Genomic DNA, 914,242 nt, shown 5'->3' on the forward strand with positions numbered 1-914,242 from the left:
CCGTGTTCAGGCTGCGCTCGAACTTGCCGTAGATGGGCGCGGTCAGCAGCCAGGCATGCCAGCGCCGCTTCACGGCAGGATTTTGCAGCGTGCGGCGCCAGGCCACAAACGCTGCGATCAGGGCGATACCGACCACGATGCCGTAACTGCGCACAAAGTTGGACACGCCCAGCATCATCACCGTCAGGAACGGCAGCTTCTGCTTGGTGTTGGCAAACACCGACACGATCTGCGGCACCACATAGGTCAGCAGGAAGATCACAATCGCAAACGCGACCACGGTGACGATGGCCGGATAGGTAAACGCCAGACGCACCTTCTGCACCAGCGCGTTGCGCCGTTCGATGTAGTCGGCCAGGCGCGAGAGCACGCGCGCCAGGTGGCCAATCTGTTCGCCCGAGGCCACCAGGGCGCGGAAAATTTCGGCAAAGTCGCGCGGGTGGCGCGACAGCGCGTCAGAGAACGACGCGCCGCCCATCACTTCGGAGCGGATCGAGGCGATCAGGTCGCGCACATACGGGCGTTCGGCCTGCTCCAGCAAGGCGGTAAAGGCCTGCTCCAGCGGCAGTCCCGCTTCCAGCAGGCTGGCCAGCTGGCGCGTGAAGAGCGCCAGTTCCACCTGCGACAGACGCTCGCGAAAGCCGCGGCTTTTCGCCACGCCCTGCGCATCGACCTGCAGCTCGATGGCTTCCACCGCCAGCGGCGTGAGCCCCTGCACGCGCAGGTCGGCGCGCGCCGAACGGGCGCTATCGGCATTGACCACGCCCTTGTGGGTGGCACCGCCCGCATCGACGGCTTCGTAGCGAAATGCTGGCATTGTCCTTAGTCTTTCGTCACGCGCAGCAGTTCGGCCGGCGTGGTCACGCCTTCACGCAGCCAGCGCTCGCCATCTTCACGCATGGTTTTCATGCCGGTGCGCTGGGCCGCCACGCGAATATCCGCTTCCGAGGCCTGGTTATGGATCTGGGCGCGGATTTCGTCGGTGGTCTGGAGCAGCTCGTAGACGCCCACGCGGCCGTGGTAGCCGGTGTGGCCGCACTTGTCGCAGCCCACTGCTTTCCACGTGGCGCCTTCGTTGACCTTGCAGTGCACGCACAGCTTGCGCACCAGACGCTGCGCCATCACGCCCAGCAGTGATGACGACAGCAGGAATGGCTCGATGCCCATGTCCAGCAAACGCGTGACCGCAGCGGCGGCATCATTGGTGTGCAGGGTGGCCAGTACCAGGTGGCCGGTGAGCGAGGCCTGCACCGCGATCTGCGCCGTTTCCAGGTCGCGGATCTCGCCGATCATGATCACGTCCGGGTCCTGGCGCAAGATCGCGCGCAGGGCCTTGGCAAAGCTCATGTCGATCCGGGCGTTGACCTGGGTCTGCCCGACGCCAATCAGGTCGTACTCGATCGGGTCTTCCACGGTCAGGATGTTGGTGGTCGAGGCGTTCAGGCGCGACAGCGCCGCGTACAGCGTGGTGGTCTTGCCCGAGCCGGTTGGCCCGGTGACGAGCACAATACCGTGCGGCTGGTTGATAAGCGCATCGAACTGCGGCAGCAAGCCTTCACTCATGCCAAGGTGCGACAGATCGAGCTTGCCCGCTTCCTTGTCCAGCAGACGCAATACGGCGCGTTCGCCGTGGCCGGTAGGCAGGGTCGAGACGCGCACGTCCACGCCCTTGCCGCCCACCCGCAGGGTGATGCGGCCGTCCTGCGGCAGGCGTTTTTCGGCAATGTCGAGCTGCGCCATGATCTTGATCCGCGAGATCAACGATGCGTGGATCGCCTTGCGCGGCCGTACGATGTCGCGCAGCGCGCCGTCGATCCGAAAGCGGACGGTAGACGTCTGCTCGAACGGTTCGATGTGAATGTCGGAGGCGCCTTCGCGCAGTGCCTGGGTGAGCAGCGCGTTGATCATGCGGATGACAGGCGCGTCGTCGGACGACTCCAGCAAGTCCTCGATGGCCGGGACGTCCTGCAGCAGCTTGGTCAGGTCAAGGTCGGCGTCGAATTCATCGGCCACCTGCGAGGCGTCGCCGCCTGCACCGGCATAGGCGCTGGCAATGGCCGCTTCCAGGTCGGCCCGCTCCATGCGGCGCAGGGCGATGCGCCCAAAGCGGCGCGACACTTCCGCAATCGCCGCCGGCGCCGTGGCGCCCGAGATCCACACCTCGACGGTCTGCTCGGCTTCGTCGCTGGGACGCGCCAGCACGCCGAAGTCGCGCGCAAAAGCGTAGGGTAAAAGGTTACTCATGATTTGCCGTTACTTGTTCACCGGCGCCATTGGCTGCACCGGTACGAAAAGAGGCTGCGCAGCGGAAGGCGTGACCGGCTTGGCCGAACCCGGGCGCACCAGGGTGCCGGGGGCCGGAACCGGTGCCGTCTTCGGTGGCACCGCTGCCATCGCGCCGCCCTTGGCCGGCTGGCCGTCGACCAGCTGCGGCAGCACCGGCGTGCCGTAGTCCGGCATGACCACCGAGTCCTGCGGCGTGGCGGCGCGCGTGCCGGCCGAGCGCATGTAGTCGTAGCGGTCGGCAGCGATGCTGTTGCTGTCTTCCTTGCTGCGCACGATGACCGGGCGCAGGAACACCATCAGGTTGGTCTTCTTGCGGGTCCGACTGCGGTACTTGAACAAGTTGCCCACCAGCGGCAGGTCGCCCAGGCCGCGCACTTTTTCTTCGCCGCTGCCGGTATCGTCGCGAATCAGGCCGCCGATCACGATCACCTGGCCATCATCGGCAATGACGTTGTTTTCAATGACGCGGATGTTGGTCGTCACGCCCGATGGCGACGAGCGGGTGCTCTCGTCCACGTTCGAAGTCTCGTGGTAGATCGCCATCTTGATGGTGCCGCCTTCGGAAATTTGCGGGCGCACCTTGAGCGTCAGGCCCACGTCGCGGCGGTCAATGGTCTGGAACGGATTGGCGTTGGCGCCGCCGGTCGGGGTGGTGAACTGGCCGCTGATGATCGGCACGTTCTGGCCCACCTTGATGGTCGACAGTTCGTTGTCGAGCGTGAGCATGTTCGGTGTCGACAGGATGTTGGCGTTACCGCCCGTCTCCAGTGCCGACGCCACAGCGCCCAGTCCCAGCTCACCATTGATCATCTTGAACAGGCCGATGGTCAGACCGGGCGCGGGAACCGGGGTGGCAGCTGCAGCCAGGGCTGCCAGGTTGCTGGTGCCGGCGCCGGCGAAATTAGTCAGCGCGCCCACACGGTACTTGCTGCTGTTGGTGCCCGACAGGCCGGCCCACTGCACGCCGAATTGCGCCGCGTTTTCGGCGTTCACTTCCACGATCAGCGACTCGATGTAGACCTGGGCACGGCGCACGTCGAGCTGGTCGATCACGCCGCGCAGGTTGCGGTAGATCGCGTCCGGCGCGGTGATGATGAGGGTGTTGGTGGAAGCGTCAGCCTGGATGAAGCCGGCGCCGGTCGAGGTGCCGCCTCCCTGCTGCAGGGGCGCCTGTTGGCTCATGCTGGAAGGTCCCGGGCCCAGACCCTGGCCGCCACCCTGGGTATTGCTGCCCTGCTGGCCCACCTGCACGCTGCCGCCCGCCGTTCCCTGCTGATTCGGCTGAAGCGCTGATGGATCGGACGAAACCACCGCGCGCAGCGTGGCTGCCAGCTTGGTGGCGTCCGCGTTTTTCAGATACACCACGTGCACGTTGCCGGCCACCGAGGTTGGCTGGTCAAGCTTGGCGATCAGCGACTTGGCCAGGTTGGCGCGGGCGCGCGAAGGCGCGCGCACCACCAGCGAATTGGTGCGCGGATCAGCCACCACGGTGACGCGGCCCGAGTCGCCGCCCGGCGCCGGCTGCAGCAGCTTTTCGATCAGCGCCGCCATGTCGGAGGCGATGCCGTAGCGGACCGGCACGATGTCGACGTCGGCATTGACCGGCGAATCGAGCGCCGCGATGATCTTGGACAGGCGCCGCAGGTTGTCGGCGTAATCGGTGATGACCAGGGTATTGTTGCCCGGGTTGGCCATGATCGAATTGTTGGGCGAAATCAGGGGCCGCAGCACGGCGGTGAGGTTGGCCGCCGACTCGTAATTGAGCTGGTAGATCTGGGTGGCCACCTGGTCGCCGGTGGCGCCGCGCGCATTGATGCCGACCTGGGTGGGCGAGGCCTGCAGCTTCGCTTCGGCTTCCGGCACCACCTTGGCAAAGCCGTCGGAGGTCACCACTGCGTAACCCTGCAGACGCAGGGCGGACGTGAGCAGCGAAAAGGTGTCGGCCTTGCTGAGCGGCTTTTCGGACACCAGCGTGAGCGTGCCCTTGACGCGCGGGTCGATGATGAAGGTCATGCCCGTGTAATGGCCGACTGCCTTGATGACCGATTCAATGTCGGCGCCGACGAAGTTGAGCGCGGCCTGGTCTTCCGGCGCGGCGGCTACCTGGACCGGTGCGCCGGCAACGGCGCAGCACAGCATGACGGCGGCAGCGGCACGGCGCAGCGAAGGGGTGTGGAGTGTGCTTACAGACTGTTTTTTCATCATTTAAACTCTAACGCGATAATGTTCTTGCCGCCCACCATTCGGCGCTGGCCCAGGAGACTTAAGAGATTGCCCAGCGTTTCTTCATATCCGTCCGCAGCTTCTGCCTGTCCGGCAAACTGGAAGCGCCCTTTGTCGAGCGACCCGGTTCCCGATAACAGCAGCGCACCGCGCACTGTCCTCAAATTCAACTGCGCCTGCTGTCCGTTCCAGTCCATGGCCAGTTCATAACTGCCCAGGGGCTTGACCGGCGCCATGCGCGAGCCCATATCATTCATCGCCAGCATCGTGCGTCCCTTGACGTCAAGCGCATTGCCGGCGCGCGCCAGGCCAAGGGTGCTCCATGACAGCTGCATGGCGCCACTGGGCGCCAGCGTGTTCAGTGGCGCGCCCAGTCCCGCCAGCCGCTCGGCCGGCACATTGACCGTGGCCGGGCTGACCTGCCACTCGGACCAGGTGCCGCTGACCGTCACCGGCTGCGACAGCGCATCCGGATTTTCCAGCTGCAGGTCGACCTGGCCAAGCAGCGCCAGGGGCGACAGGCGCCAGCTGAAGCGTCCCGGCAGCAGCGGGGTGACCGCGCCGTTGCTCGCTGCCGCACCGCCGATATAGGCCGAACCGCGCCACAGCGTACCCTGCGCGTCGCCCAGCGTCAAACGTCCCTGGGTACGCTGTTCGACAATCTCGCCCAGCCAGGTGGCGGGCAAAAATATCAGCACGGTCAGGGCGACAGTCGCGGCGACAGCCGACAACCATAGCACAGCGCGCTTCATCGGGCCGCTTCGGCTGTGGCCTGGCGCAGCGTCAGCGTGGCATCCACCTGGCCGAGGGGCGTACCTGCCGTCACGGCCAGGTCCTGCACTTCGATCCGGTGGTCGCGCCGCTGGGCGTCGAGCCAGCTGTACAAACCGGCAAACGGCACGTTGGTGAACTGCAGCTTGGCATAGTCGCCCGTCATGGCCAGCGAGGTGGGCGACAGCGAGCGCGCCGCCAGACTGGCACTGAGTGCTTCCTTGGTCATGGGCGTGACCTGGGGCGGCGCCTGGCGCGCCAGGTCACCGGCCTCGCGCGCCAGCGCTTCCACGCGCGCGGCCTGCTCGCGCATCTCGGGCAGCTTCTTGTTCAGCGTGGCGATGCCCGTGACGGCCGGGTCGATCAACAGCATGTAGACCAGGGCGCCGGCCACCGTGGCCCCGCCCACGGTCAGATAAGTACGTTCTTTTTCGGTGCGGGCCAGCCAGTACAGGGCAGCGCGTTCACGCACATTGGCAATTGCAGTGACGGGATTCATTTGCTCTCTCCTGCGCTGCGCACGATCCAGACGCCGCCGCCGGTGTCGTCCAGGGTCAGCTTGCGGGTGGCAAGCGAGGTTTTCAACAGGCCCGCTGCAGCAGGGTCCAGCGTCTCGGGCTTGACCTTGACGGTCAGGGCGCGGTCGCGAAAGCCCAGCGAGGCCAGTTCCACAGGCCGCGGCAGCGCGCGCGCGGCCTCGCCAAAGGCGGCCGCCAGGTACTGGAATTCGCTTGACGTGATCTGGCCCATGCCGGACTTGGCACGGTCGATATTCTGGCGCATCTGCTCAACCGGAAAAGCGCTGACCACGGCCGTGGGATACACGGCCGTGAAGGTCTTCTTGATATTGGCGTTGATGGCGTCGGCCTCGCGCTTGAGGCGCATGTGCTGCACGTTCAGGCCCACCAGGTTGACGATCACGGCCAGCAGCGCCAGGCGCAGCGGCCAGCGCCATTTTTTCCAGTCGCGGGCGGGGGCGCCGGCCGAACCAAGTCCGGGGACCAGGTCCAGCGTGGAGCTCCTGGCGCCGGCAATCCAGTGCGCCCAATTTTCCGCTTCCAGCGATATGCCGGGACCCGCTTCGGCCACCAGCGCCTGGTATTCGCCGAGCCGCTCGGCATCCACGTACAGGTGCAATGGCGCCTCGCCCGCCAGCGCGCGCGCCGTCTGCAGGGCGACCGCGGGTGAGCCTTCCAGCGCCAGCCCCATGCCGTGGTATACGCCATGACGCAGGGTGATGCCGTCGCTGTCGATGACGCACGAGACATTGCCGGGCACGATGGGCAGGCACAGTTGCGCCGGCACGGCCGACACTGTGCGCGCACCCTGCGCCAGCAGCGACTTGACCAGTTGTTCGAGCCACTCGCGGCGGGCCACGGCGACGGTGCGGGTGCCGTCGTCCACCAGGGCCGGGGCGGCCACCAGCACGCAGTCTTCCGGGTCACCCAGAATCTGCTCTTCGACCAGGTTGGGCAGCGCGGCCTTGAGGCGCGCCGGTGACAGCGGCGGCGCTTTCACATCCAGCAGCGATACGTCGGCAGCGGCCAGGATCAGTACCACGTGGCGGCTGGCGGCAATGGCGTCGCCCATGCCGCGCAAGGCGCCCTCACCCTGCTGTACCAGCGAACCACCGTCGGCCACGAGGGCAAAGCGCGCCAGGGCGCCTTCGCTGTCGGCGCGGGCTGGCAGGCGGATAAATAAAGTAGTCAAACAGTCTCGCTTTCGTTCTAGTTTTGCCTTACCCACACCGTGTAGGCCTTCTGGGCCATGCCCGGCGCAGCCATCGCCGGACGCTGCACCAGGGCCTCGGAGTCCAGCGCCGCGCGGTCAAGCCGCACCCGCGCCTGCACCAGGAACCACTCGCTGGTGATCGAATACACATGCTGCGCCGGATGCCGCTCGCGCGGGACGCCATGCAGCTGGCTCAAAAAATCAGCCTCAAAATTCCAGTCGGCGCGCTTGCGCTGCGCCACCAGCGCCTGCCCCTGCGCCAGCGAAAAGCCCGGGATCAGGGCCGAGATCACCTCCGCGCTGGCCGTGTTCACGTTGACGCGGGTCTGCCCCACGGGCTGGCCATTGACCATCGACGGCAGCACGATCACGTACTCGCGCAGCTTGTTGATGATTTCCGGCGTATAGCCAGGGATGATCAACAGGTCCTCGAGCTGCGTGAGCGCCATCGGCGCCGTGGTGCGAATCTGCCCCTGCGACACCGGTTGCTGCTGTTGCTGTTGCTGCTGTTGCTGCGGCGGCTGGCCTTCGCCCGGAATCGGCGGCATGGCTTCGCCCCCGCCCAGCGGTTTGGGGGGCAGGGGCGAACCCAGTGCCACCGCATCGGCCGTCTTCTTGGCCAGCGCCGGATCGATCTGCAGGTTGACCAGCAAACGCTTGTAAATCTCCAGGTGCAGAGGATCGACCTGCGGCCCCAGCGCCAAATTTGTTAGATTGTAACGCGAGGTGGCGTCCACAATCCGTCCCGACAGCGTCGCATCGAAAGTTTCTCCTTCCACGCGCTCGCGGTCAACAAATTGATCGAGCCGCGTTTCGGCCAGCGGCGTGTTCCATACGTCGTGCAGCGAGGTCTTGCTGGCCTTGTTGAAGCGCACCAGCGCGAACTTGGACCAGTCGATACCGCCGCGCAGCATCCACTTGGTCTGCAGGTGCAGGCGCTGGTTTTCCATTGACCGCACCTGGACCTGCTGGGTCCAGAACAGGCTGGCCACGATCGTCACGGCCAGGGTGGTCAACAGGAGTGCCGTAATGACGGCCACGCCGCGCTGGCGGACAGGCAAAGTGTTCATCGTGGCGTGAGCAGGAAGGATTTGATCAGCGCGGCCGGCACGTCCTTGATCTGCAGGGCGATCTGCAAGCCCTCCGGCGTGGTGATGACCTGGGAGGCCTGCGGCGAATTGGGATCGACGGCCATGACCATGGCCGGCGCGCCCCAGGCGTTGTTTTGCCAGGTCTGCACCGTCATGCCCAGCACGCCGGACTGCAGTGCCACCGGGGGCGTGGTGTCGGTGCCGCTGGTGGCGGCCTTCCACATAGCGTCGAGCTGCATCAGGTCGCGCGTGGCTACCGATTCGCGCCGCTGCAGCACGCCGTCGGCCACGCGGTAGGCAATCACCTGCACCCGGGCCGGTTCATTCTCGTGATAGACATTGCGCACCATGATCAGGCTGTCGTTGGCGGCCAGCAGATTGGGGCGGCTCTGGATGGTGGCGGTGTCGGTGAGGTGTTCGGCGTCGCTCTGCATCTGGGCAAAGGCCAGCTGCATGCCGCGCGTGGCTTCAATCTGGCTGGTGAGTGTGATGCGCGCCCGCACCACGCCATCGAGGCCGCGCCAGCCCAGCACCGCCACAATGGCCAGGATGCTGATGGCAACGAGCAGCTCCACCAGCGTGAAGCCGTGGCTGCGCCAATGCGCGTACGCCAGCATCACTGCAGCACCAGCTGCGCGAGCTTGATGATGCGGCGGTCCATGGCGCCGTCGTCATACACGCTGACTTCCACCCGGCGGAAAGCAGGGTTGGGGGTGGCCAGCACTTCTTCCTGGCACACCAGTTTCAGTTCGCCCTGCGGGCACTCGAACGTACGCTTGCCCACGGGAGGAAACTGGTTTTCAAGCCGGATCTGCACCAGCCGGTTTTCGGCCGCCCAGGTGGCCATCATGGCCGCGCGCAGGCCGGCGCTGTTGGCCGACAGGCTGCCCACCGCGCGCATGGATGCGCCCAGCGCGGTGCCGACGATGACCAGCGCCACCAGCACTTCGAGCAGGGTAAAACCGCGGGACCGGCGTGGAGTAGGCATCATCTCGCTCATTCAACGACAAAGTGGCCGATGCCGTCGGCGCGCACGGCAACGCTGTCGTCGCCAATGGCCAGCGTCAGCACGAAGGGCTTGTCTACCGGCTCGCGGCCGAACGTGATGCGCATGGGCGTGCCGCTGCCGGCCGAAGGTGGATCGATCATCAGTTTCATGGGCCCGCCCTTGAACTCGCGCTCGCGCAGCAGCTCTTCCTTGGTGACCGGCTCCCAGCCCGACTCGTTGCGCACCAAGAAACGATAGCGTTCGGAGTCGGCCTCAAAGGCGACCAGCTTGTTGCGGACAATCGCTTCATCACGCGCCAGCTGCAGGAGCAGTGCGATGCGGCTGGCCTCATTTTGCAGCCGCTGGCGCGGGCTTGGCAGCGCGTTGAAGGAAACCATGCCGAGCGTGATCCCGATGATGACCAGGACGACCATCACCTCAACCAGCGTGAAGCCGCGCATGGCGCGGCCGTTCGCCTTGCGGCCCTGCAGGCTTCCAGTCAAACGAGACTCCTCAGATGTCCCAGTTGCCGATGTCGGCATCATCGCCGGTGCCGCCCGGCTGGCCGTCGGCGCCCAGCGAGAACACGTCGACTTCACCCTTTACGCCAGGATGCATGTACTGGTACGGGTTGCCCCATGGGTCGTTGCGCAGCTTGTCCATGTAGCCGCCGCTCTTCCAGCCGCGCGCTTCGGGGCCGGAGGTGGGCTTTTCGACCAGGGCTTTCAGGCCTTGTTCGGTGCTGGGGAAGCGCTGGTTATCAAGCTTGTACAGGTTCAGTGCGGTCATGGTGGAGCTGATGTCGCTCTTGGCCGCGGTAATGCGCGCTTCGACCGTGCGGCCGAGCAGCTTGGGCACGACCAGCGCGCCCAGAACACCAATGATCACCACCACCACCATGATTTCGACAAGGGTGAAACCGCGCTGGGCGCGGCCGGTGCGGCGATTGAAGACTTTTTGCATAGTTTCTCAGTCGGTCGAAAAAGAGGGTTGACGAAGTATATAGGTGGAGCGGGCCAGCCTATGAAAAATCCATTGTAAGCCAATTGTAAGGCCATGCGGATTCTGCGCGCGAAGGTTGTCGAGTGGACCAGCATGCGACGGCACCATCCGGAATGTGCTCAAAATATTATATGTGGCGGAATGCTAACACCTATCCTTGCCAAAGTCTGCCTGACAAGGCCGATCGGCTTCTATTTGATCGGCAGTTCCGGCATGATTTGCATTGTTATCAACTCTTCATGCCACCATGTTCCTCATCCTGCTTAACTATAAAAAGCCCTTGTCCGAAGTCGACCGCTTCGTCGCCGAACACCGTGAGTTTTTGGCAGAACAGTACGCCGCCGGCGTTTTCAAGCTATCCGGCCGCAGGGAACCGAGAACGGGCGGTGTCATTCTCGCCCGTGCTGCCAGCTTGCCCGAGATCGAAGCCGTCATCAGCCGCGACCCCTTCCATCGCGAGCAGATTGCCGACTACGAGATCGTCGAATTTTGCCCCACCATGAGCAGCGCCGATCTCGCGCACCTGACCGAAGCGTGAGCCTAGTGGTGATGGCCGCCCGCTGATCCAGACGAGGCGGGCGACGGCGCCAGTGCCCTCAATTGCGGCGCATTCTCCACAAACGGCACGATGCCGAGCTCCGTGTGGATCTCGTGCGGGTAGAGCAGCTGCCCGCGCGTGATGACTGCAGCTACCTTGCGGATGTCCGCGATGTTTTTGGTCGGCTCGCCATCGATCAGCAGCAGGTCGGCCAGCTGGCCCGGCACCACGGCGCCACGCTCGCCGCTGGTGCGGGTGTACTTGGCGCCATTTTTGGTGGCGACCTGGATTGCCTGCGCGGGCGTCAGACCTGCCTGCACCAGCAGTTCAAGCTCGCCCTGCAGCGTGAATCCCGCCATTTCATCGGTCCCCGCCACGATCGGCACGCCAGCCTTGTACAGCAGACCGACGAAATCAACCATCTTCGCGTACGACTTTTCATAGCGCTTGAGCGCGGCGTCGTCGGCGATCTTCATGGTGCCCAGGAACAGGCCGCGCTTGATATCGGGCGGCATATGGTCGGCCACGGCGGCAAAAGGCGTATTCAGCTCGCCATCTTTTTGCTTGAGGAAGGCAAAGGTAGCCAGGGTGGGATCGATGACAGTTCCTTTCATCTTAAGCCTCGAAATGAAATTTTTCACCACCGGCGAGGTGAAGTCCAACGTGCCCGTTTTTTCGGAGGGCAGGATGAAGCGATCCAGGCTGCGCGTTTCGGTCTGCGGCGTGGCCAAAAAGTTGAGCATGACCTGGTTGATGTGATTGAGTTCATCAAAGCCCGCGTCCAGCGCCTCGTGCGCGCGCAAGCCAACCGGCACGTGGCCGGACACATGCAGCCCGCGCTGGTGGGCGTAGGCGACCGTCTGCTTCAGGATCTCCTTGGGGAAGGAATTGTAGATCTTGAGCTGCGGGTAGCCGTGGCCCGCATACCAGTCGATGGCCTTTTTGGCCGCGTCCAGGTCACTGACCACAAAGCCGTTATTGGCCGAGTACTTGCTTTTCCCTTCCAGGAAACCGGCCGGCACCACGCGCGGCGACAGCAAGCGTCCACTGGCCGCTTCATCGAGCATTTCCTGCAGCGAGGCGTTGTCGTTGCCCATGTCGCGCACGGTGGTCACGCCCGCCGCCAGGTGCAGGCCGCCATCCCAGCGGCCCACGTGGCCGTGCATGTCGAATAGCCCTGGCAGCATGACGCGCCCGCCGGCGTCGATCTCGGCATCGGCGCCCGCGCCGTGCGAGCCGGCCGGCACCACTGCCGTGATGCGGCCGCGCAGAACATACACGTCGGACGGCGCCCCAAGCGTCGCCTTGTCGCTGTTAAATACGCGCGCGTTGCGTACTACGGTCAGCCCGGGCATGGGATGCTGCAGGCGGCTGGCCAGGTCGGCCAGCATGGCCGCTTCCGCCTTTTTCTGGCGCTCGGTCAAAACCGGGGCGACATCCTTCCACCCTGCTTCCGTCATGGCGCGGTAGCCGGGAACGATGCGTGCAAACAGCCGCGGCGAGGCGCCAGTGGTGGCCCAGTAAAAGGTGGGTGACAGGCCAACGCCGGTCGCCGCCAGCAGCTGGACGGTCTGCTTGTGCTCACCATTGGACACTTCCACCTGGTCCAGCACACGCATGCTCAAGGCACCGGAGGGCAGCAGTGGCATCTTCGTGCCCGGCCTGTTGGCCAGTGCGGTAATGGCGTATGAATCGAGGGCGGACGAGGAATTGAGCGGCAGGTACATGGCCGCGCCGGACACCGGCATCGATCCTTGCTCCGTGGTCGAACGCCAGGTGGCAACGCCATCCTTGCGCTCGAACGTATCGTCCACCACCGCGCCGAATGTGGAGTTGCCCTTGACCGAGTAGTGCAGCACACTGCCGTCGGGCGCCATGCGCAGGCGCTCGGTCAGTTCCGGCCCGCGCCCGTTGTCCTTGAAGATGTAGCGCACGGTGGTCACGCCATCGTCGCCCGTCTCCACCACCTGCTCCCCGGCGCGGGTGCCGTTGGCCAGGTGGATGTCGTAGCGCAGCGTGGTGGGCGCTGCGTTTGCGCCAAAGGAGAGCGCCAGCAGCAGCGCCAGTGCGGCATTGTTCTTCATTCAAAACTCCGGGACAGGTTCGCCAAATGGCAGTGCGGCTATCTTAGCGGACGACTGAATCGCCGCGCCATCAAATGCCACTGGCAGCGCACACCGCGCAGCTGTCATTGCGCGCCACGCCAATGCTGGTCCACTCCATGGCGCGTCCGTCGAGCAGCAGCAGGCGGCCGGCCAGCGGGGTGCCAACGGCCATGATGATCTTGAGCGCCTCGGCCGCCTGCATGGCGCCGATCACGCCGACCAGGGGCGCGAACACGCCCATGGTGCTGCAGGCGGCATCCTGGAATGACTGGTCGTCCGGGAACAGGCAGTTGTAGCAGGGCGCACCGGGCAGGCGCGGATCGAACACGCTGATCTGGCCATCGAAGCGGATCGCGGCGCCCGACACCAGCGGCACGCCGGCCGCCACGCAGGCGCGGTTGACAGCGTGGCGCGTGGCGAAATTGTCGCAGCAGTCCAGCACCACCGTGGCTTCGGCCACCAGCTGCGCCAGGCGCTCGCCCGCCACCCGCTCGCGCAGTGCAAGCACCTCGATGTCCGGATTGATTTGCAGGAGTGCCTCGCGCCCCGACTCCACCTTGGGCTGGCCCACGCGCGCGCTGGTATGCATGATCTGGCGCTGCAGATTGGTGAGGTCAACCTCGTCATCGTCGACCAGCACAATGCGCCCCACGCCGGCCGACGCCAGGTACATGGCGGCCGGGGACCCCAGCCCGCCGGCGCCGATGATGAGCGCACTGGCGGCAAGCAGGCGCTCCTGCCCTTCGATGCCGATCTCGTCGAGCAGGATATGGCGCGAGTAGCGCAGCAGCTGCGCGTCGTTCACGAAGCGGCCACTTTATTTGGTGGTGCCGTTTTTGAGTTCCGGCGGCGTGCTCACATCCGGCTTGGCCAGCGGTTCGGCTTCCGCCTTCGCTTCGCGCGGTTCCGCCTTGGACAGCAGCACCGGCTTGCCCTTGAGGTGATTGATGGCCTGGGCCAGCTGGAAGTCGTCGGCGCTGCCAAACTCCAGCGGCTTGCGCGACTTGGCCATGGCCAGCGCGCGCTGGTCTTCTGCGAGCTGCTCGCGGCGCAGCTTGAGGGCGGCGTCTTCCGGCTTGCCGCTGCCGTCCGAGAGGTGCTTTTCCAGGTCCGCTTCGCGCACGCGCACGCTGTTCATGCCGTCGCCTTCGGCCGTTTCATCAACCATCAGGTCCGGCACGATGCCCTTGGCCTGGATGGAGCGGCCCTTGGGGGTGAAGTAGCGGGCGGTGGTGAGCTTGACGGCGGTGTCGGGCGAGAGCTGGCGCAGCGTCTGCACCGATCCCTTGCCAAAGGTTTGCGTGCCCATGATGATGGCGCGCTTGTAATCCTGCAGCGCGCCGGCCACGATTTCGGACGCCGAGGCCGAGCCGCCATTGACCAGCACCACCATGGGCACCTTCTTGAGCGCCGCCGGCAGCCTGGCCAGCGGGTCGCCCTCGCCGGGGCTGGCGTAGAATTCGCGCCGGCCGTAGAACTTCTGGTTGGAGTCGCGCAGCTGGCCGGTGGTGGACACGATTTCCTGGTTGGGCGGCAGGAATGCGGCCGATACGCCCACGGCGCCCGGCAGCAGGCCGCCCGGATCGTTGCGCAGGTCCAGCACCAGGCCTTTCATCTGAGGATTTTGCGCGTACAAGGCGTTGACCTTCTTTGCCATGTCATCGAGCGTCTTTTCCTGGAACTGGCTGATGCGCAGCCAGCCGTAGCCAGGTTCGATAATCTTGCCCTTGACGCTGACGACCTTGATCTGTTCGCGCGTGAGCGGCACGATCCAGGGCTTGTCCTCGCCCCTGCGCGCGATGGTGAGGACCACCTTCGATTTGGGCTCGCCGCGCATTTTCTTGATGGCTTCGTCCAGCGTCAATCCCTTGACGGGCGTGCTGTCGATGCGGGTGATCAGGTCGCCGCTCTTGATCCCGGCGCGAAAGGCGGGCGAATCCTCGATGGGGCTGACAATCTTGACGTAGCCGTCTTCCATGGCCACCTCGATACCCAGGCCAACGAAGCGGCCCTGCATGCTGTCGCGCATTTCGGCGTAGGCTTTTTTATCGAGATAGACCGAGTGCGGGTCGAGCGAACCGACCATGCCGGAAATGGCCTGGGTGAGCAGCTTCTTGTCCTCGACCTTTTCCACGTAGTCGGACTTGATGAGGCCATACACATCGGCCAGCTGGCGCAGTTCGTCCAGCGGCAGCGGCGCGGCGCCGCCCTTTTGCGCGAACGCGGAAAACTGCACCGAGGCGGCAAAGCCGGCCACCATGCCAATGCCGACCAGGCCGAGATGTTTGACTTTCATGCGTGCGTACCCTTAGAAGCTGATCCAGGACGCTGGATTGAAGGCCGCGCCCCTGTGCCTTAGCTCAAAGTATAGCCCCGATTCTTCGCCACCGCCGGTGTTTCCGGCGCTGGCAATCGGGTCGCCGCCCTTGACGGCGTCGCCCACGCGCTTGAGCAGCGACTGGTTGCTGCCGTAGATGGACAGGTACTCGCTGCCATGGTCGACAATGATGAGGTTGCCGAAGCCGCGCATCCAGGACGCAAACACGACGCGCCCGGCGGCAATCGACCTCACTTCGCTGCCTTCGGGCGCCTTGATGAACACGCCCTTCCAGCTTGGCCCGCCGTCACGCTTGCTGCCAAAGCTGGCGGCCAGCTGGCCGGCCACGGGCGAGCGCAGCTTGCCCTTGAGGCTGGCAAAGGCGCCGTCCGGCGCGGCAGGCGCCAGGGCAATGTCGGCCGGACGCGCGGGCGGTTCGGCCGGCTCCACGGGCCGCTGCACCACCTTGGGCGGCTCGGCCTCGACCGGGTTGGCCGGCTTGGCGCCGGGGTTGGCAGCTTCGCGCGCCAGCCTTTCCTGCTCGGCCTGGGCGCGCGCGCGGGCCAGCGCGGCCGCTTCCGCCTGGGCCCGGGCGCGGGCGGCGGCCACGGCTTCCTGGCGCCGCTTTTCGGCGGCGGCCGCCTCGGCCTGCTGTTTGATGAGGCGTGACAGGCGGTCCACCAGGCTCGTCATGCGCTGCTGGTCTTTTTCCAGCGAACCAATCTGGCGGCGCTGGGTCACCGCTTTCTTGGACAGCGTGCCCAGCACGGCAGCCCGCTTGGCCTTTTCCCGCTCCAGCAGCGCTTTCTGGTCGCGCTCTTCCTGCGCGATTTCATCGAGCTCGGCCTTGGCGTTCTGTTCTTTTTGCTGGTTGGTCTGCACCTGCGCCAGGTTGTTGCGCAGCGATGTGAGCAGCTGGGCCTTGGCGCGCGACACGTAGGCCATCAGCTGCATGTCGCGGTTGATGCGGTTGGGGTTGTCGCCCGAGAGCAAGAGCTTGATGCGGTCCTCGTTGCCGGCGATATATTGTTCGCGCATGAGGTCGGCCAGCTGCTTTCTTTGCGCCTCCACCACGGCGGCCAGGCGGGCCTGTTCCTCGGCCAGGGTTTCCAGGCGCTGGCCTGTTTCCACCTGCTCCTGCGCCAGTTCCTTGAGCTGGCGGTTGGCGTTGGAAATGGCCTCTTCGGACTCGGCCAGGGTATCGGCCGCGTCCTCCTTCTGGTCTTCGATCTTGGCCAGCTCGCTTTTCATGCGCGCCAGCTTTTGCGCAATCTCAGCGCGCGTGGCTTCGGCAGCAGCCTTTTGCTTGCTGCGTTCCGTGACCTTTTTCTGGGCCGCGCCGGCCGGGCCGATGGCAGCGGCCAGGGCCACGCACAGCATGGCCCAGCCGCCCAGTTTCTTCAAGTGCTTCAATTGGCGATACAAAACTTATTTGGCCTTCCCTTGATTGGCCACGGCAGCCACGGCGGCGGCAATGGCTTCCTGGTCGCCCAGGTAATAGTGGCGGATCGGTTTCAGATCGGCGTCGAGCTCGTACACCAGCGGCTGGCCATTGGGGATGTTGAGGCTGACGATATCTTCATCGCTGATGCCGTCGAGCATCTTGATCAGGGCGCGCAGGCTGTTGCCGTGGGCCGAGATCAGGATTTTCTTGCCGGCGCGGATGGCCGGCGCGATCTCATCATCCCACACGGGCATCACGCGCGCGACGGTGTCTTTCAGGCATTCGGTCAGGGGAATGCTGTCTTTCGGCACGCCGGCGTAGCGCGGATCGGCAAACGAGGTGCGCTCGTCGGACGCTTCCAGGGCCGGCGGCGGGGTGTCGTAGCTGCGGCGCCATACCAGTACTTGCGCGTCGCCATACTTGGCGGCCGTTTCGCCCTTGTCCAGGCCTTGCAGGGCGCCGTAGTGGCGCTCGTTGAGGCGCCAGTCATTCTTGATCGGCAGCCACATCATGTCCATGTCGTCCAGCGCCAGCCACAGCGTGCGGATGGCGCGCTTGAGGACCGAGGTGTAGGCCAGGTCAAAGGTAAACCCGGCTTCCTTGAGCACCTGGCCGGCCTGCTTCGCTTCCTTGACGCCCTTTTCCGTCAGGTCCACATCGGTCCAGCCGGTGAAGCGGTTTTCGAGATTCCAGGTCGATTCGCCATGGCGCATGAAGACAATTTTGTACATGTGTGTAGTTCCAGGAGTGGGTAGGATGGGTGGGATTTTATTCGCAATCGGCTTCTATTTTATAATGCGCGCATTGCATTGTCCTAAACCATTGACTTACCACTCATTATTGGAACCCCGTGAACTTTATTATCGACAATATTTTCCTCGTCATCATCGTGGTGGCCTCCGGTGTGGGCCTGCTGCTGCCCGCCCTGTCGCCCCGTGGTGCGCGCGTGTCGCCCCAGGATGTGGTGATCCGCATGAACCGCGGCAAGAACGTGGTGGTGGATATCCGTACGGCAGAAGAATTTGCCAAAGGGCATTTGCGCGACGCGAAAAACATTCCGCTGGCAGACTTCTCCTCACGTATCGGCGAACTGGAAAAATCCAAGGGCAAGAGTATCGTCGTCGTGTGCCAGACTGGCGCGCGCGCGGACAAGGCTGTAAGGCAGCTCCAGGCCGCCGGATTTGATGATGTGGTCGCCCTCGATGGCGGCCTTGTCGCGTGGCAGGCAGCCAGCCTGCCCCTCGCCAAATAAGAAAGGAATGACCATGCCAGCCCAAGTTGTGATGTACACCACCGCCGTCTGCCCCTACTGCGTGCGGGCCGAGCGCCTGCTCGATGCCAAGGGCGTCAAGATTGACAAGATCCGCGTCGACCTCGACCCGGAACAGAAAACCATCATGATGCAGAAGACGGGCCGCCGCACGGTGCCGCAAATCTATGTGGGCGATACCCACGTGGGTGGCTTCGACGACCTGTACGCGCTCGACCAGGCCGGGCGCCTGGACCCCTTGTTAAACGGGGCTTGAACCCCACATGGGGCGAGGACGGCGGGCCGGCCCGATGCCAGCCTCGCTGTCACGCTCGCGCAAAACTATGTGTAAGCCGTATTGGTTTTGATACAATTACCGTCGCCCCAGGCACACTCTGAACGGCCATTGCCGTTCTTTTTATTTCATAACGAAAGCGTTCCATGTCTGACGAAAACCAGCAACCAGTATTCCAAATCCAACGCGTCTATCTGAAAGACATGTCGCTGGAGCAACCGAATTCCCCGGCCATCTTCCTCGAGCAGGAAGCGCCAGCGATCGAAGTGTCGCTTGACGTGGGCGCCGAAGCCATTGCCGACGGCATCTACGAGTCGACCGTCACCATCACCGTGACCGCCAAGGTCAAGGACAAGGTCGCATTCCTGGTGGAAGGCAAGCAGGCCGGCATTTTCGAGGCACGCAATATTCCTGCCGACCAGATGGACCCGCTGCTGGGCATCGGCTGCCCGAACATCGTGTACCCTTACCTGCGCGCCAATATCGCCGACGTGATCACCCGTGCCGGCTTCCCGCCCGTGCACCTGGCTGAAATCAATTTCGAAGTGTTCTACCAGCAGCGCCGCCAGGCACTGGCCGAAGCAGCAGGCTCGGCACCGGCTCCTACTGCAGCCGTCTAAGCTTCACCAGCAGTCGCAGCACCAGGGTGGGATGTGCTCCCCACCCTGCCATCCTCGGCGAAGGCCATCATGACAATCCCACGTTTCATTGCCGGCGCGGCGCTGTTGCTCGCTTCGGTATCGGCACAGGCATTCGATTTCAAATCGGTCGGCAATACGCCCGCCATTTTGTATGACGCCCCTTCCGTGCGCGGCGGCAAACTGTATATCGCGCCGCGCGGCATGCCGGTCGAAGTCGTGCTCAGCTACGGCGACTGGGTCAAGGTGCGCGACATGAGCGGCGACATGGCGTGGACGGAAGCGAAGATGCTCACGCCCAAGCGCAATGTGATCGTGCGCGTCAATGGCGCCAAGGTCAGGCCCACGCCGGACGAGAGCGGCATTGCGCTCATGACGGCCGACAAGGGCGTGCTGCTGGAACTGGCCGACCCGACTTCCAACGTCTGGATCAAGGTGCGTCACCGCGACGGCATCATTGGCTTTGTCAAATCCAGCGATATCTGGGGCATCTGATTTTGCCCCCATTGGACCCCATGCATACACCACCTGGCAATCACATTACTGTCCTCGGCGCCGGCGCCTGGGGCACCGCCGTGGCGCTGGCCCTGTCGGCCCGCCACAATGTCCTGATCTGGGGCCGCGACCCGCTCGCCATGGCAGCCATGGACACGGCCCGCGAAAACACCCACTACCTGCCCGGCTTTGCATTGCCGCCGCAGCTGCAGGTCACCGGCAACCTGGAATCTGCGCTGGCGCACCTGGATGACCCGGCGCCGCTGCTCATTGCCGCCTGCCCCGTAGCCGGCCTGCGGCCCCTGCTGCAGCAGCTCAAACCCCATGCCATTCCCAACATCGTGTGGCTGTGCAAGGGCTTTGAGGGCGGCAGCGGCATGCTGCCGCACCAGGTGGTGCAGGACGTGCTGGGCGAGGCGGTGCCGGCTGCGGCCCTCTCGGGCCCATCGTTTGCCCAGGAAGTGGCGCGCAGCCTGCCGTGCGCCCTGACGGTTGCGTCCTCCTCGCTGGCCCTGCGCGAATCCGTGGTGGCCAGCGTTCATGGCGGCACTATGCGCGTCTATGCCTGCGACGACATGGTGGGCGTGGAAGTCGGTGGCGCCGTCAAGAACGTGCTGGCCATTGCCACCGGCGTGGCCGATGGCCTGGGCCTGGGCTTGAATGCGCGCGCCGCCCTGATCACGCGCGGGCTGGCGGAAATCACGCGCCTGGGCACGGCCCTGGGTGCCAATCCCGGCACCTTCATGGGCCTGACCGGCATGGGCGACCTGATCCTGACCTGCACCGGCGACCTGTCGCGCAACCGCAAGGTCGGCCTGGAGCTGGCCAAGGGCAAGGCGCTCGATACCATTGTGGCCGAACTGGGCCACGTGGCCGAAGGCGTGCCCTGCGCCAGGGCCGTGCGCGCACTGGCAGCGAGCATGGATGTGGACATGCCGATCACCAATGCCATTGCCGGCGTCTTGTTTGACGGGGACACCCCGCAGGACATGCTGGCCCAGCTGCTGGCACGCGATCCGCGCGACGAAGTCGCGTGAAGCAGTGGCTTGAGGCAGACCCGGTGGCCTGACGGCGCCGCTTGCGGCCCGGCCCAGCGCCCGATCAGCGCTGCAGCACTTGCGCGTGTTCTTCCCCTTTTGGATTGAGCAGGATGGTCAGCAGGCCCACCGCGTCTTCGTTGGCGCGGATGGCATGCGGCACGCCGCCCAGCAGGTACACCATCTCGCCCGGGCGCAGGATGGTGGAAGTGCCATGGGCGTCGCACACCAGTTCGCCGTGCAGGCAGAGCAAGGTGATTTCCCCATCGACCTTGTGCAGCGGCATGTCCCGCTCCTTGGGCAGCACCAGGCGGATCAGTTCCATGTGCTCGGTCTTGGCCAGCGCGATGGAAGTGAAATGGGCAATATCGTCTTCGGTGCGCTGCAAGCGAATCAGTTCGCCTGAGGCGGCGTGGGGCAAGGCCATAGCATCTCCTGTCAGTCTTGTGTGGGGGCAACCTCCACGCCGCGCAGCCAGGCGACCAGCGTGTAGGCATCCTTGAACGCGCGCGCCAAATCAGGTACGAGCTGGTCGGGTTCGTTCAGCTTGAGCTTGACTTCGGTCCACACGAAAAAACTCTTGAGCTTGATGTACTCGATGTGCGGATGGCCGGGGTCGTAACCTTTGGGCGGGCGCTGCAGTTTGTCTTCGTGCAGCATGCTGTCGCCAAAGGTGCTCCGCATGGCCTTATTCTTGATCACTTTGGCAAATCCTGGCGCATCGTTGACGAGCGCGGCGCGGATCGCCTTCAGGCGTGGCGGCGGCGGCAGGTATTCGCCGGCCCCGATGCCGAGCGTGCCATCGCCATCGATGTGGAAATAATAGGTGGGCCCACCGCCGGCGCTGGGTCGGCGCAAATCCCTGGGCGTGATGCCGGCCGAAAAGCGCGTCTTGTAGGGCCGCTTGTCGGCGGCAAAGCGGATATCGCGGTTGATGCGGAACATGGCCTTTTTCGGATTGCAGGCCACCACTTCACGGTCAAATGTGCCCAGCTGCGCAATCAGTTGCGTCACCACGGCTAAAAATTCTTCGCGCAGGATATCGTAGCGCGGCTTGTTCATGATGAACCAGGGACGGTTGTTGTTGTCGGCCAGCTCGGTCAGGTATTGCGTCAGGTCGCGCAGATGCATGGGTTCATGTCGTTAAGGTAGTGAAAATGCCGCGCACAGCGCGGCCACCGAGGAAAGTGGGGGCGCTCAGCTGGAGGACAAGGTGCTGGCCGCGCCGTTGCGCAAGCCCCAGAACTGCGGGGCCAGGCCGGTGTGGCGGCCCCTGACCTGCTGCGCCAGGCGCGCCAGCTCGGCCGCGGCGCCGCCCTCGGCCTCGCCGTTTCCCAGGGCGCGGAAGGTGGTCAGGGGAGTCTGTTGGGCGAGCCAGTCAAACAGCTTCTGGTACTGGTCCAGGTTGTCCATCGCGTATTCAAAGGCCGCCTGCACCTGGTCGCCGCTGGTCGCCACCGGGATGCGGGCGCCCGAGGCTGCGATCAAGCCTTCGATCTTGCGCGTATTCGATGGCAGCGCAACGAAGGGCTTGCCCGCGCGCGCGGCCAGGTAGATGCCATGATGGCGGGCCGTGATGATGATGCTGGCTGCCGACCAGTCCGCGACCGCGCCGCGCCAGAGGTGGGTATGCATGCCGTGCTGCAGCGGATAGTAAAAGCTGCCTTCCACATTGTCGAGGATCTGGCGCAGGGTGGCGCCCACGTCGGCGTCGCGGAAAGGATGCCAGTCGGTCACCACGATCTGGCCGGACAGGTCTACCGCGGCGTCGGCCGAAAAGACGGCCGCCATGAAGGAGTCCGGCACCAGGCGCGCGGGCAGGCCCAGGCTTTCCGCATGGCGCAGCGATTCGGCATCGCGAATGCAAAAGTCATCCAGCCGGCCCAGGATGTCGAGCCAGCCCGTGTGCGCTTCGAACACGGCATTGACGATCAAGGTCTTCTTGCCCAGCTGCTGGGCCGCGCCCAGGCAGGCAAAGTATTCGCTGCCAAAGCCATGGTGCAGGGTGCCTTCGCCATTGATGACCATGGCATCGCAGGCTTCGATGCGGCGCCGCAGGGCGGGATCGGCCAGCACGGCGGCGATGGCAGCGTCCTCGTCGCTCCCGGCAAAGCTGCGCAGCTCGCCAAGGAAGGCGCGGTCGCTGACAATGTGGCCGGCGTCACCGAGCAGGCGCGCATGGGCGTCGGACACGGCCTGGCAGCCGACGTGGGGAATGGTGGCGGTATCGTTGAGCAGGAAGACGTTCATGGCAGCCTACGGGCCAGTCGAAAGTCCCATGATAACCGTGCAGCCAAGAAAAAGCCCGCGCGATGGCGGGCTGCATGCCGGGCCGATGGCGTCAGCGAATGATGATCTGCAGGGCGCGGATGTCGCTGTAGCCGGCACTGGTGGTCACGCGCAGCGAAGCATTGTAGGTGCCGGGCGCGGTATAGGCATGGCTGGCGCTGGCACCGTAGACCACCGGCGAGCCGTCGGCAAAATTCCATTCATAGACCGTGATGGCGCCGTTGGAGGCCGTGCCCGAGAACGTGATGGTGGCCGACGCCGTGGCGCTGGTGGCGCTGGCGCTCACGATGGCCTGGGGAATGCCGCTGGCCGTGGGCACGGGCGCGGTCACCCTGAGCGAATAGCGGCCGAGGCTGCCATAACTGCTGTAGCCGGTCGTGGCCGGGTCGCCCTTGCCGGTTCCCTGCACGCTGACCCAGTAGGTGCCGGCCGGACGGTTCAGGCTGATGACCCCATTGAGGAAATCGGCGGGATTGGCGCTGGCCACGATGGCATGGGCCGCGTCGCGCACCAGGACCAGCAGATCGGCATTGGGCGACTTGTTAAATGGCCGGGCATCGATATTGATCGTGCCGGCGCCGGCATGCAGCTTGAATGAATCGATGTCGGTCGGCGAATTGATGACGCCCTGGGCATCGTGGACATTGATGCCGTTTTCCAGCGTCGGGGCCAGCACGGCGGCGCTGGCCTTGGTATTGCCGAAATCGTCGGGCGCGACCAGCACGCCATTGCTGGCCATGACGGCGTAGTCATCTTCCTGGTTGTTGGCGCCGGCATACTCGCCCTTGCTGAACTGTACCAGCCAGCGGTAGTATCCCACGCCCATGATCGGCGCCCAGCCAGTATCGAGCGAGCCGTGTCCGCCATAGTAGCCGGTGCCGGCGGCGCCATCGTGCCCCAGGCCCAGGTTGTGGCCGACTTCATGCGAGGTGGCTTCGGCGATGTTTTTCTCGCCGCCCAGCATGTCATAAAACACAAAGGCCGGCTTGTGATAATTGCCCACATTGTCGAACACGCCCACATAGGCAAAGCCGCCGCAGCCGCAATCGCCGCCCAGGGCGGCCGTGAAATTGCGGGTGATCAGGGCGCGGGTGCCGAAGGTGTCATCGGCGCCGCTCGAACGGGTCATCAAGTCTGCCGCCGGTTCCTGCGTGGTGACGTCGACGTCGAAGGCGGCGAAGTCTTCCGACACCCGGCGCCAGATATTCTGGATGGCCGTGAGCTCGGCGGCGCTGAAGGTGCCGGGCACGCCGTCGGTATCGTAGGGCACGGCAATGATGGGGTCGGTACCGTAGGCACTGTTCCAGGCCGTGCCGGTCACGGTGTGGCCATTAAAGTCGAGATAGATCTTGCGCTTGGAAAAGGGGCGTGAATGGAGGCTGAAGGTCTGGTCGAAACCATAGACGGCATTGACCTGGGCGGTATCGCCGCTGGCCTTGACCAGCGCCTCGTCAAAGTAGCCGGGCGGCGGCGGGCCGGCCGGCTCTTCCATGTGAAACAGGCGCCCATGCTTGTCCAGACGGGTGGACTTGTCTTCGCGCATTTGACGGGCAAATTCGGCAGGCGTCTTGCCATAGTAAGCGGCCACTTGCGGCAGGCGGCCGCCCAGGCGGCTGAGCGCCTCCTGGCCGTGGCTGGCGGAACCGAGGTTTAGTACCGGGAAGGCTGGCTTGACGCGCACGGGCGAGCCGTCATAATTCTTGTGCGACTGCGCCACTGCACTGGCCGGCATGAGCGAAGCGGCCGTAATCGCAGCCAGCATGAGTGCGAGAGACATTGTTTTGAACGATAGCGCCATACGCCCCCCGTTAATATTCCAAAGATAATAAACAGTACTTTGGAGAAACTTTAACAGGGATTGTGCCGCTTGCGGCAATGGAGCTCGAGATATGTTTTGCTTGTATCCTCGCAGCAACAAATACCCGGTGTCTACCGAACCCGGGGTGGTGGCGGCCGCACCCCCACCTCAATATTGACGGCGTGCGCACGGTTGCGGCGCATGAGCGTCATGCGGGCCTGCTTTCCTGGCGGCAGTTCGGCCACGGCATTGAGCATGTCGGCGGTGTTGGTGATGCGCTTGCCCGCCACGGTGAGCAGAATGTCGCCCGGCAGCAAACCGGCCCGATGGGCTGGGCCGCCCTCGACCACGCCGGCGATGAGGGCGCCCTCCTCGACAGGCAAGCCAAAACTTTGCGCCAGTTCCGGCGTGATGTCCTGGCTTTCGATGCCGATCCAGCCGCGCACCACGCGCCCCTGCCTGATGATCGCTTCCATCACGGTCTTGGCCGTGCTGACGGGGATGGCAAAACCGATGCCAACCGAGCCGCCCGTTTGCGAGTAGATGGCGGTATTGATACCGAGCAGGTTGCCATTGGTATCGATCAGTGCGCCACCGGAATTGCCAAAGTTGATGGCGGCATCGGTCTGGATAAAGTTTTCAAACTGGTTGATGCGCAAGTTGGTGCGGCCCAGGGCGGAAATAATGCCCATGGTGACTGTTTGCCCGACCCCGAACGGATTGCCGATGGCCAACACCACGTCGCCCACGCGGGCCTGTTCCGCGCGCCCGAGCACAATGGCGGGCAAGTTCGCCAGCTTGATGCGGATGACGGCCAGGTCGGTTTCGGGGTCGGTGCCCACCAGCACGGCCGGGGCCTTGCGGCCATCGGCCAGCACCACTTCGATTTCGTCAGCCGCTTCCACCACGTGATTGTTGGTCAGGATATAGCCGTCAGGACTGACGATGACGCCCGAACCCAGGCTGGACTGGTCTTGCTGGGGAATGCGGTCGCCAAAAAACCGGCGAAAGAAAGGGTCGCGCAGCAAGGGATGGTTCTTGCCCATCGATTTGCTGGTGAGGATGTTGACCACGGAAGGAATGGCGCGCCCGGCTGCATCGCGGTAGCTGCCGGCCGTGGGCGCGAGCAGCGGGGCCTGGCGCACCTGCACCGAATCGGCCACGGTGGCGCCCTGGGCAGGCACGCGCAAGGCGCGCACCCAGTCCGGGCGCACGGCTGTGACGACCATGAACAGCGCCAGGGCCACTGTGACCGCCTGGGCGAACAATAACCAGTAGCGCCGCATGCAATCTCCTATTTCTTTAAAGAATCGCGTATTTCACGCAACAGGACAATATCTTCCGGAATGGCGGCCACCGGAACCGGCGCCGGATCAGCGCGCCGCAGGCGGTTCATGAGCCGGATCATTTGAAATATGACGAAGGCAAGAATGATAAAGTTCAGCAGCACCGTAAAAAAATGGCCGTAGGCAATCACAGCGCCGAGTTTCTTCGCCTCCACCAGGGCCAGGCCCGTGGCCTGGCCGTTGAGCGGCACATAGTAATTGGCAAAATCGAGTCCCCCGAACAGGCGCCCGAGCGGCGGCATGATGATGTCATTGACGAGGGCATCGACAATCTTGCCAAATGCACCACCAATAATCACGCCCACGGCAAGGTCCACCACATTGCCCCGCATGGCAAACTGCCGGAATTCACCCATCATTGTCATGCTGTTCTCCATCGTTTGAAAAGATAATGTCCTGATCATACCGCGAAGTGGCGCAAAACCCAATTGCGCCCTGGGCGCGGCGGTGGCCGATAGCGCGGCCGGGCCGCATGCCGGCGCCTGCAATCGCCACCCCGGACCCGAATATGCGCAAAAAGGCTTGCTTCGGGTGCGCATGGCAACATTTTTTCTTCATTTCGCATGCCGCTTCCCTTATAATTTAAGGTTGCTAGAAGCTCTAAGTGGCTTTTTAAGATTTCGCATTTTGACTGATTGGGGTTGGTATGAGTAACGATAAGCAGGTCGATTCAGGCCGACGCGTTTTGCTCGGCGCCACGTGCGTGGCGGGCGGCGCGGTGGGTTTGGGCACGGCGGGAGTACTGGTAAGCACCTTCCAGCCGTCGGAAAAGGCGAAAGCCGCCGGCGCGCCAGTGGAAGTAAGTGTCGCCGGCATGGCGCCGGGCGAGATGAAGACGGTGGAGTGGCGCGGCAAGCCCGTGTGGATCCTGAAGCGCTCGCCAGAAATGCTGGCATCGCTCAAGAGCACGACGGACGACGTGGCCGACCCCAATTCGGAGCGCAATCCCGGCGAACTGACGCCGGATTACGCCCGTAACGAGTACCGCTCCATCAAGCCGGAATACCTGGTGGCCGTGGGCATCTGCTCGCACCTGGGCTGCTCGCCAACCAGCAAGTTCACTGCCGGTCCCCAGCCGAACCTGCCGGATGACTGGGCAGGCGGCTTCATCTGCCCATGCCATGGCTCGACCTTCGACCTGGCCGGCCGCGTGTTCAAGAACGTGCCTGCCCCGGACAACCTGCAAGTGCCGCGCCACATGTTTGTCGGCGACAACCTGATCGTCGGTAAAGACGAGAAAGGCGAGGCGTAAATCATGGCCGCATTCAAAGAAACCAAGCTGCCGGCCAACGCGCCGGTGGCCGAAAAAGGCCTGGCCTGGGTCGATGACCGCTTCCCCCTGAGCAAGCTGTGGAACGACCAGTGGGGCAAGTACTACGCTCCGAAAAACTTCAACTTCTGGTACATCTTCGGCTCGCTGGCAATGCTGATCCTGGTATTGCAAATCGTCACCGGCATTTTCCTGACCATGCACTACAAGCCGGACGCCAACCTGGCGTTTGCCTCGGTCGAATACATCATGCGCGAAGTGCCGTGGGGCTGGCTGGTACGCTATATGCACTCGACCGGCGCCTCGGCCTTCTTCATCGTGGTCTACCTGCACATGACGCGCGGCCTCATGTACGGCTCTTACCGCAAGCCACGCGAACTGATCTGGCTGTTCGGTTTTGCCATCTTCCTGGCCCTGATGGCCGAAGCCTTCTTTGGCTACCTGCTGCCATGGGGCCAGATGTCGTACTGGGGCGCCCAGGTGATTGTCAACCTGTTCAGCGCCATTCCCCTGATCGGCCCGGACCTGTCGCTGCTCATCCGTGGTGACTATGTGGTGTCGGACGCCACCCTGAACCGCTTCTTCGCCTTCCACGTGATCGCCCTGCCGCTGGTTCTGCTGGGTCTGGTAGCTGCCCACCTGATCGCCCTGCACGAAGTGGGCTCGAACAATCCTGACGGTATCGAAGTGAAGGAAAATCTGGGCCCGGACGGCCACCCGGTGGACGCCATTCCTTCGCATCCTTACTACACGGTGCACGACCTGTTTGGCGTGTCGGTCTTCCTGCTGATTTTCTCGGCGGTCGTGTTCTTTGCCCCGGAAATGGGCGGCTACTTCCTGGAGTACAACAACTTCATCCCGGCCGATTCACTCAAGACCCCGGCGCACATTGCCCCGACCTGGTACTTCACGCCGTTCTACTCGGTGCTGCGTGCCACCACGGCCAACTTCATGTATGTGCTGATGGGTGCCACCGCCCTGTATGTCGCCTTTATCTGGCTCAAGTCGCGCCTGTCGTTCATGACCAAGGTCGCCATTGCCGTGGTCGCCCTGGTGCTGATCATCGGCATGCTGCCAGCGGTGCTGGACGCCAAGTTCTGGGGTGTCGTGCTGTTCGGTTCGTCGGTGATGATCATTGCCGCCCTGCCATGGCTGGATCACTCGCCGGTGCGTTCGATCCGCTATCGTCCTGACTGGCACAAGTATGTGTACGGCGTGTTCTTTGCTTCGTTCCTGATCCTGGGCTACCTCGGTACCCAGCTTCCGACGGACATCTTTACGCTGATCTCGCAGGTCTGCACCTTGCTGTACTTCAGCTTTTTCCTGCTGATGCCGTGGTGGAGCGCTGCCGGCACCTTCAAGCCAGTGCCAAAACGTGTGACGTTTGAACCGCACTAATTGACGACATCACACGCTAAAGGACATTACATGAATTTATCTAAGAAACTGATCGCCATCCTGGCCCTGGTGCCAGGGCTGGTATTTGCGGCCTCGGGCGGTCATCCGCTCGACAAGGTGCCCCAGCAGCAAACCATGGCTTCCCTGCAAAATGGCGCCAAGCTGTTCGTCAACTACTGCCTGAACTGCCACGCTGCTTCGTCGATGCGCTACAACCGCCTCATGGACCTGGGCCTGACGGAAGACCAGATCAAGACCAATCTGCTGTTCTCGGCAGACAAGGTCGGTGAAATGATGACGACCGCCATGCGCCCGGCCGACGCCAAGGAATGGTTCGGCGTGGTGCCGCCGGACCTGTCGGTCATTGCCCGTGCCAAATCATCGTCGGCCGGCACCGGCGGCGACTATCTGTACACTTACCTGCGCACTTTTTACCAGGATGAAACCCGCCCCACCGGCTGGAACAACCTGGTGGTGCCCAACGTCGCCATGCCCCATGTCATGTGGCAGCAGCAGGGCATCCGCACCATCAAGATGGTGGAAGAAGTCGACCCGCATGACGCCAGCAAGAAGATCCAGAAGTTCGCCGGCTTCGAGCAGGTGACCAAGGGCAGCATGACCCCGCTGGAGTTTGACGCCGCCACCGCGGACCTGGTCAACTTCATGCAGTGGATGGCAGAACCGGCCGCCGAAACACGCAAGAAAATGGGCGTGTGGGTGTTGTTCCTGATGTCGATCTTCGTTCTGTTTGCCTGGCTCCTGAGCAAGTCTTACTGGAAAGAAGTAAAGTAAGCCATACAGATCTTGCTGTTTATTCATTACCCGCTGCGGCGGGTGATCATTCCGGGGTGAGCCGCTAGTCGTTTCACCCCCTTTGTTTCTAAGGAACTATAAAAAATGATGGTTCTCTACTCCGGCACCACGTGCCCATTTTCCCAACGCTGCCGCCTGGTCCTGTTTGAAAAAGGCATGGACTTTGAAGTGCGCGATGTGGACCTGTTCAACAAGCCAGAAGATATTTCCACGATGAACCCGTACGGCCAGGTACCGATCCTGGTCGAGCGCGAATTGATTTTGTACGAATCGAACATCATCAATGAATACATCGACGAGCGCTTCCCGCACCCGCAGCTGATGCCGGCCGACCCGCTCATGCGTGCCCGCGCCCGCCTGATGCTGTTCAACTTCGAGAAAGAACTGTTTGTCCACGTCCACGTGCTCGAGAGCGAGCGCGCCAAGGCCAACGACAAGAGCCACGACAAGGCCCGCGCCGAAATCCGCGACCGCCTGACCACGCTCGCGCCGCTGTTCCTGAAGAACAAGTACATGCTGGGCGATGAATTCTCGATGCTGGACGTGGCCGTGGCCCCGCTGTTGTGGCGCCTGGATCACTACGGCATTGAATTGTCCAAGACAGCGGCCCCGCTGATGAAGTATGCCGAGCGTATTTTCTCGCGCCCTGCCTATATCGAAGCGCTGACGCCGTCCGAAAAGGTCATGCGCCGCTGACCCCGGGCAGCCGGCGCCTTTGCGGCGCCGGCCGCATACGTTTCTTGCCGCTTCCTGCCGCCGCGTCCAAATGGCAGTAGACTGGCGTACGACGCGCACCCCACACGAAAAGAACATGTCCGAGATCTCAACCAAGCCCTACATGCTGCGTGCCATTTACGAATGGTGTACCGATAGCGGCTATACGCCTTACCTGGCGGTCAAGGTCGATGCCGCCACGACGGTTCCGATGGAATACGTCAAGAAGGGCGAAATCGTGCTCAACATCAGTTTCGGCGCCACGTCCGGCCTCAAGATGGACAATGACGCGATTCACTTCCACGCCCGCTTCGGCGGCGTGTCGCGCGAGATTTACGTACCGGTGCACAATGTGCTGGCCATTTACGCCAACGAAAATGGCCAGGGCATGGCCTTCGAGGTAAGCGCGACGGCCACAGAGATGCCGGCGCCGGCACCGTCGGACGCCCCGGCCAGCAGCGCGGCGCCCTCGCTGTCGTCGGTGCCCAATTCGCCGCCGGAAGCGGCCGCGCAGGGGCCGGACGACAACAACGACCCGCCGAAAAAAGGCGGGCGCCCGACGCTCACGCGCATCAAATAGCGTATAATCCGGGGCAGTAAAAGTTTCGCCGACTTAGCTCATTTGGTAGAGCAGTTGATTTGTAATCATCAGGTGGCCAGTTCGAAACCGGCAGTCGGCACCAGAATTTAGCAGCAAGATCAGGGGCTACAGCGCATCGCTGTAGCCCTTTTTGCTGGTCGCAGCTTTATGGCAGTCATGTAAGCTCTGTATAACCGGGATGAAGCTACGTTCTCAAATCTGCGTGTTGCCCGCAAGAGGAGCAGAGATGAAACCTTGCTGCGTTAGCGAGTGAATAACGCCTCGTAACAAATAATTGCTTGTAAAGCAAATGGTGTACTGACGGGCTCCCTTACTGATCGGCTCCAGCATTTTACGTTCTACGAGCTTTTTTACCTGATAGGTAACTTGGGTAGTGGTCATACCGACCATCGCTGCGGCTAGGTCGCTTGACTTAGCGACCTTTACTCTGATTGCTTCTGAGAGCACGGCCACTTCCTGAGTCGAGATGAGACCTCTTTGTTTCGAGTATGTAAGGGCCGGCAACAGGATTTTTCCTGTCAGATATTCATAGTTAGTAAGCTTGTCAACTTTCTGCAACTCACTCAAAACCCCCTTCAGCACATACACGCACCAAGCTTCAAGGTTTGGGTTTGTTCCCACATCTGCGCAGGAAAGCATCTTGTAGTAAAGTTCACGATCATTGCAAAATACTGCGGTAGGATTAAGCACCCGGCCATTATCAGCGACGTTAAACCCATACTTGATAAGCAAAGCGTACGTCAGAAGCCTTACTACGCGCCCATTCCCATTGCTGAATGGATGCACCCACCCAAAACGATGATGCGCAAGAGCAATTTTAATGAGATCATATTTCGGCGGGTCGGCGCGATTCACGAACGCGACAAGCTCTTCCATGTATTGAGGCACTTGCACAGCCTCCGGCGGGCAGTGACTAGATTGCGCAATTGAAACTGGAGCGGTGCGGTACGCACCTGGCGTCCGATCTCCCTCGCGCTGCAATCCTGCTGTGGTCTAATTTGCCCGGACACCTCAATAGGTGGAAAATCCATCTAACGAGGAGTATTACATGGCTAGAAAGCGCAAGACGTTCGACCCCAGCCTAAAACTGGAAGTTGTTCGCATGATCAAAGAACAGGGCCTGAGCGTGCAGCACGTCAGCCAGACAATGGACATCGGTCCGACGGCGATTCGTCGCTGGTTAGAGCAGTACGGAGCAGAGCAGAATGGCCAGCCAGGCATTGGCAAGCCATTGACACCGGAGCAGCAGCGTATCCGACAACTGGAGCAGGAAAACCGCCAGCTGAAAGGAGATGTTGAGATATTAAAAAAGGCGTCGGCCTTCTTTGATCGCGAACTGAAATGAGCTACCAGCTTATTCAGCAGCTGCAAAAGGAGGCCTTCACCGTCACGCAGTGCTGCCGCGTCCTGTCCGTCAGCCGTTCCGGTTATTACGAAGCACAGCGTCGGGCTGCTAAACCGGTTTTATGCAAGGCCAGCGTTCACCTAAAGGCGGCATTCATGGCTAGTCATCAGAGCTACGGCAGCCGGCGCCTGGTTACGGCGATGAAAAATCAAGGCATCGAGATCGGGCGCTACAAGGTTCGCAGTTTGATGAGCAAGGCCTCGTTGAAGGCTGTCTGGAAGCGCAAGTTCATCCACACGACGGATAGCAAGCACGGCTTGCCCGTGGCCGCTAACGTGCTCAACAGGCAGTTTAATCCGAGCGCGCCTAACATGGCATACGTGTCGGACATCACGTACATCCGCACCGGCGCCGGGTGGCTATACCTGGCCATCGTAATGGACCTGTACGCGCGTCGTGTCGTTGGATGGGCGATGGCGCCGAGCATGCCCGCCAAGCTGGTCTGTGACGCCCTGAACATGGCAATCCAACAGCGGCGGCCCGCCCCAGGATTGATCGTGCACTCGGATCGGGGTAGCCAATATGCCAGTGAGCTCTACCAAGATCTGCTCGCCGAGCATGGCTTCGTTTGCAGCATGAGCAGGAAAGGCAACTGTTGGGACAATGCCGTTGCTGAGCGCTTCTTCCTGAACCTCAAGATGGAGCGGGTTTGGCAGCGCCAGTACGCTAACCACACCGAGGCCAGAAATGACGTTGCCGACTACATCGTCAGCTTCTACAACTGCGAACGATTGAATTCAGCATTGGGCAATCTGCCGCCCACCGTCTACGAACGGAAAATGGCAGTGCAAGAACCTATTGTTGTGTCCGAATTTACTTGACCACCGCATCCTTCCACCGCAATGGAATGCAATTCCCGTATGAAATGTTCAGACAGCGCTGCGCCAGGGCGTACTGTCTCCTCCAAGTAACTCATTGCCACTTCAATATTTGTAATTTCGCGAATCTGTTCGCTGGAGGTGGTGCCCCCCTCTACCGACGTATCAATGTAGTCTGCGAGCGTTGTATGATTACCTTCTATCCGCGCCGAGCCAAGGCTTTCCAACATATGGAAAATGTGTTTCAGTTGCAAAAAAATAGGCGATGGAGTCGTACCGCTCAACTGAAGACGTCGCAAGTACTCTAACTCATTGAGCACGTCGACCAGCGGTGAGTCAAAAGCTGGGTTTAACAAGTCGAGATCGAAGTGCTTAAATGAGGCCATAGTTTAATTTCAATAAAGCGTTAGCGGTACTATCTACAACAATAAGCCAAACCTCGTTATCTTTCAACGACTTAGTGTATCAATGTGAGATAGAACATCTAGAAAGCAAGCTATAAGTATGTTTAAACGTGTTAAAGACTATGTTTAACTCGGTAAGCGCTACAATAGTTGGCTAGAATAGCGTTACGGTCGATCCCAACTGAGTCTGCATGCTCTGAGCTGCTTTCACAAAAGATGCACGGCGCCTTCAAAAACGACCGTCATATGAACATCTACGCGCATCAAGACCAATGTACACCCCCGCGTGTCTGCGGCGCTACAAAAGGCCAGCAAAGCCGTTCCAGCCTGAAAATATTTGTCAACATTGCGCGATTGAAACCCTATAATAGGTGAACAAAACACAATAACTCCACCTAGGGAATCCATATGTCGTTAGATCCGTACGCCCCGCCGCTCGCGCCCATGCAAGGGCTGACTCCGGCTGAAGCTGCCAACACCGGCCTCAAATATTCTACGTTCTGGGGCCGGGTCGGCGCCGGTCTGCTGGACTGTCTCTTCATTTCGCCCATCCTGGCGATGCATTTCCTGTTCGGCGACAGCGTGCAGTTCTACACGCTGTCCATGTGGATCTTTCCGCTCGTGTCGCTGTTCTACTATGTGTTCCTGGTTGCCAAATTTGGCGCCACGCCTGGCAAGCTGGTGCTTGGGCAACGCATTTCCATGCTCGACGGTTCGCCCGTGACAGCCAAGGCGGCTTTCATGCGCTACAGCCTGTGGTGGATCCTGGCCATCGTTTCCGCCATCGGTTCCACCGTTGCCGTCGGCGCCCTGTCGCCGGAAGCCATGGCGGGCGGCTATATGGAGCGCTCGCTGGCACTCACCGCCACGACGCCTTCCTGGGCGATGGCAGCCGGCTATGCCACCCAGGCACTGTTGCTGGCTTCGTTGGTGGTCGTCCTGATCAATAAACAGCGCCGGACCGTGCACGACTACCTGGCAGGTACCGTCGTGGTACGCAAGAAGTAAAACGTCAAGGCCACCTTCGGGTGGCTTTTTCATGTGGCAGTGCCGCGTGTGGCGGCACGCGCCATAATGCCGCCATGGCCAACAAACTTCCTACCTTCCCCGGTCCCCTGACCGCCCGCGGCGCCGTCCTGGCCGTGCTGCTGTCAAACGCCGACCAGACCGGCGCCGAACCGCTGCAAGGGCGCACCTCGCTGGCAGCCATCGTGCGCGCCCTCAAGCGCAAGTACCACTGGCCTATTGAAACGACCAGCTTTCCCGGCAATGCCGCCGATGGCCGCGCCACCTGGGCAACCGTCTACAGCCTGGCGCCGGAGGTCATCAGTGCCGCCCTCGCCTGCGGCGGCGCCGACTGGCTGGCAGCACGCGCCAGCGCAAGACGGCGCCGTTAGGCAAGATCCCCTTCTCTGCGCGCGTCGTGCCTCCTTGCGGGCGTGCGGCCTCGGGGCGGCGCGAGGGCCGCGTTCACACCCGAACGCCGGCGTTCTTCGCCGCTTTTCGCATCCCAGCATGCCAAAAACGCATTCCGTCGCAATCCGGTAGTTGACGCGGTGGCCCTTGTCTATAGTTCACTCAAGCCAACGCACATCACACAAGGATCACATCATGAACATCGCTAAAAACATGGAACTCATCTTCGTCGCCGCCCTCGCCGTGGTGTCAATGACGGGCTTTGCCACCGCTTCCGACGACACCCGCAAGGCCGCCGCGCCGGAAGTCGTCAAGGTTGGCGCCGTGAGCGACGTGATGGTCATTACCGTGACCGGCAAACGCCTTTCCGCCGCCGAAAAAGCGCAGCTGGCCGACTAATCCAACCACAACCACAGGGGAACGACGATGAACACATTTTTCAGGATGACCATCATGGCAGCCGCGCTGTCGAGCGCAGCGTCCGCCGCGTTGGCCGAGCAGATCGCCCAGCCGCGTACCATTGACGCGCGCATCATGAAGGTCAACCTGGGGGGCGTCGTCAACCTGCATGTGAAACAGGGACCAGTCGCCGCCCTCACCATCATTGGCGAACGCGACGATGTCGCCAAGGTCAAGGTCACACGCACGGGCGACACGCTCAACATCAATACGGAAGGCCGCAGCTGGCGCTTTGGCAAAAGCCAGAGCAGGGACATCCGCGCTGAACTGACGGTGCCGAACTTTTCCGAGCTGAACTCGCATGGGGTGGGCGCGAGCGACATCCAGGGCTTCACGGGCGACGCTTTCAAGCTGTCGCTGGAAGGGGCGGGCGCCGTCACCGTGAACAGCAATTACCGCAACGTCGTGGCAAATCTCGGCGGCGTGGGCAGCATGAAGCTCAACTCGGGCAACTCCGACCAGGTTGACCTGAAGCTGCGCGGTGCGGGACATATCGAAGTGAGCGGCACCAGCCGCCTGCTGCGCGCCGACCTTGGCGGCGTGGGCAGCCTGGATGCGCAAAAGCTGCAGGCCGACACGGTGGAACTGGACATGTCCGGCCTCGGGGGCGCCACCGTGTATGCCAAGTCGGCGGCCAACGTCAAGCTGAGCGGCATGGGGTCGGCCACCATTCACGGCAACCCGGCACGGCGAACGGCCGACGCCCGCGGCATGGGCAGCGTCAACTGGGAATAGGCACCGCGGAAAACCTTTCCGAACGCCGTCACCGGCAAAGCCGCCCTGCAAGGCGGCTTTGTTGCCTTCGGGCGGCGCTTTAGCGCTTGACGGCAATATCGTTCTTGACGTCCTTGACCCCGTCGATGCGGCGCACCAGCTGCGCGGCCTTGGGAATGTGCTCAGGCGCACTGACAAAGCCGCTGAGCTGGACCGTTCCCTTGTAGGTGTCGACATTGATTTCGGTGGCCTTCAATTCCGGGTCGGCCACCAGCGCGGCCTTGACCTTGCCGGTGATGAGCGTGTCGTCGATCACCTGGCCTGCGCTGGCGCGCTGCTCCGCCGGGGCGCAGGCCACCAGCGAAACAAGGAGCAGGCTGGAAAAGAGGGTAGTGAGGCGCGTTGCAATAGTCATGTCGGTGCTCCCGTGGCTGTGAATGTGCCTTATTCTCCGGCGCGTGGGATGCCCGCATTTGACATGGCACAAAGGTGCCAGCCTGCTAACCGCCGGGACCCCGCTTGCTGGCGCTGGCCAGCAACACCCGGCTCTCTAGCGGCAACATCAGGTCGCGTCCGATCACGAGCCGCATGTCGGCCGGCCCGGCGCTCGCCACAGGAACCAGCTGCGATGCGCCCACCCGATGCGCCAGCCGTTCGGCCGCCGGCTTGAAGCTGGGCCGGTATTCGACCCGGGTGTGCTTGACATCGAAGGCCTTGTAATTGCTGACCCGCACCACCTGCTCTTCCCACATCAGGCGCGTCAAGCTGCGCGCCATGCCGCGCACGCCGTTGCCATTGGCAATCTCGAGCATGGGGCGCGGCTGGCCGGCAGCCACCACTGCCCTGCCCTTGCCTTCCAGCCGGCGCAGGATGAACACGCCACCATCATCGCGCGTGATCTCGGTGCGGCCAAAGCCATCCTCGCTGTCCTGGCTTTCTGCGCTGGCCAGCTGCACCGCCGCGTCGATGGCCGGTATCCCGGCTTTCGATACCAGCGCATAGTCGGACTTGAAATCATGGCCGAGCAGCGCTGCCGCCTGCCGGTACATGGCTTCGGCCCGGTCGCGCTGGCCCAGTTTTCCCAGCACATTGCCCAGGTGGTGCCAGGCACGGTGGTTCAGCGGGTCCATCAGGCAAGCCTGTTCCAGTGCGCTCCTGGCGTTGACGAGGTCGCCGTCGAGGAAGCGCGCATAGCCGAGATTGCTCAGCACATAGCCGCTGGCCGGACCTGCCACCGCGCCGGCCAGGCCTTCCCACAGTGCGATGGCCTGCTTGATGTCGCCATGCTCGGCATGCCAGGCCGCGAGCGCATTGCGCGCATCGAGGTGGCCGGGCGCGGCCATCAGCGCCGCCTCGTAATGGCGGCGCGCCTCTTCGGGGCGCCTGGCCAGGTGGTCGGCACGCCCGGCCTGGTAGGCCTCTTCGGCGCCGGAGGCCGTCAAAAGGGGCGTTCCGATGCTGGTGCAGGCCAGCAGCATGCCGCTGGCGCACAGGAGGGACAAACGCTGGAAGGAGGGTGTCATGGTCGATCCTCGGTTGGTCATTGGGCGCCGGTCATGCGGCCGATATTGCGCGCGATCTGGATCCCGGCCGGGCCGACCAGCACGATCAGCAAGGTCGGGAAGATAAAGAAGATCAGCGGGAACAGCAGTTTGAGCGCGATCTTGGCCGCCGCCTCTTCGGCCATCAGGCGCCGCTTGGAGCGCAGGTTGTCGGAGTGGACCCGCAGCGAGGTACCCATGCTGGTACCGAAGCGCTCGGACTGGATCAGCATGGCCACCAGCGTGTCCACGTCTTCCACGCCGCTGCGCAGGGCGAAATTGCGCAGCGCCCGTTCCTTGGTGAAGCCGGCCCGCATTTCCATGAGCACCAGCTGCAATTCCTGAGCCAGCACCATGCTCTTGACATGGATTTCGCCGGCCACCTTGACCAGGGCGCGTTCAAGCGACAGGCCCGCTTCCACGCACACCGTCAGCAGGTCGAGCGCATCGGGGATGTTCTCGAAAATGGCGCGCTGGCGGCGCCGCGCCGTCTTCTCCAGCACGATATTGGGAATGTAGTAGCCGAACGCCGCGCTCACCAGCAGCATGAGCATGAACCGCTGTCCCGGCATGGCGGGCCAGTAGTGCGAGGCGACCAGCGCCGCCGCGCATGGCATGAGCAGCGCCAGCACGGTCTTGGCGGCGAAGTACAGCGTGGCCGCGTGCGGGCCGCGCCAGCCGGCATTCATGAAGCGGGTCCGCAGGGCCGAGCGCTCCCAGCCCTCTTCCGGCAGCGACAGCTTGGAAAAGGGTTGCGCCACCTTGACCACCTTTTCCACCCAGCCGTCGCCTTCGAGGGCGCTCGGCTCGGTCTTGGCACGGAAGCTGGCCAGGCGGCCGCGCACATACCCGGGCGAGAACAGGCCGATGGCAAACATGGCCAGGCCGCACACGACGCCGAAAACGATCAGCAGAAAAACGATATTGGCAGCATTCATGGCAGTTCCCTTATACGCGGATGTGGATCAAGCGGCGGATCCACAGGACGCCAATGAGAATCATGCCGGCGCCGTACCACAGCATGGTCTGGCCGGCCGGATCGGTCCACAGCACGCTCACGTAGCGCGGATTGAAGGCCGCCATGAAGGCCATTACGCAAAACGGCATCAGGCCCAGGATCCAGGCTGACATGCGCCCTTCGGCCGACAGCACCCGCACCTTGCCGATCAGTTTCAGGCGCTCGCGGATGATGTGACTGATGTTGCCCAGGATTTCAGCCAGGTTGCCACCCGATTCGCGCTGGATGACTACCGCAATGACCAGGTAGCGCAGGTCGGTCAGGGGAATGCGGTCGGCCAGGTTGTACAGCGCTTCGTTCATCGGCACGCCATAGTTGATCTCCTCGTGGGCGGCGCGAAATTCGCCCGACAGCGGCTCCGGCAGCTCGGTGCCCACCATCTGCAGCACGTTGGAAAACGAGTGGCCGGCGCGCATGGCACGGGCCAGGAAGTCGGCCGCCTCGGGCAGCTGTTCCTCGATCTTGATCAGGCGCGCGGTGCGGGCCCGGCGTACCAGCACCAGCGGCACGCACATGAACATCAACGCCACCGCCACCCTGGCCGCCGGGGGCACGGGCCGGGTCTGCATCAGCATCAGTGCCAGCAGCAGGCCGCCCAGCGAAGCGCCGATGAACTGCGTGACCGACCAGCGCAGGCCGGACTGCACCAGCAGGCGGTCGATTGCATTGCACAGCCAGCGCCGGTGCAGAAAGGCGTCCAGCCAGTCGCCGCTGGCGTAGCGCCGCTGCTTGAGGATGGAGACCTTTTCGCGGCCGGCATCGAGCCCGCCGGACATCAGGCGCAGGCGCCGCGAAATGCGCTGCGCGCCTCCGCCGTGGGTGCCCGACCACCACAGGTAGGCACCCTCGACCAGCAGGATGACCGCCGCAAACAGCAGCACTGAAAAACCGTAGAACACTGCGTCCATCATGGTCTCCTGGTTACTCGTAGATGCGGGACGGATCGAACGCCGAATCGGGCACCGGCATGCCGAACAGGCGCAGGCGGTCGGCAAAGCGCGGGCGCACGCCGGTGGCGCAGAAGTGGCCAAGCACCTTGCCGTCCGGGCCCACGCCGGTCTGGTCGAAACGGAAGATCTCCTGCATGGCGATCACCTCCCCTTCCATGCCCGTGATTTCCTGCAGGCTGACCAGCTTGCGCGCGCCGTCGGTCAGGCGCGTTACCTGCAGCACCACCGTCACCGCCGATGAAATCTGCTGGCGCGTGGCGCGTGGCGTCAGCGTCACGCCGGCCATGCCGACCATGTTCTCGAGCCGCGCCAGGGCGTCGCGCGGGGTGTTGGAGTGGATGGTGGCGAGCGAGCCTTCGTGGCCGGTGTTCATGGCCTGCAGCATGTCCAGTGCCTCGGCCCCGCGCACCTCGCCGAGGATGATGCGGTCCGGCCGCATTCGCAGCGCATTGCGCACCAGCGCGCGCTGCGACACTTCGCCCTTGCCTTCGATGTTGGCCGGGCGCGTTTCGAGCCGTACCACGTGCGGCTGGCGCATCTGCAGCTCGGCCGCGTCTTCGATGGTGATGATGCGTTCATTCGCGGGAATAAAGCCGGACAGCAGGTTGAGCAGCGTGGTCTTGCCGCTGCCGGTGCCGCCGGAGATCAGGATATTGATCTTGGAGTGACCCAGCGCCTGCAGCACCTGCACCATGGGCGGGGTCATGCTCTTGTAGGCCAGCAGGTTCTCGACCGTCAGCGGGGTGGCGGAAAAGCGCCGGATCGACAGGATCGGCCCGTCGACCGCCAGCGGCGGGATGATGGCATTGACGCGCGAGCCGTCCGGCAGCCGGGCGTCGACCATGGGACTCGATTCATCGACCCGGCGCCCGACGCGCGAGACGATCTTTTCAATGATCTTCATCAGGTGCGCATTGTCGTGGAACGTGATGTCGGTCAGATCCAGCTTGCCGCGCCGCTCGACATAGACGCGCGCATAGGTGTTGACCAGGATGTCAGACACGGTGGGGTCGTTCAGGAGCGGTTCGAGCGGGCCGAAACCGAGCATTTCGTGCTGGATGTCGAGCACCAGGTTGTGGCGCTCGTGCTGGTTCAGCACAATGCGTTCTTCTTCGATGATGCGCGCGATCAGCAGCGCCAGCTCGTGCTTGAACTGTTCCGTGGTCAGGCGCTTCAGGCGTTCCAGGTCGATCCGGTCAAGGATCATCTGGTGCATGTTCTTTTTCAGCTCCTGGTAGGCGTGATTGGCCACTTCGGTGGCCGGCACCGCGGCGCGGGCATCGTCGGCGGCGCTCAAACGTTCACGTAAGGTCATGCGGATTCTCCAGTGTCTATTGGTCGCCGTCGCCGCGCCCGAACAGGCGGTCGAACAGTCCTTTGTTTTCGGGAAGGCGGTGGGCGGTGATCGACTCCACCAGTTCGGCCAGGCTGCGCGAGACCGGCGCATTGCGCGACAGCCGCAATACCGGCACGCCCTGGTTGACCGAGTCCGTCACCGCCAGGTAATCATTGGGCATGGTGTGCAAAATGTCGGCACCGAGCGCGCTTCGCAGGTCCTGCAGGCGCAGCTTGCCGCCCTTTTCATAGCGGTTTACGATCAGGCGCGTATTGTCGAGCGGGTAGCCGAGCGAGCGGAAGATGTCGAGCAGGCGGCGCCCGTCGCGGATGTCCGGCAGGCCAAGCTGGAGCACCGGATAAATGGCGTCGGCGCTGTCGAGCGCGCGCAGCGAAATGGCGTCGATCTGGCGCCCCACGTCGAGCAGGATGTAGTCGTAGTGCTTGCGCGCCACGCGCAGGATGGCGTCCATGTGTTCGGCCTTGAGTTCGACCTTGTGGCCCGGGTCGTCGGCCGCGGCCAGGATCCCGAAGCCGCCCGTCACGTGCACCAGGCACGATTCAAGGAATGGACCGTCAATGCGCGCGATCTGACTGCACACGTCCGACAGCGTCATTGCCGGGCGCTGGTCCGACACGTACAGGGTGGCGTCGCCGAACTGGCCATGCAGGTCGATCAGCAGCACCTTCTTTTCCGCCAGCGTGGCCAGTCCATAGCCAAAATTGGTGGAAATGAAGGTGGCGCCGCTGCCGCCCTTGCACGAAATGAAGGCCAGCACCTTCCCTTCGCGCATGCTGGTCACGCCCGCGCTGGCGGCAATGCGGTCGATCGCTTCGTGAAAGGCGCGGTGGTTCAGTGGCAGCTGCAGCACTTCGCGCACGCCGGCGCGCATGGCGCGGATCAAGAGATCCTGCTGGTGCTCGCGCGTGAGCAGCATGAAGTTCGCTTCCGGATAATGCTTGGCAAGGCGCTCCAGCATGTCGGCGTCGCTTGGCTCAAAATCGTGGGCGTCCACGATGACCAGGGCCGGCGCGTCGGGCACCAGGCGGTCGAGCGCATCACGCATGCCGGTGCGGGTAGCCACCAGTGTCAGCGGTGGCACGCGCGCGGCGCCCTGCGACGCAATTTCGGCGTGCAGCGCACTGTCGCGGGTGATCAGTAAAGCTTTCATTGGCTGTCCTTGAATGAAGAAGGTCACATGCAGTTGCCGCCGGCCCCGGGCTGGAAGCCGAGCGAACCGGCCGGGGTGACGGTGGCGAAAGTGGGAAATTGCAGGCGCATGCCGGGGAAAAAGCCGGCGCCGATGATCGGCAAGTACTCCACCCGTTCGCAGGCCGTGCCTTCGGCGCACAGGCGCACGCGCACAAAGCGGATGCAGGTGGCGCCTTCGGGATCGGCATTGCAGTTCATGTAGTTCTGGGCCGGGCACGATGGCGGGGCAATGGCGACCAGGCTGGCGTTCAGGTAGTCCACCTTCAGGTTGGCGGAGCTGACGTTGCCGCGCAGGGGCAGGCCGCCGCTGATGTGTTCCAGCATGGCGCGCCGGCGCACCTCGTCCATCTGGGCCGCGTTGCTGAAGTCCGAATAGGCGGCGCCGCGGCCGGCACGGCGCGTCACTTCCACCATCGAGCTCCACATGTACAGGGCGCGCGCCAGTTCGATCACCCCGCATACAAAGGCAAAGAACACGATGGCGCAAAACGAGAATTCAACGGCGGCCACGCCGCGCTGGGATGCGCTGGTGGCCGGGGAGCGGGATCGTTGCATGGCAGCTCCTGGTTATTTGCGCGACAGGGGCATGGCGGAACGGCTCATCACGCGCCACTTGTGCTGGCCATCGTCGGTCCAGCTGCCGGTGTAGTAGCTAAAGCTCAGGTCTTCGATCGTGAATGACGACAGCACTTCGACCGATCGCGGCAGCACGTCGTCGCACGGACTGCCGTCGCAGGTGACCGAGGTGGGCTGCACCCGGGTCAGGCCGGTCATGCCCGCTGCCAGCGCCGTTTCCTCCACCATGCGCTGGGCCACGCCGATGGCGCGGTTGCGCTCGACGGGGTCGATCAGCGCGGCCGGCGGCATCGACGCCAGGTACAGGGCGGCGTCGCGGGTGGCGTCCTTCATGACGCTGTACTGGAAGAACACCATCGCAAACAGGGCCACGGCCGGCAGCAGCACGATGGTGGCCGAGAGGATGACGGCAAGTTCCACGGCAACCGTGCCGCGCTGGGAAAGGGTTTTCATTGGATCAGGACTGCCGACGCAGTCATGGCAGCGTAATTGGTCAACCCCCCGAACTCGGCATGGATGCCTGCCGGAGCCTGGGTGGCGGGAGTGGTCATGAGGAAGCGGCCGATGCCCAGCACCCTGGCGCTGGAACCGTTGACCGGGCACTCGAGCAGCGGCACGTTCAATACGCGGCGCTGGGGCGAGCCGACCCGGGCCGCCGGCTTTTCAAAGTGCGGCAGCCGGTACCTGTCGTAGGGCGAGTCATCGTCGCTGTAGGACGAGGCAGGCGGGTTGCCGGAGGCGACCGGATACAGATGCTTCCAGTGGACGCGCTGGAATTCGGTGCCGAGAGCGCCATTGACATAGCGGCGCGGGCGCCCGAAGGACCACAGGGTGCCGTAGCTGGCGGCGGTGGTACCGGCCGCCGGGCCTTCGGCGTCGGCCACCGTCACCAGGCGGTTGCCGTCATCGAGTTCGGCGGCGCTGGCGCGCACCGGCACGGCGATGCCGGTCATCCAGAAGCCGGTATAGCCGCCGCGAAAGTCGCGCACATTGGCGTCGGGCGGGGCGATGTAGGGGGTGCAGGTGGAGCCGTCCGTGTACAGGTCAAAGCGCGAATTGAGTTCGGCCACCATCGACAGCGGAAAGCCCTGGCGCACATACAGGGTGGAGCCGTGGCCGATGGCGGGGGCCGGCATGTTGCCGCTGCAGACGAAGGGGCGCACCGCGGCGTCGGTGTGATGCGCGGGCAGCGGCGGCGCGGGCGCGAAGTCGAGCGGGTTGACCAGGAAGTGGCGCGGGGTGCTGCCGTTGGGATTGAGGCGCAGCAGGTTGTAGGTCACCCCGCGCCGAAAGCCGTATTCCACCGCCTCGTAGGCGCCCAGGATCGACACCCCGCCGCGGGCCGAGATTTCCTGCGCATTGAGGGCGCACACGGCCAGCGGACTGAGGATGGTTTCCTTGCGCCCGGCCACGGCCACGCGCGCCATGTGCTGGCTGGCGCTCACTCCCACCACCCTGAGGAAGGCCACCGCCACTTCGCCGTAGCGCGCATCGAGCGACGCGGTGTCGACGCGGGCGAACAGCATCGTGGGCGCCTCCATGGCGCTGACGGCGCCGGCCGGGATCCAGGGGCCGGCGGCACTGGCGGCAAAACTGAGCGCGCCGCCGCTCCAGTTGATGCGGCGCGGATTGAGGAAGCGGTACTCGGCCTTCGAGGCCTGCTCCTCGGCGCTGTTGCGGGCCCGTTCCAGGCCGGCCGGGGTGCCATCGAGGGCGCGCGCCGCCGCCAGTGCCGCACCGTCAGCCACGGCCTGCAGCTCGCGGCCGCGGGCGTACACCATCGACAGGTCGATGGCCAGTCCGATCATGCCCAGCATCAGCGGCAGGATCATGGCGTACAGGATGCCCAGCGCGCCGTCCTGGCGGCGCGCCGGCTGGAAGCGGCGCGCGGTGCTCATCTTCCGCTACCCGAGAGCATGGCCGGCTGGTGCATTTGCGGCTGGGCGAACGACTTTTCATACTGGCGCTGGGCCCCCATGGCCGCCTGGGCATCGATGCCGGCCACGGGATTGGTGCTGGCCGCGGCCGCCGGATTGATCACCTGGGAAGCGAGCGAGGTGCGCACGGTCTGGCCGAAACTGCCCTCGAAGGCAGGACTGGTGGCGGCGCAGCCCGATACAGCCAGGGCCAGCGTGAGCGCGGCAGCGCCCAGGGTTACAGATCTCATCATGGCAATTCTCCTGTTCATTTGACTTCAAAGCCGCCCGGCGTTTCCTGGGTGGGCGCGGCCGCCGGGTTCCGGCTGGCGGCCGGGGCCATGGGGGCGCCACTGCCTTCATGCTTGCCGCCCAGGAGGAATTCGGCGCGGGTCGGCGCATTGACCTTGTCGGTTGGCAGCGCGTAGTTCGGCGGCAGCGGCTTGACCAGGTGAACCGTGACCACGAACACCAGCTCGCTGCGGTCGTGCTGGTAATCGGCACTGCGGAACAGGGCGCCGAGCACCGGCATTTCACCGAGCCCCGGCAGGCCCTTGAGGCTGGTCACCAGGTTGTTCTTGATCAAGCCGCCGATGGCAAAGCTCTGGCCGTCATACAGCTGGACCGTGGTGCTGGCGCGGCGCGTGGTGATCAGGGGCAGCACGGCGCCGGCGGCAAAGCCGGCGGCCGAAATGCCGATGCCTTCGCGCGACACTTCCGATACTTCCGGGGCCACCCGCAGGTTGATGCGTCCACCGGCCAGCACGGTGGGGGTGAAGCGCAGGCCGACACCGAATTCCTTTTCTTCCAGCGTGACCTTGTTGTTGTCCTGGGCCACGGGAATAAAGATGCGCCCGCCCGCCAGGAAGCTGCCTTCCTGGCCGCTGACGGCCATCACGTTCGGCTCGGCCAGGATGCGCACCAGGCCATCGGTCTTCTGGGCATCGGCCCGGACCCGGTTGCCGTTATCCTTGACATTGCTGACCATGCCGCCGGTGGTGCCGGTGAGGAAATTGGCCAGCAAGGTGGTGGCCCAGCTGCCGGAATTGAAGCGCCAGGTCACGCCGCCTTCGAGGCGCTCGAGCAGCGTTTTCGATACTTCGGCAATCTTCACTTCCAGCATCACCTGCTGGGGCGCGCTCACGGCCAGCATGTTGATCACGCGCAGTTCGGGCGGGGCGCTCTTGTCGGTGGTGGCGCCGCCACGGGCGGCGGTGCCGGAGTCGTCATCCTTGCGCGCCAGCGAACGCGAGGTTTCGCGCACAAAGGCCAGCGCTATTTCGCCGGCCCGCTGCACGGCAAAGGCGTCGGCCACGGTGCCGGTCAGCACGATGGTTTCATTGGCGCTGGTGACCTTGATGTCTTTTTCGTCCGGCAGCGCGGTCGCCATGGCCGCCTGGATCGCGGCCGGATCCATCATGACCTGGATTTCCACGATGCTGCAGCTGCCGCTCTTGCCCTGGATGATCATGTTGGTGGTGCCCACATCCACGCCCAGCAGGTACAGGGTGTCGGGCGCCACCAGCATGGCCTGGGCCACGGAGGAATTGCCGATGCTGCGGTGGCGTACCGGCTCGGGCAGGCGCATCAGGTGCGACTTGCCCATCATCAGCGTCATGCTGCCCGGACGGGCCGCCTCGCCCGTGCAGCGCGGTCCGCTGTCGGCGCGCTCGAGCTGCGGCTTGACCGCCGGTGCCGGTGCGGCTGTTGCTGCGCCGCATGCGAGGGCCAGCACCAGGCCGCTGGCGTGCTTGTTGTGAAGGTTCATAGCACTCATCCCGAAAAATGTGGTGGAAAATCAGAAGCACTCTTGCGACGTTTGCAGGCCATTGAGCACGCTGACGCAGTCGCGCCGGCTGGCCGTATTGACTGCCAGCCTGGGCGCAGCAGGCCGGGGCCGGGCAGCGACCCGCTTGACGGGGGCCGGGGCCGCGACCGGCTTGGCCCTGGCGGCAATGGCGTCCAGGTCGTCGAGCAGCGTGCTCTTGGTGGCGCCGGCGGTGGCCGGCAGGGTGCGGTCGATCTGGTTGCGCAGCGCCAGCGACAGGGTGCCCACGCCGCGCGCCAGGTCCAGGTTCTCGGCCTGCTCCGGCGTCACTTCCAGGGTCACGGCATTGACCACCTTGGGCTTGGTTTCATCGCGGTTCACCTCCTGGGCCACGGCCAGCACCAGGATGCGTTCGAGCACGATCTTCGATACGTGCAGGGCGCCGCGCTGGGCCCGCTCGCCTTCGACCGGATCGCGCTCGGTGTGGACAATGATGTCGACGTAGTTGCCGGGCAGGGCAAAGCCGGCCACGCCGATCACGTCATTGACGCGCACCGTGATGGCGCGCTTGCCTTCACTGATCAAGGCCGACAGGCCGCCCATGGTGCCGGCCGGGGCCAGCTTGGTCTCGGCCAGGATTTCGCCCTTGACGATATTGGCCTTGAGCACGCGTTCATTGAGCAGGGCCGGATCGGTAAAGGCATCCTTGGGCACATCCTTCGAGGGACGCTCGACCAGCCGGAGCATTTCCGGTGCCAGGCGCTGGCCCCGGTGGACATCGGTGGTGGCCACCACCACCCGATTGGAGTTTGCACTGGCCTGGCCTTGCAGCCACTTCCATGCCAGCGCCACTGCGGCGATCCCGAACAGGACCGCGACGGCCAACATTACAATTGCACGCTTGTTTTTCATGAGATTCTCTCAAGCAAGGGGTCACCGCACACGGCGAGGGGAGTAAAGGACGGCTGGGATGGCGCCGCAGCGCCACTGATACATCCTGCAAACATGCTGCTCCAGGCCTGGTCGAGCGCGGGCACCGACAGGCGCGCCTGGGCGCCTGCGAAACTCGCGAAATCGGCAATCCTGCTCAGCAGTTCACGGGGATAGCTGGCCAGCAGCGCGCGTCCATGGGACGGGTGCAGGCAGGTGATCAGGTAATCGAAGGCACACTCGTCAAACGCGACGCGGGTCAGGCGGCACTGGCGCTTGAACAGGGAGCGGTAATTGCTTTCCGACAGGGCGCCGACCGGGATCTTGTAACCGATGCGGCGCATTAGCGATTCGTCGAGCAGGCTGTGGGGCGGCAGGTTGGTGGCCAGCACCAGGGTCACGTCGAAGGGCACGCCCACCTTGTGGCCGCCTTCCAGGGTCAGCTGGTCGGCGCCGCCGTCGAGCGGCGCACTGAAGCGGTTCATGAGGTCGGCCGTGGCCAGGCGCTGGCGCCCCAGGTCGTCGATCAGCAGCATGCCATTGTTGGCCATCAGGTGCGGCGGCGCGTAGTACACCCCGCCCGTGTCGTCATAGCGCAGGTCGAGCATGGCGGCCGACAGTTCGGCCCCGACCCGGATCTGGGGCCGCTGGCACAGGGCCCAGCGCGCGTCCACGCTGCGCCGGTCTTCGCCCTGGCGCTGGGGCAGCTGGGGGGGCAGGTGCAGCAGCGGGTCGTAGACCAGGACGATGTCGTGGTCGACCAGGATGGCATGCGGCACGCCAATGGCGCCGGGCAGGAGCTGGCCCAGCTTGCGTGCCAGGGTGCTCTTGCCGCTGCCCGAGGGCCCGTGCAGCAGCAGCGAGCGGCTCGACTGCAAGGCAGCCCCGATCATGTCGCGCACGGCAGGCTCGAGAATGTCTTCGCCAAAGGCGGCGGCCAGGCCGGCACTGGACACGCGCGGCTGGGCCGCGTGGCGCGCGGCCTGGCGCTGCACCATGTCGCGGTAAGCCTGCAGGGTGACGGGGGCGGGGCCCGTGTAGCGGCAGCGGGCCAGGAACTCGGCCGCGCGCAGCTTGCCGTTGCCCGTCAGCTGGTAATTCACATCCAGGTCGGAGTCGCCGCGGGAAGCGACTTCCACCAGCTGCTCGGCCAGCATGAAGCCGAGTACTTCGCGCAAGACATTGATCGACAGGCGAAGCTTGCCGGTGAGCACGGGCAGATGGATGCGCCCGGTCGTGAACATGGCCTTGGCGACCAGCTCGACCAGCAGCGCCTGCTCCAAGCCCGTCTCGCGCACGCTCTTGGGCTGGGGCGGCAGCCGGGTGGCGTCGTCCGTAGTGGCCGATGATTCAACGTCAGTCATGAACTACCTCGCACTATTTCTGAAAGTCATAATTGATTGTAGGGTTTGGTTCCCGCCAAGCTTTTGACCGGGAGCAAGCAATGCAAAGCCGCAAGCTCAGCTGTGGCGCAGCCACAGCACGGCGCAGGTGCCCAGCGTGATGGCCACCGCGTACGGCATGCCGCCGACACTGGCGGCCGGGGCATGCTCCCTGGGCAGGCGCGCGCCGTGCAGACGCAGCAGCATGGGATGGAGGATCGCGCCCACATTGGCCAGGGCGGCGCGGCCGCGGCGGCGGCACAGCACGATGGCGAGCGCCAGCAAGCCGCCGGCGCAATAAGTCGCCAGGCTGGACTGAAATGCAAGGGAAGGCCCGAGGAAGGCGCCCACGGTGGCCATCAGCTTGACGTCGCCGGCGGCCATGCCGCCCAGCAGGTAAAGGGGGAGGAACATCAGCAAGCCGACCCCAAAGCCGGCCAGGTACACGGTCAGCACATGGGATGGATTGCCGGAGCACAAATGCACGGTGAGGGCAGCGAGCAGGCCGAGAGCGAGCAAACGGTTCGGTATTTTGCGGTGATGCAGGTCAAACGCGCTGGCGGCCAGCAGCAGGACAATCAGGATCAGGTCGGGAAGCGGCGCAGTGGGCATGACGGTCATCCTGAAGTGGGCCAGTAAAGAGCCGCCCGGGCGGAGTCCCGGCCGGGCGGCTTGCCGGATTACTGCAGTGCGTCGGAGATTTTGGTGAACGCGGCGTTCACCTCGTCGCCCAGCACGCCGACAGTGGTGACGATCACGGCAGCGATGAGGGCGGCGATCATGCCGTACTCCAGCGCGGTCACGCCGTCTTCGTCAGCAATGAAGGTACGAACTGCCGAGATAAAATTGCTCATGACAAACTCCTTAAATGTGAAAGAGAGACAAACCCTGACGCGATCCGGAACCCCGCCTGCGGCTCCTGCCTCCTGAAAGCTCCTGCTTGTTTTCCGGAGTGCCGCGCCATTGAATTCACTATAAATATATTGCGCACCACGGATATTGACAGTGCGCAACTTTGCCTGTGGGAGCGCGCCGGCCTTGATCTGGCGCTAAGGGAAATAGTTTTCCTACCGTGTCCCGTGGTATCGTGGTCAACGGTAGAATCGGAAAGCAGGTGCCCACTGGGGCAAGATAATTGCCTGGTTTGCAAAAAAGCTTTATCCTGCACGGCGCCCCGATGGATTCAGCCGCAGGCTATGGGCAGACGAGATTAAGAGTGACATGGATTCCCTTCTGAAACACATGGTGGATATGACTGGCCACCGCGATCACACGATGCTCGACATCTCCGTGATCTCGGCAGTCCAGGAACTGGCAGGCGCCTTGCAGACGCGCGTGCTCACCATCGTGCCGGCCAAGGGAACGCAGTACGTACGCGCCCGCGCCATCATTGCCGATGGCGAAGCGGCGCGCATGGAAGACCACCCCGATCCCAGCTACCTGGGCGAGCCCATTGCCCAGTTTCCCGCCCTGGAAGCCTGCCTGCGCGAGCATGACTCAAGCGCCGAATCCGTGTCCGCCGACGGCAGGCATACCCTGTGGCTGCCCATCTGGATTGGCGACAAGGCCCTCACCTGCCTGGAAATTGTGCGCCCCACGGCCTACAGCCCGGACACCGTACACGTCATCGGCGGCATCGTCAGTGTCTACCGCAATTTCCAGAACCTGCTCGACTACAGCGAGCGCGATTCACTCACGGGTTTGCTCAATCGCAAAACCTTCGATGACCAGCTGGCCAAGATGCTGCACGCCTCGGCCAGCGACCAGGATGCGCCCCTGCCGGGCCAGCCCGAGCGGCGCCAGGCAACGGAAGAGCAAAAACAATGGCTGGCGGTGGTCGATGTTGACCATTTCAAGGCCGTCAACGACAAGTTTGGCCACCTGTACGGTGATGAAGTCCTGATTCTGATCGCCAATCTCATGACATCCTCCTTCCGCTCGCAAGACCGGGTGTTTCGCTTCGGGGGCGAGGAATTTGTCGTGCTGCTGCGTTCAAGCACGCTGGAAAACGCGCAAAAGATCATCGACCGCTTCCGCACCAATGTCGAGGCGCACGTCTTTCCCCAGGTCGGCACCGTCACCGTCAGCGTCGGTTACGTGGCCATCAGCCCGTATGAGTCGCCCGTCAATATCCTCGGCCGCGCCGACCAGGCCCTGTATTACGCCAAGAGCCATGGCCGCAACCAGGCCTGCCACTACGACCAGCTGGTGTCGGGCGGCCTGCTGGCAGCGGCGGCCTCCAACGACACTGCCGAATTCTTCTGATCCGTCCCGCCCGGATGGAACTGCGCCAGCTCCGCTATTTTGTCGCCATCGTCGACCACGGTTCGCTCTCGAAAGCGGCGCTGGTCCTGCACGTGGCCCAGCCCGCCCTCACCCAGCAACTGCGCCAGCTGGAAGAAGAACTCGGGGCCCAGCTGCTGCACCGCTCGGCCCAGGGCGTGCTCTCCACCGATGCGGGCAAGGTGTTTTACCAGCACGCGCAAGCCATCCTCAAGCAGGTAAGCGACGCCCGCTCGGCGGTCACCCAGTCGACCACGCGCCCGTCCGGCAGCGTCACGCTGGGCTTGCCGCACAGCATTTCCGGCGCGCTCGCCCTGCCCCTCCTGATGGCCTCGCGCGCCAGCTATCCGGAAATTACCCTGCAGCTGACGGAAGAATTGTCCGGCAACCTGGCCGAGCAGCTGCGCGCCGGGCGCATCAACCTGGCCGTGCTGTTCGACGATGGCCAGCTGGCCGGCTTTGCCAATACGCCGCTGGTGGAAGAAGACTTGATGTTCATCTGCCGCGCCGGCTCTGCCTTCGTGCCGCCGGCAGAGCGCCTCACGCTCGAAGAAGCCCTGGCCATGCCCCTGATCCTGCCGGCCCAGCAGCAAGGCGTGCGCCCCCGCATTGAAAACGTGGCCCGCGGGGCCGGCCTGGTGCTGCCCAAGGTTACCGAAATCAATTCCATCGCCATCCTGCGCTCGGCCCTGCTGGCCGACATGGGCGCCACCATCCTGCCGGTGGCGCCATTGCTGGCCGATGTGGCCAGCGGCACCCTGCGCGCATTTCCCATTGAACGCCCGGCGCTGTCGCGCCTGGTCACCTTGTGCGCCTCACGCAACATTCCACTGACCAATGCCGCCGCCGCCGTCAGCCGCCTGGTGGAACAGGTCACGCGCGAACTGTGCGCGGACCAGGCCTGGCTGGGCGCGCGCCTGATCAAATAATGGGCAGCCAGGCCGGGCCATCGTTTTTTCTTATACCCCCATCGGCAAACCCTATTTCCCCTGTGGCCGCGAAGGTTCTACACTCCCAAGGTTAGTCGTACCCGCGACGCCCTCCCCCACCGCCTGCGCCTACCCGGCGCTTCCGTGGCGGGGACACCACCCGAATACCCTTTGGAGCCTCACATGCCAGACACCACGGCAAGCGCGCCTGCCCAGCAGGACGTGGCCGACCGCCTCAGCACGGTCACCCTCGACGACAAGTACACCGCTACCTCCGGCAACATCTTCCTGTCCGGCATCCAGGCCCTGGTGCGCCTGCCCATGATGCAGCGCGAGCGCGACCTTGCCGCCGGCCTGAACACGGCAGGCTTCATTTCCGGCTACCGCGGCTCGCCCCTTGGCGGCCTCGATGAAACGCTGTGGAAAGCCAAGAAACACCTGGAAGCGCACCATGTGCAGTTTGTCCCCGGCGTGAATGAAGACCTGGCGGCCACGGCGGTGTGGGGTTCGCAGACGGTCGACCTGATCGGCCCTGCCAAGTACGATGGCGTGTTTGCCATGTGGTATGGCAAGGGCCCGGGCGTGGACCGCTGCGGCGACGTTTTCAAGCACATGAACCACGCCGGTACGGCCAAGCATGGCGGCGTGCTGTTGGTGGCCGGCGACGACCATGGCGCCTATTCCTCGACCCTGCCGCACCAGTCCGACCACATTTTCTCGGCCTGCATGGTGCCGCTGCTATACCCCTGCAATGTGCAGGAATACCTGGACCTGGGCGTGCACGGCTGGGCCATGTCCCGTTTTTCCGGCTGCACGGTGGCGTTCAAGGCGCTGGCCGACACGGTCGAGTCGAGCGCGTCGGTCGATGCCAACCCGCACCGCGTCCAAGTGAAGATTCCGCAAGACTTCGTCATGCCGGAGGGCGGCCTGAACACGCGCCTGTCGAGCGATCCTCTGGGCATGCAGGCGCGCAAGCAGGAAGCGCTGATGCAGGACTACAAGATCTACGCGGCGCTGGCCTACGCCCGCGAAAACAAGCTCAACCATACCACCATCGACAGCCCGGATGCCAAGCTGGGCATCATCGCCTCCGGCAAGTCTTACCTGGACGTGCTCGAAGCGCTGGAAGAACTGGGGATTGATGAAACGATGGCTGCGCAAGTGGGCCTGCGCCTGTTCAAGGTGGCCATGCCATGGCCGCTGGAGCCGGACAGCGTGCGCGAGTTTGCCCAGGGCCTGGACGAGATCCTGGTGGTGGAAGAAAAGCGCCAGATCGTCGAATACCAGCTCAAGGAACAGCTCTACAACTGGCGCGACGACGTGCGGCCGCGCGTGATCGGCAAGTTCGATGAAAAAGGCGAATGGGTGGCGCCGCGCGGCGAGTGGCTGCTCACCTCCAAGGCCGACTTTTCGGTCTCGCAGGTGGCGCGCGTGATTGCCTCGCGCGTGGGCCGCCTGATCAAGGATGAAAACACCTGCGACCTGATCAAGGCGCGCTTGACCTTTCTGGATGCGAAAGACGCCGTCCTGAAAAAGGCCATCAACACGCCATTTCGCCCCGCCTTTTACTGCTCCGGCTGCCCGCACAACACCTCCACCAAGGTTCCGGACGGCAGTTTCGCGCTGGCCGGTATCGGCTGCCACGTGATGGCCACCGCGATCTACCCGGAGATGAACAAGCTCACCACCCACATGGGCGGCGAAGGCGCGCCCTGGATTGGCCAGCAAGCCTTTTCCAAGGTCCCGCACGTATTCCAGAACCTCGGCGACGGCACCTACTTCCACTCGGGCTACCTGGCCATCCGCGCCACCGTGGCGGCCAAGGTCAACATGACCTACAAGATCCTCTACAACGACGCGGTGGCCATGACCGGCGGCCAGCCGGTGGACGGCCAGACCTCGGTGCCCATGATCGCGCAGCAAATGGCCGCCGAAGGCATCAAGCGCGTGGCGCTGGTGACGGAAGACCTGTCGCGCTACGACGATCGCAGCAACCTGCCGGACCTCGTGACCCTGCACGACCGCAAGGACATGGACGCGGTGCAGCGCGAGCTGCGCGAAATCCCCGGCGTGACGGTGCTGATCTACGACCAGACCTGCGCGGCCGAAAAGCGGCGCCGCCGCAAGAAGGGCGAGTTCCCCGACCCCAACAAGCGCATGGTGATCAACGACGCCGTGTGCGAAGGCTGCGGCGACTGCGGCATCCAGTCCAACTGCGTCTCGATCCTGCCCAAGGAAACCGAGTTTGGCCGCAAGCGCACCATCGACCAGTCATCCTGCAACAAGGACTACTCGTGCGTGAAAGGCTTTTGCCCGAGCTTTGTGACGGTGGAAGGCGGCGCGCTCAAAAAGACCAGGACCGGGGTGACCAGGAATAACGCGGACGATGGCTTTGGTCCGCTGCCCGAGCCGACGCTGCCTGGCATCGAGCAGCCTTACAACATCCTGATCAACGGCATCGGCGGCACCGGCGTGATCACCGTGGGCGCCCTGATGGGCATGGCCGCCCACCTCGAAGGCAAGGGCGCCTCGGTGCTGGACATGACGGGCATGTCGCAAAAAAAACGGCTCGGTCACCTCGCACGTTAAAATCGCGCGCACCCCGGCCCACCTGCGCGCCCAGCGCATCGCCACCGGCGAAGCAGACCTGGTGCTGGGCTGCGACATGCTCACCGCCGGCGCCGCCGACGCCATCTCCAAGATGCGTCCCGGCCGTACCCTGGCCGTGATCAACCTGCACGAGCAGCCGCCCGGCACCTTTGCCCAGAACGCCGACTGGCAGTATCCGGCCGCCGAAGTGCGCGCCCTGATCCAGGAGTCGGTGGGCGCGCCGGCGATTGACGCGGCCGACTTCATCGACGCCACCAAGCTCGCTACGGCGCTGATGGGCGACTCGATCGCTGCCAACCTGTTCATGCTCGGTTACGCCTGGCAGCGTGGCCGCATTCCCCTGAACGAAGCGTCGCTGCTGCGCGCCATCGAATTGAATGGCGTGGGGATCGAGTCGAACAAGAAGAGCTTCTTGTGGGGCCGCCGCGCGGCGGTGGACTTCAAGCGCGTGGAAAAGGTGGCCACCCCTACCCAGGCCATCGTGGTGCAGATGCCGCAAAGCCTGGAAAACGTGATCAAGAAGCGGGTGGAGTTCTTGACCGCTTACCAGGACAGCGCGTACGCCGCGCGTTACGAAGAACTGGTGTCGCGCGTGCGCCAGGCGGAAGCGGCTGCGGGCCTGGGCACCAAGCTGTCCCTTGCTGTGGCCAAGTACTACTTCAAGCTCATGGTTTACAAGGACGAGTATGAAGTGGCGCGCCTGTACACGGACGGACGCTTTGTGGAGCAGCTCAAGTCCCAGTTCGAGGGCAATTTTTCGGTCAAGTTCAACCTGGCCCCGCCCCTGTTTTCCAAGAAGGATGCCAAGGGCCATCTGGTCAAGGCGGAATTCGGTTCCTGGATGTGGAGCGCCTTTAAGCTGCTCGCCAAATTCAAGGGCCTGCGCGGCGGCGCGCTCGACATTTTCGGCTACACGCAAGAGCGTAAGATGGAGCGTGCCCTGATCGTGGAATACCGCCAGATGATCGAAGGCTTGCTGGCCGGCCTGAATGCCGAGAACCACGCGACGGCAGTGGAACTGGCCAACCTGCCGGAACAGATCCGCGGCTTTGGCCACATCAAGGAAGGCAATGTGGCAGTGTTCCGCAAGGAGAAGTCGCGTTTGCTGGGCAAGGCCACGCAGCAGCACGCAGCGTAAGGGAATCTGGGGCTTGGCTGGCGTTGTCGATGACAGCGCAGCCGAGTCCTCGCTTGACGTTAACGTAAACGTCATATACCGTACAAAAGAATATCAGCAAGGATGACCATGAACGACATCACCCCCGCCGCCAAACTCAACGTGCCCGAGCAGCCCAAGCTGGCCAATAAGGTCCGCTTCGTGACCGCCGCTTCCCTGTTCGACGGCCATGACGCCTCGATCAACATCATGCGCCGCATCCTGCAGTCCAACGGCGTGGAAGTGGTCCACCTGGGCCACAACCGCTCGGTCGACGAAGTGGTGACCGCGGCCCTGGCCGAAGACGTGCAGGGCATCGCCATCTCCAGCTACCAGGGTGGGCACGTTGAATACTTCAAGTACATGATCGACCTGCTCAAGCAGCGCGGCGGCGCCCACATCAAGGTGTTTGGCGGCGGCGGCGGGGTGATCGTGCCGGATGAAATCGCGGACCTGCATGCCTATGGCGTGACGCGCATCTTCAGCCCGGAAGATGGCCAGCGCATGGGCCTGGTGGGCATGATCCAATCCATGATCCAGGCCTGCGACATTGACCTGTCGGCCTACTCGCCCACGTCGCTGGCGCCATTGCAGCAGGGCGACGTGGCATCGCGCCACCGCCCGCTGGCCCAGCTGATCACGGCGCTGGAAAATGACAAGGCGGCGCCGGAACTGCGCCGCGCCATCCACGAGGCGGCCGACGGCCTGGCCGTGCCCACGCTCGGCATCACCGGCACCGGCGGCGCCGGCAAGTCGTCGCTGACCGATGAACTGATTCGCCGCATCCGCCTGGACCAGGGCGACGCGCTCCATATCGCCATCATCTCGATCGACCCGTCGCGCCGCAAGTCGGGCGGCGCCCTGCTGGGTGACCGCATCCGCATGAACGCGATCAACCCGTGGAGCAATGGCGCGCGCGTGTTCATGCGCTCCCTGGCCACGCGCGAAGCCGGGTCTGAGATTTCGCAAGCCCTGCCGGACGTGATCGCGGCCTGCAAGGTGGCGGGCTTTGACCTGGTGATCGTCGAGACCTCGGGCATTGGCCAGGGCGACGCCGCCATCGTGCCGCACGTGGACGTGTCGATGTACGTGATGACGCCGGAATTTGGCGCTGCCTCCCAGCTGGAAAAGATCGACATGCTCGATTTTGCCGACTTCATCGCGATTAACAAGTTTGACCGCAAGGGTTCGCAGGATGCGCTGCGCGACGTCGCCAAGCAGTACCAGCGCAACCGCGAAATGTGGAGCCGCCGGCCGGAAGAGATGCCGGTGTACGGCACCCAGGCATCGCGCTTCAATGACGATGGCGTGACGGCCCTGTACCACGGCCTGCTGCCCAAACTGGCCGAATTCGGCCTCAAGCCGCAGCCGGGCAAACTGGCGCAGACGGACATTCGCCACTCGAGCGGCAAGCACGTGATCGTGCCGCCGGCGCGTGCGCGCTACCTGGCCGAGATCGCGGACACGGTGCGCGGCTATCACAAGAACACCGCCAGGCAGGTCAAGCTGGCACGCGAGCGTCAGCAGCTGCAGGAAGCGAAGCGCATGCTGGCCGCCGCTTCCAAACATGCCGACTTCGATGACCTGATCACCGAGCGCGATCAGGCCATGGACGCCAATGCCAGGAAGCTGCTGGCCATGTGGCCGGACATGCAGGCCGCGTATGCCGGCGACGATTACGTGGTCAAGATCCGCGACAAGGAAATCCGCACGCGCCTGATCCAGCACACCCTGTCGGGCACCAGGATCCGCAAGGTGGCGCTGCCGCGCTATGAAGACCACGGCGAAGTGCTGCGCTTCCTGATGCTGGAAAACGTGCCGGGTTCATTCCCCTTCACCGCCGGCGTATTTGCCTTCAAGCGCGAAGGCGAAGACCCGACCCGCATGTTCGCCGGCGAAGGCGACTCGTTCCGCACCAACCGCCGCTTCAAGCTGGTGTCCGAAGGGATGGACGCCAAGCGCCTGTCGACGGCGTTTGACTCCGTCACCCTGTACGGCGCCGACCCGGCCCTGCGTCCGGACATCTACGGCAAGGTGGGCAACTCGGGCGTGTCGATCGCCACCCTGGACGACATGAAGGTGCTGTACGACGGCTTCAACCTGTGCAGCCCGAGCACCTCGGTATCGATGACCATCAATGGCCCCGCGCCGACCATCCTGGCCATGTTCATGAATACGGCCATCGACCAGCAGATCGACAAGTTCGCGCAAGAGAACCAGCGCCAGCCAACCGCCGACGAAACGGCCAAGATCCGCGCCTGGGTGCTGCAGAACGTGCGCGGCACGGTGCAGGCGGACATCCTGAAGGAAGACCAGGGCCAGAACACCTGCATCTTCTCGACCGAGTTCTCGCTCAAGGTCATGGGCGATATCCAGGAGTATTTTGTGCACCACATGGTGCGCAACTTCTACTCGGTATCGATCTCGGGATACCACATTGCCGAAGCGGGCGCCAACCCGATTTCGCAGCTCGCCTTTACGCTCTCGAACGGCTTCACCTTCGTGGAAGCCTACCTGGCGCGCGGCATGCACATTGACGACTTTGCGCCCAACCTGTCGTTCTTCTTCAGTAACGGCATGGATCCGGAGTACACGGTGCTGGGCCGGGTGGCGCGCCGCCTGTGGGCCGTGGCCATGCGCGACAAATACGGGGCCAATGACCGCAGCCAGAAGCTCAAGTACCACATCCAGACCTCGGGCCGCTCGCTGCACGCGCAGGAAATCGACTTTAACGATATCCGCACCACGCTGCAGGCCTTGATTGCCATTTACGACAACTGCAACAGCCTGCACACCAACGCCTACGACGAGGCGATCACCACGCCGACCGATGAATCGGTGCGCCGCGCGCTGGCGATCCAGCTGATCATCAACCGCGAGTGGGGCCTGGCCAAGAACGAGAACCCGAACCAGGGCTCGTTCATCATCGAAGAACTGACCGACCTGGTGGAAGAAGCGGTGCTGCAGGAATTCGAGCGCATTGCCGAACGCGGTGGCGTGCTCGGAGCCATGGAAACCGGCTACCAGCGCGGCAAGATCCAGGAAGAGTCGATGCTGTACGAGCACCAGAAGCATGACGGCACGCTGCCGATCATCGGCGTCAACACCTTCCGCAATCCGCATGCGAGCGATACGCCGCAAAAGATCGAACTGGCGCGCTCCACGGACGATGAAAAGCAGTCGCAGCTGACCCGCCTGGCCGACTTCCACAGCCGCCACGCGGCCGAGGCGCCGCAGGCCCTGGCCGCGTTGCAGCAGGCTGCCATCGACAATGCGAATGTGTTTGAAAAGCTGATGGATGCGGTGCGGGTGTGCTCGCTGGGCCAGATCACCACGGCCCTGTTCGAGGTCGGTGGCCAGTACCGCCGCAATATGTAAGCTGCCGCGCGCAGGCGCGCCCCGGCCCCGGCATCTTGCCGGCGCCGGGTTTTTTTACGCCTGGAGCGGGCGCCCCACCGTGGCGCCGGCCACCAGCCTGGGCTGCCACAGCTCCTGCATGGGCGCGGCGCCGTTGACCACGGCAGAGAGCATCTCGATCATCTTTGCGCCCGCCTTGTCGGCGCCCGGCTGGTCGATGGTGGTGACCCTGGCGCCCACCAGGGAATCTTCTATGCTGCCCCAGACGATGACGGACACCTCGCGCCCGATCTCCACGCCGGCGTCGAGCAGGGCGCGCACGGCGCCGACCCCGGAAAGGTGATTATCGACAATGACGGCCGACGGCGGGGGACGGCATGCCAGGAGTTGTTGCATGGCCTGGTAGCCGGCGCGGCGGTCATGGCTGTTGTCGACCAGGTGGGCCGGATCGGTGGCCAGACCAGCCTCACCCATGCAGCGCAGGAAGCCGGTACGCCGCTGGCAGGCAAAATTCAGGCTCAGCGGGGCACTGATCATGCCGATGCGGCGGTGGCCGTGCTGCAGCAGGTGCTGGCACGCCATGACGATGCCGGCCTCGTTATCGAAATCAAACCAGGCATAGGGCTGGTCCAGTTCGGTGCGCCCGTGGGCAACAAAGGGGAAGCCCTTGCTGACCAGGTAGGCAATGCGCTGGTCGTGGACCAGGGTGCGGCTGACCACCAGGCCATCGACGCGCTTGCCGCGCACCATGTGCTCGTAGGAAGGCAACTCGTTACGGGCCGATACGGGGGCGATGATGAGATTGCGCTTGCTCGCTTCGAGCGCTGCCGACATGCCGCCCACCACTGCCAGGAACATGGGGTCGCCCAGATCCACGGGCGAAAGCGGATAGATGATGCCAAAGACATTGGTGCGGCCCACGGCCAGGCTGCGCGCCATGGGGTTGGCTTCGTAACCGGAGGCGCGCGCTGCTGCCAGCACCCGCGCGCGCGTGACTTCGTTCACTTCCGGATAACCGTTCAAGGCGCGGCTGACGGTGGTTTTCGATACGCCCAAATGGTCGGCAAGACTCTTAAGATTCATACATCCACAGGCTGGTCCTTGTACACAGCCTGCGATTATAGCAACGTCCTTCTCATGGACCGCTTGATGGCGCGCAGCGCCGGGCGGCGCCCTGGTGGGCGAAGCAGATGGCGTAAATGGGCGGCAAGGTGGTGGACACGGTCTCCCAGCTGTCGCCACCATTGGCGCTCGCCCACAGCCCGCCCGTGGTGGACCCCATCAGCAGGGTACGGCCATCGTCCGCCACGGCCAGGCCATGGCGGTACACGAGGTCATAACAATGCTCTTGCGGCAGACCGGCGCGCAGGGCCGTGAAGGTCTTGCCGCCGTCCGAGGTGCGGGTCACGGCCATGGCGCTGTCGACGGGGATGCGGCGCTGGTCCGCCTCGGCCGGCGCAAACCACGCCGTCTCCGGGTCCGAAGGATGAGCCGCCACGGCAAAGCCGAAGCGCGAGACGGGCGCCGTGACGATTTCAGCCCAGTGCCGCCCGCCATCGGCCGAGCGCCACATGCCGTTATGGTGCTGGCACCAGAACACGTCGGGATTGGCGGCGCACGGCACCACGCGGTGCGGATCCTGCACGGCTTCATTTTCGTTGAGCTCGGGCGGCATGTAGTCGGCGCGCATGCCGGTCGACGATACCGTCCAGCTGGCCCCGCCGTCTTGGCTGCGCCACACGCCGCCGCAGGATACGGCCACCAGCAGGTGGCCGCTGTTGCGGGGGTCGACACTGATGCTGTGGATGCCCGGCACATCGTAGCCGCCGCCGAACCACTCGCTGCGCTGCGGCACGTCCCACAGCGCGCGCACCAGTTCCCAGCTGCTGCCGCGGTCGCTGGACTTGAACAGGCCGCCCGGCAGGGTGCCGGCCCACAGCACCCCCGGCTCATCGTGGCCGCCCGCTTCCAGCGCCCAGATCAGCCTGTTTTTCCATTCGACGGGATCGGTGCTGTCGGCCGGCTTGGGCGGATAGGCAGGGGCGGCAACTTCGGTCCAGCTGTCGCTGCCGGGGTCGCGGCGGTGCAGCTTGACGCCAAAATGGCCCAGGTTAAGGGCGGCATACAGGGTGCCGTCGCGCCGGTCCGCCAGGGCCATCGATACCGGCTCGCCCAGGAAATGGCGGTGCGCGACCTGCCAGCGCCCGGCCTCCTGGCGCAGCTCGAACAGGCCCTTGCGGGTTGACAGGTAGGCAGTGTCGTACATGGTCATCCTCCGGATAGGGCCTGCAATATATAGACAGTCGACGCGGGTAAAAGTGCATCCTGCAGTCCGACACGGTCGGCCGCCCGGCGGCCATCGATGAACACCACCACATTCTCGCGCAGGTGGCCCTGCTCATCGACGATGTAGGAACGCAGCTGTGGATTGGCACTGAATGCGCGCTCGAGGGCAGCGTGCAGCGTGGGCGCATCGACAGCCACTTCCGGCACCGGCAGGAAGCGGGCCAGCTGCTGCGTAAAGATCAATCGGGCCATGCTGCCTCCACAAGTGAAGCCAGATTTTACTCCCGCCGCCCGTCGCGCGATCCGATAATTTTATTTGCCAAAAGGAATAAATAGATTCATTCGATTAATTAATGACTCTAATAAACATTCTGATTGCCAATTAAACCCTCGGATAAATTAATTAATATAAACATATTGCTTTCCTGCTGGAAAACTCTTTGTCGGATAACTTTACAGCATAATCCCGGTTCAGATCCGGGACAGCGCTAAGTCCCTGTTTACTAAGGAATCGTGATATTTGGCACGCTCTTTGCTAATATCCCCATGCAGGCAGTAGCCCCAAACAAATCAAATTCGAGGAACATATGAAACTTCTGAAAAAAATCACCGCAGCGGCAGCAGTAGCACTGGCAATGGCCGGCAATGCAAACGCAAACGTCGTACTGAACGACTGGGTCTTCAATCCTAACGGCGGCGGCTTCGCTTCCGGCCAGGTCATCAACGAATACCTGGACGTGAACGGCAATGCCTTCATCGAGCTGACCAACACCGGCGGCGGCACCTTCTCCTTCACGGAGCACGCAGCCTTCAACCTGGTGCAGGCAGACAGCAACGGTCAGCTGTTCCCAATCAACTACGCTGGTGGCAACATCACGGCAACGTTCGTGGCAACCGGCACCGGTAACTTCTCCGGCGCGTTCCAGTTCACCGGCGGCACCATCCGCATGTACCAGAACCCAACGAACAACCAGTACGCCACCACCGACGGCATGTACGGTGCTGACCTGGGCAACATGATTGCTGAGTTCGAAGTCCTGCCTGGCGGCGGCGGTCTGGTAGACGGTTCCGGCCTGCCAACCAACAACGGCCAGATCAGCGTATTCGCCAAGGCAGTTGCCGGCGGCCTGGATGCTGGTTACTTCTTCCGCGGCAACGGTGCCGACCTGTCGGGCGAAGACATCCTGTCGTTCGCGTTCACCAACGCTAACACCGTTGGCGCCCCAACCAACAACATGGTTGGCGAGATCGCTTGCCAGTTCGCCGGCTTTGGCGGCCCAGGCTGCGCCGGTGGTACGTACTCGAACGTTCCTGGCAGCCACTTCTTCGTCAGCAACAACGGTCAGTTCAAACTGGCTGAAGTACCAGAGCCAGGTTCGCTGGCCCTGCTGGGCATCGCCGTACTGGGTGCAGGCGTTGCTGCTCGCAAGCGCAAGCAAGCCTAAGCATTTCTCGGCATGACACTGAGCGGACTGCGGTCCGCTCTTTTTTTTGCCCATGTTTTCCCCGTATTTTGCCCGAGCCGGCGGCAAGGCCGGCAAGCGACGTAAAAACAGGCCGCATGCGGCCTGTCGGGATCTGCAGGGGTGTGCCCGGATGTGCCGGGGTTTGTGCCAATGTATCGCTACTTGAGCAATTCTTCCAGCGGCTTGCGTTCCGAACGCGAGGTGGGCGCCTTGCCCGCGCCCAGCCTTCCCATGTACACCGGGAAACCGGCATCATTGAAAATCAGGCGCGCCGTTTCCCGCTCCAGCTTTGCGGCCATGCCGTGCAAAGGCATGGTGTCGGTAAACTTGACATTCTCGCGCACGTACTTGGAAAAGATCAGCGGCGTCATTTCCGGCTGCATGTGCAAGCCCAGGTGGGTAAGGGTGAGCCAGAACCGCTGGACCGCGCGCCCGGCCTGCACATAGTCGTCAATCGACTGCGGCTGGCGCTTGGCCTTGAGCACGAAGTGCGCGGCGCAGGCCACGCCAGGGACAAAATCCATCTGCAGGCGGGGCGCCCAGGTGCCCATGACGCGGTTCATGGTGGACAGGCGGCCCCAGCGGACCATGGCCCACTTCATCATCTTGAGCGTCATGGCATCGACGCCCAGTGCCTGGTCCGGCACCCGGTCGGGACTGTGGGTCACGCCCCAGTGGATGATCTTGCGATGCGTTTCATATGCTTCCGGCATCGACAGGCGCAGCCGGGCGTTATTGAACATCAGGCGGGCGGTGCGCAGCTTGACGCGCGTGCCTTCCAGCCAGGTGACGCTGTAATGCTCGCCCACGGCCTCTTCCAGCGCCGCCTTTTCGGTGGCGGTCAGGGGCCGGGTGCGCAGGGGCCGGCGCTGCACGCTGCGCCGGGTGATGGCCGGAATCAGGGGGCTGGGAGTGATGGCCGGGTCGCGTTCCAGGCGCACGTCGAACACGGGTTTTTCTTCCGGCGTGCCGCTGCGGCGCACGATATCGGCGCGCATGCCGTGGCCGCTGGCAGCCAGGGCCAGCGTTTCCAGCAGGGCACCATAGGAAATCTGGCTCGGATGGCCATCAAGGTCGTACACGCAATGCTCGCGCGTATCGTAGCCATGCACGGCAACGTGGTCTGGGGCAATGATTTCAAAGCGCCAGCACTGGGTATTGTCGCCACTGGGCGCCCAGCGTGCCAGGTCCAGGATCTGGTGCATGACCGAGGGGCCGCTCATTGCCCCACCCCCGCCTTGGCCATCTGGCGCTTGCCGATCATGATGGCCAGCTTGTGCAGGGGGTGGCTGTTGCCACCGGGGCGCCAGGTATGGACCATCTTGTTGCGATAGGCATCAAATTGCATGCCGTGGGGCGCGGCCAGCACGTCTCCCCGGCCCAGCAATATCTTGAGCGCCTCGGTACCGGCAATGGCCGAGCACAGCTGGCAGGACATGAAGGTCGAGGGGCCGCGCTGCTGGGCAAAATTGACCGCTTCCGGCACCACCAGGTAAGGGCGGTGCAGGCCGGCCGGCGCCAGTCCGACCACGAAGCGGATGGCCTTTTCCAGGTCCGAACACTGGCCCCACTGGAAATACTCTTCAAACGTCATCTTGCCCGGCATGAAGTTGAGCAGGGCCGCGCCCATGCCGAGCGGCGCCACGGTGGTGGCGGGAATGCCGAGCCTGGCGCACAGGGCGAAGGTTTGCTGGCGAATTTTAAAAGCAAAAAAATCGAGGCCATCAACGTACAGGTCGACACCATCGAGAAAGGCCGGCAGGCTGTGCTCGTCGATACCTTCCGGGAACAGTTTGATCTCGACTTCGGGATTGATGTCGCGCGCCATCTGGGCCAGCACCTCGACCTTGGGCTGGCCCAGGGTGGTGACGTTGGCGCCGACCTGGCGGTTGAAGTTGACGATATCGAAATCGTCAAAATCGGCAATATGGAAGTGGGCCACGCCCAGGCGCACCAGGGTCAGGAGATGCCCGCCGCCCACCCCGCCGCCGCCGGCAATGGCCACGCGCTTGCCGCGCAGGATGGCCTGCTCGGCTGGCGTCACCCACCCGATATTGCGCGAGAAAGCCTGGTCGTACGAAAAGGCGCCGGTCGCTGCTGCGGCCGGTGCACCAGGCGCGCTTGAAGGTTGCGTGTGTTGTCCCATACGGAAAATAGTAACACGAACGATGCACAATCAGGCCCGGCCCGGTCAGGCCCGGCCGGGCTGCGGATAGGGCTCTCAGGCAGCCTGGCGCTCGTCGACGCGCAGCAGACGCTGCACGATACCCTGCTCTTCGCGCGGGGAAAAGAAATAGGCATAAAACGAGCGCTCCGAGCCTTCCTGGTCCCAGGTGCCGCCGTGCTTGGCAACCTGTTCGCTCACATAGTCCAGGCTGACCTTGAGCAGATGGGCCGGCGCGTTCACGCGCGGATTGGTTTTCATGGTCCCCAGGCGCTGGAAGCCCAGCATCTGTTCGTAGAAGCGGCGGTGGCGCGGATTCACTTCGATCACGATGTCGGTGCGGTGGTGAATGTCGCGTGCATAGATCACGGCCAGGTGAAACAGGTTGGCCATGGAAGTCTTGGAACTGGCGGCAGGATCGAACGCAAGCTTGGTAAATTCACACAGCCGGGCGCCGCTCGCGCGGAATTCGTCGAGTTCGTCCTTGAAAATGTCGTCGGCAAGCAGGCCCACTGGCGAATCGATCCCCAGTGTGAGTGTGCCAACCGTTTCGCCCTGATGGCTTGCCGACAGGGTGATGCGATTGGGGTCGTCCGTTAACTGGTGCGTTCCAGCGTAGCCGCGCCAAGCGTACATCTTGCTGACCAGCATACTTGCAGAGTTGCGGCCCTCTGCGGTATCGGTGAGGCGGATGCCGTAAAAGTCTTGGTTCACAATAACGTCCTCTAATTGTGTGGACGTTATAGTATCTTGTTCATCAATCCCGTGCGCAGTTTTTACCCGCTCAACAGTGCTCGGGGTAGTTTCGTTATCAACTTGATTGCTAAGCGATTCCACAAGAGGCCTCCTTTGTGTCCCGAATACGGTCCGGAATAGGCTGCCGCCAGGGCTGCCATCAGGCGGTCAAGCGGCTGGGACACTGCAGCACGCCTTGATCATTCACGACGAATGATCTGTATAGCTTATTTCCTAAAGGTATGTTTAGCAAGGGAAACACGGGCAACTGTCGTGAAAAAACCTTGGCCTGAAACAAAGCCGCGCCAGCTTTGTCTGCTTCCCTTGTCGCCCTGTCAAAACTAACGGGCTCAGCCTTTTCAGACGCGATCATGCGCCGATCGGACGCCCCGTGGCGCCGCCATCGCCTACAATTGCATCATTGCCACTGCGGAGAACAGCATGTCCATTTCGCCGGAACAGTTAGCAGCGCTGATGCAGGAAGTGGAAACGGAAGACCCCATCGATTTTGCCGACCTCCCCTTCGGCGAGCAGGAACTGCGCTCCCTGGTGGCGGCCCATCTGTGCGACATGGCCGCCGCCATGGAAAACTTCAGCACCGAAGACCGGCTCATGACGCTGCTGGCGGTGTCGGCCAAGCTGGTGCTGGAAAACCTGGTGCTGCACCTGCAGCTGCTGCGCCAGCACGGGCTGCCGGTCAGCGCCGGGGTCGAGGAATTGCTGGGCCGCCTGCGCCAGGGGCCGTGACACACTATCCTGTTGCCATGATCTGTTCTCCCATGTCACTATGCTGGCTCAGCGCCTGCCGGACAGGTGCTCCCCTATTTAGAATGCCATCGACAAGGATCTGACATGCCGCGCACTACCCCCAAGCTCCGCCTTACCGCCGCCCTGGTCGCCAGCGCCCTCCTTCTTGGCGCCGGACTCGGTGGCTGCAACCGCACCCAGGATGCCGCCACCCTGGTCGCGGAAGCGAAGTCGTACCAGCAAAAAGGGGATTACAAGGCGGCCCTGATCCAGCTTAAGAATGCCGTTGCCGCCAGTCCGGAAGATGCCGCCATCCGCCTGCAGCTGGCCACCCTGCATGCCGAGCTGGGCGACCCGGTATCGGCGGAAAAGGAATATCGCAAGGCGCTCAGCCTGGGCACCCCGCCGGCCCAGGTCATGCCTGGCCTGGCCGCCAGCCTGCTGGCCCAGGGTGAATTCAAAAAGCTGCTGGCCGATACCGAGCCCCATGTGGCCACCGGTGGCGCGCCGCTGCTGGTGCACCGCGGCCACGCCCTGCTGGCCTCGGGCCAGCCGGACCAGGCCAAGGCTGCCTTCGATGCCGCCCTGGCGGCCAAGCCGGACGACAGCGCCGCCCTGCTGGGCCTGGCCAGTCTGGCCTTTTCCCAGAACGATGTCGAAACCGGCAACCGCTACGCGGAAGAAGCGGCCGCCAAGGACCCCAAGAATCCGGAAGTGTGGATGCTCAAGGCCATGCTGTCGGCGCGCCAGGGCAAGAGTGACGCCGCGCTGGTCGCTTACGACCAGGTGCTCACCCTCAAGCCCAATCACCGCAGCGCCCACATAGAAAAGGCCTACCTGGAAATCGGCATGGGCCAGTTCGACAAGGCCAAGGCCGACCTGGCTGCCGCCAACAAGATCACCCCGGGCAGCATGATCGTGGTGTATACCCAGGCCCTGCTCGACTATACCCAGGGCAAGAACGATGTGGCGCTGGAGGGCACCCAGAAGGTCTTGCGCGCCGCCCCCGAGCACATGCCGAGCATCCTGCTGGCCGGCGCCATCCAGCTCAACATGGGCCAGCTGGAGCAGGCCGAGCAGAACCTGAAGAAATACCTGGAGAAAAATCCGGACAGCCTGTACGCGCGCAAGCTGCTGGCCTCGACCCAGCTGCGCGCCGCCCACCCGGCCGACGCCGCCGCGACCCTCGCGCCGGCGCTCAAGGGCCAGACCGAAGACGCCCAGCTGCTGGCGCTGGCCGGCGAATCGCACATGCAGACGCGCGAATTCGGCAAGGCCACGGAATACTTCCAGCAGGCGGCCACGCTCTCGCCCAAGACGGCTGCCCTGCGCACCTCGCTGGGCATGAGCAAGATGGGCCAGGGCGACCAGGACCAGGCCGTGGCCGAGCTGGAAATGGCGACCACGCTCGACCCCAAGTCGCAGCAGGCAGGGGTGGCCCTGACCCGCGCGGCGCTGGCCCTGAAGCAGTATGACAAGGCCCTCTCCGCCGTCCAGGCCCTGGAAAAGCAGCAGCCGGACAACGCCATGGTGCAAAACCTCAAGGGAGGCGTCCACATGGCCCGCAATGAAGCGGCCGCCGCGCGCGCCGCCTTCAACCGCGCCGTGGCCCTGCAAAAGGATTATTACCCTGCCGTGGTCAACCTGGCCGGCATGGACATGACGGAAAACAAGCCGGACGAGGCGAAAAAGCGCCTGGAAGCCTTCCTCCAGGTAGACAAGAAACACGTGGGCGCCATGACGGCGCTGGCCCAGCTGTCGGCCGCGCGCGGCGACGCGGCCGGCACCCGCTACTGGCTTGAAAAAGCCAGCAATGACAACCCGGACATGGTCGAACCGGGCATGCGCCTGGCCGAGTTCTACCTGCGCACCAACGACAAGACCAAGGCCCTGACCCTGGTGCGCAAGCTCAACGCTGCCAACCCGACCAATCCCGACCTGCTGGGCGCACTGGGCCAGGCCCAGATGGCCAACAATGATTTCAACGGCGCCCTCGAGTCGTACAGCAAGCTGGTCAACCTGGTGCCGAAGTCGGCCAAGGCCCAGCTGCGCCTGGCCTCTGCCCATCTGGCGCTCAAGAACGATGCCGCGGCCGAGGAAGACGTCAAGCGCGCCATTGCCCTCGAGCCGCAAAACGTGCAGGCCAAGCTGGCCCTGGTCGACCTCGCGGTTCGCCGCGGCAATACCGAGGAGGCGATTCGCCTGGCGAAAAATGTCCAGAAGGAGCATCCGTCGGCGGCCATCGGCTTTGCCGTGGAAGCGGACCTCCTGATGTCGCAAAAGAAGCCGGAACCGGCCTTGCGCGCCTTCCAGCAAGCCTATGCCCTGGAAAAGAATGCCAAGTACTTGCTCAAGACTAACCAGCTGCTGCGTATGACGGGCAAGACCAAGGAAGCAGAAGCGGAGCTGAACCAGTTCCTGAAGGCCCATCCGAACGATGCCGTGGCCACCATGTTTGCCGCCGAGATGCAGCTGGCAGCCAAGCAGTACAAGAATGCCATCGCCATCCTGGAAGGCGTGGTCAAGCGCAATCCAAACGCCGTGCCGGCCCTTAACAACCTGGCCTGGGCCTATCAGCAGGACCAGGATGCGCGCGCCCTGCCCACGGCCGAACAGGCCTACAAGCTGGCCGCCGACAATCCCGCCGTGATGGATACGCTGGGCTGGATCCTGGTGGAAAAGGGTGACGTGAAGCGCGGCCTGCCGATCCTGGAAAAAGCCGTCGCCGCCCAGCCGCAGTCCAACGATGTGCGCTACCACCTGGCCATGGCCCTGGACAAGGCCGGTGACAAGAAGCGCGCCCGCGCCGAAATGGAAAAGGCCCTGGCCAATGGCGGTCCGTTCGCCCAGGCCGCGCAAGCGCGCGCCTACCTCAAGCCAATGTAGCGTGACGCTGCTTGACCGGCTGCGCGGGAAGCGGGACATCCTGGTCCCCTACTTCGATTATTGCCGCGTCCTGCGCGGCAACCGCGAGTCGGTCATCCTGGGCGACACCTGCCGCCTGCGCCATGATGTGTACTGTGTCGAGCGGGCCCTCCTGCCGCAGGAAGGGGGCGCCCTGGAGACGGACGAGGCCGACAGCTGCGCCGTGCATGTCGGCGCCTACGACAGTCACGGGCAACTGGCCGCCTCGGTGCGCCTGGTGCAGCCGGGCCCCGGCCAGGACTATCCCTTCAGCCAGTACTGTGCCCCCTTTCCCGATGTGACACTGCCGCCGCGCGAGCAGGCCGGCGAACTGTCACGCCTGGTGGTGCACCAGCACTACCGGCGCCGCCGCGGCGACTCTGTGGAAGGCGTGCCGCACGGCTTCGCCGCGCACGGCCACACGCGCGCCATCCGGCCGGCCGTCGGTGGGCGGCGCAGCGGCAGCCCGCTGCTGCTGCTGGGCCTGTACCGCGAGCTGTACCGCCACAGCCGCGAACATGGGCTGCGCTACTGGTACGCCGCCATGGAGCGGCCGCTGGCGCGCGCGCTCGATCGCATGGGCCTGCCCTTTCGGCCGATCAGCGGGCCGGCCGAGGATGTCGGTCCCGTGGTCCTGCACATGCTGGAGCTCGATGCGCTGGAAGCGCGATTGCGCCGGGAGAACCGCTTCCTGGCAGCCTGGTTCCACGGCGAGCCGGTGGCATGGTGGGTCAGGCTGCGCCTGCTGCTGGAAGCGGCGCGTCTGGGACGCGCCAGGGACGACACCGATCCCCGGGACGGGCCCTGACGGCGCACCCTCCACGGCGCTACAATGGCAATTTTCCCTGCCCAGGAACCAGCACATGACAGAACGCGATCATCCCGCCGCCGTGGTCCAGCGCCAGCTCGATGCCTACAACGCCCGCGATATCGACGCCCTGGTGGGCATCTATGCAGACGACGCCCGCCAGTACGAATTACCCGGCACGCTGGTGGCAAGCGGCAGCGCCCAGATCCGTGAGCGCATGCAGGGCCGGCTGCAGGAGCCTAACCTGCATGCGCGGCTGGTGCAGCGTGCTGTCATGGGCAATATCGTCATCGACCAGGAAGTCGTTACCCGCACCTTTCCGGAAGGCCCCGGCAGTGTCGACATCGTGGCCATCTACGAAGTTGTCAACGGACGGATTCAATCGGCATCCGTGCAGGTGAGCAACAAGCGCCTGCACGGCTAGCGCAGCGGCTCGCGCGGCGAGATGAAGGCCTTGTGGAACAGGTGGCGCGCCAGCAGGAACGGCGGCATGCGCAACCAGTTGCCGCGCACGTACAGGCCAAAGCGCGCCAGCGCCGTGAAGCGGGTGTCGCAACTGGCGTGCATGGGCAGCAGCGCGCGGCCGAACAGGGCATCCATCAGCGCCAGCATGCGCCCTTGCGGCCCGGCAGGCGCCAGGGCTGCCAGCACGTGCTCCGGTACCGGCGTGCCCAGCAGGCCGCTGCAGTAGCGCAGGGCATAGAACAGGGGCCGTTCCAGCTGCAGCTCGCGCGCCCTGGCCGGCAGTGCCTGCCACAGGCGCTCTCCGCCCAGTTCGCCCAGCAGGCGGTGCAGGTCAAACAGGTCACGCAGGCCCTTGTCGAATTCGCCGTCGTAGAACAGGTGGGTGGCGCTGTGCAGCACCATGTCTTCATCGGCCAGCACCATGGCGCAGCCGCCGCGTACCGCGCGGGCGGCCGCGCGCAGCTTGTCCGGGTCGGGACGCACGCGCGCCGTCAGCGGCAAGATGGTGTGGTGGACATCGATCACGCTGCCGCGCTGGGCGTGCTGCATGGGCGGGATTTCATGCATCCAGACGCGGTAGTAGCGCTGGTCATAGGCGTCGTGATGGCCCGACATCCAGCCGCCCAGCATCAGGTCCGACTCCACTTCCCCGATCGCCTCGCGCGGCACCAGGATGTCGATATCGGAAAACAGGCGCCCGCGTCCGGCCGCCAGGCCCGCCATGGCATAGGCCGCCCCTTTGAGCAGGATCAGCGGCGTGCCGCTGCGCGCCAGTGCCGCCCCGATGCGCTGGACCTCCCAGCGCACCCCGTCGGCGTGGCGCCGCGCCAGCGGGATGGTCCACTCAAGGTGGCGCCGCGCCTGCGGCGGCACCTGGGCCAGCACCCCGGCTTCCTCGGCCAGGCAGTACAGGGTGGCGGTCAGGTTGGCCGCCAGCGCCTGGCGCAGGGCCAGGTCCCATTCGGCCAGCGACAGCGCCGCCATGCGCGCCGGCTCGCGCAGCAGCGTCACCAGCAGTGGCAAGGGCGGGCTCACCTGGACGGGGGCGGCAGGGCCGCGAAGGTGGCAATCGCATCATCGAGTTCGCTGTAGTGGAACTGGTAGCTGTCGGCAGAAGCCACGAGGCGTCCCAGGGCGTCGAACCCGGCCCGTCCCAGCAGGCTGTAATTGAAGCAGTTCTCGGCCACCTGCATGAAGGCCGGCCCGGGCGCCATCGGCGCCAGTGTGGCGGCGGCGCCGGCCTGGTAGCGGGGAAAGACAATCCAGGCGGCGCGCACCGCTTCGCCGGCCCGTGCCACGCTGTCGGCAGGCGGCTTCACATGGGCCACCGTGCCCTTGGTGGTGTCATGCACGCTGCGGCTGATGATGCTCTCCGGCGCAAAGGCGCGCAGCACGTCGATCGAGGCGTTTTTCAAGCTGATCGGACGCGGCAGCGGGGCGATCAGGCCATCGGACAGGCGCACCATGGTCAGCTCGTCCGACAACAGGCGCCAGCCGCGCGCCACCAGCGCCGCGCACAGCGTGCTCTTGCCCGAGCCGGGGGGCGCCGGCAGGATGGCCGCCAGGCCGCCGCGTTCGATCACGGCAGCGTGGATGATCAGGCAGTCGTGGGCGCGGCTTGACACGCACCAGTTCATCGACCACTCGAACATGGGGAAGGCCTGGTCCAGCGGCAGGGGCTTGAATGGCACGCGCCCGTCGTGCCGGAACACCACCTGGCGTCTGGCCAGGCGGCGCAGGCCGCCCACCTGCGCCATGTCGACGTAGAAGTCGGCAAAGGCGGGGGCATCGAGCAGGTCATAATCGGCGTACAGCAGGCCAATGCCGTCGGCCATATGGCCGATGGTCGAGCGCAGGTGGGTGACAAAGGCGCCGGTGCGCAAATGGATGCCCGGTCCTGCCAGCAGGCGGCGCAGGGCGCGCGGCGCCAGGCTCGCGACCTTGATGGCGGGGCCGCCGGCGGCGTGCGGGTTCACGCGGCGCGCTCGATGAGAAACAGGCCTGCCAGCTGGGACAGCAGGGCCGCGGTGTCGTCCACCAGGGCGGCATCATGCGCGCAGCCCAGGGCAGTGGCCAGCGCGGCCGACAGGCTGGAATCGTCCGCCGGGCCACAGCGCAGCACCTGGAGCAGGTGGACGGCCGCCTCGCCCAGCAGATGGGTAGCGCCGCTCAGGTCGTTGTACAGCACGAACTGGATGCCGTCAGGATGATTGAACTGGCGCAGGCGGAAAGCCTGGCCAGGCATGGTACGCCACATGCAAGACAGCCGTCAGCGCTTAATAGGCCTGGGTACCTGCCAGGTAGTCGGCCAGTTCCGCCCCACTCCATTCGCGCGCGCCGTCGGCCACCCGGTAGCTCCTGTGGCGGTCGTAGCGGGCAAACATGTCGAGCACGCTTTGCTGGGTCAGGAAGGAAATGCGGCCGGACAGCACGTTGAGGTAGGTGGCCATGATGTGCATGGCCACGCCATCCTTGTCGCTGCCGTGGCGCTTGAGCACATGCTCGACCGACAGGTTGGCCAGGGGCTGGCGCGCGCTGCGGAAGTGTTTCCAGAATACATCGTTGGGCTTGACCTCGCTTGGCCAGGCACTCTGGTTTTTCAGCCACCAGTCCGGCGAACGGCCGTCGCAGGTGGTTTTCGGCGAATGGCTGTTGAGATCGCCCGATAAGGCATTCGAGGGCGATTTGCACACCATGTCGGCCAGGGCATTGTTCGAGGCCACTGTCATGACCACGCCACCGACTCCGAGCCCGGCCAGGCGGCGGCGCGCAGCCCCTTGGGGCGACAGGGTAGCCGTCGCAACCGGGGTGGCGTCGTTTCCGTCTGGCTCGTGTTCGTTGACCATGAAAATTTTCCTAGAAATGCCGGGCCTTGCGGCCCGTTTGAGGGCGATGTTGCTGCCATCGAGCAGAACAACTAATAAAAACTACGTAGCAATAAGTGTTCCAAGCATACACCGTCTACCCCTGTTGTGAGCGAAATCAATCACTTATCGACAGGTTCAGGTATTTTCCGACAATATTGACCAGCCACGGCGCGCAGCCCACTGTAAAGTGGGCCGACAGGCAACGACCGGTGTTAGAAGAAGCTTTCCGGAATGACCAGTACGTCCCCGGGGCGCATGGTCACATTGGCCGAAATATCGCCATCCTTGAGCAAGTCATCCAGGCGCACGTTCAGGCGCTGATTCTTGCCATCGACCTTGCGGATCAGGACCGCGCGGTTGCCGGAAGCAAATTCGGTCGTGCCGCCGACGGCAATCAGGACATCCATCAGCGACATGTCGCGGCGGTAGGCCAGTGCCTGCGGACGGGCAGCCTGGCCGATCACGCGGATCTGTTCATCATAGGTGCCGGTAAAGCCGGTCACGATCACCGTCACGACCGGTTGCTGGATGAACTTGGCCAGCGCCTTTTCAATGTCGCGTGCGAGCTGGGTGGAGGTCTTGCCGGAGGCTTGCAAGTCTTCCACCAGCGGGGTGGTGATCTTGCCGTCGGGACGCACCGGCACCGACATCGATACTTCCGGATTGCGCCACACAATGATGTTGACACTGTCGCCGGGGCCAATCAGGTAATCATGGTGCGGCGCGGCCGTATTGTCGATCTTGCTTGCCGACGGCGCGCGCCAGGCGGCGCAGCCCGACAGGGTGACCGCGCACACGGTAAGGGCCAGCACAGCCAGGCGATGGATATAGCTCACATTGTTCTTGATCACGTCAGTTCCTCGAAACGACAGTGGCGCCATGGCCCTGTCTTGGTTGTCGATTGCGACAGTTTAGTTACTGCCATACAATTGTCTTTTAAATACTACATTGTGTCCTATTGTAAACCAAACTCTTCAAAAGATGCCGCTGCGCACGCTACTTATTCGCCTCCTGCAGCAAGGCGCGCGCGTGCACGGCGGGAATGGCATAGGTGATCCCGCTGGGCGCCGTGATGGCTGTCTCCTTGAGACCTTTGACAAACACCATATTAATGATGCCATGGACCACACCGGTGTGCGGGTCGTACACGGGACTGCCGCTGTTGCCCGGGTAGGCCGTGGCATCGAGCTGGTAGACGGGAAAACGCCCACGCTGCAGCTGAGCAATGGCCGCCGCCCCCAGCTTGCCGGAGTGTAGCGAAGGCATGACGATGGGCGTGATGGCCGACAGGAGCGCGCGATGGGTGACCGGGTGCAGGCCCAGCACCATCCCCAGCGGAAAACCGGTAAAGGCTAGCTCGCGTCCCTCGGCCATGGCGCCGTCGCCCAGCTGCAGGGCGGGCAGGGGCGCGCCCTCGATGCGCAGCAAGGCCAGGTCGTGCTGGCGGTCCACCGCGGCAATGGTGGCGCGGCGGAAGCTGAATTCGCTCCCCTGCCCCACCACAACACCCAGCGCTTCCATGGCTTGCTGGTCTAGCGTGGCCGGCAAGACATGGGCATTGGTAATGACGGACAAGCCATCGCCCGTGACAAAGCCGGTGCCGGAGAAGCGGACTGCCGGACTGCGCGTTTTCTGGAACGTACCGATACCGACCACCGATTTCTTGACCACGGCAATGGTGGCAGGCAGGTCGCCGGCGGTGGCGCCAGGACATGCGCCAGTCATGAATAGCAGGAATAATAATGGACGGGCTAGCACACCCGGCAGCTGACTCAGGCACATCTGTACTCTCCGGGGACGATAGTTTGTAACTTTTGCATTATATATAGCGTATCACCGGGCGCACCAATTACAATGCTTGGTTCCCGTAAGTACGCGCAAAACCGGGGCTGAGCACGATTCAATTGAATTAATGAAAAGCATTATTGTGTTGTATGATGCGACACTTGTGCTGCCATTTAAACAACGAGTTCGGTTCTGCCAAGGCAATCACGCAGGTCCGCCCCGCTGTGGCAAACCAAGTGTTGTAGCGCAGGCTACTTCTGGCCCCGTCTGTCAGCTTTTTCCAGAACGCAATTGCAATTGCTCCCCCTGCAAGCGATGATAGCCGGACAATCCAAAACGATCCGGAGCCCCTGCTCCGAGCTGCACCTAAGATGATGAGAACGACAAGATGGCAGAACTGACCGCCGTAATCCTAACTTTCCTCAAGGCGATTGGAAAGTACCGTTGGTACGCAATCATTATTTCCTGGACCGTGGCCGTGATCGGCTGGGTCGTGGTGTATGCGATGCCGAACGACTACCAGGCGTCGGCCCGGGTGTATGTCGATACCCAGAGCGTGCTCAAGCCGCTGCTGTCGGGCATGACCACCCTGCCCAACCTCGAACAGCAAGTCATGTTCATGCGCCGCACCCTGATCAGCCGTCCCAATGTGGAGCGCGTGATCCGCATGGTGGACCTGGACATCAAGGCCAAGACTCCCAAGGAACATGAAAAGCTGGTCGACGAGCTGATTGAAAACATCAAGATCAGCGGCACCGAGCGCGACGACATCTATACCATCTCGTACAACAGTCGCGATCCCAAGCTGGGCAAGGATGTTGTGCAGTCGCTGCTGACCATCTTCGTCGAAGGCAGCTTCGGCGGCAAGAAGCAGGATGCCAATAAGGCGGTTGCCTTTATCGAAGACCAGATCCGCACCTATGAAGAAAAGCTGAACGCGGCCGAAAATGAACTGAAGGAGTTCAAGATCAAGCACATGGGCAATCTGCCCCGCGGCAATACTGACTACAGCGCCAGTGTGATCGAGATGACTGACCGCCTGTCGCAGGCGCGCCTGGAATTGGCCGAGGCTGAACAAGCCCGCAACGCCATCGCGCGCCAGATCGGCGGCGGCGCCACGCCCGGCAAGCCAGGCATCGTTGCCGCCAATCCAGAACTGGACGAGCGCATTGCCCAGGTCAACAAGAGCCTGGACGCGGCCCGCTTGCAGTACACCGAAGCGCACCCGGACGTCATTTCCGCGCGCCGCCTGCTGGCCCAGCTGCAGCAGCAGAAAAAGGATGAAGCGAAGAACTTCAAGCCAAGCGCCGATCCCGGCGCCAGCTACAGCCCCATGCTGCAGCAGCTGAAGATTTCGCTGTCCGAAGCCGAAGCGCGCGTGGCCTCGCTGCGCGCCCGGGTGGGGGAGTACCAGAACCGGGTGGCGCGCCTGCAGGCCCAGAGCACGGCCGCGCCGGAAGTCGAAGCCCAGCTGTCACAGCTCAACCGCGACTACGCCGTCAACAAGGAAAATTACCAGAAGCTGGTGGAGCGGCGCGAATCGGCCAAGCTGTCGGGCGACCTGTCGTCGGCCACCGACATGCTGACCTTCCGCGTGATCGACCCGCCCACCGCCCCCACCACCCCGGTCGGCCCCAACCGGCCCCGCAATGCCTCGCTCGTGTTCGTGCTGGCGCTGGCGGCGGGCCTGGGCGTGGCGCTCCTGATGAGCCAGTTCCGTCCGACCTTCCTCAGCCAGTCGTCGCTGCGCGAAGTGACCGGCGTGCCGATCCTCGGTTCGATCAGCATGAACTGGACCGACGAACAAAAGTCGCTGCAAAAGAAGCGCATGTACGCCCTGGCAGCCTCGGTATTCATGTTGTTCGGCGCCTACGCCGTGGTCATGGCGGCCATTTTGATCAAACCGGCACTTTAAGCGGCGATCGCGGAGAAAATTGTGAGCATTATCGAAAAAGCAGCACAACGGATGGACAAGAAGCGCGACGCGGCAGCCAATGCTGCGGGCGCCGACAACGTGACCCCGGAGAACGTCACGGCCTTTTCGCCGGCCGCCTCGCCGGCCGCGGCGCCGCGGCCACTGGCGCCGGAGCCGGCCGGGCCGGCTGCCCCTGCGCCGCTGCCGCTGACGCCATCGGCCACCCCGGCATTTGCGCAAGCGGCTGCCGCTCCCTTGCCGCCCCAGCAGCCACAGCAGCCGCCAGAGCCGGCCGCCCGCGCGGCGCGCCGCCACGTGGAGCTGGACCTGAATCACATGCGCGATTCGGGCATGGTCACCGCCGCCGTCGGCCGCACGGCCCTGGTCGAAGACTTCCGTATCATCAAGCGGCCCTTGATCAAGAAAGCACTGGCCGAGCGCGCCCCGGGCGAGCGCCCTGGCAACCTGATCATGATCACCAGCTCGCTGCCGGGCGAAGGCAAGACTTACTGCGCGATCAACCTGGCCATGAGTATTGCCATGGAGCTGGACCACACGGTCCTGCTGGTCGATGCCGACGTGGCCCGGCCATCGGTCCTGCGCGTGCTGGGCCTGCCTGCCCAGCGCGGCCTGATGGACTTGCTGCTCGATGAAAAGCTCGACATGAGCGAAGTCATGCTGCGCACCAACGTCGACACCCTGAGCATCCTGTCGGCTGGCACCAGCAATGCCCGCGCCACGGAACTGCTGGCCAGTAAAACCATGAGCGACTTCGTCAATGAGATCGCCAACCGCTATCCGGACCGGATCGTCATTTTCGATTCGCCACCCCTGCTGCTCACCAGCGAAGCGCACGTGCTGGCCAGCCACATGGGCCAGATCGTGGTGGTGGTGGAAGCGGAAACGACGACCCAGCACGCGGTCCAGGAATCGCTGCGCCAGCTCGAAGGCTGCAGCAATGTCAACTTGATCTACAACAAAACCCGCGAGTTCCCGGGCGTTGAAGAGACTTATGATTATCACTACAGCTAAGCCGATGCAGCGGGTCGCGGGCCGCCAGGGCTTGCGCCTGGCACCGCTGGCCTTCGCTGCCCTGCTGTGCGCCAGCGCCCGGGCCCAGCTCATCGAGCAGCCAAAGCCGGCGCCTGAAGCCGACCAGCCGTCCACGGCGCGCTGGCGCTTCATACCCACGCTCGATCTGCGCACCATCCTGACCGACAATGTCGCGCTGGCGCCGGGCGCGCGTGCCCACGGCCAGCTGATCACGGAAATTTCCCCGGGCTTTCGCGCCAACTTCAATACCCCGCGCATCAAGGGCTACGCCAATTACAACCTGCGCATGTTTTCGGAACTGCGCGACAGGCGCGCCGGCGCCCGCCGCAATGCCCATTCCCTGAATGCGAACGGGCGCGCCGAGCTGGTCAACGACATGATCTTCGTCGATGGCTACGCCGCCATTACCCAGGTCGGCATCTCGCCCTTCGGCCAGACCCCGAACGGCTACAGCAGTGCCAACACGGCCGACGTCAAGACCTGGCGCATCAGCCCGTCCATGCTCAACCGCTTTGGCAATTTTGCCGTGTCGGAACTGCGCTATACCAAGGATGGCGTCAGCGCCGCCCGCACCGGGCTGGGCGACACCGTTGGCGATACGGCCTCGGTATCGGTACGCAACGGGCGCGGCTGGCAAGACCTGGGCTTTGACCTCAATGCCAGCAACCAGGTGATCCGGGACAAGCTGCGCAATGACACCCATGTCAAGACCGGCAACTTCAACCTCAATTACCAGCTGTTCGATACCCTTGCCATTACCGCCGGCCGCAATTACGACAGCTACGATTACGAGTCGCTGGGCGGCGCCAACAGTGGCAATGGCTGGAATGCCGGTTTCACCTGGACCCCGAGCCGCCGCACCAGCCTGACGGTCAACAACGGCCAGCGTTATTACGGCCCCAGCCGCGTGGTCAAGGCCTTCCACCGCAGCCGCCGTACCGTGTGGAGTGTCACCTACGACGATTCCGTCACCAGTACCCGTGGCAACTTCTTGCTGCCAAGCACGGTGGACACGGCCTTCCTGCTCAATAACCTGCTGCTGCCGACCTTCCCCGACCCGCTGGAGCGGGCCAATGCAATCGAGGAATACATGCGCGCCACGGGCCTGCCCCTGTCGCTGCCGGACAAGATCAATTTCTTCAGTAACCGTTTCAGCCTGCAAAAGCAGCTGCGCGCCAGCGTGGCCGTGCGCGGCGCCCGCACCAATGTGGTCTTGACCGCCTTCCGTTCCCGGCGCGAAGCGCTGTCGACCTCGGTTGTGGACAGCGTGCTCCAGGGCACCTCCACCAGCAACCAGCTCGACAACGTGGACCAGGCCGGCGTGTCGACCGCATTCAATTACCGGCTGACCCCGCTCACCAGCCTGAATGTGCGGGGCGAGGTCACGCACAATGAATCGCTGACGACCGCGCTCAAGACCAGCACCGGCTCGCTGCGCTTTGGCGCGCGTCACCGGCTCGACCGCAAGGCGCACGCCACCATCGAACTGCGCCATGTGCGGGGCAACGCCAGCTTTACGGAAAAAATTCCGTACACAGAAAATGCCATCACGGCTTATCTGACCATACAGCTTTAAGGAGTCGACCCGCGATGTATGAATCATTCTATGGCCTGTCGGCCAAACCGTTCCGGCTGCGTCCCGACCCGCATTTCTTCTATGGCAGCAAGGGCCACAAGCGGGCCATGGCTTACCTCGAGTACGGCTTGTCGCAGGGCGAAGGCTTCATCGTCATCACCGGGGAAGTAGGCGCCGGCAAGACCACGCTGGTGCGCAACCTGTTCAACAACCTGCCGTCCGAACAGATTGTCGCTGCCCACATCGTCAATACCCATCTCGATTCGGACGACACCTTGCGCATGGTGGTGTCGGCCTTTGGCCTGCCTTACGAAAACGTCAGCAAGGCGGACCTGCTCACGCGCCTGGAACAGTTCCTGCGCAGCGCCGACCAGCAAGGCAAGCGCGCCCTGCTGGTGGTGGACGAAGCCCAGAACCTCAAGCCCGGCACGGTCGAAGAGCTGCGCATGCTGTCGAACTTCCAGACCGACGACAAGTGCCTGCTGCAAACCTTCCTCGTGGGCCAGCCGGAATTTCGCACCACCTTGCACAGCCCCGGCATGCAGCAGCTGCGCCAGCGCGTCATTGCCAGCTACCACCTGGGCCCGATGGATGCCGAAGAAACCCGGCATTACATCGAGCACCGTCTGAGCACGGTCGGCTGGAAAGGCGATCCCGTGTTTTCGGCGGGGGCCTATGCCACCATTTTTGATCATACCGGCGGCATCCCGCGCAAGGTCAATACCCTGTGCGACCGCCTGCTGCTGATGGGCTTTCTGGAAGAAATGCATGCATTCGACACGGCCGATGTCGAAGAAGTCATCAAGGATATTGCCCAGGAATTTGAACTGCCGACCACGCCCGCCGACCTGGTCAACGAAGCCAATGCCGCCACGCCCTATGTCAACGAGGCGCCAGCCGCCAGCGCGCCGATGACCGCGGCCGGCCAGGCCCTGGCCGCCCCTGCCCAGCCGCACGAGGCCGGCAACGGCGCCGTGTACGCCACCAGCCCCATGACCGACGAGCGCCTGATGCGCCTGGAAAAGTCGGTGGTGTCGGTCCTGAACATTTTAAAGAAACTCGTGGCCACGCCGGCCGGGGCCAATACGCCCCTCAATCACAATAACGACTGATCAATTACCGCCATGATGCTCGCTCCACCCCGAACCCGCGCCCCCGGTTCGCCGATCCGCAACGCCATGACCTGCGACGTGGAAGATTACTTCCAGGTGTCGGCCTTTGCCCCCCATATCGACCGCGCCAGCTGGCCCACCCGCGAATGCCGGGTGGAAGCCAATATCGACCGCATCCTCAATCTGATGGCAGACGGCAACGTCAAGGCCACTTTTTTCACGCTGGGCTGGATTGCCGAGCGCTACCCGGCCATGGTGCGCCGCATTGTCGAGGGCGGCCATGAACTGGCCAGCCATGGCTACAGCCACTTGCGCGCTTCCGACCAGGACCTGGCGGAATTTACCAAGGACATCACCAGCGCCAAGAAGCTGCTGGAGGATATCGGCGGCCAGCAGGTGCGCGGCTACCGCGCCCCCAGCTTTTCGATCGGCACCCAGAACCTGTGGGCGCTCGACGCCCTGCTCGACGCCGGCTACCAGTACAGCTCCTCCATCTACCCGATCGCGCATGACCATTACGGCATGCCGGACGCGCCGCGCTTTGCCTTTTATCCCAGGGGCAGCGATGGCTTGCTGGAAGTGCCCATCACCACCGTCAAGATGGGCCAGCGCAACCTGCCCGCCGGCGGCGGCGGCTACTTCCGCCTGTTCCCCTACCAGCTGTCGCGCTACCTGATGCGCAAGGTGAACCAGGACGACCAGGAAGCGGCGATCTTTTACTTCCACCCATGGGAAATCGACCCGGGCCAGCCGCGTCCCGAAGGCGTGGACCTGAAGTCGCGCTTTCGCCACTACGTCAACCTGGGCCGCACCGAGCAGCGCCTCAAGGCCCTCACGCGCGACTTCGCGTGGGACCGGATGGACAACATCTTCCTGAATAATCCTACCCCGGCGCGGAGCGCCGCATGAACGCCATGACCGACGCCCTGACCAAACCTGCTGCCGCCATGACGCTGCAGCTGCTGCAAAAGCAGGACTACGCGCGCTGGGATGCGTTTGTCGATGCCTGCCCTGACGCGACCTTCTTCCACAAGGCCGGCTGGCAGACCATCATCGAACGCGTGTACGGCCACAAGACCTGGTTCTACTATGTCGAGCAGGATGGCCGCATCATCGGCATCTTGCCGCTGGCGCAGATGAAAAGCCGCCTGTTCGGGCACTGGCTCGGCTCCCTGCCCTTCTGTGTGCTCGGTGGCGTGGTGGCCACCGACGACGCCGCCCGTCCGCTGCTCGACGCCGCCGCCGACAAGCTGGCGCGTGAACTCAATGTGGGCCATCTCGAATACCGCAACCTGGTGCCGGCCCACCTGGATGACCCCAAGTGGATGCGCAAGGACCTGTACGTCACCTTCCGCAAGGAGATCAGCGCCGACGATGAAGCCAACCTCAATGCCATCCCGCGCAAGCAGCGCGCCATGGTCCGCAAGGGCATCAAGCTGGGCCTGACGGCGGAAATCGACCAGGGCGTGGACCGCTTCTTCACCTGCTACAGCACCTCGGTGCACCGGCTTGGCACGCCGGTCTTCCCCAAGTCCTATTTCAAGGTCATCAAGGAAGTGTTTGGCGAAGCCTGCGAAATCCGCGTCATCGTCCAGAAGGAAGGCGAGCGCACCAACCTGATCGCCGCCGTCATGAGCTTTTACTTCCGCGACGAAGTGCTGCCCTACTATGGCGGCGGCATGCCGGCCGCGCGCGAAGTGGCGGGCAATGACTACATGTACTGGAACCTGATGCAGGCCGCAGCGGCGCGCGGCGTGAAGATCTTCGACTTCGGCCGCAGCAAGCTCGGTACCGGTGCCTTTGACTTCAAGAAGAACTGGGGCTTTTCGCCCACCCCGCTCGAATACGAATACAAGCTGTATGCTGCCCCTTCGCTGCCGGACAATAATCCGCTCAATCCGAAGTACCAGCTGTTCATCAAGATGTGGAAAAAGATGCCGATCGGGCTGGCCAACTTCCTCGGTCCCTATATCGTCAGAAGCCTGGGCTGATCGTGGAAGACCTGTTATTGCTGATCCACCGGATCCCCTACCCGCCCAACAAGGGCGACAAGATCCGCTCCTACCATCTGCTCAAGCACCTGGCGCAGCACTACCGCGTCCATCTGGCGACCTTCGTGGACGACCCGGACGACTGGCAGCATGTGCCGACCGTGCAAGCCATGTGCACCAGCAGCCACTTTGGCAAGCTGGCGCCGCTGGCCGGCCGCGTGCGCAGCCTGGGCGGCCTGGTGGCCGGGCGCTCGCTCTCGTTCGACTACTACCGCAACAGCGCCATGCAGCACTGGGTTGACCAGACGATGCAGGCCAACGCGATTGGCCGCGTGATGGTGTTTTCCTCGCCCATGGCGCAGTATGCGGAAAAATATCCACAAGCGCGGCGCGTGGTGGACTTTTGCGACGTCGACTCCGACAAGTGGCGCCAGTATGCCGAGAAAAAGCCGTGGCCCATGAGCTGGCTGTACCGGCACGAAGCCAATGCCCTGCTGGCCTACGAGCGCCACGTGGCAAAAACCTGCAATGCATCGCTGTTCGTGTCGGCGCCGGAAGCGGACCTGTTCCGCAAGCTGGCCCCGGAAAGCGATGCGCGCATCGGCTACTTCAACAACGGCGTCGATACCGACTTCTTCTCGCCCGAGCGCGATTATCCAAGTCCCTACCAGGCGGGCGAGCGCGCCCTGGTGTTTACCGGCGCCATGGACTACTGGCCCAACATCGACGCCGTGCAGTGGTTCGCCACCGAGGTATTTCCCAGGCTGCTGGCGGCGCAGCCGAAGCTGCGCTTTTTCATCGTCGGCGCGCGCCCGGCACCGGCCGTGCTGGCCCTGGGCCAGCAGACCGGCGTCGTCGTCACCGGCACGGTGCCCGACGTGCGGCCCTACATCCACCATGGTGAAATCGCCGTGGCGCCGCTGCGCATTGCGCGCGGCATCCAGAACAAGGTGCTCGAAGCGATGGCCATGGGACGCCCGGTGGTCGTGTCGCCGCAGGCGCTGGAAGGCATCGAGGCCAAGCCAGGTACCGACCTGGTGCTGGCAGACGGCGCCGAGCAGTTCATCACGACCCTGTCGTCCATGCTCGCCCAGCCGCAGGACAATGCGCGCCTGGGTGCGGCCGCGCGCGCCACCGTCCAGACCCACTATAGCTGGCCGAGCAAGCTGGCGCGCATTGAAGAGAGGCTTGAATGCTCCTGAACGACCCTCCGGTAAATGCACCGGCAATGGCCAGGCCGCATGCGGCGCCGTCCACCACCACCCTGGTGCTGGTGGCGCTCGCGTTCCTGGCGCCTTTTCTGTTCTACTTCCCGACCGCGACCTCGTTTGTCGATATCTGGAACAGTTCCGAGACCTTCGCCCACGGCTACATCATTTTGCCCATCAGCCTGTGGCTGATCTGGCGCCGCCGCGCCAACTTCTCGGCCCTGCCGCCCACCCCGTGGTGGCCGGCGCTCGGCCTGCTGCTGCTGGTGGGCGCGGGCTGGATGCTGGCGCGCATGGGCGACGTGCAGGTGGTGATGCAGTATGCCTTTGCCGCCATGTTCCCCGTGATCGCACTGGCGGTGCTGGGCCGGCGCCTGGCCTGGTCGCTGGCTTTTCCGCTGCTGTTTTTGCTGTTTGCCGTGCCGTTCGGTGAAATCTTCATCCAGCCGCTGATCGAATACACGGCCGACTTCACCGTCTGGGCCGTACAGGCCACCGGCATTCCGGTCCTGCGCAACGGCACCCGCTTTGAGCTGCCCACCGGCAGCTGGTCGGTGGTGGAAGCCTGCAGCGGCGTGCGCTACCTGATTTCATCGGTCACCATCGGCTGCCTGTATGCCTACCTGACCTATCGCTCGCTCACCAAACGCCTGGTGTTCATCGCCATGTCGATCATTGTCCCGATCGTGGCCAACTGGCTGCGCGCCTACATGATTGTCATGATCGGCCACACCAGCGACATGGCACTGGCCACCGGCGTCGACCACCTGATCTATGGCTGGGTATTTTTCGGCATCGTCATGTTCGCCATGTTCTGGGTTGGCAGCTACTGGCGCGAGGATACCGACGTGGAATCGGAGTCGCTGGCAGCCGGACCCGTAGGCATCGTGCCCCCCCTGTCGCAAGTGCGCAACATGACGCTGGCCGTGTTCGCCGCCTGCGCCCTGTGGCCGGCCTTCGTCAAGTACAACGACATGGCCACCCACAATCCCAAGCCGGTGCAGCTGGCCACGGTGCCGGTCAGCTGGGCCCCGGCCCCCGCCTTTACCACCTGGACCCCGGACTTCATGAAGCCCGATGCCCGGTACAGCGGCGCCTTTGCCCAGCCGGGCCAGACGCCGGTTGCGCTCAATATCCTCTACTACCGCAACCAGCACCGCGACAAGGCCGTCATCAGCTCGGTCAACCGTCTGGCTGGCGAAGACAACGCCTACCACGAGCAGGGCGGCGCGCTGCGCACCGAGCAGATTGGCGGGCGCTCGGTGGCGCTGCGCGAAGCACGCATGCAGGGCCCGTCCGGTACCTTCCTGGTGTGGCACTGGAGCTGGATCGATGGCCAGCCGGTGGTCAACAACTACGTGGGCAAACTGCGCCAGGCCAAGGCCAAGCTGCTGTTTGGCGGCGACGATGGCGCCGCCGTCATGCTGGCCGCGCCGTATGGCGAAAGCCAGGACGAAGCGCGCAATGCCATGCGCGCCTTCCTCGAGTCCAACCTCAAAGCGCTGGAAGCATCGCTGGAACGCACCAGGAGCAACTGATGGTGTCCGCGCCGCCCCGCGTGGACAGCCAGGGCAGCCTGGTGGTCCATCTGATTTACCGGCTCGACTTCGGAGGGCTGGAGACGCTGCTGGTCGACTGCATCAACCGCATGCCTGCGCACTACCGGCACGCCGTGGTCTGCCTGTCCGGCTACACCGCGTTTGCGGACAAGATCACGCGTCCCGGCGTGCAGCTGTTTGACCTGGCCAAGGCCCCGGGCCTTGGCCTCGGCGCGCACGCCAGGCTGTTCAAGCTGCTGCGCAAACTGCGCCCGGACGTGCTTCACACGTATAATCTGTCTTCCATCGAATACAGCTTTACGGCGGCGCTGGCGGGCGTCCCGGTGCGCATTCACGCTGAGCACGGCCGCGATGTCAGCGACCCGCAGGGCCTGAACCCCAAACACAACATGCTGCGGCGCCTGATGGTGCCGTTCGTGGACCGCTACATCCCGGTGTCGCTCGACCTGCAAGCCTGGCTGCGCGACGTCGTGCGCATACCGCAGGCCAAGATCCTCCTGATTAACAACGGGGTGGACACCGAGCACTTCACGCCGGCGGCGCCACCAGCCCAATTCGTGATCGGCACCGTGGGCCGGGTCCAGGATGTGAAGCACCAGGCTGGCCTGATTGACGCCTTTATCGCCCTGCGTGCGCTGCTGCCGGGCCATCCCATGAAGCTGGTCATCGTGGGTGACGGACCGCTGCGCGCCCAGCTCGAAGCGCAGGTGGCGGCGGCCGGCATGGGCGAGCACATCGCGCTGTTGGGGGCGCGCTCGGATATTGCGGACCTGATGCGCGGCTTTTCCGTGTTTGCCCTGTCGTCGCTGACCGAGGGCACGCCGGTGACGCTGCTCGAAGCGATGGCCTGCCAGCTGCCGGTGGTGTCGACCGCAGTGGGCGGCATTCCGGCGCTGGTGCAGGACGGCGTATCCGGCACCCTGGTACCGGTGCGTGATGCCCAGGCCATGGCCCAGGCGCTGGCCGCGTACGCGCGCGACCCCGCGCTCGCTGCGCGCCACGGCAAGGCCGGGCGCGAGCGGGTGGAAAGTACGAACAGCATTGCAGCGATGATCCAGGCCTATGTGGGGCTGTACGACAGCTTGCGCAAGTCAAAATTGAAATTGAAAGAAAACATAACACCATGTGCGGAATAGTCGGAATTTTTGACATGCGCGGCGGACGCGAAATCGACCGCGCCATGCTTCACCGGATGAACGAGACCCAGTTCCACCGCGGCCCGGTGGAAGGCGGCCTGCATATCGAACCGGGCGTGGGCTTCGGCCATCGGCGCCTGTCGATCATCGACCTGTCGTCGGGCCAGCAGCCGCTGTTCAACGAAGACCACAGCGTGGTGGTCGTGTTCAACGGCGAGATCTACAACTTCCAGGAACTGATGGCAGAGCTGACGGGCCTGGGCCACACCTTCCGCACCCACTGCGACACGGAAGTGATCGTGCATGCCTGGGAACAGTGGGGCGAAGCGTGCGTGCCGCGCCTGCGCGGCATGTTCGCGTTTACCATCTGGGACCGCAACCAGCAGGTGCTGTTCATGGCACGCGACCGCCTCGGCATCAAGCCGATGCATTACGCCTTCCTGCCCGACGGCATGCTGGTATTCGGCTCCGAACTCAAGGCCTTGCTGTGCTTTCCGAACCTGCCGCGCGAAATCGACCCGTGCGCGGTCGAGGACTACTTCGCCTATGGCTACGTGCCGGAGCCGCGCACCATCTTCAAGCACGCCTTCAAGCTTTCGCCCGGCTTCACGCTGACCCTCAAGGTTGGCCAGAGCGCGCCCGAACCCAAGAAGTACTGGGATGTCCCGTTCACGCCGCACGCGCCAATGGCCGAAAAGGAAATGGAAGAAGAGCTCGTGGTGCGTCTGCGCGAAGCCGTCTCCAGCCACCTGATCGCTGACGTGCCGCTGGGCGCCTTTCTGTCCGGCGGGGTCGACTCGAGCGCCGTGGTGGCCATGATGGCCGGCCTGTCGTCGGAACCGGTCAACACCTGTTCCATCGCTTTTGACGACCCCAAGTTTGACGAATCCATCTACGCCCAGCAGGTGGCCGAGCAGTACAAGACCAACCACCAGCGCGAGACCGTGGACACGGACGACTACGGCCTGATCGACACCCTGGCCGGCCTGTATGACGAGCCGTATGCCGACAGCTCCGCCATTCCCACCTACCGCGTGTGCGAACTGGCACGCAAGCGCGTCACGGTCGCCCTGTCGGGCGACGGCGGCGACGAGAACTTTGCCGGCTACCGGCGCCACCGTTTCGCCATGGCCGAGCAGAAGGTACGCTCCATGCTGCCGCTGACCGTGCGCAAACCCCTGTTCGGCTTTCTGGGCAAGGCCTATCCCAAGGCCGACTGGGCGCCGCGCATGTTCCGCGCCAAGACCACGTTCGAAGCGATGGCGCGCGACTTGGTGGAAGGCTACTTCCACGGCGTGTCGATCCAGGCTGACCGCGTGCGCGACGAACTGTTCTCGGACAAATTCCGCAGCCGCCTGAATGGCTACCGCGCCATTGAAGTCATGCGCGGCCACGCGAAGAATGCGCCGACCGATGACCCGCTGTCGGTCATCCAGTACATCGACATGAAGACCTACCTGCCGGGCGACATCCTCACCAAGGTGGACCGCGCCAGCATGGCCCACGCACTCGAAGTGCGGGTGCCGCTGCTGGACCACAAGTTCGTGGAATGGGTCTCCGGACTGCCGTCGTCGTCCAAGCTGCGCAACGGCGAAGGCAAGCACATTTTCAAGAAGGCGCTCAAGCCCTTCCTGTCGGACGATATCCTGTACCGGAAAAAGATGGGCTTCTCGATCCCGCTCGGCGACTGGCTGCGCGGCCCGCTGCGCGAATCCATGCGCCGCGCAGTGCTCAATCCGGCGCTGCTCGACACCGGCATCTTTAACGAAAACTATCTGAAGCAAATGATCGACCAGCACCAGTCCGGCACCAAGGACCACACCGTCTCGCTGTGGTCCGTCCTCATGTTCGAAGCCTTCCTGCGCAAGAACGGCGCCGCACCGGAGAGCATCTGATCATGCGCATCCTGCACGTACTGGACCACTCCATTCCGCTCCACAGCGGCTACACCTTCCGCACCCGCTCCATCCTGCGCGAGCAGCAGGCGCTGGGCTGGGAGACCTTTCACCTGACCGGTTCCAAGCAAGGCGACAGCCCGGCGCCGGAAGAAGATGTGGACGGCCTGCACTTCTACCGCACGCCCAAAAGCACCAGCGCCCTGTCCAAGCTGCCGGTGCTGAACCAGATGGAAGTGATCGACGGCCTCACGCGCCGCCTGTCGGAGATCATCCCGCAGATCAAGCCGGACGTCATCCACGCCCACTCGCCCAGCCTGAACGCGGTCGCCGCGCTGCGCGCCGGTAAAAAGTTCGGCATTCCCGTGGTGTACGAAGTGCGCGCCTTCTGGGAAGACGCAGCCGTCGACCACGGCACCGCCACCGAACAGGGCCTGCGCTACCGCCTCACGCGCGCGCTGGAAACGTACGCCCTCAAGAACGCCAGTGCCGTCACCACCATTTGCGAAGGCCTGCGCAAGGACATCGTGGCGCGCGGGATTGCGGCCGACAAGGTGACCGTCATCCCGAACGCGGTCGACATCGACAAGTTCGCCGTCGGCGGCGTGGCCGACCAGGACTTGAAGCGCAAGCTGGGCCTGCAGGACATGCGCCTGATCGGCTTCATCGGCTCGTTCTATGCCTATGAAGGGCTGGACGTGCTGCTGCGCGCGGTGCCGGCCCTGATTGCGCGCCAGAGCGACCTGCGCGTGCTGCTGGTGGGGGGCGGTCCGCAGGACGCCCAGCTGCGCCAGCTGGCAAAGGAGCTCAAGATCGAAGACAAGGTCGTCTTCACCGGCCGCGTGCCGCATGAGCAGGTGGCCATGTACTACGACCTGCTCGACGTGCTGGTCTACCCGCGCCTGTCGATGCGCCTGACCGACCTGGTGACGCCCTTGAAGCCGCTCGAAGCGATGGCCCAGGGCCGCGTGCTGGCAGCGTCCGACGTGGGCGGCCACCTGGAACTGATCGAGCATGGCAAGACCGGCGTGCTGTTCAAGGCTAACGATCCGCAGTCGCTGGCCCAGAACGTGGGCGACCTGCTGGCCGCCCAGTCGCAATGGCCGGAGCTGCGCGCCAATGGCCGCCGCTATGTCGAGACCGAGCGCAACTGGCCCATCAGCGTGGCGCGCTACAAGAAGATCTACGGCGGGCTGACGGGACAAACGCTGGCATGAAAATCCTGACCTTCAGCACCCTGTTTCCGAATGCGGAGAAGCCGGGACACGGCATCTTCGTGGAGACGCGCCTGCGCCACCTGGTCGCCAGCGGCCAGGTTGAATCGCGCGTGGTGGCGCCGGTGCCCTGGTTCCCCCTGCATCATCCGCGCTTCGGCAACTATGCCCAGTATGCCAAGGTGCCGCGCCGCGAGGTACGCTGCGGCGTGGAGGTGCTGCACCCTCGCTATCCAGTCATTCCCAAGGTTGGCATGACGCTGGCTCCCGCACTGCTGGCTGCCGCCGCGCGGCCGGTACTGGCGCGCATGATCGACCAGGGCTTCGACTTCGACCTGATCGACGCCCACTACTTTTATCCCGACGGCGTGGCTGCGGCCATGCTGGGCAAGTACTTCAACAAGCCGGTCGTGATCACCGCGCGCGGCTCGGACATCACGCTCATTCCCAACTACCGCCTGCCGCGCAAAATGATCCAGTGGGCCGCGCGCCGCGCCGCCGGCGTCATCACCGTGTGCAACGCACTGCGCGATGAAGTGGTGGCGCTCGGGGTCGACCCGGCGCGCGTGACGTCGTTGCGCAATGGGGTGGACCTGAAACTGTTCCAGCCGGTCGACCGCGCAGCTGTGCGCGCCCGCCTGGGGCTGGACAAATTCACACTGCTCACGGTTGGCCATCTGGTGCCCGTCAAGGCGCAGGAACTTGCGGTGGCGGCGCTGGCCGAGCTGCCCGATGTGCAACTGCTCATGGCCGGCAATGGCCCCAATCGCGGCATGCTCGAACAGCTGGCGCGCGACAAAGGCGTGAGTGAGCGCGTGACGATGCTGGGCGCCGTGCCACAGGCGCAGCTGCGCGACTATTACGGCGCCGCCGATGCGCTGGTGCTGCCCTCCGAGCGCGAAGGCTGGGCCAATGTGCTGCTCGAAGCCATGGCATGCGGCACTCCCGTGATCGCCAGCCGGGTATGGGGCACGCCGGAAGTGGTGGCTGCGCCGGAAGCGGGCCTGTTGATGGCCGAACGCAGTGCCAAAGGCGTGGCCGACGCCGTGCGCGCCCTGCGCGCCAGCTACCCGGAGCGCGCCGCGACACGGCGCTACGCCGAGCGTTTCAGCTGGGACGACACCACCGCTGGCCAGCTATCCCTGTTCCGTGCCATTCTCTCCACCGGGGGCGCCGCCGCCTATGCTTAACCCACTACAGGCAAAACTGATCCGCACCGTGGGCGACCTGCTGGCCCCGAGCGGCGCCGGCAACGGGCGCCTGTGCGTGGTCAATTACCACCGCATCCTGGAAGCGAAGGATCCCCTGCTCGCATCCGAGCCGGATGTAGCCACCTTCCGCTGGCAGATGGAAGTGCTGGCAAGCTGCTTTAACGTGCTGCCGCTGCGCGACGCCATCGACATGCTTGGCACCGGCCGCATGCCGCCGCGCGCGGTCGCCATCACCTTTGACGATGGCTACCGTTCGGTGCATGACCTGGCGCTGCCGATCCTCAGGCAGTTCAAGCTGCCGGCCACGGTGTTCGTCACCAGCGGCTACGTCGGCGGCGGCAACATGTGGAACGACCGCATTATCGAAACCGTGCAAAGCCTGCCGGCCGGGCAGCTGGACCTGACCGACATGGGCCTGGGCGTGTATTCGCTGGCCAGCCTGGAGAAGCGCCAGCAGACCGTGGACCAGCTGACCGAAGCGACCAAGTACCTGCCACCCCAATCGCGCCTGGACCTGATCCGGCGCCTGGAACTGATGGTCGGGCAGGACCTCGACCATGGGCTGATGCTCACGCCCGAGATGGTGGTGAACCTGGACCGCGCCGGCATCGAAATTGGGGCCCATACCGTCTCGCACCCGATCCTCACCAGCCTGCACGACGACGCGGCGCGCCGCGAAATTGAAAACGGCAAGACCGAGCTGGAAGCGATCATCGGCAAGCCGGTGCGCCTGTTCGCCTACCCCAACGGCAAGGTGGGCAAGGACTACGACGAGCGCCACACGCGCATGGCGCGCGAGGCCGGCTTTCAGGCGGCATTTACCACCAGCGTGGGGGCCGTCACCAGTACCCAGGACCGTTTCCAGCTGCCGCGCAGCCGGCCATGGGACCGCAGCCCCTTCCTGTTCGCCGTGCGCCTTCTGCGCTGGCTGGGCGGCGAAGAAACCGCTGCCAGCACCCTCGATACCCACATCCATACGACGACCCGGCGCGCTGACGCGCAACAAGCCGGGCAGGCGGAGACACTGCCACATGGACCAGCACCAATGACCAACCGCGTATTACTGACCGCCTTCCATTTCCCGCCGCAGGCTGCCAGCAGCGGCATCCAGCGCACGCTGTCATTCTCGCGCCATCTGGGCTCCAACGGCTGGGAGCCGATGGTGCTGTCGGCCAGTCCGCGCGCCTACAGCCAGCAAAATCCCTCGCAGCTGGCCAGCGTGCCGGCCTCGCTGGTAGTGCGGCGTGCCTTTGCGCTCGACACCAAGCGCCACATCGGCATCAAGGGCCGCTATCCGGAAGCGCTGGCGCTGCCGGACCGCTGGATCTCGTGGTGGTTTGCCGGTGTGGCCACCGGCCTGTCGCTGATCCGCCAGTACAAACCGCGTGTGCTCTGGTCCACCTTCCCGATCGCGACCTCGCACTTAATTGGCCTGGCCCTGCATCGCACGACCGGCCTGCCCTGGGTGGCCGATTTCCGCGACCCCATGCTGCAGCCCTCGTACCCGGTGTCGAAGCCGCAGCGCGCCGTCTACGCCTGGATTGAGCGCCAGACGATCACGCGCTGCGCCGCTGCCGTGTTCACCACGCACAGCGCGATGGTGTCCTACCGCGAGCGCTTTCCGCAGCTGCCTCCGTCAAAATTCCACGTCATCGAAAATGGCTACGACGAAGACGGCTTTGGCGGCGAAGTGCCGGTGGCGACCGTTCCCGGTGAATGCATCACCCTTGTCCACAGCGGCGTACTGTATGACACGGGGCGCGACCCCACGCCGTTCCTGGCTGCCATCGCGGCGCTGAAAGCGGATGGTAAAGTGAGCAACGCGACCTTGCGTGTCATCCTGCGCGCTCCCGGCGAAATGGAAGCGGTGGCAGGAATGGTCCAGAAGCAGGGCCTGTGCGACATGGTCAAAGTGGAGCCGCCGGTACCGTACCGCGACGCGCTCAAGGAAATGCTGGCCGCCGATGGCCTCATCGTGTTCCAGGGTACGCCCTTCAACACCCAGATCCCGGCCAAGATTTACGAATACTTCCGCGCCCGCAAGCCGATCCTAGGGCTGGTGGATACGCGCGGCGAGACGGCGCGCGTGCTACGCGCCGCCGGCTTTGACAGCATTGCGCAGATGGACAGCACGCAAGCGATCACGCCGGTGCTGGAGCGCCTGCTCGGGCAGATCCGCGCGCGCAGCGCCTATGTCGCCACCGATGCGCTGATCGCCTCCTCCTCCCGCACCCACCGCGCCAGTCAGCTGGCCGTCATCTTCGACCAGGCAATCAAAGGTAACTCGTAACGTGGCCAGTATCGACTCAAAAATCGCGCGCGGGGCCGCGTGGATGCTCGCCTTTAAAATGCTGGATAAGGTAGTGGGCCTGCTCTCGACCATTGTGCTGGCGCGCATGCTGGTGCCGGCCGACTTCGGCCTGGTCGCCATGGCCATGGTCCTGATCGCGGCCATGAACGTGCTGGTGGCATTCGGCTTTGACGTCAGCCTGATCCAGAAGCAGAACGCCAATCGGGACGACTTCGACACCGCGTGGACGTTTACCGTCCTGTTCTCCGCGATCTGCGCCATCATCCTGGCGCTGGGCGCCGGACCGGCAGCGGCGTTCTACCGCGAGCCGCGCCTGGAGCTGGTGCTGTACATCCTGGCGTTCACGTTTTTCATCCAGGGCTGTGCCAATATCGGCCCGGTGATCTTCCGGCGCGAGATGCGCTTTGACCAGGAATTCAAGTATTTGATCAGCAAGCGACTGTCGACGTTTTTCGTCACCATTCCGCTGGCGGTCTACCTGCAAAATTACTGGGCGCTGGTGATTGGCCAGCTCGTGGGGCACAGTATTTCCGTGATCACCTCATACATCATCAGCGACTACCGGCCGCGCTTTTGCATGAAGGCCAAGCTCGAGCTCTTTCATAGCTCCAAGTGGCTGATGCTGGCCAATATCGTCTCGTTCGTGAGCAACTCGGGGGCGCAATTCATTATCGGCCGCGTCTCCGGACCGCAGGTGCTCGGTGTGTACACTATTGCCGCTGAAATTTCGACCATGCCGACGACCGAACTGGTGGCACCCATCAATCGCGCCGCCTTCCCCGGCTACGCCAAGTCAGCCGCCGATCCGGCCGCGCTGCGTGCGAGCTTTCTGAAAGTGATTTCATCGATTGCACTGTTTGCCATCCCTGCCGGTATCGGCATCATTGCCGTGGCTGACCTGATGGTCCCGTCAGTGCTGGGCTGGAAGTGGCTGGACGCGATTCCCGTGATCCAGGTGATGTCGGTATATGGCGTGATACAGGCGGTACAGACCAATATCGGCTATATCTATCTGGCGCAGGGCAATATGCGCCGCGTGACGCTGATCAATACCATGCAGGCTATGCTGCTCGTGATCATGCTGGTACCGGCGGTGCGTTACTGGGGCGTGATGGGGGCGGCTTTTGCGTCGCTGGCCGCGATTGTGCTCATGATTCCCGTAAACCAGACCCTGATCGCGCGCTCGCTGCAATTGTCGGGGACTGACTTCTTGCGAAAGATCATGCGACCGCTGGTCGCCGCGCTGCTGATGGGCGGTGCGATCATGCTACTCAAGAGCAGTTTCGCGCTGGACAAAGTAACGCATCAATACGTGCTGGCGCTGTTGCTGTGCGTGGCGGTGGGGGCGCTGGTGTATGGCGGGGCGGTCTACTTGCTGTGGCGGCTGGCGGGGGCACCGGAAGGGCCGGAAGAGTTCGTCGTGCAAAAGGTGGAACTGGTCTTGCGCAAGGCGGGCATCCGCGTCTCGTTAATGCCGAAGCGCTGACGCGCCCCGGCCGCCATTGCTCGTCACAAACCACCGCCCAATCAATTTCCCCAGGGCGGGGTCAGACCACTTAAACGCCCCAAAATCAATTTCCCTATGGCGGGGTCAGACCACTTGAAGCTGCCAAAATCAATTTCTCGCGATTAGGGAAAAGCAAAAAATCATGCCTTGGGACCAATTCAGCACGGTTTTCCGTCACGAGAAGTGCCTCGAATCAGTTAAATCGGGATGCCTCGCTGCACGGTTTTTTCTGACTTCATTTGCATAAGGAAAGCGCTAGCAAAAACTTTGCTGACAAGCGTTTTTCGTGCATGTTCGCTAACGAATCTTACCCAATGTTGGCTCAAACCCTTGTCGTCGAAACATTGATATTGGCTGTTTTAAGTGGTCTGACCCTGGCGGCAGGAAATTGATTTTGATGCGTTTAAGTGGTCTGACCCTGGTGGTGGGAAATTGATTTGCGTTTAAGCGGTCTGACCCTGGACGCGGGAAATGCAAAGAGCCCGCACGCGGCGGGCCCTTTGGGTAGGGGCTGTGGTGTGCTATTTCTCGGCGAACGCGCGCTCGATCACGAAGTCGCCCGGGGAGGTGGTGTTGCCTTCCTTGAAGCCGCGCTCTTCCAGAATAGTCTTGAGATCGCGCAGCATTTCGGCGCTGCCGCAGATCATCACGCGGTCCACCGCGGGATCAAACGGCGGCACGCCCAGGTCCTCAAACAGCTTGCCGGTCTGGATCAGCTCGGTCACGCGGCCCATGTTCTTGTACGCCTCGCGCGTCACCGTCGGGTAGTAGCGCAGCTTGCTGCTGACCAGGTCGCCCAGGAATTCATGGCTCGGCAGATGCTCCACCAGTAAGTCATGATAGGCCAGCTCGTCCACCTGACGCACGCCATGCACCAGTACCAGCTGATCGAACTTTTCGTAGACTTCCGGATCGCGCACAATGCTCATGAAGGGCGCCAGGCCCGTGCCGGTGGACAGCATGTACAGGCGGCGGCCCGGCAGCAGGTAGTCCGACAGCAAGGTGCCGGTCGGCTTGCGCCCCACGATGATCGTGTCGCCCACCTTGATGTGCTGCAGGCGCGATGTCAGCGGTCCTTCTTCCACCTTGATGCTCAGGAACTCCAGGTGGTCTTCGTAATTGGCACTGGCAATGCTGTAGGCACGCAGCAGTGGCTTGCCGTCCACCATCAGGCCAATCATGGTGAAGTGACCATTGCTGAACCGCAGCGCCTGGGACCGCGTGGTGGTGAACGAAAAGAGACGATCAGTCCAGTGGTGTACGCTCAGTACTGTTTCTTCGTTAAAGTTACTCATCATTTCCTAATGGCTGTGCCCGGCCCGGTCAGGGTCTGTCGAGCATGTTAAGACGTTCCTGTGTAGCAGGTCAACGCCCGTATTTTCATAAGCTTATGCGAGGATTTTGCCGTTCGCAATGCCGGCTGGATACCTGACGAATCTTGCGCCGCCCCTACACCAGCACTTCGGCCGCCGCCGGGTGGCTGAGGAAGGCAGCGGGACTGGCCGTGAGGCCATAGGCGCCCGACTGGAATACCACGATCAGATCGCCCACCTGCGCATGTCCGAGGTCCATCTTGTCGGCCAGCAGATCGAGCGGCGTGCACAGGGGCCCGACCACATAGGCGGGCGAATCCGGCTGCGCGGCCATGCGGTTACCCACGGCGACAGGGTAGTTCTTGCGGATCACCTGGCCAAAATTGCCGGATGCGGCCAGGTGATGGTGCAGGCCGCCGTCCGTCACCAGGAACACCTGGCCGCGCGAAACCTTGCGGTCGATTACCCGCGCCACGTACACGCCCGCTTCGCCCACCAGGTAGCGTCCGAGTTCGATCGCCAGCTGCGCCTGCGGCAGTTCCGTGCGCGCCTGCTCCACCAACTGCGCCAGGTGCTCGCCGATCGGCGCCAGCGCGAGGGCGCGCTCGCCCGGGAAGTAGGGAATACCGAAGCCGCCGCCGATGTTCAACTGGCGCACCGTCCGAGGCGCGCCCGCCGCCAGCCGCAGCGACAGCTCGAACGTGCGCGCCTGCGCTTCAATAATGGCCTCGGCCTTCAGGCTTTGCGAGCCGCTGTAGATATGAAAACCCAGCACGTCCAGGCTCTCGCGCTCCGCCAGCGCCAGCATCGCGGGCACGTCCTCGGCGTCGATACCGAATTGCTTGGCGCCGCCGCCCATCTTCATGCCGGACGAGCGCAATTCAAAATCCGGATTGACGCGCAGGACCACGCTGGCCGCCAGCCCCATGGACTGCGACAGCTGCGCCAGCACGCCAATCTCGCGCTCCGATTCCACGTTCACGCAGATGCCGGCAGCCACCGCCTGCGCCAGTTCACGGTCCGATTTGCCAGGTCCCGCAAAGCTGATGCGCGCCGGGTCCATGCCGGTGTCGAGCGCGACTTTCATTTCGCCGCCGGAGGCCACGTCCAGCCCATCGACCAGCCCTGCCATGTGCTGCACCAGCGCGGGCATGGGGTTGGCCTTCATGGAAAAGTGCAGCGCCAGCGCCGCCGGCAGGTGAGCGCGCAGCTCCTGCACCCGCGCACTCAGGGCCGCGCGGTCATAGGCGTAGAACGGCGTACTGCCCACCCGTTGCGCCAGGCGCGTGACGGGCATGCCGCCAATGTGCAGGCAGTCGTCGATGACGGGAAAGCGGGTTTGCGGCGCATGCACCGGCTTGAGGCCACTCATGTCGGAAAACTTTCAAACAGCGATAAATAGGTTTGGCGCAGCAGCGTGCGATCGATTTTTCCGTTCGGATTGCGCGGCAGCGCGTCGCTGCGAAGCGCGATATGCGCCGGCACCATGTAGGCGGGCAGCCGGCGCTGGCATTCCTTGAGCAGGGCCGCGACATCGACATCGACGCCGGCGGCCATGGCCACCACCACAATGGCGCTGCCCAGCTGCGGATGCGGCACGCCGAAGGCGGCAACTTCGGCCACCATGCCGGTGCCGTGCAGCGCTTCTTCGACCTCCGTCGGGCTGACCCGGTAGCCCGAGACCTTGATCATGTCGTCGCTGCGCCCGACAAAGTACAGGAATCCGTCTTCGTCGCGGCGCACGGTGTCGCCCGACCAGACGGCGATTTCAGCCAGCGGCAGCGCGCCGTCGCGCCCGGGCGCCGGGCGAAAGCGCTCGGCGGTCTTGGCCGGATCGTTCCAGTAGCCCATGGCCACCAGGGCGCCGCGGTGTACCAGCTCGCCCGGCTCGTTGGCGTCGCACAGCGTGCCGTCCGGACGCACCACGAGGATTTCGGCATTGGGTATGGCCCGGCCCATGGAATCGGGACGGCGCTCCAGTTCTTCCGGCGGCAGGTAGGTGGAGCGGAATGCTTCGGTCAGGCCGTACATCAGGTACAGGCGCGCCGATGGCAGCAGCTTGCGCAGCGTGTCGACGGTGGTGCGGGGCATGGCGCCGCCCGAATTGGTCAGGTAGCGCAGGGTGCAGTCGGCCGGCCATGGCAGCTGGGCCAGCTGGATCCACAGAGGAGGCACGGCGGCCAGGCCGGTGATGGCTTCGGCCGCCACGGCCTTGACGATATCGCGCGCGAACAGGTGATTGATCAGCACCACGCAGGCGCCCACGTGGAAGGCGGTAGTGAGCTGGCTGAGGCCGTAGTCAAAACTGAGCGGCAGCACGGCCAGCAGGCGATCCGAGGCCGTCAGCTCCAGGTATGAAGCCACGCTCAGGGCGCCGGCGACGATATTGCGGTGCGAGAGCACCACGCCCTTCGGCTTGCCGGTACTGCCGGAGGTGTACAGGATGGCGGCCATGTCGCTATCGATCACGCGCGGCGCAACATGGGCGGTCAGCGGCGCACTTTCATCCCATGCAAGGACGCTGACGCCTGACAGCTCGGGGAGTTGCACCGTTTCGCCGACGACGAAAACGGTTTTCAGGTGGGGACACTGGGCCAGCACCTCGCCAAGTCCACGCAGCCGTTCGATGGACGTGACCAGCGTGCTGACCTGGCAATCCTGCAGGATGTAGCCAACCTGGGCCGCCTTGAGCAGCGGGTTGACCGGCACGAACACGGCACCGGCGGCGGTGGCGCCGAAGCAGGCGCTGACATTTTCGATCCGCTTTTCAAGATACACGGCCACGCGCTGCGCCCGGCCAACGCCGGCGGCCAGGAAGGCCTGGGCCGCGGCGTCCACGCACGCTGAAAGCTGCGCGTAGCTCAGGCGCCGGGTGCCGTACACGAGGGCCTGGGCGGCGGGCGTGCGGGCAGCGGCGCGGTGAATAAATTCGTGTACCAGGTCGACCATGGGAATCGTGGGTGTACGGAGTGCCAGACAAGGCGCCATCTTAACAGTTCTTGCTCTCGACCGATCAGCCCCGCACCGCTTATACTGCCTGATGCTTTCGCCGAATGAACTCCACCCGCCAGGCCAGCCGCCTTCCCAGCCCCGGGTCCCGCTGGCGCCGCTGCTGTCGCTGTCCACCTTTGCGGCCCCGCGCCTGCCCCGCCCTGCCTGCGTGCTCGACGCCGGCGCCGTGCGGCTGGTAACAAGCGGGCGCATTGCCATTGCCCTGGCCCTGCGCGAAATGGGCGTGGGCGCCGGCGACGAAGTGCTGGTGCCGGCCTATCACAGCATGTCAATGATCCCGCCGGTCCTGTCGCTGGGCGCGCACCCGGTGTTTTACAAGGTGGGAGCTGATGCTGCGCTCGACCTGGACGATGTTGCCTCCAAATTGACGGCGGCCACCCGCGCCATCATGGTGACCAGCTACTTTGGCATTCCCCAGGACCTGGCGCGCATCCGCGCGTTTTGCGATTTGCACGGCTTGCTGATGCTGGAGGACTGTGCCCACTGCTTTTTCGGCGAGCATGGTGGAAGGCCAGTGGGATCGTGGGGCGACTATGCGATTGCCAGCAGCATGAAGTTTTTCCCGATCTACGAAGGCGGCGCACTGGTATCGGCCCGCCACGCCCTGACAACGGGCCGCTTATCTTCGGCCGGACGCGGTTTTGAAGCCAAAGCCGCGCTCAATGCGCTGGAAAGAAGCTTCGCCTACGGCCGCCTGCCGCTCGTCAAGGCCCTTCTGTGGCTGCCCCTGCGCCTCAAATCAGCGCTCTGGAACATGATCAAGCGCCGCGCGCCGGCAGGCGCACCGGCATTGACGCCATCGTCGTCCGACAGCAGTTACGACTTCGATCCGCGCTGGCTCGACAAGCAGTCTTCGCGTTTCTCGCGCTTTGTCGTCAGGCGCGCCTCGCATGCGCGCATCGTGGCCCAGCGCCGCGCCAACTACCGGTTCCTGGAGCTGGCTTGCGCCAGCCTGCCCCTCTGCCGCCCGCTGTTTGCCGCCCTTCCCCCCGGAGCCTGCCCCTGGCTGTTCCCGCTCGTGGTGGAGCAGCCGGAGAAGCTGTTCCGGCGCCTGCACAATGCCGGCGTGCCCATGACCCGCTTTGCCGAGGCGCTGTGGCCAGGCGTAGATGCGGGCGTATGCGCCAACAGCGTCCACCTGTCGCGCCATATCATCGCCTTTCCCTGCCATCAGGCGCTCTTGCCCGAGGAACTGGCCTGGATGAGCGGCGCCATCCGGGAAGCGCTGACCGCATGAAGTGGACCTTGCTTCCTGCTTGCGCGCTCGAGGACATGTCGACCGTGTGGAATGAGCTGCATGCGCGCAGCGATGCTACCCCGTTGCTGGCGCTGGACTTCGTCCAGCCCTTGCTCACGGAATTTGCGCGCGGCGACGAGCTGCTGGCTCGCTGCGACATGCATGGCCGCACCGTAGCCATGGCACTGGTGGTACGCACCGGTCGCGGACGCTGGAGCACCTTCCAGCCCTCGCAGGCACCGGTCGGACTGTGGCTGCAGGAGCGCGGCCTCGATGTAAATACCCTGCTCGCCTGCCTGATGCGCGCCCTGCCCGGCATGCCCCTGGTATTTGGCCTTACCCAGTGCGATCCGGACCTGCTCCCACGCCCGCCGGATGGGCCGCGCCTGCGCACGATGGATTATATTGACACGGCCAGGATCACCCTCGCGGGCAGCTTCGACGACTACTGGCAGGCGCGCGGCAAGAACCTGCGCAGCAACCTTAAAAAGCAGCGTGCCAAGCTGGCCAAGGATGGCGTGCCCCTTCGCATGCAGATCTGCCGCGACCCGGCCGATGTGGCGCAGGCGGTGGCCGACTACGGGCGCCTGGAAAGCGCCGGCTGGAAGGCCGGCGGCGGCACCGCGGTGGCGGCCGACAACGACCAGGGCCGCTACTACCGCGCCATGCTGGAGCGCTTCTGCGCACGCGGCGCCGGCAGTATTTACCGCTACTGGTTTGGCGAGCAGCTGGCCGCGATGGACTTGTGTGTGGAAGACGCACAACAGATCATCGTCCTCAAGACCACCTACGATGAAACCATTCCCAAGAGCCTTTCGCCCACGCTCCTCATGCGCGAGGAAGCATGCCGCGCCCTGTTCGAGGCGCGCGCATTCGAGCGTCTTGAGTTCTATGGCAAGGTGATGGAGTGGCACACGCGCTGGACGGACGAGGTGCGCACTCTTTACCATATCAATTTCTACCGCTGGCCGATCATCGCCAGCCTGCACGCGCGCCAGCAGGCGCGCCGCCCGGATTAGGACCCACTATGTACTTCAACGACGTAAAACAGATTTTGATCGATGTGCTGGCCCTGGGCCCGGAGGGCGAGGCCATCACGCCCGAATCGGGCCTGCTCGGCACCATTCCCGAACTCGATTCGATGGCGGTGGTGAACCTGATCGCCGCGCTGGAGTCACACTTCGGCATCGTGGTGGAGGACGACGAGATCAGCGCCAGCACTTTTGAAACCGCCGGCAGCCTGGCCGATTTCGTCGCCGCCAAACTGGCCTGAACATGACGCCGCGCCACCCCAGCGCCGAACCGTTCTTCCTGCCCACCGATGCGGGCACGCGCTTTTGCCTCTACCACGCTCCCCGGGCCACGGTGCGCGGCGCGCTGGTTTACCTGCATCCCTTTGCCGACGAAATGAACAAGTCGCGCCGCATGGCGGCAATGCAGGCGCGCGCGCTGTCGGCCCAGGGTATCGCGGTGCTGCAAATTGACCTGCACGGCTGCGGCGACAGCGATGGCGAATTTGCCGATGCGCGCTGGGACCAATGGAAGCGTGATGTGGAACACGCCTGCCGCTGGCTGCACCAGCGCGCCGGCGTGCAGCCGGGTCTCTGGGGCTTGCGCCTGGGCGCCCTGCTGGCGCTGGAGTATGCCCGCTCTGCGGCCGTGAAGCCCGCGCAGCTGCTGCTGTGGCAACCGGTGATGCAGGGCGCCGCTTTCCTGACCCAGTTCCTGCGCCTGCGCGTGGCCGGCGCCATGCTCGACGACAGCGTGCCAGCCACGGGCACCCGGGAACTGCGCGCCGCGCTGGCTTCCGGTGAAGTGCTGGAAGTGGCAGGCTACGAACTGGCGCCGCAACTGGCCGCGGCCATTGATGCGGCTGACGGCACGGCGCTGCCGCCCTGCCCTGTTATCTGGATCGAGGTGGTGGCCGCGCCCGATCGCCCCCTTCCGCCGGCAGCTTCCCGCATTGCCGCGACGTGGGGACAGCAAGTGTCGCTCCATGGCGCGGCAGGCCCGGCATTCTGGAGTACGCAGGAAATCGAGGATCACCCGGAACTGGTCGCCCTGACATGTTCGCTCATGGAGCAGCGCCATGAGTGAGCAGCGCGCGTTTTCATTTGCCTGCGGCGGCCAGTGGCTGTATGGCGTGGCCAGCGTGCCGGCCGAGCCGCATCAGCGGGGCGTGCTGATCGTCGTCGGTGGCCCGCAGTACCGCGCCGGCAGCCATCGCCAGTTCACACTGCTGGCACGCAGCCTGGCTGCACAGGGCATTGCGGCCATGCGCTTTGACTATCGCGGCATGGGCGACAGCGAAGGGACGCTGCGCAATTTTGAAGCAGTGGACGACGACCTGCGCGCCGCCATCGACACTTTCATGGTCCAGGTGCCGCAGCTGCGCGAAGTGGTGCTGTGGGGCCTGTGCGACGCCGCTTCCGCAGTCAGCCTGTACGCGGCGGGCGACGAGCGCGTGACCGGCCTGGCGCTGCTCAATCCCTGGGTCCGCACCGACAGCGGCGCGGCCCAGGCCACCCTCAAGCACTACTACCGCGCGCGCCTGTTTGACAAATCCCTGTGGAAGAAACTGTTCAGTGGCCGCTTCAACGCCAGGGCGGCCGTCAGATCCTTTACCGGTCTGCTCGGCAGTGCGCGCCAGGCGCCGGCCGCCGGCGCGCTGCCGGACCGCATGCATGACCGGCTGGGCCGCTTCACGGGCCGGGTATTGGTGATGCTCAGCGGCGCTGACCTCACGGCGCAGGAGTTCGATGGCTTGCCCCGGGCCTCGCCCAAGTGGTCCGCGCTGATGGCGGCGCCCCGCATTACGCGCAAGATGCTGCCACGGGCAGACCACACCTGCTCGCGCCGCGAATGGAAAGACCAGGTGGCGCTGTGGACTGCCGAATGGCTGCGCTCATGGTGAATGGCTGATCAGTCAGCCGCCATGCATGCGCTGATGTCTTCCACCGCGCCGTAGGCGGGATGGGCGGGACGGGTCACGCCGCACAGGTCCGGCGGGAGCTGGCCCGCATCCTGGCGCCGCGGCGCCTGTCCATTCCAGCGCAGGTCGAGCGCGTCGGCATCCATGTACAGGCGGCGCTGTGGGTGAATGCCCAGGTACTGCTGCGCGATCGGCGTGACCAGGTTGTCGTGCAGGCGCACCACGGCACCATTGCGGGCGCGGATCTGGCCGTCCACCAGATTGCCTTCGATGTCGGCGCTGCTGCCGGCAAAGCGCACGTGGATGCCGCCGGTATCGACGAGGGTATTGTGAATGACCCGGCTGGCGGCCGCGTTATTGAGGTAAATGCCGTCGTCCGAACAGCTGGCGATGATATTGGCGCGCACGATGCTGCGGTCCTGTTCTGTGATGCATTTGCCGTCGCGGCAGTATGCCTGCCCGGTGGCGCCGCCGCCGAGCGAGATGCCCACCCGCTGCCCTGGCGCGCCGCGCAGGCGCGCTTCGCACACCACCAGGTTCTGCTCGAATACATTGGCGCTGCCGCCCCCCTTGGTAAAGGCGGCATAGCTGATCCGGTCGCCCTGGCCCTTGATAAAGTCGGTAATCACGTTGCGCCGGATAAGCCAGTGGCTGGCGGCCACGATGTCGACCGGCGTCACCGATTTGACAGTGTGACGGATGCTGTCGTTGCGCAGGGTATTGTTCTCGATGCGCCCGTAGTCGGGATACTGGCGCTTGTTGCCATTGACCTTGAAGTGCGCGTTATAGTCGATGATGGCGTTGTTGATGGCAGTGAAGTGCGATGCCGCCCCCACCACATGGAATGCATGTTCGCAGTACAGCTGTGGCTTGCACACGCCGCGGATGGTCAGGTTTTCAAAGCGCCAGTGCGGTGCCAGCACCACGAAGCCTTCGCCGATCGCCAGTTCCAGCTCCACCGAACCGGCCTTTTCCGCCCGCACCACGATGTTGGCGGCTGCCGTACCCGCGCGGTTGGCGACGATGGGCGGACCGCCAATGCGGTAGCTGCCCGGCGCGATGGTGATGATGTCGCCCGGCGCCGCGTGGGCCATGGCGCGCCGCAGCTCGCCGCCACTGGTGACAATGCGCACGGTGCCGCTGGCCGGCGCGGGACTGCTCTGGGCACCGAGCACCGGCAGGTCAAGCTGGCGCGGTCCGGCAGGTCCGCGGTCGAGCCGCTCGAGCAGGGCCGCACTCCACTGTCCGGTGCCGACGATGATGTCGTTGTGCCCGGAGCTGCGCTTGGCCAGATACGGTGCCAGCGCACGGGGGGTGATGCCGCGCTCCTGCAGCAGCAGGACCACCGCGCCGGCTGCCAGCAATGACAGCACGGCGACGACGAGCGCGACCACCCGCCAGCGCGCCGGGCGTGCCCCGCGTACCATGTCAGGCGCCGGACTTGATGTTGTGACGGCTCATGAGGTCATACATGGTCGGCCGGCTGATGCCAAGCAGCTCGGACGCCTTGACGATGTTGCCATCGACCCGGGCCAGGGCCTTGACGATGGCCTTGTATTCGGCTTCGTCGCGCACCTGGCGCAGGTTGAGCGGCTCGTCTTCGGGCGCCGCCGCAGCCAGGCCCAGGTCGTCGGCACTGATCGACGGACCGTCGGTCATGATGACCGCACGCTTGATGCAGTTTTCCATCTCGCGCACATTGCCCGGCCAGCCGTAGGTTTCGATGGCCGTCATCGCTTCGCTGGAAAAGTGCAGGCCCGAACGCGATTCCTGGGCGCTGAACTTGTTCTTGAAGTGATGCGCCAGCAGCGCGGCGTCGCCCAGGCGCGCCCGCAGCGGCGGAATGGTAACCACGATCTCGGACAGGCGGTAGTACAAGTCTTCGCGGAAGCGGCCGGCGGTGGTCAGCTCCTTCAGGTTCTGGTGGGTTGCGCAGACAATCCGCACGTCCACCGGAATCTCTTCGTGCCCACCCACGCGTTCGATCACGCGCTCCTGCAAAAAGCGCAGCAGCTTGGCCTGCAGCGCCATGGGCAGGTCGCCCACTTCGTCGAGGAAGAAGGTGCCGCCGTTGGCCAGTTCGACCTTGCCCTTGGTCTGCTTGGCCGCCCCGGTGTAGGCGCCCTTTTCATAGCCAAACAGTTCGCTCTCGAGCAGATTCTCGGGAATCGCCGCGCAGTTGATGGCCATGAAGCGGTTGTTGGCGCGCGGGCTAAGCTGGTGCAGGGCACGGGCGAGGACTTCCTTACCGGTGCCGCTCTCGCCCAGCACCATGACCGAGGCCGTGGTGGGCGCGACTTTTTCGAGGTTGCGACACACCTTGAGCATGCCGGCGTCGCGCGTGATGAGACCAGCCATCGGCGAATCGGCCTGCATCTGCAGCATGCGCTGGTTTTCCTGCTGCAGCGCGTGCAGGAAAAAGGCGCGCTTGACCACCAGGTTGAGCACTTCGCTGTCGCACGGCTTCTGGTGAAAGTCGTAGGCGCCCAGGGCGATTGCCTTGACCGCGTTGGCGTGGTCCTGGTTTCCGGTCAGGACAATCACGCGCGTGGCCGGCGCCAGCGCCAGGATCTGCTGCAGCGTGGCCAGGCCCTCGGTGGCGCCGTCCGGGTCGGGCGGCAGGCCCAGGTCCATGGTGACGACGGCCGGCTCATGGCGGCGAATTTGCGCCAGTGCCGCTTCGCGGTCGCCGGCCACCACGACTTCGTAGGCGTCAAAGCTCCATTTGAGCTGCTTTTGCAGACCGGGATCGTCCTCGATAATGAGCAGTTTTGGTTTGTTCTGTGTCACGAAAATTCCTCAGGCCGACGGACGGCAGTGTCGCTATTGTGCGCCTCGGGGCGGTACAAGGGCAACATAACATGAATGGTGGTGCCGGCACCGGGCGCGCTGATGACATCGAGCCGGCCGCCAAGCTCGCCGATGTATTCGCGGCTTTCAAACACGCCGATGCCCATGCCGGCCGATTTGGTCGATTCAAAGGGTTTGAACAGGCGCTCCCGGATGAATTGCTCGCTCATGCCGGCGCCGGTGTCGGCCACGGTAATGACAACTTCGCCGTCACCGCGGCGCAGGGCAACCGAGACCGTGCCGTCGCGCGGCGTGGCTTCAATCGCATTCTGGATCAGGTGGCCCAGCACGCGCTCGAGCCGCTCGCGGTCGGCCAGTACTTTCAGGCCCGACTCGGCAATATCAAGCACCGGATGCGGCTCGAACGCGGCCTTGAGTGCCACCGCCTGGGTCAGCACCTTGTCGATGGCCAGCGGCGCCATGTGCTCGGGCGACTCGCTGCGCGAAAGCTTTTGCAGCAGCAGGCGCATTTTCTGCACCGAGTAGTCGACCGTGTCGAGCATGTCGCGCTGGAATTCGGGATTGTCGCGGTGCTTTTCAGCGTTCAGGATCATCAGCGACAATTGCGACACCAGGTTCTTGAGGTCGTGCACGACAAAGGTGGACATGCGGTTGAAGGACTCGAACTGGCGCGCCACCATCAACGCCGTGGCTGCTTCCTGCTGGGCCAGGTAGCTGGCGGCCTGGTTGCCGGCAATCTTGAGCAGGTCAATCACTTCCCAGTTGAACACGACGCGGCTGCGCGGCTGGGTCAGCAGCATGAAGCCGAACAGCTTGTTCTGCATGATCAGGGGCACGATCAGCCGGGCACGGGGAAATTGCTTGAGCCAGGCCGGCATGGGAACGTCATCGTAGAGCTGGGGCTGTTCCTGGCACTCGATCAGGTCCACCACCCATTGCTTGCTTTCCAGGAACTGACTGAAGGGTGAGTCGGCCGCTTCCGCCACGTCGACCGCCGGCACATGCCAGTAGGCGTCCGGCACGTATCTGCCGCTCTCGCGCTTGACGAACAAGACGCCGCCGGGACTCTCCACCAGTTCCGCCACGGCCTGGATGGTGCGCACGCCCAGCCCCGGCCCCGCTTCGGACAGGGTGCGGGTAAAACGCAGCCATTCTTCGCGATAGTCGTAGTTGTAGCGGTAAAAATGCTTGCTGATGAATACCTTGAGCCAGGAGCGGAAGGTGCCCGAAAACAGGATCACCACCAGCAGGATCAGGGCGCCGAACAGAAAAGCCATCTGCATGACCGTCCCCCAGCTGCCCCCGACAAAGCGCAGGTAGTAGCCGGCCGAGCCCATGGCCAGCAGGTAGATGGCCGAGCCGAACAGCGCGGCGGTATGGAACATGACGCGGCGCGACAGGGCCAGGCCCCCGGCCGACCAGGACGCGCTGCGGCCAATCGAAAAGGCAATCAAGGGGACCGTCAGCGCATTGATCAGTCCGCGCGCGGCCCAGATGTCCGGATCGACGGCCTGGAACAGCATGGCGTTGCTGTACAGGTAGAAGTCGTAGGCGAACATGGCGCCGATGCCCAGGCAGGCAAACTTGACGGCCCAGCGCTCCTGCATGCTCTTGTTGCGGTAGAGCTGCTCGACCAGCACAATCCCGAGCACGGCGATGGCAACGCGGGCCGTGACGCTGGGCATGAGGCCAATCGTGTGGACCATTTCCAGATGCCAGTAGCCGGCCACGGTGCCAAAGAAAAACACGAGGAAGAAGGTGGCCACGGCCAGCACCCAGACATTGAGCTTGAAGGGCAGTGTGCTGTCGGGATTGCGGTAATTGCCCAGCAAGATAAGCAGGAAGGCGCACCAGGCGGCGCTGCGCACGACCTCGAGGGCATCACTCCAGGCCGACCAGCCGACCAGCTGGGTCGATTGCCAGGCCAGCACCGCGCCCCACAGCATGGTGGCGAGCGAGGCCAGGGTGATGGCGCTGGCGTGGGTGCGGCTGCGCCAGCGCGTCATGAGCATGAAGCTCAGGATCAGGAAGGCGAAGGCAGCGATGCCATAGCTGTACGTTGCAATACTGGTCAAAGTAATCCATCCATCTTGGCAGCCATCATGTGCAGAGGATTGCCCGCAATACCCGCCGCTTATCGGCCGCTGCGGAACAGGACGACTTTGAGCGTGTCGATCAGGATCAGGATATCGAGGAACAAGCTATTGTTCTTCACATAGTACAGGTCATATTGCAACTTTTGCAATGAATCATCCGTGGAAGCGCCGTAACCATAGCGTACCTGCGCCCAGCCGGTGATGCCCGGCTTGATGCTGTGGCGGACATTGTAGTAGGGCAGCACTTCAATCAGTTGCTCGACGAAGTAAGGACGCTCGGGCCGGGGGCCGACAAAACTCATCTCGCCCTTGAACACGTTGAGGATCTGGGGCAGTTCGTCGATCCGGGTCTTGCGGATGAAGTTGCCGATGCGCGTCACGCGCGGGTCATTCTGGGCGGCCCACTGCGGCTTGCCACCTTTTTCTGCATCGTTGCGCATGCTGCGGAACTTGAGCACATTGAAGGAATGGCCATCCAGGCCCACGCGTTCTTGCTGATAAAAAATAGGCGAGCGGTCTTCCAGGTAGATCAGGATGCCGGTGATGACCATGATGGGGAAGGTGGCGGTGAGGATGATGCCGCTGCACACCAGGTCAAAGCCGCGCTTCATGAAGGAGCGGATGAAGCTCTGGTCGAAGCCGCCGCCAAAGACCAGCCAGCTTGGCTGCAGGGAATCGACCCGGATCTGGCAGGATTCCCGCTCGAAAAAATTGGCGGCGTCGGTGACCTTGATGCCTTGCAGCTTGCAGTCGAGCAGTTCCTTGATGGGAAAACCGCCGCCGCGGCGGTTTTGCACTGAGACCACGATCTCTTCCACGTTATGGGCCACGGCCAGCGAGGCAAGCGACTCGCCTTCGCGCAGTTTCAGCAGCTTCGACGGCGGGATGCACACTTCTTCTTCGGCCACGGCGCTGACAAAGCCGGCGATATCGTACTTGTGGTAGCTGGTGTTATGGATGGCCAGGTCGCTGCATTCCTTGGCCAGGGGCCCGCTGCCCAGGAAGATGATGCGCGACTCGAGGAACCGCAGCTCCGACGTCTTGAAGAAGATGATGCGGGCCACAAAGATACCCATGGCGGCAATCACAAACACGGCCGCCAGGATGCCGCGGCCAATTTGCAGCTCGGGCGCGACGTAGAAAATCAGGGTCAGGATCACGAAGCCCATGGCAAACGAGGGCATGAGCTTGAGGAAGAAGGGGTCGCGCAAGCCTTCGGTGAAATTGAGCTGGTACATGCCCATGGCGCTCATGGAAAAGATGATGGCGCAGGCAAAGGCAAGGGCGGACATGAAAAAGTGTTCGAACACGGGCGGCGCGGCGCCGTCCGGCAGGTGCATGACGCGCACGGCGGCGCCTGCGTAGGCCGAACCGACCAGCACCAGCACTTCGACGAACAATAGGAAAAACACTATTTTCGAAACGTAGTGATTAGAGATCTTTAACACTTTTTCCTCCGGTATTCTTTTTTTTCCTGCCTGGAGGCGGCAGGAGGCGCGGGCCTCCCGCGCTTCCCGGCCTGACGGCCTTAGCGCGTACGGTCAAGGTGGTCGATATACCATTCCATCGCCTGCTGCAAGCCTTCGCCAATGCGATGGGTGGGCGCAAACCCGAGCAGGGTCGCTGCCTTGGAAATATCGGCCTGGGAATGGCGTACGTCGCCGGCGCGGAAATCCTTAAACTGCGGCTGGTGCCCCTCGACATGGGGATAGCGCTGGCGCAGCAGGGCACACATCATCTGGTGCAGCTGGTTCAGGCTGGTACGCTCGTTGAGCGCCACGTTGTAGACCTGGTTGGCCGCTTCCGACGGCGCCATGGCCGACAAGATATTGGCCTGTACGACATTGTCGATAAAACAGAAATCGCGGCTGGTCTCGCCATCGCCATTGATGAACAGCGGCCGGTTTTCAATCAGGGCGGCAATCCATTGCGGAATCACGGCGGCATAGGCCCCGTGCGGGTCCTGGCGCGGACCGAACACATTAAAGTAGCGCAAGCCGATCGACTCGGTCTGGTAGCAGCGCGCAAAGACGTCGGCAAACAATTCGTTGACGTATTTGGTCACGGCGTAAGGCGAGAGCGGCTTGCCGATCTGCGACTCGATCTTGGGCAGGGCCGGATGATCGCCATAGGTGGAACTGGAAGCGGCGTACACAAAACGGCGCACCTTGGCATCGCGCGCGGCCGTGAGCATGTTCAAGAAGCCGGTGACGTTGACATCGTTACTGGTGATCGGATCGGCGATGGAGCGCGACACAGAACCGAGCGCGGCCTGGTGCAGCACAAAGTCCACGCCTTCGCAGGCGCGCGCGCAATCGGCCAGCTGGCGGATGTCGCCCTCCTGGAACGTAAAGCGCGACCAGGCGTCCTCGCCGACCTGCTCGCGCACTTCGTCGAGGTTGTAGCGGTGGCCCGTTGCAAAATTGTCGAGACCGGTGACCTTCTGGTTGAGCCGCAGCAGCGTCTCGACCAGATTGGACCCGATAAAGCCCGCGGCGCCGGTCACGAGCCAGTGGTAGCTGTTGTCGCGCAGATGCAGCTGTTGTTCGGCAAACTTATTCACTGGCTGGTGCTTTCCTGATCAAACGGTAAAAATGAAGAGACGTCAAATGCTTACAGGCGCCACACGCAGTAACCGGCATCCTTCAGGGCGTGCTGGTCGAACTGGGCCTTGACGTCGATGAAGCAGCCGTTGGGGTTCAGCTTGGACTGCAGGTCGGCCATGGAAATGGCCATGACTTCCTTGTGCGGCACGGCGGCAACAATGGCATCGGCCTGGGGCAGGTCTTCCCACTTGTCGAGCTTGATGCCGTATTCGTGCTGGGCTTCAGCGGCATCGGCAACCGGATCGAACACGCGCACATCCACGCCATAGGACTGCAATTCGTAGACAATGTCGGCCACCTTGGAGTTGCGCAGATCCGGGCAGTTTTCCTTGAAGGTCAAGCCAATCACGTTCACCTTGGCACCCTTGACGTGGAAACCGGCGCCAATGATGGACTTGACGGTTTTCTCGGCAACAAACTTGGCCATGCCGTCGTTGATGCGGCGGCCAGCCAGGATCACTTGCGGGTGGTAGCCGACCATCTCGGCCTTGTGGGTCAGGTAGTAAGGATCGACGCCGATGCAGTGGCCGCCCACCAGGCCCGGGCGGAATGGCAGGAAGTTCCACTTGGTGCCGGCAGCCTTGAGCACTTCCAGGGTGTCGATGCCGATCTTGTCGAAAATAATGGCCAGTTCGTTCATCAGGGCGATGTTCAGGTCGCGCTGGGTGTTTTCAATCACCTTGGCCGCTTCCGCCACCTTGATGCTGGAAGCGCGGTGCACGCCGGCAGTGATGATCGACTCATACAGGGCGGCAATCAGTTCCAGCGTCTCGGCGTCGTCGCCGGAAACCACTTTCAGGATCGTGGTGAGGGTATGTTCCTTGTCGCCCGGATTGATACGCTCTGGCGAAAAGCCCACATGGAAATCTTCCTTCCACTTCAGGCCGGAATGCTTTTCCAGGATAGGGATGCACACTTCTTCGGTCGCGCCCGGGTACACGGTGGACTCGAAAATGACGATGGCGCCCTTCTTCATGTGCATGCCAACAGTCTTGCTGGCACCGGCCAAAGGCGTGAAGTCGGGATTGTGGGCAATGTCGACCGGGGTAGGCACGGCCACGACAATGTACTTGGCATCGGCCAGCGCGGACGGGTCGGTACCGACCGTCAGCTGGGTGGCAGCGCGCAGCTGCTCGGTCGACAGTTCGCCGGTCGGGTCAATGAACTGGCGATAGCTCTGGATCTTTGGCTCTGACAGATCGAATCCGATCGTTGGCCGTTTTTTGCCGAACTCCACTGCCAACGGCATCCCAACATAGCCCAGTCCGACTACAGCAACGACATCATTTGAATTCATTATCAAGTTCCGTTTCAGAATTAATCTTTGCAATTAATGCAACGAGAATATATCACACCATGCCGGCCGTTCAATTGGCGGCAACTAATTTTGTTTTATAGAAACAACATCGTCAGCGCAATGTTGTCGAGCTACTACTATTACGGCCAGCATTCATCGCGACCACATCTTTTCTCAGTGAGAAGGACAATTTGGGTTGATGCGAATAACTGAAGCCGGCGTTGCGACGCCAGCGCGCAACACTCCTGGCAATTGGCGGTGTGGAGCAAGCCCTGAGGCGCCCTGCTTACGCAAGCGCAAACATTACAACGCCTGACCTTGGCCACGGGATGACAAAATTTTACGCCACCATGTCTCCGGGGCGAATCTTGAACATCTGTGCCGCGCCATCTGCTGACATTACAAGACAGCGGAAGAATGCCATTTTATCATTTCCGAAAATAAAATGTTTGCCCGTCAGCCAACCGTGCTCGCCCTGTGGGACCCCTATTCTACCCACACCGCATGACATCTGCGTGACGGCGTTGTAAAGACACCATCTCGCGAGCTGAACGATATTTTCTCTTCATTGCTCGCTGTCAGGCCTCGTTAAATGCACAGCGGTGTCAGCGTTGGCTGCCTGATCCCAATTGCCAAAAAAATTGCGTCGATCATCGGCTGCACCGATCAGTGTGAGTTGAACGACATCACATGCTGAGCCTTTCGCAACAGTTTCGACTATCTATTGCAATCGTGCGAGCGACGGCTTGTGTGATAATAAAAACATAATGTGTCCGGCATTCGTGCGCTCTCGCCCTTTCATTTTAAAGGAAAGTACAATGAGTTCTAGCAATCCAACATTTCTTGATGTCACGGTTATCATGCCGTCGTACAACCGTTCCCGACTGATTACGCGTGCGCTCGACAGCGTACGCAGCCAAAGTGCCTTGCCACGGGAAATTCTGGTAGTTGATGATGCCTCCACGGACGACACGGTAAGCCAAGTAGAAGCGTGGCGCGATCGCACGGGTTTTCCAGTGCGGATCGAACGCCTTGCCAAGAATGGCGGCGTTGCTGCCGCGCGCAACCGCGCCATGGAGCTGGCTACGACGCGTTATGTCTCCTTCCTCGACTCCGATGACGAGCATCTGCCCGGGACTTTGGCCCTGTTGGTAAGTGCCCTAGAAGAGTCGCCAGGTGCGGTGGTGGCATTCGGCGACGCGTGCAAAGTAAGTCCGGTCAAGCATATTCCGCATGCCATGTTTGGGGCCAAAGTCGACATTACGACGATCGCGGAGCCGATTGGCGAGCCTGAACAGGGCCGCTTCAAGTTGCACGATCCGAAGAGCACTTTTTTACAGGCTAGTTTGATCGCCACCTGCTCAGCTTGCTTTATCCGCGAGGATGCATTGGCTGTTGGCGGCATGCCCGTCGGCTATAAGATGGGTTCAGACTGGCTGTTTTGGTTGCGGCTGGCTCAACGCGGGGACTTTATTTTTGTGCGCGAAGATGTTTCACTTGTGCACCGTCATCCCGACAACCTCACCAAGCCAGGCGCAGCAGCCGATACCTCGATAGCCAAGCTGGCTGGTTACGCGGCTATCCTCAACGGTGACCTCGGGATAGCGGTCGATCCGGCGCAGCGCCGGCTGGTCGAAGAATTTGTCGATTCACGGATCGCCTTGCTGCGCTATCAGTCCTCCCTGCTTGGCTTTAACAGCTATCTCCGCTATGGAACTATGGTACCAGGTCGCGCCAGGAGGAACATTGTGGGACACCTGTTGTCCGATCCTAAGAGCGCGGTCCGTTCACTGGTCTATTCGTGGCGCTCGCCGCCTCAGCATACGTCTGACTGACTGCCGGGCTGACTACATCGAGCACTAGTCAGCCACCTCAAAACAATGTTTTGACGATAACGAGCGGCGCACCCACAACGATGAACGTCACAGCACAATAGCTGACTTCGACGCAAAAACGGGTAGTTACCCATCTGTCGAATTTCGCGTGTGCATATTTCGCGCGACCAAGTGTGGCATTTGACAAAATCTTGTCTTAACTGTTCTGCATCATTAGAAGCACGCTGCGTGCGGCTAGTGCTGAACGTCAGGATGCTCTTGCCCTTTACCGCCAATTTTGACGTGACACTGCAACGAAACTTCTGGCTCCACCCTACTGACTCAGACGCGCCGCCGCATTGGGAGAACAAGCTTCCTTGAATATAACAAGTAGCGCCATCCCCCGCGGCACAAAATGCTGGCTACGTGAAGTCGCCATGCATGCCACCAGTCACCGTTAGCGCTCTTTCTGGCGGCAATATTGTGAAGGCAGCGACCAAGCTTTTCTTGGACATCGCGCCGAACAGCTTTCGGAAGGTTTAGTGCCAGAATCTTGGGCAGCACTTCGCCCTCAGCCTCCGCATAGCCGTCCGACTTGGATAACGACCCGGCGGAATCATTGATTACGAACGTCGGGATATCGACAAATTCCGATCGATGGCTTAATGCAAGCTTATACGCGATGAACGTCCACTCCAGATGAGCGGTTCGGCCATCAAAATATTCTGATCCCACAGCGGACGTGCGAAACATTCCGCCACACGACGCCAGCCAGTTTTCCCGAGCTAGCGCCACCAAAGGGCTGCGCTGTGCCAAGCCAGTGTTTTTCACAACGGCTTGATCCATACCACCTAATCGACGCCAGCCGTTCGATGCCACGAAGGTAAGTGATGGATCTGAAAGTAGTGGAGCAAGCCTGTTTTTGATAGCGGACGGTAAATATTCATCGTCATCGTCCAAAAACGCGAAGAACGGTGTGTCCACATTGATGCGTCCAATTTGTAGCGCATAAGGGTAACTGCCAAGCACTTCTCGAACAACTTGCACACCTGGCCTGTTTTGAAGTTCAGACAGACAGTCTTCGTCCACCCGATCCCCGTTGACGACTGCAATCACTTTAACGCTGACACCCTCCTGAGCCAATACGCTGTCAACCGCATTCATGAGAGATTGACGGCGCCTCGCCTCGCAAGTTGTCGCTATCACAACACTAACAGAACTATTGTACATACTTGGTGCCGATGTAGATATAAATGGGAATCCATGGATTGGCCATGCCGGGAGATCACCTTCCAAGACCGAACGTTTCGAATTTGGCGGTCTAACACATGGAAGGGCACTCACCATCTAAAACATATTTGGAAAGTCACTGCGGCCAATGTACATCAACCATCATCTAAAACTTCGTCACAACCTTGATTCTACGACACAAATCAAACCATGTGGAAATTATTCGATCTAGGAAGAATGGTGTAAACGATGTTTCTTAACTTTGCGAGAAGCCTGCGAGAAGCCTGCGAGGGGTGGCGGCACTCACCGATAACTAACTCCGCTAAGAGGGCAAGATGTCGCCGCTCGGCCATGACCGTTTCGTACATTGTTGAAAAAGCTGCGCGTTGCCAAATCGGAAATAAAAAATTCCAATTTGGCTTAAATCCGATATAGAGCTACTTAACAAATGTCCCAGAGGCGGGCCTAGCCGAAGCATCTCTGATGTTGCCGCACGAGACGCGGCGTGCGCCCGGAACTGATTGCGTCGCGAGGCGAGTTAGCCGCCCGGACGGGCCAATCAAGGGGGCTTATGGCAGCCCCCGCATGGGCGGGAACAAAAACGAGCGCTACCATGGTCTACGCTAGGGCAGGCATGAGGAAATGAAGGCTACAGCCTCGATACATCGAAGTCTTTCACAATCGTCAGCGGAAGCATTCGACACTAGGCTACCGGTCACCGATCCAATGCCTCGAGCACTGGACCAATCACCTACATCGGGAAAGATAGGCTGCATAAAATCCACGTTATGGCAGACTACATATCTACGGAACCGCGTTGTCGGTTTGCATGAACACAGTCTGCAAACTCTCAACAACTCTAGGATTTCTAAGGAAAATTGGTGCGGCTGGCGGGGATCGAACCCACGACCCTTGGCTTCGGAGGCCAATACTCTATCCACTGAGCTACAGCCGCGTAGGGGATATCTGAAGAGATGCGAAGGATACCGCCTTTCGGCAGCGCCGTCCATGGCCTTTGTCCAAGGCCCCTTTTATTCCTTACAACTTTACCCATGCGCGCATTCCGCCACGGCCCAATCCAAAAGTGTGGCCTTGCCCATGAATTGCGTTCCAAAAGAGGGGGTTTGGGTCTATAATCGCGGGTTTGGCGGGTATTTGCATATCAACATGCGACTGCTGGCGTCAGGCAGGATTTTGAAAATAGTACTAAGGACATCATGAGCGACGCACACAACGAACACGAATCCGCGATCCGTACCCCGAAGCAGCTCGCCGCTGCCGTGGCCGGCTTCTTCCTGGTGGTTGTCATCGGCATCATCCTGCTGGTTGAATTCGTCACCACTACCCGCCTGACCGGCGCCGGTACCGACAGCCAGTCAGCGACAGCCATTGACGAGCGCCTGCGCCCGGTCGCCGAACAGGACTACGTGCTCAAGGATGCGAACGCACCAAAAGTGCTGCTCGCCGGTGACGCCGTCTACGCCGCCAACTGCGCCGCTTGCCACACGTCGGGCGCCGCCGGTGCACCCAAGATCGGTGATGCAGGCGGCTGGGCCGCTCGTATCGCACAAGGCTACGATACCCTGGTCAAGCATGCGGTAGAAGGCATCCGCGCCATGCCGGCCAAAGGCGGCAACCCGGACCTGGACGAAGTGGAAGTGGCCCGCGCGGTGGTGTACATGGCTAACCAGAGCGGCGCCAAGTTCAGCGAGCCATCGGTGCCTGCCATGGTCGTGGCTGCCCCGGCTGAAGCTGCTGCTGCTCCCGAGGCTGCTGCAGCCCCTGCTGCTGCCCCTGCTGCCCCTGCTGCCGCCACCGCCCCTGCCGCTGCGGCCCCAGCTGCTGCCGCGCCGGTCAAGTTGGCGGTCATCGATGGCCAGAAAGTCTATAATACTGCGTGCCTGGCTTGCCATGGCGCCGGCGTTGCTGGCGCGCCAAAGGTCGGCGACAAGGCCGCCTGGGCAGTCCGTATCAAGCAAGGCAACACCGTGCTGTACGACCATGCCATCAAGGGCTACATCGGCAAGGCTGGCGTGATGCCGGCCAAGGGCGGCTCTTCTGCTTCCGATGACGAGGTCAAGGCTGCCGTGGATTACATGTCCAACGCTTCCAAGTAAATTCCTCCAGCTCACAAAAAACCGCCTTCGGGCGGTTTTTTTTCGTTCATGCCACTGGCGCATGCGTTTGCGCCGGATCATGTTGCCCATTGACATATTTCCACATGGCATCAGTTTCGCAGCAGTAAGCTTTTTGAACGCCCCTCCGTTCAACCCTTAGCGCAAAAGGGAACCCCATGCCGAACCTGCCATCGCCCCACCTTCGCCGCTTCGTCGCCGCTGTTTGCCTGGCCAGCCTGGCGGCATGCGGCGTCAATGAAACCACCGCCCCGTCGACTGCGCCCAACCCGCTCAACGTGGATGCTACCCCGGCGCGCGCGCCCCGTCAGGCAGCCATGCTGGACAGTACAGTGGTTGGCGCCATCACCCGCGTCATCCTGGAAAATACCGGCGTTACCGACCAGACCGGCATGCCGCTGACCTTTGGCCAGGTGTTTGCCCAGGGTGACCTGGGCAGCGGGGAAACGCTCAAGGGCGTCCTCGACAATGGCACCGTCATCGCCCTGCAGCTTGACGTCAAGGCGCGCCATGACGACGGCTCGGTACGCCATGCTGTGATCTCCACGCGCGCGCCGCAGTTGTTGCCGGGGCAGCGGGTAAGCGTGGACTTGATCAAGGATGGCGCGGCCGCCCCGGCAGTCCCCACCACGCCGGACGACTTGCTGGCGCGCGGCTTCAGCGCCGGGGTGAGCATCATGCTGGGCGGCCAGCCCTACACGGCATCGGCCGATGCGCTGCTGCGCAGCGGCCACTACAAGACCTGGCTGAGCGGCCCGATGGCCAGCGAGTGGCTGGTGTCGGCGCCCCTGGTGAGCGCCAGCGGTGTGGCCCATCCCCACCTGACAGCGCGCTTTGCCGTGCGCGCCGCGCCGGGCGAAAGCCGGGCCCGGGTGGATGTAACACTGGAAAACAACTGGGCCTATGAAGCAGCGCCGCAAAACTTTACCTACGACGCCCAGATCATGGTGGGCGACCGGCTTGCCTACAGCAAGGCTGCCCTGACCCACTTTCACCACGCGCGTTGGCGCAAGGTGCTGTGGTGGGGCAGCGCTCCCCAGATTCACATTCGTCACCATAGCGGTTATCTGATCGCCACCCGGGCGCTGCCCAACTACGACACCAGCGTGGTCGTGAGCGAAACGGCGCTGGCGTCGCTCAAGTCCCAGTTCACCGGTGCCCGTACCGAGCCGATGGGGACCGGCATGGCGGTCACCTACATGCCCGCCACCGGCGGGCGGCCCGATATCGGCCTGTTGCCTGGCTGGGCCGCTAGCTATCTGCTGTCGATGGACAAGCGCGCCAAGGATGTCATGCTCGGCACGGCGGACCTGGCGGGCAGCTGGTCGGCCCACTACCGCGACCGCCTCACGGACAAACCGGTCAGCCTGCACGATTTTCCCTACATGACCCTGGCCGGCACCCGCGGCGACACCTTCAATCCCGCCACCCGCAAGTATGAAGCCTTCCCGCCTTGCGCCACGAGCAGCGCCTGCGCCGTCCCGTACACGGTGGACGCGTCCCATCAGCCCGGCTTTGCCTACCTGCCCTATCTCGTCACGGGTGACTATTATTATCTGGAAGAGCTGCAGTTCTGGGCAGTGTGGAACAGCTTCGTGGGCAACCCGCACTACCGTGAATTCGGTCGCGGACTGGTCAAGCCCGACCAGGTGCGCGGCCAGGCCTGGGCCTTGAGGACCATTGGCCAGGCGGCATACATCAGTCCCGACGATGATCCCCTGCGTGCCCAGCTGCGCTTTATCGTCGAGAGCAATATGGCCTGGTACAACAGCCAATACACGCACAATGCCGCGGCCAACAAGCTTGGCGTTCTCTCGCACGGCTATGCCATCGCTTATGGCAACGGCACCGGTGTTGCTCCCTGGATGGACGATTTTTTCACCTCGGCCGTAGGTCACCTCGCGGAACTGGGATTTCCCGACGCCCGTCCCTTGCTGGACTGGAAAGTCCAGTTTCCCATCATGCGCATGAATGGGCAGGGCGCATGCTGGATTACAGGCGCCATCTACACACTCAAAATTCGCGATACGGCGTCTGCCCCCCTGTACGCCAGCATGGAACAAGCATGGAAAGCCAGCCATAGCGCAAGTTTTGCCGACCTGCCGTGCGGCGGCCCGGAGATGGCTGCCGCGCTCAAGCTCAAGGTAGGGGAAATGACGGGCTACTCGAACTCGCCGGCCGGCTACCCGTCCAACATGCAGCCGGCGCTGGCTTATGCGGCAGACGTAGGCGGCGCCAATGGCGTGAACGCGTGGGCCATGCTGGAGCGACGAACAGTCAAGCCGGACTATGGCAACAGCCCGCAATTTGCCATCATTCCACGGCGCTAAGGTGACATCTTGCCATCTTTCTAGGTGGCAAGATTGCTTTAAGGTCCAAATTTTTTCTTTTTAAATGCGTCCAGAAGACCTATAATGCCCTTCCTGTATTGATCTTGTGCAACTACGCCGGTCAATACAAACAGCGTCGTCGGCATTCTGGAAAGATTTTTCCTGGTTGGTTTGGCAGTACAACCCTGATTCCGCACTTTGAATTTTCTGACGGCATTTTTATTCATGCATTGGTGCGCACTGTTGCCACCTCGCTGTTGCCTTGGAAAATTATGCGAACGCTCCCCACCCGTACCGTCCTCGCCTCCCTGTTAAGTATGACCGCATTGTCCGCCTGTAGTGGCGGTGATGCCGCCCAGGACGGACAACCGGTAGCCGCTGCCATTGTGATTGATTCCAACCGGCCTGCTGCCGCGCCGGGTCCCACGGTCGGCGCCGTCGCGGCGCCGGCCGCGCCGGTCGACACGCCTGCCGTTCCCATGCCCGCGGGCCCCGCTGCACCCCAGGAAGAGACCGTCCTGCCACCTCAGGCACCGGTGCAGCTGACCGTGGCGCACGAGGCGCCGGCCCAGGTAACGGCAGCGCCCGCGCCGCCGGCGTCGGCGCCGGCCCCTGTCTCCCTGCCCCCGGCCCCCCTTCCCGTTCCAGGTTCGCTGCTCGATACGCAGGGGTCGACGGTGCGGATGCCGGCAGCGGCACCGGCCCTGATCGACCCTGTGGCGCCGGCCCTGCCCGGTACCGTGATCGCCAGCCTGACACCGACCATCGTTCCTCCCAAGAGCGCCTTGCCGGCGCTGGTGGCGCCGCCAAAGGTGCTCACGCCGCCGAAAGTGGTTCTGCCGCGTCCGCCTGTGGTGGTCGCCCCACCAGCCGGCCTGGCCCCCTTGCCGCCGGCATTGCCGATCGATACCGCCAGCGGCGCGTTGATCGATATTCATGTCACTTCAAGGGCTTCGGCCGATCAGCTAGCCGTGCCGCTGACCTTTGGCCAGGTGTTTGCCCAGGGTGACCTGGGCGCTTCCCAGCAACTGCTGGGCAAGCTACCCGATGGCCGCACCGTACCGCTGCAGGTCGACGTCAAGGCGCGCCACGCGGATGGCTCGGTGCGCCATGCCGTCATGTCGGCCATGCTGCCCAAGCTGGCCGCGGCCCAGACCCAGCGCATCATCCTTGCCAAGGGAACGGCGCCGGGCGCCGGCAGCGCTCCCACGGCAGCTGCCTTGCTGGCGGCCGGCTTCAGCGCCGGGGTGCAGATCGACCTGGCCGGCGTGCGCTACAGCGCCTCGGCCGACAGTTTGCTGCGCAGTGGCAAGGTCACGCCCTGGCTGAACGGTCCCGTCACCGCCGAATGGCTGGTGAGTTCGCCCCTGGTCAAGTCCGACGGCACGCCCCACCCGCATCTGGCCGCCCGCTTCGCCATTCGCACCTACAGCGGTGTCAAGCAGGCACGGGTGGATGTCAGCATTGAAAACAACTGGGCTTTTGAACCGGCTCCGCGCAATTTCAAATACGACGCCCAGATCCTCGTTGGTGGCCGCACCGTCTATAAAAAGGCGGACCTGACCCATTACCACCACGCACGCTGGCGCAAGGTGCTGTGGTGGGGCGACGAGCCATCCCTGCACGTGGTGCATAACGTCCCCTATCTGCTGGCCACCCGTGCCCTGCCCAATTACGACCGCTCGGTGCGGGTGAGCCATGCCCGCCTGGACGAGATCAAGTCCCACTTCACCGCGCGCAGCGAGCCCATGGCCGTTGGCAATGCCTCCCCCTACATGCCGGCGACGGGCGGACGCGATGATATTGGTTTGCTCCCCGGCTGGGCCGCCACCTATCTGCTGACAATGGACGAGCGCGCCAAGGACGCGACGCTGGGGACCGCCGATCTGGCTGGCAGCTGGTCCATCCACTACCGCGACAAGGCGACCGGCCGTCCGGTCAGCCTGCACGACTACCCCTACATGACCGTCGCGGGCCAGAAAAACGATACGCTCAATCCCGTCACGAAAAACTACGAGAATTTCCCTGCCTGCGCGGCAGCGGGCGCGTGCACCAATCCGAATGCCCACGACATGTCGCACCAGCCGAGCTTTGCGTACCTGCCGTACATCGTCACCGGCGACCATTATTATTTGGAAGAGCTGCAATTCTGGGGCATGTTCGATGCGTTTTTCAGCAACCCGGGCTATCGCCAGGGCATCAGCGGCCTGGTCAAGCCGGATCAGGTGCGCGGCCAGGCCTGGGGCCTGCGCAGCATTGCCAACGCAGCTTATATCACCCCGGATAATGACCCGCTGAAAAAACCACTGGACAGCATCGTCAAGGCCAATCTGAAGTGGTACAACGATCACTACACCAACAATGCGCAGGCCAACAAGCTTGGTGTGCTGAGCCACGGTTACGCGATCGTCTACGCCAACAACACGGGACTGGCGCCGTGGATGGATGATTTTTTCACCTCGGCTGTCGGCCATGTGGCGGAACTGGGCTACCGTGACGCGCTGCCTCTGCTCAAGTGGAAGGCAAAATTCCCCATCGGCCGCATGACAGCGCCCGAGGCGTGCTGGGTCACCGCTGCCATGTATTCCATGAAAGTGCGGGACAAGGCCGAGGGCGAGGTCTACAACACGCTGGGCAAGGCGTGGAAGGCCAGCACCCCGCCCAATTTGCTCTCGGCCCCCTGCGGCAGCCGCCTGATGGCGTCGGTACTCGGCTTGTCGGTCGGCGAGATGACTGGCTACTCCAAATCGCCGGCAGGCTATCCGGCCAATATGCAGCCAGCTCTGGCATACGCTGCCGACGTGGGCGGTAGCGCCGGGGCCGAAGCCTGGCAACGCTTCATGGCGCGCTCGGTCAAGCCCAACTACGGCAACGGTCCCGCCTTTGCGATCATTCCGCGATAACAACTTAATTGCGGATTTTATATCAGTAAATACAGTTTGAGTTGGTCTGCAGGAAAGATTGAGGAGTAGAAAAAGTACTGGTAAGCTAGGCAATATCGCAGAAGAAGCCACCGTTTTAGCGTGATTTTCCGTCAATTTCACTGCTAATGCGCCAATACTATGTGGTTTTTGCGTTGAAATTTGCCGTACGGAACTAGAGTTTCCTTGTGGCATTTAGTTGATGGGCGTAAAGTTGACGTACTGCATTAGTGCATGCCAACTTTTTCCCAGGATACTTAAATGCGTACTCATACCTCTCCTTCCGCCCTCTTGATGGTGTTGCTCAGCGGGGCAATCCTGTCCGCCTGTGGCGGCGGTGGAGGCGGTAGTGACAGCGCCACGGCTGGTCCGGTGGCCGCCCCGGCCCCGGTCGCCACCCCCGCCCCCGCTGCAGACACGGCTGCGCCTGCGCCCGCTCCTTCGACCGTGGTGGCATTCACGACGGTCACCATGCCGGATGCCGAGAAGCCGGTCGTCGCTGATGCCGACACCCCGATGACCGCCGCCAATACCACTTCCAGCATGAACAAGGAAAAGGAAAAGGCAGCGCCACCGAAGACCATCGCCCCGACCACGGTCGCGCCTTCGGTGCCAACCGGTTCCGACGTGACCGATATCGTGTTCCAGAATCTTGGCACCACTGCCCAGACCAATGTCCCTGTCACCTTCGGCCATGTATTTGCCGAAGGCCACGTGAGCAATGTGCAAACCATCACCGGTCAGCTGCTCGATGGCAGCGCCGTCCCCCTGCAGGTCGATGTCAAGGCACGTCACCCGGACGGTTCGGTCCGCCACGCGATCATTTCCGCGCAGCTGTCCCAGCTCGCCACCGGCAGCACCACCATGAAGCTGATTGCCTCGGCCGCCACTGCTGCTGCCGGCGCCGTGTCGCCCGAATACCTGCTCAACGCCGGTTTTACCAGCAGTGTCAAGCTGGACCTGGCTGGGGTGAGCTATACGGCTTCCGCCGACAGCCTGCTGCGCAGCGGCAGCTACAAGACCTGGCTCTCGGGCGCGGTCAACAACGAGTGGCTGGTATCGGCGCCCCTGAAGACGGCCGCTGGCGTGGCCCACCCCCACCTGACCGCGCGCTTTGCCATCCGCGCGGCCACGGCGTCGCAGCGCGCCCGCGTGGACGTCACGATCGAGAACAACTGGGCCTTCGAGGCGGCGCCGCAAAACATTACTTACGATGCACAGGTGGAAGTGGGCGGCCAGACCGTCTATACCAAGCTGGGCATGGCCCATTATCACCACGCCCGCTGGCGCAAGGTGTTCTGGTGGGGCGGCGAGCCGCAGGTCCACGTCAAGCACAATGTGGCTTATCTGCTGGCGACCAAAGCGGTTCCCAACTATGACCGCAGCATTGCCTTCACCGAGACCAAGCTTGCTTCATGGAAGAACGCATGGACCGGGACCAAGGTCGAGCCGATGGGTGTTGGCCTCTTGAATCCCTACATGCCGGCCACGGGCGGGCGCGACGAACTGGGCCAGATGCCGGCCTGGACTGCAACCTACCTGCTGACCATGGACAAGCGCCTCAAGGATGTGGCATTGGGCACGGGCGACCTCGGTGGTAGCTGGTCCACGCACTACCGTGACCAGGTAACCGACCGCCCTGTCAGCATTCTGAACTACCCTTACATGACCGTGCTGGCACCGCGCACCGACACGCTCAACCCGGCCACCAAGAAGTATGAGGCATTCCCGGCCTGCGCCACCTCGACCTCGTGCAGTACGCCGTACAGCCATGACACCTCGCACCAGGCCAGCATGGCGTATGTGCCCTACCTCGTCACTGGGGACTACTACTATCTCGAGGAATTGCAGTTCTGGGCCATGTACAACGTCTTTTCCGGCAACCCGGCTTATCGTGAACATAGCAAAGGTCTGGTCAAGTCTGACCAGGTCCGCGGCCAGGCCTGGAGCCTGCGCAGCCTGGCCGAAGCGGCCTACATCACCCCGGACAGCGATGTGCTCAAGTCCCATTTCGCTTCCTTCGTGAAGACCAACCTGGACTGGTACGACGCCAACTACACCAACAACCCAGGCGCCACCACGCTGGGCGTGCTGACCCACGGCTACGCCATCGCCTATGACAGCGGCACCGGTATCGCTCCATGGCAAGATGACTTCTTTACTGCCTCCATCGGCCGTCTGGTGGAACTGGGATTTAGCCAGGCCAAGCCGCTGTTGCAGTGGAAATCGAAGTTTGCCATCAACCGCATGACGGAAGCCGGTGCCTGCTGGGTAACCGGGTCGATCTACTCGCTGAAGGTACGCAGCACGTCGACCGCCCCGTTCTACCCGACCGTCGCTCAGGCATGGAAGGCAAGCCACACGGCAGCATTCGCAGCCCTGCCTTGCGCTGGTACGGAAATGGCAGCGTCGCTCAAGCTGCGTGTTGGCGAAATGACGGGCTATTCGGGTGTGCACACGGGCTACCCGTCCAACATGCAGCCGGCCCTGGCCTACGCGGCCGACGCTATGGGAACCCATGGTGCAGCAGCCTGGAGCACGTTCATGAACCGCAGCGTCAAGCCCAATTATGGCCTGGGCCCGCAGTTCGCCATCGTGCCGCGCTAAGCGGACCGTGGCCCGGCAAGGGGAAGCGCAAGCTTCCCTTTTTTTCTGCCCAGCCAGCCCTGCTTGGGCGGAAGCGGCGTCAGATCCTTGGAGGCCGCCGGCAGAATGCGCAGCCTGAGGACAACGATCAAGCCGAACATTGCGTACAGCATCTCGAAGTAAGCAAAACTAAGTCCCGCGCCGCCGAGGCAGAATGCGAAAATCGACAGCTGCAGCATCGACGCCAGATGGGCGATCCACGCCGTTTCCGCAAAACGGCGCGCCTCCAGCGTGATCTTCCTGGCACCCATGAATGCCAGGGCCAGGAAGCTCAGATAAATTCCGAGTCCGACAAAGCCATGGTCGCCCATCACCTGGAAATACACGCTGTGCGCGGCCCGGGCCGTGGTCGGATTAGGCAGCGCATCACCTGTATAAAAGAAGGGATACATGAAGAAGTCCTGGGACAGGCTGGCCCATACCGGGAAATATTCAAGGGCCTTGAAGCCGCCGCCGAAGATCGGGTGGCGCATCGCCATGATGAAGCTGAGCTTCCATGCCGTCACGCGGCCCATGAAAGAGGCATCATCGCCAGCTTCACTGATGGTATCCATGCGCGAGGCCCAGTCGTCACTGACGATGTTCGACAGGGCGGCCACCAGGATGACGGTGAGGATCGCCAGCAAAATCTTGCGTTCGCTCTTGATGAACATATAGCCGGCAAGGCCCATCAAGGCCAGGAAGCCGCCCCGTGACTGGGTACCAATGATGGCCGCGACCAGCAAACCCATCAGGCCCAGCAGGCCCAGCCGGATCAGGTTGGAGCGCTGGCCATATTCACCCACCAGATAGCCGCACAGTGGGAGGATCATGACGAATGCCAGTGCCAGCTCGTTACGGTCGCCCAGGGCGTGGCCGTGGAACCCTGCAATCATGTGCCCGCCGCCACTGGCGACAAATTTGAGCGCTTCGAGCCCCCCGTAAAAGCCGATCGAGGCCACCGCACACCAGACAAAGAATTCCACATGCAGCTTTTTCTGGAGGACCAGCACAATGAAGACGAACAGCAGCATGACCTTGAAAAAGCGCACCCAGTATTCCCAGGCGATTTCCGGCAAGCCTTCCGTCATCACGGTCGATACCGTGGTCCAGAAAAAGAACAGAAAGATGACCCCGCCCAGCGCGCCAAACTGCACGCGCGGCTTGTCCTTCATCGCCAGGTAGCCAAGGATGGCGATGGCGGTAAAAATGAGGTTGTAGCGGATACCGACGCCCATGCCGTACAGCCAGGCGTTGGGAAAAAACATCGCGGTCCAGAACCACATGCCCACGGCAATAAAAGGCCGGCGGGCCATGGCATACAGGATCAATGGCAGCAACGCCAGAAAGTACACATCACGCATCGGGCGACTTTACCTTCTTCTTCTTTTTACTTGGCAAAGCGCCATCTTCGCGTAGTGCCCAGAAGCACAAGTACACGACGCCGAGCAGGTTGCCTGCCCACAGAATCGTTTCCATTGATTCATCCTTGCAATTTTGATGTGCAGGTATTGTACCGGAGTCGACCCGTGATTCTTTTGGACATTACATATGAAAATGGCCACTTTCGTGGCCATTAATCAATTAGTTACAATTTTGCTTGCAACCGTCCATTGTAAATACTTACCAGATGATTACGCGGTCCTGAGGCGCCAGATACATCTTGTCGCCCGGTTTGGTGCCGAAGGCTTCATGGAAGGCAGGCTGGTTCAGCATGGTGCCGTTGGCGCGGAATTTGCCCGGCGAGTGCGGATCGGTTTTGATCTGTACCACCTGGGCAGCTTCGCGCATCTTGATGCGCCACACCTGGCCAAACCCCATGAAGAAACGCTGGTCGCCCGTCAAGCCATCGATCACCGGTGCCGGCTTGCCGCCCAAGGACAGGCGGTAAGCCTTGTGCGCGATCGCCACGCCTGAATTGTCGCCAATGTTTTCGCCCAGCGTCAGCGCGCCATTGACGTTATACCCTGGCAGGGGCGAATAGGCATCGTACTGCTTGACCAGCAAGTCGGCCTTGGCCTTGAACTTGGCCCGGTCCTCTGCCGTCCACCAGTCGCGCAGGTTGCCGTCGCCATCGTACTGGCTGCCCTGGTCATCGAAACCATGGCTGATCTCGTGGCCGATCACGCCGCCGATGGCGCCATAGTTCACCGCGTCGTCAGCCTGCATGTCAAAGAACGGCGGCTGCAGGATCGAGGCCGGGAACACGATTTCGTTCATCGCCGGATTGTAGTAGGCGTTGACCGTCTGCGGCGTCATGCCCCACTCTTCGCGGTCGATTGGCTTGCCCAGCTTGGCCACTTCGCGCTTGGTGGTGAACTGGGCAGCGCGCATCATGTTGCCAACCAGGTCGCCGCGCGAAATGGCCAGCGGGCCGTAATCGATCCACTTGTTCGGGTAGCCAATCTTGGGCGTGAACTTGGCCAGCTTGGCCTGCGCCTGCTTCTTGGTCTCGGGGCTCATCCAGTCGAGCGTGTCAATGCTCTGGCGATAGGCTTCCAGCAGATTCTTGACCAGCACTTCCATGCGCGCCTTGCGCTCGGCCGGGAAGTGCTTTTGCACGTACTGCTTGCCCACTGCCTCGCCCATCGCGCCTTCCACCACATTCACACCGCGCTTCCACAGCGGCTGGTTCTCGGTCACGCCGCTCAGGGTCGTGCCGTAGAAGGCGAACTTGGCGTCCACGAATGGCTTGGACAGGTAGCCGGCGAATTCGCGCACCAGCTGGTACTCGAAATACGCCTTCCAGGTATCGAGGTCGGTGCTTTTCAGCGCGCTGTTGAACCCCGTCAGGTAGCCGGGCTGGTTGACGATGATGTAATCGACCTTGTTGCCGATGCCGCTGGCAGCCAGCGCCGACGTCCAGTCATAGCCTGGGGTCAGTTCGCCCAGCTTCGCGACCGGCACCTTGTTGTACATCTTGACCGGATCGCGGTTCTCGACCTTGGACCACTGGGCCTTGGCCAGCTCCGTCTCCAGCGCCAGGATCTTCGCTGCCGCCTTGACCGGGTCCTTGTGGCCGACCATGCCAAGCATCTGCGCCACGTGCTTTTCGTATGCTGCGCGCACGGCCGACAGCTTGGCGTCGTCCTTGTTCAGGTAATAGTCGCGGTCGGGCATGCCCAGGCCACTCTGGTAGATATTGGCGGCGTAGCGGGTCGAGTCGCGCCCGTCCTGGCTGATGTACAGCGCATACGGCACGCCCACGCCCATGCCCGACAGGTGCGAGATCAGGCCGGGGATCGCCTTCTTGTCGCGCATGGTGCGGATTCTGGTCAGCTCGCGTGCCAGCGGCTTGTAGCCCAGCTGCTCGCGCCGCGCTTCGTCCATGTAGCTGGCGTACAGGTCACCGATCTTGCGCGCTTCCGCGTCCGCCTTCTTGTCCTGCTGCGCGCCCTCGATGATGGCGCGGATCTGTGGCTGCACGTCGTCATACAGCTTGGCAAACGAACCCCAGCTCGATTTGTCGGCCGGGATCTCGGTGGTCTTGAGCCATTTGCCGGCCAGGTGATCAAAGAAATCATCTTGCGGGCGCACCGACGGGTCGATGTGCTGGATGTCGATGCCCGATAGTGGCGTCGCTGGCGCCGTGGTGGCGACGCCGGGTTTGGGCGCCGCCGGCGCGGCCGGCTGGGCCACGGCAAAGGCGGCCATCAGGCTCAGTGTCAGGGTGGAGAGCAGATAGCGTTTCATGGGGTGTTCCTCCTGTATTTGGCACAAATACTTTTATGGTTATATGTATGTCTCGTCTCAATGAAAAACGTCCCCGAGAACGGGGACGCTTCCATTGTCTCATGCTGGCTTACGGATGCTGCTTACCAGATGATGACGCGGTCTTTTGGATCGAGGTACATCTTGTCGCCCGGCTTGACGCCGAACGCCTCGTAGAACGCCGGCTGGTTCTTCATGGTGCCGTTGGCGCGGAATTTGCCGGGCGAGTGCGGATCGGTCTTGACCTGCACGATCTGCTGGTCCTCACGCATCTTCAGGCGCCATACCTGGCCAAAACCCATGAAGAAGCGCTGGTCGCCGGTCAGGCCATCGATCACCGGTGCCGGTTTGCCGTTCAGCGACAGGCGGTAAGCCTTGTGCGCAATCGCCACGCCAGAGTTGTCGCCGATGTTTTCACCCAGCGTCAGCGCGCCATTGACGTTATAACCGGGCAGCGGCGAGTAGCTGTTGTACTGCTTGACCAGCATGTCGGCCTTGGACTTGAACTTGGCACGGTCTTCCGCCGTCCACCAGTCGCGCAGGTTGCCGTCGCCGTCGTACTGGCTGCCGGAATCGTCAAAGCCGTGGCTGATCTCGTGGCCAATCACGCCGCCGATGGCGCCATAGTTCACCGCGTCGTCCGCGTTCATGTCAAAGAACGGCGGCTGCAGGATGGAGGCCGGGAACACGATCTCGTTCATGGTCGGGCTGTAGTAGGCGTTCACCGTCTGCGGCGTCATGCCCCACTCTTCCCGGTCAATCGGCTTGCCCAGCTTGTTGATGCCGCGCTGCACGCCAAACTGACTGGCGCGCATCATGTTGCCGACCAGGTCATCCGGTGCCACTTTCAGCGCCGAGTAATCGCGCCACTTGCTTGGGTAGCCGATCTTGGGGCGGAAGGTGGCCAGCTTGGCCTGCGCCTGCTTCTTGGTCTCCGGTCCCATCCAGTCAAGCGTGTCGATGCTCTGGCGGTACGCTTCCAAGAGGTTCTTGACCAGCACTTCCATGCGCGCCTTGCGCTCGGCCGGGAAGTGCTTTTGCACGTACTGTTTGCCCACCGCCTCGCCCATGGCGCCTTCCACCACGCCCACGCCGCGCTTCCACAGCGGCTGGTTCTCGGTCACACCGGTCAGGGTGGTGCCGTAAAAGTCGAAGTTCGCGTCCACGAAGTCCTTGGACAGGTACGGCGCGTAGCTGCGTACCAGCTGCCATTCAAAATACGACTTCCAGGTATCGAGATCGGTGTTTTTCAAGGCGTCGTTAAAGCCCGTGAGATAGCTTGGCTGGCCCACGATCACATAATCGACCTTGTTACCGATGCCCATGTCCTTGAGGGCGCGCGTCCAGTCGTAGCCGGGCGTCAGTTCACCGAGCTTGGCCACCGGTACCTTGTTGTAGCGCTTGACGGGGTCGCGCCGCTCGACGGCGGTCCAGTGGGCCTGCGCCAGTTCGGTCTCCAGGGCGACCACCGCCTTGGCAGCCTTGGCCGGATCCTTGTGGCCGGTCTTGGCCAGCATCTCCGCCACGTGCAGCTCGTACTTGGCCAGGGCGTTGGCCAGCTTGGCATCATCCTTTTTCAGGTAGTAATCGCGGTCCGGCAGACCCAGGCCGCTCTGGCTGACCGACACGGCATAGCGCTTGGAGTCGCGCGCGTCCTGGCTCACGTACAGGCCGTAAGGCGTGGTCACGCGGATGCGCGACAGATGCGAGATCAGGGCCGGCACCTCCTTCTTGTCCTTCAGGCCGCGGATCCTGGCCAGCTCGCCCTTCAATGGCGAGTAGCCCAGTTTTTCGCGGCGCTCTTCATCCATGAAGCTGGTGTACATGTCACCGATCTTGCGCGCCTCGGTACCGGCCTTCTGGGTCTTGTCCTTCTGCGCCTGCTCGATGATGGCGCGGATCTGCGGCGTGGTGTCGTCGCGCAGCTTGGCAAACGATCCCCAGCTCGACTTGTCGGCCGGGATCTCCGTCGTCTTGAGCCACTTGCCGTTCAGGTGCGTGAAAAAGTCGTCCTGCACGCGCACTTCGGGATCGATGTACTGGACATCGATGCCGGAAACGGGGGCGCCGGCAGCCGGCGCCGGCGTGTCGGCCGCGTGGGCAAACGCCGCCATCAAACTCAGGGTCAGGGTAGAGAGGAGATATCGTTTCACAATGCGTCCTTTTGGGTGCAGGGTTATGGCGGGTGGCCGGTCGATCAGGGTCGGAATGTACAGCATTTTTTCACAAGACTTCTACAATTTCATCTCCAGGCGCGCAGTCCAGACGGTAAAGGTGCGCGAACGGGTGTCGGCCAGCACGATGCGGTTGTCGCCCTCCACCAGCCGGCCATTCAGGTAATCGTCGGCGTGGATGTTGGCCGCGCCAACGCGCACCTGGGTGCCGCTCCTGAACTTCCACAGGCCGTAGGCGTCGAGCTGGCGTTTCAGGCCGGCGCTGGTGCGCTCGGTCAGGCTGGTCTGCACCACCGTAGCCGGGGTCCAGTTCATGCTGCCGCCAAGCGTGAGCGGCATCTTCTTGAAGCGGTAGTCGGCGCCCAGGTTGGCCGTGTATGGCGCCTGTTGTTCCAGCCGGTTGTCCGGTCCCGGAATGCCGTCCACGCTGGACCAGAAGCGGCTGTAGTTGGCGCGCAGGTCCATATTGGGGACATTGGGCGCGCCGCGCATCAGGTCAGCCAGCTGCAGTTTCGCTTCCAGTTCAATCCCGCTGGTGCGCGCGCTGCCGATGTTCGATGGCGACGACAGGAAGCGCTGTACGCCGCCGGCATCGGTGTAGGTGCTCAGTTCGCGCCGCATCAGGTTATCGATCTGGCGCACAAAACCGCTGGCGCTGACAATGCCGTTCTTGCCGATGTAATGTTCATAGGCCAGATCGAGGCCCTGCGCCAGCTCGGGCTTGAGGTCCGGGTTGCCGATGCGGTCCGGCCGCGTGGCGCTGTTCTGGCGCGAGAACACGGGCGCCGCAATCAGGTCATTGAGCGGCGGCGCGCGGTAGCTCTGCGTGTAGCTGGCGCGAATCTGGTCCTTTTCGCTGCCCGGCAGGCGCCACACCGAGTGCAGTACCGGACTCCACACGCTGGTGCTGCTTTCGGTGTGGCGATTCGCATTGTCGGCATTGGTGCGAATGCCTTCCCAGCGCAGGCCCAGGTACACGCCCCACTTGGGCGTGATGTCCCATTCGTCCTGGATGAACATGGCGGCGCGCCGGCTGTCGGCCTCGAAGCTGTCGCCGGAGGCGCCAAACTGCGCCGCGCCGTTGACCAGCGCCACCGTGCTCTGCGTGCGGCGGGTCGCTTCCAGGTCCCAGCCGGCGGCCAGCAGGTGGCCCTTGGCCAGCGACTTGGTATATTTGCCGCCGTAGCTGATGCCGTTCTGCCGCGCGCGGTCGCTGTCGAGCAGCAGCGCGGTCTGCGCGCCGGTGGCGCTGTATTCCGTGCGCTGGGTTTCCGAGCGGCTGCGGCCACCGCCAAAGCCGAACTTGACGTCGAGCCGCGCCCCTTCCGGCATGCGGTGCAGCCAGTTGCCGAAGGCGCGCATGAAGGTGCCGTTGGTTGTGGACTGGCCAAGCGACACCGCATACTCCGGTGTACTGAACAGCCCCGGCGTGGTGGTGGGCACGGGCAGGCGCTGGGTCAGCACGCTGTTGCTGTCGCCCTGGCTGCGGTTCGACACCAGCATCGGCTGGAAGTTGAGCGTGTCGCCATTGTCGAAGCGGTAAGTCATGCGCGGCATGAGGTGCAGCGAACGGGTGGTGCGGCTGTCGCGACCGGCGATGGTCTGCTCGCGCAGCAGCACGCCCTGGCCGTCGTAATCGGTGTACAAGGCCTCGCTCATATCGCGGCCGCGGTTGAGCGAGGCCGACCCGGTCAGCAGCCATGTCAGCTTGCCGCGCTTGCCGGGCATGGACAGCGATACGTTCGGGCTGTGCAAGCCGTCTTCGATGCTGTCGGCCAGTTTGAGCTGGATATCCTTTTGCTGGTAACCTTCCCGCAGCACGATGTTGATGGTGCCGGCAATGGCCTGGGTGCTGTGTTCGGCCACCGGCCCGCGCATGATTTCAATGCGCTCCACCTGGTCGGGCGCGAGCGACTCGATCGAAAAGCCCGCAGGCGGACGCTCGCCGTTGACCAGCATCTGCGTGTAGCCGTTGCCAAGGCCGCGCATGCGGGCCCCGCCGCTGCGTCCACCGCGGCCCGGGGGGCCGCCCATGGTCACGCCGGGCAGACGCTTGAGGATTTCACCGACATTGCTGTCGCCGTTGCGGTCCAGTTCTTCGCGCCCGAAAATCATCTTGGCCGCGGTGGCGTGCCGGCGCGTCTGGATCTCGTTGGGGCGCTCGCCGCTGACAGTGACCTGCTGCAGTTTCTCGCCTGCCTTGGGCACGGCCGGCGCCGGCTGCGCATCGGCCCCGGTGGCGGCAGGCGGTGCTTGCCGGGCGTGGGCGCTACTGGAAACGAGGGCGGACAACAACAGGCAGGCAAGCGGGGAGAGAGTGGTCATGAAAATCGCGGAGAGTACGGCAAGGGCGGAAAAGATGAAATCATTGTAGCTTCTGCACTGCGATAAATACTTTCTCCGACCACATTTTTACTTTTCGATACATGTGCTGCACTGCACACAAGCTGCGGTATCATCGCTGCACAGGGTGGCAGGCGAGGCAGGATGGACAGGCATTTTTCCCTTTATCTGGACCTATTGCGTTTCTGCGCGGCAGTGCTGGTGGTGCTCGCCCACTATGGACAGCAGCGGTTTTTTATTCCCTCGGGAAATCATCTCTACGACTTCGGGCGCGAAGCCGTCATCGTCTTCTTCGTGCTGTCCGGCCTGGTCATTGCCCACACCACCGCCGTCAAGAAAGCGTCGCTAAAAGAATACATTGCAGCGCGCTGCGCACGTATGTATGTCACCGTGATCCCGATGCTCGTGCTCTCGTTTTTGCTCGCCGCGCTGCTGCCGGCCCAGGCCGGCACCGCCGTTGCCGGCGCCTACCAGCTCGCCAAACTGTACATCTACATTCCCCTGCACCTGCTGTTCATGGGCGAACTGTGGCAGCTGGCCGAAGTGCCGCCCTTCCTGGCGCAGTACTGGTCGCTCAGCTATGAAGTCTGGTACTACGTGCTCTTCGGCATCGTGTTCTACCTGCGGGGCGCCCTGCGCACCGTGCTCGCGGCCGCCGTCCTGCTGCTGATCGGCCCCAAGCTGTGGCTGCTCTTGCCGGTGTGGCTGGCAGGGGTGTGGGTGTATCGCCACCAGCAATGCCTGCCCGTGGCGCCGCCCGTGGCACGGGCCGGCTGCGTTGCCACCGTGGCCCTGCTGGTGGCCTGGAAATGGTTTGCGCTCGACATTGCCCTGCGCGCGCTGGGGCGCGAACTGTGGCCCTTCCCCGGATTTTCGCTGGGCTCGGCAGACCGCTACCTGGCCGACTACGCCGTCTGCCTGCTCGTGTGCCTGCATTTCTTGTGCGCGCGCCAGGCGCAGTTCTCGTTCCCGCCCGCCGTGGCCGGCGTAATCCGCACGCTGGCCGGATACTCGTTCACGCTTTACCTGGTGCATGGCCTGGTACTGGGCGTGTGGCCGCGCCTGTTTGCCCACGATCCGGCCAGTGCCCTTGATATTGCCCTCCTGACCATATGCGTGGCCGGCGCCACGCTTGTTATCGGCAATGTCACGGAACAGCGCAAACCCGGCCTGCAGCGGCGCCTGAACGTTGTTTTTGGCACGCAGCGATCCTGATTCTCCGGGCCAAACGCGTGCGCCCGGGACGGTGCCGCCAGAACGGGTTTATACTCGATTTGCGCTACCCCGAGCGCAACACCCATATACCTTTTAGCAACGAACGAGCTCACCATGGGTCCTACCCTCAAAAATTCCGGCCTTGTCAGCGTGGGCCTCATCGCCGGCATGGCAATATCGATGCAATTTTCCGCGCTTGCGCAGCGGCCGGTGGCGGCCGACATGCCCATCGAAGAGCTGCGCCAGCTGGCCGATGTCTATGGCCTCATCAAGTCCGACTATGTGGAATCGGTGGAAGACAAGCAGCTGCTCACCAACGCCATGACCGGCATGGTGGCCGCGCTCGACCCGCATTCGGCCTACCTCGACCAGAAAGCGTTTCGCGAGCTGCGCGAAGGCACCGAAGGCAAGTTCGTGGGCCTGGGCATCGAAATCGGCGCCAGCGAGGAAGGCTACATCCGCATCGTTTCCCCGATCGAGGATTCGCCCGCCTACCGGGCCGGCATCAAGGCGGGCGACCTGATCACGCGCATCGACAGCGTGCCGGTGCAGGGACTGGCAATTGACGACGCCATCAAGCGCATGCGCGGCGAACCCAATACCAAGGTCACGCTGACGGTGGTGCGCAAGGAAGCGCCGGCGCCGCTGGCGTTTACCATCACGCGCCAGGAAATCATCCAGAAGAGCGTCAAGGCCAAGATCGTGGAACCGGGCTACGCCTGGCTGCGCATTTCCCAGTTCCAGGAGCCGACCCTGGACGACATGGCCGCGCGCATCAAGGCGCTGTACCAGCAAGACCCCAAGCTCAAGGGCATCGTGCTGGACCTGCGCAACGACCCCGGCGGGCTGCTGCAAGGCGCCATTGGCGTGTCTGCCGCCTTCCTGCCGCCCAAGGCGGAAATCGTGTCCACCAACGGCCAGCTGCCCGATTCGCGCCAGCGCTTTTACGGCGAGCCGGAAGATTACGCGCTCGAAGCGAACCGCGATTCGCTCGCCGGCCTGCCTGCCGCCCTCAAGACCGTGCCCCTGGCGGTACTGGTCAACACCGGTTCCGCGTCCGCGTCCGAAATCGTGGCCGGCGCGCTGCAGGACTACAAGCGCGCCGCCATCATCGGCAGCCAGACCTTCGGCAAGGGCTCGGTGCAGACCATCCGCCAGCTCACGGCCGACACCGCCGTCAAGCTGACCACCGCGCGCTACTACACGCCCAAGGGACGCTCCATCCAGGCGCGCGGCATCATGCCCGACTTCCTGGTCGACGAAAACGCCGACGGCGACGGCCTCAATGGCTTGCGCATGCGCGAATCGGACCTGGAAAAGCACCTGTCCAACGAGGGCGAACAGGCGGCGGCAGCGGCCACCAACGACGAGCTGGAAGAGCAGCTGCGCGTCATGGCCGCCGAGCGCAACCGCAAGCCGCTGGAATATGGCAGTAGCGAAGACTTCCAGCTGCAGCAGGCACTCAACCACCTGAAGGGCTTGCCAATGCAGCTGTCCAAGGGCAGCAAGAAAGCCACGCTGGCCCAGGGCGCGCTGCCGGCCAAACCGTAGCGACGTTCCCGGCACTGCCCGGCCCCCTGTTTTCCGACAGCCGGGCGGGCTTTTTTTGCTTGCGCCATTGCGGCCAAGTGTAGAATCACCGGCACGCGCCGGCCCTCCGGCTTCACCCTATTGAAAGTATGATATGAAACAAGTCGTCATCAGTGGCACTGGCCTCTTCACGCCGCCCCACTCCATCTCCAACGAAGAGCTGGTCGTTGCCTTCAACGCCTATGCGGAACAGTTCAACGCCGACAACGCCGAGGCCATCGCCAGCGGCGAAGTGGCCGCCATCGAAGGCTCGAGCGCAGCGTTTATCGAAAAGGCATCGGGCATCAAATCGCGCTACGTGATGGAAAAGAGCGGCATCATCGATCCCGGCCACATGACGGCGCGTATTGCCGAGCGCAGCGACGAAGAGCTGTCGCTGCAGGCCGAAATGTGCGTGGAAGCCGCGCGCCAGGCGCTCGACCGCGCGCAAAAATCAGCCTCCGACATTGACATGGTGCTGGTGGCCTGCTCCAACATGCAGCGCGCCTATCCGGCCATGGCGGTGGAGGTGCAGGAAGCGCTGGGCATCGACGGCTTTGGCTTTGACATGAACGTGGCCTGTTCCTCGGCCACTTTCGGCATCCAGACCGCGATGGCGGCGGTGCAAAGCGGCCAGGCGCGCGCGGTACTTGTGCTCAATCCCGAGATCACCAGCGGCCACCTGAACTTCCGTGACCGCGACAGCCACTTCATTTTTGGAGATGCCTGCACCGCCATCGTGGTGGAAGCGGCCGACACGGCACGCGGCGAGCACCAGTTCGAGATCCTCGAATCCAAGCTCAAGACCAAGTTTTCCAACAATATCCGCAACAACTTCGGCTTCATGAACCGGTTTGACGAATCGGGCGTGGGCAAGCCGGACAAGCTGTTCCGCCAGCAGGGCCGCAAGGTGTTCAAGGAAGTGTGCCCGATGGCTGCCGAGATGATCAAGGATACCGTGACAAAGGCCGGGCTGGAAGTGGAGCAGGTCAAGCGCTACTGGCTGCACCAGGCTAACCTGAACATGAACCTGCTGATCACGCGCATGCTGCTCGGCCGCGATGCCGAGCCGACCGAAGCACCCGTCATCCTCGATACCTACGCCAATACCTCGTCGGCCGGTTCCATCATCGCTTTCCACAAGTACCAGGACGACATGCCAGCCGGCTCGCACGGCGTGATCTGCTCGTTCGGGGCCGGCTACTCGATCGGCTGCGTGGTGGTGCGCAAGAAGTAAGCGCGGCCTGCAGCATGCAAGAAGGGGCGGATGATTGGTCCGCCCCTTTTTTATTTGTCACGCCTCCTTGGCTGCCGCGCCGGCTCAAGAACGCCTGCCACGATTCCCACACCTGGTTCGGATCCACGTCGGCATAGCCACGCTCGGCCTCCAGCGCCAGCTTCTGGGCCTGCGTCATCATCACGCAATGGCAATGGTCGCGCGCGATGATCACCTCGACCTTGGTCAAGGGCCGCTGCTTGCGCTCCTGGAGCGCAAGCAGGAGAACCGCCAGTGGTGGCACGGGGACAGGACTGAGGCTATCGGGCGAGTCGGGCGTGTCGGACATGTTCCCTCCCTTTGATTTAGCAGGCAAGTCTACAAGCTCACTGCCAGCTCGGCACCTTCCTTGATGGCGCGCTTGGCGTCCAGTTCAGCTGCCAGCGCCGCGCCGCCGATCTTGTGAAAGCGCGGGCCGCCGCTGCTGCCTTCCGGCGGCATCAATTCGGTCAGGCTGTCCTGGCCGGCGCAGATCACCACATTGTCAACCGGGATCAGGCGCGCCTCGCCGCCGATGGTAACGTGCAGGCCCTGGTCGTCGATGCGGTCGTACGTCACGCCTGCCATCATCACCACGCCATGGCGCGTGAGGGTGGCGCGGTGCACCCAGCCGGAGGTCTTGCCCAGGCCCGCGCCAAGTTTGCTGGTCTTGCGCTGCATGAGGAAGATCTGGCGCACCGGCTCCGGTGCCTCGGGCTTGACCAGGCCGCCGCTGGTGGTGGCATTCAGGTCCACGCCCCACTCTTCGCACCATTCCTGCACCGGCATCGGCAGCGGATGCTTTGTATCGTGCAGCAGATACTCGCCCACGTCAAAGCCAATGCCCCCCGCGCCAATGATGGCCACGCGCTTGCCTACCGGCGCCTTTTTCTGCAGCACGTCGATATACGACAGCACCTTGGGGTGATCAATGCCGGGAATCGGCGGCATGCGCACCTTGATGCCGGTGGCGACGATCACGTCGTCAAAGCCTGCAGCGACCAGTTCATCGCGCGTCACGCGGCGGTTCAGTTCCAGCTTCACGCCCGTGAGATCAATCTTGCGGCGGAAGTAGCGGATCGTTTCGTGGAATTCTTCCTTGCCGGGGATCTGGGCCGCGATCTTGAATTGACCACCCACGCTGTCGCTCGAATCGAAGAGCGTCACGTCGTGTCCGCATTCGGCCGCCACGGTGGCGGCGGACAGGCCCGCGGGACCGGCGCCCACCACTGCCACCTTGCGCGCCCTGGCTGTCTTCCGGTACACCAGCTCAGTCTCATGGCAGGCGCGCGGGTTGACCAGGCAGCTGGCGCGCTTGTTGGAAAAGGTATGGTCCAGGCAGGCCTGGTTGCAGCCGATGCAGGTGTTGATTTCGTCAGTGCGGCCACTGGCCGCCTTGATCACGAACTGCGAATCGGCCAGGAAGGGGCGCGCCATCGACACCATGTCGGCGTCGCCGCGGGCAATGATGTCATTGGCTTCAAACGGCATGTTGATGCGGTTCGATGCCACCACCGGGATCTTCACTTCGCGCCGCAAGCGTCCCGCCACGCTGGCAAAGGCTGCACGCGGCACCGAGGTGACGATGGTGGGCACGCGCGCCTCGTGCCAGCCGATACCGGTGTTGAGGATGGAGACACCGGCCTGCTCCAGCGCGTGCGCCACGGTGACCACTTCTTCCCAGGTGTTGCCGCCTTCGACCAGATCGAGCAGCGAGTGGCGGTACATGATGATGAAGTCCTTGCCCACCGCCTTGCGGATGCGCTTGATGATTTCCACCGGCAGGCGCATGCGGTTTTCAATGCTGCCGCCCCAGCGATCCTGGCGCTGGTTGGTGCGCGCGCACAGGAACTGGTTGAGCAGGTAGCCTTCGCTGCCCATCACCTCGATGCCGTCGTAGCCCGCCAGCTTGGCCAGCCTGGCGCAGCGCGCGTAGTCGCGGATGGTGGACTCGATGCCGCTTTCAGTCAGTGGTTTGGGCTTGAACCTGGAAATGGGCGACTTGACGCCGGACGCGGACACCACGAACGGCTGGTAGCCGTAGCGGCCCGCATGCAGGATCTGCATCAGGATCTTGCCTCCCTCTTCGTGCACGGCACGGGTGACGCGGCGGTGATTGAAGACGTCGCCCAAAAAGTTCATGGTGCCGCCGGCCGGCAGCAGCCAGCCGCGCCGGTTGGGCGAAATGCCGCCGGTGACGATCAGGCCGACGCCGCCCCTGGCCCGCTCGCGATAGAACTCGGCCAGTTTGCCGTAGTTGTAGAAGCGGTCTTCCAGGCCGGTATGCATCGAACCCATGATGACGCGGTTCTTCAGCGTCGTGAAACCAAGGTCCAGTGGCGCGAGCAGATGTGGGTATTGAGTGGTCATTGTAGTTATAGGTGTATACGACGATCCTGCATTAAAACCTACTTCTGTAGACACCGGGTTCTAATTTTTGGAAATGATGTCAGTACGGCCACGTCAATACAGATGTCCGGGGCGCGCACGACTGATGCGGGGCGCGCTTGTCATGGACGGGGCTTTACCGTAGGCTGGTCCCATGCACCCGCGCGCCCTCCTCTGCTGCCTGATGTTCGCGTGCGCCGCCCCGGTTCTGGCGGCGCCGCTTGACGTTGCGGCCAGGCGTGTCGAAGTCGACGGCGAACAGATTTTCGAAGTGGTCGCCAGCGGCACCGTCAAGGCATCGCAGGCTGCGGTGTGGAAGGTCCTCACCGATTACGAACGCATGCCCGAATTTGTGCCGGACCTGGAAAAGACGCGCCTGTTGTCCCGCAACGGCAACCGCGCCATCCTGGAGCAGGCCGGCGTGGCACGCTTCATGTTCCTGAGCCGGAACATCCACCTGGTGGTGCAGGCACACGAAACGCCGATGAGCGCCATCGACATTTCGCTCGTCACGGGCGACATGAAAATGTATGACTGCCGCTGGGAGATCACTCCACTTCCCGACGGCGGCACGCGCCTGGACTACACCGGCAGGATGGTCCCGAAGTTCTACGTGCCCGGCGTACTCGGGTCAAACATGATCCGGCGCGACATCACGCGCATGATGCAGGCGGTACTCGACCACCTGGACAAGACGTGAGCAAGACGTGAGCAAGCCTTACGCGGTGTAGCTGTCGCGGTCACGCAGCTCGGCAAAGCTTTCAATGCTGCCAATGCGGACCGTCACCGGATTGAGACTCATTTGCGGCGACATGGCGCGCCACGCGAACTGCCATTCCTGCTCGTCGGCTTCGGCAGCACTCTTGGTAAAGGCCGCGCCCAGCGCGGCGCGCACGCCGTACTCCACCGCCCCGTCAATGCCCGCCCAGCTGGGCAAGGTGCGCTGCACCGCGCGGTGCAGGCGTTCGCCGAATTCCTCGGTATTGTGGATGACCAGGCAGCTGTCGGCCGGAGCGTGCACTTCGAACAGCTCCTTGTCCCAGGCCTTGGAGAACGACAGGGTCAGGCAGCCATTGACCGGCTGCAGCCGGAACTGGCCACTCTTCAAGGCCAGTTCCAGTTCGGCGCGCGGGCCGTAGCGGTGCAGGGTCGGGGGGCGTTTGTAGTCTTGCATAACGATTCAGTCAGGTAGGCGCGGGGCGCTTGTGGCGCCGCCCGCGCGGGGTCTTGGAAGCGACGAAAATTTCGCGCAGCAGGTACACGAAGCTGCCGATCAGCGTGATCATGCCGACCACGAACAGCGCCGCGATATAGCGGTCCAGCGGCAGGTTGGTGGTGTCGCCTAAAAAGAGCATGGCAATGACCAGGCAGATGACCAGGCCGCAGGCAGTCGACAGCGCGATGGCGAAGTTGATCAGGTGCCAGCGCCGGTACAGCACGTCGAGTTCGTCCATGTAGGCTTCGTGATAAGCCACATCGAGCCGGTCTTCGAGCGTGCGGGTGCGGTCGATGATGCGCGCCAGGCGGTTGGTCAGCACCATCAGCATGGTACACACGCCCGTCAGCAGGAACACGGGCGCAATCGCCAGCTGGATCACATGGCCGATATCGCTGATCTGGATATTCATGAAGCGCTGTCACTGTAATAAGGTCTTGGCGCTAGTGTAGCAGCCGGACCGCTTGAACGGCCCGCTATTCGAATCGCCCGATGCGCCGGAACTGCTCGGTGGCGTCCACCAGCGCCTGCGCGATCCCGCTCTCCATGGCGCCATGGCCTGCATCCGGAATCATGCGCATGACCGAACCGGGCCAGGCGCGGTGCAGCCGGTGGGCCGTGAGCGGCGGACAAATGACGTCGTAGCGGCCCTGCACGATCACCGACGGCAGGTGGGCAATGCGGCCGAGGTCCGCGAGCAGCTGGCCTTCGCGCAGAAAGGCGCCATTGGCCATGTAATGCGACTCCAGGCGGCCCACGCCCAGGTCCAGCGTGTCGGAAGCGGCTTCCTCCGGCTGCGGCAGCAGGAATACGCGCCGGCCCTCGAACCGGCTCCAGGCCCGCGCTGCCGGCCAGTAGACGTCCGGGTCGTCCGACAGCATGCGGGTGGCGTAGGCCGTGAGCAGATCGCCGCGTTCGTCCAGCGGGATGGGCGCGACAAATTCCTCGTAGAGCTCGGGATAGAACCACTGGACGCCGTTGAGGAACCATTCCACTTCTTCGGCCGCGCACATGAAAATCCCGCGCAGGACAAAGCCGAGGCAGCGCTCGGGATGGGCCTGGCCATATGCCAGCGCCAGCGTGGAACCCCATGAGCCGCCAAACACCAGCCACTGATCGATACCAAATTTGAGGCGCAGGGTTTCCATGTCGCTGATGAGCAACTGGGTGGTGTTGTTGCGCCATTCTCCGAGCGGGGTCGACTTGCCGGCGCCGCGCTGGTCGAACAGGATGACGCGGTAATGCTCGGGATCGAAAAAGCGCCGGTGCTGTGGCGACAGCCCGGCCCCCGGTCCGCCGTGCAGGAACACCACGGGAATGCCGTTGGGGTTGCCCACTTCTTCCCAGTAGATCGTGTGCAGCGCGTCCACTTCCAGCATCCCGTGCTGGGCAGGAGCTATCGCAGGAAACAGCGCGGTCGGGATGGCAGGCATGGAGGCTCTCGGTGGGCGTCAGAGCGTAAATTGTAGCGCACGGGAGGGTCACGCGTGGGGCCGGCCAGGATGCCTGAAGGCACGAGATGCTGGCGCGATGCCGGCGTCGTGTTGCGTCAACGCTTTGTCTCCATGGCGCCATTGGAAAATGGACAGTGCTATCGTTCAATTCACTCTTGGGAGACTGCCATGACTGCGAAACTGGAAGTATCTTTATGCACCCCGGTGGATCTGGCCGGGCCGCCCTCCGCCCAGTATGTCAAGATCGATGAAGTCATGGACGTGTGTGCCCGGCTGGGCCGGCGCCTGGCCGCCGAATGCGCCGATGGCCTGCACACGCGCCAGATTGTGGTCAAGGCGCTGCTGGGCCTGGTTGACGAGGGCGCGCCGCTCGAGCGCATCATGCTCTACGAAATTGCGAATCAAATGCCCCGGCCGGACGAGGCGCCGGTGGACTCCGCCGCGCCGCCCATTCTCGACAGCGCCGCGTCCTAGAAAAAGGTGTTGAAGGCCTGCTGCACGCGGTAGTCGTCATCCACGCCAAGCAGTACAGGCCATTTGTCGAAGGTGGTGCAGGGGTGCGAAATGCCGCATCCAATCAAATCGCCCACCGCCAGTTCCTGGCATAGCACGTCGCCCTCCGGCAGCTGCAGGTAGGCATGCTGGTCGTTCATCTTCACGATGCGGCAGCCCGGCGGCAAGGGCCGGGGCGTGCCGGGACCGGGACGGTGCGACCACAGCGCGGCCGGCAGCGCGACGTCGTAGGAAGCGTCGCGCTTGCCCATGGTGAGGATCGCCAGGCCGGGTTCGGGGCGCGATTGCACCATGGACCACACCTCCAGCGCCGGCACCAGGCCACCGATGCCAGCGGCCTCGCGTGCATTGAGTTCGCCGGTCAGGCCCAGGTACATGCCATGGTCGCAGGTCAGGTAGCAGCCGCTGCGCAAAATCGGCACGAGCGGGCGGCTCAGGGCCGGCAGGTTTTCAAGGCCGCGTGCCACCAGGTCGAAGTAGGCCGAGCCGCCGGCGGTGGCCAGGATGTCGGCAGCGCCGAACAAGCCTTCGGCATCGCACTGGGCCACCAATGCGGCCAGCTGCGCCACAAAGGCATTCACGGCCTGCACGTCGTGCGCGCGGTCGTCGGAGACCAGCAGGCCTTCGTAGCCTTCAATGCCGGCCAGCTGCAGCCCCGGGGCGGCCGCGATGGCGCGTGCCACCTCCATTGCCTGCTGCGGGCTGCGGCACCCGGCGCGCTTGCCGCTGATGCCCAGCTCCACCAGCAGCGACAGCGGCCGCGGGAGGATGCTGGCCGCGGCGGACAGGCGCGCCACGCCTTCCAGCGAATCGGCCAGTGCGAAAAAGGCGAAGTCGGGATCGCCGCGCAGCAGTTCCATGATGCTGTTGATGTCCGCACGGGCGACCAGCTGATTGGCCAAGAGCACGCGGCGCACGCCAAAGCGGTGCGCCACCTGCACTTGCGGCACCGTGGCCAGCGTCATGCCCCATGCGCCATTGGCCAGCTGCGCGCCAAACAGCTGCGGGCACATGGTGGTCTTGCCGTGCGGCGCCAGCGCGGCGCCGTGGCGTGCGCAAAAGTCGCGCATCCAGTCCAGGTTATGCCGCAGCGCCGTCAGCTTGAGGACAGCGACCGGAAAGCTGGTGTCGGCATGCAGCACGTTCCAGCCCTGGGCGGCGATGGCACCCTGGCGCAATGGCTCGGTCAGCGGCACACCCTTGGTACCGGGAACGAGTAGTTGGTCTTCGAGCGCGCTCAGGGCCAGGCCATCTCGTGGCAGCAGCGACATGGCAAATCCTTTCATAGCTTCATTTAATTACAGGGCGGTACTGGTGGCGATATCCAGCAGCTCGGTGCGAGCACGTTGCGCTGGCGGGTGATCTCCAGCGCCAGGACGACCTTGGTCAGACGTTCAGACCGGACGTGCAGCAGCACACAGATGAAGAGTAACAGAAGAGCGAAATTTGTTGCACGGCACGTCAGTCATCCGCCAGCAGCCGTTCAAGGCGGCGCTGATAGTGATTGAGGAAGTCGCGCGTGACGGCGACATGCTCGGTATCCTCGTAAGCCACCTCGCTAATCCCCTCTCCATCGAACTGCAATATTTTGGCGCGCGGATACGACAAGAGAATCGGAGAATGCGTTGCGATGATGAACTGGCAGTCCTGCTGCACCAGCTGGTGGATGGCCGACAGGGCTGCCAGTTGCCGCGTGGGCGACAGCGCCGCTTCCGGTTCGTCCAGCAGGTAAAAGCCGCCCGGCTTGAAATCGAGCATCACGTCCATGAAGGCTTCGCCGTGCGAGCGCAAGTGCAGCGAAGGCCGGGAACCGGGGCCGAGACTGTCCAGATAGGTGAAGACATTGAACAGGCTTTCCGCGCGCAGGAAGTAGGCCATGCGGGGGCGCCGGAAACTTTTGACCAGTTTCAAATGGTCGCCCAGGGCCGAGACTTCCTGCTGCTGGCGCGATACATTGCTCGTGCCCCCTTCCGCCGGCAAGCCCATGGCGACCGCAATGGCTTCGAGCAGGGTTGACTTGCCGGCACCGTTCTCTCCAACAAAAAACGTCACATCGGCATGCGGGGCGACGACGTTCATGTTGCGCAAGGCGGGAATGCTGAAGGGATAGCGCGAAAAATCAAGCTGGGCATCCTGGTCCAGCGTGATCTCCCGCAGGTAAGGTTTCGCTTGAATCACCATGGGCGACTCCACATAAAAAAAAGCACCGCCGAAGCAGTGCTCTCTGTTGCCGCAATGGCGACTTACGACATGTGCTGGCCACCGTTAATGGCGATGTTGGCGCCCGTGACGAACGCGGCTTCATCCGACGACAGGTAGGCCACCAGGCCTGCCACTTCTTCCGGCTTGCCGAGGCGCGCCATGGGAATTTGCGGAATGATCTTGCTGTCCAACACATCCTTGGGAATTTCCATGACCATCTTAGTGCCGATATAGCCTGGCGAGATGGTGTTGACGGTCACGCCCTTGCGGGCCACTTCCAGCGCCAGCGCCTTGGTGAAACCATGCATGCCGGCCTTGGCGGCCGAATAGTTGGTCTGGCCGAAAGCACCCTTCTGCCCGTTGACCGAAGAGATATTGATGATGCGGCCCCAGCCACGCTCCACCATGCCGTCGCACACCGGCTTGGTCATGTTGAACACCGAATCCAGGTTGGTGGCCATGACGGCGTCCCAGTTCGGCTTGTCCATCTTCTTGAAGGTCATGTCGCGCGTGATACCGGCGTTATTGACCAGCACATCGATAGGACCGACTTCCTGCTGGATTTTGGCCACGCAAGCCTGCGCGGAATCGTAATCGGCAACGTCGCATGCATAGGCCTTGAAATCAAATCCCATTTCCCTGGTGGTTGCCAGCCAGTCTTCCACCTTCTTGTTACCAGGCGAATACGTGGTGACAACCCTGTAACCGAGCGCGGCCAGCTTGATGCACACCGCTTCGCCCAAACCGCCCATACCGCCGGTCACCAATGCAACTCTAGCCATTTGTCTTCTCCTGTTTTTATCTGACGACTACAAACACATCACGGGTTCAATCAATCAATCCCGCTCGACTGCTAATGCAACTCCCATGCCGCCGCCGATGCACAGGCTGGCAAGCCCTTTCTTGGCGTCACGACGCACCATTTCGTGCAGCAGCGTGACCAGCACGCGTGCGCCCGATGCACCAATCGGGTGCCCCAGGGCAATGGCGCCACCGTTGACGTTGATCTTGCTGATATCCCAGCCCATTTCCTTGTTCACTGCCAGCGCCTGGGCGGCGAATGCTTCGTTAATTTCCATCAGGTCCACTTCTTCGTGGGTCCAGCCCGCCTTTTTCAGGCACAGCTGGGTGGCCGAGACCGGCCCCATGCCCATGATGGTGGGGTCAAGACCGGCCGACGAGTACGCCTTGATACGGGCCAGCGGGGTCAGGCCCAGCTCTTTGGCCTTGGAGGCGGACATCATGATGACGGCTGCCGCACCATCGTTGAGGCCCGATGCATTGCCGGCGGTGACGGTGCCTTCCTTGTTGAAGGCAGGACGCAGTGACGACAGCGCCTCGAGCGTGCTGCCATGCTTTGGATACTCGTCGGTATCGAAAATGGTCACGCCCTTCTTGCCCGGGATTTCAATGGGAATGATTTCATCCTTGAACTTGCCTTCTTTCTGGGCAGCCTCGGCCTTGAGTTGGGATTGCAGTGCAAATTCATCCTGGGCGGCGCGCGAAATATCGAACTTCTTGGCGACGTTTTCCGCCGTGACACCCATGTGATACTGGTTGTAGACATCCCACAGACCATCGACAATCATGGTGTCGGTCAGCTTGGCGTCGCCCATGCGGAAGCCGTCGCGCGAGCCGTTGAGCACGTGCGGCGAAGCGCTCATGTTTTCCTGACCACCGGCAATGATGATGTCGGCATCGCCGCACTTGATGGCCTGGGCCGCCAGGTGAGTGGCCTTCAGGCCGCTGCCGCAGACTTTGCCGACAGTAAAGGCCGGCACCATATCGGGCAGGCCAGCCTTGATGACAGCCTGGCGTGCGGGACCCTGGCCAACACCGGCCGTGAGCACCTGGCCCATGATGACTTCGTTAATGCTGGCAGGATCGAGGCCAATCTTGGCGACCAGGGCCTTGATGACCTGGGCACCGAGTTCGGCGGCGGGGATTTTTGCCAGCGTGCCGCCAAATTTACCGACTGCGGTACGGCCAGCGGCCACGATTACGACGTCTTCCATGTAGTTCTCCGATGTACTGGCGCAGGGCCAGGGTGGTTTCAAGTGTGCAGCCGACTTCGGTGTATCACCGGCATGCGGCTGCCGTTACAGAAATAGGTGTTCGCCAGCAATAGCCGGTGCGCGGCAAAGGGTGACCCAAGCCGGTTTGCCGCTTGCACCCGTGCCCGATCGCGGCCACAAGCAAACAGGAACAGCCACACTGGAACGCCCGCGGGGCGATAAAGTCCGCCATGGTAAGGCAAGGGTCCCTGTCCGGGTTTGAGCAAAATCAATCTTATCAGCTTATTCACTGAAAACAAGTATGACAGTTGCGCGAACGGCTTGCATTGATTCAAGTGAGTAATTTGATGCCATCCAGCGTGCGCGCGCATTGCTCCCTGATCACGGTCACGAAGTCAGCGACGAAGGCTTTCGAGGCCAGCGCCGGCGGCACCGATACAAAGGCATCGCTCCACAGGCCGCCCGCACCCACCGGCTTGGCCAGCACATAGTCGTAATCGACATAGTTCTTGATGGCCCAGTTGGGCAGCGCCGCGACCCCGCGCCGGCTGGCCACGAGCTGCAGGATCGCTACCGTCAGCTCGGCCGTGCGGCGTTCGAACCTGACGCCTGCCGGCAGCAATACTTCGCGGATGAGATCGATGCGTTCCTGCGGCACGGGATACGTGATCAGGGTTTCGCCCGCAAAATCAGCCGCTTCCAGGCGACGCTGGGAAGCCAGGCGATGCTTTTGCGCCAGCACGACCAGAATCTCGAAACGGAACAGGGGAAACACGGTAAAGCCGGGCCCGCATGCCGAACCGATGACCAGGTCGGCCTGCCCCGCGCGCAGCAATTCCACCGGGTCGCTGTGGAAACCGGAGACCAGGTCGATTTCCACTTCCGGCCAGCGCTGGCGAAACTCGTCCATGACCGGCATCAGCCAGTCAAAGCAGGTATGGCATTCGAGCGCCACCCGCAGCTGGCCCGTATCGCCCTGCGACAGGCGGGCCACATCACGCTCGGCCTGCTCTACGGCGGGCAACACGGCGCCCGCCAGGTCCAGCAGGCGGGTGCCGGTGGCGGTAAAGGCAATGGGGACCGACTTGCGCTCGAACAGGGGGCCGCCGTAACGCTCTTCCATGAGCCGGATCTGGTGGGACAGCGCAGACTGCGTGAGGTTCAGTAATTGCGCCGCCCGCACCAGGCTGCCCGCCGATTGCAGCGCGCTCAGGGTACGCAGATGACGAAGCTCGAGCATCAGCGGCCCTCAGTATGAATAATTTTCATCTTAAACCACAAAAAGTTTCGTTTTTATTATAAGCGGACTTGCCCCAAACTTTAGCTATCGAATATTTCACAACAATGACATTCATGGCTTCCGTTCGCATTCATACCCCCGGCTTCCCGCGCCTAGGCGCCAATTGCGAGCTGATTCGCGCCCTGGACGCCTTTGCACGCGGTGACTGCAGCGCCGATGAGGTCGAGCAGACCGGGCGCCAGCTGCGCGCCCGCCACTGGGCCATGCAGGCCAGTGCCGGGCTCGACGTCGTTACCGTTGGCGACCTCACCCTGGGGGACCACGTTGCCGAGCATATTGCGCTGTTCGGCTGCGCGCCCCCGCGCTTTGGCCGCGAGGCCGGCGAGCCACCACTGGCGCGTAGCCTGGCGCTGGCGCGGGGCGACGCGCCGCTGGCCACCGCCCAATGGTTTGACACGGGCTACCACCACCTGGTGCCGGAATTTTCTGCCGCCACCGGCTTCACGCTGCACGCCGGGCGCCTGCTGGAACAGGTGGCGCAGGCGCGCGCGCTGGGCCATGCCGTCAAGGCCGCGCTGATCGGCCCCCTCACCTTCCTGTGGCTGGGCCGGGAAGACGCCGGGTTCGACCGCCTGTCCCTGCTTGAGCAGCTGCTGCCGGCTTACTGCGCCCTGCTTGCGCAGCTCAAGGCCGCCGGCGCCGAATGGGTGCAGCTTGATGAACCAATCCTCGGCCTGGACCTGGCGCCGGCGTGGCGCAACGCCTTTGAGCCTTGCTACTGGCAGCTGGGCCAGTCGGGCGCGCAGCTGATGCTGGCCACGTACTTCTCGCCGCTGGAAGAAAACCTGAGCCTTGCATGCCGCCTGCCGGTGGCGGGCCTGCACGTCGATGGCGTGAGCGCGCGCCAGGAACTGGTGAGCGTATGCGACTGGCTGCCGGTGCCGAAGGTGCTATCGGTAGGCATTGTCGACGGCCGCAATATCTGGCGCACTGACCTTGACGGCGCCATCTCGGTGCTGCAGCCGCTGCTGGCGCGCCGCAACGGCTGCCTGTGGCTGGCGCCCTCGTGCTCCCTGCTGCACGTCCCAATGAGCCTGGAGGGCGATGCCACGCTCGACCCGGAAGTACGCACCTGGATGGCCTGTGCCACCGAAAAACTCGCTGAACTCAATACTCTCAAGACGGCGCTCAATGGCGGCGACGCGGAGGATGCGCTGGCCGCCGGCCGCGCAGCAATCGCCAGCCGCGCGCGCAGCACCCGGGTACACAGCGACGCCGTCGCCCATGCCGTGAGCGCGCTGGCCAGCGCCCCGGACGGCCTCCCGCCTGCGTCGCTGGACAAGGGCGAAGCAGCCGGCCCTGGCCGGCATGGCATGCACGGTGGCGCGGTGGCAGGCCAAGCGTATGACGGGGCGCCTGGTGCAGCGGCACATGGCTTCAGCGCGCGGCTTGACGGCGTTACCTGCAGCAGCAATGGCTGGGTGCAGACATCCGGATGGTCCTGCGTCAAGCCGCCTGTGATTTTCGGGGACGTGTCACGCGCGCGCAGCCTCGCCGGCGAGCTGCCCACCGGCCTGTTGCCTGGGCCCGTGACGATCTTGCAGCAATCGTTCGTGCGCGACGACCAGCCCCGTTCACTGACCGCGCTGCAGATTGCGCTCGCGCTGCGCGAGGAAGTAGCACAACTGGCGCGTGATGCCGCGCCCACCATCGGCATTGGCGAGCCGGCGCTGCATGCAGCCTTGCCGCTTCGGCGCGCGCGGCGCGACGACTACCTCATGTGGTCCACCCGCGCCCTGCGCGTGGCCGCCGATCCAGTATCAGCCTGAGCGCACTGCCCCATCTCTGGCGGCGCGCCCGGCCATGACGGGTGCGCCATGCGGCCAGACCAATCGCCGCATGCCGCTGCCACCCCGGCAAAGGCACATTCCATTGCCTCGCGGAACATTACTTCCAATCCTCCCCATTCCTTTATTTTCACAGTAGAATGCACGAGTTCTACGCCACTTGGGCGACGTTAGACCCGATTTTCGCCCTGACCTTAGGCGGTACCTCACGACTCCCATATGCTCAAAAGCCCGTCCCTGCTACCCATCGAAATCAAGATCTCCACCGTCGTTGCGATCTCCACGATCCTGTACTCGGCGGACCCGCTCGCGATCGACGCGGCGCTCAAGCAAATGACCGGCGGCGCTGCGGATTTTTTCGAAGACGAATTCGCCGTCATCGATGTCACCACGATCGCTGACAGTACCCCTATCATTGACTGGGTCAAGCTGGTCGAGATCCTGAAAAAATACCGGCTCAACGCCGTCGCCGTGCGCGGCGCCAGCGCTGCCATGGCCGAGGCGATCCGCGCCAGCGGCCTGTCGCTGGACGATGGCGTGTCGGGCATCAAGCCGCGCGGGAGCCCGGACGCGGCGCCCGCTGCCACGGCCGCACCGGCTGCCGTGGCAGCGCCCGCGCCGGCCCCCTCAGCCCCGTCAGCCCCACCGGCGGCGGCTACCGCGGCCACCGCCGTCGTCACCCCGGGCACCATGATCATCGATCAGCCGGTGCGCGCCGGCCAGCGCGTGTATGCGCGCGGCTGCGACCTGATTATTACCGCTACCGTCAACAACGGCGCCGAAGTCATCGCCGACGGCAGCATCCACGTGTACGCGGCCCTCAACGGCCGCGCGCTCGCTGGCGCGTCGGGCAACGCCGAGGCGCGCATCTTCGCCCTGGCGATGCAGCCGGAGCTGGTCTCGATTGCAGGCGTGTACCGCGTGTTCGACGAAGGCTTCCCGCCGAATATGGCACGGCAGCCCGCGCAAATTCGGCTGGCCGGCGACCGGATCGATATACTATCGCTCAGTCCGGGTTCCCGCGCTTAAAAACAGATCTTCATAAAGGACCTACTAGTGGCACGAATTATTGTTGTGACGTCCGGTAAAGGCGGCGTCGGTAAAACCACTTCCAGCGCCAGCTTCTCCACTGGGCTGGCCCTGCGCGGCCATAAGACGGCCGTTCTCGACTTCGACGTCGGCCTGCGTAACCTCGACCTGATCATGGGCTGCGAGCGGCGCGTGGTGTATGACCTCATCAACGTCATCAACGGTGAAGCATCGCTGAACCAGGCGCTGATCAAGGACAAGCACTGCGAAAACCTGTTCATCCTGCCCGCCTCGCAGACGCGCGACAAGGACGCCCTGTCGGAAGAAGGCGTCGAGCGCGTGCTCAATGACCTGATCAACATGGGCTTCGAGTACATCATCTGCGATTCACCGGCCGGTATCGAGCATGGCGCGCTGATGGCGCTCACGTTTGCCGACGAAGCGGTCATTGTCACCAATCCGGAAGTGTCGTCGGTGCGCGATTCGGACCGCATCCTCGGCATCATCCAGGCCAAGTCGCGCCGCGCGCAGACCGGCGCCGAGCCGGTGAAGGAACACCTCCTGATCACCCGCTACTCGCCCAAGCGGGTCGAGAATGGCGAAATGCTGTCCTACCAGGACGTGCAGGAAATCCTGCGCATTCCCCTGATCGGCATCATTCCGGAATCGGAGACGGTGCTGCATGCATCGAACTCGGGCAACCCGGCTATTCACATGAAGGGCAGCGACGTGGCGGAAGCGTATGAAGACGTGATTTCGCGCTTCCTGGGCCAGGAACTGCCGCTGCGCTTTACCACCTACGAAAAGCCAGGCCTGCTGCAGCGAATTTTTGGAGCGAAGTGATATGGCCCTGCTCTCATTCCTGTTCCCCTCGAAAGGGAAAAGCGCATCGGCGGCCAAGGAACGGCTGCAGATCATCATCGCCCGCGAGCGCGGCCACCGCGCGGGACCGGATTTTCTGCCGGCCCTGCACCGTGAACTGATTGAAGTGATTTCCAAGTACACCAAGGTCAACGCCGACGACATCAAGCTGTCGCTGGACCGCCAGGGCAACCTGGAAGTACTGGAAGTGAACGTCGTCCTCCCGGACGCGTAAATGCTGGCCGCCGATGGAGACCTGGTCTCCCATCGGCTGGCAGCGGCGCTGCTACGACGCGCGGATGGTCGTCAACTCGCTCGCCACGCGGGCGCACGCTTCCACGTGTTCATATCCCAGTTTCTTGAACATCGCAAAACCGATGGCCGCCGCCGCCATCTGGCCGGCAATGGGCACAAAGCGCGACACCGATTTCGTGGTCCAGCGGATGCCCACGCGCTTGAACAGCTGCAGCAGCAGTTCGCGCGTGACCAGCTTGCCCACCATGACCCCACCCACACCGACAGCGACCTTGTAGACAATCAGCTTGTGATTGGGCTGGAGCTGATCGATCTGGGCCGGGGTCAGGCCGAAAGCGGCATTCACATCATCCACCAGCTTCTTGAACAAGCCAACATCGGACAAGACATCCAGACCGGGCAGCGGCACCGCCGACACGCCCGCGGAAAAGGCCGCGCGGCGGCGCACCAGCTGGCGGCAGCGCTCGCGGGTCGCCTCGATCTGCTTGGGGTTGTCCGGTACGAGATTCCATTCTGCGCTCATACATACTCCTTCTTGTTTTTGATGACAATTTCTACAGCCGGGAACACAAGCTGATTGAAAACATAGTGTTTAAAGTGTAACGTGTAATGCGGCCGCAGGCGTGTACGGCTGGTAAAGTGTTGCTGACCGTAAATAAAAATCGTGCATTTGGGTATCGGATAGTAAAAGTCTGTTATATTCTGAGTAACTTATTAGTTGTAACCGTAAGACTGTTCTTACGCGCAGCGTTTACTTTACCCATCGGCCCCCATGAGAATCGCCGTCCTAGACAATGACCGAAGCCAGGCAGATTTGATTTGCCAAGTGCTGTCAGCCGCCGGGCACAACTGTCTGACCTTCGAAAATGGCAAGGAGCTGCTTGCGCACCTGCGCAAGGAAAGCTTCGACATGCTGATCATGGACTGGCAAGTGGCCGACATGACCGGAGCCGAGCTGATGCGGCGGACCAAGGAAAAGATTGCCGCCGCCACGCCGGTCATGTTCATCACCACCAGCACGGCCGAGGACGACATCGTGGCCGGCATCACGGCCGGGGCGGACGACTACATGATCAAGCCGCTGCGGCGTGGCGAGTTGGTGGCGCGGGTGCAGGCACTCTTGCGGCGCGCCTATCCGAGTCAGAACGGCGCCGAGCAGCTGCAGTTCGGGCCCTACATCTTTGAGACGCGGCCCGGGCGGCTACTGATGGATGGCGTGGTGATCGACGTCACCCACAAGGAGTTCTACCTGGCGCTCCTATTCTTTCGCAACATTGGGCGGCCACTATCGCGCGCCTACATTCACGAAGCGGTATGGATCCGCGAGACCGACGTTCCCTCGCGCACCATGGACACCCACGTCTCGCGGGTGCGCAACAAGCTGCAGCTGCGTCCCGAAAACGGCTTCCGCCTGGTGCCCGTCTACAGCTACGGCTACCGCCTGGAAAAACTCGGCAGCTGACCCGGCTGGCCCATCCAGCTCCCCCAAAACAATTTCCTACCACCAGGGTCAGACCACTTAAACGCGCCAAAATCAATGTCCTGGCGCCATGAAAAACGGTCGCTCAAGCGTGGGATTTCAAGCGAGCTCCCGGGCCAGGCAGTCGGCTGCGACTTTTATTCTTGCCAATTTACATTGTTGCAAAACGCCTGTTTAAGTGGTCTGACCCTGGTCTGAGGAAAGGCCGTGGACATGCTATCAATTAATTTTAGCGGTGTGGGCAGGCACGCTTTATTGCATGACAGCACTGGATTCAGGCGAGCTCCCGGGCTACCGAGGTGTTCGAGAGCAATTGTTGTGGATGGACAGTGTTGCAAAAAGCGCGTTTAAGTGGTCTGACCCCGGGGTGGGGGAGAGACGTTGTTGTTGGGAATGGCCCTGTTTGGCGTAGGGCTTCTCACATCGCGGTATAATGACGCTACCCATCCGCACCCTTGTTCGCCATGCAACTGCTCGCCGTCGGCCTCAATCACACCACCGCTCCGGTCTCGCTTCGCGAGCAGCTGGCGTTTGGTCCTGAGCAGCTCGGTCAGGCCGTGCGCGCTGCACGCGGTTGGTTTGCAGGCATCGATCCCCGCGGCAGCGATGAGGCGGCAATTCTGTCGACCTGTAACCGCACCGAGATGTATGCGGCCAGCCATGTCGACAATCCCCTCGATGCGTCGGCCCATTTCCTGGCCGATTACCACAAGCTGAACTTCGCCGAGCTGCGTCCGCACCTGTACATGCTGCCGCAGGGACAGGCCGTGCGCCATGCCTTCCGCGTCGCTTCCGGCCTCGATTCCATGGTCATGGGCGAAACCCAGATCCTCGGCCAGATGAAGGATGCGGTGCGCGTGGCCGATGAAGCCGGCGGCCTCGGGACCTACCTGCACCAGCTGTTCCAGCGCAGCTTTTCCGTGGCCAAGGAGGTGCGCACCACCACCGAAATCGGCGCCCACAGCGTGTCGCTGGCCGCCGCCGCCGTGCGCCTGTCGCACCGCATTTTCGACAGCGTCGCCAAGCAGAACATCCTGTTCATCGGCGCCGGCGAAATGATCGAGCTGTGCGCCACCCACTTCGCGGCCCAAAACCCCAACAGCATCACCATCGCCAACCGCACCTTGGAGCGCGGCCAGGCACTGGCGCACCGCTTCAATGGCAAGGCCATCGGCCTGGCGTCGCTGCCGGAGCAGCTCTCGCACTACGACATCGTGATCTCCTGCACCGCCTCGACCCTGCCCCTGATCGGCCTTGGCCTGGTCGAGCGCGCGATCAAGGCGCGCCGCCACAAGCCAATGTTCATGGTCGACCTGGCGGTACCGCGCGATATCGAAACCGAGGTCGGTCGCCTCGACGACGTCTACCTGTACACGGTCGATGACCTGGGCCAGGTGGTCCAGACGGGCATGGAAAGCCGCCAGGCCGCCGTGGCCCAGGCCGAAGCAATCATCGAGACGCGCGTGCAGTCCTTCCTGCACTGGATCGATGACCGCGCCATGGTGCCGGTCATCCAGGATCTGCAGGAAAACAGCGAGGCAATGCGCCTGCTGGAACTGGAGCGCGCCAAGCGCATGCTGGCCCGCGGCGATGATGTCGATGCCGTGCTCGAGGCGCTCTCCAAGGGCTTGACGGCCAAGTTCTTGCATGGTCCCCAGCAGGCGCTGCACCGGGCCCAGGGTGACGAGCGCGCACGCCTGGCAACGCTGCTGCCCCAGTTGTTCCGCGGCCGCCGTTAGCGCCCCCTGCCTTGCCGGCCGCCGCGCGCGGCTTTCCTGTTTCGCTCCATCTTCTCTCCGGACCTCCCTATGAAACCATCCATGCTGGCCAAGCTGGACCAACTGTCCAACCGCCTCGTCGAACTCGATGAACTGCTCATGACCGAGGGCGCAACCTCGAACATGGACAGCTACCGCAAGATGACGCGCGAGCATGCCGAGATCGGGCCGCTGGTGGCCCTGTACAAGGAGTTCGAACGGGCCCAGGCCGATATCGAGGAAGCCCAGGCCATGCTGTCGGACCCGGACATGAAGGAATTCGCGCAGGAAGAGATCGAGGCCGGCAAGGCACGCGTGGCAGCGCTGGAACTGGACTTGCAAAAAATGCTGCTGCCGAAGGACGCCAACGACGAGCGCAATATCTTTCTGGAGATTCGCGCCGGCACCGGTGGCGATGAGTCGGCCCTGTTCGCGGGCGACCTGTTACGCATGTACACCCGCTTCGCCGAGCGCAATCGCTGGCAGGTGGAGATGGTGTCGGAATCTGCCTCGGACCTGGGCGGCTACCGCGAGGTGATCGTGCGCCTGGTCGGCAATGGCGTGTATTCAAAACTCAAGTTCGAGTCCGGCGGTCACCGCGTGCAGCGCGTGCCGGCCACGGAAACCCAGGGCCGCATCCACACCTCGGCCTGCACGGTGGCGGTGATGCCGGAGGCGGACGAGGTGGAAGATGTCAATATCAACCCTGCCGATCTGCGCATCGATACCTACCGCGCGTCAGGCGCGGGCGGCCAGCACATCAACAAGACCGATTCGGCGGTTCGCATCACTCACCTGCCCACCGGGATCGTGGTGGAGTGCCAGGACGACCGCAGCCAGCATAAGAACAAGGCCTCGGCCCTGAAGGTGCTGGCCGCGCGCATCAAGGACGTGCAGCTGCGCGAACAGCAGTCAAAGGAGGCAGCCACCCGCAAGAGCCTGATCGGCTCGGGCGACCGCAGCGAACGCATTCGCACCTATAACTTCCCGCAGGGCCGCATGACGGATCACCGCATCAACCTGACGCTCTACAAGCTCGATTTCATCATGGATGGCGATCTGACGGAGCTGACCTGCGCGCTGGCCGCCGAACACCAGGCCGAACTGCTGGCCCAGCTTGGAGATTAAGCCTGCATTAAGCCTTTGATCCGGGGCCCGAGTTCTACTACGATACCGGTATCATACGTTCAGCCCAGCCACCACGGACCCGCCATGCTCAAGAACCGCACGCTGTTGTTTGCCATTGCCTTTTCCTGCTTCTTCGTCATCGGGGTGGCGCTGTACTACCAGCACGTCAAGCTGATGCTGCCTTGCCCTTATTGCGTCATTCAGCGCTATGCCTTCCTGTTTGCCGGCCTGTTTGCGCTGGTGGCGGCGCTGGTAAAGCGCCGCACAGTGTGGATCGACCTGGCCCTGGCCAGCGCGATCGGTGGCGCCTTCACGGTCTATAAGCATCTCGAGGTCATTGCCAATCCTGGCTTTTCGTGCGGTATCGATCCCAAGACCACGTTCCTCAACAAGCTGCCAACGGCGCAGGTGCTGCCGCAGGTGTTCGAAGCCGATGGCTTTTGCTCGGGCGCGGGCGACCCTGTCATGGGACTGCCGATTCCCTACTGGTCGGCGGTATGGTTTGCCATCATTATCCTGGCGCTGATTGTGGCGCATGCGCGCCGCCGTTCATGATCGCTGCCGGCGCCACCCTCGGCTCGCTGCTGGCGGCGCTGCCCTTCGACGCGCTTGAAAACCGGATCCTGGTCTGCCATGCGCTCAAGGTCACGCGGGTGGGCCTGATCACCCAGTCGGAGCGCATCCTGACGCAGGCCGAGGCGCAGGCGCTGTCTTCCCTCGTGCAGCGCCGCAGCGCAGGCGAACCGATTGCCTACATTGTGGGCAGGCGCGAATTCTTCGGCCTCGATTTCCACGTCACCAGCGATGTGCTCATTCCCCGCCCGGACACCGAGCTGCTGGTGGAACTGGCGCTCGAGCGCCTGCCAACGGGCGCCCGGGTGCTTGACATGGGAACCGGCAGCGGTGCGATAGCGGTGGCGATCGCGCACAGCAGGCCGGATGCCCGGGTCACGGCGCTGGACGTGAGCGAACCGGCGCTGGCGGTGGCACGCGCCAATGCGCTGGCCAACCAGGTCCAGGTGCGCTTTGTGCTCAGTGACTGGTTTGCCGCTCTCGATGGCGAGCCGTTCGAGGTCATCGCCTCCAATCCACCCTACATCGCCAGCGGCGACAGCCACCTGGCCCAGGGCGACTTGCGCTTTGAACCAACGGGGGCGCTCACCGATCACGCCGATGGCCTGTCGGCCCTGCGCACCATCGCCGCCGGCGCGCCGCGCCACCTTGCCCCAGGCGGGTGGCTGCTGATGGAGCATGGATATGACCAGGCCGCGCAGGTGCGCACCATGCTGGAGCAACTGGGCTACAGCGAGGTACAGAGCTGGCGCGACCTGGCCGGGATCGAGCGCACCACCGGCGCTCGCGCTCCCTGAGCTGAGCGTGCGGCCCGCGCCAGGGCTTTTGCTAAAATGGCCATCCAGCCCGGAGCCAACCCATGCGCCCTCTGTTTGCCATTCCTGTCCTGCTTTGCCTGCCGCTGATGGCCCTGGCCGCGAGCGAGGCGGATCAGCAGGCCAGCGCCCTGTTCGACACGGACTGGCAGTGGCGCATGCGCAACCAGCCGGAATACGCCACCACGGTGGGCGACTACCGCTACAACCATCTGCTGTCCGATACCAGCCTGGCCGGCCTGCGCGCAGCCACCAGCCAGCACGCCCTCATGCTGGAGCAGGCACGCCAGCTGGACCGCAGCACGCTCTCGGCGGCCACTGCGCTGTCGCTTGACCTGTTCATCTTTGAAAAGGAACAGCTGCTGCAGATGGCGGCGCTCTACCCCTATCCGCCGCAGCCCCTCACCGGCCAGCACGGCGTCCATATCAGCTTTGCGCAGACGGTGGCGCAGATGCCTTTCGCCACCGAGATGGACTACCTCAATTACATCAGCCGCCTTGACCGGCTGCCACTGCACCTGGCCGGCATCACCGAGCAGCTGCGTGAGGGGATGCGCAGCGGCTGGGTAGCGCCCCGGGCCGCCATGCGCCGGGTGCCGGCCATGCTGCGCCAGCTGCGCGAAAACGCCGTCACCGGCCCACTCGGGCAGCCCTTCCGCCAGATCCCGGCCACCATCGACAAGACCATGCGCGACGCGATCGCAGAAGTCGGCCCGGCCACGCTGCGCAACAAGGTGGTGCCGGCCCTGCAGGAGCTCGAGGATTTCGTGCGCACCCAGTACCTGCCGCTGGCGCGAGAGAGCATCGCGGCCAGCGCCCTGCCCGGCGGGGCCCAGTATTACGCGCTGCTGGTGGCGCAGCACACCGGTTCCACGCTGTCGCCGGCCCAAGTGCATGCGCTGGGCCAGAAGGAAGTGGCGCGCATCCATGCCCGCATGCCGGCGGCCATTGCGCGCACGGGCTTCAAGGGTTCGTTCGCCCAGTTTGCCGCCTTTGCCACCAGCGACAAGCGCCTGTTCTACGACGATCCGGCCGCCATGCTGCGGCGCTACCGCAGCCTGCTGGCGCGCACCACGGCTGCCCTGCCGCGTTTGTTCGAGTCCGTCCCGGCCCAGGAACTGCTGGTCAAGCCGGCCAGCGACGCCGGCGCGGCCTACATGGCCGGCGCCTGGTATGAGGCCGGCACCGCCGACCGTCCGGCCGCCTTTGTCGTCAATACCACGCGCCTGCAGATCCGGCCGCGCTGGGAAATGGAAACGCTGGCCCTGCACGAAGGCGTGCCGGGCCATCATCTGCAGGCCGCGCGCGCACGCGAGCTGGCGGGCCTGCCGGCTTTCCGGCGCCACGCCTGGCACGGCGCATTCGGCGAAGGCTGGGCCATGTACGCTGAAACGCTGGGGCCCGAACTGGGTCTGTTCAGGGATGCGTTTTCCGCCTTTGGCCATCTGAACGCGGAGCTGTTCCGGGCCGTGCGGCTGGTGGTCGATACCGGCATCCATTCGCAGGGCTGGACCCGGCAGCAGGCCATCGACTACATGAATGCCAACACGGCCAACAGCCGCGCCGACAATGAGCTGGAAGTGGACCGTTATATCGCGTGGCCGGCCCAGGCCCTGGGCTACAAGATCGGCCAGCTCAAGTTCCGCCAGCTGCGCGAGAAATCGCAGGCCGCCCTCGGTGCGAATTTCGACGTGCGGCGCTTCCACAGCGTGCTGCTCGATAATGGCCCCCTGCCCCTGTATCTTCTTGAACAGCAGGTTGACCAGTGGCTGGCGGCGGCGCCCGCAAAAGCATCGGCCCCGGCCCGCAACTAGAAAACCCGGCGTGGTCGACGCGCTTCCCGTTTTTCGGTTAATCTCGCAGCAATTACCCCTTGCCGTGATACATATTGGCAGTACAAGAAAGGAATACCGTGTCGAACCAACTGACCCGCCGCCTGGCCCTGCTGGACGACGATGAGCATCGCTCCCTGCTGGGCCAGGGCTTGCGCGGCATCGAGCGTGAGACGCTGCGCGTGGACCGTCAGGGCCGCCTCGCGCGCACGCCCCATCCGATCGCACTCGGCTCGGCGCTCACCCATCCGCAGATCACGACCGACTATGCCGAGGCCCTGCTCGAATTCATCACGCCGGCCGAACACGATATCGGCATCACGCTCAACAAGCTCGATGCCATCCACCGCTTCGCATATGCCCACATGGGCGATGAGATGCTGTGGAGCGAATCGATGCCGTGCGAGCTGCCGCCGGAAGACGAGATCGACATCGCCTGGTACGGCACTTCCAACATCGGCATGCTCAAGCATGTGTACCGGCGTGGCCTGGCCCTGCGCTACGGCAAAGCCATGCAGTGCATCGCAGGCATCCATTACAACTACTCGCTGCCTGAAAAAATGTGGCAGCTGTTCCAGGTCGACCAGGGTATTGCCGAAGAGCGCCGCCGCGGCATCCGCGACTTCCAGTCCGAAAGCTATATCGCCACCATCCGCAACTTCCGCCGCTACAGCTGGCTGCTGATGTACCTGTTCGGCGCCTCGCCTGCGCTGTCGAAGGGCTTCCTGCGCGGGCGTGCGCACAGCCTCGAGACCCTGTCCGACGACACCCTGTACCTGCCGTATGCCACCAGCCTGCGCATGAGCGACCTCGGTTACCAGAACGATGCGCAGTCGGGCCTCACGCCGCACGAAAATTCGCTCGAAAGCTACGTGTGCACGCTGATGGATGCGGTCAACCGCCCATACAAGCCTTACGAGGAACTGGGTACCAGGCGCGATGGCGAATGGATCCAGCTTTCCACCAACGTGCTGCAGATCGAGAACGAATACTATTCCACCATCCGCCCCAAGCGCGTGATCCGCACCGGCGAGCGGCCGGTGCAGGCACTATGCAAGCGCGGGGTGCAGTACATCGAAGTGCGCTGCCTGGATGTGGACCCATACGAGCCGGTTGGCATCAGCGCCGAAACCGGCCGTTTCATGGATGCCTTCCTGCTGTTTTGCGCGCTCGATGACAGCCCGTCGATCAATGAGGCGGAAAGCGCGGTCCACGCCGCCAACTTCGCACGCACGGTCAAGGAAGGCCGCCGTCCCGGGCTCACGCTCACGCGCGATGGCGGGCAGGTGCTGCTGAAAGACTGGGCGCACCAGCTGCTCGAACGCATCGCGCCGGTGGCCGCACTGCTCGACGAACAGCACAACGAAAGCGATGTCCACGCCTCGTCCATGGCCGCCCAGCGCGCCAAGATCGACAACCCGCAGCTCACGCCCTCGGCGCGGGTGCTGGACGACATCCGCGAACTCGGCTCGGCAGCGGCGTTCGGCATGCGCCAAAGCGCGCTGCACGCAGCCTACTTCCTTGACAGCCCGCTCATGCCGGCCGAGGAAGCGATGTTTGAAGAGATGGCCGCGGCATCGCTGGAAGAGCAGCGCGTCATTGAAAACACCGACACCGGCAGCTTTGACGACTTTGTCGCGGCCTACAACAGCAGCACCCTGTGCTGCGACTGACAGGCCGGCCGTGCTGACCTTTTACAACGAACACCATGCGCAGCATGAAGGCCGCTTTGAACTCGACAACGGCGTGCCCGGACGCAGCAGCGAGCGCGCCGAACGGGCCGACCTGGTGCTGGCCGAATTCGAGCGCCGCGGCCTGGGCCGGGTGGTCACGCCGCAGGGCGTGGCACTGGCCTCGCTCGAACGCGTCCACACCCCGCGCTACCTGCACTTCCTGCGCAGCGCCTGGAGCGCGTGGACGGCGCTGGCCGATGGCAACAGCGGTCGCGATGCCTACCCCACGGTGTGGCCAATCCGCGGCATGCGCGCCGATATCGAGCCGGATGCATTCAAGGCGCGCATGGGCTTGTTTTCGATGGATGGCTTCACGCCGCTCACGCCCGGCACCTGGATCGCGGCCAAGACCGGCGCCGACTGCGCCATCAATGCCGCCCACGCGCTGCGCCTGGGCCAGCGCAGCACCTTTGCCCTCACCCGCCCGCCCGGCCACCACGCGGGCGCCGATTTCTACGGCGGCCACTGCTACCTCAACAACGCGGCCCTGGCGGCCCAGCACATGCTCGACGATGGCGCGGCGAGGGTGGCCATCCTGGACATCGACTACCACCATGGCAACGGCACCCAGGGCATTTTCTACCAGCGCGCCGATGTCCTGACCATCTCCCTGCACGGCGACCCGCGCAGCAATTATCCCTACTATCTCGGGCATGCCGACGAAACCGGCGAAGGCGCAGGCGCCGGCTGCAACATGAACATCTGCCTGCCCGCCGGCGCGGGCGCTGCGCAGTACCTGGCGGCGCTGGAATCGGCCTGCATCAAGCTGCAGATGTTTGCGCCCGACGCGCTGGTGGTGGCACTGGGCGTGGACACCTTTGCAGGCGATAGCCAGTCCAGCCTTGCGCTGGCCAGCGGCGACTACCTGCGCATTGGCGAACGCCTCGGCTTCCTCGGCCTGCCCACCACATTCGTGCTCGAAGGCGGCCAGGCGGTCAAGGAAATCGGCATCAATGTGGTCAATGTGCTGGAAGGCTTTGAAACCGCGCTGGACTCCTGAAAGCTTGAACATGACAGAACAAATTTCGATCGCGTGGCAGTGGCGCGCCTTTGCCGACCTCTCGCCGGCAGACCTGTATGCGGTCATGCAGCAGCGCCAGGATGTGTTCATCCTCGAACAAACCTGCCTGTACCCTGATCTCGATGGCCTGGACCAGGAAGCGCACCACCTGCTCGGCTGGCGCGTGGCAGACGGGCGGCGCCAGCTGGTGGCCTACCTGCGCTGCCTGGCGCCGGGCGCGAAGTACACCGAGATGTCGCTCGGGCGCATCCTCACCACCGGCGCCGCGCGCGGCAGCGGGATGGGGCGCGAACTGGTCGCGCGCGGCATCGCCCACGCCGAGCGCCAGCACCCGGGCCACCGCATCCGCATCGGCGCCCAGCAGCGGCTGGAGCGCTTCTATAACGAGTTTGGCTTTGTCACGTTGTCGGCCCCCTACGACGAAGACGGGATCATGCACATCGATATGCTGCGCTAGCGCGCCCGATGCCGCCAAGGCCAAGCAGGGCCAGGGCGCACAGCATGAGCATCAGGGTGGCCGGTTCGGCCACGGCGATGGCGGCCGGCTCCAGCAGCACGGCGCCGCACACCTCGCCCCGGCAGCCAAAGGCGGCGATCTGCTGGCGGTCGTTGATGCCGCGCGCTTCATGCAAGATCCAGCCGGAAGCCGGATCAATGAGCGTATTGAGGTCGAGCATGCTGCTGCCGTCGTACAGGAAGGCAAAGGCGGCTTCATCGCCCGGGGCATTCGACCAGCCCACGATCTGGCCGGCGCTGTTGATGTCGTAGGCGAAGCTGTAGCGGCCACCGAGCGTGCCCAGGTCGCGCATCACGCCCTGCTGGTACAGGAAGGCGTGATGGCTGCCCTGCACCCAGCCGTGCCCCGTGATCTGACCCCGGTCATTGATGGCAGTCGCTTCGCTCAGGCTGGCCCCGGCCATGGTGCCCAGGTCCGTCATCACGCCGTCGGCATACAGGAAGGCGTGCGCCAGCAGGGGCTGGCCATCGTCCAGTCCCGAAAAGCCGACCACGTGGCCTGCGCTGTTGATGCCGGTGGCCGTGGCGAACGAGTCGCCCAGGGTGCCCAGGTCGGTCGCCACGCCATTGCGGTAGACATAGGCGCGCAGATTGCCCTCGCGGACGTAGGCGCCGACCACGTCGCCACTGCTGCCGATGGCCTGGGCGTAGTGATCGCCGGCGCCGAAAATGTCCAGCTCAGTCAGCGCGCCACTGGCGTAGGTAAACGCGCGCCGCTCGCCGCTGGCAAGCACCGCATACCCGCTGACCGCGCCGCTGCCATTGACGGAGGTGGCAAGGCTGGCGTCGGTCTGATTGAGAACGGGAATGTCGAACAGGGCGCCGGCCGACCACAGGTAGGCGCGCGGGCCGTCGGGTGTGCCGACCGACCCGGCGATCTGGCCTTGTTCATTGATGGCGCTGACGGACGTGCCGGGAGGCAAAGCGGTGATGGTGTAGCGGGGGCCGGCCTGGGCCGGCATGGGCAGCAGGCCCAGCGCGGCGGCCGCGATCAGTGCGCAAAGGGATTGGTGCAGGGCAGGCATGGTTGCATCCTTATCGCTGGTGGAGCAATCAGGATGGACCAAAACCGGGCGCGCCTTATGCGCAAGATCAGGCGACCCGGGCGCGAACTCAGGCAGCGAACCAGGTCAGCGACGCATTACCGTACTTCAAGCAGTTCCAGATCAAACACGATTCCCGCATTCGGCGGTATCGGGCCCTGGCCGCTGCTGCCATAGGCGAGGCTGGCCGGAATCAGGACGGTGCGCTTGCCGCCCACGCGCATGCCGGTCACGCCCTGCGAAAAGCCGCTCACCACATTGGTCACGCCAAGGACCATGGAAAACGGCGTGCCGCCGACCGTGGTCTGGAATTGCGTACCCTTGTTGTCGGCTGCGGTGGCGCTGTACAGGTAGCCCGTGTAATGCAGGGTGAGCGACTTGCCCGGGGTGGCCTCGGCGCCGGTGCCGACCGTGTTGTCCTTGATACTCAAGGTGGCCGGGCTGGCAACGGGCGCGCCGTTCGATGGCGTATCGGCGCCGCCGCCGCCACCACAGCCGCCGAGGCTGGCAAGGGCGACCATGGCGGCAATCAGGGAAAGCTTGAATTTCATGGCATCTTTCGGATTAAAAACAGTTCCGCAGTGTAGCCGCTGTCCCGGCCATGCGCCTAGTTGCAAGTTGTAATCATCTGTATGGAAACTGCCAGCATGGGCTGCATCAGATGGCCACCTGGGTGCCCAGCTCGATCACGCGGTTGGGCGGAATCTGATAGTAGTCGGCCGCGCCGCGGGCATTGCGCGACATGGCCACGAACAGGTGCTCGCGCCATGGCTGCATGCCCGCGCCCGGCGTGGAAATGACGGTCTGGCGCGCAATGAAGAACGAGGTTTCCATCATTTCAAAGGCAAGGCCCTGGTCGGCGCACAAGGCCATCACCTGCGGAATGTCCGGCTCGTCCTTGAAACCGTAATAGACATTCACCTGGAAACAGTTGTGTCCCAGATCGACCACGCGCGCCTGTTCATGCTGGTCCACCCATGGTTCCTCCACCATGTGCACGGTCAGGAAGACCACGCGCTCATGCAGGACCTTGTTGTGCGACAGATTGTGCAGCAGCGCGTGCGGCACGCCATCGCTTTCGCCGCGCAGGAAAATGGCAGTGCCGTACACGCGCGTGGGCGGGGCCACAAACAGCGACTGCAAAAAGTCTTCCAGCGGGATGGCATGCTTTTGCAGGTTTTCAAACACCAGCTGGCGGCCCCGCTTCCAGGTCATCATGCCGGTAAACAGGATGGCGCCCAGCGCCAGCGGGAACCAGCCGCCATGGAACAGCTTGAGCGAGGTGGAGGCAAACAGTGCCACGTCCATGATCAGGAAGAAGCCGGTGGCGCCAAAGCACAGCACCAGCGGCAGGTTCCAGCGGTAGCGCGTCACGAAGAAGGTCAGCACCGTGGTGCACAGCATGGTGGCGGTCACCGCAATGCCGTAGGCGCCGGCCAGCTCGTGCGAGGACTGGAACATCAGCACGGCAATGAGCACCACCACCAGCTGCAGCCAGTTGACGGCGGGGATATAGATCTGGCCGATCTCGCTGGCCGAGGTATGCAGCACGCGCATGCGCGGCAGCAGGCCCAGGGCAATGGCTTGCTTGGTCATGGAAAAGGTGCCGGAAATGGTGGCCTGCGACGCGATCACCGCCGCCATGGTGGAAAGGATCACCAGCGGATAGATGTGCCAGCCATTGACCTGGTTGAAGAAGGGATTGTCGACGGTTTCGGGGTGGGCAATCAGCAGCGCGCCCTGGCCCAGGTAGTTCAGCGCCAGCGCGGGGAAGGCCACCATGAACCAGGCGCTGCGGATGGGCTTTTTGCCGAAGTGGCCCATGTCGGCATACAGCGCCTCGGCGCCGGTAATGGCCAGCACCACGGCGCCCAGGGCGACAAAGGCGGTGAAGCCGTTGGCCAGCATGAAGCGCACCGCGTGCATGGGATTCAGGGCGGCCATGATCTGGGGCGCTTCCATGATGTGATAGGCGCCCATCCCGGCCAGGGCCAGGAACCACACCAGCATGACGGGACCGAACCAGCGCCCGATGCCGGCCGTGCCGCGCCGCTGCAGGCAGTACAGCCCCACCAGCACCACGATGGTAATCGGCACCACGTAATTGCCCATGCCGGGAGCGGCCACTTCCAGGCCCTCGATCGCGCCCAGCACGGAAATGGCGGGCGTGATGACACTGTCGCCGTAAAACATGGTGGCGCCAAAGACGCCCAGCACCATCAGGGGCAGATACCAGCGCGAATGGCGGGTGACGGAATTGAGCGCCAGGGCCATCAGGGCCATGATGCCGCCCTCGCCCCGGTTGTCGGCCCGCAGCACCAGGGTGACGTACTTGAGCGACACGATCAGCGTCAGTGCCCAGAAAATCAGGGAGATGACGCCCAGCAGGTTGAAGGTATTGAGGTCCAGGCCATGTTCCTGGTCAAAGATGGCCTTGAGGGTGTACAGCGGGCTGGTACCGATGTCGCCGTAAACAATGCCGACGGCCGACAGGGTGAGCGCGGCAACGCTGCTCTTCTTGTGTTGCGGGGTCAAGGTTGCACCATATTTTTGTTTTGGTGCAATGCACAATATTCCGAAGATATGCAAAAAGCAAGGGTGATTTGATTCATCGTGCTGCTTTCGAGACAGTTGCCACGTTGCGAGACCGGCACTTTACCACCGCCCCCTGCAGGGCGCTCAGTTTCCCCGCAATTTGGGCCCCCGCCAGCGCAGCCTGGACAAACACGCGATAATGTTTGTTTAAGAAATTATCGATTGGCCTTCATGCGCACCGGCATTCTGTCCGCTGCCCTGGCGTTTCTGTGCTGGGGTTTGTTTCCTCTCTATTTCCGCGCCATCAGCGAAATACCCCCCATGCAGATCCTGGTCCACCGGGTCCTGTGGTCGCTCCTGTTCCTGGCCATCATTCTTACGGTCCGCGGCCAGTGGAAGTGGCTGATGCAGCTGCGCCGCCAGCCCAAGGTCATGGGCAGTTTTTTCGTCAGCGCCCTGCTCCTGAGCGGCAACTGGCTGCTGTACATCTGGGCCGTCAACAATGGCCATGTGATCGAAGCCAGCCTTGGTTACTTCATCAATCCGCTTGTCAATGTGATGCTGGGCTACCTGGTGCTCAAGGAACGCCTGCGCCCCGTGCAGTGGAGCGCCATCGGCCTGGCCGCGCTTGGCGTCATGTGGCTGACGTGGCAGGCCGGGCACATGCCGTGGATTGCACTGCTGCTGGCGGCGTCCTTCGGCGCCTATGGCCTCATGCGCAAGACGGCCGCCCTCGGCGCGCTGGAAGGGCTGTCCTTCGAGACCCTGATCCTGTTCCCGTTCGCCATGGCGTATCTGGCCTGGCTCACGCTGCAGGGCGATAACGCCTTCCTCACTGCCTCCGCCGGCACCCAGTGGCTGCTGGTGGCAGCCGGCCCGATCACCGCCATTCCCCTGCTGCTGTTTGCCTCGGGCGCGCGCAAGATTCCCCTGTCGGTCCTGGGACTGCTGCAGTATATCGGGCCCACCATCCAGCTGAGCCTTGGCATCTTCCTGTTCCAGGAAGTCTTTACCGTCGAGCGCCTGATCGGCTTTGTCATGATCTGGAGCGCGCTGGCCCTGTACGCCGGCGAAGGCTGGTACCGGCGCGCCTAGTGCTGCGTTTGGCGCAGGCTGGCCCGGGTGCCGCCCGCAGCGCCGGGGCCGAGGGCCAGCGTCATGCCGCTTAACAGGGCCAGGCGGCTGGCGATCGACAGGCCAAGGCCGGCACCGATGCTGTGCTCACCTTTGACGCCCGGCTGAAACAGGCGCTGGTCCAGCTCGGGCGCCAGGCCCGCTCCGCTGTCTTCCACCACCAGTGTATGGTGCGCAAAGCTGATCCGCACCGTGCCATGCAGGGTATGGATAAAGGCATTGCTGACCAGGTTAGCCAGCAGCATGGCGAGCGAGGCGCCGCGGCTGTTCATGACCGCCGATGGCGGCACCTGCACCACCACGTCCACCGGGCGCTCGCCCAGCAGGTGGGCATGGTCGAGAATGACCCGTTCCAGCAGCGGCAGCAGCGGCAGCGCCAGCACCGGGGTGTGGCCAAGTTCTTCGCGCGCCAGCGCCAGCAGCGTGTCCACGCATTGCGTCATGTGGCTGCAGGCCTGGCGGATGCGCTGCAGCTGGGCCTGCGCCTGGGACGGCAGGGGCTGGGCCGCCAACAGCTCCGCCGCGCCGTCGATGACGGTGAGCGGGGTGCGCAGTTCGTGGCTGGCGTCGCGCGTGAAGTGCTGTTCGCGTGTGATGAAGCCATCCAGGCGCGCCATGGCGTCATCGAGCGTGCGCGCCAGGGTGCCGATTTCATTGTCGGGGAACTGGTGCGCAAAGCCGCGCGGCAGCTGGCCCGGCAAGGCGCCCGATACCACACGGGTCAAGGCCAGCAGCGGGGCGCTGGCCCGCCGGGCCAGCCAGTAGCCAAGCGCCCCCGTCACCAGCAGCAGGATCAGGGTCGCCACCCCAAGAAAGCGCAGGATGTAGCCCACGCGCGGGCGCACCACCAGCTGGCGGCTCACTTCCGCCACCAGGTGGCGCGTGCTGCCGTCCGCCAGTGTCAGCGTGCGTACATGGTAGTGGCGGCCCTCGTCGCCGGCAAATTCGCCCACCAGCGCGCCCGGCGCCAGATCATCGGGATAGGCGGCGGTGTCGCGGTACACGGTCACGAAGGGGAGGATGGGTGGCGCGCCCGTTTGCTGCAGGTGGGCCATTTCCTGCTCCAGCATGTTGTCGATGAAGCTGTCCTCGATGACGTAGACGAACATCAGGCCCAGGGCGGAAAAGCACAGCGCCGCCACCAGGGCCACCAGAACGCACGCCAGCGCCATTTGCCGTCGCAGGCTGCCGTGGAACTTCATGCCTGCCCATCGAGCCGGAAGCCCACGCCGTGCAGCGTGAGCAGCATGGGCCGGGCGAAGGGCTTGTCGAGCCGCTGGCGCAGCTGGTACAGGTGGGTGCGCAGGGCGTCCGAATCGGGCGGCGCGTCGGCCCACAGCACGCGCGTGAGCTCCGAGCGCGTGAGGGCGCGCGGGTGCGCCTCGGCCAGCGCCAGCAGGATCTGGAAGCCGGCCGGGGCCAGTTCGAGCCGCACGCCGGCCCGCGCCGCGCTGCGGCTGGCGCGGTCGACGGTGAGGCTGCCGATCGTGATGCAGGGCGCTTGGTGCAGGGTGTGGCGGCGCGCCAGTACCGCGCAGCGCGCCAGCAATTCTTCCAGCGCAAACGGTTTGACCAGATAATCGTCGGCGCCGCTGTCGAAGCCGCACAGCTTGTCGGCCAGGGTGTCGCGCGCGGTCAGCATCAGCACGGGAAGACGCTTGCCGGCGCGCTGGCGCAGCTGGCGGCACACTGCCAGCCCGTCCATGCCCGGCAGCCCGAGGTCGAGCACGACCACGTCGTAGTCGCCGGCCAGCGCCAGCGCCAGGCCGTGGGTGCCGCTGGTGGCGAAATCGGCGCTGTGGCCGTGCTGCTCGACGCCATCGGCCAGGTTGTGGGCCAGCAGGGCATTGTCTTCCACCACCAGAATATGCATTCGACGTCCTAAGGGTTGGCCAGCCGCTGGATCTGGAACGCGTCGTCCAGGCGCCACTGCATGCCGGCGACCAGCGCGTGCATCAGCAGCAGCATCTTATCAAAGCCCTGCCCTTCGGCCTGCTGACGGCGGGCCGGCTCGAAGCCGTCGCGATAATACGTGGCCAGCAATTTGACGCTGCGCTCCTCATCGGTTGCCCGGCGCGCCACGGGCTGGTGGCCGAGCGCGCGGATCATGCCCTCGGCGGTGGACCAGCTAGCCCAGGGGTTCTGGCCCGTCACCAGGCGGCCATCGGTGACGGCATGGTCAAGAAACAGCAGGCCGCGCGACAAGCGGGCACCTTCGGCGAGCGCCTGGTCTTCGAGCAGGAAGGGAAATACCTGGCGCGCATCGTCACGCAGGAACAATTCCTCTTCATTGGTGACCATGGTGACCCGCTTGCCCGCCACGAAAGGCTTGCCATCCTCGCCCGTCAGCTTGAGCAGGGCGGCGGGGCCGTGGCAGATGGCGCCCACCACGCCGCGCTTGCCGATTGCCTTGACCAGGCGCGCCACGTCCGGGTTGCCGGGGAAGTCGAACATGGCGCCCTTGCCGCCCACGAAATAGATGGCGTCGTAGCGCGCCGCGTCCACATCTGCCAGGCGCAGCGATTGCTTCACCCTGGCCTGCGCGGCCGGATCGTTGAGAAAGGCGTAATCGAGATCGGTCATGTCGTCGAGCACTTCCGGGGGCCGGCCGCCGGCCGGGGAGGCAATATCGACGTCGTAGCCATTGACCTTGAAGACATAGTAGGCGCGCGACAGTTCGGTCAGCTCGTAGCCCGCTTTCTTTTTCCCGTCGGGCATGCGCGCAGCGCTGCTGACCACGGCCAGGATGCGTCCCCGCTGGTCGGGCACGGCCTGCCTGAGGTAAGCGATGTCGGCCGGGGTGGCATGGACGTTGGGCCGGGCAATCTTGTCAATGCCCAGGCTCAGGTAGTACAGGTAGGTGGCGCCGATCAGCAATGCCAGGACGGCGGCAAGCCAGGCGGCGCCGCGCAGGATGGTTCGTTTCATGTGATGTCTCCTTGATGAGAGACAGCAGCATGCGCCGGGGCGCGTGAAAGAAATGTGAAGGCTGCCTAATACAGGAAGGATTTCACCAGTTTCAGGTCGCCGATGCTACGCAGCGGCAGCACCATGGATTCGCGTTTTTCGCGCGGCGTGTTTTCATTGAACACCAGCGTGATGCGGGCGGTGATGATCTGCTTGCGCCGGCCCGTTTCATCGAAGTGGTAGCCGTTGTCACCGAGCTTGCCCCAGTAATTGATGTACACGTGATAGTTGCCGCGCATGGGTGAGGCCAGGGTGAACATTTCCGGGCCCGGGCCATCCACGCTGTCGGTGTCCAGGCCGCCGCCGGTCTTGAGTACCGGCCCGGCCCACCATGCATGCTGGCCATCGGGCGTGATGATGTGCATGTCGATTTCCGAGTCGGGGTCATCCCAGGAGCAGATCACGCGGATCACGGGCTGGGCGCTGCTGCGGTCGGCTTCGTAAAACTGGATCCGTCGCATGGATTTGCCCTGCGGCGTGCGCAGCTCCACACTGTTGCTGCCCGCGCCAAAACGGTAAGGCCGCGCATAGTAGCCGGACGAGTCGGTCAGCAGCGGCATGGGATTGCCGTTCACAATCAACTGGTGGCGTACCCGCTTGTCCCGGGACGCGGCAATTTTCCCCTTGATCATGCTGCGGTTCACCTGGGCCCCGCGGTCAATCGGCGAATAGGGATAGGCGACGCCAGCCTGGGCACTCTGATCGACCTGGCCCCTGCGGTTCCAGCCACCGGAGGGCGAGGCCAGTTCCTGCGCCAGCGCGGGCGCAGCGGCCAGGAGCAGCAGGGAAAACACATGGCGCAGTTGCATCGGCAAGCTCCGGCTGGATGGGAATGCCTGTATTCTAACTGTTGCCGCTTTGTCTACACCAGCATTTCCTGCGCCGGGGTCCCCGGGGCCCCGAAATGATGGCCAAACTCCAGCAAGAGCGGTCTTGTTTATTGTATCCTGTTGACCTTCTGTTTATTCCCCGAGAGTCCTTAATGGCCAATTACGTCTATACCATGAACCGCGTGGGCAAAATCGTCCCGCCAAAACGCCAGATCCTGAAGGACATTTCCCTGTCATTCTTCCCGGGAGCCAAGATTGGCGTGCTGGGCCTGAACGGCTCGGGCAAGTCGACGCTGCTCAAAATCATGGCCGGTATCGACACCGACATCCAGGGCGAAGCCGTGCCCATGCCTGGCCTGAACATTGGTTACCTGCCGCAGGAACCACAGCTCGATCCCGAGCAGACGGTGCGCCAGGTGGTCGAATCGGGCCTGGGCGAAGTGTTCGAGGCCCAGGCCAAGCTGGAAGCCGTGTACGCCGCCTACGCCGAGGAAGACGCCGACTTCGACGCCCTCGCCACCGAGCAGGCACGCCTGGAAGCGATCATCTCCACCTCCGACGGCGGCAACCTGAACCTGCAGCTGGAAATGGCGGCCGACGCCCTGCGCCTGCCACCCTGGGACGCCAAGATCGGCATCCTGTCGGGCGGTGAAAAGCGGCGCGTGGCGCTGTGCCGCCTGCTGCTGTCCAAGCCCGACATGCTGCTCCTTGACGAGCCGACCAACCACCTCGATGCGGAATCGGTGGACTGGCTCGAGCAATTCCTGCTGCGCTTTCCCGGCACCGTGGTCGGCATCACCCACGATCGCTACTTCCTCGACAATGCCGCCGAATGGATCCTGGAACTGGACCGCGGCCACGGCATTCCCTGGAAAGGCAACTACAGCTCGTGGCTGGAGCAAAAGAGCAACCGCCTCAAGCAGGAAGAAGCGACCGAATCGTCGCGCCAGAAGACCATTGCCAAGGAACTGGAGTGGGTGCGCCAGAATCCAAAGGGACGCCAGGCCAAGTCCAAGGCGCGCCTGGCCCGCTTCAACGAACTGTCCGAGCACGAATACCAGAAGCGCAACGAGACCAATGAAATCTTCATTCCCGTGGCCGAGCGCCTGGGCAATGACGTGATTGAATTTAAAAACGTCTCGAAAGCCTTTGGCGACCGCCTCCTGATCGACAACCTGTCGTTTACCGTGCCGCCGGGCGCCATTGTCGGCATCATCGGCCCCAACGGCGCCGGCAAGTCGACCCTGTTCAAGATGATCACCGGCAAGGAACAGCCGGACAGCGGTGAAGTGGCCATCGGCCAGACCGCCAGGGTATCCCTGGTGGACCAGAGTCGCGACGAGCTGGCCAACAGCAAAACCGTGTTCGACGATGTGTCGGGCGGCGCCGATACCCTGTCGGTGGGACGTTTCGAGATGCCGTCGCGCGCCTACCTGGGCCGCTTCAACTTCAAGGGATCGGACCAGCAAAAAATCGTGGGCAACCTCTCCGGCGGTGAGCGTGGCCGCCTGCACCTGGCCAAGACACTGCTGCAAGGCGGCAACGTCCTGCTGCTGGACGAACCGTCCAACGACCTGGACGTGGAAACCTTGCGGGCACTGGAAGACGCGCTGCTGGAATTTGCCGGCAGCGTGATGGTCATTTCCCACGATCGCTGGTTCCTGGACCGCATCGCGACCCATATCCTGGCGTTCGAGGGCAATTCGCAGGTCACTTTCTTTGACGGCAATTACCAGGAATACGAAGCGGACAAGAAGAAGCGCCTGGGCGAAGAAGGCGCCAAGCCCAAGCGGATCCGTTACAAGCCACTGACCGTGTAAGTAGTTGGGTCGAAAAAAAAGCCCTGCCGATCACTTGGCAGGGCTTTTTTACTTATAAGCGGCGCGATCAGAAGCTGTAGCGCGCGCCCACGGTGACAGCGTCAGTCTTGGCGCCGAAGTCGCGCTTCTTGCCGTTGCGCTCGTATTCCAGAACCAGCGCAACCTTTTCATTCATGTTGTACTGGCCGCCAATACCGGCATACACGCCGTTATCGCTCTCGCTGTAGTTCAGGCCCGGATAGACCGTGTTGATGCGGTCCTTGGTGTGGACCGCGCCCAGCTTGCCGTACACGGAGAACTGTTCGGTTACCGGCATGGTGGCCTTGGCCGCCAGGTAGCTGCGGCGGCTACGGGTTTCTGCATTGCCGGACAGGGTGCCCACCGTCACGCGATGGTCATCCGAGCTTTGCGAATGGCCTGCTTCCACGCCGAAGGTCGGGGTGATGTCGGCGCCAATAAAAATCTTGCCCGCGGCATTGCGGTCGCCACCTTCGGTGGTGGTCGCGCCGCTCACGTTCAGGTCGTGCTTGGTGGTGGTGACCCCCACGCCCACATAAGGCTTCGAGATCATCTGTGCCTGGGCAGCAGACATGGCAACGGTAGCGGCAACGGCGGCGAAAATAATTTTTTTCATGGCGAACTCCTTTGAGTGAAACAGTCTGGTTCGCGAGTCCCAATGATTCGCGAGTAGCCAAGATAGCATTCTCAAATCGGCAACAGTGCGCCAAAGCCGTAAGATACGTAAGCGAATGTAAGCAAAACCCCTATTTACTGACTCATCAGTCAGAAATATATGCATAACATTGCCTGAAATTACCAGCAGTTAGCGGATATAACGAAAAGTGAGGTTAACCCGGGGGCCGAGGACGCGCGTGGATTTATTGATGCCGTGGAGCCAGTGCGACTGGGTCGGCCCGCGCATGATCAGCAGGCTTCCTGAAGGCAATGCCAGCTTGACGGTTTGCCTGGACTGCTTGTGCCTGAGTATGAAATTGCGGCTGGCACCAAAACTGAGCGAAGCAATCGTGGGCGCGGGACCGAGTTCCACTTCGTCATCGCTGTGCATGCCCATGCTGTCGCGCTCGTTGCGGTAGTAGTTCAGGAGTACGCTGTTAAAGCGGTAGCCGCTGGCCGTTTCCACCGCGTCGCGCAGGGTGGCAACCAGGGGCGACCAGGCTTGCGCTTTCATGGTCAGCCCGGAATAGCGGTAATCGGCTTCGCCCTGCCAGCAGGTCAGGCGCGGCTGCAGGAATTGTTTGCCCCACAGGGTGATGGTATCGGCGCGCCACGCGGTTTCCTCCACCAGCCGGGCCAGCACGGTGGCGTTATCGATCGGCAATGGCAGCTGGGACAGCAAGGCAAGGTCCCCATCAGGCAGGGGAATCGGCTGCCATGCGGTGGCGGATGCGAACAGGTCCATGACAATGTAGTAACGAAAAACCGCTATGATGGGGGGTCATCCACGGTTTTTCATTGTCGCATGAATAAACGCCTCTTTCTCGGCACGGCGCTGGCAGCCGGCGCCGCTCCCATTCTTGGCGCCGCCGCCGTCCAGCGTGCCAGCGGCCCGGCCTTGCTGACCGTCACCGGTGACGTCAAGCCGAACCGACCTGCCTTTGATCCGGCACGCGATGTGATGATGAGCAAGCATCAGCTCACGTTTTCCAATGCGCATGCCTTTGATTTTGCCGCACTGCTGGCCATGCGCGCGCTGACAATCAAGCCGACGCTGGAATACGACGCCCGGGTCCATTCCCTGCGCGGTCCCTTGCTGGCCGAGGTGCTGGCCACCGCCGGTGCCAGGCTGACCGACACGACGCAACTGGTGCTGCGCGCGGTCGACGGTTACGCGGCCACCATCACGCTGGCGCAGGCGCGCTCAGAGCGCTTCATCGTGGCCACCCACATGGATGGTCAGCCAATGGCGCTTGGAGGCCTGGGGCCGCTATGGGCAGTAGTCGATGCAGACCGCTTGCCGGCCCTGGCGGCCAGGCCGCTGGCGGCGCGCTTTGCGCTCTGTCCGTGGGCCCTGTACCACATTGAGGTGCGCAATCAGGCGTAGGCTTCGGCCAGTGACATCACGCGCGGGGTCACCTTGATGCCAACCTTGCTGAAAATGTCGTCAATGGCGGCCAGGTTGGCTGCCCCTTCTTCCGCCTTCCAGCCATTGAAAAGGTCGGTACCGTTCTTCTGGAAATGCAGGTCCAGCACCTTGCCCTTGTCCTTGTGCGTGTAGGGCTGGCGCTTCGTGTTCTGGAACCCCAGCTGCTCGAGGGCGGCCAGCACTTGCGTTGGCGGATTGTCGGGATCGGTGGCCATGAAGATGCCAAAGGTCTTGCCCGGCGGCTTGGCGGCAACATCCACCTCGTATATGCCGGGCGCTTTGCTTACCGACGTCGTTTTCAAAAATAACATGTCCATCTCCTGGTTCCCGTGATCCCGGCGTCAACACTGCCCCATCGACAACGCCGCCTATCCCGTCATCGGTCAAGCTTATTGGGATTTTTTCTGTTTGTCGATGCATCTGTGCATCTTTTTATGCGGGCAGGATAGCGCCTGCTTGTCCCCGGGCCACACAGGCGCCTGCCAGTGCCCTCCTGTACCGCCGGCGCCACACGGGATTGCCTTGTACAAAATTTAATTGCTTGCCTTTGGGCATTAATGCAACACATAATGCAACTTCTGATTGCAGGTGTCCGTTCGCTGCCCGATACTCATGTGCTGTTCTGAAACTTTACGAGACATGCCGCGATGCGCCTGTTTGCAGCGAACTACCGCCTGCTGGGCTGGATCACGCTGATTCTGATCGGCGGCTTCATCACGACCACCGGGGCGGCCTTCGTCGCCTCGCGCGATGCCATCGAGCACAGCATCTCGCAGCAAGCCCTGCCCCTGACCGGCGACCTGATCCACGCAGGCTTGCAAAAAGATATACTTTATCCCGTCTTCATTTCTTCCATGATGGCCCAAGACCCGGTGGTGCGCGACTGGCTGGCCGATGTCCGCAGCGAGCCGGCACTGATCCAGAGCTATCTGGACAATATCAAGCTCAAATACGGGACCGTGGCCAGCTTCATCGGTTCCGAACAGCGCCGCATGCTGTATCACACCTATGGCAGGCCGAACCCCATCGAGGAGGGACGCCAGCAGGACGAATGGTTTTTCCGCATGCGCGCCATGGCCGGCAAGGCTTACGAAACCAATATTGAAATCGATGCCCAGTATTCGGGCCAGCCCACCCTGTTCCTCAACCACCGCGTCACCGACCGTACCGGCCTGTTCCTGGGCGTGGCGGGCGTGGCCATCACGCTCGACACCATGAACCAGGTGCTGGCGCGCTACCAGGCGCGCTACGAGCGCAAGATCTACTTCGTCAACGACAGTGGCAAGGTCATGCTTTCGGGGGTCATGCTGAACGAGGAGGAAAGTTCGCTCGAGCGGCGCTCCGGCATGAAGGCCATTGCGCCGGCCATCCTGAACCGCAGCACCACGCCGACCAGCCTGGCGTACCGCGACGGCCAGTCGGACGTGCTGGTCAACTCGCGTTATGTGCCGGAACTGAACTGGTACCTGGTGGTGGAACAGAGCGTGAGCGGCAACGGCGTGCCGCTGACCCGGCTGTTGACCATCAACTTCCTGATCAGCCTGGCCGTGACGCTGCTGGTGCTGGTGGTCACGCTGTTGACGGTCAACCGCTTCCAGCGGCGCCTGGAAAAGATGGCCACCACCGATGCCCTGACCGGCCTGCTGAACCGGCAGGCCTTGACGGTCCTGTTCCGCCAGAGCACCCTGGTGAGCAAGCGCAATGGCCAGCCGCTGTCAGCCATCCTGTTCGACATCGACCACTTCAAGAGTGTCAACGACCGCTTCGGCCACCTGGCCGGCGACTCGGTGATCCGCCAGGTGGCGGCCATTGCCCTGGAAGTGGTGCGCGAGAGCGACCTGGTGACACGCTGGGGCGGCGAGGAATACCTGGTGCTGCTGGGCGACTGCAAGCTGAGCAAGGCCATCACGATGGCCGAGAACCTGCGCCGCCGGGTGGCCGAACATGATTTCGGCCTGCCCGGCGCGCCGGTCATCACGATCAGCCTGGGGGTGGCCCAGCATCGCGACGATGAAAGCGAAAACGCCTTTTTCAAGCGCACCGACGACGCGCTGTACGGCGCCAAGCACGGCGGGCGCAATTACACCAACGCGTCCTACATTCACCCCCCGGCGCCGCAGCTGTTCTGACTAGCGGCGCGCCGCCAGCGCCACGGTGGCGCCGGCCAGGGCACGGTACAAGTCCCCGCTGGCGCCATCCCAGGCATCGAGCGCCTGCTGCTGGCGCGCCACCGTGGCCATGTCGCCGCGCGCAATGGGTCCCGTCAATGCCTGTTCCGGCCCCAGGCGCAGTACATTGTCCAGCGTTTCGGCGGCCAGCGGCGCGGCCAGTGCGCGTGCCACGTCCGGCGGCACCCCGGCTGCCTGCCAGGCGCGCAGCGCGGCGTCCAGCACCGTGACCAGGTAATTGGACGCAAACACCGAGGCCGCGTGGTATACCGTCTTGGCGGCGGCGTCGATCTGCACCGTACGTGCGCCAATGGCGGCCAGGGGTCCTGCCAGCAGCGCGAGCGCGGCGGCATCGCCCTCGATGCCGCAGAAGGTGGGGGCAAAGTGCGCTGCCACATGCGCCGGGTCGGCAAAACTGCGTACCGGATGCACGCTGGCCGTCAGTGCGCCGGCGCCAGCCGCCGCGGCCAGCTCGGCGGACGCTTTGGCGCCGCTGCAGTGGAACACCACGCTGCCGGCAATGTGGGGCAGCGCCGCCAGCCGGTCGCAGACAGGCGCGATCTGGTCATCGGCCACGGCCAGCATCCAGCACTGCGCCGGGCGCATGTGCGCCAGCGCCGACACTGCCAGTCCGGCCCCCATGAACCGGACCGCGTCCACGGCGCTGGCCGGGGAGCGGGTTAGCACATCCTGCACCGCCAAGGTGCCGCTGCCGGCAAACAGGCGCCCAAGCACACGCCCCACCTTGCCGGCGCCGATGATATTGAGGGTGGGCGCCATCAGAAACCGGCGCCGGGCAGTGCCAGGTATGCCAGTTCCTCGGCGCTGCTGGCCCGTCCCAGGATGGGATTTCGGTGGGGGAAGCGGCCAAAGCGCGCGATCACGCCGCGGTGGCGATGCGCGTAGTCGAGCGCCTGTTCGAAGCCGGGGTGCTCGGCCGCCAGGGCCGTAAACAGCGTCACCGACTGCTCCTGCATGTGGGCATCCTCCGCGTGCTCGAACGGCATGTAGGCAAACCAGCGCTGCATGGGACTCAATTGCAGGTGTTGGCCGGAATCGACCAGCTGGCGCGCGGCCGCCAGCGCCAGCGCATCGCCCGCAAATGCGGCCGGCTGGCCGCGCGCCGCATTGCGGGTGAACTGGTCGAGCACGAGGATGCGCGCCAGCGTGCCTTGCGGGCCCTCGGTATCCCACTCGCGCAGGCCGCCGGCCACGGCCTGCTGGATCAGGCCTGCGAATCGCTCTTCGATGGCGGCGTCAAAGGCGTCATCCTTCTTGAACCATTCCTGGCGCGGCTGGCCGTGGCCCGGGTCGGACGGCGGTAAAAACCAGAAATCGAGAATCTGCTGCGCTGTCATGGCGCGTCCTTTAGGTTGGTGGTGGTCTAGTTGCGCGCGTGCGACACCTGGAAGCTGTCGATGCCGGCGAACGCGGCCAGTTCGGAGGCCAGCTCGGGCAGCGGCGCGCCGCTTTTCTTGGACAGGGCCAGCGCCACGAAGCGCCATTCCTGCATGCCGTTGACGCTGCCGATGGTAAGCGAGCCGCCGGCAATGGTGTAGCCGCGCTGCAGGGCGATGCTGCGCAGCTTGTCCATGCGGGGCGCGAAATCGGGCTTGAAGCGCATCATGATGGCCACTGCATGGCGTGACGGCAGCCATGCTTCGATCTTGGACAGATAGATCATGATCATGGCCGCGAAAAACGCCAGTCCCATGGCCGCCAGGTAGAAGCCCACACCCACCAGCACCCCGATCACCGAGGACGTCCAGATCGAGGCGGCAGTTGTCAGGCCGCTGATGTTGAAGCCTTCGCGCATGATGACGCCCGCGCCCAGAAAGCCGATGCCAGTCACAATGCCCTGGATCACGCGGGTGGGGTCGACCGACATCATGAGCGAGTCGCTGCTGCCGCCGAACCAGAAACCCGGATAGCCGCTCACGATGGTCAGCGCGCACGACGCCATGCATACCAGGCCATAGGTACGCATGCCTGCCGCGCGCCCGTGGTAAGAACGCTCGTAGCCGACCAGCAGGCCAAGCAGGAGTGCCCCCGCCAGGTGCAGCAGGATGACGAGATTGGTGCCGATTTCCGGCGCCGACCAGTAGGAGGCAATCAGTTCGGACGTAAGCATGCTTTTCCCTTTCGTGGCGCCAGCGCACTGGCGCGCATCCTGCTGACCTTATTGTTGCGGTTTTTTCTTGACCAGCTGCTTTTCAAAAGCGACGTCATACTTGCTCACACGCCGCACTTCCTGCGGGCCGAGCTTTTTGACAAAGGCGACGAATGCGTCGAGCTCGAGCGGCTCGCACAACGGCGGACCGCCAGGTTCCTCGGACAGGAAAAACAGGCCGTCGCCGGTGCGCGCCATGGAGTAGCCGGGGTTGCCGGTGCGTTCCTTGAGGCGGTCGACCGCGCTGCTGGCGCGGGTGGAGCGTGCAGTTGACATCAGAATTCCCTCGTTCGTTCTTCGAGCCAGCGCGCGGCATCGCCGGCGACGTGTGGCGCCAGGCGGGCGCGCACCACGCCGTGATAATCGTTGATCCATGCCAGTTCGTCGGCGCGCAGCAGTGCGCGGTCCAGGCAGCGCGTGTCGATGGGACACAGCGTGAGCGTTTCAAAGCGCAGGAAGTCGCCAAACTCCGTGGTCCCGGCATGCCGGTTCAGTACCAGGTTCTCGATCCGGATACCCCAGCGTCCCGGCCGGTAAATGCCAGGCTCGATGGAAGTGATCATGCCGGCCTCCATGGCCGTATGGGGCTCGGGCATGGTGGACGGCGAGATCGATTGCGGGCCTTCGTGGACATTGAGGAAAAAGCCAACCCCGTGCCCGGTGCCGTGGCCATAGTCGATGCCGGCCGACCAGATCGGCGCGCGCGCAATCGCATCGAGCAGGGGCGAGCGCACCCCGCGCGGAAACTGGGCCGCCGACAGGGCAATGAGGCCCTTGAGCACCAGCGTGAAGTCGCGCCGGTGCGCCGCCGTGATGGTGCCCACCGGGACCACGCGCGTGATATCGGTGGTGCCGCCCAGGTACTGCCCGCCCGAGTCAATCAGCAGCAGGCCGTCGCCCTCGATGACGGCGTGCGACGGCGCCGTGGCGCGGTAGTGGATGATGGCGCCGTTGGCATTGAAGCCGGCAATGGTGCCAAAGCTCGGGCTGACAAAGCCCGGCCGGCGCGCACGCGCCGCCGTGATCCGCTCATCGATCGCCAGTTCCGTGAGAGGCGCGCGCGCCGGGTCGCCCAGCTGCGCCTCGAGCCAGGCAAAAAATTCGCACAGGGCTGCGCCATCTTGCTCCATGGTGGCGCGCACATGGGCCGCTTCCACCTCATCCTTGCGCGACTTGGCCAGGGTGGACGGATTGATCGATTCAATGACCGTGGCACCGGGGCCGACCGCTTCGCGCATGCCGGCCGTGACGCGGCGCGGGTCGATCAGCAATACCGTGCCCGCGCCCAGGCTGGAAAGGGTGGGCGCGGCGTCGCCGTAGGTGGCCACTTCCACGCCGTCGGCCATGAGGCGCTGGCGCAGCTCCGGGCCGATCTTGGATTCACCCACAAACACGGTGGCGCCCTGGGGACCTATGAGCGCGTGGGCCAGGAACACCGGGTTGTAGGTCACATCGGCACCGCGCAGGTTGAACAGCCACGCAACATCGTCGAGCGTGGAGATGAAGTGATGGGTCGCGCCCAAGGCAGCCATGGCGGCGCGAACTGCCGCCAGCTTGCCGGTACGGTTGATGGTGGCATACGGCGGCGCGTGCTCGATCACGGCGTCGGGCGGGAGGCCCGGACGCTCGTGCCAGAACGCGTCGAGCAGGTCGATGTCGGTGCGCAGGCCAATGCCCCGCGCTTCAAGCGCCGCCTGCAGCGCGCGCGCGGTGGCAAGGCCCAGCACGCGCGCGTCCACCGCCACCGTCTGGCGCGGCTGCAGCGTCTCGGCCAGCCAGTCGATATGCTGCAGGCTGTTCCCGGACGGGATTTTCATGAGCGCGATGCCGCTGCCCTCCAATTCTGTCTCGGCCTGGGTCCAGTAGCGATTATCGGTCCAGACGCCGGCAAAATCGGCGGTGGCAATGAAGGTGCCGACCGAGCCGGTGAAGCCGGACAGCCATTCGCGGCCCTTCCAGTGCGCCGGCAGATATTCGGACAAATGCGGGTCGCTCGAAGGCACGATCAGGGCGTCGATTCCTTCACGGCGCATGGCGTCGCGCAGCTGCTGCAGGCGGGCTGCGCGCGTGCTCGGGGTGGCAGATGTAGGCATGGGCAAAAACTCGGGTTGGTCAGTCTGGCTCGCTCAACATCCATCATAACTCCAAAGGGGAAAAAACCCTCACGCCTGGAAGTGGCGCAGCCCTTCCAGGTCCAGCACCCGGATGCCGCCGTAATCGAGCCGCAGCAGCCCTTCCCGCTCCAGCAGCTGCAAGGCCTGGTTGGCGCGCTGGCGCGAGGCGCCCGACAGGTAGCCGATTTCTTCCTGCGAGATCTGCACCACCTTTTCCAGGCCCGGGTACAGGTGCGAATTGAACATGGCGGCCAGGCAGCGCGCCACCCGGGTGTCGATATCGAGCGTGCGGTCGTTTTCGACCAGCCCGATGAACTGTCCGAGGCGCTCGTTGAGCTGCATGAGCAAAAAGCGGTTGAAGGGCAGCGACCCTTCGAGCAGCCACTCGAAGGTCGCACGCGGCATGCGGGCCACGCGGGTGTCGCGCAGGGCCATCACATCGTATTTGCGAAACTGGTCCTTGAGCAGCGAGCCCTCGCCGAACCAGCCACCGGGCGGCACGCCGGCAAAGGTGACGTTCTTGCCGTCGGGGGAAAAATTGTTGATCTTGACCAGGCCATCGATAATCCCCACCCAGTTTTCCAGCGCTTCACCCTTGCGGCATACGAAACCGCCCTTGGGCACGAACTGCTCGAAACAGTCGGCTTCCACCCGCGCCATCTCCGCTGCCGTGAGGGCGCGCGCCCAGATCGTGGAACGCAGGTGGTCAATCAAAGTCTGGGTCGGTAAGGTCATGGTCTTTTTTCATGGGGGCCGTGGTTTGTGCAACGCAGCATCGAAAGTGGCGCAATTGTCGTGCAAAAGACAACCTGCACATCAAACGCACGCTAATATCATCACACAAAAAAAACGAGGGGACGAACGGTGAACACAAGCGACGGCCTGGAACTGCATACTTTTCCGCGGCGCCTGATCGCGCACGGCCAGGTACGCGGCCAGCGCCCCGCCTTCCGCGAGAAATACCTCGGCATCTGGCAGACCTGGAACTGGAGCGAGGTCAATGCCCAAGTGCGCGCGCTCGCTTGCGGCCTGGCCTCGCTCGGCTTCAAGCGCGGCATGAACCTGGCCATTATCGGCGATAACCGCCCGCGCCTGTACTGGGCCATGCTCGCGGCCCAGTGCATCGGCGGCGTGCCGGTGCCTTTATACCAGGACGCCCCGGCGGGCGACATGGCGTACGTACTGACCGACGCCGACATCGCCTTTGCGGTCGTGGAAGACCAGGAACAGGTCGACAAAATGCTGGAACTGCAGGCCCAGTGCCCGCAGCTGCGCCATATCATTTATGAAGACGAACGCGGGATGCGTCATTACAAGGACGATGCTCTGCTGCCGCTGGCCAGGCTGCAGGAACTGGGGCGCGCCTGGGACAGCGCCAATCCCGGCGCCTTTGATGCCGCCGTCAAGGCCGGCCAGGGCAGCGACACGGCCATCATCCTGTACACCTCCGGCACCACCGGCAAACCGAAGGGCGTATGCCAGTCGCATGCATCCCTGATCGCGGCCGGTACCGGCGGCGTGGGCTTTGACAAGCTGACCGAGCGCGAAGACATCCTGTCCTACCTGCCCATGGCCTGGGTGGGCGACTGCCTGTTCTCCATGGCGCAGGCACTGGTGGCAGGCTTCACGGTCAACTGTCCCGAGTCGGGCGACACGGTACTAACAGACCTGCGTGAAATAGGACCCACGTATTATTTTGCGCCGCCGCGCGTGTTCGAGAACATGCTCACCACCGTCATGATCCGCATGGAAGACGCGGGCGCCATCAAGCGCCGCATGTTCCACTTTTTCATGGACGTGGCCAGGCGCTGCGGCGCCGCCATTTTGGATGGCAAGCCGGTGGCAGCGGGTGACCGCGCCCTGTACGCTGTGGGCAGGGTCCTGGTGTACGGACCGCTGAAAAATGTACTGGGTCTGTCGCGGGTGCGGGTGGCCTACACGGCCGGCGCCGCGATCGGCCCGGACCTGTTTCGCTTTTACCGCTCCATTGGCGTCAATCTCAAGCAGTTGTACGGCTCCACCGAAACCTGCGCCTACGTGTGCCTGCAGCCGGACGGGAACATCAAGTTTGACAGCGTGGGTCTGCCGGCGCCGGGCGTGGAGGTCAGGCTGGGCGACAATGGCGAAGTACTGGTAAAGTCGGCGGCCACCATGGACGGCTACTTCAGGCGCCCGGAAGCGACCGCCGAAGTCATTGACGCCGACGGCTACTTTCACACCGGCGACGCGGGCGTGTTCGATGCCGACGGCCACCTCAAGATCATCGACCGCGCCGCAGATGTGGGCAAGATGCGCTCCGGGACCATCTTCGCGCCCAACTACATCGAGAACAAGCTCAAATTTTTCCCGTTCATTAAAGAAGCCGTGGCCTTTGGCGACGGCCGCGAACAGGTGTGCGCATTCATCAATATCGACATGGAAGCCGTCGGCAACTGGGCCGAGCGGCGCAATATCGCCTATGCCGGCTACACCGACCTGGCCGCCCACGCCACCACCTATGAGCTGATCAAGGAATGCGTGGAAAAGGTCAACGCCGACCTGGCGGCCGAGGCGCTGATGGGCGAGACCCAGATTCACCGCTTCCTGGTGCTGCACAAGGAACTCGATCCGGACGACGATGAACTGACGCGCACGCGCAAGGTGCGGCGCAAGTTCATCGCCGAAAAATATGCGGTGCTGATCGATGCCCTGTACAGCGGCAAGCCGAGCCAGTTCATCAGCACCCAGGTCAAGTTCGAGGATGGCCGCAGCGGCATGGTCAGCGCCGACCTGCGCATCTGCGACGCTGTCACCTATCCCATCATCGCGAGGGCAGCGTGAACATGCATGATCTGAACCAGCCAGTGCCTGGCAATGGCGCGCTGCGCAAGGCGGGGCCGGTGATCCTGCAGCTGCAGGACATCTCGCTCTCGTTTGGCGGCGTCAAGGCGCTCACCAACATCTCGTTTGACGTGCGCCAGCACGAGATCCGCGCCATCATTGGTCCCAATGGCGCGGGCAAGAGCTCCATGCTCAACGTGATCAACGGCGTGTATCGCCCCCAGCATGGTGAAATCATCCTGCGCGGCGAACACCGGCGCAACATGAACTGCCACGCCGCGGCCAAGGCGGGCATTGCGCGCACCTTCCAGAATATCGCCCTGTTCAAGGGCATGACGGTCCTTGACAACATCATGACCGGCCGGAACCTGAAGATGAAGTCGAACTTCCTGATGCAGGCGCTGCACAGGGGACCGGCGCGGCGCGAGGAAATGGCGCACCGTGAAAAGGCCGAACAGGTGATCGACTTCCTCGAGATCCAGGCCATCCGCAAGACGCCCGTGGGGCGCCTGCCCTACGGGCTGCAAAAGCGGGTGGAGCTGGGACGGGCGCTGGCGGCAGAACCGGACATCTTGCTGCTCGACGAACCCATGGCCGGCATGAATGTCGAGGAAAAGCAGGACATGTGCCGCTTCATCCTGGATGTGAACGACCAGTTCGGGACCACCATCGTCCTGATCGAGCATGACATGGGGGTGGTGATGGATATATCGGACCGCGTGGTGGTCCTCGATTACGGCAAGAAGATCGGTGACGGCACGCCCGACGAAGTGCGGGCCAACCAGGACGTGATCAACGCCTACCTGGGCGTGGCGCATGGCGCCGCTGACATGGAAAACAAACAATGAGTTTTTTTCTCGAAGTGCTGATCGGCGGGCTGTTGTCGGGCGTGATGTACGCGCTGGTGGCCATCGGCTTTGTCCTCATCTACAAGGCCTCGGGCGTCTTCAATTTCGCGCAAGGGGCCATGGTGTTCTTCGCCGCCCTCACCTGCGTGGGGATGATCGACAAGTTCGGCATGTCGCTGTGGCTGGCCATTCCCGTCACCATGGCCGTGATGGTGGTGCTGGGCCTGGCCATCGAACGGGTGGTGCTGCGACCCCTCGTCAACCAGCCGGAAATCACCCTCTTCATGGCCACCATCGGACTGGCGTTCTTCATTGAAGGCCTGGCCCAGCTGATGTGGGGCTCGCAGGTGCACAAGCTGGACCTGCCGATTGAAGACGTGCCGATTCCCTACCTGATGGACAACTACAACATCATCGTTTCCCAGTTCGACGTGACGGCGGCCGGCATTTGCGCCCTGCTGGTCACCGCGCTGGCGCTGCTGTTCTCCCGGACCAGGATCGGACGTGCGCTGCGCGCCGTGGCGGACGACCACCAGGCCGCGCAGGCGGTGGGCATTCCGCTGCAGCAGATCTGGGCCGTGGTGTGGTCGGTGGCGGGCATGGTGGCGCTGGTGGCGGGCCTGCTGTGGGGCGCGCGCAACGGGGTGCAGTTCGCCCTCACCTTCATCGCCCTCAAGGCGCTGCCGGTGCTCATTCTCGGCGGCTTTACCTCGATACCGGGTGCCATCGTCGGGGGGCTGATCATCGGCGCGTCCGAAAAACTGGCGGAAGTCTATATCGGTCCCATGGTCGGTGGCGGCATCGAAGGCTGGTTCCCTTATGTGCTGGCGCTGCTGTTCTTGCTGGTGCGGCCCGAAGGGCTGTTCGGCGAAAAAATCATCCGGAGAATCTGACCCATGTTTTACCGCGAAGCCGGTCAATTCAAGACGACCTACGAGTCCGACAACCAGATTTTCCCGATCCGCCAGGACCGCTACGCCATGCTCGCCGTGCTGGCGCTGGCGCTGCTGGTGGTGCCGCTGTTTGCCTCGCCGTACATGCTGTCGGCCATCCTGATCCCGTTCCTGATTTTCTCGCTGGCGGCGCTGGGCCTCAATATCCTGACCGGGTACGCCGGCCAGCTTTCCCTCGGCACGGCCGCCTTCATGGCCGTGGGTGCGTTCGCCTCGTTCAACTTCGTCGCGCGCGTGCCGGGCATGCCCATGCTGCTCGCCTTTGTGCTCGGCGGGCTGTCGGCCGCGCTGGTGGGCATCGCCTTTGGCCTGCCGTCGCTGCGCATCCGCGGCTTTTACCTGGCTGCCGCCACGCTGGCAACCCAGTTTTTTGTGGTGTGGTGCCTGACCAAGATTCCGTACCTGACCAATTACAGCACCTCCGGCGTGATCACGGCCCAGAAAATCGTCATCCTTGGCTACGTGTTCGACACGCCGGCCACCAAGTATCTCCTGGTGCTGGCGATCGTGTCGCTGATGGCGCTCCTTGCCAAGAACATGGTGCGCTCCAACGTGGGGCGCTCCTGGATGGCAATCCGCGACATGGACATGGCCGCCGAAGTCATTGGCTTTCGGCCCATGCGCACCAAGCTGCTGGCCTTTGCCGTCAGCTCGTTTTACTGCGGCGTGGCCGGCGCCCTGTATGCCTACGCCTACCTGGGCACGGTGGAGCCGGAAGCGTACAACCTGGACCTGTCATTTCGCATTCTATTCATGATCATCATTGGCGGCGTCGGCTCCATACTGGGCTCCTTCCTGGGCGCAGCCTTCATCGTGCTGCTGCCGGTGTTCCTCAACATCGTCGCGCACGGGCTGTCGCTGCCCACATCGGTGGCATCGAACCTGGAGCTGATGGTATTTGGCGCCTTGATCATCTTTTTCCTGATCGTCGAACCGCACGGGCTGGCGCGCCTGTGGCAGATTGGTAAAGAGAAGCTGCGGCTCTGGCCGTTCCCGCATTGAACACATATTCAACCACACGCATCTATCATTTTGGAGACCAAGCACATGAACAAGATCAAGAAAATCATGCTGTGCGCAGCTTTGACGTGCGCCTTTGGACAGGCAGTGGCGGCCGACCAGTTCGTGGCGCTGCCGTCCTATCGCGTGGGGCCTTATGCGGCGGGCGGCTCGGGCTTTTACGGCGGCGCCATCGACTACTTCAACCTCGTCAACGCCAACGGCGGCGTCAATGGCGTGAAGATCAAGTGGGAAGAATGCGAGACCGAATACAACCCCTCGCGCGGCATCGAATGCTATGAGCGCTTGAAGACCAAGAATGGCGGCGCGACCCTGGTCGAACCTCTGTCCACCGGCATCGCCTACGGCATCCTGGACCGCGTGGCCACCGACAAGATCCCCATGACGACCCTGGGCTACGGCCGCTCGGACGCCGCCAACGGCAAGGTATTCCCGTACATTTTCCCGCTCGTGACCACCTACTGGAACCAGGCCGCAGCCATGGTCAAGTACCTGGCAGACAAGAACGGCGGCTACGCCAAGCTCAAAGGGAAGAAGATCGTCCATCTGTACCACGACTCGGCATTTGGCAAGGAGCCGCTGCCGGTGCTGGAAGCGCAGGCCAAACAGTACGGCTTTGAGCTGATCAAGATCGCGGTGGCGCCCCCGGGCAGCGAGCAGCAGTCGCAGTGGCTGCAGATTCGCCAGGCGCGGCCCGACCATGTGATCCTGTGGGGCTGGGGCGTGATGAATTCGGTGGCCATCAAGACCGCCCAGCGCAACGGCTTCCCGCGCGAGAAGATGCTGGGCGTGTGGTGGGCCGGTTCGGAAGAGGACACCATTCCGTCGGGTGAAGCGGCCAAGGGCTACACCTCCATGACCTTCAACACGCCCGGCAACTACCCGCTGATCGACGAGATCCGCAAGAAGGTCTACGCCGCCGGCAAGGGCAACCTGGCCGACCAGGGCAGGATCGGATCGGTGTACCACATGCGCGGCCTGACCATGGGCGTGCTGTGGGTGGAAGCCATCCGCACGGCGCAGGAAAAATTCGGCAAGGGCAAGGTCATGACGGGTGAACAGGTGCGCTGGGGCCTGGAGAACCTGAACGTGGATGCGGCGCGCCAGAAAGCGCTGGGCGTGCTGAACATGTTCCCGACCGTGAAAACCAGCTGCGAGGACCATGAGGGTTCGGGCGCGGTCAAGGTGCAGCAGTGGGATGGCAAGAAGTGGGTTGCCATCACCCCTAACTGGGTGGTGGGCGACAAGGCGCTCACGCGCCGCCTGCTGGAAGCGTCGTCCGCCGCCTATGCGGCCGAAAAGAAGATCACGCCGTCATGCATGAAGTGACGACAAGCGGGTCGGCAGCAGGCGCAGCCGCGCCCTACCTCTCGGTCAACAACGTCGAGGTGATTTACGATCACGTGATCCTGGTGCTCAAGGGTGTATCGCTGCAGGTACCCAAGGGGCAGATCGTGGCCCTGTTGGGCGCCAACGGTGCTGGCAAGTCGACCACGCTCAAGACCATCTCCACGCTGCTGCGTGGCGAGCGTGGCGACGTGACCAAGGGCGAGGTGCTGTTCAAGGGCGAGCGCGTGGACCAGATGACGCCCAGTGAGCTGGTACGGCGCGGCCTGTCGCAGGTGATGGAAGGGCGGCACTGTTTTGGCCACCTTACCATCGAAGAAAACCTGCTGACCGGGGCCTACACGCGCAAGATCTCGCGGGCCGAGATTCGCGAGGCGCTGGAAGGCGTGTACCACTATTTCCCGCGCCTGAAGACCCGGCGCTCAAGCCTGGCCGGCTACACCTCCGGCGGCGAGCAGCAGATGTGCGCCATCGGCCGCGCCCTGATGGCCAAGCCATCCATGATCCTGCTCGATGAACCATCGATGGGTATCGCGCCCCAGATCGTCGAAGAGATATTCGGCATCGTCAAGGACCTGAACCAGAAGGAGGAAGTATCGTTCCTGCTGGCCGAGCAGAATACCGCCGTGGCGCTGCGCTACGCCGACTTTGGCTACATCCTCGAAAATGGACGTGTGGTGATGGAAGGCGCAGCCAGTGACCTGGCCAGCAATGAAGACGTCAAGGAATTCTACCTGGGCGTTTCAGGCGCGGGGCGCACCAGCTTCCGGGACAATAAATTCTACCGCCGCCGCAAACGCTGGCTGGCATGAAAGACAAGCATGGATTTTGAAGCTGCCAAGGCCCTGTGCCGCACTTTCCCCGGCTGCACGGAAGACGTCAAATGGGGCGCCGACCTGGTGTTTTCGGTGGGCCTGAAAATGTTCGCGGTGACCGGGAGCGCCATCCCTGCCACCAGCATGAGCTTCAAGGTTGAGGACGAGCGCTTCCTCGAGTTCACGGACCGCCCCGGCATCATCCCCGCGCCCTACATGGCGCGCGCAAAATGGATCAGCATCCAGGACCCTGCCGCGCTGGGCGACGCCGAAGCGGCGCAGCTGCTGCGCCGCTCGTACGAGCTGGTTTTTGCCAAACTGACCAAAAAACTGCAGCGCGAAATCATGGATGCGCATGGAGGCGGCCAATGAGCGCCGATACACTGGACGCGCTGGAACGGCGCGACCCGCGCGAGCGCGAACGCGACCTGATGGGACGCCTGCCGCAGCTGCTTGAACGGGCCCGCAGTGCGCCCGGCTGGGCCGCCATTCTGAAAAATGTCGATCCCAGCCGGATCACCAGCCGCGCTGCGCTGGCCGACCTGCCGATCACGCGCAAGGCTCACCTCAAGGCGCTGCAGGGGGCCAGCATGCCCTTCGGCGGCCTGGTTCCCACACCTGTCGGACAGCTCGCGCGCGTATTCGTCTCGCCCGGGCCGATCTTCGATCCCGAGGGCCGCGGCAGCGACTGGTGGCGCTTCGCGCGTCCCATGTACGCGGCGGGCGTGCGGCCCGGTGGCCTGCTGCAGAACTGCTTTTCCTACCACTTCACACCGGCCGCCTTCATGGTCGAAGGCGGCGCCGCCAGGATAGGGTGCGCGGTGATCCCGGCCGGGATCGGGCAGACGGAGATGCAGGTACAGGCCATCGCCGACCTGCGGCCAGACACCTACGTCGGCACGCCCTCCTTCCTGCGCCTCATCATCCAGAAGGCACAGGAGATGAATGCGGACGTGAGCAGCATCCGCAATGCGCTCATGGGCGCGGAGGCGCTGCCCGAGACGCTGCGCAGCTGGTTCCATGAGAACGGCGTGCCCAATGTACTTCAGACCTATGCCTCGGCCGATATCGGCAGCGTGGCGTATGAAACGTCCACCGGCGGCGTGCTCAATCCCGGCATGACGCTGGACGAAGACGTGATCGTCGAAATCGTGCGGCCCGGCAGCGGCGATCCCGTGACGCCGGGCGACATCGGCGAAATCGTCGTCACCCTGTTCAACCAGGACTATCCACTGGTGCGCTTTGCCACCGGCGACATGTCCGCCATGCTGGTGGACGCACCGCCGTCGCGCTGCGGGCGCACCAACCTGCGGATTCGCGGCTGGATGGGCCGGGCCGACCAGACCACCAAGGTGCGCGCCATGTTCGTGCATCCCTCGCAGGTAAGCAACATCGCGCGCCGCCATCCGGAGATCGCGCGCGCGCGCCTGGTGGTGTCGGGGCAGATGGCCAACGACGTCATGACGCTGCGCTGCGAAGTGGAGGCCGAACCATCGGAGGAGAAGAAGGCGGCGATCGTCAGCTCGATCCGGGAAGTGACGCGGCTGCGCGGCGTAGTGGAATTTGTGGCGCGCGGCGCGCTGCCGGATGACGGGCTGCTGATCGAGGACATACGCGATTACAGCTAGTGGCGTGTCGCGTAAATCCAACTGTGCACGGTCATTGTGCGCTGCGATTTGCAGGATAATTGTGGCGTATCCCTTTCAAAGTCCACGACCATGCAAGCATTCCATGTAGACCGCGCCCGCACCCTGCTGCAAAACGCCACCGAGATTTTCAACGCCGACGCCGTCACATCTGCCGTCACCCAGGTGGCCGACACTCTCAATGCGCGCTTTGCGCAACCGGATGACGAGACCTTCCCGCTGGTCCTCGGCGTGATGGGCGGCGCGGTGGTGTTCGTAGGCCAGGTGCTGCCGCAGCTTCGCTTCCCGCTCGAATTCGACTACATCCATGTCAGCCGCTATGGCGACGAAGACCAGGGTGGCAAGGTCGTATGGAAGGTCATCCCGCGCTCGAACGTGCAGGGCCGCACCATCATCGTCCTGGACGATATTCTGGACGAAGGCGAGACACTGGCCCACGTCAAACAGCGGCTGCTCGACATGGGCGCAGCGGAAGTGATCATCGCGGTCTTCGCCGACAAGGACATCAAGCGCGACAAGCCGGTTAAGGCAGATATCGTGGGCCTGACCATTCCAGACAAGTTCGTGGTCGGCTTTGGCATGGACGTGTACGGGTACTGGCGCAACCTCCCCGGACTGTGGGCGATCCGCCCGGAAGACCTCAGTACCCGCGCATAAGCCGCACCGTGTTAATTTTTGCGATGATACCAGTTGCTGACCAGAATTAGATTGGTATGGTCCGGGCTTTTCGCTGTAGAGCTTGCTACGCCCCACAGCGGCGTCATGGCTGGGTAGCGATCGACTCAGGTGGCCCGTACTTATCGAAGTATGCATAAAACCACTTGACTACCAATTTAGGCCGTCACATTCTCCTCTTGCGTAAAGCGCATAATTAATCAGGAGATAAGATGAACTATTCAAGCAAGAACGGTTTGCTGTTAGCCCTGCTGGCCGGCGCTGTTGCCGGTTGCGGCGGCACCGGCGACAACGCGCAATCCGCGCAAGCCCAGCCCAGAATGCTCGCCACCACCACCAATGCCATTGCGTGCGCGGAGTGGAATTCGGCGCAGGCCTATTCGGCCGGGGCATGCGTGACCTATCAAGGCAAGAGCTACAAGGCCAAGTGGTGGACCCAGGGGAACGTGCCTGGCACCGAGCAGTATGGCCCGTGGGAGCTGAGCGCGGTGACGCCGACGCCAACGCCGACGCCCACCCCGACACCGACTCCAACCCCGAGCTGTCCGGCATGGGTGGCATCGCAGGTCTACACCGCGGGGAACTGCGTCACGTATCAGAACAAGGTATACAAGGCGAAGTGGTGGACCCAGAACGAGGTTCCGGGCACGAATGCCGCAGGACCGTGGGAGCTGACCACGGTGACGCCTACGCCTACGCCTACGCCTACGCCGACGCCTACGCCGACACCGACGCCGACGCCAACGCCGACGCCAACCCCCATTGGCGGGCGCGAAATCGGATCCTACTTTGCCCAGTGGGGCGTGTACGGGCGCGGTTACGAGGTGGCCGACATCCACACCACCAAGACGCCGGTCAACGGCGTGATGACCAGCGTGGCGGACCAGCTCACCTTCATCAACTACGCCTTTGGCAACGTCTACGCCAAGAACGGCGGCTACGAATGCGACATGGTTACCAAGGCCGAAACGGGCAACAGCGTTCCGCCTCCTGCCGACGCCGGCACCGGAGGTGACGCCTATGCCGATTATCAGCGCCAGCCCGCACGCACCGTTGACGGCAAGCCGATTCCCTGGGACGCCAAGCTATCGGGTAACTTCTCCCAACTCAAGCTGCTCAAGGCGCAGCACCCGAACCTGCGCGTCTTCATTTCGCTCGGTGGCTGGAGCTGGTCCAAGTTCTTCTCGGCCGCTGCCAAGACCGACGCGCTGCGCAAGCAGCTGGCCCGCTCGTGCGTCAAGCAGTTCATCGCAGGCGATCTGCCGGTCCAAGATGGGCGCGGTGGACCGGGTGCGGCCAAGGGCGTATTCGACGGGATCGACATCGACTGGGAATACCCGGGCGGTGGCGGCCAGTCGTACAACACGGTCGACACGGTCAACGACAAGCGCAACTTCACGCTGCTGATGGCGGAATTCCGCGCGCAGCTTGACGCGCAGGGTGCCATCGACGGCAAGCGCTATGCACTGACCGCTGCCATTGGCGCAGGTCCCGACAAGATCGCCCAGACCGAGCCGGCCCTGTACAGCAAATATATGGACTGGGTCAACGTGATGACATACGACTTCCACGGCGCCTGGGAGAACACCACCAACTTCCACTCGGCGCTGTATCACGACCCGGCCGACCCATCGACCGGCAACGTGGCCAAGTACAACACCCACGACGCCATCTCCATCCTGGTCAACGCAGGTATGCCGCGCAATAAGATCCTGCTCGGCGTGCCGTTCTACGGACGCGGATGGAAAGGCGTGGCTGCGGGACCGAATGGGAATGGCTTGTACAGCTCCGCCAATGGTGGCGCGCCTGGCGCCTACGAAACCGGGATTGAGGACTACAAGCTGTTGAAGCTCAAGACCGGGCAACGCTGGTACCATCCCGTGACCAAGCAGCTGTTCCTGTTCACCGGCAGTGGTGAATGGTGGAGCTACGACGACCCCACCGTCATCGCCACCAAGATGCAGTATGTGCGGGACCAGGGACTGCGTGGCGCCTTCTCGTGGGAGCTGGACGGCGACGCCAATGGTGAACTGACCAGCGCAGTATGGCGGGGAAGGTAAGATAGCGGTATGGAGCGCCGGTCAGCGTGGCCGGCGCTTTTTCGCTTTTTCAGGGAGCAGTGCTTGAAACAGAAAACCACATTCAAGACCGTCACTGCGGTCAACGACAACTGGCGCAGCTGGATCGCCGAGAACCTGCTGCTGGGCGTGCACCCGGACGCCATTGCCGGCGTGCTGGCGCAAAACGGCGTCCCGCCGCTGGCCGCCCGCGGCGAAGTGGAAGCGGCACTGCGCAGTCCATATCTGCGCGGTGTGACGAGGCTTGCCAACCGTGTCGCCAAGCGCGACTGGGTACTGGGCATTCAGGCCACGCTCGATCGGATGGGCGGCTCGGCCACACCTGAGGTGCCGCGCAAGGACAAGTTATCGGGCGAGGACTTCTTCCGCCAGCACTACCTGACCAACCGACCCGTGATCATCACCGGCATGCTTGACCATTTTCCGGCGCTATCCAAGTGGAACCTCGACTATTTTGGCGAGCGCTTTGGCGAGCGCATGGTCGAAGTGCAGTTCGGCCGTGACGCCGATCCCCAATATGAGCTAAACAGTATTGCGCATAAACGGCAGATCGCGTTTGGTGAATACGTGGAGATGATCCGAACGAGCGGCAGCAGCAATGACTTCTACATGACCGCCAACAACGACAACCAGAACCGCGAATCGCTGAAGGAACTGTGGGAAGACGTGGGCACGCTGCCGGCATACCTGGCCGACGATCCTGAGCGGCGTGGCTTTTTCTGGTTTGGGCCGGCGGGGACGATCACACCGCTGCATCACGACCTGACCAACAACTTCATGGCGCAGATTGTGGGGCGCAAGCGGGTGCGGCTGATTGCGCCGAGTGAGCTGGCGAGCGTGTACAACCACCGCCACTGCTTCACGGAAGTCGACGCGCGCGCACCGGACCTGCAGCGATTTCCTGCGATGGCGGGGGTGCCGATCCACGACTGTGTGCTCGAACCGGGCGAGATTCTATTCCTGCCGGTGGGCTGGTGGCACCACGTGGAAGCGCTGGACGTCTCGGTCACGCTGGCCTACACCAACTTCCGCTGGCCCAACGACTTCTTCAGCAACTACCCGTCCCACCACGACTTCTAAAACAATTTCCCCACCCCAGGGTCAGACCACTTAAACGCCCATAAATCAATTTCCTCCCGCCAGGGTCAGACCACTTAAAGCTCATCAAATCAATTTCCATGCGCAAAATCAGTCGATGAAATAGACGAAGATCTGACGGGATCCATGTGGCCCCCGAGCGCGCACCAGCCCAGTTCGGAAGTCCGTTTGATCCACATATACATGCGGTGGGCTTTGCTCTGCCGAGCGGCAGTTCGCCCGCGCCGGCAGCGCCGTCGCCCCCGCAGCGTGGTCTGACCACTAAACGCAGCTGATAGCAATTTAGTTATAGCAAAAAAATAAATGGAGCAGCTTGGCCTAGTCTACTTTTTCTGTCGTCGGTATCGCGGGATGCGCCTTTTTTTCAATGAAGCTACATCGCAGCAGCAACTTATCGACCAGCAAGGCCAAGTGGTCTGACCCTGGTGATAGGAAATTGATTTTCGTGCGTTTAAGTGGTCTGACCCTGGTGTTAGGAAATTTTTTAGAGGGCGAGGCGGGCGCGGGCGGCCTGGTATTCGTCGGCCAGCCGCTGCACCATCTCGGCCACCGTTGGTACGTCGTCCATCAAGCCCACGCCCTGCCCCGCTCCCCAGATGTCGCGCCAGGCCTTGGCCGTGCCGGAGCCGAAACTCATCTTCGATTTGTCCGACTCCGGCAGCGCTTCCGGATCCAGGCCGGCATTGACGATCGATTTCTTCAAGTAGTTGCCGTGCACGCCCGTGAACAGGTTGGTGTACACAATGTCCGCCGCCGTCGATTCGACGATCGCTTCACGGTAGCCTTCCGTGACGTTCGATTCCTGCGTCGCCAGCCAGCGCGAACCAATGTAGGCGAAGTCGGCACCCATGGCCTGCGCAGCCAATATGGCGTCGCCAGTGGCGATCGATCCCGACAGCGCTATCGGCCCCTTGAAGAATTTGCGCACTTCGCCCACCAGCGCAAACGGCGACAGCGCCCCCGCATGACCGCCCGCACCCGCCGCCACCAGTATCAGTCCGTCCACCCCCGCTTCCAGCGCCTTCTGCGCATGCCGGATCGAGACCACGTCGTGCAGCACGATGCCTCCGTAGCCGTGGATGGCGTCGAGCATCTCGCGCGGCGGCGCGCGCAGCGAGGAGATGATGATCGGGACCTGGTGCTTGACGCACATGGCCACGTCGTGCTCAAGCCGGTCATTCGACTGATGCACGATCTGGTTGACGGCAATCGGCCCTACCCGCACCTGGGGATTGGCGCTCTGGTAGTCGGCCAGCTCTTTTTTCAGGTCGGTCAGCCAGGTGTCGAGCAGTTCGGCAGGCCGCGCGTTCAACGCGGGAAATGAGCCGACGATGCCCGCCTTGCACTGCGCCGCCACCAGCGCAGGACCGCTGGCGATGAACATGGGTGAGGCAATCACGGGCAGGGACAGGTTCTGCAGCACAGCGGGCATGGTCATGGGGATCTCGCAAAAAAAAGTCGGTTGCGGGCCATTATAGAGCGAAAAAAGTACGATCGTGCTGGAAAAATGCAGCGAGTGTCCTGAGTTGGAAATCCGTTGAATTACCAATGCGGCGAAATCACCCCAGGGCAATGACTAAAGCACAGCAAGGCCGGGGCGTGGCGAGCATTTGTGAAGCGGTATTGGGGCGGTACCCGCCGCACCAAATCAAGGAATGGATAACCCAGAGCACTAGCCTTCGTGATTGACCAACATGCCGCCCTCGACCCGCGCGGCCCCGGCCCGCAGCAGCGCCGCCACTGCCCATTGCGCCAGTTCTTCCGGCGCCTGGCGCAGGTAGCGCCGGCGCGCGCCTTCCATCACCGGAATTGCCGATAGCAGCGCAGGTAGCGCCGCCAGTGCGATCCGCTGGCGTTCGAGCAGAAGGAACTTGAGAATGACCTTGACGGCGTTTTCGGCATTGCGTGCAGGCCCCGCCTGCAGGTAGTCCAGCCGCGACCGCGCCCGCGCCAGCGCACTGCCCACATCTTCGAACGGCGCGCCATGACCGGGGATCACGAGTCTTACATCCAGCTGGGCGATCAGGTCGAGCGTGGCCGCTGCTTCTTCGAAGCCCGATTCGCCATCGAGCTCGGGAAAGATGACGCCGAAGCCGTGCTCCCACAAGGCGTCGGCCGAGATCAGCAAGCCTTCGCGTTCGCAGTAAAAAATGAGCGAATGCGGGTCGTGCCCGGGCGCGCCCAGGGCCTGCCACGCCAACCCGCCCAGCGCCAGCCGGTTACCGGGCCACACAACACTGTCGAACACGAAGCGCGGGCACTGCTGCCCGGTGGCCTTGTAACTGAGCGCGTCTTCGTCCCATTGACGCACTTTGTCCGCTTCGGCGGCAGGGATGGCGATGCTGCAGCCATGGCGCGCTTGCAGGGCCGCGTTGCCGCCGCAATGGTCGGAATGCAGGTGGGTGTTGACGATGCCTGCCAGCGCCGCCCCGCCAAGCGCGTGCTCGACCAGCGCCAGCGTCTGCGCGCTGTGGGTGACGTAGCCGCTGTCGATCAAAACCGCCGGCCCGGGGCCGGTAAAGAGGACGTTGTTGGACGACAGCCACCCGCGCTCAAATACACGCATGGTCGGTGGCAGCCGCCCGCCACTCATTTCTTCATCCGGAACGCCAGGGTGACGCGGGCAAATTCGACAAGGATGTCCTGCGTGCCGCCATTGAAGGTCATGAAGGCATTCCCGGTCCGCACCACGAGACGTGGCGGGAACAGCCACGTAAGAAATGGGATGCCGATCATGCGCGCACCCCGCACCTCCTGCCATTCCACCTGCCGCGTGTAGACCCAGCTCTGGCGAATCCCCTTGCTGTCGATGGTGGTCTCGGCGCGCAGGAACCAGTAGTAGGAGATGGCGAGCATAGCGCCGGCGCAGGCCAGCAGTGCCTTGACGCCGAAGCCAAACGCCGGCAGCGAGAAGCGCATGGCGACGCTGACACCATATACCGCCAGCGCCAGTGTGACGATGGTGGCAAAGACCTTGAAGCCGCGCGAATAGGCAGGCCCTGTCACACTGTTCCGGGGTGCGTAGACACTCATTTGAAGTCCAGTTGCTGTTCTCGGCGCCGGATCTCGGCCCACACGGCGCGCTTGGCGCTGTCGCTGGCACTGCTCCAGCCAATGATTTCATCGATCGTGCGCAGGCAGCCGCGGCACAGGCCCGTATCGGGCGCCATTTCGCACAGGCTGATGCAGGGCGAGGGCACGGGAGTTTGCTGTTCCGGCATCATGCGGCGATCAGCTCCACGCGGTTGCCAAAAGGGTCGGCCACGGTGGCGCGCCGGCGTCCATTGACGCTCTCTTCCTCCGTCACGGCAACCCCTGCCTGCGCCAGGCTGCCCAGAAGGCCGGCAAAGTCACTGGTCGTAAATGCGGGATGGGCTTTGCGGGCAGCCTGAAATTGCGGGTCCGCTCCCAGGTGCAGCTGCGCCGCCCCGCACTGGAACCAGACGCCGCCGCGCACGGCGAGCACCGCCGGCTTGGGTATCTCGGCCAGGCCCAGTACGCCGCCATAGAACTGGCGCGCAATGGCTTCGCCGCCCACCGGCATGGCCACCTGCACATGGTCCAGGGCTGTGATGTATCGCATTTCCTCACTCCTGTGTCTTGAATCAGACATTATCGCATTCAAGCGAATCACGCTTGACCAGGGGCTGCATTTCTGTAGACTACCATCCATATAGATGGTGTATGGATGCCACATAGATGATTACGAGACACAGATGAACGCCCGCGACTTGAAACCAAAACTTGCTGAATCGGAAAAAATCACGATCAACCTGGGCCATATCGACCTTGGGCAAATCGATCTCCTGGTCAATGAAGGCTTTTATTCGAACCGTACGGACTTGATCCGCACGGCGATCAGGAACCAGCTCAATACCCATGCGGACGTGGTGCGCCAGACTGTGGCTCGCAAGAGCCTGGTCCTGGGACTGCACCATTACTCACGCGCGGACCTGGAGGCAGCGCTCAAGGCCGGCGAACGCCTGCAGATCCAGGTGCTGGGCATGGCGAGCATCGCCGCCGATGTCCCGGTCGAGCTGGCCTTGGAAACCATTGATTCGATTCATGTGCTTGGAGTGTTGCATGCGAGTAGCGCACTCAAGACCGCCCTGGCAAGTCGCATCCAGTGAAGCGCCTAATGAAGGAACACCATGAAATTCAATAGCAAACTGATGGAGCGCATGCGCGCGGCCACCACAACCTTGTCAGGCAAGGGCCCGGAGGCGGCCACGGCTGCCATCCAGGATGCGCTCAAGGTACTGTCACCGCGCCAGCCAGCCCAGTCACCGCAGCCGGCGCCGCCCATGCGCGACATCAACCCGCCGCCGGGCACTGCCGCCAACAGCCAGACCCGGCCGGAGGCGGAGCAGCATGCCCATGCGCGGGCAGCGTCGGCGCCACCGCCGCCGCGTACGCCCATGCAGGATGTGCAGGAGCAGCTCAAGTCGCTCATGCCGGACATGCTGGCCAATATGGAGCGCCACGGTGTCGGCAACATGCAGGGTTTCAAGATGCCCGGTGCGATGCAGGGCGGCATGAGCACGGCGCCGCCATTGCCAGGGAAATTTGTTGACGGCAGCTATACCAATGCGGCGGGCACGCGCAGCTACAAGCTGTACATTCCGAGCACGTACGCGGGGGAGGCCGCGCCGCTGGTGGTGATGTTGCACGGCTGCACCCAGGATCCCGACGACTTTGCCAACGGTACCCAGATGAACCTGCTGGCCGAGGAAATGGGCTGCCTGGTCGTGTATCCGGCCCAGTCACAGCAGGCCAATGCGTCGCGCTGCTGGAACTGGTTCAGCGCGGTCGACCAGCAGCGCGGACAGGGCGAACCGTCCATCATCGCGGGCATCACGGAAACCATCATGCACGATCACGCCGTCCGGCGCGACCAGGTGTTTGTGGCCGGCCTGTCCGCCGGCGGCGCCATGGCTACCATCATGGGAACGCTGTATCCGGACCTGTACGCGGCCGTGGGTGTGCATTCGGGCTTGCCGTTTGCCGCCGCCCATGACCTGCCGTCGGCACTGGCAGCCATGAAGGGCAATTTTGGATCGGCCAGGCCAAGCGGCAAGCCGGTTCCCATCATTGTGTTTCATGGCGATAAGGACACGACCGTCCATCCTGCCTGCGGGGACGAAGTCATCAAGCAAGGAGCGCACACGGCGTCGCGCGATATCGTGGTCGAGCCAGGCCGGGTACCCGATGGGCATGCCTACACCCGCACGGTTCACCAGCGCGCCGACGGCACGCCCCAGGCAGAACAATGGCTGATCCATGGCGCGGGCCACGCCTGGTCGGGCGGCAGTGTGCACGGCAGCTATACGGATGGCAAAGGGCCTGACGCCAGCCGCGAAATGATGCGCTTCTTCCAGACCAAGCGCTAGCGCAGCACCGGGTGGCGCGGCGCGCCATCCGGCTAGCGAGTTGTGCGCGACTTTTCGAAGTACAGCTTCATGCCGAGCACCCCGGCGGCAAGCATCAGCGTGATGCTGTTGGCCACGACGACGGGCACCGAGTTTATGGCGATCCCGTAGGCAAGCCACAAGCCGACGCCAAACATGAAGATGGCGTACATGCCCACCGATAGGCCGGGCGCGCCACGCTGGCGCCAGACCATCAGGACCTGTGGAATGAAGGCACCCGTGGTGCACACGGCTGCTGCAAAACCAAGGTGTTCCGCGGTAAGGGGCATGCATGCTTTCTGCTCATTGAAGTCCTCCGATTATAAGTTAGCAGGCGGTGATCCCGGATATCGGTGTCGTACGAGTGGCCCATGGCGCCCTCCCCTGATGCATTGTCAGGGACTGTCCGGCTTGGACCACGATTTTCGTCAATCGCTCGCGGGCAGGACGGGGGAACTTTGCTGGGATGCGATATGCCGCGCCAGGCAGGCGGGGCACCAGCAGCTGGCGTCCACGCCCGGCACGGCCACCACGGGCGGCAGCGCCACGCACCAGCATGGGGCGTCGAGCCCGTCGGCCATGGCGCATCCGAAACTGGCGCCGCAGCGGCTGCAGGTACTCATGCGGAAGGCTCTTTCATAGGGGCAGTGGACAATTACGGCTCAGCCTAACGGAACGGGAATTAAAATACAACAAGTTGGCCCTATAATGGCCACAGGGTTCGCCCTGTTGCCTGTAAAATCTCGCAAAATTTTAATCGGACCTGCCATGACCGCTCCTTTGCCCAATTTGAAAATCGACTCGTCCGACGACCTCGCCTCGGTCTCCCCGCAGATCAAGGCGCAGATCCTGGCCGAAGCGTTGCCGTACATTCGTAATTTCCATGGCAAAACCATTGTCATCAAATACGGCGGCAACGCCATGACCGACGAGCGCCTCAAGCATGGCTTTGCGCGCGACGTCATCCTGCTCAAGCTGGTGGGCATGAACCCGGTGGTGGTGCACGGCGGCGGCCCGCAAATCGACAATGCGCTCAAAAAGATTGGCAAGCAAGGCAGTTTCGTGCAGGGCATGCGCATTACCGACGAAGAAACCATGGAAGTGGTGGAGTGGGTGCTGGGCGGCGAAGTGCAGCAGGATATCGTGATGCTGATTAACCACTACGGTGGCCAGGCCGTGGGCCTGACCGGCAAGGACGGCGGCCTGATCCGCGCGCGCAAGATGGCCATGCCGGACAAGGAAAATCCTGGCGAGTTCCTGGACATCGGCTTTGTCGGCGAAATCGATGCCATCAACCCCGCCGTGGTCAAGGCCCTGCAGGACGATGCGTTCATCCCGATCATTTCGCCGATCGGCTTCGGCCAGGATGGCCAGGCCTACAACATCAACGCCGACGTTGTCGCCGGCAAGATCGCGGAAATCCTGAAAGCGGAAAAGCTGATCATGATGACCAACATCGCCGGTGTACAGGACAAGAAGGGCAACCTCGTGACCGACCTGTCGGCCCGTGAAATCGATGAAATGTTTGCCGACGGTACCATCTCCGGCGGCATGCTGCCAAAGATCTCGTCCGCGCTCGATGCTGCCAAGTCGGGCGTGAACACGGTCCACATTATCGATGGGCGCATCGAACACTCTTTACTGCTCGAAGTCTTGACCGAACAGGCGTTTGGAACTATGATCCGCTCGCACTAAGTTTTTGTGGCAGCGCTCGCTGCCGCATCTGCCGCCCTTTTAGCTCAGTGGTAGAGCACTCCCTTGGTAAGGGAGAGGCCACGTGTTCAATCCACGTAAAGGGCACCAATCCCCCGCATGTGCCTCAATACACCCGCTCGACCTGCAGGCCGCGCGCGCGCAGCAGCGCCGGCACACTGCCATTGCCGACCAGATGCAATACACCGACGGCAGCCACTGCATTGTCGGTGCGCGCCAGGATTCCCGCCAGCTTGTCGGCCATCGCCACATTGCGTTCATCGAGCAACACTTTTTTCATGAAGCGGCCCGCCACGCTGGTGTCCTTGGCCGTACGTTCGGCAATCTTGTCAAAACCCTCCTGGTCGGCCGTGCGCCAAGCCTCGACGATCATGCGCACTTCCTCGCTTTGCTTGCCCGATTCGATCAGGGCCACGCTGTCTTCGAGCAGGCGCAGCTGTTCAGCTTCGGACAGGCGGCTGAACAGGCTCATCTGCGAGGCTGGTGTCTCCAGCGCCACGATCGGCACCTTGGCTGCCCGCGCCAGCTGCGCCAGGTGGCCATCGACGGACAGGTCGGCGCGGTAGCCAAGGCTGGCGTACTCGGCCATGGCCAGCACGGTGGCCACCAGCCAGGGCTTGAGCCGGGCGACGGCTTCAGGGTCGAGGCCGGCATTGCTGATGGCCTTGTCGATGCGGCGGCGCAGGGCCGGGGCGATCGGAGCCCCACTCTCGCCCGGTTGCTTCATCCCATGGGCTTGCATGGCCTGGGCAATGATGGCGGGGTCTTGCGCCGGATCGATTTCCAGCGCCAGCACCGAGGCCTTGCTGACGGCATCGGCAATGCGCGGCTCGAGCGGGTAGAATCCCGGCTGGCCGACGTGCATGGTGCCAAACAGATACATGGTGTGGCCGTTGGCGGCGACCTTGAACAGCGCGCCGCGGTCCGCGCCCCAGGCCGGTCCGGCCAGCAGGCAAAGCACGCTCAGGAACACCGTGATAATCTGACGTCGCATTCAATTTCCTTGATGAATTTTTCGCGTAAAGCCACTCCTGTGCCGAATAGTACCGCGTCCTCCCCGCTCTGGCTCTTTGATCTGGACAATACTTTGCACGATGCTTCCCATGCAATTTTTCCCACGATTAGCGCGAACATGAATGTATTTATCGCGCGCCTGCTCGGTGACGGGGTCACCCATGCGACGCGCGAACAGGTCGATGCGGCGCGCATCGGTTACTGGAAACGCTACGGCGCCACCCTGCTCGGCCTGGTCAAGCACCACCAGGTCAACGCCACCGAGTTCCTGCGCGACACCCACCACCTGGACGACCTGGCCAGCATGATGCGCTTTGAACGGGGAATCTCGCGCCTGCTCGCGCGTCTGCCGGGCCGCAAGATCCTGCTGACCAATGCGCCTACCCGTTATTCGAGCGACGTGATGCGGCACCTGGGCCTGCGCCGCCACTTCAGCCACCACATCGCCATTGAAAACATGCAGGTCCACGGCCAGCTGCGCCCCAAGCCGTCCAGCCTCATGCTGCGCCGGCTGCTGCGCAAGCATGGGGTGGCGGCCTCGCGCTGCATCCTGGTGGAAGACACGCTGGACAACCTGCGCAGCGCCAAGCGCGTGGGCATGCGCACGGTGTGGGTCACCCAGTACCTGCGCATGCTCGAAGCCAGTGGCAGCGCCGCCCTGCCGCGCATGCGAAAACGCCCCGCGTTCGTGGATGTCAAAGTAAAATCGCTACGCCAGCTGCCGGCCCGCCTGCACCGGCTGCGCACTTCCCCCACCCTACCAGCGAGATAACATGGCAAGCACCAAGCCGGGTCAGCGCAAACTGCAAATTCTCCAGGCCCTGGCCGCCATGCTGGAGCAGCCCAAGGGCGAGAAGATCACCACGGCGGCACTGGCCAGGCGGCTTGAGGTGTCCGAGGCTGCCCTGTACCGCCATTTCGCCAGCAAGGCCCAGATGTTCGAGGGCCTGATCGATTTTATCGAGTCCAGCGTGTTCGGCCTGATTAACCAGATCGCCGAACGCGAAGAGCGTGGCCTGGACCAGGTCACCGCCACGGTGCAGATGCTGCTCAGTTTTGCCGCCAACAATCCGGGCATGACGCGGGTGCTCACGGGCGACGCCCTGATCAACGAGGACGAGCGCCTGCAGCTGCGCATGAACCAGTTTTATGACAAGGTGGAGCTGGCGTGCAGGCAGTCGCTGCGCCTGGCCGTCACCCAGGGCCACGGCCAGGAAGCCGATGTGGCGGCGCGCGCCACGCTCCTGGTGAGCTATGTCACCGGGCGCTGGCACCGCTTTGCCCGCAGCGGCTTTCGCACCGGCCCGGCCGAAGGCAGCGCCCTGCACCTGTCGCTGATGCTGGCCGCGTGAACGCCCCGCTGCACGACTGCTTCGCGCTGCTGGACGACGCCAGCGCGGCTGATCCGCGCCACGCCCGTTCGCGCCTGTACAGCGGCCACGCCGGCACCCTGGCATGCCTTGATGCTGCCGGCTGGCCGCCACTGCTCGCCGCCATGCAGGACGCCTTGCAGCGCGGCCTGTTTGCCGTCCCCGTGCTGAGCTATGAACTGGGCAGCCACCTGATGGGCATTGACGCCCATCCCCTGCCCGGTCCACTGGCGCAGGTGCTGCTGTTCGAGCGCTGCACCCAGCTCGCGCCCGACGCGGTAGAGGCATGGCTGGCGAAACAAGCCGGCGCGCTTTGCGGCCCGGCCGGCATCGCCAATGTACGTGCCAACGTCGACCAGGCGCAGTTTGCACAGGCGCTTGGCGCCATCCACAACTACATCGAGGCTGGCCACACCTACCAGGTCAACTACACCTATCGCCTGCACTTTGACGCCTTTGGCTCGCCGTACGCGCTCTATGCCAGGCTGCGTGCCCGCCAGCCGGTGCCTTACGGCGCCCTGATCGGGCTGCCCAGCGGCGGCGCCATCCTGTCCCTTTCGCCGGAACTGTTCGTGCGCCACGCGCAGGGAGAGCTGGTGACGCGGCCGATGAAGGGCACGGCGCCGGCCAGCGATGACGATGCCGACAACGCGCGCCGCGCCGCGGCACTGGCAGCCGACGCCAAGAACCGGGCAGAAAACCTGATGATCGTGGACCTGTTGCGCAATGACCTGGGACGCGTCGCCACCACCGGCAGCGTGACGGTGCCAAACCTGTTCGACGTGCAACGCTACAGCAGCGTGCTGCAAATGACGTCCACGGTACGCGCCCGACTGCGCCCCGGCGCCGGGCTGGCCGAGATCTTCGCGGCGCTGTACCCGTGCGGCTCCATCACGGGTGCCCCCAAGCGCCGTACCATGGAAATCATCCGCGAACTCGAACCGGCCGCGCGCGGCGTCTACACCGGTGCCATTGGCTGGTTCGATCCGCCGGCCGGCCACGCGATGGGCGACTTTTGCCTGTCCGTGCCGATCCGCACACTGGCCCTGGGCCCGCAGCAGGACGGCGTGCGGCAGGGCGAAATGGGCGTGGGCGCCGGCATCGTGTTCGACAGCGACGCCGGCGAGGAGTATGCCGAGTGCCAGCTCAAGGCGCGCTTCCTCACCGGCCTGCCAAACGATTTCGAGCTGTTCGAGACCATGCAGCTGAACGGGCAGCGCTGCCCCATGCTGGCGCAGCACCTGGCGCGGCTGGCGTCGTCGGCACGCTACTTCGGCTTCGCCTGGAACCAGGATGCTGCCGCCGCTGCCATCGAGGCAGCGGCGTCCCAGCTGGCAGAGGGCACGCACCGCCTGCGCCTTGGCCTGCGCCAGGACGGCGCCGTCAGCGTCGCCATTTCCCCGCTGCTGGCGCTGGTGCAGCCGGTGGGACTCGTCGTGGCACAGGGCGCAACGAGCGCGGACGATCTGTTCTTGCGCCACAAGACCAGCATCCGTACGCGCTACGATGAGGCCTGGCGCGCGGCCGAAGCACAAGGCGCCTTTGACGCATTGTTTTTCAATGAACGCGGCGAGCTGACCGAGGGTGGGCGCAGCAATGTCTTTGTCAGGCTTGCGGGCCGCTGGTACACCCCGCCCCTTTCCTGCGGCGTGCTGCCTGGCGTGATGCGCGCGCACGTCCTGGCCGATCCCGCGTGGCAGGCGAGTGAACGCGTGATCACCGCCTCCATGCTGGCGCAGGCAGAGGAGCTGATGGTGTGTAATGCCCTGCGCGGCCCGCTCAAGGCGCGCCTTGTGGCCTGACTAGAGCCAGGCCAGCAGATGCGAACGCACCTGGGGTGAGGACAGCAGCTGCATATGGCCCGTATCGCACACTACCGCCTTGTCAAAACCGAAATCCGGGTCCTCGCCCAGCGCGCTGCGCAAGGGCACCAGGCCGTCGCCGGCCAGCAGCAGGTCCTTGAGGTCTCCGGGACAGCTGCCGAGGGTGGCGCCGATGGCATGGCATTGCACGCCACGCGGCGCCGGCAAGGATGTGTGATGCGGTGCGCCTGCAAACCGGTCGCCGCCGGCAAAGTCCTGGGCCAGCACACTGCCGTGGCGCAGGTCGGTGATGCCTTCGCTGCGCAGGCGCGCCAGCCGGGCAAACGGCGCACTGTAAGGCGAGCCTTCAGTCAGCATGCCTATCCAGTTGCCGCCCCGTTCCAGCGGCGCCCCATGGTGGGGCGTGCCCAGGAATACCAGTTTGCTGAGCAGGCCGCGCCAGCCATGGCCGGCAAGCTCGGCGTGATGACAGGCGCTGCGCGCCACCAGGCCGCCCATGCTGTGGGCGACGATGACGACTTCCCGCACCGGCATGGGCCAGGCATCGACCAGTTCCTGCAGTTGGCGCGCCAGTGCTGCGCCGTTGCGGGAAATATGCAGGCCGCTGTTGTATTCCAGGTAGACAGGACAATAGCCGCGCTCGGCCGCCAGGGTGGCGCCGTGGTCCACGCCATCGCGCAGCCACTGGCTGCCATTCATGCACAGGCCATGGGCCAGCACCACGATACGGTCAGACACGTCGCCCACCGGCCGCAGGTGCATGGAAATGGCCAGTGGATTGGCGGAGGCCGCCAGGCGATCTCCCAGCACGCCATTGAGCGCCGCCACCACCGCCGCCCGCCCCGGCCAGCCGGCATCGCCGCCCAACAGCGGCACCAGGCGCCGCGCCATGCCATCGACACCGCCACCGACGACGCGCGTGACCGATTTGACGCTGCGGTAGACCAGCGCTGTCACGCCCGCCACCGGGCGCACGGCCGGTCGCAGCACGGCCGCGCCCAGCGCCTTGTCCAGCACATTCATGTGCACCGCTTCCACCAGCTCGGTCACCCCGTGGACGGCTTCCAGCGCCAGGCGCGAGGCGCCCAGCAGGTCGGCGCCGAGGGAGGGCTTGACGGCCATCGGGCTCAGGACCCGAGTGCCTGTTCGATCCTGGCAACCAGCTGCTTGTCTTCAGGCGTGACCTTGCTGGGGAAATGCTCGATGACCTTGCCATTGCGGCCGATCAGGTACTTGGTGAAGTTCCACTTGGGCTCCTTGCCCGTGATGCGCGTGAGCTGGCTGTGCAGGGGATTGGCGCTGCTGCCGGTGACGGCGGACTTGGCGAACATGGGAAATTTCACGCCATAGGTGTTGTAGCAGAAATCAGCGATTTCCTTGGCATTGCCCGGCTCCTGTTTGCCGAAATCATTCGACGGAAAGCCCAGCACCACCAGGCCCTTGCCGCCATATTTGGCGTACAGCTTTTCCAGCCCTTCGTACTGGGACGTAAAGCCGCAGTAACTGGCGGTATTGACCACAAGTACAACCTTGCCCTGGTACTGGCACAGGTTTTGCGGCGCATCATCCTGCAGCCGCTTGAAGGTCTGGTTGAGCAAGGCCGGGCAAGTGGCCGGCGCAGCGCCGGTCGGGACGGCAGGAGCCTGGGCCCGGGCCGGCACGGTGGCAAACATGGCCGACACGCCCAAGGCGCAAACAAGTGCTGTTACGTTGGTCATCATTTTCCCGGACGCTAAAAATAGAGAATTCATTCTATGCCAATTTTCCAGGCAGCGCCCGGGACCGCAAAGGCTGTCCGCCCGGGGTTGTCAAAAGGCCGCATCCGATACACAAAACAGCTTGCTTAAAAAAATTCCGTACGGCAATATTCGTGGTCTTTACTATTCCATTGCGAAGGTCCACCATGCCGGCAGCGAGTCCCAGCACGACGGTCAACCAGCATTACTTGAGCAAGGTCATGGGGCTGGCCGAGGTCATGGATGTGGCCGCCAGCGAAGACATTCTGGACCTGCGCGGCATGAAGCTGGTGGCCAAGGGTGCCCGCCTGACCCGCGCGCAGCAGGACACGCTTGGCCAGCACCGCTTGCGCCAGCCGCTGGAATCGGTGCTGGTGGCGGAAGGCGCGGCTGATCCGGCCACCATTGTTGCCCACGCCACCCGCATTCTCGATACCAGTGCGCCGCTGCGGCGCATCATCGGCGCCGTGCGCGGCGGCGGCCCCACGCCGCTGGCCTTGCTTGGCGCAATGCGCCTGGGTCAGGCCATGCGCATGATGCTGACCCTGGTCGAGCGCGGCGGCCCCCATGCCCTCGACCACAGCATTACCGTCAGCCTGCTGTCGGTCTGCATGGCCAAGCAACTGAACCTGGCGCCGGACGGCCAGATGATTGCCGCCCTGGCCGGGCTCCTGCACGACATTGGCGAGCTGTATATTGACCCGGCCTACCTCAAGCCGGGCAAGCGCTTGCTGCCGCACGAGTGGTCGCACCTGGTCGTCCATCCCCTGATTGGCCAGGTGCTGATCGGCGACCTGGAATCCTACCCGGCGGCAGTGGGGCGGGCTGTGGCAGAGCATCACGAGCGCGCCGACGGCACCGGCTATCCGCGCCAGCTGCACGGCAGGGAGCTCAGTGCGGCTGGCCAGGCCGTGGCCGTGGCGGAAATGATTTCCGGCGTCTTGCAGAAAGACTTGCCGCTGGAACGGGCTGAACTGGCTCTGAAAATCGTGCCCGGCGAATACGCCCACGATCTCTTGTCCGCCGTGTCCGGCGCGCTGCGCAGCCAGGAACAGGGCAGCGCGCCGGCTGCTCCGGGCCCGGCCGGCGAGGGCGTTGACACCCTGGGGCGCCGCATAGCCTGCATCCTGGAGGCCGGCCGCGTTCTACAGCGCAGCAAGGCGCCCAAGTCTGCGCGCGCAACGCAATTGCTGGACCGCACCATGGACCGGGTGGCAACCATTGAACGGGCCTTTGTCAGCACCGGCCTGGACTTTTATGCCCGCCACAGCCACGGCCTGCCCGATCCGGACCGCAGCATGCTGTTTGAAAAAGATGTTGCGAGCCGCGAAATCCAGTGGCGCCTGCGCGATATTGCGCGCGACGTGGCCCTGCACTGCAGCGCCTCGGCCAGCGACATGGCGCTGTTCGCTTCGCTCATCTGCATGCTCGATGACGATACCAGTACGCCCGTGCCGGGCCTGCAGATTGGCGCGCAAAGCGCAGCGTCTGCCTAGGAAATGGTGAGCCGGGCCAGCTCCTGGTCCGGCGCCGGGTACGCCAGCTCGAGCGCGCCGAGAATCTCCAGCAGCAGCGTGGACACCAGCAGGTTGCGGTGGGTCTTGGCATCGGCCGGGATGATGTACCAGGGCGCATGCTCGGCGTCGGTGGCAACGATGGCCTCTTCGTAAGCCTGGCGATACTCGTCCCAGCGCTTGCGCTGCACAATGTCGTTTTCGTCGAACTTCCACTGCTTTTCCGGGTCCGCAAGGCGGGCCTGCAGCCGCTTGCGCTGCTCATCGCTGGAAATATGCAGGAACAGCTTGACGATCACGGTGCCCGTTTCAGCCAGCATGCGCTCGAAATCGCGGATGTGAGCCAGGCGGCGCCGGCACTCCGGCTCATCAATCTGATGCTGCACGCGCGGCACCAGCACATCTTCATAATGGCTGCGGTTGAAGACCGCGATCTCGCCGGCCACCGGCACCTGCTGATGCACGCGCCACAGGAAGTCGTGCGCCGCCTCCACGTCGTTGGGCGCCTTGAACTGCACCGCCCGCACGCCCATGGGATTGAGCCGGCTGTACAGCGAACGCACCAGCCCATCCTTGCCGGACGTGTCCATCCCCTGCAACACGATCAGTACCTTGCGCCGGCGCTGGGCAAACAGCATTTCCTGCAGCCGGGCGATCTGCTCGGTCAGCCCGGCCGTAGCGTCGCGCTCGGCCTGCTTGATGTCATGGCGCGAACGCTTGTCGCGCCCATCCCTGGCGCGCAGGGGCGTGCGTGCGGCATCGTCGTCGCGCAGGCGCAGCTGTGGGCCGGCCCGCAGGCGTTCGCGCAGCGGCGCCGGCATCAGCCCAGGGCCCTGTGTTCGATCTTCAGGCACTTGTCCATCACCACGTCAAGGCCTGCGGCCGCGGCCAGGTCGGCAGCCTCCTGGTTGACAATGCCGAGCTGCATCCACAGGCAGCGCGCGCCTGCCTCCACTGCGTCGCGGGCAATCGGCGCCATGGCGTCGGCACTGCGGAAGCAGTCCACGATATCAATGGCGGTCCCAGGCGTGAGCGAAGCAGCAGCTTCTTGCAGGGTTGCAAACACAGGCTCGCCGAGGATCTGTTGGCCCGCATAGCTAGGGTTGACGGGAAGGATACGGTAGCCATGCTGTTGTAAATATGCCGCAACGCCGTGACTGGCCCGCTCGGGCTTGGCAGAGAGGCCGACCACTGCAATGATCGAACTTTCCTTGAGAATTTCTTGAACTGTTTTCATAATGGGCGAGCAGGCAGAAGGGACTAAAAGATTAACAGATTCACCAGTGCGACCGGCGCGGGTTTGAAACTGCCACCTCCCCCTGGTTGACCTGTATCATTCCGCGTCGTTAGGTAATCATTAATATTGCTGTCGCATCTACTGCCGATCTTCCACCGAAAGGATTTCCCCCATGTTTGCACTCCGCTCCCTGCGGCCACTTCTTGTGGCCGCCTCTCTCCTCTGCACCCCGCTGAGCCAGGCGCAGGTATCGGCCCAGACCGGCTCGGTCTATCTGGAAGCGGAATGGGGCAATCATGTGGGCTATGAACTCGACGGTCCCACCACCTGGATGCACGGTGTCGATGGCATCATGTATGGCAGCGACCACGTGTCGCGCGCTAACGATGGCGTCAACCTGTTCTTCGAGCGTGGCGACCAGCGCTGGCTGCTGCAATTCGTGGCGCCGGCCTTCGATCCGGCCAGTGGGGAGGCACCTGGCAATCCTTTGCGGGTGGGCCGGTACGACAATGTCATGGGAGACTGGCGCTTTGCCCCGAAGCACGCCGGCATGCTCATTTCCAGCCCCATGGGCGAAGTCTGGGACTGGTCAGGCTGGTTTAATGTGCGCGAAATTGCCTATGCCGACAATGGCGATCTGGCCCGTTTTGCCGTGGACTTTCGCCAGTACGATACGCTGGACCAGACCGGTCCCGCACTGATTGGCTCGCTGCGCTATAACAGCACGATCGGCATTCACGATGTGCCGGAACCGGGCAGCGTCGCGCTGGTGCTGCTGGGCCTGGGGTTGACTGCCTGGTCGGTGCGGCGCCGCCGCGCCTGACGCAAGCGCTACCCTAGCGGTCGGCGAAAACGTCGTTCCAGCTCGGCTTTTCCGGCAGCTTGGTCAGGAAAGCCGCGTTGGCCTGTTCGATCTCGTTGATTTCATGCAGCACTTCCTTGGGAAAGCCGGCCCGCTTGCTGGCGCGGGTCTGCATCGATAGCGAGGTCAGGTAGTCTTCCAGATGGTTGGGTTCTTTGCAGAACATGCGGATGCGTTCCCAGACGTGCGGGTAGGCCGCCTTGGTGTGGCCGTGCGGCGCCAGCGCATCGAGCGCTTCCGGGGTGAGCGAGGTCGGGCGCGCGAACAGGATTTCGCTGTGCGGTCCCGCGAAGTCGGAATTGGGCGCTGCCATCATGGTTGCCGGGTCGGCATCGTTTTTCTTGACCGGGCCGGGCAGCACCACCGAGCCAAACAGGCGCATCATCTGTTCGCTGGTCGGGAGCTTTTGCTTGTCCCAGCAAAAATGCTTGATTCCTGCCCCCTTGAGCAGCTGGGCATTCGAGCCAGGACTCTGGTCGACCACGCCACCGGTCTTCAGTTCGATCACGCAGATGAGCGACAGGCGCGCATCGAATACCGCGTAATCGACCTTGCGGCCCACCAGGTATTCTTTTTCCGAGCGGCGCTGCTTGGTGTCGGTGCTGATCGGCGTCATCAGGGCGCGCAATTCCACATCCGGGAACACATAGCATTTGGGGAGCGCACGGCGCAGGCGGCCGTAGAACGCTTTCTGTTCGCTTCTGAAAAATGGCTTCTTGGTGAAGGCCGGTACGACTTCAGAGGCGGTGCTTTTCTTTAACAGACGCGACAACATGGCGGTGGCATTTACAAGAGGAACGGGTTGCTAGTGTCTAATTTCTTTGCAATGAACACAAGATAAAAATGATAAAAGACGCCACAGCCGTTGTGTAAATGTAAAACATGGTCACGGATTGGCGCGCGGGCTACGCTTGTCCGCGCTGCCTGCTCTGGCCTGGGCCCCGGCCAGCAAGGGGAATGGATTGATGGCCCCTCCGGCTCCATAGACGCCATAGTGCAGGTGCGGCGGCGTGCTGGCGGCATTGCCCGTATTGCCCACATAGCCCAGCAGCGACCCGGCCTGCACGCGCTGCCCGGGCTTGATGTCGGCAATGCGGTCGAGGTGGGCGTAGTAATGGCGCTGGTTGCCCGGCCCCATGACCCACACCACCTTGCCGCCCAGATTGGTTTCCTCGATGCGCAGGATGATGCCCTCCACGGAGGCGCGGACCGGCGTGCCCCGTGCCGCAAAGATGTCGATGCCTTCATGGCGGCGGCTGGACGTCCGGAACGCTTGCCAGGTATCGCGCAATTGGCGCACCTCAACTCCCTCGACAGGCATGTTCAACGATGACGGAAGCGGCATGGACGCCAGGCGAAATCCGTACAGGGCCAGGCTCAGCCACGGGTAGGCGGCATAAGCCAGGGCGCAAAACAGGATCAGCACAACAAGACGTCGGAACATGAGGCGGCATATCAGGAGGAAAAAGATGCAGTCTACCCTCGATCAACAAAATATACATAAGCACTTATGTATTGTGATAGCATGTGTCTGAGGCGCTTGGGATGATTCCCTTGCCGCTGGCAACAAGCCCACATCTCACTACAGGTGCCACATGACCGCTGTACTTAACCCCGCCGCCGTCAAACCCGGCCTGCGCACGCGCCTCATGGCGCATCCTTTCATCCAGGCCGTCCTGGGCATCGTGCTCACCTTTGCTGCCGTTCCCCTGACCATGATCACCGTGTCCGTGCTCGTGGAAAAGCCGTATCGCGTGGTATGGCCACAGCTGCTGGCGGCGGTGCTGGTCTGGTTTGGCTACCGCTTCTACGTGCGCCGCATCGAAAAGCGGGAGCCTGTGGAACTTGCCACGCGGGGCATGGGGCGGGAACTGGGCGCGGGTCTGCTGATGGGCTCGGCGCTGGTCAGCGTGACCTTCGCCCTGCTCTGGATGCTTGGCGCCTACCGGTTTGACGGCATGAACCCACTGTCAGGCGCGCTGCTGCTGCCGCTGGCCGAACTGCTGCTGGTGGGGCTGGCGGAAGAGCTGATGTTCCGCGGCGTCATCTTTGGCGTGGCGCACCGTGCACTGGGCACCAGGTGGGCAATCGTGATCTCGTCGGCAATCTTTGCCCTGGGCCACCTGCCCAATGAGGGCGTGTCGATGCTTGCCGTGGCCGCCCTGGTTGCCTACGGCGTGCTGCAGGCTGCCCTGTACCTCAACACCCGCCGTTTGTGGGTCTGCATCGGCACGCACATCGCATGGAACTACTGTGTGGGCCAGGTGTTTTCGTCGGTCGTGTCGGGCCACGCCAGTGATGCAGGCTTGCTGCGCGGCCAGTTCATGGGCGACGCTCTGCTGACAGGCGGTGCATTCGGCGTGGAAGGCTCTCTGGTGACGGTTCTGCTCATTGCATGCGTGGCGGCATGGGTCCTGCACAGCCGCCGCCCCAGGGCTTGACGGCCCATGTCTTCCCGGGGCGACGGCCCGCGACGCCTATCACTATCCTTTTACTGTTGAGAAATTGCGCCACGGCCCGGATTCGGGCGGCGTAGGCGTCAAGCATAGTGCTCTGCGTCCGGCGGTGGCTGCACCCAGCCATGCTTGCGCTCTTCATAGACTGAGACGGCCGGCGCCGGAAACGTGGGGTCGGCGAAGGCGCCTACCGGTATCATGATGAATTCTTCCAGACCCTCGGCCTGATAGAAGACCGTGGCGCCGCAACGGGGACAGAAGTGAAACGTCGCGCTTGATCCCGAGTCGCCGGCAATGGCAAACGTGGTCGCGGTGCCGGACGTCGCGACATCTTTGCGGGCAAACCGTGCCTGCTGTGCGAACGGGCCGCCTGTGCGGCGCTGACAATTGAGGCAGTGGCAAATCGACACGCGAACCGGCTCGCCGTCCACCTGCGCCGTCAGCTGACCACAGCTGCAAGAGGCAATGCGCATATATGCTCCTGAATCGAAGAGGGTAACGCGCACATGATATCCCGGCAGACGACCTCCATCGAAGGGGCCGGAGCTGAAGCGCCGCTTGCTGAACCGCCCGCACTCGCGGCACGTTCCTTCGGCAAGTTTTCCTTCTCACGCCTCGCCTGCACCGGATGCCACTGTGGTGTTTTCGGCATTCTTGCCACAGCCTTTGTGCTGATTCTTTGCCCCACTTGCAGAAACAGGACGAACCGCCGTGATCGGCCCTCAGCCCTGCCCTGACGGGGTTTCGTCCGCGCTATAGTGGCTCGCCTGAAGGCCTTCAGCACGCGCATCCGCGCCCCAATACGCAACAACAAGGAGCAAGACAATGATTCACGCACGCACCTACTCCGTGCTGAGCGGCCTGTTAGCCTGCCTGAGCGCATCTGCCATCGCCGCACCTGCTGGCCATGACGGCCTGCAGCTCAAACGATTGCAACAGGCGCAGCCGCCCCACCAGCGCCAGATCCTCCCCCCGACGGTGGAACAGTCGCGCTATCAGCTGCCGCCCACCAACAAGCCCCGCTACGACCTGCTGCCGCGCGACGGCCAGCGCATGCAGGCCATGGCAGCCACGCCCGCGTGCAAGAACATGGACACGCTGGCCTCCTACAGCGGGGCGGCACTGGCCGACTATGTCGCGCGCCTGCCTGATTACGAATGCACCTATCCGCTGTTTGGGCTGACGGCCTCGCAGGCCGCCCGCGTTTATTCCAATGCCAACATGAACGCCGTGGTGGCGCGCTTCAGTGCCGAGGCCGGCAGCTACAATGCCAGCACCGGTGCGGTGGCCAATCTCGCGCTTTACCTGCGCGCCGGCTATTACCTGGCTAGCGGCAGCGTCATCCCGGCGCTGCCGGCCGCACACACGACAGCGCTGCGCGCCCCGATCTGGCGCCTGGTGGAGGGCAGCGCCCTGTACCGGCCCAATCCGGTGGCAAGCACTACAGCCGGTGAGACAATCCGGCTGATCACCAATATGCACGATGAGGCTTACTATCTGCCGAGCATGAAGCGCCTCGTCACGCGTTTTACCAATACGGCCACCAGGCCTTCCGCGGCTGACGCTCTGAAGGACAGTAGCGCGGCAGGTGGCTTCACTTCGGCGCTCACCGTCATTTTCTACGCGCATTCACGTCCCGACGGCAAGGCCGTGCTGGCGTCCGATGCCAGCTATCCAGCGGCGCTGCACAATTTCGTTACGCGCAATAAGGCCGCCCTGCTCGCCTCCACCGTGTCCTACCAGCTCACCGACGCCGCCAATGAAGCCTACCGCTTCATGCAGCACGCCCAGCTCAAGCCCGCGGTTCGCCCCATGATCGAGGCCACACTGGCCAGCAGCAGCATGACCGGTGCCGACAGCGGCCTGTGGCTGGCGGCAGCGTCGGCCGTGAAGTACTACGACAATGCCAACTGCGCCTCTTACGGTACCTGCGACTACGCTTCCAGGCTGGCCAACGTGGTCCTCAAAGTGAGCCACACCTGCAGCCCCAGCCTGCGCATTCGCGCGCAGGACATGACGCTGGCGCAGCTCCAGGAATCGTGCGCCACGCTGGCCAAAGGCGACAGCTACTTCCACGAGATGCTGCAGACCAACCGCGTGCCGGTGGCCAATGACCGCAACACCACGCTGGAACTGGTGGTGTTCGACGACTTCGCCAATTACGCCAAATACGCATCTGTCATCTACGATATCGACACCAACAATGGCGGCATGTACCTGGAGGGCGACCCATCGGCAGCCGGCAACCAGGCGCGCTTCATTGCCCATGAAGCGTCGTGGCTGCGGCCCGTGTTCAAGGTGTGGAATCTGGAGCACGAATACGTGCACTACCTCGATGGCCGCTTCAACCTGGCAGGTGACTTTGGCGCTTCGGTGGCCAAGCCAACGGTGTGGTGGATCGAAGGGATCGGCGAATACCTCTCGCTCAAGAACGACAACCAGGCGTCCATCGACGTGGCGCGCAGGGGCACTTACAAGCTGAGCCAGATTTTCGGCAATACGTACTCGATGGCCGATTACACCGATCGTGCCTACCGGTGGGGTTACATGGCCACCCGGTTCATGAACGAGCGCCATCGCCGCGATGTCGACTCGGTGCTGGCGCGCTTTCGCGTGGGCGACTACGACGGCTACCAGAACTACATGAACTATATCGGCACCCGATATGACAATGAATTCGCTGCGTGGGTACAAAGCGCCACCACGGCAGGCACGCCGCCGCTGCCGGTGGTGACGCTGCCGGCATGCACGTCCACCAGTCAGCTGGGCCGCAACTGTTCGATCAACAACTTCGCCTCGTCCAGCCAGAGCTATGCCTACATCATGCTGCCTCCAGGGGCCAAAAACCTGCGTTTGTTCACCAGCGGCGGAACCGGCAATGTGGACCTGTATGTGGGGCTCGACCGCTATCCGAGCACGGCCTCGTACACAGCCGCATCACGCAATGCGGGCAATGGCGAAAGCGTGAGCATCCCGGCGCCCGCCTCCGGCCGCTGGTACTACATCATGCTCAAGGGCGAGCCAGGCTTTTCTGGTGTGAGCCTGAGCGCGACCTACGACTAGGCGCTGTCCTGGCCGGCGTGGCGATTGCCTCGCCGGCCAGGAATGCGAAGAACGGCGGGACCGATGGCCGAACAGGCATAAGTATGAATAATGCAATATGATGAAACGCATGACACTCATAAAATATCTGATTGCAGCGTGCGCCCTGCTGCCCCTCGCCTCCCAGGCGCAGGCAAGCCCCGCAAAACTGACTGTGGTCTCGGTGAAGTATCAGCTTGCCGAGCAGTCGTCCGACAAGATCAGCGATCTTTTGCTGGCACCCGTAATGCGGGCACTGCAGGCACTGCCGGGCGTGAGCGGGGTCCGGGGCGATGCCACCCATGGAACGAGCAAGATTGACATCCTTTTCAAGGACGGGCCCACCCGGGCCGACCGCGTGCTCGTGGAAAATGAGCTCGACCGGCTGAAGCTGGCCCCGGGGCTGGGCGTGATCTCGCGCACTGTCGACCTGGCCGAAGAAAGCGCGAGCTTGCGTTGACGTAGCAACGACGGAAGGCGCTGGCAGGGTTAGCGGCAACTGGCCGTGGTCAGCGTCCGGACAGAACACCCGTGTTAATCGAAGGAGCTTGAACTGAAACGGCCGCTGGACGAGCTGCCAGATCCACCAGTGCCGGTCACTGCAATGTAGGTCACGCCCCCGATGGCCACCATCGTGGCAAAGGTCATTACGCCGGCCAGGGCGCTGAGAAAGCAGAGCAGGCCCTTAAGCCAGGGTGTCGCTGCCCATAGCGGGGCAATACTGGCGTAGCGGTAACCGCAGCCACCGGCGCCCAGCAACATGGACGCGCCAAACACCAGCTGCAAATCGGGGTTATCGATGAAATAGAACCAGGCAAAAGTCGCACACGCCAGCAGCAGGCACACCGCGGCAACCTTTTTGTACAGCTTGCGCAACGCCAGTTTGGTTTCGGGCGCCATCGCTCCCCTCCTCTTGTTCACGATCATAGAAGGCAAAAGAAAAGGCAGCCTCGGCTGCCTTTTCTGTCCCTGCACAAGCAAATCTTACTTCTTGCGCAGACGGGCGATGGCTTGCAACTGGGCGATTGCCACGGCCATTTCGGCCTGGGCGCGCGCGTAGTCGATCTTCGACTCCTTGTTGACCATCGTCTCTTCGGCCAGTTTCTTGGCAGCCAATGCTTTCGCTTCGTCCAGATCGCCACCGCGGATTGCGGTGTCGGCCAGGACCGTCACGCCGTTCGGCTGTACTTCAAGGATGCCGCCGGCAACGAAGACAAATTCTTCTTCGCTCTGGCCAACCACCTTGATGCGTACCGCACCCGGCTTGATGCGCGTGATCAAGGGGGTGTGCATGGGGTAGATACCCAGCTCACCCGCTTCACCCGGCAACGCGACGAATTCAGCTTCGCCCGAAAAGATGCTCGATTCGGCCGATACTACGTCAACGTGAAATGTGTTTGCCATAAGTGTCCTATCGGCTCTTAGTTGAGCTTCTTGGCTTTTTCGATTGCTTCGTCGATCGTGCCAACCATGTAGAACGCTTGCTCAGGCAGGTGGTCCAGTTCGCCCGACGCGATCATCTTGAAGCCCTTGATCGTGTCTTTCAGCGAAACGTACTTGCCTGGCGAACCGGTAAACACTTCAGCGACGTGGAATGGCTGCGACAGGAAACGCTGCATCTTACGGGCGCGGGCCACCAGCAGCTTGTCTTCCGGTGCCAGTTCGTCCATGCCCAGAATCGCGATGATGTCACGCAGTTCCTTGTAGCGCTGCAGCGTGCCCTGAACGGCGCGCGCAGTGTCGTAGTGTTCCTGGCCAACCACGAGCGGGTCCAGCTGGCGCGAGGTCGAATCGAGTGGGTCAACCGCTGGGTAGATACCGAGCGAGGCGATGTCACGCGACAGCACGACGGTGGAGTCGAGGTGACCGAAGGTGGTCGCTGGCGACGGGTCGGTCAAGTCATCCGCAGGGACGTACACGGCCTGGATCGAGGTGATCGAACCGGTCTTGGTGGACGTAATACGCTCTTGCAGGCGGCCCATTTCTTCGGCCAGCGTTGGCTGGTAACCCACTGCCGATGGCATACGGCCCAGCAGCGCCGATACTTCGGTACCGGCCAGGGTGAAGCGGTAGATGTTGTCCACGAAGAACAGAACGTCCTTGCCTTCGTCACGGAACGATTCAGCGATCGTCAGGCCGGTCAGCGCCACGCGCAGACGGTTACCTGGCGGCTCGTTCATCTGGCCGTAGACCATCGCCACTTTGGAGTTTTCCGGGTTTTCCAGGTCAACCACCTTGGCATCGGCCATCTCGTGGTAGAAGTCGTTACCTTCACGGGTACGCTCACCCACGCCGGCAAACACGGACAGACCCGAGTGCGCCTTGGCGATGTTGTTAATCAGTTCCATCATGTTCACGGTCTTGCCCACACCTGCACCGCCGAACAGACCAACCTTACCACCCTTGGCGAACGGGCAGACCAGGTCAATCACCTTGATGCCGGTTTCCAGCAGGTCTTGCGACGGCGACAGTTCGTCGTACGCAGGCGCCACGCGGTGGATCGATGCCGTCTGCTCGTGCGAGACAGGACCGCATTCATCGATGGGGTTGCCCAGCACGTCCATGATGCGGCCCAGGGTTGCCTTACCTACTGGCACCATGATCGGCGCGCCGGTGTTCTGGATCATCATGCCGCGACGCAGACCGTCCGACGAGCCCAGCGCAATGGTACGGACAATGCCGTCGCCCAGCTGCTGCTGTACTTCCAGGGTCAGTTCGGAGCCTGCCATTTTCAGTGCGTCAAATACCTTCGGCATTGCATTGCGTGGAAATTCAACGTCCACCACAGCGCCGATACACTGAACGATTTTGCCATCAGCCATGTTCGTTCCTTCTATATTTATCTAAATGGGTTAGACCGCTGCCGCACCGGCGACGATCTCGGAGAGTTCTTTGGTAATCGCAGCCTGGCGCGTCTTGTTGTAGACCAGCTTCAGTTCGCCAATGACGTTACCGGCGTTGTCGCTGGCCGACTTCATGGCCACCATCCGTGCCGACTGCTCGGACGCGATGTTTTCGGCAACCGCCTGGTACACCAGCGCCTCCACGTAACGCACCAGCAGTTCATCGATGACGGTTTGCGCTTCCGGCTCGTAGATGTAATCCCATGCGTGATTACCCTTGTCGGCCGTCAGGCGGTCAGCCGACAGTGGCAGCAGCTGCTCCACGACCGGCTCTTGCTTCATCGTATTGACGAACTTGGTGTAGCTGATGTAAACCGCGTCGAGCTTGCCTTCCAGGTACGCGTCGAGCATGACCTTGACCGGTCCGATCAACTTGTCCAGGTGCGGGGTGTCGCCAATCTGGACTGCGTGCGACACAACGCGGACACCCACCCGATTCAAAAACCCCAAACCCTTGTTGCCAATGGCAACCGCTTCAATTTTGTTGCCGTCTGTTTCCAGCTGGCGCGACTTTTGCGTCACCATGCGCAGCACATTGGTATTCATGCCGCCGCACAGACCCTTGTCGGTCGTGACGACGATGAAGCCAACGGACTTCGCCTGCACCGTCTTGGCCTGGGCCATGAACGGGTGCGTGTATTCCGGATTCGCGGTGGCCAGATTGGAGGTGATGTTACGAATCTTTTCACTGTAGGGACGGGCAGTCCGCATGCGTTCCTGCGCCTTGCGCATTTTCGATGCGGCGACCATTTCCATCGCCTTGGTGATCTTCTTCGTATTTTCTACGCTCTTGATCTTGCCACGAATCTCTTTGCTTGATGCCATGAGTCCTTACTCCTTATGCGCTGTCGGGCACCGGTAAAGGTGCCCTATCACAATTAATATGCGCCGGATTTCTTGAAGTCAGCAATGGCTGCGGACATGGCGGCTTCGCCTTCCTTGTCCAGCTGCTTGGTGTCTTCAATCTTGGACAGCAGGGCAGCGTGCTTGCTCTTCATGTGGCCATGCAGGCCGGCTTCGAACGCCAGGACCTTCTTGACTTCGATATCGTCGAAGTAACCCTTGTTCACTGCGAACAGCGACACGGCCATCAGCGAGATCGACAGTGGCGAGTACTGGGCCTGCTTGAGCAGTTCAGTCACGCGGGCACCGCGGTCGAGCTGCTTGCGGGTCGACTCGTCCAGGTCCGATGCGAACTGCGCAAAAGCGGCCAGTTCACGGTACTGGGCCAGGTCGGTACGGATACCGCCGGACAGGTTTTTGATGACCTTGGTCTGGGCGGCGCCACCGACGCGCGACACCGAAATACCGGCGTTAATCGCAGGACGGATACCCGAGTTGAACAGCGAGGTGTCCAGGAAGATCTGACCGTCGGTAATCGAAATCACGTTGGTTGGCACGAAAGCGGACACGTCGCCAGCCTGGGTTTCAATGATCGGCAGGGCGGTCAGCGAACCGGTCTTGCCGGTCACGGCGCCGTTGGTGAAGGCCGACACGTAGTCTTCGTTCACACGGGCTGCGCGCTCGAGCAGGCGGCTGTGGAGGTAGAACACGTCGCCTGGGTACGCTTCGCGGCCTGGTGGGCGGCGCAGCAGCAGCGAAATCTGGCGGTAGGCAACTGCCTGCTTGGACAGATCGTCGTAGACGATCAGTGCGTCTTCGCCGCGGTCACGGAAGTATTCGCCCATGGCGCAACCGGAATAGGCCGAGATGTACTGCATGGCGGCCGATTCGGAAGCCGAGGCGGCAACCACGATGGTGTATTCCATGGCGCCGTGCGTTTCGAGCGAGCGCACGATGTTCTTGATGGTCGATGCCTTCTGGCCGATCGCGACGTAGATACACGTCATGTTCTGGCCCTTCTGGTTGATGATGGCATCGATCGCGACAGCCGACTTACCGGTCTGGCGGTCGCCAATGATCAGCTCGCGCTGGCCACGGCCGATAGGTACCATCGAGTCGATCGACTTCAGGCCCGTCTGCATTGGCTGCGACACGGACTGGCGGGCAATCACGCCTGGCGCGATCTTTTCGATCGGGGTCGACATGGTGGTGTTGACCGGGCCCTTGCCATCGATAGGCTGGCCGAGGGCGTTGACCACGCGGCCGCGCAGTTCAGGACCGACCGGCACTTCCAGGATGCGGCCGGTGCACTTGACCACGTCGCCTTCCGAAATGTGCTCGTAAGCACCCAGAATCACGGCGCCGACGGAGTCGCGCTCGAGGTTCATGGCCAGGCCGAAAGTATTGCCTGGGAATTCCAGCATCTCGCCCTGCATCACGTCCGACAGGCCATGGATACGGCAGATACCGTCGGCTACGGAGACTACCGTGCCCTGATTGCGAATGTCAGCCGAACCTTCGAGGCCTTGGATCCGGCTTTTGATCAGTTCGCTGATTTCAGATGAATTAAGTTGCATGCTAACTCCTAATAGTTTCTTGATGCGTGAGCAAGGGCGTCAGGCGCCGGCGAGCCATGCGTGTCTACGACGGGTCTATAACGTCTGTTACGACGCCAGGGCGGCCTGCATCTGCTGCAGGCGGGCGCGGACCGAGGTGTCGAGCACTTCGTCGCCGACCACCACGCGCACACCGCCAATCAGGGCCGGATCGACCGTGACCGATGGGTTGAGCTTGCGGCCGAATTTCTTTTCCAGCGTAGCCACGAGGTCGGCAACCTGCTGCGACGAGATCTCGAACGCGCTCGTGATGTCGGCATCGGCTGCACCAGCGTCAGCGTTCTTGAGCATCTCGAACTGCGCGCCGATTTCCGGCAGCAGGGCAACGCGGCCATTCTGGACCAGCATGGCAACCAGGTTCTTCACTTCCGGGGTCACGTCCGCTTTGAGCATGGACATCAGCGTCTGGGCAACATCGTTGCCAACCACGTTCGGGTTGGCGGCGTATGCCAGCACATCAGGGTGGGCACCCAGCTGGGACAGCTGGGAAACCACGTCGGCCCAGGCGTCCATGTTGCCTTGCTTGGCAACACGGAACAGCGCTTCGGCGTAAGGGCGGGCGACAGTTGCGAATTCGGCCATGATTACAGCTCGACCGCAAGTTGCGACAGCATGTCGGCGTGGGCCGATGCGTTCACTTCGCGCTTGAGGATCTGCTCGGCGCCTTTGACAGCCAGCGCGGCTACCTGGGCACGCAGTTCTTCGCGGGCACTGGCCATGGCCTGCTCGGCGTCGGCGTGAGCCTGGGCACGGATGCGGGCCGCTTCCGATTCAGCAGTCTTCTTTGCTTCTTCGATGATCGATGCAGCGCGCTTGTCGGCGTCCACGATACGCTTTTGTACTTCGTCACGGGCCGTTGCCATTTCAGCATCGACACGCTTCATTGCTACTTCCAGCTCGGTCTTGCCACGATCGGCAGCGGCCAGGCCATTCGCGATCCTCTCGGCGCGCTCATCGAGCGCTTTCATCAGTGGAGGCCACACGAATTTCATCGTGAAACCAGCCAGGATGAAGAAGACCACGAACTGTGCAAACAGGGTTGCGTTTAAGTTCACGGTATTTTCCTTCTCACAAAAACGGATGCCGAACCCGGAAGGTTCGGCAATTCACAAGCAACGAAGTGCCGAACTTAGCCAGCGATGACTGGTGGTACGAATGGGTTGGTGAATGCGAACAGCATAGCGATACCAACACCGATCAGGAACGCAGCATCGATCAGACCAGCCAGCAGGAACATCTTGGTCTGCAGCACGTTCATCAGCTCAGGCTGACGTGCCGAAGCTTCGAGGTATTTGCCGCCCATGATAGCGATACCGATGCAGGCGCCGATAGCACCCAGACCAATGATCAAACCGCAAGCCAGTGCAACAAAAGAAAGGTCAGTCATGAGAGTTCCTTCAAAAAGTAAATTAAAAAATCGAAAACAAAAAATTACAAAGCTTCCCTACTACTACAGCTTGAACCTGGCCGATTGGCGCCGATCAGTGGCCTTCATGCGCCTGGCCGATGTACACCAGCGTCAGCATCATGAAAATGAACGCCTGCAGGAACACGATCAGGATGTGGAAAATAGCCCAGATCGAACCGGCAATCACGTGGCCGACGAAGCCGAACGTAGTTGCCATCGCACCCAACAAAGCGATCAACAGGAACAGCAGCTCGCCGGCAAACATGTTGCCGAACAGTCGCATGCCAAGCGAAACGGTTTTTGCTGCGTACTCGATAATGTTCAACAAGAGGTTGAACGGCGCCATATAAATGCCAAACGGCGCGGCGAACAATTCGTGGATCCAGCCGCCAAGCCCTTTGATCTTGATACCGTAGTAGATCATCAGTGCGAATACGCCCAGGGCGATGCCAAGCGAACCATTGAGGTCAGCAGTAGGAACCACGCGGTGATACGGCAAAATATTGTCAACGCCCATCCATTTGAAAGCTTCGGAGAACAAATCAACGGGCAAGAAGTCCAGCGAATTCATCAAGGCGACCCAGACAAACACGGTCAGCGCCAGAGGGGCGATGAAGCTGCGGTCACCGTGTACGATGGCCTTGGCCTGGTTATCGACCATCTCGAACAGCATTTCCACTGCAGCCTGGAAACGGCCCGGGACGCCCGATGTGGCGCGGCGCGCTGCCGACCACATGATCAGGCAGCCCAGCACGCCCATGCTGATGGACCAGAACAGGGTGTCGAAGTTAATAATGGAAAAATCGACGACAGCGTCCTGATGCTTGTTCGAGAGGTGACCCAGGTGGTGCTTGATGTACTCTGATGCGGTCGGTGCGTGTGCTGCTGCGCCTTCTACGGTTGGACTCGTCATGTCAGTGCCTAATTAATAAGAATATGTAACTTTTCAGCACCACGATGCAGCCGCCTAAAAAGGCGAGCCAGTTCAAATCGCGGTACAGCTTCACGGCGGCGAACAGCAGCGCCACCGTCATTGCAATCTTTACGAATTCCCAGATGAGAAACGACACAGCATTCGCGCCGCCCGGCCGCTTGGTGCCCAGGTACAGACGATATGCCATTAGCGCATTCGGTACCAGGCAGCAAAGGGCGCCAAGCAGTGCGGAAAACATCGCAGGCAGGCCCCCCAGTAGCGCGGCGATGACGCCAGCAACGACTGTTGCGATCAATTGCAGGGAGACTAGGCGCAACATATTTTCTTCTTCGCGCTTTGCCGTTTAAGTGCCGTGTTTCCGGGGTTTGAACTTGTGAATCAGCGGGATTATAAGGCGATATACCGATGTGCGTCAAACACTGCTGCACCGCAGAATCGCTTATTAGTATCCAAATACCACGCTTTTTTGGAGGTTCTGCACTAAAAGTGGGCGGGTAGTAGTTTTACTGTATTCCGATGCCCGTGGCGCTCGACGCTATCTCCGCGGGCGTGAAGATAGCGTTTTTTACCGCGATTTCCGCCCCAGTCATGCGCGCAGCCGCGCCAGTACCCCGTCCAGCACATCGAGGTCGGCGAAATCAATAATCATCTGACCGCGGCCCTTGGCACCCATTTTGAACAGCACCGGGGTGGCCAGCTTGTCGGACAGTTCTTCCTCCAGGCGCACGATGTCGCCGGGTTTTTCCTTCTGGCGCGAAGGCGTCTCGTCCTGCTCTTCCATGGCGCGGGTGACCAGCTTTTCCGTCTCGCGTACCGACAATCGCCTGGCCACCACCTGGTTAGCCAGCGTGATCTGGCTGGCCGCGTCCACGGCCAGGAGGGCGCGGGCGTGGCCCATGTCGATGTCGCCGGCCATGAGCATGGTCTGCACGGGGGCGGCGAGGTTGATGAGGCGCAGCAGGTTGGACACCGCGCTGCGCGAGCGCCCCACTGCTGTGGCGGCCTGCTCGTGGGTGAAGTTGAAGTCGCTGATCAGGCGCTGGATGCCCTGCGCTTCTTCCAGCGGATTCAAGTCTTCGCGCTGCATGTTTTCGATCAGCGCCATGGCGGCGGCGGACTGGTCGTCCACTTCGCGCACCAGCACGGGAATCTGCTCCAGGCCGGCCAGCTGGGCGGCCCGGAAGCGGCGCTCGCCGGCGATGATTTCGTACTTGGCCGCGCCGGTCAGCTCGTCGCGGCCCACCGGACGTACCAGCACCGGCTGCATGATGCCCTGGCTCTTGATGGAGGCGGCCAGCTCGGCCAGGGCTCCCTCATCCATGCGCGTGCGCGGCTGGTACTTGCCGGCCTGGAGCTGGAATACCGGCAGCGACGACGGCGTGCCCGGATCGGCCTGGGGGGCCTCGCCATCGCCGCCCAGCAGTGCTTCGAGTCCGCGGCCAAGGCCCTTGAGTTTTTTGGTTGCCATGATTGAAGTCGTTCCGATTACATTGTTTTGATTCGTTGAACCATCTCGGCGCCAAAGGCGATGTAAGCCTGCGCGCCCTTGGAGGCCGGGTCGAAGGTCACGCCGGGAATGCCGTAGGACGGCGCTTCGGCCAGGCGCACATTGCGCGGGATGATGGTCTTGAAGACCTTGTCGCCAAAGTGCTCTTCCAGCTGCGCCGACACCTGCTGCGACAGCGTCATGCGCGGGTCGAACATCACGCGCAGGAGGCCAATGATCTTGAGGTCGTGATTAAGGTTGGCATGCACCTTCTTGATGGTGTTGACCAGGTCCGACAGGCCTTCAAGCGCGTAGTACTCGCACTGCATCGGGATGATCACGCCGTGCGCCGCGCACAGGCCATTGAGGGTGAGCATGGACAGCGCGGGCGGGCAGTCAATCAGGATGAAGTCGTACTCGCCGCTGACCTTGTCGAGCGCATCCTTGAGGCGGCGCTCGCGGTTATCGAGCTGCACCATTTCCACTTCGGCGCCGGCCAGTTCGCGATTCGATGGCAGCACGTCGAAGCGCCCTGCTTCCGAACGCTGGCGCGCGGCGCTCACATCGGCCTCGCCCAGCAGCACCTGGTAGATCGAACTCTTGAGCGACGCCTTGTCGATGCCCGCGCCCATGGTCGCGTTACCCTGGGGGTCCAGGTCCACCAGCAGCACACGCTGGTCCAGCCTGGCCAGGCCGGCCGACAGGTTGACACTGGTGGTGGTCTTGCCGACTCCGCCTTTTTGATTCGCAACGCAAAATATCTTGGCCATGTATCTTCTTATCGTTGACGCAACAGTTGTGCTAATGATGGCGCATGAACGCGGTTTATACCGTTTATACTATCAATATCGAATAGTCGATTTATATAGTATATATGGTATAAACTGTTTATACGGTTTATATGGTTTGTCGGGATTTCTGGATGAACACCAGATGGCGTTCCGCCTGCAGCCTGGGTACCTGGAGGGGCTGAAGAAGCCGCACTCGCCAGTCCTTTGGCAGCCGTTCCTGCTCCTCCGGCGGTGCTGTACCCTTGAGGGCGATGAATTCACCGCCCTCGGCCAGGAGATGCCCCGACCAGTTCACAAAATCCGAGAGGTCGGCAAATGCGCGCGAAGTGATGACGTCAAACTTGTCACTCACCTGCAGCTGCTCCACGCGCATGGTGTACACCGTCACATTGGCCAGCCCCAGCTCTGCCTTCACCTGCGTGAGAAAGGCAGTCTTCTTGTGGACCGTGTCGATCATCGACACTTTCATCTGTGGCCGTGCGATGGCCAAGACCATGCCGGGCAGTCCACCCCCTGCCCCTACATCGAGCACATTGGCGGCGCTGGCAAAAGCCGGTACCGCCGCCAGCGAGTCCAGAATGTGGTGCGTCATCATCTGCATGGGATCGCGCACCGAGGTCAGGTTGTAGACCGCATTCCACTTGAACAGCAGGGCCAGGTAGTCGAGCAGCTGCGCATGCTGCTGCTCGCTGATATCCAAACCCAGTTCCTTGACGCCGTCCGCAAGCACTGCCGACAGGGCTGGCCGGTCAAAATACTTCATTGGGCCAGCTCCTCGTTGAGGGTGGCAAAACCCTTCGCCCCGCGTTTCTTCAAATGTACCAGCAAAAGCGAGATTGCGGCCGGTGTCACGCCAGAAATTCTTGATGCCTGGCCCAGGGTCTCGGGTCGCTGCTTGTCCAACTTCTGGCGCACTTCGATCGACAGCGCGGCAATGTCCAGGTAATTGAAGCCTTCCGGCAGCTTCAGGTTTTCATAGTGGTCGTGGCGCTCCACTTCCTTGGCCTGGCGGTCGATATAACCTGCGTACTTGAGCTGGATTTCGATCTGCTCGCGCACTGCCGCATCCTGCACGCCGGGGCCGGCCAAAGTCTGGCCTTCGCTGCCTGTCATGCTCATCAGCTTTTCGTATTCAACGCCCGGGCGCCGCAGCAGGTCGGCCAGCGAGTATTCGCGCTCGATGGCTTGCCCAATGACGCGCTCCGATTCCGCTGCCGCCAGAATGCGCGGGTTGACCCAGGTGGTGCGCAGGCGTTCGAGCTCGATAGCAATTGCCTCGCGCTTGCGCTCGAATGCTTCCCACTGCGCGTCACCCACCACGCCCAGCTTGCGGCCAATTTCGGTCAGGCGCATGTCGGCATTATCTTCGCGCAGGCTCAGGCGGAACTCGGCACGGCTGGTGAACATGCGGTATGGCTCGGCCACCCCCTGCGTGGTCAGGTCATCGACCAGCACGCCCAGGTAAGCCTCCGAGCGGGCCGGCACCCAGGCATCGCGGCCCTGGGTCAGCAGGGCGGCATTGATACCGGCCAGCATGCCCTGGGCAGCGGCTTCTTCGTAGCCGGTGGTGCCGTTGATCTGGCCCGCGAAGAACAGGCCCTGCACCGCCTTGGTTTCCAGCGACATTTTTAGCCCGCGCGGGTCGAAATAATCGTATTCGATCGCGTAGCCCGGGCGCAGGATAAAGGCGTCCTCCATGCCTTTCATGGACCGCACCAGGGCGATCTGCACGTCGAACGGCAGGCTGGTCGAGATCCCGTTGGGATAGAACTCGTTGGTGGTCAGGCCCTCCGGTTCCAGGAAAATCTGGTGCGATTCCTTGCCAGAAAAGCGGTGGATCTTGTCTTCGATGGACGGGCAATAGCGCGGTCCCACGCCCTCAATCACGCCCGTGTACATCGGGCTGCGGTCCAGCCCCGCGCGGATGATGTCGTGGGTCTGGGCGTTGGTATGCGTTACCCAGCACGGCACCTGCCGGGGATGCATGGCAGTGTTGCCCATGACAGAAAACACGGGCACGGGATCCAGATCGCCGGGCTGCTCGGCCATCAAGGCGAAATTGATGCTGCGCCCGTCGATGCGCGGTGGCGTGCCCGTCTTGAGGCGCCCTTGCGGCAGCTTCAGTTCCTTCAGGCGCGCAGACAGGGAGATTGCCGGTGGATCGCCGGCGCGGCCGGCCGAATAGTTCTGCAGGCCCACGTGAATCTTACCGTCCAGGAAAGTGCCGGCTGTCAGGACCACAGCGCGTGCGCGAAATTGCAGCCCGATCTGCGTCACGGCGCCCACCACGCGGTCGCCCTCCACCATCAGGTCATCCACCGCCTGCTGGAACAGCCACAGGTTCGGCTGGTTTTCCAGGCGCGAACGGATGGCCTGCTTGTACAGGATGCGGTCCGCCTGGGCGCGCGTGGCGCGTACGGCGGGGCCCTTGGAGGAATTCAGAATACGGAACTGAATGCCTGACTCGTCGGTGGCAATCGCCATGGCGCCGCCCATCGCGTCGACTTCCTTGACCAGATGGCCCTTGCCGATACCACCAATGGATGGGTTGCAAGACATCTGACCCAAAGTTTCAATATTATGGGTAAGCAACAAAGTCTTTTGGCCCATGCGGGCGGAGGCCAACGCGGCTTCCGTGCCGGCATGGCCGCCGCCGACGACAATGACATCGAATTCAGTTGGAAATAACATGGTAAGGGTCGTGAAGCAGGAGTCGAGGCCAGATTATAGAGTCTTTTGCGCCGCCAAAACCTTTTCACGCTAGATATCCAGCTCTAGCGCGCAAATTGTTTCACGTGGAACGTCGCGCATACGCACCCGGCGAGCGCCAAATTGTTCCACGTGAAACACATCAAAGCGACCACTTCGCAATGGCATCGTACGCGGTCTTGGCGATCAGACAGCTCACGACAACGAGAAAAAGTTTGCGGACAAACGCACTGCCATGCCGGATCGCCAGCCTGGTGCCGACCAGCGAGCCGGCAATCTGGCATGCAGCCATGAGCAAACCAAGCTGCCAAAGAAGATGACCGCTGTAACCAAACCACATCAGCGCCGACAAATTGCAGGCAACATTGACGACTTTGGCTGCGGCAGAGGCGCTGAGGAAATCGAACCCAAAGAACCGGACAAACAGGAAAATAAGAAAGCTGCCCGTTCCCGGCCCAAAAAAGCCGTCATAGAAGCCAATGCCCGCCCCCATCGCCAGCGCAAAGTAGCGCTCGGCCCAACCGCTATGGACCGGCGCATGGATGCTGCCCAAGTCCTTTTTCCGGAATATGTAGATTGCAACCGCGAGCAGGATAAATGGCAGCAGCAAGCGAACAAAATCCGCCGGCACCTTGGTGACGGTATAAGCGCCCGCGAACGACAGCGCAAATGCTGCCGCCGCAGCGGGCGCTGCAGCGCTCCAGGCAACCCGCACGCGGCGGGCATAATTCACGGCGGCCGTGGCAGTTCCAAAGATGCCGGCGAATTTGCTGGTGCCCAGCAGCGTGGCAGGAACCTCACGCGGGAACACCGAGAACAGTACGGGGATCTGGATCAGCCCACCGCCCCCCACCACTGCATCCACCAGTCCAGCAAGAAAAGCAGCAGTACCAATCAGGGCAATGTCGATCATGGGACAAGGGGGTCAGGAAGAATCCCACATTGTACGGAAGAAATCTGCACCGCAGCGAGGGCTGAGGTAAGCTTGTCACTTCACGAACTCCACGAGCAGACCATGTCCCCTTCACCGAGCTTTGCCTTCAGCACCGTTCCCCACCTTGTCTGCGCCCCGGGGTGCGCGGATTCGCTTGGCGAACACGCCGCCGCCAGGTTTCCCCTGGTGCGCAGGGCGCTGGTGGTGACGGACGCGGGTTTCCTGCGTACGGGACTGACCGAGGCACCCATCGCCAGTCTGCGCGCCGCAGGGATGGAGGTTGAGATTTATTCGGACGTTGTCGCCGATCCGCCGGAACACGTGGTACTTGCCGCCGTAGCATTTGCGCGCGAGCGGGCCGTGGACCTCGTCATAGGACTGGGCGGTGGCAGCTCCATGGATGTCGCCAAACTGATTGCCGTGCTGGTGCCTTCCATCCAGCCGGTGGCCGAAATCTATGGCATTGGCAACGTGCAGGGCGCGCGCCTGCCCTTGATCCAAATCCCCACCACTGCCGGTACCGGTTCGGAGGTCACCAACATCGCCATCGTCACGACCGGTGCCACCACCAAGAGCGGCGTGGTCGCGCCACAGCTGTATGCGGATCTGGTCCTGCTCGACGCGGCGCTGACCACCGGCTTGCCACGGGCTGTGACGGCGGCCACCGGCATTGATGCGATGGTCCACGCCATTGAAGCATTCACCAGCAAGCATAAAAAGAATCCTGTCTCGGACATGCTCGCCATGCAGGCACTGGCCCTGCTCACGGCCAACATGCGCACCGCCTGCGATAATGGCAGTGATATCGCCGCACGCCAGGCCATGCTGCTCGGCGCCTACCTGGCAGGACAGGCGTTTTCCAACGCCCCGGTAGCTGCCGTACACGCGCTGGCCTATCCCATCGGCGGCATTTTCCACGTGCCCCACGGCCTGTCCAATTCGCTTGTTTTGCCGCATGTGCTGACTTTCAACCTCCCCGAAGCGGCGGGACTCTATGCCGAACTGGCAAGCATCGTCGCACCGGAGGCAACGGGTTCCGAAGCGGCACGCGCACAGGCTCTGATTGCTGCAATGCAACAAATTGCCGATTGGACGGGGATCGAAACCACGCTGCGGCAGGTGGGGATAACAGCGACAGATCTGGACAGGCTGGCAGACGACGCCATGCTGCAAACCCGTCTGCTCGGAAATAACCCGCGCGAACTGACCAGGGCCGACGCGCGGGCTATTTATGCTGCTGCTTTTTAAGGCAACGCCTTCTTGCGCGCCAGGGACCTGACGGCGGCGCCCAGTTCCCCAACAATGCCGCGCCGGAACAGCAACACGCAGGCGATGAAGATCAGGCCGGTGACCATGCCTACCGATTCGCCCAGGGTCGCAAACCATTCCACGCCGGTGCTGGAGGCCAGGAAGGTGCCTACGTCGCCCAGCTTGTTCTCCAGCGTGATGATGATCATGGCGCCGATGACGGGGCCGGCCAGGGTTCCCATGCCGCCCACCAGGGTCATCAGGATCACCAGGCCGGACATGGTCCAGTGGACGTCGGTCAGCGTCTCAAAGCCCAGCACGACTGTCTTGGTGGCGCCTGCCAGGCCGGCCAGGGCCGCCGACAAGACGAAGGCCATCAGCTTGTAGCGGTCGACGTCAAAACCGAGTGAAATGGCGCGCGGTTCGTTTTCCTTGATGGCCTTGAGCACTTGCCCAAACGGCGAATGCACGGTGCGGTAAATGAGCGCAAAGCCGGCCACGAAGATGGCGAGCACCACGTAGTACAGCGTCAAGTCGCTCGCCAGATCGAGCGCCCCGAATAACTGACCACGCGGCACGCCCTGCATGCCGTCCTCCCCGCCCGTGATGGGCGCACGCAAGGCGCCGAACGACACCATCTGCGCCAGGGCCAGCGTGATCATGGAAAAATAGATGCCCTGCCGCCGGATGGCAAGCGCCCCCATTACCAGGCCGGTCAGCGCCGCCGCCCCTACTCCCGCCAGGATGCCCAGCTCGGTAGGCCAGCCCAGGTCGCGCAAGAGGTAGCCGGCCACGTAGCCGGCCGTACCAAAAAACGCCGCATGGCCAAAGGAGAGCAGCCCGGTAAAACCGATGAGCAGATTGAATGCACAGGCAAACAGGCTGAAGCACAACAGCTTCATCAGGAAGACGGGATAGCCATAGAACGGCGCGGCCAGGGCGAGCCCCAGCGCCACCAGGTAGCCGATATTGCGGCCGCTGACCAGCTTTGCGGAAGTGGTGGCCATCATTTCTCCTTCCCAAACAAGCCTGCCGGCCGCAGCAGCAGTACGATCACCATCACCACGAACACCACCACTTCCGAGCCGGCCGGATAGAACACGCGGGTCAATCCTTCGATGACGCCCAGGCCCAGTCCGGTGACGATGGACCCCATGATGGAGCCCATGCCTCCGATCACTACAACGGCGAACACGACGATAATCAGGTTGGACCCCATCAGGGGTGTGATATTGGTGACGGGCGCCGCCAGCACCCCTGCAAAGCCCGCCAAAGCGACGCCGAAGCCGTAGGTCAGCGTGACCATGAGCGGCACGTTGATACCGAACGCCTCCACCAGCTTGGGATTCTCGGTGGCGGCGCGCAAATATGACCCCAGCTTGGTCTTTTCAATCACGAACCACGTCACCAGGCAAATGGTCAGCGAGGCCACCACCACAAAGGCGCGGTAGTTGGGCAGCATCATGAATCCCAGGTCGGTCGCCCCCTGCAGCAGCTCCGGTGCGTCATACGCCTGCCCCGAGACGCCATAGAAAGACCGAAACACGCCTTCGAGCACCAGTGTGACGCCAAATGTAAACAGCAACCCGTAGAGATGGTCGAGCTTGTAGAGCCAGCGCAGCATCGTCTTTTCAATCACGATGCCGAATATGCCAACCAGCAGCGGCGCCACGGCCAGCATTACCCAGTAATTGAGTTCGAAGTAAGACAGGCCCATCCACGCGAGAAAGGCACCCATCATGTACAGGGCGCCGTGGGCGAAGTTGATCACATTGAGCAAGCCGAAGATCACCGCCAGGCCCAGCGACAGCATGGCGTAGAACGAACCGTTGACGAGACCGACCAGCAGCTGGCTCATCATCAACTGATGAGGAACGCCGAAAATTTCCATGGCATGTCAGTAAAAGAGGCGCCGGCTGCCCGGCGCAGTGGGACGGCACGCGGCCGGCAGGGTACAGCGCCCTGCCGTGCCGCATCAGCTTACTTCCAGATCGCGCACTGCGACTCGGCCTTGGTGGTGTACGCCTGGGCACCGGGAATGGTTTGCACCACCTTGTAGTAATCCCATGGATACTTCGATTCCGACGGCTTTTTCACTTCCATCAGGTACATGTCATGCACCATGCGCCCGTCGGGCCGGATCTCGCCATTCTTGGCGAACATGTCGTTGACCCTGGTCTTTTTCAGGTGGGCCATGACCTTGTCGCCATCGTCCGTCTTGAGCGTCTTGACGGCGGCCAGGTAGTTGGCCGCGGCGGAATAGTCGGCCGCCTGCAGCATCGATGGCTGCTTCTTCATCTTGGCAAAGTAGCGCTTGGACCAAGCCCGCGTTTCCGGGTTCAGGTCCCAGTACCAGCCATCGGTCAGGTACATGCCCTGGGTGGCGTTCAGGCCCAGGGTGTGGACATCGTTGATAAAGACCAGCAAACCGGCCAGCTTCATCGACTTGGCAATGCCGAATTCGCGCGCCGCCTTGACCGCGTTGATGGTGTCGCCGCCGGCATTGGCCAGGCCCAGGATCTGCGCCTTGGACGCCTGCGCCTGCAGCAGGAAGGATGAGAAGTCCGACGCCGACAGCGGATGACGCACGCTGCCCACCACCTTGCCGCCGGCGGCCTTGATGACGTCACTGGTATCTTTTTCCAGCGAGTGGCCAAAGGCATAGTCGGCCGTGAGGAAGAACCAGTTCTTGCCGCCCTGCCTGGCAATGGCGCCGCCGGTGCCGCGCGCCAGCGCCACCGTGTCGTAGGCGTAATGCACGGTGTAGGGCGTGCATTCCTCATTGGTCAGGCGGGCCGAGCCGGCACCGATGGCAATGAAGGGCTTTTTCTTTTCAGCCGCCACCTTGGCCATGGCCAGGCTGGCGCCGGAATTGGTGCCGCCGATGAGCATGTCCACGCCCTGCTGGTCAAACCATTCGCGCGCCTTGCTGGCGGCAATGTCGGCCTTGTTCTGGTGGTCGGCGGAGACAAATTCCACTTTCATGCCGTTGATGGTGCCGCCGGCGTCAGCAATGGCCATCTTGATCGCTTCCGCGCCGCCAGGGCCATCCACGTCGGCATACACACCGGACATGTCGGTCAGGAAGCCGATCTTGATCGTATTGCCCGATACCTGGGCGCTGGCCGGCAAGGCAAATCCGATGGCGCAGGCGGTCGCTGCAAGGGCAAGTGCGGGTCGTTTCATGCTGTGTCTCCGTGAGTAATCGTTTTCGGGATTGGTACTGCATGCAAATGTTCAGACGCCCAGCAGCTCGGTCAGTACCGGCATCCTGGCGTCAAGTTCGGACGAAGCGACGGTTGCCACAATCTGGCCGTGCTCCATCACGTAAAACCGGTCCGCCAGGGGCGCGGCGAAGCGGAAATTCTGTTCCACCATCACGATGGTGTAGCCCTTGGACCTGAGCGTGCGGATCATGCGGGCCAGTCCCTGCACGATGACCGGCGCCAGGCCTTCCGATATTTCGTCAAGCAGCAGCAGGCGCGCCCCGGTGCGCAAAATGCGCGCCACTGCCAGCATCTGCTGCTCGCCGCCGGACAGGCGCGTACCCTGGCTATGGCGGCGCTCGAGCAGATTGGGAAACATGTCGTAGATTTCCTCGACCGACATGCCCTGCCCGCTCCCTGCCAGCTGCGGCGGCAGCATCAGGTTTTCTTCGGTCGACAGAGAGGCGAAAATGCCGCGCTCTTCCGGGCAGTAGCCAATGCCCAGGTGCGCAATGCGGTGGGTGGGCAGGCCAATGGCTTCCACCCCGTTGATCCTGATGGACCCCTTGCGGCTGCCCGTCAGGCCCATGATGGCGCGCAGCGTCGTGGTGCGGCCCGCGCCATTGCGCCCCAGCAGCGTGACCACTTCGCCCGCGTTGACGGTGAGGTTGACGTCATGCAGCACATGCGATTCGCCATACCAGGCTTGCAGGTTCTTGATTTCCAGCGCTGGTACGGCCATCAATGGGCTCCTTCGAGTGCATCGGCACTACCCATGTAGGCTTGCATGACCTGCTCATTGCGTGACACTTCGGCGTAAGTGCCTTCGGCCAGCACGGCGCCGCGCTGCAGGACGGAAATGCGGTCGCACAGGCCGGCCACCACGTTCATATTGTGTTCCACCATGAGGATGGTGCGCCCGGCCGACACCTTGCGGATCAGCTCCATGACGCGGTGCACGTCTTCGTGTCCCATGCCCTGGGTGGGTTCGTCCAGCAGCATCAGTTCCGGGTTCATGGCCAGCGTGGTGGCAATCTCCAGCGCCCGCTTGCGGCCATACGGCATGTCGACGGTGATGGTGTCGGCAAAGGACGCCAGATCCACTTCGGCCAACAGCGCCATGGCGCGGTCATTGAGCTGGCCGAGCGACTTTTCGCTTCGCCAGAAATGGAAGGTGGTGCCAAGTTCGCGCTGCAGGCCGATGCGCACGTTCTGCAGGACGGTGAGGTGGGGGAACACGGCCGATATCTGGAATGAACGAATGATGCCCATGCGCGCGATCTGTGCCGGTTTGGCGGCCGTAATGTCCTTGCCATTGAACAGGATCTGGCCCGAGGTGGGCACCAGGAATTTGGTGAGCAGGTTGAAGCAGGTCGTCTTGCCGGCGCCGTTGGGACCGATCAGTGCGTGGATCTGGCCCCGCTGCACCTGCAGATTGACGTCGCTGACTGCCGTGAAACCCTTGAATTCCTTCGTCAGGTGCCGCGTTTCCAGAATGACTTCTGCCATCGGGTCTCCGTTTCTCTAAAGCCGCTGCGTGCACGTTCAACTTTGAAAACTTGTTTTGACAATATTACACAGGAAAATTGAGCACACAATACGTAGAATTACCGTTACGTATACGTTAAGTCAATGTAGTCTGGGTGATCCGATCGAACGGCTAAAGATTGACATATTAGTAATTTCCTGTTACATTACCTTGGAGTCTGCTTAGGATATGGATAGTGAGGGAGGTTTCGATTGCCTCCAACTTACTGGTCCCGGCCTTGTCTCTGATTGTGTTGATTGCGCTTGGCACGTGCAAAATCTGGTACTTCACCAACATGAACAATGCGTCTTCGGCCGCAGGAAAGGGGAAAGGTAATAACATGAAAAAAATATCTCGTATGCAGTATGTTGCAGCTTCACTTCTCGATACGGCTCATGGCCTGGGTATCAGCCTCCTGGCTGGCGAACTATCCTAAGCAGACTCACACGAACGTCATTTTTCCCGCACAGTTCCTGTCTCCCACTCGTTAAGCCCGCAGCGTTTCAACGCTCAGTGCATGCGCGCTCGATGCCATAATCAACTGCGCAGCTCTTTCCGCAATCATTAACGTCGGCGAATTGGTGTTCCCCGATGTGATGAATGGCATCACGGAGGCGTCGACCACGCGCAGCCCCTGCACACCCTTGACGCGCAACTCACTGTCCACCACGGCCAGCGGGTCGTCCGGCTTGCCCATCCTGCAGGTGCCTACGGGGTGGAAAATCGTGGTGCCGATCAGCCCCGCCGCCTCTGCCAGCTGCTGCTCGCTCTGATAAGCCGGGCCGGGCCTGAATTCCTCGGGGGCATAGCGGGCCAGGGCCGGCGCCGCCACGATTTGCCGGGTGAGTCTCAAGGCGGCTGCGGCGGTAGTGCGGTCTTGCTCCGTGCTCAGGTAATTGGGCGTGATCCTGGGTGCTGCGTACGAGTCGCTGCTAGCGATGCGCACATGCCCGCGCGAAGTCGGCCGCAGGTTGCATACGCTGGCGGTAAAGGCCGGAAACGCGTGCAATGGGTCGCCAAACTTTTCCAGCGACAGCGGCTGCACGTGGTATTGCAGGTCAGGCGTCACCTGGGCCGGCGTCGATCTTGCGAAGGCGCCCAGCTGCGAGGGCGCCATGGACATGGGGCCACTCTGGAACATCGCATATTCCAGGCCAATCTTCATCTTGCCAAACCAGCTGGCCGCCGTGGTATTGAGCGTGCGCGCATTGCTGACCTTGAAAATCATCCGCAGCTGCAAATGGTCCTGCAGGTTGTCGCCCACCCCTGGCGAATCGACGTGGACCGCCACCCCGCTACCGGCCAGCAAGGCCGCCGGGCCAATGCCGGACAACTGCAGGATCTGCGGCGAACCAATCGCCCCGGCAGTGAGCAGCGTTTCGCGCTCGGCATGCGCTACCCACGCCGTTCCGCCACCGGTAAATGCCACTCCCCGGCAGCGCTTGCCAGCCCCGGTATCGTCAATGAGCAGCTTTTCCACATGGCAGCCGGTCATGATGGTCAGATTGGGCCGCCTGGCAGCAGGGCGCAGAAAGGCCTTGGCCGTATTCCAGCGAATGCCGCGCTTCTGGTTCACATCGAAATAGCCGCAGCCGGCATTGTCGCCACCGTTGAAATCATCCGTCCTGGGAATGCCGGTCTGTTCAGCGGCATCGCGAAAAGCATCGAGAATCTGCCACGACAATCGCTGCTTCTCGACGCGCCATTCGCCACCGCTGCCATGGACCGGGCCACTGCCGCCGTAGTAATCTTCACTTTTCATGAACGCCGGCAGCACATGGTCCCAGCCCCAGCGCGGGTCGCCCGTGACCTCGGCCCAGCGTGCGTAATCCTGGGACTGGCCACGCATGTAGATCATGCCGTTGATGGAAGAACTGCCGCCCAGCACCTTGCCGCGCGGGTAGATCAGGGCGCGTCCAGCCAGGCCGGGATCGGCTTGCGTCTGGTACAGCCAGTCGGTGCGCGGGTTGCCGATGCAGCGCAGGTAGCCGACCGGGATGTGAATCCACATGTAGTCGTCGCGCCCGCCCGCTTCAATCAGCAAGACTTCAAGGGCGGGATCGCGGGAGAGCCGGTTGGCCAATACACAGCCGGCGGTGCCGGCCCCGATGATGATGTAGTCATACTGGCCCGCAGATTCCAATCATTGCTCCTTATTCGGTGCGCATCTCAGCCACCAGGGTCTGCATCAGTTTTGCAACCGGCAGCGGCCGCGCCCGGCGGATTTCGGCGCCTGCCCACAGGGACATCAGCCCCGCATCGCCCTGCTCGGCAGCCGCGCGCCGGATCGGCGCGGTCAATGCATTTTGAACAGGATACGCGGGAACTTGCTTTTCCACACCATCCATCAAGTGCATGAAGCGGTTTTCCAGACCACGCGCGTAGCGGCCGGAAAATGAACGCGTCAGGCGGGTAGGCGTATCGTCGGCGCGGATCAGAGCGTCGCGGTACACGGGATGAATGCCCGACTCGTCACATAGGAGGAAGGCGCTTCCCATCTGCACGGCCCGCGCGCCCAGTTCCAGCGCCTCGCGAATGTCCACCCCGGTCATGATGCCCCCTGCAGCGATGGTGGGAATATCCACGGCCCGCGCCACCTGTGGCCACAGCACCCTGGCCGACAGGGTGGCGTCTTCCTGGGAACCGATAAAGGTTCCGCGATGTCCACCCGATTCAATGCCGGACGCGACAACGGCATCCGCGCCGGCAGTTTCCCAAGCCTTGGCTTCGTCTACCGTGGTGCAGGTACCGATGACGAATATGCCGGCATCGTGCAAGCGCTCCACCTGAACCGGCGTGAGAATCCCAAAGGTAAAACTGGCAGCTGCCGGCCGCAGGCTGAGGAGCGCATCGAACTGGGCATGGAAGTCTATGCACCATGACTCCGGCACGGGCAAGCCGTCCCAGCCCAGGCTTTCCCACACCGGCCTTAGCAGCGCAATGGCTGCCGCGACCTCTGCCGGACTGGGCGCGGGGGTCTCCTGGATAAACAGGTTCAACATGAAAGGCTGGTCCGTCATCGCCCTGACCTCGGCCGTCTGGTCGCGCATGAGAGACGGCGACAGCAGTGAACAGGCCAGTGAACCCAGCCCGCCAGCGTTGGACACGCCTGCTACAAGTGACGGCGTGGTGGCGCCGCCTGCCATGGGTCCTTGAATGATCGGGAACTTCAAGTGCTTGAACAGATCCATCACACACTCCCTTGTGGATAAGTGCTTGGATATCCACAGGTGCCGAATGTGGATAAAGCGGGTTTTATTCACAGGTACTTTTTTGTCCAGATTTGACCCCAGCCGGATACAGAGTTGGCAGCACGCTTATACCGCGTGCAAGTGCTTGTTTACGCTGGGTTAACCGGACTTGTCCACAGAAAAGTGCCCCTGTTAACAACTACTATTAAAGATATATATTACCTTTTTAAGTAAACAAACAACCCCGGCCAAACCACAATGCGCAGGCAGCAACCTAAATATTTCTGAGAAACAAGATCGCAAAACCATGTGCAGCAAGACGAAAAAGCCTGGTGTTGTTTTTTGTTCTGTTGATAAGTCATTGGATATCCACAGGAACGGATGTGTAAAACAAGGGCACTTGCTGACACTGCAAATCTTGTCCAACAACCGTCCCAAACTGATACAGCACTTGTGCAGCGAATTCAAAAGCATCCAAGTGATTGATCTTGTGGAAAAAACCTGACTTATCCACAGTTCTCTTCCCGTTTACTATCACTACTATTTTTGTATACATACCTTTATATAAAACAGTAAACAGCAAGCAAACCGCGACATGCCGGTATCGGTAAATCTTTGATATGCATGCCTTTTTTCCGAGAAATGTTGCCAATCCTTATGCTATTCTTGTTGCCGTTGTAACCGTCCTTTCGGTTGCCCTGGAGAGAAAATATGGAAATCGCAAGCAATAACGCAGCTGTCGCCGTGTCGCCGCTGAGCGCCCTGATCAGCATGTTTTACGAACCAAGCGCGACCTTTCAGCGGCTGGAACCGCGTCCTCGCGCCTGGGTTCCCCTGCTACTGCTGATCATTTCTTCCGTCGCCGTGATGTCCTGGTACTTTGCCGTGGTGGATTTTCCCTGGCTGATGGACCAGTTCGCAGGGGCCCTGAAGACCGTGGAAGAGCGCGAAGCGTTTGCCAAGACCATGACCAAATCGGTCCTGCACTTTTCTACCGTTGCCTCCGTCGTGGTGATGTTCCCCTTGATGTTTGCCATTTCCGGCGTCTATCTCATGATTGTTTCCAAATCCATGAGCCAGGGCATGTCGTTTGGCAAGGCATTCGCATTGTCGACCTGGGCGTCGGTGCCAGGCTTGCTGATGTTGCCGCTCGGTGCCATGCAGATCATGCTCAATCCGTCGGGCCAGCTTGAAATGTCGGCCCTGAACCCGCTGTCGCTGAATCAACTGGTGTTCCACTACGACATGGCCCATCCGATGGCAGGCCTCATGGATGCGCTCAGCGTGACCACCTTCTGGAGCATGTTCCTGATGATGATCGGCTTTGAAGTGTGGGCCAAAGTGAAGCGCTCCACTGCCGTGCTGGTGGTAGGCCTGCCCTACCTCGTCATCTTCGGCGGCTGGGCGGCCTTTGTCATGGCGACCAATTCATGAAAAAACAGTATGTCGCAGGCATTGCGCTTGCCGCGCTCATCTGCGTTCCGGTCGTCATGAAGCTGACCCGCAGTGAACCTGCCAAGGCTGTTGAAATCGACAAGATCGCTTACCGCGATATCAAGTCCTCAGTGCTTGCCTCTGGCCACTTGCTGTACCAGGAGCAAGTGTTGCTGTCGCCGGAAGTCATCGGCAAGGTCAGCGCCGTGCATGTCAAGGAAGGCCAGCAAGTTGCCAAGGGTGACTTGCTGCTGCACCTGGATGACCAGAGCTACCGGGCCGAGGTGGCCCAGCAGGAAGCTGCCGTCAAGCAGCAACGTATTGCCATCGAGCAGCAGCAGCTCAACCTCGCCAACCAGGAAAACCAGCTCAAACGCAAGACCGAGCTGCATCGCGTAAAGATGATTTCGGAAGCGGCCATCGACGATGCCCGTTTTGCCGTCGAGGCTGCCAAGATCGAACTGCGCAACAGCCGCTCGCGGCTTGAACAGGTCCAGGCCATCCTCAACCAGTCGCGCGAGCGCCTGGCCAAGACCACCATCCGCTCACCGATCAGCGGCACCATCACCGCGCTCGATATCAAGGTAGGTGAAACGGCGGTGGCCAGCCAGGTATCGATCGCCGGCTCCAGCCTCATGACAATTGCCAACACCTCGACCATGATGACCGAGGTAAATGTCGACGAAGCCGATATCGGCAAGATTGTCGTGGGCCAGGACGTGGCCATCCACACGGCCGCTTATCCCGATACGCCGCTCAAGGGTGAGGTGCTCATCATTCCCCTGTCTGCCAAGCAAAACCCCGGTTCGCCCCAGGGCGGCACCTCACTGGCACGTACGTACAACGTCAAGGTCAAGCTGTCCGATACCCGCCAGCTCACACTGCGCCCGGGTATGACTTGCCGCGCCGAGATCTTTACTGCCAGCTCGGGCAAATCGCTGTCCCTCCCATTGCAGGCGGTGCTGTCCAATAACGATGAGAACACGGAACTGGCAACCAAGAAAAAGAGCACCGGCGAAAAAATCGAAGTCAAGACCGAGTACTACGTGTTCGTCAACAACGGTGGCAAGGCGGAAAAGCGCGTCGTCACCATTGGCGTGTCGGATGACAGCCAGCAGGAAATTCTCAGCGGCGTCAAGGCGGGCGAAGCCGTGATCACCGGCCCTTACAAGATTTTGCGCCATCTCAAGCCTGGCGATCCTGTGACCAATGCCACGCCCGCGCCAGCCACTGTCAAGACATGAGCGGCACCGACGCGCTGATCCGTCTGGAAGGCATTGCCAAGCATTACCAGATGGGCGGGGAAACGATTGCCGCCCTCAATGGCATCGATTTGCAGATTGCCCGTAACGAATACGTGGCCTTCATCGGCTCCTCCGGTTCCGGCAAATCGACCATGATGAATATTCTTGGCTGCCTGGACACGCCCACGACGGGCCGCTATTTCCTGAATGGCCGCGACGTGGCCGGCATGAGTGAAACCGAGCTTGCCACCACCCGCAATGAAGAGATCGGCTTCATCTTTCAGAGTTTCAATCTGCTCACGCGTGCCACCGCCCTGCAAAACGTGATGCAGCCGCTGATCTACCGGGGCGTGCGTCCGGCCGAGCGGGCCCGCCGTGCCAAGGAAGCCATGGCCAGGGTGGGCTTGCAGAACCGCATGGACCACTTGCCAAATCAATTGTCCGGCGGACAGCGACAGCGCGTGGCCATTGCGCGCGCCCTGTGCAGCGAGCCATCCATCCTGCTGGCGGACGAACCGACGGGTAACCTTGACTCCACCACGGCCGCCGATATCATGGCCCTGTTCGACACCTTGTACGCCGAAGGCCAGACCCTGATCGTGGTCACGCACGAACCCGACATTGCGGCCCATTGCCGGCGCGCGGTCAGGCTGGCCGATGGCAAGGTCCTCAGCGACATCATCAATCCTGAACGGGGCCAGTTCCGTTCGCGGGAGCCAGCGCATGTTTAGCATCATCGAAAGCTTCCGCTCCGCCCTGCAAAGTATTCGCGCACACAGTTTCCGCAGCTTTCTGACCTCGCTTGGCATCATCATCGGCGTCGCTTCCGTGATTGCCGTGGTATCGATCATCCAGGGCTTGTCGGCCTCGATCAGCAACGAATTCAAGGGCCTGGGCGCCAACAGCCTGACCGTGCGCGCCACCACGCCGTTTGAAGAGGAAATGCAGGGCAAGCGCAATGTGCTGACCCTGAACGACTACGACCTGATCGTCACCCACCTTGACGATATCAGCAACGTCTCGCCTGCCTTTGGTCCGTTTGGCGACTTCGGCACCACCGTGCGCCATGCGGGCAAGTCCACTTTTACCCAGGTGACGGCTGTGACGGCCGCCTATCAGGAAGCGAGCCAGTCTTTTCCCCAGTACGGACGCTTCATCCGCAACAGTGACGACCAGTCGCGCCGCAAGGTGTGCGTGATTGGCCCCAAGCTGCGCGACAAGCTGCAGCTGCCGGAAAACCCGGTGGGCAAGTTCATTGAAATTGGCGGCGAGTGGTTCAAGGTCATCGGCATGAATGAAGCGCAGGGTGAAACCTTTGGCTTCAGCAAGGATGACTACGTGCTCATTCCCTTCATGGTCGGCAGCGCCATTGCCGGCAACCGCAACAAGCTCGACATTTTTATCAGTTTCACCGTCAATGATATCGACCAGCTTGAAGCGGTGCAGGGACGCCTGACCGGCCTGCTGCGTACGGCCCACAAATTAAAGCCTGGCCAGAAAAGTGATTTCAAGGTCCAGACTGCAGCGCAGCTGGGCGAGACTTTTGAAAAGATCATCGCCATGATGACGCTGGTCCTCGGCGGCATCGTGAGCATTTCCCTCTTGGTGGGCGGGATCGGCATCATGAACATCATGCTGGTGTCGGTGACCGAGCGCACCCGCGAAATCGGTATCTGCAAGGCGCTGGGGGCGCAGCGCCACCACATCTTGCTGCAATTCCTGATCGAAGCGACCATGCTGTCCCTGCTGGGCGGCCTCGTCGGCCTGGGCCTGGGGTATCTGCTCGGCATGGGGGCAGCCAAGATGATCCCCAATTTCCCCGACGCGTTCGTGCCGTGGTGGGCGATCATGATGGCGCTGGGGTTTTCCAGCGCGGTGGGCATTCTCTTTGGGATCATGCCGGCGGCCAAGGCTGCCAACCTGAATCCCATTGATGCCTTACGCTACGAGTAATTGATCACAAGTGCAGGGAACTATGCGGCTCGGTATCATCAGCGCCCTCGATGAGGAACAGCATGGGCTGGTGGAGGCCATGCAAGACCCCGCCACGCTCATCCATGGCATGCGGACATACACCAGCGGCCGGCTTGCCGGCGTCGACGCTGTGTGCGTCCTGTCGCGTATCGGGAAGGTGGCCGCGGCCACCACGGCAAGTGTGCTGATTGAAAAATTCGGTGTCACGCACCTGTTGTTTACGGGCGTGGCCGGCGCAGGCGATGCCGGGGTGCGGGTGGGCGACATCGTGATTGCCGATTCGCTGGTCCAGTACGACATGGATTGCAGCCCCCTGTTTCCCGCCTTTGAAGTTCCCCTCACGGGGCTGTCGCACTTTGCATCGGACCAGCGCCTGGCCAATCTGACGGCCAGCGCGGCCCATGGGTTCCTGGACACCGACTTCGAAGTCGCCATCAGTGCCGATGAACGGCGCGAGTTCGGCCTGTCCATGCCGCGGATTCACCGCGGCCTGATCGGCAGTGGCGACCGATTCCTGTCGAGCGCGAGCGAGGTCAATGCCATCAACGCTTCCCTGCCCGGCCTGCTGGCGGTGGAAATGGAAGGCGCGGCCGTGGCGCAGGTGTGCTTCGAGCTGGGCGTGCCATTTGCAGTGATCCGCACCATTTCCGATAACGCCAATGAAGCAGCGGCGACCGACTTCATGCGCTTTGTAAAGGCGATTGCCTCACGCTACGCCTTTCACATCGTCATGCGTGTTTGCCGGGGACTTGGCTGACAGCCCTTACTGGCACACGGCGGCGCCAGGCGCAATTTCCGAGCGATAGGTAACTTTGCCGGCGCAGATGCCGTAACCGGCTTGCACGACTTCGTTCGGGAAAGTGGCAATGCCGGCGATGTGCAGCACCTTGAAGCTGCCATCCTTTTGCTGCGACAAGAGCCGCAGTTCCGAGCGGCCCTGGCCGTGTTCCTCCGCCGGCGCATGGACTTCCAGGGTCAGGTCATCGCGGATCACGTGGCGCACCGAGCCCTTGGGTGGCAGATGGACCTTGAAGCTGCGCGCGCTTTCGCCTGCCGGCTGCAGCGTAATGTCGAATTGGGTGGACCTTGCCGCCTGCGCATGCCCCGCCCAAAGGCAGGCGAGCATGGCGGCGATGGCATTGAACTTGTTCATGTGCTTCGTGTAGAGGGTGAGCCATTGTCATTGACGTAATGACCATCGGCAAGAGTTGCTACTTTACACGAAGTCCAAACAAGGGCTTATTCTTGTGATAACGAATGTGGGGCCGGCGCTACATCCGGTCCAGCAACTGCTGCTCTGCCCGTTCACTGAGCACCAGTACCAGCTTGAGCCGCGCGCGCGTCATTCCCACAAACAGCTTGCGCAGGACCAGTTCATTGATCTGCTCAAAATCAATTTCCGTGAAAATCACGGCCGGGGCCGACTGGCCCTTGAAGCGGTACACCGACTCGGCCAGCAGCCCGCCCTCGCGGTAGATGGGGGTGCCGAACAAGTCGTAGTCGCCGGTAAAGGACCTGAGCGTGTGCGCTTCGCTCAGCTTGTCCAGGTGGAGGATAGCTGACTTTTCGCGACCGCGGAAGGAGGCGATGGCGATATCGTGGCGCGCAAAGCCCGCACCCAGGCACATGGTGATGGCCTTGCGGGTCTGCGCCAGCATGGCTTCGGTGTCGCCCTCCGGGTACAGCAGTTCTTCAATATCGGCGCCCTTGAACGGGCTGCCTGCTTCCACCGGCGGCGAGACCGCGCCAATCGAGGCGAGCATGTCGACGATCTGGCGTGGGCTGCGAAAGTTGGTATCAGAATGGAGCTTGACCCAGCCGGGCAAGGGCACTTCCGGGCGTCCGTACAAGTTCTGATTGGGGTCTTCCAGCCAGATGGCACGCCCTTCTTCCTTGAGCATGCGCAGCAGGATATCGCGCCAGGCAGGCGAAAAATCCTGTCCCTCGTCCACGATGAGCACATCGTATTTCCACGCAGGCGGCAGCGCTGCTGTGCTCATCATGGTTTCGATGTCGGTCCAGACGGTTGGGGAAGCGTAATCGGGCGTATGGCCCTGGTCGCGCAGGAAGGCGTCGCTGAGCATGTGGAAGGTGGCGACCCGGCCGCCTGCCGGTACCAGGGTGCTGATGTGGTCGGCCAGCGGGCGGTTGTAGCACACGTACAGGGGGGACTGGTGCGCGTCGATGGCGGCGGCATATTCGGCCAGCGCGAGCTGGGTCTTGCCGCTGCCGGCAGTGCCGATCACGCGCAGGCGAAAGGGAGAAAACTCGAGCCGCCGCGCCCATGTGGCAAGGCCCCCCGACAGTCGCGTGACCATTTGGGCAGCGTTGCCGATCATGGAGCTGGGATCGGGCCGGATGCTGAGCATATTGCCCAGGAAGCGCGTCACCTTGTCGAACTGTTCGTCGGGCTTGGGATCGTGGATCGGCAGGATTTCGCGGATCATGTGCGCCAGCCGTTCCTTGCTGCCCGCATCAATGATGTGGCGCGGGTCGAGCCCTGCCAGGTGCGGATCGCGCACGATGTAATCCGGGCAGTACAGCAGGTAGTCAATCGACAGCTCGCCGCCAAAGCGTTCCTTCAGTCCCCGGATCGAGCGCATGATGTGATTGGCGACGCGGCGCGGCTTGCCCTCGAAGTTCTTCACCAGTCCTTCTGGCGTCTCGCTCAGAAAGCCCGCTTTCTGCTCAATGAGCAGCACGCGGCCATTGGGCGCGACGATGATGAAATCAATCTCGCCATAGGCGGAAAACCCATTTTCCACATTGGTCCAGTGGACCCCGTGATAGATGCGATAGGGATCGTGGGCAAGGCGCTGGTCCAGGTAGCCGAGCGTCTCGATTTCGCGCGCGGCGCTGCCGGTGACGGCCATTTCCTGCCAGCCGGTTGGATGAATGTGGGCCATGGAATCCGGGAACGAGAGAAAACCTGATTGTATGACTGTTCACGCGACAGCTGCCACGCGCGTGCCGTTGGGGCCGATCCGGTCATCTGCTCCATTGCCGGAGGCACGCATCTGGTTCTGGGCAAGGCGACAAAAAAGCCGCTGCCGCGAAGATCGCGAAAGCGGCTGTCGAGTCATTCAGAGCGTTGCGGCTTACGCCAGCATGGCTTCGGCGCTGGTGTAGTCGTAACCCAGGTCGCGCGCAACCGCTTCGTATGTCACCTTGCCCAGGCAGACATTAAGGCCGTTGCGCAGGTGCGCGTCGTCCGCCAGTGCCCTTTTCCAGCCCTTGTTGGCCAGCGCCACGGCGTGCCCGATGGTGGCGTTATTGAGCGCGAAAGTGGACGTACGCGCCACGGCGCCAGGCATGTTGGCCACGCAGTAGTGAACCACGCCGTCAACCACATAGGTGGGTTCTGCGTGCGTGGTGGCGTGCGAGGTCTCGAAGCATCCACCCTGGTCGATCGCCACGTCCACCACCACGGCGCCCTTCTTCATGCGCGCGATCATGTCCTTGGTGACCAGCTTAGGCGCTGCGGCACCCGGCACCAGCACCCCGCCCACGACCAGGTCGGCCGACAGCACCGATTCCTCGATCGACTGCGCATTCGAGTACTGGGTCGAGATGCGGTTGCCGTACACCAGATCAAGCTGGCGCAGGCGGTCGATGCTGCGGTCGAGCACCGTCACGCGCGCACCGGTACCCACTGCCATTTGCATGGCATTGGTACCGACCACGCCGGCACCGATGATCACGATGTGGCCGGCGGCCACGCCCGGCACGCCGCCCAGCAGCAAACCCATGCCACCCTTGGATTTTTCGAGGTGCGCCGCGCCGGCCTGGATGGCCATGCGCCCTGCCACTTCGCTCATGGGCGCGAGCAGCGGCAGGCCGCCGCCGGCGCCGGTGATGGTTTCGTACGCAATGCAGACCGCGCCCGACTTGACCAGGGCCGCCGTCTGCTCCGGGTCCGGTGCCAGGTGCAGGTAGGTGTAGAGAATCTGGCCAGCCGACAGCATGGCGCATTCACCCGGCTGCGGTTCCTTGACCTTGACGATCATCTCGGCGCGCGCAAAGATCTCCTTGGCCGTTTCCACCATCTCCGCGCCGGCTGCCCTGTACTGCTCGTCGGACAGGCCAATTTCGCCGCCGGCGTTCTTCTGCACCAGCACCTGGTGCCCGCGCGAAGTGAGCTCGCGCACACTTGGTGGAGTCAGTCCTACCCGGTATTCGTGATTCTTGATCTCTTTTGGTACGCCTACGATCATGTCTTCCTCCAAGGGTTTTTATAAGTTACTTCTTTTCTGACCGGGCTCCTACAGTCCCAACGTCATCAGACTAGCATTTCCGCCGGCCGCTGTCGTGTTCACGCACAAGGCGCGTTCGGCGACCAGGCGCCACAGGGGAATCGCACCTTCTTCGGTGGTGTCGATAATGCCCACGATGGCGCCGGAGCCCGCCGCCAGCTGTGAGCGCAGGTCGTCGGACAGCTGTGCTTCCACCAGCGCGATCTGAAATTCTGTTTTCACGGCTGACAGGGTGTCGGCAAATTCAATCAGCGACTTGACCTGGGCCGGCAAGCCTTGCGGAATCACGTCCTTCGATCCGGCCAGCACCACCGCACGGTTACCGGTGGCCAGCACCGCAGCGAGCTGGTTGAGCAGCACGCCAATGGTCGACGCCGCGCACAGCACCGCGCCGCGTGGCGCGAACGACAGCGAATTGCGCTCCCCCGTCGGCCCTGGCAGCGGCAGCGAAGTACCGAGCAGCGTGGTGCGCATGTACTGCTCGGCCAGGGTGACCACGCGCTGGTGGCCGTGGGTGCGTGCCCAGTCCAGCAGCGGATCGAGTCCGGCACTGGCCTTGCGCTCGTGCTGCAGCAGTGCCGGGGCGCCTTTTTGCAGGCGTTTGAGGTACAGCGGGCCGCCCGCCTTGGGACCGGTGCCGGACTTGCCCTCGCCGCCAAAGGGCTGCACGCCCACCACCGCGCCCACGATATTGCGGTTCACGTAGATATTGCCAACGTGGGCGCGCGAAGCGATGAAGTCGATGGTTTCGTCAATGCGCGAATGCACACCCAGCGTCAGGCCGAAACCGGTGGCGTTGATCGCGTCCACAATGCGCGCCAGGTCGGCGCGGCGGTAGCGAATGATGTGCAGCACCGGGCCGAATACTTCCTTGGTCAGCTCCGACAGCGAACCGATTTCCAGCACCGTTGGCGGCACAAAGGTGCCCATCGCCGTGACCGATGACGGCAGTTCCAGATCAAAGTGACTCTTAGCCGTCGGCTTGACGCGCGCAATATGATCGAGCAGGTTTTGCTGCGCTTCGCGGTCGATCACGGGGCCGATGTCGGTGTTCAGGTGGTCGGGATTGCCGACCCTGAGCTCCTGCATGGCGCCCTTGAGCATGCGAATGGTCTTGTCGGCGATATCGTCCTGCAGGAACAGCACGCGCAGCGCCGAGCAGCGCTGGCCGGCGCTGTCAAAGGCCGACGTCATCACGTCCGTCACCACCTGTTCCGGCAGGGCCGAGGAATCGACGATGAGCGCATTCTGGCCGCCGGTTTCGGCAATCAGGGGAATCTCGTTGTCCTCATCCACGGCGCGCCTGGCCAGGGTGCGGTTGATCAGCTGCGCCACTTCCGTGGAACCGGTGAAGATCACGCCGCGCACGCGCGCATCGGCAGTCAGGCGTGCGCCCACCACCTCGCCGCGGCCCGGCAGGAACTGCAGCGCGCCGCGCGGCACGCCCGCTTCGTGAAACAGCTGCACCGCGCGGTGCGCGATGATCGGGGTCTGCTCGGCCGGCTTGGCCAGCACCACGTTACCTGCCGCCAGGGCGGCTGCCACCTGGCCGGTGAAGATCGCCAGCGGGAAGTTCCAGGGGCTGATGCAGGTGACGGGACCCAGGGCCAGCACGTTCTGGGCATTGGCTACCTGCGCCGCGTAATAGCGCAGGAAGTCGACCGCCTCGCGGATCTCCGCAATCGCATTGGGCAGCGACTTGCCCGCCTCGCGCACGGCCAGCGACATCAACTCGTCGTAGTGCTGCTCGAACAGGTCGGCAGTGTTGGCGATGATGCGCGCGCGCTCGGACGGCGTGGTGGTCTGCCAGTCCATGGCGTAGGCGGCAGCGCTGGCCAGCGCGGTGTCCACGTCGGCGCTGGACGCCTCGGTCACATGGCCAACGATGTCTTCATGATTGGCCGGGTTGCGGATGGCGTGCTTGTTCTCGCCCGCCAGCGCGCCGTCGATCAGGGGCTGGCAGTGGTAATTGCGCACGATGGTGAGGGTCTTGCCCAGCGCGCGCAAGACATCCTCATTGGTCAGGTCCAGGCCTGCCGAATTTTCACGCTCGGTGCCAAACAGCTGCGCCGGCAGCGGGATGCCGGGGTGCGGCGCGCCGCCGTGGGCGCGCGAGGCTTCGAATGGATCGGCAATCAGGCTGTCAATGGCGACCTTCTCGTCCACGATCTGGTTCACGAACGACGAATTGGCACCGTTCTCCAGCAGCCGCCGCACCAGGTAGGCCAGCAGCGTTTCGTGCGACCCGACCGGCGCATAGATGCGGCATGCCTTGCCCAGGTTTTCCTTGCCTACCACCTGGTCGTACAGCGTCTCGCCCATGCCATGCAGGCACTGGAATTCGTAGTCCTCCACCTTCGCTTCCTGGGCCCAGGTGTAGATGACGGCCAGGCTGTGCGCGTTGTGGGTGGCGAACTGCGGATAGATCACGTCGGTCGTGGCCAGCAGTTTTTTGGCGCAGGCCAGGTAGGACACGTCGGTGTAGACCTTGCGCGTGTAGACCGGGTAGCCGGGCATGCCGTCGACCTGGGCGCGCTTGATCTCGGCGTCCCAGTAAGCGCCCTTCACCAGTCGCACCATGAACTTGCGGTTGCTGCGGCGGGCCAGGTCGACCAGGTAATCGATCACGAACGGGCAGCGCTTTTGGTAAGCCTGCACCACAAAGCCGATGCCGTCAAAGCCGGCCAGCTCGGGGTCGAAGGCCATCGCTTCCATCAGGTCGAGCGAAATCTCGAGGCGGTCGGCTTCTTCGGCGTCGATGTTCAGGCCAATGTTGTAGCGCTTGGCCAAGAGCACCAGCTGCTTCAGGCGCGGCAGCAGCTCTTCCATCACGCGAGCCTGCTGCGCGCGGCTATAGCGCGGGTGCAGGGCCGAGAGCTTGACCGAGATGCCGGGGCCGTCCTTGATGCCGCGGCCATTGGAAGCCTTGCCGATGGCGTGAATCGCCGTCTCGTAGGCGGCGTAATAGTTCTTGGCGTCGGCTTCGGTCAGCGCGGCTTCGCCCAGCATGTCATAGGAATAGCGATAGCCACGCGCCTCGTTGTCGCGGCTGTTCTTGAGCGCCTCGTCGATGGTCTGGCCGGTGACGAACTGGTTGCCCAGCATGCGCATGGCCAGGTCCACGCCTTTGCGGATCAAGGGCTCGCCACCCTTGCCGATCAACTTGGACAAGGCAGAAGTGAGCCCCGCCTCGCTGCTGGTGCCAACCAGCTTGCCGGTGATGAGCAGACCCCAGGTGGCGGCATTGACGAACAGCGAGGGCGACTCGCCCAGGTGCTTGCGCCAGTCGCCCTTGCTGATCTTGTCGGCGATGAGGCGGTCGGCAGTGGCACTGTCGGGGATGCGCAGCAGTGCTTCGGCCAGGCACATGAGCGCCACCCCTTCCTCCGACGACAGCGAAAACTCGTGCATCAGCGCGTCGACGCCGGAGGCCCGGGTGCGCTTGCTGCGCACGGCCGACACCAGCCGGTGCGCCAGCGCATGCGCACCGGCGTGCGGGCGCGCCGATTGCGCGAGCAGCCAGCCGACCATCTCCGGCTCACTGCGGCGGTACGCGGCGGTAATGGCGGCGCGCAAAGGCCTGGGATGCTCAATAATTTGCGACTGGAAGGTGGAAAACGGGGCGGTGGACGCGGCCGAAGGTGCGGCGATAGGCATGAAAAGTCTTTGTGGTGATTGTTTCGGATACAGGTATACGGCGGCATTTGACGCACGCAAAGATGATTCGATTGTAGAGCGATTTCTTCTGGATTAATTCTGGTTATACAGAAGACTAGCCATAGAATGTTTTTGGTGAGACAATTTCACCAAATTAAATTTATTCAGGGGGTAATCCGCCATGTTGGACAAGATCAGCAAGAAGATTCTCGCCGAGCTGCAGAGCGACGGCCGCATCAGCAACGTCGAACTTGCCGCGCGGGTGAACCTGTCGCCGGCGGCCTGTCTGGAGCGGGTGCGTAAGCTGCATGAGTCGGGCTACATCATGGGCTACACGGCGCAGCTCAATCCCCAGCTGCTCGACGTGTCGCTGCTGGTCTTCATCGAGGTGGTGCTTGATCGTACCACTCCTGAAGTGTTCGACGCATTCAAAAACAGCGTCCAGCTGATTCCGGAAGTGCTGGAATGCCACATGGTGGCAGGAGGCTTTGATTACCTGGTCAAGGCACGGGTCAAGGACATGGCGGCCTACCGCGAATTCCTGGGCAAGACCCTGCTGCAAAAAGGCGTGCGCGAAACGCACACCTACGCCGTCATGGAAGAGGTCAAGAACACGACCAAGCTGCCAATCAAGTAAGCCGCCGGCACCGTCGCCAAGCTGGACAATACTTGTCTATACAAAAAGTGGTCTGACCCTGGTTTCGGGAAACAAATCCAAAAGGTTCCGTGCCGGGGTTTGAGCAGCGACGCCGGAACGCGCAAAATTGTACCGCTGCGGCGCTTGACGGCAGCGCACTCCCCTTCATTTTTCCCTCCAAAATGTCCTGCGGCTATTGCCTAACACCAGGGTCAGACCACTTTTTGTCTATACAAGTGGTGGTCTGACCCTGCCTTGGGGAAAGAGGAAACGGGAAGGTTTAGTCGCTGCCTTTGGTCGAGGAGCGGGGTACGGGCATGTTCATGCCTTCGAGGTGCTTGCGCAGCCATTTGTGGGTGGGGCTGCGGGCGTCCCGTTCGTGCCACAGCATGTCCAGGTGGACCGGCGGCAGCGTGAAGGGCAGCTCGCGCCACGCCAGGGCGTCGGTGTTGCCGGTGGAGGCTACCAGGTGCTTGGGCAGCACGGTGATCAGGTCGGAATTGGCCACCACCCGCCCCGCCGTGAAGAACTGGTTGACGGTGAGGATGATCCGCCGCTCGCGCCCCACCTGCGCCAGCGCTTCGTCCACCAGGCCATGGGCGCGGCCCGAAAAGCTCACCAGCAGGTGGTTGGCCTGGCAGTAGTTGTCCATGTTGAGCTCGACCTTGGCCAGCGGGTGGCCCTTGCGCATCACGCACACGTAATGGCCCGAATACAGGCGTTCGTGGCGGATGGGCGAGCTGGTGTCGCTCGAAAGCTGGGCCGCCACGCCCGGAAAGAAGCCGACCGCCAGGTCAATGTCGCCGCGCAGCAGCATGGGACGGGGCTCGCGCGTGGTCAGCGGCACCATGCGCACGTTCACCCCAGGCGCTTCACTTTCAATCGAGCGCATCAGCGATGGCAGCCAGAACGCGGCGGTGGCGTCGGCCATGGCCATGCGGAAGGTGGCGTGGGCCTTGGAGACATCGAAGGTTTCCGGCGTAACGGCCGCTTCCAGCCCGGCCAGGGCCGAGCGCACCGCCGGCCACAGCGCTTCGGCGCGCGGGGTGGGCTTGACCCCGTAGGCGGTGCGGATCAACAGTTCGTCGCCCAGGCTTTCGCGCAGGCGCTTGATGGCATTCGACACGGCAGGCTGGGTCATGGCCAGGTGGCCGGCGGCGCGGGTCAGGTTTTGCTCGGTCATCACGGCGTCAAAGACGCGCAGCAGGTTCAAGTCGAGTGTCAGGAAGCTCATGAGATCCAAAGAAGAGGCAGACCGTTAATCATACAGTAACGGTTCGCGGCGGCGGTGGCGCAATGAATGGCAGAGATAAAAAAACGGCGCCTGGAATCCCAGGCGCCGCTCGATGACGTTTGCGCAATCAGGCGTTCGATGCCGCCGGTGCCTTGCCGCCATTGAGCAGGCGTGGCTTGAGCGAACTGTCCGCAGGCTTCTCGCCCAGCCAGATCTTCATGATGGCATTGTAAAACACCACATCGGTCACGGTTTCGCCAATCTGCTTGCCGTTGAGGGTGCACACGGTGCCGGTGCCGGGGATGTAATCGAGGTCCAGCACGTCACCTTTTTTCAGGCCAGGAATCGAGGCGAACATTTCGCCGAATTTGCTGATCTGGCCAACAATTTTCATCTTGTCATTCTTGTCGGTATTGTTGTTGATACCTGCCATGAATGCGCTGCCGAAGTCGTCAGCCGAGATGTCACGCAGCATCACCAGGTGGATGCGGCGCGGACCGTCCGTCTTGAATACGGCATCGGTCGTGGTGGTCTTGCTTGGCAGGTAGAGCGAGGTCACGTACACCTTGACGATGAACTTGTTGCGAATGCCATAGCCATTGAGCACGAGCTCCTTGCCGGCGACCTTGACGGACTCTTTCAACGTGACACCAGCAACCTCCGCTGCCATGGCACTCTGGGTGAACGCGCACGCCAGGATCGCGCCTGCGAATACGCCTTTAAGTAAATTTTTCATAGCAAACATGGTGTCTCCGTGAGATAAGTACCACAACAATAAGGAAGGCCACATGGCCCTCCTGATACAGCGTCCGCTTGCGCGGGTTTATTTTCCGCCCAGCAGCAGCGGCTTGAGTGTGGCGTCGGCCGGCTTGTCGCCCAGCCAGATCTTCAGCACAGCGTTGTGAAACTGAATCCCGGGCATGACTTCGCCAATCGGCTTGCCGTTGTAACCGGCAATGGTGCCCGTGCCCGGCACCCAGTCCAGGTCGAGCACGTCGCCCTTCTTCAGGCCCGGCATCATGGCAAAGATCTGGCCGAACTGGCTGATCTGGGCAACAATCCGCGTCTTTTCTTCCTTGCTGACATTGGCATTGATGCCGGCCATGAAGGCGCTGCCGAAGTCGTCGCCCGATATGTCGCGCAAGATTTGCAGCTGCATGCGGCGCGGCCCGTCCGTCTTGATGACTTCTTCGACCGTGGTCTTCTTCGATGGCAGGTACAGGCCGGCCGTATAGAGCTTGATAAAGAACTTGGAACGCACGCCCAGGCCGTTCAGCTGCAGTTCCTTGCCCGCCAGTTTGACGGTATCGGGATAGGTCATGCCCGCCACTTGCGCCGCCATGGCGCCCTGCGCCAGTGCGCCCGCCAGGATGACGCCGGCCAAAGTTCCCTGAACAATCTTTTTCAATCCAAACATGGTGCCTCCGTTATCGGTTTTCTGTTTATTGATAATTTAATGGTAATTAAATCGCTTCCCAATCGCTGCCATTTGCCTGGCGCGCGCTGATCCGCTGTGCCGGCGCTCGCGCCACTTCTTGCTTTAACGCAGCAGATGGCGCTTCGGTGGACACGGACATGGCCATCGACGTGTGGGCATCTTCCGCATCGAGCTTGAAGACACTGACCAGCCGTGCCAGGTTGGCAGCCTGGTCTTGCATGGATGCTGCGGCAGCGGCCGCCTCTTCCACCAGGGCAGCGTTTTGCTGGGTGGTCTCGTCCATATCCAGAATGGTCGAATTCACCTGGGCAATGCCGGAACTCTGTTCCTGGCTGGCCGAGGTAATCTCGCCAATAATATCAGTGACCCGGCGCACACTGGCCACCACTTCTTCCATCGTCACGCCGGCCTGTTGCACCAGGGTGCTGCCTTCCCGCACTTTGCCGACCGAGTCGCCAATGAGGGTCTTGATTTCCTTGGCCGCCGCCGCCGAGCGCTGGGCCAGGCTGCGCACTTCCGCGGCCACGACCGCGAAGCCGCGCCCCTGTTCGCCGGCGCGGGCTGCTTCCACCGCGGCGTTCAGCGCCAGGATATTGGTCTGGAAGGCAATGCCATCGATGACGCCAATGATGTCGACAATCTTTTTCGACGAATCTGTGATCGAGCCCATGGTGTCGATGACGTTCGACACCACGCTGCCGCCCCGCACGGCCACTTCCGACGCCTGGGCCGCCAGCTGATTGGCCTGGCGGGCATTGTCGGCATTTTGCTGCACGGTATTGGTCAGCTCGTGCATGGAGCGCGAGGTTTCACCCAGTGAATGGGCTTGCTGTTCGGTGCGCGAGGACAGGTCCAGGTTGCCGGTGGCAATCTCGGTGGACGCCTCGGCAATCGATACCGTGCCCTGGCGCACTTCGGCCACGATGCGGATCAGGCTATCGTTCATGAACTTGAGCGCTTCCATCATCTGGCCCGTTTCATCGCTGCTGGTCACGACAATCTCGCTGGTCAGGTCGCCATCGGCCACGCGCCTTGCCACATTGACCGCTTCGTTCAGGGGGCGTGTGATGCTGCGCGTGGCCAAAAACGCCACCAGCAGCGACAGCACTGCCGCAGCGCCCGCCAGGACCAGGATCACCTGGCGCGTGCGCTGCGAAATTGCTTCGGCATCCTTACCAGCCTTGACCATTTCTGCATGCTGGTAGGCGATAAAGCTGTCGAGATGCTCGAAATACTTGGTTTGCTGCGGGCGCAGTGAAAACATGAACTTGATCATGGCATCGTCCTTGCTGTCTTCGTTGATGAGCTGAACGAAGGAAGCCTGGCCTGGCAGGAAGCGGGTGCGCACCACGTCAATCTGCTTGAGGATTTCGCGGGCCTTGGGATTGGTGGTGGTACGGGCCAGTTCGGCAAGGGCCTTGGTGGCGCTGGCATTGCGTGCTTCCACGTTCTGCAGTTCCTTGGCGATCTGGCTCGGGTCGGTCATGATGAGCACGTTAAGCATGCTGCGCGTGGCCTCATTGACATCGGCCTTGATCGCATTGGCCACCACCGTTTTCGGATAGCGGTTGTCCACCATGTTGCCAACTTCTTTATTCAGGCTGGCAATACGCAGGTAGGACAGGCCGGCGAGGAGCAGCAGCATCAGGATGACGAGTCCGAAGCCGAGGGCCAGGCGCTGGCCGATGCGCATGTTCTTAATCATGGGGAATCCCGTTGAGTCGACAGTATTAGGTGGGCGTGCCAAAGGATTTGCACGTGACATACCCTATATATATCAAAAAATTGCCGTACGGGTACAAAAATGATGCACGGAAGGGGATATTTCGCGCCAAAATGTGGCGCCGCGTCACAAATCGGAGCAAAGCGACAAGAAGGGAAAGTGATGTCGCATGCGCGGCTGACAAGTTTCGCCGCCAGCCCGTCAGCAGGGCCGTTTTGACACTATTTGGTAATCACTACCGGTTCGGCCGGTGCCTTGGCCGCGGTGAGGCGTTCATACTTGAGCAGCAGTTCGTCGCGGCTTTCCACCCAGGCCGGGTTGAGCGGGATGCAGGAAACCGGGCACAGCATGGCGCACTGGGGTTCCTCGAAGTGGCCCACGCACTCGGTACACTTGCTCGGTTCGATCTCGTAGATTTCTGCACCCATGTAGATGGCGTCGTTCGGGCACTGGGGCTCGCACACGTCGCAATTGATGCATTCGTCGGTGATCAGCAGGGCCATGGTGTCATCCCGCAGCTTCGGCCGAGGCCGCCATGGACGCGATTTTCTTTTGCAGCCAACGGTCCACGGAGGGAAATACGAACTTGGACACGTCGCCGCCCAGCATGGCAATTTCGCGCACGATGGTGCCGGAAATAAACTGATACTGGTCGGACGGGGTCAGGAACAGGGTTTCCACGTCCGGCAGCAGGTAGCGGTTCATGCCGGCCATTTGAAACTCGTATTCAAAGTCGGACACGGCGCGCAGGCCGCGCACGATCACGCGCGCATCGTGCTGGCGCACGAAATCCTTGAGCAAGCCTGAAAAGCTTTCTACCTGCACATTGGGATAATGGCCCAGTACTTCATTGGCGATTTCGAGCCGGTCATCCAGGGAAAAGAAGGGGCGCTTGTTCTTGCTGTCCGCCACGCCGACGATCAAGCGGTCAAACAGGCCCGATGCACGGCGCACCAGATCCTCATGCCCACGGGTGAGCGGATCGAAGGTTCCTGGATACACTGCTACAACCATTACGGCTCCCTAGAGAAACACCAATATTAGAACGCGCATTATGCCTGAAATTCCGGCACCACCCTGAGCGGGGGTCATGGGGCCGGTGCCAGAACAGGGTGTGGACAGGCTCAGCCTTGATGGGCGCGCGGGCGCAGCAGGTAGAAATGCACGACTCCCGCCTTGCCCTCGCGAATCGGCTCCCATGCCGCCAGCCAGCCGGGCTGTTCGCTCTCGGGAGTATCGGCAAAGGGCAGCGGGGTACCGGATTCGGCGTACACCAGGCCGTCCGGCTCGAGTAGCGCGCTGCACAAGGGCAAGGTCTTGGACAGGAAATCCTGCTGATACGGCGGGTCCAGGAAGATCAGGCGGAAACGCTGGCCGCGCTGGGCCATGTTGGCGGCGGCCGCCAGGGCGTCGGCCCGCAGGATCGTGACATTGTCGGCCTTGAGCTTGCCCTTGACCGCTTCGAGCTGGCGCACGATGGGGGTGTGGGCGTCGATCATGGTGACGGCGGCAGCGCCGCGGCTGGCGGCCTCAAAGCCCAGGGCGCCGCTGCCGGCAAACAAGTCCAGGCAGGCCGCGCCCTGCCACTGGCCATCCCACAGGTGGTTAATCCAGTTGAAGACGGTTTCGCGCACCCGGTCCGGCGTCGGCCGCAAGCCCATGGCATCGAGGACCGGCAGCAGGCTGCGCTTCCAGGCGCCGCCGATGATGCGCACTTGCTGGGGCGGCGGGGGGCGGTGCACGGGGATTTTGGCGGGCTTCTTTTGCATGGATCGCTCCGGAAAATGTGGCCCGCACTATAGCACGCCAGGGGCTGACAACAGCCGCCCCGGGCCGCGGCTACTTCCTGTCGGCGGCCAGCACCTTGAAGTCTTCCATCCAGCCTTGCATGCGCTGCTGGGCATGGGCTTTCTGCGCCGGCGTTGCAATCTTGATGGCGGTGAGCATCAGATTGATGGAGGCGTCAATATAGGTGTCGAAGAAGGGCTTGCGCTCAGGCGAGTCGAAGCGGCCGAAGATATCCTTGAGCAAATTATTCAACAGGGCACTGGTCGCTTCCCGTCCCAGCTTCTTCTGCTGGATTTCGCGCAGCACGGCAATGATTTTCTTTTGTCGAATGATGCGCTCCTCCAGCCAGAACTGGTTGTTCAGCGGACGGGCGTCGGAGGCCTTGCGCAGGATCGCTTCCTGCTCCCTGCTGAAGTCGCCAAACCACAGGTTAAGTTGCTCCATCGACTTTTTATAGCGCTGCTTTTGCTTCTTGTCAGTGTCGATGGCAATGAATTTCTTGCGATACGTCTCATTATTCTTGCGGAACTTCTCTTCGATGTTGGCGATCTGGTCAGGCTTGACGGACAGGGCAAGGTCGGTCAGTTCCGGCAAGGCCTTGAAGGCCAGCACTTCGGTACGCGCGAGCACGTCTTTGTACAAGCCGCGCAGGTCGGCATGGCTGACGTTGCCATTGCCGAGTTTGGCCTGGGCCTGGGCCAGCAACTGGCCATAGTCGCGCAGCTGGGTCTTGCGGTGCCAGTTGATGAGCTGGTCGATATCTTGCTTGACCATGCCGCCCTGCTCGGAATCGAGGTCGACATAGGCGTCCACCCACCAGTACAGCAGGGTATCGCCCTGGTTATAGGCAAAGCGCACGCTGCTGCAGGCGGCTACGGCAGCCATCACCAGCAGCAGGCACAGCACGCGAAAGCGCTGGAGGAAATGGTCTTGCGTGTTAAACTTTTTCATCTTTTCAACTCTCTGATCGTCTGCCTATGAACGTTGTCATCCTCGCCGCCGGCATGGGAAAGCGCATGCAATCCGCGCTTCCCAAAGTCTTGCATCCTCTCGCCGGCAAGCCGCTGTTGCTGCATGTAATTGATACTGCACGTACTCTTGCGCCGAGCAAATTATGCGTTATTTACGGCCACGGCGGCGCAGCGGTGCCAGAGGCTGTGGAACGGCAAAACACGGGCGCGCACGCGAAGATCGATACCGCCCTGCAAGAGCCGCAGCTGGGCACGGGCCATGCAGTGATGCAGGCCGTGCCGCAGCTGGATGAAAATGCCCCCACCCTGATCCTGTATGGCGACGTACCGCTGACCACGGCAGACTCCCTCAAGCGCCTGGCCGAGGCCGCCGGCAGCGACAAGCTCGGCATCCTGACGGTGGAACAGGCCAATCCCTTTGGTCTGGGCCGCATCGTGCGCGAAGGCGGCGACATCCGCCGCATCGTCGAGGAAAAGGATGCAACGCCAGACGAGCGCGCCATTCGCGAAATCAATAGCGGCATCATGGTGGTGCCCACCCGTCACCTCAAGAAATGGTTGGCGGCGCTGTCGAACAACAATGCCCAGGGCGAGTATTACCTGACCGACATTGTGGCCCAGGCCGTGGCCGATGGTGTCAAGGTGGTATCGAGCCAGCCTTCTGGCGAATGGGAAGTGGCCGGGGTCAACAGCAAGGTGCAGCTGGCCGAGCTGGAGCGCCGTCATCAGCTCAATATTGCCCAGGCACTGCTGGAAAAAGGCGTGCACCTGCTGGACCCGGCCCGTATCGATGTGCGCGGTGAACTGATTTGCGGGCGCGATGTCACCATCGACGTCGGCTGCGTGTTTGAAGGCAAGGTGGAACTGGCCGATGGCGTGTCAGTGGGCGCGCATAGCGTGCTGGTCAACGCGCGCGTCGCGGCCGGTGCCAGCATCAAGCCCTTTTGCCACATCGAGGAAGCCGTGGTCGGCCCCAAGTCGGTGATCGGCCCCTATGCCCGCCTGCGTCCCGGCACGGAACTGGCGGAAGACGTCCATATCGGCAACTTTGTCGAAATCAAGAACAGCCAGATCGCTGCCCACAGCAAGGCCAATCACCTGGCCTATGTGGGCGACGCCACGGTGGGGTCGCGCGTCAATATCGGCGCCGGCACCATCACCTGCAATTACGATGGGGCCAACAAGTTCCGCACGGTGATTGAAGATGATGCCTTCATTGGCAGCGACAGCCAGCTGGTGGCACCGGTGACCGTTGGCAAGGGCGCAACCCTGGGCGCGGGCACCACCCTCACCAAGGATGCGCCGGCGGGCCAGTTGACCATTTCGCGCAGCAAGCAGATGACCATTGAAAACTGGAAGCGTCCAGTCAAGGTCAAGAAGGCGTGATTGGGCATGGTTCGGCGTGATTCGGTGTGATTCAGCGTGGGCAGTGCGCAGGCGTCCCCTGCGTCCGCCAATGGACCCGGGCGGCCCGGCCCACAATCACAGTGCGGGGGCAACGGTGCCCCGCGCCGCTTTAAAAGCCGGTATTAGTGATGCCAGCAGCGACACTGCCAGCACCGTCACCACCGCCATGCCCATGCGGTTGAAGTCCAGCTCCACCAGCATGGGTGCCTTGCCTGTGGCAAGGGGCGAGGCATAGGACAGTGCCGCCCGGTTGACGATCCAGGCGACCAGGCTGCTGGTGATCAGGCTTACCACCACGGCCGACATGGCCATCAAAAAGCTTTCCATGACAAACATCAGAAACACACTGCTGCTGCGCATGCCGAGCGCGCGCAGGGTGGCTGTTTCGCGCCGCCGCTCCATGACGTTGATGGACAGGGTGGCGGCAATGATGGCGGCAATGACGCCAAAGACCATGCCGGCCACGCTGTCAAAGGCCATGTCCGATGCGCTGCGCTCGCTGGCATAGGCGGGCGACTGCTCTTGCCAGGTTTTGACCAATACCGGCAGCCCGGCCGCCTGCAGCGCCGCTGCCAGCGAGGCGCGCCGCGTTTCCGTTTCCGCCGTATCCGATAGATAGACCACGATACGTTCCGTCAGTTCCGTGTCCAGCAGCGATTGCGCCATGGCAAACGGCATCAACAGCGGATGGCGGCTGTTTTCGGCCCTCCCGGCCGAGGTATAGACATCGACCACTTCCGCGTCCACGGGAATGGCGCGCGCGTCCAGCGTGGCACCGGTCAGGGTGACAGTGCTGCCATTGCTCAGACCCAGCGATTTGGCTTGCTTGCTGCTCACGGCAATGCCATTGCGGATCGACGGATTGAGCTTGCCCGGCAGACCCTGGACGGGGCCCCGATGGTCCGGCGTCGAGACGATGCCTTCGCCAAAAAACAGCGCGGAGCGGCTGCCGGTGGAAGCAATGCCGGACACGCTCATTTGCGGCACCACCAGCGCCACGCCGCGGCTCGCTTCGACCACGCGGATCACCCGCAGCGCTTCCTCGGGCCGGAACATGGCGCTCCTGGCCGGCGCATCCGGCTCCGGCGCGCGCAGGATTGCCAGGTGGCCCAGCCGTTCCCCCATGATGCTCTGGAATTCCATGCGCGCGCGGGCGCTGGCAATATGGCCGGCAAACAAGTCGAGCACGCACAGGCTGGCCGCGATCAGGATCACCGCCAGCATGCTGCGCGAATTGCCCAGCATGAGTGCACGCAGCGCGAGCCGGTGAGGACTCATGGCTGGACCTGCAAGGGCCGGCGCGAACCTGGCGTGCTTTGCAGGCGCCCGTCGGCCAGCTGCAGGGTGCGCGTAACGCGGCTGAGCTGGCGCTGGTCGCGCGTGGAGATCAGGAAGGTGGTGCCGCAGGCGGCTTGCTGCTCCGCAAACAGGTCCATGATCATGCGGGTGCAGCAACTGTCCTGGCGCGACGTGGGTTCGTCGGCAATGACCAGGCGCGGCTGATTGATGAGGGCGCGCGCAATCGCCACGCGCTGGCACTGGCCGGGATCGAGGCGCGGCGGGTAGTAGGCGGCCTGGGGCGCGAGGCCCACGGCCGCCAGCAAGGTGTCGGCCCGGGCCTGGGCGGCAGCCAGCTCGGATTCGCCCAGCTGGGCGCGCAGCAGCATGGGCAGCAACACGTTTTCGCGCGCGGTGAGCACGGGAATCAGGCTAAAGGATTGGAACACGAAGCCCAGCATGTCGTTGCGCAAGTCGGCGCGCGCCTGTTCCGACAGCTTGGACACCAGCAGCCCGGCCAGCACCACGCTGCCCTCGGTGGCCGCTTCCAGCATGCCCACAATATGCAGCAAGGAAGTCTTGCCGCTGCCGCCCGGACCGCAGATGGCAATGATTTCGCCCCGGGTGATGTCGAGTTCAATGTCGTGCAAGGCGTACGTATTGCCGCCGTACACCTTGCGCACCCCCGACAGACTCACCAGCTCTGCCGACGGCCTGATTTGCAGGGCTTGCTTACTGCCGTGCGCTAACTCCTTGGTCTCCATGGCCACCGCCCCCGTGCGTTTAAACAGTTGCCAGTAGACACTGTTTTGCCTTGGAGCTCGTTGCGATTGCTCAGGACGGCTGGATCAGACGGCAATACGTGTTTCGAATTTGCTACGGAAGGTGGAAAAGTATGCTTTGACGTTGCGCACGTTCTTGTGGGTGGCGAACAGGCGATGGGCCAGTGCATGGTAGGCCGGCATGTCTGCCACTTGCACCACCAGAACAAAGTCCGGGCCCGGCGCCACCCGGTAGCACTGCAGCACGGCCGCCTCGCCCGCCACATGCTGCTCGAATTCGCTCATCCGCTCGGCTGCCTGCACGTCGAGCGTGATCTCGACGATGGCCGTCAGGCGCGCGCCCACCTTGTCCGGATCGACAATCGCCACCTGGCGCTGGATGACTTGCTGCTCGGTAAGCTGCTTGACCCGGCGCAGGCAGGTGGGCGGGGAAATATGGACCAGTTCCGCCAACTCTGCATTGGTATGCGACGCGTCAATTTGCATGGCATTGAGGATGCGACGATCAAGATCGTCAAGCACGGGCTGGCCACTATCCTGCATAAACGCACCTTTAGCAAAATTATATCGGTGTAAATGAAATATTATTTCATGATTAAATCATGATGAAATAATATACCAAAAATAGGCTCCGTTCGACAGCATATTTCATTGCATATTGGATACTATCCATGCATTCCATTTATTCATGAACGAGGTTCAACATGTGCGGTATCGTCGGAGCAGTAGCGCAGCGCAATATCACCCCCATCCTGATTGAAGGCTTGAAGCGCCTGGAGTACCGCGGCTATGACTCGTGCGGCGTGGCGCTGCACGTCGACGGCAAGCTGCAGCGTTCGCGCAGCACCTCGCGCGTGGCCGAGCTGGAAAGCCAGATTCAGGGCGAAGGCTTGCAGGGATTCACCGGTATTGCCCACACCCGTTGGGCCACCCACGGCGCGCCGGCGTCGCACAATGCGCACCCGCACTTCTCGCCAACCGAAGAGAACGCCCGCATCGCCCTCGTCCACAACGGCATCATCGAAAACCACGACGAACTGCGCGCCGAACTGACCGGCCTTGGCTATGTGTTCCAGAGCCAGACCGACACCGAAGTGATCGCCCACCTGGTGGACCACATGTACACCGGCGACCTGTTCGAAACCGTCAAGCTGGCCGTCAAGCGCCTGCACGGCGCCTACGCCATTGCCGTATTCAGCCGCGAAGAGCCGCACCGCGTGGTAGCTGCGCGCCAGGGTTCGCCACTGATCGTGGGCTTGGGCAAGGGTGAAAACTTCGTTGCCTCCGACGCCATGGCGCTGGCCGGCACGACCGACCAGATTATTTACCTGGAAGAAGGCGACGTGGTCGACCTGCAGCTGGCCAAGATCTGGGTGGTTGACGCTGATGGCCGTCCGGTCGAGCGCGAAATCAAGACCGTCCACGCCCACACCGGCGCGGCCGAGCTGGGTCCATACCGCCACTACATGCAGAAAGAAATTTTCGAGCAGCCACGCGTGATCGGCGACACGCTCGAAGGCGTGACCGGCATTACCCCTGACCTGTTCGGCGACAACGCTGCCGAAGTATTCAAGAAAATCGACCGGGTACTGATCCTGGCCTGCGGCACCAGCTACTACGCCGGCCTGACGGCCAAGTACTGGATCGAGTCCGTGGCCAAGGTGCCAGTCGCTGTGGAAATTGCCAGCGAATACCGCTACCGCGACAGCGTACCCTGCCCGACCACCCTGGTTGTCACCATCACCCAAAGTGGCGAGACGGCTGACACCCTTGCTGCGCTCAAGCATGCGCGCGCCATGGGCATGGAACACACCCTGACCATCTGCAACGTCTCGACCAGCGCCATGGTGCGCGAGTGCTCGCTGGCCTACATCACCCGTGCCGGTGTGGAAGTGGGCGTGGCCTCGACCAAGGCGTTCACCACCCAGCTCGCCGCCCTGTTCTTGCTCACGCTCACGTTGGCCAAGGTGAATGGCCACCTCAATGAAGAGCAGGAAACGACCTATCTCAAGGAAATGCGCCACCTGCCGGTCGCCATTGCCGCCGTGCTGGCGCTGGAGCCGCAGATCATTGCCTGGGCCGACGATTTCGCACGCAAGGACAATGCCTTGTTCCTCGGCCGCGGAATTCACTACCCGATCGCCCTGGAAGGCGCGCTCAAGCTCAAGGAAATTTCTTACATCCACGCTGAAGCCTATCCAGCAGGTGAACTCAAGCACGGCCCGCTGGCGCTGGTGACCGATGAAATGCCGGTGGTCACGATCGCTCCGAACGATGCGCTGCTGGAAAAGCTGAAATCGAACATGCAGGAAGTGCGCGCCCGCGGCGGCCAGCTGTACGTGTTTGCCGACGTCGACTCGCGCATCACGTCGGGCGATGGCCTGCACGTGATCCGCCTGCCGGAACACTACGGCTTGCTGTCACCGATCCTGCACGTGGCCGCGCTGCAGTTGCTGGCGTATCACACCGCGCTGGCCAAGGGTACCGACGTGGACAAGCCGCGAAATCTGGCCAAGTCGGTGACGGTCGAGTAACGGCTCTGGCACGCTGTTTTGCCGAGAAAGAACAATGTCGGTCGGGCCAGAATAAAAGTCAGTCGGCGGAACGGGGCCCAAGGGCAACTCGACTTCTGGCCAGGTCGCGCGAGCTCAGGTAGCGTGGGACGCCGCAGCCGACCGGCGCGTATCGGCAAGCGGCCAATCGCAGATCTAAGTAGAGGTCTCAAATGACGATCGCATCCAGATTGATGGTGCTTTGCGTTCTTGCGCCATTAATTGGGCAGGCCGATTCGCTTACCTTGGCAACGAACGTACGAATTGAGCCCGTTACCAAATTCACCGTTAGGGAACTGTGGAGCGCTACGACGCCCACACAGGTGGATTTTGGCGAGGTTCTTGCCGTTTATAGAATGATCGATGTAGAGCGGCCCATTTATTATGGTCAGTGGCGCCAATGTGGTCTAGTTATGGTAGGTAGTCGGGATCTCGGAATGAGCACTGTTGCATTTCGTATCTGGATCAAACGAGCGTGCATTTTAAAGTTGGGCAAGCCACAAAAACTAGCAACTGGCCATGAGGTCCGACTTGATCTCTTAGCCGACCCTCCAGTATCAGTATCACTTCGTGTAACGAAGCAACTTGTCGTTACCGCAGGCAGGGCTAGAATCGGGCAGATCCGAAGCGACCAATAGCCGCTAGCGATCTAGATTGGAAACTGCGTTCAATTAATCATTGAACGTCTGCTTCGGGCCTAGGCTGTATAGAAACGAAGGCGGCGGCTGGAGCTTTGCGATTACGACCTTCCAAGGCTGTACGCGGTTTCCTCGGGCTTGGGAATGATATAGAGACGTCTGAGAAGACCCAATTCGGACGTTCTTCCACAGCCTGGCCGAATCTCGGCCGTTCGGCACAGATTAGCAGATTGCCGAAGTGGAAAAGCCGCCAGTGTCCTGACCGACAGCTCCCGATTCAAGCGGACTAGGTAGTACCTTGGCACGCTCTATCCAGGTGGCGCACCTGTTCCGCAAACATGCAAGGGCACCCGACCGTCTCGACAGGCCCCTCCCGCCCCAAACCCGACGTCAAGCCGGCTGAAAAATGGAGCCTGACCGCCTCGATGTCTCCCTCAGCTCGGTTTCCCACAACAGGACTGCTTTCTCCCGAGGAAGCGCTTCCGCCGGAGTTCTCCAAATAGGGCTGCCGCACTCGAGCGAGAGGCGTTGGGCTGAAATTTTGGCGCACCTAAGATCGAGATAATTGCCTCAACCCGTCCGTACGAGGCCCAATGTCGCATACATTGCCTAGCGGAAATCAAGCAGTTAGAAATTTTTTTTTATCGTCCTGATGAAAGTCAAATACTAGTAAGAACGGTCAATATAAAATTAAATATTTGTTAATAATGGGGTTGGGTTATGCCAGAGATCATCCGACAGGGCGACCCCACTTCCCATGGGGGCGAGGTCCTTGAAGGGTCAATGACGGATATCTGTCATGGAAAGCCGATTGCATACATGGGGCACAAAGTCAGCTGCCCGCAGTGCAAGGGGACCTTTCCGATCATCGAGGGAGTGCTCACGACGACGTTCTATGGAAGGGGAGTGGCTCTGGCAGGGATGAAGACCGCCTGCGGAGCCGCGCTCATCGCGACCCAGTTCACCGATACAGTGGAATGGACCACCGGCGTCACCGAATCAACGACAGCGTCTGCGATACCAGCAGCCCGCCCGTCGGTCGGTGCACCCGCGCAGCGCAGCGAGACCAAGGCTGCGCGGCCGGAAGCTGCTAAAACAGCTACTGAAGAGGGAGGTGATGCTTATGACGAGCAGCCGGCCCTTCCCCGCTTGGTAGCAGAAGGCATCCCATATCTGATCGTGACCGCATCAGGAATGCATCTCTCCGGCCTTACGGACGTAAGCGGCAAGTTGCCTCGCATCCCAACGGATGGCGAGGAGGAATATGAAGTCTTCTGGGGCGATGAAGCACTCGCCCGCATGGAGGGATGACCGTGCCACAGGTTAAGCAGCAGGCCAAGGTAAGGACGAACACGACGAAAGACTCACTGTGCAAATTAGACGCGTCCGTCATCACGTTCAGCGCCTTGTGGTCAGCCTACAAAACAGGCAATCCTTGTGACGCAAAAAATGAGAACCGCGGCATTCTATTCGCAAACCAGTGCGCCATCCGAGTGAGCTATGCTCTCAAAAAGGTTGGGGTCACGTTCAAATCGTACCCGACTAAACGCAAGTGCTGGATTCACCCCGATGCAGATCATATTCTGGCCGCGGCCGAGTTGGCGAACTGGTTGGAGAAGCAACCGTTCCTTGGTTGCAGGCGAGCCGAGGACATAACCGGCGAAAATTGGCGTGATCAGGTTGTGGGCAGAACGGGTATTATCTGCTTCGAAGATTATTACTCAGCTTCAGCGGGTTCCGGAGGCGACCATATCGACTTGTGGAATGGCAGCCGGATGACCGACCTTTCTTCAGGTCTTCGTACGAGGTTTAGAATTGTTATTCCATGGAATATCTGGTCCGATTTCGGCAAGTCCAGAAAAATCCGCTTTTTTCCTATAGCGTAATGAAAAGCATCCTCTACGCATTTTTCGCGCTGATCGTCACGACCTTCGCTTTCTTCGGAGGGCTATGGTTATGGGCAGGCACCTTCGTTGAGCACGGCGATAGCTATTGGGATCGGACAGCAGGCGCCGCAGATACTTTTTTCGGCTGCTGGATTGCCATTTCCCTTATTGCGGCCATCGTTGGCGGATGGCTTGGTCGCAAGCACGATCGCCGCAGAGCGTGACGGCGCGACCTTGCTATGCCCCAGCGCTTATCAAAAAAAACTGACGTTTCGCTGGCCTAAAAATTCAGGTGAGCGCGGCCGATATAGGGCTTTAAACATTCGCGTTTCATTTGTGAAGCTCAACTGCCGGCGCCGGGGCGGTTATTTCCTGAACGACTGGCCGGTGACGGCTGTCTCCAGCTGCTCCTGCGCGCCCCGTTGGCCAGGTTAAATTCCCCCACCTTTGGCCAGGTCAAACTCCCCCAGGCAGGACAGTCCGGATTGTAGTCCATGTTCCTGCCGGCAGCTTTGTCAGTCCTGCTTAACGTCGGCAGACGTCAAGCGCGTCAGCCGTGACGCTGCCTCCTTCAGCCGGTAGCTTTTCCCCTCGAACTCAAGGATGTGCGCCCGATGCATGAGCCGGTCAAGGATGGTGGTGGCCATGGTGTTGTCGCCGAGGTACTTGCCCCAGTCCTGCACGACCCGGTTGGAGGTGACCACGATGCTGCGCTTGAGCTTGTAGCGCTGGTGCACCAGCGTCTGTAGCAGCTCGCCGGCCTTGTCGCTGATGCGGCGCGCGAGGAACAGATCGTCCAGCACCAGCAGGTCGGCGTCTACCAGGGTGCGTAACTGCTGCCGCTGCTCGTCCTCGCTCCCGAGCGCATAGGCCGCGAACGCGCCATCGGCCTCCAGGTAGCGCACGTTGTGCCCTTGCAGCGTTCCCTGGTAGGCCACGGCCTTGGCGATGTGGCTCTTGCCCGTGCCCGGTCGGCCGATGATTAGCGCGTTCTGCCCCTCGGCGACGAACTTGAGGGTGTGCAGATCGAAGCACGCAGCCCTTGGCACCTTGGGGTTGAAGCGCCAGTCGAAGTCAGCCAGCGACATGCGCTCATCGAGCCCGCTCTGCTTGTAACGCCGCTCCATCAGGTGCGAGCGGCGCCGGTCAAGTTCGTCCTGCAAGATCAGCGCGAAGGTGTCGAGGAAGGGCTCCTGGGTAGCCTGTGCCTGCAGGATGCGGGTGTCAAGCGTGGCGCGGATGCCGGACAGGCGCAGCTCGCGCAGGGCGCGTTCGATTTCGTTCATGCTCATGCTCATGGTGTCTCCTTGGTCGTATCAATGGCGGCGCTGGCGGTGGCCGCGCGCGCAAACAGGTCGGCGTAGTCCTCACCTTCGCCGATCAGTGGATGGTGCTGTTCCAGATCCAGCTCGGCCTGCAGTGGCGCGTCAATCTCGGCCAGCGCCTTCGCCAGCAGGCGTTCGGTGAGGTTCTTGATCGACTTGTAGTTGCGTACGTTCTCCTGCAGGGCCTGAGCGCACGCCTGATCGATCAGGCGGCGCGGGAAGCGCTTGGCCAAGCCCACCACGCCGCGCAGCTTGCGCTGGCCCACCCTGCCTTCATGCTCGAACCATTGCTGGCACAGCGCCAACGTGGCGTCGCCGATGTCGCCGGCCTGCGCCAGGATGCGGCGCGTCTCGCGCGAGGGGTTGAAGGGCCGCTCGTCGTCGGGCAGCAGCACGCTGCCAGGGCGCTGAGCGCGCGGGTGCGTGCGCAGCAGGCCCAGCGTGAGGCGGTCGCGGATCTCGACGTGGCGCTCGAACAGGCGCACCAGCACCCGGCTGCCGATCTTCGCCGGGCGTGCCGCGTAGCTGCCATGGTCGATGCGGATGCAGGTGTCGTCGGCGACGGTGCGCTCGCACTCGGTGTAGTAGCCGAAGCCCTGCAGCGGCAGCGCACCGAGGTGGGCGCGCTCCTCCTGGAACATGGCCTCGACCTGTCGCCTGGCACTGCCATGGATGCGCGGCGCGGCCCACTTGGTTTCCCACTGTTCCAGGAACGTGTTCTGCTCGTCGATGGTCTCGAAGCGCCGGCCCTTGAGCGCGGTGCTCTGGGTATGCTGGATCGCGTTCTCGACCGTCCCCTTGCGGTTGGGATCGCGCACCCTGGCAGGGTCGGCGACGACGCCGTAGTAGGCCAGCACGTCCCTGTAGACGGGGTTCAGTTCCGGTTCGTACAGATCGGGCTTGATGACGCCTTCCTTGAGGTTGTCGAGTACGACGTAAGCGGTGGTCCCACCGAAGTACCGAAAGGCCTGCTCGTGCAGCTGAGCCCAGGTCTCCTTCGACGAGTTCCAGACCACGCGGCGGAAGCTGCGCCGCGAGTAGCGCAAGGTCATGACGAACAGGCGCGGCCGGCGGTAACGGTCACTGCCGGGGATGCGCGTCAGCGCGCCCTCACCGTAGTCGACCTGGGCCTCCTCGCCGGGCCCGAACTCAAGCCGGTCGAACTGCTCCGGCTCGCGCTGCACCAGCCGGCCGGCGAAGCGCTTGACGCTGTTGTAGCGGCCCGTAAAACCGAACTGGTCGACCAAGTCCTGGTAGATCGACGTGTAGTTGCGGCGCAGGCGTAGCTGGGCCTCGATGAAGACGCGGTGTGGTTCGCACAGCGATTGCGGTCCGCTGTCGATTGCCGGTGGCCGGGGTGGGGGAATTTCAACGCCAGAGCCGGTGGCCGGGGTGGAGGAATTCGGTGCGGCTGCGCCGGTGGCCAGGGTGGGGGAATTTGGCTCTGGTCCCGTGCGGTCCAATGCCAGGCGGCGGATTGTTTTACGGTCTACCCCGGTGAGCCGCGCTATCTCGCGCTGACTAGTGCCGGTGGCCAACAGCGTGGCCACTGTGGTTCGTTTGTTTGGTTTCAAGACGTTCACCCTCCATGCCCCCTTCGATGGTCGAAGGGGTAAGGTTACGTCCTGCCAACGGGAATGCCCTCCGGCGACCAGGTGCCGGCTTTAAGGCGGCGCTAAACGGTCAGGAGGTGGGGGATTTTGACCCGGCCAGGGGTGGGGGATTTTGCCCGGCCAACGGGGCCTGCGCGTAATCGTTCCAGTCCGTGCAGGCGCATGTTGGGTAGGCCATGCCCACCCCCAAGGATTGCGGCGGCCTTGCCGGCCTCGTCCAGGCCCGGACTGAAGCCGCGGCGCGCCAGCGTCTCCCAGTCATTGTCGGCACACACGACGCCCATGGCGAACCGCTGCATGCGCTCTGCAACGACAGGAAGATTTCCGGCGTTGAACGCGACAATGACGCGGCAATTCGGCAGTGCGTGGAAGATGGTTAGGCGGGTGGCAAAGCTCTCAAGCAAGCTCATGGAGAGTGGGCCGACGTAGCCTACCGGCAGCTTTTTGGGCCACAAACGGCTCTTTCGCTGTCATCATTGCTCAAGAAAGCGGAAAGCGGGTTCTCTTCCCTAGGGATTTAGCAAGCATGATCGCGGTAATACCTTTGCTAGCACGCAGCCGGCGTTAACCAACTATTTAGGCGCCGCCAATTTCTTGCGCTCTTCGACCTGCTGGCGCCATGCTTCGATCTGCGGTTCATGACGCAGCACCCGGGATTGTGGGTCAAGCTGATACGAAGTCCCGACTGGGACCACCAGCTCCCCCACGCCACCGCTCATCGCGACCGTTTCTATGCGATCGCCAACGCGCACTTCGACTGGCATGGGAAAAACACCCCCCTGCTTGAGTTTCCAGGACAGCATAAGGCGCTCGCCATCCCGCTGCGCCACCAGCTCGGGAAGTGCAGCCTGGTAGAGATATGCGTTAAAGAACCAATCCAGGTCGCGACCGCTCACTTCACGAACGATTGCCATGTATTCCTTGGTGCTGGCGTAACGCGGCTGGAATGTTCCGGGTAGCGGATTCTCGGTGCCGTACACCAGGCGGCGCACGGAGCGGAAAAAAGCATCGTCTCCGATCAACCCGCGCAGCGTGTGCAGGATGAGCGAACCTTTGGTGTAAATGTCGAGGCCTGCACCGCCACGCTTTTCTTGGTACACGTCCTCTACGTTCTTGTCCTTGCCAGTGACCATGGGGTTCTTGTTGCTAATGGTCTTGCGTTGGTCGAACAGCGTCGCCTGAAAGACCTGCTCGCCACGCAGCTGCTGCAGGTACAGGGGTTGCATATAGCTGCCGAATCCTTCATGCAGCCACATATCGTCCCAATTAGCATTGGTCATCTGATTGCCAAACCACTCATGGGCCAGCTCGTGATGCAGCAGCCAGTCGTAGCCACTTGCCGCCTTGGTGTACCCGTTGCCGTAGGCGTTGATGGTCTGGTGCTCCATGCCCAGGTGCGGTGTTTCGACAACGCCCATTTTTTCGTCGCCAAATGGATAAGGACCAATCCGCGATTCGAAAAAGTCGAGCATCGGCGTAAATTCGGCAAACAGCTCGGCAGCGGCAGCTGCGTTGTGCGGCAAATACCAAAACGCCAGGGGAATCGTATTGCCAAAGCGGCTCTTGTAGCTGCCGGACATTTGCAAATAAGGGCCAATATTGAGCGAAATGCCGTAGGTGCTCGACTGCCTCGCGCGCCAGTGGTAGGTGCGCCAGCCGTCGCGTTCATCCATGCCCATGGCAATGCCGTTGCTAGCTGCCACCAGTGGCGCCGGTACGCTGATATGCAGCTCCACCGATTCGGGCTTGCCCTGGGGGTGATCAATGCAGGGCCAGAACAGATCGCATCCTTCACCTTGAACCGCCGTCGCGATCCATGGTTTGCCATCGGGCGTGGTGTTCCATACAAACCCGCCCTCCCATGGCGCGCGTTTAGCTACGTGGGGCACCCCGGCGTAACGGACCCGCACGGTGGTGCGCGCGCCAACAGCCAGGGGTGACGGCAGGTTGAGGAACAGGCGACCTTCGGCATTGCTGATGGCACCAGGCGCCAGCGCCACACCGTCGATGCTGGCAAAGGACACCGCCAGGTTTCGATCAAGTTCCAGTGCCACGCGCGCCAGGGGGGCCGTGGCGGCGAATGTCAGTACGGCGTCGCCGCTGATGCGCTTGGTATCCGGTTCCACGCGCAAGCTCAGATGGGCTTTTTCGAAACGGACTGCCAGCTGCTCGGCGACCCGGGCCGAGCCCGAACTGGCGGTAAAGTCGGTCAGCGGAGGCCGGGCAGCACACGCGGACAACAAGGCGAATACGGTACACATCGGAACAAGTCGATTCATGCAATCTCCAGGGAAAGTGATTGAAACAATACCATCTGAATTGCAAAAGAACGACATGTATTTTGGCTCAGGCAAGTTGGCCACATCCGGCTCGCTTGTCCTGCAGCACTTGGGCAAAGCGGCGCCGGAAAAATGTCGACAAAGATTTTTTTGGTCGCGGCAACTCATCAGGTAGACTGGGCGTTCGCAAACGGCCGGTTGAATCCACGGCCTTAAGCGGCCTTTCGCCAGAAGCAGGGGGCGCATAGAGCGAACGGCATCTGGTCGATAACAATCTGGCAGCTCTTGAAGGGGAGCTGACTAGAGAGTTGGGCGGCATCTGCTGCGACTTCAAGGAAGGGTAGCGGCGTCCGGAAAGCCGCAGTTCATTATTAAGCTTCGGGCGGCGAGCCGCCTACTTCAAGGTTGGATGCGCATGGCAAATTCCAGAAAGATCGAAAGCTACAAGCAATACATGGCGGCGAACGGCGTCGCTGAGTCCACGGCGTTTCCGCCTGCCTGGCAGATGCTGTGGTCGATGGGGGTGAAGGCGCCGCCTCCTCCCTTCCTCGGCTTCGTACCGCTTGTTCTGATCAGTGGCGGTTTTTTCGGGCCGGTCTTCGGGATTGGGGCTTGGCTCCTTGGCAATCGCGGTATCCGGGAAATGCCGGCCAACGAAGCACTCTGGGTCGCGCTCATCACTGGCACTGCATTCGGCTTGATCATGGCCACTTACTATCGTCACATGGCGCGCAAGCATCGGTTGGGGTCCTGGTCTGCGTTTTCGGGCTGAGCGGCTCGGCAAATTACCAGATGCAGTCGTGCAGCTTGAAGCTGCGCATTCAATCACAACTCCATGCGCAGAACTAACGATATAAAAAGTCTAGATCGTTCCCGCCAGTTTGTCTGTTACACCCAATAATGTCCGGATCGCAAGCTGCCTGCGCCAATCAATGGCTACCACTCCAGCTCGAAGTTGACTTTGTACGGAAAGGCCATGGCGCACGGTTTTCCTGAACACATGGCAGGCTTGTATTTTTCTTCCATCACGATCTGGGCAGCAAGCATTTTCATGTCGGGATGCGGCATTGCGTAGACCGTCACCGACTCTGCATTGCCTTGGCTGTCCACGAGCACGTCCATGTGCAGCAAACCTGTATTTTGTGACATATAAGCCAGCTTGTGAAATGAAACGAAAATTTCCTTCAGACCGCGCGCAGGGTACGGTGGTTCATCACCTTCATACAGCATTTTGTAGCTGTCATTGACCAGCAGTTGCTGATCCCTGGTCATCTGATGATAGGACTTATCGAAAGGAATATTCCCCGTAGCAGCATCAGCCTTGAACCAGGTGTTCCATTTTGCATAGTCCTCTTTCAGGACGTGTTTGCTCTCCCGTTCCGGCATTCCCCGTTCCTGGCTGCCCTGCGGCACACCGTTGACAAAGACGCCTTCTATCACCTGGCCACCAGCGTAAGTGGCCTTCCCTTGGCCGTGGGGCATGCCATTGCGCCACTGTCCTTCATAGCGGCCGCCCAGACCGAACACGGCAGTGCCGGTGCCGTGTGGCTCGCCGGCTTGCCACTGGCCTTGATAGCTATCGCCGCCCCGGCGCAGCATGGCGCCCTTGCCTTCGCGCTTGTCGTCGACGAATTCGCCTTCGTACTCTTCACCTTCCCCTACCTTGCGGTAGCCGTGCCCGTGCTTGCGGCCGCGAACCAGCGTTCCCTTGTAATAGGAACGCAATTCATTGTTGACGAACCATTCAAGGCCGCCTTCTCCATGGGCGAAACCATCTTTGCACCCGCCGCTCCACTGCACCCGTTCCTTGGGCACCGGATGAGGGTTCACAATGAGACAGTCGGCAGCGCCGATAGTGCCCGGCGCCGAGAAGGCGTGCGTTGAAGCGAGGATGGACAGGGTAAGAACAGTGGTTTTCACGACGATATTCAGCGAGGGGGAGGCGTCATTCTATGCGCTCGGCTGGGGAAGAAGACAATAATGTTGCGAATATGATTTTTCGCCAGCTGCAGGGGCCCTGCCCTGCTACTTTGAAGGTGTTTGCGCTCCCGTCCCGACTACGCCCGGCCTTGATCCTGGCGTGAACGTTCAGGCCAATCAAGATAGGGCACTGCAAAAATGGCAGCCGACGCGGACGATTTGCCGTGTTCCGCCACATTCGGGACGCGATTCGTGCAATGCTGGCACTTTCAAACATGTCCAACGAGGATGAACCATGCGCTCCTACCCGCCCGATAGCCCGCAGGCCGTTTCCCGATTGCTTGCCTTGACCGTCATTATCGACGGCGGAGGATCGCCCTCCGAAATCGCCGCCACTTACAAGTTGAGCATACTTGGCCATGCCGGGATAGAAGAAGACATGTTCGATCAGGTCCTTCGGGAAATGTCCGGCGATCTTCCGACCACCCCTGACGGTCTGGTCAAGTTAGAGACTGCCATGATCGATCAATGCCTGGCCGAAATTGTCCGGCCGGAGCTTCGCCTGAGCGTATGGAAGGCGATGTGGCAGCTGGTGTACGCAGATGAACATTTTGCCGATGCCGAGGTTGCGCTACTTCAACGGGCAACGGACACGTGGAAAATCGATGCGGGCGTTGAGGGGGCAGGCCTGGGAGCTCCGACCAGGATCCGGGTTCGATAATTTAACTTACGGTTCCTCATGGTCCAGGCCTGCGCGTAGCCGCCGTACGTCGGCACTGCTGCTCGTGCGGGCTGCCATAACGGCATCCGCAACCAGGCTTGCCTTGTCTGCAGCCAGGGCCACGCCGCGGTCGGCAGCGCCCACGCTCATTGCCAGCGCCATCAATGCTTCCCGGTCCAGATTTTTCCACTCCTCGGCGCTAGCAGTGCCGCGTGTGATCTTATCGAAAATATACTGCAGATTGCTCTTCATGTTTCTCCTATACAGCGTTTGCTGGTCGTGTAACGACCGCTTCTGCAACCATCAGTTTACTTGATATGACGCGTCGGGGCGATGGGAGCGACAGCTGGTGGCCAGCCGCCGCAAACGCAGCGACACCAATTCGCAACGCTGAATGTATTTACCTGACCTGTAAAGACAGATGAGCGTAGAATTATTTGTTAAATAACGTTCGCCATTGCGGCACAGAAAATCATGTCCACCGCGTTCGCCATGCCGGGCCTGTCCGAGGCATTGATCACGATGTCTGAGCGGCAACTGTTCGCCTCGCGTGATCTGGCGCAGACGCGCAGCCTGGTGGGAACAGTGATGAAGCCGCACGATCTGCAAGTGCGCGGCAGCGGACAACAGGTCAACGCACGAATGCATCACATGGCGTTCGGCGGCGTTTCGCTCAACCGCCTCAAGTATGGCGCCGATGTGGAAATCGAACCCGGTCCGCTGGGCGACTTTTACCTCGTCCAAATGCCCCTTGATGGCCACGCCCTCATTACCAGCGGCACGCAGCGCGTCGGCTCAAATCCTGATGTTGCGTCCGTACTCAGCCCCTGCGACTCGACCGTGATGCACTGGAGCGGGGACTGCGACCAGTTGATGGTGCGCATCGACCGCCTGCTGGTCGATCGTGCGGCCGGTGCCCTGAGTGGACGGCTTGAACCTGAAACAATCCGCTTTCAGCTGGGCTTTCGCTGGCGCGAGTGTCCGCCCTGGCGCTGCCTGGTGCAATACCTGAACGATTGCGCCAGCCACCCCTTCGATCCCTGCCAGTATCGCCTGCTGGTGGCGCACCTCGAACAAATGGTGGTGGCCACGCTGCTGGCCGCGCAGCCGCACGACATGCGCCAGCCGGACACGGTCCGCTGCACGGCAGTGCTGCCGCGCCATGTCAAGCGTGTCCAGGAATTCCTGCGCGCCAATGCGGGTGAACCCGTCAGTGCCGACCAGATGGCATTGGTGGCCGGTGTGAGCCTGCGCAGCCTGTATGCGGGATTCAAGGAGTATTGCGGCGTCAGTCCCATGCAGTATCTGCGCACGCTGCGCCTGGACGGGGCGCGCCAGGCCCTGCTCAGCGAACCGAACTGTCACATCGCCACCATTGCCATGCGCTGGGGCTTCGCCCACCTTGGCCGCTTCAGCGTGGAATACAAGGAGCGCTTCGGCGAAAGTCCCAGCCAGAGCCTGCGCCGGCGCTGATGCGGGGGCAATAGTGCTTTTTCTGCACGTTCTGGCCAGTCTGCGCAGAATCCGGATAGTTGATTTCTGTTTAACGTTCCATCATGGGTGCACTTCTCCTCGCTACGGTCTGTCCTGTCCTGAAAGCGACTGTCTGCCTGGAGTTTTTCACGACATCTATGGAGCAATTGCATGAAATCGACAACTTCCAGCATCGCCGTGTCATTCCTGTGCGCGAGCACAGCATTGTTTTCCGGCGCCGCCACGGCCGACGTATTCCCGCTCAAAAGCGACGACCTGGGCCTGACCCACCGCTACAAGACCAGCGACCATGCCACCGGTGCCAACCAGGGCCTGGGCAAGGACATCATTGCCATGCGCCCCGTCGGCAACGACAAGTGGAGCCACCTGGTCGCGGACGGCGCCGACAAGACGGTCAATGCCAACCACCTGATCTACGGGCGCAAGGTGTATGCGATGGTGTCCGGCACCGTCGTCAATTGCTGGCGCAACGCGCCCGACAATGCGCGCGCAGGCACCAAGGATCCTGACGTGGTCAGCCACCTGATCGGCGTGGGCGGCAACCACATGGTCATCAAGACCGCCGATGGCGTGTTCGTCAAGCACTCGCACCTCGTGCCGGGCACCATGCCTTCCGCACTGTGCCCGCACAACAAGACACGTTTCGACAAGCCCAGCGGGAGCACCCTGCCTCCGGAAGCCGCTGTGGTAAATGGCGCCAAGATTACCAAGGGACAGTTCCTGGGACTGGCCGGCAACAGCGGCAACTCGAGCATGCCGCACCTGCACGTGCACATGTTCAAGGACAATGCACCATATCAAATGAAGTTTGAACACGGTCAAACGACTCCATTTACCGACGGCACCGCCTCCTTGAACGGACCATGGACGCTGTTAAACGGGAGTGCGCTTCCTACCGGTCCGATTCTGATCTGGGCGCCCCGGTCGACTGGCTACTGGACCGTCAACGATATCCCCGCTGCGCGCTTCCAGGGCTGGTTCAATCACATGAAGGATTCAGGCCAGATGCCGGAAAGCCTGGCCTGCACGGCGGGCGGCGCCATCTACAATACGCAGTGGGTGCCGTCCAAGGGCGCCTGGTACGCAAGGGCGGGCATGAACGCGACAGAAATGGCAAACCTGACCAATACGCTGGCGGCGCAGGGCTTCTACCAGTACAAGTGGTGGTATTGCGACGCCGTGCGCTCTGCCATCTGGCGGAAGTAAGGCCGGGAAGGGCACCCGGCTTTTCTGTACAGGCCGCGGTGCCCGACGGCAGCCACAGCAGCGTTATCCATCCTTGAGAAAATCGACCAGTGCGCGCAAGCCGGCCGGCATATTGCGCCCACCTGGAAAATACAGGTAGAAGCGCTCGGCCGGAGGCATGCAGTCCTGCAGCAAAAACTGCAGGCGGCCCGCTGCCACATGGGGCGCCGCAAGGTGCTCGTAGGTGTAGCAGATGCCGGCGCCATCGATGGCCGCCTGCACGATGCAGGCCATGTCGTCGAGCAGCAGCGTGCCGCCGGTGGCCACGGTGACAGGCTCGTTGCCATGGCGGAATTCCCAGCGGTAGCGCGCCCCGCTGGGAAAGCGCAAACCAATGCACTGGTGCGCGAGCAGGTCCTGTGGTGTGGCAGGCGTGCCATGTGCTGCCACATAGCCAGGCGCGGCGCAGACGGCGAAGCGCACCGGCTCGCCCACCGGTACGGCCACCATGTCCTGCTGCAGCAACTCGCCAAAGCGGATCCCCGCATCAAACCCTTCGGCAACGATATCGACCACCGCGTCGCTGCTGACCACTTCCAGCTCCAGCTGCGGATGCAGGTGCGCCCACTCGGCCAGTCGCGGAGCGATCACGAGCCAGGCTGCTGGCCGTGGCACGTTGATCCTGACCCGGCCGCGCAGTTGGGTGCGCTCCTCGTTCAAGCTGTCCAGCGCCATGTCGATGCCCGCCAGGGCCGGGGCCAGTGCCGCCAGCAGGCGCGCGCCGGCCGGCGTTGGGCTGACGCTGCGCGTGGTCCGATTGAGCAGCCTGAGCCCAAGCTGGTCTTCCAGCTTGCCCATGGCGTGGCTGACTGCCGACGCGGACACGCCCAGCTGCTGCCCCGCTTTGCGAAAGCTGCGCAGTTGCGCCACGTGCAGGAACACATTCAACCCTTCAAGATCATGGTTCATTGATGAATTTCTTTCAGCAGAGTGGTGAGCGAATGGCCGATTGTTGCAAGCGGCTCGCTTATTCATACTACAACAAGCAATCCCTGCTCACCAATTCCCCGAAAGGATAGACCCATGAATGCATTTGATCAGCGCTGCGCCCTTGTAACGGGTGCTTCCTCGGGCATCGGCCTGGCTACCGCGCAGGCCCTGCTGGCCCATGGCGCGCGCCGCGTGTACCTGGTTGGCCGCAATGCCGACCGCCTGCACTCGGCGGCCCATGCACTGGGCGCGGGTGCAGTGGCCCTTCCCGGCGACGTGACAAACCTGGCAGACCTGGAGCGCATCCGGGAAGCAATCGCGGCCAGGGGCGACCGGCTGGATGTGCTGTTTGCCAACGCGGGCGTGGCCGTGAACAACCACATGGGCGCAACCACTGTTGCCGAATACGCGAGCATTTTCGAGACCAACGTGATGGGCGTCTTCTTTACCGTGCAGGCCATGCTGCCAGTGCTTGCCGATGGCGCCAGCATTGTGCTCAATGCTTCCGTTGCCGGCCTCAAGGGTATGCCCAACCTGTCGCTGTACAACGCCTCCAAGGCGGCGGTGCGCTCGTTTGCGCGCTCGTGGTCGGTGGACTTGAAGCCGCGCGCCATCCGTGTCAATGCCATCAGTCCCGGCGTCACGCACACGCCGATCCTCGAGCATGGCCTCGGTATGAACGCGCAGGCAGTGGTATCCCTGCAAGAGATGCTGGCCGCCACCACGCCATCGGGCCGCATGGCCCAGGCCGAGGAAATCGCGGCGGCTGTCCTGTTTCTGGCTTCCCACGCCGCCAGTTACGTCAATGGTGCGGAACTGTGCGTCGACGGCGGGCTGGCGCAAGTCTAGCCGGGTATCTATCCGAAACGACCAGCAGGCTTTATGATCGCAGTATGATCTCATCGCCCGAAAAAGGATCCGCGTGAACCCCTGCAGACTCGGCCTTGCAGCGCTGGCCACGCTGTTGATCGCCCCCGCTGGCGCAGCGCAGCCGGCGGGCATGGCGTTTTCCCACCTGGACTGGGAGCTTGCCTGCGACAACACGCGCACCTGCCGCGCCGCGGGCTACCAGCGCGACGACAGTGGCAATGACGGCAAGCCCCTGCCGCCGGTTTCCATCCTGCTGACGCGCCACGCGGGGCCACGCACTGCCGTGCTGGCAGAACTGCAGCTGCGCAGTCAGGAAGGCGACGAGTTCGATACCGACGCCCTGCGCAGGCTTTCCCTGGCGATGATGATCAATGGCAGGCCGCTGGGCCAAGTGGTGCTCAAGCACGACAAGGGGACCCTGCAATTGACGCCGGCGCAGACGGCTGCCTTGCTCGCCGCCCTCCCCGGGTCCGCCAGGATCGCATGGTCAGACGGGAGAACGTCCTGGACACTATCCCACGCTGGTGACCACGGTGCGGCGGCCGCCCGGGTAGTTGCGGCGCGAAAAGAGTGCTAATGTAGCCACTTTCATCACGCGAGGACCACTATGTTCAAGAAACTGGCAGCAGAAGCACTGGGCATCAGCGATATGGGCGTCATTGTCGGGCCGGCCGATTACAGTAAGGTCGATGCCGACGATTACCTGTTTGGCGAAGATGGCGAACAGATTTTTTTCCTCATCAAGAGCAAAAAGGATGAGTACTGCTTCACCAACCTCGCGCTGATCCATGTGGACGGCGACTCGGCGGTGTCGTCCAAGCGTTCCATCAAGCGCTACGACTATGCTGCCAACCAGATCACCAACGTCAAGATCGAGACGGCCGGTACCATGGACATGGATATCGAGCTCAAGTTCAACCTGGAAAACACGGTGTTCTCGATCGACGTCAAGAAAGCCTTTATCGAACAGCTCAAGGATATCTACAAGGCCCTGATCACCATCGGCAAGCAGCAGCAGCGCGACGCCGTCTGCCGCAACAATGCCCTGCGCGCGCTGGACGCGGTGGCTTCGGTGCACAAGCTCAACCTGGCCCCCGGCGAAGGCGGACTGGTCACGCAGTATTCCGAACTGCTGAAGGCCCTGAACACGGCCATGTTCGACACCCACACCAAGCGTGACTTCAGCGACGTGTTCACCAAATACATCCATAACTAAGCCCGGCGGGACGCGCACTGCCGCGGCGCGTCCCTGCCCGGGCCGGCACACGCAACTTAACCGTACTTGATCGAGCAGCCGTACGGCTTGGTGTTGGCCTTTTGCACCGGCTTGCCGGCGCTGATGGCATTCAAGGCGGCAGTCACATAGTTTTCCGCCTTGGCCAGGTCATCCTTGCTGGCGGTGGCAATGCTGTCGATGCCGCCCTTGTACACCAGCTGGCCGGCCGGGTTGATGATGAACATGTGCGGCGTGGTCTGCGCGCCATACATCTTGCCGATCTTGCCGTCCGCGTCCAGCACGGTCGCGGCCGGTGCTGCTTTGCGCGAGGCATTGAGCTTTTGCGCGGTGGCGCCATCGACATTGCCCTGCTTGCCCGGTGCCGACGACACTACCTGCAGCCAGACCACGCCCTTGCCGGCAGCATCCTTTTGCAGGTTGGGGATGTTGCCGCTCTCGTAGTGCTTCTTCACGTACGGGCACTCGTGATTGGTCCACTCCAGCACCACGGTCTTGCCCTTGTAGGCATCGAGCCTGACCGGCTTGCCGTCCGCCCCCACCGCGGCAAATGCCGGCGCCGGTTTGTTCAATTCCGCGTTTGCCATGGCGCCCGCTGCGGCGGCCATGAAACCCACCGTGACTGCTGCCCTTACCAGGTGCTTCATTGTTGCCGACATACCGTTCTCCTTGAGGTTGAGATGAAGTGAAGATGCTGGCGCTATCTGGACCGCAGCGCCGTGCTGACAATATCCTGCGTCAGAATCTGCGGCAGCACAAGCGCCTCCGATCCCGCACCGGATGGGTAAAACAGGTACAGCGGCACGCCGCTGCGGCCATACTGCTTGAGCAGGGCGCTGATCTGCGGGTCCTGGTTGGTCCAGTCGCCCTTCAGATACGTAATGCCTTCCTGCAGCAGCAGTTCCTTGAAGGCGGGCTGGTTCAGCGCCACCTTTTCATTGACCAGGCAGGTGATGCACCATGCCGCAGTCAGATTGATGAAAACGGGCTTGCCCTGTTCGCGCAGCTGCGCCAGGCGCGGCGGCGAATACGCTTCCCAGTCCTGTGTGGCGCCGCCCCGGGCCAGCTGGGCAGGCGCGGCCGACAGGGCCTGGACCGCCTGAAAGCTCACGCCCACCGTTGCCAGGGCCGCCGCCAGCAGCACGCCATTGGCCACCATGCGGGTGGCGCCGCTGGTGGTGCGCGTGCTGTCGTACAGCCACGCGATCAGTGCCAGCATGATCATGCCGCCCAGCGCCAGCGGCACCGCATTAACGCCCGCCTGCTGCGCCAGCACCCACACCAGCCACACCGCGGCGCCATACATGGGAAAGGCCAGCGCCTGCTTGAGCCGCTCCATCCAGACGCCCGGCCGGGGCAGGACACGGTGCAGCGCGGGCCAGGCGCTGACCAGCATGTACGGCAGGGCAAGGCCCAGGCCCAGTGCCATGAAAACCAGCCACAGTACCAGCGATGGCTGGGCCAGGGCAAAGCCGAGCGCCGCACCCATGAAGGGCGCCGTGCATGGCGTGGCAACGATGGTGGCAAGCACGCCCGTGAAGAAACTGCCGCTGTAGCCGCCACGCTCTGCGAGCCCGGCGCCGAGGTTGGCCGGGCCGCCCAGTGCAAACACGCCCGACAGGCTCAGGCCCACGACAAAGATCAGGTATGCCACGCCGAGCACGAAATACGGCGACTGGAACTGGAAGCCCCAGCCTACCTGGGTGCCAAGGTTCTTGATGATGATCAGCGCCAGTGCCAGCACGGTGAAGCTGGCCAGCACGCCGATGGTGTAGGCCACGCCCTGGGCGCGTTTCTGGGCACTGCTCAGATCGGAATGCTTGAGCAGGCCGAGCGCCTTGATGGACAGCACCGGAAACACGCAAGGCATGAGGTTGAGCACCACGCCGCCGGCAAAGGCCAGCAGCAGCGCGTGCCACAAGGTGATGTTCTCGTCGCCGGTAGCGGGCGCGCCCAGGGTGGCCTGAGTTGCGGGCATGGCGGGCATGGCAGGCGCGTTCGCGCCCAGTTCGGCCGAATACACAATGGCCGCATGGCCCGGAGTTCCGTTCTTCTCTTCGGCCACCAGCACCCCGCGCACCGCACTGCCAGCCGCCGGCGGCGTTTCGCCGGGCGTCAAGGCGATGGTCAGGCTCTGGCCATCGAGCTTGAAGGTCTGGGCCGCATTGTGCGCGGCCGTGCCCCAGTCAGCGGGATAAAAGCGCAGCGTATGCTGCTGCACCAGCTGCGCTGTGCTGAAAGGCCCCACCTGTGCGGGCATGGCCAGCTGCGCCTGCAGCTTGCCGTCCACACGCTGGTAGGTGGCGGGCCAGCTGACCGGCACGGGAATCTTCGCACGGGCCGCGTCGATGATTGGTTTCTGTTCGCTGCTGGCCACGGCGGCGGCGGCCACCGGGAGCGCGATCTTGAGCGTGGCTTCCTGCGGAATGCAGCTTTCTTCGCATACGAGCCAGCTTGCCTTGGCCTGGACCGGGATGGTGCTGCCGATGGGTTGCGACGCCGGTACTGTCAACGTCGCCAGCAGCACGACATGGTCGGCGTAACCGTAATTGGTGATGGGCCCCAGGTCAAAGCGGCTCGGCGCCGGCCAGATCAGTTCACCGGCCGTGACGCCAGCGGGCACTGTCCATTCGACGCTGGTGCTGGTGCCGGAATCGCCCGGGTTCTTCCAGTAGGTATGCCAGTTCGGAATGATCTTCTGTTCCAGACCGAGGTGGACGGTCTGTCCCGGCGCCACGGTGGCCATTTCGCTGATCAGGCGCACCGCCACCTGGTCGGTGCGGGCGCGCTCGGGCGAGTCCTGGGCGGCGGCGCCGGCCTGCGCACCCAGCAGGACAGTGGCGATCAGCCAGCGGACGGTATTGAGGAACATGGTGACACTCCGGACAAGCGTAAACACAGGCAGCGCGCGAGAATATGGGATGCAAACGATGCCAAACAAAGTAAGAGTATGCCGCAATGGATGCCGCATGGCGTGCCGCCGCCGGCCCGGCGCCAGGTTTACTTGATATGCATGTCGCTCATTGTTGGCGCGTGACCATGGTCCGTTACGATCCAGGCAATTTCCGGCCTCAGGCAGCCTTGCGCGGCGCCTTGAAATGCATGGCGATGTCCTGGACGCCCGGATCCTTGCCCGGGGCCGCCTTGCCGCGCTGCTTGCGCTCTTCCTTGATGACCACCTGTTCCAGCGTGATCGCGTCCAGCACCGCCAGGAAGGCGGCCGTGGCGCTGCCCAGCACGCCCTTCAGCCCGCAGTTAGCGGAATACATACAGCCGGCCGAGCTGTCGTCGAAGCACGACGCCATGTGGAAGTCGGTTTCGGTGTGGCGCACCACGTCGCCAATGTTGATGTCTTCCGGTTCCATGCCCAGGCGCAGGCCGCCGTTGCGTCCGCGCGTGGTGGCAATGTAGCCCAGCGTGCCGAGCTGGTGCACCACCTTGGTCAGGTGGTTCTTGGCAATGCCATGGGCGTCGGCGATGTCCTGGATCGTCACGTGCTGCTCGCGATGCATGGCCAGGAAGATCAGGGTCCGCAGGGAATAGTCGGTGTAGGCAGTCAGTCGCATGACCTGGTTCCGGTTGAAGACGCGCTAAAACAGTCATTTTACCGCCACGGGCGGCGCCGCGCCCGCTCAAGCCATTGAATGGGTGGCCAGCAGGCACTGGGCGCAGGCGCTCTGCAGCGGAAAGAACGGCTCGCGCCCTGGGCGTCTGCCCCGCACTGATCACGGCACGGAGCGCGCTGGCTGCGAGGCAGAGGAAGCCGAAGGCGCAGGCCTGCTGCTGTCCTGACGCGCTGGCCTCAGGCGCGCGTCAGGGCCGGGGTTGTGTGCGCGAAGACCACCCGGTTGCGGCCTTCGGCCTTGGCCCGGTACAGCGCCAGGTCGGCGGCGCGCACCAGCGCGTGCAGGTCGGCCCCGTCGTGCGGATGGATGGCCACCCCCATCGACAGGGTAGCGCGGATATGCTCGCCGTTGGACGGGACCGCCATCGCAGCAAATGCCGTGCGCCATTCCTCGGCCCGCTCAGCGGCGCCCGTGGCGGCCATATTGGGCAGCAGCAGCAGGAATTCCTCGCCACCGAAGCGGCAGGCAACATCGGACGCGCGCACGCTGTCAATCAGCAGGCCGGCCAGTGCCTTGAGCACTTCATCGCCGCCCTGGTGGCCATAGCGGTCGTTGACGGCCTTGAAGTGGTCGATATCGATCATGATCAGGGCCATCGACGAGCCGTCACGGGCGCAGCGGGCCAGTTCGTGCGGCACGATGGTTTCCAGATAGCGCCGGTTGAACAGGCCGGTCAGGGGATCGCGGACGGCTTGCTCGTTGAGCTGGGCCTGCAGGCGCGTGACTTCGGCCAGTTGCTGTTCCAGCCTGGCATTGGTGTCGTTCAAGGCTTGCTCGCCCAGGCGCAGCTTGCGGCGCACGGCCCGCAGCTGCTGGTTGTGCCAGAACACGGCCAGGGAAATGATAAGCAAATAGGCCGCGGTGCCGGCGATGACGAGCAATGTGCTGGGCCAGCCTGCTTCGGGCTGGAAGGCGAAGCCGAACACGGCCACGCCGCCCGCGGCCCCGGCCAGCAGGCCTGCCGTGGCCCGCCACAGGCCCGGCACGCCGCGGCAAATGGCGCTGTTCATCGACGCGCCGAGCCACAGGGAAAAGGTGAGCCACAAGGGAAAATGCAGGGCCGCCACCACCACGCCCAGCAGGATGGAATCGGCCACCAGGTTGTGGAACTCGGCCTTCTGGCCATCGGCCGACATCCTGGCCTGGACAAAGGCCAGGTGCGGATAGATCAAAAATACCAGTACCAGGCCGGCCCATGCGCCCGGGCCCGCTCTTCCCCACCATTCCATGGCAATGGCGATAAACGACAGGGCCAGCGAAAAGACGCGCAACTTATAGTTGGTAGCGACGATCCAGTGCTGCTTGCCGTTTTGCTTTTGCCCTGTGGGTGAAGTCGCGCTGTTCATAGTGAAGCAAGTCTAGCATGGGTGGGGCGTGGAAAAATGTCCGCGCCGGCAGTGCTAATCCTCGTTCACCCAGCGCTGCAGCGCAAAGTGCTCGCGGCACCAGCAGGCAATCAGGTGGAATTGTTCTTCGCTCCACAGGGGACTGCGCCGGTAGCGCAAGATATTGGTGAGCAGGGTCCAGTCATCGTCGCCGAGGGTTTCGACTTGTTGCAGGTTGACACCGCTGTCGCCACCCCAGTACACGGCGCACAGCACTTCGGCCAGCAGGCGGGCAGCGGGATCGGGCCGCACCAGCCGTGCGTGCAGCTGTGCCGGCGTCAGCTGGCCGACGGTCTTGCCGGCCGCCGCAGGTACTGCTGCACGCTGATGGGGCGTTGCCATGGCCGTGTTGTCCTGGTCAGCTTAGGCCCGGGGGCCGTTCAATGCAGGCGTCCGGCCAGGCTGGGCCGCCGCCGGAGGCGCTGCCGCCATGCCGCGCCCGCCACGCGAATGGCTGACCAGCTTGAAACTGTTGATCAATTCGGTCAACTTGATGGCTTGGCCGTTCATGCTGCTTGCAGCATTGGCGGCATCTTCCACAATGGCCGTGTTTTGCTGGGTGGCGCTGTCCATGCGGGTGATGGCGCCGTTGACCTGCTCGATGCCGATCTTCTGTTCGCGGCTTGCGTGGGTGATTTCCTGCATGAAGCCAGCTACCTGTTGCACTGCGGACACGATATCGCGCATGGTCGACCCGGCCGACTCCACCAGGGCGCCGCCGCTTTCAACCTGCTCCACCGAGTTGCCAATCAGGGTCTTGATTTCCTTGGCGGCGGCAGCGCTGCGGTGCGCCAGGCTGCGTACTTCCGTCGCCACCACGGCAAAGCCGCGCCCCTGGTCACCTGCACGCGCCGCTTCCACGGCCGCGTTCAGCGCCAGGATATTGGTCTGGAAAGCGATGCTGTCGATGACACCGATGATGTCGACGACCTTGCCGGAACTGGTTCGGATCGATTGCATGGTATCGACCACCTGCTTGACGGCGTTGCCGCCCTCGATTGCGGTCTGAGCGGCCTGGCTGGCCAGGCGGTTGGCTTCTTCCGCGTGCTCGGCATTCTGGCCCACGGTTCCGGTCAGTTCCTCCATGGAAGAGGAGGTCTGCTGGAGCGCACTGGTCTGTTCGTCCGAGCGCAGCAGCAAATCGCTGGTGCCCTCGGCAATTCCCCCCGCACCCCGGGTGACCACCTCGGCCGCTTCCTTGATCTGGCCCACCAGCAGTTTCACATTGGTTTGCAGGACGCGGATACCTTGCAGCATGGCCACCATTTCCACGCTGCCAGTGGCGCGGATGCGGCCCGACAGATCGCCCGCGCTCATCTGGTCGAGGTCTTGCTTTACCTGCCGCAACGGCTTGACGACCGAGTGCATCAGCAGCGCGCCGTAGGCGAGGCACGCCGCCGTGCCGCCGGCGGCCAGCAGCAAGGCCGGCACGGTGGCGCCTTGCAGGGCGGCGAACACGGCCAGGCCGAAGGCGGCCAGCATGAGCAAGGTGGCAATGGCGACCTGCACCGACAGCCTGGTCTCGACCGCCCATGCGCCGAGCCCTGCCCGGGCTGGAACCACGGCACCTTCGCGGATCCGGATGGCGCGCTCGCCGTCATTGATTTTCTTGTAGGCCTGCTCCGCGGCGGCGACCTGCTGCCGGCTCGGCTTGACGCGCACCGACGTGAAGCCAACCATCTTTCCACCTTCGATGATGGGCGCGGCATTGGCTTCGACCCAGTAATGGTCGCCATTCTTGCAGCGGTTCTTGACCAGGCCGGTCCATGCCTTGCCCGCCTTGATCGTTTCCCAGAAGTCGGCAAAGGCGGCGGCCGGCATGTCGGGGTGGCGCACGATATTCTGGGGCGACCCCAGCAGCTCTGCTTCGGAAAAGCCGCTGATCTTGACGAAGTCGGCATTCACGTAAGTGATATTGCCCTTGAGGTCGGTCTTGGACACGACCGTCTCCGTATCGCCGAGCACATATTCCTTGTGGGTGACAGGTGAGTTATTACGCATGATCTGAAAATGAAGTTGAGTGACTAGTGAATCCGGACGAGATCGCTTGTTGCCCGCGGTCTCCTCGGCGCTTGCCTGGTGCCGGCCCCGGTGGCCGGCACGGATGGCCGTGGCGCCAGGGCTGCTGCTGCCCGCTCCACGACGAAAAATTCCACCACTTGCGCCAGGTGGCCGGCTTCGCCCTGCATGGTCTGGGCCGCTGCGGCTGCTTCTTCGACGAGCGCCGCATTTTGCTGGGTAACCTGGTCAAGCTGGGCGATGGCGCGGTTGATCTGGTCGATGCCGCTGGCCTGCTCCTGGGTGGCGGTGGACATCTCGTCAATAGTGTCGTTGGCCTTGACGATGGCGCCCACCACCTCGCGCATGGTGGCCCCGGCGCTGGCGGCGAGCCGGGCGCCGGCCGCGACCTGCTCGAGCGAATCGTTGATCAGCTGCTTGATTTCACGGGCGGCAGCGCCCGAGCGCTGGGCCAGCGTGCGCACTTCGGTCGCCACGACCGCGAAGCCGCGGCCGTGCTCTCCGGCCCGCGCCGCCTCGACCGCCGCATTGAGTGCCAGGATATTGGTCTGGAAGGCGATGGCGTCCACCACGCTGGTGATATCGGCGATCTTGTTGGACGAGGCCGTGATGGCATCCATCTTGGCCACCACCTGTTCCACCGCCTCGCCGCCGGCACGGGCGGTGTCGGACGCGGTCCGCGACAGGGCCTGGGCGTGGCGGGCATTGTCGGCATTGTTGCGCACGCTGGCCGTCATTTCTTCCATGGATGAAGCGGTTTGCTCAAGTGCCGCGGCCTGCTGTTCGGTACGGGCCGACAGTTCCATATTGCCGGCGGCCACTTCGGCCGAGATGGACGTGATGGCGTCGGTGCCGCCCCGCACCTCGGTGACCACGTTGGCGAGGCGCTCAGTCATCATGCGCAGTGAGACCAGCAGGCGGCCGCTTTCATCGACCGATGTGGCTTCCACCCGCGCCGTCAGATTGCCCGTGGCGACGGTTTCCACTGCTTGCAGGGCCTGGCCAAACGGCCGCACCACCAGTTTGCGGATAATAAAATGCAGCATGACGGTGACGATCAGGACCATCAGCAGGCCCATGATGGCCGCATGGTTGCGCTGGCGCACGGCCCCGGCGGTGATCTCGTCCAGATAGGCATCGCCCACCACCAGCATCTGCCAGTCCTTGATGGTGCTGAAGGCGGCAACGCGCCGGCGGACTGTGGCGCCTGGCGCTGCTGCCTCGGCATAGTGGAGCACGCCGTTAGCCTGGCTCAGCATGGTTTGTACGTAGGGCGCGCCGGCGGCGTCTTGCGCGGCGAGCAGGTTGCTGCCTTCGAGCTGGCGGTGGATGACGGCCTTGCCCAGGTCCTTGCCCGGACGGGCGCTGAGCACATAGAAGCTGCCCGTCTGTCCCAGCTGCAGCGACTTGATGCCGGTGCCCAGCAAGCGTACCGAATCGGTGAAATCAATGCCCACGTACAGCACGCCGATGACCTCCTTGCCGACAACGATGGCCTCATAGTGGGTCATGTACTGGCCCCCGAACAGGCTGGCCGAACCGGCATAGCTTTGGCCGTTCATGAGCAGGCGATAGGCTGGGTGTGCATGGTCCAGCGTGGTGCCGACGGCGCGGGCGCCATCTTCTTTCTTGTGCGAGGTGGTCACGCGCACGAAGTCGTCCCCCTGGCGCACGAAGATGGTGGCATAGGCGCCGGTCAGGGCGGTAAACGTGTCCGGGATGGCGAAGTCGAGATTGACAACCTTGCCATCGAGCGCGAGGGTGGAGACCGGGGTGCCGGCCACGTCCATCTTGCTCGCGTGGTCGACCGTGAACTGGCCGCCCAGGCGGTCAGCGAAAATCCTGGCATAGGATGCGACCTGGCCACGCAGACTGCGGTCGAGCACCTCTACCGTCGCGGTGAGCAAACGCCCTTTTTCCCGGACGTTGGCGACGGCATCGGTCTGCGCCTGTTGCTGTTGTGAGATGGTCGTGACGGCCACAAAGCCGGCGAACAGGCCACCGACGGCAAGCAGCATCCACAGGGCGACCTTGCGGCCGATTTTGGCTTGGTAAAAGTGAAACAGGTTCATGGTTGTCCTCAGTAAGCGCTTATGTTGCCGCATGGAAACCATGAAGTCAATCAATTTCGTCATATTTAGCAGATTTGTGCGTTTGTCTAAAATTTCGCAAATTTGTCATTTAAGGGGCCAGGGCGCGGTATTGCTGTAAAATTCAGGATATGACCTCTGATTCGCTACCGCCGCTTGCCGCCATCGACGACCCTGTGCTCACGACACGCCAGGCCGCGCACTATCTTGGCGTGAGCGTCAGTACCGCGCAGTTGTGGATGGAGAGTGGGGCGATCGCCTCATGGAAGACGCCTGGCGGGCACCGCCGCTGCCGTCTGAGCGAAATCGAGCGGGTACAGCGCAAAGGGGTGGCCGCACCGTCCGGGCGCGCGACCGCCACGCCGCTGGCACCCGAATTCATTCTTCCCGATGCAGTGACTTATCCGGTCCTGCCCGATGAAGCACAGCGTTTGCAGGCCCTGTCGGCCAGCTGTCTGATCGGCAGCGCGACCGACCCGGCACTGGACCGCATTACCTGGCTGGCCTCGCAGATTACGCAGTGCCCCATGGCCCTGGTGTCGCTGCTTAGCGCTGAGCGGCAATGGTTCAAGTCGCGGGTAGGCGTGGCGCTGGCTGAAACGCCGCGCGATGCCGCTTTTTGCAGCCATGCGATCCTGAGCGAGCAGGGCATGGTGGTGGAGGATGCCCTGCTCGAACCGCGCTTTGCCGCCAATCCCCTGGTGCTGGGCCAACCCTACATCCGCTTCTATGCCGGTGTTCCCGTGACTGACGCTGATGGCAACCGCCTCGGCACCCTGTGCGTGCTCGACTCCCGGCCGCGGACCCTCTCGCCCGACCAGCTGCGTGGTTTGAAAGAATTGGCGCAGATGGTCACGGTCGAGCTGGCACGCAAGAAATAGCGTAGCCAGCGCGCAAGCTTGCGCTTGCCCAATCTCGCTTCATTGCTTTCAGTATCGTTCTTTGTGCTTTCCCCTTGCGTTTGATCGTCCATGGCGGCACCAATCCCCCTGTATTTGTTCCAGGTCGTGGGGCGCCATTCTGGCGAGCTGATCCTATACGCGGGGCGCCTTCCCGGCGCCATGCTTATTTGATAGGAAACGCTATGAAAACCTTCAAACAACTTTGTATCCTTCCCCTGCTGGCCGGCCTGGCTGGCTGCGTCGGCATCATCACCACGCCCACGGTTCCCGTTCCCGAGGTAGACCATGCGCAATTCGTGGCGCTGGTACAGCAGGCGCCTTGCGCCGCCGGCGACAACCGGCTGTTCGTGATTGACCAGCGCTATGTCTACTGGGACCGCGGAGCGTCCTGCCCGGACCAGGTGCAGCGCCTCTACGGACGCAGCACTGGCGCGCTGCTCTGCGTCCACGGCAACTCTCCCAACGGCGCCTATACCAACTGCAGTGTGCCCTCGGTACGCGGGCTGTTCCAGGTCATCCTCAACAACCGGGACCGCGCCGACCTGGGGCTGGGCGTGAGCCACTCGGTGGTGGAAATCAAGATGCCTGTGCAGGAATCGGCCAATCTGGTGTTCAGGACGGTGGTCCAGGAGTCGTTTTCCGGCATCCGCGAGCCGCTCAATGTCATCGTCCGCGATGCCGAAGCGTGGGCCAGGCTGTGGGCGCGGCATACGGCAGGCCGCACCCCGGCGCCGGCGCTTCCCAAGGTCGACTTCAGCCGCTCCATGCTGGTGGCCGTGTTTGCCGGAGACTTGCGCGGCTGTCATGAGTTCGGCATCCGCCGGATTAACCTGGTCGATCAGCGCATCGTGGTCGAGTACGAGGACCGCGACATTACTCCCAGCACCATTTGCATTGCCGCCATCACCAATCCGATGCAGGTCGTTGCCGTGCCGCGCGTCGAGGCGCGGGCCGTGTTCCGCCAGGTGGCGCCGCAGCGGCTGGAATTTACCACCATCGACCGCACGCCCTACTCGCGTATCGAGGAACCGATGAGCGTGGTGATCCGGGATGCGCAAAGCTGGGCCGCACTGTGGGCGCGCCATACCGGCAGCAGCGCACCGGCACCGGTCATTGACTTCACCCGCAACGAAGTGGTGGGCGTGTTTCGCGGCGTGCTGCCCAATGGCTGCTATGCCACCGAGATCAAGGATGTGTACCGCATCGCAGGCGACATCAACGTGGAGCGGGTTGATACCGAACCAGGTGAGGGCTCGGTCTGCACCCTGGCGATCGTGACACCGGCGCATATCATTTCTGTGCCGCGGGCCGGCGGCAGCGTGACGTTTTCGGCCCAGCGCCGCGTGTTGCCGTGAGCTGAGCGGGCGCCCTGATGGGGCCTAGCGGCCGGCCGCGCGCAAAACCGCCGACCGGCCGCCGCTATAATGGGCCATCCCAAGCCCGTAAAAGGAACGCATGTCTCTGATCGAACCGCGCTTATGCGCGGCGCCTGCCACGGCGCCTTTGTTTCGGCCCGGCCTGGCGCTCCCTGCGGGCGCCTTGCTGGGCGTGGCGATCGGGCTGGGACTGGTGCTGACCTTGGTGCGGGCCTTTGCCATGCTCGGCCCGCCCGCGTACCGGGGCCTGTTCCTGATCCATTGCATTCCCATGGCCCTGCTGCCATGGCTGCTGCTGAACAAGGATGGCAGGCAGCAGGTGGGCCTGAAGCGTTCCCGCCGGCCGCGCGAGTATCCGCTGGCCATTGCACTGGGCCTGCTCGCTTCCGCTGCTGCTTTCCTGCTCGGAATGGCACTGTTTGGTCCCACGCCGGACCACTGGTTCGTCAGTGTGGCCAATTCCTTCAGGGTGCAGCCGACGGCGGGCATGCCGCTGGTCGCCGTTTTCCTGATGTTTACCATCCCCGCGCTGATCTTCAGTCCCATTGGGGAGGAAATCTTCTTCCGCGGCTATCTGCAGCGCATGCTGGAAACCCGATTCAGCCAGCGCAGCAGCACCATGATCGAGGCAGCCTGGTTTGCCGGCGCCCATCTGGTTCATCACGGCATTGTACTGACAGCTGCCGGGCTGGGCTTTCGCGCGTTTTCCGGTACCCTGTGGTTTGTCCTCATGTTTGCCCTGTCCTGGATGCTGGCCTGGCTGCGCACGCGCCACGACAGCATCTACCCGGCCATCCTGGCCCACGCGGCTTTCAACCTGGGGATGAACAGCTTCATCTTTGCCTTCCTATGGCAGCGGTGAAGCACACGATTGAGGACAAGCGTGAGCGATATCATTGATCCACCATGCGCGGCACCAGCGGCGCCCGACGTCACGGCCGAACAGCGCATGAACAGCCAATGCTTTTGCGTCAGCCTTGACCAGGACGAGCTGCGCCTGGCCCTGGCCAGCGAACTGCACTCGCCATCCTTGCTGGCGCTGCTGGAAGAGCGCTGTCCCTCGCTGTTCTCGTCCATGCCCGTATTTATTTCGGCGGCGCACCGCGCGCGCATGGAAAGCATCGTCAGCGCCATCGAGAGCGTGGTTGCCATGCCGGCCTACCGCGAGCTGGTACTGGGCCAGTCCGCGCCCATTGCCCGCCATCGCCAGGGCGGCGCCCGCAGTGCATTTTTCGGCTACGACTTCCACCTCAATGGCGACCAGATCGGCCTCATTGAAATCAATACCAATGCCGGCGGCGCCCTGCTCAATGCCCTTGTGGCGCGGGCCCACCGCGCCTGCTCCGTCAACGCGCAGCAGCTCGCCAGCGGTGCCGGTGCCGGTCCTGCCTTCGAGCAGCGCATCGTCGACATGTTCCGGCACGAGTGGGCGCTGGCCGGCCACACGCGCCCCTTGCGTACCATTGCCATCGTCGACCTTGCACCGGCAGAGCAGTACATGTATCCCGAATTCATCCTGTTCCAGCGCCTGTTCGAGCGCCATGGCATCGGCGCCGTGGTGGCCGATCCCGCCGCGCTGCACCTGCGTGACGGCGTGCTGTGGCATGGCGAACTGGCCATTGACCTGGTCTACAACCGGCTCACCGACTTTACGCTGGCCGAACCGGCCCACGCCCACCTGCGCCAGGCCTACCTGGAAGACCTGGCCGTCATCACGCCACACCCGCAGGCGCACGCGCTGTACGCCGACAAGCGCAACCTGGTCTTGCTGAGCGATCCGGACGTACTGGCGCGGCTCGGTGTGCCCGCAGACATCAGGGCGGTGCTGGCCGATTCGGTACTGCGCACCACCCTGGTGACGGCCGATGACGCCGAGCGCCTGTGGAAAGAGCGCAAGAGCCTGTTCTTCAAACCGGCGGCCGGCTTTGGCGGGCGCGCCGCCTACCGGGGAGACAAGGTCACCACGCGCGTGTGGAGCGATATCATCGCCGGCGGCTACGTGGCGCAGGAACTCATGCAGCCGGGCGCGCGCGTGGCCGGCAGCCGCGACAAGCCGCAAACGCTCAAGTTCGACCTGCGTGTATATGCCTACGATGGCCAGTCGCAGTGGCTGGCCGCGCGCCTGTACCAGGGGCAGACCACCAATTTCCGCACTCCGGGCGGCGGCTTCGCCCCGGTCTACAGCCTGCCGGCCGACGCCCAGGCATGCGCTGGCAGCTGCTGAAGCATTGCGCCGGTTCGCCGGATCCAGGCATGAAGACGCGCGTAATGGTGGCCGTTCATCGTTTTTCCGCAACAATCGTTCTTGCCGGCCATAAGTTCCTTGCTTGCAAAAAAAGCAAACTGGTAAAATAGTCACCCCGTCGCAGACCCGCGTGCTTGACCACGCCCGGCCCCGCGCGCCCAGCTATTTCCTCCACCGACACATGAAAGATCCGGCATGAAACTTCGCCCTACAGTAGCGCTTGGCTATTCCCTTGCTGCAGCAACAGCGGTTCTCTCCACGGCAGCGTGGGCACAGGACACGCGCGCCGCAGATGCCAGCAAGGCCGGCGCGGCGGCAATGTCGGAGCAGATCGAAGTGGTGCGCGTGACGGCGCAAAAGCGCCAGGAAGACCCCAACAAGGTCGCCATGAGCATTTCGGCCATCAGCGGCGAGTCGCTCCAGGCCCAGCACGTCAATGACTTTACCGACCTCACGCGCGCGATTCCCAATATCTCGTTTACGGCCGCCAGCGGCAACGGTGGCGCCGGTCCCGGCACCTCCAATATCGAAGTGCGCGGCATCAGCTCGGCGGCTGGCGCCGCCACTGTCGGCATTTACCTGGGCGAAGTGTCGCTCACGGTGGGCAATGTGTACACGATGGGCACGGTGGAGCCCAAGTTCTTTGACATTGACCGCGTGGAAGTGCTGCGCGGCCCGCAGGCCACGCTGTACGGCGCCAGCTCGATGGGCGGCACCATCAAGTTCGTCCCCAACGAGCCGGACCTGAAAGAGCAGGAAATCAGCACCTATGTCGAAGGCGCAAAGATCAAGGGCGGCAGCGAAAGCTATTCGTCCAACGTGGTGGGCAACATTCCCCTGATTCCCAATGAACTGGCGCTGCGCATTGGCGTGCAGGCCCAGCGCACGGGCGGCTTCATCGACCAGGTTGATACTGGCGGCAAGGTAATTGCCACCAATATCAACGAAGTGGACGACCAGGAGCTGCGCATGGCGCTCAAGTGGAAGCCGAGCGCGGCGCTGACGGTGCTGCCATCGCTGTACTACCAGCGCGTGGACGCGCGCGACATTTCGGCCTTCAACCTGGAGCTGCCGGCCTACCAGGCGCAAAAGCAGGTGCGCGAGCCGTCCATCGACACCCTGCTGACGCCGAACGTGACGGTCAACTGGGACCTGGGCAAAGCCGACCTGCTCTCCAGCACCAGCTTTTTCCGCCGCAAGTTTGACCGTACCCAGAATGGTTCGGCCTACAACAGCTATTCGCTGTCAACCTTCCTGACCTCGACCGAGGATGGCGGCACCGCCCCGCCGGAACTGATTGACGCCATTGCCGGCCTGCCCTCGGCCGTCTACCTGAACAACAAGGTGCGCCAACTCTCGCAGGAATTCCGCCTGACCTCCAAGCCCTACGACGCCAGCGTGTCGCCTTGGACCTGGATCGGCGGCATGTATTTCTCGAACCAGCACACCAACATCAACGAAAACGATCCGATCTTCGGCGTCAACGCCACCTTCGCCCGCTTTGGCTTTTCCAGCGAAGACCCGAACATCCTGCCGGATGCGCGGCCGGGCGCTTTTCCGAACGACAATTCGTTCTCTGGCGCCTTTCATTACAATGAAAAGCAGGCATCGGTCTTCGGCGAGGCCAACTATCACTTCACGCCGACCCTGCATGCCACCGTCGGCGCGCGCTACCTGAGGGGCAAGTCCACGCTGGACCAGGCCAACGGCCTGTACCTGGCCGGCGCCGGCAACACCAGCAGTGTCAGCCTGTCGTCGAAAGCGTTCACCCCGAAGTATGCGATCACCTGGGAAGCAGCGCCCGCCCACACCGTCTATGCCACCGTGGCCAAGGGCTTCCGCCTGGGCGGCTCGAATGTGTTTGTGCCGCCCACCACGTGCGGGCCTGACCTGGAAGCCAATGGCATTGACGCCGGCCCCGAAACCTACAGCCCGGACAGCCTGTGGAGCTACGAGCTGGGCAGCAAGTCGCGTTTCCTCAACAACCGCTTGAGCGTGAACGCCAGCGCCTTCTATGTGAAGTGGAAAAACATCCAGCAGGGCGTGTACTTGCCGACCTGTGCCTACACCTACAACGCCAATGCGGGTGACGCGGTGAGCAAGGGCTTTGAATTCGAGATCAAGGGCAAACCCGTGGCTGGCCTGACACTGTCGGCAACGGGCGGCTATGTCCAGGCCGAGCTGTCCAACGACAAGGGCCTGGAAAACGGCATCGTCGGCGCGGTCAGCGGCGCCCAGATCCAGGGCGTACCCAAGTACAACGCGGCCGTCAATGCGATCTACAACTTCGCCGTGTTTGGCGACAAGAGTGCCTTCGTGATGGGTGGCGTGCAGTGGGTAGGCCCAAGCAAGGGTTCGCTCAATCCCGAGCAGACCGACTACGAGCGGCCTTCGTACCACACGGCGGACCTGAGCGCTGGTATCGCGTTTGACCATTACAAGTTGAGCCTGTTCGTGAAGAATGCCCTGGATAACGATACCGTGATCCAGCGCCCGCAAATCGCATCCATCGTGCAGGGATACCGCGTGGCCCCGCGCAGCATTGGCCTGAGTCTGGCGGCGAAGTTCTAGGCTGGAACGCTGGGAAGACGGCGCACCCGCCTTCCCTAAAAAAAATCGTGCGGATTTAACCCCTTCTCCGTCGCCTCTCCGTTTCAGTAAGTGCATAGCAGCATTGCTACCCACCCGCACTTACCAGGAGAATGTCATGCATCGTCACCCGGAGCCTGTTGGCTCATCCCCAGTCACCATGTTCATGCGCAATTCGCTGGCGCTGGCCGCCGGCATGGCCTTGCTGGCCGGCTGTTCGCATCAATCGCCAGGCGAGGTGGCGCAGGCGCCTACTACCGTGGCGCCCCAGGCCACGCAAGACACGCAAGACATGCAAGTCACGCCTGTCGCTCCTCCGGTGGCGGAAGCGCTCGCGCCACCGCCAGCGCCTGTGCCGCAAGCCACCGCTGCCAGGCATCAACGGAACAAGGGTAGGGCCGTCACGGTGGCCGGTAATGCTTACGCGCGGGCGCATGGGGGCTATATGGCCCATTCGTACGCGCTGGTGCCGGCCCAGGCCAACAAGTTTCCCGAGGGCGATGTGAACGGCTTGAAGCTGGTGGCCGAGCAGCCCATGTCCACCTTCAGCGTCGATGTCGACACCGCCTCTTACGCCTACGTTCGGCGCCTGCTCAGCGCCGGTACCATGCCGCCGTCCAGTGCCGTGCGGGTGGAGGAAATGGTCAATTACTTCCCGTACAAATACGTCACTCCCACCAACCGCGCGCAGCCGTTTGAGGTGACCACGGCCGTCATGCCCAATCCGTGGAAGAGCGACACGCAGCTGGTCCACATTGGCGTGCGCGGATTCGATATTGAAGCGGCTACCCGGCCTCGTGCCAATGTCGTGCTGCTGATCGATGTGTCCGGCTCCATGAGCGGCGACGACCGCCTGACCCTGCTCAAGAAAAGCTTCGCCATGTTTGCCGCCAGGCTGCGCGCGGACGACCACGTGTCGATTGTGGCGTACGCCGGCGGCGCACAGGTGCTGCTGGAACCGACACCTGGCTCGCAGAAAGACAAGATCGTCGGCGTCATCAATGCGCTGCATGCGGGCGGCTCCACGGCCGGGGCCGAAGGGCTGCAGCGCGCCTATGCGCTGGCCCAGCGCAACTTCGACAAGGCGGCCGTCAACCGTGTGATCCTGGCGACTGATGGCGACTTCAACGTTGGCATCAGCGACCCGAAGGAGCTGGAGAAATACGTGGCGGCCAAGCGGAAATCGGGCGTCTATCTGTCGATTCTGGGCGTGGGCGACGGCAACCTGAACGACGCCATGATGCAGCGCCTGGCGCAGAGTGGCAACGGCAACGCAGCCTACATCGACACCCTGATGGAAGCACGCAAGGCACTCAGCGAAGAGCTGGGCTCGACCATGTTCCCGATCGCCAATGATGTGAAGGTGCAGGTGGAATTCAATCCCGCGCAGGTGGCGGCTTACCGCCTGATCGGCTACGAAACCCGGATGCTGGAAAAGCAGGACTTCAATGACGACAAGGTCGACGCGGGCGACATGGGCGCCGGTCATACCGTCACGGCGCTGTACGAAATCACGCCGGCCAGCAGCGCGGCCAGGCTGGTTGATCCGCTGCGCTACCAGGCGCCTGCGAATCGGTCGCGGGTCGGCACCTCGGGCGAACTGTGCCTGGTGAAAGTGCGCTACAAGCTTCCCGGCCAGCCGGACAGCAAGCTGATCCAGCACGTGGTCCAGTCCGGCTCAGCCTACACATCGCTGGCAGCGGTGCCTGATGATCAGCGCTTCGCCGTTGCCGTGGCCGCGTTTGGCCAGCGGTTGCGGTCGGAAAAGGAAGTGGGCAACTTCAGCTACGGAGCGATTGCGGAACTGGCCAATGGCGCCAGGGGAAGCGATGCGGAAGGCTACCGCGCCGAATTCGTCAAGCTGGTGCGCATGGCCGATTCCATGAGCAAGGTGAGCCAGTTGGGCCAGCCTTAGGAAAGAGCCGCCCCCGCAAGCTAAGAGGAAAATCCCGGCGGCCGATTGGCGCCGGGATTTGCGGGACGGGCTGACTGCTGATGGGCGTTCAGCACCTATCGCGGTCGTGCTGCTTGACGAATGTATCACGGACTAATATGCATAAAATTCTTCGTGCCGGCATGGGCAAAGCGTTCGAAACAGCAATTGGCCGACGCTGGCCAGGATTCGCACTGAACAAATCGTTCAAGATGCGGGGGAAAATGCCCGGAGAGCTGTTCCTGACCTGGAAACCGTGTGACGACCTGGAACTGGTATTCAGTATTCATCCCAATCCCAAGTCTTACTGGAGCAGCTTCGCGATTGACTTTACTTGGTCGCGCAGCGGTAACTTTGACTTCGTGCCAAGCCGCGGGACCTTGCGCGTTTCACCGCCTGAATATGATATTCGCAAGGCTCTCCGACGGGGCATGATCCTTGAAAAGGCGGATTTGGGAATGGATGTGCTTTGGCGGGCAGACTGGGGTGTCAAAGAAAACCGGAGCAAGCAAACGTTTAAGAATTTTGACGACAAGTACAACTATCCTTATTTCCCGTTGAGATCGCCGCTATTCACGTTTGATCCCAACACCCAGGGCCCGGAGGACTACCAGCGTCTCGAGGCGGCCGAAAACGCGATGACGCTTGCAGATGCGGTCGCCATGGCAACTCCCGTTGTCGAAGAAATTTGCGACCACATCGCCATGCATATCTGGCCATTTGTGGAGGAGGAATTGATCCCCTACGCTTGCAGCGAGCCCTTCGTACCCGATGCAAGCGAGCGCGGTGTCGATAAAACCGAAAACCGTTAATCTTAACCCCTTCGATTTTTTCTCAATGCAGCAGGCAGCGCTTCATCCGCCGCGCAAGACCAGGATTAACGGCCCAAATTCGCGATCGTGCTGATGATCGCACCCGCGCAGACATGCTGGGCAATGTCCTTTCACCCGGTTTCCACTGTCGACAGTGCGCAATCTCTGTTGCAAAGCTACTCCTTGGGCAGCAGTCGTTTTGGCGTCCTACTCAAGCAAGTTCCACTCTTGTCGGACTTGTTGGTTAGCACTAGCCAGCTCGTTTAGATCGGCGCCCACACTGGTACAGTCGGTTTGCCTGGCCGCTGCGTTCAAGGCAGGAGCAGACAAACGCAAACAAACTTCTTCCCCGTCCACATGCTCCACGACCGTAGTTAACGTCCGCTCCGGCAGGTCTCGGCCGTTGGCTTTAGCAATATCAGATTGCTTAACCGCAAAAAGCCGGAGCGCCACAGACTGACAGCTTCCGCAGCAAAGGCGACCGTGGATTTAAGATCGGAGTGAGGCTTTGATATTGGTGAATAGCTAACGACTTTGCCATCGTGCCGCACGTTCTTGCCCTGCGCATTGGGTGGCGCCATGGAAAAGTCTACGAGATCCCGATATTAGAATGCGGGCACGCCTGATCAAGGAACCGCGGTTTCGGACACGTCGTACCAAATGCCAAGCTTGTCGCCCTGCCATGTCAGCAGGTGAAATAGGTAGGCGCACGACAGCATCATCAGGCCCCCGGCCAGCGCGGCCTCGCTCATGAAACCGAACAGGCAAAATAGGAAGCCGCTCACGTGCGAGGCGATTTCGATTCTGCGAAAGGCCCTTCGGGTCGGCTGCATAGCGAGGACGTTCAAGGAGAAGCAGCACCTTAGCCAAAGCGGCAGATTTCTCCAGTTATGAGAATGTTTGTCGATCATGAATTTCTCCTGTTCCAAGGTTGACACCTCCACTTCGAGCACGGCAGCGAGACATTTCATAGACTCGACACTGGCCTTGTGGCCGCTTTCGATTCGCTGGATAGTCCGAACATTCAAGCCGGACATCTGAGCTAATTGCTCTTGGGAAAAATTACGACTAAGACGCAACTGCTTGAGTATCATTTATGCGCTCCGATGCTAATGGACTTTGAGTATTCGGGAAGAACAGTTCTGTCGGTGACGAAATTTGCCCGACTTCTACCCGACAGGAGCTTTTTCCGGCCGGGGAGCGGGGCGTTCTGAGGAAAGAATCAAGACAGGGTGATTCGACACGTGCCGTCCTGAAGGAAATTCACCCGCTCTTTGCGTCGCGTCTCCCCTCGACGACCAGCCACCTTGCCGAACCTGGCCGGTTTTGTAGGCATAGCAAGTTGCCGCACTGGAACGATGACAAGCCGGCACGACATGCAGCTTCCGCCCCCAAGCGGTCGCTTAACACCAAGCATGCGACTGTCTGACGCGCCCCTCCCCTGAATGAGGAACAGATAATTATTGGCGTAGTTGCTCATCCAGGCTGCAACCACTAGTGCCCCGTCACAAGATAGTGATGATAGAAGTAGAGCTCACGAAGAAGAAACGGCGCTTGCGTCGAAAAGCTTCGATACCGCGTGGTGGGAGTTGCGGACGTGACTGCCTCTATACCAAGATCGTCAGCCATTCTCTTGGCTCTTCGGAGATGCAGCGGGTCACTGACGACAATGGCACTGCGGAAGCCGTTCAGGCGCATGATGCCGAGCGCCTCCCCAAGATTTTGATGCGTCGTGCGTGACCGGGTTTCCGTGTAAATGTCCGACAAGGGCACGCCGGCCCGCGCGGCGTATTTGGAGGCAACGGTACTTTCGGCATACTGGGTTCCCGGACCCGCTCCTCCAGTAAAGATGAGTTTGCGGACAAGGCCGCGCCGATAAAGGTCGAGCGCATGACGGATGCGTTCTTCAAATACCGGTGAAGGCGTTGACCCGTAGACGGCAGCGCCAAGAACGATTGCACAATCCGATCGGGCTGGCAGATCGCGGTCTTTGAATGAAGCGATTGCATACACGCACCAGCATATCCAAAGACTAGCCAGCGCAAGCAATAAAAGTTTCGGTTTAATGAGGCGGCTTTGCATGCAATTAACGTGAGTGGGTGTCCATCTCGAGGCTACAAAGGATAACCCATGAAGCGTAGACCGGCATTCTCGACCTGGACGAATCAATGGTTCGATCCGATCACGGCTGACAGCAAACGGGGGCGCGCATACCTACAAACCAGGGTCCGTGTGGCCTTCAGCAAGCCTAAATCGGCCCCCCAGCGGATACAGAGTTTTAAGCCGAAAATATCACTGACTTTACGACAGGCTACTCTCGCATTTAGCTGCCATTCGTTCGCAAACGTCTCAAATAGACCGCTAGCAGAGCCGTAAGGTCTTCCGGTGCCTCGTAGAATTCCTTCTCTAGCACGTAGAATCTAGTGCACTCGCTGATCTCGTCGAGCTTCTCTTGTCGCATGGTCCTATCCACCGGCGGCATAGCCTTGGGGAACTCGGAATTTGCTTCCTCCAACAGACGGGCTGTACGCTCGGCACCTATCGCCCTTAGCGCCGGCACCGTCTGGATAGCTAATTCACCGGCAGAATTAAAATAGTATTGGCCGAATCCGCCGTTGTTAACTTCTGCTTCCAGCAACCAGACACCTACTCCGACCAATTCGTCGGGAAGCAGGGCAGCAGCGCCGTGCTCGTAGTATTTGTTGATCCAAGGGTCAATAATCGTCAAAACGTATTCGAAATCATCCATTATCAGTATTTTGCTTCAAGCAATCCGGTTGGACCGATGGCGATCTTATAGGTGAGTTACGGCTCCAGGCCCATGCCGCGCCCTGGAGGAAGGCAGGAACGCAAGAGGTATTCGTATCGTTTCCCCATGTGAAGAATGTCTGATCCCGCGCGTCGCAGTAGCGCAAGCAGACAGAACGAAGTCAGCGAATTCCTGGAACGTGGTTTTGAAATCAGGAGCATCCGTTGAGGTTGCTGTCCCGCGCGCTTTGCCGACTGCCGGGCACAAAGCGAAGATAGCCGGCGACTTCGGCTGCGCATCCATCCTGGCGGTCATTGGGATGGAGGCGCCCTTCTTCCACCGGAATCTCGATGAAATCAAAAGGACTGACGCCTTCCAGGCAGGCCGCGTTGATGCCATATTGATCGGGATGGGAGCGACGCTGATGATGGGTATAGATGCCGCACTTTGAACAGAAGTAGTGCCTGGCTTGCATGGTGTTGAACTGATAGAGCGTGAGCCATTCTGCGCCGGCGGTGATGTGCAAGTTTTCAAGCGCCGCCGTCACGGCTACCGCACCGCGCATGCGGCACAGGGAGCAGTTGCAGCGGCGCGCGGTGTTGAGCCCGTCCGTGAGACGGACCACGAACTGTACCGCACCGCAGTGACACCGGCCGTGTAGTGGATTCTTGCTTATATCCATGGTCGTCCTTTCCAATGCGGTCACGGCTCGCCCACGCTGCCGTTGAGTTCCACGAATGCTGCTCCGTCAAAGCGTGCGCCCAGCGTGTGCTCGATGTCCCAGGCTGTTTCATAGCCGAGTTCAGTCACCGTAACATCATCAATCGGCGCGATCGTGACAAAGACAATCTTTACATGCTGCCAGACCTCTGGCGGAGAGGAGATAAGCGGAAAGTCGCCTTCGCTTTCATCGATGTCGCCGCGCCGGAACGCATCCAGGCAGGGCGCGTAATGGTCGAATAGCGCTCGTTCGATATGAGGCAGCCACGACGGCAGATGGCCCGGCACGGCGCATGCCGCGTCTACCGCAACAGGGTCCGGCGCCTGACGGCTGCCAGGCAGGGCCAGCGTCACGGGCCGGGGCGCCCCCGCCAGTTGCATTGTGCCTCGCCACATCCCGTGCGAACGGTGGAGTGTTCCCAGCACTGGATGATGAAACGGGTTCGTCTTAAATAATCCAAACATGTCGTTTTGCTTTCCATGAATGCCGATGGTTGAACAGCTTGGATGCGACCTGATCGATCGCCTTCATCACGCGCGGTGCGCGAATCAGTGGCCTGCGGGCATGGCTTGGCGCAATGCCACGCAGCGCGCATCCTCCTGCTGCGCCAGGCGCAGGGCCTTGCGCGTATTCTCGGACAGCGCTTGCGCCCCAGCGATCGCCTTGCCCAGCCGCGCCACGCTCGCTTCGCTGCACGTGGCCGGCAGCATGCTGCCCAGGTAGTGGCGCAGGTACAGCGGATTGCCGCTTTTTTCCAGCGCCGGCAATTGCTCCAGGCGCAGGGCCGCCGTCTGCTCGTTGAGCGCGCCCTGGGCCGCGGGATACAGGTGCGTCATTGCCGTGCGCACGCGCGCAAACGAGAGCGTGGTGTCGGTGTCGCTGATCAGCTTTACCCACGAGGCCTTGATCCGCGCATCGGGCCGCCCGACCCGCGCCGCCAGCGCCGCCGCTTCGCCACTGTCGCTCTTGTCGCGCGCCAGTTCGGCATCGATGAGCTTGGCGCTGCCGGGTGCATCGAGCATGTTCAGGCGCCGCACGATCTTCCAGCGTAGTCCCTGGTTCAGTTCCAGCCCCGGGACTTGGTCGCGCCCCGCCAGAAAGGCTTCCAGCCGCGCTTGCCCTTCCTTGCTGGCGGCAACGTTCAGGTACAGGTCGAGCCAGTGGCTTTGCAGGTGGCGTTCGCCCGCGCGCGCGACGACCGACTGCCACGCGAACCGTTCCAGTGTCTGCAAATCGCTGTCTTTGTTCATGCGCGCCAGGTAGTCGCCGGCGCGGCCGGCCTTGCGCAGCACATCGGCAAGCACCGATTCATCCTGCTCCTGTGGCATATTGGTTTGGACCGCATCGACAAACTTATTGAGCGGCAGCGCGGCGTCGCGCGTGCTGTCCCACAGGCTGTCCCACAACATGGTGCGCAGGAAGGGATCGTCGATGCGCTGCATCTGGCTGCCGACGGTGGCAAACGAGCGCTCGTCGAGCTTGACCCTGGCAAAGCCCCAGTCTTCATAGTTCGGGTAGACTAGGTCCGGGCAGGCCGCGCCCTTCAGCGCCGGCACCGCGGTCGCCGCCCCACGGTAGGTCACCGGCACGCTGCGTGCCACCACCAGGCGCTCGCCCTCGCGCTGCAGCAGGGCCACCTGCACGCGCTGCTCGCGCAGCACGTCGTTCATGCTGCCTGGCGCCTGACGCAGCTGGAATTGCGTGACCTTGCCCTTGGCGCAGCTATAGTCGGCGCTGATGGTGTTGACGCCCGGCTGGCGCAGCCATTGCCGGGCCCAGGGCTTCAGGTCGCGTCCGGCGGCAGCGCTCAGGGTGGCAATGAAGTCATCGAGCGTGGCGTTCTTCCACGCATATTTGGCCACGTAATTATTGACGCCCTTGCGGAATACATCGTCGCCAAGCAGGCGGCGCAACTGCATCAGGGCGGACGCGCCCTTGTGGTAGGTAATGGCATCCAGATTGTCGTAAGCGTTGGCGCTGGAGGCCACCGGCACGTCCACCGGGTGTGCGCCCACCTGCTGGTCTTCGGCATATGCGCGCGTCTTGTTGAGCGCGTAAAAGCGCTGCCAGGCGTTTTTGAATTCCGTGGTTTCCGCCGTGGCCAGCGTCCCCATGAAAGAGGCGAAGCCTTCATTGAGCCAGACTCCGTTCCACCAGCGCATCGTGACCAGATCGCCGAACCACTGGTGCGCCAGCTCGTGCAAAATCACGCCGGCGAGGGCGTGGCGCTGCTCGCCGCTCATCTTGCCGTCGCTCAGGTAACTCTTTTCGGCAAAGGTGACGGCCGCCGTGTTTTCCATCGCGCCAAACAGGAAGTCCGGCACCAGCAGCTGGTCGTACTTTTCAAACGGGTAAGGTACGCCGTAGTACTTGTCAAAGTACGCAAGACCCTGGCGCGTGTAGCCGAACCAGATTTCGGGAGACACCTTGGCCGCCACAGACTGGCGCGCGAACAGGCGCATCGGATATTTGCCGCTCTTGTCTTCCCACATCTTGTACGGTCCCGCGTGCAGGGACACGGTGTACGTGCTGAGCTTGCGCGTTGTGGCGAATTGCCAGCGCATGCCCTTGTCCGTCGCCGTCACGGTGCGATGGGGCGCGGTGGAAATGACCTGCCAGTCGGCCGGGGCCGTAACGGCCAGCGTGAAGGTCGCCTTCAAGTCCGGCTGGTCGAACGAGGCAAACGCTTGCTGCGCCGCAGCCGGGCCGAACTGCGAGTAGGTATAGACGCGCCCGTCCGCAGGGTCGACCATGCGGTGCATGCCTTCGCCATTATTGCTGTGGGCCAGGTCGTAGTCCACCATCACCACGTTGCGGCCTTTTTTCAGCTGGGCCGGGGCAAGCGTGATGAAGTGGCCGTTGTAGCGCGGCACCACGCGCTTGCCGTTCACTTGCAGTGCCGTGATGTTGGCCTTGCTCAGGTCTACCGTGAGCGCCTGCCTGGCATCCTTCAGGTCAAAGCTGAGCGTGGTGCTGCCGCTGAAGCGTTCCTGCCCTGTCAGCACAAAGCTGAGCACGTAGTCGACATTGGCAATGCGGGCCGAGCGCGCCGCCGCGTCGGCCTGGGTCAGGTAGGGCGTCGCGGCCCGCTCGGCAGCGCCAGAGAGCGCAGGCACCAGCAGCGCCAGCGTCAGGACAACAGGGGTCAGCAATTTCATGAACAGCTTCCAGGCAGTGATGTGTGGCGATACTACCTCAAGACGCCGTGTTCAATAGCCGGTGGCAATGCGCCCGGAAGAAATTTCCTCGGCGTTGGCCAAGGAAAAAGCGTGGGCATACGCGGTATTGGAAAAGCAAAAGCCCACGTGGCGCTCGCCCGCTGCCGTGTGATCAAACGACTCCAGTGTGACGGGCTGGTAGCGGCTGGTCTGCGGTGCCGTCGCCCTGTCCAGCAGGTACAGCACAGCCCCCACGGCGACAGCGAAGACCGGCACCACGAGTACAGTGGTGGGCAGTCCCAGAATGCGGATGTGACTGGTGGCCAGGATCAGCGGCAGGCCCGTCAGTAGGAAGGTGCCCGCGGTCAGCAGGCCGGTCTTGACTATGCCCGGACGCACGCGGTCGGCGGTGGCGGTACACGGTCCGCAGAAAGGCAGTTCCACCCACAGGGCCGAATCGCCCTTGAGCCGGGTGGACAGCTCCACGTCGAGCACGGCCACGTCTTCGCGGGTGCCGCAGTTGCAGCACATTGCCAGCGGCATGGCGATATCGAGCGAACCCAGGGTGTCGTTGCCGACCAGTTGCAGGATGCTGTATTCGGGCGAGGCATCGGCCGTGGCGGGCGCGCCTTCCAGCAACTCGCGCTGCTCGTCGAGGAACCCGGCTATCGACAGCGCGCTGCCCTGCGCAATATGCTGCGCCACCCGCGTCGCCGGAGACACGGTCACTGTCCCGCCGCCGGCCGTGCGCCGGAAGGCGATGGCAGGGCCGTCCTCCGTGGCCACCCAGGTAGGCAAGGCGCGCGGAAACAGATCAATGAGCACCTTGCCCAGAAAGGCGCCGTAAAACCTGGCAATCTTCCGGGCTTGCTCGGCAGTGTAGCCGTGGCGGCCGGCGTCGATGTCGGCGGCAATACGGCTGACGCTGCGCGCGTCGTAGCGCGGCTCGCCGCCGTGCTCGTCCCTGAGCGTGGCCAGGATGTGGCGGGCGCAGGTTTCAAGCCGGGCCAGCTCGCGCGCCGGCAGCGGTGCGCCGGCCGGGGCGGCAGCGTCCCTGCTGCGAGCAGTACTGTGGGGCGCCACTTCCGCCAGCAAGCCGCAGCGCTCCAGCGCCGCCTTGTACTTGATGGCGGCCGGCAGTGCGAGGGATTTTTTGACGGTGATGCGCTTGCCGCTGGTGAGGGCGGACAATTCGTGCGCAGGCCGCTTGAACAGCGCCGCCAGCAAATCTGCCGAGTGCGCGCGGCTGAAGCCGTCCTTGAGGCCGACGGCCACGATACGATACGTCTGCTCCACTTCCGCCCCGCTAAGATGTGATCCCGGCCAGGCGGCCGTCAGGGTGGCGATTATAGCAATGAATAAGGGTGAAAGCGGCTCCCCGCCTCACTTTCAGCGGGGCTGGCGGTCGGCCAGTACGCTGCGGCGCAGGCGCACGCCCGGGGTGAGGATGCCGCCCACCAGGCCCCAGGCGCCGGCCCAGCGCGCGGCCCTGGCCTTTCCAGCCGCGCTCGGCGCGTCGATGGCGCGCTCGATGGCTTGGGCCATGCGCATCCTGGCATACACTTTTCGGTCTTTTTTGCTGGCGTCCATGGCGGGTCCACAACGTGCCGGTAGCTGCACAATACTGCACCGCTTCGCAGGCGACGGTTCGCTGCCGAACCGACCGGCGGAAATCACCTGGCGCAGCAGTGGGTATCAGGACGGTTCCTTGGAATCGTACTGGTCCCGCACATGCTTGCTGATGTAGCCGGACAAGCCCTTGCCTTCGCGCGCCAGGCGCTTCATCTCCTGCACGTGATGGCGTCCCGCCCGCGCGTGCGAATAGGTGTAGACCGTACCGTCAACAAAGCGTACCCGGATCGACGCCGGCGCCGATTCATATTCCACCACGCCCGACTCCCCGCTGAGCCGGCGGTAAGGCACCATGTTCATCGCCAGTCCCTACACCGGTTTGCTGACCATCAGCCAGAACACGATCACGAGCGCAAAAAAGGCTGGAATGCCGAGCAGCGTCCAGGTACGCAGGTAGCGCCAGTATTGCTCGGGCAAGTCGGTGCCGTCGCGCGCTGCCACCTGGGCCATGTCGCGCATCTTGATCTGGATCCAGACCACCGGCAGCCAGCAGGCCCCGGCCACGAAATACAGGACGATGGACCACATGATCCAGCGGCTTTCCCACGGAAAACCCGCCAGGTGAATCAGGTAAAAGCCGGTCAGCGGCTGAATCACCACGGTGGTGGCCGTGAAAATCCAGTCCGCCAGCACCACATGGCGGCTGACCACGGCAATGGCGCGCACATCGCGCGACAGGCTGGTAAACAGCATGTAGAAGGCCGAGCCGATTCCCGTGCCAAACAAGAATGTGGACGACAGGATATGCAGCCACTTAACGATCAGGTATTCCATCTATTTTTCCTCAAGTTCATAAAGCAGCCAGATGGCCGCCAGCATGGGCAGGTTCTTGGTCAACGGCCCGTAGGGATGCAGCACGAACTCCGGCAGCTTCCAGGCAATGAATACCGTGTAAAAGCCGATCAGGCCCAGTTGCAGCAGCCACAGCCAGCGGCGGCGCCTGAGCAGCAGCGTGCCAATACCCAGCAGCAGGTCGACGCCCACGGCGCCGTACAGCATGAGCGGCGCATAGGCGGGTGGCACGCCCGAGCGTTCCAGCAATTGATAGCTGTCCTGCACCGGATACACGCCGGCCGAGACAATGGCCGTGGCAATCCACACGAAGGCAATTGACCAGCGCAGCAGCGGCAGCAGCCAGCCCAGTTTGGCCTGCGCACGTTCGGCTGCGGGATTGTCGACGAAGGTGTCGGGACTGCGCGCAGGCCGTCCCAGCAGGCGCGCGGTGATGTCGGCATCGGCATGGTTGCCGCGGTTGAGCATGCGCAGCGCATCGGGATCGAGCCAGCCCAGCTTCAAGCGGGCCAGCAGGCCGGCCACGAAACCGGGCAGCGGCAGCACGGGCAGGCGCCCCATGCCCATGCCAGCGCGCAGGGTACGCAGGTATTGCGTGAACGGCAGCGCCACCGGTCCTACCAGGGGCACGCGGCGCGCCGTGCCGTTGTCGCCGGCGACCGGCAAGGGCTGGCGGATCAGGGCCGCCATGGCCGCCACCAGGTCGTCCACGTGGATGGGCTGCACCAGCTGGGGCGCGCGTCCGAAACGCATGCTGAACGGCATGCTGGCCAGGGTCTTGAAGGCAGTCGCACTGGCGCCGTCATTGCCGTACACGAGCGAGGGCTGGACGATAAACGAGCGCAGCGGCAGGCGCGCCAGGAAGTCGTCGGCCGCTTTTTTGGACAGGTGATAGGGCGTGTCGGCATCCTTGTCTGCGCCCAGAGCCGACAGGTGCAGCACCAGGCGCACGCTGTCGGACTCGGCGCAGGCGGCAAACAGGGCGCAGGGCGTCTCGGTATGCAGCCTGGCAAATGTCTGCTTGCCTTGCTCCCGGAATATGCCCACGGCATTGATGACGGCGTCGACATTGCGCAGGTGCGCCAGCCATACGGATTTATCGGTATCCTGAACAAAATCGGCAGCGATGTACGTGAGGCGGGCGTGGTGGGACGGCGGCGGACGGCGCACCGCGCACACCAGGTGGTGGCCTTCTGCCAGCAATGCCGCCAGCAAGTGTTTTCCTATGAATCCGCTTGCTCCTGTCAGCAAGATCCGCATGTGTGCTCCTGGTCTGGCTGGTCATACAACGGGATAGAGACGTGCATCGACCGCAAGTTCAACAATCGAGACGAGGAGAATTATATGGAAAATTGGACAACAGCGATGAAGCGTGGCGTGCTCTCGGGCAGCTCGGCCAGTGTGATCTCCACCCTGGCGCTGGCCGCGCTTGGCAAACGCGAGACCAACAGCATGTTTGCGCCCACTAATGCGGTCAGTCACTGGATCTGGGGCGACAAGGCCTTTAACCACAACGGCCCGTCGCTGCGCTATACCGTCACCGGCTACCTGATCCACCATGCCAGCGCCACTTTCTGGGGCGTGCTGTTCGAGCGTCTGCTGGGACGCAAGCTCGACAACAAGGGCGTGGCGGCGACCCTCGCCACGTCTGCAGCGGCGACCGCGGTGGCCTGCCTGACCGACTACAAGCTCACGCCGCAGCGCCTGCAGCCGGGCTTTGACGAGCGCCTGTCCAAGGAGTCGGTGGCGCTGGTGTACGGCGCTTTTGCCGTCGGCCTGTTTGCCGCCACCATGCTCATGCACCGCAAGCAGGACAAGTAAAGAAGCGATGGCGGCTGTCACCCTGGCCGCGCATGCGTCAAGGTGACACCATGATTGCCCGCATGGCCTGGCGGGCCGGCGCTACGCAGATCAGAACGTGTAGCTGGCCCTTGCGTACACGAAGCGCCCGCCACGGCCATACGGCGCGTAGTTGGGGAAGGGCGTATTGCCGGTGCCATTGATCGATACCGGTACCGATTCCGGATACTCGTCGCTGATGTTTTCCACGCCGAACGCCAGGTTGATGCGGCGGCTGAGCGCGTAACGCGACTCAATGTCCACAATCGTCTTGGGCGAAATGAGCACGTCCGGCGCCGATCCCGTGCCCGGGGAGAGCACTTCGCCATAGCGGGTGGCGCGCAGCGTGATGCCGGCGTCGCCCAGCTTCCAGTTGACGCTGGCATTGATCTTGTTGCGCGGCTGGCCGCGCTCGATCGTCAGGCGGTTGACGCGCGCAAACAGGGGCGGCGCGGGCTCAAATTGCTGCAGCACTGCCAGCTCCGGCACCTTGGTCACTTCCGTCTTGCTGAAGTTGCCTGCCAGCGTGAAATCAAACTTGCCTGCCGCCCCAGCATTCATGGGCCATGCCAGCACCACATCCACGCCTTCGTTGGTGGTATCGACACCGTTGATAAAGAAGCGCCCGCCGCCGCCGGCGTAGCCATTGGCCCGCAGAAAGGCTTGCACCGCCGGCTGGTTGAGGTTTTCGGACAGCACAATGCGGTCTTCCACATCAATCCGGTAGGCATCGACCGTCAGGTTCACGCTGCCAAAGCGCATGACCGCGCCCAGGGACAGGTTGACGGACTTTTCCGCCTCCAGCGGCTTGGCGCCCAGGAATGCGGCCACAGGATCGGTCGGGCGGAACGTGGTGATTTCAAACGGCACGCCGTTCAGGAAATTGGTGGAGGTGGTGGTGAAATATTGCTGCTGGGGCGAAGGCGCGCGAAAGCCGTTTTGCAGCGATCCGCGCAGGGCGAACGACTTGTTGAAGTCGTAGCGGCTGGCCAGCTTGCCGGCCAGGCTGTTGCCGTAGTCGGAATAATGCTCGGCGCGGATCGCGGCCGAGGCCAGCAGCTTGTCGGTGATGTTCGCTTCCACGTCCACGAACGCGCCCACGGCCGTGCGGGCGGCATCGATGGCATCCTTTTGCTGAAAGCCCGGAAACACCTGGGCGCCCGGCGCGGCGATGCCGCCGTTAGGCAGCGGGAAGTTTCCCTGGCGGTAGGAGTCCGGCTCGCCCGCATACAGCTTGTAGCCTTCGCGCCGGCCTTCCATGCCCACCGCCACGTTCAGGGGCGAGGCCAGGCCGGCCACGGCATAGGTGCGCACGCCGGTCAGGTTCAATACCAGCTGATTGTACGAATAGCCGCCGGCATCGAATTCGGTCTTGCTGGTGGGCCCGAGCGAGCGGTTGAGCGAATTTTCGATGGTGTACATCATCTTGTTGTTGCCAAAGCCGAGCGACATGTCCATGTCCCACTGCTCCAGCGTCCAGTTCACCCCGCCGGTGGCGCTGAAGTCGTCCACCACCGGCGCGATGATGGGCAAAAAGCCGTCCGGGTAGATCGAGGGAATGTTGCGCGCGTCGGCCGGGCCGCGGAACTGGCCGGCGGACTTTGCATCGCGCCGCTGGTAGCTCGACCAGCCATAGATCTTGGCGCCGTTGGCCAGGGTATTGCCGGCGTTGACGAACAGCGTGGCCTGTTTGAGTTCCGGTTCGCCATACCAGGCATTGAAGCGGTTGATGGTGGTTTCGCGCGGATCGAAACCGCCGCCGGGCGGCACCGGGTACTGGCGCCGCACATCGTAGCCGCTGCGTTCGGTGTGACGCTGGTCCTTGATTTCTGCTGCCAGCGTGATGTGGCCGGTCTCACCCCATGGCAAGCCTTTCCAGATGCTGGCCGTGCCGATCTGGCCGTCGGTGCGCTTGCGCGAATTCTGTACACCATAAGGGGCGCCGGCCGGCGGGGTGCCAACGATGAAGTCGTATTCGGTCACGCGGCCGCCGTAGCTGATGGTCGCTTCCCCGCCTTCGCGGTTGGTGCGCAGGCGCAGATTGACCACGCCCGAGATGGCATCGGAACCGTACTGGGCGGCGGCGCCGTCGCGCAGCACTTCGATGGTCTTGATGATGGCGGTCGGGATCGTGTTCAGGTCCACCGAGGCCGAGCCACGCCCGATGGTGCCGTTGGTGTTGACCAGGGACGACGTATGGCGGCGCTTGGAATTGACCAGCACCAGCGTCTGGTCCGGACCCATGCCGCGCAGGGTGGCGGGGCGGATGGTGTCGGTGCCATCGGCCAGGCCCGGGCGGGGGAAATTGAGCGAAGGCAGGGCGATCGACAGCGCCTGCGACAGTTCAGTGGTGCCGGCGTTCTTGATGGAATCGGCAGAAATGATGTCGACCGGCGAGGCGGTATCGAGCGCGGTGCGGTTGGCAACCCGGGTGCCGGTGACTACCACCGTGGCCGCTTCCGCCACGGATGCGGGCTGGACCTGCGCCTGGGCCGGCGCGTTGCTGAAGAGGGCGATGACAGCCACGGCAATGAGGGTTTGTTTGGGCGTGAAGGCGTCGTGCATGGAACTCCCGATGAAAGATTGCTAAAACGTTAAAGCAATACTGGGACGTCGCCAGCGCAATGTCAATTGTGGACACAAAGCTGTCTGCGGGATAACAACAGTCGAGGGGTATTTGTCAGGAAGAGGTAAGGCGGCGTGGAGCAGCGAGCTCTGGGTGGATGCGTCTTCCAGTAGATCACCGCGTGCAGGCGAGCAGGAGGTGTCAAGTCAATTCGCAAGAAATGCTGATGTTGCTTACTCCCCTCGTGGATCTAGCCAAAGCAAAAGGAGCATGATGCGCATGCACGAACGATCGACGAGCCCGTGGATGGCTGTGAAATTCCACGCAGAGCACTTGAGAGGGCAGGAATCACAGCCCAGTACGGGCGGACGTCACGCGTACTCGCAAAAACATTCTCTACGAATGAAACTTGGATGTTATGTGCTGTTTCGTCCCCTTACTGAAGCACGGGCGGTCTTTGAAACCGCGAACCGTTATCTCGCTAATCGTAATAGTTTCGCTATCTCGTCATTCAATAGTGTCGGGATATTTTACAGTTCGAGGCACAAATCTGGCAATTTTCGACGCAACTCAGTGTTTTCAAGCCAATAAGTAGATGTGGCTCGTTATTTGCTTGCCAGCAATGTAGCAGTCCCCGTCACCCCCTAAACCTAATTCATCATGAAAAAAATTATCGCTCTTGCCGCGTTTGCGGTATTTTCTAGCAACGCTATTGCCGGCTATACCCAATACGGATTTGGCGGCCCATTATCCGGTTATTTTATTCAGAGAGATGATGACCAGTCAATCTCCTACTTCTATGTCAATTTGCCAATCGAGGACTATCCGCGGGACACACCTTTCACAATGGTTCTTCAGCCCATCGGTGGCGAAGGTTCTACTCGCCTTACAGACGCTAGTACTTACTTCCGAAGGAACGGCCCCACGAATTTTTCAATTTTCAGTGACTTTGGAGGAGACCAATTTACTACTTTCGCTGTTTCGTTTTCGCGCGGCAAACAAGGGAATTTTTCCTACACAGCGAATTACCATAGCACTATTTACGGCTGCTATAGTGAGTGTGTTTTTAGCAGTTTCGCTGGTTCGCACGTTGGCACGGCTAGCAAAGGAACAGTTAACGCAGATCTTGCAGCCTATTTGGATCAAAGTGGCGGATATTACGATGGCGTAACTCGGATTACTCCTTCATTCCTTCCCACGAATAACGTCCCAGAGCCGGGCAGTCTCGCTTTATTAGGGTTGAGTGTAGCGGCCTTACTCGTTATGCGCCAGAAGCAACTACCGATAGGCAAAAGCCAGCGGCGAAGCAAGAACGAAACGCCCACTTGAATGACATAGCCGCGATCAAAAATCGCCAGTGGCTGCACTCAAGAAAATCGACTTGAAGCTGGAATCAACTGACAAAACGCATACCTCGGTGAACGGTCCGGATGCCCTTCCAGGATGAAGCGCCGCGAAAAACATTGTTAAAAAACTCACCCGGCGGTACGATGATTCGTTTTTTGAGGAAGTCGGAGGGAGGCCCCTCAAACGGCTTCGTATGCTAGCGTAACAGGACGTCCAATGGAATTTAATCGTATAGTCTCGTGGCTGTGTATGTTCCTCGCGGTTGCGCTATTAATAGTCTCGTCCGGCGGCAGTTCCGCGAGCGCCTGCCGCAACGCAGGTTGTGTTGGTGCCGGTCTGGGCGAAGCCATTGTGCTTATTGCAGCTGAAATCCTGCTTGTTCTGGTTGCAACTGTGTTCGCAACGCGGGCGTTTAACCGTATCGATGGAACTCCCTCCACCTTGCGAATCATCGAACTATGGATTTTCAGGTTGCCAATGATCGGTGCGATGCTCATGCTGTTGAGTATAGTGTTTACGATTGCGTCGTGAAACCACTAGTCTGTTCGCCGGAGCGCCCCTAAGGGCACTCAATCCGGTTAGCGATGCGAGCCAAGGGCAGGCAAGCGCGGCGTTGTCACGTTGCCGGCGAGGGCTCTACTTGCTGTGCGGAACGCGCCTCTAATTGTTACCAGAGCAAAGGTTGCCTCATGCTGTGCCAGAACAGCATCGCTGTGCGCCAACGCCGAGTTGCGATAGCTCGCTTCCCTGGCCAGCGCATGCTAATTATTCAATGGTTGCTGAAAAAAAAGGACGGTCTGTGGATGAACTTTTTTGTTTCGCTGCTGGCAGTCTTACTTACTTCTTCCGCGTTTGCTGCAGAACCAGCCCAAACACGGCTTATCGGTTTCTACACAAATATGGTAACCGAAGGTAAAGACGACCCGCATTTTCTTGCGGGCTACAATATTAGCCTGTACAGCAAGGGGGAACGGACGCTGGTGCACATTGGCGTGGCTAATGGAAGTACAGAACCGGTCTCGGCCGCGGTCAAGAGCGTTGCCTACGATCCCGTTACGCGTCGGCTCAAGTTTTGCGCGGTATATTCGACGGGGCTGGAACACGGCCCAGGACAAGGCGCTCCGCGCGAAGCCTTGCGCACCCTCACTTTCAGCGGTATTGTTCACCCAAACTCGATTAAGGGAACGATGGCGATCAGGGATGTTTGCTGCGCCGGGTGCCGCACCTCGTACAGTCGGGCCAAGCTAAAGCGCATCAAACATGCCGGGCGGACTGGAGAGCTAATAGAGTATCCGTTGAAGGATGGCGGGCAGAGTGGCGCCCTCCGCGGGTCCTCTTGCAAGATCGAAAGTAGCACTCTATGACTGTAACGTTCCGAGACTGACGGGCACCACCTCCAGCTACCATTTCATTGTCGGCTATTTGCCGAACTCGGCCGTTCGACTACCGAATAGCAGATTCTCGAATTGGAACACCTGGCAAGCGTCACGACAAAATTTCGCACCGTTAAAAAAATTGAGTGCAGTGAGGTGATGCGCACGCCCGGAACCGAAGACGCTCTGACTAGGACGGCTCAGGCGGGACGGCGGTGACGCCAGGCTCGCGAAGTTGAGGTGGGAACATTCCATATGTTCCCACCTCACCTCGTCACCAAACTACCCGTGCACCGCAGCCTTGCCCTTGAACAGCCGCGTCACGCCCGTCACCACCAGTAGCACCAGTCCACCTGCGATCAGGCCGGCAACGGCATCAATCAGCGTCGGCGTAATGGCCTTGAGGATGCCGCCAATGCCCGGCACGCTGGCCGCTGCAGCCGTCGCGCCCTCGACAAAGTGATGCAGCTGGGGAATGCCATGCACCAGGATGCCGCCGCCGACCATGAACATGGCGGCAGTACCGACAATGGCGAGCAGCTTCATCAGCTTTGGCGCGGCCAGCAGGAGCAGCTTGCCCATGCCTTGCGCAGCGCCATTGGCCCGCTTGCTCAGGTGCAGGCCCAGGTCGTCAAGCTTGACGATACCGGCCACCAGGCCATACACACCCACCGTCATGAGTATGGCAATGGCAACCAGCACCGACACCTGCTTGGCGAAGGTGGCAGCGGCCACGGTGCCCAGCGAAATGACGATGATTTCCGCCGACAGGATGAAGTCGGTACGCACGGCGCCCTTGATCTTGTCCTTTTCCAGCGCCACCAGGTCCACCGACGGGTCGGACAGCGCCTCGACCACTTCCTTGTGATGCTGGGCTTCTTCTTCCTTGCTGTGCAAGTACTTGTGGGCGAGCTTTTCGAAGCCTTCATAGCACAGGAAGGCGCCGCCAATCATCAGCAAGGGCGTGATGGCCCAGGGTGCGAATACGCTGATAGCGAGGGCCGCCGGCACCAGGATTGCCTTGTTCACCATGGAACCCTTGGCCACCGCCCACACCACCGGCAGTTCACGGTCGGGGCTCACGCCCGATACTTGCTGCGCATTTAAGGCCAGGTCGTCACCGAGGACGCCGGCGGTTTTCTTCGCTGCTACCTTGCTCATGACGGCGACGTCATCCAGGATCGTGGCGATATCGTCGATCAATGCCAGCAAACTGCTTGCCATTCTTCCCGCTCCAATATGGTCAAAAAAAGAACATCTTACCCGACTCGGCCGTGTACGCGGCATTCCGTTTCAGCCCGGTTTTCTGCATTTCAGGCCCCCATTTCTGCATCTCGTCGCTTTCCGCCACCGTGCCGCCGATGCATACGTATAGTTAAGACAATGCAGCGCCATGGGCCTTGCAGCCACCACGATGATGAACCGGAACTGTTTCACAGGGACTAACCATGAATATCGAATCGACCCCAATGACCACCACTCCCGTGCGCACCGTGCGTCCCGTCAAGCGCAAGACACGCATCACCATCTACCTGGACGATGAAGTGCTCGAGACCTTCCGCTCGCTGTCCGAGCAAAGCGGCAAGGGCTACCAGACGCTGATCAACGCCGCCCTGCGCACCCGCCTGGGCGCGCCGCGCCTGGAAGCAGCTCTGGCCGAGTGAATGCCTGGGCGCTGGTAAAACCAGTGCTGTGCCGGCGGTGAAATCCGTCGCGATGCAGTCACAGCATGGCTTACTTTTGTGCCCTGCCCTCGGAATTTGTTACGAGTGGCAATAATTATGCTAATCTTCCCGCTCTTTTAACCCGGGAGGATTGTATGAAAAAAGGCGAACTGATTGCGGAATTTGCTAAGCGCACGGAAATGTCCGGCGCGGCAGCCAACAGCGCAGTAAACACCATTATCGACATCATCACCGAGCGCCTGAAGAAGGGTGACACGGTCGGCATCACTGGTTTCGGTACGTTCTCGGTGGCCAAGCGCGCTGCACGCAAGGGCCGTAATCCATCGACCGGCGCAGCGATCAAGATCGCCGCATCGAAGTCGCCAAAGTTTTCCGCTGGCGCGACGCTGAAGGCAGCTGTCAATCCAAAGAAGAAGTAAGCACGTCCGCGCGGCCCGAAGCGTGGGCACCGGTGTTCGCCGGTTTCTTCGCTTCGGGGCTGCGTATCTTTTCCTGCGGCAGGCGCCCTCCGTGCCCTTTTCCGCTACCCCGATTTCCCCATTTCCTCCTGCTGTAACGCCCCATGCTCTATTCGACCTGGCTGTTGTTTGTCGCTTCCGGTATTGCCATTGCCCTCTCGCCCGGTTCCGGCGCCATCCTGTCCATGTCGCACGGCCTGGCCTACGGCCTGCGCAAAGCCAGCGCGACGGTGTTGGGCCTGCAACTGGGCCTGCTGCTGGTGTTCGCCATTGCCGGCGCCGGCGTCGGTTCCCTGCTGGTCGCGTCCGAACTGGCCTTTAACATCGTCAAGGCCGTGGGCGCGCTGTACCTGATCTACCTGGGCGTGATGCAGTGGCGCGCACCGGTGCGGCCGAGCGCGGCCGACGTCCACGCCCCGCTGGCGCCGCCAAACGCGCAGCGCCGCATCGTGACGGGCTTTCTCACCAACGCCACCAATCCCAAGGGAATCATTTTCATGGTGGCCGTCCTGCCGTCGTTCATCAACAAGGCCGCGCCCCTGCTGCCCCAGCTGCTGATCCTGGGCGCGACCATGGTGGTCATTGATACCGTCGTGATGCATGGCTATGCCTACCTGGCTTCGTCCATGCAGCGCTTTTTCCGCGACGAGCACGCGCTACGGCTGCAAAACCGCTTTTTCGGCGGCGTGCTCATGTTCATGGGCGGTGCCCTGTTTTTCTTCAAGCGCGGCACCGCTTCCTGACAAAAGACCGGGCGCCCGTGCCGGGCGCGATACACTGGGCGATGGCCCGTATTTTCTGGCAAAAGTGCAACTTTGTGTAACCGGCGTTTTCCGTTGGCGTCTTGACGCGTTTAATCGTCAGGCACCCTTCGTCCCGTCCTCTGGAGCTATTGATGAGTACTCGTTTCCTTCGCACCGCCACGCTGGTCGCGTTTGCTGCATTTTCCACGTATTCATACGCTCAGGATGACAGTCCGGGCCGGGTGGGCCGGATTGCCATGATCCAGGGGCAGGTTGACATCGCCGGCGACGTGGGCGAGGAAGTCAATGCCGGCATGGTGAACTGGCCCGTTACCTCGCGCAACCAGATCACCACCGGGCGCGATGGCCGCACGGAAATCCGGATCGGCTCCACCGCCATCCGGCTCGATGCCGATTCTTCGCTGGATGTAACGGAACTGGACGATGAAACGCTGCGCCTGCACCTGCACTACGGCAGCGTCAACATCCGCGTACGCAATCCCGACCTGGCGCGCGGCTTCGAGCTGACCACGCCGGACGGCCTGGTGCGCCTGGATGAAGTGGGGCAGCTGCGCGTCGATACGGGTCGGCGCCGCGACCAGACCGTGGTCAGTGTCTTTACCGGGCAAGCCCTGGTCGATGGCGGCGGCGAGCGCATAACGGTGTGCGCCGGCCGCCGGGCCGAGTTCGGCCGCGACGAGCTGCGTACCAGCCAGGCGATGCGCGACAGTTTCGACGAGTGGAGCATGCTGCGCGACCAGCGCGCCGACCGTTCGGAGTCGGTGCGCTATGTCACCAGCGAAATGACCGGATACGAAGACCTGGACCAGCACGGTTCCTGGCGCGACAGCCATGAATACGGTCCACTGTGGTCGCCCCGCCATGTGCCGTCCAACTGGGCACCCTACCGCGACGGCCGCTGGACCTATCTGCAGCCGTGGGGCTGGACCTGGGTCGACAATGCGCCCTGGGGTTACGCGCCCTCGCACTATGGCCGCTGGGTGATGGTGGACCGGCGCTGGTGCTGGGCGCCGGGCCGCAATATTTCGCGCGTGGTGTGGTCGCCCGCACTGGTGGGCTGGGTTGGCGGTGGCTACTCGGTCGTCACCTTTGGCAGTGCCCGCCTGCCGGCCCAGGGCTGGTATCCGCTCACGCCCTATGACGAATACCGCCCCGGCTACCGCATGCGCGGCGAACACCTGCGCCACGTCAACCGCCACGTACGCAAGCGCGACGAGCGTACCAGCATTATCACCAACACCATCCGCAAGGCAGGCCTGACGGTGGTGCCGCAATCGAATTTTGCACAGCGCGGCACGGTGGTGGTGCCGACTGCGCCAAGGCCAAGCGCGCCGACCGGCTCCCTGATCACCGACCTGGTCGCCAAGGCTGGCATGCCGCCGGCGCCCCGGGATTACCGGCCGCGTGAGCGCCGGCAGGAAGTGCAGCCGCGTACCAGTGCCTTTACCGGCCTGCCGGGGCAGGCCCCGCAGTTTGGCGTCGGGGCCCAGCCGCGCGGCGGCCGGTACGGGGTCGAGCGGCGTGGCGACGAGCCGGCGCCGGCCGCGGCCCCGGTCGCGGCAGGGGTCGTCAGCGCCCAGCCGGCACCGGCGGTGATCGCGGAACAGCAGCGTGGCGAGCGAGGCCGCCGTGGCGAGCGCGACCCTGACCTTGAGCGCGATCGCCGCCCGCGCGGGGCCGAATCGTTCCAGATGCAGCAGGCGCAGCAACGCCAGCAGCAGATGCATCACGAGCAGCAGCGTGACAGTATGGTGCGCCAGGCTGCCATGCAGGCGGCTGCGCAGCAGCGCCAGCAGCAAGCCATACAGCAGCAGGCGGCGCAGCAGCAAGCCATGCAGCAGGCGGCGCAGCAGCAAGCCATGCAGCAAGCGGCGCAGCAGCAAGCCATGCACCAGGCGGCGCAGCAGCAAGCCATGCAGCAGGCGGCGCAGCAGCAAGCCATGCAGCAACGCCAGCAGCAGGAACAGGCCATGCAGCAGCGTGATCAGCAGGAGCACGCCCGTGGTATCCGTGGAATGGTGCAACGGGCCGCCGAGCGCCAGGAGCAGCAGCAACGGGAGGAACGCCAGCGCGCCGCCCCAGCCCCGCAGCAGACCGCGCCCGTTGGCGGCTTCCAGCGCAGCCCGGATGAACTCCGGCGCCGCGCCAAGGAAGACATGCGCTGACACCCGCCGCCCGCATCGCAATAGTTTCAGGCCAGCCAAGCGCTGGCCTTCTTTTTTGCCTACAATGGTGATCTGCCGGCACTCCGTTGCGGAGGGCCGGATGTTTTCACTTCAGAACTGGACTGTGTATGCAAGCGAATGAATCCCTCATTGAGTACCCGAGCGACTTCCCGATCAAGGTGATGGGCGCCACGCATGAGGACTTTGCGGCCACCATCGTCGATGTGGTACTGGAATACGACCCGACGTTTCACATCGGACGCATGGAAGTGCGCCCGTCGGCCCAGGGCAACTACACCGGCCTGACGGTCACGGTGCGCGCCACCAGCCGGGCCCAGCTTGACGACCTGTACCGGGCGCTGTCGGCCCATCCCATGGTCAAGATTGTCATGTAACTATCAGTGCAGATGCTTGCCCCCAGCCGCGCCGTGGTGCGCGACCTTGGCCGCGCCGACTACGAGCCGACTTTTGCCGCCATGCGCGCCTTTACCGATGCGCGCAGCCCGGATACGCCGGACGAACTGTGGATCGTCGAGCACCCGCCCGTGTTCACCCTGGGCCTGGGCGCCGACCGCGGCCACCTCCTGGCCGGCAACGGCATCCCGCCCCATGCAGTGCCCGTCATCCAGACCGACCGCGGCGGGGAAGTAACGTACCACGGCCCCGGGCAGGTGGTCATTTACCTCCTGATGGACCTGCGCCGCAACAAGCCCGGCGGCAAGCTCTATGCGCGCCAGTTCGTGGCAAAAATCGAGCAAGCCATCATCAATGTGCTGGCGGCGTATAATCTCGCAGGCGAGCGCATCGCGGGCGCGCCCGGCATCTACATGGCTTGCGGCCCCCACCAGGGAGCCAAGATCGCCGCGCTCGGCTTGAAAGTGCGCGGCAATGGCTGCACGTACCATGGGGTATCGCTCAACGTGGCGATGGACCTGGCACCGTTCTCCTGGATCAATCCCTGTGGATACTCCGGACTTGAAACGGTGGACTTGCGCACCGTGGGCGTCGAGGTAGCGCTGGCCGACGTCCAGCGCGCGCTGGCACAGGAACTGATTGCCCAGCTGGCAACAGCGGGTATGCACACTGACACAACTGATTCAACACAGCCCCCAGGGCAGGCAGCCACATGACTACCGACATCGACAGCAGCACCGCTCCAGTTTATAACGCGACCGACAAGCAAAAAGGCGCCAGCAAGACGTCGCGTATTCCAATCAAGATCGTGCCACTGGCCCAGGTCGAGCGCCTGAAAAAGCCGGACTGGATCCGCGTGAAGGCGGCGTCGGCGTCCACCCGTTTTTATGAAATCAAGGACATCCTGCGCGCCAACAACCTGGTGACGGTGTGCGAGGAAGCGAGCTGCCCGAACATTGGCGAGTGCTTCGGCAAGGGCACGGCCACCTTCATGATCATGGGTGACAAGTGCACGCGCCGCTGCCCGTTCTGTGATGTTGGCCACGGCCGCCCGGACCCGCTCGATGAAAACGAGCCGCGCAACCTGTCCAAGACCATTGCCGACCTGCGCCTGTCATATGTGGTCATCACCTCGGTGGACCGCGACGACCTGCGCGATGGCGGTGCCGGCCACTTTGTGGAATGCATCAAGCAGACCCGCGCGCTGTCGCCCAATACCCGCATCGAAGTGCTGGTGCCGGACTTCCGCGGCCGCCTGGCCCGGGCCTTGGCGATCTTTGCCGATGGCTTACCGGACGTGCTCAATCACAACCTGGAAACCGTGCCGCGCCTGTACAAGGAGGCGCGTCCGGGATCGGACTACAAGCATTCGCTGGAACTGCTGCGTGACTTCAAGGCCATGTATCCGAATGCCGTGACCAAGTCCGGGATCATGGTCGGCCTGGGCGAGACCGACGAGGAAATCCTGCAGGTCATGCGCGACATGCGTGAACACAATGTCGAGATGCTGACCATTGGCCAGTACCTGGCGCCGTCCGGCGACCATCTGCCGGTGCGCCGTTACGTGCATCCGGACGTGTTCAAGCAGTTCGAGGAAGAAGCCTACAAGATGGGCTTTGTGCACGCGGCCGTGGGCGCCATGGTGCGCAGTTCCTACCATGCGGACCAGCAGGCGCATGACGCCGGCGTGGTCATCAACGGCTAAAATCCTTCTCCGGGTCAGGCCGCAGGCTTGACCCGCGCCTCCGGCAGCACTTCCGCTGCAAGCTTGCGCGTTTCCACGACAAGCGTCCCCAGATCATGTACAGCCGCGGCCTTTTGCTGCACCATCTGGACCGCCACCGCTTTGCGGCAAGGTGGCTTGGGGTGATGGAAAAATAGCATCGCGAACCTTGTTTTTTGAGTGAATAGACCCGCTATATTGCGCTGTTGCCAGCTTGCACAAGGTCATTATCTGCCGGCCGTGGGCAGATAGCGGTAGTGTCCCGTGATGGGCCAGGCAAACAGCACGTCGTCCTCGACCGTGCCGGAGCCCACGTTGTGCACGATGAGTGGCGCGCCGTTCCAGCCTTTTTCCCCGCTCACGACGCCAATGTGCGGCAAATTGGGCGGGATCATCCAGGTCACGATGTCGCCGGGACGGTAATCGCGCCCGTCGCGGGACACCGCCAGCGTTTCACCATGGCGCCCGAACCACGTAGCCAGGTTGAGCACGCGCCGGTGATCGATGTTGCGGTCTGGCCGCTTGAGCTGCCAGGCCTTGGGATAGGCCTTCCATGCCCGCGACATGTCTTCGTGCACCAGCTTTTGCAAATCCACGCCCAGATGCCGGTAGGCGCGCACCACCACGTCAGTACAGACGCCCCGTTCGATCGGCACGTCGCCGCCGGGGTAGGCCAGCTTTTCGTAGCGGGGATCGTAGCGCAGCGTGACGCCAATCTGCTTCTTGGCCGCCTGGACCAGTTGCGCGGCTCGCGCCGCAGGGGCCGCCTGCACCCCTTGCGCGAGCAACAGGAGGAAAGGAAAAACGAGCCGGTATGAAATAGTCATGAACGCAATATTGCCACGCTTGTGTGCAGTGCGTGTGAAGGCGCCGCAAAGGCCAGCAGCGGCGTGGCCGCCGCCTTGCGCATTTCTCAGTACAATCAGGCAAACTGCGCGGATGGCGCGTATGTAAGACAGACTGATTGGAGCGGTAGCCGCATGAATACGCAAGCAAAATTTACTCCGGAAGCCATGAACCAGTTTGGCGCGCACAGCCTGCCCGGTTACCTGGGCGTGGAAATCACCCGCGTGGGTAACGGTGAGGTGGCCGCCCGCCTGGAGATCAAGCCGCATTTGTTGGCGCCTAACGGCTATTTGCACGCCGGCACGGTCATCACCCTGGCCGACACGGCTGCCGGCTACGCCTGCGTGGCCAATCTGCCCGAAGGAGCCAGCAGCTTCACGACCATTGAATTGAAGTCCAATCACCTTGGTACGGCTCGCGACGGTGCCATTGCCTGCGTTGCCACGGCGGTCCACCTTGGCAAGACCACCCATGTATGGGATGTGGTCGTCACCAACGAGGCAAATGGCAAGACCATTGCCCTGTTCCGCTGCACGCAGATGATCCTTTATCCAAAATAAGCCATCCTCAACCCGCATGCCGATTCTGCTGGCTGACCCCAGCAGCCGGGATCGTTCACCGATATCGGCATGAAGCACCTCGCCCGGTTTGGTTTACAGCTGCACCCAGTTACCCTTGTACAAGATGGGGCCGGTCGGGCCGTTCGGGTCTGGTGATCCGCCCTTCGGCTCCAGCGTCACGGCAAGCAGCATCACATCGCTGCTGATGGCGTTTTCCGGCAACTTGAAGCGTCCCCGGTTATCGGCCAGCACGCCCAGCGAGCGCGGCTTGCCGGACTTGGGCACCGCCCACAGGTGCAGGCTCTTGTCGGCCGCCACGGCAGCGCTGGTGAGCACGCGCACATCCAGGGCGCGGTTGCGCGCGTCGGCCGTGACGACCATCGCATTTTGCGCCTTCTCGTCGGTCAGGGTGGCCACGTAGGAAACGGTCGGCGTATCGACGCTGCGCCCGCTCAGCACCACGACCATGAGCATGGCGGCCAGGCCGGTGGACACCATGCCCAGGCTGCGCCAGAAGGCCAGGTTTTCATTAAGCCAGAACTTCCAGCCCGCCGCTTTTTGCGGACGCAGGTTCAGGCGCCTTTCGATGCCGGTCCAGACCGACTTGGGCGGCGTGACGGAACCGGCAAACTCGGCCATGGGCGCGAGCCGCTGCTGCCACTGCGCCACCGTGTTGCGCAAGTCGGCATCCTGGTGCATCCAGCCTTCAAAACGGCGCCGCGCGCCACCCTTGAGTGTACCGAGGACATACTCGGCAGAGAGCTTCTGGCGCAGGACGATGTTGTTGCGAATGTTCATGCTTGCTCCCGTTTCGCGAGGCAGGTACGCAACTTTTCAAGGCTGCGCCTGATCCACGTTTTCACGGTGCCAACCGGCAGCTTCATCTGCTCTGCAACCTCGCTGTGCGACAGGTCGTGGTAAAACGCCATCGCCACCACTTGCCGGTGCATGCCTTCGAGCGTGGACATGCACCAGGCCAGGGCCTTGGCGTCACCACTCAACTGCAGCGCTTCGATGGGCGTCGCTTGCGGATCCTGTAGAGCATTCATGATTTCACTGTCAAACTGTTCCGCGTCGATTTCAACCGAGACGTCGCTGCGCCGCAAGTGGTCGAAGGCCTTGTTCCGGACAATGGTCGCCATCCAGGTCATCGGCGAGGCGAGATGGCCCTGATAGTTGGCGGCATTGTTCCAGATAGCCACAAAGCTCTCCTGCAAGACTTCTTCGGCAAGCTCGTGCTTATGCAATATACGCAAAGCAAAGCCAAACAGTTTCGGTGAAGTTGCATCATACAAAGCCCGGAAGGCTGCTGCATCACGCTTTCCGGCCGCAGTGAGCCAGGTTTTGAGTTGTTGCGGGTCGAGCGGTTTGACGTCGATGGACACTGCGAGCCTCGGAAATGGGTCGGGGAAACCGCGCTGGGCGCGGCCGCGCAGGCTGAGGTTATCCCAGATGCATACCCAAATACAACATTAAAATTTTCAAAATAAGTGAAAATAGTTGAATCCAATATGCGGCGAGCTGCGTACACAGTTGAGTAAATTGGTTTGCGGCAATGCTGAAGCGGCTAACGATGGGCGTGATCGTGCTGGCGCCGGCAGGGGCGCGGGCAGGCGGACAGGACTTGGGCACACCAAGGGAGGCGTCAGCGCGCTGGAAGGCGTGGGCGGCTGTTGCCGTGGGCCCTGGTGAACGGACAGGGCAGCCGCGACAGACGGGCCTTCACGACTTTACACGGCAGTGAAGCCCGATACGACGATCGTCAACCGCACGCGCCAGCGCGGGGTTGACCTGTCGGTGCGGGCAGGTGCTTAGCCGGCAGCTTTTTGGGCCAGGGCGCCTTGCAGTAGCAAGTGCACTGCCGCAAAATCCGGCTCGCCCACGTAACGCTTGATGATGTTGCCATCGCGGTCGATCACGAAGGTGGTGGGCGTCATGGTCACGTCATTGAAGGCCTTGGCAATGTCGCCGCCACTGTCGAGGGCCACCGTGAAGGGCAGCTTGTGCTTTTCGGCAAAGTTAATCACATGGTCGGGACGGTCGTAATTCATGGCCACGGCGACAAATTCGAGGCCCTGGCTGTTGAATTTGTTGTAGGTTTCGACCATCTGCGGCATTTCGCGCACGCAGGACACGCAGGACGTGGCCCAGAAATTGACCATCACGACCTTGCCGCGCAAGCTTTGCGAGGGAATTTTCTCGCCCTTGATGGTGACAAAGGTGACCGCCGGCGCCGCGGCCAGTGGCGTTTCGCGCATGGTGACGTAGCCGCCAATGGCGAGCGCCGCCACGACCATCCCAATGATCAGCGGTTTCATCCAGCGCGCACGCGCCGCGTTTTCCTGGGCCATGATGGAAGTCTTACAGTTGAACAGCTGGCTTGATGGGCGAGAGCGCCCGCATTTCGTCTTCGGTGATGTACTCCAGCACCTTGACCACCTTGGCCACTCCCGATACGCTGCGCGCCACGTCGCCGGCCACCTGGCCTTCGCGCTCCGTCACGCGGCCCATCAGGTACACCACGCCGCGCTCGGTAATGACCTTGAACGAGGTGGCGGAGATGGTTTTCATGTCCACCAGGCTGGCCTTGACCTTGGTGGTGATGAGCGTGTCGTTGGTGCGCGACGTGTAGCTGGCCGGGCCTGCCACTTCCAGCTCGTTGGTCACCGACATCACGCCGTCAATGGCACGCACTTCCTTTTCCACCGCGGACTTGGTGGCCTGATCGGTGATTTCGCCGGTCAGCAGTACCTTGCGGTTGAACGAATTGACGTTGACATGCACGTCCTTCAGACCCATGTCCTTGATGCGCGAGTCGGCCTTGAGGGCAATGGCCTTGTCGTCGGCCTGCGCACCCAGGGTGCGGCGGTCGGCGACGGCAGCGGCGCTGGCGACAGCGCCACCGACCACCAGGCCGACGCAGCCTTGCAGGCTGCCCAGCAGGGCGGTACACAGGATGGCTTTCGCCAGCGGGCGCATCAGTGATGGGAATGGCTTATTCATTGGCATCTCCTCCGAACAGGGCAACGTCGATGCCGTCGCATATTGCATGAATGGTGACCAGGTGTACTTCCTGGATCCGGGCGGTGCGGCCGTTAGGCACGCAAATATTGACATCAGCGTCGGTCAGCAGCTTGGCCAGCGCGCCGCCGTCTTTGCCGGTCAGCAGCACGATGCGCATTTCACGCTCGAGTGCGGCTTCGACGGCGGCCACCACGTTGGCCGAATTGCCTGACGTGGAAATGGCCAGCAGCACGTCGCCGGCCTGGCCAAAGGCCTGGACCTGCTTGGAGAAAATCTCCTTGTAGCTGTAATCGTTGCCCACAGCCGTCATGATCGAGGTATCGGTCGTGAGCGCCATGGCGGGCAGGGGAAAGCGCTCGCGCTCGAAACGGCCAACCAGTTCGGCAGCGAAGTGCTGGCAATCGGCGGCCGAGCCGCCATTGCCGCAAGCGAGAATCTTGTTGCCGTTGGACAGGGCGCTGAACATCAGTTCAATGGCCTGGGCAATCGGCTGAGCCAGGGAAGCGGCGCACTGGAGCTTCAGTTCGGCGCTTTCCTGGAAGTGGGCGAGGATGCGTTGATTATTCATACGCCGATTATAGTCCAATGCCCGCGCCCCCTTGCAAGCGGCCTGAAATTTGCTTACATATCGGGGCGCCTGCTGGTCCGGTCCGGCTCTGGCAAATCGTACAGCTGGCCCCGCGAAAACGCCGGCAGCTGGTCGAAATAATACGGCGAACGGGGATCGGTGCTTTGTGAATAGGTCAGGATGCCGCGCGCGTTCAGCTTCTTGTTTTTCAGCGCCACGATCTGCAGGTAGCTGGTACCAAAGAAGGGCTGGTACTGGCCATCGGCAAAGGGACGCGACTCCACTTTGTTGAGCACGCCTTCAAATTCCTCGCCGCCGGGCACGGCAATCTTTTTGCCGCGCACGGTCAGGTATTGCACCGTGCCGAGCGGCGCGCCCGGGGCGATCCCGGCCGCGTCGAACATCCTGACCGCGCCGCCCAGCGCCTGCAGCAGCGCCGTGCGCACGGCAGCGTCACCGGTCATCAGGCCCGCCGGCGTATTGACGGGGTCCTGCGGATCAAAGGCGGTGCGGTGCAGGTTGGGAATGGCGCGCGCCGTGCGCCAGAATTCCCGGAACAGATGGGCACCGCGCGAGTGGACGGCACTGCGGCGGTCCCAGGCGGCAAGCGTATGCCAGGCACTTGCGAGCTGTACGGTGGTGCCGTCGGGCAGGGTCACGGCAGGATGGTTGCCCGCCAGGGTCAGCAAGTCGTCGAGGACCATCGCAGCGGCGTAATTATCACTATTGAAGAACAGCCGTTCCAGGTGGCGCGGCGTGAACTGCCTGCCGGGCAGCCCGTCCGTGCCGTTCAGGCGGCGTGCGATGAGCGTGAGGCCGGCCCGCGTGCGCAGCCGCTGCGGCACGGCCACGGGGCCGGCCATGGGGCTGATGTTATCCCAGGTGATGGCAGGATTGGTCAGCCAGTAGCTGTCGTTGGAATTGGCCACAAAGTCGGTACGGATGGCCACCGGCAGGCGCGATGGCGGCACCAGCCCGGGAGCCGGGGAACTGCTGTCGTTCTTCCAGGCGCAGTCGCTGGTGGTGCCGCGCAGCACCAGCAGGTCGGCAGCGCGCAGCAGGGCCGCGGCCTGCGGGCTTGGGGCGCAGCGCACGATATCGGCATGGTCCACATTGGGCATGGCGGTCAGGTCGGCGTACAGCACTTCGCCGGTGGCGTCCGCCGCCACCGTGTTCACCCAGGGAATGCCCATGTTGCGCTCCATGGCGGCCCGGGCCTGGCGCACGTTCTTTGCACGCACCAGATCCAGCCATGTTTTCACGACCCGATTATTGCTGGCGTTAATGTCGGCAAAGGCATAGGCGCGTGTCTGGGTCCAGCCCAGACCGGCGCGCGGAATCGTGATGACGGGGCCAAACTGGGTACGGTACAGGCGCCGCGACACGTTGGACAGGGCGCCGTTGACCAGCACCGGCACATTGATATCGACCGCTTCCATCGGCTTTTCCATGCCGTCAACCACGTACACCAGTGGATTGCCGGGCTTGAGCGCCAGTTCAAAGAAAGTAAAGCGGCGGCCGGTGGAGACCGTGTGCGTCCAGCTGAGCGTGCGGTTGTAGCCGATCTGGATGATCGGCACCCCGCCGAGCGCGGCGCCGGTCACGTCCAGCATGCCAGGCACCGTCATCTGGGCCTGGTAGAAGCGGTTGCTGCCGGTCCAGGGGAAGTGGGGATTGCCCAGCAACAGGCTGCCGCCCCCGGCCACCGTATCGCGGCCAAAGGCCCAGGCATTGGATGCCAGCGGCAGCTGCGGCCGGGTGGCCTGCAGCAGCGTGTCGAGGTCGACCGCGCTGCTGGCCTGCTGGGTGGCGGCAGGCGGCGCGGCGCCGGCGATGGCCTCGATGAAGTTGGCGCCGCTGGCCAGGATGGCCTTGTCCACAAAAATCTTGTGCATGTCGGCAGCCGTGATCGGACGCACCCAAGCCTTGCCACGGCAGGCCGGGTCAATGGCGGCGGACGGCGTCTGGCTGAGGTAGCGGTTGACGCCGCTGACATAGCCGCTCACGAGCTGGCGCGTGCCCTCGTCGGCGTTGGCGTAGAGGGCGCTGGCGCGCTGGCCATCGACGTAAAAGCGGTAAAAAATGTCGCTGGCCAGGTTGGTCGTGCTGGCGCGCTCGGTCTGGGTAAGCACCATCCCGTCCGGGCCCAGGTAGCGCGAGCGCTCACCGTTGACGGTCATCAGGTAGTCCTGCAGCAGGCAGAAATTGTCTTGCGCGTAAGCGTAGCCCAGGCCTGCTGCCGCGCCCGCCAGCGTTGGGGCCTTGATCAGCGCCACGCCCTGGGCATTGCGGCTCAGGGAAAATGGCGCACCGGGTGAGTGCGCCGCGCCGGCGGCGGCACTGACGGCCAGGGTGAGCAAACCAATGGCGAGGCGCGGGTGCGGAGCAGTCTTCATGAGTTTTTCCCTTGATCGAAGTGTGAATTCAGGCAGCGAGGCGCATGCCAGAATCTGTCATTGGGTAGGCAAGGTCAAGTGAATTCGGAATAAAAACGGCAAGATCGAAAAATTTACAACTTTCCGCATGTGCGGTTCTTTGCGTTATCCGTGCTGCAGATTCAGGCATCGGCCTGCACTGCATCGACCAGCCACTCCAGCTGCTCGCCATCGATGGCGACCACGTCAATCCTGCACGGCGGCACCCTGGGAAAGCGCTGCAGGTAGGTGTGCGCAGCCCGCACCACGCGTCTGATCTTGGCCGGGCTGATACTGGCCATCGCCCCGCCGTAGGAGCTGGCGGCCCGCTGGCGCACTTCGACGAACACGAGCTGCTTGCCATCGCGCATGACCAGGTCGATTTCGCCGCAGGCACAGCTAAAATTGCTTTCCACATGCTCCAGGCCGCGCCCGCGCAGATAAGCCAGGGCGCGCTGCTCGCCAGCCTGCCCCTGCCGCTGCTTAGGACTGAGCCGCAGCGGCCACATGTCAGCGCCTGGTGGCGGCCGGCTTGTAGCTGCCGGCCTGGTAGATCACGGCCGGCTCCACGCGCTCGAAGCGGGCCCCGCCCGGACCGAAGCTGACCGTCAGCTGCCCGGTGACGCCGTCGAGCTGGAAGTTGGTATTGGGCCGCAGCGCCACTTCACGCGCCACGCGGTAGGCATCGATGCCGAGCGCGTACAGGCGCCCCATGTCCAGCGAATGGCGGGTGACAGGCCGTGGATACTGCATCACGGCAGTATTGTCGGCACTGACGTGCCATGGAAGGTCGAGCAGGCGCATGCCTTCCAGTTCCAGCATCGCGTCGCCCGATTCGCGCCCCGGGTTGATGGACGAGGTGCCGTAAAGCGGCACCGCATTGCCGATATTGGTGCGCACCTGGCGCAGCTGGTCGGCATCGAGAGCCGCGAACAGCAGGCCCGGCGCGTCGGTATCGATCCTCTGCTTGAGCTGGTTGACTGCATCGTCGCCCACGTAGCCATTGTTGCCGGGCACTTCCACCAGCTGCGCCGTATTGCCCAGCTGCTTCCACTGCTGGGCAAAGGCGCTGGCAATGCGGCGCTGCCAGGCATTGGTGCCGGAAATGATCAGGGCGCTCGCGCCCGGCTGTTCCGCCGCGGCCCAGTTGGCCACCTGGCGGGCCTCGTCCTCGATCGACAGGCCAATGATGAGCATGGAAGGCGGGATGGGATTATCCTCGCTGCGCCCGTCCGGGTGGTTCAGCGCAATGGTGGGCTTGGTGACCGTGCCGCTGACTGCCACCGCCGTGACGGCCGGGCGCGCCAGGGGGCCGACAATGATGTCGTTATCGCGCCGCGCGGCCATGTAGGCGTCCAGTGCTTCGTCGGAACTGTCGGACGTTTCAATCAGGTTGACGATGAAACCGGCCCTGTCGCGTTCATACGCGGCCATGAAACCGGCGCGCACGGCGTCGGCCGGCGCGCCCAGGGCTTCCGAACGCAAGGGCAGGATCAGGGCGATCCGGATCGGCACGGCGGCACTGTCGGCCGGGGGCGCGGCGCTGGTGGGCATCTCGACCGGCATGGTCTGCACCGATGCCTGGGGCACGGCCGGCGCCACGGGCGTGGTGAGCGGCATGGGACTGGTGCGCGCAGCCGGCGCACTTGTGTTTGCCTCGATTGGCGCGCACAATCGGCCCGGCGCGTCGCAGGGCGTGCTGCAGCCACTCGTGAGCACCATGATTGCGCCTAGCAGCGCGCCGTTCAGAATTTTTAACAGCATCACCATTCCCCATGACAGAACAACAGTCCAGTACGATCGCGCAACTCCCCGTGTTGAGCGAGGCAGCACAGCAGTCCTATCCTACCGCAACCCTGTATATCGTGGCCACTCCGATCGGCAACGTGGCCGATATCAGTGTGCGCGCACTGCACGTGCTGGGCATGGTCGATGCCGTGGCCTGCGAGGACACCCGCAATACCGGCCACCTGCTGTCGCGCTTTGGCCTGTCGCGCCCCATGATCGCGGCCCATCAGCACAACGAGCGCGAAGTGGCCGACAAGATCATCCATCGCCTGCAGGCCGGCGAGCGCATTGCGCTGGTGTCGGACGCCGGCACGCCGGGCGTATCGGACCCGGGCGCGCGTATTGTCGACGCGGTGCGCGCGGCCGGCCTGCGCGTGGTGCCCCTGCCGGGCGCGTCGGCCGCCATCGCCGCCATCTCTGCCAGCGGGCTGGTCAACGACCAGTTCCATTTCGTCGGCTTTCTCCCGGCCAAAGCCAAGCAGCGCGAAGCGGCCTTGCTGGCGCTGCTGGGCACGAGCGCCACGCTGGTCTTGTATGAAGCGCCGCACCGCATTGTCGATTGCGTGGCGGCGCTGGCCGCCGTCTTTCCGCCCGCGCGCCAGGTGGTGTTTGCGCGCGAGCTGACCAAGCTGTTCGAGGAAATCCACCGCTGCCCGCTGGGCCAGGCCATGGCCTGGGTGCAGGCCGACGCGCATCGCGAAAAAGGGGAATTCGTGGTGCTGGTGGAGGGCGCACCGGCCACCGGCGACGCCGGTGACGCCGAAGCCGAGCGCATCCTCGCCATCCTGCTGGCCGAGTGTTCGGTCAAGCAGGCGGCCAGCCTGGCGGCGCAGATCACCGGGCGCAAGAAAAATGCGCTGTACGAGCGGGCGCTGCAGATCAAGGGCGATGCTGGCTGATCCTCTTCCACGATCAGCGCGTTTTCTCGGCGTCAATGTTCTTTAGCGAACCGACCGCGACGCACGACTGCTCTACGCTGGTGCCATTGACAACTGTCCGATCCTTGCCACGCCGCCACCGGGCAGCGTGGCCCGGTTGACCCGCGCCACGATGATTTCAACAAAAATCCAATTCCTGCTCAGGCGCCTGCGCGAGCGCTTGTGGGTCAAACCCCTGATTGCCTGCATCCTGTCGGTGGCCAGCGTGATGCTGGCCCACGTGGCCGACAATATTTCCATTGACTGGAAAGTGCCGGAGATCGCCCAGGGATCGATTGTCGACCTGCTCAAGATCATTGCGGCCAGCATGCTGGGCGTGGCCACCTTTGCCGTGGCATCGATGGTGTCCGCTTATGCATCCACCGGGCAATCTGCCACCGCCCGGGCCTTTCCGCTGGTGGTATCGGACGACGTGTCGCAAAACGCCCTGTCCATCTTCGTTGGCGCCTTCATTTTCGCCATTGTGGGCTTGGGCGCGACAATGAACGATTACTTTGGCAAGGCTGGGCGCTTCACCCTGTTCAGCCTGACGCTGCTGACGCTGGCATGCGTCATCGTGGTGTTCGTGCGCTGGGTGGACAGCATTGCCCGGCTGGGCCGGCTGGGGGCCGTCATGGCCAAGGTTGAACAGGCCACGGCCAAGGCCATCAAGCGGCGCAAGGCCGTGCCTTGCCTGGGCGGCATGGCCACCAGCGGTCCGGCGGCAGGCCTGGCCTTTCACGCCGACGACCATGGCTATTTGCAGCGCATCGACATGGTAGCGCTGCAGTGCATTGCCGAAGAGAGCAAGGTCCGGATCATCGTGGCCGCCCTGCCCGGCGCCATGATCGTCGCTTCCCGTCCCCTCGGCTTTGTCCTGCCCGATTCCGGCCAGAGCGGCCCGGTGGAGCCGGCACTGCTGCGCAAGGCCTTCGTGATCGGACCGGTTCGGCAGTTCGATGATGATCCCCGCTTCGGGCTGGTGGTCCAGGCCGAAATTGCCTGCCGCGCCCTCTCGCCTGCCATGAACGACGCCGGCACCGCGATCGGCATCCTCGGTTCCGTGCACCGCCTGTTTGCCACCTGGGCCGAGCCGGCCGAAGCCAAGAGGCCCGAGTTCGACCGGGTGGATGTGCCGATGCTGTCGGTCAGTGAAATGTTCGACGATGTCTTTCCTGCCATTGCCCGCGATGGCGCAGCCATCGTGGAAGTGGCCATGCGGCTGCAGCGCGTACTGGGCGAACTGGGGCGCAGCGGCGATCCCGCCATGCGCGCCGTCGCAAGGCGCCACGCGACCCTGGCGCTGGCACGTGCCGAGGCTGCTACCGACTTTGGACCGGACCTGGAACTGCTGCGGCGCCGCCACGCCGATTACTGGGGCGAACCCGCTGTAGACGCGTAAGTCAGGCAGCGTCGTGCGGCAGCCGGGCCAGCTTGGCATAGGCAGCGCGGTCGCCGGCCTGCGTGACGGGGACAACCGACAGGCTGCCGTCGCTTTCGAGAATAACCGCATCGATCGGCTCCAGTGATCCATAACCATGCTTGCGCACCGCGGCCAGCACCTCCTCGGCGGTCACGCGCGTGCGCTTCATGTCCTCATGGCAGAGTTTGCCGTCGATGAGCAGGACGGTGGGGGCGGTCTTGACCATATCGCTGATCACGGACGAGCGGACCGAGCACCAGGTAATGATCAGCTGCAAGACAACCAGCAGGGCCAGGGCGGCCATGCCGACGGCCAGGCTGACGTCCTTGTTGAGCAGAATGGTGGCCAGGGTGGAACCGAACGCCACGGTCACGATCAGGTCGAACGAATTCATTTTTGACAGCGTGCGGTTGCCGCTCATGCGCAGCAGGATGACCAGTCCGACGTAGGCAAAAAAGCCCACGATAATGACGCGCATGATGTTGTCTCCGCTATCGTAAAACATGTGCATGGCCCTCCTGGTGCCGATTTCAATGTGCTATGAAAACAACATGATGGGCGGTTTTGCCATGCCTTGTCGCCCCGCTGGACAAGTCCCGCGCCCTGCCTGGTGTGGCAAGGCCGGCAGGCTGGAGAAATAATCGTGGCAAGCCTTGACCGGGGTGGCGCCAGCCGTTATGATTCTGGTCCTCGGAGTGTGGCGCAGTCCGGTAGCGCACCTGGTTTGGGACCAGGGGGTCCAAGGTTCGAATCCTTGTACTCCGACCAGTATTTCTTATGTAGGCTGACAAACGACGCATCGTCAGCCTGTCATATCCCTTCTTCCCCTGAATTTCCCCTGTCTCTTGTTGCTCTCAACGCCCGCGTTTGATCTGGGCAAATGTTCGCATTTCCGTTTGGAAATAGGATGGCTCCTGTCGCCGTCACAGTGAGAAAAACATGTACCCCATCGCCCGTCTGCTGGCCTGTTCCGTGCTGGCCTGGAGCACCGCTGCCGCCACTGCCGGCAATATCGTGCAAGATCCCGGTTTTGAACAAGGCTCAAAGTACTGGAAATCGCTGCATTTCGCACTCGGCCCTGCTCCCTTGTGGGCCCATACCGACCCGGGTGCTGCGCGCCTGACATATTGCAATTACGACGCTTGCCTGAACCGGCTCAATGAGGGCGCGTACGTGGGCCAGCTGTTGTCAACCACGGCGGGCGAACTGTACGACCTCACGTTCTGGGTGCGCAGCTTTACTGGCGAGAGCAGATTTTCGGTATTCTGGGACGGCGCCCTGGTGACCAGCCGCGGCACGCCCAACGGCCCCATGCAGCAATACGCGTTTTCCGGCCTGGCTGCCAGTGCCAATGCGACGCTGCTGCAGGTGCATGCCTTTAACAGCCTGCACCAGCACATGTCGTTCGACGACTTCAGCGTGCTCAAGCACACCTTGCCCCCGGCGCTCGAACCGCTGGAGCCGCAGCTGCCGGTCAGTGAACCGGCGATGTATGGTCTGATCCTGGCAGCGCTGGGGGGCATGATGCTGGCCATGCGCCGCCCGGTCGCATGACAGATTCAGGCTGGCGTGGCCTGGCGCCTGGCGGCCAGTGCATTGCCGGCGCGGCTGGCGCCCTTGCGGCCCAGGTGCTGCGAGATGAACTGGCCCGCGTCCACCACCAGGTCCAGGTCCACGCCGGTCTCGATGCCCAGGCCCTGCATCAGGTACAGCACATCTTCGGTTGCCACGTTGCCCGTCGCGCCCCTGGCATACGGGCAGCCCCCCAGGCCGGCCAGCGAAGAGTGGAAAATCGACACGCCCACTTCCAGGCTGGCGTAGATGTTCGCAAGGGCCTGGCCGTAGGTGTCGTGGAAGTGGCCGGAAATGCGGTCCAGGTGAAACGCTTCGGCCGCGCGCAGCATCACCGCCTGCGTCTTGCGCGCCGTGGCCACGCCGATGGTGTCGGCAATGTCGATTTCGTCGCAGCCCAGGTCGCGCATGCGGCCCACCACGTCGGCCACTGCATCGAGCGGTACCTCGCCCTGGTACGGGCAGCCGAAGGCGCAGCTGATGCTGCCGCGCAGGCGCAAGCCGTTTGCCTTGGCCGCCCTGGCCACGCCTTCAAAGCGGGCAATCGACTCCGCAATGGAACAGTTGATGTTCTTTTGCGAGAACGCTTCCGATGCCGAGCCAAAAATCACCACTTCGTCGGCGCGCGCCGCCAGCGCCGCTTCAAAGCCCTGCATGTTGGGCGTGAGGGCCGAGTAGACCGTACCCGCGCGGCGCGTGATGCCGGCCATGACTTCAGCACTGGTGGCCATCTGCGGCACCCACTTGGGGGACACGAAGGAAGCTGCTTCCACGTTCGCAAAACCAGCCTGCGACAGGCGGTCCACCAGCTCGATCTTGACCGCGGCCGACACGGATTCCTTTTCGTTCTGCAGGCCGTCGCGCGGACCGACTTCAACGATTTTGACTTTTTGCGGCAGGGACGGGGATGGGGTCATGGGCTGCTCCGGTAAGAATGTCTGTGCTGCTTGATCAATGCTGCTCTCAGTAGCCGCGCTGCACGTCGACTACATCGTCAATCGTGTCGCCGCGTTCGAGTGCCTGGATTTTGTGGGCAATCTGCACCGCGCTGGGGCCTGGCAGGGTCAGTGCCGCGGCGTGCGGGGTGATGGCAATGCGGGCGTCGTGCCAGAATGGATGCGAGGCCGGCAGCGGCTCGGTGCCGAATACATCGAGCATGGCGCCGGCGATATGTCCTGACTGGACCTGCGCCAGCAGGTCCTCGTCAACCACATGGCCGCCGCGCGCCACGTTGACCACGTAGGCGCCGGGCGCCAGCAGCGACAGGCGTTCCAGGTTCAGCAGGCTGGCCGTATCCGGGGTCAGTGGCAGCATGCAAACCAGCACGCGCGTCCCCCGCAGGAAGTCTGCCAGCTGGTCAGCCCCCGCAAAGCACTGCACGCCATCGATGTGCTTGGGCGTGCGGCTCCAGCCGCGCAGCGGGAAGCCAAACGGCGCCAGTGCATCGAGCACGCGCTTGCCCAGCACGCCGGTTCCCAGTACACCGACGGTAAAGTCCTCGCGCTCATATTGCGGCAGCTGCTTCCAGACGCGCGCGCGGGCCTGCGCTTCGTATTCGTCGAAGCGGCGAAAGTAGCGCAGCACCGCGTAGACGGCGTATTCCGCCATCTGGCTGGCCATACCGGCGTCACCCAGGCGCACGATGGGCACCGGCGGTAGCTGATCGGCCACCTTCAGAATGGCGTCGGCCCCGGCGCCGGTCAGGAAAATCGCCTTGACCGATTGCAGCTCGGGCACCATGGCCGCGGGTGGCGCGAACAAGACGGCATAATCACAGGGCGCAGTGTCGGCGCCTTCGCGCCACACCACCACCTGCGCCTGCGGCAGCGCCTTTGCGAAACCCGCGATCCAGGGCTGCGTCACGCCGTCGCCGCGATGCAGGAGGATGCGCATGGCTGTCAGGCTGCCTTGAAGGCGAGCAGCGGCGCGCCGTCGGTGACCTGGTCGCCTACCTGGTACAGGACTTCTTCCACCAGGCCGTCCGTTGGAGCGGCAATGGTGTGCTCCATCTTCATCGCTTCCATGATGACCAGCGGTTCGCCCTTCTTCACTTCCTGGCCCTTGCTGGCCAGGACCGCCACCACCTTGCCCGGCATGGGGGCGGTGAGGCGCCCGCCGGCGGCCTCCGCTTCGCCCGCGTGGGCCATCGGGTCGTTGTAGGTCAGCGCAAAATGGCGGCCACCGGTGAATACATGGAACACATCTTCATCGCGGCGCACGGTGCCGTGCATGGACGTGGCGCCCAGCTTGATCGACAGTTCCGAACCGTCGCGCGACGTCACCGACAACGGCACATCGATGCCGCCCACCGACAGGTCCCAGCCATGTGCGTGATAAGTCATGCCGACCGTGTAGCTCTTCTCTTCACGCAGCGACGTGTATTCATCGGTAAACGAGAGCTGGCGCTGGTATGCGCTGTTCAGGCGCCAGCCGAGGGCATTGCCCCACGGGTCGGCCGGGTTGGCCGACTGGCCGGCGGAAACGCCCTTCTCCGCTTCAATCAGCGATACCGCGGCCAGCGCCAGCGCGCCCACCGGGGCCGCCTTGGCAGGCGGGAACAGGGTGTCGCTGTTGCGTTCAATGAGACCGGTGTCGAGGTCGGCGGAAGAAAAGGCGGCGCCTTCCACCAGGCGCTTGAGGAAAGCGATGTTGCTGGCCAGGCCCACCAGCTGGAATTCCGACAGGGCCTGCGACATGCGTGCCAGTGCCTGGTTGCGGTCCGCGCCCCATACAATCAGCTTGGCAATCATGGGGTCGTAGAATGGCGAGATGGCGTCGCCTTCGCGCACGCCGGAGTCGATCCGCACGGCGGCGGGAGCGCCGCCAGGCGTGCCGCCCAGCTCAAAACTCACGCCGGCCGGAGTGCCCATGTGGCGCAGCGTGCCGATCGACGGCAGGAAGCCCTTTTCCGGATTTTCCGCGTACACGCGCGCCTCGATCGCGTGGCCATGGATGGCCAGTTCCGACTGCGCCTTGGGCAGCGGCTGGCCGGCCGCCACGCGCAGCTGCCACTCCACCAGATCGGTCCCGGTGATCATTTCAGTCACCGGATGCTCCACCTGCAGGCGCGTGTTCATCTCCATGAAGTAAAACGAGCCGTCCTGGTTGGCGATAAATTCCACCGTTCCCGCGCCCACGTAACCGACCGCACGCGCCGCGGCCACTGCCGCTTCGCCCATGGCGGCGCGGCGCTCGGCCGTCATGCCCGGCGCTGGCGCTTCTTCCAGCACTTTCTGGTGGCGCCGCTGCACCGAGCAATCGCGCTCGTGCAGGTAGACGCAGTTGCCGCGCGTATCGGCAAACACCTGGATCTCGATGTGGCGCGGGCGCTGCAGGTACTTCTCGGCCAGCACCTTGTCGTCGCCAAAGGAGCTGATGGCTTCGCGCTTGCACGACGCCAGGGCGGCCTTGAAGTCTTCCGAGCGCTCGATCACGCGCATGCCCTTGCCGCCGCCGCCGGCCGATGCCTTGAGCAGTACCGGGTAGCCGATGCGGTCACCCTGATCGTGCAGGAAGTCTGGATCCTGATTGTCGCCGTGGTAGCCTGGAACCAGCGGCACGTTGGCCTTTTCCATCAGCGACTTGGCGGCAGACTTGGAACCCATGGCGCGCATGGCGGACGCCGGCGGGCCAATGAAGACCAGTCCCGCGTCCACGCAGGCGTCGGCAAAATCGGCATTCTCGGACAAAAAGCCGTAGCCCGGATGGACCGCCTGGGCGCCGGTTGCCAGCGCCACGGCGATGATCTTGTCGCCGCACAGATAGCTTTCCTTGGCTGCTGCAGGTCCGATCAGTACAGCCTCATCGCACACCGCAACGTGTTTCGCGTTCGCGTCTGCCTCCGAGTACACGGCAACAGTCTTGATGCCCATGCGGCGCGCGGTAGCGGCCACACGGCAGGCGATTTCGCCGCGGTTGGCAATGAGGATTTTGGTGAACATAAATCGGGTCCGTTATCTGTTTTATGGGAAGGTGAAAATCAGCCGCCGCACTTGGCTTTGGGGGCCGAGTCCAGCGTGGCCGCACGGGTGACAAGCCCGAGCTTGCCTAGCAGGGTGCGGTCATCTTCGGCTTCCGGATTGTCGGTCGTGAGCAGCTTGTCGCCATAGAAAATCGAATTGGCGCCGGCCAGGAAGCACATGGCCTGCACCGCTTCGCCCATCTGGCGGCGGCCTGCCGACAGGCGCACGCGCGCCTGCGGCATGGTGATGCGGGCCACGGCGATGGTGCGCACGAATTCCAGCGGATCCAGCGGATCCATGCCGTGCAGCGGCGTGCCCTCGACCTGCACCAGATGATTGACCGGTACCGATTCCGGGTACGGGTTCAGGTTGGCCAGCTGCGCGATCAGGCCGGCGCGCTGCAGGCGCGATTCGCCCATGCCCACAATACCGCCGCAGCAAACCTTCAGACCCGCATTGCGCACGCGGCCGAGGGTATCGAGGCGGTCCTGGTATTCGCGGGTGGAGATCACGTTGCTGTAGAACTCTGGCGCCGTATCCAGGTTGTGATTGTAGTAGTCCAGGCCCGCGTTTTTCAGGCGGTCGGCCTGGCCTTCTTCCAGCATGCCGAGCGTGGCGCAGGTTTCCATGCCCAGCGCTTTGACTTCGCGCACCATCTCTTCGACCTTGTCCATGTCGCGGTCCTTGGGGCTGCGCCAGGCCGCGCCCATGCAAAAGCGCGTGGCGCCGTTGGCCTTGGCCTGGCGCGCCGCGTCCAGCACCGTGTCGATGCCGAGGATCTTCTTCGCTTCCACGCCGGTGTCGTAGCGCGCCGCCTGCGGGCAGTAGCCGCAGTCTTCTTCGCAGCCGCCGGTCTTGATCGACAGCAGCGTCGCCAGTTCCACGTCGCCGGCCGGGAAGTTCGCGCGGTGCACAGTCTGGGCGCGGAACATCAGGTCATTGAACGGCAGCTCGAACAGCGCCAGCACGTCGGCCAGCGGCCAGGTGGCAGCGTCAGGCAGGGTGATGGCGGCCGCTGGCGGGTGGAAGGTGACGGCGTTGGTTTGGGACATAGTGGTTCCTTCGGTTTGCATGCGTTCAGTCTCGCTTCACGGGAAAGCCGGGCAAGCCCGCGAGATCAATAAATTTGGCGGCTTCTTCGGCCGTTGGGTTGTTCATGTAGGGGATGCGGCCCAGCAGCGGGGCGGGAATGCGCGCGGCCAGCGCTGCCACGTTCTCGTCCGCGTACAGCATGTCGGGGTCGATTTCATTGACCACCCATCCGGCCAGCACCAGGTCGCGCCTTACCAGCGCTTCGATGGTTAGCAGTGCGTGGTTGATGCAGCCAAGGCGCAGGCCCACCACCAGGATCACCGGCAGGTTAAGCTGTTCGGCCATCTGGGCGCTGTCAAAGTCGTCCGAAAACGGGACCCGAAAGCCGCCCACGCCTTCCACCACCACGGCGTCGGCGGCAGCTGCGATCTCGGCATAGGCGGCGATGATGGGCACGGTCTCGATCGACACGCGTTCCAATGCAGCTGCAATGTGCGGCGCACACGCGGCGCGCAGCATGTAGGGCGTGGTGATGTTGGCAGGCAGGTGGACATTGCCCGCTTCGATCAGCAGGTCGGCGTCTTCGTTGTGCAGCTGGCCGTCGCGCTCTTCTGCGCCGGCCGCCACCGGCTTCATGCCGCAGGCGCGCAGGCCCCCGGCCACCAGCTTGTGCAAGATGGCGCACGACACCAGCGTCTTGCCGATTTCAGTGTCGGTGCCGGTCACAAAGCAACAAAAGCGCGACGGCACGCCCTCGGCCGCCAGCACCGGCTGGGGCTCCACTTTCAGCTCCGCTTCGCGTTCGACGTCGGGCAGCACCGGCGCCGGTGCCACCACGGGATCTTCAGGTTCGTTGAGGCTCATCGCAGGTCCTCCAGTTCGTTAAGCGCGGCCGTAAGCTGCGCGACATCTTCCAGGGTATGGGCCGCCGACAGCGTCAGGCGCAGCCGGGCCGTGCCCGCCGCCACCGTGGGCGGGCGAATCGCCGGCACCCACAGGCCCTTGCCGTACAGGCCTGCACCGATGCGCAGCGCTTCTTCGTTACTGCCAATGATAATCGGCTGGATGGCGGTGCGTGAGACCATGCGCTCCCACCGTTTCAGATGCAGGTCACGGTCAAGCTGCGCGATCAGCGCCTGCAGGTGGGCGCGGCGCGATGCACCTTCGTCGCTGCCAATGATATCAATGCTGGTCAGGAGCGCGTGCGCCAGCGCCGGCGGGGCGGCGGTGGTGTAGATGTAGGGACGCGCGCGCTGGATCAGCAGTTCAATCATACTGCTGTGGGCCGCCACAAAGGCGCCGCCCACGCCTGCCGCCTTGCCGAGGGTGCCCATGTAGACCACGTTCTGCGAGCGCAGGTTGAAGTGCTCAAGCGCGCCGCGGCCACTGGCGCCGATGGTGCCAAAGCCGTGCGCGTCGTCGATCACCAGCCACGCGTTGTAGCGCTCGCACAGTGCCAGGATTTCGGGCAGCGGCGCCAGGTTGCCATCCATGCTAAATACGCTGTCGGTCACCACGATCTTGCTGGTGGCGTTACTCGATGCGAGCAGCGCTCCCAGTGCCTGCACGTCGGCATGCGGGTAGACCTTTACCTGGGCACGGGCCAGGCGCGCGCCGTCGATGAGCGAGGCATGATTGAGCGACTCGGAAAAAATCTCGGCGTCGCCATCGGCGCCCAGGGCCGTGAGCATCGCCAGGTTGGCCATGTAGCCGGTGCAAAAGGAGAGCGCGCGCGGCGACTCCAGGTGTTCGCCCACGAATTCGGCCAGCCGGTCTTCCAGCAGCTGGTGGGCCAGCGAGTGGCCGCTGATCAGGTGGGAAGCACCGCTGCCGGCACCGTACATCTCGGCGCCCTCGCGCAGGGCCGCCACCACGCGCGGGTGGGATGCCAGGCCAAGGTAGTCATTGCTGCAAAACGCCAGCATGCTGCGCCCGCCCACCACCACGCGCGGGGCGCATGGCGATTCCACCACCCGGCGCAGGCGCGTGAGGCTCTGCTCGTCGAGCAGTGCCAGCTTGTGGTTGACGGCGTCGATCATGTTCATGCTGCGATCACGCTTTCAAATACCTTGCGGGTGTGCTCGGCCAGGCCATCCATCTCCTCGTCGGAGAGGATATACGGCGGCATCAGGTACACCGTGCGGCCAATGGGGCGCAGCAGCAGTTCGTTGTCCAGCGCCGCGCCAAAGAAACGGCGGGAAAAAGTCGCGGCTCGTGCAGCGTCCGGCTCCACCGCATCGAACGCCCAGATCATGCCGGCCTGGCGGAAGTGCCGCGTGCGTTCATGGTCGGCCAGCGGCTGCAATGCCCGGGTCAGGCGCGCGTAGCGCTCGCGGTTGGTGGCCAGCACGTTGTCTTCCTTGAAGATCTGCAGCGTGGCCAGCGCGGCGCGGCACGCGAGCGGATTGCCGGTATAGGAATGCGAATGCAAAAAGCCGCGGCGAATGTCGGTGCTGTAGAACGCCTCGTACACCTCATCGCGCGTCAGTACCAGCGACAGCGGCAGGTAGCCGCCGCTGATGCCCTTCGACAGGCACAAAAAATCAGGCCAGATGCCAGCCTGCTCGCATGCGAAAAAGGTGCCGGTGCGCCCGCAGCCGACCGCGATTTCGTCGAGGATCAGGTGCACCGAGTGGCGGTCGCACAATTCGCGCACCAGCGCCAGGTAGAGCGGATCGTGCATGGCCATGCCGGTGGCACACTGCACCAGCGGCTCGATGATGATGGCGGCGATCTTGCCGGCCCGTTCATTGAACAGCTCTTCCACGTCCTTTGCCGCGCGCCGTGCCACGTCCTGCGCCGTTTCGCCTTCGCGCGCGTTACGCGCGTCGGGCGACTCCACCACGCGCGACGCGCGCAGCAGCGGGCCGTAGGCGTCCTTGAACAGCGCCACGTCCGTCACCGCCAGCGCACCGATGGTCTCGCCGTGGTAGCTGCCCTTGAGGCACACGAATTCCTGCTTGTCGGTGTGGCCGGCATTGCGCCATGCGTGAAAGCTCATCTTGAGAGCGATTTCGACCGCCGACGCGCCGTCCGAGGCGTAAAAGGCGTGGCCAAGCACGCGGCCGGTGAGCTCGGACAGCTGCTCGGACAGGCGAATCACTGGTTCATGCGTAAAGCCGGCCAGCATCGCGTGCTCCAGCCGGTCGAGCTGGTCCTTGAGCGCGGCGTTGATGCGGGGATTGGCGTGACCAAACAGGTTCACCCACCACGAGCTGATCGCGTCCAGATAGCGTTTGCCTTCGTGGTCGTACAGCCACGCGCCGCGGCCGTGGCTGACCGGGATCAGCGGCACCGTTTCGTGGTGCTGCATCTGCGTGCAAGGATGCCATACGCTGCGCAGGCTGCGCTTGACCCAGTCTTGTGGCATGTCGTCCTTCAATCTCATGCCAGCCAGGAAGGCTTGCGCTTTTCCAGGAAAGACGCGACGCCCTCGCGGCCCTCGTCCGACGAGCGGATGTTGGCGATACGCTCTGCCGTGTCCACCACCAGCGCGCTGTCGACCGATTTGCCGGTCACTTCGCGCACCAGTACTTTGGCTTCGCGCACGGCGTTGGGGCTGCTGGTGACGAGCGACTTGACGATCGATTCCACATGCGCGTCAAGGGTATCGGCGCCGATGATGTCATGCACAAAGCCGATGCGGTGCGCTTCCTGCGCCGTGAATTTTTCGGCAGTCAGGAAGTAGCGGCGCGCCGCATTCTCGCCCATCGCCTTGATGACATACGGCGAAATGGTGGCGGGAATCAGGCCAAGCTTGACTTCGGACAGGCAGAAATTGGCGCCGCTGGCAGCGACCGCGATATCGCATGCTGCGACCAGGCCCATGCCGCCGGCGTAGCAGTCGCCCTGCACCTTGGCCACAACGGGCTTGGGGCACAGGTAGATCACGCGCAGCATGTCGGCCAGTTTCTCGGCGTCGTCGACATTGTCGCTGTACGAGTAGCCTGCCATTTTCTTCATCCAGTTCAGGTCCGCGCCGGCGCAAAAGGCCGGGCCGTTTGCCGCCAGCACAATGGCGCGCACGCTGTCCATGCGGCCAAGGTCGGTGAACACGAGCGACAGTTCGGCGATCGAAAACTCGTTGAACGCGTTGCGCACATCCGGACGGTTCAGGGTGACGGTGGCCACATAGCCTTCGATGGCGACGGTGAGGGTTTGGAATTCCATGGCAGATCCTTACATGCGGAAGACACCGAATCTGGTGTCTTCGATTTCGGCATTCAATGCAGCCGACAGTCCCAGGCCCAGCACCATGCGGGTGTCGGCCGGGTCGATCACGCCATCATCCCACAGACGCGCGGTGGCGTAGTACGGGTGACCCTGGTGCTCGTACTGCTCCTTGATGGGCTGCTTGAAGGCCGCTTCTTCTTCCGGCGACCATTGTCCGCCCTTTCCTTCGATGCCGTCGCGCTTGACCGTGGCCAGCACGGACGCTGCCTGGTCGCCGCCCATGACCGAGATGCGCGCGTTTGGCCACATCCACAAAAAGCGCGGCGAAAACGCGCGCCCGCACATGCCGTAATTGCCGGCGCCGAAGCTGCCGCCAATGATGACGGTGAACTTTGGCACCGCTGCGGTAGCCACCGCCGTCACCATCTTGGCGCCATTGCGGGCGATGCCTTCGTTTTCGTACTTGCGGCCCACCATGAAGCCGGTAATATTTTGCAGGAACACGAGCGGGATCTTGCGCTGGCAGCACAGCTCAATGAAGTGCGTGCCCTTGAGCGCGGACTCCGAAAACAGGATGCCGTTGTTGGCGATGATGCCGACCTTGACGCCGTAGATATGGGCAAAGCCGCAAATGAGGGTAGTGCCGTAGCGGGCCTTGAATTCATCAAACTCGCTGCCGTCGACAATGCGCGCGATCACTTCGCGCACATCGAAGGGCTTGCGCGTATCCACCGGGATGACGCCATACAGTTCTTCCGGCGCGTACTTTGGCTCCACCGATTCGCGCAGCGCCATTTGCTGGGGCTTGGTGCGGTTCAGGTTCGATACGATCGTGCGGGCCAGCGACAGGGCGTGCAAATCGTTTTGCGCGAGGTGGTCGACCACGCCGGACAGGCGCGTGTGAACATCGCCGCCGCCGAGGTCTTCGGCCGTGACCACTTCGCCGGTAGCCGCTTTCACCAGCGGCGGGCCGCCCAGGAAAATGGTCCCCTGTTCCTTGACGATGATGGATTCGTCGCTCATGGCCGGCACGTAGGCGCCGCCGGCGGTGCAGGAACCCATGACCACGGCAATTTGCGGGATGCCCTTGGCCGACAGGTTGGCCTGGTTATAGAAGATGCGGCCGAAATGGTCGCGGTCCGGGAACACGTCGTCCTGATTGGGCAGGTTGGCGCCGCCCGAATCGACCAGGTAAATGCACGGCAGCGCGTTCTGCTCGGCGATTTCCTGGGCGCGCAGGTGCTTCTTGACCGTCATGGGATAGTAGGTGCCGCCCTTGACGGTGGCGTCGTTACAGACGATCACGCACTCCTGGCCGGACACGCGGCCAATGCCGGTAATGATGCCGGCAGCCGGGGCGGCGCCGTCATACATCTCGTAGGCGGCCAGCTGCGAGAATTCGAGGAAGGGCGTGCCGGGATCGAGCAGCATCTGCACGCGGTCGCGCGGCAGCAGCTTGCCGCGGGCGACATGCTTGGCGCTGGCGGCGGCACCGCCCCCGGCGGCCATGGCCGAAACCTTGGCGCGCAGGTCGTCCACAATGCTTTGCATGGCCGCCGCGTTGGCCTTGAAGTCGTCGCTGCGCGGATTGAGTTTGCTGTCGATAAGAGGCATTGCGATCCTTATTTGTCCGGGAAACTGCCGTCCAGGTAAAACCAGCGCGCCACGCCGCCGGCTTGCTCGCGCACGAAACGGCTGACCTCGTGCAGGCGATGGGCCCGGCCATTGATCTTGTAGCGCGCCACGAATTCTACGGTATCGGCGTCTTGTGATTCTGGCAATTCTGCTTTACGTTGACGTAAACGTAAAGCAGATTTTACCTCAAGTCCCAGCCACTGTAATCGCTCATTTGGGTCAATGATGGGGCCATCGGGCACGGTGCTGGGATGCCAGGTGGCGCGCAGGTAAGCTTCGTTTTGCTGCTTGTAGGCGGTATAGCGCGAGCGCATGAGTGCTTCGGGCGTTTGGGGCACGGCGTCAGCGGACAGGTAAGGGCCGCAGCAAGTGGCAAGGGAGGGGCCGCCGCAGGGGCAGGTGCTCGGTGTGGGCATGGCGGAAGGTCATTGGATAACCTTGTAATTATCCGACATATTTGCAGAACGGGGGACCGGCGATGGAATGAGATGAGCTTGAGCATTCCAGCACGTGAAGGCGATCTCGCCGGCAGGAGTGGATCGCTCCTGCCGCTACTTGTCAGCCGCTACTCGTAATACTGGCTTGCCTCGGCCAAAAAACACCAGTTTCCCGCCCGGTCCGGGAACCAGCGACAACGAGCGGCCTTGTCCAGGCCAATGGAGAACCGGCGTTTTGCCTAGTGCCATTTGCTTGCGCACTGCCGCCAGGCCGGCGGCACTGACGTTCGCGATGCGCGTGCTTCCGAACTATACAAGAGGTCTACCATGCCACGTGTTCTCACGGTACGATCGAGAAAAACTACATCTTCTCGAACAGGGGGGAATGTTGACGTAGCTAAACTTCAATGGGTTTTAGAAGCCCTGGTAAGCGAATGAAACCAGGGCTTTTTTATATGTCGGGCGTCGACCCAACAGAGACACTTTCAGGAAGCGGTCACGCTCATGGGGCGGTCAGCCTCAGCTGCCTGCCAACCTGCAGTTCCCTTGGATGGTTCACGTTATTCCATTTGGCGAGATTGCCGTGGCTGATCCCGTTTTTCTCCGCGATATCCCACAGGGTGTCGCCCTTTTCCACCACGTACATGCCATCTCCGCTACCCTCGGTCGCGCCGGCAACCGATGCGCCTACGGCGCCCGTGACAGGTGCCGATACCACCTCGCCATTCCCGGTAGTCGGCGGCACGGTCGATACCACGGCAGGAGGCTCGACAGGCACTATAACGGCAGGGGCCGTAGCGACCGGCGCAGGCTCTTCTTTCGAACATGCGCCCAATAAAGCAACACAAGCCATTGCGGTGAGTAGTTTTTTCATATCGTTCCCCTTAAAGATGTTTGAAAGAATATGCCGCCCCGTAATAGTGATGCGCCGCTGACTTCCACGCTGCGGCTCTCGGGAACGCCACACAACCGACAGTATGTTCCCCTAATGAGAATTCAGCGCTAATTGTCAAATCTTCCTGAATCTTCCTTCATCTTCGCCAAAATTCCGATATTTATACTCATCGCGTGCGGCAACTGTTTCGCTAGAGAAGTGCTCGCTGCGACGGGAGACTTCAAGGTTATCGAGGTGTTCTTGGCCGACCACCGCCGATGTCCTCGGGGCTACGGCACGGTCCGATCTCGGCAGCTGTCGCCGCAAAGCCGACGTTCAAGTCTCCGGATTCGGCGCCGAATAGTTTCGCGTCGTCGGAAACGGAATCTCGATCGCCAGCTCATCGGCGTACTTGCGAGCCAGCGAGACCAAATGCTCTCGTCCATCCTCTTGGGCTAGCGAAAGATAGATAGGGAATAGCTTCGAACCGATGGTCTTCAGTGCGGATAGCGCTCCCATTCGCGGGTACTCCTCGCCGGTATCCCAAGCGGCCACCGCAAGCGCGGGAACTGCTGCCGATTGAATTGCGGCCAGGGAAAGCAACGCGAGCCGTCGCGTACGCTCATGCTCGTCCCGCATAAATTCGATTAACAAAGCTTCAGCCTCATCGCGACGCTCGATGCAATGTCCGAGCTGTTCGGCAATGTCGTCGCCCGCAATGCCACCTCTCGCAAGGGAGTGCTTGGCTATCGCCAACGTCATCAATTCGCTCTGGGTGACCAGTTCTGCGATGTAGTTCGTGCTGGACTGTTCCAGAAGGTAGAGCAGGTCCGTGACGTCGTCTTCAGACCAGTCTCGCGGCTGAACACGCGCTAAGAAATGTTGCAAAGCACTGACAACGCCACCCTCACTCCACCAGTAGTCGTATTGGTCAACCCAGCGGTTCGTGGTGAGCCACGTCCGCACCTTTTCGACTTCGGCATGAAAATCGGTTGTCATATATGGATCCGTTCAGACATTGGGGCGCATTTGATCTCACGCAATTTCGTTCGGGGCATCCTGTCAGGGCCCTGCCGCGACCACCGATTGAATCCACACCCCCAAACCGGACCTTCAGGTGGGCGCGTGGCGCAAGTGGGCTAGTCAGTCACAAAAGGGTGATTAAAGTCGTCCGATAATTCGCCATTAGGTCAGGCAGCCGCGCGACAACGTCCTCAAGTTCTCCCGCGGCCTCCTCGCTCAAACGCTCGGTTTCAGACTGCACAATCGCAAGGGATTGCAACAGGGCATATAGAGAATCACCCTGGATTAGGCATCCAGGAAAATTTCGTCCGGGATGTCGCATTACCACCGCATTTGACTGATCAGAAAAGATCTCGACTTCTTGACGATACATAGGATCCATAAGTGATGAGCAAAGTGGACAGGCTGCTCTTGGCCGAGGGCGGACTGTCGAGCAATGGTGGCAGCTTGCCAAGCGGAAAGCAGCCTCAACGATTTTGCCCGGCAAGACCCGCCAATACGTGGTCATTAGGCGTTCTACAGCAGCGTTTCGGTGGACACGCCCCGCATCAAACCGCTCAGGACCCTGGCCGAGCCACATGCAAAGGTGAAGCCAAGCGCGCCGTGGCCGACATTGAGAAACAAGTTCTGGATCTTCGTCGCACCAATCATCGGCGCACTGTCCGGCGTCGCCGGCCGCAAGCCAGCCCAGGCAGTGATGTTGCCGTAGTCGGCAGCAGCGGGCATCATGGCTTTTACCTGCCGGATCAAGCCGTCAATGCGCTGCTGGTCGAGGCCCGTGTCCGCCCCCACAATGTCAGCCATCGCTGCCACACGCAGCCGGTCGCCAATGCGCGCGTACAGCACCTTGCGCTCGAAATCGGTCACGCTCACTTCCAGGCCACCGGGAACGATGGGCGCCGTGAGACTGTAGCCTTTGATCGGGTACAAGGGCAGATAGACCCCGGCCGTGGCGGCAAGTTCACGGCTCTGAATGCCCGCTGCCAGCACGAACCTGTCGGCACCCAGCACACCCGCATCCGACATTACCGATGTGATCACGCCACCCTCAACCGTCAGCGATTGTGCCTGCGCCTGCACTACGCCATCGCAGCGCGGATGGGCTTTCACGCGCGCGGCAAGCACCTGGCAAAAGGCATGGCAGTCAGCCACCGCTTCGCCGGCGTTGAAAATGCCGCCTGCCAGAATGCCCTGTGCCGCTGCCAGGGCCGGCTCCCGCTCGACACACTGCGCTGCGGTCAGCACCTCACCCGTTCCCGCCCGTGCCGCTGCCTTGCTGAACGCGCCGGCTGACCTGTACACGATCAGCTTGCCCGCCTCCCGCCACGCAAAATCTTCCTTTGGAACAATCGGTTCGATGCGCGCCATCTCCTGGCGGCTCAGTTCCCCCAGCAGCAGCAAGCGCTCGGTGGTCTTGCGGTTCACATCCGCCCGGCAATGCATGAGAAACTGCCACAGCCAGCGCCACTGGCGCGGGTCAGCCTCCAGCCGGAAGCGCAGCGGCCCATCCTTTTGCATCAACCACTGCAGCGCCTTGAGCGGTACACCGGCATCGGCAAACGGCGACACGTACTTGTAACTGAGCTGCCCACCATTGCTGTGGCTGGCCCCGGCAGCCATCATGGGCGACTTTTCCAGCAGGGTCACCCGATAACCCGCTTCCAGCAGCCACCACGCCGATGTCAGGCCGATCACACCGCCGCCGATCACGAGAACTTGCTGCATGAGAATCCGTTTTCCATATGGATGGCTGAGTATGCCCTGTTCCCGGCGCGCGCAGCAACGCCGCACGCTTGCCCTGAACGCATCAGCGATTGGTATTACACTCGGGATATCGAAACCAAGCAAGGGCGCGCATGCTGAAGACTGAAACTCCCGATTCGCGGCATGCCGACCTGGACCTGTATTCGACCGACAAGCTGGTGGCCGCTCTGGTGGACGACCAGTTCCATGCGGTCGATGCCGTGAAGACTGCCGCCGCTGCCATCGCCCAGGCAGTCGACGCCGCCCTGCCGCGCATCGAGGCCGGCGGGCGCCTGATTTACGTGGGCGCGGGCACCTCCGGCCGCCTGGGCGTGCTCGACAGCGTGGAACTCTACCCGACTTTTTCCTGGCCGCATGACCGCGCCATTGCCTTGCTCGCCGGTGGCAGCGAAGCCATGTTCGTGGCCGTGGAGGGCGCGGAAGACGACTCTCCCATGGGTGCGGCCGACTTGCGCGAAGTCCATCCTGCTGCAAACGATGTGGTCTTGCTGCTGGCCGCGTCCGGTGGCACGCCCTACGTGCTGGGCGCCCTGCGTGCGGCCAAGGCGGCTGGCTGCCTCACCATTGGCTTTGCCAACAACCCCGGCGCACCGGTGGTGACGGAGGCCGAGATCGGCATCACACTCGATACCGGCGCCGAAGTTATTTCCGGCAGCACCCGGCTGAAGGCTGGTTCATCCCAAAAAATGGCGCTGAACACTTTTTCCAGTGCCTTGATGGTGCGTTTGAACAAAGTTTACGGCAACCTGATGGTAGACTTGAAGCCAACCAACGCCAAGCTGGTGGCGCGCGCAGTTCGCCTGACGATGTTCGCCACCGGCGCCGATGAAGTTGCGGCGCGCGCGGTGCTGGAAAAGTGCAACTTCCATGTCAAGGTCGCCATCGTGGCCCTGACCAAAAAAACCAGTATCGACCAGGCCCGGGGGCTGCTCGAGGCGGCGCACGGCAGTGTCCGCCAGGCGTTGTCCATGTAGGCTCCCAGTTCTGTTCGATCGCGAAAGAGTTATGCAAAAAGAACAGACACAAAGCCCGTGGAGCTGGATTCCGTCGCTGTACTTCCTGCAGGCATTGCCATACGTGGTGGTCATGACCCTGTCGACCATCATCTACAAGGCGCGCGGCATCGGCAATGATGAGATGGCCTTTTATACCAGCATGCTGTACTTGCCATGGGTTATCAAGCCCCTGTGGTCCCCGCTGGTGGAACTGTTCAGTACCAAGCGCACCTGGACTGTCGTCTTGCAACTGATCATTGGTATCTCCCTGGTGGTGACGGGTTTTGCCATGCAATTGCCGAATTTTTTTATCATCAGTATCGCGGTCTTGTGGGTCATGGCCTTTGCTTCCGCGACGCACGATATTGCTGCCGATGGCTTCTACATGCTGGGGCTCAAGGAACACCAGCAGGCTGCCTTTGTGGGGGTGCGCAGCACGTTCTACCGGATTGCGACCATTGCCGGCGGTGGCGTCCTGGCCTGGCTGGGCGGGGAACTAACCAAGCGCACGGGCGACGCCGGCTTTGCCTGGTCGGTCGTGTTCTTTGTGTTGGCGGGCATTTTTATCGCCTTGTTCGCCTACCACGCTTACAGGCTGCCGCGCCCGGCCGACGACAAGGCCGTTGTCGTCACTGACAATACGGCCAAGGAATTCGTCGCCACCTTTGTCTCGTTTTTCAAAAAACCTGAAATCTGGCTCATTCTCGGCTTCATCCTCACGTACCGCCTGGGCGAATCCCAGCTGCTCAAGATGGCCATCCCCTTCATGATGGATCCTGCCGCCAAGGGTGGACTGGGGCTGACCACGGAACAGGTCGGCCTCGCTTACGGCACCATCGGCATCATCGCCCTGACCATCGGCGGCCTGCTGGGCGGCTACTTCATCTCCCGCGTCGGCTTGAAGCGCGCCCTGTGGCCAATGGTGTTTGCGGTCCACACGCCGGACCTGATCTTCGTTTATATGTCCAGTACCCTGCCGGATAGTTTCGTCCTCATCACCGCATGCCTGGCCATTGAGCAGATGGGCTATGGCTTCGGCTTTACCGCACTGATGATGTTTATGATCATGGTGTCGCAGGGCGAGCATAAAACCGCCCATTACTCCATCTGCACCGGCCTCATGGCGCTGGGCATGATGGTGCCCGGCATGTACAGCGGCCGGGTGCAGGAATTCCTCGGTTACCAGAATTTCTTTATTTATGTGTGCCTGATGACGCTGCCTGCATTCCTCATGGCCGCCCTGGTCAGGATTGATCCGGAGTTCGGCAAGAAAACACCTGAATGACGCTTTTGCTTTATGCTCTGCCTGCAAAAAAAAATGGCAGACTCGATAAGAAGGATTGGTTTTGCAGCCTAATTTAAAGAAACGCGCGTTTGCGCTGGCCGGGATCACGGGAGCGCTGACGCTGGGTGGCCTCATGGCCAGTTGCACGACAACTCCCCCTGCGCCCGTCAAGCCTGCGAAGCCGGTGCCCAAGCCGGCGCCCAAGCCGGTGCCCGGCACCGGACCGGTCCCGCCCCAGGCTGGCGCCCTGCAGCTCAACGCTCCGGCAGCGCCGCGTGAATTTCGCGCTGCGTGGGTGTCCACCGTGGCCAATATCGACTGGCCGAGCAAGCCCAATCTGCCCGCCGGTGAGCAGCAGGCCGAGGCCATTGCTATCCTGGACCGCGCCAGGGCCATGAACCTCAACGCCATCGTGCTGCAGGTGCGCCCCGGCGCCGACGCCATCTACGCTTCCGACATCGAACCGTGGAGCGAATACGTCAGCGGCACCCAGGGCAAGCCACCGCAGCCCTGGTACGACCCCCTCAAGTTCTGGGTCACCCAGGCGCATGCGCGCGGGCTGGAGCTGCACGCCTGGTTCAATCCTTACCGCGCGCGCCACGCCACGGCCAAGTCGCCCAACGCCCATAACCACGTGTCCAAAACCCTGCCGCAGGCAGTCAAGACCTATGGCCGCTACCAGTGGATGGACCCGGCCGAGGAAGCCGCGTCGCGCCAGACGCTGGCCGTCATTCTCGATGTGGTCAAGCGTTACGACATCGATGGCGTGCACATTGACGACTATTTTTATCCGTATCCGATTGAGGCGGGCCCCGAAGGCGCGCTTGATGGCGCTGGCGGCGGCAAGGGCGACGTCGACTTTCCCGACCAGCCGGCGTGGCAGCGCTACATCAGCGGCGGCGGCACGCTCACGCGGGCCGACTGGCGGCGCCAGAATGTGAACCAGCTGATCGAGTCGCTGTACAAGGGCATCCGCGCCGAAAAGAGCTGGGTACGCTTCGGCATCAGCCCCTTTGGCATCGGCCGTCCCGACCGCCGGCCCCCCGGCATCATCGGCTTTAGCCAGTACGACCGCCTGTATGCGGACGCCGAGCTGTGGCTGCAGAACGGCTGGGTCGACTACTTTTCGCCGCAGCTGTACTGGCCCATTGCCCAGGCGCCGCAGGCGTATGGCGTGCTGCTTGATTACTGGCACACCCAGAATCCGCACGGGCGCCATATCTGGCCCGGCCTGTTCACCAGCCGCATTGGTGCTGCCACCCGCGCGTACACACCGGATGAAATCGTGCAGCAGATCGGGGTCACCCGTACCCGTGCGGCGGCCAGCGGTCATGTCCACTTCAGCATGATCGCGCTGATGCAGAACCGCCAGGGGATCAGCGACCAGCTCAAGGCTGGCCATTACGCTACCGCGGCCCTGGTGCCGGCGTCGCCATGGCTTGGCAGCGGCGCGCCGGATGCACCCACGGTCAGCATCAAGCGTACCGGCACGGCACTCAGGCTCAAGCTGGCCAGCGCCAAACCCGTCACGCATTACGCGATCTGGTCGCGTCATGGCGCCAGCTGGCGCTTTGCGGTCGCTCCTGCCAAGGACAGCGAATGGACCGCGCCCGAGGACGCCGACGCCTTTGTGGTCAGTGCCATCGACCGTATTGGCAACGAGAGCGCGCGAGTGAGCATCATGGAGTCCAGGCCCGCCGCCAGGGCCGCGTAATGACGCACGGCGCCGGCCTGGGTATCGATGCGGGCGGCACGCGCACCCGCTGGGCGCTCGCCGGCAGCGATGGCGCCATAGTGGCCGAAGGCGAAGTTGGCGGCTTGTCAGGCCTGCAGCTTGCGAGCGAGGCTGGCCGCCACGCGGTGCAGGCCACGCTGACGCAGCTGGCGGCCGATGTGCATGTGCATTCCCGCGTTGCTGCCATCCGCGCCGGTGTTACCGGCATGGGCGACGGCGCCCTGCTGCATGCGCAGCTGGCGGCCCTGTTTTCGCTCCCGCCAGCAGCAATTGACCTGTCGAGCGACATCGAAATTGCCTACCTGGCCAGCTTTGCGCCAGGCGAGGGATACCTGGTCTATTCCGGCACCGGCTCGATTGGCGCCTTTATCGATACCGATGGCCAGTTCCACCGTGCCGGCGGGCGCGGCGTGCTGCTCGACGATGGCGGTGGCGGCTACTGGATCGCGCGCGAAGCGCTGCGCCACATCTGGCGCGGCGAGGACGAGGAACCGGGACGCTGGCGCACCTCGCCCATGGCGCATGCCGTGTTTGCGCAGATCGGCGGTGACGACTGGGCCCTGTCGCGCCAGTTCATGTATGGACAGGAGCGCGGTGCCATCGGCAAGCTGGCGCTGGCCGTCGCCGCCAGCGCCGACAACGACCCGGTCGCGGCGGCCATCCTGGCCCGGGCCGGGGGCGAACTGGCGCGGCTGGCGCTGGCGCTGTGCCAGCGATTTGGCCCACGGCCGCTGGTACTGGCCGGGCGCGCTGCCTTTATCCACGCTTCGATTCAAGTGGCAATGCGCAAAGCGCTGCCCGATGCGCTAAGCTTGACGCATACAGCCGCGCCTGCACACCATGCAGCTGCCCGCATTGCCGCCAACGCCACCACGATTCGACCTACGCCATGAAGATACTGATTCCTGTCCTGCTCACCGCCATCCTGGCCGGCTGCGCATCGCCGCCACCGCCGCCCCCCAAGCGTGTGCCTAAGCCTACTGCGGTCAAGCCGGCTGTCCCGGTCGCGCAGGGCATCGACATCGACCGCACCACGTATTCAGCGCTCGGGCAGAGCAGCCGGGTCAAGTTCGTGATCCTGCATTACACGGTGTCCAACTTGCCGACGTCGATCAAGATCCTCACCCAGCAGACGGTCAGCAGCCACTACCTGCTGACCGATGAAGTCCCGCCGCGCATTTATGGCCTGGTTGACGAGACGCGCCAGTCCAATCACGCCGGTGTCTCGCACTGGAAGAACTTCACGCTCCTTAATGGCAGCTCGATCGGTATCGAGATTGTCCATCCCGGTTTTACGGAAGGCCCCAACGGGCGTATCTGGCATCCCTATCCACAGGCCCAGATCGACCGCCTGATCGTGCTGCTCAAGGATATCGTGGCGCGCCACCAGATCCCGCCCGAGAATATCCTCGGCCACGTCGACATTGCGCCCACGCGCAAGCAGGACCCGGGGCCGATGTTCCCGTGGTACCAGCTGGCCCAGCACGGCCTGATCGTGTGGCCGGATGCGGCCCGCGTGGCCTCGGCGCTGGCGGTCTATGCGCCGCAGGCACCTGACGTGGTGTGGTTCCAGCAGCGGCTGGCGCACTTTGGCTATGTGCTGCCGGTTACCGGGGAACTGGACAGGCTTACCCGCGCCACGATTGCGGCGTTCCAGATGAAATACCGCCCGAGCAGCTTCGATGGCACGCCGGACGCCCATACGGCCGCCATCCTGTGGGCCATCACGCCGGACTTCAAGGAGCCGCCCCCGGCGCCGCCGGTCACCAGGACCTTCCAGGTCATTATTCCGCCTGCGGCCACCACGCCACCTGCCATTCCGGCTACGCCTGTGACACCAGCCACGCCAACAACGCCGGCGGTGCCGCCGGCCACCCCGGCGTCGGTCTTGCCAGGCACGCAGCTTCCGCCATCGGCTCCCGCGACGCCTGCCGCGCCACCGGTCCAGGTAACGCCGGCCGTGCCGCCAGCGCCCGGCACGGCGCCGGCCCCCATCCCACCAGCGCCGGCTACCGTGCCGCAGCCTGCACCTGCAGTCCCAGCACCCGCCGTGGTACCGCAAACGGCGCCTCCGGCGAGCACACCGGTGCCACAGGCCGCGCCTCCGGCGCTCGTACCTGCCCGGCCGGCGACGCCACCGGCGGGCGACGCGTTAGCGCCGCAGCAGCAGGGTGTCGTACCCGATCCGGCTGCGCCGCCCGCCGGCACCGCGCCGCAGCCCTCACCCGGCACGCCGGTACCACCAGCTGCCTGATGCAGATCGAGGCCATTGGCAGCAGTGGCGAGTTCCGGCACCTTTCCACCATCGCCGGCATTGCGGTCGACCTGCGCTACGCGACCCCGCATAATTTTGCGGGGCGCGATCTGTACTCACCATTTGACTGCGCCTGGCTGCATCGGGAAGCGGCCGCAGGCCTGGAACAGGTTGTGGCCTGGCTCGCCGCCGCGCGCCCCGGCTGCACCGCCCTGGTGCTGGACGCGCTGCGCCCGCAGCGCGTCCAGGAACAGCTGTGGGACACGCTCGACGGCACGGGCTTGCAGATGTACCTGGCCGAGCCGGCCCGCGGCTCCATTCATTCCTTCGGCATGGCACTCGACATCACGCTGCTTGACGCCGACGGCAATGAGCTGGACATGGGCACGGGCTTCGATGACCTCAGCGAGCGTTCGCAACCGGTCCTCGAAAGCCATTTCCTGGCGCGCGGCGAACTGACCGCGCGGCAGATCGCCAACCGCCAGCTGCTGCGCGAGGCCATGGCCCAGGGCGGCTTTGCCGGCATTGCCAGCGAGTGGTGGCACTACGATTGTGGCAACCGCGACCTGGTGCGGGCGACTTACCAGCGCATTCTCTAGGCACTTTCCCCGGGCCGCCCGCGCCGCTGGCATCCAGATCAATCTTTCCTCACAAAAAACTTTCCAAATTTCATTAGTTGTCATAATATGCTTTGACATTTTATGTCTGCGCGTTATACTTTGACATATTATGTCGTACGCGCCCCGCCTGCGGGATCATTGAAGTGCCGACTCGTGCAAGGATGTGTCATGGAAGTGGCGAAGAAACAGATGATGGACATTGAACAGGCGCTGGCATTGCGCATTGGTTCGGTGGGGGTGAGCAGCACGCTGCTGCCGCCTGGCGACGACCAGGGCGTGCCCGTGATGCGCTTTTGCATCGAAGGGCTGGAAGAGTTGCCGGTGTTCGTCACCGGCTCGCCCAGCCAGGTCCTGTGCATCTGCTACCTGTGGACCGAAGAGGAAATCCGCCCCGAGCGCCGCGCCGACATGCTCGAAGCGATGATGGACCTGAACATGGCCATCCCGCTGTCCAATTTCGGGCGCCTGGGCGGGCATTACGTGCTGTTCGGCTCCCTGGCGCATGACGCCAGCGCCGCCAGCATCGCCACCGACGTGGCAATGGTTGCCGACAATGCGTTCGAAGCCCTGGACGTCTTTACCGAATTTCTCAAATAAGGAGAGCATCATGGCTGTCTTTTCCAAGATCCTGACAATGCTGCGCGGCGACGTGCGCGAGATCGGGCAAAGCATCGTTGACAACAATGCCAACCGCATCTACGAGCAGGAAATCGTGGAAGCAAAGGCCCACGTGGCCACGGCGCGCCAGGACCTGACCGCCGTCATGGCCAAGGAAATGCAGGCAACGCGCGAAATCGAGCGCCTGGCAGGCGAAGTGCGCCGCTTCGAAGCGCTGGCGCTGGAAGCGCTGCACAAGAAGCAGGACGCCCTGGCCGAGGAAGTGGCCGCCAAGGTGGCCGACATCGAAGTGGCCCTGGCCGAGCAGACCGCCGCGCGCGATACCTTTGCCGGCCACATCGTGCGCCTGAAAGGCTTGATCCGCAATGCCGAAACCACGCTGCGCGAGCACGAGCGCGAGCTGGCAATGGCCAAGACCACCGAAAGCGTGTACCGCGCCACGGCCACCATCTCGAACAGCATGGGCAGCAGCGGCTCGAAGCTAATGAGCGCCAAGGAATCGCTCGAACGCATCAAGCAGCGCCACCAGGACACGGCCGACCGCATGGAAGCGGCCGACGTGCTGGAAGGCGAAATGGGGCACAAGGCGCTGGAGCGCAAGCTGGAAGCGGCCGGCATCGGCGCGACCGCCAGCCGCACCTCGGAAGTGATGGCGCGCCTGCACGCAAAGGCGCAGCAATCCGGCGGCGCCAAGCCGGAATAGGGGGACGGCATGGTACGCAGTTCCGCGCGCTGGAGTGGGTCCGACGCTGCCCTGCGCTCGGTGCAGGTGGCCTTTGACGTCGAAAAGCAGGTGATCGATGCGGTGCGCTACGCCGCCTTCAAGAACCAGCTCTCGCCGTCCGACCAGATCCGCACCATCCTGGGCCTGCCCTGCACCACCAGGCCGGTGCGCCCGCGCCTGACCGTCACCCTCAGCGACGCCGACTACGCGCTGCTGGGCCAGCGCTTCGGCCTCGCACCGGAGGACAAGCGCAAGATCAAGGATGCCTTGCACGAGACCCTGATCGCCTTTGCCCGGGAACAGAAGGCGCCCGGCATTGGCCAGATGTGATGTCGCCTAGACCAACCAATAAGGCATTTTCCGCATGACTCTCTGGCAGCTCCTTGGCAGTTTTCCTACCGCGATTCCCACCGTCCTGCTGGCCGTGCTGCTCATTTACTGGCTGCTGTCGCTGGTGGGCCTGGCCGACATGGGCGAGGCCATCGACATCGATGCGGGCCACGCCGATGGCGCCGGCATTCACACCCTGGCCGGATACCTGGTGGCCCTGGGCCTGGGCGGGGTACCGCTGTCGGTGGCGGCCAGCGTGCTGGTGTTCTTCACCTGGCTTGGCACGGCCCTGATGCACCAGTACCTGCTGGCGTGGCTGCCGTGGGACTGGCCGCGCTACCTGGCCGGCACCGCGGTCCTGCTGCTGGCGGCCGCCCTGTCGCTGCCGATTGCGGCGCGGCTGCTGCGTCCCATGCGCGGCCTGTTCGTGCGCCATGCGGCAGCGGGCAACGCCAGCCTGGTGGGACGCGATTGCCGGGTCGTGACGCAGACGGTCGATGCCCGCTTTGGCCGCGCCGAAGTGCAGGGACAAGGCAGCAGCATCAATATCCGCATCTGGGCGCGTGAGCCAAACACGCTGTCCAGGCATTCGCGCGCCATCATCGTCGCCTACGATGAGGCAAGCGGGCAGTTCGAAGTACAGCAGGCACCTGGCGACCAGTAAGCCGATTATTCACAATAACCACACTAGAACCTGAAAGAAACCATGGACATTATGCTGCTCTCGATCGGTATCGTCACCGTCATCGTGCTGGGCTGTTTCGCGCTGTTTGCCAAGTTTTATCACAAGGTCGAACAAGGCCACGTCATGATCATCAACACCCTGCGCGCCGAACCGGAAGTCACCTTCACCGGCGGCATGGTCTACCCCATCATCCATAAAAAGGAGATGATGGAAATCTCGCTCAAGACCATCGAAATCGACCGCCTGGGCAAGGATGGCCTGATCTGCCAGGACAACATCCGCGCCGACATCAAGGTCACGTTCTTCCTGCGCGTGAACAAGACGGCGGAAGACGTGCTCAAGGTGGCGCAGGCCGTCGGCTGCGTGCGCGCATCCAACCAGGAAACGCTGGAAAACCTGTTCTCCGCCAAATTCGCCGAAGCGCTCAAGACGGTGGGCAAGTCGATGGACTTCGTGGAGCTGTACCAGGCGCGCGACCGCTTCCGCGACGACATCATCCGCCAGATCGGCGACGACCTGTCGGGCTACGTGCTGGAAGACGCCGCCATCGATTACATCGAACAGACGTCGCTCGACAAGCTCGATGGCCACAACATCCTCGACGCCCAGGGCATCAAGAAGATCACTGAACTGACGGCGATTGAAAACATCCGCACCAATGAACTGAAGCGCGATGAAGAAATGCGCATCAAGAAAAAGGACGTGGAAACGCGCGAAGCGATCCTGGAACTGGAGCGCCAGCAGGCTGACGCCGAATCGCGCCAGGGCCGGGAAGTAAGCTCGGTGCGCGCCCGCGAACAGGCCGAGACGCGCAAGATCGAATCGGAAGAATTCGCCAAGTCGGAACTGGCGCGCCTGCAGGCCGAGCAGCTGGTGATGGTACAGCAGGAAAACACGACGCGCGAAAAGGAAGTGGCGGAAAACAACCGCAAGCGCGCCGTGGCGATCGAGGAAGAGCGCGTCACGCGCGCGCGCCAGCTCGAAGTGGTGGACCGCGAGCGCGAAGTGGCGCTGCAGTCGATTGAAAAGGAAAAGCAACTGGAAGTGCAGAAGAAGGCCATCGCCGACGTGGTGCGCGAGCGCATTGTTGTCGAGCGCACCGTGGCCGAGCAGGAAGAAGCGATCAAGGATGTACGCGCCATTGCCGAAGCAGACCGCCTGAAAAAATCGGTGGTGATCGCGGCCGAAGCGAGCGCCGAGGAAAAACTGGTGTTGACCGTCAAGGCAGCCGAAGCCCAGGAGCGCTCGGCCAAGCACCGCGCGGCCCAGGACCTGACGCTGGCCGACGCCGCCCTCAAGGTGGCCGAGCGCGGCGCCGAAGCGCAAAAGCGCGAGGCCGAAGGCAAGGAAGCCGAGCTGGCAGCGCCTGGCCTGGCCAATGCCCGGGTCATGATTGCCTCGGCCGACGCCGTGGTCAAGCAGGGCGCCGCCGAAGCGGAAGCGACACGCCTGAAGATGGAAGCGCAGGCCGCCGGCACTGAGCAGATGGGCCTGGCCAACGCCGCCGTCAAGACGGCCGACGCCGCCGCCACCGCCACCCATGGCGCTGCCGAAGCCCAGGTGATCGAAGCGCGCTTTGCCGCCGAATCCAAAGGCCTGGCGCTCAAGTTCGATGCCATGTCGGCCATGAGCGCGGATACCCGCGCCCACGAGGAATTCCGCATGCAGCTGGAAATCACCAATCAGCAGATCAACAAGGGCATTGATGCCCAGACCCTGATTGCCAAGGACCAGGCCGACGTGCTGGGCAAGGCACTGCAGAACGCCAATATCGACATCGTGGGCGGCGAAGGCGATTACTTCGACCGCTTCGTCAAGGCCCTGTCGATCGGCAAGGGCATCGATGCCACTGTCGAGAAGAGCCGCACCCTGCAGGTGGGCCTCAAGGACCACCTGAGCGGCGAGCGCGACATGGTAGGCGACCTGCGCGGCCTGGTGGGCGCGCTGGGCAGCTCGTCGGGCGAACTGCAGAACCTGACGGTGTCTGCCCTGCTGGCACGCATCAGTACTGAAGGGACGCCGCAACAGCAGCAGGCGCTGCAAACCCTGGTGGCCAGCTTCCAGCCGGCCCTGCAGGCACCGCGCGCCAACTGAACCACTTAACTGAGGAGAACAGCATGATTTGTCCAGCCTGCGGTGCGCGCCACTTTGCGCCTGCCAAGATCGAAGGCGGCCTGCCGGCCGAACGCTGTGCCGAGTGCCAGGGCGTGTGGGTGGAGCTGGAACGCTACCGCCTGTGGCGCCGCCAGATGCCGCAGCTGGCGCTGGAACTGGAGGGCGACATCACGCCGTCCAACAGCAGCGTGCGCGTGTGCCCGGTCACGGGACGGCTGATGACGCGCATCCGCGTGAGTAATGCCCATCCCCTGCTGCTCGACTACAGTGCCGCGGCCCAGGCGGTCTGGTTCGACCGCGGTGAATGGGAACGCCTGGTGGCGCTGGGCCTGCATGACCAGCTCGACGCCGTGGTATCGGAAAAATGGCAGGCGGGCCTGCGCCTGGAAGCATCGCGCGAACGCACCAATGCCGCCATGCGACTGCGCTTTGGCGACGAGGCGTTTGCGCGCCTGACGGACATGCGCACCTGGCTGGAACAGCAGCCCAACCGCGCCGAAATGCTCGCATTCCTCCAGACCAAGGCAGACTGATCCATGAGTGAAGCCTCGATGGCGGCCGGCGCCTCCGACCTGAGCAGTTCGAACACCTTTGACCTGCTGCGCAAGCGCCTGGGCGAGCATGGTGGCACGGTGCTGTCCAAGGCGGCCCAGCTCAACGATGCCAGGCTGGCCGAATTTGGCCGCCAGGACATGGCCCTGCGCGCCCGCACCCGCGCCCGCACCGAAAACAATTGCGTGGCGCGCGACCTGGTGCTGCTGGGCGACGTGCTGCTGTTCGGTTACAACGTCTTCATCGGGCTGCGCCACGAAACGCGCGTGGCCGACGTGTTTGCCCTGTACCGGCTGCGCCAAGGCGAGGAAGTGGAACTGGAAGCATTGCCGCTGGCCGGCACGCTGCTGGACGAGCCGCGCTTCGTGGCCGATTTCCGTGAGCTGTACAGTTACTACAAGAACGCCCAGCTGGTGCAGCTGCGGGTCCACCAGGGCAAGGTGCTGGCCGCCTTCAAGATTGGCGAACGCATCAGCGATGTGCGGGTGTTCCGCTGGCAGCTGGCCGACGACGGCGCGGCGACCTATATTGACAACCGGGGCGAGCGCGACATTGCGCTGCCTCCCTCCCATGATTTTGCCTGGACTGCCACCACGCGCGAGCAGCATGTGCTGGGACGCCACCCCCATGTCAACGTGCTCGACACCCTGTTCGTGGAAACCGTGGGCGGCGACCTGACGGTCAAGATTGAAAACAATACCGAAACCGGGCTTGGCGTGTACAGCGAAGCGGTGGACGATGCCAACCAGTCGCTCAACGACGCCGAGATTGCCTATGCGGCCGTGGGCGAACTGATCCTGCTGCGCATCAAGCCCTACCGCGAACCGCAGTACCGTTACCTGGTCTACTGCCGCCGCACCCAGCAGGTGCAGCGGGTGGACGCCATCGGCGCCTCCTGCGTGCAGCTGCCGGAAGACCATGGCATTGTCTTCCCCGAGGGTTACGTGCTGCAAAGCGGCGAAAGCAAGCTCTTTGCAGACTTGCCGGCCGGCCTGCAGTTCAAGCGGCGCCAGCTTTCGCCCAATGGCGAGGACGTGCTGTACGTGTTCTATGGCGTGGAGCAGGGTGTGTATGTGCTGCTGACCTACAACCTGATCAGCAAGACGCTTGCACCGCCCCTGGTGGCCCACGGTTACGCCCGCTACCCGGACGGCAGCATGCTGCTGTTCATCGGCGAGAGCGAAGAGCCGTCGCGCCACCACCCCATGCAGCTGTGGCAGACCGCCTTTGTCAGCGAGGAGCACGCCGAGCGCCAGGCGCCGCGCCAGAGCTTCCTGGGCAAGATCGGCAACCGCGAGCTGGTGCGCGGCCTGTCGGAGCTGTATGCCATCGGGCGCACCGTGCGTGACCTGGCCGACGCGAGGGACGATGCCCTGCCAGGGCGCTTCGTGTTTGAATCGCTCATGCGCCAGTGCCGGCGCGCGGCCGATGCCTTCCACTGGCTGGGCGCCCCGGCGGCCCACGATGCCCTGGCCGACCTGCACGCGCTGGCGGCGGTGGCCAGTGCCACGCTGGACGAGTTCGACAAGGTGGCCGCCATGCGCGCCGAAGCGGCGCGCACCGTGGAGCAGGCCGCCCGCACGCAAGCCGAGCTGCTGACCGACATTGCCAGCCGCCTGTGGCAGTCGCCCACCGAATTCATCGAGACGCTGGAACAGGTGCGGCTGCAGCGCGGGCGCCTGGCCGGCCTGCAGGAACAGCGCTACATGGACGTGGCGCAGCTGGCCGCGCTCGACGCGGCGCTGGCCGAACAGGAAGCGCGCATTGCCGAGCGCACGGTTCAGTTCCTGGGGCAGGAGCACGCCTTTGTCAAACTGGAAGAGGAACTGGCGCGCCAGCGCACGGAGCTGGCCACCATCCACACCACGGCGGCGCTGGAACCCCTGCATGCCGCGCTCGACCGCAGCGCCGCCAGCCTTGACGGCCTGACCGGCCTGCTGGGCACCCTCGGCGTGGGCGACGCGACCCTGCGCACGCGCATCCTGGCATCGATCTCGGGCATTTATGCCGACCTGAACAAACTGCGCGCGCAGGCGCGCCACCATCGCAAGCAATTGTCGCAGGGTGAATCGGCCGCCGAATTTGCCGCCCAGTTCCAGCTGTTTGGCCAGTCGGTCGAGAGCGCGCTGGAACAGGCCGACACGCCGGAGCGCTGCGACGAACTGCTCACCCGCCTGCTGGCCCAGCTCGAAGAGCTGGAAGGCAAGTTCGCCGAGCAGGAAGACTACCTGGCCGAGATCGCGCGCAAGCGCGAAGCCGTGTACGAAGCCATGGAAGGGCGCAAGCAGACGCTGCTTGATGCACGCGGGCGCCGGGTCCAGACCATTACCGAAGCGGCGCGCCGCACGCTCGCTGCCGTGCCCAAGCGGCTGGCGCAGCTGACCGATCCGGCCCAGCTGGAAGCCTACTTCGCGTCAGACGCCCTGCTTGCCAAGCTCAAGGCGAGTATCGCCCAGCTGCGCGAGCTGGGCAGCGAAGTAGGGGCCGACGACCTGGCCGGCCAGCTCAAGGCCCTGCGCGAACAGGGCCAGCGCGCCCTGCGCGACCGCAGCGAACTGGTCACCGGCAACACCATCCGCCTTGGCCGCCACGCGTTTACCGTCAACCAGCAGGTGCTGGACCTGACCATTGTGTCGCACCAGGGTGCGCCCGCATTCCACCTGACCGGCACCGATTACATCGCGCCGCTGACCGATGCGCGCCTGGACGCCCTGGCACCATACTGGAACCAGGACAGCCTGGCCGAGAGTGGCCAGGTGTACCGCGCCGAATACCTGGCCTACCAGGTGATCCAGGCTGCGCGCGCCGGGCGCGACGGCTGGGACTGGGAACGCCTGGTCCAGGATGCCGCCGCACCCGACGGGCACGCCCTGGACGAGCAGGTGCGGCGCTTTGCCGCCCCCCGCTTCCAGGAGGGTTACCAGAAAGGCGTGCATGACCATGACGCGGCGGCCGTGCTGCGCCGGCTGGTGCCGCTGCTCGAACAGGGCGCCCTGCTGCGCTTCGGTCCCCTGGCCCGCGCCGTGGCCCTGCTGTACTGGACCCACGTCACCCACACCACGGCGCTGCAGGCCGGCGCCGCCACGCTGGCGCACCAGGCATCCCAGGCCGAGCTGATGCGCCAGCAATTCGGCAGCAGCCGCCTGGCCGGTCAGCTGGGCGCGCAGCTGGAGCAGGCGTTGGCCGTCTTCGTGGCCGAGGAGCGCCTGGAACTGGATGCCTGGTTTGATGACGCCCTCACCCTGCCCTTGCTGCTGGCCGACAGCGCCGCCTATCTGCTGGCCGAACTGGGCGCGCACCCGGGGCGCGCGCGCAGTGTGGCGCCGCACGAGTGGGTCATCAGCGGCGAGGCGGCAGAGCTGGCAAAGTCGCTGCTGCAGCACCTGGAGCGGCACAGCCTGGCCTTGCCGTGGGAAGAAGCGACACTGAGCTGGCGCGAGCGCTGGCAACTGGCCACGGAATGGCTGCATGGCCTGTGCCGGCAGCAGGCGCGCGGCCTGGCGCTGCTGCCGGAAGCGGCCGCCAGCCTGCTGTGCAAGCTGCCGCGGCGCCTGCAGTCGGCGGCGCTGTCAGCCAGCGTTGAGGCTCTGCTGGGTGAGCATCCGCGCCTGGTGCAGCAGACGCTCGCCTTGCAGCTCAATGATTTCCTCAGCCGCCTGGGCCACCACGAGAGCGTGGTGGTGCCGGCCTGGCGCCGCCTGCAGCTGCTGCGACAGGAACTGGTGCAGACCGAAAAGGCGCGGCTGCAGCTGGAACAGTTCCAGGCCCGCCCCCTGTCGAGCTTTGTGCGCAACCGCCTGATTGACGAAGTCTACCTGCCGCTGGTGGGCGACAACCTGGCCAAGCAGATCGGGGCGGCGGGCGAACAGCGCCGCACCGACTCCATGGGCATGCTGCTGCTCATTTCGCCACCGGGCTACGGCAAGACAACGCTGATGGAATACCTGGCCGACCGGCTGGGCATGATCTTCGTGCGCATCAATTGCCCGGTGCTGGGCCACGGCATCACCTCGCTCGATCCGGCCGCGGCCGGCAATGGCGCGGCGCGGCTGGAGCTGGAAAAGCTCAACCTCGGGCTGGCGATGGGCAACAACGTGATGCTCTACCTGGACGACATCCAGCACACGCATCCGGAGTTCCTGCAAAAATTCATCGCCCTGGCCGACGGCACCCGCCGCATCGAAGGCGTGTGGCGCGGCGAAAGCCGCAGCTACGACATGCGCGGCAAGCGCTTTGCCATCGTCATGGCGGGCAATCCGTACACCGAGTCGGGCGACGTCTTCAAGATACCGGACATGCTGGCCAACCGCGCCGACATCCATAACCTGGGCGACGTGCTGAGCGGGCGCGAAGACACCTTTGCCATGTCCTACATTGAAAATGCCCTGGTGGCCCATCCGGTGCTGCAGCCGCTGGCCTCGCGCGATCCGCAGGATGTCTACAAGATCATGCGCATGGCCCAGGGCGAACCGGTGGCGCCGGGAGAACTCAAGTACAGCTACACGGCCCAGGAACTGGACGAAGCGTGCGCCGTGCTGCAGCGCATGTTCAAGGTGCGCGACGCCCTGCTGGCGATCAACCTGGCCTACATCGCCTCGGCTGCGCAGGACGACGCTTACCGCATGGAGCCGCCCTTCAAGCTGCAGGGCAGCTACCGCAACATGAGCAAGCTGACGCCCAGGATCTCCGCCCTCATGCAGGATGGGGAAATTGACGCTCTGCTGCGCGACCATTACCAGGGCGAGGCGCAGACCCTGACCACGGGGGCCGAAGAAAACCTGCTCAAGCTGGCGCACATGCTGGGCACGGCCGGCGAGCAGGAGCAGCTGCGCTGGGCCGCGCTGGTGGATGACTTCGTGCGGCTGCGCAAGCAGGGCGGCAGCGATGCCGATGGCGCCACCCGGGTGGCCAACACGCTGTCGGAAATCGGCCTGCACATCGAACGGCTGGGGCGGCAGATGGCGCCGGCGGCCATCCATGTCACGGTTCCGGAACAGCAGCAGCTGCAGGACGCGGTACTGCGCCTGGCGCAAAGCTACGAGCACACGCTGCTGCCGCTCATCAGCTCACTCAACCACAAGATGCGGCTCGATCACAGCATCTGGGACAACGTGCGCGAGGCAGGCCTGGGCATCAAGGAAATCGAGCGGCGCCTGGCCCAATTGCTGCCGCCGCAAGAGACACTGGAACCGGCAGCCCAGGCCTGAGCAGGCGCGGACCCGGCTTACTGTCCGGAGCGGGCCACCCAGTCGATCAGGGCATCGATCGCGGGGCGGCTGCTGCCGGCCTGCTCGCTGTTGACGAACACGACCACCACGCATTGCCGGCCAGTGGCGTCGGTGACATAGCCCGCCAGCGCCATCACGTTGCGCAGGCCGCCCGTTTTGAGGCGGGCGCGCTCGAAGGCGGCGCTGTCGCGCAGGCGCCGCCGCAAGGTGCCGTCCACGCCTGCAATCGGCAGGCTGGCCATGAATTCCGGCGACCATTTGCTGCGTAATCCAGCCTGCAGCGTGGAGGCCAGTTGCAGCGGGCTGATTTTTTCAAGGCGCGACAGGCCGGAGCCGTTGTCCAGCACCATGCCGGTATCGTTGATGCCCTGGCGCCGCATCCAGCTGCGGATTGCCACGTCTGCGCGGGTGGCCGTGTCGATGCCGAGCAGCGGCAAGGGGCGGCTGCCCGCCACCGGATCGGCTTCCAGGCTGCCCAGGCTCAGAAACACCGTGCGTGCCAACGCGTTGTCGGACGGCTTGTTGATGTCGCGGACCACTTCCGGCAGCGCGCGCGAGACATGGTCGGCCAGCAGCCGCGTGCCCGGTGGGGTGATCGCTTCCACCGTCGGTCCTGTCAGTTCGCCGCCCAGCTGCTGCCAGGTGTGGCGCACCAGCCGGTCCACATAATCGTGGCGGTCCACGACATTGATGCTGTTGTTGCGGGCGCAGTTGCGCGGGAAGGTGCCGCGCAAGACCACCTTGATGCTGCCATCGGCCTGGCGCACCGCCTTCGGCTGCTGCCAGCCATCTTCCCAGCGTGCGCAGTCGGCCGTGATCAGCGTCATGGCCGATTCAATCGTCACCCGCTCAAGCTGCGGCTGCATCGTCACCGCCATCGTGCGGTCGGTGGAGCGCATGTCCAGCAGCAGCATGTTCTTGTTGATCAGCAGGGCGTCCGGGATCACGTTGTAGTAGGCGTCCGGCGCCTCGTCGAACGGCGGCAGACCGGGGTCGGGGCGCGTGGGGTTGAACAGCGTGCGGTCAAGCACCAGCCGTCCCTGTACCTTGCGCACGCCCTGGTTGCGCAGCGCCTGCAGCATATCGCGCAGGGCTTCGCCATCCAGGTCGGCGTCGGCCCCGCCGCGCAAGATCAGGTCGCCCAGCAGGGTGTCCTGCACCAGCGGAGCGGCAGTGCGGATCTCGGTGCGGCCGCGGAAGGCCGGCCCGAGCTGCTCCAGCGCCACCAGCGTGGTCACCAGCTTGATGGCCGATGCCGGCTGCATGGGCCGCTCGGCAAAGTGCGACACCAGCGCCGTATCGCCGCGCAGCACGAGCGCGCCCATGGCGTCCTGCGGGATGCTGGCAGCGGCGAGCTGCTGCGCCACTTCGGGCGGCAGCTGAGCGTGGGCGGCAGGGAGAACGAACAGCGCAGCAAGCAGCAAGCGTCGCATGGCGGCCTCCTTAACCGAAGAACAGGTAAGCCACGAACACGGCGGCGATCATGCCTGCCACGTCGGCCAGCAGGCCGTAGCCGACCGCGTAGCGCGTCTTGCGGATGCCGACCGAGCCGAAATACAGGGCGATGATGTAGAACGTGGTGTCGGCCGCGCCCTGCATGATGGAGACCAGGCGGCCGACAAAGGAGTCCACGCCGTAGGCCTTCATGGTGTCGATCATCATGGCCTTGGAACCGCTGCCCGACAGTGGCTTCATGAGGGCGGTGGGCAGGGCGCCGGTCCAGCTGTTGTCCACGCCAAGCTGCAGGCAAACCCAGTTCATGCCGCTCACGATCATGCCCAGGACGCCCGAATTGCGCACCACGCCAATGGCCACCAGCATGCCCACCAGGTAGGGAATGACGGTCAGCGAGGTCTGGATGCCACCCTTGGCCCCTTCAATAAAGGCTTCATACACATTCACGCGCCGCCGCAGCGCGCCCAGGATGAAGGTAACGATGATGGAAAACAGGATCAGGTTGGCCGAAATCTTCGATACCACTTCGATCTCGGTCTTGTTCAGGTAGTAGGCAAAATAGTAGACCAGGCCGGCGCAGGCCAGCGTGGTGCCGCCCAGCCAGGAGAGGACCACGCGGTCGAGCAGGTTGATGCCCTGGCGCAGCGACACCGCAACGACGCCGACCAAGGTCGAGGCAAAGGTGGCCAGCAGGCAGGGAATGAAGATGTCGGACGGGTCGGCCGCGCCGAGAATGGCGCGCTGGGCCATGATGGAAAGGGGAATGACGGTCAGGCCGGAAGTCTGGATCACCAGGAACATGATCTGGGCGTCGCTGGCCTCATCCTTGTTGGGATTGATCTCCTGCAGGCTTTCCATCGCCTTGAGGCCGAAGGGCGTGGCCGCGTTGTCCAGACCCAGCATATTGGCGGAAAAATTCATCACCATGTGGCCGTTGGCCGGGTGCTCCTTGGGAACGCCGGGAAAGATGCGCGAAAAGAAGGGCGCGATCAGGCGGGCCACCCAGCCCACCGCGCCAGCCTTTTCGCCCACATTCATGATGCCCAGCCACAACGTCATGATGCCGGCCAGCGGCAGCGCAATGTCCATCACGGCTGACTTGGCCGAGGTAAAGGTACCTTCGATGATCTTCGCGAAAATCAGCGTGTCGCCGAAATACAGCCACTGGTAGAGCGCTGCCACAAACCCAACGAGAAAGAAGCTGGACCAGATGTAATTAAGTGCCATGTCGATATGTTCGGTGAGGAAATTCAAGAATCAGCAAGAGTATAGGCGCAGCTTGCCAGTAATTCGACAAACTCTTGCGCGCGTGGCGGGCGGCAGATCCCGAAAAGGGCGGTTATGATAATTATCAGATAACACAGGAGCACCATGCCGATGTCCATCCGCTTTGCCGCTGCCTGCCTCACGCTTGCCTGCTGGGCCTTGCCGGCCACGGCCGCCGAGAAGGTGCTGCATACCTACATCAGCACCAGCGAAACGGGCATCGATCCGGCCATGGCGTCCGACATCGCCACGCTGAGCCTGATTGAAAACATCTTCGATCCCCTGCTGCGCTATGACTACCAGGCGCGGCCGGTCGCACTGCGCGGCAATACCGCCGCCATGCCGCAGGTGAGCGATGGCGGCCTGACCTACACCCTGCGCATCCGGCCCGGCATCTTGTTTACCGACCACCCGGCCTTTGGCGGCAAGCCGCGCGAACTGACCGCGGCGGACTATGTTTACAGCATCAAGCGGCTGTACGATCCGGCCGTGAAGTCACCCTGGCTGTCCCTGTTCGATGGCAAGATTGCCGGCGACGGGGCGCTCAAGACCGGCTTCAGCCAGGCCACTGCCATTGCAGGGCTGCAGGCGCCGGACCGCTACACCCTGCGCATCCGCCTGTCGTCGCCCGACAACAATTTCCCCTTATACCTTGCCACGCCAGCCTCGGCGGCCGTGGCGCGCGAGGTGATTGAAGCCCATCCCGGCCAGAGCGGCAATCATCCCGTGGGCACCGGGCCGTTCCGCGTGGGCTCATGGAAGCGCAGCGACCGCATCGTGCTGGTGGCCAACCGCCAGAGCGCGCGCGACAACTTGCCCATCGTCGACCGGGTGGAGGTGAAGGTCGCGGAAGAATTCCAGGGGCGCGTGCTGGGCTTTCTCAACGGTGATTACGACTACCTGGAGCAGGTGCCCGAATCGATGACGGACATGGTCATTGCAGGCGGCCGCCTCAAGCCCGAACTGGCCGCGCGCGGCATGGTGCTCACGCGCTTCCCGGTGCTGCAGACCTATTACATGTGGATGAACATGGAAGACCCGCTGCTGGGCGGCTACACCAGGGACAAGATTGCCTTGCGGCGGGCCATTGCGCTCAGCTACAACAGCGACGAAGATATCGCGCTCCTCAAGCAAGGCTTTGCCCTGCGCGCCGAGTCGCCCTTGCCGCCCAATGTACTGGGCCATGATCCAGCCTACCGCAGCCCCGTTTCGTACAACCAGGCCATGGCCCGTGCCCTGCTGGAGCGCTATGGCTACCGCCTGCGCGCCGGCGAGCGCTTTCGCCGCACCCCCGACGGGCAGCCGCTGACGCTCACCATGCACAGCGAAGCGACCGTGTCGGGGCGCCTGCGCGACGAACTGTGGCGCAAGAACCTGAATGCCATTGGCCTGCGGGTGGTGTTCCGGACCGACAAGAAAACGGAAATCATCAAGGCATCGCGGCTGGGCAAGGTCCAAATGTTCGAGAGCAACTGGATCGCTGATTTTCCGGACGGCGACAATTTCTACCAGCTGCTCTACGGCCCCAACAGCGGCCGCGCCAACTATGCCCGCTTCAACCTGCCCGCCTACAACGAGCGGTATGAACAGGCGCGCGCCCTGCCTGATTCCCCGGCGCGCCAGAAACTGTACTTGGAAATGAACCAGCTCATTCACGCCTACAACCCCTGGGTGCCCCTGACCCACCCGATCTCGGCAGACATTCGTCATCCGTGGTTGAAAAACTACATGCGCCATCCCGTTGCACTGACCACCTGGCGCTATCTCGATATCGATGTGACCCAGCGCAACCGTGCGCTGCAGCAGTTGCGGTAAGAACGAGTTTCGACGCTGGTACCCATGCCAACGCAATAACAAGGAGACGATGTGAAGCTCACCAAACTGGCTTACCTGCTCACCCTGGCCGGCCTGGCCGCGGCCCATCCTGTTGTGGTCATGGCGCAAACGGCGGCCCCGCCCATGGCGCGCGTGGAAATCACCGGCAGCAGCATCAAGCGCATCGCCAAAGAGGGCGCGCTGCCGGTCGAGATCATCACCCGGCGCCAGATCGAGGAGCAGGGCATCGTCAATGCCGAACAGCTCATCGCAACCCTGAACGTCAACGGCAATGGCTCGGACAATCTGGCCAGCAATGCCGATGTCACCAGCGGTGCCCAGCGCGGCAACAACGGTGCCAGCTCGGCCAACCTGCGCGGCCAGGGCAGCGACAGCACGCTGGTGCTGCTCAATGGCCGCCGCATCGCCACCCACGGCATGAAGGGCGCGGCGGTCGACCTCAATTCCATCCCGTTTGCGGCCGTGGAACGGGTGGAAGTGCTCAAGGACGGCGCCTCCGCCATCTACGGCACCGACGCCATTGGCGGCGTGATCAACTTCATCCTGCGCAGGAACTACAAGGGCCTGGAAGCGCAGGCGTTTACCGACCTGACCGAAGCGGGCGGCGGCAATATCCAGCGCTACCAGGTGACCGGCGGCTTTGGTGACCTGGACCGGCGTGGCTTCAACGTGCTGCTGGCCGCCTCCACCAGCGAGAACAAGGCGCTTTACGGCAACCAGCGCGGCTTCGTCAACACCTTCCAGTCCGAGCGCGGCCTGTCGCCGGACACGCGGGGTGCGCCCTTTGCCAACGTGTTCGCCACGCCGCTGGCCGACACCATTTTCAGCCGCCGCAGTTCGACCGGCCCGGTGCTGCCGGCTACCGGCATCGCCTACACGGGTGTGAGCCTGCTCGACCTGCCGGGCGGCGCCGGCTGCAACGCCATTGACGGCATGGGGCCGTACGACGAAAAGCTGTGGGACCAGCCCAGTTCGGGCCTGGGCTGCGCCTGGGATACCGGGCGCGCGGCCGTGCTGCAGCAGCCGGTCAAGAACAGCAACTTTGTCTCGCGCGCCACCTTCAGGGTGGGCGAGCATGAACTGTTTGCCGAAGCCGTGGGTTCCAGGACCGAAGTGGCCAAGCGCTTCTCGCCCAACCAGATATCACCGAGCGCAGCGAACTTCCCGGCCAGTTCCTTCTACCCGGCGACGGGGGCGGCCTACGACGAAGTGTTCAACGCCCTGGTGGCCGTGTTCCCGTCGATTGAAGCGAACCGCGGGCTGCCGATTGCCTATCGCTGGCGCTGCATGGAATGCGGCAACCGCGAGATCGTCACCGAAAGCGAGGCCGGACGCGTGCAGCTGGGCGCGGACGGCCAGGTATTCGGAGGCGACTACAAGATCGGGCTGTCGCGCGCCTTTAGCCAGTCCGACTCCACGCTTGGCCAGGGCTACAACTACACGGCCGCGCTGGCAGCGGCGCTGGGGACCGGCATCATCAACCCTTTTCTGCAGCCGGGGCAGCAGCAGTCATCTGACGCGATGGAACTCATCCGCAGCACATCGGCGGCCGGCGTGGTGCTGTACGGCGGGCGCAGTACGCTGACCGCCTTTGACGCAGCCCTGTCGCGCCAGGTGGGCAGCATGGGCGGGGGCGCCATCATGGCAGCCGTGGGCACCGACCTGCGCAAGGAAGCGTACCGCTTCAATGGCGACGCGCGCGACGCTGCCGCGCGCCCGGCCATCCTCAACGCCCCGTTCGACGACGTCAATGCGCTGCCGCAGGTAAGCCGCTACATCCGCGCCGTGTACGCCGAAGTGCTGATGCCGGTGACCAAGGCGTTCGAGCTGACGGTGGCGGTGCGGCGCGACGACTATTCCGACTTCGGCCCCACGGTCAATCCCAAGGTATCGCTGCGCTACCAGCCGCGCGAACAGCTGCTGCTGCGCGCATCCTATAATGAAGGCTTCCGCGCGCCGTCGTTCTACCAGCTGTTCAACGGCACTACCGAATCGAACTATGTGGGCAAGGACCTGGCCGATCCGGCCACCTGTCCTGGCGGGCAGGTTGATACTGCCACCCCGGGGTGCGCCGCGATCACCCCCGTGATCCTCAATGGCGGCAACACCAAACTGGGTCCGGAGACCGCCAAACAAGGCTCGGTGGGCATCGTCTTCGAGCCAGGCGCGCGCGTCTCGGCCAACCTTGACCTGTGGGAGATCCGTCGCTTCGACACCGTGCGCGCGGTACCGCTGACCATCATGCTGGCGCGGCCCGACCTGTTCGACGCCCAGCTTTTGCGCGATGAAGGCGGTACCCTGCGTGCCATCGACCAGCGCTGGGTCAATACCGGCGACAGCATCACGCGCGGCATCGAAGCAGGCTTGCGCACCAACGGCAAGTGGCGCGGTGGTGCATGGGGCGCCGGCATCGACGGCTCCTACCTGCTCAAGAAAGTGAGCCGTCCGCTGCCAAGCGCCCCGTTTGGCGAGAGCGAGGTGGGACGCTTCCTGTTCGTGGGCGACCTTGGCCTCAAGTGGAAGCACACTGCCTACGCCAGCTACCGCCAGGGCAACTGGAGCGGCATGCTGCAGAACGTGTACCGGCACGGCTACCGCGACCAGGTGCTGCCGGGAGTGGCCAGCGGACGCGTGACGCCGCCGCAGTTCGATCCCAAGGTCGACGCGTATTCGATCTTTAACGTCAGCGCCACCTACACCGGCATCCGCAACCTCAGTCTGACCGCGGGCATCAAGAACCTGTTCGACAAGGACCCGCCGTTCGCGGTTACCTACGACAGCAATACCGGTGCCGGCAGCTCGTGGGAACCGCGCGTGGCCGACCCGCGCGGGCGCTCGCTCACGCTCATGGCGAACTATAAGTTCTTCTGAATGCTATAGTCGGGCCGTGGCCGGCAGGTGCCGGCTGCGGTAGCAGCGTGTATCCGGGTTCGTTATGTCCAGCAGCGAGAAAATCAGCCGGCGCAGCTTCGCCGCCCTGGCCGCCCTGTCGGCCGTGTTGCCGGCGGCTGCGCATACGCCGACGCGCGCCAGCGTCATGAAGCATCGCCTGATCAAGCCACCGCGCCTGCGCTTTGGCGACACCATCGGCCTGATTGCGCCGGGTGGATACACCGACGACGAAGCCATTGCGCGCGCGGTGACCAAGATCGAGCAGCTGGGATTTCGGGTGCGGCTGGGCGAGCACCTGCGCGAGGTGTACGGCAATTACGCGGGATCGGTGGGGCAGCGGCTGGCTGATTTGCACGGCATGTTTGCAGATTCCGAGGTCAAGGCCCTGTGGTGCATCCGGGGCGGGTCGGGCTGCATCTCGCTGCTCTCGTCGATCGACTACCGGCTGCTGCGGGCCAATCCCAAGATCCTGATCGGCTACTCCGACATCACCGCCCTGCACCTGGCGATCTACCGGCACGCGGGCTTGGTGACTTTCCATGGGCCGGTGGCGGGGTCGGGGATGTCGGTGTACTCGAATGGGCACATGCTCAATGTGCTCATGGATCCGCAGGCCGAGTACACCATCCGGATGGCGCCTGAGAACGCCGAGCGTGCGCTGGCCGAGCCGCACTTCGGCATCCGCACGGCGGTGCATGGGCAAGCCAGCGGACGGCTAATCGGCGGCAACTTGAGCATGGTAGCGGCGCTGGCGGGCACCCCCTATGCGGCCGATTTTCGCAAACGCTTGCTGTTTCTCGAAGAAGTCAACGAAGCGCCGTACCGGATTGAACGCTGGCTGACGCAGCTCGACCTGGCGGTTGGGCTGGAGCAGGCGGCGGGCGTCATGATCGGCATTTGCGACAACTGTGTGCCCGATGAAGGCGAGCATTCGCTGACGCTGCACGAAACGCTGGATATGCACCTGAAGCGGTTGTCGACGGCGGCGGTGTCTGGCTACTCGTTCGGCCACATCCGGCATCAATTCACACTTCCCATTGGCATCAACGCCCGTCTCGACACGTTGCGCCAAACCGTCACCCTGCTCGAAGCGGCGGTCAGCTGACGCACTGCTACGCCCGCAAACAATTTCCCACAGGCGGGGTCAGACCACTTAAACGCACCAAAATCAATTTCCTACAGGCGGGGTCAGACCACTTAAACGGGCAAAAATCAATTGTTTTGCTACCATCGAGGGCGAATTCATTGCCACGTCGACATGAGCGGACGGCAAAAATGAGGCGAAAACAATTGTTTCTGATTGGCGAGGTGTCGATACGTAACTGGACGCTACGGCATCAGACCTTGTTGCCACTTTTTTGTTGACGTCATGCACTGCCTTAAGGCCAATCGATTTGCGCCGGAAACTGTTGCTCTTACCGCGTTTAAGTGGTCTGACCCTGGTGTTAGGAAATTGATTTTTGCATGTTTAAGTGGTCTGACCCTGGTGGGGGGAAATTTTTTGGAGGAATTTTTGTCTTGCGCACGGAAGCTAACAGAGCGGTTCCGCAAAAACGTCCATACTGGCGTGACTTCCCTCCGCGTATGAGGTATTTGAACAGCTGATTCGAACGGTCCTGCCATGTCCTTTGCCATCCTTGCCACCTGTGTCGCCTTTATCCTCGTTTCAACGCTGGTGCCATTGTCACGACGCACCGAGTGGATCATCCGGGACCTCGACTTCCCGCGCCTGCAGCTGGCGGTCCTGGCCCTGGCCCTGCTGGTGGCGCAATTCGTCCTGCTCGACATGCGCGAGATCGGCGCCAAGATCATGGTCGTCATCACCGTGACTTGCCTGCTGTATCAGGGATGGTGGATTTTTCCGTACACCCGCATCTATCCGAGCGAGGTCAAGGCGGCCGTCAATACCGATACCGCCGAGTCGATCCGTATCCTCACCGCCAATGTCCTCACCACCAATCACAATGCCCAGGGCTTGATTGACCTGATCCATGAGTACAAGCCCGATGTGTTCGTGACGCTGGAAACCGATGCATGGTGGCAGCGGCAGCTCGATATTCTCGAGGACGACTATCCGCATGCGATGAAGTGCCCGCTCGATAACCTCTACGGCATGCATGTGTACTCGCGGCTACCCTTGCACGATGGCGCCATTCAATTTCTCGTGGAACGGGATATTCCCTCCATGCACGCGATGGTCGAGTTGCCGTCCGGCCGCAAGGTGCGCATGCATTTCCTCCACCCCGCCCCGCCCAGTCCCACCGAGCACGCTGAATCCACCGAGCGCGACGCGGAACTGTTGATCGTGGCCAAGAGTGTCAAGGGCCTGGACACGCCCGTCATCGTGGCAGGCGACTTGAACGATGTCGCATGGTCGACCACCACGCGCCTGTTCCGCAAGATCAGCGGCCTGCTCGATCCCCGCATTGGCCGCGGCATGTTCAATACGTTTCACGCCGATCATTGGTTCTTGCGCTGGCCGCTAGACCATTTTTTCCACAGCAAGCATTTCACGCTGACATCCTTGCATCGCTTGCCCAAATTCGGTTCCGATCATTTTCCCGTCTTCATTGAACTGACTTATGACCAGGCCCGCGGGGCAGTTCAGCATGGCTTGCAGGCCGATGCCGATGACAAGCAGCTGGCCGAGGAAAAGATCGCCGCCGAACCGGTGAGCGAGGACGACGTCCACGAGCCGCAAGCCTGAGCAGGGCCGGCAGCGCTGCAACACGGCCGGCGGCCCCTTGCGGACCGGCAGGCACCGGCCAGCCGCGCAGCAAGACGCCTGCGACCCTAGTGCGACACTGCCTGCGACAGGATGGCGTAGGCCGGTCCCGTCTGCGGCTGCTCCAGCAGCACGGTCAGCTCGGTGAAGGTGCACATCATGGTCACCACGCTGATCTTGTTCCACGCCAGCTTTTTCAGTACCGAGTGATATACCCCGGGGGTCTTGAGCGTTTCGGGATTGAGGCGCAGGGTCAGGGCGGTCAGGTTGTCGACCCGCACCAGGTGGCGCTCGTTGGCAAAGGCCGACTCCACCACATGCAGCAGCGGCCGGCTGCATACCACCAGCATTTCATGCACCCCGCGCGTGACCGACACGAACCGGTCGGGATGGCGCTCGGCCAGCGCCAGCAGCTTGCGCTGGCATTCATTGCTGTTGTCCGACAGGCGGTAGGTGACCAGGGTCAGTTCGGTGCGCGTGGTCAGTTCGCCCATGCGCGGCGCCAGCATGATGGGCTTGGCTTCGCCCTGCTGGGGCAAACGCTCGGACAGGCGGCGCAGCGCCATGACGACGGCGGCCTGGCCCACGGGCTTCCATAAATCCGATTCAAGCTGCGGCCTCAGCTGGCGCGCAAGCTCCGACAGGTTGATCAGTCCGAGCGACATCCCCTCGGTCAGAAATGCCGACTCGGAGACAATTTGCTCGACTTTGGTGGCGATCGAAAGCATGTCTTTCACGTCCTCTTTGAAAAGGCGCGGGTGGTTCGTGCTAATGGCAGGCGGCGGCGGGCGCCGACGTCACCGTCGAATGAACGCGCGGGCTTACTTGGGCTGGAGATGCGTGCGCCGGCGAACCGGGCAGCGGGCCAGTTCAAATGTGAGGGGGGCGTACCGAGGGCGAGGGTGGACCGGAAGCGCGGCCGAAGGCCAGGAGCGAAGATGACGTCATGTTTTTCCCGTTTAACTTTAGTGCGCTTGACGGAGATGGCCGCTGGCGCTTTTTTATCGATAGCCACCTGCGTCGATAACGCGGTAACTTGACTTTAGTGTAATCCTCTTCTTGAGAAAAACGCAATCGAATTGATGGGGCAAATCTAACGAATTGTTTCATTTCTGCACGCGCGTCCGTCTGCCGCACACGCGGGAAATAAGGGAAGTTGAGCTCTGTCAACAAAACATTCTACGGAAAATTGCATTTTGACCCGTGAAGTTACCAAAAAAAATGTCCAGAACTGAACAAAACTGCCTGTCTCGACTCAAATCCAAATTTTATTGACAGGCATTGGCCTGGGAGAATAGTGTCAAATCCCCGCGTGCTATCGCCAGCGATTCGTCTGCGGGGCCAGCCACGGTCATGTGGCACCCATACCAACAACAACGATTATCAATTGGAGAAATAATGAACTTTCAAAAGACTTTGCTTGCCGCATCGATCGCTGTGCTCCCCCTTTTCATGGCCGGCCAGGCGCTTGCTACCGGCCCGCTGATGGCGCCACCGAGCGCCATGGCATCGGCGCAGGAAGTCGCCTCGATCGTGGCCAAGCTGGCGGCCACGCGCAGCGCCAAGGGCCTGGACCAGAATCATGGCTTTGCCGTGAGCACCCAGCATCCCGGGGTGGCAGGCACCAAGATCACGCGCGCGGCCCACACCTTCAAGGGCGTGCGCGTGTTCAAGTCCGATTCGGTCGTGGTGACCGACATGGCCGGCGAGATCATTTCCGAGTCGTCGTCCGACCGCCGTGCCAACCTGGGCAGGGGTTCTGCCAACACCCTGGCCGGCACTGCCGACTTTGACGTCACGCCCGCCATTACGGCCGACGCTGCCATCAATACGGTCTTGCGCAAGGTGGCACCGAATGCCACCCACGCCACCCCGCCCAGCGCCGAATTGATCATCTACCCGATCATCGAGGACAAGCGCGCACCGGGCGCCGAGGACAAGGCCGAAGCCGAACTCAACGCAGTGGACGTGGTGGAAACCGTCACCGGCTACGAGCTCGCTTACCTGGTCCAGACCCGCATGGACAGCGCTGGCAAGGCCATTTATCACGACACCATTGTCAGCGCCAAGACCGGCAAGATCCTCAAGCAGTGGAATGCCCTGCAGACCGTCATCGGCAGCGGCAAGAGCCAGTACAACGGCACCGTTCCCCTGTCGACGACGGCCGTGTCGGGCGGCTTCCAGATGAAGGACCCGCTGCGCGGCACCGGCGGCGCCTTTGGCAACATGGCCATCACCAACGCCAACCACACCACCAGCGCGGGCGCGGTCTATACCGACGCCGACAACGTGTGGGGCGATGGCTTGCAGTACATCGCGGGCGGCAGCACCACCAATGCCAACGGCCAGACCGCGGCCGTGAATGCCATGTGGGGCTTGATGAACACCTACGACACGCTCAAGAACGTGCTGGGCTGGCAGTCGCTCGACGGCCGCAATACGGCCACCCACATCGCCGTGCACGTCAATAACAATTACGACAATGCGTACTACAGCTCCGGCTGCAAGTGCATGTTCATCGGCGACGGCGGCAGCGCCTTTACCAACCTCGGTTCGATTGACGTGATCGGCCACGAAATGGGCCACGGCGTGACCGACGCCACGTCCGGGCTGATCTACAGTGGCGAGTCGGGCGGCCTGAACGAATCGCATTCGGACATCATGGGCGAGATGGTGGAAGCCTACGCCCGCGCCGGCGGCACCGGCGCCACCATCCCCAACAGCGGCAATGACTGGATGACCGGCAAGGAAATTGCCAAGAGCGGCAATCCGCTGCGCTACCTCTACAAGCCAAGCCTGGACAACCGCAGCCCGGACGCCTGGTACAGCGGCATCTCCAACATTGACGTCCACCTGTCGAGCGGCCCCAACAACCGCATGTTCTACTTCCTGTCGCAAGGTTCCAACGCCACCTCGTCCTCGCCTTACTACAGCCAGTACCTGACCCAGACCCCGCGCAACATGACCGGCATCGGCAGCGACAAGGCGTTCCGCATCTGGTTCAAGGCCCTGACCACCAAGTTCACCGCCTCGACTAATTACGCCAATGCGCGCAACCTGGTGATTCAGTCGGCCACCGAACTGTATGGCGCCAGCAGCCCGGAAGTGACGGCCGTCAAGCGCGCCTACGCGGCGATCAACGTGGGTGCCGACGTGCCCGAGAGCACCGATCCGGACGCGCTCAGCATCACGTCGCAGCCGCAGAGCCGCACGGTGGCAGTGGGCGCCAGCGCCACCTTCTCCGTCACCGCTGCCGGCGGCGCCGGTGGCTATACCTACCAGTGGCTGCGCAACGGCAGCGCCATCAGCGGCGCCACTTCGTCCAGCTATACCCTGACGGCGGCCGCCGGCGACAATGGCGCCCAGTTCTCGGTACGGGTAGGCGATACGTCAGGCGCCACGGTCACCAGCTCGGCTGCGACGCTGACGGTGGGTACCGGTGCCAGCGAAAAGATCGTCAACGGCGGCTTTGAATCGGGCACCTCGCCATGGACCGGCACCACCGGCCTGATCGGCACGTTCTCGGGCCAGACCGCGTTCGAGGGTTCGCGTTATGCCTGGTTTGGCGGCAATGGCAGGTCTACCACGGAAAACCTGGGCCAGTCGGTCACGATTCCGTCGACTGCCACCAGCGCCGACCTGACCTTCGCCATGCATATCGACACCGCTGAAACCACCTCCAGCACGGCCTACGACCGCCTGGTGGTGACGGTGAAGAGCTCGACCGGTTCGACGCTGGGCACCCTGGCCACGTACAGCAACCTGAACAAGGCTGCCGGCTACCAGACCCGTTCGTTCTCGCTGCTGGCGTACAAGGGCAAGACCGTGACGCTGCATTTCGCCCTCACGGAAGACTCGTCCCTGCAGACTTCCTTCGTGGTCGACAAGGTGAGCCTGCAAGTGCAATAAATCCCGCAAGTCCAGGGCAAGGGAAAGCGCGCCCTGATGTGACAGCCCCGGCTCGCGCCGGGGCTTTTTTTTTACGGATGCGGAAGAAAGGGGCCTTGACTGGCGCTAACCGATCCGGCGCGTCATGATGGTGTAGGCGAGCGAGTCGCCATCGATGCGGAACATGTCGTCGATTTCACCGATCTGGTGAAAGCCGCATTTTTTATAGAGGCCGATGGCCGCTTCGTTAATCGACATCACGTCCAGGTCAACCCACGCGAAGCCCTGTTCCTGTGCCCAGCGCACCGCCACGTCAATGAGCTGTTCGCCCAGGCCCTGGCGCCGGTGGCTGCGTTGCACGCCCATGCCCAGCAGGCAGCGGTGGGCCGCCACTTTTTCAGGCCGCGCACGCAGGTCGATATGGCCGGCGATGCTGCCATCGCTTGCGTACGCCACCCAGGGGCGGCGCCAGCCCGGCTGGCCGACTGCCACCAGCATGCCATTGCGGATGCTGGCCTGCTTCTCGGGCGGGAAGCCGGCCTGGCTGCGCGGGATCGGCATGAACAGTGCCGTGCCGTCCTGGCCGTTGTCGAGCAGGTGGTCGTTCAGGTAGGTAAACAGCACCGGCAGATCGGCTTTCAGGGCCGGGCGAATCGTGAACGGCATCGGTAGTCCTACAGCGCCCGCGCGATGAGGATTTTCTGGATGTCGCTGGTGCCTTCGTAAATCTGGCACACGCGCACGTCGCGGTAGATGCGCTCGACCGGGAAGTCGCTCACGTAGCCATAGCCGCCGTGCACCTGGATCGCGTCCGAGCACACGCGCTCGGCCATCTCTGAGGCAAACAGCTTGGCCATGGCGGCCTCTTTCAGGCATGGCAGGCCGGCATCCTTCATCGATGCCGCATGCAGGATCAGCTGGCGCGCCGCTTCGATTTGCGTGGCCATGTCGGCCAGCCGGAACTGTACCGCCTGGTGTTCGTAGATGGGCTTGCCGAAGCTTTCGCGGTCCTTGGCATAAGCAAGGGCGGCCTCGAATGCGGCGCGCGCCATGCCCACCGCCTGCGAGGCGATGCCGATCCGGCCACCCTCTAAGCCTGACAGGGCGATCTTGTAGCCCTGACCCTCGGCACCGATCAGATTGTCGGCCGGGATGCGGCAATTCTCGAACAGGATCTGCGCCGTGTCCGACGAGTGCTGGCCCATCTTCTGCTCCAGCCCTGCCACGATGTAGCCGGGCGTGGACGTGGGCACCCAGAAGGCGCTGATGCCCTTCTTGCCGGCCGCCTTGTCCGTGACGGCCAACACAATGGCCACGTCGGCGTATTTGCCGCTGGTGATGAACTGCTTGGTGCCATTGATGACGTAATGGTCGCCGTCACGGGTGGCGGTGGTGCGCAGGGCCGAGGCGTCGCTGCCGGTATGCGGCTCGGTCAGGGCAAAGGCGCCCAGCATCTCGCCCTGGGCCAGGGGGCGCAGCCATTGCTCCTTCTGGGCGTCGCTGGCATACATCATGGCGATGCTGCACACCGGGCAGTTGTTGACCGAGATGACGGTGGAGGTGCCGCCGTCGCCGGCAGCGATTTCTTCGAGCACCAGCGCCAGCGACACGTAGTCCATGCCGGCGCCGCCCAGTTCTTCGGGCACCGCCACGCCAAACGCGCCCAGCGCGGCCAGCTCCTTGAGCTCCGCGGCGGGGAAGTGGTGTTCCTTGTCCCAGCGCGCGGCCTGGGGCGCCAGGCGCTCCTGGGCAAAGGCGCGCACGGCGTCGCGGATCATCTGGTGTTCTTCGGTCAGTATCATAGGTCGGCTTGTCAGTGGCTTACCAGGGAATTGGCGTGCCGTCGTAATTGAGGAAACTGCTGTCGTAGTCGGGCGTGATGCGCTCCATGGTGGCGCGCAGGCCGGCCACGGCCACCTCCACGTCCAGCTGCGCGCCTGCGCCGCCCATGTCGGTCTTGACCCAGCCCGGATGCAGTGCCACGCAGGTGGCCTGCGAGGACAGCGCCGTGTCAACCAGCACCGAATTGAGCGCGGCCTTGCTGGCGCGGTACAGCGTGGCGTTGGCGGCGCTGCGTTCGCCGATCGAACCCATGGCCGAAGAGAGCACGCCCACCTTGTCGGCCAGCGGCGCGAGCATGGGCAGGATGCGCATGGCCGCCAGCACGTTGGTGTGCATCACTGCGTCAAATTCTTCCTGCGTGGGTGGCCCGTCATGGCGCGGGCCGAACATGCCGGCGTTGAGGAAGGCCACATCGAGCGACTCCTGCGCCAGGCTGGTGCCGAGCGCTTCGATCGCGTCAAGTTCCGTCACATCGACCTGGAACGCTTGGGCGCCCATGGCGGTGAGGCTGTCGCAATCCTCGCTGCGGCGGGCCGTGGCCAGCACGCGCCAGCCGTCATGCAGGTACTGGCGCGCCAGTTCCAGGCCAATGCCGCGCGAGGCGCCGATGATGAGCGCAGTGCGCATCACATCATCTCGATGGCCATGGCGGTGGCTTCGCCGCCGCCAATGCACAGCGAGGCCACGCCGCGCTTGCCGCCGGTCTTTTTCAGCGCGCCCAGCAGGGTGACGATGATGCGCGCACCGGAGGCGCCAATCGGGTGGCCCAGGGCGCAGGCGCCGCCATGGATATTGACCTTCTCGTGCGCGATGCCCAGGTCGTGCATGGCAGCCATCGGCACCACGGCAAAGGCTTCGTTAATCTCGAACAGGTCCACGTCCGACGGCGTCCAGCCGGTTTTGGCGAACAGCTTTTTCATGGCGTCCACCGGGGCGGTGGTGAACAGGTTCGGCTCCTGGGCAAAGGTAGCGTGGCCGACAATCTTCGCCAGTGGTGCCAGGCCCAGTTCCTTCGCCTTGGATTCGCGCATCAGCACCAGCGCGGCGGCGCCGTCGTTGATGGACGAGGACGAGGCCGCGGTGATGGTGCCATCTTTCTTGAAGGCGGCGCGCAGGGTCGGGATCTTGTCCAGCTTGGCCTTGAGTGGGCCTTCGTCGCGGCTGATGACGGTGTCGCCTGCGCGGCCGCTGACGGTCACCGGGGCGATTTCCCAGTCAAACGAGCCATCGGCGGCGGCGGCCTGCGCGCGCTTGACCGAGTTGATGGCAAAGTTGTCCTGCGCTTCACGCGTGAATGCGTACTTGGCGGCGCACTCTTCGCCGAAGGTGCCCATCGAGCGGCCTTCACCCGTCTTTTCATTGCGCGAGTAGGCGTCTTCCAGGCCGTCGTACATCATGTGGTCGAACATCATGCCGTGGCCGATGCGCTGGCCGCCGCGCGCCTTGGGCAGCAGATAGGGTGCATTGGTCATCGATTCCATGCCGCCTGCCACCACCACGTCGGCGCTGCCGGCGGCGATGGTGTCATGCGCGAAGATGGTGGCCTGCATGGCGGCGCCGCACATCTTTGACAGCGTCACGGCACCGGCCGACAGTGGCAGGCCGCCCTTGATGGCAGCCTGGCGTGCCGGGGCCTGGCCCTGGCCGGCCATCAGGCAGTTGCCCATGTAGACGTGTTCGACCAGCTTGGGGTCGAGGCCGGCCCGCTCGACGGCGGCGGCAATGGCCACGCCGCCCAGGTCGTTGGCGGACTTGGTGCTGAAGTCGCCCTGGAAGCCGCCCATGGGGGTGCGCGCTGCGCCGACGATAACGACAGGATCATTCATTGTTCATGTTCTCCAGATAAGGTGGCAGGTTCGGCGGCGCACTGGCCGCCGGGGTGGTTGGGGATGTCTGGTGGCTGAAACGCACCTGCTGCGGATAGGGAAAGACATCTTCGATATGGCCGGCCAGGATGCGCTCCTTGCGCGACTGCCAGAAGTCGCGCGTGAGCAGGTCGGCGTGGTGCTGCAGAAAATACTTGCGGATCTTCGCGTTGCCGAGCAAGAAGCGCCCGAACTGCTCCGGGAACACGTCGTGCTTGCCGATGGTGTACCACGGCTCGGCCGACATTTCTTCTTCCTCGTTGCGTGGCTCGGGGATGTTGCGGAAGTTGCAGTCGGTGATGTATTCGATCTCGTCGTAATCGTAGAACACCACCCGGCCATGGCGGGTGACGCCGAAGTTCTTGTACAGCATGTCGCCCGGGAAGATATTGGCGGCCACCAGTTCCTTGATGGCGTTGCCGTATTCCAGGATGCCATGCTCGATCAGCGCGTCGTTGCCGGCCTGCTCGGCATTGGCCAGGAACATATTGAGCGGCACCATGCGCCGTTCAATGTACAGGTGGCGGATGATGATGCGGTCTTCCTCGAATTCCACCAGCGAGGGCGCGTGATGCATGAGCTCGGCAATGAGCGCTTCGGAAAAGCGCGCCACCGGAAAGGCGACCATGGAGTACTCGAGCGTGTCGGCCATGCGGCCCACGCGGTCGTGGTTCTTTACCAGCAGGTACTTTTCCTTGATCTGGGCGCGCGTGGTTTCCTTGGGTGCCGGATAGAAATCCTTGATCACCTTGAACACGTAGGGAAACGAGGGCAGGGCAAACACCAGCATCACGAGGCCGCGGATACCGGGGGCAATATCGAACAGGTCGGACGTATGCTTGAGATGCTGCAGGTAGTCGCGGTAAAACAGCGTCTTGCCCTGCTTTTGCAGGCCGAGGATGGTGTAGATCTCGCTGCGCGGCTTGCGCGGCAGCAGGGTACGCAGAAATTGCACGTAGGCCGAGGGCACTTCCATGTCCACCAGAAAATAGGCGCGGGTGAACGAAAACAGGATCGTGATCTGTTCGTGGTCGAACAGCACGGTATCGAGCACGAGCTGGCCGTGGCGGTTGTGCAGGATGGGCACGACAAACGGGAATTCACGGTTGCCATTGATGCCCTTGCCGACGATGTAGGCGCCCTTGTTGCGGAAAAACAGGCTCGAGAGCACCTGGATCTGGTGGTTCGGCTCCAGCTGCTGCTGGCCAAAGCTTTCCTTCAGGCGCGCTTCAACCTGGGCGATATCGCGGTCCAGGTTGGCAAACGGGCAGTTCAGCTGGAAATTGGTGACGATGCGCTTGAGCGCAAAGCGCAGGCCATCCTGGGCCGGGTAATACACGCGGTACGTGGGCAGCAGTTCTTCGGTTTCGATGTATTCGGTGGACGCGACCGGCCGCACGAAGATATATTCGTTGTGGAAGTAATTGCGGTGCAGGATGTTGCAGCACACGGAATTGAAGAAGGTTTCGGCCAGTTCCGGCTGCTTGTGGTCGGACAGCATGCCGATGTAGTGCAGCTTCAGTTCGCGCCATACTTCATCGCTCAGCTCGCTGTTATCGTATTCGTCTTCCAGGATTTGCACGCATTCCTGCACGCGCTGGTCGTAAAAGCCGATCCGCTCGCGCGCCGCCTGCTGGGCCACGGCCCAGGCGCCCGTTTCAAAGTGGCGCTTGGCGGTCTGGCTGGTCTGGCGGAACAGGCGGTAGTGCTTGTCAAAGCCGTCCAGGATCGTGCGCGCGATATCGAACGCAATCTGGGAAGACAGCAGTTTGGGGAACGCGACTTGAGTCATCGGCTTTTACTCATCGGCTTCTGCAATAGAGGAGGCTGGAAAAGCTATTCTATAAGATGGGATGAGCCGGCGTTCAGGACGGTGGAAAACGGCCTTGCAGCCACCTCCACCAAGAGCCCTTTACTTGGTTTCGGCAAACAGTTCACGGCCGATCAGCATGCGCCGGATTTCACTGGTGCCGGCGCCGATTTCATACAGCTTGGCATCGCGCCACAGGCGGCCGACCGGGTATTCATTGATGTAGCCATTGCCGCCCAGGGTCTGGATGGCTTCGCCGGCCATCCAGGTGGCTTTCTCGGCCGAATACAAGATGGCGCCGGCCGCATCCTTGCGCAGGTTGCGGATCGCTTCCGGCGAGGTGGCGCGGTCGCAAGCCTGGCCCACGGCGTACACATACGCCTTGCACGCCATCATGGTCGAGTACATATCGGCCAGCTTGCCCTGCATGAGCTGGAATTCGCCGATCGGCTGGCCGAACTGCTTGCGGTCGTGCACGTAGGGAACCACGGCGTCCATGCAGGCCGCCATGATGCCGAGCGGGCCGCCGGAGAGCACGGTGCGCTCGAAGTCCAGGCCCGACATGAGGACATTGACGCCCTTGCCCAGGCCGCCGAGCACGTTTTCGGCCGGCACTTCGCAATCTTCAAACACCAGTTCACCCGTGTGCGAGCCGCGCATGCCCAGCTTGTCGAGCTTTTGCGCGATCGAAAAGCCCTTGAAGCCTTTTTCGATGAGGAAGGCGGTCATGCCGCGCGGGCCCGCTTCCAGGTCATTCTTGGCGTACACCACCAGCACATCGGCGTCCGGACCGTTGGTGATCCACATCTTGGTGCCGTTCAAGACCCAGCGGTCACCCTTGAAATCGGCGCGCAGCTTCATGCTGACCACGTCGGAACCGGCGTTCGGCTCGGACATGGCCAGCGCGCCCACGTGTTCGCCGGAAATGAGCTTGGGCAGGTATTTGCGCTTTTGCTCTTCGCTGCCATTGCGCTTGATCTGGTTGACGCACAGATTCGAGTGAGCGCCGTAGGACAGGCCAACCGATGCGGAGGCACGCGAAATCTCTTCCATGGCAATAATATGGGCCAGGTAGCCCATCTGGGCGCCGCCATATTCTTCGTCGACCGTGATGCCGAGCACGCCGAGATCGCCCATCTTGCGCCACAGGTCCATCGGGAACTGGTCGCTGCGGTCGATTTCCGCCGCGCGCGGGGCGATTTCGGCCGCAGCGAACTGCTGCACGGTCTCGCGCAGGGCGGCGATGTCTTCGCCGTGGTCAAAGGTCAGGCCTGGGAGTTGCAGCATGTGGTCCTCGCGGAAATCAAGAAGGGGAAGCGTTCATCATACCGGTGTTTGACGTTAACGTAAACGTCAAGGCGCGCCGGATTCAGCCTGCTTGCTCGCCGGAGACGGTGTCGCCCCGGGCCGCGCTGTCGGCCAGCATGCGGCGGCATTCCTCTTCGTGCGCCGCGATTTCAGCCAGCGCCATGGCAATGTCCTCGCGCTGCTGCTCGAGCGTGGCGCGCTGGGTCGCCAGGACCCCGAGAAAGCGGTGCATCTGGGCCACGGTGTCCTTGGGCGACTCGTACATGTCCACGATACTCTTGATTTCCGACAGGGTGAGCCCGAGCCGCTTGCCGCGCAGGGTGAGCTTGAGGCGGGTGCGGTCGCGCGCCGTATACACCCGGTTGCGCCCGCCCACGCCTTCGCGCGTGGGGCTGAGCAAGCCCTGGTCTTCGTAAAAACGGATGGCGCGGGCGGTAATATCGAATTCGCGCGCCAGTTCAGCGATGGTATAAGTACGCATGGGCAGCATGTGTTGTTCAGGGGCCGTGCAGAGGCGGTTGCAAAGAGCCGGGCCGCTTTCGCTTAGAATGGCGCGGTTGGCTTCCGTTTACGTCAACGTCAAGCACATTGTAGCGCGCCCTGCCGTCCGACCGGAGAATTGCTTTGAACCATCTTGAATCCCAGCTTGTCTATCCTTTCGGCGACACCGTTCCTTTGCCGGGGACGATCCACGCGCTGGCACCGGGCCTGTGCTGGTTGCGCATGCCGTTGCCATTTGCACTCGACCACATCAATCTGTGGCTGCTGCAAGACCAGCAGGCAGGTGTGGCGGGATGGAGTGCAATCGATTGCGGCGTGGCCAATGATGCCACCCGGGCCGCGTGGGGACAAGTGTTTGGTCAGCTGCAGGGCCAGGGCTTGCTGCGGGTGCTGGCCACCCACTGCCATCCCGATCACGTGGGCCTGTCTGAATGGCTGTGCAGCAAGTTCGATGCGCCATTCTGGGCCACCACGGGCGAATACGGTTTCGCGCGCATGATGTCGGCCGCGCTGCCAGGGGTGGACGGCGTGGCTGCCATTCCCCATTTCGAGCGCCACGGGCTGGTCGATCCGGCCCTGCGCGAGAAAATGGGCGAACGGCGCAATTATTATCCTTCCCTGGTGCCGGCGGTACCGCTGTCGTATACCCGCCTGCGTGATGGCGATGTCATCCCTGTTGGTGCGCATCGCTGGCGGGTGATCACCGGCTGGGGCCACTCGCCGGAACACGCCTCTTTCTACAGTGAAGAACTGGGCATGCTGATTTCGGGCGACATGGTGTTGCCGCGCATCTCCACCAATGTATCCGTATTTGCCGTGGAGCCGGAAGGCAATCCCCTGCAGCTATACCTGGACTCGCTGGCCAAGTTCAAGGACTTGCCCGCGGACACCCTGGTGCTGCCATCGCACGGCAAGCCGTTCCGGGGCCTGCACACCCGCATTGCCCAGCTGCGCGACCACCACAGCGCACGTCTGGCGGAAGTGCTGCAGGCATGCCAGCAGCCCAGGAGCGCGGTCGATATCGTGCCCATCATGTTCCGGCGTCCGCTGGACACCCATCAGCTCAGCTTTGCCCTGGGCGAAGCGCTGGCCCACCTGCACAAGCTGTGGGCCGACGGCTTGCTGCAACGCACCCGTGATGACGATGGCATCTTCCGCTTCCACACCATTTCCTGAAGTTTCTTACGAACGCGGGAACTTGACCCCCGTTTGATACTCAAAGTCAGGGTTATCAATGCGGGAAGGTTTTATCGTGCACCGTCCTGATTCCGGCATGTCATATTGAAAAAAACCGCTGTGCAATGTAGATCGCCTTGCCGGTCCAATTGTTACATGCAATATGCATTTTGTCACGATTGGTCTCAACATGGAAGAGACTGACTTTCATGACGTTGCGTGAAATAGTGCCACCCATGAATTCATCTAACGAACGGGAAAGCTTCAGTGAACGCTTGCAGCAGGCACTGAAGAACGCCCATTACTCACCTGACAGTCCCACCCGTTTGGCCCGGGAATTTAACATTCGCTTCGACGGACGGCCAATTACCGTGCATGCAGCCCGTAAATGGCTGGTGGGCGAAGCCATTCCCACACAAGAGAAGCTGCGCATGATTGCCCAATGGCTGGGCGTTCCTGCCGAATGGCTGCGCTTTGGCGGCGATGAAAGCGCGGCGCCGAGCGGCGATTCAAACAGCGCCTTATCCCGCTTTGAATCGGCCGATGTGAAATTAATCGCTGATTTGCAGCGGTTGGATGAGCACCATCGTCAAATTGCGCGCGAATTCATTCGCATGCTGGTACGGATTAACTACCAAAAGTAGTATTTTGTTTGCCTGATGCAGTCTGAACGCCCCAACCCCGCGTTTCCCGCCTCAACAAATTAATACGCTTCACCGTATTGTCGTGCGAGTCCGATTCGCACCATCGAGTACCTTCCACCGCGCCGCGCCTCATGACACCTTGATCGTTGACTGCCTGTGCATTCGTTACGGATGATTCCGCACGGCAATTTGACGAATGTGCAGCACAAAATCCGAATAGTGGATCATAATCGCTGAAGCAAGTGCAGTCTTGTCATTTTGATATATAGCACAGCCGAGGACGCCAACGCCTTATGAAAAGCAACTACAGCAACACCGCGCAACTCAAGGACCTGATGACCGTTCCGCCCATGACGGCTGCCCAGCACGCTGAAGTCATGCGCAAACGTATCCAGCACCGTCGGATGGTAGAAGAAGCAAAAGAGTTGAAGAAGGCCGATAGCTGGCAGTTCGACAAGCGATAATCCGCAACAACGGCCGCAGCAGCGCGGCCGCAAGCGCTGTGGGCCCGTCACTGCGGGCCGGACTGGGCCCTTACACCGGCTCCGGTGGGACGCCCTTCATGCCGGCCCAGCGCGGTGCCAGCGTGTGCTCCACCCCGAACAGGTCGATCACGCGGCTCACCGTGTGGTCCACCATCTCTTCGATGCTGGCCGGATTGTGATAAAAGCTGGGCAGCGGAGGAAACACCACACCCCCCATTTCCGTGACCGCCGTCATATTGCGCAGGTGCGCCAGATTGAACGGCGTTTCGCGCACCATCAGCACCAGGCGGCGGCGTTCCTTGAGCACCACGTCGGCGGCGCGCGCGATGAGATTGTCGGACATGCCAAGGGCTACCGAGGCCAGTGTCTTCATGGAGCAGGGGGCAATGACCATGCCGTCGGACTGGAAGGAGCCGCTGGCGATGGCGGCGCCGATGTCGCGGTTCTTGTGCACCACATGGGCGATTGCCTCGACGTCGCGCCGGGCCAGGCCCACTTCCTGGTGCAGAGTCAGGGCCGCGGCATCGGAAACCACCAGGTGGGTCTCGATGCCGGGCGTCGCCGACAAGTGCTGCAGCAGCCGCACGCCATACACGGCGCCCGTGGCGCCGGTGATGGCGACAATCAGCCGCCGCGGCCTGTCAGCCATCGATCAGGGCTTTGAGCTCGCCGGAGGCGTGCATTTCATTCATGATGTCGGAACCGCCAATGAATTCACCCTTGATGTACAGCTGCGGGATGGTGGGCCAGTTGGAGTAATCCTTGATCCCCTGGCGCACTTCCGGGTCTTCCAGCACGTTGACGGTGGCGATATTTTGCACGCCGCATTCCTTCAGGATCTGGATGGCACGGCCGGAAAAGCCGCACTGCGGAAACTGGGCCGTGCCCTTCATGAACAGGACCACGGGTGTCGAGGATACGGTTTCTTTGATCCAGCTTTGTACGTCGCTCATGGCTTGCCTTTGTATTGAATGGGAATAGATGGCGCCATTTTATAAGAAAACGCCGCCGCCGGTATGTGCCGGGTGCCGGCAGGGGCTTGCCTAGCGCGCGCCGGGAATGCGCTTTTCAAAGCAGGCCGCCTCGGGACGGCCCCGATACTGGCCATAGTTGGCAATCCGGGTATAGCCATGGCGCGCGTAGAATGCCATGGCACGGGTATTGACGCAGCGTGTCTCGAGCCACAGGCGCGAGTAGCCCAGGGCGTGCGCGGTGTGTTCCAGGTAGGCCAGCAGGGCCGCGCCCGCGCCGCCTGAACCGGGGCGCGCGTACATGCGCTTGATTTCGCCGATGTCCCCTGTCAGCTGCCGCAGCGCGCCGCAACCGAGCGCCCGGCCGTCATCATCCCGGGCCAGGGCGAAGGCCGCGCCCGGCCCACGCACATCGTCCGGCGCAAAGGAGGCCGCGCCGCTGCTGCCGGTGATGGCTTCCAGCGCCGCCGACAGTTCGGCCAGCAGCAGCTGCGCGTCCGGGTGATCCGGGTCGCAGGCGCCCACCTTCATCAGCCACGCAGCTTGGCAAAGGCGGCCGCCATCGAGCCGCCCACCGGTGCCGCCGGCTTGTTCTGGTGCTGCGCGAGGCTGCGCCGGTCATTGCGGTCGCCACGCTGCTCGGGCTTCGATCCTGGCTGCGGCGCGCTGTCCGTCAGGCGCATGGTGAGCGCGATGCGCTTTCTCTTTTCATCGACTTCCAGCACCTTCACCCGCACCACCTGGCCGGCCTTGACCACCGTGTGCGGGTCCTTGACGAAGGTGTTCGACAGCGCCGAGATGTGCACCAGGCCATCCTGGTGCACGCCGATATCGACGAATGCGCCAAAGGCGGCCACGTTGGTCACCACGCCCTCCAGGATCATGTCCGGACGCAGGTCGCGGATCTCTTCCACCCCTTCCTTGAAGGTGGCGGTGGTGAACTCCGGCCGCGGGTCGCGGCCCGGCTTTTCCAGCTCCTTGAGGATGTCGGTAATGGTGGGCACGCCAAACTTGTCATCGGCGTAGCGCGCCGGGTTGAGCGTCTTGAGCAGGGCCGTGTCGCCGATGACCGCCTTCATCTCCTTTTTGATATCGGCCAGGATCTTTTGGACGAGCGGGTACGATTCCGGGTGCACCGCCGACGCGTCCAGCGGATTGTCGCCGCCCATCACGCGCAGGAAGCCGGCGGCCTGCTCGAATGTCTTCTCGCCCAGGCGCGGCACGGCCTTGAGGGCGGCGCGCGAGGCAAAGGCGCCCTTCTGGTCGCGGTAGCTGACGATGCTCTGCGCCACCGCCGACGACAGCCCGGAAACGCGCGCCAGCAGCGGGGCCGATGCCGTGTTCACGTCCACGCCCACGGCATTGACGCAGTCTTCGACCACCGCGTCGAGCGAGCGCGCCAGCTGGGTTTGCGACACGTCGTGCTGGTACTGGCCCACCCCGATCGACTTCGGATCGATCTTCACCAGTTCGGCCAAAGGATCTTGCAGGCGGCGCGCGATCGATACCGCGCCGCGCAGCGACACGTCCATGTCGGGTAGCTCGCGCGAGGCGAATTCGGAGGCCGAATAGACCGAGGCGCCGGCTTCCGACACCACGATCTTGGTCATCTTCAGCTCCGGACGCTGCCGGATCAGGTCCTGCGCCAGCTTGTCCGTTTCGCGCGAGGCGGTGCCATTGCCGATCGAGATCAGCGAGACATTGTGCCTGGCCGCCAGCGCGCCCAGCACGTGAAGCGAGCCGTCCCAGTCGTTCTTTGGCTGGTGCGGGTAGATCACGGCCGTGTCGACCACCTTGCCGGTAGCGTCCACCACGGCCACCTTGACGCCGGTGCGCAGGCCCGGGTCCAGGCCCATGGTGGCGCGCTGGCCGGCGGGCGCGGCCAACAGCAGCGCCTTGAGGTTGAGCGCAAATACATTGATGGCATCGAGTTCGGCGCGCTCGCGCAGCGCGCCCATGAGTTCTGTCTCGAGGTGCATGAAGCTTTTCACGCGCCAGGTCCAGCGCGCCGTGTCGGTGAGCCACTTGTCGGCCGGGCGGCCCGCGCTCTTGATGCCGAAGCGCGCCGCGATGCGGCTCTCGCACGGGTTGTGGGGCGCATCCCACTTGGGCTTTTCTTCTTCCGTATCGAGCCGCAGCGTCACGTCCAGGATGCCTTCGCGCCGCCCGCGCATGAGCGCCAGCGCGCGGTGCGAGGGCACGGTGGACAGGCTTTCCGAATAATCGAAGTAGTCGGCAAACTTTTCCCCTTCTTCCTGCTTGCCTTCCACCACTTTCGATGCGACCACGCCGTGCTCCTGCACGTATTCGCGCAGCGCCTGCAGCAGCGTGGCGTCTTCGGCGAAGCGCTCCATCAGAATCTGGCGCGCGCCGTCCAGCGCCGCCTTGGTGTCGGCCACACCGGGATTGTTGCCATCCGGGCTGGTGAAGGCCTCGCGCAGGTAGTTGGCAGCTTCCTCCTCCGGGTGTTTGGTGGGGTCGGCCAGCAGGCCGTCGGCCAGCGGTGCCAGGCCCGCTTCGATGGCGATCTGGGCCTTGGTGCGGCGCTTTTGCTTGTACGGCAGGTACAGGTCTTCCAGCCGGGTCTTGTCTTCGGCGTGAGTGATGGTGTCAAGCAACTCCGGCGTCATCTTGTTTTGTTCCGTGATCGAGGCAACGATGGCGGCGCGCCGGTCTTCCAGTTCGCGCAGGTAGCGCAGGCGCTCTTCCAGCAGGCGCAGCTGGATGTCGTCCAGGCCGCCGGTGGCTTCCTTGCGGTAACGGGCAATGAAGGGGACGGTCGCACCTTCGTCGAGCAGGGCGATGGCGGCGGCAACCTGCACCGGCTTGGCAGCCAGTTCCAGGGCAAGACGTTGTTCAATAGTGGGCAGCATGGGGGACATCCTTGTCAATCAAGTGCGGAATGATACGCAATCGCTGCGATTGTGCCAGTCTTGACAGTGCCAGGCCTGTGTGCAAGACCTTTCCGGCTATTTCCGTATTGATACAAATCAAGGCTTATGGCGGGCTCTACGTGCGTACAAGAACAGAACACAAAATGGCCTTTGTCGGATAATATCGAGTGTTATCGTTTTCGATACTGCCCCGACAAAACTAATGCACACGATGGATTTAACGCGCGACGGCGCCCGTGAAGTGACCCCTGCAACGCCTGCGGCGCCGCATGCTCCCCATGCGCCCGCGCTGCCTGCACCCATTGCCAGCTGGCTACAACGGGTCGAGGCCGCCGCCCATCCCCAGCCCAAGCTGGAGATGGAACTGAAGGATCCAAAAGTTGCTCAGTACAAATTTGTGTACGTGATGGCGCCCACCAGCGGCGGGCGCCACGTGGCCATTTGCCTGTGCAAGGCGCGCCTCAAGCCCAATGGCGAAGTGGCGGCGGCCAGCCCGGTGAGCGAAGTGTTCTCCCTGTTGTCAGCCCCGCCCGCGTATCTGGAAGGCGATGACGAAGACCTGGTGCGCTTTTTCATTGCCATGCGCAGCGGTTCCACGTCGCAAGGCAGCAGTGCCACCGAACCAAAGGGCAAGGTCGGCGCCATCTTGCTGGAAATGCTGCTGCAACAGGACAAGCTCCTGTGGGCCAATTCCTGGCCCGACATGTCCAACGGCCTGGTCTATCCCCTGCAGCAGGGCCCGGTGCGCCAGGCCAACCTGGTGTGGCGCGACGAGGGCCGCAGCGCGCGCCTGGGCTGGGCGGTGGAGGCGGCCGAGGGTGCCACCCATCCCGGTGCCGACCAGATCGACTACATGCTGCCCACCGACCCGCCGTGGTACATCGATAACCTGTCCTGTGGCGCCCTGGCGCTCAACCGCGGCGGCGTCGACATTTCACTGGCCGACCTGCAAGCCCTGGTGGCCCAGGCCCCGGCCCTGACCGGCAATGACAAGAAGCGGGTGTCGCAGCTGTTGCTGGCGCACGGCTTGCAGCAGCTTATGCCGCTGCCCCAGCCGCTCACCCAGCGCATGCGCGACGACGTCAAGCCGCGCCCCTATCTGCTGCTCGACAGTGTGAATTTGCCGGACGGCACCGGTCAGCGCTGGCATGACTACGCCGTGCTGTCCTTTGATTACGATGGCGAGCGGGTGTCCTTCGACCCGGCCCAGCGCGTGGTGCGCCAGGTGGGCGACGTGACGGAAATTATTGCCCGCGATGCGGCGGCCGAGGGGGCCGCGCTCGAGGAGCTCACCGAGCTGGGATTTCGCAAGCCGGCCACGGCCCCCCTCAACGGCCTGGCCGGTGCCCTGCAGCTGGAAAGCCAGGCCCACTGGCTGCGCTTTGCTGCCGGCGACCTGGACGGCCTGGGCACGCACGGCTGGCATGTTCAGAAATCGAACAAATACCGCTACGACGTGGTCGAAGTGGAAGACTGGTATGCCGACATCGACGAACCGGAAGAGGCGGGCAATGCCTGGTTCGAGCTGGAGCTGGGCATCGTGGTCGCGCACAAGCGCGTGCCGCTGCTGCCGGTGCTGGTGCAGCTGATCCGCAGCGCCCCGCTCGACTTCAATCCCGAGGTACTGGCCGCCCATGCCGACATTGACCAGATGCTGGCCACGCTTCCGGACGGGGTGCGCGTGGCCCTGCCCTGGGGGCGCCTGAAACCCATCCTCGGCACCCTGGGCGAGCTGTATTTCAGCGACAAGATCAAGGCCAGGGTGCGCCTGTCGACCCTGGATGCGGCGCGCCTGGAAGACCTGGCGCGCGGCACCGACTTGCGCTGGACCGGTGGCGAGCAGCTGCGCGAAACAGGGCGCAAGCTGTCCCTGTTCGGCTCGGTGCAGAAAGTGCCGGCCCCGGCCGGCCTGCAAGCGACACTGCGCGACTACCAGGCCGATGGCCTGGCCTGGATGCAGTTCCTGCGCGAGTATGACCTGGCCGGCATCCTGGCCGACGACATGGGCCTGGGCAAGACGGTGCAGACCCTGGCCCACATCCTGGTGGAAAAGGAAGCGGGCCGGCTGACCAGCCCGGCGCTGGTGATTGCCCCCACCAGCCTGATGACCAACTGGCAGGATGAAGCGGCGCGCTTTGCCCCGGGCTTGCGCGTGCTGCTGTTGCAGGGCAAGGAGCGGCTGGAACAGTTCGACAAGATCGATGAAGCCGACCTCGTGCTCACCACCTATGCCCTGCTGCCGCGCGACGAAGAAAAGCTGCGTGAACATGATTACCACCTGGTCATTCTGGATGAATCGCATTACATCAAGAACAACCGCTCCAAGGCAGCCCAGAGTGCGGGCTTGCTCAAGGCACGGCACCGCCTGTGCCTGACCGGCACGCCGCTGGAAAACCACCTGGGCGAATTGTGGTCGCAATTCCATTTCCTGCTGCCGGGCTTGCTGGGCGATGAAAAGACCTTCAACAGCCAGTTCCGCCACCCCATCGAGCGCCAGGACGATCCGCTGCGGCGCGCCTTGCTCAACCGCCGCATCAAGCCTTTCCTGCTGCGCCGGACCAAGGACAATGTAGCCAAGGAATTGCCACCCAAGACGGAAATGGTGCGCAAGGTGGAGCTCTCCGGTGGCCAGCGCGACCTGTACGAGACCGTGCGCCTGGCCATGGACAAGAAGGTTCGGGATGAGATCGACAAGAAAGGGGTGGCACGCAGCCAGATCGTGATCCTGGAGGCGCTCCTCAAGCTGCGCCAGGTGTGTTGCGATCCGCGCCTGGTCAAGGCTTTGCCCAAGAAAAAGGACAGCGGCTCGGCCAAGCTGATCGACCTGATGCAGATGGTGGACGACCTGCTGGAAGAGGGGCGCAAGATCCTCGTGTTTTCGCAATTTACCAGCATGCTGGCGCTGATCCAGGAAGAACTCGATGCCCGCGGCATCAACTATGCCCTGCTGACGGGCGACACCAAGGACCGCGCGGCCCAGGTGGCAGCGTTCCAGCAGGGCGCGGTGCCGATCTTCCTGATCAGCCTGAAAGCGGGCGGGGTGGGCCTGAACCTGACCGCGGCCGATACCGTGATCCACTACGATCCCTGGTGGAACCCGGCGGCCGAAAACCAGGCCACCGACCGCGCCTGGCGCATTGGCCAGGACAAGCCGGTGTTTGTCTACAAACTCATTGCCAAGGGCACCCTGGAAGAAAAAATCCAGCTGCTGCAGCAGAAAAAGTCGGACCTGGCGCAGTCCATCCTGGCCGAAGGCGAAGCCCACAAGATGGCGCTGACGCAAGAAGATTTGCAGTCCATCTTTGCCCCTCTTGATGAATAAGCAACTTAGATGCTAAAAAGTTAAACATTTAATCACCATTGGCAGTATACTAGTTGGCAATATTTTTGCCGATGGTATGAAAGGTAAGCCAATGAGTCGTAGTACCCGCGTCAACAGCCAGCCACGCCCGGGACGCGCCGGCAGTGATCTCGCGGAGCAGTTTCGCGCGATTGCGGAGATGCATGGTGACATTGCCTGGGTGCTCGACTGTTACACGGGCAAGGTCTTGTACCTGAGCCAGTCGGCCATTCCCATGGCGGGCTTTGATGTGCACGACATCGAGTCGCAATTGCTGGACCCGGATGCCGCCGGGCCGCTGGCGCCCCTGTGCGCCGGCCTGCAGGAGCGTCTGCGCCGCTTTTCCGGCGGCGACCTGTCGCGCAAGCGCCTGGTGCGCTGCCATGAGCTGCGTACGGCCGGGGGCCGGACCATTCCTGTCGAAGTGACCTCCACTATCATGACCGATGCCAGCGGCGCACCCGACACCCTGGTCGGCACCGTGCGTGACATGAGTGAAGTGCACGCCAGGATGGACCATCAGCGCCGCTTTACCAGCATGCTGAACCACGAATTTCGCACCCCGCTTTCGACCATTGATGGCGCCATACAGCGACTGGAAGTTACAGGCGCGGATGCCGATGACGCCACCCGCCAGCGCTACCGCAAGATCCAGGTGGCGGTCGACCGTTTGATCGCCATGATGGATGAATACCTGTCGCCGGAGCGCATGGCGGAGGTCGGCGCCGCGAGGCCTGCCGATTCCGTGTCGCCCGCCCTGCTGCTCGAAGAAGCGGCCGATCAGGTACGCGCCAGCGGGCGCGCCGTGGACCTGGAAATCGGCACATTGCCGCCGCGCATACGCTGCCAGCCCAATGGCTTGCGGGTCGCCGTCAAAGTGCTGGTCGACAATGCGCTCCAGTATTCACCGGGGGACAGCCCCATCAGTCTCGGGGCACGCCAGGCCGACGGCGGCATTACCCTGACCGTGCGCGACCGCGGCAATGGCGTGCCCCCGGCCGACCTCGCGCGCATTTTCGACAAGCGCTACCGGGGCAGCAATGCGGCCGGTTTCGGCTCCGGACTGGGACTGTACATGGCCCGCTCCGTCATCGATGTGTATGGCGGCACCGTATCCGTTCAAAATGTTGCGCCCAGGGGTGCTGAATTCCGTATTTGGTTGCCGACCGGCAGCGGAACGGGGAAATGTGTTGCGCCGAAAGTGATCAACAGTGATAATTCTCGTGAATAAAGTGCAAGGGTAGGCACGATTGTTCTCGAAAAATCACTTCGGGCTCCACGAATTAAAGAAAAAATAGCCACCCATGACTCAAATCCTGATTGTAGAAGACAACGGCGATTACGCCGGTGACATGGCCGAGTTCCTGCGGGAACTCGATCACGAGGTATCGATTGCCAGAACGGCCGGTGAAATGTGGGCGGCGCTCACCAAGACCCCGGCCGCCGTGGTGGTGCTCGACCTGGGCCTGCCGGACGAGGACGGTTTTAACGTCATTCCCCGCATGCGCCAGCTGTATCCCGAGATTGGCCTGCTGGTGCTGACCGGACGCGTGGCGTTTGACAACCGCATCCTGGGCCTGCGCCTGGGCGCCGACCATTACCTGACCAAGCCGATCAAGTTCCCGGAACTGGCCGCCCACATCGAGGCGCTGGACCGGCGCGTGCGCCCGCAGGAGCCCTCCACGGCCCCGCAGCCCTCCAAATGGACGCTCAAGATCAGTGCGCGCCAGCTTGAATTGATGGGCGCGGTGATCGACCTGACGGAAAAGGAATGCAATTTCCTGCATTTGCTGACCATTAATACGCGGCCGGTGCCGCGCCAGGTGATCGTGGCCGGCATGGGGGGCGAAGATCCCGACGCCAGCCGCCGGGTGGACATGCTGGTGTACCGCCTGCGCAAGAAGGCGCGCAGCGGCCTGGGCCAGGATCTGCCGCTGCGCAGCGCTTATGGCGAGGGGTATAGCCTGTCGGCCGGGTTCACGCTGGCATGAGCCACAACCAATTCATGGCGTGTCGATTTCCGGTCGTCGTGGCGTCATTGCTGCTTAGCATCTCCGCCAGCCAGGCCTCTGCCGGGACTGTAACGAAGCAGCTCATTGTCGGAACCTGGGAGTGCGGACCTACCGTGATGAAAGGGCCTGACGTCACCGTCACGGCTTCCTATGTCCTCGAGCGCAAGCCCGACATGACGTTCATGCACACGGGTACCTCGCGCGTTGAGCCTAAAGGCCGTGAGGCCTTTACGTTTGATGCGACCTACCGCGGGACATGGAAACTTGCCGGCGATGTTTTGACATGGACATACACGGAATCAAAATTTGTTGGCTCGTCCCTTCCGCAGGTCACCCCCGAGATCGGTCAAAAGATCATCGACGATGAACACCGGAAGCAACCAATATCTTCATCGCGCGTGATTCGTGTGGACGCAAGGTCAATCAGCACGATCCCTGTAAAGCCGCTTTACGCGGCGGCTGCGGTAGCAAGTCATTGCAAGCGCAAGATGGAGGGTGCTGTGCTTCCATCGGTCGTGAAGCCGGCCGCAGGCTGAACTTATTGGTCGTAAAGGGCTCTGACGTAAGCCGCACTGTCCATCGAGGACAGGTGAGCGCCAGGAGCCAGCATCATGAAAACGAACTGGAGAGTTTCGCGGATTGCACTGCAATCGTCCTTCCGCCAAAGCGTGCCAGTCACGTCAATAACACTGCCTGGTTCGTCAGCGGCATGAAATTGGGGACAGAGTCGATCATGTTTAGTAAAATTGGTGCTTTACCTGATGTCCACGACTTATGGCCCGCCTGCCACGCTTTGTCCTGCCCGGTCACCCCCACCATATCCTGCAAACCGGTAATAACGGTCTGGCGATATTCATCGACGATGAAGACCGCCTGCGTTTCCTCGGCTGGCTGAAGGAAAGCGCCAGGGAATTCAAGGTGGCGATCCATGCCTATGTGCTCATGCCCGACCACCTGCATCTGCTGGCGACGCCGGCCGCTGCCGAAGGGCTGGCGCAGATGATGCAGCGCCTTGGCCGCTACTATGTGCCTTTTTACAACACCAAGTACGGTCGCAGCGGCACGATTTTCGCCGGCCGCTTCAAGACTTCCTTGATCGATTCAGAGAAATATTTCATGGCGTGCAGCCGCTACATTGAGTCCAACCCGGTGCGCTCAAAGCTGGTCGATGATGCCGCCGAGTATTCCTGGTCCAGTTATGCACACCATGTTGGCGTCACCCAGAATCCCGTCATTACCGACCACGCCTTGTACTGGGCACTGGGCAATACCCCATTTCAGCGCGAAGCGGCCTACCGCGAACTGAGCCGTCCCATGCTCAGTCAAAAGGAAATGGAAGTCATCGACGCTGCCGTCCTCAAGGGCTGGCCGCTGGGGTCGGACAAGTTCAATAGTGAGGTCCAGCAGCGAGCCAAGCGGCAGGTGCTGCCGGCTAAGCGTGGGCGGCCATTCAAGGTGGCGCCACGGCCGGACGGCGCTTAGCCTGGACGGCTGAAGTCGGTAATGTCGGCTTCGCGCACATCTGACAGCAGGGCAAAGAACGCCGGACGGCTGTGGTGCGTCAACAGTTCGCTGGCACCCTGGCCACGCAGCAGGGCGATGGCTTGTTCCGGTGGCAGGTGTGCGCTGGCCGACGCCGGCTTGCTGCTGACATAGCATTTTTTGCTGGCCACGGCCAGGTCCAGCAGCTCCCGCATTTCGGCGTAGCGCGCCTGTTCGCCCACCGACAGGGTCAGGGCGTCATACACCACCTCGGCCGGGCCGATTCCGGCAAATCTGCCCCTTGCCACCACGATCACCGTTGCCGCGCCTTCAGTCCCCCGGCCGGCAAAGAGGTCGACTTTTTCCGTCGATGGCAGGGAAATCAGGGTGAGCAGCGTTTGCAGCTGGATGGTCGTATTGACAGGGGCGGCCAAGGCGCGAATTGGTGTGTACATGATGTTTTCCCAGCAGATTAATTGACAAGCGACCTCAGCGGTCATGTGTATACTGTATATCCATACAGTATTTGTCAATTGATATTGCACATGTCGCAGAGTGCGCGAAATAGGATCTAGTCTGTCCCTATTTAATTTTTGCGACCAAGCCGGGAAAATTAATCCGACTCCGACCCTATTTATTCCTGTTGCTGATTCTGCTGCATTGCACTAATCTTGGCTTCTAGCCCATCAAATGCTGTGGAGATACCATGATTGCCCAAGGTTTGTACGATCCGTCCAATGAACACGATGCCTGCGGCGTTGGTTTCATCGCCCATATCAAAGGCAATAAAAGCCATGCCATCATTGAACAGGGTCTGTTGATCCTGAAAAACCTGGACCACCGGGGCGCCGTGGGCGCCGACAAGCTGATGGGCGACGGCGCCGGCATCCTGATCCAGATTCCGGATCAATACTTCCGTGACGAAATGGCCAAGCAGGGCGTGGAATTGCCGCCCCCGGGTGAATACGGTGTCGGCATGGTGTTCCTGCCGAAAGAGCACGCTTCGCGCATCGCCTGCGAGCAGGAAATCGAGCGCGCCGTGCGCATTGAAGGCCAGGTCGTGCTGGGCTGGCGCAATGTGCCGGTCGATGAAGCCATGCCCATGTCGCCCACCGTGCGCGACAAGGAGCCGGTGATCCGCCAGATCTTCATCGGCCGCGGCCCCGACATCATGGTCACGGACGCGCTCGAGCGTAAGCTGTATGTGATCCGCAAGTCGTCCGGCCACGCGATCCAGGCGCTCAAGCTCTTGCACGGCAAGGAATTTTTTGTGCCATCCATGTCCGCCCGCACCATCGTGTACAAGGGTTTGCTGCTGGCCGACCAGGTAGGCGTGTATTACAAGGACTTGCAGGACCCGCGCTGCATCTCGGCGCTGGCGCTGGTGCACCAGCGCTTCTCCACCAATACCTTCCCCGAGTGGCCGCTGGCCCACCCGTACCGCCTGATCGCCCACAATGGCGAAATCAATACCGTCAAGGGTAACTTCAACTGGATGCGGGCCCGCGAAGGGGTGATGAAGTCAGCCGTGCTGGGTGACGACCTCAGGAAGCTGTTCCCCCTCATTTACGAAGGCCAGTCCGACACCGCCTGCTTCGACAATGCGCTCGAACTGCTGATCATGTCCGGCTACCCGATCGCCCAGGCCATGATGATGATGATCCCCGAGGCGTGGGAAAACCACACCATGATGGACGACAACCGCCGCGCCTTTTACGAATACCACGCTGCCATGATGGAGCCATGGGACGGCCCGGCTGCCATGGCCTTCACGGACGGCCGCCATATCGGCGGCACCCTGGACCGCAATGGCCTGCGTCCTGCGCGCTACATCGTGACTGATGACGACCTGGTCGTCATGGCATCGGAATCGGGCGTGCTGCCGATTCCCGAATCGAAAATCATCCAGAAGTGGCGCCTGCAGCCGGGCAAGATGTTCCTGATCGACCTGGAAGCGGGCCGCATCATCGACGACAAGGAACTCAAGGACACTTATTCCAATGCCAAGCCGTACAAGGCGTGGATCAACTCGGTGCGCATCAAGCTCAACGAAATCAAGCTGGCCGAAAGCCAGCTGGCGCACAACCGCGCCAAGGACATGCCCACCCTGGCCGGCCTGGCCCGCGGTGAAAAGGCCCCGGCATCGGTCCTGGACCGGCAGCAAGCCTTCGGCTACACCCAGGAAGACTTGAAATTCCTGATGGCGCCCATGGCCCTGCTGGCCGAGGAAGCCACCGGCTCCATGGGCAATGATTCGCCGCTGGCCGTCATGTCCAACAAGCTCAAGCCCCTGTACAACTATTTCAAGCAACTGTTTGCCCAGGTCACCAATCCGCCGATCGACCCGATCCGCGAAGCCATGGTGATGTCGCTGGTGTCCTTCATTGGCCCCAAGCCGAACCTGCTCGACACCAACAACGTCAACCCGCCCATGCGCCTGGAAGTGTCGCAGCCGGTGCTCGGCTTTGACGACATGGCGCGCCTGCGCAACATCAGCCAGCACACGGGCTCGAAGTTCAAGTCGTACGAACTGAACATCTGCTACCCGGTTTCCTGGGGCAAGGAAGGCATTGAAGCGTCGCTGGCCTCGCTGTGCGCGGAAGCGGTCGATGCCGTGCGTTCCGGCCACAATATCCTGATCGTGTCGGACCGCAACGTCTCGGCCGAGCAGGTAGCCATTCCCGCCCTGCTTGCCACTTCCACCATCCACCAGCACCTGGTCGGCCGCGGCCTGCGCGCTTCCACCGGCCTGGTGGTGGAAACGGGCTCGGCCCGCGAAACCCACCACTTCGCCCTGCTGGCCGGCTATGGCGCCGAAGCGGTCCACCCTTACCTGGCCATGGAAACCCTGGCCGAACTGACGGCCGGCATGCCTGGCGATCTGTCGCCGGAGACGGCGGTGTACAACTACACCAAGGCCATCGGCAAGGGCTTGATGAAGGTCATGTCCAAGATGGGCATTTCCACCTATATGTCTTACTGCGGCGCCCAGATCTTTGAAGTCATTGGCTTGAACAAGTCGCTCGTGGAAAAGTATTTTAAGGGCACGGCCACCAATGTGGAAGGCATCGGCCTGTTTGAAGTGGCCGAGGAAGCGCTGCGCCTGCACAACCTGGCTTTTGGCGACGATCCCCTGCTGGCCGAAACGCTGGACGCCGGCGGCGAATACGCCTTCCGCGTGCGGGGCGAAGAACACATGTGGACGCCGGACGCGATCGCCAAGCTGCAGCATTCCACGCGCAGCAACAACTTCAACAGCTACAAGGAATACGCGCAGATCATCAACGACCAGAGCCGGCGCCACCTGACGCTGCGCGGCCTGTTCGAGTTCAAGCTCGACCCCAGCAAGGCCATTGCCCTCGATGAAGTCGAGCCGGCCAAGGAAATCGTCAAGCGCTTTGCCACCGGTGCCATGTCGCTCGGCTCCATCAGCACCGAAGCGCACGCCACGCTGGCCATTGCCATGAACCGCATCGGCGGCAAGTCCAACACGGGCGAAGGCGGCGAAGATCCTTTCCGCTACACCCAGGAATTGAAGGGCATTCCCATCAAGCAGGGCGAAACGATGGCCTCTGTCATTGGTGCCAAGAATGTGGTGGTCGACATCCCGCTGCAGGAAGGCGACTCGCTGCGTTCGCGCATCAAGCAGGTGGCGTCGGGCCGGTTTGGCGTGACGGCGGAATACCTGAACTCGGCCGATCAGATCCAGATCAAGATGGCCCAGGGCGCCAAGCCGGGCGAAGGCGGCCAGTTGCCCGGCCACAAGGTGTCGGAATATATTGCCAGCCTGCGCTTTTCGGTGCCGGGCGTGGGCTTGATTTCCCCGCCCCCGCACCACGACATTTATTCGATTGAAGATCTGGCCCAGCTGATCCACGACCTCAAGAACGCCAATCCGCGCGCCTCGATTTCCGTGAAGCTGGTGTCGGAAGTGGGCATTGGCACCGTGGCGGCCGGTGTCACCAAGGCCAAGGCTGACCACGTCGTCGTGGCCGGCCACGATGGCGGCACGGGCGCCTCCCCCCTGTCCTCGGTCAAGCATGCGGGCACGCCGTGGGAACTGGGCCTGGCCGAAACCCAGCAGACCCTGGTCCTGAACGGCTTGCGCAGCCGCATCCGCGTGCAGGCTGATGGCCAGATGAAAACCGGGCGCGACGTGGTCATCGCCGCCATGCTGGGCGCCGACGAAATCGGCTTTGCCACCGCGCCGCTGGTGGTGGAAGGCTGCATCATGATGCGCAAGTGCCACTTGAATACCTGCCCGGTCGGCGTGGCCACCCAGGACCCTGTGCTGCGCGCCAAGTTTTCTGGCAAGCCTGAGCACGTGGTCAATTATTTCTTCTTTGTTGCTGAAGAAGCCCGCCAGCTCATGGCCCAGCTTGGCATTCGCACTTTCGACGAACTGATCGGCCGCTCCGACCTGCTCGACAAGTCGCACGCCATCACGCACTGGAAGGCCCGTGGCCTGGACTTCAGCAATATTTTCTACCAGCCCAAGACCGACCGCGGCCTGGCCATTTACCACAATGAGTTCCAGGAGCATGGCCTGGAAAAGGCGCTGGACCACAAGCTGATCGCGCAAGCCAAGGCCGCGCTGGAAAAGGGCGAGCGGGTTTCCTTTATCTCGCCGGTCCGCAACGTCCACCGCACCGTGGGCACCATGCTGTCGGGCGAAGTGGCCAAGCGCTACGGCCACAAGGGTTTGCCGGACGACACAATCCACATCCAGCTGCAAGGCACGGCGGGCCAGTCGGCAGCGGCCTTCCTGGCAGCCGGCATCACGCTCGATCTCGTGGGTGAAGGCAACGATTACGTGGGCAAGGGCTTGTCGGGCGGACGCATCATCGTGCGTCCCAACACCGAGTTCCGTGGCTGGGCGGTGGACAACATCATCGTCGGCAACACGGTGCTGTACGGCGCGATTGCCGGTGAAGCCTTCTTCAACGGTGTGGCGGGCGAACGCTTTGCCGTGCGTAACTCCGGCGCCACGGCAGTGGTCGAGGGCTGCGGCGACCATGGCTGCGAATACATGACCGGCGGCACCGTCGTCCTGCTGGGCGCCACGGGCCGTAACTTTGCGGCGGGCATGTCCGGCGGCGTGGCCTATGTGTATGACCCGCAGGATGACTTTGAACGCAAGTGCAATACCACGATGGTCAATCTCGAACGTGTCATCAGCAGCAAGGAGCAGAGCGACCAGTCCGCCTGGCACAGCCAGAGCCGCGACAGCGAGCGCGAGTGCGACGAAGTGATTCTCAAGCGCCTGATCGAGCGTCATTTCAAGCATACGGGCAGTACCCGCGCCCGCAACCTGCTCGACAACTGGGCCGAGAGCCGCGGCAAGTTTGTGAAGGTGTTCCCGACCGACTACAAGCGCGCGCTGGAAGAAATGCACAACAGCAGCATGGAAGAAGCTGCCGAGAAGATCGCGGCGTAATGCCCAATTGAGATAAAAGGAAAAAACATCGTGGGTAAAATCACCGGCTTCATGGAATTCAAGCGTCAGGAAGAGAGCTATCTCGAACCGGCCGCGCGCCTCAAGAACTACAAGGAATTCGTCCTGCACCTGTCCGACCCGGAAGCAAAAGTCCAGGCCGCACGCTGCATGGATTGCGGCATCCCCTTCTGCAACAGCGGCTGCCCGGTCAACAACATCATCCCGGACTGGAACGACCTGGTGTACCACGGCAATTACCGCGCCGCCCTGGAAAACCTACACTCGACCAACAATTTCCCGGAATTTACGGGCCGCATCTGCCCGGCGCCGTGCGAGTCGGCCTGTACGCTCGGCATCAACAATGATCCGGTCGGCATCAAGTCGATCGAGCACAAGATCATCGATACCGGCTGGGAACACGGCTGGGTGGTGCCGCAGCCTCCTGCCAGGCTGACCGGCAAGAAAGTGGCCGTGATCGGTTCCGGCCCCGCAGGCCTGGCCGCAGCCCAGCAGCTGGCGCGCGCCGGCCACGCGGTGACGGTATTTGAAAAGAGCGACCGCATTGGCGGCCTGCTGCGCTACGGCATTCCCGACTTCAAGATGGAAAAGTCGCACATCGACCGCCGCGTCCAGCAGATGGAAGCGGAAGGCGTCGTGTTCCGCACCAGCGTGCTGGTGGGCAAGGATTTCCCCGCTTCGGTGAACAATTGGGCGAAGGAAACCATCTTCCCGGAAGACCTGGAAAAGGACTTTGACGCCGTCATCCTGGCCGGCGGCGCCGAGCAGCCCCGTGACTTGCCGGTCCCGGGACGCGAGCTCAAGGGCGTGCATTTCGCCATGGATTTCCTGCCCCTGCAAAACAAGGTCAATGCGGGCGACAAGGTGAAGGACCAGATCAAGGCAAGCGGCAAGCACGTGGTCGTGATTGGCGGCGGCGATACGGGTTCGGACTGCGTGGGCACCTCCAACCGCCACGGCGCAGCATCCGTGACGCAGTTCGAACTCCTGCCCATGCCGCCGGAACAGGAAAACAAGCCCCTCGTATGGCCGTACTGGCCCACCAAGCTGCGCACCTCTTCCTCGCACGAAGAAGGCTGCGAGCGCGACTGGGCGGTGGCCACCAAGCGCCTGGAAGGCAAGGGCGGCAAGGTGGACAAGCTGATTGCCTGCCGGGTCGAGTGGAAGGATGGCAAGATGGCCGAAGTGCCCAATTCGGAATTCGAGATGAAGGCCGATCTGGTGCTGCTGGCCATGGGTTTTGTGTCGCCGGTGCAGCAAGTGCTCGATGCTTTTGGCGTGGAGAAAGATGGGCGCGGCAATGCGCGCGCTGCCACCGATGGCGAAGGCTGCTACCAGACCAGTGTGCCGAAGGTGTTCGTGGCTGGCGACATGCGGCGCGGCCAGTCGCTGGTGGTGTGGGCCATCCGCGAAGGCCGGCAGGCGGCGCGGGCGGTGGATGAATTCCTGATGGGCTCATCGGTCCTGCCACGCTGAGGCCATTTTTTTTGCTCCCTGGTTACGCCAGGGTGGCGACAATTGGTCATAGTGTAGCTTGCCGTTCACAATTATTGCGCGCGCCGCCGGTGTGTGGGTTTGCTTTTGCTAAAATTCACGGTTTGCAATCGCATCCACGCCGCCTGTCAGGATGTCTTGCTCACCTGAAAGGATGTGAATGACGGACTGGACGCGCGAAGACCTGACCCTGGCCAACTGCGCCGACGAGCCGATTCATATCCCCGGCTCGATCCAGCCCCACGGCATCCTGCTCGCCTTTGATCCGGCCCTGACCCTGGCGGCCTGGAGCGCGAACTGCGGCGCCCTGCTTGGCTGCGTGCCTGCCCTGGGCATGGCGGCCGCGGCACTCCGCCTGCCTGATCCCGCCCTGGAATTGCTGAGCGACATACAGGCCGACCTGCACGGCGGCGCGGCCATGCCAATGGCGGTGGAGGTGACGATCGGGGGCCAGGAATACGACTGCATCATCCACGCCCACGAGGGCAGGATTGTGGCCGAGTTCGAGCACCGGGTGCAGGCTTCCGACGTGGTGGCCTCGTTTGCGCTCAAGGCCCACAGCGCCATTGAGCGCCTGAAACGCCAGCAATCGGTGGAGGCGCTGCTCAATATTGCCGTGACCCAGGTGCGCAGCCTTACCGGCTTTGACCGTGTGATGGCTTACCGCTTCCGCCACGATGACAGCGGCGACGTGGTGGCCGAAGCGCGCAGCGAGGCGCTCGAACCGTTTCTGGGGCGCCGCTATCCGGCCAGCGACATTCCGGCCCAGGCGCGCCGCCTGTACCTGATCAATACCCTGCGCCTCATTGCCGACGTCGGCTACACGCCGGTCCCCGTGTTCGGGCGCGAATCGGACGCCGCGCTCGACATGAGCCACGCCGTGCTGCGCAGCGTGTCGCCGATCCATATCGAGTACCTGCACAATACGGGGGTGGCGGCCTCGATGAGCATTTCCATCGTCTGCAACGGGCGCCTGTGGGGCATGCTGGCCTGCCATCACATGCGCCCCCACCAGGTGCCGTACTCGATCCGCATGGCGGCCGACGTGTTTGCCCAGGTGCTTGCCAGCACGGTGCAGACGCTCGAATCGCGCGCCGAGGCCGGCGCCATCGAACGGGGCGCCGAGCTCGGTTCGCAGCTGCTGGAAACCCTGAGCCAGGAGGACGACCTGATGCGCGCCCTGGAACAGCATGCACCGGCCCTGGCCGCCGTGCTGGAAGCGGACGCGCTGATCATGACGCAGCACGGCGACCTGCGCTGCCACGGCGAAGTGGGAAGCGAGCTGGCATCGCAGATTGTGGCGTCCGTGCCCGACCATGCCCAGGCGCTGTCGCAGCGCAACTGCCTCGACGACTGGCCGCCGGCCCTGCGCGCCCAGGTCGGCAAATGCGTGGGCATGCTGGTGCTCTCGTTCGACCCGGCCAGCCGGGGCATGCTGCTGGCGCTGCGGCGCGAGCAGATCGAAGCGGTGCGCTGGGCGGGCCCGCCCGACAAGGTCGTGGCGACCGGCCCCAACGGCCCGCGCCTGACGCCGCGCGGCTCGTTTGCCGAGTGGCGCGAAACCGTGCGCGGCCGGGCTGAGCCGTGGGACGCCACCGCGCTCACCATTGCCGGCCAGCTGCTGTCCAAGGTCAGCCGTTTCCTGGCGGCCCGCAATGCGGAAATTGAGCGTGCGCGCATGGAACTGATGGCCATGCTGGGCCACGATCTGCGCGACCCGCTGCAGGCCATCAACATGGCCGGCGCCCTGCTGGAGCGCGGCAGCCAGTCGGAGCTGATCGGGCGCCGCATCCAGTCGTCGAGCAACCGCATGGAGCGCCTGATCGGCCATGTGCTGGACATGAGCCGCATCAATGGCGGCATTGGACTGGGCCTGGAGCGCCGGCCCACGGCGCTCGACCAGCTGGTGCGCGAGCTGGTGGAAGAGACAGCGGCTGCCCATCCGGCCAGCATGTTCCGCACCGACATTGCCGAGCCGGTGATGGCGGTGGTCGACAGTGACCGCCTGGTGCAGGTGCTGTCCAACCTGTTGTCCAATGCGCGCCAGCATGGCGACCCGGCGGCGCCGATCACGGTGGGACTGGCCCGTGCCGGCGACGACGCCCTGCTCACCGTGCGCAACCACGGCCCGGCCATTGCGCCGGCCCTGGCCGCGCGCCTGTTCGATCCCTTCAAGCATACCTCGCTGAACAAGTCGAAGAACCGGGGTGGCGTGGGACTGGGCCTGTACATCGCCCAGCAGATCGTGCTCGGCCACCAGGGAAGCATGACTTATCATCACGCCGAGCCGGAAGTCGTGTTTACCGTGCGCCTGCCCTGCGCGCCGCCGGCGGCCACGGCGTGAATGTAACAAAGTTTTACGTTGGCAACTCTGATCCCCTTGGACTGGGTGCATTTTTCGCCTGTAATATCAACGGCTTAGCGTGAAAATTATCTGACGCACGGGTCAGTAGTGTTGTATTCTGAGCTTGTGCAATGCAGCAAAATCGGGGCCTCCCCAGCAGGGATTGCCCTTTCTGCACTACAATGCTGCATTGTCTAAAATGAGCAGTGCCGTGCCTAATCTTGTAGAAATCCGCGATTTACATTTTGCCTATGGTGATCGGTCGATTCTGTCGAACCTCAACATGGAATTCCCGCGCGGGAAGGTCATTGCCGTCATGGGTGGTTCCGGCTGCGGCAAGACCACGGTCCTGCGCCTGATCGGTGGCCAGATCCGTCCCCAGCAAGGGTCGGTCAAGGTCGCAGGCGAAGTCGTCCACGAGCTGGACATCGACAATTTGTACCGCCTGCGCCGCAAGATGGGCATGCTGTTTCAGTTTGGCGCCCTGTTTACCGACCTGACGGTGTTTGAAAACGTGGCCTTCCCGCTGCGCGAGCACACCGACCTGCCGGAAGAACTGATCCGCGACCTGGTACTCATGAAGCTGCATGCCGTGGGCCTGCGCAATGCTGCCCAGCTCAAGCCGTCCGAAATTTCGGGCGGCATGGCGCGCCGCGTGGCCGTGGCCCGCGCCGTGGCGCTCGATCCCGAACTGATCATGTACGACGAGCCGTTTGCCGGCCTCGACCCGATTTCAATGGGCGTGACCGCCAACCTCATCCGCAAGCTCAACGATGCCCTGGGCTCGACCTCGCTGCTGGTGTCGCACGATGTCCATGAGTGCTTCGCGATTGCCGATTATGTTTATTTTATGTCTGCAGGAAAAATTGTGGCACAAGGCACCCCGGCCGACCTGCGCGTGTCCGAAGACCCGTACGTGAAGCAGTTCGTCAATGCCGCGCCCGACGGTCCCGTGCCCTTCCATTACCCGGGCCGCTCGCTGGCCGACGACCTGGGCCTGGGAGCGCAGCCATGATCCTCAATTTTGTCGAAGCCATCGGCCGCACCGTGCGCGAAGCCATCGCCAGCGTCGGCTTTGCCACCCGCTTTTTCTTCAATCTGCTGGGCATGTGCGTGGGCGCCCTGCGGCGCCCGGGACTCATTTCCGAGCAGACCCATTTCATCGGCAATTATTCGCTGGTGATCATCATTGTCTCCGGCTTGTTCGTCGGCATGGTACTGGGCTTGCAGGGCTATATCACCCTGACGCCTTACGGTGCGGAACAAAAGTTGGGCCAGGTCGTTGCCCTGGCGCTGGTGCGCGAACTGGGGCCGGTCGTCACCGCCCTGCTGTTTGCCGGCCGCGCGGGCACCTCGCTGACAGCCCAGATCGGCCTCATGAAGGCAGGCGAGCAACTGTCGGCCATGGAAATGATGGCGATCAACCCCATCCAGCGGGTGCTGGCACCGCGCTTTTTGGCCGGCATCATTGCCATGCCGGGCCTGGCCACCATCTTTTCGGCGGTGGGCGTGATCGGCGGCTATCTGGTCGGCGTCAAGTTGATCGGTGTGGACGAAGGCGCGTTCTGGTCGCAGATGCAAGCCAATGTGGACGTGCAAAAAGACATCCTGAATGGCGTGATCAAGAGCTTCGTGTTCGGCATCGCAGTCACCTTCACGGCGCTGTTCCAGGGCTACCATGCCCAGCCCACGCCGGAAGATGTGTCGCGCGCCACCACGCGCACCGTGGTCATTGCCTCGCTGATGGTGTGGGGCCTGGACTTCGTCATGACGGCCATCATGTTCAACACGTAACTGCCGCTTATCGAATTTTGAATCCGGCGCCGCCTCAGCGCCGAATAACAAGTGTTAGGAAATAAAATGCATCGTAAATCTGTCGACGTCTGGGTGGGTCTGTTTGTTCTCTTGAGCCTGGCCGCCCTGCTGTTCCTGGCGTTGAAAGCCGGAAACATGAGCGCCCTCTCGTTTGCCAACACCTATAATGTGGTGGGCAAGTTTGAAAACATCGGCGGCCTCAAGCCGCAGGCGCCCGTCAAGAGCGCCGGCGTGGTGGTCGGGCGCGTGGGCGAGATCAAGTTTGATGACAAGACCTATCAGGCGCTGGTAACCTTGCAGCTTGAAGCGGGCTATAAATTTCCAAAAGATAGCTCCCTGAAAATCCTCACTGCCGGCCTGCTGGGCGAGCAGTACATCGGTATTGAAGCCGGTGGCGATATCAATAACCTCGTCAATGGCGACCGCATCACGCGGACCCAGTCGGCAGCCGTGCTGGAAGACCTGATCAACAGGTTTATCTACAGCAAAGCGGCCGAAGGAAAGGAAGAGAGCGAATAATGAACGCTGTGACACTGCGGGCGCCGTGGCGCGCCCTGGCAATGGTGACGCTGGCCCTGTCCATGACAGGCTGCGCTTCCATGGCCGAGAAAGACCCCTACGAAAAATTCAACCGGTCGATGTTCACGTTTAACGATGCCGTCGATCGCAACGCGCTCAAGCCTGCCGCCACCGCCTACAAGACCGTGACGCCGGGTTTCCTGCAAATTGGTGTCAACAATTTTTTCGGCAACCTGGCCGACGTCTGGAGCGGTGCCAATAACCTGATGCAGGGCAAGGGCGAGCGCGGCCTCTCCGATTTCACCCGCGTCATCATCAATTCCACCTTTGGCCTGGCGGGCGTGATTGACTGGGCGTCGGACGCCGGCTTGCAAAAGCACAATGAAGACTTTGGCCAGACCCTGGGCTACTGGGGCATGCCGAGCGGTCCTTACGTGATGTTGCCGCTCCTGGGGCCATCGACCCTGCGCGATACGGCCGCCCTGCCGATCGATATTGCCGCCGACCCCTGGGGCTATGGCATTTCGGGCGAGGCCCAGGCCGCCGGCGTGGTGCTGCGCGTGGTGGACCAGCGCGCGGTGCTGCTGGACGCCACCAACCTCATGGAAGAGGCTGCGCTGGACCGTTATGAATTCATCCGCGATGGCTACTTGCAGCAACGCAAGGGCCGCGTCTTCGATGGCGAAGACTCGCGCAAGGCCGCCAAGGAAGCGCGTGAAGACGAAGTGCCGAATGCACGCGGCATCCTTGAAGCCTATGAAGACGAGGAGGCGCCGGTGGAATCCAAGCAACCTGTGTCATCCGAAACACCCGCCAAGTAGTTAACAGAGGAACTGGACCCGCGCAATCGCTGGACGCGGGTTGCAGACTTCCTAAATTGCAACTATTGAGAGAGAGCTTATGAAATTGATTAAACACCTGATCGCAGTGGCGACCGTCGCTTTTGCCACCACGGCCGTGGCCGCCACCGAAGCCCCTGACGCGCTGGTCAAGCGCATCAGCGCCGATGTCATCAATACCGCCAAGAGCGACAAGGAAATCCAGGCCGGCAACCAGAAGCGCGTGATGGATCTGGTGGAAAGCAAGATCCTGCCGCACGTGGACTTCCAGCGCATGACGGCCCTGGCCGCCGGCCGTCACTGGCGCGATGCCACGCCGGAACAGCAAAAGCAGCTGGCCAACGAGTTCCGTACGCTTCTGATCTTCACCTACTCGGGCGCGCTGTCGCAGATCAAGAACGAAACCGTGGAATTCAAGCCGCTGCGCGCCGACCCGGCAGACAACGAAGTGGAAGTCCGTTCGCAGGTCAATATGTCCCGCGGCGAGCCGGTCACCCTCAACTATCGCCTGGCCAAGTCGCCAAGCGGCTGGAAGATTTTCGACATCAACGTGCTGGGCGCGTGGCTGGTGGAAACCTACAAGGGCACCTTTGCGACTGAAATCGGCAAGTCCGGCATCGATGGCTTGATCAAGGCACTGGCCGAGCGCAATAAAAAGCTTGCCAACAAGCCAATGAAAGCGGCAAAATAAGTTCATGAGCAATCAGCTGCACAATATCGAGACCCTGAACGTCCAGAGCGCGAAAGCGGTGCTGGGCCAGGGAATCGCGGCCATCAAGGCCGGCACCACCGTGTTCGACCTGGGCGCCGTCAAGGTGGCCGACTCGTCCGCGGTGGCCGTTTTGCTGGCCTGGAAGCGTGCCGCGCGCAAGGCCGGCACCACCCTGTCCTACGTGAATGTCCCGGCCGGTCTGCAAAGCCTGGCCGTGCTGTACGGCGTCGATGACTTCCTGGCATCGCCCGCACCGGCCCATCCGGCCGACCCGCATCACCATTGATCCTGCATTTGGGGTGGTAAACCGGTTCCGGTTCGCCACCTGTCTATACGAGCTTGTGTTGCCGGCTCAACTCTGAAGACCCTGATTTCACCTATAATTGACGGCTCACTCAGCAATGTGCATGCATGCTGTCTAGACGTTTGTTCACCAAGAAAAAGCATGGCTGCAATCCAGATTAAAAATGTCGAGAAAAGCTACAAGTCGCTCAAGGCGCTCGGTGGCGTTTCCCTGACCATTGAAGAGGGCGAATTCTTTGGCCTGCTCGGCCCCAATGGCGCCGGCAAGACCACGCTGATCTCGACCATTGCCGGGCTGATCCGGCCCGATGCGGGCAGCGTCGCCATTCACGGCCATGACGTCACCACCGACTTTCGCGCCGCCCGCAGCAAACTGGGCGTGGTGCCGCAGGAACTGGTATTCGATCCCTTCTTCACGGTGCGCGAAACGCTGCGCCTGCAGTCCGGCTATTTTGGCCTGAAGAACAATGACAAGTGGATTGACGAAGTCATGGGCAACCTGGACCTGACCGGCAAGGCCGACGCCAATATGCGCGCCCTGTCCGGCGGCATGAAGCGGCGCGTGCTGGTGGCCCAGGCCCTGGTGCACAAGCCGCCCGTGATCGTGCTCGACGAGCCCACCGCCGGGGTGGACGTGGAATTGCGCCAGACCCTGTGGAAATTCATTTCGCGCCTGAACCGCGAAGGCCACACGGTGGTATTGACCACTCACTACCTGGAAGAAGCGCAGGCCATGTGCCAGCGCGTGGCCATGCTCAAGGGCGGCCAGGTGGTGGCCGAAGACACCATGAAGGCGCTGATCCGCCGCATTTCCGGCTCGCAGCTGGTGGTGCACCTGGCCAGCGGCGACCTCCCGCCAGAGCTGCGCCACCTGGTCTCGCACGATGAACACGGCAACGGCAACAAGTACACCCTGCGCGTGAACGAAGTGACGGAAGTTGAACCGATCCTGGCGCGCCTGCGCCAGTCGGGCGCCGTGATCGACGACATGCAGCTGCAGCAGGCAGACCTGGAAGACATCTTCCTGCAGATCATGGACAAGGGCACCGTATGAATGTCATATCCGTCGGCTTTCAAACGCTCCTGTACAAGGAAACGCTGCGCTTCTGGAAGGTCGCGACCCAGACCGTGGCCGCTCCCATCCTGACCGCCATGCTGTACCTGCTGATCTTCGGCCACGTGCTCGAAGGACGGGTGGAAGTGTATCCGGGCGTGTCGTACACCGCCTTCCTCATTCCCGGCCTGGTGATGATGAGCGTGCTGCAAAACGCCTTTGCCAATTCGTCCTCCTCGCTGATCCAGTCGAAAATCACCGGCAACCTGGTGTTCATCCTGCTGCCGCCCCTGTCGCACTGGGAAATCATCTCCGCCTATGTGCTGGCCTCCGTGGTGCGTGGCGTGGTGGTGGGCGCGGGCGTGTTCATCATCACTGCCTGGTTCGCGGACCTCAGTTTCGCCGCGCCCCTGTGGATTGCCGTCTTTGCCCTGCTGGGCGCGGCCATCCTGGGCACCATGGGCGTGATCGCCGGCATCTGGGCCGAAAAATTCGACCAGCTGGCCGCCTTCCAGAACTTTTTGATCATGCCCGCCACGTTCCTCTCCGGCGTGTTCTATTCGATTCATTCGCTGCCCGCCTTCTGGCAGGCCGTCTCGCACGCCAATCCCTTCTTCTACATGATCGATGGCTTCCGCCACGGCTTCTTCGGCCAGTCCGATGTCTCGCCCTGGACCAGCCTGGCGATCGTGTCGGTGTTCTTCGCGGTACTCGCGGCGATCGCCGTCAACCTGCTCAAGCGCGGTTACAACCTGCGCCACTAACGCTACTGACCCATAGGACCTATCGTGTCTACTACTCCTGAACTCATTCATGGCTATATCTCGGCCGGTCTCGCATGCACCCACCTCGAGGTGGAAGGCGACGGCCGCCATTTCAACGCGCTGATCGTCTCGCCCGCGTTTGCCGGCAAGCGGATGATCCAGCGCCACCAGCTGGTTTATGCTGCACTTGGAGACCGCATGCGCGAAGAAATTCACGCACTGTCGATGAAGACCCTCACCCCTGAAGAATATCAAGGATAAGACATGGACCAGCTCAAGATCGTCGGTGGCAAGCGCCTGGATGGCGAAATCAAAATCTCGGGTGCGAAGAACGCCGCGCTCCCGATCCTGTGCGCGGGCCTTCTGACGGCCGGCGACCTGGAACTGACCAATGTGCCGCGCCTGCACGACGTCAGGACCATGCTCAAGCTGCTGGAAAAGACAGGCTTGAAGGTGAAGCAGGATGACGAGAACGTCACCCTCAACGGCAGCGCCATCGACACCCTGGAAGCGCCGTATGAACTGGTCAAGACCATGCGTGCCTCGATCCTGGTGCTCGGCCCCCTGCTGGCCCGCTTTGGCGAAGCCAAGGTCTCGCTGCCGGGCGGCTGCGCCATCGGCTCGCGTCCCGTGGACCAGCACATCAAGGGCCTGGAAGCGCTGGGCGCCGAGATCCGCATCGAAGGCGGCTACATCTACGCCAAGTGCCCCAAGCTCAAAGGCGCGCGCATCCACACCGACATGATCACCGTCACCGGGACCGAAAACCTGCTGATGGCCGCCACCCTGGCCGAAGGCGAAACGGTGCTGGAAAACGCCGCGCGCGAGCCGGAAGTGACGGACCTGGCCAACCTGCTGGTGGCCATGGGCGCGAAGATCGAAGGCATCGGCACCGACCGCCTGGTGATCCAGGGCGTGCCCGAGCTGCATGGCGCCAGACATGCCGTGATTTCCGACCGCATCGAGGCGGCCACCTTCCTGTGCGCCGTGGCCGCTACCGGCGGCCAGCTGCTGCTCACCAATACCCGCACCGATATCTTTGATGTGGCGATGGACAAGCTGCGCGACGTGGGACTGAAGCTCTCCAGCGGTCCTGACTGGATTCGCGCGCGCATGGACAACCGCCCGCAGCCGGTCTCATTCCGCACCACCGAATACCCGGGCTTCCCGACCGACATGCAGGCCCAGTTCATGGCCGTGAACACGGTCGCATGGGGCACCAGCCGCGTGACCGAAACGATTTTTGAAAACCGCTTCATGCACGTGCAGGAAATGGTGCGCCTGGGCGCGAAGATCCACACCGAAGGCAATACCGCTTTCATCACCGGCGTCGACCGCCTGGTGGGTGCGCCCGTGATGGCCACCGACCTGCGCGCCTCCGCTTCGCTGGTGATTGCCGCCATGGCTGCCGAAGGCACCACCATCATCGACCGCATCTATCACCTCGACCGCGGCTACGACCGCATGGAAGTGAAGCTGTCGAAGGTGGGCGCCAGCATCGAGCGGATCAAGGAAGGTTGATGAGCGACTCCGTCAATCCCTTCAAGACCATTGCCCCGAGTTCGCAGCTGATTCTGGCGCTGTCGAAAGGCCGCATTTTCGAGGACACCATGCCGCTGCTGGAAGCGGCCGGCATCACGGTGCTGGAAAACCCGGAGACATCGCGCAAGCTGATCCTGGCGACCAATGATCCGAATGTGCGCGTGATCATCGTGCGCGCCTCCGACGTGCCCACCTACGTGCAGCATGGCGCGGCCGACTTCGGCGTGGCCGGCAAGGATGTGCTGCTCGAGCATGGCGGCGAAGGCCTGTACCAGCCGATCGACCTCAATATCGCCAAGTGCCGCATGTCAGTGGCGGTCAATGCCGGCTTTGACTACGACAAGGCAGTGCGCCATGGCGCGCGCCTGCGCGTGGCCACCAAGTTCGTCAACACCGCGCGCGAACACTTTGCCGCCAAGGGCGTGCACGTGGACCTGATCAAGCTGTACGGCTCGATGGAGCTGGCGCCCCTGGTGGGCCTGTCGGACGCGATCGTGGACGTGGTTTCCACCGGCAGCACCCTGCGCGCCAACAATCTGGTGGAAGTGGAAGAAATCATGAAGATCTCTTCGCGCCTGGTCGTCAACCAGGCCGCCCTGAAGCTCAAGCGCGAGCGCCTGCAACCGATTCTCGAGGCGTTCGAACGAGCGTCACAATTGAACAAAGACTGACCATCATGCCGTTACAGATTCGCACCTTCGATTCTTCCGCCCCGGACTTCAAACAACAGTTGGACAGCCTGCTGGCATTCGAGGCATCCACCGATGACGCGATCGAGCACGCGGTAGCGGCCATCCTGCAGGACGTGAAAACGCGCGGCGATGCGGCGGTGCTGGAATACACCAACCGCCTCGACCGCATTCCGGGCGGCGCGGCCAGCATGGCGGCCTTTGACGTGACCGGGGAAGAACTGCAGGCAGCCCTGGCCAGCCTGCCCGAGGCGCAGCGCGCGGCCCTGCAGACGGCAGCCGAACGGATTCGGGTATTCCACCAGCGCCAGAAGCAGGAGCTCGGTGGCTTCACCTATACCGAGCCCGATGGCACGGTACTGGGGCAGAAGATCACGCCGCTCGACCGGGTGGGCATTTATGTCCCCGGCGGCAAGGCGGCTTACCCGTCGTCAGTGCTGATGAACGCGATTCCGGCCAAGGTGGCAGGGGTCGGGGAAATCATCATGGTGGTGCCCACGCCTGACGGCGTGAAGAACCAGATGGTGCTGGCCGCCGCCGCCATTGCGGGCGTGACGCGCGTGATCACCATCGGTGGCGCCCAGGCCGTGGGCGCGCTGGCCTACGGCACCGACACCATCGCGCCAGTGGACAAGATCGTCGGCCCCGGCAACGCCTACGTGGCTGCGGCCAAGCGCCGCGTGTTCGGCACCGTGGGCATTGACATGATTGCCGGCCCTTCCGAAATCCTGGTGCTGTGCGACGGCAGCACCGACCCGGACTGGGTGGCCATGGACCTGTTTTCCCAGGCCGAGCACGACGAACTGGCGCAGGCCATCATGCTGTGCCCGGACGCCGGCTACATTGCCCGCGTCATGGCCAGCATCCACAAGCTGCTGCCCGACATGCCGCGCCGCGACACCATCTCCACCTCGCTCACCGACCGCGGGGCCCTGATCAAGGTGCGCGACATGGCCGAAGCCTGCGCCATTGCCAACGACATCGCCGCCGAACACCTGGAAATCTCGGCCGAGAATCCCCAGCAGTGGGCCGAGCAGATCCGCCATGCCGGTGCCATGTTCCTGGGCCGCTTTTCGTCCGAGTCGCTGGGCGACTATTGCTGCGGCCCCAACCACGTGCTGCCGACGTCGCGCACGGCGCGCTTTTCGTCGCCGCTGGGCGTGTACGACTTCCAGAAGCGCTCCTCCATCATCCACGTGAGCGAAGCGGGCGCGCAAACGCTGGGCAAGGTCGCGGCCGAACTGGCTTACGGCGAAGGCTTGCAGGCGCACGCGCGCAGCGCGGAACTGCGCATCCGGGACGCCCAATAAATGGAGCAATGGGTCAACCAGGTCTTCTGTGAGGATGCGCTGTCCGGGCTGGCGCGCATCCCGGATGGATCCATTGATCTCATCCTGACCGATCCCCCGTATAACCTGGGCAAGGATTACGGCAACGGCTCGGACCAGCAAAGCGTGGCAGACTACCTGGCCTGGACCGAACAATGGATCGATGCCGCGCTGCCCAAGCTCAAACCGAACGGCAGCCTGTACATCTTCCTTACCTGGCGCTTTTCGCCCGAGATCTTCGTCATGCTCAAAAAGCGCATGACCATGATGAACGAGATTATCTGGGACCGCCGCGTGCCGTCCATGGGCGGCAGCGTGCGCAGCTTCACCTCGGTCCACGACACCATCGGTTTTTTCGTCAAGCGCAAGGATTACTACTTCGACCTGGACGCCGTGCGCATTCCCTACGATGCCGAAACCAAGAAGGCGCGCTCGCGCTCCATTTTTGTGGGTGCCAAGTGGCTGGAAGTGGGCTACAACCCCAAGGACCTGTGGAGCGTGTCGCGTCTGCACAAGGAGCATCCCGAGCGCGCCGACCATCCTACCCAGAAGCCGCTGGAAATCATCGAGCGCATGGTCAAGGCTTCCTGCCCGCCGGGCGGCGTGGTGCTCGACCTGTTCCTCGGCAGCGGCACCACCGCACTGGCAGCGCAGCGCTGCGGGCGCAATTTTGTCGGCTTTGAACTGAACCCGGTGTACTGCGAGATCATCCGCGACCGCCTGTCGCCCGAGCCATCGGAAAAAAAGCCTATCAAACGCAAGACCAACCGGTCAGAAACTATCACCAACGAGGAGTAACACGCCACCATGTCATTTATCGAGAATCTGATCGCCAATACCATTCGGCCCGAGATACGCGCCGACGCGCCGTACCACGTGTCCGAATCGAGCGGCTTGATCAAGCTCGATGCCATGGAAAACCCGTATCCCCTGCCGCCGCCGCTGCGCGAGGAACTGGGGCGGCGCCTGGCCGACGCGGTCCTGAACCGCTATCCCGTGCCCACCTACGCAAGCCTCAAGCACCAGCTGTGCGCACGCATGGGTGTGCCGCAAGGCTACGACGTCATCCTCGGCAATGGCTCGGACGAGCTCATTTCCATGATCGCCATGGCCCTCTCCGGCCCCGGCGCCGGTCCGCGTCCGGTCATGATGGCGCCGGTGCCGGCCTTTGTCATGTTCGCCCGCACTGCCATGCTGGCCGGGATGGCCTTCGTGGGTGTGCCCTTGCGCGCCGACCTGTCGCTGGACAAGGAGGCCATGCTGGCCGCCATTGCCACGCACAAGCCGTCGGTGGTGTTCCTGGCCTACCCCAACAACCCGACCGGCAACCTGTTCGATGCCGGCGACATGGTGGAGATTATCCAGGCCCTCGGTGAGACCGGCATTGCCGTCGTCGACGAGGCCTACAGCCCGTTTGCCCGCGCCAGCTTCATGCAGCGCCTGCCTGAATTGAAGAACATGATCGTCATGCGCACCGTGTCCAAGATGGGCCTGGCCGGCATCCGCCTGGGCTACATGGCCGCCGCGCCGGAACTGCTGGAGCAGTTTGAAAAGGTGCGCCCGCCCTACAACGTCAATGTGCTGTCCCAGATCACGGCCGAATTCGCGCTCGAGCACATCGACATCCTCAACGAGCAGGCCAGCCGGATCATTGCCGCCCGCACGTCGCTGTTCGAGGCCCTCTCCGCCCTGCCCGGCATCACCGTCTACCCGTCGTCGGCCAACTTTTTGCTGATCCGCGTGCCCGATGCCGCCGCTGCCTGCGCGAAACTGGTCAAATCGGGTGTCCTGGTCCGAAATGTGAGTAAAATGCACGAGATGCTTGCCAACTGCATCCGTGTGACCGTGAGTACGCCCGAAGAAAATTCCGCCTTCCTGGATGCCTTCAAGGCATCGCTGATTTCGCACTAACCGAGCAACGTCCATGAACCGCACTGCAGAAATAACGCGCAACACCAACGAAACGCAAATCCGTGTTTCGATCAACCTCGACGGCACGGGCCAGCAAAAGCTCAATACCGGCGTTCCCTTCCTGGACCACATGCTCGACCAGATCGCGCGTCACGGCCTGATCGACCTCGATATCGACTGCGTGGGCGACCTGCACATCGACGCCCACCATACGGTGGAAGACACCGGCATCACGCTGGGCATGGCGGTGGCCAAGGCCATCGGCGACAAGAAGGGCATCCGCCGCTACGGCCACGCCTACGTGCCGCTGGACGAAGCGCTGTCGCGCGTGGTGATCGATTTTTCGGGCCGTCCCGGCCTGGAAATGCACGTGCCCTGGAAGCGCTCCATGATCGGCGCCTTTGATGTCGACCTGGCGCACGAATTCTTCCAGGGCTTCGTCAACCACGCGCTGGTGTCGCTGCACATCGATAACCTGCGCGGCGAGAACGCCCACCACCAGTGCGAGACGGTATTCAAGGCCTTCGGCCGCGCCCTGCGCATGGCCGCAGAACTCGACGCCCGCTCGGCCGGCACCATCCCATCGACCAAGGGCAGCCTGTAAATCACGCTGGCACTGACTATGAAAAAAATTGTGGTGGTCGATTACGGCATGGGCAACCTGCGCTCGGTGGCGCAAGCCCTGCGCGCCGTGGCGCCCGAAGCCGATGTCCTCATTTCCGGCGAAGCGCCCGACATCGACAGCGCCGACCGCATCGTGCTGCCCGGCCAGGGCGCCATGCGCGACTGCATGGCCAGCCTGCGCGAGTCGGGCGTCGAGGAAGCGCTGCTGCGCGCCGCCCGCAGCAAGCCCATGATGGGCGTGTGCGTGGGCGAGCAGATGCTGTTTGATGTGAGCGAAGAGGGCAATACGCCCGGCTTGGGCCTGTTGCCCGGCAAGGTAGTGCGCTTTGACCTGGCCGGCCGGGTGCAGGCCGACGGCTCGCGCTTCAAGGTACCGCAAATGGGCTGGAACCGCGTCAAGCAGGCGCGCGCCCACCGGCTGTGGGACGGCATCGCTGACGATGCATACTTCTATTTCGTGCACAGCTACTATGTGCAGCCCGCCGAGCAGGACCTGGTGGTGGGCGAGACCGACTACGGCCAGCCATTCTGCTGCGCTGTCGCGCGGGGCAATATCTTTGCCACCCAGTTCCACCCGGAGAAAAGCGCCGCGGCGGGACTGCAGCTGTACAAGAACTTCGTTCAATGGAATCCCTGATTTCAACCTAACCTAAGACATCGATCATGCTGCTCATTCCTGCCATCGACCTCAAAGACGGTCACTGTGTTCGCCTCAAGCAGGGCGATATGGAACTTGCCACCGTTTTTTCCGAAGACCCAGCCGAGATGGCGCTGCACTGGCTCAAGCAGGGTGCGCGCCGTCTGCACCTGGTGGACCTGAACGGCGCCTTTGCGGGCAAGCCGGTCAACGAGTCCGCCGTCAAGTCCATCCTGCAGGTGGTGCAGGAATTCGCGGTCGATAACGACATCGACGAAATCCCCGTGCAGCTGGGCGGCGGCATCCGCGACCTCGATACCATCGAGCGCTATCTCGACGACGGCATCACCTACATCATCGTGGGCACGGCCGCGGTGAAGAACCCGGGCTTCCTGCACGACGCCTGCGGCGCTTTCCCCGGCAGCATCATCGTCGGCCTCGATGCCAAGGATGGCAAGGTGGCCACCGATGGCTGGAGCAAGATGTCCGGCCACGAAGTGATCGACCTGGCCAAGAAGTTCGAAGCCTATGGCGTGGAATCGATCATCTACACCGACATCGGCCGCGACGGCATGATGGGCGGGATTAACATCGACGCCACCGTCAAGCTGGCGCAAGCGGTGCGCATTCCCATCATCGCCTCCGGCGGCCTGCACAACATCGGCGACGTCGAAGCGTTGTGCGCGGTGCAGGACGAAGGCATCGAGGGCGTCATCTGCGGCCGCTCGATCTACGAAGGCACCATCAACCTGGCCGAAGCGCAGGCGCGCGCCGACCAGCTCACCGAGGGCGACCTGGCCTGACCGGCCGCCACTACTATGCTCGCAAAACGAATCATTCCCTGCCTCGACGTGACCGATGGCCGCGTGGTCAAGGGCGTCAATTTCACGGAGCTGCGCGACGCCGGCGACCCGGTGGAAATCGCACGCCGCTACGATGAGCAGGGCGCCGATGAAATCACCTTCCTCGACATCACCGCGTCCAGCGACGACCGCGACCTGATCCTGCACATCATCGAGGCCGTGGCCTCGACAGTGTTCATTCCGCTGACAGTGGGCGGAGGCGTGCGCAAGGTGGAAGACGTGCGCCGCCTGCTCAATGCCGGTGCCGACAAGGTCAGCATGAACACTTCCGCCGTCACCAATCCGCAGCTCGTGTTCGAGGCTTCGCAAAAGCACGGTTCGCAGTGCATTGTGGTGGCGATCGATGCCAAGCAGGTGGCGCCCGGCAAGTGGGAAGTATTCACCCATGGCGGGCGCAAGGCCACGGGGCTGGACGCCATCGAATGGGCGCAAAACATGGAACGCCTGGGTGCCGGCGAAATCCTGCTCACCAGCATGGACCGCGACGGTACCAAGTCCGGCTTCGATCTTGGCCTGACTGCCGGCGTGTCGAACGCGATCGGCATTCCCGTGATTGCCTCGGGCGGTGTGGGCGGGCTGCAGGACCTGGCCGACGGCATCAAGATCGGCCGCGCCGATGCGGTGCTGGCAGCTTCCATCTTCCACTACGGGCAGCACACGGTGCAGGAAGCCAAGCGCTTCATGGCCGCGCAGGGCATCCCGATGCGACTGGACCAGGAGCGCGCATGAGCAGCACCAACACCCCGGGCACGGTGGCCAGCGTGGCGGCCAACCTGAAGTGGCTCAAGAAAGTCAAATGGGACGAGCAGGGCCTGGTGCCCGTGATTGCCCAGGAAGCGTCCAGCGGCGACGTGCTGATGTTCGCCTGGATGAACCGCGACGCGCTGGCGCGCACGGTGGAGCTGGGCGAAGCGGTGTACTGGAGCCGCTCGCGCAAGAAGCTGTGGCACAAGGGCGAAGAATCGGGCCACACGCAAAAGGTGCTCGAAATGCGCCTCGACTGCGATGAAGACGTGGTGCTGCTCAAGATCGAGCAGAGCGGCGGTATCGCCTGCCACACGGGCCGCCATTCGTGCTTTTTCCAGAAGTTTGAGGGTGACGCCAAGACCGGTGACTGGCACAGCGCCGATCCGGTGCTGCAGGATCCGGAAACCATTTATACCAAACCAAAGAACAAATCATGAGCACAACCCTGGCCCGCGTGGCTGACGTGATCGAGTCGCGCAAGCTGGAACATGGCGGCGACCCCGCCACATCCTACGTCTCGCGCCTGTTTTCCAAGGGCGATGACGCGATCCTGAAAAAGATCGGCGAGGAAGCGACCGAACTGGTCATGGCGGCCAAGGATGCACGGGCGGCGGGCGACGCCGGCAAGGTGCTCTATGAGTGCGCCGACCTGTGGTTCCATTCAATGGTGCTGCTGGCCCAGTTTGGCCTCACGCCCCAGCAGGTGCTCGACGAACTGGCGCGGCGCGAAGGCGTGTCCGGCATTGCCGAAAAAGCCGCCCGCGCAGACTGAATCATTATCTACCGGAGAAAACGCTGTGGAAAACTGCCTGTTCTGCAAGATCGCGGCCAAACAGATCCCGTCCAGCATCGTCCATGAAGATGACGACTTGCTGGCCTTCAAGGATATCCACCCGGCGGCGCCCGTCCACCTGCTGATCATTCCCAAGCAGCACGTCGCCACCCTTTCGGACACCACCGAGGCCCACACTGCCGTACTGGGCAAGATGCTGGCACTGGCCCCGAAGCTGGCGGCCGAACATGGCTGCGCAGTGCACCATGGGGTCGATGGCAAGCCCGGCGGTGGCTTCAAGACCCTGATCAACAGTGGGCCGGACGGCGGGCAGGAGGTGTACCATCTGCACATGCACCTGATTGGCGGGCCCCACCCCTGGCGTGGGCAACATTGACACCGATGCACGTTACCGGCTGATTCGCGTAAAATAGCGGCGTAAGCTTGACGATACGGGGCAATTCGCCCTCCAAGGAGATTGAAATGGGTAGCACAAGCTGGATTCACTGGGTTATTTTGCTGGTTGTCGTGGTGCTGATCTTCGGCACCAAGAAACTGGGCAATATGGGTGGCGATATTGGCAAGGCCGTCAAGGGCTTCAAGGATGGCGTCAAGGGCCATGATGACGAGGCCAAGCCGGTGCCGCCGCAGCAGGTGGCCGACAAGACCGTGATTGACGTGGAATCGAAAGAAAAGAGCAAGCTGTGACAGCGGCACGGGCGGCCAAGGCCTGCAGCTTGCCTGAGGCCCCATGATCGATCTGGGATTGACGAAAATCGCCATTCTTGGCGTGGTGGCGCTGGTCGTGATCGGCCCTGAAAAGCTGCCAAAGGTCGCGCGCATGGCCGGCACGCTGTATGGCCGCGCCCAGCGCTATCTGCACGAAGTCAAGTCCGAGGTCAGCCGCGAAATTGAACTCGACGAGCTGCGCAACCTCAAGAAGGAATTCCAGGAGTCGGCCCACTCCATGCAGGCCGATGTCCAGTCGGCCCTGCAGGAAAGCCTCGATGACGTGGAAGCGGCCTGGCGCGACCTGCCCTCGTCCACCGCGCCCACGGCCACCATGAGTGACCTGGAACGCAAGGCGCGTGACTTCCGGCGCAAGAAGCTGGTCCGCAATTCAGCCGTTCCCGGCTGGTACAAGCAGCGCAACCACGGCAAGTCGCACATCCTCTCCGGTGCGGCGCGCGTGCGCAAGTACCGCCCGCGCATGGCCAAATCACCTTCCTTCTTTTCATGACAGAGCAAGCACCGGCCGAAGAGACCTTCATCTCTCACTTAGTTGAACTGCGCGACCGCCTGGTGAAGGCGCTCATTGGCGTGGCGCTGGTGTGCGCGGGCCTGTTCCTGTGGCCCGGGCCTGCCGACATCTACGACTTCATTGCCAGGCCGATGATTGAATCTCTGCCGCCCGGCTCCAAGATGATTGCCACGGGCGTCATTTCACCATTTCTGGTGCCCATGAAGGTCACCCTGGTGCTGGCCATCATCCTGGCGCTGCCCTGGGTGTTTTACCAGATGTGGGCATTCATCGCGCCGGGCCTGTATGCGCACGAAAAGCGGCTGGTGCTGCCGCTGGTCCTGTCATCGTCGGCATTGTTCATGGCCGGCGTGGCGTTTTGCTATTTCCTCGTGTTTGGCCGGGTATTCAAGTTCATTGGCGAATTCGCACCCACCTCCATTGCCGTGACGCCGGATATTGAAAACTATCTCGATTTCGTCATGTCCATGTGCCTGGCTTTTGGCGCCACCTTTGAAGTGCCGGTGGTGGTCGTGATCCTGGTGCGCATGGGCATAGTCAGCGTGGCCAAGCTCAAGGAAATCCGGCCCTACGCCATCGTGGGCGCGTTTGCCATTGCCGCCATCGTGACGCCGCCGGACGCGGTCAGCATGCTGGCCTTGGCCATTCCAATGTGCCTGTTGTTTGAAGTGGGCATCCTGCTCGCGCCGCTGTTCGTGCGCGCCACCCAGGCGCCGGAAGAGCCGGAACTGAAGACTTGACGCGCAAGCGATCGCAGCGGCGCCATGCCGCTGCGATCGCTTGGCTCAAGGATTGCCGCTTAGTGGTGCGTGGTGCCCATGTCAGGCATTTTCCTGGACACGAAACGCGCAGCCATCAGGGCGCCGGCCAGGCCCACCACGATGGCCGTGGTGCTGCCGGAAAATCCGACTGCCGTATTCTTTGCAATCTGCCCAGCCTTGGGTTTGAGCAACTCCAGGCGGCGCTTGGTCATGGCCGCGCCCAGTTCGTTGAGGCGTTCCTTGCCCAGCATGCGTTCCGCTTCCGGCAGCAGCACGGTTTCCTCATCGGCAACGTGATGCATGACGTCGCGCATCAGGTCGTGCAACAGGGTGTCGTGCTTGCTGTCATGGGCGGGCGTGGCGCGCAGCTCGCTGATCATGCGGCGCATTTCATCATGCTCCGGCTCGCTCTTCATGATGACCGACTCCGTTGGGTTGAGGCGGCGCAGGACGGGATAAAAGATCTCTTCTTCCAAGGTGGCATGGATTTCCAGCGCATCGCAGATCGTGTCGGCCAGCGCTTTCTTGACCGTATCCTTGGTCGTGCTGGTGTACTGGTGGAACGTGACCAGCACATGCGAGTGATCAAAACGGATCATGTCCGTAATGGATGGGCTTAACTGGTTCAAAGAAAACATGGTATTCCTCCCCCGTTGATGTATACATCCATGATAGGAGTCTTACGCTTCGCCTTGAGTAGGACAAGTGCGCATGTCCCTGTCGGCGCCCTACACGCGTTTTGCTGCTCCAATGCATCACGGCGCCGGACAATGCCCGATGAGGTAATACGCGGGACTGGTCTGGGCCAGTGTCCGGATATAGAAAGTATTGTTCAGGCCCATGTTCTGGCCCGAACCCCGGGCATAGGCATAGCCGCCGCTGGCATAAGCCCGTCCAGCCTGGACATGTGCATAATTGCTGGCGCTGGTGGCCGTACAGATGAATCCGCTTGTCGTGCTGGCGCTCACGGCCGCCGAGAGGCCGCCTTCCCCGGCCGCTCCCACGGCCGAGACCTGGAACCGGTAAGCCGTGCTGTCGGCCAGGCCCCCCGCCGTATGGCTGGTGGTGCTGACCGGCGCCGCCGTTATCCGGCTACCGTCGCGGTACACATGATAGCCGCCGGCACCCTGCACCGCCGTCCAGGCCAGGGAGATGGAAGTGGCGCCGCGCGCCGTCACTGTCAGGCCGGCCGGCGGCGGCAGGGCCGGGGCGGTTCCCACCAGAAATTGCGGCAGCTGGCAGGCCGCCGACACCTGCCCGGTGGCCGCATTGGTGGCGCTGACGCTGCCCGTGTAATAGCCATGGGCCAGGGCGTAACCCTTGCTGAAACTGGCACCGCTGCCGGCAGCGCCATCATCGACCGGCGTTGCCCCGGAAAGCTGCACGCGGTAACTGCTCACCGGCCCTGCCTGATCCATCGCCGCGCCGCTCACGGTCGCCGTCGTGCCCGACACGGTCGCGCTGCAGGCCGTCATGACGGGAGCGGCCACCGTGCTGACGCGCGCATTGTGGCGAAACCAGAAATCCATCACAAAGGCGGGATAGTTGACCTTGCTGGCGTCGACGAAATGGGTGGCCTGGCCCCCGGCCCCGGCCGGCCAGGCGTGGCCCTGGCCCGTGACCGACATCTCGGCCGTGCGCACCTTGCCGCCGGCATCGGTGTGAAAAATATTGCTGCCGCCAGGGGTGACCGCCACCGGCGCGCCCTTGGTGAACGTGCCGCCATAGACCAGGCGCATGGCCGCCGCATCCATGGGGCCGTACGCCTGGGCGACCGTGTAGTCGCTGGTGCCCCATACCACGCTGCTTATCTGGGTGGCAAAGAACGGGGCGTTCGCTCCCGCCAGGTTGCGGCACTGGTTCGCCGCCGTCGCCGCGCTGTAGCCCGATGGCACGAAGCCAATTTGCCCGGTGGTGGTGCCCGGTGGGGGGCCAGCATTGATGCCGAGACCGGCAAAAATATCCGGCGCCAGGCAGCCCAGGGCCATGGCCTGGCCGCCGCCGGAAGACAATCCCGTCACGTACACCTGTTTCGGATCGATCCCGTACTGGGGATGGCTGACAAAACGGTGCACCAGGTCGAGCAGCACGCCGTCGTGGCCGCTGGTGCGCTTGTGGCTGGTGCTGGCATAGTCCCAGCAGTGGCTGCCATAGACATTGCCGGTGGCATTGGGCGCCAGGATCACGGCGCCATACTGGTCGGCCGCGCGCTTCCAGTTGAAGCCGCCATCAGTGGCCGAGTCGATCACGTCACTCGCGGCCGTCTGGGCGCAGCCGTGCAGCACCAGCACCAGCGCCCGTTTGCCGCCCAGCGCGGGCGGCACCGATGGCCAGTAGACGAAACCGGTGAGGTTGCCGCCGTTGACCGTGTCCGCGGCCCAGGTCTGGTTGGCGCTCCAGCTGCCTGGCCCGGGCTGGACCTGGGCCAGGGCGGCCGCCGGCAGGAGACAGCACGCCGCAATGGTTGAGATTGACCGCATGACTTCCCTCCTCAGGTTGGCTACCGCAGAGAAAATGATTCTACGCAGTTTGCTACCGTGAACGGGAGGCCGTGGCGGTGCGTGCGCACACAAGCAGTGTGCGCAGTTGCACATTCAGCGCCTGCCCGACAGCGCCTGGGTGTAAAGGGGATCTTCCTGCAAGGTGTTGTGTCCGCGCGCCGCAATGACGACTTCGTGCGCGATACCCGGCGCAAAGCGCGTGCGCAGCAGGCTGGTGCTGGCGCGCGGAATGACTTCGTCGCGCTCGGCCGTGATGATGGTGGTGGGCACCTTGATCTGCGGCGCGTAGCGGAATGATTCATAGCGGTCGCGCAGCAGGAAGCGCACCGGGAAGTAGGGAAACCGGGCGGCGGCAATGCCGGCAATGCTGTCGTAGGGCGTGACCAGCACCAGGCGCTCGGCCGGGCGCACGCTGGCCAGGTGCACCGCCACACCGCTGCCCAGGCTGCGGCCAACCACGGTGACATGGGGATGGCTGGCGTGCACCTTGTCGAACAGGGCCAGCGCATCGGCAAACAGGGCATCCTGGCTCGGCTTGCCGCTGCTGCCGCCATAGCCGCGGTAATGCAGGGCATATAAGGCGTGCGCCGGGAAGGCCGCGGCCAGGTCCGGCACGCTGCCCGACACGTCCTCGCCATTGCCGCCAAAGTAGATGACGGCCTCCGGCCCCGTGGCGGGGCGGGTGCTGACCAGCAGCTCGGCATCGGCCACGGCCAGCTTCATGACGGTGGCATCGGTGCCAAGGCGGCGCGGCTGCGGGTAGTAGAGCAGCGAGCGCTGGAGCAGGAACAGCACCAGGCAGGCCAGCGCATACGCCGCGCCCAGCAGCAGCACGATGCGCAGCGCCGACTGCATCACTGCATCAATTCCCGGATGGTCTTGACAGGTGCGCTGCCATAGCTCAGGAACTGCTCGTGGAAGTCCTTGAGCACGAAGCGCGGGCCCAGGGCCTGCTTGCGCTCTTCGCGCAGTTCCATGATTTCGCTGTAGCCGCTGAAGTAGCTGGTCAGCTGCACCGACGACACCTTCACCCGGTGCCACTTCTCGCTGGCCTGGCTGCGGGTCTGGAAGGCCTGGCGCATCAGCAGGTCCATGGCTTGCGCTTCCGTCATGCCCAGCACGTGGACATTGTAGTCAAGGATGGTGTTGGTCACCACGCGCAGGTTCCACTTGGAGTACATGAGCCACATTTCGGGCGTATTGCCGCCGTAGCCCGATTCGAGCATCATGCGCTCGCCGTACACGGCCCAGCCTTCGATCATGGCGCCGTTGCCAAACAGTGCCTTGATCAGCGATGGCGACTTGTTGGCATAGACCAGCTGCGCGTAGTGGCCGGGAATGGCTTCGTGAATATTCAGGATCTGCAGGATCCAGTGGTTGTATTCGCGCAGCGTGCTCTCGGCCTGCTCGGGCGTGAGGCCATCGAGCGGGGTGACGTTGTAGAAGGTACGGTCCTTGGGACGGTACGGTCCCGGCGCATCGATGCTGGCACCGGCCAGGCCGCGCTGGTACATGGGCGTCTCGCGTACCACGAGCGGCTTTTGCGGGTCCAGCGTGAGCAGGTTGTTCTGCACCACCCAGTCCGACAGCACCGGAATCTGGCGCCGGATCTCGGGGAAGAAGTCCTTGGCCGCCACGTGGTTGGCCGACAGCGTGTCGATCACCATGCCGATCTTCCGGAAGCGGTCGGCCGGCTTCGGTGTGCCTGCCATATACTTCGGCCACAACTCGTCGGACAGCTGGTCCATGCGCGCCAGCAGCTCGTCGCGCGCGGTGAGCGCCTTGCGGTACATCTGTTCGGCGCTCACGCTGGCCTGGATGTCGTGGGCGAATTTTTGTTCATACAGCGCTTTGCCGATGCGGAACGAGCGTGCGCTGTTGCTGGCCTGCTGCTTCTGGTCGAGTTCCCGCAAGAAGTCGGTGTAGGCGAGAACGGCGCTGCCGGCCGCGGCGATACGCTGGGCGAACTGGTTCTTTTCGGCCGGCGTGAGGATCGATTCCTGGGCTGCCTTGCCCAGGTCCGCCAGCACCACCAGGGTGCCCGGTGCCTGCTCCAGCGCCAGCTGGGTATGCTCGCGGGTCGGATTGACCAGCCCGGCCTGGGCCGCCGCGTAAAAGGCCGGCACCTGGGCCAGGCGCCGCAGCAGGGTGCGCAGGCGCTGCGGCTTGGCCGCGTAGCTGGAGCCGAGAATCAGGTCGAGTGGCCCGGCGACATTGTGCAGCGCCGGATTCCATTCAAATTCGCGGAAGGTGGTCAGGTACCACTTGTCGGCATTGAGCTTGTTGACGATCAGGGCGTGATCGGTGCGCTGTTTGGGCGACAGGCGCGCCGGATCGAGCTTGCCGAATCGTTCCAGCCAGTCGTCGATGAACGCGAGCTGCTGGGCGCGCCGTTCCGGGCTGGGGATGGTAAGGCTGGCGGCGCTGTCGTATTTACCGGCGTAGATGGCGCCTTCCGGGTCCATGCGCCACAGCGCGCCCAGGAACTGCATGCTGACGGTATTGAAGCGGCGGTCGCCCGGCGCGTCGTTCGATGCCCGGCTTGCCGGTGCCTCGGCACGCGCTTCCTGGCGCACGGCGCCAGCCTTGCGCTGTCTGGCCACCGGGGCCTTGGCTTTGCCTTGCTTGCCCTTGGCCTTGGCGGAGGTGCCGGTTTTTCCCTTGGCGGGCTTCTTGGACTTGGCAGCGTCAACTGGCGCCAGCGCGAAAGTCGTCAGCAGGACGGCCAGGGCGATTTTGGATTTGATCATGGGATGGATAGCCTCGAAAAAAATGGGGCGACTCGCCCCTGCGGCCATGTGACAGCCGCAGCGTGAACAGCGCGCCAGAGTAGCACTAATCGGGCGTCATGCGGCCTTTTCGCGTGCAAAAGGGCGCGCTTCACACTGCGCTGCCGCCCCCGGACGGGGCTTGCCGGCGCCGCTTAATCCCTGGCGCGCGTGTAGTTGACCGGTGCGTAGCGGTAGGACTTGCCGTCGCTGTAAAGATAGCCGATGCCGGGAAACGACAGGTGCGTCGCCCCGATGAGCATGCCCGCTTTGGCCGCGCGCTGGAAGGCCGTGGCGCGCGCCGCGGCGGCTGTCTTCGGATCGCTGTCGAACTTGATGGTCACGCCAGGCTCGTTGAACTGGATGGCGCCCACGTGAATCAGGTCGCCCACCAGCAGCAGCTGCTTGCCGGCGCTTTCGACCAGGTAGGTGGTGTGGCCGGGCGTGTGGCCATAGGCCGAGGTGGCGCGGATACCGGGCACGATCTCGGTGTCGCCATCGAAGGGCTTGAACTGGCCATTGTCGACATACGGCTTGGTGGCCATCATGGCACCCTTGAAGAAGTTATTCATTTCGGGCGGCGCCTTGTCCATATTGGCCTGGCTGAGCCAGAAGTCCGATTCGCGCTTGTCGGCGCGGATGGTGGCATTCGGGAAGGCTGCCTTGGCGCCATCGAGCAGGCCGCCCACATGGTCGCCGTGGAAGTGGGTGATCAGTACCTCGTCGACCTGGCCTGCTTCGTAGCCGGCCGCTTTCAGGCTGGCCAGGAGACGGCCCACCGTGGGGCCGAACAGGGCGCCGGCGCCCGTATCGACCAGTACCAGCTTGCTGCCGGTGTTGATCAGGTAAGCGTTGACGGAGGTTTCCAGCGGCACGGCCAGGTGCGCCTTGTCGAGCAGCTTGACGGTTTGCTGCGGCTTCAGCGACAGCAGCTGGTCCACCGGCAGGTCCACCGTGCCGTCGCTCAGCGTGGTGACCTCAAAGGCGCCGAGCATCATGCGCTGGAAGCCCGGGGCCTGGGTCTTGGCCATCGGCGCGGCGGCGTGGGCCGCGGTGGCGGCCAGCGCCAGCATCGCTGCCAGTGCGGTTTGCTTCAACTTGGATGTGATCATGGATCTTCCTTTCACGCCGTTCAAGGCAGGGTTGTCGATTCGTTCATTGTAGTGATATTCGCAATGGACGTCACGGGCAGGCCCGGCCGACCTGTCATTCCAGCGCGCCGTCGCGGATCATGTCGTGGTGCCGCGTATTGAGCAGTGCCATGGCGTTCTTGCCGTTGCTGATCCGGGTCAGCCGGATTTCACTGCCCTTGGTGAAGCGGTGGCCAATGCGCACATTGTAGGAACGCGTGAGCCAGCTCCAGAAGCCCTGCTCGAACGTCGCCTCGTCCATGTCGCGCCACTTCACGCCAAAGACGCCGCGCTGCCAGGGCAGCACGCCGGAACTGACCCACACCCCAACATCGTCGTAGTACAGCAGCACCGCGCGCAGGGCCAGGAACTTGTAGGCCACCAGCAGCGCGCCCAGCACCATCACCACGGCCGCGGTGATATGGCCGGCGTCGCCATGCTCAAAGGCGAGCGGCAGGGCCACGCAAAAGACCAGCACCGCCAGCGCCAGCACCTTGAGGTACGCGGTCCATGACTTCACACCCACCACGTGGGCATGCGCGCCAGTGCCCGATGTCATCTGTTCGTCCATCTGTTTCGCCTTTGCTATGGGTTCTACGCGCCTTCGCGCAGCATGCGCAGCATGTCGTCCGGCGACAGGCGGGCCGACACGTCGCTGCCTTCGAGCAGGCTGTCGGCCAGGTCGCGCTTGTGCTTGTGCAGCTCCACGATGCCTTCCTCGATGGTATGCCGTGCCACCAGGCGGTAGATTGTAACCGGCCTTTGCTGGCCCATGCGATGGGCGCGGTCGCTGGCCTGGTCTTCCACCGCCGGGTTCCACCACGGGTCCATGTGGATCACATAATCGGCGGCGGTGAGGTTGATGCCCACGCCGCCGGCCTTGAGGCTGATGAGGAACACATCGCCTTCACCGCCCTGGAACGCTTCCACCCGCTTCTGGCGCTCCTGCATACTGGTGGCGCCGTCCAGGTACTGGTAGCTCACGCCGCGCGTTTCGAGGTGGCGCCGGATCAGCGTCAGGTGGTCCACGAACTGGCTGAACACCAGCACCTTGTGGCGGTTGGCCAGCAGGTCGTCCACCAGGCGCGAAAATGCCAGCAGCTTGCTGCTCTGGAGGGCCAGCTCGGGTGCCACCAGGTTGGGGTTGCAGCAGGCACGGCGCAAACGCATCATTTCGGCCAGGATCTGGATCGACTTCTGGCCTTCCGGCGCTTCGGTGGTGGTGAGTTTTTCAATGGCGTCGCGGCGCAGTGATTCGTAGAGCGCCGTTTCGTCCTCGGTCAGTTCAACCGGCAGCACGATCTCGGTGCGCGGTGGCAGTTCGGCCAGCACCTGGGCCTTGGTGCGGCGCAGGATGAAAGGCTGGATCAGGCGCCGCAGCCGGCTGCGCGCTTCTGCCTCCAGCGCCTTGTCCTGCGAACGCTCGATGGGACCTGCGAAGCGCACGTTGAACTGGTCCGCCGAACCGAGCAGGCCGGGATTGATAAACCTGAACAGGTTCCACAATTCGCCCAGGTGGTTTTCCAGCGGCGTGCCGGTGGCCACCATGCGGAAGTCTCCCTGCAGCGCCATCACGGCCTGCGAGCGCTTGGTGGCGTTGTTCTTGATGGCCTGGGCTTCGTCGAGCACGATATTGGTCCAGCGTACCTTGGCAAAGAGCGGCGCTTCGAGCTGCAGCAGGCCGTAACTGGCCACCACCAGGTCGAACGGACCGGCATCGGCCAGCATGGCGAGCCGGTCGCCGCTGCCGAACAGCTTGAGGTTCAGGGTCGGGGCAAAGCGGCTCGCCTCGGCCATCCAGTTGGTGCACACCGAGGTGGGCGCGATCACCAGGGTGGGACCCTGCGGCGCGCGCGAGACGATCAGGGCCAGCGCCTGCAGTGTCTTGCCAAGGCCCATGTCGTCGGCCAGGCAGGCACCCACGCCCAGGTGCGCCAGGCGCGCCAGCCATTCGAAGCCTTCCACCTGGTAGTCGCGCAGGTCGGCCTGCAGGGTGGTGGGCAGCACCGGCGTAAACGCCGCGCTCGATGCGATGCGCTTGAGGTGTTCGCGCCAGGCCTTGTCGGTGTCGACCGCGTCCACACTGCGCGCCAGTTCTTCCAGCGCAAAGCTGGCCAGCGCATGCACGCGCACGGCCCCGCCATGCTCGGTGCCAAAGCTGGACAGGTCCATGAGGCGCCGGTGCAGTTCCGACGACAGGGCCATGAACTGGTTGTCGCCCAGCGCCACGAAGCGGCTGCGGTTGGATTTGAGCGAATCGAGCAGGGTGCGCAGGTCGAGCACGCGGTTCTCGTCCACCTGGATCTCGCCACTGGCCGCGAACCAGTCCTTGTCGCGCTTGATGGACAGGCGCATGGACTTGGAGTCGGCCTGCTGGGTCACCCGGAATGGTTCGCCCTCGGGCCAGGCGATGATGACGCGCGCCGGGTCCATGGCCTGCAGTTCGGTCAGCAGCTCCAGGCAGATCACGGGCTGGCCGATCAGCCATTCGCCGTGATCGAGTTCGGCTTCCTCCAGTGCCTGGCAGGCGGCCACCAGCTGGCGCTCGGCTTCGCGCTCGGCATTGAGGTCGCGCCGCGCTTCGGTGCGCACGCCGTTGACGTCGGCAATCACGCTCTCGGCACCGGAGCCGGGCGTGTAATAGGCACCGGACCCCGGCAGCGGCCGCACCTGGATCTGCATGCGCAGTCCCTGCTGGTAGGGCAGCAGGTGCACGTGCATGCGGCTGTCGGCCGGCACCTGCGCGATGTCGGCGGCGCCGCCGCCAATGTCCGACTGCACGGTGACGATGGACGAAATGGCGCTGATCGCCTTGAGCACCTGCTTTTCGGCCGCCAGCGGCACCACCAGCCCCTTTTCACCGATGATGGAGCCGATGCGGCGGTGTTCGTCCGTCACGCGCACCACGCGCAGCCGGGTTGGCGTTTCGCGCGTGATCAGCACATCGTCGTCGGCCCCGGTGACGGGCGGGCGCATGGTGATGGTCACGTTGACCGGGTCGGCCTTGACCAGCAGCTCCGGCTCCCCCGGCAGCACTTCGACCCGCGTGCCGGGAGACTCCATCCAGAACAGCAGGGGGTGGCCAATGAGGGCCACGATGGCTGCTTCATCATCGAGTTCGTAGCGGTAGCCACCGCTGTAGTAGCGCAGCTCCTGGATCAGGCGCGTGACGACAAGGTCTTGCGCGGTCAGGAAATCCATCTTGTCGCCGTCCTCGTACAGGCGCTTCAACGCCACCGGGCGGCCGCGGCTCCAGCCACCCTGCGCATCGCGCTTTTGCTCGCGCGGCTCCAGGCTCTGGATGCCCCAGTGGGCGTCGTATTTGACCAGCCACACCAGGCGCGCTTCCTTGACCACTTCTGCATTGACCGGCGGCTGCAGGTTGATGAGGGCATTGAGCTGGCGCTCCCACGCTTCCTCGCGCGCGAACCAGAGCGCCATGTCCGAGACATGGTGGACCTGGCGCAGCTCGGTGGCGCGCCGCTCGTGGCTGACGCCGCCCAGATGACCCAGCACCGATGCCAGCTGGGCGCTGATCAGGTCAAAGCCCGCCTGCTCGGAAATTGCCAGCATGTCTTCCAGCGCCGCGCGCTTGTCCTGCAGCTGCGGCTGCGAGAGCCAGAAGTGCATCAGCGCACGCAGCATGAAGGGCTGCATCGCGGTTTCCCAACTGCGGGTGGGGAACACTTCCGGATCGACCGTGCCGGCGCGGACCTGGCGCAGCATGCTCAGTTGCTGGTAGGCGGCGGTGTCGTGGTTCTGCACCGCGCGCGTGGCGATATCGAGGTAGGCGTCGGCATTCTTGAGCTGCCTGGGGTCGCCGCTGCGCAGCATGCCGAGCACGTACAGGTAGCCGCCGATGCCGGAAAAGTAAGCCTTGCGCTTGCCCGACTCGCGCCGTAACGCCTTGAGGGCCGCCTCGAAGCCGGTCAGCGCGGCAGCCACGTCGTCGCGCAGCATCAGGATCGCGCTGCTGAAGTACAGCGCCTGTGATTCGTCCAGGCCCTTGATTGCCTGCACTGCGTCGGCCAGGCGTGCGCACAGAATGAAGTGCTCCGTCATGGCCACCCGCAGCGCCATGGAAGACGAGGCGTTGGCCAGGTGGCGCTCGGCGAAGGGCCGCACCAGTGGCGCCAGCAGTGGCTCGCGCTGCGAATGGTCGATCAGGACCGTGAGCACCTGGTCGCGCATCGACGGGTGGATGCGGGCCAGCATCTCGGGCTCGAACGGGCGGGCACAGATATCGATGATCGGATGCAGGTAGCTGGCCTCGTGGCAGCTCATGCAGGACGCCAGCAGCGCCATCACTTCCGATGGCGGCGCGCCGCCCACCAGCGCCATGCGCAGCAGCGCCACACCCTGGCGGTAGCTGCGCAGAATGGCATTGCCCTCCCAGTTGCGGCGCAGCGGCGTCAAGTCGACATAGGCCGACCACAGGGGAGCGAAGTGGCCGGCGTCGAGCGCCGCCTTCATGGCTGGCCAGGCCAGATCGGCGCTGGCCACCCAGCCGCGGGTGGTCACCTGCGAGGCCATGCCGGCCGCCTGCATCTTGGCCAGGTCGTGCGCCATCTGGTCGTCGTCGGCGTCGCTTACCTGCGCCTGCTTGAGGTGTTCGGCAATGCGTACGCGGCCCATTGGCTCGCCTGCCATCGCCATGAGGGCCAGAATCAGCTTCTGGTTGCCGCTCAGTGCATCGAATGCCGCCTGCAGTGCTGGTGTGGTCATGCAGGCAGGTTCTCGATCGTCACCGGTGGCGCATCGCCGGCAGGCGCCATGCCGAAGATGCGCAGGTAAAAGTACAGCTCAGCTTCCAGCGTGCGCACGATGCTGTCGGACTTGCGAAAACCGTGTCCCTCGCCCTCAAGCGGCATGTAGGCCACCGGCACGCCGTTGTTCTTCAATGCCTCCACCATTATTTCCGACTGCTGCGGGGGCACCACCTTGTCATCGAGGCCCTGGAAAAAAATCATGGGCCGTTTGAGCCGGCCGGTGTGGTGGATGGGCGAGCGTTCCCGGTACAGGGCCGCCGCCTGCGGCTTGGGCGCGATCAGGTATTCGTTGTAGTGCGACTCGAACTTGTGCGAGTCGTCGTCCAGCCCCTGCAGGTCGGACACGCCGTAGTAGCTGGCACCGGCCTTGAACACGTCATGGAAGGCAAGCGCGCACAGTACCGTGAGGCCGCCGGCGCTGCCGCCGCGGATGACCATCTTGTCTGGGTCCACCAAGCCGCGTTCGGCCACGTAGCGCGCACCGGCCACGCAATCGTCTACATCGATCACGCCCCACTGGCCGCGCAGGGCGTCGCGGTAGGCGCGGCCAAAGCCGCTGCTGCCGCCATAGTTCACGTCCAGCACCGCGAAGCCACGGCTGGTCCAGAACTGGGTGGCCAGCTTGAGGGTGCTGCTGGCCATGCCGGTGGGGCCGCCGTGGCCGATGACCATCAGGGGTGGCTGGCTGCCGTCTGCCGAGACATCGGCATTGGTGGGCGGGTAGAAAAAGGCATGCGCGGTGCGCCCGCCGCTGGTGGGAAAGCTCACCGTATCGGGCACCGACAGGTAGCCCTGCGCCGGGAGCTGTTCAATCGAGCGCGCCAGCACTTCGCGCCCGCCGGTAGCCAGGTCAATGCACGCCACCTCGAGCGCGATGGTGGGCGCGCCGCCCAGCAGCACGGCGCAGCTGCCCTGCACGCGCAGTTCGCGGATCTCCTGGTAGGGATTGGCGATATCGTGCAGTTCACCGCCCGCCAGGCGCGCCAGGCGGCTGGTGCCATTGTCAATATAGGTGCATATAATCTCGCCGCCGGCGGCAAAGCCATACATGGAATTGGCGAAAGACCAGTGCGGCGTGGCGAATTCGGCCTCGCGCGGACACAGGGCGTGGATGCTACCGGCGCGCTGCGCATACAGATTCCACCATCCGCTGCGGTCGGAGACAAAATGCAGTTCGCCCGCAGGCGACCACTCGGGCTGGCAGATGGCTTCATCAGGGCCGCCCGCCACCAGGCGCGGCGTGCCGAGGGTGCCATCGCCCTGCAGGTCGGCCACCCACAGCTGCGTGCCCTGCCACGGCATGCGCGGATGGTCCCAGCTCATGAACGCGAGTGCGCTGCCGTCGGGCGAAACGCGCGGGGCGCTGTAGAAATCGTGGCCGGAAGCGAGCACCGTTACCGTGCCGTCAAGGCCCACACTGCAGATGGTATTGACAGGCTGCGCGCTGCCGTTGGTGTGGTCTTCGCGCACCGCGATCAGGCGGCCCTGGCCCAGGTCCAGGGCGAAGTCGGCGTAGCGGTACGGTCCTGCTGGCGTGACCGGCTCCGGTTCCCCGTCCCATTTGACCACGTACACGCGGTTGTCGGCAAAGTGCGAAAAATACAGGGCGCCATGGGCTGCCAGGAATGCACCGCCGCCGTATTCATGCACCCGGGAGCGGGCATTGAACGGTGCCGGCGTCATGGCCTTGACCTTGCCGCCGCGCCGGCGCATCACGGTGGTGCGTCCGGCTTCTGCGGGCAGGCCGGCCAGCCAGTACACATCGGTGCCGTCCAGGAGCGGCATCGACAGCGGTATGGAACCGGCGGCGACGGCGGCGGCGCTGATCGGGGAAGGCCACGTACCGCATGGCGCGGCGTTCTTGCTGGGGGAGGCTGGCATCGGATGGCTGCTTTTCATTAGGTTGGTCAAGCATCATAGAGAAATGGAACGCCCGGTGCAACGCGACGAGCGCGGCCGTGTGGCCGGGGATGCGATAATAGCGCCTTCATTTTAGCTTTCGATTGTCTGCCATGCCACAATTCGCCCCCCTCCAGAACGACACCTTCCTGCGAGCGCTGCTGCGCCAGCCGACCGAGTACACGCCTGTGTGGCTGATGCGGCAAGCGGGCCGCTACCTGCCCGAATACCGCGCCACGCGCGAACGGGCCGGCTCGTTCCTGGGCCTGGCGAAAAACCCCGACTACGCCACCGAAGTGACGCTGCAGCCGCTGGACCGCTTTCCGCTGGACGCCTCGATCCTGTTCTCGGACATCCTGACGGTGCCGGACGCCATGGGACTGGGCCTGTATTTTGCTGATGGCGAAGGCCCCAAGTTCGAGCGCCCGCTGCGCACCGAAGCCGACGTCATGGCGCTGCGCTCACCGGACATGGCGTCGCTCGACTACGTATTCAAGGCCGTGACCCAGATTCGTACCGAAATCAATGGCCGGGTGCCGCTGATCGGCTTTTCCGGCAGCCCGTGGACGCTGGCGTGCTACATGGTGGAAGGCCAGGGCTCCAAGGAATTCCACACCATCAAAAAAATGCTGTACAGCCGCCCTGACCTGATGCACCGCATCCTGTCGGTCAATGCGGCCGCGGTGGCCGAGTACCTCAATGCCCAGATCGACGCCGGCGCACAGGCCGTGATGATTTTTGACTCCTGGGGCGGGGCGCTGGCCGACGGCGCCTTCCAGAGCTTCTCGCTGCAGTACATGCAGCAGGTGGTGGGGCAGCTCAAGCGCGAAAAGGATGGCGTGCGCATTCCCGTGGTGGCTTTTACCAAGGGCGGCGGCCTGTGGCTGGACCAGATCGCCGACATCGGCGCCGATGCCGTGGGCCTGGACTGGACCGTGGACCTGGGCCGCGCGCGCGCGCTGGTCGGCCACAAGGTGGCGCTGCAGGGCAATCTCGACCCTGCCATCCTGTTCGCCAGCCCGGAGCAGATTCGCGCCGAGGTCGAGCGCACGCTGATCGCCTACGGCAGGCCCACGCCCGGCTCCGGCCACGTGTTCAACCTGGGCCATGGCATTTCGCAGTTCACGCCGCCCGAGTCGGTAACCGCCATGGTGGAAGCGGTGCATGACTTCAGCCGGCGCCAGCGCGCATGATGTAGTTGCGCTACCTGAAGCGTTGGACGGACGGCGGTCGAGCTGCTGAATGGGTTACCACCGCACGCTGCGCCGCAGCACACGCATCGCAGTTATTCACAATTTTTCGTCCAGATAAAAAACGCGGCAGTGTGAGCGCGACAACCGGCTCCGTCCCGGCAAGTACTTGATTAATCAGTGTTAATTGATGAGTTATTTGGGTGGACAGCGGGCCATCCCCGCTGTTTTCCTGGCGTACGGCTGCAAGTTCCCCGGTCTTGTCCACAAAGTTATCAACAGGCTGTGGGGATAAAACCATAAAGTGCTTCGTATACGGGCACTTAGCGCACAAGCGCAGGTTTTACTTTAAGTTTGTGCTGCGGTGCATGATTTTTTGCCATGATTTGCATTTGCCCGTCGGCCTCGGACCACGCCATCGCGATGGCAACAGATAAACGCGGCAATGGTGCGGGGCCAGCTGGTTATACACAATTGAAGAGAAACCACCCTGGAATACCGGCCTCGGGCAAGGGTGGTTCAAGTACTTGATTTTAAACGGTATTATTTTTGTGATTTCTGGTATTTCTGACGGCGTATTGAGCAATCGCAAAATTAATGGCGGGCATATTTGTCGTTGTCCACAAAGTTGTCCACAGCCGGTCCATCATTGTTTTCCATCCACTTGAAGCCGGCGCATGCCCATGGCAACTTGCATACTCACCGTTGCGCTCGACACTCCGCTCAACAGCAGCTTTGATTATCGCTGGCGTGGCGACGATGGCCCCCGGCCGTGCGTGGGGCAGCTGGTGCTGGTGCCGTTTGCGCATCGGGAAGTAGTCGGGCTCATTACCGGGGTTGGCGACACGACCGAAGTCGCCCCCGAAAAGCTCAAGGATGCCCTGGCGGTACGCAGCCAGCTTGCTCCCCTGTCGACCCAGTGGCTGGCGCTGGCCGCTTTTGCAGCGGACTACTACCAGCGTCCACTGGGAGAAGTTGCGCTGCCGGGATTGCCGAGGAACCTGCGCGTGGCGGGCACGGTCAACCTGGACCGCGCGCTCAAGAAGCTGGCCAAACACGGCCTGGTACACGACAGCGCGCCGGTCGACATGCCGGTGCTGAACGACGCCCAGCAGCAGGCGGCAGACGCCATCGGCGGCGCTGTGGGCTTTACGCCGCTGCTCCTGTATGGCGTCACCGGCAGCGGCAAGACCGAGGTGTACCTGCAGGCGTGCGCCCAGGTGCTGGCGCGTGAAAGCGAAGGCCAGATTCTGATCCTGGTCCCGGAAATCAATCTCACCCCTCAGCTGGAAGGGAACATCCGCGCCCGCTTTCCCGGCGTGATGCTGGCGACGCTGCACAGCAGCCTGTCGGAGGGCGAACGCATGCTGCACTGGCTCGCCGCCCACCAGGGCAAGGCCAGGATCATCCTGGGCACGCGGCTATCGATCCTGGCGTCGCTGCCGCAGCTCAAACTGATCGTCATCGACGAAGAGCACGACCCCTCGTACAAGCAGCAGGAAGGATTGCGCTACTCGGCGCGCGACCTGGCCGTGTGGCGCGCGCGCCAGCTCGGCATCCCCATCGTGCTCGGATCGGCCACTCCCTCGCTGGAGACCTGGCATCATGCCGGTTCTGGGCGCTACCGCAAGCTTGAACTACGGGAGCGGGCCGTGAAGGACGCGGTACTGCCGCGCGTGAAACTGCTCGACATGGAGCGCGACAAGCCGAAGGACGGGCTGACATCGCACCTGCTTGCGGCGCTGCGCCAGCGTCTGGAGCGCGGGGAGCAATCCTTGCTGTTCCTGAACCGACGCGGCTATGCCCCCGTGATCTGCTGCGAATCGTGCGGCTGGATCAGCAACTGCACGCGCTGCACCTCCTTCATGGTGCTGCACAAGCCGGAGCACCGGCTGCGCTGCCATCACTGCAGCCTGGAGCTGCGCATCCCGCGTCACTGTCCCACCTGCGGCAATGTCGACCTGCAGCCGCTTGGACGGGGCACGCAGCGGGTGGAAGAAGGCCTGCAGCAGATGTTCCCCGCGGCCCGCATCCTGCGCATCGACGCCGACTCGACGCGCCTCAAAGGCAGCGCCCAGGCCGCGTTCGACAGCGTTCACCGGGGTGAGGTCGACATCCTGATCGGCACCCAGATGGTGGCCAAGGGCCACGACTTCAAGAAGCTCACACTGGTGGGCATCCTCAATCCCGACACGGCGCTGTTTTCGCAGGATTACCGTGCCAGCGAACGGCTGTTTGCGCAGCTGATGCAGGTGGCAGGGCGGGCGGGGCGGGCGGCGCGGGGCGAAGGGGCGAGCGTGAGCGAAGTGCTGATCCAGACCCGCTACGCCGCGCACCCCCTGTATTCGGCGGTGGTGCGGCATGACTATGACCGTTTCGCCGGCAGCCTGCTGGAAGAGCGGCGGCAGGCGGCGCTGCCGCCCTATATGTACCAGGCATTGCTGCGTGCCGAAGCGCGCGAGCTGGCGCTGGCAATGGCGTTCCTGCAAGCGGCGCGTGACTGCCTGGTCCATGACGGCATCACCATCAACGACCCGATCCCGATGACCATGACGCGCGTGCACAACGTCGAGCGTGCGCAGTTGCTGGTGGAAAGCGCTTCGCGCCCGGCTCTGCAGGCCTTCCTCAAAGCCTGGCTGGCCCAGCTGCGCGACATGAAAGCGCGCGTCAAATGGAGCCTGGAAGTCGACCCCCTCGACATCTAGCCCGATTTTCTTTCCCAACACCAGGGTCAGACCACTTAAAACGGCTTTTTGCAACTTTACCCTCGTGCTATTGCGTGCCTGCAGTTGTGCGAGCTTGCCACGCACGTCTTCTGCCCGCGCGCAAACGCACGGCGGCAATCGACCGGTGTAAAGGGAACCAATGCCGCGCAACGGTTACCGATGCGATTTGAAATTCACCGAAACAATTGATTTGACTGCGTTTAAGTGGTCAGACCTCGACCGAAATGCGTCCGTCAGTAATCGAAAAGCAGCGATCCGGCAATCCCTCAGCTCGGGGTCAGACCACTTAAAACGGCTTTTTGCAATTTTTCTGCAGCGATATTGATCGCGGGATTTTTCGCGGTCGTCGCCCTGCCTGCATTCGATTCTGCGCAAGAAAGGCGCGCGGTGATCGTCGCGCGTGCGGAACCATGGCTGCTCGGAGGATGCCAAGAAGGTGCGAATTTCGGGGAAACAATTGATTTTGCCCCGTTTAAGTGGTCTGACCCCGGGGGAGGGGGGAGAACGGAGGAGGCCGGTGTCAGCGCGTATTGTGCGGGCCGTATAGAATCGGGGCATCAAACGTTTATGCTGGATGCCTGCTATGAAGACTGTTTCCGTCGATGTTGCCGTCATTGGCACCGGTACCGCCGGCCTGGCCGCTTATCGCGCAGCGCGCGCCCAGGGCAAGCGCGTGGTCGTGATTGAGAGCGGCCCTTATGGCACCACTTGCGCCCGCGTGGGATGCATGCCGAGCAAGCTGCTCATCGCCGCCAGCGAAGCGGCCCACATGACGGCGCTGGCGCCCGGCTTTGGCGTCCATCCCGGCCCGACCAGGATCGATGGCCAGCAGGTCATGGCCCGCGTGCGCCGCGAGCGGGACCGCTTCGTGGGCTTTGTCCTCGAAGGCGTCGATAGTATTCCGGCCGAGGACAAGCTGCGGGGCCATGCGCGCTTCACCGGCCCGCACGCGCTCGTGGTGGGGGAGCATACGTCGGTCGAGGCGGCCAGTGTCGTCATCGCCACCGGCTCCACCGCCACCATGCCGCCGCAGCTTGCCAATGTGGGCAAGGGTGTGATCGTGAGCGATGCGGTGTTCGAGTGGACCGACCTGCCAGCCTCGGTCGCCGTCATCGGCACCGGTGTGATTGGCCTGGAGCTGGGCCAGGCGCTGAGCCGCCTGGGCGTGCGCGTGAGCTTTTTTGCGCGCGGCGGCAGCGTGGCACAGATCAGCGATCCGGAGGTGCTGCACGTGGCCGCGCAGACGCTGGGCGCGGAACTTGACCTGCGCTTCCAGCACGCCGTCGTGGGCGCGCGCCAGGATGGCGAGGAGGTGCTGCTCGAGTCACGCGATGCGTCGGGCAACACCCGCAGCGAGCGCTTTCAGTTCGTGCTGGTCGCCGTCGGCCGCACGCCCAATGTGCACCAGATCGGCATCGAGCATACCGGTCTCGAACTCGATGAGAAGGGCATCCCGCTGTTCGATCCCCTCACCATGCAGTGCGGGACCAGCCATATTTTCATCGCCGGCGATGCCAACAACGAGCGTCCCGTGCTGCCGGAGGCGGCCGACCATGGCAGGATCGCAGGCGATAACGCGGGCCGCTTCCCGAACGTGCTGCCCGGACTGCGCCGCACGCCGCTGGCCATCGCTTTCACCGAGCCCCAAATCGCCACCCTCGGCGAGAGCTACCGCGAGCTGTGTGTCACAGGTCAGCACAAGTTCGCCATTGGGAAGGTGTCGTTTACGAACCAGGGCCGCAGCCGCGTGATGCTGCAAAATCACGGCATGCTGCGGGTATATGGCGAGTACGCGACTGGCCGCTTCCTGGGCGCCGAGATGATCGGGCCGCGCGCGGAGCATCTGGCGCACTTGCTGTCGTGGGCCTGCCAGGCCCGCATGACGGTAGCGCAGATGCTGGACATGCCGTTCTACCACCCCGTCATCGAGGAGGGTGTGCGCACGGCGCTGCGCGACCTGGCGGCAGAACTGGAAAAGGGGGCGCCGGCCGTGGTGGACGCCCCCGAGGTGCTACCGGGCGTATGACCGGCCCTGGCCAGGATGCAGGTGTACCAAGCCCGCCATCGTGTGCGCGTTCAGAGCGCGCAACGGGATTGATCGTTGATGCTGGCCATACCCGATCAATGAATCGATTCTAGTTAAGGTAACTGGCGTCCAGGCGCCCCTGCGCGGCCAGTTCGCGCACCACACGGATGGTGTCAATGTCCGCTTCCTGGTACGCGGACTTGCGGAATTCATCGTACATGGCATTGGCGGCATCGGTCGCGGCATCGTGGCCGTCGTCGTACAGGAAGCGCACGTACAGCGTGTGCTCGGACGGCGCTTCAATCGTCATGGTCAGGCTCGAGGCGCTGATCTCGCCCTGCGCCGCCACTTCGTAGCGCACCTGTTCGAGCGGCGTGAGGAACACGCGGTCGACGATTTCGAGCTCGCCGTAGCGCAGGCGGCGCCGGAAGCTGCCGCTTTCGCGCTCGTCGATGGTGCATTCGTCCAGGTGCGGCACGAACAGCTTGGGCGAGTCGGCCCGCAGCACCAGCCCACGCCACAGCTGGTCGCGCGTGATGGTGTCGATCAGGGGATTGAGCGGGTCGTTGATCTCGATGAGGTGTTCAAATTTCATGATGGTGTCGTCAATGGCTGGCACAGGCGCCGATCCAGTCATGGTAACGCAAGCAGTGACAAAACGGCCAGGTAATGCGCGCTGGCAACTGCGATGGTGGCCGTACTCGCTGGCGGTCAGGCGCCCAGCAGCATGCGGTGCTGGCGCCGCTGCAGCACGGCGATGGTGATGAGGATGAGGAAGGAAATCGCCAGCAGCACCAGGGCGTAGGCGTGCGCCGTGTCGTAGTGAAGCTGCTGCGCCTCGTCATACAGGGCAATCGAGGCCACGCGCGTCTGGCCTTCGATATTCCCGCCCAACATGAGTACCACGCCGAATTCGCCCATGGTGTGGGCAAAGCTGAGCGAGGCGCCGGCCAGCACGCCATTTTTCGACAGCGGCAGGATGATGGACCAGAACACCTGGCGCCGCGTCAGGCCCAGCGCCAGCGCGGTCTGCACCATCTCGGGCCGCACGGCGCGAAACGCCGCCTGGATTGGCTGCACTGCAAATGGCAGGCTGTAGATGATGGAGCCGATCACCAGGCCGGTGAAGGAAAACGGCAGCGGCTGGCCAAACACGTGGACCCAGGCCGCGCCCACCGGCTGGCCGGGCGACATCAGGACCAGCAGGTAGAAGCCGATCACGGTGGGCGGCAGCACGATGGGCAGGCTGACCAGCGTCTCGGCCACGATCACGCCGCGCATGCGGCTGCTGGTGAGCCAGTGCGCGAGCGGGATGCCGATGGCCAGCAGCGCCAGCGACGAGACGGCCGCCAGCTTCAGGGTCAGGCCAATCGCTTCCCACAGGCCGGGAGGGAACGACCAGTCAAGCATGTTTGGCGGGTGGCAGGCCAAAGCCGTGGCGCTGCAAGATGGCGCGCGCCGTAGGCGAGTGCAGGAACTGCATGAAGCGCGCCGCGGCCGGATGGCCCTTGCCGCGCGCGGTGAGGATGGCGCCCTGTTCGATCGGCGCCAGTCCTGCCTGTGGCACCAGGTAGTAGCTGCCCACGCCCTTCAGGCGCGGTGCCAGCACGGTGGCGTAGGACACCACGCCCACCTGGGCATTGCCGGTCTGGACAAACTGCGCGGTCTGGGCGATATTTTCGCCCAGCACCAGCTTGCCGGACACGGCATCCCACACGCCGTGATGCTGCAGCGCGGCCCGCGCGGCCATGCCATACGGCGCCACCTGGGGATTGGCGATTGCCACCCGCGCCAGGCGCGCATCCCTGAACACGGCCATGCCCTGCCTGAGGTCAAAGCGCGGGTCCAGCGTCCACAGGGCCAGGCGCCCGATGGCATAGGTGGTGAGCGTGGCACCGTCGGCGGCGCCTTCGGCCGCCAGCCGCTGCGGATACATCATGTCGGCCGACAAAAAGACGTGAAACGGGGCGCCGTTCTTGATTTGCGCGAAAAAATTGCCAGATGAGCCAAGCGAGGTCTTGAGCTCCACTCCCGGCGCCTGCTTGCGGAAGGCGTCGGCCAGTTCGCCAATGCTGTAGGTCAGGTCGGACGCGGCCGCGACCACCAGCGGCTCGGCCCGGGCTGGCAGGGCGAGTACGCCCAGCATTGTCAGCAGGAGTGTTTTCATGTTCTGTATTCTACGATAGCGCGGCCCGGCGGTGCGCTACAATGGCGGGCTGTTTTCGAAAGTCACCCGCCGATGTCCTCCACTCCCAAGTTTGGCCTCAATGCCCCGCAGAGCGAAGCTGTGCTGTACCTGGACGGCCCGTGCCTGGTGCTGGCCGGTGCCGGCTCGGGCAAGACGCGGGTGATCACGCAAAAGATCGCGCACCTGATCGAGGACCGCGGCTACGATCCGCGCACCATCGCCGCCCTCACCTTCACCAACAAGGCGGCGCTCGAAATGCAGGAGCGGATCGCCAAGCTGCTCAAGCAGCCGCGCCAGGCCAAGCAGCTCACGGTTTCCACCTTCCACTCGCTGGGCGTGAAGATCCTGCGCCAGGAAGCGGCCGGCGTGGGCCTGAAGGACCGCTTCTCCATCATGGACAGCGATGACTGCTACGGCCTGGTGCAGGACCTGGCGATCACCACCGACAAGCAGATCATCCGCGCCATCCAGACCGCCATCTCGCTGTGGAAGAATGGCCTGGTGGACCCGGAACACGCGATCAAGCAGGCCAAGGATGAAGACGAGGCCCTGGCCGCCCGCGTGTACCGCAGCTACGTGGCCACGCTGCAGGCCTACCAGGCGGTGGACTTCGACGATTTGATCCGCCTGCCGGTGGAACTGTTTCGCAACAACGATCCGATCCGCGACAAGTGGCAGCGCCGCCTGCGCTACCTGCTCATGGACGAGTACCAGGACACCAATACTTGCCAGTACGAGCTGGTCAAGCTGCTGGTGACGGGGATTGGCAAAAAGCCCATGTTCACGGCTGTGGGCGACGACGACCAGGCCATCTACGCCTGGCGCGGCGCCTCGGTGGAAAACCTGAAGACGCTGGGGGAGGATTTTCCAGACCTGCGCGTGATCAAGCTGGAGCAGAACTACCGCTCCACCACGCGCATCCTGCAGGCCGCCAATGCGGTCATCGGCAACAACCCCAAGCTGTTTGAAAAGTCGCTGTGGTCGGAGCACGGCCTGGGCGAGCCAATCAAGGTACTGGGCATGCAGACCGACGAACAGGAAGCCGAGCAGATTGCCATCATGATTTCGGCCGACCATTTCCAGCGCAAGAACAAGTGGTCCGATTACGCCATCCTGTATCGCGGCAACCACCAGGCGCGCGTGATCGAACAGTCGCTGCGCAAGGAACGCATTCCGTACACCATTTCGGGCGGCCAGAGCTTTTTCGACAAGGCTGAAATCAAGGACATCATCAGCTACCTGCGCCTGATCGCCAACGATGGCGATGACCCGGCCTTCATTCGCGCCGTCACCACGCCCAAGCGCGGGGTCGGCATGGCCACACTGGAAGTGCTGGGTGCCTTTTCCAAGCAGTGGAACTGTTCGCTGTTTGAAGCGACCTTCAAGGGCGGCATCGAAGCGCTGCTGCCAGACCGCCAACTGCTGCCCCTGCGCGACTTCTGCAATTTCATCAATCAGCTCGAAGCGCGCGCCAGCCGCCCCGGTCCCTCCGGCAGCGGCGAGAATGCGGCCGCCGTACTGGACGACATGATGAAGGAGATCGCGTACGAGAGCTACCTGTACGACGTGTTCGAAGAGCGCGCCGCACAGAGCAAGTGGCAGAACGTGATGGAGTTCATCAACTGGCTCAAGGAGCGCGGCAACGGCGGCAAGGACAAGCAGGGCGAGGAAAAGAATCTGCTGGAGCTGACCCAGATGGTGGCCCTGATGAGCATGCTGGAAGGCCAGGACGAGGAGCCGGACGCGGTGCGCATGTCGACCCTGCACGCCTCCAAGGGCCTGGAATATCCGCATGTGTTCCTGGTGGGCGTGGAAGAAGGCATCCTGCCGCACAAGGGCGACCCGGACGCGCCGGTGGAGGTGATCGCCGCCCGCATCCAGGAAGAGCGGCGCCTGATGTATGTGGGCATCACCCGTGCCCAGCGCACCTTGCACCTGACCTGGTGCAAGAAGCGCAAGCGCGCGGGCGAACAAGTCCATTGCGATGTGTCGCGTTTCATCAAGGAGATGGAGCTCGATGTGGGCACCGCCGTGCCGACCGAGGCCGAAACCCTGTCCCCGAAAGACCGCCTGGCCAGCCTCAAGGCCCTGCTGTCCACGCCCAAATCTTAATTCAGCCAGGAGCTGCGCAGTGAACCAGGAAGACCGTTTCGTCGACATTGAAATCAAGCTCGCCTACCAGGAAGACCTGGTGGAAGCGCTCAACCAGATGGTGTATCAGCAAAGCCTGCGCATCGACCAGCTCGAAGCGCTGGTCAACAAGCTGGGCGAACACATTCGCAACAATGCCCAGGCCACGCCAGGCCTGCTCCTGAATGAGCGCCCGCCCCACTACTGATGTCCTGAAATGATCGAAACATGGCTGGCGCTGAGCGGACCATGCCGCTTTGCCCCGATACTATGGTGGCTGTTCTCCCCACTGCCAAGGAAACCGCCATGCAAAGCTGTCTGATTGTGATCGATGCTCAGGAATCGTTCCGCCACCGCCCCTACTACCATGCCGGCGCCATGGACGCCTACCTGGTGCACCAGAATGCCCTGATCGAGGGCTGCGTACAGCGCGGCGTGCCGGTCGCGCGCGTGCTGCACGTGGAGCCGGATGCGCCTGCCAATCCGTTTGCGCTCGCCTCCGGCCATGTGCGCCCGCTCGATGCTCTGGCGGCGTTTACGCCCGCCTTTGAGGCACACAAGAGCCGCCACAGCGCCCTGGTGGGCACCGGCCTTGATGTCTGGCTCATCAGAGAAGGTGTGCGCCGCGTCATCATCAGCGGTATCCGCACCGAGCAGTGCTGCGAAACCACGGCCCGCCATGCTTCCGACCTGGGCTGGGAAGTCGACTACGTGGCCGACGCCACGCTCACCTTTGACATGCTGCAGCCGGACGGCACGCCCCTGTCCGCCGCCGACATCACCGCCCGTACCGTCACCGTGCTGCATGAACGCTTTGCCACCGTGTGCACGGTGCAGCAGGCACTGGCGCGCGCGGGGTCTGGGTCATGATCACGGTCTGGTTCATGCTCCTGCCGGACAGCCTGATCATGGACTGGGCCGGTCCCGCCGAAGCGCTGCGCATCGCCAGCCAGATTCGCCGCCTGCAAGGACAGGCCGCGCCGTTCGCCATGCGCTTTTGCGGCCCGCAGGCAAGCTGCGCCACGTCGGTGGGCATTGCCGTCAGCGGGCTGGAACCCTTGCCGCAGCAGTTGCCCGAGGGGCAGCACTGGATCGTGCTGGTGGGGCGCCCGGGGCAGGAAACGCTGGCCGATGATAACGCCACCCGCGAGCTGCTGGCCTGGCTGCGCCGTCTCGACCTGGCCGAGGGCGGCACCGAGCTGATGACGATCTGCGCCGGATCGGTCATTGCGGCCCACGCCGGGCTGCTCCACGGCCGCCGCGCCACAACCCACCACCATCACCTCGACGAGCTGCAGCAAACCGGCCAGGGCTGCATGGTGGTACGCAACCGCGTGTTTGTGCAGGATGGCCCGGTGTGGAGCAGCGCCGGCGTCACGACCGGCCTGGACCTCATGCTGCACCGGATCGGGCTGGCATGCGGCCCCGCCCTCGCAGCCGAGGTGGCCCAGAACATGGTGGTGCCACTGCGGCGCGGTCCCAACGACCCGGAGCTCTCGCCCTTTCTCGCTTACCGCAACCATATTCATCCTGCCCTGCACCGGGTGCAGGACGCCGTCACCCAGGCGCCGCAGCAAGCCTGGACCGTACCGGCCATGGCGGCCATGGCGCACACATCGCCGCGCCATCTGACACGCCTGTTCCTGGAATACGCCGGCATCGCGCCGCTGGAATACCTGCGCCGCATCCGGCTGGCAGTGGCGCAGACAGCGCTGCGCTCGGGGAACAATGTGACGCAGGCAGCGGCCACGGCCGGGTTCAGCTCCGATACCCAGCTGCGCCGCGCGTGGCAGCATTTCGGCCTGGAAGGAACGCCCTCGGGCATGCACAGTTGACACAACGCCCGTCAATACGGGCGGCCGCTCCGATGGCGGCAGGTCCCGGTTTGTGCAGCGATGTAACACATGCATACACGTTTACGGGTGACGGGGGGCGGGCATCCTTGCTATGATCTGGCGCTAAGTGCTGCCGGCTTGTGCCTGGCAGCTTGTACCACGCCCGTGAAAGATGCCATGAATCGTCCTCAAATGCTGATCGTTGCCGCCAGCCTTGCGCTGGTGCAGACCGCCGCCCTGGCCGCACCTGCCGCCGCCCCCACTGCCGCCGCTGCTCCTCTGCCGGCGAGCAATCCACTGGCAGCGGCCAGCACGCTGCCGTTCCAGTATCCCATGTTCGACAAGATCAAGGACAGCCACTACCAGCCGGCCTTTGCCGCGGGCATGCGCGAACAGCTGGCCGAAGTGGCTGCCATTGCCGGCAGCAAGGACGCGCCCACCTTCGACAACACCATCGTGGCCATGGAAAAATCGGGCCAGCTGCTGTCGCGCGTGTCGACCATTTTCTCGGCCCTGCAAGGCGCCAACACCAACGACAAGCTCGATGCCATCGACCGTGAAATGGCCCCCAGGCTGGCGGCCCACGACGATGCCATCTTCCTCAACGACAAGCTGTTCCAGCGCGTGAAAGCGCTGTACGACCAGCGCGCCACCCTGGGCCTCGATGCCGAATCCGCCTTCCTGCTCGAGCGCTACTACAAGGACTTCGTGCTGGCCGGCGCCAACCTGAGCCCGGAAGACAAGAAGCGCCTGAAGGCCTACAACGGCCAGATCGCCACGCTCCAGACCACGTTCAGCCAGAACGTGCTGAAGGAAAAGAATGCCAAGGCGCTGGTGGTCAATGTGCGCTCGGAACTGGCCGGCATGAGCGACGCGGCCATTGACGGCGCCGCTGCCGAAGCGGCCAGGCGCGGCCTCAAGGGCAAGTTCGTCATTCCCCTGATGAACACCACGGGCCAGCCGGCGCTGTCGGTGCTGACCAACCGCGCCGTGCGCGAGCGCCTGCTGGACGCATCCATGAAGCGCAGCAGCCAGGGCGGTAAGTATGACAACCGCGCCGTGGTCCTCAAGCTGGCCAAGCTGCGGGCGGAAAAGGCGGCGCTGCTGGGCTACCCTGACTATGCTTCCTACTCGCTGGCCGACCAGACCGCGCAGACCCCGGCCAACGTCAACAAGCTGCTGTCCGACCTGGCCAAGCCGGCCGTGGCCAATGCACGCAAGGAAGCAGCTGCAATCCAGAAGATCATCGATGCGGAAAAGGGCGGCTTCAAGGTCGCCGCCCACGACTGGGATTTCTATACCGAGAAGGTGCGCGCTGACCAGTACAGCTTTGACGAAAACCAGCTCAAGCCTTACTTTGAACTCGACAATGTGCTGGTCAAGGGCGTGTTCTTCGCGGCCGAGAAACTCTACGGCCTGACCTTCAAGGAACGCAAGGATCTGCCGGTCTACAACGACGACGTGCGCGTGTTCGACGTCTACGATGCCGACGGCAAGCTGCTGTCGATCTTTATCGCCGACATGTACGCCCGCAGCAACAAGCAGGGCGGCGCGTGGATGAATGCCTATGTGCCGCAGTCCGGTCTGCTGGGCAACAAGCCGGTCGTTGCCAACCATCTCAACATTCCCAAGCCGCCCAAGGGCGAGCCGACCCTGCTGACGGCCGACGAAGTCAAGACCACCTTCCACGAGTTTGGCCATGCGCTGCACGGCTTGCTGTCGAACGTGAAGTACCCGCGTTTCTCCGGCACCAATGTGCCGCGTGACTTCGTGGAATACCTGTCGCAGGTCAATGAAATGTGGATGTACGAGCCCGCGGTGCTGGCCAACTACGCCAAACATTACAAGACGGGCGAACCGATGCCCAAGGAATTGCTGGACAAGGTAGCGGCATCGAAAAAGTTCAACCAGGGTTTCGCCACCACGGAGTACATTGCGGCGTCGCTGCTGGACCAGAAGTGGCACCAGCTGCCGGCGGCAAAGATCCCGACCGATGTGCTGGGCTTTGAAGCGGCCGCGCTCAAGGAAGCCGGCGTGGATTTCGCACCGGTTCCGCCGCGCTACCGCACGACCTACTTCTCGCACGCATTCTCGGGTGGCTACGCGGCTGGCTATTACTCCTACCTGTGGAGCGAAAAGCTCGATGCCGATACCGTGGAATGGTTCAAGGAAAACGGCGGCTTGCAGCGCAAGAACGGCGACCACTTCCGCAAGACCTTGCTCTCGCGCGGTGGCTCGATTGAAGCGATGCAGATGTTCCGCAATTTCCGGGGACGTGACGCCAAGATCGAACCATTGCTCGAGCGCCGCGGCCTGATCGCCGACTAAGCCTCACCCTCAGTACCCAGCCGCCCGCTTTGCCGGGCGGTTTGCATTTCAGGTGCGCTGCTGCAGGTGAGCGCGCACCGCTTCCTGAAAGCCCATTGCATCCTTGGGCGGATAGTAAATCCAGCGCTTGCCGAACTGGATGCGGAAGTGGGCGATGGAAGTGGCCGTCGGCGTCATCTCGCGCGGCAGCACCAGTGGCCACAGCCAGCCGTGGATGATCAGTTCTTCGCGCGAGGCTTCTGTCACTTCCGTCACATCCTTCCACGCGATAAGTTTCGGATCGCCCAGCATGCGCTTGAGGCGCAGGCCGTCGCCGGCCACGGTGATGTCGGTGACGCAAAACAGGACGAACCCCAGGTACAGGGCGCCGGCAAAGATCCAGGCGATGGTGGTGCTGCCGGATGCATACCATGCCAGCAGGGCAGGCAGGCCGAACAGGATGGCAGACTGGCCAATGCCAATCACGATGGCGATGAGGGTGTCGGCCATATCGCGTGGTGCAACGCGCGGCGGAAAAGTGTGCTCGGACATGATTTGATGGGCAGCCGGGGGGGCGCGAGAAAAAGTTAAAACCTGAGTATGGCCGTGTTGATGCCGATGTGCAACAGTTGAGCTACCCGCTAGTGTTGCTTTCCGCCATCTGTTACGCTCTATAACTTTTCGCTGAGCCATTCCGATGAAACCCAGATTGTTGTTCAAGCGCGCCTGCGCGGTGACCGGCCTGCTGGCGCTGGTTGGCATTGGTTTATACGCTGCCGTGAACCGGAACGACAGGCCACCCTCGCTCGTGGTCCATCGGCTTGAAGCGGCTATGCATGCACTTGGCAGCGCTGCGCCGGCCGACAATGGCTATATCCATATGCTGGCACTGGACGTGCCGCCGGATCGGGATGTCGTTGCCGTCGGGGCGGGCAGGGCAGCGTGGCTGGCGCAGTGGACCGCCAAAGACGCGCGTGAGGATTCGTCATTTCCCGACGGCCTCCAAGCTGTGTCGATGGAGCCGGCAGCGTCCTACCACGCGCTGCACCAGGCCTGCCGCCAGCTCAACCGCGTGTGTCAGGATGCCTTGGCCATGGACATGAGCAAGACCACAGCATGGCTCGCTTCCCAGCAATGGCTGCACGCACGTTATGGCACCATGCTAGGCACCACTGCCTGGCGCGAGGTGCCGCTGGCGGGAGAACAGATACCCTTGCCTCGGTTCAGCCCTGGGTTTGAGGGACAGCGGCTTCATTTGCTACACGCATGGCTGCAAGCGCGTGAGGGCAATGCGGAACAAGTTAAAACGCTGCTGGAACGTGACCTGGTGTTCTGGCGCATGATGCAGCTATCGGCCGCTAACCTGCTGACGAAAATGATGGGGACGGCGGGCATCCAGCAACACTTTCAGGCAGCCAGCATGATCATGCACGCGCTGCCAGCCAGCCAGCGATCGCGTGCCATTCCGCGCAGCTGGGGCGTGGCCTTTTCACCGGAAGAACGATCCATGACACTGGCCATGGCGGGCGAATATACGCTTGTGAAGGGCGGCTATGCAGAGATCGCGCAAAAAGCGCAAGCTGGCCCATGGTGGCGCGTGCTCCCGTTCAAGGTGGGCGCCTTCCAGATGCAGGATTCCCTGAACCGCTATGCCGGGCACACAGTTGCCATTGCGGACACGCTGGCCGTCGACTTTCCGCAGATGCAAGCGGCAAGTGAGCGCGCTCGCATGCTTGTGCCCGCCACCCGGGATCAGGGCTTTGCTACATACTTGTATAATCCGCTGGGCAAGATGCTCATCGAGGTGGCTGTAGAAACAGCCAGCTTCGTTAACTACGGCTTGCGCGTGGCCGATCTGGAAGCGATGCGGCGCGCCGCCCTGCTCGCGGCGCACTTGCGTGCGACCAATGTTGCCCGCGCTGATATGCCCGCCAGCATGCAGGCATCCGCGCTACGCAATCCCTACAGCGGCCAGCCATTTGTATGGGACGCGGAAAAAGAGCGGTTGATGGTCGGTGGTCTCGCGCAACCTGATCCACGGCGAGAGGCGATTGAGTACTAAATGTGAGACCCGGCGTCGTAAGCACGCGCAGCTGTCAGGGGATAGTCGACCGTGACCCTGATAAACTGCGGCCTTTCTCGCCTTGAAAGTTGCACATGGCTTGGCTCATCACGAAATATCTCATCACTGCCGGCATGGTCGTTGCCATTTCCGAAGTGGCCAAGCGCAGTGACCGCCTGGGCGGGCTGGTGGCGGCATTGCCGCTGGTGACTTTCCTGGCGCTGGTCTGGCTCTACCTCGACAAGCAGCCGGCCGAGAAGATTGCCAACCACGCCTGGTACACCTTCTGGTATGTGGTGCCGACCTTGCCGATGTTCCTGGCGTTTCCGCTTTTGCTGCCGCGCCTGGGGTTCTGGCTGACCATGGCAGCGTGCATCGCCTTGACCGTGTGCTGCTTCGTCCTGTTTGCCCTGCTCGTGCGCCAGTTCGGCATTGAGCTCCTGCCCTGAGGGCTGCGTAGCGTCTTGCGCGCTGTCGGGTAGCGCAGCATGATGCTTTTGCCAAGCAGCTGGTCAAAAAGTTTTGCCTCCCTATACTTGGACTGCGTTTTCCAGTTGTCCAACCTCAAGGAGTCAGACATGTCCAAATTGATGCGCGTGCTTGCTGCCGGTGCCGTGGGTGCCGTCATGTCAGGATGCTATGTGATGCCGCTGAACCAGCACCCTGTTGGCGGCGGTTATTCTGCCCAGGGCACCGCCTTCGTTCCCGTGGCCGCAGTCCGGGCACCATTCACCGCGCGCCTGTACCCGGCCAACACGGCGGCATCTCAACTGGGCCCGGCGTCGGGCATGATCAGTAATCCCGAAGACGGACGCGGCCAGTTCTCATTTGCCGTTGGCGGCGAATCGTTCCAGGGGGAAGCCACGCGCGCGGCCCATGCGAAGAAGGGTATCGCCAACGCCAGCGGCAGCCGCGGCGGTTTCGTGCGCTGCGAATACATGATGAGCAGCAGTGCCATTGGCTCCGGCTCTTGCCTGTTCTCGGGCGGTGCCCGCTACGACATGCATATCTCGCAATAAGCCCCGCCCCAGCGTGCTAAGCTACGCCATCCGCATGCCGCTTTCCGGTGTGCGCTTTTTTCCATTTGGCGTAGAGTTGCATTGACAATGAGTGTTCAGGCCCTGCACGGTATTACCTTAGAATCTTTACTGACCCGGCTGGTCGAGCATTACGGCTGGGAAGGCCTGGCGCAGCGCATCGACATCAATTGTTTCATCAGCGATCCCAGCATCAAATCGAGCCTGAAGTTCTTGCGCAAGACTCCGTGGGCGCGCACCAAGGTCGAAGAGCTGTACCTGGCAACAAAGTTCACACCATAAACGAGGACGACATGTTGAATGACACCACGGCGAACCTGAAGTCCCATCTGAAAGAATTGCACGCCAACCTGTCCCAGACGGGGACGGTCGATGCCGAGCTGCAGGAATTGCTGCGCCAGCTCGATGGCGACATCCAGCAACTGCTGGAACGGCCCATCAGCCGCCAGCCCGACGACGTGCTGCTGGCCGATGCGTCCGGCACCACGCTGGCGCCGCAGGACCTGTCGGAGCGCACCCAGGAAATTGCAGCCCGCTTCGCAGTAGAGCATCCGCGCCTGGAACCGGCGCTGCGGGAACTGTCGCGCATGCTGGCCAACATCGGGATCTGAGGCGTTACTTGCTGTTGCCAAGCAAATAACGGCTGGCGGCTGCGCCGGGAGCGGGCAGAGGCCTGCGCACCAGTGCGCCGGTGTGGATGGCTTGACGCGCTGCCTGTTTTATTGGCACAAACGTCACAAGTTATTGATAGTTAAGACGTTTTTTGGTGGCGTTGCAACGGCAAAACCGGCCCCCGGCGGTTGGCAGGCAGGCTTTTCCGGTACAATACCGCCCAATGAACTCCCCAACAAATCTCTTCGCGACCGTCCCCAAACGGTCCAGCCGCGCGCCTGCCGCGCCTTTCCTGCCCATGTCCCGCGCCGAAATGGATGCCTTGGGCTGGGATCAGTGCGACGTCATCCTGGTGACGGGCGACGCCTACATCGACCATCCAAGCTTTGGCATGGCCCTGGTCGGCCGCCTGCTGGAAGCGCAGGGATTCCGGGTTGGTATCATCAGCCAGCCGGACTGGATGTCGGCCGAGCCCTTCCGCGCGCTGGGCAAGCCGCGCCTGTATTTTGGCGTGACGGCCGGGAACATGGATTCCATGGTCAACCGCTACACGGCTGACCGCAAGATCCGGTCCGACGACGCCTACACGCCTAATGGCGAACCCAACAAGCGGCCGGACCGCACCGTGACCGTGTACGCCCAGCGCGCGCGCGAAGCGTTCCCGGACGTGCCGGTCATCATCGGCAGCATCGAAGCGTCGCTGCGCCGCATTGCCCATTACGATTACTGGTCCGACAAGGTGCGCCGCTCGGTGCTGCCTGATTCCAAGGCCGACATGCTGCTGTTTGGTAATGCCGAACGCGCGCTGGTCGACCTGACCCACCGCCTCGACGCCGGCGAAAACATTCGCGATATCCGCAACCTGCGCGGCACCGCCTTCATGGTGGCGCCGGGCTGGCTGCCGGGCGAGGACTGGTCGGTGGCCAACTCCACCCGCGTCGATACCCCGGGCAAGGTGGACGCTCACCCCGATCCCTACGCCATGGCGCAGGAAGACAAGACGGCCTGCGCGACCGATAATGCCGCGCAGGCGCCTGAAGTCGTCAAGCCGATCCGCATCATGTCGCGCGAAGAGCGCCAGGCCCTGGCCAAGGAAAAGCACGACAAGACCGTGGTGCGCCTGCCGTCGTTCGACGTGGTCAAGGACGACCCGGTCATGTACGCCCACGCTTCGCGCGTGTTCCACCTGGAGTCAAATCCCGGCAATGCCCGCGCCATGGTGCAGGCGCACGGCGAGCGCGACGTTTGGCTCAACCCGCCGCCTTTGCCTTTGGCCATGGACGAGATGGATGGCGTGTACGACATGAATTACGCGCGCGCCCCGCATCCAAGCTATGGCAAGGCGCGCATTCCCGCGTGGGAAATGATCCGCTTCTCGGTCAACATCATGCGTGGCTGCTTTGGCGGCTGCACCTTTTGTTCCATCACGGAGCATGAAGGGCGCATCATCCAGAGCCGATCGGAGCCATCAATCCTGCGTGAGATCGAGCATATCCGCGACAAGACCAAGGGCTTTACCGGCACCATTTCCGACATGGGCGGTCCCACGGCCAATATGTACCGCCTGGCCTGCAAGGACAAGAAGATCGAGGAATCATGCCGCCGCCTGTCGTGCGTCTACCCGACCATCTGCGTCAATTTGGGTACCGACCACAGCAAGCTGATTTCGCTGTACCGCAAGGCGCGCGCGATCCCGGGCGTCAAGAAGGTGCTGATCAGCTCGGGCCTGCGCTACGACCTGGCCGTACGTTCGCCGGAATACGTCAAGGAACTGGTGACCCACCACGTGGGTGGCCTGCTCAAGATCGCGCCCGAGCATACCGAAGAAGGCACGCTGTCCAAGATGATGAAGCCGGGCATCGGCGCCTATGACGAGTTCAAGGAAATGTTCGACCGTTTCTCTCTGGAAGCGGGCAAGAAGCAATACCTGATCCCTTACTTCATTGCGGCCCACCCGGGCACGACTGACGAGGACATGCTCAACCTGGCCCTGTGGCTCAAGAAGAACAACTTCAAGCTGGACCAGGTGCAAACCTTCATGCCCACGCCCATGGCCATGGCAACGACCATGTACCACTCGCGCAAGAATCCACTCAAGAAAGTTACGGCCGATTCGGAAATCGTGGAAACAGCGCGCAGCGGCAAGGTGCGCCGTTCGCACAAGGCCTTCCTGCGCTACCAGGACCCGGCCAACTGGCCGATCCTGCGCGAGACCCTGGTCAAGATGGGCCGTGGCGACCTGATCGGTAATGGCGACCGGCACCTGGTGCCGGCCTGGCAGGCGTCGGAAGATGGCGGCCTGGCTGCAGGCGAGCGCAAGCGCCAGACGGCAGGACCGGGCACGCTCGACAAGTTCGCTGCTGTGCCCCGGCGCAAGACCGAGCGCGCCGCCGCGCCCACGCCATTCATCGCGCCGGAATCGAAGGTGCGACCATCGATCCTGGCCACCATCAAGACGCGCCCCAAGGCGTCGGCCCCAGGGCCGCAAGCGGCATCATCCGCGCGCGCAGGGGCAGCCAAAGCCCGCCCGGGCCGCAAGTAATTTCTGGCCGCCGTCCGCGGCCGGAACGTCGAGGGGAAGGCCGGCGCAAGCTGCCTTCCCCTTTGCATTTCTGTCCAATTTCGCTTTTGGCAAGCCGTTGTAGCCTTGCACAGCTGCACGGTATTTCTGACTGTTTGCTGACGAACGAACGTACAATCGAACAAATACGTTGCCGTAGCGCACCGCTTTTTCTTTCTTAAGCATTCAATGATGGCTATGGACATTTGCCGGCGCTGGTTCCTTGCGCCGCATGCTGCTGTGCTGGCGCTGCTGATGTGCTCGTGCCTGCCTGCGCACGCGTTGGACAAAGTCCGCTTGCAGCTCAAGCATACGCACCAGTTCCAGTTTGCCGGCTACTACGCGGCGCTGGAAAAAGGGTATTACCGCGACGCCGGACTCGATGTGCAGATCGCCGAAGGCCGCAGCGGCAATGAACCGGAGCGGCGCGTGATCGACGGCAGCGCCGACTATGGCGTGGGCAGCAGCAGCCTGCTGCTGGCGCGCGCAGCCGGCAAGCCGGTAGTGGTATTGGGTGTGATCCTCCAGCATTCCCCTTACACTCTGCTGGTGCGCAAGAGCGGCGCGCAGTCGAGCATCCAGGATATCGTTGGCAAGCGCGTCATGATTGGCTCGCTCACCGATGAACTGACCCAGGCCGACGAACTGATGGCCTACCTGAAAAAGGAGGGCATTGCGGTCAACAGCCTGGTGCGGGTGGAGCACACTTACAAGGTGAGTGACTTCATCGAGGGCAAGGTCGATGCCATGTCTGCCTACGTAACCAACGAACCCGATTACCTGGAGCGCGAAGGCTTCCAGTACGACACCTACAGCCCACGCGCGGCAGGCATCGATTTTTACGGCGACAACCTGTTTACCAGTGAACGCGAGATCGCCAACCATCCGCAGCGGGTCAAGGCCTTCCGCGCCGCCAGTATGAAGGGCTGGGCCTATGCCATGGCCCACCAGGAGGAAATTGCCGACCTCATTCTGGCGCGCTACACGCGCAGGCACGATCGCCAGCACCTGCTGTTCGAGGCGCGCCAGATGGAAGCGCTGGTGCAGCCGGTGTTGGTCGAAATCGGCTACATGAATCCGAACCGCTGGCGCCACATCGCCAGCGTCTATGCCGATCTGGGCATGCTCCCGCGCGACCTTTCCTTTGACGGCTTCCTGTACGATGCCTCGCCCCATGCCGAGCGCAAGGTATGGCTCAATCGCCTGCTGGTGGGCGTGGCCGTGGCGCTGCTGGGCGGCGCCGGCGTGCACCTTACCCTGCTGGCGCGCGAACGCCAGCGCGCCCAGACAGCCATTCGCAAGGGGGAGCTGCGCTTTCGCACCATGTTTGAAGAAGCGCCCATGGGCCTGGCCCTGATCGACGCGGCCAGTGGCCGTTTCACCGACATCAATCCGCGCTACGCCGAGATCACGGGCCGTTCGCTGGCCGACATCAAGGACAGCGACCTGACGGGCGGCGCGGGCGAGCTGGCGCGCATGGCGCAGATGGTGATGGGGGAGAGCCCGGGCCGCAAGTCGTCGCGGCGCCTGGTGCGGCCGGACGGCTCGGTGGTGTGGGTGGACATGTCGGTGGCGCGCATCGATTCGGAGTCCGGCGCCGGCGCCCACCACCTGTGCATGATTGAAGACGTCACTGACAAGAAGAAGTCGGAAGCCGTGATCTGGCAGCAGGCCAATTTCGACACGCTGACCCAGCTGCCGAACCGCCGCATGTTCCTTGACCGCCTGGAGCACGACATCGTCAAGAGCCGCCGCGACGGGCAGCGCATCGCCATCCTGTTCATCGACCTGGATCACTTCAAGGAAGTCAATGACACGCTGGGCCACCAGCGCGGCGACGTGCTGCTGATCGATGCGGCGCGCCGCCTGCGTTCCTGCGTGCGCGAGTCCGACACCGTGGCACGCCTGGGCGGCGATGAATTCACCGTCATTCTCTCCAATCTGACCGAAGTGAGTTCGGTCGATGCCATCGCGCAGAAGATCCTTGGCGTGCTGCAGGCACCCTACGACCTTGGCGACGAGCAGGCCTTCGTGTCGGCTTCGATCGGCATCACGCTGTATCCGGACGACGCGCACGATGTGGGCGACCTGCTCAAGCACGCAGACCAGGCCATGTACGCCGCCAAGGGGGCGGGACGCAATCGTTTCAGCTACTTCACCCCTGCGCTGCAAACGGAGGCGCTCAATCGAATGCGCCTGACCAACGACCTGCGCACGGCCATCAAGGGCGACCAGTTCCGCGTCTACTTCCAGCCGATCGTGCATCTCGAAAGCGGCCGGATCCACAAGGCCGAAGCGCTGATCCGCTGGCAGCATCCACAGCGCGGACTGGTCAGTCCGCTCGAGTTCATTCCGCTGGCCGAATCGAGCGGCCTTATCATCGATATCGGCGAATGGGTGTTCAAGGAATCGGCGCGCTGGACGCGCCGCTGGCGCGACGAGATCGACCCGCGCTTCCAGGTCAGCGTCAACCAGTCACCGCTCGAATTCGCGCGCGAGGGCAAGGGCTACGAAGACTGGTTTGCGCACCTGGCCGAGATCGGACTCGATGGCCGGGCGGTGGTGGTGGAAATTACGGAGGGCCTGCTGCTGGACGCTTCCACTGGCGTGACCGACAAGCTGCTGGCGCTGCGCGACGGTGGCATCCAGGTGGCGCTGGACGACTTCGGCACTGGCTACTCTTCGCTGTCGTATCTGAAAAAATTCGATATTGACTATCTCAAGATCGACCGCTCGTTCACGCGCAACCTGGCGCCTGATTCAAGCGACATGGCCCTGTCCGAGGCAATCATCGTCATGGCCCACAAACTGGGACTGCGCGTGATTGCAGAAGGGGTGGAAACGCAGGAACAGTGCGAATTGCTGCGCCAGGCAGGGTGCGACTATGGCCAGGGCTATTTGTTTGCGCGCCCCATGCCGGGCGAGGAATTTGACGCGCTGCTGCGGGCGCAGCGCCAGCCGGCCTGAATTCATCGCCAGATCCAGAAAGTCCGGCTGGAGCAAGCTGGAATGGAAAAAGGGCCCGACGAATCGGGCCCTTTTTCTTGTAGCTGGCGGAGCGGACGGGACTCGCCTACATGCTGCAGGCCGCGGAATCCCTTGCAAGGGATTCCCTTCGAGTCCCAAACCGTGTTTCCCGCAGGGGAAACACTCCTTGCTACTAATAGTTGGCGGAGCGGACGGGACTCGAACCCGCGACCCCCGACGTGACAGGCCGGTATTCTAACCAACTGAACTACCGCTCCGTATTACTCTGATCGGTAAAGCAGCTCATGATGCGTCTCTGATTTGGTGGGCGCTGAGAGGCTCGAACTCCCGACCTAAGCCTTGTAAGGGCTCCGCTCTACCAACTGAGCTAAGCGCCCGCACACTTCATTTGAGACATCATCAGACGTTTGTCACCACGTCTTAAGAGGCCCGAATCATATCTCATATTCTCCGGGCCGCGCAAGGCTTTTCAAGAAAAAAATCTGAAATTGCGCGAAAAGCGGTGGCCGGGGGCGGCCTTACTCCTTGATGCCCCACTGGGACAGCATCCACGCCATGTTGAAAGCGCCTTCGCGGATCGCGTCATAACGTCCCGATGCGCCCCCGTGGCCAGCGCCCATGTTCGTCTTGAGCAGCAGCGGATTGCTGTCGGTCTTGTGCGCGCGCAGCTTGGCGACATATTTGGCCGGCTCCCAATACATTACCTGGCTGTCGTTCAGGCCCGTGGTGACAAGCATGGCGGGATAAGCCTTGCGCTCGATATTGTCGTAGGGCGAATAGCTGCGCATGTAGTCGTAGGCAGCTTTCTCGTTCGGGTTGCCCCACTCGAGGTATTCGCCGGTCGTCAGGGGCAGCGACGCATCCATCATGGTGTTCATTACGTCCATGAAGGGAACGGCGGCATGCACGGCGCGAAACAGGTCTGGACGCATGTTGACGACAGCGCCCATCAGCAGGCCGCCGGCGCTGCCACCCTGGATGATCAGGCGATCAGGGCTGGTCCACTTCTGCTGGACCAGATAGTCGGCACTGTCAATGAAATCGTTGAAGGTGTTCTTCTTTTTCATCAGCATGCCGTCGTCGTGCCACCGCTCACCAAGGTCATTGCCGCCCCGGATATGGGCCTGCGCATAGATCACGCCGCGCTCAAGGAGGCTGATGCGGCTGACCGCAAACGATGCCTCGGTCGGGATGCCGTACGATCCATACGAGTAAAGCAGCAGCGGCGCACTGCCATCGAACTTGACCCCTTTCTTGTAGACAGCCCACAGCGGCACCTTAACGCCGTCGCGCGCGGTAGCCCACAGCCGTCGGGTTTCGTAGCGCGATCCGTCATAGCCACCTACAATCTCCTCGCGTTTGAGCACAGTGCGCTCGCCGCTGCCCATGTCGATGTCAAGTACCGTGGACGGTGTCACCGGCGACTGATATGAAACGCGGAAGCGGCGGGATGAAAACTCCGGCGTGCCACCGGCGCGCAAGGTATAGACCGGATCGTCGAACTTGACGGTCTTCCACGACCGCTTGCCAAAGTCGTAGACGCGCATGCGCGATAGGGCGTTGCTTTTCTCGGTCGCTACCAGGTAGCGATCGAACAGGGCGATGTCATTGACCAGCACCGACTCGTCGTGCTTGATCACGTCCTTCCAGTTTTTCTGCACCGGATTGGCCAAAGGCGCCCTGACGACCCGGAAATTCTTGGCGTTCTTGTTGGTGCGAATGAACAGTTCTCCGTCACGGTGGTCGACAAAATAGCGATGACCGCTTTCACGACCCAGGACCGGCTTGAAGGGCGCCAGGGGCGTGGCCGTGGACAGTATGCGTACTTCGGTGGTGTCTGTGGCGCCGCTGGTCAGCACCACGAACTTGCGATCGCGTGTGTCAGCAACACGCAAGGAAAACTGCTCCACTTTTTCGTTGAACAGTTCGACAGGGGCTCCGCCGAGCGCCAGGCGCAGCAGGCGGTCGGATCGCTTGGTGGTGGCGTCTTCCTGCACGATGAACAGGGTGCTGTTATCGCCAGCCCACGCCAGCGAGGTGACGCGTTCCACAGTGTCATCCAGCACCTTGCCGGTCCCGAGGTCCTTTACCTGGAGTTTGTACTGACGAAAGCCTGTGGTGTCGGTGATGTAGGCCAGCTTGCTACCGTCGGGGCTTACCGAGAAGGCGCCAATCGAAAAGAATTTCAAGCCTTCCGCCAGTTTGTTCTGGTCCAGCAGGATTTCCTCAGGCGCCCCGGCATCGTAGTCCTGGCCCTTGGCGCGCCGGCGCGCGTTCACCGGATACTGTTTGCCAGCTTCAAAGCGCGTGTAGTAGAACCAGCCGCCACGCCGGGTAGGTACCGACAGGTCCACTTCCTGCATCCGGCCCTTGATTTCGGCATACAGTCTGTCGGCAAGGGGCTTGATCGGCGCTGTGACCGCATCCGTGTGGGCATTTTCGGCATGCAAGTGGGCGATCACGGCCGGATCGTCTTTCTTGTGCAGCCAGCGGTAGTCGTCGGTCACTACTTCACCGTGGCGGGTCTCCTGCCATGCCACCTTGGCGGCGACGGGGGGATTGAGCGGCGCGGATGCCGCAAGGGCGGCCGGGCCGACCAAGGCAACAGCCAAGGTCAGCAGAATCGGGGTTGAACGCATGGGGGCTCCATCGAGAATGATCCGCCATTTTAGGCGTTGACGTACTAAAACAATATGAAATTTTGATGCATACATATCAACGCCAATGGCCTAACTACGCAACGGTACGGGTGTTTTTCCAAGAGGTATTTAAACGCAGCAACAGAAGATGTAAGTCTAGAATGTACAAGCAATAGCAAAAATATTTTCCTGTTGGGCCGAATTGCCGAATTTCCTCCGATAATCACGAAATGTCACGCAAAGTTGTGGTTAAACAACCGAATCCAATTGGAAATTTCCCCGCTGCTTCAATTTTTTCCTCTATCTTTTTACTCGTGCTTACAAAAGCACGGTTCGGCACCCTCGATGGCGCCGGATTACATCGGGCAGGACGCTGGTGACACGCCGGGGCCTTGCCACCATAAAACTAAAATCGGAAATAGAGGAACGACATGAAGCAAATGCATTCGATCTACCCTACGCTGTTGAACGTCGCTGTGGCAGCAGTGATCGCCGGTCCCATGGCAGCAGTGGCGGCGGGAAAACCGGTACAAGCACCTCTTGGGCAAACGGAAACCGTGATCGGCCAGACCGATCGCATGATTGTTAAATATAAAGACGCCATGCCAGCCGGCAAAGGCTTCAACAAACTGCAGGGCATGAGCCAGACCCGCATGGCCACGCTCGACCGGGCTGGCCGCCAGTTCGGCGTCGCCATGCGTCCGATGCACAGCATTGCCAACGGCGCCAGTGTCGTTCACCTCGGCAAGCGCATGTCGGTCGAGCAGGTCGCCAACCTGGCGCGCTCGCTCAAGGCCAGCGATCCAAGCATCGAATATGCAGAGCCAGACCGCATCATGGTCGCCAAGTTCACGCCTAACGATACGCGTTATGCCGAACAGTGGCAGTATTTTGAAAACGCCGGCGGCCTGCGCGCCAACCTGGCATGGGATGTCGTGACCGGCACCGGCGTCAACGTGGCCGTGATCGACACCGGCTACCGCCCACACGCCGACATGTCCGGCCAGTTCGTGCAGGGCTATGACTTCATCGCCGACAGCGCCATCGCAGCCGACGGCAATGGCCGCGACAGCGACGCCAGCGATCCGGGCGACTCCACCGTGTATGGCCAGTGCGGCAGCGGCTCGCCGGCATCGAATTCAAGCTGGCACGGCACTCACGTGGCAGGCTCGATCGCCGCCAAGACCAACAACGGTACCGGCGTGGCCGGCGTGGCCTTCAATGCGAAGATCGTTCCAGTGCGCGTGCTGGGCAAGTGCGGTGGCTACACCTCCGACATTGCCGACGCCATCATCTGGTCGTCGGGCGGCACCGTCAGCGGCGTGCCTGCCAATGCCAATCCTGCCCGTGTGATCAACATGTCGCTCGGCGGCGGCGGTGCCTGCGACACCACCACCCAGAACGCCATCAATAGTGCCCGTTCGCGCGGCTCGGTGGTGATCGTGGCAGCCGGTAACGAGAACACCAACGCCAGCGGCTCCAATCCAGCCAACTGCGCCGGCGTGGTCACGGTAGCGGCAACCAACCGTTCGGGCGGCCGTGCCTACTACTCCAACTACGGTACCGTGGTTGACGTGGCAGCACCAGGGGGCGACGTGCGTACCTCCGGCGGCGGCATCCTGTCGACCTTGAACAGCGGTGCTACCGTTCCCGGTGCCGACAGCTATGCGTACTACCAGGGCACCTCGATGGCGGCACCTCACGTGGCCGGCGTGGCCGCACTGATGCTGTCGAAGACGCCGGGACTGACGCCTGACCAGATCGAGAGCACGCTCAAGTCCACCGCGCGCGCCTTCCCTGCCACCTGCAGCGGTTGCGGCACCGGCATTGTGGATGCCTCGCGCGCCATTGGCGGCGGCACCACCCCGCCACCTCCGCCGCCACCAACGGGCAGCAACGAAGTCGAGTCGAACAACACCACCGGCAGCGCCAACTCGGTTACCGTCAGCGGCACCGTCATGAACGGTAACATGGGCAGCACCACCGACACAGACTACTTCGTGATGCAGCTCCCGGCCGGCAAGACGCTGACCGCAACGCTGACCATGGGTTCGTCGACGGCTGACTATGATCTGTTCGTCTACAACAGCAACGGCAGCCAGATCGGCCTGAGCGAAAACCCGGCCGGCCAGGTTGATTCGGTCAGTGTCACCAACACCGGCAGCTCGACCTTCAACCGCTATGTGCGCGTCAAGTTCTACAGCGGCGGCACCGGTGCCACCAACGGCAAGTACACGCTCAAACTGAGCTGGTAATTGCGCGGCCGGGATGATCCGGCAGGCAGCAAACAATGAAGGGACGGGTGGTTCGCCACCCGTCCCTTTTTTTATCGCCGCGCCTGCGCCGCCTTAGCGCGGGTCTTCATAGGCGCCAAGGCGGCGCTGCTCGTCTTGCGTGAAGTACTGGTTGCGCAGCTGCTGGAGCTGGCTTTCCGAGCCCGGCGGCAGCGCCGCGCGCTGCGCAAGGTAGGTAGCGATGCGCGCCTTCCACGCCGCTTCCTCCTGGTCGAGCTGCGCCAGGCGCGCTGCGCCTTCCGGCGAGAACGCGGCCGCGCGCAGGCGATAGACATCGTCATCGGTCGCGCCCTGCGCGCGCATGGCTGCCACCTTTTCCTCGGTCCGGATCACGCGCACCGGCGCCTCGCGCGCTTCGCGCATGGCTGGCGACAGCTTCCTGTCCAGCAGCGCCAGCTGTTCACTTCTTTGCGCCATGCTCAGCTTTGCATCCTGGCTGATTTCCAGCCGGGCCAGCGCGTCGCGGTCATAGGCGTCCGAAAAGCCGAACAGGCCGGCGCTTTCGCTGGGCGAAAAGAAGCGGGCACGGATGCCCTGGGTCGCGGCCAGGCGCGCGCGCGCCGCCTTGAGCAGGTCGGTCTCGGGCGGCAGTTGCAGCTCCAGTCCGACCAGGGCGCGCTTGTAGTCGAGGTAGCGGCCCAGCAGCAGCTTGGCCTCTGCCGCAGCGCCAGGTTTCAGGCGCCGGTCCAGTTCACGCTCGATCTCGGCGCGGATGGCGCCCAGGTCCTTTTCACCGAGGCCGGCCAGGTAGTAGTCGAACAGGTGGCCCAGCTCGGCGTCCACCACCAGCGCGCCATCACTGGCCTGCTTGATGTCGCCGTCGGGCACCGTGCCTTCCATCGAGCGTACGAAGGCAAAGGCATCGGTGGCCGGTGGCGCCGCGGTGGGCACCGTCGGTTCATTGCGGGTAAACGATATAAACAGAAAGCCGGCGGCGAGCGTACCCGCCCCCAGCTTCATGAAAGTGGAGGGGGCGGTCATGTGCGCTCCCTTACAGGCCCAGGCCCTGCAGGCGGTTGGCCTGCTGGCGGAATACCGAGACCGGGCTGGTCTCGAACAGGTTGACGATGCCGATCAGCTGGTTGACTTCATCGGCGTGGTTCATGCCATAGTCGTCGCGGATCACGCGCCCGAGCCGGCTCTTGCAGCTGGAAACGAGACCGTCGTTCTTTTCACCAAAGGCGGCGCCGGTCAGCAGGAAAATCGGATCGAGTGCGTCCAGCGCATTGGTCCAGGTCTTGCCGCCGCTCCAGGAAAAATAATGCACGCCTCGCACGACGTACGCGCCTTCGCCGCAGGCGGTGGTGGGCACGCCAGCCGGGTGGCGCGCATTGAAGGCGGCCGTGCCGGCGGTCGACAGCGACTGCAGCGCCGCGCGGCCGTTTTGCGGCAAGCCCGAGCCGCCCGACATGAAGCTGATGAAGGAGCCCACCGCGTTGGCCAGGGTGTTTGAGACATTCGGCACCAGGCCCAGCACGATGTCGGCCACTTTGGAGCCCTTGTTGACACCGGCCACCGTGCTGACCGAGGCCACCAGGTCCGGCCGCACCGAGGCGACGTAGCGGCTGGTGGGCCCGCCATGGCTGTGGCCGATCAGGTTGACCTTGCCGGCGCCGGTGGCGGCGATGATCTGGCGCACCTGGGTGAGCAATTGTTCGCCCCGCACTTCGGTGCTGTTGGCAGCCGATATGCTGGTGGTGTACACGCGCGCGCCGCCGCTGCGCAGGGCAGCCGGCACGCCGTAGAAATATTCGACCGGCCCGATATTATCGAAGCCGAACAGGCCATGCACGAGTACGATGGGATAGCGGGTCTGGGTATAGCCCAGCGCCCAGGAAGCAGGAGCGAGCATTGAGGCGATGACAAAAACGGACAGGCACTTCCAAAAGCGATTCTTCATATTATCTCCATTGATTTATTGTGTGTGAAGTCGACTACTGGAACTGAAGTTGCGCAGTTCAAGCTGCGCATTCCTTCGTGTTACCGAGCTCACCAGGACTGTCCGCTCTTGCAAGCTTGGGGATGGTGTTAAATTAGAGCGAGCGCTCGGTTTTTTGAATTTAGCACTACCTTGCAAGGAAAGCATGACGCGGTGCAATAAGATGGGCTGTTCTTTGCCTGCGTGAATTTTTGTGTGGTTTTAAAGAGATATAATCATTCTCGAAACCAATTCACCCTCACGGCGGGCATCATGAACACAGCTGGGACCCGGCATTTTGACTTTGAACAGTTCCAGCGCATGACGCCGCTCAATGGCGACACCATCTGGGAATACCTGGTCGAGCGCCACGGCGAGCGCATCGGCGTCAAGCGCCGCAAGCCGGCCCTGGAAAACATGGAAAAGATCTTTGGCGCGACTTTCAGGCTCGCCAACGAGGTGGGTTTCCGTGCCATGAGCTTGCGCGATTTATGCCGGGAAACCGGCCTGTCCATGGGCGGGCTGTATGGCTACATCGAAAGCAAGGACCAGCTGGCGGAAATGATCGAAGACGTGGTGCGCCACACCACCTACGAACTGCCGCGCATGTTCGCCCATGTGGAGCCACCCCTGCAGCGGCTCGAATCGCTCATCCGCGGCACCATCTACCTGTCCGAAATCCTCCAGCCCTGGTTTTATTTCGTGTACATGGATTCGCGCGTGCTCAACTTCGAGCAGCGGGGTATGGCCAAGACTTCGGAATTGTCGATCCAGGCCTATATCACCGGCATCCTGGACGGGCTGGAACCGAAGCTGCAGGGTGACACCACGCTGGTGGCGGCCCATATCGTGGCCCTGTTCCAGGACTGGTATGTCAAGCGCTGGAAGTACCGCGCCGCGCGCGTTCATGTGGATGACTTTGCCGACAGCGTGCTGCAGCTGCTGCGCAGCCACCTCAAGCCCGCGCCCGCCTGAGCAGCCACCCCTTGCAACATTTCCCTGAGTAGTGAATACTGTATGCAATTACAGTATATTGCTCCCCTGTGAACACCCCAGCCATTCCGACCAAGCCGCGCCGCATCGCTCACCTGGACATGGACGCGTTTTTCGCGTCGGTCGAGCTGCTCAAGTATCCGGAACTGCGCGGCCAGCCCGTGGTGGTGGGCGGGGGGCGCGATCACCACCCGGTGGTGCAGCCCGATGGTACGCGCCGCTTTTCGCGCCTGTCCGGCTATGTGGGACGGGGCGTGGCCACCACCTCCACGTACGAAGCGCGGGCGCTCGGCATCTTTTCCGCCATGGGGCTGATGAAGGCGGCCAAACTGGGACCCGACTGCATCCTGCTGCCCACCGATTTTGAAGCCTACCGCCATTTTTCCGCGCGCTTCAAGCAGGCCGTGGCCAGCATTGCACCGGTGATCGAGAATGTGGGCATCGACGAGATCTATATCGACCTGACCGAGTTCGACGATGCCGAAGCGACCGCCCGCGCCATCAAGGAAGCGGTGACGGCGGCGACCGGCCTGTCGTGTTCCATCGGCCTGGCGCCCAACAAGCTGCTGGCGAAAATCTGCTCCGACCTGGAAAAGCCCAACGGCCTGACCATTCTCGATCCGCACGACATAGAAACGCGGGTGTGGGCGCTGCCGGTGCACAAGATCAATGGCGTGGGGCCGAAATCGCGCGAAAAGCTCAACAGCATCGGCATCGTCACCATCGGTGACCTGGCGCGCGCCGACACGGGCCTGCTGCTGGAGCATTTTGGCAACGTCTACACGGCATGGCTGGTGCGGGTGGCGCAGGGCCAGGATGAACGGCCCGTGCGCGAACGCGCGGAAACCAAGTCGGTGAGCCGCGAAGTGACGTTTGAGCGCGACATGCAGGTGGTGGCCGACCGGCCCGTGCTGTCGGCCAAGATCGAAGCGCTGTGCGGGAAGGTGGCGGACGACTTGCGCAAGCATGAACTGGCCGGCAAGACCGTGGGCATCAAGCTCAAGTTTGCCGACTTCACCACCGTCACGCGCGACATCACCCTGCCCAGCACCACGGCCGACCCCGGCACCATCCTCAAGGCGGCGCGCGAATGCCTCAAGCGGGTGCCGTTTGAAAAGCGCATCCGCCTGCTCGGCGTGCGCATGTCCACCCTGTCGTCACAGGCCGAGGCCAGGACGCCGGCCAGCCCGCAGGCGGAGCTGTTTCCTCTCTAGCGCGGGTCAATATTGCTTGAAAATCATGGCCTTAGGCGGGTGTGCCGGGGTCACAAAGTCCACGCATTCCCGCAACAGCCCGGCCTTGCCGGCAGCGCCAGCGTGTAAAATACCGTTCCCCAAGAATGACTGACTGAAACAAGGCAAACGCACATGTGGTTCAAGAATCTTCAGATTTATCGCCTGCCCGCCCCCTGGGCATTCACCCCTGAGCAACTGGAAGCGGCGCTGGCGCCACAGAGTTTTGTGCCGGCGACCAGCAACGAGCTGCTGCGCCAGGGCTGGGATTCGCCACGCAATAATGGCCAGCTGGTTCACGTGGTCAACAAGCAGATGCTGATTTTGCTGGGCACCGAAAAGAAGCTGCTGCCAAGTTCGGTCATCAACCAGGTGGCCAAGGCCAAGGCGGCCGAGCTGGAGGAAGCCCAGGGTTTCGCGCCAGGTAAGAAGGCCATGAAGGAATTGAAGGAGCGGGTGGCTGACGAACTGCTGCCGCGCGCCTTCAGTATTCGCAGCAACATCTGGACCTGGATCGACCCGGTCAACGGCTGGCTGGTGGTCGATGCGGCCAGCCCCGCCAAGGCTGATGACGTCATCAAGCTGCTGCTCAAGGCGGTGGACCGCATGCCGCTGGAGAGCCTGCGCGTGCAGCGCTCGCCGGTGGCGGTCATGACGGCCTGGCTGGAAACGGACGAGGCGCCGGTCGGCTTCACGGTGGACCAGGACACGGAACTGCGCGCCACGGGCGAGAGCAAGGCTGCCGTGCGCTATGTGAAGCACGCGCTGGAAGCGGACGACATTCGCCGTCATATCGCGGCCGGCAAGCAGTGCACGCGCCTGGCGATGACGTGGAATGACAAGATTTCCTTCGTGCTGACCGAATCGTTGGCCATCAAGGGCATCAAGCCGCTCGACATGATCAAGGAAAACGAGTCGAGCACCCGCAATGACGAGGAGCGCTTTGATAACGACATGATGCTGATGACGGGCGAGCTGGCCAAGATGATGGCCGACGTGGTGGAGGCGCTGGGCGGGGAAGCCACAAGCTGACCACTAATATTGCAACTGCCAAAAAACCGGCTCTGTTCGCGCAGCGCCGGTTTTTTTCACTTTAAGAAATTATTATTCTGTACATTTCTCGAAGAAAAAATGTATCATTGCGGACTTGCTTAATTCTCAATAGAAATCCTCGGAATCGGCGGGCGACCCTGGTCCACGAGAATATCCACACTGAAAGTCCTCCATGTCGTTTTCTTTGCGCCTTTCGCTCGCGCTGTTCGTAGGTCTGCTGGCGCTGCCTGCCCATGCAGGCAAGTACACCATGAGCCAATTTCAAGTGCCACTCTCGGGTGGGGCATCCGCCCTCAGTTCGGCAGGTCATGTCGCTGTCAATTACGTCACGCCAAACCTTTATATCGCTTCCTATCTTCGGCACGCGGATGGCACGATTGATCCACTAATGGCCCCGGAGGGACTTCGTACGCATGTGTTAGACGTCAATTCGTCGGGGGTCGCAGTTGGTGTGCAAAGCCAGTTTAACCGAACTGAACGCAAAGCCATTGTGTGGCGTGAAGGCGTTCCGTTCCTGCTCCCGCCATTGGCTGGCGAGCGCGAAATTGCAGTTGCAATCAACGACGCCGGCGTCATTGCAGGGACAGCAGCGGTCGGCAGACATCAACATGCAGTCATTTGGGATGCTAACGGCGTGCATGACCTCGGCAATGGCGGGGGGGACGGTGTATCGGTAAGTGACATAAACAGCAAATCGCAGTTGGCAGGATCGGTTCAATTTGATGATCGGGATGGGACACGCTCAATTGGCGCCGTGTGGACGGATGGCGTGTTTCAACAGGTGGGCACCCTTGGCGGATCGACGAGCAGTCTTTCCGCGATCAATGACCGTGGCTGGGCCGTCGGGCAGTCTTTCTTGGCGGGCGACCAAATCTCCCAGGCCATGCTGTGGGATGGCGCCACCTTGCACAACCTCGGTTCGCCAGACGGTTGGCTGAGCGCGGCCACCGATATTGGCAACGACGGAATTGTGTATGGCTATCACTACAAATTTGATGGCGGCTTCGAGTCGCGCGCAGCGATCTGGTTGGGGGGGAAGAGCTATGATCTGCACTCCTTGATCACCAATCCGGCTGATCTGGGTGAATTCACGATGACCGAGATGCTGGGCGTGGATGCAAGCGGGCGCATCTACGGGTACTTGGATATTCTTTCCAACGGCGGCGGTAGCTATCGTGATCGCATGTTTGTCCTGACGCCGTTTTCCGAAAGTGAAGTACCGGAGCCAATGCCGCTCCTGCTGGTACTTTTGGGCATGGGTCTGATGGCGCACCGCCGCTATCGTTAAGTCTTGCGCCTGCGGGCGCCCACTCGATATCGAAAACCGGTGACCGTCAAGGGCGCCGGTTTTTTTGTGTCGCCTCTACAGTGGCTGAGACACTCCGGCACTGCGGTTCTTGGTGACGTTATCCCATGTGAAGACCTGCCCGTTACTAGCCACATACACCCTTGCCGGCAGGGTTTGGGCAGCGTCGTTACGAAACCAGGTTTGAACGGGACAAATGTCAGGCGAAAGCCGACGTAGTCGATGCAGGCGCGCCACCCGGAAAACTGCCTGCCTTCCTTAGCAGATAATCCGGCCCTGTTTCAGCACCGGATTTTTTTGCTTTTTGGTATCAATTTCAGTGCATGTTGAACGATTATTAATGTACTATCCGACCACCTCTATTTCCATGAATAAAAAGATCATGTTTGCTAAGAATTTCAGCCAGCGCAGTCGCTTGGCTTGTGCGGCAGCCCTTGCACTGGCCGTCCTGACTGGCTGCGGTGGCGGTGGCGGTGGCGACAGTTCCCCACCGGTAGTTAACAATGCTGCGCCGGTCACGACCATGCTGTTGTCGGGGGTGGTCAGTGCCGGCGTGGATGGCGCCGACGCGACCACTGGCCTGACCAACGAATTGATCCTCAGCGGCAGCAGCAGCACCGATGCCAACGGCGACACCCTGACTTACAAGTGGTCGATTGTCAGCAAGCCGGCAGGCAGCGTCCTGGCCCTGGCGCAAGATACCAACGTCAAGCAGGTCATCCGCGCCGACATTGCCGGCACGTACGTGCTGGCACTGCGCGTGACGGACAGCAAAGGCGCGTTTTCGGAGAAAAAGGTCACGATCCTGGTGCATGACAATGTGGCACCGGTCAGCAACGTGGTCGTCACGGCGACCTATGCCGGACAAACCACCACCGCACCGACGCAGTCCCTGCATGTTGGCTCGGCCGTGGTGCTGGACGCCAAAGGCAGCCGCGATGCTGATGGCGACGCTGTCACCACCACCTGGACCATGCTGGAAAAGCCGGCCGGCAGCGCCGCCAGTCTTGCCATCGATGGCGCCATCAGCCGCTTCGTGGCCGACGCTGCCGGTCTGTACAAGGTGCGCGCCCATGGTGTCGATCCCAAAGGCGCCTATAGCGAAACCGTTTACACATTCAATGCCGATAACAATGCGCCGACGACCGTCATGGTGGCATCGGCAATTCCTGCTGTGGCCAGTGAAGGCTACAAGCTGACCGTGCCGTCGGGCTATCTGGTCTCCCTTGAAAGCAGCAGCTGGGGCCACAACGGCGGTACGGTCAGCCACGCCTGGACCCTGGTGAGCAAGCCTGAAACGAGCCAGTCGATCCTGTCGACCACAGGTACGGCAATCGCCCAGATCAAGCCTGACGTACTGGGCCAGTATGTCCTGCGACTGACGGCGACCGACGCTGCCGGCGCCATCAGCTCGCAGCTGTCCACCATTACCGTCAAGAACCATAGCCCGCTTAGCTACCTGTACAGCAATGTCGCCCCGGTGGCCATGCAGCATGGCCCCGCGGTACGCCTCGCGCTGAACAGCCCGGTAACGCTGCGCAGCAGTAACAGCACCGATGCCGACGGCGATACCCTGACCCATACCTGGACGCTCACCGGCAAGCCGAGCGCCAGCAAGGCCGAGCTGTCGGCCACCACCGGCACCGAGGTCCAGCTCTCCGCTGACGTCGCCGGGGCGTATGTCGTCCTCCTGCGGGTGACCGACAGTCAAGGTGCGTATTCCGAAAAGAGCATGACGTTCAATGCCGGCAGCTACCCGCCGGTGGCCGTGATCGACAAAAATTTTGCCACGGTCTTGCTGGGCAATGCAGCATCGGCGTCGGCCGCCTTGAGCTTTGACCAGGATAGTGGCGCCCTGACCTACAGCTGGGCAATTGATTCCGCCCCGGCCGGCTCCACCGCCACCATTGCAGCGCCGGCCGCCGCCAATCTGGCGTTCACGCCCGACGTGGCTGGCGAGTATACCGCGTCGGTCACGGTCAGCGATGGCGTCAATACCAACGTCGGCTACCTGACCATTCGCGCCCTGGCCAGCATGGTGGCCAATGTGGAACTGAATTTCATGCCGCTCGAAGCGCGTTACAGCAAGGGCCTCGATCAACTGGTGGTCCTGAGCACCAATCCAAATGCAGTCAAGATCGTCAATCCGTTTTCCGGCCTGGTCAAGACCGCGGTGTTGCCAAGCGCCGGTGTGTCGCTCAATCTGAGTCCGGACGGCACGCTGGCGCTGGTGGTGCAGCAAAACATCGTCAGTCTGATCGACGTCAGCACCGGCACCCTGATCCGTTCCACGTCAACCGATGCCGCTTACAGTGAAGGCTTCGTCAACAACAGCGGCATTGCCCATTTGCTTGGCCGTTCAGTCTATACCTCCGGCTCGTATGGCATGGCCATTCTTGACGCCCGTACCGGGACCGACATGACTGCAGCGCTGCAATCGTCGAACTCCTTGTACCTGACCGAGAACTACCGCGGCCTGTATGCGGCCAAGCGCAACCGCGTTTTCCTGAGCCAGAATTCGGGTTACATCACATCGCTGGAAATTGACGGCGCCACCGGCAAGGTTGGCGCGGCCACCAATTCCGGCTACCTTTATGAAACCACGGGCCAGCTGTACATGACGGACAATGAAGACATCCTGTTCACGTCCAGCGGAACCATGTACCGCGCCGATACCTTGAAGAGTGCCGGCAAGCTCACGTTCACCGGCCTGGTCCAGTCCCTGAGCCACTCGTCTAGCAATGACGAAACCTTGATCATGCCGTACACGTTCGACTACTACAATGCCAACGGCCGGACATACTCCTCGTCCATCCATCGCTACGTGGGCGGACTGTTCGTTGCCGATACCAACCTGGCGCTGCCGGCCATCAACGGCCAGCAAAGCTACGGCATCCAGATCCATCACAGTGCGGCGGGACGGCATGTCGCCCTGGTGCAGACCATGAGTGCCAACCAAAACGGTGCAGGGCTGAAGTACTACGTCCTCGTCCGCTAGGTACGTATTATCGGGGCTGTGGACCCCTCGATTTTGCCAAAGCCGGTCACTTCGCGAGAATGGCCGGCTTTTTGCTTGTGTTCAGAGCGGCTGGAACACGCCCGCACTGCGGTTCTTGGTCACGTTATCCCAGGTGAACACCTGGCCATTCATGGCCACATACACGCCGGCCGGCAAGGTCTGGGCGGCGGCGCTGGCAAAGCCCAGGTTGAACAGCGCATCCGAATTGGCGATTTCATAGGGGATCATGGCGCCGGTCAGGACGATGGTCTTGCCGAGGCTGGCGCTGCCAAGCACGGCGGCCGTATCCTTCATGGTGTCGGTACCGTGCACAATCACAATGGCTGATTCCGGCGCGCCCCGGCACGAAGTAAGTACCCGCTCGCGGTCCACGTCCTGCATGTCCAGCGAATCGAGCAGCGGCAGGATTTCCAGCTCCACAGGAATGGTCATGCGGGTGCGCGCCAGCACTTGGGGCAGGTGGCTGTCGGCAAAGCCGAGCGTGCCGTTCAATTCGTTATAGTGTTTGTCAAAGGTGCCGCCGGTGGCGATGATGCGCAAGCTCATGGTCGAAAGTTCCGATGGAAAAGAGCTTCATGATACCTTCTGGCCTCTGCGCTGTCGAAATCACAAGGTGTGCACCTCCGTTTGCGGCTGCGCTAGAATCGCTGGCTTGCGCATCAGTACACTGGTTTTTTTTGCCCACATCCGTCATGAAAGCCTTAGCCCCAGGAACCGTCATCTTCCATCGCCATCGCGGCTATGGCGTCATTACGCACGTCAATTTACTGACCGGATGGATCTCGGCCCGCTTCGGCAGCGAAGCGCGCACGCTTGACCTGAACCTGTCCAGCGACGACGTGCAACATGCCGACGGTGAAGCAATCCGGTTTCGCCGCACGCCGCCCGAACGCATGCCCCACGCCCGCCTGATGCAGATGGTGCGCAGCCTGCACCAGGCCGGCTACCAGAAGCTGTATCTGTATTCCTGGCCCAAGCCATCCGGCCTGCACTGGCGCTGGCACCTGTTTACAGGGCAGCGTGACTGGATGCAGCGGCCCTGGCGCGAGGGCTGGTACGGCTCGGGCGCCGAATACAACAATAATCCCGTGATGGGCTGGGGCGATTCGCCCGGCGCCACCACCGACGAGCTGATCCACGCACTGGCGCGCTTCGATCCGCAGGGGCTGGCGCAGGCACTGGGCCGGGATGAAGACCATACCGCCTGGTTCGCCCAGGTATGCGACGCTTTGCTGCCCGGCTACATGTACAGCCTCGACATGGAAGGCAGGGCCGGCAGCGGGCACGAGGCCCCTCCGGTTCCCGTCATTGCCGTGCGTGCCGGCCTGGCGCCGTACAGCGGCCCCGCCATCGGCTGGCCGCCCGGCTGGGCCGGCTTGTGGACCCGGGCCCACGTGATGCCGGCGCCGACGGTTAACCTGACCGGCATTCCCCGGCTGCCGGAAACCTCCGACTAGGGCCGCTTGCCCAGTGCCTCGGGGTTGAGGATGCCGGTCGGCTTGCCTGCCGCATAGTTGACGATGTTTTCAAAGGCGGCGCGAAAATACGTTTCGTAGCTGTCCTGTTCCACATAGCCCAGGTGGGGCGTGGCCAGCACGGTCGGTATTTTCAGCAGCGGATGATCGGGCGCGGCCGGTTCACTTTCATACACATCAATGGCCGCCATGCCGGGGCGGCCGGCGCGCAGGGCCGCCTCCAGCGCCCCCTCCTGCAGCAGCTCGGCGCGGCTGGTGTTGACCAGCAAGGCGTCGTGCTTCATGCGCGCCAGGTCCTGCGCCGTGACGATGGCACGGGTGGCGTCGCCCAGCCGCAGGTGCAGGCTGAGCACGTCCGCCTCCCCGAACAGCGCCTCGCGCGAGGCGGCCGCCTCGTACCCGTCGCTCTCGGCCGCCGCCCGGCCCGCTGCCGATCCCCACACCAGCACGCGCATGCCGAACGCGCGGCCATAGCCTGCCACCAGCCGGCCAATGTTCCCGTAGCCCCAGATGGCCAGGGTGCGGCCACGCAGGGACCGCCCCACGCCATTGAGTACCGGGTTGATGGAGGCGGTCTGCCACAGACCATCGCGAAAGTTGTTGGCATACGGTACCAGGCGCCTGCTGGCCGCCATGATCAGGGCCCACGTCAATTCGGCCGGCGCAACCGGCGAGCCAATTCCTTCCGCTATCGCAATACCGCGTTCCGTTGCGGCGCTAACATCAATGTGCCCGCTGACCTTGCCGGTCTGGGAAATGAGCCTGAGGTTGGGCAGCCTGGCCAGTACCTGGCGACTCAAGGCGGTGCGTTCGCGGATGAGCACGAGGGCGTCAAACGGTGCCAGCCGAATCGCCAGCTGGCCGGCACCGCGCGCGGAATTGGTGAACACCTTGACCTCATGTCCGTGCAAAAGCTGAAAACAGTCGAGCTGGCGGACGGCATCCTGGAAGTCATCAATTACGGCAATTTTCATGGAAATTAACAGAAGTTAGCGCGCAAGGCGTAGGTAAATAACAGGATCACGGGTTTTCGGAATAGCCTACTACATTGGTCGACTATTATTACTACATTTCGGTTCAAATCACGTGTTGGCAGGTGTACAATCGGCGCGAAATCAAGGTTTTGTCCGGCCCCGATGCCGTCAAAACCAGCACGACCGTTCCACCTGGCCCCTCATGAAAGGGGCTGTCGACAAGACCGCCGTACCGCCGGACCATCCTTGCGATCGGGTTCCTGAGCGCAAGCCACAAGCTGACGACGATCCTGCCGTGCCGGGACTAGAAAGAATTCTTATTGGCATTGGAGGTATTATGAATCAGCCCGTTATGGGTGGCGTTGCAGTCCTGGACGTCCCAGCTTACATCAAGCATCAAAAGCTCATCAATTGGGTCCGTGAAATCGCGGGCCTGACCAAGCCTGAGCGCATTTACTGGTGCGATGGCTCACAGGAAGAGTACGACCGCCTGTGTGCAGAAATGGTGGCTGCTGGCACCATGAAAAAACTCAACGAAGCAAAACGCCCCGGTTCCTACCTGGCCTGTTCCGATCCGACCGATGTGGCGCGCGTGGAAGACCGCACCTATATCTGTTCGGCCACCAAAGAGCAGGCAGGCCCCACCAACAACTGGATGGCGCCGGCAGAAATGCGCACCACCCTCAATGGCCTGTTCGACGGCTGCATGCGCGGACGCACCATGTACGTGGTCCCGTTCTCCATGGGCCCGCTGGGTTCGCCTATCGCCCACATCGGCGTCGAGCTGTCCGATTCGCCTTACGTTGCCGTCAACATGCGCATCATGACGCGCATGGGCAAGGCCGTCTACGACGTGCTGGGGACCGATGGCGACTTCGTGCCGGCCGTGCACACCGTGGGCGCTCCCCTGGCCGCCGGCCAGAAGGACGTGCCATGGCCATGCAACCCCACCAAGTACATCGTCCACTATCCTGAGACGCGCGAAATCTGGTCCTACGGTTCCGGCTACGGCGGCAACGCGCTGCTGGGCAAGAAGTGCTTTGCGCTGCGCATCGCCTCCAATATGGGCTTCCAGGAAGCGCAGAACGGCGGCACCGGCTGGCTGGCCGAACACATGCTCATTCTCGGCGTGGAGTCGCCCGAAGGCAAGAAGCACTACGTGGCGGCGGCATTCCCGTCCGCTTGCGGCAAGACCAATTTCGCCATGCTGATCCCGCCCGGCAGCTTCAATGGCTGGAAAGTGACCACCATCGGCGACGACATCGCCTGGATCAAGCCCGGTGCCGATGGCCGCCTGTACGCGATCAATCCGGAAGCGGGCTACTTCGGCGTTGCCCCCGGCACCAACACCAAGACCAACAGCAACTGCATGGCGTCGATGGACAAGAACACCATCTTCACCAACGTGGCGCTGACCGACGACGGCGACGTGTGGTGGGAAGGCCTGACCAAGGAAGCGCCTGCGCACCTGATCGACTGGCAGGGCAAGGACTGGACCCCGGCGTCCGGCACCAAGGCTTCGCACCCCAACGCGCGCTTTACCGTGGCTGCGACCCAGAACCCGGTGATCGATCCGGCCTGGGACGATCCTGCGGGCGTGCCGATTTCGGCCTTCATTTTCGGTGGCCGCCGTTCGACCACGGTGCCGCTGGTAACCGAAGCGCGCAACTGGACCGAAGGCGTGTACATGGCTGCCACCATGGGTTCGGAAACCACCGCCGCCGCTGCCGGCCAGATGGGCATTGTGCGCCGCGACCCGTTCGCCATGCTGCCCTTCATTGGCTACAACATGAGCGATTACTTTGCCCACTGGCTCAACCTGGGCAAGAAGATCGGCGAAAAGAACCCGGCCGCGCTGCCGAAGATTTACTGCGTCAACTGGTTCCGCACCGATGCCGACGGCAAGTTTGTCTGGCCTGGCTTTGGCGACAATATGCGCGTGCTCAAGTGGATGCTCGAGCGCATCGACGGCACCGCCGGCGGCACCGAAAACGTGTTTGGCACCACCCCGAACTATGCCGACCTGAACTGGGACGGCCTCGATTTCACCCAGGAGCAGTTCGACACGATCACCTCGATCGACAAGGACGCCTGGCAAGAAGAACTCAAGCTCCACTCGGAGCTGTTTGAGAAGCTTGCGTACCACCTGCCACAAGAACTGGTGGACACGAAAGCAGCACTCGAAAAGCGCCTGGCGTCATAAGCGGCGAGCTCTTTTCGATCAAGGCGCGTCTTCGGATGCGCCTTTTTTTTCGCCCACCCGGCTGCGTGGTGACAAAGCACGCAACTTGCGCGCCCGGTTCATGGCAAGATACGCATTTGCAGCAGAACCGAATATCATGCAGATGCAATTATTTTGTGCAGCTTTGGCATGTGCGCTTGTTGTTACCGACGCCCGTGCAGCTGAAAAAGAAAAGTCACCCGAAGAGATCAAGCGCGGCATCGTGGACGCCGTGCGCCGCTACGCCAACGCCATCTCCTGCCCCGGCGTCAAGGTGAGGACTGACGACGCGCTGGCACTGATCCCGGTGGAAGACGACGAGCGCATGCTGCCCAAGTATGTGGTGCTGTGGTCGGGCGACCTGGGATGCTTCGGCGGCGCCGGCATCGAGGCCACGCACCTTGCCGTGGCCACCATCAGCAGCGGCAAGTACATCGTTGACCCGCGCCTGTCCTCGCCCGTGGTGACGTTTGAAAGCCCGGTGCGCTTCGTCAAGCGCGTGGTGAGCTACACCCCCGACAGTATGACCCTGCAGGGCAATGTCTTCGGTCCCCAGGACCGGCGCGACCCGTCCATTCCCGTGCGCTTCACGGTCAAGGTGGACGACAAAGGAAACTGGATCATGACCGACAAGCGGGTGCTGCCGCTGGGGACTGCCGGCGGCTGATTAGGCCGTCACTTCGCGCCTGGCGCCCGTCCACGTGTCGAATACGCGCCGATGCCAGGCGTACGAGCAGCGGTCGGTGCGCACATAATAGTCGGCCACCCAGTCCAGCAAAAACGGCAGCATGCTGTCCTGCTGTTCTTTCGATGCGTACTTGTGTGGCTCCCAGGGCCGCCGGCCATTGTTGGCCAGGCAGGCCGCACGCCCCGGATTCATGAATACCAGCTCCGTGCATGAAGGCAGGGCGGCCTCCACCAGGTCGCCGTAGCAGCCTTCCACCACCCAGGCCGCGTGCCTTTCGGTGAAAGCGCGCAGGTCGGCCAGCACATCTGACTGCGGCCGTTCCACCGCCACCAGTCCAGGCACGAACACGATGGTGTCGAGGTCGAGATGGGCTATGCCATGCTGCGCCGCCAGCGCGCGCGCGTGCCACGACTTGCCCGAACCCGAATTGCCCATGATGAGCACGCGCATGCTCAGGCCTTGAGCAAGGGTCCCAGGTATTTGCCGGTGACGCTGTCCGGATTTTTCGCCACGTCTTCCGGCGTGCCGGCGGCGATGATCTGGCCACCGCCCGCGCCGCCTTCCGGTCCCAGGTCCACGATCCAGTCCGCGGTCTTGATCACGTCCAGGTTGTGCTCGATGATCACCAGTGTATTGCCCTGGTCGCGCAGGCGGTGGATCACCTTGAGCAGCAGGTCAATGTCATGGAAATGCAGGCCCGTGGTCGGCTCGTCCAGGATGTACAGCGTGCGGCCGGTATCGCGCTTGGACAGCTCCAGCGACAGCTTGACACGCTGCGCCTCGCCACCGGACAGCGTGGTGGCGCTCTGCCCCAGCTTGATGTAGCCAAGGCCCACGTGGAGCAGCGTTTGCAGCTTGCGCGCGATGACCGGCACCGCCTTGAAGAATTCGTGCGCATCCTCCACCGTCATGTCCAGCACTTCGGTGATGTTCTTGCCCTTGTAGTTCACTTCCAGCGTTTCGCGGTTATAGCGCTTGCCGTGGCAGACATCGCACGGCACGTACACGTCCGGCAAAAAGTGCATCTCCACCTTGGTCACGCCATCGCCCTGGCACGCTTCGCAGCGGCCGCCCTTGACGTTGAACGAGAAGCGCCCGGCGCTGTAGCCGCGCTCCTTGGCCGACGGCACGCCCGAGAACAGGTCGCGGATCGGCGTGAACACACCGGTGTAGGTGGCCGGGTTCGAGCGCGGCGTGCGCCCGATGGGCGCCTGGTCGACCGAGATCACCTTGTCGAAGTGTTCCAGGCCGCTGATCGAATCGTGCGGCGCAGGCTCCGTCTGCGAGCCGTACAGGTGGCGCGACAGGGCGGGATACAGCGTGTCGTTTACCAGCGACGACTTGCCCGAACCCGATACGCCGGTCACGCAGGTGAGCAGGCCCACCGGCAGCTTGAGGGACACCTTTTTCAGGTTGTTGCCGGTGGCGCCCGTGATGACAAGCTGGCGATTGGGATCGGCCACATGGCGCTTCTTGGGCACTGCGATCTTGAGCGCGCCGCTCAGGTACTTGGCGGTCAGGGACTTCTTGTTCTTCATGATGTCCTTGAGCGTGCCTTCGGCGATGATTTCGCCGCCATGCACGCCCGCGCCAATGCCCATGTCGACAATATAGTCGGCGGTGCGGATCGCGTCTTCATCATGTTCCACCACCAGCACGCTGTTACCGATGTCGCGCAGGTGCTTGAGCGTGTCGATCAGGCGGTCGTTGTCGCGCTGGTGCAGGCCGATGGATGGTTCGTCGAGCACGTACATCACGCCGGTCAGGCCCGAGCCGATCTGCGAGGCCAGGCGAATGCGCTGCGCTTCGCCGCCGGAGAGCGTGTCGGCGCTGCGGTCGAGCGACAGGTAATCGAGGCCCACGTTATTGAGAAACTGCAGGCGCGAGACGATTTCCTTGATCACGCGGTCGGCAATGTCCTTCTTGGCGCCCTTGAGGGTGAGCTTTTCAAAGAACTCCAGGCACTGGCGCAGGGGCTTCCTGGCCACTTCATAAATGGCGCGCTGCTGCTTGCCGGTGCCGACCTTGACGTTGCGCGCCTCGATGCGCAGGCGCGCGCCGTCACAGGCCGGGCACTGTTTTTCGTTGATGAACTTTGCCAGTTCTTCCTTGACCGCCATCGAATCGGTTTCGCGGTAGCGGCGCGACAGGTTGGTGACCACGCCTTCGAACGTATGCTCGCGAACCACCGTGCGACCGCGCTCGTTCACATAGGTGAACGGGATGGTGGTCTTGCCGGAGCCGTGCAGCACCGCCTGCTGCGCCGACTCGGGCAGCTTTTCAAACGGCGTGTCGATGTCGAATTCGTAGTACGCGGCCAGATTGGACAGCATCTGGAAGTAGAACTGGTTGCGGCGGTCCCACCCCTTGACGGCGCCTGACGCGAGCGACAGGTTGGGGAAGGCGACGATGCGGCGCGGGTCGAAAAACTCGATGTGGCCCAGGCCATCGCATTCTTGGCAGGCGCCCATCGGGTTATTGAAGGAGAACAGGCGCGGTTCGAGCTCCTGCAGCGAGTAGCCGCAGGTGGTACAGGCGAACTTGTTGGAGTAGACGTGCTCCTCGCCGCCTTCCATTTCAAGTACCACTGCGCGGCCGTCGGCCAGGCGCAGGGCAGTCTCGAAGCTTTCGGCCAGGCGCTGCTTGATCTCGGCATTGACCTTCACGCGGTCGATGACGACGTCAATGGTGTGCTTCTCGGTCTTTTTCAGCTTGGGCAGGTCGTCGATCTCGTAGATCTTGGCCGCGTGGGTGCCGCTCTGGATACGAAAACGAACGAAGCCCTGGGCCTGCATCGATTCGAACAGGTCGGAATGCTCGCCCTTGCGGTTGGCCACCACGGGTGCCAGGATCATGAGCTTGGTGTCTTCGGCCATGTCGAGCACCGCGTCCACCATTTGCGACACTGTCTGCGCAGCGAGCGCATGGTCCGGGTGGTTCGGGCAGTAGGGCGTGCCCACGCGCGCGTACAGCAGGCGCAGATAGTCGTGAATCTCGGTGACCGTGCCGACGGTGGAACGCGGATTGTGCGAGGTGGCTTTCTGCTCGATGGAGATGGCAGGCGACAGGCCTTCGATCAGGTCCACATCGGGCTTTTCCATCAGTTGCAGGAATTGGCGCGCGTAGGCCGAGAGCGACTCGACATAGCGGCGCTGGCCCTCGGCATACAGCGTGTCGAACGCAAGCGAAGACTTGCCGGAGCCGGACAGGCCGGTGATCACGATCAGCTTGTTGCGGGGCAGGTCGAGATTGATGTTCTTCAGGTTGTGCGTACGTGCGCCGCGGATGCGGATCTGTTCCATGTATAGGGCCTTAAACGGGTCAGCTAGTACTATAGCCGTGAATCGAAAGCGATGCCTGCGGCCGCCACGGCTGCTGTGTTCGCAGGCGGGCGGATCGCGTATTGAGATAAATCAGGGAAATTGGCGGCATGAATACTGTATATAATACCAGTATTCATGCCAGGCGCAAACGGATGACGGACGCACAATAACCTCCTGCAACCGGGGGTGGGTGACATATAATCCACGTCTGGCAAAAATTATCGTGCTGTGGTGTTAGCCACGGTCCTACAGGAGTATTTCATGGCATCAGTCAACAAAGTCATCATCGTCGGTAATCTGGGTCGCGATCCCGAGATCCGCTACATGCCGAGCGGAGACGCAATCGCCAACATCGCCGTGGCAACCTCGTACAAATCAAAAGACAAGAACACGGGCGAGCAGCGCGAGACCACCGAGTGGCACCGCATTTCCTTCTTTGGCCGCCTGGCCGAGATCGTCGGCCAGTACCTGAAAAAAGGTTCCTCGGTGTATGTGGAAGGCCGCCTGCAGACGCGCAAGTACACCGACAAGGATGGTGTGGAAAAATACGCGACCGACATCGTGGCTGAAAACATGCAGATGCTGGGCGGACGCCAGGGCATGGGCGGCGGCGACAGCATGGATGACGGCGGCGGCTATGAAGCCCCGCAGCGCCAGGCACCGCAACGCCAGGCGCCACCGGCACCGGCCGCACGCCCGGCACCAAAGCCGGCGCCGAACTTCTCGGATATGGATGACGACATTCCGTTCTAAGACTTACCTTACTTTTTGTTGATTAAGGCCTGTTCTCCGAGAAGAGAACAGGCTTTTTCTTTACCCACACTTGCTTGTGTGGTTAAGAGCGCCTAACAAAACCTCTCGACATACCTCCAACAGATGAGTGAGCAGGCAGGCGAAAGAAGCGCTTGGTGGATGTCCGCTCGCGCCCCGAAGCGGACGTCCGCATTATGACGTTGCTCGATCAAATAATTACCCCTGTGCATCGGGTGGGACTCTGCCAACCTCTGAAAGCTGTTGTAACAGCGCGGGCAAGTAGGTCTGATCAATTTCAAATTCAAACTCTAGCTTGTTTCCGTAGCAGGCTACGTACCAAGCACTCCCGTTGACTTCGATACCTCCTCGCCCGTTTCCCTCTAGCGTGAGCATGAGTTGCTCATCCCTAGGCCAGAGTCGAGCTGTACCGCTGAGCTGGTCATAGAGCGTTTCAAGCTCAACCGCGAAACGTCGGAAATCGGCGTCTTCGAAATGAGCAGATATTGAAGCGCTGAAGCCCCGTACTCTGACCTCAACATCACAGATCACCCAGTCATCAGTTGGGTGACGATAGCGAATGTCTATCCCGACGAACTCCGAGTGGTTTCCGATACGTAGTGGGTACACAAGCCTCCCCCTGAATGATTTTGCCCGGCTCTTTCCGACCGATGGTTCTTGGCCGATTTGGGACGTTCGCGAAGGGCCGTGGCGCGGGTTCTAGAGGGTCGAATGCTCCGGCTACCTCGGCGCTTTCGCGCTTTTATACAGCCTGGGCCGATCTCTGCCGTTCGGCATGATATCAGTTGCGAGGATGCAAGAGCACGAGGCGGTCTCGACAGGCAGCTATCGCCCCATTCCGGACATTCGAAATTCCAGTTCTCATTTCTAAGTATTGCTTTCAACTGCTTCTATCGCTGCTTTAAGCAGCCGCACTAGCTCTTTGGCCTGCGTAACGTCCAGTTCTACTTCAGTGTGACCAGTGACGTCCGCGTTCGAAATGCTATCGTCGGAGATGTCTGTAGTCCGTCTATCGTGGTCCGGATGAAGGTTCCATACTTCAATGTTGACGTGTCCTGGGTGAATATTAGGAAGCACCTCGACAAAGCCAGACCTGTACGAAACACCTTTGCAGTAAATTTTTGGGGATTGCTGCACCTAGCGAGCGGCGCGGGTTACATAGCTGACTCAGCAATACGAGCTAGTCCTGGAGTGATCCAAGAATATACAACATGTATTTGCGAGCCAACCGGAGGTCCAGATTCGAATGGCGCAACAAACACGTAGTCTCGAACTGTGATCACGCTGTGAGTTCCCCCGTGCGTGAATTCGGCCACTACTTCCCACAGGTGACCATCAGTGGCTCTCGATTCGACAACCGTGGCAACAGTATCGATACCTTGCTTTTTCAAGTGAAAAAGTTCTAGGCGTCTTTTGACCATGCACCACGCTCCTATGCCCAGCGCTCCAATCGCAGCAGCGATGCCAACGCTAAAATCACTCATATACTCTCCGGTGAGGTGACCGCATGCCCCAACTCGCCGCCGACTGCTCCCCAACATTCTTCGGCGACAATGTCTTCGATTGCGTGTAGCAACATTACCTTCAGATCCATCGGGACTGCAACCCATCCCCAAGCGCTTCGAACCTCATCAAGCAGCTGCATGCTCCACTCCACGCCATCTATTTCGCCTCGGCCGTACTCGCAATGGCTGGTGGCGTCTCGACAAGCGTCAACGCGTTCGCCACCTATGCGCGCAGCAGCCCAAACCGCGTGACTGACCGCATGCTTGCCTCGTTGGTCACAGGCAACGGCGTCCCCGGAATGAGGCCTGCCGTCGTGGTCGATGGGGTGCCGGTCTGGCGGGAGCGCGGGAATGCGCAATCTCGAAGCTGGCGAGCCGGTCGACCACCATACCATGTTTCGCTTAGCGAGCGTGTCCAAGCCCGTCACGGCAACCGCCGCCGCGAAACTTGGCCAAGAGGGCAGGCTGGATACGCCCCAGTCCAATCCAGGCTATCGTGGCTGAAGGCCCCGTGGGCACCGCTCACACCGCGACAGCTTGCGGCTCATACCTCGGGCCTGCCGCATTATCAGGATGTCGACACGGGACGGGGTGCGAAGCACTACGACTAGGTCCGCGCGGCAGTGGATATGTTGGCCGATCGCCCGTTGCTGACAGCCCCGAACGCTGCATACCATTACTCTTCCTGGGGCTATACGTTGCTTCGCGCCGTGATCGAAGCGGATGCTGGAAAAAGCTTCCTCGATTACATCGGCGATGAGGTTACGCCCGGCCTAGCCATCAGTGCGGACGCGTCCGATCACGGCGACACAAAAGCATCGGAAGCGTACGAGTTTGCTGACGGCCGTGCGGTGCGGTTGACAACGCACGACATGAGCTATACCTGGGGAGGCGGAGGTCTGGCGGCGCCGCGTGAAGCAATTGCGCTGTTTGGAAGTCGCGTCATGAATGGCAAAGTCGTCTCGCCCAAGACGTTTAAGGCGATGCTGGAACTCGCGCGATTAGCCGATGGCTCCGTGGTCCGCGAGCGTGAGTACGAGGTGGGCTTCGGCTGGCGCACGAGCCGGGGCGTAAATAGCGATATGATCGCCCATCATGCGGGAGTGACTGGCGGGGCACGCAGCGCGCTAGTTCTCTGGCCATCGAGTCGGATCAGCGCAAGCGGCCTGTCCAATGCGCAGCGGACGTCTTCGATTGAGACGACAGTGGAGATGCTGGCGGCACCGTTCCAGCAAAAAAACTTTACGGGCGACCAGCCGACCGCCCGCTGCCCGGTGGATGCCCTCGCCTATAAAGGCGAATTTGATGGTGAGCGGTTTCGGTTTGGTCGCAATATGCCATTCGTTTTCCTGTCAGTGTGGGCAGGTCTGATGTTTGCCTTTGCAATGTAGGTCCCGAAAAATTATTGCTACGGAAAAAAGGATTTGAAAAAATTTCATGTTCTTGTACAATAGTCAATTCACTTTATCAAGAAAGATTGCGTCGATGCCTCACTTATTTTCGAAACTCGGGTTGCTGAAGCACGGCGTAATTTTGATGGCAATGGCTTGTTTCGCCAGCGCCGCCAATGCTACCTTGATGACTTACACAACCAGCGGAACCATTCAATCTGGCAAAGATTTCGCCGGTAACTTTAGCCACGGCGTGGCGGGACGTGACCTGGCCGGCTTACATTATTCGCAGAGCCTGACGTTTGACCCGTCGCTCATCGCAAGCCAAATTATGCCCCCTTCCGATCACACGCATGTCACAGGGCCCATGCATTCTGGCATGCCGGTTTCCACTATCACGATTGGCGACGTTTCGGTTTCGTATGTGCTGGACAAGAATTTGTCGGGCCAAGTGTCCTTGATTAATTTTCTGACGCTGGGCGATACCCAACGTTTTGATGGTGTGGTGTTCGGCGCCGGCGGGCACACCGCCGACTGGAACTATGTGTGGGCCACTTCAAGCGTGTACAGCCATAAGCACGCATATGGACTTGGCCTCGGTCTTTACCAGAACTGGTCGTATGAGGTCCCGGCCGATGACCGCAAGTATCCCGATTCATATGTGATGATGTATGGCCCCTGGGGACCTACCCAGCTTGAATATTATGGAATAGCCGAGACCGTATCTATGCAGATCGCGAGCGATGTGCCTGAACCGTCATCGGTCCTGTTGCTCGCGATGGGAATCGGCCTGTTGGCTGCGCGACGCAGGCCACAGGCCTGACCCTGTCGGAGCAGGATAGTAGCTTGCAAGCTAGAAAAATCCTTGGCCGTTTGCGAATGACAGGTTGAATCTAAGGCCGAAAGCGGCCTGTCGAGGGATAATAGCACCTTGCCAAGTGGAAAGCATCCCAACGCGTAAGCCCCCCAAGCTTGCTAGTACGAGGTATTGTTAGGCGTTCTAAGTCGAGCCGTGGTTAACGGGTACTTGGTTGGTAAATTCAGGCAGCGCTCGGCCGTCCCATCGGGAACCGCAAGGACTCACGCGCAACTGATTATCGCAATAACATTCAGCTTTATGAAAAGTTCACGGAACGTGAAAATTTAATTTCTTGAATTTTCATCATAGACAGCAACGCGGTTGCTTTACCGGTACTTATTTTTTGGGGCTGGATAGACGGCTGATGGCCAGTACAAATACACTTGATGCACTAAGAAAAATCATCGAATGAGACTTCGACAGGCTTTTGACCGAAATGATCAAGCCTGGACGCCACCTTGAGAACGCAGAAGAGCGAGTGTTCTCGCCGCTACGCTTACTGCAGCACGCACTCAGGCAAAAAAATTGGACGGGCAATTTCGAGGGGGTACAGGGCCCAGCAGGACACTCGATGTTGGCCTGGCCTCCCAGCGCAGGACCAGATGGAATTCCGGGACTGTTACCCACGTGATCAGTCACTCGGTCACTACGATGACTTGCCCGCGCGCGGCGAATTTTCCCTATAATTTTCTTGCCGGTCCGGCGACACTCTCACCGGATACCCCGTGCAGTAGCCCACTCCCACACATTCAATCTCATGCGGAGGCCTGATGGCCGTCAAACGGATTGTTGCCAATTTCGCGACCAGTAATCCTGCTGGTGTCGATGCCTTCTATCGCGAAATCTTCGGATTGGACCTGGCCATGGACCATGGCTGGATCCGGACCTTTACTGCCGCCGCCAGCATGCAGGTGCAGGTCAGCTTTGCAAGTGAAGGCGGATCGGGCACGCCTGTTCCGGACCTCTCGATCGAAGTGGACGACCTGAAATTGGTGCTTGAACGGGTCAAGGCATCAGGCATCGCTGTCGAATACGGTCCGGTCAACGAGCCATGGGGCGTGCGGCGCTTTTATGTCCGCGATCCCAATGGCAAGCTGCTCAACGTCTTGCAGCATGCCTAGGCCAGTGCCATGGCTGCCGATCTGATTCGCCGATTGGCGGCGCCTGAAAACGCGATCGAGCTGGCTACACCTTGATGGAAATGGCGATCCGGAACTCGGGCTGAAACTGGTCTTCGGCACGGCGGCCAGAACTGCGGCGCCGGCCCTGGGGCGTGCGCGTGTCGAGAAAGGCAGACTGTTCCTTTTCGCGCCGTTCATTGACGCGGCGGTCCCCCTGCATCCGGCGCTCGTACCTGGGCGGACCGGCGAGGCCGGCAGCCGGCAACTTGGCCGGCATGCCCGGGTCGGGGCGACGCTGGACCGGCGCCACGCTCGGCTGCGCCGGCGGCGGACGTTCGACATAGCTAATCACTCTTAGCGGAAGCATGCTGTTCACTCATGGGAAAATGGCTCATCCCCATTTACGACGCTCGCGCAGAAAACTTTAGCTATTTTTACATTGAAGTTGTCAAAAAAATGGAGCCGAAGCTCCACCGTGCTACTTCTGCAGGCGCTGGCGGACCGCCGTCACGCTGGGCCCGACTTCCTTGACGATTTCCTGCAGTCGCTCCTTGTTGACGCCGAGGGTTTCCGTCCAGTAACGTACCTCCCACTCTTCGTTGACGTTGATGCGCGCCCGGTCCTGGGGACCGGCATTTTGCAGATTGTCAGCCATGATTGCCTCCTGTGAAGATGATTTCGGTGACGCCAAGAATGTCAGCGCGGGGCGCTGCGTTCAGTACGATGACGCACGCATGTACGACATCCCGTACCCCGCTTGCGTTCGCGCAAGCGTGGCAGGCGAACCTGGACAAGCAAGCCGCGCTCCAATGCTTACCTGGCCGGCGGATCGCGCGGCCGCCCATCCTGGAGAGCGATATGCTGACGCAGTTCGATGCCCTCAACATTATTGCGTTTCACGAAGAAGCCTTGCGCGATGCAGAATGGCCGGACGGCACCAGCGATCCCTTGACCCCCGGCGCGTGGTATTGGGTCCATGCCAATCATCGCTACAACACCCTGCTATGGCGAGAAGAAGACAAGGCCAGGCGCACGGACGTGGGGCCGGCTGCCATTGCGCTGAGCAAACGGCTCATTGACCGGCACAACCAGCGCCGCAATGACGCCGTCGAGGCGATGGACGAGGCAATATTGGCTACCCTGCCGCACGTGTCACCGCAGGCCGGCGCGCGCCTGAGCAGCGAGACAGCGGGCGCCATGATTGACCGGCTGTCCATACTGGCACTAAAGATTTTCCACATGGCCATCCAGGCGCACCGCACCGATGCCGGTGACCGCCATGCAGCGACTTGCCGCATCAAGCTCGAACGGCTCGGCACGCAGCGCCATGACCTTGCCCTGTGCCTCGACCAGTTGCTTACCGAAGCAGCACGCGGCGAGGCGTACTTCAAGATGTACCGTCAGTTCAAGATGTACAACGATCCTGATCTCAACCCCTACCTTTACCGTCCAGGGCGCAGGCAATGAGCGACGTGCTCGATGTGCTCATTCCTACCTGTAACCGCGCGAGTGCGCTGGCGGTAACGCTGTGCGCGCTGGCGGCGCAGACGCTGCGGCATTTTCGTATCATCATTTCCGATCAATCCGATGGGCCAGGCATCGTGGCCGCACCAGAGGTGCAGGCTGTCACACGCTTCCTGCGCGTGCAGGATATCGATGTGGTGGCCCTGCGCCACCTGCCCCGGCGGGGCATGGCGGAGCAGCGCGCGTTTTTACTGGCGCAAGTGACCGCGCCCTTTTGCCTGTTTCTCGATGACGATGTCATCGTCGAGCCCAGTCTGCTTGCGCGCATGCTCGACACCATCCGGCGCCGCCGGTGCGGGTTCGTCGGCAGCGCGCTGCACGGTCTCAGCTATCTTGGCGAGCGGCGTCCGGCGCACGAAGCCATTACTTTCTGGGACGGGGAAGTGCTGCCGGAAACCATACGGCCGGGCACCCAGGCGTGGGAACGCCATCATCTCCATAGCGCAGCCAATCTGTACCACGTGCAGCGCAGGCTTGAACTGACCGTGCGCGACGCCCGCTGCTACCGGGTGGCGTGGGTCGGCGGCTGCGTGCTGTTCGATACGGGCAAGCTGCGCGACTGCGGCGGCTTTGATTTCTGGCCAGATTTGCCGGCGGATCATGCGGGCGAGGATGTCCTGGCGCAGCTGCGCGTCATGGCGCGGTTTGGCGGGTGCGGCCTGATTCCATCCGGGGCGTATCACATGGAACTGCCCACCACCTTGCCGGTGCGCTCGGTCGATGCGCCGCAGCTACTGTGGCCATGACTGGCTACCTTGTGCGTGATGTGCGCCGCATCGCCGTGCTGCGCCCGAACGCGGTGGGCGACTTCGTGTTTTGTTTGCCGGCCTTGCATGCTCTCCGGCATCGCTACCCGCGTGCGGAGATTACCTACCTCGGTCTGCCGTGGCACGCCTCCTTTCTTGCCGGGCGTACCGGCCTGGTTGACCATGTCGTGGTGGTCCCCCCGATTGCCGGCATCACGGCGCCGGCAATCGGTTCATGCGATGGCCGGGAGCAGACCCTGTTCATCGACCAGATGCGCGCACAGCGCTTTGACCTGGCACTGCAGATGTATGGCGGCGGGCGCTATGCCAACCCCCTGGTCCGGCAGCTCGGTGCGCGCTTGACTGCGGGAATGCGCACGGCGGACGCGGCGCCGCTGGACCGCACCATCGCTTACGCAGGCCCTGTCAATCGCCGGCTGCAATTGCTGGAAGTCGCCGCGCTGGCGGGGGCCAGCTACTGGCCCATGAAGCGTGAGCTCGAAGCCACCGCAGCCGACCTGCAACTGTCGCGTGACTTGATACCCGATGAGGACGGACGACGGCTGGTGCTCATCCAGCCCGGTGCCAGCGACCCGCGCCGGCGCTGGCATCCCCAGCGTTTCGCTGCCGTGGCCGACGCGCTAGCAGCGGCGGGAGCGCGCGTCGTCATCAATGGCTCGGAGCGGGAAAGGCCTCTTGCCCACGCGGTTGCGGGGCGCATGCGTCACGGCGTCATCAACATTGCTGGCAAGGCCACGCTTGCGGCCCTGGTGGGAACGCTCGCTCGCTCAGCGCTGGTGGTGTCCAACGACACCGGACCACTGCACCTGGCGCTGGCACTGGGGCGGCCATGCGTGGGCATTTATTGGCTGACGAATCTGCTCGAATCGGCCCCCCTGCAGCAGGATCACCATCGTGCCATATTGGCCTGTCGCTTGTCCTGCCCGGTATGCGGCGCAAACAATCTGGCAAAACGTTGCGCACATGACGCCAGTTTCGTCGACGATATTACGTTGGGCGAAGTGGTGGCGCCCGCCATTGACATGTTCCGGCGCGTCCTCGACTAAGCGGGCCGCGTCGCATCAGGCGCGGCGGCCCGACCTGTCGGCAGGGAAGGCCTTGCCGAGCCGCAGCTTACGCGTTCCTGCGCCACAGTTCGCGTGCATGCTGCACGACCTCCGCCAGCCGCTCCCCGTCGGGATCCCACAGGCAACGATGCAGCCGCTTGTCACCGGGCGACCAGCGGCCGATATCTGCCTTTGAGAAAATGATGACACTCGGCAGCCGCAGTGCTGCGGCGAGATGGGACACCCCCGTGTCGTTCGCAATGAGCATGCCGGCACGGCGAAAAATGGCGGCCATGGCGCCGATGGACATGGCCGACGTGGTGTTGATGGCAGGTGTCGTCATGTGCCGGATCACCTGCCCGGCCAGGTCCGCCTCCTGTGCCGACCCTGTCAGCACGATCGGTACCTTGAATTCCTGCGCCAGTGTGTCTGCAACTGCCGCAAACCGTGCAGGATGCCAGCATTTGTCGCGCCGGCGCGCACCGGGATGAATGCAGATGTACGGGCGATCGCCAAGCGCATCCGGAAACGAGGTTGCAGCGAGCTCGCCTTCGTCGTCGGTGGTGACGGGAAACTCCAGCTGGTCGCCGTCGGGTGCAACCCCGGCCGACGCCAGCAGCTTGAGCAGGCGCTGCACCTCGGTGCCATGGCCGGGATATGGCAGGAAGTGTTCGCCGGGCACGCATGTCTCGTCCCCATGCGCCACCATGCGGCGCGCGCCGAACGCGCGCGTGACCAGAGTGCTTTGAGGGCCGGCACCGTGCAGCTGGATAGCCAGGTCGAACCGCCGCGAGCGCATGGCAGCGTAGAAGCCGGCCAGCCGATCCTCCTGCACGGCCTGCTCCGGAAAGTCGGCATGTCCGGGAAAGGCAATAAATTCGTCAATATATGCGTGGAAACGCTGCACAAACTGGCCCGCCCACGGCAGGCCAACCAGCGCAATATGGGCAGATGGCAACTCGCGGCGCATGGCCCTGAAGGCAGGGACCGCGCACAGCATGTCTCCGAGCTGGAGCGCACGGAAAATGACCACCGTGGCAGGAACCTGGCGGTGGATGAAGGAGCTGCCCGTCATGCCGCCGCGCTCCCGCTGCTGCATGAGCCTTTCCGCCTGGATGGCCATGCCGGCCGGCTGCCCCGCCGTTTGGCACGGGCATCCTGCGGGGAAGCGATGCAGGGAAATGGCAATCCCTTGACCATGATGGCCTCCTGTTTCACACCGCAGTTGGAGTGGTGTTGGCGCGGATAGTTCACGATCTCCTGTTGAGAATCGCGCTATCATTCCAGGGTTCAATATTGGAAAGGTCAGCAGCATGCTCCACACGCCTGCTTCATTTACTCCTCTCATGCATGCGGTGGACGACGCCCATCCCTGGTGTTTTGTGTTCCAGGCCGGGCAGCTGCTGCTGCGCGAAAGCGACCTGGGCTTGCCCGCGCTGGAGATGGTCGAGGCGATGGACATTGCACCGTCCCAGACCCACCCGGTGGGCCTTTTCGACGGCCACTATTGCCGCAGCAGCTGGTGCGAGCGCGACACGCCGGCGCCGCAAGGCTTCGTGTGGCGCAGCCTGCGCAGCGTGCTGTACGTATTGGACGAGGCGCTCCTGGCGGTGGCCGGGCGTGCGGCGCAGATCGCGGAATGGGCACGTACGCACCGCTTTTGCGGCGCCTGCGGCAAGCCCATGCAGCTGCTGGCAGGGGAGCGCTGCTTGCGCTGCGAGGCCTGCCACATGATGGCCTACCCGCGCATTTCGCCGGCCATGATGGTCCTGATCCGCAAGGGCGACAAGGTGCTCATGGCGATGCACACGGCCTCGCCGAGTAAACGATTTACACCCTTGGCAGGATTTCTTGAAGCGGGAGAATCGATCGAGGATGCGGTCCACCGCGAAGTGTTCGAGGAAGTGGGACTGCGGGTTCACAAGCTGCAGTATTTCGGCAGTCAGTCATGGCCGTTTCCGCACTCGCTGATGATCGCCTTTACCGCCGAATACCTCGATGGCGAGATCCGCATTGACGCCAATGAGCTGTCAGAAGCGCGCTGGTTTGGCCCGGACGACGAATGGCCGGAAAAAGTGCCGCATGTGTCGATATCGAGCATCCTGGTCGACGCCCACCGCCCGCCGGCGCGCGCCTGACCGCTTCACGGCCTGGCGCCACGCAGCTGCACGGTCTTCTTGGTCAGCTCGAACCAGAAAGGCGCGCCGAACAGGGCGGTGGACGCCGTCAGCAACCAGCCGGCGACATTGAGCACAAAGCCTTCGTTGAGCGCAGGCGGAAAATTCTGCCAGCCGATGGGCAGGCGCCGCAGCGCTTCAATGGCCTGCGCGTCCAGCGTGCCCGGGGCACCGGAAATGTGGGCGGCCAGGGCCGGGTGCTGCCACAGTGAGCGGAACAGGTGGATGCTGTCGATATTGAAAAGTATCGCCAGCAGCAGCGACAGCACCAGGCTGATCGCCATGGCGCGGCGCTTGTACGCGGCCGACACGCGCACCATGGCCGTATCAAACCACAGCGCCACCGAGCGCTCGAACAGCGCCATGTCGCCCTGAGCCCGGAGGTACAAGCCCTGCAAGGCGCGCTTGACACGGGTATTGGGCAAGGCATCGATGTCGCGCCCGAGCTGCGCAAAATCGGCCGGCATGGTGCGGATGGCGTCGATGAGTGCCACTGCGAAGTTGGCCGGTTCGATATACGAGGGCCTGGACCTGGCGTTGGCTTCATGCGGGTTGACCAGCACGTGGCCGTACACGGCGCGTGCCAGCGACGTGAATTGCGGGTCACCGAGCATGCTCTTGATCCCTTCGAGCAGGCAGCCGGCGCGCAGGCGCAGCATGGTGGCGATAATCTCCTGCAGGGTGCTGACGATGAGGGCGACGGTGGCGTAGCAAAATGTCAGTCCGACCGCAACTTCCAGAACTGTGCTCCCCAACATGGCGCTCTCCCGCAGGCAGTGATCAGTACTACGCTACCGCAAGGGAGCATGCGGCGCGACCGCTTTGCGCAAACGTTGGCCGGCGCCGGGTCAGCGCTTGATCAAGGCTTGATCTGCGTTTGATCTGCGTTCGATCAGCGTTTGAGTATGCCTCGAATGGCCTGCTCAAGCTTGTCGCTGGCCTTCCGGCGCATGGTTTCGCCCGATACCGCGCCGGTGTCGAGGCGCCATGTCAGCGCGTCCCATGGCCCGCTGATGTGCAGCGGCAGCGTGAGGCCGGTGGCGCCCAGGGTGCAAGCCAGGGTGTACTCAAGCTCTTCGCGGCCAAGGTCAATGTCGCCGGCGCCGGCCACCTGGAACAAGGGGGCCTGCAGCGCCAGGTCGGCATTGTGCGCCACGCCGTCGGCTATGGTGAAGCTGGCGTCCAGGCGCGCGAAGCCCGTCTTGTCGGCGCTGGCGGCAGCGCCCGCGGCACCCTTGGCGCGCGCGATCATGCGCCCGATGTCGATGCCGTGCAGGGCGCCTTCGCTCAGCCTGACGGCCGCGGTGCCGGCCATGGCCTGGCGCATCTGCGCCGTGCTGGCGCCCTGCGTGTTGACATCGATTGCCACGTCGCCGCGGCCGGCGATCGGCGTCTTGCCGAGCATGTCGTGCAGCAGGGGCGCGACATCGATGCCTGTCAAGCTGGCCACGAAGGTCATGTGCGGCGTGCTGGCGCTGCGCGCAAAGTCGAACGTCACCGCGCCGGTCCCTGCGCCCCCGTACAAGCTGGCGCCGATCGGCTGCAGCACGAACTTGCCGCCGCCGGAGCGCAGGGCCGCCCGCACATTCCTGGCGTGCAGGGAGCCGACCTTCAGTTGCGCTATGTGCAGGCCGCCGTCGGCGCGCAGCATCGCCAGCGGCGACAGGTCAAAGGCGTCGCCTGCTTCGAGGATGGCCGGGTCGTCGGGCAGCGCGTCCGGCACCAGGCGGTTTTGATAGCGCCCCAGGTCCAACTGGTCGACATGCATGGTCAGCTTGTAGCGCCCGTCCCGCAGGGCGCTGTCCAGGTCGAACACGCTGTCGTCGAAACTCCCCTTCAGCTGCGCCGCAAATTCATCCCTGTCCAGGTCCACGTCAAGCTTGCCGGCCAGCTTGACGCGCGTATCCTTGAACGACAGGTCCAAGTGTGCATCGACCTCGCTAAAGGCCACCTGGCGCTGCTGCAGCGATGGCATGAAGCGCGCCGTGAGGGTGAGTGCGGTGGTCAGCGCCGGGCGGTTGATGGCGACATGGGCCGACAGTGCCACGCGGCTGGGCGTACCGCGCGCAATGGGGCCGGAGTCGATATTGAGGTGGCTGATGTCGAGCACCCGTGCACGCTTGCGGTCTTCAAAGCGCACATGGGCGCCCCCCACGCGAATGCTGCTGATGGCCACTTCCAGCCGGGCGCGCCCGCCGTCGGCCCCGGTGCCGGCCGTGGCCGCCGGGCGGGCTGCCGTGAGGTCGCCCGTATTCATGCTGCCATCGGCGTGGCGCACCACGCGCGCGCGGATGCCGCGAACGTCAATCCGGTCGATCACCACCTGCTGGCGCAGCAGCAGAGGCCACAGCGCCACCGAGACACGCGCCTGGTCAATGGCGGCAAACTGCTCGGCGCTGGCGTGTTCCGACAGCGTCACGCGGCCCAGGTCGGCGCCGACGCGGGGATAGAAGGTCAAGGCAATGGTGCCGGGGATGGACAAGGTGCGCTGGTGCCGCTCCTGCACCAGCTTGATGATGTCGGCCTTGTAATCATTGGGGTCGACGCGCATGCGGATGATCAATGCCGCCGCCAGCGCCGCCACCAGCAACAGCAGCAGGCAGGCAGCTGCCGTCATTGCTGCCAACTTCATATTTCTGGACATGGCAATCGCTTGCAGGGGGATGTGCCCGAGTGTAGCATCGACCTTGCACCATCTTTCGGAAAGCACCGGTCATGTTGCAGGGCGATGACAAATTGCCGCCTTGCAGCGTCTACCGCCAACAACACCATGGTGCTTTTGTTATTGCTCGCGGCTGGCGCGGCCCGGGCCTGCGATTGATTTTCAAGATCTCGGGAACCTGTTCCGGAGCGCGCCCTCAAACAGGTTTTGGGGCAGATCATGGCACGAGCGGACTTTGCGAGCGACGTTACGCGCGAGGAATTTGAGCGGGTCAGGCCCATGCTCGAGGCGGCACGGCGTCGCACCCGGCCGCGCAAGCACGACCTGTACGATGTTTTTTGCGCCGTCATGTATTTCATCTCCAGCGGCGCTGCCTGGCGCAGCCTGCCGCAAGATTTTCCGCCCTGGCGCACCGTGCATGAATACTTCACGCAATGGACCACGGCACAGGGCGGGCGCAGCTCCCTGCTTGAGCGGGCGCTGCAGGAACTGGGCAAGGAAGCGCAGCTGGAAAAATTGCGCGCCTTGATGGCGCCGCGCTAGTACTGCCGGCTATTCGGCGTCCGGTGCGCTCCGGGTGGCGGGGGGCGTGGCCGGGGCGGCGGTTTCCGCCGCTTCAAACTGCATCTTGTTGCCGTCGCCCAGACGGAACACCCCCACGGCCTCGCCCAGCTCGGTGGGGGCCGGATCGGCCAGCCGGGTGCAGCTTTGCATATCGAGCTGGACCAGTTCCTCGCCTGAGCGGATATTGAACACGGTCTCGCCGCTGCGGAACAGTTCGACGGCCACATCATCCTGGTGCACTTTTTCCAGCGGGACCGCGCGCTGGCACTCGGGCAGGTTGGCGGCGACCAGCGACAGGGTGATGTTCTTGTCCCACAGATACTCCTGCTCCGCGCGCACCGACAGGGCGTGGTCGCGTTCCTCGCTCAGGGAGTAGCTGGCCGACTGCTTGACGCAGCCGGCCAGCAGCAGTGGAGCGAGCAACAACAGGTACTTACGCATGAGCATTCCCGGGGTGGTTGTCCGGGCAGTATAAATCAGAAGTCGGTACCGAAGGTCAGCGAGTAGACGCGGTGGCTGGGCACGCCGAGAGGCGAGTGGAATTCCGCCGACTTGTGGGCTCCTTTCATCTGCACGAACCATGGCCCGTGGCTGGCCGTGCGTGTGGACGGCAGGTCAAAGCGGTTGCCAACCACCACCTCATACACAAAGGCGCGCTTGTCGACGTTGGGATCATCGCGGAACACTCGCCCGTCGAGAAAGACGCTGTACGCCACCAGCCGGGCTTCCGCGCTGGCAAAGGCGGTGCATTGCAGCCAGCGGAACAGGCAGGTGGCGGTGCGTGCCGGAATGCGCAGTGCTGCGGCGCCATCGCCAATGCCGGGCGGGGCCGGTGAGACCGGCGGCAGGTTCTTGCCCACCACGATGGCGATACCGGCGCCGGCATACGTGTTTACCGTGCCGGCGCCAAGGCGCCAGTAGGTGGCGGTATTGAACCTGACGCGGGCGGGGAGGTCGAATGACAAGGCATCGCGCGCAGAGCGCTGCTCGGCGCTGACATTGACGCCGAGCGAGCCGCCAATCTGGTGATGCCAGCCCATGGGCCGGGGGCGCTCGAGCACGCGATGGAAAGCCTTCTGCGCATGCTCGGCCAGCGAAAGCGGCCCGGTCACGCCGGCCTGCGCCGCGACCGTGGTCAGGCGCTTCTGGTCGCCAGACAGGAAGGCATAGACCTTCTCATAGTACAGGTAGCCGGCCCACGGACGGTCGTGTGGCTGGGCCTCCACGCGCGTGATGTCGCGTGGGGTAAAGATCAGCTGCCCCACATTGCGCTGGCTCGTCATGGCTGTGGTGGCATCGCAGTCCAGCCAGCGGCAGGCTGCGTGCGTCAGACTGCGGCCAAGGTCCCCGCGCTGGTCCGTCAAGTATCTGGTCGAGAGTTGCACCCCGCTGGTATAGAAGCGGTCAGTCCGGTAGCGCGAATCATTTTCCCACGTAAAAAAGCTACCGGACTCCTGGCGCGGCGGCGCCTGGGCGGGGGCCGCCGTGGCCCCCTGGAGCGCAATGACGAGGGCAAGGAGCGTGCGCTGGAACATGCTGGACATGGCGACACCTGGACAAGGACCTGAAGCTTCCGAGTGTAGGCCCGTCCACCATCTCAATATTGCCCTGCATCATGCCTTTATCTTGCTCTTCTTGGTTGGCCAGAATTTATCCAGGAGCGGCGTGACCGTGGTGCCGTGCAACACAATCGACATCATGACCACGACAATGGTCAGTTGGATCAGGTCCGAAGCCAGGTGCCTGGGCAGCCCGTGGTTGATGGCGTACATGAGGTAGTAGATGGAGCCGATGCCGCGCACGCCAAACCAGCCGGTGATGGCGCGGATGCGCAGCGAGGCGTCGGAACGCCACAGGCCCAGCGCCACACTGACCGGACGGGCAACGAAAAACAGAAATAGTCCCATGCTCACCGTCTGCCAGTTCCAGTTCTGGATCGACACCATGCCGCCCAGCAGCAATACCAGCGTCAGCTCGGACAGGCGCTCCAGGTGCTCCTTGAACACGAGCGACTCGGCGCTGACCGTCACCACCTCTTCCGACGGATCCTTGCTCCCTTCCTCTGCCACCAGCAAGCCCTGGCGGTCCTTGTGGGCTCCCGACAAGACCAGCTCGGTCTGGCGCAAGGCAACACCGGCCGCAAAGATGGCGAGGAAACCGTAGGTTTTGCTCAGAATGCACACGCCATAGACCACCGCAATCATGCCCAGACCCACGAAGTCATCGAGCACTTCATGCTTGGGATCCTTGCCGCGCAACATCCAGCTGATCTTGCCAAGTGCCGCACCCCCCAGTGCGCCAAGAGCAACCGCGCCGACGATGGCCCAGATCACATCGATGGCCAGCCAGCGCCAGCCAAACTCGCCCAGTTCGTGCGCGCCGAGCAGGCCCAGCCCCAGCATCACGAACGGAAAGGCGGTCCCGTCGTTCATGCCCGCCTCGCACGTGAGGGTAAAGCGCAGCTTGTCGCGGTCATCCGGGTGGCGCACCTGCACGTCGGTCGCCAGCACCGGGTCGGTAGGCGCCAGCACGGCACCGAGCAGCACGCCCGCGCCCAGCGGCAGGTTCAGGACATAGTAGGCAAACGCGGCGACCAGGCCAACGTTGATGCTCATGGACAGGAACGCGAGCCGCAGGGCCGGCGCCCAGCGCTTGAGATCGATCGGTACGGGCATCTTGACGCCGGCCGAAAACAGTGAAATGAGAACCGCGATCTCCGTGAGCGTTTCCAGCAGGTGGGATTCCTTGATGGGATCGAAGCTGAAAAGATTGAGTACGACTGGACCGAGCAGCAAGCCGACGCCGAGGTACACAATGGCCGAGGTGAAGGGAGAGCGCGAAATGGTGGTCGCTGCCAGGCCGCGGGCCAGCATGAGCGAGCCGATCAGAATAAACCAGTGAATAGTTGTCATGCACGGATTCTACTGGCGAAGGCATGGCGCGGATGTACGTTACAGCACTTACGCCGCGCCAATGCGGGCGGTGCCTGCCGCGGACCGGCTTGTCCACGGATGATGTAGCGAAACTACGTCTTCTTGGCGATCAGCTGTTGACATTATTTTACACTCGGCGTAAATTTAACCTTAAGCGAGGCGGACAAAAATTCGTACTCGTAAAAACTGTAGTTTTAATACGGTTCTACCATGACCTCGCAAAGAGGCATCCGCAAGGAGACGTTCTTACCTGGCTGACATCGCGTCTACGCCGCGCTGCCATTGATCTGGCACAGCGCACATTGGCCGCCCTGTGACAGGACCTGCTGCACCCAACCAGGCATCAATCAGCTTTACCACGCATCACCACGCATCACCCGTATCACCACGGCCGCTGGTGCCGTCAACGTTATTCGCCGTCTGATCCGCGACCGAGCCGCTGTGCAGTCGAAGGCAGCGTGCGCCCTGGTGATATTGCATCGACCATTTCTGGTCGCGTTGTACTGTCACGCCCCTGCCGATCGCGGGTCTCGCACGGCTACCTATAAAACACATCACGGAGATAGAGTTGAAAATGACGAACAAGAAGTTGCTCCTGGCCGCCAGCGTGGCCGCCTGCTTTGCCAACCCGATCGGCGCGAGCGCCGCGCCCGGCCAGGTGTATGTCAACCTGTTTGAATGGAAATACACGGATATCGAGCAGGAATGCGTGCGGGCACTCAAGCCGGCCGGTTTCAGTGCCATCCAGATTTCCGTGCCATCGGAAGCGAAGGGCAATACCAACAACTGGTGGGAACGGTATCAGCCCGTCAGCTACAAGCTCGACGGCCGCCTCGGCACCCGCCAGCAACTGGCCAACATGGTGGCCACCTGCCGCAATAACGGCATTGCCATCTATGCCGACGTGGTGCTGGGCCACATGGCCAACGGCACCGGCACCGGCGAAGCGGGCTCCTACTACAACAGCGCCAACAATTATCCCGGCCCCGGCTACTACAGTTCCGATTTCCATCCGCGCTGCACGGTGGACGACAGCAGTGCCCAGAACGTGCAGGAATGCTGGCTGAGCGGCGACCTGCCCGACCTGCGCACGGAAACGCCCAAGGTACGGCAGACCGCGGCCAATCACTTGAAAGACCTGATGAGCCTGGGCGTGGCCGGGTTCCGGGTCGATACCGCCAAGCACATGCACGCCAATGACCTGAAGGCCATCCTTGACCTGGCCGGGCCCGTGAACAGCGCCACCGGAGCGGCCTTCGGCCTGACCAGGCCCTGGGTCACGGGCGAAATTTTCGGCGGCTTCGGTCCCGTGGGTGAAGACCAGCGCAGCATTTATTTCACCCTCGGCACCATGAATGAATTCAAGTACCCGCAAATCATGCGCGATACCTTCACCCGCCGCAATGGCTCGATTTCGCAGCTCGCTTCGCTGCTGCCGATCAATGACAACAGCCCCAATCCGCGCGGCCTGTTTGCCAGCCGCAATGCAACCGTGTTCGTCAGCAATCACGACCTGGAGCGCCACAACGATTCGCTCACCTCGCGCAACAGCGGCAAGCTGTTCAACCTGGCCAATATCTTCATGCTGGCCTATCCCTACGGCCAGACCCAGCTGCAATCGGGCTTCAAGCTGACCGGTGACCAGAACAATGACACCACGCTGGTCCCGAGCGGGAACATCTACACCAACGGCGTGCCCAATTTCACCCACTGGGACCAGCAGCACCGCTGGCGCGAAATCAGCAACATGGTGGAATTCCGCAACCAGACCCAGGGCAAGTGGCAGATCGACGACTGGACCACCAACGGCAATGACCGCATCGCCTTCCACCGCGGCGACCGGGGCTTCCTGGCGATCAACCGCGACGATTTCAACGCCTGGTCGCACACCTTCCGCACCGGCATGGCCCCCGGCCGCTATTGCAATGTCATCAATGGCTTGCTCAATGCCGACAGGACTGCCTGCAGCGGCGACACCGTGACGGTCAACAGCGACGGCACCGCGGCGCTCACGATTCCGGCGATGAATGCGGCCGGCATCCCGGCTGTGGCCATCCACGCCGGCCAAAAACTGGGCGGCACCAGCGATGTCACCGCGCCCTCCGTGCCGACCGGCCTGGCCACGGTGGCCGTCAGCAGCAATTCCGTCAGCCTGCGCTGGAACCCGTCAAGCGACAATGCCGGCGGCAGCGGCATGAAGGGCTATAACGTGGTGCGCGACAACGGTACCGCCGTGTTCACGACCGGCACCACGCTGGTCGACAACAGCGTGCTGCCCAACACCGTCTACAAATACACGGTGGCGGCACTGGATAACGCCAACAATATCTCGGCCGCAAGCACACCTGTGCTGGAAGTGCTCACGCCAGGGGGCAGCTGTACGGTACAGGTCAATTTCCAGGTGAGCGACAACACCACGGTCGTTGGCCAGGATGTGTACCTGACGGGCAACAGGACCGAGCTTGGCAACTGGAACACGAGCACGGCGCCCATGCTGTCGGCCGCCGCCTGGCCACGCTGGACCATTTCGCGCAGCCTGAGCGCGGGCACCACCTACGAGTACAAGTACATCAAGAAAGGTGTGCGGCCACTGCAGTGGGAAACGGGCGCCAACCGCGTCATCGCCGTGCCTGGCTGCGGCAGTGCGCCGGTGACTATTCCACTCAGTAACTTCCGGCAGTAAGTTCAGGCAGTAAGTTCGGCGGGCATGACCCCGAAAGCAACAGGCCGGGATGCTGTTCCCGGCCTGTTCCATGTGGCGCTCGCTTACTTGAAGGGATAGGCCCCGATGTCGGGCCTGGTGTTGCGCTGCCTGGCGGCAGCTTCCAGCGCCATTGCCTGCTCGTCCACGCCCTTGCCGATGGCTGGCGAATCACCGCGCAGGCGAAAGTCCAGCTGGCCCGTCTTGTCGTACTTGAGAAACTGCGGCGCGCGCGCAATGGTGCCTGTGTGGGTCAAGCCGTTGCGCAACTGCCAGTCCGCCACGCTGCTGAGATATACCAGGTTATTGCGGTAAGTATTGTTCAAGCCGGTGGAACCCTGTTCCGAAATCCCGTACTTGTTGTCGTACACGATATTGTTGTAGACCGTCGTGAAATCGTTGGGACCCTTGGTGTGATAGAAGTCGCCGCCGCCAACGAGGATCCCCGTGGTCGATGCCGCCACCGTGTTATTGCTGACCACTACATTATTAGCGTCATGCCACATCTGGATGCCGGCCCCGCCAATGTGATGAACGAGGTTGAAGCGCGCGCTGCCGGAGGTCGAAATGTATATCCCCTGCACGAAGCGGCAGCCTGGCTTGCCGATGTGATGCACCGTGTTGCCGATCACATCGCTCTTGATACCGCGGTAATAGCTGTCCACGCCGATGCCCGCGCCACCGGCGCCGGTGCAGGGCGAATCGAGCGCGATGTGATGCACCAGGTTGTTACGGATGACCGAGAATGAACCGCCGTTGTAGATACCGTGGGTCCACTTGATGCCGTTGCGCGCTTCGCGCCCATCAATTTCAAAGCCGACGATGTCGACATAGCTGCCCCGGTTGTCCCAGCCGGCCTTGGTTTCGGAATACGAAGGCGGCACCAGCCGCGCGCCCCAGCGCCGGGTCGAGACATAGGAAATACGCTGGTGTTCGGTGCCGCTCATGGTGGTCTTGAAGCCACCCACGTAAGTGCCCGGCGCCACATGCACCGTGGTGCCCGGCAGGGCCACCCTGGAGGCGCGCAAGATGGTCTGGAATGGCGACTGCGCAGTGCCGGGATTGGAGTCCGAGCCGTGCGGTGCCACGTAGTAGTTGTAGGTGGCCGTGTCGGGCGGCTGGGCCGCCCAGGGGGCCGGACTTGCCACGAACGCCAGGAGGGGAGCCAGCGAAGAGAGGGTTTTCTGATTCATCAACAGTGTTCCTCTGCTGAGGGGAAGATGGAGGCGGATGTTGGAATCGAACCAACTTACCCAGTTTTGCAGGCTGGTGCATTGCCATTTTGCTACTCCGCCATGACCCCAGTGTCTCCGATTACACGTTTCTTGGCCTGCGTCTGGATCAAACGCGCGATTGAGAAAAAGCATCAGTGATTTCCGGGCACTATGCTTGTGCCGCGCTTGTGAAATACTAAAGATTGCTAAAAGGCTAGGGAGCGCGTCGTTTTAAATCTCGCCAGTAGACTCCCGCTTGGAAGAAACAATTCCAATTACAGAATCTTTCAATCAGGGAGCCAAAACATGCTGAAAACTACGATCTCGAAGGCGCTGCTGAGCGCAGCCCTTGCCGCCACCTTCGCCCTGCCGCTCGCAGCAACGGCGCAGACGATGAACACGCCCGCCAAGAGCGTGCTGAACAAGACCGACCAGCAAATTGTGATGGGCATGGCGCGCGCCAATATCGCCGAAATCGAGGCCGGCAAACTGGCGCTGGCCAATGCCGCAAGCGCGGAAGTGAAAGCCTACGCGCAGCAAATGATCGACGACCACACCAAGGCGCTGGCCGACGTGACGACGCTGGCCCAGAACAAGGGCGTGACGCTGCCCAGCGAGCCCGATGCCAAGCACAAGGCCATGGCGGACAAGCTGTCCAAGCTGAAAGGCGAAAAATTCGACCACATGTACATGATGCAGGCCGGTGTGCAGGATCACAAGAAAGTGCACGCCATGCTCAAGAAAGACGAGCAGCGCGCCAAGGATCCGGACGTGAAGGCACTGGCCGCCAAGATGATGCCGACGGTGGAGCAGCACCTGCATACGGCCACTGAAAAGCACAAGATGAAGTAAGCGGCCAGCGCAGTGCAGGAGCTTGGCCAGTGTCCGTGCATCTCCAGTGAAGGCCCGTTCAGTGATGAGCGGGCTTTTTTGCGCCGGCTTGCTTCAGTTCGCAATGTTGCCCGACGCGGACTGCCGACACGTGCTAGCAGCCTGCACCGATGCGGGGATGCAACGGTTTTGTGGAGTATGGGGTGTATGATCAACTGACCACAAGCAACATCGTCATTCAAACCAATGCTCAAAATCGATGCGGAGCTGTTACGCAATGCCAGCCAGTCAACCTACCGTGCCGCCTTCGAGCAGGGATACCGCTGGCTGAAGTTTGACGGGCCGCTGGAACGCGAGTTCCAGGCCTTTTATACGGAAGGTCACTTGTTGCGGGTGCGGCTGGCCGCCTATCTGATCCTGGCCCTGTATGCCGCCTTTGTGGTGATCGATATCACCACCTTGCCGCCTGCCGTGTCGTACTGGACCACGAAGATCCGCATGTTCGGGATCATTCCCATTTTCCTGGTGCTGTTGGTGGTGAGCTACCGGCGGGCCTGGCGGCGCTATGTGGGCCGCACGGTATTCATCGCCTCCATCACGGCTGGCGTCGGTACCACGGCGGTGGTGGGCGTGGCCTATGCCTTGGGCACGCAAATTCCTTACGAGGGCATGCTGCTCGTTACCCTGTTTGTTTATCTGCTGTCCTGCCTGCAGTGGCGTCAGGCTATTGCCGCCAACATGATCACGCTGGCCGTATTTATTGCCGTGGTGACCCTGTACCAGCCGGACCCGCAACTGGCCATGTACCAGATTATTTTCATGATCGCAGCCAACTCGATCGGCGCCTACGGCGGCTACTTTCTGGAACAGAGCGTGCGTACCATGTTTCTGGTCAATAAGCTGCTGAACGAACTGGCCGAGCTCGATGGCCTCACTGGCCTGTCCAACCGGCGCACCCTGAACATCCAGCTTGACCGCATCTGGCGCCAGGCCGTGCGCGACCAGCAGGCCGTGGCAATTGCCATGATCGATGTGGACCACTTCAAGAAATACAATGACCGTTATGGGCATGCCCAGGGCGACGCCGCCTTGCGGGCGGTGGCCGACATCATTGCCCATCACGCACGCCGGCCAATGGATATCACGGCGCGGTATGGCGGCGAAGAATTTGCTGTGGTGTGGTACCACCCGTCCGCCACCGAGCTGCCGCGCATGGCCGAAATATTGTGCCAGGCAGTGGTCGGGCTCAATTTTCCCCATGCCGACAGCGACATCGGCAAGGTCAGCATCAGCGTGGGCGTGGCGCTCGTGACCCCATCGGCCGGCCGCTCCAGCGCCGAACTGCTCAAGGCGGCCGACCTGGCGCTCTACCAGGCCAAGGAGCAGGGCCGCAACCGCGTTGTGGTGCACGTCCTGTAACTGACCGGCGCTGACTATCCAGGCAGGCGAAGGTATGGCCTCATTTCCGACGGCGGCGTGTTCGGCTTCACCCTGTCGCGGGACGGCAGCCACGCGCTGTGGGTAAAGTCCAATGGCAAGCGGGACACGCTCGTGATCATGGAAGCGTTCAAGGTCCAGGGCAGGTGGCAGGCGCCGCAGGTGGTATCGTTCTCCGGCGATGCATGGAAGGAGATCGACACCGTGTTCAGTCCTGACGGCCGCCAGATCATCTACCAGTCCACGCGGCCCGTGCCCGGCAAGCCGCAGCGCAAGGGTTTCGATATCTGGTCGGTGGCACGCACGGCACAGGGCTGGGGGGGCGGTACACCTTGGCAATGTGATCAACAGCGACGCGTCCGAATCGTCTGCTTCCATCGCTGCCAACGGAACCATCTACTTCATGAAAGACCGCGGGGCCGGCAATTCGGACCTGTGGAAGTCGCGCCTCGTGAACGGCCAGTATCAGGTGCCGGAAAATCTCGGCGCGCCGGTCAACACGGCAGCGTTCAGGGAATCGAATCCCTACATTGCCCCGGATGAAAGCTATTAAAAACATTCACTCGTTCCCCTTCGATCCGAACGATTACCGGAGCAAATGACCCAGTACTGGCTGTGCGCGTGGTTCTTGCCGGCGCGGCCTATACTTGCCGAATTAATATTTGAGCGCAGCGCCGCTGCCGCCAGTTAGTTCGGAGCCGCCATATGGACCATTGCAGGGTAAGTGCAACATTTTTCCCGTCACGGATGGCGCCATGTATCGCCTGAGTTTGGTCTGGACAGCGCTGCGGGCCAGCTTCTGGTTCCTGCCATACGTGATCGTGACGGTGTTTATCGCCGCCGCCGTGGTGCTGACCCACCTGCAGCCTGACGTGGCCCGGGCCTGGCGCCATGTCTTTCCCGATCTGTTCGATGTGGGCAGCAATGGCGCGCGCGACATGCTCTCCACCATTGCCAGCTCCATGATGTCGGTGGTCGGCATCGTGTTCTCGATGACGCTGGTGGCCCTGACGCTGGCATCGAGCCAGTACAGTTCGCGTGTTCTGCGCACCTTCATGCGCAGCCGGGTGACCCAGATCTCGATTGGCGTGTTTGCCGGCTTGTATGTGTATTGCCTGATCGTGCTGCGCGGCATCCGGGGCGATGGCGACGAACTGGTGGTGCCGGTGGGCGCCGTGGCGCTGGCCATGTTGGCGGCAGCTGGCGCGGTGGCCTTGCTGATTTTCTTCATCCACCACATCGCCATCTCTATCCAGGCCGCCTCGGTGCTCGCCAATATTGCCCGCGAAACCGTCGAGACCATCGAAACCATGTACCCCGCGCCCTGTGCAGACGAGGAGCCGAGAGAACAGGAACCGGCCGCGGCCGGCGGCCAGCTGGTGTGCGCCCGCCGCAGCGGCTACATCCAGAGCATAGACGAAGCAGCACTGCTGGCGCTGGCAGGCAAGCACGGCGTGCGCATCGACCTGCTGCGCGGCGTGGGCCAGTTCGTGATCCGGGATACGGCAGTGATGAGACTGTCCGGCGGGCCCCGGCTGGGCCCGGATGACGAGCGGGCACTTTGCCGCACGGTCAGCCTGAGCGACGAGCGCACGGTGGCCCAGGACCCTGCCTTCGGCATCCGCCAGATTGTCGACGTAGCGCTCAGGGCGCTGTCACCGGGCGTGAACGATACCACCACCGCCGTCATGGCCCTGGACAACCTGGGCACCATCCTGGCCGCCATGGGGCCGCGTGGTTTTCCTTCGCGCTACCAGTGCGACGGCCAGGCCGTGCGTCTCGTCACCGTGCAGCCTGATTACCCCATGCTGGTGGGCGAGGCGTTCGACCAGATCAGGCGCAGCGCGGACGGCAACGTTGCCGTGTTGCTGCGCATTGCTGGGACCATCGAACTGATCGGCACGCTCAAGCTGCCCGCCCAGCGCTATCGGCCCCTGGTCGAGCAGCTTGACTATCTTGCCGAAGCCAACGAACGCACGGTGCCTGCCGCGTTCGACCGCGATACCGTGCGCGAACGCATTGCGCAGGCGCGCGCCTGCCTGGCAGCTGAGTTGGCGCAGGGCAGTTAAAGCGGCCCGCCGTGTGCCAGCGCGCACACCCCTGCCACGCGCGTGCGCCAGGGATGGCCCCGCCTCGATTATGCTGTCGCGAAAGGCAGATGCTAAGTCGACACTAATGTAGGTCGGTTAGCGTCATGCGCGTGCCGATGGGACGGCCTGCTTGCGCTCGTCCCCTTGGCCAACTGGCAACGCCGTACCGCTAATTACAAAAGGTTTTTTCATGGATTACATTATTTTGGGTAACGACTTTCGGGCCTGGGCCATGGCGCTCGGGGTGGCGCTGGCTGCCTACCTGCTTGGCCTGTTAATCAAGAAAATCGTCGTGCGCGGGCTGAACTCCCTGTCGACCCGCACCGCGACCAATCTGGACGACATCGCCGTTGCTGTGGTGGACTCCACCCACTCGCTGTTTCTGCTCGTTATTGCTCTGTATGCGGGCTCGCAAATGCTGGTGCTGCCCGCCAAGGCGCACGGGCTGGTCCAGGGCTGCGCCATGGTGGCGCTGTTTGCCCAGATTGCCCTGTGGGGCGACAAGAGCGTGCGCGAATGGCTGCATCGCTATCGCGAGCGCAACATGGAACAAAACGCCGCCATCACGACCTCGACCGCAGCGCTGGGTTTCGTGGTCAGGGCCGCCATCTGGCTGATCATCGTCCTGATGATCCTCGACAATTTCGGCGTCAACATCACGACACTGGTGGCCAGTCTTGGCATTGGCGGTATTGCCGTGGCGCTGGCGCTGCAAAACATCCTGGGCGATTTGTTTTCGTCGCTCTCGATCGTGCTCGACAAGCCGTTTGTGGTGGGCGACTTCATTACCGTGGACGGGGTGTCGGGCACGGTGGAATACGTGGGCCTGAAAACCACGCGGCTGCGGGGCCTGGGCGGCGAGCAAATCATTTTTTCCAACAGTGACTTGCTCAAGGCCCGCATCCACAACTACAAGCGCATGCAGACCCGGCGCATTGCCTTTGCCGTGGGCGTGACCTACGAGACCGACGTGCACCATCTGCGCACGCTGCCCGGCGTCATTGGCGAAATCATCACCCGCCTGCCGAAGGCCCGTTTCGACCGCGCCCACCTGAAGGGCATGGGGGCATCATCGCTCGACTTCGAGGTGGTGTACTACGTGGAAAGTCCGGATTACCAGGTGTATATGGACGTGCAGCAGGCGATCAACCTCGAACTGATCGAGTATTTTGCCAGCGAAGACATCGACTTTGCCTACCCAACGCAAACGCTGCACCACGTGGGCCTGGGGCGGCGCCTGACGGTGGTCTCCGACAACACGCGGCCGGAAACCGGCGCTGACACGCCGCAGCACGATGCCAGGGCCGACAGCCGTTCACGCTAGCGGCGCCGCCAGATCAGCCATCCTGCGCCGGCACCCTGGCCCGGTGCGCATGGCTGGTGGATAACACAATCGAGGTGGTGGTCTTGCCGAGTTTCCCGAGCGAGGCGATCACCTCCTGCAAGTGTTCCGGGCTCCTGGCTGCCACGCGCAGCAGGGCGCAAAAGGTGCCGGTGGTGGCGTGCAGTGCCAGCACTTCGGGCCGCCCAAGCGCCCATGCATCGAGCGCCTCGTGCGAATCGACAACGACGTTGATGAAGGCCTCGAAGTTGTAGCCGAGGGCGCGCAAGTTGACGCGGGCACCGTAGCCTTCAATCACGCCCGCTTCCTCTAGCCGCTTGACACGTTCGCCCACGGCCGGGGACGTAAGATGAATCCGGCGCCCGATTTCCGTGTAGCTCATGCGTGCATGGTCCTGCAGGAGAGCGAGGATCTTGCGGTCGTAGGCATCCAGATCAAACTTCAAAGCAAACCCTCCGTTAATCCTTGAAAGCCAAAGCCAATGGCAGAAAACGCGATGCCTTTCACATTGGCCCGGGCTACTGCCGTGCGTATCATAAGCATAATCAGTCAGGAGGGATAGCAGATGGGGGTAATGGAAAATGGCGCGGGTGACTTTGATTTTTTGCTCGGCAGCTGGCGCGTGCAGAACCGGCGCCTGCGCAAGCGCTTGCAAGGCTGTACTGAATGGGAATCTTTCGTGGCCACCCAGCACAATCAGGCGCTGCCAGGCAGGATTGGCAACATCGACGATTTCAATGCCGAAAGCTGGCGGCCGGGCTTTGTCGGCCTGTCGCTGCGTCTATACAATCCCCAGACCAGGTTGTGGAGCATTTACTGGCTGGACAACCAGACCGGTGGGCTGAGCGCGGACGGCCACTTGCAGCCGCCCGTGGTGGGGAAATTTGACCAGGGTAGCGGCGTATTTGAAGGCGATGATGTGCTTGAAGGGCGTGCCATCCGCGTGCGCTACACCTGGTCCGCCATCACGGCGCGCAGTGCGCGGTGGGAACAGGCCATGTCCGGCGATGGTGGCCAGACATGGGAAATGAACTGGCGCATGGATTTTGAGCGAGATTAGCTGCTCTTGGGGGGCGCCGGTGGCGCAACGAATCGCACACCCGCCGCCGCGGCCGCTTCGGGAAACACGGCGCGCCGGGTGCCCTTGCGGTCGCCCTCGATGGCATACGGGTCGCCAGCCTCCACGGCCGATCCGGCAGTCACTTCCTTGGGCCACTGGGGGATCTTGCTTGTCCGCATTGCGATAAAGCGAAACGGCACGACCAGCAAGTCAAACGCCATCGACATCAGCATGATCGGCCACAGGTACAGCGCCGTGGTGGAGCTGTTGGCCATGAGCCGGTGGACGCCAAACATGAAGCTTTCCCGCTGGCGCGCGATGGGCAGGCAAAATTGCACCTGGCCCGTCACCGATTGCGGCCCCTCTTCCATGTAGCGGCGCACAAATTCCCAGTGCGAGCGCAGCAGATGTAAGCCATCGGGCGTGCCTGAATCTGACACGCTGAGAAAGAAGGTCTCCTGCACGGTGTTGCCGTCCTTGTTCATCACGTGGCCCATGATGTTCCAGGCCTGACTGGCCGGTGCTGCGAGCGCAAGCGTGAAGAAAACTTTGTTCCATGGCACCGTCAGCACCGAACCGTCGCGCCGGAATACGTGGACGGTGCGGGTGACGCGGTTGAAACGGATGGGATAGTGCGTATAGACGAATGAATCCCTGCGCATCAACCAGATGGCCGCCGCCACAAACGGCAAGCCCAGGCAGGCAACAAAAATGAGGACGAAGGCATCGTCCTCTCCACCCGAGGTGCGATTGAGCGTGACATTCACCATGCCCACGGAGAACGCGATGAACATGATGATAGGCACCAGCGCGACCATCGTGATAAAGCCCCTGAAGCCGTACCACTTGTCTACCGATTCCAGGTAGGTCGAATTCATCTCGATGACGCTCAGCTGATAGTGCGGCGATACGTCGAGCCGGTTTTTTTGCAGCAGGCGATGGGATTTGTCCGATTCCGGCAGTGCGCGATTGGCGGGAAAGCCCCCAAATATGCCTGCAAAGTCCATCAGTCGTCCCCTTTGACGGCAAGCTCGAGCTGCGCCTGTTCGGTCTTCATGTCCTTGTAGCGTTCGCCTTCCAGAATGCCCCAGGGACAGCGCTCCAGCCAGTCCTGGACCTTGTTATCCTTGATGTACTCCAGGAAAATGCCGAGGCCGATCAGAAGCGCGACCAGCACGCCGATGACTGGAATGGCCAGGGCAGCGAGGGCACTGCCGGCCGCGGCACCGGCCGCCACGGCAATGGAAATGGTCAGGGCAGCGCCCACAACTGCCGAGGCCGCGTAGGTGGCCACGATCAAGCCGTCGGCGCCGGACTTGTACTCCGAATATGCCTGCATGCCGTCCAGGCCGGCCACCACCAGGCCGGTGGCGATGCCGGCGCGCCCTGCGAAGCGTGCCAGCATGGCGCCCCCGCTTGCGGCAATGCCCTGACCGAAACGCAGGCCCTGGGCCGCGCGCGCGGCGAGCGCGTTGCCGAACACTTCGGCCATGGTGGCACCAAGCGCCGTCACGCCCGCATACATGCGATAGCGCGCATCGTCGCTGTCATGGGCCAGCGCCTTTTCCTCGTCTTCCACCAGTTTCCACAGGCTGACCGCTTGCAGCATTCCCGTGATGACGCCCAGGCGAAAGTTCGTATTGATCACAGTGCGCCAGCGGGTCAGGTTGATCTGGTCCACCGCCTCCACTGTCCGGATACTTCTTGCCAGCCAGTCGGCACGCTGGTTTGGCGTCAGCCCGGCTGGCATGGCCTTGATCATTTCCCGGTCAGCCAGGACCAGCCAGTGCTTCTTCGTGGTGCCATCGATCCGCGCCCCGTGGATGTTTTGGCGCTTCAGCTCCGCGGCAACCGCCGCCTTTAACTTGTTCTCGGAAATTGGCTGACCGCTGGCCTTCTTGATCTCCTGAATCAGCTTGGCCCGGAACTTTTTCCTGCCGCCAGTGACTTCGCAGCGCACGACGGGGTGTCCGGATACCAGGCCAATACTCATGAGGAATGCACGGTAGCGCGGCGTGCCGTCGGCCAGCTTGCCCAGCGCGCGCGCGAACGGACCTGCCGTCTGCACCATCAGCCCGGCCAGCGAGTCGGCGACCGCTCCCCCCTGTACCTGGCCAACGGCGTTGGTATAGGTGGCGAACAGATTGTCCCAGGGGATTTGCCGCCAGTCGATTGCGACCTCGACTGCTTTCTTGATCGCGTCGACTGTTGTTTTCTGATTGAGCAGCAAGGCTCGCATGAGGAAGTTGCGTGTGTCGGACGCATCGCCCTCGAGCCATTTGTCATACAGTTTCGAGCACGCCGCCTTGTCCTGGGTGGAGGCAATGCAGCGCGTGACGACTGTCGTGTACACCGTACCCGACTCGACATGTTGCGGGTCGTAGTTGCAGACAAAATAGTTGTGCATCGCATCGCTCTGCATGACGGCAGCATGGCTGCGCGCCAACGGAGCGATATATTGCTTGTCAAAGGCGCTCAGCTGGGTGTTGAACGCCTGCATCCATGCCTTGCGGTCTGCATCCTTGAATTTCTTCGCGTACTTTTGCCAAGCGCCGTTCGCCGCACGCTTGGCCTCGGCAGGCGTCACGTTCCTCAACTGTTCCGTTTGCTGGCGCTGGGATTCAAACAGCCAGTTACCGATGGGATTGTTTACGAGCTGCTCGTTGGCCATTTTTTCGGCCCCCGAGATTTCATCGAGCTCGCCTTCCACCCGCACGGCCCGCTCGATCTGATCGATGGCCGCGCTGGCCATCACATTGCGCTGGAATGCCGGTTTGCTGGTGAACAGGTCCGCGTTGCGCTTCATGAGCAATGCCAGTTCCTGCGCCAGGCCAGCCGGGTCCGGCAGGGTTGCAATCAGTCCTTTGCCGGGCCGCATCTGGTCGCAAGCGCGCTTGAGCTTGTCGGCCTGGCCGTGGCGGGCGTCGAACTTGAACGGCGTCCACTGAAAAAGCGCCGCGCCTTTTTTCGCATCCATGGCATATTCCGCCACAATCGCGCTCAGCTGCGAAATGGGGCGCGTGCCGGCCACCTTGCCGCCACCGAGCGCCGCCTTCACATCAATGGCCAGCATGTGGCGGCTGCGCATGGCGGGATCATCGTGCAATTTCTGCACGGCCGGCGTCCAGCGCACATCGCTAAAGCCGATCCATACCTTGGTGGCATTGCGCGGATCGGCAATGGTGATGCAGCTGGCCAGCTCGCGGTGCCCTTCGTCAGGGCAATTGAAGGGCTTGGCAGGCACGACCGGCACCACGCCGGGGGTCTGCATCAGCTTGAAAAAATAGCCGTCGGGCGTGACAAAGTAGTTTTCCCAGCGCTTGCGCGCTTCGTCGTACAGGTACACATAACCGGAACGCAGAATGCGCTTGGTGTAGTGGGCAGCGCCGGCACCGAGCTCCATGTCCGGGTCGGCAGTGACGGGTGCGCCACCGCCGTGCGGAGCAACGGCATCCCGGACGAGCAAGAGCGGCAAGCCGCGCTTGTCACAGAACTCGCATTTTTTGGCCGGGGCAGTCGGTGTCGTCATGGTGCTTTCGTATCATTGAGTTGGTGCGGGGACAGTTCGTCCCATACATGGTCGTCGAGAAGTGCCAGGCGGTCGGCCAGGGTGGAATCATCGTCGGGATCGCTGGACGGCGGGATTGCCGCGGCAACCTGGGGGTGGCGGTCAAATGCATCGCCATGAAGCAGGCCGCGCATGGCGAACTCCACCAGATCGCCCGGTGCCGTCAACTGATGCCTGAGCGTGGCATGGTCGATCAGCCGTTCGGCGCGCTCGCCTTGCACCCACAACGCCTGCGGGTCCTGCACGCCGGCGGCCTGCAGCGCCCGGTTGACCAGGCCGATCCGTTCCACCCGCGCCCAGTTCCATGCCGTGCCCACTGCGGCAGTGCCCGCTGCCGGCGCTTCCGGCGCTTGCACCCAGGTGGCGCCGACAAAGTAAGCAAGCTGCTCGATGGGACCAAACAATTTCCTGCGCTGTCCAGCCGTCAGGATACGCAGCAGCTGATGCATGACGCGCGGGTCGTGCACGCGCAGCCAGACTTTACCGCCGCCAGCTGCTGTGGCGTATTGCAAGCCGTTCCAGTGGGTAATGAAGGCCCTGGCATCGGCCTCGGTCTGCACCAGCATGGAAACAATCGGCGCTTCACCGTTTTGCTGCGCCTGAAACAGTGACGTGAGCAAGGCATCGTTCTGCGCAGGCGCGAGCGCGCGCAAGTCCAGCAGCCGCGGCATCAGATGGGCACTGGCAGCCATGGGTTCCGGCACGATGGGCTCGGCCACTATCCCGTCCGGCAGATACTCCGCCATGGACGGTTCAATCAGGGCATACCTGTGCCGCGCCAACAAGTGGTGGTCAAACTGCAATGAATCGCTCATGTCAGCTCAGTGGCACCACGCTATCGCCGGCGGCAGCAGCACCGGCTGCCCGCAGCTCGCACACCTTCGGGTCACCCGGGGCAGGCAGCTGCACCGAACTGCTGGCACTTTTCGGCCCGGTCAGCTCCTTTTTGCTCGCCTTGAATTCCATCTTGCCAGGGCCGTGGATCATGATGTTGCCGCCTTCCAGCTTGATAAAGGCGCCTTGCGCAGTCAGCATCACATGCTTGTTGGGCGCGCCGATGGTGACCGATTTGGTCACGCTGGCAACCGTGATGGCCTTGTCGGCAGTCAGGCTGGTGCTGCCGGATTGACTCTGGCTGCTGACCTTGCCGCTGGCAGCATGCAGGCGGATGCCGGTTTCCTGGTTGGGCCTGGCCGCATCGCTTGCCTTGCCATACGTGAACAGGCTAATGCCCTTCAAGACCGCGTGACCCAGGTTGGCCTGGGCCACCATGTTGACATCCTGGGCCGTGATGGTGGACGACTTGCCGGCACTGATGATCGTGCTGGCGGGCGTGGCCGCGGCAATGCCGGCGGGCGCCGACAGCTGCATGTGCGGCTGGCTGAAGGCAGGCACCTCGCCACTGCCGCCGTTCTCGCCGCTGCCGCGGCCCTTTTCGGTGGCCTCCATCACGGCCAGTGTGTCGGCCATGTGCACAATGGCAGGCAGCTGGTCCGGCGCCGGCTCGTCCTTGAGCTTGGCATTGTGCTTCTGGGCCGTCGTGGCCATGCTTTCCTGCAATTCCTTGCTGCGCTGGATTTGGGAGATGGCTTCGCGCACGTCAAGCTGGCTGCCGCTGGCATTGTTGCGTGCATCGCTGGACAGCAGCATGCCTTGCCCCGCACGCATGGCCACGGCAGCTTCGGATTTGAGCTCCGCGCCAAAACCGGCGGGCTGCAGCTGCTGATTGTCGGTCTGGTGGCGCAGGCTGCCCAGGTTCAGTTCATCGGTCCCCTTATGGGCGGCGGCGTGCCGCTGCAGGACCAGGCGCGACTGCCCGGGCGAATCATCCATGACCAGCTGGTTATAGGCCCCGGTGCCGCCCTGGCTGCTGGCCATGGCCTGGGTCTTGATGCCCGACAGGACGGCCGGATGCGCATGCGCACCGCTCTCGCCGGGAAACCACGGCGGCGCATTGCCGGTACTGGCGCCCGCGCCCTGGCCGACGGCATTATGCTGGGCATCAGTTTCGCCGCGGCCGTTGTAGACCGCACCAATGACGACCGGACGGTCAATGTCGCCTTCCAGGAAATCGACCAGCACCTCCTGGCCCACGCGCGGCAGCGCATGGCTGCCCCAGTTGCTGCCCGCCACGGGAGCGAGCGGCGTGGCCACCCGCACCCAGGTGCCGGCCGTATCGTCGGCGGGCGCCCCCGTGTGGTTGGCACCAGCGGGATGATCGAGGCGGCTGTGGCTCTGGGCCCCGCGCTGCCAGTGGAACTGCACTTTCACGCGGTGGTCGCGGTCAGTATGGATGACGCTGCCCGCCGGTCCCACCACGATGGCGGTCTGCTGGCCGCTCACGGTGGGACGGGCGAACTTCTCGCGGCCATCGAGGTCGAACACGCAATTGCGATAAGGGATGCTGCTGCGGATCGCGTCGATGCGGTTGCGGTAAAGCGGGCGTTCGCCCATGCCGGTGCCTACGGCATGCAGACTGGTGGCGTCTTCTTCCTCGATTAACTGCGCCAAGGCAGAGGTCGGCAGGTGCTTGGCGACATCAGCCTTGAGTTCGGCGCTCAGGTTGTTGTGCATGAGGTGAACGGTGCGCACGACGAGGAAGGTGCGCCCGTCGTCATTGTCGGCCAGGTCGTACTGGGCCTGCCCGTGCAGGGTAAAGGTAGTGCCCGGCGAGAGCGTGCGTACGGTGCCTGCCGCAACGTGCGTCTCGCGCCGTGCTGTCAGGCCCTGCATGCGGTGGTCCGCCATGCGCAAGCCTTGCTCGCGTGTTTCATAGAAGTAGGGGCCATGCGTGTCGCGGCTCAGGAGCGACACGTCGCCCGTGCCTGCCGCAGCACCCACGGGGCGGTGATGAACCGCACGGTAATCCCAGCTGCTCATTTCCAGCGCATTGGTCTGCTGCTGCACGGCGGTCCGCCATCTGTCCAGGCCATCTTCTTTCATGACGGCGCCTGACTGCGTGAAGCGAATATCGCGCTGCATGTTGGGCTGGAACACGCCATTGTGGTCGGCAATGACCATGGTGTGGCTGCCGAGGGAAGGGCTGTTCGGGTCGCCGCTATGCTCAAAGAAATAGAACAGACCTTCTTCGGCCATGAGGCGCTCGATGAAGGCGAAATTACTTTCCTGATACTGGGTCGTCAGGCTGCGCTTGGGATAGACCTCGCGGTCGGCAAGCTCGAAACGCCATTCCGGCACCAGGCGGCCCTTGCCCTGGTATTCGCCGAAGACCGCGTCGATGATGTCGAAGACCGTCATGTCCTGGAACACGCGGCTGTCGCGCCCCAGCCTGGCGAAAGCGGTCCACGGGCTGATGGTCAGCTGATAACGGGCGAAACCGCCATTGGCGCCGCTGTGTTCAATGGCCGTGATATGGCCGTGGAAGGGCCGCAAGTCGTCGCGGCTGTGGGCTGTCATCAATTGCAGCAAGGCGGGCTGGCCGATCAGCGACTTGAGCTTGAGGCTGGCGTCGGTGGATAGCGCACTGACCACAAACTCGAAACCCTGGTCCAGGCCTTCCTCGCCGCGTACGCACTCGGCCAGCAGGGTATCAGCGCCCAGCGGGGTGGTCAGGCGCAGCAGTCGGGTTCCTTGGGAAAACTGAGGCAGCAGGGCTTGCAATATTGATGACGCAGTCGTGCTCATTCTTCGCTCCATAGTGCCACGCCAACTAAACGGACGGACAACGTTTAATTTTAACAAACATTTCCGGGTATGATGTAATTTGTATAAAGATTTCGGGCGCTGGGCGGATTGCGGCGCACGGAAAAGCGACAGCTCGGGGCGAGCATAGCGGGATTGGTGTGAGGCAATTAAGTTGATGATGGATTGTCTGACATGGGTCAGGCTTTGCCGGGCCAGGCCCGGCGGCCGTTGGCGGCGTTAAAAAAGCCTTCGCTTGGACCGCGACCATGAAAACAATAGACACTCCAAGGGGCGCGGGTGGCGGAAGGCGTCGCCCGCAAGCCGACCACGCTCAATTAAGCTGAAGAAAGCGCTGATTCTTTACTTCAAATGGCTGATTTCAACGACGAGTATTATTTTCTCCAGGATGCGCGCGAGGATTGGACTCCATCACCAGACCCCGGCAACCACACCCCTGCGAATTCTGCGACAAGCGTGGTCGCCAATTGTGGCGGTGATCGGTTTTGGCCTGCTCATTGAATACTTTAAGGATAACAAGATGCAGGATTGGCTGGAACGCAGTTACTGGGGCGTGCTACCCGGGGACCGCTACAAGAACGAACGCGACGAGCAGGCCGCATTTCACGCCGCCATCAAGGGCGACTGATGGACTTTACGGGACTGATCCATTACTTTCCGGTGCAGCGGGAGTTGACCGACCAGGAGCGGCAGTATCACCTTGAACAGTCGCGGAGGCTGGAAGTGCAGCCCAGGTATCAGCTGTGTGTCATCAAGATGAACTCTACTTACCTGGAGTCCGTAGATAAATGGTTCGCATGGAAAGGACTCATTTCTGCCCTCGCATTGACAGTCCTCTTGCTGTTTTCTGTCCCGATCGGCTTCATGACGGGCCACTCGCTCCTGTCGGCAGCCGGAGTGCTTGAAACTGACCAAAGCCGCGCCACGCTGTTCGCTTTTGGTGGCGGCTTGGGCGCCTTGCTCGGGCTGATCTGGTGGGGCATGCTCAAGCTGCTCAGAAAGGAATCGTTCGCCCTGACTCACTATCCGCTGCGCTTCAACCGGCGCAACCGGACAGTCTATTACTTCCGGCCCGATGGCACGATCGGTACGGTTCCCTGGGACGAGGTTTATTTCACCCTTGGCTACAGCGCGGCGCAGTGGGAGGTGCGGGGACATGTACTGGCGGCCGACCGCCGCACCGTGCTTGACACGTTTGCATTGAGTTACAGCGGCGTCATTCTCAAGTCGGACCTGGAGCCGGGCGCCGCGCCTTCAGACAACGATTACGTGCGTGGCCACTGGGAGTTCGTGCGTCGATACATGGAAGAAGGCCCGCACGAAGTATCGCACCTGGTTGACTTCTGCATGCCGGTCGACGGCCGCAAAGAAACCGTTAAAGGTGGCGCCCAGCGCATCTTCGCCAATTTTTCTGGCGGCTCTGCCCTGTTTACAATGCTGGTGACGCCTTTGTGCGGCTGGTATATTTTGGGCCGGATGTTTGCAATGAGGACCTGCAAAGTTCCGCAGTGGCCGGAACAGATTGAGCAAGCGTGTCAGATTGACGCAAACGACATTTACGCCATTGCAGGTGACAGCGCGGGAGACCGTGTGGCCGGGTGAGCGTGACACTCGCGCACAAAAAATCAACTGAAAAGCAGAGCCAACTTGGCAAAGTGATCGGCATAAATAAGCATGGTGCTGCAAACGCAGATCACGGGCTTGGCACCTCTATTTGCACGAGCGGTTACGAGTCTGTCGTGCGCTAGCCCAGCGAAAAGCGGACTGGCGCTGTTCGACGATGCGCCCACCAGGAACGAATGCCAGGCATGAACTGCCCTTGCCGGATCGCTTTCAGTAATCGGCGATCATTGTGATCAGCACGCCGTCGTCCCTGAAGTGATTGAACAGCGAGCAGTGGCAAACTACCAAGCCATCGTCGGTGCCCCCCATACGAAACAGCAGTCGCTGTTGCAGCGGAATTTTGTCCAGTACCGCGTCGTCAAGAGAATAGGCGCCCATTGCCAGCGTATCGTCTGGATAAAGTGGGGGCATATAGCGTGATTTGGCCCGATCAACGCAATCGATAAATCCGGGAAATGCGACGTACCAGTAGTCTGCATGTCGTCGACCCTCGCCATCGGTGTACACGGCGGGATGGAGATTAATCGTTGGCAGCTCAAGCGCGAGCAGTGCCGTCCGAATATGGTTTCGTACTATGAACGTCGCGCCGTCGAACAGGACATCAGCGCGTTTTTCCTTGATGCCACGTTTGGCGAACAGGGCTTGGAAACCATTGCTGAAAATAAGCGGTGCCGACCCCGCTGCCAGTGGATCTGATTGATAGAACCGCTTCGCAGTACTCGTGTCTGCCTTCAGGATCGGGAAGCCGTCTACATCAATGTTCTTGAGAATGAATGCGTAGTCGGCGTTGTATTTTGTCATGTTCGGAATCAAGGAGACTTGCATCTATAAAGGAAGTGAGCTGCGCTGGCCTCAATAGTCCTCGATCGTTTAGCGATATACAAGTATGACCACTTGCCTCAGTACCGGATCGAGCTTACGTTGGTCTGGCATGAGGCGGGGATACGTGGAACAGGGGGCGAAGGTACCCACGAAGGTCAGTAATCCTTTATTGCCTGAAGACGTGCTCCGCTTAGGCCATCCTGCCGGAAAATTTCGGCAATCGAGTGGTGGCACGCAATCATCGCCGTAGTCGTCTGGCCCATCTGGAACATCAAACGCTTCTGCAAAGGAGTTCGCCGTAGCACATCCTCATTCAGGGAGTACGTCATCATTTTGTACATGAGTTGGCCCGCAACATTGATCGGTCTCGGAAAGTACGTCGACTCTTTCCGATCCCAACAATCGAAATGCTTGCTGAATGAAACATAGCAATAATCCTCGTGCCAGGTCCCGCTGTCATCGATGTACACGGCAGGATGCATGTGCAAGTCCGGCAGGTCCAACTTCAGAATTGCGTGCCGGATGGGATCACGCACGATGAAGTTCGAACCCTCGAATAAAATATCGGCGAGTTCTTCCTTGATCCCCTGTTCTTTGAACTCCGTGCGCCAGCCGTTGCTGAATACCAGCGGGGGCGATGTCATCGGCTGGGGTCGATACCAATATCTTCGTTCTGCCGTGTTTGTGTCAGGCTCAAGCGATGGCAGGCACTTGTTAGTTTCGTTCTTGCGGATGAAATAGTATTCGTCGTCAAAATTCATATTAGTGTCCTGGTCGTAGCCGATACGGGGAACGGTGGCGTGCTGACGGACAATGATCGCGCATTACTGAAGTTGTGCGTTCGAAAAAAGAATGGCCATGCATGCGGTTCAATTTTTGGTGTTCGCAGCGTCAAACAGAGCATTGGCTCGCTACCACCTGGCCCCAAATCGCCGGACAAATTCAATAATCCTCGATCATATCGAGTAACACGCCGTCATGCCTGAAATGCTCGAAGAGCGAGCAGTGACAGACCACAAGTCCATCAGCGGTCCCGCCCATCCGGAACAGGCGTCGCTCATGCAGAGCAATTGCGTCAAGGACTGTGGCGTCAAGAGAGCAGGTGAGGACCGTGAATTTTCCGTCGAGCTTGCGCGGCGGTGTTAGGGTCGACTTAGCGTGGTCCACGCAATTGATGTGTCGCAGAATTGTGACGTACCAGTAGTCTTCATGCCGGCCACCGCCGCCGTCAATGTAAACCGCGGGTTGGAAGTGTACGCCAGGTAGTTCGAGAGGCATCAGTGCCTCGCGGATGGCATCTCTGACGATGAAGGTCGCGCCTTCGAACAGGACGTCAGACATCTTTTCCTTGATTCCGCGCCTGGCATATAAGGCCTCATGACCATTCCTGAAAATCAGGGGTGAATAACCCGTCGCCAAGGAATCGGTCTGTTCGAACCGGGCTGACGAAATGCTGTCCAGTTTTAGGAAGGGGAACCCTTCGGCATCATCGTCTTTGCTAATGAAGGCGTAGTCGCTGTTGTACTTTGTCATCTCAAAAAAATGGGCCACGTTGGTCGGCGAGTATTCATGTAAATCCTCAGATCGCATGGCCGCCGCCATCTGCTGGGTTAATAATCATCGATCATGGTGATCTTCAAGCCATCGCCTTTGAAGAGCTTGAAGAGGGAATGATGACACACCACCATTCCCGTATCTGTGCCGCCGATGCGGAACAACAAGCGCTCCTGCAACGGAATCGCGTCCAGGACCTTCTCATCCAATGAATACTTCACCATGGTCAGGTCGTCGTCATTTTCGTCGGCTGGCATAAAGTGTGACTTGGCGCGGTCCACGCATGAAATATGGTCATCGAACGCGACATACCAGTAATCCTCGTGCCACTGGCCAGTGGCGTCAACGTACACGGCCGGATGAATGTTAATAGTGGGAAGCTCGAGCGGTAACAGCGCCATGCGGATGTGGTCTCCGACAATGAAGGTGGCGCCATCGAATAGCACGCTGGCCTCTTTTTCCTGAATGCCGTTTTTTGCAAAGTGTTCTGCGTGACCATTGCTAAAAATAAGTGGCGCAGAGCCCCTCGCCAACGGCTTGTGCTGGTAACGCCGGTCCGCCGTATTCGTATCCGGCTTCAAGGTCGGGTAGCCTTCCACATCATTATTTTTTGTGAGGAAGCCGTAGTCTTTGTTGTATTTCGTCATGTCAGCGTCGAGGCGTAAGGAGATAGGAGCCAAGTGATACATCCTGCATGTCCCGTTATTGGATTGGCGCCATTCTTACCTCATGCCCTTTCAATTTTCGGATGGCTGCAACCATGGTCGTCACAGGCGGTGATGCACCGGTTTTCATCAGCCTCTTCGTGGTCGTGGCCGCAGGCTCCTTACAGTGTACTAGTCTAGACACGAGGTTCTGCAGTTTATAAATGTCTTGGCCGAGCCCCTCGAGCGTGCGGTCAACAGTAATATCGCAAAGGAACACGCTGCGCTTGCCACAAGCACGATGTGACGCCTCCACGCCCTGCACCAAACCCTGCCCCTAATGCCACCGGTCGGTCATCTTTGTCTGCAGAGGCCGCTCCCTATTTGGCGGGTGCATCAATCGTTTCTTTGAAGCATACTTGATGCGCCGTCATGCTCACATCTCCTTACAAACTGCGCTGACCCATTTTACAAAAGGCGCTAAGCTCTAGGGTCGGGAACTTTGAAGTAGGTAGCACATATGAAGACGCAATTGCTTGAAGACATCGGCCAGAGCGCTACATTGTCGCTAGTGCCGGCCAAGAAGGAGGGGGCATCCCCTCCGCCTGTGGCGGAAGATGCACTGGCACCGCAGGCCTCCCAGGCTACTTCGCCACGCGCGGCCTTCGGAGTCTGGCGACAGAAGGCGGTAGTTGACGCTGTGGTGGTCGACGCGGCCAATCAGCCAGACCAACAAGCGCTGCACCAAGACCTCGATAGCGTCTTTGAGGAAATCGCCGCCCTGGAAGCGCAGTATGTCCCACCTAGCCCTCACCAAGAGCCAGTGACCACGGCGCTTGCGCCGCCACCTGCCATCACTGCGCCCGAATCGCTTCACGTGCCTGCAACACCGGAGCCAGCCCTGGACACATTTTGGACGCAAAACCCTAACGACCGCCCTGACCCATTATTTGATTTCACGCCACCCGCGCCGGGATCGTCACCAGTGGACCCGTTCACACCTGCGCCTGCCGCGATGAAAGCATCGCAGCAGCGCTATCTCGTTTGGGGCGCGCTGGCGCTGTCGGCAGTCCTGTTTATCCAGGGTGGACGGTGGATTTACGATCAGCGGGGTGGCGGGGATGTAGCCCTCGCCGCAATCGCGGCGAAAGAAGAGCCGCAAGTCGATAAAGCCGCACAGCGGCGTGTGCTGGCTGCCAAGGAATTTACGCTCAAGCCCAATGGCGACGTATCGGTTGCGCCATCCAAGCCGGCATCATCCGCGCGCCCGGTCGCCAGTACGGCAGCTACACCACCGCTGGTGCTGCTGGAATCTGCGTTTTCTCCAGCGCCTGCGGCCGAGTCATCAGGCAAAGTGGAAACTGGGGCCGCCAATCGTCAGGCCGCCACAACCAATCGGCCCGTAGCAGAAAAACATTCTTCCCGCTCTCGCGAAACCTCGCGTGGACAATCGAGCACCGCAGCCAGTTCGGCAGGTTCGCGGGATGAGCGCGTAACTAACTCACAACTAGCAAGCGCGTCGGCTAAGGAGCCAGAAAGTCCAGCAAAGCGAGGCGGTCTATCTGCGGCAACACTGAAGGCCTGCCGAGAACATGGTTACCACGCAGCGCAGTGCGTTAAGCGGGCATGCACCATGACCAAGTACGGCTTCGTCTGCAGAGGCCGGTGACGAGTATTTTTTTTCTCACCCTCGCGGCTTTTCAAGCGAATGATGTTGGCATTTGTGCTGATCAGTTCTTTTGGCAATACGCCGCCATCAGAAGTCACCCAAAAATCGGATCGTGGGAGCGATTCAGTCAGGGTACGCTTCGATTTTGGCGCGGGTTGCTGGCCATGCTTCCATGAAGTTGTTACGCGCGAAGTCTGGGTCTTGTCGTGCTAATTCGGCTACCAGTCTGTCAATCGCCGGGATGAATATGCTTGTGCGGCCGACCACGGACTTGCTAACAAGGGACATGATGAGGTCGACGTCAGAACTGGAATCATATGGCGTTTTCAAACCGGCGTGCCTGGACAATTCGTCTTTATACCAGAGAGACATGAGGCCCAAGACCACCCCACCAATATCGCGCGAGGCCTGGTCGAACCCAGCCGCATCGAGGTTTGACAGATTCATATCCACTTCCATCGGATCATTGAACGGATCCTTGACGTGCTGGAATACCAAAGCTGAACGGCTTGGCTCCACGAATATCTTCAGATAAGGGTGACTCACTTGGCCCTCCATATGGCTATAGGTTCTCGACGACGAACTTGGCTTGCCCTCTGCATGCGGCATGACGATCACCAGCGCGCCTCGTCTGGTCAATGAAGCGATTTGTCGTCGACCTCACCGCACCCCGCGTCATGTGTAGAGGACCTATGCAGTGTAATGGACCGGCGCAGAATCGTTTCGACCTTGGCGCCATGTGGTCCGCCTGATCAGTATCTCTCCTTGCATGAACTCACCTCGTTGTGCGCGTAGTATGTGTTTGTGAGCGTGCGTCGCTTCTTGTCTAACCTCACATTGATGAAACTATCGCCGCACTTTGGCGTGAGGGCGGCAAACCGATTTTTTTGCGGGTCGTACACAAAAATGTACGAGATAAAATACGTCCCTTGCCCATCGTCTATGTGCGACACGGCAAAATCGGTATAGCCATCAAAGTTGTAGTCAGCGGCATCAATTCGGAGCCTTTTCTCGGTATCAACAATAAGCCTTTCCGCGCTTGTCTCCCTCCCCTTTGTAACTTCGTAATCGACCCGCGTCCCACGAACAGTGACTTTGGCGTCGATCCCTCTCTTTGGGGAAAACGACAACGGGACTGATCTCGTTTCCGCACAAGCAGCGCTCGATGCCAAGAGGCAGGCAACAGTCAATGAAGTAAATCGTTTCCGCATGTTGACGATTTCCGTGTTAACTGTTGCACCCCGTTGCCTAGCCGATCTATCAAACCAAGGTCAGGCTGCAGGGCAGCAATACTCAGTGGATAAGCACTAACCAGCAGGGTCGCTATGGCAAAATAGTGAAACGTTGTATAATATGTAATCTTATTCAACAGGTATTGTGGCACATTCAGGCCCGCAATCAACCAAGGGCCAGATGCGCTCCACGCTCACAGAACAAATTGTTACCGCGATAGCAGACCTGCACAGCACAACGCGGCTGTATGCCTTGTCATTCACGGACGACGTTCAGGGCATCACGAAGCCATTATTGGTGGAAGCGTTTTTTGCCACCGATGCGCTACAACATACCGGAGCGCGCGACATCATCGCGCTATCCACCGATCCTCTCGTCGGTCTGGATGCACTGTTGGGCCGAAGCGCCGAGTTGCATATCAGTCTTGCCGACGGCACGCGCAGCGTATTTGCCGGTGACATCACCGGCGCTGCGATGCTGGGCAGTAACGGCAGCTTGACGCGCTATCGCATTCGCCTCTCGCACTGGATCTGGCGGCTCAGTCGAGTTCGCAACAGCCGCGTTTGGCAAGACAAGACAGTTGCCCAGATCATCGACGATGTATTCAACGCCTATAGCCCGGTCGCCAAATGGCGCTGGAGCGATGAAGCCGGACCATTCATCGAACAAGCCGTGCCACGTAGCTATTGCTGCCAGTACCGCGAAACCGACCTGGACTTTGTTCAGCGTCTGCTGGCAGAAGAAGGACTGGCATGGCGTTACGAGCAGAGCGAAGAGGGTCCTATGGCAGTGCTGTTTGCTGACAGCACGCAGCTGAGCGCCGTGCCGGAAGACCCGAGCAGCAAGGCCGATGGTGGTATCCGCTTCCATAACGCGCGCGCCGGCGAGCAGCAGGATACCGTGCAAGCGCTACAGGCGCAGTTTGGCATCGGCTCCACCCTGACTACGGTACTGAGCTACGACTACAAATCCAAAAAAGTTATCGCCGCCAGTGCCCCGGCACGCATGCAGAATGGCAGCACGCTGCCAGTACTGGAATCATTTGACGTGCCGGGTCAGTACGCCTATGCCGACGCCGACCAGGCCAAGCGCTATGCCGACCTGCACATGGAAGGGATTGAATCGCGGCGTCAGCTGTGGCGCGGACGCTCTACGGTGCGCACGCTGCGCGCCGGCACCCGCCTGACAATCACTGGCGCTCCACTGCAGCATCTGGGCGAGGCGCCCGCTTTTACGGTGGTACGCGTGATCAGCGTGGGCGTGAACAATTTGCCCGCGCCCGCCGCGCAAGGCCTGGCCGAGCTGTTCGGTCCCATTCCCGAGCTGCTGGCTGAAATGGTCAAACCTGAGGCGCCGGAAGACTTCGCCCTGGTGATTGCGCAGGCGCGCAGCGCCGGTTACGCCAACTGCTTTGAAGCCATCTTGGCCGCCGTGCCCTGGCGCCCGCTCCTGGCTGGCAGCGATGGACGCGCTCACCCCCGCCCAACAGCGCGCGGCTCGCAAAGCGCAATTGTCGTGGGTGCAAGCGGCAACGACCAGCCCAGCGGCGCAGACGAACTGTACTGCGACCGCCTGGGCCGAGTACGCATCCGCTTCCACTGGCAGGACAGCGCGGACGCCACCTGCTGGGTGCGCGTGGCGCAGCGTTCGGCCGGGGGCGGGATGGGCAGCCAGTTCCTGCCGCGCATCGGTCAGGAAGTGCTGGTGCAGTTCCTGGAGAATGACATCGACCGGCCCGTGATTGTTGGCGCTCTGTACAACGGCCAGGGCGAGGGCGGTGTAGCCCCTACGCCGGGCGGCCAGGCTGGGGGCGGGAATGACACGACGTGCTTCGCGCCGGCCAATGACAGCGCGCCTTCCGCGCAGGGCAATATCTCCGGCGGCAATAGTCCGCTGTGGCATGGCGCCTCAAGCGACACCCAGGGACACCGCAACGGCGCAGCCCAGTGGGGCGTGCGCAGCAAGGAGTTTGGCGGTTCGGGCTACAACCAACTGCTGTTCGACGATACCGATGCGCAGGGACGCATCCAGCTCAAGAGCAGCCATGCGGGCAGCGAGCTCAATCTAGGGCATCTGATTCACACGGCCGACAACTACCGCGGCAGTTTCCGCGGGCTGGGTGCCGAGCTGCGTACCGATGCCTACGGCGCCGTGCGCGCGGGCGGCGGCCTTTTGATCAGCAGCTACAAGACCAGCCACAGCGCGGCGCAGCGCGATCCGGCTGGTGACAACGCGCCGGCCATTGCCATGCTCAAGCAGGCGACGACGATTGCCGAAACATTCAGCAAAGCCGCAGAGACGCACAAGACGGTCGCGCTGGCCGCGCACACGGGGGCGATTGGCGCGAGTGAAAGCGTGATTGATAAAAAGAGCGCGCCGGTCAAGGCACTGATGACGGCCGTGTCGGGCATGGTAGGCAGCGATTCGCTGTCGAATGCCCAGGCAGACGCGCAGGCCAAGGAAACGTCGCCGACAGAGGGCAAGCTGCCGCACGCCACTGATCCCATTATCGCCATTGCAGCGCAGGCGAGTCTGGGCATGAGCGCCGGGCAGAGCGTGCAGTTAGCTAACGGCGAAACGATCGCCCTCATGAGCGGCAAGGACATGCAGTACAACACAGGCGGCCAGATGCGCGTGCATACCGGACAGGCCATCGGCGCGCTGGGCGGGGCCATGAACCCGGGGCAGGACAATATTGGGCTGCAGTTGATTGCAGCTAAGGACAACATTGATGTTCAGGCGCAAAGCGACGCGCTGACTGTGCAGTCCCGTGATGAGATCAACGTCATGAGTGCTAACGGCCATATTGACTGGGCGGCGGCCAAGAGCATCAGCATGTCGACAGCGGGCGGGGCGAACATCACGATCGAAGGTGGGAATATTGCCGTACAGTGTCCGGGCAGAATCGTTATTCATGCCGGAAAAAAGGTGTTTAGCGGACCCGAGAAAACTCAATACAGGATGCCACTGTTGCCAGCGGCTAATCTGCCCACGCCGTTCAGCAACCGGTTCGATGCTCATGATTTATTTATCAATCAGCCTTTTAATGAGGTCTTTTACAAAGCCCGGCTGCCTAACGAGAGGGTGGTCAGTGGTGGGCTGGATAAGCACGGCCGCACGGACCAAATTTTCGGCAAAGAAGGCGACGAGGTAGAACTGTTGATTGGCCAGCCCGGGGTCGGCGAGTGGAATTTGATATGTGATTTTGACGATGATGATTGAGGTTGTGAAAGCGATTGCGTTCCGGATGAATGCCAACAGAAATTGAGATGACTGATAAAACTCCCCCAGCCGCCGGACAAACAAGTTCGGTACGTGTAAAGCTGCTCGATCCACTCGGCGCGAGCATCGCAGGATTGAAATACGAAATTCTCGACGGTAAGCGGATTGTCGCTAAAGGAATCACCGACGCGAAAGGTAATATCGCGGCGTTTGTATCGAATGTGGGGACCGAACTGTCCCTGCAGGTCGAACGATTCGCCACCGAGGAGATGAAACACATAAAAACATTAGTCCCATGGGCTGAAGATTACCGGGTAAAACTGGTGAGCGCCAAAATCAAGGCCACGACGGTCGTTCAGAATCATAAGGGTTCTCCTGGTCAATACCAGCGCAAGACCCATATCGTCAATAAAGGCGATACGCTCTCGGCCCTTGCTGACCGCTATCAGACAACCCCTATCGCCATTGCAAGAATCAACGGCATCCAGCTCAGCAGCATATTGCAGATCGGTCAGGTGCTGAAACTGCCGCCGCAGGGCGAACGAGGCCCCGTGACAAAGCCAGCGTCGGCGTCGTCCCCGACGCCTGCGCCGACCAAAATACCACCCGCTCCAGCGCAGACCGCACTGCCCCCAGCGCCGGCGGGGCCAGTGTCTACGCCACCCAGCGCAGTGGCCCGGCAGCAGAGCGACTATCCGACGCCGGAATTGAGCGAACGTGGATCGCCCGCGTCTGCACCCGCGCCAGTCGACCTTACTCCTGAAGACATTAAAGGCAAGACTTCCCTGACTCCTGAGGCTGCGTCCGATCCAGTGCAGGCATTGGAACCTCAATTGCCCAAGCAGATTCCGATTGTTAAGGAACTGCCCACCGAAAAAAGCGCGGACCGCGGTGAGAATGGAACGCCAAAAACCGTTCTCAAGCCTGTATGCGAGCAGCAGCATTGTTTAAAAGTGGGCGACAAGGGCCCTCTGGTTGAAGAGGTCAACATCCGCCTGCTAGGGTTCGGTGGCACCATTGAGGCGCCGGAAGAGTGGGACACCTTCACGAGTGCGACAGAAAAGGCGGTGCGGCAGTTTCAACGTGATTTTATGGGCGTCGCCGAAACTGGCCGCGTTTGCGGCGCAGTGCTGGCCAGCCTGGATGTGTTGCGTGACAAATACACGTTTCCATGGGACCCGCTGAAGTGCCCATGCGGTACCTGCGGCGGGTTCGGACAGGGGCGCATGAGTTCGCAAGGGTTTGCAATACCCAAGCTGAACGGTGCCATCAAACAAGGTGTCGAATACCCCGGCTTTCACCGAGGCCTGTTTTACGCCATGAAAGCGGCGCTGTTTTATACCCATAAAACAGACGCCACTTACAAGTACGCTTTTTCCGCGATCACGTCTGGCTATCGTTGCTGGAAGCGGAATATGCAGAAGAACCGTCCCTCAACTAATCATATGGGCAATGCTGTCGATATGGTATTCAATAAGGGGGCCGGTACCGGCGTGGTGCGGGATGGCGCGTTAGAGACAATGCGCAAAAGAATCTTCATTGATCGAATGGGCGCGCAGCTGCGCTGGCCGGATCCAAACAAGATTTCACTGGAAGACACCGGCGACGGCGCCGATTCTTGGGTTCACATGGATGTGCGTGAATTTAACGCGCGCTACAAAAAATCGCACCACTTTGCAAAACACCCAGATCTTGCGAAAGGCAAGACCATTGTGGAAATTGCGCGTGATGCTGGTCATCTCGGCTTGATCAATTGTGGCGGGCTGATGCCGCCCACCAAGCCCGCTACGGCGCCGGTCGGTGAGGTTGGCGTGTCGAAAAGCAGCGAAGCGAAGGCTCCGGCACTTACCGCACCCGCTCCCAAGGCACCCGCGCCGACGGCGTCAGCAGCGAAGCCAAAGGCGAATGAACCCGATGGGAAGTACCGGGTGATCACCGCCGAAATTGGCCAGCGAAAGCCGGCCAAGTCGCTTCAGGTATCCGAGCACGGGCTCTTGTTCATCGCCGAGTGGGAAGGCGGCAAAAAAACGCCTTATCCCGACAGTAAGAAATATTGCACGATTGGCGTAGGGCATTTGATTGATGGGCACCAGACGTGCGAAGCTCTGGCTGAGAAGAAAAGCCCAAAATATATGAAGATGAAAAACGGCATTAGCGAGCAGCAGATGATGGCCCTGTTCAAGCAAGACGTAGAGCGAATCCGGGCCCAGGCGATCGTTTCGATTCAAAAGCCCGTCTTCCAGCACGAGTTTGACGCTCTGATCAGCCTGGCCTTCAACTGTGGTAGTTTAGTAAAGTTCAAGAAACTTCTTGGCCATCTGAATACAGAAAACTATACCGGTTGTTGCAAGGAGTTTGAAGACATCACGGATGGCGGCGACAAGGGACTTGTTAAGCGCCGTAAGTCCGAGATGAAGTTATTCCTAACCGCAGTTTATGATGCAAGACACTAGGATTGAATATGATTTCTTTTAAAAATTTAATGGTACTAGCCGCATGTGTCGCGCCATTGTGGACAATAGCTGCCGAACCGGAAGGAACGTGGAAATTTGATACGTCAGCTACGTTCAAGATCGATTTCAAAGCGGGAGAACCCGACGTCAAGACGATCATCTTTCAAGCGCCAGGCGCGGTGCTAAATGGAAACTGCCGGGTGCGCATCAGGAACAATGAGTTCGCCTTCGATGAGGTATTTCAGCCACTAATGAAGCAAGGGGTAACTTCGGCCCAGCTCGAGAAATTTCTGAAGCAGAAATTCAACTTCACGCTGGCCAACAAATCCCAGATATATCAGGTCGTTGGAAGTGCGCCTGAATGTGCACATCCGGTCAGCGAGTTTTTTATCGAGGGCAATCAACTGCTCGTTCCTGTAGGCGGGAATTTCTTCTACCGTTACCTGAAGACGCCTTCCTCATCGGGCAAGCCCGCCGTGGCTGGTGAAATGACGGCCGTTACGTCGGGCGTGGCCGGGGGGGCCGTAACTGCCGAGCTTGTGGCACTCAAGCTATCGCGTATCCCTTTTAGTTATGAAGCGTATTACAATGATTGCGCCCGCAGGCTGCAGGTGAAAGCCGGCGCCTTGAAAGCGGCTGAGAAATGCGCACCCGCATACTTCCCGTATGTTGCCGCGCCTGGTACGAAGAGCGCGCTGCAAAAGTTAATCGGTAACCATGACTTCAGCAAGACCGGCGGCGAATACGCGGTCGGGTATGGAATGCCATTCAAATTCAAGCGCACCCCAACGTTTGTCGTGTTGCCTCCGCATAAAGGGGTCTACGTTATCCGTGTCGATGACCTTGAACCCATCAAGGACGAGGAACGTGACCGGTTCTCAGGGGCCTTCATCAGCGTCAAGGATGGCGAAATTGTTGACCAGCTCGACACGGGCTGCACCTTCAACGCAGAGTATGTATGCGCTAGTGCCGACGGGACGAAGCGTGCACGGTTGTCCGAATCGGGGAAATTTGTTGAGCGCCAAGCTCGCTAACTGCAGGCGCATCTGGTCAGGTATCTATACCATACCCTCGGCCCGGTTAATTGATTTCAGAGCAGGCATCGGGTTGACTAGCGAAAGGGGGACGAGAGCGCGTGAGGACGCCCTAGTCTGCGATGCTCGATCGGTCGCTCCGCTGGTCACTGCCCGGGTTCCGGGGATTCGTTGGCAATGGGATACAGGAAACACAGTGGCTCGGGCTTTTGTCTGAAAGCGGCGGCACAGGTTTATGGTGCGCGCCATGGCACGGTCGCGCTTTTTGCAACTTGCAAATCCGGGCAACTTCATTGTCAATCATCAGTACTCGGCCGCATCGAACGGTTTCGACACGCGTTGTGTCACTTATGCCTATTGGCTGGCAACATTGTCGGAAACCATGTTCCCCTCGGCGGTAACAGGCAGTACGGTCGAATTTCCCGAAGGTTACATACATAGGAGAGCCTGAATGCAGCGAATCACCTTTTTGACCTTTCTTTTTATTAGCGCAGTGGCTGAAGCTTGTCCCAGCGCGCATGGTCGAACTGTGGCAGTCATGGCAGTGCCTAACGTGCGTGAAGCGCAGCTAGCATGCCACGTCAGGATCCACTTGGTCGGAGAGCAATGCGGAGATGCAAGCTGTGTCCTGAAGCCGGTAAAACATAACAAGCAGGAGCCCACGAAGGTAACGTTCTCCTGCATTCCGTTACTCGACCAGTCTGGATTCGAGAACCCAAGCTCCGAAATGAAAGTTACGTCTATAAAGTACCGGTCTGGAAATGGGCACTTAGGGGTAATAGACTACGCGCACGCTGACGGCGACAAGCCAGCGCAGGACATCCTATTTTGCTTGAATGGGACGGTCAATCGTTTGTGCGGAAATGCCAGAGTGGACAAAGTAAAGGGTAAGCAGCCACCGGAGGTAAAGCAGATACAGGAGCTGATCAAGCGGATTGACTTTACAGGCAATCCAGCCTCCGAGCCGAAATCTCGCTTAAGCGACATGTAGAAGAGAAGCATTGAAGGCGGATTCGTCCCCAATCTCAATCCATGAGAGCACATATGGCGAAGCCGGCATTCAAGTCAGAGGGGCCTTAACTCATGGAAGCAGCGACTGCCCAGGCATTCGGTCTTAACGATGAGGAAGCGCGTCGACGGTTTGAGCAGGAGGGCCCAAACGAGCTTCCTGCATCAAAGGATCGCGGCGTGCTGCATCTGCTGCGCGATGTGGCCACGGAACCGATGTTCCTGTTACTGGTTTCCTGTGGCGGGATATATATGATCCTGGGCGACGTGCACGAGGCCCTGATGCTGCTTGGCTTCGTACTTGTCGTGATGAGCATCACGTTCTTTCAGGGACGTCGCACGGAAAGGTCGCTCGACGCGCTGCGCGACCTGTCCAGTCCGCGCGCCTTGGTCGTGCGAAGCGGTGAGCCGCACAGGATTGCAGGTCGCGAACTGGTTCGTGGCGACATTGTCCTGTTGGCGGAAGGCGACCGTGTGCCAGCCGACATTCGCTTGGTCGAATCGTCGAATTTGATGGTGGACGAATCGATGCTAACTGGAGAATCTGCACCGGCGTTGAAACGTTCGGCTCCGGGACAAGAAATCTTGGCCGTGACGCCAGGCATTGAAGATGCTTCATACGTGTTCTCCGGCACCTTGGTGACACAGGGAACGGCTCGTGGTGAGGTTGTGGCGACTGGGGCGCGCAGTGCTCTCGGGAAGATTGGCATGTCGCTCGCCGCGCTCGGTAGCGAACCTACGCCAATCGAAAGCGAAACGCGCCGCATTGTAAAAAGAGTCGCCCTGTTTGGATTGGCGTTGGCTACCCTGCTGGCGCTCGGCTACGGCCTGGTGCGAGGGGATTGGCTGCATGCCGCGCTCGCTGGGTTGACCCTTGCCATGGCAATTATTCCAGAGGAGCTCTCCGTTATCTTGACGCTTTTCCTGGGCCTCGGCGCCTGGCGTCTGTCCCGCAACAACGTGTTGGCGAGGAATATTGCAGCGGTTGAACTCCTGGGGGCCACAACGGTTCTGTGTGTGGACAAGACAGGAACGTTGACCACCAATCGCATGGTCCTCAGGAAGCTCTGTTGCGCAGATTTGAATTACGACGTAGCGGACGCGAAGAATGACGACGCTTCCTTCCCGGAAGCCTTCCACAGCTTGCTCGAATATGCGGTCCTGGCGAGTCACCGGCGCGCATTCGACCCGATGGAGACCGCCATCGCCGAGGGTGGAAAAAAGCTGCTCGCCGGAACCGAACACCTGCATCAAGATTGGACGTTGGTGAATGACTACCCTTTGTCACGGACCATGCTGGCAATGTCCCGGGTGTGGCAATCACCCGACATGAGCGAGCGGATGATTGCAGCCAAGGGGGCGCCGGAAGCCATCATCGACCTGTGCCATATAGACGCAGAGCAAGGCGCGGACATCACCCGGCAGGGAGCCCGCATGGCGGCGAGCGGGTTGCGCGTCCTGGGCGTGGCAAAGGCAGTTTTTTCCGCCACGAGCCTACCAGGGAATCAGCATGATTTCGATTTCCAGTTCCTTGGACTGGTGGCGTTGGAAGACCCCGTGCGTGCCGATGTGCCTGCCGCCATTGCCGAATGCCACGCAGCTGGTATCCGCGTTGTGATGATTACTGGCGACCATCCAGCTACCGCAACGTCCATTGCGCGGCAAGCAGGGCTAACGGTGAACGGGAACATCATGACCGGCGCGGAACTGGCCGCTATGAGTGATGAAGCCCTTGCGATGCAGCTACCGGGCACCGACATTTTCTGTCGGGTGCAACCCGAGCACAAGCTGCGGCTTGTGCAGGCATTTCGCGCGCAGGGTGAAGTGGTGGCGATGACGGGCGACGGCGTCAATGATGCGCCGGCTCTGAAAGCAGCGCATATCGGCGTGGCCATGGGCGCGCGCGGCACCGACGTGGCGCGCGAAGCGGCCAGCTTGGTCCTGCTCAATGACGACTTCTCGTCGCTTGTGACCGCAGTGCGCTATGGCCGGCGCATATTTGCCAACCTGCGCAAGGCCATTGTTTTCGTCGTCGCGGCCCATGTTCCAATTGTTGGTCTGTCCATCGTCCCTGTCCTTTTTGGCTGGCCGATGGTGCTGATGCCAGCCCACATTCTTTTTCTGCAGCTAATTATCGACCCGAGCTGCTCCATGGTGTTCGAGGCGGAGGAGCTGGAGCCGAACGCGATGAAGGCCAGGCCCCGCGCTCCGGAAGCGCATCTTTTCGATGGTGCTGTTTTGGTTCGCGGCTTGTGGCAAGGCGCCGGTCTGTTCGGTGTGCTGTTAGGCGTCTATGTATGGTGCCGAAGCGAAACCGGCTCGGACGACATCGCACGTGCCATGGCGTTCATCGTCCTGGTGTTGTCCAACATTGCACTGATTTACGTAAACCGCACTTGGAATACAGCCTCGTGGCGCGGTACACAAGGCGTAAATCGTTATTTCGGCGGGATGGGGTTGTTTACGGTGGCGTTGCTGACGGCCGTGTTTGTGGTTCCCGGAGCAGCACGGCTGTTTGCGTTCATACTTCCGCCAACACCGATGCTGTTCATGGCGGTTGGCGCGGCATTGCTCAGCATGCTTTGGTTTGAAGTCGTCAAGTGGCGTTATCGCCGCTGATGCATGGATGCTTCAGGCCGCACGCCAATCCTACAGGCCGTTCGTTCTGTCCCACATGGCCCTGCGGCCGGGTGGCCACCGCCGCGGCCGTGTCGAGATGTCGGCACTGACCCTGTTGATTCCATGTCGAGATGTCGGCACTGACCCTGTTGATTCCATGTCGAGATGTCGGCACTGACCCTGTTGATTCCAGACTAGGGGAACGAACATCGCGGTGTCTCCACATCCGATGAGCTTGCGCGACGTAGGGATGATGAGTGAGTGCTAGCGATGGCTCATGCATTTTGTACCTCTGATGTCCTACGTCCGGTTAGGATCAGTATAATGTTGCTCTACAAACGCACCTAAAAAGACAACAAGCTATGCCTGCTGCAACACCAGTCGCGACCTCGCAAGTTATCCCCTTCCCTCGAACCGGCGAGCCGCAAGCTGTGATCGAGTGCGAAGACAATCTTACGTTCATGCGCAAGCTCAAGTCTGAGAGTATGCAACTGATTGTCACCTCGCCGCCATACAATATTGGCAAGGAATATGAGCGGCGGACCTCGAATGAAATTTACATCGAGCAGCAGGCGGCGGCGATTGCAGAAGCCGTTCGTTTGCTGCATCCTAAAGGCTCGATCTGTTGGCAAGTCGGCAACGGAATCGATAACGGCGAGATTTTTCCTCTTGATATCCTGCTTTACCCAATTTTCAAAAATCATGGGTTGAAGCTGCGCAATAGGATCGTTTGGACTTTCGGACATGGACTCCATTGCCAGAAGCGCCTCTCTGGCCGCCACGAAACCATTCTTTGGTTCACAAAGTCCGATGACTACACCTTCAATCTTGACCCGATAAGAGTCCCGTCTAAATACCCCGACAAAAAGCATTTTAAAGGGCCGAAGAAAGGCGAGATGTCTGGCAACCCGCTGGGGAAGAACCCTTCAGACGTATGGGATATTCCGAACGTCAAGTCCAACCACGTGGAGAAAACTGATCATCCATGCCAATTTCCGGTCGGTTTAGTGGAACGATTGGTGCTCGCTCTGACGAACAAAGGCGAGTCCGTACTTGATCCGTATTTAGGCGTAGGTACCTCCGCAATAGCGGCGCTAAAGAATGGACGGAACGCTTACGGCTGCGATGTTGTAAGCGATTATGTCGACATCGCTCAACAACGCATCGAAGACCTTCGAAACGGCCAGTTACGCGTCAGGCCTATGAACAAGCCGATTTATGAACCACCGTTTAAGGACGAAGAATGAAATTTGCTGGGGCATACTCTCTCCACAACGGTCAAGCCGAGTGGGAAAAGCGCGAGCTGAGTGATTGGCTGACCGACCTATTTGAAGCGCCAGGCATTACAATCGGCAGTGGCTGTACCGGTCGTATCCGCTCTCATATCGCGGACGAACTTTCAGCAGGGGGATGGTCCCACAACGTCAGGATCGATCCACACTACGACTTGACAGTAACTGGCCGATTCCGCGACCTAGCTTTCCAGATTCAGACGGGGAATATCAGCAGGGCGATCTACGACTTGATGAAACTGCAGTATCTTTATCAGCAGGGGAAGATTGAGGCGGCCGCCTTAGCGGTCCCGACCAAAGCCGCCGGGAATTTAATTGCATCTAACGTCGCAAGCGTCGAAAGGGTATGGGGTGAGGTTCAGCTGTTCGACCGGATCATCACCTTCCCGCTTCTGATCGTTGGTTTCGAATGAGGGATGGGACAGTGTCATACAAAGTCTATGTGAAGCCCGCGCATGAGCGCAAAGATTTAATCGCGGCCCTAGCCGCTAAGCCAGTATGCGGAGAGCAGCATACTTTCGATGTATATGAGGGCCAGAGAACCATGCTCCCCGTTGTCAGGCTGCCGCTTGACGTGCCGGTCTACCGCATGGCGAACGCTCGCACACAGACTGAGCAGCTTGCTTATATCACAGAGAAAAAGACACCGCCGTCTTTCTTTGCAGCAGGCCAGGACAATGAAGAAGCTCAGCAGGCTCAGCACAATATTTTGCGTGGGTTCGCTAACGCCACAGCCGGCTCTGTCAAGCCAATCATAGAAGAGCTTGAACGCACAAAGCAAACCGAGCCGATCATGATCACGCCATCGGGCGTGGTTGTGAACGGCAACCGGCGCTTAACGGCGATGCGTGAGCTCTACTCCGAACGCAAGGCCGACTTCCCCAGCTTTGCTGAGGTTGAATGTATGGTGCTCCCTGCGTTAACAGAGGAGCAGATCGATGATATCGAAACAAGACTTCAGGAACGGCCAGAAACAAAATTGCCTTACAGCTGGATCAACGAAACGTTGAAAATCCGCCGGCAGCTCCAACAAAAATCAAAGAAGGAAACTGATATCGCCGATATGCGGCGAAAGACCGTTGGGGACATCCGCAAGGCCCTGATGGCGCTTACCTATGCAGAAATTTATCTCAAAGATTGGTGCGGCGCGCCCTGCGATTATCGTCTCGTCGAAAAAGGTGGCGAGCAATTCTTCGCAGATCTGGTGCCTCGGCTAAAGGGTAAGGATGGGCCGCTTCTCGAAGCAAACTTGCGAATGGCTTGGCTGTTGTTCGACAACAGGGATAGCCTGGGAGGACGTATCTACAACTTCAATAAGGTGCTTGGTGAGAAGGCGGAGCAGGTGCTCGCTCAGCTTGCCGAGCGGCTTGATGTCGATGACGAGGTTGGAGGCGGCGAATATCCTGACGTCGAGACTGAGGAGCTTGAAATTGATCTTGGAGGAGAGATGCAGGATGACTACGCCGCGCTTATTACTCTCTTCGACAATCCTCAGCGCCGGGATGAGGTTTTCGACGAGCTGAAGGCTGTATGTCAGACTGTCATCGACTCCGGTCAACAGTCCAAAGCGGGCAAAGCTGCTCTTAGAGCGGTTCAGGATGCCAACACTAGGCTGACAGAAATCGATCTAGCGACGGCCGATCCCGCCACGCATATGGGAATCGATAAGCAGCTCGACGAAATCATTCATCGTGCGACAGCACTGAAGGTGAAGCTTCAGCTAGTGAAGGACGGTAGCGGGCAAACGATTTCCGACGGCGGCTAATCGTGACCGAAAAACCTGTAGTGATTAGTATCACATATCTACCCGCCAGCTTCGCGGGACGGCTGACGCTCGAAGGCGTGCCAAATACGTCGGTCTGGGAACGGTTACAGCAAGCAGTGCTGAATCTGGGCCTCGACTATCAATCCGGGCCGGGGACCGTTGAGCTCACCTGGGCCGGGGTCCTGACGCTCATTGGGCAATTCGCAAACCAGCAAAAGTCATTAAATTTCCGCTTTATTCCCGGCGATGACAACGCACGTGATCGTATTACGGCCTTCGTGACGCAGTACCGACAGGTTCAGCAGTCCAAGGGCTCATTGAAGCTCTCGACCACTGTGGAGGACATCGAAGAGCGTCTTGAACAAGTAGGTTTTACTCGTAAGCTAAGGCCGTTTCAGTTGCGCGACTTGCAGCGACTGCTTTCACTCGAAAATGGAGCTAATTTCTCTGTTCCCGGTGCCGGTAAGACGACCGTGACCTTAGCGCTCCACGTCTTGACGCGAAAACCAGACCATATTCTTCTCATCATCGGGCCGAAGGCATCATTCCCAGCTTGGCGTGAAGTGGTCGCCGAGTGCATTAGTCCTGATGCTCCCTATGGAAATGCGGAGCCGTTTACCATAATTACAGCGTCCGGCGAACCGCTACAGAAGGCCCTTAACTCTGGCAGTACGCGATTCGTCCTCAGCTACGACCTGATGATCCAAAACGCTGAGATTCTGACGAATTTTGCCGCGCAAAAGAAGGTCCATCTCGTGTTGGACGAGGCGCATAGGATGAAGGCGGGGTTTGGCTCGCAACGAGGTTCTTTGTTATTAAATATCGCTCCGTTGCCAATCAGACGCGACATTTTGACAGGAACGCCGATGCCTCAACAGCCGTCGGACATTCAATCTCAACTTGATTTCTTATGGCCCGGCGCTGGCCTCGGCTTACAGATCGGCCGGGGTGACTCGCCTCGTCAAGTTCTTGGAGAACTTTACGTTCGGACCACTAAGCAGGATCTCGGGCTACCAAAACCGATCCGCCACTTTCTATCAGTGCCAATGGCTGACGGACAGATGGCGCTCTATGGCATCGTGAAGAGCGAGTTCTTGCGCCAGGTGAGCTCGCTCGGCTTGGACGGCAGGTTTGACGCGCCCGCGGCGCGGAAGTCCGTCATGAGATTGCTCCAACTTTCGTCTAACCCAGTCTTGGCGCTGCGATCGATGGCTGATGACGCAGCCAATCTTGACTCTGGCGTCCTTGACCAGGTCATTTCCGAGGGGGCTTCCTTAAAGATGCGCGCAGTCGCTGAAAAGGCACGCGCGCTTGCGAAGGACGGACGAAAGTCCGTCATTTGGACGATATTCACTGACACAATCCACCAGATGGAGCTACTGCTAGCCGATCTCAATCCAGTCAGTTTATATGGTGCTATTCCGACGGGTGAACCGACGGACCCGACTACACGCGAAGGAAGAATTCGAAAGTTTCACGTCGATCCTTCGTGCATGGTAATGATTGCAAATCCTGCCGCTGCCGGTGAAGGAATTAGTCTGCACAAGGTTTGCCACGACGCAATCTACCTCGACCGCAGCTACGTCACGACGCACTATCTTCAGTCGATCGATCGCATTCATCGACTCGGTCTCAAGCAAGACGAAGAAACGAACATTTATATCTACAGAACCCTTGCACCCATGGGCCTTGGGTGCATTGATCATTCGGTAAGCCACCGTCTCCGTCACAAAATACGGGCAATGCAAATCCTGCTCGATGATCCGGATCTTCACGAGATTGCTTACGATGAGGAAAATTCGGAGGACCCGATCGCCTGGGATATCAGTCCAGAGGACGTTCGAGACTTGATTGAGGTTCTGGAAGGGCGCGCTACTTTTTCGGATGAGGAGAGCGAGTGAATTCGCAGCAGGCAATACTGTCTGAATTCCGGATGAGTGCGTTCGTTGCGCTTCATGGTCTCAGACGTTACTTGCGTGACCATTCTTGCGTCAATGCTGAAGAAGCAGCTCGTTCGCTTAGGCGGTCAGACTCCGACTTTGCCGCAGTTAACTTCGAAGTTGCACTTCGACTTCACAGTCAGTTTCCGGAAGACATTGATTTTGTCGATCCAGCAACCAGCTTGCGTCGCGGGCTTGGTTTTTTGATCGAGAAGCACCAGCCGTGGTGGTCTAGGTTTTTTCCATACGGAAGACAGCGTCTCGCTACCGCGCTCACTCAGGACGAACTGCAGACGTTCCGCTCAGCTGGATTGTTCGACGAAATGCCCAGTCCTGAAATCGTCCAGTGGTGGGACCGTTTCGCTAACTTGATTCGGGCACTTGAAGATGAGCGATTGGGAGCGCAAGGACGTTACGCGGAAGGCTTAACCATTAATTACGAGCGAAAGCGACTCGCCTCCCTGGGCATTACTGACGAGCCGCGCTGGACTGCCCTTGACGATAATTCCGCTGGCTACGACGTGCAATCGTTTGAACAAACCGCATTTGGGCTTAAGAATCAGCTCATAGAAGTGAAGTCGAGCAAGCGGCGTCCACCCCGCATGATTCTCACAAGAGGTGAGTGGGATGTAGCTCTTCAATACGGCGACAGTTACGTATTCCATCTTTGGACGCTACCATACGAGGAGCTGCTCGTGATGGGCGTTGCTAACATCAAGGCTCATATTCCTCAAGATAACGGTAGCGGTCGGTGGACCGAAGTCGAGATTAGCTTCTGACCAGAATTTCATGTGCTGTCACTGACGGAACACGCTTTTCTTAAGACGCCTTTGACTATTTGTAGTCCTGCGCGAGCCAGTCCTATATTGAGACAAATTCGACATATATATAATTTTGATGGTTGAAACCGGCCAAAGCCCAAACCTGAGAAGGTCCGGTCGAATAGAAAGAACGTAGTCGCCGGGAACTGCCTCTCGCATGAAATCAAAAAACTGATCGAAGCAACCGTTTTATGCTTTGTTTGGGAGACCAAAGGTCGGTGAGTGTCAAGGTAGCCACCGCCAATTTTATGTTTCGAGGTTTGTTTGTGATTGGCCCACCAATACTGACGCATTGAAAGCCCTTGTTTTCGCAACTGGGAATAAACGGGTGTTCCTTACCATTCGTTACGAAAATTTGAGTGTATCAGTTGTTCAATATCTCTTGTTTACCCATATTGGATTTCTTGGACTAACCAGAAACGAAAACGCCAACCCTTAGGTTGGCGTTTGTAGTCTCGGCAGGTTGACTGACTTTACGCGTCAATATTCCCCGCATGCAGCGCATTCGACTCAATAAAGTGCCTGCGCGGCTCCACATCATCACCCATCAGCGTGGTGAAAATCTGATCCGCTGCAATCGCATCTTCAATCTGCACCTTCAGCAAACGGCGCACAGTCGGATCCATCGTGGTCTCCCACAGCTGCTCTGGATTCATCTCGCCCAGACCCTTGTAGCGCTGCTTCGACACCGTGCGCTCCGCCTCATCGCGCAGCCACTGCATCGCGTGGTGGAAGTCGTCCACCGCCGATTCCTTCACCCGGTCGCCCTCACCGCGGCGAATGAACGCGCCTTCACCGATCAGGCCCTTGAACGTCTCCGCCGCACTGGCCAGTGTGGCGTAGTCCGCGCCCTGCACGAAGTCCGCATCGATTGAGCTGACCTTCACGTTACCGTGGTGCATACGCTCGATGCGCAGCGCGTGCTTCTCGCTCAATTCATCCGAAAACACGCTCACCTTCACCGCGCGATCGCCAATGGTCTGCTCCATCGCCTTGGCCGATTCTTCGGCGTGCTCGATGGTGTCCAGGTTCAGCTGCACACCCGTCATGATGGCGGTCAGCGCGGCGCGGTCGATCACGCGCGTCAGGCGCATTATGATGGCGTTGGCCAGGTTGAACTTGCGTACCAGCTCTGTCAGCGCTTCGCCGCTGATCGGCTCCGCGCCTTCGCTTGGCGTGAGCACGGCGGTGTTAAGCGCCACGTTCATCATGTAGCTTGCTTCTTCCACGTCATCCTTCAGATAACGCTCGTCGCGGCCCGACTTGACCTTGTACAGCGGCGGCTGCGCAATGTAGATGTGGCCACGCTCCACCAGCTGCGGCATCTGGCGATAAAACAGCGTCAGAAGCAGGGTGCGGATGTGGGCGCCGTCAACGTCCGCATCGGTCATGATGATGATGCGGTGGTAGCGCAGCTTGTCGACGTTGAATTCGTCCGGACCAATCGAGGTGCCCAGCGTGGCGATGAGCGTGGTGATCTGCTCCGACGACAGCATCTTTTCAAAGCGCGCCTTTTCCACGTTCAGCACCTTGCCGCGCAGCGGCAAAATGGCCTGGAATTTACGGTCGCGGCCCTGCTTGGCCGAGCCGCCTGCGGAGTCACCCTCGACGATGTACAGTTCTGACAGCGCGGGGTCCTTTTCCTGGCAGTCCGCCAGCTTGGCCGACAGGCCCAGGCCGTCCATCACGCCCTTGCGGCGGGTCAGGTCGCGCGCCTTGCGGGCCGCTTCGCGCGCGCGCGCCGCTTCCACGATCTTGCCGCAGATGATCTTGGCGTCGTTCGGCTTTTCCATCAGGTAGTCGGTCAGCGTCTTGGTCACGATTTCTTCGACCGGCCCGCGCACTTCCGACGACACCAGCTTGTCCTTGGTCTGCGAGCTGAATTTCGGCTCCGGCACCTTCACCGACAGCACGCAGGTCAGGCCTTCGCGCATGTCGTCGCCCGACACTTCCACTTTGGCCTTCTTGGCAAAATCGTGTTCGTCGAGGTACTTGTTGATCACGCGCGTCATCGCGGCGCGCAGGCCCGTCAGGTGGGTACCGCCGTCGCGCTGCGGGATGTTATTGGTGAAGCACAGCACCTGCTCGTTGTAGGCGTCGTTCCACTGCATGGAGACGTCCACGGTGATGTTGGTGTTCTGGTCCGACATGCGCTCGCCGGTGGCCTGGAACACGGTCGGGTGAAGCACGTTCTTGGCTTTGTTGATGTATTCCACAAAGCCGCGGGTGCCGCCTTCGAACGCGAATACTTCTTCCTTGCCGGTGCGCTGGTCGGTCAGTTTGATGTTCACGCCGTTATTGAGGAACGACAGTTCACGGATACGCTTGGCCAGGATCTCGTAGTGGAATTCGACGTGCGTGAAAATCTCTTCGTCGGCCCAGAAGTGGACATCGGTGCCGCGCTTGTCGGTTTCGCCAATGACCTTGATGGGCGAGCAGGCCACGCCGTCGATCATTTCGATTTCGCGGTTCTGCGGCACGCCACGCACGAATTCCATGTAGTGCACTTTGCCGTCGCGGCGAATGGTCAGCTTGAGCAGCTTGGACAGGCCGTTCACGCACGATACGCCCACGCCGTGCAGGCCGCCCGACACCTTGTACGAGTTCTGGTCGAACTTGCCGCCGGCGTGCAGCTCGGTCATCACGATTTCGGCAGCGCTGCGCTTTGGCTCGTGCTTGTCGTCCATCTTCATGCCGGTCGGTACGCCGCGGCCATTGTCGGTGATCGAGATCGAGTTATCCGAGTGGATGGTCACGTGGATCTCGGTGCAGTGGCCGGCCAGCGATTCGTCGATCGAATTGTCCAGCACTTCGAACACGAGGTGGTGCAAACCAGTGCCGTCCGAGGTGTCGCCAATGTACATGCCGGGGCGCTTGCGCACCGCTTCCAGACCTTCGAGGATCTGGATCTGGGCGGCGCCGTATTCTTGCTCTTTCTTGGCGGGGACTGGTGGTGTGTTCTCGGACATGGACTGCTTTCTCAAATAACGATGTATCGGGGTGCTGCCACCGCGCCGGAAGGCGCGGCATTAGAACGAGTTAAATCCGCATCGGCATGACGACGTACTTGAAGTCGGCATTGTCGGGAATGGAAATCAGGGCCGACGAGTTGGAGTCGCCCAGGGCGATATTCACCTGGTCGCACTTCAGGTTGTTGAGCACGTCGAGCAGGTAGGTGACGTTAAAGCCAATGTCCACGCTGTCGCCGCCGTAGTCGATTTCCAGTTCTTCCACTGCCTCTTCCTGGTCGGCATTGGTCGAGCTGATCTTCATGCTGCCGGGGGTGATGATGCAGCGTACGCCCTTGAACTTGTCGCTGGTCATGATGGCGGCGCGCTGCAACGAGCGCAGCAGCTCATCGCGGCCAATCGTGAAGTCGTTCTTGTAGCCCTTTGGAATCACGCGCGTGTAGTCGGGGAACTTGCCTTCCACCAGCTTGGACACGAGTTCGATGTCGGCAAAGGTCAGCTTGACCTGCGAGGCGGCAATGTCGAGCTGGACGGTTTCGTCGCTTTCTTCAAGCAGGCGCTGCAGTTCAATGATGGTCTTGCGCGGGATAATGACTTCCTGGCGCGTGAATTCCTGTTCGGTTTCCACCTGGCAGAAGGCGAGGCGGTGGCCGTCGGTGGCCACGGCAATCACGTTGCGGCCATCGAGCACCAGCAGCAGGCCGTTGAGGTAGTAGCGGATGTCTTGCTGCGCCATCGAGAAATGCACCATGTTGAACAGGTGCTTGAGCGTCTTTTGCGGCAGCGTGACGGTGGCGTTGAAAGTGTCGGCCACGGCCACGGTCGGAAACTCTTCCGCCGCCAGCGTCTGCAAGGCAAAGCGCGACTTGCCGGTCTGTACCGTCAGGCGCTTGTTGGCCAGGGTCATGGTCACATCGCCCGATTCCGGCAGCGCGCGCAGAATGTCGAGCAGCTTGCGGGCGGCCACGGTGGTGCCGGTCACGTCGGCGCCGGAACCAATGCTGGCGTGCGTGGTGATCTGCACTTCGGTATCGGTGGACAGGAATGAGACGCTTTCGCCGTCCTTGCGGATGAGGATATTGGCCAGAATCGGCATCGTGTGCCGACGCTCGACAATACCGCTCACGATCTGCAGTGGCCGGAGAAGGGTATCTCGGGTGGTTTTGACCAATTGCATAGTAATCCTCGGTAAGTTGTCAAAGTTCTATTTTGTGAAGGAAGCGCTTTCGCTTCCTCCGTACAATATTGCTGCTAACACTATATTTTGCCAGAAACTAAAACCTAGCCCTTCAATGTTTGTTCCAATACGTGCAGCTCGTGGTTGCACTCGGGATTCTTGGTGCGGTCGAGGGCAATCTTGCGGACTGCGTGCAGCACGGTGGTGTGGTCGCGCCCGCCGAACAGTTCGCCGATTTCCGGCAGGCTCTTTTGCGTCAGTTCTTTCGCCAGGTACATGGCAATTTGGCGCGGCCGGGCAATATTGGCGGGGCGGCGCTTGGAATACATGTCGGCCACCTTGATGCTGAAGAAGTCGGCCACCGTCTTTTGAATGTTTTCCACCGAGATCTGGCGGTTCTGCACCGACAGCAAGTCCTTCAGGGCTTCCTTGACCACGTCGATGGTGATGTCCTTGCCGTGGAAACGCGAGTAGGCCAGGATCTTGCGCAGCGCGCCTTCGAGTTCGCGCACGTTCGAGCGCAGGTGCTTGGCCACGAAGAAGGCCACGTCGTCCGAGAAGGTCACGCCTTCGGACTGGGCTTTCTTGAGCAAGATGGCCACGCGCATTTCCAGCTCGGGCGGCTCAATCGCCACCGTCAGGCCGGAATCGAAGCGCGAGATCAGGCGGTCGTCCATGCCCGTGATTTCTTTGGGATAGGTATCGCTGGTGATGATGATCTGTTTCTTGGCGGCGATCAGCGCTTCAAACGCGTAGAAGAATTCTTCCTGCGTGCGGCTCTTGCCGCCAAAGAATTGAATATCGTCGATCAGCAGCATGTCGAGCGAATGGTAGTAATGCTTGAAATCGTCGAAACCTTTGCGCTGGTACGCGGTCACAACGTCACGCACATACTGTTCTGCGTGGATGTAGCGGATGCGCGCGCCCGGCTGGTCGGCCATGACCTGGTTGCCAATGGCGTGGATCAGGTGGGTCTTGCCCAGGCCCACGCCGCCATAGAAAAACAGCGGGTTATAGGACACGCCCGGGTTGTTGGCCACCTGGATGGCGGCTGCACGTGCCAGCTGGTTGGCCTTACCGGTCACAAAACTGTCAAAGGTCAGCTCGGTGTTAACGCGGCTTTGCTCGCGCCGCGGCGGGCTGCCCACGTTGAACATTTCCGGGGTGCCGGGCTGGCCGTCCTGCACATTGGCATTCCCGCTGCGGTCGATGGTGCCGGGCGTGGGGCCATCGTTGGGCGCGGGGTGGGGTGCCACGGGCTTTTTCGGCAGGTTGTTCTTGGGGTCGAGCACGAACTGCACTTCCGTCGGCTGCTCCCAGAACTGGCACGCCAGTTCGGTAATGCGGGTGGCAAACTGCGTCTTGACCCAGTCCAGCTTGAAGCGATTAGGCGCCGCAATGCGCAGCTTGCCGTCCTCGTAATCGAGGGCGACGAGCGGTTTGATCCACGCACTGAATTGTTGCGGTGTCAGTTCCAGTTCCAACTGCGCGGAACAGGTCTGCCAAAAATTTTCCATGAATCGTCTTGCCTGAATAAGGTGTGGAGGGGCGGTCCGATGATAGCGATGCGCCACACGTAACACGCTATTCTACCCGCTGCAGACAAAGTTATCCACAGGCACGCCGCTAATTTGCGTGCCCGCGACGGCCGGGCTGGCAATGTTGGCGGCTTGTTATTTTGTGTGGTGGCATCTTCCCGCGCGGCCTGCGGCGCGGGAACCCGCATACAACGGCAGGATCGCGAAAACCGCCGCCAACCTTGACAGCGAACACTGAAATCGTGTCTAATTCAGGGTTCCCCGCCCGTACTCCGTGCAAACGAGCCATTATCTGGCTAGTTGGTTTGGCTTAGCGGGTAAAAAAGACTGACGGGATGTCAGACCCGATTTTGCATTTTTATTTGCTTTAAGCGAGACCACCATGAAACGTACTTACCAACCTTCCGTCGTTCGTCGCAAGCGCACGCACGGCTTCCGCGCACGTATGGCTACCCGTGGCGGTCGCGATGTGCTCAACGCACGCCGCGCCAAGGGTCGCAAGCGCCTGGCTGTATAAGTCCGGCACTGACTGCCAAACTGCGTTGGCTATGACTGGCGAAGGTTCACACGACTTCGCGCGCGTTCGGCGTATCGTTAAAACGGATGAATTTTCATCCGTTTTTCGTTTGCGGCCTGCCCAAAAAACGGCGCACTTCGTGCTCTACACACGCTCCAATGAATTGCCGCATGCGCGGCTGGGCGTCGTGGTAGCCAAGCGCTTTGCGCCGCGCGCCGTCACGCGCAATACGATCAAGCGCGTCACGCGCGAACTGTTCCGCATGGCGCAGCTGCCCGCCGTGGACTGCATCGTGCGCCTGGCGCGCCCGGTCAACAGCAAGCAGGGCCCGGCCACCAATGCCGCGCTCAAGGCCATCCTGCGCGCCGAGATCGACAAACTGTTTTCCATTCCGGCACTGCGCGTGCCGAAAGCGGCGCCATGAGCCGCCTCCTGGTGTGGATCCTGCGCGGCTACCAGCTCGCGATCTCGCCCATGCTGGGCCAGAATTGCCGCTTTTACCCGAGCTGCTCGCAGTACGCCATCGAAGCGCTGCGCGCCCATGGCGCCGGCCGCGGCAGCTGGCTGGCAGCGCGCCGCGTGTGCCGCTGCCACCCGTGGACCGATGGCGGCCACGATCCCGTGCCGCCTGCGCGCAACAAGCATTCCGATCCCGATTCATCTACAGCCGCTCGCGGTTGCCACCACTCTTAAGCAAACCTCAATGGATATCAATAAACGTACTATCCTGTGGATCGTGTTTTCCGTCTCGCTGGTCATCCTCTGGAATAACTGGATGGTCGCCAACGGGAATCAGTCCATGTTCTCCATGCAGCCGCCGCCGGCCCAGGTTGCGCCTGCCCCTGGCACCGTGCCTGGCACAACCCCCGGCGCCAATGCCGGCGTGCCGCTGGCACAAGCCGGCACTGCCACCGGGGCCGCCGTGGTGCCTGGCGCTGCCGTGCCCGCACCGGCCGTGCAGACCGAAGTGGTCACCATCACCACCGATGTGTTCAAGGTCCAGATCGATACTGCCGGCGGCGTGATCAAGCACCTGGAACTGTTCAAGTACCGCGACAAGGTTGATCCGACCAAGAACCAGGTCTTGTTTGACGTGAACAACAAGGGCACCTATGTCGCCCAGACCGGTCTGATCCGCAACACGGTCGGCGAGCCGATGCCGACGCATAACACGCCGTTCGTGGCCCGTCCTGGCCCGCGTTCGCTCGACAATGCCAACGAAATTTCCCTGGTGCTCGAAGCCATGCAGGGTGGCGTCAAGCTGACCAAGACCTTCACCTTCAAGCGCGGCGATTACCTGATCGGCATGCGCCACGATGTGACGAACATGAGCACGGTGCCGGTGGCGCCATCGCTGTACCTGCAGCTGCTGCACCATGGTAACGAGCCGGAGGGCGAGTCCTACTTCACGGCCAGCTACACCGGCCCGACCATGTACACCAGCCAGAACCACTACGAAAAGCTGCAGTTTGCGGACATTGAAAAGCACGGCAAGGCCGAGCACACCACCGCTGCCAATGATGGCTGGGTGGCCATTTCGCAGCACTATTTTGTATCGGCGTTCCTGCCGCCGCAAAACATGCCGCGCACGATCTTTACCAAGAAAATGGAAGTGCCAAACCTGTACGCCATCGGCACCGTCATGCCGCTCGGTACCATTGCGCCGGGCGCAACGGTGTCCAACGACACTCGCCTGTATTCGGGCCCGCAGATCGAAAACAAGCTTGAAACCATCGCGCCGGGCCTGGAACGGGTGAAGGACTATGGCGTGCTGCACGTGCTGGCCGCGCCGATGTTCTGGGTCATGGACCAGATCCACAATGTGGTGGGCAACTGGGGCTGGACCATCATCATCTTCACCATCCTGATCAAGCTGCTGTTCTTCCCGCTGTCGGCTGCCGGCTACAAGAGCATGGCGCGCATCAAGGTGGTCACGCCAAAAATGCAGGCCATCCGCGAGAAGTACAAGAACGATCCGCTCAAGATGAACCAGGCGACGATGGAGCTGTACAAGACGGAAAAGATCAACCCGCTGGGCGGCTGCCTGCCGATCCTGGTGCAGATGCCGGTCTTCATCGCCCTGTACTGGGTGCTGCAGGCATCGGCCGAAATGCGCGGCGCGCCGTGGCTGGGCTGGATTACCGACCTGACCGCGCCGGACCCGTATTTCATCTTGCCGATTCTGTACGCCATTTCGATGTACATCACCACCAAGCTGAACCCGGCACCGGCCGATCCGATCCAGGCCAAGATGATGCTGTTCATGCCGCTGCTGTTCTCGGTGGCGTTCATCTTCTTCCCGGCCGGCCTGGTGCTGTACTGGGTAGTGAACAACATCCTGTCGATCGGCCAGCAATGGGTGATCACCAAGAAATATGAGGAAGCGGCTGCGACCACCAAGAAGTAAGCCCTTCTGACCCCATGAAAAGCCCGCGCCGTCAGCGGGCTTTTCTGTTTTTATAAACTACAATTCGTCCATGAAACTTGATACCTCACCTATCGCGGCCATCGCCACCGCGCCCGGCCGCGGCGGCATTGGCGTGGTGCGCGCCTCCGGCAAGGCGCTGGCGCCGCTGATCGATACGCTGTTCCCGGGCGCCAGACTGGCTCCGCGCCATGCGACCTACCTGCCTTTCAAGAACGGCGACGGCACCATCATCGACCAGGGCATTGCGATTTACTTCAAGGGCCCGCATTCGTACACGGGCGAAGATGTGCTGGAACTGCAGGGCCACGGCGGCCCCGTGGTGCTGCAGTTGCTGCTGGCGCGCGTGCTGGAGGCGGGAGCCGATGCCGGCCTGCGCCTGGCCGAGCCCGGCGAATTCACGCGCCGCGCCTATCTGAACGACAAGCTGGACCTGGCCCAGGCGGAGGCCGTGGCCGACCTGATCGATGCCTCGACCGAGGCAGCGGCCCGTTCGGCCACGCAATCGCTGTCCGGCGAGTTTTCGCGCACCGTCAACAAGCTGGTGGAGCAAACCATCGGCCTGCGCATGCTGGTGGAAGCGACGCTCGACTTTCCGGAAGAGGAAATTGATTTCCTTGAGAAGTCCGACGCGCGTGGCCAGCTGGCCGTCATCATCGATTCGCTGGAAGCGGTGTTCCAGAAGGCGGCGCAGGGCGCGCTGCTGCGCGAGGGCTTGAACGTGGTGCTGGTAGGGCAGCCCAATGTCGGCAAGTCGTCGCTCCTCAACGCGCTGGCAGGGGCCGACGTGGCCATCGTGACGCCCATTGCCGGCACCACGCGCGACAAGGTCAGCGAGACCATTCAGATCGAGGGCATTCCGCTCAACATCATCGATACGGCGGGCATCCGCGTCATTAACGAGGCGGTCGATGTGGTGGAGCGCATCGGCATCGAACGTACCTGGGCAGAAGTAGGCAAGGCCGACGTGATCATGCATTTGCTCGACGCAGGCCACGGCCCGTCGCGTGCGGATGACAGCATTGTGGCGGCTTTTCCAGAAGGCATCCCGGTCATCCGCATCTGGAACAAGATCGATCTGTCGGGCCACCGGCCGTCGGTGGATCCGCAAAGCGATGCGACCAATGTGTATTTGTCTGCCCACGAGCACACGGGCATCGACCTGCTGCGCGCGGAACTGCTGCGCATTGCAGGCTGGCAGCAGACTGGCGAATCGCTGTTCCTGGCGCGCGAACGGCACCTGATTGCCCTGCGCGCGGCGCGGCGGCACCTGCATGTTGCGGCCGAACACGCGGCGCAGAACGACCAGTCGCTGGATCTGTTTGCCGAAGAGTTGCGGCTGGCGCAGGCGCAGCTGTCGAGCATTTCCGGCGAGTTTTCGTCCGACGATTTGTTGGGTGTGATCTTCAGTCGTTTCTGTATCGGAAAATAGGCTGCGATGTACACAAACAACAATAATTGACCAATGGTAAATAAATGTTGAGTTACTTCGAGTTCAAACGGTAACATGTCATTTTGTTCAACATGCCTGGAGACCTTTGTGAGTAATGTGTACGCCGCACCTAATGCAGACTTTTCGCTTCCCAGCGGCGATGTCGATGACACCCAGATCTTTGCGAGTGGCCGCATTGGTCGCATCAGGTATCTCGCGTATCTGAGCGCTGTTTACATCCTGACGTCTTTTGCCGTTGGAATCATGACCGCGATGTTGGGAGCGGATTCCATAGCTGCCGGAATCTTATTGATCATTAATGTGGTGATCACCCTGGGCGCCTACATTTACTTTGCCCGTCGCCGGCTGCACGACACCGGCGCGTCCGGCTGGATGCTGTTGCTGTCGCTGATCCCACTGATCAATTTCTACTTCCTTTACCTGACGGTATTCAAACGTGGCGATGCCAGTGCCAATGAATACGGCGCGCCTCCGCGCGATAATGAGCGCTGGATGTACTGGGTAGGTCTCATTCTTCCGATCATCGTGATTGTTGGCATCCTGGCCGCCATCGCTCTGCCAGCCTACAGCGACTATACCAAGCGAGCGCGCGCAGCGGCAGAGCAGAGCCAGGTCGCGCCCGACTGATCCGATCAAAAAATCTGCTTTAAACCACCCGCCACCTGGAATAAACTTCCCCTCGCAGTGTCTAATTAGTTAATACGACGAGGAGACGCCATGTTGACGGGTGGCTGCCATTGCGGTGCAATCCGGTACGAGGTACGGGCCCAGCCTGTGCACCGTACCATCTGCCATTGCGAGATGTGCCGGGGAACCACCGGCGCGCCCTGCGTGGCATGGTTCACCGTGCCGGTCGATGCTTTCCACCTGAGCGGCTCGCCCACGCTGTACCGCTCCAGTGCCCACGGCACACGTGCCTTTTGCCCGGCGTGCGGCACTCAGATCACCTTTGCCGACGATGCATTGCCTGACGAGATTGACGTCAGTACCTGCAGCCTCGCCCAGCCGGCAGCGGCTGCGCCCACTTCCCATATCTTTACTGCCAGCCAGGTGCCGTGGATGCAGCTTGCCGATGGCTTGCCGCGCTTTCCGCGCAGCAGGTCGGAAGCAGAAAAATAGTTTTACCCGCGTGTCGATTTGCCCTTGTCCCCAACGTCGTAGGTGTAGCAGGCCAACTTAACGAACAGGAGAACTAATCATGAACGCACAAGTGAAACCAATTCCCGAAGACATGCATTCACTCACGCCCTACTTGATTTGCGCCGGCGCCAGCGACGCCATGGAGTGGTACAAGCGCGCCTTTGACGCCGTCGACTGCGGCCGGCTGGCGGGGCCCGACGGCAAGTTGATGCATGGCATGGTGCGCATTGGCGACTCCGCCCTCATGCTGTCCGACGAAAACCCGGAGTGGGGCGCCATCGGCCCCAAGTCCCTGCCCAGCAGCCCCGTCACCATCCATCTGTACGTGGAAAATGTGGACGACACTTACGCCCGCGCCGTCAAGGAAGGCGCTGTTTCCAAGATGCCCCCGGCCGACATGTTCTGGGGCGACCGCTTCTGCAATATCGTGGACCCGTTCGGGCACAGCTGGTCCATCGCGACCCACATCCGCGAGGTCTCACCTGAAGAAATGCAGGCAGCGGCTAAAATGGGCTGTTCCGAAGCTGCCAAACAAGAAGGAGTCGTGCAATGAAATTCATGGTGATCGTCAAGGCCAGTCCCCAGTCCGAAGCCGGCGAGATGCCCAGCGAGGAGCTCATGGCCGAGATGGGCAGGTTCAACGAAGAACTGGTCAAGGCCGGCGTGCTGCTGGCCGGCGAAGGGCTGCACCCCAGTTCGCGCGGTGCGCGCATCAAGTTTTCGGGCGATACGCGCACGGTGGTGGACGGGCCGTTTCCGGAAACGCGCAGCCTCATCGCTGGCTTCTGGCTGATTCAGGTCAAGTCGAAAGAGGAGGCCATCGAGTGGATGAAGCGCTGTCCCAACCCGATGCCGGGCGAATCGGAACTGGAAATTCGCCAGGTCTTTGAAGCGGACGACTTTGGCGACGCCATGACGCCCGAGCTGCGCGCGCAGGAAGAGCGCATGCGCGAGCAGATTGCCGCTGCCCGCTGAAACCATCCGGCGGCGCCCATGCCGGGCAGCCGCCGCTTTCCCAGCTTGAAGGAGCGTTTATGTCCCACATGATTCTGCGCCGCGCCGACCGGCTGACCGAAGCGGGCGGCGACGCCGGTGCCGGCCTGCTCGACGTGGTTTTCGCCCCCAGTGCCGAAGCGGTGCGCGTGTCGATCAAGGATGGCAAAGCCACGCTCACCCACGGTCCGTTTGACGACACCGTAGCCGGCTTTTCCATCATCGACGCGCCTAGCGTGCCAGACGCCGTCGAATGGCTGCGGCGCTGGCCCGCAGGCGAGGAGCCGGCCGTGCTCGAAATCCGCCAGAGCGGCTGCCCGGACAATTGCCACGCCATCCGCGACGCTGCCGGCAGCGGCGACACGCAGCAGCGCTACGCAGTGCTGCTGCGCTCCAGTCCCGACCTGGAGCACGAAGTCCCGGTTGCGCGCGACAAGATTACTGCGCTCGACGCCCACAATGCTGCCGAAGCCGAAGCCGGCACGCTGGTGGCCGCCGACGGCCTTCGCGGCACAGCGCGCGGCGCCCGCGTCAAGGTGGCCAGGCAGGCGTTTTCCGTCATCGATGGTCCCTTCACGGAGATCAAGGAACTCATTGCTGGCTTCTGGCTGATCCGCGCGGCATCCATGGAAGACGCCATCGCCTGGGCCATCCGCAATCCCTATCCCACCGGGCCGGATGTGGAAGTGGAGATCCGCCCTGTCCTCAATAACCCGCACGCCGCCTTCGGCGCCGACCTGCAATCGGCCGAAGCGCGCATGCGCGCCGAGCAGCTTGAAGCAGGCATGCGCGCCCACTTCACGGCTTGAGCATGGAGCAGTCCCACGCCGCCCGCGTGGTGGACGCGGTCTGGCGCATGGAGTCGGCGCGCATCATCGGCGCGCTGGCCCGCATGCTGCGCAACGTGGGCCTGGCCGAGGAGATGGCGCAGGATGCCATGGTCATCGCGCTCGAACGCTGGCCGCAGGACGGCATCCCCGACAACCCGGCGGCCTGGCTCATGACCGTGGCCAGGCACCGCGCGCTCGACCACCTGCGCCACGCGGCGCTGCAGCAGGCCAGGGAGGGTGAACTCACCTACGCCATCGAAACCCAGCTGCAGGACGTGGCGCCCGACCTTGCTGCAGACATCGAGCGCGCAATGGACGACGACATTGGCGACGACCTGCTGCGCCTGATGTTTGTAGCCTGCCATCCGGTGCTCTCCACCGAGGCGCGCGTGGCGCTCACCTTGCGCCTGCTGGGCGGCCTGGCCACCGGCGAAATCGCACGCGCCTTCCTGGTGCCGGAGTCCACCATCGCCCAGCGTATCGTGCGCGCCAAGCGCACGCTGGCCGAAGCGAAGGTGCCGTTCGAGGTGCCACAGGCGGCGCAGCTGGCGCCGCGCCTGGCGTCGGTGCTGCAGGTGATCTACCTGATCTTTAACGAAGGCTATGCCGCCAGCACGGGTGGCGACTGGCTGCGCCCCAGGCTGTGCGAGGAAGCGCTGCGCCTGGGCCGCATCCTGGCCGAACTGGCGCCGCGCGAAGCCGAAGTGCATGGTCTGGTGGCGCTGATGGAAATCCAGTCTTCACGCGCCCGTGCCCGGGTCGGCCCCGGGGGCGAGCCGGTGCTGCTGCTGGACCAGGACCGCGCGCGCTGGGACCAGCTGCTGATCCGGCGCGGCCTGGCAGCGCTGGAACGGGCAGGGCAGCTTCAGCAGGGGCTCGGCCCGTACGGCCTGCAGGCCGCCATTGCCGCCTGCCACGCCCGCGCGCTGCGCCCGGAGGATACCGACTGGACCCGCATCGCTGCCCTGTACGATGCACTGGCGCAGCTGGCGCCGTCGCCCATCGTGGAACTCAATCGCGCCGTGGTGCTGTCCATGGCTTACGGCCCGGCAGCGGGGCTGGAACTGGCTGACCGGCTGGCGGCTGAACCGGCCCTGCAGCACTATCACCTGCTGCCCAGCGTGCGTGGCGACCTGCTGGCAAAGCTGGGCCGCCACGGCGAGGCGCGTGCCGAATTCCAGCGCGCCGCGGCGCTCACCCACAACGAGCGCGAACGCACCCTGCTGCTGGCCCGTGCGCGGTCGTGTGAATGATCTGTGCTACGCTTTTCCCATGAAAAAACTGCTCAAGCACCTGGTCCTGCTGGCGCTGGCGGCAGGGCTGCTCACCGCCTGCGCCAGTGTCTCCGGCCCCCGCGACATTGAACTGCCGCTGTCCAAGCTGCAAAACACGCTGGACCGGCGCTTCCCCATGCACAATCGCGCCTTTGACCTGTTCCAGGTGGAGCTGGCGCGTCCGCGCCTGTCGGTGCAGCACCACAGCGGGCGGGTGGGGATCGCGCTCGATGCGTCGATGACGCCGCCGTTCATGCGCCAGGTTTTGCGCGGCAACCTGGCCCTGTCCGGCCGCCTGTACATTGACCAGGCGCGCAGCGCCGTCATGCTGGCCGAGCCGGTGGTCGAAGGCTTTTCCATCACCGGCATGGAGGGCAGCGCCCAGCGCGACCTGCAACGCGTGGCCAATCTCTTGATGAGCAAGGTCATGGTCGATGTGCCGCTGTACCAGTTCCAGCCGCAAGACTTGCGCTACGGTGGCGTGCAGTTTGTGCCCACTGGCATCAGTACCACGCCGCGCGGCATCATGGTCTCGGTCGCGCCCGCCCGATAGCCTATCCCTGCTTCTGTTTCTCGCCACGGAATCTATTGGCCTCCCATTTCCGGCGGGAGTATAGTGATTACCGACGAGCAATAACCCCAGGCGGCGTTGTGTTCTCGCACCCGGCAGCGGGAATAATGCCGGCCTTGCGCTTTGTCATATTCCTCTTATTCCACTATCGTAATCTTGCCTTGTGACTTTAGACCTACAGCCATTGCTTGGGGGTGAATTTTGGGTACCATCGTAGAGAATGTGCAGGAAGACAAAGTGGCAGAGCTGCCGCCGGCCGGTGGCGCCGTGCATGCCCGGCCCCGCCAGAGCCTGCCGGCCAAGGGCTCGTGCTGGTATTGCGAAAAGCCGCTTGACAGCGTACGCCGCTTTTGCGGCAAGGAATGCGCTGACGCTTTCGAGGAAGAGGCCGAGTTCGATGCCGAGGCGATCAATCCGCCCGGTTAAATGCCCTGGCCGCAGGCCGTCTCGCCAAGCGCCCGCAAGGCGCGCGCATAGTCAAATTCCCTGACCGCATCCGACACCCGCTGCAGGGTTGCCTCGCCCAGGATCACGTGCAGGCTGGCCCGTGATTCTTCCAGCACATCGATGGCGCCGCCATCGTGATTGGTCAGCAATTGCGTCAAGCGCTCCAGCAGGGCCGTGTCACCGAGCAGGGCGCGGGTGGGCAACTGCACCGGCATGCCGGGCGGCGGGCTGCCGTCGAGCAGGACGCCCAGCAGCTGCAGCACTTTTTCCATTTCCGTGATCAATGAGGCGAGCATCGCGCGGAACTCGCCGGTATCAAGCCGCAATGCCTGTTCCAGCTCGCCGGCGCGCTCGTGCAGGCGGTGGGCGCCGATCATGCCGGCTGCCCCTTTCAGGGTATGCACCAGGCGGTGCGCCAGCAGGGTGTCGCCTGCGGCCAGTGCGGTGCGGACCGGCAAGGCGCCGTCCTGATAATCGTTGCGGAAACGCCGCAGCATGCGTGCGTACAGGTCGCGGTTGCCCATCACGCGCTCGATGCCGTCGTTGACATCGATGGTGTCGCGCGTGACGAGGTCGGCCCGCAGTTCCGTCTGCGCGCCGTTGCCGGGTTCCATGAGAGCGGGCACTTACTGCCGCGTCGTGAAGGACCAGCTCTTGGTGAGCGGCAAGCCATTGAGCGTGCCCACGAACGCCACGTCGTAGGTGGTCGACGGCGAGAGCACTGCCAGCGGCACGATCGACACGGCCGAGCGCGTCTTGGTATTGACACTGTCGGCGTCGGCACTGAGCAGCCTGGTGGCAATGTCGGCCCCGCCGCGGGGACGCATGGTAAAGCTCGCCACGGTCAGGCGCGCATCGGCGTCGGCATGCACGCTGATCGGGTAGCCCACCCGGTTCTGGTTGGGTACGGGATCGGGTGCTTCATTGTCGCTGTTGAAGTCGCGCAGGACGTTGGTGTGGCCATCGATCGGCCAGGTCACGACATTGCCGGCACCCAAGCCAGGCCCATAGCCATTGTTGGCGCCAAAGTTAATGGTCAGCACGTTGTAGCCACGGCTGTCGGCCAGCGCGCCGGCGCCGATTTCCTTGAAGCGGGGCTCGAAAATGGCAAAGCGGTGGTAAATGGCCGTGATCAACTCTTCGGCCAGGTAGACGCCGGACGTCGAGGTGCTGGCGGAAATGACTTCGCCGTAAAAATAATTGGTCGGATTGGCGTAGCCGGCGCGCTGCAGGCGGTCGAACAGCGACACGCCGGTAAAGCCAGGCTTGCCCACTTCCTGCACGTGGGTCACTTCGTTCAAGCGCTGGTAGTTCGAGTGTCCCTCGGCAGCGCTGTCAATCAAAGCATTCCTTGGCAGCACCGACAAGCCGGCCTGCTGGCGCCGGAAATTGAGCCAGTTCAAGCCATCGGTGGCCACATTGCCCGTCACCGGCGGCGCGCCTGGTTCAAGCGGCACCGGTGTGGCAGGCGGCGGCGTGACCGGCGGTGGCTGGATGATAGGTGGCGGCTGCGTGCCCGGAGGCGGATTGTTGACACCATCGCTGCTGCTGCCACCGCCACAGGCGGTCAGCGCGAGCGTGATCAGCAAGCCAATGCTACTCTTTTGCCACCCTTTAATTGTTTTCATGAACTGCTCCTGCGAGGATTCTGTACGGATAGATTCTAGAGGAAATCGGGATCGGGTGAGATTTGTTTGCGGCAGGTTTTGATGCGGTGTGGCGCACTTGCCCTGTAAAATAGGCACAGCCTTGCCATCCTTATCACAACGACTGCGAACCCATTGAAACCGACCCGCCAGCAACGCCTTGCGCGTGCCAAGTTTGCCCTGCCAAGTTTTGTCACCCTGCTATCGATTGCCTGTGGCTTCAGCAGCATTGTGCTGTCGGTTGAAAACGCGCACATCGGCGCCGCTGCCGATTACCGCATGGCGGCCTTCCTGCTGGTGCTGGCCGGCGTGTTCGACGCGCTCGATGGCTACGTGGCGCGCCTGACGTCCACCCAGTCCGAATTCGGCATGCAGCTCGATTCCATTGCCGACGTCATGAATTTTGGCTGCGCCCCGGGCCTCTTGCTGTACTGCTATGGCTTCACGCTGCTCGGGGCCGACCATCCCACCCTGCTGCGCATGGGCGGCCTGGCGTGCTTCATCTTTGTCGCCTGCGGCGCCTTGCGCCTGGCGCGCTTCAATGTCAGCGTGGGCCGCACCGACCCGCGCTACTTTGTCGGCATGCCGATTACGGCCGGTGCGGCCTGCGTGGCGTCGGTGGTGGTGGCCTGGCCCCAGCCCCTGCAGGGCATGGCCCAGGCCGCTGGGCTGGTGGCACTGCTGGTGGCCGTGGGCACGCTCATGGTGTCCACCGTGCGCTTCCCCAGCTCCAAGCAAAAGAAAAGTCCGCTGCTGCTGGCGCTGGTGGCCATTGCCCTGGTGCTGCTGGCCGTGCTGCAGTGGCGCTTCTTCGTGCTGTTCTTCCTCATTTATATCAGCGCCACGCTGCTGATCAACATTGGCTGGCAGATGGGCTGGCGCGGCGTGCCGCCACCGGAAGTGTTCGAAGACTAACGCCAGTCCGGCCGGGCCTACGCGAACTTGTCGAGCATGGCGGCCAGGCTGCTGGCGCGTGCCTGGGCACTGTGCAGGTCTTCGGCATTGGCGCTCTGGGTCACGATGCTGGCGGTGAGCAGCTGGACAAAGGAGCGGTCGAGCGCCTTGCGCGCCGCCGCCATTTGCTGGGCCACCGCGTTGCAGTCGCCCGGTACATCGGCCATGGCAATGAGTCGCTGCACGCCGCGCAGCTGGCCTTCCACGCGCGCCAGCCGGTGCAGCAAATCCTTCTTTTGCGCCAGGGTGAGGGCGCTGCCCTCGACGATGGTAAGGGCGCTGTCGGCCATGGTCCGCCCTTTACGCGACTTCGTGGCCGCGCGCGGCGCGCAGGATGGTGAACCACTGCTCCTTCGACAGCGTGAAGCCGGTGCCGGCGACGGCCACCGCGATCGCTTCAATGCGGCCGGTGCCGGTCAGCGGAATCGGGCGGCACGGCAGCTGCATGATCCACGCGAACACCACGCTGGCAAAAGGCTGGCCCAGGTCATCGGCAATGGTCTTGATGACCAGGCGCAGATGGTCGGCCTGGCCTTCGCCGGCCGAGAACAGGCGGCCACCGGCCAGCGGTGACCAGATCATCGGCGCCACGCCCACATCCTGCAGGCCGTCGAAGGTCTGGTCGAACATGGGGTCCAGGTGCAGCGGCGAAAACTCGACCTGGTTGGTGGCCAGGGCAATGCGCTTGTTGAGTGATTCAAACTGGTGGCGGCTGAAGTTGGACACGCCAAAGTGGCCTACCTTGCCGGCCTGGCGCAGGCGTTCGAAGGTGCGCGCCATCTCGTCAAAATCCATCAGCGGGTCGGGCCGGTGGATCAGCAGCAGGTCCAGGTGCTCGGTGCCCAGGCTGCGCAGCGACTGTTCCACCGAGGCGGTGATGTGGGCGGCGCTGGTATCGTAGTGCTGGATGCCGTGCTGCGGGCGCTGCGGCGACACCAGCTTGATGCCGCACTTGGAAATGATTTCAATTCGGTCGCGCAGCGAAGGCTGCAGGCGCAGCGCGTCGCCGAACAGGGACTCCACGCCGTAGCCGCCATAAATGTCGGCATGGTCAAAGCTGGTTACGCCCAGCTCGATGCAGCGCTCGATGAAGGCCACGCGCTGCTCGGGGGCCATGTTCCACTCGCTCATGCGCCACATGCCGGCGACAATGCGCGACAGCGCCGGGCCGCCGCTGCGGCTTGTCACGCGCGGGCAGCGGATGGCTCCAGACAAGGCAGGGTTCATCGCACTCCTTATTTGAACCACAGGCGCATCGAATCCCAGGCCCGGCCGAAGACCGTGGCCTGGCTCACTTCTTCCAGCGCGACCACCGGCAGCTGCATCATTGGCTTGCCGTCCACCATCATCTTGAGGGTGCCGACGCGGCTGTTGAGCGGCAGCGGCGCCACCAGCGGGTCCTTGCGCTCCAGCACAGGCTTCATCTTGCCGGCCACGCCTTTGGGCACGGTCACCACCACATCATTGGTAAAGCCGATCTTGACGTTGCTGGACGAACCTTTCCACACTTCCGGCGTGGCGATCACCTGGCCCTTGGAGTACAGCTTGACGGTGTCGAAATTCTGGAAGCCCCAGTTGAGCAGCTTCTGGCTTTCCTGGGTGCGGGCCTGGTCGGACGTGGTGCCGAGCACCACCGAGATCAGGCGCCGCTGCAGGTTGCCGCTCGGACGGCGGGCCGAGGCAATCATGCCGTAGCCGGAGCCTTCGGTGTGGCCGGTCTTCATGCCGTCCACGGTCGGGTCAAGCCACAGCAGGCGGTTGCGGTTGGGCTGGGTGATCTTGTTGTAGGTGAAGCTCTTGACCGAGTCGATCTTGTAATACTCGGGGAAGTCCCGGATCACGCGCGCGGCCAGGATCGACAGGTCTTGTGCGGTGGAGTAGTTGTCCGGGTGCGGCAGGCCGTGGGGATTGCCGAAACGGGTGTTCTTCAGGCCCATGCGCTGGGCTTCCTTGTTCATCAAGAACACAAACGCGCTTTCGTCGCCGGCCACCGCTTCGGCCAGGGCCACGGCAGCATCGTTACCCGACTGCACCATCAGACCATGCAGCAAGTCGTTGATCGAGACCGGTACGGCCGGGTCAATGAACATCTTGGAGCTACTGGCATCGACCTTCCATGCGCGCACCGAGACATTGACCTTTTGATTGAGTTCCAGCTTCTTGTCGCGCAGGGCGGCAAAGGTCAGGTAGGCGGTCATGATCTTGGTCAGCGAAGCCGGCTCGATGCGGGCCACGGGATCTTGCGAAGCGATGACCTGGCCGCTGGTGGCGTCGAGCAGCAGCCACGCGCGCGCGGCAATGGTCGGAGGCGGCAGAGTCTGCGCAACGGCGGCCGAGATGGCCAGCACGCCGGCAGCAAAGGCTGCGAATAGTTTTTTCATGGATGTGTACTCAAAAAAAGATGCCGCTAAAGAATGCGGCCAATTATAGCCCTAGCGCACGGGATCGCTGTCCCTGCGCCACAGTTGCATCACCAGGGTTTTGATGTGTCCCAGCTTGCGGTGGAAAAAGTGGTCAGCGCCCGGAATGACGATGACGGGAATGTCTTGCGGCCTGGCCCAGTCGAGCACCTGGGCCAGGGTGATGGTGTCATCCTGTTCGCCATGGATCAGGATGGTGTCGGCCGGGACCTCGGGCATGGGCCACTTGCCGGCAGCGGTGCCAACCAGTACCAGGCGTTCGGCCGGGCGCCCTTGCGCCATCAGGCGCTGCTGCAACTGGGCCTGGACAAAGGTGCCGAAGGAAAAGCCGGTCAGGGCAATCGGCAGGCCCGGATAGCGCCCCTGCATATGCTCGAGCATGATGAGCATGTCTTCGGTTTCGCCGGCGCCTTCGTCATGCACGCCTTCGGAGGCGCCCACGCCGCGAAAGTTAAAGCGCGCCGCCACGTAGCCCAGGGCCACGAAGGTGCGGGCCAGGGTGGCGGCAACCTTGTTGTCCATGGTGCCGCCATACAGGGGATGCGGGTGGGCCACCAGCGCAATGCCGCGCGGCGCATCCGGCGGCGCGTCGAGCAGGCATTCCATGTTGCCGGCGTGGCCGGCCAGGGTAAATTTTTCCGATTGTTTGTTCATTGATCCCAGTGCTCAGATCTTCAGGCGTTCCACCACCTTACCGCCCACCAGGTGGGAGTCGATGATGTCGTCAATGTCGGTGGTGTCGACGTAGGTGTACCAGGTTCCTTCGGGATAGACCACCAGCACCGGGCCTTCTTCGCAGCGGTCCAGGCAGCCTGCCTGGTTGACCCGGATCTTGCCGGGCCCGTTCAGTCCCAGCTGCTTGATGCGCTTCTTGGCGTGCTGCTGGGCCACCTGCGCACCCTGGGCGCCGCAGCATGGCCGTCCGTCTTCACGCTGGTTCATGCAGAAGAACACGTGCTGCTGGAAGAATGGCTTGTCGCTCATGGTCTGTTCTTTTCGCGAGGGAAGAAATTGCCATGATAGCGTAGGCGGGGCGATCAGGGGCGATGCGCTTGCGCGCGCCAGGCCCCTGCGGCGCTAGCGGCGGCGGTCGGCCACACGGTTCAGTTTGTGCGACGGCAACATCAAAAACCACACGGCAAGAAGCGGCCAGACCAGGGACAGGAATTGGGCGGCGCCGTTAAAGTTCAGGAACTTGCCCTGGACCCAGCCTTGCAAGGTGGCGGAAAAGTAAGGGTTGACCGGGATGGTGTTCACCACCAGCAAACTGAGCAGCAAGGTGGCGATGGCCAGCCGCCGCTGCGCGACCTGGGGCGCAAATGCCAGGCCCGAGAGCATGATCACGCCAATCAAAAAGCCGCCCTGGGCGCCGGGCGTAATCCAGGCAAAGGCGTTGGCCGGGGTGAACTGCAGGGAGCTGGCCAGGGTCTTGAACAGCAGGCCAATGGCCAGCATGGCCAGCACCAGGCGCGTGCGCGGCGCACCCCGGTTGAGCAGGCACAGCATGGTCAGCACGGCGCCGGTCATGCCGCAGGCCGTGATCACGGTTTCCGACAGCAGGAATTGTTCCGACGTCATGGCCTTGCCGGGGCGCAGCATGGCCACCAGGTCGATGTCGGTGTCGAGTCCGCGCGAGAGCCAGCCGGACAGGATGGGCAGCAGCTGGCCATGCCCGAACAGGTAGCCCACCGGATAGATCTGGGCCAGCGGCCACAGGGCCAGCAGCACCAGGCCCTGGCTGGCGTGGGGTGCGAACCAGCGCTTGCGGGTCTGGTACAGGCGGCTTTCATTGAGGTAGGAACGGGCCCCGGCCAGGCCGATAAAGGCGCCCACCAGGGCGCCGGCCGAATTGGTCATGAAGTCGAGATTGGATGGCACGCGGCTGGGCAGGTACGTCTGCACCGCTTCCATGATGCCCGACACCAGCACCCCCAGCACGGCGGCGCCGATGATGGCCCAGATGCCGCGCAGCCAGGGGTAGATGGCCAGTACCAGCAGCATGCCGAGCGGGATGTAGCCAATGATGTTGACCACCACGTCGAACCCGGTCCAGTACTGCGGCATGTTCAGCGTCAGGAAGGTGAACGGCGACAGGCCGGCACCACGCCAGCCCGAAAACGGGAACCAGCTGGCGTAGACGATCAGCAGCAGGTAGGCCAGCAGCGCGGCCCGCGACACGGGCGATCCGCGCGGCTCGCGCCGTGGTTCGGTGCTGACGACCTCGTTGCCGCTCATTGCTTCGGCACCACCTGCGCGGTGGGCAGGCTGGCCAGCCAGGCCACCATGTCGGCCGCGATGGCGTCGGTGGCGGCGGTCAGGGCGCGTGCGCCGCCGGCCGCATCGGCCGTGGTGGCGCTGATCTTGCGGCTGAAGATTTTCTGGTCGACCAGCTTGTGCTGCTGGAACAGCGATGCACGCAGGGTCACCTGGCCATAGCTTTGCGCCACGCTGTCGAAGCTGTGGTTGAAGTCATCCATTTCCAGGCGCAGGATCTTGATCCCGGCCGAGGCGTCGGTCGGCGTGAGCACCTTGGCGCCGCTCTGGCCGAAGCGTGTCTTGAGGCGCTGGGTGACCAGCTGCAGGGGCGTGGCTGCCCAGCGGCTGTTGCTGTACACGCGCGACTGCAGGGGATCGGCGTAATTGAGCCGGTAGTACATGCGCTCGCTGTCAAAGGCGGCCGAGCCGGTGACGTCGGTCACCACCACGGCATCGATCGATGCCGGTGCCGGTGCGGCGGCCGTGGTGGCGGGGCCGAAGTCGTAGCTGGCATTGCGCGGCGCCTTTTCGGTGGCGCAGCCGGCCAGCAGCACTGCGGCCAGGAGGGCGCCCAGGGCGGCGGCGCGGGGCAGGAATGGCGTCAGGGATGAATGCATGCTGGTCCTCATTTGGTCGGTGGCACAAAGCCCGGTTCACCCGGGCCGGGCGCGCCGTCCGGGGCGCCGAACAGGATGCTTTGCGGGCGGTTGCTCAGGGCGTCGGCGGTGCGGCGCACGGCGCGCAGCGAGGTCTTGGCCTCGTCGGCCATGCTGGTCAGGTGCGGCAGGGTTTGCAGTTCCAGTTCGCTGGTGACCGCTTCGAGCGAGCCGCCCACGCGGTCGACCGTCGTGTTCAGGCGCGCGATCGGCCCGTCCGGCGCCTGCAGCGTGGTGGCCAGCTGGTCGTAATTGCGGGCAGCCTGGTTGGCGCTGTTGGACAGGTCGCGGATCGAGACCAATGTCTGGTCGGCCTGGTTGGCCAGGGCCGGCAGGCGGGCCAGGGTTGGCTCCAGCGCGCGCGGCACCGCTTCCAGCGCGTCGGCCGCTTTTCCCACGCGGTCAAAGGCGCCCAGGATCACCTTCTGGTTGGCCGGGCTGACCAGGTTTTCGACGCTGGTGGCAATGCGCTCGGCTTTTTCCAGGATCACCATGCCGCGCTTTTCCAGCTGGTCCAGAAAGCCCGGGCGCAGCGGGATGCGGGCCACCTGCTGCGCGCTGCTGGGCAGCAGGGCCGAGCCGACCTTTTCATCATCGAGCTGAATGAAGGCAATGCCCGTCACGCCCTGGTAGCCAAGGGTGGCGAAGGTGGTGCGCGTGACCGGGGCCGCCTTGTCCACCGACAGGCGAATCAGGATCTGGCCGGCGCGCGACTGGTCAAAGATGATCTCGTCGACCTTGCCCACTTCCAGGCCGCGGTAGCGCACCGTGGCCTGGGGATTCAAGCCCGGGATCGACTGCACGGTGGCGATTTCGTAGGGCACGCGCTCGGTATTGTCGCGGTTGAACCAGAGGCCCGCCAGGACGGTGGCCACCAGCAGGGCAATGGTGAAAAAGCCCGTCATTAAAGCATGCGATCTGTTTTCCATTATTCTTTCTCCGTGTCGTTCGCCGCTTCCGTTTCATCGAGCACTTCCAGCGCGCGCTGGCCGCGCGCACCCAGGAAGAACTGCTTGATGAAGGGATGGTCCACTTCCAGTACATCGCGCGTCGGGCCGACCGCGATCACGTGTTTTTCGGCCAGCACCGCCACGCGCGTGGTCAGGGCAAAAAGGGTATCGAGGTCGTGCGTGACCATGACCACCGTCAGGCCCAGCTCGCGGTGCAGCGACTGGATCAGCGCCACAAAGGCGTCCGACAGGTCCGGGTCGAGACCGGCGGTCGGCTCGTCCAGGAACAGCAGCTGCGGCTCCAGGGCCAGGGCGCGTGCCAGCGAGGCGCGCTTGATCATGCCGCCCGACAGGTCGGACGGCATCTTGTTGGCGTGCTCGATCCCGAGGCCCACCATGTGCATCTTGAGCAGCACGGCGTCGTAGATCACGTCTTCCGGCAGGGCGCGCAGTTCGCGCAGCGGCAGGGCGATATTGTCGAACACCGACAGCGCCGAGTACATGGCGCCCTGCTGGAACAGCATGCCCCAGTGGTTGCGCATGCGCTGCAGCTGTTCGGCGTCGGCCTCGCTGATGTCTTCGCCAAACACTTTCACGCAGCCGCGCGCGGGACGCTCCAGGCCCAGCATCTGACGCAGCAGCACGGTCTTGCCGGTGCCCGAGCCGCCCACGATGGTCATGATCTCGCCCGAGAAAATCTCGAGGTTGAGGTCCTGGTGCACCACGGTCTTGCCGAACTTGGTCCACAGGCCCTTGATCTCGACCACCACCGGGCCGACTTCTTCGTCCGGTTTCATGTTGAGGGCCTGGGTGCGGCGCGTGAATTTGATGTCGCCCATCAGAACCCCACGTCGCTGAAGATGATGGCATACACGGCGTCGGCCAGGATCACCACGGTAATGGCGGTGACGACCGAGGTGGTGGTGCCGCGCCCCAGGCTTTCGGTATTGGGCTTGATGCGCAAGCCGAAGTGGCAGGACACCAGCGCGATCAGGACGCCGAAGGTGGTGCCCTTGAGCAGGCCGATCAGGTAGTTCGCCAGCGGCACGGCGTCGGGCAGGCTTTGCAGGAAGTAGCTGGCCGACAGGCCCAGCTGCACCTTGGCCGCGGCCATGCCGCCAATCAGGGCCACGGCATCGGTCCACACCACCAGCAGCGGCATGGAAATGGCCAGGGCCAGCACCTTGGGCATGATCAGGCGGTAGCCGTGCGAGATGCCCATGACCAGCATGGCGTCGAGTTCTTCGGTCACGCGCATCACGCCCAGCTGGGCAGTGATGGAGGAGCCCGAGCGGCCCGCGACCAGGATAGCGGCCAGCAAGGGGCCCAGTTCGCGGATCACGGCCAGGCCCACCAGGTCGACAATAAAGGCGTCGCCGCCGTAGGCGCGCAGCTGCTGGGCCGCCAGGAATGACAGCACCACGCCAATCAGAAAGCCCACCAGGGCCGTGATGCCAAGGGCCTGGAAGCCGGAGTGGTAGATATTGGCCGACACTTCGCGCCAGGGACCGGTGCGCGGATGGAGCACGAAGCGCCACAGGTCTTGCACCACGGTGCCGATCAGGCTGATGAAGCCGCCCAGGTGCTGGAAAAAGGTCATGACGCCAAAGCCCAGCTTCATGACCCAGGTCAGGCGGTTCTTTTGCGGCTTGGCCACCTGCAGCTTGCCCGCTTCCTCGATGCGCAGGAACAGTTCTTCCTGGCGATCGGCCAGCTTGAGCGAGGCGGGACGCTGCTTGCCCCAGCTGTTCCAGAACATCTGGGCGCCAATGTGGTCCAGGCTGGTGAGCTGGCTCAGGTCCCATGCCACTGCCTGGCCCTTGAACGAGGCCAGGGTGGCAGTGAGGTTCTTGATGGCGCCGCACTGGGCCAGCGCATGGACTTGCCAGATGCCGGACGCGATGACGACCGCTTGCCCCGCGCCATCTTGGGCGCGGTTGACGGTCAATGTTGGCGCATTTTCAATCGGCATTGCGCCAGTGTAAAAGAGATTCGGTACATCCGCTATCCTCATTCGTGCGCATCGGTACGCCAGCTCACGCTGCCAGGTGTCGGACCTGGCGCGCCGGGGCGCTGGTGGCCGCGGCGGGAGCGCTTTGCTTGCGCATTTTGGGGGCGTCGGCCTGGCCGGCATGATCGCTGGCCACGAGGGCCGCGGCATCCTGCTGAGGCATGCCCTGCAGCTGCAGCCACTGCGTCACCAGCGCGGCGAGCTTGTCGAGGGCAATGCGGTGGGTGGCATCGAGCTTGCTGTAGAGCCAGTCGGAAAAGGCCATGAAGCGGGCAAAGGGCGCCTCGCCCAACAAAGGCCCGAGCGTATTGGCAAAGCGGCCCGAATTGGCCACCAGGTCCCAGTAGCGGGCAAAGCGCACCAGGCGCTGCATGTCCGCGAAATCGATCAGGCTGGTGGCCAGGATGGTGTAGGGCGGATAGGGATCGAATACCATGCGGAATGCTTCCGTGTGGCGGATGATGGGCGTGCCGCGCAGGCGCTTGAGGATGCCGAACTGGATTTCGTGGGGCTTGAGCGCAACCAGCTGGTCGAAGCCGCGCGCAAAACTGGCAATATCCTCGCCCGGCAGGCCGGCAATCAGGTCCACGTGCAGGTGGGCGTGCGAGTGTGCCATCAGCCAGCGGATATTGTCGGCTGCCTTGGCATTGTCCTGGCGCCGGCTCACGAGGGCCTGTACTTCAGGATTGAAGCTCTGGATGCCGATTTCAAATTGCAGTGCGCCCGGCGGGAACTTGCTGATCCCTTCCTTGAGTGCATCGGGCAGGTGGTCGGGCACCAGTTCAAAGTGGGCGTAGACGGGGTCGTCCGGATTGGCGGCCAGCTTGTCGAGGAAGAACTGCATGATCTTCAGGCTGGTCTTGATGTTGAGATTGAAGGTGCGGTCGACAAACTTGAACAGGCGGGCGCCGCGGGCGTGCAGGCTTTCCAGCTCGGCCAGGAAGGTGTCGAGCGCAAACGGCCAGGCCGTCTTGTCCAGTGCCGACAGGCAGAATTCACACTTGAAGGGGCAGCCGCGCGAGGCTTCCACGTACAGGGTGCGGTGGGCAATGTCCTGGTCGGTGTACAGCGCGTAGGGCAGCTTGATCTCGGCCATCGGAGGCTGGACGCCTGCATGCACCTTCATCAAGGGCTGGGGGCCGTGCAGGATTTGTGCGCACAGCTGGGGAAAGGTGACGTCGCCCCAGCCGGTGACGAGGTAGTCGGCCAGCTGCACAATCTGCTGCTCGGCCGGCTCGAACGACACTTCCGGCCCGCCCAGCACGATTTTGACGTCCGGCGCCACGCGCTTGAGCATGGCGACCACGCGCGTGGTTTCTTCGACGTTCCATATATACACGCCAAAGCCGATGATGCGCGGCGCGTGGGCCAGCAGGCGCTCCACGATCTCAGTGGTCTTGGCGCCGATCACGAATTCCTGCAGCCGGGTCTGGTCCTGGAGTTCGCCCATGTTGGCCAGCAGGTAGCGCAAACCAAGCGATGCGTGGGCGTAGCGGGCGTTGAGGGTGGAGAGCAGGATGGTCATGGCAGGGGCGGCGCGGGGAAAGCGCTATTTTACCTGCGGCGGCTGACCGGGGACCGATGTCTCCGGCGCGCGGGGGTAGCAGTCCAGAACGTTTCACGAAAAGACAAGCCTGGTAGGGAACGCGCGATGTACAATTGCTAACTAACGGTAACGCACGCCGGCTGGGTTCCGGCAGCGCCGGGTATGCGATTGTCCATGTGATACCGAAGTGCCGCCGCAGGCGAGGCGCATCGCCTGTCGGTTGTGGATATGCAACGGATATTTCTTTTAGTTACTCGAAGGGTCCGCTGGCTTTGTTAGTATTGGGTTTCTTGTTTACAGCATTCTTTGGTCTTCTATGGTTAATACTCGTGCAATTGTCCTGGTAACCGGCATCCTTGCATGCAGCGGTGTCCAGGCGCAGCAGATGTACAAGACGGTCGGTCCTGACGGGAAGGTCACGTTTTCCGACCGTCCGGCCCTCGAAAGTGCTGCCAAGCTCAGCGTTATGCGTTCGAATACCTTGCGCCCCGTGAACACGCCGGGCGCTCCGGCCGAAGCGGCGCCCGCTCCCCTGCCCGCCCCTGCGGTGGCCAGCGGCCCGGCACCCGAGATCACGCCCCAGGTGGAGGCGGCCATCATGGCCGTCATGGCCCAGGCCGAATTCCCTCGTCGCTTTTACCCATTTTGCAATAGCACGGAAGCCAGCGCGCGGGCCTTCAACCAGGCCGCGAATGGGTGGAAGGCACGCAACATGGACGCGGTCGAGCACCAGCGGCGTTTGCTGATGCAGGTCGTGACACCCGTCAAGCGTGCGGAAATGCAGGCCAAGGTGGCGGCCCTGGTCAACGGGGAAGTGGCAAAAGTGGGCAATCTGACGGTGCCGGAAAGGCAGAAGTGGTGCGCCGAGGCCATTGTGGAATTACGCGGTGACAGCTCCACCATCAGCCAGCCTGACATGATGGCTGTCGCGATCCCTTCGCCGCGGCGGCGCTAGCGTAAAAGGGCCGGGAGGCCTTTCGGTAATAATTTTGCTATTCAAAACAACACTTCTTGCACTTTTGTCAGGTATGATGTTGTTTCGATATTTAAAGCATTGTTGCCGAAATGAAAAATCAAGCTTTCCTCTTCCTGGTGATCATGGCCGCCTCCAGCGGCGCTTCCGCGCAGCTGTACAAGACCGTCTCGGCCAGCGGCAAGGTGGTGTATTCAGACCGCCCGGCCGATACGGGTGCCAGCAAGGTCAGCGTGATCGGCCCTGTCGCCCAGCAGGCGCCCACCCGGGCCAGCACTGAAGAGGAAGGCACGCGCCGCCACGTAGCCGGCAGGAGCATGCCCGGCGCATCGGCGGGGCAAACGCTGCACACGGCTGACCGCGGCGGGTCAAATGGCAAGCTTGAGCGCATGGATGTAGAAATTGTCATGGTGTCGGGCAAGGCGCTGGTGGGCGCGGGCACCGTTGTCACCACCGCAGCCGGCGTGCGCACAAACTAGAGCAACACTTATTGCAACTCTGTCAGGTAAGATGCGGAATTGCTATCTTATCTGAAGCGTTTTGATGAACAAGAAATATCTTTGCCTTGCCCTGTCCGCTGTTTCCCTTGTTTCACAGGCCGAGGTGCGCAAGATCGTCACGAATAACGGCAAGGTCGTGTATACCAACGTGGCGGCCGCTGCTTCCACTGCCCGTCCCATGCCCGATGTGCTGCCTGCCGATGTGATCGGGGCAGTGTCCAACATCATCGGTGTGGCCCAGCTGGTGGGGCGCAGCAGCGAGTTTTGCGGTAGTGTGTTTCCAGCCTCTCAAAAGAAATTTTCAGCCTCGGCATATCACTGGCAGCGCCGCAACGCTGCTGTGGTGTCGCACAAGGACCGCGTCATGTCCCACGGCGACCAGGTGCTGGTCGCGGCTGCGCTCAACAGCGATGCCCTGCGCAAGACGGAAGCCATGCTGCGCCCGGTCATCAAGGGCTCGGCAGCAGAACAGGGCAGGTGGTGCGCGCAAGCCTTCGCCGATGTCGATCGTGGCCGGCTCGACCTGGCCGGCCGGGCGTCCATCGTGCCCCTCATGCGTATCGCTCCCTGAAATATATTTTTCATGCCTCTTGCCAAGTTAATGGCGCCTTGCTATAGTTCGCCTCCCGTTGAAAAGCACGCAGAATCAAGTGCTTGCGAAAGTTTCATCGGAACCGCATGAACTGCGGGGTAGTAAAAAAGAGGTTGACGAGAATCGCGAAACGCTGCATAATCTCACCTCTCTGCTGCAACGAACACAACGCTTCGTAGCCTGCAGCAAGGCAGTACCGAATACGAGTTCTTTAAAAATTAACAGTCGATAAGTGTGGGCGTTTGATGAAGGTGCCAACAGAGCGAAAGCGCTGTTGAATACTTAAATTATCAAATGTTCACAAGAAAGAAATATAGGCGCTACGAAAGTAGTGGCCTGTCAGTATTTTGAGTGAGCGAATTCGGACCAATGGGACGAATTCGGGCAGAAATGCCCGACAAACAGAGATTGAACTGAAGAGTTTGATCCTGGCTCAGATTGAACGCTGGCGGCATGCCTTACACATGCAAGTCGAACGGCAGCGCGGGGCAACCTGGCGGCGAGTGGCGAACGGGTGAGTAATATATCGGAACGTACCCTGGAGTGGGGGATAACGTAGCGAAAGTTACGCTAATACCGCATACGATCTAAGGATGAAAGTGGGGGATCGCAAGACCTCATGCTCCTGGAGCGGCCGATATCTGATTAGCTAGTTGGTGGGGTAAAGGCCTACCAAGGCATCGATCAGTAGCTGGTCTGAGAGGACGACCAGCCACACTGGAACTGAGACACGGTCCAGACTCCTACGGGAGGCAGCAGTGGGGAATTTTGGACAATGGGCGCAAGCCTGATCCAGCAATGCCGCGTGAGTGAAGAAGGCCTTCGGGTTGTAAAGCTCTTTTGTCAGGGAAGAAACGGTGAGGGCTAATATCTCTTGCTAATGACGGTACCTGAAGAATAAGCACCGGCTAACTACGTGCCAGCAGCCGCGGTAATACGTAGGGTGCAAGCGTTAATCGGAATTACTGGGCGTAAAGCGTGCGCAGGCGGTTTTGTAAGTCTGTCGTGAAATCCCCGGGCTCAACCTGGGAATTGCGATGGAGACTGCAAGGCTAGAATCTGGCAGAGGGGGGTAGAATTCCACGTGTAGCAGTGAAATGCGTAGAGATGTGGAGGAACACCGATGGCGAAGGCAGCCCCCTGGGTCAAGATTGACGCTCATGCACGAAAGCGTGGGGAGCAAACAGGATTAGATACCCTGGTAGTCCACGCCCTAAACGATGTCTACTAGTTGTCGGGTTTTAATTAACTTGGTAACGCAGCTAACGCGTGAAGTAGACCGCCTGGGGAGTACGGTCGCAAGATTAAAACTCAAAGGAATTGACGGGGACCCGCACAAGCGGTGGATGATGTGGATTAATTCGATGCAACGCGAAAAACCTTACCTACCCTTGACATGTACGGAAGCCACGAGAGATCGAGGTGTGCTCGAAAGAGAGCCGTAACACAGGTGCTGCATGGCTGTCGTCAGCTCGTGTCGTGAGATGTTGGGTTAAGTCCCGCAACGAGCGCAACCCTTGTCATTAGTTGCTACGAAAGAGCACTCTAATGAGACTGCCGGTGACAAACCGGAGGAAGGTGGGGATGACGTCAAGTCCTCATGGCCCTTATGGGTAGGGCTTCACACGTCATACAATGGTACATACAGAGGGCCGCCAACCCGCGAGGGGGAGCTAATCCCAGAAAGTGTATCGTAGTCCGGATTGTAGTCTGCAACTCGACTACATGAAGTTGGAATCGCTAGTAATCGCGGATCAGCATGTCGCGGTGAATACGTTCCCGGGTCTTGTACACACCGCCCGTCACACCATGGGAGCGGGTTTTACCAGAAGTAGGTAGCTTAACCGTAAGGAGGGCGCTTACCACGGTAGGATTCGTGACTGGGGTGAAGTCGTAACAAGGTAGCCGTATCGGAAGGTGCGGCTGGATCACCTCCTTTCTAGAGTTGCACCTGGTTATAGAACCAGTCACCAAACGTCCACACTTATCGGCTGTTGAATTTAGAACGCGCATTCTCTGGAAAGTGCAAACTCAAGCATGTTCATGCTTCGGTTTGATCTTTTAGAGATTAAATGTGTTTTGTTCTTTAACAATCTGGAAGAAGTAAAGTTTTATGTCAATCCGTGAAAACGGTTTGGCAGGGTAGTAATCACAGTATCAACAAACAAAGCAACAACGCTGTACATTCTTATCTCTGTAACGTCTTTTCTGCTTAGTCGGCGGGAGAGGCTAACGTTATAGGGACAAGCGAATAAGTGCACATGGTGGATGCCTTGGCGATTACAGGCGATGAAGGACGTAGTAGCTTGCGATAAGCTGCGGGGAGTGAGCAAACACACTTTGATCCGCAGATTTCCGAATGGGGAAACCCGGCCTTTTAGGTCATTGCATACTGAATACATAGGTATGCAAAGCGAACGCGGCGAACTGAAACATCTAAGTAGCTGCAGGAAAATAAATCAACCGAGATTCCCAAAGTAGTGGCGAGCGAAATGGGATGAGCCTGCATGATTTAGCACGACGCATAGTAGAACGGATTGGAAACTCCGGCCATAGAGGGTGATAGCCCCTTATACGAAATGCGATGTGTGGAACTAAGTATGCGACAAGTAGGGCGGGACACGAGAAATCCTGTCTGAATATGGGGGGACCATCCTCCAAGGCTAAATACTCGTAATCGACCGATAGTGAACCAGTACCGTGAGGGAAAGGCGAAAAGAACCCCGGGAGGGGAGTGAAATAGATCCTGAAACCGTGTGCATACAAACAGTAGGAGCGGACTTGTTCCGTGACTGCGTACCTTTTGTATAATGGGTCAGCGACTTACATTCAGTGGCAAGGTTAACCATATAGGGAAGCCGTAGAGAAATCGAGTCCGAATAGGGCGACAGTCGCTGGGTGTAGACCCGAAACCAAGTGATCTACTCATGGCCAGGATGAAGGTGCGGTAACACGCCCTGGAGGTCCGAACCCACTAATGTTGAAAAATTAGGGGATGAGCTGTGGGTAGGGGTGAAAGGCTAAACAAACTTGGAAATAGCTGGTTCTCTCCGAAAACTATTTAGGTAGTGCCTCAAGTATCACCATCGGGGGTAGAGCACTGTTATGGCTAGGGGGTCATTGCGACTTACCAAACCATTGCAAACTCCGAATACCGATGAGTGCGAGCTTGGGAGACAGACGTCGGGTGCTAACGTCCGGCGTCAAGAGGGAAACAACCCAGACCGCCAGCTAAGGTCCCAAAGATTGGCTAAGTGGAAAACGAAGTGGGAAGGCTAAAACAGTCAGGATGTTGGCTTAGAAGCAGCCATCATTTAAAGAAAGCGTAATAGCTCACTGATCGAGTCGTCCTGCGCGGAAGATGTAACGGGGCTAAGCCAGTCACCGAAGCTGCGGATATATTTCTCGATGCTTGCATCTTGATCTATATGGTAGGAGAGCGTTCTGTAAGCCTGTGAAGGTGTCTTGTAAAGGATGCTGGAGGTATCAGAAGTGCGAATGCTGACATGAGTAGCGATAATGGGGGTGAAAAGCCCCCACGCCGTAAGCCCAAGGTTTCCTGTTCAACGTTCATCGGAGCAGGGTGAGTCGGCCCCTAAGGCGAGGCAGAGATGCGTAGCTGATGGGAAGCAGGTTAATATTCCTGCACCGTCGTATGATGCGATGGGGGGACGGATCGCGGAAGGTTGTCCAACTGTTGGAATAGTTGGTTTTTGGCTCATAGAAGGTGCTTAGGCAAATCCGGGCACGTAATTCAAGGGGTTGAGACGAGGGTCCTTGCGACCCGAAGCAATCGGAAGTGGTTCCAAGAAAAGCCTCTAAGCTTCAGTCATACGAGACCGTACCGCAAACCGACACAGGTGGGCGAGATGAGTATTCTAAGGCGCTTGAGAGAACTCGGGAGAAGGAACTCGGCAAATTGGTACCGTAACTTCGGGAAAAGGTACGCCCCGGTAGCTTGGCTGATTTACTTCAGTAGGGCGAAAGGGTTGCAATAAACTGGTGGCTGCGACTGTTTAATAAAAACACAGCACTCTGCAAACACGAAAGTGGACGTATAGGGTGTGACGCCTGCCCGGTGCTGGAAGATTAAATGATGGGGTGCAAGCTCTTGATTGAAGTCCCAGTAAACGGCGGCCGTAACTATAACGGTCCTAAGGTAGCGAAATTCCTTGTCGGGTAAGTTCCGACCTGCACGAATGGCGTAACGATGGCCACACTGTCTCCTCCCGAGACTCAGCGAAGTTGAAATGTTTGTGATGATGCAATCTACCCGCGGCTAGACGGAAAGACCCCATGAACCTTTACTGTAGCTTTGCATTGGACTTTGAACCAATCTGTGTAGGATAGGTGGGAGGCTTTGAAGCGGGGACGCCAGTTCTCGTGGAGCCATCCTTGAAATACCACCCTGGTTTGTTTGAGGTTCTAACCTTGGTCCGTTATCCGGATCGGGGACAGTGCATGGTAGGCAGTTTGACTGGGGCGGTCTCCTCCTAAAGTGTAACGGAGGAGTTCGAAGGTACGCTAGATACGGTCGGACATCGTGTTGATAGTGCAATGGCATAAGCGTGCTTAACTGCGAGACTGACAAGTCGAGCAGGTACGAAAGTAGGACATAGTGATCCGGTGGTTCTGTATGGAAGGGCCATCGCTCAACGGATAAAAGGTACTCTGGGGATAACAGGCTGATTCCTCCCAAGAGTTCATATCGACGGGGGAGTTTGGCACCTCGATGTCGGCTCATCACATCCTGGGGCTGTAGCCGGTCCCAAGGGTATGGCTGTTCGCCATTTAAAGTGGTACGTGAGCTGGGTTTAAAACGTCGTGAGACAGTTTGGTCCCTATCTGCCGTGGGCGTTGGAAATTTGAAGGGGGCTGCTCCTAGTACGAGAGGACCGGAGTGGACAGACCTCTGGTGTACCGGTTGTCACGCCAGTGGCATTGCCGGGTAGCTAAGTCTGGAAGAGATAACCGCTGAAAGCATCTAAGCGGGAAACTTGCCTTAAGATGAGATTTCCCAGAGCCTTGAGCTCTTTAAAGGGTCGTTCGAGACCAGGACGTTGATAGGTCAGGTGTGGAAGTGCAGTAATGCATTAAGCTAACTGATACTAATTGCCCGTACGGCTTGTCCCTATAACCTTAGCAGGTACAGAGATAAGAATTGCGCGTGTTGCCTTGTTGTTGATATCTCGAGCACTACCCCGTAGTTCATTACTACGAATACAAAACTTACTTCTTCCAGATTCAAGGTGCAGCTGCCCCGTTGTGGAGCTGTTACCTGTACAAGTTATGCCTGATGACCATAGTAAATCGGTACCACCCCTTCCCATCCCGAACAGGACCGTGAAACGATTTTACGCCGATGATAGTGCTGCAACCAGTGTGAAAGTAGGTTATCGTCAGGCTAGTTATAAGAGAAAAACCCCGGAGCAGAAATGCCTCGGGGTTTTTTTTCGTCCGGTGAAAATATGATGACACCCTGGATTTTGCGTACCCCTCAAGCGGCGCCCGCCATGCGCCTGATCTGCTTCGCCTATGCCGGTGGCAATGCCCGCATGTACGCGCAATGGCAGGCAGCGCTTGGCCCGGAAATTGAAGTGTGGGCCGTGCAGCTGCCAGGCCGTGGTACCCGGCGCAGCGAAGAACCTTTCACCTCGCTGGCCGAATTGATTGCGGTGTTGTCAGACATCCTGCGTCCCGAGGATCAGCTGCCCTTCATGTTCTTCGGCCACAGCCTGGGTGCACTCATTGCGTTTGAACTCACGCGCCATTTCGCCGCCCATGATAGTCGGCTGCCCGATCGCCTCATGGTTTCGGCGGCCAACGCGCCGGGCCGGCGCAATCGTTCACGCGGCCTGCACACCATGGGCGACGACGAATTGATCGAGCAATTGCGGGGATTTAACGGCACGCCTCCCGCGGTCATGAAGTACCGCGAGCTGCTGGTCATGGCGCTGCCGGCCATACGCGCCGATTTTGCCGTGTCCGAAACCTATCAGTACCGCGCCGGGCCGCGCCTGCCGGTACCGCTCACGGTGCTGGCCGGCCGCGGCGATCCTTTGACAAGCAACGTGCAAATCGAGGCGTGGGCATGTGAAACAAGCGCGCCGTGCGAGGTGCACTGGTTTGACGGCGACCACTTCTTCATCAACGAACAAGAAGCTGCCGTGCTTGAGCTGATTCGCCTTAGTGTGGCTGCATCCAGTGCGAACGCTTGACGATATCGCCGATCATGTCTGCCGTTACTGCTGACAAGGTCCATCCCAGGTGGCCATGCCCGGTGTTATAAAACACGCAGGGAGATTTGCCGCGCCCGACCCGCGGCAGCATGGTCGGCATCATCGGGCGCAAACCTGCCCAGGGCACGACACTGCGGGTGTTAATGCCCGGGAAGCATTCATGGACCCAGTCGACCAGCGGCCGGATGCGGTCGGCCCGGATATCGCGATTGAAGCCATTGAATTCAGCGGTACCCGCCACGCGGAAGCGTTCATCGCCCAGCCGGCTGGTGACCAGTTTGGTCGCATCGTCCAGCAGGCTGACCGTGGGCGCCGCGGCCTGGCTGGCAGCATCGTGCAGATTGACCGTGATTGAATAGCCTTTGACGGGATAGATATTGACCCGGTCGCCCAGTGACGCGGCCAGGCTGCGGCTGGCGGTGCCGGCGCAGACCACCACGCCGTCAAAAACAGTGGTCTCTTCATCGTTACCCCGCCCGACCGAGATGCTGACGGCACTGCCGTCGGTCACCACACCGGCCACTTCACGTCCGTGCATGAAGCGCACGCCCAGGCGCTGCGCTGCATGGGCCAGGCCCACCGTGAATTTGTGGATGTCGCCGGTGGCGTCGCTGTCGGTGAAAAAGCCGCCGTAGTAGTTCCCCGCCAGGGTCGGTTCAATGGCGCGCATCTCCGACGGCGTGACTGCGCGGCGCTCAAGGCCGCCTTGTGCCAGCATGCGGGTCACGTTGGCGGCGTGGTCAAAGCTGGCCTTGTCGCGGTAGATGTGCAGGATGCCTTTGCGCTTGGCATCAAAATCAATATTCTCATCCTCCGCCCAGGCAAACAGGTGCTTGCGGGCGGCAATGGCCAGGCGCGCGGTTTCCACCGTGTTGGCGTGGTAATGCGGGATGGCGGCGATGAATTCGGCGAACCAGGACAATTTGTGCCAGCTCGGTGTCGGATTGACCAGCAAGGGCGCGTCGCGGGTGAGCATCCACTTGATGCCTTTCAGGAGCGTGGAGCTGTGATTCCATACTTCCGCATTGGAAGCGGACAGCTGGCCGCCGTTGGCAAACGAGGTTTCCATGCCGGTGTAGCGGTGCTTTTCGATGACGGTGACGGTATAGCCGCGTTTGGCGAGCGCGTACGCCGTCGTGACGCCGGTAATGCCGCCGCCGATAACTGCAATGGTTTTCATGTAGATCAGGTCCAGAAGGTCATTGAAAGGAAATCCGCACGCACCATGCGCGCAGGACACCCCCTCTGTGCTGGACCTGAGAGATTCACCGCCACGCCTGTGCGGTTTGCTCCTTCGGTGCATCGGGTGACGAGATCCGATGGCTCTTCAGAGTGCATGTGCAATATCGGTCCCTGGGCCTGAGAGATTCCGGGGCGGTTGCTCCTTCGGCGCTGCCGCATGCGGCAGACTCTCCCGATATCGCGTTGGCATTGCGCCAACAACGCGGCAAGCTTAAACCACTGCCGTCCAAATCCCAAGCCTTATTTGCTAGGTCTCGCCGCTGAGGTAGCCGCTGTTGCTTTCCCGGCAGCGTTTGCGCTCGAACCATGGGAAGGCCAGCCAGAGACCGACCAGCACAAACACGGTCGCCAGCGCGCCCGCGATGCTCACGTCAAGCTTGCGCGTGGCCACGAAGATCACGGTGAACATATCCAGCGCCAGGCCGGCGGCCAGTGGCCACAGCGCCGAGCGCAGCAGGGCAGCGGAGCGCTTGATCATCCGGCGCGACACGTATGCCGGCCCCACGATGCGGTAATAAATGGCGGGCGTCATCACCAGCGCCACCGCCAGGATGACCATGGCCAGGCTGACCAGGTGGCAGGTCACTGCGAACGCGGGCAAGCCGCCAAAGCGTTCACTGAACACGGCAATGGTCTGGAAACCAAACAGCGCCTGCACACCGGGAAGAATGACGCGCGCCTCTTCGATAATGTCGCGCATCTCTTCATGAAAATTATTTGTCTCTTGTGCTTTTTCCATGAACGAACAGTACCGGTATTCCTCCTGGTCATCAATAGCGCACTGTTGAACTGCGCCCGAACACGTTGAGTCCAATCAATGCAGCTTGTCAGCGGCTTCGTAGTATTGCCTTTCGATCGTGCGTTGATGTTTTCTGACAGGGGTGGCCATGATGAGAAGCGGCAGATGGGCAGTGCGGGCAGTGGCGGCGGCGATCTGCCTGATGGGCAGCGGCTGCGGCCGGGTGGAGCTGGCCTTTGGCGAGGCGCCCCGGCACAGCCAGGTACAGGCGGACATCACGCGCACCAGTTACGGGCTGGCCCACATCCGGGCTGACGATTTCCGGGGCCTGGGATACGGGCTGGCATATGCCTACGCCCAGGATAATCTGTGCATGTTCGCGGACACCCTGCTGACAGTGCGTGGCGAACGGTCCCGCTATTTCGGCCCCGCCGCATCGGCAACGGAGCCTGCCAACGGCGAGTATGGTGCCGCCATTTATTACGTCAAGCTCAACAACCTCGACAGCGATTTCTTTTTCAAGGGCTATCTCGACATCGAGCAATTGCGCGCCGGCTATGCGGCAGGCAGCCGGGACACGCAGGAACTGCTGGAAGGCTACGTCATCGGCTACAACCGCTATCTGAAAGACCACGCGGGGCGCTACCCGGCGGCGTGCAACAACGCGGCCTGGGTCAAGCCGATCACGGTCGACGACATGTACCGGGTGCTGGCAGAAAAAGCCCTGCACGCTACGGGCGAAGTGTTCGCCCAGGAATTTGTGAACGGGGGACGATCCCCCGGGCAGGCACTCCCGTCCGCGCCGGCCGGACCCGCCAACGGGGCCCTGCTGCAGGAGCGGCTGCGCCGCCTGACGCGGGAGCAGCTGGGCAGCAACGCGCTGGCCATCGGCAGCGACTTGAGTGCCACGGGGCGCGGCCTGTTGTTGGGCAATCCTCATTACCCGTGGACCAGTACCGACCGCTTCTACCAGGCGCACCTTACCGTGCCCGGGAGCTACGATGCCATGGGCGTGATTCTGGGGGGCATTCCCCTGGTCGTGATTGGCTTTAACAGGGACGTGGCCTGGAGTCATACCGTGACCGCCGCCGTCCACTTCACCACGTTCAAGCTTGCGCTGGACGGGCGCGACCCGGCCGGCACCACCTACCTCATTGACGGGGTGGCCGAAAAGATGAGCAGCCGCCAAGTATCCGTGGATGTGCGTGAGGCGGACGGGAGCATGACTGCGCGCAGCAAGACCTTTTATTTCAGTCGCCACGGGGCAGTTGTCGTATGGCCTGCTGCCGGCCTGGGATGGACTGCCAGTGAAGTGACGGTACTGGGCGACCCCAACCGCAACAATACGCGCCTCATGGACCAATGGCTGGGCATTGGTCGGGCACAAAGCGTTGCGGAACTCAAGTCCGCGCTCGATCGGACGGCGGGACTGCCGTGGGTGAACACGGTGGCGGCAGACCGGCACGGCAACACCCTGTATGCGGACGCCAGTGTCGTGCCGCACATGGAAACAGCAAAGTTCCTGTCGGATTGCTTGCTGTTCGAACCGTTGCTGACCTTTGACGGAACACGATCGGCATGTGGCTGGGGCAGCGATCCGGATACACCACCCGGCATCTTCTCACCAGCGCGCGCACCCTTTGCCATGCGTACGGATTATGCAGGCAACTCCAATGATTCCTATTGGCTCAACAATGCCCGGGCCTTGCTGACCGGACCTGCGCCCTACGGCTACTCACCCCTGTATGGCCCGGTCAACGCTGCGCAATCGCTGCGCACCCGCATAGGATTTGTGCAGCTGGAGGAACAGATCGCGCAGCGCGGCCGCTTGCAGCTGCAGGACTTGCAGGAACTGGCGTTTGCCAACCGCATCCATGCCGCCGAGCTGGTCCTGCCCGACTTGCTGCCGCACTGCCTGGCGTCGTCCGATGCGCAGGTGCGGGCCGGCTGCGCCGCATTGGCCGGCTGGGACCGGCGGGCCAATCTGGAAAGCCGGGGCGCCGTCCTGTTTCGCGAATTCTGGCTGCAGGTTGCCAATGCTCCGGGCAAGTGGGCAGTGCCGTTCGATCCCCGCGATCCTGTCCACACGCCGCGCGCTCTGGCTGCGGGCCTTGTCCCTGACATGCTGGCTTCGCTCAAGCGGAGCGTGCAGAAACTGGAGATGCTGGGCGTCCCCCTGGATGGGCCGCTCGGGCAGTACCAGAGTGACACGCGCGGCGGTGTCCGGGTGCCAATTCACGGGGGCATCGGCAATGTCGATGGTTCCTACAATTCCCTGACCATGGGCTCGCCGCTGCGGGCCACTGGGTACGAGAACGTGATCTGGGGCACGAGTTACGTGCAGACGGTCACCTTTGACCACAAGGGGCCGGTGGCCGAGGGCATGCTGGTGTATGGGCAATCCGTGGACCCTGCGTCACCGCATTATGGCGACCAGGTGCCGCTGTTTTCGCGCAAGCAGTTTATCGCGCTGCCATTCTGGCCGGAAGACATGAAGGCGGACCCCCAGTACAAGGTCATGCGCATCGCGGAATAGGTGAGAAAGCGCTTGCGGACCGGGACGCGGCTTGCTATAGTTCGCCTCCCCGAACGAAACGTTAACGAAATCAAGTAGTTAGCAAGCCGTCAGGGAGTGTCGAAAACGACGCTGTAATAAAAAAGGGAGTTGACGAGAATCGCGAAACGCTGCATAATCTCACCTCTCTGCTGCAACGAACACAACGCTTCGTAGCCTGCAGCAAGGCAGTACCGAATAAGTTCTTTAAAAATTAACAGTCGATAAGTGTGGGCGTTTGATGAAGGTGCCAACAGAGCGAAAGCGATGTTGAATACTTAAATTATCAAATGTTCACAAGAAAGAAATATAGGCGCTACGAAAGTAGTGGCCTGTCAGTATTTTGAGTGAGCGAATTCGGACCAATGGGACGAATTCGGGCAGAAATGCCCGACAAACAGAGATTGAACTGAAGAGTTTGATCCTGGCTCAGATTGAACGCTGGCGGCATGCCTTACACATGCAAGTCGAACGGCAGCGCGGGGCAACCTGGCGGCGAGTGGCGAACGGGTGAGTAATATATCGGAACGTACCCTGGAGTGGGGGATAACGTAGCGAAAGTTACGCTAATACCGCATACGATCTAAGGATGAAAGTGGGGGATCGCAAGACCTCATGCTCCTGGAGCGGCCGATATCTGATTAGCTAGTTGGTGGGGTAAAGGCCTACCAAGGCATCGATCAGTAGCTGGTCTGAGAGGACGACCAGCCACACTGGAACTGAGACACGGTCCAGACTCCTACGGGAGGCAGCAGTGGGGAATTTTGGACAATGGGCGCAAGCCTGATCCAGCAATGCCGCGTGAGTGAAGAAGGCCTTCGGGTTGTAAAGCTCTTTTGTCAGGGAAGAAACGGTGAGGGCTAATATCCCTTGCTAATGACGGTACCTGAAGAATAAGCACCGGCTAACTACGTGCCAGCAGCCGCGGTAATACGTAGGGTGCAAGCGTTAATCGGAATTACTGGGCGTAAAGCGTGCGCAGGCGGTTTTGTAAGTCTGTCGTGAAATCCCCGGGCTCAACCTGGGAATTGCGATGGAGACTGCAAGGCTAGAATCTGGCAGAGGGGGGTAGAATTCCACGTGTAGCAGTGAAATGCGTAGAGATGTGGAGGAACACCGATGGCGAAGGCAGCCCCCTGGGTCAAGATTGACGCTCATGCACGAAAGCGTGGGGAGCAAACAGGATTAGATACCCTGGTAGTCCACGCCCTAAACGATGTCTACTAGTTGTCGGGTTTTAATTAACTTGGTAACGCAGCTAACGCGTGAAGTAGACCGCCTGGGGAGTACGGTCGCAAGATTAAAACTCAAAGGAATTGACGGGGACCCGCACAAGCGGTGGATGATGTGGATTAATTCGATGCAACGCGAAAAACCTTACCTACCCTTGACATGTACGGAAGCCTTGAGAGATCGAGGCGTGCTCGAAAGAGAGCCGTAACACAGGTGCTGCATGGCTGTCGTCAGCTCGTGTCGTGAGATGTTGGGTTAAGTCCCGCAACGAGCGCAACCCTTGTCATTAGTTGCTACGAAAGAGCACTCTAATGAGACTGCCGGTGACAAACCGGAGGAAGGTGGGGATGACGTCAAGTCCTCATGGCCCTTATGGGTAGGGCTTCACACGTCATACAATGGTACATACAGAGGGCCGCCAACCCGCGAGGGGGAGCTAATCCCAGAAAGTGTATCGTAGTCCGGATTGTAGTCTGCAACTCGACTACATGAAGTTGGAATCGCTAGTAATCGCGGATCAGCATGTCGCGGTGAATACGTTCCCGGGTCTTGTACACACCGCCCGTCACACCATGGGAGCGGGTTTTACCAGAAGTAGGTAGCTTAACCGTAAGGAGGGCGCTTACCACGGTAGGATTCGTGACTGGGGTGAAGTCGTAACAAGGTAGCCGTATCGGAAGGTGCGGCTGGATCACCTCCTTTCTAGAGTTGCACACGCACAGTAATGTGAGGGCCCCATTAGAGGGGTGTTCATTAAGCGTCCACTCTTATCGACTGTTGAAATTAGAAGAAACAGTAGTAGTGTCCAAGTCGGGGCTGTAGCTCAGCTGGTTAGAGCACCGTGTTGATAACGCGGGGGTCGTTGGTTCGAGTCCAACCAGCCCTACCAAATGGGGGATTAGCTCAGCTGGGAGAGCACCTGCTTTGCAAGCAGGGGGTCGTCGGTTCGATCCCGTCATCCTCCACCATCACTCTACTATCTCGTGAAAGTCCAAATGTAAGCCTGTGTGGTTTAGGTTTGATCTTTTAGAGATCATTGCTGTTTTGTTCTTTAACAATCTGGAAGAAGTAAAGTTTTATGTCAATCCGTGAAAACGGTTTGGCAGGGTAGTAATCACAGTATCAACAAACAAAGCAACAACGCTGTACATTCTTATCTCTGTAACGTCTTTTCTGCTTAGTCGGCGGGAGAGGCTAACGTTATAGGGACAAGCGAATAAGTGCACATGGTGGATGCCTTGGCGATTACAGGCGATGAAGGACGTAGTAGCTTGCGATAAGCTGCGGGGAGTGAGCAAACACACTTTGATCCGCAGATTTCCGAATGGGGAAACCCGGCCTTTTAGGTCATTGCATACTGAATACATAGGTATGCAAAGCGAACGCGGCGAACTGAAACATCTAAGTAGCTGCAGGAAAATAAATCAACCGAGATTCCCAAAGTAGTGGCGAGCGAAATGGGATGAGCCTGCATGATTTAGCATGACGCATAGTAGAACGGATTGGAAACTCCGGCCATAGAGGGTGATAGCCCCTTATACGAAATGCGATGTGTGGAACTAAGTATGCGACAAGTAGGGCGGGACACGAGAAATCCTGTCTGAATATGGGGGGACCATCCTCCAAGGCTAAATACTCGTAATCGACCGATAGTGAACCAGTACCGTGAGGGAAAGGCGAAAAGAACCCCGGGAGGGGAGTGAAATAGATCCTGAAACCGTGTGCATACAAACAGTAGGAGCGGACTTGTTCCGTGACTGCGTACCTTTTGTATAATGGGTCAGCGACTTACATTCAGTGGCAAGGTTAACCATATAGGGAAGCCGTAGAGAAATCGAGTCCGAATAGGGCGACAGTCGCTGGGTGTAGACCCGAAACCAAGTGATCTACTCATGGCCAGGATGAAGGTGCGGTAACACGCCCTGGAGGTCCGAACCCACTAATGTTGAAAAATTAGGGGATGAGCTGTGGGTAGGGGTGAAAGGCTAAACAAACTTGGAAATAGCTGGTTCTCTCCGAAAACTATTTAGGTAGTGCCTCAAGTATCACCATCGGGGGTAGAGCACTGTTATGGCTAGGGGGTCATTGCGACTTACCAAACCATTGCAAACTCCGAATACCGATGAGTGCGAGCTTGGGAGACAGACGTCGGGTGCTAACGTCCGGCGTCAAGAGGGAAACAACCCAGACCGCCAGCTAAGGTCCCAAAGATTGGCTAAGTGGAAAACGAAGTGGGAAGGCTAAAACAGTCAGGATGTTGGCTTAGAAGCAGCCATCATTTAAAGAAAGCGTAATAGCTCACTGATCGAGTCGTCCTGCGCGGAAGATGTAACGGGGCTAAGCCAGTCACCGAAGCTGCGGATATGTCTTTGACATATGGTAGGAGAGCGTTCTGTAAGCCTGTGAAGGTGTCTTGTAAAGGATGCTGGAGGTATCAGAAGTGCGAATGCTGACATGAGTAGCGATAATGGGGGTGAAAAGCCCCCACGCCGTAAGCCCAAGGTTTCCTGTTCAACGTTCATCGGAGCAGGGTGAGTCGGCCCCTAAGGCGAGGCAGAGATGCGTAGCTGATGGGAAGCAGGTTAATATTCCTGCACCGTCGTATGATGCGATGGGGGGACGGATCGCGGAAGGTTGTCCAACTGTTGGAATAGTTGGTTTTTGGCTCATAGAAGGCGCTTAGGCAAATCCGGGCGCGGAATTCAAGGGGTTGAGACGAGGGTCCTTGTGACCCGAAGCAATCGGAAGTGGTTCCAAGAAAAGCCTCTAAGCTTCAGTCATACGAGACCGTACCGCAAACCGACACAGGTGGGCGAGATGAGTATTCTAAGGCGCTTGAGAGAACTCGGGAGAAGGAACTCGGCAAATTGGTACCGTAACTTCGGGAAAAGGTACGCCCCGGTAGCTTGGCTGATTTACTTCAGTAGGGCGAAAGGGTTGCAATAAACTGGTGGCTGCGACTGTTTAATAAAAACACAGCACTCTGCAAACACGAAAGTGGACGTATAGGGTGTGACGCCTGCCCGGTGCTGGAAGATTAAATGATGGGGTGCAAGCTCTTGATTGAAGTCCCAGTAAACGGCGGCCGTAACTATAACGGTCCTAAGGTAGCGAAATTCCTTGTCGGGTAAGTTCCGACCTGCACGAATGGCGTAACGATGGCCACACTGTCTCCTCCCGAGACTCAGCGAAGTTGAAATGTTTGTGATGATGCAATCTACCCGCGGCTAGACGGAAAGACCCCATGAACCTTTACTGTAGCTTTGCATTGGACTTTGAACCAATCTGTGTAGGATAGGTGGGAGGCTTTGAAGCGGGGACGCCAGTTCTCGTGGAGCCATCCTTGAAATACCACCCTGGTTTGTTTGAGGTTCTAACCTTGGTCCGTTATCCGGATCGGGGACAGTGCATGGTAGGCAGTTTGACTGGGGCGGTCTCCTCCTAAAGTGTAACGGAGGAGTTCGAAGGTACGCTAGATACGGTCGGACATCGTGTTGATAGTGCAATGGCATAAGCGTGCTTAACTGCGAGACTGACAAGTCGAGCAGGTACGAAAGTAGGACATAGTGATCCGGTGGTTCTGTATGGAAGGGCCATCGCTCAACGGATAAAAGGTACTCTGGGGATAACAGGCTGATTCCTCCCAAGAGTTCATATCGACGGGGGAGTTTGGCACCTCGATGTCGGCTCATCACATCCTGGGGCTGTAGCCGGTCCCAAGGGTATGGCTGTTCGCCATTTAAAGTGGTACGTGAGCTGGGTTTAAAACGTCGTGAGACAGTTTGGTCCCTATCTGCCGTGGGCGTTGGAAATTTGAAGGGGGCTGCTCCTAGTACGAGAGGACCGGAGTGGACAGACCTCTGGTGTACCGGTTGTCACGCCAGTGGCATTGCCGGGTAGCTAAGTCTGGAAGAGATAACCGCTGAAAGCATCTAAGCGGGAAACTTGCCTTAAGATGAGATTTCCCAGAGCCTTGAGCTCTTTAAAGGGTCGTTCGAGACCAGGACGTTGATAGGTCAGGTGTGGAAGTGCAGTAATGCATTAAGCTAACTGATACTAATTGCCCGTACGGCTTGTCCCTATAACCTTAGCAGGTGCAGAGATAAGAATGTCGCGTGTTGCCTTGTTGTTGATATCTCGAGCACTACCCCGTAGTTCGTTACTACGAATACAAAAACTTACTTCTTCCAGATTCAAGGTGCAGCTGCCCCGTTGTGGAGCTGTTACCTGTACAAGTTATGCCTGATGACCATAGTAAATCGGTACCACCCCTTCCCATCCCGAACAGGACCGTGAAACGATTTTACGCCGATGATAGTGCTGCAACCAGTGTGAAAGTAGGTTATCGTCAGGCTAGTTATAAGAGAAAAACCCCGGAGCAGAAATGCCTCGGGGTTTTTTTTCGTCTGTCGTTTTTAGTGCGTCTGATCCGACTTCACAAAATACTTGCGCGCGTAGGACAGGAGCTGCGCATCATTCGGATGATCCACCGTCTCCACGCTGACGACCTTGTCCGCCGTGGCCGCATGATGATGGTTAAGGTGGCGCATGAAGGCCAGCTTCTCCATGCCGGGACCGACAATGAGGATCTGCTTCGCATCAACGAGCGTATCGGCAATTTCACACATGTGCGAAGTGTCTTCTTCCGCGCGGTTATTGCTGACCACGCCAGCCTTCTGGTGTTGGGAGGTGGTCTTGATGACTTCCGTGTCGGCCGCGTCGCGGTTGAAGTGGATGACGTGCGCTTCGGCCTGGTCGAGCCAGACGACTGCATGATTGAATGACATGGTGATCCTTGGTTTCGTTGTACTGCAAGCCAATGATCTTGAGGCCATCCAGGCTCCGCGTCGGTACGGCACCGTACGGCTGGATCCCTTATGCGGTGGCCAATGCAGTCCGCCCCAACAGGGCGGACTGTCCGGCGCCGGCTTTACTGCGGCTTGTAAGTGACTTTCAGATTAAAGCTCGCCGAAGTGTAGCCCTTCAGCAGCACGTAGACATCGCCGTTGGCCGTCATGCTCACCGTGCACGCCTCGGTGGCCGTCGACCCATCCGACTTGCAAGTGTAGGAAGACGTCGTCGCAGCATAGGTCTTGCGCACGTACAGATCCACGTCGCCGGTGCCAGTCGTCTCTGCCTTGAGCGTGCCGCCGGCACCGACCTTGAACGGACCGAACGAACGCGTGGCGCCGGTGGCCAGGGTGCCACTGAAGTTCTCCACCCGCGATGCATCGGGAATGCCTGGCCCGTCGCTGCCCAGCTCCATCGCGAACGAGGCCGCCAGCTTGGCGAACTTGAGCGCGTGTGCGGCCTGGCTGCCCATGTTTGCATACGTGTCACTGGCCGTGTGAATGCGCGGGTTGGACTGGCGCATCGTCGTTTCAAACGGCATGGACGCGGCGTAGCCCTGCGCCGTCCACGAAGCATGGTCCGAACAGCCATAGCCGCAGCGGTCGTAGCCGACGGTCAGCCCAGGCTGGTAGGTGGCAATCAGCCGGGCCACGAAATCATTTTGGGCCGCGTTGGTGTAATCGGTATAGATGTAAATGTCGCCGGCAGAGCCCTTGTAGTTGGTCATGTCCAGCTGCATCACGCCCACCACATTGACGTTGTTGGCCTTGTAGTTCTGGGCAATGGCCTGGGAGCCGCGCAAGCCCACCTCCTCGGCCGCATAGGCCATCATCTTGATGGTGCGGCGCGGCTTGTAGCCGCTGGCGATCATGGCGCGCAGGGCTTCGGTCATGCTCGCAATGCCGGAGGCGTCGTCATCGGCGCCGGGCGCACGCGTGGTCTCGCCAGTGCCGGAGCCGGCAGTCGAATCAAGGTGGCCGCCCAGCACAATCACTTCCGCTGCATTGTCGGTGCCATTGATGGTCAGGATCACGGATTTCTGGTTGTAGCCAGCATGCGCAAACTGGGTAACGCTGATATCGCTGCGGCCGGATGCCATGCCCGCCCACTTGCTGCGCAGCCAGTTCGACGCGTCGGTGCCCCCCGTGGTCGTATAGAAGCGGTTGACAAAGGTGGACAGGTCGTTGATCGTCGTGGTGATATTGCTCGCCTGCATTTGCGACAGCACGGGCGACACGAGGCTCTGGTTGTCGATCACATAGGATGGTGCCAGCGCAGCCATCGGCTGGGGCGCCGACATCCTGGCCAGCGAGCGCTTGCCCTCGGCTTCGCTGACGTGCGCCATGAAGCCGCCGCACCGCTTGAGCTCGTGGTGGATCTTTTCGCTCAGCTTCATCATCTGGTCCTCATCGACCTGCACCAGATGGACGCGCTCGGTCGCCGCCGACATCGCGCTCGGCTCATTGGTGCGCAGCACCTGGCTTTCACGGGCCATCACGTGGGGTGCCACTTTTTTCAAGTGCGCGTAGGCTGCGTCGCCCACGGTGATCCAGGTTTTCTTCGACGCTGCCTGTGCCATGCCGCCAGCGAACAGGCCCGCCAGCATGACGGCAACTATTCCCGCCACCGGTGCCCGGTGTCCAACACGCTTCTGCTTCTCCATTATTTTTCCTTTTTTTTATAAGCCGGGCTGATTGCCCACTGCAAGGGCGGAACAAGGCGTGCTGGCCCAATGCCGCCATTCCAAAAGCCGCCCCATGGCGGTACCCTGTCTGGAATGCATGCGACCTGCCTCGGCAAGTCATTGGAAAAAAGATTATCACGGCAAACTGGGCGCACAATGCATGTGTCTGATTAGACCGACAGTCTAATTCTGAACAAAATCAACCACTTACAACCTTTGTGTGCGTGCAGAATGGGGCGATATTACTTTGACTCCTGTCCCTGGAAGCCAAGCCCGGGCTGCTCGAGTGCTGCCAGGCCCGCCGCCTCGCTGTCATGAAGCATGAACCGCTCGCCAGGGCGCAGCCGGCGGTGCAGGGTGGCCGCAATGTCCGGCACATCGCGCACATGCACTTCGATCAGGTACATCGCCTCGCCCGACCCCGGCACCAGGGCGGCGCGGTTGCCCCGTATGGTGACCTGGTGGCCCCCGGCCTTGAGCGCCGCAAACGCGGATTCGCCCACCGTCAGCCAGCCGCTGGGCGGGGCGCCCGTCGTAGGAGCGGAAGTGATCAGCAATGTCGTTGCCATGGTCAGCCTCTCCATCTTGGTCTCCAACTTTCTGTTGGAAAAGCTTACCGCGCACTGTTGAGTCCGGAGCACTGGCGGTGACAGGAGTTTGCGGCACCTCAAACGTTCTCAGGTATAGTCGCCAGCATGCAGACATCGGCCACGTTTATTCAGCAGGCAGCCATGGGCCGGGTGGCCGTGGACGTCACGCGCCACACCGTCCTGTTGCCGCCCCATGTGCATGTGCCGTATGAAGGCAGCGATCCGGCTGTCGCCGCCAGCTTCAGGCACGGTTTTGCCCCATCCTTCGGTTCCGGTATTGCCCTGCGCGAAAAGCTGGCTGACGGCACGCTCGTATTCTATTGCCTGACCGATCGCGGCCCCAATGGCGATGGCCCCCAGGTGCCGGGCCCGGATGGTGCCTTAATGGACAGCAAGCTGTTTCCCGCGCCCAATTTCACCCCCTCCATTGGCGTTCTGCAAGTGGATGCGCATGGCGCCGCACTCGTGTCCAGCCTGCCCATCCGTATGTCGGCCACGCAGCCCGTGTCAGGCTTGCCGCTGCCGCCCGGGACGTTGGGCAACTCCGCCGAAATCCCCCTGCACGACAGCCTGCGCTTCGAGGACGCCGGGCGGCCCATGTTCCACGCCGGCGGGATCGACAGCGAAGCCATGGCCTATGATCGGGTGCGCGGTATGCTCTGGATCACGGACGAATACGGCCCCTTTCTGCTGCAAATCGATCCTGCCACCGGATTGGTACAGGCTCGCTACGGCCCGGGCCACGGCCTGCCTTCAATCCTGGCCCGGCGCCGCGCCAATCGCGGCATGGAAGGCATGGCGCTCGATCCTGCCAGCGGCCGGATCCATGCTTTCCTGCAAAGCCCGCTGAGTGGCGACAGCAAGGATGTCGAGCGCTATGCCCGATTTTTGCGGTGGGTGGAATTCGATCCCGCCAGTGGGGCCACGGTGCGCATGCTGGCTTACCCGCTCGAAGCGGCCGCATTTGCGGGCGGCAAGACCGGTCACGCCAAGCTGGGCGATATGGCGCCCCTGGGCGACGGCAAGTTCGTGGTCATCGAACAGGCCCAGGGCTCCGATGGCCGCATGTTCCATCACCTGGTCATGGTGGACCTGGCCGGCGCCACCGACATCGGCGCTGCCGCCTGCAATCCCCACACTGCCGACCTCGAGCACAGCAGCCTGGCCGGTGAGGCCGTCAACGGGGCCAGCTGGGCACAGGTGATTCCACTGAAAAAGACGTTGCTGCTGGACTTGAACGCCCTTGGCTGGACGGCCGAGAAGGCCGAAGGACTGGCCCTGGTTGATGGGCGGACCCTGGCCTTGACCAATGACAGCGACTTCGGCATGCAGACCCGGGTGTACGACGCGGCCGGGCAGGAATTGCACGAAGATGTCACGCAGTTCGAAGCCGACAGTGCCGGCCACATCGTGGCCGGGAGCGCCAGGGCTCATGTGGTGCGGGTGGCGCCGGCCGAGCCGGACGCGGGCGTCTTCAGCCTGTGGCTGCTCCGCTTTGAGCGGCCCCTGCTGGACTACGCGGTCTGATCAGAACGGACGCGCCACCCGCAGCACCAGGAAATTGGCGCCGCTGTTGGGACGCTTGATGCCGCCATTGGAAAAATGCTGCACCTTGAGCGAGGCATCCCAGCCATTGTTGAACACGTAGCCCACCCCCAGATGGTCGCCGAACTGGAAGGCGGTCGACAGCCTGCTGCCATCGTTGTCATACAGTGCCGACAGCAAATGGTAGCCAATCGCCCCTTCCCCATACCAGCCCCGGGCGCTGTCACGCTGGAAGCGGAATGTGGGCGTGACGCCGATGTCGGTGATGTGCTGATTGTCGCCCGGCACATTGCGGTAGGCCGTGCCGCGCCACTGCGCGATGGAAAAATCCCAGTGCGCCGCAATGTGGGTGCCGTTGGATTGCCACATGGGGCGGCCCCACGGCACCTGCACGCTGGCGCGGACCATCTGTACCCGGGTGCCGCTGCCTGCTTCCAGGGCGGCGTGCTCGACAGCGGCAATGGCAGGAAGGGAGAGCAGCGAGGCGAGCAGGGCAGGGATGGTCAGAAAGCGCATGAGAGAGGTGGTTCGTTGTGTATGTAATAATGACTAGCCATTGTACTGGGCTTGGCAAAAACATGAATGCACGCGATAACTCAACAGTGTTGGCTTTCCTCGGCACCGGCCTGATGGGCGCGCCCATGGTGCGGCAGCTGCTGCAGGCCGGCTTGTCCGTCCGGGTGTGGAACCGTACCGCGGCCAAGGCCGACGCCCTGCGCGCGGCAGGCGCCGTGCCTGCTTCCACGCCGGCCCAGGCCGTCGAGGGCGCCGCCGTGGTGATCAGCATGCTCGACAACGGTGCCGTGGTGACGCAGGTGGCGGCGGCGGCGCTGGCCGGCCTTGCGCCGGGCGCCCTGTGGATCGACATGAGTTCGACCGCCCACCAGGAAGCGCTTGACCTGCACCAGGCGCTTGCCGCGCACGGCTGCGCCTTCATGGATGCACCGGTTTCCGGTGGCGTGGCCGGGGCCGAAGCCGCGACCCTTGCCATCATGGCCGGCGGCAGCGCCGACGACTTTGCGCGCGCGCAACCGGTACTGGCCTGCATGGGCCGTGCCACGCTGGTCGGCCCCACCGGCAGTGGCCAGATCGCCAAATTGTGCAACCAGCTGATCGTGGGCGGAACCCTGAATATCGTGGCCGAAGCGCTGCTGCTGGCGCAGGCGGCCGGGGCCGATCCGGCCGCCGTGCGCCAGGCGATGCGGGGCGGGTTTGCGGAAAGCCGCATCCTGGAAGTGCATGGCCAGCGCATGCTGGAGCGAAACTTTGTGCCGGGCGGCCAAGTGCGCAGCCAGCTCAAGGATCTGCGCAACGTCCTCGCTGCAGCGGCCGAGGCTGGTGTCGTGCTGCCCGTCGCTTCCCTCGTGACGCAGACTTATGCATCGATTGGCGCCACCCACGCCGGCGCCGACCAGTCCGCCGCCTTGCTGGCGCTTGAGCAGATCAATCCCGGCATTGTCCTGGGCGGCCAGGGCCGTGCCTAAGCCAGGGGCAGGCTCATCTCTGCCAGCCTGACCCAGAAACTGGCGCCGATCGGCAGCAGGTTGTCATTGAAATCGTAACTGGCATTATGCAGCTGGCATGGACCCAACCCATGCCCGCCCTCGCGGTGATCGCCCTCGCCATTGCCGATGAAAACGTAACAGCCCGGCTTGGCCTGCAGCATGAAGGCAAAGTCTTCCGCCCCCATGGTCGGTTCGGTATTGGTATCGACCCGCTCGGCACCGACCACGGCCTTCATCGCCTCCACCGCAAACGCCGTCTCCCTTGGATGATTGATGAGGGGCGGGTAGTTGCGCTTGAACGTGAAGTCCACCGTGGCGTTGAACGCCGCCGCAGTGTGGGTGGCAATGTCCTGCATGCGCGTTTGCAGCAGGTCCAGCACGTCGGTGCTGAAGGTGCGCACGGTGCCGCTCAGCACGGCTTCGTCGGGAATCACATTGGTGGCGCTGCCGGCATGGATCTGGGTGATCGACAGCACGGCCGTTTCCAGTGGATTCTTTTCGCGCGACACGATGGTTTGCCACGACTGGGCAATCTGCACCGCCACCATCACGGGATCAATGCCCCGGTGCGGCTGGGCGGCATGGCAGCCCTTGCCTTTGACGACGACATGGAACTCGTTACTTGACGCCATCATGGGCCCTTCCACCACGCCAAAGCTGCCGGTGGCGATGCCGGGCCAGTTATGCATGCCATACACGGCGTCCATCGGGCACTGGGTAAACAGGCCGTCATCGATCATGCGGCGCGCACCGGCGCCGCCTTCTTCGGCCGGCTGGAAAATCAGGTACACGGTGCCGTCAAAGTTGCGGTGGGTCGCCAGGTGGTGGGCCGCGCCCAGCAGCATGGCCGTGTGGCCGTCATGGCCGCAGGCGTGCATCTTGCCCGGGTGGCGCGAGGCATGGTCGAAGCTGTTAATCTCTTGCATGGGCAGGGCATCCATATCGGCGCGCAGGCCGATGGCGCGGCTCGAATGGCCATTCTTGACGATGCCCACCACGCCCGTCACCCCCAGGCCGCGGATGACCGGAATGCCCCACTCGGTCAGCTTGGCAGCCACCACATCGGAGGTGCGCTGCTCTTCGTAGCATAGTTCCGGATGGGCGTGCAGGTCGCGGCGGATCTGCTGCAGCTCCGACTGGAAAGCAATGATCGGTTCGACGAGTTTCATGGTGTTCTCCAATGATGCCGGCATCTTAGTAACGGAATGTTAACCCATTTGGCGCGCTTTTGTAGCACGTTCGCGGCAGCCCGGCCGCCTTCGCACCGACTTTGCAGCGTTGCGTATTGAGCCGTTTCAAGGACAGTGCATGATGTTCTCTCGAAGAATCGTTTACAGTAGCAGCTTCGCCTGACGATTTTTCCGGATTGCCGCAATGACCACTACCCAAGTGCGGGGCACTTGCCCGCTCGACTGCCCCGATACCTGCGCCCTCTTGATCACGGTGGAGGATGGCGTGGCGACCGAGGTCAAGGGCGACCCGGACCATCCCACCACTGCCGGCGTGCTGTGCACCAAGGTATCGCGCTTTACCGAGCGCACCTACCACGCCGACCGCCTGCTGTACCCAATGCGGCGCGTGGGCAAGAAGGGGGAGGGCAAGTTCGAGCGCATCAGCTGGGATGCCGCCATTGCCGAAATTGCCGACAGGCTGGGCGCCATTGCCGCCCGCGCGCCCCAGGCCATTTTGCCGTACAGCTATTGCGGCACCATGGGCCAGGTCCAGGGCGAGTCCATGTCCATGCGTTTTTTCAACCAGCTGGGCGCTTCGGCGCTGGACCGCACCATCTGCGCCAATGCCGGCTTTTACGGCTACCGCTACACCATCGGCGCCACCATCGGCACCGACATCGAACAATTCCAGGATGCCCGCCTGATCATCATCTGGGGCGGCAACCCGATCGCGTCGAATCTGCACTTCTGGATGCGGGCCCAGGAAGCAAAGCGGCGCGGCGCCAGGCTGATCGCCATCGATCCCTACCGTTCGCTGACGGCTGAAAAATGCCACCAGCATATTGCCCTGCTGCCCGGCACCGACACGGCGCTGGCGCTGGGCATGATGCACGTACTGATCCGCGACGGCCTGGTCGATGAGGAGTACATTGCCGCCCACACCATTGGCTACGAGCAGCTCAAGGTCCGCGCCGCCGAATGGACGCCGCAGCGGGTGGCCACCACCTGCGGCATCAGCGTGGACGAAGTGCTTGGCCTGGCACAGGAATATGGCGCCACGGCGCGCCGCGGCGAGCCGGTCGCCATCCGCGTCAATTACGGCGTGCAGCGCGTGCGCGGCGGCGGCATGGCCGTGCGCAATATCAGCTGCCTGCCCGCGCTGGTGGGCGCCTGGCGCCATGCGGCCGGCGGCGTGCAGCTGTCTTCGTCCGGCACGTTCCCGCTCAACAAGGCCGTCATGCAGCGCCCCGACCTGCTCAAGGGGCCGGTGCGCACCATCAACATGACCACCATCGGCGACGACCTGCTGAGGGACACGTCGCCGGAATTCGGCCCCAGGATCGAAGCGGTCATCGTGTACAACGCCAACCCGCTGGCCATTGCGCCGGACTCGGCAAAGGTCATGCAGGGCTTCCAGCGTGACGACCTGTTTACCGTGGTGCTGGAACACTTCCAGACCGACAGTGCCGACTATGCCGACATCCTGCTCCCGGCCACCACCCAGCTCGAGCACCTGGACGCGCACCATGCCTACGGCCACCTGTACATGATGGCCAACAATCCCGCCATTGCGCCCCTGGGCGAGAGCAAGCCCAACACGGAAATCTTCCGCCTGCTGGCCGCCCGCATGGGCTTTACCGATCCGTGCTTTGCCGAAAGCGACGATGAACTGGCCGCGCAAGCGTTCAACCGGCAGCATGAACGCGCCGTGCATTTCGACTGGGAGTCGCTCAAGCAAAAAGGCTGGCAAAAGCTGGCCGTACCAAGCGCGCCCTTTGCCGATGGCGGCTTTCCCACGCCCTCGGGCAAGTGCGAATTGTATTCCGCGTCCATGCTGGCCGACGGCCTCGATCCACTGCCGGCCCATATTGCGCCGTACGAATCGGTTGCCAGCAATCCGGCACTGGCGGCAAAATACCCACTGGCGATGATCTCCCCGCCGGCGCGCAACTTCCTCAATTCGACCTTTGTCAATGTCAAGAGCCTGCGCAGCACGGAAGGCGAGCCGCACCTGGACATCCACCCGGACGATTGCGCGCCGCGCGGCATCGTCCACGGCGACATGCTGCGTATCTTCAATGACCGCGGCAGCTTCGTGGCCAGGGCGCGCGTCACCACCAAGGCCCGGGTCGGGCTGGTGGTGGGCCTGTCGGTGTGGTGGAAGAAGTTGTCTACCGATGGCAAGAACGCCAACGAAGTGACCAGCCAGGCCCTGACCGACATGGGGCGCGCGCCCACGTTCTACGACACGCTGGTCCAGGTTGAAAAATTGGCAGCTTAGAAAGGACGCAGCATGACACCCAGCCGCATAGCCAACCACATTGCCCTGGCGGCGGCTGCAGCGCTGATGCTGGCCAGTTGTTCCAGCCTCAATTACTACAAGCAGGCCGCGCAAGGGCAGCTGACCCTCCTGGCCGACGCACGCCCCATTGAAACCTGGCTGGCCGACCAGAATACCGACGCCAAGCTGCGCCTGCGCCTGGCCACGGCCCGCCAGATCCGCACCTTCGCGGTGCAGGAACTGGGACTGCCCGACAACAGCAGCTACAAGAATTACGCGGCGCTGGCCCGCCCATACATCCTGTGGAATGTGGTGGCCACGCCGGAACTGTCGCTGCGCCCCCTCCAGTGGTGTTTTCCGGTGGCCGGGTGTGTGAGCTACCGTGGCTACTACAGCCGCGAAGATGCCCAGGAGTACGCCGCCACCCTGCGCGCCGAAGGCAACGACGTGCAGGTGGGCGGGGTGCCGGCCTATTCCACCCTGGGCTGGTTCAGCGACCCGCTGGTATCGACCTTCATCCATTATCCCGATGCCGAACTGGCGCGCCTGCTGTTCCATGAACTGTCGCATCAGGTTCTGTACGTGCAGGATGACTCGCAATTTAACGAATCGTTTGCCAGCACGGTGGAAGAAGCGGGGGTGGAGCGCTGGCTCAAGGGCTTTGGCAATGAAGCCATGCGCGAGAACTACCTGAAGTTTTCTGAGCGCAAAAAGCAGTTCGTGGCCCTGCTGCTGGAGTGCCGCAAGGCCCTGGACAAAGTCTACAAGTCCGGCCTGAGCCAGGCCGACAAGCGCGCCGAAAAGGCACGCCTGTTCCAGAAGCTCAAGGATGACTATCAGCTGCTTAAGGCGAGCTGGGGCGGCTTTGCCGGCTATGACCGCTTTTTTGCCGAACCCCTGTCCAACGCCCACCTGGCCTCGATTGCCACCTATAACGACTTCGTTCCCGCCTTCCGCGCCTTGCTGGCCCGCGAAAAGACCTTGCCCCGCTTTTACGACGCGGCCCGCAAGCTGGGCAAGCTCGACAAGAAGGAGCGGCATAAGCGCCTGAAACAGCTGGCCGAGTCCTCAGCTGTTGTTGCCGTGTCGCACCAATGACGCTCTCATAGAGCAGTTGCTCGATATCCAGCAAAAGCACTTGCATATGCGGCTCCTGCCCGATACGATCTGTAAGAGGTGTGTATAAAACGCATGCTCGTTCTTTTTACGGCAAAGAGAACGTAACTGGCAAAAATGCCAGATTCAATAACCATAAATTTTTGAGACAGAGGCAAACGATGGACAAAATTTGGCTGAAATCGTATCCACCCAACATGCCGACAGAGATCAATCCCGATCAGTACGGTTCCCTCGTGCAGTTGCTGGAAGAATCCTTCACCAAATTTGCCAGCCGTAATGCCTATGTCTGTATGGACAAGTACCTCACTTACGGCGAACTCGACACCTATTCCAAGCAGATGGCTGCCTGGCTGCAAAGCCGCGGCCTCAAGAAAGGTGCCCGCGTTGCCGTGATGATGCCCAACGTGCTGCAGTATCCGATCGCCATTGCCGCCATCCTGCGCGCCGGCTACACGGTGGTCAACGTCAATCCCCTGTACACCCCGCGCGAACTGGAACACCAGCTCAACGATTCGGGCAGCGAAGCGATCATCGTGCTGGAAAATTTCGCCACCACGCTCGAGCAGGTACTGACCAAGACCCCGGTCAAGCACATTGTGGTGGCCAGCATGGGCGAAATGCTCGGCGGCCTGAAGGGCATGATCGTCAATTTCGTGGTCCGCAACGTCAAGAAAATGGTGCCGGCCTTTGCCCTGCCCAATGCGGTGCGCTTCAAGGATGTGCTGTCGATGGGCACCAAGATGAAGTTCGCCCCGGTGCAGGCTGCCTCGACCGACGTCGCCTTCCTCCAGTACACGGGCGGCACCACCGGCGTGTCCAAGGGCGCCACGCTCACCCACCGCAACATCATTGCCAACGTGCTGCAAAGCGAAGCGTGGTCGCAGCCGGCGCTGCAGCGCGCGCCCGTGGTGGACCAGATCACGATCGTGTGCGCGCTGCCCCTGTACCATATCTTTGCGCTGACGGCCTGCGCCATGTGGGGCACCCGCGTGGGCGCCCTCAACATCCTGATCCCCAACCCGCGTGACATTCCCGGCTTTATCAAGGAGCTGTCGAAGTACAAGATCAACATGCTGCCGGCCGTGAATACGCTCTACAACGCGCTGCTGAACCATCCCGATATCGACAAGGTCGATTTCTCCGCCCTCAAGATTTCCAATGGCGGCGGCATGGCCGTGCAGCAGGCAGTCAACGACAAGTGGAAAAAGCGCACCGGCACCTGCATCATCGAAGGCTACGGCCTGTCGGAAACGTCGCCCGTGGCCACCTGCAACCGCGCCGACCTGACCGATTTCTCGGGCACCATCGGCCTGCCGGTGCCATCGACCGACATCGCCATCCTCGACGATGACGGCAAGCCGGTGGCGCTGGGACAGGAAGGCGAAATCGCCATTCGCGGCCCGCAAGTGATGTCCGGCTACTGGAATCGTCCGGACGAAACGGCCAAGGTCATGACGGCCGACGGCTTCTTCAAGTCGGGCGACGTGGGCGTGATGGATGCCAACGGCTACGTCAAGATCGTCGACCGCAAGAAAAACATGATCCTCGTGTCCGGCTTTAACGTCTATCCGACGGAACTGGAAAACGTGATTGCCATGCACCCTGGCGTGCTGGAGTGCGCGGTGATCGGCGTGCCGGACGAACATTCCGGCGAAGCCGTCAAAGTGTTCGTGGTGCGCAAGGACCCGAATCTGACCAGCGAGCAAGTGATGGATTACTGCAAAGAGCAGTTCACCGGCTACAAGAAACCGAAGTACATCGAATTCCGCGACGAGCTGCCGAAGACCAACGTGGGCAAGATCCTGCACCGCGTCCTTCGCGATGAGAAAAAAGCAGCGTAAGTAGCGGCAAGCGAAAAGCCGCCCGTGCGCCGGGCGGCTTTTGCATTTCCACCTGCAACCACCAGCAACCACAGCAACAGCAATCACCAGCGAGGCACATGATGGACAAGTTTTGGCTCAAGTCTTACCAACCGGGCGTTCCTGCCGAGATCGATTACACGCAATACCGGTCGCTCAACCAGCTGCTGGAAGAATCGTTCAAGAAGTACGCCGACCGTAAGGCATTTGCCTGCATGGACAAGTCCATCACTTTCCGCGAGCTCGACCAGATGTCGCAGCAAATGGGGGCATGGCTGCAGTCGCGCGGCATGAAGCAGGGCGCGCGCGTGGCCATCATGATGCCGAACGTGATGCAGTATCCGGTGGCCCTGGCCGCCGTGCTGCGCGCCGGCTTCGTGGTTGTCAACGTCAATCCGCTGTACACCCCGCGCGAACTGCAGCACCAGCTCACCGATTCGGGCGCCGAAGCAATCATCGTGCTGGAAAACTTTGCCACCACGGTGGAGCAGGTGCTGCCGAAAACCCGGGTCAAGCATGTGGTGGTGGCCAATATGGGCGACTTGCTGGGCTTTGTGAAAGGCACCATCGTCAACCTCGTGGTACGCAAGGTCAAGAAGATGGTGCCGGCGTTCTCGCTGCCCAATGCGATCCCGTTCAACAAGGTGCTGGCCGAAGGCACGCGCCTGACGCTCAAGCCGGTGCAGGTGGGGCCGGAGGATATCGCCTTTCTGCAGTACACCGGCGGCACCACCGGCGTCTCCAAGGGCGCGGTGCTGCTGCACCGCAACGTGATTGCCAACGTGCTGCAGAACGAAGCCTGGCTCCAGCCCACGCTCAACACCCTGCCCAAGGGCGAGCAGCTGCAGTTCGTGTGCGCGCTGCCGCTGTACCACATCTACTCGCTGACCGTGTGCATGCTGATGGGCACGCGCCTGGGCGGCATGAACCTCCTGATCCCGAACCCGCGCGATATTCCCGGTTTTGTGAAGGAACTGGCCAAGTACCGCATCAATATTTTCCCGGCCGTGAATACGCTGTATAACGGCCTGCTGAACAATCCGGATTTCGCCAAGCTCGACTTCTCAAGCTACAAGGTATGCAACGGCGGCGGCATGTCGGTGCATCAGAGCGTGGCCGACAAGTGGCTCAAGCTGACCGGCACGCCGATCATCGAAGGCTACGGCTTGTCGGAGACGTCGCCCGTGGCCACCGCCAACCGCTGCGACATCACCGAATTTACCGGCATGATCGGCCTGCCGTATCCATCGACCGACATCCAGATCCTCGACGACGACGGCCAGCCGGTGCCGCTGGGAACGGCCGGCGAGATCGCCATCCGCGGCCCGCAGGTCATGGCCGGCTACTGGCAGCGCGACGATGAAACGGCCAAGGTCATGACGGCCGACGGCTTCTTCAAGTCGGGCGACGTCGGCATCATGGATGCGCGCGGCTACACCCGCATTGTAGACCGCAAGAAGGACATGATCCTGGTGTCGGGCTTTAACGTCTATCCGAGTGAAGTCGAGGAAGTGGTGGCCGCCCACCCTGGCGTGCTCGAATGCGCCTGCGTGGGCGTGCCGGACAAGAACGCTGGCGAAGCGGTGAAGCTGTTCGTGGTCAAGAAGGATCCTGGCCTCACCGAAGCGCAGCTGATGGACTACTGCAAGGATCAGCTGACCGCGTACAAGAAGCCCAAGTACATCGAGTTCCGCACCGACCTGCCCAAGACCAATGTGGGCAAGATCCTGCGCCGTGAACTGCGCGACGAAAAGAAGGCATCCTGATGAAGCTGGTCCGGACCGGAGCGGCAGCGGCACTGCTGTTATCGGCGCAGGGCGCGCTGGCAGCGCCGGCTTACTTCGACCAGCCCGACCGCTACGCCACCAAGCGGCTGGCGTCCTACCTGGCCAGCAAGGATTGCGCCGGCGCCGTGAACGCCCTCAATGAAGGTGTCAAGGCCAGGCAGCGCGACGTGCTGCTGGCGGCAGGCACCATGTACGAGACCGGGCTTTGTGTAAAGCAGAGCTGGGACCGTGCTGCGCATTTCTACCAGCTGGCCGATGCGGCAGGCAACCGTTCGGCCGTGCAGCGCCTGGCCGGCGGCTATGCGGTGGAAGGCAGGGATGGCGCGGTGGCGCTGTGGTGGGCGGCCCATGAACCCGGCAACCTGCCGCGCGCCTGCGTGCCGCAGGCCGACCCCAGGACCGATGCCGAAGGATTTGAAAAGGCACTGGCTGCAATGCCCCCGGCCCTGTTCAAGGCATGCGTCTACATGGCAGGCGTGTACGCGTCCATTCGGGCCGAAACGGAGTTTCCGAGCGAAGCGCTGCTGCGCGACGTGTACGGCGACGTGGAGATGCAGTTCACGCCAGCCACCGGCACCATTGGCTGGCACCAGAAGATGCGTGAGCGCGCCACCGGTGTCGGTACGCGCGATGCTGCGCGGCTGAAGGAAGACGACCGCCCCGCGGTGGAGCACAGCCTGGTCAACTACATGCGCGCTACCGGCGAGCGCACGCTGGCGCGCTACAAGAAGCCGGACGGAATCGATCCTGCCATCACGATCGGGCACACCTTTTCGTTCTTCTACGAGCTCGATAGCAGGGTCGGGGCCGGCGGATCAGTGAAGTGATCAGGCCAGTCGTCCATTGCATGCTGAGCGCGGGCCTGGTACTGGCCAGCCAGGCGGCATGGGCCGACCGCGACGAGCTTGAGCCACCCGACGCCGAGGCAACCCGGCGCATTGCTGCCTATATCAACAGCGGCGACTGCCCGGGCGCCGTCAGGCAGCTCAACGCAGAGATCAAGTCCAGGCAGCGCGATGTGCTGCTGCTGGCCGGGGCGATGTTTGAAACGGGCTTGTGCGTCAAGCCCAACTGGGACCGCGGAATCCATTTCTATCAGCTTGCCGAGCGCGCCGGCCACCCTTCGGCGGTGCTGCGCCTGGCCAGTGGCTATGCCGTCGCCGGCCGGGACAATGCCATGGCGCTGTGGTGGATGGCGCAGCGCCCCGGTGGCATGCCACGCGCCTGCATCCCGGCCGCCGATCCTCTCGAGGATGCGGCCGGATTTGAAAGCGCGCTGGCCGCCATGCCGCAGTCGCAGCGCCAGTCCTGCATCTACATGACGGGTGTGTACGCGTCCATCCTGGCCGAAACGGAGTTTCCGGCACCGGCGTCAATCAATAACGTGTTCGGCGACCTGGACATGGTCTTCAATGCCGCTGACGGCACCGTCAGCTGGACTCAGGTAACGCTGGAACAGGCCACCCAGCCAGGCGTGGCAGACGGACCGGCGGGTCTTGCTTTCAGCCGCGAGACGGTCGAGGACACCCTGCTCAGTTACATGCGCGGCATCAGCGATCGTTCGCTGGCGCGCTATCAAAAACCCGAAAGCGTCGATCCCGGCATGCGGATCAAACAGCGCATTTCATTCTACTACCACTGAACGCGCGGCCGGCGTGGCGGCCGCCAGCATCAGCTCTTCCATCGCGGCGCGGGTCAGGAAAGCTTCTGCCGTGCCCTCGAAGCCGCACGCATATTCGCCGGCGATCGCCCCCATGCGCATGCACTGGGCCACTGGCAGCTGGTCCGCGTACCCGGCCAGGAAGGCCGATGAGAATGCGTCGCCGGCGCCATTGCTGTCGATGATGTCGCGCCCCAGTCCTGCGCAGGGCTGGTACACCAGCATCTGCTGGGCGCGCGTCATGTAGCAGCTGCCTTCGCTGCCCATGGTGGCCACCACCACCTGCGCCCGGCCCTTGTCAAGGATGGCTCGCATGATGTCTTCGTAGCGGCTGCCCATTGCCGCCGTACTCATGAACACCACGTCCGAGCGCAGGGCGAAATCATCGTAGTACGGATTCCTGCCATCCCAGTCATGCAGGTCAGTCGATACCGTCACGCCCAGGGCCTGGGCATCGTCATACAATTCGCGCGCCCAGGGCATGATGGAAAAATGGGCGTGGCGGGTACGCTCGAGCAGCGGCAGGTACAGCGCGCGCTCCATGCGCAGCGTGTCCGGGTGGCGGCCGTCATACAGCGACAGGCGGCGGCCGGACGGATCCACCAGGTTGACACTGCGGCGCGTGCCGCTTGGGTGGATGACGTAGGTGAAGCCGAGGCCACGTTCGCGGTAGCGCGCGTGGATCAGCGCGGCCTGCGGATCATCGCCAACGAAGTCGACCAGATGCGTGGCCCGCCCCAGTGCATGCGAGCCAAGCGCCACGCCGTTGCCTGTGTGCGCCACAAAATCGCGCACTGCGGGCACGTGGATGGAGTCGGCCATCGGGAGCGGCAGCACCGGTACCCGCACAATGGTGTCGATGCCGACGCCGCCAAATACCACCAGATCATAATCACGCATTGCAACATTCACCATCAACGAGGATGGCATAAATATAACTCGTATGTAACTTTATTACAATATGGTGGAAGATAAAACCCCGTTTGGCGTAATTTTCCTACGATGCCATGCTTGAGTGCAGCTGGCGCTGCTGTCTCCACAGGCGCCGCGCCCAGTTTGCCAGCAGCAGTCCGATCACCGGGAAGACCAGCAGCACGGGGATGAGGCCATACGCATGCTCGGTGAGGCTGTCGTACAGCTTGGCAAGGCAGAACGGCAGCGTGAGGGCATTCCACACCAGGGCAAAGAAGCAGACCAGCCGGACGGGTTTGATTTTCCTGGGCGCTGCCCCGGCCGGCGCGGGCCAGGACAGCCACACCAGCGCCGCGCTGGCGCCAAGGCCCACCAGGGGAAAGCCCAGCGCCAGCGGCAGGGACAGGAGCGCGACCAGCCAGCGAAAGCCGCGATCGAGCGTCACCTGTTCCGGGTTGTCCGGATTGATCCACAGCGGCACGCTGCTGGCCTGGCGGCGCGCCTGCTCAAGCTCGCTGTAGCGCTTCTCGTGATAGGCGCGAAACGTATCCCCGCGCTGCGATGTGGAACCGCGCACCTGGAACGTGCGGCCCTGGTACTGGTAGCTGAGCGAGGCCATGACCTGGAAATGCTGGTCTGCCTTGGCGTGCGGCGTGACCATGAGACGCACGGCCTCCACGCGCGCCGGCACCGGCACAAAGGCGCGCTGCGCATACCACTGTGCGGCCTGGTCATGGAGAGGCAGCATACCCACCAAAGCGCCAAGGAGCACGAAGCCACCGCTGAACAGGAGGACGAACAGCGCAACGGCCCAGCGCCGCGGGTGGGGACGCAACATGCAGCGTCAGCCCGTCTGGCGCGGGCCCGGTTTGCCGTTGGCGACGCTGAAGGTGGCCAGGCGCGACATGCCGGTGGCCGGGTCGCGCACGTCGTCCAGCCCCATGAAAAAGGTGTTGGTCACGGAAGGCGTGATCTCCATGAGCATGAAGCCGCGCTTGTCGCTGCGGCCATACTTCACGTGCGGGTTCATGTCTACATACTGCAGGGTGCGTGCCTGTGGCCGCGAACCGGACGTCACTGACGTGCCGCAGAATTCCGTGGCGATCACGGGATTGGCTTTTGATGCCGGGCGATTGAAGTCGGGCTTCAGGTCGGTCGCATAAAAGGTGTGGACGTCGCCGGACAGGATGACCGGGTTTTGCGCCCGGCTCTCACGCAGCGCGTCAAACAGACGCTCGCGCGAGACCGGATAGCCATCCCAGCCATCGTTCCAGAAGCGCCCGGCGTTGGGCGTGGTCAGCGGCAGCTGGCTCGATTGCGCCATGGGCGTTTGCTGGGCCACGATGTTCCAGCGCGCCCTGGAAGTGGCGAAGCCGTCAGCCAGCCATGCTTCCTGGGCCGCGCCCAGCATTGACCGGGCAGGGTCGCGCAGTTCCTTGCAGGCGCGCGTGACGGAACTGGAGCCGCCGCGCTCCTTGCGTGCCGGGCAGGCGTGCGCCGCGCGGTACTGGCGGTCATCGAGCACGTGCAGGCGCGCCAGCTGCCCCCAGTCATAGCGCTGGTAAATGCGCATGTCGCCAAAGGCCCCGGGCCGCGGCACCATCAGCCGCACCGGCATGTGTTCGTAGAAGGCCTGGTACGCCGCCGCCCGGCGCGCCGGGAAATCGGGACTGAGGCGCTCGTCGCGGTCACGCGCATAATCGTTGGCCACTTCATGGTCGTCCCAGGTCACGATCCACGGCGCGGCATGGTGGGAAGCCTGCAGGTCGCGGTCGGTCTTGTACTGGGCATAGCGCGCGCGGTACTGGGCCAGTGTGAACGATTCATCGACCCGCTGCGCGCGTGCGGGATGGCGCAAGTGGTACGGCCCCCATTCATAGATGTAGTCGCCCAAAAAGGCCACCAGGTCGGGGCCGGCCGCGGCGATGTGGCGGTGCGCCGCGTAGCTGCCAAACTCCCAGTGCTGGCACGAAGCCACGGCCAGCTTGAGCGACGTGGGCATGGCGGCCGCCGCCGGCGCAGTGCGGGTGCGGCCCACTGGACTGACGGCGTCGCCCAGCATGAAGCGGTAAAAATACCAGCGCGCCGGATCGAGTCCCTTCACGTCCACATGCACGCTGTGCGCAAGTTCCGGCACGGCGCTGGCACTGCCTTTGGCCACCATCCGGGTAAATGCCTGGTCGTGCGCCACTTCCCAGCGCACCACCAGTGCCACCGGCGCCACCGAGGCGGCGTTGAGCGGGTCGGGCAGGATGCGGGTCCAGAGGATGACCGAGTCGGGCAGGGGCGAGCCGGACGCCACGCCCAGGCTGAACGGATAGGCGCGTACTGCCGGTGCCTGGCCCAGGGCCAGGGGCGTGGCGCTGCCCAGGGCGGCCGCAATGCCGGCCAGGCGCGTCCCCTGCAGCAGGAATTCGCGGCGTTGCTGCTCCATGAAGCTCCCCGTTCAGCTTTCCAGTGGCGGCAACTGGCGCGGCTTGCGGTCGTCCCCGGTGGCCACATAGGTCAGGGTCGCCTCGGTCACCTTGACCGTGTCGGCCTGCAGGCGATTGCGTTCTGCGTACACTTCGACATACACGGTGATGGAGGTCTTGCCCACCTTGACGATGTCGGCATAGAACGAGAGCAGATCACCGACGAACACGGGATTTTTGAACAAGAAGGAGTTGACGGCAATGGTGGCCACGCGGCCATTGGCGCGGCGCGTGGCCGGCAGCGAACCAGCCACGTCCACCTGGGCCATGATCCAGCCGCCAAAGACGTCGCCGTACACGTTAGCGTCCGACGGCGCGGGCATCACGCGTAGCGTGGGCATCCGGTTGGCCGGCAGTCCGGCGATCAGGGCGCTCTGGATCAGGGCGGCGTCGTTTTCGGGCGTGGTCATCTTGAATTCTCATGAAAGGCTACAATCGTCCCAGATTGAACCATAAATAGCCAACCTCTGCCATGCGACGACACCCCAGCAGTCCGCCACCGCCCATCACCGACCCCAAGGCCGTGGTGCGCAGTGACTGGGCCGTGATCAAGACCCTGTTCCCCTACCTGTGGGTGTACAAATGGCGCGTGATGGCGGCCATGGCCTGCCTGATCGCGGCCAAGGTGGCCAACGTGGGCGTGCCGATGGTGCTCAAGAAGCTCATCGACCAGCTCTCCATCAGTCCGGGCAGCCCGCAGGCACTGCTGGTGCTGCCGGTCGGCGCACTGGTGGCATATGGCCTGCTGCGGCTTTCCACCACCGTATTTACCGAACTGCGCGAATTCCTGTTTTCGCGGGTGACGCAGCGCGCGGTGCGCACCATTGCGCTGCGCGTGTTCCGCCACCTGCATGCGCTGTCGCTGCGGTTTCACCTGAATCGCCAGACCGGCGGCATGACGCGCGATATCGAGCGCGGCACGCGCGGCGTCAGTTCGCTCATCTCGTTCACGCTCTTTAACATCCTGCCAACGCTGGTGGAAATCACGCTGGTGTTGGGCTACCTGGTTGTCAACTACGACATCTGGTTCACCGCCATCACGGCCGTGGCGCTGGTGACCTATATTGCCTTTACCGTCATCGTGACCGACTGGCGCACCCACTTCCGGCGCACCATGAACGACCTCGATTCCAAGGCCAATACGCGCGCCATCGATTCCCTGATCAATTATGAAACGGTCAAATACTTCGGCAACGAAGACTACGAAGCGAAGCGCTATGACGAAGGCCTGAAGAGTTTCGAGAACGCAGCCGTGCGCTCCCAGACCTCGCTTTCCTTCCTCAACACCGGCCAGTCGCTCATCATCGCCACCGCCGTCACGCTCATCCTGTGGCGCGCGACCGAAGGCGTCATCGCCGGCACCATGACCATGGGCGACCTGGTCCTGGTGAACACCTTCATGATCCAGCTGTACATTCCGCTCAACTTCCTGGGCGTGATCTATCGCGAGATCAAGCAAAGCCTGGCCGACATGGAGCGCCTGTTTTCGCTGCTGGACCAGAACCGCGAAGTGGCCGACGACAAGGCGGCAAAGCCGCTCGTCACGCACGGCGCGCAAGTGGTGTTTTCGCAGGTGGACTTCAGCTACGAGAGCAACCGCCAGATCCTGTTTGGCGTTGACTTCACCATCCCTGCCGGGACCACCACGGCGGTGGTGGGCCACAGCGGCTCGGGCAAGTCGACCCTGTCACGGCTGCTGTTTCGCTTTTATGACGTCAACAGCGGCAGCATCACGATTGATGGCCAGGACGTGCGCCACATCACGCAGGAGTCACTGCGCAGTGCAATCGGCATCGTGCCCCAGGATACGGTGCTGTTCAACGACAGCATCGAGTACAACATCGCCTATGGCAAGCCGGGCGCGAGCAAGGACGACATCATCGCCGCCGCCCGCGCCGCGTCGATCCACGACTTCATCGAGTCGCTCCCCGAAGGCTACGCCACCATGGTCGGTGAGCGGGGCCTGAAATTGTCGGGCGGCGAAAAGCAGCGCGTGGCCATTGCCCGCACGCTGCTCAAGGATCCCGCCATTCTCATTTTCGACGAGGCCACTTCCGCGCTCGACTCCAGGGCGGAGCAAGCCATCCAGCAGCAGTTGAAGGAAATTGCGAAGAACCGCACCACGCTGGTGATTGCGCACCGCCTGTCCACTGTGGCCGATGCTCAGCAGATCCTGGTGCTCGATCATGGCCGCATCGTCGAGCGGGGCACGCACCAGGCGCTGCTGGCGGCCGATGGCCTGTACCGGCAGATGTGGGAGCGCCAGCAGGCCAGGCAGGACGAGGAACTGGCCTCGCCTGCGCTGCCAAACGAAGCGCTGTGAGCGGCAAACTGACGGCGCGGCCTGCACGGAATCAGGCCGCACCTTTCAGTGCAGGGGCCGCATCACTAGCACGCAGGCAATCTTGCGCTGGCGCTCATCGAACACCGGCTGGGCGCTGCCTTCGACGGTGACCTCGCTGCCATCCGGGCGCCGGATGCGCCAGCGTGCATTCTCGACAAATTCATCATGCAGCACGGCGCGCGCCAGCGGCAGTTCGGATGGTGGATAGGGCAGGCCTTCCAGCGTAAGCAGCTGGTAGGTGGCGCTGTATGCATCGACCGGCACATCGAGCACCGCCACGCCATGCAAGTGCGCTGCCCGTTCGTTGACAAGCGTGATGCGGCCGCCGGCATCGGTAATGATCACGCCCTCGGACAGCTGGCGCAAGGTGGCGTCGCGTTCGGCCGCGTAGCGCGCCAGCAGATCCTTTTCGCGGCGGCGCTCGGTGACGTCAACACCCATGTGCAGGATGCCCGACACTCGGCCGTCGGTCTCGAAAATCGGCTGGTAGGTCAGGTCGAAGTACGCCTGCCGCTGCGTTCCCGACCCATCCGCGTCGTACACGAGGGACATGTCGGTGCCAACGAATGCCTTGCGCGATTCGAACACCTGGTCCAGCAGCGCGATGAAACCTTGCTCCACTGCTTCTGGCAGGGCACTTTTCACGGTGCTGCCTTCCATGTTGCGGCCCTGGATCAGGGCGCGGCTGAATTCATTCTGCATTTCGATGCGGTGCTCGGGGCCGCGCGTGACCGTAATGGCGACCGGTACATGTTCGAGGACACTGCGCACGCCTTCACGCACTGCCTCTTCGCGCAGGGCGCGCACGCGGTCGGTGACGTCGCGGCAGAACAGGACCAGCTTGCCGCCGTTTGGAACGGCAGTGACGGAGTGCCAGGCATAGAGCCCGGGAATGAACTGCTCGAACGTGACCGTGCTCTGGCGGCCCATGGCGGTGCGCAGATGTTCCTCGGCCGGCGTGCCAAGCAGGGTGGGATACTCGTCCCAGTGACTGCGGCCAAGCAAGCTGTCGCGTTTGCGCCGCAACAGCATTTCCGCCGCCCGGTTGACATACTCGTAGCGCCAGTCGCTGCTCAGGCAAAGCACGGCGTCCGACGTGTTTTCCAGCAGCAGCTCGGTAGCCACCGGGATGTCTGGCGCGATAGCGGATCGAGAGAAAAGCGTCATGGGACACGGGCGAGAGAATATCGGCCCGATATTATGCGCGATTTAATGGCGGGCTATTGTTTTAATGGCATTTCTGGGCGCTCCTGTCTGCTTACTGGAATGCGGTTCAAACCTTCCACGGTCTGAGGATAGCGCCAGCAGTGCTGCTTACTTGCCACTGGATGCCGCACGCGCCAGTTCAGCAGATGCCAGGCTGCCAGCGAGGCTGCCCTTTTGGCAAACGTCATTCGCTTTTCCGAACCGCACGCGGGCACCGTCTTGTTGACCCGTAGCCAGCAGATACTGCCCGCCGTGGAAGTGCGCCTCGCACATGCGCGCTGTCGACTGCCTGACATCTGCCTCCGCAAACTGTACGAGCTTTTCCCAACCGATTTTATCTTGATGGAAATCCAGTAGCGCGAGCTGCCAGGGATCATTGTCGACCAGATTCTGACGCAGGATCTTGAGTTCGGCTGTGGCCGCAGCACGGCTGCTGGAACGGGTGGCGGCCAGATACAACATGGCCGCGGATTCTGCCGACGGAGGGCGCTGGCGGAAAACATCTCGCAGCGCCAGCGTACTCGCATCGAACTTGCCCATGGCGAAATCGTGATACGCAAGCCGTTGCCGGGCGTTAAGGTGCCCTGTGGCCGCTGCCTTGCGATACCATGCCAGCGCCTCGGCACTCATCGTCCGATTCTGGAGATCGTCATTGGCGCCGAGGCGATACATGGCGTCGGCATTGCCGGCCTCGGCTTCAGAGCGGAGCCAGTCCACATCATTGGCGGTACTGAAAAGCGGACCGCCTGTGTACGTAAAGTAGAGCATGCGCTGGCTCATCGAGATCAGGATCCGGTGCGAACGCAAGAAATCCAGGCCAAGGATGACGTCAGCCTGAATGCCATCGAGTCGCATGACGGTAAGTTTGCTGTCACTGATCTGTTCATCGCCAATTTCGATCAGCTTGAACTGGCTCGACCATGCCGGTACAGTAGAGCGGCCGATGACGCGCACCCGAGTACTTCCTTCTGCGGAGAACATCGCTGCGGTTTTGCCCGGCAGACTGGCCGCGGCCTGGACGTCAATAACGGATTGCTCAATTGCGGTTGACAGCATCGCCGTCAGCTCGTGGCCGTCTATTTTCACCTTGAACAGCGGGCGCTCTTCTGGCCCGAACACGAAGGGAAGCGTTACCGCATCGGCGCTCCAGTACGCCAGGTAATTTTTCCCGCAATTGGTCGGCTGGACGAATCGCAGTGCCTTTTCCGCTAGCGACAGTTCAAGGTCGGTGCTGAGCAAGTAATTGGTGCCGAGGTTGATGCCGTATTCCGTTCTGGACCCTGCCATGACCTGGAACTGGCCCTTGCCCCGGGCTGGCCCGACTGCAATCTCATTAACATTGGCAATCACTTCCGGCGCGCTGCCACCGACGCCACGGATCCTCTCGCCGGTGTCAATGGTAGCGACCCCGATTTTCTCGAGTGCTGCCTTGTTGAGCGTGGTGTATGGCGAACCGATGTCGATAACCGCCATCGTGGGCATGCCATTGATGCTGCCTGGGACATATGGCAGCATGCCTTCGCCACCAAATCTGAGTGCCAGCGTCTGGCGGTCGATCTGGCAAGCGTCAGGTTTGGCGGCCTGCGCTAACGCGCTCAGGGACACGGCGGACAAAACTAGCGCGGTGAAAGCGGCGCGGACGGCGAGGGTAATCAAGTCTGACTCCAGATGTGAGAGCTGCGGTGCGACAAGTCGGCACCGCCGACAAACTTGCTAATTGTAGAGCATCCGCGCGCCGCCTTTGAGGTAGCTTTTTGCAAGGTGCTCCCAATCGGCCAACGCTAAGGTTTTTTATAGACTACGCCATCCTTCATCACAAACTGCACTTGCTGCAGCAGGGCGATATTGGCCAGCGGGTCTCCCGCAACGGCGACAATGTCGGCGGCAAATCCCGGCTCGATGGAGCCCAGGCGCGCGGACTGGTCCAGCAGCGCGGCGGCGTTGATGGTGGCGGCGCGAATCGCTTCCAGCGGCGGCATCCCCGCTTCCACCATGTAGCCAAATTCCCTGGCGTTTTCGCCGTGAGGGAACACGCCCGCATCGGTGCCGAAGGCGATTTTCACGCCCGCCTTGTAGGCGCGCCCGAACGTGGCCTGGATCTGGTTGCCGATCTCGATGGCCTTGGGCCGCACCAGCGGCGAGTAGTAGTCCGCGTTCTTTTTCGCCATGTCGGCCACGTAGCGGCCGGCGCTGATGGTGGGCACGTAATAAGCATTGTGCTTCTTGAAAAGCGCAATGGCTTCATCATCGATCAGCGTGCCGTGTTCGATCGAGTCCACGCCGGCGCGCAGGGCGCGCTTGATGCCTTCGCTGCCATGGGCGTGCGCCGCGACGCGAAAGCCGTAATCCTTTGCCGCTGCCACGACGGCCCGCAGTTCATCTTCCGTGTACTGCGGGTTCTGTCCGTTGCGGGCCTGGCTCAACACACCGCCGGTGGCCGTGACCTTGATCAGGTCAGCGCCTTCCTTGTAGCGGTGGCGCACCGCCTGGCGTGCTTCCTCGGCGCTGTTGACGACCCCCTCCGCCGGACCCGGCTCGCCCAGCGCCGCCCGGAAGCGCTCATTGAGGCTGTTGGTGGGGTCGGCATGGCCGCCGGTGGTGGCGATCGATTTACCGGCCGTGAACATGCGCGGACCGGGCACCGCGCCGCTATCGATGGCGCGCTTGAGCGAGATGGACAAGCCGTTGGACGCGCCCAGGTCGCGCACCGTGGTGAACCCGGCCTTGAGGGTGCGGTCGGCCAGCTTGACTGCGCGCAGCGCGTGGTCGGCCGGGTTGAGCGTGAGCGTTTCACGCAGCGCGTCGACCTGCTTCTGGGTTTCGCCCGTCAGGTGCACATGCATGTCGATAAAGCCGGGCATGCAGGAGTGGCGCGACAGGTCCAGCGCGTCCGGCGCGCCCGTCATGGCGCCGACCGAGACGACCTTGCCAGCGTCGACCACGATGCTGACATTGTCGCGCCATTTGCCGGCCTTGACGTCGAGCAGGCGGCCGCAGTTGACGGTCTGCGGTGCAGCCTGCGCATACGCGGCGGCCAGCAGGAGGGAAAGGGCGGTCAGCTTGTACATGGAACGGCTCCGGTAGGGAAGGGGCGAACATCGGGTCGCACGCGAGCATACACAACATCACATACAAAAAGACCTCCCATTTCTGGGAGACCCGGGAAGTACCGACTTATCGCAGGTCCACCTTGGCCAGGTCTTCCTTGACCGGGTCGGTCAGCTCGTTTTCCCATTTCGCCACCACCGCGGTTGCGATGCCGTTGCCGATGACGTTGGTGGCCGAGCGGGCCATGTCGAGGAAGTGGTCAATGCCCAGCAGGAGCAGCAAGCCTGCTTCGGGAATGCCGAACTGCGACAGCGTGGCGGCAATCACCACCAGCGATGCGCGCGGCACACCGGCGATGCCCTTGGACGTCACCATCAGCACCAGCATCATGGTCAGCTGGGTCCCGAGCGACATCTCGATGCCGTAGGCCTGGGCGATGAAGACCGTGGCGAAGGTGCAGTACATCATGGAGCCGTCCAGGTTGAACGAGTAGCCAACCGGCAGCACGAAAGCGGCGATGCGGTTGCGCACGCCAAAGCGCTCCAGGCCTTCCAGCGTTTTCGGAAATGCCGCCTCCGACGACGAGGTCGAAAACGCCAGCAGGGTCGGCTCGCGCAACTCGCGCAGCAGGGCCAAGACGCGCGGCCCCAGGAACAGGAAGCCGGCAAAGATCAGCACCACCCACAGCAGCACAATGGCCAGGTAGAACTCGGCCATGAAGATGCCGTACTTGCCGATCACGCTCAAGCCGCTCTTGGCGATGATGCCTGCCACCGCCGCGAACACGGCAATCGGCGCGAAGTTCATCACATAGCCGGTCACCTTGAGCATCACGTGGGCCACACCGTCGATCACTTCAATCATCGGGTTGGCGCGCGGACCCACGGCGGCCGCGCCCACGCCAAAGAACAGCGAGAACACGACGATCTGAAGAATTTCGTTCTTGGCCATGCCGTCCACGATGGAGGCCGGGATCAGGTGGCCGATGAAGTCCTTGATGGTAAAGCCGGTGGTCGTGACGCCGGTGTCCGTGCCCACTTCGAGCGGCATGCCCACACCCGGCTCGAACAGGTTAACCAGGATCAGGCCGAGCGAGAGCGAGAGGATGGAGGCGATCACGAACCACAGCATGGCCTTGACGCCGATGCGGCCCACTTCCTTGGCGTCGCCCATCCTGGCAATGCCCACCACCAGGGTGGCAAAGACCAGGGGAGCGATGATCATCTTGATCAGGCGCAGGAAGCCATAGCTGATGAGCGACATGGCTTCGCTGAAGCGCCTGGCGTCGCCGGTGTAGGCGTTGATGATGTAGCCAACCACAATGCCCAGGACCAGGGCGGCCAGGATGTACGTAGTAAGACGATTTCGGTTATTCATGCGCTGCGCATCCTGTTCTTGTGGGGCGTCCCGTAACTTCCCGGGCAAAATTGCGGGTTTTATAGCAAGTTTGGCAGTATCCTAGCGGCAGGTGGGACTGTCAAGCTTGCTCCGCAGGCAGCCCGAAGCGACCAGAAAACAACATGATTGAACTGAAAAACGTCAGCAAGGCGTATGGCGACTTTGCTGTACTTACCGATTGCAGCCTGCGGGTGGACAAGGGCGAAGTGGTGGTGGTGTGCGGGCCATCTGGCTCGGGCAAGTCGACCCTGATCAAGGCAGTCAACGGGCTTGAACCGGTACAGGGGGGCGAAGTGTGGGTGGACGGCACCCAGGTCAACGCGCGCGGCACCAACCTGCCGGCACTGCGTGCGCGCATCGGGATGGTGTTTCAGAACTTTGAATTGTTCCCCCACCTGTCGGTACGCCAGAATCTGACACTGGCCCAGACCAAGGTGCTGGGGCGCAGCCTGGACGAGGCGACGCAGCGCGGCTTGCGCTACCTGGACCGGGTCGGCCTGCTGGGTCAGCAGGACAAGATGCCGGGCCAGCTATCGGGCGGCCAGCAGCAGCGCGTGGCCATCGCGCGCGCCCTGGCGATGGACCCGGTGGCGATGCTGTTTGACGAACCGACCTCCGCGCTCGACCCGGAAATGACGTCGGAAGTGCTCGATGTCATGGTCAGCCTGGCGCAGGACGGCATGACCATGATCGTCGTTACCCATGAAATGGGCTTTGCGCGCAAGGTGGCGGGGCGGGTCGTGTTCATGGACCATGGCCGGATTGTGGAGGATACCCCGGGTGCTGAGTTTTTCGCCCGGCCAAGGTCAGCGCGCGCAGGTGAGTTCCTGGGCCATATCTTGCAGTAGAAAAGGCGGGCCCGCCCGGAACAGAGCTGGGAGGCCGCGGACCAGTTCAACCATAAGCCATAGAAGACATCTGTGCACTGCTGATGGCTGCCATGGTTTCCGGAAACGATACAACTCTAAAGTGCCGGGGGCGGCGACGCCGGGTTCGCTGGACTCTTTCCGGACATGGCTGTCAGGGAGTCGCGCAGTTCCGGTCCAAGGTCTGCAACGGTCCTCACCGCCACCGACGCACGGATAGCGAACCGGTACTGTTGGCTCTTTTCTGCTTCAGAACTGCAGTGCGGCGTCCGCTCGCTTTAGCGTCTGGGTGTCCCGGTCGTGAACAGGGGGCGTCGGTTTGTGCCGATCCCTTTGAAGAACCCACATGCCGCAAATTTCGCAACGACCAAGCAAATTGCTTCAATGCTGGCTCGTGAGGTAATTTTATAAAAAATCTATTTTTCCATTTGACAACAAAAGCGGCTGTCAGTATTGTGACGATCCTTGTCCAATCCTGCATATTGCATGTATCGCTGCGGCGCGGGGGGCGATCTCGCCATACGAAGATATGCGTGGCGTGAAGTAATTGCAGTCCTGGCCACGGGCTGCCACGCGCCCGCAGCGTCAACGCGGCCGGTAAGGCTTGCTGCCTTACCGGCCGCTGATCACTACTTTCCCTTTATGAGCCATCAGCTTCTATTACTCGGCCTGTTTGCTGCATGTTGCTACCCGGCCGCAGCGCAGCAGCTTGCCACCCCAACGCAGGTTGTAGTGACAGGCAGCCAGACCGATACCGAGGCTGGACGCGATTTCGTCGCTGGTAAAAAAATCATCAGCCGCAAGCGGATCCAGGAAAGCGGGCTGGACACGGTCGAGGCGCTGCTCAAGCGCGACCCTGCCGTGACCATTGGCGCCGATGGCCGTGTCGGCCTGCAAGGAATGCCCGGGTATACCCAATTTCTGGTCGATGGCGCGGCGCCACGTGGCGGACAGAGCCTGCAGCTGGCGCTGGTCAACGTCGAGAAAATCGAAATCATCAAGTCGTCTATTGCCGAGTACGGTCCATACGGCATCGCCGGCACCATTAATGTCATCACGCGCAAGGCGGGCCGTAAAACACAGACGGACCTGACACTCGGCGCCGGCAGCGCCGATGGCCGCCCGGCGGCGAACATCGCCCTGTCCCATAACGAGAGCGCGCATGGGTCGCCGTGGCGATGGCGTGCACAGCTGGGCGCCAGTGAAAGGCACGTGTTCGGCAAGACCGACTTGACCCAGACTGCAGTGCTTGACGGTGCGCCAGAGCAACTGGAGTACCGCGGCTCGACGCGTGGACGAAACCGCCAGCGCAATATCGATGCCAGTGTCGATGTGAATTGGCAGGTAAGTCAGGCGCATTCGCTCAACGTGGCGCCGGCCATCGGCAGGTTTAGTGTTCGGGGTCGCAGCGACGAAGAGCGGCGCTGGGCAGCAGGTGGCTTGCTGGAAGTGTCAGCGCACGACCGTTCCAGCCTGACCATGTTGACACTGCCCATAAAGTGGCTTTTCCGCCCGTCCAAAAAAAGCCAGCTCGAGATTAATCTGAACAGCACGCACATGCGCGCCAGCTCTGTGATCAGTCGGCTTGATGCGATTGATGGCGGGCCTGATGTTGCCCGTTGGCGCACGCAAGAAAATGACTTCGATAGCGGCTTGCTCAGCATTGTCTACAAGGCCTCGCTGGCAGGCGGCCACAGCATCAAGCTGGGCGCAAGCTACAAGCGCGGAAACGAACGCAACGATTTCGATTACTTGATTAATGGCCGGCCCGACGTCGCCTTTGGCGCTTTAGGTGCGGTCAGGACCGGCCGAACGGAGCAGGCCCGCCTGTATGCACAGGACGACTGGCGCTTTAGCGACGCCACCGCGCTCAACCTGGGGGTCAGCGGCGAAGATAGCGGCCTGCGCATCGCTGAGGGTGGCTACAGCAGCGACCCGCGTTATCGCCTGTGGTCGCCCTCGGCCCATCTGTCGCACAAGATCGGGGGCGATGACAACCGCCAGGTGCGCCTGAGCGTGGCCCGCACCTATCGCGCACCAGGCACTGCTGACCTGTCCCTGCGCCCAGTGATTAATCCGCTTGCGCCGTGTAGCGTTGCGGGAGTGTGTAGCGCCAACACCGTTGACACGGCGGACACGGCTGGTAATCCATGGCTGTTGCCGGAGCGTTCGCTCGGCATCAATCTGTCATATGAACGGGGCCTGGGTCCAGATAGCCAGCTGACCTTGGAGGTGTTCGCACGCCGGATCGACCGCAAGACTGGTATCCAGATTGGCGTCGAAGATGTGCCATGGTCGAGCCTTCCACGCTATGTGGTGCGCCCGGTGAACCTCGGCGACGCGCAAGCTGAAGGAATCAGCTTGGAGATGGATCTGGCATTACGCGATTTTTTTGACGGCATGTATCCGGCCACCACGCTGCGTACGGGACTGGGCGTGGCGCGCTCGCGCATCTCGAACTTGCCGGGACCGGACGATCGCCTAGACAGCCAATCGCCATGGAACGCGAAACTGGGCATCAGCCATGTGATGAGCGGCATGCCGGTGAAATTGAATGTCGATGCCAGCTGGACGCCGGGCGTCTGGGTCAGGTCCAACCCCACACAGCGGGTGTTCCAGTCACGCCGCTTCGATCTCGACGCCGGCGCCATCTGGACCATCAATGGCGACCAGCGCCTGACGCTAAATCTCAGTAACCTGGCGCCGCGGACGGCACGCCAGATCGACGAGTACGTACTCGGGCGGCAGCTGATCCGCACCGACACCGGGTCCCGCAAATTCTCATCCTTGTCGATCAGCCTTGAAACAAAACTGTAGTCTCGCGGCTTCCTTGGAAAGAAAGTTCATGAACACTCGGATGAAAAATTTTGCCTTCAACGTTGTCCTGATGGCAGTGACGATTGCGGTGGCGATTGCCGTCGGCAGCCAGCTGCCCGGCCTTTATAGCAAGTGGCAAGGCCCGTCCCGCAGTGGCGACTTTTCTGCGCACGTGGACAAGCTGCCGCAGCGAGTCACCTTGTACGGTACGACGACCTGTCAGTACTGCCAGACAGCGCGCGACTATCTTAAACAGGCAGGCATTCCGTTCAACGACCAGGTCATCGACACCTCGCCTTCGGCCAGTACCATGTTTGAGCAGTTGAGCGAAACTTCGGTGCCAGTGCTGGTCGTGCGCGACAAGCTGATTGTGGGATTTAATGCTACCGAGTACCATCGGTTCCTGAAGGCGGCAGCCCGATAATTGCCCGATTTTCCCGTCCAACATTTAAGAAGAAGCTTGCAAATGAAAAAATTCCTCGCTGTATTCCTGGCCATTGCCACCGCGGCTGCCTTCACCGCTTCCGCCGCTGAACAGAAGACCGATTTCAAACGTTGCTACAAGATCTGCATGAAGAAGATCGATGACAAAGAAAAGTGCGAATATATCTGCGATGACGCCAACGGCAACAGTCCTCCGCCCTGATTCCTGGAAAAACAGTTGCCAGTGGCAACTGGAGCAACATCGGCCCTGCCCGCTGGAGGCCGGGCCGGGTGAACGGGTAAAATAGTGGCATTCGCTATCTGAAAGCCGCCATGTCCACGCCTGAATCCCCGAATAGCCTCACCATCACCCGCCCCGACGACTGGCATCTGCACCTGCGCGACGGCGCGGCGCTGGCCAGCGTGCTGCCGCATACGGCGCGCCAGTTCGCGCGCGCCATCGTCATGCCCAACCTGAAGCCGCCCGTGACCACCACCGCCATGGCCCAGGCTTACCGCGAGCGCATCCTGGCCGCGCTGCCGGCCGGGATGAGGTTCGAGCCACTCATGACGCTGTACCTGACCGACAACACCGATCCCGATGAGATCCGGCGCGCCGCCGACAGCGGTTTTGTCCACGCCGTCAAGCTGTACCCGGCCGGCGCCACCACCAATTCCGACGCCGGCGTCACCGACCTGGCGCGCTGCTACAAGACGCTCGAAGTGATGCAGGAACTGGGCATGCCCTTCCTGGTCCACGGCGAAGTGACGGACCAGGACATTGACCTGTTCGACCGCGAGGCCGTGTTCATCGAACGCGTGCTGCGTCCCCTGCGCAGCGCCATGCCGGCCCTGAAGATCGTGTTCGAGCACATCACCACCAAGGACGCGGCCCAGTACGTGGCCGAAGCGGACGGCCCCATCGCCGCCACCATCACCGCCCACCACCTGCTCTACAACCGCAACGAGATCTTCAAGGGCGGCATCCGGCCCCACTACTACTGCCTGCCGGTCCTCAAGCGCGAAGAGCACCGCCTGGCATTGATGACGGCGGCCATCAGCGGCGACGAGCGTTTTTTCCTGGGCACCGATTCGGCGCCGCACGCCATCGGCGCCAAGGAAACGGCTTGTGGCTGCGCCGGCTGCTACACCGCCCTGCACGCCATGGAGCTCTATACCGAAGCCTTTGACCGCGCCGGCGCGCTCGACAAGCTCGAAGCGTTTGCCAGCTTTTATGGTCCGGACTTCTACGAACTGCCCCGCAACAGCGGCACCATCACGCTGCAGCGCGAAACCTGGACCCTGCCGCAGACGGTGCCGCTGGGCGAGGCCGCGCTGGTGCCGCTGAACGCGGGGGAGCCGCTCCACTGGAAGATGCTGTAAAGCCGATGTTCCCCGCGATTGACTGGTCGCGCCGCTGGTACGACAGCGTCCGGCCCGCGTTCGGACGGCTGGACCCGGACGCGCCGAGCCTGGCGGACGCGCTCACCCGCGCTGCCGCGGCGCTGGCGCTGGTGAACCACCGGGGCTTGCCTATCCGCTTCGTGCCCCAGGCTGCGCTGCCGCAAGGGCGCGCCTACGAGGAATACATCGGCGCCACTGGTTGCGTGCCCACGCGCGAAAACCTGCACGATTTTTTCAACGGCCTCGTATGGCTGACCTTCCCGCGCATCAAGCAGCAGTTAAATGCCTTGCAGGCGGCCCAGATTGCGCTGGCAGGCGTGGGCAAGTCGCGCGGCGCGGCGCGCGACGGCGCTACCATCTTTGACGAAAACTGCGCCCTGCTGGTGGTGCGCGACGGCGAAGAGGGCGCGCAGCTGGTGCAGGCGCTGCGCGACCACCGCTGGCACGACGCCCTGTTCGAGCGGCGCCGCCTGTTCGACAGTGACCACCCCGGCGCCCAGGTTTGGCTGTTTGGTCACGCCCTCATGGAAAAGCTGGTGGCCCCCCGCAAGGGCATTACCGCACACGTGCGCGTGCTGCAGGCCGGCGCCGACTACTTTACACTGGCACCCGGGGCGCAGCGCGCCTGGCTCGATCAGTACGTGGCGGCCCAGCTTGCCACTGAAAGCCTCAGTACGGCAAGCTTCACGCCGCTCCAGGTGCTCGGCGTGCCGGGCTGGTGGGAAGGGCAGGATGCCGCTTTTTATGCCGACACGACCGTGTTCCGCCCCAAACGACAATAGGGGGGGGCATATGGAACAGATCATCCGCTGGGGCATCATCGGCACGGGCAAGATTGCGCGCGCCTTTGCCACGGCACTCAAGGAAACGCCGCAAGCCATGCTGGCTGGCGTCGGCTCGCGCAACCTGGACAGCGCCCAGGCCTTTTGCGCCGAATTCGGTGGCGCGGCCTACGCGTCCTACGAAGCGTTGGCAGCGGCCGGCGATATTGACATCATCTATATCGCCACCCCGCATCCCCTGCACGCAGAAAACGCCATGCTGGTGCTCAGCCACGGCAAGGCGGTGCTGTGTGAGAAGCCCTTCACCATGAATAGGCGCGAAGCCGAGCAGGTGGTGGCGCTGGCCCGCGCCAGGAAGCTGTTCCTGATGGAGGCGATGTGGACACGCTTTACGCCCGCCCTGGCTGCCGTCAGGCAAGCCATTGCCGACGGCGAAATCGGCGCCGTGCGCCAGCTGCATGTCGATTTCGGTTTTGCCGCCACCACCGATCCTCTGCATCGCCTCAACAATCGCGCGCTGGGCGGCGGCGCCTTGCTGGACCTGGGCATTTATCCCCTTTCGATCGCATCGGCCCTGCTGGGCCCCATCAAGTCGGTGGTGGCCCAGGCCGACCTGGGGCCAACCGGCGTCGACCTGCAAACGGCTTTCTTGCTGCGCCATGACAGCGGCGCCATGGCTGTGTGCAGCTGCTCGCTGGTGGCCCGCACGCCGGCCGAACTGACCGTCTCGGGCGAGCTGGGGCACGTGCGGATGAATACCATGTTCCACCGCGCCACCTCGATCACTATCAGCACCGACAGGGGCGCCCGCACCATCCCCACGCCCTACCTGGGCAACGGCTATGTGTACGAGGCGGTTGAAGCGGGCCGCTGCCTGCGTGCGGGGCTGCTGGAAAGCCCCGCCATGCCGCAGGGGGAAACGCTGGCGCTGATGGGGGTAATGGACGAGATCCGCAGGCAGATCGGGTTACACTACCGGTCCGATGACTGATAGTTGGTTAAGTGTCAAATTATGTTGCTAAGTGTGCAGTGAATTTCCCCGCGAGATGCTACACTCGCCGACGGAATTTATCGCCCCGCCTCCGCGCCGATTCCTTTGAAAAGAATAAGATGACAGTGACTACCGAAGATCGCAAACAAATGATCTCCCGCCTCCTTACGGGAAAGCCGGGTAGGCAGGACGACGCGGTTGCCTTGTCGGAGCAGGTGTTGTGGCTGTGGGAACGCATTGCCTTCCACCTCACGCCCCTGATCGGGGTGACCGGCTTTCAGACCCTGTACGCACGCGCCGTGCATGTGGCATCTCCACAATGTCCCGGCATGACGGCCAGTGCGCCGGGGCAGGCGATCGATACCTTGTTCCGTACCCTCAAGCAGGATCTGTGCGCGCTCGACCATTGCGGCGCCGAGCGCTGCGCCAATATTTTGCTCAACACTTTTACCGACTTGGTCGAATCAATGATCGGAGAAGCGTTGATGGAACAAATCTTACGGTCGGCCTGGGTTGGACAACCACACGGAAATATCTAGGAATGACGATGTCGAACAAGGTTAACCTCCACTTGATGCCTACGGGCGTACCCGGCCTCGATACCTTGCTGACGGGCGGGATCGCACGCTACTCCTTTGTGGTGCTGACCGGCGCGCCCGGCAGCGGCAAGACCACGCTGGCCCATCAGATCATGTTCAACCTGGCCAGCGAACAGCGCAAGGCCCTGTTTTTCACCATCCTTGGCGAGCCGCCCCTCAAAATGCTGCGCTTTCAGCAGCAATATGCGTTTTTCGACGCGGCCCGGGTCGGCCCGGCCATCAAGTATGTCAACCTGGCTGACGACCTGCAAAAGTCAGGCTTTGCCGGCGTGCTGCAGCGCATCCTGGCCGAAGTGCAGAACTTCCAGCCGGAACTGATCTTCGTCGATTCCTTCAAATCCGTGGTGCAGGCAACTGATGAGTCATCGGAAAGCATGGCCAGCCTCCAGTATTTTGTGCAGCAGCTCGGTGTGCAGCTGTCGACCTGGCAGGCGACCACCTTCCTCATCGGTGAGTACGCCGACAGCACCCAGGAAGAAAATCCCATCTTTACCGTGGCCGACGGCGTCATCCACCTGTGCCAGCACCTCGATGAAAATGCCGTGGTGCGCAAGGTGCGCGTGGTCAAAATGCGCGGCACCCCGCACATGCCCGGTCTGCATAGCTTCCGCATTACCGATGCCGGCTTGCACGTGTATCCCCGTTTGCTGTCGGGCGGCATCCTGCCGGACGTCAAGCCGGGGGTACGGGTGGGCAACCGGCGCGTCTCCACCGGCAGCCTGGAACTCGATGGCATGCTCGGTGGCGGCATCCCGGTGGGGTTTTCCGCCGTCGTTACCGGGCCTTCCGGGGCCGGCAAGACGGTCCTGGCCACCTCGTTCCTGAAAGCAGGCGCCGAGGCGGGCGAGCATGGCATCATCGCCTCGTATGAGAGCGCCTATCTCGACGCCTCCAACACGCCGCTGCAGGGCTTGATCCAAAGCGGCAAGGTGACCGATGTGCGGCCGCACCGGCTCGATTTGTCGATCGAAGAAGTGGTGACCGACCTGGCCGAAGCGGTCGACCGCACGGGCGCGACGCGCCTGGTGATCGATTCGCTCTCGGCGCTGGAACTGGTGCTTGCCCCCCAGTTCCGCCATAATTTCCAGGAATCCCTGTTCCGCATGCTATCGAGCCTGCACGCGCGCGGGGTCACCGTCCTCATGGTGCGCAACCTGACCGAAGCCCAAGGGCAGATGTTTTCACCCAGTTCCTATATCGTCGATTGCATCATTTCCATGCGCTACGTCGAACTGAAGAATAAGCTCATCAAGATCATTTCGGTACCCAAGCTGCGCGGCAGCACGCACAGCAACGAGGTGCTCACCTTTGAAACCTTTGCCGACCATATCCGGATAGCCGGTCCGCTCGACTAATCAATCATAATTTTCCGGATCGGAATTGCCTTGGAACACGCGGCGCAGGATGAAGTACGGCTCAAGGATGCCATCGACAAGCTCGTTGACGCCGTGCGCGATGAACAAAGCGTCGAAGGCGAGGTCGCGGCCCTGACCACGCTCGTCGCCCAGCTGCGCAGCGCCAATGAGCACCTGGTGCAGGCCGCGGTGCGTTCCCAGGTCTTGCAGGAGGAAGCGGAAGCGCGCAACCGTCAGCAGAATGAATTCCTGGCCATGCTGGCGCACGAGCTGCGCAACCCGCTTGCGCCCATCAGCGCCGCCGCCCAGCTGCTCAAGCTGCCCGGGGTGGACGCGCGCCGCATCGAGCATTCGAGCGATGTCATTTCGCGCCAGGTCAAGCACATGACCGAACTGGTGGACGACCTGCTTGATGTCTCGCGCGTGACGCGTGGCCTGGTCACGCTCACCCGCAAGAACCTTGACCTCAAGCGCGTGGTGGCCAGCGCCGTGGAGCAGGCCCGGCCCAGCATCGAAGCGCGCCGCCATTCGCTCTCGCTCAGCCTGGATGGCGACACGGCCATGGTCAATGGCGACCAGACCCGCCTGGTGCAGGTCATCGTCAACCTGCTGACCAATGCGGCCAAGTACACGCCCCAGGGCGGGCAGATTGAAGTCAGGCTCGATGTGGAAGGCAATGAGGTGCGGCTGTGCGTCAGCGACAACGGCAGCGGCATCGAACCGAAGCTCCTGCCCCATATCTTCGACCTGTTCACGCAAGGCGAGCGCACGCCGGACCGCGCCCAAGGCGGCCTGGGATTGGGGCTGGCGCTGGTCAAGAGCATGGTGGGGCTGCACGGCGGCCGGGTCGAGGCGCTGAGCGACGGGCCGGGCAGGGGCAGCACCTTCGTGCTGTACCTGCCGATGGTGGACGACACACCGGCCCACGTGTATCCCGAGCGGCGCCACAACACGCCCGAGGCGGCATTTGTGCCCATGCGCATCATGATCGTGGACGACAATGTCGACGCGGCCGAATCGCTGGCGGCCCTGTTGCGCTTTGACGGCCACGACGTGACGGTGATGGAAGACGCCCACAGCACCATCACGCGCGCAGCGCAGGTGCGCCCCGACGTCTTCATCCTCGACATTGGCCTGCCCGACATGGACGGCTACCAGCTGGTGCGCGCACTGCGGGCCCAGGGCGCCACGGCCGCGGCCCGCTTCATCGCCCTGACCGGCTATGGCCAGGCGCACGACAAGGTACTGGCCAAGTCGGCCGGCTTTGATCACCATTTCGTCAAGCCGGTGGACTGGCAGGAACTGGCGGCGGTGCTGGCGTCGCAGCCGCCATGATCAAAAAACAACAAACCGAAAATATTGTTGTTGTAACTAGCAATACATGAGGTGATCCAGTATTCTGGCAAATTATTCTTTCTGGGAAATTATTTTGCTGCGTTCAACTCTTGCTATTGCGGCCTTGCTCGCCCTGCCTACCGTCCATGGCGCCGATGCACCGCTCATTCCTCTCGACAGTTTCGTTCGGCCTGACGAATTTTATTCGCCGCGGTTGTCACCGGATGGCAAGCACTTGGCTATTACGGCGCGCATTCCCAAAGGTGAGCGCCTGGTACCGACCATTATGGTCTATGCGCTGCCAGAGATGAGGCAGGTCAGTGCAAATCAGTTGCCCGTGCGTGAAGTGCCTGTAAGTTACACTTGGGTGAGCAACACCCGGCTGGTGATTGAAAAAGGCATGGAAGTAGGCTCGCTGGAGGCGCCACAAGCCAGCGGCGAAGTGCTGGCAATGGATATTGACGGCAAAAAGCAGGAATACTTGTACGGCTGGGACATGGAAAAAAATTCCAAGCACGGCAACCGCTACACCGACAATGAGGGTTGGGGCTACGTGGCAGGCGTACCGCGCCCCCTCAACGGACGCTTCTACCTGTCCACCGTCACTACTAAAGAGCACAGCATGCTGTACGACGCCAACGCCAGCAATGGCTCGCGCAAGTTGCTCGCCTCTATTCCCAATCCCCACATTTCCTTCATCATCCAGCGTGACGGCATGCCGCGCTTCGCTTTTGGATCCAACCGCACCAAGAACGAGCCCATCCTTTATCGGCGGGCTGACGATGCGGACAAATGGTCGGTGGTGGAAGGCGACGCTGCCGATGTCGATCTGCGGCCCATCGCGTTTGCCGCCGATGACAAGGATTTCCTCGCCACCATCACGCGCAACGGCGGGCCACGGGAACTGGTGCGCCAGAACCTGGCCAGCGGTGCGCGGGTGCCGATCATGAAAGACGCGGTCGGCAATATTGATACCTTCCTGTGGGGCGCACATCACGATTTGCCGTTTGCCGCTGCCAGCAGCATTGGCATCCCGGCCGTCACGTATCTGAACGAGTCTTCGGAAGAGGCCAAACTGCACAAGACGCTGTCGGAAAAGTTTGCCGGCCACTTCATCAGCTTCATTAACTATACCGACGATGGTAGTCGCCTGCTGTTTTCGGCTAGCAGCGACCGCGAGCCTGGTGCGTACTTCCTGTACGATCGCAGTAATGGCAAGGCGTTTCCCTTATTTGTAAGCCGCGAGCAGATTGACCCGGCCCAGATGGCCGAGCGGCGTCCGATCAAGTTCAGCGCGCGCGATGGTCTTGAACTGCACGGCTATCTCACCATTCCGAACCGGACCGACGGCAAGCGCCCACCGCTGATCTTGCTGCCGCACGGCGGTCCCCATGGCGTGAGCGACGATTGGTTTTTTGACGGCGACGCCCAATTCCTGGCCAGCCGCGGATATGCGGTGCTGCAGGTGAACTTCCGCGGGTCTGGGGGGCGGGGTAGCAGGTTCCAGCGCGCCGGTTATCGCCAGTGGGGCAGCAAGATCCAGGATGACCTGATTGACGGCGTCAAGTGGACCATTGCCCAGGGCCTGGCCGATGGTGAGCGCGTGTGCGCCTTTGGCACCAGCTTTGGCGGTTATGCGGCAATGATGGTGTCGATTCGCGCGCCGAAACTGTTCAAATGCGCAGTCGGCTACGCGGGCGTGTATGACCTGAACCGTTTTTACTCCGAGTCGGATGCCAACAAGGGCTCGCTCAAGCACAATATCTATTTTGACTACATTGGCACCGACCGCGAAGAGCTGAACCGCTTCTCGCCTGCCATGCTGGCGCCCCACCTGACGGTACCGGTGTTGCTGGTCCACGGCAAGGATGACAAGATAGCACCGTTCGAGCACGCCGAGGTGATGCGCCTGGCCTTGGAAAAAGCAGGCCGTGCACCCGAATACATGGCGGTCGATGGAGAAGGCCACGGCTTCTATGCCACCAAGAACGCTACGGCCTTTTATCAAAAGCTCGAAGCGTTTCTGGCCAAACACCTGAAGTAAGCAGTAGCGGCGGGCCGGCGGCCCGCGCGGCTACACCTTCAGGAATTCTTCGCGCCCGCCCAGCCAGCGCGCCAGGTGAGCCTCCACCACATCGTCCACCGCGTCATGAATCAGGCTATGGGCCACGTCGCGCGCCTGTTCCACCAGCCACTGGTCGGTCTCCAGGTCGGCAAAGCGCAGCATGGCCTGGCCCGACTGGCGCGCACCCAGAAATTCACCGGGGCCGCGAATTTCCAGGTCGCGGCGCGCAATTTCAAAGCCGTCCGTGGTCTCGCGCATGGTCATCAGGCGCTGCTTGGCGATCTGTCCCAACGGGCTTTGATACAGCAGCAGGCACACGCTGGCCGCCGAGCCGCGCCCCACGCGCCCGCGCAGCTGGTGCAGCTGCGACAGGCCGAAGCGCTCGGCATGCTCGATCACCATCAGCGATGCATTGGGCACGTCGACCCCCACTTCAATGACCGTGGTGGCGACCAGCACCTGCACTTCGCCGGCGGTAAAGGCATGCATCACTTCCTGCTTGTCGGCCGGCTTCAGGCGTCCGTGCACCAGGCCCACCTGCAGCCCGGGCAGGGCGTCGGCCAGCATGGCATGGGTGTCGGTGGCAGTCTGTAGCTGCAGGGCTTCCGATTCCTCGATCAGCGGGCACACCCAGTACACCTGGCGCCCTTCCAGCGCCGCCGCATGCACCCGCTCGATGACTTCATCGCGCCGGTTCTGGTCGATGGCGCGTGTGACGATGGGGCTGCGCCCCGGCGGCAGCTCGTCGATGACCGACACTTCGAGGTCGGCGTAATACGTCATGGCCAGGGTGCGCGGGATGGGCGTGGCCGACATCATGAGCTGGTGCGGCGTCTTGCCGTTGCTGCCCTTGTTGCGCAGCGTGAGGCGCTGGCCCACGCCGAAGCGGTGCTGCTCGTCCACGATCACCAGCCCCAGTTTCGCAAACTGCACCGTGTCCTGGATCAGCGCGTGAGTGCCGATCACCAGTTGCGCCTCGCCCGATTCCACCATGGCGGTGGCGGCGATCTTGTCCTTCTTTTTCAGGCTGCCGGTCAGCCACGCCACCTTCACCCCCAGCGGCTCCATCCAGGCCGCGATCTTGCGAAAGTGCTGGTCGGCCAGGATCTCGGTGGGCGCCATGAGCGCGGCCTGGTAGCCGCTGTCGATGGCCTGGGCGGCCGCCAGCGCCGACACCACCGTCTTGCCACTGCCAACGTCGCCCTGCAGCAGGCGCTGCATGGGGTAGCCGTTCGTCAGGTCGGCGCGGATCTCGGCCAGCACGCGCTGCTGGGCGCCGGTCAGCCGGAACGGCAGCTGCGCCAGAAAGGCATCCGACAGCGCCCCGATGGCCTTGAGTACCGGCGCGCCTTTCACGCGGCGGGCCCGCTGCGCGCGCTTGAGCGAGAGCTGCTGGGCCAGCAGTTCATCGAACTTCATGCGCACCCAGGCCGGGTGCGAGCGGTCGAGCAGGGCGCCGGCGTCGATTTCCTGCGGCGGGTAGTGCAGCAGGCGCACGGCCGGTTCAAAGTTCGACAGCTGCATGGACGACAGCAGTGCCGGCGGCAGCGTGTCCTGCCAGTCGATGCGCTTCATGGCGTCGGCAATCGCGCGCCGCAACATGGACTGCGACAGGCCTTCGCCGGCCGGATAGACGGGCGTCAGTTCCCTGGGCAGCGGCGCACCCTCGTTAACCACCTTGTAGGTGGGGTGAACCATCTCGGCACCGAAGAAGCCGTGCTTGAGTTCCGCACGCGCCCGCACCCGCGTGCCTTCAGCGAGCTGCTTGACCTGGCTGCCGTAAAAATTCATGAAGCGCAGCAGCAGCTCGCCACTGTCGTCGGCAATCGTCACCAGCAGCTGGCGGCGCGGCTTGAATGCGATGTCATTCTTGATCACCACGCCCTCCACCTGCGAGACGTGGCCGCCACGCAGGCAGGCTTCGCGGATCGGCACGATGATGGTTTCGTCCTCGTAGCGCATGGGCAGGTGCAGCACCAGATCCATGTCGGTCCGCAGCCCCAGCCTGGCAAGCTTGCTCTCGTTGGTTTTTGGCGCGGCTTTGGGTTTGGCAGGAGGCATATTGCGACAAAATGAAGGCGAAAGGGCTGCACAGCATGAAGCTGCGATAAAATAGAGGGTTGCCCTGCGCTGATTTAGCGCTATTGTACGGCCCGAACCCCCTTTTTGCAGAAATACCCGCATGTATTCGCTTTCCGATTTCGATTTCGACCTGCCGCCAGAACGCATTGCGCAGCTGCCCCTGCCCGACCGCAGCGCCTCGCGCCTGCTGCATGTCGATGGCGAGCAGCTCATCGACCGCCGCTTTGCCGACATTGTCGACCTCCTGGTTCCCGGCGACCTTCTGGTCATGAATGACACGCGCGTGCTCAAGGCGCGTTTTTTCGGCGTCAAGGAGTCCGGCGGGCAGGTGGAAGTGCTGGTCGAGCGGGTGCTCGACAACCGCACCGTGCTGGCCCAGGTGCGCGCGTCCAAGTCGCCCAAGCCGGGCAACCGCATCCGCCTGGCCGACGCCTTTGACGTGGTGGCGGGCGAGCGCGCGGGCGAGTTTTTCACGCTCACCTTTGAAGGCGACGTGTTCGAGCTGATCGACGCCCATGGCCGCCTGCCGCTGCCGCCCTACATCGAGCATGATGCCGACGAATTTGACGAGACGCGCTACCAAACCGTGTATTCACGCGAGCCGGGCGCCGTGGCCGCGCCCACGGCCGGCCTGCACTTCGACCAGGCGCTGCTGGACCGGCTCAAGGCCAAGGGCGTCAACTTCGCCTACGTGACGCTGCATGTGGGCGCCGGCACGTTCCAGCCGGTGCGGGTGGAAACCCTGTCCGAGCACAAGATGCACACCGAGTGGTACACCGTGCCGCCGGACACCGTGGAGGCCGTGCGCGCCGTACAGGCCGCCGGGCGCCACGTGGTGGCGGTGGGCACCACCAGCCTGCGCGCGCTGGAGTCAGCCTCCCAGTCCGGCCAGATCGTGGCCGGCAGCGCCGACACGGCCCTGTTCATCACGCCCGGCTACACCTTCAAGACAGTCTCGCGCCTGATCACCAACTTCCACCTGCCCAAGTCGACCCTTCTGATGCTGGTGTCGGCCTTTGCCGGCTATGACACGATCCGCCGCGCCTACGCCCACGCGATCGCTGCCGAATACCGCTTTTTCAGCTATGGCGACGCCATGCTGCTCACCACAGAAAACAAGTAACCATGCTCGAGTTCACCCTCCTGAAAACCGATACCAGCGGCTTGTCGCACGCGCGCCGCGGCCGCCTCAAGCTCAATCACGGCACCATTGAAACGCCGATCTTCATGCCGGTCGGGACCTACGGCTCGGTCAAGGCCATGTCGCCGGTGGAGCTCAAGGAGATCGGCTCGCAGATCATCCTCGGCAACACCTTCCACCTGTGGCTGCGCCCCGGCACCCAGGTGCTCGACAAGTTCGGCGGCCTGCATGGCTTCATGGGCTGGGACAAGCCGATCCTGACCGATTCCGGCGGCTTCCAGGTGTTTTCGCTGGGCGCGATGCGCAAGATCACGGAGGAGGGCGTCAAGTTTTCGTCACCCATCGACGGCAGCAAGCTGTTCTTGTCGCCTGAAATTTCGATGCAGATCCAGCGCTCGCTCAATTCCGACATCGTCATGCAGTTTGACGAATGCACGCCCTACGAAATCGACGGGCGCCCCGCCACCAGCGAGGAAGCGGCGAAGTCAATGCGCATGTCGCTGCGCTGGGCCCAGCGCTCGATGAACGAATTTACCCACGGTGAAAACCCGAATGCGCTGTTTGGCATCGTCCAGGGCGGCATGTTCGAGCACCTGCGCGACGAGTCGCTGGCTGGCCTGGAAGAGATCAACTTCCCCGGCATTGCCATTGGCGGCCTGTCGGTGGGCGAGCCGAAGGAAGACATGATGCGCATGCTCGAACACGTGGGCCCGCGCCTGCCTGCCAACAAGCCGCACTACCTGATGGGCGTTGGTACGCCGGAAGACCTGGTGGCCGGCGTGGCCAATGGCATTGACATGTTCGACTGCGTGATGCCGACCCGTAACGCGCGCAATGGCTGGCTGTTTACCCGCTTTGGCGACGTCAAGATCAAGAACGCGCGCTACAAGGATGACCCGGCGCCCCTGGACGAAAGCTGCGACTGCTATTGCTGCAAGAATTTCTCGCGCGCCTACCTGCACCATCTGCACCGGTCCAAGGAAATCCTCGGGGCGCGCCTGAACACCATCCATAACCTGCACTACTACCTCAAGCTCATGAGCGAGATGCGCGACGCCATCGATGCCGACCGCTTCCACGCATTCCGTTTGGAATTCAATGCGGCGCGGGCGCGCGGGGTGTGATTTTTTTGATGTCAATACGGCAAAGCTGCTTGCAAAAGCGCCTGCCGGCGCCATGTAGCGCGGATTACCATGCAAATCGGCGTTTCAAAATGGTTCACCCAAACCCGGCGATGCTAGAATACAGCGCTGTTTTTTAACGAATTCATTCACCCTGGAGTTCCCGTGTTTATTTCCAACGCCTACGCGCAAGCGGCACCTGCCGCCGGCAATGCCGGCCTCATGAGCAATCTGTCGACCTTCCTGCCACTGATCTTGATGTTCGTGGTCGTGTATTTCCTCATGATCCGCCCCCAGCAAAAGCGCGCCAAGGAACAGCGCACCATGATGGATGCCCTGTCCAAGGGCGACGAAGTGGTGACGGCCGGTGGCATCCTGGGCAAGGTCTCCAAGGTCAACGATACCTATGTGACCATTGAAGTGGCGCCCAACACGGAAATCGTCGTGCAAAAGTTTTCCATAACCACCATGCTGCCGAAAGGCACCCTGAAGTCGCTGTAAGCCTGACGGGCGGCCCCGCCGCCTGCCTGCTCAATCTGAACGCTGGAATCCTATGAATCGCTATCCCGTCTGGAAATATGTTGTGATCGTCATCGCGCTGCTGCTGGGCGCGCTGTACACGGCACCGAACTACTTTGTCGAGTCGCCCGCGCTGCAGGTGACGACCGGCCAAACGACCCTCAAGATCACTGACGAAACGACCAGGCGGGTCGCCGACGCGCTCAAGGCGGCCGGGATTGCGACCACCGCGGTCGACCTGGAAGGCGTGGGCAACAGCACCGCGGTGCGGGCCCGCTTCAAGACGACGGACGAGCAATTCAAGGCCAAGCTGGCGCTGGAGCAGGCGCTCAATGCCAACCCGGCCGACCCGGACTACATCGTCACGGTCAACCTGGTCAAGAACACGCCAAAATGGATGCAGGCCGTGCGCGCGCTGCCGATGAACCTGGGCCTGGATTTGCGCGGCGGCGTGCACTTCCTGCTGCAGGTCGATGCCACGGCCACCGCCGAGACCAAGATCAAGGGCATCCAGGCCAGCGTGCGCGCCAACCTGCGCGACAAGAATGTCCGCCACGCCGGCATCGAGCGCGTGGGCACGGCGGTCGAGATCAAGTTCCGCGATTCCGCCACCCGGGCCGAGGCGCGCAAGGTGCTGGGCGACACCATGGGCGACCTGGACCTGATCGACCGTAATGAAGGCGAAGACTTCAAGCTCATCGCCACGCTCAAGCCGGAAGCGCTGCGCAAGACGATTGCCGATGGCGTGTCGCAGAACATCTCCACCCTGTCCAAGCGTATCAACGAGCTGGGCGTGTCCGAGCCGATTATCCAGCAGCAGGGCGCCGACCGCATTGTGGTCCAGCTGCCCGGCGTGCAGGACGTGGCGCGCGCCAAGGACATCATTGGCCGCACCGCCACGCTGGAACTGCGCATGGTGGACGAAACCATCACCCGGGGCACGGAGCTGACGGCCACCATCCCGCTCAATTCGGAACTGTTCACGGCCGCCAAGGACGGACCGGTGGTGGTGTCGAAAGACGTGATCCTGACGGGCGACTACATCACGGGCGCGACCGCCAGCGCCGACAGCAATGGCCAGCCGGCCGTCAGCGTCGACCTGAGCGGCGAAGGCGGGCGCCTGATGCGCCAGGCCACGCGCGACCGCATCGGCAAGCGCATGGCCATCCTGCTCAAGGAAAAAGGCAAGGTCTTCATTCCGTCGGCACCGACCATCCAGAGTGAACTGGGCAGCAGCTTCCAGATCACCGGCATGGGCTCGATGGAAAACTCGGCCGAACTGGCCCTGCTGCTGCGCGCAGGTTCCCTGTCGGCTCCGATGGAATTCATTGAAGAGCGCGTCATCGGCCCCCAGCTGGGCGCCGAAAACATTGCCAAGGGCTTGTATTCGGTAGTCTACGGCTTTGCCGCCATTGCCATCTTCATGATCATCTACTACCACCTGTTCGGCTTTTTCAGCGTGATGGCGCTGGCTGCCAACCTGCTGTTCCTGCTGGCGCTGCTGTCGCTGTTCCAGGTCACCCTGACCTTGCCCGGTATTGCCGCTATCGCCCTGGCACTGGGTATGGCCATCGACGCGAACGTGCTGATCAATGAGAGGATCCGCGAAGAGCTTCGTGCGGGCAACACGCCGCAAGCGTCCATTGCGATCGGTTTCGACAAGGCCTGGGCCACCATCCTGGACTCGAACGTCACGACCCTGTTCGTCGGTATCGCCCTGTGGATCTTCGGCTCCGGTCCGGTGCGTGGCTTCGCGGTAGTTCACTGTCTCGGTATCCTGACCTCGATGTTCTCCGCCGTCTTTGTGTCGCGCGGCGTGGTCAACATGTGGTACGGCCGCAAGAAAAAGCTCAGTGGCGTGTCGATCGGTACCGTCTGGACTCCTGGCCCCCTGGTCAAGAAATAACTAGCACTTACTAACAGGATTCAAGATGGAATTTTTCCGCATCAAGAAAGATATTCCCTTCATGCGCCATGCGTTGATCTTCAACGTGATTTCGGCGCTGACCTTCGTCGCGGCTGTGTTTTTCCTGGTCACCCGGGGCCTGCACTTGTCGGTGGAGTTCGACGGCGGCACCATGATGGAGCTCAAGTACCCGCAGGCGGCCAACCAGGAAAAGATTCGTGGCGAGCTGATGAAGCTGGGCTATGAGCATCCGGAAGTGGCCAGCTTCGGCACGGCCCAGGACATCATGCTGCGCTTGCCAATCGTCAAGACCGTGGCCGGCGCCACCGGTTCGCAGCTGGCCTTCGACGCGCTGTGCAAGGCCGAGGGCGGCACCACGCGCCCCATCGAGACCATCGATGCCCAGGGGGTGAAAAAGGCCACCACGGGCTGCTATTCTGGCACCAATGTGGAGTTGCTCAGCCTGCGCAAGGTGGAATTCATCGGCCCCCAGGTGGGAGAGGAACTGGCCCAGAACGGCATCAATGCGCTGATCATGGTGGTGGTGCTGGTGGTGATTTACCTGGCCATCCGCTTTGAGTGGAAATACGCCGTGGCCACCATCCTGGCCAACCTGCATGACGTGGTCATCATTCTTGGCTTCTTTGCGTTTTTCCAGTGGGAATTCTCGCTGGCGGTGCTGGCAGGCGTGCTGGCGGTGCTGGGCTATTCGGTCAATGAATCGGTGGTCATTTTTGACCGGATCCGCGAAACGTTCCGCAAGCAGCGCAAGGCCAGCGTGACGGAAGTGATTGACCACGCCATTACCAGCACCATTTCCCGTACCATCATCACCCACGGCAGTACCCAGATGATGGTACTGTCAATGCTCATCTTTGGCGGCACCACGCTGCACTACTTCGCCATTGCGCTGACCATCGGTATTTGCTTCGGCATCTACTCGTCGGTATTCGTGGCAGCGGCGCTGGCCATGTGGCTGGGCATCCGACGCGAAGACTTGATCAAGCCGGTCAAGGAAAAGGATGAAACGGACGGCGCGGTCGTGTAAGGGCCGCCGAGGTCGTAACGATGCCGCCCGGCCCTGCCGCGGCGGCATTTTTTTTGGGAGATGCGCATGAGCCGAACCAACCGCCTGTTCCTGCTGATGGAGGCGCTACGCAGCTACCGGCGCCCCGTCACCGCCGCCGTGCTGGCCGAGCGGATGCAGGTGTCGGAGCGCACCATCTACCGCGATATCCAGACCCTGGCCGGCCTGGGCGCCCCGATTGCGGGCGAGGCGGGCATCGGCTATGTGCTGCGAGCAGGCATGTTCCTGCCGCCCTTGATGTTTGACGTGGATGAACTCGAGGCGCTGGTGCTGGGCGCGCGCTGGGTGCGCCAGCAGGGCGACCCCGGCCTGGCCCATGCCGCCTCCAGTGCCCTGGCCAAGATCGCCACCGCCAGCCCGGCCGACCTGCGCGATGCCCTGGCCGACACCAGCCTGTACGTGCCGCCGCCGTGCGAACCTGCGTTTGACGCCTTTCAGGCGCCTGCACGCCAGGCCATCCGGCGCGGGCGCAAGCTGCGCCTGCATTACAGCGACGAGCAGGGCCGCCACTCCGAGCGGGTCGTGTGGCCGTTCGCGCTGGCGTTTTTCGAAGGGCGGCGGGTACTGGCTGCGTGGTGCGAATTGCGCGGGGCGATCCGGCATTTCCGGATCGACCGGGTGCGCGGCGTGGACGAGCTTGAAGAAAGCTACCCCGCCAGGCGCTGCGACTTGCTGGCCCGGTGGCGGCGCGAGCTCGACCTGGGCGAACTCTCCTGACAAAAACTGACGCAGGCCGCGCTTATGATGAAGACAATGTTTTCAACCTCATCAAAGGAGCCTGCCATGCGTTTGTACCACCACCCCGCCTCTTCCAATGCCCGGCGCGTCGTCATGACGGCAAAGCTGCTCAATGTCCCCCTCGAGCTGGTCGAGATCGACCTCGCTGACGAGGGCGAGCGCCGCCGCCTGGGCGAACTTAACCCCAACGCCATGGTGCCGGTGCTGCAGGACGGCGACTTCATGCTGTGGGAATCCTGCGCCATCATGCAGTACCTGGCCGATCTCAGCCCTGGCCAGACGCTGTACCCGCACGAGGCGCGCGCCCGTGCCGATGTCAACCGCTGGATGTTCTGGGCCTGCCAGCATTTCTCGCCCGCCATTGGCGTCATGACCTGGGAAAATATCTGGAAGAGCCAGGTCGGCGCAGGCGATACCGACCTGGCCGAGCTGGCCAGGGGGGAACGGGAAGTGCTGCGCTTTGGACAGGTATTGGACCGCCACCTGGCCGGGCGCGACTACAGACACCGTGTGGACCATGGATGCGCAGATGGCATAAGGCCCACGGAATCGGAGAAAAGAAGTCCCGAATCAGCGTTTATTGTCGCTGTGTGAGACATTTCGTGACTTTCTGGGGTGAATGTTTTTCTTGTGTGAGTCAGCGCACAGAGGAAACACTGCCCGGATCTTATAGTGGAGCTGTCTCTTTCAGGACATCCCTAGTTTTGGACTTCGCCCGCTGTGTTACAGCGGGCATTTTTTTGCCCACATATTGCGGGCGCGAATGTTCAACTGATGGGTGCTTACAGCAGGGCTGCCGTGAGACTTTTCACTTCCTCGCTCGATTCTTCCAGAATGCTGGCCAGGGTGCCGTCACCGATGACGAAATCGATGGTCGACGCGGCCTGCATGCTGGTCGCGCCAGGGCGTTCATGCAGGGGCGAGCCGATCGGCGACAAATCATTGGCCAGCAACAGCGTGTCGCCCAGTGTTTCCGGCGGCAGGGCGCGCATGCCGGCCCACACCCCCTCGATTGCCTTCATGACCGGCTCGGGCACGTTGAGTTTTTGCAGCACGCAGCGGCCAATCTGCATTTCGCCGTGTTCAATCCATTCTTCCGGCTCGCCGTCGAGCAGGCCAGGGAATTCCTCAGCCCGCGAGAGCAGGTAAAAGCCGCCCACCTCATGCACGATACCGGCAAACAGTGCCGTTTCCGGGTCCAGTTTCGCCACCCGCTTGGCAATGACTTGCGACAGGGCTGCCACGTGGGCCGAGTGGCGCCACAACTGGTCGGCCTTGGCGCGCAGGGCGGGCTGGGTGATCTTGCTGTCGAGCTGGCGGACAATCACCGCCGCGGCCAGCGCATTGAGGGTCCGGAATCCCACGCGCTGCACCGCATTGCGGACATTGGTGATTTCATTGCCCGAGCGGTTGTAGGCCACCGAGTTGGCAATGGCCACCGTGCGCGCTGCCAGCAGGGGCTCGGCCTGCACCAGGCGGGCTGCCACGTCGGCGTGACAGTCGGGATCATTGAGGGCGCGCTGCAGCTTGAGGGTGGCGTCGACATTGGTAGGAAAGGTCAGCTCGCCACGGCTTGCCTGTTCAGCAATAGATTTGAAAGCGTCAAGTCGGTCCATACATATCCCTGTCAGTTGCGCGTGCGTGGCGTAAAAGTGCCGGTGAGCATTTATTCTACGCCTGTGCGATGGCTTTGTGCAGCAGATTAAGGCTGCTTGAAAATGGCGTCAAAGCCATCCTGTGGTTCTTCGGAATCAATCAATTCATCGACCAGGCCCAGGTCGACCAATTCTTCCGACGCATTGTTAAAACTGTTGACCTTGGTGGCACCAATCAGACGATACACTTCGCCGGCTTCGTTGCGTACACCGATCAGCATTTTTTCCTTGCGCACTTCGTCCGGGGTCGCCACATTGAGCAGCAGGTTGCCGATGATGTGCTTGTCAAATTTGGCAGGCGTGATGCCGTCGAGCAGGGTGGTTTTCAAAATTCTTCCTTCTGTGGTTGTGATGTTGTGGCGGAACGGTCCGTCAAGAGCTGCTTGAGCTTGCGCAGAGCCCCGTCCATTTCGTCGAAATCGGTATCGGAGTAGGGGGCAAACAGCTGGCGGCCCTGCTCGATGACGACCGGGAACACGTCCCGGAATACCTGCTCCCCTGCGGGTGTCAGGCACACCGAGAACGAGCGCTTGTCGTCGCTCGAGCGGGTGCGGGCCACCAGGCCCTTCGCCTCCAGGCGTTCGATCACGCCGGTCAGGGTTCCCTTGGTGATCAGGGTCTTGTCGCCCAATTCTTTGTACATCATGCCTGGCGTATTGCCGAGCGTGGCGATGATGTCGAACTGTGCATGCGTCAAGCCGCAGCGGCGCACCGATTCGCCCGAAAAACGTTCGAAGCCCTGCAGGCATTCTGCCAGCAAGCGCACACTCTTTAGATAACGTTCCCCCATGGCGGTGATTATAGCTGGCTGCGCAGGAAAGCGACGGGCAGGAAGTTCGCGTTTTGCCCGCAGGGAATGTACCATGGCAGCCTTGTCTTCCCGGCCACCCCAGCACCCATGACCCCCCACCTGCGCGGCATCCTCGCGCTGCTGCTCGTTACCCTTGTATGGGGCACCACCTTTCCCGCCATGAAGGCGCTGACCGCCCACGTCTCGCCGGCCTGGATCGTCTTCACCCGTTTTGCGCTGGCGGCGCTGGTGCTCGCCCCCTTCCTGCTGCGCGCCACGCGCGGCGACCTGCGCGCCGGCTTCTTGCTCGGCTTGCTGCTGTTTTGCTGCTTCGTCTTCCAGGTCGAAGGGCTGGCGCTGACCAGTTCCAACCGCAACGCCTTCATCTGCGGGCTGAACGTGCTGATCGTCCCGCTGCTGGGCGTGGCGGCCGGCAAGCTGCCGGAGCGCCGCATCGTGTTCGCGCTTGCCCTGGCCGTGGCCGGCCTGGCAGCGCTGTGCTGGGACAGCGGCCCCTGGCGCTTTGGCGACACCCTGGCGCTGGGCGCGGCCCTGTGCTTTGGCGTCTACGTCAAGATGATGGAACGGTACACCCGGCGCGCCGGCAGCCTGCTAGCCATTACCGCCACCCAGATCGGCACCGTGGCCGTCTGCGCCGGCATCTGGGTACTGGCCACCGAATCGACCCAGGGCATGCTGCCCGTGCTGGCAGGCGAATGGCCCAGCATCGTCTACCTGGGCCTGGTGGCCACTGCCGCCATTATCTCCCTGCAAACCTGGGGCCAGAGCCACAGCAGCGCCAACGAAGCTGCTGTCGTGTACGCCTTTGAGCCGGCGGCGGCCGCCTTCTTCGCCTTTTTCTGGCTGGGCGAAACCATGACGGCGAGGGGGTGGATTGGCGCCGCCTTGTTGATCTCCGGTATGATAGTCAGTCAATGGAACAGCGTCCCGCGCCATGCGGCAGCGCTGGCTCCAGAATGATCTGTTGCTAACTGATCCATTGCCAACGCCAGAGGAAACGACGCCCCGCGCATGTCACCAAGTCCACTTGCCCGCCTAGCCCGGGAACAGCCGCTGCGGATATTGCTCATACAAGCGGGCGAGCCGGACACGCTCACCTGGTCCGGCCTGTACCAGCCGCTGCGGCTGGCTGCCAAGATTGTCGGGCCTGACAAGCTGCACGTGGACGTGCGCAGTCCCGACAAGTTCGCCGCCGACAGCGCGCGCCACTGGCACCTGGTGCTGCTGGTGGCCGACGAAGCGCAAGCCTCGCTCAAGCCGGCCAATTCGCGCAAGCTGATCGAGCGCTGCCGCGCCGCGCCGTTCTGGGGCGGGGTGGGCGCGGGCGTGCTGTGGCTGGCCGATGCGGGCGTGCTCAACGGCGTGCGCACGGCCCTGCCGTGGGCCCTGTATGCCGACGCCGACAGCGTGGCCGACCACGCCATCTTCACACCGCACCTGTTCGAGATGGACGAGCACCGTCTGACCTGCTGCGGGGGTGGTGCCAGCGCCGACTTCGCGCTCACGCTGGTCGAGATGATATACGGGGCGGCGGTGCAGGCCCAGATCAAGGAAGCGCTGTGCATAGACCGCGTGCGCGGCAAGGAAGAGCGGCAGCGGGTGGCCCTGCAGGCGCGTTTCGGCGCCCTGCAGCCCAAGTTGACGGAAGCGGTGACGTTAATGGAAGCGAACATAGAAGAGCCGCTTTCGACGGACGACATTGCCAACCTGGTCGGCATATCGCGGCGCCAGCTCGAGCGGCTGTTCAAGCAATACCTGGGCAGCCTGCCGTCGCGCTACTACCTCGAACTGCGGCTGCAGCGAGCGCGCCAGCTGCTGCGCGACACCCACCACTCGATCGTGCAGGTCGGGCTGATGTGCGGTTTTTCGAGCGGCTCGCACTTCTCGACCGCCTTCGGCGCCCTGTTCGGCAACACCCCGCGCGAAGAACGCCAGCGCAAACTCTCCGCCTGAAAAACAATTTCCCACCACCAGGGTCAGACCACTTAAACGCTCGCAAATCAATTTCCTACAACCAGGGTCAGACCACTTAAACGCTCAAAAATCAATTTCCTACAACCAGGGTCAGACCACTTAAACGCTGGATTTGCAACGGTCGATTCGGAATTTTCCGTGCTGACCGATACAAAGTTCGGCTTTTTTCTGTCTGAGTAAATAAAGGCGGTGCAAGCGGGCATAGTTGCCTACGGTATTGCTAAGTGGTCTGACCACCGAATTAGACCGGTTCAAGCTAAGTGGTCTGACCACCGATTGCACCGGCTCGCGCTAAGTGGTCTATCCATCGGTTCGGACCGGTGCCCCGCTCCTCATCCGGCATTCCCCTCCACGGCCGACAGTGGGAAAAATGAAAATGCCTGTCGCGTATTCAAAAGATGTTTAAAGCTGCCGTTCTTATAATGGCCGGATGCATCCAGCGGTCCGAGCCGGGTGCGCCCCCTAACATTGGATGAGGATTGCCATGAACGCTAAGCTTGATTCCGGTACCACCACGCGGCCTGTTACCAGGGAAACCTTTGACGAAGTCCTCGTCCCTACCTACGCTCCCGCAGCGATGGTGCCGGTGCGCGCTTCGGGTCTGGACTTGTGGGACCAGAACGGCAAGCACTACCTCGACTTCACTTCCGGCATCGCCGTGTCCAGCCTCGGTCACTGCAATCCGGTCCTGGTCGATGCGCTGACCCGCCAGATCAACAGCCTGTGGCACCTCGGTAACGGTTACACCAACGAGCCAGTCCTGCGCCTGGCCCTGGCGCTGACCGAAGCGACCTTCGCTGACCGCGCATTCTTCTGCAACTCCGGCGCGGAAGCCAATGAAGGCGCCCTGAAACTGGCGCGCAAGTACGCCCACACCAAGTTCGGCCCGCACAAGTCGCGCATCATCTCCTGTCTGTCGTCGTTCCACGGCCGCACGCTGTTTACCGTCTCCGTTGGCGGCCAGCCGAAGTACACCGAAGGCTTCGAGCCGCTGCCGCAAGAGATCAGCCACATCCCCTACAACGACATCGAAGCGGCCCGCGCTGCCATTACCGATGACGTGTGCGCCGTCATCGTGGAGCCGATCCAGGGCGAAGGCGGCGTCATTCCCGGCAATCCCGAATATCTCAAGGCCCTGCGCGAATTCTGCGACAAGACCGGCGCCCTGCTGGTATTCGACGAAGTGCAGTCCGGCGTTGGCCGCACCGGCGCCCTGTATGCGTACATGGACAAGGGCGTCACGCCCGATATCCTCACCACCGCCAAGGCGCTGGGCAATGGCTACCCGATCGGCGCCATGCTGACCACCAACGAGATCGCCCAGCACTTCGGCGTCGGCTCGCACGGCACCACCTACGGCGGCAACCCGCTGGCGGCCACCGTGGCCCTGAACGTGATCGAGATGATCAACCAGCCGGCCTTCCTGGCCCGCGTAAAGGAAGCGTCTGAAAAAATCATGGCCAACCTGCGCAAGCTGACCGCTGACTTCCCGCAGCTGTTCGGCCAAGTGCGCGGCAGCGGCCTGTTGATTGGTCTGCCGGTTGCGCCCGAATTCAAGGGCCGCTCGAAAGACTTTACCAAGGCCTGCGAAGCGCTCGGCCTGATGCTGCTCATCGCCGGTCCCGATGTAGTGCGCCTGGCGCCGGCACTGATCGTCTCCGACGAGCAGATCGCTGAAGCAGACCGCATCATGCGCGCCGCCGCCGAAGGCATGCTCAATACGGCGCCGGCGAAGTAAGCCGGTCGCAGTCGTCGCCATCAAGGCTGGCCGCATCCGCGCGGCCGGCCAACGCAGTCCTGAAGGAGCACCCATGTTTGTTGTCCGTCCGGTCGTCCTCGCGGATATCGATGCCTTAGTCGCGCTGGCCGCTGGCTCCATGCCCGGCGTGCATACCTTGCCAAGGACGCGCGACAGGATCGCCGCATCGGTCGAGCGTTCGATCGCCTCGTTCGCAGCCCATGTCGACATCCCCAGCGAAGAATCCTATCTGTTCGTGCTCGAACAGCAGTCCACCGGCAGTATCGTCGGTACCGCAGCCATTTTCGCGTCCGCCGGTTCCAACGGTACCTACTTCTCGTTCCGTAACGATGTGATCCAGCAGGTCTCGCGCGACCTCAATATCAGCCACAGCGTCCATGCGCTGACCCTGTGCTCCGAGCTGACTGCCTATTCCCAGCTGTCGGGTTTCCACTTGCAGGACAAGACCAACGCCGGCCCCGAAGCCGGCCTGCTGTCGCGCGCGCGCCTGTTGTTTGCGGTCCTGGCGCCGCACCGCTTTGGCGACCGCTTCTTCGTGCCGCTCGCCGGCGTCACCGACAAGAACGGCCAGTCGCCGTTCTGGGAAGCGCTGGGCCGCAAGTTCTTCAAGATGGACTTCCTGGATGCGGAAAAAGTCATCGGTGGCGCGCGCAATCGCACCCTGATCGTCGAGCTCATGCCGCACTATCCGGTGTATGTGCCGCTGCTGCCGGGCGACGCCCAGGCCGCAATGGGCCAGATCCATTCGGACGGCGAGCTGGCATTCAACCTGCTGACCGAGGAGGGCTTCGAGGCTGACGACTACATCGACATCTTCGACGGCGGCCCGATCCTGCAGGCCCACAAGAACAGCCTGCGCACCTTTACCGGTTCCATGCCGCGGAGGGCCGAACTGGCCGTGGGCGCGGCTTCCGGCCCGCACGTGACCTATGCGGTCGCTGCCAGCAACGAGCAGAACTTCCGCGCCATCACTGTCGCGTGCCCGCCGGCGGAAATGTCCGATACCGTCAGCCTGCCGCAGGAGGCGCTCGACGCCCTGATGGTGGCAGCGGGCGATTCCGTCATCTGCGTCAGAATCTGAAAGAGAAACCTATGCTAGTTGTACGCGCAATCCAAGCGTCCGATCTGGATGCACTGATCGAGCTGGCACGCCAGGTCGGCAGCGGCATGACCACGCTCAAACCCGACCGCAAGATGCTGGGCGACCGCGTCGCGGTGGCGGTCAAGTCGTTCGCGGGCACCATTGCGCCCGAGCAGCGCGACTACATGTTCGTGATGGAGGACACCTCCAGCGGACGTCTGGCCGGCGTGTGCGCCATCAAGGGCGCGGTTGGCCTGGACGAGCCATTCTATAACTACCGCATCGGCACCCTGGTCCATTCAAGTCGCGAGCTCGAAGTGTTCACGCGCATGGATACCCTGTATCTGTCCAACGACCTGACCGGCGCCACCGAACTGTGTTCGCTGTTCCTGCATCCGGACTACCGCAGCGGCAATAACGGCAAGTGGCTGTCGAAAAGCCGCTTCGTCTTTATCGCCCAGTTCCCGCACCTGTTCACCGAAAAGCTGATCGCCGAGATGCGCGGCTTCCAGGCCGACGACGGCAGCACGCCCTTCTACGAAGGCCTGGGCCGGCACTTCTTCAAGATGGACTTCAATCATGTCGACCACCTGACGGCGATGGGCAAGAAGTCCTTCATCGCCGAGCTGATGCCGCGCCAGCCGATGTATGTTGACTACCTGCCGCAGTCGGCGCGCGAAGTGATCGGCAAGGTGCACCGCTCCACGGCGCCGGCGCGCAAGCTGCTGGAGCAGGAAGGCATGCACTTCGAAGGCTACGTCGATATTTTCGACGCCGGTCCCGTACTGCAGGCTCGCGTGTCGGAGCTGCGTGCCATGCGCGAGAGCGCGCTGGCCGTGGCCGATGCTGCGGCAGACGCAGCGCCAGCTGGTGCCGAGTCCGAGCCGCTGCTGGTCTCCAACACCGACCTTGCGGACTTCCGCATGATTGTCACCAACGCCAATCCGGTAGCGGGCAAGCTCGCCCTGACGCCATCGGAACTGGATCTCCTGCATTGCCAAAGCGGCGATACGATTCGCACGCTGCCACTTAGCGTAAGGAAGAACGTCAATGTCTAACCTCAGCAACTTCATCAACGGTCAATGGCTTGCCGGCTCCGGCGCGGAGCTGGTAACGATCGATCCTTCCACCGGCCGCCAGACCTGGCGCAGCCGCGAGTCAAGCGCCGAGGACGTGCAGAACGCCGTCGCCGCCGCCCGCGCCACGTTCGAGTCGTGGGCATTGCGCCCGCTGGAAGAGCGCATCGCCATCTGCACGCGCTTTCGCGACCTGCTGAAGGAAAACGCGGAAGATCTGGCGCAGACGATTTCGGAAGAAGTAGGCAAGCCGCTGTGGGAAGCGCGCACGGAAGTGACCACCATGGCCAACAAGGTCGACATTTCCGTGCAGGCCTACGGCGCGCGCACCGGCGAAGTGGCGGCCAAGGTCGCCGACGGCAATGCCGTGCTGCGTCATCGCCCGCACGGCGTGTTTGGCGTATTCGGACCGTACAACTTCCCCGGTCACCTGCCGAACGGGCATATCGTGCCGGCTCTCATCGCCGGTAATACCATCGTCTTCAAGCCAAGCGAATACGCGCCGCGCACCGCGGTCAAGACCGTGCAGCTGTGGGAAAAGGCAGGCCTGCCCGCTGGCGTGATCAACCTGGTCAACGGCGGCCGCGACACCGGTATTGCCCTCGGCAAGAACGATGGACTGGACGGCGTGCTGTTTACCGGCAGCTGCCAGACCGGCGTGGCGCTGCACAAGCAGTTTGGCGGCCAGCCGGGCAAGATGCTGGCGCTGGAAATGGGCGGTAACAATCCGCTGGTGGTGTGGGATGTCAAGGACATCGACGCTGCCGTTCACCACACGATCATGTCCGCCTTTATTTCGGCCGGCCAGCGCTGCACCTGCGCGCGCCGCCTGGTGGTGGCCGACACGATGGAAGGTGACGCCTTCATCGAGCGCCTGGTCGAAGTGGCCGCCACGCTGAGCGTGGGCGCGTCCAACGCCGAACCGCAGCCATTCATGGGCCCGGTGGTTTCGGCCGCCGTGGCCGCGCGCCTGGTGCAGGCGCAGGCCGACATGGTGGCCAAGGGCGGCAAGGTCCTGCTGCAGATGAAGCAGCTCGACCCGAACACGGGCTTCGTCACCGCCGGCATCGTGGACGTGACCAACGCCAAGGGCATCCCGGACGAAGAGTGGTTCGGTCCACTGCTGCAGATCGTGCGCGTGGGCGACTTTGACACTGCCATCAAGGTGGCCAACGCCACCGAGTTCGGCCTGGCCGCAGCACTGTTGTCCAACGACGAAGCGCTGTGGAAGCAGTTTTCGGTGCAGGCGCGCGCCGGCATCGTCAACTGGAACCGTCCCACCACGGGCGCTGCCAGCAGCGCGCCCTTTGGCGGCGTGGGCAAGTCCGGCAACCACCGCCCGAGCGCGTATTACGCCGCGGACTACTGCGCTTATCCGGTCGCGTCGATCGAGACGAGCGAACTTGAAATGCCGGCCAAGCTGTCCCCAGGCCTTTCGTTCTAAGGAACCCCATGCATACCGCACGCGAATTTAATTTTGACGGCCTGGTAGGACCAAGCCACAACTATGCCGGACTCTCGTTCGGCAACGTGGCCTCCTTCTCCAACGTCAAGAGCGCATCCAATCCCAGGCAGGCGGCCCTGCAGGGCCTGGCCAAGATGCGCGCGCTGGCCCAGCGCGGCTTTGCCCAGGCGCTGCTGCCGCCGCAGGCGCGTCCCAATTTCCGGATGCTGCGCAGCCTCGGTTTTACCGGCAGCGACGCCGACGTGCTGGCCCGCGCCTACCGCGAGTCGCCGGTGATCCTGGCGTGCGCCTATTCGGCATCGCCCATGTGGACTGCCAACGCGGCGACCGTGAGTCCGTCGGCCGATACGTTCGACGGGCGCACCCACTTCACGGCCGCAAACTTGAACAACAAGCTGCACCGCTCCGACGAGCATGCGCAGTCGACCCGCACCCTGCGCGCCTTGTTCTCCAATGAGCAGTTCTTCGCCGTCCACGACGCGCTGCCGCCGACCCCGGCGTTTGGCGACGAAGGCGCCGCCAACCATACCCGCCTGACTGCATCGCACGGCGCCAAGGGCGTGGAACTGTTCGTGTACGGACGGGTGGAGTTCGATCCTTCTGCGCCCGCCCCCAAAAAATACCCGGCCCGCCAGACGCTGGAAGCGTCGCAGGCTATCGCCCGCCTGCACGGGCTGGACGCGGCGCGCACGGTGTTTGCGTCGCAAAACCCGGCCGTGATCGACCAGGGCGTATTTCACAATGACGTGATCGCGGTCGGCAATGGCAATGTGCTGTTCTATCACGACCAGGCATTCCATGACGAGAAGGCAGTGCTCAACCAACTGCGCGTGGCCATGGAGGGCGTGGGCGCACAATTGACCGCGATCCGGGTCGACACCGGGCTGGTGTCGGTGGCCGACGCAGTGGCCAGCTACCTGTTCAACAGTCAGCTGCTGTCCAAGCCGGATGGGACGATGGCGCTGGTGATTCCGCAGGAATGCCAGGAAAACCAGGCCGTCGCGCGCTATCTCGAACAACTGGTGGCAAGCGGCGGTCCGGTGGATGAACTGATTCACTTCGACCTGCGTCAGAGCATGCGCAACGGCGGCGGGCCTGCCTGCCTGCGCCTGCGCGTGGCGCTGACGGAAGCTGAAAGCGCGGCTATGCACCAGAAGGTGATCATGACCGAAGCGCTGTACGCAACGCTGGTGGAATGGGTGGGTAAATACTACCGCGACCACCTGGAGCCCAAGGACCTTGCAGATCCGCAGCTGGCAATCGAATGCCAGGCGGCGCTGGAAGAACTCACGCGCATTCTTGCCCTGCCTGGTTTATACGACCTGACTTAGAATACGCCCACTGAATTTGGACGGGACACCCCTGTCTTTTAAAAAGCGCGAGCCGGACGCCACAAGCGCAACGCGAACGCCAGAAATACAACCCGTATTGGAGATGTACGATGACACAGATGCCTAACGATTTGCGCAAACAGACGCTGGAACTGATCAACTCAAGCCAGCCTGGCGGACAGGTGGCCAACCTGATCGGCGCATGGCTTGGCTGCCTTGATGACGAAGACCTGTCCGGCACCTCGCCCGACAACCTGGCGCCCGTGCTGCGCGAAGGCTTCACCCAGCTGGCCACCAGTCCCGGCGAAGGCTGCCAGATCGCCCAGCTGCGCTATTGCGATGGCCGCGGCGGCATGGCGACGGCGCTCCTGATCCTCAACGACGACATGCCCTACCTGGTCGACTCCATCGTCATGGCCATGCGCAAGCAGAAGGTCGCAGTGGCCGGCGTGATGAATGCCGTACTGCCGGTTCGCCGCGATGCTGCCGGCACCGTTACCGCCGTGGCCGAAGAAGGCGCGCCGCTGGAATCGATCGTACTGTGCCTCTTGGCTGAAGACCTCGCCGCAGGTGAACTGAGCGAACTGGTAGGCCGCCTGCAGATGGTGGCGCGCGACGCCGCCGTGGTGCGCCGCGACGCGGTGGCCATGGCCGACCGCCTGACTTCCGTCGCCGCTGCCGCCGCCACGCTGGGTACCGAAGGCCAGGAAGTGGCCGCATTCCTGGAATGGGCCAAGAACGAAGGCTTCGAGCTGTTTGGCTATGCCTACTACGTCGTCAAGCCGGGCGAGCGCGAACTGGAACGCGATATCCCGAGCCGCCTGGGCGTGCTGCAGGATACCTCCCATCCGGTGTACGGTACCTGCCTGGCCAACATTCCGGGCGACTTCGAGACGCTGTCCAAACGCGCCGACACGCTCTCCATCGTCAAGGCCGACGTCGAAGGCACACTGCACCGTGACCAGCCGCTGGACTTCATCGGTGTGCGCCATACCGACTCGCAGGGGAACATTCTGGGCGAGCACTGCTTCGTGGGCCTGTTCACGCGCGCTGCCACTGCCACCCCGCTGGCGCGCCTGCCGTTTGCCCGTGGCCGCGTGGCCCAGGTGCTGTCGCTGGCCGGTGTGCGCCAGGAAGGCTTCCGCGCCGAGAAGTTCCTGGAGATTCTGGAGTCGCTGCCCCGTACCGAAGCGCTGGAAGCCGATCCTGAATGGCTGGCGCAGGTGTGCAGCGCCGTGGTGTCGCTCTACAAGCAGCCGCGCGCCAAGGTGTTCGCGCGCCGCGACGTCTATAAGCGCCACCTCGATGTGCTGGTGTACCTGCCGCGCGAGCGTTACAGCGCCGCCGTGGCCGCAGCCCTTGCCACCGCGCTCAAGGAAAGCTCGGGCGCGTCCGATGTGCGCTCCCAGACCCTGGTAGCCGACGGCCCGCTGGCCCGCGTGTACCTGATCGCCCACGCCGCGCGCTACCCGCTGGACTTGGAAACCGACATCCAGCGTCCGCTGCTGGCAGTGCTGGACGGCTGGCATGACAAGTTCGCGGCCCTCACCGAAAATGTGTTCGACACCGGCGTGCGCGGCAGCCTGCGCAAGCTGTGCGCCACGCTGCCGGTCAACTACGTTGCCGCTACCGCGCCGGAAGTCGCCTTCCATGACCTGAACGCTTTGATTGCGGACGGTCACGAAGGCCAGGTATCGGTACGCATCGCAACCGACGACACGGGCGCGGCCACCATTCGCCTGTACTCGATCGGTGCCGTGCCGTCGCTGTCGCGCATCCTGCCGGCACTGCACAACGCCGGCGTGGCGATCGACCGCGAGCAAACCTACACCATCAAGCTGGCCGACGGCTCGAAGCGCTTCGTCACGAGCCTGGCCGTGGACGCGGAAAGCGCCGCCAAGCTAGCCAAGCCGAACGTGGTGAATGTAGCGCAGGAACTGTTCACGTCCCTGTTCAATGACGAAGCAGAAGACGGCCGCCTGAACGGACTGGTGATCGAAGGCGGCCTGTCGATGCGCGAAGTGCAGCTGGTACGCGCCTACATTGGCTACTGGCGCCAGACCGGCAGCAAGTTCTCGGTACGCTACATGGCCGATACCCTGCGCCGCCAGCCAATGATGGTCAAAGAACTGGTGCAGGCATTTGCCCAGCGCTTCGATCCGAGCGTGCCCGAGGCCGAGCGCCTGGCAGCGAGTGAACGCATCGCCGGCATCAAGGCCGGCCTGGCATCGGTAAATCACGCCGATACCGAAGAAATCCTGGCCGCACTGGTTGACCTGATGCTGGCGACCGTGCGCACCAACTACTTCCAGAACGAGCAGCAGGGCGACAAGATCATCTTCAAGTTCGACACCAGCCGCCTGGCGCTGGTGCCCGAGCCGCGTCCTTACCGCGAAATCTACGTGTTTTCGCGCCGCTTTGAAGGCGTCCACCTGCGTGGCGGCCCGGTTGCCCGCGGCGGCCTGCGCTGGTCGGACCGCATGGAAGACTACCGCACCGAAGTGCTGGGCCTGGTAAAGGCGCAGATGGTAAAGAACGCCGTCATCGTGCCGGCCGGTTCCAAGGGCGGGTTTGTCTGCAAGCAGATGCCGAAGGACGCCGTGCGCGAGACCATCGCGGCTGAAGGCGAAGCAGTCTATCGCCTGTTCATTTCGTCGCTGCTGGAAGTGACCGACAACCGCGTACGCGGCGAGATCGTGCCGCCGGCCGACACGGTGCGCTACGACCAGGATGATCCATACCTGGTGGTCGCTGCGGACAAGGGCACGGCCACGTTCTCGGACATCGCCAACAGCATCGCCGTCAAGCGCGGCTTCTGGCTGGGCGACGCCTTTGCGTCGGGCGGTTCCAACGGCTACGACCACAAGAAGATGGGTATTACCGCCAAGGGCGCGTTCGAAGCGGTCAAGCGCCACTTCTACGAGATGGACCACGACTGGAACAACACCCCGATCACCATGGTCGGCGTGGGCGACATGTCGGGCGACGTATTCGGCAATGGCGTGCTGCTGTCGCGCCAGCTGAAGGTGCTGGCCGCTTTTGATCATCGCCACATCTTCCTGGACCCGACGCCCGATGTCGCCATCTCATTCGCCGAGCGCCAGCGCATGTTCGCGCTGCCACGCTCGTCGTGGGAAGACTACAACAAGGATTTGATCTCGACCGGTGGCGGCGTGTTCCCGCGCAGCGCCCGTTCCATCGAGCTGACCCCGCAGGTGCGCGCAGCCCTCGACATCAACGAAACGTCGCTGTCGCCGGAAGAACTGATGCACCGCATTTTGCTGGCCCCCGTAGACCTGTTCTACAACGGTGGTATCGGTACCTATATCAAGGCGTCGTTTGAAACGCACGCCCAGGTCAAGGACCGCGCCAATGACAACATCCGCGTCAACGGCAATGAGCTGCGCTGCAAGGTCGTATCCGAAGGCGGCAACCTGGGCGCGACCCAGAATGGCCGGATTGAATTCGCGCTGGCTGGCGGGCGCATTTTCACCGATGCGATCGACAACTCGGCTGGTGTGGACTGCTCCGACCACGAAGTAAACGTCAAGATCTGGCTCGACACCGAAGTCAATGCCGGCCAGCTGCCGGAAGCGGACCGCAACCGCATCCTCAACGAAATGACGAGCGACATCGAAGACCTGGTCCTGCGCGACAATTCGCTGCAGACCCACCTGCTGGTGCGTGAAGTGCAGGCCCAGGCCGATCCGGCGGTGGTCGATGGCTACGCCAGTCTGATCACGATGCTGGAAGCGGAAGGCGCGCTGTCGCGCGACCTGGAGCAGCTGCCAAGCGACGCCGAACTGCAGCGCCGCAAGGCAGCCGGGGGCGGCCTCACTGCGCCGGAGCTGGCCGTGGTCATCGCCAACGTGAAGAACCGCTTCAAGCGCATCCTGTCGGCATTGCCGCTGACCGACCTGCCGTGGGCCGAGTCGGTGCTCAAGCCTTACTTCCCGGCGCAGCTGGTGGCGACCCGCCAGGCACTGGCCCACCCGCTGGCCAACACCATCCTGGCCACCGTGCTGGCCAACGAATCGATCAACCGCTGCGGCCCGCTGATGATCCGTGACCTGGCAGTCGCCCACCTGGTGGAAGAAGCGGACGTGATCAAGGCCTGGGGGCAGGCATGGTCGGCGCTGAACCTGGCGCCGGTATTCAATGCCTTGGATGCCGATGCATTGAACGTGCCGCGCGCCGTCTCGATCAAGGTCGACGCCCGCACTCGCGTGCTGTTCAAGGCCATCATCGAAGGGGTGCTGTCGGTGCCGGCTGACCAGCTGCGCGGCGCTGGCGCCATGGATGAACTGACCCGCCTGTTCTCCCAGCCGGAAATGCTCAAGCAGCTGATGCCTGCGACGTCCGACGCCGACGCCTTCCCGGGGCTGCCGACATCGTTCGCGCAAGCATGGAAGGCGGTCGACGCCATCGAAGCGGTAGCTGCTTTCCTGTTCGCTGCGGTGTCCGTGCAGCGCCCGGCCGGCATGTCGCTGGCCCAGTTCCTGCAGGTTGGCATGGCGCTGCGCGGCCAGGCCGGGATCGACACGCTCGAGCGCGGTCTCAAGCTCACGCCGCAAAACAAGTCGCAGGAACAGCTGCGCAACTATGCGATGCAGGCCCTGCGCCGCACGCAGCAGCGCCTGTTGATGCAGGTACTGGCGCGTTCGGTCAACGGCGGCGATACGCTGGAAGCGGTGGAAGTGGTGACCAACACCATGGGACTGTCAGGCTACGCGCCGGCGGCGGACCTGGAACAGGCCATGCTTGACGTATGGGCGCTGTCCGAGGCCAGCACCACGGTCACCGGTGCGTCCGACGTCACCGCGGCAGCGGCGGCCTAAGCATGACCGCACCAGTACCAGAAGCGGTGCGGGCGCTGGCCGAAGCGGACTTCGGTCCGCTGGCCCGGCGTTTCGCCGCCGCCGGCTTTACCGTGACCACGCCCGACAAGGGCATCATGACGGTCAAGGCCAGCGAGATGCCACCGCGCGCCAGCGTCCTGTTGTCGGTCGGTGTGCATGGCGACGAGACGGGGCCGATCGAAGTGGTGGCCCATGTGCTCGACGCGCTGTCGCAGGAGCCCCATGCGCTCAAGGTGGACCTGATGGTCTGCGTGGGCAATGTGGATGCCATCGCAGCAGGCAAGCGGTTCATTGATGCTGACTTGAACCGCATGTTCCGTCCGGAGCGCGGATCGCTCGCGCAAGCGGCCGAATCGGCGCGGGCAGACGAGATGATCGCGGCCACGGCAGACTTTTTTGCCGATGCGGGACCGGTGCGCTGGCACCTGGACCTGCATACGGCCATCCGGCCTTCGGTGTATCCGACTTTTGCCATCGTGCCGGACCTGATTGCAGAAGAGGGCAAGCAAGCCTTGATCAACTGGCTTGGACAGGCCGCCATTGGCGCCATCATCATGAACCCGCAGTCGGCCGGTACCTACAGCTACTATTCGGCCGAACACCATGGCGCCGCCGGCAGTACGGTGGAGCTGGGCCGGGTGGGCACGCTGGGGCAGAATGACCTGTCGCTGTTTGCCGAGGTGAGTACAGCATTGTCGGACCTGCTGCGCGGCGCCGCGCCGGGCGTGGCCAAGGCCGCGCCGCACGTGTTCAAGGTGGCGCAGCAGATCATGAAGCTGTCCGATGCATTCACAATGGCGTTTGACCGTAGTACGCAAAACTTTACTGCCATGCAGCAGGGCCAGACCATCGCCACCGACGGCGACACGGTCTACACCGTGCAGCACCCGGAAGAACTGGTGGTATTTCCCAATCCGGACGTCCGGGTCGGCCTGCGCGCAGGCCTCATGGTCGTTCGCGTCTAGCCTCGGCGGCCGCAGCGCCCTGTCTGGAAGAGCGCCAGGACAGGGGGGCGGCCTGTTGTGCGTGGTAAAGAAGCAACATCCTCAAGCATTGCCATGTTTTTATTGAACATTTCGCGCAGGAATTAACTTCTGTGCAACGATTCTCGTTAGAATGATTTTCCCTTTCATTCTGAGTCAATCATGTTCAATACTTTTGGTTTTGGCCGCTCCCTGATGGCCACCGTGCTGGCACTTTCCTGCATCTGCTCTGCCCAGGCGCAGGAACAGGGAGCCCAGAAAATCACGCCCGAGCAGTTCGAAGCATCGCTCAACTACCAGACCGGCAAGATCACCCTGCCGGGTTCGCTGGCCACGCTCAATTTGCCTGCCAATTTCCGCTATCTCAACCCTGCCGATTCCGAGCGCGTGCTGGTGGAGGGGTGGGGCAACCCGCCGGGCAACGAGACGCTGGGCATGATCGTGCCTGCCGACACCAGCCTGCTAAGCGCTGCCGGCTGGGGCGTGGTGGTGACGTACGAAAAGGATGGCCACGTCAAGGATGACGACGCCGACGACATCAATTACGACGAGTTGCTGACCGAGATGAAGTCGGGCATGGAAGAGGCCAACAAGGAGCGCAAAGCCCAGGGCTACGGTGCCATGACGCTGGTGGGCTGGGCCGAGAAGCCTAGCTATGACAAGGCCAGCCACAAGATGTACTGGGCCAAGGAACTGCGCACCGAGGGCGATACCGCGTCCGGCCTGAACTACAACATCCGCGTACTGGGCCGCGAAGGCGTGCTGGTCCTGAACGCCGTGGCGAACATGGCGCAGATCGACGTGATCCGCAAGGAAATGAAGCACGTGACGGCTGCCACCGACTTCACGGCAGGCAACCGCTACGCCGACTACAACGCCGCCACCGACAAGACTGCCGAGTATGGACTGGCTGCGCTGGTGGCGGGCGGCGTGGCTACCAAGCTGGGCCTGTTCGGCAAACTGTTCGCGCTGGTGCTGGCGTTCAAGAAGTTCATCATCATCGGCATCGGCTTTGCCGGCATGTGGCTGTACCGGGTATTCGCCGGCCGGCGTGAAGCGAAAGTCAACTTGGAGAAGTAAGCGGCGTCGCGCACGGCTTGTGTCCTGAAAGATGTGTATTGGTAAATGGCATTAGCCCCTATAATCGCTGCTGCCATTCACCAAGCACGACAATAAGGGACAACATCCGTGAATCAGACATTGGGCCACAAGCTGTTTCGTACCAAGACGGCGAGCAAGCAACAGGAAGGCGGCCTTGCCCGCACCATGGGCTTGTTCCCGCTGACCATGATCGGCGTCGGCGCCACCATCGGCACCGGCATCTTCTTTACCATGGTGGAAGCGGTGCCCAAGGCCGGTCCCGCCGTCATCCTCTCGTTCTTGCTTGCCGCGCTCACCGCCGGCCTGACTGCCCTGTGCTACGCGGAACTGTCGTTCCGCATCCCCGCGTCCGGTTCCTCGTATTCCTTTGCCTACGCCACGCTGGGCGAATTTGCCGCTTTCATCATTGCCGCCTGCCTGCTGCTGGAATACGGCCTGGCAGCCAGCGCCACCGCCATTGGCTGGTCTGAGTACCTGAACAATTTCCTGCAAATGGCGTTTGACATCCAGATACCGGAGCATTTGCGTACCGCCATGTTCGTCGCCGATGCCGACCACGGGGTAGAGTTCCATCCCGGCCAGTTCAACCTGCCTCCGATCCTGCTGGTGATCATGTGCGGCATCCTCCTGATTCGCGGTACCAAGGAGTCGGCCATGGCCAACGCACTGATGGTGCTGGTCAAGCTGGCGATCCTGCTGTTTTTTGTCGTCATTGCGCTGACCGGTTTCAATGCCGACAACCTGACCCCGTTTTTCCCCTCCGGCGAAGGCAATGCGGCCCTGGCCGGTGTGACGGCGGGCGCAGGCCTGGTCTTCTTCTCGTTCATTGGCCTCGACACGGTGGCGACGGCAGGCGAAGAAGCACGCAATCCGACCCGCAACGTACCGATCGGTATCCTGGCGGCGCTCGGCATTGTCACCCTGTTTTACATGCTGGTGGCGGTGGCTGCGGTGGGCGCGCAGCCGGCCGAGATGTTTGCCGATCAGAAGGCCGGCCTGTCAGTCATTCTGCAAAACGTTACCGGCAGCGCGTGGCCAGCCGTGGTCCTGTCGGCCGGCGCGGTGATCTCGGTCTTCAGCGTGACCCTGGTGACGATTTATGGCCAGACCCGCATCCTGTACGCAATCAGCCGCGATGGCCTGATTTCGCCGGCGTTTTCCCGGGTCCATGCACGCACCCAGGCCCCGGTCATCAATACGGTGATCGTCAGCATTGTGGTGGCCCTGGTGGCGGGCCTGGTGGACTCCACCTTCCTGTGGAATATGGTCAGCATGGGCACGCTGACGGCATTCATCGTGGTCTCGATCGCCGTGCCGGTCCTGCGTGCGCGCCAGGGCGAAGCGCTGACCCGCGGCTTCAAGGTGCCATTCGGCCCATACCTGGTTCCCGGCCTGTCGGTTGCCGCATGCCTGTGGATCATGTACGGCCTGTCGAGCGAAACCTACCAGGCGTTTGCGGTGGTGATGGTGCTGGCGCTGGCGACCTATTTCCTCTACAGCATTCGACATTCGAAGCTCAATCAGGGCTGAGGGGGCAGGGCGAGCACGGGCTCACCCGGCTGCCCTCTGGTCCACCGACGTGTGGCTGCTGCGGCGCGGCTTGGGCCGCTCCAAGGACTGCATCATGGGTCAAAGCAAAAGGCGACTGCGCCGTGGGCGGGCGCATGAGCGACTAGGGCCTGCCATCTGAACGCGACCCGCTCACTGAATAGGTCGCCGCTCGTCACGCGGTGTCAAGGTTCGGCCGGCGCGAATTCGAGAACAACATGAGCATCATTGCCCCAACCCCGGTCATGCACAGGTGCATAAAAGGCCGATGACTTGGGCGTCAGGGTGAGATTCAATGTGCGCGCGCCCTCGACCAACACTGCTGAGTTCAGTTTGGCCCCGGCAGTAAATTGCATTGGTATTTTTTTCGAGTGGCAGATACCGCCCGCCAGCTTGAAGGTGGCCCGCATGACCAAGGGCAGCTCATCTTTGATCATTGCCCACTGCATCTCACACTCGAGCCGAAGGTCACCCAATCGGCGTACCGACGGCGCCAGCCCGGGTGTCTGCACCACGGGTTCAAACCTTGCCTTGCCGGCGCTTGCGGATGCCACAAGATATGCTTCCTTGCCAGGTTCGCGCTGCTGGTGCAGGGTGAAGCGGCCATTCGTGTCTAGCTCGATGGCCTGCTTGCCCGCATCGTCGACCAGCTCCAGCGACAGAGCTTTCCCGCTCAGCGAAATCAGGCGAAGGCCAATCTCCGCTTGCGGCGCCAGAGCCCGCAAGCGTTCCGCGGCGTCCATGCCACGCGCATACGCCTGGTAGGAAAGCCGTTCCGGATTTTTGAACGCGACAATATTGACTTCCTGCGCCGCGCCTGGGTCGTGCGGCGCTTGCAAGGCTGAATCCATTGCGTTCACGTCGGCAAAGCACAGGAAAAAACCAGCCAGAATCGCGCCATCCCATCCCCTCTTCATACGCCACTCTCCTCAAACGCCAGGTGATGGCGTGCCACTGCCTTGCGCGAAAGATCCGTCAGCAGACCGCGGGTGACGCCGGGCTGGGACAGCATGCAAGTGACGCTGCGAGGCGGCTTCCGGATAAATTGCAGGAGCTCAAAAAATGGACTACTAAAAAACGTCGTTTTGTACATTTTTGAACATTAATGGTCCTGTCCAGGAAACGAGTGGGCTGGTTCAGGGTTCCTTTTTCTGGAACATCGTAATTCGCTGCACCACCTGGCTGTGACGCGCCACGGTAATCTCGGGCTTTTACAGGTTTAGATTCGGGCAAATCAAGGTGCTTCGGCAAAGAATTGTATGTTGACCAAAACTTACTAGTCAATGTTATATAGCGGAAATTATTTCATTTTTCACTTGTTTTCCGTGGGGAAAAAGCATTTTTTAGGCAAGGTAATGTTGGGGGCCGGATGGTGGTGGACCAGCTTGCGGTGGGAAGGCGGCCAAACGTCTGCCTGGCGACGGATACGTGGCGGCGGTGCCATCCGATGGCTGGCACTGGGCTGGTGCCGCAAGCCGGCTCCCGGCGTGATTGCCATGAGTGCGGCAGTGACGTCGGTCTGATGGTTCTCCTTGTAGTTGTACGCAATTACCGTAGCTTGGCGGAGCGGCGCAGTGCCAACACAGTATAGGGGTAGGCGAGGAGAATAAAGGTAGGCTTGCCGGTGGCGCGCAGGCGGGATGCTTCCTAATGCGTCGCTTCGGCACCAGGCGCAGAGCGAGCGTAAAAAAGCCACGCGGCCTGGCGGCGGCGTGGCTTTTAATAAACGTTGCAGGATTACTGGACGTTCATTTCTTTCAGCAGATTGTCAGCCTTGTCCACATGCTTCATGTTCCACAGCATGTAGCGCACGTCGACCTGGATGTCGCGCGTGTTGTCCTGGTTGTAGTCCCAGTCGGAAATGATCGAGTCGAGCGTGCCGTCGAATGCCAGGCCGATGAATTCGCCCTTGGCGTTCAGCGCTGCCGAACCCGAATTGCCGCCCGTGATGTCCAGCGTGGCCAGGTAGTTCACAGGCACGGTCTTGAGCTTGGGATCGACATACTTGCCGAAGTCCTTGGCCTTGATCGCAGCTAGTTGGGCAGCCGGTGCATTGAACTCGCCTTCGCCGGTGGCCTTAGCAACCACGCCCTTGACGGTGGTAAATGCGGTCCACGAGCCAGTGCCGTCGGCGCCGTACGGACGGCCCTTGATGTTGCCGTAGGTGACGCGCAGGGTGCCGTTGGCGTCAGGGTAGACGGCGCGGCCCTTGCTGGTCATGTAGGCGATCTTGGCCTTCATGTAGTTGGCGTAGGCTTGCTGGATCTTGCCCTGCAGTTCTTCGTCTTCCGCTTCCGCTTTCAAGCCCTGCTCGTACATGGCCACGGCGGCCTTGATGAAGCTGTCGTTGCTGGCCTTGAAGTCGGCTGGCGACTTGCCCAGCCATTCGGCACGGAACTTGGCGTCGTTCAGCTGGGAGCCGGCGTACATGGCGTCCAGGCGGGCCTTGAGCTGCTCGGCGCTCATGCCGTCAACGATGCCCATGGCGGCGTCGAAGTTGGCATTGCGCTGGGCTTTTGGCTGGGCTGCATACTTGACCAGGCTGTTCATGACCAGGGCCTTGTCGACCTGCTGGTCGTAGGTGCGGTCAATGCCGGCCACGCCAGCCTTGAAGCGCGGCAGGTCGCGTTCCTGGTAGCCAGCCTTGCGCTCGGCGTTTGGCTTGGCGCTCTCGTTGGCCAGGCGATACAGCTGGCGCGCCGTGTTGAGCAGGCGTGGCGTGGCGTAGCCAAGGTAGAAGTCGCGCTTGGTTTCCGCATCGCGCTGGGCAATCAAGGCTTCGACCAGTTCAATGTCGCCGCCAAACTGGGCCTTGCGCGCGGCGTTGCTGTGAACCCATGCCTTCAGTTCGCTGTGCTCGCGGGTCTTGCGCTCAAGGATGTCGCTGCCTTCGTAGCTGGTCAGCATGCCCTTGCGGTTCTTGTAGTAGTTGTTGACGCCGGCAACCTGGCCTGCGTACTTGAGCTTGGCGTCCGGATTGTTCTTGGTCTCGCGCTCGATGATGGCCAGCGTTTCAGCCGACTGCTTGACGAAGGCCGGATAGCTCCAGTCAAACGTGAATGCCACTTCCGACGGCAGGCGGTGGCGGTTGGTGCGGCCGGGGTAGCCCAGCGCCATGATGAAGTCGCCTTCCTTCACGCCTTCCTTGGCCATTTTCAGGTGGGTCGCAGGCTGGTAAGGCACGTTGTCCTTGGAATAGTCGGCAGCCTTGCCGTCCGGGCTGACGTAGGCGCGGTAGAAACCGTAGTCGCCCGTGTGGCGCGGCCACATCCAGTTGTCGGTGTCGCCGCCGAACTTGCCCACGCCTTCAGGTGGTACGTGCACCAGGCGCACGTCGCGGATTTCCAGCTGCTTGATCAGGTAGAACTCGAGGCCGCCGTAATAGCTGGCCACGTTGCAGCGGTGGCCGGCATCCTGCTCGCACTCGGCCACCATGGTCTTCATGGCTTTTTCCATGGCATCGACACGGGCCTTGCCGGACAGCTTGGCGATCTCGGGGGTGATGATCTTGTCGCTGACGTTGGTCACGGCCTTGGTCACGTAGACGCGGCTGCCAGGAGCGGCCGGCAATTCTTCGGCAAAGGTCTTGGCCAAAAAGCCGTCGGCCAGCAGGTTGCGCTCAGGGGTCGAGTTCACGGCCACGCTGTTGTAGACGCAGTGGTGGTTGGTGGCGACCAGACCCTGCGGAGAGACAAACGAGGCCGAGCAGCCGCCCAGGCTCACGATGGCATTCATCGGGAATTCGGTCAGTTTGGTCAGGGTCGCAGGATCGAGTTTGAGTCCGGCTGCCTTGAGTTGCTTGGCTATTTGTGGCAGCTGTTGCGGCATCCACATGCCTTCGTCGGCATAGGCGGAGGCGCTGCTGAGGACAGCTAGCGCGATGAGGGTTTTTTTCATTCGATTGTCTCTTTTTGGTCGTCGGAACAGAAGGGCGCCTTTTGGGCGCCCTAGAGTATCCGCAGCGCTCATATTTTAGTCAACCTAATTCTGCTCCGAATGACACGTTCTCCTTGCCAGTATTGACGCTGTTGATATGTATATGCATGCCGCCCGGGGCCGCGCGCCTACAGCTGGTCGCCCACCAGCGATGCCATTTTGCTGAGCAGTTTGTCCAGCAGGGGACGGTTTTGCCACTGGGCGTAGGTGACGAGCTTGCCATGCTTCCAGTCGTCGTTAAAGATCGCCACTTGTTCCTTGGCGAACTGGGCATCGATGATATTCAGGTTTGCTTCGTCATTGAGGCTGAACGAGCGGTTGTCGAAATTGGTGGAGCCGACCGACACCATCAGCGAGTCGACCACCAGCGCCTTGACGTGGTACATGGTGGGCTGGTATTCGGCAATCTCAATGCCGGCGGCCAGCAGCGGGCCCCAGCTTTCATGGGAAGCGGCGCGCACGATCTTGGAATCAATGATTGCGCCGGGCGTGAGGATGCGCACCTTGACGCCCCGCCTGGCCGCCGCCACCAGGGCCTTGATGGTCAGTTCGTCAGGCACGAAGTAGGACGCCGACAGGTGGATGGTGTCCCGGGCCGCCGTGATCGACATCAGGTACATGAGCAGCATGCTTTCGCTGCCGCCGCTGGGCGAACTGCTGAACATCTGGGCGGCGTGGCCGCCCACGGGCGCGAGCGCGGGAAAATAGGCCGGGCCGTCCAGTACGGTGCCGGTGGACTTGGTCCAGTTGTCGTTGAACACGGCCTGCATCTGGCCCACGACCGGGCCTTCGACCCGGAAATGCGTGTCGCGCCAGTGCTGCTTGTCCTGGGCCGTGCCGCGCCACTGGTCGGCAATGCCGACCCCGCCCGTAAAGCCGATCTTGCCGTCAATGACGAGCACCTTGCGGTGGGTCCGGTTGTTCAGTTTGGTCAGTTTCCACCACACCGGCTTGTGGAAGCGCTGCAGCTTGACGCCCGAGGCCTTCATGGCGTCAATGGCGGCCAGATCCATCTTCATGCTGCCGATGAAGTCGAGCATGACATGCACCTTGACGCCGGCGCGGGCGCGCTCGCTCAGGGCCGCGGAAAATTCCTTGCCGATCGATTCGGACCAGTAGATATAGGTTTCCAGGGTGATCGTGTGCTGCGCTTCGCGGATGGCCTTGAGCATGGCGGGAAAGATCTGGTCGCCATTGAGGAGGACGTCGACCTTGTTGCCTTCGAGGATAGGCGGGCCAAGCAGCACCCCCATGGAACGCCGGAACTGGGGATCGTCCGTGCTGTACAGGCGCTGCAGCTGCCGCTCGATTTTCTTCTCGGCAGGCATGAAGTTGAAAGTCAAAAACACTGCGAGCAGGGTCAGTGCGCAGGCGATGAGCGCTGCGGAAATTGGTTTTATTCTCATGGCATGGTCCAGGCGAAAAAAAACCAACGCGCCAGGCGTTGGTTTTAGTGGGGATGGTACATTTTTTATTAACGTGCTTTTCCGCGACGCAGCAGGTTCACGATCGCCAGCAGAATCACAGCGCCGAGGAACGATACGAGCAGCGACGTTACGCTGAAGTCATCGGAATTGATGGTGCCGGTGCCAAACAGCGGCGACAACAGCCAGCCACCCAGGAAGGCGCCAACGATACCGACGATCACGTTCAGGATCATGCCCTGCTCTGCGTCCGTCTTCATGACCATGCTGGCCAGCCAACCCAAGATACCACCGACAATAATCCAGATGATGAAGTTCATGATAATTCCTCCTATTAGTTAAGAAAACAGCTCCCAGGCCACCGTGTTGATTGCTGGGCCGTGTCTAAAGATTAAGGTCGCACAGTACCCCGGTCGGTGCGGCAACGAACGTAACGAGGATTGTTCTTTTTATATTTATTTCTTGCTCCTTGGAATGGTCAGCACTTCGTGCGGCAGCGTACAGAAGGAGATGGGTCGGCGACTTATCGTTTCGTCACTGGCAAACAATTCCAGGTTTGTACGCAAGCCCCACATAAATAATTCGAAAGGAACTGACATGAGCAACTACGACACCACGACGCAAAAAAATTCCCGCATGGTTACTGGCCTGTTCCGCGACCGTACCAGCGCAGAGCGTGCTTATAACTCGGTTGCCGATCGTGGCTATGGCAAGGACGACGTCACCCTGATGATGTCCGACGAAACGCGCAAGCAGCACTTCAACGACACCGAAACTGAACTGGGCAGCAAAGCTGCCGAAGGCGCCGGCATCGGTGCCGGTATCGGCGGCACCATCGGCGCCGTGCTGGCAGGCGTGGCCGCCGTCGGCACCACGCTGGTACTGCCAGGCATTGGCCTGGTCGTTGCCGGCCCAATCGCCGCCGCCCTGGCCGGTGCCGGCGCCGGCGGTCTGGCAGGCGGCCTGGTCGGCGCCCTGATCGGTGCCGGTATCCCTGAAGAGCGCGTCAAGCACTACGAAGAAGGCATCAAGAATGGCGGCATCCTGATGGGCGTGCACCCACGCAGCGATGAAGATGCGCAGCACATCGAGCGCAGCTGGACCGACAATGCAGGTGAGCACATCATCGGTACCGGCGTGGGCGCCGCCGGCGGCGCCGTGACCGGTGCTGCCATCGGTTCGGCCGCAGGTCCGGTGGGCACCGTGGCCGGTGCCGCCATCGGCGGTATCGCCGGCGGCCTGGCAGGCAAGGGCGCTGCCGAAGTGGTCAACCCCAAGGCCGGTGACGACCTGACCGAACACCACATGGCCAAGGGCGTTGGCGCAGGCAGCGGCGCTGCCATGGGTGCCGCAGCCGGCGCCGTGGCCGGCCCGGTCGGCATGGCGGCAGGTGCTGCCATCGGCGGTATCGCCGGCGGCCTGACCGGCAAGGGCGTGGGCGAAGTGGTCAATCCACAAGCTGGCGACGAGCTGCATGACCACCACCTGGCCAAGGGTGTGGGCGCAGGCGGCGGCGCGGCCATGGGTGCTGCTGCCGGCGCCGTGGGTGGCCCGGTCGGCATGGCAGTAGGCGCAGGCATTGGCGCCGTGGCCGGCGGCATGGCAGGCCATGCGGCAGGCGCGATGGTCAATCCAGAAGAAGAGTCGGCCTACTGGCGTTCGTCGTACCAGACCGCGCCTTACTACACCCAGGGCTACACCTACGATGACTACGGTCCTGCCTACGAGCTCGGTTACAACAACCGCGGCCGCTACGCCGGCCAGAGCTTCGACTCGGCAGAAAACGACCTGTCGAGCGAGTGGGAGCGTACCAAGGGCAAATCGCGTCTGACCTGGCAGCAAGCCAAGTCCGCTTCGCGCGCAGCCTGGGACAAGGTTGAGCGCGCCATGCCGGGCGACTTCGATCGTGATGGCCGCTAATCGGGCAGCAACAGCCTGAGTGCGCGTAAAAAACCCCGCTTCCCTTGATTGGGAAGCGGGGTTTTTTCATGGGTGCGCCAATCAGGCTGCGGCTTAGTTCTTGACCGCTTCGACCTGGATGGCCAGCTTCACTTCGGGCGAAAACATCGGCAAGCCCTTGGTGATGCCGAAATCGGCACGGTTGAAGGTGCCCGAGGCGTCGGCGCCACATACTTCCTTCTTGAACATCGGGTGCTGGATGCACTTGAACTTGTTGATCTGCAGCGCCACCGGCTTGGTCACGCCATGCAGGGTCAGCTCGCCATTGATGGCCGTGGGGGTGTCGCCGGTAAAGGTGATGGAATTGGACTTGTAGGTCGCCGTCGGGAACTTGGCCACGTTGAAAATATCTTCCTTTTTCGCGTGGGCATTCATGGCATCGTGGCCAAAGTCGATCGAGCTGGCATCGATCACGATGTCCACGCTGCCCGTCTTGGCAGCCCGGTCCAGCACGATGCTGCCGCTGGTCTTGCGAAACTTGCCGCGCCATACAGAAATTCCCATGTGGTCCGCTTCAAAGCTCGGGTAGGTATGGTTCGGCTCGATGGTATAGGTTTCTGGTGCCGCGATCGCGCCGGCCGCCATGCCGGACGCCAGGAATGCCAGGAGCAGGTGATTCAATTTCATAAGTTTCCTCTGTCTGAAAAAATAAAGTGGATATTGCGCTTACTGCGTTGCCGCGATGCGGAAGCGGATGGTGACTTCATCTGCCACCATGCTCGTGTCTTTCCATTCGCCTTCACCGATGTTGTACGCCAGGCGCCGGATCGGCAATGCGCCTTCAAAAATCTGCTTGCCCGCCTCGTTTTTCACGGTCAGGGGAAAGCTGACGTCACCGGTCTTGCCCTTGATGGACAGCTTGCCCGTCACGTTCAGCTTGCCCGGCCCGGCCGGCTTGATCGAGGAAGACACGAAGGTGGCCTTGGGATACTGGGCCGAATTGAACCATTCCTTCTTGGCCACTTCACGCGTCAATTCCGCTTCCCCCACGTCCAGGCTGGCCGTGTCGATCTCCATGCTGGCGCGCGAAGCTTCCGGTTTGGCCGGGTCGTAATCGATGCGGGCCGCGAATTTCTTGAAGGCGGCCCTGGCGGTCACGCCCATCTGTTTGAATTCCACATTGACGGCGCTGTTGGCAGGATCGGTCCTGAGCGGCGCCGCGGATGCGGCCACGGCAACGGCAAGCAGGGCGCCAAGCAAGGTGCCACTAGTAATTCTCATAGGTTCTCCGGTAGAAAAAGGGATTAGGCTAGGGGCAGCATGCGCTTGAGTACGCCGTCGCGGTCAATGAACTGGTGTTTGAGGGCGGCGGCGACGTGAATGGCAACACAGGCAGCCAGGGTCATGTTGAGCCAGTAATGCACCGTCCTGAGCACCGCCTTGAGTTCCTGATCGGGGCCAATGAGGACCGGCAGCTCGAACAGGCCAAAGTACACGACCGGAAAGCCGGCGGCCAGGGTGTAGAAATAGCCGGACAAGGGCACGGCAAACATCAGCACATACAGCAGGGCGTGCAGGGCATTGGCAGTACGCTGCTGCCAGCCCGGCATGGTCGATGGATAAGGGGGCGCCGGATGCGTGAGGCGCCACAGCAGGCGCAGCGCGGCCAGGGCGAGGATGGTGACCCCGGCCCATTTGTGCCAGGAATAGAACTTGAGCTTGGTCGGCGTGATGCCGGGCATCTCCGTCATGACCAGGCCCATGGTAAAGGCGCCAATGATCATGAGGGCGACCAGCCAGTGGAACAGCATGGCAATCCGGGTATAGCGTGGCATGGCGGCCCCTGAATTAGTACGTGTTAGGACAATATCACAAAAAGGATCGATTTGCGCTTGGGCCCGAGGGTAGCATGAGCGCGCACGGCTTGCTGTTCGAAAAAGGCGTTATACGACAGCTAAGGTAAAATTCGCCGGTTGGGCCGCTGTTTGGCCCTCCAGTGCCTTTTATTTGATTCAGGAATTCCGATGACTGCTGCTTTCCTGCGTGCCGCCGCTGTGTTGCCCCTGCTGCTGGCGCTGCCGGGCCGCGCCCTTGCCGACCCCCAGGTGCTCGACATTGCCGACCTGTCGATTGAAGAGCTGGCCAATATCCAGGTCACGTCCGTATCCAAGAAGCCTGAGCCGCTGGCGGGCGCGGCCAATTCCATCTATGTCATCACGGCCGACGCCATCCGCCGGTCCGGCGCCACCAGCCTGCCTGAAGTGCTGCGCCTGGCACCCAACCTGCAGGTGGCAATGGTCAGCAATGGCGCCTATGCCATCAGCGCGCGCGGCCTGAACGGCAGCAATAACAGCGCACCGAACAAGCTGCAAGTGCTCATCGACGGGCGTTCGGTGTATTCGCCCCTGTTTTCAGGCGTGTTCTGGGATGCCCAGGACCTGATCCTCGAAGACGTGGAAAGGATCGAAGTGATCAGCGGCCCCGGCGGCACACTGTGGGGCGTCAACGCGGTCAACGGCGTCATCAACATCACGACCCGCCATGCCGCCGACACGGCCGCCTCGCTGGCCGTGATCTCAGCCGGGCGTGGCGTCGATGCCGCCTTCCGCCAGGGCGGCGCCGGACTGGGCGGACACTGGCGCGTGTACGGCAAGGTGCTCAATCAGCGCGCCACGCGGACGGCCCACGGCGCCGTCAATGACGAGCGCGACCAGGTGCAAGTGGGCTTTCGCGGCGACTGGCGGCGCGGCAGCCACCGTGTCAGCCTGCATGCCAATGCCTACCAGGGCCAGGCCGAGCAGCCCGAGCCCGGGGCCGTGGTCACCGGCGCGCAACTGGTGCTGGGCCCCATCGACACCTCGGGCGTGAACCTCACCGGGCAGTGGAGCTATGCCATGGACAATGGCGGCACATTCAGCGTCCAGGGATACCTTGACCGTACCGACCGTACCGTACCGCCCACTTTTGGCGAACAGATCGATATCGCCGACCTGCAAGTCCAGCACACGCTGGCCGCGCGCGGCCGCCACGCCCTGGTGTGGGGCGCGAGCCACCGCCATACCTGGGATGATGTCAGAAACAGCGAATTTGTCTCCTTCCTGCCGGCCCGGACCACCCAGCAATGGACCAGCCTGTTTATCCAGGATGAGGTCACCATCAGCGATTCCCTGCGCCTGACGGCGGGCGGGCGCGTCGAGCGCAACGAGTACACGGGCACCGAAGTCTTGCCCACGCTGCGCCTGGCGTACGCGCCCAGCCCCACCCAGACGCTGTGGGCCAGCGCCTCGCGCACCTTCCGCGCTCCCTCGCGGCTCGATGCCGATGCCTTCATTCCCGGCGTGGCGCCATTCCTGCTGCGCGGCGGCCCGCGCGTGCGCGCCGAACGGGCCGACGTGCTGGAACTGGGCTACCGGGCCCAGCCAATGCCTGGCCTGTCCTATGCCGTCACCGCTTTTTTCAATGATTACGACCACTTGCGCACCCAGGAAATTGATCCTGGCGGCACCTTTGTTCTCTTCGACAGCCTCATGCAGGGCCGTGCGCGCGGCCTGGAGATGTGGGGCAGCTACCAGGCGAGCCCTGCCTGGCGCCTGACCGCGGGGCTGATGGCCCTGCACCAGGATTTCCAGCTCAAGCCCGGCAGCAATGACCTGGCCGGCCCCGGTACCGCAGGCAAGGATCCTTCCCATACCGCCCAGCTGCGCTCGAGCTACAATATCGACGACAGCAGGCAGCTGGACCTGGCGCTGCGCAAGGTCGGCGCGCTGAGCAATCCCGATGTGCCCGGCTACGCCGTGCTGGACGCGCGCTTTGGCTGGCGCGTGAACAAGGGCGCCGAGCTGTCCCTGATTGCCCGCAACCTGGGCCGCCGCCACGGCGAAAACGGCCCGCTGGCCACCCGTACCGAGATTGCCCCGTCGCTGGGCGTCAAGCTCGTGTGGGAACGCTGAGCCAGGCTGGCACCGTCGCCCAGGCGAAAAAAATCCGTGCATGCCGGTCAGGCAGCACGGATTTTTTTTACCCGGCCCTGATCAGATGGCGCGCGCCAGCTGCGCGGCAATGCCGGTGTAATTGGCGGGCGTCATGGCCAGCAGCAAGTCTTTCGCATCCTGCGGGATGTCCAGCTTGCTGACGAATTCGCGCAGCGCCTCCCTGGAGATGCCCTTGCCGCGCGTCAGTTCCTTGAGCTGCTCGTAAGGATTTTCAATGCCATAGCGGCGCATCACGGTCTGGACCGGCTCGGCCAGTACTTCCCAGTTCGCCTCCAGGTCCTGCTCCAGGCGGGCGGCATTGACTTCCAGCTTGTTCAGGCCGCGCAGGCAGCTGTCGTAGGCCAGCAGGGCGTAGCCCAGGCCCACGCCGATATTGCGCAGGACGGTCGAATCGGTCAGGTCGCGCTGCATGCGCGACACGGGCAGCTTTTCGGCCATGTGCTTGAGCACGGCGTTGGCCAGGCCCAGGTTGCCTTCCGAATTTTCAAAGTCGATCGGATTGACCTTGTGCGGCATGGTCGAGGAACCGATTTCGCCGGCCTTGGTGGTCTGCTTGAAGTAACCGAGCGAGATGTAAGCCCAGATGTCGCGGTTCAGGTCGAGCAGGATGGTGTTGGTGCGGGCAAAGGCATCGAACAGTTCGGCCATGTAGTCGTGCGGCTCGATCTGGATGGTATAGGGGTTGAAAGTCAGGCCCAGGCGCTGCTCGATTACGTTTTTCGAGAAGCTGGCCCAGTCAAAGCCGGGGTAGGCGGACAGGTGGGCATTGTAGTTGCCCACGGCGCCATTCATCTTGCCCAATACCTGCACGGCGGCGATGCGCTCGGCGGCGCGCTGCAGGCGGGCCACCACATTGGCCATTTCCTTGCCCAGCGTGGTCGGGCTGGCGGTCTGACCGTGGGTGCGCGAGAGCATGGGCACGGCGGCATTGTCGCGCGCGAGCTGGGTCAGCTTGTCAATCACCTTGTGCAAGGCCGGCAGCATGACGCTGTCGCGCGCGGCCTTGAGCATCATGCCGTGCGAGGTGTTGTTGATGTCTTCCGAGGTGCAGGCAAAGTGAATGAACTCGGTTGCGGCCAGCAGCTCCGGCACATCCTTGACCTGCTCCTTGAGCCAGTATTCCACGGCCTTGACATCGTGGTTGGTGACCGCTTCGATTTCCTTGATGCGGGCCGCATCCTGCTCTGAAAAATCGGCCGCCATGCGTTCGAGCACGGCATTGGCCTGGGCCGAAAAAGGCTTGATTTCCGCAAAGCCCGCTTCCGACAGTGCTTGCAGCCAAGAAATTTCCACTTTGACGCGGTGGTGCATGAAGCCGGCTTCGGACAGGATCGGGCGCAGTTTGTCGGTCTTGGCGGCGTAGCGGCCATCGAGTGGGGACAGGGCCGAGAGCGTGGAGTAAGGAGCGGTAGTGGTCATGGACAGGGCTTTGGAAGAGAAAAAAATCGGTGCGCGCGCGGTGCGGATGCCCGGCATTTTACCACCGGCGCGCTTGTCAAGCCCGGGCCGGGGCCGCTGTTGTGGCCGCACCGCATGTGTGCGCATGCGAGCCAGACGGGTAAAACCCGATGCTATACTTGTCCGCCAACGTCCAACAAAAGTTCCTATGAAACTCATCGGTTCCCTGGCCAGTCCCTACGTGCGCAAGGTACGCGTGGTGCTTGCTGAAAAAAAGCTCGATTACGGTTACGAACTGGAAAATGTGTGGGATGCCGGTACCCAGATCCACCTCGCCAATCCCCTCGGCAAAGTGCCCTGCCTGCTGATGGAAGATGGCAGCAGCATGTACGATTCGCGCGTGATCGTTGAATACCTCGATACCCTCACGCCCGTGTGCAAGCTGCTGCCGGCCAACGCGCGCGACCGCGCCGCCATCAAGGGCTGGGAAGCGCTGGCCGACGGCGTGCTCGATGCGGCGGTGCTGGTGCGGCTGGAAAAGACGCTGCGCCCGCAGGAGCAGCAAAGCGCGGCCTGGATCGAACGCCAGATGGGCAAGGTCCATGCCGGCCTGGCCGTGATGTCGGCCGAGCTGCGCGACTCGCCTTTTTGCAAGGGCAACCACTACACGCTCGCCGACGTTGCCGTCGGCTGCGCGCTCGGCTGGCTCGCCTTCCGCTTTCCCGACATTACCTGGCGCGACGACTATCCCAATCTCGCCCGCCTGCACGACAAGCTGTCCGAACGCGCCTCATTCAAAGACACGCTGCCGCAGTAGTCATCATGCCTACGTCCCCACCGGCCGACCCGCCAGCTGCCAGGCAGCGGGTCCAGATGGCGGATATTGCGCGCGCGGCCGGCGTCTCCAAGGCCACTGTCTCGCGCGCGCTGTCGGACAGTCCGCTGGTGAGCGACGAGACCCGGGCCCGCATTCGCGCCCTGGCCAAGTCGCTGCGCTACACCATCAACCTGGAAGCGCGCAACCTGCGGCGCAAGGACAGCCGCACCGTGGGCGTGGTGCTGCCTTTTGACTCCGACACCCGGCGCCACCTGAACGATCCCTTCTTCCTCGGCATGCTGGGGGCCGTGGCCGACGCCCTCACGGTGCGCGGCTACGACATGCTTCTCACGCGCGTGGACGCCCAGCAGACCGACTGCGCGGCCCAGCCTTTCGATACCGGCCGCGCGATCGGCATCATCCTGATTGGCCAGTGGCGCCAGCATGCGCAGCTCAACGATCTGGCCGCGCGCGGCGTGCCAATCGTGGCCTGGGGCGCGCAGCTGCCTCAGCAGCGCTACACCACGGTGGGCGGCGACAATGTCAGCGGCGGGATGCTGGCCACCGCTCACCTGATCGCGGGCGGACGGCGCCGGATTGCCTTTTTCGGCGACATCAACCTGCCGGAGGTGGCGCAGCGCTACCGCGGCTACTGCAATGCACTGGCCCAGCATGCGCTGCCGGTGGACCCGCAGCTGCGCGTGTCGGTGCCTTTCGTTCCCGGTGGCGGGGCCCAGGCCGTGCAGGAACTGGTGCGGCGCGCGGTCGGCTTTGACGCCATCTTCGCCTGCAGCGACCTGCTGGCCATGGAAGCGATCAATACTCTGCGCGGGCAGGACCGGCTGGTGCCGCGCGATGTCGGCGTGGTCGGCTATGACGACATCGTGCTGGCAGCGTATTATCATCCACCGCTGAGCACCATCCGCCAGCCGATCGGCGCGGCCGGCGAGCTCTTGGTGACATCGCTGCTGGCGCTGGTGGACGGGGCGCAGGCGCCGTCGGTACACCTGCCAACGGAACTCATCGTGCGCGCCAGCGCCGCATAATCAACTTTGACAAAGGACCCCATGACAACGGTAGTGTATGGCGAAGCACTGGTCGACGATTTCGGCGCCGAACAAGTCGTCGGTGGCGCACCCTTTAACGTGGCGCGCCACCTGGCAGCCTTCATGGCGCCGCAGCTGCTCATCACCCGCATCGGCAATGACCGCAACGGCGCCGTGGTGCACGGCGAATTCGAGCGCTTTGCCATGTCCGAGGCCGGACTGCAGATCGACAAGATGGAGGAAACCGGCCGGGTCGTGGTCGAACGCATTGGCAAGGGTCACCGCTTCGTCATCCTGCCCGGCCAGGCGTATGACTTCATCAACCCGGAACAGGCCATCGCCGCGCTCGAGACGGTGGACGCTTCCATGTTTTATTTCGGCACCCTGGTCCAGCGCAGCGCGCGTTCGCGCGACACCCTGCACGCGCTGCTCGACGCCACCCCGGCCACCCGCTTTCTCGACCTGAACCTGCGCGAAGGGTATATTGATGAACGCTGCGTGTTCCAGTCGATGCACGCGGCCGACGTGGTCAAGGTCAATGAAGAAGAGCTGCAAAACCTGTTTGGCTGGTACTGCGACATCCGGCCATCGGACGGCCCGCTGGCGCCCGACGATGTGCGCACGGCCTGCGCCGCCCTGGTGCAGCTGTTCGCCCTGGAAGGCTTGATTGTCACGCTGGGCAGCCGCGGGTCGGCCTGGTTTGGCGCCGATGGCGAGGTGATCGTGCACCGCGATAACCCGGTGCCGCCCTTCGTCATCGATACCGTGGGCGCGGGTGACGCCTTTGCCGCCATCTGGCTGCTGGGACGCGCGCGCGGCTGGCCGCTGGAGGTGGCACTGGCGCGGGCCAATGCATTTGCCGGCGCCGTGTGCACCATTGCCGGCGCGGTGCCGCGCGACATGGGCTTTTACGACAAGTGGGAAGCGCGCTGGCGCTGACGCGCCGCCACGACAGAGTCGCCGCCGGCGCGGGGGAGGGCGGGCCAGGTGCCCGCCGCCGTTACATCTGGCTTTGCAGGTAGTTCTGGATGCCGATCTTGACGATCAGGTCGAGCTGGGTTTCGAGCCAGTCGATATGTTCTTCGGTGTCTTCCAGGATCATGAGCAGCAGGTCGCGCGATACATAGTCGCCCGCCAGCTCGGCCGCCGCGATGCCTTCCTTGACGGTGAGCTGGGATGCCTGCTCCAGCTTGAGGTCGCACTCGAGCATTTCCGGCGTCGATTCGCCGATCAGCAGCTTGTGCAGGGCCTGCAGATTGGGCAGCCCGTCAAGCGTGAGGATGCGGTCGATGAGCTTGTCGGCGTGTTTCATTTCGCCAATCGACTCGTCGTATTCCTTCTTGGCCAGCTTTTCCAGGCCCCAGTGGCGGTACATACGGGCATGCAAGAAATACTGGTTAATTGCCGACAGTTCGTTGGTGAGCTGAGCGTTCAGCAAGCGGATGATGTTCTTGTCGCCCTTCATGGGAATTCTTTCTGCAGTGGTGGTGGTAGCGGCCATCATAACAAACCCCGCCCGGCGCGGCAAAATCGTGCGTCCGGCCAACCGGGCGCCGGCAAGGGGTTGGTGCAGGCGAAAAAAAAGCCCCGCAAGTGCAGGGCCTGATGACGGGCAAGAGCTCAGCTCGCGAGCTGGAAGTTGACGGGGACGATGACATACACGGCCACCGCGCGACCGTCTTCCATGTGCGGCTTGAACTGGGCACGCAGGGCGGCCTGGCGGCCCGCTTCATCCAGGCGCGGCGAACCGGACGAGCTGTGCACCAGCGCCTGCTCGGGCCTGCCTTTTTCATTGATCAGGATGCGCAGCATGACGCGGCCCTGCTCGCCCATGCGGCGCGACATTTGCGGGTAGACGGGCTGCGGTTCGCGGACGTATTCCACGCCCGACGTGATGGTGCGTGGCGTGGACGCCACAGCAGCCGGGGCGGGCGCGGCCGCCACCACCGGGGCCGGGGGCGGCGGGACGGGGCGCACTTCGGCCGGGGCGCTGCTCTGCACCGTGGTGATCACGTTTTGCTGGGGCGCGAACTGCACTTCCGGCACCGGTACCACCGGCAGCGCGGGGGGCGGCAGCTGGACCACCGGCACCAGCTTGGGCGCGGCCGGCGGCGGCTTGACTTCGGCAACCGGCGCGACAAAGCTGACCAGCACCGCGTCCGGCAGAGCGGCGTCCACCATGCGGGTAAGCATGCCACTGTAGGCGGCGTAGAACAGCACTGCATGCGCTCCCAGCACCGCCGCCAGCGGGCCGAACTTGGCGCGCAGCCGGGCCAGGCCGCTGCCGGCCGTGCCCGGATCCGGGATGTCAGAATAGAACAGTGCGCTCATGGACAGGTATTCAGGCGGTTTGGGCGGTACGGAACGAGATTTCCTTTACCTCGATGCGGGTGTCGAGGTGGGCATGGAGAACCTGGCGCGCACAGCTGCCGCACTTGCCGCAGCAGGTACCCACGCCCAGGTCGCGGCTCAGCTCAGCCATGGTGCTGAGGCCCAGATCGACCGCCTGGCGAATTTCACGGTCAGAGATGTTGTTGCATACACAGACAATCATTGATGCACCTTCCAGCTTCAAGCGGTTCGTTCGGTCTATAATGAGAATCATTATCACTTAGATTTGTATTTTCCAATAAGCCGAACATGATTGCAAGCGATTTAAGCAAATCCTGAATAGAAATAATTCGCATTTGCGTCTATGATGCTAATATCCAACACGAAACTTCTCTTGCTGGGCTCCGAATTTGCCGCAGAGCCCCGTTTTTAGTCCGATAACCGAGTCCAGCCATGACCCTAGCTCCTACCGTGACCACGCTTGATACCCTGCCAGCTGGCCACAGCGCCACCGTGATCCACCTGGCCCCGTCCGGCGATGCCGAAACCGGCGTGGACATCGCGCGCCGCCTCATGGAACTGGGCTTCGTGCCGGGCGAGCGCATTCGCATGCTCAAGCGCGGCGTGCCCGGCGGCGACCCCATGGCGGTGCGCGTGGGCCAGTCCACCTTTGCCTTGCGCCGCTTCGAGGCCGCCCTCATCTCGATCCAGCCCGAATAACCTGATCCCTCACCATCATCCTTATGAGTACTGAAACGCTGGGCCACACGCCGCTCATCGCTTTGCTCGGCAATCCCAATTGCGGCAAGACAGCGCTGTTCAACCGCCTGACCGGCTCGCGCCAGAAGGTCGCCAATTACGCCGGCGTCACCATCGAACGCAAGGAAGGCAGCTTCACCTCGCCCGCCGGCCGCGCGTTCCGGGTGCTGGACCTGCCGGGCGCCTACAGCCTGTCGGCCACCACGCCCGACGAAGCGATCACGCGCGATGTGGTGGCCGGCCTGCGCCAGGACGAGCAAGCCCCCGACACCATCGTGTGCGTGGTCAGTGCCACCAATTTGCGCCTGAACCTGCGCCTGGTCCTGGAGATCAAGCGCCTGGGGCTGCCCATGGTGCTGGCCCTGAACATGGTGGACGTGGCCAAAAAGCGCGGCATCGAAATCGATACCGCGCGCCTGTCCCAGGAACTGGGCATGCCGGTCGTGGAAACGGTGGCGGTGCAAAGCGGCGGCGAAGCGGCCCTGCTGGCCGCGCTCGACCGCCTGCCGCCCGGCGCCAGCGCCAAGGCCCTGCCACTGTCGGCCATCGACACGGTATCGGTGGAACAGACCCAGTCCGAAGTGCGCCGCATCCTCGACGCCGCCACCAGCCACGCCCACGACACCGGCAACCTGACCGAGCGCATCGACGACGTCATCCTGCATCCCGTGGCCGGGCCCCTGCTGCTGGCGGCCATCATGTTCCTGGTGTTCCAGGCCGTGTTCAGCTGGGCCGCCGTGCCGATGGAAATGATCACCGGCGGCGTGGACGCCATCGGTGGCTGGCTCAGTGCCAACATGGACGAGGGCATGCTGCGCAGCCTGCTGGTCGAAGGCATCCTCGGTGGTGTCGGCAGCGTGCTGGTGTTCCTGCCGCAGATCGTGATCCTGTTCTTCTTCATCCTGGTGCTGGAAGACTGCGGCTACCTGCCGCGCGCCGCCTTCCTGCTCGACCGCATGATGGGAGGGGTCGGCCTGTCCGGCCGCGCCTTCATTCCGCTGCTCTCGAGCTTTGCCTGCGCCATCCCCGGCATCATGGCCGCGCGCACCATCCAGAACCCACGCGACCGCATCGTCACCATCATGATCGCGCCCCTCATGACATGCTCGGCGCGCCTGCCGGTGTATGCGCTGATCATCGCCGCCTTCATTCCCCAGCGCGAGGTGGGCGGCGTGTTCAACCTGCAGGGCCTGGTGCTGTTCGTGCTGTACTTTGCCGGCATCGCGGCGGCCATGGCGGTGGCCTGGTTCATGAAGCGCAGCATGGGCAGCAAGCGCAACCAGCCGCTGATGCTGGAACTGCCAAGCTATCACTGGCCGCACCTGCAAAACCTGGCCATGGGCCTGTGGGAGCGGGCCAAGATCTTCGTCATGCGCGTCGGTACCACCATCCTCACCCTGATGATCCTGCTGTGGTTCCTGTCCACCTTCCCCGGCGCACCGGAAGGCGCCACCCAGCCGCCCATCTATTACAGCGTGGCCGGCATGCTGGGCCGGGCCCTGGCCGTGGTGTTCGAGCCGATTGGTTTTGGCTGGCAGATCTGCATTGCCCTGGTGCCCGGCATGGCCGCGCGCGAAGTGGCCGTGGGCGCCCTCGGTACCGTGTATGCGCTGTCGCAGACGGGCGACGAGCTGGCGACCTCGCTCACGCCCATCATCGCCCAGTCGTGGAGCCTGGGAACGGCCCTGTCGCTGCTGGCCTGGTACGTATTTGCCCCGCAGTGCCTGTCCACCCTGTCGGTGGTCAAGCGCGAAACCAACAGCATGCGCTATCCGCTGCTCATGGCCGGCTACATGTTTGCACTGGCCTACGTGGCCTCACTGCTGACCTATCACATCACCATGGCATTGACGGGGAGTTGAGATGATGGAAAACCTGATCGTGGCTGTGATTGTCGGCGCATCGGCCCTGTATGCCGGGCGCAAATACCTGCCCGCACGCCTGTTCGGCAAGGCGGACGAAGGCTGCGCCAGCGGCTGCGGCGCGTGCAAGTCGGGCTGCGACACGCCGTCCGAAGCGGCGCCGGCGCAGGGCCCTTCGCGCCGGGTGATCCCGATCCGCAGTCACTGAGCGGTCCCCGCGGCCGGCTGCGCCAGGCCGAGTTTTTCCAGCAGGCGGCGGGCGTCGCGCGGCGCCTTGACCTTGATGTCGTTGTCAAAGTAGCAGAACACATCGCGGCTGGCGCGCCTGGGCGCGGCCTTGCCCGATATGAGGCGCGCATCGTCCGGCTGTGATCCGGCGCTCCAGGCCTGGATGCGCGCGGCCCAGCGATCCAGCGCCTGCTCCGTGTAGCCGCTTGCGTACAGTTCCTTGTCGCCGTGCAGGCGCAGGTACATGAAGTCGGCGCACACATCTTCAAAGTAGGGCCAGTTGCCGGCCGTGTCGGCCACCACCAGCGCCACCTTGTACTTGCGCAGCAGCGCGATGAAGGCTTCATCGATAAAGCTGTCATGGCGAATTTCCACCGCGTGCCGCAGCTTGCGCTTCCTGTCCACTTCCAGCGCCACCTTGCCATCCATGCGCGCCTCGTGCCGGCGCGCCAGCGCCAGGCCTTCCTCCGTATCGTGCGGCAGCAGGCTGAGGAAATGCTCCATGAGCGCGGGATCGAACTTGAAATTGGGCGGGAATTGCCACAGGAAGGGGCCGAGCTTGTCGCGCAGCCCGAACACGCCCGAGGCCAGCACGTTGGCCACCGGCCCGTCGATATCGCGCAGGCGCCGCGTGTGGGTGATGAAACGGTTGCCCTTGACGCTGAACACGAAGCCCCTGGGCGTGGCCGCATACCACGCGGCGTAGCTGGCCGGCTTTTGCAGGGCATAGAAGGAGCCATTGAGTTCGATCGAAGGCAGCTGGCGCGACGCGAACGCCAGTTCGTCATCCTGGCGCAAGTCGTCCGGATAGAACACACCGCGCCACGGCTCGTAGCGCCAGCCGGAGATGCCGATGTAGATTTTTCCCATGCGCTCACGATACGGCCGGCCGCCGGCGCCCTCTGTTCGGCAGCGAACGCTGCAGGTTTGCGCCACGTCAGCGTGCTTTCCACGTGGAAATATAAAGTGGGGTTCTTTGTGCACCGGGGAGCATTGCATGGATCTGATTGGCCAGCTGCGCGACAGTGTGGACGGCGCCACCGTCATTGCCTTGCCGGCCGTCCCGGCGCTACCCATTGGACTGCAGGAGCATGACCTGTCCCTGCGCGGCTTCAATGTCAGCATCGGCGCCGGCTGCGCCCTGGCGTCGCTGTTCGCGCTGCTCGAAGGAGCCGGCATCACGCTGGCCGGCGAAGCGGTGCCGGTTACGGTGCTGCGCCTGAAGATATGCCTGACCAACAGCAATGGCACCGTGGCCAAGCTGCTGTTTGACGGCCTGCCCGACGCCGCCGGCGTCCTGCACGGCACCGTCAACGGCCAGGGCGTGTTCGCCCGCGCCGCCTTTGCGCGCCAGCTGCGCCAGTGGGTCAGCCTGCAAAAGGAGCTTGCCGCCGCCTGACGCCCCTACAGCGGGTGGAATGACTCGGCACGCGCGATTGGCCAGTACATGCCGAACACGGGCGGCAACCGGTCAAGCCGGCTCGCATCGAGCAGTTCGCCGGGCTGGAGGTAGGGCAGCAGCGCCGACGCCAGTTTTACCTGGTTGTGCGACACGCGCCGCACCACGTGGTGCGGCTTGAGCTGCGATGGATGGGTCAGGCCGGCCGCCGCAATCAGCTCCGCCAGCGCCTTGACGGTATTGCGGTGATAGTTGGCCACGCGCGCGATCTTGTCCGGCACGACCAGCGCATGCTGGCGCAGTTCATCCTGGGTGGCCACGCCGGTCGGACAACGGTCGGTGTGGCAGGTCTGGGACTGGATGCAGCCAAGCGCGAACATGAAGCCGCGCGCCGAATTGCACCAGTCCGCGCCCAGGGCGATGGTGCGCGCCACGTCGAACGCGGTAATGATCTTGCCGGCCGCGCCGATCTTGATCCTGTCGCGCAGGCCGGCGCCCACCAGCGTGTTATGCACCATCAGCAGCGCCTCCTGCAGCGGCACGCCGACATGGTCGGAAAACTCCACGGGCGCCGCCCCCGTGCCGCCTTCGCCGCCATCGACCACGATAAAATCGGGCACGATGCCGGTGGCCAGCATGGCCTTGACGATGCCAAAGAATTCCCAGGGGTGGCCGATGGCCAGCTTGAAGCCGGTCGGCTTGCCGCCCGCCAGATTGCGCAGCCGTTCTATGAACTGCATCATCTCGATCGGCGTCGAAAAGGCGGAATGCATGGGCGGCGAAATGCAGTCGATCCCGGGAACGACACCGCGCGCGGCCGCGATTTCGATACTGACCTTGGGTGCGGGGAGGATTCCGCCCTGGCCCGGCTTGGCGCCCTGCGAGAGCTTCAGTTCGATCATCTTTACCTGCTCCAGGCCCGCATTGGCGGCAAAGCGCTCTTCGGAAAACCCGCCTTCGGCGGTGCGGCAGCCAAAGTAGCCAGAGCCGATTTCCCACACCAGGTCGCCGCCATGCTCGCGGTGATAGCGGCTGATGCTCCCTTCGCCCGTGTCGTGCATGAAGCCGCCCAGCCGCGCCCCGCCATTGAGTGCCAGGATGGCATTGGCCGAGAGCGAACCGAAACTCATGGCTGAAATGTTGAAGACACTGGCGCGATACGGCTGCGCGCGCGGGCAGTCCGGATGGTTGCCGATCTCGATGCGGAAATCCTGGTCCGCAATCACGGCCGGTGCGATCGAGTGGTTGATCCATTCATAGCCGTCGGCGTAGACATCGAGCTGGGTGCCGAAAGGGCGCTTGTCGGTATCCTGCTTGGCGCGCTGGTAGACGATGCTGCGCTGGTTGCGCGAAAAGGGCGCCGCTTCCTGGTCGCCTTCGAGGAAGTACTGGCGGATTTCGGGCCGGATCGATTCAAGAAAATAGCGGAAGTGCGACAGGATCGGATAGTTGCGGCGCAGGGCGCGCTTCTTTTGCAGCAGGTCGGCAATGCCCACCACCGCCAGCGCGCCGCTTGCGGCCGTGACCCACCAGCCGGGACCGGCCCCATGCCACGCCTGCCATGCCGACCAGGGGCACACCAGGGCCGCGATGATCAAGGGAGAATAGCGTGGTGCGAACAATCTCATTAACAGGCTCCGTGGCGCATCGCTGGCAACAATGCTAAGCTAGCGCGAAAATCTCAAAGGCGACACCATGATCATAGTCCATCATCTGAACAACTCCCGCTCGCAGCGCATCCTGTGGCTGCTCGAAGAGCTGGGCCTGGATTACGAGATCAAAAAATACCAGCGCGACGCCAAGACCATGCTGGCGCCGCCGGAGCTGCGCGCCGTCCACCCGCTGGGCAAGTCGCCCGTGATCACGGATGGCGAGCACACGGTGGCCGAATCAGGCGCCATCATCGAGTACCTGATCGAGCGCTACGGCAAGGGCAGATTCATCCCGGCTGCGGGTACGCCGGAAAAGCTGCTGTACACCTACTTCCTGCATTATGCCGAAGGCTCGGCCATGACGCCGCTCCTGATGAAACTGGTGTTTGACAAGGTCGCGACCAGTCCCATGCCGTTTTTCGCCAAGCCGATCGCCAAGGGCATTGCAGGCAAGGTCAAGTCGAGCTACATCATGCCGCAGATTGTCCAGCACCTGGCCTACCTGGAGTCGGAACTGGGCAAGCGCACCTGGTTCGCGGGCGAAGAATTCACCGGGGCCGATGTGCAGGTGAGCTTTGTGCTCGAAGCGGCGGCCGCGCGCGGCGGCCTGGGTGCGCAGTATCCGAAGCTGGACGCCTTCCTCAAGCGCATTCACGCCCGGCCGGCCTACCAGCGCGGCCTGGAACGTGGCGGGCCGTACGAACTGATTAAATAAAGCGCGATGGCCAAGCTGCTCGCCATCGATGGCCTGAACATCGTGCGGCGCGTGTATGAGGCCAGCGCCGACGAGGACTCGCCCGAAAAGGCCGCCACCGCCCTGCGCCACGCACTGTCGTCGTTTCGCAACCTGCTCGCCGCGCATTCGCCCACCCATGTGCTGGCCGCGTTCGATCATGGCGGCCCGACCTGGCGCCATGCGCTGTACCCGCGTTACCGCGAGCAGCGCGCGCCCATGCCATCGTTCCTGCGCGAGGCGCTGCCGGGCTTTCACGACAGGCTCGCTGCCGAAGGCCTGCACGTGCTCATGCTGCCGGACGTGGAAGCCGATGATGTGATCGGCACCGGTGTGCTGCGCTGGCTCTCCGAGGGCAGGGGCGAAGCCATCATCGCCACCACCGACAAGGACCTGCATGGCCTGGTGGCCCAGGGGGCGCTGGTGTGGGATCACTTCAAGGGCGAGTGGCATGATGATGCCTGGGTGCGTGCCAGATTTGGCGTGGCGCCCGAACTGCTGGTGGACCTGCTGGCGCTGATGGGCGACGCCACCGACGGCGTGCCTGGTGTGTCCAAGGTGGGCATGAAGACTGCTGCGCGCCTGCTCAATTCCTACGGCAGCCTGGAGGCGGTCATGGCCGGTGCCGGCATTTTGAAAACGCCGCTCGGCGAACGTTTGCGCGCCGAGCGCGAGACCTTGTACCTGTCGCGCCGGCTGGTGGAACTGAAAACCGATGTGCGCCTCGGCGTCACATGGAATATGCTGGCCTACCCGGGCAGGGTCGAGGCGCAGGGAGAACAGGCATGCTGAAAGCGGTGATCGTCGATGCGAGCGCGCTCTCGCGCGGGCTGCTCAATACGGTACTGACCGATGGGGGCTACGACGTGGTTGGCCAGAGCCACACCAGTAGCCAGGGTTTCGCCCTGCTGCAAAAATACCAGCCGCAGCTTTTCTGCATCGCGCTCGAACAGATGGAAGACGGCAGCGGCGTGGTGGAGCAGATCCGCGCCCAGTATCCCAAGACGCTGGTGTTCATGCTCTCCGGCGCGCTGGACGCGGCCACGCTGCAGGCGGCGCTGGCGCGCGGTGTGAATGGTTTCATCGTCAAGCCGTTCAGGGCCGATGCCGTGCTCAAGACCATCCGCGCCACCGTGCTGGCGCTGGTCAAGCGCCAGCAGGCGCAGTCCTAGCGCCGGCGTGGGAGCCAGTCTCAGGCGGCAGGCGCGGAGCCGGCAATGATGCCGCCGCCCAGGCACACGTCGCCGTCATACAGCACGGCCGACTGTCCCGGCGTGACGGCCCATTGCGGGTCGGTAAAGGCGAGGGCGAACTCGCTCATGCCTTCGGCATCGATGCGGCAGGCCACGTCCGACTGGCGGTAGCGCGTCTTGGCAGCCATGGCGCGCGGCGACGGTGCAGTCCCGGCCACCCAGCTGGCCTGGTCGGCGCGCAATGTGCCCGACAGCAGCCATGGATGGTCATGCCCCTGCACGATCCACAGCGTATTGTTCTCGATATCCTTGCGCGCCACGTACCAGGCGTCGCTGCTGCCATCGTCATTTTTGTATTTTTTCATGCCGCCCACGCCGATGCCCTTGCGCTGGCCCAGCGTGTAGAACGACAGGCCCACGTGCTCGCCCACGACAGTGCCGTCGTCGGTCTTCATCGGTCCCGGCTTGTACGACAGGTAGCGGTTGAGGAAGTCGCGGAACGGCCGCTCCCCGATGAAGCAGATGCCGGTCGAATCCTTTTTGGCGGCATTGGGCAGGGCCAGCCTTTCGGCGATCCTGCGCACCTCGGTCTTGGGGATGTCGCCCAGCGGGAACAGGGTCTTGGACAACTGCGCCTGGTTCAGGCGGTGCAGAAAGTAGCTCTGGTCCTTGGTATGGTCCATGGCCTTGAGCAGCTCAAAGGCGCCGTTCCGTTCGCGCACGCGGGCATAGTGGCCGGTGGCGATCAGGTCCGCGCCCAGGTGCATGGCATGGTCGAGGAAGGCCTTGAACTTGATCTCGGCATTGCACAGCACGTCCGGATTGGGAGTGCGGCCGGCCTGGTACTCGCGCAGGAATTCGGCAAACACGCGGTCCTTGTATTCGGCCGCGAAGTTGACCGCTTCAATGTCCACGCCCACCACGTCGGCCACGCTGGCCGCGTCAATCCAGTCCTGGCGCGACGAGCAGAATTCCGAATCGTCGTCGTCTTCCCAGTTTTTCATGAACAGGCCGATGACTTCATAGCCTAGTTCCTTGAGCATCCATGCCGCGACCGACGAGTCCACCCCGCCCGACATGCCAATCACGACCTTCTTTTTGGCCATTACCGTGCTTCCGTGTTCATGACAGGTGTTGCGCTTGCGTTCTGGGGAACAGCAAGGTCCATCACCAGACCGCCGTGTAATACCGAGGGATCGGTAAACAGCAGCTCCAGCGGCGCGCGCCGGCCCTGCAGATAGTCGTCCACGCACTGCAGCACAATGGGGCTGCGGTGGCGTTCCGGGCAGGCAGCGATTTCGTCGCGCGTCATCCACAGGGTGCGCAGGATGCCTTCGTCGAGCGGCATGTCATGTTCGGTGCCAGGCACGCCGCAAAAGGTAAAGCGCAGGTACGTCACATCGGTGCCGCGCCGCTTGGAGCGGTAGCGCGACATGTACATGCCCACCAGCGCATGCGGCGTGAAGTCGTGGGCTGTCTCTTCCAGCACCTCGCGCACCACCGCCTGCTCCAGTGTTTCGTACGGATCAAGATGGCCGGCCGGCTGGTTGATGCGGATGCCTTCGCTGGTTTCTTCCTCCACCAGCAGGAATCGGCCATCACGCTCGATGATGGCGGCAACGGTTACGTTGGGTCTCCAGGTATGCGGCATGGGGGTCCTCAAAAAAGAGCCGTCATTTTACCTTGGCGCGCCGATACACGCCCAAGTCACGGAACAGCATATTGATCTGATACAAGAAAACAGCAAAAAACGCCCAGTCTGCAACACAACCGGTTTGAAAATCGAGGATGGCATCTAGAACGAAATGGTGCCACTTCCGCTTGAAGGTTTCCGTGTAAGATTCTAGCCAGTTTATTAATTTAGGAGGCGTTCATGAGAATAGGCATACCGGCCGAAACGCGGCCGGGCGAGACCCGTGTTGCTGCCACCCCGGAGACGGTCAAGAAGCTCGCAGCGAAGCACCAGGTCATCGTGCAGTCCGGCGCAGGCGTGGCCGCATCGGTGGTCGACGAAGCCTATGTCGCCGCCGGTGCCACCATCGGTACTGCGGCGGACAGCTTCGGCTGCGACGTCGTGCTCAAGGTACGCGCACCGAATGCCGAAGAGCGCGCGCTGATGAAGCGCGACGCCGTCCTGATCGGCATGCTCAATCCATTCGACGCCGAGAACATCGCCGCCATGGCCGGCGCCGGCCTGCAGGCCTTTGCACTCGAAGCGGTGCCGCGCATCACGCGTGCCCAGTCGATGGACGTGCTTTCCTCCCAGGCCAACATTGCCGGCTACAAGGCGGTGATGGTGGGCGCCAATACCTACCAGCGCTTCATGCCCATGCTGATGACGGCCGCCGGCACCGTGAAGGCGGCGCGCGTGCTGATCATGGGCGTGGGCGTGGCCGGCCTGCAGGCCATTGCCACGGCCAAGCGCCTGGGCGCGGTGATCGAGGCGTCCGACGTGCGCCCGCCGGTCAAGGAGCAGGTGGAGTCGCTCGGCGCCAAGTTCCTGGACGTGCCTTATCTGACCGACGAGGAAAAGGAAATCGCCAAGGGCGCGGGCGGCTATGCGCGCGCCATGCCGGCCGACTGGATGCGCCGCCAGGCCGAACTGGTTCATGAGCGGGCCAAGCTGGCCGACATCATCATCACCACCGCCCTGATTCCCGGCCGCGCCGCGCCGGTCCTCATTTCCGAGGAAACCGTCAAGGCCATGAAGCCAGGTTCCGTCATTGTCGACCTGGCCGTCGCGCAGGGCGGCAACTGCCCGCTGTCCGAATTGAACAAGACCGTCATCAAGCACGGTGTCCACATCGTGGGCGAGCCGGACCTGGCCACGCTGGTCGCAGCCGACGCGTCGGCCCTGTATGCACGCAACGTACTGGACTTCCTGAAGCTGATCATCGACAAGGACGACCAGCTGGTGATCGACCGCGAGGATGAAATCCTCAAGCCGACACTGGTCTGCGCCGGTGGCGAAGTGCTGCGCAAATAACAGTGCCGGCATGCGCGCCGCCGCCCGCACCGGCGGTGACGGCCGGTGCAGGCTTTACCGGCTAAAAAATAGAATTGAAAAATCGAACAGGGAGGGCATCATGGATCTTGCAGTCAGCCACACCATCATCAATCTGATTATCTTTGTGCTGGCCATTTACGTTGGCTACCACGTCGTCTGGACCGTCACCCCGGCCCTGCACACCCCGCTCATGGCGGTAACCAATGCCATTTCGGCCATCATCATCGTGGGCGCCATGCTCGCTGCAGGCCTGACCACCGGCATCATCGGCCAGGTCACGGGCACCGTCGCGGTGGCGCTGGCGGCGGTCAATGTCTTTGGCGGCTTCATGGTCACCCAGCGCATGCTGGAGATGTTCAAGAAGAAGGAACCAAAGGCCAAGCAGGGAGATCACGCATGATGAATTTCGTCACCATGAACATGGTCACCATGTTCTACCTGATCGCGTCGGTCTGCTTCATCCAGGCGCTCAAGGGCCTGTCGTCGCCCGCCACTGCGCGCCGCGGCAATGCCTTTGGCATGATCGGCATGGCCATTGCGGCCGTGACGACGCTGCTGCTGATCATGAAGCTCAAGTCGATGGCCGCACCGGACGGCGGCCTGGGCTACACCCTGGTGCTGATCGGCGTTGTCGTCGGCGGCGGCATCGGCGCTTTTGCCGCCAAAAAGGTCGAAATGACCAAGATGCCGGAACTGGTCGCGGCCATGCACTCGCTCATTGGCCTGGCCGCGGTGTGCATCGCCATTGCCGCCGTGTCCGAGCCATACGCCTTCAGCATCGCCAGGCTGGGTGAAGCGCTGCCGTTCGGTAACCGCCTGGAGCTGTTCATCGGCACCTTCGTGGGCGCCGTCACCTTTTCCGGCTCCGTGATCGCCTTTGGCAAGCTGTCGGGCAAATACAAGTTCCGCCTGTTCCAGGGTGCACCGGTCAGCTTCCCCGGCCAGCACATGATCAACCTGGGCGTGGCCATTGCGATCATCGCGCTGGGCCTCGTGTTCTGCTTCGCGCCGGGCGTGGAGCCGGCATGGACCCCGTTCATCATCATGGCCGTGCTCTCGTTTATCCTCGGTGTGCTGATCATCATCCCGATTGGCGGCGCCGACATGCCGGTGGTGGTGTCCATGCTCAACAGCTACTCGGGCTGGGCCGCCGCCGGCATCGGCTTCTCGCTCAATAACTCCATGCTGATCATTGCCGGTTCGCTGGTGGGCTCCTCCGGTGCCATCCTGTCCTACATCATGTGCAAGGCCATGAACCGCTCGTTCTTCAACGTCATCCTCGGTGGATTTGGCGGCGACGCCGCTGCTGCCACCGGCGGGGCGCAGGAACAGCGCCCGGTCAAATCCGGTTCGGCCGATGACGCGGCTTTCATCATGGCCAATGCCGAATCGGTCATCATCGTCCCGGGCTACGGCCTGGCGGTGGCGCGTGCCCAGCACTCGCTCAAGGAACTGGTGGAAAAGCTGACCCACAAGGGCGTGAGCGTGAAGTATGCGATCCACCCGGTCGCCGGCCGCATGCCCGGCCACATGAACGTGCTGCTGGCGGAAGCGGAAGTGCCTTACGACCAGGTATTTGAAATGGAAGACATCAACGGCGAATTCGGCCAGACCGATGTGGTGCTGGTCCTGGGCGCCAACGACGTGGTCAACCCGGCGGCCAAGGATCCCAAGTCGCCGATTGCCGGCATGCCGATCCTGGAGGCGTACAAGGCCAAGAGCATCATCGTCAACAAGCGTTCCATGGCCTCGGGCTATGCAGGCCTGGACAATGACCTGTTCTACCAGGCCAATACCATGATGGTCTTCGGCGACGCCAAGAAAGTCATTGAAGCGATGGTCAAGGCGGTCGAGTAAACGTCGCCTGTCGACACGAGGCGCGCCGCTCCGCAAGGTCCGGCGCGTTTTTTTCAATGGAAGTCTCGACGCCTTATGCCTGCTGACTTTTACACATCACCCTGTTATGCTTCAGCAACTTTCCGCTGGGTTGCATGATGAAAAAAATTCTCCTGTTGCTTGTTGCAGTCGCAGGTCTGGCCGGCGCCTTGTTTGCCGGCGCCGGCATGCTGGAGCGCTCGCGCATAGGCACGCCCCTGCCCACCGCAGCGGTGGTCCAGGGGCCCGACATTGACCAGGCCGCGCTCATGCGCGATTTGCACACGCTCGCGTCGCCCGCCTACGCTGGGCGCCGCACCGGCAGCGAAGGCAGCAAGCTGGCCCAGGCCTACATTGCCGGGCGCTTTGCGCAGATAGGCCTGGCCGCCTTTGGGGACAGCTATGCCATGCCGTTCTCGTTCACCGACGAGGGCGAATCGGGCCCCACCAGCTATCGCTCGGCCACCAACCTGGTGGGGCATATCAAGGGAACGCTGCATCCGGAGCGCGTCATGGTGATCTCGGCGCACTATGATCATCTGGGCGTGCGCTCCGGCGTTGTCTACCCGGGCGCGGACGACAATGCCTCCGGCGTGGGCGCCATGCTGGCCATCGCCAGCTACTTCAAGGCCAATCCGCCGCAGAACACGATCGTCTTCGCCGCATTCGACGCCGAGGAAATCGGACTGCGCGGCGCGCGTGCGCTGCTCAAGGCGCCGCCGTTCCCCATCGAACAGATCAAGTTCAACCTGAACCTGGACATGGTTGGCCGCAACGACAATAACGAGATATTCGCAGTCGGTACCCGCCACCGGCCGTCACTTAAGCCCATGGTGGCCGGGGTGGCCGCAGGCAGCGCGCTCAAGGTCAAGCTCGGCCATGACAAGCCGACCCTGCTCGCCGGCGGGGTGGAAGACTGGACCCACAGCTCCGACCACGGTCCCTTCCACGCGGCCGGTATTGCCTTCCTGTACTTTGGAGTGGAAGACCATGCCGACTACCATGGTCCCGGCGACACGGCCGACAAGATCAAGCCGGCGTTCTATGGCGAAGCCACGCGCCTGCTGGTACGCATGGCGGCAAAGCTGGACCAGAACCTGGAGAGCATCAGGTAGCGCTGCGGCCTGCCTGCTTTACCTGATTGCGCCCGCTGTTCTTGGCGTCATACAGGGCATGGTCCGCGTGCGACAGCGATTCCGACAGGCCGCCTTCGAGCTGGGCCAGGCCGATGCTGATGGTGATGGTCAGGGCCACGCCGGTTGATGTGCTGACCGGGAAATCGGCCACCGCGCGGCGCATGCGCTCGGCCACGGCGCGCGCGGTTTCGGGCATGGCGTCCGGGAACAGCAGGCCAAACTCCTCGCCACCGACGCGCGCGACATAATCGGACGAACGCGCAGCCTGCGCGATGACGGCCGAGACGGCGCTGAGCACCTCGTCACCGACGGCGTGGCCATGCTCGTCATTGACCTTCTTGAAGTGATCGATATCGGCAATGCCCACCGTGATGGGCGCGCCGCTGCGGCGTGCACGTGCCAGCATGCGCCCTGCCTCGGCCTCGTAGGCGCGGCGGTTGGGCAGGCCGGTGAGGGTGTCGCTCATGGCCTGGCGTTCCAGCTGGGCCAAGAGGGCCGCGTTCTTCGCCTCGGCCTGGCGCCGCTGGCGCAGGTCTGCGATAAAGGCGCCGAAATAGCGCACCGTCCCCACCACGCCCAGGTCGAGCGCCTTCATCTCGACCGGGATCATTTCGCCAGTGCGGTGGCGGATCACGAATTCGCGCGCACCACCGAGCAGGTCGGCCGCATAGGCTTTTTCGAGCAGGGTGGAAAAGGAGGCGCCGTGATGATTGCTGAACGATTCCGGCAGCAGGCCGGCGAGCGGCTGGCCGATGGCTTCACCGGGGGCGAAGCCGCACAGGCCCTGCATGGCGCAATTGAGGTAGCGGATCGCGCCGTCGTCGTCGACGACCACGACGGCATCGAGCGACTCCTCGATGAGGCGCGAAACGATGGCGATGGGCAGGGTATCGATCATTGGCGGTACAAGGTGGTTTGCTGGTGCCTCATTCTGGCACCAGTGATGAAAATGTGCCGCCCGTTTCGGCGGCGCCGGGCGCGCCGATGCAGCCTAGCGCCGGCCGAAAATCATGACATCGGCCAGCAGGCTGCGCGCCGGTCCCACGGCATCCAGCATCCCCAGCGACAAGCCCAGCAAGGCCTGCACCGGGCCGGCGCTGGCAAAGGCGCGCGCCATGGTATCGGTCAGGCCCACCAGCAGGCGGCGGTCGGCGCGCCGCTCGTCGTGAAAGCGCGCCAGCGCCGCCGGTGTGGCATCGCGCGCCAGCAGCCGCGCCAGCACGGCGGCGTCACGCAAGCCCAGGTTCAGGCCCTGGCCGGCCACCGGATGCAGCGTCTGCGCCGCGTTGCCGACGCAGACCGTGCGCGCCGTACCGCTTGCCCCGGCATTGAGTCCAAGCGGGTAGGTGGCCCGTTCGCTGGTGGCTGTAAAGCGTCCCAGCCGCGTGCCAAAGGCGTCCGACAGGCGCGTCAGGAATGGGCCGTCCGCCAGTTCCAGCAGTGTCCGGGCAGTGTCGGGCCGCACGCACCAGACCAGGGCGTATTGGTGGCCGTCGGTGCCGTTCTGGGGCAACAGCGCCAGCGGCCCTTCGTCGGTGAAGCGCTCAAAGGCGCGGTGCGCTATCGGCGCGCTGGCACTCACGCGCGCGATCACGGCGCTTTGCTGATAGTCGCGCGTGCGCTCCTTGCCTTCCTGGGCGCCAAACACGCCGCCTTCGGCCTGCACCACCAGCTGGGTGTCGATTTCGCGGCCATCGTCAAGCGTCAGCATGACGCCGTGCGCATGCTCCAGCTGGCCGCTGATGCGCGCCGGCCGGATCGCCGCCACGTCGGCGCGCTCGCAGGCCTCGGCCAGTGCTTTGACGAGTTCACCGTAACGCGTCACGTATCCCAGCGCCGGCAAGTCGTGTTCGCGCCCGTCGATCAGGCTGCGGCCAAAATGGCCGCGGCGCGAAATGTGGATCTCCTCGATGGCCGTGGCGGGAACCGGCCAGGCGCCGATGTCTTCGAGCAGCAGGCGGCTGCCGTAAGACAGCGCAATCGAGCGCGGGTCGGTCATGGCCGCGCCCAGCGCCCTGGCATCGATCAGCGCGATGCGGGCCGGGTCCATGCCGCGCCTGGCAAGCAGCGCCGCCAGCGCCATGCCCACCGGGCCGGCGCCGCAGATGGCAATCTCCGTCATGCCTGCCTCATGGTCTGTTCAATGTCGGCCACGGTCTTGGGCGCAGCTGCGCTCAGGATGCTGTGGCCGTCGGCGGTAATGAGCACGTCGTCTTCGATGCGGATGCCGATATGCCAGAACTGCTCCGGTACGCCTTCGGCGGGCCGCACGTAAATGCCAGGTTCCACCGTCAGCACCATGCCGGCTTGCAGGGGGCGCGAGGGACGGTCCTCCACTGTCACGTCGCGATAGGCGCCCACATCGTGCACGTCCAGGCCCAGCCAGTGGCCGGTGCCGTGCATGTAGAACTGCTGGTGGGCGCGGTCGGCGATCACGTCTTCGGCGCTGGCGTACCTGGCGCGCGAAATCAGGCCGGTGTCGAGCATGCCCTGGGCCAGCACGCGCAGCGCGGCATCGTGCATGGCGGTATAGACATTGCCGGGGCGTGCCTGCGCCAGTGCCGCGCCCTGCGCGGCCAGCACCAGCTCATAGAGGGCGCGCTGGGGGCCGGAAAAGCGGCCGTTGACGGGATAGGTACGGGTAATGTCGGAAGCGTAGCTGTCCAGCTCGCAGCCGGCGTCGATCAGGATCAGGTCACCATCGCGGCTTTGCGCGCTGTTGACGTTGTAGTGCAGGATGCAGGCATTGGCGCCGGCGGCCACGATCGGCGTATAGGCCGGGAACTGGGCACCATTGCGGCGAAATTCGTGCAGCAGCTCGGCCTCGATTTCATACTCGAACATGCCGGGGCGCGAGGCGCGCATGGCGCGCGTATGGGCCGCGGCCGAGATGGTGGCGGCGCGCAGCATCAGCGCCTGCTCGCCATCATCCTTGAACAGGCGCATTTCATCGAGCAGCACCAGCAGATCGTGTGCCACGGCCGGGGCAGTGATGCCGGTGCGCGCGCCGCGCCGCACATTGTGCAGCCAGGTTTTCATCTGCATGTCGAGCGTGGCGCTGTGGCCAAGCGCGTAATACACGGCGGGCGCATTGGCCAGCAGGCGCGCCATCTCGCCGTCGAGGTCTTCGATGGGAAAGGCGGCATCGAAGCCAAAAGTGACCATGGCGCCGTCCGGGCCGTGGCGAAAGCCATCCCAGATTTCGCGTTCCAGGTTTTTCTGGCGGCAGAACAGGATGCTCTGGGCCGCCTTGTCGCCTTGCGCGGCGACCAGCACCAGCACGCTGTCGGGCTCCGTGAAGCCGGTCAGATAATAAAAATAGCTGTCGTGCCGGTACGGGTAGTCCGTGTCGCTGTTGCGCGCCGCTTCCGGCGCTGTAGGCAGAATCGCCACCGCGCCCGGCACCATCTGTGCGCATACCCGCGCGCGGCGCGCGGCAAATGCGCTCATGGCGCCGCCTTTGCCGCGGGACCGCGTGGCGCGTTCAGTTCTTCCAGCTGCGCCACCGTGCCCACATTGACCCAGGGGCCTTCATACAGTTCGCCGCCCACCTGGCCCTTGTCGCAGAATTCGCGCATCAGCAATCCCAGCTTGGCGCTCTCGCCCGGGGTGATCCCCTTGAACATCTCCGGGCGGTACACGCCGATGTTGGAGAAATTCCATTTCGGTTCGCCCTCGTTGGACAGCGCGAACATGTTCAGCGCAAAGTCGCCCTTGAGGTTGTGGAAGGGGTTGGGGGTGAGGTACAGCCAGCACACATCGCGCTTGTCCGGCGCGTGCGGGATGCCGATGGCGTCATTGTCGGGCAGGACATCCTTGACCTGCTCGAAGTCGAAGTAGGGGCAGTAAATGTCGCCCGAGAGCACCAGGAACGGCGCCTCACCCAGCAGGTGCAGGGCGTTGGCAATGCCGCCGGCGGTCTCCAGTGCCTTTTCCTCGCGCGAGTAGGCGATCGTGGCGCCGTACTTGCTGCCGTCGCCCAGCTCTTCCTCGATCATGTGGCCCAGGTGCGCGTGGTTGATCACAATGTCGGTGATCCCGGCCTTGACCAGGTTCAGGATGTGCCACACGATCAGCGGGCGCCCGCGCACCTTGAGCAGCGGCTTGGGGCAGGTGTCGGTCAGTGGCCGCATGCGCTCGCCGCGGCCGGCGGCCAGAATCATAGCTTTCATGGGTGCCTTGGAATCAGAAAGTGTAGCCCACCTGCGGCGCCTTGTCCTCGAACGTGTCGAGCAGGCGCACCAGGGGCTTGAGCACCGCATAGCGGTTGCAGGTCTTGCGCACATAGTCGGCCACCGTGGGCAGGTCGCCCATGTAGCCGGCCTTGCCGTCGCGGTAGTTCAGGCGGCAGAAAATGCCGAGGATCTTGAGGTGGCGCTGCAGGGCCATGAACTCGAAATCGCGGTAAAAGGTGTCGATGTCGGGATTGACGGGCAGGCCCACCTGCTTGGCGCGCTGCCAGTAGCGTACCACCCAGTCCAGCACCACTTCCTCGTCCCACTGGATATAGGCGTCGCGCAGGAGCGAAGCGAGATCATAGGTGACGGGGCCGAACACGGCATCCTGGAAGTCCAGCACGCCGGGATTGCCCTGGTCCAGGAACATCAGGTTACGCGAATGGAAATCGCGGTGCATGAATACCTGCGACTGCGCCAGGCAGTTGCCAATGATGGCTTCGAAGACGGTGTCGAGCTGCTTGCTTTGCTCCTCGCTCATGGTAATGCCGAGATGCTTGCCGATATACCATTCCGGAAACAGGTTCAGCTCGCGCACCAGGAAGGCGCGGTCGTACTCCGGCAGCTTGCCCGGTTCGCTCGCCAGCTGGAACTTGATCAGGGCATCGACCGCGTCGGAATACATGAAGGGCGCATTGTCCACGTCCAGGCGCTGCAGGTAGGTGGTGGTGCCCAGGTCCGACAGCAGCAAGAAGCCGTTCGGCACATCCTGGGCCACGATGGCCGGCACCGTCACGCCTGCTTCAAGCAGCAGGGCTTGCACGTGCAGGAAGGCCGGCACGTTCTCGCGCTCGGGCGGCGCGTCCATGGCAATCAGGGTCTCGCCCAGCTTGGCGCGCAGGGCCGGCTCGACGTCGAGCCGGAAGTAGCGGCGAAAGCTGGCGTCGCTCGAAGCGGGACGGCGCGAGCCGACCTGGACCAGCCCGAGCGTATCGAGCCAGGCGGTTAACTGGGCCAGGCGCTGGTCGGGTGTGGCGGACGGTGGAGTGGATGATATGGATGACATGAAGCGAGCCCTGGAAACCGGTGAAAGGTGAAGATTCCCATATAATAAGGGATTCAACCCAAAAAATCGCCTGCCATGGTGTTTCCCCCTGTTCCTGCATGAGCTGGTTTTCGGCTTCCCCCTCTTCCCAGCGCTGGGCGTACGCCCTCGGCGCCCTCGTGACCGCCTCTGCGGTGCCGGCGCTCGCCCAATTGCCGCAGGTGGCGCAGGTGCCGCAGGTGGCGCAGGTGCCGTCACCGGCCGCCGCCGGCGCGCTGCAAGAAAGCGCGCCGACCATCTATGTGCAGGCCGAAGAAATCACCGGGCGCCCGGACCGCCAGGTGACGCTCGAGCGCAACATCGAACTGGTGCGGGGCGGCACGCGCGTGACGGCCGACAGCGCCTGCTTCAATATTGTTGAAAATCAAGTGACGGCCCGTGGCAATGTTGACATGCAACGTTTCAACGACCGCTACAAGGGCGACGAGCTGCAGCTTAATTTATCTTCCGGCAAGGGCTACGTCTTGCGGCCCCAGTACCAGATGGAGCTCAACAATGCACAGGGCGGGGCCCGCCGCATCGACTTCATCAGCGACGAGGAAGCGCTGGTCACGGACGGCACCTACAGCACGTGCGAGGGTACCAATCCCGACTGGTACCTCAAGTCCTCCACCCTGCGCCTCGATGCCGGGCGCGACGTGGGCGTGGCCGGCAAGACCGTGGTCTATTTCAAGGGCGTGCCGATCCTGGGCACGCCGGCCATGTCGTTCTCGCTCTCGGGCGCGCGCCGCTCCGGCTGGCTGCCGCCGATTCCCGGCTTTAGCGCCGGCCGGGCCGAAATCGTGGTCCCCTACTACTTCAACATCGCACCGAACCGCGACCTGACGCTGTACCCGCGCTTCATGTTCGAACGCGGCCTGCAAATTGGCGCCACCGGCCGCTACATCGGCGAGACGGCGGGCGGCACCTATGGCGGCCAGACCCATGTCGAGGTACTGGCCAATGACAAGAAGACCAACACCGACCGCTGGCTGGTGCGTTCCACCCACGCCCAGACGGTCGCTCCGGACTGGTCGTATGGCTGGAACCTCAACGGCGCCTCCGACGATGACTATCCGAGCGACTTTTCGCGCTCGGTGGCCACCAGCGCCGAGCGCCAGCTGGTGCGCGAAGTGCGCACCGACCTGCGCGGCAGGTACTGGACCATGGCCGCGCGCGTGCTCAATCACCAGGTGCTGCAGGATCCGGGCGCGGCCACCGATCCGTCGCTGACGGTGCCGCGGCCCTACGACAAGCTGCCGGAAGTGCTGTTCCAGGCGGGCCGCTACGATGTCAAGGGCTTCGACTGGGGCTTCAATGCCGAGGTCACGCGCTTTTCCCACCCCGACCGCTCGCTCGTCACCGGCAACCGCGCCGTGACCGTGTCGCAGGTGAGCTATCCGATCGTGCGCCCGGGCTTTTACGTCACCCCCAAGGTCATGCTGCATGCCAGCGCCTACCAGCTGGACCGCGCCCCGGCGGGCAGTCCCAATTCGCTGTCGCGCACCCTGCCCACCTTTTCGGTCGACAGTGGCGTCACCTTCGAACGTGCGGCGCGCCTGTTTCAGCGCCCGGTCACGCAAACGCTCGAGCCGCGCCTGTTCTACGTCTATACGCCCTACAAGGACCAGAGCCAGTTCCCCCTGTTCGACACGGCCGAACCGGGTTTCAATTTTGCCCAGATCTTTGCCGAGAACCGCTTCATCGGTTCCGACCGCGTGGCCGATGCCAACCAGCTGACCGCCGCCGTGGTGTCGCGCTTCCTGGAGCCCAACGGGTCCGAGCGCCTGCGACTGGCGCTGGGCCAGCGCTTCTACCTCAATGAGCAGCGGGTACAGCTCGATGAACGGCGCCGTGACGAAAGCCGCTCCGACGTGCTCATGGCTGCGTCGGGCCGCATTTCCGAAAACTGGAGCGTGGACAGCGCAGTACAATACAATGCGAGCAGCAGCAGTGTTGTCAATGCCAATTACGGCGTGCAGTGGACGCCCGGGGCCAAGAAAGTCGTCAACGCCGAGTACCGTTTCGTGCGCGATGAAATCAAGAACCTGGAGCTGTCGTCGCAGTGGCCCCTGTCCAAGCGCTGGTATGGCGTGGGGCGGGTGAGTTATTCGCTGTCGCGCCACAAGACGCTCGAGAGCCTGATCGGCCTGGAATACAAGGCTGACTGCTGGGTGTTCCGCATGGGCGCGCAGCGCTTCGTGGTCACCACGCGCAATACATCGACACCGATTTTTTTCGAGCTTGAGCTCAATGGCCTGTCCAAACTTGGTACCGGCAACCCGCTCGAGTCGTTTTACCGGACCATTCCCGGCTATTCGCGCCTCAATCCGGGCGCTGGCCGCTAGGCCGGACTTTGGATTTTTTTATTCACCTGAATAAGTGCTTCCCAGATTATGCGTAAAATCAGTATGCACCCATTGAACATCGCAGCGCTCCTGCTGTGCGCTGCCGTTGCCGGCAATGCCTCGGCCCAGGCCACGCCTGCCGCCGCGCCGGCCAAGCCCGACAGCGGCTTCATTCCCCCGGCCTCGAACACGGGCAATGTGATCGACTCCATTGCCGTCGTGGTCAATGATGAAGTCATCACCCGCAATGAAGTGGCCCAGCGCGTGGCCGCCATCGAGCAGCGGCTCAAGGCGCAGAACGCGCAGATGCCGGACGCCGCCGACATGCGGCGCCAGGTGATCGAAGCGATGATCGTCGAGCGCGCCCAGTTCCAGCTGGCCAAGGAGATGGGCATTCGTCCGGTGGATGACACCCAGCTTGACCGCGCCATCGGCCGGATCGCGGAAAACCAGAAAATGTCGGTGCAGGACATGCGCAACGCCATGGAAAGGGAAGGCATGTCGTTCGCCGCCTTCCGTGAAGAGATCCGCAACGAGATCACGCTGCAGCGCCTGCGCGAAAACGAAGTCGATAACAAGATCCAGATCTCGGAAGCGGAAGTCGACACCTACCTGGCCGCCGAGCAGGCCGCCAATGCCGACAAGTCGGAAGTGAACATCTCGCAGATCCTGGTGCGCATCCCGGAGAACGCCTCGCCCGAGCAGATCGCCGCGCGCAAGGCACGCGCCGACGAAGTGTCACGCCAGCTGCGCACCGGTGGCGATTTCGCCAAGCTGGCCGGTACCTACTCCGAGTCCGGCGACGCGCTGCAAGGTGGCGCCATCGGCTGGCGCGACCCGGACCGTCTGCCGCCGGTCTTTGCCCAGGCGCTGGCCAAGCTCTCGCCTGGCCAGAGCACACAGGTCATCCGCAGCACGGCCGGCTTCCACATCCTCAAGCTGGTGGACCGCCGCAGCTTGGCCGCCGAAGACGACAAGAGCATCGTGCAGCAGACGCGCGCGCGTCACATTCTGCTCAAGGTGACCCCGGCCATGACGGCGGAGGCGGCCAAGCGCAAGCTCACCGAACTGAAAGAGCGGCTCGACAACAACGCGGCCAAGTTCGAAGATCTGGCGCGCCTGGTGTCGACCGATGCCGCCGCCACCAAGGGCGGCGACCTGGGATGGCTGTACCCGGGCGACACCGTGCCCGAGTTTGAAAACGCGATGAACGCGCTCAAGATCGGTGAAGTCAGCGGCATCGTCGAGACGCCGTATGGCTTCCACCTGATCCAGGTGGTCGAGCGCAAGAGCGAAGACCAGTCCAAGGAAAAGAAGCGCGCTGCCGCGCGCCAGGTGATCCGCGACCGCAAGCTGGCCGAGGCCACCGAGGACTGGCTGCGCCAGGTGCGCGACCGTGCCTACGTCGAGTTTCGCGACGAGTAAAGCGTGATCGACGCAGTGGCGCGGCCCGCGAATCGTCCCAACATCGCCGTAACCATCGGCGAGCCGGCCGGCATCGGGCCGGAAATCTCGATCCGCGCCGCCTGGGCCATGCGCCATGAAGTTAACTGCGTGCTGGTGGGAGACGCGGCCTTTCTGGCGCTGACTGCCAGCCTGATCGACCCTGCCATCAAACTGGCCGCGCTGTCGATGCAGGCGCTGCGCAACAATGGCCTGCCGGATTTTGGCGCCGGCCGCGTGGCCGTGGTGGATGTGCCGCTGGCCGCGCACGTGGTGCCCGGGGTGCTGGACCGTGCCAATGGCCGCAGCGTGCTGGCCACGCTGGATGTGGCCATCGAAGGCACGCGCGCGGGCTGGTTTCACGCCATCGTCACGGCGCCGCTCCAGAAGAGCACCATCAATGACGCCGGGGTCCCGTTTTCCGGCCACACCGAATACCTGGCTGAGAAGACCGGCACCGCGCAGGTGGTGATGATGCTCTCCGGCGCCACCAGCGCCTTGCCGGCCGGCGCGCCGCTGCGGGTGGCACTGGCCACCACGCACCTGCCGCTCAAGGATGTCCCAGCGGCGATCACGCAGGAAGGCTTGGCGCGCGTGATCGACATCGTCCACGCCGACCTGCGCGACAAGTTCGGCATTGGCGCACCGCGCATCCTGGTCACGGGGCTCAATCCCCACGCAGGCGAAAATGGCTACCTGGGGCGCGAGGAGATCGACACCATTGGTCCCGCGATTGCGGCGGCGCGGGCGCGCGGCATCGATGCGCGCGGACCCTATCCGGCCGACACCCTGTTTCAGCCGCGCTACCTGGAAGACGCGGACTGCGTGCTGGCCATGTACCACGACCAGGGCTTACCGGTGCTCAAGCATGCCACCTTCGGGCGTGGCGTGAATATCACCCTGGGCCTGCCGCTGGTGCGCACCTCGGTGGACCACGGCACGGCGCTGGACCTGGCTGCGCGCGGACTGGGACTGGCTGACGACGGCAGCATGATCGAAGCGATCCGGACGGCGCGTACCATGGCGCTCCACACCCAGCGCACCGGCCACTAAAACAATTTCCTCCCACCAGGGTCAGACCACTTAACAGCAGCAAAATCTATTTCCTTAAACCAGGGTCAGACCACTTAAAAGCAGCAGAATCAATTTCCTTAAACCAGGGTCAGACCACTTAAAAGCGCGAAAATCAATTTCTTCCTGTTCATGAGCCGCTCCGGCAGGCGAAAGGCTTGCACGGAATCCTTGCAGATCGGCTAATTATTCATGCTCGGGCAGCAGGCACGGGCTTGAACTGATCGCTTTGAGTGATCTGTGTTGGGGCGTGGCACTGAAAGCTGATACCTGCGCTGGACCAGTCAGAGAATGGCCGCAACCTGACTGCATTGTCTCCGGCGAGATGCACGCAAGCGTGCCTTGCTGCTTGTCTGACCGTGACAGTTAGAAATTGATTTTAGCGCGTTTAAGTGGTCTGACCCTGGCAGGAGGAAATTGATTTTTGCGCGTTTAAGTGGTCTGACCCTGGTGGTTGGAAACAAATCGCCAGCCAGCAAGTATCGTTAATCGCTAGAGAAAGCATATGAAACACGTCGCACGCAAACGCTTTGGACAGAATTTTTTGACCGACAAGTTCGTCCTCGATAACATCATCGACGCCATCGGCCCGCACAGCGGCGAGACGATGGTGGAGATCGGCCCCGGACTGGCCGCCATGACGGCGCTGCTGGTCCAGCGCCTCGATCACATGCATGTGGTGGAACTGGACCGCGATCTCGTCACGCGCCTGGAAAAGCAGTTCCCGCGCGAGAAGCTGACCATCCATTCAGGCGATGCGCTCAAGTTCGACTTCGGCCAGATCCCGGTGCCCGCAGGACGCAAGCTGCGTGTCGTGGGCAACCTGCCGTATAACATTTCCAGCCCCCTGCTGTTCCACCTGGCCGAATTCGCGCACCTGATCGAAGACCAGCATTTCATGCTGCAGAAAGAAGTGGTGGAGCGCATGGTGGCCGAACCGGGCAGCAAGGTGTACGGCCGCCTGTCAGTGATGCTGCAGTGGCGCTACGATATGTCGCTCCTGTTCATCGTGCCGCCAACCGCGTTCGATCCACCGCCGCAGGTGGAATCAGCCATCGTGCGCATGATCCCCACCCGCAATCAGCTGCCGTGCGACGCGCTGACGCTGGAAGCGGTGGTGCTCAAGGCTTTTTCCCAGCGCCGCAAGGTGATCCGCAACTGCCTGGCCGGCATGTTCACCGAAGCGCAGCTGATCCAGGCTGGCGTGGACCCGACCGACCGCCCCGAAGCGGTCGGCCTGGCGCAGTATGTGGCACTGGCCAACCTGCTCAAGCCTGTATAAGGCCCAGGGCCCGCGCATGGCGGGCCGCTCTTCCCACCTTTAGCTGCCGATGCGGCCACCGTCATTCTTGGTGATGACGATGGTGGCTGAACGCGGGCGCTTGCCCGGGCCGTAGCCGGCGTTCGATGGCCATTGGCTGGTGTATTTTGCCGGGTCGGCCAGGTTGGCCAGCGACGTGTTCTCGCCTGGGTGCTGGATATTGACGAACATGGTTTTGCCATCCGGCGTCTCGGCGATGCCGGTGATTTCGCTCCCCACAGGGCCGACCAGAAAGCGCTTGAGCGTGTCCGGCGCCGGCTTCTTGCCGATAAAGGTGTCCACCGCCAGCGGCGTGCCCGCGGCCCGCGGATAGGTGAGGGTGGCCTTGGCGCCGTCGCCCACGGTGCCGGGAATGGCCGCCAGCATCATGCAGTTGGTGACGTCGGTATAGGCGCCGTCGTCGGTCTGGATCCAGCAGATGCCGGTGTAGGGGCTGAAGGCCAGGCCGTCCGGGCTGGAGAAGTCCTGTTCCGCCGTCAGGGCCGACAGGTTGACCATGCCGCCGTCAGCGCCCGCTTCCGCGCCGAACAGGTACACGTCCCAGGTGAAGGCGGTGGCGGCGGCCGCGCCGCTGCCTTCCTTCAGGCGCAGGATGTGGCCATTGGGATTGCCGCGCTGGCTGCTGCTGGCCTTCATGTCGGTGTACGCGCGCGGGTTGGCGCTGTCCGGCGCCAGCTGCGAACTTCCGCTTGGCTCGGCGCTGCGGTTCGAGTTGTTGGTGAGGGTGTAGTACACCTCGCCGTTGGCGGGATTGACCGAACACCATTCCGGACGGTCCATGCGGGTGGCGCCAACCGCGTCGCCGGCCAGGCGCGCATTGATTGCAATGTCGCCCTGGTCGGCGAAGGCGTAAGCGGTGTAGCCAGCGATGGCCGGATTGTTCATGGCCAGTTCGATCCACTGGCCGCTGCCGTCGGCATTGAACCTGGCCACATACAGCTTGCCGCTGTCGAGGTATTTGTCGCCGGTGCTCAGGCGGTCGCTCGGGTTGGCGTCGGCGGCCGACCAGGTGGCGCTGGAGACGAACTTGTAAATGTATTCGTTGCGCGAATCGTCACCCATGTACACGGCCAGTTGCTGGCCGACGGTGGGAACGCTGAAGGCGGCGCTTTCGTGGGCATAGCGCCCCAGCGCGGTGCGCTTCTTCGGCACGGCCGCCCTGGTGTACGGGTCCATTTCGACGATGTAGCCCATGCCGTTCATTTCATTGCGGTAGTCGTCGGTGGCCGCCGCGCCCTTCTTGCTGATGTCCCAGCGTGCGTACTTGTCGTCGCTGCCGCCGGTTTCCCAGCCATGGCGCGAGGTGGCGCCCTGGTTGCGGCCATAGCGCTTGAGGGCAGCAACGCTCTTGTCGGCGCGCGCGGCGTCGTCGGTGGCGCTGCGCACAAAGTAGCCGGCCCAGTTTTCTTCGCCGGTCAGGAAGGAACCCCAGGGCGACTTGCCGGTGCCGCAGTTGTTCAGGGTGCCGCGGGTGCGGGTGCCGTCGCTGGAGAATTTGGTCGCCAGCAGGGCGTGGCCACGCGCCGGTCCGCTGATGGACATTTCCGTCAGCGGCGTGATGCGGCGGTTAAATGCCGACTCTTTCACGTACGACCAGGCGTTGCCGGTCTTTTTCACTTCGACGATGGCCACGCCGTGGGCGGCCACTTCCTTGTCCACTTCGGCGGCGGGACGCGGCAGGGTGGTGGTGCCGCCGTTTTCGTGCAGGAAGTGCGAGGACAGGCGCTCATCGGTGGTGGCCTCGTGGTTGATGGCCAGCAGACCGCGGTCGCTCACGCTGGTGGACGGGGTGCCGCTGGCCGACAGGGGGTAGAACTCCATGCCGTCATGATGGTCGCCGGCGCGGTTGTCGAAGTCGCCGTCGGTGCCGTCATTCTTGAAGGCCGGGGTGGCAGCGTTGATCGGGTCGCCCAGCGCGTACAGCACGGTGGCGGTATAGCCGGCCGGGACGGACACCGCATCGGCCAGGCTTTTTGAGACGGCGGTAAAGGCCAGCAGCTTCTCGGCAGGTGCCGGTGGCGCCGGCGGCGTGGGAACGGCCTTGTCGTCGCTGCTGCCGCAGCCGCTCAAGGCCAGCGCGCCCATGACGGCGCCGGCGCCACCGGCCAAGCTGCCGCGCAGCAGGCTGCGGCGGCTGATGCGCGCGGCCAGCACGGCGTCAAATGATTCGGTGGTGGAGGTATTGCAGTCGATGTCGTCGTGGTCAAGCAGCTTCGTCATGAGAATCCCGTGGGCAGTGTTTGGATGAGCAGACGGGATTCTAGGGAGCCTTGATGACTGGGCAGTGACTGCGCGATGACAGCTTTATGACAATGTTTCGGTTTGGCCGAAAAAAAAGCCCGCTAGAAGCGGGCTTGAAATCCAATTCTTTTTGAGGAGAGTTGGAGGAGACAAGTTCAGTATGCTGCGCCGCAGAATATAAATCAAATTTATATTTAGAATATCTGTTATTCAGCGCGCAAATGTCCCCTCCCGCGCCATTACACCTTGACGCAGTTGATATCGATGGCCGCGTGGCCGTCGCCGATGGTGCCGGCAGCGCTGGTGGCTTTGCTCGCTTCCCCGGCGGCCGGTGCCGGCTCCAGGCGCGTGCCTACCGGCGTGGTGGGCGTGGCCACCAAGTTGCAAACTGTCGGCGTCGTTCCGCTGGGCTGGCGGAAAATCGTCAGGCTGATGTTGGAGCCATACTTCAGATTCGGGACCAGGTAGGTGGGGGCGACGGCCGGCGTTGTCTTCGGCATCTCGATGTCGATCGGGTTGGGCGTGTCGCTGCCGTTGGTGATCTGCAGGCCGGTGACGTCGGCGCCGGGCCCAATGGTGACCTTGCCGGTCAGGTTCCAGCGCTGCACATTGCAGTACAGCTGGACTTCGATGCTGGCACGCCGTCCGGCCACATCGCTGCCGTCAAGGATCTGGCAGCTCGTATGGGGCGCCGGTGTCGCTGCAACAATGTTGTACTCGGTACCGTATTCCAGCGTATTGGGGAAGGAGACCGTGGTGGCCGTGCTGCTATTGATGGTCAGGGTCTGGCCACTGATCGTGTCCTTCAACACGAGCGGGAAATACACCAGGCCTTCGGCCTGGGTCTTGTTGATGTTGACATTGATCGGGTAGGTCGCCTTGCCGCCGCAGCCGGACAGGCCCAGAGCAAGTGCGAGCAGCAGGGCCGGACGCATAAAGGATGATTTCATATATTCTCCAAAGCCCCTGTCAGGTGCACGAAATGTTCAAATTGGTCACGCCACCGTTGGGCATCCTGGCCACGGGCGCCGCAATCGGCGGGTTGGCCTGGGGGGCAGCCTGCGACACGACACAGGTGCCGTTGGTGGGCTGCTTGAGGATGGTCACGCTGTAAGGCACTTCTTCCGGCACCGGCGGCAGCGAGAACTGTCCTGTCAGCGCGGTTTCGTTGGCCGCTGCCGTATACGTGCCACTGCCGTTGTTGATCACGAGGCCGGCGTGCGGGCCGGTGATGGTGCCGCCCAGGGGATAGGTGATGAGCTCGCACGACACCGCGATGCCCTGGGCAGGATAGATGCCCACGTTGCCGTCGCCATTGAGGACCCTGCATGTCTTGGCATTGGCCGGTATTTCGTAGACCACCTGGCCGTCAACCTTTTCTGCCTTTTCCACCAGTTCGACTTTGTACGCCGTATTCGCGGTCACGAACTGGGTGAACTGGAAACCGGCTCCGGGAGCGACATCGACCGGGGTGCCGCCATTGAGCCTGAGCTTGAGTCCCGGCTTGGTCACGTTGACCAGGGTGACGGGAATCGGCTGGTCGGGAAACGGCTCTTCGCCGCGGCCGCAGGCCGACAGGACCAGTGCGCACGCCAGCGCAGCGCCTGTGGCTGTGGCGCTACTGAAGTACTTATTTTTCATGCAATCTCCGAATCTGGTGAAGCGGGCAGGCCGGATGGGCGCCGCGGAAAGAATTGGACGCCATTTTAGTGCATTTACTATCACGACGGCTCGTTTGCGTTGTTTCACCATGTAACGGTGGCTGGGAGACGGCAATCGGCCCAAATAACCACGCTGCGTTGCGCGCAGCGAAAACCGAGGCTTGCCTCGATTGATTTTCCCCCTGCGCCTCGCTATGCTAGACATAACCCCCTCTACCGAGTCTGGATATGACCACGACATCGCGCCGCGCCTGGCCCAAGGCCATTCTGTTCGACCTGGACGATACGCTGTGGCCGATTGCGCCCGTCATCATCGAGGCCGAGCAAAGGCTGCACCAGTGGCTGCAGGAAAACGCGCCCCGCGTGGCCGACCGTTTCTCCATCGACAACCTGCGCCAGAAGCGGCTCGCCCTGCTCGCCACCCAGCCCGAGTTTCACCTGGACCTGGGCGCCCTGCGCCGGGCCGGGCTGCTGTCGGCCTTTGAAGAGGCAGGCGAGGATATCGACAAGGTCGAGCAGGCCATGATTCACTTCTTCGCCGCCCGCAACGCGGTGGTCCCCTATGACGACGTGCTGCCCGGCCTGCTGCGCCTGAAAGGGCGCGCCAAGCTGGGATCGATCAGCAATGGCAATGCAGACCTGCAAGCCATTGGCCTGTCGCACCACTTCAAGGTGTCGGTCGCCGCCCACGAGCTCGGTTACGCCAAGCCGGACGTGGCCATTTTCCATGCTGCCTGCAAGGCCCTCGGGGTCGATCCGGCCGACGCCGTCTACGTGGGCGACGACGTGCTGCTCGACATCCGCGGCGCGCAGCAGGCGGGCTTGCGCGCCGTCTGGCTCAACCGGGCAGGCAGCAGCCGGCACCTGGAACACGCCGTGGTGCCGGACGCCATTGTCAGCAATTTTGACGAGCTGCTGGACTGGCTCAAGCGCGAGCACGACTGACGCGGGCGCGTCATGGCAGGCAATCGCCACGTGCGCGCGGCGAACGTGCATAATATGGCACTGACAAGTCTGTTTTTGACCATACCCGAATCATGCCTCTCGACACCCGAGCTCAAACACTGCTGAAAGCGCTGGTCGAACGGTATATTGCCGACGGCCAGCCGGTCGGCTCGCGCGCGCTGTCCAAGATTTCCGGCCTCGACCTGTCGCCGGCCACCATCCGCAACATCATGGCTGACCTGGAAGAGATGGGCTACGTGGCCAGTCCCCATACCTCGGCCGGGCGCGTGCCCACCCCGCGCGGCTACCGGATCTTCGTCGATACCCTGCTTACCGTGCAGCACCTCGACGAGCAATCGGTCGAGTCGCGCATGCGCTTGCAGACGCTGCAGCCGCAAAAGCTCATTTCCAGCGCCGCGCAAATGCTGTCCTCGCTGTCGCAATTTGCAGGCGTGGTGCAAAGTCCGCGCCGCGAGTCGGTGTTCCAGCAAATCGAGTTCCTGCGCCTGTCCGAAAAGCGCATCTTGCTCGTCATCGTCGATCCCCGCGGCGACGTCCAGAACCGCCTGCTGCTGACCGAATCGGACTATACGCCCACCCAGCTGATCCAGTCGGCCAACTACATCAACCAGAATTACGGGGGGCTGTCGTTCGACGAGGTGCGCCTGCGCGTGACGGGCGAACTGCGCCAGCTGCGCGACGACATGGGGCGCCTGATGCAGGCGGCGGTGGAGGCGGGCAGCGAAGCGATGGCCGACCAGTCCGACGACATGGTCATTGCGGGCGAGCGCAATCTGCTGTCGGTGTCGGACCTGTCGTCGAACATGAGTTCGCTGCGCCAGATGTTCGACATGTTTGAACAGAAAACCGGCCTCATGCAGCTGCTGGACGTGTCGAGCAAGGCATCGGGCGTGCAGATTTTTATCGGCGGCGAATCCAATCTTGTGCCCATGGAGGAAATGAGCGTGGTGACGGCGCCCTACGAAGTCCATGGCAAGATCGTCGGCACCCTGGGCGTGATCGGCCCCACCCGCATGGCTTACGAGCGGGTCATTCCCATTGTCGATATCACGGCCAAGCTGCTGTCGAACGCGCTCAGCAACAACTGAGGGATCAATCGCCGTCGTTAATGGCGGTGTGGGCAGTCCGTCTTGACACAGTTGCCGTAGATGGCCAGTGCATGCTCGGCAATCTTGAAGCCGCGCTCGACGGCCACCTTGTGCTGGCGCTGCTCGATCTCTTCATCGTAGAACTCTTCGACCCGGCCGCAGTCCAAGCAGACGAGGTGGTCGTGGTGCGAACCGGCGTTGAGTTCAAAAATCGCCTTGCCGGTTTCAAAGTGGTTGCGGTGCAGTAAGCCCGCCTGCTCAAATTGCGTCAATACCCGGTACACGGTGGCCAGGCCCACATCCATGTTTTCGGTCAGGAGCAACTTGTAGACGTCTTCGGCTGTCAGATGGCGCACTTCGCTGTTCTGGAAAATTTCCAGAATTTTCAGCCGGGGCAGGGTTGCTTTCAGGCCGCTTGCCTTCAGGTCGCTAGGATTGTTACTCATGTTTTACTCGTTTATGGGCGCAGTGCTTTATGATATAGCGTTTTAGACGGAGGCGCCTAGGCTTCCGTTCAACGTTTTGAGGTTCCCTATGCGTGTAGTTACTCCAGTTTTGCACCGTTTTCGCCAGCGTGCCATGACGGCGGGCCTGTTGGGCGCCGCCCTCGTGCTGTCGGGCTGTGCGCAAATGCGCGCCGCAACCGCGCCCCCGGCGCCGGTCACCAATGACGGACCCGTCGCCGGCACCGGCAGCCAGACCGTGCAGGCCACCAAGCTGCAGAAGTTCCTGTGGGTATTTTCGCCCTACCGTCCCGATATTCAGCAGGGCAATTTCGTCTCCAAGGAAATGCTGGCCCAGCTCGAAGTCGGGCAAAGCCGCGACCAGGTGCGGTTTATCCTCGGCACGCCCCTGTTGACCGACATTTTCCATGCCGACCGCTGGGATTATCCGTTTTACCTGCAGCGCGGCAATGGCGCCCTCACCAGCGCCAGGGTCGTGGTCCACTTCAAGGATGACAAGGTAGCGCGCATTGAAGGCGGCAATCTGCCAAGCGAACAGGAATACATTGCCCAGATCGCCGGTCCGCCGCGCAAGGTCAAATCGTCCCAGAGCGCGCCCAAGAAGGAAGAAGTGGGCGCGGCGGCGATCAACATCAAGAAATAAACATCAACAATTAAATTTATCCAACAACAGGAATGGGCATGAGTGAATCGGGAAGCGGTCAGTTGAAGGTGGCGGTGGCCGGCGCCAGCGGGCGCATGGGAAAAATGCTGATTGACGCCATTGCTGCCGCTCCCGACATGGTGCTGGCCGGCGCGCTGGGCGTGCCCGGCTCGCCCGAGATCGGCACCGATGCCGGCGCCGGCAGCGGCCAGCTGACGGGCGTACTCATTCAGTCCGATCTGGCACTGGGCCTGGCCGATGCCGATTTCCTGATCGATTTCACCCGGCCCGAAGGCACGCTGCACCACCTCGATTACTGCGTGGCCAATGGCATCAAGATGATCATCGGCACCACCGGTTTCGACGACGCCGGCAAGGATGCCATTCGCGAAGCTGGTGCCAGGATTGCCATCATGCTGTCGCCTAACATGAGCGTGGGCGTCAATGTCACGCTCAAGCTGCTGGAAATGGCCGCCAGGAGCATGGCCGAAGGCTACGACATCGAAATCGTCGAGGCCCACCACCGGCACAAGGTTGATGCGCCCTCCGGCACCGCGCTCAAGATGGGCGAAGTCATTGCCGACGCCCTCGGGCGCGACTTGAAGCAGTGCGCGGTCTACGGCCGCGAAGGCGTGACCGGCGCCCGCGATCCATCCACCATCGGCTTTGCCACCATTCGCGGCGGCGATATCGTGGGTGACCACACCGTGCTGTTCGCCGGCATTGGCGAACGTATCGAAATCAGCCACAAGTCCAGCAGCCGCGTGACCTATGCCCACGGTGCGCTGCGCGCTGCGCGCTTTCTGGCCAGCCGCGACAAGGGTTTGTTCGACATGCAGGACGTGCTGGCCCTGTCCTGATCCGGTGCCGCCATGCCCGACGCCCCCAGCCCGCACGGTGCCAACGCCCTGGAACTGGCACTGGCGCGCCTCTGGGAGCAGGGCGATGCCGTCAGCCAGGCCGTGATGGTCTTGCTGCTGGCCATGTCGCTGGTGAGCTGGTGTGTCATCCTTTTCAAGGGCTGGACCAGCTGGCGCATCCGGCGCGCCGCGCCGGCGGTCGATCGCTTCTGGGAAGCGCCCACCGTCAGCGACGGCGTCGCCATGCTGTCGGTAGCCGACACGGAACACATCTTTTCGCCATTGCCGGGCACCGGCCTGAAGCAGGCCGGGGCAATGCCGGGCCTGGGTGGCAGCGTGCCCCGCACCGAGCACATGGTGCGCCTGCTGCGCCAGCAAATCCAGCACTCGACCCGGCGCATTGAAAGCGGCCTGACGCTGCTGGCCTCAATTGGCGCGACGGCGCCATTTGTGGGCCTGCTCGGCACGGTGTGGGGCATCTATCATGCGCTGGCCAAGGTGTCGGCTGCGGGCCCAGGGGCGCTTGATCATGTCGCCGGGCCCGTGGGGGAAGCCTTGACCATGACCGGGGCCGGGCTGGCGGTGGCCATTCCCGCGGTGCTGGCGTACAACGCGTTCAACCGCATCAACCGCATCACGCTGGCCGAACTGGACGGCTTTGCCCACGACCTGCACGCGTACTTTACGCGCCAGGAGGCGGCGTGACCTTCGGCGCCTTCCAACCGGCCCGGCCACAGGCCATGATGAGCGACATTAACGTCACGCCCATGGTCGACGTGATGCTGGTGCTGCTGGTGATCTTCATCATGACCGCGCCCCTGTTGACGCACAAGATGCGGTTGGCGCTGCCCACTGCCGGCATGGTTGCCACGCCGGCGCAGGCGCACAGCATCATCATCGCCATCGATGCGGCGGGCATCGTGTACCTCGATGGCGCTGCCGTAACGCCGGCCCAGCTTGACGCACAGCTGGCGCTGGCCGCCGCTACGACCCCGCAGCCGGAGCTGCAGCTCATGGCAGACAAGAATACGCGCTACGACACCGTGGCGAAGGTGATGAGCACTGCGCAAATGCGCGGCCTGGGCAAGCTCAGTTTCGTCACCCAGGCAAACAAGGAGAATGAACATGGCCAGCGTTGAACTGAACGGGGCGGCAATCGCCGGGTGGGATACGTTTCACGAGGAGTGCAAGCGCGCGTTCGGCTTTCCCGACACGTACGGCAACACCATGGACGCGTGGGTGGACTGCCTGAGCTACCTGCGCGATGAAGACGGCATGACGCGCTTTCGCCTCAATCCAAATGAAGTGCTGGAGGTGGTGGTCAAGGACGCGGCGCAGATGAAGGAGCGGGCCCCGGACCTGCTCGAAGAAATGACCTTTTGCGTGGCCGGCATCAACGAGCGCTATGAAGACTACGGCGAAAAGCCGGCCCTCAAGCTGGTGCTGCGCTAGCGGTCCATCGCTCTTCGCTGCGATGCTCCCAGACCGCTACGGCCTGATATCTTCATAATCGCCGATCGCCGACATCGCTAAGGCGCTGTCCATCAAAATGGTTTGTGAGATTCCTCAAGCGAGTAATTCTGAATGCAAAGTGCATGACCGAGCGCAATGGCAAAGAATTAATGTTTCTCCATGATGAATCTGCGTCGCTTTTCGATGCCAATTCAAAAGAGGATTTTTCATGACGAGAACGTTTTCGAAGACGATATGCTTGGTGCTTGCCGCGGCGGCAATGTCCGCTGCGTCCAAAGCGCAGGCTGGGCTGGTGTGGTTCAGCCGTGCAAACTGTATCAATAACGAAAGTATAAGTTGGGATTGGCCAGGCAAGGTCTATCGGCTTCATACGTCGAGCCATCACTGGAATAGTCGTACTGGCTGGGAAAAGCCGATTCACACCGGCTGGGAATCGAGCAATCATTCAGGCGCGATTCATTGGGGCGAAGGGTTGAAGGGCGGCTATTACGTCATTGGCGTCCACCACAGCTGGAATTCGCATTATGGTGAAATATTCCTTGGATACACGCCTGCGACGCATTGCAGCATCGGGTTTTTTTTCCCGGGATGGTAGCGCTGCCGAGCAAGTTTGTCTAAACCCAAAACTATAGGACGACCATGAAAACGACTATCTGTGTCACCGCCGCCTTGACCGCAGCAAGCGTATTTGCGCAGCCTCCGGTCATGCCCGGCCCGGCGAAAGGCAGCAACGACCGCGTTCTGGTGCTGCAAACGGATCAGATGCCTGTACCTCCACCAGCCGACGAGCTGCGCAAAATGCAAAGCATGCTCGCTATGAAAGCCGAGGATGGCTTCAGCCGCCTAATCAGGGAACCGCAGCCAGTGCGCGAGTTCATGAACGATTTGAATATCGTCAGGAATCATCAATCCGGTGCCACGAAAGCTGCTGCTTTCGCGCACGCGCTCAAGACTGGCAAGTCACTGCCCGTGGCCCCCGTGGTAGTCAAAGACCTCAACGATTTGAAAATCGGCTTTAGCCCGACCACAGTGCGTAGCGGCCGGCTTATCGGAGTGGCGCCTCAAGGCACAATGGTGCGCGGCGCTTGGACGGGAGTTGAGCGCTACTACGCAATTGACGGTGCGGGGACCATGCGGGTGTCGGAAACGGACTTGGCCGCTTCTGGCGGCATGTTTTACATGCATGCGCCCTTGGTCAATGCGCGGATTGGAGGCAAGCCCGCCATTTCGGTGGTATTTGCGGACGATCATGGCCAGCGTATCGAAGAAGTAATGTGGGGGAACGGGCCGAAACTGTTCAAGGTCACGTTTGCGCCTCTCATGCGCAGGGAGAAAAACGGGCAGATGAAAGCTAACGTTGCAGTCAGCGCGTTTTCACTGGCAAGTGACTTGCGATAGCGAGTGACCCGGGGCATGACGCGCCGTCACCTCAAGCCAACGAGGTGCTGGCGTGGTGGTCAAGGCTCAATCTGGCATCGAAGTTCGTCGCCTTCAGGCCTCTGGTGACCAGCGTGCGCAGGCAGCCTTAGCGCACTGCCTGCAAATCGAAGTGAGCGTTGTAGATCAGCCCCAGCACATTGCCTGAGGGGTCGAGCAACTCGGCCACCTTGATGCCGTCGCCTACGTCCTGCACGGCTGCATGTACCTGGGCGCCCAGCGCGACAATGCGCGCGACTTCGGCGTCAATATCTTCCACACCCCAGAAAATCTTGGAACCGGTCGCGCCCGGCGTCCCGTCCGGGATCAGGCCCAGCTCAAAGCCACCGATTTCAAACCCGACGTAAAACGGCTGGTCAAAGTAGGGCGCCTTGTTAAATACCGAGGCATACCAGGCCTTGCCTGCAGTGAGGTCGGTAACCGGGTAAATCGCCGTGCGCAGGCCCTTGATCATGCTGTTCTCCTCGTTCGCAGTAGAAAGTGAACAGTTTGCCAGCCCCATGCCCTGCTGTCATCAATTAGGGGAAGGCGATGTGGAAGGTAAGCGTGAGGTTGGCAGTGAGCATTGCGAACACAATGCCGAATGCCCACCTGTGTAGAAGCATTTCGGCTTTCAGCGTGGTTATGTCAGCCCGTATCCCGGCAATATCGGATTTCAACTCAACCTGCAGGGCGTCGATTTGTGCTCTGAGTTCTGACCGTAACCCGGCAATTTCCGCTTTGAGTTCAGACCGCACCTCGGCAATTTCCGCTTTGAGTTCCGACCGTAACCCGGCAATTTCCGCTTTGAGTTCTGACCGTACCTCGGCAATTTCCGCTTTGAGTGCTGACCTTACCCCGGCGATGTCGGCTTTGAGCTCTGATCGTATTTCAGCTATTTCCGCTTTGAGTCCGGTGCGCAGCACATCAAGCCGCAAGAGAATGCGGTTCTCCATTTCTTTCATCTCGCAGCGTATGCAGTTACCGAATTTCTCGAAGTCGACGGTACGTACCATATTAGCCAGCGCCGTGCTGAGGGCCCGTGCATGAACAGATGCCTGATTTTTTGGCACGCCGGCAGCTTCCAGCTCATCTACGTATGACTGTGGATCGAAGGTATCGCTCATGATCTGTTCCTGGAAGGAGTTAATCGGATCGCCTCCCTTTTTTAGACATTTGGCGCACTTGGTCGTTCAGCCCAAATGTCCACTCACTGGCCTTCAATTTAGCTGAGCCAGTATAATGACCGGTTCATATCCATTTTCCGGCCGGGCCTCGCTGGCCGCCCTTACATCATGCAAGATAAATATAGTCCCGCCGACGTCGAAAAAGCCGCGCAAGCCCACTGGAAGGCAATTGATGCCTACAAGGCGGTAGAAAACGACCCGCGTTTCCCAAAAGGCAAGTATTACGCTTGCTCGATGCTGCCTTACCCTTCGGGCAAGCTGCACATGGGCCACGTGCGCAACTATACGATCAATGACGTGATGTACCGCTACCTGCGCATGAATGGCTACAACGTCCTCATGCCCATGGGCTGGGATGCCTTCGGCATGCCGGCCGAGAACGCGGCGATGCAAAACAAGGTGCCGCCGGCCCAATGGACCTATTCCAACATCGCCCACATGAAGGAGCAGATGGAGTCGATGGGCCTGGCCATTGACTGGTCGCGCGAAATGACGGCCTGCACCCCCGAGTACTACAAGTGGAACCAGTGGATGTTCCTCAAGATGCTTGAAAAAGGCATCATCTACAAGAAGACCGGCACTGTGAACTGGGACCCGATCGACCAGACCGTGCTGGCCAACGAGCAGGTTGTCGACGGCAAGGGCTGGCGCTCGGGCGCGCCGATTGAAAAGCGCGAAATCCCCATGTACTACGCGCGCATCACCGATTACGCCGACGAGCTGCTCGATTACGTCGACAACAAGCTGCCCGGCTGGCCCGAGCGCGTGCGCGTCATGCAGGCCAACTGGATCGGCAAGTCGGTCGGCGTGCGCTTCGCCTTCCCGCACACCATTGCCGGCGAAGACGGACGACTGATCAACGACGGCAAGCTGCACGTGTTCACCACCCGTGCCGACACCATCATGGGCGTGACCTTCTGCGCCGTGGCGCCGGAACACGCGCTGGCCACGCATGCGGCATCGGACAATCCGGCGCTGGCGGCCTTTATCGCCGAGTGCAAGCTCGGTTCCGTGATCGAAGCGGACATGGCCACCATGGAAAAGAAGGGCATGCCGACCGGCCTGTTTGTGACCCACCCCATCACCGGCGACGAGGTGGAAGTCTGGGTCGGCAATTACGTGCTGATCACCTACGGCGACGGCGCCGTGATGGGCGTGCCGGCCCACGACGAGCGCGATTTCGCGTTCGCCAAAAAGTACCAGCTGCCGATCAAGCAGGTGGTCGCCGTGGAAGGCAAGGAATACTCGACAGACGCCTGGCAGGAGTGGTACGGCGACAAGGAAAGCGGCAAGTGCATCAACTCCGGCAAGTACGACGGCCTTGATCACATCGCCGCCGTCAATGCCATCGCCGGCGACCTGGCAGAGCAGGGGCTGGGCGACAAGAAGGTGACCTTCCGCCTGCGCGACTGGGGCATCAGCCGCCAGCGCTATTGGGGCACGCCGATTCCGATGATCCACTGCGCCGACTGCGGCGTGGTGCCGGTGCCCGAAAAAGACCTGCCGGTGGTGCTGCCCGAAGACTGCGTACCGGATGGCAGCGGCAACCCGCTCAACAAGCACGAAGCCTTCCTCAAGTGCGACTGTCCCCAGTGCGGCAAGCCTGCGCGCCGCGAGACCGACACCATGGATACCTTCGTCGATTCGTCCTGGTACTACATGCGCTATACCTCGCCGGGCAGCACCGAGGCCATGGTCGACGAACGCAATGACTACTGGATGCCGATGGACCAGTACATCGGCGGCATCGAGCACGCCGTCATGCACCTGCTGTACGCGCGCTTCTGGACCAAGATCATGCGCGACATGGGCCTGGTCAAATTCGATGAACCCTTCGTCAACCTGCTCACGCAGGGCATGGTGCTCAACGAGACCTACTACCGCGAAGACGAAGCGGGCAAGAAGACCTGGTACAACCCGGCCGAAGTGGACCTGACGCTGGACGACAAGGGCCGTCCGCAAGGCGCCACCCTGCAGGCCGACGGCAATCCGGTCTGTATCGGCGGCACGGAAAAGATGTCCAAGTCGAAGAACAACGGCATCGACCCGCACGCCCAGATCCAGCAGTACGGCGCCGACACGGCGCGCCTGTTCACCATGTTCGCTTCGCCCCCGGAGCAGACGCTGGAATGGTCCGATACCGGGGTGGAAGGCGCCAGCCGCTTCCTGCGCCGCGTGTGGGCCTACGGTTACGCTCAGGCGCCGCGCATCGATATGGCGCTCAATGCCGACAACAAGGCAGAACTGAACGAAAGCCACAAGACGCTGCGCCGCGAACTGCACAAGATCCTGCAGCAGGCCGACTATGACTTGAAGCGCATCCAGTACAACACCGTGGTGTCGGCCTGCATGAAGATGCTCAACACGATGGAGTCGGCCAGGCTGGAAGACGGCGCCGGCACCGACGCCGTGATCGCCGAAGGCTTCTCGATCTTCCTGCGCGTGCTCAATCCCGTGGCCCCGCACATTACCCACGTGTTGTGGCAGGAACTGGGCTACGGCAAGGCGTACGGCGATATCCTCGACGTGCAGTGGCCACAGGTCGACCCGGCAGCGCTGGAGCAGGCCGAAATCGAGATGATGATCCAGGTGAACGGCAAGCTGCGCGGCTCCATCAAGGTGGCCAAGGATGCGGACAAGGCCAGCATCGAGAAAATGGCACTGGCCTGCGAAGCGGTGCAGAAGTACATCGAGACGCCGCCCAAAAAGGTGATCGTCGTGCCGGGCAAGTTGATCAGCATCGTGGTGTAAGCATGGGCGCCATGCTCCGCAGGATCGCTCTCGCGCTGGTGGTCATGGCCACGCTGGCGGCCTGCGGCTTCCAGCTGCGCGGCTCCAGCGCCCAGTACACGATGCCCTTCAAGAGCCTGTACCTGGCATTTGAAGACACCTCCCCGCTGGGTACCGAGCTGCGGCGCAGCCTGCGCGCGCGCGACGGCACTTTGGTGGTGATGGACCCGGCGCGCGCCGATGCACGCTTCGAGGTTCTGTCCGAAAACCGCACCAAGACCATTCTCTCGCTGAACGCCCAAGGCCGGGTGCGCGAGTACATGCTGACCTACACGCTCAACTTCCGCGTGGTGTCCACCAGCGGCGCCCAGATCCTGGGGCCCACCGAAATCACGCTCAAGCGTCCGCTCCAGTTCAACGAGACCCAGGTGCTGGCCAAGGAGTCGGAAGAGATCACGCTCTACCGCGACATGCAGACCGACCTGGTGCAGCAGATCATGCGCCGCCTGGCAGCGGTCAAGCCGGCCTGAGACGACCATGCAGCTGCGCGTAGATGCACTGGAAGGCCACCTGGCGAAAACGATCGCGCCGCTGTACGTAATCAGCAGCGACGAGCACCTGCTCGCGCTGGAGGCGGCAGACAAGATCCGCCGCGCCGCGCGCGCCAATGGCTACACCGAGCGCGACGTGCTGACCGTGGAGCGCAGCTTCAAATGGGGCGAGCTGCTCGCTGCGAACCAGGCCCTGTCCCTGTTTGGCGACAAGAAGCTGATCGAGCTGCGCATCCCCACCGGCAAACCAGGCAAGGATGGCGGCGCGGCACTGCAGGCCTACACCAAGGACTTAAGTCCCGACAACCTCACCCTGATCACGCTGCCCAAGCTGGACTGGCAAACCGCCAAGGCCGCGTGGGTGGGCAGCCTGCAGCAGGCGGCGGTGTACATCGAGATCCCGTCCATCGAGCGCGCCGCGCTGCCGGGCTGGATCGGCACCCGCCTGGCAGCGCAGGGCCAGAGCGCGGACCGCCAGGGGCTGGACTTCATCGCCGACCGGGTGGAGGGCAACCTGCTGGCGGCGCACCAGGAAATCCAGAAACTGGGCCTGCTGCACGAACCGGGCAGGCTGACGTTCGAGCAGATCCACGACGCGGTGCTGAACGTGGCCCGCTATGACGTATTCAAGCTGTCCGAGGCCATGCTGGCCGGCGACCCGGCGCGCCTGGTGCGCATGCTCGAAGGCTTGAAGGGCGAGGGTGAAGCGCTGCCGCTGGTCCTGTGGGCCGTCGCCGAGGAGATCCGTACGCTGTTAAAATTGAAGTCCGGGATGGCGCAGGGCAGGCCGCTCGGCATGCTGCTCAAGGAAGCCCGCATCTGGGGCCCGCGCGAGCGCATGATGGACCCGGCCCTGCGGCGCATCTCGCTGCCGACCCTGGAACAGGCATTGCAGGACGCCGCCCAGGTCGACAAGATGGTCAAGGGACTGCGCTCAAAGGCCTTTGCGGGCGACGCCTGGGACGCCATGCTGCAGCTGGCCCTCAAAGTCGCACGCGCTTGATCCCCTGGCTGCGGTGATGTCACTGCGCGCCACCACCAAGACCGAATCATGAATATCACCGAATACATGCAAGATGTCGGCCAGCGCGCCCGAGCCGCCTCGCGCGGCATGGCCCGCGCCGACAGTGCCACCCGCAACCGCGCGCTGCTCCTGATCGCCGACGCCATCGTGCGCGATGCGCCACTGCTGGTGCAGGCCAACCAGCGCGACATGGATGCCGCCCGCGCCGCCGGCCTGGCCCCGGCCATGCTTGACCGCCTGGCATTGTCGCAGGGAGCCATCGACACCATGGTGGCCGGCCTGCGCCAGATTGTCTCGCTGGCAGACCCGATTGGCGAAATCTCCAACATGAAGTTCCGCCCCAGTGGCATCCAGGTGGGCCAGATGCGGGTGCCGCTGGGCGTTATCGGCATCATCTACGAAGCGCGCCCCAACGTGACGGTGGACGCGGCGGGCCTGTGCATCAAGAGCGGCAACGCCACCATCTTGCGCGGCGGCTCGGAAGCGATCCACTGCAACCGCGCGCTGGCCAAAATCGTGGCCGAAGGCCTGGCCGGCGCCGGCCTGCCGGCGGACGGCGTGCAGATCGTGGACACCACCGACCGCGCCGCCGTGGGGGCGCTCATCACCATGCCGCAGTACGTGGATGTGATCGTCCCGCGCGGCGGCAAGGGCCTGATCGCGCGCCTGATCGAGGAGTCGACAGTGCCCATGATCAAGCACCTGGACGGCATCTGCCACGTCTATATCGATGACAAGGCGGACCTGGCCAAGGCGCTGCCGATCGCTTTCAACGCCAAGTGCCACCGCTACGGCACCTGCAACACCATGGAAACGCTGCTGGTGGCGCGCGCCATCGCGCCGCAGGTTCTGCCGCAGCTGGCGCCCCTGTATGCAAGCCGCGACGTGGAACTGCGCGCCGATCCGGAAGCCATGGCCATCCTGGCCGGCTACCCGCACCTGGTGGCAGCGGTCGAGGAAGACTGGAGCACCGAATACCTGGCGCCGATCCTGGCGGTGAAGGTGGTGGCCGACATGGATGACGCCATGGCCCACATTAATACCTACTCGTCGAAGCATACCGACGCCATCGTCACCGAAGACTACAGCGCCGCCATGCGCTTTCTGCGCGAAGTCGATTCGGCATCCGTCATGGTCAACGCGTCCACCCGCTTTGCCGACGGCTTCGAGTATGGACTGGGCGCGGAGATCGGCATCTCCAACGACAAGCTGCATGCACGCGGCCCGGTGGGTCTGGAAGGACTTACCTCCCTGAAGTACGTGGTCTTCGGCCACGGCGAAATTCGTCAATAAAGGATCATCATGCTCTGGATTAAAGCCTTCCACATCGTTTTCGTGACCTCATGGTTTGCCGGCCTGTTCTACCTGCCGCGCATTTTCGTGAATCTGGCCATGGAGACCGATGCCACCTCGCACGCACGGCTGATCCTGATGGCGAAAAAACTGTACCGCTTCACGCTGATCCTGTCGGTGCCCGCCGTGCTCCTGGGCGTGTGGCTGTGGATGGGCTATGGTTTCCGCGGTGGCTGGCTGCATGCAAAGCTGGCGCTGGTGTTCCTGGCCATTGGCTACAATCACGCCTGTGGTTCGCTGCTGAAAAAATTCGAGAACAAGGCCAACAAGCGCTCGCACGTGTGGTTCCGCTGGTTTAACGAAGTGCCTGTTGTACTGCTGCTTGCCATCGTCATCCTGGTGGTGGTCAAACCTTTTTGATCGGGTCGCGCATGGGCAAGACAATCACTTACTACCTCACGCCGCAGTCGCCGTTTGCCTACCTGGGCCACGCACGCCTGCTGCGCATCGCCGCCGCGCACGACGCGCAGATCGACATCCGTCCCTTTGACCTGGGCCGTGTGTTTTCCGTCTCCGGTGGCCTGCCGCTGGCCAAGCGCGCGCCGCAGCGCCAGGCGTACCGCCTGCAGGAGCTGGCGCGCTGGTCGGCCCACCTGGGCGTGCCGCTCAACCCGCAGCCCAAGGTATTTCCGGTGCCGCCGGAACCGGCCGCGCGCCTGATCATCGCCGCCCGCACCAGCCTGGGCGTGGCGCCCGCGCTGGAACTGGCCGGCGCCGTCATGCGTGGCCTGTGGGCCGAAGACCGCAACATCGCCGACGACGCCACGCTGGCGCAGGTGGCCGACCTGTGCGGCTTTGACGGCCGCATGCTGCTCAAGTCCGCCGCTACCGCCGGCGTGCAGGATCAGTTCGACAAGAATACTGACGACGCCATCGCCGCCAACGTGTTCGGCGCGCCCTGGTATATCGTCGATGGCGAAGGATACTGGGGCCAGGACCGGCTCGATTTCGTCGAGCGCGCGGTCAGCGCCTGACCTGCTCATCGCACCACAGCTGCATGCGCCAGGCTGCATGCAGCACGCATACACATCACTGAATTTTCACAACGGATAAAGGGTACACCATGGCTTCATATTTTTGTCCTTGCCCGCGCGGCATGGAGGCGGCGCTGGCCGAGGAACTGCTGGAAATCGCGGCCGCCAGCAGCACCATGAAGGTGCACAACCAGGTGCCGGGCGGCGTCCACTGCTCGGGCGACATTACAGACTCCTACCGTATCAACCTGCATTCGCGTATTGCCTCGCGCGTGCTGATGCGCATGGCGCACCAGAGCTACAAGACCGAAAACGACATCTATGACCTCACCCTGGCGCAACCCTGGGAAGACTGGTTCACCTTTGATCACACCATCCGGGTCGACGTCACGGCCGTCAAGTCGCCGCTCAAAAGCCTGGAATTCACCACGCTCAAGATCAAGGACGCTATCTGCGACCGCTTCCGCGACCAGTTCAGCAAGCGTCCGTCGGTGGACACGCGCGAGCCGGACATGCGCATTGTCGGCTTTCTGGACTCGCACAATTTCACCATCTACCTCGACACGTCCGGCGAAGCGCTGTTCAAGCGCGGCTGGCGCGAAGAAACGGGCGACGCGCCCCTGCGCGAAAACCTGGCCGCCGGCATGCTGCGCGTGTCGGGCTGGAAGCCGGGAACCGTCCTGTTCGACCCCATGTGCGGCTCGGGCACCATCCTGATCGAAGCGGCGCAGATGGTGCAGGGTATCCCGCCGGGCGCGCGTCGCCGCTTTGCGTTCGAGGCCTTCAACAGCTTCGAGCCCGGCCCGTGGCAAGCCATGAAAAACGCCATCAAGCCCAATCCCTTGCCGAGCGAACCGACCATTTTCGGCAGCGACATCTCGGGCGACATGGTCGCCATGACGCGCCACAACCTCAAGGTGGCGGGCATCATGTTTGACGTGCCGCTCAAGCAGATCGAGGCGCAGGAAGTCAAGCCGCCCACCGAGCAGCCGGGCATTTTGCTGACCAATCCGCCCTACGGTGAGCGGATCGGCGTGCGCGGCGACACCACCATCCCGGCAGACGAAATGTCGGTGCAGTTCTATTCCGCCCTGGGCACCACGCTCAAGCAGCGCTTCGCCGGCTGGACCGTGTTCCTGTTCACGGCCGACCTGTCGCTGCCCAAGCTGCTGCGCCTGAAGGAGGCGCGCAAGACGCCGTTCTTCAACGGTGCGCTCGAGTGCCGCCTGTTCAGGTTTGACATGGTGGCCGGTTACAACCGCCGCGAAGAAGCAAAACCCAAGCCTGAATAATGCTGCCGATCCCGCCATCGAACCTGCCAGCCGATCCGGTCACACCGGTGCCGCTGCCGCCCGTGCATCGGATCCCGATGCCGGGCCGGGTGGCGCTGGCGGTCCTGCTGGCCAGCCTGTCGATGCTGGGACCTTTTTCAATTGATGCCTACCTGCCGGCCTTCCCCCACATCCAGGCCGACCTGCGCGCCTCGGGCATCGAGGTGCAGCAGACGCTGACGGCCTTCATGCTGGCCTTTGCCGGCATGGTGCTGTGGCATGGCGCCCTGTCCGATGCCTTTGGCCGCCGCAATGTGATCCTGTGCGCGCTGGTGGTGTTTGCCATCGGTACGTTCGGCTGCGCGGCGTCCGATTCGGTGTACTACCTGTGGATCTTCCGCATCATGCAGGGCGTGTCGGCCGGCGCCGGCGTGGTGGTGGGACGGGCCATCATCCGCGACCTGTACTCGGACGCCGATGCCGCGCGGCTGCTGTCGCTGGTGACCATGATCTTCACTATTGCGCCGGCCATCGCGCCCATACTCGGTGGCTGGATCGTGTCGTTTTCCGACTGGCGCACCATTTTCCTGGCGCTGCTGGCCTACACGCTGGTGCTGTTCGGCTTTTGCTACAAGCGCCTGCCCGACACGCTGCCACGCGAAAAGCGCCAGCCCTTCAATCCCCGCTTTCTGTGGACCAGTTACAGCACCATCTTCGGGTCGGCCCTGTTCCACATGAAGGCCGGTATCGTGGCACTCAATTTTGCCGGGCTGTTTCTGTACATTGCGGCCGCCCCCGTCATGCTGCCCGAGCACCTGGGACTGGGGCCCAGCGAATTCGGCTGGCTGTTCTTTCCCACCGTGGCGGGCATCTTTCTGGGTGCGCTCACGGCCAACCGCATTGCCGGCAAGATGACGTTCGCGCGCCAGATCGGCATGGGCTTCGCCTTCCTGCTATCGGCCGCGGCCATCAATGTGCTGTACCACGTATTTTTTCCGCCAGCCCTGCCATGGTCGGTGGCGCCGATGTTCCTCTACACGTTTGGCATGTCCATCATTGCCCCTGCCGCCACGCTGCTGGCGCTCGACCTGTTCCCCCACATCCGCGGCACCGTGGCTTCCTGCCAGTCGTTCGCCACCACCCTGCTGGGCGCCATCGTGGCCGGCGTGATCGCGCCGGCCCTGTCGCACTCGGTGCTGTGGCTGGCCGTGGGCCAGGCCGTGTTTGCCATCACGGCACTGGCCCTGTGGATGGGCGCGCGTGCCTACCGCCGCGCCGTGCCGCGCCACCCTGTTGCGTGAGCGGCAAATTTTCCGTTCGTACATATATTCTTTCAATCAACATTCGTGTGGTTATGCTAAGATAGTTGGCTGAGACAAATGCCGTGGCCGCTTGCGCCGTTTAATGCCACGCACATAAAAACGATATTGACGGCTGTGGAAAAATGGTGGACTCGGATAACGATATTCGCAATCGCCTTTTGATTGCCAGGCTGCCGGCCATGCCGCAGATTCTCATCAAGCTGATCGGGCACTTGCAGGCCGACGACCTGGGCATGACCGAACTGGCGGCCCTGATTGCCAATGACCCCGGCATGACCAGCAAGATCCTGGCCGTGGCCAACAGCTCGGCCTATCACCGCAGCAGCCGCAGCATCGGCGTCGAGCAGGCCCTGATCACCCTCGGCACCGACATGATCAAGCTGCTCGTGATCGGCGAATCGGTGGCCCAGACCTTTCATAATTTCCCCCATGCCGGCAGCCTGGATTTGCGCCGCTTCTGGAAGCACTCGATCACCGCGGCCCTGGTGGCGCGCGACCTGGCCCAGCGCATGCACTATGCGCAGCCCGAGGAAGCCTACCTGGCGGGCCTGCTCCACAATGTCGGCCGCCTGGCGCTGCTGGCCACGGCCCCGCGCGACTATGCCTACAATTTCAGCGCCCGCGACGATGAAGGCCTGTGCGCCGTCGAGCAGCGCACCCTGCAAATCACCCACGCTGAAGCCGGCGCCTGGCTGATCGAACGCTGGCAGCTGGACTCCTTCCTGGCCGACGCGGTCCTGTACCACCATGAAGCAGGCAGTCGCCTGGCTTTCAGCCATCCCTTGATCCGTATCGTGCGCCTGGCCCACGTGCTGGCCAGTGCCGACGCCGGCGACGAGGAAGTGGCCGATGCCGCCGCCCTGTGCGGGCTGCAAGCGGAGGCGACCGAGCCAATCCGGGCCAGCGCCGCGCGCCAGCTGATCCTGACTGCCGCGCAGCTGGGCATCAACCTGGAAGGCGCAGACGACGCCGTGGCGCCGCCGGCCTGGGCGCCGGTGCAGCGCGACCCCGTGCAGCAGCGCCTTGCCGAAGACGTGGGCCAGCAGATGCTGGTGGCGCACGCCGGACAGGCGTTCGCGCGCCAGCAGGGCGAGGCCGGCCTGTTTGACGCTATTACGCGCGCGGCTCGCATCCTGTTCGATTTCAGTGATGCCATCGTCCTCGTGGAAGACGCCGGCACGCGCCAGCTGGTGGGCACCGGCGGCAGCACGCAGCAGCGCAGTGCGCAATTTACCGCGCCCCTGGACGGACGCGGGGCACTGGCGCTGGCGGCCGGGGGCGGCAAGGTGCAGGCGGTGCCCGGCAGCGCAGGGGGGGCCGGTCTGGCCGAACAGCAGATGCTGCGCCTTCTGGGCAGCGAGAGCATGGTCTGCATTCCGCTGGTGGCGGGCAGCCGCAGCCTGGGCGTGCTGGCTGGCGGCGTCCAGGCCTGGCAGGCGGCGCAGGCAGGCAAGCGCGAACGCTTCATGCAGGCGTTCGGCGTGCAGGCCGCCAGCGCGATGGAAGCCGCACTGGCAGGGCGCGGCCACACGCGGCGCCAGCTCGCGCACGTGGCTGACGAATACCGGGCCGCGTCGCGCCGGGTCGCGCACGAAGTGAACAACCCGCTGGCCATCATCAAGAATTACCTGGGCGTGCTCGATGAAAAGCTGGCGCGCCAGGAAAGCGTGGCCGGTGAAGTCACCATCCTGAGCGAAGAAATCGACCGCGTGGGACATCTGATCAACGGCCTGGCCGGCCTGCCGGACGGCGCCCCGGGCAGCGTCAACACCATTGGCGCCGTGGTCGACGACGTGCAGCGCCTGTTTCGCGCCGGCGGCAGCGTGCCGGCCGGAGTGCTGCTGGCCACCGCCATCAGTCCCGCCTGCGAGGGCGTGGCATGCGACGCCGACATGCTCAAGCAGGTCCTGGTCAACCTGGTCAAGAACGCGCTGGAAGCGGTGGGCGCGGACGGGCGCATCGATATCGCCAGCCGCAACCACGTGCATCGCGATGGCCGCCTGTTCGTGGAGCTGGTGGTGTCGGACAACGGCCCGGGCTTGCCGCAGCACGTGATGGCGGGCCTGTTCGCACCGGTACGCAGCGACAAGGATGGACCGCACCGCGGCCTGGGGCTGTCGATCGTGCATGGCCTGCTCACGCGCGCCGGCGGCTGCATCAGCTGCCGCAGCGGCAGTGCCGGCACCAGCTTCGACCTGCTGCTCCCTGCATGGACCGAGCCGGCATGACGGCGCAATTGGAACTGGAGATGCTGCCACGCCTGCTCCTGGTCGATGACGAGCCGCGCCTGCTGTCGTCGCTGCATGAACTGCTGTGCGAGCGCGGCTACACCCTGGTGACGGCACAGAGCGGCGCCGAGGCGCTGGCCCACCTGGTGGCCCAGAAATTCGACCTGGTACTGCTGGACCTGCGCCTGCCGGACATGAGCGGGCACGAGGTGATGGACTTCATCAATGCCAACCAGATCGGCACCGACGTGATCGTGATGAGCGGTGAAGTGGGCATCGAGGCGGCCATCGGCGCCCTCAAGCGCGGTGCCTACGACTATCTGCGCAAGCCCTACAGCCGCGAGGAGCTGCTCAAGACCGTCACCAACGCCCTCCAGCAGCGGCGCCTGGAAGTGGCGAACGCGCGCATCGCCTCGCAGCTGGAGAACTCGGAAAAGCTGTATCGCTATCTGGTCGACAGCTCGCCCGACATCATCTATACGCTCGACCACGAAGGCCGCTTCACGTTCGTCAATGACCGCGCCTACCAGCTGCTGGGCTTTAGCCGCGAAGACCTGATCGGCAAGCACTACGCCATCCTGATCCACGACGAAGACCTCGAACGTGCGCGCTACGTATTCAACGAGCGGCGCGTGGACGAGCGGGCCTCGCGCAATGTGGAACTGCGCCTGAAATGCCACAACCATCCTGGCGCGGACCGCACCTTCAACAATACCCTGATGACGATCTCGCTCAATTCGATCGGCATGCATGTGCCGGACCGGGACGTGCGCAAGCTCGAATTCTTCGGCACCTACGGCGTGGCGCGCGACATCACGGAGCGCAAGCACGCCGAAGAAGTCATCAATTACCAGGCGTACCACGACATCCTGACCGACCTGCCCAACCGCATGCTGTTCAAGGACCGCCTTGGGCTGGCCGTGATCCAGGCCAAACGCAAGGCGGCGGAACTGGCGGTCATGTTCATTGACCTGGACCGCTTCAAGCTGGTGAACGACACGCTGGGACACGTGAAGGGCGACGAATTGCTGCAGCAAGTCGCCATGCGCCTGAAGCAGTGCCTGCGCCGCGGCGACACGCTGGCGCGCCAGGGCGGCGACGAATTCACTATCGTGCTGCCGGAACTGCGCGACCGGACCGATGCCAGTGCCATCGCCGAGAAATTCCTGGAGTGCCTGCACCAGAGCTTCGATCTTGATGGCCATGAAGTCCACATCTCGGCCAGTATCGGGATCGCCGTGTACCCGGTGGACGGCGAGACCATCGATGAACTGCTGCGCCACGCCGACATCGCCATGTACCAGGTCAAGGCGCTGGGCAAGAACGGCCACGCCTTCTATCACAACTCGATGCTCGATGTCTCGCGCCAGAAGATCGCGCTGGAACAGAGCCTGCGCAAGGCACTCGACAACGACGAACTGGAAATGCACTACCAGCCGCAGATCGATGTTGTCACGGGCCGCATCATTGGCGCCGAAGGCCTGATGCGCTGGAACCATCCGCAGCGCGGCCTGCTCACCGCTGGCGAGTTCTTGCCTTTTGCCGAGGAAAACGGCCTGATGCTGCCGATTTCGGACTGGATGATCAAGGCGCTGTGCCGCGACATGCAGATCTGGAATGCGGCCGGTGGCCAGTCAATCCGGCTCTCGCTCAATCTCTCGCCCCAGTACCTGGACCGCGGCGACTTTTTCGAAAAAATGCGCGGCGCGCTGGTGCGCTATGGCATATCGCCGGCCCAGATCGAGGTGGAAATCACCGAGAATATCTGCATCCGCAGCCCGCAGTACGCCATCGAGCAGCTCAACAAGCTGTGCGAACTGGGCGTATCGGTGGCGATTGACGATTTCGGCACCGGCTACTCGTCGCTGTCCTACCTGCACCGCTTCCCGATCCACACCATCAAGATCGATCAGTCCTTCGTCAGGGAGATCCATGACGAGCATGGCCACTACCCGGTCATCCTGGCCATCATCTCAATCGCGCGCGGCCTGGGCCTGCACCTGATTGCGGAAGGCGTGGAGACGGAGGTGCAGGCGCGCTACCTGCGCTCGCACGGCTGCGTCACCATGCAAGGTTTCCTGTTCCACGTACCCGTTTCACTTGCCGCCTTTATCTGCGTCCTGGAAGAGCACTTCGCCATGCCGGACGCTGAAAACAACGTCGCTTCGCTACAGGCCTGAACCCATGCACAATTCATTCTGCCAGACGGTGCCGCCATCGACCGACCAGGGCTGCAGCGCAGACTTCTTGCGCGTAAAGGCACTGGCGCGCGCGGGCGACGCCAGCGCCCAGCACCGCACCGGCTTCATGTATTTCCATGGCGAGGGCGTGGGCCGCGACCTGGGTCAGGCGCTGCACTGGTACCTGAAGGCTGCCTACTCCGGGCTGGCACTGGCTCAGTACAACCTGGGGGTGATGCACCAGCGCGGCCAGGGCGTGGAGCGCGACGAGCAGCAGGCCGTCCACTGGTATTTGCTGGCGGCGGAGCAGGGCTACGCGCCGGCCCAGTTCAACCTGGGCTGGATGCACGCGCGCGGCGTGGGCGTGGCGCGCGATGTGACCAAGGCGCATGGCTGGTTCGCGCGCGCCGCCGCCCAGGGCGATGCAGGGGCACAGAACAACCTGGGCATGATGTACGAGACCGGCAAGGGTGCGCCGCGTGACCTGGCCAGGGCCGTAGCGCTTTACCGCAGTTCCGCCATGCAGGGCCACGCGCGCGCCCAGTTCAACCTGGCCATGTGCTGCCAGCGCGGCGAGGGGGTGGAGCAGGATGAGCAGCAGGCCATCGAATGGCTGCGCAAGGCGGCCGACCATGGCCATGCGGGCGCGCAGTTTAACCTGGGACTGCGCTACGACAAGGGGACAGGCCTGGTGCAGGACAGCGAGCGCGCCGCGCACTGGTACCGGCGCGCGGCCGGCCAGGGCCATGCGAGTGCCCAGTTCAATCTCGGGCTGCTGCATGACACCGCGGCGCCGCCGCTGCGCAGCGAGGTGCTGGCGCTGGAGTGGTACCGCAAGGCCGCCGCCCAGCATCATGCCGGCGCGCTGGACCATCTTGGTCTGCGTTATCAGAACGGGCAGGGCGTGGAGCGCGACGACGTCAGGGCTGCAGCCCTGTTCGAGCAGGCCGCGCGCCAGGGTTTCCCCAGCGCGCAGTATCACTATGGTCTGCTGTTCGACGGCGGCCGCGGCATTGCCATCGACGCACTGCAGGCGGCGCACTGGATCGGCCTGGCCGCAGCGCAGGGCCATCTGCGCGCCCAGTTCGACATGGGCCTGCGCTGCGACGCCGGTACCGGCGTGGCACAGGACGAGCAGGCAGCCCTGCACTGGTATCGGCGCGCCGCCGACAAAGGCTATGTGCCGGCGCAGTTCATGCTTGGGGTGCTGCACGACCGGGTGGACAGCCCTGCGTACGACCCGCAGCTGGCCGTGTCGTGGTTCCTCAAGGCGGCCGCGCAAGGCTACGCCCGGGCCCAGTTCGCAATGGGCCTGCGCTACGACAGCGGCAACGGCGTGACCCCGGATCACCACGCGGCCTACGCCTGGTATGTGCGTGCCGCGCGCCAGGGCCATGCGCGCGCACAGCTCAACCTTGGCTTGATGCACGCTGCCGGGCATGGCGCCGGCCACGACCTGCTGGCGGCCTATGCATGGCTGGCGCAGGCCGAGCGTGGCGGCGCCCACGGCGCGCGTGCCGCGCGCGACCAGGTCACCGAGCGCATGAATATTGATGAAGTGGCGCAGATCGCACGCCTGGAAGAAGAGCTCGAGCTGGCCTAGCCGGGGCGGCCGATCACGGCAAGTGCCGGATCCAGCCCTCCCAGGCAGTGTCCTGCCGGGCGCCGAAGGCGCGATAGAACGCCTTGGCGGCGTGATTGTGAGGCAGCACATCCCACTTGATACGCCCGCACCCGTGCTGGTGCGCCTGCGCCAGCACGCCAGCCATCAGCGCCTGGCCGATGCCTTGCCCGCGCGCTTGCGCCAGCACATACAATTCCTTGAGTACGAGGCTGGGCCGCAGGTCGAAGGTGAACGGCAGCAAACAGGTGACGGCGTACCCCAACAGCGGGCCGTTGCCCGCCTGCGCCACCAGCGCTGCGAACTGGGGCGAGCCGTCAGCCTGCAGGCCACGCGCGAGCAAATCCTGTTCCGTCACCCGGAACTGCGCGCTGTAGCCCTCGAACACGGCCAGCTCGCGCATCAGGGCAAGCAGGGCAGGGCTGTCGCACGCAGCGGCTGGGCGCACCGTGCAGCCGGACGGCGGCATCAGGCCGCCGCCGGCAGCTGCTTCAGTGCAAAGCCTTCGTCGATCCATCCCGTGATCCCGCCCGGCATGGTCTTGACGGCATGGCCCAGGCGCGCCAGGCGAATCGCCGCGCGGGTCGCGCCATTGCAGTGGGGGCCGGCGCAGTAAGTCACGAACAGCGTGCCGGCCGGGTAATCGGCCATCTTGGCGGCCACGATTTTCCCGTGCGGGAGGTGGACGGCACCGTCGATGTGGCCAGCTGCAAACTGCGCCGGGCCGCGCACATCAAGCAGCACGAAATCCCGGGCGCCGCCCTGCAGGGCGTGGTGGACATCCCAGCAATCGGTCTCGTGCTGCATGATGGCCTCGAAATGCGCCAGGGCGTGGGCGGGGCTGGCGGCGGGTATGTCGGTAACGATGGACACGGTCATGCTCCTGTAGTGGTTGACGAGCAGATTATCGGCGCCGGCCGCCGGCGGGGGTAGTGGCGCAAACGCCAATCTCCGGTAACATGACGCCATGAACCAGCATCTTGTTGTGGCCCTTGCCTACGATGGCCTGTGCACGTTTGAATTCGGCTGCGCCGTGGAAGTATTCGCGTTGGCGCGCCCGGAACTGGGCGTGGCCTGGTATGACTTTGCCGTGTGCGCAGTCGAGGAAGGACCAATCCGGGCCGCCGGCGGTATCACCATCGATGCCCCATATACCCTGGCGCTGCTGGAACGGGCCGACACCATCATCATTCCCGGCTGGCGCGACCCGGACCAGGCGCCGCCGGCACCCTTGCTGGCGGCGCTGCAGGCGGCGGCGCAGCGCGGTGCGCGCCTGTGCTCGATCTGCTCGGGCGTGTTCGTGCTGGCCGTGGCGGGCCTGCTGGACGGGCGCGCCGCCACCACGCACTGGCGCTACGCGCGCCAGCTGCGCGAGCGCTACCCGGCCATTGAGGTACAGGCCGATCTGCTCTACGTCGATGGTGGCCAGATCGTGAGCGCGGCCGGCTCGGCGGCCGGGCTGGACATGCTGCTGCACCTGGTGCGGCGCGACCACGGCGCGCGCATCGGCAACCTGGTGGCGCAGCGCCTCGTGGTGCAGCCGCACCGCGAAGGCGGGCAGGCGCAGTTCGTGTCGCGCCCCATGGCGCCGGACCAGGATGGGCGCCTGGCCGCGCTCATGGCGCGGGTCCGGGCCGAACCGGCCTTCCCTCATACGCTCGCGTCCATGGCGCGCGCTGCCGCCATGAGCACGCGCACCCTGCAGCGCCAGTTCCAGGCTGCCACCGGCATGGCGCCGGTCGACTGGCTGATTCGCGAGCGGGTAGCCATTGCCAGGGATTTGCTCGAGTCGCCCGGCCTGCCGCTGCCGCGGGTGGCCCAGCTGGCCGGTTTCGGGTCCGAGGAATCGCTGCGCCGCCATTTCCGCAATCTGCTCCATACCAGCCCCGGCGCCTACCGCAAGCGCTTCGCGGCCCCGCCGCCCTGAGTCGTCCGCGCCACATTCTGGCCATCCCATCGCAGCCGTGCTGCGCCCGCGCCCGGCGTGGTGTACTATACTGTATGGGCATACAGTAATCAGGACAAAGGCCGGACACCATGGAATTGATGGACAAGCTGGAAATTCTCGCGGACGCGGCCAAATACGACGCTTCCTGCGCCAGCAGCGGGGCGCCCAAGCGCACGTCAGAAGGCAAGGATGGCATTGGCGCCACCAATGGCATGGGCATTTGCCACAGCTATACGCCGGACGGGCGCTGCGTGTCCCTGCTCAAGATCTTGCTCACCAATTTCTGCGTGTACGATTGCCAATATTGCGTCAACCGCCGCACTTCCAACGTGCCGCGTGCGCGCTTTTCCGTCGACGAAGTGGTCAAGCTCACGGTCGACTTTTACCTGCGCAATTACATCGATGGCCTGTTCCTCAGTTCCGGCATCATCCAGTCGTCCGATTACACCATGGAGCAGCTGGTGGCCATTGCACGCCAGCTGCGCGAGGTCCATCACTTCCGCGGTTACATCCACCTCAAGACCATTCCGGACGCGGACCCGGCCCTGATTGCCGCCGCCGGCAAGTATGCCGACCGGCTCAGCGTCAATATCGAGCTGCCGACCGAAGGCAGCATCGAGCGCCTGGCGCCTGAAAAGAACGTCCATACCATCAAGCTGGCCATGGGGTCCATTCGCCGCAAGCTTGACGAAAAGGCGGAAGAACCCAGGTCGCCCACCTTTGCCCCGGCCGGGCAGAGCACGCAAATGATCGTGGGCGCGGACGCCAGCGACGACAAGACCATCCTGTCCACCGCCCAGACCCTGTATGGCAGCTACAAGCTCAAGCGCGTGTATTACTCGGCCTTCAGCCCCATCCCGCAAAGCCCGGGCACGGTACCGCTGGCGCCGCCGCCCATGCAGCGCGAGCATCGCCTGTACCAGGCCGACTTCCTCATGCGCGGCTACGGCTTCCAGGCGGGCGAACTGTTGCCTGCCGCCGGCAACCTGGCGCTGGACATCGATCCCAAGCTGGCCTGGGCACTGTCGCACCGCGAACATTTTCCGCTGGACTTGAACATGGCCGAGGAAAGCATGATCGCGCGCGTGCCCGGCATTGGCCTGCGCAATGCCAAACGCCTGGTGGAGCTGCGCCGCCTGCGCCGCATCCGCTACGCCGACCTCACGCGCCTGCGCTGCAGCATGAAGAAAATCGCGCCCTTCATCGTCACGGCCGACTACCGCCCCGCCGCCGATACCACCGCCTCGGAAGTGCTGCGCCGCTCCATGGCCGAACATTCCCCCAGACAGCTCGATCTATGGGCGGAACTGCAGGCAGCCTGATGAGCGGTTCAGGCGCCGCCGCCACCGTGGCCGCAGGCCGTCCGGTGCTGGTCCATTCGTTTGACGAGTGGCGCACGGCAGCGCGCGACCTGCTCGGCCATCACGTGCCGCCGCATGCGGTGCAGTGGATTTCGCAAAAAGACGGCGGCGACCTGTTTGCGCATGCCGAGGAACCGCAAGGCGCGCCCGCAGTCAAACGGGGAAGCCCCACGGTGCGCATCTCGCGCAAGCTCATGGACATGCTGCAGACGGCCGCCTGCTGCCGGGTGCCCAACCGCTGGGCCTTCCTGTACCTGGTGCTGTGGCGCTGGCAGCAGGGCGAGCACGATGTCATTTCACCGGCCGACGAAGATGGCGCCAAGCTGACGTCCATGGTCAAGGCAGTCAAGCGCGAGGAGCATGACATGCATGCCTACATCCGTTTTCGGGAACGGCACGAACAGGCCGGGCCACCGCGCTTTGTCGCCTGGTTCGAGCCCGGTCACGATGTGCTGCCCCAGGTGGCGCAGCACTTCGCCGCGCGCATGGGGCGCGTCACCTGGATGATTGCCACGCCCGAGGCCAGCGTCATGTGGGATGGCACCACGCTGCACAGCACCGGCCCCCTCATGCGCGGCCCGGAAGACATCGATGACGCCGGCGAAGCGCTGTGGCTCACTTATTACCGCAGCATCTTCAACCCGGCCCGCCTCAATGCCGAACTCATGCACGGCCATATTCCATCGCGCTTCTGGAAAAACCTGCCCGAGGGCGCCATCGTGCCCGCAATGGTGACGCAGGCCGCGGCCGGTGCGCGCAAGGTGGGCCAGACCCGCAGCGTGGGCGAGCGCGGCGGCACCGTGATTCCCATTGCGCCCGACAAGGCCCAGCCCCAGCGCGATACCCCCAGCACGCTTGACGCCTGCCGCCGCTGCGAGCTGTGGCAGGATGCCACCCAGGCAGTGCCGGGCGTGGGGCCGGAGACGGCCGCCATCATGCTGGTGGGCGAGCAGCCGGGCGACCAGGAAGACCTGGCCGGCGAGCCGTTCGTGGGGCCGGCCGGGCAGCTGCTTGCGCGCGCCATGCAGGATGCGCAGGTCGAGCGCGGCGCCATTTATCTCACCAATGCGGTCAAGCACTTCAAGTGGGAGCCGCGCGGCAAGCGGCGCATGCACAAGACCCCGGCCCAGCGCGAGGTGGAAGCCTGCAGCTACTGGCTCGACAGCGAGCTGGCCCAGGTGCAGCCGAAGGTGATCGTGGCGCTGGGCAGCACGGCGCTCAAGGCCGTGACGGGCAATCCCCATGCCACGCTCAAGGATGTGCTCGGAAAACCGTTCATGCACCAGGGCCGCTGGATCGTGACGGTCTACCACCCGTCCTACATCCTGCGGGTGCCGGGCGAGGACATGAAGGCCCAGGCCTTTGAGGTCATGGTGGCCGGTTTGCGCGAGGCGCGGCAGCTGGGGCTGTGATGGCGCGCCAGCAGACTTTACTGCGCCGCCTGCCGGTGATGCCACGCCAGCAGGGCGTCAATCAGGCCGCGCCGGTTGACGGGATCATCGGGCAAGACGATATCCGGCGCCAGCAGGGGCTGGGCCTGGGGTCCTGCCGGACGTTCCAGCACCATGCGCGGCACCACCAGTGTCAAGCCTGAATGCGGCAGCGTACGTACCTGGGTGCCACCGCTTTGACGCGTACGCGCATAGCCGCGCTCGCCCACCAGCTTGCCAAATCCAAAGTCCTGCATCACATTGGCAAACAGCACGGCCGATGAATACGTCATGCGTCCCACCAGCACGTAGGTCTGTCCCGTGAAACGCAGCGGATTGGCCAGCTCCGGCGGATGCCACTTGTGATGGTCGGCGCGCACCACGCTGCCCAGGGCTTCCGCGGCGCTGTCGCGCCCGGCGATGACTTTCTTGATATAGCTGGAGGTGTGGCGATAAGGCTTGCTGGCCAGATACGGCAAGATACCCTCTTTCCACAGAGCGTCATCGCCGCCCCCGTTCTGGCGCACGTCAATGATCAGCACGGTGGCGCCGCTTGCCTGCATGCGGGCAAAGGCCGCCCTGGTAAAGGCCAGGAAGCGCCGGGGATCTTCCGCCATGAAGGCGCTGACGGTTAGCAGCGCCGCGCCGCCTGGCAAGATATCGAAGCGGAACAGATGCTCAAAGTCTTCCTTGAGGGCTTCGGGCAGCGCGCCGCTGGCCGCGACCTGGACCAATCCCTTGCCCGCGATTTCGATCTGGAAGCTGGGCGGGGCACCAAACATTTTCCAGTAGGGGAGCCACATGCGCCACGACAAATGATTGGCGCGAAAGCCTTCGCTGTCGCCGGCTGCGCGGGCCAGGAGCGTGCGCACCACCTGCTGCGCAGGCTGCCCGTTGATGCGGGTGATCGCAGCGCCCGCGTAGGCGGTGCTGCCGCCGCCGAGCGCGCTGCGGATGCGCAGCGTGGCATCGGGTTCGACCACCACTTCGAACGGAAACAGCTTGCCGCCTGCATCCAGATGGGCCCGCGTCTGCCCCATGACGTCGGGCACGGTGACCTGCATATGGGCGTCCGCAAAGGCGGGGTTCAGCGTGGCGAACGCGGCCCATGCCTGCTCGCGCGACAGCGGGACAGTGAGCTGCTCGCCGACGCGCGCCATGGCCTGCGCAATATCGCCGCCCTGGCCGGCAAACCCTGGGTCGGGATGGATCAGGGCCATGTGCGACTGGATCTCCGCCAGGTCTTCGCCCAGCTGCGCGGCGGACAACAGCGGCGTCTGGCCGACGGCGGGCGGCGCCGGCAGTGACAACAGGGACAACAGCAGAAATACGGTCAGGCGCATGGAGGCTTTCGAAAAGGTTGTCAGAACCGTTTAGCAATTGCTGTGCCAACGGCTGAGGTAGACTGCTGCCCTTGAGCCGGCTGGGCGCGGGCACGGTGCCAGCGTCCGCGGTCGTCCGCGCCGCAGCCCGCGGACGGCCGCGCGCGCTTCGTGCTTCATACCCGCGGCGCCGCCGTTCGTCGCCTTGAGCGTGGCGGCCCGGCGGGAACGCCGTACAGTGGGCGCCTGATCGAACCGAACGGAGAATGACATGTGGAACAAATTGGTTGCGCGCCATCGCCGATGGGAACAAGACAGCATGCGCATGCTGGAACGCCCCGGCGACGCCGCCACCCTGGCGCCCGGCCCGCGCCAGCGGATGCATGCCAAGGTGCCGAAGCTGTCCGACATCGAACGCATGCAGCTGCGCAACTTCATTTACAAGTACCGTGGATGGCGCTCGTATGCGTGGATCGCGGCCATGATGATGCTGTGTTCCCTGTTTGGCGTGCTCGTCCATTATTTCATGCCGGACCGGAAACTTATCAATACGATCGTGGTGGCCAATCTGGGCGGTCTTGGCATCGCGTTGAGCTTTGTCCTCTCCTGGTTCAACTACCGGCAGCTGGCCCGCAAGCCGGCCCGCGTCGGCTTGTTCATGGCCGCCTGCCTCGCGGTGGGCGTTCTCGTTGGCGCCGCCTTGCGCGGCATGGAGCGGGGCCTCACCCTGAGCGAAGTGCTGAATTCGGAGTCGGTGCAATTTTCCCTGGGACTGGTGGCCGGCACCCTGTCGATCATGGTGCCGCTGGCCATGATTGCCATGTGGCGCAACCAGCAGTACGAAGCCCTGACCGCGACAATGCAGCTGGAAGCGGAGCGCGAACGCTCGGCGCGCATCATGAGCGAATCGCAGCTGCGCTTGCTGCGAGCCCAGATTGAACCGCATTTCCTGTTCAATACGCTGGGTGCAGTCCAGCAACTGGCACAGGACACGGCGCCGCGCGCGGCCGAACTGACGGCCAACCTGATTGCCTTCCTGCGCTCCAGCCTGGACGGCATGCGGCGCGATACAGTGACGCTGCGTGACGATTTTGCGCTGGTGGAAGCTTACCTCCAGGTCATGCAAATGCGCATGGGAACACGCCTGCGCTACCGGCTGGATCTGCCCGCCGCGCTGGCGGCGCAGGAAGTGCCCAGCATGATGCTGCTGACGCTGGCCGAAAATGCCATCAAGCATGGCCTGGAACCGGCCCTGCGCGGGGGCGAGATGACCGTCAGCGCGGCGCTGGAACAGGGCGTGCTGCATCTGTCGGTGCGCGACAGCGGGGTGGGCCTGTCTGCCCAGCCCGGCAATGGCGAAGGGCTGGCCAATATCCGCCAGCGCCTGCAACTCGCTTATGGCAACGCGGCCAGCCTGGCGCTTACCGAAATGGACGCCGGCGGCGTGGCAGCCGATATCCTGTTACCTCTCGAGCGGACCAGCGCATGACTACCAGAATCCTGATTGCCGAAGATGAACCGCTGATGCGCGAACGCCTGCTGAGCATGCTGGCAGCGCAGTGGCCCGCGGCGCAAGTGGTGATGACAGCCGAAAATGGCGTGGATGCCTGGGACGGCTACCTGGAGCACGAGCCCGATGTCGTGTTCCTTGACATCCGTATGCCCGGCCTGTCCGGACTGGAAGTGGCGGGGCGCATCGGCAAGGGCGCGCACGTGGTGTTCGTGACCGCTTACGACCAGTACGCGATCGATGCCTTCGATGCCGGCGCCGTCGACTACCTGCTCAAGCCCGTGGAGCCGGAGCGGCTGGCGCGCGCCATCGAGCGCATCCGCGCACGCCTGGCCGCCCCGCCGGCCGACCTGGGCGACCTGCTGCGCCACCTGCAGGCGCGGCTGCCGCAGGCGCCCACGGAAAAGATGAAGTGGATCAAGGCCACCGTGGGCAAGCAGATTCGCCTGATTGATGTGCAGGATGTCCTGTTTTTCCAGTCCGACACCAAGTACACGCGCATCGTGCTGCGCGACTACGAAGCCCTGGTAAAGATCCCGCTCAAGGACTTGCTGGCCGGCCTGGACGCCGAGCTGTTCTGGCAGATTCATCGCGCCACGGTCGTCAACGTCAAGGCCATCGGCGCCGTGGAACGGGTGGATGCGGAGCGGCTCGAAGTGCTGGTGCGCGGCAGCAGCGAAAAGCTGCCGGTCAGCCGTACCTTCGCCCACCTGTTCCGCGACTAGGAAACAGGCGAAAAAAAAGCCAGCCGACAGCGGCTGGCTTGCTGCAGTGACGCTGGTGCTTAGAAGCGATAGCTCAGTGCCACGTTGAAAATGCGTCCCAGCTGGCTGAAATGCGAACCGTCATAGGTGGTGATCGGATAGCGGCCGTTAAAGGTGATCAGGTCCGACTGCTCCTGGCGGAAGGTGCCATAGTCGACAATTGCCGTGCTGTCCAGCTTGGCCTGGCCGGCTGCATTGAGCGCCTTGAACTCCCACTTCGGTTTGACGTCAAACACATTGTTCACATTGAACGTGAGCGTCATGCGCTCGTTGATGTTGTAGTTGATCGCAAAGTCGGTCACGGTGCGGGTCTTGAACTCGGTCTTGAGGTCGGGGTCAATGCCGGCCTGGTAGAACGTGGTCGGGCCGAACACGGTGTTGTTGAGCGAGAAGTTCACCTTGGCATAGTCCAGGTCGACGCCAATGATGTTCTTGTGCTTGGGACGCGAGGTGAAGATCAGCGCTTCCTGGGTCACGTCCAGCACCGACTGGCCCGAGGCCGCCACGTCAGGGATATCGTTGACCTTGCCCTTGCGCTCGTTCTTGAGCGTGTAGTTGCCGGACCAGTTAAAGGTCGCCTTGCCGCCGGCCAGGCTCATGTTCTTGCGCGAGAACACGTAGTCGACACCGGAAGTCTTGCTGTCGAGGGCATTGCTGAAGTAGCTCAGCGATACGAGGTCGAGCGTGTCCAGCGTGGCGTCCACCTTGCTGCCCGGGATGGTTGGATCGGTACGATAGATCTCGTTACCCAGCACGATCCGGTCTTTCATCTCGATATTGTAATAGTCGAGCGTCATGCTGGTATTGCGGTCCGGCTGCACGCCCAGGCCCAGGGTCAGGCTCTTGGACTTCTCGGCCTTCAGGCGTTCCACCTCAAGCAGGCGGGCCGCCGGCGAAACGTTGTTGACCAGGCCCGACACCTTGATGCCTTCACCGGCCACGAAGGAATATTGCGCCTTCTGGGTATAGATCTGGTGCAGCGACGGCGCGCGGAAGCCGGACGACAGCGAACCGCGCAGGGTTACTTTATCGTTGAGCTTGAAGCGGCTGCTCAGCTTGCCCACGGTGGCATTGCCGAAGTCGCTGTAGTTCTCGTAGCGGCCCGTGATATCGACCAGGAAACGCTCGGTGATGTCGATGTTGCTGCCGACATAGGCGCCATAATTGCGGCGATTGAAGGTGCCTGCGTTGCGCGCCTCGTTGCCGACATACGAGTCGGCGCCGCCGTTTTCGTAGGATGCCGCATCGCCGGCCTCGACTTCAAACTGTTCCCAGCGCGCTTCGGCGCCGTAGTACACATTGACCTTGTCGGTGATTTGCTTGCTCAGGTCGGCATTGAACACGGTGTGATAGAAGTTCACGCCGCCGCCGCTGAAGCTGGTGGGCGACGCCGCGCCCATGCGCTGGTTGACGGTATTGCCGACCAGGTAATTCTGCTCGTTGCCGCCAAAGGTGATGCTGATGTCCGAAGACCAGCCCATCATCTCGCCCTTGATGCCGGCGGTGCCGTTGAAATCGGTCAGCTTGCCGTCAAGCGTGGGGCCGTAGCCGATGTAAGGGGAGCCCGCCGGGGTCAGCTTGCCCGAATCGGTGGGCTGCCAGTAAGGGGTGCGGTAGTTGGCGAAGCTGTTGACATCCTTGCGCATGTAGGCAAAGTTACCGTAGGCGCGCTGGCCATCTTCCAGGTCGATGCCCGCGTTGACCAGGATCTTGGCGGCCTTGGTTTCGGGCGAGCCGTTAATGTTGCGGCCGTCGGGATACACATCGAGGAAGCGCCGGACTTCTTCCTCGGACACGCCAAAGGTGGCAGCTTCGCCGCCCACGCTCAGCGGACCGGAGCGGCTGGCCAATCCCACCTTGGAAACGTCGAGGGTGTAGTTGACGAAACCGCGGCCGTTCAGGCTCATGCCATTGTTGATGCTGATGGCGCCCATCTTGCCGTCGCCTTCGCCCGTTACACCGGCACGCAGGGTCATGGCGCCTTCGGTCGGGCTGTCCTTGAGAATGATATTGACCACGCCGGCAATGGCGTCCGAGCCATACTGGGCCGAAGCGCCGTCACGCAGCACTTCAATGCGCTTGATGGCGTCCGGCGAAATGGCGGAAATATCGGAGCCGCTTTCACCGCGGCCCGGCGAAGTCTGGGCATAGACGAGCGCGCTGGAATTCTTGCGCTTGCCGTTAATGAGGATCAGGGCGCGGCTGGGGCCCATGTTACGGATTTCGTAAGGGTCGAGCATGGAGGTGGCATCGTTAACCGGGGTCTGCACGGTATTGAACGATGGGACGCGGAAACCCAGCGCCTTGTCCAGGGTGTACTGGCCGCTCTTGGTGAGTTCCTTGGCGGCCAGGATATCGACCGGTACGGCCGCGTCGACCACGGTACGCTGGGAACCCCGGCTGCCGGTGGCGACAATGGTGACTTTCTGCACATCGTCAGTGCTCGCTTCGGCCGCAACTGGTGCCGGCGCTGCTTGTGGCGCGCTCGTGTCCTGGGCGGCGGCGACGCCGCTGCAAAGCATGAGTACTGCGATGTGAATGGCTGTTGCTTTTGTCATGAAATTTCCTTAGGCAATACGTTCTCGAAAAAAACCACATGGTTGTTATTGCGCCTCTGTGTGCGCTTGAAGCCATGGCGGGTTCGCCGCGCACGCTTCTTATTGTTGGCACCATCTCCGCCATTACTCGACCAGACACTGATAGCCCGTGCCTTCCCGTCAAGGTATGTCCATTGCCGCTAACAATGTATAGACACCTAGAAAAGTTGGCAATCCATTCCTTGTGTCGCTTTCAATAAGTGCAGAAATACAACGTCAGGCAATCGATAACAGTTACCAATTATTACTCCTCGAAAATGACTTCGTGCTTTAACATATTGACTACATTGCAACCATCTCGAAGGCCGCGATCTCATGAAATGTCTTACCCTTGGATGTACCCTGGCCCTGGCCTTAACGGCAGCGTCGGGCCAGGAAAATGTCGTTCCCTCAGCAAGCCAGTCGCAGGGTCAGGATGCGACGGCGGAAGTTGCCAGTGGCACCGTCACCGTGATCGGCCAGCGTCCCGGCCCAGGTTTGTGGAAGGTGAGCAAAGGCGACAATGTGCTGTGGATTTTCGGTGTGTACAGCCCGCTGCCCACCAAGATGGAATGGCGCTCCCAGCAGGTCGAGGCCGCGATTGCCCAGTCACAGGAATACCTGCCGCAGCCCGGGGGCGGCGTATCCGTCGGCATCTTCAAGGGCTTGACCTTGCTGCCTCATGTGTTTGGTCTGAAGAAGAATCCCGACGGCGCGACCTTGCAGCAAGTGCTGCCGCCGGATGTGTATGGCCGCTGGAGCGTACTGAAGGCCAAATACATCGGTGAGAATGCAGGAATCGAGCGCGAGCGGCCATTTTTCGCCGCGCAAACACTGCTGCGCACGGGTCTCCAGCGCGCGGGCTTATCCAATGGCAGGGAGGTGACGAAAACGATCAGCGCGCTGGTTAAAAAGCATCAGGTCAAGGTAACGCCCGTCTTCATCAAGATCGACGCGGCCGATCCGGCGCAAATGATGAAAGACTTCAAGAAGTCGCCCATGAACGATGTGGCCTGCTTTACCGAAACGCTGAACCGGATCGAGGGCGACATCGGCGCCATGCACGCACGGGCAAACGCCTGGGCCCGCGGCACCTTGTCGGCCATTGAAAAGCTCAGCTATGCCGACCGTGAACTGCCTTGCGACAAGGCGATGCGGGAAAACGAGGCCATCAAGAACATGGCTGCGTTCAAGGATCTTGATGAGCGCATCCGGAACTTGTGGATGGCCAACGCCGAGCGCGCCCTGACGCAGAACAAATCCACCTTCGCCGTCTTGCGGATGCAAACCATCCTGGACGAAAAAGGCTATCTGGCGGCACTGGAAGCGAAGGGTTACCAGGTCGAGCGTCCCGAATAAGAGCCCAAAATATGCATGCTGCAAATTCGGCAAAACCGAGGCTGTGTACATGGGAAGTTGGATGAAATGCGGAAGGTGGCAGCGATTGCCTTCTTCTGCTTTGCACCCCCTATGCAAGGGAAAAAAGCTGCCTATAGTGAGAAGGCGGGCAGGTTTTTTTACCGCCGCCCGGGATATGCATATCGCATACCGGATCACATGCACACCAAGGGGAAGAACATGAAAAAGCTGTTGATGATGATGCTGCTGGGCGCTGTTGCCGTGCCCGCGCTCGCGCAGGACCTGACTGCGCCGCAAGAAGTGACGGTGCGCGGCTACCAGATCGATTTGCCCGTCAAGACCTACCGCCTGTTTGCCGAAGAGTTCGGGCAGTACAAGGGCGGCTATGATCTGTCCAATGGCCAGTCGATGGTGATGGCCCAGACTGGCCGCCGCATGTACGCCAAGGTTGGCGAAGGCCAATTTCATGAACTCGTTGCCGCCTCGCCTGGGGTATTCGTGGCACGCGACCGCACCTTGAAAATCACGCTGCAGCACGACAAGTTCGGCGCCGTGACGGGCGAACTGCTCATGGTCCCGCCAAACGCCAGTATGGCCGCCAACACCCCACTCATCAGCATGCGCATGGTTGCTGCGCGCTAGTCAAACCCGTCCCTCCCGCCGCGGCTGCCCAGCCGGACCAGCGTTCCGCGCCTTGCAGTACACGGCAGGAGACGGTTCTATTCCTGCCCTTTCCGATCACGCACAGCCGGGATGCCACTGCCGGTCCATTCGTGCGCAAGAACGCTCACGCCCCGGCGCCCTGAGCGCATGGCCGACGCCGCTTCTGATGTCCCTTGCTGCAATGCGGATGCTCGTTTCCCACGTTAGAAATTTGTCAAACCGCGGCTTACGCGCGTAGAATACGCGTGACGCGGGTGTAGCTCAATGGTAGAGCAGAAGCTTCCCAAGCTTACGACGAGGGTTCGATTCCCTTCACCCGCTCCATAGGAGAGAGCGGGTGGTTTTTGGCTTCCTCGCGCTCCACAAAACTCAACGCGCTCCACAAAACTCCCACTGACATCTCCCGGGGGGGCGGCTTGAGTGCTCTCTCGGACCTATGCCGTGGTATATTGGTTGTCCAAGTGAAATGATGCTTGACCTATCCCCAACAACCCTGCATAGTCTTTGCACATAACCTAAAAGTTATATACAATGGTCAGCCTCCTCCTCACACCATCCGCGCAAAACGATTTAGAAGAGTTATGGGATGTTGATGAGGACAGCGCTGCGGAAATTGAGACGGCGCTGGAGGAAATTTCGTGCGACGCGACGCTGATGAGTCGCTTGACTGAGCGGCGCTTCCGCAACGTTGATACGCCGGCCTTTGATGCAGATAGATTTGTTAGCTTATGGCAAAAAGGTTTGAACCTCTACCGTCTAAAATTCTGGGACTGGCAGGGCAGCGTGGTTCCGTATCGTGTAATCTACGCTCACAACCCGACAACAGACACGATGTATGTTCTAGCGGTCGTTTCAAGGGACTTTAATTATGATATCCAACACCCAATTGTCACCAGAGTTCGCGCAGAGTACGAGCGGCTGGGTCTTCCAAGTTACTGACATGTCGGCCAAGACGGTAACTGGCCTTATGTACACCAAAGTTACGTTCGATATGGCGCCGCCGGCAGCGACTCACTCTACCCATGGGGTCTCGATCGGCGCACTCGTTTCGCAACGGGAGAAAGATCCGCGAAAGGCAGCGGCTTATGCTCGTGCTCGCCAAAAGATTGCAGGTCGTTTGGCAGGTGAAGAGCCTAGCTTAGCTCAGTTGCGCCTTGCGAAAGGGATGTCACAATCTCAACTGGCGGAAGCCATGGGCAAGAAGCAGCCGTACGTAGCGCGACTAGAGAGCGGAAGTAATGACGTTCAAATGTCAACAATTGAGGCCATCGCTAAAGCCCTTGCCCTTCCTGCTGCGGATGTCTTTGTGGCAGTGAGCTCAGCTCGTCGCAAACAGGAAGAGCAAGCATGAGCTACTTCTGCCCACGCTTCATTCATACGTTGTACTGCGACGACGTTAGGCAGGAGGTCGGCGGCAAAATGACTTTCGTGGGGGCGTATCAGAGTCAAATGCTCGCAGAGCAGCCAGGGGAGTTGACATTACCCAAACTGTGCATTGTACTAACTGCGCAGACTCCACACGAGCAGCCGTTCCAGAAGATGCTGATTAAGCTCTTTCGAGATGACGAGATTTTGCAGCAGATGGATGTGCCCGTTATGGAGCAGTTGCCTGTAAACGTTTCCGATGGCAGGCCCGCGAACTTTGATGTCCGGGGCATAATTATTACTTTACAAGGTTTAAAGTTCGAAAAAAGTGCCGTTCTTCGCATTCAAGTTGAGACAGAAGCCGAGGTCCTGTCGGCCCCTGGTTTTCAAGTCACGCTTAAAAACGAGGGGGCCACCCAGGCTAGCCAGGATCAAGTTATTTCGTAGGGTCCACGATCTTCCCCCTGCGCAGGTAGTGTCTCTGCGTTGTCTTCACACTGTCATGTCCAAGCAGATCGCTGGCGGCCTGGTCGCCGCGATCGTCAGACGTGTCATCTGCGGCTTTCGCCCGCAAATCGTAAAACCAAAACGCTTTGATGTCCTGGGCCAGCGCCGGTGTCGCCGCGGCCGCGTCGTCGCGCGCGCGGTCGAAGTGGTTGCGCAGTACGGCTGGCGTCATGCGCTTCCCATGCATGTTGACCAGTAGCGCCGCAGTGACGATGTTGTAGCCGGCCTTCCGTTCCTCGATGCGCTTCACCAGCTCGGCCAGGCGGCCGCTGATCACGATACGCAGCGGTTGCTTGGTCTTCTCCTGCGTGACGATAAGATGCCCCTCGATAATGTCGTGCTCGGTCATGCGCAGCGCGTCAGCAGGGCGCTGGCCGGTGAGGTAGGCCAGGTCCATGGCGTCGCGCAGCGGCGCGCTGGCGTGCTTGTACACGGCCGCATAGACGGCGTCCGTGATGTAGACGGTCCGCTTGGCCAGCGAATACCCTTTGATGCCTTCGCACGGGTTGGGGAGGTCGGTATAGCCCCAGCCGCGCGCATGGTTCCACATCGTCGAGAAGAGGCGCTTGCAGCGGTTTGCCGTCGTCGGCTTGTCGCTGTGGTCGTCCAGGAACTGGCGAATGTGCATCGGCTTGATCTGGCCCAGGGGCGCTGTACCTCGACCTGGCGAAAGCGAAAACGCCAGAAGACCGTTTCGAGCTCCTGATTGAGCACGTCGCAAAGCTGTCCTTCGACATGCACACCATGAAAGGGAATATGCAGGCCAGCAACCAGATGAACAAGATGATGCTGGATGGGCAGGAGCAGCTGGCCTCCCTGATTAAGAAGCTCGACGTGGACAAGATCGTAGAGCTGATTGCTGCGGTCGACAACATGAAGGGTGGCGTGCGGGTGCTGGGCTGGCTCGAGCGGCCGGCCAAGTGGGTCGCGGCCATCGGCGCGGCGGTGGCGGTCATCTACTCGATCTGGAATCCCAAATGAAGATTATCGACGACCTGATCGCCCGAGAGGGCGAGTACAGCGCGCACCCGGCGGATCGCGGCGGCCCCACGCGCTGGGGGATCACCGAGGCGGTGGCGCGCCAGCGTGGCTACGCCGGCGACATGCGCGCGCTCCCGCGTGAGTTCGCCGCCGCCGTCTACACGCACGACTACATCAACAAGCCCGGCTTCGGCCTGGTGCTGGCCGTGTCGCAGATCATTGGCGAGGAAATGATCGATACCGGTGTGAACATGGGCGTGAGCCTGCCCGGCGCCTGGCTGCAGCGAATCCTCAACGCTATGAATCAGGAAGCCCGGCTGTTCCCGGACCTGGTGGTTGACGGCGCAATCGGGCCGGCGACGATCTCGGCGCTGCGCTCGGTGCTGGCAAAGCGGGGCTACTCCGGCGAGGTGGTCATTGCGCGCGCGCTGAACTGCCTGCAGGGCGCCCGCTACCTGGAGATCACCGAAAAGCGCGCGGCGAATGAGGCGTTCTTCTATGGATGGATGCTCAACCGCGTGGGAATCGCATGACCTGGCTCACGCACGGCATCGCCGTCCTGTTCGGCATCTGGGTCGGTATCGCCTTCGCGCTGTGGGCGGTCGACATGGCCCCGGACGCAATCAGCAAAATTCTCACTCACACCCCGAAAGGTTAATCATGGCACCACTTATCACCCTGGCACTTAAGTTGGCCCCGTTCGCCCCGGGCATTCTCAAACTGATCACCGGCAACGACAAGGCCAGCGAGGTGGCCACCCACGTGATCGATATCGCCAAGGTAGTGACCGGCGCGAAGGAACCGGATAACGCGGTGGCCATCATCAAGGAAGATCCGATTCTCGCGCTGCAGTTCAAGCTGGCCATGGAAGATCGCCATCAAGCGCTGGCGAACATGTACCTGGTGGACACGCAGAACGCCCGGGCCCGTGACGTGCAGCTCGCCTTGGCTGGCCAGAAGAACCACCGCGCCAACGCCCTGGCCGCCGGCCCCCCTGTGCCAATATAACTTGAGACACCTACCCGATTAATTTAGAGTACAGCAGTAGGTCCCCAAATGCACAACCGAAAGCATCAAATTAGCACTCCAGTAGCTCCCCCGGACACCACCGACGTGTCGCCTTCCGAAGCGCAACGGCCAGACCCCGAGGTCGTCCCCACTGCCAAGCGGCGCGCTTTTTCCAAGGCCGAGAAACTGCGCATTCTGGCCGCCGCTGACGCCTGCGTGGCGCCCGGCGACATCGGCGCGTTGCTGCGTCGGGAAGGCATCTACTCGTCCCACCTGGCGACGTGGCGCAAGCAGCGTCAAGCTGCAGGCGAGGTCGCCGCTCTGGAGCGCAAGCGCGGCCCGAAAGCTGATCCCGCTGCCGCCCAGACGCGGCGCGTGCTGGAGCTGGAAAAAGAAGTAGAACGCCTGCGCGCGAAGCTGGTCAAGGCCGACTTGATTATCGACGTCCAAAAAAAACTTTCCACTCTGCTGGGTCTGAGCACCAGCGACACACCGAGCGAGCCGAAGTGATTAATGCCGCCAACAGCCTGGGTGAGCAGGTCGGCCTGGCCGCTGCGTGTCGCGCCTTGCGTCTGCCACGCAGCGCCCTGTATCGCGACCGCGCCGCGCGCCACATCTGCCTGTTGCCGCCCCCTGTCGCGACAGCACCAGCGAGGCGGCCTCCGCTGGCGCTGTCGGAACTGGAGCGCCGCGTCGTACTTGACGTGCTCAACAGCCCGCGCTTCGCCAATTGCGCGCCTGCAGCCATCCACGCCCAGTTGCTCGACGAAGGGCGCTATGTGGCCTCGGTACGCACCATGTATCGCTTGCTGCAGGGCTGCGCCGCCGTGCGCGAGCGGCGCAACCAACTACGCCATCCAGAGTACGCCAAGCCCGAGCTGCTGGCCGTGGTGCCCAATCAAGTCTGGAGCTGGGACATCACGAAACTGAAGGGGCCGGTCAGAGGAACCTGTTTCCATCTGTACGTCATACTCGACATCTTCAGCCGCTACGTCGTCGGCTGGATGGTGGCCGAGCAGGAAACCGCCGAATTGGCCGAGCAACTCATCGCCGACACCGCCGCTAAGGAATGCATCTCGCCGGGCGCGCTGACGTTGCATGCCGACCGAGGCAGCAGCATGCGCTCTAAGCCAGTGGCCACGCTGCTGTCCGATCTGGGCATCGCCAAGTCGCACAGCAGGCCCTACGTCTCCGACGACAACCCGTACTCGGAGGCGCAGTTCAAGACCATGAAGTACCAGCCCGGATTCCCAGCACGTTTTGGCTCGCTGGCTGACGCGCGCGCTCACTGCGCCACGTTCTTCACTTGGTACAACCAGCAGCATCGCCATTCCGGCATCGGAATGATGACGCCCGAGAGCGTCCACACCGGTCGCGCGATCGAAGTACGCAAGCAACGACAAGCCACTCTGGCAGATGCATTCCAGCGCACGCCGAACCGTTTCAAACACCGCATGCCGCAGCCGCAGAAGCTACCAACGGCAGCATGGATTAACCCACCGGCGATGGAGACGAAAGCTGCCTGAGATCCGAGATTTAGACTCTCACCAATTCAACCAGGTGTTTCAAAATCATTGACACGCTCCGGGCGCGCTAGTCATCTTCTGCCTGTTTATTGTCGTTTGGCAGAGTGCGATGGATGACTTCGCCAAGGCCACGATCACGCTGATCCTGGGGCGCTCACTGGGTTGGATCGAGCAGATCTTCTCGTTCGAGTTCGGCACCACGCGCGGAAGCAAGTCGAAGGACGAGACTATCAGCAGACTAAGTGGAAGCTAGTTTTCAAGGCTTGCTTAGCCTTCAGGAGCACATCAATTTAGTCTCGGACGACTGACTACGGAGCTATTCAAACATGTTAAGGGCTTGTTGCATAGCTCCAGCGTCTGCCTTTACAAATGTGTCCTCAGGGTGATCCCGGAGATGAGCCACTTTGATCGCCAAGAGCTCTTGCAGTTTTTGTCTCGCAGGTGGGTATTTAGTCGCTAGACCTCCCCACGCGAGAAATCCGTTTGCGCGTCGGAACATCTCCGAAGACAAGTCGTTGCGATTAGGGTTGTCGTGAAGCCATACGAAATGGCGGAGCGCACCTTCAAAGTCGTTAGCTTCAAAGGCGCTTATTGCTTGTTTGAATACGGCTTTAAGCTCGTGCATGACCCACTCCCCGCCAAAAATAATCTACCAAATGTAATTGAACCAATCGAGCCAGGACCAATCTCCATTCTCGCAGCTACGTAGACATCTCGCGTAGTAATCCATGTTCTTGGATCTGCACCGTGCGCTCTCAACGGGGCTTAGCATTCGGCAGCCCGCGTCCATATCCCTTTTAGCGTCTTCACAAACATCGTCCTTACACTCTTCCGGAGTCTGCTCACCGCCGCCGCTGCCGCCTTCTTCTGGGATCGCCCCGACGTCGCCGATCACTATACCACCATCATATGGCGGCACGTAGGTGTCCTCCAAGACGCCACCGCCCGTGCAGATTTGGATACCGTCCTGCCCAGTATGGCAATCCCACATTGGGGTAGAAATATCGTCGCTTAAACTTGGTGTCCCTGCCATGGTCTGAACTGCTGGGCCGGAAGTCACACTATTTTCTCGTACGTCCTGAGGGGTGGCTAATTCTTGATGCCGCTTCGATACGGGTGGTTTCAACTGAAGAAAAACTTGGCCGCTCAGCGCTTTGATCACGTTGAATTTATGGTCGCCCTTCAGTTCCACGTCTTGAATTTCACCATCCGGGAGGATAACGTAATCTGGTTGCCCATCTTCGTCGTAACGGATTCGTGTTGTTCCTCCAAGTTGGTCGACGACTCTAGAAAGCCTCTTTCCAGAATAGAAATAACGGTGCATGTAGTCGCTGCTTTTTACGGCGACTACTGTGCCGCGTTTAACGACGACTACTTGAAGGCTACTTGGTTTTACTGTCGCGGGCGCGGCTATCGCGCCGGTTACTAATGCGGCTGAGGTGAGCAGTCCTGCGACGACCATACTTTTGAACATGAGATGACCTTAAATAGACTATTGTTAATAAGCCAACAATACGGGCGTGCTTATACTATTCTTAACATTTCTATTAGTCAAGTCAGGCTTGCTAAAATTTTAAGGGGCAGAGTCTTGAGTTGGCTTTTGGTACATATTCTAGCGGTGGCCCTGCTGTTGGGAACGCAGCAAGATGGCAACAAGCTCGCGAACGACTTTCTTTTGCTGGAGATCTAGTAAGAGGTAGTCGCTGAAGAGTAACTGCTCTTCTCTCTTCTCTGGAGACCCTGGCTCGCCAGATCCGGCGCGACCATGGCCGGCTTCACCGAAACGGAGCCAGGCGGCCGACACCCCAGCCCAGTCTGCCAAGACCTGCAGTCGCGCCTGGGTCGGAAGAGATTCGCCCATCAGCCATTTGCGAACCGCGTGGACGGTAATTGGTGGCTCATCGCTATGGGCATTGAACTGGTGGGCCAATTCTATATTCCCTGTTACGCCCATTTGATCCATCACCTTTTTAGACGGGCTGCGAAGCCGGCGCGTTCCTGGGCGTTTGACTGGCTCATGCGCTTCCTCCAGTCGGGGCAATGTCGAAAGCAACTTCAATTTGTTCAGGCGTGCCGACTGCAACGTAAACTTGGGGATATGTGCCCGGTACCGGAACCAGGAGTGTTTGCGCGCCCCTGTGACGGGTGAGTTCAAGCGCGGCCTCGATGAGATCGGCGTCCAGTTTTTTGAGCCTTGCGGCGAAGAATCCGTTATCCATGTGCCATGGTAGCCTACTCCCTATCTACCAGCGCTTTTCGACGACTAAAGAGTCATCTCGGGTGGACAGACCACTTGGCCGACTATGCCTTTTTGGGGGTGCGGAGCCCTGGCGGAATCCAGTTCCCTTTCTCGTCCCGGTGCTGAAGTTCAAGAAACGCAGGCGCCGTTACTTTGACCCGCGCCGGTTCCGATGGTGGCCTAAGACCTTCGATGGCGCTTCTCGGTACAACTGGCAAACCCTGTCCGTTTATCCAAAATCGCATGCCGAGGGTTCGGAGGTGCTGAATTTGCTTTGTCTTCGTTTTCCAGCCTGTGAGTTCTGCGACCTCGTCGCGCGTCAAGAAAAGGTCACTCATCGGAAAGCGCGGCGGGCAATGCTTGCGAAATCTTATGCCGGGTTTCCGGCGGGTTTTGGCGCAGCCAAGTTTTGCACGCCTCCAAGTTATAGCGCTTAGAGCGCGCGCCCACACGAACGAACGGAAGACCCTCGCTCTCGAGGCGGCGGACGGTCGATTCACTTACGCCCAGCGCGGTGCAGATTTGCTGTCTATTCAGCTCCAAGTTCGCTCCACAAATGCTTTTTGAGGCCTGCTGTTGCGGGCATTATAGCGCGCCGTACTTTGCCAGTTGTGGAGCGGTTTCCACCCATAGGGCCCGGCACTCCGGGATTTATGATACGGCTTCCCAAGCTTACGACGAGGGTTCGATTCCCTTCACCCGCTCCAGGCGCAAAGACTTTTTCGCACTTTCATCCGCCTCACAATATCCCATCGTTCCGCAATCGCTACTGCGGGTGACTACTTACATGTTGGTTGAGTAAATCGCCACCGCGCAAACGGATTGGCTGCCGTCGCCTGCGCACTCGTCATCTTCAGAGTGTTTTCAGACCGTTCATTGTCGACCGGCCTGGCGCGATGCACGAGTCGCCAGCGCCACAGCACCTTGGTCCTGGGCGCACTATTGCCTGGACCCTCTAGATCTCAAAACCTTGCCTTTGACATCGAGCAATAAACGCGTAAGATGTTTCCATGCGTCAAATGAAGTTTCTGTGTGCGTGGAAATGAGATAAATATGCTAACAATGATAGCCGTAATTTGGCTCTGCCTTTTCGCCTTGTTGGCATGGTGGGTCGTCTTTGGCCGTGCAGCATGGCGCAGCGATATCACGCGGCTCTCAGATGATGAGCTTGCTTATCAGGCAGACCTGGCTGCGGGTTTTTGTGAAAGCGAGAACCCTTATCACGATGAAATCAGCCGCCGCTTCATGCTTGAGCAAGCAAGGGCTGGTGCGGCCGCTGTCTGCAGCACACCTCGGCCGGAGCAGGGATGATGGTGTGATTTCCCGCCTCCATGCTGCGCAGCCAGATCCGGCTGCAGACATAAAAAAGCCGCATCCTTGAATGCGGCTTGCTCGTTTTAATCACCAGCTTACTTTGCCACCGGCCCGAATCCGTCGGCGTTGATATCGAGCTCCGTCACCTCACCATACGCTGCCGCGATCGGCCGGATCGCGTCCGCCTTGCCGATCAGGACCATCTGCAAGTTCTTGCGTGGGAAGTGGCGCTCGGCCAGTGCCTTGGCACGCGCCGGCGTGAGTGCATCAACATCGCGCATGAAATTGTCGATCTGTTCCCGTCCCACGTTGGAGACAAACATGTCGCCCAGGAGCGAGGCAAGCTGGCTACTGGTCTCGAAGCGCGGCGGGTACTGGCCCTTGACGTAAGCCTTGGCCGATTCCAGCGTCGCTGCATGAATGCCCTTGTCCCACAGCCGGTTGTAGGTCTTGAGCGCCAGTTCGAGCGCCGGCTTGGTGTTGGGTAGCGCGGTGAAGCTGGAAATGCCAAATACGCCCGTCTGCGAGAGGGTCGCAAACTCGCTTCGCGCCCCGTAGGTAAGGCCTGAATTGACACGCAGTTCGTCGTTCAGCCACGATGTAAAGCGTCCTCCCATGACCGTATTGAGCACCTGCAGCGGTACGTAGTCGGGATCGTTGCGTGCGATGCCGGGGCCGCCGATCATGAAGGTCGTCTCAATGGCATCGGGCTTGTTCACCAGCCAGACGCGCGCCTTGTCCGCGTTGACTTTGCCATTGTCCTGCGTCTTCGGTGCCGGCCCGGTGGCGCGCCAGTTCGCATACAGCGATGCGATGCGCGCCTTCATATCGGCCGTCTTGAAGTCGCCCACCACGACGATGGCCGCGTTGTCCGGCCGGTAGTAGCGCTGGTGGAAGCCCTGCACGTCCTGCTGGCGCAGCGCCGTCATCGACGCGATGGTGCCGCGTTCAGGAATGGCGTACGGCGAGCTGCCAAACAGCATGCTGTTGTAGTAAGCCTTGACCACATTGCGCGGCGCTTCCTTTGCCTGCGACAGGCCAATCAGCCTGCGCTTTTGCAGCTTGGCCAGTTCGGCCGCATCGAACGAGGGCGAGACCACCATCTCTGCCAGCAACGGCATCAGTTCCGCTGCATCCTCGCGTGCGAAGTCGGCATCGAGGGTCAGCTGTTCTGCCGATCCAGATGCGGCGAGCATGGCGCCGCGGAAGTCGAACGCCTTGTCAATGTCAGCCTTGCTGTGCTGGGTGCTGCCAAGCAGGGTGGCGTCTGCCGTCAGCGTGGCCAGCCCAGGCTGGGAGCCATCGTTGACGGAACCCGCCTTGACGACCGTGCGCACGGCAATGATGGGTGCCTCATGGCGCTCCATCAAGTACACGGTCAACCCGTTGGGAAGCTTGGTGGTTTCAAAAGCCGGCAGGCGAAATTCGGCGGCACCGGCGTGCGCCGCGACGGCCAGCAGGCCTGCGCTAACAATCATCTTCATTATTCAGGTTCCTTTGCTGCCAGCACGCCCACGGTGCGCTGCGATTTCACGAGATACTTGGCCGCTACTGCCTGGATGTCGGCACGAGTGAGCTTTTTGAAGTTCGCCGGTACTTCATCGAGTTTCCGGTAGTCGCCAAAGAATGTCTCGTACCAGCCGATGTTCTGCGCCTTGCCGTTGATGGTTTCAAGTTGACGGTACAGGTTGACCAGCTTCTGGTTCTTTACCTTTTGCAGCTCTTCTTCGGTCACGCCATCTTTACTCACGCGGGCGACTTCTGCCAGCAACGCCTGCTCCAGGCGCGCCGGGGTGACTTGGTCAGCTGCCACCGCGTACACGGCGAACAGCCCGGGGTCGAAGCCGTCCGAACCGGATGCGCCAACCGAAGTGGCCAGCTGCTGCTCTACCAGTGCCTGGTACAAGCGCGAGGTTTTTCCTTCTGCCAGAATGCTCTGCAAGACTTCCAGCGCGTAGTAATCGGGGTGGTTCGCCTGCGGGGTCTTGTAAGCCACCATCAGGTTTGGCGACGTGGCCGAGGCCTTGGTCACGAACAGGCGGCGCTCGCCGGTCTGCGGCGGTTCAACCGTGCGTACCTTGGGCGGCAGGGCGCGTTTTGGAATGGCGGCAAAATACCGGGTTGCCAGGCGCTTGACCTCGTCGAACTTGACGTCGCCCACGATCACGGCCACCGCATTATTGGGCGCGTAATAGGTCTTGAAAAAACTCACCAGGTCGTCCTGGGTCCAGGCCTTGATGTCCGACTCATGACCGATCACCGGCCAGGAATAGGGATGCGCCTGGAACGCCACGCCAGACACTTCCTGCGACAGCAGGCGGATGTTCGAGTTTTCCAGGCCCGTGCTGCGTTCGGACAGCACCACGCCACGTTCACTCTCGACCAGCTTGGGATCGATGGACAGGTGGCCAATGCGGTCACTCTCCAGCGCGAACACGGTTTCCAGCGATGCGGCCGGAAACCAGTCCTGGTACACCGTCACGTCATTGCTGGTGTAGGCGTTGTTGGAGCCACCCTTGGCTTCCAGCGTGCTGTCAAACATCTTGGGGCCGTACTTTTTGGACCCGTTGAACATCATGTGCTCGAAAAAGTGCGACAGCCCGGTGGTGCCCGGCTGCTCGTTGCGCGAGCCGACCTTCCAGAAGGTGTACATGTTCGCGTTGGGGATGGCGCGGCTTTCCAGCACGATGAATTTCATACCGTTGGGCAGGGTAAAACTGCGCGCATCGGCGCTGACGGCCGCTTGGGCGAGCGAGGCGGCGCCGAGCATGATGCTCGCTGCCAGAACTTTCCACTTCATGTGAAGCCTTTCGATGGGAGCACGGGATAGGCGGCAAGAATACGGCATTCCCGCCAAAAAATCATGCATAAAAACATACATATGGGGGCGTGCGCAGCGGCATGCGCAGCGGCGTGCGCAGCGGCGTGCGCAGCGGCATGCGCAGCGGCCCGGCAGCGGTGGGCCGGGCGTGACGACGAGGGCGGTGGGATATAATGTCGTCCCACCGTTTTAATGTGTTCACTTCCATGTCAGCCGATACGCCCAACCGCCCCATGTTGTATGACCCGACCGAGCACCGGATTCGCAGTTTCGTCACGCGCGCCGGCCGCCTGTCGATCGCCCAGGCGCGTGCGCTGGAAGAACTGGGGCCGAAATTCCTGATCGAGTATGCCAAGGCGCCGCTCGACTACGAACAGGCATTTGGCCGCAAAGCGCCGGTGATCCTGGAAATTGGTTTTGGCATGGGCGACACCACCTCGCACATCGCCAAGGGCATGCCGGAGAAGGATTTCATCGGCGTGGAAGTGCACACGCCCGGCGTGGGCAGCCTGCTCAAGCAGATCGGGGAACAGGGCCTGACAAATCTGCGCCTGATCCAGCACGACGCGGTGGAAGTGCTCAACCAGATGATCCCGGATGCCTCGCTGGCCGGCGTCCACGTGTTTTTTCCGGATCCCTGGCACAAGGCGCGCCACAACAAGCGCCGCCTGCTGCAAACGCCGTTTGTCCAGCTGCTGGCACAGAAGCTGGCGCCTGGCGGCTACCTGCACTGCGCCACCGACTGGGAAGACTACGCCGTGCAGATGCTCGACGTGCTGGGCAGCGAGCCACTGCTGCAGAACACGGCCGAAGGCTATGCGCCGCAGCCGGCGTACCGTCCCCTGACCAAGTTTGAAAACCGCGGCCTGAAACTTGGCCATGGCGTGTGGGACCTGGTGTTCACAAAACGCGGATAAGCGTCAGGTCATTTCCACGATGATGGCGACAATCTCGTCGCCGTACGAGAGCAGCTTCTTTTCGCCCACGCCCGATACGCCGCGCAGTTCGGCCAGGCTGGTTGGCTTGGCCTTGGCGATCTCGCGCAGGGTGGCGTCGACAAAAATCACGTAGGCCGGCACGTTGTGCGCGCGTGCCGTCTCCACCCGCCACCAGCGCAGCTTCTCGAAAATCTCCTGCTCCGACTTCGACAGGTCCATCTCGATATGCGGCCGCGAGGGCGACGCCGCACGCTTTTGCTTGACCGGTTTCTGGTACTGGCGCAGCTGCACCTTCTGTCCGCCCTTGAGCACCGGCCGCGCGGCGTCGGTAAGTTTGAGGGAGCTGTACATTTCGTGGTCCACCGTCACCAGGCCGAGCGCGATGATCTGGCGCAGAATCGCGCGCCACTCCGCTTCCGCGCGGTCGCTGCCAATGCCAAAGACCGAGAGCGAATCATGGTGCCACTGCTTGATACGGTCTGTTTCCTGCCCGCGCAGCACGTCGATGACGTGGCCGGCGGCGAAGCGCTGGTCCACCCGGTAAATGGCAGACAACAGCTTTTGCACCGGCACCGTACCATCAAAGGAAATGGGTGGAATCAGGCAGGTGTCGCAATTGCCGCAAGGCGTTGACTGTTCGCCGAAATACTCCAGCAGGCGCACGCGCCGGCAGCTGAGCGTCTCGCACAGGCCGAGCATGGCGTCGAGCTTCTGGCCGAGCACGCGCTTGAAGGTTTCGTCAGCTTCGGATTCCTCGATCATGCGCCGCTGGACCACCACGTCGGCCAGGCCGTACAGCATCCACGCATTGGCCGGCATGCCGTCGCGACCGGCGCGGCCAGTCTCCTGGTAATAGCCTTCGATGCTCTTGGGCAGATCGAGGTGGCACACGAAGCGCACATCCGGCTTGTCGATGCCCATGCCAAAGGCGATGGTCGCCACCATGACCAGGTTCTCTTCGCGCAGGAAGCGGGCCTGGTGGTCGCTGCGCCTGGCGTAGTCCATGCCCGCGTGGTAGGGCAGGGCGCGCACGCCGTTCTCGTTCAAAAATTCTGCAGTCTCTTCCACCTTCTTGCGTGACTGGCAGTACACAATGCCGGCATCGCTCCCATGTTCGAGGGTGATGAAGTCGAGCAGCTGCTTGCGCGCGTTCGCTTTTTCGATGATCTGGTAGCGGATGTTGGGCCGGTCGAACGAGGACACGAACTGGCGTGCGTCGTCCAGCTGCAGGCGCATGGCGATTTCGGCGCGCGTCTGCTGGTCGGCGGTGGCCGTGAGGGCGATGCGCGGCACATCCGGGTAGCGCTCGTGCAGCACTGACAGCCGAATGTACTCGGGCCGGAAATCATGGCCCCACTGCGACACGCAATGCGCTTCGTCGATGGCGAACAGGGCGATGCGCGAGGCGTCGAACAGTTCCAGGCAGCGCTGGGTGAGCAGGCGCTCGGGCGCCACGTACACCAGGTCAATCTCGCCGGTGCGCACCAGGCGCTCGATGCGCAGCGTTTCTTCAAAAGTCTGGGTGGAATTGAGAAAGGCGGCGCGCACGCCCACTTCGGCCAGGGCATCCACCTGGTCTTGCATCAGAGCGATGAGGGGCGAGACCACCACGCCCACGCCATCGCGCAGCAGGGCCGGAATCTGGTAGCACAGGGATTTGCCGCCGCCGGTGGGCATGAGCACCAGCGCGTCGCCCCCGCTGGCCACATGCTCCACGATGTCGGCTTGCTGACCGCGAAAGGCTGGATAACCGAATACGGTTTCCAGCACATGAAGCGCGCGCACGCCGAGGCCGGGGTCCATTATTCGACCCAAACAACCCAGCCGTAATGTGAACTGGCGATGACCAGGATACCGAATGCGATGCGGTACCAGGCAAATACCGTGAAGTCATGGCTGCTGATATAGCGCAGCAGCCAGCGCACGCACAGGAAGGCTGACACGAATGCGGCGAACGAGCCGATACCAAACAGTGGCAGGTCGGCGCTGGTCAGCATGTCGCGGTTCTTGATCAGTTCATAGGCGGTCGCGATCATGAGGGTCGGGATCGCGAGGAAGAACGAGAATTCCGTGGCGGCCTTGCGCGTGAGGCCGAACATCATGGAGCCGATGATGGTGGCGCCCGAGCGGCTGGTGCCGGGAATGAGTGCAACGGCTTGTGCAAGGCCTACCTTGAGTGCGTCGAGCGGGGTCATGTCGTCGATTTCGCCGACGCGCACCGCCACGGGATTGCCGCGCTGGCGTGCTTCCACCCACAAGATGATCAAGCCGCCGATGATAAAAGAGAGCGCTACCGGCACGGGATGGAACAGGGCCTGCTTGATGAACTTACCGAAGATAAGGCCCAGTACGGCCAGCGGCGTAAAGGCAATCATCAGGTTGAGCACGAATTTCTGCTGCTTGCGTTCCGTGAATATGCCGCTGAAAACGGCGCGGATGCGCACATTGAACTCCCAGCACACCGCCAGGATCGCGCCGGACTGGATCACAATCTTGAAGATGTTGGACTTCTCGTCGGTAAAATTGAGCAGGCTGCCGGCCAGAATCAGGTGGCCGGTCGAGGAAATCGGCAGGAACTCCGTAAAGCCTTCAACGAGGCCCATGACGATGGCTTTTAACGCGAGATAGATATCCATGAAGCTGTTTTTGATGTTTTTAAGAGAGTAAGGCGTACTGCCGGGATGCTGCGGGGTGCAAGCTTACCACGAGCGAGGAGGGGAAACCCATGCGATCGGCCAATCGCGTGCTCTGGCGCCCGTGTGTGGCCCGCAATTTGCGCGCTTTTGCAGGAGCACCACGGAAGGGCGGCGGTCGGCCGGGCCGCACCGTTCGCGGCGTGCACTGCCAGACCCCGCAACCTGGCCCCCGATGTCAGGACGGCAACTTTCAAGTGAAAACTGCCTGGTCTTGAGCTGTCTGACCTAAGCCGGTGCGGTTGCGCGCTCCAGGTCGCTCAGCCAGCGCATGGCATGCAGCCGGTCGCTGCCGCACATGTCAGCGCTCGGTTGCAGGCCGCCGCAAAATGCTGGCCGTTCGGGCTTGCCAAATATCAGGCAGCGGTGATCGTCAGCGAGCTGAACGCAACGCACGCCCGCAGGCTTACCGTCTGGCATGCCGGGAATGGGGCTGGTAATGGAGGGGGCGGTGCAGCATGCACCGCAATTGTCGCGGCAGTTCATGGTTGCCAGTATACTCTGCGATCCTGGCACTGCCCAATTTCCGGGCGCCGCCAATTTTTCAGCGATGTCACCCACCACCATGACGGTCAAATATCTGCAACTTTCTTCCGGCGATGCGCTGCCCGGGATCGATCACCTGTCGCCGTTCATGGCCATTGTGCTGGTGGAGGAAGATGTCGAAGAAATGTGGCAGTGGGAACTGTGCCGCTGGCTCGCCGCGTCCGGTGCGCGCTTTGTGCTCACCTGGGGACGGGACGCGGCCGGCTGGAGCGAGGCGGTCGATGAAGCCGCCAGCGAGCTGCACGACTATGAGGACGTGGCCGATGAACTGTGCGTCATGACCACCGCCCACGAAGATGAAGATATGGAAGAAGTGTTCTGGTACGCCAGGCGCCGCGCCGTCCATCGTGCCCTGCAGCTGACAACCACCATGATCATCGACGTCACAAACGACAGCCGTGAGGACGAAGTGCGCGCCCTCTATCAGCAAAGCTGACGCTCATACGACTCAGTGCCCCTTGCGCGACGACCAGTGGACGTGCGTGATGATCCAGCCGTCGCCCTGTTTCTCCAGCACGGCCGTCTCCACGCCCATTGACTTGACCGGCTTGCCCTTCCAGGTGCCGCTGGTTTCCGTCTCGTCGAACACCAGCGCCATGTTCCCGCTCACTCGTTCGCTGCGCTTGAGCACCTTGCGTGTCATCTCGCGGCCAAACGCGATGTCGCTGCCAAGGTGACCCTTTGCGTATTCATCGCGCGACCGCTCGACGTGGCCCGATTCATAAATGACCACTTCCGGACTGAGCATGGCGAGCGCCTTGTCACGCTCGCCGGCGGTGATGGCCGCGTGAAAGGCGGTCACGGTCTCGGAGGGTGTCGCTGCCGCTGCGTGCAGGCTTGCCATGAGCAGCACGACGCTGCCGGCGATATGTTTGATCATGCTTGTTCCTTGTGTAGTCAATGGCCGTGGTGCGCGCCGGGTTTGGTCACCTTGAGGACCTTTTCGCCGGGCTTGGCAGCACTGGCGGCCTTGTCGGGCGCCGCTACGGCAGGCGGCAGGGCCTGGGCATCCTTTAACTCGTACGCCACCGTGCCCGGCGGATGCTGGTACCAGCCCGGGTCCTTGTAGTCACCCCGCGCCAGGCCTTTGCGCACCTTCATGGTGGTAAACATGCCCCCCATGCCAATGGCGCCGAATGGCCCTTTGCCCGTCATCATGGGCAGCGTGTTCTCCGGCAGCGGCATGTGCATTTCGCCCATGTCGGCCATGCCCTTGTCGCCCATGATCATATAGTCCGGCACCAGCTTGTTGATCTTGCCAAGCACCTCGCGCTGGTCCACGCCGATCATGGTGGGCACGTCATGGCCCATGGCGTTCATGGTGTGATGTGACTTGTGGCAGTGGAAGGCCCAGTCGCCCGGTTCGTCGGCAATGAATTCGACGGCGCGCATCTGGCCAACGGCGATGTCGGTGGTGACCTCCGGCCAGCGTGACTGCGGCGGAGTCCAGCCGCCATCGGTACCGGTGACGGTGAATTCGTGCCCGTGCATGTGGATCGGGTGGTTGGTCATGGTCAGGTTGCCCACGCGGATACGCACGCGGTCATTAAGACGCATCACCATGGGGTCGATGCCGGGAAAGGCGCGGCTGTTGAAGGTCCACAGGTTGAAGTCGGTCATGGTGTTGACCTTGGGCGTATAGCTGCCCGGATCAATGTCGTACGACGCCAGCAGGATGCAGAAATCACGGTCCACCGGCATGAAGCGGCGGTCCTTGGGATGGGTGATCCAGAAACCCATCATTCCCATTGCCATCTGCGTCATTTCGTCGGCATGCGGGTGGTACATGAAGGTGCCCGGGCGGCGCGCCACGAACTCATACACGAACGTTTTGCCCGGCATGATGGGCGGCTGGGTGATGCCGCTCACGCCATCCATGCCGTTTGGCAGGCGCTGGCCGTGCCAGTGCACGCTGGTATGCTCGGGTAGCTTGTTGGTGACAAAGATGCGTACCCGGTCGCCTTCCACCACTTCAATCGTCGGCCCCGGCGACTGGCCGTTGTAGCCCCACAGGTTGGCCTTCATGCCAGGGGCGATCTCGCGCACCACCGGCTCGGCCACCAGGTGGAATTCCTTGACATTGTCCTTCATGCGCCACGGGAGCGTCCAGCCATTGAGGGTGACCACCGGGTTGTATGGACGGCCATTGGGTGGCGTCAAAGGCCCCTGGGTGCTGGCCTGGTCCATCTGCGCCGCCTCCGGCAGCGAGGCGGCGCCCACGCGGCTGACGACTGCACCCGTCACCGCCGCCACGCCGGCACTGGTGAAAAAACTTCTGCGTGAAACCATGATGCTGTCCTTGTTAATGTTGGGCCGGGGCGCTGGCCGCCGCAGGCGCGCCGCCGCGGGCCGAAGACGTGGCCTGCACACCGGTGCTGCCCGTCATGGCTGCATGCAGGGCTGAATCGGCCATCCAGAAGTCGCGCTGCGCTTCGATGGCAGCGTTGACGCTGGCAACCTGCTCGCGGGCGTCGGCCAGCAGCTCGAATACGCTGATCAGCATGCCGTTATAGCGCAGCAGCTGCTCGTCGGAGATGCGCTTTTTGAGCGGCACGATTTCATCGCGATAGTGGCGCGCGATGTCGTAGGCCGTCAGGTAGCCGGTGTACGACTCGCGCACCTGCGAGCGTGCATCGAGGGCGATGGCGGCGGCGCGGTGGGCTGCCTGCATATAGCTCGCTTCGGCCCGCGCCACGCGCGCGCTGCCCCAGTCGAAAATGGGGATCTGCAGTTCCACTTCATAGCCACGTACCCGTTCACCTTCTTCGTTGGTGTTGTACAGGTAGCTCAGGTCGAGCAAATTGATAAAGCGTGTGGCGCGCGTCAGGCCCAGCGATGCGGCCAGGCCTTCCAGCTCCTTGCTGGCCATGAGGATGTCGATGCGGTTGGTCATCGCTGCCGCTTCGGCGGCTTCAATCCGGCGCGCTGCCGGCGGCAGGTCGGGCAGCCGTTCCGGCAAGGTGAAGCTGGCCTGCGTGCCGGCTACTCCCATGAGGCGCGCCAGCTTTTCCCGTTCCGCCAGGCGCGCCTGGCGTGCCCGCGCCAGCTGGGCGACGGTGTCGGCGTAAAAGGCTTGCTCGCGGGCGTGCTGCAGTTTGCTCCAGTTGCCCGCTTCGGCCATGCGGCGCGCCAGTTCGGCGCTCGCTTCGGCAGCCGTCTTGACCTGTTCCAGATACTGTGCGGTTTGCGCTGCCGCCACCGCGCCATACCAGGCGCGCCGCGTTTCATCGGCAATGCGCAGGGCGTCGCCGGCTGCGCGCATCTGGGCCTGGGCAAAACGGCGCCGTTCGAGCTTGCGTGTGATGGGCATGGTGAGCAGTCCAATCACGGGCACCATCAACTGGCGTTCTACCTCGCCGCCGTGGTGGTTCTTGACGCGGCCAAAGCTGAAGACAGGATTGGCCAGCCGGCCCGCCTGCACCAGGTCTGCTTCCGCGATGCCCAGTTCCGCATACGACGCCTTGAGGCTGTAGTTGTTCAGCATGGCGATGTCGACCGCGCCCGCGACGGTGAGCGGTTGCTGCAGGAGGGCGGCGATATGCGTGTCTGTGGCGCCGGCCGCTACGTCTGGCATGGGCTGGGTGCTGCGCGCGTTGACCAGTTCGCGCACTGCGTCCTGGCCGCCGTCATTGCTGAATGATGCGCAGCCTGACAGCAGCAGGGCTGCGGCGATGGTCAGGAGCCGGAATGGTGTTGCGACGGTTTGCATACGCATTATCAGTGTTGGTGGCCGGCGTGAGGATCGGTCGCCGGCTTGGTGTGCTTGCTCATGTCGTGGCCGGCGTGCGGATCTGCCTTTGGCTGCGCCGGCTTCATTGGCATGTTGTGGCCCGCGTGAGGGTCGGCCGCGGGCGCCTTGTTGCCCATGTCGTCGCCGGCGTGCGCATCGACCTTTGGCGTCGTGTGCTTGCTCATGTCATGACCGGCGTGCGGATCGTCCGCTGACGCGGCGTGCTGTCCCATGTCATGACCGGCATGCGCATGGTTCACCTGTGCTATCGCCGCGTTGGTCGCCTTCCAGTCAGCCACGGAAGGTTCGACGTAAGCCCGGTAGCCGGCAAAGGCGGACTCATAGCTTTGCCCTGCGGCCCATGGCGACGCCACCATGCATGCCAGCAGGGCCAGACCCAGCCGCCTCATGCCGCCACCGTGGCCGGGTAGCCTGCCTGCTCCAGGGCCTGGAGCACAGCCGGGGTACTTTCAGCGGTGTCGATCTGCACTTTGTGATGATGCATGTCGTAGCCAATGAGCGCCTGGGGATCAAGCGCCTTGAGCGCCTTGGTGATGACACCGGTGCAATGGCTGCAGCTCATGTCGGGGACATTCAAGATGATCATGCCAGTATTCCTCGCCAAATGTGGGTGCAGTGGATATTCTGGACTTTGCCACAATGGGAAGGTCAAGGGGGCGCAAATCGTGCGCGCCGCCCTTGACCTTACAATGATGGGAAGGTCGAAGATGGGATTTTAACGCTTGTCAGAGGAGCCCGAGATGAATTCTACACAGCTGGCACTATCCGACATCCCGCCCGAAACGTCGCTGCAGGTGGGCGGGATGAGCTGCGCCTCGTGCGCCGGCAGGGTGGAAAAGGCGCTGCGCGCTGTTCCCGGCGTGGCCGACGCCACCGTCAACCTGGCAACCGAACGCGCCACCGTCTTGTCACAGGGGCGGGCACTCGACCCCGGCGCCCTGATTGCGGCCGTGGAAAAAGCGGGCTACACCGCCCATGCCCAGCACGAAGCAGCGCCCGCCAGGGGCGGCATCCCGGAAGCATGGCAAATTGCCATTGCCGCGCTGCTGACCTTGCCACTCATTGTCCCGATGATCGCGGATGCCCTGGGATTTCACGTCATGCTGCCCGCCTACGTCCAGTTCCTGCTGGCCGCACCCGTCCAGTTCTGGATCGGTGCCCGCTTTTACAGCGGGGCCTGGAAGGCCCTGCGTGCCCGTACCGGCAATATGGACTTGCTGGTGGCGCTTGGCACATCGGCCGCTTTCGGCCTGAGCCTGTACCAATGGCTGGGGCTGGGCATCAGCCACCTGTATTTCGAGGCAGGCGCCGTGGTGATCACGCTGGTTCGCCTCGGCAAGTGGCTGGAAGCACGGGCCAAGCGGCAAACGACGGAAGCGATTCGCGCCTTGCAAGCATTGCGGCCAGACACGGCGCGCGTGCGGCGCGACGGCCAGGAGCGCATGGTGCCGATTGCCTTCCTGCGCGTGGGCGACGAGGTGGTGGTCCGCCCCGGCGAACGGGTGCCCATGGATGGCACCGTGCTCGAAGGGCACAGTCACGCCGACGAATCCATGCTGACCGGCGAGAGCATGCCTGTTGCCAAGGAACCGGGCGGCACGGTGGTGGGCGGCTCGGTCAATGCCGAAGGCTTGCTGGTGGTCCGCGCCAGCGCCATTGGTGCGGAAACCGTGCTGGCGCGCATTATTCGTTCGGTGGAAGATGCGCAGGCCGCCAAGGCCCCCATCCAGCGCCTGGTGGACAAGGTCAGCGCCGTGTTCGTGCCCGTGATCGTGCTGATTGCACTGGCGACGTTTGGCGCCTGGTGGCTGGTCAGCGGTACCTGGGAGGGCGCGCTCATCAACGCCGTGGCGGTGCTCGTGATTGCCTGCCCGTGCGCGCTGGGGCTGGCTACCCCGACCGCCATCATGGCCGGCACCGGCGTTGCCGCGCGCCAAGGCATTCTGATCAAGGATGCCGAAGCGCTGGAACTGCTCCATGGCGTGCAGGTCGTTGCCTTTGACAAGACCGGCACCCTGACCGAGGGCAAGCCCAGGCTCACGGCCTGCGAGGCGGCAGACGGCGACGACGGCGCCCTGCTGGCGCTGGCAGCGGCCGTGCAGCAGGGCAGCGAGCATCCGCTGGCGCGGGCGGTGGAAGCGGCAGCGCGCGAGGCGGGCACGCACGTCGCCAAGGCAGAGGCAACCACGGCAGTGAGCGGGCAGGGCGTGACCGCCACCGTGAACGGGCTGAAACTTGCCCTTGGCAACACGCGCATGATGGCCCAGCACGGCATTGATCTGGGCGCCATGCAAGCCCGGGCACGCGCGCACGAGCAGGCCGGCCGCACGGTGTCGTGGCTGGCGCAGGTGGGCACGGCGCCGCGCCTGGTCGGCATGCTGGCCTTTGGCGATACCGTCAAGGGCGACAGTGCCGAAGCGGTGCGGCGCCTGCGCCAGGCCGGCGTGCGTACCGTCATGCTCACCGGTGACAACGAAGGCAGCGCGCGTCACATTGCCGGGCAAACCGGCATCGACGAGGTGCACGCCCAGCTGATGCCGGACGATAAGGCGCGCATTCTGGGCGAACTGCGCGCCAGTGGCCAGCGGGTGGCGATGGTGGGCGACGGCATCAATGATGCGCCGGCACTGGCCGCGGCCGACATCGGCATTGCCATGGGCGGCGGCACCGACGTGGCCATGCACACGGCGGGCGTGACGCTGATGCGGGGCGACCCGCGCCTGCTGTCGGATGCGATCGACATCTCGCGCCGCACCTACAGCAAGATCCGCCAGAACCTGTTCTGGGCCTTCATCTTCAATATCATTGGCGTGCCGCTGGCGGCCCTGGGGATGCTCAGCCCCATGATTGCAGGGGCGGCAATGGCATTTTCGAGTGTAACGGTGGTGTCCAACGCGCTGTTGCTCAAGCGCTGGTCGGGACAGGGAGGGACGTGATGACGGCGGCAATGGAAATGGGCGCGGCACGCCAGCAGGGCATGCAGAACATCGGTGAAACGGCCAAGGCGTCCGGGGTGTCGGCCAAGATGATCCGGCATTACGAGGCCATCGGCTTGATTGAACCGGCGGTGCGCACCGATGCCGGCTACCGGGTCTATCGCCAGCGCGATGTCGATGTGCTGCGCTTTATCCACCGCAGCCGCGAGCTGGGGTTTTCGCTCGAGCAGATCAAGACGCTGCTGGCCCTGTGGCGCGACAAGCAGCGTGCCAGCAAGGACGTGCGCGCGATGGCGCGCGTGCATATCGAGGAGCTGGATCGCAAGATCGCAGACATGCAGGCCATGAAGCGCACGCTCGAAACCCTGGCCACGCGCTGCCATGGCGACGAGCGGCCGGAGTGCCCGATTCTGGATGACCTGTCGCTCGGTTAAAGCCGGGCGCTCAGGCCGCGTCCGGGTCCATGATGTTCTCGGCCACAAAGACTTCCACGAACTGCATGGGAGTGAGCACGGCGCCCTGGTCTGCTGCCCGGGCCTGGTTTTCGGCCCACAGGTCGCGGATGGCGCCCCGCACCTGCGGCGTGTAGTCCAGCTGGGCCATGACGATGTCTTCCCAGCTGCCTTGCGCAGAAAATGCTTCGCGCAAGGCGGGGGTGGCGTTGTCGAGCTTTGCTTCCATGTCCGGGTCGAGCTTGTCGATTGCCTTGAGGATGAAGGAATCGACCCAGACCAGGAAGGGCTTGCCGGCGTAGCGGTTGAAACCGTCCGGCGGTTCCGCTGTATTATTGGTCGTCATGCTGTCTCCGTGTCGCGCGTTCTTTTGGCCGAATTATGGCATGCCGTGCCCGGCGCGAGGCGCCGCCGATGGCCGCCGCGCGTGGCGCCGGCACTAAGATGTTCCCAACCATTGAAGAAAGCCAAGCTGATGAATTTTGCGTGGAGCGACACAAGTGAGGGCGTCTCGTGGGAGGAGCTGTGCGAACTGTACCGGCTCGCCCCGCTGGGCGACAAGAGCCCGGCCGATCTGGAAACCGTGTTCGGTAACAGCAGGTTCAAGCAATTTGTGTTCGATGATGGCAAGCTGATCGCCGCCGGTCGGGCCCTCTCGGACGGCCTCGACTGCTCGTATATTGCCGATGTCGCTGTACTGCCGGGCTACCAGGGCCGGGGCATTGGCGGCGAACTCGTGCGCAGACTGGTGCAGCTGTCGCGCGGCCATAACAAGATCATCCTGTACGCCGTGCCGGGCGCCGAAGTCTTTTACACGACGCTCGGCTTTCAGCCCATGGCCACCGCGATGGGGATCTTCAAGCACGAAGCGCAGGCTTTCGAGCGCGGTTACCTGATTCGCAGGAACCAGTAAGGGGCCTGCTGTCGCGGGGCCTTCGCCGCCGGGCCGCATGGGGCCGTTTCCGAACCAGCCTTGACGCCTCCCCCTCCCCGGTCTATATTACTGACTCGCAAGTAAGTAACCGGATTCCGCAATGCAATGCCCGTTTGAAACCAAGCCGCGCTGGGAGCGGCGCAAGGATGCGCGCCCTCAGGAATTGCTGGCAGCCGCGCTCGAGCTGTTTGTCGAACGGGGTTTTGCCGCCACCCGGCTGGAAGATGTGGCCAGGCGCGCCGGCGTGTCCAAGGGGACGCTGTACCTCTACTTCACCAACAAGGAAGAGCTGTTCAAGGCGGTGGTGCGCGAAAATATCGTCCCGGCGCTGGGCGAAGCCGAAGGCATCATTTCCAGTTTCGAAGGCCATTCGGCTGACATGCTGCGCTGCATTATCCTGGGATGGTGGGAGCGCATTGGCGCCACCCAGGCTTCCGGCATCGTCAAGCTCGTCATGGCCGAGGCAGGCAATTTTCCCGAACTGGCCAGCTTCTATCACGAAGAAGTCATCACGCGCAGCAGTGACATGATGTCCGCCATGTTCCGGCGCGGCGTGGAGCGGGGCGAGTTTCGCCCGGTCAACGTCGATGTCATGACCCAGGTATTGATTGCGCCCATGCTCATGCTGATCACCTGGAAGCATTCCGTCGGCCCCTGCAACCAGGGCAACCTGCAGCCGATGGCGTTTATCGAATCCTTTCTCGACATGGCGCTGCACGGCTTGCTGCCCACGGATGCGAATCAGGGTGCGGCCTGATCTTGCCAAAACACTCAGGTCAGCGTTTCGGGAGTTTCATCCCCTCCAAACTGCAGACTGTCGCAATTTCCCGCGTTCTCAGTCCCTATCTCGTTAAGATGTGTGAACTGAGGCCGTTCAACGATAAAATATCGGATTATCATTTTTCCATCGAGTACAAAAGATGAATATCGAACAAGCCCGCTTTAACATGATTGAACAGCAGATCCGGCCGTGGAACGTGCTGGACCAGGACGTGCTCGATTCGCTGGTCGTCGTCAAGCGCGAGGATTTTGTGCCCGATGCGTACAAGGCGCTGGCATTTGTCGACACCGAAATCCCGCTGCCGGGCGGCGAGGCGATGCTGACGCCCAAGATCGAAGCGCGCCTGCTGCAGGAAGTACAGCTGAAAAAACATGAAAACGTGCTGGAGATCGGCACCGGTTCCGGCTACATGGCCGCGCTGCTGGCGCACAAGGCGCGCCACGTGACGACCGTGGAAATCGCCCCTGAACTGAAAGCACTGGCCGAGGCGAACCTGGCGCGCGCCGGGGTGACCAACGTGACGGTGGAGCTGGGCGATGGCGCCCAGGGCTGGAGCAAGGGCGCCCCCTACGACGTAATTGTCATTTCGGGCGCGCTCGAAGAGCTGCCGGAAACATTCCTCAAGCAGGTAAAGGTAGGCGGCCGTATTGCCGCCATCATCGGCCGGGCCCCGGTCATGTCGGCCCAGATTACCACCCGCGTGTCGGAGACGGCATATGACACGGTCAAGGTATTCGAGACCAATGTGCAGCAGCTGAAGGCGGCCGTGACAGCGTCGCGCTTCACCTTCTGACCATGCAGCACCTGACCGCGCCCGAGCTGGCGGCCTGGCTGGCCGACCCCGCCCGTCCCAAGCCGCTGCTGCTGGACGTGCGTGAACCTTGGGAATTTGACACCTGCCGTATTGAGGGCGCAACGCTCATTCCCATGAGTACCATTCCTGCCCGCATTGAGGAACTGGATGAGGAAGCCGAAATCGTCTGCATCTGCCACCATGGTGCGCGCAGCATGCAGGTGGCCGCTTTCCTGGAACGCAATGGTTTTGGCAAGACTTTGAATTTGACCGGCGGTGTACACGCCTGGGCGTTGCAGGTCGATCCTTCGATGCCGAAGTACTGATCGTTTAACTTTTGATGACTCCAATGGAGATGGTAATGCAGAAACCCCTTATCGCCGTGCTGATCGCTGGCGCATTCCTTTCGCAGGGAGCCTACGCGGCCGACCTGCTGCAGGTCTACCAGCAAGCCCTGGCCAATGATGCCGTCTACGCCAGTGCCCGCGCGGCGCTCGCAGCGGGCCGCGAAAAGACCACGCAAGGGCGTGCTGCATTGCTGCCAACCATCGGCCTGGACGGCAGCGTCGTGCGCAACGACAGTGAGTCCACCCCGTGGAACGTGGGCACCATCTCTCCAGGTGGCAGCATCATCAGCCGCGGCAATACGGAATACAGCAGTAATACCCACACGCTTACCTTGCAGCAGCCCCTGTTTCGCTGGGCGAACTGGCAAACCTATCAGCTCAGCAAGCTGCAGCAGGCCCAGGCAGAAGCGCAGTTTGCCCAGGCCCAGCAAGATCTGATCACGCGCGTGTCGCAGGCCTACTTTGATGTACTGGCCGCCCAGGACACGCTGGAACTGAACCGCGCCCAGAAATCGGCCACCACCGAGCAGCTTGCCTCTGCCAAGCGCAATTTTGAAGTGGGCACCCAGACCATTACCGACACTCACGAAGCGCAGGCCGCTTATGACCTGGTCGTGGCGCAGGAGTTTGCTGCCATTAACGACCTGGAAAACCGCAAGAGCGCGCTGCAAGCCATCATCGGTACCGAGCCGGGGGTACTGGCTCCGCTCAAGCCAGGTGTGGTCCTTGCCACGCCAGAGCCTGCCGTCATCGATCCATGGGTAAGCTCGGCCCAGACCCAGAATTACGGCGTGGTCAGCGCCCAGCTGGCATATGAAGCGTCCAAACGTGAAATCCAGCGCCAGCGCGCCGGCCACTACCCGACGCTGGACCTGGTGGCGAACGCCCGCCGCACCAGTAACAGCGGACAGATCAATAACCTGTCGGGCAATAGCCTGAACAAGGCCATTGGGGTGCAGTACAGCGTGCCCCTTTTCAGCGGCTTTGCCGTCACCAGCCGCGTGCGCGAAGCCATCGCACTGGAAGAAAAATCGCGCAATGACCTGGAAACCACGCGCCGCAACGCCGCCCAAGTGGCACGCCAGGCTTTCCTCGGCGTCAATAGCGGTCTGGCCCAGGTGCGGGCCCTGCAGGCAGCGGAAGTCTCCAGCACCTCGGCGCTGGACTCCAACAAGCTCGGTTATCAGGTGGGCGTGCGGATCAATATCGACGTGCTCAATGCCCAGCGCCAGCTGTACCTGACCCGCCGCGACCTGTCGCGCGCCCGGTACGACACCATCATGAACGGCCTGCGCCTGCAGGCAGCGGCCGGCTCCCTGCAGGAATCGGACCTGTTGCCGGTGAACGCGCTGCTTGCAAAATAAGCGCACAGCACGCCCGAAAAAAACGCCCACGTGGCGTTTTTTTTATCCGACAGCGGCCAGGCCCGAGAAATAGCCGATTTCGCAAATGCGCCGGTTTCGCGCTATAGTTCATGGGGCGCTGTCCTGTCAGGGACAGCAATCCCGCCCCCGAACGAGGCCTGGAACTGCTATCTTGCTTGAGCCGATTGAACCGCCCGACGAAGCTGCGCGCATGGCGGCCCTGCGCCGCCTGAACCTGCTCGACACTGCGCCCGAAGAACGCTTCGACCGCATCACCCGCACCGCCCGGCGCCTGTTCCAGGTGCCGATTGCCAGCATCACCCTGGTCGACAGCCACCGCCAGTGGTTCAAGTCCTCTCCCGGGCTGCAACTGCGCCAGACGCCGCGCAATGTCTCGTTCTGCGGGCATGCGATCCTCAGCGAGCGCCCGATGGTCGTCGCCGATGCCCATGCCGACCCGCGCTTTGCCGACAATCCCCTGGTGACCGGTGAACCGCATATCCGCTTCTATGCCGGCATGCCGCTGCATGCAGCGGGCGGCGCCCGCGTGGGCACACTGTGCGTGATCGACACCGTGGCGCGCCCGTTTGGCCGGCAGGACGTGGCGGCCCTGGCCGACCTGGCCATGTGGGCCCAGACTGAACTCAATCTGTACACCCTCGAGCAGGCCACTGCCATCACGCGCGAGAAGGAAAGCCGCCTGCACGCGATCGTCGAGCACGCGGGCGAGGCCGTCATCACCATTGACGACCAGGGCCTGGTGGAGACCTTCAACCCGGCAGCCCAACGCATCTTCGGCTACCGGGCGGACGAAATGGTTGGCCAGCCAGTGATGCGGCTGGCGGCGCGCCGCGACCGCCGCGCCGTGGCGCACGGCGTCCGGAGCCTGGGACGCACCGGTATCGACGGCGGGGCGCCGATCAGCCGCCAGGTGTTTGCCGAGCGCCGCAGCGGCCAGCGCTTCCCGGCCAGCCTGGTGGTGAGCGAAATGCGCATTGGCGAACGCCGCGCCTTTACCGGACTGGTTCGCGACATCTCGGAGCAGCGCCGTACAACCGGCCAGGCGCGCCGCGTCAACCGTCAGCTGGCGCACACACTGGGACTGCAGCAAGCCATTTTCGACAGTACCGACTACGCCATCATCGCCGTCGACATGCAGGGCATGGTGACCATGTTTAACGACGGCGCCCAGCGCATGCTCGGCTACACCGAAGACGAAATGCGGGCCCTCGGCTCGCTCGCCATCCTGCACGATCCGGCCGAACTACACGAGCGCGGCCAGGCCCTGGCGGCCGAACTGGCAGCGCCCCTGGCTGCCGCCAGCGAAGCCATCGTGGGCCGCGCGCGCCAGGGCAGGCGCGACGAGCGGGAATGGACCTATGTACGCAAGGATGGCAGCACGCTGCCGGTCAATCTGTCCATTACCGCCGTGTGGGATGAGCAGCACGTGCTGTCCGGCTTTGTGTGCATTGCGCAGGACGTGTCGGAGCGCAAAAAGATGGAGCAGCTCAAAAACGAATTCATTTCCACGCTCTCGCACGAGCTGCGCACGCCGCTGACATCGATCCGCGGCTCGCTCGGACTGCTGGCCGGCGGCGCCGCCGGTGCCATGCCTGGCACGGCAAAGACGCTGCTGGACGTCGCCAACAAGAACTGCGCCCGCCTGGTACGCCTCATCAACGATATCCTGGACGTGGAAAAGATCGAGTCCGGCACCATGCGCTTTGACCCGGTGGTGCAGCCATTGCTGCCGCTGGTGGAGCAGGCGGTGGCGGCCACCCATGCCTATGCCGAGCAGTTCCAGGTCAGTTTTGATGTGCGCTCCGATGCGGGCGACATCGTCGTTGCCGCCGACGCCGACCGCCTGCAGCAAGTGATCGTCAACCTGCTCTCGAACGCATCCAAATTCGCACCCGCGGGCGACGTGGTGGAAGTGCGGGTGCGGCGCCTGAAACACAGTGCGCGCCTGTCGGTGATCGACCACGGCGTGGGCATTGCGCCATCGTTTCGCGACCGCATTTTCCAGAAGTTCGCCCAGGCCGACGCCACCGACAGCCGCCGGAAGGGCGGCACCGGCCTCGGACTGAACATCTCGCGCGCCATCATCGTCAAGCATGGGGGCACCATGGATTTTTCCAGCGAGCCGGGCGTGCGTACCGAGTTTTTTTTCGACCTGCCGCTGGCCGGCCCGGCCTGAACCTGCTTTCCTACACCGACAACCATGAATGAACTCAAGCGTATTCTCTACGTCGAGGACGATCCCGACATCCAGATGGTGGCTCAGATGGCGCTTGAAGTCGTGGGCGGGTTCACGCTGCGCGCCTGCAGCTCCGGCCACGAAGCGCTGCAGGCCGCCGCCGGGTTTGCGCCCGACCTGATCCTGCTGGACGTGATGATGCCGGGCCTGGACGGCCCCGCCACGCTGGCCCGCTTGCGCGAGCTGGAGGCCACCGCCACCACGCCCGCCATCTTCATGACGGCCAAGGTGCAGCCGGCCGAGGTCACGTATTTCAAGTCGCTGGGCGCGGCCGGCGTGATCGCCAAGCCGTTCGACCCCATGGACCTGCCGCAGCAGGTGCGCCGCCTATGGCAGGAGGGCGGTGCATGAGCGACGACGATATCGAGGCCAGGGTGGACCTGATGGCCAGGGTATTCATTGCGCGCCTGCCGGTGCGCTTTGAAAAAATGCAGGAAGCGTTCGCGCTGTGCCGGGCCAGCCCGCAGGCGCCGGAAAACTGGCTGGAGCTGCACCGGCTGCTGCATTCGCTGGCCGGCGCTGCCGGTACCTTTGGCTGCGATGGGCTGGGCGTGCAGGCATCGCGCATCGAACAGCGCATCACGGATTTGCTGGCGCTGCCCGAACGCACGCACAATCACGTCGAGGAGATCGGCCACGCACTGGCCGGCCTGCAAGCTGCAGCCTGAGCCGGGCGCGGTGTCGTACCGGTAAAGCTGAAAGGCAAGCACTGCCCGCCAGTGTGGACGGGTGCCGGCAAATCTACAGCCGCACTTCGCCCTTGCGCTCGATCAGCTCGATCTTGTAGCCATCGGGGTCGGTGACAAAGGCGATCATGGTGGTGCCACCCTTGACCGGGCCCGGCTCGCGCGTGACATTGCCGCCGTTGTCCTTGACCGACTGGCAGGCGCTCACGATGTCGTTGGCCGCAATGGCGATGTGGCCGTAGGCCGTCCCCATCTCGTACTGGTCCACTCCCCAGTTGTAGGTCAGCTCCAGCTCCGCGTGGTCGGGATTGCTGCCGTAGCCGACAAAGGCCAGCGTGTACTTGTATTCCGTGTTTTCGCTGGTGCGCAGCAGTGTCATGCCGAGCACCTTGGTGTAGAAATCGATAGAGCGCTGCAGGTCGCCGACCCTGAGCATGGTGTGCAAGATGCGCATCGTGATCCTGAAAAAATGGAAGTGGGAAGCTGCGATTCTAAGCGCTCTGCCGATTATGTGCTGGGCAGTGCCCTATGCCTGCAGCGTCGATTCAAGCGTGATCTCGGCGTTGAGCAGTTTGGAGACCGGGCAGTTTTCCTTGGCGTCCGCCACGGCTGCGTCAAACGCGGCCTGGTCGGCACCCGGGATGTCTGCGGTGAGGGTCAGGTGCACGGCCGTGATGGTAAATCCCGCGCCTTCCTTTTCCAGCGACACGTTGGCGGTGGTGGACAGGCTCCTGGCGGTCATGCCTTTTTCGCCCAGCTTGCCCGACAGTGCCATGGTGAAGCAGCCGGCATGCGCCGCGCCGATCAGTTCCTCGGGGTTGGTCCCGGGGCCGTTTTCAAAGCGTGTATTGAAGCCGTACTGGGTCTGGTCAAGCACGCCGCTCTGGGTGGAAATGCTGCCCTTGCCGTCCTTGATGCCGCCGCTCCAGACTGCGCTGCCCGATCGTTTGATGGTCATGATGATCTCCTTGATGTGAGAGCATCATCATGGCCAATCAGGCCGGCACCATCTGTACGCAGGCGCACATATGGGTCGCTTACTTCTTGTCCCCGGGCGGGGTCAGGGTATCGTGGTCGCGCATGCCTTGCTCGGCGTCGGCGCGCGGCTTGGCCTGGCCCGGCTCGGTATGGTCCATGGCAGCATCCTGACCGCGCATGCCGTGCAGGTCGGTATCGACCAGGCCTTGTTCGAGGTCGCTCGCCGCCTGCTTCATGATGCCGCGTTCCGGCTTGGCGTGGCCGTCGGGCGACTCGTCGCGCTCGTGCGGGAGGCGCTTGACGTCATCGTCGTGGATCTTGGCGTCGGTGTTGATCTTGCGGTCCGGGGTCTCGGCTACCATGTGCTGCTCCTTGTTTTCAATGGCTGCTCCTTGTTTTCAATGGCTGCATGTTAGCGCTTCGCCATCATCGTGGTCGCGCAATTGGATGATGTAATTTTGCAATAAAACCGTTACCATCGATATTTTTCCGGTAACGAGACCGACGTGACGACGCACCTGGCCCATGAGCATGAAGTGACCCATTGCCACAATTGCGGCGCAGCAGTGCAGTATCACTATTGTTCCCTGTGCGGACAGGAAACGCGGCTACATGTGGCCAGTGCCGGCGAGTTCGTGCACGAATTCATCGGCCACTACGTGGCACTGGAAGGCAAGCTGTGGGAGACGCTGCGCTTTCTGATGCTGCGGCCCGGCTTTCTGAGCGCCGAGTACATCGGCGGCCGCCGCAAGCGCTACATTGAACCCTTGCGGGTCTACCTTACCCTGTCGCTGCTGTTTTTTGCCGTGCTCAAGCTGGGCGGTCCGCCCGTGGTCGATGTGGCGGGCGATCCGGGCGCCGCGGCGCCGCGTGCGGCCCAGGTGGCGCCGCGCGGCACTGCCGTGACCAGCCCGGAAGAGCAGGCCATGCGCAGCGCGGCGGCGATCGCCTCGCCGGCGCTGGAAAACAAGGTCAATGCCTTCCTGCAGTTGTCCAGTGCTGAAAAGAACCGGGCCTTGCAGGGCGCATTTTTCAAGTACGTGCCGTATGCGATGTTCCTGCTCATGCCGCTTTTTGCCCTCTATCTCAAGCTGCTGTACCTGGGAAGCGGGCGGCACTACGGTGAACACTTCCTGTTTGCCCTGCACAGCAATGCCTTTGCCTTCGGCATGTTCAGCGTGATCATCGTGGTGGGGTTCGCCGGCATCGCCCTGCTCACCTTTGCCTGTGTCGTGTGGCTGTTTGCATGGCTGCCCATGGCCATGCAGCGCGTCTATGGCGGCCCGCGCTGGCTGACCTTTGTGCGCTGGCAGGCCTTGTCGGTCCTGCACCTGATCAGTATTGCCGCCGCCATCATGGGCGCCATGGGGATAGCGGTGGTGGCTTAGACCGGCGGCGTATCGGACGGCTCCCACAGTTCGACCTTGTTGCCCTCCGGGTCCAGGAACCAGCCAAAGCGGCCATAGTCGAACGATTGCACTTCGCCGGCCAGGGTGGCGCCGGCCTGCGTCACCTGGCGCAGCGCGCCGTCCAGGTCATCGACCACCAGGTTGACCATGAAGCTTTGCTGCGATGGCGCGAAATAGTCGGTACTGTCCTTGAAGGCGCTAAATACCGTGCACCCGCCCGGGGGCATGGTCGCCGGCAGAAAGGGCGCAAATTCGCCCATGGCCGGCACGCCGAGCGTGTCTTCGTACCATTTCATGAGCGCTGCCGGGTCTTTCGATTTGAAGAAGATGCCGCCTACGCCGAGTGCCTTTGCCATGATGGCTCCTGAATATGATGGTGAGAATGCGGGTGAGAATGTCGTTCAGTGGTGGCGCCGCGCTTGCCGCCCGGCGTCCGGAAAACTATACTGTGCAGGCATACAGCATTCCTGCCAGCGCCGCCGTATGGCAGAAGCAGTCATTATGGGTTAATCTCCTGCGTGACGCCATCCTCCATCCCCGAGACAACTATGCCAGCACCGCAAGAGACGCAAAAAACCATCGCGCTGGTCGTGCGGGCCAATACTGCCGGCATCGGCGAGCCGGTGGCGCGCATTGTCGGCTTCCTGCAAGGCGCAGGCTACCGGGTGGTGCTGGAAAGCGATACCGCTTCCCATCTGGACGTGCCGGGACTGGAATCGATGAGCGCGGCCGCCATCGGCGAAGTGGCGGTGGCTGCCATCGTCATGGGTGGCGACGGTACCATGCTGGGCATCGCGCGCAAGCTGGCGCCCTTCAATACGCCGCTGATCGGCATCAACCAGGGCCGCCTCGGCTTCATGACCGATATTCCCATCGAGCGCATGATCCCGGCCGTGGAAGCAATCCTCTCGGGCCAGTCGCGTGCCGAAAAGCGCACCCTGCTCGAAGGGCGCGTCATGCGCGACGGCGTCATGATTGCCTGCGGCCTGGCGGTGAACGATGTGGTGGTGGCGCGCGGCGCCGGCGCCGGCATGGTGGAACTGCGGGTGACGGTCGACGGCATCTTCATGTACAACCAGCGCTCCGATGGCCTCATCATCTCCACCCCCACCGGTTCCACCGCCTACGCGCTGTCGGCCGGCGGCCCCCTGCTGCATCCGAGCTTGAATGGCGTGGTGCTGGTGCCGATTGCCCCGCACGCCCTGTCCAACCGCCCGATCGTGGTGCCCGATTCGAGCGAGATCGTGGTCGAAATCGTCAGCGGGCGCGATGTGAGCGTCAACTTCGACATGCAGACCTTTGCCAGCCTGGCGCATGGCGACCAGATCGTCATTTCGCGCTCGCCCAACCACATCACCTTCCTGCACCCGCGCGAGTGGAGCTACTACCACACGCTGCGCGAAAAACTGCACTGGAACGAATATCCATCGGGCGAAGGCAAGCTGCGCTAGGCGCCGCCTTCCCCACCGACCACTCTCGAATATCACTTCATGCTGCGTACACTCTCCATCCGCGACTTTGTCATTGTCGAATCGATCGAACTGGAATTTTCCAGCGGCTTTTCCGTCTTCACCGGCGAGACCGGTGCCGGCAAGTCGATCCTGATCGACGCGCTGCAGCTGGCGCTGGGCGGGCGCGGCGACGCCAGCGTGGTGCGCGAAGGCGCCGTCAGGGCCGACATCAGCGCCGATTTTTCCGTCAGCGGCGAAGCAAAGGCATGGCTGGAGCAGCACGACTTTGCCAGCGACGATGGCGGCGCGCTGCTGCGGCGCGTGATCGACAACGCCGGCCGCTCCAAGGCGTATATCAATGGCGTGGCCGCCACCGCGTCGCAGCTGCGCGAACTGGGCGACATGCTGGTCGACATCCACGGCCAGCACGCACACCAGTCGCTGCTCAAGACGGACGCCCAGCGCGCACTGCTGGACAACCAGGCCGCCTTCAAGGAAGCCGGCGTGGCCGACGACGTGCAGGCCGTCACTGCGCTGTACAAGCAATGGCGCACCTTGACGCGCCAGCGCGAAGAATTTGAAAACGATGCCAGGAACGTGCTGCTCGAGCGCGAGCGCCTGGAGTGGCAGGTGGCGGAGCTGGAAAAGCTGGCCGTCAAGCCCGGTGAATGGGCCGAGATCGGCAATGAGCACAGCCGCCTGTCGCACGCGGCCAGCCTGCTCGAAGGCGCCCAGGAAGCGCTGGCTGCCATCTCCGAATCCGACCATCCGATCCTGTCGCAGCTGTCTTCGCTCAACCAAAAGCTGGGCAAGCTGGTGGACGTGGACGCGGAACTGCAGCCGGTGCTCGACTGCATGGAGCCGGCCCGCATCCAGCTGCAGGAGGCGGTGTACGCGCTCAACGCCTACCTGGACCGGGTGGAGCTGGACCCCGAGCGATTGCGCCAGGTCGAAGCGCGGCTCGATGCCATTCACAGCACCGCGCGCAAGTTCCACGTCACGCCCGACGAACTGCCGGACGAACATGCCGCGCTGTCGGAGCGCCTGCGCCAGCTGGCCGACGCCACCGACCTGGAAGGCCTGCGCAAGCAGGAAGAGAAGATCCAGGCCAGCTACCTGCAAGCGGCCAAAAAACTCACCAGGACCCGCACGGCGGCAGCGGCATTATTGAGCACCCAGGTAACGGCCGCCATGCAGGAATTGAACATGACCGGCGGCAGCTTCGTGGTGGGCCTGAATCCCGGCGAGCCTTCGGCCCACGGCGTGGAGCAGGTGGAGTTCCTGGTGGCGGGCCACGCCGGCGTGGCCCCGCGCCCGCTGGCCAAGGTGGCGTCCGGCGGCGAACTGGCGCGCATTGCGCTGGCCATCTCCGTCATTACGTCCAACGCCACCACCACGCCCACGCTGATCTTTGACGAAGTTGACAGCGGCATTGGCGGCGCCGTGGCCGAGGTGGTGGGCCGCCTGCTCAAGCGCCTGGGCCAGGAACGCCAGGTGCTGTGCGTGACCCACCTGCCGCAGGTGGCCAGCCAGGCCAACCAGCACTTCCAGGTTGCCAAGGGCCTGCTGGCCAACGGCAAGACGGTGTCGCACATCGATGTCCTCGACAGCAAGGCGCGGGTCGAAGAAGTGGCGCGCATGCTGGGCGGGGTCGAGATCACCGCCACCACGCGCAAGCACGCGCGCGAACTGCTGGCCTCCTGATATGGATATCCCGCTCATTGCCGACATCACCGCCCGCATCAAGCTGCTGCGCACCGCACGGGGCGGGCGCGACGAGCCTTTGCCGCCCGGTGAATACAAGGGCGTCATCAGCGCGCGGGGCCAGCATTTTTCCTTCCGCTGCATGCTGCCGGAGGACGGCGGCCTTGGCCTGGGCGAGTCCGTCACTGTCGATATCGAATTTGTCTTTCCCGACCTGGCGCTGCCGATCTTTCGCGCCAACGGCGAATTCAATCTGTGGGAAGGCGGCGTGATCGGCTACGGCCGCGTGCTCAAGGTGCGCGAGCGCACCTGATCTCTACCTTTCGGCACATGCGCTGCCGGCCTCGATTTCCTACACTGCTGTTTCAGGTCCACCGCTGCGGTGGACCATCTCCAGCAACCCTGTACAGGAATTTCGATGAACAAGAATATCAGTCACTCCCTGGCCGTTCTCGCCACCCTGGCCTGCGTGCCCGCCGCCGCCGCCGACTATTACGTGGGTGCCGCCGTCGGCTCGCGCGGCAATATGCATATCGACACTGGCGCCGGCCGTCTCGAACCAGAAAACAGGCCGCAGCCGTTTGCCCTCTACACAGGCTTTGACTTCACCGACCGCGTCGCCATTGAAGCGGGCCTGGTCACGTTTGGCGACTATCGCTACACCGGCGCGCGCAAGATCAGCATGGGTGGCCTGTACCTCGCGGCCAAGGGCAGCATTCCGATTTCGCAATCCTGGACGGCGTTCGGCAAGCTGGGCGCGGCGCGCCATGCAGTCCGGGTCACGGGGGAGGGTTTTCCGGTCAAGGAACAGAACAAGGTCACGCCCATGCTGGGCCTCGGGCTTGGCTACACCATCACCCAAAGCCTTGAGCTGAACCTGGAACTGGTCCACTATGGCCGCGTGAAGAGTCCCACGTCACAGCTGACGTTCCGTAAGCTGCAGGCAGGCGTGAGCTACAGTTTTTAAACTCAGAACTGATACGTCAGCATGGTGAGGGCCGTCACGGCGCCCGGACGCACGGTGCGCGGGCTGGCGGCGGCACTGCCATGCAGGCGTCCATGGCGCAGCAGCGTGGTGAGGGTGTATTTGGTCGACAGCTGCCAGCTCCAGTAGGGGCCGATCTGCACGTCGCGCAAACCGCTCCTGACCGCATACAGCGGCACACCCGCCTCCACCTGGCCGGGCGGCACGGCGAAGTCGGCCTGCAGCGCGGAACGGTTGGCGTAGGTCGCTTCCATGTCGATGCCGATGTTATGGTGTTCAGCGATCGGCATCCCGGCAGTACTGCCAAGGCGCAGGCGCAGCCCGCGGTGATCGATACTGCCGCCGTACATGAGAGAGGCGCGTACATTCACGCCCTGGATCACGTTGTAGCGTACAAAGGCGCCCGCTTCCGGGGTGATCTTGCGGCGCCTTTCGCTGCCGCGCTCCGTCCGGACCCGCACCCGCGAGACGGTAGGCGCCACCTGCAAGCCGTACTGCACTTCCGGCTGGCGCGACAGGCGTATGCCCACCGTGTTCATGTCGATGAATACCCCGTTCGCGAACTGCGCCGCAATCAGTGGTGCCACGTACGTCTCACGCTGGGCGCTGCCTTCCGCTGTGGGCGAGTTGGCCACTCCCAGCGAAAGGTACACATCCTTCGAGCCCTCAGGCATGTTCATGTGCGTTACCTGGGCCAGGCAGGGAGCCGTGCAGGCCAGGGCGGCGAGCAGGCTTGCGCCTTTTGTCAGTTGATGTCTCATTTTCAGATATAACCCATTTCCAGTCCGCGCAGCACGGCGCGCACGCGGTCGCGCACGGCGAGCTTGGACAAAATGCTGGAGACGTGATTTTTTACAGTCCCCTCGCTCGGCCCCAGGGCGGCGGCAATTTCCGCGTTGTTCAGGCCTGCGGCCATCAGCGCCAGTACTTCCGTTTCACGCTCCGTCAGTGCGCTGCGCACCGTATCGAGGGCGGGGCGGCGACTGCTTTCAAACGAGGCGCGGGTGCGCTCGGTCAGGGCAGGGCGAAACAGCGTGTTCCCGGCGGCGACGCTGCGAATGCCGTCGGCCAGGCGCTCAAGCGAAATATCCTTGAGCAGAAAGCCCCGGGCGCCCAGGCGCATGCCCTCGAACAGGGCATCGTGATCGTCAAAGGTGGTAAGCAGGATCACGGGCGGCAGCCGGCCCTGTTCGCGGCGCAGCAGTTCGATGCCGGAACACTGCGGCATGCGCACGTCCAGCAGCACCACGTCAGCTGCGGTGGCGGCAATGATGCCGACCGCGTCCAGGCCATCGGCCGCCTCGGCCACCACCCGGATATCGGGCGTCAGTTCCAGCAGGCCGCGAATGCCGCTGCGTACCAGCATCTGGTCATCGACCAGGATCACGCGGATCATGCCCCGCTCCGGGCCAGCGGCAGCGAGATGCTGAGACCAAATCCGCGGCCCTCGTGGCTCACCGCGTGCAGCGCGCCGCCTTGGTCGTCCACGCGCTCGCGCATCCCGCGCAGGCCATTGCCGTCAGGCGCCGCTCCGCGGCCTTTCCCGTTGTCGTCCACCCGCAGGATGATGCTGTCGCCGTGCGCCCGCAGGTCGATGGTGAGCTCCGTCGCGCCCGAATGGCGCACCGCATTGGTCAGCGCCTCCTGGGTGCAGTGAAACAGGGTGTGGGCCAGCGCCGGCGAATCGATGCTGAGCCGGTCATCGACGTGCAGGTCGATGCGCAGGGTTGGAATACCGGCGCACAGGGTGGCAATGGCCGCGCCCAGATCAATGCGCTGCTCACCGCGCTCGCTGCTGACCACTTCCCGCACTTCCGCCAGCAGGCTGCTGGCCAGCTGGCGCGACGTGCGCAGCGGCGCCGTGGCATCGCTTCCGGCCTGGCGCAGTGCCAGGTCAAGGTGCAGGTTCAATGCCGTCAGATGGTGGCCCACGGCGTCATGCAGGTCGCGCGCAATGCGGTTGCGCTCGCCGCTGCGTACCGTATCGGCAAGCATGGACTGGGTGGCCAGCAGGCTGGCATTGGCCGCCGCCAGCTGCATGCGCATGGCGCGTTCGGCCAGCGCGATGCGGGCCGCCGAGAAAGCGATCGCCTGGAACGACAGCCCCATGAACAGGTGCATGGCATGGGTGGCAATGGCGTCGCTGCCCAGATACGGGATGCGCAGCAACGCCATGTATGCGAAGGTCGCCACCAGCAGCAGCGACTGCACGGCCAGCCACGCCAGCGCCCGCCGGAAGGGCAGCACGATGGCCAGTTGCGCCGCCAGCACGTACAACAGCGATGACACGCCCAGCACGGCCACGGCCATCTGGGCCGCGAGCATGGTGCGGGCCAGACGGCTGTGCCGCGGCAGACGCGATCCCAGCCACAGCAAGATGGTAAATGCCGCCGTCGCCAGCGACTGCCAGGCAATAAAGAGAACAAAGATCAGCTGTTCGTGGCCGGAGCCGGCGCGCACTGCCGACGGCGGCTCGGCAAACAGGCCGGCCAGCGCCGTGAGCAGGACGCCGATGGGCGTATTGCGGTCGCCATTGCCCACACCGTCGGCCAGGTATGCAACCACTTCGAGCCCGCCGAACAGCAGGCTGCCCAGAACGCCGATGAGCGCAACGCGGTTTGTTCGGTACCAGATGAGCATGCAGGGGCCAGGTAAGTGAAAGGGGCGACGCGCGAATGGAGCGAAGCGCGGCCATTCTACGTGACTGTCCTGTCGGGGAACAGTGCCGAAAGTCATATGGACGGGGCGGCCCGATTGGCCTAGAATCGCGCCGCCCCCCCATCGAACCGCCACCCCATGCGACAACTGTTACTGACTGCCTGTTTTCCGCTTGCCTGCACCGCCGCCGAGGTGCCGCAGGTGACGGTGACGGCCCAGCGCGATGCGGAATGGGCTTCCTACCGCCATGCGTACAGGGCCGCAGCCGGTTTCGATGTCCACCTGCGCACCCGCCCCTTGATCCAGGCGCACATGCAGGTGCGTCCCCTGCGGCCGGGCACAAGTCTGGACGGCTTGCAGATCCAGCTTGCCAGCGCATCGATGACGCTGAACCTGCCGGTGGATGGCATCGGCCGCGCCCAGCTGCCCATGCTGAAGACAGCCTACGATGAAGATGCCGTGCTGCGCCTGAACCGCCAGAAAGGCCATTACCGGTTTTCCGGCCGCTATTCGATCCGCGAGCGTGACGATGGCGTGTACGGGACGGCGCTGCTGCGCGACGCCTGCGAACAGATGATAAGCGCCCAGCGCGCGTCCGGCGCCCGCCTGCGGCTGATGGGCAAAAAGTGCGCGGGGGTCAGGTTCATCTTCGCGCCATCCGACGCTGGCGCCGCCATCACCAGCCGCAGCGGCGATGGCAAGGCCGCCACCATCGCCACGGTGGACGCGGAACCGTTCGAAAGCGGCAGCCTTGGCATGTACAAGGTCGCCATATATCGCTTTGATGCGTGGCCGGCAGGGGGAGAGGTGATCACGTCAAAGCGCCCGCTGGCCATCGGTACCGTCTACGAATAACCGGCCCGGGGCGCGCCGGCGAGGCACGCCTTATAATGGCGCTGCCGCAAATAACCGACAGCTCCCATGGCCTACCGCAAAGAACCACCCCATACCCACGGCACCGTTGCCAAGTGCGCCGTCGTGCTGGTCAACCTGGGCACGCCCGATGCGCCCACCACGCCCGCGGTGCGGCGCTACCTCAAGCAGTTCCTGTCCGATCCGCGCGTGGTGGAAATTCCGCGCGCCGTGTGGTGGTTCATTCTCAACCTGATCATCCTGCCGTTTCGCTCGTCCAAATCGGCCGCCAAGTATGCCAGCATCTGGACCAGCGAAGGCTCGCCGCTCAAGGTCCACACGCACAAGCAGGCAACGCTGCTGCGCGGGCTGCTGGGCCAGCGCGGCCACAAGGTGGCGGTGGCCATGGCCATGCGCTACGGTTCGCCGTCGCTGCCGGAAGTGCTGGACCAGCTCAAGGCCGAAGGCTGCGACAAGATTGCCATCCTGCCGGCTTACCCGCAGTATTCCGGCACCACCACCGCGTCCATCAACGATGCCGTATTCGCCCATTACGCCCAGGTGCGCAATGTGCCGGAACTGCGCTCGGCGCGCAATTACCACGACGATCCCGGCTACATCGGCGCCCTGCGCGACAGCGTGCTGGCGCATTGGGAAAAAAACGGGCGCAGCGAGATGCTGGTCATGAGCTTTCACGGCGTGCCAAAGCGCACCCTGTTGCTGGGCGACCCTTATCACTGCGAATGCCACAAGACGGCACGCCTGCTGGCGACCGAGCTGGGGCTGGGACCGAAGCAGTACATGGTCACCTTCCAGTCGCGCTTCGGCAAGGCCGAATGGCTGCAGCCGTACACGGCGCCCACGCTGGTGCAGCTGGCCAGGGATGGCCTCCAACGGGTGGACGTGATGTGTCCCGGTTTTACCAGCGACTGCCTGGAAACCCTGGAAGAAATTTCAATGGAAGCAAGGCACGACTTCACGGCCGCCGGTGGCAAGCAATTCCACTACATTGCCTGCCTTAATGAATCACCGAGCTGGATCAATGCCCTGGCCGACATTGCCGAGCAGCACATGCAAGGCTGGCCAACCCGGCTGTCGCCGGCGCAGGCCGATGCGCGTAGAAAAGATGCAGAAACCGGTCGCGCCAGCGCCGTCCGGATGGGGGCGCAATAGCGCGCTGCGGGTGCCCTGCGGGCCGGCTTAAAAAACCGGGACCAGCGGCGTCAAGCCGGCGTACACGATCCACGCCAGTGCAAGCACGGTGTAGACCACGACACTGACGGCAATAACGGGCAACTTCATGATCGGCTCCTGGACGCTGCGGGCGAGAGATTCGCCTGTGCCAGCGCATGATTTACATAGTAATCCGTCCAGGCTTTTAGTAAATGCCCAAATTGGTAAGAGTTGTAACACGGCTTACAGAGCCACCCGCGCGGCCGGTCCACAAATATCCCTTGAAACTGTAGGTTATCGCCCCATATGGATGCCTGTGTGGTTAGCAAGACACGTCAACTAAACAGCTAAGTCATTGATAGTAGGAGTTTTTTCGATGCAAGACCAAGAAAACCAAGAAGTGTCCCAGACTACGGAAGACGTGAACGAGGCGCCGGCCACGGAACCGGGCGAGCCGGGTCTGGAAGACCAGCTGGCTGCGGCCGAAGCCAAACTGGCCGAGATGCACGACGCCTTCATGCGTGCCAAGGCCGAAGGCGAAAATATCCGCCGCCGGGCCCAGGAAGATGTGTCCAAGGCGCACAAGTTCGCCATCGAAAGCTTCGCCGAGGCCATGGTGCCCGTGCGCGACAGCCTGGAAATGGCGCTCAAGGTCGAGAACGCCTCGGTAGAGTCGCTCAAGGAAGGCGTGGAAATGACGCTCAAGCAGCTTACCTCCGCCTTCGAGAAAAACCGCCTGGTGGAAGTCATGCCGGCCGTGGGCGACAAGCTCGACCCGATGAAGCACCAGGCCGTGGCCGTGGTGCCGGCCGACCAGGAAGCCAATACCGTTGTCAATGTGTTGCAAAAAGGCTACATGATTGCGGATCGCCTGTTGCGTCCAGCCATCGTCACCGCTGCGCAAGCGAAATAAATACGAGCTTGGGCTGGCCGGCACTTGAAAGTGCGCCAGTCCGCCAAATATTCAAGCTATCTGAAACTAGTAATTAAAAGGAAAAAATCATGGGCAGAATTATCGGTATCGACCTGGGAACGACTAACTCCTGCGTCGCGATCATGGAAAATGGTCAGCCAAAGGTAATCGAGAATGCAGAAGGCGCACGCACGACGCCGTCGATCATTGCTTATCAGGAAGATGGCGAGATCCTGGTTGGCGCGCCGGCGAAACGCCAGGCCGTCACCAATCCCAAGAACACCCTGTTCGCGGTCAAGCGCCTGATCGGCCGTAAGTTCGACGAGAAAGAAGTGCAGAAGGACATCGGCCTGATGCCTTACTCGATCATGAAGGCCGACAATGGCGACGCCTGGATTGGCGTACGCGACAAGAAGCTGGCCCCGCCGCAAATCTCGGCGGAAGTGCTGCGCAAGATGAAAAAGACGGCCGAAGATTACCTGGGCGAAGAAGTGACCGAAGCGGTCATCACCGTGCCTGCGTACTTCAATGACTCGCAGCGCCAGGCAACCAAGGATGCCGGCCGCATCGCGGGCCTGGACGTCAAGCGCATCATCAACGAGCCTACCGCGGCTGCCCTGGCCTTTGGTCTGGACAAGACCGACAAGGGCGACCGCAAGATTGCCGTGTATGACCTGGGCGGCGGCACGTTCGACGTCTCGATCATCGAGATTGCCGACGTCGAGGGTGAAAAGCAGTTCGAAGTGCTCTCGACCAATGGCGACACCTTCCTGGGCGGCGAAGACTTCGACCAGCGCATCATCGATTACATCATCGACGAATTCAAGAAGATCAACGGCCTGGACCTCAAGAAGGACCCAATCGCCCTGCAGCGCATCAAGGCATCGGCCGAGCGCGCCAAGATCGAACTGTCATCGTCGCAGCAGACCGAGATCAACGAGCCGTATATCGCCATGGCCAACGGCGCACCGGTCCACCTGAACCTCAAGATGACCCGCGCCAAGCTCGAGTCGCTGGTGGAAGAACTCATTGCCGCCACCATCGAGCCATGCAAGATCGCGATCAAGGATGCCGGCGTCAAGGTGTCCGACATCGACGACATCATCCTGGTGGGCGGCATGACGCGCATGCCGAAGGTGCAGGAAAAGGTCAAGGAATTCTTTGGCAAGGAGCCGCGCAAGGACGTCAACCCTGACGAAGCCGTTGCCGTGGGCGCCGCGATCCAGGGCTCGGTTCTGTCGGGCGACCGCAAGGACCTGCTGCTGCTCGACGTCACCCCTCTGTCGCTGGGTATTGAAACCCAGGGCGGCGTGATGACCAAGATGATCCAGAAGAACACGACCATCCCGACCAAGTTCAGCCAGGTGTTCTCGACGGCCGACGACAACCAGCCGGCGGTGACGATCAAGGTATTCCAGGGCGAGCGCGATATCGCGGCCCGCAACAAGGGCCTGGGTGAATTCAATCTCGAGGGCATTCCGCCGGCACCACGCGGCACGCCACAGATTGAAGTGACCTTCGACATTGATGCCAACGGCATCTTGCACGTGGGCGCCAAGGACAAGGCCACCGGCAAGGAAAACAAGATCACCATCAAGGCCAACTCCGGTCTGACCGAAGACGAGATCCAGAAGATGGTGAAGGACGCCGAGCTGAACGCCGAGGAAGACCGCAAGGTCAAGGAACTGGCCGAATCGCGCAACGCGGCCGACTCGCTGGTGCACTCGACCCGCAAGTCGATGACCGAATACGGCGACAAGCTGGAAGCGGGCGAGAAGGAAGCCATCGAAAAGGCGATTGTTGACGTCGAAGGCTCGATCAAGACCGGCGACAAGGAAGAAATCGACGCCAAGGTGGCGGCGCTGTCGACCGCGTCGCAAAAGCTGGGCGAGAAGATGTACGCCGACATGCAGGCGCAGCAGGCAGCCGGCGGTGACGGTGGCCAGCAGGGCGGCCAGGGTGGCGATAGCGGCAGCAAGGCGCAGCAGGACGACGTGGTGGACGCCGACTTCAAGGAAGTCAAGGACGCCAAGTAATAGCGGGACGGGTTCGCGGCTTTGCCGCGCACCTGTTCGCATCGATCCGGCCGGGCCCTTTGCGGCTCGGTTTTTTTGCATAAACGAGTCAGTGATTCAGTCAGACAGCAAGGTGCCGACAAATGGCAAAGCGTGATTTTTACGAGATCCTCGGGGTCGCCAAGAATTCTTCGGAAGAAGAGATCAAGAAGTCGTATCGCAAGCTTGCGATGAAATACCATCCGGACCGCAATCCGGACAGTAAGGAGTCGGAAGAAAAGTTCAAGGAAGTCAAAGAAGCGTACGAGATGCTCACCAATCCGGAAAAGCGCGAAGCGTATGACCGCTACGGTCACGCCGGCGTCGATCCGAACATGGGTGGCGGTGGCGGCTTTGGCGCCGGCGGCTTTGCCGACAGTTTCGGCGACATCTTTGGCGACATCTTCGGTGGTGGTGCAGGGCGTGGCCGCGGCGCCGGTCCCCAGGTGTACCGCGGGGCCGACCTGCGCTACAACCTTGAGATCACCCTTGAGCAGGCCGCGCACGGCTTCGACACCACCATCCGCGTGCCCAGCTGGGACAAGTGCGAAACCTGCCACGGCAGCGGCGCCAAGCCGGGCACGTCGCCGTCGACCTGCGGTACTTGCGCAGGCCATGGCCAGGTCCGCATGCAGCAGGGTTTCTTCAGCATCCAGCAAACCTGCCCCAAGTGCCACGGCACGGGCAAGGTGATTACCGATCCTTGCGCTCCCTGCGGCGGCCAGGGCCGGATCAAGCGCAACAAGACGCTGGAAGTGAAGATCCCGGCCGGTATCGACAACGGCATGCGCATCCGCTCGTCGGGCAACGGCGAGCCGGGGACCAATGGGGGCCCGGCGGGCGACCTGTATGTGGAAGTGCACATCAAGCCGCACGCCGTGTTCCAGCGCGAAGGCGACGACCTGCATTGCGAAATGCCGATCTCCTTCGTCAAGGCCACGCTCGGTGGCGAGATCGAGGTGCCGACCCTGTCGGGCAAGGTATCGTTCACGATTCCTGAAGGTACCCAGTCGGGCAAGACCTTCCGCCTGAAAGCGAAGGGTATCAAGGGCGTGCGCAGCGGTTATGCGGGCGACCTGTTCTGCCACGTGGCGGTCGAAACGCCGGTCAAGCTGACCGAAAAGCAGAAAGACCTGCTGCGTGAATTCGAGCGCCTCACGGTCGAAGGCGGCGCCAAGCACAGCCCGCAAAGCAAGGGCTGGATGGACAAGGTCAAGGACTTCTTCGAGTAAGTCCTGCGATCATGCAAAGGGACGCTGCGGCGTCCCTTTCCACATCGGCAGCGCGCAGCGTTGGTAAATTAGAGGGCTTCTTCGGTTAAAATACCGCCTGCCCGTTCACCCGAACGCCTCATGGGAAGCTGTATGACGACACAAGCAGAACTACATACCGACGAACTGTTCAAGCGCAATCGCGAGTGGTCTTCCTCGATGACTGCCAGGGATCCCAATTTTTTCACCTCGCTGGCCAACCAGCAATCGCCCGAATACCTGTGGATTGGCTGTTCCGACAGCCGCGTGCCCGCCAATGAGCTGCTGGGCATGGCCCCGGGCGAACTCTTCGTACACCGTAACATCGCCAACGTGGTGGTCCACTCGGACCTGAACTGCCTGTCCGTGCTGCAGTTTGCCATCGATGTCCTGAAGGTCAAGCATGTCATCATTTGCGGCCACTACGGCTGCTCCGGCGTGCATGCGGCCATGGTCAATACGCGCGTGGGCCTGGCCGACAACTGGCTGCGCCATGTGCAGGACGTCTCCCAAAAACACGAAAAATACCTGGGCGAGGCCTTGCCGACGCGCGAGCGCGCCAACCGCCTGTGCGAGTTGAATGTCGTCGAGCAGGTCGTCAACACCATGCGCACCACCATCGTGCAGGATGCGTGGGAACGCGGCCAGTCGCTCACCATCCATGGCTGGATTTATGACGTCAAGGATGGCCTGCTGCGCGACCTGGGCATGAGCGTGGCCTGCCACGACGACCTGGCCAATTGCCTGGACGGCCGCTTCAGCGAATACGCGGCCTGACGCGCCACCGGTCATGGACAGCAACCACCTCACCGCCATCCGTGACCTGGTGCGCACCTTCGTCAATGAGCGCGACTGGGACCAGTTCCACACGCCCAAGAACCTGGCCTGCGCCATGAACGTGGAGGCGGCCGAATTACTGGAACACTTCCAGTGGCTGGCCACCGGCAGCGCGCAGGAACTGGGCGCCGGCAAGCTGCTTGAGGTGCGCCATGAACTGGCCGACACGCTGGTCTACCTGGTGCGTCTGGCCGACAAGCTCGATATCGACCTCGGTGCGGCAGTCGAGGAAAAAATGGTCCTCAACCGCGCCAAGTATCCGGCCGATCAAGTGCGCGGCGACGCGCGCAAGTACGACCAGTACAAGTCTTAAATCCCGCCCATGCAGATGTACTTGACGACCAGGTAGTCGTCCATGCCGTAGCGCGAGCCTTCGCGCCCCAGGCCTGACTGCTTCACGCCGCCAAAGGGGGCCACTTCGGTCGAGATCAGACCCGTGTTCACCCCCACCATCCCGCTTTCCAGTGCGTCGGCCACGCGCCACACGCGGCCAATATCACGCGCGTAAAAGTAGGCCGCCAGGCCAAACTCCGTGTTGTTGGCCATCGCAATCACCTCCTCCTCGGTCTTGAAACGGAACAGCGGCGCCAGGGGACCGAAGGTTTCTTCCGTGGCCACCTGCATCTCGGACGTGACGTCGGCGATCACGGTGGGCTGGAAGAAGCTGTGGCCGAGCGCGTGGCGCTTGCCGCCGGCCAGCAGGCGGGCGCCCTTGGACAGTGCGTCGGCGATATGTTCTTCCACCTTGGTGACGGCTTTTTCCTCGATCAGCGGCCCCTGGGTGACGCCTGCTTCCTGCCCATTGCCCACCTTGAGCCTGGCCACCGCCGCCACCAGCTTTTCGGCAAACTGTTCATACACGCCGTCCTGCACGTACAGGCGATTGGCGCACACGCAGGTCTGGCCGGCGTTACGGTACTTGGAGGCGATGGCACCTTCCACGGCGGCGTCGATGTCGGCATCGTCAAACACGATGAACGGCGCATTGCCTCCCAATTCCAGCGACAGCTTCTTGATGGTCGGCGCGCACTGCTCCATGAGGACGCGGCCAACTTCGGTGGAACCGGTAAAGGTGAGCTTGCGCACGATGGGGTTGCTGGTCATCTCCCCGCCAATGGCCCTGGAGTCGCCGGTGATCACGCTGAACACCCCCTTCGGCACCCCGGCGCGCTCGGCCAGCGCAGCCAGCGCCAGTGCCGAGAAGGGCGTCAGTTCGGCCGGTTTGACCACCATCGTGCAGCCGGCTGCCAGCGCGGGGCCGGCCTTGCGGGTGATCATCGCGGCCGGGAAGTTCCATGGCGTGATGGCGGCGCACACGCCAATCGGTTCCTTGGTCACCACCAGGCGCCGGTCGGGCCATGGCGACTGCAGCGTGTCGCCTTCCACCCGCTTCGCTTCCTCGGCAAACCACTCGATGAAGGCAGCAGCGTAGGTGATCTCGCCTTTCGATTCCGCCAGCGGCTTGCCCTGTTCTGCCGTCATGATCAATGCCAGGTCGTCTGCGTTTTCCAGCATCAGGTCGTGCCACTTGCGCAGGATGACGCTGCGCTCTTTGGCTGTCTTGCTGCGCCACGCCGGCCAGGCCGCGCTGGCCGCTTCAATCGCTTGGCGCGCCTCGCCGGCGCCCATGCGCGGCACGGTGCCGAGTGCTTCGCCGGTGGCCGGATTGGTGACGGTGATGGTGGCGCCTTGGCCGGCGCCGCGCCACTGGCCGTCGATCAGGCAGGTTTCCTTGAGCAGGGACGGGTCTTTAAGCTTAAGCATGGCGGGCCTTGGAAAGTGGGGAGATTGCCCATGGTAGCCGAAACGCCATCATTTCGCCCCGCCCGTCCGGACGTTGCCCTTAGTCAAATCCTCGGGTGTTGGCACGATATCTCTTTAGCAAGTAAGCTATGGGCTTGTTTGATATACATCAATCGGCACTCGCATTCGCATTCGATTAGTTTTATGATGAATCCCAGTGCCCAACACACACGGCAGGCATTATGCGTAGTCCAATCGTTCTCGTACCAGCTTGCACCCGTCAGTTCGGTGATTTTCCCTATTACGGTGCGCAAATCAAATATGTCGATGCGGTCGTTCACGGCGCCGGCTGCGCGCCGCTCGTGCTGCCGGCGGTCGGCCAGGCCATGGACCTGGAAACCATGCTCGCCATCTGCGACGGCATTCTGCTTACCGGCTCGGCCAGCAATGTTCATCCCAGCCACTATGGCCAGGATGTGTACGATCCCGCCCTGCCGCAAGACCCGGCGCGTGATGCCACCACGCTGCCCCTGATCCGTGCCGCCCTGCGCCGCGGCATTCCCGTCATTGCAGTGTGCCGCGGCTTTCAGGAGATGAACGTGGCGCTCGGCGGCAGCCTGTATCAGGCCGTGCAGGATGTGGAAGGCAAGATGGACCACCGCGAGAATCCGGATCTGCCGCTCGAAGAGCAGTATGGTCCGGCCCACGTGATCATGATCGAAGAAGGCGGCCAGCTGCAGCGCATCCTCAACGGCGCGACCCAGACCTGGGTCAATTCGCTGCACGGGCAGGGCGTGGACCGCCTGGCCGATGGCATTGCCATTGAAGCGCGTTCCGACGACGGCCTGGTGGAAGCATTTTCGGTGCCGTCGGCGCCGGGCTTCTCGCTGGCGGTCCAGTGGCATCCGGAGTGGCGCCTGCTGGACAATCCCGACTCCATGAAGATTTTCGGCGCCTTTGGCGACGCATGCCGCAGCTATCTTGAGAACAAGGGGAGTGCGGTCCCCTAGCTTCGCCTGCCATCCTCCAGATCCATAGCACGCCGCGCTTTTGCGCCCGGCGTTTGAGCAAGACTACAGAGAGACAATCATGGCAATTCGCGAAAACTTTACCTACACAGACATGGATCTGTGGCTTAACGAAAAACGGGTCACCGAAATCGAGTGCCTGATTCCCGACCTGACCGGTGTCGCCCGCGGCAAGATCCTGCCGCGTGCCAAATTCACCCAGGAGCGCGGCATGCGCATTCCCGAGGCCGTGCTGGGCATGACCGTCACCGGCAACTATCCGGTCAACGATGGCCCGTACGACCGCGCCATTTCCACCACCGACCGCGACATGATCCTCAAGGCCGACCCCACCACCATCACCATGGTGCCGTGGGCGGTCGATCCCACCGCGCAGGTGATCCACGACTGCTATTTTTCGGACGGCAAACTGGTCGACTTCGCGCCCCGCTCGGTGCTGCGCCGCGTGCTCAAGCTGTACGAAGACAAGGGCTGGAAGCCGGTGGTGGCGCCGGAGCTTGAGTTCTACCTCACGGCCAAGAATACCGATCCCGACCTGCCGCTCAAGCCGCCCATTGGCCGCAGCGGCCGCGCCGAAACCAGCCGCCAGGTCTACAGCATCGACGCGGTCAATGAGTTCGATCCGCTGTTCGAAGACATTTATGATTACTGCGACCTGATGAACCTGGACGTCGACACCCTGATCCACGAGATCGGTGCCGGCCAGATGGAGATCAATTTCCAGCACGGCGACCCATTGGGCCTGGCCGACAAGGTGTTCTTCTTCAAGCGCACCCTGCGCGAGGCGGCGCTCAAGCACGACATGTACGCCACCTTCATGGCCAAGCCCATGGCGGGCGAGCCTGGATCGGCCATGCACGTCCACCAGAGCGTGGTCGACACCAAGACCGGCCGCAATATCTTCAGCAGCGAAGATGGTTCGGCCTCGCCGCTGTTCAAGCAGTATATCGGCGGCCTGCAGCGCTACATGCCGTCGGCCATGGCGATCGTGGCGCCGTACGTCAATTCGTACCGCCGCATCGTGCGTCACACGGCCGCTCCCATTAACATCCAGTGGGGGCTGGACAACCGCACGGTGGGCTTCCGGGTGCCGGAATCGGGCGTGCAGGACCGGCGCGTGGAAAACCGCATCATCGGTGCCGACGCCAATCCTTACCTGGCCCTGGCCGTCACGCTGGCTTGCGGCTACCTTGGCATGACCGAGCAGCTCGAGCCGTCTGCCATGATGACCGGCAGCGCCTACGACATGCCGTTCGAACTGCCGCAAGGCCTGCCGGAAGCGCTGCAGATGCTGCGCGCCGAGGACAAGCTGCGCAGCGTGCTGGGCGACCGCTTCATCGATGTCTACGCCGCCATCAAGGACGTGGAGCACCAGGAATTCATGCGCGTGATCAGCCCGTGGGAGCGCGAGCACCTGCTGCTGCACGTATGACAGGCAAGCGAGCTGCCGCACCTGCGGCAGTGCTCACCCACCGCAGCATCCATTAACGTTACGTCGAGGTTCATCATGCCACCCCAATCACTGGCCCCAGCAGCAGCGGTCCTGGCCTCCGTCAAGAACGCCGTCAACGAAGTGTATGACACCGCGGCGCTGCGGCGCCAGGACGCGGCCCACTACATGCACCCGTTTACCGATCACGCCGCGCTGGCCGAAAAAGGTGTGCGCGTTATGGTGCGCGGTGACGGCATCTACCTGTGGGATTCGGAGGGCAACAAGATCCTGGACGGGATGTCGGGCCTGTGGTGCGTCAATGTCGGCTATGGCCGTACCAGCATTTCGAATGCTGTCTACCGGCAGATGGAAACGCTGCCGTTCTATAACAGCTTTTTCAACACCACCAATATCCCGGCGGTGCAGCTGGCGTCACTGCTGGTGGAACTGTCGCCGCCGCAGTTCAATCACGTGTTCTTCACCGGCTCCGGGTCGGAGGCCAACGACACCAACGTACGCATGGTGCGCCGCTACTGGGACCTGTTGGGCTACAAGGGCCGTCACACCATCATCAGCCGCTACAACGCCTACCATGGCAGCACCGTGGCCGGGTCGGCCCTGGGCGGCATGGAAGGCATGCACGAGCAGGCCGGCACCATGCCGGGCATCGAGCATATCGGCCAGCCGAATTATTTTGAGTCCGGCATGGGCCTGAGCGAAAACGAATTCGGCATCGTCGCCGCCGGCTGGCTGGAAAAGAAAATCCTGGAAGTCGGTCCCGACAAGGTGGCCGCCTTCATCGGCGAACCGGTGCAGGGCGCCGGCGGCGTGATCATCCCGCCGGTGACCTACTGGCCCGAAATCCAGCGTATCTGCGACAAGTACGGCATCCTGCTCATTGCCGATGAAGTCATTTGCGGTTTTGGACGCCTGGGTACCTGGTTTGCGTCGGAGCTGATGGGCATCAAGCCGGACCTGATCACCTTTGCCAAGGGCGTCACCTCCGGCTACGTGCCGCTGGGCGGGGTGCTGGTGGGCGACCGCGTGGCCAAGGTGCTGACTGAAAAAGGCGGCGACTTCAATCATGGCTTTACCTATTCAGGCCACCCCGTGGCTTGCGCCGCGGCCCTTGAAAACCTGCGCATCATCCGCGACGAAAAGCTGGTGGAGCAGGTGGCCATGAAAACAGGCCCCTACCTGAAAGCGAAATTTGCCGGCCTGAGCGACCATCCGCTGGTGGGATTTACGAATAGCTCCGGCTTTGTGGCTGGCCTGAACCTGGTACGCAAAAAAGCGGCCAACGTGCACGAATGCGAGCTGTTCGAACCATCGCAGGGCGTGGGCATGATCTGCCGCGGCCACATGTTCAGCAATGGCATGATCATGCGCGCCGTGGGGGACCGCATGATCATCGCGCCGCCCCTGATCATGAGCTGCGAGCAGATTGACGAGATGATCGCCAAGATCCGCTTCTGCCTCGACGCCACGCTGGCCGATCTGCGCCAGCGCGGCTGGGTGTGATTGCCGTACTGCGGGCTACTTAGGCTTCCTTGCGGTCTTGCAGTAGCTGCGGTGCCAGGGAGCCTGCGAGCATGCCGATAAAGGCGGCGATCAAGCCTGCGAGCTGGCCCGGGAATTGTTCGCCCAGTGTCGAGATTTGAGGCAGGTGGATCAGCCACACCGAGATGCCCAGCAAGATGGACATGATGGCGCCCTGGGTGGTGGCGCGCTTCCAGTACAGTCCCATGACCAGGGGTACAAACGCCGCTACCAGGGGAACCTGGTAGGCGCCCGACACCAGGTCGTAGATGGAGGTGCCCTGCATCGAGATGGCATAGGCCAGCACCATGGCAGCGAAGACCACGATCGAGCAGCGTACCGCAAACAGTTGCTGACGGTCCGTCATGCCGGGGCGCAGGTGCTTGAGGATGTTCTCCACAAAGCTGGTCGAAGGGGCCAGCAGGGTGGCCGACGAGGTGCTCTTGATGGCCGAAAGCAGGGCGCCGAAAAACAGGATCTGCATAATCAGCGGCATTTTGGTCATGACAAAGGTGGGCAGCAGGCGCTGATGGTCGTTTTCGGCCATCGCCATGCCGGCTTCGCCCAATACCATGACCGCGCACAGGACGATGAACATGGGGACGAAGGCGAACATGATATAGCTGGCACCGCCGATGATGGCGCCGGTGCGGGCCGTTGGCGCATCCTTGGCCGACATCACGCGCTGGAAGACGTCCTGCTGCGGAATGCTGCCCAACATCATGGTCAGGGCGGCGCCCAGGAAAAAGGCGATCTCCTTGAAGGTGGGCGGCGGCAGGAAGTTCCACAAGTCCCTCTGGCCGGCGAAGGCCATCACCTGCGCCGGCCCGCCGGCCAGGTCGGCGGCAAAGACGGCAATGAGGGACAGGCCCAGGACCAGCACGATCATCTGGATGAAGTCAGTAATGGCAATGGCCAGGAAGCCGCCGACCACCACGTAGATCAGCACGGAGAGGGTGCCGATGACCATCCCGGCCGTTTCCGACATGGCGCCTCCGGTCAGCACCGTAAACACCAGGCCCAGGGCAGTGATTTGCGCGGCCACCCAGCCAAGGTAGGACAGGATGATGGCAATTGAACAGAATACCTCGATGCCTTTGCCGTAGCGCTTGCGATAATAGTCGCCAATGGTGAGCAGATTGAGTTTGTACAGGCGGGCGGCAAAGAACATGCCGACCAGGATCAGGCAGGTACCGGCGCCGAAGGGGTCTTCGACAATGGCGTTCATGCCGCCCTGGACGAATTTGGCGGGAATGCCCATGACCGTTTCGGCACCGAACCAGGTGGCGAAGGTGGTGGTCACCACCATGATCAGCGGCAGGCTGCGGCCGGCGACGGCAAAATCGGCCGTATTCTTGATGCGCCGCCCGGCCCACAAACCAAGTGCAAGCGTGGCAAGCAGATAGAGCACCACGGCGGTGATCAGGGTGTAATTCATGGTCAATGGCTCCAGGGATACAGAACTGAAGGATGTGCAAAGATTGCCCAGCCGGAAAGTTGGGGGATTATAGCTGTGCTTGGAAGGCGGATTGCCGAATTAGAACGAAATTATTGGTGGGCGCTGCATACTTACGACAAATTCATGAAGACGGAGGCTGTGATGGATGGCAAGCAATGGCACGAAGAGGCGCAGGCGATTACGATTGACGGGCGCGCAGTCATCAATGGCGAGCGTGTCGCCGCATGCTCTGGTGAGCAATTCGACAATATTTCACCTATCGATGGGCGCACGCTGGGTACGACCGCGCGCTGCGGCCTGGCTGATGTCGACGCGGCCGTGGCCGCCGCCCGCGCCGCCTTTGAGGACCGGCGCTGGGCCGGCCAGGCACCGGCCCAGCGCAAGCGCACCATGATCAAGTTCGCCGACGCCATAATGGCGCACAAGGACGAACTGGCACTGCTTGAAACGCTGGATATGGGCAAGCCGATCAAGTACAGCCGCAGCGTGGATGTGCCGGCCGCCGCCAACTGCATCCGCTGGTATGGCGAGGCGATCGACAAGATCTACGATGAAATCGCGCCCACGGGCGATGACAGCCTGGCCATGATCACGCGCGAGCCGGTGGGCGTGGTTGCCGCCATCGTCCCGTGGAACTACCCCATGATCATGGCCGCCTGGAAGATCGCCCCGGCGCTGGCGGCGGGCAACAGCGTGGTGCTCAAGCCGTCCGAAAAGTCGCCCCTGACCGCACTGCGCCTGGCCGAAATCGCGCTCGAGGCGGGCATTCCGCCGGGCGTGTTCAACGTGGTGCCCGGCTACGGCCACGAGGCCGGCGCGGCCCTGGCGCTGCACATGGATGTGGACTGCATCGGCTTTACCGGCTCGACCAAGGTCGGAAAGCAGATCATGCAGATGGCCGGCCAGTCCAACCTTAAGCGCGCCTGGACTGAACTGGGCGGCAAGTCGGCCAACATTGTCTGCGCCGACTGTCCGGACATCGACGCCGCCGTCAGCGCGGCCATCGGCGCCATTTACTTCAACCAGGGCGAAAGCTGCAATGCCCCGTCGCGCCTGTTCGTGGAGGAGTCGATCAAGGACGCATTCATGGAAAAGGCGCTGCCGATGATGGCGCGCTATGCACCGGGCGACCCGCTGGACGAAGCGACCATCATGGGCGCCATTGTCGATGCCACGCAGATGAAAACCGTGATGGGCTATATCGAGCAGGGCAAGCAGGCCGGTGCCCGGCTCCTGTTTGGCGGCGCCGCGGCGCGCATTGATACCGGTGGCTTCTACGTGGCGCCAACCCTGTTCGACCAGGTGGACAGCTCCATGACGATTGCGTCGGAAGAGATTTTTGGCCCGGTGCTGTCGGTGCTCAGTTTTACCGACATCGATGACGCCGTGCGCCAGGCCAACGGCACGCCGTACGGGCTGCAGGCCGCGGTATGGACGCGCGACATCAGCAAGGCCATTCAGACCGCGCGCGCGCTGCGGGCGGGCACGGTGCATGTCAACCAGTACGACGGCGACGACATCACGGTGCCGTTTGGCGGCTACAAGCAGTCCGGCAATGGCCGCGACAAGTCGCTGCATGCCTTTGACAAGTACACCGAGCTCAAGACTACCTGGATCCAGATTGGCTGACGAGAGGTGACCGCTAACTGCCCAGGGTGGCACCACCGTCCACCCGCAGGTCGTGCATGGTGATGTGGCGCGCACGCTGCGACGCCAGGAAGCATACGGCGTCCGCCACATCCTGGGAACTGGCGATGCGTCCCAGCGGTATGCCAAGCCGGAAGCTGTGCGGCGAGCCGGCGATGACCTGCTGCTCGCCGTCCGGACTGCTCCAGAGCTGGCGCTGCATCGCGGTATCGGTGGAACCGGGCGAGACCACATTGCAGCGGATGCCAAATGGCGCCAGCTCCAGGCCGAGGCAGCGGGTGAACTGGGTCGATGCGGCCTTTGACGCGGCGTAAGCGGCCATCAGCTGGCGTGGCACGCTGGATGCGTTCGATGCCACCGTGACGATCACGCCGCTGCGGCGCGGCACCATGCGCTCGCCCACCGCGCGGCACAGGCGAAACACACCGCCCGCGTTCACGGCAAAGGTGCGGTCCCAGTCGGCGTCGCTCATCTCCAGCGCCGCGCCCAGGTGCAGGATGCCCGCCACGTTGACGAGGATGTCCACCGGTCCCAGCTCCTGCTCGATGCGCACCACCGCGCCATCGACGGCGCTGCTGTCGGCCACGTCCACCACCAGGGCGATGCCGCCGGGCGGCGGCTCCACTGCCTGGATGTCGAGTGCCGCTACCCGCGCACCCTGTGCGGCCAGCGATTGCGCGACCTGCGCACCGATGCCCTGGGCGGCGCCGCTCACGATCGCCACCTTTCCTGCAAATTCCATGCTGTTCTCCTGTTCAGGCCTGGTTGACGGCGTACAGGCGCGGCTGGCGCGCCACCGGCACTACCAGCGGCGCGCCATCATGTGGCGCCGCCAGAATGTCGGCCTCGATTCCATACAGATCGCGCACCAGGGCCGCCGTCACGACGGAGCCCGGGCGGCCGCTGGCGGCCACCCGTCCGCCGCGCATGGCCACCAGCGTGTCGCCGTAGCGTGCCGCCGCGCCAAGATCGTGCAGCACCATGACGACGGTGCGTCCGGCGCGCGCCAGTTGCCGCACCAGGTCCAGCACTTCCACCTGGTGCCCCAAATCCAGCATGCTGGTTGGTTCGTCCAGCAGCAGTACCGGCGTCTCCTGCGCCAGCGCCATGGCCAGCCAGCAGCGCTGGCGCTGCCCGCCCGAGAGTTGGCTCAGTGGCCTTGCCGCCAGGGCGCTGGTGCCGGTATCGCGCATGGCCTGCTGCACCGCGCGTTCGTCGTCCGCCGACCACTGGCGCAGCAGCCCCTGGTGCGGATGCCGTCCGTAGCGCACCAGGGCGGAAACGGTAATGCCTTCCGGTGTCACGGGCGCCTGCGGCAGCATGGCGATCAGGCGCGCGCTGTCGCGACCCGGCAGGGACCAGACGTTCTTGCTCCCGATCCGGATGGTTCCCGCATCCGGCCGGTGCAGCCGTGCCAGACAGCGCAGCAAGGTGGACTTGCCGCAGCCATTGGGGCCGGCGATCACGGTCACTTCGCCCGGGATGAAGCTCAGGCAAATATCGTGCAGCGCCGGGCGTGCGCCGTGGCTGGCACTGAGTTTGTCGATAGCGATGGTATTCAATGCGATTCTCCCGCGTCTGGGCTTAACAGCAGCCATAACATGAAGGGGCCTCCCAGCAGATTGGAGACGACGCCAGCGGGCAGCTCGGCACCATCGAGCGCGATCCTGCCAAGCGTGTCGGCACCGGTCACCAGCACCGCGCCGGCCAGCATGGCGCTGCCCGCGGCCACGCGGCCGGCGCCGGCCAGGCGGCTGGCGACAAATGGCGCGGCCAGCGCCACGAACGCCACCGGACCGCATGCGCCCACCGCGAGGCCGGCCAGCATGCAGGCCAGCGCCAGTGCCAGCCACTGGAGGCGCGGTACCTGCGCGTCCAGCATGCAGGCCAGGTCGGAGCCGAGACGCAGCAGGTCGAGCCTGCGCACCACCAGCAGGGCCGGAGCGGACAGCACCAGCAGCGCCAGCGCCAGTGGCAGGGCCGCATCGTAGCCGCGTCCGGTCAGGCTGCCTACGCTCCATGAGTACAGCGCGCTCGCATGCATCAGTTCCTGACGCGAGAGCAGCATTTCGGTGACGGCGCGCAGCAGGCTTGCCACGCCAATTCCAATGACAAGCAGTGCCTGGATGTTGGCGCCGATGCGCGCTGCGCAAAGCAGCAGGGCGAGCGCCACCGCCGCGCCTGCGGGACCGCTCCACCATGGTCCCATCAACCCCGTTCCGGCCAGGATCAGGCCTGCGAACACGCCGAGGGTGGCGCCGTCGGCCACGCCCAGGGCATCGGGCGTGGCGAGGCGGTTGCGGCATGCGGCTTGTACCAGCGCCCCGGCCAGGCCCAGCGCGCACCCTGCTGCCACGCCGGCAGCAATGCGCGGCAGGCGCAGTTCGAGTACCAGCATATGCACCCCGGCCGGCGCGGCGCCGGCCAGTGCTGCCGCCACCTGCGATGGGCCCACCCAGCCCTGTCCTGCGCCCAGGGCCAGCAGGCAGGTCAACACCAGGGTTGCCAGCAGTGCCGCAGCCACCTTGAGTGGGCGCAGTGCCACCAGCAGTGACCAGCGCCTGGCGCGCAAGGCGTACAGGCTGCCGTCAACACGGGCGAGCAGCATCATGCAAGCCTCCGCCGCGCCATCCAGATCAGCAGTGGTGCGCCAAACAATGCGGTCAGCACGCTCAGAGGGGTTTCGAAAGGCTGGGCCACCATGCGCGCGCCAAGGTCGGCCAGCAGCAACAGGGCCGCGCCCAGCGCTGCCGACCATGCGAGGCGGGCGGGAAGGGTAGCCGCGCCGCGCGCCAGGTGCGGCGCCAGCAGGCCAAGGAAGGCGATTGGGCCGGCCAGCGCGACTGCACTGGCGGTCAGCAGGGTGGTGACCAGGCCGATTCCCAGGTACAGCAGGGCCGGCCTGTGCCCAAGCGTGCGTGCGCCGTCTTCGCCAAGCAGCAGGGCCGAGAGCGGGCGCGCCAGCAGCCATGCCGCGGCCATTGCGGGCAGCACCGTCATGGCCGACCAGCGCACCATGTCGGCCGTCACGCCGGCCAGGGACCCGAGTACCCAGAATCGATACTGGTCGTAACCGGACGGCTCGCTGAGCAGGATGGCAGAACTGGCACCGTGGAAGGATGCGCTCAGGGCCAGGCCGGCGAGCACCAGCCGCAGGGGGCCGGGCGTGCGCAGGTGGGCGATGGACAGGACGCAGGCACTGCCGACGGCCGCACCCAGGAACGACCAGAGCAGGTAGCCCGGGCCGGCCGCGGCCCCGGCCCAGGCAATGCCTGTCACGACGCCGAACGCGGCGCCGGCATTCACGCCCAGCAGACCCGGCTCGGCCAGTTCGTTGCGGGTCATCGTCTGCATCAGCAGTCCGGCCGCACCGAGGGCGGCACCGGCCACCACCGCCGCGACGGTGCGGGGCGTGCGTAGCGCAAGCAGCAGGTCTCCGTTTTCCCCTGCCAGCGAACCGCCGGGCCCGAGCAGCATCGATGCCGCGCCAAGGGACAGCAGCGCGAAAGCGAGCAGCGTCCTCATGGCTGCAGCATCGCCTTTTCAATATCGGCAAGGATGGCATTGGCCGCGAGCGGCCCGCCAGGCCCTGTCCACAGGCTGCCGTCGACCGCGCGCATGTGCCCTTGCTTCACAGCGCCCAGGCGCCCGAATGCAGGATTGACGGCGGCAGCCTGCATGGCGCGACTGGCCGCACCTGCGCCATCGAGCGTGCCCACGAACAGCCAGTCGCCATCGATCAGGGAGAGTGACTCCATGCTCAGGGGCGGCGAATGCGCTGCTCCCGGCTGTTGCTGGCTGGCCGGGCGGCGCAGCTGCAAGTCAGCCAGCACCAGGCTGGCAAAGGAGTCACGCAGCATGTAGGCCGGGCCTTGCGGGTTCCAGCGCACCACGCTGACCGATGCGGAGGTCTGACCTTGCAGCCGTGCGCGCAGCGCCGCTGCACGGCGCTGGTAGCCGGCCAGCACCGCGTCGCCCTGGGTGCTTTTGCCCACGGCACCGGCCACGCGCCTGAAGGCGCCCTGCCAGTGGTCGCCCGGCCGGTAGGTCACCACCGTAGGCGCGATCCTGGACAGCCGCGCCAGCAGCGCAGGATCGGGAATGCCGCCCGCCAGAATCAGGTCGGGCTGCAGGGCCAGCGCCAGCTCCGGAACCGGACTGGCAAAATTGCCGACGCTTGGGATGGCGGCTGCAGCCTTGCCCAGGTAGCGCGGCATGGCCTGCTGCCCGCGCCCGCGGGTGGCGCCCGCCGGCTTCACGCCAAGGGCCAGCAAAGCATCCAGGTCCAGCTCCGACATGGCCAGCACCCTGCGCGGCGCTGACGGCACGCTGACCTGGCGGCCGGCAGCGTCGGTGATGATGCGCTCTGCCGCCAGTGCCGTGCCGGCCTGCATCAACAGCGCAAAGATAAACAATCGCAGCGTCTTCATGCCCGCGCCTCCATATTGTCTTCCTCTTCAAAGCGATCCATGATGCGGTGCCGCTCCGCGTGATAGGCCTCCTCGGTGTGCTGGTCCTTCCAGTACGGGACAGCGTATAGCGCTACCGGGTCCAGGCCACGTTCGTGCAGCAGATGCTCGCGCAGCGCAATGACCTGGTGGCTCTCGCCGGCCAGCGTGACCGATATCGCGCCTGCCGGCCAGCCAAGCTTGCGCGCGGCGTCGAGCAGGCGCGTGCTGGCGCCCGGCCGCACCTTGCCGCGCACCAGCCAATGCAGGCGGATATGTGGCGGGCAGTGCAGAATCCGGATTTCGCCGGCATCGGGCACTTCAACAAAGGCGTTGCCGGTGGCCGTGACAGGCAGGCTGGCCAGCACTGCGGCAATCACCGGCAGTGCGCTGGGGTCCCCAAACAGCAGGAAATGTGACGCGTGCGGGTCAAAGCGGCGCGGTCCGCCCGGGCCGGCAATACCGATCGCGTCGCCGGTCCTGGCGCGCAGGGCCCAGCTTGACGCCGGCCCCGGCTCCTCGTGCAGCACAAAATCGACACTCAGTTCGCCGCGCGCGCTGTCGTACGCGCTCACGGTGTAGGTGCGTGCGATTGGCCGCACATTCGCCGGCGGCCATACCGGTCCGTCCGGCCCCAGGGTGGGCAGCACGGGTTCGGTCTGTCCGGGGCGCGGCAGCAGCAGCTTGATATGGCCGCCTGCGCACTGCTCGGGAAATCCATCAAGTTCGGGTCCGGAGAGGACCACCCGCCGCATCAATGGGCTCAATTGCTCGGTGCGCCGCACGCGCAGCATGCGCGGCGGCGTTCGTTTCGGTGTGGTTGTCATGGTCAGGGGGTCGGTTGATGTGCAAGCCGCTGGGCCAGCGTGCGGCCAATGTGGGCAAGGGGCGCCGGGCGACTCATGGTGTTGTGCGAGCATGCGACATCGATCCTGTCGATGCGGCCGCCCACGTAGGGGGCCCAGCCACGCCAGTCGGGGGCATCGGGGCCGCGCTCGGCGGCATGGAAGAACAGCAGGTCGCCATCGTAGCGGCCGTGGCGCAAACGGCGGTACAGCTGCATGGTGTGCAGTGCCGTTTCCGTCATGCGGGCAAGCTGCGCGTCACTGGCGCCGGCCAGGGTGCTGCCACGGTGGCGAAGCCGCGCCAGCATGGCGTCGCGCGCCAGCGGATTTCCGGCTTCGTCGACGGCGTCGGCGCCGATCACGTCAAGGATCGCCAGCAGCGCATCGCGTTCGCCCGCGGGCGGCTTGCCGTGCCAGATATCGCTGGGGTAGGCATCCATCATGGCCAGCAGGCCCACGCTCTCGCCTTGCGCGCGCAGGCGCACGGCCAGTTCATGCGCGAGGCCCCCGCCTGAGGACCAGCCAAGCAGGTAATACGGTCCTGTTGCCTGTGTGCGCCGGATGGTGGCCAGGTAGTCCTCCACCATGGCCTGGATGTCACGCGGGAGCGCTGCGCTCAGGCCCCGCGCCTGCAGGCCATGGATGGCCATATGCGGCAAGTGGCGCGACAAGCCGAGGTAGCACCAGGCCAGTCCTTCCGCGGGATGGATGCAGAACAGCGCCGGGCCCGCGCCTTTCTGGATCTCCAGTAGATGGGCAAATTCGCTGCTGCCTGCTGGCGGTGCGTGGCCCGACAGTGCGCCCAGCGCCTGCGCCAGGGCCGCGACCGTCGCGTGCCGGAACAGCGATGACACCGGCACCTCGCGCTGCAGGGCCACGCCCAGCCGGTTGGCGACCTGGATCGCCGTGAGCGAAGTGCCGCCAAGGGCGAAAAAGTCGTCGTCTGGCTCGACGGCGTGCACGCCAAGCGCCTCGGCCCAGATCCGGGCCACGGTCGCTTGCAGCGATGCTCCGGCTGGAATCTCGGGCGCCTGCCGGCCAGCCTCCATCCGCAGGGCCGCCCGATCAATCTTGCCATTGTGATTGCGCGGTAGCGCAGTCTGTTGCAGGAAGGTGGCGGGAATGGCGGCCGGTGCCAGGCGTTCGGCCAGGAATGCACGCAGCGCGGCGGTGCGCAGATTCAGTTGCGGGGCGATGAAGGCGGCCAGCTGCCTGTCACCGGCGCTCACCACGGCCGCCTCGCGCACGCCGGGAAAGGCCAGCAGTGCCTCCTCGATCTCCAGCGGGTCAATGCGCTGGCCACTGATCTTCAGTTCACCATCGAGCCGCCCCAGGTAGCACAGCTGCCCATCTTCGCCCAACACTACGCGGTCGCCGCTGCGGTAAGCACGCGCGCCGGTAAGTGCAGCGAGGGTGATGAAGCGCTGCGCCGTCAGCTCGGGACGGCCCAGGTAGCCGCGCGCCAGTTGCGGTCCGCTCAGGCACAGCTCTCCCTCCTGGCCGGCAGGAACGGGGCGCATGTGCCGGTCCACTACTGCGATGCCGATACCACCGAGCGGCCTGCCGATCGGCGGCGCTCCGTCAGTGTCGGTAAGCGCCGCCGTGGTGCAGATCACCGTTGTCTCGGTGGGGCCGTAGGTATTGAGCAGGGTTGCATGCGGCGCCGCCCGCAGCCACTGGCGTACGCGGGCGGCCTGCGCGGCCTCGCCGCCAATGATCACCAGCCGCACGCAGGCGGGGAGAGCCGCCTGCGATTGGCCCACGCAAAACGCCAGCTCATGCCAGAACGCGGTTGGCAGGTCCAGGATGCTGATGCGGCGTTCGGCGCACGCGACCAGGAAGGCCGGCAATGAGTCCATCATCGCCTTATTGCGCAGCACCACCGTGGCACCGGCGCACAGGGGAAGGTAAATCTCCTCAATGCTGGCATCGAAATGCAGCGGTGCGAACTGCAGCATGCGGTCGCCTGCGCTGATGGCATAGCGGGCACTGGCGGCGGCGACGAACTGCGCCAGCGAAGCACGCTCGATCATGACGCCGTTCGGCCGTCCTGTCGACCCCGAGGTATAAATGACGTAGGCCAGTGCGCTCTCGGCAACCGGCGCGGGCACCGGCATGGGGGCGGCGGCGGGCGCCGGCTGGTCAAGGCAGAATACCGGTATCTTGCCGGCCAGAGCCGCATGCTGGACCAGCGTGATGACCAGCTGCGGCGTACTGTCCTTCAGTACGCCTTGCAGGCGCACGGCAGGCCCGCCCGGATCGAGCGGGATGTAGCCGCCGCCTGCCCACAGCACTGCCAGCATGGCGACAATGGTGCGCGGCTCGCGCGGCAGCAGCAAGGCGACGCGGCTTTCCTCGGTGATACCGGCGGCGCGCAGCCTGCCGGCCAGGGACTGCACCTGATGCAGAAGGCCTGCGTAGCAGATTGTTTCGCCGTCCTGTTCAAGCGCGGGGACCTCGGGCGTGGCCAAGGCATGGCGCTGCAGGAGGGTGAGGACCGGCTGCGGCGCCAGCGCGGGCGCCACAGGTTCGATCACGGCCAGCTTGTGCTGGCCCAGAACCTGGGCAATTGGTGCGTGCGGCGCATCCGCCAATGCCTGCAAGCCTTGCATCAGCCGGCTGTGAAGCGCCTGCACACGGGCGTGCGCGTAGGCTTCACCATTGGCCTCCAGGTCGCAGCGCATGCCGCCCGGGTGTGGTGCAATCGTGATCGACAGGTCTTCCACCGGCCCCGCTGCAAGCGGATGGCTGCGCGCGGCCAGGGACCCAAAGGCGAGCGGCCGGTCAAACGGCATCAGATTGACGACGGCGCCGAACAGTCGGCGGCGGCCACCGGCCATGCCAAGTTGCGCCTTCAGGTGTTCGTAGCGGTAGCGCTGGTGCGGGCGCACTGCGCGCATTTCCGCCGCGGCCAGCTGGGCCAGCGACACAAGGCTGGTGGCGGGATCAACGCACAGGCGCAGCGGTACGATATTCATCGCCATGCATGGAACGGTCAGGCTGCGCGAGCCCAGGCGCGACATGACCGGCAGGCCCAGTACCAGTTCGCGGGCGCCGCTTTCACGGTGCAGCCACGCCGCGCAGGCGGCCACCATCAGCGACGGCCAGTCGGTCCCGGTGGCGGTGACCAGTCCCAGCCAGTCGTGGCTGCATTGCCCGCGGACCCGCGCCACGTGGCGGGCCGCGGGCGTGGCCGGCGCCAGCAGCGCAGGCAGGCTGCCAGCCATGCGGGCGCACCAGAACTGCCGATCGGCTTCGCAGGCTGGGGAGGCATGGTATTGCGCGTCTTCTTCCACCACCGGCGCCAGCGCGCAGAGCCGGGCGGGCGGCAGGGCGCCGTTGGCGGTGATGGACGAATACAGCGCGGCCACGCGCGCCGCCAGCAGCGTGTAGCCAAAGCCGTCGAGTGCAATGTGATGCACGCGCAGGTACCACAGTGTGCGCTGCGGGCCGACGGTAATCAGGGCGCTGGCGAAAAGCGGGCCGTGGGCCAGGTCCGGCACATGCTGCAGGTCGCTGTTCATCCAGCACCGGGCGGCCGCTTGGTCCAGCCGCAGCCGGGCCAGGGACCATTCCTGCGGGTGCAGGGCCTGCCATATGTTTTCCCCTTCGGCCCGGTAGCGTTGGTGCAGTGCGTCGCATTCGCTAACAGCCTGGCATAGCGCGGCTTCAAACGCCGCGTCGTCAAGTGCGCCGCGCAGTTCGACCACCTCCGCAGTCCAGTAAGCGGGACTGTGTGGATCGAGCTGTTGCCCCAGCCAGATACCTTGCTGCGCTGCCGTCAATGGCTGCCGCTGTGCTGTGACCATTCAATCCACCTCCGTCTGCGCGCCCAGCATGTCCCACCACTGCTGCAGTGTAGGCTGCTGCGCCAGTTCGACAAATGAGGTTTCGGCGCCAGCGCGGCGCCAGCGTTCCACCAGGCTCATTAGCCGGATGGAATCGAGCCCCGCCTCCATCAGGTTGTCGTCAAATGCCAGTTCCATGGCCGGCAAATGCAGCACGGCCGCTACTGCTGCGCGCAGCGCCTCCGCGCTGGCGGGCAGGGTCTGCAGCGCTTCGACGGCCTGCGCGGCGCTCAGCACCACGCCACAGCGCTGGGACACGTAGTCAAGTGCCATTGCGTGCTGCTGCGCCGAGAAGTCACCCAGCGCGTCGCCCACCAGGAATGGCTGGATGTCGTGCATGAATGCGTCGGCCGCTGTCATCATGCAGCCGATATGCGCGTATACGCCACAGATGATGAGCTGGTCGCGGCCCTGTGTGCGCATGCGCTGCAGCAGGTCGCTGTGGACAAAGGCGCTATAGCGCCACTTGACCAGAACCGTGTCATGCGCACGCGGCGCAAGCGTCGCCGCCACCGCTGCGCGCTGCGGCTGCGCCGTCAACCCGGGGCCCCACCAGTCATTGAGCAGGCCACGCTCCGCTGTCGTCTGGACGGCCGGCTGTGCGGTGTAGACCACCGGGATGCCGGCCGCGTCGCAGGCGTCGCGCAGGCGCCGCACCTGCGCCAGCAACTGCGGCACCGGTGCGGCGCTGGCGTCGTAAAAGTCGAGAAAGTATTCCTGCATGTCGTGGATCAGCAGCACCGCGCGGGCGGCATCCGGTCGCCAGCTTACGCGGCTTTCCGGCATGGCCGCAGGCATGGGATAGGGGGCGATCTTTGGAATGGTCATGGTGTCGTCGGGAAGCTGTTGATGCGCTGGTTGATCAATTCGCGCAGCAGGCGCTTATCCACCTTGCCCACGCCGGTTGTAGGGAACTGCGATATGAACTCGATCCGGTCCGGGATTTTGTAGGCGGCCAGTCCGCGCTGGCGCAGGAAGGCGGCCAGCTCGCGCGCCCGGGGCGGGGCGCCGCGCGCAATCACCCAGGCGCAGCTGCGTTCACCCAGGTAGCCATCCTGCATGGCTACCAGTGCCGCGTCGTGCACGGCAGGGTGTGCCAGGAGATGGTTCTCCACTTCCTCGGCTGCGATCTTCTCGCCGCCGCGATTGATCTGGTCTTTGGCCCGCCCTTCCACCACCAGGTGGCCAGTGGGCAGTTGGCGCACCACGTCGCCGGTGCGGTAGAAGCCGTCGGCAGTAAAGGCGCGTGCGTTGTGTTCCGGCGCTTTGTAGTAGCCGCGGATGGTGTACGGGCCGCGGGTCTGCAGATGCCCCGGTGTACCCGGTGGAACGGCGAGGTCGCCATCATCCACAATCCGGATTTCGTCATCCGGCGACATTGGCCGGCCCTGGGTGGCGTGCACCACTTCGAAAGGATCGTCGTGCCGCGTATAGTTGACCAGGCCCTCGGCCATGCCGAATACCTGCTGCAGCGCGCAGCCAAGCACCGGACCCACCCGGGCCGCACCTTCGGCCGGCAGCCTGGCGCCGCCCACCTGCAGCAGCGCCAGGCTGTCAAGATCGTGGCGGCGCGCCTGTGCGGCGTCCAGCCACGCCATGGCCAGCGGCGGCACCAGCGCGGTCATGGTGACCTGTTCGGCTTCGACAAGGGCAAACGCATGGTCCGGATTGGCCTGGGTCGCCAGCACCACGCAGCCGCCGGCGTGAAAGACGCCCAGCGTGCCCGGTGAACTCAGTGGGAAGTTATGCGCGACCGGCAGCGCGCACAGGTACACGGTATGCTGGTCGAGCCGGCAGATAGCGGCGCTGGCGCGCACGCTGTATAAATAGTCGTCGTGCGTGCGCGCTATGAGCTTGGGCAGGCCGGTGCTGCCGCCCGAGAGCTGCAGCAAGGCCACCTCGCCTGCGGCGGGACAGGGAAAGCGGCGTGGCGAATCATACAGGTCATCGAGCCGGATGAATTCGGCGGCGCTACCGGCGACGATCACATGCTGCAAGGCGGGCGACTGCGCCCGCACGTCCCGTGCCAGGGCGCGATAATCAAAGCCCCCGGCCAGGTCGGCAATCACGTAAGCGCGGGCGGCCGTCAGTTCGCAGAAGTAGCCAATCTCGGCGCGCCGGTGCGCCGGCAGGGCCAGTACCGGAATCGCGCCAATGCGAAACAACGCGAAGCAGACGGCAAAGAATTCGGCCACATTCGGCAACTGCACCACCACCCGGTCGCGCGCCAGGATGCCAAGACGGGCCAGGCCGGCCGCCAGGCTGTCGCTGCGCCGGTCAAGGTCGGCGTAGGTCCAGCGCCGCTCGCCGCATACCAGCGCCACGCGTGCCGGATACTGCGCGGCGCGTGCGCGCAGCATGGCCCCCAGGCTTTCGCCAGCCCAGTATCCCTTGGCGCGGTACAGCGCCGCCATGTCGTCCGGCCACGGGGTGAAGCCGTCCAGGCAGGCCGTCATTGCATGGTCTCCAGGACCGATTCCAGTCCCATGGCTGCCAGCATGGTGCGCAGCTTGCCTGACGTTTCGAGCAGTTCGTCTTCCGCCACGGAGCCGTCCACGATGCCGGCTCCCGCGTAGAGCGTCGCATCATGCTCGCCCACTTCGGCGCAGCGCAGCGTGACGGCCCATTCGCCGTCGCCGCTGGTGTCGCACCAGCCAACCAGGCCGGCGAAGTAGCCGCGCTCGAAGCCCTCCACATCGCCAATGAAGCGGCGCGCCTGCTGCAACGGATGGCCACAGACGGCGGGCGTGGGATGCAATGCCAGCGCCAGTTCCAGGGAGGAGCAGGCGGGATCGGCGAGTTCAGCTTTCACTTCTGTCCCAAGGTGCCACATGGTTGGCGTGGATAGCAGCGATGGCCGTGGCGGCACCCACACCTGGCGGGCGAACGGGCGCAGCGAGTCGGCCACTGCGGCCACCACCAGCTCGTGCTCATGCAGGTCCTTGGCCGATTCGAGCAGGGCCGCGCCGCGCCGCCGGTCTTCCCGCGGGTCGCTGCTGCGCGGGACCGATCCGGCCAGGGGATGGGACAGCAGCTGGCGTCCGCGCCGCGACAGCAGCAGCTCGGGACTGGCGCCAATCAAGGTGCGGCGCGGCGCCGGCGCGTCGACCAGGTCTATGGCAAAGGTATAGCCGCGGCTATTGCGGGCGGCCAGGCGTTGCAGCAGCCCTGCCAGGTCGACCTGGACGTTGAGCGACAGTGAGCGCGACAGCACCACCTTTTCCAGGCCCGTGGCACGGATGCAGGCCAGTGCCCGCTCGACGTTGGCGCGGTAGGCGTCCGGTGACGGCCGGGCATGCACTGCATGGGGTTTGCGCCGGTGCGCTGCCGGTGGCGCGTGCCCTGTCGCCAGGGCCGGCCCGACCGATATCTGCTCCGGCACGAACAGCCGCGCCGGCGCCGCCGCATCGAATGGCACTGCGCCCATGATCACATCACCGGGACCGCCCGCGTCGCGCAGCATGGCCAGTGCATCACCGGCAAGCCGCCCTGCCGTGCATGGCGGCAGCAGCGCCTTGGCGCCACGGGCGGCCAGTACTGCGCGCGGCGAGGCAAACAGGCTCGCGCCGGGCCGGTACTGGCGGGTCGGGTGTTCCGCTGCCCAGGGCTGGGGCGGCAGGTGATGCAAACGCTTGTTCATGGTGGCCTCTCGAAGAAATGAACATCTGGGCAAGAGTGCCGAATAGTAAACAGAATAAGAATCATTCGCAATAGCAAACGCAAATAATAATGAGATTGATTCGCATTTAGATCGGTGCTAGGATAATTTTAGAACAGCATTTCAACCTTATTAACATCGTCTGAAAGTTTTCATGCCCCAGATCATCAGCAAACCCGCCCGCAGGCGCCTTGTTGCGGCGTTCTCGCTCCTGTCCTTTGGCGCTGCCAGTGCCGGCGCGGGGGACACCCAGCTTGCCCCGATTACAGTCACCGCACAGCGCGGGTCCGAAACCACCAGCGTCAGCGCTGACCGCATTGAGGCCGAGCAGGCCGTGAGCCTGCAGGACCTGTTCAAGCAAACGCCGGAAGTGAGCATCGGCGGGGGCGGCCTGCCGGCGGCGCAAAAGCTGTATGTGCGCGGTCTGGGCGAGCGCATGCTGGCAGTGAGCATCGACGGGGCCGCCCAAGCGGAAGCGGCCTATCATCACGCCGGGCAGGTCATGATCGAACCGGATCTGTTGAAGCGCGTCGAGATGGAGGCCGGCACGGCCGCGGTGACGGCCGGTCCGGGCGCCTTGGCCGGCGCGCTGCGTTTCACCACCAAGGGCGCACTGGACCTGCTGCGTCCGGGCGAACGGGCCGGCGCCCTGGTCAAGGCCAGCTACTTCGACGCCAGTGACGGCGCCAAGACCGGCGTGAGCGTGTTTGGACGCATTGGCAACGCCAGCGCCATTGTGCTTAGCCACACTCAGTACAACAGCGGCGACTACAAGGACGGCAGGCGCGCGCTGGTGGCCCACACCGCCTCCGACAGCCGCTCGCGCTTTGTAAAGTTCACGACCGGCACCGGTGCCCATCAGCTGGCGCTGGCATGGGAAGATAATCTTGATGAAGGCCTGCGCAACAAGCGCACCAACCTGGTCGCCGCCGGCATCAATGGACCGCAGCGCCAAAAAATGGAACGCGCCTCTGCCACCGTCAACTACCGTTATGCACCGGGCGGGCGGCTGGTGGACCTGCAGGTCAGCGCCTACGACAACGAGAACGCGGCGCTGCTGGGTGTGGACAGCCCGCAAGGCGAGCATGACGGCACCCGCACCCGCGGCGCCGATGTGCTGAACGTGTCGCGGGTCGCCGGGCACAAGCTCAGTTACGGTGTGAATTATCGCCACGATACCGGCTTCGCCAACGTGGCCGGGGTGGCCCTGGATGACGAAAAGGCGAGCGTCGCCGGCGTGTTCCTGCATGACGATCTGGCCCTGGGCGAGCATTGGGCCGTTGGGCTGGGCGCGCGCTACGACCGCTATCGGTATACCGGCATGGAAGGCCGCCGCTACGCCTCGTCGGCCGCGTCGCCCGGCGCCAGCCTGACCTGGATGTCAGGCGAAGCATTGAGCATCCGGCTCGGGCATGCACGCGCGCTGCGCGGCGTGGGCGTGATCGAACCCTTTCTCAAGGCGCTTCAGGAAAACGCGCCTGACCTGCAGCCGGAAAAGGCCGCCAACACCGATCTGGCCATGCAGTGGCGCCGCGGCGCATGGTTCGCCAATGCCACGCTATTCAGCCAGAAGATCGACAACTACATCGGCTACGACTCCATGCGCGAAAACCTGGGCCAGGTGCGCACGCGCGGCTACAGCGCCGATGCCGGTGTCGAAGCGCCGCACTGGCGTGCCAGCATCGGCATGGCGCATGCAAGGCCGCGCCTGAACGGCAGACCGCTGTCGAGCGGCGACGCCTTCCTGCTCGGGAATGCCTCCGGCCGCACCTGGGTGGTGCAGATCGACCGCGCCTTTCCCATGCGTCATCTGAAGCTGGGCTGGACCACGCGCGCCATTGAACGCCTGGACCATGTGCCATCGGGGAGCGCGTCCAAGCCCGGCTACGCCATCCATGACGCATACGCCAGCTGGCTGCTGACCGGCGACGAGCGCCTCAGTGTGACGCTGACAATCAATAACCTGGCCGACAAGTTCTACTACGATCACAGCAGCTTTGGCTTCCATCCACGCTGGGGCAGCGTGGCCGCCTTGCCTGAGATTGGCCGCAACGTGCGCCTGACCCTGGCCTCGCGCTTTTGACGGAGCCCCCATGAAACGAGATTTCCTGGCCGAGCCGGCGCCGTCCGCCACCAGCGCCATGCCCAGCCCCGCCCAGTTGCGCGCCGGACTGCCGTGCGACCGCGTCGCCGCAGCCACCGTGGCTGTCGGGCGTGCCACCATTTGCGACATCCTGGCGCGGCGCGACCGCCGCCTGCTGGTGGTGGTGGGGCCCTGCTCAATACACGACCCGGCTGCCGCCCTCGATTACGCCAGCCGCCTGGCGCAGCTGGCGCGTGAAGTGCAGCCCACGCTGTACCTCGTCATGCGCGTGTACTTTGAAAAGCCGCGCACCAGCACCGGCTGGAAAGGCTTGATCAACGATCCGCACATGGATCAATCCTTTCGCATCCCGGAAGGCATGCAGCTCGCGCGCGGCCTGCTGCTCGATGTCGCCCGGCTTGGCGTGCCGGCTGCGGTGGAGGCGCTCGATCCGATGTCCCCGCAGTACCTGGCTGACCTGGTCAGCTGGGCCGCCATTGGTGCGCGAACCACCGAGTCGCAAACCCACCGCGAGATGGCGTCCAGCCTGCCGCTGCCGGTGGGATTCAAGAACGGGACCGACGGTGGCGTTGGGGGTGCCATCAACGCCATCCGCGCTGCGTCGCGGCCCCACGCTTTCCTGGGCCTGGACGCCGATGGCCGCGCGGCGGTGGTGCGCACCCGGGGTAACGCCAACATCCACCTGATTCTGCGCGGCGGCAGCGCCGGTCCCAATTTCGATGCGGCCAGCGTGGCCGGCGCCACCAGGGCCATGCAGGCGGCAGGGCTGGACCCGGCCATCATGGTCGACTGCTCGCACGGCAATGCGGGCAAGGACCACCGGCGCCAGATTACTGTCCTGGAAGACGTTGTGCGCCAGCGCCATGGCGGCAACCGCGACATCATCGGCGTGATGCTGGAGAGCTTCATCGAAGCCGGTAGCCAGCCGTTGAGCGGAAACCTGCGCTACGGCTGCTCCGTCACCGACCCTTGTCTCGACTGGGCGGACACCGCCCGCGCCTTGCGCGCCGTGCATCGTGCGCTGGAGCGCACATGACGGTGCAGGCGCGCACGGTGCTGGTGGTGGCGGCACTGCAGTTTGTGTACATCCTGGATTTTGTGATGGTGCTGCCGCTCGGCCCGGACCTTGCGCGTGCGCTCGGCTTCGCGGTCGACCGGGCCGCCCTCCTGACTGCCGCCTACACACTGGCGTCGGTACTGGCCTCGCTCGCGTGCCTGCATGTGCTGGACCGCTTTAACCGCAAGACGGTGCTGCTGGTATCGTTTGGCCTGCTCGCGCTGGCCACGTGGGCCAGCAGCATGGCCACCGGCCTGGACTCCCTGCTGCTGGCGCGCGCCGTAACAGGCATGGCCGGCGCGCCCGCGATCGCAACCGGGATGGCGCTGGTGATCGACGTCACGCCGCCTGCGCAGCGCGGCAGGACGCTGGCCCGCGTCATGGCCGGCTTTGCGCTGGCCGCGGTGGCCGGCGTGCCAATGGCCCTGGAGCTGGCGCGCTTTGGCGGCTGGCAGCTGCCGTTCCAGTCACTGGCGGCGCTGGCGCTGCTGGTGTGGCTGGTGGCCGCTATTGTCTTGCCCGCGCCGGCGGGCCGTGCCGCGCAAGGCGCCGGCCTGGGGCAGCTCCTGCGGCGCGGTCCGGTGCGCCATGCCTGCGTGGTGCAGGGCCTGAGCCAGTTTTCAGCCTTCCTGCTGATCCCGCACTTTTCCGCCTATTACCTGTTCAATCTCGGCTATCCGCGGGCGCACCTGGGTGTGCTCTATATGGCCGGCGGCGTCACTGCCTTCGTCACGGTGCAGGTCCTGGGCCGCCTGGCCGACCGCGCCGGTCCGCGCCAGGCGGTGCTGATGGCCAGTGCCGCCATGGCGCTCGGCGTCATCCCACTGCTGGTGGACGCGCGGCTCCTCCTGCCGGTGCTGGTCCTGTGCTTCGTGTGCTTCATGGCCGGTAACGCGGGGCGCAATGTGAGCCTGCTGGCGGCACTCAGCCACGTGCCACGGGGCGACGAGCGTGCCGCTTTCATGGCCTTGCAGGGGATGGTGCAGGACGTGGCCATTGCTGCCGCGGCCCTGGTCAGCGGCGCCATGCTGGCGCAGGGGACGGACGGCACATTGTCAGGCATGGGCATGGTGCTTGCCTGTGCGGCGGTGACAGGTGCGGCCGTGCCACTGGCGCTGTCAGGTCAAAAGCAGTATGTGCGGGCCACGCACTAGGCGCGTCATCAGGGGCGCCCTGGCCACTGTGCCAGGACGATGTAGCCTTCCTCGGGCGTGGACTGCACCAGGGCGTAGCCGGAGACCTGCCAGGTAATGGGCGGACCAACGGTGTCGATCAGCGCCTTGCCGGCCCGGCGCGCCAGCGTGACGTGGGGCCGGTAGGGCCGGCTGTCCACGGCCAGCCCGGCGCCAGTGACCGCGGCCGACAGGCGTGCATGCAGGGCGATCAGTTCGGGCGGCGTGGCGAGCGGCTCCAGCACTGCCAGGCCGCTGTGCCATAGCGCGTTGTGGCCGAAGCGCAGTTCAAACGGCTCGCATGGTACCTCCAGCGATGCTGCCAGGTGCGGCAGCGCCGCCTGTTCCACCTCGCCCAGGAAATGCAGCGTCACATGCAGGCGCTCGGTCCTGGTGGGCGTGGCAGAGCGGGGCCAGCGCCAGCCGTTTTGCCACTGCACCAGCTGGTGGCGCAGCGGCGCATCAGGCCACAATGCCAGGAACAGGCGCGCCATGTCAGCCTCAGAAGCAGTGTTCCGGCGCGGGGAAGCTGCCATCCTTGACGGCGGCGACATAGGCATTGACTGCGCCCTCGATGGTGCTCTGGCCCTCCATGAAGTTCTTCACGAAGCGCGCCTTGCGGCCGGGGAAAACGCCGAGCATGTCGTGCATCACCAGCACCTGGCCGGAGCAGTCGGGGCCACCGCCGATGCCGATGGTCGGAATCGCCAGCAGCTCGGTGACTTCCTTGCCGAGGGTGGCGGGAATGGCTTCGATCACCAGCAGCGAGGCACCCATTGACTGCAGCAGCAGCGCGTCGGCCTTCAGATGGTCTGCACTTTCGATGGTCTTGCCCTGCACTTTGTAGCCACCGAGCTGGTGCACCGACTGCGGCGTCAGGCCAAGGTGGGCGCACACGGGAATGGCGCGGTCGACCAGGAATTTGACGGTATCGGCCAGCCAGGCACCGCCTTCGAGCTTGACCATGTGGGCGCCGGCCTGAATCAGCTGCACGGCGTTGGTGAATGCCACTTCCGGCGTCGGGTAGCTGCCAAACGGCATATCGGCCAGAATCAGCGCGCTCTTGCTGCCGCGCGCCACGGCGGCGGTATGGTAGGCCACTTCCGCGACCGTGACAGGCAATGTGGACGTGTGGCCGTTGCACACCATGCCGAGCGAATCGCCGATCAACAGGATCTCCACGCCGCAGCGGTCCATCAGGCTGGCGAAACTGGCGTCATAGCAGGTCAGCATGGTGATCTTGGTGCCCGCCGCGCGCAAAGCGTTGAGCGAGGGGATGGTGACAGCCTTCGTGACCATGGGCTTGACCGGGGCCGGCGCATCGCCGCCCGCCATGTCCTTGCCCTGCAGATAACCGCTCATATTATTCCTTTGATATCAAAAAAGAGGACGACCGTGCTAGTGTAATGCGAAGCGACCGGATGCGCAGGGGAACGTTTAGGAGGATGATTCGAATTGTGCCGCTACAGTGTCAGGCCCTGCAGGACCCCTTGGGCCGCACTCGATTTCAGCACGGTGTTCTCAACTGCACCTCAACTGCGGAAGATGAAGTACACCGCGCCCACCAGGCACAGTCCGGCCCACACGAAATCCCACTTGAACGGCTGGTTCATGTAGAACATCGCGAACGGCACGAACACGGTCAGCGTGATCACTTCCTGCATGATCTTGAGCTGCGCCAGGCTGTACTGGGTGTAGCCAATACGGTTGGCCGGGACCTGAAGCAGGTACTCGAACAGGGCAATGCCCCAGCTGACGATGGCGGCGTACCACCACACCTTGGTCTGCATGTTCTTGAGGTGGCCGTACCAGGCAATGGTCATGAAGACGTTGGAGAGCACCAGCAGGCCCACGGTCTGGAACAGGACAGGAATCTGCATGTCAGGCCAGCTTGCTGATGCCCTGGTCCAGCACCGCGGGCAAAAAGCCGCTGGCCGGGCCGCGGCCGGGAATGATCACATGCGGCGCAATTTCCAGCAGCGGCACGATGACAAATGCACGGTCCTGCATGCGCGGGTGTGGAATGTGCAGCGCCGGCTGGTCAATCACTTCGTCGCCATACAGCAGAATGTCCAGGTCGAGCGTGCGCGGGGCATTGCGGTACGGGCGTTCGCGTCCGTGCGCCAGTTCGATAGCGTGCAGCGCCGCCAGCAGGTCCGCGGCCGGCTGCGATGTTTCGATGCTGGCCACCGCATTCACGTAATCGTCTCCCGACGAATCGATCGGCGCCGTGCGATATTTGGCCGAGCAGGCCAGCAGGCGCGAGCCCGGCAGCATGGACAGGCGCGCGATCGCATCGTCCACGTTTGCCGCGGCGTCACCGAGATTGGCCCCGATGCCGATGTAAGCAATCATTCGAAGCTGGAGCCGCCCGGGTTGCTGCCGCCGGACGTGCCGCTGTGCCCACCATCGCTGCCGCTGCCGCTGCCGCCGCCGTCGCCGCCAGTGCGGCTGCGCGATGACCTGCGCGGTGCGCGCTTGCGCTTCGGGCCTGGCGTCGAGACGGCTGTCGTCAGCAGCTGTTCGCGCTCGACGGCATCGCCTTCGTAGAACGCGGTCCACCATTCGCCGATCTCGGACTCGATTTCGCCGGACTCGCAGCGCAGCAGCAGGAAGTCGTAGCCGGCCCGAAAGCGCGGATGCTCCAGCAGCTTGTACGGCGCTTTTCCATTGCGCCGTTCAAAACGGGGCTGCATGGACCAGATGTCGCGCATGTCCGAGCCGATCTTGCGCTGCAAGGCCAGCTTTTCGGTCTGCGAATCGAGCACGTCGTCGGCGGCCAGGTGCAGGGCCGGGATGGGCGACTCGCCTGCGGCGCAGTAGGCCGTCCACTTTTCCACCACCTGGTGCCACAAGAGCGATGCAAACAGGAAGCCGGGCGACACTCCCTTGCCGGCCTTGACGCGGTTGTCGGTGGACTCCAGCGCCAGGGTCACGAACTTCATGCCGATCGGCTGCTCCAGCACCACGTCGAGCAGTGGCAGCAGACCGTGATGCAAGCCTTCCTTGCGCAGCTGCTGCAGGCAGGCCAGCGCGTGCCCGCTCATGAGCAGCTTGAGCATTTCGTCAAACACGCGCGCTGCCGGCACGTTGTCGATGAGGGAGGCCATGACGGCGATCGGCTCGCGCGTGGCCGGTTCAATGGTAAAGCCAAGGCGCGCCGCAAAACGCACCACGCGCAGCATGCGCACCGGGTCTTCGCGGTAGCGCGCTTCCGGCTGGCCAATGATGCGCAGCGTCTTGTCGCGAATGTCGGCAATGCCGCCGTGGTAGTCCAGCACCTGCTGGGTGGCCGGATCGTAGTACATGGCGTTGATGGTGAAGTCACGCCGCATGGCGTCTTCGTGCTGCGGGCCGAAATTGTTGTCGCGCAGGACGCGGCCATGTTCGTCCTTGGGCGCGCTCGATTCGCCGGCACCGCGGAAGGTCGTCACTTCCAGCAGGTCTTGGCCAAACATCACATGCACGATCTGGAAGCGCTTGCCGATGATGAAGGCGCGCCGGAACAGGCGCTTGACCTGTTCGGGCGTGGCGTCGGTCGCAATGTCGAAGTCCTTGGGCTTGATCCCCAGCAGCAGGTCGCGCACGGCGCCGCCGACCACGAAGGCCTTGAAGCCTGCCTCCTGCAGCGAGGAGGTGACGCGGATTGCGTTGGAGGACAATAGCTTTGGATCGATTCCGTGTTCGGTCGCCCCCAGGATGACAGGCTCGGTCTTGTCGCGGACCGGCGCTTTGTCTTTGACGCCAAGGAATTTGCGGATGAATTTTTTAATCATTGAATAGATAAAGTGATGGCCAGCCAAGGCGCTCTGCATGCGTCGACAGCGCAGCATTCGGGTTGGTCGCGACAGGGTGGGTGACGACGGACAGGAGAGGAATATCGTTGTGCGAATCGCTGTAAAAATGGCTGCTCTCGAACGCGGCGAGCGGCTTGCCCATCTTTTCCAGCCATGCGTGCGTATGGGTGACCTTGCCCGGACCGGAGGTGGGTACGCCGAGCAGCCTACCGGTTAGGTTGCCATTGGCGTCTTCTTCCGGCACCGCGGCGATCAGGTGCTCCACGCCCAGCGCCGCGGCGATGGGTGCGGTCACGAAGCGGTTGGTGGCGGTGATGATGCATACCAGGTCGCCGGCCTCGATGTGCTGCTGCAGCAGCGCGCGCGCGCGCGCCGTGATGGCCGGGGTGATGACTTCGGCCATGAACTGCGCGTGCATGGCGTCGAGCTGCGAGCGCGGAAAGCGCGCCAGGGTACCCAGCGCGAACTCCAGGTACTCCACCGGGTCGAGCGTGCCGGCCTGGTACTGTTCGAAGAAGTCGTCGTTGGCGCGCTTGAAGGCGACAGGGTCGACGGCGCCGGTTCGTACCAAAAATTCGCCCCATTCATGGTCCGAGTCGATCGGCAGCAGGGTGTGGTCAAGGTCGAACAGGGCCAGTTTTTTCATTCTTTGGGGTCCGCGGCAGTGGCATTGGAGAGCAGGTCGCGCAGCAGCGGCAGCGTGACCGGGCGCTGCGTTTCAAGGGAATACTGATCGAGGGCGTCCAGCATCGTCGACAGGGAGCGCATGTCGCGCTTGAAATGCGATAGCAGATAGGGTAACACGGTGGCTGACAGCGTCAAACCGCGCGCTTCGGCGGCATGGGTGAGGGCAGCGATCTTTTCTTCGTCAGACAGGCCATGGATCTGGTAAATCAGGCCCCAGCCCATGCGCGTGCGCAGGTCTTCGCGCACCGGCAGCACCGCCGGCGGCACCGCTCCGGTACTGACCATGAAGGCGCCATGCTCGCGGATCTGGTTAAACAGGGCAAAGGCGTCGATCTGGGCTTCGGCACCGAGCTTGTCGCAGTCGTCGAGCAGGTACAGGGTGACCTCCGGCGTGAAGGTGAATTCTTCGCCGGCAGCGCCCGGGCCGATGTAGCGCGACGCCGGCGTGGCGGCCAGGCCTTGCAGCAGGTGGGTCTTGCCGGCGGCAGTCTCGCCCCACAGGTAGGCAAAATGCTCGCGCGCGCTGCGCTGCGCGAACTGGTGCATCAGGTGCGCCAGTTCGGCATTTTGGCCAACCTCGAAGGTATCGAGGCTGTGGGCCTGTTCCGCGCCCAGGTCGAGTACCAGCTGTTTCATCTGCGTTTTTTCATGATCTACGCATTATAAAAGCTGCTGCGCAGATAGTGTGCACGCAAATGGCGGAAGGCCACCATCAGCACCGCCGACGCGGGCAGCGCCAGCAGCACGCCGGTGAAGCCAAACAGCTGCCCAAAGGCGAGCAGGGCGAAGATGACGGTGAGGGCCGACAGGCCGATGCGCTCGCCCACCAGGCGCGGCGTGAGGATGAAACTCTCGAACAGCTGGCCAAACAGGTAAATACCGGCCACCATGCCCACGCCGTACCAGCCGGGAAACTGCAGCACGGCCGCCACCAGGGCCAGCACCATGCCCAGGCCAAAGCCGACATAGGGAATGAATACCAGCACGCCGCTGATGATGCCCACCGGGATGGCCACGTCCAGTCCCAGCATGGTCAGGGCAAATGAATAGAACACGGCCAGCACGATCATGACCAGCAGCTGGCCGCGCATGTACTCGGCCAGCAGGGCGTCCACCTCGCGCGCCATGGCGACGGTCTGGTCCACGTAGCGGCGCGGAATGGCGTCGGCCACGCTGCGCATGAGGCCATGCCAGTCAAGCAGCATGTAGAACATCACCACCGGCACCAGGGTGAGCGTGACGAACCAGCCCAGCACGGCGCCGCCGCCAATGCGCAGGCTGTTCAAGACCGTGGACCAGATCTGGTCGCCGCTGGTGGCCAGCTGCTCGCTGGCGATTTTCTTCAGGCCCGACATGTCGAGCTGGACGTTGATGCCCAGCTGCTGCAGCAAGGGTGCCAGCATCATGTCGAGTTTGATGAGGAACTGGGGAATCTGCACTCGCAGCAGGGGGATCTCTTTCTGGATCACCGGTACCACGATCAGCACCAGGGCGAACATGATGGCGATGAACACGGTCATGACGATCACCACCGCGAACAGGCGCGGCATGCGCCAGCGGCCCACGCGGCGCCGTTCCAGGAAGTTGACCGCGCCCGAGAGGGCGTACGCCAGGATGGCCGAGGCGACGAAGGGCGCCACCGTGGGGCCGAGCAGGTACAACAGGAAGAAAAATGCCAGCCAGGCGACCAGCCAGAATGTGGTCTGCTTCTGTTCCGGGGTCAGGGAAAATGGCATGGTGGTGTTGTAATGTGGGTTAAATCGTCCGGGAACGGGCCAGTTTGATAAAATAGCGGATTGACCAGTTTTGAGGCCGCAGGATGTTAATTGCGGCTCCGAATACGTCCACCGCCTTCTATTTTACCGCCTCCGCTGCCAAATACACCATGAGCCAATCTTCTAATGTTTCACTCTCCTACCGCGACGCCGGTGTCGATATCGATGCTGGCGACGCCCTGGTCGAAGCGATCAAGCCTTTTGCCAAGCGCACCATGCGCGAAGGCGTCATGGGCGGCATCGGCGGCTTTGGCGCGCTGTTCGAGATCAGCAAGAAGTTCAAGGAGCCGGTGCTGGTGTCGGGCACCGACGGCGTGGGCACCAAGCTCAAACTCGCGTTCGAACTCAATCGCCACGACACCGTCGGCATCGACCTGGTGGCCATGAGCGTCAACGACATCCTGGTGCAGGGCGCAGAACCGCTGTTCTTCCTCGATTATTTCGCATGCGGCAAACTCGATGTGCCGACCGCCACGGCGGTGGTCAAGGGCATTGCCCAGGGCTGCGAGCAGGCTGGCTGCGCACTGATCGGCGGCGAAACGGCGGAAATGCCAAGCATGTACCCGGCCGGCGAATACGACCTGGCAGGGTTTGCCGTCGGCGCGGTAGAAAAGTCGAAGATCATCGATGGCACCAAAATCACCCCGGGCGACGTGGTCCTGGGCCTGGCCTCGTCGGGCGCGCATTCCAATGGCTACTCGCTGGTGCGCAAGATCATCGACGTGGCCAAGCCTGACCTGGAAGGCGACTTCCACGGCCGCAAGCTATCCGATGTGCTCATGGAGCCGACCCGCATCTACGTCAAGCCGCTGCTGGCGCTGATGGAATCGATGGAAGTGAAGGGCATGGTGCACATCACCGGCGGTGGCCTGGTGGAAAACGTGCCGCGCGTGCTGCAGCCCCACCTGACTGCCGTACTCGATTCCAAGGCCTGGACCATGCCGCCGCTGTTCCAGTGGCTGCAGCAGCATGGTGGCGTGGCCGACGCCGAAATGCACCGCGTGTTCAATTGCGGCATCGGCATGATCGTCATCGTGTCAAAAGAAAACGCGGATGCCGCCTTTGCCCAGCTGCAGGCGGCCGGCGAAACCGTGTCACGCATCGGCACCATCCGCGAGCGCGCAGGCGACGAGCACCAGACCATCGTCGAATAACACCTGCAGGCGGTTTTTGCGGCGTCTCCCCGCGCCCGCACCAGTTCGCTGGTGCGGGCGTTTGCGTTAACCCTGCCATTTTCCGCAGCTACATATATTTTGTTCAATTTTAGTTGATTTAAAATTAACGTTGAATTACTATCACGCGGCTCGTCCGGAACCATATCCCGGATGACTTTCCCAAATCGCTTCGTGAAAGTACTTCATGTCCAAATTAATCAATGTAACGCGCAGCCTGATGCTCGGCGCCTCGCTGCTGCTGTCGCTGGCCGGCTGCGGCGGCGGTGGCAACGATGGGGCCACCGAGCGTCCCCCGCATGATTCCTCGGTCGGCAGCGTGAGCGGCCGCGTGGTCGATGCCCAATCTGGCCAGGCCATTGCCGGCGCCGAAGTGAAAATCGGCGACCAGCGCACCACCACCGACGCCGACGGCAAGTATTCCCTGAAAACCGTCACCTTCGGGCCGCAGCGCGTGGTCCAGTTCAGCAAGGCGGAATATGCGTCCAACTTTGCTACCGTGCGCGTCGACATCGACGGCAATACGGTTGCCGACCGCACCCTGGCCCGCGTCGGCGTACGCCAGGAAGTGAGCGCCGCCGACGGTGGCGTGGTGACCATGGCCGGCTCGCCCGCCATGGTCACGCTGCCTGCCGCCGGCATTGTCCGGACCGGCGGCGCCGCTTATACGGGGCCGGTGATGGTGGAAATGACGCCGATTGATCCAGGCGTGAATCCATTGAACATGCCCGGCAACTTCCGCGCAGAAAACGAAGCCGTGCCCATCGAAAGCATGGGCGCGCTGCAGGTGGAACTGCGCGACAGCACAGGCGCCTTGCTCAACCTGGCACCGGGCAAGACCGCCACCATCCGCATTCCGGTTCCGGCCGGGGCGGCCAGCCCGCCTTTGACCATGCCGCTGTACTACTTCAAGGAGTCAACCGGCCTGTGGGTGCGCGAAGGGGCCGCCACGCTGGCCGGCAGTGCGCCCAACCAGTACTACGAAGGCACGGTCTCCCACTTCACGGTCTGGAACGCCGACATGCCGATGGATACCATCTACATCCATGGCTGCGTGGTCAATGCCAGCAATCAACCGCGCTATGCGACGGTGACCACGGACGGCATTGATTATTTCGGTGCCGCCCAGGAGCAAACCGGCCAGGACGGCAAGTTCAAGATCGCCGCCCGGCGCAACAGCAAGGTGCAGGTCAGCGCCCTTGTCGGCGACGAGGTGGGCAGCGTGTATGTGACGACCGGTGACAGCGATATCGTTCTGCCTTCGTGCATTGAGGTCGGCGCCAAGCCGCCAGTCATCGTGCAGCAGCCAGTGGCACTGACGATCGCACCGGGCTTCATCGCTACGCTGGAAGTGGTGGCTGAAAATGCGGCGCAATACACCTGGTACCGCAACGGCACCGTGGTGTACGCGGGTGGCCGCTCGCTGACGCTGTTTGGCACCGCCGGGGTGGCCGGCACCTATCATGTTGTGGTCAGCAATGCCCACGGCAGCGTCACCAGCACCAGCGTCAGCGTCACTGTCGCCATGCCATCGGCGCCACCCGTGATCTCGCAACAGCCGGCGGACGTGCACGTGGTGACCGGTACCGCGCCCACCTTCAGCGTGGTGGCCGCAGGCGACGCCCTGACCTACCAATGGCTGCGCGACGGCGTGGAGATCGCCGGTGCCCAGGGTCCCGAGCTGACCCTGCCGGCAGCGCTGGCGGGCGACAACGGCGCCGTGTTTTCGGTGCGGGTCAACAATGCGGCCGGTGCCGTAACCAGCGCCGGCGCGCGCCTGGTGGTCGCGGCCGAAGCTGTCATGCCTGCCATTACCCAGCACCCTGGCAACGTCACGGCCGCCGTTGGCCAGAATGCCAGCTTCGCGGTCAGCGCCAGCGGGACCGGGCCGCTGTCTTACCAGTGGCTGCGCGAAGGCGTGGCCATTGCGGGCGCGGTCGATGCCACGTACCAGACGGGCGCCCTGACGCAGGCCGATCACGGCGTCAAGTTCTCAGTCAGGGTCAGTAATGCCAAGGGCACGGTGACCAGCAATGCGGCCACCGTCTCGATCAGCCAGGGTTCCGGCGTGAGCGGCTTGCATCTGGCCTTCGGCTACGGTTCTCCCGTGAACAACCAGCTGGCCTATGGCGCTGTGCCGGCTGCCGGCGGCACAGCCGTGCCCCTGCACCCGGCCGGGCAGGGCGAACTGGCCGGCTACCTGATCCAGGGTCAGATCAGCAATGGCCTGGCCAGCGATTTTTACGCGCGCAGCATGCTGTTCTGGAAAAATGGCACCCTGATCCGGCGTGACCTGTCGGGCCCGAACGGGCTGCCGCCGGAAGTGCGCCTGTCCACCATCACCTCCGCCAATGCCTGCGGTTTGAGCAATGGCAGCGACGATGTCCAGATGGGCAATGACGCGGTCAACGCGCTGCAATCGTGGCTCGTGGTGCAGAAGCGGGGGCCGGACAGTGCCTGCAATACCGACGACGACCAGTACTTCGCGGTGCGTGCCAACATGGGCGCGGCTGATGCGCCGCTGCAGGTTTCCCGCCCGGTTGCCACCATCCATTCGGCACAGGGCGCCCTGACCGGCTGGCTGGTGCGCAATGGCATGCAGATGCAGCGCGTCAATGCCGACTTCTCCAACCCCGTGAACCTGTTTACCCTGCCTGCGGATGACGCCGAATTCATGTCCGGCGCCGAACTGAGCAACACTGCAGTGTTCAGCGCCGGCGATGGCGTCTTTGCGGTGGATCTGAACGCTGCGGCCCCGGCCGCGCTCACGCGCCTTGCCACGGTCGCTGCCGATGAAACGCTGAGCGAGCTGCAACAGGCCAATCCGCGCGAAATCGTCTTTGCCCTGCGCGGGACCACCCAGACCCGCCTGCTGCGCTACACCATCGCCACCGGCACGACCCAGGCGATCGGCACCGTCGGCGGCCTTGGTGACATCGCCATTGTCACCCCGACCCGGGTGCTGGCGCGCAGTAGCCAGGGCGGCCTGCTGTCATTCCCCCTTGCCGGCGGCGCACCGACCGAGCTGGCAGGTTCCGCCTCGATGTTGAGTTCACTGTTCATCCATGCCGGCGGCGAACGGATCTGGCAAGAAGCCAACGGCAGCGTCGTCTCGATCAACAGCGATGGCACGGGCCTGCAGACCCTCTCGGGCAGCAAGCTCGCAGGCTGCGTCCTCAAGCCGCAGACCGCGATCTGGTCGAGCTGGCCGGAATGCGACGCCATCATGGTGGTGAGCGGCACCTCCCTGCGCAGCTACGATGCGCAGTCCGGCGCCGCCCGTATCACCTACGGCAATGTGCAAGTGCCTAATGGCCAGCTGAACTCCTTCTTTTATTTCAGCCCGCTCACGGCATGGGGCCAGGCCGGCATCCTGACTCAGGTGGTGTCGAACAGCGACTATAGCCAGGCTACGATGCTCAGTTACCTGCTCAAGACGGATCAGGCAGGCGTGACCCAGGTGGTGGTGCAGTAAGACTGGCGCATGCGCGTAGCGGAAAAGGGGCTTCGGCCCCTTTTCTACGCGCCGATCTTTTTCACCCGCGCGGCGCGCAGGCGATGCGCGTCCGGCATGCCGGCACCGAGCAGCGGCTTGAGGTAGCGGATGAACGCTGGCGTCACATCGGTCCCGCTGGCGCTGATCAACTCATCTTCCATCACGCGCGTCTTGCCGGCCACCGATTCGAGCGCCACCAGCTCGTAGTCGACGGCGTAGTCGCCGCTGCGCTTGATCGCCACCGACCCGTCGCGCTCGCCCCACATGGCAAACTGCACGGCTTTTTCGCCCACCTCGCGCGCTTCGCGCTGGTCCACGTCCGACACGCAGCCGCTGAAGCTGCGCTGCAGGTAGCCAAAGGTGTCGCCGCGTACCCGCTTGATGCCCAGCTTTGACTTGATTTCATCGCACAGCAGGTCCGCCAGCGCCCCGGTGCCCGATAGCTGCACATTGCCGTGGGCGTCGCGCTCCACTTCCGCGGCCAGCAGGGTGGCAATGGCTTCGCCGGACGCATCGTGAATGCCTTCGGACACCGCTACCACGCAGCGGCCATGCTTGTCATACATGGCCTTGACGTCGGCCAGGAAGTTCTCCAGCACGAAGGTGCGCTCCGGCAGATAGATCAGATGTGGGCCGTCGTCCGGGAACTTGCGGCCAAGCGCCGCGGCCGCGGTCAGAAAGCCCGCGTGGCGACCCATCACCACGCCCACGTACACGCCGGGCAGCGAAGCGTTGTCCAGGTTGGCACCGGCAAAGGCCTGGGCCACGAAGCGCGCGGCCGACGGAAAGCCAGGCGTGTGGTCATTGCCAACCAGGTCGTTGTCGATGGTCTTGGGGATATGGATGCAGCGCAGGGGATAGCCATGCTTTTGCGCTTCCAGGCTGACGATGCGCACCGTGTCGGACGAATCGTTCCCGCCAATGTAGAAAAAATGCTCGATCTGGTGCGCGCGCAGCGATTCAAAAATCTTCGCGCAGTAGGCCGCATCAGGCTTGTCGCGGGTCGAGCCCAGGGCCGACGATGGCGTGGCCGCCACCAGTTCCAGATTGGCCGTGGTTTCCTGCGTCAGGTCCAGGAAGTCCTGGTTGACAATGCCGCGCACGCCGTGCAGTGCGCCATACACCTTGGTGACATTGGCGAAGCGGCGCGCTTCCAGCACCACGCCCACCATCGATTGGTTGATGACGGCGGTCGGGCCGCCACCCTGGGCAACCAGAATTTTTCCTGACGACATAGCATCTCCTTGTAGTGGGCATGTTTGCCAATTCATTGTGGCCAGCTTACCTGAATTACGCCTTGTTGATGAAGTCATCGACTTCGTCGGGCGAGCGGATATGGTCGACCAGGCCGTTGCTCATCGCGTCCGGTGCGGGGGTCAACAGGCTGACGATGACCAGTACCGCGATGCCTGCCGGGACGCCGAAAATGCCGGCCGAAATCGGTGCGATATGAAACCACTGGCCGGCGGCGCTGCCGCCCAGGATCGGGTGCGTGTGCAGCATGTAAAAGACGCACACCGAAAAGCCGGCCAGCATGCCGGCAATGGCGCCGGCGTGGTTGGCGCGCTTCCAGAACACGCCGCATACGAGGGCCGGGAACAGGGTCGACGCGGCCAGCGAAAACGCGGCGCCCACCAGCGACAGGATGTCGGCCGGGCGCTGCGAAGCCGCATACGCCGCAATGAAAGCGACGCCGAGCAAGAGCAGCTTGGAGATCGTCACGCGCTTCTGGGTGGAGGCGGCCGGATCAACCACCTTGTAGTAGACGTCGTGCGAGAGGGCGTTGGAAATGGCCAGCAGCAGGCCATCGGCCGTGGACAGCGCGGCGGCCAGGCCGCCGGCTGCCACCAGCCCGGAAATCACATACGGCAGGCCCGCGATTTCGGGCGTGGCGAGCACCAGCACGTCGCCATCGATGGCAATTTCCGCCAGCTGCACGATCCCATCGCCGTTGATGTCGGCCACGCTGATCAGGGGCGTGATGCGGTCCACATTGGCCCAGTAGGAGATCCAGGTGGGCAGACTGGCAAAATCCGATCCCACCAGCGCGCTGTAGATGTCGTACTTGACCAGCACCGCGAGCGCGGGAATGGTCAGGTACACCAGCAGGATGAAGAACAGGGTCCAGAATACCGATACGCGGGTATCGCGCACGCTCGGGGTGGTATACGAGCGCATGAGGATGTGGGGCAGGGCGGCGGTACCGAGCATGAGGCACAGCACCAGCGCCAGGAAATTATTGCGGCGAATGTCTGAGCCTTCCGGCGTGTCCGCCGGGTAGGGCTGCGCGTGGGGCTGGGGCACGCGCGAGCGCGCCAGGTTGGCGTCGCGCGCAGCGCTCCAGATGCGGCCCGCCTCCTCGGCCGTCTTGGGGTAGGCGATGAGGGCGCGTTCGGCTGCGCGCACGTCCTGCATCGACACGTTGCGCAGGCGCGCTGCATCGAGCATGCGCTGCGCCTCCTGCAGGCCCGCTTCCCACGACGCCGGCAGCGTGCGCACACGTTCATCGAATTGCTCGGCACGCATGCGGAACATCGAGCGCACCTGCATTTCGCGCGGGTCCGACTGCAGTTCGCGTTCCCGCTCGGCCAGCTTGGGCAGCACCGCGCCATAGGCCATTTGTGGCACCGGGTTGTCGGTATGTTTCATCGACAGCCACATGGTGGGAATCAGGAAGGCGACCAGGATGATGATGTACTGCGCCACCTGGGTCCAGGTAATGGCGCGCATGCCGCCCAGGAAGGAGCACACCAGGATGCTGGCCAGCCCCAGGAAAATCCCGACCGAGAAATCGACTCCCGTAAAGCGCGAGGCAATCAGGCCTACTGCGTAAATCTGCGCCACCACGTAGGTGAAGGACACGATGATCGTGGCCCCCACCGCGATCATGCGCACCGGCGCGCCGCTGCCTTGCCGGCCGCCGCCAAAGCGCACGGCCAGAAAGTCGGGAATGGTGTACTGGGCGAAGCGCCGCAGGTAGGGCGCGATCAGCAGCGCCACCAGGCAGTAGCCACCGGTCCAGCCCATGATGTAGGCCAGGCCGTCGAAGCCGTACAGGTACAGGCCACCGGCCAGGCTGATGAAACTGGCCGCCGAGATCCAGTCGGCGGCCGTGGCCATGCCGTTGAACAGGGCCGGGACGCGGCGTCCGGCCACATAGTATTCCGAGACGTTGGAGGTGCGGCTGATGACGCCGATGGCCGCGTACAGGCCAATGGTGGCGACCATGAACAGGTAGCCGATCCACACACGCGGCATGCCTTCGTTTTCCAGGCTCGCCAGCGACACCAAAAAGCCGGCAAAGCACGCCGTGTAATACAAATAGTAGCGCGACAGGCGCCGGAAGTAGGAGTCCTTGCTTTTCATGCGGCGCCCCGCATGGCGCGCACAAAGCGGCGGTCGGCGCGCCGCATGGCCAGCGCGTAGATGCCGATCACGGCAAGGTAGATCAGCGAGCAGCCCTGGGCGGCCATGTAGAACGACAGCGGCCATCCAAGCACGGTAAGCGTGGCCAGCTCACGCGCAAAGAAGACGGTGACGACGGTGGTCAGGAACCATAGCCCGCACAGCATTGCCGTTACGCGGCGCGCGCGGCGCCAGTGCAGCGCACGTTGACGCAGCAAGGCCGCGAGCGGCGTGGATGTCATGCTGGCTCCTTATGATGGGGGAAGGTGATGCGGAATTGCGACCCGGGCCACCTGGCGCTGCTGCTGTGTGGATTGTGGAAGATGTCGACTTCGGCGTCATGCTGCTGGGCGATCTCGCGCACGATGGCCAGGCCAAGACCGCTGCCTTGCGCCGTGCTCCCCAGTACCCGGTAAAACCGTTCAAACACGTGGCCGCGTTCACCCGGTGCGATGCCGGGCCCGGTATCTTCCACTTCCAGCACGGCGTACTCTTCATCCTGGCGCACGCGCACCGTTACGCTGCCGCGCGCGGGCGTGTAGCGCAGGGCGTTGTCGATCAGGTTCGACAGCAGCTCGCGCAGCATGACGGCATTGCCTTCGATGGGAACCGGGGCGGCGGCGCCCTCGAAGCCCATGTCGATCCTGGCCGCCATCGATGCCTGCACCCATTCGCGCACCGTGTCGCGCGCCACCGCGTTCAAGTCCAGCGCGGCAAGGGCAGTACCGGCATGCGGATGGTGCTCGGCCCTGGCCAGCGCCAGCAGCTGGTTGACCAGGCGCGTGGCCGACTCCGAACTGGTGGCCAGCTGCTCGAGCGAGCGGTGGATTTCGTCGGGATGCTTCTGGCGCAGGGCCAGCTCGGACTGCATGCGCATGCCTGCCAGCGGGGTCTTCATCTGGTGCGCTGCGTCGGCGATGAAGCGCTTCTGCATTTCGATGGTCTGCGACAGGCGACCCAGCATGTCGTTGAGGGAGCCGACCAGCGGCGAAATCTCTTCCGGCACCTGGCGCGCGTCGATCGGCGAGAGGTCGTCGGGGCGGCGCGCACGGATACGCTCCTGCAGCTGGGCCAGCGGCGACAGGCCGCGCGCCAGCGCAAACCAGACCAGGGCCAGCACGATGGGCAGGATGATGAACTGGGGCAGGATCACGCCCTTGATGATTTCGTTGGCCAGCTGCGCGCGCTTGTCCAGCGTTTCGGCCACCTGCACCAGGGCGGCGGGCGGCTCGTCGCCCGGGGCCGATTTCGGGCGCAGGTTCACATATGAAAAGGCGATGCGCACCGGCGTGCCGTTCATGCTGTCGTTGCGAAAGTGGACGCGCCCGGTGCGGTAGCGGTCGGGGGACAGCGGTTGCGGCATGTCGCGGTCGCCGTCCACGTGCTCGGCCTGCGGGCCGGTGATCTGGAAGTAGACGCTGTCCACATCATCGGCGCGCAGGATGTCGCGCGCACTGCCGGGCAGGCGCGAGATCACGCGGCCATCGACTTCCTTGACCTGCTGCGCCAGCACCGTCACGCTGTCTTCCAGTGCGTGGTCGAAGGGCTGGTTGGCGATCGATTTGGCCACCAGGTAGGTGATGGCGATACTCATGGGCCACAGCAGCAGCAGCGGGGCCAGCATCCAGTCGAGGATCTCGCCAAACAGCGAGTGCTGCATGTTTTCGTCCGGCTCCGGATTGGGCGGGACGTACAGCGCCACGGGCGCGGCGTCGGCCTGGCTGCCGGCGAAACCGTTCTCCACTTAGGATTCGCCCGCCGCCGCGAATTTTTCGAGGCAGTAGCCCAGACCGCGCACGGTGGCAATGCGCACGCCGCCCACCTCGATTTTCTTGCGCAGGCGGTGGACATAGACTTCGATGGCATTGTTCGACACTTCCTCGCCCCATTCGCACAGATGGTCCACCAGCTGCTCCTTCGACACCAGGCGCCCGGTGCGCGCCAGCAGGATTTCGAGCAGGCCCAGTTCACGCGCCGACAGGTCCAGCATCTGCTCGTTGATGTAGGCGCTGCGGCCCACCTGGTCGTAGGCCAGCGGGCCGTTGCGCACCACGGTGGGACCGCCGCCGGCGCCGCGCCGGGTCAGGGCGCGCACCCGCGCTTCCAGTTCCGACAGGGCAAAGGGCTTGGCCATGTAGTCGTCGGCGCCCAGGTCCAGGCCATTGACACGCTGCTCGATCGAGTCGGCCGCCGTCAGGATCAGCACCGGCAGCAGGGAGGCGCGCGTGCGCAGGCGGCGCAGCACTTCCAGGCCGGACAGGCGGGGCAGGCCCAGGTCCAGGATCAGCAGGTCGAACTCCTGGGTCGACAGGGCAGTGTCGGCGTCTTCGCCATTGTGGACGCAGTCGATCGCATAACCGGACTGGCGCAGTGAGCGCGTCAAGCCATCGGCAAGTACGCTATCATCTTCGGCTAGTAAAATACGCATGAATGGCACCCGGAAATATGTGCGCCTATTGTGTTTCATTTATCCCGGCCCCGGGAAAATTTTTGAAAACTCCCGCAAACACTGCTTGCCAAGACTACTGTACGCTTGTACAGTACTGACTGTGATGTGAAAACCGCCCTTTTTCTGAAAGAAAATAATGGACGACAAGAAAAACGTAATGAATGCTGCGGAAAAGGGCAAGGCGCTGGCCGCCGCCCTGGCGCAAATCGAAAAGCAGTTCGGCAAGGGTTCGGTCATGCGCATGGATGCGTCCACCCCGGTCGAGGAAGTGCAGACCGTGTCCACCGGTTCGCTGGGCCTGGACATCGCGCTGGGCGTGGGCGGGCTGCCGCGCGGCCGCGTGGTCGAAATTTACGGTCCCGAGTCGTCCGGTAAAACCACGCTGACGCTGCAGACCATCGCGCAAATGCAAAAGCTGGGCGGCACCTGCGCCTTTATCGACGCCGAGCACGCGCTGGACGTTACCTACGCCCAAAAGCTGGGCATCAACCTGTCGGAGCTGCTCATTTCGCAGCCGGACACGGGCGAGCAGGCGCTGGAAATCTGCGATGCGCTGGTGCGCTCGGGCAGCGTGGACATGATCGTGGTCGACTCCGTGGCGGCACTGACACCGCGCGCCGAGATCGAGGGCGACATGGGCGACTCCCTGCCAGGCCTGCAGGCACGCCTCATGTCCCAGGCACTGCGCAAGCTGACCGGCTCCATCAACCGCACCAACACGCTGGTGATCTTCATTAACCAGATCCGCATGAAGATCGGCGTCATGTTTGGCAGCCCGGAAACTACCACCGGTGGCAATGCGCTCAAGTTCTATGCCTCCGTACGCCTGGACATCCGCCGTACCGGTTCCATCAAGTCCGGCGACGAAGTCATCGGCAATGAAACCAAGGTCAAGGTCGTCAAGAACAAGATCGCGCCGCCATTCAAGGAAGCGCACTTCGACATCCTGTATGGCGAAGGCACGTCGCGCGAAGGCGAAATCCTCGATCTGGGCGCCGACAACAAGATCGTGGAGAAGTCCGGTTCCTGGTACAGCTATAACGGCGAACGTATCGGCCAGGGCAAGGACAATGCGCGCATCTATCTCAAGGAGCGGCCGGCACTGGCGCGCGAAATCGAGAACAAGGTCCGCGTGGCGCTGGGTGTGCGTGAACTGCCGCCTGCAGCCGGGGAAGAGCAGCCGGCCAAGGTCGCCAAGCTCAAGGCTGTTGCCGAGTAATCGGCTGGTGTGGCCGTGCCAGCGCCCCGGTTAAGCCTCAAGGCCCGTGCCTTGCGTTTTCTGTCGATGCGCGAGCACAGCCGGCTGGAGCTGGGGCGCAAGCTGGCGCGCCATGCAGAGGAGGGCGACGATGTCGATGCCCTGCTCGATTTTCTGGAAAAGAATAACTGGCTGTCGCAGGAGCGGTTTTCCGAGTCGCTCATCCACCGCCGGGCCGCGCGCTTTGGCAACAGCCGCATCGTGGCCGAGCTGCAAAGCCACGGGGTGGCGGGCGAAGCCCTGCAGGAACTCAAGCAAGGCTTGAACGAGAGCGAAACGGCGCGCGCCTGCGAGGTGTGGCAGCGCAAGTTCGGCACGGTGGCGACCGATCCTGCCGAGCGCAACAAGCAGATGCGCTTCCTGATGCAGCGCGGGTTTTCCCAAAAGGCGGTGCGCACTGCCATGAAGGGGGACCCTGGCGAGGATGACTGGTAGCGGGCAGGTTGCTCGTCCGGGGGCGCAGTGCCGGGCTCAGAAGTCCGGCCGGCGCGGCATCCGTACAACTGTGCATTGCCGCACAAGCGGTTCGCACGCACACTGTTTTTGTCCAAGGCGGAAAAGCGAGGACTTGACGTCCCTGGCATGGCCCGTAACGTCGCCTGGCAGCAGCCGGGCGCCTTACTCCTCAACGGCTATGTACATGGGGCGCCGAGCCTTCGCTTTTCCGTCTTTTTGTTTGCCAGCCGTGCCCGGGCTATCATTGCCCGCGAATATCATATCAGTCTGACAATCTCCACTCAAATAACCCTGCCGAGCAGCGCTGTGCTAAAATTTCATGGTTTTAGCAGCGCCGCATGAGCGGTTGTTGCCGTAGAAGCTGCGGCAACGTGCGTAAGCACACTGGCTGCATACTATTTACGCCGCATTTCGGCATTGGTCTTTATGCCCCTGTCTTCTCCCGTTCCCCGCGCGCTCCGCCATACCCGCGCCATCGAAGTCGCTGCCTACCTGCGCGACGATGGGCTGTGGGATCTTGACGCGCGCATCACTGACGTCAAGGTCAAGGATGTCACGCTCGCTTCCGGCCTGCGCCCGGGCGGCACCCGCCTGCACGACCTGTCCCTGCGCCTGACCATCAACCTTGAGCTCGTTGTAGTGGACGCCGAGGTGTCGTCCGACGCCGTGCCCTATCCCGGCTATTGCGACACGGTCGGCCCGGCCTACAAGCAATTGATTGGCTTGTCGCTCATGAAGGGTTTCCGTGCGGGCATCAAGGAACGACTGTCGGGCGTGCTAGGCTGTACGCACCTGAGCGAACTGGCGCAAATCCTCCCGACGGCTGCCATTCAGGCCTTTGCCAATGACGTCATCAAGACGCGCGACGGCGATGGCGACGACCTGCTGCCCGACCGCCCGTTTCAAATTGAACGTTGTCATGCCCTGCGCGCCGATGGCCCGGCAGTGGCCAGGTATTACCCGCGCTGGGTTGCCAAGCCGGTGTCCTAGGCCTCACGTAGCGCAGCAGCAGTTTGCAGTCCTCGCAGTCCCGTTTTAGTTGTTTTGAACCCGCACTTAACCGTATTTCCACATTATCAGTATCAGAAGAAGGGAAGCCAGCATGAAAATCCATGAGTATCAAGGCAAAGAAATCCTCCGGCAGTTCGGAGTGACGGTACCGCGCGGCATCCCGTGCATGTCCGTGGAAGAAGCCGTCAAGGCTGCCGAAGAGCTGGGCGGCCCGGTCTGGGTAGTCAAGGCGCAGATCCATGCTGGCGGCCGCGGCAAGGGCGGCGGCGTGAAGGTGGCCAAGTCGATGGAACAGGTCAAGGAATACGCCGAGCAGATCATGGGCATGCAGCTCAAGACCATCCAGACCGGCCCCGAAGGCCAGAAGGTGCGTCGCCTCCTGATCGAAGAAGGCGCCGACATCAAGAAGGAACTGTATGTGTCGCTGGTCACCGATCGCATCAGCCAGCGTGTGGTGCTGATGGCTTCCAGCGAAGGCGGCATGGATATCGAAGAAGTCGCGCACAGCAATCCTGAAAAGATCCACCACATCGCGATCGATCCCTCAGTGGGCCTGACCGATGCCGAGATCGACGACATCGCCGGCAAGATCGGCATTCCTCCCGAGTCGTTTGCCGATGCGCGCGTACAGTTCCATGGCCTGTACAAGGCATATTGGGAAACCGACGCGTCGCTCGCTGAAATCAACCCGCTGATCGTGACCGGCAGCGGCAAGATCGTCGCCCTGGACGCCAAGTTCAACTTTGACTCCAACGCCCTGTACCGCCAGCCCAACATCGTTGCCTACCGTGACCTGGACGAAGAAGATCCGGCCGAAATCGAAGCATCGAAGTTCGACCTGGCTTACATTTCGCTCGACGGCAATATCGGCTGCCTCGTCAACGGCGCCGGCCTGGCCATGGCCACCATGGACACCATCAAGCTGTTCGGCGGCGAGCCGGCCAACTTCCTGGACGTGGGCGGCGGTGCCACGGCTGAGAAAGTCACGGAAGCGTTCAAGATCATGCTGAAGAACCCGGGCCTGAAAGCCATCCTGGTCAACATCTTCGGCGGCATCATGCGCTGCGACGTGATCGCCGAAGGCGTGATCACCGCATCGAAGGCTGTTTCCCTGCAAGTGCCGCTGGTTGTGCGCATGAAGGGCACCAACGAAGACATCGGCAAGAAGATGCTGGCCGACTCCGGCCTGCCGATCATCGCCGCCGATACGATGGAAGACGCAGCCAAGGCCGTGGTTGCCGCTGCTGCTGGTAAAGCCTAATTCGAAGGAACAAATATGTCGATCCTGATCAATAAAGATACAAAAGTCATCACCCAGGGAATTACCGGCAAGACCGGCCAGTTCCACACCCGCATGTGCCGCGACTATGCCAATGGCAAGAATGCCTTTGTCGCAGGCGTGAACCCCAAGAAAGCCGGCGAAGATTTCGAAGGCATTCCTATTTTTGCCAACGTGGCGGACGCCAAGAAGGAAACCGGCGCCAACGTGTCGGTCATCTACGTGCCGCCGGCCGGCGCCGCTGCTGCCATCTGGGAAGCCGTGGAAGCCGAGCTGGACCTGGCCATCTGCATCACCGAAGGCATTCCCGTGCGCGACATGATGGCGCTCAAGGACCGCATGGCCAAGGCCGGCTCGAAGACCCTGCTGCTGGGCCCTAACTGCCCGGGCCTGATCACGCCGGACGAAATCAAGATTGGCATCATGCCGGGCCATATTCACCGCAAGGGCCGCATCGGCGTGGTGTCGCGCTCGGGCACGCTGACGTACGAAGCGGTGGGCCAGCTGACCGCGCTGGGCCTGGGCCAGTCCTCGGCTGTCGGTATCGGCGGCGACCCGATCAACGGCCTCAAGCATATCGACGTCATGAAGATGTTCAATGATGACCCTGATACCGACGCTGTCATCATGATTGGCGAGATCGGCGGCCCGGACGAAGCCAACGCGGCTTACTGGATCAAGGACAACATGAAAAAGCCGGTGGTCTGCTTCATTGCAGGCGTGACCGCGCCACCGGGCAAGCGCATGGGCCACGCCGGCGCGCTCATCTCGGGCGGTGCCGACACGGCCCAGGCCAAGCTGGACATCATGGAAGAGTGCGGCATCAAGGCCACCAAGAACCCGTCGGAAATGGCCCGTCTGCTGCAGGCCATGTTGTAATTTGTAACGACTTGCTAGGCAGTAGATAATAACGGGGAGCATAATGCTCCCCGTTTGCATTGGAATTGCGCACAAAATCCGGAGAACGCGAAGTGGCAAAAATCATCATTACGTCTGATGGCAAGCTCATCAAGGAAGTGGAACTCGTCAAGGAGAGGATGACCATCGGGCGCAAGCCGCATAACGATATCGTCATCGACCACCGCGCCGTGAGCAGCGCCCATGCCACCATCACGGTCATGCTGGACGATGCGATCCTGGAAGACTTGGGCAGTACCAACGGCACCTTTATCCAGGGCGAAAAGGTCACGCGGCGCCAGCTGGCAAGCGGCGACCGGATCACGATCGCCATTTTTGAACTGCAATACCTGGCCACGCCACCCAAGGCCGCACCGACCGGGAAGGTGGAAGTGATGAACGGCGCGCACAAGGGCAAGACGCTGCCATTGAATAAACCCTTGACCACGGTCGGCAAGCCGGGCGTGGCGGTGGTGGCCATTACTTATGCAAGTGGTACCTATACAGCAGCCAAGATTGATGGCGAGCAGGGGCCAACGGTCAACGGCGCGGAGCTGGAACACGAGCCGCGTCGGCTGGTACAGGGTGACGTGCTCGATCTCGCGGGTACGCGCATGGTTTTTTTGGCAAAATAAGTGACAATTTCCGTCAGACGTTGCGCTGTTCACGCTCCGCGACAAAAATTGTCAGGTCACGCGCCGAATTTTGACCATTTCCATAATCGAAGATTAACGAATAGCCGCAAATCGATGCTCGTCTGAGCTGGCACACCGATTGCTATATCCCTGGTACAGACACCTAGTCTTTGTTGAAGTAAAACCCCAAGGAGATTTACCATGAAATCGATGAAAATTGTTAAAAAAGCACAAGCCGGCTTCACCCTGATCGAATTGATGATCGTGGTCGCCATCGTTGGCATCTTGGCTGCTGTCGCACTGCCAGCGTACAAGGATTACACGGTACGTGGCCGCGTGTCGGAACTGATCACGAATGCCTCGGCACAAAAGCAAACTATTGCTGAAAATCTGGGCGACGATCCAACTAACCTGGGAACGACTGCTAATACAGGCGCTTGCCGCGGGGTGAAGGATACGACCGTCGCGACCACTAATATGGCGAGCATGGCATGCGCAGGCGGTGTAATCACCGTGACCGGTACCGCCAAGACTGAAAACGTCGTTCTGAAATTCCGCCCAACTGTGAACGCAGACGGCAATGTGACCTGGACTTGCGGCGCCACCGCTGACACGATGTTCCGTTTCGTTCCTGCTGAATGCCGTAACGTAGCGTCCTAATACGAATCTCGTCGCCGTTTTGACGGTAGCGATTCTGTAAAAAAATACCCCAGAAATGGGGTATTTCCGTTTTTGGCTTGGCAAATGATTGGGCTGGGTGAGCGATGAACGCTGCAACAAAAAATGCATCGTGGCGTCACGGGATAGTTCTTTCGGGGGTCCGGGAATGGCCAGTGCTGGTGCTACTAATCGCCAGTATGGCCATGCTAAATCATTTCGCTCCCCATAGCCACAATGCCCAGCGGATCACGCACCTGGCCTTATTGGCTTTCGCTTCGGCGTATATTTTCATCAGACGCTCGCGGCTCATTTGGCCCAGCAATCCGGCCGGTGGCATCGCACTTCTGCTGTTTTTCTTACTTGGTGTGATCTCCTCAAGCCGCGCTTATGCGCCGTCCTATGGCTTCCTGGAGGTTGGATACACGCTGCTGCTCGTTTTGACAGGGTTAGCGGCGGGAAGGGAAATGGCGGACTCTTACTCAAAGAAGTTGAATTGGGTTCTGACAATCTGCGCGATTGGATGCGCAGCTTATCTTCTCCAGGCTTTCGTGGGCTTGTCGATATTCGTTCAGATGGGAATTACCCCTGGTGTCGGTGATATCATCCAAAACTTCGAAAATTTTCGGTTTTTCAATCACGCACAAACAGTGACCGTTCCCCTCCTGGTGCTGCTGTGTTGTCGCGCCAAGACCCAAAAAGTACGGTACGCCGTATTCATTCTCGCGGGGTTTTGGTGGATGTTACTTTTCACTGTGGGTGGACGCGGGACCATGTTAGGCCTGGGGGCAGGGGTTTTGGTTGCCCTAGTGCTGATGAAGGGGACAGCGAAACTTTTCGTTGGTATGATGGCGCTGACGGCCATCACAGGGTTCGTTCTGGATTATTTGATTTTTTATCAGTTACCTCCCGTTTTCGGTCTTGAGCCTTTTGGCCATTCAAGCGCATTGGTCGACCGGACAGTGCACGACCCGACTAGCTCTCGCACCTATCTATGGCGTCGCTGTTTGCAGATGATCGCTGCTCACCCAATGCTCGGCGTCGGGCCCATGCACTTCGCGCATGGCGGGATGGATCTCAGACTCGGCAGCCACCCGCATAGTTGGGTTATGCAGTACGCGGCAGAATGGGGCATTCCAGCGGTAATCTGTCTTATCGCGACAATCGGTGCGGCCGGACGGCGCCTGTTTTGCCAAGCGAAGGCGCTGGCGACAACAGATGTGTCCGACGGACTGGTCGCGACTGGACTGATTGCAACCGGGACTGCCATTGTGGTTGACGCGCTGGTGTCAGGTTCCTTCATTATGCCGATAAGTCAGTTGCTTATTGTCACGTACCTGGCATGCGCCAGCGGATGGGTATGGTCGAGAACCCGGCCGTCAACATGGACTGTAGTCCCCCAATTTGCGCTGCGAGGCGCGATTGGGATAGCGGTCATCATGGTGGTGCTTGGGGTTTCCGTTGATGCTGGCGATCTTCCCGGAAGTCACACGGACTACCCTGTTAAGGGTCCGGGTTTTTCAATCTTTCCACGTTTCTGGTTTGACGGGCGTTTCTAGGCTGGTGTCATGTGCGCTGCAACTGGCGCAGAGTTGGGCCGCTATCCAGCGCGATGTGATTTTCTTAGTCGTGCACGCGGCCATTGTATACAGCGTTTTGTGGAAGAAGGGGGCCTTTAGTGCTAGACCGAGGCGGTCCAATCCCCTGATTTGCCACCATGCTTTTCCAGCACCCGCACATTGGTCATGACCATGCCGCGGTCGGCCGCCTTGCACATGTCGTAAATGGTCAGCAAGGCCACCTGCACCGCTGTGAGCGCCTCCATCTCCACCCCCGTCTTGCCCACCGTGTCTACCTGGGCGCGGCAATGGATACATGACTGCAGCTGATCAATCTCGAATTCCACCGCCACCCGCGTGATCGGCAGCGGATGGCACAGCGGCACCAGGTCGCTGGTGCGCTTGGCGCCCATGATGGCGGCAATGCGGGCAATGCCGAGCACATCGCCCTTGCGCGCCGTTCCTTCAAGGATAAGCGCCAGCGTGTCAGGTTTCATGACAATGGTACCGGCCGCAACGGCAATCCGGTGGGTGTCGGCCTTGCCGCCGACATCCACCATGTGGGCTTGTCCGGCAGCATCGAAGTGGGTGAGGGGAGAAGCGTTTTTTGGGTCGTTCATGGTCGTGGTAACAAAGTGTTTCCGATCGGTCGAAGGCAGCGTACATGCGCCACTTGCGGTTATCATAGCATCGTGAAAATGAAAATTCCTCCTGCCATGCGACTCACACGCTTGCCGCAGCTGGCGCTCGCTGCAGCTGTCGCGGCCGCCATCTCCAGCACGGCGCTGCAGGCGGGCGCCCAGACGGGCCTGGACCAGAGCTTGCCGATGCTGGGCGACACTGCCCGCGGCGACCTGTCGCCCGTGATGGAGCGGCGCATCGGCGAGGAAATCATGCGCGACATCCGGCGCGACCGCGATTTTCTCGATGACGCGCCGATTGCCGAATACCTCAACAATTTTGGCAGCGCCCTGGTGGCCGCCCAGCCCGGGGCACGGGGCGAGACCAACGCCGACTTTTATTTCTTTGCCGTGCGCGATGTGCAGCTGAACGCTTTTGCCTTGCCGGGAGGCTTTATTGGCGTGCACTCGGGGCTGCTGCTGGCGGCGCAGACCGAATCGGAACTGGCCTCCGTCATGGGCCATGAAATCGGCCACGTCACCCAGCGCCATATTGCCCGCATGATCGGCCAGCAAAAGCAGGATGCGCTCATCCCGCTGGCGGCCTTGCTGCTTGGCGCCCTGGCCGCGCGCGCCAGCGGTGACGCGGCCATGGGCGTGGTCATGGGCGGCCAGGGCCTGGCGATCCAGCGCCAGCTCAATTTCAGCCGCGAGGCAGAGCGCGAGGCCGACCGCGTGGGCTTTCAAATCATGTCCCAGGGTGGTTACGATACCTCGGGCATGGTGGCGTTTTTCGGCAGGATGCAGGCCGCCACGCGCTCCTACTCGGACCTCATGCCTTCCTACCTGCGCAGCCACCCCCTCACCAGCGAGCGCATCTCCGATATCCAGGCGCGCATTCGCGAAGTGCCGTACCGCCAGCGCGTGGACACGCTCGACTTCCACCTGGTCCGGGCGCGCGCCCGCGTACTGCAGGATGGCAGTACCCAGGGGCTGGCCGAGACCCAGGCCGCTTTTGAAGCGCAGCAAAAACTGCTCAACCGCCAGCAGCAGGTCAGCGCCCAATATGGCCTGAGCTACCTGGCCCTCAAGCGCGGCCAGCTGGCCAGCGCCCAGACCTGGCTTGACCGTGCACGGGCGACCCAGCGCGGTACAGAAGGGGCGTTTGCCATCGGTTCATCCGCCTCCGATGGGGCACCCTTGTTCACTTACCTGCAGCTGGAAATCAAGCTCGCGCCAAGCCAGCCGGAAGCGATTCGCCAGCAAGGTCTCAAGGATGCCGAACAGGCGCACCGGCGCTATCCGCTGTCGCGCGGCATTGCCCACCAGTATGGCGAAGGCTTGATCAATAATGGGCGTGCGGCCGAGGCCGTCAAGTTCCTGCGCGACCAGACCTTGCAGTACCGCGAGGAAGTCAAGCTGCACGAATTACTGGCCAAGGCTTACGCGGCGCAAGGCAAGATAAGCTTGCAGCACATTTCACTGGCCGAGTATTACGCCCTGCTGGGCGGTAAGGTCGCCGCGCTCGACCAGCTGGCCATTGCCCGCAAGGCCAGCGATGCTTCGTTTTACGACATGGCCCTGATTGACGCCCGCGAGCGCGAACTGAAAGCGCAGCGGCGCGAAGAGCTCAAGGAAGAAAAAGACGGCAAGAAATGAGGCGCAGCGCGGCGCAACTCACGGCGGCGTTGGCAGGCGCGTGAATTGAAAGTGCTCCGGCACCTCGGCGCGCGCGATGCGTTGCACCGGCGTCAGCTTGCCCTGGTAGCGCAGCGCCAGACTTGCCTCGCGGCCGTCGAGCCACGCCAGGATTGCGTCATCCGACGCGCCTTGGCCATCCATTTCCATGCTCGCCATTAGCTGCGCCACATCGCGGTCATCCACCTGCGCAACTTTACCGTCCGTCACGATAATGAGCTCGCCGCCTTCGGTCATGTAGGCCGCGTCCAGCGCCGGCACCGGTGCGCCCGTGTGCAGTACCAGCCCATGGGCCGGATCGGTGCGGGCCACAAAGGGCGTGCTCTCCAGATTGAGAAATACGCGCTGCGGCCCATTCTGGAAATACCAGCAGCCCCGCTCGTCAACTGCGTAATTGCGGTTGATAAAAGCGAGCAAGGCGTCCTGGATCACCTTGTCGCCGGGAAGGTTGAAGTGCTGGGCCTGCTCGTCGCGCATGCGCCAGGCGCCGCGCGCGTCCAGCGCCAGCCAGCCATAACAGTGGGGAACGTTGGGCCACTTGGCCATCGCTTTTTTGACAATATCATCCATGGCCGCGAGCTTCGCACAGTTCAGCGCGGATCGGCGCGCGCCAGCCATCTTTCCCTTCCAGGAATTTGATCAGCTTGCGCGGCAGCCAGTCCAGTCGGCCGGGCCAGGGCCCCGCCACGAAGCCGACATGGCCGCCATGGGCCGGATACTCCAGCGTCACCTGGGGCGACGCCTTGCGCGGCAAATAGTCGGCCGGCAGGAATGGATCATTCATGGCATTGAGCACCAGGGTGGGAACGGTGATGTCCTGCAGCACATGCCTGGCGCTGGCCCGGTCCCAATAATCGTTCGTATCCTTGTAACCGTGCAGGGGTGCGGTGACGACATTGTCAAAGGCGTACAGGTCGCGCGCCGATAGCAGGGCTTCGCGGTCGAACAAGCCGGGGAACTGCTCCAGCTTGGCCAGGCATTTGGGCTTGAGTGTCTTGAGGAACATGCGCGTGTAGATCATGTTCAAGCCGGAGCCCAGCGACTCACCGCCACGGGCCAGGTCCAGCGGCGCGGACACGGCGCAGGCAGCGTCGACAAATTCGGCCGAGCGCTGCGATTCGCCCAGCCAGCGCAGCAAGGCATTACCACCGAGCGAGACGCCGGTGGCATACAGCTTGCCGCGCAGGCGCGGGCGCAGGCGGCGCAAGATCCAGTCGATTTCGCCCGCATCGCCCGAATGGTAAAAGCGCGGGGCGCGGTTGAGTTCCCCGGAACAGCCGCGAAAGTGGGGAATCACGCCATTCCAGCGCCGCGCCGCCACCGCCGCCATCAGGGCGCGTGCGTAGTGACTGTTGGACGAGCCTTCCAGGCCGTGGAACAGCACGACCGTGGGGCGGCCCGGTTTGCCATCGACAAAATCGACATCGACAAAGTCGCCGTCCTCGGTATCCCAGCGCTCGCGCCGGTAAGTGACGGCGGGCTTGTCCATGCACACGGCGGGGTAGATGGTTTGCAGGTGGCCGCCAGGCAGCCACAGGGGGGAGGTATAGCGCATCAATCCTAGTGCAGGCTGGAACCGGCGTGGTGCACCGATGGCACCGGCCCGGGCGCCACCGACACATGGTGCAGCACCATGCGCCAGCCTTGCGGCGTCTTCATGTAGACATTGGTGGCCACCAGGTGGGCCGGCTCGGCGCTGGCGGTGGAGGTCACGCCCTCGACCACCGTATGCACGGAGCACATCAGGTTATTGGTCTCGTATAATTGCGATGGACGAATCTGCAGCCCGCCCTTTTCCAGGATGGCTTCCCACGATTGCTGGATGGCAGCGTGGCCGTGCAGGCGCGGCCCGCCCGGGTGGACGCAAATGATTTCCTCGTCTTCCGCAAACAGCGCCATGAGCGTTTCGACATCGGCGCGGTTCAGTGCCTCATAGAATGCAGCTTCGACCTCGGCGGCACTGCCATTCATTTGTTTGACTTGTTTCATGCGAGTCTCCAGCGGCGCAGGGAAGCTTCGCGCCTTCGGTTAGTGGTGCGACAGGACAGTGCCCGGTTTGAGCACATATTCCGTACCGCAGTACGGGCACTTGGCCAGGCCATCATGGCCGAAATCGAGAAAGACGCGCGGATGGGACGACCACAGGGTCATGGCCGGGTTGGGGCAATGGGCAGGCAGGTCTTCGGCGCCCAGTTCCACCGCGGGCGTTTTCTTCTCGTTCATGAATTCTCCGTCAAGCTAAGCAAAACCACGATTTTAGACGATTCGGGCAGCATGCCGAAATGATCGGTAAAATACCTCTCTCCCGGATCAGGACCGATCCAGCTTCTTCGCCCACTCCATGCCCCACTGCAAGCTAGCGCCGACTTCCCGCTGTGGCAGGAAAACCACATGAACGGGCCGGACGTGAGCGCCGCAGCCGTGGCCCGTCCGCCGGACGAAGACAAGGCATTCTGGTTTGCCGGTCTCAAGGCTGGCGCACCGACCCTGTTCGGCATCGCCGCCTGGGGCTTGGTGGTGGGCGTGGCCATGATCAAGAGCGGGCTGACCCTGAACCAGGCGCTGGGCATGACGCTGCTCGTGTTTGCCGGTTCTGCCCAACTCGCTGCTTTGCCATTGATCATTGCCGACGCCCCAGTGTGGGTGGTGTTTGCCACGGCGCTGGTCGTCAACCTGCGTTTCGTCATTTTTTCCGCCCTGCTGGCCCCCCATTTTGCCCACTTGCCCTGGCATCAACGATTACTGCTCGGCTATACGGCGGGCGACATCACGGTCGCCCTGTTCTTGCAGCGCTTCCCCAGCGAAGAGCCGGCTGCCGGCAAGGTGTCGTACCTGAAAGGCTTGCTGTATCCGAACTGGCTGTCGTGGCAGGTCGGCTCCATTGCCGGTATTTTCCTGGGCAGTGCCGTGCCGCCCGCCTGGGGCCTGGGTTTTGCCGGCAGCCTGGCGATCCTGTGCATTCTCATTCCCATGGTCATGACCCGCGCGACCCTGGCCGGGGTGCTGGTGGCCACTGCCACGGCGGTGCTCGCCTACGAGCTGCCATTCAAGCTTGGCTTGCTGGTGGCCGTCGTGCTGGGCATGGGGACCTCCATGCTGGTGCAGGCTTTCAAGGAGCGCCGCCTTGGATAGCGTGGAAATCTGGCTCACCATTGGCGTGCTGATCGTGGCCACGGCCATTGCCCGCAGTTCCTTCTGGCTGATCGGGCATCACATCACCATTCCCAAGCGGGTCCAGGAAATGCTGCGCTATGCACCGGCCTGCGCGCTGGCGGCCATCATCGCGCCCGACCTGTTCATGGTGGGCGAGAGCGATCCCGTCGTCAGCCTGATGAACCCGAAATTGATTGCCGGTGTTGCCGCGACCTTGTACTGCTTGTGGCGAAAAAGCATGTTGGAAACCATCATTGTGGGCATGGCGGTATTTACCGCACTACGGATCTGGCTGGAGTAGGGAATTGGCCCGCCCTTGCGGTAAAATAGCGTTCTTTCATCATTTGACTCCTGGATCGCCCATGCACGCCGTGCTCAATTTCACCCGTTTGCAAGACCTGATCGACCAGAATGCCCTCGCCGGAAAGCGTGTATTTATCCGCGCCGACCTGAACGTACCGCAGGACGATAGTGGCAAGATCACCGAAGATACCCGCATCCGCGCGTCGGCGCCGGCCATTGCCGCCGCCCTCAAGGCGGGCGCCGCCGTCATGGTGACGTCCCACCTGGGCCGCCCGACCGAAGGCGAATTCAAGCCAGAAGACACGCTGGCGCCGGTCGCCGCGCGCCTGTCTGAACTGCTGGGCCAGCCCGTGGAACTGAAGCAGAACTGGGTGGACGGTGTCGAGGTGGCCCCGGGCCAGGTGGTGTTGCTGGAAAACTGCCGTGTCAACAAGGGTGAAAAGAAGAATGCCGACGAGCTGGCCCAAAAAATGGCCAAGCTGTGTGATATCTATGTGAATGACGCGTTCGGCACCGCCCACCGGGCAGAAGCGACCACCCACGGTATCGCCAAGTTCGCGCCCATCGTGTGCGCCGGCCCCTTGCTGGCCGCGGAACTGGATGCCCTGGGCAAGGCACTGGGCGCGCCAAGCCGTCCGCTGCTGGCCATCGTGGCCGGCTCCAAGGTATCGTCCAAGCTGTCCATCCTCAAGGCGCTGGCCGACAAGGTCGACAACCTGATCGTGGGCGGCGGCATTGCCAACACCTTCATGAAGGCCGTTGGCCTGAACATTGGCAAGTCGCTGGTGGAAGCGGAACTGGTGGGCGAAGCCAAGGCCATCATCGACATGATGAATGCCCGCGGCGCCACCGTGCCCATTCCCGTGGACGTCGTGTGCGCCAAGGAATTTTCGCCAACGGCCGCCGCCACCGTCAAGGATGTGGCCGACGTGCAGGACGACGACATGATTCTCGACATCGGTCCGAAGACGGCCGCCACCCTGGCCGCGCAGATCGCCAGGGCCGGCACCATCGTCTGGAACGGCCCGGTGGGCGTGTTTGAATTTGACCAGTTCGGCGAAGGCACCAAAACGCTGGCGCTGGCCATTGCCGAATCTAAAGCTTTCTCGATCGCCGGTGGCGGCGATACCCTCGCTGCCATCGCCAAATACGACATTACCGACAAGATCGGGTATATCTCCACGGGCGGCGGTGCCTTCCTCGAATTCCTCGAAGGCAAAACCCTGCCAGCGGTCGACATCCTCCTGCAACGCAGCTCACAGTAATCCCACAGCGCAGCCCGACGGCTGCGCTTTTACTTGAAGGACTTCTATGTATCGTGGTACCAAGATCGTCGCAACCATCGGACCGGCTTCCACCGACCGGGATATCCTTGTCAGCATGATTCAGGCCGGCGTCGACATCGTCCGCCTCAATTTTTCGCATGGCAAGGCGCAGGACCACATCGACCGCGCCAACATGGTGCGCCGCGCCGCCGATGAATGCGGCCGCGAAGTGGCGATCATGGCCGATATGCAGGGCCCCAAGATCCGCGTGGGCAAGTTTGAAGAAGGCAAAATCCAGCTGGAAAATGGCGACCGGTTCATTCTCGATGCCAAGTGGGGCGAGAACGGCGAACTGGGCAACCAGGAGCGTGTCGGCCTCGACTACAAGGCCCTGCCGCGCGACGTGCGTCCCGGCGACAAGCTGTTGCTCAACGATGGACTGATCGTGCTGATCGTGGAGCGCATCGTCGGCCACGAAATCTTTACCATCGTCAAAGTCGGCGGCGAGCTGTCAAACAACAAGGGCATCAACCGCCAGGGTGGCGGCCTGACGGCGCCGGCCCTGACGGCCAAGGACATGGAAGACATCAAGACGGCCATGAGTTTCCAGGCCGACTACCTCGCCATCTCGTTTCCGAAAAGCGCGACCGACATGGAAATGGCGCGCCAGCTGGCCAACATTGCCGGCGAGCCTTATGGCCACAAGCCAATGATGATTGCCAAGATCGAACGCGCGGAAGCCATTCCCGTCCTGCAGGAAATCCTGGACGCGTCCGACGGCATCATGGTGGCCCGCGGCGACCTGGCCGTGGAAGTGGGCAATGCCGCCGTGCCGGCGCTGCAAAAGCGCATGATCCGCATGGCGCGCGAATCGAACAAGCTGGCCATTACCGCCACGCAAATGATGGAATCGATGATCGTCAATGCCGTGCCGACCCGCGCCGAAGTGTCGGACGTGGCCAATGCCGTGCTGGATGGCACCGATGCCGTCATGACTTCTGCCGAGACCGCCTCGGGCAGGTATCCGATTGAAACCGTGGAAATGATGGCCGCCATCTGCGCCGAAGCGGAACAGTCGGAATACAACAAGCTCGATGCCGATTTCCTCAACGCCCGCTTTACCCGCATTGACCAGTCGATCGCTTACGGCGCGCTGTTTACCGCGCACCACCTGCGCGTGAAAGCCATTGTCGCCCTGACCGAATCCGGTTCCACTGCACTGTGGATGAGCCGTCACAGCATCGACACCCCTATCATTGCACTGACGCCCATCACCTCGACCCAGCGCAAGGTGGCCTTGTATCGCAATGTGTGCGCCTACCACCTGACCCAGTCGGGCGACAGCAAGGCCGTACTGAAACAGGCGGAAGATTTGTTGGTCGCTAACGGCATTGCCAAAAAAGGTGACATGATTGTCGTCACCTGGGGCGAGCCGATGGGCGAAGTCGGCGGTACCAACGCGCTCAAGATCGTGCGCGTGGGCGAGCTGCGCTAGAAAAGTATAGATGACGCTGGCGGCCTACCCGGCCCGCCGCGTCATTGCAGCAGCCGCTGGCGCACCCGCCGCGCTGTCTGCAACACCGGTTCTTTTATTGTTTGGAGATTTACCATGTCCCTCGTATCCATGCGCCAACTGCTGGACCATGCCGCCGAAAACGGTTACGGCTTGCCAGCGTTTAACGTCAACAACCTCGAGCAAGTGCAGGCCATCATGGCTGCCGCAGACGCCGTCAATTCGCCGGTGATCATGCAAGCGTCGGCCGGCGCCCGCAAGTACGCCGGCGAAGCCTTCCTGCGCCATCTGATCGATGCCGCAGTGGAAGCCTACCCGCACATCCCGGTGGTCATGCACCAGGACCACGGCCAGTCGCCGGCCGTGTGCATGGCTGCCATCCGCTCCGGCTTTACCTCGGTGATGATGGACGGCTCGCTCGAAGCGGACGGCAAGAGCGTCGCTTCCTACGAGTACAACGTCGACACCTCGCGTGAAGTGGTCAAGTTTGCCCACTCCATCGGCGTGACGGTGGAAGCCGAACTGGGCGTGCTCGGTTCGCTGGAAACCATGAAGGGCGACAAGGAAGACGGCCACGGCGCCGACGGCACCATGACGCGCGAGCAACTGCTCACCGACGTGGCCCAGGCCGCCGACTTCGTGCAGCGCACCCAGTGCGACGCGCTGGCCATTGCCATCGGTACCTCGCACGGCGCGTACAAGTTCACGCGCAAGCCAACCGGCGACATCCTGGCCATTGACCGCATCAAGGAAATCCATGCCCGCATCCCCAACACGCACCTGGTGATGCACGGTTCGTCGTCCGTTCCACAAGAACTGCTGGCCATCATCCGCGAATTTGGCGGCGACATGAAGGAAACCTATGGCGTGCCGGTCGAGGAAATCCAGGAAGGCATCCGTCACGGCGTTCGCAAGATCAATATCGACACCGATATCCGCCTTGCCATGACCGCAGCCATCCGCAAGTACATGTTCCAGAACCCATCCAAGTTTGATCCACGCGATTACCTCAAGCCAGCGCGCGAAGCGGCTACGGAAATCTGCAAGGCGCGCTTCCTCTCCTTCGGTTGCGAAGGCCAGGCGGCCAAGATCAAGCCAATGCCACTGGACAAGATGGCCGAGCGGTATGCCAAGGGCGAGCTGGCCCAGATCGTCAAGTAACAGGCAGGATGTTGTAAGGCGGGCGGAAGGCCATGCAGGATTTCCACCGCCGTATCACATGCCGGGGCTTTCCCGGCAATTGAACAGAAAGAAACAGATGTCCGGAATTCTCGAAACAAATCTGAAGTCCCTGCCTTTCCTGCACCGCGGGAAAGTGCGCGATATTTACGCCGTTGGCGACGACAAGCTGCTCGTGGTCCAGACCGACCGCCTGTCCGCCTTCGACGTCATCCTGGACGACCCGATCCCCAACAAGGGCAAGATTCTCACTGCCATGTCGAACTTCTGGTTCGCCAAATTCGGCCATCTGATGCCCACGCACGAAACCGGCCTGCACGCGGTGGACGTGGTCGCGGCCGACGAGCGCGACCAGGTGGAGGGACGCGCCATTGTCGTCAAGAAGCTCACGCCGCTCGGTATCGAAGCGATCGTGCGCGGCTACCTCATTGGTTCCGGCTGGAAGGATTACCAAAAGACGGGCAAGATCTGCGGCATCGAACTGCCGGCCGGCCTGCAGGAAGCGCAACAGCTGCCGCAAACCCTGTTCACCCCATCGACCAAGGCGCCCGCCGGTGCCCACGACGAGAACGTGTCGTTCGAAGAAGCGGAAAAGATTGTCGGCGCCGACATTGCGCGCCAGGTGCGCGACCTGTCGATCCAGCTGTACACCCAGGCCGCCCAGTTCGCGGCCACGCGCGGCATCATCATTGCCGACACCAAGTTTGAATTTGGCCTGGACGACAAGGGGACCGTTCACCTGATCGATGAAATCCTCACGCCCGATTCGTCGCGTTTCTGGCCCATGTCGAGCTACCAGGTAGGCATGTCGCCCCCATCGTTCGACAAGCAATTCGTGCGTGACTGGCTGGAAACCCAGGGCTGGAACAAGCAGGCCCCGGCGCCACGCGTGCCGCAGGACGTGCTGGACCAGACCTCGGCCAAGTATGCCGAGGCCCTGCGCCTGCTGACCGAGTAAATACCGTAACAGCTGAAAGTTGAAGATGCATCCTCCGACCCCGGAGATGGCACGGGCCGCCGCGATTCTTGAATCCGGCGGCCTCGTCGCTTTTCCCACCGAAACCGTGTACGGCCTGGGCGCCGACGCCGAAAATCCGGCCGCCGTGGCCAAAATCTACGCCGCCAAGGGCCGGCCGCAAGACCACCCGGTGATCGTGCATGTGGCGCCGGACGCCGACCTGTCCTACTGGGCCTGCGACATCCCGGCCGAGGCGCACCAGCTCGCTGCCGCCTTCTGGCCTGGCCCACTGACCATGATTTTGAAGCGCGCCCCGAATATTCCTGCTGCCGTGTCCGGCGGCCAGGATACGGTGGGCCTGCGCTGTCCGTCCCATCCGGTTGCCATCGCGCTGCTGCAAGCGTTTAAGCAGGGCAAGGGCGGCGTGGCAGCACCCTCGGCCAACAAGTTTGGCAATGTCAGCCCCACCACGGCGCGCCACGTGCATGATGAATTCGATGCCGGTGGCGCGCTCGACCTCGTGCTCGACGGCGGCCAGAGCCAGGTCGGCATCGAGTCGACGATCGTGGACCTGTCGCGCCTTGGCACCCACGGGCCCGTGCTGTTGCGGCCCGGTCACATCAGTGCGCAAGCCATTGCCGCCGTCATCGACCTGCTGCCGGCCGCCCCCGATGCCGAAGCACCGCGCGCCTCGGGCACGCTGGAATCTCACTATGCACCCCATACGCCGGTCGCGATGCAGGAGACGGCCGTATTGCGGGCCACCCTGGCCCAGCTGGCGGCGAGCGGCCGCAAGGTTGCCTTGATTCATTACAGTGAACTGGCCTTGCCGCAAGCGAGCCTGCGCCTGCCGCTGGAACCCGAAGGATTTGCGCATGCCCTGTACGCGGCACTGCGCACCATGGACGGGGCCGGCGCCGATGTCATTCTGGTGGAAGCACCACCAAAAGACGGCGCCTGGCTGGGCGTGAACGACCGTTTGAGGCGTGCCGCCCACGGTTCTGCCGGTATTGTGCACGGCTTGCTAAATAAGGCGCCGTTTTGACTGACGGTAAGCCAACCGCATTGCTATAATCGGCCCATCGCGAGGCGCACTGACCAGCTGATATGGTTGTTGCATCGAACTGACGCCGAAGGTAGTTTATTTCTATACAAGCGTCGGGAACACTGGCATATTAGCTGTGTTGCGAATAGCACGCGCGTTCGTTTTACACCAAATATTTATACCTAGGAGACACAATGCGTTATACCAATTTTGCGCTGGCTGTGCTTACCGCAGCCGTCCTGTCGGCATGCGGCGGCAGCGACGACAACAACAATTTTGCGGCGCCAGCCAAGCCGAAATTCGCTTCGCAAGTCACCTTTGGTGACAGCCTGTCGGACGTTGGCACCTATCAAGTTGGCGCAGTGGCGCAACTGGGCGGCGGCAAATACACCATCAATGGCGCTGCCGGCAAGAACTGGACCGAACTCCTGGCCGCGACCCTGGCCCTGAGCGCTCCGTGTCCGGCCCAGCAGGGCTTGAACGGCACCCTGCCAGGCTTTAATGTGCCAGTGACCAATAACCTGAACTGCACCAACTACGCCCAGGGCGGCGCCCGCGTGACCAATCCCGCCGGCCCAGGCAACATCGCCTATTCGCCGCTTGGCCAGCTGACCGTACCGGTATCGCTGCAGATTGCCAACCACCTGTCGCGCAATGGCGGCAAGTTCAGCGGCACTGAAATCGTCACCGTCATGGCTGGCGGCAACGATGTGCTGCAACTGCTGTCCAACCTGACGGCAGCTGCCAATGCCGCCGGTGCGACCGCTTACGGCAACTCGCTGGTGCCCAAGCTCGCATCGGGCGCGACCGACCCGGCCACGGCTGCTGCTGCCATCGGTACCGCGTTCAAGACTGAACTCGCTACCAGCGGCAACCTGACCACCGCTACCCAGCGTGCAATCGGCACCGCTGCTGTCCAGCCAGGTAATTCGGCGGTTGCATCGCCTGCCGTGCACGGCCCTTACATTGCGGCCGCCCAAGCTGAAGCAACTGCAGCGGGCAATACCTACGCTCAGACCAATGGTCCTGGCCTGGTAACGCTGATGAGCACGGCCGGTGCCGAGCTGGGCGCCCTGGTCCGTACCGAACTGGTTGCCAAAGGCGCCAAGTATGTTGTGCTGAACAACCTGCCTGACGTCGCCAGCGCTCCTGCCAGCAACACCCCAACGACCACGGCTGCACAGCGCACCCTGATCGCGGGCATGGTCAGCGCCTTCAACACGGCACTGCGCGCCAACATCGACGGTCTTGAGTCCAACGTGCTGTACGTGGACCTGTACTCGGTCAGCATCGACCAGATCGCCAACCCGTCGAAGTACGGCCTGACCAACGTGACCTCGCCTGCCTGCGGCACCAATCAGCTTGGCGGCACCTCGCTGGTGTGCAATGCTACGAACCTGATCGCCGGCGTCAACCCGACCAGCACCTATCTGTTCGCAGACGGTGTGCACCCAACCCCGTACGGCAATACCCTGATCGCCAAGTACGTCACCGAACAGCTGACGGCGCGCGGCTGGCTGTAATCAGGCACTGCACCGCCTGGTCAGCATGACAGGCACGGACCGAAAGGGCCGCTACAGCTTCTGCTGGGCGGCCTTTTTTTCGCCATGCAGCTGGCATGTTTGCACAAATTATTGTCACAAAAGCGCAATACGAAACGTGCGTGTGCCGCTAGTCTGGCATTGTGGGCAAACGTAAATCTATACGGCCCTTGGTTCACCATAATCAGATATTGGAGACAACATGCGGCAAACACATTTCGCGCTCGCGGTACTCACGGCGGCCGTGCTGTCGGCATGCGGCGGCGGCAGTGACGGCACCAGCGCCGACGAACAAAAACTCAAGACCACGTTCAGTAATATGGTGTCGTTTGGCGACAGCCTGTCGGACGTGGGCACCTATGCAGTGGGCACCATCAAGGCCGCTGGCGGCGGCAAGTTCACCATCAACGGCGACAACACGGCAATCAATCCGGCCCTCACCGGCAAGAACTGGACCGAGCTCATCGCGGCCCAGTTCGGCCTGCCCGCGCCCTGCGCGGCCCAGACCGGGCTCGACGGTGACGCGGCCCAGGGTTTCTCGGTGCCAGTGGTCAATCACGCCAACTGTTTCAGCTATGCCCAAGGTGGCGCCCGGGTGATCAATCCTGTCGGTCCCGAACACAAACTGACCGGTTCGGCCCTGGGCCTCCTGACGGTGCCGGTGGTCCAGCAAGTGAGCAACCACCTGGCCAAGACCAATGGCAAGTTCAGCGGCACAGAGGTCGTGTTCGTCACTGCCGGTGGCATTGATGCGCTGGCGCTGCTGGGCGAGCTGCAGGCTGGCGCCACGGCCGCCGGGCAGGCCGCTGGCGCCGCCGAAGGCGCCAAGGTGGGCGCACAAGTCTACCTGTCGACCCTGATCGCCTTGCTGGCGGACGGCGCCACCGACAAGCAGGCGGCAGCGCAGGCAATCGGCCTGGCCGCGCAGACCGAAGCGCAGCGTACCGGCAGCACGCAGGAGACCATTACCCAGGTCGCCATCGGCACGGCTGCGGCGCAGCCAGGCAATGCAGCAGTTGGCCAGGTGGAAGTGTACGGCCCGATCGTGGTCAAGGCGCGCTTTACCGCCGAGGCCGCCGGCAAGACCGCAGGCGAGGCCGCCGGCGCCAAAGCCGGTGCCGACTACGCGGCGGCGCAGGCACCGGCGCTCGTGACTGCCATGGGTACGGCCGGCGCGCAACTGGCCGGCATCGTCAAGGAAATGATCGTGGCCAATGGGGCCAATTACGTGGTGGTGAACAACCTGCCCGACCTGGGCGGCTCGCCGGCCGGCAAGGCCCAGGATGCGGCCACCCAAACCCTGATCAACACCATGGTCGCCACCTTCAACGACCAGCTCAGGAAAGGTCTGGGAACCGATTCAAAAATCCTTTACGTGGATCTGTATACGACCAGCCACGACCAGATCAACAATCCGGCCCCGTATGGCCTGACCAATACCACCAGCGCGGCCTGTACGGTGGATTCCCTCATCTGCACCGGCAAGACCCTGGTGGCGGGTGACGTGAGCCGCTACATGTTTGCCGACAACGTGCTGCCCACGCCGTTTGAGAATGCGCTGATCGCCAAGTATGTGGCGCAGCAAATGATCATCAAGGGCTGGCTGTAAGTCCCAACCGACAAAAATACGGAGAGAACATGAAATTTCGTTTGCATGGTGCTGTGCTGGCCACCGCGGTGATGCTGGCCAGCACGAGCGCAATGGCGCAGATGCAGGGTCAATGGGCAGTCAAGGCAGGCGTGGGCAAGATCACGCCGAAAGTCAAGAGTGGCGATGTGAGCGCCCCGGCGCTGCCCGGCACCAAGGCCGATATCGGCCCCGACACGCAGCCCGTGTTCGATATCAGCTACGGCTGGACCGACAATATCGCGGTGGAACTGGCCATCGGCCTGCCGTACAAGCATGACATTATCGGCGCCGGCGCGATTGAGGGCGTGGGTGTGCTGGGCACGGTCAAGGCCCTGCCGCCGACCATCTTTGCCCACTACCGCTTTTTCGAGCCGGAAGCGCGGCTGCGCCCGTATGCCGGCATCGGCGCCACCTTTGCCTATTTTGACGACGAAACCGGCTCCGGCAAGCTCACTGCGCTGAGCGATATTGGCGGCCCGCCGACCACGTTTTCCATCAAAAACAAGGTGGCGCCCACCGTGCAGATCGGCATGATCTACAACATCAATACGCGCTGGTTCATTGATGCAAATATCAGCAAGACCTTCCTGAAAACGACGGTGACGTTTTCATCCGGCCAGACCCAGGAGATGACACTCGATCCTCAGGCGGTGACGCTGGGCGTGGGCTACAAGTTCTAGCCCGTCAGTGAAAAAGGCCGGCAATGCCGGCCTTTGCTGTCTGCGTGACGCTTACGACGCCAGGCGCTGGATGGCCCAGCTGCGCGACGCTTCCAGTTCGGCAGGCAGCGTCATTTCGCCCAGCCACTGGGCCAGCTGCCTGACATCGGGCGAGGCGAGGTTGATATGGCCCATCTTGCGGCCGGGCCGGTAGTCCTTGCCATACCAGTGCAGCTGGGCCGCGCCGTGCGCAAGCCATGCCTGATCGTAAGCGACGCCCAGCAGGTTGGCCATGATGGCGGCGCCTTGCTGCACCGGCTCGGGGAGGGGCATGCCGCACACGGCGCGCACGTGCAGTTCAAACTGGCTGATCGATGCCGCAGCCTGGGTCCAGTGCCCGGAGTTGTGCACGCGCGGGGCGATTTCGTTGATCAACAGCTTGCCATCGACTACGAAGCATTCCACGGCCATCACGCCGACATAGTCGAGCGCCGTCATGAGGGTGCGCAGCATGTCTTCGGCAGGTGCCTGCAGCGCCTCGAACGCGCCCGGGCGGCTGATGCTAAATGCCAGGACGCCGTCCTGGTGGCGGTTTTCCGTCAGGCGGTAAAACACCATCTGGCCATCGCGTCCGCGCGCGCCGATGATCGACACTTCAGTGTCGAAGGCGATGGCCTGTTCGGCCAGCGACTGGTCGGCCCAGGCGGGGAAGGGCAGCGCTGCCGGGGTGGCCTGCTTGAGCCGCAGCTGGCCGCGCCCATCGTAGCCGCCTTGTGGCGACTTGAGGAAGACGTCCGGCCCGAGCTGCGCGTGGATGCCTTCCTGGCCCATGTCGGTACGAAACACGCGCCATGGCGACGTCGGCAGGCCCAGTTCGGTGATGAAAGTCTTTTGGCGAATGCGGTCGGCCAGGTGATGAAACGCCTTGGCATTGAGCCACCCCGGCGCCTGGGCCAGGCTGGTGGTAAAGGCATTTTGCGGCCAGTGTTCACGCTCGGCCGTGACGATCATGTCGGGCGAGGCCAGCTGGCCGGCGTCGATATCAAGAAGCTGCACCTCAACGCCGATGCGCAGGCCGGCCTGCTGCATCATGGCGCCCAGCTGGCCGTTGCCCAGTACCGCGATGTTCATCGTGCATCTCCCATGTCGGCCGAGGCCAGCACCGTCTCGGTCTGCTGGGTGCGATAGGCGTCGAGCTTGGCGGCAAGAGCCGGATCGTTCAGGGACAGGATTTGAATGCTCAGCAGCGCGGCATTGAAGGCACCGGCAGTACCAATGGCCAGCGTGCCCACGGCCACGCCCTTTGGCATCTGCACGATGGACAGCAGGCTGTCCATGCCGGACAGGGCCTTGCTCTGGACCGGCACACCCAGCACCGGCAGCGGCGTCATGGATGCGACCATGCCGGGCAGGTGGGCGGCGCCGCCGGCACCGGCGATGACGACGGCGTAGCCATCGTCACGGGCAGCCTTGGCAAATTCCACCAATCGCTCGGGCGTGCGGTGCGCCGACACAACCTGCGCCTTCCAGGGCACGCCAAACTCCGTCAACAGGTCGGCAGCGGCTTGCATCGTGTCCCAGTCGCTCCTTGAGCCCATGACGATTGCGATTGTATGGTTCATTCAAATTCCTTGTAAGTAAGAAGCGTGATCCGCTCCTATTCCTGGATGTCTGCCGTCCCGGCATGGATGCACGGGGCAGATCGCGATGCGGTAGCCCACGCAGCGAGCAGCGCGCCGGCCGGGCGACGTGTGGCAGAGAAAATAGGAGCGGGTTCGACGCCTGAAGCAGGTTCAAGGCGAGATTTTAACAGGCCGGCAGCCGGCAGGGTAAAAGGGCATGGTTGGCAGCTTGCGGTCCCGCCGCTGCATGGAGCCTGCAGCGGACCAGGCCGAGTGCGACGGGTTTATAGACCGGTGACGTTAAATCCGGCATCGGCAAACGCGCCCGGCATCTTGTTCATGTCGTAGCCGGCGATGGTGTCGCCATCGACGACGATGATCGGCACGCCCTCGAAATCGCCTTCTGCGTAATACATCCTGCCCTGCGGGGAGTGCTCGATATCGTATTCGACGTAAGGCACGTCGCCAGCATCGAGGCGGGCCTTGAGCTTGTTGCAGTAGCCGCACCACGTGGCAGTGAACAGGGTAATGCCTTTTTTGGCATCCAGCTCGGCCAGTTCGGCGCGGTATTGGTCGGCCCGGGCCAGCTCCTGCCCTTCCTGGTACTTGCCGTAGATTTTCCATCCGCCGATGCACAGCGAGACAACAAGCAGAAATTTGAGCATGGGACCAGATCCGACGTGAGGGCTTTTGATTATGCTCTTTGGAAACAAAATATTCAATAAGAAGCAATAGTCAGGGCTGGAAGACTCGAGCTTTGTGGCATGGTGGATGGTTGTAATTGACGGGCCAGCTTAGAATGAGGGCATGCTCACTGCTACCATCCTCATCTCACCAGTGCAAGAAGCCGACTGGCTCACTCTTAAGAACATTCGGCTGGCATCGCTGCGCGATTCGCCCAAGGCGTTCGGCATGACCCTTGCCGCCGCGTCGTCCCACTCGCAAGCGCAGTGGCGCGAGCGCGCAGCAAGCCCGCGGGCGCGCTTCTTTCTGGCAAATGTGCAAGGCAGGGCAGTGGGACTGATCGGTGTGACTGCCATTGTCGATGGCGACTGCGAGCTCATCGCGATGTGGGTGCGACCGGCAGCGCGCGGCAGTGGTGTGGCCGCCATGCTGGTCGGGGCCGTCAAGGATGCGGCCATTGCCGGGGGCGCGCGCCGGGTGAACCTCGCGGTGGCGCCGGACAATCTGGCGGCTTCGCGCTTATATCAACGGCAGGGTTTTCGCTTCCTGCCCGCGTTCGAGGCGCTGACCAGCGATCCGGCCATTACCTTGCAAAAAATGGCGTGGACGGTGGTGGCATGAATGCAGGACGAAAAAAAACCCGCTCATCGAAGCGGGTTTTTTTCTGGAGCACCAGGGATTACTGGAAAGCCTGGATGCCGGTCTGCGCACGGCCCAGGATCAGGGCGTGGATGTCATGCGTGCCTTCGTAGGTGTTGACCACTTCCAGGTTCACCATGTGACGAATGACGCCGAACTCGTCGGAGATGCCGTTACCGCCCAGCATATCGCGCGCGACGCGGGCGATGTCGAGCGACTTGCCGCACGAGTTACGCTTCATCATGGACGTGATTTCCACGGCAGCCGTGCCGGCATCCTTCATGCGGCCCAGCTGCAGGCAGCCCTGCAGGCCCAGTGTGATTTCAGTCTGCATGTCGGCCAGCTTCTTTTGCACCAGCTGGTTGGCAGCCAGCGGACGGCCAAACTGGTGGCGGTCCAGCGTGTACTGGCGCGCGGTGTGCCAGCAGGCTTCGGCCGCGCCCAGTGCGCCCCAGGCGATGCCGTAGCGTGCCGAGTTCAGGCAGGTGAACGGACCTTTTAAGCCGCGCACATCCGGGAAGGCGTTTTCTTCCGGGCAGAACACATTGTCCATGACGATTTCGCCGGTGATCGAGGCGCGCAGGCCAAACTTGCCGTGGATGGCCGGGGCCGACAGGCCAGCCATGCCCTTGTCCAGGATGAAGCCGCGGATTGCGCCTTCGTCGTCCTTGGCCCAGACCACGAACACATCGGCCACCGGGGAATTGGTGATCCACATCTTGGCGCCGGTCAGGGCGTAGCCGCCGTCCACTTTCTTGGCGCGGGTGATCATGGAGCCAGGGTCGGAGCCGTGGTTCGGCTCGGTCAGGCCGAAGCAGCCGATCCATTCGCCGGTGGCCAGCTTGGGCAGATACTTTTGGCGCTGTGCTTCGGTGCCGAATTCATAGATGGGCACCATCACGAGCGACGATTGCACGCTCATCATGGAGCGGTAGCCGGAATCGATGCGTTCGACTTCGCGCGCGATCAGGCCGTATGCCACGTAGTTCAGGCCAGGTCCGCCGTATTGCTCGGGAATGGTTGGGCCCAGCAAGCCCAGCTCGCCCATTTCGCGGAAGATGGAGGTGTCCATCTGCTCGTGGCGGAAGGCTTCGAGAATGCGCGGGGCCAGCTTGTCCTGGCAGTAGGCAGCTGCTGCGTCACGCACCATCCGCTCGTCGTCGGTCAACTGGTTATTGAGCAGCAATGGGTCGTCCCAATGGAATTGGGCTTTGCGTGGCGATTCAGCTTTCATGGCAGTTCCTGTCTCTAGTAACGATATCAATCGGTGGGCAAGTTGTATAGACTACTTGCCGAATCTGTAATTCTACCGCGTTTGCGTGCTGCCAAATTGCCCGGCGTGAAAAATCAGCGAGGGCTGTGGGGCAAACGCACAATCTTCCACTTCGCCCACGAAAATGACGTGGTCGCCTTCGGGATAGCGGCTGCGGTTATGGCATTCAAACCAGGCAGAGGCGCCCTGCAGAATGGGCTGGCCGGTACGCGACAGTTCATATTCCACGCCCTCGAACGGATTCTCGGTGCGCCGCGAAAAGCGCCGCGCCAATTCACCCTGCCCGGCATTGAGGACATTGATGACGTAATGGGAATTGCCGGTAAAGATGGGCAGGCTGTTGGCGCCGTTACCAAGACTCCACAGCACCAGGGGCGGGTCGAGCGAGACGGAATTGAAGGAACTGGCGGTCAACCCCCGGAAGCTGCCGTCGGCCAGGCGTGTGGTGATCACCGTCACGCCCGTGGCGAACTGCGATAACGCCTGGCGAAACTGGGCATCGTCAAAATTGCGCGCGTCCGCGCGGGGGGAGCTTATGTTCATTGTTGCCCTGTCTAATATGCCATTATGCCAAATTTTGGTGCAGACGGGGCAGGCTGTGGTACGCGGCCGCACTTTTGCGTTACAGTGGGAATCATCCACCATCCGACTGTTGAGGTATGTAATGACAAACCAATCTGCGCCCCAGGTGGCGATCCTGGGCGGCGGTTGTTTCTGGTGCCTGGAAGCGGTGTACCTGGAAGCACGCGGCGTTCTCCATGTCGAGTCCGGTTACATGGGCGGCCACGATCCCGCGCCCACCTACGAGGCCGTATGTGGCGGCGGCACTGGCCACGCCGAAGTGGTGCGCATCGCGTTCGATCCGGCCGTGATCAGCTATCGCGATATCCTGGAAGTATTCTTTACCATTCACGACCCCACCACGCTGAACCGGCAAGGCAATGATGTGGGCACCCAGTACCGCTCCGTGATCTTTTACCAGTCGCCCGAGCAGGAAGCGACGGCGCGCCAGGTCATCGCGGAAATGGCCAATGTGTGGGACGGCCCCATCGTCACCGAAGTGCAGCCCGTCACGACCTGGTACAAGGCGGAAGACTATCACCAGAATTATTTCCAGCAGAATCCCCTGCAAGGCTATTGCGCTTTCGTTGTAGCACCCAAAGTTGCCAAATTTCGTAAGACATTTACCGACAGGTTAAAATAGCAACCGGCTGGCATTTTGTCCCATGGACAGAGTGTTTTTTTTGTAGACACAGATCGGACCTGCAATGAAGGTAGTGATCGTTGATGACACGCACATCAACCTGGTGTTGATGTCGCGCCTGATGGAAAAGCTCGAGGACGTGTCCACGGTGGCGTTCCAGTCGGCACCGGAAGCGCTGGCGTGGTGTCGGACGAACCCCTACGACCTGTTGGTGCTCGATTACATGATGCCCGACATGAACGGCCTCGAGTTCATCGCCGAGCTCGGTGGCGATGCCCGTGGCCGCCCGCCGGTGCTGATGGTCACGGCCAGCCACGATGTGGAGATCCGCCACCGCGCGCTGGAAAACGGGGCCAACGACTTTTTGATCAAGCCCATCGACAAGGTCGAATTCCTGGCCCGCACCCGCAACATGCTCGAACTGCGGCGCGCCACGGTGGCCCTGGAAAACCGGGCCAGCTGGCTGGCCAGCGAAGTGAGCAAGGCCACGGCCGACCTGCGCGCGCGCGAACAGGAAACCATCTTGCTGCTGTGCCGCGCCTCCGAGTACCGCGATCCGGAAACGGGCGCCCACATCCAGCGCATGGCCCATTATTCCCGCCTCATCGCGGCCGAGCTTGGCATGTCGGAAGAAGACCAGGAATGCCTGCTCAATGCCGCGCCCATGCACGATATTGGCAAGGTCGGCACGCCCGACACCATCTTGCTAAAGCCCGGCCGCTTGAATGCCCAGGAAATGGAAGTGATGCGCCAGCACGCGCTGATCGGCTACAACATCCTGAAAAGCAGTGAAGCCAAGATGCTGCAGCTGGCAGCGGAAATCGCCTATGCCCATCACGAGCGCTTTGACGGCACCGGCTACCCCAACGGTCTGAAGGGCGAAGCGATTCCGCTGGCGGGGCGGATCGTGGCCGTGGCCGATGTGTTTGATGCGCTGACCAATGTGCGGCCCTACAAGCAAGCCTGGACGCTCGATGCCGCCCGTGAATTTTTGGTCGACAACAGCGGCAGCCATTTTGACCCGGCCTGCGTGCAGGCCCTGCTGCGCCGCTGGCAGGATGTGCTGGCCATCCGTGCCAGCATGCACGATGGCGACAGCCAGGACGCGGCCTGAGGCGACATGCGCCACAAACAATTGGTGCGCCAGGTGCGCCGCGCCTTTGGGGTCACCAGCGAACACGCGCTGCAGGAACTGCTGGGCTCGCTGCGCGCGCGCGGCGATGGCGCGCTGGCCGACGGCATTGCGTCCCTGCTTGATACCACCGAGCACCACTACAAGCAGTACGACCGCGACCTCAAGGTGCGCAGCCGCATGCTCGACATCAGTTCCGAAGAACTGCTGGCCGCCAATGCCCAGCTGCGCGGGGAGGCGGCGCGCCAGCGTGAAGTGCTGCGCTCGCTGCGCGCGAGCGTCCAGCGCCTGACCTTTGATACCGGCACCGTGCCCGAGCCGGCCGCCGCCGATGCCGACCACGACCTGCTGGGATTGACGCACGCGCTCGAGCAGCTGGTGCAGCAGCGCGAAACGGCACGCGAACTGACCGAGCAAATTCTCGACCAGCTGCCCATTCCCGTCTTCCTGAAAGACCGGGCCGGGCGCTTTGTCCGTTTCAACCGCCAGTTCCAGGCGTTTTACCAGCGCCCGCGCGAGGAATTGATGGGCGCCAAGATTGAACATTTCACACCGCCCGACTGGGCCAGCGTGACCCAGGAGGAAGATGAACTGGCCTGGCGCACCGGCCTCATGATCAGCAGCGAGCGGCGCGTGACCCAGATTGATCCGCCGGTTGACCTTGTGGTCAACCGCATTGTCATTACCAGCGGCGGCGAATCGTACCTGCTCGGCTTTTCGATCGATGTCAGCGAGCAGCGCGCCGCACGCGACGCCATGCAGCGCGCCGTGGAATCGGCCCAGGCCGCCAGTCGCGCAAAGAGTGAATTCCTGGCCAACATGAGCCATGAAATCCGCACCCCCATGAACGGCATCCTGGGCATGACCGAGCTGGTGCTGGAGTCCGATTTGCAGCCCGAGCAGCGCGACGACATTGGCCTGGTCAAGGCTTCTGCCGATGCGCTGCTGACCATCGTCAACGACATCCTCGATTTTTCCAAGATCGAGGCAGGCAAGCTTGACCTGGAAGAAGTGCCGTTCGACCTGCGCAAGCTGGTGCGCGAGACAGTGCGCTCCATGGCCTTGCGCGCCCAGCAAAAAGGTTTGCTGCTCGAGTGCCGGGTCGACCCGGCCATTGCGCGCACCATGAAGGGCGATCCGGGGCGGCTGCGCCAGGTGCTCATCAACCTGCTGGGCAATGCCATCAAATTCACCCAGCAGGGCAGCGTGACGCTGGCGGTGGCCATGGATGCCGAGCAGGGCGAGCAGTGCATGGTGTCGTTTGCCGTCAGCGACACGGGCATTGGCATCCCGGCCGACAAGCAGGGCATGATTTTTGAAGCGTTTTCGCAGGTGGACGGGTCCACCACGCGCCAGTTTGGCGGCACCGGGCTGGGCCTGACGATCTGCCGCCGCCTGGTCATCTTGATGCAGGGCGACATAAGCGTGTCGAGCACGCCGGGCAAGGGCAGTACCTTCCGCTTCGTGGTGCCCCTGCGCCACGCCGCCGTGCAGCTGCCGGTGGGGCAGGACGAGGCCGAACCGGCCGCCGCATCGAGCGCCGCGGCGGGCCTGGCGCCCATCCTGGCGCGCAAGGATGGGCGGCACGGTCTGCGCATCCTGCTGGCGGAAGACAATCCCGTGAACCAGCGCCTGGCCTTGCGCCTGCTGGAAAAAATGGGCCACCGCATCACCGTGGTGGCCAATGGCATGGATGCCTGCACGGCAGCCATGACCGGCGCCTTTGACCTGGTGCTGATGGATGTGCAGATGCCCGAGCTCGACGGCCTGTCGGCCACGCGCCGCATCCGCCAGTGGGAGGCGGCCCACGCCGGCCACCTGCCCATCATTGCCATGACGGCGCGCGCCATGCAGGGCGACCGCGAACGCTGCCTGGAAGCGGGCATGGATGACTACATGTCCAAGCCGGTCGACAGCGAACGGCTGCGCGCCATTGTCAGCCGCTTCCATGTGGAGCAGGCCGGTCCCGTGCTGGACTGGCGCACCGCGCTGGTGCGGCTCGATGGCGACAGCGCCCTGCTGCTGGAACTGGCGGCCCTGTTCATTGAAGACGGGCCGCAGCTGATGCAAACGCTGTACGATTCGCTGGCCGCCGACGACCTGCCGGCATCGCAGCGCGCCGTCCACAGCCTGCAGGGCGTGCTGGTCAATTTTGGTGCCCAGCGCGCCATAGCGCAGGCCGAGCGCATGTCGGCCAGCCTGCACGAGCCGGCCCAGGCGGCGCAGTGGCGGGCCCAGGCCGAGGAACTGGGCGGCGCCGTGGAAGAAGTGTATGGCGCGCTGCACGCCCTCATTGCCGCCGGGCCGGACGCGATGCAACGCTAGCGCTGCAGGCGGCCGGCCACCGGCAGCGCTCACGACAGGCCCCCGTCGCGCCGGGGCGCATACATGTAGCGGCGTGACCAGGCAATGCCGGCCGGGTCGCGTCCGGCCTTGCGGCACAGGACCTGGTAAATGCTGATCCAGTCGTGGGCAAAGGCATAGGCGCAGCCGGCCAGGTAGACGTGCCAGATGCGAAACAGGCGCGGCTCCACCATGTGCCGGATCTGGTCGGCGGAACCTTCAAACCGTTCGGTCCACAGGGAACAGGTGCGCGCATAATGGCGGCGCAGGTTTTCCACGTCCAGCGCTTCGAGCCCGCCTTCCTGCATGGTCTTGAGGACGGTGCCCAGGTGCGCCAGCTCCCCGTGGGGAAACACGTATTCGTCGATGAAGTCGCCCGCGCCATGGGGCGCCGCGCCGCTGCTGGCGCTGGTGGAAGTAATGCCGTGGTTGAGCGCCAGCCCGTCGTCGGTCAGCAGCTCGCGGATGCGGCCGAAGTAGTGCGGCAATGCGCGCACGCCCACGTGCTCGAACATGCCGACACTGGCAATGCGGTCAAAGCTGCCCGTGATGTCGCGGTAATCCTGCAGCCGGATTTCCACCTGGCCCTGCAGGCCGGCGCGCTCGACCATGTCGCGCGCAAAACGGGCCTGGTTGTCGGACAGGGTGATGCCCACGCAGCGCGCGCCGTAGCGCCTGGCCGCTTCGATGGCCAGCGCGCCCCAGCCGCAGCCGATATCGAGCAGGCGCTGGCCCGGCCGCACGTCAAGCTTGGTGAGGATGTGATCGATCTTCTTGCGCTGCGCGTCGGCCAGCGTTTCGCTGCCCTGCTCGAAGTAGGCACAGGAATACACCATGCCCGGGTCGAGCCAGGCGCGGTAAAAGTCGTTGGAGACATCGTAATGGTAGCGAATGGCTGCGGCGTCGAGTTCGCGGGTATGGGCAGGCCTGCCCAGCAGGCTGCGCAGGCGGCCGCGCGCTCCCGTGCTGGCGGCCAGCGCATTGACCACGGCGATCATGTCGCGCGCGCGGCCGCGTACTTCGATGGCGCCTTCGACGTAGGCGCGCCCCAGGTTGTAGAGCGAAGGCGAGAGCAGGTAGCGCAGGGCGCCGGCGCGCGGCACGCGGATGGTGACCCGCGCCGGCTCATGCGAAAAATGGAAGCGCTGGCCGTTCCACAATTCCACGCACAGCGGTACCGACACCTTGTTGCGGATGTCGGTGCTCCAGGCGGACAGACGCAGCTGATTAAACATGGGTACCTCCTGTCAGGGGAGGTGGCATGAGCCCCTCCTGTCAAGGGAGATGCGCGGGCACCTCCTGTGAAGGAAGGTGGCATGCGCATCCCCCGTTCATGCAGGAGGCATGCGCCGCCCGCGTCAGGGTTGCAACCGCCCCCGTGCCCAGCTGCCGTCAGGCTGCAGCGTGTACACAATGCGGTCATGAAAGCGCGAGCGCCGGCCCTGCCAGAATTCGATGCGCTCCGGTATCAGCCGGAAGCCGCCCCAATTGGCTGGACGTGCAGGCGCCTCGCCAAACTGCCTGGCAACAGCGTCATAATTGTCTTCCAGCGCCTGCCGGTCTGCGATCGGCATGCTCTGGGCGGAGGCAATGGCGGCCAGCCGGCTCTTGAGCGGCCGGCTGTGGAAATACTTGTCGCTGTCTTCTTCGGACGTGCGCTCCACCCTCCCTTCGATACGAATCTGGCGCTCAAGTTCAGGCCAAAAAAACAGAAGTGCGGCGTGCGGATTTTCCTGCAACTGCCGGCCCTTCTGGCTGTCATAGTTGGTGTACCAGGTGAAGCCGCGCACGTCGTACTGCTTGATCAGCACAATGCGCGAGCTCGGGCGGCCCGCGCCATCGACCGTGGCCACGCTCATCGCGTTCGGTTCGTTGACCTGCGCCTTGAGCGCCTGTTCAAACCAGCTGTTAAATTGCACGATGGGGTCGGCCGCCACCTCATGTTCGTTCAGCGTGGCCTGGCCGTAATCCTTGCGCAGGCTGGCCACGGCGTCGCCCGTGGAGACGGCGGCGGCAATGCCGCGCCGGGCCTGCATGGCGCTGCCCAGCTGCGCCATCTGCCCGGCGCTGAACAGGCGTTTGGCCATCGGGGCAAGCTGGTTTTCCTCGCGCGCCATGTGGGCGCCATAGGTGTCGGCAAAGCGCCGCACCTCGCTCTCGCGCAAGGTGGCGGCGCTGCCGTCGGCAATGGCGCGCAGCTGCTCGTGCAGGCCTTGCCACATGCCATCCATCTGGTGGTGTTCTGCCACGATGGCCGGCGCCAGCTGGGCCAGCAGTGCTGCATCCTCGCCCTGCGCGGTGGCCTGCAGCATGGGGATGAGATCGTGTTCTTCGTCCTCGTGGTGCAGGGGCGCGGCCTGGTCAAAGTACTTGATCACGGCGGCGGCGGCCTGGCGCGCCTGCTCGTCGGCACCGTGCGCGGCCAGGTGTGGGACCAGCTTTTCCAGCGTGGCCAGCTGCTTGCGGATGCGGTCGTGGCAATGTTTGAGCACGGCAATAGGCTGGTCGAAACCGGGGGCGCTGTCGGGCAGGGCAGAGGTCATGGCATTCTCATAAGCGGGTGGGATTGTCTGCATTTTAGAGTAGTCCCAATGGCCGCGTCCGTTAAAATGGCGGGATGAATGCCAATGACCCGCAAATTTCCCCTGCCACCGACGAGATCGATGCCGAGCGCCGTTTCGGCGGCATCGGCCGGCTGTACGGCAACCCCGCCCTGGCGCGCTTTCGCGCCGCCCATGTCTGCGTGATCGGCGTGGGCGGGGTCGGTTCCTGGGTGGTCGAAGCGCTGGCCAGGAGCGCCATCGGCCAGCTGACCCTGATCGACCTGGACAATGTGGCCGAATCGAACATCAACCGCCAGATCCAGGCCATGAGCGACACCATCGGCATGGCCAAGATCGATGCCCTGGCCGCGCGCATTGCCCAGATCAACCCGGCCTGCCGGGTCAACCTGGTCGAAGACTTCATTGGGCCGGACAATCTGGACCAGATGATTGCCGGCCGGGGCTACGACTTCGTGATCGACGCCATCGACAGTGTCAAGGCCAAGGCGGCCGTGATTGCTTACTGCCGCCAGCACGCCATTCCCATCATGACCGTGGGCAGCGCCGGCGGGCAGACTGATGCCACCCGGATCGAAGTGCGCGACCTGAGCAAGACCGAGCAGGAACCCCTGCTCAAGATGGTGCGCAAGCGCTTGCGCAGCCAGTATGGCTTCCCGCGCAGCATCAAGACCAAATTCCACGTCGATGCCGTCTTTTCCATGGAACCGCTGACACTGCCGCAGGACGATACCAGCTGCACCATTGACGGCGCCGAAGGCGTGACCGGCCTCAATTGTGCGGGCTTTGGCTCGAGCGTCGTGGTCACTGCCACCTTCGGCATGATTGCCGCCGGACACGTGCTCAGAAAGCTGGCCGCCCCACCGGCGCCGGTACCGGCCGCAGACCCTGTGCAGGCGGCAGATGCCTTGCTATGATAGTGTTGTAACTGGCCTGGCACTGCGCCAGGCGACCGTCCACATTTTTTTTTGAAGGCACCATGATGATGCTTCGCTCCACGTATGCCCTGATGATATGCGCCGCTGCGGCTTCGTTTGCCCAGGCCGCCGGACAGGCTCCTGCCCCGCAGACAACGCCGCCGGAAACGCCGGCAGCAGCCCAGCCTGCACCAGCGGCACCGCCGGTGGCGGCGCCTGCCCCGGCCGCCCCGGCTGCCCCGGCTGCGCCGGCTGCCCCTGCGGCCCCGGCCACGCCGGCCCAGGACGCCACCGCAGCCGCACCAGCGGCGCCCGCCCTGCCCGCCACGCCAGCCGTACCGGCCGAACCTGTACCGGAACCGCTGGTCAAGAAAGATACCGTGATCGGCAAGGGTGCCACTGCCGGCCCGGGCTCCAAGGTATTCGTGCACTACACCGGCTGGCTGTACAAGCCGATGGCCGCCAAACAGCGCGGGCGCGAGTTCGACTCCTCCATCAAGCGCGGCGAGCCACTGTCGTTCGTGCTTGGCAGCGGCCGCGTCATCAAGGGCTGGGACCAGGGCATCCTGGGCATGAAAGTGGGCGGCAAGCGCACCCTGATCATCCCGAGCCACCTGGCCTACGGTTCGCGCGGCGCCGGCACCATGATCGCCCCGGGCGCCGACCTGATATTTGATGTGGAACTGGTCGACGTCAAGTAATCCCGCCCCTCCAACCTTGCACGGGAAACAGCCATGAGAATCGCAAACGACGTCACCGAGTTGATCGGTAACACCCCGCTGGTGCGGATCCGCAACCTCGCCAAAGGCGCGGGCGCGGAGATCCTGGCCAAGCTTGAGTTCTACAATCCGGCCCATAGCGTCAAGGACCGGATCGGCCTGGCCATGATCGAGGCGGCGGAAGCGGCCGGCCTGATCGGCCCGGATACCGTCATTGTCGAGCCCACCAGCGGCAATACCGGCATTGCCCTGGCCATGGTGTGCGCCGCACGGGGCTATCGCTGCAAGCTGGTAATGCCGGAAACCATGAGCAGCGAGCGGCGCGTGCTGCTGCGTGCCTATGGTGCCGAGCTGGTCCTGACGCCGGGGCCGGAAGGCATGCTGGGCGCCATCCGCACGGCTGAAGAAATGGTGGCCAGCAACGCCAACTACTTCATGCCCCAGCAATTCAACAACCCGGCCAATCCTGAAGTGCACCGCCGCACCACGGCGGAAGAAATCTGGCGCGATACCGACGGCAAGGTCGACATCCTGGTGGCAGGCGTGGGCACCGGCGGCACCCTGACCGGCGTGAGCGAAGTCATCAAGTCGCGCAAGCCGTCGTTCCAGTCCATCGCGGTGGAGCCGGATGCCTCGCCCATGCTGTCCAAGGGAACCAAGGGGCCGCACCCCTTGCAGGGCATCGGCGCCGGCTTCGTGCCCGGCGTGCTCAATACCGGCATTTACGACGAAGTCATCACGGTCAAGAATGACGATGCATTCGCCGTCGCACGGGCGGCGGCGCGGGATGAAGGGCTGCTGGTCGGCATTTCGTCGGGGGCGGCCTTGTGGGCCGCGATGCAGGTTGCCCAGCGCCCCGAAAACGCGGGCAAGCTGATCGTGACCATCATTCCCTCGTTTGGCGAGCGCTATCTCTCGACGGCGCTGTTTGCCAACCTGGCCTGAGCGCGGAAGGCCAGGTAGAAAAAGGGAGGTGCCTGGCGGTGCCTCCCTTTTTTCATGGGCGCTACCACTCAGTGGCTGTCGCCGTGCAGCGCACAGTCGTGCTGTGTGGTGCCCATTTCAATTTGCAAGGTGCAATGATGGATCGCGTGCTCGGCCTTCAGGCCTGCCACGATGGCGTCCACCGCGGCGTCGCCCGGATACCCGGCCGGCATCACCAGGTGCGCCGTGAGCGCGGTTTCGGTGGTGCTCATGGCCCAGATGTGCAAGTCGTGGATGGAGCTGACCCCGGGGCGGGTGGCGAGATAGGCCGCCACTTTGGCAGCGTCCACATTGTCCGGCACCGCCGCCAGCACCAGCCGCAGTGATTCCTTGAGCAAGGCCCAGGTGCTGACCAGGATGAACAGCACGATCACGATGCTCACCACCGGGTCCAGCCAGGTCCAGCCGGTGCCCATGATGGCCAGACCCGAGACCACCACGCCCAGCGAAATGGCCGCATCGGCCGCCATGTGCTGGTAGGCGCCGCGGATATTGATGTCGTCCTTGGCGCCGGCCATGAACAGCCAGGCCGAGAAGCCGTTGATGGCCACCCCGATGGCGGCGACCACCGCCACCGTCAGGCCCCCGACCGGGCCCGGGTTGCTGAAGCGGTGCACCGCTTCCCACGCGATGGCGCCGCAGGCTAGCATCAGGATCAGGGCATTGAACAGGGCGGCCAGGATGGACGAGCTGCGCAGGCCATAGGTATACCGGCGATTCGGCTCGCTGCGGGTAAGCATGGCCGCGCCCCACGCCACCAGCAATCCCAGGACATCGGACAGGTTATGCCCGGCGTCGGCCATCAGCGCGGTGGAGTTGGCAATGAAGCCGTACACGAATTCGATCGCCACGAAGATCACGTTGACGCCGATGGCCAGCGCAAAGGCGCGCCCATTCCCATCCGGATTGATGTGATGGTGATGGTGGCCGTGGCCGCCGTGGCCATGCTGATGATCATGCGCATCGCCGTGCGCATGATCATGGTGGTGGCCATGGTGGCCGTGGTTGCTCTCCTGGTGCTGGTGCTGCTGCTCGTGCCGGTGTTTCATGATCGGGTCCTGGAAAAAAAGGCGCTAGCGCTGGCCGCCATCAGGCGTGCGGAGCTCGATCGTCCCCAGTTTCAGCTTGCGCAGCTGGGGTTCGATTTTCTTGCGGTCGCCGACCGCGACCACGATCAGCTTTTCCGGCTTCAGATAGCGGCGCGCCACATCCTGCACCTGCTGCGCCGTCACTGCCGCATACTTGCCGGCCAGGGTGGCATAGTAGTCCAGCGGCAGGTCAAAGGCGAACAGGCCCGCGAAGCTGGCGCCGATGCCCTCGTTGGTTTCAAAGTGGCCAGGCAGCGACAATACCTGCGCATTGCGCGCCGTTTCCAGCTCTGCCGCCGGCAAGGGCTCGTCCCGGATGGCTTTGACTTGCTTGAAGATCTCGGCCACCGAGGCGCCGGTGGCGCTGGTGCGCACGCTGCCGGCAATGTCGAACGGACCTGGCGTGCGGCGGTAGTCGAACTGCGAATAGACGCCGTAGCTGTAGCCTTTTTCCTCGCGCAGGCTGGTGTTGATGCGGCTCGTGAACAGGCCGCCCAGGGCCGCGTTCATCACCTCCAGGGCGGCGTAGTCGTCGCTGGCGCGGCTGGCACCGAGCAGGGTTACCTGCAGCGCGGTCTGGCTGGCATCGTCCTTGTGCACCACCACCGCGCCGGCGCCGGTGGTCTGCGGCGGCGGCAATGACGGGGCCTGCACCGGGCCGCTCTTCCATGCGCCAAAGCGCGCCTGTGCCATGGCCAGCGCTTCTTCTTGCGTCAGGTCGCCCGCAATGACCAGGGCCGCGTTGTTGGGCAGGTAGTGCTGCTGCCAGAAGTCAGCCATCTGGCTGCGCGTGGTGGCCTTGATGGCCGCCTCGGTGCCCAGGGCGCCGAAGCCAAACGGGTGCTGGCGGCCGTACAGCGCGGCGGCCGCCATCCGGTTGGCCACCGCCGCCGCGTCTTCCTCCACCTGTGCCAGGTCGGCCAGGCGGCTGGCGCGCTGGCGTTCCACCTCGGCCTCGGGAAAGGCGGGATGAAGCACCACGTCGGCCATCAGTTCGAACGCCCTGGCAAAATTGCGCTTGAGGGCGTGCAGCGAGACCAGCGAATTTTCCGCCCCGCTGCCGGCCGACAGCTCCGCGCCCAGCTGCGCCAGTTCGTCCGAAATCTGCGGCGCGCTGCGCGTGGCCGTGCCCTCGTCGAGCATGGAGGCGGTAAAGCTGGCCAGGCCAGGGATGGCGGCCGGGTTGGCGCTGGCGCCGGCCTTGACCACCAGTTCGGCGGCCACCAGCGGCAAGGCCGGATTATGATGGTGGATCACCGTCAGGCCATTGGCCAGCTTGAACGAAGTGGCCTTTGGCAGCGTGATGGTGGGCGCGGGACCGGGCTTTGGCACCCGGTGGCGCCAGGGTTCGTCGGCGTTGATGCCCTGCGCCTTTGGCTGACGGCCCTTAGGCCTGGTGACCGGCACTTCCGGTGCCAGTAGCGGCGTGCCGGGCAGGCCATGGATCACCACGCGCGCATCCTTGCGCAGCTGCTCGGCCATCACCCGCTGCACGCTGGCCGGGGTCACTGCGCGATACCGTTCAAGGTCGCGGCTGAAGTAGTTCGGGTCGCCCACGTAATGGTTGTATTCGTTGACCATGTCCGCCAGGCCGTCGCCGCCCAGCTTCTCCACGCTTGACAGCAGCGCTGCCTCGATGGCGTACTGCGCGCGCTCCACTTCCTTCTGGGTGGGACCATTCTTGCGCAGGGCATCGAGTTCGGCATCGATGGCCTGCTCGATTTCCTGCGCCGTGCGGCCCGGCCGGGCCGTGACGTCCACCTCGAACACGGAACTGATGGCGTGGCCATTCTGGTCCGCGCTCACGTCCTGCGCCAGCTGCTTGTCGTACACCAGCGACTTGTACAGCCGGCTCGATTTGCCGCCGGCCAGCACATAAGCGGCCACGGTCAGGTCGGCGTCGCCCGGCTGGTAGGCCGGCGTGGTGAGCCAGCCCATGATCACCCGCGGCAGTTCGACCCGGTCGTGCACCACCACGCGTTTCTCGCGCGTGAGGGCAGGCGTTGTCACAATCGGCTTGGCGACATCGGCGCCGCGCCTGAAGGTGCCGAAGTAGCGTGCCACCAGGGCGCGCGCGGCAGCCTTGTCGATATCGCCGGCGATGACCAGGCTGGCGTTATTGGGCGCGTAGTAGCGCGTGAAAAAATCGCGCACGTCCTTCAGGCTGGCGCTCTGGATGTCGGCGTGCGAGCCCATGACGTTGGCGTGATACGGGTGCGTTTTGGGGAACAGGTTCTGGTACAGCGCTTCCTCGACAATGCCGTAGGGGGCGTTTTCCACGCTGTCGCGCCGCTCGTTGCGTACCACGTCCTGCTGGTTCGAGAGCGCCTTCTGGTCCAGCACATCGAGCAGGTAGCCCATGCGGTCGGCATGCGCCCACAGGGCCAGCTCCAGCTGGTTCGACGGCAGCGTATCGTAGTAATTGGTGCGGTCAAAATCGGTGCTGCCGTTCGAATCGGTGGCGCCGGCGCCTTCGAACAACTGGTCGACCAGGCCGCGCGGCGCGTGCCTGGTGGCGGCGAACATCATGTGCTCGAACAGGTGGGCAAAGCCGGTCAGGCCCGGCGCCTCGTTGGCTGGCCCCACGTGATACCAGATGTTGACCGCCACCAGCGGCAGCTTGTGGTCTTCCACCAGGATCACTTCCAGGCCGTTGGGCAGGGTGTACTTTTCGATGGGGAAGGTGGGCGCGGCCGGGGCGGGCGCGGCGGCGCCAAGCGACATCACCAGCGCGGGTATGGCAAGCATCTTCAAAGGGGACATAAATTACGGCTTTTGCATTTCTGCCTGAATGGCGTTACGGGTTTTCTGGTCCAGCTTCTGGACAATTTTCGCCATTTTTTCGCCGTTGCGGATGGCCAGTGCCTGCTCCGGCGTGAGCTCCTTGGCAATGACGGTAGCAGCCGGTGGTGGCGCGGGCCGGAACAACAAGGCTTGTCCCAGGAGGACCAGGGTGGCACACAGCAGTGCGGCGCCGGCGGCAAGCGCCATCATACGCCGCTCGGCGTGGGACAACCCGGGCGCAGGGGCACGCTGCGGCGTGGCTGCTGCCTGCGGCGCCGCGCCGCCCTGGTAGCGGCACACGGCGCCGGCGGCCAGCAGGGCATCGGCCTGGTCGGCCAGGTCGGCAGTGGCGTCGTCGAGCAGCGCCACATGGCGCTCCACCGCTTCGGCCAGCACCGCTTCATTGAGCGCGACCAGGGCAAACACCGGGTCGTCCACATCGATCTTGATGCCGGTCTTTTCAAATACCAGTGTGCGCAGTTTTTGCTGGTCCATGGCCCTACCAGTTCACTTTGTCGAGTTGTTCAAACAGGTCGCGGAACACCACCTTGATGCGCTGCTTTTCCATGACATTGAATTTTTCGCTGGCGCGCACTTCTTCCGCCGTCATTCGGGCGATATTCATCTTCTTGATGTCGGCCCCGAAAGTGTCGGCGTTGCGCTGGGACAGGACCACGCGGCCGACCACGCGCTCGGCGTGGTCGGCATAGGTCTGCGACTCGATGAACAGCTTGCCCGTGCCCGACTGCAGCAGGCCAAAATGCTCGTTTTCCCACAACACCAGCGGCACGTCGGTGGACTTGGCGGTGGACAGGAAGCCCATGGCCGTATCGTGCAGCGTGTCGCCGCCGCCCACGATGGTGTGGATGTAGACCTTGCGTCCGGATTCCTTGAGCAGGTCGAAGCAGTCGTTCTCCAGCAGATAGCTCATCAGGGGCGAAAACGTGTTGGCCCCGTTGTCGACCACGCAGTTGCCTTCCTCTTCCAGAATGTCGATCATGAGCGCGTCGAAGCGCTTGGGGTCGATGGTGCGGGTATCGGTCATCACCGGCACGTGCTTCACGTTCATGGCCTTGTAGCGCGAAAAGGTGGCGTTTTCCTGGTCGGTGTCGTAGCAGCGCAAGGGCCGCTCGTCCCTCGCCGCCAGCCACTGCGCCAGGATGGTCGATACCAGCGTCTTGCCGATGCCGCCTTTACCCTGCAGGATGAAGTGAACCGTGTTGTGCATCGAATAGCTCCAAAAGTTAGTGGCGGCCGGCGGCGTTCAGTGGCAGGGGGCGCTGCCGCTATCCGGTGCTTGTCCGTTCGGCAGGCCATCGTAGCGCGCCTCGAGGAACTGCCAGTCGTAGCCGCGCTCGCGCAGCGTCAGCCTGAGCACGCCGAAGCGGCTATTGTCGCGCATTTCACTGTGCGCCAGCGGCCACTTGAATGGTGTGTGGTAGGAGCCGCCCGTTCCCACCACGAACTGGCGCAAGCCGCGCGCGTCGCGCCGGCCATGCGCATCCTGGGCGGCGAAGCGCTCGTACGTGTGATCATGCCCGGACAGCACGACCTCCGCGCCCGCATCTTGCAGCAATTGCCACGCTGCCCGCATGTTCGCAGAACTTCCGTGCCATCCAGAACTATACAGCGGGTGATGCCAGTAGGCGAGCGTACAGGGCGCCGGATGGGCGGCCAGTTCGCGCGCCAGCCACGCAAGCTGGGTCTGCTGGGCCTTGCCCGTCAGGTTGCTGTCGAGCGAGAAGACTTGCCAGGCGCCCAGCTGGACGCGGTAGTAGCCGGGGCCGGCGGCGTCGCCAAAGTACTGGAAGTAGCCCCTTGCCCCCGGTGTGTAGTACTCATGATTGCCGGGAGCGGGCAGGGTGCGCGCCTTGAAGCGGCCCCAGGTCGGATCGTAGCAGTGGCGAAATTCGGCCGCCGTGGCGCGCTGGTAGACAATGTCGCCCAGCAGCAGGACAGCGGCATGGGGCGTGGCGGCCAGGCCCATTTCGACCAGCTGCGCCGTGTCGGCGGCGCCCGTGCGTGCCGGTGCGACCTTGCCGCAATAGGCAATGTCGCCGGCCGCGTACACGGTGTACGATCTGGCGCCAGCGTGGGCGGAACCGGCATGGCAGGCCATCAGCAGGGCCGCGGCCAGGGTCAGGGCGGGCGCGCTCAAGGCGTCTGGATCAGGCGCAGCAGTGCCTGCAGGGCGTGCCGCACCGACTGCTCGCGCACGGCGTGGCGGTCGCCGCCGAAGACCAGGCGCTCGGTATGGGTATGGCCGGCGTGGCTCCAGCCAAAGCAGACGGTGCCGACCGGCTTGCCGGGTACCGCACCGGTGGGGCCGGCAATGCCCGTGGTGGACAGGGCAATGTGCGCGCTGCTGTTGGCCAGGGCGCCGCTGGCCATGGCCGCGGCCACTTCTTCGCTGACGGCGCCGTGCCGGGCGATGAGTGCGGCCGGCACCCCCAGGAGGCGGGTCTTGGCATCATTGGAATACGTGACAAAACCACACTCGAACCATGCACTGGCGCCGGCCACCTCGGTGACGGCCTGCGCGACGGCGCCGCCGGTACACGATTCCGCCGTTGCCAGCAGCCAGCCCCGGGCACGCAATGCCCGGCCTGCCTGTGCCGCCAGGTCAACAATATCGTTCGTCACGCCACTCCCTGCTGTTGGAAAAGGTGCCGCAAGGGCGGGCCAGCTGCCCTGAACCCTGCCGCATGCCGCTAACTTTACCATGCAGCCGGCGCAATTGTGTCCGGATTGAACCGGGATGTTTTCGCCAATTTCATACTTTCACGTACAAATCCGGGTAGAGTGGTTTGATTACAAACAAACATGCGCGGGTCTTTCGTGCGCCGCGCTTGTTTGGCAGGCTGCTATTCTTCAATTGCGTATTAGTAAGTTCCTTCACGCATTTAATTTGGAATGTCATGTCGCCGATCCTACGAGCACAGGGTTCCCTGGGCGGAACCGGTTTTTTGGACGCGCAGCCGCTCGAAAGCTCCGCGTGCGGGCCGGTGCGGCTGTGCGTGGAGAGGCGCGCGTGCTAGGCGTGCGCTCCACCCGCCAGAAGCTGGTGGCCGTGGTCTTGCTGGCCACGCTCGCGGCGCTGGTGGTGTCGATTGGCGCGCTGATGGCCTACGACCTGCGGGCCTACCACCGCGCGCTGCTGGGCGACATGTCCACCCAGGCCGAACTGCTGGGGCGCATGACATCGGCCGCGCTCACCTTTGACGATCCGCGCCTGGCGGCCAAGGACCTGAACCTGCTGCGCATCCGGCCCGACATCAAGGCCGGCGCCATCTACCAGGCCAACGGCAGACTGTTTGCCTCCTATCTGGCGCCGGGAGAAAAGGCGCCCCTGGCGCCGCAGGCCGGCGCCGACGGAATCCACATCCAGGGCAACGAGCTGCGCCTGTACCGTCCCATCATCGACAATGGCGAGCGGCTCGGCACCGTGTTCCTGCGCTCGCAGTACACCCTGGTCGAGCGCGCCATCGACTACCTGCTGGCAGCGCTCGGGATCGTCGCGCTGGCCCTCCTGATTGCCTACCTGCTGGCGCGCCGCATCGGCAGCTTTCTCACCAGGCCCATCTCCTCGATTACCGAGATCGCGCGCGAAGTGGTGGCCACGCGCGACTATTCGCAGCGCGCCACCCGCATCAGCGACGATGAAGCGGGCGAACTGGTGGACTCGTTCAATGCCATGCTGACGGAAATAGAAGCGCGTACCGGGGCGCTGGAGCAGTCCAACCAGACCATCGCGCGCGAGCTCGAAGAGCGGGCCCGCGCGCGCCAGGAAATCATGCGCCTGAACCGCGAGCTCGAAGGGCGCGTCCAGGAACGCACGCTGCAGCTGGAAATGATCAACAACGAGCTGGAACTGGCGATGGAGGCGGCCAAGAGTGCCAACGCGGCCAAGTCGGCTTTTCTGTCCTCCATGAGCCATGAGCTGCGCACGCCGCTCAACGCCATCCTCGGCTTTGCCCAGATTCTGACCTCCGACAGCATGCCCACCACGCTGGCGCAAAAGAAGGAATTTGCCGGCCACGTGCTCAAGTCCGGGCGCCACCTGCTTACCCTGATCAACGAGATCCTTGACCTGGCCAAGGTCGAATCGGGCACCGTCACACTGTCGATGGAGCCGGTGGCGCTGGACGAAATCCTGCTCGAATGCCGCGGCATGGTCGAACCCATGGGCCGCCCGCGCGAAATCCGCATGCTGTTTCCCGAGTCGACAGGGGCGGTGGTGCTGGCCGACCGCACCCGCCTCAAGCAGGTGCTGCTGAACCTCCTGTCGAACGCGGTCAAGTACAACCGCGAGCAGGGCGCAGTGGTGGTGGGCTGCGTCGCGCTGGCCGACAAGCGGGTGCGCCTGACGGTGCAGGATACGGGCCTTGGCCTGACCGAGGAGCAGGTCGGCGGCCTGTTCCAGCCATTTAACCGCCTGGGGCAGGAGAATGGCGTGGAAGAAGGCACCGGCATTGGGCTGGTGGTCACGCGGCGCCTGGTCGAGCTCATGGGCGGCACCATCGGCGTGTCGAGCAGTGTCGGTGTCGGCACGGTGTTCTGGGTCGAACTGGCGCTGACCGAGCCGGTGGCGCCAGCGCTGCCCAATGGCGTGGTGCTGCCGCTGGCACGGCGCGAAGGTGGGCGTAGCGATGCCGCGCGGGTGGTGCTGTACGTGGAAGACAATCCTGCCAACCTGCGCCTGGTGCAGGAAATCGTTGCCTTCCGCACCGACTTGCGCCTGCTGTCGGCGGCCGACGCCCACCTGGGCCTGGAAATGGCCAAGGTGCACCAGCCCGACCTGATCCTGATGGACATCAACCTGCCCGGCATGAGCGGCCTGGACGCACTCAAGGAACTGCAGCGCACCCCGGCCACCAGCCACATTCCGGTGCTGGCCCTGACCGCCAACGCCATGCCGCGCGAGGTCGAGCGCGGACTGGAAAGCGGCTTCGCGCGCTACCTGACCAAACCGATCAACATCGACGAATTCAACGACGCCATCGACAGCACGCTGGCGCTGGTGGACCAGCGCCGCGCCGCGCAGAAAGCAGGGCAATCATGATTACGCTGGCCGACATCCACGCAGCTGCCATCCTGATCGTTGACGACCAGCCGGTCAACGTGCAGCTGCTCGAGTACCTGCTCACCAATACCGGCTACACCAACGTCAGCAGCACGCTCGACTCCACCACGGTCGCCGGACTGCACCAGCAGCACCGGTATGACCTGATCATCCTCGACCTGCACATGCCCGGCATGAGCGGATTTGACGTGATGGAGGCGCTCAAGCCGATCGAGAGCGAAAGCTACCTGCCGGTGCTGGTGGTGACGGCCGACCCGGACAAGAAGGTGCAGGCGCTGGAAGCGGGCGCGCGCGATTTCGTGAGCAAGCCCTTCGACCCGGTCGAAGTGCTCACCCGCATCCGCAACATGCTGGAAGTGCGCCTGATGCACCGCGACGCCAGGAACTACGGGGCGCTGCTCGAGCAGACCGTGCGCGAACGCACCGCCGAGCTGCAGCGATTTCGCAGCGCCATGGATGCCACCGCCGACGCCATCTTCCTGATCGATACGGCCACCCTGTCGCTGGTGGACGTCAATGACGGTGCCTGCCGCATGCTGGTCTATCCGCGCTGTGAACTGCTGGAGATGGGACCGGTCGCCCTGGGGCTGGCCAGTGCCGATGAACTGGCGCGCCAGGCCGGGCGTACCGACGACCGGGGCGACCCGCAGCTGATCGACGCGCAGCTGTTGCGGGCCGACCTCGAGACCGTGCCGGTGGAAACCTACTGGCAGGTGCAGACCGTGGGCGGCGTACGCATGCTCATTGCGGTGGCGCGCGACATCACCGAACGGCTGCAGGCGCTGCAGCGGCTCAAGCACATGGCCAGCTACGACAGCCTGACCGGCCTGCCGAACCGCACCCTGTTCTACCAGACCCTGCGCGACGCCATCGAACTGGCCCAGGACAAGGACTGGCGCATCGCCGTGCTGTTCATCTCACTGGACCGCTTCAAGATAGTCAACGACTCGGTGGGCGCGGCGCTGGGCGACGAACTGCTGCGCCAGTTCAGCACGCGCCTGGTGCAATGCGTGCGCATCCGCGACACGGTGGGGCGCCTGGGCGGCGATGAATTCGGCCTGATCCTGACCATGACGCGCGACCATGAAGACGCGGTCAACGTCGCCAACGAAGTGCGCGAAGCGCTGCGCGCGCCGTTCGACCTCGAAGGCCAGCAGGCCGGCCTGACCACCTCGATCGGCATTTCCATGTACCCGGACGACGCCACCGATCCCGAGACTCTGGTGCGCTACGCCGACACCGCCATGGTGCGGGCCAAGGAAGCGGGGCGCGACGGCTACCGCTTTTTCACCGCCGGCATGAACGTGCAGGTTCTGGCGCGGCTGGACCTGGAACTGGCCTTGCGCCGCGCGCTCGAGAATAACGAATTCGTGCTGTACTACCAGCCCAAGGTCAACCTCTCCACCGGCCGCATTGCCGGGGCCGAAGCGCTGCTGCGCTGGAACCGGCCGGGCTACGGCCTCGTGTTCCCGGCCGAATTCATCCCCGTGATGGAAGAGACGGGGCTGATCGTGCGGGTGGGGGCGTGGATCATCGACGAAGCGTGCCGCCAGATGGCGCAGTGGCAGAACGAAGGGGTGGGCGAAGTGCGGGTGGCGGTCAATGTATCGAGCCGCCAGTTTGTCGAGGGCGACCTCGAAGGCGATGTGCGGGCGGCGATTGCGCGCCACCAGGCCGACCCCGCGCTGCTGGAACTGGAACTGACCGAAAGCGCTTTGATGACCAACGCCGAGCACACCATTGGCGTGCTCAGCAATATCAAGGCGCTGGGGATCAAGATTGCGATTGACGATTTCGGCACTGGCTACTCGAGCCTGGCCTACCTCAAGCGCTTCCCGATCGACAAGCTCAAGATCGACATCGCCTTTGTGCGCGACATCACCATCAACCCGGACGACGCGGCCATCGCGCTGGCCATCATCAGCATGGCGCACAGCATGAAGATGCGCGTGATTGCCGAAGGCGTGGAGTCGCGCGCGCAGATGGCGTATCTGCGGCGGCACCGTTGCGACGAGATCCAGGGTTTCCACTTCAGCCGCCCGTTGCCGGCGCGCGAGATGGCCGAAATGGTGATCGCCAACCGCGCCATGCCGTCCGAGCCGGAATCGGTGGAAGCGGTGCGCGAGACGCTGCTGCTGGTTGACGACGACGTCAACGTACTATCGGCGCTGCACCGGCTGTTCCGGCGTGACAGTTACCGGGTTCTGACAGCGCAGTCGCCGGCCGAAGGCTTCGAGCTGCTGGCGCTCAACGAGGTGCAAGTAATCGTGTGCGACCAGCGCATGCCGATCATGAGCGGCACCGAGTTTCTCAGCAAGGTCAAGGAAATGTATCCGGACACGATCCGCATCATCTTGTCTGGATACACGGGGCTCGAAGCGGTGCTCGACTCCATCAACCGGGGTGCCATCTACCGCTTCTACACCAAGCCCTGGGACGACACCCAGCTGCGCGACAACATCCGGCTGGCATTCCATCATTACTGGCTTGTCAATGGCGAGCGCGACGAACGCCGCAGGATGCGCAGCGGGCTGGCTGGCAACGGCGCCGAACAAATCTCCATCTGACCCCACCCACCCCGGGGTCAGACCACTTAATCGGGCTAAAAACAATGGTTTGCAGTCATTTTCTGGCCGCATCGCAAGGTTTTGGGTAACAACGGCGGATTTAAAGCTCGTCCTATCCTGTTGGTTCCCGTACGTTTCTCAAGTCATATCAACGGGGCATCGATATGACATGCCTGCGCGCTATTTGTTGCAAAAACTGGTTTTAAGTGGTCTGACCCTGGCGGTAGGAAATTTTTGATGGGGTCGTGGCTAGCTGGCGAAGTGGTCGAAGCCGGCCACTTTGAGGGTGAGCGCCTTGCCGGCGCTGTCGACCAGCCGCAGCCCGCGCGCCGTTTCCATGCGCCCGACGCGCGTGACCGCGGTGCCGGTGCGCAGGCCGGCTTCCTGCACGGCGGCGCGCTGCGCCGGCGCGGCTGTGAAGCACAGCTCGTAGTCGTCGCCGCCAGCGACGCAGAAGCGCCGCCGCAGGTCGCTGTCCTGCTGCGCCAGCACCGGCCCCGCCGGCAGCGCGTCGGCGTCAAGCGTGGCTCCCAGGCCCGACGCGCCCAGGATGTGGCGCAAGTCGCCTGCCAGGCCGTCCGAGATGTCAATCGCCGCCCGCGCCAGCTGCCCCTGCGCCAGCGCCTGCCCCAGCGCTACCCGCGGCGTCGGCGCGTGCATGCGCGGCGCGGCCTGCGCCAGCGCGGCGTCGCTCAGCCGGTGCTCGTTCCAGTAGTGCGCAAGGGCCAGGCGCGCGTCGCCCAGCGCCCCGGAGATCCAGATGTCGTCACCGGCCAGCGCAGCATCGCGCCGCAGCGCCTGGCCCGGTGCCAGTTCGCCAAAGACGGTGATGCAGATGGTGAGCGGACCTTTGGTGGTGTCGCCGCCAATGAGTTCGCAGTCAAATTCATCGGCCAGTGCGAATAGGCCCGAGGCGAATGCTTCAAGCCACACTGGATCGGCTGCCGGCAGCGCCAGCGCCAGCGTGAAGCCAAGCGGCCTGGCTCCCATGGCCGCCAGGTCGGACAGATTCACGGCCAGGGATTTGTGTCCGAGCATGCGCGCGTCCGCCCCGGCAAAAAAATGTCGGTCTTCGACCAGCATGTCCGAGGAGATGGCCATCTGCTTGCCGGCCGCCGGCGCGATCACGGCGCAGTCGTCGCCGATGCCAACCACGGCGCGCCCCTGGCGCGCGCGCACAAAGTAGTTTTTGATGAGTTCGAATTCGGAGAGCATGGCATATTGTACGTTGACCTCGCCTGCGGGGCGAGTCCCGGCTCTTCGGCCAGCAGCATCTTTGCCGCGCCCAAGCGCTGCGCCCCGCCAGCCGGCCGCCGCCCCTGCACCTGGGACACGCCGGCACGCCATTCACGCAAGGGATGCAGGCCGCGCCGCGGTCGGCTTGCTCCTGGACGGACCCGGACCGTCATTCCGGCCGCCCGCGCCAGGTGCCGCTGCCGCGCCGATGGCCTCGCCAGTTTGCGAGCATACCGGCAATGCCTTGGCCTGCCACGTGCCCGGCGCTTCGCCGGCGATGGCGCCTTCCCGGTTTTCGGACCATTTAAAATACGCTTTGGCACGGTCTGCTAAAATCGACGATCCCCCAGTAACAGGAAGGCCGCACCAGCATGGATTCGTCCCCGGAAAAGAAAGAAGAACGCCGTCAAACCCTGCGCCAGGCCGCGCTCGAGTATCACGAGATTCCGCGCCCCGGCAAGATCAGCGTCACCCCCACCAAGCAATTGCTCAACCAGCGCGACCTGGCCCTGGCGTATTCGCCGGGCGTGGCGGCGCCGTGCGAGGAGATCGTGAAGGATCCGCAGGCAGCCTACAAGTACACGGCGCGCGGCAATCTGGTGGCGGTCATTACCAACGGTACGGCAGTACTGGGGCTGGGTAATATCGGGGCGCTCGCGTCCAAGCCTGTCATGGAAGGCAAGGGCGTCCTGTTCAAGAAATTCGCTGGCATCGATGTCTTCGATATCGAGATCAATGAGCAGGATCCGGACAAGCTGGTCGACATCATCGCCTCGCTCGAGCCAACCTTTGGCGGCATCAACCTGGAAGACATCAAGGCGCCGGAGTGCTTCTACATCGAGCGCCAGCTGCGCAGCCGCATGAAGATCCCGGTCTTCCACGATGACCAGCATGGCACCGCGATCATCGTCGGGGCAGCCATCATCAATGGCATCAAGGTGGTGGGCAAGGATATGCGCGAGTGTAAGCTGGTGGTGTCGGGCGCCGGTGCGGCCGCCCTGGCCTGCCTGGAGCTGATCGTGGATCTGGGCTTCCCGATCGAAAACATCTTCGTCACTGACCTTGCCGGCGTGGTGTACAAGGGCCGCCCCGAGCTGATGGACCCGGACAAGGAGCGCTTTGCCCAGGATACGCCGCTGCGCACCCTGGCCGAGGTGATGCCCGGCGCCGATATTTTCCTGGGCCTGTCCGCCGGCGGCGTGCTCAAACAGGAGATGGTCAGCCAGATGGCGCCCAATCCGCTGATCCTGGCGCTGGCCAATCCGACCCCGGAAATCCTGCCCGAGGAAGTCAAGGCGGTGCGCGGCGACGCGGTGATTGCCACCGGCCGCTCGGACTATCCGAACCAGGTCAACAATGTCCTGTGCTTCCCCTACATTTTCCGTGGCGCGCTCGATTGCGGCGCCACCACCATCACGCGCGAAATGGAAATCGCGGTGGTGCACGCCATTGCCGAACTGGCGCACGCCGAGCAGTCGGACGTGGTGGCGACCACCTACGGCATCAGCAACCTGTCGTTCGGCCCGGAATACCTGATCCCGATGCCGTTCGACCCGCGCCTGTTGATGCACATCGCGCCGGCAGTGGCACGCGCGGCCGAACTGTCGGGGGTGGCCACGCGTCCCATCGCCGATCTCCAGGCCTACGCGGCGAGCCTGCAGCAGTTCGTGTACCGCAGCGGCACCTTCATGAAGCCGCTGTTTGCAGTGGCCAAGGCGGCGCCGCCCGAGATGAAGCGCATCGTCTACGCCGAGGGTGAAGAGGAGCGCGTGCTGCGCGCAGTGCAGGTGGTGGTGGACGAGAAGCTGGCGCGCCCGATCCTGGTGGGCCGCCCGAGCGTGCTGGAACAGCGCATCACCAGGTTCGGCCTGCGCATCCGCGAGGGCGAGCACTTCGACGTCATCAATCCGGACCGCGAAGAGCGCTACCGCGACTACTGGCAGACCTATTACGAGATGACGTGCCGCAAAGGCGTGACCCAGGAATACGCCAAGCTGGAAATGCGCCGCCGCCACAGCCTGATCGGCGCCATGATGATCCACAAGGGCGACGCCGATGGCATGATCTGCGGTACCTTCGGCACCACCATGCTGCATCTGCATTACATCGACCAGGTGCTGGGCCGGCGCGCCGGCGCCAACGTGTACGCGGCGATGAATTTCCTGATCCTGCCGGAGCGCCAGATGGCACTGGTGGATACCCACGTCAACGAAAATCCCACCGCCGAGCAGCTGGCCGAAATCACCATCATGGCCGCCGACGAGATGAGCCGCTTTGGCCTGATCCCGCGCGCGGCCCTGCTGTCGCACTCCAATTTCGGATCGGCCAACAGCGAGTCGGCCAAAAAGATGCGCGCGGCCCTGGCCCTGGTGCAGCAGCAAAAGCCGGATCTGGAAGTCGATGGCGAGATGCACGGCGACGTGGCGCTCGACAGCAAGCTGCGCATGGCCCTGATGCCGCAGTCGACCCTGCAGGGCGATGCCAATTTGCTGGTGATGCCGAATATCGACAGCGCCAATATTGCCTACAACCTCATCAAGACGGCGGCCGGCAATGGCATTGCCATCGGCCCCGTCCTGCTGGGCTGCGCCCGCCCGGTCCATATCCTCACGCCATCGGCCACCGTGCGCCGCATCGTCAACATGACGGCCCTGTGCGTGGTCGACGCCGTGTCGGAGCGCTAGACGTTACCCGGGAAAAGGGGCAGCTGCTCCTTTTCCCTCTCTGCATCCACTTTGCCGCAGCTTGCTGAAATGGCATGCCGTCCCCGTCCGGTGCCATGCTTATGCGCTTGACAAGGCACGCCACGGATGCACGCGCTGCGGTTGCAGCGACCTGAGCCTAGCTGCTATTCTGGCAGTGGAACAGCTTGAGGCGCACCATGGCTACACGAACAGCTTTACTCGCATCACTCCTGGCCGCCCTCCACGCCGGCGCCGCTGCACAGGCGCAGCTGCTGCATATCGCCACCGAAAATTCGCCCCCCACCAGCATGCTGGACAACGGGCGCGTGGTGGGCATTGCCACCGACAAGGTGCGGGAAGCCATGCAGCGCGCAGCCATCGATTACACGCTGGAAGTGCTGCCCTGGAAGCGGGCCTACAGCATCGCGCTCACGCGCGCCAATGGCTGCGTCTACTCCACCACCCGCACGCCCGAGCGCGAGCACCTGTTCAAATGGGCCGGTCCCACCGACGAGGGCGACTGGGTGCTGATGGGCCGGGCCGACCGCAGCTACCAGCTGCGGACGCTGGAAGACGCGCGCAAGCTGCGCATCGGCACCTATGGCGGCGACGCCCGCGATTCCTTCCTGCGCTCGCGCGGCTTTTTGGTGGACCCGGCGCCCAATGACCTGAGCAATCCGCAAAAGCTGCTGCTTGGCCGGATCGACCTGTGGGCGGTGGGCTTGCGGCGCGACAGCCCGGCGCTGGGCAACAGCGGCTGGGCCGGACGCATCGTGCCGGTATTTACCTTCAACCGCGTCAAGCTGTACCTGGCCTGTAACCGCGCGGTGCCCGATACCACCATTGCACGGCTCAATGCCGCCTTCGAGGCCATGCAGCGCGACGGGACGGCGCGCCGCCTGGACCGCAAATACGATGACTGGATGGCGCCCAAGCCCTGACACCGGGGCGGCGCGTCAGGACGCCGGCCGGATGGGAATGCTGCGCGCAGGCCGCTCTGCCCGGGCCCGCAGCTGGCCGCAGCCGCCATCGACATCCTGCCCCGCCGAATCGCGCAGCTTGGTCAGGATGCCGCGTGCGTGCAGCCGTTCGGCGATGGCGCGCGCCTTGTCCCAGCTTGGCCGCTGGAAGTCGAGGCCGGGGATGGTGTTGTAGGGAATCATGTTGAGGACGGCGTATTTGCCCTTGAGCAGGCGCACGATGCCATCGAGCTCGTCGTCGCCATCGTTGATGCCGTCGAGCAGGGTCCACTGGTACTGGATCGGGTAGGACGTCAGGCGCGCATAGGTCTCGCCCAGTGCCACCAGCTCGTCGGGCGTCAGGCGCGGGGCGCGGGGGAGCAGGCGCTCGCGCAGCCCGGCCCGGGTGGTATGCAGCGACAGCGCCAGCGCCGGCCTTACCTTGCCCTGCGCCAGACGCGCGAACACACGGGGGTCACCGACGGTGGAGAACACGATATTCTTGTGGCCCAGCTTGCCTTCCGTGCCCAGCAGGTCGATGGCTTCCATCACATTGTCGAGGTTGTGGGCCGGCTCGCCCATGCCCATGAACACCACTTTCTTGACCGGCCGCAGGGTGCGCGCCAGCACCACCTGGGCCACGATTTCGCCGCTGGTGACCTGGCGCACCAGGCCGCCTTGTCCCGTCATGCAGAACTGGCAGCCCACGGCGCAGCCGACCTGGCTCGACACGCACACCCCGTCGCGCGGCAGCAGCACGCTTTCCACGGTCTGGCCGTCGGCCAGGCCCACCAGCAGGCGGGCCGAGCCGTCCGCGCCCGGGTGGGTCGATACCAGCGTGGCCATGGCGGCCAGCTCGGCGTCGATCTGCGGCAGCGCGTCCCTGACAGGGCGCGGCAGGAAATCCCGGGCCCGGCGGCGGCCCTGGTCGTGCGGCTGGGCCTGCACCCAGTCGCGCAGCACGCGCTGCTCGTGCAGGGGCAGGGCACCGAGGGCGCGCAGGCGCTGGCGCAGGAGGTCGAGTTGCATACGAAGGAGGGAGTTGACAGGCCCGCCATTCTACACGCAGCGCTTGCGCCTCATGCGTGGCTGCCGCATGGGAAATTGTGGCGTTTTTACCACCATTTCGTCGATCTGCGGCGCTTGTAAATACCACGCTTTCCAGCGCCGGGCCGATACGCTACATTCCTTCAAGGCCTGGCGTAATGTAGGGATGCGCCAGGCTGCACCAGCTGCACAAGAGCGTCCGACCACCACGCCCAATCTTCTGGAGACAACGCCATGCCCGTCCACCGTATGTTCCATGTTCCCGCCGCCCTCGTCATGTCGGCGTTGCTGGCCAGTCCGTTTGCCATGGCCGATGAAACCTGCAATTCCCCGTACATGTCCGGCCTCATCAAGGGGCAGGAAGACTTCGTGCATGTCTGGACGCTGGGCGTCAAGGGCATGGGCGACGGCTTTGACAAGCTGGTCACGGTGGACGTCAATCCCGCATCAAAAAACTATGGCAAGGTGGTGGGGCACGTGTCGGTGGGGGCGCGCGGCGAAGCCCATCACATGGGCTTTACCGATGACCGGCGCTTCCTGTGGGCAGGCGGCCTGGACGACAACAAGATTTACGTGTTCGATATCCACAGCAATCCGGCCAAGCCCAGGCTGGTGCGCACCATCACCGATTTCGCCCCCAGGAGCGGCCTGGTGGGGCCCCACACCTTTTACGCCATGCCCGGCCGCATGCTCATTGGCGCCCTGTCCAACACCCGCGACCACGGCGGGGTGACCGGCATGGCGATGTACAACAACAAGGGTGAGTTCGTCAGCAAGCACGACATGCCCACCACCAACGGTGGCGATGGCTATGGCTACGACATTGCCATCAATCCCGGCAAGAATGTGATGCTCACGTCGAGCTTTACTGGCTGGAACAATTACATGATGGACATGGGCAAGATGATCAAGGACCCGGCCGCCATGAAGAATTTCGGCAGCACCATGGTCTTGTGGAACCTGAAGGCCATGCAGCCGCAAAAGATTTTTTCAGTCCCCGGGGCGCCGCTGGAAATCCGCTGGTCGCTCAAGCAGGGCGACGACTGGGCCATCACGGCCAGTGCACTCACATCCAAGCTGTGGCTGGTCAAGAAGGATGCCAAGGGCGAGTGGCAAGCAAAGGATGTGGCCACCATTGGCGACCCGGCCAAGATTCCGCTGCCGGTCGACATTTCCATTACGGCCGACGGCAAGGGCTTGTGGGTCAATACCTTCATGGATGGGACCACGCGCTACTTCGACCTGAGCAATCCCGAAGCGCCCCGCCAGACGTATGCCAAACAGACCGGTTCCCAGGTCAATATGGTGTCGCAGAGCTGGGATGGAAAGCGCATCTACATCACCAGCTCGCTGCTGGCCAACTGGGACAAGAAGGGCGCGGACGATGAACAGTTCCTCAAGCTGTTTGCCTGGGATGGCAAGGAGCTCAAGGAGGCGTGGAAGATCGACTTCTACAAGCTCAAATTGGGCCGCGCCCACCACATGAAGTTTGGTGCCAGGGCGGCAGCCGTGGCCGCTATCAAACCGGCAGCACTGGCTTCACGCTAGCATGCGCAGGCGGCCGTCATGTCGGCGGCCACTGGAAGGGACCAAGATGACCGTGATCGACCTTGCGCGCCGCGCCACCTTGCTGGCGGCGCTGGCGCTGCCCGCCGTGGCCAGTGCCACGGCGTTGCCGCCGCTGGGCTTTGTGCCGCCGCCACCGGGCTCTTACCAGCTGCACCGCATCATGCAGGCGCCGGACGGCAATGTGCTCGACAGCGACGGTCGCGCCCATCGGCTCGCCCATTTCACGCGCGGCAAGATCACTGTGTTTTCCTTTATCTACACATACTGCACCGATGCCAGGGGCTGCCCGCTGGCGTATGAAACGCTGCACAGCCTCAAGAAGACCATTGAAGCGGACCGCAGCCTGCACGACAAGGTGCGCTTCGTGAGCATGAGTTTTGATCCCCGCAACGATACGCCCGACATCATGCGCCGCTATGGCGACAGCGAACTGCGCGACCGGCGCGGCCTGCGCTGGCACTTCCTGACCACCCGGTCCGGCGCCGAACTGGCGCCCATGCTGGACGGCTTCGGGCAGGATGTGAGCGTTGCCGCCGACCAGCCGGACGGCGCCCGGGTGCCGGTGCTGCAGCACATGCTCAAGGTGTATCTGCTTGACAGCAGGGGGAGCGTGCGTGAAATCTACAGTACGTCCTTCCTCCATCCCACGATTTTGCTGGGCGATATCAGGACGCTGCTGCGCGAGCGGCCTGCCGCGCGCCGATGAAAGCGCTGCTGCCCGTTTGCCTGGTGGTGCAGCTGGCGCTGCTGGGCGCCTGCCAGCCACCGCCGGCGATCATGCCTGGCCCGGCGCTGGGCTTGCCAGCGCTGCCGCCGGCCCCGCGCGGCGCCGATACCGCGGCCGCGGTGGAACTGGGCCGCAAGCTGTTCATGGACCGGCGGCTGTCGCACAACAACACCATGTCCTGTGCCATGTGCCACATCCCGGAGCAAGGCTTTACGGCCACGCAACTGGGCACGGCGCTGGGTCTGGAAGGACGCACGCTGCGGCGCAATGCGCCCACCCTGCTCAACGTGGCCTATGTGCAGCCGCTGTTTCATGATGGACGCGCCGAGTCCCTGCACCTGCAAGCCTGGGATCCGCTGCTCAATCCCATCGAGATGGGCAATCCCGATTCCTCCGGGCTGATCGACAAGCTGCGCCGGATGCCGGACTACGACGGCCTGTTCGAGGCTGCCTTCGACGGGGCGCAGGCGGACCGCCGCACGGTCGGGCTGGCCCTGGCCAGTTACCAGCGCACACTGGTGGCGGGCAATTCCCGCTTTGACCGCTGGCATTACGGCAAGCAGGCCCATGCCCTCACGCCGCAGGAGCAGGCCGGCTTCAAGATCTTTACCGGCAAGGGGCGTTGCGTGGCCTGCCATGCGATCGGGAAGCAGCACGCTCTGTTTACCGACGGGCGCTTCCACAATACCGGGGTCGGCCTCGGCCCGCGCGCGGGCAGCCACCGGGTACGCCTGGCCGCCGGTATCGACATTGAGGTGACGGCGCAGTCGCTGGCCAGTGTCAGCGAGCCGCTGCAGGCGGACCTGGGGCGCTACGAAGTCACGCGCCTGCCGGCCCACCGCTACGCCTACCGCACTCCTGGCCTGCGCAACGTGGCGCTGACGGCGCCCTATATGCACGACGGTTCACTGGCCTCGCTGGAAGACGTGGTGGCGTTCTACCAGCGCGGCGGGATAGACAATCCGGCGCGCGACCCGCTGCTGCGGCCCTTGCAGCTCGGTGAGCAGGAAAAAGCCGACCTGAGCGCCTTTCTGCGCAGTCTGACCGGTGACAAGATCGACGCCCTGGCCGCTGCCGCGAGAAGGGGAAGTGGCGGCCATCCGCTACCGCCGGATACAACCGCAACGGCCAGGCGCGGCGAACACGATTCCCCTGCCGGGCGCAAGGCGATGGGCCCCTAGTTGGTACGCATCTCAAACAGGAAGTCGCCGCCCGGCTGGTGTCCTGCTGCCGACACGGAGCCATACTTCGGGGTTTGAGGGAAGTCCTTTTTCACGCGCGACTGCACTTCCGTAAAGATCTTGCTGCCGGGCTTCCAGTCGGCGATGGTGCCCACCACCTGCATCAGGTGCCACGCAAAGATGGAGTGGCCTCCCTTGCCTTCGTCAGCCACCGGCTCGTCGCCGCCCGAGGAGAGCACCACCACCGAACGCTTGGCCAGCACTTCCTCGACCTTCACATCCTGGCCGACGGCGTCCATGCCTTCGCGCGCGAACCCGCCCGAGTAGCAGCTGTCGGAAATGAGCGACATCTGGCGCGAACGGATGCCCGTCAGGAGCTGGGCAATGTCGCTGTTCGATACCCAGCTGGCCGGTTCGTTGACATTGGCGTCCGCCGCCAGCCAGTAGCCCGCGCCATTTTTTTCCAGCGAATAGCCGTGGCCGGCGTAGTAGATGACGACACTGTCGGACGGATCGACCCGGGTCGACAGCGCGTTCAGGGTGCGGATGATGTCGGCCTTGACGGGATTGCGCACGACCGTCACTTCGTAGCCGAGCTTGTCGGCGAGCTGGCGCGCGACTGCATCGACGTCGGGAATCGCGTTTTCCAGTTTGGGGATTTGCTTGTCCGTGTAGTCGTTAATCCCGAACAGCACGGCAATCTTGCGTTCGATCTGGGGCACACTGGCCATCTTCGGGCGCGTGCTTTTCACATCGGCCTGGGTGTGCGCCTTGGCCTGGTGGATTTCGTCGAGCTGGGCGCGGGTAATCAGGCAGGCTCCGGAACTGGCTTCGACAATGGTGGTGCACGGCTGAACATCGGCCAGCCTGGGGTCGATGTCGAGCTTGTAGATGGCGTCGGCAAACAGCTTTTTCTTGAAATCCTTGCGCCGGTCAATCAGGTGCGCCAGCTCATTGTGGTTCATCGCGCCGATGGCGACGGGGCTGAAGCTGTTTGCCGCCACGGCTGCGCTTGATGTGGTGATCGCCACCGCCACCTGCGGCGCGCCGGTGCCAAGGCCCGTCACGGCGCCGCTGACAGCTGCCGCCTGCTGGGGCGCGAGCGCCACCGGCAGTGCCGCCTGCACCGCCTGCTGCGAAGCCTGGGCGCTGCTGCCGGCGGCCGTCTCGGGCAAGCCCGCTGCAAGCCCGTCGAACCGGATCTGCAAGGCGCTGGCGTTGGCCGGGTGCTGGGCAAACACGTAGTTCGCCGCGACCAGGCCACTGCCCTCGATCGCGTAGCTGCCTGGCGCCGAGGACGCTGTGGCCGGGCTGGTCCACGCCAGGGTACCGCTGGCCGCGCCGGCCAGTTGGTCGCTTCCCTTCCAGCCCGTGACGGTGCCGGTGAAGCCGCCCGGGGTGGTGCCGGCGCTGCGCTCGGCCGGGGTGGCCTGGTAGAGCAGGGTGGCAGGCGTGATGGTGCCCACGTTGCCACGCGCGCTGGCGCTGACCAGGGTGGACGCATTGCTCAGGATGACGTTGCCGACCCGGTAGTTCGCTGCATCCGCGCCGCCAATGTCAAAACTGCCGCTCACGCTGACCTGCTTTTGCTGTCCCACGTTGGCCGAGTCGAAGCTGCCCGCGCTGGGGCCGGCCACGGTGACGCGGTCGCCGGCGACCAGGCCGCCGAGCAGGAACTGGCCGGGCGCCAGCGTGGCGTCGGTCGTCGCGTCATACTCCTTGCTGACGCTGCCGGTGAGGCCGATCTCCAGCGGCCGGTGCATCACGTCGCCGCTGGTGGCAGCCGGCATGGACAGTACGTAGTTGGCCGCGTCCGCCCCGGTCAGGGTACCGCCGCTCACCGTCACGTTCTTGGACAGGCCCGCATCCCTGGTGTCGAACTGGCCGCTTACGCCTTCGAGCGCCAGCAGGTCGCCGGCCAGCGCATCTGCCAGCGACGCCGAGAGCGCGGCATCGCGGCTGCCGTCATATACCCTGGCAGCGACGCTCAGGTTGACGCCGACCGCGCGCGGTGTGATGTCGGCATGGGTGGTGGCCGGGCTGGCCAGCGTGTAGTTGCCCGCGTCGGCCCCGCTCAGGGTGGCGCCCGCAATCGTCACGGTCTTGGCACTGCCGGCGTGTTTGGTGTCGAACAGGCCGGTCGCGCCGCTGAAGCTGACCATATCCCCGCCAAGCACGCCCGACAGGGACCCTGTCAGCGTGGCGGCGCGGGTGGCATCGTAGACCTTGTTGGCCGCCGTGACGGTGGCGCTGACCGGCCTGGGCGTGATGGTGCCGACATTGCCGCTGGCGCTGGCGGTGACGAGGTTGGATGAGGCGCCAAGATAAACGTCACCGATGCGGTAGTTCGATGCCTGTGCGCCGTCGATGGTGAAGGTGCCGGTGGCCGTGACCTGCTTGAACTGCCCGGCATGGCGCGAGTCGAAACTGCCCTGGGCCGGGCCGGTAACGGAGAGGCTTTCCCCGGCCAGTACGCCGTCAAGGCGGAACTGGCCGGCGCCCACGCTGGCGAGCAGTGTGGCGTCATACTCCTTGCGCACTTCGCCGGCAATGGCGATGGCCAGCGGCCGGTGGGTAATGTCGGCGTTGACCACGAGCGAGGGCGCGAGCGCGTAATTGCCTGCATCGGCGCCGGCCAGCGTGCCGGTGATCGTGACGGGCCTTGCCGCGCCCACGTCCTTGCTGTCGAACAGGCCGGTGGCGCCATCGAGCCATACCGTGTCGCCGCCCAGGACATCGGCCAGCGCGCCCGACAGCGCCGCGCTGCGGCTGCCGTCATAGACCTTGTTTGCCGCGCTCAGGCCGTTCGCGCCCATCGGCCGCGGCGTAATGTCGGCCTGCATGGCGGCGGCGCCGGTGAGCGTGTAGTTGGCGGCATCGGCGCCGGTCAGGGTGGCGCTGGAAAATGTCACGGTCTTGCCAAGCCCCACGTGCTTGCTGTCGAACAGGCCGCTGGCGCTGCCCAAAGCCACGCTGTCGCCGTCGATCATGCCGGACAGCGAACCGGACAGCGAGGCGGTGCGGGTGGCGTCGTACGTCTTGTTGGCCGCCACCAGCTGGGCACTGAGGGCTTTGCGGGTGATGTCGGCAACATATGATTGCGTCACCCCGAACACGGGCAGGTCGATGGCGGTCACCACGGCGAAGGCCGGGCTATCGTAGTCATACACGATGGCCTTGTCGACGCCGGCGTTCTTGTCCTGGAAGCTGGTCTCCATCACGACATTGCCGTGGTCAGGACTGAGCACAAGCCCTTCGGGCAAACCGCTTTGCCCGACCCACCGCGAGAACGATGCGGCGCTGGTGCCGTCATACTCGCGCGAAGCATCGACCCTGACCTGAGCGTGGACCGCATCGGCCATCAGCACGCCATGCTGGCCGATACCCGAGCGCAGCGGGGTGGCGTCGACGCCCGCGCCCACCTGCACGTAGGTGTAGCCGAGCTGCTCCAGGGCGCTGGCGGGGAAGGCCGTCTGGCCGGCAGCCAGGCGCATGACCCAGTAGCCATTGGGCGTGGCCAGCATGCTGCCGGTCGATGTCAGGCTGCCGGTGGACATGTCGAGCGCGCCACCTTCGGCGCCGGCTGAAATCGTGCTGTTGTTGAGCGCGAAACTGGTGGGCGCCAGTACATTGACATAGTCGGTGGCGTCCAGGCTGGCGGCATTCAGTGCCACTGCAGCGGCGCTGATCGAGATCATGCTGAGGCCTTCCGACGAATCGGCGCGCACCACCGCATTGTCAAGCCGGACGCTGTCGGCCTCGAAGGCGATGTCGCCGCCATCAACCGTGCTCGCGCCCGACAGGTCGACGCTGCCGGCGGTCATGGCAAGCATGCCGCCTGCCGTATTGAGGGTGCTGCCGGCGATCGTGATGTGCTGGGCGCTGCCATATTCGCCGGCCCCGCCGCCCAGCAGCAGGTAGCCGCCGCGCGTGATGAAGCGCGCACCCTCGCGCAGATTGATGCCGCCGGCGCCGTCGCCATCGCTGTCGGCGGTCAGGCTGACCCGGATGGCGGAGGTGTCAACCGTCATTCCGGCGCCCGCATTGACGGTGATGTCATTGTGCGCTTCCAGGTTCAGCGAGGCCCCGGAGTCCGCCCTGAAGCTCCCCTGGCTGATGTTGGCCACTTCCGATCCCAGCACAATATTGCCCGATTGGACTCCGCTGCCATGCCCGCCGGCCCGCAGCGTCACGCCCGCGCCGCGTGCCAGCGCATACGAGAGCGCCTCGGTAGCGATGAAGGGTGCCGGGTCGCTGTTCCCGCTCCCGTTGCTGCGGGCCGTGATGCCGCCGGCGCCAAGCAGCCAGCTGCCTGGCCGGCCGCCGCCGCGCGTGACATCGACCAGGGGATTGCCCTCGAGGACGAGGCCGGAGGTTTCGATCACGCCACCGTCACCGGTCTCCAGGCCGCCCCTGGCTTCGAGGGTGCCGAAGACGCGCGTGCTGCCGCCGGACCATACGACGATCGTGCCGCCATTGCCGTTCATGTCGGTGGCGCTGGCGCTGATGCTGGCCGATGGCGCAATGTAGGTGTTGAGCGCGTGGTGGATGGCGGCGTCGGCACCGCCGGCGCTGCCGCCCACCAGCACTTCGCCCCCGGTCCAGCCGTTGGCGCTGATCCCAGCCGTACTGTCGATGTTTACCTGCTGTCCCAGGAGATGGACGGAGCCGCCAATGTCACCGCTGTTGTCCGCGCTCACCGTTCCCGCCACCGTGGTGGTGCCGTCGCGCGAGTCGACCAGCAGCCTGCCGCCCAGGTAGGTGGTCGAATTGACGCTGGTCTGGCTGCCCGCTCCCAGCCCGATGTCGCCACTGGCCCGGATCACGATGCGCCCGACATTGTCGTAGTCCATGCTGTCGGCACGCACAATGCCATCCTGGTTGACGCTGGCGCCATGCAGGTCAATGCTGCCCCCTTCCGGGGCCAGCAGCGAGCCCAGGTTCACCGTCGTGTTTTCCGGCGCGCTGACCCGCACCGTGACATTCGGCGCGCCCGAGTCGACCAGCTCAATGCTCTTGCCGGCAGCCAGCACGATCTTGCCCGTCTCGCTCTCGATGGCGCCTTCGTTGCGCACCGCGTCGCCAAGCAGCCAGAGGCGCCCGCCAAAGCTGGTCGTGATGGTGCCCCGGTTGAGCACCTGGCCCGCGGAGGACCCGCTGGTGGCAAACGAAAAGCGGTTGTTGATGAAGTCTTCGTTGGCAATGCCCAGCGTCGATGCCACCATGGCGCCCACATCGACCCGGGCGCTGCTGCCGAACAGCACGCCGTGCGGATTGACCAGCCACACTTCGCCATTCGAGGTCAGGCTGCCCAGGATGCTGGAGGGATCATTGCCGACCACGCGGTTGAGCACCTTGCTCGATGCGCTTTCCTGCTCGAAGCGCACGCCATTGTTGGCGCCGATCGAAAAGCTTTCCCAGTTCAGCACTGCGTTGGGCGAATTGGTGATGGTCAGCTGCGATCCATCGATCACCGCCGGCGCCGTGCCGCTGACGACCTGCAGGCCGGTGGGCAGTTGCGCCCACGCGGGCGCCGCGGCGCCACCGAAGGCGGCAATGAGCGAGGCCACCAGCGCACGGCGCGCATGGCGGGTGCGGCGTGGCGACGAGTGGGGACGGTGTTGGCTTGGCAATTTCATGGCGGGATCCTCGGGGATCGATGGCAAAGTGGCGGGACTTAAAACACCAGGTTGAGCGCGGCGTGGGCGCGGATGTCGCCGGGTTCGGAAGTGGGGCCGCGCTTCATGGCACGCCCGATATCGAGGCTGGCGCTGGCCAGCTTTTGCGCGCTCAGGCGCACGCCCACGCCGGTTCCGGTCAGCTCGCAGGTGCGCTGCAGGCCGCTGCACGGCATGTCGCCATGGTTCCTGACCAGGCCATGGTCGAGAAACAGGTAAGGGCGCAGGCGCACACCCTGTTGCCACTCGCGGGCAGGCACGGCGAGTTCGAGGCGCAGCAGCAGGCCGGCGTCGCCGGCCAGTTCCCGCTCGGCGTAGCCGCGTACGCTGTTGGCGCCGCCGATGCCGAATTTTTCAGCCGAGATCAGCGGATCGGCGCTCATTTGCGCTTCCGCGCGCAGGTTGATGCCGCTCCCGGCGCCAAGCGGCCTGTCGACAAACCCGGACAGGCGCGAGAGCAGGTAGCGCCGCTGCGCGCCCGGCCGGGCCGCCTCGAAGGTTGCCTGCGAACTGCCGGCGATGTTGCTGGCCAGCGAAGCGTTATAGCCGTAGTTGAGGGCGGCGCCCCCTTGCTGGCCGGTGTACGACAGCGTCAGCGGCACTGTCGTCACGTCCACCGCGGCCGAGCCGCAGGCGGCGGCGCCAAAGTCGCCGATGGAGCAGTCATCCTTGTAGGCGCGCCAGTCCAGCCCGAGCGTGACGTGGTGGTCGTAATCGCCGCGCCGTTCCAGGTGGCGATTGGCGCGCAGGCCGACGATGGTGCCCTTGCCGGTAAACGACAGCGGGCCGGCGGGGGTAGCGGTCTTGCCGTTGCTGACGGTGGAATAGGCGACAAAGGCGTCGAACGAGGCAGCCAGGGCGTACAGCGGCACGCGGTAGCCGGCACTGAGAATTTGCACCCGGTTGGGGTAACCGGGCGAGGTTTGCAGCTGCAGCGTGCCCACGTGGTCGCGGTCAAACAGATTGGCATGCTCGACGCCGATGCTGACCCGGTGCCGTCCCGTCATCGCGGTGCCGGTATTGTTGTAGCCAAAAAGGTACTGCACCGGGCGCGAATCGGCCACGTCCACCTGGGCATCGATGGTGCCCGCTTCCTTGCCCGCTGCCAGGCTCACATTGACGTGCTTGGCCGGGTTGTTGTTGGTCAGCTGGATGTCGCGGTTGATCGCCCGCACGCTTGGGGTGCTGCCTTCGCGCAGATGCGGCAGCCCGGCGCGGATATTGGCAGTGGCAAAGTGCTTGTTGCCGGTCACCCGCACCACGGCGATCTTGCCCTCGACCACGCGCACCACGATCTGGCCATTGGTCGCTTCCTGGGGCGGCACATAGGCCACCACGCCGCCATAACCGGCGTCGCGATAGGCATTCTGGATGCGCGCGGCCAGTGCCTTCAGTTCACTCAGGGGAGGTTGCTGGGATACTGCCGAGGTCAGCTCGGCCAGGGTCTGCGGGGCCAGCAGGGTATTGCCTTCAACGCGCACGCTGGTGGCGCCGCCCTGGCCCGATGCGCTGCCCGCGAGCAGCAGAAGGGAGGGGCAGGCGAACAGCAAAACCCAGTTGCAAAAGCGCGCGGTCATGGACTTTCCTTTGGTATCGTCGTATAGCAGTGATCGGCAATATACGTCGGGACCACTTGGGAAATTGTTATATTTAGTCTAACAGGATGTGTTAATGTATGCCAAATTTTAATCGAAGATCATGACCAAACCAGCAACACTCTGGGGCGGTTGTCGTTAACAATCGAGCCATAAGGAAGAGAACATGAAGATCCCATCACTGCTGGCAGCGTGCATCCTGGCCGCCGCCCTGCCTGCACAGGGCCAGGAAACCCCGGTGATCGGCGAAGGACAGGCCGAAATGGGCGTGCTGGTCGATGCGCTGGCGCCCAAGGCGCCGGTGCGCACCCGCGGCATCGGTCTGGCGCGCGACAAGGCAGCTGCCAAGCCTGCCGCCCCGGCCAAGGTATCGCTCCTGATTACCTTCGAGCCCAATTCGGCGGCGCTGACAGCGAGCTCGCGCCAGTCGCTCGAAGTGGTCGGCCAGGCGCTGGCGTCGGAGAAGCTCTCGCCGTTCCGCTTTGCCATTGAAGGCCATGCCGACCCGCGCGGACTGGCGGCCAACAACCTGAAGCTGTCGCAGCTGCGCGCCGAATCGGTCCGCGCTTACCTCGTCAACACCATGCAGATCGATGGCGCGCGCCTGGACGCGATCGGCAAGGGCGACCGCGAGCTGATGAACAAGGCAGTGCCGGAAGCGCCGGAAAACCGCCGCGTCACCATCGTCAACCTGTCGCGCTGACAGGCGCCGGCGCCTGCTAGTCAGGGCACGACTTCCCTGATTGAAAACGCGGCGGCGCCGTAAGTGCCGGCGCACGGCGTGCCGGCGCAGTCGGCAACGCCGGCCAGCAGGGGCGTGGCGCCGCGGTGCGTGCGCTGCAGCTCGGCGATGCGCGCTACCGGAAAGCTGGAAAACGGCGCCCCTGCTGCCAGGCCGGACGGCCCGAAGTCGCGCGGCGTGTCCGACACCATCACCACAAAATGATCGATGCCTGCCGGGCCATACGCCATGATCGGCCAGGCCGGGCGCGGCAGGCTGATGGTCTGGCCGGCGCCGATGCGGTTGGCCTTGTCCCTGGCGTTGGGGAACAGCATGACCGGGTCCTTGCTGTCGGTGCCGACCATGAGCACATACACATGGCCGGCATGCGTCGAATGGATGGAAAACTTGATGTAATCCTTTTCAATCCGCACCCGGCTGTTGGCCAGGTCCACCGTGACCTTGCGTTCGGGTTCTGCTTCGGCCAGGATGGCGTCCAGGGCCGCAACGGAATCAAACGGGGCCGGTTCGGCAGCGGTGTCGGCGGCCGCGGGCGCTGCCGCCGTGACAGGGGCAGCGGGGGTAGCGAGGGCGGCAGGGTCGGTCCCTGCGGCCGCCACGGCCGGTGCCGGTGCAGTGGCGATACCCTCTGACGGCCCGCCCGGCGCATCGCCGCGGCCCAGCAGAAAGGCCGCCAGGCCCGCCAGGGCCAGGCCTGCCAGGCCAAGTCCCGCCACCATCATCGTGCGTTGCGGCTTCGCGCTCACCGGCGCCGCCGGTGTGGCCGGGGCGGCCGGCATGGCCGGCGGCGCCATGTGGGTACGCTCCCCCGCTTCCAGTCCAAGCAAGCTTCTGAAGGCTGCCACGCTTTGCGGCCGGTCGGCCGGCTTGAAGGCGAGCGCGCCATCGATCGCCTCCAGGAAGCCGCTGCTGAAGCGATCGGCATGGCGGCTGGCCAGCGGCACGTAGGGATCGGTCATCATGCGGCTCATGGCAGGCGGCGGGGGATTGCCGTCAATTACAAAGTGAACCACCGAGGCCAGCGCGTACAGGTCGGTCCACGGGCCCTGGCCCATGCCGGGCATTTCCGCATACTGCTCGATCGGCGCGTAGTTCTGCTTGAGGATGACGGTAAAGGCGTTGTTGCTGTCGCCTACCGCGCGCCGCGCCGCGCCGAAATCGAGCAGCAGCGGGCGCCCCTCTTCGAGCATCAGGATGTTGTCGGGCGCGATATCGCGATGGTAGCAGCGGCTGGCATGGAGCTGTTCGAGTGCATCGAGCAGCGGGGCCAGCAGGGCCTTGAGCCAGGCTTCGTCCGGCGGCGCCGCGCGCGCCAGCAGCGCCTGTTTGAGTGTGGGGCCGCGGTAATAGGGCATGACCATGTAGGCCGTGCCATTGTCTTCCCAGAAGCGGTACACCTTGACCAGCGAAGGGTGATCAAACTGGGCCAGCAGCTTGGCTTCATTGATGAAGCTGCGCCGGCCCGCCTCCAGGCTGTCGGCATGCTGCGACGACAGGACGCTGACGTGGGCGCCAATACCGCGCCGCGCGAACGACGGCATGTATTCCTTGAGCGCGACCTGGCGTTCGAGCGAACTGTCGTACGCGAGGTAGACAATGCCGAAGCCGCCGATGCCCAGCACGCCCGTGATTTCAAATTCGCCCACGCGGGTGCCGTTTGGCAGCACGCTGTCATTGCCGCCCGCTGCCGCTGGCGGCACGGGCACGGAAGCACCCTGGCCAGTGGCCAGGATGGTGCGGTCATCTTCTGCAGCACTCATGAATGGATGGGAATTGGGCCGCGCAATCGAACCGGCTCGGCGCCGGTGAACCCGCCGCGGACACCGGGCCGGCGCGAGGCTGGCATGCCGCGCCGGTCTGCCAGTTGAGGCAACAAACGCTGGCAAGGTATACCAAAAAAACTACTTTGTACAGCTTGCCAGACAATGGCAGGACCTGGTTCCGGGCACTGCGGCTGTCACACGGGCAAGTGTTGTTTGACAAGGTTTCCCGAGCTTTCCATGGCTAAACTCGCAAGAAATATCCATGGCGGGAATCGTAAAAAGTCAATACAAATCTTTGCATTGAGACCAAAAATTTCGCGTGCTTTTTTGGTTTGTTCTCAATTATAGTGGCCAGCGTGTTAAAGATCTTCTCTTAACATGATTTGAAAAGCTATGGCGCACGATGCTTCGTGGGCCCGGCCCTGCCTGAACAATCAGGCAAGCTGCCGACTGGAACTGGTGGTGTTTTTTATATGCGGTTCGCCGCGGGAGTGTGAATGAGCGTGATCGACATTGACGCCTTGTTGCTGGAAATTGACCCGGCAGCACCTTGTGGCCCCAATCTCGAATACGATCCGGTCTTTGTCGCGCTGGAGCAGGAATCGCTCGGCAAGCCGGAAGTGCAGTACGGCGACACCATTACGCCGGCCGTGCCCCCTGACTGGAAGGTGGTGCGGCGCATGGCCACCGAATTGCTCGAGCGCAGCCGCGACCTGCGCCTGGCGGTGCACCTGCTGCGCGCCAACCTGGCCCTGTCCGGCATGCCGGGCTTTGCCGACAGCATCGCCCTGATCGAGCGCCTGCTCGAAGAGCGCTGGGACAGCATCCATCCCCAGCTCGATCCTGACGACGACCTTGACCCCACCCTGCGCATCAATTCGCTGGCCATTCTTGCCGACACCGGCACGCTGCTGCGCGAACTCAAGGATGCCACCCTGGTGGTATTGCCCGGCCTTGGGCCGCTGAGCATCAAGATGCTGGAAGTGGCTAATGGCGAAGTGCCGCCGGCGGCCGGGCAGGAAAAGCTGGCCATCGGTTCCATCGAGCGCGCCGCCGCCGACGTGGCGCCCGAACAGATGGCCGCAGCGGTCGATGCGCTGGCGCGGGCGCTCGCTGCCACCGTCAACATTGAAGTCATCCTGGTGCGCCAGGTTGGCAGTTCGCAGGCGCTCAACCTCGACAGCCTCACCCGTCCCCTGCGCAAGGGGCACGAATTCCTGGTGCGCTCGCAGCAGGGAGGAGATGCCGGTGGCGGCGGCGAGGCGGCAGAGGGCGAGCCGGCCGGCGCCGACGGCGGCGCGCGCGCGGCCCGCACCGCCATCAGCGGCGACATCGCCAGCCGCGACGACGTGGTGCGCATGCTCGACAAGCTGGTGCAGTACTACAGCCGGCACGAGCCATCGAGCCCGATTCCGATCCTGCTCGAGCGCGCCAAGCGCCTCGTCCCCATGAATTTCTTCGAGATCATGGAAGACCTGGCGCCGGAAGGCATGGCGCAGCTGGCCGTCATCCGCGGACCGGATGGTTCGGCGCCGGCCGACGAGTATTAAGCAGCAACCGCAACGACGCACGCCGTCGCCAAGCATTCGCCAGGCAGTATCGGGCAATACGACATTCATGTTGTTCAATCGTGGGGGTATCAATCGTGGGTAAAGAGAGTAGCCAGAAGTTCATCGCGCGCAACCGTGCGCCGCGCGTGCAGATCGAGTACGACGTCGAAGTCTATGGCGCCGAAAAGAAAATCCAGTTGCCATTCGTGATGGGCGTGATGGCCGACCTGAGCGGCCAGCCGGCCGATCCGCTGGCCCCTGTCGCCGAGCGCAAGTTTCTGGAAATCGATGTCGACAATTTCGACGAGCGCCTGAAGGCCATGAAGCCGCGCGTGGCGGTACAGGTGCCCAACACGCTCACCGGCGAAGGCAATATGTCGGTCGAGATGACGTTTGAAAACATGGATGACTTCACCCCGGCCGCCATTGCGCGCAAGGTCGCACCCCTGGCCAAGCTGCTCGAAGCGCGCGGCCAGCTGGCCAACCTGATGACCTACATGGACGGCAAGACCGGCGCCGAAGACCTGATCGCCAAGCTGCTGGCCGAGCCGGCCCTGATGCAGGCGCTCACCTCCGCCCCCAAGCCACAAGAATAATCTGACTGCTGGAGAATAACGATGGCTGAACTACAAGCACAAACTGAACAAACGGGCGGCACGCTCGAGATGAGCGATTTCGGCAGCCTGCTGCAGAAAGAATTCAAGCCGCAGTCGGACAAGGCCAAGGAATCGGTCGAAAACGCCGTGCGCACCCTGGCCGAGCAGGCCCTGCAGGGCAGCAACCTCATTTCCGGCGACGTGCTGGGCACGATTGAAAGCCTGATTGCCGCCCTTGACCGCAAGCTGAGCGAACAGATCAACCTGATCTTGCACACGCCCGAGTTCCAGTCGGTGGAAGGGGCCTGGCGCGGCCTGCACCACCTGGTCAGCAATACCGAGACCGATGAAACGCTCAAGATCCGCGTGATGAACATCTCCAAGAACGAACTGGGCAAGACGCTCAAGAAGTTCAAGGGCACGGCCTGGGACCAGAGCCCGATCTTCAAGAAGATGTACGAGGAAGAGTTTGGCCAGTTCGGCGGCGAGCCTTTTGGCGCCATCGTGGCCGACTACTATTTCGACAACAGCGCACCGGACGTGGAACTGCTGACCGGGATGGCAAAGGTGGCGGCCGCCGCTCACGCGCCGTTCATTTCGGCCGCCGCGCCATCGGTCATGCTGATGGAATCGTGGCAGGAGCTGGCCAATCCGCGCGACCTGACCAAGATTTTCCAGACCCCGGAACACGCCGCCTGGCGCTCGTTCCGCGAGTCCGAGGATTCGCGCTATGTGGGCCTGGCCATGCCGCGCTTCCTGGCGCGCCAGCCGTACGGCGCCAAGACCGACCCGGTGGAGGAATTCGATTTCGAGGAAGATACCTCGGCCGCCCAGAGCAAGAACTACACCTGGGCCAATGCGGCCTACGCCATGGCCGTCAACATCAACCGCTCGTTCAAGGAATACGGCTGGTGCTCGCGCATTCGCGGCATCGAGTCCGGCGGCGCGGTGGAAGGCTTGCCGGTGCATTCCTTCCCGACCGATGACGGCGGCGTCGACATGCAGTGCCCGACCGAGATCGCCATCTCCGACCGGCGCGAAGCGGAACTGGCGGCCAATGGCTTCATGCCGCTGGTGCACAAGAAAAATACCGACTTTGCCGCCTTCATCGGCGCCCAGTCGCTGCACAAGCCGGCCGAATACGATGACCCGGATGCGACGGCCAACGCCAACCTGGCGGCCCGCCTGCCTTACCTGTTCTCGACCTGCCGCTTTGCCCACTACCTCAAGTGCATCGTGCGCGACAAGATCGGCTCGTTCAAGGAACGCGACGAGATGCAGCGCTGGCTGACCAACTGGATCACCCAGTACGTCGACGGCGATCCGGTCAATTCGAGCGAAAACACCAAGGCGCGCAAGCCGCTGGCCGCCGCCGAAGTGGTGTTGGAGGAAGTCGAAGGCAATCCAGGGTATTACAGCTCCAAGTTTTACCTGCGTCCCCACTACCAGCTCGAAGGCCTGACCGTGTCGCTGCGCCTGGTGTCGAAGCTGCCTTCGGCAAAGGGCTGATCGGGGCCGGCATCGCTGTCTGTAGCAAAGTCAGGGCAGGTACATCCGTGCCTGCCCATTTTATCCACATCCGCCGGCATCGTTCCGGCACACTAGGGGAAATACAATGGCATTAGATATGTTCATCAATATGGGCGCCAACATCGTCGGCGAATCGGCTGACAAGGTGCAAGGTCCAAAGGGCGACATCGACGTCCTGGCCTGGAGCTGGGGCATGTCGCAGTCCGGCACCACCCACATGGGCAGCGGCGGCGGCGCCGGCAAGGCCAACTTCCAGGACCTGTCGTTCACCAAGTACATCGACGCGTCCAGCAATGCCTTGATGATCTCGCTGGCCAAGGGCACCCACATCCCGAAAGTGGTGCTGCTGGCGCGCAAGGCCGGTGAAGGCCAGAAGACCTACCTCAGCATCGAGATGGAAGACGTCATGGTCACGTCGCTCTCGACCGGCGGCAGCGGCGGTGAAGACCGCCTGACGGAAAACGTCACGCTCAACTTCGCCAAGGTGAAGTTTGCCTACGCACCGCAGTCGAAGACCGGCGCCAAGGGCGGCGACAAGGAATTCGTCTGGGACATCGCAGGCAACGCAGAGAAGTAATCAGGTAAAGCCGGGCGGCGCGCCTGCGCCGTCCAATCACACTGGCCGGGACGCTCATGACTGCACAACAATTTATCCGCGAAGGCAAGCTGGCCGAGGCACTGGCCGCACTGCAGGACATGGTGCGCAAGGATGCGGCCAACGCCAGGCACCGCGTGTTCCTGTTCCAGTTGCTGTGCGTGATGGGACAGTGGAAACGCGCCCTCACGCAGCTCAATGTGGCGGGCGAACTCGATCCGGCCACCTTGCCCATGGTGCAAACCTACCGCGAAGCGATCCAGTGCGAAGCGCTGCGCGGCGAAATTTTCAAGGCGGCGCATGCGCCCCTCATTTTTGGCGCCCCGCCGGCCTGGATGGCGCTCCTGCTCGAAGCAATCAAGGCCGACGCCGCGGGCGACCTGGCGCGTGCCGACGATGCCCGGGCCCGGGCATTCGATGCCGCCCCCGCCTGCGCCGGCAGCATCGATGGCCAGCGCTTCAACTGGCTGGCAGACGCCGACCAGCGCCTCGGACCGGTAATGGAAGCGGTGATCAATGGCCGCTACTTCTGGATTCCCATGCAGCGCATCAGCCGCATAGCGTTCGACCCTCCGAGCGACCTGCGCGACACGGTCTGGATGCCGGCCTCGTTCACCTGGACCAATGGCGCGCAAACGGTGGGCCTGGTGCCGACCCGCTATGTCGACACCCTCTCCAGCGGCGACGATGCGCTGTTGCTGGCGCGCCGTACCGAATGGATCGAAGACGGGGAACTGGCCGGGCACGGGATGGGCCAGCGCATGCTGGTCACCGACGCCGGCGAATATGCCCTGATGGACGTGCGCGTGATCGAATTTGACGTGCGCGAGGAAGACGACGCCGGCGGCGCCGTTGACGCAGACGCGGCGGCGCGCTGACATGGCAGAACTTGCGCCACGCGAACGCTTGCAGCCGTCCCTGCTCGACCGCCTGACCGACGAGGAGCCGGGCAGCACGGTCGAGCCGCGCGAACGGCGCGTGCTGTCGCTGCGCACCCTGCGCGAAGGGGTGCTGCGCGACCTGGCGTGGCTGCTCAATACCACCAATTTGCTGTCGGTCACGAGCACGCCCCGCTTGCCCTACCTGGCAACGTCGGTCATCAACTACGGCGTGCCCGGGCTGGCCGGCAATGCGGTGTCCAACCTTGACATCGGCGCGCTGGAGCGGGGGATCCGCCAGGCGATCTGGGATTTCGAGCCGCGCCTGATCCGCAACACCGTCACCGTCAAGGCGATTTCCGCCGCCGGCGCCAGCCAGAACAAGCTCGATTTCGAGATTGAAGCGGACCTGTGGGCCCAGCCCTATCCGGAGCGCCTGTACCTCAAGACCGAACTTGACCTCGAACGCGGCGCGGTGCTGCTGTCCGAGACGGGCGGCAGGGGCATGAAATGAACCCGCGCTTCCTGCGGTATTACAGCCAGGAGCTGCAGCACCTGCGCGAAGGGGGCGGCGAGTTCGCCCAGGAATTTCCCAAGATTGCAGGCCGCCTGGGGCTGGACAGCTTTGAATGCGCCGATCCCTACGTCGAGCGCCTGCTGGAAGGCTTCAGCTTCATGGCCGCCCGGGTGCAGATGAAGATCGATGGCGAGTTCCCGCGCTTCACCCAGCACCTGTCGGAACTGGTGTATCCCCACCTGCTGGCGCCCACGCCGTCCATGACCGTGGTGCAGCTGCAGCCTGACCTGTCCAACCCGGCCCTGCTGCCCGGTTACGAGGTGGCGCGCGGCAGCGCCCTGCGCAGCGTGCTGGGCAAGGGCGACAATACGGCCTGCGAATTTCGCACCGCGCACGCGGTCACGCTGTGGCCGATCGAGATCGCCGAAGCGAAGTTCTTCACCCACGGCGGCGCCCAGGCCGGCCTGAATGTCCAGCTGCCGCCGGCGGTCAAGGCAGGCGTGCGGCTGCGCCTGAAAAGCACCGGCGCCGCCTTCAAGGATCTGCCGCTCGACAAGCTGCAGCTGCACGTGCGCGGGGCTGACGAAATGCCGGTGCGCATCTACGAAGCCCTGCTCGGCAGCGTGGCAGGGGTGCTGGTCGCGCCGGTGGCGCGCCCGGCCTCCTGGCACCGCCTGCTGCCCAAGAGCGCGCTGCGCCCGCTCGGCTTTGCCGACACCGAGTCGCTGCTCCCGAGCGGCAAGCGCACGTTCCGGGGTTACCGGCTGCTGCAGGAATACTTCGCCTTCCCACAGCGCTATCAGTTCCTGGAGCTGGCCGGGCTGCGCGACGCGCTGCGCCAGTGCGCCGAGCGCGAGATCGAGATCACGATCCTGCTCGGACGCGCCGATGCCCAGCTTGAGAAGTCGCTGGACGCTTCCAATTTTGCCCTGCACTGCACCCCGGCGATCAACCTGTTCCAGCGCCGCACCGACCGCATCAATGTCAGCGGCGAACAGCTTGAATACCATGTGCTGGTGGACCGCACGCGCCCGATGGATTACGAAGTGTTCCAGGTCGAATCCGTCACTGCCTACGGGGCCGGCCCCAATTCGGAGCAGGCCTTCCAGCCTTTTTACACGGCCAAGGATATCGGCACCCTGCACCAGGCCCGGGCCTTTTTCCAGATCCGGCGCGAGGCGCGCCAGGTGTCGCAGCGCCAGCGCCGCGACGGTCCCCGTTCGAGCTATATCGGCAGCGAAGCCTATATCGCCATTGTCGATGCGGCCGAAGCGCCCTACAGCGCCGACCTGCGCCAGCTGGGCCTGACCGTGTCCTGCACCAACCGCGACCTGCCGCTGTCCATGGCTGTTGGCGTGGGCAAGACCGATTTCATCCTCGACGATGGCGCCCCGGTCACGGCCGTGCGCTGCCTGTCGGGCCCCAGCCAGCCGCACCCGTCGTTTGCCGAGGGCAGCATGGCCTGGCGCCTGCTCAACCAGCTCTCGCTCAATTACCTGTCGCTGCTCGACACCGATCCGCAGCAGGGCGCGGTGGCCCTGCGCGAAATGCTGGCCCTGTACTGCCATCCGGCGGACATGAATGCCCAGCGCCAGGTGGAAGGGGTGCGCTCCATCAGTTCCAGGGCGATCACCCGCCGCATGCCGTCGCCCGGACCGATCACGGTCGGACGCGGCATTGAAATTACGGTGACACTTGACGATGCGGCATTTGAAGGCACCGGCGCCTTTGTGCTGGGCGCCGTGCTGAGCGAATTCTTTGCCCAGTACGTGTCGATCAATTCGTTTACCGAAACCGTGGTGCGCACCATCGGACGCGGCGAAATCATGCGCTGGCCATCGAAAGTGGGCGTATGCGCGACCCTGTAGAACTGGATTTTTTGCTGGAAGCGAAGGCGGCGCGCATGGATTTTTACCAGGTGCTGCGCCTGCTGGAAAACGCGCGCCCCGACCTGCCGCGCATCGGCACCTCGCTGCGCCCGCGTGATGACGCGGTGCGCTTCGGCCAGGATCCCGCGCTCGTATTCCACCCCACCATGCTGGCACACTTCACGCGTGCCAGCGGTGACGCCAAGGCGCGACTGGCGGTCAATTTTTTTGGCCTGCTTGGGGCCAACGGGCCAATGCCGGTGCATATCACCGAGTATGTGCGCGACCGCCTGCGCCACGGCGGCGACGCCACCATGCTCGCCTTTCTGGACGTGTTCCACCACCGCATGCTGGCGCTGTTCTACCGCGCCCGCGCCGTGGCCGAGCCCGTGATCAGCCTGGACCGCGCCGACGGCGACCGCTTTTCCACCTTTGTCGGCAGCATGTTTGGCATTGGCGCACCGGCGCTGCGCGAACGCGACGCCATTGGCGACTTCGCCAAGCTGCATTTTGCCGGACTGCTGGCCAACAAGGCGCGGCCGGCGGCGGGCCTGGTCACGATCCTGAGCGAGTATTTCAAGCTGCCGGTCCAGGTCGAGCAATTTTGCGGCCACTGGATGCGCATGCCGGCCGAAATCCAGAGCCGCCTGGGCGCGCATGAAAACGGCAATCGCCTGGGCACTTCACTGATCATGGGCCGCAGCGTGTGGGACTGCCAGCACAAGTTCCGCATCGTGATCGGGCCGCTCGACTACGCCGACTACCAGCGCTTCATGCCGGGCGGCGAGAGCATGCAGCGCCTGCTCGCGTGGGTGAAGAATTACGTGGGCGTGACGCTCGACTGGGACGTGCGCCTGCTGCTGAAAAAAGAGCAGATGCCGCCACTGCGCCTGGGCGGCGCCACGCGCATGGGCTGGAGCACCTGGCTGGCAAGTGCCGCGCCGAAGCGCGATCTCGACCAGATGGTGATCAATCCGGTGCGCATTGAAGCGCAAGTGCATCAACAGATCTAGTACAAACCAAAAACCACAACAGGGGAAGTCATGGCTGACATCAGTCGCGTAGCATTGTTCGGGAAACTCAACAGCCTGTGTTACCGGGCCATCGAAAGCAGTACCGTGTTTTGCAAACTGCGCGGTAATCCCTACGTCGAGCTGGTGCACTGGATGCACCAGATCCTGCAACTGCAGGATTCGGACCTGGTGCGCATCATCCGCCACTACGAGATCGACGCCGCCGCCCTGGCGCGCGACCTGACGGCGGCGCTGGACCGCCTGCCGCGCGGCTCGACTTCCGTCACCGACCTGTCTTCGCAGCTGGAAGAGTCGGTCGAGCGGGCCTGGGTGTACGGCACCCTGATGTTTGGCGAATCGCAGATCCGCTCCGGGCATCTGATCGTCGGCATGCTCAAGACCACCGGCCTGCGCAACGCGCTGTACGGCATGTCGAAGCAGTTCGAGCGGGTCAAGCTGGAGCACCTGACCGACAATTTCGGCAAGCTGCTGGGCGAGTCGCCCGAAGCGAAGCTGACGGCGACCAATGGCTTCAGCGGTAGCGCCGCGCCCGGGGAGGCGTCCGGCGCCATCGCCCCGGCGGCCATGGGCAAGCAGGAAGCGCTCAAGAAATTCACGGTCGACCTGACCGAGCAGGCCAGAAGCGGCAAGATGGACCCGATCGTCGGGCGCGACGATGAAATCCGCCAGATGGTCGACATCCTGATGCGCCGGCGCCAGAACAACCCGATCATGATCGGCGAAGCAGGCGTGGGCAAGACCGCCGTGGTGGAAGGCTTTGCCCAGCGCATTGCGCGCGGCGACGTGCCGCCCAGCCTGAAGGAAGTGCAGCTGCTCACGCTGGACGTGGGCCTGCTGCAGGCCGGCGCCAGCATGAAGGGCGAATTCGAGCAGCGCCTGCGCTCGGTGATCGATGAAGTGCAGGCCAGCGCCACGCCCATCATCCTGTTCATTGACGAGACCCATACCCTGGTGGGGGCGGGCGGGGCAGCCGGCACCGGCGACGCGGCCAATCTGCTGAAGCCGGCGCTGGCGCGCGGCACCCTGCGCACCATTGGCGCGACCACCTTTGCCGAGTACAAGAAGCACATTGAAAAGGATCCGGCCCTCACGCGCCGCTTCCAGAGCATCCAGGTGGACGAGCCGAGCGAAGAGCGCGCGATCCTCATGATACGCGGCGTAGCGTCGACCATGGAACAGCATCACAAAGTGCAAATCCTGGATGAAGCGCTGGAAGCGGCGGTGCGCCTGTCGCACCGCTACATCCCGGCGCGCCAGCTGCCCGACAAATCGGTCAGCCTGATCGACACCGCCTGCGCGCGCGTGGCGGTGAGCCTGCATGCCACGCCGGCCGAGGTGGACGACAGCCGCAAGCGCATTGAAGCTTTGGAAGTGGAGCTGGCCATCATTGGCCGTGAAGGCGCCATTGGTATCGAGACCGGCAAGCGCGCCGCCGACGCGAACGAGATGCTCGGCGTCGAACGTGCGCGCCTGGCATCGCTGGAGGCGCGCTGGAACGATGAGCGCACCCTGGTTGACCAGCTGCTGGCGCTGCGCGCGCAGCTGCGCGATGGCGCCCAGCCGGTGGAGGGCACGGGCAGCAAGCTGGAAGCTGCCGCCGGCGGCGAGGCGCCTGCGACGGCCATGACCGTCGAGCAGCGCGCCGAGCTGATGGAGCAGCTCAACGACGTGCAGGCCAAACTGGCCGAGCTGCAGGGAGAAAACCCGCTGATCCTGCCGACCGTCGACTTCCAGGCGGTCGCTGCAGTAGTGGGCGACTGGACCGGCATTCCGGTGGGCCGCATGGCCAGGAACGAGATGGAGACCATTCTCAATATCGCGTCCTCGCTGGCCAAGCGCGTCATCGGCCAGGACCACGCGATGGAGATGATCGCCAAGCGCATCCAGACCTCGCGCGCCGGGCTGGATAACCCGAGCAAGCCGATTGGCGTGTTCATGCTGGCCGGTACTTCCGGC

Annotated in this window: 815 protein-coding genes, 10 tRNA genes, 6 rRNA genes, 2 pseudogenes and 1 riboswitch (2 of these 834 cut by a window edge); of the genes and pseudogenes, 442 read left to right on the plus strand and 391 right to left on the minus strand. The window is 62.8% G+C overall.

From position 1 onward, the window contains the following. The 11 genes in view from gspF to gspG are tightly spaced (at most 52 nt apart) and all read right to left on the minus strand, a layout consistent with a single transcriptional unit that may run on beyond the window. Window positions 1–817 carry the 5' portion of a type II secretion system inner membrane protein GspF gene (gene gspF / locus KY495_RS07425; protein WP_219883034.1) on the minus strand. The gene continues 404 nt to the left of window position 1, outside the view, so the window shows 817 of its 1,221 coding nt (coding positions 1–817); the start codon lies at window positions 815–817; the stop codon falls past the left edge of the window. Window positions 818–822: 5 nt separating this feature from the next. Next, the gene (gspE, locus tag KY495_RS07430) at window positions 823–2,244 is read right to left on the minus strand and encodes a type II secretion system ATPase GspE (RefSeq protein ID WP_219883035.1); all 1,422 of its coding nucleotides are present in this window, start codon (window positions 2,242–2,244) and stop codon (window positions 823–825) included. 9 nt (window positions 2,245–2,253) lie between these two features. Further along, window positions 2,254–4,488, minus strand: coding sequence for a type II secretion system secretin GspD (gspD, locus tag KY495_RS07435; RefSeq protein ID WP_219884151.1), 2,235 nt, complete (start codon window positions 4,486–4,488; stop codon window positions 2,254–2,256). After that, window positions 4,488–5,261: a type II secretion system protein N gene (gene gspN / locus KY495_RS07440; RefSeq protein ID WP_219883036.1), complete on the minus strand. Its 774-nt coding sequence runs from the start codon at window positions 5,259–5,261 to the stop codon at window positions 4,488–4,490. Before gspN ends, gspD begins: the two co-directional genes overlap by 1 nt. After that, window positions 5,258–5,779 (minus strand): type II secretion system protein GspM, encoded by a 522-nt coding sequence (gene gspM, locus KY495_RS07445; protein ID WP_219883037.1) that lies wholly within the window; start codon window positions 5,777–5,779, stop codon window positions 5,258–5,260. Before gspM ends, gspN begins: the two co-directional genes overlap by 4 nt. Next, window positions 5,776–6,990 (minus strand): type II secretion system protein GspL, encoded by a 1,215-nt coding sequence (gene gspL / locus KY495_RS07450; protein ID WP_219883038.1) that lies wholly within the window; start codon window positions 6,988–6,990, stop codon window positions 5,776–5,778. The genes gspM and gspL overlap by 4 nt, the downstream gene beginning before the upstream one ends. 17 nt (window positions 6,991–7,007) lie before the next feature. Next, window positions 7,008–8,081 (minus strand): type II secretion system minor pseudopilin GspK, encoded by a 1,074-nt coding sequence (gene gspK, locus KY495_RS07455; RefSeq protein ID WP_219883039.1) that lies wholly within the window; start codon window positions 8,079–8,081, stop codon window positions 7,008–7,010. Continuing rightward, a complete protein-coding gene (locus KY495_RS07460) occupies window positions 8,078–8,719 on the minus strand; it encodes a type II secretion system protein J (RefSeq protein ID WP_219883040.1) in 642 nt (213 codons plus the stop codon). Before KY495_RS07460 ends, gspK begins: the two co-directional genes overlap by 4 nt. Continuing rightward, window positions 8,719–9,093, minus strand: coding sequence for a type II secretion system minor pseudopilin GspI (gene gspI / locus KY495_RS07465; protein ID WP_374040994.1), 375 nt, complete (start codon window positions 9,091–9,093; stop codon window positions 8,719–8,721). The genes KY495_RS07460 and gspI overlap by 1 nt, the downstream gene beginning before the upstream one ends. A gap of 5 nt (window positions 9,094–9,098) precedes the next feature. After that, entirely contained in the window at window positions 9,099–9,551 is a 453-nt protein-coding gene (locus KY495_RS07470) for a GspH/FimT family pseudopilin (RefSeq protein ID WP_229518610.1), read from the minus strand. A 52-nt stretch (window positions 9,552–9,603) separates the two neighbouring features. Then, window positions 9,604–10,053 carry a type II secretion system major pseudopilin GspG gene (gspG, locus tag KY495_RS07475; RefSeq protein ID WP_219883041.1) on the minus strand — a complete coding sequence of 150 codons (450 nt, stop codon included), beginning with the start codon at window positions 10,051–10,053 and terminating at the stop codon, window positions 9,604–9,606. A 286-nt stretch (window positions 10,054–10,339) separates the two neighbouring features. Between gspG and KY495_RS07480 the strand changes: the two genes are divergently transcribed. Continuing rightward, a complete protein-coding gene (locus tag KY495_RS07480; protein ID WP_219883042.1) occupies window positions 10,340–10,630 on the plus strand; it encodes a YciI family protein in 291 nt (96 codons plus the stop codon). A 2-nt stretch (window positions 10,631–10,632) separates the two neighbouring features. Here the strand turns inward: KY495_RS07480 and KY495_RS07485 are convergent, their stop codons facing one another. From KY495_RS07485 to gpmA, 5 genes are all read right to left on the minus strand, one after another. Further along, entirely contained in the window at window positions 10,633–12,714 is a 2,082-nt protein-coding gene (locus KY495_RS07485) for an amidohydrolase family protein (RefSeq protein ID WP_219883043.1), read from the minus strand. A gap of 70 nt (window positions 12,715–12,784) precedes the next feature. After that, the gene (locus KY495_RS07490; RefSeq protein ID WP_219883044.1) at window positions 12,785–13,540 is read right to left on the minus strand and encodes a molybdopterin-synthase adenylyltransferase MoeB; all 756 of its coding nucleotides are present in this window, start codon (window positions 13,538–13,540) and stop codon (window positions 12,785–12,787) included. A gap of 12 nt (window positions 13,541–13,552) precedes the next feature. Then, window positions 13,553–15,031 (minus strand): S41 family peptidase, encoded by a 1,479-nt coding sequence (locus tag KY495_RS07495; RefSeq protein ID WP_219883045.1) that lies wholly within the window; start codon window positions 15,029–15,031, stop codon window positions 13,553–13,555. 12 nt (window positions 15,032–15,043) lie between these two features. Then, window positions 15,044–16,432: a murein hydrolase activator EnvC gene (locus KY495_RS07500; RefSeq protein WP_219884154.1), complete on the minus strand. Its 1,389-nt coding sequence runs from the start codon at window positions 16,430–16,432 to the stop codon at window positions 15,044–15,046. Window positions 16,433–16,480: 48 nt separating this feature from the next. After that, the gene (gene gpmA / locus KY495_RS07505; protein WP_219883046.1) at window positions 16,481–17,227 is read right to left on the minus strand and encodes a 2,3-diphosphoglycerate-dependent phosphoglycerate mutase; all 747 of its coding nucleotides are present in this window, start codon (window positions 17,225–17,227) and stop codon (window positions 16,481–16,483) included. 119 nt (window positions 17,228–17,346) lie between these two features. Here gpmA and KY495_RS07510 point away from each other — a divergent pair, with 119 nt between their 5' ends. The 5 genes from KY495_RS07510 to KY495_RS07530 all read left to right on the plus strand — a co-directional run bounded on the left by KY495_RS07510 (window position 17,347) and on the right by KY495_RS07530 (window position 20,210). Further along, window positions 17,347–17,748, plus strand: coding sequence for a rhodanese-like domain-containing protein (locus tag KY495_RS07510; protein WP_219883047.1), 402 nt, complete (start codon window positions 17,347–17,349; stop codon window positions 17,746–17,748). Between the two features lie 13 nt (window positions 17,749–17,761). After that, on the plus strand, window positions 17,762–18,022 hold the full coding sequence (grxC, locus tag KY495_RS07515; protein WP_219883048.1) for a glutaredoxin 3: 261 nt from the start codon (window positions 17,762–17,764) through the stop codon (window positions 18,020–18,022). A gap of 164 nt (window positions 18,023–18,186) precedes the next feature. Further along, window positions 18,187–18,660: a protein-export chaperone SecB gene (gene secB, locus KY495_RS07520; protein ID WP_219883049.1), complete on the plus strand. Its 474-nt coding sequence runs from the start codon at window positions 18,187–18,189 to the stop codon at window positions 18,658–18,660. A 69-nt stretch (window positions 18,661–18,729) separates the two neighbouring features. Beyond that, window positions 18,730–19,173, plus strand: a complete 444-nt coding sequence (locus KY495_RS07525) for an SH3 domain-containing protein (RefSeq protein WP_219883050.1) — start codon at window positions 18,730–18,732, stop codon at window positions 19,171–19,173. A gap of 20 nt (window positions 19,174–19,193) precedes the next feature. Further along, the gene (locus tag KY495_RS07530; RefSeq protein ID WP_219883051.1) at window positions 19,194–20,210 is read left to right on the plus strand and encodes an NAD(P)H-dependent glycerol-3-phosphate dehydrogenase; all 1,017 of its coding nucleotides are present in this window, start codon (window positions 19,194–19,196) and stop codon (window positions 20,208–20,210) included. Window positions 20,211–20,274: 64 nt separating this feature from the next. On the opposite strand, the gene KY495_RS07535 is transcribed toward KY495_RS07530, so the two are convergent. From KY495_RS07535 to mscL, 6 genes are all read right to left on the minus strand, one after another. Continuing rightward, the gene (locus KY495_RS07535) at window positions 20,275–20,637 is read right to left on the minus strand and encodes a cupin domain-containing protein (RefSeq protein WP_219883052.1); all 363 of its coding nucleotides are present in this window, start codon (window positions 20,635–20,637) and stop codon (window positions 20,275–20,277) included. Between the two features lie 11 nt (window positions 20,638–20,648). After that, window positions 20,649–21,341, minus strand: coding sequence for a DUF2461 domain-containing protein (locus tag KY495_RS07540; RefSeq protein ID WP_219883053.1), 693 nt, complete (start codon window positions 21,339–21,341; stop codon window positions 20,649–20,651). A gap of 66 nt (window positions 21,342–21,407) precedes the next feature. Then, entirely contained in the window at window positions 21,408–22,460 is a 1,053-nt protein-coding gene (locus KY495_RS07545) for a polysaccharide pyruvyl transferase family protein (protein WP_219883054.1), read from the minus strand. 91 nt (window positions 22,461–22,551) lie between these two features. Beyond that, window positions 22,552–24,276: a PKD domain-containing protein gene (locus tag KY495_RS07550; RefSeq protein ID WP_219883055.1), complete on the minus strand. Its 1,725-nt coding sequence runs from the start codon at window positions 24,274–24,276 to the stop codon at window positions 22,552–22,554. 152 nt (window positions 24,277–24,428) lie between these two features. Beyond that, complete coding sequence (locus KY495_RS07555) at window positions 24,429–25,583, minus strand: trypsin-like peptidase domain-containing protein (protein ID WP_219883056.1); 1,155 nt, start codon at window positions 25,581–25,583, stop codon at window positions 24,429–24,431. A gap of 8 nt (window positions 25,584–25,591) precedes the next feature. Further along, window positions 25,592–26,008 carry a large conductance mechanosensitive channel protein MscL gene (gene mscL, locus KY495_RS07560; protein WP_219884155.1) on the minus strand — a complete coding sequence of 139 codons (417 nt, stop codon included), beginning with the start codon at window positions 26,006–26,008 and terminating at the stop codon, window positions 25,592–25,594. A gap of 281 nt (window positions 26,009–26,289) precedes the next feature. Between mscL and petA the strand changes: the two genes are divergently transcribed. The 6 genes from petA (at window position 26,290) to KY495_RS07590 (ending at window position 30,521) form a co-directional block, all read left to right on the plus strand. Beyond that, window positions 26,290–26,895, plus strand: a complete 606-nt coding sequence (gene petA / locus KY495_RS07565) for a ubiquinol-cytochrome c reductase iron-sulfur subunit (RefSeq protein ID WP_219883057.1) — start codon at window positions 26,290–26,292, stop codon at window positions 26,893–26,895. 3 nt (window positions 26,896–26,898) lie between these two features. Next, window positions 26,899–28,311 carry a cytochrome bc complex cytochrome b subunit gene (locus KY495_RS07570; RefSeq protein ID WP_219883058.1) on the plus strand — a complete coding sequence of 471 codons (1,413 nt, stop codon included), beginning with the start codon at window positions 26,899–26,901 and terminating at the stop codon, window positions 28,309–28,311. Between the two features lie 30 nt (window positions 28,312–28,341). Further along, window positions 28,342–29,103: a cytochrome c1 gene (locus KY495_RS07575; RefSeq protein WP_219883059.1), complete on the plus strand. Its 762-nt coding sequence runs from the start codon at window positions 28,342–28,344 to the stop codon at window positions 29,101–29,103. Between the two features lie 105 nt (window positions 29,104–29,208). Then, window positions 29,209–29,820 carry a glutathione S-transferase N-terminal domain-containing protein gene (locus tag KY495_RS07580; RefSeq protein WP_054265664.1) on the plus strand — a complete coding sequence of 204 codons (612 nt, stop codon included), beginning with the start codon at window positions 29,209–29,211 and terminating at the stop codon, window positions 29,818–29,820. Window positions 29,821–29,935: 115 nt separating this feature from the next. Continuing rightward, on the plus strand, window positions 29,936–30,418 hold the full coding sequence (locus KY495_RS07585) for a ClpXP protease specificity-enhancing factor (protein WP_219883060.1): 483 nt from the start codon (window positions 29,936–29,938) through the stop codon (window positions 30,416–30,418). 27 nt (window positions 30,419–30,445) lie between these two features. Further along, window positions 30,446–30,521 (plus strand) — tRNA-Thr (locus tag KY495_RS07590). Window positions 30,522–30,631: 110 nt separating this feature from the next. Here KY495_RS07590 and KY495_RS07595 read toward each other — a convergent pair. Then, a complete protein-coding gene (locus KY495_RS07595; RefSeq protein WP_219883061.1) occupies window positions 30,632–31,420 on the minus strand; it encodes a Fic family protein in 789 nt (262 codons plus the stop codon). A gap of 67 nt (window positions 31,421–31,487) precedes the next feature. Between KY495_RS07595 and KY495_RS07600 the strand changes: the two genes are divergently transcribed. Further along, a protein-coding gene (locus KY495_RS07600) for an IS3 family transposase (protein ID WP_374040995.1) occupies window positions 31,488–32,665 on the plus strand; the annotation gives its coding sequence in 2 pieces (ribosomal slippage) (window positions 31,488–31,767 and window positions 31,767–32,665; 1,179 coding nt in all). Here the strand turns inward: KY495_RS07600 and KY495_RS07605 are convergent. Then, complete coding sequence (locus tag KY495_RS07605; RefSeq protein WP_219883062.1) at window positions 32,611–33,048, minus strand: hypothetical protein; 438 nt, start codon at window positions 33,046–33,048, stop codon at window positions 32,611–32,613. The genes KY495_RS07600 and KY495_RS07605 overlap by 55 nt on opposite strands. A 426-nt stretch (window positions 33,049–33,474) precedes the next feature. On the opposite strand from KY495_RS07605, the gene KY495_RS07610 reads away from it, so the two are divergent. The 4 genes from KY495_RS07610 (at window position 33,475) to KY495_RS07625 (ending at window position 35,676) form a co-directional block, all read left to right on the plus strand. Beyond that, window positions 33,475–34,074 (plus strand): RDD family protein, encoded by a 600-nt coding sequence (locus KY495_RS07610; RefSeq protein WP_219883063.1) that lies wholly within the window; start codon window positions 33,475–33,477, stop codon window positions 34,072–34,074. A 74-nt stretch (window positions 34,075–34,148) separates the two neighbouring features. Continuing rightward, the gene (locus KY495_RS07615; RefSeq protein WP_219883064.1) at window positions 34,149–34,463 is read left to right on the plus strand and encodes a hypothetical protein; all 315 of its coding nucleotides are present in this window, start codon (window positions 34,149–34,151) and stop codon (window positions 34,461–34,463) included. Window positions 34,464–34,677: 214 nt separating this feature from the next. Next, window positions 34,678–34,881 (plus strand): hypothetical protein, encoded by a 204-nt coding sequence (locus tag KY495_RS07620; RefSeq protein ID WP_219883065.1) that lies wholly within the window; start codon window positions 34,678–34,680, stop codon window positions 34,879–34,881. Between the two features lie 27 nt (window positions 34,882–34,908). Then, complete coding sequence (locus KY495_RS07625; protein WP_219883066.1) at window positions 34,909–35,676, plus strand: GIN domain-containing protein; 768 nt, start codon at window positions 34,909–34,911, stop codon at window positions 35,674–35,676. Between the two features lie 79 nt (window positions 35,677–35,755). On the opposite strand, the gene KY495_RS07630 is transcribed toward KY495_RS07625, so the two are convergent. The 15 genes from KY495_RS07630 to KY495_RS07700 form a co-directional block, all read right to left on the minus strand. After that, on the minus strand, window positions 35,756–36,070 hold the full coding sequence (locus KY495_RS07630; RefSeq protein WP_219883067.1) for a BON domain-containing protein: 315 nt from the start codon (window positions 36,068–36,070) through the stop codon (window positions 35,756–35,758). Window positions 36,071–36,155: 85 nt separating this feature from the next. Then, window positions 36,156–37,178, minus strand: a complete 1,023-nt coding sequence (locus tag KY495_RS07635; RefSeq protein WP_219883068.1) for a LytR C-terminal domain-containing protein — start codon at window positions 37,176–37,178, stop codon at window positions 36,156–36,158. Between the two features lie 17 nt (window positions 37,179–37,195). Further along, the gene (locus tag KY495_RS07640) at window positions 37,196–38,134 is read right to left on the minus strand and encodes a type II secretion system F family protein (protein ID WP_219883069.1); all 939 of its coding nucleotides are present in this window, start codon (window positions 38,132–38,134) and stop codon (window positions 37,196–37,198) included. A gap of 10 nt (window positions 38,135–38,144) precedes the next feature. Continuing rightward, the gene (locus tag KY495_RS07645; protein ID WP_219884156.1) at window positions 38,145–39,122 is read right to left on the minus strand and encodes a type II secretion system F family protein; all 978 of its coding nucleotides are present in this window, start codon (window positions 39,120–39,122) and stop codon (window positions 38,145–38,147) included. A 13-nt stretch (window positions 39,123–39,135) separates the two neighbouring features. Next, a complete protein-coding gene (locus KY495_RS07650; protein ID WP_219883070.1) occupies window positions 39,136–40,479 on the minus strand; it encodes a CpaF family protein in 1,344 nt (447 codons plus the stop codon). 16 nt (window positions 40,480–40,495) lie between these two features. Then, window positions 40,496–41,671 (minus strand): AAA family ATPase, encoded by a 1,176-nt coding sequence (locus KY495_RS07655; protein WP_219883071.1) that lies wholly within the window; start codon window positions 41,669–41,671, stop codon window positions 40,496–40,498. Between the two features lie 23 nt (window positions 41,672–41,694). Beyond that, window positions 41,695–42,267, minus strand: a complete 573-nt coding sequence (locus tag KY495_RS07660; RefSeq protein WP_219883072.1) for a TadE/TadG family type IV pilus assembly protein — start codon at window positions 42,265–42,267, stop codon at window positions 41,695–41,697. A 12-nt stretch (window positions 42,268–42,279) separates the two neighbouring features. Then, window positions 42,280–42,741 (minus strand): TadE/TadG family type IV pilus assembly protein, encoded by a 462-nt coding sequence (locus KY495_RS07665; RefSeq protein ID WP_219883073.1) that lies wholly within the window; start codon window positions 42,739–42,741, stop codon window positions 42,280–42,282. Next, the gene (locus KY495_RS07670; RefSeq protein ID WP_219883074.1) at window positions 42,738–44,186 is read right to left on the minus strand and encodes a pilus assembly protein TadG-related protein; all 1,449 of its coding nucleotides are present in this window, start codon (window positions 44,184–44,186) and stop codon (window positions 42,738–42,740) included. Before KY495_RS07670 ends, KY495_RS07665 begins: the two co-directional genes overlap by 4 nt. After that, window positions 44,183–44,458: a hypothetical protein gene (locus KY495_RS07675; RefSeq protein ID WP_219883075.1), complete on the minus strand. Its 276-nt coding sequence runs from the start codon at window positions 44,456–44,458 to the stop codon at window positions 44,183–44,185. The genes KY495_RS07670 and KY495_RS07675 overlap by 4 nt, the downstream gene beginning before the upstream one ends. A gap of 14 nt (window positions 44,459–44,472) precedes the next feature. Beyond that, window positions 44,473–45,972, minus strand: a complete 1,500-nt coding sequence (locus KY495_RS07680) for a type II and III secretion system protein family protein (protein ID WP_219883076.1) — start codon at window positions 45,970–45,972, stop codon at window positions 44,473–44,475. Window positions 45,973–46,002: 30 nt separating this feature from the next. Next, window positions 46,003–46,884 (minus strand): Flp pilus assembly protein CpaB, encoded by an 882-nt coding sequence (gene cpaB, locus KY495_RS07685; RefSeq protein ID WP_219883077.1) that lies wholly within the window; start codon window positions 46,882–46,884, stop codon window positions 46,003–46,005. After that, window positions 46,881–48,266 carry an ATP-binding protein gene (locus KY495_RS07690; RefSeq protein WP_219883078.1) on the minus strand — a complete coding sequence of 462 codons (1,386 nt, stop codon included), beginning with the start codon at window positions 48,264–48,266 and terminating at the stop codon, window positions 46,881–46,883. The genes cpaB and KY495_RS07690 overlap by 4 nt, the downstream gene beginning before the upstream one ends. Before the next feature lie 96 nt (window positions 48,267–48,362). Then, complete coding sequence (locus KY495_RS07695) at window positions 48,363–48,896, minus strand: prepilin peptidase (RefSeq protein WP_219883079.1); 534 nt, start codon at window positions 48,894–48,896, stop codon at window positions 48,363–48,365. A 68-nt stretch (window positions 48,897–48,964) separates the two neighbouring features. Further along, complete coding sequence (locus KY495_RS07700) at window positions 48,965–49,138, minus strand: Flp family type IVb pilin (RefSeq protein WP_219883080.1); 174 nt, start codon at window positions 49,136–49,138, stop codon at window positions 48,965–48,967. Window positions 49,139–49,505: 367 nt separating this feature from the next. Between KY495_RS07700 and KY495_RS07705 the strand changes: the two genes are divergently transcribed. From KY495_RS07705 to icmF, 4 genes and pseudogenes are all read left to right on the plus strand, one after another. Continuing rightward, window positions 49,506–50,549, plus strand: a complete 1,044-nt coding sequence (locus tag KY495_RS07705; RefSeq protein WP_219883081.1) for a GGDEF domain-containing protein — start codon at window positions 49,506–49,508, stop codon at window positions 50,547–50,549. A gap of 14 nt (window positions 50,550–50,563) precedes the next feature. Further along, window positions 50,564–51,496 carry a LysR substrate-binding domain-containing protein gene (locus KY495_RS07710; protein ID WP_219883082.1) on the plus strand — a complete coding sequence of 311 codons (933 nt, stop codon included), beginning with the start codon at window positions 50,564–50,566 and terminating at the stop codon, window positions 51,494–51,496. A gap of 183 nt (window positions 51,497–51,679) precedes the next feature. Continuing rightward, a pseudogene (locus KY495_RS07715) lies at window positions 51,680–55,244 on the plus strand (indolepyruvate ferredoxin oxidoreductase family protein). Window positions 55,245–55,352: 108 nt separating this feature from the next. Then, window positions 55,353–58,640 carry a fused isobutyryl-CoA mutase/GTPase IcmF gene (gene icmF, locus KY495_RS07720; protein ID WP_229518525.1) on the plus strand — a complete coding sequence of 1,096 codons (3,288 nt, stop codon included), beginning with the start codon at window positions 55,353–55,355 and terminating at the stop codon, window positions 58,638–58,640. Window positions 58,641–58,694: 54 nt separating this feature from the next. Here icmF and KY495_RS07725 read toward each other — a convergent pair whose 3' ends face one another. The 3 genes from KY495_RS07725 to KY495_RS07735 are packed head-to-tail and all read right to left on the minus strand — an operon-like array spanning window position 58,695 to window position 61,157. Continuing rightward, the gene (locus KY495_RS07725; protein ID WP_219883084.1) at window positions 58,695–59,702 is read right to left on the minus strand and encodes a substrate-binding domain-containing protein; all 1,008 of its coding nucleotides are present in this window, start codon (window positions 59,700–59,702) and stop codon (window positions 58,695–58,697) included. Between the two features lie 52 nt (window positions 59,703–59,754). Beyond that, on the minus strand, window positions 59,755–60,885 hold the full coding sequence (locus KY495_RS07730; RefSeq protein WP_219883085.1) for a glycoside hydrolase: 1,131 nt from the start codon (window positions 60,883–60,885) through the stop codon (window positions 59,755–59,757). Between the two features lie 2 nt (window positions 60,886–60,887). Next, a complete protein-coding gene (locus KY495_RS07735; RefSeq protein WP_219883086.1) occupies window positions 60,888–61,157 on the minus strand; it encodes a MoaD/ThiS family protein in 270 nt (89 codons plus the stop codon). A gap of 335 nt (window positions 61,158–61,492) precedes the next feature. Between KY495_RS07735 and pepA the strand changes: the two genes are divergently transcribed. Beyond that, window positions 61,493–62,350: a flocculation-associated PEP-CTERM protein PepA gene (pepA, locus tag KY495_RS07740; RefSeq protein WP_219883087.1), complete on the plus strand. Its 858-nt coding sequence runs from the start codon at window positions 61,493–61,495 to the stop codon at window positions 62,348–62,350. Window positions 62,351–62,529: 179 nt separating this feature from the next. On the opposite strand, the gene KY495_RS07745 is transcribed toward pepA, so the two are convergent. The 3 genes from KY495_RS07745 to KY495_RS07755 all read right to left on the minus strand — a co-directional run bounded on the left by KY495_RS07745 (window position 62,530) and on the right by KY495_RS07755 (window position 65,249). Beyond that, on the minus strand, window positions 62,530–63,594 hold the full coding sequence (locus KY495_RS07745) for a molybdopterin biosynthesis protein MoeY (RefSeq protein ID WP_219883088.1): 1,065 nt from the start codon (window positions 63,592–63,594) through the stop codon (window positions 62,530–62,532). Next, window positions 63,591–64,517, minus strand: coding sequence for a ThiF family adenylyltransferase (locus tag KY495_RS07750; RefSeq protein WP_219883089.1), 927 nt, complete (start codon window positions 64,515–64,517; stop codon window positions 63,591–63,593). The genes KY495_RS07745 and KY495_RS07750 overlap by 4 nt, the downstream gene beginning before the upstream one ends. Window positions 64,518–64,592: 75 nt before the next feature. After that, on the minus strand, window positions 64,593–65,249 hold the full coding sequence (locus KY495_RS07755; RefSeq protein ID WP_229518526.1) for an N-acetyltransferase: 657 nt from the start codon (window positions 65,247–65,249) through the stop codon (window positions 64,593–64,595). Between the two features lie 462 nt (window positions 65,250–65,711). Between KY495_RS07755 and KY495_RS07760 the strand changes: the two genes are divergently transcribed. The 4 genes from KY495_RS07760 to KY495_RS07775 all read left to right on the plus strand — a co-directional run bounded on the left by KY495_RS07760 (window position 65,712) and on the right by KY495_RS07775 (window position 70,153). Then, window positions 65,712–66,017, plus strand: a complete 306-nt coding sequence (locus tag KY495_RS07760) for a hypothetical protein (protein WP_219883090.1) — start codon at window positions 65,712–65,714, stop codon at window positions 66,015–66,017. A gap of 105 nt (window positions 66,018–66,122) precedes the next feature. After that, the gene (prsT, locus tag KY495_RS07765) at window positions 66,123–68,903 is read left to right on the plus strand and encodes an XrtA/PEP-CTERM system TPR-repeat protein PrsT (protein WP_219883091.1); all 2,781 of its coding nucleotides are present in this window, start codon (window positions 66,123–66,125) and stop codon (window positions 68,901–68,903) included. Window position 68,904: 1 nt separating this feature from the next. Then, window positions 68,905–69,729 (plus strand): PEP-CTERM/exosortase system-associated acyltransferase, encoded by an 825-nt coding sequence (locus KY495_RS07770; RefSeq protein WP_229518527.1) that lies wholly within the window; start codon window positions 68,905–68,907, stop codon window positions 69,727–69,729. A 55-nt stretch (window positions 69,730–69,784) separates the two neighbouring features. Then, the gene (locus KY495_RS07775) at window positions 69,785–70,153 is read left to right on the plus strand and encodes a nuclear transport factor 2 family protein (RefSeq protein ID WP_219883093.1); all 369 of its coding nucleotides are present in this window, start codon (window positions 69,785–69,787) and stop codon (window positions 70,151–70,153) included. On the opposite strand, the gene KY495_RS07780 is transcribed toward KY495_RS07775, so the two are convergent. From KY495_RS07780 to KY495_RS07805, 6 genes are all read right to left on the minus strand, one after another. After that, on the minus strand, window positions 70,150–71,217 hold the full coding sequence (locus KY495_RS07780) for a nucleotidyltransferase family protein (RefSeq protein WP_229518528.1): 1,068 nt from the start codon (window positions 71,215–71,217) through the stop codon (window positions 70,150–70,152). The two genes, KY495_RS07775 and KY495_RS07780, sit on opposite strands and share 4 nt — an antisense overlap. An 8-nt stretch (window positions 71,218–71,225) precedes the next feature. Continuing rightward, entirely contained in the window at window positions 71,226–72,170 is a 945-nt protein-coding gene (locus KY495_RS07785; RefSeq protein ID WP_229518529.1) for an HprK-related kinase A, read from the minus strand. Further along, window positions 72,167–72,451, minus strand: coding sequence for an HPr-rel-A system PqqD family peptide chaperone (locus tag KY495_RS07790; protein WP_219883095.1), 285 nt, complete (start codon window positions 72,449–72,451; stop codon window positions 72,167–72,169). The genes KY495_RS07785 and KY495_RS07790 overlap by 4 nt, the downstream gene beginning before the upstream one ends. A 19-nt stretch (window positions 72,452–72,470) precedes the next feature. Beyond that, the gene (locus KY495_RS07795) at window positions 72,471–73,040 is read right to left on the minus strand and encodes a hypothetical protein (RefSeq protein WP_219883096.1); all 570 of its coding nucleotides are present in this window, start codon (window positions 73,038–73,040) and stop codon (window positions 72,471–72,473) included. Between the two features lie 233 nt (window positions 73,041–73,273). Then, a complete protein-coding gene (locus KY495_RS07800) occupies window positions 73,274–73,888 on the minus strand; it encodes an XrtA/PEP-CTERM system exopolysaccharide export protein (protein WP_219884159.1) in 615 nt (204 codons plus the stop codon). 169 nt (window positions 73,889–74,057) lie between these two features. Then, window positions 74,058–74,786 carry a serine protease gene (locus tag KY495_RS07805; protein WP_219883097.1) on the minus strand — a complete coding sequence of 243 codons (729 nt, stop codon included), beginning with the start codon at window positions 74,784–74,786 and terminating at the stop codon, window positions 74,058–74,060. Between the two features lie 448 nt (window positions 74,787–75,234). Between KY495_RS07805 and KY495_RS07810 the strand changes: the two genes are divergently transcribed. From KY495_RS07810 to KY495_RS07880, 14 genes are read left to right on the plus strand one after another with little or no spacing between them, the layout of a single operon-like run. After that, window positions 75,235–76,761, plus strand: a complete 1,527-nt coding sequence (locus KY495_RS07810) for an XrtA system polysaccharide chain length determinant (protein ID WP_219883098.1) — start codon at window positions 75,235–75,237, stop codon at window positions 76,759–76,761. A gap of 21 nt (window positions 76,762–76,782) precedes the next feature. Beyond that, window positions 76,783–77,793 (plus strand): XrtA-associated tyrosine autokinase, encoded by a 1,011-nt coding sequence (locus tag KY495_RS07815; protein WP_219883099.1) that lies wholly within the window; start codon window positions 76,783–76,785, stop codon window positions 77,791–77,793. Further along, window positions 77,774–79,390 carry a TIGR03016 family PEP-CTERM system-associated outer membrane protein gene (locus KY495_RS07820; RefSeq protein WP_219883100.1) on the plus strand — a complete coding sequence of 539 codons (1,617 nt, stop codon included), beginning with the start codon at window positions 77,774–77,776 and terminating at the stop codon, window positions 79,388–79,390. Before KY495_RS07815 ends, KY495_RS07820 begins: the two co-directional genes overlap by 20 nt. A gap of 14 nt (window positions 79,391–79,404) precedes the next feature. After that, window positions 79,405–80,502, plus strand: a complete 1,098-nt coding sequence (locus KY495_RS07825; RefSeq protein ID WP_219883101.1) for an XrtA/PEP-CTERM system-associated ATPase — start codon at window positions 79,405–79,407, stop codon at window positions 80,500–80,502. Between the two features lie 15 nt (window positions 80,503–80,517). Continuing rightward, a complete protein-coding gene (locus KY495_RS07830; protein WP_219884160.1) occupies window positions 80,518–81,411 on the plus strand; it encodes an XrtA system polysaccharide deacetylase in 894 nt (297 codons plus the stop codon). Continuing rightward, window positions 81,408–82,493 carry a FemAB family XrtA/PEP-CTERM system-associated protein gene (locus tag KY495_RS07835; RefSeq protein ID WP_219883102.1) on the plus strand — a complete coding sequence of 362 codons (1,086 nt, stop codon included), beginning with the start codon at window positions 81,408–81,410 and terminating at the stop codon, window positions 82,491–82,493. Before KY495_RS07830 ends, KY495_RS07835 begins: the two co-directional genes overlap by 4 nt. A 2-nt stretch (window positions 82,494–82,495) precedes the next feature. After that, window positions 82,496–83,695, plus strand: coding sequence for a TIGR03087 family PEP-CTERM/XrtA system glycosyltransferase (locus KY495_RS07840; RefSeq protein WP_219883103.1), 1,200 nt, complete (start codon window positions 82,496–82,498; stop codon window positions 83,693–83,695). Continuing rightward, window positions 83,686–85,239: an exosortase A gene (gene xrtA, locus KY495_RS07845; protein ID WP_219883104.1), complete on the plus strand. Its 1,554-nt coding sequence runs from the start codon at window positions 83,686–83,688 to the stop codon at window positions 85,237–85,239. Before KY495_RS07840 ends, xrtA begins: the two co-directional genes overlap by 10 nt. Beyond that, window positions 85,239–86,396, plus strand: coding sequence for a TIGR03088 family PEP-CTERM/XrtA system glycosyltransferase (locus tag KY495_RS07850; RefSeq protein WP_219883105.1), 1,158 nt, complete (start codon window positions 85,239–85,241; stop codon window positions 86,394–86,396). Before xrtA ends, KY495_RS07850 begins: the two co-directional genes overlap by 1 nt. Beyond that, window positions 86,384–88,291: an XrtA/PEP-CTERM system amidotransferase gene (locus KY495_RS07855; RefSeq protein WP_219883106.1), complete on the plus strand. Its 1,908-nt coding sequence runs from the start codon at window positions 86,384–86,386 to the stop codon at window positions 88,289–88,291. The genes KY495_RS07850 and KY495_RS07855 overlap by 13 nt, the downstream gene beginning before the upstream one ends. A 2-nt stretch (window positions 88,292–88,293) precedes the next feature. Continuing rightward, entirely contained in the window at window positions 88,294–89,508 is a 1,215-nt protein-coding gene (locus tag KY495_RS07860) for a TIGR04063 family PEP-CTERM/XrtA system glycosyltransferase (RefSeq protein ID WP_219883107.1), read from the plus strand. Beyond that, entirely contained in the window at window positions 89,505–90,695 is a 1,191-nt protein-coding gene (locus KY495_RS07865; protein WP_219883108.1) for a glycosyltransferase family 4 protein, read from the plus strand. Before KY495_RS07860 ends, KY495_RS07865 begins: the two co-directional genes overlap by 4 nt. Further along, window positions 90,688–93,006 carry a polysaccharide deacetylase family protein gene (locus KY495_RS24020; protein WP_229518532.1) on the plus strand — a complete coding sequence of 773 codons (2,319 nt, stop codon included), beginning with the start codon at window positions 90,688–90,690 and terminating at the stop codon, window positions 93,004–93,006. Before KY495_RS07865 ends, KY495_RS24020 begins: the two co-directional genes overlap by 8 nt. A 1-nt stretch (window position 93,007) precedes the next feature. Further along, on the plus strand, window positions 93,008–94,513 hold the full coding sequence (locus KY495_RS07880) for a lipopolysaccharide biosynthesis protein (protein WP_267876167.1): 1,506 nt from the start codon (window positions 93,008–93,010) through the stop codon (window positions 94,511–94,513). 542 nt (window positions 94,514–95,055) lie between these two features. Here the strand turns inward: KY495_RS07880 and KY495_RS07885 are convergent. The 3 genes from KY495_RS07885 to KY495_RS07895 form a co-directional block, all read right to left on the minus strand. Continuing rightward, on the minus strand, window positions 95,056–95,829 hold the full coding sequence (locus KY495_RS07885; protein WP_219883110.1) for a ferredoxin--NADP reductase: 774 nt from the start codon (window positions 95,827–95,829) through the stop codon (window positions 95,056–95,058). A 154-nt stretch (window positions 95,830–95,983) separates the two neighbouring features. Further along, window positions 95,984–97,219, minus strand: coding sequence for a pyridoxal-dependent decarboxylase, exosortase A system-associated (locus tag KY495_RS07890; RefSeq protein WP_219883111.1), 1,236 nt, complete (start codon window positions 97,217–97,219; stop codon window positions 95,984–95,986). Next, window positions 97,216–98,796 carry an acyl-CoA ligase (AMP-forming), exosortase A system-associated gene (locus KY495_RS07895; protein WP_219883112.1) on the minus strand — a complete coding sequence of 527 codons (1,581 nt, stop codon included), beginning with the start codon at window positions 98,794–98,796 and terminating at the stop codon, window positions 97,216–97,218. Before KY495_RS07895 ends, KY495_RS07890 begins: the two co-directional genes overlap by 4 nt. Before the next feature lie 91 nt (window positions 98,797–98,887). Between KY495_RS07895 and KY495_RS07900 the strand changes: the two genes are divergently transcribed. The 5 genes from KY495_RS07900 to KY495_RS07920 are packed head-to-tail and all read left to right on the plus strand — an operon-like array spanning window position 98,888 to window position 103,010. Then, on the plus strand, window positions 98,888–100,096 hold the full coding sequence (locus tag KY495_RS07900; protein ID WP_219883113.1) for a DegT/DnrJ/EryC1/StrS family aminotransferase: 1,209 nt from the start codon (window positions 98,888–98,890) through the stop codon (window positions 100,094–100,096). After that, the gene (locus tag KY495_RS07905; protein WP_219883114.1) at window positions 100,093–101,115 is read left to right on the plus strand and encodes a GNAT family N-acetyltransferase; all 1,023 of its coding nucleotides are present in this window, start codon (window positions 100,093–100,095) and stop codon (window positions 101,113–101,115) included. Before KY495_RS07900 ends, KY495_RS07905 begins: the two co-directional genes overlap by 4 nt. Window positions 101,116–101,123: 8 nt before the next feature. Then, window positions 101,124–101,369: an acyl carrier protein gene (locus tag KY495_RS07910; RefSeq protein WP_219883115.1), complete on the plus strand. Its 246-nt coding sequence runs from the start codon at window positions 101,124–101,126 to the stop codon at window positions 101,367–101,369. Window positions 101,370–101,371: 2 nt separating this feature from the next. Next, window positions 101,372–102,193 carry a hydrolase 2, exosortase A system-associated gene (locus tag KY495_RS07915; RefSeq protein WP_219883116.1) on the plus strand — a complete coding sequence of 274 codons (822 nt, stop codon included), beginning with the start codon at window positions 101,372–101,374 and terminating at the stop codon, window positions 102,191–102,193. Next, the gene (locus KY495_RS07920) at window positions 102,186–103,010 is read left to right on the plus strand and encodes a hydrolase 1, exosortase A system-associated (RefSeq protein WP_219883117.1); all 825 of its coding nucleotides are present in this window, start codon (window positions 102,186–102,188) and stop codon (window positions 103,008–103,010) included. Before KY495_RS07915 ends, KY495_RS07920 begins: the two co-directional genes overlap by 8 nt. A gap of 8 nt (window positions 103,011–103,018) precedes the next feature. On the opposite strand, the gene KY495_RS07925 is transcribed toward KY495_RS07920, so the two are convergent. The 6 genes from KY495_RS07925 to KY495_RS07950 form a co-directional block, all read right to left on the minus strand. Continuing rightward, window positions 103,019–104,455 carry a right-handed parallel beta-helix repeat-containing protein gene (locus KY495_RS07925; RefSeq protein ID WP_219883118.1) on the minus strand — a complete coding sequence of 479 codons (1,437 nt, stop codon included), beginning with the start codon at window positions 104,453–104,455 and terminating at the stop codon, window positions 103,019–103,021. A gap of 1 nt (window position 104,456) precedes the next feature. Continuing rightward, window positions 104,457–105,818 carry a PEP-CTERM-box response regulator transcription factor gene (gene prsR, locus KY495_RS07930; protein ID WP_219883119.1) on the minus strand — a complete coding sequence of 454 codons (1,362 nt, stop codon included), beginning with the start codon at window positions 105,816–105,818 and terminating at the stop codon, window positions 104,457–104,459. Beyond that, the gene (gene prsK / locus KY495_RS07935; protein WP_219883120.1) at window positions 105,815–107,914 is read right to left on the minus strand and encodes an XrtA/PEP-CTERM system histidine kinase PrsK; all 2,100 of its coding nucleotides are present in this window, start codon (window positions 107,912–107,914) and stop codon (window positions 105,815–105,817) included. The genes prsR and prsK overlap by 4 nt, the downstream gene beginning before the upstream one ends. Before the next feature lie 59 nt (window positions 107,915–107,973). Next, window positions 107,974–109,347, minus strand: coding sequence for a TIGR03013 family XrtA/PEP-CTERM system glycosyltransferase (locus KY495_RS07940; RefSeq protein WP_267876168.1), 1,374 nt, complete (start codon window positions 109,345–109,347; stop codon window positions 107,974–107,976). Window positions 109,348–109,463: 116 nt separating this feature from the next. Continuing rightward, entirely contained in the window at window positions 109,464–110,498 is a 1,035-nt protein-coding gene (locus KY495_RS07945) for an SDR family oxidoreductase (RefSeq protein WP_219883122.1), read from the minus strand. Between the two features lie 50 nt (window positions 110,499–110,548). Next, window positions 110,549–111,838 (minus strand): nucleotide sugar dehydrogenase, encoded by a 1,290-nt coding sequence (locus KY495_RS07950; RefSeq protein WP_219883123.1) that lies wholly within the window; start codon window positions 111,836–111,838, stop codon window positions 110,549–110,551. Between the two features lie 818 nt (window positions 111,839–112,656). Between KY495_RS07950 and KY495_RS07955 the strand changes: the two genes are divergently transcribed. Then, window positions 112,657–113,673, plus strand: a complete 1,017-nt coding sequence (locus tag KY495_RS07955) for a glycosyltransferase family 2 protein (RefSeq protein WP_219883124.1) — start codon at window positions 112,657–112,659, stop codon at window positions 113,671–113,673. A 321-nt stretch (window positions 113,674–113,994) separates the two neighbouring features. Here KY495_RS07955 and KY495_RS07960 read toward each other — a convergent pair whose 3' ends face one another. Both KY495_RS07960 and KY495_RS07965 read right to left on the minus strand, forming a co-directional pair. Then, window positions 113,995–114,999 carry a glycosyltransferase family A protein gene (locus tag KY495_RS07960; protein ID WP_307728256.1) on the minus strand — a complete coding sequence of 335 codons (1,005 nt, stop codon included), beginning with the start codon at window positions 114,997–114,999 and terminating at the stop codon, window positions 113,995–113,997. A gap of 762 nt (window positions 115,000–115,761) precedes the next feature. Beyond that, window positions 115,762–115,837: transfer RNA gene (locus KY495_RS07965), tRNA-Arg, on the minus strand. A gap of 262 nt (window positions 115,838–116,099) precedes the next feature. Between KY495_RS07965 and KY495_RS07970 the strand changes: the two genes are divergently transcribed. The 4 genes from KY495_RS07970 (at window position 116,100) to KY495_RS07985 (ending at window position 124,875) form a co-directional block, all read left to right on the plus strand. After that, window positions 116,100–116,999, plus strand: coding sequence for a cytochrome c5 family protein (locus KY495_RS07970; protein ID WP_219883126.1), 900 nt, complete (start codon window positions 116,100–116,102; stop codon window positions 116,997–116,999). Window positions 117,000–117,175: 176 nt separating this feature from the next. Then, complete coding sequence (locus KY495_RS07975) at window positions 117,176–119,347, plus strand: hypothetical protein (RefSeq protein WP_229518534.1); 2,172 nt, start codon at window positions 117,176–117,178, stop codon at window positions 119,345–119,347. A gap of 272 nt (window positions 119,348–119,619) precedes the next feature. Next, complete coding sequence (locus KY495_RS07980; RefSeq protein WP_229518535.1) at window positions 119,620–122,250, plus strand: hypothetical protein; 2,631 nt, start codon at window positions 119,620–119,622, stop codon at window positions 122,248–122,250. A gap of 279 nt (window positions 122,251–122,529) precedes the next feature. Next, the gene (locus KY495_RS07985; protein ID WP_229518536.1) at window positions 122,530–124,875 is read left to right on the plus strand and encodes a hypothetical protein; all 2,346 of its coding nucleotides are present in this window, start codon (window positions 122,530–122,532) and stop codon (window positions 124,873–124,875) included. On the opposite strand, the gene KY495_RS07990 is transcribed toward KY495_RS07985, so the two are convergent. The 5 genes from KY495_RS07990 to KY495_RS08005 form a co-directional block, all read right to left on the minus strand. After that, window positions 124,872–126,257 carry a putative O-glycosylation ligase, exosortase A system-associated gene (locus KY495_RS07990; RefSeq protein WP_219883127.1) on the minus strand — a complete coding sequence of 462 codons (1,386 nt, stop codon included), beginning with the start codon at window positions 126,255–126,257 and terminating at the stop codon, window positions 124,872–124,874. The two genes, KY495_RS07985 and KY495_RS07990, sit on opposite strands and share 4 nt — an antisense overlap. Further along, window positions 126,250–126,372, minus strand: coding sequence for a hypothetical protein (locus tag KY495_RS24210; RefSeq protein WP_267876169.1), 123 nt, complete (start codon window positions 126,370–126,372; stop codon window positions 126,250–126,252). The genes KY495_RS07990 and KY495_RS24210 overlap by 8 nt, the downstream gene beginning before the upstream one ends. A 144-nt stretch (window positions 126,373–126,516) precedes the next feature. Then, a complete protein-coding gene (locus KY495_RS07995) occupies window positions 126,517–128,586 on the minus strand; it encodes a M13 family metallopeptidase (RefSeq protein WP_219883128.1) in 2,070 nt (689 codons plus the stop codon). Between the two features lie 122 nt (window positions 128,587–128,708). Continuing rightward, window positions 128,709–130,718: a M13 family metallopeptidase gene (locus KY495_RS08000; RefSeq protein WP_219884165.1), complete on the minus strand. Its 2,010-nt coding sequence runs from the start codon at window positions 130,716–130,718 to the stop codon at window positions 128,709–128,711. A 120-nt stretch (window positions 130,719–130,838) separates the two neighbouring features. Next, window positions 130,839–133,103, minus strand: coding sequence for a TonB-dependent siderophore receptor (locus KY495_RS08005; protein ID WP_219883129.1), 2,265 nt, complete (start codon window positions 133,101–133,103; stop codon window positions 130,839–130,841). Window positions 133,104–133,265: 162 nt separating this feature from the next. Here KY495_RS08005 and KY495_RS08010 point away from each other — a divergent pair, with 162 nt between their 5' ends. The 3 genes from KY495_RS08010 (at window position 133,266) to KY495_RS08020 (ending at window position 137,142) form a co-directional block, all read left to right on the plus strand. Beyond that, a complete protein-coding gene (locus KY495_RS08010; protein WP_219883130.1) occupies window positions 133,266–134,336 on the plus strand; it encodes an acyltransferase in 1,071 nt (356 codons plus the stop codon). Window positions 134,337–134,450: 114 nt separating this feature from the next. After that, on the plus strand, window positions 134,451–135,887 hold the full coding sequence (locus tag KY495_RS08015) for a S41 family peptidase (protein ID WP_219883131.1): 1,437 nt from the start codon (window positions 134,451–134,453) through the stop codon (window positions 135,885–135,887). A 133-nt stretch (window positions 135,888–136,020) separates the two neighbouring features. Then, window positions 136,021–137,142, plus strand: coding sequence for a beta-ketoacyl-ACP synthase III (locus tag KY495_RS08020; RefSeq protein ID WP_219883132.1), 1,122 nt, complete (start codon window positions 136,021–136,023; stop codon window positions 137,140–137,142). A gap of 357 nt (window positions 137,143–137,499) precedes the next feature. Here KY495_RS08020 and KY495_RS08025 read toward each other — a convergent pair whose 3' ends face one another. Continuing rightward, the gene (locus KY495_RS08025; RefSeq protein ID WP_219883133.1) at window positions 137,500–139,530 is read right to left on the minus strand and encodes an NADPH-dependent 2,4-dienoyl-CoA reductase; all 2,031 of its coding nucleotides are present in this window, start codon (window positions 139,528–139,530) and stop codon (window positions 137,500–137,502) included. A gap of 172 nt (window positions 139,531–139,702) precedes the next feature. Here KY495_RS08025 and KY495_RS08030 point away from each other — a divergent pair, with 172 nt between their 5' ends. After that, window positions 139,703–140,248: an SRPBCC family protein gene (locus KY495_RS08030; protein ID WP_229518537.1), complete on the plus strand. Its 546-nt coding sequence runs from the start codon at window positions 139,703–139,705 to the stop codon at window positions 140,246–140,248. An 18-nt stretch (window positions 140,249–140,266) separates the two neighbouring features. On the opposite strand, the gene KY495_RS08035 is transcribed toward KY495_RS08030, so the two are convergent. From KY495_RS08035 to pip, 3 genes are all read right to left on the minus strand, one after another. After that, window positions 140,267–140,722: a hypothetical protein gene (locus KY495_RS08035; protein WP_219883134.1), complete on the minus strand. Its 456-nt coding sequence runs from the start codon at window positions 140,720–140,722 to the stop codon at window positions 140,267–140,269. Window positions 140,723–140,732: 10 nt separating this feature from the next. Beyond that, window positions 140,733–141,176 (minus strand): DUF2721 domain-containing protein, encoded by a 444-nt coding sequence (locus KY495_RS08040; RefSeq protein WP_219883135.1) that lies wholly within the window; start codon window positions 141,174–141,176, stop codon window positions 140,733–140,735. 64 nt (window positions 141,177–141,240) lie between these two features. Further along, window positions 141,241–142,197 (minus strand): prolyl aminopeptidase, encoded by a 957-nt coding sequence (gene pip / locus KY495_RS08045; protein WP_219883136.1) that lies wholly within the window; start codon window positions 142,195–142,197, stop codon window positions 141,241–141,243. A gap of 189 nt (window positions 142,198–142,386) precedes the next feature. On the opposite strand from pip, the gene KY495_RS08050 reads away from it, so the two are divergent. Next, a complete protein-coding gene (locus tag KY495_RS08050; protein WP_219883137.1) occupies window positions 142,387–142,692 on the plus strand; it encodes a hypothetical protein in 306 nt (101 codons plus the stop codon). Here the strand turns inward: KY495_RS08050 and KY495_RS08055 are convergent. From KY495_RS08055 to KY495_RS08075, 5 genes are all read right to left on the minus strand, one after another. Continuing rightward, on the minus strand, window positions 142,689–144,002 hold the full coding sequence (locus KY495_RS08055) for an amino acid deaminase (RefSeq protein WP_219883138.1): 1,314 nt from the start codon (window positions 144,000–144,002) through the stop codon (window positions 142,689–142,691). The two genes, KY495_RS08050 and KY495_RS08055, sit on opposite strands and share 4 nt — an antisense overlap. Window positions 144,003–144,192: 190 nt before the next feature. Beyond that, window positions 144,193–144,912 carry an AAA family ATPase gene (locus KY495_RS08060; RefSeq protein WP_219883139.1) on the minus strand — a complete coding sequence of 240 codons (720 nt, stop codon included), beginning with the start codon at window positions 144,910–144,912 and terminating at the stop codon, window positions 144,193–144,195. 62 nt (window positions 144,913–144,974) lie between these two features. Beyond that, window positions 144,975–145,715 (minus strand): acetoacetyl-CoA reductase, encoded by a 741-nt coding sequence (gene phbB, locus KY495_RS08065; RefSeq protein WP_219883140.1) that lies wholly within the window; start codon window positions 145,713–145,715, stop codon window positions 144,975–144,977. A gap of 54 nt (window positions 145,716–145,769) precedes the next feature. Then, window positions 145,770–146,948, minus strand: coding sequence for an acetyl-CoA C-acetyltransferase (locus KY495_RS08070; protein ID WP_219883141.1), 1,179 nt, complete (start codon window positions 146,946–146,948; stop codon window positions 145,770–145,772). A 331-nt stretch (window positions 146,949–147,279) separates the two neighbouring features. Beyond that, the gene (locus KY495_RS08075) at window positions 147,280–148,188 is read right to left on the minus strand and encodes a LysR family transcriptional regulator (RefSeq protein ID WP_219883142.1); all 909 of its coding nucleotides are present in this window, start codon (window positions 148,186–148,188) and stop codon (window positions 147,280–147,282) included. A gap of 113 nt (window positions 148,189–148,301) precedes the next feature. Between KY495_RS08075 and KY495_RS08080 the strand changes: the two genes are divergently transcribed. The 4 genes from KY495_RS08080 (at window position 148,302) to minE (ending at window position 152,160) form a co-directional block, all read left to right on the plus strand. Next, complete coding sequence (locus KY495_RS08080) at window positions 148,302–150,017, plus strand: 5-methyltetrahydropteroyltriglutamate--homocysteine S-methyltransferase (RefSeq protein ID WP_219883143.1); 1,716 nt, start codon at window positions 148,302–148,304, stop codon at window positions 150,015–150,017. Window positions 150,018–150,254: 237 nt separating this feature from the next. Next, complete coding sequence (minC, locus tag KY495_RS08085) at window positions 150,255–151,064, plus strand: septum site-determining protein MinC (RefSeq protein WP_219883144.1); 810 nt, start codon at window positions 150,255–150,257, stop codon at window positions 151,062–151,064. 27 nt (window positions 151,065–151,091) lie between these two features. Beyond that, window positions 151,092–151,907: a septum site-determining protein MinD gene (gene minD / locus KY495_RS08090; protein ID WP_219883145.1), complete on the plus strand. Its 816-nt coding sequence runs from the start codon at window positions 151,092–151,094 to the stop codon at window positions 151,905–151,907. Window position 151,908: 1 nt separating this feature from the next. Next, on the plus strand, window positions 151,909–152,160 hold the full coding sequence (minE, locus tag KY495_RS08095) for a cell division topological specificity factor MinE (protein ID WP_219883146.1): 252 nt from the start codon (window positions 151,909–151,911) through the stop codon (window positions 152,158–152,160). Between the two features lie 51 nt (window positions 152,161–152,211). On the opposite strand, the gene KY495_RS08100 is transcribed toward minE, so the two are convergent. Beyond that, on the minus strand, window positions 152,212–152,703 hold the full coding sequence (locus KY495_RS08100) for a hypothetical protein (RefSeq protein WP_219883147.1): 492 nt from the start codon (window positions 152,701–152,703) through the stop codon (window positions 152,212–152,214). Window positions 152,704–152,952: 249 nt separating this feature from the next. Here KY495_RS08100 and KY495_RS08105 point away from each other — a divergent pair, with 249 nt between their 5' ends. The 9 genes from KY495_RS08105 (at window position 152,953) to KY495_RS08145 (ending at window position 162,976) form a co-directional block, all read left to right on the plus strand. Continuing rightward, window positions 152,953–153,642 carry a response regulator transcription factor gene (locus KY495_RS08105; RefSeq protein ID WP_219883148.1) on the plus strand — a complete coding sequence of 230 codons (690 nt, stop codon included), beginning with the start codon at window positions 152,953–152,955 and terminating at the stop codon, window positions 153,640–153,642. 482 nt (window positions 153,643–154,124) lie between these two features. Further along, window positions 154,125–155,399, plus strand: coding sequence for a glutamyl-tRNA reductase (gene hemA / locus KY495_RS08110; protein WP_219883149.1), 1,275 nt, complete (start codon window positions 154,125–154,127; stop codon window positions 155,397–155,399). 69 nt (window positions 155,400–155,468) lie between these two features. Then, window positions 155,469–156,545, plus strand: a complete 1,077-nt coding sequence (gene prfA, locus KY495_RS08115) for a peptide chain release factor 1 (protein WP_219883150.1) — start codon at window positions 155,469–155,471, stop codon at window positions 156,543–156,545. Window positions 156,546–156,629: 84 nt separating this feature from the next. Beyond that, window positions 156,630–157,100: a disulfide bond formation protein B gene (locus tag KY495_RS08120; RefSeq protein ID WP_219883151.1), complete on the plus strand. Its 471-nt coding sequence runs from the start codon at window positions 156,630–156,632 to the stop codon at window positions 157,098–157,100. Further along, window positions 157,097–157,915, plus strand: coding sequence for a peptide chain release factor N(5)-glutamine methyltransferase (gene prmC / locus KY495_RS08125; RefSeq protein ID WP_219883152.1), 819 nt, complete (start codon window positions 157,097–157,099; stop codon window positions 157,913–157,915). Before KY495_RS08120 ends, prmC begins: the two co-directional genes overlap by 4 nt. A gap of 62 nt (window positions 157,916–157,977) precedes the next feature. Continuing rightward, the gene (locus KY495_RS08130; protein WP_219883153.1) at window positions 157,978–159,747 is read left to right on the plus strand and encodes a DUF885 family protein; all 1,770 of its coding nucleotides are present in this window, start codon (window positions 157,978–157,980) and stop codon (window positions 159,745–159,747) included. Window positions 159,748–159,845: 98 nt separating this feature from the next. Further along, entirely contained in the window at window positions 159,846–161,438 is a 1,593-nt protein-coding gene (gene gshA, locus KY495_RS08135; RefSeq protein WP_219883154.1) for a glutamate--cysteine ligase, read from the plus strand. Window positions 161,439–161,448: 10 nt separating this feature from the next. After that, the gene (locus tag KY495_RS08140) at window positions 161,449–162,498 is read left to right on the plus strand and encodes a histone deacetylase family protein (protein WP_219883155.1); all 1,050 of its coding nucleotides are present in this window, start codon (window positions 161,449–161,451) and stop codon (window positions 162,496–162,498) included. A 10-nt stretch (window positions 162,499–162,508) separates the two neighbouring features. Next, the gene (locus KY495_RS08145; protein WP_219883156.1) at window positions 162,509–162,976 is read left to right on the plus strand and encodes a GNAT family N-acetyltransferase; all 468 of its coding nucleotides are present in this window, start codon (window positions 162,509–162,511) and stop codon (window positions 162,974–162,976) included. Here KY495_RS08145 and KY495_RS08150 read toward each other — a convergent pair. The 3 genes from KY495_RS08150 to KY495_RS08160 form a co-directional block, all read right to left on the minus strand. After that, complete coding sequence (locus tag KY495_RS08150) at window positions 162,951–164,060, minus strand: HAF repeat-containing protein (RefSeq protein WP_219883157.1); 1,110 nt, start codon at window positions 164,058–164,060, stop codon at window positions 162,951–162,953. The two genes, KY495_RS08145 and KY495_RS08150, sit on opposite strands and share 26 nt — an antisense overlap. A 116-nt stretch (window positions 164,061–164,176) precedes the next feature. After that, window positions 164,177–164,629 (minus strand): FKBP-type peptidyl-prolyl cis-trans isomerase, encoded by a 453-nt coding sequence (locus KY495_RS08155; protein ID WP_219883158.1) that lies wholly within the window; start codon window positions 164,627–164,629, stop codon window positions 164,177–164,179. Window positions 164,630–164,735: 106 nt separating this feature from the next. Next, window positions 164,736–166,613 (minus strand): potassium transporter Kup, encoded by a 1,878-nt coding sequence (locus tag KY495_RS08160; protein WP_219883159.1) that lies wholly within the window; start codon window positions 166,611–166,613, stop codon window positions 164,736–164,738. 231 nt (window positions 166,614–166,844) lie between these two features. Between KY495_RS08160 and rarD the strand changes: the two genes are divergently transcribed. After that, a complete protein-coding gene (gene rarD, locus KY495_RS08165; RefSeq protein WP_219883160.1) occupies window positions 166,845–167,708 on the plus strand; it encodes an EamA family transporter RarD in 864 nt (287 codons plus the stop codon). On the opposite strand, the gene KY495_RS08170 is transcribed toward rarD, so the two are convergent. The 4 genes from KY495_RS08170 to KY495_RS08185 all read right to left on the minus strand — a co-directional run bounded on the left by KY495_RS08170 (window position 167,705) and on the right by KY495_RS08185 (window position 171,523). Then, window positions 167,705–168,949: a HAMP domain-containing sensor histidine kinase gene (locus KY495_RS08170; RefSeq protein WP_219883161.1), complete on the minus strand. Its 1,245-nt coding sequence runs from the start codon at window positions 168,947–168,949 to the stop codon at window positions 167,705–167,707. The two genes, rarD and KY495_RS08170, sit on opposite strands and share 4 nt — an antisense overlap. After that, a complete protein-coding gene (locus KY495_RS08175) occupies window positions 168,946–169,620 on the minus strand; it encodes a response regulator transcription factor (protein ID WP_219883162.1) in 675 nt (224 codons plus the stop codon). The genes KY495_RS08170 and KY495_RS08175 overlap by 4 nt, the downstream gene beginning before the upstream one ends. 8 nt (window positions 169,621–169,628) lie before the next feature. Next, window positions 169,629–170,675: a type 1 glutamine amidotransferase domain-containing protein gene (locus tag KY495_RS08180; RefSeq protein ID WP_219883163.1), complete on the minus strand. Its 1,047-nt coding sequence runs from the start codon at window positions 170,673–170,675 to the stop codon at window positions 169,629–169,631. Between the two features lie 65 nt (window positions 170,676–170,740). Next, complete coding sequence (locus KY495_RS08185) at window positions 170,741–171,523, minus strand: YfaP family protein (protein ID WP_219883164.1); 783 nt, start codon at window positions 171,521–171,523, stop codon at window positions 170,741–170,743. Between the two features lie 173 nt (window positions 171,524–171,696). Between KY495_RS08185 and ettA the strand changes: the two genes are divergently transcribed. Next, window positions 171,697–173,364, plus strand: a complete 1,668-nt coding sequence (ettA, locus tag KY495_RS08190; RefSeq protein ID WP_219883165.1) for an energy-dependent translational throttle protein EttA — start codon at window positions 171,697–171,699, stop codon at window positions 173,362–173,364. 67 nt (window positions 173,365–173,431) lie between these two features. Here the strand turns inward: ettA and KY495_RS08195 are convergent, their stop codons facing one another. Both KY495_RS08195 and KY495_RS08200 read right to left on the minus strand, forming a co-directional pair. Beyond that, window positions 173,432–173,998, minus strand: coding sequence for a porin family protein (locus tag KY495_RS08195; protein WP_219883166.1), 567 nt, complete (start codon window positions 173,996–173,998; stop codon window positions 173,432–173,434). A 189-nt stretch (window positions 173,999–174,187) separates the two neighbouring features. Next, window positions 174,188–174,784, minus strand: a complete 597-nt coding sequence (locus tag KY495_RS08200; protein WP_219883167.1) for an alpha-ketoglutarate-dependent dioxygenase AlkB — start codon at window positions 174,782–174,784, stop codon at window positions 174,188–174,190. Between the two features lie 60 nt (window positions 174,785–174,844). On the opposite strand from KY495_RS08200, the gene KY495_RS08205 reads away from it, so the two are divergent. Beyond that, window positions 174,845–175,426 carry a molybdopterin-dependent oxidoreductase gene (locus KY495_RS08205; RefSeq protein WP_219883168.1) on the plus strand — a complete coding sequence of 194 codons (582 nt, stop codon included), beginning with the start codon at window positions 174,845–174,847 and terminating at the stop codon, window positions 175,424–175,426. On the opposite strand, the gene KY495_RS08210 is transcribed toward KY495_RS08205, so the two are convergent. Then, window positions 175,417–175,779 carry a hypothetical protein gene (locus KY495_RS08210; protein WP_219883169.1) on the minus strand — a complete coding sequence of 121 codons (363 nt, stop codon included), beginning with the start codon at window positions 175,777–175,779 and terminating at the stop codon, window positions 175,417–175,419. The genes KY495_RS08205 and KY495_RS08210 overlap by 10 nt on opposite strands. Window positions 175,780–176,115: 336 nt before the next feature. On the opposite strand from KY495_RS08210, the gene KY495_RS08215 reads away from it, so the two are divergent. Next, window positions 176,116–177,597, plus strand: a complete 1,482-nt coding sequence (locus KY495_RS08215) for a sensor domain-containing diguanylate cyclase (protein ID WP_219883170.1) — start codon at window positions 176,116–176,118, stop codon at window positions 177,595–177,597. On the opposite strand, the gene KY495_RS08220 is transcribed toward KY495_RS08215, so the two are convergent. The 6 genes from KY495_RS08220 to KY495_RS08245 form a co-directional block, all read right to left on the minus strand. Continuing rightward, entirely contained in the window at window positions 177,598–178,416 is an 819-nt protein-coding gene (locus tag KY495_RS08220) for a Rossmann-like and DUF2520 domain-containing protein (protein WP_219883171.1), read from the minus strand. Continuing rightward, a complete protein-coding gene (locus KY495_RS08225; RefSeq protein WP_219883172.1) occupies window positions 178,416–178,994 on the minus strand; it encodes a DUF924 family protein in 579 nt (192 codons plus the stop codon). The genes KY495_RS08220 and KY495_RS08225 overlap by 1 nt, the downstream gene beginning before the upstream one ends. Window positions 178,995–179,020: 26 nt before the next feature. Next, the gene (locus KY495_RS08230) at window positions 179,021–179,767 is read right to left on the minus strand and encodes an MgtC/SapB family protein (RefSeq protein ID WP_219883173.1); all 747 of its coding nucleotides are present in this window, start codon (window positions 179,765–179,767) and stop codon (window positions 179,021–179,023) included. Window positions 179,768–179,815: 48 nt separating this feature from the next. Beyond that, on the minus strand, window positions 179,816–180,082 hold the full coding sequence (locus KY495_RS08235; RefSeq protein WP_219883174.1) for a hypothetical protein: 267 nt from the start codon (window positions 180,080–180,082) through the stop codon (window positions 179,816–179,818). Further along, a complete protein-coding gene (locus KY495_RS08240) occupies window positions 180,082–181,899 on the minus strand; it encodes an aminopeptidase P family protein (RefSeq protein WP_219883175.1) in 1,818 nt (605 codons plus the stop codon). Before KY495_RS08240 ends, KY495_RS08235 begins: the two co-directional genes overlap by 1 nt. 69 nt (window positions 181,900–181,968) lie before the next feature. Next, window positions 181,969–182,655, minus strand: a complete 687-nt coding sequence (locus KY495_RS08245) for a Crp/Fnr family transcriptional regulator (RefSeq protein WP_219883176.1) — start codon at window positions 182,653–182,655, stop codon at window positions 181,969–181,971. 129 nt (window positions 182,656–182,784) lie between these two features. On the opposite strand from KY495_RS08245, the gene KY495_RS08250 reads away from it, so the two are divergent. The 11 genes from KY495_RS08250 (at window position 182,785) to KY495_RS08300 (ending at window position 195,202) form a co-directional block, all read left to right on the plus strand. After that, on the plus strand, window positions 182,785–184,740 hold the full coding sequence (locus tag KY495_RS08250) for a long-chain fatty acid--CoA ligase (protein WP_229518538.1): 1,956 nt from the start codon (window positions 182,785–182,787) through the stop codon (window positions 184,738–184,740). Window positions 184,741–184,742: 2 nt separating this feature from the next. Further along, a complete protein-coding gene (locus KY495_RS08255) occupies window positions 184,743–185,588 on the plus strand; it encodes an ABC transporter ATP-binding protein (protein ID WP_219883177.1) in 846 nt (281 codons plus the stop codon). Then, window positions 185,585–186,481, plus strand: coding sequence for a branched-chain amino acid ABC transporter permease (locus KY495_RS08260; RefSeq protein WP_219883178.1), 897 nt, complete (start codon window positions 185,585–185,587; stop codon window positions 186,479–186,481). Before KY495_RS08255 ends, KY495_RS08260 begins: the two co-directional genes overlap by 4 nt. A 3-nt stretch (window positions 186,482–186,484) precedes the next feature. Then, window positions 186,485–187,543, plus strand: a complete 1,059-nt coding sequence (locus tag KY495_RS08265; RefSeq protein WP_219883179.1) for a branched-chain amino acid ABC transporter permease — start codon at window positions 186,485–186,487, stop codon at window positions 187,541–187,543. A 45-nt stretch (window positions 187,544–187,588) separates the two neighbouring features. Continuing rightward, a complete protein-coding gene (locus KY495_RS08270; RefSeq protein ID WP_219883180.1) occupies window positions 187,589–188,890 on the plus strand; it encodes an ABC transporter substrate-binding protein in 1,302 nt (433 codons plus the stop codon). Further along, a complete protein-coding gene (locus tag KY495_RS08275) occupies window positions 188,878–189,720 on the plus strand; it encodes an ABC transporter ATP-binding protein (RefSeq protein ID WP_219883181.1) in 843 nt (280 codons plus the stop codon). The genes KY495_RS08270 and KY495_RS08275 overlap by 13 nt, the downstream gene beginning before the upstream one ends. A gap of 9 nt (window positions 189,721–189,729) precedes the next feature. Continuing rightward, complete coding sequence (locus tag KY495_RS08280; RefSeq protein WP_219883182.1) at window positions 189,730–190,095, plus strand: MmcQ/YjbR family DNA-binding protein; 366 nt, start codon at window positions 189,730–189,732, stop codon at window positions 190,093–190,095. After that, window positions 190,092–191,351: a phenylacetate--CoA ligase family protein gene (locus tag KY495_RS08285; RefSeq protein WP_219883183.1), complete on the plus strand. Its 1,260-nt coding sequence runs from the start codon at window positions 190,092–190,094 to the stop codon at window positions 191,349–191,351. The genes KY495_RS08280 and KY495_RS08285 overlap by 4 nt, the downstream gene beginning before the upstream one ends. 90 nt (window positions 191,352–191,441) lie before the next feature. Then, the gene (locus KY495_RS08290) at window positions 191,442–192,026 is read left to right on the plus strand and encodes a hypoxanthine-guanine phosphoribosyltransferase (RefSeq protein WP_219883184.1); all 585 of its coding nucleotides are present in this window, start codon (window positions 191,442–191,444) and stop codon (window positions 192,024–192,026) included. 230 nt (window positions 192,027–192,256) lie between these two features. Beyond that, a complete protein-coding gene (locus KY495_RS08295; protein ID WP_229518539.1) occupies window positions 192,257–194,104 on the plus strand; it encodes a glycosyl hydrolase family 18 protein in 1,848 nt (615 codons plus the stop codon). Between the two features lie 63 nt (window positions 194,105–194,167). After that, complete coding sequence (locus tag KY495_RS08300) at window positions 194,168–195,202, plus strand: cupin-like domain-containing protein (protein ID WP_229518540.1); 1,035 nt, start codon at window positions 194,168–194,170, stop codon at window positions 195,200–195,202. A gap of 502 nt (window positions 195,203–195,704) precedes the next feature. Here the strand turns inward: KY495_RS08300 and KY495_RS08305 are convergent. The 5 genes from KY495_RS08305 to KY495_RS08325 form a co-directional block, all read right to left on the minus strand. Beyond that, the gene (locus KY495_RS08305; protein WP_219883186.1) at window positions 195,705–196,658 is read right to left on the minus strand and encodes a nitronate monooxygenase family protein; all 954 of its coding nucleotides are present in this window, start codon (window positions 196,656–196,658) and stop codon (window positions 195,705–195,707) included. Window positions 196,659–196,892: 234 nt separating this feature from the next. After that, entirely contained in the window at window positions 196,893–197,786 is an 894-nt protein-coding gene (locus tag KY495_RS08310; RefSeq protein WP_219883187.1) for an MBL fold metallo-hydrolase, read from the minus strand. Window positions 197,787–197,809: 23 nt separating this feature from the next. Next, window positions 197,810–198,226 carry a hypothetical protein gene (locus KY495_RS08315; RefSeq protein WP_229518541.1) on the minus strand — a complete coding sequence of 139 codons (417 nt, stop codon included), beginning with the start codon at window positions 198,224–198,226 and terminating at the stop codon, window positions 197,810–197,812. A 23-nt stretch (window positions 198,227–198,249) separates the two neighbouring features. After that, window positions 198,250–198,444: a DUF1289 domain-containing protein gene (locus KY495_RS08320; protein WP_219883189.1), complete on the minus strand. Its 195-nt coding sequence runs from the start codon at window positions 198,442–198,444 to the stop codon at window positions 198,250–198,252. After that, a complete protein-coding gene (locus KY495_RS08325) occupies window positions 198,441–198,803 on the minus strand; it encodes a VOC family protein (RefSeq protein WP_219883190.1) in 363 nt (120 codons plus the stop codon). Before KY495_RS08325 ends, KY495_RS08320 begins: the two co-directional genes overlap by 4 nt. Before the next feature lie 133 nt (window positions 198,804–198,936). Here KY495_RS08325 and KY495_RS08330 point away from each other — a divergent pair, with 133 nt between their 5' ends. Together KY495_RS08330 and KY495_RS08335 are read left to right on the plus strand one after the other, a co-directional pair. Then, the gene (locus tag KY495_RS08330) at window positions 198,937–199,350 is read left to right on the plus strand and encodes a CopG family transcriptional regulator (RefSeq protein ID WP_219883191.1); all 414 of its coding nucleotides are present in this window, start codon (window positions 198,937–198,939) and stop codon (window positions 199,348–199,350) included. A 21-nt stretch (window positions 199,351–199,371) separates the two neighbouring features. Continuing rightward, on the plus strand, window positions 199,372–200,610 hold the full coding sequence (locus KY495_RS08335; protein WP_229518542.1) for a PHB depolymerase family esterase: 1,239 nt from the start codon (window positions 199,372–199,374) through the stop codon (window positions 200,608–200,610). A 32-nt stretch (window positions 200,611–200,642) separates the two neighbouring features. On the opposite strand, the gene KY495_RS08340 is transcribed toward KY495_RS08335, so the two are convergent. Both KY495_RS08340 and KY495_RS08345 read right to left on the minus strand, forming a co-directional pair. Then, entirely contained in the window at window positions 200,643–200,918 is a 276-nt protein-coding gene (locus KY495_RS08340; protein ID WP_219883192.1) for a SemiSWEET transporter, read from the minus strand. 138 nt (window positions 200,919–201,056) lie between these two features. Then, window positions 201,057–201,251: a cysteine-rich CWC family protein gene (locus tag KY495_RS08345; protein WP_219883193.1), complete on the minus strand. Its 195-nt coding sequence runs from the start codon at window positions 201,249–201,251 to the stop codon at window positions 201,057–201,059. Window positions 201,252–201,396: 145 nt separating this feature from the next. Here KY495_RS08345 and argB point away from each other — a divergent pair, with 145 nt between their 5' ends. Both argB and KY495_RS08355 read left to right on the plus strand, forming a co-directional pair. Next, on the plus strand, window positions 201,397–202,323 hold the full coding sequence (argB, locus tag KY495_RS08350; protein ID WP_219883194.1) for an acetylglutamate kinase: 927 nt from the start codon (window positions 201,397–201,399) through the stop codon (window positions 202,321–202,323). A 33-nt stretch (window positions 202,324–202,356) separates the two neighbouring features. Beyond that, window positions 202,357–202,431 (plus strand) — tRNA-Thr (locus KY495_RS08355). A 16-nt stretch (window positions 202,432–202,447) separates the two neighbouring features. On the opposite strand, the gene KY495_RS08360 is transcribed toward KY495_RS08355, so the two are convergent. Continuing rightward, window positions 202,448–203,335: a TraB/GumN family protein gene (locus tag KY495_RS08360; protein ID WP_219883195.1), complete on the minus strand. Its 888-nt coding sequence runs from the start codon at window positions 203,333–203,335 to the stop codon at window positions 202,448–202,450. Between the two features lie 12 nt (window positions 203,336–203,347). Here KY495_RS08360 and KY495_RS08365 point away from each other — a divergent pair, with 12 nt between their 5' ends. From KY495_RS08365 to pabB, 3 genes are read left to right on the plus strand one after another with little or no spacing between them, the layout of a single operon-like run. Further along, entirely contained in the window at window positions 203,348–204,127 is a 780-nt protein-coding gene (locus KY495_RS08365) for a pyrimidine 5'-nucleotidase (RefSeq protein WP_219883196.1), read from the plus strand. 1 nt (window position 204,128) lies between these two features. Then, on the plus strand, window positions 204,129–204,707 hold the full coding sequence (gene slmA / locus KY495_RS08370) for a nucleoid occlusion factor SlmA (RefSeq protein ID WP_219883197.1): 579 nt from the start codon (window positions 204,129–204,131) through the stop codon (window positions 204,705–204,707). After that, entirely contained in the window at window positions 204,704–206,527 is a 1,824-nt protein-coding gene (pabB, locus tag KY495_RS08375) for an aminodeoxychorismate synthase component I (protein ID WP_229518543.1), read from the plus strand. Before slmA ends, pabB begins: the two co-directional genes overlap by 4 nt. On the opposite strand, the gene KY495_RS08380 is transcribed toward pabB, so the two are convergent. Together KY495_RS08380 and KY495_RS08385 are read right to left on the minus strand one after the other, a co-directional pair. After that, complete coding sequence (locus KY495_RS08380; protein ID WP_219883198.1) at window positions 206,528–207,670, minus strand: triacylglycerol lipase; 1,143 nt, start codon at window positions 207,668–207,670, stop codon at window positions 206,528–206,530. It abuts the gene before it with no gap. Window positions 207,671–207,675: 5 nt separating this feature from the next. Beyond that, entirely contained in the window at window positions 207,676–208,266 is a 591-nt protein-coding gene (locus tag KY495_RS08385; RefSeq protein ID WP_219883199.1) for a glutathione peroxidase, read from the minus strand. A gap of 185 nt (window positions 208,267–208,451) precedes the next feature. On the opposite strand from KY495_RS08385, the gene KY495_RS08390 reads away from it, so the two are divergent. After that, window positions 208,452–209,780, plus strand: a complete 1,329-nt coding sequence (locus KY495_RS08390) for an HD-GYP domain-containing protein (protein ID WP_219883200.1) — start codon at window positions 208,452–208,454, stop codon at window positions 209,778–209,780. Here the strand turns inward: KY495_RS08390 and KY495_RS08395 are convergent. Then, a complete protein-coding gene (locus tag KY495_RS08395; RefSeq protein WP_219883201.1) occupies window positions 209,777–210,619 on the minus strand; it encodes a PPK2 family polyphosphate kinase in 843 nt (280 codons plus the stop codon). The two genes, KY495_RS08390 and KY495_RS08395, sit on opposite strands and share 4 nt — an antisense overlap. Continuing rightward, on the minus strand, window positions 210,619–211,035 hold the full coding sequence (locus KY495_RS08400) for a CoA-binding protein (RefSeq protein WP_219883202.1): 417 nt from the start codon (window positions 211,033–211,035) through the stop codon (window positions 210,619–210,621). The genes KY495_RS08395 and KY495_RS08400 overlap by 1 nt, the downstream gene beginning before the upstream one ends. Window positions 211,036–211,207: 172 nt before the next feature. Here KY495_RS08400 and KY495_RS08405 point away from each other — a divergent pair, with 172 nt between their 5' ends. Next, on the plus strand, window positions 211,208–211,858 hold the full coding sequence (locus KY495_RS08405; protein WP_219883203.1) for a PEP-CTERM sorting domain-containing protein: 651 nt from the start codon (window positions 211,208–211,210) through the stop codon (window positions 211,856–211,858). A gap of 13 nt (window positions 211,859–211,871) precedes the next feature. Here KY495_RS08405 and KY495_RS08410 read toward each other — a convergent pair whose 3' ends face one another. Continuing rightward, window positions 211,872–212,672, minus strand: a complete 801-nt coding sequence (locus tag KY495_RS08410) for a DUF2726 domain-containing protein (RefSeq protein WP_219883204.1) — start codon at window positions 212,670–212,672, stop codon at window positions 211,872–211,874. A gap of 111 nt (window positions 212,673–212,783) precedes the next feature. Continuing rightward, on the minus strand, window positions 212,784–213,341 hold the full coding sequence (locus tag KY495_RS08415; protein WP_219883205.1) for a M23 family metallopeptidase: 558 nt from the start codon (window positions 213,339–213,341) through the stop codon (window positions 212,784–212,786). A 151-nt stretch (window positions 213,342–213,492) separates the two neighbouring features. Here KY495_RS08415 and KY495_RS08420 point away from each other — a divergent pair, with 151 nt between their 5' ends. After that, window positions 213,493–214,338: a CPBP family intramembrane glutamic endopeptidase gene (locus KY495_RS08420; RefSeq protein WP_219883206.1), complete on the plus strand. Its 846-nt coding sequence runs from the start codon at window positions 213,493–213,495 to the stop codon at window positions 214,336–214,338. 98 nt (window positions 214,339–214,436) lie between these two features. Here the strand turns inward: KY495_RS08420 and KY495_RS08425 are convergent, their stop codons facing one another. Then, on the minus strand, window positions 214,437–214,826 hold the full coding sequence (locus KY495_RS08425) for a GFA family protein (protein ID WP_219883207.1): 390 nt from the start codon (window positions 214,824–214,826) through the stop codon (window positions 214,437–214,439). Between the two features lie 352 nt (window positions 214,827–215,178). On the opposite strand from KY495_RS08425, the gene KY495_RS08430 reads away from it, so the two are divergent. After that, window positions 215,179–217,416 carry a M9 family metallopeptidase gene (locus tag KY495_RS08430; protein WP_219883208.1) on the plus strand — a complete coding sequence of 746 codons (2,238 nt, stop codon included), beginning with the start codon at window positions 215,179–215,181 and terminating at the stop codon, window positions 217,414–217,416. A 109-nt stretch (window positions 217,417–217,525) separates the two neighbouring features. Further along, the gene (locus KY495_RS08435) at window positions 217,526–217,894 is read left to right on the plus strand and encodes a hypothetical protein (RefSeq protein ID WP_219883209.1); all 369 of its coding nucleotides are present in this window, start codon (window positions 217,526–217,528) and stop codon (window positions 217,892–217,894) included. Between the two features lie 74 nt (window positions 217,895–217,968). Here the strand turns inward: KY495_RS08435 and KY495_RS08440 are convergent, their stop codons facing one another. The 15 genes from KY495_RS08440 to KY495_RS08510 all read right to left on the minus strand — a co-directional run bounded on the left by KY495_RS08440 (window position 217,969) and on the right by KY495_RS08510 (window position 231,037). After that, window positions 217,969–218,361 (minus strand): hypothetical protein, encoded by a 393-nt coding sequence (locus tag KY495_RS08440; protein ID WP_219883210.1) that lies wholly within the window; start codon window positions 218,359–218,361, stop codon window positions 217,969–217,971. A 57-nt stretch (window positions 218,362–218,418) separates the two neighbouring features. Next, entirely contained in the window at window positions 218,419–218,838 is a 420-nt protein-coding gene (locus tag KY495_RS08445) for a F0F1 ATP synthase subunit epsilon (RefSeq protein WP_219883211.1), read from the minus strand. A 17-nt stretch (window positions 218,839–218,855) separates the two neighbouring features. Beyond that, on the minus strand, window positions 218,856–220,256 hold the full coding sequence (gene atpD, locus KY495_RS08450) for a F0F1 ATP synthase subunit beta (RefSeq protein WP_219883212.1): 1,401 nt from the start codon (window positions 220,254–220,256) through the stop codon (window positions 218,856–218,858). A 30-nt stretch (window positions 220,257–220,286) separates the two neighbouring features. Then, complete coding sequence (gene atpG, locus KY495_RS08455) at window positions 220,287–221,162, minus strand: F0F1 ATP synthase subunit gamma (protein WP_219883213.1); 876 nt, start codon at window positions 221,160–221,162, stop codon at window positions 220,287–220,289. A gap of 53 nt (window positions 221,163–221,215) precedes the next feature. Continuing rightward, window positions 221,216–222,757, minus strand: coding sequence for a F0F1 ATP synthase subunit alpha (gene atpA, locus KY495_RS08460; protein ID WP_219883214.1), 1,542 nt, complete (start codon window positions 222,755–222,757; stop codon window positions 221,216–221,218). An 87-nt stretch (window positions 222,758–222,844) separates the two neighbouring features. Further along, the gene (locus KY495_RS08465) at window positions 222,845–223,378 is read right to left on the minus strand and encodes a F0F1 ATP synthase subunit delta (RefSeq protein WP_219883215.1); all 534 of its coding nucleotides are present in this window, start codon (window positions 223,376–223,378) and stop codon (window positions 222,845–222,847) included. A gap of 2 nt (window positions 223,379–223,380) precedes the next feature. Then, window positions 223,381–223,851, minus strand: coding sequence for a F0F1 ATP synthase subunit B (locus tag KY495_RS08470; protein WP_219883216.1), 471 nt, complete (start codon window positions 223,849–223,851; stop codon window positions 223,381–223,383). A gap of 74 nt (window positions 223,852–223,925) precedes the next feature. After that, a complete protein-coding gene (gene atpE, locus KY495_RS08475) occupies window positions 223,926–224,183 on the minus strand; it encodes a F0F1 ATP synthase subunit C (protein ID WP_219883217.1) in 258 nt (85 codons plus the stop codon). A 94-nt stretch (window positions 224,184–224,277) separates the two neighbouring features. Beyond that, a complete protein-coding gene (gene atpB / locus KY495_RS08480; protein WP_219883218.1) occupies window positions 224,278–225,117 on the minus strand; it encodes a F0F1 ATP synthase subunit A in 840 nt (279 codons plus the stop codon). A gap of 1 nt (window position 225,118) precedes the next feature. Then, entirely contained in the window at window positions 225,119–225,457 is a 339-nt protein-coding gene (locus tag KY495_RS08485; protein ID WP_219883219.1) for an ATP synthase subunit I, read from the minus strand. Window positions 225,458–225,724: 267 nt separating this feature from the next. Next, window positions 225,725–226,606, minus strand: a complete 882-nt coding sequence (locus KY495_RS08490) for a ParB/RepB/Spo0J family partition protein (protein ID WP_219883220.1) — start codon at window positions 226,604–226,606, stop codon at window positions 225,725–225,727. A 17-nt stretch (window positions 226,607–226,623) separates the two neighbouring features. After that, window positions 226,624–227,394 (minus strand): ParA family protein, encoded by a 771-nt coding sequence (locus tag KY495_RS08495; protein WP_219883221.1) that lies wholly within the window; start codon window positions 227,392–227,394, stop codon window positions 226,624–226,626. A 127-nt stretch (window positions 227,395–227,521) separates the two neighbouring features. Next, window positions 227,522–228,178, minus strand: coding sequence for a 16S rRNA (guanine(527)-N(7))-methyltransferase RsmG (rsmG, locus tag KY495_RS08500; RefSeq protein WP_219883222.1), 657 nt, complete (start codon window positions 228,176–228,178; stop codon window positions 227,522–227,524). Beyond that, on the minus strand, window positions 228,175–230,106 hold the full coding sequence (gene mnmG / locus KY495_RS08505) for a tRNA uridine-5-carboxymethylaminomethyl(34) synthesis enzyme MnmG (RefSeq protein WP_219883223.1): 1,932 nt from the start codon (window positions 230,104–230,106) through the stop codon (window positions 228,175–228,177). Before mnmG ends, rsmG begins: the two co-directional genes overlap by 4 nt. Before the next feature lie 160 nt (window positions 230,107–230,266). Continuing rightward, window positions 230,267–231,037 carry a TSUP family transporter gene (locus KY495_RS08510; protein ID WP_219883224.1) on the minus strand — a complete coding sequence of 257 codons (771 nt, stop codon included), beginning with the start codon at window positions 231,035–231,037 and terminating at the stop codon, window positions 230,267–230,269. Between the two features lie 102 nt (window positions 231,038–231,139). Here KY495_RS08510 and KY495_RS08515 point away from each other — a divergent pair, with 102 nt between their 5' ends. Further along, window positions 231,140–232,306, plus strand: a complete 1,167-nt coding sequence (locus tag KY495_RS08515) for an iron-containing alcohol dehydrogenase (protein WP_219883225.1) — start codon at window positions 231,140–231,142, stop codon at window positions 232,304–232,306. Here KY495_RS08515 and KY495_RS08520 read toward each other — a convergent pair. The 7 genes from KY495_RS08520 to KY495_RS08550 all read right to left on the minus strand — a co-directional run bounded on the left by KY495_RS08520 (window position 232,303) and on the right by KY495_RS08550 (window position 240,231). Next, the gene (locus KY495_RS08520) at window positions 232,303–233,313 is read right to left on the minus strand and encodes a branched-chain amino acid ABC transporter permease (protein ID WP_219883226.1); all 1,011 of its coding nucleotides are present in this window, start codon (window positions 233,311–233,313) and stop codon (window positions 232,303–232,305) included. The two genes, KY495_RS08515 and KY495_RS08520, sit on opposite strands and share 4 nt — an antisense overlap. Next, window positions 233,313–234,197: a branched-chain amino acid ABC transporter permease gene (locus KY495_RS08525; protein ID WP_219883227.1), complete on the minus strand. Its 885-nt coding sequence runs from the start codon at window positions 234,195–234,197 to the stop codon at window positions 233,313–233,315. Before KY495_RS08525 ends, KY495_RS08520 begins: the two co-directional genes overlap by 1 nt. A gap of 89 nt (window positions 234,198–234,286) precedes the next feature. Next, complete coding sequence (locus KY495_RS08530) at window positions 234,287–235,492, minus strand: ABC transporter substrate-binding protein (RefSeq protein WP_219883228.1); 1,206 nt, start codon at window positions 235,490–235,492, stop codon at window positions 234,287–234,289. Between the two features lie 51 nt (window positions 235,493–235,543). Further along, a complete protein-coding gene (locus KY495_RS08535) occupies window positions 235,544–236,254 on the minus strand; it encodes an ABC transporter ATP-binding protein (protein ID WP_219883229.1) in 711 nt (236 codons plus the stop codon). After that, entirely contained in the window at window positions 236,254–237,021 is a 768-nt protein-coding gene (locus KY495_RS08540; protein WP_219883230.1) for an ABC transporter ATP-binding protein, read from the minus strand. The genes KY495_RS08535 and KY495_RS08540 overlap by 1 nt, the downstream gene beginning before the upstream one ends. A 506-nt stretch (window positions 237,022–237,527) precedes the next feature. Further along, window positions 237,528–239,183 carry a GMC family oxidoreductase gene (locus KY495_RS08545; RefSeq protein ID WP_219883231.1) on the minus strand — a complete coding sequence of 552 codons (1,656 nt, stop codon included), beginning with the start codon at window positions 239,181–239,183 and terminating at the stop codon, window positions 237,528–237,530. Between the two features lie 10 nt (window positions 239,184–239,193). Continuing rightward, window positions 239,194–240,231 (minus strand): nitronate monooxygenase family protein, encoded by a 1,038-nt coding sequence (locus KY495_RS08550; protein WP_219883232.1) that lies wholly within the window; start codon window positions 240,229–240,231, stop codon window positions 239,194–239,196. Between the two features lie 711 nt (window positions 240,232–240,942). Here KY495_RS08550 and KY495_RS08555 point away from each other — a divergent pair. Genes KY495_RS08555 through KY495_RS08575 form a run of 5 tightly spaced genes read left to right on the plus strand, consistent with a single transcriptional unit; the run spans window position 240,943 to window position 245,640 of the window. Beyond that, window positions 240,943–241,665 carry a YIP1 family protein gene (locus KY495_RS08555; RefSeq protein ID WP_219883233.1) on the plus strand — a complete coding sequence of 241 codons (723 nt, stop codon included), beginning with the start codon at window positions 240,943–240,945 and terminating at the stop codon, window positions 241,663–241,665. Beyond that, entirely contained in the window at window positions 241,662–242,909 is a 1,248-nt protein-coding gene (locus KY495_RS08560; protein ID WP_219883234.1) for an efflux RND transporter periplasmic adaptor subunit, read from the plus strand. The genes KY495_RS08555 and KY495_RS08560 overlap by 4 nt, the downstream gene beginning before the upstream one ends. Next, window positions 242,906–243,640 (plus strand): ABC transporter ATP-binding protein, encoded by a 735-nt coding sequence (locus KY495_RS08565; RefSeq protein ID WP_229518544.1) that lies wholly within the window; start codon window positions 242,906–242,908, stop codon window positions 243,638–243,640. The genes KY495_RS08560 and KY495_RS08565 overlap by 4 nt, the downstream gene beginning before the upstream one ends. Next, window positions 243,633–244,862, plus strand: a complete 1,230-nt coding sequence (locus KY495_RS08570) for an ABC transporter permease (RefSeq protein ID WP_219883235.1) — start codon at window positions 243,633–243,635, stop codon at window positions 244,860–244,862. The genes KY495_RS08565 and KY495_RS08570 overlap by 8 nt, the downstream gene beginning before the upstream one ends. 22 nt (window positions 244,863–244,884) lie before the next feature. Further along, window positions 244,885–245,640 carry a 5'-methylthioadenosine/adenosylhomocysteine nucleosidase gene (locus tag KY495_RS08575; RefSeq protein ID WP_219883236.1) on the plus strand — a complete coding sequence of 252 codons (756 nt, stop codon included), beginning with the start codon at window positions 244,885–244,887 and terminating at the stop codon, window positions 245,638–245,640. 6 nt (window positions 245,641–245,646) lie between these two features. Here KY495_RS08575 and KY495_RS08580 read toward each other — a convergent pair whose 3' ends face one another. The 4 genes from KY495_RS08580 to putA form a co-directional block, all read right to left on the minus strand. Then, the gene (locus tag KY495_RS08580; RefSeq protein WP_219883237.1) at window positions 245,647–246,036 is read right to left on the minus strand and encodes a hypothetical protein; all 390 of its coding nucleotides are present in this window, start codon (window positions 246,034–246,036) and stop codon (window positions 245,647–245,649) included. A gap of 118 nt (window positions 246,037–246,154) precedes the next feature. Then, window positions 246,155–247,789 carry an ATP-binding domain-containing protein gene (locus KY495_RS08585; protein ID WP_219883238.1) on the minus strand — a complete coding sequence of 545 codons (1,635 nt, stop codon included), beginning with the start codon at window positions 247,787–247,789 and terminating at the stop codon, window positions 246,155–246,157. A 192-nt stretch (window positions 247,790–247,981) separates the two neighbouring features. After that, a complete protein-coding gene (gene ald / locus KY495_RS08590) occupies window positions 247,982–249,097 on the minus strand; it encodes an alanine dehydrogenase (RefSeq protein ID WP_219883239.1) in 1,116 nt (371 codons plus the stop codon). 48 nt (window positions 249,098–249,145) lie between these two features. Continuing rightward, window positions 249,146–252,793: a trifunctional transcriptional regulator/proline dehydrogenase/L-glutamate gamma-semialdehyde dehydrogenase gene (gene putA, locus KY495_RS08595; RefSeq protein WP_219883240.1), complete on the minus strand. Its 3,648-nt coding sequence runs from the start codon at window positions 252,791–252,793 to the stop codon at window positions 249,146–249,148. Between the two features lie 181 nt (window positions 252,794–252,974). On the opposite strand from putA, the gene KY495_RS08600 reads away from it, so the two are divergent. Further along, the gene (locus tag KY495_RS08600; protein ID WP_219883241.1) at window positions 252,975–253,430 is read left to right on the plus strand and encodes an Lrp/AsnC ligand binding domain-containing protein; all 456 of its coding nucleotides are present in this window, start codon (window positions 252,975–252,977) and stop codon (window positions 253,428–253,430) included. Window positions 253,431–253,710: 280 nt separating this feature from the next. Here the strand turns inward: KY495_RS08600 and KY495_RS08605 are convergent, their stop codons facing one another. The 8 genes from KY495_RS08605 to KY495_RS08640 all read right to left on the minus strand — a co-directional run bounded on the left by KY495_RS08605 (window position 253,711) and on the right by KY495_RS08640 (window position 260,564). Continuing rightward, window positions 253,711–254,664 (minus strand): LysR family transcriptional regulator, encoded by a 954-nt coding sequence (locus KY495_RS08605; protein WP_219883242.1) that lies wholly within the window; start codon window positions 254,662–254,664, stop codon window positions 253,711–253,713. Window positions 254,665–254,791: 127 nt separating this feature from the next. Continuing rightward, window positions 254,792–255,409 (minus strand): chalcone isomerase family protein, encoded by a 618-nt coding sequence (locus tag KY495_RS08610; protein ID WP_229518545.1) that lies wholly within the window; start codon window positions 255,407–255,409, stop codon window positions 254,792–254,794. Window positions 255,410–255,487: 78 nt separating this feature from the next. Beyond that, window positions 255,488–256,081 carry a chalcone isomerase family protein gene (locus KY495_RS08615; RefSeq protein WP_219883243.1) on the minus strand — a complete coding sequence of 198 codons (594 nt, stop codon included), beginning with the start codon at window positions 256,079–256,081 and terminating at the stop codon, window positions 255,488–255,490. A 46-nt stretch (window positions 256,082–256,127) separates the two neighbouring features. Then, entirely contained in the window at window positions 256,128–257,807 is a 1,680-nt protein-coding gene (locus KY495_RS08620) for a methyl-accepting chemotaxis protein (protein WP_219883244.1), read from the minus strand. A 239-nt stretch (window positions 257,808–258,046) separates the two neighbouring features. Continuing rightward, window positions 258,047–258,328 (minus strand): YfhL family 4Fe-4S dicluster ferredoxin, encoded by a 282-nt coding sequence (locus KY495_RS08625; RefSeq protein ID WP_219883245.1) that lies wholly within the window; start codon window positions 258,326–258,328, stop codon window positions 258,047–258,049. 4 nt (window positions 258,329–258,332) lie between these two features. After that, entirely contained in the window at window positions 258,333–258,839 is a 507-nt protein-coding gene (gene coaD, locus KY495_RS08630) for a pantetheine-phosphate adenylyltransferase (RefSeq protein WP_219883246.1), read from the minus strand. Window positions 258,840–258,949: 110 nt separating this feature from the next. Beyond that, window positions 258,950–259,594 (minus strand): 16S rRNA (guanine(966)-N(2))-methyltransferase RsmD, encoded by a 645-nt coding sequence (rsmD, locus tag KY495_RS08635; protein ID WP_219883247.1) that lies wholly within the window; start codon window positions 259,592–259,594, stop codon window positions 258,950–258,952. A 70-nt stretch (window positions 259,595–259,664) separates the two neighbouring features. Then, window positions 259,665–260,564: a DUF6279 family lipoprotein gene (locus KY495_RS08640; protein ID WP_219883248.1), complete on the minus strand. Its 900-nt coding sequence runs from the start codon at window positions 260,562–260,564 to the stop codon at window positions 259,665–259,667. Between the two features lie 26 nt (window positions 260,565–260,590). Between KY495_RS08640 and glmU the strand changes: the two genes are divergently transcribed. After that, entirely contained in the window at window positions 260,591–261,970 is a 1,380-nt protein-coding gene (glmU, locus tag KY495_RS08645; protein WP_219883249.1) for a bifunctional UDP-N-acetylglucosamine diphosphorylase/glucosamine-1-phosphate N-acetyltransferase GlmU, read from the plus strand. Between the two features lie 96 nt (window positions 261,971–262,066). Here glmU and KY495_RS08650 read toward each other — a convergent pair whose 3' ends face one another. The 3 genes from KY495_RS08650 to KY495_RS08660 form a co-directional block, all read right to left on the minus strand. Continuing rightward, on the minus strand, window positions 262,067–263,269 hold the full coding sequence (locus KY495_RS08650; RefSeq protein WP_219883250.1) for an ABC transporter permease: 1,203 nt from the start codon (window positions 263,267–263,269) through the stop codon (window positions 262,067–262,069). Beyond that, a complete protein-coding gene (locus KY495_RS08655) occupies window positions 263,266–264,033 on the minus strand; it encodes an ABC transporter ATP-binding protein (protein WP_219883251.1) in 768 nt (255 codons plus the stop codon). Before KY495_RS08655 ends, KY495_RS08650 begins: the two co-directional genes overlap by 4 nt. A gap of 84 nt (window positions 264,034–264,117) precedes the next feature. Next, the gene (locus KY495_RS08660) at window positions 264,118–264,594 is read right to left on the minus strand and encodes an Lrp/AsnC family transcriptional regulator (protein ID WP_219883252.1); all 477 of its coding nucleotides are present in this window, start codon (window positions 264,592–264,594) and stop codon (window positions 264,118–264,120) included. A gap of 161 nt (window positions 264,595–264,755) precedes the next feature. Between KY495_RS08660 and glmS the strand changes: the two genes are divergently transcribed. The 4 genes from glmS (at window position 264,756) to KY495_RS08680 (ending at window position 269,351) form a co-directional block, all read left to right on the plus strand. Next, the gene (gene glmS / locus KY495_RS08665; RefSeq protein ID WP_219883253.1) at window positions 264,756–266,585 is read left to right on the plus strand and encodes a glutamine--fructose-6-phosphate transaminase (isomerizing); all 1,830 of its coding nucleotides are present in this window, start codon (window positions 264,756–264,758) and stop codon (window positions 266,583–266,585) included. Between the two features lie 1,376 nt (window positions 266,586–267,961). Continuing rightward, on the plus strand, window positions 267,962–268,552 hold the full coding sequence (locus tag KY495_RS08670; RefSeq protein WP_219883254.1) for a PAAR domain-containing protein: 591 nt from the start codon (window positions 267,962–267,964) through the stop codon (window positions 268,550–268,552). Further along, window positions 268,549–269,127: a type VI secretion system amidase effector protein Tae4 gene (locus tag KY495_RS08675; RefSeq protein WP_219883255.1), complete on the plus strand. Its 579-nt coding sequence runs from the start codon at window positions 268,549–268,551 to the stop codon at window positions 269,125–269,127. The genes KY495_RS08670 and KY495_RS08675 overlap by 4 nt, the downstream gene beginning before the upstream one ends. Beyond that, the gene (locus KY495_RS08680; protein WP_219883256.1) at window positions 269,127–269,351 is read left to right on the plus strand and encodes a hypothetical protein; all 225 of its coding nucleotides are present in this window, start codon (window positions 269,127–269,129) and stop codon (window positions 269,349–269,351) included. The genes KY495_RS08675 and KY495_RS08680 overlap by 1 nt, the downstream gene beginning before the upstream one ends. Before the next feature lie 291 nt (window positions 269,352–269,642). Here the strand turns inward: KY495_RS08680 and istB are convergent, their stop codons facing one another. The 4 genes from istB to KY495_RS08700 form a co-directional block, all read right to left on the minus strand. Further along, a complete protein-coding gene (gene istB, locus KY495_RS08685; protein WP_219884141.1) occupies window positions 269,643–270,419 on the minus strand; it encodes an IS21-like element helper ATPase IstB in 777 nt (258 codons plus the stop codon). Window positions 270,420–270,421: 2 nt separating this feature from the next. Beyond that, window positions 270,422–272,035 carry an IS21 family transposase gene (gene istA / locus KY495_RS08690; protein ID WP_219882976.1) on the minus strand — a complete coding sequence of 538 codons (1,614 nt, stop codon included), beginning with the start codon at window positions 272,033–272,035 and terminating at the stop codon, window positions 270,422–270,424. A gap of 92 nt (window positions 272,036–272,127) precedes the next feature. Beyond that, window positions 272,128–272,475, minus strand: coding sequence for a hypothetical protein (locus KY495_RS08695; RefSeq protein ID WP_219883257.1), 348 nt, complete (start codon window positions 272,473–272,475; stop codon window positions 272,128–272,130). Window positions 272,476–272,637: 162 nt separating this feature from the next. Continuing rightward, window positions 272,638–274,428, minus strand: coding sequence for a M1 family metallopeptidase (locus KY495_RS08700; RefSeq protein ID WP_229518546.1), 1,791 nt, complete (start codon window positions 274,426–274,428; stop codon window positions 272,638–272,640). Window positions 274,429–274,759: 331 nt separating this feature from the next. Here KY495_RS08700 and KY495_RS08705 point away from each other — a divergent pair, with 331 nt between their 5' ends. After that, window positions 274,760–275,116, plus strand: a complete 357-nt coding sequence (locus tag KY495_RS08705; RefSeq protein WP_219883258.1) for a DUF6404 family protein — start codon at window positions 274,760–274,762, stop codon at window positions 275,114–275,116. A 164-nt stretch (window positions 275,117–275,280) separates the two neighbouring features. Here KY495_RS08705 and KY495_RS08710 read toward each other — a convergent pair whose 3' ends face one another. Continuing rightward, window positions 275,281–276,264 carry an energy transducer TonB gene (locus tag KY495_RS08710; RefSeq protein ID WP_219883259.1) on the minus strand — a complete coding sequence of 328 codons (984 nt, stop codon included), beginning with the start codon at window positions 276,262–276,264 and terminating at the stop codon, window positions 275,281–275,283. Between the two features lie 295 nt (window positions 276,265–276,559). Here KY495_RS08710 and KY495_RS08715 point away from each other — a divergent pair, with 295 nt between their 5' ends. Continuing rightward, a complete protein-coding gene (locus KY495_RS08715) occupies window positions 276,560–276,985 on the plus strand; it encodes a TerB family tellurite resistance protein (protein WP_219883260.1) in 426 nt (141 codons plus the stop codon). Between the two features lie 6 nt (window positions 276,986–276,991). On the opposite strand, the gene KY495_RS08720 is transcribed toward KY495_RS08715, so the two are convergent. Next, window positions 276,992–277,237 (minus strand): hypothetical protein, encoded by a 246-nt coding sequence (locus KY495_RS08720; RefSeq protein WP_219883261.1) that lies wholly within the window; start codon window positions 277,235–277,237, stop codon window positions 276,992–276,994. 222 nt (window positions 277,238–277,459) lie between these two features. Between KY495_RS08720 and KY495_RS08725 the strand changes: the two genes are divergently transcribed. Together KY495_RS08725 and KY495_RS08730 are read left to right on the plus strand one after the other, a co-directional pair. Further along, a complete protein-coding gene (locus tag KY495_RS08725) occupies window positions 277,460–278,458 on the plus strand; it encodes an AraC family transcriptional regulator (RefSeq protein ID WP_219883262.1) in 999 nt (332 codons plus the stop codon). Window positions 278,459–278,629: 171 nt separating this feature from the next. Further along, a complete protein-coding gene (locus KY495_RS08730) occupies window positions 278,630–279,685 on the plus strand; it encodes a M23 family metallopeptidase (RefSeq protein ID WP_219883263.1) in 1,056 nt (351 codons plus the stop codon). A 63-nt stretch (window positions 279,686–279,748) separates the two neighbouring features. Here KY495_RS08730 and KY495_RS08735 read toward each other — a convergent pair whose 3' ends face one another. Beyond that, window positions 279,749–280,633: a LysR family transcriptional regulator gene (locus tag KY495_RS08735; RefSeq protein WP_219883264.1), complete on the minus strand. Its 885-nt coding sequence runs from the start codon at window positions 280,631–280,633 to the stop codon at window positions 279,749–279,751. A 114-nt stretch (window positions 280,634–280,747) separates the two neighbouring features. On the opposite strand from KY495_RS08735, the gene KY495_RS08740 reads away from it, so the two are divergent. From KY495_RS08740 to KY495_RS08750, 3 genes are all read left to right on the plus strand, one after another. Then, window positions 280,748–281,503: an SDR family NAD(P)-dependent oxidoreductase gene (locus KY495_RS08740; protein WP_219883265.1), complete on the plus strand. Its 756-nt coding sequence runs from the start codon at window positions 280,748–280,750 to the stop codon at window positions 281,501–281,503. A 73-nt stretch (window positions 281,504–281,576) separates the two neighbouring features. Next, complete coding sequence (locus tag KY495_RS08745) at window positions 281,577–282,101, plus strand: DUF1176 domain-containing protein (protein ID WP_219883266.1); 525 nt, start codon at window positions 281,577–281,579, stop codon at window positions 282,099–282,101. Window positions 282,102–282,131: 30 nt separating this feature from the next. Then, the gene (locus KY495_RS08750; RefSeq protein ID WP_219883267.1) at window positions 282,132–282,740 is read left to right on the plus strand and encodes a PH domain-containing protein; all 609 of its coding nucleotides are present in this window, start codon (window positions 282,132–282,134) and stop codon (window positions 282,738–282,740) included. Between the two features lie 56 nt (window positions 282,741–282,796). Here the strand turns inward: KY495_RS08750 and KY495_RS08755 are convergent, their stop codons facing one another. The 7 genes from KY495_RS08755 to KY495_RS08785 all read right to left on the minus strand — a co-directional run bounded on the left by KY495_RS08755 (window position 282,797) and on the right by KY495_RS08785 (window position 291,860). Further along, window positions 282,797–283,417 (minus strand): redoxin family protein, encoded by a 621-nt coding sequence (locus KY495_RS08755; protein WP_229518547.1) that lies wholly within the window; start codon window positions 283,415–283,417, stop codon window positions 282,797–282,799. Between the two features lie 41 nt (window positions 283,418–283,458). Next, window positions 283,459–285,630, minus strand: a complete 2,172-nt coding sequence (locus KY495_RS08760; RefSeq protein WP_219883268.1) for a protein-disulfide reductase DsbD — start codon at window positions 285,628–285,630, stop codon at window positions 283,459–283,461. 199 nt (window positions 285,631–285,829) lie between these two features. Beyond that, a complete protein-coding gene (locus KY495_RS08765) occupies window positions 285,830–286,324 on the minus strand; it encodes an Rrf2 family transcriptional regulator (RefSeq protein WP_219883269.1) in 495 nt (164 codons plus the stop codon). Window positions 286,325–286,560: 236 nt separating this feature from the next. After that, window positions 286,561–287,730 carry a sensor domain-containing diguanylate cyclase gene (locus tag KY495_RS08770; RefSeq protein WP_219883270.1) on the minus strand — a complete coding sequence of 390 codons (1,170 nt, stop codon included), beginning with the start codon at window positions 287,728–287,730 and terminating at the stop codon, window positions 286,561–286,563. Window positions 287,731–287,784: 54 nt separating this feature from the next. Continuing rightward, on the minus strand, window positions 287,785–288,111 hold the full coding sequence (locus KY495_RS08775; RefSeq protein ID WP_219883271.1) for a hypothetical protein: 327 nt from the start codon (window positions 288,109–288,111) through the stop codon (window positions 287,785–287,787). Between the two features lie 21 nt (window positions 288,112–288,132). Then, window positions 288,133–289,770 (minus strand): PAS domain-containing methyl-accepting chemotaxis protein, encoded by a 1,638-nt coding sequence (locus tag KY495_RS08780; protein ID WP_219883272.1) that lies wholly within the window; start codon window positions 289,768–289,770, stop codon window positions 288,133–288,135. Window positions 289,771–289,793: 23 nt separating this feature from the next. Beyond that, the gene (locus tag KY495_RS08785) at window positions 289,794–291,860 is read right to left on the minus strand and encodes a methyl-accepting chemotaxis protein (protein ID WP_219883273.1); all 2,067 of its coding nucleotides are present in this window, start codon (window positions 291,858–291,860) and stop codon (window positions 289,794–289,796) included. Between the two features lie 149 nt (window positions 291,861–292,009). Between KY495_RS08785 and KY495_RS08790 the strand changes: the two genes are divergently transcribed. The 7 genes from KY495_RS08790 (at window position 292,010) to KY495_RS08820 (ending at window position 301,735) form a co-directional block, all read left to right on the plus strand. Beyond that, window positions 292,010–292,759 carry a GAF domain-containing protein gene (locus KY495_RS08790; RefSeq protein ID WP_219883274.1) on the plus strand — a complete coding sequence of 250 codons (750 nt, stop codon included), beginning with the start codon at window positions 292,010–292,012 and terminating at the stop codon, window positions 292,757–292,759. 203 nt (window positions 292,760–292,962) lie between these two features. Next, window positions 292,963–294,135: a hypothetical protein gene (locus tag KY495_RS08795; RefSeq protein ID WP_219883275.1), complete on the plus strand. Its 1,173-nt coding sequence runs from the start codon at window positions 292,963–292,965 to the stop codon at window positions 294,133–294,135. Between the two features lie 100 nt (window positions 294,136–294,235). Then, window positions 294,236–295,018, plus strand: a complete 783-nt coding sequence (locus KY495_RS08800) for a CPBP family intramembrane glutamic endopeptidase (protein WP_219883276.1) — start codon at window positions 294,236–294,238, stop codon at window positions 295,016–295,018. A 21-nt stretch (window positions 295,019–295,039) separates the two neighbouring features. Further along, window positions 295,040–296,380 (plus strand): hypothetical protein, encoded by a 1,341-nt coding sequence (locus KY495_RS08805; RefSeq protein WP_229518548.1) that lies wholly within the window; start codon window positions 295,040–295,042, stop codon window positions 296,378–296,380. A gap of 216 nt (window positions 296,381–296,596) precedes the next feature. Beyond that, a complete protein-coding gene (locus KY495_RS08810) occupies window positions 296,597–298,972 on the plus strand; it encodes a TonB-dependent receptor (protein WP_219883277.1) in 2,376 nt (791 codons plus the stop codon). Window positions 298,973–299,108: 136 nt separating this feature from the next. Then, on the plus strand, window positions 299,109–300,905 hold the full coding sequence (locus tag KY495_RS08815; RefSeq protein WP_219883278.1) for a VWA domain-containing protein: 1,797 nt from the start codon (window positions 299,109–299,111) through the stop codon (window positions 300,903–300,905). A 137-nt stretch (window positions 300,906–301,042) separates the two neighbouring features. Next, window positions 301,043–301,735: a hypothetical protein gene (locus KY495_RS08820; RefSeq protein ID WP_219883279.1), complete on the plus strand. Its 693-nt coding sequence runs from the start codon at window positions 301,043–301,045 to the stop codon at window positions 301,733–301,735. A gap of 626 nt (window positions 301,736–302,361) precedes the next feature. Here the strand turns inward: KY495_RS08820 and KY495_RS08825 are convergent. The 11 genes from KY495_RS08825 to KY495_RS08875 form a co-directional block, all read right to left on the minus strand. Beyond that, on the minus strand, window positions 302,362–302,829 hold the full coding sequence (locus KY495_RS08825) for a helix-turn-helix domain-containing protein (RefSeq protein ID WP_219883280.1): 468 nt from the start codon (window positions 302,827–302,829) through the stop codon (window positions 302,362–302,364). 400 nt (window positions 302,830–303,229) lie between these two features. Next, entirely contained in the window at window positions 303,230–303,817 is a 588-nt protein-coding gene (locus KY495_RS08830) for a YdcF family protein (RefSeq protein WP_219883281.1), read from the minus strand. Window positions 303,818–304,058: 241 nt separating this feature from the next. Next, window positions 304,059–304,484, minus strand: a complete 426-nt coding sequence (locus KY495_RS08835) for a DMP19 family protein (RefSeq protein WP_219883282.1) — start codon at window positions 304,482–304,484, stop codon at window positions 304,059–304,061. A 211-nt stretch (window positions 304,485–304,695) separates the two neighbouring features. After that, entirely contained in the window at window positions 304,696–305,166 is a 471-nt protein-coding gene (locus KY495_RS08840; RefSeq protein ID WP_219883283.1) for a GFA family protein, read from the minus strand. 20 nt (window positions 305,167–305,186) lie between these two features. Beyond that, complete coding sequence (locus KY495_RS08845) at window positions 305,187–305,669, minus strand: hypothetical protein (protein WP_219883284.1); 483 nt, start codon at window positions 305,667–305,669, stop codon at window positions 305,187–305,189. 84 nt (window positions 305,670–305,753) lie between these two features. After that, entirely contained in the window at window positions 305,754–308,363 is a 2,610-nt protein-coding gene (gene pepN / locus KY495_RS08850; protein WP_219883285.1) for an aminopeptidase N, read from the minus strand. A 51-nt stretch (window positions 308,364–308,414) separates the two neighbouring features. Next, entirely contained in the window at window positions 308,415–309,659 is a 1,245-nt protein-coding gene (locus tag KY495_RS08855; RefSeq protein ID WP_219883286.1) for a hypothetical protein, read from the minus strand. Between the two features lie 93 nt (window positions 309,660–309,752). Then, window positions 309,753–309,953, minus strand: coding sequence for a hypothetical protein (locus tag KY495_RS08860; RefSeq protein ID WP_219883287.1), 201 nt, complete (start codon window positions 309,951–309,953; stop codon window positions 309,753–309,755). Window positions 309,954–310,058: 105 nt separating this feature from the next. After that, window positions 310,059–310,295 carry a hypothetical protein gene (locus KY495_RS08865; RefSeq protein ID WP_307728261.1) on the minus strand — a complete coding sequence of 79 codons (237 nt, stop codon included), beginning with the start codon at window positions 310,293–310,295 and terminating at the stop codon, window positions 310,059–310,061. A gap of 9 nt (window positions 310,296–310,304) precedes the next feature. Beyond that, window positions 310,305–310,769, minus strand: a complete 465-nt coding sequence (locus KY495_RS08870) for a DUF2269 domain-containing protein (RefSeq protein WP_219883288.1) — start codon at window positions 310,767–310,769, stop codon at window positions 310,305–310,307. Next, window positions 310,770–312,002, minus strand: a complete 1,233-nt coding sequence (locus KY495_RS08875; RefSeq protein WP_374040996.1) for an SDR family oxidoreductase — start codon at window positions 312,000–312,002, stop codon at window positions 310,770–310,772. A 129-nt stretch (window positions 312,003–312,131) separates the two neighbouring features. On the opposite strand from KY495_RS08875, the gene KY495_RS08880 reads away from it, so the two are divergent. Further along, the gene (locus KY495_RS08880) at window positions 312,132–312,608 is read left to right on the plus strand and encodes a hypothetical protein (protein ID WP_219883290.1); all 477 of its coding nucleotides are present in this window, start codon (window positions 312,132–312,134) and stop codon (window positions 312,606–312,608) included. A gap of 90 nt (window positions 312,609–312,698) precedes the next feature. Here KY495_RS08880 and KY495_RS08885 read toward each other — a convergent pair whose 3' ends face one another. Further along, window positions 312,699–315,191, minus strand: a complete 2,493-nt coding sequence (locus KY495_RS08885; protein ID WP_219883291.1) for a TonB-dependent siderophore receptor — start codon at window positions 315,189–315,191, stop codon at window positions 312,699–312,701. Window positions 315,192–315,852: 661 nt separating this feature from the next. Here KY495_RS08885 and KY495_RS08890 point away from each other — a divergent pair. The 3 genes from KY495_RS08890 (at window position 315,853) to KY495_RS08900 (ending at window position 317,903) form a co-directional block, all read left to right on the plus strand. After that, on the plus strand, window positions 315,853–316,521 hold the full coding sequence (locus tag KY495_RS08890; protein WP_219883292.1) for a PEP-CTERM sorting domain-containing protein: 669 nt from the start codon (window positions 315,853–315,855) through the stop codon (window positions 316,519–316,521). A gap of 234 nt (window positions 316,522–316,755) precedes the next feature. Continuing rightward, window positions 316,756–317,070 (plus strand): hypothetical protein, encoded by a 315-nt coding sequence (locus KY495_RS08895; protein ID WP_219883293.1) that lies wholly within the window; start codon window positions 316,756–316,758, stop codon window positions 317,068–317,070. A 227-nt stretch (window positions 317,071–317,297) separates the two neighbouring features. Next, complete coding sequence (locus tag KY495_RS08900; protein WP_219883294.1) at window positions 317,298–317,903, plus strand: hypothetical protein; 606 nt, start codon at window positions 317,298–317,300, stop codon at window positions 317,901–317,903. A gap of 291 nt (window positions 317,904–318,194) precedes the next feature. On the opposite strand, the gene KY495_RS08905 is transcribed toward KY495_RS08900, so the two are convergent. After that, complete coding sequence (locus KY495_RS08905) at window positions 318,195–319,136, minus strand: DUF808 domain-containing protein (RefSeq protein WP_219883295.1); 942 nt, start codon at window positions 319,134–319,136, stop codon at window positions 318,195–318,197. A gap of 224 nt (window positions 319,137–319,360) precedes the next feature. Here KY495_RS08905 and KY495_RS08910 point away from each other — a divergent pair, with 224 nt between their 5' ends. The 7 genes from KY495_RS08910 (at window position 319,361) to lipA (ending at window position 325,103) form a co-directional block, all read left to right on the plus strand. Next, window positions 319,361–319,576 carry a BrnA antitoxin family protein gene (locus KY495_RS08910; RefSeq protein WP_229518549.1) on the plus strand — a complete coding sequence of 72 codons (216 nt, stop codon included), beginning with the start codon at window positions 319,361–319,363 and terminating at the stop codon, window positions 319,574–319,576. Window positions 319,577–319,731: 155 nt separating this feature from the next. Next, complete coding sequence (locus KY495_RS08915) at window positions 319,732–320,016, plus strand: HU family DNA-binding protein (protein ID WP_219883296.1); 285 nt, start codon at window positions 319,732–319,734, stop codon at window positions 320,014–320,016. 143 nt (window positions 320,017–320,159) lie between these two features. Next, window positions 320,160–320,798, plus strand: coding sequence for a LysE family transporter (locus KY495_RS08920; RefSeq protein WP_219883297.1), 639 nt, complete (start codon window positions 320,160–320,162; stop codon window positions 320,796–320,798). A 152-nt stretch (window positions 320,799–320,950) separates the two neighbouring features. Then, complete coding sequence (locus tag KY495_RS08925; RefSeq protein ID WP_219883298.1) at window positions 320,951–322,984, plus strand: DUF6600 domain-containing protein; 2,034 nt, start codon at window positions 320,951–320,953, stop codon at window positions 322,982–322,984. 128 nt (window positions 322,985–323,112) lie between these two features. Continuing rightward, window positions 323,113–323,379, plus strand: a complete 267-nt coding sequence (locus tag KY495_RS08930; protein ID WP_219883299.1) for a DUF493 family protein — start codon at window positions 323,113–323,115, stop codon at window positions 323,377–323,379. A 12-nt stretch (window positions 323,380–323,391) separates the two neighbouring features. Further along, entirely contained in the window at window positions 323,392–324,114 is a 723-nt protein-coding gene (lipB, locus tag KY495_RS08935) for a lipoyl(octanoyl) transferase LipB (RefSeq protein ID WP_219883300.1), read from the plus strand. Next, window positions 324,111–325,103: a lipoyl synthase gene (lipA, locus tag KY495_RS08940; RefSeq protein ID WP_219883301.1), complete on the plus strand. Its 993-nt coding sequence runs from the start codon at window positions 324,111–324,113 to the stop codon at window positions 325,101–325,103. Before lipB ends, lipA begins: the two co-directional genes overlap by 4 nt. Window positions 325,104–325,117: 14 nt before the next feature. Here the strand turns inward: lipA and KY495_RS08945 are convergent, their stop codons facing one another. Together KY495_RS08945 and KY495_RS08950 are read right to left on the minus strand one after the other, a co-directional pair. Further along, complete coding sequence (locus KY495_RS08945) at window positions 325,118–325,282, minus strand: hypothetical protein (RefSeq protein ID WP_219883302.1); 165 nt, start codon at window positions 325,280–325,282, stop codon at window positions 325,118–325,120. A 66-nt stretch (window positions 325,283–325,348) separates the two neighbouring features. After that, window positions 325,349–325,948, minus strand: a complete 600-nt coding sequence (locus KY495_RS08950) for a DUF1287 domain-containing protein (protein ID WP_219883303.1) — start codon at window positions 325,946–325,948, stop codon at window positions 325,349–325,351. 153 nt (window positions 325,949–326,101) lie between these two features. Here KY495_RS08950 and KY495_RS08955 point away from each other — a divergent pair, with 153 nt between their 5' ends. After that, window positions 326,102–326,527 carry a PaaI family thioesterase gene (locus tag KY495_RS08955; RefSeq protein WP_219883304.1) on the plus strand — a complete coding sequence of 142 codons (426 nt, stop codon included), beginning with the start codon at window positions 326,102–326,104 and terminating at the stop codon, window positions 326,525–326,527. 93 nt (window positions 326,528–326,620) lie between these two features. Here KY495_RS08955 and KY495_RS08960 read toward each other — a convergent pair whose 3' ends face one another. The 8 genes from KY495_RS08960 to KY495_RS08995 form a co-directional block, all read right to left on the minus strand. Then, window positions 326,621–327,325: an anti-sigma factor domain-containing protein gene (locus tag KY495_RS08960; RefSeq protein WP_219883305.1), complete on the minus strand. Its 705-nt coding sequence runs from the start codon at window positions 327,323–327,325 to the stop codon at window positions 326,621–326,623. Continuing rightward, window positions 327,322–327,912 carry an RNA polymerase sigma factor gene (locus KY495_RS08965; protein WP_219883306.1) on the minus strand — a complete coding sequence of 197 codons (591 nt, stop codon included), beginning with the start codon at window positions 327,910–327,912 and terminating at the stop codon, window positions 327,322–327,324. Before KY495_RS08965 ends, KY495_RS08960 begins: the two co-directional genes overlap by 4 nt. Before the next feature lie 426 nt (window positions 327,913–328,338). Next, window positions 328,339–328,878 (minus strand): peroxiredoxin, encoded by a 540-nt coding sequence (locus KY495_RS08970; RefSeq protein ID WP_219883307.1) that lies wholly within the window; start codon window positions 328,876–328,878, stop codon window positions 328,339–328,341. Between the two features lie 10 nt (window positions 328,879–328,888). Beyond that, a complete protein-coding gene (locus tag KY495_RS08975) occupies window positions 328,889–329,530 on the minus strand; it encodes a BON domain-containing protein (protein ID WP_219883308.1) in 642 nt (213 codons plus the stop codon). Continuing rightward, window positions 329,523–330,119: a phosphoheptose isomerase gene (locus KY495_RS08980; RefSeq protein WP_219883309.1), complete on the minus strand. Its 597-nt coding sequence runs from the start codon at window positions 330,117–330,119 to the stop codon at window positions 329,523–329,525. Before KY495_RS08980 ends, KY495_RS08975 begins: the two co-directional genes overlap by 8 nt. Window positions 330,120–330,172: 53 nt before the next feature. Next, the gene (locus KY495_RS08985; protein WP_219883310.1) at window positions 330,173–332,515 is read right to left on the minus strand and encodes a penicillin acylase family protein; all 2,343 of its coding nucleotides are present in this window, start codon (window positions 332,513–332,515) and stop codon (window positions 330,173–330,175) included. A 161-nt stretch (window positions 332,516–332,676) separates the two neighbouring features. Then, a complete protein-coding gene (locus KY495_RS08990; protein WP_219883311.1) occupies window positions 332,677–333,042 on the minus strand; it encodes a YraN family protein in 366 nt (121 codons plus the stop codon). A 1-nt stretch (window position 333,043) separates the two neighbouring features. Further along, a complete protein-coding gene (locus KY495_RS08995; protein WP_229518550.1) occupies window positions 333,044–334,255 on the minus strand; it encodes a penicillin-binding protein activator in 1,212 nt (403 codons plus the stop codon). Window positions 334,256–334,308: 53 nt separating this feature from the next. On the opposite strand from KY495_RS08995, the gene rsmI reads away from it, so the two are divergent. After that, window positions 334,309–335,220 carry a 16S rRNA (cytidine(1402)-2'-O)-methyltransferase gene (gene rsmI, locus KY495_RS09000; RefSeq protein WP_219883313.1) on the plus strand — a complete coding sequence of 304 codons (912 nt, stop codon included), beginning with the start codon at window positions 334,309–334,311 and terminating at the stop codon, window positions 335,218–335,220. A 151-nt stretch (window positions 335,221–335,371) separates the two neighbouring features. Further along, window positions 335,372–336,640 carry a DUF2254 domain-containing protein gene (locus tag KY495_RS09005; protein WP_219883314.1) on the plus strand — a complete coding sequence of 423 codons (1,269 nt, stop codon included), beginning with the start codon at window positions 335,372–335,374 and terminating at the stop codon, window positions 336,638–336,640. 1 nt (window position 336,641) lies between these two features. Here KY495_RS09005 and KY495_RS09010 read toward each other — a convergent pair whose 3' ends face one another. Next, window positions 336,642–337,139, minus strand: a complete 498-nt coding sequence (locus KY495_RS09010) for a DUF421 domain-containing protein (RefSeq protein ID WP_219883315.1) — start codon at window positions 337,137–337,139, stop codon at window positions 336,642–336,644. 213 nt (window positions 337,140–337,352) lie between these two features. On the opposite strand from KY495_RS09010, the gene KY495_RS09015 reads away from it, so the two are divergent. Together KY495_RS09015 and KY495_RS09020 are read left to right on the plus strand one after the other, a co-directional pair. Beyond that, window positions 337,353–337,429 (plus strand) — tRNA-Pro (locus KY495_RS09015). Window positions 337,430–337,600: 171 nt separating this feature from the next. Continuing rightward, on the plus strand, window positions 337,601–338,215 hold the full coding sequence (locus KY495_RS09020; protein WP_219883316.1) for a hypothetical protein: 615 nt from the start codon (window positions 337,601–337,603) through the stop codon (window positions 338,213–338,215). Between the two features lie 5 nt (window positions 338,216–338,220). Here the strand turns inward: KY495_RS09020 and KY495_RS09025 are convergent, their stop codons facing one another. The 14 genes from KY495_RS09025 to KY495_RS09085 form a co-directional block, all read right to left on the minus strand. Next, window positions 338,221–339,150, minus strand: a complete 930-nt coding sequence (locus tag KY495_RS09025) for a hydroxymethylglutaryl-CoA lyase (protein ID WP_219883317.1) — start codon at window positions 339,148–339,150, stop codon at window positions 338,221–338,223. 46 nt (window positions 339,151–339,196) lie between these two features. Next, complete coding sequence (locus KY495_RS09030) at window positions 339,197–340,126, minus strand: glyoxylate/hydroxypyruvate reductase A (protein WP_219883318.1); 930 nt, start codon at window positions 340,124–340,126, stop codon at window positions 339,197–339,199. A gap of 5 nt (window positions 340,127–340,131) precedes the next feature. Beyond that, window positions 340,132–342,174, minus strand: a complete 2,043-nt coding sequence (locus KY495_RS09035) for an acetyl/propionyl/methylcrotonyl-CoA carboxylase subunit alpha (RefSeq protein ID WP_219883319.1) — start codon at window positions 342,172–342,174, stop codon at window positions 340,132–340,134. Between the two features lie 38 nt (window positions 342,175–342,212). Then, entirely contained in the window at window positions 342,213–343,247 is a 1,035-nt protein-coding gene (gene bioB, locus KY495_RS09040) for a biotin synthase BioB (protein ID WP_219883320.1), read from the minus strand. Between the two features lie 25 nt (window positions 343,248–343,272). After that, window positions 343,273–344,091, minus strand: a complete 819-nt coding sequence (gene bioD, locus KY495_RS09045; protein ID WP_219883321.1) for a dethiobiotin synthase — start codon at window positions 344,089–344,091, stop codon at window positions 343,273–343,275. Continuing rightward, window positions 344,088–345,272, minus strand: coding sequence for an 8-amino-7-oxononanoate synthase (gene bioF, locus KY495_RS09050; protein ID WP_219883322.1), 1,185 nt, complete (start codon window positions 345,270–345,272; stop codon window positions 344,088–344,090). The genes bioD and bioF overlap by 4 nt, the downstream gene beginning before the upstream one ends. Further along, window positions 345,269–346,597 carry an adenosylmethionine--8-amino-7-oxononanoate transaminase gene (bioA, locus tag KY495_RS09055; protein WP_229518551.1) on the minus strand — a complete coding sequence of 443 codons (1,329 nt, stop codon included), beginning with the start codon at window positions 346,595–346,597 and terminating at the stop codon, window positions 345,269–345,271. Before bioA ends, bioF begins: the two co-directional genes overlap by 4 nt. Before the next feature lie 14 nt (window positions 346,598–346,611). Beyond that, window positions 346,612–347,397: an enoyl-CoA hydratase/isomerase family protein gene (locus KY495_RS09060; RefSeq protein WP_219883324.1), complete on the minus strand. Its 786-nt coding sequence runs from the start codon at window positions 347,395–347,397 to the stop codon at window positions 346,612–346,614. Between the two features lie 9 nt (window positions 347,398–347,406). Next, complete coding sequence (locus tag KY495_RS09065; RefSeq protein ID WP_219883325.1) at window positions 347,407–349,014, minus strand: carboxyl transferase domain-containing protein; 1,608 nt, start codon at window positions 349,012–349,014, stop codon at window positions 347,407–347,409. A gap of 8 nt (window positions 349,015–349,022) precedes the next feature. Beyond that, entirely contained in the window at window positions 349,023–349,451 is a 429-nt protein-coding gene (locus tag KY495_RS09070) for a YchJ family protein (protein ID WP_219883326.1), read from the minus strand. Between the two features lie 523 nt (window positions 349,452–349,974). Further along, window positions 349,975–350,346, minus strand: a complete 372-nt coding sequence (locus KY495_RS09075) for a LysM peptidoglycan-binding domain-containing protein (RefSeq protein WP_219883327.1) — start codon at window positions 350,344–350,346, stop codon at window positions 349,975–349,977. A 336-nt stretch (window positions 350,347–350,682) separates the two neighbouring features. Beyond that, window positions 350,683–351,345 (minus strand): HEAT repeat domain-containing protein, encoded by a 663-nt coding sequence (locus KY495_RS09080; protein ID WP_219883328.1) that lies wholly within the window; start codon window positions 351,343–351,345, stop codon window positions 350,683–350,685. A 148-nt stretch (window positions 351,346–351,493) separates the two neighbouring features. Further along, window positions 351,494–351,949, minus strand: a complete 456-nt coding sequence (locus KY495_RS24365) for a hypothetical protein (protein WP_374040997.1) — start codon at window positions 351,947–351,949, stop codon at window positions 351,494–351,496. Next, a complete protein-coding gene (locus KY495_RS09085; RefSeq protein WP_219883329.1) occupies window positions 351,886–353,094 on the minus strand; it encodes a D-amino acid dehydrogenase in 1,209 nt (402 codons plus the stop codon). The genes KY495_RS24365 and KY495_RS09085 overlap by 64 nt, the downstream gene beginning before the upstream one ends. Before the next feature lie 131 nt (window positions 353,095–353,225). On the opposite strand from KY495_RS09085, the gene KY495_RS09090 reads away from it, so the two are divergent. From KY495_RS09090 to KY495_RS09150, 13 genes and pseudogenes are all read left to right on the plus strand, one after another. Continuing rightward, the gene (locus tag KY495_RS09090) at window positions 353,226–354,107 is read left to right on the plus strand and encodes an N-acetylmuramic acid 6-phosphate etherase (RefSeq protein ID WP_219883330.1); all 882 of its coding nucleotides are present in this window, start codon (window positions 353,226–353,228) and stop codon (window positions 354,105–354,107) included. Between the two features lie 31 nt (window positions 354,108–354,138). Continuing rightward, entirely contained in the window at window positions 354,139–355,413 is a 1,275-nt protein-coding gene (locus tag KY495_RS09095) for an MFS transporter (RefSeq protein ID WP_219883331.1), read from the plus strand. A 61-nt stretch (window positions 355,414–355,474) separates the two neighbouring features. Further along, a complete protein-coding gene (locus KY495_RS09100; protein WP_229518552.1) occupies window positions 355,475–357,127 on the plus strand; it encodes a glycoside hydrolase family 10 protein in 1,653 nt (550 codons plus the stop codon). Beyond that, window positions 357,127–358,041 carry an N-acetylglucosamine kinase gene (locus KY495_RS09105; protein ID WP_219883332.1) on the plus strand — a complete coding sequence of 305 codons (915 nt, stop codon included), beginning with the start codon at window positions 357,127–357,129 and terminating at the stop codon, window positions 358,039–358,041. Before KY495_RS09100 ends, KY495_RS09105 begins: the two co-directional genes overlap by 1 nt. Next, window positions 358,038–358,874, plus strand: a pseudogene (locus KY495_RS24370) (N-acetylmuramoyl-L-alanine amidase); the annotation flags it as partial. The gene KY495_RS09105 and the pseudogene KY495_RS24370, both read left to right, overlap by 4 nt. A 527-nt stretch (window positions 358,875–359,401) precedes the next feature. After that, complete coding sequence (locus tag KY495_RS09115; RefSeq protein ID WP_219883333.1) at window positions 359,402–360,001, plus strand: M15 family metallopeptidase; 600 nt, start codon at window positions 359,402–359,404, stop codon at window positions 359,999–360,001. A 189-nt stretch (window positions 360,002–360,190) separates the two neighbouring features. Beyond that, complete coding sequence (locus KY495_RS09120; RefSeq protein WP_219883334.1) at window positions 360,191–360,619, plus strand: DUF2170 family protein; 429 nt, start codon at window positions 360,191–360,193, stop codon at window positions 360,617–360,619. A gap of 10 nt (window positions 360,620–360,629) precedes the next feature. Further along, entirely contained in the window at window positions 360,630–361,343 is a 714-nt protein-coding gene (locus KY495_RS09125; protein WP_219883335.1) for a PspA/IM30 family protein, read from the plus strand. 9 nt (window positions 361,344–361,352) lie between these two features. Beyond that, on the plus strand, window positions 361,353–361,694 hold the full coding sequence (locus tag KY495_RS09130) for a hypothetical protein (RefSeq protein ID WP_219883336.1): 342 nt from the start codon (window positions 361,353–361,355) through the stop codon (window positions 361,692–361,694). 34 nt (window positions 361,695–361,728) lie between these two features. Then, a complete protein-coding gene (locus KY495_RS09135) occupies window positions 361,729–362,358 on the plus strand; it encodes a ubiquinone biosynthesis protein (protein WP_219883337.1) in 630 nt (209 codons plus the stop codon). Between the two features lie 42 nt (window positions 362,359–362,400). Further along, window positions 362,401–364,473, plus strand: coding sequence for a flotillin family protein (locus KY495_RS09140; RefSeq protein ID WP_219883338.1), 2,073 nt, complete (start codon window positions 362,401–362,403; stop codon window positions 364,471–364,473). 23 nt (window positions 364,474–364,496) lie between these two features. Then, on the plus strand, window positions 364,497–365,027 hold the full coding sequence (locus KY495_RS09145) for a zf-TFIIB domain-containing protein (RefSeq protein ID WP_219883339.1): 531 nt from the start codon (window positions 364,497–364,499) through the stop codon (window positions 365,025–365,027). A gap of 3 nt (window positions 365,028–365,030) precedes the next feature. Beyond that, window positions 365,031–370,253 carry a DNA repair ATPase gene (locus KY495_RS09150; RefSeq protein WP_219883340.1) on the plus strand — a complete coding sequence of 1,741 codons (5,223 nt, stop codon included), beginning with the start codon at window positions 365,031–365,033 and terminating at the stop codon, window positions 370,251–370,253. Between the two features lie 17 nt (window positions 370,254–370,270). On the opposite strand, the gene dacB is transcribed toward KY495_RS09150, so the two are convergent. Together dacB and KY495_RS09160 are read right to left on the minus strand one after the other, a co-directional pair. After that, window positions 370,271–371,707, minus strand: a complete 1,437-nt coding sequence (dacB, locus tag KY495_RS09155; protein WP_219883341.1) for a D-alanyl-D-alanine carboxypeptidase/D-alanyl-D-alanine-endopeptidase — start codon at window positions 371,705–371,707, stop codon at window positions 370,271–370,273. Between the two features lie 10 nt (window positions 371,708–371,717). Then, window positions 371,718–372,956 (minus strand): nucleoside recognition domain-containing protein, encoded by a 1,239-nt coding sequence (locus KY495_RS09160; protein WP_219883342.1) that lies wholly within the window; start codon window positions 372,954–372,956, stop codon window positions 371,718–371,720. A gap of 144 nt (window positions 372,957–373,100) precedes the next feature. Here KY495_RS09160 and KY495_RS09165 point away from each other — a divergent pair, with 144 nt between their 5' ends. The 4 genes from KY495_RS09165 to KY495_RS09180 all read left to right on the plus strand — a co-directional run bounded on the left by KY495_RS09165 (window position 373,101) and on the right by KY495_RS09180 (window position 380,430). Next, on the plus strand, window positions 373,101–374,810 hold the full coding sequence (locus tag KY495_RS09165) for an ABC transporter substrate-binding protein (RefSeq protein ID WP_229518553.1): 1,710 nt from the start codon (window positions 373,101–373,103) through the stop codon (window positions 374,808–374,810). A 51-nt stretch (window positions 374,811–374,861) separates the two neighbouring features. Then, window positions 374,862–377,702, plus strand: a complete 2,841-nt coding sequence (locus KY495_RS09170; RefSeq protein WP_219883343.1) for a TonB-dependent receptor domain-containing protein — start codon at window positions 374,862–374,864, stop codon at window positions 377,700–377,702. 64 nt (window positions 377,703–377,766) lie between these two features. After that, window positions 377,767–378,828 carry an LD-carboxypeptidase gene (locus KY495_RS09175; protein ID WP_219883344.1) on the plus strand — a complete coding sequence of 354 codons (1,062 nt, stop codon included), beginning with the start codon at window positions 377,767–377,769 and terminating at the stop codon, window positions 378,826–378,828. A 516-nt stretch (window positions 378,829–379,344) separates the two neighbouring features. Then, the gene (locus KY495_RS09180; RefSeq protein ID WP_219883345.1) at window positions 379,345–380,430 is read left to right on the plus strand and encodes an endonuclease/exonuclease/phosphatase family protein; all 1,086 of its coding nucleotides are present in this window, start codon (window positions 379,345–379,347) and stop codon (window positions 380,428–380,430) included. An 86-nt stretch (window positions 380,431–380,516) separates the two neighbouring features. On the opposite strand, the gene KY495_RS09185 is transcribed toward KY495_RS09180, so the two are convergent. Beyond that, the gene (locus tag KY495_RS09185; RefSeq protein WP_219884180.1) at window positions 380,517–381,176 is read right to left on the minus strand and encodes a hypothetical protein; all 660 of its coding nucleotides are present in this window, start codon (window positions 381,174–381,176) and stop codon (window positions 380,517–380,519) included. A gap of 670 nt (window positions 381,177–381,846) precedes the next feature. Between KY495_RS09185 and KY495_RS09190 the strand changes: the two genes are divergently transcribed. Beyond that, on the plus strand, window positions 381,847–384,357 hold the full coding sequence (locus tag KY495_RS09190; protein WP_219883346.1) for a M4 family metallopeptidase: 2,511 nt from the start codon (window positions 381,847–381,849) through the stop codon (window positions 384,355–384,357). 105 nt (window positions 384,358–384,462) lie between these two features. Here the strand turns inward: KY495_RS09190 and KY495_RS09195 are convergent, their stop codons facing one another. From KY495_RS09195 to KY495_RS09225, 7 genes are all read right to left on the minus strand, one after another. Continuing rightward, complete coding sequence (locus KY495_RS09195; RefSeq protein WP_219883347.1) at window positions 384,463–385,002, minus strand: GNAT family N-acetyltransferase; 540 nt, start codon at window positions 385,000–385,002, stop codon at window positions 384,463–384,465. An 8-nt stretch (window positions 385,003–385,010) separates the two neighbouring features. Then, window positions 385,011–386,138: an acyl-CoA dehydrogenase family protein gene (locus tag KY495_RS09200; RefSeq protein ID WP_219883348.1), complete on the minus strand. Its 1,128-nt coding sequence runs from the start codon at window positions 386,136–386,138 to the stop codon at window positions 385,011–385,013. 19 nt (window positions 386,139–386,157) lie between these two features. After that, on the minus strand, window positions 386,158–386,805 hold the full coding sequence (locus tag KY495_RS09205) for an SDR family oxidoreductase (RefSeq protein ID WP_219883349.1): 648 nt from the start codon (window positions 386,803–386,805) through the stop codon (window positions 386,158–386,160). Next, window positions 386,805–388,004 (minus strand): acetyl-CoA C-acyltransferase, encoded by a 1,200-nt coding sequence (locus KY495_RS09210; protein WP_219883350.1) that lies wholly within the window; start codon window positions 388,002–388,004, stop codon window positions 386,805–386,807. Before KY495_RS09210 ends, KY495_RS09205 begins: the two co-directional genes overlap by 1 nt. Then, window positions 387,997–389,835 (minus strand): bifunctional isocitrate dehydrogenase kinase/phosphatase, encoded by a 1,839-nt coding sequence (gene aceK, locus KY495_RS09215; protein ID WP_219883351.1) that lies wholly within the window; start codon window positions 389,833–389,835, stop codon window positions 387,997–387,999. Before aceK ends, KY495_RS09210 begins: the two co-directional genes overlap by 8 nt. Window positions 389,836–389,955: 120 nt before the next feature. After that, on the minus strand, window positions 389,956–391,140 hold the full coding sequence (locus KY495_RS09220) for an isovaleryl-CoA dehydrogenase (protein ID WP_219883352.1): 1,185 nt from the start codon (window positions 391,138–391,140) through the stop codon (window positions 389,956–389,958). Between the two features lie 82 nt (window positions 391,141–391,222). Beyond that, on the minus strand, window positions 391,223–391,642 hold the full coding sequence (locus KY495_RS09225) for a MerR family DNA-binding transcriptional regulator (RefSeq protein WP_219883353.1): 420 nt from the start codon (window positions 391,640–391,642) through the stop codon (window positions 391,223–391,225). Window positions 391,643–391,785: 143 nt separating this feature from the next. Between KY495_RS09225 and KY495_RS09230 the strand changes: the two genes are divergently transcribed. The 3 genes from KY495_RS09230 (at window position 391,786) to KY495_RS09240 (ending at window position 393,946) form a co-directional block, all read left to right on the plus strand. Next, window positions 391,786–392,838 (plus strand): MBL fold metallo-hydrolase, encoded by a 1,053-nt coding sequence (locus KY495_RS09230; protein ID WP_219883354.1) that lies wholly within the window; start codon window positions 391,786–391,788, stop codon window positions 392,836–392,838. A 236-nt stretch (window positions 392,839–393,074) separates the two neighbouring features. Next, on the plus strand, window positions 393,075–393,482 hold the full coding sequence (locus KY495_RS09235; protein WP_219884181.1) for a hypothetical protein: 408 nt from the start codon (window positions 393,075–393,077) through the stop codon (window positions 393,480–393,482). Window positions 393,483–393,775: 293 nt separating this feature from the next. Next, window positions 393,776–393,946: a hypothetical protein gene (locus KY495_RS09240; protein ID WP_167086010.1), complete on the plus strand. Its 171-nt coding sequence runs from the start codon at window positions 393,776–393,778 to the stop codon at window positions 393,944–393,946. A gap of 70 nt (window positions 393,947–394,016) precedes the next feature. Here KY495_RS09240 and KY495_RS09245 read toward each other — a convergent pair whose 3' ends face one another. From KY495_RS09245 to KY495_RS09260, 4 genes are all read right to left on the minus strand, one after another. Then, window positions 394,017–394,616 carry a UbiX family flavin prenyltransferase gene (locus KY495_RS09245; RefSeq protein ID WP_219883355.1) on the minus strand — a complete coding sequence of 200 codons (600 nt, stop codon included), beginning with the start codon at window positions 394,614–394,616 and terminating at the stop codon, window positions 394,017–394,019. Beyond that, entirely contained in the window at window positions 394,609–394,920 is a 312-nt protein-coding gene (grxD, locus tag KY495_RS09250) for a Grx4 family monothiol glutaredoxin (RefSeq protein ID WP_219883356.1), read from the minus strand. The genes KY495_RS09245 and grxD overlap by 8 nt, the downstream gene beginning before the upstream one ends. Window positions 394,921–395,010: 90 nt before the next feature. After that, window positions 395,011–395,469 (minus strand): GNAT family N-acetyltransferase, encoded by a 459-nt coding sequence (locus KY495_RS09255; RefSeq protein ID WP_219883357.1) that lies wholly within the window; start codon window positions 395,467–395,469, stop codon window positions 395,011–395,013. Then, window positions 395,469–397,811: a Tex family protein gene (locus KY495_RS09260; RefSeq protein WP_219883358.1), complete on the minus strand. Its 2,343-nt coding sequence runs from the start codon at window positions 397,809–397,811 to the stop codon at window positions 395,469–395,471. The genes KY495_RS09255 and KY495_RS09260 overlap by 1 nt, the downstream gene beginning before the upstream one ends. Before the next feature lie 232 nt (window positions 397,812–398,043). Between KY495_RS09260 and KY495_RS09265 the strand changes: the two genes are divergently transcribed. From KY495_RS09265 to KY495_RS09285, 5 genes are all read left to right on the plus strand, one after another. Continuing rightward, window positions 398,044–401,154 (plus strand): DEAD/DEAH box helicase, encoded by a 3,111-nt coding sequence (locus KY495_RS09265; RefSeq protein WP_219884182.1) that lies wholly within the window; start codon window positions 398,044–398,046, stop codon window positions 401,152–401,154. Between the two features lie 91 nt (window positions 401,155–401,245). After that, entirely contained in the window at window positions 401,246–402,403 is a 1,158-nt protein-coding gene (locus tag KY495_RS09270) for a PAS domain-containing sensor histidine kinase (RefSeq protein ID WP_219883359.1), read from the plus strand. Window positions 402,404–402,476: 73 nt separating this feature from the next. Then, a complete protein-coding gene (locus tag KY495_RS09275; RefSeq protein WP_219883360.1) occupies window positions 402,477–403,163 on the plus strand; it encodes a response regulator transcription factor in 687 nt (228 codons plus the stop codon). Next, window positions 403,160–403,720, plus strand: a complete 561-nt coding sequence (locus KY495_RS09280) for a hypothetical protein (protein WP_219883361.1) — start codon at window positions 403,160–403,162, stop codon at window positions 403,718–403,720. The genes KY495_RS09275 and KY495_RS09280 overlap by 4 nt, the downstream gene beginning before the upstream one ends. A 238-nt stretch (window positions 403,721–403,958) precedes the next feature. Further along, complete coding sequence (locus KY495_RS09285) at window positions 403,959–404,666, plus strand: transposase (RefSeq protein WP_219883362.1); 708 nt, start codon at window positions 403,959–403,961, stop codon at window positions 404,664–404,666. On the opposite strand, the gene KY495_RS09290 is transcribed toward KY495_RS09285, so the two are convergent. Next, window positions 404,663–405,121, minus strand: a complete 459-nt coding sequence (locus tag KY495_RS09290; protein ID WP_219883363.1) for a hypothetical protein — start codon at window positions 405,119–405,121, stop codon at window positions 404,663–404,665. The genes KY495_RS09285 and KY495_RS09290 overlap by 4 nt on opposite strands. Window positions 405,122–405,372: 251 nt before the next feature. On the opposite strand from KY495_RS09290, the gene KY495_RS09295 reads away from it, so the two are divergent. The 27 genes from KY495_RS09295 (at window position 405,373) to tatC (ending at window position 431,079) form a co-directional block, all read left to right on the plus strand. Further along, window positions 405,373–410,103, plus strand: a complete 4,731-nt coding sequence (locus tag KY495_RS09295) for a glutamate synthase-related protein (protein WP_219883364.1) — start codon at window positions 405,373–405,375, stop codon at window positions 410,101–410,103. A gap of 30 nt (window positions 410,104–410,133) precedes the next feature. Continuing rightward, the gene (locus KY495_RS09300) at window positions 410,134–411,597 is read left to right on the plus strand and encodes a glutamate synthase subunit beta (protein ID WP_219883365.1); all 1,464 of its coding nucleotides are present in this window, start codon (window positions 410,134–410,136) and stop codon (window positions 411,595–411,597) included. Between the two features lie 178 nt (window positions 411,598–411,775). Continuing rightward, a complete protein-coding gene (locus KY495_RS09305; RefSeq protein WP_219883366.1) occupies window positions 411,776–413,959 on the plus strand; it encodes an ATP-binding protein in 2,184 nt (727 codons plus the stop codon). Window positions 413,960–414,170: 211 nt separating this feature from the next. Further along, window positions 414,171–414,974 (plus strand): ABC transporter ATP-binding protein, encoded by an 804-nt coding sequence (locus KY495_RS09310; RefSeq protein WP_219883367.1) that lies wholly within the window; start codon window positions 414,171–414,173, stop codon window positions 414,972–414,974. Next, the gene (gene mlaE, locus KY495_RS09315) at window positions 414,971–415,753 is read left to right on the plus strand and encodes a lipid asymmetry maintenance ABC transporter permease subunit MlaE (RefSeq protein WP_219883368.1); all 783 of its coding nucleotides are present in this window, start codon (window positions 414,971–414,973) and stop codon (window positions 415,751–415,753) included. The genes KY495_RS09310 and mlaE overlap by 4 nt, the downstream gene beginning before the upstream one ends. A gap of 66 nt (window positions 415,754–415,819) precedes the next feature. Next, window positions 415,820–416,293 carry an outer membrane lipid asymmetry maintenance protein MlaD gene (gene mlaD / locus KY495_RS09320; RefSeq protein ID WP_219883369.1) on the plus strand — a complete coding sequence of 158 codons (474 nt, stop codon included), beginning with the start codon at window positions 415,820–415,822 and terminating at the stop codon, window positions 416,291–416,293. Further along, on the plus strand, window positions 416,293–417,114 hold the full coding sequence (locus tag KY495_RS09325) for a VacJ family lipoprotein (RefSeq protein WP_219883370.1): 822 nt from the start codon (window positions 416,293–416,295) through the stop codon (window positions 417,112–417,114). The genes mlaD and KY495_RS09325 overlap by 1 nt, the downstream gene beginning before the upstream one ends. A gap of 79 nt (window positions 417,115–417,193) precedes the next feature. Further along, the gene (locus KY495_RS09330; protein ID WP_219883371.1) at window positions 417,194–417,823 is read left to right on the plus strand and encodes a phospholipid-binding protein MlaC; all 630 of its coding nucleotides are present in this window, start codon (window positions 417,194–417,196) and stop codon (window positions 417,821–417,823) included. Window positions 417,824–417,827: 4 nt separating this feature from the next. Then, entirely contained in the window at window positions 417,828–418,130 is a 303-nt protein-coding gene (locus KY495_RS09335) for a lipid asymmetry maintenance protein MlaB (RefSeq protein WP_219883372.1), read from the plus strand. 159 nt (window positions 418,131–418,289) lie between these two features. Continuing rightward, window positions 418,290–419,201: an ABC transporter ATP-binding protein gene (locus tag KY495_RS09340; protein WP_219883373.1), complete on the plus strand. Its 912-nt coding sequence runs from the start codon at window positions 418,290–418,292 to the stop codon at window positions 419,199–419,201. Continuing rightward, entirely contained in the window at window positions 419,198–419,965 is a 768-nt protein-coding gene (locus KY495_RS09345; protein ID WP_219883374.1) for an ABC transporter permease, read from the plus strand. The genes KY495_RS09340 and KY495_RS09345 overlap by 4 nt, the downstream gene beginning before the upstream one ends. Before the next feature lie 24 nt (window positions 419,966–419,989). Then, window positions 419,990–420,226 (plus strand): BolA family protein, encoded by a 237-nt coding sequence (locus KY495_RS09350; RefSeq protein WP_219883375.1) that lies wholly within the window; start codon window positions 419,990–419,992, stop codon window positions 420,224–420,226. A gap of 3 nt (window positions 420,227–420,229) precedes the next feature. Next, a complete protein-coding gene (gene murA, locus KY495_RS09355; protein ID WP_219883376.1) occupies window positions 420,230–421,486 on the plus strand; it encodes a UDP-N-acetylglucosamine 1-carboxyvinyltransferase in 1,257 nt (418 codons plus the stop codon). Next, window positions 421,486–422,178 carry an ATP phosphoribosyltransferase gene (gene hisG / locus KY495_RS09360; protein WP_219883377.1) on the plus strand — a complete coding sequence of 231 codons (693 nt, stop codon included), beginning with the start codon at window positions 421,486–421,488 and terminating at the stop codon, window positions 422,176–422,178. The genes murA and hisG overlap by 1 nt, the downstream gene beginning before the upstream one ends. A gap of 5 nt (window positions 422,179–422,183) precedes the next feature. After that, the gene (gene hisD, locus KY495_RS09365) at window positions 422,184–423,506 is read left to right on the plus strand and encodes a histidinol dehydrogenase (protein WP_219883378.1); all 1,323 of its coding nucleotides are present in this window, start codon (window positions 422,184–422,186) and stop codon (window positions 423,504–423,506) included. Beyond that, window positions 423,507–424,322 carry a site-specific DNA-methyltransferase gene (locus KY495_RS09370; RefSeq protein WP_219883379.1) on the plus strand — a complete coding sequence of 272 codons (816 nt, stop codon included), beginning with the start codon at window positions 423,507–423,509 and terminating at the stop codon, window positions 424,320–424,322. A gap of 9 nt (window positions 424,323–424,331) precedes the next feature. Continuing rightward, window positions 424,332–425,435: a histidinol-phosphate transaminase gene (hisC, locus tag KY495_RS09375; protein WP_219883380.1), complete on the plus strand. Its 1,104-nt coding sequence runs from the start codon at window positions 424,332–424,334 to the stop codon at window positions 425,433–425,435. Window positions 425,436–425,448: 13 nt separating this feature from the next. Continuing rightward, window positions 425,449–426,039, plus strand: a complete 591-nt coding sequence (hisB, locus tag KY495_RS09380; RefSeq protein ID WP_219883381.1) for an imidazoleglycerol-phosphate dehydratase HisB — start codon at window positions 425,449–425,451, stop codon at window positions 426,037–426,039. A gap of 18 nt (window positions 426,040–426,057) precedes the next feature. Next, window positions 426,058–426,696, plus strand: a complete 639-nt coding sequence (gene hisH, locus KY495_RS09385) for an imidazole glycerol phosphate synthase subunit HisH (protein WP_219883382.1) — start codon at window positions 426,058–426,060, stop codon at window positions 426,694–426,696. 26 nt (window positions 426,697–426,722) lie between these two features. Beyond that, window positions 426,723–427,499, plus strand: a complete 777-nt coding sequence (gene hisA, locus KY495_RS09390) for a 1-(5-phosphoribosyl)-5-[(5-phosphoribosylamino)methylideneamino]imidazole-4-carboxamide isomerase (RefSeq protein WP_219883383.1) — start codon at window positions 426,723–426,725, stop codon at window positions 427,497–427,499. Window positions 427,500–427,514: 15 nt separating this feature from the next. Beyond that, window positions 427,515–428,288, plus strand: a complete 774-nt coding sequence (gene hisF, locus KY495_RS09395) for an imidazole glycerol phosphate synthase subunit HisF (RefSeq protein ID WP_219883384.1) — start codon at window positions 427,515–427,517, stop codon at window positions 428,286–428,288. Between the two features lie 32 nt (window positions 428,289–428,320). Then, the gene (gene hisI, locus KY495_RS09400) at window positions 428,321–428,743 is read left to right on the plus strand and encodes a phosphoribosyl-AMP cyclohydrolase (RefSeq protein ID WP_219884183.1); all 423 of its coding nucleotides are present in this window, start codon (window positions 428,321–428,323) and stop codon (window positions 428,741–428,743) included. After that, a complete protein-coding gene (locus KY495_RS09405) occupies window positions 428,740–429,078 on the plus strand; it encodes a phosphoribosyl-ATP diphosphatase (protein WP_219883385.1) in 339 nt (112 codons plus the stop codon). The genes hisI and KY495_RS09405 overlap by 4 nt, the downstream gene beginning before the upstream one ends. 25 nt (window positions 429,079–429,103) lie before the next feature. Further along, window positions 429,104–429,475: a histidine triad nucleotide-binding protein gene (locus KY495_RS09410; RefSeq protein WP_219883386.1), complete on the plus strand. Its 372-nt coding sequence runs from the start codon at window positions 429,104–429,106 to the stop codon at window positions 429,473–429,475. 86 nt (window positions 429,476–429,561) lie between these two features. After that, window positions 429,562–429,786 carry a Sec-independent protein translocase subunit TatA gene (tatA, locus tag KY495_RS09415; protein WP_219883387.1) on the plus strand — a complete coding sequence of 75 codons (225 nt, stop codon included), beginning with the start codon at window positions 429,562–429,564 and terminating at the stop codon, window positions 429,784–429,786. A gap of 43 nt (window positions 429,787–429,829) precedes the next feature. Further along, window positions 429,830–430,318 carry a Sec-independent protein translocase protein TatB gene (gene tatB, locus KY495_RS09420; RefSeq protein WP_219883388.1) on the plus strand — a complete coding sequence of 163 codons (489 nt, stop codon included), beginning with the start codon at window positions 429,830–429,832 and terminating at the stop codon, window positions 430,316–430,318. Next, on the plus strand, window positions 430,315–431,079 hold the full coding sequence (gene tatC, locus KY495_RS09425; RefSeq protein WP_219883389.1) for a twin-arginine translocase subunit TatC: 765 nt from the start codon (window positions 430,315–430,317) through the stop codon (window positions 431,077–431,079). Before tatB ends, tatC begins: the two co-directional genes overlap by 4 nt. A 59-nt stretch (window positions 431,080–431,138) precedes the next feature. On the opposite strand, the gene KY495_RS09430 is transcribed toward tatC, so the two are convergent. The 8 genes from KY495_RS09430 to KY495_RS09465 form a co-directional block, all read right to left on the minus strand. Further along, complete coding sequence (locus tag KY495_RS09430; protein WP_219883390.1) at window positions 431,139–431,738, minus strand: hemerythrin domain-containing protein; 600 nt, start codon at window positions 431,736–431,738, stop codon at window positions 431,139–431,141. Window positions 431,739–431,855: 117 nt separating this feature from the next. Next, window positions 431,856–433,580 (minus strand): PHB depolymerase family esterase, encoded by a 1,725-nt coding sequence (locus KY495_RS09435; protein WP_219883391.1) that lies wholly within the window; start codon window positions 433,578–433,580, stop codon window positions 431,856–431,858. Between the two features lie 114 nt (window positions 433,581–433,694). Further along, on the minus strand, window positions 433,695–434,456 hold the full coding sequence (locus tag KY495_RS09440) for an alpha/beta hydrolase (protein ID WP_219884184.1): 762 nt from the start codon (window positions 434,454–434,456) through the stop codon (window positions 433,695–433,697). Continuing rightward, window positions 434,456–436,351 carry a DUF885 domain-containing protein gene (locus tag KY495_RS09445; protein ID WP_219883392.1) on the minus strand — a complete coding sequence of 632 codons (1,896 nt, stop codon included), beginning with the start codon at window positions 436,349–436,351 and terminating at the stop codon, window positions 434,456–434,458. The genes KY495_RS09440 and KY495_RS09445 overlap by 1 nt, the downstream gene beginning before the upstream one ends. Window positions 436,352–436,524: 173 nt before the next feature. After that, complete coding sequence (locus tag KY495_RS09450) at window positions 436,525–437,481, minus strand: MBL fold metallo-hydrolase (protein WP_219883393.1); 957 nt, start codon at window positions 437,479–437,481, stop codon at window positions 436,525–436,527. A 94-nt stretch (window positions 437,482–437,575) separates the two neighbouring features. Continuing rightward, complete coding sequence (locus tag KY495_RS09455) at window positions 437,576–438,070, minus strand: hypothetical protein (RefSeq protein WP_219883394.1); 495 nt, start codon at window positions 438,068–438,070, stop codon at window positions 437,576–437,578. A 23-nt stretch (window positions 438,071–438,093) separates the two neighbouring features. After that, the gene (locus KY495_RS09460) at window positions 438,094–442,224 is read right to left on the minus strand and encodes a DEAD/DEAH box helicase (RefSeq protein WP_219883395.1); all 4,131 of its coding nucleotides are present in this window, start codon (window positions 442,222–442,224) and stop codon (window positions 438,094–438,096) included. Continuing rightward, on the minus strand, window positions 442,221–444,149 hold the full coding sequence (locus KY495_RS09465) for a prolyl oligopeptidase family serine peptidase (protein ID WP_219883396.1): 1,929 nt from the start codon (window positions 444,147–444,149) through the stop codon (window positions 442,221–442,223). The genes KY495_RS09460 and KY495_RS09465 overlap by 4 nt, the downstream gene beginning before the upstream one ends. Before the next feature lie 131 nt (window positions 444,150–444,280). Here KY495_RS09465 and hemE point away from each other — a divergent pair, with 131 nt between their 5' ends. From hemE to KY495_RS09480, 3 genes are all read left to right on the plus strand, one after another. After that, window positions 444,281–445,360, plus strand: coding sequence for a uroporphyrinogen decarboxylase (gene hemE, locus KY495_RS09470; protein ID WP_219883397.1), 1,080 nt, complete (start codon window positions 444,281–444,283; stop codon window positions 445,358–445,360). Between the two features lie 680 nt (window positions 445,361–446,040). After that, window positions 446,041–448,062, plus strand: coding sequence for a primosomal protein N' (locus KY495_RS09475; RefSeq protein WP_219883398.1), 2,022 nt, complete (start codon window positions 446,041–446,043; stop codon window positions 448,060–448,062). 604 nt (window positions 448,063–448,666) lie between these two features. Beyond that, on the plus strand, window positions 448,667–450,109 hold the full coding sequence (locus KY495_RS09480) for a dihydrolipoyl dehydrogenase (protein ID WP_219883399.1): 1,443 nt from the start codon (window positions 448,667–448,669) through the stop codon (window positions 450,107–450,109). Window positions 450,110–450,218: 109 nt separating this feature from the next. Here KY495_RS09480 and KY495_RS09485 read toward each other — a convergent pair whose 3' ends face one another. The 3 genes from KY495_RS09485 to modA all read right to left on the minus strand — a co-directional run bounded on the left by KY495_RS09485 (window position 450,219) and on the right by modA (window position 452,276). Beyond that, window positions 450,219–450,704: an SRPBCC family protein gene (locus KY495_RS09485; protein WP_219883400.1), complete on the minus strand. Its 486-nt coding sequence runs from the start codon at window positions 450,702–450,704 to the stop codon at window positions 450,219–450,221. 116 nt (window positions 450,705–450,820) lie between these two features. Continuing rightward, window positions 450,821–451,519: a molybdate ABC transporter permease subunit gene (modB, locus tag KY495_RS09490; RefSeq protein WP_219883401.1), complete on the minus strand. Its 699-nt coding sequence runs from the start codon at window positions 451,517–451,519 to the stop codon at window positions 450,821–450,823. Beyond that, window positions 451,512–452,276, minus strand: coding sequence for a molybdate ABC transporter substrate-binding protein (gene modA / locus KY495_RS09495; protein ID WP_219883402.1), 765 nt, complete (start codon window positions 452,274–452,276; stop codon window positions 451,512–451,514). The genes modB and modA overlap by 8 nt, the downstream gene beginning before the upstream one ends. Before the next feature lie 72 nt (window positions 452,277–452,348). Here modA and KY495_RS09500 point away from each other — a divergent pair, with 72 nt between their 5' ends. The 5 genes from KY495_RS09500 (at window position 452,349) to KY495_RS09520 (ending at window position 458,590) form a co-directional block, all read left to right on the plus strand. Beyond that, window positions 452,349–454,409, plus strand: coding sequence for a UvrD-helicase domain-containing protein (locus tag KY495_RS09500; RefSeq protein WP_219883403.1), 2,061 nt, complete (start codon window positions 452,349–452,351; stop codon window positions 454,407–454,409). A gap of 19 nt (window positions 454,410–454,428) precedes the next feature. Further along, window positions 454,429–454,635, plus strand: coding sequence for a SlyX family protein (locus KY495_RS09505; protein WP_219883404.1), 207 nt, complete (start codon window positions 454,429–454,431; stop codon window positions 454,633–454,635). 98 nt (window positions 454,636–454,733) lie between these two features. After that, on the plus strand, window positions 454,734–455,297 hold the full coding sequence (locus KY495_RS09510) for an isochorismatase family protein (RefSeq protein WP_219883405.1): 564 nt from the start codon (window positions 454,734–454,736) through the stop codon (window positions 455,295–455,297). Beyond that, complete coding sequence (locus KY495_RS09515) at window positions 455,294–456,262, plus strand: GlxA family transcriptional regulator (RefSeq protein WP_219883406.1); 969 nt, start codon at window positions 455,294–455,296, stop codon at window positions 456,260–456,262. Before KY495_RS09510 ends, KY495_RS09515 begins: the two co-directional genes overlap by 4 nt. Before the next feature lie 177 nt (window positions 456,263–456,439). Next, window positions 456,440–458,590: a M3 family metallopeptidase gene (locus tag KY495_RS09520; RefSeq protein ID WP_229518554.1), complete on the plus strand. Its 2,151-nt coding sequence runs from the start codon at window positions 456,440–456,442 to the stop codon at window positions 458,588–458,590. Between the two features lie 48 nt (window positions 458,591–458,638). Here the strand turns inward: KY495_RS09520 and KY495_RS09525 are convergent, their stop codons facing one another. After that, entirely contained in the window at window positions 458,639–459,079 is a 441-nt protein-coding gene (locus tag KY495_RS09525; protein WP_219883407.1) for a hypothetical protein, read from the minus strand. Between the two features lie 187 nt (window positions 459,080–459,266). Between KY495_RS09525 and KY495_RS09530 the strand changes: the two genes are divergently transcribed. From KY495_RS09530 to KY495_RS09560, 7 genes are all read left to right on the plus strand, one after another. Then, window positions 459,267–460,631: a hypothetical protein gene (locus tag KY495_RS09530; protein WP_219883408.1), complete on the plus strand. Its 1,365-nt coding sequence runs from the start codon at window positions 459,267–459,269 to the stop codon at window positions 460,629–460,631. 95 nt (window positions 460,632–460,726) lie between these two features. Next, window positions 460,727–461,080, plus strand: coding sequence for a DUF3147 family protein (locus KY495_RS09535; protein ID WP_219883409.1), 354 nt, complete (start codon window positions 460,727–460,729; stop codon window positions 461,078–461,080). Between the two features lie 129 nt (window positions 461,081–461,209). Then, window positions 461,210–461,650 carry a hypothetical protein gene (locus KY495_RS09540; RefSeq protein WP_219883410.1) on the plus strand — a complete coding sequence of 147 codons (441 nt, stop codon included), beginning with the start codon at window positions 461,210–461,212 and terminating at the stop codon, window positions 461,648–461,650. Between the two features lie 87 nt (window positions 461,651–461,737). Then, entirely contained in the window at window positions 461,738–461,950 is a 213-nt protein-coding gene (locus KY495_RS09545; protein ID WP_219883411.1) for a VF530 family DNA-binding protein, read from the plus strand. Between the two features lie 11 nt (window positions 461,951–461,961). Continuing rightward, window positions 461,962–462,279 carry a DUF4404 family protein gene (locus KY495_RS09550; RefSeq protein WP_219883412.1) on the plus strand — a complete coding sequence of 106 codons (318 nt, stop codon included), beginning with the start codon at window positions 461,962–461,964 and terminating at the stop codon, window positions 462,277–462,279. A gap of 299 nt (window positions 462,280–462,578) precedes the next feature. Further along, entirely contained in the window at window positions 462,579–464,822 is a 2,244-nt protein-coding gene (locus KY495_RS09555) for a YgiQ family radical SAM protein (protein ID WP_229518612.1), read from the plus strand. A 207-nt stretch (window positions 464,823–465,029) separates the two neighbouring features. Then, a complete protein-coding gene (locus KY495_RS09560) occupies window positions 465,030–467,807 on the plus strand; it encodes an EAL domain-containing protein (RefSeq protein WP_219883414.1) in 2,778 nt (925 codons plus the stop codon). Window positions 467,808–468,008: 201 nt separating this feature from the next. Here the strand turns inward: KY495_RS09560 and KY495_RS09565 are convergent. From KY495_RS09565 to KY495_RS09575, 3 genes are all read right to left on the minus strand, one after another. After that, a tRNA-Asp gene (locus KY495_RS09565) sits at window positions 468,009–468,085 on the minus strand. 44 nt (window positions 468,086–468,129) lie between these two features. Next, window positions 468,130–468,205: transfer RNA gene (locus KY495_RS09570), tRNA-Val, on the minus strand. Between the two features lie 141 nt (window positions 468,206–468,346). Next, complete coding sequence (locus tag KY495_RS09575; RefSeq protein WP_219883415.1) at window positions 468,347–470,467, minus strand: S9 family peptidase; 2,121 nt, start codon at window positions 470,465–470,467, stop codon at window positions 468,347–468,349. Window positions 470,468–470,898: 431 nt separating this feature from the next. Here KY495_RS09575 and KY495_RS09580 point away from each other — a divergent pair, with 431 nt between their 5' ends. After that, window positions 470,899–472,722, plus strand: a complete 1,824-nt coding sequence (locus tag KY495_RS09580) for a S8 family peptidase (protein WP_229518555.1) — start codon at window positions 470,899–470,901, stop codon at window positions 472,720–472,722. 93 nt (window positions 472,723–472,815) lie between these two features. On the opposite strand, the gene KY495_RS09585 is transcribed toward KY495_RS09580, so the two are convergent. Next, complete coding sequence (locus KY495_RS09585) at window positions 472,816–473,742, minus strand: lipase secretion chaperone (protein WP_219883416.1); 927 nt, start codon at window positions 473,740–473,742, stop codon at window positions 472,816–472,818. Window positions 473,743–473,752: 10 nt separating this feature from the next. Then, window positions 473,753–474,661, minus strand: coding sequence for a triacylglycerol lipase (locus KY495_RS09590; RefSeq protein ID WP_219883417.1), 909 nt, complete (start codon window positions 474,659–474,661; stop codon window positions 473,753–473,755). A gap of 291 nt (window positions 474,662–474,952) precedes the next feature. Between KY495_RS09590 and KY495_RS09595 the strand changes: the two genes are divergently transcribed. The 5 genes from KY495_RS09595 to KY495_RS09615 all read left to right on the plus strand — a co-directional run bounded on the left by KY495_RS09595 (window position 474,953) and on the right by KY495_RS09615 (window position 482,261). Then, window positions 474,953–475,654 (plus strand): TetR/AcrR family transcriptional regulator, encoded by a 702-nt coding sequence (locus KY495_RS09595; RefSeq protein ID WP_229518556.1) that lies wholly within the window; start codon window positions 474,953–474,955, stop codon window positions 475,652–475,654. A gap of 68 nt (window positions 475,655–475,722) precedes the next feature. After that, on the plus strand, window positions 475,723–476,886 hold the full coding sequence (gene dinB, locus KY495_RS09600; RefSeq protein WP_267876171.1) for a DNA polymerase IV: 1,164 nt from the start codon (window positions 475,723–475,725) through the stop codon (window positions 476,884–476,886). Window positions 476,887–477,039: 153 nt separating this feature from the next. Then, a complete protein-coding gene (locus tag KY495_RS09605; protein ID WP_219883418.1) occupies window positions 477,040–477,936 on the plus strand; it encodes a recombination-associated protein RdgC in 897 nt (298 codons plus the stop codon). A gap of 193 nt (window positions 477,937–478,129) precedes the next feature. Then, window positions 478,130–479,245 carry a PEP-CTERM sorting domain-containing protein gene (locus tag KY495_RS09610; RefSeq protein ID WP_219883419.1) on the plus strand — a complete coding sequence of 372 codons (1,116 nt, stop codon included), beginning with the start codon at window positions 478,130–478,132 and terminating at the stop codon, window positions 479,243–479,245. 400 nt (window positions 479,246–479,645) lie between these two features. Next, on the plus strand, window positions 479,646–482,261 hold the full coding sequence (locus tag KY495_RS09615; RefSeq protein ID WP_219883420.1) for a PKD domain-containing protein: 2,616 nt from the start codon (window positions 479,646–479,648) through the stop codon (window positions 482,259–482,261). An 81-nt stretch (window positions 482,262–482,342) separates the two neighbouring features. On the opposite strand, the gene KY495_RS09620 is transcribed toward KY495_RS09615, so the two are convergent. Further along, window positions 482,343–482,828 (minus strand): asparaginase domain-containing protein, encoded by a 486-nt coding sequence (locus KY495_RS09620; RefSeq protein ID WP_219883421.1) that lies wholly within the window; start codon window positions 482,826–482,828, stop codon window positions 482,343–482,345. A gap of 146 nt (window positions 482,829–482,974) precedes the next feature. Between KY495_RS09620 and KY495_RS09625 the strand changes: the two genes are divergently transcribed. Further along, complete coding sequence (locus KY495_RS09625) at window positions 482,975–483,739, plus strand: L-asparaginase (RefSeq protein ID WP_219883422.1); 765 nt, start codon at window positions 482,975–482,977, stop codon at window positions 483,737–483,739. On the opposite strand, the gene KY495_RS09630 is transcribed toward KY495_RS09625, so the two are convergent. Continuing rightward, a complete protein-coding gene (locus KY495_RS09630) occupies window positions 483,736–484,731 on the minus strand; it encodes a D-2-hydroxyacid dehydrogenase family protein (RefSeq protein ID WP_219883423.1) in 996 nt (331 codons plus the stop codon). The genes KY495_RS09625 and KY495_RS09630 overlap by 4 nt on opposite strands. A 337-nt stretch (window positions 484,732–485,068) precedes the next feature. Here KY495_RS09630 and KY495_RS09635 point away from each other — a divergent pair, with 337 nt between their 5' ends. Then, window positions 485,069–486,934, plus strand: coding sequence for a phosphoenolpyruvate carboxykinase (GTP) (locus KY495_RS09635; RefSeq protein WP_219883424.1), 1,866 nt, complete (start codon window positions 485,069–485,071; stop codon window positions 486,932–486,934). 136 nt (window positions 486,935–487,070) lie between these two features. Then, window positions 487,071–487,619 carry a hypothetical protein gene (locus tag KY495_RS09640; RefSeq protein ID WP_219883425.1) on the plus strand — a complete coding sequence of 183 codons (549 nt, stop codon included), beginning with the start codon at window positions 487,071–487,073 and terminating at the stop codon, window positions 487,617–487,619. On the opposite strand, the gene KY495_RS09645 is transcribed toward KY495_RS09640, so the two are convergent. Both KY495_RS09645 and uvrA read right to left on the minus strand, forming a co-directional pair. Then, the gene (locus KY495_RS09645) at window positions 487,620–488,090 is read right to left on the minus strand and encodes a hypothetical protein (protein ID WP_219883426.1); all 471 of its coding nucleotides are present in this window, start codon (window positions 488,088–488,090) and stop codon (window positions 487,620–487,622) included. Between the two features lie 2 nt (window positions 488,091–488,092). Beyond that, on the minus strand, window positions 488,093–490,942 hold the full coding sequence (uvrA, locus tag KY495_RS09650; RefSeq protein ID WP_219883427.1) for an excinuclease ABC subunit UvrA: 2,850 nt from the start codon (window positions 490,940–490,942) through the stop codon (window positions 488,093–488,095). Window positions 490,943–491,224: 282 nt separating this feature from the next. Here uvrA and ssb point away from each other — a divergent pair, with 282 nt between their 5' ends. Continuing rightward, window positions 491,225–491,716, plus strand: coding sequence for a single-stranded DNA-binding protein (ssb, locus tag KY495_RS09655; protein ID WP_219883428.1), 492 nt, complete (start codon window positions 491,225–491,227; stop codon window positions 491,714–491,716). Window positions 491,717–492,888: 1,172 nt separating this feature from the next. On the opposite strand, the gene KY495_RS09660 is transcribed toward ssb, so the two are convergent. Next, window positions 492,889–493,218 (minus strand): hypothetical protein, encoded by a 330-nt coding sequence (locus KY495_RS09660; protein ID WP_219883429.1) that lies wholly within the window; start codon window positions 493,216–493,218, stop codon window positions 492,889–492,891. A gap of 372 nt (window positions 493,219–493,590) precedes the next feature. Between KY495_RS09660 and KY495_RS24375 the strand changes: the two genes are divergently transcribed. The 4 genes from KY495_RS24375 (at window position 493,591) to KY495_RS09680 (ending at window position 496,610) form a co-directional block, all read left to right on the plus strand. Then, a complete protein-coding gene (locus KY495_RS24375; RefSeq protein ID WP_219883430.1) occupies window positions 493,591–493,743 on the plus strand; it encodes a serine hydrolase in 153 nt (50 codons plus the stop codon). Between the two features lie 125 nt (window positions 493,744–493,868). After that, window positions 493,869–494,630, plus strand: a complete 762-nt coding sequence (locus KY495_RS09670) for a serine hydrolase (protein WP_219883431.1) — start codon at window positions 493,869–493,871, stop codon at window positions 494,628–494,630. Window positions 494,631–494,676: 46 nt separating this feature from the next. Next, on the plus strand, window positions 494,677–495,453 hold the full coding sequence (locus KY495_RS09675) for a PEP-CTERM sorting domain-containing protein (protein ID WP_219883432.1): 777 nt from the start codon (window positions 494,677–494,679) through the stop codon (window positions 495,451–495,453). 806 nt (window positions 495,454–496,259) lie between these two features. Next, window positions 496,260–496,610 carry a VOC family protein gene (locus KY495_RS09680; RefSeq protein ID WP_219883433.1) on the plus strand — a complete coding sequence of 117 codons (351 nt, stop codon included), beginning with the start codon at window positions 496,260–496,262 and terminating at the stop codon, window positions 496,608–496,610. A gap of 64 nt (window positions 496,611–496,674) precedes the next feature. Here the strand turns inward: KY495_RS09680 and KY495_RS09685 are convergent, their stop codons facing one another. After that, complete coding sequence (locus KY495_RS09685; RefSeq protein ID WP_219883434.1) at window positions 496,675–496,977, minus strand: hypothetical protein; 303 nt, start codon at window positions 496,975–496,977, stop codon at window positions 496,675–496,677. Between the two features lie 111 nt (window positions 496,978–497,088). Next, a complete protein-coding gene (locus KY495_RS09690; RefSeq protein WP_219883435.1) occupies window positions 497,089–497,265 on the minus strand; it encodes a DUF3606 domain-containing protein in 177 nt (58 codons plus the stop codon). A gap of 203 nt (window positions 497,266–497,468) precedes the next feature. Between KY495_RS09690 and KY495_RS24030 the strand changes: the two genes are divergently transcribed. Genes KY495_RS24030 through KY495_RS09700 form a run of 3 tightly spaced genes read left to right on the plus strand, consistent with a single transcriptional unit; the run spans window position 497,469 to window position 499,947 of the window. After that, entirely contained in the window at window positions 497,469–498,077 is a 609-nt protein-coding gene (locus KY495_RS24030; protein WP_229518557.1) for a DUF4254 domain-containing protein, read from the plus strand. Next, window positions 498,074–498,880: a glycosyltransferase family A protein gene (locus KY495_RS24035; protein ID WP_229518558.1), complete on the plus strand. Its 807-nt coding sequence runs from the start codon at window positions 498,074–498,076 to the stop codon at window positions 498,878–498,880. The genes KY495_RS24030 and KY495_RS24035 overlap by 4 nt, the downstream gene beginning before the upstream one ends. Next, complete coding sequence (locus KY495_RS09700; protein ID WP_219883436.1) at window positions 498,877–499,947, plus strand: glycosyltransferase family 9 protein; 1,071 nt, start codon at window positions 498,877–498,879, stop codon at window positions 499,945–499,947. Before KY495_RS24035 ends, KY495_RS09700 begins: the two co-directional genes overlap by 4 nt. A 67-nt stretch (window positions 499,948–500,014) precedes the next feature. Here the strand turns inward: KY495_RS09700 and KY495_RS09705 are convergent, their stop codons facing one another. Continuing rightward, on the minus strand, window positions 500,015–501,046 hold the full coding sequence (locus KY495_RS09705; RefSeq protein WP_229518559.1) for a glycosyltransferase family 9 protein: 1,032 nt from the start codon (window positions 501,044–501,046) through the stop codon (window positions 500,015–500,017). Between the two features lie 214 nt (window positions 501,047–501,260). On the opposite strand from KY495_RS09705, the gene nudC reads away from it, so the two are divergent. Beyond that, on the plus strand, window positions 501,261–502,085 hold the full coding sequence (gene nudC, locus KY495_RS09710; protein ID WP_219883438.1) for an NAD(+) diphosphatase: 825 nt from the start codon (window positions 501,261–501,263) through the stop codon (window positions 502,083–502,085). A gap of 5 nt (window positions 502,086–502,090) precedes the next feature. Here nudC and KY495_RS09715 read toward each other — a convergent pair whose 3' ends face one another. Together KY495_RS09715 and KY495_RS09720 are read right to left on the minus strand one after the other, a co-directional pair. After that, the gene (locus KY495_RS09715) at window positions 502,091–502,882 is read right to left on the minus strand and encodes a hypothetical protein (protein WP_219883439.1); all 792 of its coding nucleotides are present in this window, start codon (window positions 502,880–502,882) and stop codon (window positions 502,091–502,093) included. A 134-nt stretch (window positions 502,883–503,016) separates the two neighbouring features. Then, complete coding sequence (locus KY495_RS09720; protein ID WP_219883440.1) at window positions 503,017–504,768, minus strand: AsmA family protein; 1,752 nt, start codon at window positions 504,766–504,768, stop codon at window positions 503,017–503,019. A gap of 237 nt (window positions 504,769–505,005) precedes the next feature. Here KY495_RS09720 and KY495_RS09725 point away from each other — a divergent pair, with 237 nt between their 5' ends. Further along, window positions 505,006–505,329, plus strand: coding sequence for a transposase (locus tag KY495_RS09725; protein ID WP_219883441.1), 324 nt, complete (start codon window positions 505,006–505,008; stop codon window positions 505,327–505,329). Between the two features lie 9 nt (window positions 505,330–505,338). Here the strand turns inward: KY495_RS09725 and KY495_RS09730 are convergent, their stop codons facing one another. The 3 genes from KY495_RS09730 to KY495_RS09740 form a co-directional block, all read right to left on the minus strand. Beyond that, window positions 505,339–505,791, minus strand: coding sequence for a hypothetical protein (locus tag KY495_RS09730; protein WP_219883442.1), 453 nt, complete (start codon window positions 505,789–505,791; stop codon window positions 505,339–505,341). 35 nt (window positions 505,792–505,826) lie between these two features. After that, window positions 505,827–506,894, minus strand: coding sequence for a lipid A deacylase LpxR family protein (locus tag KY495_RS09735; RefSeq protein WP_229518560.1), 1,068 nt, complete (start codon window positions 506,892–506,894; stop codon window positions 505,827–505,829). A gap of 69 nt (window positions 506,895–506,963) precedes the next feature. After that, window positions 506,964–508,262, minus strand: coding sequence for a sodium:proton antiporter (locus KY495_RS09740; RefSeq protein WP_219883443.1), 1,299 nt, complete (start codon window positions 508,260–508,262; stop codon window positions 506,964–506,966). 595 nt (window positions 508,263–508,857) lie between these two features. Between KY495_RS09740 and KY495_RS09745 the strand changes: the two genes are divergently transcribed. Continuing rightward, the gene (locus KY495_RS09745; protein ID WP_219883444.1) at window positions 508,858–510,966 is read left to right on the plus strand and encodes a carbohydrate-binding module family 20 domain-containing protein; all 2,109 of its coding nucleotides are present in this window, start codon (window positions 508,858–508,860) and stop codon (window positions 510,964–510,966) included. A gap of 83 nt (window positions 510,967–511,049) precedes the next feature. On the opposite strand, the gene KY495_RS09750 is transcribed toward KY495_RS09745, so the two are convergent. Further along, a complete protein-coding gene (locus KY495_RS09750) occupies window positions 511,050–512,177 on the minus strand; it encodes a DUF1565 domain-containing protein (RefSeq protein ID WP_219883445.1) in 1,128 nt (375 codons plus the stop codon). A gap of 28 nt (window positions 512,178–512,205) precedes the next feature. Further along, a tRNA-Cys gene (locus KY495_RS09755) sits at window positions 512,206–512,279 on the minus strand. Between the two features lie 225 nt (window positions 512,280–512,504). Between KY495_RS09755 and KY495_RS09760 the strand changes: the two genes are divergently transcribed. From KY495_RS09760 to KY495_RS09780, 5 genes are all read left to right on the plus strand, one after another. After that, complete coding sequence (locus KY495_RS09760) at window positions 512,505–513,050, plus strand: DUF4142 domain-containing protein (RefSeq protein WP_219883446.1); 546 nt, start codon at window positions 512,505–512,507, stop codon at window positions 513,048–513,050. Between the two features lie 225 nt (window positions 513,051–513,275). Continuing rightward, window positions 513,276–514,448, plus strand: coding sequence for a diguanylate cyclase (locus tag KY495_RS09765; RefSeq protein WP_219883447.1), 1,173 nt, complete (start codon window positions 513,276–513,278; stop codon window positions 514,446–514,448). Window positions 514,449–514,806: 358 nt separating this feature from the next. Next, the gene (locus KY495_RS09770; RefSeq protein WP_219883448.1) at window positions 514,807–515,019 is read left to right on the plus strand and encodes a hypothetical protein; all 213 of its coding nucleotides are present in this window, start codon (window positions 514,807–514,809) and stop codon (window positions 515,017–515,019) included. Window positions 515,020–515,221: 202 nt separating this feature from the next. Then, window positions 515,222–516,535 (plus strand): DUF2254 domain-containing protein, encoded by a 1,314-nt coding sequence (locus KY495_RS09775; protein WP_219883449.1) that lies wholly within the window; start codon window positions 515,222–515,224, stop codon window positions 516,533–516,535. A 211-nt stretch (window positions 516,536–516,746) separates the two neighbouring features. Next, entirely contained in the window at window positions 516,747–517,880 is a 1,134-nt protein-coding gene (locus KY495_RS09780; RefSeq protein WP_219883450.1) for a mechanosensitive ion channel family protein, read from the plus strand. Between the two features lie 13 nt (window positions 517,881–517,893). Here the strand turns inward: KY495_RS09780 and KY495_RS09785 are convergent, their stop codons facing one another. Continuing rightward, window positions 517,894–518,343: an Lrp/AsnC family transcriptional regulator gene (locus KY495_RS09785; protein WP_229518561.1), complete on the minus strand. Its 450-nt coding sequence runs from the start codon at window positions 518,341–518,343 to the stop codon at window positions 517,894–517,896. Window positions 518,344–518,472: 129 nt separating this feature from the next. On the opposite strand from KY495_RS09785, the gene KY495_RS09790 reads away from it, so the two are divergent. Further along, the gene (locus KY495_RS09790; RefSeq protein WP_229518562.1) at window positions 518,473–518,958 is read left to right on the plus strand and encodes a hypothetical protein; all 486 of its coding nucleotides are present in this window, start codon (window positions 518,473–518,475) and stop codon (window positions 518,956–518,958) included. Here KY495_RS09790 and KY495_RS09795 read toward each other — a convergent pair. The 4 genes from KY495_RS09795 to KY495_RS09810 are packed head-to-tail and all read right to left on the minus strand — an operon-like array spanning window position 518,955 to window position 526,171. After that, window positions 518,955–519,965 (minus strand): DUF6708 domain-containing protein, encoded by a 1,011-nt coding sequence (locus KY495_RS09795; RefSeq protein ID WP_219883453.1) that lies wholly within the window; start codon window positions 519,963–519,965, stop codon window positions 518,955–518,957. The two genes, KY495_RS09790 and KY495_RS09795, sit on opposite strands and share 4 nt — an antisense overlap. Then, entirely contained in the window at window positions 519,965–522,487 is a 2,523-nt protein-coding gene (locus tag KY495_RS09800) for a T6SS effector BTH_I2691 family protein (protein WP_219883454.1), read from the minus strand. The genes KY495_RS09795 and KY495_RS09800 overlap by 1 nt, the downstream gene beginning before the upstream one ends. Then, window positions 522,484–523,341, minus strand: a complete 858-nt coding sequence (locus KY495_RS09805; RefSeq protein ID WP_219883455.1) for a DUF4123 domain-containing protein — start codon at window positions 523,339–523,341, stop codon at window positions 522,484–522,486. Before KY495_RS09805 ends, KY495_RS09800 begins: the two co-directional genes overlap by 4 nt. Window position 523,342: 1 nt before the next feature. After that, entirely contained in the window at window positions 523,343–526,171 is a 2,829-nt protein-coding gene (locus KY495_RS09810) for a type VI secretion system Vgr family protein (protein ID WP_219883456.1), read from the minus strand. A gap of 645 nt (window positions 526,172–526,816) precedes the next feature. Between KY495_RS09810 and KY495_RS09815 the strand changes: the two genes are divergently transcribed. After that, window positions 526,817–527,791, plus strand: coding sequence for a DUF6708 domain-containing protein (locus KY495_RS09815; protein WP_219883457.1), 975 nt, complete (start codon window positions 526,817–526,819; stop codon window positions 527,789–527,791). A 231-nt stretch (window positions 527,792–528,022) separates the two neighbouring features. Here KY495_RS09815 and KY495_RS09820 read toward each other — a convergent pair whose 3' ends face one another. From KY495_RS09820 to KY495_RS09835, 4 genes are all read right to left on the minus strand, one after another. Then, window positions 528,023–528,613 (minus strand): hypothetical protein, encoded by a 591-nt coding sequence (locus KY495_RS09820; RefSeq protein WP_219883458.1) that lies wholly within the window; start codon window positions 528,611–528,613, stop codon window positions 528,023–528,025. A 176-nt stretch (window positions 528,614–528,789) separates the two neighbouring features. Beyond that, complete coding sequence (locus tag KY495_RS09825) at window positions 528,790–529,395, minus strand: hypothetical protein (protein ID WP_219883459.1); 606 nt, start codon at window positions 529,393–529,395, stop codon at window positions 528,790–528,792. 181 nt (window positions 529,396–529,576) lie between these two features. Further along, on the minus strand, window positions 529,577–530,224 hold the full coding sequence (locus KY495_RS09830) for an imm11 family protein (RefSeq protein ID WP_219883460.1): 648 nt from the start codon (window positions 530,222–530,224) through the stop codon (window positions 529,577–529,579). Window positions 530,225–530,244: 20 nt separating this feature from the next. Then, window positions 530,245–530,835, minus strand: coding sequence for a hypothetical protein (locus KY495_RS09835; protein WP_219883461.1), 591 nt, complete (start codon window positions 530,833–530,835; stop codon window positions 530,245–530,247). Window positions 530,836–531,352: 517 nt separating this feature from the next. Between KY495_RS09835 and KY495_RS09840 the strand changes: the two genes are divergently transcribed. Beyond that, on the plus strand, window positions 531,353–532,501 hold the full coding sequence (locus KY495_RS09840) for a hypothetical protein (RefSeq protein ID WP_219883462.1): 1,149 nt from the start codon (window positions 531,353–531,355) through the stop codon (window positions 532,499–532,501). Window positions 532,502–532,624: 123 nt separating this feature from the next. Here the strand turns inward: KY495_RS09840 and KY495_RS09845 are convergent, their stop codons facing one another. Further along, on the minus strand, window positions 532,625–533,119 hold the full coding sequence (locus tag KY495_RS09845) for a hypothetical protein (protein ID WP_219883463.1): 495 nt from the start codon (window positions 533,117–533,119) through the stop codon (window positions 532,625–532,627). A 795-nt stretch (window positions 533,120–533,914) separates the two neighbouring features. Here KY495_RS09845 and KY495_RS09850 point away from each other — a divergent pair. The 10 genes from KY495_RS09850 (at window position 533,915) to KY495_RS09895 (ending at window position 549,846) form a co-directional block, all read left to right on the plus strand. Then, a complete protein-coding gene (locus tag KY495_RS09850) occupies window positions 533,915–536,956 on the plus strand; it encodes a type VI secretion system Vgr family protein (protein ID WP_219883464.1) in 3,042 nt (1,013 codons plus the stop codon). Between the two features lie 47 nt (window positions 536,957–537,003). Continuing rightward, window positions 537,004–539,409, plus strand: a complete 2,406-nt coding sequence (locus tag KY495_RS09855) for a glycoside hydrolase family protein (RefSeq protein ID WP_219883465.1) — start codon at window positions 537,004–537,006, stop codon at window positions 539,407–539,409. A gap of 8 nt (window positions 539,410–539,417) precedes the next feature. Continuing rightward, window positions 539,418–540,443 (plus strand): hypothetical protein, encoded by a 1,026-nt coding sequence (locus KY495_RS09860; RefSeq protein WP_219883466.1) that lies wholly within the window; start codon window positions 539,418–539,420, stop codon window positions 540,441–540,443. Window positions 540,444–540,894: 451 nt separating this feature from the next. Beyond that, the gene (locus KY495_RS09865) at window positions 540,895–541,434 is read left to right on the plus strand and encodes a hypothetical protein (RefSeq protein WP_219883467.1); all 540 of its coding nucleotides are present in this window, start codon (window positions 540,895–540,897) and stop codon (window positions 541,432–541,434) included. A 92-nt stretch (window positions 541,435–541,526) separates the two neighbouring features. Continuing rightward, window positions 541,527–544,070, plus strand: coding sequence for a cation-translocating P-type ATPase (locus KY495_RS09870; protein ID WP_219883468.1), 2,544 nt, complete (start codon window positions 541,527–541,529; stop codon window positions 544,068–544,070). Between the two features lie 362 nt (window positions 544,071–544,432). After that, window positions 544,433–545,317 carry a site-specific DNA-methyltransferase gene (locus tag KY495_RS09875; protein ID WP_219883469.1) on the plus strand — a complete coding sequence of 295 codons (885 nt, stop codon included), beginning with the start codon at window positions 544,433–544,435 and terminating at the stop codon, window positions 545,315–545,317. Next, window positions 545,314–545,775: a hypothetical protein gene (locus KY495_RS09880; RefSeq protein ID WP_219883470.1), complete on the plus strand. Its 462-nt coding sequence runs from the start codon at window positions 545,314–545,316 to the stop codon at window positions 545,773–545,775. The genes KY495_RS09875 and KY495_RS09880 overlap by 4 nt, the downstream gene beginning before the upstream one ends. A gap of 11 nt (window positions 545,776–545,786) precedes the next feature. After that, a complete protein-coding gene (locus KY495_RS09885; RefSeq protein WP_219883471.1) occupies window positions 545,787–547,127 on the plus strand; it encodes a hypothetical protein in 1,341 nt (446 codons plus the stop codon). Window positions 547,128–547,129: 2 nt separating this feature from the next. Further along, window positions 547,130–549,028: a DEAD/DEAH box helicase gene (locus KY495_RS09890; protein ID WP_219883472.1), complete on the plus strand. Its 1,899-nt coding sequence runs from the start codon at window positions 547,130–547,132 to the stop codon at window positions 549,026–549,028. Beyond that, window positions 549,025–549,846: a DUF3883 domain-containing protein gene (locus KY495_RS09895; protein WP_219883473.1), complete on the plus strand. Its 822-nt coding sequence runs from the start codon at window positions 549,025–549,027 to the stop codon at window positions 549,844–549,846. Before KY495_RS09890 ends, KY495_RS09895 begins: the two co-directional genes overlap by 4 nt. A 515-nt stretch (window positions 549,847–550,361) precedes the next feature. Here KY495_RS09895 and gyrB read toward each other — a convergent pair. The 3 genes from gyrB to dnaA all read right to left on the minus strand — a co-directional run bounded on the left by gyrB (window position 550,362) and on the right by dnaA (window position 555,551). Beyond that, window positions 550,362–552,857, minus strand: coding sequence for a DNA topoisomerase (ATP-hydrolyzing) subunit B (gyrB, locus tag KY495_RS09900; RefSeq protein ID WP_219883474.1), 2,496 nt, complete (start codon window positions 552,855–552,857; stop codon window positions 550,362–550,364). Window positions 552,858–552,927: 70 nt separating this feature from the next. Next, the gene (dnaN, locus tag KY495_RS09905) at window positions 552,928–554,034 is read right to left on the minus strand and encodes a DNA polymerase III subunit beta (protein ID WP_219883475.1); all 1,107 of its coding nucleotides are present in this window, start codon (window positions 554,032–554,034) and stop codon (window positions 552,928–552,930) included. Window positions 554,035–554,138: 104 nt separating this feature from the next. Next, entirely contained in the window at window positions 554,139–555,551 is a 1,413-nt protein-coding gene (gene dnaA / locus KY495_RS09910; RefSeq protein WP_219883476.1) for a chromosomal replication initiator protein DnaA, read from the minus strand. A 403-nt stretch (window positions 555,552–555,954) separates the two neighbouring features. On the opposite strand from dnaA, the gene rpmH reads away from it, so the two are divergent. The 13 genes from rpmH to KY495_RS09975 all read left to right on the plus strand — a co-directional run bounded on the left by rpmH (window position 555,955) and on the right by KY495_RS09975 (window position 565,201). Next, entirely contained in the window at window positions 555,955–556,089 is a 135-nt protein-coding gene (gene rpmH / locus KY495_RS09915) for a 50S ribosomal protein L34 (RefSeq protein ID WP_010401996.1), read from the plus strand. Between the two features lie 31 nt (window positions 556,090–556,120). Next, complete coding sequence (gene rnpA / locus KY495_RS09920) at window positions 556,121–556,513, plus strand: ribonuclease P protein component (protein WP_219883477.1); 393 nt, start codon at window positions 556,121–556,123, stop codon at window positions 556,511–556,513. Then, the gene (gene yidD, locus KY495_RS09925; RefSeq protein WP_219883478.1) at window positions 556,510–556,782 is read left to right on the plus strand and encodes a membrane protein insertion efficiency factor YidD; all 273 of its coding nucleotides are present in this window, start codon (window positions 556,510–556,512) and stop codon (window positions 556,780–556,782) included. The genes rnpA and yidD overlap by 4 nt, the downstream gene beginning before the upstream one ends. A 10-nt stretch (window positions 556,783–556,792) precedes the next feature. After that, window positions 556,793–558,496: a membrane protein insertase YidC gene (gene yidC, locus KY495_RS09930; RefSeq protein ID WP_219883479.1), complete on the plus strand. Its 1,704-nt coding sequence runs from the start codon at window positions 556,793–556,795 to the stop codon at window positions 558,494–558,496. A 70-nt stretch (window positions 558,497–558,566) separates the two neighbouring features. Then, window positions 558,567–559,946 (plus strand): tRNA uridine-5-carboxymethylaminomethyl(34) synthesis GTPase MnmE, encoded by a 1,380-nt coding sequence (gene mnmE / locus KY495_RS09935; protein WP_219883480.1) that lies wholly within the window; start codon window positions 558,567–558,569, stop codon window positions 559,944–559,946. Window positions 559,947–560,054: 108 nt separating this feature from the next. Then, window positions 560,055–560,594 carry a DUF805 domain-containing protein gene (locus KY495_RS24040; protein ID WP_219883481.1) on the plus strand — a complete coding sequence of 180 codons (540 nt, stop codon included), beginning with the start codon at window positions 560,055–560,057 and terminating at the stop codon, window positions 560,592–560,594. Window positions 560,595–560,684: 90 nt separating this feature from the next. Further along, window positions 560,685–561,086 (plus strand): GFA family protein, encoded by a 402-nt coding sequence (locus KY495_RS09945; protein WP_229518563.1) that lies wholly within the window; start codon window positions 560,685–560,687, stop codon window positions 561,084–561,086. Between the two features lie 79 nt (window positions 561,087–561,165). Continuing rightward, window positions 561,166–561,660: a VOC family protein gene (locus KY495_RS09950; protein ID WP_219883482.1), complete on the plus strand. Its 495-nt coding sequence runs from the start codon at window positions 561,166–561,168 to the stop codon at window positions 561,658–561,660. Beyond that, window positions 561,657–562,082, plus strand: coding sequence for a YciI family protein (locus tag KY495_RS09955; protein ID WP_219883483.1), 426 nt, complete (start codon window positions 561,657–561,659; stop codon window positions 562,080–562,082). The genes KY495_RS09950 and KY495_RS09955 overlap by 4 nt, the downstream gene beginning before the upstream one ends. A gap of 59 nt (window positions 562,083–562,141) precedes the next feature. Then, on the plus strand, window positions 562,142–562,909 hold the full coding sequence (locus KY495_RS09960) for a YciI family protein (RefSeq protein ID WP_219883484.1): 768 nt from the start codon (window positions 562,142–562,144) through the stop codon (window positions 562,907–562,909). 2 nt (window positions 562,910–562,911) lie between these two features. After that, complete coding sequence (locus tag KY495_RS09965; protein ID WP_229518564.1) at window positions 562,912–564,183, plus strand: RNA polymerase sigma factor; 1,272 nt, start codon at window positions 562,912–562,914, stop codon at window positions 564,181–564,183. Window positions 564,184–564,202: 19 nt separating this feature from the next. Beyond that, complete coding sequence (locus KY495_RS09970; protein ID WP_219883485.1) at window positions 564,203–564,757, plus strand: DUF1439 domain-containing protein; 555 nt, start codon at window positions 564,203–564,205, stop codon at window positions 564,755–564,757. 219 nt (window positions 564,758–564,976) lie between these two features. After that, window positions 564,977–565,201, plus strand: coding sequence for a hypothetical protein (locus KY495_RS09975; RefSeq protein ID WP_229518565.1), 225 nt, complete (start codon window positions 564,977–564,979; stop codon window positions 565,199–565,201). Here KY495_RS09975 and KY495_RS09980 read toward each other — a convergent pair. Continuing rightward, the gene (locus tag KY495_RS09980; protein ID WP_219883486.1) at window positions 565,198–565,836 is read right to left on the minus strand and encodes an Hpt domain-containing protein; all 639 of its coding nucleotides are present in this window, start codon (window positions 565,834–565,836) and stop codon (window positions 565,198–565,200) included. The genes KY495_RS09975 and KY495_RS09980 overlap by 4 nt on opposite strands. 12 nt (window positions 565,837–565,848) lie before the next feature. Then, on the minus strand, window positions 565,849–566,850 hold the full coding sequence (locus KY495_RS09985; protein ID WP_229518566.1) for a CAP domain-containing protein: 1,002 nt from the start codon (window positions 566,848–566,850) through the stop codon (window positions 565,849–565,851). Window positions 566,851–567,003: 153 nt separating this feature from the next. Here KY495_RS09985 and pssA point away from each other — a divergent pair, with 153 nt between their 5' ends. Further along, entirely contained in the window at window positions 567,004–567,783 is a 780-nt protein-coding gene (pssA, locus tag KY495_RS09990) for a CDP-diacylglycerol--serine O-phosphatidyltransferase (protein WP_219883487.1), read from the plus strand. A gap of 17 nt (window positions 567,784–567,800) precedes the next feature. Here pssA and KY495_RS09995 read toward each other — a convergent pair whose 3' ends face one another. The 11 genes from KY495_RS09995 to KY495_RS10045 form a co-directional block, all read right to left on the minus strand. Beyond that, window positions 567,801–568,112 (minus strand): metal-sensing transcriptional repressor, encoded by a 312-nt coding sequence (locus KY495_RS09995; RefSeq protein ID WP_219883488.1) that lies wholly within the window; start codon window positions 568,110–568,112, stop codon window positions 567,801–567,803. Window positions 568,113–568,122: 10 nt separating this feature from the next. Then, window positions 568,123–569,049 carry an aldo/keto reductase family oxidoreductase gene (locus KY495_RS10000; RefSeq protein ID WP_219883489.1) on the minus strand — a complete coding sequence of 309 codons (927 nt, stop codon included), beginning with the start codon at window positions 569,047–569,049 and terminating at the stop codon, window positions 568,123–568,125. A gap of 8 nt (window positions 569,050–569,057) precedes the next feature. Beyond that, complete coding sequence (locus tag KY495_RS10005) at window positions 569,058–570,203, minus strand: D-alanyl-D-alanine carboxypeptidase family protein (RefSeq protein WP_219883490.1); 1,146 nt, start codon at window positions 570,201–570,203, stop codon at window positions 569,058–569,060. 51 nt (window positions 570,204–570,254) lie between these two features. Next, a complete protein-coding gene (locus KY495_RS10010) occupies window positions 570,255–570,896 on the minus strand; it encodes an alpha/beta hydrolase (RefSeq protein ID WP_219883491.1) in 642 nt (213 codons plus the stop codon). 12 nt (window positions 570,897–570,908) lie between these two features. Beyond that, window positions 570,909–571,226 carry a ferredoxin gene (locus tag KY495_RS10015; RefSeq protein WP_219883492.1) on the minus strand — a complete coding sequence of 106 codons (318 nt, stop codon included), beginning with the start codon at window positions 571,224–571,226 and terminating at the stop codon, window positions 570,909–570,911. 93 nt (window positions 571,227–571,319) lie between these two features. Continuing rightward, window positions 571,320–572,477 (minus strand): VanZ family protein, encoded by a 1,158-nt coding sequence (locus KY495_RS10020; RefSeq protein WP_219883493.1) that lies wholly within the window; start codon window positions 572,475–572,477, stop codon window positions 571,320–571,322. Beyond that, window positions 572,474–573,115, minus strand: coding sequence for an ABC-type transport auxiliary lipoprotein family protein (locus KY495_RS10025; protein ID WP_229518567.1), 642 nt, complete (start codon window positions 573,113–573,115; stop codon window positions 572,474–572,476). The genes KY495_RS10020 and KY495_RS10025 overlap by 4 nt, the downstream gene beginning before the upstream one ends. Before the next feature lie 8 nt (window positions 573,116–573,123). Further along, on the minus strand, window positions 573,124–574,083 hold the full coding sequence (locus tag KY495_RS10030) for an MlaD family protein (RefSeq protein ID WP_219883495.1): 960 nt from the start codon (window positions 574,081–574,083) through the stop codon (window positions 573,124–573,126). Further along, complete coding sequence (locus KY495_RS10035) at window positions 574,083–574,901, minus strand: ABC transporter ATP-binding protein (protein WP_229518614.1); 819 nt, start codon at window positions 574,899–574,901, stop codon at window positions 574,083–574,085. Before KY495_RS10035 ends, KY495_RS10030 begins: the two co-directional genes overlap by 1 nt. 41 nt (window positions 574,902–574,942) lie before the next feature. Further along, complete coding sequence (locus KY495_RS10040) at window positions 574,943–576,076, minus strand: ABC transporter permease (RefSeq protein ID WP_219883497.1); 1,134 nt, start codon at window positions 576,074–576,076, stop codon at window positions 574,943–574,945. A 64-nt stretch (window positions 576,077–576,140) separates the two neighbouring features. Next, window positions 576,141–577,640 (minus strand): B12-binding domain-containing radical SAM protein, encoded by a 1,500-nt coding sequence (locus KY495_RS10045; RefSeq protein WP_219883498.1) that lies wholly within the window; start codon window positions 577,638–577,640, stop codon window positions 576,141–576,143. Window positions 577,641–577,977: 337 nt separating this feature from the next. On the opposite strand from KY495_RS10045, the gene KY495_RS10050 reads away from it, so the two are divergent. The 7 genes from KY495_RS10050 to KY495_RS10080 all read left to right on the plus strand — a co-directional run bounded on the left by KY495_RS10050 (window position 577,978) and on the right by KY495_RS10080 (window position 585,944). Continuing rightward, entirely contained in the window at window positions 577,978–578,616 is a 639-nt protein-coding gene (locus KY495_RS10050) for a DUF4124 domain-containing protein (protein WP_219883499.1), read from the plus strand. Between the two features lie 110 nt (window positions 578,617–578,726). Next, the gene (locus KY495_RS10055) at window positions 578,727–579,113 is read left to right on the plus strand and encodes a DUF4124 domain-containing protein (RefSeq protein WP_219883500.1); all 387 of its coding nucleotides are present in this window, start codon (window positions 578,727–578,729) and stop codon (window positions 579,111–579,113) included. A 64-nt stretch (window positions 579,114–579,177) separates the two neighbouring features. After that, window positions 579,178–579,705, plus strand: a complete 528-nt coding sequence (locus KY495_RS10060) for a hypothetical protein (protein ID WP_219883501.1) — start codon at window positions 579,178–579,180, stop codon at window positions 579,703–579,705. A gap of 431 nt (window positions 579,706–580,136) precedes the next feature. Further along, window positions 580,137–581,665 (plus strand): 16S ribosomal RNA (locus KY495_RS10065). A gap of 302 nt (window positions 581,666–581,967) precedes the next feature. Further along, window positions 581,968–584,859: ribosomal RNA gene (locus KY495_RS10070) — 23S ribosomal RNA — on the plus strand. Window positions 584,860–585,018: 159 nt separating this feature from the next. Next, window positions 585,019–585,131 (plus strand): 5S ribosomal RNA (gene rrf, locus KY495_RS10075). Together the 16S, 23S and 5S rRNA genes form the textbook arrangement of a ribosomal RNA operon. Window positions 585,132–585,194: 63 nt before the next feature. Next, window positions 585,195–585,944 (plus strand): thioesterase II family protein, encoded by a 750-nt coding sequence (locus KY495_RS10080; RefSeq protein WP_229518568.1) that lies wholly within the window; start codon window positions 585,195–585,197, stop codon window positions 585,942–585,944. On the opposite strand, the gene KY495_RS10085 is transcribed toward KY495_RS10080, so the two are convergent. Then, window positions 585,913–587,145: a D-amino acid dehydrogenase gene (locus KY495_RS10085; RefSeq protein WP_219883502.1), complete on the minus strand. Its 1,233-nt coding sequence runs from the start codon at window positions 587,143–587,145 to the stop codon at window positions 585,913–585,915. The genes KY495_RS10080 and KY495_RS10085 overlap by 32 nt on opposite strands. A 157-nt stretch (window positions 587,146–587,302) precedes the next feature. Beyond that, window positions 587,303–587,392, minus strand: a riboswitch (glycine riboswitch). Between the two features lie 62 nt (window positions 587,393–587,454). Continuing rightward, window positions 587,455–587,907: a DUF6328 family protein gene (locus KY495_RS10090; protein ID WP_229518569.1), complete on the minus strand. Its 453-nt coding sequence runs from the start codon at window positions 587,905–587,907 to the stop codon at window positions 587,455–587,457. Window positions 587,908–588,094: 187 nt separating this feature from the next. Here KY495_RS10090 and KY495_RS10095 point away from each other — a divergent pair, with 187 nt between their 5' ends. From KY495_RS10095 to rrf (KY495_RS10120), 6 genes are all read left to right on the plus strand, one after another. After that, window positions 588,095–590,482, plus strand: coding sequence for a penicillin acylase family protein (locus tag KY495_RS10095; protein ID WP_219883504.1), 2,388 nt, complete (start codon window positions 588,095–588,097; stop codon window positions 590,480–590,482). A 424-nt stretch (window positions 590,483–590,906) separates the two neighbouring features. Continuing rightward, window positions 590,907–592,435 (plus strand): 16S ribosomal RNA (locus KY495_RS10100). Between the two features lie 110 nt (window positions 592,436–592,545). Next, a tRNA-Ile gene (locus KY495_RS10105) sits at window positions 592,546–592,622 on the plus strand. 3 nt (window positions 592,623–592,625) lie between these two features. Then, a tRNA-Ala gene (locus KY495_RS10110) sits at window positions 592,626–592,701 on the plus strand. Window positions 592,702–592,939: 238 nt separating this feature from the next. Continuing rightward, window positions 592,940–595,814 (plus strand): 23S ribosomal RNA (locus KY495_RS10115). 160 nt (window positions 595,815–595,974) lie between these two features. Continuing rightward, a 5S ribosomal RNA gene (gene rrf, locus KY495_RS10120) occupies window positions 595,975–596,087 on the plus strand. A gap of 61 nt (window positions 596,088–596,148) precedes the next feature. Here rrf (KY495_RS10120) and KY495_RS10125 read toward each other — a convergent pair. The 3 genes from KY495_RS10125 to KY495_RS10135 all read right to left on the minus strand — a co-directional run bounded on the left by KY495_RS10125 (window position 596,149) and on the right by KY495_RS10135 (window position 598,837). Beyond that, window positions 596,149–596,520 (minus strand): translational machinery protein, encoded by a 372-nt coding sequence (locus tag KY495_RS10125; protein WP_219883505.1) that lies wholly within the window; start codon window positions 596,518–596,520, stop codon window positions 596,149–596,151. Between the two features lie 143 nt (window positions 596,521–596,663). Next, on the minus strand, window positions 596,664–598,247 hold the full coding sequence (locus KY495_RS10130; protein WP_219883506.1) for a M20/M25/M40 family metallo-hydrolase: 1,584 nt from the start codon (window positions 598,245–598,247) through the stop codon (window positions 596,664–596,666). A 263-nt stretch (window positions 598,248–598,510) separates the two neighbouring features. Beyond that, complete coding sequence (locus KY495_RS10135) at window positions 598,511–598,837, minus strand: hypothetical protein (RefSeq protein WP_219883507.1); 327 nt, start codon at window positions 598,835–598,837, stop codon at window positions 598,511–598,513. 126 nt (window positions 598,838–598,963) lie between these two features. Between KY495_RS10135 and KY495_RS10140 the strand changes: the two genes are divergently transcribed. Beyond that, window positions 598,964–600,385, plus strand: coding sequence for an esterase-like activity of phytase family protein (locus KY495_RS10140; protein WP_219883508.1), 1,422 nt, complete (start codon window positions 598,964–598,966; stop codon window positions 600,383–600,385). Here KY495_RS10140 and KY495_RS10145 read toward each other — a convergent pair whose 3' ends face one another. Next, the gene (locus KY495_RS10145) at window positions 600,386–600,919 is read right to left on the minus strand and encodes an acyloxyacyl hydrolase (protein WP_219883509.1); all 534 of its coding nucleotides are present in this window, start codon (window positions 600,917–600,919) and stop codon (window positions 600,386–600,388) included. Window positions 600,920–600,981: 62 nt separating this feature from the next. Between KY495_RS10145 and KY495_RS10150 the strand changes: the two genes are divergently transcribed. Next, window positions 600,982–601,887, plus strand: a complete 906-nt coding sequence (locus KY495_RS10150; protein WP_219883510.1) for an NAD(P)-dependent oxidoreductase — start codon at window positions 600,982–600,984, stop codon at window positions 601,885–601,887. Here KY495_RS10150 and KY495_RS10155 read toward each other — a convergent pair. Next, window positions 601,884–603,077, minus strand: a complete 1,194-nt coding sequence (locus KY495_RS10155; protein WP_219883511.1) for a M20 aminoacylase family protein — start codon at window positions 603,075–603,077, stop codon at window positions 601,884–601,886. The two genes, KY495_RS10150 and KY495_RS10155, sit on opposite strands and share 4 nt — an antisense overlap. 205 nt (window positions 603,078–603,282) lie before the next feature. Here KY495_RS10155 and KY495_RS10160 point away from each other — a divergent pair, with 205 nt between their 5' ends. The 6 genes from KY495_RS10160 (at window position 603,283) to KY495_RS10185 (ending at window position 611,768) form a co-directional block, all read left to right on the plus strand. Then, complete coding sequence (locus KY495_RS10160) at window positions 603,283–605,361, plus strand: molybdopterin-dependent oxidoreductase (protein ID WP_219883512.1); 2,079 nt, start codon at window positions 603,283–603,285, stop codon at window positions 605,359–605,361. Window positions 605,362–605,373: 12 nt separating this feature from the next. Next, the gene (locus tag KY495_RS10165) at window positions 605,374–606,459 is read left to right on the plus strand and encodes an aminopeptidase (RefSeq protein WP_229518570.1); all 1,086 of its coding nucleotides are present in this window, start codon (window positions 605,374–605,376) and stop codon (window positions 606,457–606,459) included. 179 nt (window positions 606,460–606,638) lie between these two features. Continuing rightward, entirely contained in the window at window positions 606,639–608,321 is a 1,683-nt protein-coding gene (locus KY495_RS10170; protein ID WP_219883513.1) for a long-chain fatty acid--CoA ligase, read from the plus strand. A 101-nt stretch (window positions 608,322–608,422) separates the two neighbouring features. Next, the gene (locus KY495_RS10175) at window positions 608,423–610,105 is read left to right on the plus strand and encodes a long-chain fatty acid--CoA ligase (RefSeq protein ID WP_307728281.1); all 1,683 of its coding nucleotides are present in this window, start codon (window positions 608,423–608,425) and stop codon (window positions 610,103–610,105) included. Next, entirely contained in the window at window positions 610,105–610,953 is an 849-nt protein-coding gene (locus KY495_RS10180) for a hypothetical protein (RefSeq protein WP_219883515.1), read from the plus strand. Before KY495_RS10175 ends, KY495_RS10180 begins: the two co-directional genes overlap by 1 nt. Continuing rightward, complete coding sequence (locus KY495_RS10185) at window positions 610,950–611,768, plus strand: hypothetical protein (RefSeq protein WP_219883516.1); 819 nt, start codon at window positions 610,950–610,952, stop codon at window positions 611,766–611,768. The genes KY495_RS10180 and KY495_RS10185 overlap by 4 nt, the downstream gene beginning before the upstream one ends. Here the strand turns inward: KY495_RS10185 and KY495_RS10190 are convergent. The 4 genes from KY495_RS10190 to KY495_RS10205 all read right to left on the minus strand — a co-directional run bounded on the left by KY495_RS10190 (window position 611,751) and on the right by KY495_RS10205 (window position 615,582). Then, window positions 611,751–612,686, minus strand: a complete 936-nt coding sequence (locus KY495_RS10190) for a carbohydrate kinase family protein (protein WP_219883517.1) — start codon at window positions 612,684–612,686, stop codon at window positions 611,751–611,753. The genes KY495_RS10185 and KY495_RS10190 overlap by 18 nt on opposite strands. Before the next feature lie 97 nt (window positions 612,687–612,783). Then, window positions 612,784–613,536 carry a DUF3592 domain-containing protein gene (locus KY495_RS10195; RefSeq protein ID WP_219883518.1) on the minus strand — a complete coding sequence of 251 codons (753 nt, stop codon included), beginning with the start codon at window positions 613,534–613,536 and terminating at the stop codon, window positions 612,784–612,786. A gap of 6 nt (window positions 613,537–613,542) precedes the next feature. Next, complete coding sequence (locus tag KY495_RS10200) at window positions 613,543–615,132, minus strand: alkaline phosphatase (protein WP_219883519.1); 1,590 nt, start codon at window positions 615,130–615,132, stop codon at window positions 613,543–613,545. Between the two features lie 12 nt (window positions 615,133–615,144). Further along, window positions 615,145–615,582 carry an acyl-CoA thioesterase gene (locus KY495_RS10205; RefSeq protein WP_374040998.1) on the minus strand — a complete coding sequence of 146 codons (438 nt, stop codon included), beginning with the start codon at window positions 615,580–615,582 and terminating at the stop codon, window positions 615,145–615,147. Window positions 615,583–615,644: 62 nt separating this feature from the next. On the opposite strand from KY495_RS10205, the gene KY495_RS10210 reads away from it, so the two are divergent. Further along, the gene (locus KY495_RS10210) at window positions 615,645–617,495 is read left to right on the plus strand and encodes an ABC transporter ATP-binding protein/permease (RefSeq protein WP_219883520.1); all 1,851 of its coding nucleotides are present in this window, start codon (window positions 615,645–615,647) and stop codon (window positions 617,493–617,495) included. A gap of 45 nt (window positions 617,496–617,540) precedes the next feature. Here the strand turns inward: KY495_RS10210 and KY495_RS10215 are convergent, their stop codons facing one another. The 4 genes from KY495_RS10215 to KY495_RS10230 form a co-directional block, all read right to left on the minus strand. After that, entirely contained in the window at window positions 617,541–618,641 is a 1,101-nt protein-coding gene (locus KY495_RS10215) for a PAS domain-containing protein (protein WP_219883521.1), read from the minus strand. A gap of 189 nt (window positions 618,642–618,830) precedes the next feature. Next, window positions 618,831–620,378: a pepsin/retropepsin-like aspartic protease family protein gene (locus KY495_RS10220; protein ID WP_219883522.1), complete on the minus strand. Its 1,548-nt coding sequence runs from the start codon at window positions 620,376–620,378 to the stop codon at window positions 618,831–618,833. Between the two features lie 125 nt (window positions 620,379–620,503). Further along, a complete protein-coding gene (locus tag KY495_RS10225) occupies window positions 620,504–621,790 on the minus strand; it encodes an amidohydrolase family protein (protein WP_219883523.1) in 1,287 nt (428 codons plus the stop codon). A 106-nt stretch (window positions 621,791–621,896) separates the two neighbouring features. Further along, on the minus strand, window positions 621,897–623,147 hold the full coding sequence (locus tag KY495_RS10230) for a dicarboxylate/amino acid:cation symporter (protein ID WP_219883524.1): 1,251 nt from the start codon (window positions 623,145–623,147) through the stop codon (window positions 621,897–621,899). Window positions 623,148–623,290: 143 nt separating this feature from the next. Here KY495_RS10230 and KY495_RS10235 point away from each other — a divergent pair, with 143 nt between their 5' ends. From KY495_RS10235 to KY495_RS10285, 11 genes are all read left to right on the plus strand, one after another. Continuing rightward, entirely contained in the window at window positions 623,291–624,016 is a 726-nt protein-coding gene (locus tag KY495_RS10235) for an amino acid ABC transporter ATP-binding protein (RefSeq protein ID WP_219883525.1), read from the plus strand. A gap of 483 nt (window positions 624,017–624,499) precedes the next feature. Then, window positions 624,500–626,851 carry a TonB-dependent siderophore receptor gene (locus KY495_RS10240; protein ID WP_219883526.1) on the plus strand — a complete coding sequence of 784 codons (2,352 nt, stop codon included), beginning with the start codon at window positions 624,500–624,502 and terminating at the stop codon, window positions 626,849–626,851. Window positions 626,852–626,879: 28 nt separating this feature from the next. Then, window positions 626,880–627,275 (plus strand): glutaredoxin family protein, encoded by a 396-nt coding sequence (locus tag KY495_RS10245; protein ID WP_219883527.1) that lies wholly within the window; start codon window positions 626,880–626,882, stop codon window positions 627,273–627,275. Window positions 627,276–627,317: 42 nt separating this feature from the next. After that, window positions 627,318–627,497: a hypothetical protein gene (locus KY495_RS10250; protein WP_219883528.1), complete on the plus strand. Its 180-nt coding sequence runs from the start codon at window positions 627,318–627,320 to the stop codon at window positions 627,495–627,497. A 110-nt stretch (window positions 627,498–627,607) separates the two neighbouring features. Further along, window positions 627,608–628,657: a dihydroorotase gene (pyrC, locus tag KY495_RS10255; protein WP_219883529.1), complete on the plus strand. Its 1,050-nt coding sequence runs from the start codon at window positions 627,608–627,610 to the stop codon at window positions 628,655–628,657. Window positions 628,658–628,662: 5 nt separating this feature from the next. Then, a complete protein-coding gene (locus KY495_RS10260) occupies window positions 628,663–629,460 on the plus strand; it encodes a DUF3025 domain-containing protein (protein ID WP_219883530.1) in 798 nt (265 codons plus the stop codon). A gap of 10 nt (window positions 629,461–629,470) precedes the next feature. Next, window positions 629,471–630,451: a Gfo/Idh/MocA family protein gene (locus KY495_RS10265; protein ID WP_219883531.1), complete on the plus strand. Its 981-nt coding sequence runs from the start codon at window positions 629,471–629,473 to the stop codon at window positions 630,449–630,451. Window positions 630,452–630,570: 119 nt separating this feature from the next. Beyond that, window positions 630,571–630,990 (plus strand): hypothetical protein, encoded by a 420-nt coding sequence (locus KY495_RS10270; RefSeq protein WP_219883532.1) that lies wholly within the window; start codon window positions 630,571–630,573, stop codon window positions 630,988–630,990. Window positions 630,991–630,998: 8 nt separating this feature from the next. Beyond that, window positions 630,999–632,405: an ATPase domain-containing protein gene (locus KY495_RS10275; protein WP_219883533.1), complete on the plus strand. Its 1,407-nt coding sequence runs from the start codon at window positions 630,999–631,001 to the stop codon at window positions 632,403–632,405. Window positions 632,406–632,435: 30 nt separating this feature from the next. After that, window positions 632,436–633,740: an ATP-binding protein gene (locus KY495_RS10280; protein ID WP_219883534.1), complete on the plus strand. Its 1,305-nt coding sequence runs from the start codon at window positions 632,436–632,438 to the stop codon at window positions 633,738–633,740. A gap of 367 nt (window positions 633,741–634,107) precedes the next feature. Beyond that, the gene (locus KY495_RS10285) at window positions 634,108–635,784 is read left to right on the plus strand and encodes a S9 family peptidase (RefSeq protein ID WP_219883535.1); all 1,677 of its coding nucleotides are present in this window, start codon (window positions 634,108–634,110) and stop codon (window positions 635,782–635,784) included. Between the two features lie 30 nt (window positions 635,785–635,814). Here KY495_RS10285 and recG read toward each other — a convergent pair whose 3' ends face one another. Then, on the minus strand, window positions 635,815–637,866 hold the full coding sequence (recG, locus tag KY495_RS10290) for an ATP-dependent DNA helicase RecG (protein ID WP_219883536.1): 2,052 nt from the start codon (window positions 637,864–637,866) through the stop codon (window positions 635,815–635,817). Window positions 637,867–637,987: 121 nt separating this feature from the next. Between recG and queA the strand changes: the two genes are divergently transcribed. From queA to KY495_RS10325, 7 genes are all read left to right on the plus strand, one after another. Beyond that, window positions 637,988–639,010: a tRNA preQ1(34) S-adenosylmethionine ribosyltransferase-isomerase QueA gene (gene queA, locus KY495_RS10295; RefSeq protein WP_219883537.1), complete on the plus strand. Its 1,023-nt coding sequence runs from the start codon at window positions 637,988–637,990 to the stop codon at window positions 639,008–639,010. A gap of 2 nt (window positions 639,011–639,012) precedes the next feature. Next, entirely contained in the window at window positions 639,013–640,152 is a 1,140-nt protein-coding gene (gene tgt / locus KY495_RS10300) for a tRNA guanosine(34) transglycosylase Tgt (RefSeq protein ID WP_219883538.1), read from the plus strand. Between the two features lie 162 nt (window positions 640,153–640,314). Then, a complete protein-coding gene (yajC, locus tag KY495_RS10305; protein ID WP_219883539.1) occupies window positions 640,315–640,650 on the plus strand; it encodes a preprotein translocase subunit YajC in 336 nt (111 codons plus the stop codon). A 52-nt stretch (window positions 640,651–640,702) separates the two neighbouring features. Further along, a complete protein-coding gene (secD, locus tag KY495_RS10310) occupies window positions 640,703–642,574 on the plus strand; it encodes a protein translocase subunit SecD (RefSeq protein ID WP_219883540.1) in 1,872 nt (623 codons plus the stop codon). Window positions 642,575–642,599: 25 nt separating this feature from the next. After that, on the plus strand, window positions 642,600–643,622 hold the full coding sequence (secF, locus tag KY495_RS10315) for a protein translocase subunit SecF (protein WP_219883541.1): 1,023 nt from the start codon (window positions 642,600–642,602) through the stop codon (window positions 643,620–643,622). Window positions 643,623–643,688: 66 nt separating this feature from the next. Beyond that, the gene (locus KY495_RS10320) at window positions 643,689–644,378 is read left to right on the plus strand and encodes a YafY family protein (protein ID WP_219883542.1); all 690 of its coding nucleotides are present in this window, start codon (window positions 643,689–643,691) and stop codon (window positions 644,376–644,378) included. A 66-nt stretch (window positions 644,379–644,444) separates the two neighbouring features. After that, window positions 644,445–644,993: a glutathione S-transferase family protein gene (locus tag KY495_RS10325; protein WP_219883543.1), complete on the plus strand. Its 549-nt coding sequence runs from the start codon at window positions 644,445–644,447 to the stop codon at window positions 644,991–644,993. A gap of 188 nt (window positions 644,994–645,181) precedes the next feature. On the opposite strand, the gene KY495_RS10330 is transcribed toward KY495_RS10325, so the two are convergent. The 3 genes from KY495_RS10330 to KY495_RS10340 form a co-directional block, all read right to left on the minus strand. Next, window positions 645,182–646,015 carry an HDOD domain-containing protein gene (locus tag KY495_RS10330; protein ID WP_219883544.1) on the minus strand — a complete coding sequence of 278 codons (834 nt, stop codon included), beginning with the start codon at window positions 646,013–646,015 and terminating at the stop codon, window positions 645,182–645,184. A gap of 86 nt (window positions 646,016–646,101) precedes the next feature. After that, window positions 646,102–646,383 carry a hypothetical protein gene (locus KY495_RS10335; RefSeq protein ID WP_219883545.1) on the minus strand — a complete coding sequence of 94 codons (282 nt, stop codon included), beginning with the start codon at window positions 646,381–646,383 and terminating at the stop codon, window positions 646,102–646,104. Continuing rightward, complete coding sequence (locus KY495_RS10340) at window positions 646,380–646,844, minus strand: MarR family winged helix-turn-helix transcriptional regulator (protein ID WP_219883546.1); 465 nt, start codon at window positions 646,842–646,844, stop codon at window positions 646,380–646,382. Before KY495_RS10340 ends, KY495_RS10335 begins: the two co-directional genes overlap by 4 nt. A 108-nt stretch (window positions 646,845–646,952) precedes the next feature. Here KY495_RS10340 and KY495_RS10345 point away from each other — a divergent pair, with 108 nt between their 5' ends. The 11 genes from KY495_RS10345 to KY495_RS10395 all read left to right on the plus strand — a co-directional run bounded on the left by KY495_RS10345 (window position 646,953) and on the right by KY495_RS10395 (window position 664,024). Next, window positions 646,953–647,825, plus strand: coding sequence for a DMT family transporter (locus KY495_RS10345; protein ID WP_219883547.1), 873 nt, complete (start codon window positions 646,953–646,955; stop codon window positions 647,823–647,825). A 51-nt stretch (window positions 647,826–647,876) separates the two neighbouring features. Further along, window positions 647,877–648,818: a GlxA family transcriptional regulator gene (locus KY495_RS10350; protein ID WP_219883548.1), complete on the plus strand. Its 942-nt coding sequence runs from the start codon at window positions 647,877–647,879 to the stop codon at window positions 648,816–648,818. 505 nt (window positions 648,819–649,323) lie between these two features. Beyond that, a complete protein-coding gene (gene astC, locus KY495_RS10355) occupies window positions 649,324–650,577 on the plus strand; it encodes an acetylornithine/succinylornithine family transaminase (RefSeq protein WP_219883549.1) in 1,254 nt (417 codons plus the stop codon). 73 nt (window positions 650,578–650,650) lie between these two features. Continuing rightward, window positions 650,651–651,679 (plus strand): arginine N-succinyltransferase, encoded by a 1,029-nt coding sequence (locus tag KY495_RS10360; RefSeq protein WP_219883550.1) that lies wholly within the window; start codon window positions 650,651–650,653, stop codon window positions 651,677–651,679. 11 nt (window positions 651,680–651,690) lie between these two features. Beyond that, window positions 651,691–652,737, plus strand: a complete 1,047-nt coding sequence (gene astA / locus KY495_RS10365) for an arginine N-succinyltransferase (protein ID WP_219883551.1) — start codon at window positions 651,691–651,693, stop codon at window positions 652,735–652,737. Next, on the plus strand, window positions 652,730–654,199 hold the full coding sequence (astD, locus tag KY495_RS10370) for a succinylglutamate-semialdehyde dehydrogenase (protein WP_219883552.1): 1,470 nt from the start codon (window positions 652,730–652,732) through the stop codon (window positions 654,197–654,199). Before astA ends, astD begins: the two co-directional genes overlap by 8 nt. Before the next feature lie 8 nt (window positions 654,200–654,207). Then, window positions 654,208–655,551 (plus strand): N-succinylarginine dihydrolase, encoded by a 1,344-nt coding sequence (gene astB / locus KY495_RS10375; protein ID WP_219883553.1) that lies wholly within the window; start codon window positions 654,208–654,210, stop codon window positions 655,549–655,551. Between the two features lie 110 nt (window positions 655,552–655,661). After that, window positions 655,662–660,389 (plus strand): NAD-glutamate dehydrogenase domain-containing protein, encoded by a 4,728-nt coding sequence (locus tag KY495_RS10380; RefSeq protein ID WP_219883554.1) that lies wholly within the window; start codon window positions 655,662–655,664, stop codon window positions 660,387–660,389. A gap of 2 nt (window positions 660,390–660,391) precedes the next feature. After that, window positions 660,392–661,375, plus strand: a complete 984-nt coding sequence (locus KY495_RS10385; protein ID WP_219883555.1) for a succinylglutamate desuccinylase — start codon at window positions 660,392–660,394, stop codon at window positions 661,373–661,375. Between the two features lie 180 nt (window positions 661,376–661,555). Next, window positions 661,556–662,473, plus strand: coding sequence for a DUF2167 domain-containing protein (locus KY495_RS10390; RefSeq protein ID WP_229518571.1), 918 nt, complete (start codon window positions 661,556–661,558; stop codon window positions 662,471–662,473). 108 nt (window positions 662,474–662,581) lie between these two features. Further along, on the plus strand, window positions 662,582–664,024 hold the full coding sequence (locus KY495_RS10395) for an APC family permease (RefSeq protein WP_229518572.1): 1,443 nt from the start codon (window positions 662,582–662,584) through the stop codon (window positions 664,022–664,024). A gap of 203 nt (window positions 664,025–664,227) precedes the next feature. Here the strand turns inward: KY495_RS10395 and KY495_RS10400 are convergent, their stop codons facing one another. From KY495_RS10400 to KY495_RS10415, 4 genes are all read right to left on the minus strand, one after another. Then, window positions 664,228–664,959 (minus strand): hypothetical protein, encoded by a 732-nt coding sequence (locus KY495_RS10400; protein ID WP_219883556.1) that lies wholly within the window; start codon window positions 664,957–664,959, stop codon window positions 664,228–664,230. Between the two features lie 820 nt (window positions 664,960–665,779). Next, on the minus strand, window positions 665,780–667,939 hold the full coding sequence (locus tag KY495_RS10405; protein WP_219883557.1) for a S46 family peptidase: 2,160 nt from the start codon (window positions 667,937–667,939) through the stop codon (window positions 665,780–665,782). 167 nt (window positions 667,940–668,106) lie between these two features. Then, a complete protein-coding gene (locus KY495_RS10410; RefSeq protein ID WP_374040999.1) occupies window positions 668,107–669,384 on the minus strand; it encodes a phosphatidylserine/phosphatidylglycerophosphate/cardiolipin synthase family protein in 1,278 nt (425 codons plus the stop codon). A 68-nt stretch (window positions 669,385–669,452) separates the two neighbouring features. Then, window positions 669,453–669,722: a GlsB/YeaQ/YmgE family stress response membrane protein gene (locus tag KY495_RS10415; protein ID WP_219883558.1), complete on the minus strand. Its 270-nt coding sequence runs from the start codon at window positions 669,720–669,722 to the stop codon at window positions 669,453–669,455. Between the two features lie 277 nt (window positions 669,723–669,999). Here KY495_RS10415 and KY495_RS10420 point away from each other — a divergent pair, with 277 nt between their 5' ends. Next, complete coding sequence (locus KY495_RS10420) at window positions 670,000–671,322, plus strand: hypothetical protein (RefSeq protein ID WP_219883559.1); 1,323 nt, start codon at window positions 670,000–670,002, stop codon at window positions 671,320–671,322. Window positions 671,323–671,415: 93 nt separating this feature from the next. Here KY495_RS10420 and KY495_RS10425 read toward each other — a convergent pair whose 3' ends face one another. From KY495_RS10425 to KY495_RS10435, 3 genes are read right to left on the minus strand one after another with little or no spacing between them, the layout of a single operon-like run. Continuing rightward, complete coding sequence (locus KY495_RS10425) at window positions 671,416–671,988, minus strand: YceI family protein (protein ID WP_219883560.1); 573 nt, start codon at window positions 671,986–671,988, stop codon at window positions 671,416–671,418. Between the two features lie 39 nt (window positions 671,989–672,027). Then, window positions 672,028–672,582, minus strand: coding sequence for a YceI family protein (locus KY495_RS10430; RefSeq protein ID WP_219883561.1), 555 nt, complete (start codon window positions 672,580–672,582; stop codon window positions 672,028–672,030). Window positions 672,583–672,605: 23 nt separating this feature from the next. Then, the gene (locus KY495_RS10435; RefSeq protein ID WP_219883562.1) at window positions 672,606–673,136 is read right to left on the minus strand and encodes a cytochrome b; all 531 of its coding nucleotides are present in this window, start codon (window positions 673,134–673,136) and stop codon (window positions 672,606–672,608) included. Window positions 673,137–673,325: 189 nt separating this feature from the next. Between KY495_RS10435 and KY495_RS10440 the strand changes: the two genes are divergently transcribed. After that, a complete protein-coding gene (locus KY495_RS10440) occupies window positions 673,326–675,251 on the plus strand; it encodes a TonB-dependent siderophore receptor (RefSeq protein WP_219883563.1) in 1,926 nt (641 codons plus the stop codon). 81 nt (window positions 675,252–675,332) lie between these two features. Here KY495_RS10440 and purB read toward each other — a convergent pair whose 3' ends face one another. Beyond that, window positions 675,333–676,712, minus strand: a complete 1,380-nt coding sequence (purB, locus tag KY495_RS10445; protein WP_219883564.1) for an adenylosuccinate lyase — start codon at window positions 676,710–676,712, stop codon at window positions 675,333–675,335. Between the two features lie 187 nt (window positions 676,713–676,899). Here purB and KY495_RS10450 point away from each other — a divergent pair, with 187 nt between their 5' ends. The 3 genes from KY495_RS10450 to KY495_RS10460 are packed head-to-tail and all read left to right on the plus strand — an operon-like array spanning window position 676,900 to window position 679,493. Continuing rightward, window positions 676,900–677,508, plus strand: coding sequence for a glutathione S-transferase C-terminal domain-containing protein (locus KY495_RS10450; RefSeq protein WP_219883565.1), 609 nt, complete (start codon window positions 676,900–676,902; stop codon window positions 677,506–677,508). A 5-nt stretch (window positions 677,509–677,513) separates the two neighbouring features. Then, entirely contained in the window at window positions 677,514–678,554 is a 1,041-nt protein-coding gene (locus KY495_RS10455) for a LacI family DNA-binding transcriptional regulator (protein ID WP_219883566.1), read from the plus strand. 21 nt (window positions 678,555–678,575) lie between these two features. After that, window positions 678,576–679,493 carry a PfkB family carbohydrate kinase gene (locus KY495_RS10460; protein ID WP_219883567.1) on the plus strand — a complete coding sequence of 306 codons (918 nt, stop codon included), beginning with the start codon at window positions 678,576–678,578 and terminating at the stop codon, window positions 679,491–679,493. Between the two features lie 61 nt (window positions 679,494–679,554). Here KY495_RS10460 and bfr read toward each other — a convergent pair whose 3' ends face one another. The 3 genes from bfr to KY495_RS10475 all read right to left on the minus strand — a co-directional run bounded on the left by bfr (window position 679,555) and on the right by KY495_RS10475 (window position 681,108). Further along, window positions 679,555–680,019, minus strand: coding sequence for a bacterioferritin (bfr, locus tag KY495_RS10465; protein ID WP_219884200.1), 465 nt, complete (start codon window positions 680,017–680,019; stop codon window positions 679,555–679,557). Window positions 680,020–680,174: 155 nt separating this feature from the next. Further along, on the minus strand, window positions 680,175–680,885 hold the full coding sequence (locus tag KY495_RS10470; RefSeq protein ID WP_219883568.1) for an energy transducer TonB: 711 nt from the start codon (window positions 680,883–680,885) through the stop codon (window positions 680,175–680,177). A gap of 10 nt (window positions 680,886–680,895) precedes the next feature. Further along, window positions 680,896–681,108 (minus strand): bacterioferritin-associated ferredoxin, encoded by a 213-nt coding sequence (locus KY495_RS10475; protein WP_219883569.1) that lies wholly within the window; start codon window positions 681,106–681,108, stop codon window positions 680,896–680,898. A gap of 230 nt (window positions 681,109–681,338) precedes the next feature. Here KY495_RS10475 and KY495_RS10480 point away from each other — a divergent pair, with 230 nt between their 5' ends. Genes KY495_RS10480 through KY495_RS10490 form a run of 3 tightly spaced genes read left to right on the plus strand, consistent with a single transcriptional unit; the run spans window position 681,339 to window position 683,714 of the window. After that, complete coding sequence (locus KY495_RS10480; protein ID WP_219883570.1) at window positions 681,339–681,605, plus strand: FeoA family protein; 267 nt, start codon at window positions 681,339–681,341, stop codon at window positions 681,603–681,605. A gap of 23 nt (window positions 681,606–681,628) precedes the next feature. Then, on the plus strand, window positions 681,629–683,506 hold the full coding sequence (locus KY495_RS10485) for a ferrous iron transporter B (RefSeq protein ID WP_219883571.1): 1,878 nt from the start codon (window positions 681,629–681,631) through the stop codon (window positions 683,504–683,506). Window position 683,507: 1 nt separating this feature from the next. Next, complete coding sequence (locus KY495_RS10490; protein WP_219883572.1) at window positions 683,508–683,714, plus strand: hypothetical protein; 207 nt, start codon at window positions 683,508–683,510, stop codon at window positions 683,712–683,714. Here the strand turns inward: KY495_RS10490 and KY495_RS10495 are convergent. Beyond that, window positions 683,708–684,604, minus strand: a complete 897-nt coding sequence (locus KY495_RS10495; protein ID WP_219883573.1) for a DUF72 domain-containing protein — start codon at window positions 684,602–684,604, stop codon at window positions 683,708–683,710. The two genes, KY495_RS10490 and KY495_RS10495, sit on opposite strands and share 7 nt — an antisense overlap. Before the next feature lie 127 nt (window positions 684,605–684,731). On the opposite strand from KY495_RS10495, the gene KY495_RS10500 reads away from it, so the two are divergent. After that, window positions 684,732–685,133, plus strand: coding sequence for a phage tail protein (locus KY495_RS10500; protein ID WP_219883574.1), 402 nt, complete (start codon window positions 684,732–684,734; stop codon window positions 685,131–685,133). A gap of 5 nt (window positions 685,134–685,138) precedes the next feature. Here the strand turns inward: KY495_RS10500 and KY495_RS10505 are convergent, their stop codons facing one another. After that, window positions 685,139–686,761: an FMN-binding glutamate synthase family protein gene (locus tag KY495_RS10505; protein ID WP_219883575.1), complete on the minus strand. Its 1,623-nt coding sequence runs from the start codon at window positions 686,759–686,761 to the stop codon at window positions 685,139–685,141. Between the two features lie 67 nt (window positions 686,762–686,828). On the opposite strand from KY495_RS10505, the gene KY495_RS10510 reads away from it, so the two are divergent. Genes KY495_RS10510 through KY495_RS10520 form a run of 3 tightly spaced genes read left to right on the plus strand, consistent with a single transcriptional unit; the run spans window position 686,829 to window position 688,690 of the window. Next, complete coding sequence (locus tag KY495_RS10510) at window positions 686,829–687,500, plus strand: glutathione S-transferase family protein (RefSeq protein WP_219883576.1); 672 nt, start codon at window positions 686,829–686,831, stop codon at window positions 687,498–687,500. 6 nt (window positions 687,501–687,506) lie between these two features. Then, entirely contained in the window at window positions 687,507–688,310 is an 804-nt protein-coding gene (locus KY495_RS10515) for a 5'-3' exonuclease (RefSeq protein ID WP_219883577.1), read from the plus strand. After that, a complete protein-coding gene (locus KY495_RS10520) occupies window positions 688,304–688,690 on the plus strand; it encodes a response regulator (RefSeq protein ID WP_219883578.1) in 387 nt (128 codons plus the stop codon). The genes KY495_RS10515 and KY495_RS10520 overlap by 7 nt, the downstream gene beginning before the upstream one ends. A 20-nt stretch (window positions 688,691–688,710) precedes the next feature. Here KY495_RS10520 and mnmA read toward each other — a convergent pair whose 3' ends face one another. After that, window positions 688,711–689,817: a tRNA 2-thiouridine(34) synthase MnmA gene (gene mnmA / locus KY495_RS10525; RefSeq protein WP_219883579.1), complete on the minus strand. Its 1,107-nt coding sequence runs from the start codon at window positions 689,815–689,817 to the stop codon at window positions 688,711–688,713. Beyond that, window positions 689,817–690,362 (minus strand): NUDIX hydrolase, encoded by a 546-nt coding sequence (locus KY495_RS10530; RefSeq protein ID WP_219883580.1) that lies wholly within the window; start codon window positions 690,360–690,362, stop codon window positions 689,817–689,819. The genes mnmA and KY495_RS10530 overlap by 1 nt, the downstream gene beginning before the upstream one ends. Before the next feature lie 222 nt (window positions 690,363–690,584). Between KY495_RS10530 and KY495_RS10535 the strand changes: the two genes are divergently transcribed. The 4 genes from KY495_RS10535 to KY495_RS10550 all read left to right on the plus strand — a co-directional run bounded on the left by KY495_RS10535 (window position 690,585) and on the right by KY495_RS10550 (window position 694,708). Then, window positions 690,585–691,697, plus strand: coding sequence for a Re/Si-specific NAD(P)(+) transhydrogenase subunit alpha (locus KY495_RS10535; protein ID WP_219883581.1), 1,113 nt, complete (start codon window positions 690,585–690,587; stop codon window positions 691,695–691,697). Window positions 691,698–691,797: 100 nt separating this feature from the next. Beyond that, window positions 691,798–692,118 (plus strand): NAD(P) transhydrogenase subunit alpha, encoded by a 321-nt coding sequence (locus KY495_RS10540; protein ID WP_219883582.1) that lies wholly within the window; start codon window positions 691,798–691,800, stop codon window positions 692,116–692,118. Further along, a complete protein-coding gene (locus KY495_RS10545) occupies window positions 692,118–693,575 on the plus strand; it encodes an NAD(P)(+) transhydrogenase (Re/Si-specific) subunit beta (protein ID WP_219884201.1) in 1,458 nt (485 codons plus the stop codon). The genes KY495_RS10540 and KY495_RS10545 overlap by 1 nt, the downstream gene beginning before the upstream one ends. 137 nt (window positions 693,576–693,712) lie before the next feature. Beyond that, complete coding sequence (locus KY495_RS10550; RefSeq protein WP_219883583.1) at window positions 693,713–694,708, plus strand: M20/M25/M40 family metallo-hydrolase; 996 nt, start codon at window positions 693,713–693,715, stop codon at window positions 694,706–694,708. On the opposite strand, the gene KY495_RS10555 is transcribed toward KY495_RS10550, so the two are convergent. The 5 genes from KY495_RS10555 to KY495_RS10575 all read right to left on the minus strand — a co-directional run bounded on the left by KY495_RS10555 (window position 694,701) and on the right by KY495_RS10575 (window position 699,970). Then, window positions 694,701–695,627, minus strand: coding sequence for a sensor domain-containing diguanylate cyclase (locus tag KY495_RS10555; protein ID WP_219883584.1), 927 nt, complete (start codon window positions 695,625–695,627; stop codon window positions 694,701–694,703). The two genes, KY495_RS10550 and KY495_RS10555, sit on opposite strands and share 8 nt — an antisense overlap. 93 nt (window positions 695,628–695,720) lie before the next feature. Continuing rightward, window positions 695,721–696,851, minus strand: a complete 1,131-nt coding sequence (locus KY495_RS10560) for an FAD-dependent monooxygenase (protein ID WP_219883585.1) — start codon at window positions 696,849–696,851, stop codon at window positions 695,721–695,723. Beyond that, window positions 696,848–698,179, minus strand: a complete 1,332-nt coding sequence (gene pepP / locus KY495_RS10565) for a Xaa-Pro aminopeptidase (protein WP_219883586.1) — start codon at window positions 698,177–698,179, stop codon at window positions 696,848–696,850. Before pepP ends, KY495_RS10560 begins: the two co-directional genes overlap by 4 nt. Then, window positions 698,176–698,901 carry an N-acetylmuramate alpha-1-phosphate uridylyltransferase MurU gene (murU, locus tag KY495_RS10570; protein ID WP_219883587.1) on the minus strand — a complete coding sequence of 242 codons (726 nt, stop codon included), beginning with the start codon at window positions 698,899–698,901 and terminating at the stop codon, window positions 698,176–698,178. The genes pepP and murU overlap by 4 nt, the downstream gene beginning before the upstream one ends. Window positions 698,902–698,914: 13 nt before the next feature. Beyond that, the gene (locus KY495_RS10575) at window positions 698,915–699,970 is read right to left on the minus strand and encodes an aminoglycoside phosphotransferase family protein (RefSeq protein WP_219883588.1); all 1,056 of its coding nucleotides are present in this window, start codon (window positions 699,968–699,970) and stop codon (window positions 698,915–698,917) included. Between the two features lie 98 nt (window positions 699,971–700,068). Between KY495_RS10575 and KY495_RS10580 the strand changes: the two genes are divergently transcribed. The 4 genes from KY495_RS10580 to rsmA all read left to right on the plus strand — a co-directional run bounded on the left by KY495_RS10580 (window position 700,069) and on the right by rsmA (window position 706,132). Continuing rightward, window positions 700,069–702,336: an LPS-assembly protein LptD gene (locus KY495_RS10580; protein ID WP_219883589.1), complete on the plus strand. Its 2,268-nt coding sequence runs from the start codon at window positions 700,069–700,071 to the stop codon at window positions 702,334–702,336. 63 nt (window positions 702,337–702,399) lie between these two features. After that, the gene (locus KY495_RS10585) at window positions 702,400–703,761 is read left to right on the plus strand and encodes a peptidylprolyl isomerase (RefSeq protein ID WP_219883590.1); all 1,362 of its coding nucleotides are present in this window, start codon (window positions 702,400–702,402) and stop codon (window positions 703,759–703,761) included. Between the two features lie 3 nt (window positions 703,762–703,764). Beyond that, the gene (gene pdxA, locus KY495_RS10590; RefSeq protein ID WP_229518573.1) at window positions 703,765–704,832 is read left to right on the plus strand and encodes a 4-hydroxythreonine-4-phosphate dehydrogenase PdxA; all 1,068 of its coding nucleotides are present in this window, start codon (window positions 703,765–703,767) and stop codon (window positions 704,830–704,832) included. Between the two features lie 523 nt (window positions 704,833–705,355). Then, on the plus strand, window positions 705,356–706,132 hold the full coding sequence (gene rsmA / locus KY495_RS10595; protein ID WP_219883591.1) for a 16S rRNA (adenine(1518)-N(6)/adenine(1519)-N(6))-dimethyltransferase RsmA: 777 nt from the start codon (window positions 705,356–705,358) through the stop codon (window positions 706,130–706,132). A 39-nt stretch (window positions 706,133–706,171) separates the two neighbouring features. Here the strand turns inward: rsmA and KY495_RS10600 are convergent, their stop codons facing one another. The 3 genes from KY495_RS10600 to KY495_RS10610 form a co-directional block, all read right to left on the minus strand. Continuing rightward, entirely contained in the window at window positions 706,172–708,391 is a 2,220-nt protein-coding gene (locus tag KY495_RS10600) for a PhoX family phosphatase (protein WP_219883592.1), read from the minus strand. Between the two features lie 260 nt (window positions 708,392–708,651). Next, the gene (locus KY495_RS10605; protein WP_219883593.1) at window positions 708,652–709,362 is read right to left on the minus strand and encodes a hypothetical protein; all 711 of its coding nucleotides are present in this window, start codon (window positions 709,360–709,362) and stop codon (window positions 708,652–708,654) included. Window positions 709,363–709,381: 19 nt separating this feature from the next. Further along, window positions 709,382–710,053 (minus strand): hypothetical protein, encoded by a 672-nt coding sequence (locus tag KY495_RS10610; protein WP_219883594.1) that lies wholly within the window; start codon window positions 710,051–710,053, stop codon window positions 709,382–709,384. Window positions 710,054–710,301: 248 nt separating this feature from the next. Here KY495_RS10610 and KY495_RS10615 point away from each other — a divergent pair, with 248 nt between their 5' ends. Continuing rightward, window positions 710,302–711,018, plus strand: coding sequence for an HAD family hydrolase (locus tag KY495_RS10615; RefSeq protein WP_219883595.1), 717 nt, complete (start codon window positions 710,302–710,304; stop codon window positions 711,016–711,018). A 92-nt stretch (window positions 711,019–711,110) separates the two neighbouring features. Beyond that, the gene (gene hrcA, locus KY495_RS10620; RefSeq protein ID WP_219883596.1) at window positions 711,111–712,127 is read left to right on the plus strand and encodes a heat-inducible transcriptional repressor HrcA; all 1,017 of its coding nucleotides are present in this window, start codon (window positions 711,111–711,113) and stop codon (window positions 712,125–712,127) included. 17 nt (window positions 712,128–712,144) lie between these two features. Here the strand turns inward: hrcA and fur are convergent, their stop codons facing one another. After that, window positions 712,145–712,573 carry a ferric iron uptake transcriptional regulator gene (gene fur, locus KY495_RS10625; protein ID WP_219883597.1) on the minus strand — a complete coding sequence of 143 codons (429 nt, stop codon included), beginning with the start codon at window positions 712,571–712,573 and terminating at the stop codon, window positions 712,145–712,147. Between the two features lie 88 nt (window positions 712,574–712,661). Here fur and KY495_RS10630 point away from each other — a divergent pair, with 88 nt between their 5' ends. From KY495_RS10630 to KY495_RS10660, 7 genes are all read left to right on the plus strand, one after another. Beyond that, window positions 712,662–713,234: an outer membrane protein assembly factor BamE gene (locus KY495_RS10630; protein ID WP_229518574.1), complete on the plus strand. Its 573-nt coding sequence runs from the start codon at window positions 712,662–712,664 to the stop codon at window positions 713,232–713,234. Between the two features lie 38 nt (window positions 713,235–713,272). Beyond that, window positions 713,273–714,094: a 4-hydroxy-tetrahydrodipicolinate reductase gene (gene dapB / locus KY495_RS10635; protein ID WP_219883598.1), complete on the plus strand. Its 822-nt coding sequence runs from the start codon at window positions 713,273–713,275 to the stop codon at window positions 714,092–714,094. A gap of 12 nt (window positions 714,095–714,106) precedes the next feature. After that, the gene (locus tag KY495_RS10640) at window positions 714,107–714,799 is read left to right on the plus strand and encodes a MotA/TolQ/ExbB proton channel family protein (protein WP_219883599.1); all 693 of its coding nucleotides are present in this window, start codon (window positions 714,107–714,109) and stop codon (window positions 714,797–714,799) included. Next, window positions 714,796–715,233, plus strand: coding sequence for a biopolymer transporter ExbD (locus KY495_RS10645; RefSeq protein ID WP_219883600.1), 438 nt, complete (start codon window positions 714,796–714,798; stop codon window positions 715,231–715,233). The genes KY495_RS10640 and KY495_RS10645 overlap by 4 nt, the downstream gene beginning before the upstream one ends. Further along, complete coding sequence (locus tag KY495_RS10650) at window positions 715,220–715,546, plus strand: barstar family protein (RefSeq protein WP_219883601.1); 327 nt, start codon at window positions 715,220–715,222, stop codon at window positions 715,544–715,546. The genes KY495_RS10645 and KY495_RS10650 overlap by 14 nt, the downstream gene beginning before the upstream one ends. A gap of 229 nt (window positions 715,547–715,775) precedes the next feature. Continuing rightward, window positions 715,776–716,162 carry a hypothetical protein gene (locus KY495_RS10655; RefSeq protein WP_219883602.1) on the plus strand — a complete coding sequence of 129 codons (387 nt, stop codon included), beginning with the start codon at window positions 715,776–715,778 and terminating at the stop codon, window positions 716,160–716,162. A gap of 44 nt (window positions 716,163–716,206) precedes the next feature. After that, on the plus strand, window positions 716,207–716,965 hold the full coding sequence (locus KY495_RS10660; RefSeq protein ID WP_219883603.1) for a hypothetical protein: 759 nt from the start codon (window positions 716,207–716,209) through the stop codon (window positions 716,963–716,965). A 127-nt stretch (window positions 716,966–717,092) separates the two neighbouring features. On the opposite strand, the gene KY495_RS10665 is transcribed toward KY495_RS10660, so the two are convergent. Next, window positions 717,093–717,458: a VOC family protein gene (locus KY495_RS10665; RefSeq protein WP_219883604.1), complete on the minus strand. Its 366-nt coding sequence runs from the start codon at window positions 717,456–717,458 to the stop codon at window positions 717,093–717,095. A 64-nt stretch (window positions 717,459–717,522) separates the two neighbouring features. Beyond that, entirely contained in the window at window positions 717,523–718,110 is a 588-nt protein-coding gene (locus tag KY495_RS10670) for a coiled-coil domain-containing protein (RefSeq protein ID WP_219883605.1), read from the minus strand. 168 nt (window positions 718,111–718,278) lie between these two features. On the opposite strand from KY495_RS10670, the gene leuS reads away from it, so the two are divergent. From leuS to KY495_RS10725, 11 genes are all read left to right on the plus strand, one after another. Further along, window positions 718,279–720,921: a leucine--tRNA ligase gene (gene leuS / locus KY495_RS10675; RefSeq protein ID WP_219883606.1), complete on the plus strand. Its 2,643-nt coding sequence runs from the start codon at window positions 718,279–718,281 to the stop codon at window positions 720,919–720,921. A gap of 2 nt (window positions 720,922–720,923) precedes the next feature. Further along, window positions 720,924–721,430: an LPS assembly lipoprotein LptE gene (lptE, locus tag KY495_RS10680; protein ID WP_219883607.1), complete on the plus strand. Its 507-nt coding sequence runs from the start codon at window positions 720,924–720,926 to the stop codon at window positions 721,428–721,430. A gap of 7 nt (window positions 721,431–721,437) precedes the next feature. Beyond that, the gene (gene holA / locus KY495_RS10685; RefSeq protein WP_219883608.1) at window positions 721,438–722,454 is read left to right on the plus strand and encodes a DNA polymerase III subunit delta; all 1,017 of its coding nucleotides are present in this window, start codon (window positions 721,438–721,440) and stop codon (window positions 722,452–722,454) included. A gap of 48 nt (window positions 722,455–722,502) precedes the next feature. Continuing rightward, a complete protein-coding gene (locus KY495_RS10690; protein WP_219883609.1) occupies window positions 722,503–723,768 on the plus strand; it encodes a glutamate-5-semialdehyde dehydrogenase in 1,266 nt (421 codons plus the stop codon). A gap of 9 nt (window positions 723,769–723,777) precedes the next feature. Next, window positions 723,778–724,188: a CopD family protein gene (locus tag KY495_RS10695; RefSeq protein WP_219883610.1), complete on the plus strand. Its 411-nt coding sequence runs from the start codon at window positions 723,778–723,780 to the stop codon at window positions 724,186–724,188. A gap of 11 nt (window positions 724,189–724,199) precedes the next feature. Further along, entirely contained in the window at window positions 724,200–724,802 is a 603-nt protein-coding gene (locus tag KY495_RS10700) for a 2-hydroxychromene-2-carboxylate isomerase (protein WP_219883611.1), read from the plus strand. 89 nt (window positions 724,803–724,891) lie between these two features. Then, window positions 724,892–726,094, plus strand: coding sequence for a class I SAM-dependent RNA methyltransferase (locus KY495_RS10705; RefSeq protein WP_374041000.1), 1,203 nt, complete (start codon window positions 724,892–724,894; stop codon window positions 726,092–726,094). Continuing rightward, window positions 726,094–727,374: a multidrug effflux MFS transporter gene (locus tag KY495_RS10710; protein WP_219883612.1), complete on the plus strand. Its 1,281-nt coding sequence runs from the start codon at window positions 726,094–726,096 to the stop codon at window positions 727,372–727,374. The genes KY495_RS10705 and KY495_RS10710 overlap by 1 nt, the downstream gene beginning before the upstream one ends. Before the next feature lie 200 nt (window positions 727,375–727,574). Beyond that, on the plus strand, window positions 727,575–729,623 hold the full coding sequence (locus KY495_RS10715) for an HDOD domain-containing protein (RefSeq protein ID WP_219883613.1): 2,049 nt from the start codon (window positions 727,575–727,577) through the stop codon (window positions 729,621–729,623). Continuing rightward, window positions 729,620–731,803 carry an EAL domain-containing protein gene (locus KY495_RS10720; protein ID WP_229518575.1) on the plus strand — a complete coding sequence of 728 codons (2,184 nt, stop codon included), beginning with the start codon at window positions 729,620–729,622 and terminating at the stop codon, window positions 731,801–731,803. The genes KY495_RS10715 and KY495_RS10720 overlap by 4 nt, the downstream gene beginning before the upstream one ends. Window positions 731,804–731,807: 4 nt before the next feature. Further along, window positions 731,808–733,406 (plus strand): tetratricopeptide repeat protein, encoded by a 1,599-nt coding sequence (locus KY495_RS10725; protein ID WP_219883615.1) that lies wholly within the window; start codon window positions 731,808–731,810, stop codon window positions 733,404–733,406. A gap of 13 nt (window positions 733,407–733,419) precedes the next feature. Here KY495_RS10725 and KY495_RS10730 read toward each other — a convergent pair whose 3' ends face one another. Together KY495_RS10730 and KY495_RS10735 are read right to left on the minus strand one after the other, a co-directional pair. Then, complete coding sequence (locus KY495_RS10730; RefSeq protein WP_219883616.1) at window positions 733,420–733,893, minus strand: GNAT family N-acetyltransferase; 474 nt, start codon at window positions 733,891–733,893, stop codon at window positions 733,420–733,422. After that, window positions 733,893–734,297 (minus strand): rhodanese-like domain-containing protein, encoded by a 405-nt coding sequence (locus KY495_RS10735; RefSeq protein WP_219883617.1) that lies wholly within the window; start codon window positions 734,295–734,297, stop codon window positions 733,893–733,895. Before KY495_RS10735 ends, KY495_RS10730 begins: the two co-directional genes overlap by 1 nt. 94 nt (window positions 734,298–734,391) lie before the next feature. Between KY495_RS10735 and ftrA the strand changes: the two genes are divergently transcribed. The 3 genes from ftrA (at window position 734,392) to KY495_RS10750 (ending at window position 738,145) form a co-directional block, all read left to right on the plus strand. After that, window positions 734,392–735,351 (plus strand): transcriptional regulator FtrA, encoded by a 960-nt coding sequence (gene ftrA / locus KY495_RS10740; RefSeq protein ID WP_219883618.1) that lies wholly within the window; start codon window positions 734,392–734,394, stop codon window positions 735,349–735,351. Window positions 735,352–735,461: 110 nt separating this feature from the next. After that, window positions 735,462–736,694 (plus strand): putative DNA modification/repair radical SAM protein, encoded by a 1,233-nt coding sequence (locus KY495_RS10745; protein WP_219883619.1) that lies wholly within the window; start codon window positions 735,462–735,464, stop codon window positions 736,692–736,694. Further along, window positions 736,694–738,145: a UdgX family uracil-DNA binding protein gene (locus KY495_RS10750; protein WP_229518576.1), complete on the plus strand. Its 1,452-nt coding sequence runs from the start codon at window positions 736,694–736,696 to the stop codon at window positions 738,143–738,145. Before KY495_RS10745 ends, KY495_RS10750 begins: the two co-directional genes overlap by 1 nt. 17 nt (window positions 738,146–738,162) lie before the next feature. Here KY495_RS10750 and KY495_RS10755 read toward each other — a convergent pair whose 3' ends face one another. Then, complete coding sequence (locus tag KY495_RS10755) at window positions 738,163–739,506, minus strand: S41 family peptidase (RefSeq protein ID WP_219883621.1); 1,344 nt, start codon at window positions 739,504–739,506, stop codon at window positions 738,163–738,165. A gap of 250 nt (window positions 739,507–739,756) precedes the next feature. Between KY495_RS10755 and KY495_RS10760 the strand changes: the two genes are divergently transcribed. Both KY495_RS10760 and KY495_RS10765 read left to right on the plus strand, forming a co-directional pair. After that, window positions 739,757–740,974 carry a sensor histidine kinase gene (locus tag KY495_RS10760; RefSeq protein ID WP_219883622.1) on the plus strand — a complete coding sequence of 406 codons (1,218 nt, stop codon included), beginning with the start codon at window positions 739,757–739,759 and terminating at the stop codon, window positions 740,972–740,974. Continuing rightward, window positions 740,971–741,720 carry a LytTR family DNA-binding domain-containing protein gene (locus KY495_RS10765; RefSeq protein WP_219883623.1) on the plus strand — a complete coding sequence of 250 codons (750 nt, stop codon included), beginning with the start codon at window positions 740,971–740,973 and terminating at the stop codon, window positions 741,718–741,720. The genes KY495_RS10760 and KY495_RS10765 overlap by 4 nt, the downstream gene beginning before the upstream one ends. Window positions 741,721–741,779: 59 nt before the next feature. On the opposite strand, the gene KY495_RS10770 is transcribed toward KY495_RS10765, so the two are convergent. Continuing rightward, window positions 741,780–744,317: a TonB-dependent siderophore receptor gene (locus KY495_RS10770; RefSeq protein WP_219883624.1), complete on the minus strand. Its 2,538-nt coding sequence runs from the start codon at window positions 744,315–744,317 to the stop codon at window positions 741,780–741,782. 354 nt (window positions 744,318–744,671) lie between these two features. Between KY495_RS10770 and KY495_RS10775 the strand changes: the two genes are divergently transcribed. From KY495_RS10775 to KY495_RS10800, 6 genes are all read left to right on the plus strand, one after another. Then, window positions 744,672–745,694: a TraB/GumN family protein gene (locus tag KY495_RS10775; protein WP_219883625.1), complete on the plus strand. Its 1,023-nt coding sequence runs from the start codon at window positions 744,672–744,674 to the stop codon at window positions 745,692–745,694. 219 nt (window positions 745,695–745,913) lie between these two features. Beyond that, on the plus strand, window positions 745,914–746,336 hold the full coding sequence (locus KY495_RS10780; protein WP_219883626.1) for a hypothetical protein: 423 nt from the start codon (window positions 745,914–745,916) through the stop codon (window positions 746,334–746,336). Window positions 746,337–746,607: 271 nt separating this feature from the next. Then, window positions 746,608–746,681, plus strand: a tRNA-Gly gene (locus KY495_RS10785). A gap of 207 nt (window positions 746,682–746,888) precedes the next feature. Next, window positions 746,889–747,296 (plus strand): type II toxin-antitoxin system RelE/ParE family toxin, encoded by a 408-nt coding sequence (locus KY495_RS10790; protein WP_219883627.1) that lies wholly within the window; start codon window positions 746,889–746,891, stop codon window positions 747,294–747,296. A gap of 1 nt (window position 747,297) precedes the next feature. Beyond that, on the plus strand, window positions 747,298–747,708 hold the full coding sequence (locus KY495_RS10795) for a helix-turn-helix domain-containing protein (RefSeq protein ID WP_219883628.1): 411 nt from the start codon (window positions 747,298–747,300) through the stop codon (window positions 747,706–747,708). Beyond that, window positions 747,705–748,169, plus strand: a complete 465-nt coding sequence (locus KY495_RS10800; protein WP_219883629.1) for a hypothetical protein — start codon at window positions 747,705–747,707, stop codon at window positions 748,167–748,169. The genes KY495_RS10795 and KY495_RS10800 overlap by 4 nt, the downstream gene beginning before the upstream one ends. On the opposite strand, the gene KY495_RS10805 is transcribed toward KY495_RS10800, so the two are convergent. Continuing rightward, a complete protein-coding gene (locus KY495_RS10805) occupies window positions 748,159–748,857 on the minus strand; it encodes a tyrosine-type recombinase/integrase (protein WP_219883630.1) in 699 nt (232 codons plus the stop codon). The genes KY495_RS10800 and KY495_RS10805 overlap by 11 nt on opposite strands. Before the next feature lie 116 nt (window positions 748,858–748,973). Here KY495_RS10805 and KY495_RS10810 point away from each other — a divergent pair, with 116 nt between their 5' ends. From KY495_RS10810 to KY495_RS10835, 6 genes are all read left to right on the plus strand, one after another. After that, window positions 748,974–749,210 carry a hypothetical protein gene (locus KY495_RS10810; protein WP_219883631.1) on the plus strand — a complete coding sequence of 79 codons (237 nt, stop codon included), beginning with the start codon at window positions 748,974–748,976 and terminating at the stop codon, window positions 749,208–749,210. After that, window positions 749,207–749,743, plus strand: a complete 537-nt coding sequence (locus KY495_RS10815; RefSeq protein WP_219883632.1) for a glycoside hydrolase family 108 protein — start codon at window positions 749,207–749,209, stop codon at window positions 749,741–749,743. The genes KY495_RS10810 and KY495_RS10815 overlap by 4 nt, the downstream gene beginning before the upstream one ends. Further along, the gene (locus KY495_RS24220; RefSeq protein WP_267876172.1) at window positions 749,740–749,868 is read left to right on the plus strand and encodes a hypothetical protein; all 129 of its coding nucleotides are present in this window, start codon (window positions 749,740–749,742) and stop codon (window positions 749,866–749,868) included. The genes KY495_RS10815 and KY495_RS24220 overlap by 4 nt, the downstream gene beginning before the upstream one ends. Before the next feature lie 2 nt (window positions 749,869–749,870). After that, on the plus strand, window positions 749,871–750,218 hold the full coding sequence (locus tag KY495_RS10820; protein WP_219883633.1) for a hypothetical protein: 348 nt from the start codon (window positions 749,871–749,873) through the stop codon (window positions 750,216–750,218). A gap of 48 nt (window positions 750,219–750,266) precedes the next feature. Next, window positions 750,267–751,744 (plus strand): IS3 family transposase gene (locus KY495_RS10830; RefSeq protein WP_374040954.1). Its coding sequence is split into 2 segments (ribosomal slippage): window positions 750,267–750,692 and window positions 750,695–751,744, totalling 1,476 coding nucleotides; the frame shifts between segments, so codons are not numbered across the junction. Window positions 751,745–751,853: 109 nt separating this feature from the next. Continuing rightward, complete coding sequence (locus KY495_RS10835) at window positions 751,854–751,997, plus strand: hypothetical protein (protein ID WP_219883634.1); 144 nt, start codon at window positions 751,854–751,856, stop codon at window positions 751,995–751,997. A 63-nt stretch (window positions 751,998–752,060) separates the two neighbouring features. Here the strand turns inward: KY495_RS10835 and KY495_RS10840 are convergent, their stop codons facing one another. The 5 genes from KY495_RS10840 to KY495_RS24380 all read right to left on the minus strand — a co-directional run bounded on the left by KY495_RS10840 (window position 752,061) and on the right by KY495_RS24380 (window position 754,321). Continuing rightward, complete coding sequence (locus KY495_RS10840; protein WP_219883635.1) at window positions 752,061–752,369, minus strand: hypothetical protein; 309 nt, start codon at window positions 752,367–752,369, stop codon at window positions 752,061–752,063. Window positions 752,370–752,393: 24 nt separating this feature from the next. Beyond that, window positions 752,394–753,218 carry a hypothetical protein gene (locus KY495_RS10845; RefSeq protein WP_219883636.1) on the minus strand — a complete coding sequence of 275 codons (825 nt, stop codon included), beginning with the start codon at window positions 753,216–753,218 and terminating at the stop codon, window positions 752,394–752,396. 138 nt (window positions 753,219–753,356) lie between these two features. Continuing rightward, window positions 753,357–753,707: a hypothetical protein gene (locus tag KY495_RS10850; RefSeq protein ID WP_219883637.1), complete on the minus strand. Its 351-nt coding sequence runs from the start codon at window positions 753,705–753,707 to the stop codon at window positions 753,357–753,359. A gap of 52 nt (window positions 753,708–753,759) precedes the next feature. Further along, on the minus strand, window positions 753,760–753,963 hold the full coding sequence (locus tag KY495_RS10855; protein WP_219883638.1) for a hypothetical protein: 204 nt from the start codon (window positions 753,961–753,963) through the stop codon (window positions 753,760–753,762). Window positions 753,964–754,045: 82 nt separating this feature from the next. Next, window positions 754,046–754,321, minus strand: a complete 276-nt coding sequence (locus KY495_RS24380; RefSeq protein ID WP_219883639.1) for a DUF4224 domain-containing protein — start codon at window positions 754,319–754,321, stop codon at window positions 754,046–754,048. A gap of 715 nt (window positions 754,322–755,036) precedes the next feature. On the opposite strand from KY495_RS24380, the gene KY495_RS10865 reads away from it, so the two are divergent. Next, a complete protein-coding gene (locus KY495_RS10865; protein ID WP_219883640.1) occupies window positions 755,037–755,294 on the plus strand; it encodes a hypothetical protein in 258 nt (85 codons plus the stop codon). 98 nt (window positions 755,295–755,392) lie between these two features. Here KY495_RS10865 and KY495_RS10870 read toward each other — a convergent pair whose 3' ends face one another. Together KY495_RS10870 and KY495_RS10875 are read right to left on the minus strand one after the other, a co-directional pair. Next, the gene (locus KY495_RS10870) at window positions 755,393–756,781 is read right to left on the minus strand and encodes a pitrilysin family protein (protein WP_219883641.1); all 1,389 of its coding nucleotides are present in this window, start codon (window positions 756,779–756,781) and stop codon (window positions 755,393–755,395) included. After that, complete coding sequence (locus KY495_RS10875) at window positions 756,781–758,097, minus strand: pitrilysin family protein (RefSeq protein ID WP_219883642.1); 1,317 nt, start codon at window positions 758,095–758,097, stop codon at window positions 756,781–756,783. The genes KY495_RS10870 and KY495_RS10875 overlap by 1 nt, the downstream gene beginning before the upstream one ends. A gap of 254 nt (window positions 758,098–758,351) precedes the next feature. Here KY495_RS10875 and trmB point away from each other — a divergent pair, with 254 nt between their 5' ends. Then, a complete protein-coding gene (gene trmB, locus KY495_RS10880) occupies window positions 758,352–759,035 on the plus strand; it encodes a tRNA (guanosine(46)-N7)-methyltransferase TrmB (RefSeq protein ID WP_219884206.1) in 684 nt (227 codons plus the stop codon). Window positions 759,036–759,038: 3 nt separating this feature from the next. Here trmB and recQ read toward each other — a convergent pair whose 3' ends face one another. From recQ to KY495_RS10895, 3 genes are all read right to left on the minus strand, one after another. Then, the gene (gene recQ, locus KY495_RS10885) at window positions 759,039–760,859 is read right to left on the minus strand and encodes a DNA helicase RecQ (protein ID WP_219883643.1); all 1,821 of its coding nucleotides are present in this window, start codon (window positions 760,857–760,859) and stop codon (window positions 759,039–759,041) included. Beyond that, the gene (locus tag KY495_RS10890; RefSeq protein ID WP_219883644.1) at window positions 760,859–761,692 is read right to left on the minus strand and encodes an undecaprenyl-diphosphate phosphatase; all 834 of its coding nucleotides are present in this window, start codon (window positions 761,690–761,692) and stop codon (window positions 760,859–760,861) included. Before KY495_RS10890 ends, recQ begins: the two co-directional genes overlap by 1 nt. 285 nt (window positions 761,693–761,977) lie before the next feature. Next, complete coding sequence (locus tag KY495_RS10895) at window positions 761,978–762,235, minus strand: YkgJ family cysteine cluster protein (RefSeq protein ID WP_219884207.1); 258 nt, start codon at window positions 762,233–762,235, stop codon at window positions 761,978–761,980. Window positions 762,236–762,314: 79 nt separating this feature from the next. On the opposite strand from KY495_RS10895, the gene KY495_RS10900 reads away from it, so the two are divergent. Then, window positions 762,315–762,731 carry a hypothetical protein gene (locus tag KY495_RS10900; protein WP_219883645.1) on the plus strand — a complete coding sequence of 139 codons (417 nt, stop codon included), beginning with the start codon at window positions 762,315–762,317 and terminating at the stop codon, window positions 762,729–762,731. A gap of 12 nt (window positions 762,732–762,743) precedes the next feature. Here the strand turns inward: KY495_RS10900 and KY495_RS10905 are convergent, their stop codons facing one another. The 5 genes from KY495_RS10905 to KY495_RS10925 are packed head-to-tail and all read right to left on the minus strand — an operon-like array spanning window position 762,744 to window position 766,632. Continuing rightward, a complete protein-coding gene (locus KY495_RS10905) occupies window positions 762,744–763,175 on the minus strand; it encodes a nuclear transport factor 2 family protein (protein ID WP_229518577.1) in 432 nt (143 codons plus the stop codon). Between the two features lie 17 nt (window positions 763,176–763,192). After that, window positions 763,193–764,584: a multicopper oxidase family protein gene (locus tag KY495_RS10910; RefSeq protein ID WP_219883646.1), complete on the minus strand. Its 1,392-nt coding sequence runs from the start codon at window positions 764,582–764,584 to the stop codon at window positions 763,193–763,195. A gap of 13 nt (window positions 764,585–764,597) precedes the next feature. Beyond that, window positions 764,598–766,004, minus strand: a complete 1,407-nt coding sequence (locus tag KY495_RS10915) for a TolC family protein (protein WP_219883647.1) — start codon at window positions 766,002–766,004, stop codon at window positions 764,598–764,600. Between the two features lie 8 nt (window positions 766,005–766,012). Beyond that, on the minus strand, window positions 766,013–766,435 hold the full coding sequence (locus KY495_RS10920; RefSeq protein ID WP_219883648.1) for a hypothetical protein: 423 nt from the start codon (window positions 766,433–766,435) through the stop codon (window positions 766,013–766,015). After that, window positions 766,432–766,632 (minus strand): heavy-metal-associated domain-containing protein, encoded by a 201-nt coding sequence (locus KY495_RS10925; protein ID WP_219883649.1) that lies wholly within the window; start codon window positions 766,630–766,632, stop codon window positions 766,432–766,434. Before KY495_RS10925 ends, KY495_RS10920 begins: the two co-directional genes overlap by 4 nt. Window positions 766,633–766,786: 154 nt before the next feature. Here KY495_RS10925 and KY495_RS10930 point away from each other — a divergent pair, with 154 nt between their 5' ends. Then, window positions 766,787–768,982, plus strand: a complete 2,196-nt coding sequence (locus KY495_RS10930; protein WP_219883650.1) for a cation-translocating P-type ATPase — start codon at window positions 766,787–766,789, stop codon at window positions 768,980–768,982. Continuing rightward, on the plus strand, window positions 768,982–769,416 hold the full coding sequence (gene cueR / locus KY495_RS10935) for a Cu(I)-responsive transcriptional regulator (RefSeq protein WP_219883651.1): 435 nt from the start codon (window positions 768,982–768,984) through the stop codon (window positions 769,414–769,416). Before KY495_RS10930 ends, cueR begins: the two co-directional genes overlap by 1 nt. Window positions 769,417–769,426: 10 nt before the next feature. Here the strand turns inward: cueR and KY495_RS10940 are convergent, their stop codons facing one another. Further along, window positions 769,427–769,780: a hypothetical protein gene (locus KY495_RS10940; protein ID WP_219883652.1), complete on the minus strand. Its 354-nt coding sequence runs from the start codon at window positions 769,778–769,780 to the stop codon at window positions 769,427–769,429. A gap of 111 nt (window positions 769,781–769,891) precedes the next feature. Here KY495_RS10940 and KY495_RS10945 point away from each other — a divergent pair, with 111 nt between their 5' ends. The 8 genes from KY495_RS10945 (at window position 769,892) to KY495_RS10980 (ending at window position 776,578) form a co-directional block, all read left to right on the plus strand. Continuing rightward, on the plus strand, window positions 769,892–770,347 hold the full coding sequence (locus KY495_RS10945; protein ID WP_307728277.1) for a GNAT family N-acetyltransferase: 456 nt from the start codon (window positions 769,892–769,894) through the stop codon (window positions 770,345–770,347). A 121-nt stretch (window positions 770,348–770,468) separates the two neighbouring features. Beyond that, on the plus strand, window positions 770,469–771,125 hold the full coding sequence (locus KY495_RS10950) for a TetR/AcrR family transcriptional regulator (protein WP_219883653.1): 657 nt from the start codon (window positions 770,469–770,471) through the stop codon (window positions 771,123–771,125). Between the two features lie 163 nt (window positions 771,126–771,288). After that, window positions 771,289–771,942 (plus strand): protein-L-isoaspartate O-methyltransferase, encoded by a 654-nt coding sequence (locus tag KY495_RS10955; protein WP_219883654.1) that lies wholly within the window; start codon window positions 771,289–771,291, stop codon window positions 771,940–771,942. A 2-nt stretch (window positions 771,943–771,944) separates the two neighbouring features. Next, window positions 771,945–772,268, plus strand: a complete 324-nt coding sequence (locus KY495_RS10960) for a rhodanese-like domain-containing protein (protein WP_219883655.1) — start codon at window positions 771,945–771,947, stop codon at window positions 772,266–772,268. 35 nt (window positions 772,269–772,303) lie between these two features. Further along, entirely contained in the window at window positions 772,304–773,653 is a 1,350-nt protein-coding gene (locus KY495_RS10965; RefSeq protein WP_219883656.1) for a TolC family outer membrane protein, read from the plus strand. A 172-nt stretch (window positions 773,654–773,825) separates the two neighbouring features. Next, window positions 773,826–775,850 (plus strand): PAS domain S-box protein, encoded by a 2,025-nt coding sequence (locus tag KY495_RS10970; RefSeq protein ID WP_229518578.1) that lies wholly within the window; start codon window positions 773,826–773,828, stop codon window positions 775,848–775,850. Between the two features lie 24 nt (window positions 775,851–775,874). After that, window positions 775,875–776,261: a response regulator gene (locus KY495_RS10975; protein WP_219883658.1), complete on the plus strand. Its 387-nt coding sequence runs from the start codon at window positions 775,875–775,877 to the stop codon at window positions 776,259–776,261. After that, window positions 776,258–776,578 (plus strand): Hpt domain-containing protein, encoded by a 321-nt coding sequence (locus KY495_RS10980; protein ID WP_219883659.1) that lies wholly within the window; start codon window positions 776,258–776,260, stop codon window positions 776,576–776,578. Before KY495_RS10975 ends, KY495_RS10980 begins: the two co-directional genes overlap by 4 nt. Window positions 776,579–776,651: 73 nt before the next feature. Here the strand turns inward: KY495_RS10980 and gloA are convergent, their stop codons facing one another. From gloA to KY495_RS10995, 3 genes are all read right to left on the minus strand, one after another. Continuing rightward, window positions 776,652–777,050 (minus strand): lactoylglutathione lyase, encoded by a 399-nt coding sequence (gene gloA, locus KY495_RS10985; RefSeq protein WP_219883660.1) that lies wholly within the window; start codon window positions 777,048–777,050, stop codon window positions 776,652–776,654. Between the two features lie 72 nt (window positions 777,051–777,122). Then, window positions 777,123–777,554, minus strand: a complete 432-nt coding sequence (locus KY495_RS10990) for an OsmC family protein (RefSeq protein ID WP_219883661.1) — start codon at window positions 777,552–777,554, stop codon at window positions 777,123–777,125. Between the two features lie 79 nt (window positions 777,555–777,633). Continuing rightward, complete coding sequence (locus KY495_RS10995; RefSeq protein WP_219883662.1) at window positions 777,634–777,936, minus strand: hypothetical protein; 303 nt, start codon at window positions 777,934–777,936, stop codon at window positions 777,634–777,636. A 144-nt stretch (window positions 777,937–778,080) separates the two neighbouring features. Between KY495_RS10995 and KY495_RS11000 the strand changes: the two genes are divergently transcribed. Further along, window positions 778,081–778,962 (plus strand): DUF3667 domain-containing protein, encoded by an 882-nt coding sequence (locus KY495_RS11000; RefSeq protein WP_219883663.1) that lies wholly within the window; start codon window positions 778,081–778,083, stop codon window positions 778,960–778,962. Here KY495_RS11000 and KY495_RS11005 read toward each other — a convergent pair. After that, complete coding sequence (locus KY495_RS11005; protein WP_219883664.1) at window positions 778,959–779,339, minus strand: VOC family protein; 381 nt, start codon at window positions 779,337–779,339, stop codon at window positions 778,959–778,961. The genes KY495_RS11000 and KY495_RS11005 overlap by 4 nt on opposite strands. A 192-nt stretch (window positions 779,340–779,531) precedes the next feature. On the opposite strand from KY495_RS11005, the gene KY495_RS11010 reads away from it, so the two are divergent. The 4 genes from KY495_RS11010 (at window position 779,532) to KY495_RS11025 (ending at window position 783,105) form a co-directional block, all read left to right on the plus strand. Continuing rightward, a complete protein-coding gene (locus tag KY495_RS11010; RefSeq protein ID WP_219883665.1) occupies window positions 779,532–780,434 on the plus strand; it encodes an NAD kinase in 903 nt (300 codons plus the stop codon). 39 nt (window positions 780,435–780,473) lie between these two features. Next, a complete protein-coding gene (recN, locus tag KY495_RS11015) occupies window positions 780,474–782,138 on the plus strand; it encodes a DNA repair protein RecN (protein WP_219883666.1) in 1,665 nt (554 codons plus the stop codon). A gap of 1 nt (window position 782,139) precedes the next feature. Beyond that, window positions 782,140–782,451 carry a hypothetical protein gene (locus tag KY495_RS11020; RefSeq protein WP_219883667.1) on the plus strand — a complete coding sequence of 104 codons (312 nt, stop codon included), beginning with the start codon at window positions 782,140–782,142 and terminating at the stop codon, window positions 782,449–782,451. Between the two features lie 105 nt (window positions 782,452–782,556). Beyond that, window positions 782,557–783,105 (plus strand): porin family protein, encoded by a 549-nt coding sequence (locus KY495_RS11025; RefSeq protein WP_219883668.1) that lies wholly within the window; start codon window positions 782,557–782,559, stop codon window positions 783,103–783,105. Between the two features lie 2 nt (window positions 783,106–783,107). Here KY495_RS11025 and KY495_RS11030 read toward each other — a convergent pair whose 3' ends face one another. From KY495_RS11030 to KY495_RS11040, 3 genes are all read right to left on the minus strand, one after another. After that, a complete protein-coding gene (locus tag KY495_RS11030) occupies window positions 783,108–783,803 on the minus strand; it encodes a MipA/OmpV family protein (RefSeq protein WP_219883669.1) in 696 nt (231 codons plus the stop codon). Between the two features lie 83 nt (window positions 783,804–783,886). After that, the gene (locus KY495_RS11035) at window positions 783,887–784,519 is read right to left on the minus strand and encodes a response regulator transcription factor (RefSeq protein WP_219883670.1); all 633 of its coding nucleotides are present in this window, start codon (window positions 784,517–784,519) and stop codon (window positions 783,887–783,889) included. Further along, window positions 784,516–785,763, minus strand: coding sequence for a sensor histidine kinase (locus KY495_RS11040; protein ID WP_219883671.1), 1,248 nt, complete (start codon window positions 785,761–785,763; stop codon window positions 784,516–784,518). Before KY495_RS11040 ends, KY495_RS11035 begins: the two co-directional genes overlap by 4 nt. A 156-nt stretch (window positions 785,764–785,919) precedes the next feature. On the opposite strand from KY495_RS11040, the gene KY495_RS11045 reads away from it, so the two are divergent. The 7 genes from KY495_RS11045 (at window position 785,920) to KY495_RS11075 (ending at window position 793,173) form a co-directional block, all read left to right on the plus strand. Beyond that, a complete protein-coding gene (locus KY495_RS11045; protein WP_219883672.1) occupies window positions 785,920–786,636 on the plus strand; it encodes a hypothetical protein in 717 nt (238 codons plus the stop codon). A gap of 66 nt (window positions 786,637–786,702) precedes the next feature. Next, window positions 786,703–787,806 carry a ferrochelatase gene (hemH, locus tag KY495_RS11050; RefSeq protein ID WP_219883673.1) on the plus strand — a complete coding sequence of 368 codons (1,104 nt, stop codon included), beginning with the start codon at window positions 786,703–786,705 and terminating at the stop codon, window positions 787,804–787,806. Window positions 787,807–788,182: 376 nt separating this feature from the next. Beyond that, window positions 788,183–788,719: a nucleotide exchange factor GrpE gene (gene grpE / locus KY495_RS11055; protein ID WP_219883674.1), complete on the plus strand. Its 537-nt coding sequence runs from the start codon at window positions 788,183–788,185 to the stop codon at window positions 788,717–788,719. A gap of 89 nt (window positions 788,720–788,808) precedes the next feature. Further along, window positions 788,809–790,755 carry a molecular chaperone DnaK gene (gene dnaK / locus KY495_RS11060; protein ID WP_219883675.1) on the plus strand — a complete coding sequence of 649 codons (1,947 nt, stop codon included), beginning with the start codon at window positions 788,809–788,811 and terminating at the stop codon, window positions 790,753–790,755. Between the two features lie 122 nt (window positions 790,756–790,877). After that, a complete protein-coding gene (dnaJ, locus tag KY495_RS11065; protein ID WP_219883676.1) occupies window positions 790,878–792,005 on the plus strand; it encodes a molecular chaperone DnaJ in 1,128 nt (375 codons plus the stop codon). 132 nt (window positions 792,006–792,137) lie between these two features. Further along, on the plus strand, window positions 792,138–792,800 hold the full coding sequence (gene can / locus KY495_RS11070) for a carbonate dehydratase (protein ID WP_219883677.1): 663 nt from the start codon (window positions 792,138–792,140) through the stop codon (window positions 792,798–792,800). 13 nt (window positions 792,801–792,813) lie between these two features. Continuing rightward, on the plus strand, window positions 792,814–793,173 hold the full coding sequence (locus tag KY495_RS11075; RefSeq protein WP_219883678.1) for a nucleotide pyrophosphohydrolase: 360 nt from the start codon (window positions 792,814–792,816) through the stop codon (window positions 793,171–793,173). On the opposite strand, the gene gabD is transcribed toward KY495_RS11075, so the two are convergent. Beyond that, complete coding sequence (gene gabD / locus KY495_RS11080; protein WP_219883679.1) at window positions 793,170–794,624, minus strand: NADP-dependent succinate-semialdehyde dehydrogenase; 1,455 nt, start codon at window positions 794,622–794,624, stop codon at window positions 793,170–793,172. The genes KY495_RS11075 and gabD overlap by 4 nt on opposite strands. A gap of 221 nt (window positions 794,625–794,845) precedes the next feature. On the opposite strand from gabD, the gene KY495_RS11085 reads away from it, so the two are divergent. From KY495_RS11085 to KY495_RS11095, 3 genes are all read left to right on the plus strand, one after another. After that, window positions 794,846–795,613, plus strand: coding sequence for a gamma-glutamyl-gamma-aminobutyrate hydrolase family protein (locus tag KY495_RS11085; RefSeq protein WP_219883680.1), 768 nt, complete (start codon window positions 794,846–794,848; stop codon window positions 795,611–795,613). Window positions 795,614–795,692: 79 nt separating this feature from the next. Further along, the gene (locus KY495_RS11090) at window positions 795,693–797,063 is read left to right on the plus strand and encodes a glutamine synthetase family protein (RefSeq protein ID WP_219883681.1); all 1,371 of its coding nucleotides are present in this window, start codon (window positions 795,693–795,695) and stop codon (window positions 797,061–797,063) included. 75 nt (window positions 797,064–797,138) lie between these two features. Further along, window positions 797,139–798,584, plus strand: a complete 1,446-nt coding sequence (locus tag KY495_RS11095) for an aspartate aminotransferase family protein (protein ID WP_219883682.1) — start codon at window positions 797,139–797,141, stop codon at window positions 798,582–798,584. 19 nt (window positions 798,585–798,603) lie between these two features. Here the strand turns inward: KY495_RS11095 and KY495_RS11100 are convergent, their stop codons facing one another. Beyond that, on the minus strand, window positions 798,604–800,040 hold the full coding sequence (locus KY495_RS11100) for a sodium:solute symporter family protein (protein WP_219883683.1): 1,437 nt from the start codon (window positions 800,038–800,040) through the stop codon (window positions 798,604–798,606). A gap of 162 nt (window positions 800,041–800,202) precedes the next feature. Between KY495_RS11100 and KY495_RS11105 the strand changes: the two genes are divergently transcribed. Beyond that, a complete protein-coding gene (locus tag KY495_RS11105; RefSeq protein WP_219884210.1) occupies window positions 800,203–801,690 on the plus strand; it encodes an aldehyde dehydrogenase in 1,488 nt (495 codons plus the stop codon). Between the two features lie 13 nt (window positions 801,691–801,703). Here KY495_RS11105 and dhbA read toward each other — a convergent pair whose 3' ends face one another. From dhbA to KY495_RS11155, 10 genes are read right to left on the minus strand one after another with little or no spacing between them, the layout of a single operon-like run. Continuing rightward, window positions 801,704–802,450: a 2,3-dihydro-2,3-dihydroxybenzoate dehydrogenase gene (dhbA, locus tag KY495_RS11110; protein WP_219883684.1), complete on the minus strand. Its 747-nt coding sequence runs from the start codon at window positions 802,448–802,450 to the stop codon at window positions 801,704–801,706. A 13-nt stretch (window positions 802,451–802,463) separates the two neighbouring features. Further along, window positions 802,464–803,270, minus strand: coding sequence for an ABC transporter ATP-binding protein (locus KY495_RS11115; protein WP_219883685.1), 807 nt, complete (start codon window positions 803,268–803,270; stop codon window positions 802,464–802,466). Then, complete coding sequence (locus KY495_RS11120; protein WP_219883686.1) at window positions 803,267–804,319, minus strand: iron chelate uptake ABC transporter family permease subunit; 1,053 nt, start codon at window positions 804,317–804,319, stop codon at window positions 803,267–803,269. Before KY495_RS11120 ends, KY495_RS11115 begins: the two co-directional genes overlap by 4 nt. Beyond that, window positions 804,316–805,233 (minus strand): iron ABC transporter permease, encoded by a 918-nt coding sequence (locus KY495_RS11125; RefSeq protein ID WP_219883687.1) that lies wholly within the window; start codon window positions 805,231–805,233, stop codon window positions 804,316–804,318. The genes KY495_RS11120 and KY495_RS11125 overlap by 4 nt, the downstream gene beginning before the upstream one ends. Beyond that, complete coding sequence (locus KY495_RS11130; RefSeq protein WP_219883688.1) at window positions 805,230–806,138, minus strand: ABC transporter substrate-binding protein; 909 nt, start codon at window positions 806,136–806,138, stop codon at window positions 805,230–805,232. The genes KY495_RS11125 and KY495_RS11130 overlap by 4 nt, the downstream gene beginning before the upstream one ends. Next, on the minus strand, window positions 806,135–806,983 hold the full coding sequence (locus tag KY495_RS11135) for a siderophore-interacting protein (RefSeq protein ID WP_219883689.1): 849 nt from the start codon (window positions 806,981–806,983) through the stop codon (window positions 806,135–806,137). The genes KY495_RS11130 and KY495_RS11135 overlap by 4 nt, the downstream gene beginning before the upstream one ends. Before the next feature lie 2 nt (window positions 806,984–806,985). Then, window positions 806,986–810,810, minus strand: a complete 3,825-nt coding sequence (locus tag KY495_RS11140; protein WP_219883690.1) for a non-ribosomal peptide synthetase — start codon at window positions 810,808–810,810, stop codon at window positions 806,986–806,988. After that, window positions 810,811–811,677, minus strand: a complete 867-nt coding sequence (locus KY495_RS11145) for an isochorismatase family protein (RefSeq protein WP_219883691.1) — start codon at window positions 811,675–811,677, stop codon at window positions 810,811–810,813. Continuing rightward, the gene (locus KY495_RS11150) at window positions 811,674–813,305 is read right to left on the minus strand and encodes a (2,3-dihydroxybenzoyl)adenylate synthase (RefSeq protein ID WP_219883692.1); all 1,632 of its coding nucleotides are present in this window, start codon (window positions 813,303–813,305) and stop codon (window positions 811,674–811,676) included. Before KY495_RS11150 ends, KY495_RS11145 begins: the two co-directional genes overlap by 4 nt. Next, complete coding sequence (locus tag KY495_RS11155; protein WP_219883693.1) at window positions 813,302–814,489, minus strand: isochorismate synthase; 1,188 nt, start codon at window positions 814,487–814,489, stop codon at window positions 813,302–813,304. The genes KY495_RS11150 and KY495_RS11155 overlap by 4 nt, the downstream gene beginning before the upstream one ends. A 172-nt stretch (window positions 814,490–814,661) precedes the next feature. Between KY495_RS11155 and KY495_RS11160 the strand changes: the two genes are divergently transcribed. The 3 genes from KY495_RS11160 to KY495_RS11170 are packed head-to-tail and all read left to right on the plus strand — an operon-like array spanning window position 814,662 to window position 818,822. After that, entirely contained in the window at window positions 814,662–816,590 is a 1,929-nt protein-coding gene (locus tag KY495_RS11160) for a TonB-dependent receptor domain-containing protein (RefSeq protein ID WP_219883694.1), read from the plus strand. A 10-nt stretch (window positions 816,591–816,600) separates the two neighbouring features. Continuing rightward, a complete protein-coding gene (locus KY495_RS11165; protein ID WP_219883695.1) occupies window positions 816,601–817,647 on the plus strand; it encodes a 3-deoxy-7-phosphoheptulonate synthase in 1,047 nt (348 codons plus the stop codon). Beyond that, window positions 817,644–818,822, plus strand: coding sequence for an MFS transporter (locus KY495_RS11170; protein ID WP_219883696.1), 1,179 nt, complete (start codon window positions 817,644–817,646; stop codon window positions 818,820–818,822). The genes KY495_RS11165 and KY495_RS11170 overlap by 4 nt, the downstream gene beginning before the upstream one ends. 8 nt (window positions 818,823–818,830) lie before the next feature. Here KY495_RS11170 and thpR read toward each other — a convergent pair whose 3' ends face one another. From thpR to KY495_RS11210, 8 genes are all read right to left on the minus strand, one after another. Beyond that, window positions 818,831–819,334 carry an RNA 2',3'-cyclic phosphodiesterase gene (gene thpR, locus KY495_RS11175; protein ID WP_219883697.1) on the minus strand — a complete coding sequence of 168 codons (504 nt, stop codon included), beginning with the start codon at window positions 819,332–819,334 and terminating at the stop codon, window positions 818,831–818,833. Between the two features lie 7 nt (window positions 819,335–819,341). Beyond that, window positions 819,342–820,202 carry a 3-methyl-2-oxobutanoate hydroxymethyltransferase gene (gene panB, locus KY495_RS11180; RefSeq protein WP_219883698.1) on the minus strand — a complete coding sequence of 287 codons (861 nt, stop codon included), beginning with the start codon at window positions 820,200–820,202 and terminating at the stop codon, window positions 819,342–819,344. A 170-nt stretch (window positions 820,203–820,372) separates the two neighbouring features. Further along, window positions 820,373–820,720, minus strand: a complete 348-nt coding sequence (locus KY495_RS11185; RefSeq protein WP_219883699.1) for a DMT family protein — start codon at window positions 820,718–820,720, stop codon at window positions 820,373–820,375. Window position 820,721: 1 nt separating this feature from the next. Then, a complete protein-coding gene (gene folK, locus KY495_RS11190) occupies window positions 820,722–821,195 on the minus strand; it encodes a 2-amino-4-hydroxy-6-hydroxymethyldihydropteridine diphosphokinase (protein WP_219883700.1) in 474 nt (157 codons plus the stop codon). Further along, a complete protein-coding gene (gene pcnB / locus KY495_RS11195; RefSeq protein ID WP_219883701.1) occupies window positions 821,192–822,616 on the minus strand; it encodes a polynucleotide adenylyltransferase PcnB in 1,425 nt (474 codons plus the stop codon). Before pcnB ends, folK begins: the two co-directional genes overlap by 4 nt. Further along, window positions 822,609–823,283 (minus strand): HAD family phosphatase, encoded by a 675-nt coding sequence (locus KY495_RS11200; protein WP_219883702.1) that lies wholly within the window; start codon window positions 823,281–823,283, stop codon window positions 822,609–822,611. The genes pcnB and KY495_RS11200 overlap by 8 nt, the downstream gene beginning before the upstream one ends. After that, on the minus strand, window positions 823,280–823,960 hold the full coding sequence (gene hda / locus KY495_RS11205) for a DnaA regulatory inactivator Hda (RefSeq protein WP_219883703.1): 681 nt from the start codon (window positions 823,958–823,960) through the stop codon (window positions 823,280–823,282). The genes KY495_RS11200 and hda overlap by 4 nt, the downstream gene beginning before the upstream one ends. Window positions 823,961–823,977: 17 nt before the next feature. Continuing rightward, a complete protein-coding gene (locus tag KY495_RS11210) occupies window positions 823,978–825,060 on the minus strand; it encodes an AI-2E family transporter (protein ID WP_219883704.1) in 1,083 nt (360 codons plus the stop codon). Window positions 825,061–825,209: 149 nt separating this feature from the next. Between KY495_RS11210 and purM the strand changes: the two genes are divergently transcribed. Both purM and KY495_RS11220 read left to right on the plus strand, forming a co-directional pair. Next, on the plus strand, window positions 825,210–826,253 hold the full coding sequence (gene purM, locus KY495_RS11215) for a phosphoribosylformylglycinamidine cyclo-ligase (protein WP_219883705.1): 1,044 nt from the start codon (window positions 825,210–825,212) through the stop codon (window positions 826,251–826,253). Between the two features lie 205 nt (window positions 826,254–826,458). Then, window positions 826,459–829,746 carry a carboxypeptidase regulatory-like domain-containing protein gene (locus KY495_RS11220; protein ID WP_219883706.1) on the plus strand — a complete coding sequence of 1,096 codons (3,288 nt, stop codon included), beginning with the start codon at window positions 826,459–826,461 and terminating at the stop codon, window positions 829,744–829,746. 44 nt (window positions 829,747–829,790) lie between these two features. Here the strand turns inward: KY495_RS11220 and KY495_RS11225 are convergent, their stop codons facing one another. Genes KY495_RS11225 through KY495_RS11245 form a run of 5 tightly spaced genes read right to left on the minus strand, consistent with a single transcriptional unit; the run spans window position 829,791 to window position 835,600 of the window. Next, complete coding sequence (locus KY495_RS11225) at window positions 829,791–831,002, minus strand: 6-phosphofructokinase (RefSeq protein WP_219883707.1); 1,212 nt, start codon at window positions 831,000–831,002, stop codon at window positions 829,791–829,793. Between the two features lie 55 nt (window positions 831,003–831,057). Continuing rightward, complete coding sequence (locus KY495_RS11230; RefSeq protein ID WP_219883708.1) at window positions 831,058–833,133, minus strand: sodium:solute symporter family protein; 2,076 nt, start codon at window positions 833,131–833,133, stop codon at window positions 831,058–831,060. After that, the gene (locus KY495_RS11235) at window positions 833,130–833,414 is read right to left on the minus strand and encodes a DUF4212 domain-containing protein (protein ID WP_219883709.1); all 285 of its coding nucleotides are present in this window, start codon (window positions 833,412–833,414) and stop codon (window positions 833,130–833,132) included. Before KY495_RS11235 ends, KY495_RS11230 begins: the two co-directional genes overlap by 4 nt. Then, complete coding sequence (locus KY495_RS11240; RefSeq protein WP_374041001.1) at window positions 833,411–834,916, minus strand: sensor histidine kinase; 1,506 nt, start codon at window positions 834,914–834,916, stop codon at window positions 833,411–833,413. Before KY495_RS11240 ends, KY495_RS11235 begins: the two co-directional genes overlap by 4 nt. Next, entirely contained in the window at window positions 834,917–835,600 is a 684-nt protein-coding gene (locus tag KY495_RS11245) for a response regulator transcription factor (RefSeq protein WP_219883710.1), read from the minus strand. A gap of 157 nt (window positions 835,601–835,757) precedes the next feature. Here KY495_RS11245 and recA point away from each other — a divergent pair, with 157 nt between their 5' ends. The 8 genes from recA to KY495_RS11285 all read left to right on the plus strand — a co-directional run bounded on the left by recA (window position 835,758) and on the right by KY495_RS11285 (window position 843,373). Beyond that, a complete protein-coding gene (recA, locus tag KY495_RS11250; RefSeq protein ID WP_219883711.1) occupies window positions 835,758–836,840 on the plus strand; it encodes a recombinase RecA in 1,083 nt (360 codons plus the stop codon). Between the two features lie 15 nt (window positions 836,841–836,855). Beyond that, window positions 836,856–837,314, plus strand: coding sequence for a recombination regulator RecX (gene recX, locus KY495_RS11255; protein WP_219883712.1), 459 nt, complete (start codon window positions 836,856–836,858; stop codon window positions 837,312–837,314). 447 nt (window positions 837,315–837,761) lie between these two features. Beyond that, window positions 837,762–838,325 (plus strand): DUF2889 domain-containing protein, encoded by a 564-nt coding sequence (locus KY495_RS11260; RefSeq protein ID WP_219883713.1) that lies wholly within the window; start codon window positions 837,762–837,764, stop codon window positions 838,323–838,325. A 112-nt stretch (window positions 838,326–838,437) separates the two neighbouring features. After that, on the plus strand, window positions 838,438–839,607 hold the full coding sequence (sucC, locus tag KY495_RS11265; protein WP_219883714.1) for an ADP-forming succinate--CoA ligase subunit beta: 1,170 nt from the start codon (window positions 838,438–838,440) through the stop codon (window positions 839,605–839,607). A 15-nt stretch (window positions 839,608–839,622) separates the two neighbouring features. After that, window positions 839,623–840,504, plus strand: coding sequence for a succinate--CoA ligase subunit alpha (gene sucD / locus KY495_RS11270; protein WP_219883715.1), 882 nt, complete (start codon window positions 839,623–839,625; stop codon window positions 840,502–840,504). 92 nt (window positions 840,505–840,596) lie between these two features. Further along, window positions 840,597–841,157, plus strand: coding sequence for an FHA domain-containing protein (locus KY495_RS11275; RefSeq protein WP_219883716.1), 561 nt, complete (start codon window positions 840,597–840,599; stop codon window positions 841,155–841,157). 201 nt (window positions 841,158–841,358) lie between these two features. Next, window positions 841,359–841,817, plus strand: coding sequence for a pilin (locus tag KY495_RS11280; protein ID WP_219883717.1), 459 nt, complete (start codon window positions 841,359–841,361; stop codon window positions 841,815–841,817). A gap of 104 nt (window positions 841,818–841,921) precedes the next feature. Further along, window positions 841,922–843,373, plus strand: coding sequence for an O-antigen ligase (locus KY495_RS11285; protein WP_219883718.1), 1,452 nt, complete (start codon window positions 841,922–841,924; stop codon window positions 843,371–843,373). A gap of 122 nt (window positions 843,374–843,495) precedes the next feature. On the opposite strand, the gene moaC is transcribed toward KY495_RS11285, so the two are convergent. Beyond that, window positions 843,496–843,993, minus strand: a complete 498-nt coding sequence (moaC, locus tag KY495_RS11290) for a cyclic pyranopterin monophosphate synthase MoaC (protein ID WP_219883719.1) — start codon at window positions 843,991–843,993, stop codon at window positions 843,496–843,498. A gap of 78 nt (window positions 843,994–844,071) precedes the next feature. Between moaC and KY495_RS11295 the strand changes: the two genes are divergently transcribed. After that, window positions 844,072–845,652, plus strand: a complete 1,581-nt coding sequence (locus KY495_RS11295; RefSeq protein ID WP_229518580.1) for a M48 family metalloprotease — start codon at window positions 844,072–844,074, stop codon at window positions 845,650–845,652. An 18-nt stretch (window positions 845,653–845,670) separates the two neighbouring features. Here the strand turns inward: KY495_RS11295 and KY495_RS11300 are convergent, their stop codons facing one another. Genes KY495_RS11300 through KY495_RS11315 form a run of 4 tightly spaced genes read right to left on the minus strand, consistent with a single transcriptional unit; the run spans window position 845,671 to window position 847,914 of the window. After that, entirely contained in the window at window positions 845,671–846,261 is a 591-nt protein-coding gene (locus tag KY495_RS11300; protein ID WP_219883720.1) for a DUF2946 family protein, read from the minus strand. Continuing rightward, window positions 846,254–847,246 (minus strand): YheT family hydrolase, encoded by a 993-nt coding sequence (locus tag KY495_RS11305; RefSeq protein WP_219883721.1) that lies wholly within the window; start codon window positions 847,244–847,246, stop codon window positions 846,254–846,256. The genes KY495_RS11300 and KY495_RS11305 overlap by 8 nt, the downstream gene beginning before the upstream one ends. 5 nt (window positions 847,247–847,251) lie before the next feature. After that, complete coding sequence (locus KY495_RS11310) at window positions 847,252–847,680, minus strand: nuclear transport factor 2 family protein (protein WP_219883722.1); 429 nt, start codon at window positions 847,678–847,680, stop codon at window positions 847,252–847,254. A 39-nt stretch (window positions 847,681–847,719) separates the two neighbouring features. Beyond that, entirely contained in the window at window positions 847,720–847,914 is a 195-nt protein-coding gene (locus KY495_RS11315) for a zinc-finger domain-containing protein (RefSeq protein ID WP_219883723.1), read from the minus strand. 168 nt (window positions 847,915–848,082) lie between these two features. Here KY495_RS11315 and KY495_RS11320 point away from each other — a divergent pair, with 168 nt between their 5' ends. The 10 genes from KY495_RS11320 to KY495_RS11365 all read left to right on the plus strand — a co-directional run bounded on the left by KY495_RS11320 (window position 848,083) and on the right by KY495_RS11365 (window position 858,958). Then, on the plus strand, window positions 848,083–848,823 hold the full coding sequence (locus KY495_RS11320; protein ID WP_219883724.1) for an AzlC family ABC transporter permease: 741 nt from the start codon (window positions 848,083–848,085) through the stop codon (window positions 848,821–848,823). Beyond that, window positions 848,816–849,145 (plus strand): AzlD domain-containing protein, encoded by a 330-nt coding sequence (locus KY495_RS11325; RefSeq protein ID WP_219883725.1) that lies wholly within the window; start codon window positions 848,816–848,818, stop codon window positions 849,143–849,145. The genes KY495_RS11320 and KY495_RS11325 overlap by 8 nt, the downstream gene beginning before the upstream one ends. A gap of 61 nt (window positions 849,146–849,206) precedes the next feature. Continuing rightward, window positions 849,207–850,412, plus strand: coding sequence for a phosphoglycerate kinase (locus KY495_RS11330; protein ID WP_219883726.1), 1,206 nt, complete (start codon window positions 849,207–849,209; stop codon window positions 850,410–850,412). Between the two features lie 46 nt (window positions 850,413–850,458). Continuing rightward, a complete protein-coding gene (pyk, locus tag KY495_RS11335) occupies window positions 850,459–851,907 on the plus strand; it encodes a pyruvate kinase (RefSeq protein WP_219883727.1) in 1,449 nt (482 codons plus the stop codon). A gap of 114 nt (window positions 851,908–852,021) precedes the next feature. After that, window positions 852,022–853,086 carry a class II fructose-bisphosphate aldolase gene (gene fba, locus KY495_RS11340; protein WP_219883728.1) on the plus strand — a complete coding sequence of 355 codons (1,065 nt, stop codon included), beginning with the start codon at window positions 852,022–852,024 and terminating at the stop codon, window positions 853,084–853,086. A gap of 97 nt (window positions 853,087–853,183) precedes the next feature. Continuing rightward, window positions 853,184–854,062: a phosphoribosylaminoimidazolesuccinocarboxamide synthase gene (locus tag KY495_RS11345; RefSeq protein WP_219883729.1), complete on the plus strand. Its 879-nt coding sequence runs from the start codon at window positions 853,184–853,186 to the stop codon at window positions 854,060–854,062. A gap of 25 nt (window positions 854,063–854,087) precedes the next feature. Next, window positions 854,088–855,107 carry an L-threonylcarbamoyladenylate synthase gene (locus KY495_RS11350; RefSeq protein ID WP_219883730.1) on the plus strand — a complete coding sequence of 340 codons (1,020 nt, stop codon included), beginning with the start codon at window positions 854,088–854,090 and terminating at the stop codon, window positions 855,105–855,107. 194 nt (window positions 855,108–855,301) lie between these two features. After that, the gene (locus KY495_RS11355) at window positions 855,302–856,630 is read left to right on the plus strand and encodes an SGNH/GDSL hydrolase family protein (RefSeq protein ID WP_219883731.1); all 1,329 of its coding nucleotides are present in this window, start codon (window positions 855,302–855,304) and stop codon (window positions 856,628–856,630) included. A 220-nt stretch (window positions 856,631–856,850) separates the two neighbouring features. Beyond that, window positions 856,851–858,257 (plus strand): SGNH/GDSL hydrolase family protein, encoded by a 1,407-nt coding sequence (locus KY495_RS11360; RefSeq protein WP_219883732.1) that lies wholly within the window; start codon window positions 856,851–856,853, stop codon window positions 858,255–858,257. Between the two features lie 29 nt (window positions 858,258–858,286). Next, on the plus strand, window positions 858,287–858,958 hold the full coding sequence (locus KY495_RS11365; protein ID WP_219883733.1) for an OmpW family protein: 672 nt from the start codon (window positions 858,287–858,289) through the stop codon (window positions 858,956–858,958). 51 nt (window positions 858,959–859,009) lie between these two features. Here the strand turns inward: KY495_RS11365 and KY495_RS11370 are convergent, their stop codons facing one another. From KY495_RS11370 to KY495_RS11380, 3 genes are all read right to left on the minus strand, one after another. Next, a complete protein-coding gene (locus KY495_RS11370) occupies window positions 859,010–860,068 on the minus strand; it encodes a 5-(carboxyamino)imidazole ribonucleotide synthase (RefSeq protein WP_219883734.1) in 1,059 nt (352 codons plus the stop codon). Further along, on the minus strand, window positions 860,065–860,559 hold the full coding sequence (purE, locus tag KY495_RS11375) for a 5-(carboxyamino)imidazole ribonucleotide mutase (protein WP_219883735.1): 495 nt from the start codon (window positions 860,557–860,559) through the stop codon (window positions 860,065–860,067). The genes KY495_RS11370 and purE overlap by 4 nt, the downstream gene beginning before the upstream one ends. A 284-nt stretch (window positions 860,560–860,843) precedes the next feature. Then, window positions 860,844–861,224, minus strand: coding sequence for a glutaredoxin domain-containing protein (locus KY495_RS11380; RefSeq protein ID WP_219883736.1), 381 nt, complete (start codon window positions 861,222–861,224; stop codon window positions 860,844–860,846). A gap of 142 nt (window positions 861,225–861,366) precedes the next feature. Here KY495_RS11380 and KY495_RS11385 point away from each other — a divergent pair, with 142 nt between their 5' ends. Further along, window positions 861,367–861,864, plus strand: coding sequence for a GNAT family N-acetyltransferase (locus KY495_RS11385; RefSeq protein WP_219883737.1), 498 nt, complete (start codon window positions 861,367–861,369; stop codon window positions 861,862–861,864). A 58-nt stretch (window positions 861,865–861,922) separates the two neighbouring features. Here KY495_RS11385 and KY495_RS11390 read toward each other — a convergent pair whose 3' ends face one another. Then, window positions 861,923–863,116, minus strand: a complete 1,194-nt coding sequence (locus KY495_RS11390) for an acyl-CoA dehydrogenase (RefSeq protein ID WP_219883738.1) — start codon at window positions 863,114–863,116, stop codon at window positions 861,923–861,925. A gap of 72 nt (window positions 863,117–863,188) precedes the next feature. Continuing rightward, complete coding sequence (locus KY495_RS11395; RefSeq protein ID WP_219883739.1) at window positions 863,189–863,698, minus strand: flavin reductase family protein; 510 nt, start codon at window positions 863,696–863,698, stop codon at window positions 863,189–863,191. Between the two features lie 121 nt (window positions 863,699–863,819). On the opposite strand from KY495_RS11395, the gene msrA reads away from it, so the two are divergent. From msrA to KY495_RS11410, 3 genes are all read left to right on the plus strand, one after another. After that, window positions 863,820–864,359 (plus strand): peptide-methionine (S)-S-oxide reductase MsrA, encoded by a 540-nt coding sequence (msrA, locus tag KY495_RS11400; RefSeq protein ID WP_219883740.1) that lies wholly within the window; start codon window positions 863,820–863,822, stop codon window positions 864,357–864,359. A 64-nt stretch (window positions 864,360–864,423) separates the two neighbouring features. Then, complete coding sequence (locus KY495_RS11405) at window positions 864,424–865,473, plus strand: HD domain-containing phosphohydrolase (RefSeq protein ID WP_219883741.1); 1,050 nt, start codon at window positions 864,424–864,426, stop codon at window positions 865,471–865,473. Window positions 865,474–865,479: 6 nt separating this feature from the next. After that, on the plus strand, window positions 865,480–867,816 hold the full coding sequence (locus tag KY495_RS11410) for an ATP-binding protein (protein WP_229518581.1): 2,337 nt from the start codon (window positions 865,480–865,482) through the stop codon (window positions 867,814–867,816). A 29-nt stretch (window positions 867,817–867,845) separates the two neighbouring features. Here KY495_RS11410 and KY495_RS11415 read toward each other — a convergent pair whose 3' ends face one another. Together KY495_RS11415 and pdxH are read right to left on the minus strand one after the other, a co-directional pair. Further along, window positions 867,846–869,069: a cyclopropane-fatty-acyl-phospholipid synthase family protein gene (locus KY495_RS11415; protein WP_219883742.1), complete on the minus strand. Its 1,224-nt coding sequence runs from the start codon at window positions 869,067–869,069 to the stop codon at window positions 867,846–867,848. Between the two features lie 123 nt (window positions 869,070–869,192). After that, entirely contained in the window at window positions 869,193–870,377 is a 1,185-nt protein-coding gene (gene pdxH, locus KY495_RS11420; RefSeq protein WP_219883743.1) for a pyridoxamine 5'-phosphate oxidase, read from the minus strand. 74 nt (window positions 870,378–870,451) lie between these two features. On the opposite strand from pdxH, the gene tcdA reads away from it, so the two are divergent. The 3 genes from tcdA (at window position 870,452) to cysK (ending at window position 872,976) form a co-directional block, all read left to right on the plus strand. Next, entirely contained in the window at window positions 870,452–871,312 is an 861-nt protein-coding gene (gene tcdA / locus KY495_RS11425; RefSeq protein ID WP_219883744.1) for a tRNA cyclic N6-threonylcarbamoyladenosine(37) synthase TcdA, read from the plus strand. Between the two features lie 62 nt (window positions 871,313–871,374). Beyond that, window positions 871,375–872,013: an FKBP-type peptidyl-prolyl cis-trans isomerase gene (locus tag KY495_RS24280; RefSeq protein ID WP_307728278.1), complete on the plus strand. Its 639-nt coding sequence runs from the start codon at window positions 871,375–871,377 to the stop codon at window positions 872,011–872,013. 33 nt (window positions 872,014–872,046) lie between these two features. Then, window positions 872,047–872,976 carry a cysteine synthase A gene (cysK, locus tag KY495_RS11435; protein ID WP_219883745.1) on the plus strand — a complete coding sequence of 310 codons (930 nt, stop codon included), beginning with the start codon at window positions 872,047–872,049 and terminating at the stop codon, window positions 872,974–872,976. Window positions 872,977–873,044: 68 nt separating this feature from the next. Here the strand turns inward: cysK and KY495_RS11440 are convergent, their stop codons facing one another. The 6 genes from KY495_RS11440 to KY495_RS11465 are packed head-to-tail and all read right to left on the minus strand — an operon-like array spanning window position 873,045 to window position 879,530. Continuing rightward, window positions 873,045–874,064 (minus strand): cation diffusion facilitator family transporter, encoded by a 1,020-nt coding sequence (locus KY495_RS11440; protein ID WP_219883746.1) that lies wholly within the window; start codon window positions 874,062–874,064, stop codon window positions 873,045–873,047. Between the two features lie 24 nt (window positions 874,065–874,088). Beyond that, window positions 874,089–876,866: a pitrilysin family protein gene (locus KY495_RS11445; protein WP_229518582.1), complete on the minus strand. Its 2,778-nt coding sequence runs from the start codon at window positions 876,864–876,866 to the stop codon at window positions 874,089–874,091. 3 nt (window positions 876,867–876,869) lie between these two features. Then, window positions 876,870–877,382, minus strand: a complete 513-nt coding sequence (locus KY495_RS11450; protein ID WP_219883748.1) for a hypothetical protein — start codon at window positions 877,380–877,382, stop codon at window positions 876,870–876,872. A 4-nt stretch (window positions 877,383–877,386) separates the two neighbouring features. Continuing rightward, window positions 877,387–878,115 carry a hypothetical protein gene (locus KY495_RS11455; protein ID WP_219883749.1) on the minus strand — a complete coding sequence of 243 codons (729 nt, stop codon included), beginning with the start codon at window positions 878,113–878,115 and terminating at the stop codon, window positions 877,387–877,389. 36 nt (window positions 878,116–878,151) lie between these two features. After that, window positions 878,152–879,045, minus strand: coding sequence for a metallophosphoesterase (locus tag KY495_RS11460; RefSeq protein ID WP_229518583.1), 894 nt, complete (start codon window positions 879,043–879,045; stop codon window positions 878,152–878,154). Further along, a complete protein-coding gene (locus KY495_RS11465; protein WP_229518584.1) occupies window positions 879,042–879,530 on the minus strand; it encodes a CinA family protein in 489 nt (162 codons plus the stop codon). Before KY495_RS11465 ends, KY495_RS11460 begins: the two co-directional genes overlap by 4 nt. A gap of 388 nt (window positions 879,531–879,918) precedes the next feature. On the opposite strand from KY495_RS11465, the gene KY495_RS11470 reads away from it, so the two are divergent. Continuing rightward, window positions 879,919–881,949: an ATP-binding protein gene (locus KY495_RS11470; protein WP_219883752.1), complete on the plus strand. Its 2,031-nt coding sequence runs from the start codon at window positions 879,919–879,921 to the stop codon at window positions 881,947–881,949. After that, window positions 881,946–884,537, plus strand: a complete 2,592-nt coding sequence (locus tag KY495_RS11475; protein WP_219883754.1) for an EAL domain-containing protein — start codon at window positions 881,946–881,948, stop codon at window positions 884,535–884,537. The genes KY495_RS11470 and KY495_RS11475 overlap by 4 nt, the downstream gene beginning before the upstream one ends. 249 nt (window positions 884,538–884,786) lie before the next feature. Here KY495_RS11475 and thiL read toward each other — a convergent pair whose 3' ends face one another. Further along, complete coding sequence (thiL, locus tag KY495_RS11480; RefSeq protein ID WP_219883756.1) at window positions 884,787–885,752, minus strand: thiamine-phosphate kinase; 966 nt, start codon at window positions 885,750–885,752, stop codon at window positions 884,787–884,789. 392 nt (window positions 885,753–886,144) lie between these two features. Between thiL and KY495_RS11485 the strand changes: the two genes are divergently transcribed. Both KY495_RS11485 and KY495_RS11490 read left to right on the plus strand, forming a co-directional pair. Next, window positions 886,145–888,457 (plus strand): NADP-dependent malic enzyme, encoded by a 2,313-nt coding sequence (locus tag KY495_RS11485; protein WP_219883758.1) that lies wholly within the window; start codon window positions 886,145–886,147, stop codon window positions 888,455–888,457. A 197-nt stretch (window positions 888,458–888,654) separates the two neighbouring features. Continuing rightward, on the plus strand, window positions 888,655–889,398 hold the full coding sequence (locus tag KY495_RS11490; protein WP_219883760.1) for an ABC transporter substrate-binding protein: 744 nt from the start codon (window positions 888,655–888,657) through the stop codon (window positions 889,396–889,398). 15 nt (window positions 889,399–889,413) lie between these two features. Here KY495_RS11490 and KY495_RS11495 read toward each other — a convergent pair whose 3' ends face one another. After that, window positions 889,414–890,445 (minus strand): RNA methyltransferase, encoded by a 1,032-nt coding sequence (locus KY495_RS11495; RefSeq protein WP_219883762.1) that lies wholly within the window; start codon window positions 890,443–890,445, stop codon window positions 889,414–889,416. A gap of 252 nt (window positions 890,446–890,697) precedes the next feature. Between KY495_RS11495 and KY495_RS11500 the strand changes: the two genes are divergently transcribed. Genes KY495_RS11500 through KY495_RS11510 form a run of 3 tightly spaced genes read left to right on the plus strand, consistent with a single transcriptional unit; the run spans window position 890,698 to window position 893,940 of the window. Further along, window positions 890,698–892,011, plus strand: a complete 1,314-nt coding sequence (locus KY495_RS11500) for a selenium-binding protein SBP56-related protein (RefSeq protein WP_307728279.1) — start codon at window positions 890,698–890,700, stop codon at window positions 892,009–892,011. A 46-nt stretch (window positions 892,012–892,057) separates the two neighbouring features. After that, entirely contained in the window at window positions 892,058–892,738 is a 681-nt protein-coding gene (locus tag KY495_RS11505; protein WP_219883764.1) for an SCO family protein, read from the plus strand. Further along, window positions 892,735–893,940 carry a cytochrome-c peroxidase gene (locus KY495_RS11510; RefSeq protein ID WP_219883766.1) on the plus strand — a complete coding sequence of 402 codons (1,206 nt, stop codon included), beginning with the start codon at window positions 892,735–892,737 and terminating at the stop codon, window positions 893,938–893,940. The genes KY495_RS11505 and KY495_RS11510 overlap by 4 nt, the downstream gene beginning before the upstream one ends. Here the strand turns inward: KY495_RS11510 and KY495_RS11515 are convergent. Both KY495_RS11515 and KY495_RS11520 read right to left on the minus strand, forming a co-directional pair. Continuing rightward, entirely contained in the window at window positions 893,937–899,579 is a 5,643-nt protein-coding gene (locus KY495_RS11515) for a YDG domain-containing protein (RefSeq protein WP_219883768.1), read from the minus strand. The two genes, KY495_RS11510 and KY495_RS11515, sit on opposite strands and share 4 nt — an antisense overlap. 38 nt (window positions 899,580–899,617) lie before the next feature. Then, entirely contained in the window at window positions 899,618–901,195 is a 1,578-nt protein-coding gene (locus KY495_RS11520) for a ShlB/FhaC/HecB family hemolysin secretion/activation protein (RefSeq protein ID WP_219883770.1), read from the minus strand. Window positions 901,196–901,379: 184 nt separating this feature from the next. On the opposite strand from KY495_RS11520, the gene KY495_RS11525 reads away from it, so the two are divergent. Continuing rightward, entirely contained in the window at window positions 901,380–901,916 is a 537-nt protein-coding gene (locus KY495_RS11525) for an OmpA family protein (RefSeq protein WP_219883771.1), read from the plus strand. A gap of 20 nt (window positions 901,917–901,936) precedes the next feature. Here the strand turns inward: KY495_RS11525 and KY495_RS11530 are convergent, their stop codons facing one another. Continuing rightward, complete coding sequence (locus KY495_RS11530; protein WP_219883773.1) at window positions 901,937–903,715, minus strand: serine/threonine-protein kinase; 1,779 nt, start codon at window positions 903,713–903,715, stop codon at window positions 901,937–901,939. Between the two features lie 500 nt (window positions 903,716–904,215). Between KY495_RS11530 and tssA the strand changes: the two genes are divergently transcribed. The 9 genes from tssA to tssH form a co-directional block, all read left to right on the plus strand. After that, window positions 904,216–905,268: a type VI secretion system protein TssA gene (gene tssA / locus KY495_RS11535; protein ID WP_219883776.1), complete on the plus strand. Its 1,053-nt coding sequence runs from the start codon at window positions 904,216–904,218 to the stop codon at window positions 905,266–905,268. A gap of 95 nt (window positions 905,269–905,363) precedes the next feature. Next, window positions 905,364–905,864 carry a type VI secretion system contractile sheath small subunit gene (gene tssB / locus KY495_RS11540; protein WP_219883778.1) on the plus strand — a complete coding sequence of 167 codons (501 nt, stop codon included), beginning with the start codon at window positions 905,364–905,366 and terminating at the stop codon, window positions 905,862–905,864. 21 nt (window positions 905,865–905,885) lie between these two features. Beyond that, complete coding sequence (tssC, locus tag KY495_RS11545) at window positions 905,886–907,373, plus strand: type VI secretion system contractile sheath large subunit (protein WP_219883780.1); 1,488 nt, start codon at window positions 905,886–905,888, stop codon at window positions 907,371–907,373. 106 nt (window positions 907,374–907,479) lie between these two features. Beyond that, the gene (locus KY495_RS11550) at window positions 907,480–907,971 is read left to right on the plus strand and encodes a type VI secretion system tube protein Hcp (RefSeq protein WP_219883781.1); all 492 of its coding nucleotides are present in this window, start codon (window positions 907,480–907,482) and stop codon (window positions 907,969–907,971) included. Window positions 907,972–908,027: 56 nt separating this feature from the next. Further along, window positions 908,028–908,867, plus strand: a complete 840-nt coding sequence (locus KY495_RS11555) for a type VI secretion system accessory protein TagJ (RefSeq protein ID WP_219883783.1) — start codon at window positions 908,028–908,030, stop codon at window positions 908,865–908,867. A 1-nt stretch (window position 908,868) separates the two neighbouring features. Beyond that, on the plus strand, window positions 908,869–909,381 hold the full coding sequence (gene tssE / locus KY495_RS11560) for a type VI secretion system baseplate subunit TssE (RefSeq protein WP_219883785.1): 513 nt from the start codon (window positions 908,869–908,871) through the stop codon (window positions 909,379–909,381). Next, a complete protein-coding gene (gene tssF, locus KY495_RS11565; protein ID WP_219883787.1) occupies window positions 909,378–911,252 on the plus strand; it encodes a type VI secretion system baseplate subunit TssF in 1,875 nt (624 codons plus the stop codon). The genes tssE and tssF overlap by 4 nt, the downstream gene beginning before the upstream one ends. Beyond that, entirely contained in the window at window positions 911,237–912,265 is a 1,029-nt protein-coding gene (gene tssG, locus KY495_RS11570) for a type VI secretion system baseplate subunit TssG (protein WP_219883789.1), read from the plus strand. The genes tssF and tssG overlap by 16 nt, the downstream gene beginning before the upstream one ends. 30 nt (window positions 912,266–912,295) lie before the next feature. Next, window positions 912,296–914,242, plus strand: the 5' portion of a protein-coding gene (gene tssH / locus KY495_RS11575; protein WP_219883790.1) for a type VI secretion system ATPase TssH. 777 nt of this gene lie beyond the right edge of the window; 1,947 of the gene's 2,724 nt are visible here — the first part of the coding sequence; its start codon is at window positions 912,296–912,298; its stop codon lies off the right edge, out of view.

It is taken from the genome of Massilia sp. PAMC28688 (assembly GCF_019443445.1).
Taxonomy (GTDB): domain Bacteria; phylum Pseudomonadota; class Gammaproteobacteria; order Burkholderiales; family Burkholderiaceae_D; genus Telluria_A.

Excerpts from the sequence above, each read along its gene's own strand:
- KY495_RS10800 (WP_219883629.1), top strand. The coding sequence starts at position 747,705 with ATGAGCTACTTCTGCCCACGCTTCATTCATACGTTGTACTGCGACGAC.
- yidC (WP_219883479.1), top strand. The coding sequence starts at position 556,793 with ATGGATATCAATAAACGTACTATCCTGTGGATCGTGTTTTCCGTCTCG.
- KY495_RS07585 (WP_219883060.1), top strand. The coding sequence starts at position 29,936 with ATGTCCGAGATCTCAACCAAGCCCTACATGCTGCGTGCCATTTACGAA.
- KY495_RS08405 (WP_219883203.1), top strand. The coding sequence starts at position 211,208 with ATGTTTGCACTCCGCTCCCTGCGGCCACTTCTTGTGGCCGCCTCTCTC.
- KY495_RS07660 (WP_219883072.1), bottom strand. The coding sequence starts at position 42,267 with ATGCAACGATCCCGCTCCCCGGCCACCAGCGCATCCCAGCGCGGCGTG.
- KY495_RS11510 (WP_219883766.1), top strand. The coding sequence starts at position 892,735 with ATGAAAGCGCTGCTGCCCGTTTGCCTGGTGGTGCAGCTGGCGCTGCTG.
- KY495_RS10400 (WP_219883556.1), bottom strand. The coding sequence starts at position 664,959 with ATGAAGAGGGGATGGGATGGCGCGATTCTGGCTGGTTTTTTCCTGTGC.
- secD (WP_219883540.1), top strand. The coding sequence starts at position 640,703 with ATGAATCGCTATCCCGTCTGGAAATATGTTGTGATCGTCATCGCGCTG.
- KY495_RS08845 (WP_219883284.1), bottom strand. The coding sequence starts at position 305,669 with ATGTTTGGATTATTTAAGACGAACCCGTTTCATCATCCAGTGCTGGGA.
- KY495_RS09135 (WP_219883337.1), top strand. The coding sequence starts at position 361,729 with ATGACTCTCTGGCAGCTCCTTGGCAGTTTTCCTACCGCGATTCCCACC.
- KY495_RS09765 (WP_219883447.1), top strand. The coding sequence starts at position 513,276 with ATGCTCAAAATCGATGCGGAGCTGTTACGCAATGCCAGCCAGTCAACC.
- KY495_RS07525 (WP_219883050.1), top strand. The coding sequence starts at position 18,730 with ATGACAATCCCACGTTTCATTGCCGGCGCGGCGCTGTTGCTCGCTTCG.
- KY495_RS07550 (WP_219883055.1), bottom strand. The coding sequence starts at position 24,276 with ATGTCTCTCGCACTCATGCTGGCTGCGATTACGGCCGCTTCGCTCATG.
- KY495_RS09855 (WP_219883465.1), top strand. The coding sequence starts at position 537,004 with ATGACTGATAAAACTCCCCCAGCCGCCGGACAAACAAGTTCGGTACGT.
- KY495_RS07830 (WP_219884160.1), top strand. The coding sequence starts at position 80,518 with ATGCTCGCTCCACCCCGAACCCGCGCCCCCGGTTCGCCGATCCGCAAC.
- KY495_RS09805 (WP_219883455.1), bottom strand. The coding sequence starts at position 523,341 with ATGAGCGATTCATTGCAGTTTGACCACCACTTGTTGGCGCGGCACAGG.
- KY495_RS08430 (WP_219883208.1), top strand. The coding sequence starts at position 215,179 with ATGATTCACGCACGCACCTACTCCGTGCTGAGCGGCCTGTTAGCCTGC.
- KY495_RS09705 (WP_229518559.1), bottom strand. The coding sequence starts at position 501,046 with ATGCAGCAGCGGGAGCGCGGCGGCATGACGGGCAGCTCCTTCATCCAC.
- tatC (WP_219883389.1), top strand. The coding sequence starts at position 430,315 with ATGACAGAGCAAGCACCGGCCGAAGAGACCTTCATCTCTCACTTAGTT.
- phbB (WP_219883140.1), bottom strand. The coding sequence starts at position 145,715 with ATGGCTAGAGTTGCATTGGTGACCGGCGGTATGGGCGGTTTGGGCGAA.
- KY495_RS09175 (WP_219883344.1), top strand. The coding sequence starts at position 377,767 with ATGTCCAGCAGCGAGAAAATCAGCCGGCGCAGCTTCGCCGCCCTGGCC.
- KY495_RS10405 (WP_219883557.1), bottom strand. The coding sequence starts at position 667,939 with ATGAAAAAAACCCTCATCGCGCTAGCTGTCCTCAGCAGCGCCTCCGCC.
- KY495_RS09680 (WP_219883433.1), top strand. The coding sequence starts at position 496,260 with ATGGCCGTCAAACGGATTGTTGCCAATTTCGCGACCAGTAATCCTGCT.
- KY495_RS07470 (WP_229518610.1), bottom strand. The coding sequence starts at position 9,551 with ATGCGCGGCTTCACGCTGGTTGAGGTGATGGTCGTCCTGGTCATCATC.
- KY495_RS08055 (WP_219883138.1), bottom strand. The coding sequence starts at position 144,002 with ATGTCGCTGCTGCCACGAGATGGCCTGGCCCTGAGCGCGCTCGAAGAC.
- KY495_RS10960 (WP_219883655.1), top strand. The coding sequence starts at position 771,945 with ATGCAGCACCTGACCGCGCCCGAGCTGGCGGCCTGGCTGGCCGACCCC.
- KY495_RS11390 (WP_219883738.1), bottom strand. The coding sequence starts at position 863,116 with ATGAAAGCTGAATCGCCACGCAAAGCCCAATTCCATTGGGACGACCCA.
- KY495_RS11035 (WP_219883670.1), bottom strand. The coding sequence starts at position 784,519 with ATGATCCGCGTGATCCTGGTCGATGACCAGATGCTGGTACGCAGCGGC.
- KY495_RS08420 (WP_219883206.1), top strand. The coding sequence starts at position 213,493 with ATGACCGCTGTACTTAACCCCGCCGCCGTCAAACCCGGCCTGCGCACG.
- KY495_RS09070 (WP_219883326.1), bottom strand. The coding sequence starts at position 349,451 with ATGCCCACACCGAGCACCTGCCCCTGCGGCGGCCCCTCCCTTGCCACT.
- KY495_RS10780 (WP_219883626.1), top strand. The coding sequence starts at position 745,914 with ATGAAAAAGCTGTTGATGATGATGCTGCTGGGCGCTGTTGCCGTGCCC.
- KY495_RS10650 (WP_219883601.1), top strand. The coding sequence starts at position 715,220 with ATGGCCAGCGTTGAACTGAACGGGGCGGCAATCGCCGGGTGGGATACG.
- KY495_RS09740 (WP_219883443.1), bottom strand. The coding sequence starts at position 508,262 with ATGACAACTATTCACTGGTTTATTCTGATCGGCTCGCTCATGCTGGCC.
- KY495_RS10170 (WP_219883513.1), top strand. The coding sequence starts at position 606,639 with ATGGACAAAATTTGGCTGAAATCGTATCCACCCAACATGCCGACAGAG.
- KY495_RS11040 (WP_219883671.1), bottom strand. The coding sequence starts at position 785,763 with ATGCTCATCTGGTACCGAACAAACCGCGTTGCGCTCATCGGCGTTCTG.
- KY495_RS10095 (WP_219883504.1), top strand. The coding sequence starts at position 588,095 with ATGATGAGAAGCGGCAGATGGGCAGTGCGGGCAGTGGCGGCGGCGATC.
- KY495_RS09370 (WP_219883379.1), top strand. The coding sequence starts at position 423,507 with ATGGAGCAATGGGTCAACCAGGTCTTCTGTGAGGATGCGCTGTCCGGG.
- KY495_RS10855 (WP_219883638.1), bottom strand. The coding sequence starts at position 753,963 with ATGGATAACGGATTCTTCGCCGCAAGGCTCAAAAAACTGGACGCCGAT.
- msrA (WP_219883740.1), top strand. The coding sequence starts at position 863,820 with ATGACAAACCAATCTGCGCCCCAGGTGGCGATCCTGGGCGGCGGTTGT.
- KY495_RS09270 (WP_219883359.1), top strand. The coding sequence starts at position 401,246 with ATGAGTCGTAGTACCCGCGTCAACAGCCAGCCACGCCCGGGACGCGCC.
- KY495_RS10875 (WP_219883642.1), bottom strand. The coding sequence starts at position 758,097 with ATGAAGTGGAAAGTTCTGGCAGCGAGCATCATGCTCGGCGCCGCCTCG.
- KY495_RS08610 (WP_229518545.1), bottom strand. The coding sequence starts at position 255,409 with ATGTTTGCTATGAAAAATTTACTTAAAGGCGTATTCGCAGGCGCGATC.
- KY495_RS08715 (WP_219883260.1), top strand. The coding sequence starts at position 276,560 with ATGCGCTCCTACCCGCCCGATAGCCCGCAGGCCGTTTCCCGATTGCTT.
- KY495_RS10235 (WP_219883525.1), top strand. The coding sequence starts at position 623,291 with ATGATTGAACTGAAAAACGTCAGCAAGGCGTATGGCGACTTTGCTGTA.
- KY495_RS08915 (WP_219883296.1), top strand. The coding sequence starts at position 319,732 with ATGAAAAAAGGCGAACTGATTGCGGAATTTGCTAAGCGCACGGAAATG.
- KY495_RS09840 (WP_219883462.1), top strand. The coding sequence starts at position 531,353 with ATGAAGACGCAATTGCTTGAAGACATCGGCCAGAGCGCTACATTGTCG.
- KY495_RS11145 (WP_219883691.1), bottom strand. The coding sequence starts at position 811,677 with ATGACCATTCCAAAGATCGCCCCCTATCCCATGCCTGCGGCCATGCCG.
- KY495_RS08815 (WP_219883278.1), top strand. The coding sequence starts at position 299,109 with ATGCATCGTCACCCGGAGCCTGTTGGCTCATCCCCAGTCACCATGTTC.
- KY495_RS11550 (WP_219883781.1), top strand. The coding sequence starts at position 907,480 with ATGGCATTAGATATGTTCATCAATATGGGCGCCAACATCGTCGGCGAA.
- KY495_RS09190 (WP_219883346.1), top strand. The coding sequence starts at position 381,847 with ATGAACTTTCAAAAGACTTTGCTTGCCGCATCGATCGCTGTGCTCCCC.
- KY495_RS09730 (WP_219883442.1), bottom strand. The coding sequence starts at position 505,791 with ATGCGTAAGTACCTGTTGTTGCTCGCTCCACTGCTGCTGGCCGGCTGC.
- mnmE (WP_219883480.1), top strand. The coding sequence starts at position 558,567 with ATGAAACTTGATACCTCACCTATCGCGGCCATCGCCACCGCGCCCGGC.
- dacB (WP_219883341.1), bottom strand. The coding sequence starts at position 371,707 with ATGCGACGCTTGCTGCTTGCTGCGCTGTTCGTTCTCCCTGCCGCCCAC.
- KY495_RS09560 (WP_219883414.1), top strand. The coding sequence starts at position 465,030 with ATGATGGCTATGGACATTTGCCGGCGCTGGTTCCTTGCGCCGCATGCT.
- KY495_RS07900 (WP_219883113.1), top strand. The coding sequence starts at position 98,888 with ATGCTTTCGCCGAATGAACTCCACCCGCCAGGCCAGCCGCCTTCCCAG.
- KY495_RS10530 (WP_219883580.1), bottom strand. The coding sequence starts at position 690,362 with ATGCCGCATACCTGGAGACCCAACGTAACCGTTGCCGCCATCATCGAG.
- KY495_RS08670 (WP_219883254.1), top strand. The coding sequence starts at position 267,962 with ATGCCAGAGATCATCCGACAGGGCGACCCCACTTCCCATGGGGGCGAG.
- KY495_RS09540 (WP_219883410.1), top strand. The coding sequence starts at position 461,210 with ATGTCCAAATTGATGCGCGTGCTTGCTGCCGGTGCCGTGGGTGCCGTC.
- KY495_RS08950 (WP_219883303.1), bottom strand. The coding sequence starts at position 325,948 with ATGACTATTTCATACCGGCTCGTTTTTCCTTTCCTCCTGTTGCTCGCG.
- ald (WP_219883239.1), bottom strand. The coding sequence starts at position 249,097 with ATGATCGTAGGCGTACCAAAAGAGATCAAGAATCACGAATACCGGGTA.
- KY495_RS07745 (WP_219883088.1), bottom strand. The coding sequence starts at position 63,594 with ATGAGCGGCCCCTCGGTCATGCACCAGATCCTGGACCTGGCACGCTGG.
- istB (WP_219884141.1), bottom strand. The coding sequence starts at position 270,419 with ATGAGCATGAACGAAATCGAACGCGCCCTGCGCGAGCTGCGCCTGTCC.
- KY495_RS10715 (WP_219883613.1), top strand. The coding sequence starts at position 727,575 with ATGCCGCAGATTCTCATCAAGCTGATCGGGCACTTGCAGGCCGACGAC.
- KY495_RS08835 (WP_219883282.1), bottom strand. The coding sequence starts at position 304,484 with ATGGATGATTTCGAATACGTTTTGACGATTATTGACCCTTGGATCAAC.
- KY495_RS10245 (WP_219883527.1), top strand. The coding sequence starts at position 626,880 with ATGAACACTCGGATGAAAAATTTTGCCTTCAACGTTGTCCTGATGGCA.
- KY495_RS10580 (WP_219883589.1), top strand. The coding sequence starts at position 700,069 with ATGAGCTGGTTTTCGGCTTCCCCCTCTTCCCAGCGCTGGGCGTACGCC.
- KY495_RS10380 (WP_219883554.1), top strand. The coding sequence starts at position 655,662 with ATGACACAGATGCCTAACGATTTGCGCAAACAGACGCTGGAACTGATC.
- KY495_RS11030 (WP_219883669.1), bottom strand. The coding sequence starts at position 783,803 with ATGAACATGCCTGAGGGCTCGAAGGATGTGTACCTTTCGCTGGGAGTG.
- KY495_RS10230 (WP_219883524.1), bottom strand. The coding sequence starts at position 623,147 with ATGAATAACCGAAATCGTCTTACTACGTACATCCTGGCCGCCCTGGTC.
- KY495_RS10640 (WP_219883599.1), top strand. The coding sequence starts at position 714,107 with ATGCCCGACGCCCCCAGCCCGCACGGTGCCAACGCCCTGGAACTGGCA.
- pdxH (WP_219883743.1), bottom strand. The coding sequence starts at position 870,377 with ATGACCTCTGCCCTGCCCGACAGCGCCCCCGGTTTCGACCAGCCTATT.
- KY495_RS08155 (WP_219883158.1), bottom strand. The coding sequence starts at position 164,629 with ATGAAATTCAAGCTTTCCCTGATTGCCGCCATGGTCGCCCTTGCCAGC.
- KY495_RS07865 (WP_219883108.1), top strand. The coding sequence starts at position 89,505 with ATGAAAATCCTGACCTTCAGCACCCTGTTTCCGAATGCGGAGAAGCCG.
- pepP (WP_219883586.1), bottom strand. The coding sequence starts at position 698,179 with ATGAGCGCATTTGCCGCGCGCCGCGCGCGGGTATGCGCACAGATGGTG.
- KY495_RS10165 (WP_229518570.1), top strand. The coding sequence starts at position 605,374 with ATGACACCCAGCCGCATAGCCAACCACATTGCCCTGGCGGCGGCTGCA.
- purE (WP_219883735.1), bottom strand. The coding sequence starts at position 860,559 with ATGAACCATACAATCGCAATCGTCATGGGCTCAAGGAGCGACTGGGAC.
- KY495_RS07950 (WP_219883123.1), bottom strand. The coding sequence starts at position 111,838 with ATGAATTCAAATGATGTCGTTGCTGTAGTCGGACTGGGCTATGTTGGG.
- KY495_RS10815 (WP_219883632.1), top strand. The coding sequence starts at position 749,207 with ATGAAGATTATCGACGACCTGATCGCCCGAGAGGGCGAGTACAGCGCG.
- KY495_RS08005 (WP_219883129.1), bottom strand. The coding sequence starts at position 133,103 with ATGACCACTCTCTCCCCGCTTGCCTGCCTGTTGTTGTCCGCCCTCGTT.
- KY495_RS11495 (WP_219883762.1), bottom strand. The coding sequence starts at position 890,445 with ATGCAACTCGACCTCCTGCGCCAGCGCCTGCGCGCCCTCGGTGCCCTG.
- KY495_RS08490 (WP_219883220.1), bottom strand. The coding sequence starts at position 226,606 with ATGGCAACCAAAAAACTCAAGGGCCTTGGCCGCGGACTCGAAGCACTG.
- grpE (WP_219883674.1), top strand. The coding sequence starts at position 788,183 with ATGCAAGACCAAGAAAACCAAGAAGTGTCCCAGACTACGGAAGACGTG.
- KY495_RS10540 (WP_219883582.1), top strand. The coding sequence starts at position 691,798 with ATGGATCTTGCAGTCAGCCACACCATCATCAATCTGATTATCTTTGTG.
- KY495_RS08530 (WP_219883228.1), bottom strand. The coding sequence starts at position 235,492 with ATGAAACGACCCGCACTTGCCCTTGCAGCGACCGCCTGCGCCATCGGA.
- KY495_RS10950 (WP_219883653.1), top strand. The coding sequence starts at position 770,469 with ATGCAATGCCCGTTTGAAACCAAGCCGCGCTGGGAGCGGCGCAAGGAT.
- KY495_RS08760 (WP_219883268.1), bottom strand. The coding sequence starts at position 285,630 with ATGTTCCTCAATACCGTCCGCTGGCTGATCGCCACTGTCCTGCTGGGT.
- gspN (WP_219883036.1), bottom strand. The coding sequence starts at position 5,261 with ATGAAGCGCGCTGTGCTATGGTTGTCGGCTGTCGCCGCGACTGTCGCC.
- KY495_RS10500 (WP_219883574.1), top strand. The coding sequence starts at position 684,732 with ATGGATCTGATTGGCCAGCTGCGCGACAGTGTGGACGGCGCCACCGTC.
- atpB (WP_219883218.1), bottom strand. The coding sequence starts at position 225,117 with ATGACGAGTCCAACCGTAGAAGGCGCAGCAGCACACGCACCGACCGCA.
- bioA (WP_229518551.1), bottom strand. The coding sequence starts at position 346,597 with ATGCCACAAGACTGGGTCAAGCGCAGCCTGCGCAGCGTATGGCATCCT.
- KY495_RS10125 (WP_219883505.1), bottom strand. The coding sequence starts at position 596,520 with ATGTCATTCAATCATGCAGTCGTCTGGCTCGACCAGGCCGAAGCGCAC.
- KY495_RS07705 (WP_219883081.1), top strand. The coding sequence starts at position 49,506 with ATGGATTCCCTTCTGAAACACATGGTGGATATGACTGGCCACCGCGAT.
- KY495_RS24375 (WP_219883430.1), top strand. The coding sequence starts at position 493,591 with ATGCGCAATCTCGAAGCTGGCGAGCCGGTCGACCACCATACCATGTTT.
- can (WP_219883677.1), top strand. The coding sequence starts at position 792,138 with ATGACGACACAAGCAGAACTACATACCGACGAACTGTTCAAGCGCAAT.
- KY495_RS08780 (WP_219883272.1), bottom strand. The coding sequence starts at position 289,770 with ATGCGTAATAACTCACCTGTCACCCACAAGGAATATGTGCTCGGCGAT.
- KY495_RS11100 (WP_219883683.1), bottom strand. The coding sequence starts at position 800,040 with ATGAATTACACCCTGATCACCGCCGTGGTGCTCTATCTGCTTGCCACG.
- KY495_RS07955 (WP_219883124.1), top strand. The coding sequence starts at position 112,657 with ATGAGTTCTAGCAATCCAACATTTCTTGATGTCACGGTTATCATGCCG.
- KY495_RS09870 (WP_219883468.1), top strand. The coding sequence starts at position 541,527 with ATGGAAGCAGCGACTGCCCAGGCATTCGGTCTTAACGATGAGGAAGCG.
- petA (WP_219883057.1), top strand. The coding sequence starts at position 26,290 with ATGAGTAACGATAAGCAGGTCGATTCAGGCCGACGCGTTTTGCTCGGC.
- KY495_RS08925 (WP_219883298.1), top strand. The coding sequence starts at position 320,951 with ATGAGTACTCGTTTCCTTCGCACCGCCACGCTGGTCGCGTTTGCTGCA.
- KY495_RS10790 (WP_219883627.1), top strand. The coding sequence starts at position 746,889 with ATGGTCAGCCTCCTCCTCACACCATCCGCGCAAAACGATTTAGAAGAG.
- KY495_RS09075 (WP_219883327.1), bottom strand. The coding sequence starts at position 350,346 with ATGAAAAAACTACTCACCGCAATGGCTTGTGTTGCTTTATTGGGCGCA.
- mnmG (WP_219883223.1), bottom strand. The coding sequence starts at position 230,106 with ATGTTATTTCCAACTGAATTCGATGTCATTGTCGTCGGCGGCGGCCAT.
- gspD (WP_219884151.1), bottom strand. The coding sequence starts at position 4,488 with ATGAAAAAACAGTCTGTAAGCACACTCCACACCCCTTCGCTGCGCCGT.
- KY495_RS08675 (WP_219883255.1), top strand. The coding sequence starts at position 268,549 with ATGACCGTGCCACAGGTTAAGCAGCAGGCCAAGGTAAGGACGAACACG.
- dnaN (WP_219883475.1), bottom strand. The coding sequence starts at position 554,034 with ATGCAATTGGTCAAAACCACCCGAGATACCCTTCTCCGGCCACTGCAG.
- KY495_RS08905 (WP_219883295.1), bottom strand. The coding sequence starts at position 319,136 with ATGGCAAGCAGTTTGCTGGCATTGATCGACGATATCGCCACGATCCTG.
- KY495_RS08795 (WP_219883275.1), top strand. The coding sequence starts at position 292,963 with ATGAAAACCTTCAAACAACTTTGTATCCTTCCCCTGCTGGCCGGCCTG.
- KY495_RS09145 (WP_219883339.1), top strand. The coding sequence starts at position 364,497 with ATGATTTGTCCAGCCTGCGGTGCGCGCCACTTTGCGCCTGCCAAGATC.
- KY495_RS09475 (WP_219883398.1), top strand. The coding sequence starts at position 446,041 with ATGGCAACTTGCATACTCACCGTTGCGCTCGACACTCCGCTCAACAGC.
- KY495_RS09635 (WP_219883424.1), top strand. The coding sequence starts at position 485,069 with ATGAATCAGCCCGTTATGGGTGGCGTTGCAGTCCTGGACGTCCCAGCT.
- KY495_RS08035 (WP_219883134.1), bottom strand. The coding sequence starts at position 140,722 with ATGCAAGACTACAAACGCCCCCCGACCCTGCACCGCTACGGCCCGCGC.
- KY495_RS09535 (WP_219883409.1), top strand. The coding sequence starts at position 460,727 with ATGGCTTGGCTCATCACGAAATATCTCATCACTGCCGGCATGGTCGTT.
- KY495_RS08790 (WP_219883274.1), top strand. The coding sequence starts at position 292,010 with ATGACCTCTGATTCGCTACCGCCGCTTGCCGCCATCGACGACCCTGTG.
- KY495_RS11380 (WP_219883736.1), bottom strand. The coding sequence starts at position 861,224 with ATGCTCAAATTTCTGCTTGTTGTCTCGCTGTGCATCGGCGGATGGAAA.
- KY495_RS08620 (WP_219883244.1), bottom strand. The coding sequence starts at position 257,807 with ATGATTAAGAACATGCGCATCGGCCAGCGCCTGGCCCTCGGCTTCGGA.
- rsmD (WP_219883247.1), bottom strand. The coding sequence starts at position 259,594 with ATGCAAAAGAAGCCCGCCAAAATCCCCGTGCACCGCCCCCCGCCGCCC.
- KY495_RS11120 (WP_219883686.1), bottom strand. The coding sequence starts at position 804,319 with ATGATGCTGCTCGCCCGTGTTGACGGCAGCCTGTACGCCTTGCGCGCC.
- KY495_RS10020 (WP_219883493.1), bottom strand. The coding sequence starts at position 572,477 with ATGAGCGGCAACGAGGTCGTCAGCACCGAACCACGGCGCGAGCCGCGC.
- atpD (WP_219883212.1), bottom strand. The coding sequence starts at position 220,256 with ATGGCTGATGGCAAAATCGTTCAGTGTATCGGCGCTGTGGTGGACGTT.
- KY495_RS08340 (WP_219883192.1), bottom strand. The coding sequence starts at position 200,918 with ATGCCCCTTACCGCGGAACACCTTGGTTTTGCAGCAGCCGTGTGCACC.
- KY495_RS08990 (WP_219883311.1), bottom strand. The coding sequence starts at position 333,042 with ATGTGGCCGCTGCGGCTCAGTCCTAAGCAGCGGCAGGGGCAGGCTGGC.
- KY495_RS10995 (WP_219883662.1), bottom strand. The coding sequence starts at position 777,936 with ATGGTAGCCGAGACCCCGGACCGCAAGATCAACACCGACGCCAAGATC.
- KY495_RS09625 (WP_219883422.1), top strand. The coding sequence starts at position 482,975 with ATGAAAGCCTTAGCCCCAGGAACCGTCATCTTCCATCGCCATCGCGGC.
- KY495_RS09085 (WP_219883329.1), bottom strand. The coding sequence starts at position 353,094 with ATGCAGCAAGTTCTCGTGATCGGCGGCGGTGTGATCGGCCTGACATCG.
- KY495_RS09980 (WP_219883486.1), bottom strand. The coding sequence starts at position 565,836 with ATGGAACCCGGCAACGGCGCGCAGACGGAACTGCGGGCCGACCTCGTC.
- recN (WP_219883666.1), top strand. The coding sequence starts at position 780,474 with ATGCTGCGTACACTCTCCATCCGCGACTTTGTCATTGTCGAATCGATC.
- KY495_RS10205 (WP_374040998.1), bottom strand. The coding sequence starts at position 615,582 with ATGACCACGCCCGAAAACGACGCCGCCCTGATCCAGAGCGCCCTGATC.
- KY495_RS10425 (WP_219883560.1), bottom strand. The coding sequence starts at position 671,988 with ATGAAATTGAATCACCTGCTCCTGGCATTCCTGGCGTCCGGCATGGCG.
- atpA (WP_219883214.1), bottom strand. The coding sequence starts at position 222,757 with ATGCAACTTAATTCATCTGAAATCAGCGAACTGATCAAAAGCCGGATC.
- hemH (WP_219883673.1), top strand. The coding sequence starts at position 786,703 with ATGGCCTACCGCAAAGAACCACCCCATACCCACGGCACCGTTGCCAAG.
- KY495_RS08320 (WP_219883189.1), bottom strand. The coding sequence starts at position 198,444 with ATGATGCCGGAACAGCAAACTCCCGTGCCCTCGCCCTGCATCAGCCTG.
- KY495_RS10955 (WP_219883654.1), top strand. The coding sequence starts at position 771,289 with ATGAATATCGAACAAGCCCGCTTTAACATGATTGAACAGCAGATCCGG.
- KY495_RS10690 (WP_219883609.1), top strand. The coding sequence starts at position 722,503 with ATGAATATCACCGAATACATGCAAGATGTCGGCCAGCGCGCCCGAGCC.
- KY495_RS10705 (WP_374041000.1), top strand. The coding sequence starts at position 724,892 with ATGGCTTCATATTTTTGTCCTTGCCCGCGCGGCATGGAGGCGGCGCTG.
- KY495_RS09735 (WP_229518560.1), bottom strand. The coding sequence starts at position 506,894 with ATGTCCAGCATGTTCCAGCGCACGCTCCTTGCCCTCGTCATTGCGCTC.
- KY495_RS11025 (WP_219883668.1), top strand. The coding sequence starts at position 782,557 with ATGAACAAGAATATCAGTCACTCCCTGGCCGTTCTCGCCACCCTGGCC.
- tssE (WP_219883785.1), top strand. The coding sequence starts at position 908,869 with ATGGCAGAACTTGCGCCACGCGAACGCTTGCAGCCGTCCCTGCTCGAC.
- KY495_RS09195 (WP_219883347.1), bottom strand. The coding sequence starts at position 385,002 with ATGCCGTTCACGATTCGCCCGGCCCTGAAAGCCGATCTGCCGGTGCTG.
- KY495_RS09810 (WP_219883456.1), bottom strand. The coding sequence starts at position 526,171 with ATGAGCACGACTGCGTCATCAATATTGCAAGCCCTGCTGCCTCAGTTT.
- KY495_RS11525 (WP_219883771.1), top strand. The coding sequence starts at position 901,380 with ATGAAGATCCCATCACTGCTGGCAGCGTGCATCCTGGCCGCCGCCCTG.
- mscL (WP_219884155.1), bottom strand. The coding sequence starts at position 26,008 with ATGACAATGATGGGTGAATTCCGGCAGTTTGCCATGCGGGGCAATGTG.
- KY495_RS08415 (WP_219883205.1), bottom strand. The coding sequence starts at position 213,341 with ATGTTCCGACGTCTTGTTGTGCTGATCCTGTTTTGCGCCCTGGCTTAT.
- KY495_RS07640 (WP_219883069.1), bottom strand. The coding sequence starts at position 38,134 with ATGAATGCTGCCAATATCGTTTTTCTGCTGATCGTTTTCGGCGTCGTG.
- KY495_RS07675 (WP_219883075.1), bottom strand. The coding sequence starts at position 44,458 with ATGATGAGATCTGTAACCCTGGGCGCTGCCGCGCTCACGCTGGCCCTG.
- KY495_RS08020 (WP_219883132.1), top strand. The coding sequence starts at position 136,021 with ATGAAACAAGTCGTCATCAGTGGCACTGGCCTCTTCACGCCGCCCCAC.
- KY495_RS08750 (WP_219883267.1), top strand. The coding sequence starts at position 282,132 with ATGTTCAAGAAACTGGCAGCAGAAGCACTGGGCATCAGCGATATGGGC.
- KY495_RS07610 (WP_219883063.1), top strand. The coding sequence starts at position 33,475 with ATGTCGTTAGATCCGTACGCCCCGCCGCTCGCGCCCATGCAAGGGCTG.
- KY495_RS09255 (WP_219883357.1), bottom strand. The coding sequence starts at position 395,469 with ATGAAGGTGGGCGCCTGCGACCCGGATCACCCGGACGCGCAGCTGCTG.
- KY495_RS11360 (WP_219883732.1), top strand. The coding sequence starts at position 856,851 with ATGCGGCAAACACATTTCGCGCTCGCGGTACTCACGGCGGCCGTGCTG.
- KY495_RS09440 (WP_219884184.1), bottom strand. The coding sequence starts at position 434,456 with ATGCAGTCGGCGCTGCGCATCGTGCTGCTGCTGGGCGCGGCGTATGCG.
- KY495_RS08565 (WP_229518544.1), top strand. The coding sequence starts at position 242,906 with ATGAGCGGCACCGACGCGCTGATCCGTCTGGAAGGCATTGCCAAGCAT.
- KY495_RS07460 (WP_219883040.1), bottom strand. The coding sequence starts at position 8,719 with ATGCTGGCGTACGCGCATTGGCGCAGCCACGGCTTCACGCTGGTGGAG.
- KY495_RS09095 (WP_219883331.1), top strand. The coding sequence starts at position 354,139 with ATGCAAAAAGAACAGACACAAAGCCCGTGGAGCTGGATTCCGTCGCTG.
- KY495_RS10555 (WP_219883584.1), bottom strand. The coding sequence starts at position 695,627 with ATGATCGATACCCTGCCCATCGCCATCGTTTCGCGCCTCATCGAGGAG.
- KY495_RS08130 (WP_219883153.1), top strand. The coding sequence starts at position 157,978 with ATGCGCCCTCTGTTTGCCATTCCTGTCCTGCTTTGCCTGCCGCTGATG.
- KY495_RS10180 (WP_219883515.1), top strand. The coding sequence starts at position 610,105 with ATGAAGCTGGTCCGGACCGGAGCGGCAGCGGCACTGCTGTTATCGGCG.
- KY495_RS07975 (WP_229518534.1), top strand. The coding sequence starts at position 117,176 with ATGCCGAACCTGCCATCGCCCCACCTTCGCCGCTTCGTCGCCGCTGTT.
- KY495_RS08910 (WP_229518549.1), top strand. The coding sequence starts at position 319,361 with ATGAATATCGAATCGACCCCAATGACCACCACTCCCGTGCGCACCGTG.
- KY495_RS24020 (WP_229518532.1), top strand. The coding sequence starts at position 90,688 with ATGCTTAACCCACTACAGGCAAAACTGATCCGCACCGTGGGCGACCTG.
- KY495_RS08240 (WP_219883175.1), bottom strand. The coding sequence starts at position 181,899 with ATGCCTACATCTGCCACCCCGAGCACGCGCGCAGCCCGCCTGCAGCAG.
- KY495_RS09030 (WP_219883318.1), bottom strand. The coding sequence starts at position 340,126 with ATGCGCATCCTCCTGCATCGCGGCGACGGCGTGACGCAGCCCTGGATC.
- dapB (WP_219883598.1), top strand. The coding sequence starts at position 713,273 with ATGAGTGAATCGGGAAGCGGTCAGTTGAAGGTGGCGGTGGCCGGCGCC.
- KY495_RS08215 (WP_219883170.1), top strand. The coding sequence starts at position 176,116 with ATGCGCCTGTTTGCAGCGAACTACCGCCTGCTGGGCTGGATCACGCTG.
- KY495_RS07835 (WP_219883102.1), top strand. The coding sequence starts at position 81,408 with ATGAACGCCATGACCGACGCCCTGACCAAACCTGCTGCCGCCATGACG.
- folK (WP_219883700.1), bottom strand. The coding sequence starts at position 821,195 with ATGATTGCTTACATCGGCATCGGGGCCAATCTCGGTGACGCCGCGGCA.
- KY495_RS08255 (WP_219883177.1), top strand. The coding sequence starts at position 184,743 with ATGCATGATCTGAACCAGCCAGTGCCTGGCAATGGCGCGCTGCGCAAG.
- KY495_RS07985 (WP_229518536.1), top strand. The coding sequence starts at position 122,530 with ATGCGTACTCATACCTCTCCTTCCGCCCTCTTGATGGTGTTGCTCAGC.
- nudC (WP_219883438.1), top strand. The coding sequence starts at position 501,261 with ATGCTCCACACGCCTGCTTCATTTACTCCTCTCATGCATGCGGTGGAC.
- KY495_RS10140 (WP_219883508.1), top strand. The coding sequence starts at position 598,964 with ATGCAGACATCGGCCACGTTTATTCAGCAGGCAGCCATGGGCCGGGTG.
- KY495_RS09120 (WP_219883334.1), top strand. The coding sequence starts at position 360,191 with ATGGAAGTGGCGAAGAAACAGATGATGGACATTGAACAGGCGCTGGCA.
- KY495_RS07805 (WP_219883097.1), bottom strand. The coding sequence starts at position 74,786 with ATGACTGGCGCATGTCCTGGCGCCACCGCCGGCGACCTGCCTGCCACC.
- KY495_RS10150 (WP_219883510.1), top strand. The coding sequence starts at position 600,982 with ATGAATGCACGCGATAACTCAACAGTGTTGGCTTTCCTCGGCACCGGC.
- KY495_RS11365 (WP_219883733.1), top strand. The coding sequence starts at position 858,287 with ATGAAATTTCGTTTGCATGGTGCTGTGCTGGCCACCGCGGTGATGCTG.
- KY495_RS08755 (WP_229518547.1), bottom strand. The coding sequence starts at position 283,417 with ATGTCGGCAACAATGAAGCACCTGGTAAGGGCAGCAGTCACGGTGGGT.
- KY495_RS10990 (WP_219883661.1), bottom strand. The coding sequence starts at position 777,554 with ATGACCATCAAACGATCGGGCAGCGCAGTCTGGAGCGGCGGCATCAAG.
- KY495_RS08400 (WP_219883202.1), bottom strand. The coding sequence starts at position 211,035 with ATGAAAACAGTTCAAGAAATTCTCAAGGAAAGTTCGATCATTGCAGTG.
- KY495_RS11330 (WP_219883726.1), top strand. The coding sequence starts at position 849,207 with ATGCACGCCGTGCTCAATTTCACCCGTTTGCAAGACCTGATCGACCAG.
- KY495_RS08220 (WP_219883171.1), bottom strand. The coding sequence starts at position 178,416 with ATGGCGCCCACCCTCAATATCATCGGCGCCGGCAAGGTGGGGCGTGTG.
- KY495_RS09830 (WP_219883460.1), bottom strand. The coding sequence starts at position 530,224 with ATGCGATCTGAGGATTTACATGAATACTCGCCGACCAACGTGGCCCAT.
- KY495_RS11210 (WP_219883704.1), bottom strand. The coding sequence starts at position 825,060 with ATGCCATTTTCCCTGACCCCGGAACAGAAGCAGACCACATTCTGGCTG.
- KY495_RS08195 (WP_219883166.1), bottom strand. The coding sequence starts at position 173,998 with ATGAAAAAAATTATTTTCGCCGCCGTTGCCGCTACCGTTGCCATGTCT.
- KY495_RS11105 (WP_219884210.1), top strand. The coding sequence starts at position 800,203 with ATGGATGGCAAGCAATGGCACGAAGAGGCGCAGGCGATTACGATTGAC.
- KY495_RS10865 (WP_219883640.1), top strand. The coding sequence starts at position 755,037 with ATGCTAACAATGATAGCCGTAATTTGGCTCTGCCTTTTCGCCTTGTTG.
- KY495_RS09525 (WP_219883407.1), bottom strand. The coding sequence starts at position 459,079 with ATGGCCGACACCCTCATCGCCATCGTGATTGGCATTGGCCAGTCTGCC.
- rsmI (WP_219883313.1), top strand. The coding sequence starts at position 334,309 with ATGACAGAACAACAGTCCAGTACGATCGCGCAACTCCCCGTGTTGAGC.
- KY495_RS08655 (WP_219883251.1), bottom strand. The coding sequence starts at position 264,033 with ATGGAGACCAAGGAGTTAGCGCACGGCAGTAAGCAAGCCCTGCAAATC.
- ssb (WP_219883428.1), top strand. The coding sequence starts at position 491,225 with ATGGCATCAGTCAACAAAGTCATCATCGTCGGTAATCTGGGTCGCGAT.
- pepA (WP_219883087.1), top strand. The coding sequence starts at position 61,493 with ATGAAACTTCTGAAAAAAATCACCGCAGCGGCAGCAGTAGCACTGGCA.
- dnaJ (WP_219883676.1), top strand. The coding sequence starts at position 790,878 with ATGGCAAAGCGTGATTTTTACGAGATCCTCGGGGTCGCCAAGAATTCT.
- holA (WP_219883608.1), top strand. The coding sequence starts at position 721,438 with ATGCAGCTGCGCGTAGATGCACTGGAAGGCCACCTGGCGAAAACGATC.
- lipA (WP_219883301.1), top strand. The coding sequence starts at position 324,111 with ATGACTACCGACATCGACAGCAGCACCGCTCCAGTTTATAACGCGACC.
- KY495_RS08185 (WP_219883164.1), bottom strand. The coding sequence starts at position 171,523 with ATGCAACTGCGCCATGTGTTTTCCCTGCTGCTCCTGGCCGCTGCGCCC.
- bioF (WP_219883322.1), bottom strand. The coding sequence starts at position 345,272 with ATGAACATGATCGACGCCGTCAACCACAAGCTGGCACTGCTCGACGAG.
- KY495_RS09140 (WP_219883338.1), top strand. The coding sequence starts at position 362,401 with ATGGACATTATGCTGCTCTCGATCGGTATCGTCACCGTCATCGTGCTG.
- KY495_RS09010 (WP_219883315.1), bottom strand. The coding sequence starts at position 337,139 with ATGCGCGTCATTATCGTGGGCTTTTTTGCCTACGTCGGACTGGTCATC.
- KY495_RS10710 (WP_219883612.1), top strand. The coding sequence starts at position 726,094 with ATGCTGCCGATCCCGCCATCGAACCTGCCAGCCGATCCGGTCACACCG.
- bioD (WP_219883321.1), bottom strand. The coding sequence starts at position 344,091 with ATGAGCCTCAACGAACCTGAAGATCCCGTGGTGGCACCGGCGCCGGTG.
- purM (WP_219883705.1), top strand. The coding sequence starts at position 825,210 with ATGAGCCAATCTTCTAATGTTTCACTCTCCTACCGCGACGCCGGTGTC.
- KY495_RS09545 (WP_219883411.1), top strand. The coding sequence starts at position 461,738 with ATGAGTGTTCAGGCCCTGCACGGTATTACCTTAGAATCTTTACTGACC.
- KY495_RS09125 (WP_219883335.1), top strand. The coding sequence starts at position 360,630 with ATGGCTGTCTTTTCCAAGATCCTGACAATGCTGCGCGGCGACGTGCGC.
- KY495_RS10085 (WP_219883502.1), bottom strand. The coding sequence starts at position 587,145 with ATGAAAACCATTGCAGTTATCGGCGGCGGCATTACCGGCGTCACGACG.
- KY495_RS08075 (WP_219883142.1), bottom strand. The coding sequence starts at position 148,188 with ATGCTCGAGCTTCGTCATCTGCGTACCCTGAGCGCGCTGCAATCGGCG.
- KY495_RS10535 (WP_219883581.1), top strand. The coding sequence starts at position 690,585 with ATGAGAATAGGCATACCGGCCGAAACGCGGCCGGGCGAGACCCGTGTT.
- KY495_RS08395 (WP_219883201.1), bottom strand. The coding sequence starts at position 210,619 with ATGCCGGCGCCGCTGCGCGAACGCCTGCGGGCCGGCCCACAGCTGCGC.
- astD (WP_219883552.1), top strand. The coding sequence starts at position 652,730 with ATGTCTAACCTCAGCAACTTCATCAACGGTCAATGGCTTGCCGGCTCC.
- KY495_RS10460 (WP_219883567.1), top strand. The coding sequence starts at position 678,576 with ATGACAACGGTAGTGTATGGCGAAGCACTGGTCGACGATTTCGGCGCC.
- KY495_RS08385 (WP_219883199.1), bottom strand. The coding sequence starts at position 208,266 with ATGACCAACGTAACAGCACTTGTTTGCGCCTTGGGCGTGTCGGCCATG.
- KY495_RS10275 (WP_219883533.1), top strand. The coding sequence starts at position 630,999 with ATGTCGAACAAGGTTAACCTCCACTTGATGCCTACGGGCGTACCCGGC.
- KY495_RS08860 (WP_219883287.1), bottom strand. The coding sequence starts at position 309,953 with ATGGACGCCAGCAAAAAAGACCGAAAAGTGTATGCCAGGATGCGCATG.
- KY495_RS10600 (WP_219883592.1), bottom strand. The coding sequence starts at position 708,391 with ATGACGAAGCTGCTTGACCACGACGACATCGACTGCAATACCTCCACC.
- KY495_RS11370 (WP_219883734.1), bottom strand. The coding sequence starts at position 860,068 with ATGAACATCGCGGTACTGGGCAACGGCCAGCTGGGCGCCATGATGCAG.
- mlaE (WP_219883368.1), top strand. The coding sequence starts at position 414,971 with ATGATCCTCAATTTTGTCGAAGCCATCGGCCGCACCGTGCGCGAAGCC.
- KY495_RS09080 (WP_219883328.1), bottom strand. The coding sequence starts at position 351,345 with ATGACAACCGATTTTCATGCCGAAGTCGAAAAGGTGCGGACGTGGCTC.
- KY495_RS11285 (WP_219883718.1), top strand. The coding sequence starts at position 841,922 with ATGAACGCTGCAACAAAAAATGCATCGTGGCGTCACGGGATAGTTCTT.
- KY495_RS08800 (WP_219883276.1), top strand. The coding sequence starts at position 294,236 with ATGTCTCTGATCGAACCGCGCTTATGCGCGGCGCCTGCCACGGCGCCT.
- KY495_RS11150 (WP_219883692.1), bottom strand. The coding sequence starts at position 813,305 with ATGACGGCCTGCCTGGACGGCTTCACCCCGTGGCCGGACGACATGGCG.
- KY495_RS08515 (WP_219883225.1), top strand. The coding sequence starts at position 231,140 with ATGTCCCCTTCACCGAGCTTTGCCTTCAGCACCGTTCCCCACCTTGTC.
- slmA (WP_219883197.1), top strand. The coding sequence starts at position 204,129 with ATGGCAAGCACCAAGCCGGGTCAGCGCAAACTGCAAATTCTCCAGGCC.
- KY495_RS08870 (WP_219883288.1), bottom strand. The coding sequence starts at position 310,769 with ATGGAATACCTGATCGTTAAGTGGCTGCATATCCTGTCGTCCACATTC.
- KY495_RS08575 (WP_219883236.1), top strand. The coding sequence starts at position 244,885 with ATGCGGCTCGGTATCATCAGCGCCCTCGATGAGGAACAGCATGGGCTG.
- KY495_RS10080 (WP_229518568.1), top strand. The coding sequence starts at position 585,195 with ATGATGACACCCTGGATTTTGCGTACCCCTCAAGCGGCGCCCGCCATG.
- KY495_RS10695 (WP_219883610.1), top strand. The coding sequence starts at position 723,778 with ATGCTCTGGATTAAAGCCTTCCACATCGTTTTCGTGACCTCATGGTTT.
- hisB (WP_219883381.1), top strand. The coding sequence starts at position 425,449 with ATGAACCGCACTGCAGAAATAACGCGCAACACCAACGAAACGCAAATC.
- KY495_RS11520 (WP_219883770.1), bottom strand. The coding sequence starts at position 901,195 with ATGACCGCGCGCTTTTGCAACTGGGTTTTGCTGTTCGCCTGCCCCTCC.
- KY495_RS08585 (WP_219883238.1), bottom strand. The coding sequence starts at position 247,789 with ATGGCCCACATTCATCCAACCGGCTGGCAGGAAATGGCCGTCACCGGC.
- KY495_RS09620 (WP_219883421.1), bottom strand. The coding sequence starts at position 482,828 with ATGAGCTTGCGCATCATCGCCACCGGCGGCACCTTTGACAAACACTAT.
- KY495_RS10915 (WP_219883647.1), bottom strand. The coding sequence starts at position 766,004 with ATGCAAACCGTCGCAACACCATTCCGGCTCCTGACCATCGCCGCAGCC.
- KY495_RS08485 (WP_219883219.1), bottom strand. The coding sequence starts at position 225,457 with ATGTTGCGCCTAGTCTCCCTGCAATTGATCGCAACAGTCGTTGCTGGC.
- KY495_RS08335 (WP_229518542.1), top strand. The coding sequence starts at position 199,372 with ATGAAATTCAATAGCAAACTGATGGAGCGCATGCGCGCGGCCACCACA.
- KY495_RS09780 (WP_219883450.1), top strand. The coding sequence starts at position 516,747 with ATGGATTACATTATTTTGGGTAACGACTTTCGGGCCTGGGCCATGGCG.
- KY495_RS09610 (WP_219883419.1), top strand. The coding sequence starts at position 478,130 with ATGTCGTTTTCTTTGCGCCTTTCGCTCGCGCTGTTCGTAGGTCTGCTG.
- KY495_RS10630 (WP_229518574.1), top strand. The coding sequence starts at position 712,662 with ATGCGTGTAGTTACTCCAGTTTTGCACCGTTTTCGCCAGCGTGCCATG.
- KY495_RS11440 (WP_219883746.1), bottom strand. The coding sequence starts at position 874,064 with ATGAAACACCGGCACGAGCAGCAGCACCAGCACCAGGAGAGCAACCAC.
- recG (WP_219883536.1), bottom strand. The coding sequence starts at position 637,866 with ATGCCTCCTGCCAAACCCAAAGCCGCGCCAAAAACCAACGAGAGCAAG.
- KY495_RS11020 (WP_219883667.1), top strand. The coding sequence starts at position 782,140 with ATGGATATCCCGCTCATTGCCGACATCACCGCCCGCATCAAGCTGCTG.
- KY495_RS09240 (WP_167086010.1), top strand. The coding sequence starts at position 393,776 with ATGAAAAGCAACTACAGCAACACCGCGCAACTCAAGGACCTGATGACC.
- KY495_RS09430 (WP_219883390.1), bottom strand. The coding sequence starts at position 431,738 with ATGTTTTCTTTGAACCAGTTAAGCCCATCCATTACGGACATGATCCGT.
- KY495_RS09265 (WP_219884182.1), top strand. The coding sequence starts at position 398,044 with ATGGATTTAACGCGCGACGGCGCCCGTGAAGTGACCCCTGCAACGCCT.
- KY495_RS09715 (WP_219883439.1), bottom strand. The coding sequence starts at position 502,882 with ATGTTGGGGAGCACAGTTCTGGAAGTTGCGGTCGGACTGACATTTTGC.
- KY495_RS11530 (WP_219883773.1), bottom strand. The coding sequence starts at position 903,715 with ATGAGTGCTGCAGAAGATGACCGCACCATCCTGGCCACTGGCCAGGGT.
- KY495_RS10045 (WP_219883498.1), bottom strand. The coding sequence starts at position 577,640 with ATGACCATCCTGCTCTCCACCCTCAACGCCCGCTACGCCCACGCATCG.
- KY495_RS10415 (WP_219883558.1), bottom strand. The coding sequence starts at position 669,722 with ATGAACTTCATCATCTGGATTATTGTCGGTGGTATCTTGGGTTGGCTG.
- KY495_RS07895 (WP_219883112.1), bottom strand. The coding sequence starts at position 98,796 with ATGGTCGACCTGGTACACGAATTTATTCACCGCGCCGCTGCCCGCACG.
- KY495_RS08890 (WP_219883292.1), top strand. The coding sequence starts at position 315,853 with ATGAAAAAAATTATCGCTCTTGCCGCGTTTGCGGTATTTTCTAGCAAC.
- atpE (WP_219883217.1), bottom strand. The coding sequence starts at position 224,183 with ATGACTGACCTTTCTTTTGTTGCACTGGCTTGCGGTTTGATCATTGGT.
- KY495_RS09005 (WP_219883314.1), top strand. The coding sequence starts at position 335,372 with ATGATTTCAACAAAAATCCAATTCCTGCTCAGGCGCCTGCGCGAGCGC.
- KY495_RS10160 (WP_219883512.1), top strand. The coding sequence starts at position 603,283 with ATGACCACTACCCAAGTGCGGGGCACTTGCCCGCTCGACTGCCCCGAT.
- KY495_RS07480 (WP_219883042.1), top strand. The coding sequence starts at position 10,340 with ATGTTCCTCATCCTGCTTAACTATAAAAAGCCCTTGTCCGAAGTCGAC.
- KY495_RS11135 (WP_219883689.1), bottom strand. The coding sequence starts at position 806,983 with ATGACAACCACACCGAAACGAACGCCGCCGCGCATGCTGCGCGTGCGG.
- KY495_RS07735 (WP_219883086.1), bottom strand. The coding sequence starts at position 61,157 with ATGGCCCGATTGATCTTTACGCAGCAGCTGGCCCGCTTCCTGCCGGTG.
- KY495_RS08170 (WP_219883161.1), bottom strand. The coding sequence starts at position 168,949 with ATGAAGTTCCACGGCAGCCTGCGACGGCAAATGGCGCTGGCGTGCGTT.
- KY495_RS11350 (WP_219883730.1), top strand. The coding sequence starts at position 854,088 with ATGCATCCTCCGACCCCGGAGATGGCACGGGCCGCCGCGATTCTTGAA.
- gspG (WP_219883041.1), bottom strand. The coding sequence starts at position 10,053 with ATGCAAAAAGTCTTCAATCGCCGCACCGGCCGCGCCCAGCGCGGTTTC.
- KY495_RS08770 (WP_219883270.1), bottom strand. The coding sequence starts at position 287,730 with ATGAACAGCGCGACTTCACCCACAGGGCAAAAGCAAAACGGCAAGCAG.
- KY495_RS10795 (WP_219883628.1), top strand. The coding sequence starts at position 747,298 with ATGTCGGCCAAGACGGTAACTGGCCTTATGTACACCAAAGTTACGTTC.
- KY495_RS09945 (WP_229518563.1), top strand. The coding sequence starts at position 560,685 with ATGTTGACGGGTGGCTGCCATTGCGGTGCAATCCGGTACGAGGTACGG.
- KY495_RS07995 (WP_219883128.1), bottom strand. The coding sequence starts at position 128,586 with ATGAAACGCTATCTGCTCTCCACCCTGACACTGAGCCTGATGGCCGCC.
- KY495_RS08175 (WP_219883162.1), bottom strand. The coding sequence starts at position 169,620 with ATGCATATTCTGGTGGTGGAAGACAATGCCCTGCTGGCCCACAACCTG.
- KY495_RS07500 (WP_219884154.1), bottom strand. The coding sequence starts at position 16,432 with ATGCTGTGCGTGGCCCTGGCCGCTGCCATCGGCCCGGCCGGCGCGGCC.
- KY495_RS10805 (WP_219883630.1), bottom strand. The coding sequence starts at position 748,857 with ATGCACATTCGCCAGTTCCTGGACGACCACAGCGACAAGCCGACGACG.
- tssG (WP_219883789.1), top strand. The coding sequence starts at position 911,237 with ATGCGCGACCCTGTAGAACTGGATTTTTTGCTGGAAGCGAAGGCGGCG.
- KY495_RS10840 (WP_219883635.1), bottom strand. The coding sequence starts at position 752,369 with ATGCACGAGCTTAAAGCCGTATTCAAACAAGCAATAAGCGCCTTTGAA.
- KY495_RS09235 (WP_219884181.1), top strand. The coding sequence starts at position 393,075 with ATGAATTCATCTAACGAACGGGAAAGCTTCAGTGAACGCTTGCAGCAG.
- KY495_RS09995 (WP_219883488.1), bottom strand. The coding sequence starts at position 568,112 with ATGGCCGACAGCGCCCTTACCATCGTCGAGGGCAGCGCCCTCACCCTG.
- KY495_RS08975 (WP_219883308.1), bottom strand. The coding sequence starts at position 329,530 with ATGAATAAGCCATTCCCATCACTGATGCGCCCGCTGGCGAAAGCCATC.
- KY495_RS08930 (WP_219883299.1), top strand. The coding sequence starts at position 323,113 with ATGCAAGCGAATGAATCCCTCATTGAGTACCCGAGCGACTTCCCGATC.
- KY495_RS10495 (WP_219883573.1), bottom strand. The coding sequence starts at position 684,604 with ATGGGAAAAATCTACATCGGCATCTCCGGCTGGCGCTACGAGCCGTGG.
- KY495_RS24280 (WP_307728278.1), top strand. The coding sequence starts at position 871,375 with ATGATGATGCTTCGCTCCACGTATGCCCTGATGATATGCGCCGCTGCG.
- mlaD (WP_219883369.1), top strand. The coding sequence starts at position 415,820 with ATGCATCGTAAATCTGTCGACGTCTGGGTGGGTCTGTTTGTTCTCTTG.
- KY495_RS10655 (WP_219883602.1), top strand. The coding sequence starts at position 715,776 with ATGACGAGAACGTTTTCGAAGACGATATGCTTGGTGCTTGCCGCGGCG.
- hda (WP_219883703.1), bottom strand. The coding sequence starts at position 823,960 with ATGAAACAGCTGGTACTCGACCTGGGCGCGGAACAGGCCCACAGCCTC.
- KY495_RS08650 (WP_219883250.1), bottom strand. The coding sequence starts at position 263,269 with ATGAGTCCTCACCGGCTCGCGCTGCGTGCACTCATGCTGGGCAATTCG.
- KY495_RS09020 (WP_219883316.1), top strand. The coding sequence starts at position 337,601 with ATGTACCCCATCGCCCGTCTGCTGGCCTGTTCCGTGCTGGCCTGGAGC.
- KY495_RS09225 (WP_219883353.1), bottom strand. The coding sequence starts at position 391,642 with ATGCGTACTTATACCATCGCTGAACTGGCGCGCGAATTCGATATTACC.
- KY495_RS10090 (WP_229518569.1), bottom strand. The coding sequence starts at position 587,907 with ATGCGCGACATTATCGAAGAGGCGCGCGTCATTCTTCCCGGTGTGCAG.
- tatB (WP_219883388.1), top strand. The coding sequence starts at position 429,830 with ATGATCGATCTGGGATTGACGAAAATCGCCATTCTTGGCGTGGTGGCG.
- KY495_RS08260 (WP_219883178.1), top strand. The coding sequence starts at position 185,585 with ATGAGTTTTTTTCTCGAAGTGCTGATCGGCGGGCTGTTGTCGGGCGTG.
- KY495_RS08785 (WP_219883273.1), bottom strand. The coding sequence starts at position 291,860 with ATGAACCTGTTTCACTTTTACCAAGCCAAAATCGGCCGCAAGGTCGCC.
- KY495_RS09450 (WP_219883393.1), bottom strand. The coding sequence starts at position 437,481 with ATGATCACATCCAAGTTGAAGCAAACCGCACTGGCAGCGATGCTGGCG.
- KY495_RS10730 (WP_219883616.1), bottom strand. The coding sequence starts at position 733,893 with ATGCCGCCGTCCGGCTGCACGGTGCGCCCAGCCGCTGCGTGCGACAGC.
- hemE (WP_219883397.1), top strand. The coding sequence starts at position 444,281 with ATGCCACAATTCGCCCCCCTCCAGAACGACACCTTCCTGCGAGCGCTG.
- purB (WP_219883564.1), bottom strand. The coding sequence starts at position 676,712 with ATGACCACTACCGCTCCTTACTCCACGCTCTCGGCCCTGTCCCCACTC.
- KY495_RS08285 (WP_219883183.1), top strand. The coding sequence starts at position 190,092 with ATGAGCGCCGATACACTGGACGCGCTGGAACGGCGCGACCCGCGCGAG.
- KY495_RS08980 (WP_219883309.1), bottom strand. The coding sequence starts at position 330,119 with ATGAATAATCAACGCATCCTCGCCCACTTCCAGGAAAGCGCCGAACTG.
- KY495_RS09775 (WP_219883449.1), top strand. The coding sequence starts at position 515,222 with ATGTATCGCCTGAGTTTGGTCTGGACAGCGCTGCGGGCCAGCTTCTGG.
- KY495_RS08695 (WP_219883257.1), bottom strand. The coding sequence starts at position 272,475 with ATGAGCTTGCTTGAGAGCTTTGCCACCCGCCTAACCATCTTCCACGCA.
- KY495_RS08280 (WP_219883182.1), top strand. The coding sequence starts at position 189,730 with ATGGATTTTGAAGCTGCCAAGGCCCTGTGCCGCACTTTCCCCGGCTGC.
- KY495_RS08820 (WP_219883279.1), top strand. The coding sequence starts at position 301,043 with ATGCATAAAATTCTTCGTGCCGGCATGGGCAAAGCGTTCGAAACAGCA.
- KY495_RS10210 (WP_219883520.1), top strand. The coding sequence starts at position 615,645 with ATGCGACGACACCCCAGCAGTCCGCCACCGCCCATCACCGACCCCAAG.
- KY495_RS08535 (WP_219883229.1), bottom strand. The coding sequence starts at position 236,254 with ATGGCCGTACCAGCGCTGGAAATCAAGAACCTGCAAGCCTGGTATGGC.
- cueR (WP_219883651.1), top strand. The coding sequence starts at position 768,982 with ATGACGGCGGCAATGGAAATGGGCGCGGCACGCCAGCAGGGCATGCAG.
- KY495_RS08885 (WP_219883291.1), bottom strand. The coding sequence starts at position 315,191 with ATGCACGACGCCTTCACGCCCAAACAAACCCTCATTGCCGTGGCTGTC.
- KY495_RS10870 (WP_219883641.1), bottom strand. The coding sequence starts at position 756,781 with ATGAAGATGATTGTTAGCGCAGGCCTGCTGGCCGTCGCGGCGCACGCC.
- KY495_RS07820 (WP_219883100.1), top strand. The coding sequence starts at position 77,774 with ATGATTATCACTACAGCTAAGCCGATGCAGCGGGTCGCGGGCCGCCAG.
- minC (WP_219883144.1), top strand. The coding sequence starts at position 150,255 with ATGCTCAAAAGCCCGTCCCTGCTACCCATCGAAATCAAGATCTCCACC.
- KY495_RS09750 (WP_219883445.1), bottom strand. The coding sequence starts at position 512,177 with ATGAATCAGAAAACCCTCTCTTCGCTGGCTCCCCTCCTGGCGTTCGTG.
- leuS (WP_219883606.1), top strand. The coding sequence starts at position 718,279 with ATGCAAGATAAATATAGTCCCGCCGACGTCGAAAAAGCCGCGCAAGCC.
- KY495_RS11415 (WP_219883742.1), bottom strand. The coding sequence starts at position 869,069 with ATGTTTAATCAGCTGCGTCTGTCCGCCTGGAGCACCGACATCCGCAAC.
- KY495_RS10545 (WP_219884201.1), top strand. The coding sequence starts at position 692,118 with ATGAATTTCGTCACCATGAACATGGTCACCATGTTCTACCTGATCGCG.
- KY495_RS10745 (WP_219883619.1), top strand. The coding sequence starts at position 735,462 with ATGGAATTGATGGACAAGCTGGAAATTCTCGCGGACGCGGCCAAATAC.
- KY495_RS10760 (WP_219883622.1), top strand. The coding sequence starts at position 739,757 with ATGTGGAACAAATTGGTTGCGCGCCATCGCCGATGGGAACAAGACAGC.
- KY495_RS08955 (WP_219883304.1), top strand. The coding sequence starts at position 326,102 with ATGAATACGCAAGCAAAATTTACTCCGGAAGCCATGAACCAGTTTGGC.
- gloA (WP_219883660.1), bottom strand. The coding sequence starts at position 777,050 with ATGCGCATCTTGCACACCATGCTCAGGGTCGGCGACCTGCAGCGCTCT.
- KY495_RS09965 (WP_229518564.1), top strand. The coding sequence starts at position 562,912 with ATGGAGCAGTCCCACGCCGCCCGCGTGGTGGACGCGGTCTGGCGCATG.
- KY495_RS07990 (WP_219883127.1), bottom strand. The coding sequence starts at position 126,257 with ATGCGTGATGTGTACTTTCTGGCGTTGCTGCCATTGATCCTGTATGCC.
- KY495_RS10835 (WP_219883634.1), top strand. The coding sequence starts at position 751,854 with ATGGATGACTTCGCCAAGGCCACGATCACGCTGATCCTGGGGCGCTCA.
- KY495_RS11165 (WP_219883695.1), top strand. The coding sequence starts at position 816,601 with ATGAAACGAGATTTCCTGGCCGAGCCGGCGCCGTCCGCCACCAGCGCC.
- KY495_RS10965 (WP_219883656.1), top strand. The coding sequence starts at position 772,304 with ATGCAGAAACCCCTTATCGCCGTGCTGATCGCTGGCGCATTCCTTTCG.
- KY495_RS11170 (WP_219883696.1), top strand. The coding sequence starts at position 817,644 with ATGACGGTGCAGGCGCGCACGGTGCTGGTGGTGGCGGCACTGCAGTTT.
- KY495_RS10750 (WP_229518576.1), top strand. The coding sequence starts at position 736,694 with ATGAGCGGTTCAGGCGCCGCCGCCACCGTGGCCGCAGGCCGTCCGGTG.
- dnaA (WP_219883476.1), bottom strand. The coding sequence starts at position 555,551 with ATGGAAAATTTTTGGCAGACCTGTTCCGCGCAGTTGGAACTGGAACTG.
- KY495_RS09290 (WP_219883363.1), bottom strand. The coding sequence starts at position 405,121 with ATGTACACACCAATTCGCGCCTTGGCCGCCCCTGTCAATACGACCATC.
- bioB (WP_219883320.1), bottom strand. The coding sequence starts at position 343,247 with ATGTCCCAAACCAACGCCGTCACCTTCCACCCGCCAGCGGCCGCCATC.
- KY495_RS10025 (WP_229518567.1), bottom strand. The coding sequence starts at position 573,115 with ATGCATTCATCCCTGACGCCATTCCTGCCCCGCGCCGCCGCCCTGGGC.
- KY495_RS11450 (WP_219883748.1), bottom strand. The coding sequence starts at position 877,382 with ATGGACCAGCAAAAACTGCGCACACTGGTATTTGAAAAGACCGGCATC.
- KY495_RS10515 (WP_219883577.1), top strand. The coding sequence starts at position 687,507 with ATGGCCAAGCTGCTCGCCATCGATGGCCTGAACATCGTGCGGCGCGTG.
- KY495_RS08985 (WP_219883310.1), bottom strand. The coding sequence starts at position 332,515 with ATGAAGACTGCTCCGCACCCGCGCCTCGCCATTGGTTTGCTCACCCTG.
- KY495_RS09850 (WP_219883464.1), top strand. The coding sequence starts at position 533,915 with ATGCGCTCCACGCTCACAGAACAAATTGTTACCGCGATAGCAGACCTG.
- KY495_RS10605 (WP_219883593.1), bottom strand. The coding sequence starts at position 709,362 with ATGAAATCATCCTTTATGCGTCCGGCCCTGCTGCTCGCACTTGCTCTG.
- hisD (WP_219883378.1), top strand. The coding sequence starts at position 422,184 with ATGCCGTTACAGATTCGCACCTTCGATTCTTCCGCCCCGGACTTCAAA.
- KY495_RS10455 (WP_219883566.1), top strand. The coding sequence starts at position 677,514 with ATGCCTACGTCCCCACCGGCCGACCCGCCAGCTGCCAGGCAGCGGGTC.
- KY495_RS10670 (WP_219883605.1), bottom strand. The coding sequence starts at position 718,110 with ATGAGCGATACCTTCGATCCACAGTCATACGTAGATGAGCTGGAAGCT.
- KY495_RS11260 (WP_219883713.1), top strand. The coding sequence starts at position 837,762 with ATGCCCCTGTCTTCTCCCGTTCCCCGCGCGCTCCGCCATACCCGCGCC.
- KY495_RS07630 (WP_219883067.1), bottom strand. The coding sequence starts at position 36,070 with ATGACTATTGCAACGCGCCTCACTACCCTCTTTTCCAGCCTGCTCCTT.
- KY495_RS08150 (WP_219883157.1), bottom strand. The coding sequence starts at position 164,060 with ATGCCTGCCCTGCACCAATCCCTTTGCGCACTGATCGCGGCCGCCGCG.
- KY495_RS08265 (WP_219883179.1), top strand. The coding sequence starts at position 186,485 with ATGTTTTACCGCGAAGCCGGTCAATTCAAGACGACCTACGAGTCCGAC.
- gpmA (WP_219883046.1), bottom strand. The coding sequence starts at position 17,227 with ATGTACAAAATTGTCTTCATGCGCCATGGCGAATCGACCTGGAATCTC.
- KY495_RS08180 (WP_219883163.1), bottom strand. The coding sequence starts at position 170,675 with ATGAAACGAACCATCCTGCGCGGCGCCGCCTGGCTTGCCGCCGTCCTG.
- moaC (WP_219883719.1), bottom strand. The coding sequence starts at position 843,993 with ATGAACGACCCAAAAAACGCTTCTCCCCTCACCCACTTCGATGCTGCC.
- KY495_RS07905 (WP_219883114.1), top strand. The coding sequence starts at position 100,093 with ATGAAGTGGACCTTGCTTCCTGCTTGCGCGCTCGAGGACATGTCGACC.
- tssF (WP_219883787.1), top strand. The coding sequence starts at position 909,378 with ATGAACCCGCGCTTCCTGCGGTATTACAGCCAGGAGCTGCAGCACCTG.
- KY495_RS10190 (WP_219883517.1), bottom strand. The coding sequence starts at position 612,686 with ATGCGTGATTATGATCTGGTGGTATTTGGCGGCGTCGGCATCGACACC.
- KY495_RS09130 (WP_219883336.1), top strand. The coding sequence starts at position 361,353 with ATGGTACGCAGTTCCGCGCGCTGGAGTGGGTCCGACGCTGCCCTGCGC.
- KY495_RS08275 (WP_219883181.1), top strand. The coding sequence starts at position 188,878 with ATGCATGAAGTGACGACAAGCGGGTCGGCAGCAGGCGCAGCCGCGCCC.
- KY495_RS09460 (WP_219883395.1), bottom strand. The coding sequence starts at position 442,224 with ATGACCACACCAGCACTGCAGGCGGCATTCGATGCACTGAGCGGCAAC.
- rpmH (WP_010401996.1), top strand. The coding sequence starts at position 555,955 with ATGAAACGTACTTACCAACCTTCCGTCGTTCGTCGCAAGCGCACGCAC.
- trmB (WP_219884206.1), top strand. The coding sequence starts at position 758,352 with ATGTTGTATGACCCGACCGAGCACCGGATTCGCAGTTTCGTCACGCGC.
- ftrA (WP_219883618.1), top strand. The coding sequence starts at position 734,392 with ATGAACCAGCATCTTGTTGTGGCCCTTGCCTACGATGGCCTGTGCACG.
- KY495_RS07855 (WP_219883106.1), top strand. The coding sequence starts at position 86,384 with ATGTGCGGAATAGTCGGAATTTTTGACATGCGCGGCGGACGCGAAATC.
- KY495_RS10430 (WP_219883561.1), bottom strand. The coding sequence starts at position 672,582 with ATGAGAATTACTAGTGGCACCTTGCTTGGCGCCCTGCTTGCCGTTGCC.
- KY495_RS07860 (WP_219883107.1), top strand. The coding sequence starts at position 88,294 with ATGCGCATCCTGCACGTACTGGACCACTCCATTCCGCTCCACAGCGGC.
- uvrA (WP_219883427.1), bottom strand. The coding sequence starts at position 490,942 with ATGGAACAGATCCGCATCCGCGGCGCACGTACGCACAACCTGAAGAAC.
- KY495_RS08200 (WP_219883167.1), bottom strand. The coding sequence starts at position 174,784 with ATGGACCTGTTCGCATCCGCCACCGCATGGCAGCCGATTCCCCTGCCT.
- KY495_RS09760 (WP_219883446.1), top strand. The coding sequence starts at position 512,505 with ATGCTGAAAACTACGATCTCGAAGGCGCTGCTGAGCGCAGCCCTTGCC.
- mnmA (WP_219883579.1), bottom strand. The coding sequence starts at position 689,817 with ATGGCCAAAAAGAAGGTCGTGATTGGCATGTCGGGCGGGGTGGACTCG.
- fur (WP_219883597.1), bottom strand. The coding sequence starts at position 712,573 with ATGAGTAACAATCCTAGCGACCTGAAGGCAAGCGGCCTGAAAGCAACC.
- KY495_RS08720 (WP_219883261.1), bottom strand. The coding sequence starts at position 277,237 with ATGAAGAGCAATCTGCAGTATATTTTCGATAAGATCACACGCGGCACT.
- KY495_RS09670 (WP_219883431.1), top strand. The coding sequence starts at position 493,869 with ATGTTGGCCGATCGCCCGTTGCTGACAGCCCCGAACGCTGCATACCAT.
- KY495_RS09060 (WP_219883324.1), bottom strand. The coding sequence starts at position 347,397 with ATGGAATTCCAAACCCTCACCGTCGCCATCGAAGGCTATGTGGCCACC.
- KY495_RS07970 (WP_219883126.1), top strand. The coding sequence starts at position 116,100 with ATGAGCGACGCACACAACGAACACGAATCCGCGATCCGTACCCCGAAG.
- xrtA (WP_219883104.1), top strand. The coding sequence starts at position 83,686 with ATGCTCCTGAACGACCCTCCGGTAAATGCACCGGCAATGGCCAGGCCG.
- KY495_RS09595 (WP_229518556.1), top strand. The coding sequence starts at position 474,953 with ATGAACACAGCTGGGACCCGGCATTTTGACTTTGAACAGTTCCAGCGC.
- KY495_RS07775 (WP_219883093.1), top strand. The coding sequence starts at position 69,785 with ATGACAGAACGCGATCATCCCGCCGCCGTGGTCCAGCGCCAGCTCGAT.
- KY495_RS10725 (WP_219883615.1), top strand. The coding sequence starts at position 731,808 with ATGCACAATTCATTCTGCCAGACGGTGCCGCCATCGACCGACCAGGGC.
- KY495_RS07665 (WP_219883073.1), bottom strand. The coding sequence starts at position 42,741 with ATGAAAACCCTTTCCCAGCGCGGCACGGTTGCCGTGGAACTTGCCGTC.
- KY495_RS08540 (WP_219883230.1), bottom strand. The coding sequence starts at position 237,021 with ATGGCAGAAGTCATTCTGGAAACGCGGCACCTGACGAAGGAATTCAAG.
- KY495_RS07535 (WP_219883052.1), bottom strand. The coding sequence starts at position 20,637 with ATGGCCTTGCCCCACGCCGCCTCAGGCGAACTGATTCGCTTGCAGCGC.
- KY495_RS10130 (WP_219883506.1), bottom strand. The coding sequence starts at position 598,247 with ATGGAGAAGCAGAAGCGTGTTGGACACCGGGCACCGGTGGCGGGAATA.
- bfr (WP_219884200.1), bottom strand. The coding sequence starts at position 680,019 with ATGAAGGGCGACAAGAACATCATCCGCTTGCTGAACGCTCAGCTCACC.
- KY495_RS08105 (WP_219883148.1), top strand. The coding sequence starts at position 152,953 with ATGAGAATCGCCGTCCTAGACAATGACCGAAGCCAGGCAGATTTGATT.
- KY495_RS08225 (WP_219883172.1), bottom strand. The coding sequence starts at position 178,994 with ATGACAGCGCAGCAGATTCTCGATTTCTGGTTTTTACCGCCGTCCGAC.
- gspE (WP_219883035.1), bottom strand. The coding sequence starts at position 2,244 with ATGAGTAACCTTTTACCCTACGCTTTTGCGCGCGACTTCGGCGTGCTG.
- KY495_RS10585 (WP_219883590.1), top strand. The coding sequence starts at position 702,400 with ATGCACCCATTGAACATCGCAGCGCTCCTGCTGTGCGCTGCCGTTGCC.
- KY495_RS10135 (WP_219883507.1), bottom strand. The coding sequence starts at position 598,837 with ATGGCAACGACATTGCTGATCACTTCCGCTCCTACGACGGGCGCCCCG.
- KY495_RS11125 (WP_219883687.1), bottom strand. The coding sequence starts at position 805,233 with ATGAGGACGCTGCTCGCTTTCGCGCTGCTGTCCCTTGGCGCGGCATCG.
- recA (WP_219883711.1), top strand. The coding sequence starts at position 835,758 with ATGGACGACAAGAAAAACGTAATGAATGCTGCGGAAAAGGGCAAGGCG.
- queA (WP_219883537.1), top strand. The coding sequence starts at position 637,988 with ATGTATTCGCTTTCCGATTTCGATTTCGACCTGCCGCCAGAACGCATT.
- panB (WP_219883698.1), bottom strand. The coding sequence starts at position 820,202 with ATGAGCGGTTATCTGCAGGGCAAGGACATGGCGGGCGGCGATGCGCCG.
- KY495_RS09825 (WP_219883459.1), bottom strand. The coding sequence starts at position 529,395 with ATGAATTTTGACGACGAATACTATTTCATCCGCAAGAACGAAACTAAC.
- KY495_RS10440 (WP_219883563.1), top strand. The coding sequence starts at position 673,326 with ATGACTGCTGCTTTCCTGCGTGCCGCCGCTGTGTTGCCCCTGCTGCTG.
- KY495_RS09970 (WP_219883485.1), top strand. The coding sequence starts at position 564,203 with ATGAAAAAACTGCTCAAGCACCTGGTCCTGCTGGCGCTGGCGGCAGGG.
- KY495_RS08345 (WP_219883193.1), bottom strand. The coding sequence starts at position 201,251 with ATGAGTACCTGCAGCCGCTGCGGCGCCAGTTTCGGATGCGCCATGGCC.
- KY495_RS09165 (WP_229518553.1), top strand. The coding sequence starts at position 373,101 with ATGCCGATGTCCATCCGCTTTGCCGCTGCCTGCCTCACGCTTGCCTGC.
- KY495_RS24380 (WP_219883639.1), bottom strand. The coding sequence starts at position 754,321 with ATGAGTGACCTTTTCTTGACGCGCGACGAGGTCGCAGAACTCACAGGC.
- KY495_RS10005 (WP_219883490.1), bottom strand. The coding sequence starts at position 570,203 with ATGAAAAAACTATTCGCAGCCTTTGCTGCCGGCGTGCTGGCCATCTCG.
- KY495_RS10325 (WP_219883543.1), top strand. The coding sequence starts at position 644,445 with ATGCGTTTGTACCACCACCCCGCCTCTTCCAATGCCCGGCGCGTCGTC.
- KY495_RS09950 (WP_219883482.1), top strand. The coding sequence starts at position 561,166 with ATGAACGCACAAGTGAAACCAATTCCCGAAGACATGCATTCACTCACG.
- KY495_RS08060 (WP_219883139.1), bottom strand. The coding sequence starts at position 144,912 with ATGGTGATTCAAGCGAAACCTTACCTGCGGGAGATCACGCTGGACCAG.
- KY495_RS10850 (WP_219883637.1), bottom strand. The coding sequence starts at position 753,707 with ATGGATCAAATGGGCGTAACAGGGAATATAGAATTGGCCCACCAGTTC.
- KY495_RS09280 (WP_219883361.1), top strand. The coding sequence starts at position 403,160 with ATGAGCCACAACCAATTCATGGCGTGTCGATTTCCGGTCGTCGTGGCG.
- fba (WP_219883728.1), top strand. The coding sequence starts at position 852,022 with ATGTCCCTCGTATCCATGCGCCAACTGCTGGACCATGCCGCCGAAAAC.
- KY495_RS08865 (WP_307728261.1), bottom strand. The coding sequence starts at position 310,295 with ATGAACATGGTGCCTTACCGCCGGCTCAGCGGGGAGTCGGGCGTGGTG.
- KY495_RS11320 (WP_219883724.1), top strand. The coding sequence starts at position 848,083 with ATGAACGGGCCGGACGTGAGCGCCGCAGCCGTGGCCCGTCCGCCGGAC.
- KY495_RS07615 (WP_219883064.1), top strand. The coding sequence starts at position 34,149 with ATGGCCAACAAACTTCCTACCTTCCCCGGTCCCCTGACCGCCCGCGGC.
- KY495_RS07680 (WP_219883076.1), bottom strand. The coding sequence starts at position 45,972 with ATGAACCTTCACAACAAGCACGCCAGCGGCCTGGTGCTGGCCCTCGCA.
- KY495_RS07670 (WP_219883074.1), bottom strand. The coding sequence starts at position 44,186 with ATGAGCACCGCGCGCCGCTTCCAGCCGGCGCGCCGCCAGGACGGCGCG.
- KY495_RS10485 (WP_219883571.1), top strand. The coding sequence starts at position 681,629 with ATGAGTACTGAAACGCTGGGCCACACGCCGCTCATCGCTTTGCTCGGC.
- KY495_RS09530 (WP_219883408.1), top strand. The coding sequence starts at position 459,267 with ATGAAACCCAGATTGTTGTTCAAGCGCGCCTGCGCGGTGACCGGCCTG.
- KY495_RS08920 (WP_219883297.1), top strand. The coding sequence starts at position 320,160 with ATGCTCTATTCGACCTGGCTGTTGTTTGTCGCTTCCGGTATTGCCATT.
- KY495_RS10340 (WP_219883546.1), bottom strand. The coding sequence starts at position 646,844 with ATGGGGGAACGTTATCTAAAGAGTGTGCGCTTGCTGGCAGAATGCCTG.
- KY495_RS09465 (WP_219883396.1), bottom strand. The coding sequence starts at position 444,149 with ATGCCAGCCTCCCCCAGCAAGAACGCCGCGCCATGCGGTACGTGGCCT.
- hisH (WP_219883382.1), top strand. The coding sequence starts at position 426,058 with ATGAAAAAAATTGTGGTGGTCGATTACGGCATGGGCAACCTGCGCTCG.
- KY495_RS11155 (WP_219883693.1), bottom strand. The coding sequence starts at position 814,489 with ATGAACAAGCGTTTGCATCACCTGCCGCCCCAGCCCTGGGCAGCGGAA.
- KY495_RS08740 (WP_219883265.1), top strand. The coding sequence starts at position 280,748 with ATGAATGCATTTGATCAGCGCTGCGCCCTTGTAACGGGTGCTTCCTCG.
- KY495_RS07545 (WP_219883054.1), bottom strand. The coding sequence starts at position 22,460 with ATGAACGTCTTCCTGCTCAACGATACCGCCACCATTCCCCACGTCGGC.
- KY495_RS07760 (WP_219883090.1), top strand. The coding sequence starts at position 65,712 with ATGTCCATTTCGCCGGAACAGTTAGCAGCGCTGATGCAGGAAGTGGAA.
- KY495_RS11515 (WP_219883768.1), bottom strand. The coding sequence starts at position 899,579 with ATGAAATTGCCAAGCCAACACCGTCCCCACTCGTCGCCACGCCGCACC.
- KY495_RS07645 (WP_219884156.1), bottom strand. The coding sequence starts at position 39,122 with ATGGACGCAGTGTTCTACGGTTTTTCAGTGCTGCTGTTTGCGGCGGTC.
- KY495_RS08600 (WP_219883241.1), top strand. The coding sequence starts at position 252,975 with ATGTTGGACAAGATCAGCAAGAAGATTCTCGCCGAGCTGCAGAGCGAC.
- KY495_RS08810 (WP_219883277.1), top strand. The coding sequence starts at position 296,597 with ATGAAACTTCGCCCTACAGTAGCGCTTGGCTATTCCCTTGCTGCAGCA.
- KY495_RS10930 (WP_219883650.1), top strand. The coding sequence starts at position 766,787 with ATGAATTCTACACAGCTGGCACTATCCGACATCCCGCCCGAAACGTCG.
- KY495_RS10270 (WP_219883532.1), top strand. The coding sequence starts at position 630,571 with ATGACAGTGACTACCGAAGATCGCAAACAAATGATCTCCCGCCTCCTT.
- KY495_RS10360 (WP_219883550.1), top strand. The coding sequence starts at position 650,651 with ATGTTTGTTGTCCGTCCGGTCGTCCTCGCGGATATCGATGCCTTAGTC.
- tssA (WP_219883776.1), top strand. The coding sequence starts at position 904,216 with ATGAGCGTGATCGACATTGACGCCTTGTTGCTGGAAATTGACCCGGCA.
- KY495_RS24210 (WP_267876169.1), bottom strand. The coding sequence starts at position 126,372 with ATGGAAACGATTCTGTGGGCAGGCAACCTGCTCGGCGTCGTGTACTTG.
- gspI (WP_374040994.1), bottom strand. The coding sequence starts at position 9,093 with ATGATGCCTACTCCACGCCGGTCCCGCGGTTTTACCCTGCTCGAAGTG.
- KY495_RS08070 (WP_219883141.1), bottom strand. The coding sequence starts at position 146,948 with ATGGAAGACGTCGTAATCGTGGCCGCTGGCCGTACCGCAGTCGGTAAA.
- KY495_RS11555 (WP_219883783.1), top strand. The coding sequence starts at position 908,028 with ATGACTGCACAACAATTTATCCGCGAAGGCAAGCTGGCCGAGGCACTG.
- KY495_RS09815 (WP_219883457.1), top strand. The coding sequence starts at position 526,817 with ATGGACTTTACGGGACTGATCCATTACTTTCCGGTGCAGCGGGAGTTG.
- KY495_RS09585 (WP_219883416.1), bottom strand. The coding sequence starts at position 473,742 with ATGACCGCCCCCTCCACTTTCATGAAGCTGGGGGCGGGTACGCTCGCC.
- astC (WP_219883549.1), top strand. The coding sequence starts at position 649,324 with ATGAACGCTAAGCTTGATTCCGGTACCACCACGCGGCCTGTTACCAGG.
- KY495_RS07555 (WP_219883056.1), bottom strand. The coding sequence starts at position 25,583 with ATGCGGCGCTACTGGTTATTGTTCGCCCAGGCGGTCACAGTGGCCCTG.
- modB (WP_219883401.1), bottom strand. The coding sequence starts at position 451,519 with ATGCTTGACTGGTCGTTCCCTCCCGGCCTGTGGGAAGCGATTGGCCTG.
- KY495_RS08895 (WP_219883293.1), top strand. The coding sequence starts at position 316,756 with ATGGAATTTAATCGTATAGTCTCGTGGCTGTGTATGTTCCTCGCGGTT.
- KY495_RS11130 (WP_219883688.1), bottom strand. The coding sequence starts at position 806,138 with ATGAAGACGCTGCGATTGTTTATCTTTGCGCTGTTGATGCAGGCCGGC.
- KY495_RS10820 (WP_219883633.1), top strand. The coding sequence starts at position 749,871 with ATGGCACCACTTATCACCCTGGCACTTAAGTTGGCCCCGTTCGCCCCG.
- KY495_RS11160 (WP_219883694.1), top strand. The coding sequence starts at position 814,662 with ATGCCCCAGATCATCAGCAAACCCGCCCGCAGGCGCCTTGTTGCGGCG.
- KY495_RS09105 (WP_219883332.1), top strand. The coding sequence starts at position 357,127 with ATGACGCACGGCGCCGGCCTGGGTATCGATGCGGGCGGCACGCGCACC.
- KY495_RS11200 (WP_219883702.1), bottom strand. The coding sequence starts at position 823,283 with ATGAAAAAACTGGCCCTGTTCGACCTTGACCACACCCTGCTGCCGATC.
- KY495_RS10345 (WP_219883547.1), top strand. The coding sequence starts at position 646,953 with ATGACCCCCCACCTGCGCGGCATCCTCGCGCTGCTGCTCGTTACCCTT.
- KY495_RS08325 (WP_219883190.1), bottom strand. The coding sequence starts at position 198,803 with ATGCGATACATCACAGCCCTGGACCATGTGCAGGTGGCCATGCCGGTG.
- KY495_RS11085 (WP_219883680.1), top strand. The coding sequence starts at position 794,846 with ATGCGTAGTCCAATCGTTCTCGTACCAGCTTGCACCCGTCAGTTCGGT.
- pyk (WP_219883727.1), top strand. The coding sequence starts at position 850,459 with ATGTATCGTGGTACCAAGATCGTCGCAACCATCGGACCGGCTTCCACC.
- KY495_RS07850 (WP_219883105.1), top strand. The coding sequence starts at position 85,239 with ATGGTGTCCGCGCCGCCCCGCGTGGACAGCCAGGGCAGCCTGGTGGTC.
- KY495_RS08120 (WP_219883151.1), top strand. The coding sequence starts at position 156,630 with ATGCTCAAGAACCGCACGCTGTTGTTTGCCATTGCCTTTTCCTGCTTC.
- KY495_RS10940 (WP_219883652.1), bottom strand. The coding sequence starts at position 769,780 with ATGACGACCAATAATACAGCGGAACCGCCGGACGGTTTCAACCGCTAC.
- KY495_RS08145 (WP_219883156.1), top strand. The coding sequence starts at position 162,509 with ATGACAGAACAAATTTCGATCGCGTGGCAGTGGCGCGCCTTTGCCGAC.
- KY495_RS08330 (WP_219883191.1), top strand. The coding sequence starts at position 198,937 with ATGAACGCCCGCGACTTGAAACCAAAACTTGCTGAATCGGAAAAAATC.
- KY495_RS07485 (WP_219883043.1), bottom strand. The coding sequence starts at position 12,714 with ATGAAGAACAATGCCGCACTGGCGCTGCTGCTGGCGCTCTCCTTTGGC.
- KY495_RS10925 (WP_219883649.1), bottom strand. The coding sequence starts at position 766,632 with ATGATCATCTTGAATGTCCCCGACATGAGCTGCAGCCATTGCACCGGT.
- tssC (WP_219883780.1), top strand. The coding sequence starts at position 905,886 with ATGGCTGAACTACAAGCACAAACTGAACAAACGGGCGGCACGCTCGAG.
- KY495_RS10420 (WP_219883559.1), top strand. The coding sequence starts at position 670,000 with ATGAGCAACTACGACACCACGACGCAAAAAAATTCCCGCATGGTTACT.
- KY495_RS07790 (WP_219883095.1), bottom strand. The coding sequence starts at position 72,451 with ATGTGGCGTACCATGCCTGGCCAGGCTTTCCGCCTGCGCCAGTTCAAT.
- KY495_RS09115 (WP_219883333.1), top strand. The coding sequence starts at position 359,402 with ATGCAGATCGAGGCCATTGGCAGCAGTGGCGAGTTCCGGCACCTTTCC.
- KY495_RS10145 (WP_219883509.1), bottom strand. The coding sequence starts at position 600,919 with ATGCGCTTTCTGACCATCCCTGCCCTGCTCGCCTCGCTGCTCTCCCTT.
- pcnB (WP_219883701.1), bottom strand. The coding sequence starts at position 822,616 with ATGATTAAAAAATTCATCCGCAAATTCCTTGGCGTCAAAGACAAAGCG.
- KY495_RS09210 (WP_219883350.1), bottom strand. The coding sequence starts at position 388,004 with ATGAATGATCCTGTCGTTATCGTCGGCGCAGCGCGCACCCCCATGGGC.
- KY495_RS07690 (WP_219883078.1), bottom strand. The coding sequence starts at position 48,266 with ATGACTGACGTTGAATCATCGGCCACTACGGACGACGCCACCCGGCTG.
- KY495_RS07580 (WP_054265664.1), top strand. The coding sequence starts at position 29,209 with ATGATGGTTCTCTACTCCGGCACCACGTGCCCATTTTCCCAACGCTGC.
- KY495_RS07700 (WP_219883080.1), bottom strand. The coding sequence starts at position 49,138 with ATGAGCAATTTTATCTCGGCAGTTCGTACCTTCATTGCTGACGAAGAC.
- KY495_RS09515 (WP_219883406.1), top strand. The coding sequence starts at position 455,294 with ATGATCACGGTCTGGTTCATGCTCCTGCCGGACAGCCTGATCATGGAC.
- KY495_RS07625 (WP_219883066.1), top strand. The coding sequence starts at position 34,909 with ATGAACACATTTTTCAGGATGACCATCATGGCAGCCGCGCTGTCGAGC.
- rnpA (WP_219883477.1), top strand. The coding sequence starts at position 556,121 with ATGACTGGCGAAGGTTCACACGACTTCGCGCGCGTTCGGCGTATCGTT.
- KY495_RS10720 (WP_229518575.1), top strand. The coding sequence starts at position 729,620 with ATGACGGCGCAATTGGAACTGGAGATGCTGCCACGCCTGCTCCTGGTC.
- KY495_RS10330 (WP_219883544.1), bottom strand. The coding sequence starts at position 646,015 with ATGGACCGACTTGACGCTTTCAAATCTATTGCTGAACAGGCAAGCCGT.
- KY495_RS08495 (WP_219883221.1), bottom strand. The coding sequence starts at position 227,394 with ATGGCCAAGATATTTTGCGTTGCGAATCAAAAAGGCGGAGTCGGCAAG.
- KY495_RS08360 (WP_219883195.1), bottom strand. The coding sequence starts at position 203,335 with ATGCGACGTCAGATTATCACGGTGTTCCTGAGCGTGCTTTGCCTGCTG.
- coaD (WP_219883246.1), bottom strand. The coding sequence starts at position 258,839 with ATGGTTGTAGCAGTGTATCCAGGAACCTTCGATCCGCTCACCCGTGGG.
- KY495_RS24030 (WP_229518557.1), top strand. The coding sequence starts at position 497,469 with ATGCTGACGCAGTTCGATGCCCTCAACATTATTGCGTTTCACGAAGAA.
- murA (WP_219883376.1), top strand. The coding sequence starts at position 420,230 with ATGGACCAGCTCAAGATCGTCGGTGGCAAGCGCCTGGATGGCGAAATC.
- KY495_RS24365 (WP_374040997.1), bottom strand. The coding sequence starts at position 351,949 with ATGTGGCTCGGCCAGGGTCCTGAGCGGTTTGATGCGGGGCGTGTCCAC.
- KY495_RS08735 (WP_219883264.1), bottom strand. The coding sequence starts at position 280,633 with ATGAACCATGATCTTGAAGGGTTGAATGTGTTCCTGCACGTGGCGCAA.
- KY495_RS11220 (WP_219883706.1), top strand. The coding sequence starts at position 826,459 with ATGTCCAAATTAATCAATGTAACGCGCAGCCTGATGCTCGGCGCCTCG.
- KY495_RS11300 (WP_219883720.1), bottom strand. The coding sequence starts at position 846,261 with ATGGATGATATTGTCAAAAAAGCGATGGCCAAGTGGCCCAACGTTCCC.
- KY495_RS08440 (WP_219883210.1), bottom strand. The coding sequence starts at position 218,361 with ATGATCGTGAACAAGAGGAGGGGAGCGATGGCGCCCGAAACCAAACTG.
- KY495_RS07725 (WP_219883084.1), bottom strand. The coding sequence starts at position 59,702 with ATGAATCTTAAGAGTCTTGCCGACCATTTGGGCGTATCGAAAACCACC.
- KY495_RS10030 (WP_219883495.1), bottom strand. The coding sequence starts at position 574,083 with ATGGAAAACAGATCGCATGCTTTAATGACGGGCTTTTTCACCATTGCC.
- KY495_RS09520 (WP_229518554.1), top strand. The coding sequence starts at position 456,440 with ATGAATCGTCCTCAAATGCTGATCGTTGCCGCCAGCCTTGCGCTGGTG.
- KY495_RS11230 (WP_219883708.1), bottom strand. The coding sequence starts at position 833,133 with ATGAAAAGCAAGGACTCCTACTTCCGGCGCCTGTCGCGCTACTATTTG.
- KY495_RS10755 (WP_219883621.1), bottom strand. The coding sequence starts at position 739,506 with ATGCGCCTGACCGTATTTCTGCTGTTGTCCCTGTTGTCACTGCCGGCG.
- KY495_RS10320 (WP_219883542.1), top strand. The coding sequence starts at position 643,689 with ATGAGCCGAACCAACCGCCTGTTCCTGCTGATGGAGGCGCTACGCAGC.
- KY495_RS11355 (WP_219883731.1), top strand. The coding sequence starts at position 855,302 with ATGCGTTATACCAATTTTGCGCTGGCTGTGCTTACCGCAGCCGTCCTG.
- hisA (WP_219883383.1), top strand. The coding sequence starts at position 426,723 with ATGCTGCTCATTCCTGCCATCGACCTCAAAGACGGTCACTGTGTTCGC.
- KY495_RS11140 (WP_219883690.1), bottom strand. The coding sequence starts at position 810,810 with ATGGTCACAGCACAGCGGCAGCCATTGACGGCAGCGCAGCAAGGTATC.
- KY495_RS11475 (WP_219883754.1), top strand. The coding sequence starts at position 881,946 with ATGATTACGCTGGCCGACATCCACGCAGCTGCCATCCTGATCGTTGAC.
- KY495_RS07570 (WP_219883058.1), top strand. The coding sequence starts at position 26,899 with ATGGCCGCATTCAAAGAAACCAAGCTGCCGGCCAACGCGCCGGTGGCC.
- KY495_RS10665 (WP_219883604.1), bottom strand. The coding sequence starts at position 717,458 with ATGATCAAGGGCCTGCGCACGGCGATTTACCCGGTTACCGACCTCACT.
- KY495_RS08775 (WP_219883271.1), bottom strand. The coding sequence starts at position 288,111 with ATGGCAACGCCCCATCAGCGTGCAGCAGTACCTGCGGCGGCCGGCAAG.
- KY495_RS09455 (WP_219883394.1), bottom strand. The coding sequence starts at position 438,070 with ATGGACGAACAGATGACATCGGGCACTGGCGCGCATGCCCACGTGGTG.
- hrcA (WP_219883596.1), top strand. The coding sequence starts at position 711,111 with ATGCCTCTCGACACCCGAGCTCAAACACTGCTGAAAGCGCTGGTCGAA.
- KY495_RS11045 (WP_219883672.1), top strand. The coding sequence starts at position 785,920 with ATGCGACAACTGTTACTGACTGCCTGTTTTCCGCTTGCCTGCACCGCC.
- KY495_RS09500 (WP_219883403.1), top strand. The coding sequence starts at position 452,349 with ATGTCCTCCACTCCCAAGTTTGGCCTCAATGCCCCGCAGAGCGAAGCT.
- KY495_RS08550 (WP_219883232.1), bottom strand. The coding sequence starts at position 240,231 with ATGGATCTGTTCAAGCACTTGAAGTTCCCGATCATTCAAGGACCCATG.
- glmS (WP_219883253.1), top strand. The coding sequence starts at position 264,756 with ATGTGCGGTATCGTCGGAGCAGTAGCGCAGCGCAATATCACCCCCATC.
- glmU (WP_219883249.1), top strand. The coding sequence starts at position 260,591 with ATGAACGTTGTCATCCTCGCCGCCGGCATGGGAAAGCGCATGCAATCC.
- KY495_RS08435 (WP_219883209.1), top strand. The coding sequence starts at position 217,526 with ATGACACTCATAAAATATCTGATTGCAGCGTGCGCCCTGCTGCCCCTC.
- thpR (WP_219883697.1), bottom strand. The coding sequence starts at position 819,334 with ATGGCGCGCCTGTTCCTGGCATTGTGGCCTGATGCGCCGCTGCGCCAC.
- KY495_RS08365 (WP_219883196.1), top strand. The coding sequence starts at position 203,348 with ATGAATTTTTCGCGTAAAGCCACTCCTGTGCCGAATAGTACCGCGTCC.
- KY495_RS10890 (WP_219883644.1), bottom strand. The coding sequence starts at position 761,692 with ATGGATATCTATCTCGCGTTAAAAGCCATCGTCATGGGCCTCGTTGAA.
- KY495_RS07695 (WP_219883079.1), bottom strand. The coding sequence starts at position 48,896 with ATGCCCACTGCGCCGCTTCCCGACCTGATCCTGATTGTCCTGCTGCTG.
- KY495_RS10510 (WP_219883576.1), top strand. The coding sequence starts at position 686,829 with ATGATCATAGTCCATCATCTGAACAACTCCCGCTCGCAGCGCATCCTG.
- KY495_RS10450 (WP_219883565.1), top strand. The coding sequence starts at position 676,900 with ATGAAACTCATCGGTTCCCTGGCCAGTCCCTACGTGCGCAAGGTACGC.
- KY495_RS10845 (WP_219883636.1), bottom strand. The coding sequence starts at position 753,218 with ATGTTCAAAAGTATGGTCGTCGCAGGACTGCTCACCTCAGCCGCATTA.
- KY495_RS10575 (WP_219883588.1), bottom strand. The coding sequence starts at position 699,970 with ATGTCATCCATATCATCCACTCCACCGTCCGCCACACCCGACCAGCGC.
- KY495_RS08025 (WP_219883133.1), bottom strand. The coding sequence starts at position 139,530 with ATGACCACTCAATACCCACATCTGCTCGCGCCACTGGACCTTGGTTTC.
- KY495_RS09790 (WP_229518562.1), top strand. The coding sequence starts at position 518,473 with ATGGAAAATGGCGCGGGTGACTTTGATTTTTTGCTCGGCAGCTGGCGC.
- KY495_RS11280 (WP_219883717.1), top strand. The coding sequence starts at position 841,359 with ATGAAATCGATGAAAATTGTTAAAAAAGCACAAGCCGGCTTCACCCTG.
- argB (WP_219883194.1), top strand. The coding sequence starts at position 201,397 with ATGACCGCTCCTTTGCCCAATTTGAAAATCGACTCGTCCGACGACCTC.
- KY495_RS10905 (WP_229518577.1), bottom strand. The coding sequence starts at position 763,175 with ATGATCAAACATATCGCCGGCAGCGTCGTGCTGCTCATGGCAAGCCTG.
- KY495_RS08245 (WP_219883176.1), bottom strand. The coding sequence starts at position 182,655 with ATGACCTTACCGACCCAGACTTTGATTGACCACCTGCGTTCCACGATC.
- KY495_RS08705 (WP_219883258.1), top strand. The coding sequence starts at position 274,760 with ATGGCAAATTCCAGAAAGATCGAAAGCTACAAGCAATACATGGCGGCG.
- KY495_RS08445 (WP_219883211.1), bottom strand. The coding sequence starts at position 218,838 with ATGGCAAACACATTTCACGTTGACGTAGTATCGGCCGAATCGAGCATC.
- KY495_RS09550 (WP_219883412.1), top strand. The coding sequence starts at position 461,962 with ATGTTGAATGACACCACGGCGAACCTGAAGTCCCATCTGAAAGAATTG.
- KY495_RS09160 (WP_219883342.1), bottom strand. The coding sequence starts at position 372,956 with ATGGCACTTAATTACATCTGGTCCAGCTTCTTTCTCGTTGGGTTTGTG.
- KY495_RS09285 (WP_219883362.1), top strand. The coding sequence starts at position 403,959 with ATGGCCCGCCTGCCACGCTTTGTCCTGCCCGGTCACCCCCACCATATC.
- tcdA (WP_219883744.1), top strand. The coding sequence starts at position 870,452 with ATGAATGCCAATGACCCGCAAATTTCCCCTGCCACCGACGAGATCGAT.
- KY495_RS11235 (WP_219883709.1), bottom strand. The coding sequence starts at position 833,414 with ATGACATCCACGCCGCTCGCGGCCTTGCTGCGTCAACGTGCGCTGCAC.
- gyrB (WP_219883474.1), bottom strand. The coding sequence starts at position 552,857 with ATGTCCGAGAACACACCACCAGTCCCCGCCAAGAAAGAGCAAGAATAC.
- KY495_RS07730 (WP_219883085.1), bottom strand. The coding sequence starts at position 60,885 with ATGTACGACACTGCCTACCTGTCAACCCGCAAGGGCCTGTTCGAGCTG.
- KY495_RS08295 (WP_229518539.1), top strand. The coding sequence starts at position 192,257 with ATGAACTATTCAAGCAAGAACGGTTTGCTGTTAGCCCTGCTGGCCGGC.
- KY495_RS09880 (WP_219883470.1), top strand. The coding sequence starts at position 545,314 with ATGAAATTTGCTGGGGCATACTCTCTCCACAACGGTCAAGCCGAGTGG.
- KY495_RS08270 (WP_219883180.1), top strand. The coding sequence starts at position 187,589 with ATGAACAAGATCAAGAAAATCATGCTGTGCGCAGCTTTGACGTGCGCC.
- icmF (WP_229518525.1), top strand. The coding sequence starts at position 55,353 with ATGAACGACATCACCCCCGCCGCCAAACTCAACGTGCCCGAGCAGCCC.
- gabD (WP_219883679.1), bottom strand. The coding sequence starts at position 794,624 with ATGCTTAAGCTTAAAGACCCGTCCCTGCTCAAGGAAACCTGCCTGATC.
- KY495_RS08970 (WP_219883307.1), bottom strand. The coding sequence starts at position 328,878 with ATGGCCCAGGAAAACGCGGCGCGTGCGCGCTGGATGAAACCGCTGATC.
- KY495_RS07635 (WP_219883068.1), bottom strand. The coding sequence starts at position 37,178 with ATGACACCCTCCTTCCAGCGTTTGTCCCTCCTGTGCGCCAGCGGCATG.
- grxC (WP_219883048.1), top strand. The coding sequence starts at position 17,762 with ATGCCAGCCCAAGTTGTGATGTACACCACCGCCGTCTGCCCCTACTGC.
- KY495_RS07795 (WP_219883096.1), bottom strand. The coding sequence starts at position 73,040 with ATGGTCAACGAACACGAGCCAGACGGAAACGACGCCACCCCGGTTGCG.
- KY495_RS11490 (WP_219883760.1), top strand. The coding sequence starts at position 888,655 with ATGGCTACACGAACAGCTTTACTCGCATCACTCCTGGCCGCCCTCCAC.
- KY495_RS09640 (WP_219883425.1), top strand. The coding sequence starts at position 487,071 with ATGCAGATGCAATTATTTTGTGCAGCTTTGGCATGTGCGCTTGTTGTT.
- KY495_RS11305 (WP_219883721.1), bottom strand. The coding sequence starts at position 847,246 with ATGCGCTATACCTCCCCCCTGTGGCTGCCTGGCGGCCACCTGCAAACC.
- KY495_RS07825 (WP_219883101.1), top strand. The coding sequence starts at position 79,405 with ATGTATGAATCATTCTATGGCCTGTCGGCCAAACCGTTCCGGCTGCGT.
- KY495_RS10350 (WP_219883548.1), top strand. The coding sequence starts at position 647,877 with ATGTCACCAAGTCCACTTGCCCGCCTAGCCCGGGAACAGCCGCTGCGG.
- KY495_RS11385 (WP_219883737.1), top strand. The coding sequence starts at position 861,367 with ATGCTCACTGCTACCATCCTCATCTCACCAGTGCAAGAAGCCGACTGG.
- atpG (WP_219883213.1), bottom strand. The coding sequence starts at position 221,162 with ATGGCATCAAGCAAAGAGATTCGTGGCAAGATCAAGAGCGTAGAAAAT.
- KY495_RS09325 (WP_219883370.1), top strand. The coding sequence starts at position 416,293 with ATGAACGCTGTGACACTGCGGGCGCCGTGGCGCGCCCTGGCAATGGTG.
- hisF (WP_219883384.1), top strand. The coding sequence starts at position 427,515 with ATGCTCGCAAAACGAATCATTCCCTGCCTCGACGTGACCGATGGCCGC.
- KY495_RS11090 (WP_219883681.1), top strand. The coding sequence starts at position 795,693 with ATGGCAATTCGCGAAAACTTTACCTACACAGACATGGATCTGTGGCTT.
- KY495_RS10810 (WP_219883631.1), top strand. The coding sequence starts at position 748,974 with ATGAAAGGGAATATGCAGGCCAGCAACCAGATGAACAAGATGATGCTG.
- KY495_RS09480 (WP_219883399.1), top strand. The coding sequence starts at position 448,667 with ATGAAGACTGTTTCCGTCGATGTTGCCGTCATTGGCACCGGTACCGCC.
- KY495_RS08825 (WP_219883280.1), bottom strand. The coding sequence starts at position 302,829 with ATGATACTCAAGCAGTTGCGTCTTAGTCGTAATTTTTCCCAAGAGCAA.
- KY495_RS08030 (WP_229518537.1), top strand. The coding sequence starts at position 139,703 with ATGCACCCGCGCGCCCTCCTCTGCTGCCTGATGTTCGCGTGCGCCGCC.
- KY495_RS09580 (WP_229518555.1), top strand. The coding sequence starts at position 470,899 with ATGAAGCAAATGCATTCGATCTACCCTACGCTGTTGAACGTCGCTGTG.
- gspM (WP_219883037.1), bottom strand. The coding sequence starts at position 5,779 with ATGAATCCCGTCACTGCAATTGCCAATGTGCGTGAACGCGCTGCCCTG.
- KY495_RS08730 (WP_219883263.1), top strand. The coding sequence starts at position 278,630 with ATGAAATCGACAACTTCCAGCATCGCCGTGTCATTCCTGTGCGCGAGC.
- modA (WP_219883402.1), bottom strand. The coding sequence starts at position 452,276 with ATGAAAACACTCCTGCTGACAATGCTGGGCGTACTCGCCCTGCCAGCC.
- KY495_RS10195 (WP_219883518.1), bottom strand. The coding sequence starts at position 613,536 with ATGTTGCGTCCCCACCCGCGGCGCTGGGCCGTTGCGCTGTTCGTCCTC.
- KY495_RS10040 (WP_219883497.1), bottom strand. The coding sequence starts at position 576,076 with ATGCCGATTGAAAATGCGCCAACATTGACCGTCAACCGCGCCCAAGAT.
- hemA (WP_219883149.1), top strand. The coding sequence starts at position 154,125 with ATGCAACTGCTCGCCGTCGGCCTCAATCACACCACCGCTCCGGTCTCG.
- KY495_RS11095 (WP_219883682.1), top strand. The coding sequence starts at position 797,139 with ATGCCACCCCAATCACTGGCCCCAGCAGCAGCGGTCCTGGCCTCCGTC.
- rsmG (WP_219883222.1), bottom strand. The coding sequence starts at position 228,178 with ATGAAGTATTTTGACCGGCCAGCCCTGTCGGCAGTGCTTGCGGACGGC.
- KY495_RS08605 (WP_219883242.1), bottom strand. The coding sequence starts at position 254,664 with ATGAGCTTCCTGACACTCGACTTGAACCTGCTGCGCGTCTTTGACGCC.
- KY495_RS07915 (WP_219883116.1), top strand. The coding sequence starts at position 101,372 with ATGACGCCGCGCCACCCCAGCGCCGAACCGTTCTTCCTGCCCACCGAT.
- KY495_RS10390 (WP_229518571.1), top strand. The coding sequence starts at position 661,556 with ATGTTCAATACTTTTGGTTTTGGCCGCTCCCTGATGGCCACCGTGCTG.
- KY495_RS08560 (WP_219883234.1), top strand. The coding sequence starts at position 241,662 with ATGAAAAAACAGTATGTCGCAGGCATTGCGCTTGCCGCGCTCATCTGC.
- KY495_RS11410 (WP_229518581.1), top strand. The coding sequence starts at position 865,480 with ATGCGCCACAAACAATTGGTGCGCCAGGTGCGCCGCGCCTTTGGGGTC.
- KY495_RS09485 (WP_219883400.1), bottom strand. The coding sequence starts at position 450,704 with ATGAAATTTGAACACCTCATCGAGATCAACGACCCGCTCAATCCCCTG.
- KY495_RS10980 (WP_219883659.1), top strand. The coding sequence starts at position 776,258 with ATGAGCGACGACGATATCGAGGCCAGGGTGGACCTGATGGCCAGGGTA.
- KY495_RS08995 (WP_229518550.1), bottom strand. The coding sequence starts at position 334,255 with ATGGTGCTCACGAGTGGCTGCAGCACGCCCTGCGACGCGCCGGGCCGA.
- KY495_RS08205 (WP_219883168.1), top strand. The coding sequence starts at position 174,845 with ATGAATAAACGCCTCTTTCTCGGCACGGCGCTGGCAGCCGGCGCCGCT.
- KY495_RS11505 (WP_219883764.1), top strand. The coding sequence starts at position 892,058 with ATGACCGTGATCGACCTTGCGCGCCGCGCCACCTTGCTGGCGGCGCTG.
- KY495_RS09260 (WP_219883358.1), bottom strand. The coding sequence starts at position 397,811 with ATGCTGCCCACTATTGAACAACGTCTTGCCCTGGAACTGGCTGCCAAG.
- KY495_RS07750 (WP_219883089.1), bottom strand. The coding sequence starts at position 64,517 with ATGGGACAACACACGCAACCTTCAAGCGCGCCTGGTGCACCGGCCGCA.
- KY495_RS08305 (WP_219883186.1), bottom strand. The coding sequence starts at position 196,658 with ATGACCATGCCCGCTGTGCTGCAGAACCTGTCCCTGCCCGTGATTGCC.
- KY495_RS08680 (WP_219883256.1), top strand. The coding sequence starts at position 269,127 with ATGAAAAGCATCCTCTACGCATTTTTCGCGCTGATCGTCACGACCTTC.
- KY495_RS10050 (WP_219883499.1), top strand. The coding sequence starts at position 577,978 with ATGGTTAATACTCGTGCAATTGTCCTGGTAACCGGCATCCTTGCATGC.
- KY495_RS08380 (WP_219883198.1), bottom strand. The coding sequence starts at position 207,670 with ATGGCCGTCAAGCCCTCCCTCGGCGCCGACCTGCTGGGCGCCTCGCGC.
- KY495_RS08210 (WP_219883169.1), bottom strand. The coding sequence starts at position 175,779 with ATGTTATTTTTGAAAACGACGTCGGTAAGCAAAGCGCCCGGCATATAC.
- KY495_RS09575 (WP_219883415.1), bottom strand. The coding sequence starts at position 470,467 with ATGCGTTCAACCCCGATTCTGCTGACCTTGGCTGTTGCCTTGGTCGGC.
- KY495_RS09275 (WP_219883360.1), top strand. The coding sequence starts at position 402,477 with ATGACTCAAATCCTGATTGTAGAAGACAACGGCGATTACGCCGGTGAC.
- KY495_RS10505 (WP_219883575.1), bottom strand. The coding sequence starts at position 686,761 with ATGAGATTGTTCGCACCACGCTATTCTCCCTTGATCATCGCGGCCCTG.
- thiL (WP_219883756.1), bottom strand. The coding sequence starts at position 885,752 with ATGCTCTCCGAATTCGAACTCATCAAAAACTACTTTGTGCGCGCGCGC.
- KY495_RS08570 (WP_219883235.1), top strand. The coding sequence starts at position 243,633 with ATGTTTAGCATCATCGAAAGCTTCCGCTCCGCCCTGCAAAGTATTCGC.
- KY495_RS10470 (WP_219883568.1), bottom strand. The coding sequence starts at position 680,885 with ATGAGCGCACTGTTCTATTCTGACATCCCGGATCCGGGCACGGCCGGC.
- KY495_RS07530 (WP_219883051.1), top strand. The coding sequence starts at position 19,194 with ATGCATACACCACCTGGCAATCACATTACTGTCCTCGGCGCCGGCGCC.
- KY495_RS07540 (WP_219883053.1), bottom strand. The coding sequence starts at position 21,341 with ATGCATCTGCGCGACCTGACGCAATACCTGACCGAGCTGGCCGACAAC.
- KY495_RS09185 (WP_219884180.1), bottom strand. The coding sequence starts at position 381,176 with ATGCTTTCGATCGCCACCAAAGTCGAGCAAATTGTCTCCGAGTCGGCA.
- KY495_RS09645 (WP_219883426.1), bottom strand. The coding sequence starts at position 488,090 with ATGCGCGTGCTCATCATGGGCAATTCGGGTTCGGGCAAGTCGTGGCAC.
- KY495_RS09835 (WP_219883461.1), bottom strand. The coding sequence starts at position 530,835 with ATGACGAAATACAACAAAGACTACGGCTTCCTCACAAAAAATAATGAT.
- KY495_RS08425 (WP_219883207.1), bottom strand. The coding sequence starts at position 214,826 with ATGCGCATTGCCTCTTGCAGCTGTGGTCAGCTGACGGCGCAGGTGGAC.
- putA (WP_219883240.1), bottom strand. The coding sequence starts at position 252,793 with ATGCCTATCGCCGCACCTTCGGCCGCGTCCACCGCCCCGTTTTCCACC.
- KY495_RS11245 (WP_219883710.1), bottom strand. The coding sequence starts at position 835,600 with ATGCGTATTTTACTAGCCGAAGATGATAGCGTACTTGCCGATGGCTTG.
- KY495_RS07620 (WP_219883065.1), top strand. The coding sequence starts at position 34,678 with ATGAACATCGCTAAAAACATGGAACTCATCTTCGTCGCCGCCCTCGCC.
- KY495_RS09345 (WP_219883374.1), top strand. The coding sequence starts at position 419,198 with ATGAATGTCATATCCGTCGGCTTTCAAACGCTCCTGTACAAGGAAACG.
- rarD (WP_219883160.1), top strand. The coding sequence starts at position 166,845 with ATGCGCACCGGCATTCTGTCCGCTGCCCTGGCGTTTCTGTGCTGGGGT.
- KY495_RS07650 (WP_219883070.1), bottom strand. The coding sequence starts at position 40,479 with ATGACCTTACGTGAACGTTTGAGCGCCGCCGACGATGCCCGCGCCGCG.
- KY495_RS10895 (WP_219884207.1), bottom strand. The coding sequence starts at position 762,235 with ATGAACTGCCGCGACAATTGCGGTGCATGCTGCACCGCCCCCTCCATT.
- tgt (WP_219883538.1), top strand. The coding sequence starts at position 639,013 with ATGCTCGAGTTCACCCTCCTGAAAACCGATACCAGCGGCTTGTCGCAC.
- KY495_RS07925 (WP_219883118.1), bottom strand. The coding sequence starts at position 104,455 with ATGGTACGCGGGGCACGCCCGGCGCGCTGGCGGGTGGTCGCGCTCGTC.
- prsT (WP_219883091.1), top strand. The coding sequence starts at position 66,123 with ATGCCGCGCACTACCCCCAAGCTCCGCCTTACCGCCGCCCTGGTCGCC.
- cpaB (WP_219883077.1), bottom strand. The coding sequence starts at position 46,884 with ATGAAAAACAAGCGTGCAATTGTAATGTTGGCCGTCGCGGTCCTGTTC.
- KY495_RS07655 (WP_219883071.1), bottom strand. The coding sequence starts at position 41,671 with ATGAAAGCTTTACTGATCACCCGCGACAGTGCGCTGCACGCCGAAATT.
- ettA (WP_219883165.1), top strand. The coding sequence starts at position 171,697 with ATGGCCAATTACGTCTATACCATGAACCGCGTGGGCAAAATCGTCCCG.
- KY495_RS10910 (WP_219883646.1), bottom strand. The coding sequence starts at position 764,584 with ATGGTTTCACGCAGAAGTTTTTTCACCAGTGCCGGCGTGGCGGCGGTG.
- KY495_RS09725 (WP_219883441.1), top strand. The coding sequence starts at position 505,006 with ATGGCACGAGCGGACTTTGCGAGCGACGTTACGCGCGAGGAATTTGAG.
- KY495_RS08625 (WP_219883245.1), bottom strand. The coding sequence starts at position 258,328 with ATGGCCCTGCTGATCACCGACGAATGCATCAATTGCGACGTGTGCGAG.
- KY495_RS10155 (WP_219883511.1), bottom strand. The coding sequence starts at position 603,077 with ATGAAACTCGTCGAACCGATCATTGCTTTCCAGTCGGAGCTGCAGCAG.
- KY495_RS08080 (WP_219883143.1), top strand. The coding sequence starts at position 148,302 with ATGGCTTCCGTTCGCATTCATACCCCCGGCTTCCCGCGCCTAGGCGCC.
- KY495_RS10175 (WP_307728281.1), top strand. The coding sequence starts at position 608,423 with ATGGACAAGTTTTGGCTCAAGTCTTACCAACCGGGCGTTCCTGCCGAG.
- KY495_RS08880 (WP_219883290.1), top strand. The coding sequence starts at position 312,132 with ATGGAAAATTGGACAACAGCGATGAAGCGTGGCGTGCTCTCGGGCAGC.
- KY495_RS11405 (WP_219883741.1), top strand. The coding sequence starts at position 864,424 with ATGAAGGTAGTGATCGTTGATGACACGCACATCAACCTGGTGTTGATG.
- pepN (WP_219883285.1), bottom strand. The coding sequence starts at position 308,363 with ATGAAATTGCTGACCCCTGTTGTCCTGACGCTGGCGCTGCTGGTGCCT.
- KY495_RS09205 (WP_219883349.1), bottom strand. The coding sequence starts at position 386,805 with ATGCGCACTGCGCTCATCATCGGCGCCTCGCGCGGCATTGGCCTGGAA.
- KY495_RS09335 (WP_219883372.1), top strand. The coding sequence starts at position 417,828 with ATGAGCAATCAGCTGCACAATATCGAGACCCTGAACGTCCAGAGCGCG.
- KY495_RS08100 (WP_219883147.1), bottom strand. The coding sequence starts at position 152,703 with ATGAGCGCAGAATGGAATCTCGTACCGGACAACCCCAAGCAGATCGAG.
- KY495_RS09605 (WP_219883418.1), top strand. The coding sequence starts at position 477,040 with ATGTGGTTCAAGAATCTTCAGATTTATCGCCTGCCCGCCCCCTGGGCA.
- KY495_RS09860 (WP_219883466.1), top strand. The coding sequence starts at position 539,418 with ATGATTTCTTTTAAAAATTTAATGGTACTAGCCGCATGTGTCGCGCCA.
- cysK (WP_219883745.1), top strand. The coding sequence starts at position 872,047 with ATGAGAATCGCAAACGACGTCACCGAGTTGATCGGTAACACCCCGCTG.
- KY495_RS10775 (WP_219883625.1), top strand. The coding sequence starts at position 744,672 with ATGAAATGTCTTACCCTTGGATGTACCCTGGCCCTGGCCTTAACGGCA.
- pip (WP_219883136.1), bottom strand. The coding sequence starts at position 142,197 with ATGCCTGCCATCCCGACCGCGCTGTTTCCTGCGATAGCTCCTGCCCAG.
- KY495_RS10765 (WP_219883623.1), top strand. The coding sequence starts at position 740,971 with ATGACTACCAGAATCCTGATTGCCGAAGATGAACCGCTGATGCGCGAA.
- KY495_RS09330 (WP_219883371.1), top strand. The coding sequence starts at position 417,194 with ATGAAATTGATTAAACACCTGATCGCAGTGGCGACCGTCGCTTTTGCC.
- KY495_RS07605 (WP_219883062.1), bottom strand. The coding sequence starts at position 33,048 with ATGGCCTCATTTAAGCACTTCGATCTCGACTTGTTAAACCCAGCTTTT.
- KY495_RS09795 (WP_219883453.1), bottom strand. The coding sequence starts at position 519,965 with ATGGACTTTGCAGGCATATTTGGGGGCTTTCCCGCCAATCGCGCACTG.
- gspK (WP_219883039.1), bottom strand. The coding sequence starts at position 8,081 with ATGAACACTTTGCCTGTCCGCCAGCGCGGCGTGGCCGTCATTACGGCA.
- KY495_RS11500 (WP_307728279.1), top strand. The coding sequence starts at position 890,698 with ATGCCCGTCCACCGTATGTTCCATGTTCCCGCCGCCCTCGTCATGTCG.
- KY495_RS11010 (WP_219883665.1), top strand. The coding sequence starts at position 779,532 with ATGCCAGCACCGCAAGAGACGCAAAAAACCATCGCGCTGGTCGTGCGG.
- KY495_RS11345 (WP_219883729.1), top strand. The coding sequence starts at position 853,184 with ATGTCCGGAATTCTCGAAACAAATCTGAAGTCCCTGCCTTTCCTGCAC.
- KY495_RS08830 (WP_219883281.1), bottom strand. The coding sequence starts at position 303,817 with ATGCAAAGCCGCCTCATTAAACCGAAACTTTTATTGCTTGCGCTGGCT.
- KY495_RS10490 (WP_219883572.1), top strand. The coding sequence starts at position 683,508 with ATGATGGAAAACCTGATCGTGGCTGTGATTGTCGGCGCATCGGCCCTG.
- KY495_RS11445 (WP_229518582.1), bottom strand. The coding sequence starts at position 876,866 with ATGTCCCCTTTGAAGATGCTTGCCATACCCGCGCTGGTGATGTCGCTT.
- KY495_RS10660 (WP_219883603.1), top strand. The coding sequence starts at position 716,207 with ATGAAAACGACTATCTGTGTCACCGCCGCCTTGACCGCAGCAAGCGTA.
- KY495_RS07885 (WP_219883110.1), bottom strand. The coding sequence starts at position 95,829 with ATGAGTAACTTTAACGAAGAAACAGTACTGAGCGTACACCACTGGACT.
- KY495_RS08015 (WP_219883131.1), top strand. The coding sequence starts at position 134,451 with ATGGGTCCTACCCTCAAAAATTCCGGCCTTGTCAGCGTGGGCCTCATC.
- KY495_RS10055 (WP_219883500.1), top strand. The coding sequence starts at position 578,727 with ATGAAAAATCAAGCTTTCCTCTTCCTGGTGATCATGGCCGCCTCCAGC.
- KY495_RS09405 (WP_219883385.1), top strand. The coding sequence starts at position 428,740 with ATGAGCACAACCCTGGCCCGCGTGGCTGACGTGATCGAGTCGCGCAAG.
- dhbA (WP_219883684.1), bottom strand. The coding sequence starts at position 802,450 with ATGGAATTTGCAGGAAAGGTGGCGATCGTGAGCGGCGCCGCCCAGGGC.
- KY495_RS09305 (WP_219883366.1), top strand. The coding sequence starts at position 411,776 with ATGACGGACTGGACGCGCGAAGACCTGACCCTGGCCAACTGCGCCGAC.
- KY495_RS11310 (WP_219883722.1), bottom strand. The coding sequence starts at position 847,680 with ATGAAACAAGTCAAACAAATGAATGGCAGTGCCGCCGAGGTCGAAGCT.
- KY495_RS08520 (WP_219883226.1), bottom strand. The coding sequence starts at position 233,313 with ATGGCCACCACTTCCGCAAAGCTGGTCAGCGGCCGCAATATCGGCTAC.
- KY495_RS10000 (WP_219883489.1), bottom strand. The coding sequence starts at position 569,049 with ATGAACCCTGCCTTGTCTGGAGCCATCCGCTGCCCGCGCGTGACAAGC.
- murU (WP_219883587.1), bottom strand. The coding sequence starts at position 698,901 with ATGAAAGCTATGATTCTGGCCGCCGGCCGCGGCGAGCGCATGCGGCCA.
- KY495_RS09295 (WP_219883364.1), top strand. The coding sequence starts at position 405,373 with ATGATTGCCCAAGGTTTGTACGATCCGTCCAATGAACACGATGCCTGC.
- KY495_RS07575 (WP_219883059.1), top strand. The coding sequence starts at position 28,342 with ATGAATTTATCTAAGAAACTGATCGCCATCCTGGCCCTGGTGCCAGGG.
- KY495_RS10520 (WP_219883578.1), top strand. The coding sequence starts at position 688,304 with ATGCTGAAAGCGGTGATCGTCGATGCGAGCGCGCTCTCGCGCGGGCTG.
- KY495_RS10260 (WP_219883530.1), top strand. The coding sequence starts at position 628,663 with ATGTTCCCCGCGATTGACTGGTCGCGCCGCTGGTACGACAGCGTCCGG.
- KY495_RS08465 (WP_219883215.1), bottom strand. The coding sequence starts at position 223,378 with ATGGCCGAATTCGCAACTGTCGCCCGCCCTTACGCCGAAGCGCTGTTC.
- KY495_RS09800 (WP_219883454.1), bottom strand. The coding sequence starts at position 522,487 with ATGACGACACCGACTGCCCCGGCCAAAAAATGCGAGTTCTGTGACAAG.
- KY495_RS10560 (WP_219883585.1), bottom strand. The coding sequence starts at position 696,851 with ATGACGGAGATTGCCATCTGCGGCGCCGGCCCGGTGGGCATGGCGCTG.
- KY495_RS07810 (WP_219883098.1), top strand. The coding sequence starts at position 75,235 with ATGGCAGAACTGACCGCCGTAATCCTAACTTTCCTCAAGGCGATTGGA.
- KY495_RS11295 (WP_229518580.1), top strand. The coding sequence starts at position 844,072 with ATGAAAATTCCTCCTGCCATGCGACTCACACGCTTGCCGCAGCTGGCG.
- prmC (WP_219883152.1), top strand. The coding sequence starts at position 157,097 with ATGATCGCTGCCGGCGCCACCCTCGGCTCGCTGCTGGCGGCGCTGCCC.
- KY495_RS10200 (WP_219883519.1), bottom strand. The coding sequence starts at position 615,132 with ATGGAGCAGCAACGCCGCGAATTCCTGCTGCAGGGGACGCGCCTGGCC.
- KY495_RS09090 (WP_219883330.1), top strand. The coding sequence starts at position 353,226 with ATGCTGAAGACTGAAACTCCCGATTCGCGGCATGCCGACCTGGACCTG.
- KY495_RS10975 (WP_219883658.1), top strand. The coding sequence starts at position 775,875 with ATGAATGAACTCAAGCGTATTCTCTACGTCGAGGACGATCCCGACATC.
- sucD (WP_219883715.1), top strand. The coding sequence starts at position 839,623 with ATGTCGATCCTGATCAATAAAGATACAAAAGTCATCACCCAGGGAATT.
- KY495_RS09510 (WP_219883405.1), top strand. The coding sequence starts at position 454,734 with ATGCAAAGCTGTCTGATTGTGATCGATGCTCAGGAATCGTTCCGCCAC.
- KY495_RS07960 (WP_307728256.1), bottom strand. The coding sequence starts at position 114,999 with ATGGTGAGTGCCCTTCCATGTGTTAGACCGCCAAATTCGAAACGTTCG.
- KY495_RS09590 (WP_219883417.1), bottom strand. The coding sequence starts at position 474,661 with ATGAAGAATCGCTTTTGGAAGTGCCTGTCCGTTTTTGTCATCGCCTCA.
- secF (WP_219883541.1), top strand. The coding sequence starts at position 642,600 with ATGGAATTTTTCCGCATCAAGAAAGATATTCCCTTCATGCGCCATGCG.
- aceK (WP_219883351.1), bottom strand. The coding sequence starts at position 389,835 with ATGACTCAAGTCGCGTTCCCCAAACTGCTGTCTTCCCAGATTGCGTTC.
- KY495_RS10770 (WP_219883624.1), bottom strand. The coding sequence starts at position 744,317 with ATGACAAAAGCAACAGCCATTCACATCGCAGTACTCATGCTTTGCAGC.
- KY495_RS10410 (WP_374040999.1), bottom strand. The coding sequence starts at position 669,384 with ATGAGAATAAAACCAATTTCCGCAGCGCTCATCGCCTGCGCACTGACC.
- KY495_RS09960 (WP_219883484.1), top strand. The coding sequence starts at position 562,142 with ATGTCCCACATGATTCTGCGCCGCGCCGACCGGCTGACCGAAGCGGGC.
- KY495_RS09445 (WP_219883392.1), bottom strand. The coding sequence starts at position 436,351 with ATGATCAAATCCAAAATCGCCCTGGCCGTCCTGCTGACGACTTTCGCG.
- astB (WP_219883553.1), top strand. The coding sequence starts at position 654,208 with ATGCATACCGCACGCGAATTTAATTTTGACGGCCTGGTAGGACCAAGC.
- KY495_RS11395 (WP_219883739.1), bottom strand. The coding sequence starts at position 863,698 with ATGAACATAAGCTCCCCCCGCGCGGACGCGCGCAATTTTGACGATGCC.
- KY495_RS07495 (WP_219883045.1), bottom strand. The coding sequence starts at position 15,031 with ATGAAAGTCAAACATCTCGGCCTGGTCGGCATTGGCATGGTGGCCGGC.
- KY495_RS08040 (WP_219883135.1), bottom strand. The coding sequence starts at position 141,176 with ATGAATATCCAGATCAGCGATATCGGCCATGTGATCCAGCTGGCGATT.
- KY495_RS09685 (WP_219883434.1), bottom strand. The coding sequence starts at position 496,977 with ATGCTTCCGCTAAGAGTGATTAGCTATGTCGAACGTCCGCCGCCGGCG.
- KY495_RS09435 (WP_219883391.1), bottom strand. The coding sequence starts at position 433,580 with ATGCGGTCAATCTCAACCATTGCGGCGTGCTGTCTCCTGCCGGCGGCC.
- KY495_RS09690 (WP_219883435.1), bottom strand. The coding sequence starts at position 497,265 with ATGGCTGACAATCTGCAAAATGCCGGTCCCCAGGACCGGGCGCGCATC.
- KY495_RS10035 (WP_229518614.1), bottom strand. The coding sequence starts at position 574,901 with ATGAAACCGGACGAAGAAGTCGGCCCGGTGGTGGTCGAGATCAAGGGC.
- KY495_RS07710 (WP_219883082.1), top strand. The coding sequence starts at position 50,564 with ATGGAACTGCGCCAGCTCCGCTATTTTGTCGCCATCGTCGACCACGGT.
- KY495_RS10265 (WP_219883531.1), top strand. The coding sequence starts at position 629,471 with ATGGAACAGATCATCCGCTGGGGCATCATCGGCACGGGCAAGATTGCG.
- KY495_RS08840 (WP_219883283.1), bottom strand. The coding sequence starts at position 305,166 with ATGGATATAAGCAAGAATCCACTACACGGCCGGTGTCACTGCGGTGCG.
- grxD (WP_219883356.1), bottom strand. The coding sequence starts at position 394,920 with ATGAGCGACGTACAAAGCTGGATCAAAGAAACCGTATCCTCGACACCC.
- hisC (WP_219883380.1), top strand. The coding sequence starts at position 424,332 with ATGTCATTTATCGAGAATCTGATCGCCAATACCATTCGGCCCGAGATA.
- KY495_RS08945 (WP_219883302.1), bottom strand. The coding sequence starts at position 325,282 with ATGCTATTTTTCCATCACCCCAAGCCACCTTGCCGCAAAGCGGTGGCG.
- pyrC (WP_219883529.1), top strand. The coding sequence starts at position 627,608 with ATGTCCACGCCTGAATCCCCGAATAGCCTCACCATCACCCGCCCCGAC.
- KY495_RS10435 (WP_219883562.1), bottom strand. The coding sequence starts at position 673,136 with ATGCCACGCTATACCCGGATTGCCATGCTGTTCCACTGGCTGGTCGCC.
- KY495_RS10550 (WP_219883583.1), top strand. The coding sequence starts at position 693,713 with ATGAAAAAAATTCTCCTGTTGCTTGTTGCAGTCGCAGGTCTGGCCGGC.
- astA (WP_219883551.1), top strand. The coding sequence starts at position 651,691 with ATGCTAGTTGTACGCGCAATCCAAGCGTCCGATCTGGATGCACTGATC.
- KY495_RS09660 (WP_219883429.1), bottom strand. The coding sequence starts at position 493,218 with ATGAGTGATTTTAGCGTTGGCATCGCTGCTGCGATTGGAGCGCTGGGC.
- KY495_RS11185 (WP_219883699.1), bottom strand. The coding sequence starts at position 820,720 with ATGCAGATTCCTGTCCTGTTCCAGACCGTGGGCCTGCTGGTGCTCTCC.
- KY495_RS24035 (WP_229518558.1), top strand. The coding sequence starts at position 498,074 with ATGAGCGACGTGCTCGATGTGCTCATTCCTACCTGTAACCGCGCGAGT.
- KY495_RS08900 (WP_219883294.1), top strand. The coding sequence starts at position 317,298 with ATGCTAATTATTCAATGGTTGCTGAAAAAAAAGGACGGTCTGTGGATG.
- KY495_RS11315 (WP_219883723.1), bottom strand. The coding sequence starts at position 847,914 with ATGAACGAGAAGAAAACGCCCGCGGTGGAACTGGGCGCCGAAGACCTG.
- KY495_RS08010 (WP_219883130.1), top strand. The coding sequence starts at position 133,266 with ATGGACAGGCATTTTTCCCTTTATCTGGACCTATTGCGTTTCTGCGCG.
- KY495_RS08555 (WP_219883233.1), top strand. The coding sequence starts at position 240,943 with ATGGAAATCGCAAGCAATAACGCAGCTGTCGCCGTGTCGCCGCTGAGC.
- dnaK (WP_219883675.1), top strand. The coding sequence starts at position 788,809 with ATGGGCAGAATTATCGGTATCGACCTGGGAACGACTAACTCCTGCGTC.
- KY495_RS07980 (WP_229518535.1), top strand. The coding sequence starts at position 119,620 with ATGCGAACGCTCCCCACCCGTACCGTCCTCGCCTCCCTGTTAAGTATG.
- KY495_RS09630 (WP_219883423.1), bottom strand. The coding sequence starts at position 484,731 with ATGAAAATTGCCGTAATTGATGACTTCCAGGATGCCGTCCGCCAGCTC.
- KY495_RS09065 (WP_219883325.1), bottom strand. The coding sequence starts at position 349,014 with ATGCCTCTTATCGACAGCAAACTCAATCCGCGCAGCGACGACTTCAAG.
- KY495_RS08615 (WP_219883243.1), bottom strand. The coding sequence starts at position 256,081 with ATGTTTGGATTGAAAAAGATTGTTCAGGGAACTTTGGCCGGCGTCATC.
- KY495_RS10900 (WP_219883645.1), top strand. The coding sequence starts at position 762,315 with ATGACGGTCAAATATCTGCAACTTTCTTCCGGCGATGCGCTGCCCGGG.
- hisG (WP_219883377.1), top strand. The coding sequence starts at position 421,486 with ATGAGCGACTCCGTCAATCCCTTCAAGACCATTGCCCCGAGTTCGCAG.
- KY495_RS10475 (WP_219883569.1), bottom strand. The coding sequence starts at position 681,108 with ATGATTGTCTGTGTATGCAACAACATCTCTGACCGTGAAATTCGCCAG.
- KY495_RS10385 (WP_219883555.1), top strand. The coding sequence starts at position 660,392 with ATGACCGCACCAGTACCAGAAGCGGTGCGGGCGCTGGCCGAAGCGGAC.
- KY495_RS09675 (WP_219883432.1), top strand. The coding sequence starts at position 494,677 with ATGTTCTTGTACAATAGTCAATTCACTTTATCAAGAAAGATTGCGTCG.
- KY495_RS10480 (WP_219883570.1), top strand. The coding sequence starts at position 681,339 with ATGACCCTAGCTCCTACCGTGACCACGCTTGATACCCTGCCAGCTGGC.
- KY495_RS09875 (WP_219883469.1), top strand. The coding sequence starts at position 544,433 with ATGCCTGCTGCAACACCAGTCGCGACCTCGCAAGTTATCCCCTTCCCT.
- KY495_RS10610 (WP_219883594.1), bottom strand. The coding sequence starts at position 710,053 with ATGAAAAATAAGTACTTCAGTAGCGCCACAGCCACAGGCGCTGCGCTG.
- recQ (WP_219883643.1), bottom strand. The coding sequence starts at position 760,859 with ATGGACCCCGGCCTCGGCGTGCGCGCGCTTCATGTGCTGGAAACCGTA.
- KY495_RS09220 (WP_219883352.1), bottom strand. The coding sequence starts at position 391,140 with ATGCTGCAACTCCCAGGCCTGACCTTTGACCACGGCGAAGACATCGCC.
- minE (WP_219883146.1), top strand. The coding sequence starts at position 151,909 with ATGGCCCTGCTCTCATTCCTGTTCCCCTCGAAAGGGAAAAGCGCATCG.
- KY495_RS09745 (WP_219883444.1), top strand. The coding sequence starts at position 508,858 with ATGACGAACAAGAAGTTGCTCCTGGCCGCCAGCGTGGCCGCCTGCTTT.
- KY495_RS10615 (WP_219883595.1), top strand. The coding sequence starts at position 710,302 with ATGACCACGACATCGCGCCGCGCCTGGCCCAAGGCCATTCTGTTCGAC.
- KY495_RS08410 (WP_219883204.1), bottom strand. The coding sequence starts at position 212,672 with ATGTTGTCGCGTCTGTTAAAGAAAAGCACCGCCTCTGAAGTCGTACCG.
- KY495_RS24220 (WP_267876172.1), top strand. The coding sequence starts at position 749,740 with ATGACCTGGCTCACGCACGGCATCGCCGTCCTGTTCGGCATCTGGGTC.
- rsmA (WP_219883591.1), top strand. The coding sequence starts at position 705,356 with ATGAAACACGTCGCACGCAAACGCTTTGGACAGAATTTTTTGACCGAC.
- KY495_RS09820 (WP_219883458.1), bottom strand. The coding sequence starts at position 528,613 with ATGACAAAATACAACGCCGACTACGCATTCATTCTCAAGAACATTGAT.
- KY495_RS11225 (WP_219883707.1), bottom strand. The coding sequence starts at position 831,002 with ATGTCGTCAGGAAAAATTCTGGTTGCCCAGGGTGGCGGCCCGACCGCC.
- sucC (WP_219883714.1), top strand. The coding sequence starts at position 838,438 with ATGAAAATCCATGAGTATCAAGGCAAAGAAATCCTCCGGCAGTTCGGA.
- KY495_RS10700 (WP_219883611.1), top strand. The coding sequence starts at position 724,200 with ATGGGCAAGACAATCACTTACTACCTCACGCCGCAGTCGCCGTTTGCC.
- yidD (WP_219883478.1), top strand. The coding sequence starts at position 556,510 with ATGAGCCGCCTCCTGGTGTGGATCCTGCGCGGCTACCAGCTCGCGATC.
- KY495_RS07920 (WP_219883117.1), top strand. The coding sequence starts at position 102,186 with ATGAGTGAGCAGCGCGCGTTTTCATTTGCCTGCGGCGGCCAGTGGCTG.
- KY495_RS08640 (WP_219883248.1), bottom strand. The coding sequence starts at position 260,564 with ATGAAAAAGTTTAACACGCAAGACCATTTCCTCCAGCGCTTTCGCGTG.
- KY495_RS08580 (WP_219883237.1), bottom strand. The coding sequence starts at position 246,036 with ATGAACAAGTTCAATGCCATCGCCGCCATGCTCGCCTGCCTTTGGGCG.
- KY495_RS11075 (WP_219883678.1), top strand. The coding sequence starts at position 792,814 with ATGGACAGCAACCACCTCACCGCCATCCGTGACCTGGTGCGCACCTTC.
- KY495_RS08235 (WP_219883174.1), bottom strand. The coding sequence starts at position 180,082 with ATGTCAACTGCACGCTCCACCCGCGCCAGCAGCGCGGTCGACCGCCTC.
- KY495_RS09955 (WP_219883483.1), top strand. The coding sequence starts at position 561,657 with ATGAAATTCATGGTGATCGTCAAGGCCAGTCCCCAGTCCGAAGCCGGC.
- KY495_RS09985 (WP_229518566.1), bottom strand. The coding sequence starts at position 566,850 with ATGAAAACAATTAAAGGGTGGCAAAAGAGTAGCATTGGCTTGCTGATC.
- KY495_RS08725 (WP_219883262.1), top strand. The coding sequence starts at position 277,460 with ATGTCCACCGCGTTCGCCATGCCGGGCCTGTCCGAGGCATTGATCACG.
- KY495_RS11005 (WP_219883664.1), bottom strand. The coding sequence starts at position 779,339 with ATGGCAAAGGCACTCGGCGTAGGCGGCATCTTCTTCAAATCGAAAGAC.
- KY495_RS08290 (WP_219883184.1), top strand. The coding sequence starts at position 191,442 with ATGCAAGCATTCCATGTAGACCGCGCCCGCACCCTGCTGCAAAACGCC.
- KY495_RS09720 (WP_219883440.1), bottom strand. The coding sequence starts at position 504,768 with ATGTCCAGAAATATGAAGTTGGCAGCAATGACGGCAGCTGCCTGCCTG.
- KY495_RS09200 (WP_219883348.1), bottom strand. The coding sequence starts at position 386,138 with ATGATACTGACCGAAGAACACCAGATGATCCGCGACGCCGTGCGCGCC.
- prfA (WP_219883150.1), top strand. The coding sequence starts at position 155,469 with ATGAAACCATCCATGCTGGCCAAGCTGGACCAACTGTCCAACCGCCTC.
- KY495_RS09035 (WP_219883319.1), bottom strand. The coding sequence starts at position 342,174 with ATGTTCACCAAAATCCTCATTGCCAACCGCGGCGAAATCGCCTGCCGT.
- KY495_RS10225 (WP_219883523.1), bottom strand. The coding sequence starts at position 621,790 with ATGTACAAGCTGACCGCCCTTTCCCTCCTGCTGGCCGCCGCGTATGCG.
- KY495_RS08510 (WP_219883224.1), bottom strand. The coding sequence starts at position 231,037 with ATGATCGACATTGCCCTGATTGGTACTGCTGCTTTTCTTGCTGGACTG.
- KY495_RS08525 (WP_219883227.1), bottom strand. The coding sequence starts at position 234,197 with ATGGAAATTTTCGGCGTTCCTCATCAGTTGATGATGAGCCAGCTGCTG.
- KY495_RS08660 (WP_219883252.1), bottom strand. The coding sequence starts at position 264,594 with ATGCAGGATAGTGGCCAGCCCGTGCTTGACGATCTTGATCGTCGCATC.
- KY495_RS10010 (WP_219883491.1), bottom strand. The coding sequence starts at position 570,896 with ATGAACAAACAATCGGAAAAATTTACCCTGGCCGGCCACGCCGGCAAC.
- KY495_RS11455 (WP_219883749.1), bottom strand. The coding sequence starts at position 878,115 with ATGCACAACACGGTTCACTTCATCCTGCAGGGTAAAGGCGGCATCGGC.
- KY495_RS10920 (WP_219883648.1), bottom strand. The coding sequence starts at position 766,435 with ATGAGGCGGCTGGGTCTGGCCCTGCTGGCATGCATGGTGGCGTCGCCA.
- KY495_RS09700 (WP_219883436.1), top strand. The coding sequence starts at position 498,877 with ATGACTGGCTACCTTGTGCGTGATGTGCGCCGCATCGCCGTGCTGCGC.
- KY495_RS09615 (WP_219883420.1), top strand. The coding sequence starts at position 479,646 with ATGTTTGCTAAGAATTTCAGCCAGCGCAGTCGCTTGGCTTGTGCGGCA.
- KY495_RS08310 (WP_219883187.1), bottom strand. The coding sequence starts at position 197,786 with ATGCGTGTATTTGAGCGCGGGTGGCTGTCGTCCAACAACGTCCTCTTT.
- KY495_RS09865 (WP_219883467.1), top strand. The coding sequence starts at position 540,895 with ATGCAGCGAATCACCTTTTTGACCTTTCTTTTTATTAGCGCAGTGGCT.
- KY495_RS11485 (WP_219883758.1), top strand. The coding sequence starts at position 886,145 with ATGGATTCGTCCCCGGAAAAGAAAGAAGAACGCCGTCAAACCCTGCGC.
- KY495_RS09340 (WP_219883373.1), top strand. The coding sequence starts at position 418,290 with ATGGCTGCAATCCAGATTAAAAATGTCGAGAAAAGCTACAAGTCGCTC.
- KY495_RS08050 (WP_219883137.1), top strand. The coding sequence starts at position 142,387 with ATGACTGCGAAACTGGAAGTATCTTTATGCACCCCGGTGGATCTGGCC.
- KY495_RS09245 (WP_219883355.1), bottom strand. The coding sequence starts at position 394,616 with ATGGCTGACAGGCCGCGGCGGCTGATTGTCGCCATCACCGGCGCCACG.
- KY495_RS08390 (WP_219883200.1), top strand. The coding sequence starts at position 208,452 with ATGCCGGCAGCGAGTCCCAGCACGACGGTCAACCAGCATTACTTGAGC.
- KY495_RS09025 (WP_219883317.1), bottom strand. The coding sequence starts at position 339,150 with ATGACCCCATCCCCGTCCCTGCCGCAAAAAGTCAAAATCGTTGAAGTC.
- KY495_RS10015 (WP_219883492.1), bottom strand. The coding sequence starts at position 571,226 with ATGAGCGACAAGCCATTCTTCCAGCAGCACGTGTTCTTCTGCATGAAC.
- KY495_RS08000 (WP_219884165.1), bottom strand. The coding sequence starts at position 130,718 with ATGGCGGCGTTTGCCCACGCGGCCGACACGCCGGCGCCGGCTGCCGGC.
- lptE (WP_219883607.1), top strand. The coding sequence starts at position 720,924 with ATGGGCGCCATGCTCCGCAGGATCGCTCTCGCGCTGGTGGTCATGGCC.
- KY495_RS10250 (WP_219883528.1), top strand. The coding sequence starts at position 627,318 with ATGAAAAAATTCCTCGCTGTATTCCTGGCCATTGCCACCGCGGCTGCC.
- lipB (WP_219883300.1), top strand. The coding sequence starts at position 323,392 with ATGCTTGCCCCCAGCCGCGCCGTGGTGCGCGACCTTGGCCGCGCCGAC.
- KY495_RS09555 (WP_229518612.1), top strand. The coding sequence starts at position 462,579 with ATGTCCCGCGCCGAAATGGATGCCTTGGGCTGGGATCAGTGCGACGTC.
- secB (WP_219883049.1), top strand. The coding sequence starts at position 18,187 with ATGTCTGACGAAAACCAGCAACCAGTATTCCAAATCCAACGCGTCTAT.
- KY495_RS07910 (WP_219883115.1), top strand. The coding sequence starts at position 101,124 with ATGTACTTCAACGACGTAAAACAGATTTTGATCGATGTGCTGGCCCTG.
- KY495_RS09150 (WP_219883340.1), top strand. The coding sequence starts at position 365,031 with ATGAGTGAAGCCTCGATGGCGGCCGGCGCCTCCGACCTGAGCAGTTCG.
- KY495_RS08960 (WP_219883305.1), bottom strand. The coding sequence starts at position 327,325 with ATGAACATTCGCAACAACATCGTCCTGCGCCAGAAGCTCTCTGCCGAG.
- KY495_RS10060 (WP_219883501.1), top strand. The coding sequence starts at position 579,178 with ATGAACAAGAAATATCTTTGCCTTGCCCTGTCCGCTGTTTCCCTTGTT.
- KY495_RS08765 (WP_219883269.1), bottom strand. The coding sequence starts at position 286,324 with ATGCGACTGACTGCCTACACCGACTATTCCCTGCGGACCCTGATCTTC.
- tatA (WP_219883387.1), top strand. The coding sequence starts at position 429,562 with ATGGGTAGCACAAGCTGGATTCACTGGGTTATTTTGCTGGTTGTCGTG.
- KY495_RS09180 (WP_219883345.1), top strand. The coding sequence starts at position 379,345 with ATGTCCTTTGCCATCCTTGCCACCTGTGTCGCCTTTATCCTCGTTTCA.
- KY495_RS08230 (WP_219883173.1), bottom strand. The coding sequence starts at position 179,767 with ATGCTTACGTCCGAACTGATTGCCTCCTACTGGTCGGCGCCGGAAATC.
- KY495_RS07890 (WP_219883111.1), bottom strand. The coding sequence starts at position 97,219 with ATGAGTGGCCTCAAGCCGGTGCATGCGCCGCAAACCCGCTTTCCCGTC.